Below are 915440 nucleotides of genomic sequence, written 5' to 3'. Positions count from 1 at the left end.
AAGGCAGCGGATGCGATGGTCAGCACGAGCTGCACCCGCGCCACCAGCGCGTAGCCGAAGTACGCGACGGCGAGCGCGATGCCGATGGCGACGACGAGGCCGACGGTGGTCGGAATCAGCGGCTCGGCTGCCCAGCCCTCCGACGTGAACAGCGCGCCCACCGCCGCCCCGGCGAGCCAGAGCAGCACGGCGCCCCAGAAGATCCTGGTCAGCAGAGCGAGAGCGGCGGGCACGACGTTGCCGCGCAGGCCGAAGGTCGCACGCGACACCACCATGGTCGGCTGCCCGCTCCACTTCCCGGCGAGCGTGCCGAGCCCGAGCGGCAGGAACGACAGCGCGACGCCGATCAGCGTCGCGACCAGCATCTGCCGCAGGCTGAGGCCGAGCGTGAACAGAGTCGCGCCGACGCCGACGCTGATCAGCGACGACGTGCCGGCGAACCACAGCCAGAACAACCGGGATGCGCGCCCGACCCTGCGCTCGACCGGCGTCGGCCGCAGGTCGGCGTCCTCCACCTCGAACAGCGGCGCAGGCACGGGCTCGTCCCCGAACAGGATGCGCTCGTCCGACGCGACTCGCTGACTCGCGACGGGAGCGGCGAGCGAGCCCGTCGGCAGCACGACGTCGTCCGCGTCGTCTGCGAGGTCGGCGTCGATCGCATCCGCCACCGGCCCCGCCGCCCCGAGGTCGTGTCCGGCCAGGGCATCGGCCTGCAGCACGGGCAGCGGCACGGAGTCGAGACTCGGCGCATCCGGGTGCTCCACCGGCAACGGGAGGAGCGGGAGCAGCGGCACGATCGGCACAGGCTCCGAGTCGCGAGGGGCCACCTCCTCCGGCACGAAGTCCAACGGCTCAGGCCGCTGCACCCGCGGTCCCGGATGCGCGGCGGCGGCGGGCGCGATCCACGCGCTGAACGTCGGCTGCGGGCCTGAGGTGCGGCGAGGGACGGGGAGGTCGTCGAAGCTGATGAGCTGGGTCGGGGTGCCGTCGGTGTCGGAGTCGGAGTCCGGCTCCGGCTCTGGCTCTGTATTCGGCGAAGTGCCTGCATCCGGCGCAGTTCCGGCATCCCGCGCGCGCTGGATCGGGATCGCCGCCGTCGCGCGGGCCTCCAGCACGCTCTCCAGGTGCTCGATCGCCGCCAGGGTGTCGTGCGCCGCCAGGTCGTGGCCGACGAGCTCCTTCACCTCGTCGTCGGTGAGGGAGGCCGGGTCCGGCTCGACCTCGTCGCCTTCCATGGGGCAAGACTAGCGACGAGTCGCGTCACGAAGCCGGTTCGCGCCCGCCGATTCGACCGATCGGCGTTACGATCGACTCGATGAGCGAGACGATCGAGACCCCGTACGAAGACCTGCTCCGCGACGTGCTCGCGAACGGAGTGCACAAATCCGATCGCACGGGCACGGGGACGCGCAGCGTGTTCGGCCGGCAGTTGCGGTTCGACCTCGCCGACGGCTTCCCGCTCATCACCACCAAGCGCGTGCACTTCAAGTCGATCGCCTACGAACTGCTCTGGTTCCTTCGCGGCGACAGCAACGTCGGCTGGCTGCGTGAGAACGGCGTCACCATCTGGGACGAGTGGGCGGACGAGAACGGCGAGCTCGGCCCGGTCTACGGCGTGCAGTGGCGCTCCTGGCCAGCGCCGGACGGCACGCACATCGACCAGATCAGCCAGGTGATCGACACCCTGCGCAGCGACCCGGACTCGCGCCGCATCATCGTCTCGGCGTGGAATGTCGCCGACATCCCGCAGATGGCCCTCGCTCCCTGCCACGCGTTCTTCCAGTTCTACGTCGCGGACGGCAAGCTCTCCTGCCAGCTCTACCAGCGCAGCGCAGACATGTTCCTCGGCGTCCCGTTCAACATCGCCAGCTACGCGCTGCTCACGATGATGGTCGCCCAGCAGGTCGGCCTCGAACCGGGCGAGTTCGTCTGGACGGGCGGAGACGTGCACATCTACGACAACCACGTCGAGCAGGTCACCGAGCAGCTGTCCCGCGATCCGTATCCCGCGCCGACGCTGCGGTTCGCCCGCACGCCGGAGAGCATCTTCGACTACCGCTTCGACGACTTCGTGATCGAGGGCTACCAGCACCACCCGGCCATCCGGGCGCTGGTCGCCGTATGAGCCTCGCGCTCATCTGGGCGGAGGCGCACGACGGCGTCATCGGCGCGGGCGGCACCATGCCGTGGCATCTGCCGGAGGACCTGAAGCACTTCCGCGAGCTCACCGGAGACGACACGGTGGTCATGGGCCGACGCACCTGGGAGTCGCTGCCTGACCGCTTCCGGCCGCTCCCCGGCCGCAGGAACATCGTGGTCACCAGGCAGGCCGACTGGCAGGCGCCCGGCGCTGTCGTCGCCCACAGCATCCAGGATGCGCTTGCCGCCTCCACCTCGCAGACCACCTGGGTGATCGGCGGAGCAGAGCTGTACCGGCTCGCCCTCCCGTCCGCCGACCGCGTCGAGCTCACCGAGATCGACCTCGCCGTCGACGGCGACACCCACGCCCCCGCCATCGACGCCTCCTGGACCAGCGACCCCGGCCCCTGGCTCACCGCCGCCTCCGGGCTCCGCTACCGCTTCACCCGCCTCACCAGATGATCGAGTCCGAAGTTGATCACCCGTCGCCCCGGCGTGTCGGCTGAACAACTGCAGACTCGATGATCAGGTGAGCCCGGCGACGAGGTTGACGGTGGTGGCGAGGATGACCGAGCCGAACAGATACGACAGCAGCGTGTGCCGCAGGATGGCACGCCGGATGTGCGGGTTGCCGATGTTCGTGTCGCTCACCTGGAACGTCATCCCGAGCGTGAAAGCCACGTAGGCGAAGTCGCTGTAGCGCGGCGGCTCGTCCTGGTTGAAGTCGATGCCGCCCTCTGGCTGGTGATAGTACATCCGGGCGTACCGCAGGGTGTAGATCGTGTGCACGAGCGTCCAGGACAGGGCGACCGACGCGATGGCGAGCAGCGCCAGCCACGCCTGCGGGGCGCCGTGGACCTGGCGCGCGGCGACGAGCACGAACACGATCGCGACCACTCCGGCGAGGCTGGCGATCAGCAGCAGCAGGTCGGAGGCGGTCGTGCCGGGATCCTCCCTCGTCGCGTGCGACCTGGTCTCGTCAGCGTCCATCCGCCAGACGATGGACCACACCCACACGATGTACACGACGCACGCGCCCGCCCACCCGGTGATGAGCGCGAACTGCCACTCTCCGAGCAGGCCGGTGATCATTGCGACGATGAAGCCGAACAGGAACGCAGCGATCATCCGCAGCCGGGAACGGCCGCGAACGGTCTTCAATTGGTCTGACACATCTGTGATGTTCGCACAGCCTGCCCTGAGGCGGCCCGCGCCACTGCGGGCGCGGCTACGATCGGATCGTGACTTCCGCGCCATCGCCCCTCGCCGATCTGTCCCCCGACGCGCTCCGCACTGCGCACGCCGAGTTCTCTGCGGCGTACGAAACGCTGCGCTCCTGCGGTCTGAAGCTCGATCTCACTCGCGGCAAGCCGTCCGCCGAGCAGCTCGATCTGTCGAACGACCTGCTGCACCTGCCGGACGGCGCATACCGGGATGCGGCCGGCACCGACCTCCGCAACTACGGAGGAGCGACCGGCCTGCCAGAGTTGCGCGCCATCTTCTCCGACGCCGTGCAGGTGCCCACGGCCCAGCTCCTCGCGCTCGGCAACGCCAGCCTGACCGTGATGCACGACGTCATCGTGCAGGCGCTGCTGCACGGCGTCCCCGGCGGAGAGCGCCCGTGGGGTGCGCAGCCGATCAGCTTCCTGGCTCCCGTGCCCGGATACGACAGGCACTTCACGATCTGCGAGCGCTACGGCATCCGCCTCATCCCCGTGCCGCTGAACGACGACGGACCGGACGTGGATGCGGTCGCCGCCCTGCTCGCGGCAGACGACAGCATCAAGGGCATGTGGTGCGTCCCCGTCTACTCCAACCCCAGCGGCGCGGTGTACTCGGAGGAGGTCGTCCGCGCGCTCGTCTCGCTGCCCGCCGCGCCCGACTTCCGCCTGTTCTGGGACAACGCGTACGCGGTGCACCACCTCACCGACGAGCGACCTGCACCGTTCGACGTGCTGACGCTGGCCGCCGAGGCAGGCAACCCCGACCGGCCGCTGGTGTTCGCCTCCACCTCCAAGGTCACCTTCCCAGGCGCAGGCGTCGCGTTCGTCGGCGGCTCGCCGGCCAACGTCGAGTGGATGCTGCACAACCTCTCGGCGCAGAGCATCGGCCCCGACAAGCTCAACCAGCTCCGCCACGCGCAGTTCCTCCGCGACGCGGACGGCCTCTCCGCCCACATGGAGAAGCACCGCGCCATCCTGGAGCCGAAGTTCGACGCGGTCTCCCGCATCTTCGAGAAGCGCCTGGCACCATACGGCGCCGGCGCCTGGACGGCTCCGAAGGGCGGGTACTTCGTCAGCCTGGACGTGCTCGACGGCTGCGCGAAGCGTGCGGTGCAGCTCGCGGCGGACGCCGGCATCGCCGTGACCCCGGCCGGTGCCACCTTCCCGTACGGCGACGACCCTCGGGATGCGAACATCCGCATCGCGCCGACCTTCCCGCCGCTCACCGAGCTCGAGACGGCGCTCGACGGCCTGTGCACGGCGATCCTGCTGGCCGAGGCAGAGCTGCTGCTGGCGAACGGCATCGCCGACGAGGCATGACCAGCTGGAGGGTGCGCGAGAGCGTCGAGGACGACTGGCAGGCATACCGCGCCATCCGCCTCGAAATGCTCGAGGACACGCCCATCGCGTTCCTGGACACGCTGGAGCACGCCAGAGCGCTCCCGGACGAGCACTGGCGCAACCGGGCAGCCAATGGGTCGTCGTCGAGCCGCCTGTTCGCGGCGGTCGACGACGACGGACGCTGGCTCGGCACGATGGGCGGCTTCCAGGCCATCGGAGCGCCGAACCCGCACCTCGTCGGTGTCTACATCACGCCGGTCTACCGCGGCAGAGCGCACGGCATGGCCGATGCCCTTCTGGATGCGGTGATCGCCTGGTCACGCCCGCGCGGCACCCGACTGCTCCTGCAGGTGCATGAGCACAACCCTGCGGCGATCCGCTTCTACACCCGCCGCGGCTTCGCCCTCACCGGCGCCACAGAGCCGTACCCCCTGAACCCCGCCGCCCGCGAGCTGGAGATGGCTCTCCCCCTCTCCCTCCCCTGACCGTCGAGTCCGACGTCGTTCAGGCGACACGCGGAGGCGGGACGTGAACGACGTCGGGCTCGATCGCTGTGGACGGGGCGGCGTCACGCCTCCCCGAAGCCGGTCTCGACCAGGGCGGCCAGGGCATCCACGGCGGGCACGCCTCCGTCGTCGGACGACGCGATCTCGGCTGTGGTCCCCGCGGTCAGTCCGAGCGACATGATGCCGAGCAGGCTCTTGGCGTCTTTGCCGTTGACGGTGACGGACGCGCCGAACGTGTTGGCGAGCTTGACGAACTCGGCAGCAGGCCTGGCGTGAAGACCGTCCTTGTTGCGCAGGACGACCTCACGGACGTACCGGCCGGTCGGCGCGGCTGGTGCCGCGGCTGCCGCCGTGGCGGCGGGAGCGGATGCAGCTGCGTCGGCCCACGCAGTCCGCGCACCCTCCGCAGCCGCGACGACCTCGGCGAGACCGGCGCCGCTCTCCGCAGCCACCGCCGCGGCGACACCGCCTTCCACGAACGGCACGTCGATGACGGCCACCGCCGCCCGCTGCTCGTCCGACAGGAATTCGAGCACGGTCTCGGCCGTCAAAAGCGCTGAGCCGAGGTCGCTGATGACGACGACCCCCGCCCCGCCGTCCGCCTCGCCGACAGCGGCGTTGACCTTGGCGAAGCTCGTCCCGATCCCGTCGTCGTCCGTTCCACCGGCGGCGAGCAGCCGCACGGACGGCGCCATCTGCCCAGCAAGGGCGACAGTGCCGTCCGCCAGCTGCACGCTGTGCGACACGAAGACGATACCGACACGCCGCTCAGTCATCGGCCGCCGCCTCTGCCGCTGCACGGAGCAGGAGCGCGGTCGACTGCGCACCGGGGTCCCTGTGACCGGCCGACCGTTCGCCCAAGTAGCTCGCGCGCCCCTTGCGGGCCACGAGCGGCTCCGTTGCGACGGCCCCCGCCTCTGCGGCGTCGGCTGCTTCGCGCAGCACGTCGGCCGGCGTCCCGCCGTCCTCCGCTGCGGTCGATGCCGCCGTCACGGCAGGGGTCCAGGCGTCGATCATGGTCTTGTCCCCGACCTCCGCCTTGCCGCGGGAGACGATCCCGTCGCGGGCGGCGGCGAGGACGGCGACCAGCGTGTCCGCGTCGATCTGCGTGGCGTCGCCGATCGGGTCGCCCGCCTTCAGGAACGCTGTCCCGTAGAGCGGGCCCGACGCGCCGCCGACCGTGGAGATGAGGGTCATGGCGATCGACCGGAACGCGGCGTTCGGCGTCGCGTCCTCCGGTAGCTTTCCGAGCGCATCCACCACGGCGCGCATCCCGCGGTCCATGTTCTCGCCGTGGTCGCCGTCGCCGATCTCGCGGTCGAGCGTGTTCAGCTCGTGCTTGTGCTCGGCGATGACGGCAGCGGCGGCCGTCATCCAGGACTTCACCCAGTTCGTGTCGAGCGCCATGAGCGCCTCCTCTCGTACGGTTCTCAGAGTCCCCAGCGGAGTGCGGCGGTGTGCACCGGCGCATCCCAGAGGGCGGTCAGTTCGTCGTCCAGCTTCAGCACCGAGATGGATGCTCCCTGCATCTCGAGGGAGGTCACCAGGCTGCCGACCAGGGAACGGCCGAGGGTGATGCCGCGCTCGTCCAGGATCTGAGCCGCGCGCCGGAACACGATGTACAGCTCGGACAGCGGAGTGCCTCCCATCCCGTTGACGAACAGCAGCACCGAGTCCCCGGATGCGAACGGGAGGTCGTCGAGGATCGCGGCCATCATGCGGTCCACCAGCGCGTCGGCCGGCTGCACCTTGACCCGCTCCCTGCCGGGCTCGCCGTGGATGCCGACACCGAACTCGATCTCGTCGTCCGCCAGGTCGAAGCCGGGCTCCCCCGCGTGCGGAACCGTTCCGGCCGACAACGCGAGGCCGATCGACCTGACGTTGGCGTTGACCCTCTCCGCGATGGCGGTGACCCCGTCGAGGTCGTCTCCACGATCGGCTGCCGCCCCGGCGATCTTCTCTACGAGCACCGTGCCTGCGACGCCGCGACGCCCAGCGGTGTACAGCGAGTCCTGCACAGCCACGTCGTCGTTGGTGACGACCGCCCTGACCGTGATGCCCTCCGCCGCGACCAGATCGGCGGCCGTCTCGAAGTTCAGCACGTCTCCGGTGTAGTTCTTCACGATGTGCAGTACGCCGGCGCCGCCGTCCGCCGCTTTCGTCGCTTCGACGATCGGCATGGGCGTCGGAGAGGTGAACACCTCGCCTGGGACGGCGGCATCGAGCATCCCTTTGCCGACGAAACCGGCATGCAGGGGTTCGTGACCGCTTCCGCCGCCGCTGATCAGGCCGACCTTGCCCTGCACAGGACCGTCGGTCCTGGACACGAAGCGCGGGTCGTGGGACACCTTCACGATGTCCGAGTGAGCTCGGGCGAATCCGTCGAGGGATTCGTCCACGACGTCGGGTACGCCGTTGATGAGCTTCTTCATCGAAACCCTTTCCACTGCTGTCAGTGCGTCGCCGCTATCCATTCCTCGAGCTTCGCGGCCGCAGCCCCGGAGTCGATCGCTTCGGCGGCGATCGCCATTTGCGAACGGAACCGATCCAGGATGGCTTCCTGAACCCTCGACGGGTCGGACGCGAGCTCGTATGCCACGAGCCCTGCCGCCGCGTTGAGCAACACGATGTCGCGCACGGGGCCTGTTTCGCCCGCGAGCACGGCACGTACGACGCCGGCGTTGTACGCGGCGTCCTTTCCGAGCAGATCGTCCATCTTCGCGCGGGGGATGCCCAGGTCGCGCGGGTCGATGTCGTGCTCGGTGACGAGGCCTCGGGAGACCTCCCAGACGTGGCTGTGGCCGGTGGTCGACAGCTCGTCGAGACCGTCGTCTCCGCGGAAGACCAGCGCGGTCGCGCCGCGGGTCTGGAAGACGCCGACGAACAGGGGCACGCGGTCGAGCGATGCGACGCCGACGGCGGAGGCCTCCGGCCTGGCCGGGTTGCACAGCGGGCCGAGGTAGTTGAACACGGTCGGGACGCCGAGCTGGGCGCGGACGGGGCCCGCGTTCGCGAATCCGGGGTGGAAGGCGCTCGCGAACGCGAAGGTGATCCCGGCCTTCTCCAACACCTCCGCCACCTTCTCGGCGGGAAGCGTGAGGTCGATCCCGAGCGCCGCGAGCACGTCAGATGAGCCGGACGAGGAGCTCGCCGCCCTGTTGCCGTGCTTGATCACGGGCACTCCGGCCGCCGCGGCGACGATGGATGCGGTGGTCGACACGTTCACGGTGCCGAACCTGTCGCCTCCCGTGCCAACGATGTCGAGCGCCATCGGGTTCACAGGGAGCGGAACGGCGTGGTCGAGGATCGCGTCGCGGAAGCCGACGATCTCGTCGACCGTCTCCCCCTTCGCGCGCAGCGCGATGAGGAATCCGGCGACCTGCGCCTCCGTTGCTTCGCCGGTCATCACCTGGTCCATCGCCCACGCCGCGTCTGCCACGCTGAGGTCTTCGCCCCCGAGAAGGGTGGTGAGCACGGACGACCAGGACTGCATTTCCGACATGTACCGATCCTACTGAGCGCGCGCCCTGGTGCGGCAACCCGCGTGGAACAGGCGAATTTAGGGCATCCTAACCAGATTTAACCGCGATTCCGGCCTGTCGGATGAGAAAACCACGGCTTCTTTTCAGCCATAATGGTTACCGTGACGAGCACCTCAATATCTCCTACGGCGAGTGCGCCTACGATCAACCGGCCCAATGTCGTGGCCGTCGGCACCATTGTCTGGCTGGGCAGTGAGGTCATGTTCTTCGCGGGCCTGTTCGCGATCTACTTCACCCTCAAGTCCACGTCCCCCGACCTGTGGGCGGCCGAGACGGCGCACTTGAACATCCCGTACTCGCTGACGAACACGATCATCCTGGTCGCCAGTTCGTTCACCTGCCAGTTCGGTGTGTTCGCCGCGGAGCGCCTGCAGCCGCGCGCAACGGGCTGGAGCCCGATCAAGTGGGGCATGGTCGAGTGGTTCACGGTCTCGTACGCACTCGGCGCCATCTTCGTCTCCGGGCAGATCCTCGAGTACGCAACGCTCGTCTCCGAGGGCATCTCCCTCAGCTCCAACGCATACGGCTCGGCGTTCTACCTGACCACCGGCTTCCACGGCCTCCACGTCACGGGCGGCCTCATCGCGTTCCTCCTCGTCATCGGCCGCGCGTTCGCGGTCAAGACCTTCGGCCACAAGGAGGCGACGAGCGCCATCGTCGTCTCGTACTACTGGCACTTCGTCGACGTCGTGTGGATCGGACTGTTCGCGGTCATCTACATCATCAGATAGAACAACAGGAGCTGACCTACCCACCATGCGTCCGAAAAACCGCACCAAGACGAAGACCGTCCGCAAGGGCGGCCGCCGTCATCCCCTCGCCACCGTCGCGCTGATCGCGATCGGCCTCGGCCTCACCGGAGGCGCGTACGCGGCGTTCAACACGACCACCGCGTCCGCTGAGACCCAGCAGGTCCAGGCCGCGTCGCAAGACACGGTCGACCAGGGCAAGAAGCTGTTCCAGTCGAACTGCGCCACCTGCCACGGCCTCGACGCCCAGGGAACCGTCAACGCACCGAGCCTCATCGGCGTCGGCGCCGCCTCCGTCGACTTCCAGGTCGGCACGGGCCGCATGCCGATGCAGATGCAGGGCCCGCAGGCCCCGGAGAAGCCGGTCCAGTTCACCGACGAGCAGGTCAAGCAGCTCGCAGCGTACGTCGCATCGCTGGCTCCTGGCCCCTCGATCCCCGAGCAGAAGTACCTCGACGGCAAGGGCGACGCCGCCAACGGTGCAGAGCTCTTCCGCATCAACTGCGCGATGTGCCACAACGTCGCCGGCGCCGGTGGCGCACTGACGGAGGGCAAGTACGCTCCCCCGCTCACCGGCGTGAGCGCCCAGCACATCTACGAGGCCATGGTCACGGGCCCGCAGAACATGCCCGTGTTCAACGACCTGAACATCACGCCGCAGGGCAAGGCAGACATCATCACGTACCTCAAGTACATCCAGAACAACCCGTCCCCCGGCGGCTTCGAGCTCGGTTCGCTCGGCCCGGTCGCGGAGGGTCTCTTCCTCTGGATCTTCGGACTCGGCGCCATCGTCGCGCTGACCGTCTGGATCACGGCGAAGTCGAACTAGCCGGTACTCGGGACATGTCACAGCTTAAGAAGGAGAACAATGGCACACGACGATAACAGCGGTCACGAGCTGACCTCTGCCAGTTCGTCAGCCGTCGACGTGCACAGGACGGGCGACCCGGGAACGGCGCTGATCATCCGCGACGAGCTGGAGAACCCCGGCTTCCCGCCGCACCGCCCCCGCGTCACCGACCTCGACCCCAAGAAGGAGCGTCGGGCGGAGCGCACCGTATACACGCTCTTCTACCTGTCGATCGTCGGCAGCGTCTGGGCCGTCGCGGCGTACATGGCGTTCCCGATCAACGACAGCGACCCCGGCTCCGTCCGCCTGAACAACCTGTTCATCGGCATCGGCATCGCCCTCGCACTCCTCGCTATCGGCATCGGCGCTGTGCACTGGGGCAAGGCCCTCATGCACGAGAAGGAGGGCGTCGACCTCCGTCACCCCGTCCGCGGGGCCGAGTCGACCACCGAGCGTGCAGCCGAGATCTTCAAGCAGGCAGACGAGGAGTCCGGTTTCAGCCGTCGCGTGCTCGTGCGCAACAGCTTGATCGGCGCCCTCATCGCCTTCCCGCTGCCCGCTGTCGTCCTCTTCCGCGGGCTCGCTCCGCAGAACGACGACCCGGTGGAGCTGCTCTCGCAGACCATGTGGGCCAAGGGCATCCGCCTCACCCGCGACCCGTCCGGCACGCCGATCAAGGCGTCCGACGTCACACTCGGCAGCGCCTTCCACGTCATCCCGGAAGGGTTGAACGAGAAGGAGAACCGTCTCGAGGAGAAGGCCAAGGCGGCCGTCCTCCTCATGCGCCTCAAGCCCGAAGACCTCCACGTCTCCAAGGGCCGTGAGAACTGGAACTACGACGGAATCGTCGCATACTCCAAAATCTGCACGCACGTCGGATGCCCCGTCGCACTCTACGAGCAGCAGACCCACCACCTTCTGTGCCCGTGCCACCAGTCGCAGTTCGACATCACGCACGAGGCAGAGGTGATCTTCGGCCCGGCCAAGCGTCCGCTTCCGCAGCTGCCGATCACCGTGGACGCCGATGGCTACTTGGTCGCGCGCAGCGACTTCACCGAGCCTGTCGGCCCGAGCTTCTGGGAGCGTCATTGAGCACCACGACCGCCGCACCTGCCGCGGCACAAGCACCGGCCAAGAAGGGTGGGTTCACGGCAGCAGCCGCGAACTACCTGGAAGACCGCACCAGCATCTCGGGCGCCGTCAAGGAGTTCGGCCGGAAGATCTTCCCCGACCACTGGTCCTTCCTCCTCGGTGAGGTCGCCCTCTACTCGTTCATCGTCATCCTGCTGTCCGGAACGTTCCTCACGTTCTTCTTCCAGGCATCGATGGCCGAGGTGGTCTACCACGGCTCGTACGTCCCGCTGAAGGGCGTCGAGATGTCGGCCGCGATGTCGAGCACGCTCAACATCTCGTTCGAGATCCGCGGTGGGCTGCTCATGCGTCAGATCCACCACTGGGCGGCTCTGCTGTTCGTGGCGGCCATCGGCCTGCACATGCTCCGCATCTTCTTCACGGGCGCGTTCCGCAAGCCGCGCGAGCTCAACTGGGTGATCGGCTTCGTGCTCTTCATCCTCGCGATGGCAGAAGGCTTCACCGGCTACTCGCTCCCCGACGACCTGCTGTCCGGCAACGGCCTCCGCATCATCGACGGTCTGATCAAGGGTCTCCCCGTCGTCGGCACCTGGATCTCGTTCCTGCTCTTCGGCGGCGAGTTCCCCGGCACCGCGATCGTCGGACGACTGTATACGCTGCACATCCTGCTGCTCCCGGCACTCGTGCTCGCGTTCATCGCACTGCACCTGATGTTCGTGGTCATCCACAAGCACACCCAGTACGCGGCCCCCGGCCGCACGCAGGGCAACGTGGTCGGCTACCCGGTGCTCCCGGTTTACGCGGCGAAGGCCGGCGGCTTCTTCTTCATCGTGTTCGGTGTCGTCGCGCTCATGGCGTCCTTCTTCACCATCAACCCGATCTGGAACTACGGTCCGTACGACCCGTCGCCGGTGTCCGCCGGTACCCAGCCCGACTGGTACATCGGCTTCGCCGACGGCGCCCTGCGTCTGGTTCCGCCGGGCTGGGAGTTCGTCTGGCTGGACCGCACCTGGTCGTTCAACATCATCGTGCCTGTCGTGATCCTCGGTGTGTTCATCGTCACCGTGCTGATCTACCCCTTCATCGAGGCGTGGATCACCGGAGACAAGCGTGAGCACCACATCCTGGACCGCCCGCGCAACGCGGCTACCCGCACCGCCATCGGCGCGGCCGGTGTCACGTTCTACGCGGTCTTCTGGGCGGCGGCGAGCTCTGACATCATCGCGACGCACTTCAAGCTCACGATGGAGGGCGTCATCCACGCCCTGCAGGCTCTGCTCATCCTCGGCCCGATCATCGCCTACTTCGTCACCAAGCGCGTCTGCATCGCGCTGCAGAAGAAGGACCGCTCGATCGCACTGCACGGCTATGAGTCCGGCCGTATCGTCAAGCTCCCTGGTGGCGAGTTCATCGAGGTGCACGAGCAGCTCGATGAGTACGAGCGCTGGCGCCTTGTCAGCTTCGAGAGCTACGAGCCGCTGATGATCCGTCCGAACAGCAAGGGCAAGATCACGGTCGGCAACAGGATGCGCGCGAGCATGTCCCGCTGGTTCTTCGAGGACCGCATCGTGCCACCCACCAAGGGCGAGCTCGAGTCGGGCCACGGCCACCACTGAGCCACCTGCTCCACCGACGTGAAAGCGCCGGCCGCGATCTTCGCGCCGGCGCTTTCGCGCATCCAGCTGCCGATTCCTTCCCCGTTGAGAGGCGACCCATGAGTCCGTCCGATGCCGACCGGCTGTCAGGTCTGGCGGAGTGGCTGCGCTGCCCCGTCTGCGGAGAGCCCCTGGAGCCCGCTGGACGCCTCAGGCTCGCCTGCGCTCTTGCACATAGCTTCGACGTGAACAAACGCGGCTACGTGACGCTCCTGGCCGCTGGGACGAAGTTCAAGGGGGACAGCGCAGCTATGCTCGACGCCCGAGATGCGGTGCTCGAGAGCGGCGCATACGCGCCCATCGCCGCCGCGGTCGCCCGCGCGGCGACCGGCACGCGCATCCTCGACGCCGGAGCCGGCACCGGGTACTACCTGCGCGCTGCCCTGGCCGAGCATCCGGATGCGCACGGTCTGGCCATGGACCTCTCCCCCGCCGCCGTCGGCCGCGCAGCCCGCAGCTCCGACCGCATCCACGGGCTCGTCGCGGACACCTGGCAGCCTCTGCCGGTGCGCACGGCTGCAGCAGACAGCGTCATCGACGTGTTCGCCCCGCGCAACCTGCCCGAGTTCCACCGGGTGCTCCGTCCGGGCGGAACGCTCGTCGTGGTGGTCCCCCGCGCCGACCACTTGGCCGAGCTGCGCGCCACCGGAGCCATGCTCGACGTTCCCGCAGACAAGGCGGATGAGCTGATCACCACCGCAGAGCCGCTGTTCGCCCTCCAGACGCGCGAACACATCACGAAGGCTCTCGCACTCGACCCCGAACTCCTGGCCGCGCTGGTCGGCATGGGGCCGTCCGCACACCACGCACGGTCCACCCCGCCCGACGATGTCCTCACCGCGACCGTCTCCGTGGACGTCCTCCGGTTCACCCGCTAGCAAGCGAGCCTGCTCAGTTCGAGGTGCGCACCCGGTAGCGCAGGTGCAGCACTGCGCTGCCCTGAACCACGGCCTCTGGACCGTCCAAAAGGTGCTGTACATCGAGCGCGCCGAAGTAGCGCTTGCCCGACCCGAACACGACGGGCACCACGTCCATCCGCACCTCGTCGACCAGCCCGGCCGCGAACACCTGCCCACCCACATCGCCTGCGGCGACCTCGACGATGCGGTCACCGGCGAGCTCCTGCGCCGCGGCCACGGCCGCCTCGACGCCGTCGACGAAGACGAACGGCGCTGCCGGATCCCAGCCCTCCGGCTCCGGCCGGTGCGTCACGACCACCACGTGGTCCACACCACTCGGAGGCTGTCCGTCCCAGCCGTCCGTGAGGTCGAAGACATGACGGCCCACGATCGTCACCGCGATCGCGTCCCAGTACGGCCGCGTGTAGTCGAATGACGTCTGCGACACCGTCAGAGCGCCGCTCTCGTCCAGGGGGACATCGCCACTGACCAACCAGTCGAACAGCGGTCCCGGCTGGTCGTCCTCACCCGCGATGAAGCCGTCGACCGACACCGAGCTGTACATCACTACCGTTCCCACGGGATTCTCCTTTGCGTGTGGCTGCCCATCGTAGCGAGCGGCCGTCGCCGGAGGGGAACGCAGAAGCGCCGCACCCCCGGAGGGATGCGGCGCTTCGAGCGAGTGCGATCAGCGGGCGAAGTAGCCGCGGTAGTACTCGTAGGTCCAGCCGATGATGCAGACGAGCGCGAACGCCACGCCGATGAAGCAGATCCAGAAACCGACCGCGAGGCCGAGCATCACCAGACCGGCGCCGAAGGCGAGAGCCACCGGCCACCAGCTCCACGGGCTGAAGTGGCCCAGCTCCGGGTCGCCGTCGTCGATGTTGGCGTCGAGGCGGTCCTCCGGAAGCTCGCCGCCCTGGGAGGCGTGCGAGCGTCCGACGTAGAACGCGATGAAGGCGGCGAGGATCGCGCTCAGCGTGAGCGCAACCGTTCCGACCCACTCGACCTTCAGGTGCATCGGGTCGAGCAGGCTCCACACCGTGTAGACGATCGCCGAGAGGAAGAAGAAGATCGCGAGGATCCAGAAGAGGATGGCATTGGCTCTCATGGGTTACTTCACCTCGTTGTTCGCGACGTCGAGCACGGGGGCGTCCGGGGCGTCCTTGGCTCCGCCGACACCGATCGGGATGCCCGCCTCCGGGTGGTTCAGGTCGAACGCGGGAGACTCCGAACGGATGCGCGGGATCGACGTGAAGTTGTGGCGCGGCGGCGGGCAGCTGGTCGCCCATTCGAGCGAACGGCCGTAGCCCCACGGGTCGTTCACGGTGACCTTGGGGGCATTGCGCGCCGTGAGGTACACGTTCACGAAGAACGGGATCATCGAGATGGCGAGGATGCCTGCACCGATCGACGAGAGCTGGTTCATCCAGGTGAAGCCGTCGGACGGAAGGTAGGTCGCGTACCGACGCGGCATACCGACGACGCCCAGCCAGTGCTGCACGAGGAAGGTGGTGTGGAAGCCGATGAACAGCAGCCAGAAGTGCCACTTGCCCAGCCGGTCGTTGAGCATCTTGCCCGTCCACTTCGGCCACCAGAAGTAGAAGCCGGCGAACATCGCGAAGACGACGGTTCCGAAGACGACGTAGTGGAAGTGGGCGACGACGAAGTACGTGTCGGACACGTGGAAGTCGAGCGGCGGCGACGCCAGGATGACACCGGTCAGACCACCGAAAGTGAAGGTGATCAGGAAGCCGATCGACCACAGCATCGGCGACTCGAACGTTAGCGAGCCACGCCACATCGTGCCGATCCAGTTGAAGATCTTCACACCGGTCGGCACCGCGATGAGCATCGTCATCAGCGAGAACCACGGCAGCAGCACAGAGCCGGTCACGTACATGTGGTGAGCCCACACGGTGACGGACAGGGCAGCGATCGCGATCGTCGCGTAGATCAGGGTCTTGTAGCCGAAGATCGGCTTGCGGCTGAACACCGGGAAGATCTCCGACACGATGCCGAAGAACGGCAGCGCGATGATGTAGACCTCCGGGTGCCCGAAGAACCAGAACAAGTGCTGCCAGAGCAGGGCTCCGCCGTTGGCGGCGTCGTAGATGTGGGCGTCGAAGACACGGTCGGCCGCGAGGGCGAACATGGCGGCGGCGAGCACCGGGAAGGCCATCAGAACGAGGATCGAGGTGACGAGCGTGTTCCAGGTGAAGATCGGCATGCGGAACATCGTCATGCCAGGAGCGCGCATCGTGATGATCGTGGTGATGAAGTTCACCGCACCGAGGATGGTTCCGAATCCGGACAGACCGAGGCCGACCACCCAGAGATTGCCTCCCACCCCTGGTGAGAACGTCGTACTCGATAGAGGCGCGTACGCGAACCAGCCGAACGACGCTGCACCCTGCGGGGTGAGGAATCCGGCGACCGCGATCAGCGAGCCGAACGAGTAGAACCAGTACGCCAGAGCGTTCAGTCGCGGGAACGCGACGTCAGGCGCACCGATCTGCAGCGGCATGAGCACATTGGCGAAGCCGGCGAACAGCGGCGTCGCGAACATCAGCAGCATGATCGTGCCGTGCATGGTGAAGAGCTGGTTGTACTGCTCCTTGGTCTGCACGACCTCCAGTCCGGGCTCGAACAGCTGAGCACGGATGATGAGCGCCATCACTCCACCGATGAGGAAGTAGATGAACGACGAGATCAGGTACATGTACCCGATCGTCTTGTGGTCGGTCGACGTGATGTAGTTCACGAGGATGTTGCCCTTGCGCTCCACCTGGTTCGCGCCGAGGGCCGGATTGGCTTTCGGTGCGGGCGCCGTGGTCGCCGCTGGGGCCGGTGCTGTCGTCGTCATTCGTGGATGCCCTACTCGTTACCCTTGGGAGCGCCCGTTCCGGGCAGGTTCTGATTACGGTCGTACTCGGAGCCCAGCTGGCCCTCGAAGCCCTTGTCGCGCAGGCTCTGGATGTGGGCGTCGTACACATCCTGCGGAACGATCTTCACGTTGAAGAGCATCGCAGAGTGGTACTCGCCGCAGAGCTCGGCGCACTTTCCGACGAACGTGCCTGTGCGGCCCGTGGTCTCGAAGTACATGTAGTTGGTCTTGCCGGGGATGATGTCCTTCTTGTAAAGCATCGCCGGCACCCAGAAGGAGTGGATCACGTCGCGCGAGTCGAGCTGGATCGTGATCTTCTTACCCTCCGGCAGGTACAGGGTGGGGATCTCGCCCTCCTGCACGGAACCGGGGGTGGCGCTCGCGTCGTCCGGCTGCACCTGGATGCCCGGGTCGTACACGTTGTCCGTCACGTAGTTGAAGTCCCACGCCCACTGCTTCGCGTACACCTGGATCTTGAGGTCCGGCTTCGCGTACGGCTGCTCGATGGCGTTCTGGTCGCGCGCCGTGAAGGCGAAGAAGCCGAGCACGAGGATGAGCGGAACGATCGTGTAGAAGATCTCGATCGGCATGTTGTACCGCATCTGGACCGGCAGGCCGGTCTGTCCCTTGCGGCGGCGGTACATGATGACCGCCCAGACGATGAGACCCCAGACGATCACACCCACGATGAGGAGGACGATCCAGCTCGTCACCCACAGGCCGCTGATGCGCTCCGTGTGGTTGGTGACGGGCTCTTCACCCTCGACGAATCCGGGGAGGAATCCGTTCAGCTGTGCCTGCGTGCATCCCGCGAGAACGACGGCGAGCGTCGCTGCGATCGGGATGGCAGCCCATCGGAGACGGCGATTGTGACGCACCGGTGACCTTTCGAGTGACTCATGGACAGTTCACACGTAACTGTATTTGGCTGTATCCACCCTACTCCGCCGCACGCGCCGATTTGAACAGAAAGGGCCGCCCCGATGGGGCGGCCCTCAACCTTTTCGTGTGCTATAGGAACTCAGTGGAACGAGTCTCCGCAGGCGCAGGAACCGGATGCGTTGGGGTTGTCGATGGTGAAACCCTGCTTCTGAATGGTGTCCTCGAAGTCGATGGACGCGCCATCGAGGTACGGGACGCTCATCTTGTCGACGATGACCTCGACGCCGTCGAAGTCGACCGTGGCGTCTCCGTCGAGCATCCGCTCGTCGAAGTAGAGCTGGTAGATCAGGCCGGAGCATCCACCAGGCTGCACGGCGACGCGCAGGCGCAGGTCGTCGCGGCCTTCCTGCTCGAGCAGGCTCCTGACCTTGCTCGCCGCGGCGTCGGACAGCCCGACGCCGTGCGCCTTCGTCTCTGTCAGCATTGTGTCTGTCATGGGACTCCTTTTACGGGTCTTGTTCGGACTTCTGGAAAATCTGGGACGATTCTACGTCGGAAAACCGGGAAATCACCCCGGGCATTCCGTGACGCCGGTGTCAGCCCTCCGTGCGCGCGTCCAGGCGGGCGAGCAACAGGGCCTCCGCGAGGATCGCCCGCTTGAAGACCCCGAGGTGCAGCGACTCGTTCGGGCTGTGCGCGCGCGAGTCGGGGTCCTCCACACCGGTGACCAGGATCTGCGCCTCCGGGAACTCGCGCACCAGGTCGGCGATGAACGGGATGGAGCCTCCGACGCCGGTCTCGACGGCCTCCTTGCCCCACGCATCCGTCATCGCCCGCTTCGCCTCTGTGGCCGCCCAGCCGTTCGTGTCGACAAGGAACGCCTCGCCTGTGTCGACGTCGTCGATGGCGATGTGCGCCCCGAACGGCGCGTTGGCGCGCAGGTGGCGCTCCAGCGCCGCGTACGCGTCCGCCGCAGGCTGCCCTGGCGCGACGCGCGCGCTGATCCGCACGGCGACGCTCGGCAGCAGCGTGTTGGATGCGTTGGCGACGCTCGGCGCGTCGATGCCGGTGACCGTGACGGTCGGCTGGGACCACATCCTGGACAGGATGGGACCGGTGCCGATGGGCGTCACGCCGTCGAGCAGCGCCGCCTCCTCGCGGAACTGCTCCTCGGTGACGACGGGCGGTTCGGCGGCGTCCGTGCGACCGGTGAAGCCGTCGACGGCGACAGAGCCGTTCTCGTCGTGCAGGGTGGCGAGCAGTGTGACCATGGCGAGCATCGCGTCCGGCGCCGCACCGCCGAACATCCCGGAGTGCGACGCGTGCTCCAGGGTCGACACGGTGAGGCGGAAGGTCACGTTGCCACGCAGCGACACCGTGAGCGCCGGCGTGTCGATGTCCACGTTGTCGGAGTCGGCGACCACGATCACGTCCGCTTCGAGCGCGTCCTTGTTCTGCTGCAGGAAGTTGGCGAAGGAACGGGAGCCGAACTCCTCCTCCCCTTCGATGAACACGGCGAGGCCGAGGTCGAAGTCGTCGCCGAGCGCATCCACGATGGCCCGGACGCTGGCGACGTGCGCCATCACCCCTGCCTTGTCGTCCGCGGCTCCGCGGCCGTACATCCGGTCTCCGCGGACGGTCGGCTCGAACGGCGGGGTGTTCCAGTCCTCGTCCTTGCCCTGGGGCTGCACGTCGTGGTGGGCGTAGAGCAGCACGGTCGGACGGCCGTTCTTCGCGGCGCGCGTGGCGAGCACGGCCGGCTGGCCGTCCTCAGCCCCCTCGCCGATCGGAGCGCGCTTGATCTGGACGCTCTCGAACGCGCCGGTGTCCTCCAGGAGCTTCGCGACGGCGGCGGCGCTTGCGGCGACGTTCGCAGGGTCGAACGCCGACCAGGACACCGACGGGATGCGCACGAGCGACGCGAGATCGGCGACGGTCGACGGCATCGCCGCCTCCACGCTGGCGCGCACGGCCTGCTCTGCTGCTGTGGGTTCGGTGGGCGGGGTCTGCTGTCCGTTCGTCATGACGGTAATCTTAAGCGGACCCCACGAACCGAAGGCTTGACGTTGGCAAAACGAGAGAACCCGCAGGCGACCAAGGCGGAGACGCCGGTCACCGAGACCGCAGAAGAGACGGCTGAGCGTCTGAGGCAGGGCAAGGGCGCCCCGACCCCGACCCGCCGTGAGCAGGAGGCCGCCCGCAAGCGCCCCCTGGTGCCGGAGGACCGCAAGGAGGCGGCACGTCAGGCACGCGCAAAGACGTCGGAGGCCCGCGAGAAGGCGCGCCTCGGCATGGCAGCCGGGGACGACCGCTACCTCACGGCCCGCGACCGCGGTCCACAGCGCCGCTATGTCCGCGACTACGTGGATGCGCGCTTCAGCATCGGCGAGTACCTCATCCCCGTCATGCTGCTGGTGATCGTGCTCTCCTTCCTGCCCGGATACTTCCAGGTGTACGGACTGCTCGCCCTGTGGGCGTTCTTCGCCATCGCCGTCATCGACTGCTTCGTCCTCGGCCTCCTGGTGCGCAAGCGCCTGCGCGAGAAGTTCGGCGAGAGCAAGGTCGAGCGCGGTGTCCGCTGGTACGCGGCCATGCGTGCTCTGCAGCTGCGCGTGATGCGCCTGCCGAAGCCGCAGGTCAAGCGCGGCCAGTTCCCCAGCTGACCGTGACGATCGTCGCAGCAGCGGACGGCTCCGCACTGGGCAATCCTGGTCCTGCCGGGTGGGCGTGGTACGTCGACGACACCACCTGGGCAGCCGGCGGGTGGCCGCACGGCACCAACAACCAGGGCGAGCTGATGGCCGTGATCGACCTGCTCGACTCCACGGCTCACCTCGACGAAGACCTGCGCATCCTGTGCGACAGCCAGTACGTCATCAACGCCGTCACCAAGTGGATGCCGGGCTGGAAGCGCAAGGGCTGGCGCAAGGCAGACGGCTCCCCCGTGCTCAACCGCGAGCTGCTGGAGCGGCTGGACCGCGCCGTTCAGGGCCGCACGTACACCTTCGAGTGGGTCAAGGGCCACGCCGGTCACGAACTCAACGAGGCGGCCGACGTGCGCGCCCGAGCCGTGGCGACGGCGTATCAGAAGGGCGAGCCCATCCCGATCGGACCGGGCTGGCCCGGCCGTGCCCGTGCCGATGAGGCGACGGGCGAGCTGATCGAGGGGACGGCCCCTGCCGCTGCCGGTGTCGGCGCCGCGCAGGAGAGCGTCGAGCTCGACCTGTTCGGCGACCTCGAAGCAGAAGAACTGAGCGCAGCAGAGACCGACGCGGAGGCCGTCGTGCGCCTGGAGCGCGAACTGCTCGACCCAGCGGTGCGCGCAGACGCCTCCAGGGTCGCGGCACTGCTGCACCCCGATTTCGAGGAGATCGGGCGCTCAGGGCGACTCTGGGGACGCGACGCCATCGTGCAGGAGATCGCCGCGGACGACGGTGCTGCCGCCGCCGGTCTGGACGTGCTCGGCACCGAAGCGCTTTCCCCCGAGATCATCCTGCTCACCTCCCGCACTGTGGATGCGCGTGGCAGCTCCCTGCGCAGCTCGCTCTGGCTGCGGGTCGACGGCCGCTGGCGGCTACGCTTCCACCAGGGGACGCCGGAGGCGGAGTAGTCCGCGGTTGATCTGCCTGGCCCACAGCGGGCCGAGGTAGAGGAACGCGGTGTATCCCTGCACCAGGGTGGCGCCCGCATCCAATCGCGCCTGCACATCGGCGGCCGTCTCGACGCCGCCGACCGAGATGACGCAGAGGTCGGCCGGGACGTTCGCGCGGATCAGTTTCAGCACGGCGAGCGACCTGTCGGCCAGCGGAGCGCCGGACAGGCCGCCGGCGCCCGCCGCCTCGACCACGGCGGGGTCTGTGCGCAGGCCGTCGCGGCTGATGGTCGTATTCGTGGCGATGATGCCGGCGAGACCGAGGTCGACCACGAGCTCGGCGATCTTCGCGACCTGCTCGTCGGTGAGGTCGGGCGCGATCTTGACCAGGAGCGGCTTCTCCCCCGCGACCTCTTTCACGGCGCTGAGCAGCGGAGCGAGGAGGTCGAGCTCCTGCAGGCCGCGCAGGCCGGGAGTGTTCGGCGAGCTGACGTTCACGACGAGGTAGTCGGCGACCGGCGCGAGGGCGCGGGCGCTGGTGAGGTAGTCGGCCGTCGCGTCCTCGACGGCGACGACGCGGCTCTTGCCGATGTTGACGCCGAGCACAGGGCGGCTCCGCCTGCGCACGACGCCGAGCAGCCGGTTGGCCGCGGCCCCGGCGCCCTGGTTGTTGAACCCCATCCTGTTGATGACCGCGCGGTCGGGGATGAGACGGAACAGGCGCGGCTTGTCGTTGCCCGGCTGCGCGATGGCGGTGATGGTGCCCACCTCGACGTGACCGAAACCGAGTGCGCCGAGACCGAGCACGGCCTCGCCGTTCTTGTCGAACCCGGCCGCAACGCCGAACGGCGAGTCGAACCGCAGGCCGAGGGCCTCGACGGCGAGGGACGCATCCGGGGCGGTGAACCGGCGTACGAGACGGCCGAGCCCCAGCACGGGGAGGGCGCGGATCACCAGGAACGCCAGGTGGTGTGCGCGCTCAGGATCGAGCTTCGACAGGACGAGGGAGAAGAGTGTGCGATACATGCCTGTACGAGGATACCGGGCGCGCGGCGCGGCGGCGTGTCAGGTGGCGATCCCGCCGGACGTCGAGCGACCGTCAGACGGTGCCGGTCTGCGCATCCACCGGGTCGCCGTGGTGCTCGATGCGGAGCTGCTGGATGGCGTCGTCGAAGTCGTCGAGGGAGTCGAAGCCCTGGTAGACGCTCGCGAATCGCAGATAGGCGACCTCGTCGAGTTCCCGCAGCGGCGGCAGGATGGCGAGGCCGATGTCGTTGGCCTCGATCTGCGATGCGCCGGTGGAGCGGATGGTCTCCTCCACCTTCTGCGCCAGCACGGCGAGGTCCGAGTCCGTCACCGGACGACCCTGGCAGGCCTTGCGGACGCCGAGCACGATCTTCTCGCGGCTGAACGGTTCGGCCACTCCGCTGCGCTTGATGACGCTCAGGCTCGCCGTCTCCGTGGTGGAGAACCGGCGACCGCACTCCGGGCACTGCCGACGGCGACGGATCGACAGCCCGTCGTCGCTCGTGCGGGAGTCGATGACACGGGAATCCGGGTGGCGGCAGAAAGGGCAGAACATGGTGAGACGATTCTACCGTTCGACAGACCCCATCCTGGGGACGTGCGGCGCTCTACGGGAAACGCGCGGTCACGGCCTCGCCGTGCGCCGGCAGATCCTCAGCACTGGAGAGCGCGACGATGCGATCCGCCACCTGCTGCAGCGCAGGACGGTCGTACCGGATGACCTGTTGTGGGCGCAGGAACGAGTACGCGCCGAGTCCGGACGAGAACCGCGCCTGACCGCCGGTGGGCAGCACGTGGTTGGAGCCGGCGAGGTAGTCGCCGAGGCTCACCGGAGAGTGGGCGCCGAGGAAGATGGCGCCGGCGCTGTCGATGGTGGCGAGGACCGCATCCGGGTCGGCGGTCTGGATCTCCAGGTGCTCGGGACCGTATGCGTTGCTGAACGCGGCGGCCGCGGCCACGTCGTCGACGAGCACGATGGCAGACTGCTGACCGGAGAGCGCGGTCCGAACGCGCTCCGCGTGCTTGGTGGCAGAAGCGATGGCCTCCAGCTCCGCCACGACGCGCTCGGCGAAGGCCGGGCTGTCGGTGACGAGCAGGGAGGCAGCAGCCTCGTCGTGTTCCGCCTGGCTGACCAGGTCGGCGGCGACGAACCGCGCATCCGCAGTGTCGTCGGCGATCACCAGGATCTCCGTGGTGCCCGCCTCCGCATCGATGCCGGTCTGCCCGCGCACGACACGCTTCGCTGCGGCGACGTAGATGTTGCCTGGGCCGGTGATGACCTGCACAGGCTCGAGCCCGATCTCTTCGACGCCCCAGGCGAGCGCGCCGATCGCACCGGCGCCGCCCATCGCGTACACCTCGTCGATGCCGAGCAGTCCGGCAGCGCCGAGGATGGCGGGGTGCACCGATCCCCCGAACTCGCGCTGCGGCGGGCTGACGAGAGCGATGGATGCGACGCCTGCGACCTGCGCAGGCACCGCGTTCATGACGACGCTCGACGGGTAGGCGGCCTTGCCGCCAGGAACGTAGAGTCCTGCTCGCTCGACCGGCTGCCAGCGCTGCACGACGGTCGCGCCTGGACCGATGCGGGTCTCCGCCGGCGGAGGCACCTGGGCTGCTGTCGCCTCGCGCACGCGGGCGATGGCCTCCTCGAGTGCCGAGCGGACATCCGCCGGCAGGTTCTCGACCGCGCGGTCGATGTCCTCCTGCGGCACCCGCACCGAGGCGGGGGCGCCACCGTCGAACCTCTCCGCCTGCGCGGCAAGAGCCGCTGCGCCATGCGTCTTCACATCCTCGATCAGCTCGGACGCCACCGTGAGCGCGACCGACACGTCCACGACGGGACGGGGGACGACGCGCTGGAAGGCGGCGCGGGTAGGCTGGATTCCGCGGAGATCAATGGTCTGCATCATGACCAGACAAGACTATCCGCAACCCGGAATACCCAGGAGCCCGACCGCGCTGATGCATACGTATGAATAGTTCGCCCGCACCCCAGAACCCGCAGAGCTCGGACAACGCCCAGGGCCGGCCACAGCTGCCCGCCGACCGCGTCGAGCCGGACGTAACACCGGACCTGACCGCCTTCCGCCAGTCGTTCCGGCGTCATGCGGCAGGGGTCGCCATCATCACGGCGCTCTCCCCCGACGGCACGCCGGTCGGCTTCACCGCGACCTCGCTCGCCTCGCTGGCCGCCGTGCCCCCGCTGGCGACATTCAACATCGCCCGCTCCGCGTCGAGCTGGCCGGCCATCTCCGAGACCGACCGCGTGGTCATCCACATGCTCGGCGTTCGCAATCGCGCCGTCGCAGAGAAGCTGGCGGGCGACAACGCGCTGCGCTTCGACGGAGACCACTGGTATCCAGGGCCGCACGGCCTCCCCGTCATCAAGGACGTGACCAGCTGGATGGTCGGCCGCATCGTGGAGCGGGTCTCCGTGCACAACAACGCGGTCGTGGTCGTCCAGATCGAGGACGGCGAGGTCGGCGACGACGACGCCGCACTCTTGTACCACGAGCGCCGCTACCTCACCCCCGGCGACCCCGCCTGACCCACACCATCGAGCCGGGACTCGTGCACGCCTGACCACGGCGTGTCGCGTGCACAAGTCCCGGCTGGATGATGTGGCTAGACGAGGCAGTTGGGGCCGAGGAGGCCCTTGAGCTCGCCGTAGAGGTCGGCGCTGATCGCGACAGGCTTGGGAACCTCGAAGACGCGGGCGACCTGGCCCTTCACGAGGCGCAGGCGCACCTCGTTGTCTCCTGGATGGCGGGCGAGCACCTCCGCCAGCGTGGTGACCGTGTCCGTGGTCGCGCGCTGGTCCGGCATCGTGATCATCAGCGGGCCGGTGCCGACGCTCTGGCCGAGGTCGGGCGTCATCAGGCTGAACGCGTGCAGGTTCATCCCGTCGTCGCGCAGGCTGACCCTGCCGCGGACGACCACGATCGCATCGCCCTGCAGCATCGGCGAGAACTCCTGGTACGCCTTGCCCATGAACATCACGGTCATCTCGCCGCCGAAGTCCTCGACCTGGATCATCCCGTACTGATTGCCCGACGCCTTCGCCACGCGGTGCTGCACGCTGGTGACGAGGCCGGCGATCGTGACCGTCTCGCCGTCCTGGATGTTGTCGGAGCCGACAAGGTCGGCGATCGACGTGCTCGCGAGCTTGGCCAGCTGCAGCTCCAGCCCGGCCAGAGGGTGGTCGGAGACGTACAGCCCGAGCATGTCGCGCTCGAACGCCAGCTTGTCGCGCTTGCCCCACTCCGGCCGGTCCGGGATGTGGTGCTGCGACGCCGTCTGCTCGTCCTCGCCCCAGAGGCTGTCGAAGTCGAATCCGACGTCGCCGTTGGCCTCGTTGCGCTTGATCTTGACCGCAGACTCGACGGCGTCCTCGTGCACCTCGACCAGGGCGCGCCTGGTGTGTCCGAGCGAGTCGAACGCGCCCGCCTTGATGAGGGACTCCACCGTGCGCTTGTTCGCGGCGTGGATCGGCACTTTGGTGAGGAAGTCGTGGAACGAGTCGAACCGGCCTTTGGCCTCGCGCGCCTCTCGCACCCCCTCGACGACGTTCGCTCCGACGTTGCGCACGGCGCCCATCCCGAAGCGGATGTCGGTGCCGACTGCCGCGAAGTAGAGGTTGGACTCGTTGACGTCCGGTGGAAGCACCTTGATGCCCATGCGGCGGCACTCGTTGAGGTAGAGCGCCATCTTGTCTTTGGAGTCGCCGACGCTCGTCAGCAGCGCCGCCATGTACTCGGCCGGATAGTGCGCCTTGAGGTAGGCGGTCCAGTACGAGATGACGCCGTACGCGGCGGAGTGCGCTTTGTTGAACGCGTAGTCGGAGAACGGGAGCAGGATCTCCCAGAGCTTGTTGACCGCCTCCATCGAGAACCCGTTAGCCTGCATGCCGCCTGCGAAGCCCTCGAACTGCTTGTCCAGCTCCGACTTCTTCTTCTTGCCCATCGCGCGGCGCAGGATGTCCGCCTGGCCGAGTGAGAAGCCCGCGACCTTCTGCGCGATCGCCATCACCTGCTCCTGGTAGATGATGAGGCCGTAGCTGGTGGACAGGATCTCCGCCAGCGGCTCGGCCAGCTCGGGGTGGATCGGGGTGATCTCCTGCAGGCCGTTCTTGCGCAGCGCGTAGTTGGTGTGCGAGTTGGCGCCCATCGGGCCGGGCCGGTACAGCGCGATGAGCGCCGAGATGTCCTCGAAGTTGTCCGGCTTCATCAGGCGCAGCAGGGAGCGCATCGGGCCGCCGTCGAGCTGGAACACGCCGAGCGTGTCTCCGCGGGACAGCAGGTCGTACGCGCCGCGGTCGTCGAGCTCGAGGTCTTCGAGGACGAGCTTCTCGCCGCGGTTGGCCTCGATGTTATCGAGCGCGTCGTTGATGATCGTGAGGTTGCGCAGCCCCAGGAAGTCCATCTTGATCAGGCCGAGCGACTCGCAGGCCGGGTAGTCGAACTGCGTGACGATCTGGCCGTCCTGCTCGCGCTTCATGATCGGGATGATGTCGATCAGCGGGTCGGAGGACATGATGACGCCTGCGGCGTGCACGCCCCACTGGCGCTTCAGGTTCTCCAGGCCGAGCGCGGTGTCGAACACCGTCTTGGCCTCCGGGTCGCTCTCGACGACCGCCCGGATGTCCACCGCCTCTTTGTAGCGCGGGTGGTTCTTGTCGAAGATCCCGGTGAGCGGGATGTCCTTGCCCATCACGGGCGGCGGCATCGCCTTGGTGAGCTTGTCGCCCATCCCGAACGGGAAGCCGAGGACGCGCGAGGAGTCCTTGAGCGCCTGCTTGGCCTTGATCGTGCCGTACGTGACGATCTGCGCCACGCGCTCCTCGCCGTACTTCTCGGTCACGTACTTGATGACCTCGCCACGGCGACGGTCGTCGAAGTCGACGTCGAAGTCGGGCATGGAGACGCGGTCGGGGTTGAGGAAGCGCTCGAAGATGAGGCCGTGGCGAAGGGGGTCGAGGTCGGTGATGCGCATGGCGTACGCGGCCATCGAACCCGCGCCGGAGCCGCGGCCGGGGCCGACGCGGATGCCGTTGCGCTTGGACCAGTTGATGAAGTCGGCGACCACGAGGAAGTAGCCGGGGAAGCCCATCTGGGAGATCACGCCGATCTCGTAGTCCGCCTGCTTGCGCACCTCTTCCGTGATGCCGTCCGGGTAGCGCTCGTTCAGGCCCTTCTCGACCTCTTTCACGAACCAGCTCTGCTCCGTCTCGTCCTCCGGGACGGGGAAGCGCGGCATGTAGTTGGCCGAGGTGTCGAACTTCACGTCGCACCGCTCCGCGATGGCGAGCGTGTTGTCGCAGGCCTCCGGGTGGTCGCGGAAGAGCTGCCGCATCTCCTCGGCCGACTTGAGGTAGAACTCGTCGGCGTCGAACTTGAACCGGTTGGGGTCGTCGAGCGTCGAACCGGACTGCACGCAGAGCAGAGCTGCGTGGCTCTTGGCGTCGGCGGCGTGCGTGTAGTGCAGATCGTTGGTGGCGACGAGCGGGATGTCCAGCTCCTTCGCCAGCCGGATGAGGTCGGCCATGATGCGGCGCTCGATGCCGAGCCCGTGGTCCATGATCTCGGCGAAGAAGTTCTCCTTGCCGAAGATGTCGCGGAACTCGGCCGCTGCCTTCTTGGCCTCGTCGTACTGGCCGAGCCTGAGCCTGGTCTGCACCTCGCCGGACGGGCAGCCCGTGGTGGCGATGATGCCCTTCGAGTACCGGTTGAGCAGCTCCCTGTCCATGCGCGGCTTGAAGTAGTAGCCCTCTGTGGAGGCGAGCGACGACATCCGGAAGAGGTTGTGCATCCCCTCGGTGGTGGCGGCGAACATCGTCATGTGCGTGTACGCGCCGGAGCCGGAGACGTCGTCTCCCCCTCCGTCGCCCCAGCGGATCCTGGTGCGGTCGGTGCGGTGCGTGCCAGGCGTGAGGTAGGCCTCGGTGCCGATGATCGGCTTGATGCCGGCATCCGTCGCCGTTCGCCAGAAGTCGAACGCGCCGAACATGTTGCCGTGGTCGGTGACCGCGACGGCCGGCATGCCCTGCTCGACCGCGGCGTCGACCAGGGGTTTGATGCGCGCGGCACCGTCGAGCATCGAGTACTCGCTGTGGACGTGGAGATGTACGAAGGAGTCTGTCGGCACTATTGCTCCGGGTCGAGGTGAGGGCTTAAGACTACGTCGTGCCTACGACGCACGGAGCACGTCGAGAGCGTGTTGCAGATCCTCCGGGTATGTCGTGGTGAAGGTCACCCACTCGCCCGATCCGGGATGCTCGAACGCGAGCTGCACGGCGTGCAGCCACTGCCTGGTGAGGCCGAGCCTGGCCGACAGCGTGGGGTCCGCTCCGTACATCGCGTCTCCCACGCACGGGTGCCGCTGCGCAGCCATGTGCACGCGGATCTGGTGGGTGCGCCCGGTCTCCAGGTGAACCTCGAGCAGGCTGGCGGCCGGGAACGCCTCGATGGTCTCGTAGTGCGTCACGGAGGGCTTGCCGCCTGCGACGACCGCGAACTTCCAGTCGGACTTCGGGTGGCGGCCGATCGGCGCGTCCACCGTGCCGACGAGGGGGTCTGGGTGACCCTGGACGACCGCGTGGTAGATCTTCTCGACCGTGCGGTCGTGGAACGCCCGCTTGAGGTGGGTGTACGCGCGCTCTGATTTCGCGACCACCATCAGGCCGCTGGTGCCTGCGTCGAGCCGGTGGACGATGCCCGCGCGCTCCGCGGCACCGGAGGTGGAGATGCGGAAGCCGGCCGCGGCGAGGGCGCCGAGGACCGTCGGACCCTCCCAGCCGGCTGCGGGATGCGCGGCAACGCCCACCGGCTTGTCGATCACGACGATGTCGTCGTCGTCGTGCACGATCGTCAGCTCCGGCACGGCGATCGGCACGATCTGCACCTCGGTCTTCGGCTGCCAGCTCACCTCGAGCCAGCTTCCCGCCGAGAGCCTGTCGGACTTGCCGACGTCACGCCCGTCGACGGTCACCCCACCCGCCTCGGCGATCTCGGCGGCGAAGCTGCGCGAGAAGCCGAGGAGTTTGGCGAGGCCCGCATCCACCCTGCTGCCTTCGAGGCCGTCAGGGATGGGGAAGCTCCGGGATTCCATGACTAGGTGCTTGGCTTGTCGTGCTGCTCGGCGCGCGCCTGCGCGTCGTCCTGCTGCTCGCCATGCTCGTGCGGCAGGTTGTGGGGGTCTGGCTCGGCCTCGGCGGCGACCGCCTCGGCCTCCGCCTCGTCCTCGTCGTCCGTGCGCTTGCCGTCGAGGCCGATGCCGCGGATCGTGAGGATGAGGAACAGCACCATGCTCGACACGATGGCCACATCGGCCAGGTTGAAGATGGCGGGAAGGAGCGGTATCTGCAGGAAGTCGACCACGTGGCCGACGCCGAAGCCCGGCTCCCGGAACAGCCTGTCGGTCAGATTGCCGAGCAGGCCGCCGAGCAGCAGCCCGAAGAGGACGGCCCAGGCAGCAGACCGGATGCGCGGGGCGTACCAGATCACGAAGCCGAGGACGCCGACCCCCACGATCGAGAAGATCCAGGTGGAGCCGCTCCCGATCGAGAACGCGGCGCCCGCGTTCTTGACGAAGTTGAACTGCAGGAGCTGGCCGAGGACCTCGACCCGCTGTCCCTCGTACAGGTTCTGCACCACCAGGACCTTGGCGATCTGGTCGATGAGGTACACGACGAGCGCGACCGCACCGAGGATCACCAAGGCCCGGATGCTGACCTTGGCGCGGGAGGTACTAGCCTCCAAAGCCGGGGAAGACCGGGGGCTGCTGGCCCTGGTCCTGGCCGTTGGCGGCGTTGTCGCCTGCGCTGGCGGACACCGGGGTGGGGACCGCCCCGGAGTTGACGTTGCCCGTCGCGTCCTGCGTGGAGCGCTGCGCGGCGTAGCTGCCGGTGCCGGAGCCGGAGACCGACGAGCTCTCGAGGTCGCGGAGCTGGCCCTCGATGTAGCCCTTCAGCTTCTCGCGGTACTCGCGCTCGAACGAGCGGAGGCCGTCGATGCGGCTCTCCAGCGACGTGCGCTCCTGGTCGAGGGCGCTGATCTGAGCGCGCTGCTTCGACTCGGCCTCTGCGACGATGCGTGCCGCGGTGGCGTGTCCCTCGGCGATGAGAGCGTCGCGCTTCTCGATGCCCTCTCGCACGTGCTCCTCGTGCAGGCGGCGGGCCAGCTGCAGGAGGTTGTTTGTGCTGTTGGGGTCGGATGCGCTCGCGTCAGGAGCCGTGTACGCGGCCGTGGCTGCGCCGGCTGCCGCTGCCGCGACAGGAGCCGCTGCCTGGGCAGGGGCGGCCTGCGCTGCCTGCTGAGCGGCGGCGAGGCGCTGCTTGAGCTCCTCGTTCTCCTGCTGCAGGCGGGTGACCTCGCCGTTGTCGGCCGCTGGGGCCGCAGCGACGGGGGCGGGGGCTGCGCCGCCCTGGCCTCCACTGCGCTGCAGTTCGGCGATGCGGGAGTCGCTCGCCACGAGGCGCTGCTTGAGTTCCTCGTTCTCCTGGTTCAGACGACGCAGCTCGACGACGACCTCGTCGAGGAAGTCATCGACCTCGTCCTGGTCATAGCCCTCACGGAACTTCGTCGGTTGGAACCGCTTGTTGACTACATCTTCCGGAGTCAGCGCCATGGCAAGCCACCTTAGATCTTGGGGTACGAACAAAAAATGCGTTCAGCCAACGCTAGCAAAGTGCGCTGGGGGTGCGCACTCCGCCCGCACTCATCCGGCGTCGGCTCGTCAACACTACATCCCGAGCCGCGCCTGGCCGCGGATCGACTCTCAGGTAAGACCGAGTGTCACGTACAGGCCGATGATGACGACCAGCATCGTGAGGCTCCAGCCGAAATCGATGGCGATCGGGCCCATCGACAGCGGAGGGATGATCCTGCGGAAGAACTTGATCGGCGGATCGGTCACCACGTACGCGGATTCCGCGAGCACCAGGCCGAAGCCGCGAGGCCGCCATCCCCTGCTGAAGGTGCGGACCAGGTCGAGCACGAAGCGCGCCCAGAGCACAAAGAAATAGATCAGGAGGAGGTAGTACGCCACAGTGGCGACGATGGAGAGGACGAACACGAGTCTCAGTATGGTCGAAAGCGCGCCGCCCAAGCTGGGAACGGCGCGCTCTCGGAGTGTCGGTGATTTCGCCCGTGGCGAAGTGGGGTCAGCCCTGGGCGAAGAAGGACGCGTCGACCTCTGCGTCCTGGCCGCCGTGCTCGCCGGAGACGACGACGTGCGACGGGGAGAGCAGGAAGACCTTCGGCGTGACGCGCTCGATCTTGCCGTACAGACCCTGCGAGAGGCCGCTGGCGAAGTCGATCAGGCGACGGGCGTCCCCTTCGCTCATCTGCGACAGGTTGATGATCACCGGAATGCCTTCGCGGAAGGACTCGGCGATCGCCTGGGCGTCGCGGTACTGGCGGGGGTGGACCGTGAGGATCTCGTTCATTTCCTGTACCGAAACATTCCGTGCGGTGGACGATTTGCGCAGCGGGGTCACCGGGGCGCGACCGGCCACGGGGGCGACCGGTGCTGGATGGGGGACGGGTGCGACGGGCGCCTGGTGCTGCTGCGGCGCCTGCTGACGCTGCGGCTGCTCCTGAGCCTGCTCGTCGTACTCGAGCTCTTCGTCGGCGAGGCCGAGGTAGACCATCGTCTTCTTCAGCGGGTTGGACATGCGATCCTCCGTGTACCTGTGCGCCGTCGCTTTCCACGCACGACGAACCTTCTCTTCGAGATTAACCGGGCTGCGGTCGATTCCCGGTAATGGCCGTGCCAATGCGAAGGTGTGTCGCTCCCTCGGCGATGGCGTCTGCGTAGTCCTGGGACATGCCTGCGGAGATGCGCGTGGCGTCCGGGGCGATGCGGCGGACGCGCTCGCTCGCGAGCCTGACGCGCTCGAAGGCGCGGCGGGGCTCATCGCCGATCGGCGCGACCGCCATCACGCCGAGCAGTCGAAGGCCTGGCGTGTCGACGATGTGATCGACGAGCGGTTCGAGGTCGCGGTCGGCGACGCCGCCACGGGCAGGGTCGTCTGTGAGGTTGAGCTGCACGAAGCAGTCGATGTCCCACTCATCCGAGCGGAGCGCATCCACCAGTGACACGCGGTCGACGGAGTGGATGACGGACGCGTACGCGCGCGCCTGCCTCGCCTTCTTGCTCTGGAGCTGCCCGACGAAGTGCCAGCGCAGGTCGAGATCGGAGAGTTCCGCCGCCTTGGCCTGCGCCTCCTGGTGGCGGTTCTCCCCCACGTCGGCGACGCCGAGCGACGCCAGCTCGCGCACGAGCGACGCAGGATGGAACTTGGTGACGACGATGGTCGTCAGCTCCTCCGGCGAACGCCCGGCGGCGCGGGCGGCATCGGCGATGCCGGCCCGCACGGCGCCGAGCCGCTCCGCGAGCGGACTACTTGAGGAAGTCGGGGATGTCGAGGTCGTCATTCTCATCGTCGAAGGCAGGGTCCTTGGGCGCGGCTTCTGACACGGGGCTCTCCCCCGCCGACCAGGCGTCCGTGGACGGCGACGGGATGTCTTCGGCGTCGAGCGCTGCGGTGCTCGCCAGCCCGTCGTCGTCACCGGCCTCGACGAAGGTGGTGCGGCGCGCCTCGGCGAGCTGTGCCTTGACGGCGTTGGGCTCTCCGCCGTCGAACCCGGCAGCGATGACCGTCACGCGCACCTCGTCGCCCAGGGTGTCGTCGATGACGGCGCCGAAGATGATGTTGGCCTCCGGGTGCACGGCCTCCTGCACCAGGCGCGCGGCGTCGTTGATCTCGAAGATGCCGAGGTTCGACCCGCCCTGGATGGACAGCAGCACGCCGTGCGCTCCGTCGATGCTCGCCTCGAGCAGCGGGGACGCGACGGCGAGCTCTGCCGCCTTGATGGCACGGTCCGCTCCGCGGGAGGAGCCGATGCCCATCAGGGCGGACCCTGCACCCTGCATGACCGACTTGACGTCGGCGAAGTCGAGGTTGATGAGGCCGGGGGTGGTGATGAGGTCGGTGATGCCCTGGACACCCGCGAGGAGCACCTGGTCGGCGGTGGAGAACGCCTCCAGCATGCTGATGCCGCGGTCGCTGATCTCCAGCAGCCTGTCGTTCGGCACCACGATGAGGGTGTCGACCTCTTCCTTCAGGCGCTGCACACCTGCTTCCGCCTGCTCGGAGCGGCGCTTGCCCTCGAAGCCGAACGGCTTGGTGACGACACCGATGGTGAGCGCGCCGATCGACTTGGCGATGCGCGCGACGACCGGAGCGCCTCCCGTGCCCGTTCCACCGCCCTCGCCGGCGGTGACGAAGACCATGTCTGCGCCCGCGAGCGCTTCCTCGATCTCCTCCGCGTGGTCCTCCGCTGCGCGGCGACCGACCTCGGGGTCTGCTCCCGCTCCGAGGCCGCGAGTGATCTCACGGCCGACGTCGAGCTTGACGTCGGCGTCGCTCATCAGGAGTGCTTGCGCATCCGTGTTGATGGCGATGAACTCGACGCCGCGAAGCCCGAGTTCGATCATCCGGTTGACGGCATTGACGCCGCCACCGCCGATGCCGACGACTTTGATCACGGCGAGGTAGTTCTGGTTTGATGTCACGTCCGGCCTCCACTGGGAACCTTCAACCTCAAGTCGAGGCTTAAAGTTATGCTCAGTATGCAATTCTTGATTCGACGTTAGGTGCGCACGGCCTCTGCCGGCGTAGCGCGCGGGGCGTGTCGGAAAAGTCGGCGCCCAACCCGGCCATTCTGCCTCGTCAACCCGTCGTCACGCTGTGTGGCGACGAGACGTCGAAGACGCTGGCGGTGGATGCGCTCTTCAGCAGAGCGGACAGGTCGGCGACCTTCAGCGACGAGTCGTCCGCGCTCCCCCAGACCACCTTCGCCCCGCTGTCGCGGAGCGTGAAGCTCACGTCGTCCGCTGTCGTCGCCGAGATCGTGTCGACGCGGGCGAGCAGGTCGGCCGGGAGGGCGCCGAGCACCTCCGCCGCAGCGGCGAATCCCGACTTGGCGTCCGTCTCCGCCGCCGCACCGGATGCGGTGATCAGCGGGTAGCCGTCCTGCCGCTTGTCGGCCGTCGCGATCGAGACCTTCGCCGCATCCACCAGGGTGAAGCTCGAGCCGCTCTGCAGCACGCCGATCGGCTGGCGTTCCACGATCCGCACCACGATGGTGTTCGGCGGGTGGCTCTCGACGCTGTAGCTCCTGATCAGCGGGAAGGCGGCGAGGTCGCCCCTGATCGCGCCCTGGTCGACCAGGGGAAGCGGCCGGCCGAGCTGATCGGAGAGCGCCTTCTTCACCGCGGCGACGTCGAGGCGGGAAGTGCCGGTGACGTCGATGGTGCGCAGTGCCATCAGCGGGGAGAACGCCGTCAGCGTCACGCCGAGGACCAGCGCGACCACGACGCCGAGCGCGGAGAACCAGGCGATCTTCCTGCGCCGGGAGCGCTTGGTGAAGCGACGCACCTCGCCGCGCTCGACCTTGGCGCGCTCCTTCTTGGCCCTGCGCAGGTCGCGGCTGATCTCCCGGTTGGACGGAAGGTGGTCGTACGGCTCGGCCGGCTTGCGCTCGGCCGTAGCGGACGTGGACGCCGAGGTCGACGCCGACGCCCCGCCGGAAGCGCTGACGGAACCGTGCGCAGCAGCCGGGGGCGCCGCATCCACCCGGCTCGCCCTGACGATCGGGATGGGCTCCGTCGTCGCCTCCCTGCGGCTCGGCGGTGCGACGGTCTGCTGCTGCTGCTGCGGCGGCTGAGCGCTGCCGGCCGACCGGTCGAAACCCTGGGGACGCTTCACGACGGGACGGCTATCCTCGCGCGCGGCGGAGCGAGTCGAGCAGCTGCGGCACGATGCGGTAGACGTCACCGCAGCCGAGCGTGATCACGAAGTCGCCGTCGCGGGCGATCTCGGCCGTGTGATCGGCGGCGGCCTGCCAGTCGGCGATGAACGCGACGTGCTCCGGATGCGCGAACCGGTCCGCGACCAGTGCTCCGGTCACCCCTGGCTCCGGGTCTTCGCGTGCGCCGTACACGTCGAGCACGACGGTCTCGTCCGCGTATGTCTCCAGCGTCTCGGCGAACTCCTTCGCGAACAGGCGCGTGCGACTGTAGAGGTGGGGCTGGTGAACGGCGATGATCCTGCCGTTGCCGACGACCGTGCGCGCTGCGGAGAGCGCGGCGGCCACCTCGGTCGGGTGGTGCGCGTAGTCGTCGTAGACGCTGACGCCGCCGACCGTGCCGTGCAGTTCGAAGCGGCGCTCCGTTCCACCGAACTCGGCGATGGCGGCCAGGGATGCGGCAGGATCGAAGCCGAGGCCGGTGAGCACGGCGAACGCGCCGGCAGCGTTGATCGCATTGTGGCGGCCAGGCACACGGAGCTGGGCTGAGTACTCTGCGCCGTCGTATGACAGCGTGAAGGCCACAGGACCGTCGGTCACGATGGAGTGCACACGCACCTGCGCGTCCTCCGCCTCTCCGAAGGTCACGATGCGCTTGTCCGGCGCCTCCGCGCGGAGCTTGCCTGTGACGTGCACCGCGCCGGCGTCGTCGGAGGAGACGACGACGAACTCGCTGGCCTCGCGAGCGAAGGTGACGAACGCGTCCTCGAACGCTTCGAGCGAGCCGTAGTGGTCGAGGTGGTCAGGGTCGACGTTGGTGATGAGGGCGACAGCGGTGTCGTAGAGCAGGAACGAGCCGTCCGACTCGTCGGCCTCGACGACGAACAGCTCCCCCGTGCCGGTCTGCGAGCTCTTGCCGAGCGACTCGATGACGCCGCCGTTGACGAAGCTCGGGTCCTCCCCGATTCCGAGGAGGCCGGTGACGACCATCCCTGTCGACGTCGTCTTGCCGTGCGCACCGGCGACGGAGACGAGACGCTTCCTGCTGATCAGCCAGGCGAGCGCCTGCGACCTGTGCAGCACGGGAAGGCCCTTCGCCAGCGCGAGCTGGTACTCCGGGTTGTCCTGCCAGAGCGCACCGGTGACGACGAGCGTGTCCGCATCCCCCACGTTCTCGGCGGCGTGGCCGACGGCGATGGTCGCGCCGAGCTCGCGCAGGGCGAGCACGTTGGCGGACTCGCGCACGTCGGAACCGGTCACCGTGTACCCGGCCTCGAGGAACAGGCGGGCGATGCCGCTCATGCCCGAGCCGCCGATGCCCACGAAGTGGAGGGCGCCGAGCTCCTCGGGGAGCGTCATGGTGAGGTCGGGTTTGATCACGAGCACTGCTTTCGGTCGGGACGGAATCGCACCATCAAGTATGACGGTACGCGCTCTAGAGCGAGCTTCGGATGAGCGACACCATGCGGTCGGAACCGTCGCGGACCCCCGCCGTCGCCGCGCGGGCGCCCATCTCGGCCACGGCGCGGCCGTCGCCGTCCGCGAGCAACGGCAGCAGCGTCGCATCCACCCACGGCGGAAGGAACGCAGCGTCGTCGACGAGGATTCCCCCTCCGGCCTGCACGACGCCGGCCGCGTTGAAGCGCTGCTCGCCGTTGCCGACGGGGAACGGCACGTAGACGGCCGGGATGCCGAGGGCGGCGAACTCGGAGACGGTGGCCGCTCCGGCGCGCGCGACGGCGACGTCGGTGATCGCGAAGGCGAGGTCCATCCTGTCGCAGTAGTCGAGCAGCCGGTAGTGCTCGATGCCTGGGTCGGCCAGTTCGCCGCGGCCACCCTGGATGTGCAGGATCTGGTACCCGGCGGCGATGATGGCCTGCGCGCGGTCTGCGATGGTCTGGTTGATCCGCCGTGCGCCGAGCGAGCCCCCGGTGACGAGCAGCGTCGGTCGCGCAGCGTCGAGGCTGAACTCGGCGGCGGCGAGCGGCCGGGATGCTGCGCGGTCCAGTTCCTCGATCTCGACGCGCAGGGGCATCCCGACGAAGGTCGCGTGCGGGAGCTTCGTGCCGTCGAAGGCGACGCCCACGTACGGTGTGTACCTGGCGCCCAGCCGGTTCGCGAGGCCGGGCCTGGCGTTGGCTTCGTGCAGCACAAGCGGGACACCGGCCTTGCGCGCCGCTGAGTACGCTGGCGCGGAGGCGTAGCCGCCGAAACCGACGACGGCGTCGATGCCACGATCCCGGATGAGGGAGGTCACCGTGCGGATCGTGCGCCGGTACTCTCCGGGGAAGCGCAGGGCCGCGGCGTTCGGCCGGCGAGGGAACGGCAGCTTCGGGATGGTCGCCAGCTCGTAGCCGCGGGCGGGGACGAGTCTGGCTTCCAGCCCCTCCGCCGTGCCAAGCACCAGCACATCGGCCGCAGGATCGTCGCGGCGGAGCCGGTCGGCGACGGCGAGCAACGGGTTCACGTGACCGGCGGTTCCCCCGCCGGCCAGAAGGTAGCGGGTCACTCCGCCGAGCCGTTCGCGACGCGCTCGCGGCGCGCTTCACGGCCGGTCTCCCGGGCGAAGGACAGGACGATGCCGATTGCGATCATGGAACTAATCATCGCAGTGCCTCCCGCAGAGATCAGTGGGAGCGGCACGCCGAGCACGGGTATCACGCCGAGCACCACGGCGATGTTGACGAAGGCCTGGCCGATCAGCCACACCATGATCGCCGCCGTCGTGACGCGCGCGAACGGGTCGGTGGATGCGTGGATGATGCGCAGGAAAACGATCGCCAGCAGCACGAACAGGATGAGCACCACCACGGCGCCGATCAGGCCGAGTTCCTCGCCGATGATCGCGAAGATGAAGTCGGTGTCCGCGGCGGGCAGCCAGGACCATTTGGAGTGCGAGTTGCCGAGTCCGACACCGAACACGCCGCCGGAGGCGAGCGCGTAGAAGCCGTTGTCGATCTGCCAGTTCACATCCGGGTTGGCGGCGGACGAACCGCCGAAGAGCGCGGCGATGCGCCCGAGCCTCGACTCGCTGGAGATGGCGACGAGGAAGGCGAGGATGCCGATGGCCAGCGTGCCGACGGCCAGGTGCCGCAGTCGCACCCCCGCGAAGAACAGCGCGCCGAGCAGGATGGCCGCCATGATCATCGTGGTTCCGAGGTCACCGCCGAGCGTCACGAGCAGGATCGCGCCCCCGCCGATCGGCACGATGGGCACGGCGACGTGCTTCCACTGCCAGAGCATGTCCTTCTTGCGGGCGAGCACGACCCCGAGCCAGACGACGAGCGCGACCTTGATCGCCTCCGACGGCTGCAGCGTCTGCGAGCCGACCTTGAGCCAGTTGCGGTTGCCGCCGATCTCCATCCCGAGCGGGGTGAAGAGCACGAGTAGCTGCAGGAAGCACGCGAACGCGAGGAAGAACCAGATGGTCTTCTTCCAGAACCGGGAGGGCAGACGCGAGACGAGGAACATCAGCGGCAGGCCGATCAGCGCGTATGCACCTTGCGACCAGAAGCGGGCGAAGAAGTTGTCGGTGTCATTGTGCGACTCGACCGACGACGACGACAGCACCATCACGAGTCCGAAGACGACCATGAACAGCGTGATGCCGAGCAGCAGGAAGTAGTTCGCGGACTCCGCCTGCACCGCCTTGCCGAGCGATATCCGCGCGGTCAGACCGGCGAGCTTCGACGAGGTGGCGCCGGATTTCTCCAGGTCAGGCCTGTCCAGGGTGCGAGGCGGACTGGTCATCCGCCTCACCTCCAAAGAACTCGTTGACAGCCGCCTGGAAGAGGCGGCCACGCTCTGCGTAGTCGGAGAACTGGTCCATCGACGCCGCTGCAGGAGCGAGGAGCACGGTGTCTCCCGCCTGCGCGACGCCACCGGCCAGCCTGACCGCCAACGGCATCACATTCTCAGTCTCGTCCGCGTCCACCTCGTAGACCGGAAGCTCGGGGGCGTGTCGCGCGAATGCGGAGCGCAGCGCCTCCCTGTCGACGCCGATCAGCACGACGGCCCGCAGCCTGCCGATGTGCGTGCGCACCAGCTCGTCGATGTCGACGCCCTTGAGCAGACCGCCGGCGATCCACACGACGGACTCGTATGCGCGCAGCGACGCGGATGCGGCGTGCGGGTTGGTGGCCTTGGAGTCGTCCACCCAGTTCACGCCGGCCTCGATCCGCACCAGCTCGATGCGGTGGGCGTCCAGCCGGAACGCGGCAAGCACATCCCTGATCGCGATGGGCTCGACCCCGTACGACCTGGCGAGCGCGCTGGCGGCGAGGATGTTGGCGACGACGTGCGGTGCGGCCAGACCGGCCTCGCGCAGCTCGTCGAGCGTCGTCAGCTCGATCGCCGTGGTGAACCGGTCTTCGAGGAACGCGCGGTCGCAGAGAATGCCGTCGACGATGCCGAAGTCGCTCGGGCCTGGCACGTCGAGGCCGAAGCCGATGGCGCGGGCGCCGTCGACGACCTCCGCCTCCTCGACCATCTCGCGGGTCGCGCTGTCCGCCTTGTTGTAGACGCAGGCGACCTGCGCGTTCTGGTAGACCTTGGCCTTGGCGGCCTTGTACGCGTCGAGCGAGCCGTGCCAGTCGAGGTGGTCGTCCGCGATGTTCAGGCAGGCGGCGGAGTACGGGGAGAGCTCGCCTCCCGCGTTCCTGTTCACCCAGTGCAGCTGGTAGCTCGACAGCTCCACCACGAGCACGTCGAAGCCCTGCGGGTCGCGGATGGCGTCCAGCACGGGGATGCCGATGTTGCCGCACGGCGCTGCACGGTATCCGCCTGCGACGAGCATCGTCGCTGTGAGCTGCACGGTGGTGGTCTTGCCGTTGGTGCCGGTGACGGCGATCCAGTCGGCCGGTGCGCCGACCTTGTCCCTCAGCCGCCAGGCGAGCTCGATGTCTCCCCAGATCTGCGTGCCGCGGTCATCGGCCCAGTTCAGCAGCGGATGGTCGTGGTGGAAGCCGGGGGATGCGATCACCAGCTCAGGGTCGAACTCGACCAGCCGCGCAGGAGGCGCGCTCAGATCGGCCTCCTCCAGCAGCTCGGCGCCGATGACCTCGAGCAGCATCGCGCGCTCGTCGTCGGCCTTGGCCGTGACGACGAGTACCTCGGCGCCCAGCTCGGCGAGAGTGTCCGCCACGGAGAACCCGGTGACGCCGAGGCCGTAGACGGCCACGCGCAGGCCGCGCCAGTCGGCGTGCCAGCTGGTCAGCGCTGCCAGGCGATCGTCGAGCTCTGTCACGTCGCGAGCCATTCGAGGTAGAAGCTGCCGACGCCGGCGGCGACCAGCAGTCCGCCGATGATCCAGAACCGCACGACGACCGTGACCTCCGCCCAGCCCTTCAATTCGAAGTGGTGGTGGATCGGGCTCATCAGGAAGATGCGTTTGCCTCTGGTGAGTTTGAAGTACGCGCGCTGCACGATCACCGAGCCGGCCTCGATCACGAACAGGCCGCCGATGAGGACGAGCAGCAGCTCGGTGCGGCTGAGGATCGCGAGGGCGGCGACCGCGCCGCCGAGGGCGAGCGAGCCGGTGTCGCCGAGGAAGATCTGCGCAGGCGACGTGTTCCACCAGAGGAAGCCGACGACGGCGCCGACGATGGCCGTCGCCACGATCGCCAGGTCGAACGGGTCGCGCACGTCGTAGCACTTGGCCACGTTCGCCGGGTCGAGCTTGATGTTCGAGCAGGACTGGATGGACTGCCAGAAGCCGATGATGATGTATGCGCCGATGGCGAGGATGGATGCGCCGGAAGCCAGGCCGTCGAGGCCGTCCGTGACGTTCACGCCGTTCGACGTGGCGGCCACGATGAAGTTGATCCAGATCAGGTACAGCCCGTAGCCGACGATCACGCCGATGGCGCCGAACTTGGTGATCGACATGAAGTCGATCGGCAGGTCGCGGATGAGCGAGACGCTCATGGTCGCAGGCGTGTCGCCGTTGCCGTTCGGGAACATGATCGCCAGGAACGCCCAGACCGTCGCGACGACGACCTGCCCGGCCACCTTCGCCCAGCCGGTGAGGCCGAGGCTGCGCTCCCTCCTGGTCTTGAGGAAGTCGTCGATGAAGCCCACGACGCCGAGGCCGACCATGAGGAACAAAACCAGCAGCGCGGAGACGCTGGTCTCGTCACCGGTCAGCAGCAGGGCGACGAAGTAGCCGAAGAGCGTGCCGAGGATGACGACGATCCCGCCCATCGTGGCGGTGCCGCGCTTGGCGTGGTGGCTCTGCGGGCCGTCGTCGCGGATGAACTGTCCCCACTGCAGGCGACGGAACAACCGGATGAACACGGGGGTGAGGAACAGGGTGAACGCCATCGACAGCGCACCGGACGTCAGCAGAGCTCTCACGAGAACAATTCTCCCAGTCGATCGCCCAGAAACCGGAGACCGGCGGAGTTGGAGGACTTCACCAGGACGGTGTCCCCCTCGTTCAGGGACTCCTGCAGGTGCGCGAACGCGTCGTCCGGCGTGTCGAAGTACTTCGACTCGCCGTCCCACGACCCCTCGTTGATGGTCGAGATGTGCATCCGTCGTGCCGCAGGGCCGACGACGATGAGCTGGTCGATGTTGAGGCGCACGGCGAGCAGGCCGATGCGGTCGTGCTCCTCGCCGGAGAACTCGCCGAGCTCGCTCATCTCGCCGAGGACGGCGACGGTGCGCCCTCCCGGCTCCGCGATCTGCGCGAGCGTCTTGAGCGCCGCCGCCATCGAGTCTGGGCTGGCGTTGTACGCGTCGTTGATCACGGTGACGCCACGGGCGCCGCCCATGACCTCCATCCGCCAGCGCTCCGCCCTGGTGACGCTCTGCAGGCCGTCGACGATCCGGTCGATGCCGACGTCCAGCGTGTGTGCGGCGGCAGCTGCGGCCAGCGCGTTCATCACGTGGTGCTCGCCGAGCACCCGGAACTGCACGGCGCGGGACTCCCCGTTCGGCAGGTGAAGCACGAACGACGTGCCGCGGGCGCTGGAGACGATGTCCGTCGCCCGCACCTCCGCACGGTCGTCGAGCCCGAACCACAGGATGCGCGCGACGGTCTTGTCCGCCATCGACGCGACCCGCGGGTCGTCCAGGTTGAGGATCGCGACGTCGGAGTCGAGCAGGTCGCTGACCATCTCGGTCTTCGCGGCCAGCGTCGCCTCGATGCCGCCGAACTCGCCGGCGTGGGCGAGGCCGACCTTGAGGACGATGCCGATGTCCGGCCGCGCCATCCGCACGAGGCGCGCGATCTCGCCGATGCCGCTCGCGCCCATCTCGGCCACGAGGAACTCGGTGTCCTCCGTGACTTCGAGCATGGTGACCGGAGCGCCGACCTCGTTGTTGAACGACGCCCGGGGGGCGATGGTCGGCCCGACCTGCTCGAGGATCTCGCGCAGAAGGTTCTTGGTGGTGGTCTTTCCGTTCGAGCCGGTGACGCCGACGATCTTCAGCAGACCGGCAGAGCGCACACGGGCGATGACCTCGGTGGCGAGGTCGCCGAGCGCGACGACGGTGTCCTCGACCACGAGCTGCGGGACGGGACGGGACCAGCCGGACGTGTCGAGGGCGTGGTCGACCACGACGAGGGAGGCACCCGCATCCACTGCCTGCGGCACGAACAGGTGGCCGTCGGTGAACTCGCCGTGCTTGGCGAAGAACAGCGTGCCGTCCACGACCTCACGGGAGTCGGTGGTGGAGAGGCCGTCCACGACGGTCTCCTCTGTCGCTCCCGTGCCGTCGAGCACGAGGGAGCCACGGGTGGCGGATGCGATCTCCGCCAGCGTCAGGCCGATCATCAGAGCCACCCGGCCTCTCGCAGCGCCAGCTTGGCGTCGTCGCGGGCGGAATACGGGATGCGCTCCCCCGCGACTTCCTGGTAGTCCTCGTGCCCTGGGCCGGCGTAGAGCACCACGTCGCCCTCGCCCGCGAGCGAGAGCGCCGTGCGGAACGCCGCCCGCGGGTCGGCCACCTCGTACAGCTCCAGGTCGGGAACGGCGCCGCGCGCTCCGTCGAGGAGCGTGGCACGGATGGCGGCCGGGTCCTCCCAGCGCGGGTGGAAGTCGGTGATGACCACCGCATCCGACCCGCGCGCCGCGATGGCGCCCATGTCGGTGCGCTTGGTGGTGTCGCGGTCGCCGTCGGCGCCGAAGACCATGACGATCTTGCCGTCGCTGACCTTGCGGAGCGCGCTCAGAGTGGAGAGGAACGCGTCTGGGCTGTGGCCGTAGTCGATGAAGACCACAGGGCCGCGGTCGCCGGAGATGCGCTCGGCGCGACCGGGGATGTACGCGTCGATGCCGCCGTCGCGGTCGAGTGCAGCTCCGATGGCGTGCAGGTCGTAACCGGACTCGACGAGCATGATGATCGCGAGCGCGGCGTTGGCGGCCATGTACGAGCCGAGCAGCGGAACGCGCGTCTCGATCCGGCTGCCCTCCGGGCCCTCCAGCACGAACGCGGTGTGCTCCAGCGTCTCGTCGGTGACCGTCATGGTCCACTCCGCTTCCCCGCCGGGAGACGTCGACAGCGTGGTGACCGGGATGCGGGACTGCTCGACCAGGGCGCGGCCCCAGTCGGAGTCGACCGTGATGACGCCGCGGCGGGCGCGGTCGGGCTGGAACAGCTCCAGCTTCGCCGCGAAGTAGTCGTCCATCGCGTCGTAGTCGTCGAGGTGGTCGTGGCTGAGGTTCGTGAAGCCGACGACGTCGAACACGATGCCGTCGACGCGGTGGCGGCTGAGCGCCTGAGCGGAGACCTCGATGGCGACGGCACGGACGGCCTCCTCGCGCATCCTGGCCAGCAGGGCGTGCAGCTCGCTCGCCTCCGGCGTGGTCAGCTTGCTCGTGATCGCGGTGCTGCCGATGCGGCGCTCAGCGGTGGAGCTGAGGCCGGAGACGACGCCGAGCTGCCCGAGGATCGCGTTCAGCAGGTACACGACGCTGGTCTTGCCGTTCGTGCCGGTGACGCCGAAGAGCGTCGCCGCGTTCTCGTCCGTGCGGTAGATCCACGCGGCGACCGCGCCGAGGGCCGCACGCGCATCCTGGGTGACGATGACGGGGAGGCCGCTGTCGGCGGCGAGCTCCGCGCCATCCTCATCGGTCAGGATCGCGACGGCGCCGGCCTCTGCGGCCTTCGCCGCATAGCTCGCACCGTGGGCGTTCCTGCCGGGGACGCCGACGTAGAGGTCGCCGGGCTCGACAGCGGTGGTCGCGAGTGCGACACCGGTGACCTCGACTGCATCGAGATCGCCGCGCCATTCCAGCCCGAACTCCCTGGCCAGCTGTGCGAGCGGTCGGGCGACGGGATGTTCGGGGCGCAGGGACGTAGGCGCCGGTCCTGTCACGGGGCTCACTTTCAGTAGACGATATTCATCAGTAGTAGGGCGGGTAGTCGGCCGGGGTGGACGTAGACGGCTTCACCCGGTAGGTCTTCAGCACCTGGCTCATGATCGTGTGGAACAGCGGAGCGGCGGCTGCCGACGAAGTAATGGTAGTCGGGTATCCGAGGTTGACCGAAACGACGTACTGCGGATCGTCGACAGGGGCGACGCCCATGACCGATACGTAGTACGACGGCAGGTAGCCTCCGTTACCGTCCGGCTGCTGCGCCGTTCCGGTCTTCGCGGCGACCCGGTAGCCGGGGATCTGGAGCTGTTTGGCGAGCTCGCCCTGGGTGACGACGCTCTCCATCATCCCGAGGGTGGTGTTGGCGGCACCGGCGGAGACGACCTGGGTGGCCTTGGGCTTCGGGACGTCGACGACGGTGCCGTCCGACTTCGTGCATCCCTCGACCAGCGACAGCGGGATGCGCGTGCCGCCGTTAGCGAGCGCCTGGTACGCGCTGACCATCTGGATTTGGGTGGCGGAGACGCCCTGGCCGAACATGGTGGCGTACTTGGTCTGGTCGTCCCAGTCGGCGACCGGGTTCAGAATGCCGTCCGACTGGCCGGGGTACGGCAGCCCGGAGGCGTCTCCGATCCCGAACTTCTTGAGGTAGTCGTAGCGCGTCTGGTCGGTGAGCGCCTTGCCGAGGATCGACATCCCGACGTTGGACGAGTTCATGAGCACGCCGGTGAGGGTCAGCCGCTCGGGGTCGTGATAGCCCGAGTCGTGCAGATCCGCGCCCTGACCGGAGACGAAGCGGTACGGTGCGAGCACCTCGCTGGTCGGGCTCGCCTTGCCCTGGTCGATGAGCATCGCGGCGGTGAGCGCCTTGAAGGTCGAGCCGGGCTCGTACGGCGTCGTGAACGGCAGGAGGCCCCAGTACTGCGGGTCCGTGGCGTCGATGTTGTTCGGGTCGAGGGCCGGCCACTGGGCGATCGCCTTGATCTTGCCGGTCTTGGCGTCGGCGACGGTCACGAAGCCGAACTTGGACCCTGTCGCTGCGACCTGCTGTGCGAGGGTCTGCTCACTGAACCACTGCAGATCGCGGTCGATCGTGAGTTTGAGGGTGCCGCCGTCCTTCGCGTCCTTCTGCGTGACCGTGCTGCCGGGGATGGCGACGCCATCCGCTCCGCGCTGGTACGTCTGCGATCCGTTCTCACCGGCGAGGCATGCGTTCTCGCTGTCCTCCAGGCCGCCGAGGCCGCCGGCGGAGACATACCCGAGCAGATTTCCCGCGACGGCACCGTTCGGATACGTGCGCGCCGGCACCTTGGTGAACGTGAGCCACGGGTACGGAAGCTTGTCGAGCTTGGTGAACGCGCCGACGTCGAGCCCCGTCTTCACGAGCGCGTACTGCGACTTCGGGTTGGCTGCGAGGGCGTCCTCGATGATCTTCTGAACCGCCGGGCCGCCCTGACCGGTGATGGCGCCGATCTTGGCTGCCGCCTCGATCATGTTGGCCTTGCCGTCCTTGCCCGCCACCGCATCCTTCGGGGAGACGGCGGCGGTGTACTTGTATACGGTGTCGGCGAGGACGGTGCCGCTGTCGTCGACGATGCTGCCGCGCGCGCCGAGCAGGGTCGTCTCGACCTCCTTGGCGTTGACCGACTTCTTCTGCAGCTCTGCGGCGTTGACGACCTGGATGTCGACCAGCTTCGCGCCCAGAATGCCGACGGTCGCCGCGACAGCGACGACCGTGATGGCGGTCCTGCGCCGCATCATCTTTCTCGTAAGCACGTTCGGAACTCGTCCCCGCGTCAGTGCGTCACCGGGGTCGGCAACGCTCCGTCCAACGGTACGGTCGGCGGTGTCGCCTGCGTGTCCGGCGCGCTCGTGCTACCGGAATTCTCAGCTTGCGCGCCCGTCGCGGTCGACCCGGCAGCAGCGCCTGTCGTCGCGCCCGCCTTCGAGCCTGCGGTCGATCCCGCTGGCGCACCGGTGAGCGGGGTCGCCGTCGCGTTCGCCGCCGGGGTCTTCGCCGCTGCGAGCGGGACGCCGGCGAGCAGGGAGTTCGGAACGAGGTTGCCCTGTCCGCCCGTGACGGTGCCTGCCGCGCCATTCGCAGGGAGGGGAGCGCCGAGCACCGCGCCGTCCGACAGGCGCAGGTAGACAGGGTTGCTGTTGGTGACCATCCCGAGCGCGTTGGCGTTCGCAGCCAGGTTCTGCGGAGAGGAGAGCCGGTTCAGGTCCTCCGACGCCGCCTGGTACGAGCGCTGCAGCTCGGTCTGCTTGTCCTGCAGCGAATTGAGCTGGTATGCGCCCTGGGAGACGGCGATGCTCATCAGCAGCTGGGCGACGACCACGCCGAACAGCACACCGACGGCGATGATCGCGTAGACGGTGCGCGGGCGCGCCCTGCGCTGCGAGCGAGTGGTGACGACCTCGAGGTGACTGGGGCGCTCCTCGACCTCCGGCCGCGGTGCTGTGCGTCCGATCCACCCGATGGATGGGCGCTTCTCGGCCAGATTGGTGCTCACGAGCCCCTCCTCACGCGTTCGGCCGCACGCAGGCGAACAGGCGTCGCTCGCGGGTTGGCCGCCTTCTCTTCGTCATTCGCCAGCTCGGCACCGCGGATCAGCAGCTTCAGTTCCGGTCGGTGTTCCGGCAGCTCCACCGGAAGCCCGGCCGGAGCGCTGGAGGTGGACCTGGTCTGCAGTTCGCGCTTCACGATCCGGTCTTCGAGCGACTGGTACGCCTCGACGACGATGCGTCCGCCGATCGCGAGAGCGTCGATGGCTGCGGGAATGGCCCGCTCGAGCACCGACAGCTCCTGGTTCACCTCGATCCGCAGCGCCTGGAACACGCGCTTGGCGGGGTGCCCCTGGCGCTGGACGGCCACCGGGGTGGCCTTGGTGATCACATCCACGAGTTGCGCCGAGCGCACGAACGGCTCGACCTCGCGGGCGGCGACGATCTTCTGCGCGTAGCGGGCGGCGAGCTTCTCCTCGCCGTACTCGCGGAAGATGCGGCGCAGGTCCGCCTCGCTGTACTCGGCGAGGATCGTGGCGGCGGTCAGCTCGCTGGTGCCGTCCATCCGCATGTCGAGCGGAGCGTCCTTCGAGTACGAGAATCCGCGCTCCACCCTGTCGAGCTGCAGCGACGAGACGCCGAGGTCGAACAGGATGCCGTGCACCTCGTCGATGCCGAGGCCGTCGAGCGCATCCAGGATGCCGTCGTAGACGGTGTGCACCAGGTGCACGCGGTCGCCGAACCTGGCCAGACGCTCCCCCGCGATGGCGAGGGCGTCCGGGTCGCGGTCGAGACCGACCAGCGTGACGTCGGGGAAGCGCTCGACGATGCCGGCCGAGTGCCCTCCCATGCCGAGGGTCGCGTCGACGAAGACGGCTCCCGGGGTGTCGAGGGCGGGGGCCAGCAGCTCGATGCAGCGCTCGAGGAGTACCGGGGTGTGAATCTGATCGTCGGTCATGATGCGAGAGGACCGGCTCCTGAATCCTGATCCCCATCCATTCGGTACCTGGCGCCGGGGAAGTGCGTCAGGGCGATGAATGGCTGGGAGTCAGGCGTCAGGGGCTAGAAGAGTCCCGGAATCACCTCCTCTGTGGTGTTGGCGAATGTTGCTTCCTGCTCGGCCAGGTAGGTCTCCCATGCCTGTGCGTCCCAGATCTCCGCGCGGCTTCCCGCGCCGATCACGACCAGGTCGCGATCGAGTCCCGCGTACGAGCGGAGGGTCTGCGGCACCGTCACGCGGTGCTGCTTGTCCGGAACCTCCGAGCTCGCTCCGGAGAGGAAGACGCGGAGGTAGTCGCGGGCCTGCTTGCTCGTCACCGGCGCCTGGCGGATCTTCTCGTGCAGCGCTTCGAACTCGCGCTGACTGAAGACGTAGACGCAGTGCTCCTGGCCGCGAGTGAGGACGATGCCGGACGCGAGCTCATCCCGGAATTTGGCCGGCAGGATGATGCGTCCTTTTTCGTCGAGCTTGGGGGCGTACGTACCGAGAAACATCGGTGACTCCCCCCACTCTTCCGGCCAAGGTTGCGGTGTTGCTCCACTTTACTCCACATCCATCCACAAATTCAGCAGTTTCGGGAATATTGCCCCGATAAGGGGCCAGCAGGCCGCAGAAAATCAGGGAATTCTGCGGTGGAGGGAAGTGGATGGGTTTGGATCACCCGGGTGCCAAAAGGGCATGAAAAAAGGGCCGATCCGAAGATCGGCCCGAAGAAGGGGTGGGGGTGGAGCCCGGTGGAGGGAGGCGGTCAGCCCTGCCCGTCCTGACGCTTGTCCCAGCGGTCGTTGAGCTTGTTCATGAAGCCGGCCTGGGCTGCCTTGCCCTGCTTGGCGCCACGAGTGGAGGACGACGGCGTCGCATCCGGGTCTGGCGCGATGCGCTTACCGGGGGCGATGGCCACGAGGACACCGGCGAACATCACGACGAAGCCGAGGATGCCGACCAGCGGCTGCTGAACGAACACCCCGGTGACGAGGACGGCGATACCGACCACGGCGATGAGGATGCCGAGCACGATGGAGCGGTACGCGGGTCGAGCGCGCGTGCCTCCGACCTTCGCGACGAAATCTGCGTCGTTCTGATAGAGACTGCGCTCCATCTCTTCGAGGAGGCGCTGCTCATGTTCCGAAAGCGGCATCCGTTTCCCCCTCTTTCCCGGGTTCGTGGCGTTGTGAGCCTGATTCTAGTCCCGCCGTGATGGCTAGGCTAGGCGTGTGTCAGAAAGCATTCGGTTCGTCGACCTCATCCAGTCCAGAATCGATGGATTCCTCGATGCACGCGCATCCATTCTCGTCTCCATAGCGGACGAACTCTCCCCGATAGCGGCGTACTCCCGGGATTTTCTCAGCGGCGGCAAGCGATTCCGCGCACTGTTCTGTTTCTGGGGGTGGCAAGCCGTCCGTTCGGCGGGGAACGAGGACCTCGAGACCATCACCCCTGGCGGTCCGCTCGACGCCGTGGTGTCCGCCGCGAGCGCCCTCGAAGTGTTCCACGCTGCAGCGCTGGTGCACGACGACATCATCGACAACTCGGACACCAGACGTGGTGCTCCCGCGGCGCATCGGCGGTTCGAGTCCCTGCACGCGGAGAACCGCTGGCAGGGCTCTGGCGAGACGTTCGGAACGGGGGCGGCGACCCTGCTCGGCGATCTGCTCCTGATTCTCAGCGACGAGCTGTTCGACGAGGGGCTCACCGAGGTGGTCAGCCCGTCCGCCAGGCGAGCGGCACGCGCGGAGTTCAACCGGATGCGCATCGACGTGATGGCCGGGCAGTACCTCGACATCTTCGAGGAGATCGGCTGGAGCAGCCAGCCGGACGCCGACCAGCTCGAACGCGCGGAGCGGGTGATCGTCTACAAATCGGCCAAGTACAGCATCGAGGCGCCGCTCCTGATCGGCGCGAGCCTGGCAGGGGCCACGCTGGGCCAGCTCGATGCACTGCGCGGCTTCGGACTCCCCCTCGGCATCGCGTACCAGCTGCGCGACGACCTGCTCGGGGTCTTCGGAGACGCCTCCGTCACGGGCAAGCCGAGCGGCGACGACCTCCGAGAGGGCAAGCGCACGGTGCTGATCGCTCTGACGAGGGAGGCGATCCCGAGCGGCGCGCGCTCCACGCTCGACGAACTGCTCGGCGACCCGGCGCTCACCGCGCAGCAGATCGAGACGATGCAGATGACGATCCGCGCCTCAGGAGCCGTCGACAGGGTCGAGAAGCTGATCGCCGCCAACGTGGCGCGAGCGATCGAGGCGCTCGACGCCGCCCCGCTCGGCCCCCAGGCCAAGGCGCAGCTGCGCGAGCTTGCCGTGACGGTCACCCGCAGGAACTACTGAGCCACGGCGCGGAGTCCGCGTCCGAGCCGTGCCGCGGAGGCGGTCAGGCGAGCGCCTGGGCCACCCTGCGAACCTCGGCCTTGCGTCCGGCGCGCAGCGCGTCGATGGGCGCGGTGCCGAGCACCTCGTCCTCCTGGATGAGCCAGTCGACGGCCTCCTCATCGTCGAACCCCGCGTCGCCGAGGACGATCAGCGTGCCGCGGAGTTCGCCGAGCGGCTGGCCGTCTTTGAGGAAGTCGGACGGGACTTTGAGGACGCCGTCGATGCGCTTGGCCGCCAGGTGGCGGTCGTCGATCAGGCGGCGGACCCGGCTGACACCGAGTCCGAGAGAGTCGACGAGGTCGGGGATGGTCAGCCACTCGCGGGCTGGGGCTTGCTCAGTCACCCCTCAAGAGTGCCACGGCCTTGGCCTCGGCGTGAGCGCATCCAATTGTTACGATCATGTAAACTCAAATCACATCAGTCACACTAATTGACTCCTTATTCATTGTGTGTCAGCGTGGAGACTCGCAACACGGCACGAAGGTGGGAGTTCTATGTCGATGATCGACAGTGAGACCAACTCAGCAACGGACACTCCGACGCGCGCGCAGCGCAGGACGACGCGCGGGCTCTTCGGAACCGTGCCGATCGCCATCGCCAGTTCCGTCGCCGTCACCCTCGGACTCGTTACACCCGCCCACGCCGCCGCTCCCAGCGGTGAGACGGAGCGCTCCAAGGAGAAGGCACCGCAGAAGCAGGGCGACACGGGCTCCACCGTGAGCACCATCGGCGGCGCACAGACCGCATCCACCGGCGCCACCGCGGTCGCTGCCGCGCCAGCGAGCTACCGCGTGCAGAACGGCGACACGGTGTCCGGCATCGCCGGACGCTTCGGCCTGTCCACGGCGAGCGTGCTCGCCCTCAACGGACTCAGCTGGAAGAGCCTCATCTTCCCCGGCCAGGTGCTGGCCCTCGGCGGAGGCACCGTCGCCACACCCGTCACCGCCCCGTCCCCCGTTCCGGCGGCGAGCAAGTACAAGGTGGCCTCCGGCGACACGATCAGCGGCATCGCCGCGCGGTTCGGCGTCGCGACCAGCGCCGTCCTGAGCGCCAACGGGCTCAGCAGCTCCAGCCTGATCTTCCCCGGCCAACTCGTGACCATTCCTGGGATGGCGACGGCCGCTGTGAACACCCCGCACGCCGCCGCACCGGCGCCAGCACCGGCTCCCGCCCCCGTTGCGCCGGCCCCCATCCCCGCGCCCGCCACCGGGGCCGTCGTCGCGCTCACAGACGAGATGCGCGCGAACGCCGCCGTCATCGTGCAGGTCGGACGCCAGGAGGGCGTCAGCGACCAGGGCATCGTGATCGCCCTCGCCGCGGCAGCCCAGGAATCCGGGATGCGCAACGTGCGCTACGGCGACCGCGACTCGCTCGGCCTGTTCCAGCAGCGCCAGAGCACCGGATGGGGAACCCCGGCCCAGATCCTCGACCCGCACTTCGCGGCGATGGCGTTCTACGGCGGGAAGAACAATCCGAACCCAGGTCGCACCCGCGGACTGCTCGACATCCCCGGCTGGACCTCGATGAGCGTCACCCAGGCAGCACAGGCCGTGCAGATCTCCGCGTACCCGGACGCGTACGCGAAATGGGAGGCGTCGGCGCGGGCCTGGCTCGCCCAGCTCGGGTGATCGGGCCCCGGATGGTCACAACGCGATCACGGCCCGGCCGTTCACGGTGTTTTGCAGGCTTCGCGCAGACCCCTTTCCCTAAACTCGACTCGTGACCACGAGCCAGACCGATCCCATGATCGGCCGTCTTATCGACGGCCGCTATCAGGTGCGCTCGCGGATCGCCAGAGGCGGCATGGCCACCGTGTACCTCGCCACCGATCTGCGCCTCGAGCGCAGGGTCGCGATCAAGATCATGCACGGCCACCTCGCCGACGACAGCACGTTCAAGAGCCGCTTCGTGCAGGAGGCGCGCTCCGCCGCCAGGCTCGCGCATCCGAACGTCGTCAACGTCTTCGACCAGGGCCAGGACTCCGACATGGCGTACCTGGTGATGGAGTATCTGCCCGGCATCACCCTGCGCGATCTGCTCAAGGACTACGGCAAGCTCACCCCGGAGCAGACCATCGACATCATGGAGGCGGTGCTCTCCGGGCTGGCCGCCGCGCACAAGGCCGGGATCGTGCACCGCGACCTCAAGCCGGAGAACGTGCTGCTGGCCGACGACGGCCGCATCAAGATCGGCGACTTCGGTCTTGCACGTGCTGCAAGCGCCAACACGGCGACCGGCCAGGCGCTCCTCGGCACCATCGCATACCTCTCCCCCGAACTCGTAACCCGAGGGGTGGCGGATGCGCGCAGCGACATCTACGCGCTCGGCATCATGATGTTCGAGATGCTCACCGGCGAGCAGCCGTTCAAGGGCGAGCAGCCGATGCAGATCGCGTACCAGCACGCCAACGATTCCGTGCCGTCGCCGAGCAGCAAGAACCCTTCCGTGCCTGCCGAGCTCGACGACCTCGTGCTCTGGGCGACGGCCAAAGACCCCGACCAGCGCCCGAAGGACGCGCGGGAGATGCTCGACCGCCTGGTCGAGGCCGAGAAGGCGATCAGGGGCGAGACCTCTGCCTTCCAGCCGACGATGGTGATGCCTCCGGCCTTCGGCCCCGGCATCGACGACGGCGACACGCAGATCATCAACCCGGCCATCCGGCAGCAGGTCGCCTCCACCACGCCGAGCACCATCGACACCCTCACCGCCACGGCCAAGCGCCGGCGCGGCAAGGGCTGGTGGCTGTTCGCGCTCGTCATCCTGCTCGCCGGCGTCGCCGGTGGCACCGGCTGGTACTTCGGCTCCGGTCCTGGCTCGCTGGTGCAGATCCCGAACGTGGCGAGCAAGACTCCGGATGCGGCAGCCGCCCAGCTGAAGGCGCTCGGCTTCGAGACCAAGCTCGGCCAGGAGTACAGCACCACGATCGGCACCGGACTCGTCTCCAACACGGATCCAGAGCCCGGCGCGTCCGCGAACCGAGGCAGCGTCGTCACCATCAAGGTGTCGCAGGGGCCGAAGCCGGTCGACATCCCGGCGCTCGCGGGGCAGACGCTCGAGAAGGCCACGTCCCTGATCACCGGGGTCGGCGCACAGCTCGGACCGGTCGCCCAGCAGTTCGACGCCAAGATCCCCAAGGACACCGTCATCTCGGCAGCGACGGCCGATGGCACGGACCTCTCCGGCGGCGGCAAGTACTTCGAGGGCGCGAAGGTGAGCCTGGTGGTGTCGGTCGGCGCCATCCCGAGCGTCGCAGGCAAGTCCGTCGCCGACGCGACCGCAACCCTCAAAGACGTCGGTCTGTTCGCCGAGCAAGGCCCGCAGAGCTACAGCGACACGGTGCCGGAGGGCGACGTGATCCAGGCGCAGGCACAGAGCGACGGGCCGGTGAAGCCCAACGACACCCTGCTGCTGGAGACCTCGAAGGGCCCGGAGCCCGTCCCCGTGCCCGACGTCGCGGGCAAGACCTGGATCGACGCCAAGAAGGCCCTCCAGGATGCGGGTTTCCAGCTCGACTACGACAAGACGGCGGACATCCTGCCCGGCGTCGCCATCGTCGCGAGCACCAACCCAGCCGCCGGCACCGACGCCAAAAAAGGCTCGACCGTCAAGGTCACCTTCAAGCCCATCTTCGGCTGACCCCCTCACTCCCCCCGCAAAACAATCGAGTCCGGACTTGTTCACGCGACACGCCGTGTCGTGGTGTGAACAAGTCCGGACTCGATTGTTTGAGAGCCGGGGGCCGGGGAGGCGGGCTAGCGGGCGGCGAGCTCCTCGGCGACGAGGAACGCGAGCTCCAGCGACTGCATGTGGTTGAGGCGCGGGTCGCACAGTGACTCGTAGCGGGTCGCCAGTGTCTCCTCGTCGATGTGCTCCGAGCCGCCGAGGCACTCGGTGACGTCGTCGCCCGTCAGCTCCACGTGGATGCCGCCCGGGTGCGTTCCCGCGGCGCGGTGCGCCTCGAAGAAGCCCTTGACCTCGTCCACCACGTCGTCGAAGCGGCGTGTCTTGTAGCCGTTCGGCGTCGTGAGGCCGTTCCCGTGCATCGGATCGGTGACCCAGAGCGGCTTCGCGTCCGACGCCTTGATGGCCTCGAGCAGCGGGGGAAGCGCATCCCGGATCTTGCCTGCGCCCATGCGCGTGATGAACGTCAGGCGCCCGGGCTCGCGGTTCGGGTCGAGCTTCTCGATCAGCTCCAGCATCGTCTCCGGCGTGGTCGACGGGCCGAGCTTGACGCCGATCGGGTTGCGCACCCTGGACAGGAAGTCGACGTGCGCCCCATCGAGGTCGCGCGTGCGCTCCCCGATCCAGATGAAGTGCGCCGACGTGTTGTACGGGGTACCCGTGCGCGAGTCGATGCGCGTCATCGGACGCTCGTAGTCCATCAGCAGGCCCTCGTGGCTGGAGTAGAACTCGACGCGCTTGAGCTCGTCGAAGTCTGCTCCCGCCGCCTCCATGAACTTGATCGCGCGGTCGATCTCCTTGGCCAGGCCTTCGTAGCGCTGGTTGGCCGGGTTGGCGGCGAAGCCTCTGTTCCAGCTGTGCACCTGGCGCAGGTCGGCGAATCCACCCTGCGTGAACGCCCGGATCAGGTTCAGCGTGGATGCGGCGGTGTGGTAGCCCTTGACCAGCCTGCGCGGGTCGGCCTGGCGCGACTCCGGCGTGAAATCGTAGCCGTTCACGATGTCGCCGCGGTATGCCGGCAGCGTGACGCCGCCCCGCGTCTCCGTGTCGCTGGAGCGCGGCTTGGCGAACTGCCCGGCCATGCGCCCCATCTTGATGACAGGCATGGATGCGCCGTAGGTGAGCACGACGGCCATCTGCAGCACGGTCTTCACCCTGTTGCGGATCTGGTCGGCGGTCGCCCCGGCGAACGTCTCGGCACAGTCGCCTCCCTGCAGCAGGAACGCCTTGCCGTCAGCGGCGCGGCCCAGACGGTCGCGGAGCTGGTCCACCTCACCGGCGAAGACCAGCGGCGGCAGCGTAGCGATCTCCGCGGAGGCGGCTGCGGCCGCATCCTGATCGGGCCAGGTGGGCTGCTGCTTGATCTCGAGCGTGCGCCAATAGTCCAGGCCCTCGATCACAGACTCGTCAGCCAAAACGACGGGATCGGAGGTGTCTAGCACTGGTCTTCCGCTCAGTTCAGGGCGTGCCACGAAATCGGCACGCCGATGGGTGTTTTCGGCGCACGGGTCGGCGCCGGGTACTTGAGCCTACCGTGAAAGGGACGCGCGCTTTTCCTTCACGCTACTGGCGTAGACGTCCACGTACTCCTGCTCGCTGAGCGCGTGCAGCCGGTACATGATCTCGTCGGTGACGGAGCGGAGGATGAAGCGGTCGCCCTCCATGCCCTCGAAGCGGGAGAAGTCGATCGGCTCGCCGATCACGATCCCGATGCGGCCGATCTTCGGCAGGCGCGTTCCGATCGGCATGATCTTCTCCGTGTCGACCATCGCGACGGGGACGACGGGCACTTCGCCCTCCAGGATCATCCTGGCGACGCCGGTGCGGCCGCGGTACAGCTTGCCGTCCGGGCTGCGTGTCCCCTCCGGGTAGATGCCGAGGATCTCACCGCGAGAGAGAACAGCGAGACCGGTGTTGAGGGAGTCCTCCGACGCCTTGCCGCCCGAGCGGTCGATCGGGATCTGGCCGGTCGCCATCATGAACGACTTGGTCGCCCAGCCTTTGAAGCCTGTGCGGGTGAAGTAGTCGCTCTTGGCGAGGAAGGACACGTGCCTGTCGACGACGAGCGGCAGGAAGATCGAATCGATGAACGACAGGTGGTTGCTGGCGAGGATCACGGCGCCGTTCGCCGGGACGTTCTCGAGCCCCACGACCCACGGACGGAAGATCCCCTTCAGCAGGGGGCCCGCGATCAGGTGCTTCATCAGCCAGTAGAACACCGGCTCAGCCTAACGCGCGGTGGCGTGCAACCGCGCGAGGTCGGCGGCGCCGACGACGCCGGCGTCGTTCACCAGCTCCGCGATGCGGAACTCCGGCTCCGGGTGGAAGCCGCGGGCAGGCAGGTTCTCCAGGTAGGCGAGCCTGATCGGCTCGAGCAGCAGCTCGCCGGCCTGGGCGACGCCGCCGCCGAACACGAACAACTGGGGGTCGAGCACGGCGCCGAGGCTCGCGCAGGCCTGACCGAGCCAGTCGCCGAGCTGCCGTAGCGCCGCGAGTGCGCCAGGGTCGCCGGCCATGATGAGTTCGCTGATGTCCGTACCGCTCAGAGAGCCATTGCGCGAACGGACGTCGGCGAGCGTCTGCCCGATGCCGCCCGCATCCGCCAGCTCGTTCGCCATGCGCTGCAGCGCGCGACCGGAGCCGTACTGCTCGATGCAGCCGTGGGCGCCGCAGCCGCACGGCAGGCCGCCTGGCACGACGCGCATGTGGCCGACCTCGGCGCCTGCGCCGAAGCCGCCGCGGAACAGGCGGTCGCCGCTGACGATCGCGCCTCCGACGCCCGTGCCGATGGTGAGGATGACCATGTCACTGACCAGGCGGCCAGCGCCGTAGCGGAACTCCGCCCAGCCCGCGGCGTTCGCGTCGTTCTCGATCAGGATCGGCAGGTCGAGGCGCTTCTCGAGCTTCTCCCTGAACGGCTCGTTGCGCCAGTTGATGTTGGGGGCGTAGTAGACCGTCGACTGCGCGGCGTCGATGAATCCGGCGGCGGCGACACCGGCGCCGGCGATCTCCTCGTCTCCGTCGGAGAGCCGCTCGATCATCTCGACGACGGCGTTCTCGATCTCGTGCGGCTGGGCTGCGTCGGTGGGCACCCTGTCCTCGCGGACGATGGTGCCGAGCTCGTCGACCACTGCGCCTGCGATCTTCGTTCCGCCGATGTCGATCCCGATCGCGTGCACAGACACAGCCTTTCCTTGAGTTGCGGGTATGGCGCGGGAGTCGGCGAGCGCCAGAAGACTCACATCCGCACCATCTAGAGTGTAGTTACCCAGTGTGGCTGAAGCCATCTGGCCCGTCTGACGCCCGCCCCGGTACCGAGGGAGTTACCGTGAAACAGTTCGATTCACCCGCCATCGTTCCCGCCGACCCTGAGGCGAACGCGACCGACCTGCTGGTCGACCGCGTCGCCGCCACTCCGGATGCGCCCCTGTTCAGCATCCCGGACGGCGACGCCTGGAAGGACGTGACCGCCGCGGAGTTCCTGCGCCAGGTCGTCGCCCTCTCCAAGGGATTCGTGCAGGCCGGCATCCAGCCGGGCGACAAGATCGGCCTGATGTGCAAGACCCGCTACGAGTGGTCGCTGATCGACTTCGCCGCCTGGTTCGCCGGCGCCGTGCTGGTGCCGATCTACGAGACGTCCTCCCCCGCCCAGGTGCAGTGGAACATGAGCGACTCCGGCGCGATCGCCGTCATCCTGGAGAACGCGGAGATGTTCTCGCGGTTCGACGAGGTGCACCCCGACCTCCCGCTCATCCAGAACGTCTGGCAGCTCCACCTCGGCGACCTGGACAAGCTCGCCGCGTCCGGCACGGGCATCCCGGACGGTGAGATCGAGCGCCGAAGGAACCTGGCGCGCGGCGAGGACATCGGCACGCTGATCTACACCTCCGGCTCCACAGGGAAGCCCAAGGGATGCGTTCTCACGCACGCGAACTTCGTCGAGCTCTCGCGCAACTCGGCAGAGGCGCTGAAAGAGGTCGTGATGCAGCCGGGTGGCGCATCCACGCTGCTGTTCATCACCACAGCCCACGTCTTCGCGCGCTTCATCGCCGTGCTCTGCGTGACGGCGGGCGTGAAGGTGGGCCACCAGGCAGACACCAAGCAGCTCCTGCCGGCGCTCGCCAGCTTCAAGCCGACGTTCCTCCTCGCGGTTCCCCGCGTGTTCGAGAAGGTCTACAACTCGGCGGAGCAGAAGGCAGAGTCCGGCGGCCGAGGCAAGATCTTCCGCAAGGCGGCCGCCGTGGCCGTCGAGCACTCGAAGGCCGTCGAGGCGGGGAGCGTGCCGTTCGGCCTGCGCGTCCGCTTCGCGATCTTCGACCGCCTGGTCTACAGCAAGCTGCGCGCAGCGATGGGCGGACGCGTGAAGTACGCGGTCTCCGGCTCCGCGCCGCTCGGCTCGCACCTCGGGCACTTCTTCCACAGCCTCGGCATCAAGATCCTGGAGGGCTACGGCCTCACCGAGACCACCGCTCCCGCGACCGTGAACCGTCCTGACACGTTTCGGATCGGCACGGTCGGCCCCGCGCTCCCCGGTGTCTCGCTGCGTCTCGCCGACGACAACGAGATCGAGGTCAAGGGCATCAACGTCTTCAAGGAGTACTGGAAGAACCCGGAAGCGACGGAGGCCGCGTTCGACGACGGCTGGTTCCGCACGGGCGATCTCGGCTCCTTCGACGACGACGGCTTCCTGACCATCACCGGGCGCAAGAAGGAGATCATCGTGACCGCGGGGGGCAAGAACGTCTCCCCCGCCGCCCTCGAAGACCCTGTGCGGGCGAACCCGCTGGTCAGCCAGGTGATCGTCGTCGGCGACCAGAAGCCGTTCATCGCAGCGCTCGTCACCCTCGACACCGAGATGCTGCCGACCTGGCTCGCCAACAACGGCGAGGACAAGGACATGACCCTCGCGGAGGCGTCGGTCAACCCGGCCGTCTACGCCGAGATCGAGCGCGCCATCGAGACGGCCAACGCCGGGGTGTCGCGGGCGGAGTCCATCCGCAAGTTCGTGATCCTCTCCACCGACCTCACCGAGGCCAGCGGCCACCTGACGCCGAAGCTCAGCATCAAGCGCAACGTGATCCTGACGGACTTCGCCGACGTGATCGAGGGCATCTACAGCGGCGCTCCCGCCACGCAGGGCATCTCACTGGCGCACTAGCGCCCTCGTGACCGTCGCTCAGACCTCGTCCCGCCAGGAGTGCTTCGGCTCGTAGCCGAGCACCTGGCGGGCCTTGGCGATCGACAGCAGGGTGTCGTTGACGCCCAGCTCGCCCTTCAGCGGAACCCCGGGGAACACCTCGGCGACCAGTTCGTCGTTCGGGCGGGACATCACGGTGTCGGCGGCGGCGATGATGAAGCGGTCGAACCCCGTGGTGTCCCACTCGAGGGCTCGCAGGATGGCCTGGGCTCCGTCGCGGCCGTCGATGTAGCCCCAGAGGTTCCACTTGCGTGCCAGCGCGTCCGCGTCGAAGCCTGGGAACGCGGCGTAGTCCTCCGGGTTCATCACGTTCGAGAACCGCAGGGCGACGATCTTGAGCGCCGGGTCCCAGCGCACCAGCTCAATCGCGAGCTGCTCTTCGAGGTGCTTGACGAGGGAGTACGTGCTCTCGGGACGGGCCGGGTAGTCCTCATCCACCGGGATGTACGGCGGCGGCACGTCGAACGGCAGGCCGAGCACGGTCTCGCTCGACGCGTAGACGATGTTCCGGATGCCCGCCCTGCGCGCCGCCTGGAACACGTTGTACGTGACCCGGATGTTGTTGTGGAAGGTGGCGACGTCGCTCAGGATGCCTGGGGCAGGGATCGCGGCCAGGTGCACGATCGCGTCGAAGCCGTCGTGCTGGTCATTGACGCCGAGGATGGCGTCGATCGTCTGCCCGTAGTCGGTGAGGTCGACCCGGACGAACCCTGGACCACGCTCCCCCGTCGCATCCAGATTGACGACGGTGTTGCCCGCCGCCCTCAGCTCGCGGACGACGGTGCGCCCGAGTTTTCCTGATCCACCGGTGACCGCGATACGCATGACGCCAGTCTAGGTGCCCGACGACCGGCGGCGAGAGCCAGGAACCGGTCGAGAGCCCCGCGACCTGTCGAGAGTCCTAGAACCAGTCGGACTCGCGGACCTGCTTCATCGCCTCGCGCCTGCTGTCCTTGTCGAGCCGGTCGAGGTAGAGCTTGCCGTCGAGATGGTCGGTCTCGTGCTGCAGCGCCTGCGCCATCACTCCGGTGCCTGACACCTCGATCTCATTGCCGTCGAGGTCGATGCCGCGCACGGTGGCGAACGGGTAGCGAGCGGTCTTGAACCAGAGCCCCGGCACGGACAGACAGCCCTCATCCACCAACTCCGGCTCGCCGGAGACCTCGACGAGCACCGGGTTGATGACGTAGCCGACCTCGCCGTCGACGTTGTAGCTGAACGCGCGCAGGTTGACGCCGATCTGCGGTGCGGCGACGCCTGCGCGGCCGGGCGGCAGCACGCTGTCCACCAGGTCCTCCACCAGTCCGCGCACGCCGTCGTCGATGTCGCCGATCGGCTCGGACACGGTCTTGAGGACGGGGTCGCCGAACAGGCGGATCTGACGTTCGGTCACAGCTGTCTCCTAGGCACGAGGGAACGGGATGCGCGGCTCAGCCGCGTGAGGTGGGCAGGCCCTCGACCACCAGGGCGGCGAGAGTGCGCGCCGACTGCTTGGTCAGGGGCTTCAGGTCTTTGTACGACACGACGGAGCCTGCGGCGAGCTGCGGGTCGTACGGGATGCGCACGACGTCGCGCACGCGCGAAAGGAAGTGCGATTCGATCTCCTCGAGCTTCACCAGGTTGGTGCCCTGGGTGGCCGTGTTGAGGGCGACGACCGCGTTCCGCACCAGGTCGCCGTAGCCGTTGGCCTCCAGCCAGGTCAGCGTCTCGGACGCCAGGCGCGCCTCATCGACGCTTCCGCCGGAGACGATGACGACCGAGTCTGCACGCTGCAGCGTGGCGCGCATGACCGAGTGGACGATGCCGGTGCCGCAGTCGGTGAGCACGATCGAGTAGAACCGCGCGGACAGGTCGGCGACGACGTTGTAGTCGTTCTCGTCGAACGCCTCGGAGAGCAGAGGGTCGGTGTCGGAGGCGAGGATGTCGAGCCGGGTCTCGTCGCGCGAGACGAGGGCCGAGAAGTCGGTGAAGCCGCCGATGGTCGCGGCCTTGTGGACCACATCCCGCACGGTCGCACGGGTCTGCTTCGGCACGCGCTCCGACAGGGTGCCGCGGTCGGGATTCGCGTCGATCGCGATGATGCGGTCCTCGCGGGCATCGGCCAGCGCCATCCCGAGCAGGGTGGTGACGGTGGTCTTTCCCACGCCGCCCTTGCGGGTGAGCACGGGAACGAAGCGCGTTCCGCCCTCGAACTGCTTCTGGATGCGGTGGTCGAGCTCCTTGCGGGCGCGCGCCTTTGCGGAGTCGCCGAGGTTCACCATGCGGAAAGTGACGTTGTAGACGAAGCGCTGCCAGCCGCCCTCCGGACCAGGCCGGGTGTTGCGATTGACCTCGAGCAGACGATCGGCGGTGAGCATCGCCGCCGGCTCCGGCTGCTGCGAGTGCTCGCCGCGCAGGCGTCCGCGACGAGACTGCGAGAACGGGTCGCCCGCTGGGAGTTCGTGGGCCTCGCGCGCGGCGTCGCCCTGCCCGTCGGCGGCTGGAATCGTACCGGTCGGGCCGGTGGCGAGCCGCGAAGCGACGATGGCGACGGACATGGTCGTCGGCTCGGCGGGAGAAGCGACGAACCCGGGATTGACGGGGACCTCGTCGATCGCGACGGCCGCTTCGTCCTCCGGCACCTCGGGTGCAGGGGCAGGCGGCAGGTCGACGGCGATGCTGAGGTTCTCTGGAACCGCGATGGTCAGATCGTCGTCAGGCGACACGAGCGAACCCGGTTCCGGGCGCTCGGGCTTGAGGTTGTCTGGCACGGATCACATCTCTTTCTGTCGCAGCGAGCGACGGACACAGTTTAGCTGGCCGTCGCACGCAGCAAACGAGTCCGAACTTATTCACGCGCCACGCCGGGCGCGGACGTGAATAAGTTCGGACTCGATTATGTGGGGCGGTGGGTCAGGCGGGGGCGACGACGACGAGGAGGTCGCCGGCGTCGACCTGCTGGGTCTTCGGGATGGCGAGCCGCTCGATCGTGCCGGCGATGGGGGCGGTGATGGCCGCCTCCATCTTCATGGCCTCGATGGACGCGACCGACTGGCCGGCCGCCACCGTGTCGCCGACGGCGACCTGCAGCGTGACGACACCGGAGAACGGAGCCGCGACCTGGCCGGGCTTCGCCGTGTCCGCCTTCTCGGCCGCCTTCGCCTCCACGACGATGCCGCGGTCGCGCACGAACACCGGCCGGAGCTGGCCGTTGAGCGTGGTCATGACCGTGCGCATCCCCTTGTCGTCCGCTTCGCCGATGGCTTCGAGGCCGATGTAGAGGCGAACGCCCTTGTCGATCTCGATGACGTGCTCGTTGCCCTGCTTGAGACCGTAGAGGTAGTCGAGCGAGTCGACGACGGACAGGTCGCCGAACAACTCGCGCATCTGCTCGTAGATGCGCGTCGGAGCAGGGAACAGCAGGCGGTTGAGGGTGGAGCGGCGCTCCTGGCTGGAGCCTTCGAGGGCCTTCGCGTCTGCCGGGGAGAGATCCTCGACCCCGATCTTGACGGTCTTGCCCGCGAGCACCTTGGTGCGGAACGGCTCCGGCCAGCCGCCAGGCAGCTCGCCGAGCTCCCCGGCCATGAAGCCGACCACGGAGTCCGGGATGTCGTAGTTCTGCGGGTTCTCGGCGAAGTCGGCCGGGTCGGCGTGGACGGCCGCGAGGTGCAGCGCGAGGTCGCCGACGACCTTCGACGACGGCGTCACCTTGGGGATGCGCCCGAGGATCTGGTTGGCGGCCGCGTACATGTCCTCGACGAGCTCGAAGTCCTCCGCGAGGCCGAGCGCCTTGGCCTGCTGACGCAGGTTGGAGAGCTGGCCGCCGGGGATCTCGTGCTTGTAGACGCGACCTGTCGGGCCCGGAAGACCGGACTCGAACGGACGGTAGACCTGGCGGACGGCCTCCCAGTACGGCTCGAGCGCGTTCACGGACGCGAGCGAGATGCCCGTGTCGCGTTCGGTGTGCGCGAGCGCGGCGACGAGAGCGGATGCGCTCGGCTGGCTGGTGGTGCCGGACATCGGCGCGCTGGCGACGTCGACCGCGTCCGCTCCCGCGCGGCTGGCCGCGAGCAGGGTGGCGAGCTGGCCGCCTGGCGTGTCGTGCGTGTGCACGTGCACCGGCAGGTCGAAGCGCTCCCGGAAGGCCGAGACGAGCTTCTCAGCCGCGGACGGACGCAGCAGGCCGGCCATGTCCTTGATGGCGAGGATGTGCGCGCCGGACTCCACGATCTGCTCGGCGAGACGCAGGTAGTAGTCGAGCGTGTACAGGTCTTCCGCAGGGTCGAGCAGGTCGCCGGTGTAGCAGACCGCGACCTCGGCCACGGCGGTTCCCGTCGCCAGCACCGACTCGATGGCCGGGCGCATCTGAGACACGTCGTTGAGGGCGTCGAAGATGCGGAAGATGTCGACACCGGTGGCAGCGGCCTCCCGGACGAACGCATCCGTCACCTGGGTGGGATACGGGGTGTACCCGACCGTGTTGCGACCGCGCAGCAGCATCTGGATGTTGACGTTCGGCAGCGCATCGCGGAGTGCGGCCAGGCGCTCCCACGGGTCCTCGCCGAGGAAGCGCAGCGCGACGTCGTATGTCGCTCCACCCCAGGCCTCCACGGAGAGCAGCTCCGGCGTCATTCTGGCGACGTACGGGGCGACCGCGAGCAGGTCGCGGGTGCGGACGCGGGTCGCGAGCAGCGACTGGTGCGCATCCCGGAACGTCGTCTCCGTCACCGCGAGGGCGGTCTGCGCACGCAGCGCCTTCGCGAACCCGGTGGGGCCGAGCTCGAGCAGCTTCTGCCGCGAGCCGGAGGGCGCCGGAGCGGACAGGTCGATCTTCGGCAGCTTGTCGACGGGCGCGTGCGTCTCCGGACGGGCGCCGTTCGGCTGGTTGACCGTGACGTCGGCGAGCCAGTTGAGCACCTTGGTGCCGCGGTCCTTGGACGCGCGGCCCTTGAACAGCTCAGGGCGCTCCTCGATGAACGAGGTGCTGACGTTGCCAGCGATGAAGTCCGGGTCGTCCAGGACGGCCTGCAGGAACGGGATGTTCGTGGAGACGCCGCGGATGCGGAACTCGGCCAGACCGCGGCGTGCGCGGCTCACCGCTGCGGCGAAGTCGCGGCCGCGGCAGGTCATCTTGGCGAGCATCGAGTCGAAGTGCGGGCTGATCTGTGCGCCGGGGTTGATCGTGCCGCCGTCGAGGCGGATGCCGCCGCCGCCCGGCGAGCGGTACGTGGTGATCTTGCCGGTGTCCGGCCGGAAGCCGGCCGTCGGGTCCTCCGTGGTGATGCGGCACTGCAGGGCCGCCCCGCGGATGTGCACGGTCTCCTGGCTGAGGCCGAGGTCGGCGAGCGACTCCCCTGCGGCGATGCGCATCTGCGACTGCACCAGGTCGACGTCGGTGATCTCCTCTGTGACCGTGTGCTCCACCTGGATGCGCGGGTTCATCTCGATGAAGACGTGCTCGCCCGCGCGCTCCCCCGCCGTGTCGAGCAGGAACTCGACGGTTCCCGCGTTCTCGTAGCCGATCGACTTGGCGAACGCGATCGCGTCGGCGTAGAGCGCCTGGCGGGTCTCCTCGTCGAGGTTCGGGGCCGGGGCGATCTCGATGACTTTCTGGTGGCGGCGCTGCACGGAGCAGTCGCGCTCGAACAGGTGCATCGTGGCGCCGTGCGAGTCTGCGAGGATCTGCACCTCGATGTGGCGCGGGCGCAGAACGGCCTGCTCCAAGAACATGGTCGGGTCGCCGAAGGCGCTGTCCGCCTCGCGCATCGCCTCTTCGAGGGCACCGCGGAGTTCGTCCTTGGTGTTGACGCGGCGCATCCCTCGTCCGCCGCCGCCCGCGACGGCCTTGGCGAAGATCGGGAAGCCGATCTCGTCGGCCTGCGAGATGAGGAGGTCGATGTCCTTCGACGGAGGGGTCGACTTGAGCACGGGCACGCCGGCAGCGATGGCGTGCTCCTTGGCGGTGACCTTGTTGCCCGCCATCTCAAGCACGCGCGACGGCGGCCCGATGAACGTGATGCCGGCCTCGCGGGCGGCCTCTGCCAGCTCGGGGTTCTCGGAGAGGAAGCCATAGCCGGGGTAGATCGCGTCGGCGCCGCACTCCTTGGCGACGCGGATGATCTCCGCGACGTCGAGGTACGCGCGCACCGGGTGGCCGGGCTCGCCGATCTGGTACGCCTCATCCGCCTTGAGGCGGTGCATGGAATTGCGGTCCTCATACGGGAACACCGCCACGGTTTGAGCGCCGAGCTCGTAAGCGGCCCGGAAGGCCCGGATGGCGATTTCACCGCGATTGGCAACGAGGATCTTACGGAACATGGGGACCTTTCGAGCAGGGGGCGACGCCACACAGCAAACGGTTAGGTTCTCTAAGACTAGTGAAGGTAACGTGGCTTCTTGTGCACGTACTCAGCGTTAGTTCCCTCAAGGGCGGTGTCGGCAAGACCACAGTGACGCTTGGACTGGCCTCCGCGGCGTTCGCCAAGGGGCTCCGAACGCTCGTGGTCGATCTCGACCCGCAATCGGACGTGTCCACGGGCATGGACATCCAGGTGGCAGGCCACCTCAACGTGGCCGACGTGCTCGCCTCGCCGAAGGAGAAGATCGTCCGCGCGGCCATCGCCCCCTCCGGCTGGACCAAGGGCCGCACGGGCAAGATCGACGTGATGATCGGCAGCCCGTCCGCCATCAACTTCGACGGACCGCACCCGAGCATCCGCGACATCTGGAAGCTCGAAGAGGCGCTGGCGAACGTCGAGCACGACTACGAGCTGGTGCTGATCGACTGCGCCCCATCGCTCAACGCTCTGACCCGCACAGCGTGGGCGGCGAGCGACCGCGTCGCCGTCGTCACGGAGCCCGGACTGTTCTCCGTGGCTGCCGCCGACCGCGCGCTGCGCGCGATCGAGGAGATCCGGCGCGGGCTCTCCCCCCGCCTCCAGCCGCTCGGCATCATCGTGAACCGTGCCCGCGTGCAGTCGCTGGAGCACCAGTTCCGCATCAAGGAGCTGCGCGACATGTTCGGGCCGCTCGTGCTCTCCCCCCAGCTTCCGGAGCGCACATCGCTGCAGCAGGCGCAGGGCGCGGCGAAGCCGCTGCACGTCTGGCCTGGCGAGAGCGCGCAGGAGATGGCGCACAACTTCGACATGCTGCTGGAGCGCGTGCTGCGCACCGCCCGCATCGGCGAGTACGCGGTCGCACCGTAACAGCCGTTCTGCCTCGACCGGTCAGCAGGAACGTTCGGGCGACGCGCCGCCGAGAACTCCGTTCAGACGGAGAACGCGCGTGCTGCGCCCACCTTCTCCGTCCGAGCGGAGAAGTGCGAGCGGCTGCGTTTCTCCGTCTGAACGGAGAAACGGACCGGAGCGCGCGAGAGTTCCGTCCGAACGGAGTTCGCGACGGCGTGGCGCACGAAGACTCCGTTCGGACGGAGAGCGCGGCGGATCTGAGAGCGGCTCAGGAGGCCTTGGTGGCGCGACGAGCGGCGAGCTCGTCCATGGCGTCGGTCTGGGTGTCGAGCTCGACGAGGCTCGACTCGACCTCGCGGAGGACCTTGCCGACGGCGATGCCGAAGACGCCCTGGCCGCGGCTGACGAGGTCGATGACCTCGTCGTTGGAGGTGCAGAGGTAGACACTCGCGCCGTCGCTCATCAGCGTGGTCTGGGCGAGGTCGTTGACCCCGGACTCGCGGAGCTGGTTGACCGCCGTGCGGATCTGCTGCAGCGAGATGCCGGTGTCGAGAAGGCGCTTGACGAGCTTGAGGACGAGGATGTCGCGGAAGCCGTAGAGGCGCTGCGATCCCGATCCTGCGGCACCGCGGACGGTCGGCTCGACCAGTCCCGTGCGAGCCCAGTAGTCGAGCTGACGGTAGGAGATGCCGGCAGCGCGGGCGGCGACAGCACCGCGATAGCCGTTGGCGTCGTCCATCTCTGGGAGGCCGTCGGTGAACAGCAGCCCCAGATCGTACCGGGCCGCGTCGTTGTCACGACTCAGTTCACTCATGGGTTCGCCTCTCGCCCGATCTTGGGATGCGCATGTTCGACAGGCGCATCATCCACGGTACCCATGGTCAGGGTCGCGGGCAACGACATTCGCAGTTTGACTATCGGCGTGTCGAGGCGATCCGTCAGTGCCGTGCGCGCTGTCATGGCTGGATGCGCGCGAGAGCCGACCGGATGATGCTCCCGCGCACCACGTCCAGCTGTCCGGCGATCTCGCGCGCGAGCTCTGCGGTCTGCGCCCTGCTCGACACGTCGTTGCGCCTGGCGATCGGCACCAGGGCCGTCTCGATGAGGCCGAGTTCGCGCTGCGCCGCCGCGCGGAAACCGCGCAGGTGGCGCGGTTCGATGCCGTGCCGCTGGAGTTCGACCAGTGCCCGCAGCACCGCCAGCGTCTCCTCGCCGTAGACCTCGGCCGGCGCGATGACGGATGCGCTGATCGCGTCCTGCAGGAGCTCCTGGCTCGCCTGCGCCTCGCGGAGCAGCTCGCCGCGCTTGAACCGGCGGCCGGTGGGCAGCATGGACGGACCGGCCGTGGGAGCCGCGCCAGGCAGTTGCGGGTCGAGACCCGCATCCAGTTCGGCGAGGTAGGCCTTGATGACCTTGAGCGGCAGGTAGTGGTCGCGCTGCATCCCCAGCACGATGCGCAGTCGCTCCACGTCGTCCGGGGAGAACTTGCGGTAGCCGGACGCGGTGCGCGCCGGGGACACCAGCCCGCGTTCCTCGAGGAAGCGCAGCTTCGACGACGAGAGGTCTGGGAACTCCGGCGTGAGGCGCGCGAGCACCTGGCCGATGCTGAGCAGCGCAGGCGAGCCGGCGCGAGCGCTCGCTGCTTGCCGTGCCACTAGCTGTGCGCCACTAGCTCTGGGCCGACGCTGCGAGGTCGAGACGCGAGGCGTAGAACGTGAGCCGGAACTTGCCGATCTGCACTTCGGCGGAGTCGGAGAGCAGGGCGCTCTCGATGCGGACCCCGTCGTAGTACGTGCCGTTCAGCGATCCGAGGTCGCGGACCTCGAACGCCGTTCCGCGGCGGGTGAACTCCGCGTGACGACGCGACACGGTCACGTCGTCGAGAAAGATGTCGGCGTTGGGGTGGCGTCCGGCGCTCGTCACATCGGCGTCGAGCAGGAAGCGCGCACCGGTGTTCGGACCACGGCGGACGATCAGCAGAGCCGACCCGGACGGCAGAGCGGCGATGGCCTCCTGCTCCTCCGGGGAGATCTCCCCATCCATCGGGTACATCTTCGACACGAACTCCTCGCCGAAGCGTGCGGTCGTGTCTTCGTTCCCCGCGGCTGAATTACGCAGGGGGTTGTTCTCGGCGTCGTCCGCCGGCCCATTCGGGTATGTCTCGTCAGGCACGTCAACCTCCTCTTATTCCAGCGTATCGGATCGGTCGGCCCCGTCGTCGGCCGGAAGGCGGATTACCCGAGCCGTTTCTCCGATATACACGAATCCGGCCCACCAGTAGAGGAAGGCTCCCCAGAGCGCGAACGCCCAGCCGAGCGGCAGAGAGAACGGCGCGAGAGCGTCGAATGCCTCGCCGAGCATGAGCAGCGGGAGCGCCCAGAACAGACAGAACGTGGCGACTTTGCCCAGGTGATGCACGGGAAGCGGGCCGTAGCCGTGGTTCGCGAGGATGACGCCGAGCACCGCGAGCATGACGTCCCTGGCCACGATGATCGCCACCAGCCACCACGGGATGACCTCGCGCCAGGCCAGCCCGATCAGGGCGGCGAAGATGTACAGCCGGTCGGCGGCCGGATCGAGCAGCTGTCCGAGTCGCGACACCTGGTTGAGGCGCCTGGCGAGGAAACCGTCGAGGAAGTCCGTGATGCTCGACACGACGAGCACGAGCAGCGCCAGCGCATCCTGACCGACGATCACGAACGCCAGGAACACCGGCACGAGGGCGAGCCGGAAGAAGCTCAGGATGTTCGGGATCGTCAGAACCCGCGAACTCACCTCGCGCGCACCGACACCATCCACGAGGTACGAGTCTAGTGATCCAGCCGCCCGCGCCGGGAAGCTCCGCGGCGCGGGACGAATGCGTGCATAAGATGTGGGCGTGGAGCCTTTCATCGTCAGTCTGTGGGTCCTGGTCGGCGTCTGCGTCGTCACCTGGGTGCTTTCGCTCGTCACGGGCGAGCACTCCTGGGTCGATCGCATCTGGTCGGTGGTGCCCGTCGCGTACGTCTGGATCTACGCGGGCTTCGCCGGGCTGCAGGATGCGCGGCTGAACCTGATGGCGGTCCTCGTCACCCTCTGGGGCATCAGGCTCACCTTCAACTTCGCGCGCAAGGGCGGATACGCGCCGGGCGGAGAGGACTACCGCTGGGCCGTGCTGCGCGGCAGGATGCCCGCCTGGCAGTTCTGGCTGTTCAACCTGTTCTTCATCGTGATCTACCAGAACGTGCTGCTCTTCCTCATCACGCTTCCCGCCTGGACCGCCTACCTGCACCAGACCCCGCTCGGCGTGCTCGACGTCGTCTGCGCCGTCGTCTTCCTCGCGTTCCTCGTCGGCGAGACCGTGGCCGACCAGCAGCAGTGGAACTTCCACCGGTGGAAGAACGCGGAGAAGGCGGCAGGGCGAGAGCCGCAGCCGCGCTTCCTGCAGTCCGGCCTGTTCCGCGTCTCGCGGCACCCCAACTTCTTCTTCGAGCAGGCGCAGTGGTGGGTCGTCTTCCTGTTCGGCTGCGTCGCCGCCGGGTCGATCCTGCAGTGGACGGTCATCGGCCCCCTGCTGCTGACCGGGCTGTTCATCGGCTCGACGGTGTTCACCGAGAGCATCTCGCTGTCGCGCTACCCGGAGTACGCGCAGTACCAGCGGCGCACGTCGCCGATCGTGCCGTGGCCGCCGCGGAGCCGCGGCGAGGAGCCCGTCACGCCGTAGCCGGCTCCTGCCCGCCTGCCTTGCCAGGCTTGGGGAATGCGGCGCGCATGTGGTCGGAGTCGAGATAGTCCGCCACGCCGATCAGGATGAGGCTGAACAGGATCTGCTCCGTCACCATCCAGAGCGGGTACAGCCCGGGGATCGCGGCGATCACGAGGGTGACGACCGGGAAGATCTTCGAGAACAGCCTCAGCCGCGAGTACGCCCAGTAGTAGCCCTTCTGCGCGCGCCAGGCGAAGTAGAACAGCGTCACCGTCATGCCGAGCACCACGACGCTGCGCATCCACACGGCCCACGGGATGCTCTCGCCGCCGACGGCCAGGACCACCGCGATCACGACGGCGGCGACACCCACCACGAACTCGGCGACCAGCAGCCAGGTGATCACCACGAACGCACGGCGGGTCCTCGGATCGCGCAGGTTCTCATCCGGAATCGTGTAGTCGGCGTGCCGCCCTCCCGCGATGCGGTCGAGCGTCCTCAGCAGAGATTCCATGCTTTTACGGTAACCCTGCGCGACGCGCGCCCGCTTCCACATTTCGATGGATCGAGCGCGTACCGTTGGAGGATGTCGTGCATTCGGTTCAACACCCCGGCCCAGCGTCAGGCGATGCGTGAGCAGCGGCCTGCGATGCTCACCGCGGAGGAGGCGGCGGCCCTGCACCCGGCTCCCCCTGTCACCGAGAGCAAGATCCGTCGCCTGCGTCTGCTGGCCACCGACCCGAATCCCAAGATCAGGGAGAGCGTCGCGAGCAGCTACAACACGCCGGAGGACCTCTTCCTCACTCTCGCGAAAGACAAGGACGCCGGTGTGCGCGGGTGCGTCGCCAAGAACGAGGCGACGCCGTGCGACATCCTCCGGATGCTCGCCGACGACCGCTCGGAGGTCGTGCGCGGCTGGGTGGCCGTCAACTACTTCGTGCCCGCGGACGTGATGGACAAGCTCGCAAACGACAAGAGCAAGACCGTCCGCAGCCTCGTGAAGTGGAAGAGCCAGCTGGCCGAAGCGGTCTGATCGTGGCTGAACCTGCGAGCGTCCGCGTCGACTCCTGGGCGTGGGCGGTGCGGCTGTACAAGACCCGCTCCGCCGCATCCACGGCGTGCAAGGCCGGTCACCTGCGGGTGAACGGAGAGAAGGCCAAGCCGGCGACTCCGGTGAAGATCGGCGACGAGGTGCGGGCGCGGGTCGGCGAGACGGAGCGCATCCTGATCGCTAAGCGGCTGATCGTGAAGCGGGTGGGCGCTGCCGTCGCCGCCGAGTGCGTCGACGAACTGACTCCCCCTCCGCCGCCGAAGGCCGAGGCGCCGTCCGCGATCGTGCGCGAGCGCGGGGCTGGGCGTCCGACGAAACGCGACAGGCGCATCCTGGACCAATTGCGGGGGCGCTGATGGCCGTCGCCCGCATCGGCATCTCCGGATGGACGTATGCTCCGTGGCGCGGAGTCTTCTACCCGAAGGGTCTCCCCCACCGCGCGGAGCTCGCATACGCGGCGGAGCGACTGGACTCGATCGAGATCAACGGAAGCTTCTACGCGCTGCAGAAACCGGCGAGCTACCGCCGCTGGGCAGAGGAGACGGACGACGACTTCGTCTTCTCGGTCAAAGGCGGCAGGTACATCACGCACATCCTGCGCTTGAAGAACGCGCGGGAGGCGGTGGCGAACTTCTGCGCATCCGGAGTGCTCGCGCTCGGCCAGAAGCTCGGGCCGATGCTGTGGCAGCTGCCGCCGAACCTGCCGTTCGATCCGGAGGCGGTCGCCGCGTTCCTGGCCACGCTGCCGCGAACGACCACGGCGGCCGCGGCCCTCGGCGCCGAGTCGACCCTGGACGAGGACCGCACCTTCCTCTCGCCAGGCCTCGAGCTCCCGCTTCGGCACGCGGTGGAGGTGCGCAATGCGACCTTCGACGTGCCGGAGTTCACAGCAATGGCACGGGATGCGGCAGTCGCCATCGTCGTTGCGGACACGGCAGGCCGCTACCCCGTCATCCGGGAAACCACAGCGGACTTCCAGTACCTGCGGCTGCACGGCGACGAGGAGTTGTACGCGAGCGGATACACCCCGGAGGCGCTCGACCGCTGGGCGGAGGACATCCGGCGCTGGCTGGACGCCGGTCAGGATGTGTACGCGTACTTCGACAACGACCTGAAGGTGCGTTCGCCGGTGGATGCGATGGCCCTGCGGGAGCGGCTGGGGCTGCCGGCCGAGGCGACCGACGCATGAGCGCGACCACGCCGGATGCCGTCGCACGCCGGCGGGCCGTCCCGTTCCGCTTCGTGGGCGTGACGGCCCTGATCTCGTCGATCATCGCCGCGGCGTGCGGCCCTGGCGTACTCGGCCTCGCGGCCCTCCTCTACGCGCCGATCGCGCGGGCGACCACGATCTCGGCGTGCGAGGGGCCGTCGCTCACCCCTGCACAGGAGCACGTGTCGCAGCTCGTGCTCGACCTCAAAGGGTGGGCCGTCGTCGGCGCGCTGGCATTCGGCGCCCTCGCCGTTCTCGTCGGCTACGTCGCCGTCGTGCTGAACCTCGGGCGCGCACTCGGCGTCGTCGCGTTGGCGATCGTGCTGCTCTCCGCCGTGACCGTGTGGCTGGTGTGGGCGTTCGGCTTCCCGATGGACCCTGCCGTCTGGCACCTGCCCTGCGGCGGGGGCTAGTCCTCCGACGACACGCAGCCCCGCTAGTTCTCCAGCACGGAGACGACGTTGCCCGCCGGGTCGAGGAACCAGGCGATGTTCGGCCCGCGATCGACGTCCTTGCCGCGCAGGACGCCTTTGGCGTCCGTCGGGAGGTTCGGGTCGTCGTAGATGTCGGTCTTGACGCCCTTGGCGTTGAGCTCGTCGACCGCGTCGTCGATGTTCTCGACGACCAGGTTGAGGATGGTGAAAGTCGCCGGGGTGTGGTCGTCCTTCGGGTAGATGAAGACGTGACTCCCGGACGGCAGCGCGAGATCGAGGTTGCCCATCGGGCCGTCGGTCACCTGCAGTCCGAGCGTGTCGGCGTAGAACGCCTTGGCCGCCGGGATGTCGTTGACGCTGAAGCCGCTGAAGATGTCGAGTGCTTTGACCATGTGCCCACTCTGCTCCTCCGGCAGGCTTCGCGTCTACACGAACCGGATGCTCTCCTGCAGCCTGGTGCGCAGTTCGAACGCCCTGTCAACACTCTCCCTGCCAGCGGCGTTGGCGCCGTTGCGGAGGACGAGCGGGAGCAGCGAGCGGCGCACGAGGAGCGACCCGGCCAGCTTCCCGCGCTCGATGCGGTCGTACGGCACGGCGAGCGCGTCGTCGGGGACCACGATGATCAGGCCGGTGAAGCGCACCCCCACCTGGCGCGAGAACGTCTTGGCGTCGCGCAGCAGATCGTGGAAGGGCTGCTCGTCGCGGTCGACGGTCTGGCCGACGACGTCGCCCTTGGAGAGCTTGACCTCTCCTCCCCAGTCGGCCGACCGGATGGCGAAGAGCCCGGCAGGGCCGAGCACCACGTGATCGAGCTTCGCGTCGGAACGGGGATGCACCGAGACGTCGTTCCAGATGGTGAAGCCGATCCCGAGGCCGGTGACGGCGCGCGCCGTCGCCTCCTCTGCGAGCGCGGCGGCGAGGAGCTGGCGGATCTCGCGCGGGGCGGAGCGGACGAGCCCTGGATCGTACGGGTCGTCGAGTTCCGTTCCCCTGCCCATCCACTCGCGCATCAGGTGGAGGTAGCGTTCGCGCGCCTGTCCGCCTGGATGCCCGTAGCTGCGAGCTCGCACCGTCGCGCCCTGCGACTGGGAACGGGTGGCGTGGAAGGTGGCGCTGAACCCGCCTCCGGTGGAGCCCTCCGCGGTGACGTCGGACGGGTATGCGGCCTCGCCGCGATCGTAACGGGCGCGGTCGTCCGGCTCGCCGATGAGCTCCCAGGCTTCCTGGACCGCTTGGAAGCGCGCCGCCGTGCCGCCCGTGTCCGGGTGGGTCTCCCTGAGCAGCCGCCGATACGCGCGGCGGAGGTCGTCGTGGCTGACCGTGGAGGCGACGCCGAGCACCTCGTATGGGGTGGGCGAAGCCGGGCTGTCGCTCATCGCTCGTTCGTCTTTCTCGGCCGTCCTGGTGCGGAGGGTGTCCGCGTTGCCTTCCGACGATACCGTTCCTGCGCTGTGAGCTTCCTCCCCACTGGCAGGGAGTGAGATGTTTTCCACAGATTTTCATTGCGGCCGGAAGATGACCGCAATCGTCTTTACGCTGGAATCAACGAACGGACAACGAAGAGAAAAGGCTCAGCTCATGGCCATCACCGACTGGCGCATCGAACTCATCATCATCCCCGTCACCGACGTGGATCGCGCGAAGGCGTTCTACGTGGACCAGGTCGGCTTCATCGCCGACCACGACCAGCGCGTCTCGGAGACGCTGCGCTTCGTGCAGCTCACTCCTCCCGGCTCCGCGTGCTCGATCGCGTTCGGCGAAGGCCTGACGGACATGGAGCCCGGCTCGCAGCGCGGCCTGCAGATCGTGGTGCAGAACGCGGACGACGCGCTCGCTCACCTGCAGGAGAACGGTGTGGCGGCCGAGGGCGTGGCCGACCTGGCCTGGGGCCGCTTCGTGACCTTCTCCGACCCGGACGGCAACGCCTGGTCGCTGCAGGAGCTGCCGAAGCGCGACTGAGCGCATCCGAGCGCGACCGCCCGGCCGGGATGCGCGGACCCTCTTGACAGGGGCCGCGCATCCACTATTGTTACCTCATCGGTTATAGAACCGTTTGGTTATGGATGGGGTGACGTCGATGGATGCGCAGGGCACAGACCAGCTCAGTGCGGTGTTCGCCGCCCTGGCCGATCCCACCCGGCGGGAGATCCTGCTGCGTCTCCAGAACGGCGACGCCTCGGTGAGCGAGCTCGCCGAACCGTTCGCCATGAGCCAGCCGGCGATCTCCAAGCACCTCAAAGTGCTCGAGAGCGCCGGGCTGGTCTCCCGCAGCCGTGTCGCCACGACTCGGCTCAGCCATCTCGAGGCCGAGCCGCTCAGGGAGGCAACCGAGTGGATGCAGCGGTACAAGCGGTTCTGGAACGCGAGCTTCGACCGCCTCGATGCGGCCATCGCCGCCTTCCAGGAGAACGAACGCCGGCACGAACCAGGTTCGGAGACCGGACGCGAGCCAGAAGAGGAAGAAGAGACAGCATGAGTGACAGCAGCCGACCGACAGGGATCGCCGACACCGACGTCTACATCACCAGGGCGTTCGACGCTCCGCGCGCGCTGGTGTGGAAGTTCTTCATGCAGCCCGACCTGCTCGCGTCCTGGTTCGCACCGACAGCGCATTCGGCGCCGGAGGACTCGATCGTGGTCGAGCCGCGGGTCGGCGGGAGATGGGAGCTCGCGATGGTGAGCGACGCCACAGGCGACAGCTTCCCGATGCGCGGCACCATCGTCGAACTGGTCGAGCCGGAACTGCTCGTCCTCGACGTCTCCGCCGTGGCCGAGCTGGGCACGTTCGACAACCTCTTCCTGCGCATCCAGTTCCACGATCACGGAGACCGCACCAGGATCACTCTGCACCAAGGCCCGTTCGACCGGGACGCCCAGCACGACACCGAGATCGGCTGGGGCGAGTCGTTCGTCAAGCTCGACGCTCAGCTTGCGACAGCGAAGGGATAGCAGCATGACCGATGAGACCGCATCCACCGTCGCCCCGGCCGTCGGCGCGGTGAGTTCCGCCGACGGCACGAGCATCGCGTACGAGCGATCCGGCACGGGGCCGGCGCTCGTCCTGGTCGACGGCGCGCTCTGCACCAGGGCGTTCGGGCCGGCGAGGCCGCTCGCCGCGCTGCTCGCCGACCGCTTCACCGTGTATGCATACGACAGGCGCGGCCGCGGGGACAGCGGCGACCGCCAGCCGTACGCGGTGCAGCACGAGGTCGACGACCTGCGCGCCGTGATCGCCAAGGCGGCGGTGGACACCGGCAGGGAGGTGAACGTGTACGGCAGCTCGTCCGGCGCCGGCGTCGCCCTCGAGGCCGCCGCTGCTGGCATCCCGATGCGCCGGCTCGTCACCTACGAGGCGCCGTACATCGCGGACGGCTGGAAGGACACGAGCGTCGATCACCTCGCCGCCGTCCAGGCGCTGCTCGCCCAGGGCAAGAACGGTGCAGCCGTCGGCTACTTCCTCACGAAGATGGTCGGCGCTCCCGCGTTCATGCCCGCCATGATGCGGCTGATGCCGAAGGTCTGGAAACAGCTCACGGCCGTCGCCCCGACCCTGCCGAACGACATCCGGGTGATGGACGGGTTCCGCCTGCCCACCGAGCGGCTGGCGACCATCGCCGTGCCGACCCTGGTGCTGGTCGGATCGAAGGCCGCCGCCCCGATGCGCGAGGCCCAGGATGCGCTGGCCGCGACCATCCCCGGGGCGCGATCCGGCGTGCTCGCCGGGCAGACCCACCAGGTCTCGGAGAAGGCCGTCGGGCCGGAGATCGCTGCGTTCAGCGCGTGATCGCCGCGTACAGGATGAGCAGCATGGTCACGAGGAAACCACAGGCGTAGTTGATCCAGAGGAACCGCCTCCAGCCGCGGTTGGCGGAGGCGGAGTCCTCGTCCGTCACCCTCCAGAACGGCGCGGCCGCCACGATGTACGGCACAGCGAGCACCGCGGCGAGCGGCCCTGGCCACGCGGTGAACAGCATCGCGACTCCGGCGAGCGCCCAGGCGGCGATCGCGAACCTGGTCGTCGCCCTCGCGCCGAGCGCTGTCGCGATCGAGGCGATGCCACCCTCCCTGTCCGGCACCACATCCTGCACGGCGCCGAAGGCGTGACTGCCGATCCCCCACAGGAAGAAGGCCACGAGCACTGCGGCGAGCTGCGGCGTGAACACCGCCCCGGCGAGCACCAGCCCGTACAGGGCAGGACTCACGAAGTGGGTGCTGGAGGTCACGGAGTCGAGGAACGGGATCTCCTTGAACCGCAGCCCCTTCACCGAGTACGCGAGCACGGCGAACACGCTCACCGCGAGCACGAGCCAGGACAGCGGAGAGCCGACCGCGACGAGGTAGATCAGGAACGGGATGTTCGTGACGGCCGCCGCGATCAGGGTGCGCCGGTGCATCCCCCGGTCGAGCATCGCGCCCTCCGCCCCGCCCTTGCGCGGATTGCGGAGGTCGGACTCGTAGTCGAACACGTCGTTGATGCCGTACATGGCGAGGTTGTACGGGACGAGGAAGTAGATCGTGCCGACGACGAGGGTGAGGTCGACCTGCCGCGTGGTCAGCAGGTACGCGGCGGCGAAGGGGAACGCGGTGTTGATCCAGCTCAGCGGGCGGGAAGCGAGCACGAGCTGGCGGAACGGGGAGGTGGAGCGCGTCATCGTCATTCCCGGCGTCGCCTCCGCAGCAGCAGCCACAGTGCCGGCAGGAGCAGGAGGCCGGCGAGCGGGTATGCGAAGTCCTCGACGGGGACCAGGCCGATCCGTGCTCCGCTGATGTGCGATTCTCCGTAGGTCATCAGGCCGGAGGCGATCATCGCGTTGTCGAACACGGCGGTGAGCACGGCGAGCATGACCCCGGCGATCAGGACGGGGAGCCACCAGCGGCGGACGATGGCTGCGCGGTCCCGCGCACCGACGAGTGCGACGACGAGCACCACGACCGCGACGGCCAGGAACCCGAGGCTGAGGAGCAGGTAGGTCATGCGTCGTCCCGCATCCGTGCGCCGTCGCGGACCCCATCGTCCCGCGCCCTGCCAGCGGCGCGGCGTCCGAGCAGCAGCCAGGCGCCCGTCACCAGCACCATCGTGAGGTAACAGAGGAAGGTGAGGAAGAAGACCTCCTCCAGCGGGAGTTCCGGCGCGATCACGATGCCGGTCATGAACCGGGACCCGCCGCGGGCGAAGACGTGCAGCCCGATGCCGGCGAGGTCCCAGGCGAGGAAGAACGCCACACCGACGACCAGCACGATCGTGGCGCGGCGCGCATCCCGCCAGAAGAACAGGCGGAAGCGGTGGTCGAGCAGCACCATCGAGCCGATGGCGACCAGCACGGTCAGCAGATAGAGGACGCTCACCCGACCTGCTCCTGCCTGGACTCTGCCGCGGTCTCCGCGGCGCGGGGCTCCGGCAGGGGTCCGGTGCTCGTGTCGCCGCGGAGACGCTTGAGGACCAGTTCGGCGCTGATCAGGCACATCGGCAGCCCGATGCCCGGGATGGTCGAGCCCCCGGCGTAGAGGAGGCCGTCGATCTTCGCCGAGGCGTTGCGGCCGCGGAAGAACGCGCTCTGCCGCAGGGTGTGCGCGGGTCCGAGGGCTCCCCCGCGCCAGGCGTTCAGGTCGGTGGCGAAGTCGTCGGGGCCGACCGTTCGCCGCACGACCACGCGCTCAGCGAGGTCGGGGATGCCCGCCCAGGCAGCGACCTGCGCGATCGCGGCGTCCGCGGTGCGCTCCACCACCCTGTCGCCAGCGCCGTCGACACCGCCGGAGCCGATGGACACGTCGGCGGGCACAGGCACGAGGACGAACAGGTTCTCGCAGCCATCGGGCGCGACGCCGGGGTCGGTGGCGCTCGGCTTGCAGACGTAGAGCGACGCCGGGTCGGGGATAGACGGGTCGGCGCCGTAGATGCGCTCGAAGTTGTCGTCCCAGTCGGTGGTGAAGAACAGATTGTGATGGGTCAGCTCGGGGAGTTCGCCGCGCACGCCGAGCATCACGAGCACCGCGCCGGGGCCTGGGTCGCGGCGGTCCCAGTACGGCTCAGGGTATGTGCGAAGCTGCTCCGGCAGCAGGCGCGTCTCCGTGAAGTGCAGGTCGGCGGCCGACACCACGATGTCGGCGGGGACGAAGTGCAGGCCGCCCACCGCATCCCGATACTCGACGCCGGTGACTCTGGCGCGTGCTGCGCCTGGCTCGGTGCGGATGGCGGTGACCCTGGCGCCGGTGCGGAGGTCGGCGCCGTCCGAGCGGGCGATCGCCGCGATGCTGTCGACGATCGTGCCGAAGCCGCCTTGCGGGTAGCGGACGCCGTCCTCCAGGTCGAGGTGACTCATCAGGTGGTACATGCTCGGCGCCCGGCCGGGAGAGGTGCCGAGGAACACCGCCGGATAGCCGAGGATCTGCCGCAGCCTGGTGTCGTTCACCGTTCGCGCGGCGAGCCTGCCGAGCGATTCGAGCAGGAGGCGGGCCAGACGGCCGATGCTGGTCACCAGGTCGCGCGCGAACAGCGGCCGGAAGGACGCGAACGTTCCGTAGAGGAAGCGGTCGACCGCCATCCGGTAGGTCTCCCGCGCACTGTCCAGATAGCGGTCCAGTTTCGCGCCGGAGCCAGGCTCGACCGCCTCGAAGAGCGCGCGGTTGGCTGCGTAGTCCGCCCTGACGTCGAGCGGCGCCTCCCCCGACTCGGCGAACACCCGGTAGCCGGGGTCGAGCGTGACGAGGTCGAGCTGCTCCGCCGATGTGGTGCCGAGCAGCCGGAAGAAGTGGTCGAAGACCTCCGGCATCAGGTACCAGGACGGTCCGGTGTCGAACCGGAACCCGTCCGCCGACCAGGTGCCGGCCCGGCCGCCCAGGGTCTCGTGCTGTTCGAGCAGCGTCACCCGGTAGCCGTCGTCGGCCAGCAGGGCCGCGGTCGCCACTCCGGCGATCCCGCCGCCGATCACCACCACGGAGGCCGGCCGCGTCATCGGGAGGACCCCGCCCCCCAGCCGGCGGTCGCACGCACCAGGATCGCCAGCTTCGTGCGGGTCGGCACGCTCACGCGCGTGGACAGCAGCCGCGACGCCGGGGTCGACCGGATGCGGTCCGTCAGTTCCGCGAACAGTGCGTGCGCCGCCACGATGGCGCGGCGGCAATTGTCCGGCAGCTCGGGGATGGCGTCCTGCGCCGCCCCCAGGTCGCGCTCGATGTCCACCACGAGTTCCAGCTTCTGCCGTTCGGTCAGCCTGCCGGGGTCGATGCCTGGGAAATAGCTGCGGCCGAGCTCTGTCCAGTCCACGGCCAGGTCGCGGAGGAAGTTGATCTTCTGGAAGGCGGAGCCGAGCCGTCTGGCACCGCGCTCCAATCGCATCCTGCGCTCTGTGGCGACCTGCTCGTGCGAGAGGAATGCCCGCAGACACATCAGGCCGATCACCTCGGCGGAACCGTAGATGTATGCGCCGAGCTCGTCGGAACTGAAATCCACTGGGCTGAGGTCGCGCCGCATCGACGAGAAGAACGGCGCGGTCAGCGTCGCGTCGATGCCGACGGATCGCGCCGTGCAGGCGAACGAGTGCACCACGACGTTGGCGCTGTATCCCGTGCGCATCGCCCGCTCGGTGTCCGCTTCGAGCGCGTCGAGGAGCGCGCGCTGGTCGTCCACGGCGAGACCGGCCTCTGCGGCCGCCCCGTCGACGATCTCGTCGGCGATCCTGACCAGGGCGTAGATGTCTTCTACCTGCGGCCGCACCTCGGGCGACAGGAGCCTGGTCGCCATCCCGAACGACGTCGAGTACTCGTGGATGATCGTGGCCGAGCTGGTGTGCGCCGCCCTGGTGTAGAGCGACAGGTCGGTGGGGTTCGCCGGGTGCGCGCTGCCCGGCGTGGTCAGCTCGGCTTCGCGGGTCATGCGATCCTCCCCACACAGGAGCGCGCCACGGCCTGGAGCTCGTCGCTCAGCGCGGCGGGCAGGCCGGGAGCGGCCAGTGCCGCGACCGCGGCGTCGGCGTACTCGGTCACCAGGCCCTCGACGAACGCGCGTGCGCCGCACGCTTCGAGCTCCGCCGCGAGGCGCCGCCCCGCTTCGTGGTCGAGGTCTGAGCGGCCGAAGTGCTGCTGGATGCGCGGCCAGGCCGACGTCGCGCGCGCGTACGCGATCAGTGAGGTCTCTTTGCCCTCCCGGAGATCGCTCACGATGCTCTTGCCCGTCGCGTCCTCTCGCCCGAAGACGCCGAGGAGGTCGTCGCCGAGCTGGAAGGCGATGCCGAGCAGCCTTCCGTATTCACCGAGCGCTGCCAGCACGTCTCCGCTCGCTCCGGCCAGGATGGCTCCGGCGGCGAGCGGCCCAGCGAAGGAGTATGCCGCCGTCTTGCGCTCTGTCATGGCGAGGACGTCCGGCAGGCGCGCCTCGTCGAGCCGCACGCTGAACGATACGTCGGAGAGCTCGCCGGCCGCGGTGACGAAGATGCTGTGGTCGAGCAGGTCGAGCAGTGCCGTGCGGGCCGCCGACGGGATGTCGAGGCGCGCGACCAGCGATGCAGCCGCGTGCAGCAGGAGGTCGCCGGCCAGGATGGCCGCCGTCTCTCCCCACAGCGCAGCGCGCTCCGGCTGCACGCCGCGGGAGACCGCATCCCTGGCGAACTCGCCGGACACGTTGGGTCTGCCGCGCCGCACCGTGTCGCCGTCGATCACGTCGTCGTGCAGCAGGAAGGCGGTGTGCAGCAGTTCGAAGGCCACAGCGGTGTCGATCGCGTCCGCGGTCGTCGCGATGCCAGGCCCTGGGCCACCGATGGCGTCGAATGCGCTCAGCACGAAGCCGGGGCGGATGCGCTTGCCTCCGTCGCTCGCGCTCTTCGCGCTCGTCCAGAGTCGCTGGTACTCGCTGCCGTAGCGCGTGGCCTGCTCTGTGCGCTCGGCGAAGAACAAGGCGAGCCTGGCATCGACCTCTGGCAGACCGATACGCGGTGGTGTTCCCTGATGGACCTGGGTCATCTCCGCTCCCCTTTGTCTAGCCAAGTAAGTAAATAACCTAGCACGATTCTTACACCCTGGCCTAGGATGTGGGAATGGGTTCCAAGGAGGACGCGCGCCGCGTATCAGGGTCGCTGCTCGACCCCCGCGTCATAGATCCCCGGCAGGAACTCGTCCACCACGACGACCTCAGCGACGATGACCTCGCGCAGGTCGTCCAGGTGCTCACGGCCATCAGAGACTGGCGGGAAGCCGAACAGAGACTGAGCTTCGAGTCGCGCAGCACGATGAAGCTGAACGACACCGATATGAAGGCGCTGCGGTACATCATCGCGTCGGTCAACGCCGGTGTCGCCGTGACGGCGGGAGCCCTCTCCGAGCACCTCCACATCTCCACCGCATCCACCACCAAGCTCTTGGACAGGCTGGAGCGCGCCGGGCACATCGAGCGCAGACCGCATCCGACCGACCGCCGAGCGGTGACCGTCGCCATCACGGAAGAGACGCACCAGCAGGTGCGCCGCCTGATGGGCAAGCAGCACGCGCAGCGCTTCGAGGTCGCCAGGGCGATGTCACCCGCGGAGCGCGAGGTGATCATCCGGTTCCTCACCGAGCTCACCGCGGTGGCGACACCGGTGCAGGTGACGGAGTAGCGGAGCCGTCGTCCGCGGCAGCCGCCGCGACGATCCTGTTGGCCATCCCGTTGAAGATCACGCCGTGGAACGGCAGGATCGCGAACCAGTAGAGCCGGCCGGCCAACCCTTTCGGGAAGAAGATCGCGCGCTGACGATAGTGCGAGCCCTCCCCCTCCTGGTCGACGCGCATCTCGAGCCACGCCCGCCCTGGCACCAGCATCTCCGCCCGCAGTCGCAGCTCCCTGCCCCTGTCGATCCGCTCGACCCTCCACCAGTCGAGGGCATCCCCGGTCTGCAGGCGGTCGGCGTCGCGGCGGCCCCTGTGCAGCCCGACCCCTCCGACGATCTTGTCCATCCACCCGCGCAGCGCCCAGGCCAGCGGAAACGAGTACCAGCCGCGTTCGCCGCCGATCCCCTCGACCACCCGCCAGAGCCGGTCGGGGGATGCGCTGCTCTCCCGCTCCCGCACGTCCGTGTACACGGTGTGCCCTGCCCAGTCGGGGTCGCTCGGCAGTGGGTCGCTCGGGGCGTTCCCGATCGACGAGTTGCGCCAGCTCGTCTCCACGTCGCCGTCGCGCACCCTGGCGAGGGCGAGCCGCACGGCAGTGCGGTACCCGGTGAGGCCGCCCTCCGGCGGAGGGATGACCCCGTCGATGTCGTGCTCGCGCACCACGCAGTCGTACTGCAGCGATTCGATGATCGGCACGGCGAGGCTGCGCGGGATGGGCGTGACGAGGTTCACCCACTGCGAGGCGAGCCACGGCGTGAACACCGGCAGCGATGCGATCGGGCGCTGCCGCAGCCCGGCCTCCAGCGCGAACCCGTTCATCATCTGGCCGTAACGCAGGATGTCGGGACCACCGATGTCGTACGCCCGGTTGATCTCGGGCGGCAGATCGGCGGCGGCGACCAGATAGCGGAGCACATCCCGGATCGCGATCGGCTGGATGCGGTTGCGCACCCAGCGCGGAGCCGGCATGTACGGCAGCACCTCGGTCAGGTGACGGATCATCTCGAACGACGCCGAACCGGAGCCGATGACGACCCCGGCCTGCAGCACGACGGTCGGCACGCCGGAATCGAGCAGGATGCGTCCGACCGCGACCCGCGACCGCAGGTGCCGCGACAGCTCCCCCTCCGGATGCAGCGCGCCGAGGTAGACGATGCGGCCGACCCCGGCAGCAGCCGCCTCCTCCGCCACCGCGCGGGCGGCGTCCGCCTCCTCGTCGTCGAAGTCGCCGGAGGCGCGCATCGAGTGCACGAGGTAATACACGACGTCGGCGTCGCGCATGGCGGAGGCCACCGCATCCCGGTCGTGCAGGTCGCCCTCCGCGATCTCGACCTGCGGCGCCCACGGCACGTCGGTGAGTTTCTGCGGCGAGCGCGCCAGCACCCGCACCGTGAAGCCCTCGGCGAGGAGCCGGGGCACCAGGCGTCCGCCGATGTAGCCGGTCGCCCCGGTGACCAGGGCTCGGCGACCGCCCGTTCCCGCTGGTGTCTCGTGGTCGGGTCGCACTGCTGAATCGGTCATGCCGTGACCATACGCTCGGCGCTTCGCGCGCGAAGCCCCTCCTCGTCCTGTAACTTCAAGCCATGGGCAAGCTTGTATACGCGGGGACCACCGAGATCGGCTTCGAGGACAGAGTCCTCGCACACCTGCAGATCGTGGTGGGTCTGAAACTGCGCCGCAAGGAGGGGTTCTTCATGTCCTGGCGCGATGAGCAGGGCGTCGGCGACGGCAGGAGCGCGATCTGGGTCGACCCGTCCATCCCGCTGCTGTTCCGCTACAGCGGCGGACGGCAGCCGTCGATCAACAAGGCCTGGCTGGAAGCCCTCACACTGTCGTCCAACAGCGCGCAGGGCCTCCAGCTCACGGAGGAGATCGGCGCGATCGGCGCCGACGAGGTGAACGCCGACTCCGCTCCTGGCCGCTGATTCTGCAACCGGCGCCGGCCCGCTGATCAGCGCAGGTACTCGAGCAGTTCCGGGGAGCGGAGGCGCTTCAGGCTGCGGGTCTCCAGCTGGCGCACGCGCTCACGGGTGATGCCGTATACCTCGCCGACCTCGTCCAGCGTCATCGGCTTCTGTCCATCGAGGCCGAAGCGCATCCGGACCACCTTCGCGTCGCGCGGCGGCAGGTCCTTGAGGCGCTCCTCCAGGTCGCGGTGGCGGAAGCCGACCTCCACAGCCTCTGCGGGGGTCGGGAAGTCGTCGTCCTCGATCAGGTCGCCGAGCTCCGCTCCCTCGTTCTCGCCGACGGGGACCGCGAGCGAGACCGTCTCCGAGTCGCTCATCTGCAGCTTGTGCACCTCGGCAGGGGTCAGGTTCGACGCCTCAGCCATCTCTTCGAGCGTCGGGGTTCGTCCGAGTTCGCCGCCGAGGTCGCGGCGGATTCGGTCCAGCTTGTCGATCTTCTCGACGGTGTGCACCGGGATGCGGATGAGCCTGGCCGTGTCCGCGATGCCGCGGAGGATCGACTGGCGGATCCACCAGGTGGCGTAGGTGGAGAACTTGTTGCCTGTTCCGTAGTCGAACTTCTCGACGGCGCGGACGAGGCCGAGGTTGCCCTCCTGGATGAGGTCCATCACCGGCAGGCCGCGGCCGGCGTAGCGCTTGGCGATGCTGACGACGAGGCGCAGGTTCGCCTCGATGAAGCGCTCGAACGCGCGCTTGCCGTCGTCGGCCAGCCACTGGAGTTCACGGCGCTCCATGCCGGTGAGGCCCTGACGTTTGCTGAGGCGTTCGCCGGCCAGCACGCCGATCTCGATGCGCTTGGCCAGAGCGACTTCCTCTTCTGCCGTGAGGAGGCGCGTACGCCCGATTGAGTTCAGGTAGTCGCGCACCGGATCGTTGGTCACTTCGAGGACTGTCATGTCTTCTTTCCCATCACTCGTGTTCAATTGGTGCGCTCTGCATCCCTGCTGTGCGCGATCCCGCGGTCGGGCGGGGAATCTGTCCTCAGGCTCTCAGCGCGGCTTGTCCCCCAACAAGGGGTTGACAGCGGGGGTATGAGGACGCTAGGCGCGTCGAACTTCTCCACCGGCATCCTGTTCTGTCAAGCCCCTGCTGGGATCGGGGTCTGCGACGTACCGTGCGCTCCGTGAGTGCGCACACATCGAATTCCCAGGCACCGTCGCTGAAGACGATCGAAACGACCATTCCCGCCAGGATGGACAGACTCCCTTGGTCGAAATTCCACTGGCTCGTTGTCATCGGCCTCGGCACGGTGTGGATCCTCGACGGGCTCGAAGTCACCATCGTCGGTGCGATCGGCAGCAGGCTCACCGAGCCGTCCAGCGGCCTCGGGCTGTCCACCGCCGACGTCGGTCTCGCCGCCGCGATCTACGTGACCGGCGCGTGCGTAGGCTCCCTCGTCTTCGGATATCTCACCGACCGCTTCGGTCGCAAGAAGCTGTTCATCGTCACGCTCGGCCTCTACCTGGTGGCGACCGTCCTCACCGCGTTCTCGTTCGCCCCCTGGATGTTCTTCCTCTTCCGGTTCTTCACCGGAGCTGGCATCGGCGGGGAGTACGCCGCCATCAACTCGGCCATCGACGAGCTGATCCCCGCCCGCCGCCGCGGTCTGGTCGACCTGGCGATCAACGGCTCGTACTGGCTCGGGACCGCCTTCGGCGCCGTGCTCACGGTCTTCCTGCTCAACACGGACATCTTCGCCGCCGACATCGGCTGGCGCATCGCGTTCGGCCTCGGCGCCGTGCTCGGTCTCGTCATCCTGCTCGTCCGGCGCAACGTGCCTGAGTCCCCGCGCTGGATGTTCATCCACGGCAGGGACGAGGCGGCGGAGAAGCTCGTCGGCGAGATCGAGGAGGACGTCGAGAAGGACACGGGGAAGCAGCTCGACGCTGTCCCGGCCGACAAGGCGATCCGCATCAAGCAGCGGCGCTCGACCGGCTTCGGCGAGATCGCCCGCGTCGCCGTGACCCGCTATCCGAAGCGTTTCGTCCTCGGCCTGTCGCTGTTCACCGGCCAGGCGTTCCTCTACAACGCGGTGTTCTTCACATACTCGCTGGTGCTGACCAAGCTCCTCGGCGTTCCGGACGATCTCGCTCCATGGGCGCTCGTTCCGATCGCGATCGGCAACTTCCTCGGCCCTGCTCTGCTCGGCCACCTGTTCGACTCGGTCGGACGGCGCTTCATGATCACCCTCTCCTACGTCGGCAGCGGTGTGCTGCTGGTCGGCACAGCGGTGATGTTCGACGCCAAGATCCTGGATGCGTTCTGGCTCACCGCGTGCTGGATGATCGTGTTCTTCTTCGCCTCCGCCGGCGCGAGCAGCGCATACCTGACGGTCTCCGAGATCTTCCCGATGGAGACGCGCGCAATGGCGATCGCGTTCTTCTACGCGATCGGCACCGGCCTGGGCGGCATCATCGGGCCGATCCTGTTCGGAAACCTGATCGAGAGCGGCATCCACGCGGTCGCCATCGGCTATTACATCGGCGCCGGGCTGATGATCGCCGCCGGCCTGGTCGAGCTCTTCCTCGGCGTGGATGCGGAGGGCAAGTCGCTCGAGGAGATAGCGGCACCGCTGTCGAGCGAGGGCCTTTCCGCGGAGGACGCGCCGGCGGGGAAGTGAGAACCGGAGTCGCGACTACCCCAGCAGTTCCAGCAGCGCGGGCTCCGGCGCTCGACCGCCGTGCAGGTCGATGACCTCGCCCTGCCGGTAGCGGTCGAAGATGCGCGGGTCGATGTAGCTGTTGCGCGCGATGGCCGGGGTGTTCCCGAGCGCGTCCGCTGCGGCGGCGACCGCGGCGGTGACCCGTTTCGTGCGCTCGCGCTCCGTGCCTCCCGTGCCAAGGTCGGCGAGCGCCGCTGCCGCGGTGATCGTGCCGTGCAGCGTGCGGAAGTCCTTCGCGGTGAACTCACCACGGGTCTGGCGGCGGATGTACTCGTTGAGCGACGCCGGCCGGATCGTGTGCCAGGTGCCGTCCTTCCAGGACAGCAGCCGGGAGCGCTGCCCGCGCGCCGCCACGATCTCGGAGAGCAGGGACGCCACATCCGGATCGGTGACGGTGCTCGTCCACTTCTGCGCGCTCTTCGCAGGGAAGGTCAGGGTGACATCGTCGCCGTCGATGGCCACGTGACGGCAGAGCAGCGTGGTGAGGCCTCTGCTGCCGTTGGCGTGCAGGTATTCCTCGCTGCCGATCCTGAGTGAGCCGAGGTCGATGATCCTGAGTGCTGCTGCCAGGATGCGGTCGCGGCCGAAGCCCTCCTCCCGCAGATCCATCGTGACGCGCCTGCGAGCCGCCGGCAGCGTCTCGGCCAGCTGCGCCGCCCTCTCGAACTTCAGACGGTCCTGATGCAGCCGCCACGACTCGTGGTACAGGTACTGCTTGCGTCCGGCCTGGTCGATGCCGACCGCCTGGATGTGCCCACGGGCGTCCGGCGAGATCCACACGTCCTGCCAGGCCGGAGGGATCACCAGCGACCGGATGCGCTCCAGCTCCCGTTCGTCGACGATCGGGTTGCCTGCCTCATCCTGATAGCTCGGCGCCTTCTTCGTGCTGATCCTGCGGTAGCCGGGTCCGGACGGGTCGCTGCGGCGAAGCCGGGTCACGCCGGCTTCTTCGCCGCGGTCTTCGCCGCGGGCTTCTTGGCGTCCGACTTCGCGGTGCCGGACTTCGCGGTGCCGGACTTCGACGTGCTGGACTTCGCCGACTTCGCGCCCGACTTCCTCGTTGCGGGCTTCTCGTCGTCTGCGTCCTCCTTCGCACTGCTCCTGCCTCCGGAGCCGCGGCTACGCTCGACGCTGCGTTGCAGCGCCTCCATCAGGTCGATCACCTCTCCGCCGCCCTTCGCCTTCTCCTCCTGCTCTCCGAAGGTCTCCGCCGTGTCGATGGTGTCGCCCTGTTCGAGTTTCGCGTCGATCAGCTTGCGCAGCTCGTCCTGGTACTCGTCGCTGAACTTCTCCGGCTGGAAGTCGCCGGCGAAGCTCTCCATCAGCGCGGAGGAGAGGTCGAGCTCTCGCTGGGTGATCCGCGGGGTGTCCGCCAGGGACGGGAAGCTCGCCTCCCGCACCTCGTCGTTCCAGAGCAGTGTCTGCAGCACGAGCACGTCGCCGCGCACCCGGAGGGCGCCGAGCCTGGTCTTCTGGCGAAGCGCGAAGTTGACGATGGCCGTGCGCTCGGAGTCCTCCAGGGTGCGCCGCAGCAGCGCGTACGCCTTCAACGACTTCGAGTCGGGCTCCAGGTAGTAGCTGCGGTCGAACATCAGCGGGTCGAGCTGGTCGTTCGGCACGAACTCGACCACGTCGATCTCCCTGCTGCGCTCGGCAGGCAGGGAGGCCAGGTCCTCCGGGGTGAGCACGACGGTGCGCTCCCCGTCGTCGTACGCCTTGGCGATGTGCTCGTACGGGATGATCTTGCCGTCGATCTCGCACCGCCGCTGGTACCGGATGCGCCCGCCGTCAGCGTCGTGCACCTGGTGCAGCGCCACGTCGTGATCCTCCGTCGCGCTGTATACCTTCACCGGTACGTTGACCAGCCCGAAAGTGATCGCACCCGTCCATATGGCCCTCATGAGCCCATCGTGACCGTGGATGCGCGGATTTTCAACCAGTGATCGAGGTTTACTCGCCGTTTCGGAAGTCGGCGGGGATGCTCGTGCTGTAGCCGATCGCGTCGAATTCGGCCACGCAGGTGTCGCCGAGCGGCGCCTGCGCCATGAAGCCGACGTTCACCTGCCCGGCCCAGTCAAGCCGGAAGACCCGGACGAAGTCCCAGGCGCGGCCGTCCGCGGAAGAATGGAACGCCCATCCCCTGCCGGACCGTGTCACGCGGAGGAACACGTGGTCGTCGGTCACGACGGTGGAGTTGCAGTCGTCGGACCACTGATTCGTCACGACGGAGACGACCATCGCCTGTCCATGCGGGGAGAACTCGAAGCAGAGCTTGGCCCAGTGGTCCCTGTCGCCCCAGATCGCGAGCACGCCGGCGTCGAACGTGCTGCGATCGCCGACCACGCGCACGCGGGCGCTGAGGCTGAAATCCTCGGTGGGCACGAAGCCGAGCGAGGTCGCCGCGTGCTGCTGCTCGCCGCCGAACGCATCGTTGGTCCAGTCGGTTCCCGCCTCTGCGGTCAGGACCAGGCGCCCTGGCGCCGGCTGCTCCGCCGCTCCGGTCCCGTTGCTCCAGGCGAGGGGAGGAAGATTTTCGATCACAATGGTCATCTGTTCAGGCTAGGGGTTCGGCGTACGATCTGGCCATGGCCTCCACGGACACCGAAGTCGTCGAGCTCGACGGCCACCGGCTGAAGCTGACGAACCTGGACAAGGTGCTATACCCGGAAACCGGCACGACCAAGGCCGACGTGATCGGCTACTACAACGCCATCGCAGAGGTCATGCTCCCCCACATCCGGGATCGCATCGCGACGCGCAAACGGTGGGTGCACGGCGTCGGCACGCCGGACGAACCGGGCGAAGTGTTCTTCCAGAAGAACCTCGACGCCTCGTCGACGCCGAGCTGGGTGAAGCGGCGCACGATCACGCACAAGAGCCACAGCAACGACTACCCGCTGGTCAACGACCGGGCCACCCTGATCTGGCTGGCGCAGATCGCCGCACTGGAGATCCACGTTCCGCAGTGGCGGGTGTCGAGGAACGGGACGCAGAAGAACCCGGACAGACTGGTGCTCGACCTCGACCCCGGCGATGGCGTGACGCTCGCCGACTGCGCGGAGGTCGCCGTGCTCGCCCGCAGAATCCTCATCGACATGGGACTCGACCCGATGCCGGTGACCAGCGGGTCGAAGGGCATCCACCTGTATGCGGCGCTCGACGGCAGTCAGACCAGCGATCAGGTGTCCGCCGTGGCCCACGAGCTCGCCCGCGTGCTGGAGGCAGACCACCCCGACCTGGTCGTGAGCGACATGAAGAAGGCGCTGCGCGTCGGCAAGGTGCTCGTGGACTGGAGTCAGAACAACGGCGCCAAGACCACGATCGCTCCGTACTCGCTGCGCGGTCGGTTCCACCCGATGGTCGCGGCCCCCCGCACCTGGCGCGAACTGGCGCGGAAAGACCTGGCGCAGCTCGACTACACCGAGGTGCTCGCGCGGGTGAAGCGCAGGGGCGACCCGCTCTCCGACCTCTCCGCCGGCCACCTCGACGAAGAGGTGCACGGCGCCGCTGAGGACCGGCTCACCGTCTACCGCAGCAAGCGCGACGCCGCCAAGACGCCGGAGCCCGTGCCGGACAAGCTGGAGCACTCGACCAGCGGACGCACGTTCGTGATCCAGGAGCATCACGCCAGGCGGCTGCACTGGGACTTCCGGCTCGAGCACGACGGCGTCCTGGTGAGCTGGGCGCTGCCGAAGGGTCCTCCGACCGACCCCGGCCAGAACCATCTCGCCGTGCACGTCGAGGACCACCCGCTCGAATACGGGGCGTTCGAGGGCGACATCCCGCACGGCGAGTACGGAGCAGGGCACGTGACGATCTGGGATGCGGGCGACTACGACCTGGAGAAGTGGCGGGACGACGAGGTGATCGTCACCCTGCACGGCACGAAGGGCGGCGGGCTCGGCGGGGACAGGAGGTTCGCCCTCATCCACACCGGCGGCGAAGGCAAGGCGGAGCAGAACTGGCTGATCCACCTGATGAAGGACGACGCGGCGAAGGGGAAAGCGAAGGCGCAGCCGGAAACGCAGCATAAGTCGCAGCCGAAGGCGGGGGCCGCCGCGAAGGCGACGACCGCATCCACATCGGCAGAACGCGTCGCACCGTCCACGCTGTCCGCAAAGCCCATCTCCCCCATGCTCGCCACGCTCGGCTCGGAGAAGGACGTGCACGACGAGGACGAGTGGGCGTTCGAGATGAAGTGGGACGGCATCCGCGCCATCGCGGAGGTGCGCGGAGACGCGCTGCGGCTGAGCACGCGCAACGGCAACGACGTCACCGTCGCATACCCGGAGCTGGCGACGCTCACCTCTCTCGCAGACGGCCACGAGCTCGTCCTCGACGGCGAGATCGTCGCCCTCGACCCGACAGGACGCCCCGACTTCGGCCTCCTGCAGACCAGGATGGGCCTCACCAGGCCGGGGGACGTGGAGGCGGCGGTCACGCGCGCGCCCGTGCACTACCTGGTCTTCGACATCCTCGAACTCGACGGCCACGACCAGCGGAAGAACACATACGACGAGCGCCGCGCCACCCTCGAGGACGTGCTCCGGCCGCCGAAGAAGGACCCCGTGCAGGTGCCCCCGGCGTTCGACGGCGACCTGCGCCACGCCGTCGACGCGAGCAGGGACCTGAACCTGGAGGGTGTCATGGCCAAGCAGCGCGACGGCACGTACGCCACAGGGCGGCGCTCGCGCACCTGGATCAAGATCAAGCACCACCGGATGGAGGAGGTCGTGATCGCCGGCTGGACCCCGGGCAACGGCCGCCGCGCCAACGGGGTCGGCGCCCTGCTGCTCGGCATCCCGGACGGCGACGGCCTCCGCTACGTCGGCAAGGTGGGCACCGGGTTCACCGACGCGATGCTCGACGACCTCGCCACGCGGCTGGCCGCGCATCCCAGGAAGACGAGCCCGCTCACCGACATCCCCTCCGCCGACGCCAGGGATGCGCACTGGGTGCGTCCAGAGCTGGTCGGCGAGGTGGAGTTCGCCGAGTGGACGCCGACCAAGCGGTTGCGTCAGCCGTCGTGGCGCGGGCTCCGGCTGGACAAGGCGGTCGCGGACATCAACGTGGAGTGAGCGAGCTCACTTCCCGCGCTGCGCCGGTGAATAGACGCGCAGGCCGCCGGGCACCAGGGTGACGTTCAGGCGTTTGGCGCCGTCGTCGTCCGTGCCGCCAGGGGTCTCCGTCGACGCCTCGCCGTCGTGGGCGTATCCGGGGTCGTCGGCGCGCGAGCGGATCGTGAGCCCTGTCCCCGTGAACGCGTCGAGCACCGGAGGCCCCTGCAGGAACGGCAGGCGGGCGGCCAGCGCATCCATGCGGCCGCCGAGCGCGAGAGCGACCGCACCGCGAGTCTTTGGCTTGCCGCCGGCGAAGAGCACGCGCACGTCCAGCACGCCGTCGTCGAGCCTCCTCCGCTCGATCGGCGCCGCCGTGACGGGGTAGTAGCGGCCGACGCCGACGAAGACCGACCAGATCGTGCGGCGGCCACCCTCGATCTCGACCCGGAGCGGGCTGCTGCCGCGCAGGACGCGGACGGCGGCGATCAGGGCGGCGATCGGCTTGCCCAGCCGCTTCTCGTGCTTCTCCCTCTCCTCCACGAAGGACGGATAGATGCCGACAGACACCGTGTTCAGCACCGTGATGGGGTCACCGGTGGCGAAACGCAGGTCGGCGACGTCGACAGCGCGCCCCTCGCCCTTCTGCGCGGCGTCGATGGCGACGTCCACACTGTCGAGCATCGCGGCTTTGGCGAAGTGGTTGAAGGTGCCGCCAGGGAAGACCAGCAGCGGCAGGTCGTGCTTGCGCGCGATGGTGGCCATCGCGCCGACGGAGCCGTCGCCGCCGTGGATGCCGATGACGCGCGGCGGATGCGGGGACGCGAGGGCATCATCCACCAGCTGCGCGAAGTCGTCGCCACTGGACAGCTCGTGCACCACGGCCTTCGGCAGGCGCTTCGCGATCACGGGCCGCGGGTCCGGTCGTCCCAGCCCGCGGCCGGAGCCGGGGTTGACCACGATGAACGCGCCGTCGCCGTCGACGAGCGCCGGCAGCTCGATAGTCTCCGCCGTCGGCGGCGCCTCGTTCAGCAGGGCGGACGGCTTCGGCACGGGCACAGCGGCCTTGAGGGCGAGCGCGACGCCGGCGCCGATGGCCGCTCCGCCCGCCACATCCGAGAACCAGTGCGCCCCGGTGTGCAGTCGCGAGTACGCGACCCCGGCCGCCAACGGCGCAAGTGCCGCTCCGGATGCCGGAGACTCCAGGGCCGCGCCGGTCGCGAACGCGACGGCGCTTGCCGTGTGGCCGGACGGGAACGACGGAGAGGTGGGCGTGCGCTGCAGCCGTCTGCTGATCGGGATGGAGGTGAGCGCCGGCCGCTCCCCTCCGATGAGCCGCTTGCCGATCAGGTTCGCCACCAGGCTCGCGACGCCGAGCGACGCGAGTCCTCGTGCGGCAGCGCGCGGCTTGCCGAGCAGCATGAGCACAGCGGCGGCGGCGAACCAGAGCTTGCCGTGGTTGGCCGTGCTGGACACCAGACGCCAGAATCGGTCGACTCCCTGCCCCGTCCGCCGCGCGTTCACGCGCCTGGCCACCTTCTCGTCCACCTGTCGCATCCGCACTCGCCACATGCCTTCACCATATCCCCGGCCACTCGCGTCCTCTTTCGAGCAGTCACCACAGCCGCGCCGTTTTTCTGACTGGCGGGGGTGCGGCGCTAGGATCGTGGACGTGAGCACACACGTTGAAGAACCCCGCACCGCCGATGTCGACGACGAGCACGGCAGCCTTGTCCGCAGCCTGAGCGCCGTTCTGCCCGGTCCGCTCGGCAAGCTCCTCGCGACCATCGTCGTGCTGGTCTCCGCGGTCTTCTTCGTGATCAGCCTCGTCTTCACCTGGAGCGGCGACCCAGGGGCCTTCCTCCCGCTCTTCCAGGTCTTCGTGGCCGGCACCGTCGTGTCGCTCAACGCGCTGTACGCGAGCAAGACGTTCAGCTACGTCATCACGCTCATCGGCGCCGTGCTCTGGCTCTGGGTGTCCGTCACCCCGTTCGAGCCGTTCTGGCAGACGCTGCTGCAGGGCGTCACGGTCACGATCATGCTCGCCGGCGTCGTCTTTTCCACCGCAGCTGTCGCACTGAGCAAGAAGCCCCGGTTCTGAACGGCGAGCCGACCGGCTCCCGCACCGAATCGAACGGCGCTGACGCGCGCGACCCACAGGAGCCAGACGATACGACGCTCGCGCGTCGCCGTCACTTCGTCGACCTCACCCCGCTGAGGGAATCTCCCGCGTTCGCCAGGCTCTGGCTGGGCGGCTCGATCGCGGGCATCGGCGGTCAGATGACCGTCGTCGCCGTCGGCCTGCACATCTACGACCTCACGCATTCGACCCTCGCGGTCTCGGCCGTCGCGCTGTTCGCGCTGCTGCCGATGGTGGTGTTCGGTCTGTACGGCGGCGTGCTGGCGGATGCGTTCGACCGCCGCCTGGTCGCCCTCGTCACCGCCATCGTGGCGTGGGTGTCGACCGCCGGCATCGCCACCTTCGCCTGGCTGGACATCCAAGTGGTGTGGCCGCTCTACATCCTCACCACCATCAACGCCGTCGCCACCATCGTCATCGGAGGCACCAGGCAGGCCATCACGCCGCGATTGCTCCCCGCCAGGCTGCTGCCCGCGGCGAGCGCGCTCGGCGGTATCGGCTTCGGCGTGCAGGTGACCATCGGCCCCGCTCTCGCCGGACTCCTGGTCGCGAGCGTCGGCATCAGCTGGACGTACACGGTGGACGTGCTGCTCTTCACTGCGGCGTTCCTCGGCATCTTCACGCTGCCGAAGATCGTCCCGGAGGGCGAGCGGCAGCGGGCGGGCTTCGCCGGAGTGCTCGACGGGCTGCGATTCCTCAAGACGGCGCCGAACCTGTCCATGACGTTCGTGCTCGACCTGATCGCGATGACCTTCGGCCAGCCACGCGCCCTGTTCCCCGCCGTCGGTGCCCTGCTGATCGGCGGCGGGCCGGTGACGGTCGGCATCCTCACGGCCGCCGGCGCGGTCGGAACCCTGCTGTCCAGCGTGTTCTCCGGGCGGCTCGGCCACGTGCGCTGGCAGGGGCGGGCAGTCGGGAGGGCGATCGTCGTCTACGGTGCGTGCATCCTGGGCTTCGGGATCGTGCTGGCGGTGATCGCGTTCTCCGGCCTCGGCAGCAGCGGTCAGAACTTCGCAGACGCGAATCTGCCCGCCCTCATCATCGCCGCGCTGCTCCTGGCGGGCTCCGGCGCCGCGGACAACATCAGTTCGATCTTCCGCATGACCATCCTGCAGGCGTCCGCCCCCGATGCGATGCGCGGCAGGCTGCAGGGCGTCTTCACCGTCGTCGTCACCGGCGGCCCGCGTCTCGGCGACCTGTACATCGGCCTGCTCGCGCTCACCGGTGCCCTGTGGTTCCCTCCCCTGCTCGGCGGCCTCATCATCATGGTGCTGGTCGCCACGGTGGTGCGCGTGCAGGGCGCGTTCCGGAAGTACGACGCACTGGCGCCGACGCCGTAGCAGTCGGGCTCTCGCTCTGGCCGCGTGGCTAGCCCCGCGTGCGGATGCGGCGGGCGAGCTGCGGGTAGTCGATGACCACGCCGTCCTGATCCACTGTGACGTCGCCGGTGAAGTCCCTGCTCCCGCTGCTGTAGCGGACGACAGCGTGCCCGGCCTCTGGATCGTACGGACCGGAGCTGTACAGCTGCTCGCTGCGGACCACCGCGAGCGACGGCAGCGCCACCCACGCCATCACGAACGCGGTCTCCTGCACGGCGCGCTGGTGGGCGCCGAGCCGCAGGATGGGCATGGTGTTCGTGACGGGGCAAAGTGCGAGATCGCAGTCGTCAGCGCCGTCGAGGGCGCCGGACGCCGCATCCGCGTAAGAGATGCCTGGGTCGGGAAGCTCCTCGTCGTGGAAACGGCGCGTGCCGTTCTGGGCGACGTCGCTCGTCCACCGGCCGCGCGCATCCCGTGCCAGAGCCAGGCGGCGGGTGAAACCACGGCCAAACACGGCGACGTCCAGTCTGCTCGTCACCCAGCCCTGTCCCGTCTCGAGCGACCAGCTCGTGACGTAGTCCGCTGTGCGCGACGTGCCGAGCGCATCCAGCCGGTCGCCCGCGATGGTGATCGTGGCCGCCTCCAGCCGCTCCGGGTCGTCGTCGCCGACCCACTCGACCTGTCTGACCGCTCCGCGCATCCCGACCACCTCCCCTCCAGGATGAACCTTCCGCGCGCTACCCTCAAGGCATGACGGACCCCTTCCTCGCGATCGTCGTCGGCATCGCCGCCCTCACAACCGCGGCAGCGGGCGGTGTCTACCTCGGCTTCTCCACGATGGTGATGCCCGCTCTGCGCGGCGCCGATCCCAGGGACGCCACCGGCACGATGAACCGCATCAATGTGTTCGCGGTGCGCTCGGCGTTCATGGTGGTGTTCCTCGGCTCAGCGCTCGCCTCGGTGGTCGCTGTGTTCGCCGCGTTCCCCGGCCTTCCGTCCATGGAGGCGGTGCTCGCGATCGTCGGCGGCGTGCTCGGCGTCGCGGCATTCCTGGTGACGGCGGCGGTCAACGTGCCGCTCAACAACCGGTTGGCGGCCGACAGGGACGGAGCGGGTTACGCGGCCTTCGAACGACGCTGGAGCCGCGCGAACACGGCTCGCGGCACCCTGTCGCTGCTCGGCGCCGTGTCGTTCATCGGCGCTCTGGTGGCGTGACAGCGGCGCGCGCCGGCTGATCTCCCTGGACGCGCGCCGGCAGCGGCTGCGGTGCCGGCGGCCCGACGTAGCGCGACGACGGCCGCACGATCTTGCCGTCCGCCGCCTGCTCCAGGATGTGGGCGGTCCAGCCGACCACGCGCGCTGCGGCGAACGTCGGCGTGAACATCGACCGAGGGATGCCGCACGCCTCCATCACGATCGCGGCGTAGAACTCGACGTTGGTGTGCAGCTCCCTGCCCGGCTTCAGCTCCGCCAGCAGCTCCTGCACGCGGCGCTCCACCTGCACAGCGAACTCCACGCGCGCCCCGCCGAACCCCTCCGCTATGCCGCGGAGCATCCTGGACCGCGGGTCCTCCGTGCGATACACGGCGTGCCCGAAGCCCATGATGCGGCCTCCACGCTGCACGGTGGCCGTCACCCACTCGTCGATCCGGTCAGGGGTCGCGATCTCGTCGAGCGTGTCCAGCGCTCTGCTCGGGGCGCCGCCGTGCAGCGGCCCGGAGAGCGAGCCGAGTGCGCCCGTCACCGCGGCGGCGAGATCGGCGCCGGTGGAGGCGATCACCCGCGCCGTGAACGTCGACGCGTTGAAGCCGTGGTCGATCGCCGCGGTCATGTACGCGCTCACCGCGTGCTCGCTGCGCGCATCCGGAGCCTCGCCTGTCACCAGGTAGAGGTAGTTGGCGACGTGCCCGAGGTCGTCGCGGCTGCGCAGCGGGACGCGGCCGGTGGCGAGCGCGTGCAGGCCGGCGAGCAGCACCGGGGTTACGGCGCTGACCCGGATGGCGTCGGCGACCCTCGCGTACGCGCCCTCGTCGTAGAGCGGGCGGATGCGGTCGGCGGCGGCGACGGCCGCGAGCGCCATGCGCACCCCGGCGAGCGCATCCGGTGCGTCTGCGGTGAGACGGGCGATGGCGGGGAGCAGCTCTGCGACCTCGTCTGGGATGGCGCGAGCCAGCGCGATCCGCTCCCGGAAGGCGACCAGCTCTGCCCCGTCGGGCAGCGTGCCGAACAGCAGCAGATGCCAGGCCTCCTCGAAGCTCCGCTCGCTCGCCAGCTCGACCGCCGAGTACTGACGGTAGTGATAGAAGCCCTCGTGACCGCGCACGTCGCCGAGCGCCGTCTCCGCTGCGACCACGTTGGTGAGGCCGCGGGGCACGTCGATGAGGGTGTCGTTCATCCGGTCGTTCTGCATAGTATGAGCATGAGCATGGATCATCTGTGCGTCAACGTTGATCATGTCAATGTGGAGGTGGCCGTGCAGCGGGTCGTGCCAGAGGATGCCCCACGGGATGCGGAGGCCAGGGCACTCCCCCGGCTCACCGCCGAGCAGACGGCCGAGCGCCTCGGGGTCAAGATCGAGACGCTGTACGCGTATGTGGCCCGCGGGCGGCTGGACCGCATCCGCACCCCGGATGGCTCGACGTTCGACCCCCTGGAGGTGGAGCGCTTCGCCGGCGACCGGCGCAGGCGACCCGCCTCCGGCCCGCACGGGCACTCGGACGGCCGCCCACTGATGGTGGTCGAGACATCGTTCGCGCTGATCGAGGACGGCGAACTGTTCTATCGCGGACGGAACGTCGCCTCGCTGACCGGCGAACCGTTCGAGACCGTGGCCCACTGGGCGCTGACCGGCGACTGGGACGCTGGCGCGGCCTTCGCTGCCGGGCCAGGGCTCGACGCCGCGCGGCGGGTGGGCGACGCGCTGCCTGCGGCGGCGACGACGCGCGATAGACAGCAGGTGGCCGTGACTGCCCTGGCGGCCGCTGACCCGCTCCGCTATTCGCTCGACCGCGCCGCCGTGGTGGGAGCGGCGGAGGGGTTGGTGGCGGGGATGGTGGAGGCCCTGCCGGTGCGGAGCGCCTCGGACACAGCAGCACGGAGTCAGCCAGGTCCGCCCGGTCCGCCATCTTCCCTGGCCGCGCGGCTCTGGGCAGCGCTGACCGACGCGGGGCCCACCGCGCTCCCGGCCCTCAACGCGGCGCTCGTGCTCCTCCTCGACCACGACCTCGCCGTGTCCACGCTCGCGGCCCGCGCTGCCGCATCCGCCCGCGCCAACCCGTACGCGGTGGTGACGGCCGGTCTCGGCGCCCTCGACTCGCCCCTGCACGGCAACGCCAGCAGAGCGGCCCACCGGATGCTCGCCCGCGTCGTCGCCGGGGAACCGGCCGAGCGCGTCGTGGCCGACACGGTCGTCGCCGGACGCGGCCCCGTGCCCGGCTTCGGCCACGCGCTATACCCGGACGGCGATCCGCGGGCGCGGGCGCTGCTCGGGATGCTCGGGATGCTCGGGAGGCTCGGGGTGCTCCGGGAGCCGGCAGCCGCATCCACCGCTGTGCCGTTTCCCACCGCCAGCGCGCCGCATGCCGCCGCCCCGCCGACCGCCGCCGCTCTCGACGCTGCGGCCGACGTCGCCGCCATCGTCCACCGCCGCACCGGCCTGCACCCCAACATCGACCTGGCCCTCGGCGCGCTCTCGCTCGCGGCGGGCATGGCGGAGGACGCGGGCGAGGTCGTCTTCGCCACGGCGCGCAGCATCGGCTGGGTCGTGCACGCCATCGACGAGTACGAGCAGCCGCCGCTGCGCCTGCGTCCCGTCGGCCGTTATGTCGGCTGACGCACGCTCACGACAGCGCCGGCGTCAGCGGCGCAACGCCTTCCGCGCCAGCCAGTTGCCGAGGAATTGGGCGGCCTGCACCAGAATCACGATCGTGATCACCGCGATCCAGGTCACCGCCCAGTTGTAGCGCTGATACCCGTACGAGATCGCGAAGTCGCCCAGGCCTCCGCCGCCGATGCTGCCCGCGATGGCCGACAGGTCCACGATCGCCACGAACACGAACGTGTATCCCAGGATCAGCGGCCCGAGGGCTTCCGGGATGAGCAGGGTGGTGATGATCCGCCACGGGCTCGACCCCATCGCGCGGGCCGCCTCGATCACGCCGGGGTCGATCGTGACCAGGTTCTGCTCCACGATGCGGGAGATGCCGAACGTCGCCGCGATCGTCATCGGGAAGATCGCCGCCGGCGTGCCGAGGAACGTGCCGAGCACGAGCTGCGTCAGCGGGGCGACCGCGGTCATGAAGATGATGAACGGGATCGGGCGGATGAAGTTCACCAACACATTCAGCACGGCCGAGAGCGCACGGTTCTCCAGCAGCCCGCCGCGCCTCGTCGTGTAGAGCAGCACGCCGAGCGCAAGTCCGAGGATGCCGCCGAGGACGAGGGTCGCCACGACCATCCACAGGGTCTGCCCGATGGACTGCACGAACACCGGCCAGAGCGTGTTCCAGTCGTTCATGCCGCCACCTCCTCGACCTCGGTGACCTGGCGGAGGTCTGCGATCAGCGCATCCACCCCTGCATCGTCGCCGATCAGCTCGAGGGTGAGGCTGCCGAAGGAGCGGCCTTGCAGTGCGGAGATGCCGCCGTAGACGATCTCGAAGCGCACGTTGTGCCTGCCGACCGCATCCGACAGCACCGCGCCGAGGCGGCCGTCGTCGTGGATGCGCGCGGAGACGATGCGCCCGGCGTGCTTGCCGCGCAGGCGCTCCACCTCCGTCTCGTCCGGCGTGTTCTTGAGGACCGTGCCGACGAAGCGCTGCGCGGTGCCGGTCTGCGGCGACGAGAACACCTCGAACACGCTGCCGGTCTCGATGACTCTGCCGGCGTCGAGCACGGCCACGCGGTCGGCGATCGACCGGACGACCTCCATCTCGTGCGTGATGACGACGATGGTGACGCCGAGCTCGTCGTTGACGCGCTTGAGGAGCCGCAGCACATCCGCGGTCGTCTCCGGGTCGAGCGCCGACGTCGACTCGTCGGCGAGCAGGATCGCCGGGTTCGTCGCGAGCGCACGGGCGATGCCGACGCGCTGCTTCTGCCCTCCGGAGAGCTGGTCGGGGTAAACCCAGGCCTTGTCGGTGAGACCGACGAACGCCAGCAGCTCTGCGACGCGCTGCGAGCGCTTGTCCTTCGGCCAGCCGGCCACCTTGAGCGGGTATGCGACGTTGCCGAACACCGTGCGCGAGCGGAACAGGTTGAATTGCTGGAAGATCATCCCGATCCCGGCCCGGACAGCACGCAGCTTCGATTCGGGAAGCTGCGTGATGTCCTGGCCGTCGATCAGGATGCTGCCGGAGGTCGCCCGCTCGAGCGCGTTGATGAGGCGGACGAGCGTGCTCTTCCCGGCCCCCGAGTATCCGATGATGCCGAAGATCTCACCGCGCTCGATCGCGAGGCTGACCCCGTCGACCGCCGTGATGGTCGCGTCGCCGGAGCGGAACGCCTTCGAGACGTCGCGGAACTCGATGATGGGACTCATCCGCGCTACTTCGCCGCCTTGATGGTCGTCTTCAGCTTGTCCAGGATGGAGATCAGGTCGGCCTGCGGACGGTCGACGATCACCGCGGTGTTCTTGGACTCGGCAAGCACAGCGTCGGTGACCGGCTTGGTGTGGTAGAGCTCTGCGACCTTGAGGTAGGTCTTGTTGTCCTTGTCGGCGGCGCGGGCGACGAACGCGTTGATGTACGGCTCGGCGGTGTCGCTCTTCGGGTCGTCCTGGAACAGCGCCGACTTCGGGTCGATTCCCGCGGTGAGGGCGAAGTTGTTGTTGATGATCGCGCCGTCCGCCGAGTCGAGCGCAGGGGCGGTCTGGGCCGCATCCACCGGGATGACGGAGACCTTCGAGTCGGACGCCACGATGTCGGCGGGGGTCGCCAGCGTGTTGCCGCCGTTGGCGAGCTTCAGCAGCCCGGCCTTCTGCAGCACGAGGAGCGCGCGGGCCTGGTTGGTGGCGTCGTTCGGGATGGCGATCTTCGCGCCCTGGGGGATCTCGTCCAGCTTCGTGTACTTCTTCGAGTACAGCGGCAGCGGCACCACCTGGGTGGAGGAGATCGGGACCAGGTTCTGGTTGGCGTTCACGTCGTAGTTCGCGAGGAACTGCAGGTGCTGGAACAGGTTCAGGTCGATCTGCTTGTCCGCGAGGGCCGGGTTGGCCTGGGTGTAGTCGCGGAAGCCGACGACCTGGATGTCGATGCCTTCCTTCGCCGCCGCCTTCTTGAGGATGGTCCAGTACGGTGCAGCCTGCTCCGTGGTGCCGATCTTCACAGTGACGCGCTTCTCTGCGCCGTTCGAGGCGGGCGCGGTCACGTTCACGATGATGAGCACGACGGCGACGATGACCGCGATGACCGCGATCCCGATTCCGACGATCCAGCCGGTTTTCGACTTCGGCTTCTCCGGCAGGGACGGGGTGGGCGGGGTGGCCTCGGACATGGCTGTGCCTCTCTTGTGAAGGGGTGGGGGTGTGCCGGCGAACGGTTGGCGGCTATTCGAGCCTGCCTGCTGCGCTCCGGATGCCCAAACCGTGTTCCGAAATGTGACACAGCGGCAACGCGCACGAGTCGTGCGAAAGGTGCGGTGCCCGCCGCGGCGAGCGCACCTTTCGCACGACTCGTGCGTGCGGTTTACGCGTTCTGGGGCTGCAGTGCGGTCTGGATGCGCACCATGTTGCCTGACGGGTCGCGGAACGCGCAGTCGCGGGGTCCCCACGGCTGGTCGATCGGCTCCTGCAGCACCTCGGCTCCCGAGGCGCGGACCCGCTCGAACGCGGCGTCGATGTCGTCGGTGCGGAAGACGATGTTCTGCAGCACGCCCTTGGTGAGGAGTTCGAGGATGGTGTCGCCATCGGCCTGCGAGCGGCCGCCGTACGGGTCGGAGAGCACGATCTCGAGCCCCGGCTGGTCGGCGCTGCCGAGGGTGATCCAGTGGTGCCCGCCGGATTCGACGTCGCGCACAACGTCGAGCCCGAGAGCGTCACGGTAGAAGCTGAGCGACTCCACGGGGTCGCTGACGGTGATCTGGTAGTACTGCAGTGAAACGGTCATGTCACCACTGTATGAATCCGGCCGTGGCAGCACTTCTCCAAAACTGCTCGATCGGCGATGGATGGGCGGACTGCGGCCAGCGGGCAGCGGGCTGCGGTCGGCGGGCGATCGGTCAGGCGGACGTGGACCGCACCGGCCGGGTGCGCTGCTTGGCGACGCACGACGGCATCGCCTCGACCGCCCTGTGTTCGCGCGCCCGGTACTCGGTCGGGCTCATGCCGACGATCTCGCTGAACTTCGAGCTGAACGAGCCGAGCGAGGTACAGCCGACGGTCATGCACGCGTCGGTCACGCTCATCCCGGAGCGGAGCAGCGCCATGGCGCGTTCGATGCGGCGCGTCATCAGGTAGCTGTACGGGGTTTCGCCGTACGCCGCGCGGAACTGGCGGGAGAAGTGCGCAGGCGACATGAGCGCCTTGCTCGCGATCGTCGGCACGTCGAGCGGCCGCGCGTATTCGCGGTCGATCAGGTCGCGCGCCCTGCGCAGGTGCGTGAGTGTTTCCAGTTCCTCCGGTGACACGCCACGAGCGTAGCACCGCGCCCTCACGAGACTCAGGCGTCCTGTTCGACCAGGCGGATGAATGCGCTCAGCTCGGTGAGCCCGGTCGGCGTGTTCGGCAGGTACTCGGTGAGCTCCGGCGAGTGCACCAGGTACGCCGCCCACTTCGCCCGCGACACGGCGACGTTGAGTCGGTTCTTCATCAGCAGGAACGACATGCCGCGCGGAACGTCGGCCGACGACGACGCGGCGAGGCTGACGATGGCGATCGCGGCCTCCTGCCCTTGGAATTTGTCGACCGTCCCGACCCGCACGCGCGGGAGTCCTGACTGGTCGAGGGCAGCACGGACGGCCGCGAGCTGCGCGTTGTACGGCGTGACCACGATCACGTCCTCCTCGCGCAGCGCGTCGCGCGCGCGGCCGTCGCTGGGATCGGTCCACGCACGTCCGAGCACGTCCAGCACGATGGCGACCACCGCGGCCGCCTCCTCCGGCGACTCGGTGGAGTTGCCGACGTGCTCGACGGGGACGGGATGCACCCCGGCCGCCACGCCGTCCAGCGCGCGCTTCTCCGCCTCAGGGTGCGCGTGCAGCTTGCCCTCGTATGACAGCGCGGACACCGCACTCGCCAGCGCGGGATGCATCCGCCTGCTCTCGGCGAGGAAGTACCCGAACTCGGGCGGCAGCACATCGTGCCCGTCGCTCACCCAGCCGAGCGCCGACCCGTCGATGGGCTCCGGATGCCGCCCCTGGCTGACCTGCGGGAGCTGCTGGGGGTCGCCGAGCAGCAGCAGATTGCGAGCCGATACCCCCGCTGCGATAGTGGACGCGAGCGAGAACTGACCCGCCTCGTCCACGACGAGCAGATCCAGGCTGTCGCGCGGGATGCGCGCGGCGTTCGCGAAGTCCCACGCGGTTCCGCCGACCACGTACCCGCTCGCCTCGTTGTCGAGGGCGAACAGGAGCTGGCCGTCGTGTTCGAGCGGGGTGAAGGCGTGCGCGGCCTGGTCGCTGTCGGCGCCGGGGACCTTGCCGACGAGCCGCGCATCCAACCCGGCAGCGACGACCCTGTCGAGCAGGTTCTCCACCACGGCGTGCGACTGGGCCACCACGCCGATCCGCCACCCGTGCCGCTGCACGAGACCGGCGATGACGTGCGCGCCGAGGTAGGACTTACCTGTTCCTGGAGGCCCCTGCACCGCGAGGTATGAGCGATCGAGGTCGAGGAGGCTGGCGACGACGGCGTCGATGCGGCCGCTGCCGTCCACCGGTCCTTCCAGCGCGAGCGAGCCCGACCGCGTGCGCGGAGGCGTGCGGCGCAGGAGGTCGACCATGCCGTCGCGCGGCCAGCCCCCGCCCCGCCGCGCCTCCAGCAGCTCGCTCCCCCACTCGCGGATCGCCTCGGCCAGGCGCCGCGCATCCGGCGGGCCGGCCGGGGTGAGGGCACTCGGCAGGTCGTCGTACGGCGGCACGTCTCTCGGCAGGGTCTCGCGCACGACCACGGCGCCGTCGTCCGTCGCCTCGATCACCGCCACCGATCGCGCCGCTCGCGCCCCCGGCTGTGAGCGCGGGGGCCGGAACGGCCCTGGGTACTCGTAGAGCAGGAACGGCCCCGTCCGCTCGCTCACGCGGATCGCGCTTCCCGGTCCCCACCGTCCGCTGAGCAGCAGCTCGCGGCGCTCGACGCGCTGCCCGTCGTCCTGGTACCAGTCGCGCAGCACGCGCACGTCCTCCACGACCAGCACATCCCTGTTGTCCGCCCACTCCTCGACCGGCTGGATGAGCCGGGCGAAGTGCGACTGCCAGAAGCTCTTCTGCTCCCGGCGGTGGAAGTCGATGGCCGCCGCGGCGAGCGCCATCGCCTCCCTGTCCGGTGTGCGATGCGGGTCGAGAGGGTCGCCGGCGAACGCGAGCAGTCCTGCACGCAGCGGCGACTCCTCCGGGGCGATCTCGACATCGTCGACCGGCGCCTGCCCGATCGGCACGCCGTTCTCCTGCGCCCGCGCGATCAGCCAGTCCCGGAGCCGCAGGGTGGAGACGCAGTCGTAGCGGTTGTAGTCGCCGATCGCGTCCAGAATCGGCTGCGCCTCGTCGTCGCGGCCGACCGCGATGAGGTCGCGCGCGTTGGCGTACTGCGTGATCGAGTCCGCACCGTTCGTCACGTCGCTCTCGCGCAGCTCGTCTCCCATATAGAGCGGTTCGAGCTTCTTGATCGAGTACGACCGCGAGCCGACCCGCACCGCCTTGCGCACCAGCGGATAGAGGTCGACCATCACGCTGTCGCGCAGCAGCGCGTCCACCTCCTCCTCGCCGACCCCGTGGCGGGCGGCGAGCGCGAGCAGGTGCGTCTGCTCGTAGGCGGCGTAGTGGTAGATGTGCATGTTCGGGTAGCGTTCGCGCCTGTCGCGCACATACGAGAGGAACGCTTCGAGCGCCACCCGCTCCGCGGCGAAGTCGTGCGCCCAGAACGCGGTGAACTCGGCGTTCTCGTCGACGAGGCCGAACAGGTAGTCGAGGTTCCAGCGCTCCCCGGAGCCTTCTGTGTAGAGCGGGTCGCCCTCGAAGTCGAAGAAGATGTCGCCGGCGTCCGGATGCGGAAGCACCGCGAGGACGGGGGCGTTGAAGACTCGGATCGGCGGCGGCGCGCCCTCCACCGCATCCCGTTGCAGCCGCGCCTGCTCGCGCAGCCCGTCGAGCGTCCCGTCCGGCACGCCGTCGATCGGCCCTGTGGACGCGGCGAGCTGGTCGATCGTGAACACCCCGGCCTCGAACAGCCTGGCCCGCTGGGTGACCCGCATCCCCGCCACCAGCAGCACGTCCCTGGTCGCCTGGATCTCCGCGTCGCAGGTGTCGCAGCGCCCGCACACGGTGAACCGGGGGTCGCCCCACGCGACGGGCCCTTCCTCTGCGAGGTGCTGCTCGATGATCCAGAGCAGCCTGGCACGGCGCTTGCGGTAGACGGGCTCGATCTCGGAGACCCTGTGCTCGCTCACCGAGCCGTCGCCGAGCAGCAGCTCGACCGTGTCCTCCACCTCGACGCCGATGCGCCGGAGCTGACCGGCGTACGCGGCGAGCTGCAGCAGCGCGGTGACGCGTGCGCTGCGGGCGAGCTTGGAATCCTGCACCCGGTAGCGGCCGTCTGGGCGGCGCACGATGAAGTCGGCGAAGCCCACGAACGATCCGTCGAAGAAGGTCGCCTGGAAGACCACCTCCGACGAGCGCGCGAAGGCGTCCGCCGTCGCCGCGACCGCCGCGGCCAGACTGTCGGCGTCGAGCCGCTCCGGCCGCTCGATCTCGGCCACCCCAGCACCGAATCGCTCGCGGTAGCGCTCCAGGATGTGGTGCTCGTGCTCGTCGCCCAGCCGGGACGACCGCACGTACATCGGGTCTTCGATCTCTTCGGTCTTCTCGAGCCGCCCGAGCTTCACGTCGAGCGCACGCAGAAACGCGAACTCGCACTTCGACGCCTCTGTCAGGTCACTGGCACTCGTGACGATGACGCCATCCAGAAGGAACACGTTCGCTCCCTCCGGCGACTCGGACGACCCCAGCGGCCGCCGCTGCCAGCGAGCCTATCCGGAACCACCGACGCCGCCGCGTCAGGCGGTGATCGTCATCCGCTCGATGCCTCCGTGCCCCACCAGGAAGGTGAACGTCGACGGCCCGTTGAACCCCGAGCCTCCGACCAGCGCCGTCACGGCCACGCCGTCCGGCACGGCACTGAACTGCAGGTCGTCGAGCGAGACGGCCGAGCCGATGAACTCGCCGTCGCTCCACCCTCTGATCGCCTCGCGGCCGGTGAACACGCGGCCCCAGTCGTCGACGCTCCCCGTCGGCGCGAAGGTGTCGAGGAAGCGCTCCGTGTCGTGAGCGTTGGCCGCGTCGATCGCCGTGGCGACGACGGGCGGGATGCCATCGCGGCTCTCGTCGGTCATCGCCCCAGTGTGGACCGCATCCGGTGCCGGGCGCCAGTGCCTGAATCCACACCGTGTGGGGGACGGAGGCCGCGCACCGTCACGCCTTCTTCGCCGCCGCCTTCGCCGCGCGCTTGAACTCGCGCACCTTCGTCAGCGACTCCGGGCTCACGATGTCCGCCACCGAGCGGAACGACCCCTCCGTGCCGTAGTCGCCCGCCGCCTCTCGCCAGCCGGGAGCCGTCAGCCCACGCTGCTTGCCGAGCAGCGCGAGGAAGATCTTCGCCTTCTGCTCTCCGAAGCCTGGCAGCGCCTTGAGCCTGCGCAGGATCTCCGGGCCGTCCGGGTCGCCCTGCGTCCAGATCGCCTCGGTGTCGTCGCCCCAGTCGTTCACGATCGCCGCGGCGAGCGCCTGCACCCGCCCGGCCATGGAACCGGGGAACCGGTGGACGGCCGGCGTCTGCTTCATCACCTCGACCAGCTTCTCGGGATCGGTGGATGCGACGGTCGCCGGATCGAGCGAACCGAGCCTGTCCTTCAGCTTGGCCGGGCCGGAGAACGCGGTCTCCATCGGGATCTGCTGGTCGAGCAGCATCCCGAGGATGAGCGCGAAAGCGGACTGGTCGAGGACGGCGTCAGCCTCTGGGTCGCCGGTGATGTTCACAGCCATGTGTTCATGGTGCCATCCGGTCAGGCGACCAGCAACAGCACCCCCGCCACGAGCGAGGCGAGCGCGAGCAGCAGCGCGACCCCGAGCAGCACGCCGTGCACGATGAGGAACGGGGTCGGCTTGCCCGCCGCATCCCGCGCCCTGGTGTCTTTGGCGACTCTGGCGAAGAACCGCGGCCAGGCGAAGACGTTGAAGACGGCGTTGAGGAACAGGACGATGGCGGCGAAGACGGTCATGGTGCCTCCAGCCTAAAGCCGGGCGGCTCAGTCGAGCCTGTGCCGCGGCCGCACCACCTCCGACAGCGACGGCCGGTCCGTCCAGCGCAGTTCGACGATCTGGTTCGCCTGCGACGTGTAGAACACGTGCTGCGTCGACGTCGCGTGGTCGGCGAAGGCCGACGGCGTCGACTCGGCTCCGGGGTCGTCGGCGTTCGTGAGCGGGTTCTCGTGCCAGCCTGTCGGGTCCTTCCACAGCTCGTGGATGCGGTGGTCGCCTCCGGCGTACACGACGTGCTGGGTGGCGACCGGCACGGCATCCGTCGCCTCGAACGCGTACGCGGACACGCTCGTGCCTGCCAGCACATGCTCCGCCCCGCGCGGCGCCGTCAGGTTCTCGACCGACCACGTCCCGTCGAAGCTGAACTCCCAGACGTCGCCCGAGGTGTCGACCACATCCACGTGGCGCGTGCCGTCCGCGGTGAACCCGTACCCGCGGTATGCGTCGTCGGCGAAGCCGTCCGGCCCGTCGAGCCCGGCGCCGATGTCGACGGGCTCGCCCCAGGTCAGATTCGAGGTGCCTGTGTATTCGTAGATGCGGCCGTCGTCGCCGAGGTAGTCGACGTGCATCGTGCCGCCGGCGGAGAATGCGTACCCGCCGGGCGCCCTCGCGCACAGCGGACCGCCGTGATCCCAGGTGAGGTCTTTGTGCACCCAGGTGGGGTCTCCGTCGTCCTTGGACTTCCGCGTGAGCACGTGCACGTGCCTGTCGATGCCCTGGAACACGACCACCTGCGCCCGACCTGCCGAATATTCGAACCCCTGCGCGGCCTTCTGTGCCGCCTGCGCTCCCGAGTCGGCGGTGAGGTCGTTGGCGTGCCAGCCGTCGTCCTGGTACAGCTCGCGCAGATGCCCGTCCGCCGTCGTGCCGAGGTAGAGGACGTGCTGCGTTCCCTCCAGCACGAACAGGTACGCCTTCGGAGGCGACGACGAGTGCGGGGCGCCGCTCTCGTCCATCAGGTCCTTCTCGTGCCAGACGTCGTCCGTCCCGCAGTACAGCTCGTGCAGGATCCCGGTGTTGTCGGAGACGCCAGACCCGCCCAGGTAGATGACGTGCCTGGTTCTGTCGTCCGGGAAGTCGTATGCGGCGGGCGCGAAGACACCCGTCGGGAAGTGGAACGCGTCTGTCAGGTTCCGTGCTGTCCAGCCCATGATCTGCTCCGATCGGGAGAATGCGGCGTCAGACGGGGACAGAGTACGCCTGAGACACTGTCCGTGGAAAGGGCGAGCCTGCCGCTCACTCCGGCACGGGCTGTGCCAGAGGTCCGAAACGCTCGCCGAGCAGCTCGAGCATGGCCGCCGCCGCCGCGCTCGGCCTCGTGCGCGACACAGCGCTGAGAACCCAGTCGATGCGCTCCACCAGCGGCACGACCACGGCACCGGCGGCGGGAAGCACGGTGAGCTGCGGCATCACCGCCACCCCGAGCCGAGCGGCGACGAACCGCGGGATCTCCCCCAGATCGGACAGCTCGGTCGACACCCGCCTGACGATCCCGAGCGTGTCCAGGGCGCGGTCGAGGGTGACCCGGTTGCCGAAGCCCTCGCGCGCATCCACCCAGCGGTCTGCGGCGAGGTCGGTCACCGACACGGCGTCGGCGCCGGCCAGTGGATGCGCCTCCGGCAGCACAGCGACGAACGGCGAGATCGCGAGATCCCGGTAGAGCAGGTCGGGCACCCTGCCAGGCAGGCCGAGGAAGGCCACGTCGATCCTGCCGAGCCGCACATCCCGCGCCAGCCCCGTCGATCCGCTCGGCGACGGCCCGAGGCGCAGGTCGACCAGCGGGTGGCGGGCGTGGAACTCGCCCATGATCCCCGGCAGGTCGATAGTGGTGAGGTTGGTGAAGATCCCGACGCGCACCTCGCCGCGGAGACCGCCTGAGCTGTCGGCGAGGAGGCGCATCCGCTCGGTGGCTTCGAGAGTGGTGCGTGCCGCATCCAGCATCTGACGGCCGAGCGAGGTCAGCCGCACCCGGTGCCTGTCGCGCTCGAACAGCGCTCCGCCGAGCTCGCGCTCCAGCGACCTCACACCGGCAGACACGGTGGACTGGGCCGCGAAGACCCGGTCGGCCGCGCGGGTGAAGTTGAGCTCGTCGGCGACGGCGACGAAGTATTCGAGCTGACGGGTATCCACGTGGTTATCGTATCCTCCGATCACGATAATCAGTGATATCCGTTGGACACGATCACCGTGCGAGAGCACGATGTGCGTATGGCACTCACGACCTCCCCCACCCGCCCAGCCACATCCTCCCGCTCGTGGCGTCTCCGTCACGGCGCGGGGTTCTGGGTCATCGCCGCGGCATTCCTCGCGGTGATGGCGTTCTCCACACTGCCGACACCGCTGTACGCGCTGTACCAGCAGCGCGACGGCTTCCCCACCTGGGTGGTCACGGTGATCTTCGCCGCGTACGCGATCGGCGTGCTCGCGAGCCTGTTCCTCATCGGCCACATCAGCGACTGGGCAGGACGGCGCCGGATGGTCCTGGTGGCGATCGCGCTGGAGATCGTGGCTGCCGTGCTCTTCCTGTTCTGGAACGACGTTCCCGGCCTGCTGGTCGCCCGCGTCATCTCCGGCGTCGGCGTCGGCGCGCTCACCGCGAGCGCGACGGCCCACCTCAGCGAACTGCGCTCGACGGCGAAGCCGGAGGAGAGCCCGCGCATCGCCGGAACCGTCTCCACGGTCGTCAACACCGGCGGCCTGGCTCTCGGCCCGCTGATCGCAGGGGCGCTCGCGCAGTTCCTGCCGGCGCCGCTGATCCTCCCGTACGCCGTGTTCCTCGTGGTGCTCGCGGTCGCGGTGGTCGCTGTCGCCCTGGTGCCGGAGACGGTCGAGCGCGCGGAAGAGCGGCCGGCATACCGGCCACAGCGCATCTCCCTCCCCCGGGATGCGCGGAGCACGTTCTCCGCGGCGGCCATCGCCGCGTTCGCCGGGTTCGCGGTGTTCGGACTGTTCACGTCGCTCGCGCCGACGGTGCTGTCCGGCGTGCTGCACGAGTCGTCGCGCCTCCTCGCCGGGGCCGTGCCGTTCTCGGTGTTCGCTGCGTCTGCCGTGTCTCAGATCGTGTTCGCCCGACTCTCCGGCCGTGCGCAGCTCGTGCTCGCCATCCCGCTGGTGGTCGTCGGTCTGGTCGGCCTCGCCGTCGGCGTGCTGTCGGCAGGACTCGCGCTGTTCGTCGCGAGCGGCGTGGTCGCCGGGGCGGGGGTCGGGCTGCTGTTCCGCTCGGCGATCGCGGTCGCCGCATCGCTGGCGGCCCCCGACCGCCGCGGCGAGGTGCTCGCGGCGATCTTCCTCATCGCATACGTCGGCCTCGCGGTACCCGTGCTCCTGGTCGGCGTTGCGCTGATCGTGTGGCCGGTGGTGCCGGTGCTGGTGGTGTTCGTGGTGGTGGTCGCGGCGCTGTCGCTGGCCGCAGGGTTCCGGATGCTGCGCCGCTGAGCGGTCGGACTCGGGCCCTGACGCGCGTCAGTCCGCGGCGCGGAGCTGCACGCGCAGCGAGTCGACACGCGTCGCGATCACATCGTCGGCGGCCCAGCGCTGCGCGAGTCGGCCGAGCACCGCATCCAGCTCATCCCTGGTGAGGCCCCCGGCGAGGGTCAGCCGCACCACCAGTTCCTCGCCGGCGAGCCTGGCCCCAGGGTCGCCGGCGACCAGTTCGATGTCGTGCACGCCGAGCTCGGAACCGATGGAGGCGGTGAACGCCGCGAACACCTCAGGGTCCCTGTCGCTCGGCAGCCAGGCGCGGCTCTGCGCGATCGCCCACAGCGCAGGGCGCCGCAGCACGAACTCGGTCTCCGAGGTCGGGTCGAGCACGACCAGCTCGGTGTCTTCCGCCGCTGCCGCCAGCGCAACGCGCATCCCGTCCGCCGGCACGGGGCGGGCATCCCGATTCCAGGTCTGCATCGCGGTCACCGATGAGAACACCGGCAGTACGGTGCGTCCGTCCGGTCCGGCGACGGTCACGATCGCGAGCTCCTGGGTCTTGTCGATCAGCAGCCCGTCGTCGGTGGTGTCGCTCTCGCCGAGCCGCGCCATCAGCGGGATCAGCAACCGGGATGCTCGCACAGCGTCGACCACGGCCTCCGCGCCCACCTCGCCGGCCCGGAACGCCGCCAGCGCGCCGAGCAGCGCGGGCGGCGCGCTCCCGTCGTCGTCGCCGAAGGCGTTCTCGTCGAACTCACGCCCTTCCCAGGGCTGACCGGCCGAGTCGGCCAGCCGCGCAGCGTCGGCCGCGAGCTGCGCGGCGAACCCGCTCAGCCGCGCCGCCCCTTTCGCGCTGGGTCCTGTGGATGCGTCGCTCGCGTCGCCACTCGGCGTCACGCCGCCGTGCCCGCCGTACGTGCCACCCGCGCCATTCGCACCGCCCGTACCACCACCACGCCCACCGCTCTCACCGCCGCCGCTCTCCGCGTCAGCGCCGCGCATCCGGTCGTCGCCTGGCTCAGTGCCCTGCGACATCCAGCGCCTCTGGCAGCGTGAACGCGCCGGCGTAGAGCGCCTTGCCGACGATCGCGCCTTCCAGGCCGTGCGAGACCAGTTCGCGGAGCGCCGCGATGTCGTCGAGGTTGGAGATGCCGCCGGACGCGACCACGGGTCGCGGCGTGCGGTCCATGACCTCGCGGAGGAGGTCCAGGTTCGGTCCGCGGAGGGTGCCGTCCTTGGTGACGTCCGTGACGACGTAGCGTGCGCATCCGGCGTCTTCGAGGCGGTCGAGGACCTGCCACAGGTCGCCGCCCTCCCTGGTCCAGCCGCGCGCTGCGAGGGTCGTTCCCCGCACGTCGAGACCGACCGCGATCGCCTCGCCGTACTGGCCGATCACGTTGGCCGCCCACTCGGGGTTCTCGAGTGCCGCCGTTCCGAGGTTGATGCGCTTCGCGCCGATCTCGAGCGCCGACTCGAGGGAGGCATCGTCGCGGATGCCGCCGGAGAGTTCCACGTTGACGCCGCGGACCTGCTTGATGACCTTCTTGAGGATCGCGTGGTTGTTCCCGCGCCCGAACGCCGCGTCGAGGTCGACGAGGTGGATCCACTCCGCGCCCTGGCTGGCCCACTCGGCCGCAGCGTCGACAGGGTCGCCGTAGCTCGTCTCCGAGCCGGCTTCTCCCTGGGTCAGGCGGACGGCCTTGCCGTCTGCCACGTCGACCGCCGGCAGCAGGACGAGCCGGGGGGTGTTGTTGAATTCGCTCATGATCTTCCTCGGTTGGGCCCGCGCGGTGGCGGCGGGCTCGGGGTGGGCATGGAGGCTACAGGGTGCCGATCCAGTTGCGGAGGAGCTGGATGCCCGCGCGCCCGGACTTCTCCGGGTGGAACTGGGTCGCGCTGAGCGGCCCGTTCTCGACGGCGGCGATGAAGCGGGTGCCGTGCTCCGCCCAGGTGACGCGCGGCTTCGGGAACGGAGGGACGACGTCCAGGGTCCAGTCCTGCGCCGCGTAGGAGTGCACGAAGTAGAACCGCTCGTCGCGGAGACCGTCGAACAGGGCGGAGTCCTCCGGCGCTTCGACCGTGTTCCAGCCCATGTGGGGCACGACGTCCGCCTTCAGCACGTCGACGGTGCCCGGCCATTCGCCGAGGCCTTCGCTTTCGAGGCCGTGTTCGACGCCGCGCTCGAACAGCACCTGCATCCCGACGCAGATGCCGAGCACCGGCCGTCCCCCGGCGAGGCGCCTGTCGATCACCTCGTCGCCGTGGGATGCGCGCAGCGCGTCGATGACAGCGGCGAACGCACCGACGCCGGGAACGAGCAAGCCTTCCGCCTCTTGAGCACGGCGGCGGTTGCCGGTCAGTTCGACGTTCGCGCCCGCTTCTTCGAGTGCTTTGACCGCGGAGTGGACGTTGCCCGTTCCGTAGTCGAAGACGACGACATCGGGTGCGGTCACAGCGCCCCCTTGGTGGATGGGATGCCCGTGATCAGCGGGTCGAGCGCCTTCGCCTGACGGAACGCGCGGGCGAACGCCTTGAACTCGGCCTCGGCGATGTGGTGCGGGTCGCGCCCGCCGACGACGGTGATGTGCGTGGTGATGGCCGCGTTGAACGAGATCGCCTCGAAGACGTGACGCACCATCGACCCGGTGAAGTGCCCGCCGATCAGGTGGAACTCGAACCCGGCCGGCTCGCCGGTGTGCACGAGGTACGGACGCCCGGAGATGTCGACGACGGCCTGGACGAGCGCCTCGTCGAGGGGCACCAGGGCGTCGCCGTAGCGGGAGATGCCGCGCTTGTCGCCGAGCGCGATCTTGATCGCCTGGCCGAGGACGATGCCGATGTCTTCGACGGTGTGGTGCACGTCGATGTCGGTGTCGCCGTCGGCGCGCACGCGCAGGTCGGTGAGCGAGTGCTTCGCGAACGCCGTGAGCAGGTGGTCGTAGAACGGCACGGACGTCTCGATGTCCGTGGCGCCCGTGCCGTCGAGGTCGATGCTCAGCTCGATGCTGGACTCGCTGGTCTCGCGCTGCAGAGTGGCGATGCGATTCGTCATGACTGCGAGTTTACCGGGGCGTCCGGACGCCCGAGCGCCGCCAGAGCGTCGAGGAACGCGCTGGTCTCCGCCTCGGTGCCCGCGGTGACGCGCAGGTGGTGCGGGATGCCGACGTCGCGGATGAGGACGCCGCGGGCGAGCAGTGCCTCGAACGTCGCCTGCGGGTCTGCGACGCCGCCGAACAGCACGAAGTTGCTGCCGCTGCGGTGCGGCTGGTAGCCGAGCCTGGCCAGTTCGGTGACCAGCCGGTCGCGCTGGATGCGGATCTCCCCGACCATCGCGAGCATCTCGCCGGAGTGGGCGAGCGCAGCGGTGGCGGCGGCCTGCGTGAGCGCGGACAGGTGGTACGGCAGGCGGACGAGACGGAGTGCATCCACGACGGCCGGGTCTGCGGCGAGGTAGCCGACGCGCGCTCCGGCGAACGCGAACGCTTTGCTCATGGTGCGCGAGATCAGCAGGCGCGGACGGCCGGGCAGCAGGCCGAGGGCGGTCTGCTCGCCGTCCGGCAGGAACTCGGCGTACGCCTCGTCGACGATCACGATGCCGCGGGCGGCCTCGTATGCTGCTTCGATGGTCGCGAGAGAGAGCGGCGTGCCCGTCGGGTTGTTCGGCGAGCACAGGATGACGATGTCCGGGTCTTCGCGCCGGATCTGCTCTGCTGCAGTCTCGGCGGACAGCTCGAACTCTCCGTCGCGCTGCGCGGCGATCCAGCTGGTGCCGGTCCCTGACGCGAGCAGCGGATACATGGAATAGGTCGGGCTGAACCCGAGCAGGCTGCGCCCCGGTCCTCCGAACGCCTGCAGGATGTGCTGCAGCACCTCGTTGGATCCGTTGGCCGCCCAGATGTTCTCCGCCGTGAGCCCGTGCCCCAGATACCGTGCGAAGGCCTCCCGCAGCTCGGTGAACTCCCGGTCAGGGTAGCGGTTGACTCCCCCGATCGCCGTCGAGATGCGCGCGACGATGTCCGCCGCCACATCCGCGGGTACCGGATGCGTGTTCTCGTTCACGTTCAGCGCCACCGGAACAACCTTCTGCGGCGCTCCATACGGGGTCTTCCCCCGCAAGTCATCACGAATCGGCAAATCGGAAAGAGAAGTCACCCATCAATGCTAGTCACGCTGCGCACCGTGTGACGCCGGGTGGCGTGGACGACGGCTGCGGGCGCCTGGGGGCTGCTGGCGCTGACGGGGCTCCGTACACACGGAGAACGGAGCCCCATCGCCGCGCATCTCCTTCCGAACGAAGCACTCACGCGCTGGCGCACCGGGCATACAGAAAGGGCGCACCCTCCCAGGCACGCCCTTCCCGAATTCTTCCCCGGAACCTTCCGAAGAACCGGTCCCTCAGGAGCCGGCCCGCATCCCTACCGCGCGTACTGCGTCGGGATAGCCAGCTGCTGCCCGGGCGACACCACGGCGGTGTCGAGCTGGTTCAGCGAGACGATGTCGGCGATCACATCGCGCGGGTCGGCGCTCGGCGCGACCTTCTCCGCGATGCTCCAGAGGGACTGGCCGGACTCGACCGTCACGTAGTGGAACTGCACGTGTGCCTGGTCGCCCGAGGCCGCTGCGCCCCCGCCGTTGAGCGCGAAGACGAGGGCTCCGACGATGAGCGGCACAGAGGCCAGCATGGTGAGGACGACGCGTCCGCGTCGCGTGAGACGAAGGCGCGTGCGCGCGCCCACGGGCGTCGGGAACTGCGACGACGACATCGTGATCGTTGCTGTGCTCATGCTGCTGACCTCCTAAGATTCCGCACCCGGTGCTTGGCCGGCAGGCCGGATGCGAAGCTGTGTTCCGAATATATCTTCGAATGTTCGAAACCACAAGCACGATACAACGACGAAAAACACCAGTGATTTCGAGACACGCTCGAACACATGTTTGTTTTACCCCTGCATCGTGGATACAGTTTCGATTGTCTGGACTTCACTCAACCAGGCACCACCGACATTCGGGCCGGCCGGATGCGCAGACGGGTCACGAAAGGGACGACCGTGGCGAACGACAACCAGGGAGCACGCGAGCGCGGGGGCACGCGCAGACGTAAGAACCTGAGCGAGAAGCAGCTGGCCATCCTCGACGTCATCCAGCGATCGGTGAGCCAGCGCGGCTATCCGCCGAGCATGCGCGAGATCGGCGACGCCGTCGGCCTCTCGTCGCTGTCGAGCGTCACGCACCAGCTCAACCAGCTCGAGCTGAGCGGCTACCTGCGCCGCGACCCGAACCGCCCGCGCGCGCTGGAGATCCTGATCGACCTGCCGTCGAACTCCTCGGAGTCCGTCGACTACGAGAACCAGACCCCCGTCGGCGACGCCGCGATGGTCCCGCTCGTCGGCCGCATCGCCGCCGGCGTGCCGATCACTGCCGAGCAGCAGGTGGAGGAAGTCTTCCCCCTCCCCAGGCAGCTCGTCGGGAACGGTGAGCTCTTCATGCTGAAGGTCGTGGGCGAGTCGATGATCGACGCCGCCATCTGCGACGGCGACTGGGTCGTCGTCCGCACGCAGAAGACCGCGGAGAACGGCGACATCGTCGCGGCCATGCTCGACGACGAAGCCACGGTCAAGGTGTTCCGCCAGCGCGACGGCCACACCTGGCTGCTCCCCCGCAACTCCAACTTCGAGCCCATCCTCGGCGACTACGCCGAAGTCCTCGGCAAGGTCGTCGCGGTCCTCCGCGCCGTCTGACCCACACCATCGAGTCCGGAGTTGTTCACGCGACACGCCGTGTCCGGCCGTGAACAACTCCGGACTCGATTGTCTGCGGGGCGGGTCAGGCCCAGCCGAGCTCCTGCAGGCGGGCGTCGGTGAGGCCGAAGTAGTGACCGATCTCGTGCACCAGGGTCACCCTGACGCGCGCGCGCAGCGCATCCAGATCGGCCGCGCCGGCCGCGAGGTTGTTGCGGTACAGGGTGATCCGGTCCGGCAACTCGCCGAATCCGTAGACGCCGCGCCTGGTCAGTGGATGCCCGCTGTACAGCCCGTACAACCGCGGCCTGGCCCCCTGCGGCTGGTCCTCGATCAGGATCGCCACGTTCTCCAGGGGCGCGACCATGTCCGGGGGCAGCGCGTCGAACACCTCGCCGACCATCGCCTCGAACTCGTCCGCACCGATGTCCACCATTCCGCCATCCTCACCCCGATCCCACCCGAACGCGATCGAGCCCAGGGTTTTCGCCGCATCCTGCAGGAATACGGGGAAAGACCCTGGGCTCGCTTGCCGGGGAGTTCGCGTTACGCGGTGACCGGAGCTGCCGCGCGCACGGCCCGCGTCGCCTCGATGATGTTGCGCAGCGACGCCACCGTCTCGTCGTAGCCGCGCGTCTTCAGTCCGCAGTCCGGGTTCACCCAGAGCTGGCGGCCGGGGATCGCCCCGAGCGCCGTCTCGAGCAGCTCGGTCACTTCGGCGACCGACGGCACGCGCGGCGAGTGGATGTCGTACACGCCGGGGCCGATGCCGTGCTCGAACCCGGAGCTCTGGATGTCGTGGACGACCTCCATGCGCGACCTGGCCGCCTCGATGCTGGTGACGTCCGCATCCAGGTTGCGGATCGCGTCGATGACCACGCCGAACTCCGAGTAGCAGAGGTGCGTGTGGATCTGCGTCTCGTCGCGCACTCCGGACGTCGCGAGCCGGAACGACCCGACCGACCAGTCCAGGTACGACGCGTGGTCCGCCTTCTTGAGCGGCAGCAGTTCGCGCAACGCTGGCTCGTCGACCTGCACCACCCGGATGCCTGCCGACTCCAGGTCGGCGATCTCGTCGCGCAGTGCGAGCGCCACCTGACGCGCGGTCTCGCCGAGCGGCTGGTCGTCGCGCACGAACGACCACGCCAGGATCGTCACCGGCCCTGTCAGCATCCCCTTGACCGGCTTCGGCGTGAGGCTCTGCGTGTACGTCGACCACTCGACCGTGATCGGCTTCGGCCGCGACACGTCGCCCCACAGGATGGACGGACGGGTACAGCGGGAGCCGTACGACTGCACCCAGCCGTTCTGGGTCACTGCGAACCCGTCGAGGTTCTCGGCGAAGTACTGCACCATGTCGTTGCGCTCCGGCTCGCCGTGCACGATGACGTCGATGCCGATCTCCTCCTGCAGGTCGACGACGCGCTTGATCTCGTCGCGCATCCTGCTCAGGTACTCGGCCTCGGTGATCAGCCCCTTGGCGAACTGGGCGCGGGAGCGGCGGATGTCGCCGGTCTGCGGGAACGACCCGATCGTGGTGGTCGGCAGGAACGGCAGCCCGAGCGCCGCATCCTGAGCCTTCAGCCGGTCGGCGTACTCTCCGCGCGCGAAGTCGGCCTCGGTCAGCGCCTCCTCGCGTGCCCGCACGGCGGGAACCCGCACGCCGGGCGCAGCCGCACGGTCCGCCAGGGCGGTGGATGCGGCACTCAGCTCATCCTGGATGGCCTCGTGGCCGTCGACCAGCCCGCGCGCCAGCGTCGCGACCTGCCCGACCTTCTGGTCGGCGAACGCCAGCCAGCTCTTCAGCTGGTCGGACAGCTCCGGCTCGTCGTCGACGTCGTGCGGCACGTGCTGCAGCGAGGTGGAGGTCGCCACGGCAACGTCCGGGCTGAGCGAGAGCAGCTCGGTGAGGGTGCCGAAGGCGGCTTCGAGGTCGCCGCGCCAGATGTTGTGGCCGTCCACCACACCGCCGACGACGGTCTTGCCCGCCAGTCCGGATGCGGTCGCGGCGTCGAGCCCCCGCGGAACGGTGCCGCGCACCAGGTCGAGCGAGATCGCCTCCACCGGGGACGCCGCGAGCACCGGGAGGGCGTCGTCGAGGCTGCCGTACGGGGCGGCCACGAACAGGGCCGGTCGCGCGGGGACGGCGCCGAGCGTGTCGTACGCCGTCGCGAGGGCGGCGAGCACCGCATCCCGCGGCTCGTCGATGGATTCGCTGACGAGCGCCGGCTCGTCGAGCTGCACCCAGGTAGCGCCGGCCGCCCCGAGGCGCGACAGCAGTTCGGCGTAGACCGGCAGCAGGTCGTCGAGGCGCGACAGCGGGCTGAAGCCGTCAGGCGCCTCGTCGCTCGGCTTGCTGAGCAGGAGGAAGGTGACAGGACCGACGATCACGGGACGCGTGACGAACCCGGCCGCCTTCGCCTCCTCGAACTCGTGCACGATGCGGTCGGACGCGAGCCGGAACGCGGTCTCCGGCCCGATCTCTGGCACCAGGTAGTGATAGTTGGAGTCGAACCACTTGGTCATCTCCAGCGGAGCGTTCTCCCCTTCGCCTCGGGCGATGGTGAAGTAGCCTGCCAGGTCGACGGCGCCGTCCGCGTCCGCGAGGGAGGCGAACCGCGACGGGATCGCGCCGACCGTGACCGCCGCATCCAGCACCTGGTCGTAGTAGCTGAAGCTCTCCGGAATCGAGGCGTCGTCCCGGCCGAGGCCCAGCGCCGCGAGACGGTCGCGGGTGACGGAGCGCAGCTCGGCGGCGGTCGCCTCGAGCTCGGCGGCGGTGATGTTCCCCGCCCAGAAGCTCTCCACGGCCTTCTTCAGCTCGCGCCTGCGCCCGATGCGCGGGTAGCCGATGATCGTTCCCGTCGGGAACGGGATGCTGGGGGTGGTGTCGGTCATGCTGGTTCCCTTTCGGTGGTGCTGGGGTCGGTCGGTCTGGTGCTGGTCGTGGAGGAGGCGTTCGCGTCGAGGAGCCCGATCCTGCTGAGCACCGCGAGCACCGCCTCGTGCTGGTTGAACGTGTACAGGTGGATGCCGGGGGCGCCGCCGTCGAGCAGCCTGCGCGCGAAGTCGGCCGCCCAGGCGATGCCGATCTCGCGCTGGCCTTCCTCGGTCGGCTCGATCTCGAGCTGGATGGCGAGCTCGCTCGGCAGGTCCTCCCCGCTCAATTCGAGCATCCGCTTGAGCCTCGCAGGACTGGTCACGGGCATGATGCCGGGCAGGATCGGGAAGAGGACGCCGGCGTCCCGTGCCTTCTGGGCGAAGCTGAGGTAGTCCTCCGGGTGGAAGAACAGCTGGGTGATGCCGAGGTTCGCCCCTGCGGCCTGCTTGGCGAGCAGGGTGTCGATGTCCTGGCTGACGCCGTGCGAGGTCGGGTGCCCGTTGGGGAACGCGGCCACCGCGATCTGCACGTGCTCGCGGTGCGACAGCACGGTGCTGGCCGGCAGCCCTGGGACGGCGAGCTCGCCGTATGGGACGCGCTCGGCCTGCACCCGGTGGATGAGCTGCACCAGCTCGGCGGAGCTGTGCAGGTCGCCGAGGCCGGTCTCCCCCGGCGCCAGGCCGGCGGGTGGGTCGCCACGCACGGCCAGGAACCGCCGGATGCCCGCATCCAGGAACTCCCGGATGAGCTGCCCGGCCTCCGCGTGCGACGAGCCGACGCAGGTGAGGTGCGCCATCGGGCTGACATCGGTGTTGTCGAGGATGTAGCGCAGTACCTCGAGCGACGACGACCTGGACGACCCGTTGGCGCCGTAGGTGACAGAGATGAACTCCGGATGCGCGGCCGCGAGCTTCTGGATCGTCGCGGGCAGCGCCTCGGCGGCGCGCGCGTTCCGCGGCGGGTACAGCTCGAAGGAGAACCGCGCGTCGGTACAGCTCATGGCGTCCTCTGGTGTCGGTGGCGTGACGCGTCGCCCCGCCCGGGGCCGCGCCCGCCTCGGTCAAGGTGGGGCCCCGCCGGGCGGCCGTGGCCGTTCGGTGAGGGTTTTCGCGGGCGGGTGCCGGGCTCGGCTGTCGCACCACCGAGCGGGTCGCCCGCTGCGGTTGAATGGCAATCTAGCAACGGTTGCTGTGCGACGGAATCCCTGTGTCACCGTGTGACGCCGGAAGACGGAAAAAGCGGGCGCGGACGATTCGTCCGTGCCCGCTCTTTCGTACTGTGCGGCGTGTCGTGCCTGTCGTGCGGCGTGCGCTACGCGGTCGGTTCCACCGCGAACGCCTCGAACACCGACAGGTACTCCGGCATCACGCGCGCCCTCACCCTCGTGCCGTCCTCGACGTACTCGGTCGAGACGACGCGCCCGCGCTCGTGCAGAGCCGAGATGAGGTCGCCGCGGTCGTATGGGACGACCAGGTCGACCTCCACCGAGTGGTCGGGCAGCAGGCGCGCGATGGCCGCGAGGATCTCGTCGATCCCCTCGCCCGTGCGCGCAGAGGCGAAGATCGCCCCCGGCTCCAGCCCGCGAAGGACCAGCCGGTCGTCCGGCGTGATCAGGTCGGACTTGTTGAAGACCACGATCTCCGGCAGTTCGCGCGCACCGACCTCGCCGATCACATCCCGCACCGTCGCCAGCTGACTGGCGGGGTCTGGATGCGAACCGTCGACCACGTGGACGATCACGTCCGACTCCGCCACCTCTTCGAGCGTGGAGCGGAACGCCTCGACCAGCTGGTGCGGCAGGTTGCGCACGAATCCGACGGTGTCGGCCAGCGTGTACAGGCGGCCGTCCGCGGTCACCGACTTGCGGACGGTCGCATCCAGGGTCGCGAACAGCGCGTTCTCGACGAGCACGCCCGCCTTGGTGATGCGGTTGAGCAGACTCGACTTGCCCGCGTTGGTGTACCCGGCGATGGCGACGGACGGCACGGCGTTGCGGTTGCGGTTCGCCCGCTTCGCCTCGCGTGCCGGTTTGAACCCGGCGATCTGCTTGCGCAGCTTGGCCATCCTGGTGTGGATGCGGCGACGGTCCAGCTCGATCTTCGTCTCACCAGGACCACGCGAACCCATACCGGCGCCCGCGCCGCCGACCTGGCCACCTGCCTGCCTGGACATCGACTCGCCCCAGCCGCGCAGACGCGGCAGCAGGTATTCGAGCTGCGCGAGCTCGACCTGCGCCTTGCCCTCCCGGCTCTTGGCGTGCTGGCTGAAGATGTCGAGGATCACGGCCGTGCGGTCGATCACCTTCACCTTCACCACGTCTTCGAGCGCGCGCCGCTGGCTCGGCGCCAGCTCGGTGTCCGCGATCACGGTGTCCGCTCCGAGAGCGGCGACCACGCCGGCGAGCTCCTGCGCCTTGCCCTTGCCGAGGTAGGTGCTCGGGTCGGGGTGCGGTCGTCGCTGGAGCAGACCGTCGAGCACCACGGCGCCAGCGGTCTCCGCCAGCGCGGCGAGCTCGCGGATGGAGTTCTCCGCATCCTGCAGCGAACCCTGCGAGTAGACGCCGATGAGTACGACGTTCTCGAGGCGCAGCTGCCGGTACTCGACCTCCGTGACGTCTTCGAGCTCGGTGGAGAGCCCGGAGACGCGCCGGAGCGCTGCGCGTTCCTCGCGTTCGAACTGCTCGCCATCGTGACCGGCGTCGTCGGTGTGCTCGGTCTGCAGCGCCTGAGCGCCGCCACCGAACAAGGTCATGCCGGCGCGGCTCTCCGCGGCGGCGAGCACGCGGGCAACGACGTCGGCGTCGCGGCTGGTGTCCGTCGGCTGGTCGGCCGTCGGCGTTTCTTCTGTGCTCACATGTTCATTCATCTGAAAATCCTGCATCTGGGTTAACCCTAGTTTGTTAGCGTCCTGTACGGTCCTCTTATGGCCAGCGGAGATCACTACTTTTCCCCGGCGCCCGAGAGCGAACTGAAGCTCCGTCCGTTCACCGTCCGACTCGCCGGACAGACCTACGAGTTGACGACGGCGAACGGAATCTTCAGCCCCGAGCGCGTTGACACGGGTACGCGAGTGCTCCTCGACCATGTCCCCTCAGCACCGCCGGGAGGTCACCTCTTGGACCTCGGATGCGGCTGGGGGCCTGTGGCTCTCACACTTGCTCTCGAATCCCCTCACGCGACCGTCTGGGCCGTCGACGTCAATACCCGAGCGTTGGACGTGGTGCGCAGGAACGCGCAGAAGCTCGGTCTCACCAATGTAAACACATCCACGCCCGATGATGTTCCCGATGATGTATTTTTTACGACGATCTGGTCGAATCCGCCCATCCGGGTGGGAAAGAACGAGCTGCACAATCTGCTGGAGCGCTGGCTGCCGCGTCTCGAACCCGGCTCGGACGCTTGGCTGGTCGTCCAGCGCAACCTCGGCTCCGACTCGCTGCACCGCTGGATGCAGGCCACTTTCCCCGACCTGACCACCACCCGCGCCGCCACCTCCAAGGGCTACCGCGTCCTCCGCGCCCGCCGCGCCCCCTGACGGGGTCGGGTCGGGGTCAGGCGAGGTCGATGGTGCCGGTGTATACGAGTTCGGCGGGGCCAGAGAGGGCGACGTGCTCGCCGTCCTCCGTCGCGAACATCCGGACTCCGACGGTGCCGCCCGGCACATCCACTCGCCACTGGTTCGGGGCTCCCTGGCCTGCCCAATAGCGGACCGCGAGGGCCGCGGCAGCTGCGCCGGTGCCGCACGACAGCGTCTCGCCGCTTCCGCGCTCGTGCACGCGCATCCTGATGCGTCCGACGCCGTCGACGATCAACGGCTCGTGCGGCACGACGAACTCCACGTTCGCCCCGTCGACGGGCTCCGGCTCGATGTGCGGGATGTAGCTGAGGTCGGCGGCTTCGAGCTCCGACTCGTCGGCGACGGCGACCACGACGTGCGGGTTGCCCATGTCGATGCCGAGCCCAGGCCGTGCCACGGGAAGCTCCTTGGCGCGCACCAGCGGTTCGCCGCCGTCGAGCGCCCACCGTCCGAGGTCCACCTGGAACCCGGTGAGGTTGCGCTGCACATCGCGCACGCCGGAGCGGGTGCCGATGGCGAGGGTATCGCCGTCCGCGAGTTCGGCCAGGCCGGACTCGAGCAGGTAGCGAACGTACACCCGGATGCCGTTGCCGCACATCTCCGCCGGCGACCCGTCCGCGTTGTAGTAGTCCATGAACCACTCGGCGGCATCGTCCTCCGCCAGCGCCTCAGCGCCCTCAGGCAGGTGTTTCGACCGCACGGCGCGGATGATGCCGTCCGCGCCGATCCCGAAGTGCCTGTCGCAGAGCTCCGCGATCTGCGTCGCACTGAGGTTCACCTGGCCGTCCGGGTCGGAGAACAGCACGAAGTCGTTTCCCGTGCCCTGACCTTTGGTGAAGTGGATGGTTGTCGCCATCCTCACAGCCTACCGAGCGCCGAGGCCGTCAGATTCTCGTCGTCGTAGTCCAGCCAGTGGATGCGCGGGTACCGCTTGAACCAGCTCACCTGCCTCCGCGCATACCGCCTGGTGAGCTGCTGGGTCTGCGCGATCGCCTCTGCGCGGCTGAGCCCTCCGCGCAGTTCGGCGAGGGCCTGCGCGTAGCCGATGGCGCGGCTGGCCGTCACGCCGCGCTCAAGGCCGAGCGGGATGAGCCGCTCGACCTCATCGAGGAGCCCCGCGTCCCACATCCGTTCGACGCGTGCATCCAGGCGGGCGGTCAGCTGGTCGCGCGGGGCGGCGAGACCGATGATGGTGGCCGGCCGCCAGGGGACGGGCTCGTCCGGCAGGGATGCGCTGACCGGCTCGCCTGTGATGGCGACCACCTCGAGCGCCCGCACCAGCCGACGCCCGTTGCTCGGCCCGATGTTCGCCGCGGCGGCCGGGTCGACGTCGAGGAGCCGCCGGTACAGCAGCCCTGGACCGTGCGCGGTGAGCTCCGCTTCGAGTTCGGCGCGGAGGGCCTGGTCTGTGCCAGGAAAGCGGAAGTCGTAGATGACGCTCGACACGTACAGCCCCGAGCCGCCGACGAGGATGGGCACGCTGCCGCGATCGAGGATGTCGCTGACCGCGGCACGCGCCTCAGGCTGGTAGCGGGCGACCGTGGCTTCGTCGGTGACGTCGAGCACGTCGAACAAGTGGTGCGGGACGCCACGCCACTCGTGCTGACCGATCTTCGCGGTGCCGATGTCCATCCCGCGGTAGAGCTGCATGGCGTCGGCGTTGACGATCTCCGCGCCTCGCCCGTCCGCGCGCAGCCGCTCGGCGAGGTCGAGCGACAGGTCGGTCTTGCCCGTGCCGGTCGGGCCGACGATGGCCACGACGCGAGTGGTGGATGCGTCGTGTTCGAGGTCGTGGTCGAGGTCGGTGGCGCCGGCGGGCTGGGCGTGGCCGTCGTCGGCCGGGCGCACGGCGTCGCGTTCGGAAGCGGGCACGACCCCGTCGCCACGCGTAGCGGAGTGACGGTCGCCGTCCGGGGTGGCCTGCGCGGTCAGCGCTGGCCGTCCGTCGGGTCGTAGATCGGCATCGTGCCGACGCCGGGCGAGGTGAGCGGCTCTCCGATGCGCAGGGTCGGCAGGCCGAGCGACACGCGGCCCTTTCCGCCGGACGCGACGCCGTCGCCGTGCGTCGGTACGGCGCAGGACTCAGCCTCCGCCCTATCCCACGCGTCGCCGGCGCGGGTGCGGCGGATCGCGAGCGGCGCCCCGTCTGCCGAGTCGGCGATCAGATAGAACGGCGCGGCCTGGGTGACCGTCACCGTGACGACGTCTCCTGGGCGCGGCACAGGCGACCCGGCCGGAACCTCGAAGTGGACCAGTCGGCTGTCATGGGCGCGGCCGCTGAGGCGGTGCGTGTCGGCGTCCTTGCGGCCCTCGCCGTTGGCGACGAGGAGTTCGACCTGGCGTCCGACGACCTTCTCGTTCTCTTCGAGCGAGATGCGCTCCTGCAGGGCGATGAGGCGCTCGTACCTGTCCTGCACGACCGCCTTCGGGACCTGCTCGTCCATCGTCGCGGCCGGGGTGCCAGGCCGGATCGAGTACTGGAACGTGAACGCGGAGGCGAAGCGCGCAGCTTCGACGACGCGCATCGTCTCGAGGAAGTCCTCTTCCGTCTCGCCGGGGAAGCCGACGATGATGTCGGTGCTGATCGCCGCATCCGGCAGCTTCGCGCGCACGCGGTCGAGGATGCCGAGGAACTTCTCGGAGCGGTATGAGCGACGCATCGCCTTCAGGATGCGGTCGGAACCGGACTGCAGAGGCATGTGCAGCTGGGGCATGACCGACTCCGTCTCCGCCATGGCGTCGATCACGTCGTCGGTGAAGGCGGCGGGGTGCGGGCTGGTGAACCGGATGCGCTCGAGCCCGTCGATCTCGCCCGCCGCGCGAAGCAGCTTGGAGAACGCCTGACGGTCGCCGAACTCGACGCCGTACGAGTTGACGTTCTGGCCGAGCAGGGTGACCTCGATGGCGCCGTCGTCGACGAGAGCCTGGATCTCGGCCAGGATGTCGCCTGGTCGGCGGTCCTTCTCCTTACCGCGCAGGGAGGGGACGATGCAGAAGGTGCACGTGTTGTTGCAGCCGACCGAGATGGACACCCACCCGCTGTAGCTGGAGTCGCGCTTGGTGGGCAGCGTCGACGGGAACGTTTCGAGGGCTTCGAGGATCTCGATCTCGGCGACGTCGTTGTGGCGCGCCCGTTCGAGCAGACTCGGCAGGGAGCCCATGTTGTGGGTGCCGAACACGACGTCGACCCAGGGCGCCTTCTCCAGGATGACGTTCTTGTCCTTCTGGGCGAGGCAGCCGCCGACGGCGATCTGCATCCCGTCGTGGCGCTTCTTGACGGCGGCGAGGTGACCGAGGTTGCCGTACAGCTTGTTGTCCGCGTTCTCACGGACCGCACAGGTGTTGATGACGACGATGTCGGCCTCTTCGCCGTCTGCGGCCACATAGCCCGCCGCTTCCAGCGAGCCGCTGAGGCGTTCCGAGTCGTGCACGTTCATCTGGCAGCCGAACGTGCGGACCTCATAGGTGCGCGCGCGCCCGTCCGGACGCACAGCTGCGTCCGACCGCGTGATGGTGCTGCGCTCTTCGGTGATGCTCATAGTGCGACAAGTTTACGTTCGCCCGGCTGAAGATCCGAACTGCGCCTACTCGAAGCGCACTCCGCTGCGACGGCCCCTGGTGGCGAGCGCCGCATCCATCGCCTGCCGCACGACGGACGAGCTGTATCCCTTGCGCGCGAGGAACCCGTGGAGACGGCGCTTCGCCGTTTCGTCGTCGTAGCTGGACAGCTGGCCGACGCGTTTCATCGCCAGCTCCGTGGCGCGTTCGAGTTCGTCGTCGTCGGCGATCTCCGCGAGTGCTTCCTCGATGAGCTCCGGCGCGATGTGGCGCCTGTTCAGCTCCTGGGCGATCGCCGAGCGTCCGAGACCTTTACGGGTGTGCTGCGTGTAGACGAGCGTGACAGCGAGGGCCGCATCGTCGAGCAGGCCGACACTCTCCAGCCGATCGAGCTCCGCCTGGGCGACGGCCGGCTCGATCTCACGCTTGGCGAGCACCTGCTCCAACTCCCAGCGCGACATGCCGCGCCGCGCGAGCTGGTGGATCGACACGGACGACGCGCGCTTCACCTGCTTCTCGCCGCCGCCGTCCGACCGTTCAAACGTGTCGGCCGCCGCTGCAGAGTCTTTCCGGCCGGCCTCGGCTCCCGACTCTTCGAGGAACGCCTTCGACCACCGTCCCGTGGTTCGCTTGCGCTCCGCGAGAGCGTCGCCGGCATCGCCAGCATCGTCGCCGATGCTCGCTCCGCCGCCCGCCGTGCGAGTGAAGGGGAAGGCGACGACCGGCCGCACGGACGCCGTGTCTGCTCCGCTCGATTCCGCCTCACTCCCCCGCCGCGACGGATGGTCCGCTCCACGAGACCGCGGCAAGAACGTCACAGGAGCGAGCCGCTCCGCAGGATCGGCTCGGTCGACGGCGCCTTGACCGAGGATGCCGTCGCCCACCAGACCATCGCCGGCGCCGCCGTCACCGGCCTCACGGCCCGCGCCGGACTCCGACTCAGAGGGAAATCGCACCACCACGGGTCACTCCTCGTTCTTCTCGCCTAGACCGAACTGGATCGGCGGCACCTGCTCAGCACCGCTCAGCACCACCCGTACGTCGCAACCTCTACAGCGGAACCCGCCCAGCGAACGAACGCCGCGCATCGCTGTCACCAGCCGCACCGAGCGAGCAGGACGCTACGCGCCCTTCTTCGCCTGCAGCTTCGCCTCCAGCGATCCGACGTTGTCGGGCGCCTCGGCGACCGCGTTCGGGTCGGCCACGATTCCGAGCTTGATCTTGATCTTGTTCTCGATATCGAGCGCGATGTCGGGGTTGTTGATCAGGAAGTTGCGCGAGTTCTCTTTGCCCTGGCCGAGCTGGTCGCCCTCGTAGGTGTACCAGGCGCCCGACTTCTTGACGATGGCGTGCTCGACGCCGAAGTCGATCAGGCTGCCCTCGCGGGAGATGCCGACGCCGTAGAGGATGTCGAACTCCGCCTGCTTGAACGGCGGTGCCATCTTGTTCTTGACGACCTTGACGCGGGTGCGGTTACCGACGGCTTCCGCTCCGTCCTTCAGCGTCTCGATGCGGCGGATATCGAGTCGAACCGACGCGTAGAACTTGAGCGCCTTGCCACCGGCCGTCGTCTCGGGGCTTCCGAAGAAGACACCGATCTTCTCGCGGAGCTGGTTGATGAAGATCATCGTGGTGTTGGTCTGGTTGAGACCACCGGTGAGCTTGCGAAGCGCCTGCGACATGAGTCGCGCCTGGAGGCCGACGTGGGAGTCGCCCATCTCGCCCTCGATCTCGGCACGGGGCACGAGCGCCGCCACGGAGTCGATGACGATGAGGTCGATCGAACCGCTTCGCACAAGCATGTCAGCGATCTCGAGCGCCTGCTCACCGGTGTCCGGCTGAGACACGAGGAGGGCGTCGATGTCCACGCCGAGCTTGCGGGCGTACTCGGGGTCGAGCGCGTGCTCGGCGTCGATGAAGGCGGCGATGCCGCCGGCGCGCTGCGCATTCGCGATGGCGTGCAGGGTCAGAGTGGTCTTACCCGACGACTCCGGACCGTAGATCTCGACGATGCGGCCGCGCGGGAGTCCTCCGATGCCGAGCGCCACATCCAGTGCGATGGAGCCGGTGGGGACGACCTCGACGGGAGCGCGCTCGTCGCTGCCCAGTCGCATGACCGAGCCTTTTCCGAACTGGCGGTCGATCTGCGCGAGCGCGGTCTCGAGCGCCTTTTCGCGGTCTGCGGGTGATGGCATGTGCGGTTCTCCTTCTCGGCTTCGCTAACGAGATCGACTGTACGGGGGACGTCCGACACTCGGCGTTGACCACGCGAAATTGTGGACAACCCGTCTTCGATTGCCGTTGTGGAGAAGTCTAACGACATCCGAACATATCTTCGAGACTTTCGAACGCGGCGTGTCGCGTCAGCGCTTCGGAGCCGGTTTGCCCGCGCCGTACCAGTGCGACTGCGGAACGCCTGTCTCGCGGCAGAGCGCGATCCACACCTCGCGAGGCGCGATGCCCGCCGCCAGCGCCTGCTGCGCCGTGCGGTTGCCGAGCTCGCCGAGCACGAGGTCCGTGGTGAGCGCCTGTCCGTACGTCGAGCCGAACTCGTCGAGGATCGCGCGCTGGAACTCACTCAACTTCATGAAACCACCCTACGGGTCAGCACCGGCACCGGTCGCCGGGGGAAACGAAGAACGCCCCGGTATCCCGGGGCGTTCTCTGGTGCGTCTGTGTCAGCGTGCGACCAGATCCGCGTCCATCGCCGAGACGAACTCGTCGGGGACAGTGTCGGGGATGATGGGCTCGATCCCCTCCAGCACGGCGAGACGGTCACCGACCTCGCGCATGATCACCGAGATCGGGGTGTCAAGCGCTTCTGCGACCGAGGCGAGAATCTCGGACGAAGCTTCCTTCTGACCTCGCTCCACCTCGCTGAGGTAGCCGAGGGCGACACTCGCCTTGCTGGCCACCTGTCGGAGCGTACGGCCCTTTTGCAGGCGGAAGTCCCTGAGCACGTCGCCGATTTCCTGACGTACAAGAATCATTCGGAGCCTCCTTCTTCTACCCTGCCGACGAATCGGACCTTAAACGGATGCCAACACTAGCGCATCTTATGAGGCTCAACGATATCGGCGACGACTGGGCTTTTCTTGTGAATGCAGCAGGTGTAACGAGACCGTAACAGCAGGTATTCCCGGCCGTCATGCGCGGTCGAGGCCGACCTCGGCCGCCAGCTCGGCGAGCACGCGTTCGACCACCTGCCGGCGGATTTCGGCGCGCGTTCCGGAGAGCGCGAGTTCGACGGCCCGCGTTCCTGCCGGTGTCGATATCCCGACGAACACGGTCCCCACCGGCCGGCCGCCCTGCTGGTCCGGTCCGGCGACCCCGGTGGTGGCGAGACCAATGTCTGCTGCCCGCCCGGAGACGGCAAGCGCATCCCGCACCCCGGAGGCCAGCTGCCTGGCGACCTCGGGATGCACGGGGCCTTCGGCGGCGAGCAGGTCCGCATCCACCCCGACGATGGTGTGCTTCAGCTCCGTGGCGTACACGACGACGCCGCCGAGCACGACGGCGGACGCCCCTCCGACGCGCGTCAGCTCGGCGGTGAGTTCACCGCCGGTCAACGATTCTGCCGCGGCGACGGTCAGCCCGCGCTCTGCCAGGAACGGGATGAGGCGCGCGCTGAGGTCGTCAGGCGACGGCACGCTTGGCCCTCCGCCCCTTCCACGCCTGCCAGAGGTAGTCGACGCCGGTCACGACCGTGAGAATCACCGCGGCCGTCATCACGATGCCGTTGACCCAGTACACCCAGTCGCCGTACAGGGTCCAGAGCGGGAAGAGGGCGAGGCTGATGGCGACCGACTGCACGATGGTCTTGATCTTGCCGCCGCGCGACGCCGCGATCACGCCCTGCCTGATGACGACGAAGCGGTACACGGTGATGCCGATCTCGCGCACGAGGATCACGATGGTGACCCACCATGGCAGTTCACCCAGGATCGACAGGGCGACGAGCGCTCCCCCGGTGAGCACCTTGTCGGCGATCGGGTCGAGCAGTTTGCCCAGCTCGGTGACGAGGTTGTTGCGCCTGGCGATGGCACCGTCGACGCCGTCCGTCGCGATGGCGATCACGAAGAGCACGGCGGCCGCCCAGCGAAGCCAGCCGTCGTCGCCCGCGTCGGCGAGCAGCATCCACACGAACAGCGGCGCCAGCAGGATGCGCACCACCGTGATGATGTTGGGCACGTTCCAGTTGCTCGCGCGTTGGGGCGTGCCCTTCGCCGAGGCCGGCGGAGGGGTGTCATGCACCGACATGTGGTCTACTCCCTGTCGGTCAGCTGCCAGGCGTCCTCGTCCGAGTCGCCGTCCACCTCAGGATAACCCTCGGTCATCCGCGCGACAGGGTCGCCTCCGTACGGGTCGTCGTCCTCGGCTGCGGCAGCTCCGGCGGCGACGGTGGATGCGCCCCCGGCGCCTGCCGCGCTGGAACCGGCACCGCCACCGGCGGAACCGGTGCCTCCGGCAGGCGACTCCTCGCCGCGCAGCGTCGCGAGCACGGCGGGCAGCTGCTCGACCGTGGCGAGCACATCCCTGGCCTTCGACCCTTCGGACGGGCCGACGATCTCGCGCGACTCGAGAAGGTCCATCAGGCGACCTGCCTTGGCGAACCCGACGCGCAGTTTGCGCTGAAGCATCGATGTCGAACCGAACTGCGTCGACACGACCAGTTCGGCCGCGGCGAGCAGGAGTTCGAGATCGTCGCCGATGTCGGAGTCGATCTGCTTCTTCTCCGCCGCTGCCGCGACGTCCTGACGGTACTCCGGCCGCGCCTGGCGCGTGACGTGCTCGACGACCTTCTGGATCTCCGCCTCGTTCACCCAGGCGCCTTGCACCCTGATCGCCTTGGAGGCGCCCATCGGCAGGAACAGGGCGTCGCCCTGGCCGATGAGCTTGTCGGCACCCGGCTGGTCGAGGATGACGCGGGAGTCTGTGACGCTCGTGACAGCGAAGGCGAGTCGCGACGGAACGTTCGCCTTGATGAGGCCGGTGACCACATCCACGGATGGACGCTGCGTCGCGAGCACGAGGTGGATTCCGGATGCGCGGGCGAGCTGCGTGATGCGGACGATCGAGTCCTCGACGTCGCGCGGGGCGACCATCATCAGGTCGGCGAGCTCGTCCACAACCACCAGGAGGTACGGGTACGGCTTGAGCGTGCGCTCACTGCCGGCGGGGAGCACGATCTCATTGTTGACGACGGCCTTGTTGAAGTCGTCGATGTGGCGGAAGCCGAAGCTGGCCAGATCGTCGTAGCGCATGTCCATCTCTTTGACCACCCACTGCAGCGCTTCCGCCGCCTTCTTGGGGTTCGTGATGATGGGCGTGATGAGGTGCGGGACGCCGCCGTAGATGGTGAGCTCGACGCGCTTCGGGTCGATCAGCACCATGCGCACGTCGGACGGCTTGGCCCGCATCAGCAGGCTGGTGATCATCGAGTTGACGAAGCTGGACTTTCCCGACCCTGTGGAGCCGGCGACCAGGAGGTGGGGCATCTTGGCCAGGTTGGCGACGACGTAGCCGCCGCCGACGTCCTTGCCGACGCCGATCGTCATCGGATGCGTGCTCTTGGTCGCCGCCCCGGAGCGCAGCACGTCGCCCAGGGAGACGATCTCGCGGTCCGAGTTGGGGATCTCGATGCCGATCGCACTCTTGCCGGGGATCGGCGAGAGGATGCGCACCTCGTTGCTCGCGACGGCGTACGACAGGTTCTTGCTGAGGGCCGTGACGCGCTCGACCTTCACGCCGGGACCGAGCTCGATCTCGTACTGCGTGACGGTCGGCCCTCGCGAGTATCCGGTGACCTTCGCATCCACGCCGAACTGGGTGAGCACCTCGGTGATCGCGGCGACGATATCGTCGTTGGCGCTCGACCTGGTCTTGGCCGGGGTGCCGGCAGACAGCATTCCGGCGGACGGCAGGTGGTAAGGCGCTGCCGGCTCGGAGACGGACGGGATGGCAGCTGCCTCGTCGAAGTCGTCCGCGCCGGCTCCGTGGGCGTCCGGGACGAATCCGGGGAGGACGGCGGGCACGGCGGGAGCGGCAGGCACTCCGGGAATCCCCGCGGCCGGCGGGATCTCCCCCGTGAACCGCTTGACGGCATCCTCGGCGAGCGCGAGCTCGCTGAGGACCTCAGTGTTGTAGTGGTCGCTCGCCGGATCGGGCTCCAGCGCCGTGGCGAACTCGCCCTTGCCCTTCTTCGACCTGTCGCCGAACACCTCTGTGATGCTGTCGTCGACGACGGGGGTGTCGAACGCCGGGTCCTCCTCGCGGCCGGACTTGTTCCTGCGCCACCAGGGCAGGTTCGCCTCCGGCTCGGCCTCGTCGTCCACGCCGTCGAGTTCGACCTGCTGAGTTTTCGCCTCCTTGGCGGCCTGCCGTTCCTCCTCGGTGGGGAGCTGCGCACCGAACAGATAGGCGTAGAGCTCGCGGACCCGGACGCCCACCTTGTTCGGCGGCGTCTTGGTGATGATGAAGATGCTGAGGATGAGCAGCACGATGATCACGGCGGCGGCGCCGTACGGGGTGATCAGGGCGGCGAGCGGCGCGGCGAGCAACCAGCCGAGCACACCGCCGGCCCCTGCGAGCTTCGCCATGCCGTCGCTCGGCTGCGGGTGCGAACTGAACAGGTGGCATAGCCCAGAGATGGTGAGCAGCAGAATGCTCAGGCCGATGCCGATGCGCGTGTTGTCGTGGACGGAGCTCGGGTGCCGGAACAGCCACGCGGCGAACAGGACCATGATGACCGGGAGCGCGAACGCCACACGGCCGAACAGCCCACCGAAGGTCCACGCATCCAGAGTGCGGGCGACATCGTCGTTGATCAGGAACCACTCGACCACGGCGCCGGCGACAGCGAGCAGCACGAGGAAGAACGGGAACCCGTCGCGCCGCTCCTCCTTGGCGAGCTTCTCCGGCCCGAGAGCACGGAAGGCGGCGCCGGTGAGGTGGGCCAGGCCCATCCAGGCGCGGACCAGCGGGTTCGGCCCCGCGTCGGCGGTCGGGTATGCGACCGTCTTCTGGGCCGCGGTCTTCGCCGCCGGCTTGCGCGCGGTCGAGCCGCCGCGGCCGGAGGAGTTCCGCGCGCGCGATGTCGACTTGGTGCTCGTAGCCATAGGGTCCACGGTACTTCGCACCCGTGTCATCGGCCGGTTACCGCGCGCGGATTGTGGAAAATCCGTTACACGGCCGCGCTGTGAAGAAATCGCGAGAACGGGGTCAATGCACCGCTCGCACCATGGTGTCCGAGTCTGCGCCGGACTCGACGGTGATGTACCCCTCGCTGACGTAGAGGCGCTGGGCGAAGTTCGCGCGCTCCACACTCAGGCTGAGCCGGTTGTGCCCGGCGGCGCCCGCCTGCTTGGCGACCGCCTGCAGCAGAGCCCTCCCGACGCCGCGGGCGCGCCACTGGGTGTTCACGCCGAGAGTGAGCTCCGGCACACCGACCGCGACGAACCCGTACCCCGGCGCGTTCGCGGGGAACAGCCTGCCCCAGCACGCACCGACGGGAACGTCGCGGGTATCGACGGCGACGGAGCCGAAGTCGCCAGGGCGCATCCACCCGCTGACATACCTGGACACCTTCGGGTCTTCCAGCACGGCGACCCGTGGACGCGCACGGACGGGGTTCCAGTTGGACGCCTCGACGAGCATGTCCGCGAGGAAGCGCGCGTCATCGCCGGTCGCCGCCCTGATCCGGAATGCTGTCATGCACGAACGCTACCCGGAGACGTGTAACGGCGAGGTTACGAAACCGAGGTCGCGGCGACCGATGCTCAGTACCGGATGGCGTCGATGACCTTGACCCGCACGGCGACGAGCGCGGGAAGCAGCCCGGCGAGCGCTCCGACAGCGGTCGCGGCGACCATACCGATCACGGCGGCCTCGACCGGGAACGGCGGGAAGTCAGACACCATGCCCTGACCGATCAGCTGCTCCAGCCACGGGCTCTTCACGATCAGGATCGACAGCCCCACCCCCGCCGCGCCGGCGACGACCGTCGCGACAACGCTCTCCATCATCACCGCGAAGAACACGCGGCCGGCTGTCGCACCGAAGCTCCGGCGCACCCCGATCTCCCGGATGCGATGACGCACCGTGACCAGGGCGATGTTGACCAGTCCGAGCGCACCGAGCAGCAGCACCAGCACCGCGATTCCGCCGACGACCAGCTTGAAGAACGCGAGGGGGTCGTCGCCGGCTGCGAGGTAGTCCTGTCGATTGACGCTCGTGGCCCCTGCTCCGAGCGCCTGATCGAGCTCCGCGCGGATCGTTGCGGTGAGCGGGTCGGCCAGCTCGGGCGGTACCCACGCCTCGAGGTTCGCGGGTGCACCTCCCGAATAGTCGATCGACATCAGCTGGGGCGCGGCGGAGCTGAGGACGAACGCGGTCGGCGCCATGTCGTCGTATCCCGACGTGCGCAGCACACCGACCACGACCGCCGTGACCTCACCATCGCCGCTGGTCACCCGTGCCGTGGGATGCGAGGCGAGCGACGGAGAGCCGAGCTTGCGCCAGAAGTCGCCGTTGACCACGATGGCCGGCGCGAGCCGGTCGGCGTCCTCCTTCGTGAACCACGAGCCATGCGCGACGCGGATGCGGTGCATCGCCGCGTATGGCTGATCGACGGCGGTCGTGCTGACCTCGGCGACCCCGCCGCGGAACTGCACGCGCATCCCGCCCTGTCGCACCGACGACGTGTATTCGATCTTGTGGCGCTCGACCACGCCGGCCCACGCTTCCGGGAGTCCGCCCGCCGGCATCGGCGTGCCGTCCGGAGCGTACGACGCCGTCACCGAGAGCAACGCCGGCCTGCCGCCGTAGCGCTCGTTGGACTCGGTCATCCCCTGCTGCGCGATGTTGGCCAGCCCGACCACGGAGCTGAGCGCGCACACCGCGACCGCGACGCCGATGAGCGAGAGGAGAACGCGCACCCGGTGGATGCGCACCTCCTGCCAGGCCTCGACGATCGCACCCCAGACCGACTCGACCGCCCTCATGCCGCGACGTCCTGTGCGGAGCCGAGGGGATGCAGTCTGCCGCCGTCCAGCCGATGGCGTTCGTCCGCGAGGGCGGCGATGGCCGGATCGTGGGTGATGGTGACGAGCGCAGCTCCGTAGTCGGTCGCGACACTGTCGAGCAGGCCCATCACCGATGTGCCTGTCTCCACGTCCAGCGCGCCGGTCGGCTCGTCGGCGAGGATGAGCCGCGGCTCTCGGACGAGCGCCCTGGCGATGGCGACGCGTTGCTGCTCCCCACCGGACAGCTTCTCCGGCATGGTGTCCATACGGTGCCCGAGCCCGACCTTGTCGAGGATCTCGGCGGCGATCGCCCGCCGCCGCCAGAACCGGCGTCCGCTCGCGTAGAGCAGAGGGGTCATCACGTTCTCCAGAGCCGTGCGCCCGGAGAGCAGATTGAACTGCTGGAAGATGAAGCCGACGTCAGCACCACGCTGCCGGTCGCGGGCTCCGGAGCGGAGCCGAGCGACGGGTCGGCCGTCGAACTCGAAGACCCCGGAGGTCGGGGCGTCGAGCAGGCCGAGGATGTTGAGCAGCGTGGACTTGCCTGAGCCGGATCGTCCGACGATGGAGGCGCGCTCGCCGTGCTCGACCACGAGGTCGACGCCGTCCAGGATGGTCAGCGGGTCCGCATCCGGAATGTCGACGGTTTTGGTCACACCCTCGAGCCGCAGCAGGCTCACGAGCCGACCGACGCGCAGGACATCGAGCCGTCCGGCCCGGTGATGCAGCCGTTCTCATCCGGCATCGGTGCGCCGGGGACGAATTCGAGGATGGTGTCCCCCTCCTTCACCCCTCCACGTACCTCGACGGTCTTGCCGTCGGTGAGCCCGAGGGTCACGGCGACCTCCTTGGGATCGCCGCCCTTCGGGTCCGGCAGGTAGACGATGCCCTTCTCCGCCGTGCCCTTGATCGCCGTGGTCGGCACGGTCAGCACCCCTTCGGCACGACCGCCGGACATGGTGAGATCGGCGGCCAGACCCGCGAAGACGGTGACTCCGGCGGGGATGGCGCAACGGACGGTCGTGGTCGACCCGGCGGAAGCTCCCCCGCCCTGCTGATCTCCGCCGGAGGACGGAGCCTGCGGCGCATCCGCCGTGGCCGCCGGCGTTGTGATGCTGAGGCCGGTGCAGGTGAACGGCGCCGGACCGTTCTTGATCGTGACGACGGCCTCTGTCGGCCGGTTGAGGAGGCGGTACTGCTGCGCGGAGGGCAGCGACGCAGACGCAGAGAACGTCGGAGGCGCGATACCGCCCGTCGCCTCGCCCACCGCGACGGACTGGCCGGGGATGACCGGAAGGGCGGAGACGATGCCGCCGATCGGCGCGGTGACCTCGACATAGCTCACGGCGGGTTTCGGCTGCGTGACGACCGGCAGGCCGTCCGGTCCGGTCGTCTCGACCGGGTCGCGCGGCGTCTCCACCTTGATGTCGTAGAGCGTCGCGCCCGCCTCGACCGCGGCGCCGACGGCGACCTGGACCTCGTCGACGACGCCCGCCGCCGTTGCCCGGACGGGCGCAGCGGGGTCGGCGACGATGGAGCCGCTCACGGTCACGTCGTTGACGATCGTTCCGGTCTGCACCGCGACCGTCGGATCGCTGAGCTCAGCGGTCGGCTGGAGCGGATCGGACGTCGACGGACCGTCCCCGAAGAATGCCAGTTTGACGAGCGCCGCCGCCACGACGGCGACCAGAACCAGACGGATGATGGGAAAGACCCATCGTCGCGTTACCCCCACTGTTCCTGCTTTCTGCTGAATCCGGCCCGTCCGCAGCGCGGACGAGGCAAACCGGCCCCCCGGTATGTCCTCGGCTAGTGTGTCATGCCTCGATGACGAGCGGAACGATCATCGGACGACGACGATAGCTCGTGTTCACCCAGCGGCCGACCGTGCGTCGCACGACCTGCGACAGCGCGTGCGAGTCGCGGACGCCGTTGTGGGCGGCCTCGGCGAGCGCGGAGGCGATCTTCGGCTTGACCGCGTCGAACACCGCGTCGTCCTCGGCGAAACCGCGGGCGTGGATTTCCGGCCCGGTGACGATGCGTCCGGTCGCCGCCTCGACGACGACGATGATCGAGATGAAGCCTTCTTCACCGAGGATGCGGCGGTCCTTGAGGTCCGCATCCGTGATCTCGCCGACGCTCGAGCCGTCCACGTAGACGAAGCCGAGGTCGAGCTGACCGACGACGCGCGCGACGCCGTCGCGGAGATCGATGACCGTGCCGTCCTCGGCGAGGATGGTGTTCTGCTCCGGCACACCGGTGTCCATCGCGAGACGCGCGTTGGCGACCAGGTGCCGGTACTCGCCGTGAACGGGCATGACGTTCTTCGGCTTCAGGATGTTGTAGCAGTAGAGCAGTTCGCCCGCCGCTGCGTGGCCGGAGACGTGCACCTTGGCGTTGCCCTTGTGCACCACGTTGGCGCCGAGCTTGGTGAGGCCGTCGATCACGCGGTAGACGGCGTTCTCGTTGCCGGGGATGAGGCTGGACGCCAGGATGACCGTGTCTCCCTGCCCGACCTCGATCTGGTGGTCGAGGTTGGCCATGCGCGCGAGCACCGCCATCGGCTCGCCCTGCGATCCCGTGGACATGTAGACGATCTCGTCGTCCGGGAGGTCTGCCGCCTTCTTGTAGTCGATCAGAACGCCGTCCGGCACCTTGAGGTATCCGAGGTCGGCGGCGATGCCCATGTTGCGCACCATCGAGCGGCCGAGGAGCGCGACGCGGCGCCCGTTGGCCGCGGCGGCGTCGAGCACCTGCTGCACGCGGTGGACGTGACTGGAGAAGCTGGCCACGATCACGCGGCGGGGCGCCCGGGCGATGACATTGTCGAGCACGGGGCCGATGGAGCGCTCGAGCGGCGTGAAGCCGGGGACGTCCGCGTTCGTGGAGTCGGCGAGGAACAGGTCGACGCCCTTCTCGCCGAGCCTGGCGAACGCGCGCAGGTCGGTGAGGCGGTCGTCCAGCGGGAGCTGGTCCATCTTGAAGTCGCCCGTGTGCAGCACGACCCCGGCCGGGGTGGTGATGGCGACGGCAAGCGCATCCGGGATCGAGTGGTTGACGGCGACGAACTCCAGCGAGAACGGGCCGAGCTGCTCGACCTGCCCCTCCTTGACAGTGAGGCTGTACGGCTGGATGCGGTGCTCTTTGAGCTTCGCCTCGACCAGCGCGAGCGTGAGTCCCGAGCCGATCAGCGGGATGTCCCTGCGCAGCTTCAAGAGATACGGCACGGCGCCGATGTGGTCTTCGTGCCCGTGGGTGAGGACGACGCCGACGATGTCGTCGAGACGGTCGCGGACCGGCTGGAAGTCGGGCAGGATCAGGTCGACGCCCGGCTGGTTCTCTTCCGGGAAGAGCACGCCGCAGTCGACGATGAGGAGCTTGCCCTCGTATTCGAAGACGGTCATGTTGCGGCCGATCTCCCCCAGGCCGCCGGTGGGGATGATCCTGAGGGTGCCCGGTTCGAGCGCGGGCGGGTCGGAGACGAGGTTGGGCATATGCCCTCCTAAACAGATACTGGCGCTGGGCGCCTGTGGTGGTTCGAGCCGTACAGTGGCACGGCCTAGCGAGTTGTTCCGGCGATTCGGGGCAGAGCACCGCCTGCTGCGGCGTTGCGATCCGGCCGGAAGTTGGAGAAGTCGACACCGGGGATGTCTTTGACGAGGTCGAGCTCGTCTTCGATCTGGGCAGCCTCCCACTCCTCCGGACCGACGAGCGGCAGGCGCACGCGCGGACTGGAGATGCGGCCGAGGCCGTGCAGGATGTACTTGGCCGCCACCGTGCCTGGCACGTGCGTCATGACGGCACGGACGAGAGGTTCGAGCTTCTGGTGCGCGGCGGTCGCCGTGGCGAGGTCTCCCGCGTTGACCGCATCCACGATCTGGCGGTACGGCCGAGCGGCGATGTTGGCCGTGACGCCGATGAGCCCCGTGGCGCCGATCGCCAGGTGCGGGAGCACGTTGGCGTCGTCGCCGGAGAAGTAGAGCAGATCGGTCTGGTTGAGCACACGGCTCACCTCGCTGAAGTCGCCCTTCGCGTCTTTGATGGCGCGCACGTTGGGATGCTTGGCGATGCGGAGGATGGTCTCGTACTTGATCGGGACGCCGGTGCGACCGGGGATGTCGTAGAGGATCACCGGAAGATCGGTGGAGTCCGCGATCAGCCGGAAGTGGGTGAGGATGCCCGCCTGCGTCGGCTTGTTGTAATAAGGCGTGACGATCATCACACCGTCCGCCCCGGCCTTCTCGCTCTGCTGGTAGAGCTGGATGGCGTGCGCCGTCTCGTTCGAGCCACCGCCAGTGATGATCTTGGCGCGGCCCGCCGCGACGTCTTTGCCGACCTCGACCAGCCGCAGCTTCTCGTGGTCGGTGAGCGTGGAGGTCTCCCCCGTCGTTCCCGTGACGACGATGCCGTCTGCACCCGCCGTGATCACGTCGTCGATGTGCTTCTCCACGCCGGCCCAGTCGACTTCGCCATCGGCGGTGAACGGGGTGACCAGGGCGACCAGCACCTGACCGAACGGATTGGAGGAGTTCGACATGGCTCAAGGTTATCGGGTCGGTCGCTCCGGGCGCTCTCCCCCTCTGCGGATCTGTGGACAGTTCGCGTTCTGCACAGGCCGGCGCGTCATCTGTCGTCACACACCGCATCCCGTGCCGCAGCGGGCGTAACGTCGGCGACCATGAACGCCTTGGCTGCGGCATCCGTCATCGTCGCGCTCGTCGCGGTCGCGACGGCGGCCGGCATCGTCTGGCGCCGGACGACCGGCCGCGTGCGCTCGGCAGGGCGCTCGCGCGACGCAGAGGTCGTCACGCCGGCCGAGGTCGGCGCCCCGGCGTTCGGCAGCACCGTCACGCTCCTCCAGTTCTCCACCGAGTACTGCGCCCCGTGCCGCTCGACCGCGCGCATCCTCGGTGGCATCGCCGACGAACGACCCGGCGTGGCGCACGTGGATGTGGACCTCACCCACCGGCCCGACCTCGCCAAACGCTTCGGCGTGCTGCAGACCCCCACAACGCTCGTGCTCGACCCGTCCGGCACGATCCGCGCACGCATCGGTGGCGTCGCCCGCGCCGACGAGGTGCGCTCGACCATCGACACCATCGCAGGGAGCGACCATGTCTCAGCCTGATGCCACACCCGCCGCCACCACCGGCACTTCCTCCCGCGCGGGGATCGACCCGCGCTCTCCGCGCTTCGGCGCGGGCATCACCGCCGTCCTGCTGCTGATCGGCGTCTTCCTCGGTCTGGTCGGCGCGACGACGGCGGCGTTCTGGCTCCTCCTGGTGATCGCGCTGCTCTTCGCCTGGGGCGCGTTCGCGGGAATCAAGCGCCACCCGTACGGCGCACTGTTCCGCGCGTTGGTGCGTCCGAGGCTCGCCCCTCCGGCCGAACTGGAGGATGCCGCTCCCCCGACCTTCGCCCAGGGCGTCGGGCTCTTCGTGACCGGGCTCGGCCTGCTCCTGCACCTCGTCGGTGTGCCGTATGTGCTCCCGATCGCCGCTGGTCTCGCATTCGTCGCCGCGTTCCTCAACTCGGTGTTCGGCTACTGCCTCGGCTGCCAGATCTACCTGCTCCTAGTGCGCGCCGGGCTGATCAGGAGGACCGCGGCAGCAGCCGCCTGAACGGAGAGCCGCGACCGCCTGAGCGCATACCAGGGAATCCGCCGTACGCTCCTCCGCGGTGTCGGACCGCCCTATTAGGCTGGTCGAACCGCCCGCGGAACGTGCGGGGGGAACGACGAGGAGGACCACCATGGCAGTCACGAGCGAATCGACAACGGTCTGGACAGGCGACCTCAAATCCGGCTCGGGCGAGGTCACCCTCGACTCGTCCCACTCCGCGCAGTTCCCCGTCACCTGGGCCGCCCGCTCGCAGGGCTCCCGTGAGGTCACCACGCCGGAGGAGCTGCTCGGAGCCGCGCACTCCGCGTGCTTCTCCATGGCGTTCTCGAACGCGCTCAGCGGCTTCGGCACCACGCCAGAGCGCATCGAGGTCACCGCGCACGTGAGCTTCGCCCCTGCAGAGGGCATCACCGGCAGCCACCTGGTCGTCCAGGCGACGGTGCCAGGACTCTCGCAGGAGGACTTCGCCCGCCTCGCGGACGAGGCGAAGAGCAGCTGCCCTGTCTCTCGCGCGCTGGTCGGCATCCCGATCACCATCGAAGCCACTCTGGCCTAGCGCATGAAGGTGCTCATCGCGGGCGCCTCCGGCATGATCGGCACCGAGGTCGCCTCGCAGTTGGCGGCGAGCGGCCACGAGGTGCTGAGACTCGTCCGTGGCACGCCGAAAGCCGCGAACGAATACAACTGGGCTCCGTCCGCCCGCATCATCGACTTCACGCTGATGGACCGGGTGGATGCTGTCGTCAACCTGTCCGGCGCTTCCCTCAGCCGTCTGCCGTGGACGCCGGCGTGGAAGCGCACCATCCTGGCCTCGCGCCTGGAGGCGACGCACACGCTGACCGATGCGATGCGGATGGCCGCGTCTCCGCCCGCCGTGTTCCTGAGCGGATCGGCGGTCGGGTTCTACGGCGACAGGCCCGGTCAGAAGCTCACCGAGACGGCGATCAGGGGAACGGGGTTCCTGGCGGACGTCGTCGAGGCGTGGGAGTCCGCGGCCCACCTGGCCCCGGAGAAGACCCGCGTGGTCACGCTGCGGACGGGCGTGGTCATCGGGCGCGGCGGCGCGATGAAGCCGCTGCTTCCCGCGGGGAAGCTCGGACTGCTCGGCCCGATCGCGGGCGGCGGCCAGCACTGGCCGTGGGTGAGCCTACACGACGAGGCCGCGGCGATCGTGCACCTGCTCGGCTCCACGCTGCGTGGACCGGTGAACATCGCAGGACCAACCCCCGCGACGGCCGACACGGTGCTCCGCTCGCTCGCGGCGGCCCTGCGCCGACCGTACGGACTCCCGCTGCCCGAGAAGGCGATCACGCTCGCGCTCGGCGACGCGGGGCGCGAACTGCTGCTGGCCAGCCAGAAGGTGGTTCCGCAGAAGCTGCTCGACGACGGCTTCGTGTTCTCCACGCCGACCGTGCGGGATGCGATGGACCGACTGGTCGCGAAGCGATAGCGGCTACGCCGCCGCGCGCTGCTGCGTGCGGTACAGGCGGATCGACTCGCGCAGGGCAGAGCGCGCCCGCCTGCGGTCTCCGGAGGCGTCGTACGCGAGGCCCAGCCGGAACCAGGCGCGCCAGCTCTCCGGTTCCGCCTCGACCTCGGCCTTGTAGCGCGGGAACTCCTCGTCGGCCGCGTCACGGAGGGGACGGCCGCTGGCGCGCACGGGGAGGTCTTCGACGGGAAGCCCGCCCTCCGCATCCAGGATCTTCACCAGCTTCTCGGTGCGCGCGCCGAACAGCAGCTCGCGGCCGATCGCCCACGCGGCCACTAGCGGCAGGGAGAGCAGGGCGATCCCCATTGCGATGGCGATGCCTTCGCCCGTCGCGATCAGCATGATCGCGCGCTGGAAGACCAGGACCAGGTAGATGACCAGGATCGCGGCCATCACGATCGCGGCGATACGGTTCCGCACGGCGGCTACGCCGTCTCGCGCACGGTCGGCCGCGGCGGCTCTCCGTCGGGTTCTGCGATGCCGAGGTCGACCAGCTTGTCGAGGCCGACCGTCACCCCCGTTGCCGACGCCGCCGCACGGATCGCGAGGAGGATGCCCGCCTCGTACGACTCGGAGCCGATCGTGTCGTGCCGGATCGTGAGGGTCTCCCCCGCGCCTCCGAAGATCACCTGCTGCTGTGCGACGACCCCGCGCATCCGGAGACTGTGGATGGGGACGCTCGCCACCTGCTGGCCGCGGGCGCGCTGGTCGGTGTGCGGCGCATCCACTGGCCCTCTCTCCGCGCGGGCGGCGCCGATCAGCTCCGCGGTGCGCACAGCCGTGCCGGACGGCGAGTCGACCTTGCCTGCACCGTGGGCCTCGATGATCTCGATGGAGTCGAAGAAGCGCGCGGCGACGGTCGCGAACGCCGTGCCGAGCGCGGAGCCCAGCGAGAAGTTGGGGATGACCACGGCGCCGGTTCCCTCGTGCGCTGCGACGCGACGCTCCAGGTCCAGGATGCGGTCGGCCGACCATCCCGACGTCCCGACGAGGACGTGCAGCCCGTTGTCGACCGCGAACGCGACGATGCCGGGGCTCACTGCCGGCAGGGTCATGTCGACGAGCACGTCTGCGACGAGCATGTCCTCCAGCGGAGAACGCGAGTCGAGGCGAGCGACGAGCTCGAGGTCGTCCGCGTGCTCGATCAGCCGCACGGCGACGCTGCCCAGTTTTCCGGTCGCCCCAGCGACGGCTACGCGAATAGTCACCCGACCAATCTACCCGCCGCGCAGCCGGGAGAACTCCGGGATGCGCGGGGGCGAACTACGCTGGGTCGATGGTGTCTTTTGCTGATGTCGCCGTCACGGACGCGACCGCCCACCGGATGCTGAGCGACTACTTCGCGGAGCGGGCGGCCTCGTTCCCCGCGTCGCAGGGCGCATACCGCACCACCTTCCCCGATCCCAGCCAGTTCGTGGCTCCGGCGGGGGTGTTCCTGCTGGCGTACGACGAGGACGGCGAAGCCGGCTGCGGCGGCATCCGGGAGCTGCGCGTCCCCCTCGCCGACGTCGATCCGGAATTGCCGGTGGTGCGCTACGAGATCAAGCACCTGTGGGTGTCGCCCACGCATCGCGGGCGCGGGCTGGGGCGGGCGATCCTGTCCGAGCTGGAGCATCGGGCGCGCGGCTTCGGAGCGACGGAGGTCGTGCTCGACACCAACGCGAGCTTGGAGGCGGCCGGCGGCCTGTACCGCTCGCACGGCTACGACAACATCCAGCCGTACAACGACAACCCGAACGCGACCGACTGGTTCCGCAAGCTGCTCTGACCGGGCGCGCGGCCGCTAGACCGGCTGCAGCTCTGGCAGGCCGGTGCGCAGCTCGACGGGGAGGTGCCCGAGGTCGTTGTGGACGACGAGCACCGGTGGCTTGGCGGAGCGCACCCGGATGATCGTGAGACCGCAGTTGGCCTGGTTGAGTCCCAGCCAGCGCCACGACGGAGCGTCGAAGACGTGCCGCACGAACCAGCCGATCACGAAGTTGTGCGTGACGAGCAGGTCGTGCCTATCGCCGATGGCAGGGGTGAGGAACTCGCCGACCGCGTCGTCCATCTGCGCGCGTCCCGCCTCGATCTCCGCGTCCGTGACGTTGCCGAAGAACGACTCGAACGCCCTCGGCATGTCCGGCGTCGGCCCGGACGGGATGCAGTCGAACAGCAGGCTCGACGGCTCCGGCGTCAGCGCAGGCATCCGCTCGGCCATGATCGCCGCGGTCTCCGCCGCACGGTTCAGCGGCGAGTGGTACATGCCCGTGAACGGCACCCCGCTCAGCCGTTCCGCGACGAGCTGCGCTTGACGTTTGCCGCGCGGGGAGAGGGGTCCGTCTGGCAGACCGTGTTCTGCATCCTGCTGCTCGCCGTGGCGGACGAGGTAAAGATAGTGGGGCACCGTGATGGCCTTTCAGGTGTGACGGGCGAAGCTGGGTCAGGGGGCGAGTCCGGCGAACATGTCGTCGGTCACGCTCCCCACCGCGGAGACGGAGACCGGTCTGCTCGCCAGATCGGTGGCGAGGCTCTGCACATCGTCGGCGGTGACGAGGTGCAAGCGCCGGAGACTCTCGTCGAGGTCGGAGAACTCCCCCAGGCTGATCTCGGCTCGACCGAGCCTGGACATCCTGGTGTCGGAGTCCTCGAGCGCGAGGGCCGCGCCGCCGGAGAGCTGGCCGACAGCGCGGCGCAGCTCGTCCGGGGTGACGCCGCCGTCGGCGAGGCGGTGCAGCTCGCCGAGCATCAGCTCGGCGACCTGCGTGGCCTTGGCGGGAGCGCATCCCGCGTAGAGGCCGAAGATCCCGGCGTCGGAGTACGCGCCGGAGAACGAGTAGACGGCGTATGCCAGGCCGCGCTTCTCGCGCACCTCCTGGAACAGCCGGGACGACATCCCGCCGCCGAGGATCGAGTTGAGCACGCCCATCGTGGTGCGGCGTTCGTCGGTGGCGACGATGCCAGGCACGCCGATCAGCAGGTTGGCCTGCTCCGTCGGCCGCTGGACGGTGACGACCGCGGCCCCGCGCTCGATGGCGACAGCCGTGGATGCGCGCCGCGGCACCGGGGACGCCTCGACGCTCAGATCCCAGCCGGCCGCGACGAGGGCCCGCTCGACGCCGGCCACCAGCAGGTCGTGGTCGACGGCGCCTGCGGCGGTGATGACCAGGTCTTGCGGGCGGTAGTTGGCCCGGTAGTGGGCGAGCACCGCATCCCTGGTCGCCTCGCGAATGGTCTGCGGGCTTCCGCCGATGGGACGACCGAGTGGATGCGCGCCGAGCACGGCCTCGAAGAACCGCTCGTTGGCGACGTCGGCCGGGTCGTCCTCGGCCATCGACAGCTCTTCGAGGATCACGCCGCGCTCGTTCTCGAACTCGACAGCGTCGAGCAGCGACGAGGTGAGCATGTCGGCGATGACCTCGACCGCCATCGGAAGATCGCGGTCCTGCACCTTGGCGTAGTAGCAGGTGTACTCCTTGGCCGTCATCGCGTTGTGCTCTCCGCCGACCGAGTCGAACGAGATGGCGATGTCCAGCGCGGTGCGCGTCGGGGTGCCCTTGAACAGGAGGTGTTCGAGGAAGTGGGTGGAACCGAAGCTGGACGGGACGGCGGGAGTCGCGGGAGCGGCGGGAACGCTTGCGCGCGCCGGGGTGGCAGGCTCGGCGGGGATCGCATCCGCTTCATCGCGGGAGCCGACGGCGACCCAGTAGCCGAGGGTGGCGCTGCGAGCGCCGGGAACCTGTTCGCTCAGGATGCGCACGCCGCTCGGCAGGACGGTCCGCCTGACCAGCGCGTCACCGGATGCGGCGAAAGAGAGGTCGGCCAGACCGAGCGGGAGGTCGACTGCGCTGTTCATCCCTTCCACCCTACGCCAGACCCTATGAAAACCCTGGGTGCGAAATGAGGACAAACAGACTGGTCTGTCTACTGCTATACTGGTCAAACCAACGCATCGGCGGGTCCCTACGCCGACGCGAAACCAAGAGGACGGACCCGACCGTCCCCTGCAGTGAAGGAGTCGTGCCGGATGGTCGTTAGTGCCCGAGCGACCATCCGGCCGCCCGCGCCGTCGAAGGTCAAGATCCTTGCGACGGCTGACGAGCTCTTCTACCAGGAAGGCATCCACACGGTGGGTGTCGACCGGATCATCGCGGGTGCGCGCGTCACGAAGGCGACGTTCTACAAGCACTACCGCTCGAAGGACCTCCTGATCATCGCCTACGTCGAGGGTCGCGACAAGCAGGTGCGCGACTGGTTCGACGACCAGGAACGCCAGGGCAACGACCCCAGGGCGATCGCCAAGGCACTCGTCGACTCGATCAACCTCGAAGCCGTGCGCCCCGGCTTCCACGGCGACCCGTTCATCAACGCAGCCGCCCAGTTCGCCGACGAGACGCACCCTGTGCGCGTCGCGGTGAGCACCCACCGCGACTGGTACGCCCGCCGCATCGAGGAGCTGTTCCGCGACATCGGCCACCCCCGGCCCGGCGACGCGGCCGACGACCTCATCCTGGCGCGCGACGGCGCCCTGGCGGGCGGCTACGTCGGCGACCCGATAGCCGCTGGCGCCGCGCTGCACCGCTCGCTCGACCGCATCCTCGCGGAGGCGTAGGGGCGGAGCGGCGGAGCGTCGGGGTCGCGGCGCCCTTTCCGAACGGAGAACGCGGCCGGCACGCCGACAGAAACTCCTGACGAACAGAGAGTGCTCGCCGATCCGGCGGAGACTCCTGCCGGACGGAGGACGCTCGACGGCGCTACTCGGAGACGCGGTCGAGTTCGAGCATGTTTGCTCGGGTAAGGCGGATGCCCGCCGAGACCATCAGCGCATCCACCTGCTCGGGGCGGCTCGCGGACGCGACGGGAGCGACCACGTTGCGCTTGGCCTGCAGCCAAGCGATGGCGACGCTCGCCGGCGTGACCTCCTGCTCGGCTGCGATGCGGTCGAGGGCGGCGAGGACGCGCTGCCCCTTGCGGTTGACGTAGGCCGCGGCACGGATGCTGCGGGCGTCCGCGTTGAGGTCGCCCTTGCTGCGGTACTTGCCGGTGAGGAAGCCGTTCGCGAGCGCGTAGTACGGGATGACAGCGAGACCCTGCGCCGCCGCCACGATACGAAGGGCGCTCTCGAACTCCGTGCGGTGCATCAGGTTGTACTGGGTCTGCACGGCGATGAACTTGGGCAGACCGGTCGACGACAGGATGCGCGCCTCGATGAGCCTGTCCGCGCTGAAGTTGGAGGCGGCGAGGTAGCGGACCTTGCCGGTCTCGATCAGCCACTCGACGGTCGCCAGGCTGTCCTCCAAGGGGACCTCAGGGTCGTCGTCGTGGAAGTAGAGCAGGTCGATGTGGTCGGTCTGCAGTCGCTCCAGCGACGCCTCGACGGCGCGCACGATGCTGACGGAGCCGAGGCCCGGATTCTCGTGATGACGGCCCACCTTGGTGGCGACGACGACCTGGTCGCGGTTACGGCGCTCGCGCATCCAGTTGCCGATGAGCACCTCACTTCGTCCGCCGACGTAGCTGTCCGCCGTGTCGATGAAGTTGCCGCCGAGGCGGGCGAAACGGTCCAGGATGCGCAGCGAAGTGTCGCCGTCCGCCGTCCAGCCGAAGACGCTCGCGCCCAGCGACAGCGGAAACACCGCGAGGTCGCTCTCGCCGATGCGACGGGGAGCGATGATCGAGAGCGGGCCGGTGCGTTCCAGCTCCGGGTCGAGAGCAGGCATCGCGGCGGTCTCGACACCGATCGACTCGGTGAGGACCTCCTCCGGCGTGCCCGGCTCGATGGCACCGGACTCGATGGCGCCGGACTCGGTCATTCCGGCCGCGACCGCGGCGCGAGCAGCGGAGCGTGCGTCAGCACCGCGCCCGATCGTTGCGGGACGCGCCACGGGCTCCGTGCCGTCCGCGCCACTGGGGTCTACCTGCGCGGCCGCGCGGCGCGCGACCGTATCACGCAGACGGAGAGGTAACAGCTGTGGCATGTGCTCTCCCCCTACTCCCGAGTGATTCGAATCGATTCGAGGACCCCAGTTCCCCGATACTTACTTGCAGCGTAAGGCATACGTCCGACAGGCCACGGCCAATCGCGGTGAACTGTTACACAATGCTTGGTCACAGTTTCATCACGAAGCGCAGAGGCCGATGGTTCACGCCGAAAACGTGCATTCCGACCTCCGACACGCCCGGGTTGCAGCGGCCTGCGCCCTGCTCGCCGGCCGCGCTCAGCTCGCCGCGCGCGCCAGCACCGACCGCGCGTGCGCGATCACCGGGCTGTCCACCATCCTGCCGCGGTAGCGGAACACTCCCCCGGCTGCGGCCGCGGCGTCCAGCAGCTCGCGCGCATCCCGAATCTGGTCGTCAGTCGGCCGATACGCCGCCCTGATCGTCTCCACCTGTCCGGGGTGGATGCACGCGGTCGCCGCGAACCCGACCGCCGCCGCGTCCTCCGCCTCCTCCGCGAGGCCGGCGAGGTCGTCGATGTCGAGGTGCACCGTGTCCACCGCGGCGATCCCCGCCGCTCCGGCCGCGAGCAGCACCGCAGAGCGGGCGTGCGCTGCCACATCCCGATAGCGTCCGTCCGCGTGGCGGCTCGACGTTCCACCCAGCGACGCCACCAGGTCCTCCGCGCCCCACATGAGCGCGATCACCTCGCCGGCCGACGCCAGCCGCGGCGCCGCGAGCACGCCGGCAGCCGTCTCGCAGAGCGCGATCACCGCCAACCCGCCGAGGTCGCGCAGGTCGGCCACGGACTCCGCCTTCGGCAGCATCACCGTGCTGTACGGCGTCACGGCGAGCGCCGACAGGTCGGCGGCGTGGTCGTCGGTCCCCGCCGGGTTGACGCGGACGATCACACGGTCAGGGTCGAGATCCGAGGTGGCGAGCGCTTCTCTTGCGTCGGCCCGACGGGTGGGGTCGACGGCGTCTTCGAGGTCGATGATCACCGCATCCGCCCGATCGAGCGCCTTGGCGTAGCGCTCAGGACGATCGGCGGGGCAGAACAGCAGCGCTGGGCCGAACGAGAAGGGCACGCTCATTCCCCGCCTCCGCCTGCAGAGCCCAAAACGAGGTGAGCATCCATGCACCACATCATCACCTGGCGGGTGGCGGTCGCGACGATCACCCCGTCCTGGTTGCGGCCGGTGTGCGCGAGCGTCACGATGCCCTGTCCAGGCCGCGACGACGACAACCGCTTGGCCACCACCACCGTCTCCGAGTACAGCGTGTCTCCGTGGTGCAGTGGATGCGGGAACGTCACGTCGCTGAACCCCAGGTTCGCCACGATCGTGCCCTGCGTGAGCTGGGCGACCGAGGCGCCGACCAGCGTCGCCAGCGTGAACATGGAGTTGATCAGCCGCTCGCCGAACGGCTGCGTCGCCGACCAGGCTGCGTCGAGGTGCAGGGCCTGTGTGTTCATGGTGAGGGTGGTGAAGAACACGTTGTCAGCCTCTGTCACGGTCCGCCCTGGGCGGTGCAGGTAGCGGGTGTCCTCCTCGAACTCCTCGAAGTAGAGGCCGCGCTGCTCGATCTCCCTCATGCTGCGCCTCCGTTCAGCTCCACGGTGAGCGGGGCGCCGGTGGCGGCCAGCACCTCGTCGAGGGTGACTCCTGGCGCCGTCTCGCGGAGCACGAGCCGCGCCGGGGCGTCGTTCCCGCCGCCCCGCACCACGTCGATCACGGCCAGGTCGGTGATGATCCTGTCGACGCATCCTGTGCCCGTCAGCGGCAGCGAGCACTCGGCGACGATCTTCGGCCGCCCCTCCCTGTCGACGTGCTCCATCATGACGATGAGGCGTTTGGCGCCGAACACGAGGTCCATCGCTCCGCCCATCCCCTTGACCATCTTGCCGGGGATCATCCAGTTGGCGAGGTCGCCGTTCTGCGACACCTCCATCGCGCCGAGCACGGCGACGTCGACGTGGCCGCCGCGCACCATCCCGAACGACAGGGCGGAGTCGAAGAACGCCGCGCCGCTGTTGACGGTGACCGTCTCCTTGCCCGCGTTGATCAGGTCGGGGTCCACCGCCGAATCCTCCGGGTACGGGCCGACGCCGAGCACACCGTTCTCGGAGTGCAGGATGACCTCCACGTCGTCCGGGATGTAGTTCGGGATGAGGGTGGGCATCCCTATCCCGAGGTTCACGTACTGTCCGTTGCGCAGTTCGCGCGCCACCCTGGCGGCCAGTTCGGTGCGGCTGAGACTCATCGGGCGCTCCCATCGTCGAGGCGGACGGTTCGGCGCTCGATGCGCTTCTCGACATCCGGCGCGTGCACGACTCGCTGGACGAAGATGCCGGGGATGTGCACGGTACCTGGGTCGAGGTCGCCCGGCTCGACCAGCTCCTCCACCTCGGCGATGGTGACTCGGCCGGCCATCGCGGCGAGCGGGTTGAAGTTCATCGCCGCTGCGTGGAAGACGAGGTTGCCGTACCGGTCGCCCTTGGCCGCGTGGACGAGCGCGAAGTCGGGGGTCAGCGAGCGCTCCAGCACGTAGTCGGCGCCGTCGAAGGTGCGCACCTCCTTCGGCTCGGAGGCGACCGCGACCGACCCGTCCGCCGCATACCGGCGCGGCAGGCCGCCCTCGGCGATCTGCGTGCCGACCCCGGCCGGCGTGAAGAACGCCGGGATGCCCGCTCCGCCGGCCCGCAGCTTCTCGGCCAGGGTGCCCTGCGGGGTCAGCTCCACCTCCAGCTCTCCGGAGAGGAACTGCCGGGCGAACTCCTTGTTCTCTCCGACATACGAGCTGATCATCTTGCGGATGCGCCCGTCGGCCAGCAGGATACCGAGCCCCCAGTCGTCGACGCCGCAGTTGTTGCTGACGACCTCGAGATCGGTCGTGCCGCGCTCGTGCAGCGCCTGGATGAGCGCGCTCGGGATGCCGCACAGGCCGAACCCGCCGACGGCGAGCGAACTGCCGTCCGCGACGTCCGCGACCGCCTCCGCGGCGCTCGCCACCACCTTGTCGATCACTGTCTTCCCTTCCTGACGATCGAGCCCGGAGTTGTGCACGCATCCACTCGGCGTGTCGTGTGAACAACTCCCGGCTCGATGGCTGCGTTACGCGTTGAAACCGAGGGCGCGCGAGATGACCATGAGCTGGACCTCCGTGGTGCCCTCGCCGATTTCGAGGATCTTGGAGTCGCGGTAGTGACGCGCCACCGGGTTCTCGTTGAGGAACCCGTATCCACCGAAGATCTGGGTGGCGTCGCGGGCGTTGTCCATCGCGGCCTCGCTGCAGGTGAGTTTGGCGATCGACGCCTCCATCTTGAACGGCTTTCCGGCCATCAGCTTGAAGCAGGCGTCGTAGTACGCGAGCCGCGCGGTGTGAACGCGGGCCTGCATCCTGGCGATCTTGAACGCGATGTACTGGTTGGCGCCGATCGGGCGGCCGAACACGTTGCGGCTCTTCGCGTACCGGATCGCCTCGTCGAGGCAGCCCTGCGCCGCTCCCGTGCAGAGCGCGGCGAACGCGACGCGCCCCTCGTCCAGCGTCTGCACGAAGTTCGCGTACCCGCGGCCGCGCTCGCCGAGCAGGTTCGCCTCCGGCACGTGCACATCCGTGAGGGTCAGTGGATGCGTGTCCGACGTGTGCCAGCCGACCTTGTCGTACGACGGCTCCTGCACGAACCCGGGCGTTCCAACGGGCACGAGGATCGCGGACAGCTCCTTCTTGAGCGACCCGTCCGCCCGCTCGTGCTCGCCGGTCACCGCGGTGATCGTGACGAGCTTGGTGATCTCGCTGCCGGAGTTGGTGATGAACTGCTTCGAGCCGTTGATGACCCACTCGCCGTCGCGCAGCTCGGCCGTCGTCTTGGTGCCCGCAGCGTCGGAGCCCGCGTCCGCCTCGGTGAGACCGAACCCGGCGAGCGCCTCGCCGCGGGCGAGCATGGGCAGCCATTCCTGCTTCTGCTCCTCCGTGCCGTTGCGGAAGATCGGCATGGCGCCGAGCCCGATGCCGGCCTCCAGAGTCACGCCGATCGACTGGTCGACCCTGCCGAGCTGCTCGACGGCGAGGCAGAGCGACAGGTAGTCCTTGCCCTGTCCGCCGTACTCGACGGGGAACGGCAGCCCGAACAGGCCCATCCGTCCCATCTCGGCGATGATGTCGTACGGCAGACTGCGGCGGGTGTCATAGTCGTACGCCGCAGGGGCGACGACGGTGTCTGCGAAGTCGCGCACCTGGTCGCGCAGCCGGATGTGCTCCGCCGTGAGCTCGAAGCCGGCGACGTCGGTGTCCGCTGCTTCCGTTCGCGTCATCTGCATGGTCATGAGGTTCCCTGTCTCGTGGTGGACCGTCGTGGTGCGACGGTCATGGGGTTGCGGCCGATGGTGTCGGCCCTGTGGATGCGCGCGCATCGCCGGTGGGCGGTGGCGGCGCGGTGGGTGAGTCCTGCGATTCGGGGACGGCGTCCGACTCCACGCTCGCGACGAGTTGGTCGAGCTTCACGAGGTCGCCTGGCGCAACGCGCACGTGGACGGTCCCGGCGAGCGGCGCCACCAGACGGTGCTCCATCTTCATCGCCTCGACCGTGACCACGGTGTCGCCCGCCTCCACGCGGTCGCCGGTCGCGACAGCCACGGCGACGACCGTCCCCGGCATCGGCGTGCGCAGCTCAGGATCGACCGCCCCTGCCGCCCGCGCCAGCCCGGCGAGGTCGCGTGCGACCCGCTCGGCACGACCGAGCATCCGCAGCTCGCGCGCCGCGCCGCCCCGTGCAAGCCAGGTGGATGCGCCGTCGGTCGCGAAACGGAAGGACGTGACAACACCGTCGAGCGTGAGGAGCACCGTGCCCGGCTCTCCGTGATGGGTCGGGGGCAGCACGCGCAGGCCGGCGTCGCGCGTGGCGGCGTCCGCGGCGTCCGCACCGTCCGCAACGTCCGCACCGTCCACGCTCACGCGCGCCGTGCCCGCGGCGAGCGCTGATGCGTCGCCCGCCACGCGCACGATCGCCGATCCCAGGTCGTACGCCGCCGCCCTGTGCTCGCCGAGCCGCCAGCCGGTCGGTGCCGCCCACAGCGGGCCTGCCGCATCCCGAGCCGCACGGAGACGGTCGTGATGCGCGAGCAGCGCCGCGGCGATCAGTTCGCGCTCGTCCGGTTCTGTGGGCGCCTGCTCGGAGAACCGGCGGTCGATCAGGGTGGTGTCGAGCCGTCCGGCGCGCACGTCTTCGTCGGCGAGCAGGTCGCGCAGCCAGCGCACGTTGGTCACGGCGCCGAGGATGGCCGTGTCGGCGAGGGCGCGGTCGAGGCGGGCGAGCGCATCCACCCGGTCGGGGCCCCAGGCGATGACCTTTGCGAGCATCGGATCGTACTCGGTGACGATGGGCACCCCGGCGGCCAGGCCGCTGTCGACCCGCACGCCATCGCCGGACGCCTCGTGCAACGCCAGCACCCGCCCGTCGCTCGGCAGGAAGCCGCGCTCCGGGTTCTCGGCGTAGACACGCGCCTCGATGGCGTGCCCGCTGAGGCGCACGTCCTCCTGGGCGAAGCCGAGCGGCTCGCCCGCGGCGATGCGGAGCTGCCACTCCACCAGGTCGAGCCCGGTCACCAGCTCTGTCACGGGATGCTCGACCTGCAGTCTGGTGTTCATCTCCATGAAGAAGAACTCGTCAGGCGCCGCGTCGGAGACCAGGAACTCGACCGTCCCCGCCCCGACGTAGTCGACGCTCGCGGCGACGGCGCAGGCCGCTTCGCCGATCCGCGCCCGTGTCGCAGCGTCGAGCAGGGGCGACGGCGCCTCCTCGATGACCTTCTGGTGGCGGCGCTGCAGAGAGCACTCGCGCTCCCCCAGGTGCACGACCGCCCCGTGCCGATCGGCAAGCACCTGCACCTCGATGTGCCTGGGCGTGTCCACCAGACGCTCGAGGAACAGGGTGTCGTCGCCGAACGCGCTCGCCGCGACCCGCCTGGCTGCGGCGAGCGCATCCGGCAGTTCCGCTGCGGAGCGCACCGACTGCATCCCCTTGCCCCCTCCACCGGCGGACGGCTTCACAAGCACAGGGAAGCCGATGTCGGCGGCTGCGGCGATCAGGTCGTCGTCACTGAGGCCAGGACGTGCGATGCCGGGAATGGTCGGAACGCCGTGCTCCTCGACTTCCCGTTTCGCCGCGATCTTGTCGCCCATCACGTGCAGTGCGTGAACGCCTGGCCCGACGAAGACGATGCCGGCGTCCTCGCAGGCGGCCGCGAAGTCGGCGTTCTCGGAGAGGAAGCCGTAGCCGGGATGCACTGCCTGCGCTTCTGTGGCGCGTGCGGCGGCCACGATGGCTGCGATATCGAGGTAGCTGTGGGCGGCCGGGGCGGGGCCGATGCGCACGGCGACGTCCGCGAGGGCGACGTGCGGCGCATCCAGGTCGGCGTCGCTGAACACGGCCACCGAGCGGATGCCGAGGCGGCGCAGCGTGCGGATCACCCGGCAGGCGATCTCGCCGCGGTTGGCGACGAGCACGGTGTCGAACGGAGCAGCGGTCGTCTGCGACGAGAAGGAGTGGGAGGACATCGCGATCACATCCGGAAGAGGCCGAAGGCCGTGTCGGGGAGGGGGGCGCGGGAGCAGACGTCGAGGGCGAGGCCGAGGATCGTGCGGGTGTCGGCAGGGTCGATGACTCCGTCGTCCCACAGCCGTGCGGTGGAGTAGTACGGGCTGCCCTGCTGCTCGTATTGCTCCGCGATCGGGGCCTTGAACTCGGCCTCCGCTTCCGCCGACCACTCCTCGCCCCTGCCTTCGAGCTGCTCGCGCTTGACCGTCGCGAGCACCGAGGACGCCTGAGCGCCTCCCATCACCGAGATGCGCGCGGCCGGCCACATCCAGAGGAATCGCGGCGAGTACGCGCGGCCGCACATCGAGTAGTTGCCCGCGCCGAACGATCCGCCGATCACGACCGTGAGCTTCGGCACCCTGGCGGTGGCGACGGCAGTGACCATCTTGGCGCCGTTCTTCGCGATGCCGCCGGCCTCGTAGTCGCGGCCGACCATGAACCCGGAGATGTTCTGCAGGAACAGCAGCGGGATGCCGCGCTGATCGCACAGCTCGATGAAGTGCGCGCCCTTCAGCGCGGACTCGCTGAACAGCACGCCGTTGTTCGCGACGATGCCCACCGGATGCCCGTGGATGCGCGCGAAGCCGGTGACCAGCGTCGTGCCGTACTCCTTCTTGAACTCGTGCAGCTCGCTGCCGTCCACCAGGCGTGCGATGACCTCGCGAACGTCGTACGGCGCCTGCACGTCGGTGGGGACGACGCCGTAGAGCTCTGCTGGGTCGGCGACGGGCTCGACGGTGGGATGCACCTCCCACACCGGCTGGGCTGCTTCCGGCAGCGTCGCGACGATGTCGCGCACGATCTGCAGGGCGTGCCTGTCGTCCTCCGCGAGGTGGTCGACGACGCCGGAGGTCTTCGCGTGCAGGTCGCCACCGCCGAGTTCCTCCGCCGTGACCACCTCCCCGATCGCCGCCTTCACCAGTGGAGGACCGCCGAGGAAGATCGTGCCCTGGTTGCGCACGATCACGGTCTCGTCGCTCATCGCCGGCACGTACGCGCCCCCGGCGGTGCAGGAGCCGAGCACCGCGGCGATCTGCGGCACCTTCGCCGCCGACAGCCTGGCCTGGTTGTAGAAGATGCGGCCGAAGTGGTCGCGGTCGGGGAAGACCTCGTCCTGCATCGGCAGGTACGCGCCGCCGGAGTCGACCAGGTAGATACACGGGAGCTTGTTCTCCAGCGCGATCTCCTGCGCCCTGAGGTGCTTCTTGACCGTCATCGGGTAGTAGGTGCCGCCCTTGACCGTTGCGTCGTTGGAGATGACGAGCACGTGGCGTCCGTGCACCAGGCCGATGCCGGCGATCACGCCGGCCGCCGGGGACTCGTCGTCGTACATCCCGGTCGCGGCGAGCGGTGCGATCTCCAGGAACGGGCTGCCGTCGTCGAGAAGGGCGTCGATGCGTTCGCGCGGGAGGAGCTTGCCGCGGGCGACGTGCCGCTGACGGGAACGCTCCGGCCCTCCGGCGGCTGCGGTGGCGAGGCGCTGGCGGAGCTCGGACACGAGGGCGCGCTGGGCGGCCTCGTTCTGCTCGTACCCGGTGTCCGTCGCGCTGGTGGCGCTGGTCAGCGTTGGCATGTTCGCGTCTCGCTCTTCGTCGTCGTCGACAGTCGGTCTGGTGGACCATTCGGTTAGTGGTCACTAACTCGAATTTAGGTTAGTGTTCATTAACTCAAAAGTCCAGCACCCGGAAGAACGCCATGACCGAACTCGCAGCAAGCACCCAGGACGCTGGGCGACCCACCCAGCGCAGCCAGGCGAAAGCGGACAGGCGCGCCGCCCTGCTCGGCGCTGCGGCGACCCTGTTCTCCGAGCGCGGCTTCAACGGGGTCTCGATCGAAGACCTCGGCTCGGCAGCAGGAGTGAGCGGCCCGGCGGTGTACCGGCACTTCTCCTCCAAGCAGGCCGTGCTCGCCGCGCTCCTGGTCGGCGTCAGCGAGCGCCTGCTGGAGGGCGGCACGCGCGTCGAGGACGCGGCTGACGACCCGGCGAGCGCCCTGCGCGCCCTGATCGTCTTCCACGTCGACTTCGCCGTCTCCGAACCGGACACGATCCGCGTGCAGGACCGCGATCTCGACGCCCTTCCCGGCGACGAGCGCCGGGCGGTCCGCCGACTGCAACGCCAGTACATCGACCTGTGGATGCGCGTGCTCGGCCGCCTGCACCCCTCCCTCTCCCCCGACGAGCTCCGGATGCGGGTGCAAGCGGCGTTCGGACTCATCAACTCCACCCCGCACACGGCGCGTGTCGGCGGGGCGAGTGTGGACGCCGCGACCGTGCGGCCGGTGCTGGAGCGGATGGCCTGGGCGGGGCTCAACGCGCACTGACGATCGTCGCTCCCAGCATCCACAGCGGGACTTATCCACAGTTCTCGCGCGGGCATTCTGGGCGTCACCGCCATGCGTTACAGTCGCAGGACACCAACCACCGGAAGGACTGGCGTGGGCGACGACACCCCCCGACTACGACGACACCACCGCGTGCTGCGGGTCATCGGCATCGTGGTCGCCGTGCTGCTCGTCCTGGTCGTGATCGCTGGCGGCGTCGGTGTCTGGACCGTGGTGCGGTCGTTCCCGCAGACCTCCGGCACGCTCGACGTGCCAGGGCTGTCGTCCGCCGTGACGGTGTACAGGGACGACGCGGGGATTCCGCAGATCGAGGCGTCGACGGCCGACGACCTGTTCCGCGCGCAGGGCTACGTGCACGCGCAGGACCGCTTCTGGGAGATGGACTTCCGCCGCCACGTCACGGCAGGGCGGCTGTCGGAGATGTTCGGAGCGAGCCAGGTGCCGACGGACACGTTCATCCGCACCCTCGGCTGGCGCACCGTCGCCGAGCAGGAGGTGAGGCTGCTCGACAAGACGCAGCTGCGCTACTACCAGGACTACGCGGACGGCGTGAACGCCTACCTCGCCAGGCACTCCGGAGCCGAGCTCTCGCTCGAATACGCGGTGCTCGGCCTGCAGAACCCCGGCTACAAACCGGAGAAGTGGACGCCGGCCGACTCGGTGGCCTGGCTCAAGGCGATGGCCTGGGACCTCCGTTCCAACCTCGAGGACGAGATCGACAGAGCGCTGCTCTCCACCACGCTCACCCCCCAGCAGATCGCCGAGCTGCATCCCGCGTATCCGTACTCGACGCACCCCACGATCACGGCGGAGGGCGACGGCGATCCTGCGCGCACGACGCCGGACGCCGCCGCGTCGGGGAGCGCGGATGGGCAGGGCGGGTCGAGTTCCAGCACGCCGTCCGCCGACGCCGCTGCGGCACCTGCCGCCGACACTGCTTCCCCGACTGCTGCCGACGATCCGGCGACGCCCGCCTCGTACGCCCCTGCGCTCGCCCAACTGGCGACGAGCCTGGATGCGCTGCCCACCCTCCTCGGCCCAGCGGGAAGCGACATCGGGTCCAACTCCTGGGTGGTGTCCGGGGCGCACACGGCAAGCGGCAAGCCCCTGCTGGCGAACGATCCGCACTTGGGAGCGGCGATGCCGTCCGTCTGGTATCAGATCGGGCTGCACTGCCGCACGGTCGGGCCTGACTGCCCGTTCGACGTCGCCGGGTTCAGCTTCTCCGGTCTCCCCGGCGTGGTGATCGGGCACAACGACCGCGTCGCCTGGGGGTTCACCAATCTGGGGCCGGACGTCGCGGACCTCTACGAGGAGAAGGTCACCGGCGACACCTACGAGTACGACGGCGCCCAGGTGCCGCTGACGATCAGAAAGGAGACGATCAAGGTCGCCGGCGGCAAAGACGTCCCGCTGACCGTGCGGTCGACCCGCCACGGTCCCATCGTCACCGACCTCACCGACGGGTTCGGGATCATCGCGAAAGACCAGGCGGGCAAGCTCGGCGTGCCGGCGCAGACCTTCCAGCTCTCGCTGCAGTGGTCGGCGCTCACCCCTGGGCCGACAGCCGGGGCGATCTTCGCGTTCGACACCGCCACCGACTGGGCGAGCTTCCGCGCGGCGGCCGCGAGCTTCCAGGTGCCGTCGCAGAACCTCATCTACGCGGACGTCGACGGCAACATCGGCTACCAGGCGCCCGGCAGCGTTCCGATCCGCGCCTCAGGAGACGGGACCATGCCGGTCCCCGGCTGGACCAGCAGGTACGGCTGGGTCGGCACCATCCCGTACGACGAGCTGCCGTCGGTGTACAACCCGCCGAGCGGCGTCATCGTCACCGCCAACAACGCCGCGGTCGGACCGGCCTTCCCGCAGCTCATCACCAAGGACTGGGAGTACGGCTTCCGGGCCAACCAGATCCAGGTGAGGCTCACGAAGCTGATCGCCGACGGCAGGAAGCTCACCGCCGCAGACTACGCGTCGATCCAGGCGGACAAGTACGACGCGAACGCCGCCACCCTCGTGCCGATCATCCGCGAGCTCGGGGCGAGCGCCGATCCTTCCTCCGGCGTCTACCGGGCAGCGCAGCTTCTGGCGGGGTGGAACTACCAGGACGACGCCGACAGCCCGGCCGCCGCGTACTTCAACGTGTTCTGGCGCACGCTGCTGCAGGAGGCGTTCGGCCGCAAGCTCCCCGCCTCAGCGCCGCCGGTGGGAGGCGACAGGTGGTTCGCGGTGGTGCAGAAACTCGTGAAAGACCAGAACTCGTCCTGGTGGGTGGACTCAAAGCTCGGTACAAGCGACAGGGACACGATGTTCGAGGTGGTCGCCGACAAGGCCTGGACCGAGGCGGGACGGCTCATGGGCGGCGACCAGACCACCTGGCGCTGGGACCGCATCCACACCATCGAGCTCACCAACGCGAGCTTCGGCGAGTCGGGGGTCGCCCCGATCGAGTGGCTGTTCAACCGCGGACCGTACCCGGTCGGCGGCAGCTCAAGCGTGGTGGATGCGGTGGGCTGGGACGCTTCCGTCGGCTATCAGGTGGACTGGGTGCCGTCCATGCGGCAAGTGATCGACCTGAGCGACTTCGACAAGAGCACCTGGATCAATCTCACCGGTGCCTCCGGTCACGCGTTCAGTCCGCACTACACGGACCAGACACCGCTCTGGCAGCACAATCAGACGCGTCCGTGGCCATTCTCGCGCACCGCCATCGCCGCAGCGGCCGACCAGACCCTCACGCTCCGCCCCGCGCACTAAGCGAGAGCGGCGGGAGCGACGGTCAGCGGCCGGTGGGCCAGCTGCGCTCGGCGGAACCCGTGTACAGCTGCTGCGGGCGGCCGATCTTCGTGGCGGGGTCGCTGTTCATCTCGCGCCAGTGGGCGATCCAGCCGGGAAGCCTGCCCATCGCGAACAGGACGGTGAACATCCTGGTCGGGAAGCCCATCGCCTTGTAGATGACGCCGGTGTAGAAGTCCACGTTCGGGTAGAGCTTGCGGTCGATGAAGTACTGGTCGGCCAGGGCGACCTCTTCCAGCTCCTTCGCGATGTCGAGCAGCGGGTCGTGGACGCCGAGAGCGGTGAGCACCTCGTCCGCCGACTCCTTCACCAGGCGGGCGCGCGGGTCGAAGTTCTTGTAGACGCGGTGCCCGAAGCCCATCAGCTTCACGCCCTCTTCTTTGTTCTTCACGCGCTCGACGAACTTCTGCACGCTCTCGCCGGAGTCGCGGATGCCGGCGAGCATGTCGAGGACGGCCTCGTTGGCACCGCCGTGCAGCGGGCCGTACAGCGCGTTGATGCCCGCAGAGACCGACGCGAACAGGTTGGCCTGCGTCGAGCCGACCAGGCGGACCGTCGAGGTGGATGCGTTCTGCTCGTGGTCCTCGTGCAGGATCAGCAGACGCTCCAGCGCCTTCGACAGCACCGGGTTCACCTCGTACGGCTCCGCCATCGTGCCGAAGTTGAGGCGCAGGAAGTTGTCGACGAAGCTCAGCGAGTTGTCCGGGTAGAGGAACGCCTGGCCGAGGCTCTTCTTGTGCGCGTACGCCGCGATCACCGGCAGCTTGGCCAGCAGGCGGATGGTCGAGAGCTCGATCTGCTCAGGGTCGTGCACGCTGAGCGAGTCCTGGTAGAACGTGGACAGCGCCGAGACGGCGCTCGACAGCACGGACATCGGGTGCGCGTCGTGCGGGAGGGCGGAGAAGAAGCGGCGCAGGTCTTCGTGCAGCAGCGTGTGGCGGCGGATGCGCTCGTCGAACTCGGCCAGCTCGCTGGCGCTCGGAAGCTCGCCGTAGATGAGGAGCCAGGCGACCTCGAGGAACGTGGAGTTCTGCGCGACCTGCTCGATCGGATACCCGCGGTAGCGCAGGATGCCGGCGTCGCCGTCGATGTAGGTGATGGCCGACCGTGTGGCCGACGTGTTCACGAAGCCGTAGTCGAGGCTGGTGAGGCCGGTCTGCTTGGTCAGCGTGGAGAAGTCGATGCTCGACGCACCGGAGACGCTGGACAGGATCGGGAACTCGGCCGTGCCACCCGGGTAGCTCAGCGAAGCGGTCGCCGCTTCGGTGCGGGCGGGAACAGCGCTGCCCGCCTGTGCCTTATCGGTGCCGATTCCGCTCACAACGCCTCCAGGGATAATGGTTGGGTTCGCGCGCTGATCGTGGCAGCGCTGCAAAAGTCGTGCGGATACAGCCTAACGAACGGCAGCGACAACTGTCGCATCGTGCAAAAGCGGGCCGGTCCTGTTAGAGAGTCTCTCCAACGGCGCGCAGGCGTTCCGCTGCGGCGGCGATCCGCTCGTCCGTCGCGGTCAGCGAAAGCCGCACGTGCTGCGGGGACGAGTCGCCGTAGAACACCCCGGGCCCGGCCAGGATGCCCAGGTCGGCCAGCCGCCCGATAGTCTCCCACGCGTCCCTGCCCTGTGTCGCCCACAGGTACAGCCCCGCCTCGCTGCGGTCGATGCGGAAGCCGGCGCCCTCGAGCGCCGGGCGGAGCAGATCGCGCCGCGCCCGGTAGCGCTCGCGCTGCACGGACACGTGCTCGTTGTCGCCGAGTGCCGTCACCATCGCGGCCTGCAGTGGAGCAGGCAGCATGAGACCCGCGTGCTTGCGGACGGTCAGCAGACGCCCGACCACGGTCGCGCATCCCGCGATGAACGCGGCGCGGTAGCCCGCCAGGTTGGACTGCTTGCTCAGCGAGTAGACGGCGATCACGTTGCGCCGGGAGTCGCCGATGACGCGCTTGTCGAGCACGCTCGGGATGGGCGTCTCGTCCCAGGGAGCGTCCCAGCCCAGCTCGGCGTAGCACTCGTCGCTCGCGACGTATGCTCCCAGCTCGCGCGCACGCTCCACCGCCGCGCGCAGCTCCTCCACGGACAGCACGCGGCCGTCGGGGTTGCCAGGACTGTTCAGCCAGACCAGCTTGGTGTTCTGCGGCCACTCGGCGGGGTCGTCGCTCGCGAGCGCCTCTGCCCCTGCCATCGCCGCGCCGATCGCGTATGTCGGGTATGCGGCCCGTGGATGCACGACCACGTCGCCCTCCCCCAGGCCGAGCATGAACGGAAGGAACGCGACGAGCTCCTTGGAGCCGATCGTGGGAAGGACGTTGTCGACCGTCAGGCCGGTGACGCCGCGACGGCGTGCGAACCAGGAGACGATCGCCTCGCGCAGGGCGGGCGTCCCGACCGTCTGCGGGTACGCGTGCGCGTCCGTCGCCTCTGCCAGCGCCCGGCGGATGAGGTCGGGAGTCGCATCCACCGGGGAGCCGATGGACAGGTCGACGATGCCGTCAGCGTGCTCCCTGGCGCGCGCCGCGAACGGCGCCATCGCATCCCAGGGGTATTCGGGGAGTTCGGCGAGAGCCATCGGGCGGGGCCGGAGCTCAGTGGGCCTGCGGAGGCAGGGCTGCGATGACCGGGTGGTCCTTGGCGATGACGCCGACCTTGGCCGCTCCACCAGGGGAGCCGATGTCGTCGAAGAATTCGACGTTTGCCTTGTAGTAGTCGGCCCACTGCTCCGGCAGGTCGTCCTCGTAGTAGATCGCCTCGACGGGGCAGACGGGCTCGCAGGCGCCGCAATCGACGCACTCGTCCGGGTGGATGTAGAGCGACCGTTCGCCCTCGTAGATGCAATCGACAGGGCACTCGTCGATACAGGCCCGGTCTTTCACGTCGACGCAGGGGAGGGCGATGACGTAGGTCACAGTGCAGTATTTCCCTTCGCGAGTTGTACTCGTCTAGCTTATGCCGTTTCCACGCCGAGTCGTTTGCGCCTCAGGGCGTTTGCGGTTCAGCACGGTGCGGCTCAGGCGGTTTGCGGCCGTCGCGACTTCGACAGGTCCGGCCACGCCATCACGATGGCGGCGATCACGATCGGACCGGCGAGCCAGATCTGACCGAGCAGGTCGTTCTGGATCAGCACGGAACCCCCAGCGCTCTTCTGCGAGAACAGCAGCACGGCAAGGATCGCGCCGATGGCGGCCACCAGGGCCGGGATGCGGCTGGTTCCGAGCAGGCGGAGCCCGACGAGCATCGCGGTGTACGCCGTCAGCGACCCGATGAGGCCGAGCGGGATGCTCACTCCCCAGGTCACCGTGGTCGGATGCGCGACCGTGCCGACGGCGCCGACGATCGCGCCCACCAGGAAGAGCAGCACGTAGTTGACGATCCGGCTGAGCATTCTCGAATCCTATCTGGACATGCTGGGCACGGTTGTCTAAGGTCGAAGGCGGTAAGGTTAGCCTTACCAACCTCCCCCGCCACTCCGTCCGAAAGTGCTCTGTGTTCGCGAACTATCTGATCGGCCTCCGCGAAGGTCTCGAAGCATCTCTCGTCGTCGGGATTCTGATCGCGTACGTGGTGAAGGTCGGACGCCGCGACGTGCTCTCCAAGCTCTGGGCCGGCATCGGGATCGCGGTCGTCGTGCCGCTCGGCCTCGGTGCTCTGCTCACCTGGGGGCCGTACGGCCTCAGCTTCCAGGCGCAGGAGATCCTCGGAGGCGGCCTCTCGCTCGTCGCCGTCGGCTTCGTCACCTGGATGACGTTCTGGATGGGCAAGACCGCCCGCAGCATGAAGACGACCCTGCAGTCGAAGCTCGACTCCGCGCTGGTCGGCGCCGGCTGGGGCGTCATCATCCTGGCCATGCTGAGCGTCGGGCGCGAAGGTATCGAGACGGCGCTGTTCGTCTGGGCCACGGTCGCCAGCGTCGGTGGCGGGTGGGAGCCGGTCGTCGGCGCGCTGCTCGGTATCCTCACGGCGGTCGTGATCGGCGCGCTCATCTACCGCGGCATGGTCAAGATCAACCTCGGGACCTTCTTCACCTGGACAGGGGCGTTCCTCATCCTGGTGGCCGGCGGCGTGCTCGCATACGGCATCGGCGACCTGCAGGAGGCCGGCGTGCTTCCCGGCGCGGGGGTCCACGCGTACGACATCAGCGGCATCATCCCCTCCTCCAGCTGGTACGGCACCTTCCTGACCGGCATCGTGAACTTCAACCCGTCGCCCACCTGGCTGCAGGTGTTCGGCTGGCTCGCATACGTCGTGATCGTGTCCGCCTTCTACCTGCGGCAGCACCGCGCGTCCGCGAAACCCGCGAAACCCGCGAAACCCGCGACGACGACACCGGATTCGGTGCAGCAGCACCAGGCGACCGCATCCAGCAGCAGCGCATCCAGCAGCAGCGCGTCGAGCAGCATGGCCGCGAGCAGCACCTCCCCTCTCCCCCGCACCACAGCATCCTGAACCGCGCCGCACTGACGCATCCTCCTGCACGAGAAAGCACCCCCATGCCACGATCCCGCACCTTCAGCGTCCTCGCCGGAACCATCGGCGCCGCCACCATCGCGATCGCCCTCACCGGCTGCGTGCCCAACAAGGCGTCTGCCGACGCCGAGGCGATCAGCGTCACGCTGAACGACGAGAAGTGCACCGTCTCCACCGCCACCGCTCCCAGCGGCGCCGTGACGTTCCAGGTCACCAACACCGGAACGGACGTCAATGAGTTCGAGGTGCTCGCGGACGACAAACTGCGCATCGCGGGCGAGAAGGAGAACGTCGGGCCAGGCACCACGGTCAACTACGTCGTCCAGCTCGCCGAGGGCAGCTACTACACCGCCTGCAAGAAGGGCATGGTCGGCAGCCCGACCTCGCTGACGAAGTTCAGCGTCACCAAGGGCAAGGACACCACCACCTCCGCCAGCGAGAGCAAGCAGGTCTCGCAGGCCGTCACCAACTACATCTCATACGTCAAGGACCAGAGCGGCCAGCTCCTCACCGCGACGCAGGCCTTCGCCAAGGCGTACGAGGCAGGGGACGACGCCGCCGCGCGCACCCAGTACCCTGCTGCGCGGGCGTTCTACGAGCGCATCGAGCCGACCGCCGAGCAGTTCGGAGACATCGACCCCGCCATCGACCTGCGCGAGGCCGACCTGGAGGCAGGGCAGAACTGGACGGGCTGGCACCGCATCGAGAAGGATCTCTGGGCTCCCGCCGGCTTCACGCCCTCCGACTCCGCCGGCCGGAAGGTGCTCGGCGACCAGCTCGTCGCCGACACGCAGAAGCTCTACGACCTGGTGTACGCGAAGAACTTCAGCCTCACCATCGACCAGATCTCCAACGGCGCCATCGGCCTGATGGAGGAGGTCTCCCGCAGCAAGATCACCGGCGAGGAGGAGACCTTCTCGCACACGGACCTGTGGGATTTCCAGGCCAACGTCGAAGGCGCGCAGGTCGCGTACGGCATCGTCCGCGACATCGCGGAGGGCAAGGGAGCGAACGGCAAGAAGGTCGTCGCCCAGCTCGACGCCGAGTTCGCCGCGATCACCACGCTGCTCGACCAGTACAAGTCGGGCGACGGCTACGTCAGCTACACCGAGCTGAGCACCTCCCAGGTGAAGGAGCTGTCCGACGAGGTCAACGCCCTCAGCGAGCCGCTCAGCCAGCTCACCTCGATCATCGTCAAGTAGGTCTGCGGGTGACTTCGGAGACAGGCGACGAGAACGCACCAGCGGCGGGAGAGACCGGCAGCACGTCCGGCCTCTCCCGCCGCGGGCTTCTCGGCCTGGCCGGCGCTGCGGTCGGCGCCGGCGTGGTGGGCGTCGGAGCGGGAATCGCCGTCGATCGAACGGTGCTCGGCGCATCCACCGACTCGTCGGCGACATACCCGTTCTACGGAGAGCACCAGGCCGGGATCACGACGCCGGCGCAGGACAGGCTGCACTTCGCGACCTTCGACGTCGTCGACGGCCTCGACCGCGCCGGCCTCGTCGAACTCCTGCAGGACTGGACCACCGCCGCCGCGCGGATGACTCAGGGGCGACCGGCCGGGAAGTACGGACCGGCGAGCGGCCCCGTGGATGCGCCCCCGGACGACACCGGCGAAGCTCTCGACCTGCCTGCGGGCGGTCTCACCCTCACCTTCGGGTTCGGGCCGACCCTGTTCGAGACGGCGGACGGGCACGACCGGTTCGGGATCGCATCGCGTCGCCCTGCCGCGCTCGTCGACCTGCCGCACTTCCCCGGCGACGCCCTCCAGGGCGCGCTCGTCGGAGGCGACCTCTGCGTACAGGCGTGCAGCGACGACCCTCAGGTGGCGGTGCACGCGATCCGCAACCTGTCCCGGATCGCGTTCGGGCGCGCGACCATCCGCTGGTCGCAGCTCGGTTTCGGACGCACGTCGTCCACCTCGCGCAGCCAGACAACGCCGCGCAACCTGTTCGGGTTCAAGGACGGCACGGCGAACATCAAGTCGGAGGACACCGCGGTGGTCGCCGACCAGGTGTGGGCAGGCTCGGGCGGCGACGACCAGTGGATGCGCGGGGGCTCCTACCTGGTGGCGCGCAAGATCCGCATGGTCATCGAGACCTGGGACAGGCAACAGCTCGGCGAGCAGGAGCGCATCATCGGCCGTGACAAGGGCGAGGGCGCTCCGCTCTCCGGCGGCACCGAGTTCAGCGAACCGAACTTCCTCGCGCTCTCCCCCACCGGCGGCACCAAGATCGACCCGGACTCGCACGTCAGGCTCGCGCATCCGAAGACCAACAACGGCGCCCAGCTTCTGCGCCGCGGCTACAACTTCGTGGACGGGAACGACGAGCTCGGCCGGCTCAACGCAGGGCTGTTCTTCATCGCGTTCCAGAGCGACCCGCGGAAGCAGTTCATCCCGATCCAGATGCAGCTCGCGAAGAACGACGCCATGAACGAGTACGTCAAGCACGTCGGCTCCGGCATCTTCGCCGTGCCGCCCGGTGCCCGTTCCGGCTCCTACGTCGGCGCCACCCTCTTCGCCTGACCATCGAGCCGGGACTTCTGCACGCCTACACTCGGCGTGTCGCGTGCAGAAGTCCCGGCTCGATTGTTCAGGGGGTGGGGGCAGGGGTGGATGCGGGGGTGCGGGAGACGGAGTAGTTGGCGACCCAGCCGTTGATGCCGGCCGAGGTGACCACGACGAGCACGCCGTATGCGTCGCTCGCGAAGGTGCCTGTGCCACCGCCGTCCGGCGAGGTGGCGCCGAACTCGCCGGTGAAACCGGCGTCCGCGAGCTGCTTCTGGATGTCCTGGTACGCCTTCGCGTCCAGGAGCTTCACCGTGACGTTCCAGACTTCGGCGTCGCCGGAGCCGACGGAGGCGCCGAGCACCACGTCGCCGTCGTAGAGCGGGACAGCGGACGGGAAGTCGGCAGGGACCTTCTTTCCGCCGATGTCGACGTTGCCGCCCGTGGCGTCCTTGACGATGCCCTCGATGCCGCAGCCCGTCAGCGCCGGCGTGACGCCGAGGGCGAGCACGATCGCGAGCGGAACGCCCACGAGCATCCTGGATCGCTTCACGATCGCCCCTTCCTGACGGCCCGCCGTGCGAGCCGTCAGGTCAAGGGTACGTTCGATCAGGCGTTCTGGTCCTGCTTCTTCAGACGCGAGGTGGCGCGGGCACGCGCGTTCGAGTCGAGCTCGACCTTGCGGATGCGCACGGCCTCCGGGGTGACCTCGACGCACTCGTCCTCGCGGGCGAACTCGAGGCACTCCTCGAGCGTCAGCTGGCGCGACGGCGTCATCGACTCGAAGTTGTCCGCGGTCGACTGACGCATGTTGGTCAGCTTCTTCTCCTTGGTGATGTTCACGTCCATGTCGTCTGCACGCGAGTTCTCACCGATGACCATGCCCTCGTAGACCTCCTCCGTGGGGTTCACGAAGAACGTCATGCGCTCCTGCAGAGCGATGATGGCGAACGGGGTGACCACACCGGAGCGGTCGGCCACGATGGAACCGTTGCTGCGGGTGACGATCTGGCCGGCCCAGTCGTCGTAGCCGTGACCGATCGCGTTGGCGATGCCGGTTCCACGCGTGGTCGTGAGGAACTCGGTGCGGAAGCCGATCAGGCCGCGCGACGGAACGATGAACTCCATGCGGACCCAGCCGGTGCCGTGGTTCGCCATGTTCTCCATGCGGCCCTTGCGGGCGGCGAGGAGCTGCGTGATGGCGCCGAGGTACTCCTCCGGCGCGTCGATCGTGAGGTGCTCGAACGGCTCCTGCAGCTTGCCGTCGACGCGCTTGGTGACCACCTGCGGCTTGCCGACGGTGAGCTCGTAGCCCTCGCGGCGCATCTGCTCGACGAGGATGGCGAGCGCGAGCTCTCCACGGCCCTGGACCTCCCACGCGTCAGGACGCCCGATGTCGAGCACGCGGAGCGAGACGTTGCCGACCAGCTCGCGGTCGAGACGGTCCTTGACCATGCGCGCGGTGAGCTTGTGGCCCTTCACCTTGCCGACGAGCGGCGAGGTGTTCGTGCCGATCGTCATCGAGATGGCCGGCTCATCCACGTGGATGGCCGGAAGGGCGCGGATGTCCTCCGGGTCGGCGAGGGTGTCGCCGATCATGATGTCGGCGAAACCGGCGACGGCGACGATGTCGCCAGGGCCGGCGCTCTCGGCCGGGTAGCGGTCGAGGGCCTTCGTGATCATCAGCTCGGTCACGCGCACGTTGTGCACGTCGCCGTCGTGGCGCACCCAGGCGACGGTCTGGCCCTTCTTGAGGGTGCCGTTGAAGATGCGCAGCAGCGCGAGGCGGCCGAGGAACGGCGAGGCGTCGAGGTTGGTGACGTGTGCCTGCAGCGGAGCGCTCGGGTCGTAGGTGGGAGCGGGGATGTGCTCGAGGATGGCCTCGAACAGCGGCTCCAGGTCGTCGTTGTCCGGCAGCTCGCCGTTGGCGGGCTGGTTGCGGCTCGCAGCGCCCGCGCGGCCAGAGGCGTAGACGACGGGGACGTCGAGGATCGCATCCAGGTCGAGGTCCGGCACGTCGTCGGCCATGTCGCTGGCGAGGCCGAGCAGGAGGTCCTGGCTCTCGCTCACGACCTCCTCGATGCGGGCGTCTGCGCGGTCGGTCTTGTTGACGGCGAGGATGACGGGCAGCTTGGCCTCGAGCGCCTTGCGCAGCACGAAGCGGGTCTGCGGAAGCGGACCCTCCGACGCGTCGACGAGCAGCACGACGCCGTCGACCATCGACAGGCCGCGCTCGACCTCTCCACCGAAGTCGGCGTGGCCGGGGGTGTCGATCACGTTGATCGTGATGGGGCCGTTGGTGGCGTGCTTGCCCTTGTACGAGATCGCCGTGTTCTTGGCGAGGATCGTGATGCCCTTCTCGCGCTCGAGCTCGTTGGAGTCCATGGCACGCTCTTCGACGTGTTCGTGGTCGCCGAACGAATTCGTCTGCCGGAGCATGGCGTCGACCAGCGTGGTCTTGCCGTGGTCGACGTGGGCGACGATTGCGACATTGCGCAGATCATCGCGGTGGGCGACGGCGTTCTCGGACATGCGTGCAGACTCGACTCTCGTCAGAAGGATAAGTGGGGAACGGTCCATTCTATCAGGGGAACGACCAAGGGCCCGACGCACTCAGCGCCGGGCCCCTCTGGTGGATGCGGTGATCCGCCCTCGCTACAGTCCCTGCGCCACCGGGGGCTCAGGCTCCTGCAGCTCGACGGCGGGCACGACGGCCTCGTCGGAACCCGCGGCCAGCAGCTCCAGCCGCAGCGTGCGGCGTGCGCGCTGCTGGTCGGGGTCCGGCAGCGGCACCGCGGCGAGGAGGCGCTGCGTGTACGCCTCCTTCGGGTAGCGGAGGATCTCGTTGCGCGTTCCGACCTCGACCAGGTTGCCGTGGTGCATCACCGCGATGCGGTCGGCGAGCACGTCGATGACGGCGAGGTCGTGCGTGATGAAGAGGCAGGCGAAGTTCATCTCGCGCTGCAGGTTCTGCATCAGATCGAGGACGCGGGCCTGAACGGAGACGTCGAGCGCGCTGGTCGGCTCGTCGGCGATCAGCACCTGCGGCTTCAGCGACAGCGCGCGGGCGATGCCGACGCGCTGCTTCTGGCCGCCGGAGAGCTCGTGCGGGAAGCGGCTGCGGTACGCGAGCGGCAGCTCGACGCTGTCGAGGAGGCGGTCGACCTCCTTCGCGAGCTCCTGGCCCTTCAGTCCCTTGGCGAGCCGCAGCGGCTCGCCGATCGAGTCGGAGATCTGCAGACGCGGGTTCAGCGACGACGACGGGTCCTGGAACACGATGCCGACGTTGCGGTGCAGCTTGCGGATCTCGTCGCGGTTCGCGTTGCTGATGTCCTGACCGGCGACGACCAGCTTGCCGGAGTGGATGGGCAGCAGCCCGATGGCCGAGCGGCCGAGCGTGGTCTTTCCTGAGCCGGACTCGCCGACCAGGCCGACGACCTCGCCCTCGTGGATCTGCAGGTCGATGTCGCTCGCCGCGCGGAACGCGGGAACGCGGCCGTGCTTCGGGTACTCGATGGCCACGTTCTGGAAGTCGACGACGACCTTGCGCTTGTCCATCTCGGACTTGGTGTGCTCCTCGGCGGCGATGCGCTCGTTCACCCGGATGCGCTCTGCGAACGCGGCGTCCGGGTTCTCCGTGCCTGCGGCGAGGGCCGCCGTGGTGTCGATCTCCTCGTCCTCGCGCTGACCGAGGTGGGGCACCGCCTCCAGCAGGGCGATGGTGTACGGGTGCTGCGGGTTAGCGAAGACCTCGGCGACGGTGCCGGACTCGACGATGTCGCCCTTGCGCATCACGACGATGTTGTCCGCCAGGTCGGCGACGACGCCCATGTCGTGGGTGATCAGCAGGATGGCGCTGTCGAGACGGTCGCGCAGCGAACGCAGCAGCTCCAGGATCTCGGCCTGGACCGTCACGTCGAGCGCGGTGGTCGGCTCGTCGGCGATGAGCAGCTTCGGGTCGCAGGAGATCGACTGCGCGATCATCGCGCGCTGACGCTGGCCGCCGGAGAGCTGGTGGGGGTACGAGTTGAACGCCTTCACCGGGTCGGGCAGCTCGACCATGCCGAGCAGCTCGAGCGCGCGCTCCTTCGCCTCGTGCGGCGACATCCCGAAGTGGATGCGCAGGGTCTCCACGATCTGGAAGCCCACCGTGTATACGGGGTTCAGCGCCGTCATCGGCTCCTGGAAGATCACGGAAACCTGGCGTCCGCGCACGCGGCGCATCTGCTGCGGGTTCAGGCCGGTGAGCTCGCGCCCCTCCAGCTTGATGCTCCCCCGCACGCGCGAGTTCTCCGGCAGGAGGTCGAGGATCGCCATCGAGCTCGCACTCTTGCCAGAGCCGGACTCGCCGACGATCGCCAACACCTCGCCCGCCCTGATCGAGTAGTTGAGCTTCTTGGCAGCCGGGACCCAGACGTTGTCGACGCCGAAGTCCACCGACAGGTCGGTGACCTGGAGAACGGCGGCGTCGCTCACGACGCCCGCCTGACCGTTGGTGTTGTCGGTCATGATGTGCTGTTCCTTTCGCGAGCGCCGGGGATCGCCCGGCGTCTCCGGTCGCCGTCCGAGGGCGCGAGGGGTGAGAGCATGGTCACATGCCTTACGCCTCCGCCGACGAACGCGAGGTGTTCGTCTCCCGGTTCAACCGGGTCGTTGCCGTCCTGATCTGGGCGGCCTGTGCCGCGCTGACCATCGGACTGCTGGTGAGCATCCACGATCTGCGGCTGCTGTACATCGCGCCGTGCGCCTTCTTCGCGCTGCTGGCCTGGGTGACGCTGTGGCGTCCCCTGTTCGTCGTCGCCCGCGACGGCCTGACGGTGGTCAACGTGACGAGCACCGTCCAGATCCCGTGGGAGGCGCTCATCAACGTCGACACGAAGTTCGCGCTGACGCTCTACACGCCCGGCCACAAGTACGCCGTCTGGTCGCTGCCTGCGCCTGGAACGTCCAGGACGCTCAGGGCGACCCGCAGCGAGACCAAGGGACGCGTCGGCAAGCCGAGCGTCGCCGACAGCGTGCGCCGGCCAGGCGATCTGCTGTCCACTCCGTCCGGCGCCGCCGCCGAGGTGGTGCGCCGCCAGTGGACGCAGCTCCGCGACAGCGGAGCGCTCGAGGCGGGGATCGCCGACGAGACGCCCGTGACGGTCCGCTGGCACCTGGTGAGCCTGTCGGCCCTGGTGCTGCTGCTCGCCGGCACGATCGCCGCCCTGCTCCTCGCCTGACCAGTAGGTCACGGCGGCGAGGGGCAGGGCGAGGACGGCGCTGGTCACAGCACGTCCTCCGCGATGGCCGCTCCGGTCTTCGGGGTTCCTGCGTCGCCCTCGCCCGGCTCCGGCTCCTCTTCGCGCATCTTGCGCAGGTTGAACCGGCGGTGGCGCGGGTCGAACGCATCCCGGAGACCGTCGCCGACGAAGTTGACGAGCAGGGCGAGGGTCACGATGAACGCGCCAGGCCACCAGAACAGCCACGGACGGGTCTGGAAGGCCGACTCGTTCGAGCTGATCAGGAGGCCGAGCGACGCGTCCGGCGGGCGGATGCCGTAGCCGAGGAAGGACAGCGCCGTCTCGAGCAGGATGGCAGCGGCCATGATCAGCGTCGACGACACGATCACGACGCCGATGGCGTTCGGCAGGATGTGCTTGAAGATGATCCGCATGTCGGAGGCACCGGCGACGCGCGCCGCCTCGACGAACTCACGCTCTCGGAGTGAGAGGAACTCGCCTCGGACCAGACGTGCGATGCCCATCCAGGAGAAGAAGCCGAGCATCAGGGCGAGGAACGGAGCGCCGAGGCCTCCGGTCCAGTGCCCGACGACCGAGCCGATCACGAGGGCGGGGATGACGATGAACACGTCGGTGATGCGCATCAGGATGGCATCGACGATGCCGCGGAAGTACCCCGCGACCGCGCCGACGAAGACGCCGAGCACACTCGCGATGACGCCGATGATGATCATCACCAGCACGGAGTTCTGGATGCCGCGCATGACGAGGGCGAAGTAGTCCTTGCCGATGCGGTCCTGCCCGAACGGGTGCTCGATCGTCGGTGACCCCTGCTTGACCTGGTCGTTCAGCTCCTTGTAGTCGTACTTCCACCAGCCGTGGATGTTTCCGATGCCGATCGCGGAGATCGAGAACAGGATGATGACGATGAACAGGATCGCGCTGATGACGGCGACCTTGTTGGACAGGAACCGCTTCCAGATGAGCTTGCCCTGGCTGACCGGTGGTGCGGTCGGCGCCTGCAGCTCGTCGGCGATCATGGGTTCGGTGCTGGACATTATCGGACCCTCACTCTCGGGTCGAGTGCGGCATACGCGAGGTCCGCGAGGAAGTTGAACAGAATGGCCATGGCGGCGATCACGACGAAGTAGGCCATCACCGGGTTGAGGTCACCGCGCTGGAGTCCGGCGTTGAACAGCGAACCCATCCCGGGGATCGCGAACACGCGCTCCGTGATGATCGCGCCACCGAGCAGTGCGCCGACATCGAACGCCACCAGGGTGGTGATCGGGATCAGCATGTTGCGGAAGGCGTGACGGACGACGACGGTGCGCTCGGGCAGACCCTTGGCGCGCGCGGTGCGGATGAAGTCCTGGTTGAGGACTTCGAGCATCCCGGCGCGGGAGTACCTGGTGTACGACGCGAACGAGATCAGCAGCAGCGCGACGGTCGGCAGCGCCAGGTGGGTGAACGTGTCGAGCCCCGTCTCCCAGATGTCACCGGACAGCCCGGGCGTCGACGAGCCGACGGTCGCGATCGGGCGGCCGTTGGTGTCCTGGAAGTACTGCGGCCACGCCTGCATGAAGCGGTCGAGCAGCACGAGGGCGCCGGACGCGATGGTGACGATGACGCCGACCCGCATGTTCTGACCGCGGTCGTAGCCTCCGACGAAGTAGCCGATGGCGAGGCTGACCACGATGGCGACGACGATCAGGATGATGATGGTCGCGACCGACGAGATGTCGAACAGCGGCTGCAGCGCGAAGTAGCAGACGATCGTGATCGCGCCGGTGATCGCGGCCGTGAGCAGCGCCCTGCGGTTCTGCAGGCCGGAGATCAGGGCGGTCGTGCCGAGGACGATGGCCGCCACGAGGATGATCATCACCACCGGGCCGAGGCCGGGCTTGAGGAACCAGTCCGTCGCGGACATCAGCAGCAGGATCCCGGCCGTCGCGACGCCGGAGATGAGGAACGTGGTCACACGCCGCCTCATGTCGCCGCCGATCAGCGACTGCCAGATGAGGCCGGCCACCAGTCCTATCAGGCCGGCGACCCACCATTGGATCGTCGGTTTCGCGAGGAAGTTGTTGAAGCCGATCGCGACGAACTCCTTGAGGAGCACGGCCACGAGGAACGCCGGGAGCGAGTACAGGAAGAAGCTGAGGAACGTGACGACGTTGTCGAGTCCGCTGTACTGGCGAAGGGCGGTGACGATACCGATGGTGACACCGAGCAGGATCGCGAGGATGAGCGCGACCGTGACGAGCTGGATGGTCGATGCGAGAGCCTGCGGCAGGATGTCGACGACCTGAGCGTTCGAGATCGTGGAGCCGAGGTCACACGCGTTCGCGAACGGGATGAGGCACTTGGCCGCACCTCCGAGCCACAGAAGCCAACGCAGCGGCGGGGGGACGTCGAGCTGCAGGAGTTGGATCCTGGCGTTGATGAGCTGAGTCTTGTTGGGGGAATTGCTGCTCCGCAGGTCCTGGAGCGGGTCTGCGCTGTACGCGACCAGCATGTACATCAGGAACGATGCGGCGATGATGATGAGCACCGAGACGAGAAGGCGTCTCAGGATGAAACTCGCCATAGGTTGAAAACCTCACTGACAGTGCGCGCCGGCTCGGGGGTGGCGGGCACTCGGCCCGCGTCGACGCGTATCGGAATGGATGAACGGGTCTCGTCCACCGACTACATGATACGGGGCGTCGACGGAACCGCCGACGCCCCGCGGCAGGAGAGTGCCCGGGGTTCACCCGGGCACTCTCACTGTTGGAGCTGGTTACTTCGCGGTGGAGGACTTGACCGACCACTCCCAGAAGTTCCAGAACGGACCGGACTGTCCGCCGTTGTACTTCACGCCTTCCACACGAGCGGTGGCGCCGAAGACACCGGGCAGCTGGAACAGCGGGAGGCCGTATCCGTCTGCGAAGGTCTTCGCGTCGATCTGCTGCTCGATCTTGGTCAGCTCGGACGGGTCAAGCGTCGTCTGCGACTTCACAGCGAGGTCGTTCGCCGCCGAGTAACGGTTGTAGTTACCGCCACCGTTGGTGGTGAACAGCTGCGGGATCTGCGACGTGCCTGCACCAGGGCTGATCCAGCCGAAGAGCGAAGCGTCGTAGTCGCCACCCGGGAGGAGCTTGCTCCAGTCGGGCGATCCAGCGTCGACGACCTTGAAGCCGGCCTTGGAGGCCGAGGCCGAGATGGCCTGGAACTCGTCGACACGGTTCGGGTTGTTCGTGTTGTAGAGGATCCTGACCGTCGGGGTGGCACCGGCGAGCAGCGCCTTGGCGCCGTCGATGTCGACCTTGGCGAACTTGTCAGAACCGTTCATCTTCACGGTGTCCGCGTACTGTTCCTGGTTGGGCAGGAAGATCTGCGAGTCGAGGACCTTGGCCTTCGAGTCGACAGGGGTGACGATCGAGTCGAGGATCTGCTGACGCGGGATCGTCTTCAGGAACGCCTCGCGCACCTTCGGGTCCGCGAACGTCTGCGAGCCGAAGTTGAGGTCGAGGTGGTCGTACGAGGCCTGAGCACCGGTGAGGACCTTGGCGCTGGTGTTCTTCAGCGCGGTGATCGTGTCGGCGGAGGCCTGCGGGTTGATGATGTCGACCTCACCGTTCTGGAGAGCGGTGACCTGTGCGTTCGCGTCAGGGATGATGCGGAAGACGATCTTGTCCACGTTCGGCTTGAGTCCACCGGCGTAGTACTTGTTCTTCACCATCGTGAGCGACTGACCGGGGGTCCAGCCGGAGACCACGAACGGTCCGGAGGAGACCAGGAGGTCCTTGTCGGTCGGGAACGCGGTCACGTCGTAGCCGGTGTTGACGAAGTCAGCAGCCTTCTTGAGCGTGGCGTCCGGAGCGGCAGGGTTGTCCTTGTCGCCCTTCTGCAGGCCCTTGAGCAGCTTCGTCAGGTCGGCGGCCGATGACAGGCCCGCCTTCTTGGCGACGATGTGCGCGGGCTGCGCGATCGGGTTGACGAGCTCCCAGTCGACGTACGGGGTGCCGTACTTCAGGGTGATCGACGTGTTGTTGTCGCCGACCGTCGGGAAGGCGGTCGTGTCGAGACCCGCCGTGGAACCAGCGATCGTGAAGTACTGGGTTCCCTTGGTGACGTTGCCCTGGTCGTCGGTGGTCGACGAGTCGTAGTAACCGGATGCGATCGCCCAGGCGAGCACCATGTCGTCAGCAGTGACGGGCTGGCCATCTGACCACTTGTCGGCCTTGTTCAACGTGTACTTGACCGTCAGCGGGTCGTCCGAGAGCTTCTCGAACTTGCCGAACTTGTCGTCGTGGACGATCTTGTAGTTGTTGTCGATGTACTGGAACCCGGTTCCGTACGAGCCGTCGAGGTAGCCGACCTGGCCGTTGGTGTCCAGGTTGCCCTGCGGCGTCTGCGAGTTGAACGACGTGAAGTCGTTCACGACAGCGACCGACACGGAGCCGCCCTGCGCAGCGGTGGATCCACCGGTGCTGCCGGACGTGGTGCAGGCTGACAGTGCAAGCGCTGCGACGCCGGCGACGGCGACCGCGCTGACCGCGTACCTGACCTTTCTTCCCTTGATGTGCAATGTTCCTCCTGTGCGAAGTGTGCGTCGGCCGCGGACATGCGAGTGCGTCCGGACCGCGCTGGATAAGAATGACCCTAGGTATCGCACGGTTTGAATGCAAAACGGGGCGGCAAAACGTTACACAGTGGTAACTCGGTTAGCGGAAAATTGCACGATGCACACAAGAACGGCGATTTTCGACCGCGTGGTGCAACGAATCGACCGCTTCCGCCCGTTCAGACAGGACAAAGCGCATCCAGGGGCCGTCGTCCAAGACCTGGCAGGATGCCTCTATGAGCCGTGAAACCCCCTGGTCCGCCGAGATTCCGCTCGAACGCGCACAGCGCCCGCGGCTGTGGTGGGAGATCGCGATCGTCCTCGGGCTGTCGCTCGGCGCATCCGCTGTCTACTCGATCGTCGAGATCGTCGCGCGGGCCACGGACACGACGCCGCTGGCTGACCAGACGGCGCAGGTCAACCCGTCGCAGAGCACCAGGGAGTGGCTGGACTTCACCTACCAGTTCCTCGGCAACCTCTTCCCGCTGTTCGCCGTCGCGCTGGTGATCTTCCTGCTCTGGCAGCGGGAGCGCAGCGGATTCCGACGGATCGGGTTCGATCTGACCAGGCCGCTTCCCGACCTCGGTGGCGGGATGCTCCTGTTCCTCGCGATCGGCATCCCCGGCATCCTGTTCTACGCCCTCGGCCGGGTGGTCGGGGTGACCGTGCAGGTACAGGCGTCTCCGCTGGACACGCACTGGTGGACCATTCCCATCCTGGTGTTCGCCGCGCTGCGCGCCGGCCTGCAGGAAGAGGTCATCATCGTCGGCTACCTGTTCACCCGGCTGCGGCAGCTCGGCTGGGGGAAGTGGACCATCATCGTCTCCGCCGCCCTGCTGCGCGGGAGCTACCACCTCTACCAGGGCTTCGGGCCGTTCGTCGGCAACGCGATCATGGGCGTCGTCTTCGGCTGGTGCTATACCCGCTGGGGCCGTGTGATGCCGCTCGTCGTCGCCCACGTCGTCATCGACATCGTCTCGTTCGTCGGCTACCCGCTCGCCGTCGCCCTCTGGCCGCACATCTTCGCTTAACCAGCAATCGAGTCCGAACTTATTCACGCGACACGCCGGGTGAGGGCGTGAATAAGTTCGGACTCGATGGTTTGGGCGACTAGGCGAAGGCCTCGGGAGGCGGGCAGGCGCAGAAGAGGTTGCGGTCGCCGTACGCCTGGTCGATGCGGCGGACGGGTGGCCAGTACTTGGAACGGACCAGGCCAGGAACCGGGTAGACGGCCTGCTCGCGGGAGTACGCGTGCGTCCACTCGCCGGAGATGACGGACTCCGCGGTGTGCGGGGCGCCGCGCAGCGGGTTGTCGTCGGCCGGCCAGTCCCCCGCGGCGACGGCGTCCGCCTCGGCGCGGATGGCGATCATCGCGGCGACGAACCTGTCGAGCTCGCCGAGGTCTTCGCTCTCGGTCGGCTCGACCATCAGCGTGCCCGCGACGGGGAAGCTCATCGTCGGGGCGTGGAAGCCGTAGTCGATGAGGCGCTTGGCCACGTCGTCGACGGTCACGCCGGTCTGCTCGGTCAGCGGCCGCAGGTCCAGGATGCACTCGTGCGCCACGAGGCCGTTGTCGCCCGCGTAGAGCACCGGGAAGGAGTCGCGGAGCTTGACGGCGACGTAGTTGGCCGCGAGCACGGCAGCGCCCGTCGCATCCCGGAGGCCGGAGGCGCCCATCATCCGGACGTACGCCCAGCTGATCGGCAGGATGCTCGGGCTCCCGTACGGCGCGCTCGACACTGGACCGCCTGCGTGCTCGACGCGCTCACCGGCAGCACCGCTCGCCGACGACAGCGGGTGCGTCGCATCCTGAGCGAGCGGGTGGCCTGGCAGGAACGGCGCGAGGTGCGCCTTCGCCGCGACGGGGCCGACGCCCGGTCCGCCGCCGCCGTGCGGGATGCAGAACGTCTTGTGCAGGTTGAGGTGGCTGACGTCTCCGCCGAAGTCGCCGAAGCGGGCGTAGCCGAGGAGGGCGTTCAGGTTGGCGCCGTCGACGTAGACCTGGCCGCCCGCGTCGTGTACCGCCTGGGTGATCGCGACGACCTCGTGCTCGTACACGCCGTGCGTGGACGGGTACGTGATCATGAGCGCGGCGAGGGTGTCCGCGTGCTCGGCGATCTTCGCGCGGAGGTCGTCGAGGTCGACGTTGCCGAGCTCATCGCAGGCGACGACCACCACGGACATCCCGGCGAGGACCGCCGACGCCGCGTTGGTGCCGTGGGCGCTCTGCGGGATGAGGCAGACCGTGCGCGCGAGGTCGCCGCGCGAGCGGTGGTATCCGCGGATCGCGAGCAGTCCGGCGAGCTCGCCCTGGCTTCCTGCGTTCGGCTGCAGCGAGACGGAGTCGTAGCCCGTCACGTCGGCGAGCCAGGTCTCGAGCTGGTCGATGAGCGCGAGGGAGCCGCGAACGTCGTCAGCGGGCGCGTACGGGTGCAGCCCGGCGAACTCCGGCCAGGTGACGGCCTCCATCTCGGTGGCGGCGTTGAGCTTCATCGTGCACGAGCCGAGCGGGATCATGCCGCGGTCGAGCGCGTAGTCCTTGTCGGCGAGGTACTTGAGGTACCGCATCATGGCCGTCTCGGAGTGATGCGTGTTGAAGACGGGGTGGGTCAGGTAGGCGCTGGACCGGAGCAGGGTGTGGTCGAACGACGGGACGCCGTCGATCATCCTGACGTCGGAGCCGTCCGTGCCTGCTTCGTCTGCGGCGGCGTCCGCGCCGAACACGGAGAGCAGGTCCGCGAACAGCGTCGACCCCTCAGCGAGGTCGGCCGCGACCTCCTCGTCGAAGCTCAGGGAGACAGTGGATGCGTCTGCCGCGTGCAGCAGGATGCCGCGCTCGTGGGCGGCGGCGACCGTCGCGGCTGCGTCGGCGACCCGCACCTGGATGGTGTCGAAGAACGACTCGGAGATCACGTCGACGCCGCGCTCGCGGAGCACGGTCGCGGTGGTCGCCGCGGTGAGGTGCACCCGCCGGCCGATCGCCTTGAGCCCGCGCGGGCCGTGGTAGACCGCGTACATCGCGGCCATGACGGCGAGCAGGACCTGGGCGGTGCAGATGTTCGAGGTGGCCTTCTCGCGGCGGATGTGCTGCTCGCGGGTCTGCAGCGTGAGCCGGTACGCCGGCTTGCCTACCGCATCCTGGGACACGCCGACGAGGCGGCCGGGAAGCTGGCGCTCCAGGCCGGAGCGCACGGCCATGAAGCCGGCGTGCGGGCCGCCGAAGCCCATCGGCACACCGAAGCGCTGGCTGGTGCCGACAGCGACGTCTGCGCCGAGCTCGCCTGGCGAGCGGAGCTGGGTGAGCGCGAGCAGGTCGGCCGCGGCCACGACCACTGCTCCCCCTGCCTTGGCCGAGGCGATGACATCAGCCGGGTTCCAGACCCGGCCGGATGCGCCAGGGTACTGCACGAACAGCCCGAACGCGTCGGCCAGCTCGGCGGAGTCGGCCGAGGTGGCTGCCAGGTCGAGCACGACGAGCTCGATGCCGACCGCATCCGCCCGGTTGCGCAGCAGCGCGAGCGTCTGCGGGAAGGTGTCCGCGTCGACGACGAACCTCGCCGACTTCACCTTGGATGCGCGGCGGGCCAGCAGCATCCCCTCGACGACGGCTGTTCCCTCGTCCAGCATCGACGCGTTTGCGGTGTCGAGGCCGGTGAGGTCGGCGACCATCGTCTGGAAGTTGATCAGCGCTTCCAGGCGTCCCTGCGAGATCTCCGGCTGGTACGGCGTGTACGCCGTGTACCAGCTCGGGTTCTCCAGCACGTTGCGCTTGATCACGGCCGGCGTGATGGTGCCGTAGTACCCGAGGCCGATCAGCGACCGGTTGACGGTGTTCTGCGCCGCCAGGGCGCGCAGCTCGCGGAGCGCCGCGCGCTCGCTGGCCGCCGCGGGAAGCACGGACTCGTAGCCCGGGTCGACGCGGATCGTGTCCGGCACGGCGGCGGTGACCAGGTCGGCGACCGTCTCGTAGCCGATGGAGGACAGCATGGAGCGCTGCGCGTCGTCACCGGTGCCGATGTGACGCGTCTGGAAGAGTTCAGTCATGGAAGTGCTGATGCCTCACTCGCCCGTGAGGGCGGCGTATTCGTCGTAGCTGAGAAGAGTGGGGAGGGCGGTGAAGGCGATCTTGACGAGCCAGCCTTCACCGAACGGGTCGCTGTTGACGAGCTCTGGCGCATCCACGACGGCGTCGTTGATCTCGGTGACCGTGCCGTCGACAGGGGCGAACAGCTCGCCGACCGACTTGGTCGACTCGATCTCGCCGACGACCTTGCCCTCGGCCAGCTCGCTGCCGACTTCCGGCAGCTCGACGAACACCACGTCGCCCAGCTTCTCGGCCGCGTACGCGGTGATGCCGACCGTCGCGACGTCGCCGTCCACGAGGATCCACTCGTGCTCTGCGGTGTATTTGAGGTCCTGTTCTGCGGCCATGGCTAGCGCTTCTTTCTGCTGTAGAAGGGGAGGGCGGTGACGGTGTATCCGAGACGGTTGCCGCGGATGTCGACGTGCAGTTCTGTGCCTGGGCGGGCGTAGCGAGGGGCGACATACGCCATCGCGATCGGCACGCCGATGGTCGGGGAGAGTGCGCCGGAGGTGACCACACCGACGGATGCGTCTCCGCCGTCCGTCTCGCTCGTCGCGTACACCGGGTATCCGGCGCGGGCGGCGCGCTTGCCGTGGCCCATCAGGCCGACGAGCACGGGAGCCTCTGCGTCCGGGCCGTCCTCGCTGGCGGCACGCCCGACGAAGTCGGTGTCCTTCGCGAGGTTGACGACGCGGCCGAGTCCGGCCTGCGCCGGGTAGGTGTCGAGGCCGAGCTCGTGGCCGTACAGCGGCATCCCCGCTTCGAGGCGGAGGGTGTCGCGGCTGGCGAGCCCGGCCGGGACGAGGCCCTGCTCTGCTCCCGCCTCCAGCAGCGCATCCCAGAGCTGGGGGGCGTTGTCCGGCGCGAGGTACAGCTCGAAGCCGTCCTCGCCCGTGTACCCGGTGCGCGCGATCAGCACGGGATGCCCTTCGTACAGCGCCGGGATGGACCAGTAGTACTTGAGGCCGTCGAGGCGGGCGGCCACGTCGTCGCCGTCGTACGAGCCGCCTTCGATGGCGAAGCCCGGCGTCGCGCTCAGAATGGACAGCGCGGCGGGACCCTGCACCGCGATCAGCGCGATGTCGTCGCTCTCGTCGAACACCTCGGCGTCGAACGGCGCCGTACGCGCCCGCAGCTCCTCGACCACCTGGTAGCGGTTGGCCGCGTTGGCGACCACCATGTAGCGGTCCTCACCGGTGCGGTACACGACCAGGTCGTCCACGATGCCGCCGGAGCGCGACAGCAGCAGGCTGTACTTGGCCTGGTCGATGCCGATGGCGGACAGCTTGCCGGCGAGCGCGTAGTCGAGCGCTGCTCCTGCCTCCGGGCCGAGGACGACGATCTCCGCCATGTGCGAGAGGTCGAAGAGTCCTGCGGCATCCCGGACAGCGTGGTGCTCCGCCAGGTCGCTGGAGTAGCGGACGGGCATCTGCCAGCCGGCGAAGTCCGTGAAGGATGCCCCGGCCGCCTGGTGGGCGTCGTGCAGCGGGGAGAGGCGGTCCGATTCGTGCGAGGTCATTGAGTTCTCCGATTCGCCGGCCGTCGCCGGGAGTTGGGCACAGACCGCGATGCGGCTGTGTGAGAACTCCCCCTCTGTCATCCGGCCTGAGAGTTTCACCGCGCTGGCGCGCGGCTTTCACCGTGGGCGAGGACGGCGATCGTGTCGTCGTCCTGCTTTTCAGAGTGGCCAGTCCGATGCGGTACGCGTACCTGAGAGATTGTCGGGGAGGATTGCTCCTTCGGTGCCGGCTGTGCGCTCTCGCGCTCCCGGCTCTCCCGCATCGACCTCGATTGGCCCAGTATTCAGTTTCTGTGCTGCGCGCCCAGCATATCCGACGCGCCGCGCCTGCGCTGGATCGCCCCTGGGTCAGGTGTCACGTCCGTATGCACGGGCGCCGAAGACATCGCACGCAGGCTTTTCGCGGGCGATGTCAGGGCTTCTCCAACGCCCTCAAGGACAGCGACAGCGTGGCCTGCTCGTGGTCGGCAGGCGACGGAGACGGCGTTGGAGACGGTGAGCGCGGATTCCGCAGCGACTTCTCACGCGCCCACGTGTCGATGGACGGATCGGTAGAGCACTCCGACTTCACGCCGATGGACACTTGATCGCTGGTAGCCGTTAGCCCGTAATACACCCCGTCCGATCGCACAGCACGGATTGAGATACCCATCCAGCCGGAAGGGGTGATTGAATCGACGGTGCGCGTCACCGTGAACCCTTCGCTCTCCCAATACGCGGTGAGCTTGTCCGCAATCGGATGCGGGTCCTCCTCGAACGCGGCATGCATCACGTCGGCGTCGACCTGGTGAGCGGTCTTCGCCCCAACCGTCCCACACGGCGACAGGGCGACTTCCTCTGCGGCCGGATCCCAGGGCTTGCCGTCCAGGATCGCGCCGCGGAACCAGCCGTCCGTGACACCGGTCGCAGCGATCGCAGCGTCGGTGAGATCCGCCCACTGCGTCAACAACTCCGTGATCGTCTTCTGCCGCGCACCCGGACTCTGCGGGACAGGATCACTCAAAACGGGAACAGACATACACCCTCCCAAAACCGACACCACCGCGGCTGCTGCGGCACACGCCCTCGCCAGTCGACCCTTGACGGTCGCAACGCTCTGTGGCCCATGCCAGGTCGGGCCTGGCATGGGCCGTCGTAGCCGGGTCACATCCACGAGAACCACTCATCGGCGCCCGCTGCGGGGGCATCCGCTCCGGCAGCAGGCGACGGAGACGGGGTTGGAGACGGTGAGCGCGGATTCCGCAGCGACTTCTCACGCGCCCACGTGTCGATGGAGGGATCGGTAGAGCACTCCGACGAAACATCGATGGAGACGATCGTGCTGGTGACGCCAAGTCCGTAGAACACCCCGTCCGACCGCACGGCACGGATCGAGACATCCATTTTGCCGGAGGGCGAGGTCCAATCGACGGTGCGCGTCACCGTGAACCCTTTGCTCTCCCAATACGCCGTGAGCTTGTCCGCAATCGGATGCGGGTCCTCCTCGAACGCAGCATGCGTCACATTGTTGCTCACCTGGTGAGCCGTCTTTGACCCGACCGTCCCACACGGTGGCAGACTCACGTCTTCCGCGGCCGGATCCCACGGCCTCTGATCCTGGATCGGCCCGCGAAACCAGCCGTCCGTGACACCGGTCGCAGCGATCGCAGCGTCGGTGAGATCCGCCCACTGCGTCAACAACTCCGTGATCGTCTTCTGCGGCGCACCCGGAGTCTGCGGAACAGGATCACTCAAAACAGGAACAGACATACACCCTCCCAAAACCGACACCACCACGGCTGCTGCAGCAGCCACGGCACACATCTTCTCGAAGCAAACAACGAACTCTGCCGGCCTCCGACTCATCGGGTGGACCTCAAGCCACCGGCTACATTGTCGGGCAGACCGATCGTTGTATAGCTCGCGTTCCGCAAGGCCTCCGTACCCTTGTCGAAGTAGCCGGAGCCTTCCGGTGCGATCCCGTTGAGGGCGTTCGGCCCGTCCGTGTTCTCACCCAAGACGCTGTGGCCCTTGGTTTGTTTCAACACTTCACCGCTTGGCAGAACCGTCCCCTCGGACGAGAACGACTGCGCACCACTCATTGACTTCGGCATGGTCAACCCCGTCATCGGCATTGCGAACATCGTCCCCGGATTGGCAAGCGCCTCGGGGTTCGGTTCCGCACGCCCGCCCACCGCCGAACCGAACGGCGCGAGGAAGTCCAACCGAGCCGATGTGGTGTAGATCGCGGGCTGTTCGCCCGCCTGCTTCACCCGGAGATCCGACAAGGACGTGACCACCTGCGTGTCGATCCCTGCCGACCCCAGCATCGTGAACGAATCCACCGCGTGCGTGACCCGCGTCAGCGCATCGGCCGCCATCGTCGTTCCGTAGGAATGAGCCACCACCGACACATACGGGAACGACGCGGACGCAGACGCCGAACGGGTGGCGTGCGTCCCGTCCAGCTCGTTCGCGAACCGCCACGACCCGTCCTGCGCCGACGCCGGAGTGCTCACACTCACCAGATCCGGAGTGTCATACCCCAACCACCCCACCACAGCAAGCGACCGACCAGCATCGAGGCGGTTTTGCTCGTCGTACAGGTTTCTCGCGGCGCGCGACCAGCCTTCGGTCGCATCCGCCGCGTCGGAGTTCATCCCGGGAGCCGCCCACGTCACCGTGTCCGCTGTGTCCAGGTCGCCGTACCCGACCGCGACCATCGGCACCGTCGCGTCCAGGTTGAGGGACACCAACGATGCTGACGGGTCGGCAAGGACCTTCTCAAGAGCGGCCAGCATCTTCCGCTGCTCCGGAGTCAGGCTGATCGTGCGCAGCAGCGCCACTTCGTAGACGGCGCGATTGCAGCGGTCGCGAACCCCGTACGGCAGCCCGGCCAGGTTGCCCAAGACACCAGGCGCCGCCGTCTCGAACGCGTCCTTCGCCTCGTCCCCGAGGCTCGACCACCATTTCGCGACCTGGTCCGCGGACGGTGGATGCTCCCAGAACTGCTGGACGAGCTTCGGATCCGACGCCACGAGCGCTGCCAGCTCCTCGGGAGTCAAACGTTGCAACGTGGCCATCAGGGACGCGTTCACGCTCGCCGAGGCGGAAATGTGCGAGAGCTTGCCGACGACCGACGCGAATGCCTGCAGCTCCAGCTGTTGAATAGGCGCCGACGCCCCATGCAACGCAGCGTCCAGAGCGTCAGCGAAGGTCTTCTCTGCCTCGCTGTACTCCCGCCTCGCCCGCTCGGCCCTCCGCTTGGCGTCGTCCAGCCGCTCCTGCGCGTCTTCTACCGTGAAGCGCGCGCTCGCCAGCTTGTCGCTCGCGTCCTGCTCCCGCAGCCGGGCAGACGTCACCTCCCCATGCCCAGGAGCAGAGGACCCCGGCGCAGGCTTCTCGCGCGAGTTGTACGCCTTCTCCAGCGCCCGCAACGCCGCCGACAACGCAGCCTGCTCGGCGCCCAGCGCCGCCACCGACGCCTCGGCCGCTTCCAGATCTGCCAGCGCCTCCTCAGCGTCGCGCAACGCACGATCCGCGTCACCCTGCGCGAACATCATCGACGACGACCATCTGGTCGCCGCCTCGACGCCCTCGGTGTGCCGTGCAGCCGCCTGCGCCGCTGCAGCCTCCAGTGCGCGCAACCGAGCAGAGAACACGTCAGCGGCCAGCCCCGACCACGACGACGCCCCGAGGTTCGTGTCCAGCACCTGTCTCGCCACCACCGACTGACGCTCGAGCCTGCCCGACCAGGTGCGCAAGTGAACGACCAGGGCCTCCACCATGTCCTGATCACCCGGCGCCGGATCCGTGTCGAACCCGACCGGCGACCAGTCCGCCCATCTAGAACCCATGAAAGCCGCCCCGATCGCTCCGGAACGCGTGGGCATCCGCCGCATCCCGACGAAGATACGTATCCGCCGCCAGGTCAAGAGCGCCGCCGAGCCCTGCGACCAGCTCATCGATCGTCGACTGACCGCGGACCCAGTAGCCCTCGAACCTTCTCACAGCGCCCAGAGCGACCGATGCGCCGAACCCGTCGGACTCATCCGCCGAAGGACGAGATCCGGTGACGGCGCCCTTCAGCGCTTTCGCGCCGGCCCTCAACTGATCCGCATCGACATCAATTGATCTGACCATCTGTCGTCTAAACATTTCTACACATTATTATAGAGAAAGCATAGCGACAAATATGTGACATGATTCGCCCACCTTTGAGGGCCAAACGTGGGGTTTGTGGTTCTGGTCGAGATGACACTAAGATGAGTGCACCTTAGGGTCACGGTGACTTTTAGTGAGGGAGGGACCGCATGGCAGCGAACAGTGAACGCGTCAGCGCCGTGCTCGCCGTGTCCACGGTGATCTTCTCGCTCCGCAACGACGACCAGACCGGCGACATCGCGAGCGTGTGGCTTCCGCTCGTCCGCCGCGTTCGCCAGCCGTTCGAGGGATGCTGGGCGCTGCCGGGCGGGCCGCTGCACGGCGAGGAGGATCTCGCCTTCGCCGCCGCCCGCACCCTCAACGACACCACCGGCCTCACCCCGCGCTACCTGGAGCAGCTCTACGCGTTCGGCGACGCCTCCCGCTCGACGGGCGCTGAGCGCGTCGTCTCGATCGTCTACTGGGCGCTGGTCCGCAGCGAGGAGGCCGCGCTCGCGAGCGTCGGCGAGAACGTGCGCTGGTTCCCAGCAGACGACCTGCCGAGCCTCGCCTTCGACCACAAGCTCATCGTCGAGTACGCCCTCTGGCGGCTGCGCACGAAGATGGAGTACTCGCGCATCGCGCACGCCTTCCTCGGCGAGACGTTCACCCTCGCCCAGCTCCGCGAGGTGCACGAGGCCGTGCTCGGCCGGCCGCTCGACCCCGCCAACTTCCGGCGCACCATCGAGGGCTCCGGCGCCGTGGTCGCCACCGACCAGTACCTCACCGGCACCAGGCACCGGCCGCCGCGCCTCTACCGGTACAACGACTCCATCGACCTGGCCGACGCCGGCCCGCTCCCCCGCCAGCAGCATCCGTTCGCATCCCCAGCAGCCACCTCCCCAGCAGCTTCGTCCCCCGCATCGACACCAGCAGCAGCACCCGTTCGAGAGTAGAGAAGAATGAGCACCATCGCCTCGGTCGACACCACCATCCAGCTCATCGCCACCGGCGAGCTGAACGGCGAGACCTGCACCCCCGACCTCGTCGACGCCCCGTGGACGTTCGACTCCCTGGCGCCCTCGTACGGCCCAGGCGCGTCGATGGCCGACCCCATCCCGGTGGATGCTCCCCGCCAGGGCGAGCTGCCCGACGAGTACCGCACCGCCTCCGCGGAGGAACTGCACGACCGCATCATGGCCGCGAAGGCCACACTCGGCGACCGGGTGGTGACCCTCGGCCACTTCTACCAGCGCGACGAGGTGGTGCAGTACGCGGACTTCGTCGGCGACTCGTTCCAGCTCGCCAACGCCGCCAAGGCCAAGCCGGAGGCGGAAACGATCGTCTTCTGCGGTGTGCACTTCATGGCGGAGACCGCCGACATCATCTCCCGGCCGGAGCAGGCGGTCATCCTGCCGAACCTCGCCGCTGGGTGCTCGATGGCCGACATGGCCGACATCGACTCGGTGACCGAGTGCTGGGAGCAGCTCGAGGAGCTCTACGGCACCGAACCGGATGCTGACGGCCGCGTTCCCGTCATCCCCGTCACCTACATGAACTCCTCTGCGGCGCTCAAGGGCTTCTGCGGCGAGCACGGCGGCATCGTCTGCACCTCGTCCAACGCGGAGACCGTGCTGAAGTGGGCGTTCGAGCGCGGCCAGCGCGTGCTGTTCTTCCCCGACCAGCACCTCGGCCGCAACACAGCGAAGGCGATGGGCGTGCCCGTCGAGCAGATGCCGCTGTGGAACCCGCGCAAGCCGCTCGGCGGCAGCGACGAGGACACCCTGCAGGATGCGCGCGTCATCCTCTGGCACGGATTCTGCTCCGTGCACAAGCGCTTCACGGTCGGTCAGATCGAGCACGCCCGCGCCGAGTTCCCCGGCGTGCGCGTGATCGTGCACCCGGAGTGCCCGATGGCCGTCGTCGACGCCGCGGACGAGTACGGTTCGACCGACTACATCGTCAAGGCCATCGCGGCCGCCCCCGCAGGGTCGACGTTCGCGATCGGCACCGAGATCAACCTGGTGCAGCGGCTGGCGGCGCAGTTCCCGCAGCACACCATCTTCTGCCTCGACTCGGTGGTCTGCCCGTGCTCGACCATGTACCGCATCCACCCCGGCTATCTGGCCTGGGTGCTGGAGGGGCTGGTGCGCGGCGAGGTGCTGAACCGCATCCAGGTCGGACCTGAGGTGGCGGAGCCCGCGCGGGTCGCGCTGGAGCGCATGCTCGCCGCGCGGCCGGACACCACGATGGCGGCCTGACCATGTCGCGGATCGTGGTGGTCGGCAGCGGCATCGCCGGGCTCGTCGCCGCCGTGGAGGCGAGCAGGACGCACAGCGTCACGCTCGTGACGAAGGCCGAGCTCGTCGAGAGCAACACGGCGTACGCGCAGGGCGGGATCGCCGCGGCCTACTTCCCTGACGACAGCGTCGCGTCGCACGTGGACGACACGCTGCGCGCCGGGGCGGGCCTCAACGTGCGGGATGCGGTGGTCGCCCTCTGTGCGGAAGGCCCAGACCGCATCCGCGACCTCCTCGCGTTCGGCGTCGCGTTCGACCGCTCCGGCGGCGACCTGGCTCGCGGGCTGGAGGCGGCGCACTCGAACGCGCGCGTGCTGCACGCCGGCGGGGATGCGACCGGCGCCGAGATCGAGCGTGCGCTGGTGCGCGCTGTTCGTGCCTCCGGGGCGCGCATCGTGGAGCAGGCGTTCCTCTGCGACCTCGTCGTGGCGGACGGAGCCGTCACCGGCGTCGAACTGCTCCTGGCCGACGGGACGGCCGACGTGCTCGACGCCGACGCGGTGATCCTCGCCAGCGGCGGCGCAGGCCAGCTCTACGCGCACACCACCAATCCGGCGGTGACCACCGGGGACGGGGTCGCAGCCGCCTGGCGGGCCGGCGCGGCCGTCGCCGACCTGGAGTTCTACCAGTTCCACCCCACCGCGCTCGCGATCCCCGGCTCGTTCCTGGTGTCGGAGGCCGTGCGCGGCGAGGGCGCCGTGCTGCGCAACGCGCGCGGCGAGCGCTTCATGCTCGACGTGGATCCCGATGCGGAACTCGCCCCGCGCGACGTGGTCGCCCGCGGCATCGCCGTGGAGGTGGCAGCGCAGGGCGGCCGTCCCGTGGTGCTCGACGCGACCGCGCTCGGTGCGGAGTTCCTGGCCAGGCGCTTCCCCACCATCGACGCCGCCTGCCGCGCAGCCGGGATGGACTGGTCCCGCGAGCCGGTTCCCGTCACGCCGGCCGCCCACTACTGGATGGGCGGCGTCGCCACCGACACCAGCGGACGCACAACGCTCCCCGGCCTGTACGCGGTCGGAGAGGTGGCATGCACCGGAGCGCACGGGGCGAACAGGCTCGCATCGAACTCGCTGCTGGAGGGACTGGTGTTCGCGCACAGGGCCGTGGCGGCGATCGACGAGAGCGGGGCGTGGCCGAATGCGGTCGCTTGGCCGGAGGCACCGGCGTGGCTGGACGGCGCGCTCGTCGCCGCCACCCCCGGCGAGCACGTGGATGCGGTCCCCGTCGACCGGGCGCAGCTCCAGACGCTGCTCTGGGACACAGCAGGCGTGCACCGCGACCGGGAACGGCTCGAAGCCGCGGCCGGCGTGCTCGCCGGGTGGCGCGCATCCGCGGTGGGCGGACGCACGCGCCGTGAGCGCGAGGACGCCAACCTGCTCGACCTGGCCAGGCTCGTCGTCTCGTCCGCGCTCGGCCGCGAGGAGTCGCGCGGCGCGCACTTCCGCTCCGATTTCCCCTCCACGGCCGCCGAGGCGCGGCACACTGCGCGCACTGCAGACGCGGCCGACGCAGCCCTGTTGATCGACACCGAGGTGACCGTTTCATGCTGACCGACCAGATCATCCAGACCGTCGTGCGCGCGGCGCTCGTCGAGGACGCGCCGTGGGGCGACGTCACGTCGTCGCTGCTCATTCCGGAGACGGCATCCGCAACGGCTCGGCTGGCGGCGAGGGAGCCTGGCACGTTCTCCGGCGGCGCCGTGTTCGCCGCGGCCATGACCATCACCGACCCGAGCATCGTCGTGGAGCTCGCCGTCGCGGACGGCGACGCGTTCCAGGCCGGCGATACCCTCGCAACCGTGTCCGGGCCGGCACGTTCCGTGCTGCAGGCCGAGCGGGTCGCGCTCAACTTCGTGCAGCGGATGAGCGGCATCGCGACGCTCACGGCGTCGTACGTCGCCGAGGTCGCCCACACGAAAGCGCGGATCGTGGACACCAGGAAGACCACGCCGGGGCTGCGCGCCTTCGAGCGTCACGCCGTGCGCTCCGGCGGCGGGCACAACCACCGGTTCTCGCTGTCAGACGCCGTGATGGCGAAGGACAACCACCTCGCCGTGCTCACCGAGCAGTCAGGGCTGTCGGTGACGGATGCGCTGCTCGCCGTGCGCGCGCAGCTCTCGCACACCACCCATCTGGAGGTCGAGGTGGACAGGATCGACCAGATCGAGCCGGTCCTCGCGGCGGGGATCGACACGATCATGCTCGACAACTTCACGGTCGAGCAGCTTCGCGATGGCGTCGCGCTCGTGGCGGGGCGGGCACTGGTGGATGCGAGCGGCAACGTGAACCTGTCGACGGTGCGCGCCGTCGCGGAGACCGGTGTCGACGTCATCTCGGTCGGCGCGCTCACCCACAGCGTCCGCGCGCTCGACCTCGGGCTCGACGTGGTGGTCGCGACGCCATGATCTACCTCGACGCGGCGGCCACCTCGGCGGTGCGCCGCGAGGTGCTCGAGGCGATGTGGCCGTACCTCACCGGCGACTTCGGCAACCCGTCGAGCCACCACGGTGTCGGCGAGTCCGCTGCTCGGGCGCTGGCCGATGCCCGCGCGACGGTGGCGTCGTGGCTCGGCTGCCGCGCATCCGAAGTCGTGTTCACCTCCGGCGGCACGGAGGCGGACAACCTCGCGGTCAAGGGCATCGCCATCGCCTCCCCGCGCGGCCGTCACATCGTCACGACGCCGATCGAGCACGAGGCCGTGCTCGCCTCTGCGGACTACCTGGCGCGGCAGCACGGCTTCACCGTGGATGTCACGCCAGTCGGCAGGGACGGACTGGTGGACGTCGACGCGTTCGCCGCGCTGCTGCGTCCGGACACGACGCTCGCGAGCGTGATGCTCGCCAACAACGAGGTCGGCACCGTCCAGCCGATCGCCGAACTGGCCGCCATGACGCGCGAGCTGCGCATCCCGTTCCACACCGACGCCGTGCAGGCGGCCGGCTGGCTGCCGCTCGACGTTGGAAGCCTCGGCGTGGATGCGCTCAGTATTTCCGGCCACAAGCTCGGCGCTCCGAAGGGCATCGGCGCGCTGTACGTGCGCGGGCGCATCCCCGTCGAGCCCGTGCTGCACGGCGGAGGGCAGGAACGCGGCCGCCGCTCTGGGACGGAGAACGTCGCCGGTGCTGTGGGGCTCGCCGCTGCCGTCCGGCTGGCGACCGAGCATCAGGCGGCCAACGCTCTGGCCGCGACGACAGCGCGGGATGCGTTCGTCGCCGCCGTGCTCGCCGAGGTTCCGGATGCGCGCCTCACCGGGCATCCGTCGTCCCGCCTTCCCGGCACAGCGTCGTTCGTGTTCCCCGGCAGCAACGGGGAGACCATTCTGCTCGAGCTGGAGCGCCGCGGCGTGGTCTCGTCGAGCGGGTCGGCGTGCGCGGCGGGAAGCGAGGACGCGTCGCACGTGCTGCTCGCCCTCGGCTACGACGAGGACGTGGCGCGCACGGCGGTGCGGTTCTCCTGGGGACCAGAGGTGGATGCGGCCACGCTCGCCTCCGTCGCCCCAGCGGTCGGCGACGCAGTGCGGGAAGTGGCCGGGCTGCGGCGCTGAGCCAGGCTGCGGCGCTGAGCCAGGCTGCGGCGCTGGGCCAGGCGTCCGCGGATGCGCACGCATGGATTACGCGCAGAGTGAACGCGGCGAACGTTAACGCTGCGGAAACCCCGCATGTCAGTGCTCTTCACTACGCTCGAATCCGTGACCGAGAACACCCCTCCTGCGCCCGAGGCGCTCGCCGACCCCGCCTTCGACGACCACGCGGCCGCCGAACGCGCCGCCGACAGCCGGGTGGGAGAAGCCGCACCGGTCGGAACCGTCGCTGCCCCCGATCACACCAAGCGCAACAACCGGGTGATCTGGCTGCTGCTGTCGGCCACCTTCGTCGTCATCCTCAACGAGACGATCATGTCGGTCGCCATCCCCAAGCTGATGGACGACCTCAGGGTCGACGCGCTCGCCGCCCAGTGGTTGTCCACGGCGTTCATGCTCACGATGGCGGTGGTCATCCCGATCACCGGGTTCCTGCTGCAGCGGTTCAGCACGCGCAGCATCTTCATCGCCGCGATGAGCCTGTTCTCGCTCGGAACGCTGTCCGCCGCGATCGCCCCCGGATTCGGTCTGCTCGTCGTCGCCCGCGTGATCCAGGCGTCCGGCACCGCGATCATGATCCCCCTGCTGATGACGACGCTGATGACCCTGGTGCCGCCCGCGAAGCGCGGCCGCACGATGGGCAACGTCTCCATCGTCATCTCCGTCGCGCCCGCCATCGGCCCGACCATCTCCGGCTTCATCCTCAACTACCTCGACTGGCGCTGGATCTTCCTGATCGTGCTGCCGATCGCCGTGGTCATGCTGCTCATCGGCATCAGGTTCGTCGAGAACGTGACCGAGCCGCAGAAGGTCAAGATCGACGTGCTCTCGGTGATCCTCTCCGCGTTCGGTTTCGGCGGGCTGCTCTACGGCCTCACCCAGACCGCTGAGTCCGGCCCTGGCTCGTCTCCCGTGGTGATGTGGGTGTCGATCGTGGTCGGCGTCGTGGCTCTCGCCGCGTTCATCCTGCGCCAGCTGCTGCTGCAGCGACAGGACAGGGCGCTGCTCGACCTGCGCACCTTCCGGTCTCCCATCTTCACGGTGTCGATCGTGCTCATGGCGATCAGCACGGCGGCGATGTTCGGCGTGATCATCGTGCTCCCGCTCTACCTGCAGCACGTCCTGCACCTCGACACGCTCGCGACCGGGCTGCTGCTCCTGCCCGGCGGGCTGGTGATGGGGCTGATCGCGCCGTTCGTCGGACGCATCTACGACAGGTTCGGCCCGCGCGTGCTGGTGGTGCCCGGCGCGATCCTGGTCAGCCTGGTGCTGTGGGGGTTCACGCTCATCACCGAGCACACGTCGCAGTATCTGATCCTCGCCGGACACGTCACGTTGAGCATCGGCCTGGCGCTGATGTTCACACCGCTGTTCACCGCCGGCCTCGGCGCCGTTCCGCCGAACCTGTACTCGCACGGCAGCGCGATCGTCGGCACGGTGCAGCAGGTTGCAGGAGCAGCGGGAACGGCGCTGCTCGTCGCGATCATGTCGGTTCACACGGCCACGCTGGTCGGTTCCGGCGTCAGCATCGACGCGGCGACCGCCGGCGGCATCAGGGCGGCGTTCCTGGCGGCGGCGATCATCTCGCTGTTCGGGGTGGTCGGTGCCTTCTTCATCCGCAAACCGGCCGATGTGATCGCGCCGGAAGGAGCCTTCGCGCACTGACATCGCGCGGAGACGTCGCGGCAACCGGTCGGGAGGTCAGCATGGCACGTGGGGTCGAAGCGGACACGGTCGAGGAATACCTCGACAGGATCGGGGAGCCGTTCTCGGCAGCGCTGCGCACGGTCCGCGACCGCATCGTGGAACTCCTGCCGGAGGCCGAGCAGGTCATCAGCTACCGGGTGCCGGTGTTCCGCTACCACGGCAGGGGGCTGATCGGCCTCTCGGCCACGGCGAAGGAGTGCAGTCTGCTGCTGATGAGTCCCCCTGCCGCCGCCGCGCTGGATGGCACGCTCAGCGAGGGCTCGTTCAGCGGCGCGACCCTGCACTTCCCGCCTGATGCGCCGCTCGGCGTCGACACGCTGCGCACGATCATCGCGTACCGCGTCGCAGAGGCGGCGCGCTAGACGGGGCGGGCCTCGGCGACCACGATCAGCTCGGTGGTGCTGTCGGTGACAGGGCCACGCGTCCAGTCGCCGTAGACGGAGCGCACCCCGAATCCGGCGCCGACGAGGGATGCACGCAGCTCCTCCTCCGTGCGGAAGCGCAGCGCGCCTTCGTCCGTGAGGTGTTCGCCGTCCGGCAGTACGTAGTGGCCGATGAGGCCGACCACCCCTGCGGACTCCCCCGCGACCTCGTTCCAGGCGATCACCTGTCCGGCGTCGGTCTCGATGACCTCGCGGCCGTCGTCCCAGCCCAGCCATGCCCGAGCGCGCGGGTCGCGACTCTCGAACACGAGGAGTCCGCCTGGCTTCAGCGCACGGCGGGCCGCGGTGAGCGCATCCAGCCAGGCGTCGTCCGTGACGAACACCTGGGCGACGTGGCCCGTCATGATCGCCAGGTCGGCGTCGGCAGCGGGCAGGGCGCTCGCGTCGGCCGTCAGCCACTCGACCAGATCGCCGCCATCGCGGGCGCGGGCGATCTGGAGCATGGCGTCCGCCGGGTCGACCCCGAGCATCCGGTGGCCTCTGCGCGCCAGCTCGACGGTCAGCAACCCCGTGCCGCATCCGATGTCCACGATGCGGGAGCCAGGATGCTCGTCGCCGAATGCCAGGTAGAACTCGGTGTCGGCCGCGTAGGGATTCATCCGGTCGTAGAGGGCGGCGAGACGGGGGTCACGGTAGCTGGCATCCTCGGTCACGGCTCAACGCTAGCGGGGACGCCGGCGCGGTGCGACCATGGGGAGGGGTCCTGCGACTCAGCGGAAAGCGAAGAAGGAGGACGACATGTCCATCATCTCGACGACAGCACCGGAGGACGCGGAGGGCGACGTCGCCGCGATCTACGCCAAAGACGAGCGCGACCTCGGCTACGTCGCTTCGCACACCCGAGCGATGTCCGTGAACCCTGAGGCGTACCTGGCCTGGGAGCAGCTCGTTCGAGCCATCGTCTCCCAGCTCGGAATGCGCCGCTACGAGCTGGTCACGCTCGCCGCCGCCCAGGGCACCCACTCCGAGCACTGCCGGCTCGCGCACGGCCGCAAGACGCTTCCCCTGATCGAGGAGGACCAGCTGGAACGCGTGGCCCGCGACTACCACGACGCAGACCTGAGCGAGGCGGAGGTGGCGATGATGGAGTACGCGGAGCGCATCGGCCGCGACGCGTACGCGATGACGGATGCGGACAGCCTGCGGCTGCGCGAGCTGGGCTTCACCGACAGGGAGATCGTCGACATCACTCTCGCGGCCGCCGCCCGCAACTACTTCAGCAGGGCGATCCAGGCCCTCGCTGTCGACGTGGATGTGCCGCCAGGACTCAGCGACCGGCTGCGCGGCGCGCTGCTCGCTCCCCTCTGAGGCGCGCTGTTCGCTAGTGTCGGAGGCATGGAGCTGTCTGCTGAGAACCCTGTCGTCCGCGTCGTCGTCCAGGACGTGACGCTGCCGGAGCCGCGGCCGTTCGGTCGCATCCAGAGCCGTCGCATCACGATCGCGCCCGGCGCGGAGTCCGGGCTGCACGTCCACAACGGCCCCGTCATCGGGAGCATCGAGACCGGGACGGCGATCTACCAGACCGAGGGCGGCGAGGAGCGCGTACTCATCGCGGGCGACCTGTTCTACGAGCCGGAGGGCGGCAGGATCGCGCGCTTCGACGCAGGCCCCCAGGGCGTGACCTTCCTCGGGCACTTCCCGGTCGGCGCCGACGAGGAGCCATCGATCGAGTTCCCCTGAGTGCAACGACGGTTTTCGCACCTTTCCCGGCGGTTAGCCGGACGAAATGGATGGAAACTCGTCGGAATCGGTACGGAATCGGTCGTTCTGTGTCGGTGGGGACAGGCAGAATGTTCCAAACACCAGGCAGAGAGGCGCGTGACACCGTGGGCAGCACCGTATTCGAACGAAGCCGCCCGGACGCGTCCGTCGTGCGGCACGCTCTGGCGGACACGCGGCAGGCGGTGTTCTGGACCGAGGACGCGCCCGGAGAGGCGTACCCGACACTGACCGGGGACATCGGCTGCGATCTCGCGGTGGTCGGCGGCGGATACTCCGGCCTCTGGACGGCGCTCATCGCCAAGCAGGAGAACCCGGCAGCGAGGGTGGTCCTGCTCGAAGCGCGTCGCATCGGCTGGGCGGCGTCCGGGCGCAACGGCGGATTCTGCGAGGCCAGCCTCACCCACGGCGAGGACAACGGGCGCAGCCGGTTCCCCCAGGAGTTCGACCAGCTCCAGCGGCTCGGGATGCAGAACCTGGACGAGATCGAGTCCACGATCCTGCAGCTCGGGCTCGACGCCGACTTCGAACGCAACGGCGCCATCGACATCGCCACCGAACCCCACCAGGTGGAGTGGCTGCGCGAGGCTGTCGACGGCGACGACGCGGTCTTCCTCGACGCAGACGCCGTGCGCGCCGAAGTGCACTCCCCGACGTACCTCGGCGGCCTGCTCCGCACGCGCGACTCCTCGCTCGTGCACCCGGCCAAGCTCGCCAGGGCGCTCGCCAGCGCCTGCGCCGACGCCGGCGTCGAGATCTTCGAGAACAGTCCGGTGCAGAGCATCGGAGACGGCACCGTGCTCGAGACGCCCCGCGGCGTCGTCCGCGCGGAGCGCACAGCGCTCGCGACCAACGTGTTCCCGAGCCTGCTCAAGCGCAACAGGCTGGCGACCGTTCCGGTGTATGACTACGTGCTGATGACGGAGCCGCTGACGGACGCGCAGCTCGCATCCATCGGCTGGTCGGGCAGACAGGGCCTCGGCGACTCGGCCAACCAGTTCCACTACTACCGGCTCTCAGCGGACAACCGCATCCTGTTCGGCGGCTACGACGCGATCTACCACTACGGCGGGCGCGTGCGCGAGGAGTACGAGAACCGGCCGGAGACCTTCGAGCGGCTGGCCAGCCACTTCTTCACGACCTTCCCGCAACTGGAGGGCGTGCGGTTCAGCAACAAGTGGGCGGGCGCGATCGACACCTGCAGCCGGTTCTGCGCGTTCTTCGGTTCCGCCAGGGGAGGCCGCGTCGCCTACGCGACGGGATACACCGGGCTCGGCGTCGCGGCCACCCACTTCGGCGCGAAGGTGATGCTCGACCTGCTCGCAGGGCGCAGCACGGAGCGCACAGAGCTGGCGATGGTCAAGAGCAGGCCGCTCCCGTTCCCTCTGGAGCCCGCCGCATCCATCGGCATCAACCTGACCCGCGTATCGCTCGACCGCGCCGACCACAACGACGGCAAGCGCAATCTGTTCCTGAAGACCCTGGATGCGGTCGGTCTGGGCTTCGATAGCTGACCGCGCTTCCGAGCTCGCTCCCCCTTCCCCCCCGCTCCCACCACGGCCCCCGACAGTACCGAGGAGAACATCAATGACGATCAGCCCACCCGAGACCGACGGCTCCGTGCAGTTGCGCGGCGTCACCAAACTGTTCGGCTCGCAGACGGCGGTCGATCACATCGACCTCGACGTGCACAGCGGCGAGTTCATCTCCCTCCTCGGGCCGTCCGGCTGCGGCAAGACGACGCTGCTGCGGATGATCGCCGGGTTCGAGCATCCGGATGCCGGCGACATCCTGGTCGGCGGGGCGAGTGTCCTGAACACGCCGCCGTTCAAGCGCCCCGTCAACACCGTGTTCCAGTCGTACGCGCTGTTCCCGCACATGACCGTGGCAGAGAACGTCGCATACGGCCTGCGGCAGAAGCGGGTGCCGCGCGCCGAGATCGCCGGCCGGGTGCGGGATGCGCTCGACATGGCACGGATGGGCGGGTTCGCAGACCGCAGCCCGCAGAAGCTCTCCGGCGGGCAGCAGCAGCGTGTCGCCCTGGCCCGCGCGCTCGTCAACCGGCCGCGCGTTCTCCTGCTCGACGAGCCGATGTCAGCGCTCGACCGCAAGCTGCGCGAGGAGATGCAGATCGAACTGAAGCTGCTGCAGCGCCAGCTCGGCATCACGTTCGTGTTCGTCACTCACGACCAGCAGGAGGCGCTCTCGATGAGCGACCGCATCGTGGTGATGCAGGGCGGCGCCGTGCAGCAGGTCGGATCGACGGAGTCGGTGTACCTGTCTCCCGCGAACGCCTTCGTGGCCGGGTTCATCGGCAAGCAGAACTTCCTCGACGCGACCGTGCAGCAGGACGGCGTGCTGCTCGCCGCAGACGGGCCGGTCGGCTCTGCGGCCGGACGACAGGATGCGCACGCAGGCGATCGCGTGCGGGTCGCCGTGCGCGCGGAGGCGGTCACCGTCGTCGCCGAACGTCCGGAGACGAACGCCGTGCGCGGCACGCTTGCCGGGATCTCGTTCCTCGGCGATGTGATCCAGTACGTGGTCGTCACGGCGGCGGGCGTCGAGCTCCTCTCGCGGCAGGCCCCCGGCCAGGCAGCCCACCTCAGCACCGGGCAGGACGTGTGGTGCGGCTGGGAGGAGACAGAGGTTCACGTTTTCCCTGCCGACGACGCGGGCACGTCTCCTTCCGCCTCCGGCACCGGCGCAGAGGCCGCCTGATGGCGGGTCTCGGAGACCGGCGAGCGGCCGACGTCGTCGCCCTCATCCCGAAGGCGGGTTCCGCACGGATCACCAGGCGCGCCCTGCTCAGCGGCTTCGCCGTGACGGCGGCCGGACTGGCGCTCAGCGCGTGCAGCAAGCAGACCGCGTTCGGCGCATCCATCGCTCCGGACGGAAAGCTGGAGAGCCAGCTCAACGTCTACAGCTGGGGCGACTACGACGACCCGGCCAACATCTCCGCGTTCCAGAAGAAGACCGGCGTGACCGTGCAGCTCGACAGCTACGGCTCCAACGAGGAGATGATCGCCAAACTCGGCGCCACCCGCGGCACGAGTGGATACGACATCGTCGTCCCGACAGGCAACTACGTGCCGATGATGGCCGCGAACGGTCTGCTGCAGAAGCTCGACCACTCCCGCCTGCGCAACTTCGGCAACCTCGACCCGAACTACACCGACCAGTCCTGGGACCGCGGCAACGTCTATACGGTCTGCAAGGACTGGGGAACCACCGGGTTCGCGTACGACACGAACGTCATCACGCGCCCGATGAGCTCGTGGGCCGACTTCCTCGACGCCGCCCAGAAGGAGGCGAGCAAGAACGTCGCCGTGCTCGAAGACCCGTGGGAGGTGACCAGCATGTACTTCGCCGCCAACGGCATCGACCCGAACACGACGAAGAAGGCCGACCTGGATGCGGCGGAGCAGTACCTGGTGAACACCCTCGCCCCGCACCTCAAGGCGTTCAACTCGACCGCGGTCACCAGCGGCATCCCCGAGGGCACCTTCGCGCTCATCCAGGCGTTCAACGGCGACGCAAGGCAGGGACTGCTCGCGACGGACACGGTCCCGAAGAACTGGAAGTTCGTCTATCCGACGCCCACCGCCAACCTCTGGATGGACACCTGGGCCATCGCGACGGGGGCTCAGCATCCGGATGCGGCGTACGCGTTCATCGACGCGATCCTGGAGCCGGACGCCTCCTACCGCGAGGTCGACTACATCGGGTACTCGACCGGCGTGAAGGGCCTCAAGGAGCGGGCGAAGAAGGAGGGGTTCGACCTTCCCGAGCTGGTGTTCCCCTCCGACGAGGTGATCGCGCGGCTCACCCCGGCCGAGCTCAACGACGCGGCCGAACGGCTGGTGTCGATCGTGAACCGCATGATGGCGAAGGCAGGCTCGTGATGACGACGACAGCGACCGCATCCTCCATCGGCGGCGAGCACCTCGATGGCGAAGACGTCGACGGCCGACGCGCCGCCCCTGGGAGCGCGCCTCGACAGCGCCGCCCCCTCCGCTCCCGGATCTCAGGCACGACCGTGGCCGGCTTCCCGACCTGGGCGTTCGTGCTGTTCTTCTTCATCGTTCCGCTGGCGCTCGTGCTCTGGTACAGCTTCGGCTACAAGCCCGACCTGTTCTCCGCGCACGCCAACGACAAGCTGTCCTTCGACCGCTACGCGGAGGCTCTGGACGCGACCTTCCTCGGCACGTTCCTGAACACCCTGCGGATCGGGCTGCTCGGCACGGCGATCTGCCTGGTGATCGCTGTGCCGTTCGCATACTGGCTGGCGGTGAAGCTGCGGCCGCAGTACCGCGCGCTCGCCCTGGCGCTCGTGCTCGTGCCGTTCTGGACCAACTTCCTGGTGCGCACGCTCGGCTGGCAGATCGTGCTCTCGCCGCAGGGCTTCCTCTCCGACGCGTTGCAGGGGCTCGGGATCATCCACGGCAACCTCGACGTGCTCTACACCCAGGCGGCGGTGCAGCTCGGCGTCGTCTACAACTACCTGCCGCTGATGATCCTGCCGCTCTACGTCGCCATGGACCGCGCCGGCCAGCCGTTGCGCGAGGCGAGCGCGGACCTCGGAGCCAACCGGGTGCGCACGTTCCTGCAGGTGACGCTTCCGCTCGCTGCTCCCGGGATCGCATCCGGATGCCTGCTGGTGTTCATCCCGCTGATGGGCGACTACGTCACGGCGTCCGTGCTCGGCGGCGCGCAGGGCAACATGGTCGGCCAACTCGTGGCCAGCCAGTTCAACACCGCGCAGAACTGGGCGCTCGGCTCGGCGATGGCCGTGCTACTGATGCTGTTCATCGCCGCGGCCGTTGTCGTCGTCGGCGGCGCGACCCTGATCATCCGGTTCCTGGTCCGCCGCTCGCGACGGGTCGACCTCACGAAGGGAGCGGCGGCATGACGACGCAGACGGCGACAGAGGCGATGGCCGCGGTCCGCACCAGGGAGTCCGGCGACCGGCCGCGGAAGCGGCGGCGGCGCGACGGGGTGCACATCGGGCTGACGGTGTGGGGCATCCTGGTGTTCGCGTTCCTGTTCCTGCCCATCCTGGTGATGCTGGTGTACTCGTTCAACACCGGGCGGCTGCTGGCCACCTGGCAGGGCTTCGGGCTCGACGCGTACGTGAACGCGTGGGCGAACCCGGTGATCCGGTCGTCGGTGGTCACGTCGCTGGAGGCCGCGCTCGGCGCTGCGGTCCTCTCGACGATCCTCGGCACGCTCGGCGGGCTGGCGCTCGCGCGGTCCAAGGCGCGCACGTCGTGGGTGCTCTGGGCGACCCTGCTGCTGACGATCACCCTGTTCACGCCGGAGATCGTGGATGCGGTCTCGATGCTCCCCTGGTTCGTCAGTCTTGGCACGGACTTCGGCATCGGCGTGTTCAGCAACGGCCTGGTGCGCCTCGTCGTCGCCCACGCCGTGCTGTCCGTCGCTGTCGTGACGTTCATCGTGCGCGCCAGGATGCAGGGCATGGACGAAGCCCTCGAGGAGGCCGCCGCCGACCTGTACGCGCCACCGCTGAAGCGCTTCTGGCAGATCACGCTGCCCGTGGCGAGCCCGGCGATCTGGGCCGGCGCGCTGATGTCGTTCACCCTCAGCCTGGACAACACGATCGTCTCCAGCTTCGTGCAGGTCCCCGGCTCGACCCCGTGGCCCGTCTATATCTTCAGCTCCCTCCGCGTCGGCCTCCGGCCGGAGATCGCTGCGGTGTCCGCCGTGATGTTCGTGCTCACCCTGATCGCCCTCGCGGTCGTGGCGTTCGTGCTGCGCCGCAGTGGCGCATCCACGGAGGAGATGGCGAAGACCTTGGCGAGCGCGTGATGGGCGACGCGACGGCGGGTCTCACCGCCACGGGACGGGTGGATGCGCTCGCCACGCCGCTCGCGCACGAGCCGGTCCCCGAGGCGCAGCGGATCGCCGGCTCGCCGACGACCGGGCTGGTGTCGCTCGGCACGTTCGGCGACGTGGAGGTGGGCGTCTGGGAGATGACCCCCGGCACGTCGACCGACGTGGAGGACGACGAGCTGTTCGTGGTGATCGCCGGACGCGCGACCATCGCGTTCCCGGCGACCGGCGACGTGCTCGCGGTCGGGCCGGGCGACGTGGTGCGCCTGACCGCCGGGGACGCGACGGTGTGGACGGTGACGGAGACGCTGCGGAAGGTGTGGCTGGCCTAGGCCGGAGCGCCGTCAGCCGTTGTCGACCAGATCGCACCCCAGCGCCAGCTCCGCGTATGAGAGAACGTTCCGCCTGCTCTGCGCCCGGTCGAGGTCGACGCCGATCAGCGGATACAGGTCGTACGCATCCTCCAGCGCGACGAGGTTGCGGGCTATGACCGCTGCATCCGAGGCGAGTCGGAAGGTGCCGAGGCCGGCGCCGATTTCGATGATGGTGCGGTAGAGCATCACCTGACGCTCGACGATCGAGCGGTGCAACGGCTTGAACTGCGGCTGCTCGCGCAGCAGAGGGATGCACTCGTAGACGATGCGCAGGTCGTCGCTGATCACGTCGGGCACACCGGCCTCGACGAGGGCGACGATGCGGTCTCTGGGGTCGTCGTGGCGCTCTGCGATGGTGCGGCGGCGCTCGTAGAACTCCTCGACCACGCCCTCGACCGCCGCGAACATCAGCTCGTCGAACGACGGGAAGTAGTAGAGCACCGCCCCGGCGCTCACCTCGGCCTCCGCCGCCACTGCGCGCACGTTCGTCGCTGCGATGCCCCGCTCGCGGGCCACCTTGCGGGTGGCGGTGACGAGCTCTTCGCGTCGCTTCGCCTGTCGTGTGGTCGTCGTCACCGTTCTCCTGTCACCAGCTGCGCATCCACGCCGGCTGCTGCATCCTCGTCCGCCGTCGCGATGTTCGTCAGCGCAGCGTAGCGCGCCGGGGAACGTCTGCGCATGACCAGCCCCACCACGATCCCCGCCACGAACAGGATCGGGGTCGGCAGCAGCAGGATCCAGTTGACCGCGCCCTCCATCCCTGTCACCACATCGAAGTTGAACACGATGAGGAGGAGGCCGGTGATCAGCCCGAGCGCGCCGAGCGCCGGAGCGATGAGCGCCCGGAAGACGCTGTGACCCCTGCGGTCGCGGGAGAAGAAGCCGACGACGGACACCGCGGCGACCGCCTGAGCGAACACCAGCCCTGCGACACCGGTGGCGTACGTCCAGATCGCGAGCTGCAGGAACGGGTCTGCCCCCGTCAGGATGCACACCACCACGGCGATCAGGCAGATGACGGACAGCAGCAGGCTCGCGCGATACGGCGACCGCGTCACCGGGTGCGTGCGGCCGAGCGACCTCGGCAGCAGTCCCTCGCGCCCCAGCGAGAACAGGTAGCGGGAGCAGGCGTTGTGGAACGCGAGGAGACACGCGAAGAAGCTGGTGACGATGAGGACGCGCATCGCGATGGTCGCCCACTCCCCCAGATAGCTCCCGGATGCGCTGAACACCATGTCCTGGAAGTCGTCTCCTCGCGCCATCGCGAGCACGCCCTGCGCCCCGAACGCGACCGTGAGGATCCAGAAGGTGAACGCGTAGAAGATCCCGAGGAAGGCGACGGCGATGTACGTGGCTGCCGGCACCGTCCGCTTCGGGTCTTTGGCCTCCTCCGCGTAGATGGCTGTGCCCTCGAAGCCCAGATACGCGCCGAAGCCGACGACGAAGAGGCTGCCAGCTCCCGCGGCGAAGAAGACGTTCGCCGGGTCGAACGAGGCGAACGAGATGGGCTCAGGGCCGCCCTGGATGAGCACGGCGACGGCGAGCACCAGCAGGATCACGACCTCGAGGGTCAGCAGCACACCGAGCACCTTCGCGCCGACGTCGATGTGGCGGTAGCCGAGCAGCCCGACGATCACCAGCGCGACGAGCGAGTAGACGCCCCACGGCAGGTCGATGCCGAACAGGTCGTTGAAGGTCGACTGACCGAAGAAGCCGATGAAGCCGTAGAAGCAGACGCAGAGGAAGCCGTAGGCGAACACGGTCACGAACGCGATGCCGATCCCTGCCGGTTTACCGAGGCCGCGGGCGGCGTAGATGTAGAACGCCCCGGTGTTGCGGACGTGCTTGGACATCGCGGTGAAACCCATCGAGAACAGGATCAGGATGAGCCCGCAGGTCAGCATCGCGCCCGGCGCTCCGATGCCGCCCATCCGCAGCGTGGTCGGCCCCGCGCTCACCACCACCGTCAGGGGTGCTGCGGCCGAGATCACGAAGAAGACGATGCCCCACACCCCTAGACGACCGGAAGCGAGGGCGCCGCGGTTCTCGGTCGACGGGGCCGCTCGGCCTCCCTGCGCACCGGACCGGGCTGGCGCGGCCGGGCGGTCGCTCTGCTGATGCTGTGACATGGTGCTCCTCTGGTCGATGCGTCGTTGCACGGCGGGATGCGAGATGCTGTTGAACACGGATTAAACGCACACTGCGAATCCGTTGTCAATGAATCAAAGGTCTGTCGACCATCTTTCTGAACACGTGTTCAATTCTGTGTATGCTGTCCGCCATGACAGCCCCAGCCGGAACGCCCAGAGCCCGCGACCTCGGCGTGCCCTTCGACGGCACCCAGGGACCCGCGAACGCGATCACTGACGTCCCCGGCGTCGAGGTCGGATACGTCACACTCTCCGACGGCCCCGTGCAGACGGGCGTCACCGCGATCCTGCCGCGTGGGCGCGACGGTGTCGGCACAGCCTGCGCCGCCGCGACCTTCTCGCTCAATGGCAACGGCGAGCTCACCGGACGCAGCTGGATCGACGAGTCCGGCTCCCTCGCCCTGCCCGTTCTGATCACCAACTCGCACGCGGTCGGGACGATCCATCGCGGCGTCGTCGACTGGGTCGCTCTGGAGCATCCTGCCGTCGCGGCCCAGTGGATGCTCCCCGTCGTCGGCGAGACCTGGGACGGCTACCTCAACGACATCAACGGCGCACATGTCCGCCAGGAGCACGCGGCGGAGGCGATCATGCTGGCACACGGCGGCCCGATCGCGGAGGGCTCGGTCGGCGGTGGCACCGGCATGAACTGCTACGCGTTCAAGGGCGGCTCCGGCACCGCATCCCGGGTCGTGGCGCACGGCGGGAGCAGCTACACGGTCGGCGTGTTCCTGCAAGCCAACTTCGGCAAGCGTTCCGAATTGCGGCTCGCCGGGGTGCCGCTCGGCCGCCGCTCCGCCGCGCCGAACCCGATGGAGGAGTCGGACTGGTTCTCCCGGGACGGCGTGCAGCAGGCATCGGTGGCCGGCGCTGGTTCCGTCATCGCGGTCGTCGCGACGGACGCTCCGCTGCTCCCCGGCCAGCTCGCAGCCATCGCCAGGCGCGTTCCGCTCGGTCTCGCCCGCACGGGCACGACCGGGAGTCACTTCTCCGGAGACATCTTCCTCGCGTTCTCGACGGCGAACGCCGGGGCGTTCGGCTCCAGGATGCCCGCCGGACCGGCGACGGACGCCGACCGCGACACCATCGCCGCTCTGCCGTGGGGCCACATCGACGCGTTCTTCGAAGCGACGGTGGAGGCCGTCGAGGAGGCGGTCGCCAACGCTCTCGTGGCAGCACGGGATGCGGTCGGCCGCGCCGGCCACGCCAGCTACGCCCTCCCCCACGCCGAACTCCGCGCCGCCTTCTCCCCCACCGCCTGATCGATCGAGTCGGGACTTGTGCACGCGCTCCCCCGGCGTGTCGCATGCATAAGTCCCGGCTCGATTGCTTCGGCGGCGCGGAGGGGCCGGGGCGGGCGGTCAGGCGCGGGCGGAGCGGGCGAGGAGTGCCGCGTGCAGGGCGGAGAGCGTCTCGCCGTCGTCGAGGTCCATCGCGAGCAGGTCCTCGATGAGCGCGATGCGCTGGTAGAAGACCGAGCGGGAGAGGTGGCTCGCCGCAGCCGCCTTCGTGCGGTTGCCAGGGTGCGCCGCGTACGCGCGCAGCACGTCGAGCAGGTCTCCGCCGTTGGCGATGTCGTAATCGATCAGCGGCCGCAGCATCAGCTCGCTGTGCTCCTGCATCCGCGGATCGGCGCCGAGCGTGGTGACCAGGCGCAGGAGCGGGCGGTGCTCGGCGCGCAGGATGGTCGTGCCCCTGGAGCGCTTGCCGTCCGCGCGGGCGATGAGCTGCCCTGCCTCGGCGATCGACGCCAGCAGACCGGGGATGCCGGGAGCCTGCGACCCGAGAGCGACGGTCACCGCCGCGGCGCCGAGCCCCCCGGCACCCGACGCGCCGGAAGCAGCAGCAGCACCGCCTGCTCCCGCCGCACCACCCACGGCGCCGCCTGCGCCACCGGCACCGCCACCGGCCGCGCGCGCGACCGCCTGCGCCACCGCGGTCAGCGCCGCATCCGTCACCGGCCGCTCCGGACGCGACGACACCGCGAGCACGAGCATCCCGGCGGCGCGCCCCGGATGCTGCGCCACGAGCACGTCGAGGCCCTGATCGCGGGCCTCGCGCGTCGCTGCGTCAGCGAGCGCCGCACTGTCGGCACCGGACGGGCGCGCCCCGATCACCGCGCCGCTCAGCACGCGGCCGGCCACGGGCAGGCCGGACGCCTCGAAACGGGCGACCAGTCCGCTCTCGCTCGCGAACCGACGCCCGAGGAGCGCGCCGAGGAGCCTGTCGTGGCTCTGCCTGGTCCACTCGTCCGCATCCCGGTCTGCCAGTCTGCTGAGAGCGAGGGCGACCGCCGCCTGCTCGAGGACGTTCGACCGGCCGGCGGGATGCGGGAGCCCGGAGAGCGCGATGAGGTGCCCCCAGCGCATCCCGCGCGCCTCGACAGGGGTGATCAGCCAGCGCTCCTCCCCCGTGCCGCGGTGCGCCTGCCGGGAGCGCTGCTCCCAGTCCACGATGGCGACCTCCGCTGCGTCGATGCCGGAGGCGGCGATGACCCGGTGGTTGAGGTCTTCGAGCACCACCGGCGCTGCGAGCGCCCGCGCGGCCTGCGCGACGATGAAGTCGGCAGGACTTCCGCGGAGGCTGAGCTCCGTGAACAGGGCGTGGATCTCGTCCCTGGCGCGCAGCGCGACCATCTGGTCCGCAATGATGCGCGAGTGCACCGCCTCGGTGATCGCGATGAAGCGCACCTCCCTGTGCAGGACCACGAACGGCATTCCGGAGGCGCGGAACCCTGCGACCAGGGATGCGGGCGGCTCCGGCATCCTGTCGCTCAGTTCGAGCACGAGACCAGCGATGCCTCCGGCCGCCAGCCCATCGGCCAGAGCGAGCAGGCCGGCGTCGTCCGTCGGCCAGCCGGCGCCGGTGGAGAGCAGCAGCTCGCCTCCGCTGACGAGCCGCGCGCTCTCCGCCGTCTCCGAGACGTGCACCCAGCGCACCGGGCGGTCGAGCTCGTCCTCCCCCGACAGCACCTCCGGGAGGGCGCGGGCGACCTCGTCGAAGCGCAGGACGTCCCTGATGGTCGGCAGCACAGCGGACGAGCCACCCTCCGGACGATCTGTATCGCCCGCCGTCAAGCCCCGACGATCTGGCATCGCTCGCCCGCCTCCTTCTCTGTAACCATTGGGATGCAAGCCTACTGTTTTCATCCGGGCAGTTCGTCCGGCACGCATCGAAGGAGAATGCCCGTGGCCCTCATCCGTCACCTGATCGACGGCACGGAGACCGGCGAGCCCGTCCGCACCGGTCCCGTCTTCAACCCGGCGACCGGGGTGCAGCAGCACGAGGTCGTGCTCGCGAGCGTCTCCGACGTCGAAGCCGCCATCGCCGCCGCGCGCGCAGCCCTGCCAGGCTGGCGCGCGACCAGCCTGACCAAGCGCGCCGACGTGCTGTTCAAGCTGCGTCACCTCCTCACCGAGCGCTCCGCGGAGCTCGCCGCCATCGTCACCAGCGAGCACGGCAAGGTGCTCTCCGACGCCGCAGGCGAGATCGGCCGCGGACTGGAGAACGTCGAGTTCGCCTCCGGCCTCATCAACCAGCTCAAGGGCGAGTACAGCGAACAGGTCTCCACCGGCATCGACGTGCACAGCGTCAAGCAGCCCGTCGGCGTCGTCGGCTGCATCACCCCGTTCAACTTCCCGGTGATGGTGCCGCTCTGGATGGTCGCGAGCGCCATCGCCTGCGGCAACACGGTCGTACTCAAGCCGAGCGAGAAGGACCCGAGCGCGTCCGTCTTCCTGGCGAAGCTGTTCCTCGAGGCCGGTCTCCCCGCCGGCGTCCTCAACGTGGTGCACGGAGACAAGGTCGCCGTCGACACCATCCTCGACAGCCCCCAGGTGGATGCGGTCAGCTTCGTCGGCTCCACCCCGATCGCGCGCTCGATCTACCAGCGCGCGAGCGCCAACGGCAAGCGCGTGCAGGCTCTCGGCGGCGCGAAGAACCACATGGTCGTCCTGGAGGACGCCGACATCGAGGCCGCGGCGGACGCCGCCGTGTCCGCCGCATACGGATCGGCGGGCGAGCGCTGCATGGCGGTGAGCGTGCTCGTGGCCGTCGGCGACGTCGGCGACCGGCTGGTCCCGGCGATCGAGCGCCGCCTCGGCGCGCTCGTGATCGGCGACGGCACGGACGCGGCGAGCGAGATGGGCCCGCTGATCACGCGGGAGCACCGCGACAAGGTCGCCTCCTACGTCACGGGAGCCGCCGCAGAGGGCGCGACCGTGGTGGTCGACGGCACCGCCAAGCAGTTCGACGCGGACGGCTTCTTCATCGGTGTGAGCCTGATCGACGACGTCGGAACGGAGATGGCCGTCTACACCGACGAGATCTTCGGCCCTGTGCTCTCCGTGGTCAGGGTCGACACCTTCGAGGACGCCGTGGACCTCGTCAACAGCAACGTCTACGGCAACGGCGTCGCGCTGTTCACCCGCGACGGCGGCGCCGCCCGCCAGTTCGAGTTCGACATCGAGGTGGGCATGGTGGGCATCAACGTCCCCATCCCCGTGCCGATCGGCGCGTACTCGTTCGGCGGCTGGAAGAACTCGCTGTTCGGCGACTCGCACATCTACGGACCGGAGTCGTTCCACTTCTACACGCGCAGCAAGGTCGTCACCACGCGCTGGCCTGACCCGGTGCACTCGAAGATCGAGCTCGCCTTCCCGGGCAACTCCTGAGCAGGACAGGACGGACACCATGACCGACACCATCGCATCCACCACCGCTGCTCGCACCGGATACCAGGACAGGCGCGGCGTCACGCACGCCTTCGGCGACAGCGACGCGGAAACCCAGGTGCGCGCCGACGACCGCAGCCACGTTTTCCACTCCTGGAGCGCACAGGCGCAGATCGACCCGCTGCCCATCGCGGCAGGCGAAGGCTCGACGTTCTGGGACTACAAGGGCAACGCGTACCTCGACTTCAGCTCGCAGCTGGTGAACCTCAACCTCGGCCACCAGCACCCCGACCTGGTGCGCGCCATCCAGGAGCAGGCTGGACGCCTCGCGACCATCCAGCCGTCGATGGCGAACGATGTGCGCGGCGAGCTCGCCAGGCGGATCGCCCGCGTCGCCCCCGGCACCCTGAACCGGGTGTTCTTCACCAACGGGGGTGCGGATGCGAACGAGTACGCCGTGCGCATGGCCAGGCGCGTCACCGGCCGCCGCAAGGTGCTGTCGATGTACCGCTCGTACCACGGCGGCACCGGCGCGGCCATCTCCCTGACCGGCGACCCCCGGCGCTGGGCCAACGAGCCGAGCGACCCGTCCGTCGCCCACTTCTTCGGCCCGTACCTGTACCGCTCCGCCTTCCACGCGAGCACGCAGGAGGAGGAGACCCAGCGCGCGCTCGAGCACCTGGAGAGCGTGATCGTGCTGGAGGGCGCTGCCACGATCGCCGCGATCGTCCTCGAGACCATCGTCGGGACCAACGGCGTGCTCGTGCCGCCTCCCGGCTACCTGGCCGGGGTGCGTGCGCTCTGCGACCGCTACGGCATCGTCTACATCGCCGACGAGGTCATGGTCGGCTTCGGCCGCGTCGGCGAGTGGTTCGCCGTGGATGCGTTCGGTGTCGTCCCCGACCTGATCACCTTCGCCAAGGGGGTCAACTCCGGCTATGTTCCGCTCGGCGGCGTGGTGATCTCGGACAGGATCGCGGAGTTCTTCGACGATGTGTCGTTCCAGGGCGGACTCACGTATTCCGGGCATCCACTGGCCTGCGCGGCGGGGGTCGCGACGTTCGAGGTGTTCGAGCGCGACGGCATCCTGGAGCGCGTGCGCGACCTCGGAGAGCGGGTGGTCGAGCCGACGATCACCGGGTGGCTGGACACGCATCCATCGCTCGGCGAGGTGCGCGGCCGCGGACTGTTCTGGGCGCTCGAGCTCGTGCGCGACCGCGAGACCCGCGAGCCGCTCGTGCCGTTCAACGCCGCCGGCGCCGACGCCGCCCCGATGGCCGAGGTGGCTGCCGTGTGCAAGGCGGCCGGAGTGTGGCCGTTCACGCACTTCAACCGGATGCACATCGCGCCGCCGCTGGTGATCGAGGAGGACGAGCTGCGCCGCGGTCTCGCCGCGATCGACGCAGCGCTCAGCGTGGCCGACCGCCACACGCGCTGACCGGGAGCCCGCGCCCATCCGCAGCGTGAATCCATCCACAGCGGGGCTCCGGCAGGACGCCGGGGCCCCGTTGTGCGGTTAGGGTTGGGCCATGACCGAACCCGGAGACGGCCGCGTCGCCGTGTACATCGACTTCGACAACATCGTGATCTCGAGGTACGACCAAGTCCACGGCCGCGGCCAGTTCATGCGCGACAGACAGAAGGCGGCAGGCAAGACCGACCCGACCTTCACGGCGAAGCTCGCTGAGGCGACCGTGGACATCGGAGCCGTGATCGACTTCGCATCGTCGTTCGGCACGCTCGTGCTCACGCGTGCATACGCCGACTGGTCGGCCGCGGTCAACGCCGACTACCGCGGGCAGCTCGTCGGCCGCGCCGTCGACCTCGTGCAGCTCTTCCCCGCCGCCGCGTACGCCAAGAACGGCGCAGACATCCGGCTGGCCGTGGATGCGGTCGAAGACCTGTTCCGGCTGCCAGACCTCACCCACGTGGTGATCGTGGCGGGAGACTCCGACTACATCGCGCTCGCCCAGCGCTGCAAGCGGCTCGGACGCTACGTGATCGGGATCGGCGTCGCAGGGTCGACGAGCAAGTCGCTCGCCGCGGCGTGCGACGACTTCGTGACATACGACGACCTGCCCGGCGTCGCGCGCGCGGAGGACGACGACGCCGAAGAGGTCGCTGCGCCGATCGTGGCCCGCTCCCGCGCCGCTGCCAGGGGCACTGCCGCTCGGGACACCGCCGCCGCCGAGCCGACCGCCGATGCTGCCGCCGAGCCGACCGTTGACGCTGCCGCACCAGCGGAGGCCGCTGCCGAGACAGCCGCCGAGCCCGTTGCAGCGCCGAAGCGGCGCCGCTCGACCAAGGCAGCGGCAGCACAGGAACCCGTCGTGGAAGAACCGGCGGAGGAGCCAGGCGAAGACCCGCAAGTCGTCGCCACCCGCCTCCTCGCCCGCGCCATGCAGCTCGGGCACGAGAAAGACGACGCCGAGTGGCTGCACAGCTCAACGGTGAAGGGCCAGATGAAGCGCATGGACCCGTCGTTCAGCGAGAAGTCGCTCGGCTACCGGTCGTTCAGCGACTTCATCAAGTCGCGCAGCACGCTGGTCGAACTCGACGACAGCTCGACTGCGCAGATGCTGCGCCTCGCGCCGACCAGGGCGGCGCGACGCGCTCAGCATTCGGGCCGCGTGTCCTGAGCCGGTACACAGGTCGGGGGAATTGGATAGACGCATGGCACGACGATGGGTTGCGACACGCTGGGGTGGACTGGACGGTTGGGAGTTCCAGGAGGTAGACCTCCCGGAGCCAGGACCGGGCGAGGTGACTATCCGCGTCACGGCGGCCGGGGTCAACCCGGCCGACTACAAGCACGTCTCCGCCCCGCGCGCCGGCGTCGACCTGCCGGCGCCGATCGGCTACGAGGTGGCCGGGGTGCTGTCCGCGATCGGTCCTGATACCGAGATCGCCTCCGGAGGCGGAGCCGTCGGAGACGCGGTCGTCGCCTTCCGCATCTCCGGCGGATACGCGACGGAGGTGGTCGTGCCCGCCAAGGACGTGTTCGCGAAGCCGGCACGACTGGAGGACGCTGCGGCGGCGAACCTGCTGCTGGCCGGATCGACGGCGTCGCAGGCGCTGCACGTCGTCGGCGCGCGCGCAGGCGAGACGATCCTCGTGCACGGCGCATCCGGTGCTGTCGGGGTCAGCGTGCTGCAGCAGGCAGCCGAACTCGACGTGCACGTGATCGGGACGGCGAGCGAGGCGCGGTTCGCCGAGGTGCGCCGCTTCGGCGGGACGCCCATCGCCTACGGGCCAGGACTCCTGGACAGGGCTCGGGAGGCCGGCCACGGTCACATCCGGGCGGCCATCGACACCGTCGGCACGGACGAGGCCGTCGACGTGTCGCTCGAACTTGTCGCCGACCGCAGCCGCATCGTCACGATCGCCGCTGCGGGCCGCGCGACCCAGGACGGCTTCCAGGCGATCGGCGGCGGCCAGCCGGAGAGCGCTGCGTATCGTGACAGCGTCAGAGCCGATCTGCTCGCTCTCGCGGGCAGCGGGCGGCTGCAGGTGCCCGTCGCGCGCACGTACCCGCTCGCGGACGCGATCGAGGCGCTCGCCTTCCTGCAGGAGGGGCATCCGGGCGGGAAGATCGCGTTGCTGCCGTGATCAGGTGACGCCTGGCCCCAAGCGCGCGCGTTCGACCCCGCCGGGGTCGTCGCAGCCCCGCGGCGTGCATCCCGTGGCTGTCAGCTCACCTGCAACTGCTGGGTCGACGGAGCAGGGCAGAGCAGGAACGTGTGACCGTGGTCCTGCTCCCGTCCGTGTTCGTCGATCCTTCTGCCGCACAGCGGGCAGACGCTCGCCTCAGCCGTCCTCGGGCTCTCGGGATCGTACGGGCCGATCGGGGGTGGTCCGAGGATCGGGAGGAGCCGGGCATCCAGCCACTCCGCCGCTCGTCCGGCGCGATCGCCGTGGCGGTTCTCCACTCGTATCATGGGCTGATCGTACGTCCGGAACAGTGGACGCCGGCCGTGAGTTCCCGAGACGCCTGCGGCGACCGAGGCGGCGCGTTCAGGCGGGCTTGCTCGCCTTACCGTCGAGCCACAGCGTCTCAGACTCGTCGCCGTGCGTGCCGTCGTCTCCGACGAACTTCGTGCTGATCTTCGGGCCCTTCGTGATCACGTGGACCAGCGCCATCCCGTGGCCGCGGCCCAGGTCGAAGTCGGTCTTCAGCCAGTCCAGGATGGGGCCGGCCTTCGTGCCTTCGCCGAACCCGCGCTCCTTCGCGAGCTCGATGAACTCGCGCGGCGTCTTGCCGGTCTTCTCCTCGATGTTGTCGAGATATGCCTGGAACGACATGTGCCGTTGTCCCCCCCTCGTCGCGGACGCTTTCCGCAGAGTCTAGCGGGGGTCCCGCAGATGCGCCTCCGCCTGCTCCTCCGGCATGATCACCATGCCGCCTGTGCGCTGACTCGACTGAAGAAGCGCCTCCATCCACTGCTCGTTCAGCGTGGGCGGACGGCTTCCGGCGAACACGAACGCCATCGGCAGTTCGCGACTGATCCACAGGCTGATCCTGCCGCCGCCCTGCTCAGGCGGGATCTCCCAGTTGAGCAGGAAACTCTCGTGCCTGCGGAGCTTGGTGACGATGGCGATCTTGACGTGCGAGAGCACCCTGTCGTCGAAGTCGTACTCTTCTCCGTACCCGTAGATCAGCTTTCCCATCGGGTCACTCCGCCCGCTCAGCGCGCTTCGTCCGCGACGCCCGGTACGTGCCCTCCGGCACCTCCTCGCGGATCTCGGCCCTGAGCTCGTCCTCGAGCAGCAGTCCGGAGTTGCTGTTCGCGCGCTCGGTCAGCATGGTCAGCCATTCCCGGTTCAGCTCGGGGAGTCTCGCGTGCGTGAAGACGAACTGGATGCTGATCGACGGGTCGAGCCAGATCGACCGCAGCGTGCCCTCCGTGGCGCCGGATCTGTCGATCCAGAGCAGCAGGAACCCTTCCCTGCGGCGGAGCTTCGTCGCGATCACGGCCTGCAGGTGAGCGAGCACGCGATCGTCGAAGGTGAAGCCGTCCGTCCCGTCGTAGATCAGCGTTCCCATTCAGTTCCTCTCCGGGGTCCACTTTCGCCTGCACCGGTCGCCGCGTCAAGTCGGATTCCGGTTTCGGCACCGTGCGCGTTTCCTGCGCACGGCGGGGCGTATCCGGTCGTATGCTCCGCGGCATGGACGCTCTCACGCGAACCATCAAAGCGGCCCTCCTGTACGAGGACGGGGTGACGCTCGACAGCGTCGTCATCGTCCCCCTGATCGGCGGATGCCCACCGGGCGAGATCCGCGTCGCGACGACGTTCGGAGGCGCGCTCGCCTACGACGTCTACGAGCTGGACGACGACGAGGAGTTCTCGTCGATGCCCGCCTATCCGTACAAGGCCACCGTGCCGGTCACCACTGCCGACCTCGACGACTAGCGTCCGGCCGCGCGCTGCAGCAGCGCTCGTACATCGTCGTCGAACGGCGCAACGGGTCCATCCACCGGGATGCCGGGGGCGACGGCGCCGATCGGCAGCGCGCTCACCACGGACGGCGCGACGCCCCAGGATGCGCGCCAGCCGCCGATCTGCTCGGCGGACGCCGCGTAGACGATCCGACCGAGCCCCACCCAGGCGTGCGCAGCCGAGCACATCGGGCAGTGCTCCCCCGATGTGTACACGACCGCGCTCGCGCGGGCGTCGAGGTCGAGGTTCCTGGCGGCCCAGCGCGCCAGCTCGAACTCGGGGTGCATCGTGTCGTCCCCGCTGCCGACGCGGTTGCGGTCCTCGGCGAGGACCGTTCCGTCGGCCGCGACCAGCACGGACCCGAACGGCTCGTCGCCCGCATCCAGTGCCTGGGCCGCGAGCTGCACGGCACGGGCGATGTGGCGGGTGTCGTCGTCGCTGATGGTCATGCCGCCACCATAGACCCCGCCTCGGTCGTCGTAGGCTGGACGCCGTGACCGATGCCAAGCGCCCGGGCGCCGCCGTCGCAGCGCTCAGCGTCGGGACGCTGCTCAACCCGCTGAACTCGTCGATGATCGCGGTCGCCCTGGTCTCGTTGCAGCACAGCTTCCGCGTGGACATCGCCACGGTCACCTGGGTCATCACCTCCTTCTACCTCGCCTCGGCGGCCGGGCAGCCGCTGATGGGGCGCTTCGCCGACCGGTTCGGCCCGCGCAGGCTGTTCCTGTTCGGGATGCTCGTGGTCGTGGTCGCCTGCGCCCTCACGCCGTTCGCGTCCTCCTTCTTCGCGGTGTGCGCCGGGCGGGTGGCTCTCGCCGTCGGCACGGCGACGGCCTTCCCGTCCGCCATCGCGATGCTGCGCTCGATCACGGCGGGGTCGGCAGCGGCAGGCTCCCGCACGGCGACGCCCAGGTTGCTTGGGCGCATCCAGATCGCCAACACGTCCGGGGCGGCGATCGGGCCCGTGCTCGGCGGGGTGCTGGTGACCTTCCTCGGCTGGCAGGCCATCTTCTGGGTGAACGTGCCGATCGCCTTCCTCGCCTTCGCCGGGGTGTGGCTGTTCGCGCCGCGCGATCCGGAGCGGGTGCGGGCACCGCTGCGGCAGGTGGTCGCCGAGTCTGACATCCCCGGCATCGTGGCGTTCGTGACGGCGCTGGCGACGATGCTCGTCTTCCTGCTCGACCTGCGGCCGCAGCCGCTGTGGTGGCTGCTCCCGGTGAGCATCGCCGCCGCGGCGCTGTTCGTCTGGCGCGAGCTGCGCACCGCGCACCCGTTCCTCGACCTGCGGCTGCTCGCGGCGAACCGGCGCCTGCTGATGGTGTATCTGTGCTTCGCGATCTTCAACATCGTCTACTACTCGGCGTTCTTCGGGCTGCCGCAGTTCCTGCAGGAGCACGGAGGGTACTCGGCGGGGATCACCGGCCTGCTGATGTTCCCGCTCGCGGCGGTGACCATCGTGGCGACGCCGTTCGCCGCGCGAGCGATCGAGCGCGTCGGGGTGCGCACCACGCTGCTCTGGGGCGCGTCGGCGCTGATCGTCGGCGCTGGGCTGCTGGCTGTCGGCGCCGCGACGACGGCCCCGGTGGTCGTGCTGGTGCTCACGGCCGTGCTCGGCGTTCCGTACTGCGTGGTCAGCATCGCGATGAACCAGGCGCTGTACGCGGCGGCCCGCCCCCAGGACGCCGGTGTCGCGGCGGGGATCTTCCAGACCGCGCGCTACGTCGGCGCGATCGTGGCGACCACGATGCTCGGCCTGCTGTTCACCGGCGGGACCACCGCATCCACCTGGCTGGCGGCGGTGAGCGTTGCGACGGCCCTCGCGGTGGTGCACCTGGCGCTGCTCGTCTTCGTGCGGCCGCGCCGAACGAAGGAGCTTCCGGGCGACACGCCGCCCGCGACTCCGTAGCGACGGATTCCGCGCCTCCCGGCCGCACGATCACCGTCGGGACGGAGTTCTGGGAGCTGACAGAGTCGCAGGCTGCGGGGGTCAGAGCTCGATGTCGGCGGCGAAGATCAGGCGCTGCTCCCAGACCCGGCCGTCCGGGTAGACGCGCTGGTCCTCCGGGGCCGGCGGGTCGCCGGGGAACCGCTCCCACTCCTCCACGTGCACCCGCCAGGCGGGATTGTGACCTGGCCGGGTCAGCGGCACCACCTCGCCGGCGTCGAGCTCGCCGACCCAGGCGCCCTCGAACGCGTTCGCTCCCGTGCCGCGCAGCACCAGCTCCTCCGTCGCCACGGTGCGCCAGCCGAGGTCGCCGCCGATCGCAGGGTCGACGGTCTGGATGCTCGCCACCAGCAGCCGGTTCTCATCCACCGGCCGCGCGAACGCGCCCTCCAGCCCGAACCGGGGCGCCGTGGTGTCGCGGGTGAGGCCGCGCGTGCCGCTGACCACCACCCTCACGTGCGTGTCGTCGGTGCGACTGACGCTCGCGATGCGCTCCGGCGTGAGCTGCACGAAGTCGCAGCGCACCGGAGACGACAGGTGCTCCCCCGCCACGCTGTCCGGCTGATAGCGGGCGACGGCGAGCCGCACGAACGGCCAGAACGCGGTGCCCGGGTCGATCGCGATGTCCACATACCAGAGCTTCCGCTCCGCGCTGTACTGCGGCCGGTAGCCGACCGCGAGAACGTTCCTGTCCGCGACCCCTGCGGGGAGCGGGAGCGAGACGGCCGGGGTCACCGGCCGGCCTGGGCGGGGCTCATCGTCGATGCCGGAGGAGTGCAGCAGGTCGTCGAGCTGCACCGTCTGCAGCGGCCGGGCGGCGACGGGGGCGCTCACCCAGAGCGGGTCGCCTCCCCACTGGCTCACGTACGGGAAACCGGTGCCAGGGTCGTCCGGCGGCTCGCCGAACACGTCGTTGCCGTTCGCCGCGAGCAGCACGGCGAGCAGTTCGCCGTCCCCGCTCGAATACCAGGGACGCTGCAGGTAGATGCGCACCCCGGCCTGCCTGGTGACCCTGCGCGCCATCGGCTGCTCCGGTTCCACACCCTCGTTCCAGCGGAACAGCGGCAGCACAGAGTGGATGACCGGCGCGGCGGGGCGCGCGCTCGACGGCACGGACACCTCCACCGTCTCCCCGATCACGCTCGCTCCGTCGTCGAGCGGGTTCGCGGGGTCGCCGCGCAGGAGCTCGGGGGCGAAGTACTCGCGGAAGCGGGTCGCCGCGCGGAAGAAGTACGACACCGTGCGGTGCTTGGTGTCGGCGAAGCGGTGCGTCGACTCGTGGGTGCGCAGCGGCCCGTAGCCCGGCAGTGTGATCAGCCCGTCGTGCCCGGCGAGCACGGCGATGTCCTCCTCGGGGAGGATCGGCGTGGTGAACGCGATGGCATCCGTGTGGGCCGTGGACGGCGCATCCTGGGTGATGTCGTCGACCGGCTCGTCCCACGACGCCTGCGCCGTGATGCTGTCCGTGCTCTGCCCGTCGATGTCGACGCCGCCGAACAGGAACGACGCGGTGTCCCCCGGCAGCCGCAGCGCGTGCAGCACGGTCGGCCGCGGCGCCTCCAGCGGCCGGGGAACGGCGTGCACGAAGGTCAGGTCCTCGAACGGCGTCAGCCCCCACAGCCACCCGTCGACTGCGGCCTCGCGCACCTCGGGCGTCTGCTGCAGCACCGTGGCGAAGCTGCGCCAGATCCCCAGCCAATCGAGCCGGGCGCGCACCAGGCTGCTCGCCAGGCGCGCGCGCTGCACATCGCCGGGAGGCAGCACGAACCGGATGCTCCTCCCCGCCACCGCGGCGTCCAGCACGTCCCCGCCCTCCAGCGCCAGCAGGAACGGCTTCCTGTCCGGCCACTCGCCCTGGTATGCGGCCGTGAAGCCCTCTGTGCCGAACGGGAACCTGATGGTGCGGCCCGCCCCTGCCTCGGGGAAGACGAAGCTGACGCCGTCCGCGATCGGGTCAGGCAGATACGGCAGCTCCAGCTCGTCGACGTTGTGCACCACATACTGCCCTGGCGCCGGCGCGTCGCCCGGCCGGAGCCGCAGCGCTTCGACGGCGGGGTCGGGGTCCGGCAGCTCGCCCGGCCGGAGCGGGAGCATCCTGAGCCCGTTGGCCGGGGACGGCACCGGCTGGCTGCCGTCCGGTTCGAGGGTCTGGCTGAGCAGCGCCATGCCCGGCTGCGGGATGCGCGCCCCCACGTTCGCGAGGTCGGCCACGTCGATGTCGAAGAAGCTGCCGTTCTCGCGCAGGATCGCTGCGAGCGCCGCGCGTTGCGACGCGGCCTGGTCGGAGCCGATGGCCGTGTCGAACTCGCCGTGCTCCTCTGCCTGGATCTGGCTGGTCTTCGGCGCGGTGAGGTGGCGTCCGGTGTCGGCGGCGTAGCCGAGCGACGCGGGGACGCCTGCGGCGTACGCGGCGGGGTCGGTGACCGTGATCGCGAGCGTGTCCGGGTCTTGCGTCACCCCGGAGCGGACAACGAGCACGCGCAGCGACTCCCCCTCCGTGTAGCGGCGCCGAGGCACGAGCGCCGGCGACGGGATGGGGTCCCAGCGCAGGAAGGGAACCAGCGGCGTGACCTTCTTCATCGCGGCGAGCACCGCCCCGGCGACCACCGCGGGATCGAGCGCCCCACCCGCGCGCTGGAACTCCGGCTGGCCGCGGAGCTGTGCTGCCGCGACGGCCGCAAGGCTCGCCGGATCGCGCGTGGACGTCGGCTGGGCGAACGGGATCGCAGGGTCGACGACGGCGGCGGCGAACGCCGCGTCCACCAGGCTGCGGCGGTCGGCGACCGCCGCGCTCGTGGCGATCGCGACGCGCGCGACCCCCGTCCCCTGCGCCCTGGCCCTCACCCGGCCGAGCAGACCGTCGATCACCGCGGCCGGCGGCGCTGCGGAAAAGACAGAGCGAAGCGTGCCGGCGGCATCCACCGCGTCCGCCCCGCCCGCTGCACCCGCCGCGTCCGCCTGCCCACGGGTCGCCGGCGTCTCTGCGGCGACCCGTGCGGCGTCCTCCACAGCGATCCGCGCTTCGTGGAGCGCCGCCGTCCCGTCGCGCAGGCCGGAGAGCACCGGCCCGATCGTCGCCCCCGGTGCGTCGAACAGCGGCGGCGGCGCGGTCTGCAGGCCGGCCGCGATCGCCTCCGGCGGCGGTCCCGGGGGCAGCGGCTGCGGGTTCAGCTCGTCGGCGCGGGTGTTCCCAGCGAGGTCGACCTGCCAGGCGCGGAACGCGTACGAGCGCCCGAATCGCAGCCGCGGCAGCGTCCCAGGCGCCACCCGGTTGACGAACCGCAGGGGATGCGTCGGGTCCGGAACGTCGTCCGGCACGTCCTCGACCACTTCCACCGTCTGCTCGCGCCCGTCGACCACCTGCTGCTCGTTGCGCACGCGCTTGCCAGGCCGAGGGGCGGACAGGCTCCAGCCCTCCCAGCCGAACACGGCCTCGTGCACATTGACCGGGTTGGCGGGGTCTCCCGGCGTCTGATTGGCAGCGGTCCCCTGGATGAAACCCTGTTCCGGCAGGCCGGTGAAGACCGGCGTGTACGTGCCGTCGTCGTGCCGCGCGGCCACGTCGGCGATCCGCGCGTGCAGCGACGACCAGGTGCGCACGGTGTCGTCCCAGACCTCCACGCGCATCCCCCTGGTCACCTGCTCGGTGAACAGGTCGGGCACAGAGGTGGTCTCGAGCGCCGCCTGGTGGGCGAGCTGGTCCTTCGCGCTCTGCGCCTCCTCTGCGCGGGAGACGGTGAGGCCGCTCGCGCGCATCGCGGGCGTCGCCGCGTTGACGGGGTCGTCGTTGTCCTGCACGTGCAGCAGCCTCGGCAGAGTCCAGACGAATCGCTCCGTCTTCAGCGCCGTGCCGTCCGCATCCAGGTCGAGCACCGAGAACAGGCTGTCGTCGCCGAGGGCGAGCGAACCGTCCACCCAGTCCCCTGTCTGCGCGACCGTCACGAACGTCCCGTCGCCGAGCGCACGCACGAACACGTGCGTCGGGCGGCAGGCTGTCGTCTTCCCGTTCACAGCCACCACGGCGGTGAGCCAGCGCGACGTCAGCAGCCTGGACGGGTCGCTCACCTTCAGGTCGACGACCAGCCCCGTCTTCCGCAGCAGCGCTGCGTGGTCGCCGATCGTGCCGACCCGCTCGTGGAACTCCGGCCCCTGGCGCGGCAGGCCTGTCGGCTGCGTGTCCGGCACCTCCTGGTACGGCTGCTCCGACTCCGGTCGCTCGTAGTACCGCCTGGCGCGATGCAGCTCGCCGAGCGCGCGCAGGAACCAGTCCTCGTTCGCGGCGATCTTCCGCGAGACCTCCTGCGGCTCCGCATCCGTCTCGACGATCTCGTCGAGGAAGGCTGTCAGCCGCGCTTCGTCGAATTCGAGGTTGCGACGGTCGGGGGTGTCGTGCCTCGGCCAGCGCTGCGCCATCCCGAGCGCCTGCTCCGCAAGGGGATGCGCGGACGGCGCAGGCAGGCTCGTCGGGTCGGACAGCACGGTCGCAAGGTGCACCAGCTTGCCGATGTCGTGCACGGAGCGGGCGGAGAAACCACGCCACCTGTTCTGGTCGAGCCGGGGAACGGGGTTGCCGGACACCGGGGTGTCTGGAGGGAAGATCGTGTCCCAGACCGTCGCGTCCGGTGCCAGCTCCGCGGCGGTCGCCACCGTGGATGCGAGCGCTCCGTTGTCGTCGGCGAGCTCGATCGTCGCGCCGTCGAGCACGAGCGCTGCCCAGTGCGGGAACAGCGCGAACGTGTCGAGCCTGGCGGACGCCGCATCCGGTACCAGCTTCGGGCTGATGAAGACCGATACGTGCGCGTCGGCGTCCTGCCTCGTGGACCGCGGCAGCACGGTCGTCATGAACGTCTCGGTGCTCATGCCGGCACCCCTTCCGTTCCGAATGCTTCGCAATAATCGGCCCACGCGGGCGAGGCGCCGTCCGGCTCGCACATCACCTCACGGAAGCTCGGGTCGCCGTTGGACCCGGCGAACTGGCGTTCGGCGCTGATCTGCACGGACGCGGAGAAGAACAGCACCTTCACCTGCACGGTGATGGTCGCCCTGCCGATCATCTTCCCGGTGTCGAACTGGTAGACGAGCTCCATGTAGAGCTCGATCGAGGCGGAGATGAGTCCGAGCACATCCACCTCGCCGCGCAGCCGGAAGTACCCGGTGAGCGAACCCTTGTCGGCTTCGAGCCGGATGTAGATGCCGATCATCGCCGAGATCGAACCGGAGGCGACCCCCAGGTCGACCGCGAGGCACGCGCCGGCTTCGAGTCCGATCTCCAGGATCTCCAGCTTCTTCGGCCCGATGCGCATCCCGAACCAGCCGCCCCCGCCGAGGAAGACGACGGCGAGGGTGAACGGCCGCTCCCTGGTGCAGAAGTTGAATCCGACCGTGACGGACTTGCCGAGGAACGGCACCTGCACGTCCGCGCCGAGCGACATGTTCGACAGGTTGAACACGCCGATGGCGACGTTCGGCAGCGCGAGGGTGAAACCCGCGCTCAGCCCGGACGGGGAGACGTCGAGGAAGGGCGGGTCGGAGAACCCGTCGAACGGGATCAGCTCCTTGATGACCTCCACGAACGAGAGCAGGCCGACGAACTTCAGGTCGCCGAGCACCACATCCACGTCGGTCTTGCCGTTGGAGCCGGCCTTGAACGACATGTGCTCGAACGGCACCCGGATGAGTGTCGCTCCAGGCAGCAGGTTGAGCTGGAAGTCGCGCAGCTCGGCCAGCACGTCGACGGTCATGTCCCCCGTCGCGCTCGCGCGGCCGTCGATGGCGATGACCAGGCTGTCCTTCTGCAGGCTCAGGATGGGGTCTGCTCCGGCGGGCCACGACTTCATCTCCGGCGTCCACTCGAACCGGAACCGCACCTGCGGGGTGTCCGAGGCGAGGCCGCGGAGGAAGTCGATGGCCTTGAGCGCCGCGTCCACATCGGCGACGACCGGGTCGATGGCCTTCTTCAGCGAGGTGAGCTGGTTGCGGGCGAAGGTGGGGAGGCCGTCGATGGCGAGCACGCCGTCGAGCGCGGTGCCGACCTGGCCGATCGTGTCCTGGAGCTGCGCGGTGCTGACGGTGGGCGGCGATGCGACGGCTCCGGCGAGCTGACCGGGGAAATCGGTGACGATGGCGACGATCGCGTCCTTCGCCGCCAGCACCTGGTCGCGGATGGCTGTGGCCTTGGCGACGGCATCGTTCGACCGGTCTGCTGCCTTGTCGACGGCGAGCTGCGCATCCCGCACCGCCTGCTCGGCCGCATCCCGCAGCCGCTGCACGTCGTCGATGAAGCCCTCGATGAGCTGCACGGCCTGCGAGACGACCTTCGGGAGCTTGAGCGGTTCGCCGGTGATGGCTTCGATCACATCCACCAGGTCGACGAGGCCGAACAGTTTCGGCAGAGCGCCCTTGAGGTAGGCGACGGGGTCGAAGTCCTGATGGATGGCGTTGTCGATGTCGCCGACGGGGCCGGAGAGCGCCGAGACGCCACGGATCGGCAGGTTCGGCGCGATGAACCCGCCGCCCTTGTCCGTTCCGCTGGTCGAGCCTGAGCCGCCGAATGACAGCGACGGCAGCGGGATGCCGTGGGCGGTGAGGTCGGGGAAGTCGGCGGCCGCGATGGTGCCGTCATCGGCCAGCACGTTCGCCCACACCTGGCCGGCGTTGCCTGCATCCAGCCCGGTGGAGAGGAACTGCTTGGCGTACGCGACCGGCAGGCTCGGCGTCGCTGACAGGTGCTGCACGGCAGGGAGCACGACGTCGGCCGAGCTCATCGTCGGGGTGGACGAGCCGACCACCGGGGTGCCGAGGAGCCGGATGGTCTGCGTCTCCGCCTGCGCATCCCCGGCGCCGGTGGCAGGGCGAGGCGCGAACGCGACCCGTTGACCGTGCGCCGGGACCTCGCGGTCGGGGTCGTCGTCGTACTTCGCGTGGATGACGGTGGCGAAGTCGGGCGGCTGCACCGACTCGCTCACCCACAGCATCGGGAAGCTCAGCCGGATCGGCTGCGCGTCACGGTCGACGGTGTTGACCACCCAGAGGAATCGCTTGCCCGCGATGGTCGGCCAGAACGACGAGTTCTCCGAGGCGCCGGGATCGTCGATCACCGGTGTCACAGACGGCTGCAGCTCGATGGAGGCGAACGGGAAGTCGCGCTGACCGTCATAGCTGCGCGAGCGCTCCAGCAGCACGATGAACTTCCGCTGGTAGAGCCCGGCGTACGATCCGCCCGTCGCGGCCTTCATCTTGCGCTCTGTCACCTTGATGAGCGCGGCCTTGTGACCGAGCGGGAACAGGTATCCCGGGTATGCGACGCGCACGTACTGGTCGCGGCCGAACGGCGCCTGGTGATCCCAGGCGAGCACGGAGGCGAGCCCGGCCAGCGAGTACGGCAGGGTCGGCCACGCCCCGTGCAGGTCGAGCGTCGCGCCGAGCCCGGACAGCCACAGCGCTTTCGCACCGACCGGGATCGGGTCGATGCGGCTGCGTCTGTTCTTGGCCAGCCACGACTCCGACGTCTGCCGCACCAGCCGATGCCGGTCCGCCGCGTTCAGCGACGCGCGGAACGGGGAGTCTCCGCCGACCGGAGGAACCGTGAATGCGCCGCCTGCCTGGTCGACGGCCGCGGACTGCCAGTCTGCGGCGGTGACGCTGTCGCGGTCGCGGGTCCAGATCGCGCGGATCACCCGGTGGTCGGCGTCGCGCTCGTCCGGCGCGGCCGGATCGTCGGAGGCGACCCCGAGCCTGGAGTGCCACAGCTCCACGAATCCTGGCGCTGTCGCGCTCGGCACGGGCGCGACCGCGTGCGCCCAGCGGCCGTCCGCTGTGGGCGAGATCATCAGCCGGAACGGTGCTTCGATGGCGGTCTGCCCAGAGTCTGGCTTGTCGCTGAGGATCGGGCGCGTGCGAGGGAGGTTGCCGACTCCGCCGATGGGGCCGCGACCGACGGGGCCGATCGGGATGGCGCCTGCCAGGCTCTCGTCGAGTCCGCCGAGCTTCACGCCGTCCGCTACGACGGGCCGCACGGCCGCGATGGATGCGCGCACCTGACCGAGCACCTTCGCCGTCGACACGAGGTTGTCCAGGGTGGCCGGCCCCGCGACCGTGCGCTGCTGGGCTGCGGTCGCGGCGTGCAGGACGACACCGCTGCCGGTGAGCGTGGCGATGATGCCCTTTCCGACGACCACGCGCTGGTGGAACCCGCCTGCTTCTGCGTTCCCCTGGTTCGCCGCTGCCGGGTTGTCGCCGGGGTTCCAGGGTGCGGGCGCTGTGCCGGAGGGCGCGGCCAGGGGATGCAGCACGGGCGTCAGCCTGGTGATCGCCGCCAGGATCCCGGCGGAGGTGAACGGGATGCTCTCCCCCTGCGGCACGGAGAACACGAGCCGCGACCCGCGCGCCGGCCGGTGCCCGACGATCGGATGCACGGTGGCCCCGGCCGGGGATGGCGTCGCCGTGTCCGGAATGGGCTTCCCCGTCACAGGGTCGACGATGAGCGCCGGCGGGCCGGTCGGCGCCTCGTACAGGGCCTCCTCGTGCAGGTGCTGGAACGCGAAGTCGACGGTCATGGTCGGCGCGGCGGCGTCGCCCGCGGCTGGTGCGGCGGCCGGCGCGTCAGGCGTCACGGTGGGGTTCGCGCTGTCGGTGAGCGTGCATCCCGTGAAGGTGACGGTGAGGGCGACCAGGTCGTCCGGCCGGATGATGTCGGCGACGATCGTTGCGCGCGCATCCGGGTCGTGCCGTGGGAGCCCAGAGTGAACGCCGCCGAAGGGTGGAGCGCCCGGGAAGCGCGGGATGCCGGGACCTGGGCTGGGGTCAGGGCCGCCGAAGGCGATGCCGGGGTGGCCGACGCGCCGCCAGGACGCCGCGAAGCGGAGACCAGTGGTGGCCGGGGGCGTCTCGGGTCCGGCTTTCGCCGACGCCCGCCGGCCGCGCGCGGCGCCGGAGTTCGCGGTCTCCTGGTCCTGGGCGGCCGATGCCGCTCTCCTGGACCCGGCCGCGGATTCCGGTGCGGCCCCTGCGCCGCCCGTCGCGCGTTGTCTGTCCTGTCGTTTTCTGTTGTTCTGCCCTGCAGCCATGGGCTTACCGTTCTCATCGAATGACTTCGAGAGCAGGGTGCCTGTTCCAGCGCGGTGGTCTGGATTCATGCCGCTGACGGGGAGATTATGCTCCGACTTCGGCTGGTGCGCCAGACTTTTGTGTGTCCGGCGTCGGACCCTGCTGTTGTGTGTCGCCGGCCAGCTGCGTGCCTGGACCGACCCCTCGACGACCGGCAGAAGGTCGTGACGCGGCCCATTGTGCTCTCTCCCACACACGACACGCCAGTTAAACGTGAGAGAAACTCTAAAAAAGGTGGACGGCATGGTCTGCCGTTGGCCGTCCCTCCCCGCGCGTCCAGCGCGAGCGGTAGCGTCGATCCCATGTCCGCCACGCCTCACCCCCAAACTTCCGAACCCGGCGCACCCGAGCCAGGCGTCGCCGCACCCGCCGCCTCCGTCCTCCTCACCGTGGAGACGACGCTCGGCCCCGGCCGCCTCACCGTGGACGCCGCCACCGACCAGCGCGCGGTGCTCTGGCTCGGTCATGGAGCAGGTGGAGGCATCGGCGCGCCCGACCTGGCCGCTCTCGCAGCCGGTCTCCCTCGCCACGGCATCACCGTCATCCGCTACGAGCAGCCCTGGCGCGTCGCAGGCAAACGCGTCGCGTCGCGGCCCGCCGCCCTCGACACCGCCTGGCTCGAGACGGCCTCCCCCGTCGCCCGAATCGCCGACGGCCTGCCCCTGCTGGTGGGCGGCCGCAGCGCCGGCGCCCGCGTGGCGTGCCGCACGGCCGCATCCACGGGGGCCGCCGGCGTGGTGTGTCTGGCGTTCCCCCTGCATCCACCCGGCCGGCCGGAGAAGAGCAGGCTGGACGAACTGCTGACGCCGGAGGTTCCCGTGCTCGTGCTGCAGGGCGACCGCGACACGTTCGGGACCGCGGCGACGGTGTCCGCCGAGGTCGCGGCGGCGGCGCGCCCGGGTCTTCGGGTGATCGCGGTTCCAGGAGCCGACCACGGGATGAAGGTGCTCGCGTCGTCGCCGTTCGGCGCTGCCGCCGTGCGGGAGCTGCTGGTGTCGTCGGTCGCGGCGTTCGTGACCGAGACCGTGTGACTCAGGAGGCGAACCGCCCGGGTGCCCACCGGCTCACGTCGATCCGGCTGCGTCCGTCAATCGCCAGCTCGGCCAGGATGCGGCCGACCACCGGAGCCATCTTGAAGCCGCGCCCGCAGAACGCCGCAGCGACGAGGATGCGGTCGCTCGCGCCGAGCCGCCCGATCAGGGGCTGACCATCCGGCGTGTACGCATCAAGATGGGTGCCCGTGCGGACCACCGACGGCACCAGGCCGGGAATCAGCTCGCCGACCAGCCGCTCGATCAGGTCGATCTCCGGCTGCGGGACGATCGCACGGTCGAGCTCGTCCGGGTCGGACAGCCGAGAGCGCGGTCCGGCGAAGCCGACGCGGGCCGTGCCAGACCAGAGGCTCGGCAGTCCGTACAGCGTGACGCCGTCCACCTCGCGGGTGAACGTCGGATAGTTTTCTGGAGAGAACGACGCGTCGTCCCTGGTCGGGAACCAGGTGAGCAGCAGCCGGCCGACGTCACCGCCCGGCACAGCATCCTGCGGGAGAAGGCGCCAGATCCACGGTCCGGCGGTCACGATCACCTGCCGGAGCGCCCAGACGCGGTCGGCTGAGCGGACGAGCACGTGATCGTCGTACGGCTCGATCGCCGTGATCGCACAGCCTTCGACCACCTCGGCACCCGCGGCGCGAGCCGTCGAGGCGGCGGCGGCGATCGACAGCTCCGGCCGGACGAAGCCGGTCCTGTCGTTCCAGAGCGCCACATCGTCGTCGCGGAGCACGTGCTGCGGGAAGCGCTCGTGCAGCTCCGCCCGGCCGACCGGCAGCGGGGACTCTCCGGCCGCGACCATCCGGCCGGTCAGCTCCCGGATGAGCGCGGAGTCGCGGCGTCCGATGGTCAGCCCGCCGGTCATGGTCAGCAGCGTCAGCCCGCTCTCGTCCTCAAGCAGACGGTACTCGCGCTCGGCGACCGCCATGATGTCCCGCACGTCTGGCTCGAGCAGGTTGTCCCGGAACTGGCGAGCCTCCCCGACACCTGCGCCCAGCTCGTGACCGACCCGGAACTGCTCGAAGCCGATCGCCGCAACGCCCCGGCGCGCCAGCTGCCAGAGCGCCATGCTTCCCATCGTCCCGACGCCGACGACGCCGACCTCCGCATCCAGGTGCACGGTCGCCTCCTCAGTCGGCCGCGGCCCGGGCGGCGATGACGGAGAAGTCGTCGTCGCCGTTGCCGGCATCCTGTGCCGTGGTCAGCGCCGCGTATGCGGTGACGAGTGCGGGAAGCGGACGGTCGGCCGAGGCGAGCATCAGCCCGATGTCCTTCACGATCAGGTCGGTGGAGAACTGCGTGTCGCCGAACGAGCGCGCCCGAATGGTCTGGCCTTTCATCCCAGCGATCACGCCGAGGCCGGTTCCGGTCAGGGTGGTCAACACCTCCTCCGTGCTGAGGCCGGTGGCGTGCCCGAGGTCGATGGCCTCGACGAGGCCCTGCATCGAAATGGCGAGCGCGAGGTTGGCGACGAGCTTGCCGCCCGCCGCCTTCGACGGTGCGTCGAACTCCCACAGCCGCGCGGGGTCCGCCCAGAGCGACACGATCGGCAGGGCGACGGCGCGATCCGCAGCGTCTCCCCCAACCAGCACCCCGAGTGACCGGTTGGCGGCGGGGGCGAGCGAGCCGATCACCGGAGAGTGCACGTAGCGGACGCCCGCCGAGCGCGCCCAGGATGCGAAGTCGGTCGCGTCCTCCGGCGAGACCGTGGTCACGTCGACCCAGACCGTCGTGTCGGACAACGGGAGCTCGCCGTCGAGGACGGCTTCGCGGACGGCGGAAGGGCCGAAGAAGGCCGTGACGACGAGGTCGGCGCCCGCCACGGCATCCGCGGGGGTCGCCGCTCGTCGTGCGCCCGCCGCGACCAGCGCGTCGGCCCGCGATGGCGTACGGTTCCAGACCGTGACGTCGTGGCCGGCGTCGACGATGTGCTGGGCGAGGACGCGGCCCATCCGGCCGAGGCCGAGGAAGGAGATGTTCATGGGAGTCCGTTCGAAGAGGTGGATGGGTCAGAGCGCGACGGCGACGGGCGGCTGCTCGGCATCATCGGCGAACCGGCCGATTTCGGGGGTCTGGTGGTAGAACCGCTCCGGGCGGGCAGCGGCGAGTTCTGGCACGGTCTCGCCGTGCAGCAGCTCGCGAGCGGCGAGGTCGCCCCACACGGGCCCCCAGCCGATGCCGCCGTGCGACAGCACGTGGTACAGCCCCGGCGTCCACGGCAGCGCGCCGACCACAGGGCCGCCGGGAGGGATCGGGCGGATTCCGACGCTCGTGCGCGCGACTCTGGACGAGGCGAGCGCCGGCAGGCTCCGCGCCACGTCGGCCAGGATGCGCTCGGCCGACCACCCGTTCCCACCGTGCACGCTCGTCATGCCCTCTCCGCGCCAGTGGATCGCCACACCGCCGGAAGGGTCTGGACGGCTGAGCCAGGTCGGCGCGTCGATGACGCAGGAGGGGACGGTGGCCGGGTCGACCCTGTCCGTGTAGATCATCAGTCCGGGAACGAGGTCGAGCGGGATGGCCGCACCGCCGAGGGCCGCCAGATGGCTGCCCCAGCTTCCGGTGGCGTTCACGACCGCGTCCGCCTCGATCGTTCCTGCTCTGTCGGTCACCACGCCGCTGACGGCGTCGCCGGAGCGCAGCAGCGCGACCACCCGCGTGTCGCGCAGCAGGGTGCCGCCGAGGTCCTGGAAACGCGCGATCAGGCGCTCGATCAGCGCGGGAGCGTCGACCCAGCCGCTGTCCTGCTCGAAGATGAACTCGCCGTCCGGCTCGACCAGCAGACCGCGCATCCGGCCCGTCGTCGTCGCTGCGTCGAGGATCGCGACGTCCACACCGCGTTCCCGGCAGACGAGCGCGGCGTCGTGCAGTGCTGCGCGTTCGGCCGGCGCGCCCCAGGTGAGGGTGCCGACCCAGTGCACCCAGCCACCGCCCAGCTCGTCGGCGAGTTCGTGGAAGCGCTGGTGCACGGTGCGCCGCAGCGCCGCGCGTCCGGCCTCCTCCGTCCAGCTCATCTGCGGAAACGACGACAGCCAGGCGAACGACGACGAACTGGTTCCCTGGGCGGGAGCTCCGGACTCGACCAGCACCACGTCAGCGCCGTGCTCGCGGAGCCGGTACGCGACGTGGGCGCCGATCGAGCCGGCCCCGACCACGACCACCCTCATCGCGCATCCCGGAACACGGCGGGAGACAGTTCGGCGACGCTGGAGACGCCGAGGTGTCCGAGCGTCGTCCAGAACTCCTGTTGCAACAGCTCCAGGGTGCGCAGGACGCCGCGCTCTCCGTCCGCGGCGAGGCCGATGGCGACCAGACGTCCGAGCGCGACAGCGTCGGCGCCCAGGGCGATGGCCGTCGCGATGTCGCTGCCCCTGCGGATGCCGGAGTCCAGGACGATCGGGATGTCCGGCCCCGCCGCAGCGCGGATCTCGGGCAGCAGATCGATGGTGGCGGCCGTGCGGTCGATCGTGCGGCCGCCGTAGTTGGAGACGTACAGTCCCACCGCGCCGGCGTCGATGGATGCGCGCGCGTCGTCCGCCGACTGCACGCCCTTCACGATGCACGGCAGCGGTGAGCGCGCGATCGCCCGCTTCGCCTGTTCCCAGTTCCAGCGCGGTTGCGTGAACTCGAGCAGCTCTACGAGAGGCGCGGGGTCGGAGCGTCCTTGGCCGAAGTTCGACTCCGCCAGGTTGGTGCGCGGCGAGAAGCGATCCTCGAGCAGGCGCTCCCTCCACTGCCGGATCGGCGAGTACGTCACGCAGATGTGCCTGTAGCCGGCGTCCGCGGCGCGGTGCATCATCTCGACCACGTGGTCCTCCTCGCCGACGAACGTCAGCTGGAAGACCGAGGCGACCGAGGACGCCGCAGCGACGTCTTCGAGGGAGTACGAAGCGGCGACGGGGACCATCTGCTGGATGCCGGCCCGCTCTGCCGCGCGCCCGACGGCCAGGTGACCGTCAGGATGGAAGGTCGCCTCCCCGCCGAACGGCGCGGTGAAGGCGGGGAAGCCGAGGTCGTAGCCGAGCACCGACGTGCTGGTGTCCGGGTTGCTGATCCCGGCGAAGAGCGGGGTGGTGTACTGACGGCGGTCGAACGCGGCGGTGTTGTCATCCGCGGTGCGCTCGTCGCCTGTCCCCGTCCACAGGTAGTTCCACGCCGACGGCGAGAGCTGGCGCTCGGCCTCCGCACGGAGACCGCGGAGCGTCGTGAAGCGCTCGGCGGAGGCGAATCGGTCGTCGATGGCCGTGCCGACCTGTCCCGTCGGCGTGTCCGCCATCAGGCTGCCGCCTCTGAGCTGTCGGTCGCCGTGAATGCCGCAACGATCTGCTCCACCGTGCGCACACGCCCGATGTACGGGAACACGTTCGCCAGCGAGCCTTCGTGCATGGCGACAGAGCCGGTCCCCATCGCGTCTTCGGCGAACACGACGTCGAAGCCGTGGTTGTACGCGCTGCGCGCGGTGCCCTCGACGCCGAAGTTGGTGGAGATCCCCGCGATCACGATGGTGTCGATGCCGTGCCTGCGCAACTGCAGGTCGAGGTCGGAGCCGTAGAACGCGTCGAAGCTTCGCTTGACGATGACCGGTTCGGTGGGCAGCGGCTGCAGCTCCGGCACCAGCTCGTCCCAGCCGGCAGGACGCACTGGCTTCGCCGGCCTGGCCACGTCCATCTTCGGGTGCAGCGCATCCGACTCGTCCGGCAGGAAGCTGGTGCGCACGTACACGACCAGTCCGCCGCCGGCGCGGGCCGCCTCGACCATGCTGCCCACGCGGGCGATCACGTCAGAGGCGGAGTTCGGCACCGAGTCGTGGCTCGCCACGCCCTTCTGCATGTCGATGGAGATGAAGGCGGTGCGCGCTGGGTCGAAGAGGCGGTCGGTCATGGTTCGGTGAGCTCCTTTGGTTGCGGTGATGATCGCCGGGCGGCGGCGTGCACAGTTCGCCGCCGCCCGGAGCATTGCTACTTCTTGGTGATGTTGTACGTCCACTGCTCCGACGAGTACATGCCGTTGTACCCGCTGTACTCATACGGGGCGCGGATCGCCATCAGCGTGCTCGGCCAGTAGAGGTTGACGTTCGGGACGTCCTTCGCCACCGTCTGCAGGATCGACGTCATCAGGGTCTTGCGCTCCTCCGGGTCGGTGGATGCGAGCTCCTGGTCGATCATGGTGTCGACAGCGGGGTTCTTGTAGTTGGACAGGTTGTACTGGTTCGGTACAGCGTGGCTCGACGGGTACTGGCTGAGGATCAGGTCGCTCGGGTCCGGGTAGTCCGGGTTCCACTGGGCGATCTGGATCGTCAGGTTCTCGTGGCTGCCGCTGATCAGCGACACCCACTGCTGGTACGGGATCTCCTTGACGTTGAGCGTGATGCCGATCTTCTTCAGGTTCTCGGCGAGGACCTGGAGGGCCTGTCCGAGTTCCGGGCGTGCATCCGGGTAGCTGATCGACGTGGTGAAGCCGTCCGGCACGCTCGACTTGGCCAGCTCGGCCTTCGCCGTCTTCATGTCGAAGTCGATGGTCGGGATCGAGTCGTAGATCTTCGAGACCTCGTCCGCGTCGGCGAGGTTCGTCCAGAACCCTGGCGATGCGATCGCGTTGGCCGGCTTCGCGTAGCCGCCGAGCACGTTCTTGGTGAAGCTCTCCGCATCCCAGGCGGAAGCGATGGCCTTCCGCACGTGGATGTCGTCGAACGGCTTCGACTCGACGTCGAACATCAGAGAAGAAGTGGCGAGACCGTCACCCTGCTCGATGGTCACGCCGGAGACGTTCTTGAACTGCGACACCTTCGACAGGGCGATGCCGAAGTAGCCGTCGACATCGCCGGAGCGCAGCGCCAGGGAGAGCGCGCTCGGGTCCGCGATGTAGCTGAACGACACGGACGCCACGTCGGGCTTCGCGCCCCAGTACTTCTCGTTGCGCTCCAGCTTGATACCGCTCGAGGCATCGAACGACGCGACCGTGTACGGTCCGGAGCCGACCACGGTCGTCCCAGGGGCGCCGTACTGCGCTCCGGCCTTCTCCACGACGCTCTTCTCGACGATCGGCGCGAACAGCGGGTCGTAGATCCAGGTGGCGTCCGGCTGGGTGAGCTCGATGGTGACCTCGTGCTCGCCGGTCACCTTCGCCTCTTTCAGCGTCTTCAGGTGCGAGACGCTGGCCGAGGTGGAGCCGTCCGCGATGTGTCGGTTGAACGAGAACGCGACGTCGTCCGCCGTTACCGGCTTGCCGTCGGAGAATGTGGCGTCATCGCGCAGCGTGTAGACGTAGGTCGTCGGCGTCGTCGCCTCCCATTTGGTCGCAAGCGACGGCTCGAGCTTCAGGTTGTCGAGCTTCACGAGCGACTCATAGACGAGGCTGTCGACGATGTTCGCGTTGGAGCTGAAGTCCCCGTACATGTCGAGGGCACGCGGAGCGGAGGCGAGTGCCCACTTGAGCTGGATGTCGTCGGAGCCTGCTGCGGCGCCCTTCGATCCATTGCTCTGCGAACACGAGGTCAGCGCGAGAGCGGCCGTCACCGCGGCTGCTGCCGCGACGAGGATCGTCCTTCTGCGGGATGTGATCATGCGACGTTCACTTTCTCGAGGGTTGATGATGCGGGTTACGGCAGTGCGATCGCGTTCTGCGGCACAGAGGCCACGAGCGAACGGGTGTACTCCTCTCGTGGTTCGTCGAGCACGGAGCCGGTCGGCCCATGCTCGACCAGGCGACCGCGGTGGAGCACGTAGACGCGGTCGGTGATCTGGCGCACGACGGCGAGGTCGTGGGTGATGAACACATAGCCGACGCCGAGCTCGGCGCGCAGCCGGTTCAGCAGATTCAGGATCTGCGCCTGCACGGAGACGTCGAGCGCAGAGACGATCTCGTCGCAGACGATCAGGCGCGGTTTGCGCGCGAGCGCGCGGGCCAGGGCGACGCGTTGGCGCTCCCCGCCCGACAGCGACGCCGGCTTGCGGCGCGCATACGACGCAGGGAGGCCGACGAGGGCGAGCAGCTCGGCGACATCCGCCGTCGAGGCGCGGGGGTCGTCGAGCCGCAAAGCCTCGCGCAGCACGGAGCCGATCGAGCGCGCCGGGCTGAGCGTGGAGAACGGGTCCTGGAATGCCATCTGCACGGCAGAGCGCAGCTGGGCGACCTGTCCGTGCCCGAGGGACTCGTAGTCGGAGGCGTCGACGCCGCCGATCCGGATGCTGCCGTCGCTCGGCGTCTCCAGGCCGACGATGCTCCTGCCGAGCGTGGTCTTTCCCGACCCGGACTCGCCGACGATGCCGACGCTCTCACCGGCAGCGACCTCGATGGAGACACCGTCGAGGGCGACGACGGTCCGGCCGCCACGGGTGAACTCCTTGCGGAGGCCGACGACGGAGAGGAACGCGTCGGAGCCCTCTCCGTCCGTCCCCGCATCCACCGCCGTCGCCGTGCTGACGCTCGCAGGCGCGGACGCCGCAGCGACCTGCGGGCGGATCTCCTCGATCCGGATGCACGCCGAGAGCCTCCCGGTCTCCCCGCCGACCTCGCGCAGCGGCGTCGCGCCGGCACGGCAGTCGTCGGTCACCCACGCGCACCGGTCGGCGAACGGGCAGCGGTGCAGCACGGAAGCGGCCTGCGGGACCGACCCTGGCATCGAGTACAGCGACGCCGCCCGGTGGTCGAGCGGAGGGTCGGACTCGAGCAGGCCCCTGGTGTACGGGTGCAGCGGCTCGGCCAGCATCCGCGCGCTCGGCGCCTGCTCAAGCAGCTGGCCGGCGTACAGCACGTAGACGCGGTCGGCCATCGAGAACGCGACGCTGAGATCGTGCGTAATCAGGATCATGCCGACGTTCCTCGCACGCTGGACGCTCCTGAGCAGCTGCAGGATCTCCGCCTGCGTCGTCACGTCGAGGGCGGTGGTGACCTCGTCGGCGATGAGCAGCGTGGGATTGGAGGCGAGCGTGGCGGCGATCCCGACGCGCTGCCGCATTCCGCCGGACAGCTCGAACGGGTAGCGGGTGGCCACGCTGGGATCGTGGATGCCCACCTCGGCGAGACGCTCGATCTCAACGGCACGCGCCGCGGCTCCGCGGAGCCGCCGACCACGGCCGTCTCGGAGCGTCTCGCTGATGTGTCTGCCGCTCGGCAGCAACGGGTTCAGCATCGTGAACGGGTCCTGGAAGATCATCGCGAAGTCTTCGTGCAGCCGGCGCCCTCTGCTGCCGGGCAGCAGCTCGTCTCCGCGGTAGCGCACGCTGCCGTCGACCGTGACGCCTGCGGGCAGCAGCCCCATCAGGGCGCGCGCCGTCATCGACTTGCCCGAGCCGGACTCGCCGACGATGGCGACCGTCTCGCCGGCGGACACGCTGAGGTCGACGCCGGCCACCAGGGGACGCAGCTCGCCGTCGACGGCGGCGGTGACCCGGAGGCCGGACACCGTCAGAAGCGTTTCGGTGGGGATGCTCATGCGCGTGCCTTCCCTCTGGCGCCCAGTCGCTCCAGCAGCCAGTCGCCGACGATGTTCATGCTCGCCGCGGTCAGGGCGATGGCGAGTCCCGGCCCGACCGCCGCCCACGGGTTCATCGCGACGAGGTCGCGGCCTTCGGCGAGCATCCTGCCCCAGTCGGCGGCACCAGGCGCGACGCCGAGGCCGAGGAAGGACAGCGAGGCGAGCGTGACGATGCTGGTCGCGAAATTGAGGAACGTCTGTGCGACCGTGAGCGGCATCAGGGTCGGCCAGACGTGGCCGACCAGGATGCGCCTCGACGGGACGCCGACGACCCGCAACGCCTCCACGTACGGAAGGTTGCGCTGCGCGACGGTCGCGCCGCGCAGGAGCCGGGTGTCCGCCGGAGCGGTGAGCACGATGAGGACGAGAACGGCCTCCCAGTACGTGCCCTGCAGCACGCCGACGACGACGATCGCGATCAGCAACTGCGGAACGGCGAACATCAGGTCCACCCAGCGCATCACCAGGGTCTGGTACCAGCCGCCCCGGTAGCCGGCGGTGAGACCGAGGAGCGTGCCGATCAGCATCGCGCCGATGGCGATCACCGTCGGGCCCATCAGAGCAGAGCGGGCGCCGACGATGATGCGGGAGAACACATCCCGGCCCAGGTCGTCTGTGCCGAGCAGGTGCGACAGCGACGGCCCGGCCAGCGTGTCCGTGAGGTTTTGAGCACCGGCCGGATACGGCGCGATGAACTGGCCGAACACCGCGCAGACCACGACGAGCCCGACGATGACCCAGGAGAACCCGACGAGCACTGAGCGCTTGCCTGTGCGCGTCCTGACCAGCGGCTCCGGTGTTGCGACGACGGCGCTCACGCGATCGCCCCCTTCATCCTGGTGCGCGGATCTATCACGAAGTAGCTGAGGTCGACGATGAGGTTGACCAGGACGACGAGGACCGCGATCAGCATGGTCGTGCCCTGCACCACGGGAATGTCCTTGTTGTTGATCGACGAGATGAGGAGTGAGCCGATGCCCTGCAGGCTGAAGGTCTGCTCTATGAGGACGGAGCCGGTCAGCGTCGTGGCGATCACGAGGCCGGCGGCGGTGACGATCGGGATGAGCGAGTTCCGCAGCCCGTACACGAACAGGATGCGCACCGCCCCGACTCCTCTGCTGCGGGCGAAGTTGATGTAGTCCTGCTCGAGGCTGTCGATCAGCGCCGCCCTCGTCATCTTCGTCATCAACGCGGTCCCCGTGATCCCGAGGGCGAGGGCGGGGAGGGTGAGGTGCCAGAACCGGTCGCCGAAGTCGGCGTCCCCCGCGCCGATCACGGGGAACCAGCCCAGCTGGATGGCGAACACCCACAGCAGGATGAGGCCGGTGGCGAAGGTCGGGGCGCTCACGCCGAAGATGGCGAGGCCGACGGCGCCGCGGTCGGTCGCGGTGCCGCGCTTGACGGCGGCGGCCGTGCCGAGCACCAGCCCGGCGACCGCGGCGACGAGGAAGCCGTAGACGGCAAGGAAGAGCGTGACGGACATCCGGGAGGCGATGGCGGTGGTCACCGGCTGGTTGAGCATGATCGACCGGCCGAAGTCGAAGTGAGAGGCGTTCCCGAGCCAGATCAGGTACTGGACGATGAACGGCTCGTCCAGGTGGTACTGCTGCCGGATCGCCGCGACGACCTCCGGCGACTTCTCACCGAGGCCGAGGAGGACGTCCACCAGGTTGCCCGGCGCCAGGTAGATCAGCGAGAAGACGAGCAACGAGATGATCAGCAGCAGCACGACCAGGCCGAGGAGTCTCCGCGCGATGAAGACGCCGAGGATGCGCAGGTCCATGCGTTTCGTCCTTCCGGAACCGGGGTGGAATGGCGGATGAGGTTGTATGGACAGTAACGGGATACACGATTGTGCGTCAATACTGGACATGCTTCTTTTACAGGCCCGTAAAATTGGAACCTGACGCCCATGCTGTGCAGTATTGACGACGGGCAGTGTGCAGAATATGCTCATTCCGACAACGCGGCGATCCGATCGAATTCCGGTTGAATAGAGCCGTCCGCGACCCGCCGAAAGAAGGTGCCACCGTGACGACCGACGCCGCCGCAGCGGTCTCCACCGCCGACTCCCACTTCGCGCTGTCCGCTGACGACGCCGCGGGAGACGACCGATTCGCGTCGTCGCTGGTCGCGGTCGGTGCGCGGTTGCGGGAATTCCGCCGGGAAGCCAAGTTCTCCCTGCGCGACCTGGCCGCCGCGTCCGGGCTGTCGCCGAGCTTCCTGTCCCTGGTCGAACGCGGCGAATGCTCGCTCTCCCTGACCTCGCTGTTCTCCATCGCGCACGCGCTGAAGATCGACCCGAGCGACGTGCTCAACGCCGGGGCCGCTCCTGTGCAGCCGAAAGCCGAGTACGGAGTGTGGCGCGGTCCGCAGCACGCGACGACGCGCACCGTCGTGGGCGAGCGCGAGTACTTCCCGTTCGCCGCCGACGTCGCCCACGGCGTCCTCAACCCGATGTTCTTCCGCGTGCAGCCCACGGCGACCATCGCGCCCCTCGCCGTGCACGACGGCGAGGAGGTGGCATACGTCGTCTCCGGGACGCTGTGGCTGCGTCTACGCGACGACGAGGTCGAACTGCAGCCGGGCGAAGCCATCCACTTCTCGTCGCAGACGCCTCACTCGATCGCCAATCGCACGGATCAGCCGGTCGAGGCACTGTGGCTCACCACCAACACGACGGCCACCGCCCAGCACCACGAATCCTGACCCACCGCTCGACACCGACGAGCATCCGACCCGCGCCCGACCATGCCGCCGGGTCGTCAACGCCCACGCGCCGTGACCCGGCGCAGGAACCGAGGGAGCACCATGCCAGCCACCACCGCCATCGTCATCGGAACCGGGATCGCCGGCGCGGCCACCGCGTTCTCCGTCGCCAGGCGTGGCGTGACGGTGACCATGGTCGAGGCGGGCTTCGACGGCCAGGCGACCGCCGCGGGTGCCGGGATCATCCAGCCGTGGAGCTCGGTCGTCACCGGCGAGTTCTACGACCTGTACGCGGCGGGCGCCGACCACTACGACGAGCTCATCGCGCAGCTCGCCGCCGTGGACGTGCACGACATCGGCTACCGCAGGGCGGGCGCGCTGGTGGTCAACCGCGAATCGGGGGTGCTGGACGAGGTGGAGGCGCGGGTCACCGGCCGTCTCGGCGGTGCACGATCGGCCGGCCAGGTGTCGCGCATCCAGAACAGTCGCGCGCGCGAGCTGTTCCCGCCGCTCGGCGAGGGGTTCGACGCGCTGCACATCTCCGGCGGCGCCCGCGTCGACGGGCGCACCCTGCGGACCGCGCTGCTCGCCGGGGCGCGGACCCTGGGGGCGACCATCGTGGAGGGAATCGCCTCCATCGCCGAGGTGAACGGGGGCGGCTGGGCGGTCGAGACCGCCGGGAACACCCTCGAGGCCGACACGGTGGTGGTCGCGACCGGCGCGTGGACCAACCGCATGCTGGAACCGCTCGGCCGCCGCATCCCGGTGGAGCCGCAGCGCGGGCAGATCACGCACCTGCGCGTTGGCACGGCGGAGACGCGCTTCTGGCCGTCGGTGCATCCCGTCTCCAGCCACTATCTGGTGGCGTTCGACGACTCGCGCGTGGTGGTCGGCGCGACCCGCGAGACCGGCTCCGGCTTCGACCCGCGGGTGACGGCGGACGGGCAGCGCCAGATTCTGGACAATGCGCTGTCGGTCGCCCCGGGCCTCGCGGACGCGACCCTCATCGAGACCCGCGTCGGCCTTCGCCCGCTCCCCGACGGCGAGCTGCCGACGGTCGGTGCACTGCACGGCCTGGACGGCGTGTACGTGAACGCGGGGTTCGGCGCAGCCGGCCTGACGATGGGGCCGCTGGTGGGCGATCGTCTCGCCGCGGTGATCACCGGGGAGGCCGCGGCGCCGTCCGCCGGGTTCCTGTCAGACGTGGACGCGCGCGTCTGACGTCGGCGGAGACCGGCTGAACCCGGCAGCGAGGAGCTGGCGCCGGCCAGTGCCGGCGCCGCTCAGCCCAGCTCTCGCCGCATCACCCAGCGCTGCGTCGCGCCAGAGTGCGCATCCGTCGCCTGCACGCGGGAGAACCCGTGCTTCTCGAACAGGGCCACCGTTCCCACGTAGCCGCTGATCACATCCACCCTCTCTCCCCCGGTGTCCACCGGATACCCTTCCACCAGCGCGGCCCCGGATACGCGCGCGTGTTCCACCGCGCCGTCCAGCAGGTCGTGCATCAGCCCGCGCTTGCGGAAGCCGCCACGCACCACGAAACACACGATCGACCACGGGTCGCGTTCCTCGTCGAGGTGCGGAATGGTCCGCGAGTTCATCAGCCGCCGGTACGTCGATTTCGGCGCCACGGAGCACCAGCCCGCCACCTCGCCATCGAGGTAGGCGAGCACACCGGGCCCAGGTTCCGCCGAGCACTCCGAGCGCATGTATTCGATGCGTTCCGGCATCCCGAGCCGCGCATCCCGGTACGACATGCACACGCACCCGCCGCCGCCCGGCTTGCGCGGCACCATGAAGGTGGCGAAATCGTCCCAGTGGCCGGTTGCGGGAAGCACATCGATGGACATGGGAAGACGCTACCGGCCACCACGGACATTCACGGACGATCGGGCGGGTGAGCTGGCGCGCCGCCCTCTAGTACTCGCCCTTGATCACGAAGAACGACCCGCGGATCGTCCCCGCCAGCTTCGACTTCTGCCGCGCGAACTTGAACTTGTCGGCCAGCTCAGTAGGAATCTCCATCCCGTCCGACAGCTTGAGCCCGACCGCCCGCTTGCCGGCATCATCGATCGTGTACATCACGTTGATCGACAGCCCGGACTCGTAGAACACGTACGCCATCCGGATCCCCTCGACCTCGAACGCCGTCGCCTCCAACGCCCGCGATGCGATGACCAGGTCCCGCTCCTCCTTGAGGATGCGCGTGACCCACGCCAGCGCATCCGCCGCCTTCCCCGGCTCGTCCACAGAGCCGACCGTGAAATCGTGGTCGTACTTGTTGTGGAAGTAACGCGCCTCGTTGGCCCGCAACCCGGCGAGCGCCTCGGCCACGGGCGACGACTCCAGCCCGACAGTGGAGACAGTGACGAAGTCGACGGTGTACGGCATGGGTGGCCCTCCTGGGTGTGCGGGTGGTGCGGGTGGTGCGGTCGAATTCTGCCACAGCGCGTCTGGGGGCGCCGGAATGCGACGCGCGTCGACGGCTTGCGCGTGCCGGAAAGCCCGGTCGGTTCAACGAGCTGTGGCCGCCTGGTGAATCGAGCAGGCACCCCGCGTCAGCCGAGCGGGAGGCTGAACCCTCCGGAGAATGCCACCGTCGCCAGGCCGACGACGGCCAGGGTCACCAGCACTGCATACGCGACCGTGACGACCCACGCGTTCCGAGGCCGATGGGCCACTGGGACGAGCACGACCGTCAGCGGCACGAGCAGGAGCGCTCCGGAGACGACGGCGGGCGCCAGGCGGACGTCGGGTGCTGGACACGGGTGCGCCAGAGCACACACTGTCGGGATGCCCTGCGCGAGCACCAGGAGGAGCCAACTGACGAGGACGATGCAGATGGCGGGCCATGCCCTGCGGAGGGTTCTCGATGGGGTGACGTCGGTGTCCATCGGTCCATGGTGGCAGGAAGACACCGCGGGCGCGTTCGGACCGCGATGATCGAGGATCCTTGACGGGCTGCGAACATCGAATTCACGTCCGATCCATCCGAGCCGGCGGGGAGCGATGCGGTCTCGGTGCGAACGTCAAGACCAGGGATGGTGAACGGTGGTCAGCTTCCCCACTCGGCGGACCAGAGTTCTTCGGCCTCGAGGGTCAGATCGATCGTCTGACGCAGGAGACTCCCCATGGATGTCGACTGCAGCAGGGTGTACCTGTCGTACTCGCCCAGTGGGGCGATCGCTGCCAGTTGCCACGCGGCCGCGACGGGATCGTCCGACAGTTCGGCGCCGGCATCCGGCTGCGGCTCCGCGACACGGGCGATCACACGACGGACAACCGCTTCGGCCTCGGCCCGCAGGGGTGCGAGCGCCTCGGACCACTCCAGCTCCGGCAGCATCGAGAGCTCGGCCCGAGGATACGGGTTCTCGTCGACCCAGCGATCGACCGTGAACCGCCTGGTCCCCACACCGACGATGAGCAGGTCGTCGGCGCCAGCGGCCGCGCTCACGAGACGCGCCATCGTCCCGACCGATGCACGCTGGTCGCCACCCCCGGCTTCGGGTCCGCGCTCGATGAGGACCACGCCGAACTCGAACCCCGGCTCGTCCTCGTCGAGCAATCGCCCGACCATGGTGAGATACCGCGGCTCGAACACCCGCAGGGGGATGGGCACGAATGGGAACAGCACTGATCCGAGCGGGAACATCGGTGACGGAGCCATACCCCAGTGAAGCACCGCTGACATAGAGTGAACAGGTGCCCCGGCCGCGCCCCGAGATCCCAGGAACGGGACAGGAGTCTGTGTGGGACTACCCGAGACCGCCACGCATCGAGCGCGTCGCCGCGCCTGTCACGATCCGTCTGGGCGGGCAGCTCATCGTTGAAACGCGAGACGTCGTCCGGGTGCTCGAGACCAGCCATCCGCCGGTCTACTACCTCCCGATAGCGGACTTCGCACCCGGTGCGCTGCTCGACGCCGACGGATCGTCGTTCTGCGAGTTCAAGGGCACCGCACGATATCTCGACGTGCACGGCGGAGGCGAGGTGCGGTCCGCTTGCGCGTGGAACTACCCGCATCCGTCGCCCGGCTTCGAATCGCTCCGAGACCGCGTCGCCGTCTACCCGCAGCAGATGGACGAGTGCACCGTCGACGGTGAGGTCGTCACGCCACAGCCCGGAGGCTTCTACGGCGGCTGGATCACGAGCGCCGTCGTCGGACCCTTCAAGGGATCGCCCGGGTCACAGGGCTGGTGAACGCCGGGGATATTTAGACGTTGAAACGGAACTCCACAACGTCCCCATCCTGCATCACGTAGTCCTTGCCCTCCATGCGCGCCTTCCCCCGCGACCGCGCCTCGGCCACCGAGCCCGCATCCACGAGGTCGTCGAACGAGATCACCTCGGCCTTGATGAAGCCCTTCTCGAAGTCGGTGTGGATCACACCGGCCGCCTGGGGGGCCTTCCAGCCCTTGTGGATGGTCCAGGCGCGCGACTCTTTCGGGCCGGCCGTCAGGTAGGTCTGCAGGCCGAGGGTGTCGAAGCCGATGCGGGCGAGCTGGTCGAGGCCGCTCTCGGTCTGGCCGGTGGATGCGAGGAGTTCGGCCGCGTCGTCGGCGTCGAGGTCGATGAGCTCGGATTCGAGCTTCGCGTCGAGGAAGACCGCCTGGGCGGGAGCGACCAGGGCGGCGAGTTCGGCGCGGCGGGCGTCGTCGGTCAGCACGGACTCGTCCACGTTGAAGACGTAGATGAACGGTTTCGCGGTGAGCAGGCCGAGTTCGGCGATGGGCTCCAGGTCGATGGATGCGGCCGACAGCGGCTTGCCCTCGAACAGCACCGCGTGCGCCGCCTGGGCCGTCTCGAGCACGATCGGCTCCAGCTTGCGGCCCTTGACCTCTTTCTCGTACCGCGCGATCGCTTTGTCCAGCGTCTGCAGGTCGGCGAGGATCAGCTCGGTGTTGATGGTCTCCATGTCGCCTGCCGCATCCACCTTGCCAGCGACGTGGACCACATCCGGGTCGTCGAATCCGCGGACCACCTGGGCGATCGCGTCGGCCTCACGGATGTTGGCGAGGAACTTGTTGCCGAGACCCTCGCCCTCGCTCGCGCCCTTGACGATGCCCGCGATGTCGACGAACGACACCGGTGCAGGGAGGATGCGCTCACTGCCGAAGACCTCGGCGAGCTTGTCGAGCCGCGGGTCAGGCAGGTTCACCACGCCGACGTTCGGCTCGATCGTGGCGAACGGGTAGTTCGCCGCGAGCACGGTGTTCTTGGTCAGCGCGTTGAAGAGGGTGGACTTTCCCACGTTGGGAAGTCCGACGATTGCGATAGTGAGAGCCACGATCGACCATTCTACGGGCCGTGCGCCGCGCACCCCCACGCTGCGCGAAGCACTCATGCGAAACGTGCGGTGCGCGCGCTCCGCAGCGTGTGTTCGGCACGAATCGTGCGCCGCGTCAGCCCGGAAGCACGGTGCGGTAGCAGTGGGTGACGTACGGAAGCTCGAACGTGTCGCGGCCGGCCAGGTCGGGATGCTCGGCCGTGAGTCTGCGCAGCGATGCGATCACGGCGGCCTGGGTGTCGGCGTCCTTGGTGATGAAGTAGCTGCGCGAACGGGCCAGGTCGAGCATCCCGTCGACGGTCAGCTGCTGCACCCAGCGCACCTCGTGCCGTTCCAGCGGGCCGAACGGCTCGCCGACCACGGGCTCGACCTCGTCGCTCGCGTACGCGGAGCCGGTGTCCATCAGCTCGCCGAGCTGCCGCACCCAGTCGACGGACTCGTCGCGGAAGTTCCACACCAGCCCGAGCGCCCCACCTGGTCGCAGCACGCGCGCCACCTCGGGAACCGCGACGGCGGGGTCCACCCAGTGCCACGCCTGCGCTGCCACCACCAAGCCGGCGGAGTGATCGTCGACCGGGATGCTCTCCCCCGTGCCGAGCCGCGCTGCCACCCCGGGGAGTCGCTCGCCCAGCACGCGCAGCATCTCCGGCGACGGGTCGACGGCGGTCACATCCAGCCCGCGCTGCACGAGGGCGGCGGTGAGCTTGCCCGTGCCTGCGCCGAGGTCTACGGCGGGGCCGGTGGCGTCGCCGATCAGCCACGACACGGCCTCGGCCGGATAGCCGGGACGCGCGGCGTCGTACACGTCGGCGGCCTTGTCGAAGGAGCGGGCATGGGCGTCGTGGTCGTTCCGTTCGTACATGCTGCCGATGCTACGCGCGCACCCTGCGGTGGATGCACGCCCCGCCCCCACGCATCCACGGCACACCGCCGCCCTAACCAGGCGGCGTCGGTGGGCCGTGCGAGCATGTTCCCGTGCCACTGGATTTCACCGCTATCGACTTCGAGACCGCGAACGGGAGTGCGGCGTCCGCGTGCTCGGTCGGGCTCATCAAGGTGCGGGACGGCAAGGTGGTCGACCGGGTCGGCTGGCTCATCCAGCCGCCCATCGGACACGACTTCTTCCAGGAGTGGAACACGCGCATCCACGGCATTCGCGCAGAGGACGTGGTGAACGCCGCCGGCTGGATCGACCAGCTTCCCGACCTGGTCCAGTTCGCGGAGGACGACTACCTCGTGGCGCACAACGCCGGGTTCGACATGGGCGTGATCCGCGCCGCGTGCCAGGCCACTGCCATCGCCTGCCCCGACTACAGCTACCTCTGCAGCCTGCAGGTCGCCAGGCGCACATACACGCTCGACTCGTACCGGCTGCCGGTCGCCGCGATGGCCGCGGGGTTCGAGGACTTCCACCACCACGACGCGCTGGCCGACGCCGAAGCCTGCGCCGCCATCATCGTGCACGCCGCCCGCCGCCACGGGGCGGCCAGCATCGACGAGCTCGCCGTGAGCACCGGCTCCCGGCTCGGCCGCATCGGCACCGCGCAGGCCGCGTAGCGCTCCCAGCCGCTCCTACCCACGCCCACTCGTCGCGCCCACCCGCGCACCGGGGCGGACGGGTGCTAATGTCGGGACCACCCATTTGTCCTGACATGAACGAGGTATCGTGCCCCAGAGCGACGGCCCCCTCCCGCAGCACCTGTTCATGGACCTCGACCACTCCGGGCCGGTCCCCCTCTACTTCCAGGTGGCGACGCGGATCGAGAACGCGATCGTGGACGGCGAGCTGCCGCCTGGATCGCGGCTGGAGAACGAGATCGCACTCGGCGAACGCCTCGGCCTGTCCCGGCCGACCGTACGGCGCGCCATCCAGGAGCTGGTCGACAAGGGCCTCGTGGTGCGCCGTCGCGGGATCGGCACCCAGGTCGTCCACGGTCCCGTCACCAGAAAAGTCGAGCTGACCAGCCTCTACGACGACCTTGCGCGCGGCGGCAAGCATCCGGAGACCACCCTGCTGCTGCACGAGGTGATCCCGGCAGGACCCACGATCGGCGGGGTCCTCAACCTGGAGGCGTCGAGCCCCGTCCTGCACCTGCGGCGCCTGCGCAGCGCCGACGGCGTGCCGGTCGGCGTGCTGGAGAACTACCTGCCGTCCGACTTCACCGACATCACGGCGGCCGACCTCGGCGAGCACGGTCTCTACCAGCTGATGCGCGGGCGCGGCACCACGATGCGGGTGGCGCGCCAGACGATCGGCGCGCGTCGCGCATCCGCCGAGGAGAGCACGCTGCTGGAGATCGACGGCGGCGGACCGGTGCTCACCATGGACCGCACCGCGTACGACAACTCCGGCAGAGCCGTCGAGTTCGGCCACCACTGCTACCGGCCCGACCTCTACTCCTTCGAGATCACCCTCGTCGACAAATAGGGCACGCAGAGGTGCCGGCTGTCACGCGTAGAACGCGGGACGCGCCACGTAGCTGACCTCGGTGCGGAGGCCGCTGGCCTGCGCACGGACGCCCGCCTCGCAGACCGCGGCGGCGAGGTAGCCGTCCCAGGCGCTCGGGCCGTCGATCGCACCGCGGCGCACCGCATCCACCCAGCGCTGCACCTCGGTGTCGTACGCCTTCGCGAACCGCGTCGTGTACGACAGGTGCTCGGCCTGCCGGAACGCGCCGTCCACATACCGGGCGATGCCCGACGTGCGCCCGATCTCGGCGACGCTGCGCTCGAACACGGCGTCCGTTGTCACCTGGTAGCCGAACTGGATGTTCACGCTGATCTCCACGTCCGCCAGCACACCGGATGCGGTCTCCAGCAGCACCAGCTGCGGCTCGCGCAGGCCCTCGGGGGCGAGCGAGTTGCGGCGCGGCTTGCGCACCTCGACGGCGGCGATCGGCTCGCCGACGAGCCACGGCACCACGTCGATCTCGTGCACCACGGAGTCGGTGATGAGCATCGACTCTGTGTAGCCGGGCGGGGTCGACGGGTTGCGGTGCGCGCAGTGCAGGGCGAGCAGGGCGCCGGCGTCGCCGGAGTCGATGAGCTCCTTGAGCTGCAGGTACTCGTCGTCGAAGCGTCGCATGAAGCCCACCTGGATGCGCGGACGCCCGGTCTTCTGCTCGGCCTCCAGGATGCGCAGCGACGACTCGGAGTCCGGCGTCAGCGGCTTCTCGCAGAGGATGTCCACCCCGGCGTCGAGCGACGGCAGCAGCACCGACTCGTGGAACGGGCCAGGGGTCGCGATGATGACCGCGTCGATGCTGTCGTGCTCGAGGGCGTCCTCGATGCGGCTGCGCGTCACGGCACCAGGTGCGCCTGCAGCGGCAGCGGCGGCGCGGGCGGCGTCCGGTTCCACGACGGCCGCGACCTCGGCGCCTGCGATGTGCTTGGTGATCCTGGTGATGTGGTCGGAGCCCATGATCCCGGCGCCGACGACGGCGATGCGGAGGGGTTCGGTGGTCATGCTGGTCTTCTTTCGGTGGGGAGGGGTCGCCGGATCGGGAAGGGGGTCAGTCCTGGCGGGCGTGCCGCGTGCATCCGAAGATGTGCTCGCGGGTGCGCTTCGCGATCGGGAACGGACGCTCGATGTCCGTGCCGTACATGTCCTGCTCGACGATCGCGAAGATGTTCTGGTCGATGGCGCTGACCGCCTCGATGATCGGCGCGAAGTCCGGCACTCCGGCCGGCGGCTCTGTCATGACCCCGCGGGCGACGGCCGTCGCGAACGGCACGTCGTTCTTGAGCACGTCGGCGAGGATCTCGCGGTCGACCTGCTTGAGGTGCAGGTAGCCGATGCGCTCCGGGTACGCCTGGATGAGCTTGAGGTTGTCGCCGAGGTAGTAGGAGAAGTGCCCGGTGTCGAGGCACAGGTTCGTGTAGGCGGCGTCCGTCTCTGTGAGGAACCGCTCGACCTCGCCGTACGTGCCCACGTGACTGTCGGCGTGCGAGTGGAACTGCTGGTGCATCCCGAACTCCTCGAGGAGCGCCTTGCCGAGCTTGTCGTGCCCGGCCGCGAGCTTCGCCCACTGCTCGTCGTCGAGGGTGCGGCTCTCCAGCACCTCCGCCGTGGCGTCGCTGCGCCACAGGTCAGGGATGACCACGAGGTGCTCCGCTCCGAGCGCTGTGGCGAGGCCGGCGACCTGCAGCGCCTGGTCCCATGCCCTCTGCCACTGGTCCTCTCCCTTGTGGAAGCCGGTGAACACCGTGCCGGCGGACAGCTTGAGGCCGCGCGAGCCGAGCTCGTCCTCGAGCTGGTGCGGGTCGGTCGGCAGGTAGCCGTACGGCCCCAGCTCGATCCAGGTGTAGCCGGAGGCGACCACCTCGTCGAGGAAGCGCTGCCACGGGATCTGCTTCGGGTCGTCGGCGAACCAGACTCCCCACGAGTCAGGGGCTGTGCCGATCCGCAGGGCGGGGGTGCTGTCTGTCATCGTTCTCCTCTGGATGCTCTGGATGCTCTGGATGCTCGTAATGCGCTGGGTGCCGTCAGCCGACGTACGGCCGCTGGCGCGTCTTCTGCTCGTCGTACGCGGCCCTGGCGTCGCGGGTGCTGTCGAGTTCCGACGTCTCCGCGACCGGCACGTCCCACCAGCCGTCGCCGTCCGGCGAGAACAGCAGCGGGTCGCTGTTGATGTGGATGAGGGTGGGTCCCGTCGCCGCCTTGGCCCGCGCGACGGCGGCCGTGAGGTCGGCGATCGCGTTCGGGGTCTGCTCGACCCTGATCACGTCGACGCCGAGGCTCGCCGCGTTGGCCGCGAGATCCACCGGCAGAGCTGGGCCGTCGTCGAACGCGTTGGTCGCGTCGTCGCGGAACCGGTACTTGGTGCCGTAGCGCTGCGATCCGACTGTGTCGCTCAGGTGCCCGATGGAGGCGTACCCGTGGTTCTGGATGAGCACCACGATGATCTTCACGCCCTCCGCCACCGCGCTCACCAGCTCGGTGTGCATCATCAGGTATGAGCCGTCGCCGACCATCACGATCACGTCGCGGTCGTCGGCGCCGCGCTTGGCGCCCATCCCGCCGGCGATCTCGTAGCCCATGCAGGAGAAGGCGTATTCGACGTGGTAGCCCAGGTCGTCGCGCACCCGCCACAGCTTGTGCAGGTCGCCCGGCAGCGAGCCGGCGGCGCAGACCACCACATCCCGTGGGTCGCTCGCCGCGTTCACGGCGCCGATGATCTCCGACTGCGACGGACGGTCGAGCCCGCGATCGGCGAAGCTCGCGTCCACAGCGGCGTCCCACGTGCGCTTCTCGCTCGCGACCTCGTCGCGGTAGGCGGCCGGCGTTCTGAAGCCCGCGAGCGCCTCCCGCAGGGCGATCAGTGCCTCCCTGGCGTCGGCGATCACCGGCAGCGTCGAGCCGTGCTTGTACGCATCGAAGGATGCGACGTTGACGTTGACGAACCGCACGCCGTCGCGCGCGAACGCCGTGCGGGATGCGGTGGTGAAGTCGCTGTAGCGCGTCCCGATCCCGATCACCAGGTCCGCCTGCGCGGCGAACCGGTTGGCGGCGGTCGTCCCCGTTGAGCCGATGCTGCCGAGCGACAGCGGGTGGTCCCACTCGATAGAGCCGCCGCCCGCCTGGGTGGTGCCGACCGGGATGCCGGTGGCCTCCGCGAACGCGCGCAGCTCTGCCACGGCGTCGGAGTAGATCACACCGCCGCCCGCGACGATGATCGGACGTTCTGCCGCGGCGATCGCCCTGACCGCGCGGGCGAGCGCGTCGCGCTCCGGCACGGGACGGCGCACGTGCCACTCGCGGTCGGCGAGGAACTCCAGCGGCACGTCGACGGCTTCCGCCTGCACGTCCTCCGGCAGCGCGATGGTGACCGCTCCGGTCTCCACGGGGTCGGTCAGCACGCGCATCGCGCCGAGCGCGGCGGAGAAGAGCTGCTCGGGTCGCGTGATCCTGTCGAAGTAGCGCGACAGCGGCTTGAACGCGTCGTTGACGCTCATCGAGGCGTCGTGCGGCAGTTCGAGCTGCTGGAGCACGGGGTCGGCCACCCGCGTCGCGAACGTGTCGGACGGCAGCAACAGCACGGGCAGCCGGTTGGTGGTGGCGAGGGCGGCTCCGGTGAGCATGTTGGTCGCGCCGGGGCCGACGGACGCTGCGCAGGCGAACGTCCCGCGGCGGCGGCGCAGCCGCGCGTACCCGACGGCCTCGTGCACCATCGCCTGCTCGTTGCGGGCCTGGTGGTACGGCATCATGGCGGGGTCCTGCACGGCGAACTGCTTGAGCGCCTGCCCGATGCCTGCCACGTTGCCGTGCCCGAAGATGCCGAACGTTCCGGCGATCGTGCGCTCGCGGTGGTCGCCGTCGACGGTCCACTGGTGGGCCAGGAACTCGACGAGAGCCTGGCTCACGGTCATGCGCTTGGTGCCGCTCACAGGGGTGCTCCTTCGGTGGATGCGGTGGTGTCGGTAGATGCGGGGGCGCCCGTGGATGCGGCACTGCCGGTGGATGCGTACGGGAGCCGCGCATCCATCCCGTCCGCGTCCCAGGTCCGACGCACCCAGCCGTGGGCAGGGTCGTCGGTGATGAGCCAGGAGCGCTCGGCGTCCGGCCCGGCCATCACGTTGAGGTAGTAGAGGTCATAGCCCGGCGCTGCGACGGCCGGGCCGTGGTAGCCGTGCGGCACGAGTGCGATGTCGCCGCTGCCGACCCGCGCGTCGATGGCGATCGGACGCTCGTCAGACGAGTACGTGGCGAACACGGCGAACGGCGCCGCTTCCGCCGGCGCCTCCGCTCCGCGCGTCACCGCCGTCTCGAAGTAGTAGATCTCCTCCAGCCTGGACTCGACGCCCGGCCGGTGCTCGTCGTGCTTGTGCGGCGGGTACGATGACCAGTTGCCGGCGGGCGTGATCACCTCGCAGGCGATCAGCTTCACCGCATCCAGTGCACCAGGCACGCCGAAGTTGTGCACCTGGCGGCTGGACTGGCCGCCGCCGCGCAACTCGACGGGCACCGCGGAGGCCGGCAGGTAGGCGGCGGGGCGACGCTCGGCAGTCACGGCTTCCGTCACAGCGACTCGGCCGTGCCCGCCGATGGTCGCTGACGTCCCTGCGCCGAGGTAGAGCACGTCGGTCGGGCCGTCGAAGACGGACGCGCGCCCGACGAGGACCTGCGAAGCGGTCGCAGCGCCCTGCTCGTCGTACTCGACGGTGAACGACCCGGCGAGCGGCACGATCATCCGCTCGACGTCGCCGGCGGCGAGCGCCACGGTGGCGCCGCTGTCGGCAGAGCCGTCGAGCTCCGCGACCCGCAGGCCGGTGTGCTGCCAGCCCGGGATGCGCGCGTCCACCACAGACTCCCAGCCGCCCTCCGCCAGGTCGCCTGGGCCGTATACCCACTCACTGCCGTTGCGCATGACTGCTCCTACTTGGTCTGCGGGAATCCGAGGTTGATGCCGCCGTGGCTCGGGTCGAGCCACCGGCTGGTGACGGCCTTCTCGCGCGTGAAGAACTCGAAGCCGTGGACACCGTACGCTTTCGCGTCGCCGAACAGGGACTGCTTCCAGCCGCCGAACGAGTAGTACGCCACCGGCACGGGGATGGGGACGTTGATCCCGATCATGCCCACCTGCACCTCGTTCTGGAAGCGGCGCGCCGCTCCCCCGTCGTTGGTGAAGATCGCCGTGCCGTTGCCGAACGCGCCCGAGTTGATGAGCTCGACGCCCTCCTCGTACGTTGCCACGCGCACCACGGAGAGCACGGGTCCGAAGATCTCCTCCGTGTAGACCCTGGATGAGGTGCTCACCCGGTCGATCAGCGTCGGTCCCAGCCAGAAGCCATCCGCAGCGCCGTCGACCTCGATGCCGCGGCCGTCGATGACCACATCCGCGCCGTCCGCGATGGCCACGTCGATGTACGACGCGACCTTGTCGCGGTGCTCGCGCGTGATCAGCGGGCCCATGTCGCAGTTGCGGCGGCCGTCGCCGATGCGCAGGCCGGCGACGCGCTCCGTCACCTTGGCGATGAGCTCGTCGGCGACGGGCTCGACGGCGACGATGACGCTGATCGCCATGCAGCGCTCGCCCGCCGAGCCGAACCCGGCGTTGACCGCGGCGTCCGCGACCAGGTCGAGGTCCGCATCCGGGAGCACCAGCATGTGGTTCTTGGCGCCGCCGAGCGCCTGGACGCGCTTGCCGTTCTTCGCTGCGGTCTCGTAGATGTAGCGGGCGATCGGGGTGGAGCCGACGAAGGAGATGGCCTGCACCTCCGGGTGTTCCAGCAGCCCGTCGACGGCGACCTTGTCGCCCTGGAGCACGGTGAAGACGCCGTCGGGCAGCCCGGCCTCCGTGAACAGCTCGGCGAGCCAGACCGCGGCGGACGGGTCTTTCTCGCTGGGCTTCAGCACCACGGCGTTGCCTGCCGCGATGGCGACGGGGAGGAACCACAGCGGCACCATCGCCGGGAAGTTGAACGGGCTCACGATGCCGACGACACCGAGCGGCTGCTTGAGCGAGTAAACGTCGACGCCGGTCGAGACGTTCTCGGAGTGCTCGCCCTTGATGAGGTGCGGGAATCCGGTGGCCAGCTCCACCACCTCGAGTCCGCGGGTGATCTCGCCGAGCGCGTCGGAGACGACCTTGCCGTGCTCGCTCGTCACGATCTCGGCCAGGTCGCCCTTGCGGGCGTTCAGCAGCTCCCTGAACGCGAACATCACCTGCTGGCGCTTGGCGATCGAGGTGTCGCGCCAGGCGGGGAACGCTGCGGCGGCCGAGTCGATCGCCGCGGCGACCTCCGCCTCGTCCGCCAGGCCGACGTTCGCGCTGGCCGTGCCGATGGCCGGGTCGTAGACCGGAGCGAGCCTGCCGCTGGTGCTGGGCGTGCGACGGCCGCCGATGTAGTGCGGGATGACGGGGAGGTCGGTGTCTGACATGGTACTGATGCTCCTTCGCGGGCGGTGCTGGGCGGGTGACGCCGGTGGGGGTGAAGCGTGGGTGGGAGGCGTGGGTGTGTGGGTCGGTGGCCTGGTCAGTGGACGATGGATGCGGCCTGGTCAACCGCTGCCGCGACGTCGTTGTGCTCCGGGTAGAGCAGGGTGCGGCCGACGACGAGACCCTTCACGCCCGGCAGGCCGATGGCGCTCCCCCAGGCGTCGTACACCGCACCCGGCGCGGCGCCTGGTGCAGGATCGCCGCCGAGCAGCAGGGTCGGCAGGGTGGTCGCCGCCATCACCGCCGCCATGTCGTCGACGACCGGCAGTTTCAGCCAGCTGTACGCCGAGCTCACCCCGAGACCGGAGGCGACGGCCACCGAGGTGATCACCGCCTCCGTCGACAGGTCGTTGACGATCCGCTCGTCCTTCCACACGCTCATGAACGGCTCGATCATGATCGGCAGCCGGGCGGCGGCGGCGGCGGTGACCGCGTCGGCCGACGCTGCGAGGGTGGCCGCGGTGCCGTCGTCCGCGAGGTTGATCCGGACCAGGAGCTTGGCGAAGTCGAGGCGGGCGGCGACCAGCGCATCCACGTCGTATGCGGTGAACCTGTCGTCCATCTCGAAGGTGGCGCCGCGCAGCCCTCCGCGGTTCATCGAGCCGACGGCGATGCGGCCGTCCAGGAGGCCGAGCACGGCCAGGTCCTCGATGATGTCCGGGGTGCCGAGCACTCCATCCACGCCCGGTCGTTCGAGTGCCGCGGCGAGGCGCTGCAGCAGGTCGTAGCGGTCTGCCATCGCGAGCGGGTCGGAGCCGACGCCGAGAGCGCCGCGCGCCGGATGGTCGGCCGCGACGATGAAGAGCCGGTCGTCCCCGGTCAGCAGTTCACGCGTCTGACGAGTGGCGAGGGCGTCGGCGATCCGCTCAGGCTCCGCCGCGCGGATGCGGCGCAGCCTGTCGAAGTCGGCAGCTGAGATGGGGCCGTCAGCGAGCTGCACGGGATGCTCCATCCAGCAGCGCGTCGACCTCTGCGGTCGTCGGCATGGCGGTCGAGCACTCGCGGCGGCTGGCGACGATGGCGCCGGCCACGTTGGCGAAGCGGATCACCTGTTCGAGCGGCCAGCCTGCCAGCAGACCGTGGCAGAGGGCGCCGCCGAAGCCGTCGCCTGCGCCGAGGCCGTTGACCACCTGCACGGGGAACGGCTCGACCTCGACGGTCTCTGTCCTCGTCTTGGCGAGCACGCCGCGCGGGCCCTGCTTCACGACGGCGAGCTCCAGGCCGCGGTCGAGCAGCGCATCCGCCGCGCGGTGAGGGTCGGTCTCCCCGACGGCGATCTCGCACTCCTCGCGGTTGCCGACGGCGACGGTGACGTGTTCGAGCGCACGGGTCACCTCGGCGGTGGCCTCAGCAGGCGAGTTCCAGAACATCGGGCGGTAGTCGAGGTCGAGGACCGTCAGCGGGCGGCGTCCCCGAGCCTCCCAGGCGGCGTGGTGCGCGGTGCGGCTCGGCTCCTGCGAGAGGCCGGTGACGGTCGCCCAGAAGATGCGCGCATCCCGGATCGCGGCGAGGTCGAGCTCGGACGGCTCGATCACGAGGTCGGGCGCGATGGGCTCGCGGTAGAAGTAGAGCGGGAAGTCGTCAGGAGGGAAGATCTCGCACAGCGTGATCGGGGTGTTGAGGCCGGGGACCGTGGAGACGAAGCGGTTGTCGACGCCGAGCCGCGCGATCTCGGCGCTCACGTATCGACCGAGCGGGTCGGCGCCCGTGCGCGTGACGATGGCCGCACGGCGGCCGTGGCGGGCAGCGGCGACGGTGACGTTGGTGGCGCTCCCGCCGAGGTACTTGCCGAACGTGCTGACCTCTTCGAGGCCGACGCCGTCCTGCAGCGGGTAGAGGTCCACGCCTGACCTGCCGATGGCGATGAGGTCGAACGGCGCCTCTGATGCTCCCGCCGCCTGATCTGTGATCTGGGTCATCCCTCGGTGGCCGCCTTTCGCGTATGTCCTGACATAGTGACATGGAAAGCCTATTCGCGGCGTGCCCTGCGCGCAACCTCCCACTGTCGGAGGCCCCTGTCACACTCGAAGCATGGACCCCATCCTCTCCCTTCTCCTCGGACTCCTCGCCGGAATCGTGCTCGGAGCGGCGGCGGGCGGCTTCGCCGTCGCCACGCTCCTGCGTCGTCGCGCCGAGTCGGCGGCATCGGCCTCCCCGGCCGTTCCCGTGGAGGACCCGGCCGTCGTCGCGGCGCGCCACGCGGCAGAGCTGGCGGAGCTCCGCGCGGCGGAGGCGGCTGTGCAGGCCGAGATCCGGCAAGACCTCGCCGCCACGCAGGCCACGGCGGATGCACTCCGCGAGCAGGTCATCTCGCACCAGCTGCAGTACCGCGAGCTGGTCGAGCGCCACCGCGTCGAAGGGGAGGCCAGGGAGCAGAGGGAGCGGGCGGAGAGCAAGGTGCTGCAGGCGCTCGCCCCGGTGCGCGAGAGCCTGAGCGACATGCAGAAGAAGGTCACCGAGCTCGAGACGCAGCGCAACCAGCAGCACGGCGAGCTCGCGCAGCAGCTCAAGTCGGCCACGGAGTCGGAAGAGCGCCTGCGCAGCACGGCGGAGTCGCTGGCGTCTGCGCTGCGCTCCAACAGCACGCGCGGCGTGTGGGGCGAGACGCAGCTGCGCAGCGTGGTCGAGGCGGCCGGGCTGATCGAGCGCGTCGACTTCAGCGTGCAGTCGAGCATCCAGTCGGAATCCGGCGCTGGGCGTCCGGACATGATCGTGCACCTGCCGGGCGGCAAGAGCATCGCGCTCGACGCCAAGGTGCCGTTCAACGCCTATCTCGAGGCGAGCCAGATCCCTGCCACCGCCACCGGAGCGGACGGCGCCCAGCGGGATGCGCTGCTCAAGCAGCACGTCAAGGCGGTGCGCGACCACATCACGGCCCTCGGCAACAAGGCGTATTGGACGGGTCTCGACTCCTCCCCCGAGCTGGTGATCGCGTTCATCCCGAGCGAGTCGCTGGTGTCGTCGGCGATGGAGGCGGACCCGTCGATCATGGAGTTCGCCTTCAGCAAGCGGGTCGCCCTCGCCTCGCCCGTCACGCTGTGGTCGGTGCTGAAGACGGTGGCGTTCAGCTGGCAGCAGGATGTGCTCACCCAGGAGGCGAAGCAGCTCTTCGACCTGAGCCGCACCCTCTACACACGCCTGTCCACCACCGCCGGCCACATCGAGAAGCTCGGCCGCTCGCTGGAGCGCACGGTCAAGGACTACAACGGCTTCGTCGGCTCGTTCGAGCGCCAGGTCTTCCCGGCCGCCCGCAAGCTGAACGCCCTCGACGAGTCCAAGATGATCGGCGTCCTCGAAGGCATCGACGAGGCGCCGCGAGAACTCACCGCGTTCGAGCTCGTCGCCGAGCTCGACGACGAGCCCACCACCGCCCCTGCCGCTGCCCTCCCCGACCGCCGCTCCGCCTGACCCCAGCCGCCTGACCTGACCCCAGCCATCGAGTCCGGAGTTCAGGCGACGCGCCGGACGCGGGCGTGAACAACTCCGGGCTCGATGGTGTGGGAACGGCTCAGAGCTGGTCGGCCTCGAGCCACTTGGCCGCGAGGTGGTCCGCGATCACACGGCGGATGGTGCCGGACTTGCTGCGCAGGACGATGCTCTCTGTGCGGATGATCGGGCCCTTGCGGCGCACACCCTCGACCAGGCCGCCGTCCGTGACGCCGGTCGCGACGAAGAACGTGTTGTCGCCCTGCACCAGGTCGTCAGCACCGTAGATGCGGTCCATGTCGAGACCGGCCGCGATGCCGCCGGCACGCTCCGCGCCATCCTTCGGCGCCAGCTTGCCCTGCATGAACCCGCCGAGCGCCTTGATCGCGCACGCCGTCGTGATGCCCTCCGGGCTCCCGCCGATGCCGACGCACATGTCGATGCGCGATTCGTAGCGGGCGGCGTTGATGCCGCCGGCGACGTCGCCGTCGAGCATCAGCCTGGTCCCCGCTCCCGCGGCGCGGATCTCGTCGATCAGTCCCTCGTGACGCGGCCGGTCCAGGACGGCGACGCGGACCTCGCCCACCGGCTTGCCCTTCGCCTTCGCCAGCTCGCGGATGTTGTCCCCGATCGACTGCGAGAGGTCGACGACCCCGATGCCCTCCGGCCCCGTGACGATCTTGTCCATGTAGAACACGCTCGACGCATCCAGCATCGAACCTCGGTCGGACACCGCGATCACCGACAGCGCGTTCTGGCGGCCGGCGGCGGTCAGCGACGTGCCGTCGATCGGGTCGACGGCGATGTCCACCGCCGGTCCGCGACCGTTGCCGACGTGCTCGCCGTTGAACAGCATCGGGGCGTTGTCCTTCTCGCCCTCGCCGATGATGATCAGCCCGTCGAAGTTGACGGTGCCGAGAAACTTGCGCATCGCATCCACGGCTGCGCCGTCCGCCGCATTCTTGTCGCCCCTGCCGATGAACGGCGTCGCCCGGATCGCCGCGGCCTCTGTCGCTCTGACGAGCTCCATGGCCAGGTTCCTGTCTGGATGCAGGTAGAGGGATGCGGTGTCAGTGCTGATCATGATGGGTCCTCCCGGACGGATTCGATGTCGTCGTCTTCGACGCTGCTGTATCGGCGATGCCAGTGTATCCGCGCGCCGCCGCGCGACGACGGAAAGCGCACGAACGTTCACCTGGCGTACGCGGCCGGCGCATCTATGCCCCCGAGCGGGGCTCCTCCCCCGCCAGCAGGAGCGCTCCCACCGGCTCGGTATGATGAGACCCGTTCGACACTTCGACTTCAAGGAGCTGCAATGCCCATCGCCACGCCGGACCAATATGCAGAAATGCTCGACAAGGCGAAGGCCGGTGGTTTCGCGTACCCCGCGTTCAACGTGTCGTCGTCGCAGACGATCAACTCGGTCCTCCAGGGCCTGACGGAGGCCGGCAGCGACGGCATCATCCAGGTGACCACCGGCGGCGCAGACTACTTCGCCGGTCAGACCGTCAAGAACCGCGCGGCGGGCGCCATCGCCTTCGCGAAGTTCGCCACCGAGGTCGCCAAGAACTACCCGATCACGGTCGCCCTGCACACCGACCACTGCCCCAAGGACGCGCTCGACAGCTTCGTGCTGCCGCTCATCGCCGCCTCCGAAGAGGAAGTCCGCGCTGGGCGCAACCCGATCTTCCAGTCCCACATGTGGGACGGCTCTGCTGTGCCGCTCGCGGAGAACCTCGAGATCGCGCAGGACATGATCAAGCGCACCAAGGCCATCAACGCCATCCTCGAGGTCGAGATCGGCGTCGTCGGCGGCGAAGAGGACGGCGTGCAGCACGAGGGCTCCAACGAGGCGCTCTACACGACCCTCGCGGACGTGGAGAAGGCCGTCGAGGCGCTCGGCCTCGGCGAGAACGGCCGCTACATGGCCGCCCTCACCTTCGGCAACGTGCACGGCGTGTACAAGCCGGGCAACGTCAAGCTGCGCCCCGAGCTGCTGAAGACGATCCAGGACGGCCTCGCCGCCAAGTACGGTCACGGCCCCAAGCCGCTCGACCTGGTGTTCCACGGCGGCTCCGGCTCCACCGACGCCGAGATCGCCGAAGCGGTCGCCAACGGCGTCATCAAGATGAACATCGACACGGACACGCAGTACGCGTTCACCCGCTCGATCGCCGACTACATGTTCAAGAACTACGACGGCGTCCTCAAGGTGGACGGCGAGGTCGGCAACAAGAAGCTGTACGACCCGCGCGCGTGGGGCAAGGTCGCGGAGACGGCGATGGCCGCCCGCGTGATCGAGGCCACCAAGCAGCTCGGCTCTGCCGGACACTCCGGCAAGTAGTACATCGCGGCGGTCGGGGCTCGCGCTCCGGCCGCCGCGTCATATCCAGGGAGGTTGGCCGCCATGGCCGACGAGGAACAGAAACCCGACCAGCGACCCCGCCCGAAGTACGGCGAGCTCGCGCCGGAGGGATGGGTGTGGCATCCACCGGCGGATGCGAACCGACTGGACACCTCGCATCCCACAGCAGAGCCCGACCGCTACGGCGAACACGGGGACGCGGCCCAGCAGGACGCCGCGCACCGCGACGCCGCCCAGCGCGCCGCGATCCCCGTCCACCGGGATGCGCGCGCCCCGTACGCGGACCGTCCGGGCTTCGCCAGCCAGCACCAGCAGAGCCCGTCGACGCAGCTGCGCTCCGACGCACCGCGCTGGAACATGATCGTCACCGTCGTGCTGATCGTCTTCGGCCTGTTCGGCGCCACCAACTCGATCAGCGGTCTGCTCTCGCTGCCCTCCGCGATGCAGCTGATGCACCTCAACCAGAACCTCGGCGACTACACGCCGGCGGCGTCGGTGCAAGGAACGCTGATCGCCGGCGCTGTCGTCATCGGGCTGCTCTGGGTGATCTCGACCGCCCTGTCCGTCTGGCTGCTGGTCAAGCGCAGGATGGCGTTCTACATCCCGCTCATCGCCGGCGTCGTCGCGCTGATCGCGCTACTCGGCTTCATGTCTGCGGTGCTGCTCACCGATCCCGTGCTGATCGACTTCTACAGCGGGATCACTCCTCCGCCGACGAGCACGCCCACCCCGTAGAACGTCCCGGCCGTCCGCACGACGAACGACGAACGGCCCGGCGCATCCCGCACCGGGCCGTTGCTGCGTTTCCTGCTCCTGCTCCGTCTCCGGATGCGGTTACGCAGCGGCCTCGCTGCGCGCCTCGCGCAGGCCGGCCGCGAGCGGCGTGGTCGGCCGTCCGATCAGCTCGCTGAGCGTCGGCGTCGCGTCGGCGAGCGCGCCGTCGCGGATGTTGCCGTCGAGCGCCACGACGAACCCTGCAGTGCCGTCGTCCAGCCCGGCACCGGTCAGGATACTCACGTGCTCCTCCGGGCTCACCGACCGGTATGCGACGGGCTGGCCCAGGATATCCGAGACCGTCTCGGCGAGGTCGGCGAACGTCCAGGCGACATCGCCGGAGAGCTCGTAGACCGCTCCGTCGTGGCCGGGAGTGCTGAGGACCACGGCTGCGGCGTCCGCGTAGTCGGCGCGCGATGCGCTCGCGACCCGGCCATCCGCGGCGCTCGACACGATCTCGCCCGTCGCCGCGGCGGTGTCGACCTGGCCGACGTAGTTCTCGGTGTACCAGTTGTTGCGGAGGATCGTCACCGGCAGACCGGACTCCGCGAGCAGCCTCTCGGTTGCGGTGTGCTCCGGAGCGAGGACGAGCGCGGTGTCGTCGGCGTGCGGCGCGCTGGTGTAGACGATCCGGCCGACCCCGGCGGCGACGGCCGCGTCGATCGCGTTGGCGTGCTGCTGCACGCGCTTGCCGACCTCGCTGCCGGAGACGAGCAGGAGCGCATCCGCCCCGGCGAACGCGGGCACCAGTGTGTCCGGCTTCTCGAAGTCGATGGCCGCGGTCTGCACGCCGAGCGCCGCGAGGGGCGCGAGCTTCTCCGCCGAGCGGCCGAGCGCGCGGATGTCGGTGGCGGGAACTCCGCGGGCGATGAGGGATTCGACGACGAGGCGTCCGAGGTTGCCGGTTGCTCCGGTGACGACGATGGTCATAGTGATGGTTCCTTTCGGTCGGTCATCGAGGCCAACAGAGACCCCCCGCCGATACTTCCCAATCGAAGGTACCCACTTTTTGGTAAGTTACTGACGTGGAGACCAGTAATCAGACGTTGAACGGCTTCGGCTTCACCGATGGCGTGCTCCCCTCGGCCTGCCCGACCCGTGTCGTCCTCAACCACGTCACCAGCACCTGGGGCGTGCTCGTGCTCGTGGCGCTCTCCCAGAGCGACCACCGCTGGGGCGAACTGCGCCGCACCGTGCAGGGCATCAGCGAGAAGATGCTCGCGCAGACCCTCCGCACCTTGGAGCACGACGGCTTCGTCCTCCGCACGGCCCAGCCGACCATCCCGCCCAGAGTCGACTACAGCCTCACGCAGCGCGGCCGCGACCTCACCCAGCATCTCCTGCCCCTGATGTCCTGGATCGCCGCCAACGCCGACGCCATCGTCGCGCCGGACTGAGAGTCAGCGACGGCCGCCGAGGGCGCGGGCGTCCTGGTTGCCCGCGAGGTCTTTGCGGAGCTCCTTGGGGAGCGAGAACATGAGGTCCTCTTCGGCCGTCTTGACTTCCTGCACGTCGCCGTAGCCTGCGCCGCGGAGGTCGTCCAGCACTTCCTGCACCAGCACCTCCGGCACGGATGCGCCGCTCGTCACGCCGACCGTCGCCACGCCGTCGAGCCACTCCTGCTTGACCTCGCTGGCGTAGTCGACCCGGTATGCGGCCTTCGCGCCGTACTCCAGCGCGACCTCGACCAGGCGCACGGAGTTGGACGAGTTGGCCGAGCCGACCACGATCACCAGGTCCGCCTGCTCGGCGACCTTCTTGATCGCGACCTGGCGGTTCTGGGTGGCGTAGCAGATGTCGTCGCTCGGCGGGTCCTGCAGGTTCGGGAAGCGCTCGCGGAGGCGGCGCACCGTCTCCATCGTCTCGTCGACGGACAGCGTGGTCTGCGAGAGCCAGACGACCTTGTCCGGATCCTTCACCGTGATCGTGTCCACGTCGTCCGGGCTGTTGACCAGGGTGACGCGGTCGGGCGCGTGGCCCGCTGTTCCCTCGACCTCTTCGTGCCCCTTGTGGCCGATCAGCAGGATCTCGAAATCGTCGCGGGCGAAGCGCACGGCCTCGCGGTGCACCTTGGTGACGAGCGGGCAGGTGGCGTCGATGGCCCGAAGCCCTCTGTCGGACGCCGCCTGCACGACGGCGGGAGAAACACCGTGGGCACTGAACACGACGTGCGCGCCCTCCGGCACCTCGCCGACCTCATCGACGAAGATCGCTCCCTGCCGCTCCAGCGTGGAGACGACGTGCACGTTGTGCACGATCTGCTTGCGCACGTAAACGGGCGCACCGTAGTGCTCGAGCGCCTTCTCGACGGCGATGACGGCCCTGTCCACACCCGCGCAGTATCCACGCGGTGCGGCCAGCAGGACCCTCTTGTGTCCGACGACCGGGGTATCCTGTAGCCGGCCTCGCGCACCGGGAATCCTCGGCATCGGAAGGCTGATGGTTGCGTCGCTCACCCTTCGATCCTAGGTGAGTGCGCTGAACACTGGTTGGGAGGCTCGGTGACGGACACGACCCGCGCACCGTCGATGGAGGTCGGCCCGCCGACAGCGGACGCTCCGTGGCCGGTCGCCACGCTGGCCGGAAAGATCCGCGGCTGGATCGAACGCCTCGGCACCGCCTGGGTCGAGGGCGAGATCACCCAGTGGGGCGTCTCAGGCGGCAACGTCTACGGCAAGCTCAAAGACCTCAACGAGGATGCGACCGTCAGCTTCACGATCTGGTCCTCCGTCAAGGCGCGCATCCCTGCCGACCTGAAGCAGGGCGACCGCGTGATCGCCGCGATCAAGCCCAACTTCTGGGTCAAAGGCGGCTCGCTCACGATGCAGGTGTTCGACATGCGCCACGTCGGTCTCGGCGACCTGCTGGAGCGCCTCGAACGGCTGCGCCAGCAGCTCACCGCCGAGGGCCTGTTCGCGCCGGAGCGCAAGAAGCGCCTCCCGTTCCTCCCGCACACCATCGGGCTCGTCACCGGCAAGGACTCCGACGCGGAGAAGGACGTGCTCCGCAACGCTCAGCTGCGCTGGCCGCAGGTGCGTTTCCGCACGGTGTACGCCGCCGTCCAGGGCGACAGGACGGTCGCAGAGGTGACCGCCGCCATCCGGAAGCTCGACGCCGACCCGGAGGTCGAGGTCATCATCGTCGCCCGCGGAGGCGGCGATTTCCAGAACCTGCTCGGCTTCAGCGACGAAGTGCTCGTGCGGGCCGCCGCGACCGCCGCGACCCCGATCGTCAGTGCCATCGGGCACGAGGCGGACCGGCCGCTGCTCGACGACGTCGCCGACCTGCGCGCATCCACACCGACGGATGCGGCCAAGCGCGTCGTCCCCGACGTCGCGGAAGAGCTCGCCAGGGTCCAGCAGGCGCGCGCCCGCATCGGGATGCGCGTGACGCACATGATCGCCGCAGAGATCGACCGCATCGGTCACCTCCGCACCCGCCCGTCCCTCGCATCGTCGAGCTGGATCGTCGACTCCCGCGCGGAGGAGCTCACCCGCTTCGTCGCCCGCGGCGCCGAGCTGATCGAGCGCAGCGTCGACAGGGAGGCCAGGAGGGTCGCCGAGCTCCGCGGCCAGCTGCGCGCGCTGTCGCCGCAGGGCACGCTCGACCGCGGCTACGCGATCGTGCAGCTCGCGACCGGTCACGTCGTGACCTCCCCGGACGAGATGCCACCCGGCACCGACCTGCGCCTCACCGTCTCCGGCGGCGCCGTCGCCGCGATCGCGGGAGACCACATCCCGTCGCCGGCCGGGCACACAGAGTCCGCCGCCACGAAGACAGCACTCAGCTAGACAAATAGAATGGATGCCATGCCCCCCACCGAGTCGACTTCCAGCGACGACGCCCTCGGCAGCGATCCGCTCGCCTCCCTCAGCTACGAGGAGGCGCGCGACGAGCTGATCCGCGTCGTCGGTCAGCTGGAGCAGGGCTCGTCGACGCTGGAGGACTCCATCGCACTGTGGGAGCGCGGCGAAGCGCTCGCCCGGCACTGCGAGGAGTGGCTGATCGGGGCGAAGGCCCGGCTGGATGCGGCGCGCGCCGGTGCGGGTGCTTCGGCAGGCGTCGGCGCGGGAACCGGATCGACGGACGCCGAATGAGCAATCGCACCAAGCCGCCGGCGGTGGTCGCCGAACTCGGACGCCCGGAGACGCCGGAGGAGACCGCAGCGCGCAAGGCCGTGAACTCGGCCAATCACCGCAACAGGCAGACCGTCAACAACCTCGTGTACTCGCTGATCGCCTGCGTCGCGCTCGTGGCCGTGATCGTGCTGTTCGTGCCCCGCGGCAACCCGACATCGTCGGCGCCGCCCGTGGACTACGCATCCATCGCCGCGCAGGCGCAGGGGTCGGAGCCGAACCGGCTCCTCGTGCCGGAGCTGCCGTCGGACTGGAAGTCCAACAACGCCGAGCTGCGCACCAAGACGCCGGACGGCGTCGACTCCTGGTACGTCGGGCTGATCACCCCGAAGGCCCAGTACGTCGGCATCACCCAGGGCTTCGACGCGAACGACACCTGGACGGCCCAGCAGGTCAACAAGTCCATGATCAAGGGCACCCGCACCATCGACGGCGTGCGCTGGGACGTCTACGACAACCGCACGTCCAGCGACGACAACGGCAACGTGGAGTACGCGCTCGTCAGCTCGGCGGGCAAGAGCACGATCATCGTCTTCGGCACGGCCAGCGACGCCGAGTTCGGCACCGTCGCAGGTTCCCTCGCCGACCAGATTCGCCAACTCGGAGGTTCGTGATGGGTAAACCGAGGCCGTCCCGCGTCTGGGACGCCATGCTGCGTGGAAACGAGCGGTTCGTCTCCGGGGAGCCTGAGCATCCCCGCCAGGATGTCGAGCGCCGGGAGACCATCGCCACCGGGCAAGCGCCGCTGGCCGCGATCTTCGGATGCGCGGACTCCCGGCTCGCCGCCGAGATCATCTTCGACCTCGGGCTGGGCGACGCCTTCGTGGTCCGCAACGCCGGACAGGTCATCTCCGACTCCGTGCTCGGCTCCCTGGAGTACGCGGTCGGCGTGCTGGAGGTTCCGCTGATCCTGGTGCTCGGGCACGACGAGTGCGGCGCCGTGCGTGCCGCCATCGACTCCCAGGCGCAGGATGCGACCCCGCTGCCTCCGCACATCGCGCACCTCATCGCGCCGATCGTCCCCGCCGTGCACGCCATCGCCGGCGTTCCAGCCGGCCAGCCGGTCGATCCGGCGACGGTGGATGCGCTCGCGGTCGGCCGGGAGCACCTGCGGCACACCGTGGCCGAGCTGCTCGAAGGCTCCGAGATGATCAGCGCCGCCGTCGCGGACGGTTCGTTGGCTATCGTTGGTGCCAACTACCGGCTTCAGGAAGGTCGGGTCGTCCCCGACGTCGTCGTCGGACTGGCCGACCCGGTCACCGACTGAATCGCGGGAAGACCGGCGAATCCGCCGGCCCCGCACCAGAAAGGAAAACACACCGTGGTGGACACCCAGGCGGACGCCGACTACCGCATCGAACACGACACGATGGGCGAGGTCCGCGTTCCAGCGGCCGCGCTCTACGGCGCGCAGACGCAGCGCGCCGTCGAGAACTTCCCGATCTCCGGATCGGTGCTCGAGCCGACGCAGATCGCCGCGCTGGCCCGCATCAAGAAGTCGGCAGCTCTCGCCAACGCCCAGCTCGGCGTGCTCGACCAGTCGATCGCCGACGCCATCGCGGCCGCGGCCGACGAGGTCGTCAGCGGTGCGCACGACGGCGAGTTCCCGATCGACGTGTACCAGACGGGCTCCGGCACGTCGTCGAACATGAACATGAACGAGGTGCTCGCGACACTGGCGTCCCGCACCCTCGGTCAGCCCGTGCACCCGAACGACCACGTGAACGCCTCGCAGTCGTCCAACGACGTGTTCCCGACCTCCGTGCACATCGCTGTGACGGGCGCGCTCATCGACGACCTCATCCCCGCGCTCGACCACCTCGCGGTGTCGCTCGAGGAGAAGGCGGAGCTGTGGGCCACCGTCGTCAAGAGCGGCCGCACCCACCTGATGGATGCGACGCCCGTCACCCTCGGCCAGGAGTTCGGCGGATACGCCGCGCAGATCCGTCTCGGCATCGAGCGCGTGCAGGCGTCCCTGCACCGTGTTGCGGAGGTCCCGCTCGGCGGCACGGCCGTCGGCACCGGCATCAACACGCCGCTCGGCTTCCCGCAGCTCGTCATCGAGTTGCTCACGCAGGAGACCGAGCTGCCGATCACCGAGGCCCGGAATCACTTCGAGGCGCAGGCCAACCGGGATGCGCTGGTCGAGGCGTCCGGCGCCCTCCGCACCATCGCGGTCAGCCTCACCAAAATCTGCAACGACCTGCGCTGGATGGGCTCCGGCCCCAACACGGGCCTGGGCGAGCTGCACATCCCGGATCTGCAGCCCGGCTCGTCGATCATGCCTGGCAAGGTCAACCCGGTCATCCCGGAGGCCGTGCTGATGGTCGCCTCCCGCGTGATCGGCAACGACGCGACGATCGCCTGGAGCGGCGCGTCCGGCCTGTTCGAGCTGAACGTGGCGATCCCCGTCATGGGCACCGCCCTGCTGGAGTCGATCCGCCTGCTCACCCAGGGCTCGCGCGTCCTCGCCGACAAGACCATCGCCGGCCTGGAGGCCAACGTCGAGCGCGCCCGCGCATACGCGGAGTCGAGCCCGTCGATCGTGACGCCACTCAACCGCGCGATCGGCTACGAGGCCGCAGCCAAGGTCGCCAAGCACTCCGTCGCCCAGGGCATGACCGTGCGCGAGGCCGTCATCGACCTCGGCTTCGTCGACCGCGGCGAGGTCACCCTCGAGCAGCTCGACAAGGCGCTCGACGTCCTCAGCATGACCCACCCGGGCTGACCCGGATCGCGTCACACCGACCATCGACACGAAGGGCGCTCTCCTCCGGGAGGGCGCCCTTCGGCGTTGAGTGTTCACAGCATCGCTCCGACCGCCCAGAACGCGCAGAGCAGGTACGGTCCGAGCGGCACCCCCTCCGCGGTGGGAGCGCCGCGCAGGATCCTGCCTGCCGCAGCGATGCCCGCCGCGCCGAACGCGACGGCGAGCCAACCCGGGATGGCGACCACCGCATCCACGTCGGTGTCCGCTGCCAGCTCGGCAAGCACGAGCGCGACGAGACCCGCGAGCTTGACGTCGCCCATCCCGAGCGCTCCCCCGGCCGCCGCGCAGAGCAGGACCGCGAGCACGACAGCTGTCATGGTCAGCGACCCGACGAGCGAGCCGACGCCCCCGCGCGCCAGCGCGCCCGAGACCGCTCCCACCGCCGCGAACGCGTAGCCGGGGAGCACCAGTGCGTTCGGCAGCCGTCGTTCGCGCAGGTCGGCCTCGCACAGCGGCAGCGCCACGGCTGCCAGATACGCCGTGCCCACCCACCGCGAAGCGGCCGCTGCCGAACCTTCCACCGCCGCCAGCGCACACGCCGCAAGCGCAACCACCACGACAGCCACCACCCACCAGGCAGCGCAGAGGCCGACCGGTGCACGCCCGGTCGGCCTCTGTAACGTTCGCCGCTGCTTCCCCACAGCGCGACGCTAACAACCCGTCGAACACCCCAGGACGTTATCCACATTCCGGGGCGTGGATGCGGTTGTTCACATCACTTCGTTCCCTTCCAGCATCTCCGTCACCAGCGCCGCGATCGCCGAGCGCTCGGAGCGGGTGAGGGTGATGTGCCCGAACAGCGGGTGGCCCTTCAGCGTCTCGATCACCGAGGCGACACCGTCGTGGCGGCCGACCCGGAGGTTGTCGCGCTGGGCGACGTCGTGCGTCAGCACCACCCGGGAGTTCTGCCCGACCCTGCTCAGCACCGTCAGCAGCACGTTGCGCTCCAGCGACTGGGCCTCGTCGACGATCACGAACGCGTCGTGCAGCGACCGGCCCCTGATGTGCGTGAGCGGCAGCACTTCGAGGATGCCGCGGTCCTGCACCTCGTCGAGCACGTTCTGCGAGACAAGGGCCCCGAGGGTGTCGAAGATCGCCTGGCCCCACGGGTTCATCTTCTCGCCCTGGTCGCCCGGCAGGTAGCCGAGCTCCTGGCCGCCCACCGCGTACAGCGGCCGGAACACCATGATCTTCTTGTGCTGCTGTCGTTCGAGCACCGCCTCCAGGCCGGCGCAGAGCGCGAGGGCCGACTTGCCGGTGCCGGCGCGACCGCCGAGCGAGAGGATGCCGATCTCGGGGTCGAGCAGCATGTCGATGGCGAGACGCTGCTCGGCCGAGCGACCGTGCAGTCCGAACACATCCCTGTCGCCGCGGACGAGCTTGAACTCGCCGTCCCCGACCACGCGGCCGAGGGCCGAACCGCGGTCGGAGTGGATGATGAGGCCCGTGTTGGCCGGCATCCCGTCGACCAGCTCTGTGCGCATCCACTCGTTCTCGTACAGGTCGCTCATCGCGTCGCTGCCGAGGGAGAGTTCCGCGAGCCCCGTCCAGCCGGAGTCGACGGCGAGTTCGTGCCGGTACTCCTCGGCCGCCAGGCCGATCGACGCCGCCTTGACGCGCAGCGGCAGGTCTTTGGAGACGACCGTGACGGCGAGCCCGTCGTTGGCGAGATTGAGGGCGACCGCCAGGATGCGCGAGTCGTTGTCCCCGAGCTGCAATCCGCTCGGCAGCACGGACATGTTGGAGTGGTTGAGCTCCACCCTCAGCGATCCGCCGTCACCGACCGGGATGGGGAAGTCGAGCCGTTCGTGCTTGATCCTCAGTTCGTCCAGATTGCGCAGTGCTTGCCGCGCGAAGTAGCCGATCTCTGGATCGTTGCGTTTGCCCTCCAGTTCGCTCACGACGACGACGGGGATGACGACAGCGTGTTCGGCGAACCGGAAGATCGCCTGGGGGTCGGACAGCAGGACCGAGGTGTCGAGCACGTATGTGCGCTCCGCCTGGTTGGTTCCGCTGTCGGTCGACTCGAACTGTCGGGTACCTGATTCAGCCACGACCACTCCCACCCCGCTCGCTCTGGAGAGCTCGCGGATCTGTTTGGCGAGTCGGCCGGTGGGTGTCGAAACGAACTTACGTGGCCGTCTCGATCGGGCTCCGTGCCCGATAAGCCGAACCTACGCCGCACCTCCGACACGCTCGGAAGACACACCGCCGTGTCGCGTTTCCATCAGGTGAACTTTCGCCCCACTTCGGGTGCGCCGCCCTCCCTGATGATCGAGTCCGAAGTTGTTCAGGCGTCGCGCGGCGTGTCGGGCGGAACAACTTCGGACTCGATGGCTGCGGGGGCGGGAGCGGGTCAGGAGAGGGAGGCGTAGGAGGTGAAAGCAGCGCGGAGCATGTCGAAGGTCTCGTCTGTGGTGCCCGCGTGCACCGAGATGCGCGCGTTCGTGGCGCGGATGGATGCGGTGATCCCGTGATTGAACAGGGACGCGCTCAGCGCGGTCAGCTGCTCCGGCAGCGGTTCGAGCACGACCATGCCGGCCCGCTCGGCGGCGTTGCGCGACGACGCGACCGGGATCGCGTACTCGTCAGCGAGGTCGAACACGCGCTCGACCCTGTCGCCGATCGCCGCGCTGACGGCGGGGACGCCCACTGCGGCGATGTCCTCGAGCGCCGCCGCGAACCTGGCCTGCGCGATCGGGTCCGGGTTCGAGATGCTGAACGCCCGCGTGCTGGAGCTCGGCTCTCCGACCTCGTCCCACGACCCGTCCAGGTCGGCGCCCGTCCAGCCGCTGAACACCGGCGTCAGGTGCTCGATCGCGCGCGCGCTCGCGACGAGGAACCCGGTCCCCCATCCGGCGCGCGCCCACTTCTGCCCTCCGGCCACCACGACGTCCGCCACCTCGTACGGCGCGTCGACGACGCCGAAGCCCTGGATCGCATCCACGATCAGCAGCCGGTCGCCGATCACCTGGCGGATGCCGTCGATGTCGGCGAGGTAGCCCGTGCGCGAGTCGACGAGACTCACCATCACGGCCGTCGTGTTCGACGTCAGCTGCTCCTTGATGCGCGCCGGCGTGACCCGCTGGTGGTCGGTCTCGAGCCAGGTCGGCGTGACGACGCGCATCGCCTGCGACGCCCGCACCGCCGCGTATGTGATGCTCGGGAACTCGGCAGCAGAGAGCAGCACCTCGCCCCCGGTGAGTCCGAACGCGGCGTGCATGAGCCCGATGGATGCGGTGGGCTGGAACGACACCTGGTCGGACGGGAAGCGAGTGAGCGCCCCCACCGCATCCCGTACCCGCTGATCCTCGGCGCGCATCCGCTCGATGCTGCCGAACCGCGCCTTGGCGAGGATCTCGTACTGTCCGACCGCTTCGGCGAGCGCCGCCGCCGAGATCGGGCCGACCCTGCCGTAGTCGAGGTAGCCGGACTCCTCGGTGAACCCGGCGGCGAACTCGTCGGTCGTCATCGTCGTCATGTGTGTTATGACCTCCCGGAACATTCTGTCAGTCCGGGCGTGAGCGCATCACACCATGACGAGCGTCCACGGCGGCGGATCACACCGGGCGGATCACACTGGGCGGATCACACGGCCGCGCGTGCCCGCTCCTCCGCGTGCGCGTCCGAGCGACCCGCCGCTGCATCCGCGAGATAGCGAGACACCGGGGGCAGCCAGAGCGGCACCGCCGCCGCGAGCGCACAGACCGTCGCGACGAGGAGTCCGAGCTGCAAGCCGCCGCCGTCGCCACCGACGCCCAGCAGCGACGACTCGGTGGCGTCGCCGAGGAGGACCACCGCGACCGCGCTGACCACCAGCCGGGCGAGCGCCGATCCGCGCTGCACGAACAGCGTGGCGACGACCTGCACCGTCACCACGACAACGGTCACCCCGGCCTGCACGAGCGCCACGATCGCCGGTCCCCAGGCGTTCGGCACGATCAGCGCCTGCGCGACGGCGAGCACGCACGCCACGAACGCGACGAACGCGGCGGCGACCGAGAACCACAGGTATGGTCCTGCCGCCTGTGCGCTCCGACCCTGCTCGGAGTCCGGCGCAGCCCGCAGCGCGGTCGGTCGCCGCGCCGTGAGCGCGAGAGCGCAGGCCACGAGCGTCAGCGCCGCGAAGCCCAGCCAGGTGAGTGACGTGGAGGTGAACAGGCTTCGCGGATCGAAGTGCGTCAGATAGGCGAGCTGCACCACCTGGACGACGACGAGCAGTCCGGCCAGCAGGATCGCCGCGATGAGCCAGCCGACCCCGGCGCCACGCGCTGCCCTGCGTGCGACGCCGAGCACCACGCACACCACGGTCAGCGCGAGCAGCACTGCCCTGGTGCCGAACTCCGTGGCGAACAGAACGCCCTCGCTCATCCCGACGGTCCACAGCGCGTAGAGGCCGATCACCCGCAGCGCCGACCATGCGAGGCCGATGCCGAGCAGCGCGGCGGCCGACGCCAGCCAGGCCGCGACGCGCATCCGGCCGTCGTCCGCCCGCCACGCCGTCAGAGCGAGCCGTCTCGCAGCACCCATCGCAACCCCCATCGGTCGAACCCCGTCGTCACGGTCCGCCCGGCACCCCCTGGCGGATTCCCTCGACCATAGCAGCGCCCGCGCGCTCAGCCGCCGAACCGGCGCTGCCGCCGCGAGTAGTCGCGCACGGCGCGCAGGAAGTCGACCTCGCGCAGGTCGGGGCCGAGGGCTTCCACGAAGTAGAACTCGCTGTGGGCGCTCTGCCAGAGCATGAAGTCGCTGAGCCGCTGTTCGCCGGAGGTGCGGATGACGAGGTCGGGGTCCGGCTGCCCTCCGGTGTAGAGGTGCTCGCCGATCAGGTCGGGGGTGAGCAGGTCGGCGAGAGTCTCCAGGCTCCCGCCTTTGGCGTGGTGGGCGGCGACGATGTCGCGCATCGCATCCACGATCTCCTTGCGCCCCCCGTAGCCGACAGCGAGGTTCACGTGCAGGCCGGTGTTGTGCGCTGTGCGGTCCTCAGCGCCTGTCAGGGCCGCGATCAGCGGCTCCGGCAGCCCGGCCGTCGAGCCGACATGCTGGACGCGCCAGTCGCGGTATCTGGACAGGTCGTCGGCGAGCTCGGCGATGATCTCGATGAGGTCGGAGAGCTCGCCGCTCTCCCGGTTGGTGAGGTTGTCGCTGGAGAGCAGGTAGAGCGTGACCACCGAGATCCCGAGGTCGTCGCACCACTCCAGGAACTCGCGCATCTTCGCGGCCCCCGCCCGGTGCCCGTGCGCGACCGTCGTCAGCCCGAGCTGGCGAGCCCAGCGCCGGTTTCCGTCGATGATCATCGCCACGTGGCGGGGCATCGACTCGGCGGGCAGGTTGCGCTTGAGCTTGTTCTGGTAGACCCCGTAGAGCAGCCCACGTCCGAGGGGGAAACTCCATCTGCTCACGGAAGTACGTTACCCCGACCGCAGCGCTGAACTCACAGCATGAGGTCACGCGACTCCCGTACCCTTGGGCCATGACACCGCACGACGCCCAGAAATCGGAAGACGTCGCCGAGTCCCTGAGCGGGCCGGCGGACGGTCTGGACTCCTCCGATGCGGCCGTGAAGGCGGATGAGGACCGCGGTCCCGACCTCCCCAACATCCCGCTGCTGGATGCGTCCCCCGCCAACCCCGCCGAGATCAAGCCCACCTGGCGCGGCTGGATCCACGCCGGCACCTTCCCCGTCACCATCGCGGCAGGGATCGTGCTCATCACGCTCGCGCACGGCGCCCCGGCGAAGTGGTCGTCCGCGGTGTTCGTGCTCACCTCGCTGCTGCTGTTCGGCAACTCGGCGCTCTACCACCGCTTCAACTGGAAGCCGAGGATGAAGGTCCTCCTCAAGCGGATCGACCACGCCAACATCTTCCTGCTGATCGCGGGGACGTACACCCCGCTCGCCGTGCTCGCGCTGCCGCCGTCGAAGGGCATCCTGCTGCTGTCGCTGGTCTGGGCCGGGGCGCTGCTCGGCATCGCCTTCCGGGTGTTCTGGATCCACGCGCCGCGCTGGCTGTACGTCCCGCTCTACCTGGCGCTCGGCTGGGGCGCGCTGATGTACGTCGTCGACCTGCTCGACGCGAACGTCGCCATGATGGTGCTGGTGCTCGTCGGCGGGCTGTTCTACTCGATCGGCGCGGTCATCTACGGCATCAAGAAGCCGAACCCGGTGCCCGGCGTCTTCGGGTTCCACGAGATCTTCCACACGCTGACCGTCCTGGCGTTCCTCTGCCACTGGACGGCGGTGCTGCTGATCGCGCTGCACCCGGTCTACAACGCGGGCTGAGCGCGGGGCGACTCAGCGCCGGGCGACTCAGCGCGCGGTGTCGTCCTGGCTGTCCGGCCCCGCCTCGCCGCTCTGGCCAGCCTGCTCGGCGTCCAGCTTCTCCGCGATCTCGGCGCGGTAACGCACCCGCCGGATGCGCCTGGTCATGTCGAGCGCGAGGAGCACGGCCGCGACGGCCACCAGGAAGGTGACCACGAAGCCGACGACGCCCGGGGTGACCTGGTCGTCGCTCGGGCCGCCCGTCGGAGTGGGCGTCGGGGTCGCAGCGGTGACCCACACGGCCGCGCGCAGCAGCGCATCCTGGATCATCGCACTCCCTCGCGGTCGAGAACGATTCCTGCGCGCAGGGCGGTTACGGGCATCCGGGTCTCCACTTTCGAGCCGTGGACGAAGCGCAGGGTTTCACAGCTTCGTCTCCTAGTCTGGGTTCAAGCCTACCGTCGCCAGGACGGTGCACTTTCCACGGGAGAAAGCTCAGTGCAGGGAGAAGCATGGCGGTGACCGAGACCATCGATCGCCGTTACGGTCGTACGCCCAATCGCAAACGCCGGGATCGCTGGTGGATCATCGGAGCGGCCATCGCGTTCGTCGCGATCTTCACCGCGTGGGTGTTCTGGGCCGGCTGGGACAACGACCAGGCCGACCTGGAGACCACGGACACGGCGTACACGATCACGGATGCGCATCACGTCTCGATCAGCTTCTCCGTGAACACGCCGCCCGGCACCCCGGTGACCTGCGCCATCCAGGCGCTGAACGAATCGTTCGCGGTCGTCGGCTGGCGCATCATCAGCATTCCGGCCTCCGAGAAACGTCTCACCGAATACACGGAGACGATCAGGACGACCGAACAAAGCAATACCGGTTTGATTTCCAGCTGCTGGCTGACCTAGGATTCTTCGATACGCCCCGACCTGATGTCGGGGCGTCGACTTTATCCAGCCGGTCCCCGGACCGGCCGATCTGCCCAGCCGGCCCCCGGACCGGCGGCGCAAAGGAGTTCATCATGTCTCAGGAGTCTCAGGTCAGCTTTCTGACCCAGGATGCGTACGACCGTCTCGCGGCCGAACTCGAGGAGCTCAGCGTCAACGGCCGAAACGAGATCGCGAAGCGCATCGAAGCGGCCCGCGAGGAGGGCGACCTCAAGGAGAACGGCGGATACCACGCCGCGAAGGACGAGCAGGGCAAGATCGAGGCCCGCATCGTGCAGCTCACCAACCTGCTGCGCAACTCGACGGTGAGCGAAGCCCCGCAGAGCCACGGTGTCGTGGAGCCGGGAACGGTCATCACCGCGACGATCGCGGGCGACGAGAGCACGTTCCTCATCGGCAACCGCGAGATCGCCGCAGGGACCGACCTCCAGGTCTACTCCGAGGGCAGCCCGCTGGGCGAGGCCATCCTCGGCCTCAAGGTCGACGAGTCGACCACGTACACGGCCCCGAACGGCAAGCAGATCGCCGTCACCATCCTGAAGGTCGAGACCTACACCGGCTGACCGCCGCTCGACTCGTACGAAAAGCGCGGTGCAGGAATCCTGCACCGCGCTTTTTGCACGACTCGTGCGGCCTACTCGTAGTCGAGGACGGGGTCGTAGCCCGCGGCGCGCAGCGCCTCGATGACGTGGTGGCGGTGATCGGTGCCGCGGGTCTCGACGCTGACGTCGAGCTCCACCTGACTGAGCTGCAGGCCACGGCCATGGCGGGTGTGCAGCACCTCGACCACGTTGGCGTTGACGCCCGCAAGGATCTCGGAGATACGCGCGAGCTGACCGGGACGGTCGGGCAGCATGATCGTGAGCTTGAGGTAGCGGTCGGAGGCGGCGAGACCGTGGCTGATGATGCGCTGCATCAGCAGCGGGTCGATGTTGCCTCCGGAGAGGATCGCGACGGTCGGACCGAGCGCGGGGATCTTGCCGGCGAGGATGGCCGCGACTGCGGCGGCGCCCGCGGGCTCGACGACGAGCTTCGCCCGTTCGAGCAGCACGAGCAGCGCGCGGGCGATGTCGTCCTCCGACACGGTGACGATCTCGTCGACCACGTCGCGGATGATCTGGAAGTTGAGGGCGCCCGGCTTGCTCACGGCGATGCCGTCCGCGATGGTCGCGACGAGCGCGATCTCGGTCGGCTCGCCCGCGTCGAGCGACGGAGGGTACGCGGCGGCGTTCGCGGCCTGCACGCCGATCACGCGGATCTCGCGGCCCTCGGCCGCCGCACGCTGCTTGACGGCGCTGGCGACACCGGAGATGAGCCCGCCGCCGCCGATCGGCACGACGACGGTGGCCGCATCCGGAACGTCGTCGAGGATCTCGAGCCCGAGCGTGCCCTGACCTGCGACCACGTCCGGGTGGTCGAACGGCGGGATGAGGACGGCGCCGGTCTCGGCGGCGAAGTCGGCGGCGGCGCGCAGCGTCTCGTCGACGATGCTGCCGCTGAGGACCACATCCGCCCCGTAGTCGCGGGTGGCCTGGAACTTGGGGATGGCGACGCCCACCGGCATGAAGATGGTGGCGTGGATGCCCAGCTCCCTGGCCGCGAACGCGACCCCCTGAGCATGGTTGCCCGCCGAGGCCGCGACGACGCCGCGCTCGCGTTCCTCCGCGGTCAGCTTGGCCATCCTGTTGTATGCACCGCGGATCTTGTACGACCCGGTGCGCTGCAGGTTCTCGCACTTGAGGAGCACCGGTGCGCCGAGCACATCGGCGAGGAACCGCGACGTCTCGACCGGTGTCGGCTCCGCGACCCTGGACACGATGGCACGCGCGGCCTCGATCTCGTCGAGGCTCGGCCCAGCGAAAGGAGTGCGCGTCGAATCAGTCAGCGTGGCCACGGGGGACAGCCTACTCGCGGACGTATTCCGCCAGCCGAATGTGACCCACGGGGACCGTTGTCGCCCGCATCCGGTGCGGCGCCGTCACCATCACGTGCGCGCCCTGCGCGGCTGCCGAGGCACTGTCTGCCAGAGCACGGTATCCGGCGCGGCGTACGGGCCGGCGGAGCCCTCGCGCCACGCTCCACTCGACACGTAGTGCACCATCACGTTGAGCACGGCCGCCACGGGCACCGCGAACAGCGCGCCGGGAATGCCTGCGAGGAGCGAACCGGCTGCGACGGCGAGCACGACAGCCAGCGGATGCACCTTGACCGCCGTCCCCATGATCAGCGGCTGCAGCACGTGACCCTCGATCTGCTGCACCAGGAGCACGACAGCGAGCATGATGACCGCGAACACCCAGCCCTTGAAGATCAGCGCGATGAAGATCGCCAGCGCGCCGGTGACCACGGCGCCCACCACGGGGATGAACGAGCCGAGGAAGACCAGCACGGCGATCGGGATCACCAGCGGCAGCCCCAGGAAGAACGCCCCGAGGCCGATGCCGAGCGCGTCGATGGACGCGACCAGGATCTGCACCTTCACGAAGTTGCGCAGCGTCACCCAGCCGGCCTGACCCGCGCCGTCGACCGCCCGGCGGGCGCGCTTCGGGAAGATGCGCACGATCCAGTTCCAGATCGAGCGGCCGTCGATGAGGATGAACAGCGTGCTGAACAGGGTGAGCAGCACCCCGGCGAGCACGTGGCCGAGCGTCGAGCCGATCGAGAGGGCGCCGGAGATGAAGATCTGGCTGTCCTGCTGGATGGATTTGGTGAGCGAGTCGAGCGCTCCGCTGATCTGGCTCTCACTGAGACCGAGCGGCCCGGAGGTGAGCCACGCGCGGAACTGATCGTACGCGGCCACCGACTGCGTCTGCAGCTCGTGGCTCTGCCGCGTGACCTGCCAGACCGCCAGGTAGAGCAGCCCGCCGATCACCACGATCACCGAGACCATCGCGGCCACGATCGCCGCCCAGCGCGGCCACCGGTGACGGTGCAGGAAGTCGACGAACGGCACGAGCAGCGCCGAGATGAGCACGGCGATCAGCAACGGGATGATGATGAGCCGCAACTGCACCACGAGGAAGATCGCGACGGCGATGACCGCGCCGATGACCAGCAGCCGCCACGACCAGGCGCCGGCCACGAGCATCCCGTGCGGCAGCGACTCCTCGACCGACGCGCCAGGCTCGCCCGGCTGCCCGGTGCGCGCCGGCTTGCCCTGCGCGGCCCCGCGGGCTTTGAGGAACCAGCCGCGCGCAGGCGCGCGGTTCTCGCCCGGCGTGACGGTGATCTGCTTCGGCGTCGCGTCGTTGTCTGACATGCTCGCCAGTCTAGGCTGGCCGTTCCTGGCGTCCACGGGGTTGACGCGGGCTGTGCGCAACGCACAGGAGGCGCACAGCTGTGGAGGGCAGGGCGGCTCCCGGCGGTGCCGCCACCGTCCTCAGTCCTGGGGAGCGACCCCCACCGTCACCGGCGTCCCTGCCAGCGACAGGTGGATGCGCTCCCCCTGCGCGGGAGCGTTCCGCGTCTCGTGCTGCACGGCCAGTTCCGTGCCGTCGTCGAGGCGCACCCTGGTGCGGCGCAGCGCTCCGAGGAAGCTCGTCGTCAGCACAACACCGGACAGCGCGGAGACGCCTGTCCCCGTGCCCGCCTCGCCCGTGAACAGCACGTCCTCCGGGCGGAGGTACACCGTCACGGGGCCGTCCGCGGACGGGGACACCAGCGGCACGCGCATCCCGAACACGGTCAGCTCTCCCGCCGCGACGACGCCCGGCACGCGGTTGGTGAGACCGACGAACTCGGCGACGAACGCGGACACCGGCCTGCGGTACAGCTCCTCCGGCTCGCCGATCTGCTCGATGTCGCCGGCGCGCATCACGGCGACCCGGTCGGCGACGGCGAGCGCCTCCTCCTGGTCGTGCGTGACGAAAAAGGTGGTGATGCCGAGCTCGGTCTGGATGCGGCGGATCTCGTCGCGCAGCTGCACCCTGACCTTCGCATCCAGGGCGGACAGCGGCTCGTCGAGGAGCAGCACGCGCGGGCGGGTCACGAGCGCCCTGGCGAGGGCGACGCGCTGCTGCTGGCCGCCGGACAGCTGGTGGGCGTAGCGGTCGGCGTGGTGGTCGAGGCCGACCAGTTCGAGGGCCTCTGCTGCTCGGCGGCGGCGGTCGACGGTCGCGACCCTGCGCATCCGGAGACCGAATTCGACGTTCTGCCCTGCCGTGAGGTGCGGGAAGAGCGAGTACGACTGGAAGACCATGCCGAGGTCGCGACGGTTGGTCGGCTGGTCGGTGACGTCCTCTCCGTCGATGAGGATGCTTCCCGCGTCCACCCGCTCCAGCCCGGCGAGCGCGCGGAGGGCCGTGGTCTTGCCGCAGCCGCTCGGGCCGAGCAGGGCGATCAGCTCGCCGGGGCGGGCGCTGAGGCTCAGCCCGGCGAGACCGGCGCCTCCACCGAAATCGCGGACCACGCCGCGGAGTTCGACGGTGCTGCCGAGCCCTGGCGCGGACGCGGATCCGGGGCGGACGGAGGTTTCGAGTGCGGACACAGGTCAGCCTTTCGCTGAGCGTCGACGGCCGGCCGTCACGAGACGGTCGACGACGAAGAGGAGGAGGAACGCGAACACCAGCGCGAGCAGCGCGAAGATGACCGCGACGAACGGGTCGGACTGCGAGACCAGCAGCAGAGCGGTCTGCAGGTTCACCCGGCTGAGGAGGGATGCGATGGTGAACTCGCCGAGCACCACGGCCACCGAGAGCACGCTCGCGGCCAGGATGCCCCGGCGCAGGTTCGGCACCAGGATGCGCAGCAGCACGCTCAGCCAGCCGGCGCCGAGAGAGCGGCCGGCCTCGCTGAGGGTGACGACGTCGATCGCCGCGATGTTGCTCTGGATCGCCCGGTATGCGTACGGCAGCACGAGGATGCCGTACGCGAAGGCGAGCGTCCAGGTGCCAGAGCCGAACAGGTCGGTGACCACCGCGTAGGTCGGGGCGAGCCCGACGACCATCACGATCGCGGGGATCACGATCGGCAGCAGGCACACCAGCTCCAGCACGCGCCGCAGTCTCGGGATGCGCACCTCGACCAGGATCATCGTCGGCAGCAGCACGAGCAGCACGATCGCGACGGTGACCACCGCGAGCACGAGCGAGTTGCCGAGCCCCTGGTAGATGCGGTCGTACCGGGTGGTCTCGCCGCTGAAGACGACCACCCACCTGTCGAAGCTGTAGACGCCGGGCTTCGCGGTGCGCAGCGTGAACTCCAGCATCGAGAACAGCGGGATGAGGAAGAAGAGGCCGAAGATCGTCCAGATGACCGTGCGCGCGACCGGCCCTGGGCCGAAGCGCAGCGCCTGCGCGTTGCGCCGGGCGCGGGTGCGCCGCTTGCTCTCCACCTGCGCGCCGCTCACCGCTGCCACCTGGCGGTGCGGGAGGCGAGCGCGGAGTAGCCGAGCATCACCACGACCATGACCACGAGCATCCCCAGCGACATGGCGCCGGCGAGGTTGGCGCGGCCGAGGACGGTCTCGGAGATGAGCGCCTGGCGGATCTGCAGGGAGACGATGTTGTTGGCCTGCCCGACCAGGGCCGCGGCGGTCGCGTACGACGAGAACGCGTTGGCGAACAGGAGCAGCAGGCTGCCCAGGAACGACGGAAGCAGCACCGGGATGCCCACCCGGAACCAGTAGGTCGCCCTGCTGCCGCCGAGGGTGGCGTTCGCCTCCAGCCACTGCGGTTTCAGCCCCTCGAGCGCCGGCATGAAGGTGATGACCATGAGCGGGATCTGGAAGTAGAGGTACGGCAGGATGAGGCCGGGCACCGTGTAGAGCCAGACGCCGTTCTCGTAGATGTTGATGTGGAACTGGTTGCGCAGCAGCGCGGTGACGAGCCCCTGCGCGCCGATGGTCGCGATGAACGCGAACGCGAGCATCACGCCGCCGAACTGGGCGAGGACGCTGCTGGCCGAGTCGACCAGCGAGCGGGTCACGCCTCCCGGACGCGAGCTCAGCATGGCGAAGCAGAGGGCGGCGCCGCCGACCGCGCCGACTACGGCGGTGACGGCGGAGAGGAAGAACGCGCCGACGAAGGAGCCGAAGATGGCGGGTTCCGCGAGGCCGGTGAGGTTCGCCCAGGTGAACCGGCCGTCCGCATCCACGAACCCGCTGCCGACCGCGATGATCGTGGGGATCGCGAGGAAGACGACGACGTAGAAGGCGAACGGGGTGAGGCCGAGGACGGCCGGGAGGCCGCGACGGCGACGCCGGGCCTGGGCAGGGCGCGAACCGGATCCGGAGCCCTGCTGCGCCCGCTCAGCCGGCGTGGCGCCGAACGGCGACCGGCGCCGGGTCTCCCCGGCGCCGTCGCTGTCCAGCGGCGGCGCAGCAGCGCCGACGGTGGTGTCTGTCATCAACCGACCGCGTTCGCCCATTTGGCGTTGAGCAGGGTTCCGGCGTCGGTGGCCTGCTTGTCCGTCATGACGGCGGTCTTGTCGAGCTTGCCGGGGAAGTCGGCCTTGTTCAGGGTGCCGGCCTTCTCCATCGCATCCACGCGGGCCGGGTATGCCCCGCCCTTGAGCCAGGCGTTCTGCGCTGCGTCGCTGTAGAGGTACTCCTCCCAGAGGCGTGCGGCGGCCGGGTGCGGCGCGTCCTTGTTGATGGCCTGGTTGTAGTAGCCGACGTACGCGGTGCCGGGGAGCACGGTGTACTTCCAGTTCACGCCGCCGCCCTTGATCGTGTCGGAGGTCGTGTAGCCCTTCTGGTTGAACGACCAGTCGAGCAGCACCGGGGTCTCGCCGGAGGCGATCGTGTTCGGCTTGCCGTCCGCCGCGTTCCAGTTGCCCGCCTTCTTGAGCTTGGCGAACCAGTCGATGCCGGGGGTCAGGTCGTCGAGGGTTCCGCCGGCCTGCAGGTCGGCGAACGCGACGGCGCCCGCCGCAGCGGCTGCCTGGGTCGGGTTGCCGTTCAGCGCGACGGCGCCCTTGTACTCGGAGCCGAGCAGGTCGTCGAGGCTCTTCGGAGCCGACTTGATCTTGTTGGCGTCGTAGCCGACCGCCATCACGCCGTAGTACCCGACCTTCCAGAGGCCGGTGCTCTCCTTCTCGTCGGCGGGGATGTCGTCCCAGCCGGTGGGCTTGTACGGCGCGAAGTACTCGGTGTTGGCGAGGGCGACGGACGAGCCGATGTCGAAGGTGTCGGGAGCGGTGTCCTGACCCTTGAGCTTCTTCGCGGCGTCGATCTCCTCCTGGCTGGATGCGCTGTCCTGGCTCGGGTTGATCGTGATCCCGTACTTCTTGGTGAAGCCGTCGAAGATCTCCTGGTAGTTCGCCCAGTCGCCGGGCGTCGCGATGATGTTGAGGGTGCCCTCCTTCTTCGCGGCGGCGATGAGCGCATCCATGCCGCCCGCTGCCTTCACATCGGCTGCCGATGCGATGTCCTTCGACGCGGTCGGGTCTGCTGCGTTCGCCCCGCCGGTGCAGGCGGCGAGCGAGAGTGCGACGACGGTGGCCGCGGCGGCAAGGCCGGCGACGCGTGCGCGCTTGAATGTCACGGTTCCTCCAGTGTGGGGTGCCCGGTTGGTCGCCCCGCGTTCGGTCGCGGGACACATGGATTCCCGTCCGGGCCGATGCAAACGTATGGCGGTCGTTCGACCGGCCGGGGTGGCGTCGATGGACGGCAGGTGAACGAGCGGAGAAGGACTGTCCGAGGTTCCCGCTATGGTCGACACCGTGGTAGAAAAGGTCTCCCCCGCGCTCGCACGCCGTATCGCCCTCGCCGCGCAGGGGTTCGGCCGCCCGCATCCCGAGTCGGTCGGCACCCGGCAGCTCAACGGGGTGATCGACCGCATCAACCTGCTGCAGATCGACTCGGTCAACGTGTTCGAGCGCAGCCACTATCTGCCGGTGTTCGCGCGGGTCGGCGCCTACGACAAAGAACTGCTCGACAGGCTGACCTTCGCCGCGAAGTCGCCGCACACGGAGTACTGGCCGCACGAGGCCGGGTTCATCCGGCGCGAGGACTGGCCGCTGTTCCAGTGGCGGATGGACAATTTCCGGGCGCGCTACGGCACGGACCCCGACGGGTGGTACCAGCGGAACGCATCTACGGTGGAGTGGCTGCGCGCCGAGCTCGCCGACCGCGGGCCGCTCGTCGCCGGCGAGATCGAGCACGACGCGAACAAGCGCAGCGGGCCGTGGTGGGGATGGTCGGATGTGAAGCGGGCGCTGGAGTTCCTGTTCCTGTTCGGCGAGGTCGCGGTGGCGGGGCGCACGCGGTTCCAGCGCCGGTACGCTCTCGCGGAGGACGTGTTGCCCGCGTCGGTTCTCGAGACGACGGTTCCGACCGTGGATGCGGTGCGCGAGCTGATCCGCCGCTCCGCCGTCGCGCACGGGATCGGCACGGCAGCCGACCTGGGCGACTACTACCGCATCAAGCGCGCTCCGGCCGTCGCGGCCATCCAGGAGCTGGAAGACGCCGGCGAGCTCATCCCGGTGACGGTCGGCGGCTGGGAGCGCAGCGGCAGGCCGGAGAAGGCGTGGCTGCACCGGGATGCGCGACTCCCCCGGCGGGTGTCGGCCGCGGCCCTGCTCTCGCCGTTCGACCCGGTGGTCTGGTATCGCGACCGGGCGCTGCGGATGTTCGACTTCCACTACCGCATCGAGATCTACACCCCGGCCGAGAAGCGGATCTTCGGGTACTACACGCTGCCCATCCTGCTGGACGACCGCGTGGTGGGGCGCATCGACCTGAAGAGCGACAGGCAGGCGCGCGTGCTGCGGGTGCAGTCGGCGTGGTCGGAACCCGGCGCGCCCGCCGAAACCGTGGAGCGTCTGGTGCCGCTGCTGCGCAGCACCGCTGCCTGGCAGGGCCTCGACACGGTCTCCGTCACCACCCCGCACCGCGGCGATCTCGCCCCCCGCCTCGCCGCCGCCCTCTGATCCGCCCCGGTCCCCCTCCCCCGGCCCCCTTCCGAAACCATCGAGTCCGAAGTTGTTCAGGCGACACGCCGAGCCGGGACAGAACAACTTCGGACTCGATTGCTTGGGGCGGAGCGGCGGGCGGGCGTAGGGTGCGGGCATGAGTTCACCGCTGGAGTATCTGGACGCTGCCGAGGCCGATGAGGCCGACTTCGAATCGCCGATGCGCGAGCTCTACGCCTACCGCGACGGCGACACCTGGGTCGACGGGTTCGTCACCGGGGTCAAACGCGGGGGCGCGCAGGACGGCTCCACGCTGGTGCAGTTCGACGGACGCACCTGGGTGCCCGCCTCCGAGGTGCGGGCGTCCGACCACTACGTCGCTGTGCTCCTCAACCCGGACGACACCGTCTACGCGGAGGTCGTGCAGAGCTACATCGACGGCCGGCCCGCCGACCCGATCCGCGACGTCTCCACCGTCGACGGCCAGAACGTCGGCACGCTCTGGCACCCGGTGGATGCGCCGCGCACGTCGTCCACGCGCATCCCGTACCGCTACGCGGGAACCGCCGAACTCGACTGACGTCCCCACCCGCAGCAATCGAGCCGGGAGTCATGCACGCTCCGCGCGGCGTGTTGCGTGCAGAACTCCCGGCTCGATTGCTTAGAAGGTGGAGCCCATCTTCTCGAGGCGCTCCACGCGCTCTGGGATGGGCGGATGCGTGCTGAACAGACGGCTCATCAGGCTCGGCTTGAGCGGGTTGGCGATCCAGAGGTGCGCCATCGACGAGTTCTGCTTCTGCATCGGCCGGCCGTATGCCTCCAGCTTGAGCAGGGCGCTCGCGAGCGCATCCGGGTGCCGGGTGGTCATGGCTCCCGTGGCGTCGGCGAGGTATTCGCGCTGGCGGGAGACCGCGAGCTGCACGAGGGTCGCGACGAGCGGGGCGATGATCGCGGCGATGAGGCCGAAGACGATGATGACCGGGTTGCCGCCGCCACCGCCACCGCCGTTGTTGTTGCGGTTGCCGCCCATGCCGCCGAAGAACGCCATGCGCAGGAAGATGTCCGCGATGAAGCCGATCGCCACCGTGAGGCCGAAGACGATCATCGACAGCCGGATGTCGTAATTGCGCACGTGACCGAGCTCGTGCGCCATGACGCCTTCGAGCTCGGCGTCGGTCATGATGTCGAGCAGTCCCGTGGTGGCCGCGACGGAGGCGTGCTGCGGGTCGCGCCCGGTGGCGAACGCGTTCGGCGCTGGGTCGTTGACCACGTAGACCGCCGGCATCGGCGTTCCCGTGGTGATCGACAGGTTCTCGACCACGTTCCACAGCCGCGGGTTGTCCGCCTTGGTGATGGGGACGGCGCCCGACATGCTCAGCGCCTGACTGCTGGCCAGGAAGTACTGCACCACCGCGTAGAGGGTGGCGCCGATGATCACGAACCAGAGGATCGTGTAGCTGTGGTAAATCAGGCTCGCCAGCCAGCCGAGCCCACCGATGATGATCAGGAACAGCAGGATCGTGAAGACCGTATTGCGCTTGTTCCTGGCTATCGCCCTATACATCGCCGCCCGCTAGAACTGGACGCGCGGGGGCTCGGCGATGGCCGCGAGGTCGCTGACCTCGAAGAAGTCGCGCTCGGTGAAGCCCATGCGCTTGGCGAAGATGTTGTTCGGGAAGACCTTGATCTTGGTGTTCAGCTCGCGGACGCCGCCGTTGTAGAACCGGCGCGACGCCTGGATCTTGTCCTCGGTGTCGACCAGATCGGCCTGCAGGCGCAGGAAGTTCTGGCTGGCCTGGAGCTGCGGGTACGCCTCAGCGACCGCGAAGATGCTCTTCAGCGCGCTCTGCATGTGGCCCTCGGCCACGGACGCTTCCGCCGGCCCCTGCGCGGACAGGGTCTCTGCACGCGCCTGCGTCACGGACTCGAAGACGCCCTTCTCGTGCGCCGCGTATCCCTTGACCGTCTCGATGAGGTTCGGGATGAGGTCGGCACGCCGCTTGAGCTGCACCGTGATGTCGCTCCACGCCTCGTCGACGCGGACCTTGAGAGTCACCAGCGAGTTGTAGGTGGCCCACAGGTAGATCCCGATGATCGCGACGATCACGACGACGATGATGACCGGGATGAGCCATTCCATTTTCGGGTACTCCTTGGTGTGCTGGCGCGTGAACGACGTGGCGCAGATCCCATCCTAACGGCGGGTCACGGCGCTCCCACCGCGTTCCCACCACTCTCAAAGCAAGCGTGGTGCCGTTCGGCAGGCGGCGCCCGCGCGGGTACACAATGGGCAGGTGAGTGAGGTCGCCGAACGTCGCAGACGGGGCCGTCCGCGCAAGGAGCGCGACGGCGCATCCACCAAGTCCGCCATCCTCAAGGCGGCGACGGAGGAGTTCGCCGAGCACGGGTACGACGCGGCGTCGTTGCGGGCGATCGCGCGGAGGGCGGGCGTCGACTCTGCCCTCGTGCACCACTACTTCGACGACAAGGCCGAGCTGTTCACCGCGTCCCTGGATGCGCCCCTGCGCCCCGACCGCATCCTGGACGTCATCCTGGCCGGACCGCGGGAGGAGATCGGCGCCTCCGTGGTGCGCCTGCTGCTGCGGCAGCTCGACGACGCGAAGTCGCAGGCCCGCATCGTCGCGATCCTGCGCACGGCTCTCGGCAGCGGTCCCGGCAGCCGGATGCTGAAGGAGTTCCTGACCAGGGAGGTGTTCGTGCGGCTTGCCGCGCTCGCGGGAGGCCAGGACGCCGATCTGCGAGCGAATCTCGCCGCATCCCAGCTTGTCGGGCTGATGCTCGCCCGGTTCGTGCTCAAGCTGGAGCCGATCGCGCACGCGTCCGCCGACGAGCTGGCGCGGCGGGTCGGGCCTGTGGTGCAGTGGCATCTGTTCGGGGACCCGTCCGCGGGGAGCCTGGACCGTCCTTGACGCGTCGCCGTGCCGGGCGAATAATTCATCACATGATGAATTCCTCGATGGGCACGGCGGTCTCCGTGGACGGTCTGACGGTGCGCCGCGGCCGCGCGACGATCCTCGATGGCCTGACCCTGCGCATCCCGCGCGGTGAAGTGGTCGGCCTGCTGGGGCCGAGCGGATGCGGGAAGACGACGCTCATGCGCTCGATCGTCGGGGTGCAGCGCGTCGCTGGCGGGACCGTCGAGGTGCTCGGAGAACCGGCCGGCTCTGCCGGGCTGCGCCACAGGGTGGGCTACGTCACCCAGGCGGCGAGCGTCTACGACGACCTCACGGTGCAGCAGAACCTCGCGTACTTCCGGCGCATCCTCGGGGCGGCGAAGGCCGACGTCGACCGCGCGATCGAGGCGACCGACCTCGGTGCGAACGCCGGGCAGCTCGTCTCCACGCTCTCCGGCGGGCAGCGCAGCCGCGTCTCCCTGGCCGCGGCCCTGCTCGGCTCCCCCGACCTGCTCGTGCTGGACGAGCCGACGGTCGGCCTCGACCCGCTCCTCCGGGTGGAGCTGTGGGGGCTGTTCCACCGCCTGGCCGATGCCGGCACGAGTCTGCTCATCTCGAGTCACGTGATGGACGAGGCCAGCCGCTGCGACCGGCTGCTGCTGATGCGCGACGGGGCGATCCTCGCGGATGAGACGCCCGCATCCCTGCTGGCCACGACGGGGGCCGCGGATGCGGAGGGCGCGTTCCTGGCGCTCATCCGCCGCCGGCATCCCAAGCACGCGCTGCCGGACGCGGACGGCGTCGACGGCGCGGACGGCGCGGGCTCCGCACACTCCGACGAGGACGAGGGCGGGGCAGCGCGATGAACGGCTCTCGCACCATCGCGACCGCCGGCAGGGTGCTCACGCAGATCCGGCACGACCCGCGCACGATCGGGCTGCTCGTCGTCGTGCCCAGCCTGCTGATCGGGCTGGTCGCGTGGATCTTCACGGACACTCCGGTGTTCTCCACGATCGGCCCGGCGATGCTCGCCCTGTTCCCGTTCATCGTGATGTTCCTGGTGACGAGCATCACCACGCTGCGCGAACGGCGCACGGGCACGCTGGAGCGCCTGTTGTCGATGCCCCTCGGCAAGGCGGATTTCATTCTGGGATACACGCTCGCGTTCGGGCTGCTGGCGATCGTCCAGACGCTCGTGGCGGTCGGCTACGCCGTGTGGGTGTGCGGGCTGGAGATCAAGGGCAGCGTGTGGCTGCTGATCGCGGTCGCGCTCGCCGACGCGATCCTGGGGACGACGCTCGGCCTGTTCGTGAGCGCGTTCGCCCGCACCGAGTTCCAGGTGGTGCAGTTCATGCCGGCCCTGGTGTTCCCGCAGATCCTGCTCGGCGGCATCTTCATCCCGCGCGACCAGCTGCCGGATGCGCTGCACATCATCAGCGACTGGCTCCCACTCTCGCACGCCATCGACGCGCTGAACGCGGTGGCGAACGACACGCACGACGCCGCATACGTCGGAGGCGAGCTCCTCATCATCGGAGCGTTCGCCCTCGCCGCGATCATCCTCGGCGCCCTCACCCTGCAGCGCCGCACCCCCTGACCCCATCCGCCCCGCCCCCTCCCGCGACACGCCCCCTGATAATCGAGCCCGGAGTTGTGCACGCTTTCCACGGCGTGTCGCCTGAATAGCTCCGGGCTCGATTATCTGAGGGCGCGGGTAGTGGGGAACGACGACGCGGCGCCGACGCTCCCAGGTGCCCGACACCGGGGGCGGCGACGCCGCGATCGTGTTTCGCTGGCGACATCCGTGGTCGGACGGATGCCGTCAGAGCTCGGCTAGGGACAACCCCAATATCCCGATGGGGTCAGCACGAGCGTTGCGCCGGGGCACGGACCGCACCCCGAATTGTCCGGGGGCACGGACGACACCCCCGGGGCGTAGTACGGCGCTGCCGCGGCGGGCGCGGCGGCCGACGTGTGCGATGGGGCGGCGGAGTCGGCGGTGCGGCTCCTCGCCTCCTGGTATTCGGCGGCGACGACGGCCGCCGCCCGCGCGGCGGCCTCTGCCGCGAGGCGCTGCAGTTCGGCCTGCTCGAAGGCGGCCACAGAGTCCGTCACAGCCTTCTCCGACTCCTTCAGCGTGACGACGGACGCGGTCACGGCGAACGTCGTCGCACCGGATGCGCGGCTTGCGACGGCGTCGATGGCAACGCTCAGTGCATCCCGGCCGGCTTCAGCGGCTTTGCCGGCGCTCGACGCCAGCACGCCGCGGGCGCGCACGAGCTCTGCGGCTGCCGCTGCGACGGCCGCAGAGCGGCGAGCGTCGGCGACCGCGACACGGACCACGGCACCGGATGCGCGGTTCCCGCTGTCCATCCTGGCGACGGCGGCCGTGCGCGCGGCCTCCCGCGCCTCGACGACCGACGTGGAGACGGCGCCGCTGGTCGCGGTGACGACTCCGGCGCCGATGGCGAGCGCGGCGACGACGGCGATGCCGCGGCGGACCACGGCGCCGGCGGCGCTGGCAGAGCGGGTGGTGCGGTCGGACATCGGCTTGCTCCCTGAAGATGAATTATGCTCAATAACTCCCAGGCGATTCACAGCTAGCACGGAGTGTTCCAGGGAAATGAGGACGTGTCAAGATTCTCGTTCGTCACACGAGTCACACCCGTTACATCCATCGACCCCGGCCGGGCCCGAAAACACGGGGATTTCCGCGAGAACACGCGGAATTCCGAGGCTTCCTCAGCCGGGCGTCCCCTGGGTGCGCGGCACCCGCTTTGGGGACACCGCGCATCCCGAGATCGACGAGCAGCGACGCGTCACTCCCCCAGCACGCGCCGCAGGTAGACGTTCTCGAATCGTCGCTCCGGGTCGAGACGGTCGCGCACCGCGAGGAAGTCGTCGAACCGGGGATACGTGCTCCGTAGAGACTCGGCGTGGCGTGTGTGCAGCTTGCCCCAGTGCGGCCGGCCGTCGTGGGCCATCATGATCTCCTCGACCGCCGCGAAGTACTCCGTCGAGTCCTCGCGGTAATAGCGATGCACGGCGATGTAGCCGGTATCGCGTCCGTACGCCGTGGAGAGCCAGTTGTCGTCCGCCGCCGCCGACCGCACCTCCACCGGGAACGAGATGCGCCAGCCGCGCTGCTCGATCAGCGCCTTGACCTCGGCGAGCGCGCCGGGAACCGCCTCCCGGGGGATGGCGTACTCCATCTCGCGGAAGCGCACGGTGCGATTGGTCACGAAGACGCGCGGAGACACGTCGGTGAAGTCGCGGTTGCCCGTCAGCTTCTGCGCCAGGCGGCTGAACGGGGGGATGATCGCGGGGGCGACCGTGCCGAGCGCGCAGACCCCGCGGTAGAGGCCGTTGGCCAGGAGTTCGTCGTCGACCCACCTGCCGAACGTCGGCAGCGGAGCGGACGGCGACGACAGCGGCAGGCGCGTGTTCGTCTTGGTCAGCGCCGTCTCGGTGTGCGGGAACCAGTAGAACTCGAAGTGGTCTTCGGACGCCGAGCGTTCGAGGAAGGTGTCGAGGGTGTGCTGCAGCAGCTCGGGGCGCTCCACCGCCTGCAGCAGGTAGGCCGGCACGCACTGGATGGTCAGGTCGACCAGTACGCCGAGCGCCCCGAGCCCGAGGCGCACGGCGGGCAGCAGCTCGGCGTTGGTGGTCTCGTCGACGGTCAGAACGTCGCCCGTGCCGGTCACCAGGGTCGCGCCGACGATCTGCGTCGCGAGGCCGCCGAACCCTCCACCCGTGCCGTGCGTGCCCGTCGAGGTGGCCCCGGCGATCGTCTGCCGGTCGATGTCCCCCATGTTCTGCAGGGCGAGCCCGTGCTGTCGCAGCAGCTTCGGAAGCTCGTGCAGGTGCGTCCCCGCCCCGAGACGTACCCTGCCGCGCTCGACGTCCACGTCCACGATTCCGCTCAGGTCGCCGAGGTCGAGCTGGACGCCGGGGGCCACCGCGATGCCGGTGAAGCTGTGGCCGGCGCCGACCGCCTTCACGCGCATCCCCTGTCTGGCCGCTGCCGCGACAGCGCGCTGGACCGCCTCGGCGTCCGCGGGTCGTTCGACGCGGGTCGGGCGGACGTGCTCGGTGCGCGCCCAATTGCGCCAGACCGCGCCGGTCGCCGTCACAGGAAGACCTGTCCGTCGCCGCGGTAGCTGGGCACCGTGCCCACCACGGTCGCCCGGCCGTCGACGGTGTCCACCAGGTTGAACTCGTTCACGTGCTCGCTCAGCTCGCCGGATTTCGTGTGCCGCAGCCACACCCTGTCGCCGACCCGCATCACCCCGGCGGCGGCGCCGGTGAGCGGCGTCTGCACCTCGCCGGCCATCTCGCGCGCCACCATCGACAGCCCGGTGGGCCAGACCACCTGCGGCATCCTGTCCGGTCCTGGGGGGCCGGATGCGATCCAGCCGCCGCCGAGCAGCGTCGCGATGTCTGGCCCTGGCCTGCGCACGACCGACAGCGCGAAGGAGGCGGCGGGCGCTGGACGGAACCCGGCGTACCCGTCGAACAGGTAGCCGCCGAACAGGCCGCTCCCCGCCGCGATCTCCGTCACGGACTCGTCCGAGGAGGTGAACTCGAGCGAGCCTGTCCCTCCTCCGTTCACGAATTCGAGGTCGGCGACCTCGCGCACCGCGCTCACCGCCTGCGCCCTCCGGTCGAGCAGTTCCGCGCCGGAGTTCTTCTGCATCCAGCGCACCGTCGCGCCCCACGCCGGCTTGCCTGCCGGTTTGTTCCCCTGCCCGGCGATCTGCGCCTCGTACGCCATCATGCCCACCAGGGTGAAACCCGGCCTGCGCACGATCGCCTCCGCGAGCTCCCGCACCGCCGTCGGCGCGTGCAGCGGCGAGCGGTAGACGCCGATGTGGCCGAGCACGGGACTCAGCCAAGACGCGTCCAGCTCGATGCACAACCGGATGCTCGCACGCTGCGACGGCGGAACCACAGCGTCGATGAAGTCCAGGTGCGCGACGGAGTCGACCATCAGGGTCACCCGGGAGGCGAGCTCCGGCGCGAACGCCAGGCGCGCGATGGCGACCCGGTCGGCGGTCGGATAGCCGACGACGACGTCGTCGATCGGCGGGTGCCCGTCCGTGCCCTCCGCGAGCCACAGCGCCTCCGGCAGCGTGTACGCGAGCACGCCCGCGTATCCGGGGAGCGCGAGCACCGCATCCAGGACCGACCGCACCCGCACCGACTTGGAGGCGACCCTGATCGGCTTGCCCGCCGCCCTCCGCAGCATGTCGTGGGTGTTGTGGCGGAGCGCTGGGACGTGCAGCACGGCGAGCGCAGGGTCGAGCCTGGCGGTCGCCGCCGAGAGCGACGGCCAGAACGCATCCGGAGTGGTCCAGGTGCGCTCGGACGGCGCCGGTTTCGTACTGAGGTCGAGGTCGTAGGTCATCAGCGCACCGCTTTCACTCGTGCGACCGCGAGAGCACCCGCGAACGCGAACAGACCGGAGAGGACGAACAGCCCGACGAACCCGCCGAGCGCTGCGACGATGCCCGCGCCGATCAGCGGGGCCATCGCCTGGGGGACGGCGGTCGCGATGTTCATGATGCCGAGGTCCTTCCCGCGGTTCTCCGGGTCGGGAAGCACCTGGGTGGCAAGCGCCTGGTCCACGGAGAGGAAGCAGCCGTAGCCGAGTCCGAGCAGACCGGCGGCGATCATCGCCACCGACAGTTCAGGGACGAACGCCAGCAGCAGTGCGGCGACCCCCTGGATGGCAGAAGAGAGGAACACGAACGCCTTGCGCCGCCCGATCCTGTCCGACCAGCGGCCCATCACCAGGGAGGCGACGATCACGAACACCATGTAGATGAGGATCAGGACCAACAGGTCGTCGTCGGCGTTCTTGTCGTGCAGCCCGAACTCCAGGAAGTAAAGGAGCAGCGACGTTCCGAACGCATTGCCGAAGTTGACCAGCACGCGGCTGAGGAGGGTCCAGCCGAAATCGGGATGCTCGCGCGGCGAGATCCACAGGCTCTCGATGATCCCCCGGAACGTCATCTTCTGCCGCAGGTGCGCAGGAAGCACGGCGTCCGGAAGGAAGAGGAACGGCAGGACCAGCACGAGCAGCAGCACCGCCATCGCGGTGTACCCGAACAGGGCGCCGACGAACACGTACGTCACCAGCGAGACGCCGAGGATGATCCCGATGGCCTGCGGTGCGCTGATCCAGCCGGAGACGTAGCCGCGCTGGCCGACGGGCACCTGGTCGCTGATCGTCGCGGTGAGGGCGGCGGTGAGGATGCAGAAACCGGTGAGCGCGAGCGACCAGAACACGCCGATGCCGACGATGCTGGTCTGCAGTCCGAGCAGGATGAGGGACACGGCGAACACGACGGCGCCGCCGGCGATCCACGGGCGTCTGCGGCCGAACCGGCTGGTCGTGCGGTCGGACAGGGCGCCGGTGAGCGGGTACGCGATGATCGCGCAGACGCCGGAGATCCCCGAGATGATGCCGAACACCACCACGTTGTCCACCCAGTACGTGGTGTCGAGCTGCTTCTGCACCTGATCGGGCAGCAGCTTCTGGATGGGGGCGAGTTGCGCCATCCAGACGCCGAGCCAGGCGATCGCGAAGAACGCGATCCAGCGGCCGGGCACCCGGCGGGTCGGCTCGGCGAAGACCGCCGGAGCTGAGGTTTCGGTCATCGGAGTCCTGCGTTCGGGTCGAGGGCGGAAGGAACAGGAACGGGTGTTGCCAGCGTCGCCACAGCGTCGGCGGCGAAGTCGATGGTCGCCTGGGCCGCCGCGTCGTCGCGGGTGACCAGCCAGGCGACGGTGAGGCCGTCGGTGAGGACGACGAGCAGGCGCGCGACCTCGTGCGTGGGAAGCGTCCACGTGCATCCCGTGATGGCGGCCGCCTGCACGACGGCGTGCTCCGCGACGGCGAAGTAGCGTTCGTACTGGCGGCGGGCCAGGGGCGCGAAGCCTGGTTCGCGCAGCGCCCACTGGGTGAGCTCGAACATCGCCTTCTCGCGGTCGGGGTCGGCGCGGACGGCGGCGAAGTAGTGCTCGAGGCCCGCGCGCACCGCATCCCGCATGGTCGGCGCATCCGGCAGCGCGTCCGGAGCCTCGAACACGGGGGCGAATGCGGACTGCTCTCCGTCGACGACGGTGTTGACCAGCTCGGCCATCAGCTCGTCGCGCGAGGTGAACGCGTAGTGGAAGCTGGCGAGGGACATCCCGGCCTCCGCGACGATCCTGCGGGTGGTGGCAGCGGCGACCCCGTCGCGCGCGACGACCGAGAGAGCGGCCTGCACCAGAGCGGTGCGGCGTTCCACAGCGGGGATGCGTGTCACGGCGGACTCCTCGACGGCGGCTTCCCACGCATCCTCGCGCGAGAAGTGGGACGGTTGACCCAGTTGTTAGTATGCCGTAAATCCGGCCAGGGAGTTTGACAGGACGGGCCGCGCCACCTGAAATGGGGTGGAATGCGCGTGTTTTCGTCAGATGTTTCGCCACCAGTCCGGTCGAGGGGGTCGTCCGGGCTGCTTCTGTCTGCCCTGATCCTGGTGGGCGTCGCGAGCGCAGCCACCCTCGGCGTGATCGGCACGGCGGCACCGGCGACGGCGGCCACCTCGACACCATCGGCGCCGTCCGATTCCTCGGCCCCCGACTCACAGCAGGCATCGCCCGATTCGCAGCAGCACCCGCAATCCGCCCTCCCTCAGGCCACACCGTCTTCGTCGCCCTCCGACACCACCACGCCGACCTCTCCTCCCCCGACGTCCGGGCCGCCGACGATCGACCAGCTCCCCTCCGGTCTCGTCACCAGGTTCCCGCTCGCCGTCTCCGGCTCCGGGACGGCCGGCGACGTCATCCACGTCTCCGCCGGCGCAGCCAGCACCGCCGGCGCCCGCTGCGACGCCCCCGTCAATGCGCAGGGCGACTGGACCTGCTCCATCTCCACGCCTCCGGACGGTCCTGGCGTCACCGTGCGCGCCGAGTCGCGGGACAGCGGCCTCAGCGCATCCAGCAGGGTGGATGTGCTCTCGCCGCCGGTCATCGCCTCCCAGAGCGGCACCCTCGTCTCCGGGGGCGGCGTGCACGGCACGGCGTATCCGGGGGCGACCGTGACGGTGCGCGCCGAGAACGGCTCCAGCTGCTCGTTCCCCGCCGACTCCGCAGGAACCTGGGGCTGCGTCCTGAGCAAACCGCTGCCGAGCGGCACGCACAGGATCACCGCAACGCAGCGCGCCCCGTTCTCCAGCCAGTCCTCCGGCACGAGCGCCCCCGTGGCGATCACGGTCGACACCACGCCGCCCGCCGCACCGACCATCGGGTCGCCTGCCCCGGGCACCGAGGCGCCGGTCGGGGCGCCGCTCGCCTTCTCCGGCGCAGGCGAGAACGGCGCCAAGGTCACGGTCTACGGCAGCGACGACAACGGAAGCACGGTCGTCTGCTCCGCCGTCGTCCACGGCACGTCCTGGACCTGCAGCGGAAGGCTCGGCGCAGGACGCTTCACGGTCTCCGCCCTGCAACGGGATGCGGCCGGCAACGTCAGCGGCGGGTCGAACGCCGTCGCGATCACCGTCCTCACCGCTGCCCCCTCCCCGTCGACCTCGCCGGAGTCGCCGTCCGCGACGCCGTCGCCGCACAGCACTCCAAGCCCGGCCGCACCCGTCGTTCCGCCAGGGACGACCCCCAGCCCGACACCGTTCGACCCGTACAACGGCAACGGATCGCCTGGCGGCACGCCCGACTGGCTGGACACGCCGTTCACGAGCGCGACCGCGCCGGTCGTCTCGGTCGAGGCGTTCCCCGGCTGGCTGCGCTCCCTACTGCTCGCGGCCGCCGCGCTTCTCCTGCTCGCCCTGCCGGCCCGGCTGCTCGCCGTCACGGTGGCGCGGGAACGCGACGGACGGGAGAAGCGGAGCAGAGCGAGCATCTTCGGACGCAACCGCAGCCGGGCAGAGCTGCGGGATGCGGACGCGCTGTACGCGGGCGCCGGCGGGTCGGGGGCGCGAGGCGGCGGCGCGGCGGGCGGCGCATCCGGAACACGCGGCGCATCCGGAACCGGCGCGACCGGCGCAGGCGCGGCTGGCGCCCTGGTCGCAGGAGAGAACGAGACGGCGGCCCCGCGCAGCCCCTGGTTGATCCCGACCGCGTTCGTCGCAGCGGCGGCACTGGTGACGCTGTCCAGCCCCGTCGACGATGCGGGAGCCTATCTGCGGGTGATCCTCGCCCTCGCTGTCGCGCTGGCCGCGGTGAACGCGGTCTGGGTCGCCGTCGCCCGCTGGGTCTCCCCGCACTTCGGCGGCGGTCGCGTCACGCTGACGTTCCGCCCGTGGATGCTCGTGGTCGTCGGCGTCGCCGCCATCGCATCCCGCCTGCTCGGGCTCCAGCCCGCCCTCCTCTTCGGGCTGATCCTCGGTGTGGCGTTCGCCGGCGCAGCCGGTCGGGTCGCCCGCGGACGCGTCGCCGCCGTACAGGTCGCGGCCGTCGCCCTGCTCGGCGTGGTCGCCTGGCTGACGGTCGGCGCGCTTCCCCAGCCGACCGGCGTCGTCTCAGCGTTCCTCCGCGAGCTCGCCAACGCCGTCTCCCTGCTCGGCCTCGGCTCGGCGGCCATCGCCCTGCTGCCCATCGGCGGCCTCGCAGGGCGCGCCGTCTTCCAGTGGTCCCGCGGAATCTGGCTCGGCCTCGGGCTCGTGATCTACACGCTGCTGTTCGCGCTGCTCCTTCCTGTCGCGTCATTGGTCGAGACCGGGCAGGGAACGCTGGTCGTCGCGATCGCCGTGTTCGCGTTCGCCGCACTCAGCGTGTGCGTGTGGCTGTGGGAGAAGTACGTGGAGCCGGAGCGCTAGACCGCATCCAGGTAGAACCAGTCGGCGCCGTCGCGCACGAACCGGGACGCCTCGTGCTGCACCCCTCGCTCATCCCCTTTGTAATAGGCGGAGAACTCGACCACGCCCTCCAGGTCGAACGGGCCGCCGCGCTCGGTGCGCTCGATGTCGAGCCGGTACCAGCGAAGCCCCGCGTCGAGTTCCAGCGTCTCCGGACGCGTCGACGCGTGCCAGCTGCGCAGCAGGTACGCCGCGTCGCCGAGTGCGAACGCGGAGAAGCGCGACCGCATCAGGCGTTCAGCGGTCGGGGCGTGCTGCTCGGCGCGGTGGAGCGGGCCGCAGCACTCGTCGTACGGCAGGCCGCTCAGGCAGGGGCACCGGGAGGAGGACACCGGACGAGCCTACCGGCGCTCCGGCCCGCACACAGAAGGACCCGGCCGTGACGGTTTCGGGGGAATCGAGGTCACGACCGGGTCGGAGACACCACACCAGTTCGGCGTCTGCATCCAGTGTGCAACCGCCAGGTGAGTGCGTCCTTTCCGCCCGCTGAAAGTCCTCACAGCGACGAGACACCAGTACCTGCGTCGGCGCGCGGCGTGTCGCCGGCAGTTACTGGCTTCTCGCCGCGTCGCCGGCGGCGACCACGCAGAACCGGTTGCCGTCCGGGTCGGAGAGCACGACGTAGTCGGCTCCGTCCTCGTAGTCCCAGTCGACCGTGGATGCGCCGAGCACGAGCAGGCGCTCGACCTCCGCATCCTGGTCGAAGGCGTACAGGTCGAGGTGGTGCCGCTGGTGGTGGGCGGACGGACTGGTCACTTCTTTGATGGCGAGCTGCGGCCCGCGCCCCTCCTTCGGGACGAGGATCGCCCAGTCGACGTCCGGCTCCCGCAGCGGGCGGTAGTCGAGCACCGCCGTCCAGAACTCGATGGCGCGCGGCACGTCCCGCACACCCCACACGATCGAACCGATGCGCATCATGGCCTCAGTATCCGCCAGCCGCGGTGCGACCGCCAGCGTTCGACGGTGTACCGTAATCGCATGGCTGGTTTGCTCATCGGATTCATTTGGCTCGTCGTCATCGTCGGCGGAGGCCTGTCGCTGGCCGCCCTCGTGCAGATGGCGAAGTCGCCGTACCGCAACCGCTGATCCTGCGGTAGCGCCGCGCGGCGGCGCAGCCCCGGCGACGCGTCAGCGCAGCCCGGCGATGAAGAGGTTCAGCACCCGGCGCAGATCGTCGCGGGTGTACCCGCTCTTGTTGGCCGCCCAGGCGAGCGAGCTGGCGAACACGAACAGATCGTCGGCGTTGACGTCGTCGCGCACCTCCCCGGCATCCTGAGCACGCTTCAGCAGCAGCGCCGTCGACCTCTTCATCGAGCTGCACGGCGCCGTCAGTGGCGATTCCGGATCGCAGACTGCCTCTGCCACCGAGTCGGGCAGCCCGTCGAAGCTGGAGAGGTGCCTGGCGAGCTCGATCAGCCACTCGTTCAGCGCCTCACCCGCATCAGGCCTGGCCAGAAGCTCCGCGGCCTTCGCGTCGAGCCCCTGCCTGCTCTCGACGAGCGCGGCGGCGAGCAGGCACTCCCTGCTCGGGAAGTGCCGGTACAGCGTCCCCGCCCCGACGCCGGCCTTCTTGGCGATGTCGTCGAGCGAGGTCTGGACGCCGTGCTCGGCGAACGCTTCGCAGGCGACGCTGACGATCTTGTCGTAGTTGCGCTGCGCGTCGGCGCGCAGCGGCTTGGGCTGGGTGATGGTGTCGCCGCCCACTCGAGCTCCCTTTCTGAACTGTTCACTCTGTCGCCATTGACAAAGCGGAGACTGTCTCCATATTGTTGATCACTCAAGAGGAGAGTCTCTCCGGATAGCAGTCTAAACCCCGCGGAACGGAACGCACCATATGTCGACCACCGAACTCAACGATCCACCCACTTCCCCGCTCCCCGCCGTCACGTCCATCTCTGCCGCCGCATCCCGCGCGACAGGCGCACCCCGCGCATCCCGCGGATCCCGGTCGTCCCTGCGCGGCCCCGCGCTCGGCCTCGTCGTCGTCTTCATCACGCAGCTCATGCTCGTGGTCGACGCGAGCATCGTGAACGTCGCCCTCCCCGACATCCAGAACGAACTGCATTTCTCCCCCACCGACCTGTCCTGGGTGGTCACCGCCTACGCGCTCGCGTTCGGCGGCCTCATCCTGCTGAGCGGCAAGATCGGCTCGATCGTCGGCGCCCGGCTGGCGCTCATGGTCGGCGTCGGCCTGTTCATCGTCGCGTCGGCGCTCGGCGGCTTCGCGCCCACGCCGGAGATCCTGGTCGCCGCCCGCATCCTGCAGGGCGTCGGTGCAGCCATCGCAGCGCCGAGCACGCTCGTGCTGCTCGTCGCCAACACCACGGAGGGTGCCAACCGCGCCAGGGCGATGTCGCTGTTCGTCCTCGCCGCGGGCAGCGGCGGTGCGATCGGACTGATCCTCGGCGGCATCCTCACCACCAGCTTCGGCTGGGAGTGGGTCATGTTCGTGAACGTGCCGATCGGCATCCTGATCATCGTCGGAGCCGCCCTGTTCCTCACCGAGACCGAGCGCGTCCCCGCCAAGCTCGACCTGGGCGGCGCTGCCGTCTCCACGATCGGGATGGTCGCCCTCGTCTACGCGTTCACCCGCGCGGCGAGCCACGGCTGGTCGGACGCGCAGTCCATCGCCTCGTTCGTGATCGCGGCGGCATCCCTCGTCGGCTTGGTGTTCATCGAGCGCAGGCACTCGAGCCCGGTGGTGCAGCTGCACTTCTTCTCCCGGATGCGCACGGCCGCCCCGCTGCTCGGGATGCTCCTGGTCCCCGCAGGCATGTTCGGCTTCTTCTACTTCGTGACGCTGTTCACGCAGAAGGTCCTCGGCTTCGACCCGCTCGGCACCGGCCTCGCCCTGCTCCCGTTCGTGGGCGCGATGCTCATCACCAACGAGCTCGCACCCCGCTACCTGCTCCCGCGCGTCGGCGAGAAAGTGGTCGGCGTCATCGGCCTCAGCGGGATGGTCGTCGGACTGGTCTGGCTCGGCCAGATGAGTGCATCCAGCACGTTCCTCAGCGGCATCCTCGGGCCGGCGATCGTGCTCGGCGTCAGCGGCGGCCTGACGTTTGCGCCGCTGACGTCGATCGCGATGGCGCAGGCTCCCTCGACAGAGGTGAGCGCCGCATCCAGCCTGGTGCAGGGGATGCAGCAGCTCGGAGGCAGCGTCGGCGTCGCGGTGCTGACCACGGTGTTCATCTCGGTCACGGCGACGTCCGGTGAGGCGCACGGGATCTCGACCTCGCTGCTGCTCGGCGCGGCCTTCCCCGCGGCTGCCCTGGTGCTGTTCGCGATCTGGGGGCGGCGCATCCCGGCGACGGACGGGGCGTCCTCCGGTGCGGCGGGGCCGGTCGGGATGCACTGAGTCGCGGGGGCGGCGGTGCTGTGCTCGGACGGTCACTCTGCCCGGTCCCTCTCCGAGAACGCCGCAACCGCGCCGGTACGATGGATGCCGGGCCCCCATAGCCCAATCGGCAGAGGCAGGCGACTTAAAATCGCTTCAGTGTGGGTTCGAGTCCCACTGGGGGTACGCGATCGCGCGGACCGTCTCCCACGCCCGGCCAGGAGGCACGGCCTCCCCGACTCCCGTCACCAACCGGGTGTACCATCGGCGCTGTCGGGCAGCGGTCCCCGCTCGGCGGCCCGGCCGTCGTTTCGGGTACGGCGTCCGGGCCGTCCTCTCTTCCGCAACCTCGTCCCGCGCGGTGTCCGCGCATCCGAAGGGCCCCCATGTCTCGCGCGCTCGTCATCGTCGACATCCAGAACGACTACTTTCCTGGCGGCGCGTATCCGCTGGTCGGGTCGGTCGCCGCAGCGGAGCGTGCCGCGAGCGTGCTGGCCGCGTTCCGTGAGGCCGGCGATCCTGTGGTGCACATCCAGCACGTCTGGGATGCACCGGATGCGTCGTTCATGCGCCCGGGCAGCGCGGGGGTCGAGATCCATCCGCTGGTGGCGCCGGTCGGCGACGAGCCCGTGCTTCGCAAGGCGGAGCCGAACGCGTTCGTGGGGACGTTCCTCGAGGAGACGCTGCGCGGGATCGCGCCCGACCAGCTCGTGGTGCTCGGGATGATGTCGAGCATGTGCGTCGACTCCACCGTGCGCGCGGCGTCGGAGATCGGCTTCGATGTGACCGTCGTGCACGACGCGTGCGCGGCGCCCGACCTCGAGTTCGGCGGGACGACGGTTCCCGGGGATGCGGTGCACGCCGCGTTCATGGCGGCACTGTCGGACAGTTTCGCCACCCTGGTGAGCGCCGACGACCTCGTGGGAGCGCGGACGCAGTACTGACGAGCGCAGTACTGAACGGGCCCGGCGCTCAGACCGCCGCGTCGGCCAGCTGTTCCACCACGGCCAGCGACCTGCGCGTCTCCACCGTCGGCTGGTACTCCATCCCGAAGCGTCCTCGGTAGCCGAGCTCCCGCAGCACGCGGAACTGGTGCGCCCAGTCCGCGACGCCCGTGCCCGGCTCGTGGCGGCCGGGCAGGTCGGCGACCTGCACGTGGCCGACAAGTGCGATGTCTGGACCGACCGCGGCGGCGATGTCCTCGTCCATCATGAGCGCGTGGTACGCATCCAGCAGCAGCCGGAGGTGCGGCGAACCGACCTCGCGGACGATGTCGAGGCCGTCCCTGGTGGACGACAGGAACGCGCCGACGTGGTCGACGCGGGTGTTCAGCGGCTCCAGCAGCAGGGTCACGTCCGTGCCGTCGAGCAGCGCTGCCCCCGCCGCGAGGGTCGACACCAGTGTCGTCCGCTGCTCCTCGCGCGGGACGCCCGGTCGGTCGTCGCCGCTCACCACCACGAGGTTGGGCGCGCGCAGCCGTTCGGCGACCACGAGCGAGTCGGCCACGGCCTGGAGGAAGGGGGCGCGCATCCCCGGGTCGGCGAGCGGGAGCTGCGGGTCGACGATGAGCGACAGCAGTTCGACGCCCGTCTCGGTGAGGGCGGCGTCGATGGCGGCGATGTCTTTGTCGCGCCAGCCCCAGATCTCGACCGCGGTCAGTCCGTGGGCCGCAGCAGCCCGGATGCGGTCGGCGGGATCATCGCCCGCCTCGGTGAACAGCCATTCCAGGTTCGCGGCGATCGACGACATTCGACGACGATAGCGCGAAAGCCGCCCGCGCGCGGCCTACGCGCGCCGACGCGGTCAGCGCGTCCGCTCGCGGTCAGCACGGTCAGCGCGCGGTGACGACGCGCTTCTTCAGGAACAGGATCGGCAGCAGCCAGCCGCCGAGCGCCGTGACGATCCACACGACCAGCGTCGCCAGGATCCAGGCTGTCGCACCGTCGATCGTGATGCCGCCGGGGAACCGGCTCGCGACCAGCAGTGCGAGGAACGTGGACACCAGACCGATGCCACCCAGCAGCGCCGACGCGTACTTGCGCGCGATGTTGAACACGAACGGCGACAGGATGCTCTGCGCGATGGCGAACACGATAGCGGCGACGAGGAACCCGCCCCACTCCAGCCGCACGCCCGGCACCAGCCATCCGGCGACGAGCAGCCCGACGGCCGCGGTCACCAGGAAGATCACGGCGCGGATGAGGAATCGGATCACAGCGGTCTCCCGTCGACGGTGCTCCCGAGGATAGCGGATGCGCGCTGATCCTTCCGAAGGAGAACCTGCGGCATGCGCGCCCGAAACTCCGTCCGGACGGAGGAATCAGCGGCGTGTCGCCCCGAGATCCCGTCCGGAGGGAGCAGGCGGCGCGGCGCTCACGCGGCGCTGCCTTTCGCTGCTGTGGTGGTCAGCGGGATGCGGCGGTCGAGGACCGTGATGACGAGCAACAGGACTCCGATGCCGCCGAGCACCCAGCCGAGGGTGTGCAGGCCGGCGTCGGTGGCCTGGCGACCGAAGGTGATGCCGATGAGGCTGGAGGAGAAGATCGCGCCGAGATAGGCGAACGTCCGGTAGAGCCCGGAGGCCACCGCGATCTCCTCGGCCGGCGCCTGCACGTAGAGCGTCGCCTGGTTGGCGAACCCGGTGAACCCGTTGGCGCAGCCGAGCAGCAGGGACATCCCGATCAGCACCCACAGGCTCGATCCGCCGTTCATGAACTGCATCACCACCGCGCTCAGCACCACCGACACGGCGCCGATGACGAGCGGCCAGCGCACCCAGCCGCGGGTGGAGGCGACCCGGGCTATCACGATGCTGAGGCCGGACAGCGGCAGCAGGATGAGGCCGACCGCCGTTGCGCTGTATCCGGCGGCCTGCTCCATCCACTGGCTCGTGCCGTAGAGCACCGAGTAGACCACGAGGGCGGAGAGGGTCTGGCGCAGGTAGGTGCGCTGCAGCGGCCGGTTGCGGGCGAGCATCCGCATGTCGATGAGCGGCTTGGCGACTCGCCGCTCCCACAGGATGAGGGCGGCGCCGAAGACCGCGACCACCGGGAGCAGCCACCAGAGCGGCGAAGCGAGTTCGGACAGGAACACCAGCAGGCTCACGATCGTGCCGGCGAACAGCGCGATGCCGGGGATGTCGATGGATGCGATGAGCGCCCGGCCGCCCTGCCGCTCGCGCGGCGAGTCCTTCTCCACGCCGAGCAGCGTGAACACGAATGTGACGATCGCCAGCGGGATGTTCACGAAGAACAGGGCGCGCCAGCCGAACGTCCCTGCGAGCACCCCACCGAGCGGCAGTCCGAACACCGTGGTGATCTGGGCGGCGATGGAGAAGTTGCCGAGCACGCGGGCGGGAACGCCGATGCCGTTCTCGTCCGCCCTGCGGCGCACGAGGGCCATCGCGGTCGGGTACGCGGCGGAGGTGCCGATGCCGATCAGCGCTCTGGACACCAGCAGGAAGCCGAAGCCGGGCGCCGCCGCCCCGACCACACCGGCGACCAGCAGGATGATCGCCCCGGCCATGAACACGCGGCGCGGCCCGAACAGGGTGGCGAGCTTGCCCATCGTGGGCTGGCTGACCGCGCTGCAGAGGTAGAGCACCGAGATGAGACTCGCGGTCTGGCCAGGCCCCAGGTGGAAGTCGAGGCCGATGCCGAGCAGGCCGGTCGCGATCATCGAGCTGTTGATCGGGTTGAGCGTCGACCCGAGCAGCAGCGGGGCGGTGAAACGCCACCCGAACGGCTTGTGCGCGCTCACGGTCTCCGTGCTCCTGGTGTCGGTGTCCGTCTCGTCCTCCTGGAATGCTTTACGCGTGTGAACTACTTCTTTAGGTATACTAATCAATCGTGGATGCACACGCAAGCGAGACCCTCCCCGCCGACCCTGGCTTCCCCGCCGACCCTGGCTTCCCCGCCGACGCCGGCTTGCCCGCCGACGACGACCTCGGCGAACGCGTCACGCGCTCGGTGGCCAGGATCTACCGCCGCTTCCGCGCCGAACGCGCCAACGGCGAACTCGGCGACGCGGCGATGAACGTGCTCGGGCACCTGCACCGCTACGGCCCTGCCACGCTCACGGCGCTCAGCGACCACGAACGCGTCACCGCGGCCTCGATGAGCCAGACGGTCAACCGTCTGGTGTCCCTCGGCTACGCGATCAGGGCGGCCGACCCGACGGACGGCCGCCGCGTGCTCTTCACCCCGACCGCCGAAGGCCACCGGGTCGCAGGAGAGGCACGGGCACGGCGCCACGCGTGGCTGGACGCCCAGCTCGCCACGCGCACCCCGGAGGAGCGCGTCGCACTCGCCGAGGCGGCACGCGTGCTCTGGGAGATGGCGGAGGGATGAGCCCCTTCACCGTCCCCTCCCCCGTCACCGCGGAGGTCGAGGTGCGGCGCAGCCGCTTCATCGCGCTCGCGACGCCGGTCGCCGACCGCGATGAGGCACTGGCCGAGGTCGCGCGGCTCCGCACCGAGCATCCGGGCGCGAACCACGTCTGCTGGGCGCTGCTCGCCGGAGGCCACTCCGGGATGTCCGACGACGGCGAGCCGTCCGGCACGGCGGGGCGCCCCATCCTGGAGGTGCTGCGGCACCACGACCTCGATGGCGTACTCGGCGCCGTGGTCCGCTACTTCGGCGGCGTGAAGCTGGGCGCAGGCGGACTGATGCGCGCGTACACCGACGCGATCGCCGCCGCCCTGCTGGATGCGCCCCTGATCGAGCGCGTGCCGGAAACCGTTCTCGCCGTGCTGGCCGACTACGCAGACGCCGAACGCATCCGCCGCTGGGCGGACGGCGAAGGACACGAGACGGGCGACGCGGAGTACGGCGGGGCGGTGCGGTTCACGCTGAGGCTGCCGACGATGCAGGCGGCCGCAGCACGGGATGCGGTCCGCGACCTCACGCAGGGACGCGCCGTCGTCGAGGGCTGACGGCACCGCATCCACGCAGCCCCCGCATCCCCCGCCCAGGCACGCGAAAGGGCCCGGCGCGATTCCTCGCACCGGGCCCTCCCGTTCACACTCTCGCGCTACTTGGCTGCGACCTCGACCGGCTCCTTCGGAGCGGCCTTCTTGGCCGGAGCCTTCTTCGGGGCTTCGACGGCCGGAGTCGCCTCGGCCGCCGGGGGCTTCGGACGGGCAGCGAACTCCTCGAAGACGGCACGCGGGTGCTGGGTGGCTGCGAGCGACACGATGTCGCGGCCGAGCCAGAAGTTGTTCCACCAGCCCCACAGCACGCGCCACTTGCGCTCCCAGCTCGGCATGGCCAGGCCGTGGTATCCGCGGTGCGCGAACCAGGCCGGGAGGCCCTTGATCGCGAGCTTGCCGGACTGGAACACACCGGTTCCGAGGCCGAGGCCCGCGACGGCGCCCATGTTCTTGTGGAAGTACTGGCGCGGGAGCTCCCCGCGGAGGTCCGCGATGATGTTCTTCGCGAGCAGCTTGCCCTGACGGACAGCGTGCTGCGCGTTCGGCACGCAGAATCCGCCGACGCCGCCACCGGTGAGGTCTGGCACGGCCGAGACGTCGCCTGCACCCCAGGCGTCCTTGATGATCTCGTCGTCGGAGCCGACGCGGAGGTCCGCGCGGACACGGAGACGGCCGCGCTCCTCGATCGGGAGGTCGGTGTGACGCACGATCGTCGGGTTGGCCATGACGCCGGCGGTCCAGACAATGAGGTCGGTCTCGAACTTCTCGCCGGTGGACAGCTCGATGACGCCGTCGACGGCGCTCGCGAGCTGCGTGTCCAGGTGGATCTCCGCACCGCGCTGGGCGAGGTTCTTGATGACCCAGTGGCTGGTCGGGAGCGACACCTCCGGCATGATCCTGCCCATGGCCTCGATCAGGTGGAAGTGCGTGTCCTCGAAGGCGATCTGCGGGTAGTTCTTGAGCAGCGCGCTCGCGAACGAACGCAGCTCGGCGAACACCTCGATGCCCGCGAACCCGCCGCCGACGACGACGAACGTCAGCAGACGGTCGCGCTCAGGACCGGCAGGCAGGTTGGCCGCCTTGTCGAAGTTGGTGAGGACGCGGTCACGGATCGCGACGGCCTCCTCGATGGTCTTGAGGCCGATCGCCTGGTCTGCGACGCCCGGGATCGGGAACGTGCGCGACACGGCGCCTGCGGTGACCACGACGATGTCGTACTCGAACTCGTACGCATCGCCGATCGGCGGCTGGATGGTCGCCGTCTTCTTCGCGTGGTCGATGTACGTGACCTTGGCGGTGACGACGTTGGTCTTGGTGAGGTGGCGGCGGTGCGCGACCACGGCGTGACGAGGCTCGATGGAACCCGCGGCGACCTCAGGAAGGAAGGGCTGGTAGGTCATGTACGGCAGCGGGTCGACAATTGTGACCTCTGCCTCCCCCTTGCGCAGCTGCTTCTCGAGCTTCCACGCAGTGTAGAAACCGGCGTATCCGCCGCCGACGATCAGGATTTTGGGCACAGTGGTGGGTCTCCTCAACACGAAAGTATGCAGTTAATCTACTCCCTGCTGACCGTCCCTCTGAAATGCCGGAACGCTCCGACCCCTCCAAGGGCCACCAAAGCGACGAATCCGGTGATCAGACTGAACGGCAACCAGAAGCCGGTGAAGGCCGACCACTGCGGCCAGAGCAGCTGATCCACCCGCGCGGTCGGCTCAGCGGGGAGCGCCCGAGGGGTGGAGGTCGGCACCGGTGCGACGCCGGGAGCCGCGGTGGTGGGAACGTCGGCGCGCCGGTGGATGCGGATCCACTCGGTGAGGTCGCCCATCGGGTTCGCGGAGACGTGCGGCACCTTCGCGGTCACGGCGGCCGCCGCATCCAGGAGCCCGTAGCCGTAGATCGGGCTGGGGACGGTTCCCGGCGCCGCGCGGGCGGTCTTGATCAGCCGCTCGATCACATCCGGTGCCTTCAGCTCTGGATGCGCGGCCCTGATCAGCGCGACGGCTCCGGCCACCAGCGGGGTCGCCCCGCTCGTGCCCGCCCACTGCACGTACCCTCCGCCGGGGCTCACGCCGACCAACTGCTCGCTCGGTGCGGAGACGGCGATGGTGATGCCCTGCGACGACGCGTCGAAGCTCGCCTGCCCCTGCCGGTCGACGCCGGCGACAGCGACGACCCCGGGGATGGTCGCCGGGGCGCCGACCTCCGTGGTGCCGCTCCCCCTGTTGCCCGCCGCCGCGACCACCACCACGTCGTGCTCGAACGCGTACTGGAACGCGTCGTCCCAGCTGGTCGGCCAGTCGAGGGTGTTCCTGGTGAGCGACATGTTGATGACCTTGGCGCCGTTGTCGACGGCCCAGTGCACGGCGCTCGCGATCTGCTCGTCGCTGCCGATGGCTCCTACCGCGGAGCCGAGGGCGACGGAGGCGGTCAGGATGCTCGCCTCCGGGGCCGCGCCGAGCACGCCGCTGTCCGGCCCTGTGCCGCGGCCGGCGAGCAGGGAGGCCACCCAGGTGCCGTGGTCGGCGGAGCCGGCGTCGCCGAGCGGCTTCTGACCGTTCGCCGCGCCGACGCCCGACACGTCCGTCCCTCCGACGACCGCACCGGCGAGGTCGGGGACGCTGCCGTCGACGCCGGTGTCGATGACGGCGACCTTCACGCCGGCGCCCTTGGTGGTCTGCCACGCCTGGGCGAAGCCGTAGTCGTTCAGCCAGTACTCGAGGTCGCGCACCTGGTCGGCGTGCGCGACGGTGGACGGCGCGACAGCGGCGGCCAGCCCCAGCACCCCGGCCAGGGCGACGGCGGTCGCTGCGCGGCCGAGCCGCGTCATTCCGCGGTGTAGTCCTGGCACTCGCACACCTCGGGCGACCAGTCGGCGCGCGCCAGGGCGAGGTCGCCGATCGGGTTGACGCCGGGACCCGCCGCGAGGGCATGGGCGCCGAGGGCGTGCAGGCATTTGACGCGCACGGGCATCCCGCCGGCCGAGATCCCGGCGATCTCCTCGACCACCGCGATGCTCTCCCTGTCGGCGAGGTATGCGCGGTGCGCGGTGGCGTACTGGTCGCGCACCGCCTCGTCCGACTCCAGGAGCTCGTTGTACTCGTTCATCACCTGGACGGCCTCCAGCTGCGACAGGGCGGCGGTGGCTGCGGGATGCGTGAGGTAGTAGAACGTGGGGAACGGCGTGCCGTCGTCCAGGCGCGGGGCGGTCGAGACGACCGTCGGGTTGCCGCAGACGCAGCGTGCCGCGATGCCGACGACGTTGCGCGCCGGTCGCCCGAGCTGGGCGGACACGGTCGCGATGTCCTGTTCGGTCACTGCATCGAAGGGTGGGGTGGTCATCACTTGCCGCCAGGGGTCGAGGTGGGAGTCGGAGTGGGGGCCGGGTTCGTGCCGCCGAGTTGCGCAGGTGTCGCGTCGCTCAGGCCGGCGCCCATGAAGGAGCCGAACAACGATCCGAGCCAGTCGGTCTCCGTCTTCTGCAGCTTCGAGCTGACGGGCGCATCCGTGGTCTGCGCCGCCGGAGGCCTGTCGTCGATCACGAGGTAGCTGACCTCGCCCGGCATCACGTAGTAGAGCCGGTCGCGGGCCTGCGCGCGGATGTAGCTGGGGTCGTTCCAGCGGGCGCGCTGCTCCTTGAGGTCTGCGACCTGGCCGGACAGCGCATCCACGGCCTTCTGCTGGTCGGCGATCTGCTGTCGCTGCGAGATCAGGCTCTGCGCGGTGGGGGCGAGCACGACGACGGCGAGGATGAGCAGCCCCATCATCACCAGAGAGAACCCGGAGAAGTGCAGCCCGCGCAGCCACCGTCCTGTCGCGGTTCCCGACGCCATGGCGACGGGGACACGGCGGGTACGAGGCGCAGCCACAAGCCCTCCTGACCCACGACGACAAACGGAACGGGACCGGCCGGGCCCCGCCAACAATCGTAAGCCACCCTCCTGCGCACCCCCTGCGCTGCCCCGCCGCGTCCCCCGATTATCGAGCCGGGAGTTATGCAGGCGACACGCCGTGTGGTGGTGTGCACAAGTCCGGGCCCGATTTTGAGAGGGGTGCCGACGGGACGGAGAAGGCCCCCGGACCGGAGCCCGGGGGCCTTCGGGAGCGGCGGGGCGCTACGCGGTGAAGCGCGGGAAGGCGCTTCGGCCGGCGTAGACGGCGGCCTCGCCGAGCTCTTCCTCGATGCGGAGGAGCTGGTTGTACTTGGCGACGCGCTCGGAGCGGGCAGGGGCGCCCGTCTTGATCTGACCGGCGTCGGTGGCGACGGCGAGGTCGGCGATCGTCGTGTCCTCCGTCTCGCCGGAGCGGTGCGAGAGCACGGCGGTCATGCCGTTGCGCTGGGCGAGGGAGACTGCATCCAGGGTCTCGGTCAGGGTGCCGATCTGGTTGACCTTGACCAGGATGCTGTTCGCGGCCTTGACCTCGATGCCCTTGGCGAGACGCTTCGGGTTGGTGACGAACAGGTCGTCGCCGACGAGCTGCAGCTTGCTGCCGAGCTCGGCGTTGAGGTGGGCCCAGCCCTCCCAGTCGTCCTCGGCCAGCGGGTCCTCGATGGAGACCAGCGGGTAGTTCGCCGCGAGCTCCGCGTAGTACGCGGACATCTCGGCCGCGCTGCGGTCCTGGCCCTCGAAGCGGTAGACGCCGTTCTCGAAGAACTCGGTGGATGCGACGTCGAGGCCGAGCGCGATGTCGCGGCCAACGGTGAAGCCGGCGTTCTGGATGGCCTCGGAGATGAGGTCGAGCGCCGCACGGTTGTGCTCCAGCTCCGGAGCGAATCCACCCTCGTCGCCGAGGCCGGTGTTCAAGCCCTTCTGCTTGAGCAGGGACTTGAGCGAGTGGTAGGTCTCGACACCCCACCGCAGGGCCTCGGAGAACGTCTCAGCGCCGATCGGCAGGACCATGAACTCCTGGATGTCCACGCCGGTGTCCGCGTGCGCGCCACCGTTGATGATGTTCATCATCGGCACGGGCAGGGTGTGCGCGTTCGGGCCGCCCACGTAGCGGAACAGCGGAAGGTCGGCCGAGTCGGCGGCGGCCTTGGCGACGGCCAGCGAGACGCCGAGGATGGCGTTCGCACCGAGACGCTTCTTGTTGTCGGTGCCGTCGAGCTCGATCATGGCGGAGTCGACGAGGCGCTGGTCTGCGGCCTCGAAGCCCTCGATGGCCGGGCCGATCTCGTCGAGCACGGCGTCGACGGCCTTCTGCACGCCCTTGCCGAGGTAGCGGTCCTTGTCGCCGTCGCGAAGCTCGTACGCCTCGAACGCGCCGGTCGACGCGCCGGACGGGACGGCGGCACGGCTGACCGTGCCGTCTTCGAGAAGCACCTCGACCTCGACGGTCGGGTTTCCGCGCGAGTCGAGAATCTCGCGAGCGCCTACAGCTTCGATCTGAGCCACAACAGTCTCCTTGTTTCACATGTGTGTGGGGGTGGTTAAATCAGCGGTGATCCGCTCGCCAGTCTACTGAGGTCGGGAGAACGCATCCGACCGGGGTGGATGCGCCAAGCCCCGGCCTGTGGATGCGCGGCTCAGTCCCGCACGCCACCGCGCAGCGCGTCGAACAGCGCCTCCAGCCGCGCTCGGTGCTCCCGCAGCACCGTCGCCTCCGCATCTCCCCCGATCAGTCGCCGCGCCGTGTCCACCAGCACCGTGCCGTATCCGGCGATGAAGAACGCCGCGAACAACCCGGCGTCGCCCGTGTACGCCTCGTCCGCGTCGAGTTCGTCGGCGAGAGTGCGCTGCAGTTCGGAGGAGATCTCGCGTGCGCGGGCGATCAGCGCCGGCGACCCAGCGACCGTGCGGAAGAACGGGATCGATCTGCCGTCCACCCCGGAGAGCGGGCTGCGCTCGTCGACCAGCCGGAGCGTCGCGTCCCGCAGCGACCCGAGCACGTCCGTGCCGTCCGCCCTGTCGCGCACGGCCGTCCTGAGCAGGTCCACGGCGTCGGCCGCCCTGTCGAGGAAGAGGTCTTCCTTTCGCGGGAAGTGATTGAACACCGTCACGCTCGACACGCCGGCTGCGCGAGCGACCTCGACGACCGTCACGGCATCGAACCCGCGTTCGAGGAAGAGTCCGGACGCGATCTCCGCGATCCTGGCGCGCGTCTGCGGCCCGCCGCGCTCGCTGTTCCTGGGCATTCACCCTCACTCTCTTGTGTGACTAAGTTTAGTGACATAATCTAGTGGCATGTCCTCCACTCCAGCTCCTGTCATTATCCGCGAGGCGTCCCGCTCGCCCCGCTCGCCCCGTTCGCTCCGCGAGGCGTGGCTCGCCCTCACCGGGCTGTCCGCCGTCTTCCTGTTCGAGATGCTCGACAACTCGATTCTCAACGTCGCGCTGCCGACCATCGGGCGCGAGCTCCACGCATCCACCACCGGGCTGCAGTGGGTGACGGGCGCGTACGCGGTCGTGTTCGGCGGGCTGATGCTGGCGTTCGGCGCCGTCTCCGACCGGTTCGGGAGACGACGCGTGATGCTCGTCGGCCTCGTCCTGCTCGGGCTGGCGAGCCTCGCCACCGCGTTCGTCACCACGCCGGAGCAGCTGATCGCCGTGCGCGTCGCGATGGGCGTCGCCGCCGCGATGACCACCCCGGGCTCGATGGCACTCGCGTTCCGTCTGTTCGCGGACGACGGGCTCCGCGTGCGCGCGATCACCCTGATCTCCACGGTGGGGCTCGTCGGGCTCGCGATCGGGCCGACGGTCGGCGGGCTCGTCCTCGCCATCGCGCCCTGGCAGGTGCTGCTGCTGGTCAATGTGCCGATCGCCGCCCTCGCGTTCCTGAGCATCCGGTTCGGGGTGGCGAAGGATGCGGCCGCCGACCTGCACCGCGACCCTCTGGACATCGCGGGCGCAGTCGTCGGCACGCTCACGATCGTGCTCGCTCTCGTCGCTCCGACGTTGTTCGTCGACCTGGGCACCGGGGCGTGGCAGCCGTGGACGGTGACCGCCGCCGCTGTCGTCGGCGCGATCCTGTTCGTGCTGCGCGAGCGTTCCGCGGCGCACCCGCTGCTCGACCTGAAGCTGGTCGCGCATCCCCTGGTGTCGAGCGGGCTGGCATTCAAGGCGGCGACCGGCATCGCGACCGCCGGCCTCGGCTACCTGGTGACGCTGCAGCTGCAGCTCGCCTGGGGCTGGCCGCCCGCCCTCGCCGCCATCGGGATGCTGCCGCAGGTCGTCGTGCTCATCGCCGGCGGCGCCGTCATCACGCCCCTCGTGCGGAGGATCGGCCTCGAGCGCGCAGGATGGATGGGCGCGGTCACGGTCGTCGCCGGCCTCGCGGTCTACGCCGTGCTGAGCCGGTACGGCTACGTCTGGGTGGCGGTCGCGCTCGTGCTTGTGGCCGCCGGGATGCGCGTGGTCGGCGTCGTCGCCGGAACCAACGTGATGCGCGGCCTGCCCGAGAACCGCACCACCATCGGCGCCGCCCTCACCGACACGTCCACCGAGGTGGCCTCCGGCGTGGGCATCGCGATCACCGGAACCATCCTGGCGTCCCTGTTCACCGGCACCATCGCCTCCGGGCACTGGACGGCGGCCCAGGCAGCGGAGTTCGGCGACGCCGTGACCATCGCGGGCGTGACGCTCACGGTGCTCGCCGGCGCGCTCGTCGGCTGGGGCATCGCCCGCTCCCGCCGCGGCGCCGAGCCGGCGCCTGCCAGGGTGGACGCCTAGGCCGCTCCCCTCACGACGGTGGGCCCGCAGTGCGTCATGGTCTCCGTCCAGACGGAGAACTCGCCCGACACGCCACCTGCGTCTCCGTACCTAAGGAGTTCCCGCGCCCAAACGCCGCCCTTCTCCGTCCGAACGGAGAACCCGCGTTCACGGCCGATGTCCGTCCGGACGGAGAAGGCGTCGCTCCGGCCCCTCGCTCTCCGTCCGAACGGAACGACACGCCGGGGCTCTGAGCGGAACTCCGTCGGAACGGAAGCGCAGCGGTCAGCGCAGCGGTCAGCGCAGCGGTCAGCCCAGCGGCTTGACCTCGAGCGAGGCCGCATCCGTCGTGTCGGCGGTCACGAACGCGAACGACCGGAAGCCGGAGGCCTCCGCGCGGTCGAGCACAGCCTTCAGGTTCTTGGCCCTGCGGTCGAGGCGCACCCTGCGTCCGGAGGCGATCAGCTCCGACTTCACCGCGAGCAGCCTGTCCAGCGCCACCGCGGGGTCGTAGACCAGCACGATCGCATCGGCGGACGCGTCCGTCGGCACCTCGATGAGGTCCACGACCCGCTCGAAGCCGATCGAGAAACCGCAGGCGGGGACGTCGGTGCCGAGGAAGCGGCCGATCATCCCGTCGTAGCGACCGCCGCCGCCCACCGAGCTGCCGGAGCCGGGGTGGGCGATCTCGAAGATCGTGCCGGTGTAGTAGCCCATGCCGCGCACCAGGGTCGGGTCGAAGCGAAGCGTCACACCGGTCGGCAACGTATCGAGCGCGTGCGCCAGCGACTCCAGCGCGGCGATCGCGTCGGTGTCCACACCGTCTGGCAGGATGCCGGTGATCGCCTCGACGGTCAGCGCGACGCCGCCGTCGGCGAGGTGCGGCTCCAGGTTCTCCAGGATGCCGCCGAGCACGGCGGCCGAGTCTGCGCCGTCCGCGCTCAGCTCCTTCACCACGCCCTCCGCGCCGATCTTGTCGAGCTTGTCGATCGAGATCAGCACCTGCGGCCAGCGCGACTCCGCGAAACCGCAGAACTCGAGCAGCCCGTTCAGGATGCGCCTGTCGTTGATGCGGATCGTGCAGTTCTGCAGGCCCAGCGCATCCAGTGCGGCCGCCGTCGCCGTGATCAGCTCCACCTCGGCGAGCTGACCCGCCTCGCCGATGATGTCGATGTCGCACTGCACGAACTGGCGGTACCTGCCCTTCTGCGGGCGCTCCGCGCGCCACACCGGGGCGATCTGGATGGAGCGGAACACCGGAGGCAGCTCAGCGCGGTGGGTGGCGTAGAACCGGGCGAGCGGCACCGTCAGGTCGAAACGCAGACCGAGGTCGGTGAGGCTGAGGACGTCGCCGGAGTCGATGGCCGCGCGCAGGTCGTCGGCGTCGAGGCCGCGTTTGAGCACGCTGAACGCCAGCTTCTCGTTGTCGCCGCCGAGCCCGGAGTGCAGGCGCGCGACGTCCTCGACCACCGGCGTCTCGATCTCGTCGAACCCGTGCGAGGCGAAACTGCGCCTGATCACCCCGAGCGCGTGCTCCCTGCGAGCCTTGTCTGCCGGGAGGAAGTCGCGCATACCGCGGGGCGGGGTGATCGGAGAAGCCATGCGAACGATTCTTCCATGCCGGCGCATCCGCCACAGCGCGCGAGTAGCGTGGCAGCGGTGAGCATCGAACCGTTCCGCATCCACCTGTCAGACGACACCATCGACGAACTGCTGGCACGGCTCTCCGCCACCCGCTACGTGCAGCCGATCGGCCGGGCGCCCTGGGAGGGCGGCGCGGGAGAGCCCGTGCTGCGCGACCTGGTCGACTCCTGGCTGCGGTTCGACTGGCGGGCACAGGAGGAACGGCTGAACTCCTACGACCAGTACCTCGCGGATGTGGGCGGTCACCGCATCCACTTCGTGCGGGTGCCTGCCGCTGGGTCGGCGGAGACGCGCATCCCGTTGCTGCTGCTGCACGGCTGGCCGAGCGCGTACACCGAGTACCTTCCGCTCGCCGAGCGGCTGGCCAACCCGGCAGGCTCAGGGTCGGATGCGCGGATCGCGTTCGACGTGATCGTGCCGTCGCTGCCCGGCTTCGTGTTCTCCGAGCTGCCCGACCGGCCGCTGACCAGGCAGGCCATCGCCGACGACCTGCACGAACTGATGACGACCGTGCTCGGCTACGACCGCTACGCGGCGTTCGGCGGCGACATCGGCGGAGGGGCGGCGACCTGGCTCGGCGTCGACCACGCCGACCGGGTGATCGGAGTGCAGCTCCTGCACGCCCCCTTCCCCGCGGACGACGAACCGCACAGCGAGGAGGAGCGCGAGTACCTCGCCGCGGTCGACGCTTACGACGGTTCGGACGGCGGCTACAGCGAGATCATGTGCACCAGGCCGGACACCATCTCCGCGGCGCTCGGCGACTCTCCCGCCGGGCTGCTCTCCTGGATCGCCGACAAGTGGCACGACTGGGTCGACGGCGAGCTCGACGCTGTGGTGCCTCGGGATGCACTCCTCACCATCGCGACGTTGTACTGGGCCACAGGGAGCATCGGAACGTCGTTCCAGCAGTACTTCGACTACGACGCGAACCCTCCGCGGCCGCCGATCGTGGCGCCGGTGGGCGTGCTGCTCAGCAGGGAGCCGGTGATGGACGGATTCCCGCAGTCGCTCGCCGAACGCGCGGCGGCCGACCTCCGCGTGTTCGAGCGTGCACCCCGTGGCGGGCACTTCCTCGGGCTGGAGCAGCCCGACCTCGCCGCCGACCGCATCCGCGCGTTTTTCGCCTCGCTCGGCTGAGCCGCCGCGGCGTAAGATGAGGGCGTTGCCACCCTCATGGTCGTGCCCTGCGGCTTCGGTGGTGTCCCGATGGACCTGACATGAGTCGCATCCGTCCGACCACGGGTAGATGCTCGCTGTCAGACACAAGGCCGACAACGTGCCCGTCAGCCATCCAGGAGAGTCGCGCAACCGCGCCTCTCACCCGAATGGCGGGCTGACAACGCCTAGCGGGCGCGCTGCCGGTCGTCGGGACGGCCGTGACGCTGCCGCCCCGCTCGGCCCCCGCCGCGCCCGGACTCCGATTCAGCCGCTAGTCGCCCAGCCTGTGGTGGCGGCCGAGCGGAACCACCAGCGGCGTCGCCGTCACAGGGTCGGACGCGATCACCGACTCCACGCCGAACACGTCGCGCACCAGCTCCGCCGTGACCACGTCGCCTGGCGCACCGGCCGCGACGATCGCCCCCGCGCGCATCGCGATGAGGTGGTCGGCGTAGCGCGCGGCCAGGTTGAGGTCGTGCAGCACCATCACCACCGTCGTCCCGCGGGCGGCGTTGAGGTCGAGCAGCAGGTCGAGCACGTCGATCTGGTGGCTGATGTCGAGGAACGTCGTCGGCTCGTCGAGCAGCAGGATGTCCGTCTGCTGGGCGAGCGCCATCGCGATCCACACCCGCTGCCGCTGACCGCCGGACAGCTCGTCGATCGCGCGGTCGGCGAGGTCGGCCACGCCGGTCGACACCATCGCGGATGCGACGGCCTCGTCGTCCTCCGCCGTCCAGCGGCGGAACCAGCCCTGATGCGGGTAGCGGCCGCGCCCGACCAGGTCGGCCACCGTGATGCCGTCCGGCGCCGTGGGAGCCTGCGGCAGCAGCCCGAGCTTGGTCGCCACCTGCTTGGTCGGCAGCGAGTGGATGTCCGCGCCGTCCAGCAGCACCGTGCCGGATGCGGGGGCGAGCAGCCTGGACAACCCGCGCAGCAGCGTGGACTTGCCGCACGCGTTCGGGCCGACGATGGCCGTGACCGTGCCGGGCGGCACCTCCAGGTCGAGGCCGTCGACGACGACCCTGCCCTCGTAGGAGAGGGTCAGGTCGCGCGCGGCGAGTTCGTGGGTGGTGGTCATGGTCAGCCTCCCCGGCCGATTCGATTGGTCCTGGTCAGCAACCAGAGCAGGTAGGGCGCGCCGACGACGCCGGTGACGACTCCGACGGGGAACGCCACGTCAGGCACCGCGAACTGGGCGACGATGTCGGAGACGACGAGCACCAGTGCGCCGACCAGCGCGGACGGGACGAGCGCGAGCGAGCCGCGACCGACCAGCCTCCTGGCGATCGGCGCGGAGAGGAACGCGACGAACGCGATCGGCCCCGCAACGGACACCGCGACCGCAGCGAGAGCGACGGCGACGAGCACCACGAGCAGACGGGTCCGCTCGACCTGCACGCCCACCGCCGCCGCCGTGTCGTCGCCGAGGCCGAGCGCCGAGAGCGGCCTGCCGAGCAGCAGCGCGCACGGCACGAGCACGACGGCGCTCACCGCCAGCACGGTCAGCGCGACGGGGTCGACGCTGTTGATGCTGCCGGTCAGCCAGACGAGCGCCTGCTGCACGTCGGTGAGGGCCGCCGTCGTGAGCACGTACGACACGATCGCCCCGGCGATGGCGGCGAAGCCGATGCCGATCAGCACGAACCGGTAGCCGCTGATGCCGCCGCGCCAGGCCAGCAGGTAGATGACGAGGGCGGCGACCAGCGTCCCCGCCACGACGACGCCGGACAGCGCCAGGCCGGTCAGCCCGAACCAGACCAGCGCGATCGCGCCGGTCGCGCTCGCGCTCGCGGTGATGCCGATGATGTCCGGGCTCGCCAGCGGGTTGCGCGCGATCGACTGGATGAGGGCGCCGGAGAGCCCCAGGCAACCACCGACCAGCACGGCGGCGAGCAGCCGCGGCAGCCGCAGCTCCAGGATCACGAACTGGGTGAGCCGATCCGCCCTGCCGACCAGCGCGGCGAGGATGTCGCCGGGCGCGACCGCCGCGGCGCCGAGACTCAGCGACACGGCGGAGACGAGCACGATGAGCACGGCGAGCACCACGGACACCCGGATCACCCGGGATGCGCGTGAACGTCGATCGGCGATGGATGCGCGCGAAGCGGCGACCGCAGCGGCCCCCGCCGGTTCCTGCGCGGCCCCTGCCCGCGCATCCGTCATCACAGGCTCACCAGCTTGCGACGGCGCACGAGCGCGATGAACACGGGAGCGCCGACCACCGCGGTGACGACGCCGACCTGCAGTTCGCCCGGCCAGGCCACCAGGCGGCCGATCACGTCGCAGGCGATCAGCATGGTCGGCGCGATCACGGCCGAGAACGCGAGGATCCAGCGATAGTCGGCGCCGACCACCCAGCGCGCGACGTGCGGGATGACGAGCCCGACGAACGCGATCGGGCCGACGGCGGCGGTCGCCGACCCGCAGAGCAGCACGATGGCGACGGCCGCGAACACCCTGGACACCCCGACCTTCTGGCCGAGCCCGCGCGCCACATCGTCGCCGAGCGCCAGCCCGTTGAGCGCCCTGCCGAGCGCGAGGGCGACGATCGCGCCGATCACGATGGTGGGGAGCACCTGCCAGAACACGCCGAGGTTGCGTCCGGCGAGTGAGCCGACCTGCCAGAACCGCAGCGAGTCGAGCGACACGCGGCTGGTCAGCAGCACGGCCGTGATGAGCGAGCCGAGCGCGGCAGAGACCGCTGCCCCCGCGAGCGCGAGCTTGATCGGCGTCGCGCCCTCGCGGCCGGCGGACGCCACCGCGTACACGATCACCGATGCGACGGCGGCTCCCGCGAACGCGAACCAGACGTACCCGCCCGCGGTGGTGATGCCGAACACCGCGATGGCGATCACCACGGCGAGAGACGCCCCGAAGTTCACGCCAAGGATGCCGGGGTCGGCGAGCGGGTTGCGGGACAGCCCCTGCATGACCGTGCCGGCGAGGCCGAGCGCGAGCCCGGCGCTCAGCCCGAGCAGGGTGCGCGGCAGGCGGCTGTCGACGACGATCAGCGATGCCTCGCTGCTCCTGTCGTAGTGGAACAGCGCGTGGAACACGGTCGCGGGATCGAGCGGGTTGGAGCCCAGCATCAGGCTCAGGATGCACACCACCAGCAGCGCGACGATCGCAATGCCGAACCCGTACGACAGCCGACGCCGACGGCGGCCAGTGGATGCGCTGCCTGCGCCACTGCGCTGGCCGCCCCCTCCGTGGCCGTCGTTCGCCGCCGCGCTCGTCGGCGGCACCGCACTGGTGGTCATCCGGCCCGCTACTTGACCTTGTCGGCCGCGGCCGCGAGCTCCGGCACGTAGCGGTCGAGCATCCACGGGATGCTCAGCACGCTGGGCGCGCTCGACGCCATGACGAACGCCTCGCCGACGATCGGTGCGAAGCGGCCCTCCTTGATGGTGGGCATCGCGGCGACCAGGGGGTCTGCCGTGAAGGTGTCGACGGCGGACTGCTTGTCGAAGTACATCACCAGGAGGTCGGTGTCGATCTTGGAGAGGTTCTCGTAGCTGACCTGGAAGAAGAAGCTGTCCGCATCCTTCTTGGCGTCGAGCGTGTCGATGCTGGGCGAGTTTTTGAGGCCGAGCTCATTGAGCAGGAGCACGCGGGAGTCCGTGGCCTTGTAGACGTTGATCATGCCCGGCTCGTTGGCGGCGGCGTAGACGAACGTCTTGTCTTTCAGCACGGGGTACTTCGCGGCGAGCGCAGCCACGTTGTCTTCTGTCTTCTTCTTGAGCGCGGTGGCCTCCGCGGAGAGCCCGAGAGCCTTGCCGACGATGTCCGTCTGGTCCTGCCAGCTCGTGCCCCACGGCACCTTCGGGTATGCGACGACCGGCGCGATCTTGCTGAGCTTGTCGTACTCGGCCTGGGTGAGGCCGGAGAGCGGAGCGAGGATGACGTCCGGCTTGGCCTTCACGTACTCCTCGAACGGCACCTCGCCGGTGTCGACGCCGGCGATGAGCTGCGGGGTCTTCGCCTTCAGCTCGGTGAGCTTGTCCGCCACCCAGGGCAGGACGCCGTCTGCGTTGCCGCCGTATGTCATCTTCGGCATGGCGACGGGCACGACGCCGAGCGCGAGGGCGACATCGGCCGCACCCCAGCCCCAGACCGCGACGCGCTCCGGCTTCTTGTCGATCGTCACCGGGCCGAGGGCGCTCTTGATCGTGACGGGGAACGCCCCGGATCCGCTGCTCGAACTGCTCTCGTCGCCAGGCGTACCGGCGCTGCAGCCGGTGAGGATGAGGGCGGCGGTCGCGACGATCGCCGACGCGACCACGGCGACGCGCGACCGGCGGCGCGAAACGGACTCGAACATGCTTCTCCTTCGAGACGGTGAGGGGGTTTAGGCAAGCCTAACCTAACCGTCTCCGCCCTGCCAATCCCGAGTCAGTCGGACGAGGCGGACGGAAGCCCGATGATTCCGGCGTCGGACGCGTCCGCCTCGTACTCGCGGATCTCCGACTGCAGGTCGCGCAGCGTCGAGCGCAGCGCCCGCTCCGCATCCAGTCCCTTGGCCTTCGCCGACGCGACGATCGCCAGCAGCAGCGGACCGAGCTCGTCCTCCGAGTCCACCTGCACTCCCCCGGCCTCGTGCAGGTCGAGCAGCCCCACCTTCTCCGCACGGCCGAGCAGCTTGTCGGCGAGCGCCAGCGACGGCATGGCCTGCGGGATGCCGTCGAGCACGCTCGTCCGCGACGGCTTCTCGCGCTTCTTGAGGTCGTCCCAGAACTCGACGACGTCGTCGGCGGTCTCCGCCGTCCTGTCTCCGCCGAACACGTGCGGGTGGCGGCCGACCATCTTGGCGGTCATCTGCGCTGCCACATCCTGGATGTCGAAGTCCTCGCCGGGAGTGTGCGCCGCGATGTCGGCGTGGAACAGCACCTGATAGAGCACGTCTCCGAGCTCCTCGATCAGGTCGTCCCTGTTGCCGGTCTCGATCGCCTCGACCAGCTCGTAGGTCTCCTCGATGAGGTACTGCACCAGCGACTCGTGCGTCTGGTCGGCATCCCACGGGCACCCACCAGGGCCGCGCAGCCGTTCCATCACGGCCACCAGCTCGTCCAGCTTGGTCGGCTGCTCCGACGCGGGAGCGGATGAGAAGCTCAGCTCGGTCATCGTGGACGCCTTCCTCGATCGTGGGCGGCGCACCGGCCGCCCTTCCTCCATCCTCCCTCATCCTCCGCCGCCTGACGCCTGCCTCCCCGGTAGAGTGGGTGACTGGTGTGCCGGGAAGTCTGGTCGGCGGGTGACGCGAACGCGTCGCTCCCGCATCCGGCCGCGCGTTCGACGAGAAACTCGAAGCGTGAGATAGGCGAGACCGCATGAGCATCATCCGATCCGAGCGCACAGCCGCAGGACTCCTCCTCGGGGCGGCCGCGCTCGGCCTCCTCCTCGCGAACACGGCAGCGGGGCCCGCCCTGCTCGACCTGCAGCACACGTACGTCGGCGTCGGCGGGCTGCGGATGAGCGTCGGACACTGGATCAGCGACGGCCTGCTCGCGATCTTCTTCTTCATCGTCGCCGTCGAGCTCAAGCACGAGCTGGTGGCAGGCGAGCTGAACAGCGTGAAGAAGGCCGTGCATCCCGCCATCGCGGCGGTGGCCGGGGTGGTCGTGCCCGCCCTGATCTACCTCGCGTTCACTGCCGGCAGCGGGATGGAGCAGGGCTGGCCCATCCCGACCGCCACCGACATCGCCTTCGCGCTCGGCGTGCTCGCAGTGTTCGGCCGCGGGCTGCCCAACCGGCTGCGCGTGTTCCTGCTGGCGCTCGCGGTGCTGGACGACCTGATTGCGATCCTCATCATCGCGGTCTTCTTCACCACGGACCCCAACCTCGGTGAACTCGCACTCGCCGCCGTCGCCGTCGCCGCCTTCGGGCTGCTGAGCCGACTGTCGAAGGGCAGGATGCGCGTGCCGATCGGCGTGCTGATGGTCCTGGTCGCCTGCCTGGCCTGGTGGCTGGTCTGGGACTCCGGGGTGCACGCGACGATCGCCGGCGTGGCCCTCGGGCTCGTGATGGCCCGCCGCCCGGCCGGACGGGTCACGCACGCGTTGGAGCCGTGGTCGAACGGCGTCATCCTGCCCCTGTTCGCGTTCTCGGCGGCGCTGGTCGCCATCCCGCAGGTGTCGCCTGCTCAGCTGCAGCCGGCATTCTGGGGCATTCTGGTTGCCCTGCCGGTCGGCAAGGTGATCGGCATCACACTCGGCGGCTGGCTCGGGTCGTTCACCCGCAGCAAGGCGGAACGCGGGAAGATCTCGCTGTTCGGCCTGGTGACCATCGGCATCCTGGGTGGCATCGGCTTCACCGTGTCGCTTCTGATGAACGAGCTGGCGTTCGCGACGAATGAGCTCGTGCGCGCCGAGGGGACGCTCGCCGTCCTCCTCGGCTCCGCCGTCTCGATCGTCGGCGCCGGCGTCTGCGTCACCCTCCTCGCGCGCCGCTATCGCGCGCAGCACCCGCACCCGCGCCCGTGACCGCCTGCTAGGACGCGGCCTCTGCGACGGGCTCCGGCACCGGGAACAGCGCGCCGAGCAGCGTCGAGACCCAGTCGATCAGGTCGGCGTCGTCGAGAGGCTCGCCGTTGATGCGCGGCATCGGCACCGTGACCACCTTGGGAGCAGCGTGGTACTTCGAGCCCGGGTACATGCGCTGCAACCGCACCTGGAGCGAGTCCGGCAGGATGGCAGGCGCCAGACGCAGGTTCGAGCCCATCGCCACCACCTCGCCGAGTCCGGCCCGCTGGGCGGCCCTGCGCAGCCGGGACACCGCGCTGAGGTTGCTGACCGCGAGCGGCGGCTCGCCGTAGCGGTCGGTCAGCTCCTCGATCACGAGGTCGATCTGGTCGTCCTTCGCGGCGGGCGAGCTCGCCGTCGACAGCTTCTGATACGCCTCCAGGCGCAGCCTCTCGCTGTCCACGTACTCCTCGGGGATGTGCGCATCCACCGGGAGCTCCAGGCGCAGCTCCGTCTGCCCCTCGGCGACCTCGCCGCGGAAGGTGCTCACCGCCTCGCCGATCATCCGCAGATAGAGGTCGAAGCCGACGCCAGCGATGTGCCCGGACTGCTCGCCGCCGAGCAGGTTGCCCGCCCCGCGGATCTCCAGGTCCTTCAGCGCCACCTGCATCCCGCTGCCGAGGTCGTTGTTGGCCGCGATGGTCGACAGCCGGTCGTGCGCCGTCTCGCTGAGCGGCTTGTTCTCGTCCCACAGGAAGTACGCGTACGCCCGCTCGCGCCCGCGCCCGACGCGCCCGCGCAGCTGGTGCAACTGACTCAGGCCGTACTTGTCCGCCCTGTCGATGATGATCGTGTTCGCGTTGGCGATGTCGAGCCCGGTCTCGATGATCGTTGTCGACACCAGCACATCGAACTTCCGCTCCCAGAAGTCCACCACCACCTGCTCCAGCGCGCGCTCGTTCATCTTGCCGTGGGCGACGGCGATGCGCGCCTCCGGCACCAGCTCGGCCAGCTTCGCCGCCTGGCTGGTGATGCTGCCGACGCGGTTGTGCACGAAGAACACCTGGCCCTCGCGCAGCAGCTCGCGCCGGATGGCCGCCGCCACCTGCTTGTCGGAGTACGGCCCGACGAACGTCAGGATCGGGTGCCTGTCCTCCGGCGGGGTGGCGAGCGTCGACATCTCCCTGATGCCCGTCACCGCCATCTCCAGCGTGCGCGGGATGGGCGTTGCGCTCATCGCGAGGATGTCGACGTTGGTCTTCAGCTTCTTCAGCGCGTCCTTGTGCTCGACGCCGAACCGCTGCTCCTCGTCGATGATGACGAGGCCGAGGTCTTTGAGCGTGATGTTGTCGGCGAGGAGCCTGTGGGTGCCGATGACCACATCCACGGTGCCGTCGGCCATGCCGTCGATCGTCTCCTTCGCCTCCTTGTCGGTCTGGAACCGGCTGAGCGCCCTCAGGTGGATGGGGAACCCGGCGAAGCGCTCCTGGAACGTCTCGAAGTGCTGCTTCACCAGCAGCGTCGTCGGCACGAGCATGACCACCTGCTTGCCGTCCTGCACTGCCTTGAAGGCCGCGCGGACGGCGATCTCGGTCTTGCCGAAGCCGACGTCGCCGGAGATGAGCCTGTCCATCGGGATCGGCCGCTCCATGTCGGCCTTCACTTCGTCGATGGTCTGCAGCTGGTCGTGCGTCTCCGCGAACGGGAACGCCTCCTCCAGCTCGCGCTGCCACGGCGTGTCCGGCCCGAACGCGTGACCCTTGCTCGCCATGCGCGCCGAGTAGAGCTTGACCAGCTCCACCGCGATGTCGCGCACCGCTTTGCGTGCACGTCCCTTCGCCGCCGACCAGTCGCTGCCGCCCATCTTGCTGAGCGCAGGGGCCTCCCCGCCCACATACCTGGTCAGCAGGTCGAGCTGGTCGGTGGGCACGAAGAGCTTGTCGCCGGGGTAGCCGCGCTTCGACGGCGCGTACTCGAGCACGAGGTACTCGCGCTTGGACTTGACCGCGTTGCGGCCGCCGCTCGACACTTCGCGCTGGGTCAGCTCCACGAACTTGCCGATGCCGTGGGTCTGGTGCACCACGAAGTCTCCCGGCTTCAGCGCCAGCGGGTCGACGACGTTCTTGCGCCTGGTGGCGAGCTTCTTGACCTGGCGGGAGTCGTAGCCGACCGTGCGCCCGTAGAACTCGCTCTCGCTGATCAGCGCCAGCTTGGTCTCACCGAGCTCGAACCCGTGCTCGACCGTCGCACGCAGCAGGTAGGCGATGCCAGGCTCCGGCTCCGCCGGGTACTCCTCGACCAGGCGTGCAGGCAGCTCGGCCTCGGAGAGGACGTCGGCCGCGCGCTCCACGAGTCCTGCGCCCTCCGCGACGATGGCGACGCTCCAGCCGTCCTTCAACCGGGATGCGACGTGCTCGATCGCCCCGGTGACGTTGCCCTGGAAACTGGGCACGGCCTCCGCGGCGATGCGGAGCTGCAGGTGCTCCTCGATCTCGCGCTCCTCCGGCAGCACCTCGTCGGCCTGGAAGCCGCTCATCGTCCACCACGGGTGGTTCGGCGCCTTCTCGCCCGGCTTGCTGAACGTCACGGAGTCGCGCAGCTTCTGCAGGGTGAGGAAGTCGCCGGCCGCGAGGTCGATGGGGGCCGCCGCACCGACCGTCGCTGCGCTCCACGCGGCGGACAGGAACTCGCGGTTCGTCTCGGCCAGGCTCACGGCACGGCTCGCGACGCGCTCCGGAGAGAGCACGGCGACGGCGGCGCCGTCCGGAAGGTAATGGGTGAGCGGCACGAGCCTGTCGACCAGCGCCGGGGCGAGCGACTCCATGCCCTCCACGGGGATGCCCTCGCCGATCTTGGCGAGCATCGCCGACATGCTCGGGAACTCGTGCTCCATCTCCCGCGCCCGCTGCCGTACAGACTCGCTGAGCAGCAGCTCGCGGCTCGGCGGAAGCGACACCGACGGGATGGGGTCGGGCAGCGACCGCTGATCGGCGACGGAGAACGCGCGGATCTGGTCCACCTCGTCGCCGAAGAAGTCGACGCGGTACGGGTGGTCCCCGTTCGGCGGGAACACGTCGAGGATGCCGCCGCGCACCGCGAACTCGCCGCGGCGGGTGACCATGTCGACGCGCGCGTACGCCAGGTCGACCAGCTGCATGGACAGGCCGGAGAGATCGAACCCTCTCCCGCCCGTTGCGAGCTCGACGGCGGCGTAGTCGGTGAGGTTGTCTGCGAGCGGCTGCAGGGCGGCCCGGACGGACGCGACCAGGATGATCGGTGTCGACCGGTCCCCCGCCTCCCAGTCGGCGAGGCGGCGCAGTGCGGTGAGGCGCTTGCCGACGATCTCCGCGCTGGGGCTGAGCCGCTCGTGCGGCAGCGTCTCCCAGGCGGGGAACTCGATGATCTCGGCGTTCGGGATGACGCAGCCGAGGGCGCCGCGGATCGACTCGGACTCGCGTCCCGTGGCGGTGATCACGAGGATGGCCTGGGAGGCGCCTGCCGCGGCTCTGCGCTGCAGCAGTCCGGCGATCAGCGGGGCGCGCAGGCCGTCGGTGAGCGAGAAGTCGGCGTCACGGGCCGCGGAGGCCAGGGCGTCATCGAACGTGGAGGCGCGCGAAAGCGCTGCGATCAAGCCCTGCAGTATCACTCGCGTTAGTCTACGGACTCCCACCGACACTCGCAGGCGGGATGGCCGGATCGCGCCGCCGAGGGCGGTGGGGCGTCAGAGCCAGCCGTCGAGCGCCCGCATGAAGCCCGCGTAGTCGTCGCGGTGCACGGTGTGCCCTGCCCCCGGCACGGTCCGCACCACGAAGCCGGCCTCGCCCAGCCGCTCCGCCGCCCGCGGGCTCACGAGCTGCGAGCGTCCAGCGAGGACCACCAGCGACGGCACCTGCATGGTCACCGGCGCGCGCAGCGAGCCGCGCCCGACGAGCACCGGCACGACGCCGTGGTCGAACGCCCGCATCGTCTCGAGCTCGATGGCGACGTCGAGCGGGTCCCAGCGCGGATTGCGCTTGGCGATGCGCTCCGCGTTCGCACTCGCGATGGCGCGGAAGAAGGCGGGAGCGAGCTTGCGCTGCCACCATGGCACGTTCGGCCCGAACGCCGGGTCGACATAGACGACACGCTGCGGTTGCAGTTCCTCGACGGCCAGACTGACGGCGAGGCCGCCCAGCGAGTGGCCGATCACCAGCTCCGGATGCGCCGGGACGGTCTCGACTACATCCCGTGCCAGCAGCTCTGCGGTGTACTCGATCGCGCGCGGGCTCCTGCCGTGCCCGCGGAGGTCGACCGCGATCACGTGGTAGCCGAGCTCGGCGAGGCCGGGGCCGACCCTGCGCCAGTTGCGCGAGTCCGACATCGCCCCGTGCACGAGGATCGCGTAGCGGTCGCCTGTGCCCCACTCGCGCGTGAAGAGTTTCATGACGGAACCATACGAGCCCAGCCTGCGGATGGCATCGGGATGCGCTGGACGCCCGTCCAGTGGATGCTGGACGCCAGCCGTGCGCGGTCTCAGCGAGCGGTGTGGAAGCGCAGCTGAGCAGCGGTGATGCCGTCCGACGCGATCTGCTCGACCGCATCCGCCGCATCGGAGACGAGGATCGGGAGGGTCTTCCGCTCTGTACTGCTGAAGCCCTTGAGCACGTGATCGGCCGCTGCCTGCGCACCGGGGGGCCGCCCGACGCCGACCCGCACACGGGTGAAGTCGCCCGTGCCGATCGCGGAGATCACGTCGCGGACGCCGTTGTGCCCTCCGTGGCCTCCGCCGAACTTGAGCTTGAGGGTGTCGAACGGGATGTCGAGCTCGTCCTGGACGACGATGAGCTGCGATGGTTCGAGCGAGTAGAAACGCAGCAACTGCGCGACCGGCCCGCCTGAGACGTTCATGAACGTGTTCGGCTTGGCCAGGATGTACCGCGGTCCACCGGGGGCGATGCGCCCCTCGGCGACCGTGGCGTTCGTCTTGTGGGTCTTGAAGGTGAGACGGCCGCGCTCCGCGAGCTCGTCGAGCACCATCTGCCCCACGTTGTGACGCGTGGCGGCGTAGCCGGGCCCGGGGTTACCGAGCCCGACTACGAGCCAGGGTGAATCCATCGAGCTGGTTACTCGGCGTCCGACTCGGCGGCAGCGGCAGCCGACGCGGCGGAAGCAGCCTCGGCGACAGCGGCGTCGGCCTCTTCGTCCGCACGCGAGGAAGCGGGGACGATGACGTTGAGGATGAGCAGCTCCGGGTCTTCCGCGAGTGCGGCGCCGGCCGGGAGGACGAAGTCCTTGGCGTGGAACTGGGTGCCCTCCTCGGCGTCGGTGACGTCGAGCACGATGCGCTCTGGGATGTGGGTCGCTTCGACCTCGAGGCGCAGGGTCGGGACGTCGAGCATCGCGATGGTGCCCGGGTAGGTCTCGCCCTCGACGTGCACGGGGACCTCGACGGAGACCTTCTCGCCGCTGCGGATCACGATGAGGTCGAGGTGCTCGATGATCTGCAGCACCGGGTCCTTCTGGACGTCCTTGACGAGGACGAGCTGGCTCTTGCCTGCGATGTCGAGGTCGAGGACCGCGTTCGCCTTGCGGAGCAGGAGGCCGACCTGGTGGGCGGGAACCGTCACGTGGATGGGGTCGGTGCCGTGACCGTAGACGACGGCGGGGATCTTGCCTGCTGCGCGGATCTTGCGCGCTGCGCCCTTGCCGAAGCTCTCGCGTGCCTCGGTAACGACCTTGTTGGACTCGTCAGCCATGATTGTCTCCTTGCCGGGCGCTCCCGGCTGTCGGGCGAGCGTTGCTCGCAGTGTCTGGTTGTGTTCGACTCGAACGCATCGTTCTGATGAAAGACGTGTGAGGAAAGACTGCGAAGCCCTGCTCCACCGCGTCGATTACGGACTGCGCGCGTGACCGCGTGCATCCCTCGCCGAAGTTCAATCAGCAAGTCTAACCGATCGCGACGGCGCTGGCGGCACACGGGCTTCGCATGCGATATTGATGCTTTATCCGAACGAGGGGGATGTGGATGCGCGCGACAGGACTCAGCATGGCGGCAGCCGCTGCCGCCCTCGTCCTCGCCTCGCTCACCGGATGCACCCACTCCTCCGACACCGCGAAGACCTCCGCCCCTGCCTCACCGACCCGGCCGGCCCCGCAGAAGACCGCGAGCGCCGTTCCCGTCGACCCGGCGAACGTGTCCGCCTGGCTCGTGACCTGGGCCGGGATGGGGCCGCTCACCATCGGAGGAGACGTCACGGCCCAGACGGCTGCGATTCCCGGATTCGCGAAGACCATCGACGAGGACGGCTGCGTCGGCTACGAACTCGAGCCGAAGCAGACCGGCGCCACCCCGGACGGCGCACAGCCGACGGTGACCACCGTCGCACGCGACGGCAGCGCGACGACCGCGGTGCGCATCCGTGTGGCAGACGCCTCAGGTCTCGACCAGGCCGTGTCTCCGACGCCGAAGACCAGTGCGGGGATCGGCCTCGGTTCGACCCTGGATGCGCTGCAGAAGGCGTACCCGGACCTCGAACGCAGCAACAGCGTCTCCGGAGGGCAGCGGGCGTACGCCCTCGGTGACGGGAACGGCCGCTTCGTCGACTTCGTGGTCAACGGCGACGATGTCGTCACGGCCATCGTGGTCGGCGGAGACGATCGGGTCTCCTCCGACCTCTGCGACTGACTCCCCCTCCACCGCGGCTTGGTAGGCTGATGGAGTCTGCTCGACGCACGCCAACAGCGAGGGTCGGAGCGCGAACGATGGTCTCCGGTCCGGATCTGGACGTTTCGGCCCGCACGCGATCTCGCGTCCCCACTTCATCTCTACGCAGGCGGATCGTCCGCCGCATCCGAAGGAGCGTTCTGTGTCCAACGAAGCAACAGCCAACATCGGGGTCGTCGGCCTCGCGGTGATGGGCTCGAATCTGGCCCGCAACCTGGCGTCGCGCGAGGGGAACACGGTCGCCGTGTTCAACCGCACGTACGCCCGCACCGACGAGCTGATCTCCGCGCATCCCGAGGCCGGGTTCGTGGCGTCCGAGGGCATCGACGAGTTCGTCGCGTCGCTGGCGAAGCCGCGCACGGCGATCATCATGGTCCAGGCCGGGAAGGGCACGGACGCCGTGATCGACCAGCTCGTCGAGCGATTCGAGCCCGGCGACATCATCGTCGACGGCGGCAACGCGAACTTCCAGGACACCATCGAGCGGGAGAAGCGGATCTCCCCCACCGGCATCCACTTCGTCGGCACCGGCATCTCCGGCGGCGAGGAGGGCGCGTTGAAGGGCCCGTCGATCATGCCGGGCGGCTCCGAGGAGTCGTACAAGACGCTCGGGCCGATCCTCGCCTCCATCGCCGCCGTCGCCGAGGGCGAGCCGTGCGTGACCCACGTCGGCACCGACGGCGCCGGCCACTTCGTGAAGATGATCCACAACGGCATCGAGTACGCCGACATGCAGCTCATCGCCGAGGCGTACGACCTGCTGCGCACGGTCGGCGGCCTGGAGCCCGCCGCGATCGCCGACGTGTTCTCCGAGTGGAACACGGGCTACCTCGAGTCCTACCTGATCGAGATCACCGCCGAGGTGCTGCGCCAGGTGGATGCGGAGACCGGCAAGCCGTTCGTCGACATCGTCCTCGACCAGGCCGGCAGCAAGGGCACCGGCGTCTGGACCGTGCAGAACGCCCTCGACCTCGGCGTGCCCGTCGGCGGGATCGCCGAGGCCGTGTTCGCCCGCGCTGTGTCGTCCAAGCCCGCCCAGCGCGAGGCCGTGCAGGCGGTCGTGAAGAGCCGCCCGGACGTGCAGCAGGTGGACTCCTCGTTCGCCGATGACGTCTCCAAGGCGCTGTACGCCTCCAAGGTCGTCGCGTACGCGCAGGGCTTCGACGCGATCATCGCCGGTGCGGAGAAGTACGGCTGGAACATCAACAAGGACAAGATCGCGAAGATCTGGCGCGGCGGCTGCATCATCCGCGCCCAGTTCCTCAACCGCATCGCAGACGCATACGACGAGAACCCGGACATCGCCACCCTGCTGGAGGCGCCGTACTTCGCCGACGCCGTCGCGGAGGGCGAAGCCGCCTGGCGCCGTGTCGTGGCGACCGCCGCGCTCTCCGGCGTCCCGATCCCCGGCTTCGGCGCCGCACTGTCGTACTACGACTCGCTCGCCGTGAAGCGCCTCCCCGCCGCGCTCGTCCAGGGCCAGCGCGACTTCTTCGGAGCGCACACCTACAAGCGCGTCGACAAGGACGGCACCTTCCACACCCTCTGGTCCGGCGACCGCACCGAGATCGAGACCGAGGGCTCCAGCCACTGACCCCCAGGCAATCGGGCCGGGACTTGTTTATGGGTGCGTCCGGCGTGTCGCGTGCATAACTCCCGGCTCGATTGTTGGGAGGCGGGAGGGACGAGCGAGGCGAGGTTGCGGATGGGGAGCAATCGGCTGAGACTCAGAGGGTGAGTTTTGACGAGCATCCGGAGCTGGTGGGATACGAGCCGGGCGACGAGCGACCGCTGCGCGGGCGTCGCACGATGATCGCCACGCGCATCGTGGTGATCGTCGGCCTCGTGGCGCTCGTGCTGCCTGGCGTGCTCGTGACGATCAGCATCGCGTCGACCACGGCGACGCAGACCTGCTCGGTCTACGTGACCCGCTACGCACCGGATGCGCAGGGCTCGTCGGCGCGCTTCGAACTGTTCGCGCCCGCAGGGCCGGGCTGGCAGTGCTACGCACTCAACACCGAGGGTGACGCCACGTTCGTGGCGCCCCTCGGCCTGATCCCGTCGACCCCGCACGCGCTCCCCTAGGAAACGCTCGCGGAGGGCGGAGAACTACTGCTACGCCGCCCCGTCGAACATCGAGGTGACGGAGCCGTCTGTGAAGACCTGCTGGATCGCGTTAGCGAGCAGCGGGGCGATCGGCAGGATGGTCAGCTTGTCCCAGCGCTTGTGCTCGGGCAGAGGAAGCGTGTCGGTGACGACGACCGAGTCGATCGCGTCGCTCTGCAGCAGCTCGACGGCCGGGTCGCTGAACACGGCGTGCGTCGCGGCGACGACGACGCCGATCGCGCCGTTCGCCTTCAGCGCCTCCGCCGCCTTGACGATGGTGCGGCCGGTGTCGATCAGGTCGTCGACCAGCAGGCAGACGCGGCCGTTGACCTCGCCGACGATCTCGTGCACCGAGACCTGGTTGGGCACCAGCGGGTCGCGGCGCTTGTGGATGATCGCGAGCGGCACGCCGAGCTTGTCACTCCAGATGTCGGCGACGCGCACGCGGCCCATGTCCGGCGAGACGACGGTCGTGACCGCCGGGTCGAGCTCGCGCTTCATGTGCTCCAGCAGCACCGGCATGGCGAAGAGGTGGTCGACGGGACCGTCGAAGAAGCCCTGGATCTGCGCGGCGTGCAGGTCGACCGACATGATGCGGTCGGCTCCCGCCGCCTTGAACAGGTCGGCGACGAGACGGGCGGAGATCGGCTCGCGGCCGCGGCCCTTCTTGTCCTGGCGGGCGTACGGGTAGAACGGGGCGACGACGGTGATGCGCTTCGCAGAGGCCCGCTTCAGCGCATCCACCATGATGAGCTGCTCCATGAGCCACTCGTTGATCGGCGAGGTGTGCGACTGGATGACGAACGCATCCGATCCGCGGACGCTCTCATCGAAGCGCGCGTAGATCTCGCCGTTGGCGAAGGTGCGCGCATCCGTGGGGATGAGGTCGCTGCCCAGGCACTCTGCGATCTCTTCTGCCAGTCGGGGATGCGCCCGCCCAGAAATCAGAACAAGTCGCTTCTGGCCGGTGGTGGTGATCCCTGACACTTACTCTCCGCTCTCTTCCGCAGCTGTGGCGGCGTCGGTGCCCGGCCGCTTCTGCGCGACCCAACCTTCGATGTTGCGTTGCGGAGCGACCGTGAGGGCGAGCGCTCCCGCAGGGACGTCCTTGCGGACGATGGTTCCCGCTCCCGTGTACGCTCCGTCACCCATCCTAACCGGCGCGACGAACACCGTGTTCGTGCTGGCACGAACGTGCGACCCGATCTCGGTGCGGTGCTTGTTCACTCCGTCGTAGTTGGCGGTGATGACGCCGGCGCCGAGGTTCGACTTCTCGCCGACCTGCGCATCCCCCACGTAGTTGAAGTGCGCGAGCTTGGTGCCGGCGCCGATCACCGCGTTCTTGGTCTCCACGAAGGTGCCGATCTTGCCGTCAGCGCCGAGGATGGTGCCAGGCCGGAGGTAGGCGAACGGGCCGACGGTCGCGCCTGCGCCGATCACGGCGAGCGTGCCGTCCGTGCGCTTGACCGTCGCGTTCTCGCCGACCTCGCAGTCGAGGAGCGTCGTGTCAGGGCCGATCACCGCGCCGGTCTCGACCACGGTCGCGCCGCGCAGCTGCGTGCCGGGGAGGATGGTGACGTCGGGCGCGAGCCTCGTCTTCACGTCGATCCACGTGGTCGCCGGGTCCTGGATGGTCACCCCGGCGAGCTGCCAGGTGCGCACGATCAGGGCGTTCAGCTTGGCGGCGGCCTCGCTGAGCTGGGCGCGGTCGTTGATGCCCTCGACCAGCCACGACTCGGAGACGGGCAGCGCATCCACGTCGAAGCCCGCGGTGCGCAGCAGGCCGATCACATCGGTGAGGTACTTCTCGCCCTGCGCGTTGTCGGTGGTGAGCGCCGCGAGCTGATCGCGGAGCTGCGACAGCCCGAACAGGTAGATGCCCGCGTTGATCTCGCCGATCTCGCGCTCGGCGTCCGTTGCGTCCTTGTGCTCAACGATGCGGTCGAGGTGGCCGCTCTCCGTACGCACGATGCGGCCGTAGCCCGTGGCGTCGGCGGGGAACGATGACAGGATGGTCGCGGCCGCTCCCCCGGCACGGTGCTTCTCGATCAGCTCGCGCAGCGTGCCGGCGTCGAGCAGCGGAACGTCGCCGTTGACCACGAGCACGTCGCCGCTGAAGTCGGCGGGCAGCGCCGCGACGGCCAGCTCGACGGCGCGGCCGGTGCCCGGCACCTCGTCCTGGTCCACGATCACGCTCTCCGGCAGGTCGACAGAGATGACCTCGACCAGCCGGTCGCGCTCGTGCCGGACGACGGAGACGACATGGGCGGCGTCGAGCTGCTTGGCCGTGGCGAGCACGTGCCCGACGATCGGCATTCCGGCAAGCGGATGCAGCAGCTTCGGGGTGGCGGACTTCATCCGCGTTCCCTGTCCAGCCGCGAGCACGACGATGGCGAGGTTCTGGTCGGTCATATCACTCCAGGGATCGGGCGAGCGGTGCTGCTCCGCCTCCAGGATTCGAACCTAGACCTAACAGCTCCAAAGGCTGTCGTGCTGCCATTACACCAAGGCGGACCGCATCCGGTGCCGTGCGATGCGGCGCCGGGCGCACAACACAGTTTGCCAGACCATCGAGTGGACGCCAGACGAAATAGCATGGGGGGATGCCTGACGCACGGACGCCCGACGCACGCGACGAAGTCGACCGCATCGTGGACTCCTGGCTGCGTGAACGTCCAGACCTCGACTTCTCTCCCCTGCAGGTGCTCTCCCGCGTCGCCAGGCTCTCCCGCCACCTGGACAGGGCGCGCCGCACGGCGTTCGACCGCTCCGACCTCGAATCGTGGGAGTTCGACGTCCTCGCCGCCCTCCGCCGCGCAGGCTCGCCGTACCAGCTCAGCCCGAAGTCGCTCCTGCAGCAGACCCTCGTCTCCAGCGGAACGATGACCAACCGCATCGACAGACTGGTCGCCCGCGGCCTGGTGGAGCGCCGCACCGACCCGAACGACGGCCGCGGCATCCTGGTGCAGATGACAGCGCAGGGGCTCACCCGCGTGGATGCGGCGATCACCCGGCTGGTGGATGCGGAATCCGACCTGCTCTCCGGGCTCTCCGCGAGCGAGCAGGAGCGGCTGGCGTCGCTGCTGCGGAAGCTCTCGCTCGGGTTCGACGAGGAGTCCTAGGCAGACGTCCTAGGCAGACGCATCGCCCGCTCTCAGGAGACTGTTATGCCCCTCTCATAAACTCGGGGGCGATGAGACTCTCCCGCCTGAAACGCCTGCCCTCCAGGGTCAAGCGCGCCGCCCGTTTCGAGATCCACGCGCACTGGCGCCGGCAGCCGATCGTGATCGGGTCCGTCTTCTACGAGTCCTTCTCCGGCAACGGGATGCTCGACAACCCCGAGGCCGTCTTCCGCGAGCTGCTCGCCGCCCCCGACCTCGCCCACCTCACGCACATCTGGGCACTGTCCGACCTCACCCAGTACAAGGCCGCCGTCGACGAGTTCGCCGGGAATCCGCGGGTCAGCTTCGTCAAGTACGGCTCCGCCGCTTACTACCGCGCGCTCGCCACCAGCCAGTACCTGGTCAACAACGCCACCTTTCCTCCCGACTTCGGCAAGCGCGAAGGCCAGGTGTATCTGAACACCTGGCACGGCACACCGCTCAAGCGCATGGGATACGACATCGAGGACGGTGCGCTCGCCACCGCGAACATCGTGCGCAACTTCGTGCAGGCCGACTACCTGCTCGCCGCCAACCCGTTCATGGCGGAGCAGATGTACGAGACCGGGTACAAGCTCACCGGGATCTACCGCGGGACGCTGGTGGAGGAGGGCTACCCGCGGATCGACAGGCAGTTCCTGGACGACGCTGGGCGCGCATCCACCCGCCGCCAGCTGGTCGAGGCCGGCGTGCCGCTCGGCGACAGGAAGGTCGTGCTGTTCGCCCCCACCTGGAAGGGCGCGTCGTTCGGGCGGCCCACCGACGACATCGACGAGATCCTCGAGCACATCGCCGCGATCGAGGAGCGCATCGACACGAGCAGGTACGCCGTGCTGCTGAAGACGCACCAGAGCGTGCACAAGCTCGCCAGGCACCGGCCGGAGCTGAAACGCCTGCTCGTCCCGAACGAGCTCCCCACCAACGCCGTGCTCGGCGTGACGGACGCGCTCATCACCGACTACTCGAGCATCTACTTCGACTTCCTGCAGACCGGCAGGCCGATCCTGTTCTTCACCCCGGACATCGCCGACTACGCAGGCACCCGCGGCCTCTACTTCGACCAGGACGTGTGGCCTGGCCCCGCCAGGATGTCGGCGCGCGAGATCGGCGACGACCTCGCCTCGATCGCCGGGAACGGGGATGCGGTACCGGAGGAGTGGCGTGACCGTTACCTCGCCGCGCAGCGCAGGTTCACCCCGTACGAGGACGGCCAGGCATCGAAGCGCGTCGTCGACATCGTGTTCCGCGGCGTCAGGGAGGGCTACCGGCTGCGCACGGACCTCGCCGACGACGGGCGCACCAAGCTGCTGCTGTACCTCGGCGGGATGCGCCCGAACGGCATCACCACGTCGGCCCTGAACCTGCTCAACAACCTCGACCACGACCGCTTCGACGTGTCGGCGTTCTTCGCGCAGAGCAGATCGAAGGCCACCATCGGCAAGCAGAAGCAGATCCACCCCGCCGTGCGCCAGTTCCCGCGGGTCGGCGGCATGAACGGCGCCAAGCTGCGACACCTGGCCAGGCACCTCGACTTCCGCCGCGGGCGGATCGCGGAGCACGCCAACATCCCGTCGCAGAACAGGCTGTGGAACGACGAGTGGTCGCGCTGCTTCGGTGAGAGCACCTTCGACTACGTGGTCGACTTCTCCGGCTACGGGCCGTTCTGGGCGACCCTGCTGCTGCACTCCCCCGAGGCCGAGCGCTCGATCTGGCTGCACAACGACCTGGCCTCCGATGCGCACCGCGAGGTCGGCGGCGAGAAGAAGATGCTGCACAGCCTCACCCAGCTCTTCACGCTCTACGAGCAGTACGACCACCTCGTGTCGGTGTCGCCGACGCTGTCGGACATCAACCGCGACGGGCTCGCCGAGTACGCGCGGCCGGAGAAGTTCACCTCCGCGCTCAACACGGTCGACGCCGAGCACATCCTGGAGAACGCGCAGGCCGACCTGCACGAGCTGACGTTCGACGAGGAGACGGGCACGAACCCGCCGTGGGCGAACGCGCTGCAGTCGCAGGACGACGTGACCACGTTCGTCAACGTCGGCAGGCTGTCGCCGGAGAAGAACCAGGCGCGGCTGATCCGGGCGTTCGCTGAGGTGCACGCCGCGCATCCGGCCACCCGGCTCGTCATCGTCGGCGCAGGGCCGTTGTTCGACGACCTGTCGGCGCTCATCGAGAGCCTGGGGCTCAGCGATGCGGTGTTCCTCACCGGGATGCAGCGCAATCCGCACGCGATCATGGCGGCGGCGGACTGCTTCGTGCTGTCGAGCGACTACGAGGGCCAGCCGATGGTGATCCTGGAGGCGCTCGTGCTCGGGCTGCCGATCGTCACGGTGGAGTTCGCGTCGGCCAAGAACGCGCTGCCGGCCGGCAGCGGACTGGTGGTGCCGCAGACCGACGCCGGTGTCGCGGACGGCCTCCGCGCGTTCATCGCCGGAGACGTTCCGGCGAGCGCGTTCGACTACGCGGCGTACAACCGCAAGGCCGTCTCGCAGTTCTACGCCGCGATCGGCGCCGAATAACGCACAGGCGGCGCGCGAGTCAGGCGCGGGCGACGAGCGCCGGGATCGCGGCGCGGGCCGCGGGCGGCAGCTCGCCGTAGAGCGCGCCGCGGGCGTCGCCGAGGCGCGCGTCCACGAAGGCCACGCCCACCGCATCCGGTGCGTGCCGCAGCAGCAGCGACGCCTGCAGCGCGAGCGCCAGGGACGCGACGAGCGGACGAACGGCGGCCTGCGCATCCAGAGGGTCGCTGCGCGCCAGCCCGGCGACCGTCGCGCGCACGGCGTCGTGGTGCGCGTCGAACCCCGGATGCACGCCGCGGGCGGCTGCGAGCTCCCCGTCGAACGCCTCCAGCCTCTCCGGTTCGCGCTGGAGCGCGCGCAGCACATCCAGCGCGATCACGTTGCCAGACCCCTCCCAGATGGCCATCACCGGCTGCTCCCGGTAGCGGCGCGCGAGCGGGAACGCCTCGGTGTACCCGTTGCCGCCGAGGCACTCCATCGCCTCGTACGCGTGGCCAGGGCCGCGCTTGCAGACCCAGTACTTGGTCACCGCCGTCGCGAGGCGGCGGAATGCGCGCTCGGCATCGGTGGCGTCGTCGTCGTGGGCGCGTGCGAGCCGGAGCGCGACCGCGGTCGCCGCCTCCGACTCCAGTGCGAGGTCGGCGATCACGGCGGTCATGGCGGGCTGGTCGATCAGGCGCGCGCCGAACGCCGAGCGGTGCCTGACGTGCCAGACGGCCTCTGCGACGGACTGCCGCATCCCGGCCGCGCTGCCCAGGATACAGTCCAGGCGGGTGCGGTTCACCATCTCCAGGATGGTGCGGACGCCGCGTCCCTCCTCGCCGAGCAGGTGGCCGACCGTGCCGTCGAACTCGATCTCGCTGGAGGCGTTGGAGCGGTTGCCGAGCTTGTCCTTGAGCCGCTGGATGGCGAAGACGTTGCGGCTGCCGTCGTCCAGCACCCTGGGCACGAGGAAACAGCTCAGGCCGGATGCGGTCTGCGCCAGCACGAGGAACGCATCCGACATCGGCGCTGAGCAGAACCACTTGTGGCCGGTGAGCAGGTGGCGGCCGTCGCCGTCCGGCACGGCCATCGTGGTGTTGGCGCGGACGTCGGAGCCGCCCTGCTTCTCCGTCATCGCCATCCCGAACAGGGCAGATCTCTTGCCTGCGCCGAGCGCAGGGTCGTACTCACGGCTGAGCAGGCGCGGCAGCCAGGTGGCGGCGAGGTCCGGCGACGCCGACGCCACGATGGCGGGCACGGCGGCGTGCGTCATCGACACCGGGCAGGCGTGCCCTGCCTCCCCCTGCGCGAACAGCATGAAGGCGGCGGCGCGAGCGACGTTCGCGCCCGGACACGGCTCGGCGAACGCCGAGGTGTGCGCCCCCGCCGCGACGGCCTCGCCGAGCACGCGGTGATACGACGGGTCGTACTGCACCTCGTCGATGCGGTTGCCCCAGCGGTCGAACGCGCGCAGCTCCGGTTCGTGCACGTTCGCCAGCTCGGCGTCGCGCTGGAACCGGGCGCTGCCGACGAGCCGCCCGACCGCTGCGAGATCGGCTCTCGCCCATCCGGCGTCGTGCCGGTCGACACCTTCGGCGAGCGGGATGTTCGCGGCGAACTCGTCCAGGTCGACCCGCGGAGGCGGCTGGTTGGTGACGGCGTGCGTTGCCATGCGGTGAGCATACCCGCGGGGGTCGGCTACTTCTCGAGCTGCTCCGACAGTTCCAGCCAGCGGGTCTCCAGCGTGGCGATCTCCGCCTCCAGCGCGCGCAGCTCGCCCGAGATGACGCCGATGCCCTCGTAGTCGGACTGGTCGTGCTGGGCGAGGCGCTCGTGCGTCGCCGCCACCTGGTCGGCGAGCTTGCCGAGGCGGCGGTCGATGGAGGAGACCTCCTTCTCCGCTGCGCGCAGAGCCGCTCCGGACAGCGCGGGGACAGCGGATGCGGCTGCACCGGCCGACGGCGCGCCTGCCGCAGCCGTCGCGGCCGGTCCCCCGGTCGCGAGCTGGCCCTTCCGCAGCCGCAGGTACTCGTCCACACCGCCCGGCAGGTGCCGGAGCGACGCATCCATCACCGCGTACTGCTGATCGGTGACGCGCTCGATCAGGTACCGGTCGTGCGAGACGACGATGAGCGTGCCAGGCCAGGAGTCGAGCAGATCCTCCATCGCGGCGAGCATGTCGGTGTCGAGGTCGTTGGTGGGCTCGTCGAGGATGAGCACGTTGGGCTCGTCCAGCAGGATCAGCAGGAGCTGCAGCCGGCGCTTCTGGCCGCCGGACAGGTCTTTGACGGGCGTGGACAGCTGCGCGTTGGTGAAGCCGAGACGTTCGAGCAGCTGACCGGGCGTCATCTCCTTGCCGCCTGCGACATAGGTGGTGCGCTTGCCGGCGATGACCTCGCTGACCCTGTCCTCCATCACGTCGTCCAGCTCGGAGAGCTGCTGCGTGAGCGTGGCGATCTGGACGGTCTTGCCGCGCTTGACCCTGCCGGAGGTCGGCTGCACCGTTCCGGCGATGAGGCCGAGCAGCGTGGACTTGCCTGCACCGTTCACACCGAGGATGCCCGTGCGCTCGCCGGGGGCGATGCGCCACTCGATGTCGCGCAGGACGGTCTTCGGCGGGTAGATCACGGTGGTGTCGAGGAGGTCGACCACGTCTTTGCCGAGGCGGGCGGTGGCCATCTGGCTGAGCTCGACCGCGTTGCGCACGGGTGGTTCGTCCGCGATCAGCTCGGCGGCCGCATCCATCCGGAACTTGGGCTTCGAGGTGCGGGCAGGAGCCCCGCGGCGCAGCCAGGCGAGCTCCTTGCGCATCAGGTTCTGGCGCTTGTTCTCGACCACCGCCGCCATCCGGTCGCGCTCGACGCGCTGCAGGATGTACGCGGCGTATCCGCCCTCGAACGGCTCGATCAGCCGGTCGTGCACCTCCCACGTCGCCGTGGAGACCTCGTCGAGGAACCAGCGGTCGTGGGTCACGACGACGAGGCCGCCCGAGGTGGCGGTCCAGCGGGTCTTCAAGTGCGCAGCAAGCCAGGCGACGCCCTCGATGTCGAGGTGGTTGGTCGGCTCGTCGAGGAACAGGATGTCGTGGTCGTGCACCAGCAGCGCGGCCAGCGCCACCCGACGGCGCTGCCCTCCGGAGAGCTCGGCGACGGTCGCCTCCCAGCGGATGTCGGAGACCAGCCCGGCGAGCACGTCCCTGACGCGGGCGTCCCCGGCCCAGACGTGCTCCTCCTGGTCGCCGACGATGGCCTGTCCGACCGTGAGCGTCTGGTCGAGTTCGTCGCCCTGGTCGAGCATCCCGACCGTCACGTCGCGGCGGCGGGTGACCCGTCCAGCATCCGGCTGGATGCGCCCGGCGAGCAGCGAGAGCAGGGTGGACTTGCCGTCGCCGTTGCGGCCGACGATGCCGATGCGGTCGCCCTCGTTGATGCCGATCGTGACGCTGTCGAAGATCACGCGTGTCGGGTATTCGAGGTGCAGCGACTCAGCGCCGAGGAGGTGTGCCATAAGGACTTCCAGCCTACCGGCCGGGCGTTCGCCCCCAGGACGGGTGATCCCGGTCGCTCCGCCATTGTGCGAAGATCGCTGGGACCGGTCCGCCCGTACTCACTTACCCGCACACGGCGCACGACCGGTCGGGATGGGGAACGACGTGACAGAGGACGCCTCGAGCCCGGATGCGAAGCCGCTGTTCGGTCGCGACAGGGAACGCGAGACGATGCTGCTGGTCGCCCACCGCGCGCTCGGCAAGGGCGGCGCGCTGCTGGTCACCGGCGAGGCCGGTCTCGGCAAGACGGCGCTCCTGGCCGACGTGGCGGAGCGGCTGGACGGCTGGACCGTGCTGCGGGTGCACGCAGACTCGTTCGAGTCCGACCTGAGCTACTCGACGGTGGAGACCCTGGTGCGCGGGCTCAACGCGGTCAGCGGCACGCGCATCCGGCCGCCGGAGCAGTCGGACGACCCGCTGACCGTCGGCCGCCTGCTGCTCGACGCTGTCGACGGGGTCGGGCGGCCCGTCTGCCTGATCGTCGACGACGCGCAGTGGGTGGACGAGGCGTCGGCGCGGGCGCTGCGGTTCGTGGTGCGTCGGCTGTCCGACCAGGGCTTCCTGTTCACCGCTGCATCGCGTCCACTGCCGGGCAGCGTGGTGTCGCTGTTCGAGGACGTCGCCTCCTCCACGGTCAACCACGCGCGCATCGAACTCGCACCTCTGGCCGTCGCCGACACGCAGGAGCTCGCCAGGCACATCTTGGGCCACGCCGTGTCGCGACGCACCGCCACCAGACTCACCGAGGCCACCCAGGGCTCGCCGCTGCTGCTCAGCGTGCTGCTCGGCCAGCTCCGCGAGACGTTCGCCTCTGCGCTGCACCCCGCGGGCTGGGACCTCCCCGCGGCCGCCATCACCCCGCTCTCCACGGCGGTCGCCTCGGCTCTCGAGGGCGCAGACCCGTCCGTGCGCCAGGCGGCGGAGATCATCGCTGTGCTGCGCGACCCTCTGCCGCTCCCGGTCTTCGGCACCATCGCCGCGCGCCTCGACACCCGGGTGGATGCGGCAGGCGCGGTGGCCCGCGGGCTGGTGCTGTCCTCCGAACGCGACGGCGTCGTCTGGGTCGAGCCTGCGCACGCCATCCTCGCCGATGCACTCTCCGGCGAGCTGAGCATGGAGCGCCGCGTCGCCATCCACCGGGTCGCGGCCGAGGTGCTCACCGGGCACCGCGCCCTCCGTCACAGGGTCGAGGCCGCCGACATCGCCGACCCGACCCTGGTCGCCGAACTCCTCGAAGCCAGCCGCACGGCCGCTGACCGCAACCAGGCAGACCAGGCGATGAGCTACGCCCGCTCCGCCGTCCACCTCGCCGCTCCTGGCGCCGAGCACGACCGCGCCCTGCTGGAGATCGGGCTGCTCGCGCTGCGGACCAGGATGCACGAACGCATCTTCGACCTGGCGCCCGCCATCGAGGCCATGCCGCCGTCGGAGGCGCGCGACCTGATCCTGCTCGAACTGCGGACGCTCACCGGCGACATCCCCGGTGCTCTCGCGATCGCGCTCGCGTTCGAGGCCAGCCGGGCCAGCACTCCGGACGAGCGGGCGATCCGCGCGCACGTCGCTGAGGCGATGCCGAAGGTGCTGATGGCGACCCGTGATTTCCCCGGCGTCTTCGACCACCTGGAGACCGGCCGACGCCTCATCGCGGAGGCGCCGGACGACCCGTCCGAGGTCGCGGACCCCGCACTGCGCTGGCTGGCACAGCCGCGCGACTACCTGCTGAGGCTGCTCGGCTGGGCCCTCACCGCGGCCGGGCACGTGCGTCCAGACCTGGTCGGCTCGCTTGTCGCCGAACTCGATGAGCTCCTGGTCGACGCCGCCTCCCCCTCCGCTGTCGACGCCTTCGTCTCCCGTGCCCGCGTCTTCGTGCTCGGCGGAGACGTCGGCCGCGCCCGTGACGACCTCGCCAGCGCCAACGAGCTGCTGAAACGCTTCCCGTCGAGCTGGACGGCCGGTTTCGCCCGCACGATCTACGCGCACGTCCTCTTCCTGGTCGGAGAGTGGGACGAGTCGGTCACCTTGGCCGACGCCGCCGTGGCGCTCGCCCTCGACGAGACCGACCTTTCCGGCTGGCCGATCGCGCTCTGGGCCTCCACCCTGGTGCGCGCCGGCCGCGGCGAAGCGGCGGCCGTGGACGAGCGACTCAGGTCGGCGGCGCAGGCGAAGCTCAGCATCGCGGGCTCGTACGACAGCGACCTGCCGTTCATCGCCCGGGCCGAACTCGCCCGTGCCCTCGGCGACCGGGAGGCGCAGCTCGCCGTCACCGAAGAGGCGGAGGCGGTGGCGAACCGCGCATCCACGCTCGGCTGGCTCACCTACCGGGTGGATGCGCTGGCGGCACTCGGCCGAGCTGAGGAGGCACGCGCCGCGCTCGCGCGCTGCCAGGCGCCGGGGATGTGGCGGCCGTACTACGGGTCGCTCGGCTGGCTGGAAGGCCGTGTGCTGGAGGCAGAGGGCAAGCAGCAGGAGGCCCTGGAGGCTCACCTCGCGTCGCTCGACGATCCGTCGGCCGCGCGCTTCCCGTTCCCGCAGGCGATCGCGGCGGCGGAGGCCGGGCGGCTGCTCGCCGCACTCGGCACGGACCAGCCGCGCGCGACGGCGCTGCTCGAACACGCTGCGGAAACGTTCAGGCGGGTCGGCGCGTCCGGATACCTGGCGCGCTGCGCCAGGCAGCTGGAAGAGCTGACGGCCGGCGGGGGCGCTGCGGACGACACCTCCTCCGACCCGTTCGCGCCATTGACCACCAGGGAGCGGCAGGTCGCGTACGCGCTCGCGGCAGGCATGACGAACAAGGAGATCGCGGAGCGGCTGTACGTGTCGGTGACCACAGTCAACTTCCACGTCCGGAACATCCTCGCGAAACTGGAACTGTCCTCGCGGCGAGACCTCAGAAAGCTCAGTCTCGCGTCCAGGAGCGTGCGCGCGAACCACTCGCGGCACCGCCCCGTCAGCACGTGACCCGTCAATACTTGACGGTTTTCCCTTCACGGTTATGAGCCGGCCTGACGGCCTCGGTATTTTGGGATCACACCCCGGGATGCCCGACCGCATGGGGCGCTTGGATACGATCCAGCAACGAATCGTCTCAACACCCGACTTGCGCCTGTGTCATGGGCATCCTGGGGTAGAAATGCCTTCGGTTCGCGCGATTCTCAGAGACTTCTTGCCGACATACCGACATGCTGGGATCCGCATCCTGAATCGAGAGGCGGTCGGATGAACCTGCTGCAAGCGCTGATCCTCGGCATCGTCGAAGGCATCACCGAGTTCCTTCCCGTGTCGAGCACGGGCCACCTGACCATCGTCGAGAAGCTTCTCGGACTGAAGATCGACGACCAGGGTGTGACAGCTTTCACCGCGATCATCCAGGTCGGCGCCATCCTGGCAGCGATCATCTACTTCTGGAAAGACATCGTGCGCATCGTGGTCGCCTGGGCGCGCGGCCTGTTCAACCGGGATGCGCGGGGCCACGACTACCGGATGGGCTGGTACGTGATCATCGGCTCCATCCCCATCGCGATCGTCGGCCTGGTCGCCAAAGACCTCATCTCCGGCGGCCTGCGCAACCTGTGGGTGGTGGTCGCTGCGCTGATCCTGTGGAGCATCGTGATGTGGGCCGCTGAGCGGGTCGGACGCCAGAACCGCGGCGAAGAGTCCACCAACGTCATGGATGCGGTCGCTATCGGCGTCTTCCAGGTGATCGCCCTCATCCCCGGCGTCTCCCGCTCCGGCGCGACCATCAGCGCCGGCCTGTTCCGCGGCCTCGACCGGGTGGCGGCCACGCGCCTGTCGTTCTTCCTCGCCATCCCTGCGCTGGTCGCGGCCGGCGGCTATGAGGGCATCACTCAGGCGAGCGCGATCAGCTCCAGCGTCGGCTGGCTCCCGACCATCGTCGCCACCATCGTGAGCCTCATCGTCGCCTACGTGAGCATCGCCTGGCTGCTGCGGCTGGTGACGAAGCACCCGATCACCGTGTTCATCTGGTACCGCGTCGGGCTCGCGGTGCTGGTGGCCGTGCTGCTGCTGACCGGCGTGATCACAGCGACATGATCGTCGGCTGACGTAATCGTGGGCTCAGACGTGATCGTTGGCTCAGACGCGCACGTCGGCTAGTCCGGCAGAATCCGTGCCCCGTGCACCGGGCCCGTCGCCCGCACCGCCGTGAGCCGCGCCGCACTGAGCGCGATCTGCAGGTCCAGCGCGCTGTCCAGGTCCGCCGTCAGGAACGCGACGGTCGGCCCGGAGCCGGAGACGATCCCCGCCAGTGCGCCGTTCATCTCGCCGAGCTCCAGCACGGCGCCGATCTCGGGCGCCAGGTGGATGGCCGGGGCCTGCAGGTCGTTGGTCAGCGACTCGGCGAGCATCGCGGGGTCCCCCGCCCGCAGCGCCTGCAGCACGGCGGTGTCGACCGTCGGCGTGAACTGCGCGGGCGCGATGTCGCGGGAGTGGCGCTCGCGGTGCCTGTCGAGCTCGCTGTAGACGGCCGGGGTGCTCAGCTGACTGTCCGGCAGAGCGAGCACCCAGTGGAACTGGCCGGTGGCGAGCGCCGGGCTCAGCCGGTCGCCTCTGCCGGTGCCGATCGCCGTTCCGCCGACCAGGGCGAACGGCACGTCGGCGCCGAGCCTGGCGGCGATGGAGTGCAGATCCTCCTTGCTCGCCTCCGTGCCCCACAGGGCGTCGCAGGCCACGAGCGTCGCCGCTGCGTCTGCCGAACCACCGCCCATCCCGCCCGCGATCGGGACGTGCTTGTCGATCTCGAGCCGCACGCCCCCGGAGTATCCGGTCTTCCTCGCCAGCAGCTTCGCCGCTTTGATGGCCAGATTGGTGCTGTCCGTCGGCAGTCCGGAGGTGTCGATCGAGCCGCCGAAGCTGACAGAGAACTCGTCGTCGGGATACGCGCGCACATCCTCGTAGAGAGAGACGGCCTGGTATGCCGTCGCGACGTCGTGGTACCCGTCGTCCATCACCGCCCCGACGCGCATGAACACGTTGATCTTGCCGGGGGCTCGCACGTGAACTGCGTCAATGGCCGGAGTGGTCATACTCCCAACCTACAGGCGGATGAGCCAGGCGCTAGACCCTCGCCGTGGCGAGCCTGACGAAGTCGGCGATGCCGAGCTGTTCGCCCCGCAGCGTCGGTGCCAGCCCGGCCGTCTCCAGCGCGGCGGATGCGGTGGCCGAGTCGCCGTAGACCGGCGCGAGCGCCTGCCGCAGCATCTTCCTGCGCTGCTGGAACGCCGCATCCACCAGCTCGAAGGTGCGGGCGCGCAGCGTCTCGTCTCCTGGCTCCTCCGCGTGGCGCTCGAAGGCGACGAGCACGGAGTCGACGTTCGGCACCGGCCAGAACACCTGGCGGCTGACGGTGCCCGCCGTGCGCCAGCTGCCGTACCAGGCGGCCTTCACGCTGGGGGCGCCGTAGACCTTCGATCCGGGTTCCGCCGCGACGCGGAAGCCGACCTCGGCCTGCACCATCACCACGCCGCTCCTGATGCCGGGGAAGTGCTCGAGGAAATGCAGCAGCACGGGCACGGAGACGTTGTACGGCAGGTTGGCGACGAGCCTGGTCGGCGACTGCGGCAGCTCGGTGACGTGCAGCGCATCCTTGTGCACGACGGTGAGCCGGTCCGCGACCTGCTCCGCCATCGTGCGGACGGTGGTCGGGAGTTGCTCGGCGAGTCTGCCGTCGATCTCCACGGCCACGACGGATGCGTCCGCCTCCAGCAGCCCGAGGGTCAGCGAGCCGAGCCCGGGCCCGACCTCGACCACCACATCCCCTGGCTGCACCTTCGCGACGCGCACGATGCGGCGGACGGTGTTGCCGTCGATGACGAAGTTCTGGCCGAGCTTCTTCGTCGGCGTGACGTCGAGCAGGTCGGCCAGGTCGCGGATCTCGGCCGGACCGAGGAGGCGAAGGGCGGTCACGCGATGATCCCGATGGGCGTCGTCGGCGGCGACGCGACCGGCTCGGCGTCCCAGCGGCCGTAGACCAGCTCGGTGTTCGAGCAGATCTGCGCTGCCAGGGTGGAGGCGTCCGTGCCGATCGTCTCCGCCATCGCGCGCAGCGTGTACGGGATGAGGTACGGCGCGTTCGGCCTTCCGCGGAACGGGGTCGGGGTGAGGAACGGCGCGTCCGTCTCGACCATGATCAGCGAGCGCGGAGCGACCCGCAGGGCGTCGCGAAGGTTCTCGGCGTTCTTGAACGTGACGTTGCCCGCGAACGACATGTACCAGCCGTTGTCCGCGCAGAGCTGCGCGAACTCGGCGTCGCCGGAGAAGCAGTGGAACACGGTGCGCTCCGGGGCGCCGACGCGTTTGAGGGTCGCGATGACGTCGGCGTGCGCATCCCTGTCGTGGATCTGCATGGCGATGTCGTTCTGCTTGGCGATCTCGATGTGCGCCTCGAAGGAGCGGAACTGCGCGTCACGGCGCGGCCCGGCCTCGGTGCGGTAGAAGTCCAGGCCCGTCTCGCCGACGGCGCGCACCCGGGGTCGGGCGGCGAGCTCGGCGATCACCGCGAGCGCGTCGTCGAGTTCACCGCGCTCCGCGTAGTCCGGCGCGTCGTTCGGGTGCAGGGCGACGGCGGCGAGCATCCGGGGCTCGATGGCGGCCATGTCGGCCGACCAGCGCGAGGTCTCCACGTCGTTGCCGACCTGGACGACGCCGCGGACGCCGACGCTGGATGCGCGGTCGAGCTGCTCCCGGTAGTCCATCGGCTCGTCGCCGTCCGCGATCTCCAGGTGGGTGTGGTTGTCGTAGACGGGGACGACAAGCGCCTCCGGAAGCGGCGGGTACTCCAGGTCACGCCCGTCGGTGACGTGACGCTGCCGGATGAACGCCGGGTCGGTCATGCGCCAGGCACCGCGTCCGCGTCGATCCGGGGGAACAGCGCCTCGAGACCGTTGACGGTGGTGCCGGCGGGAAGCTGGCCCCACTCGCCCGCCGTGCGCAGCGGCTGCTCGTCGAGTCCGCCGAGCTCGTCCTCCGCGCCGAGCGCCACCCACAGCTTGAGGGTGGCCTTCGGGATGACGGGAGACAGCAGCACGGCGAGCGCGCGCAGTCCCTCCGCGGCGGTGTAGAGCACGGTGGCGAGGCGCTCGCGCTGCGTCTCGTCCTTGGCGAGCGACCACGGCTCCTGGGCGGTGATGTACCCGTTGAGCTCGTCGACGATCGTCCAGACGGCGGTGAGCGCGTCGTGGATCGCCAGCTTCTCGATGGCGGCGTCAGCGGCAGAGGCGGCGTCGGCGACCGTCTTCTGCACGGCGAAGTCGGCGTCCTCGTAGCGGCCGGCGGGCGGCACGACGCCCTCGAAGTAGCGCGAGACCATCGCGACGACCCTGGACGCGAGGTTCCCGAACCCGTTGGCGAGCTCGGCCTGATAGCGGGCGGACAGGTCTTCCCAGCTGAACGAGCCGTCCTGGCCGAAGCTGATGGCGCGCATGAAGTAGTAGCGGAACGCATCCGACCCGAACGTGTCGGTGATCTGGGTGGGCGCGATGCCGGTCAGCTTGGACTTGGACATCTTCTCGCCGCCGACCAGCAGCCACCCGTGGCCGTACACCTGGTGCGGAACGTCGAGTCCCGCAGCGAGGAGCATGGCCGGCCAGATCACCGCGTGGAAGCGCAGGATGTCTTTGCCGACGATGTGCGTCGCCGGCCAGCGCCTGGCGAAGTTCTCGTCGTCCTGGCCGTAGCCGACGGCGGTGGCGTAGTTGAGGAGGGCGTCGAACCACACGTAGACCACGTGCGACTCGTCCCACGGCACCTTGATGCCCCAGTCGAAGCTCGACCGTGAGATCGACAGGTCGCTGAGTCCTTGGCGCACGAACGAGACGACCTCGTTGCGGGCGGACTCCGGCTGCACGAACTCCGGGCGCTCCTCGTAGAGCGCGAGGAGCTGGTCGGCGAACTGGCTCATCCGGAAGAAGTAGTTCTTCTCCTGCAGCAGCTCCAGCGGCTTCGAGTGGATGGCGCAGACCTTCTGGCCCTCGTACTCCCCCGTGCCGTCGACGATCTCGCTCTGCGGCTTGAACTCCTCGCAGCCCACGCAGTACAGCGCCTCGTACTCCCCGGCGTAGATGAAGCCGTCGTCGTAGAGCTTCTGCAGGAACTTCTGCACGTTCTTCTCGTGCCGCTCGTCCGTGGTGCGGATGAAGTCGTCGTTCGCGATGTCGATCGTCTTCAGCAGCGGAAGCCACTCGTTCGTCACGAGACGGTCGGCCCACTCCTGCGGGGTGGTGCCGTTGGCGGTCGCGGTGCGCAGGATCTTCTGGCCGTGCTCGTCCGTGCCGGTCAGCAGCCAGGTGTCGTCACCGGCCTGCCTGTGCCAGCGCGCGAGGACGTCAGCGGCGACCTCCGTGTATGCGTGCCCGATGTGCGGGACATCATTCACGTAGAAGATCGGCGTGGTGATGTAGAACGAAGAGCCGTCGGACATGGTGACCATCCTACGGGCGCGCGGGGGCGCATCCTGGCGTATTACCGGCTGGGGTCACTTCCGGTCGAGTGCCCCCTGGTAGAGGTCGCGTTTGCCGAGCCCCGTCGCTTCTGCGACCTCGCCTGCCGCGTCTTTGAGCCGCACACCGCCTGCGACCAGCGCGAGCACCTGTGTTACGCCGGTCTCCAGATCGACCGTCCGCGCCTCCGCTCCGGCGACGACGACCGCGATCTCGCCGCGCACACCCTCCGCAGCCCAGGCCGCGAGCTCTGCCGCTGTGCCGCGCTTGACCTCCTCGAACAGCTTCGTCAGCTCCCGGCACACCACCACGCGCCTGTCGTCGCCGAGCACCGTCGCGAGGTCGGCGATGGACGCTGCGAGCCGGTTGGGCGACTCGAAGAACACCATCGTGCGCGGCTCGGAGGCGAGCGCGCGGAACGTGCTCAGCCGCTCCCCCTGCTTGCGCGGCAGGAAGCCCTCGAAGGTGAACCGGTCGGTGGGAAGCCCAGACACGGCGAGCGCCGTCACCACCGCGCTCGGGCCGGGGATGACCGTGACGCCGACGCCGGCGGCCGCCGCGGCCTCGACGAGGTGGAAGCCGGGGTCGGAGACGGTCGGCATCCCCGCATCCGACAGCACCACGACATCCTGTTCGCGCGCCAGCTCCACCAGTTCGGCAGACCTGTCGCGCTCGTTGTGGTCGTGCAGCGCGATCAGGCGAGGACGGTTCTCGATGCCGAGCCCCGCGAGCAGTCGCTGGGTCACCCTGGTGTCCTCCGCCGCGACCACGGCAGCCGAGCCCAGCACCTCGATCAGGCGCAGAGACGCGTCTTTGAGGTTGCCGATGGGAGTGGCCGCGAGGATGATCATGCTCCGAGTCTGTCACCCATAGACGCACCCTCTAGCATGATCTGGTGACTTCGACACCCGCCATCGGCAGCCCGATCGCGCCCCTCCCGGTGGAGCAGACGGGAACCAGGCTCGACGACTGGTGGGCACGGATGCTCCGCACCCCGCTGCGGATGAAGCTCTGGTATTGGGGCGCTCCCGTCGCCGTCACGCTGCTCGCCGCCGTGCTGCGGCTCTGGAACCTGGGGTTCCCGCACGCGCTGGTCTTCGACGAGACCTTCTATGTGAAGGACGCGTACTCGCTGATGCACCTCGGCTACGAGGGCAGCTGGCCGGACAAGGCAGATCAGCAGTTCAACGCGGGCAACACGGACATCTTCACGTCCGATCCGTCGTTCGTCGCGCATCCACCGCTCGGCAAGTGGATGATCGCGCTCGGCCTCGCGGCGTTCGGCGCAGGCGACTCCTTCGGCTGGCGGATCTCGACCGCCGTCGTCGGCATCCTGGCCGTGCTGGTCGTCTTCCTGATCGCGCGGAAGCTGTTCGGGTCGACCATCCTCGCCACCGTCGCCGGGTTCCTGCTGGCGATCGACGGCCACGCGATCGTGATGAGCAGGGTCGCCCTGCTCGACAACTCGGTGATGTTCCTCGCCCTGCTGGCGTTCTGGTGCATCCTGCTCGACAGACAGTGGCACGCCACCCGGCTGGCGGAGAAGGTGCACGCGGCGTGGGCTGCCGGGCGCGACCCCGCCTGGGGACCCGTGCTGTGGTGGCGACCGTGGCTGCTCGCCGCCGGCGTGCTCGCCGGGCTGTGCGCAGGGGTGAAGTGGAGCGGCTTCTACTTCCTGGCGTTCTTCGCCGTGTACACCGTGGTGGTCGACATCGTCGCCAGGCGCCGCGTCGGGCTGCCATTCTTCATCAGCGGGGCCATCCTCAAGCAGGCACCGGCCACATTCGTCCTCATGGTGCCGATCGCGCTGGTCAGCTACGTCGCCACCTGGACCGGCTGGCTCGTCACCAGCGGCGGCTACTACCGGCACTGGGCGGAGTCGACGCACATGCAGTGGACGGGCGGGCTGTCCTGGGTGCCGCTCTGGCTGCAGAACCTCTGGCACTACCAGACCGAGATGTACGGCTACAGCATCAACCTGCACGTCTCGCACCCGTACCAGGCCAACCCGCTGACCTGGCTGTTCATGATCCGGCCGACCAGCATGTACTACGTCGGCTCGAACCTCGGCGAGAACGGATGCACGGCGAACGCGTGCTCGTCCGCGATCACCTCCCTGGGCAACCCGCTGATCTGGTGGGCGGCGGGAGCGGCGGCGTTCTACCTGGTCTACCGGGTGATCCGCTACCGCGAGTGGCAGGTGGGACTCATCCTCACCGGCCTCGCCGCCGGGTACCTGCCGTGGCTGCTCTACATCAACCGCACGATCTTCGAGTTCTACGCGATCGCGTTCGAGCCGTACCTGATCCTCGGGCTGACCGCGGTCATCGGGATCGTGCTCGGGAGGCGGAGCGATCCGTCGCACCGGCGCAAGCGCGGAATCATCTGGGTCGGTCTGTTCCTCGTGGTCGCGTCGGCGGTGAGCGTGTTCTTCTGGCCGATCTGGACCGCGCAGCAGATCCCGTTCTGGTACTGGCAGATCCACATGTGGCTGCCCAGCTGGGTCTGACCTGACCGCTGACCGGCCTCTCTGAGTTCTCAGGATCGCGGGCCTGTCCGCGGTCGGTGGCCGGTGGTAGACCGTGGGTATGGATGCCAACCAGCCGATCGACCTCGTCCCCCTCCCCGGCAGCGAACGGCCGGAGGCCCCCGGCGTCACCGCCCACGCCGCCATCGACCCTGCAGCAACGGTCGAGGCGACGCTCGTGCTGCGGCGGCAGACCGAGCTGCCGGACGACGCCCTGACCACACCGGTCAGCCGCGCAGACTTCGCGAAGACGTACGGCGCATCCACTGCCGACGTGGACCTGGTCACGTCGACGCTGAAGGGGCTCGGCCTCACCGTGCTCGACGCGAACGCCGCGGAGCGCAGGGTGCGCGTCTCCGGACCATCCGCGCTGGTGGGCAGGGTGTTCGGCACCGACCTCGACCAGGCGACGGCACGGGATGCTGCCGACCGCGAGTTCACGCACCGCAGTCGCACGGGTGGGCTGAGCATCCCCGCGGCGCTCGACGGCGTGGTGACCGCTGTGCTCGGACTCGACGACCGGCCGCAGGCCCGTGCACTGTTCCGGGTGGCGCGCCCGAGGGCGGTGAGCACCAGCTACACGCCGCTGGAGCTCGGCGCGATCTACCGCTTCCCGGCCGGCACGGACGGCAGCGGGCAGACCATCGCGATCATCGAGCTCGGCGGAGGCTACGAGCAGAGCGACCTCGACACCTACTTCAGCGGGCTCGGGATCACCGGTCCGACCGTCACGGCGGTCGGTGTCGACGGTGCGGCCAACCAGCCGGGGGCGGACCCCAACGGGGCTGACGGCGAGGTGATGCTCGACATCGAGGTGGCGGGCGCACTCGCGCCCGCCGCGCACATCGTCGTGTACTTCGCGCCCAACACCGACGCCGGCTTCGTGGATGCGGTCACCACCGCCGCCCACGCCGACCCGACCCCCGCGGCGATCAGCATCAGCTGGGGCCAGTCGGAGGACGCCTGGACGGCGCAGGCGCGCACCGCATTCGACCAGGCGCTCGTCGACGCCGCAGCGCTCGGCGTGACGGTCACGGCCGCCGCGGGTGACGATGGCAGCAGCGACAGGGTGACGGACGGCAAGGCGCACGTCGATTTCCCCGCGTCGTCTCCGCACGCCCTGGCCTGCGGGGGCACACGGCTCAGCGCGGACGCATCCACCGGGGTCGTGCAGTCGGAGACGGTGTGGAACAACGGCACGGGCGGTGGAGCGACCGGCGGCGGCGTGAGTGCGGCCTTCGCGCAGCCGACCTGGCAGAAGAACGTCGGCGTCCCGCTCGGCGCAGGCGGCGTGGATGCGGGTGGCAGCGCCAACGGCCCGAGCGGCCGCGGCGTGCCGGACGTCTCGGCGGTCGCCGACCCGCAGACCGGCTACCGCGTGCTCGTCGACGGAAAGGAGCTGGTGATCGGGGGCACGAGCGCTGTCGCGCCGCTCTGGGCTGCCCTGGTGGCGCGCATCGTGCAGTCGACGGGAAAACCCCTGGGGCTCGCGCAGCCTGCGCTGTACGACTCGGTGACGAAGGGGCAGGTCGCCGCGGGATTCAGGGACATCACGAGTGGTGACAACGGCGCGTTCGCGGCGACGGCGGGATGGGACGCGTGCACGGGTCTCGGCGTGCCGGACGGGACGGCGCTGCTCGCGGCGCTGTGACGTGGCGCGCGTGACGGGCGGCGCTGTGACAGGGTGCGCCTGACGGGGCGCGCGCAAGACACCCCTAATGGGACATAGGCGAACTGACCGACCGGACAGTACGCTCTGCCCGTGACCCGAAACCAGCGCCCCAGGCGCGCACTCAGAACCCTCTTCGTCGGCGGTGTGGCGGCAGCGCTCACCGTCGCCGGACTCGCCCTCGTCCCGACCGCCGCGACGGCGGCCTCCGGCTACACCGTCAGCGGGACGGTGAACTACGACGTCGCGGGCGGGGGAACGACCACGGCGGAATCGTCGTCCGTTCTCCTCCTGCCCTTGACCGGCAGCACTCCGCGTCAGTCACTGCTGGCGAACGCCACGAACGGAACGTGGAGCGTGTCCGGTGTGACGCCCGGCCGCTATCGCGTCCAGTTCCGGGCGACGCAGGACGGAAAGAACGCAGGAACCTGGGTCGGCGGCACGTTCGAGGACGATGCGCAGGTCGTCACCGTGACGAACGCCAACGTCTCCGGACTCACCGCGACACAGCCCGTCGCCGGCTCGATCAGCGGAACGGTCGCGGGCACGACGGGCCTGGCGAACGGGTTCCGCGCCTATCGCCTCAACCCGACGACCGGGCTCTTCGAGCAGTTCAACGAGGTTGCGCCGACGATCACGCCGAGCGGCGCATACACGCTCGGCGGGCTCGCAGCAGGGGAATACGTCGTGCGCTTCGCCGACTCGACCGCCGCCACCCCCGCATACGCGACCAGCTACTACGACGACTCCGACACGCTCTGGGACTCCAAGCCGATCACGGTCGCCGCCGGCCAGCAGATCACCGGCATCGACGGCAGCGTCGGCAGCTGGTCCTGGTACGGCGGACGCATCGCCGGCGCAGACCGCTTCGACACCTCGGTGCAGGTCGCTCTCGGCTCGTACGGCCCCGGCCAGGCGAAGGTCGTGTACGTCGCGAACGGCGTGAACTTCCCCGACGCGCTCGGAGCGAGCGCCGCGGCCGCCCGCGCGGGCGGCCCACTGCTGATGACCAGGCAGGACTTCGTGCCGGCCAGCGTCATCAACGCCATCAAGACCCTGGCACCGCCGAAGATCGTGGTCGTCGGCGGACTCGCCGCGGTCGGAGCCTCCGCGTTCGCGCAGCTCCAGAAGCTCGCGCCCAGCGTCACCAGGGTCTCCGGAGACGATCGCTTCGCCACCTCACGAGCGGTCGCGACCGCGGCCTTCCCCGCTGGTCGCGTGACCAGCGTCTTCATCGCGACAGGCAACGCGTTCCCTGACGCGCTCGTGGCCGGTTCGGCCGCCGGATACCAGAACAGCCCGCTCGTGCTGGTGAACGGCTGGTCGGGATCGCTCGATGCGGCGACCAAGCAGCTCATCACGACGCTCGCACCGGAGCGCATCTACATCGCCGGCGGTGTGAACACGGTGTCGACCGGCATCCAGCGCGACCTCGAGAAGCTCGGCGTCCCGACCGTCCTCCGCCTCGCAGGAGGCGACAGGTTCGGAACGGCCCAGGCCGTGAACAAGGAGATCTTCCCGTTCGCGGACACCGCGTTCGTCGCGAGCGCGCTCGGCTTCCCCGACGCGCTGTCGATCTCCGCCATCGCCGGTGTCAGCGGAGCGCCGCTGCTGCTCGCGGTTCCCGAGTGCATCCCGTACGGCGAGGTCACCGACTCGACCATCCAGGGCGTCTCCACATACTGGGCGGTCGGCGGAAAGAGCGTCCTGAGCCTCGACATCGAGCACCAGATCACCTACTGCGCGCCTGGACTGTACGGTTCCAGCGCCGACCTCGGCTCTGCGGCGGCGCAGACGCCGAAGGACGTGAAGCAGATCACGCTCGACCCGGCGAAGCTGAACGCCGCGATCTCGGCAGGGCGGACGAAGCCGTAGCCCGAGTTCGGCCACAATAGGAGGAATGCAGAGTCCGACGGCCGCCACCCGCACCCCACCTCGGTGGATTCCCGGAGTGGCGGCCGCCGCACTTGCGGCGCTCGTCGCCTGGGGCATCCACTGGCTGGTGCCCGCCGTGCCGCTGCTGACCGCCGCGGTCGTGCTCGGGATCGTCGTCGGTCAACTGCCGTTCGCGCGGCCCGCCGTGACGGGCGCGCTGGCGCCGGGGCTGTCGGTGTCCGCCAAGCGGTTCATGCGCCTCGGCGTCGTGCTGCTCGGCCTCAAACTGAGCCTCGGCGACATCGCCGACCTGGGCTGGCTGACCATCCTGACCACGGTCGGCATCGTGCTCGTCACCTTCGTCGGAACGATGTGGCTGGGGCGGCTGTTCCGGCTGCCTGGTCACCAGCCGCTGCTGATCGCGACGGGGTTCTCGATCTGCGGCGCTTCTGCGATCGGCGCGATGAGCGGCGTCGTCAAGTCGAAGGACGAGGAGACGGCGACGCCGGTCGCGCTGGTGACCCTGTGCGGAACGCTCGCGATCTTCGTGCTGCCCGTGCTGTGGCATCCACTTGGCCTGAGCTCGCTGCAGTTCGGGCACTGGGTCGGCGCCGGCGTGCACGACGTCGGGCAGGTCGTCGCGACCGCCCAGCTCGCCGGTCCGGCCGCCCTGGCGGTCGCCGTCGTGGTGAAGCTGACGCGCGTGCTGATGCTCGCCCCGATGGTCGCCGTGGCCTCTGTCGTCGAGCGGCGCCGTCACGTCGAGGGCGACCCTGCTGCCAAGCGCCCACCGATCGTGCCGCTGTTCGTCGCCGGGTTCATCGCCGCGGTGCTGGTGGCGTCGTTCATCCCGCTGCCGGATGCGGTCCTGTCCGGGGCGGACACCCTCCAGACCGTGCTGCTCGCGATGGCGCTGTTCGGCCTCGGCACCGCCGTTCGCCTCCGCACCCTCCTCGGCACCGGCTGGCGGGCGCTCGCGGTCGGGCTGCTCTCCTGGGTCATCATCGCGGGCCTCGCCCTCGCCGCGGTTCACCTGTCCTGACCGCCCGGCACCCGCCCCGCCCTGCCGCGCCCCGATGGCTTCTAGTGCGAGGAGGTCAGCTTGAGGCCGATGATGCAGGCGACGAGGCCGAGGATGAGGAGCACGCGCACGAGCGAGAAGCCCTCTCCGCCGAACAGCATCGCGTAGAGCACAGTGAGGGCCGCGCCGATCCCGACCCAGACCGCATATGCCGTCCCGGTGGAGATGTCGCGCATGGCGAAGGCCAGTCCCCCCATGGATGCGATCAGCGCCACCCCGAAGATCACCGACGGCCAGAGCTTGGTGAAACCGGCGGAGAGCCCGAGCGCTGTGGCCCAGACGGCTTCGAGGACGCCGGACACGATCAACACGATCCACGACATGATTCACTCCCGTGGCCAGTCTTGTCGCGCTCCGGGTACTGATCCGTCGTCCGGGATCGCGAATCACGCGATCTAATACAAGTGTATCACAAGGGCATTCCGCGGCCCGTTGCGGTCTGTTACGCCGCCGCCCCGCGCACCCCTCTCCCGCTCCGGTAGCTTGGCTGCATGGCAGATCGCGAATACGGCTTCCGCACGCGTGCGATTCACGCGGGCAACATCCCCGATCCGGTGACAGGCGCCCGCGCCCTCCCGATCTACCAGACCAGTGCGTTCGTCTTCGACGACACCGCGGATGCGGCCGCCCGCTTCGCCCTGCAGAAGTACGGCAACATCTACTCGCGCCTCGCCAACCCGACCGTCGCGTCGTTCGAGGAGCGCGTCGCCAGCCTGGAGGGCGGTCTCGGAGCCGTCGCGACGGCCAGCGGGCTGAGCGCGCAGTACATCACCTTCGCATCCCTCGCAGGCGCCGGCGATCACATCGTCGCCTCCGCCAACCTCTACGGAGGGTCGATCACCCAGCTCGACGTCACGCTGCGCCGCTTCGGCGTCGAGACCACGTTCGTCCAGAGCGCAGACCCTGCCGACTACGCCGCGGCGATCACCGACAAGACCAAGCTGCTGTTCGCGGAGACCATCGCGAACCCGTCCGGCGAGATCGCCGACATCGAGGGCCTCGCCGAGGTGGCGCACGCCGCGGGCATCCCACTCGTCATCGACTCGACCATCGCGACGCCGTACCTCAACCGGCCGATCGAGTGGGGCGCAGACATCGTCATCCACTCGGCCACCAAGTTCCTCGGCGGACACGGCACGACGCTCGGCGGCGTGGTCGTGGAGAGCGGCCGGTTCGACTGGCACAGCGACAAGTTCCCGCTGTTCGGGCAGCCGGTACCGTCGTACGGCGGGCTGGAGTGGTCGGGCAACTTCGCCGAGTACGCCTTCCTCACCAGGCTCCGTGCCGAGCAGCTGCGCGACATCGGCCCGTCGCTCGCCCCGCACTCCGCGTTCCTGCTCGCACAGGGCGTCGAAACCCTGCCGTACCGCATCCAGGCGCACGTCGACAACGCGCGCGCCGTGGCCGAATGGCTGGATGCCCACCCGCGCGTCGAGTCCGTGTTCTGGGCCGGCCTCCCCGCCCACCCGCACCACGACCGCGCTCAGAAGTACCTGCCGAAGGGCGCCGGCAGCGTGTTCAGCTTCGTCGTGAAGGGCGGACGCGCTGTCGGCCAGAAGTTCATCGAGTCGGTCAACCTGGCAAGCCACCTCGCCAACATCGGTGACGCGAAGACGCTCGTGATCCACCCGGCGTCGACCACGCACGCGCAGCTCACCGAACAGCAGCTCATCGATGCCGGCGTCCTGCCGGGCGTCGTGCGCATCAGCGTCGGCATCGAAGACGTGGACGACATCATCTACGATCTGGATCAGGCCCTCACCATCGCCGTGAAGGAGACGAACGCATGACGATCGCAGACGCATCCACCGCATCCACTGGTGCCGCCGCCGCTGCCGCGTCCCCCGGGACGGAGCAGGTGCAGCTGGTCAACGGGCTGAGCTGCGCCGTTCCGTCCGGCTCGCCGCTGGCGAAGCTGCTCAAGTCGCAGCGCACCTGGGAGGGCCCTGACGCCAAGGAGCGTCTGCGCATCCTGCGCGCGGCGAAGTCGGTCGCTATCGTCGGTGCCTCCCCCAACCCTGCGCGGTCGAGCTACTTCGTCGGAACCTATCTGCAGCAGTCGACCGACTACCGCGTGTACTTCGTGAACCCGAACGCCGACACCATCCTCGGCGAGAAGGCATACCCCGACCTCGCGTCGCTGCCCGAGGTGCCGGACATCGTGGATGTGTTCCGCAAGCCGAGCGACCTGCCAGCGGTCATCGACGAGGTCGTCGCCGTCGGCTCGCCCACCGTCTGGGTGCAGCTGGGCATCTGGAACCAGGAAGCGGCCGAGTACGGCGAGTCCAAGGGCCTCACCGTGGTGATGGACCGCTGCATCAAGATCGAGCACGCCCGCTTCCACGGCGGCCTCCACCTCCTCGGCTTCGACACCGGCCAGATCACCGCCCGCAAAACCCTCCGCTGACAATCCTCTGACCCCCTCCCGCCCCGACGGGTCAGGCCCGGGCGACGACGTGGAAGACGTGCCAGTGCTTGGGGCCCTCGAAGGACATGCCGCGGCGGTCCTCCTCTGCGAGTTGCAGGACGTCGAGGCCGGTGAGCATCCCCTCGACGCCGGCGCGGTCGTGGAAGTTCATCCGGGGGCGGCCGAACCACTCGTCGTGCGGACCGAAGAACTCGCCCGCGAACACCGCACCGGGGCGCAGCGCATCCCGGATGTCGGCCCACAGGTACGGGAAATGGGCGGCGTCGCAGAACGGCAGGGCGAACCCGGCGTAGACGAAGTCGCTCGCCGGCAACCCGCCGAGCGTCTCGAACCCTGCCTGGCGCACGTCGACCAGGTCGGCGAGGTCCGGCCCGAGCTCGGCGGCGACCCGCTCCTCGACGCCGGGGTCCGCATCCACCGCCAGCACGCGCCAGCCATGCTCCGCCAGGTATCTGGTCTCGATGCCGTCGCCGCAACCGAGGTCGATCGCGTCGCCTGGCGCATCCCCCTGCCAGGCGTCGAGGCCGCTGAGGAAAGTGCCGCGTACTCCCCTGCCGCCCTGTGCCGTGTAGAACTCCGACCAGTCGAACGCCATGATCCTCCTCGCCGAGACGGGTGTTCGCCCTGAGCCTACGCGCGCGTGGGGCTGGACGTCGCCTGCTGTCGCTACTATCGGCAAGTGGAGTTTCGGCCGTCGTCCCCTCGGATCGCGATTCTCGGCCCCGTGCTGGTCGAGGACAGATCCGGCGCACTCGCCGAACCCTCCGGGGTGCTCGGCAAGAGCCTGATCGTGGCGCTCGTGCTCGCACGCGGCTCCCTGTCCGTGCCGTCGCTGGTCTCCGACCTCTGGGATGACACCCCTCCCCGGCAGGAGCGCGCCGCCCTGCAGACGCTCGTTTCGCGCGTGCGCACCGTCACGGCGGACGGACTGCTGGAATCCACCCCGAGCGGATACGCGCTGGGCGTCGACGACGCCGCGACCGATCTCGGGCTCGCCAGACGTCACCTGGAGCTCGCGCGCGCGGCGGACAAGAACCAGGATGCGGCCACCATCGCCGCAGAGACCCGCGCTGCCCTCGCACTCTGGCGCGGCGAGCCGGGCGTCGAACTCGGCGCGACCCCGCTCGCCGACGAGCTCGGCCGCACCGCCGCCGCCCTGCACGACGAATTGCTCCTGCTGCGCGCCCGCGCCTCCCGCCTGCTCGGCGACCCCGAGGCCGCCCTCGAAGACCTGAGACGCCTGGCCGATGCCACCCCGCTCGACGAGGCCGTGCAGCTCGAACGGATGCGCGCCCTCGACGCCGCGGGCAGACGCACCGACGCGCTCCGCGTCTTCGCCGAGGTGAAGGAGGCGATGCTCGACCGGCTCGGCACCAGGCCCGGACCAGAGCTCGTCGCGTTCAACGCATCCATGCTCGTCGACGACGACACACCCCAGCCGCCGGTCGCCGGAGCGCGCGTGCGCATCGGACTCCGCGCAGCGCCCAACGCCCTGATCGGCCGCGAATACGACCTGGATGCGCTCGAAGACCTCATCGCCACCTCGCGGCTGACCACCATCCTCGGCGCGGGCGGGCTCGGCAAGACGCGACTGGCGCAGGAGATCGGTCACCGCGCGGCGCTCACGCCCTCCGTCGTCTTCGTCGAGCTCGCGAGCGTGCGCGACGGCGACGACGTGACGCTCGCCCTGGCCTCCACCCTGGGCATCCGAGAAGCCGCTGCGACCCGGCCGGGCGATCCAGGCGCGCGCGTCGACCTGCGCTCGCGCATCCTGGGGGTGCTCGGCGAACGCGAGACGCTGCTGATCGTCGACAACTGCGAGCACATCGTGGATGCGGCGGCGGCCTGGATCGGCGACATCCTGGAGTCCGTCGCGACCGTGCGGGTGCTCGCGACGAGCAGGGCGCCGCTGGCCATCGGCGCGGAGCACGTGTATCCGCTCGACTCGCTGTCCAGCAGGGCACGGGATGCGGAGAGCCGCTCCGCGCATCCGGTCGGCGGTGGCAGCAGCGCTGGCTCCGGCGCTGGCACCGGCAACGGCACCGGCAACGCAATCGGCTCCGACGCCGACCGCGGCCCCGCGGTCGACCTGTTCGTGGAGCGCGCCCGCGCCGCCCGCCCCGGCGTCGTCCTCCCCCTCGACACCATCGCCGACCTGTGCGAACGGCTCGACGGTCTCCCCCTCGCCATCGAGCTCGCCGCCGCTCGCACCAGGTCGATGTCTGTCGACGAGATCGCGCGCCGTCTCGGCAACCGGTTCGCTCTGCTGACCGGGGGCGAGCGCACGGCGCCGGAGCGCCACCGCACCCTGCTCGCCGTCATCGACTGGAGCTGGAACCTGCTCGGCACCTCGGAGCGCGTGCTGCTCCGGCGGTTGTCGCGGTTCCCCGACGGGTTCAGCGCCGACGCCGCCGACGTCGTCTCCGGCGACGGCGCCGCCACCGTGCTGGACGACCTCGAGGCACTGGTGAACCAATCGCTCGTGACCGTCACGGAGGATGAGACAACGGGCATCCTGCGCTACCGGCTGCTGGAGACCGTCCGCGAGTTCGGCGAGCTCGCCCTGGCCGAGGCCGGGGAGACCGAGCTGGTGCAGACGCGGATGGCGGACTGGGCGCGCACCTTCTCCCGGGATGCGCTCGGCCGGATGAACGGGCGCGAACAGGTCGCCCAGTTCCGCAGGGTGACCGCCGAACAGGACAACCTGGTCGCCATCCTCCGCACCGCGCTCGATGCGCAGGACGGAACCACGGTCGTCGCGGTGTTCGCCACACTCGGCTACTACTGGTCGCTGCGCAGCGCGCACACGGAGGTCATCGCCTTCGCGCCCGGCGTCCTCGCCGCCCTGCGCGACTGGGAACCGGAGGGCGAAGAGGAACGGATCGACGCCGTCGCGGTGTACGCGATGATCGGCGGCACCTTCCTCTTCCTCGACCAGCGCACGTCGCTGCGCGCGATCACGCGCCTGAAGCGCGCCCGCGGACGCGGCCCTCTGCCGGACAGCCGCCTGGACGCCCTCGCCAGCGCCGTCGCGCTCGGCGGGCGGACGGGCCCGAGCATCGCGCTGATGGAACGCTACCGGGAGTCGACCGACCACGGGCTCGCGGCGATGGGGAACCTGCTGCTCGCCCAGCTCGCCGAGAACGCGGGCGAACTGGAGGACGCCATGACGGGCGCCCAGCGCGCCTGGGACAAGGCGCGCATCGCCGAGGACACCTGGAGCACCGCATCCGCTGCCCAGTCGCTCGCGCAGGTGCACAGCGAGCTCGCGCATCCCGCGGAGGCGATCAGGTGGGCCGAGCGCGCCCAGAGCGGTTTCGGCGAGTTGCAGGCCGTCGGCGACGTGCGTCAGATCGACTGGATCATCGCCATCAACTCGGTGGCCCTCGGCGACCTCGACCGGGCACGCGACCTGCTGGAACGCTACCTGCGCGACCAGGACGACACCGGGTTCGACTACGTGGACTATCTGGGCGTGGCATACGCGGGCCTGGCGGAGGTCGCGCTCGCGGAGGGCGACGACGCCGAGGCGGTCCGCCTGTTCCGCGAGGCGGTCGGCATCTTCGGGCGTACGGACGCGCTCACCAACCCGTGGCTCGTCATCCTCGCCGGCGCGGCGGTGCTCTCGCTGCAGCGCATCAGCCTGCGGGCGCCGGAGATCGTGGGAGCGGACGCGGTCGCAGAGCTGGCGCGCGAGCTGCGCCGCCGGATGCTCGTGAACCACATGCTGCAGTCGTCATACGTCGACAAGCCGGTCGTCGGCAGCGGCATGATGGGCCTCGCCGGGTGGATGCTCGCCCCGCACACCGCGGACGGCCGCGACGCCTCCTGGGTCGACTCCGGGCTCCGGCTCTACGCGCTGGCCACCCGGCTGAACGCCCGGCAGGACCTGCCCAGCCTGCACCGCGACCAGCTCCGCGCCGAGATCGTCGGCGCGTGGGGCGTCGACCGGCTGGATGCGGCCCTCGCGTCGGCCGCCGGCCTCCCGCGCGACGCGGCGGGGGCCGAGGCGTTCGCGCTGGTGCGCGCGCTGCGGTTCGGCGGCGTCTGAGCGGTGCGCGCTGGTGCGCGCTGTGCGGTCTTGCCGATGGCTCTTCCGTCCGCACGGAGCGTGCGGCTACGACGGGTCGGCGCGCGCACCCTGCGAGGCGGCCCCGTCCGCATCCACCGGCGCGGCATCGCCCTCCACCACGTGGCGGACGCTGATGGCCTCGACGATCGGCCACACCGCATCGTGCGGCAGGTCGGGGATGACGACGCGGTGCCTGCCCGCCGCGGTCGTCGCGATGAGGGTGGCGAGGCCCGCCCTGCGCTGGAAGAAGCTGCGGCGGATGGTCCAGCCGATGATTCCTTCTGTCGCGAGCACAGCCCGCTTGCGGTTCAGCGAACCGCTCCTGGCGATCAGCCAGCCGGGCAGCAACGCGTGGCCGAGACCGCGCCAGCGGTCGGCGGCGAGCATGGCGGACGCGGGAACGATCACCACGAACGCCCACCAGACCATCGGCGAGACGATGCCGGACAGCTGCAGCACCAGCGCCGCAGCCGCGAGCACCCCGGCGAACGACGCCGCCCTGGTGTAGCGCCTGCGATGGGCGCGCGTGCCGTGCGTGATCAGCTCGACGTCCAGCGGTTCGCTGCCGCCGAGCACCACGGAGGCGATCCGCACGGCCTCCTCGCGCGGTCCTGGCGGGGCGAGCAGGGCGACGCCGCCGCGCTGTCGGCCGAGACCGGTCATGATCGCGTGCGCGGACGCCGCTCCCGCCAGCCGCAGCGACAGCGGCTCGGAGAGCTGCGCGCCGCGGAGGCGGGTCTCGTCGAGCGTGATCTGCCTGGCGCGCAGCAGCCCGTGGCTGATGTGCAGGGTGTGCGGTCCAGCCCGGTGGATGCTGAACCCTCCGTAGGACAGCGCGTACCGCACCATCGCAACGGCCGACGCGAGGACCACGAGGACGATCGAGCCCCACAGCGCGGTCACCAGCAGCGGCAGATGGGTGACCCAGCCGATCCCCTGCTGCACCACCGCCAGCCGGGTGAGAACACCGCCCTCGAAGAAGTTGAGCTGCACCACGAAGAACACGACCGCGACGATCGACGCGACCCCGCTCAGGGTGAGCGGCGCATACCGCACCCAGCGCGGCGACCACCTGCTCAGGTTGGCCGGCGGCTCAGCGCCGGTGGAAGCATCGGGGGGCGCGAGCCGCAGCAGCTCACTGCGCAGGGCGGGCAGATCCCGCAGAGCGACGGCGTTGAGCGCGAGCTCCTCCTGCCCGTGGGATGCGCCGGTGCCGACCTTGACGATCGCCAGCCCGAACACCCGGTGCAGCAGAGTCGCATCCACATCCACGCTCCGGATGCGGTCCCGCGGCGCGGACAGTGTGCGCCGGTTGAGCACCCCGCTGCGCACCTGCACGTGCGTCGGCGTGATGCGGTAGGTGGTGGTGAAGAAGCGCAGGACGCCGAAGACGATGCCGAGCCCGGAGAGGACGTACGCCCACCACGGCTCGCCGCCCGCAGCGCCCGCAACGAGAGCGATCAGCAGCACGGGCAGGTAGCGGATCAGCTCCCGCAGCGGATGCACGAGGAGCATCAGCGGGTTGAGGCGGCGCCACGACTCGGTGGAGGGGTCGTGGACGTCGCCGGTCTCGACGGCGGGTTCGGCCGCGGGCGGCTCCGCGCTCATATCGCGTCGCCCTCCGAGTGCTGGGCGACCTCCGCGAGGATCGCGACGACCTCGCGGGCGACCGCGTCGTCGAGGGCGTGGATGGTGAGGGCGCCGGCCGAGGACGCGGTGGTGATCGTCACCGAGGTGAGCCCCATCATCCGCATCAGGGAGCCGCGGCGGGAGTCCACGGTCTGGAGCCGGGCGATCGGCGCCACCCTGGTCTCCTGCGTGAACCAGCCGGAGCGGACGAAGATGGCGTCCTCCGTGATCTCCCAGCGGTGCACCCGGTAGCGCCAGCGCGGCATCACCGCGACGTGCACGATGGCCGCCACGACGGTGAGACCCAGCCCCGCGAGGTGCAGGGGCTGGGTCCAGGCGTCGGCCAGCAGCATCCAGACCAGTTGCAGCGCGGCGAAGAACGTCCAACCGACCGCCGCATCCCACGCCCAGAACCGGACAGCGCGTGTGCTCGGCCGGCCGGACGGCTCCCTGACCAGCGCGGCGATGCTTCCGGCGACGGTGCTCATGAGGTGTCCTTCTCTGAGGGTTGGATGCGACGGGATGCGGCGGGTGCGGCGGGAAGCGCCTGCCTGATGGCTGCGCCGCCTACAGCTCCGGGATGTTACGCCTTCCGCATGTATGCGCGCACGGTGAGCGGGGCGAACACCGCGACGATCACCGCGGCGCCGAGGAGGGCGAGCCAGCCGTCCGCGCCGAAGGTGCCGTGGTTGGCGAGGTCCCGGACAGCGGTCACCAGGTGGGACACCGGGTTGATGTTGACGAACCAGCGCAGCCAGTCCGGCAGCGAGTCGACAGGCACATAGGCGTTCGACAGGAACGTCAGCGGGAAGAGCACCATGAACGAGATGCCCTGCACCGAGCTGGCGGTGCGTGCGATCACTCCGAAGAACGCGAAGATCCAGCTGATCGCCCACGATGAGACGATCACGAGCAGACCCGCGAGGATGACGAAGCCGATGCCGCCCGCTGGCCGGTACCCCATGATGAAGCCGACTACGAAGGTGATCGTCGTCGCAATGGCGTAGCGGAGGGTGTCGGCGAGCAGCGCTCCCGCCAACGGAGCGATCCGGGCGATCGGCAGGGACTTGAACCTGTCGAACACTCCCTTGTCCATGTCCTCGCGAAGCTGCACCCCGGTCACGACAGAGGTGGTGATGACGGTCTGCACCAGGATGCCCGGGATGAGGTTGGGCAGATATGTCTGCACGCTTCCGGCGACAGCGCCGCCGAACAGGTACGCGAACATGACCGTGAAGATGATCGGCTGCAGCGTCACGTCGAACAACTGCTCCGGCGTGCGCTTGATCTTCAGCAGACCGCGGTATGCCATCGTGAACGAGTTCGCGAGGCTCTGCGTGAGGCTGACGTGGTTCTTCAGTTTCCGCTCTGACGGCGGGGTGATGACGGTGAGGGCGCTCATGCGTCGACCCTTTCTGATTCTGCGGCGTCTGCTGCGTCGGACTTCTCGTCTTCGACGCCGTGGCCTGTGAGGGTGAGGAAGACCTCGTCGAGGGTCGGCTTCTGGACCGACATCTCGGTGAGGTGGATGCCGGCTTCGCGGAACGTCACGAACAGGTCGGTGACCGCATCCGGGTTGCGCATGGGTGCGGTGATTCGCGACCCTTCAGGCGAAACGACCGCGTCGACACCGAGCACAGCGCCGATCGCACGGCGTGCGTCCTCCATGTCGGACGGGTCGGCAAGGCGGAGCTGCAGCGACGATTCGCCGACGGACGCCTTGAGTTCGTCGGCGGTCCCCTCTGCGACGACTCGGCCGGTGTCGATCACGGCGATCCGGTCGGCGAGCTGGTCGGCCTCGTCCAGGTACTGCGTGGTGAGCAGCACGGTGGACCCGGTGGCGACCAGTCGGCGGATGGTGTCCCACATCTGGGCGCGGGTGCGCGGGTCGAGGCCGGTGGTCGGCTCGTCGAGGAAGATCAGCGGCGGCTGCGCGATCAGGCTGGCGGCGAGGTCGAGGCGGCGGCGCATTCCGCCGGAGAACTTGGCGATGGGGCGCTTGGCCGCATCGGTCAGCCCGAACTCTTCGAGCAGTTCTGCGGACTTGCGCTTCGCTTCCGCGCGGCTCAGGCCGAGGAGACGGGAGAAGATGACGAGGTTCTCCGTGGCGGAGAGCCGCTCGTCGACGGACGCGAACTGCGCAGTCACGCCGATGAGCTGGCGGACGACCTGCTGCTCTCGCGCGACGTCGTGGCCGAAGATCGTGGCGGTACCCGCGTCCGGCTTGAGCAGGGTCGCGAGCATGGAGATGGTGGTGGTCTTGCCGGCACCGTTGGGGCCGAGCACACCGTAGACGGTTCCGGCGCGGACACTGAGGTCGACGCCGTCGACCGCGCGGTTGTCGCCGAAGACCTTGACGAGCCCGTGGGCTTCGACCGCCCATTCTGAGCTGGTGGTCATGGTGATCCTTCCTGATGGATGGGATTCGAGTTGATGGTCACGATGTTCCACGGGCGCGCTTACACAGCGCTTACGTGGCGCTTACATGGGTGCGTGGAGCGTGTAAGCGCGGGGATGCGCGGTGGAGCGGGGATGCGCGGGATTGCGCGGAACAGCGGGTCTCAGCCCGCAGCAGCCAGCAGCGCTGCCCTGTCGATCCCCGCGATCGCGATGGCGCGAGGGACCGTGCCGAGTTCGATGGTGAGGATGCCGGCCAGCAAGTCGGACTCGGCGGTGCGCCTGTCGCGTCCGCGGGCTGCGCCGTCGCGCCCGCGGGCGGCGACTTTGTGCGCCCTGACCAGCGCATCCCTGGCTGTGGTGCCCCAGCGGGGGCGAGCGGTGCGCGGCGTCGCGGTCAGGCGTTCCTCCTGAACGGGTTCGACGCCGGCCGCCCGCAGGCTCGCCTCGCGTTCGGCGCGCAGCGCTGCCTCGATGCCCGCGTGACCCAGCCCGGAGGCGGCGAGGGCGCGCTGTGCTCTCGTGCCGTCCGACACGGACAGGGCGAGCAGCAGGTGCTCGGCCTCCACGAGGGATGCCCCGCGGAGGCGGGCCTCCTCGACGGCCAGCATCACGGTGTCGCGAAGCGAACGGGAGAGGCGGTGGTCGTCGCGGGTGGTGTCGCGGTCGGCGCCGTGGTCGGCGGCTCCGCGGTCGTTGGTGTCGTCTGGTGTGCTGTTGTCAGGCATTGCGCCTCCTCAGTTCGATCCCCGCCGCTGCGACGCGACGCAGGTGCTTCTTGTGCACGGCCTGCCTGGTGACGCCGAGCGCGTCGGCGATCTGGGTCCAGGTCCAGCCGTCGCGCAGAGCGCGCTCGACTTCGGCGTCTTCGAGCCGGTCGGCGAGCTCGCGGAGGGCCACGACGGAGGCGAGTCCGTCTGCTGCTCCGCCGATGGGTGCTGGTGTCGGTGTGGGTCCCATGAGAGCAACTTAGGTTGCTTATCCGTCGTTGTCAACTTAAGTTGCTAAAACGGTCTGGAGGGGAGTCGCGCGCGTGGCGGTTCCGTGCGCGAAAGCGCAGGACGACGCAGCAATCGTGCATCCCGCGCGACGTAGACTGAAGAAGTGACAGCGTACGTCTCGGCTTTCGACCTTTTCTCCATCGGCATCGGCCCATCGAGTTCGCACACCGTCGGCCCCCTCCGGGCGGCCCGCACGTTCGCCGAACGCCTCGTCACGGACGGCCTGCTGGATCGCGTCAGGCAGGTCACCTGCACCCTCTACGGATCGCTCGGCTCCACCGGGATCGGCCACGGCACTCCGGATGCGGTGCTCGCCGGCCTCGCCGGGCTCGAGCCGGAGACCTGCCGGCCCGAGGACGTCCACGGCGTCTGGGCGGGACTGACCGAGGGCTCGACGCTGCTGCTCGCCGATCGCCGCGCCATCCCGATCGCGCGCGACGACATCGCCTTCGAGCCGCGCACGCGCCTCCCCGGCCACCCCAACGCGCTCACGATCACCGCCTGGGGTGCCGGTGACGACGGGACGGTGGATGCGTTCCCGCTGCTCGAAGAGACCTACTACTCCATCGGCGGCGGCTTCGTCCGACGCGATGGGGAGGAGGCGGAGCTCTCGGCGCGGGCCGCGCATCCCCTGCCGTACGACACCGCGGAAGAGCTGCTGCGGCTGTGCGAGGCGCTCGACATCCCGATCTGCGAGGTGGCACGGCGCAACGAGGCGGCGATCCACGGCGAGGACGCGACGAGGGAACGCCTCGACCTGATCTGGTCGGCGATGGCGGAGTGCGTCGCGAACGGTCTCGCCGGAGACGGCACCCTTCCCGGCGGCCTCGGCGTCAAGCGGCGGGCGGCCGCGATGCGCGAGCACCTGGAGTGCGTCGGCGACGAACCGGGCCGCGACACGTCGATCGAGTGGCTGCACGCGTTCGCGCTCGCGGTCAACGAGGAGAACGCATCCGGCGGCCGCGTCGTGACGGCGCCCACCAACGGCGCAGCGGGGATCGTCCCGGCTGTCGCCCACTACTACCTCCGCTTCGTTCCTGGTGCGTCGGCCGACGGCATCCGGAAGTACCTGCTGACGGCGACGGCCATCGGCTCGCTGTTCAAGGCGAACGCGTCGATCTCCGGCGCCGAGGGCGGCTGCCAGGCCGAGGTCGGCTCCGCCTGCGCCATGGCGGCCGGGGCGCTCTGCGCTGTGCTCGGCGGCACGCCGCGCCAGGTCGAGAACGCGGCGGAGATCGCGATGGAGCACCACCTCGGCCTCACCTGCGACCCGGTCGGCGGACTGGTTCAGATCCCGTGCATCGAACGCAACGCGATCGCATCGTCCACGGCGGTGTCCGCCGCGCGACTCGCCCTGCACGGAGATGGGTCGCACCTGGTCTCGCTCGACACGGTGATCGAGACGATGCGGCAGACCGGCCTCGACATGTCGACGAAGTACAAGGAGACCAGCGAGGGCGGCCTGGCGGTCAACGTCATCGAGTGCTGACCACGGGCGCGGTGACCGGCGGGATCGGCCGCCGACGCGAGCGCGTTACGTCGCGTTGCGGGAAGGCTGCCTGGATGCGCGGCCCCTGGTTAGCGTTGTGCCGTGACTCGCGCATCCGGACCCATCGCATCCGTCGGCAACGCTGACGCTCACACGGGCGCACGCGCCGGCGGCAACGCTGGTGGTACCGCCGCAGCCGGCACCGCGGCCAGCGCAGGCGCCGCCAGCGCCGCGACCTCCACGACCGGCAGCGTGCTCGGCGCCGCCCTCGCCGGACCGCTCGTCTCGACCCAGTGGCTGGCCGATCACCTCGGCTCCGACGGCCTGGTGATCCTGGACGCGACGGTCGTCGCTTCCACCAGACCGGACGGATCGCCTGTCTCCATCAGCGGGCTGGACCAGTACCTCGTGGACGGCCACATTCCCGGCGCCGTGTTCGCCGACCTTCTCGACGTCTTCAGCGACCCACGCGGCGCATACCCGTTCACCCGTCCGAACGCTGCTGCGTTCGAGGCCGCGGCGGAGTCGGTGGGAGTCGGCAGCGACACCACCGTGGTCGTCTACGACGCGTCGGTCGGCCAGTGGGCCTCGCGCCTGTGGTGGCTGTTCCGCGCGTTCGGACACGCGAACGTTGCTGTGCTCGACGGCGGCGCGGTGAAGTGGAGAGCCGAGGACCGTCCGCTCGAACGGGGGCACGTCGAGCCGCGGGCGACGGACGGCTTCCTCGCCGAGGAGCGGCCGGGCGCGTGGGCGTCGAAAGAGGACGTGGCGGCGGTGCTCGACGGCACCGCGGATGCGACCCTCGTCTGCGGCCTGCCGCCGAAAGAGTTCGCGGGCGAGACCGGCAATCGCCGTCGCCTCGGCCGCATCCCCGGCAGTGTGAGCGCCCCGGCCGCGCGACTCGTCTCCCGCGAGACCAACGCGCTCCTGCCGGTGGCCGAACTGCGCCGGACGTTCGGGGACGTGCTCGCCTCCGACGCGCGAATCGTCACGTACTGCGCGGCGGGGATCGCCGCCGCGGCGGACGCGCTCGCCCTGGCGGTGCTCGGCAGGGACGACGTGTCCCTCTACGACGGATCGCTCAACGAATGGTCGGCCGACCCTGGCGCACCGCTGGAGACCGAGGCCGCGTAGTCCTGGCCCTCCGTTCCGAAGGAGATCGGGCGCGCGAGCGACCGTTTCTCCTTCTCGACGGAGAACGCGACGGCGTGTCGTCTGGGTTCTCCGTCTGGGCGGAGGTCCGGATACGAACCTGAATTCACGCTTCGGATTCACCGAACGCGCTTCGTGCGAACGGTATGCGTGCATAAGCTCGCATCATGAGTCTCACTGACATCCCCCTCACCACCATCGACGGTGAATCCACGTCTCTCGCGGCGTACGACGGTCAGGTCGTCCTGATCGTGAACGTCGCATCCCGTTGCGGCCTCGCGCCGCAGTACGAGAAGCTCGAAGCGCTGCAGAAGACCTACGGCGACCGCGGTTTCACGGTCATCGGCTTCCCGAGCAACCAGTTCCTGCAGGAGCTGTCCACGACGGACGCGATCAAGGAATACTGCTCGACCACCTGGGGCGTCACGTTCCCGATGATGGAGAAGATCAAGGTCAACGGCAAGTCGCAGCACCCGCTGTACACCGAGCTGACGAAGACCCCGGATGCGGCGGGCAAGGCCGGCAAGGTCAAGTGGAACTTCGAGAAGTTCGTCGTCCTCCCGAACGGCGAGGTGCACCGCTTCCGCCCGACCGTCGAGCCGGACGACCCGGCGATCGTCGGCCTCATCGAGGGCGCGCTGGCCGAAGCGGCCTGACACGGCTCGACGCGGCCTGGCGCTGCGTGGCCCAGCTCGGCGGGACCTGGCGCCGCGCCGGTGCCGTCAACCGTCAGGCGCGCCGGAACCAGCGACCGCCGACGCGCTCGGTGAGGCGCCACGGCCCCGTATCGGCGAGGCTGTGGATGCGGTCCACCGCGTGCTCAGCGATCGGGATCGCCTGGTCGACGTCGTCCGCCATGAACCGCACCGTCACTCGAGCCTCGCGGGAGACCACATCGAGGCTGCTCGCTTCGACCAGGGTGAGCTCGGCCACCGCGTCTGCGGCAGCGGGGACGACGGCAGCCGGCTGGACGCCGGGGCGGAGGAGACCGACAGCGACGATGACGCGGAACGATGGCATCTTTCGAGAGTACGCGAGCGCCGCATCCCGATTTTCCGGCAGTCGAGGCGTACCCTGTCCTCGATCGAACCGCGTGATGGGGGCGCAATGATGCGAATGGATGAAACGACGACGAACGTGAACGAACAGCGACTGCGGGGGCAGGACATGGATGCGCCGGACCACGGCCGCCACGGACACCGCCATGGCTCGGCCGGCTCGGGGGGCGCGACCGGCTCGGTTGGCGCAGTGGTCTCGGCGCCCGGCGATCTGAGCCGCGAGCAGATCGACGAGTTGGTCGACCTGCTGCGTGAGCGACGACGCGGCGATCAGGCGGAGGCGGAACGCCTCGCCGAATCACTCGGCATCGTGCTGTCGGCCCGCTCCGACGCGACCGCGGACGACGAGCACGACCCGGAGGGGCCGACGCTCTCGTCCGAGTGGAGCCGGTTGCAGGCGCTGCGCGGAGAGACCAGCGACGACATCACGGCGGTGGATGCGGCCCTCGACCGGGTGAGGCTCGGAACGTTCGGCTCGTGCACCCGGTGCGGCTCACCGATCGGCGTCGACCGGCTGCGGGCTCGCCCGACAGCCGAGCTGTGCATCGGCTGCGCCCTGGTCGTCGACAGCTAGGGCGCGACGACAGCTAGGGCGCCGTCGACAGCTAGGGCGCGACGCTCACCGCGTGGTGCACATCCTTCGGCGCGAGCACCCTCTGCAAACCGGGTGCCCCACGCCCGCAACGCACGTCATCGCCACCGCACCGCAACGCGTCAGCGCCGCCCAGCGCCCGCCCTCGCCGCGCGATAGACGGCTTCCGTGCGTGACGAGGCTCCGACCTTCCGGAGGATGCTGGACACGTGCACACTGGCGGTCTTGGCGCTGATGTAGAGGCGTTCGCCGATCTGCTTGTTGCTGAGGCCCTGCTCGATGAGGGCGAGCACCTGGGTCTCCCTGTCGGTGAGCACCGGTTCGGCTCCCCTCGCGGTGACGTGTCTGGCGGGAACGGCGGAGGCGACGAGGTGATCCGCCGCATCCACCAGCAGGCCGAACCCGAGAGCGTCGGCGAGCTGCCGTGCCCCGGCGGCCGCGTGCTCCGCCGCCGCTCGATTCCCCGCGACGGCGTTCGCCTGCGCCAGCCGGAGCAGGGTGTACGGGCGGAGATGCGCCGGGGCGCCTGCACCGCGTGCGGCATCGACCGCGTGCTCCCACGCCGCGACGACCTGCGCCGGCAGCTGGCCGAGCACTCCGGCGAGCTCCGCCTCGATGAGCGGCGCCCACACAGGGAAGGTGGGCCAGGTACTGAGTTCGGCGAGGACGGCGAGCAGCGCTCGCGCCGCAGACGGAGCGTCGACGACCGCGGGGCCGTCGCTGGCGACACCGCCAGGACCGGTGCCAGGACCGATGCCAGGACCGATGCCGGGGACGCCGCCGGCACCGCTATCCGGCACACCACCGGGAGCTGTGGCCCCTTCGCTCGCGCCGAGCTCCGAGAGGGCACGGGCCGCCGCCGCGAGCAGCGGCAGGTCGTATGCGGGGATGGAGCGGCGTGCGTCCGAGAGCACGACGCTGGCGTCGCGCCACGCGGCCGCCGCGTCTCCGCGTGCGACCTCGATCTCGGCGGCGACGCGGGCGAATCCGAGGCGGGACTGCATCTCGATCTCGGCCTGGACCAGCATCCCTTTCCGCCAGCGGCGCAGCAGGTCTTCCGCGCGCTGAGTGTCGCCGCGCCAGAGCGTGAGCCAGAGCTTCATGCGCTGCAGGTGCACGCGGAACCCGGGCGGCGGGTCGAGTTCGAGAGCGGGGTCGAGCATGTTTTCTGCGAGGTCGAGCTTGCCGAGGGCGAGGAGCGGTTCGACCGTGTTCGAGGCCAGCATCACGCCAGAGGTGCGTTCGACGCCGCGGAGCTTCGCCTGCTCGACGCCGGCCTGGGCGATGCGCACGGCGTCGTCGAAGCGGCCGAGCAGGTTCATCACGTCGGAGGCGTTGACCGCGTTGCGCAGGAGCGGTCCGCTGTCCGTCCCTGCCAGCACGCGGGCGGTGTCGAGGTCGGCCAGCCCTTCCTCGATGGAGCCGTCGTTGACGAGCACGGTTCCCCGGATGGTGTGCGCCACAGAACGCCGGGCGCTCGCCTCGTCGGCGGCCTCCGTGATCGACAGGGTCGAGGTGCGGATCGCCTCGTCATAGCGGGCCTCCAGCATCAGCCGGCCGGCGACCTCGGCGAGGAGCTGCGCGCGCAGGCCGTCGCCGGGGTCGTGCGGAGCGATGGCGAGAGCCCGCTGTAGCAGGTCGACCGACCCCGGCCTGCTGAGGTTGGCGAGGTACTGCGCCTTGTCGCGCAGCAGCCGCGCGTGCCGGTCTGGGCTCAGGCCGTCCGCGTCGTCGAGCGCGACGTTGACGAGCGCGAGGGCGCGCTCGCTGTCTCCGGCGTTGCGCAGCGCCGACGCGGTGCGGGACAGGAGTTCCGTGCGGCTGCGCCCCGCGAGCTCCTCCGCGCCGTCGACCCGATCCCACAGCTCGAGCGCCCTGTCGCCCATCGCGGCCGCAGCGCTGTACGCGTAGGAGAGCCGGGACTCCTCCATCGCTTCGAGCGAAGCGATGAACGCCCTCCGGAGGTCGTGAGCCGCCATCCAGTGATACGAGATCTGGCTGGCCGAGCCGCCGGCCTCCTCGATGGCGACCGCGTACCTGGTGTGGAATCGCGTGCGCTCCCCCGGAAGCAGGTCGGCGTGCACCGCCTCCCTGACCAGCGCGTGCCGGAACGAGTACTCGGTGGTGTCCGCGGCGAGAACGTGCGCGACGACGGCCTCGCGGGCGGCCGCATCCAGGTCGTCGGCCGTTCCGTCGAACACCGCAGCCAGCAGGTCGTGCTCGACGCACACGCCACCGGCGGAAAGCAGCCGGAGGAGTCGCTGCGCCGGCTCGCTGAGCCGTTCGTAGCGGGCGAGGAGGAGGTCGCGGAGCGTCTCTGGCAGGTCCTCCCCCGTGCCGAGGTGTTCGATGCCGATGAGCTCCTCGACGAAGAACGGCACCCCCTCGCTGAGTTGGTAGACCTTGTCGACCGTCGCAGCATCCGGTGCGCAGCCGAGGATCTGCTCCGCCTGGGTTGCCACCTGTGCACGGCTCAGCCGTCCGAGTTCCCAGCGGGTGGCGCGCCGGGTGCGATCGAGCTCGGGGAGGTAGGAACGCAGCGGGTGGCCGCGCAGGACTTCGTCGCTGCGATAGCTGAGCAGCAGCAGGAACCGCCCGCGCTCCATCATGCGGATGACGAACCGAATCAGCTCCAGGGTGGCGATGTCTGCCCAGTGGATGTCCTCGACGGCGACGACCAGTGGATGCGCGGCCGACACGTTCTCGAACAGGACGGTGACGAGCTCGTACAGTCGCTCGGCGCCGGTGCGCGCTGGCACGGCGTCCGTCGAGGCGAGCTCGGGAAGCAGCACGGACAACACCCCTGCACCCTGTCCCGCGGCGGAGAGGACCGCATCCAGCCCGATCGCGTCGACCAGTTGGCGGAGGATCGCGGTGAACGGGGCGTATGGAGCGCCGTCGGTGCCCAGGTCGACGCTGCGACCGGTGAGCACCGTGGCCGTCGAGGCAGCGTCGGCGAGGAACTCTGCGATCAGCCGCGACTTGCCGATCCCGGCTTCGCCGCCCACGACGACCGCCCGCGGCTGCCCGTCGGCGACTGCGGCCAGCTCGTCGTGCAGCGCAGCGAGATCGGACTCCCGTCCGATCAACGAAGCGCTCGACGCCGGTGATCGCATGAACTGATCTTGCCATCGACCACCGACATTCGGAGGGGTCGCCGACGGGCGTTCGCGGGCGGCGGATTGCGGGGTGGGAAGGGCGGCGCTGGTCACCGGGCGAGGTGCTGGAGTTCGCGCTCCGTCTGGCGGGGTACGGCGTCCGGCTGCGTCGTGCTGGGCTGCGTCGTGCTGGACTGCGTCGAGCCGGGCTGCTGCGTGCTGCTCCGGGGCACGGCCGGGATGGCGGACGGCCGTGCCGCTCTGGCCTCAACCCGTTCCGCCTTTCGTGCGCGCGCCGCGTTGCGACGGGCCGACCAGCCCGTCTCCCTGGCCTCGCCGGGGGCGTCGGAACGCCGCGTGGCCTTCGCCCCATCGCCGTCCTGTCCGTCGTCTGCCGCGCGGATCACGCGCAGCAGTTCCAGCTCTCTGATATGCGCCGCCGTCTCGGACGCCCGCACCCTGTCTGCCACATACTCTTCGAGCAGCATCGTCGTCTTCCCCTGTCTGCTGTCGTCTCTTTCTCGGTGGTTCGACTCTCGTCTCTAAGGCAGAGCGCGGACATCGGGAAGATGCCCTATTTCGGTTCGCCGTGGTCCTCGACAGACGGCAGAGGACGGGTGGATGCTGGGCACATGGCAACCATCAACGAGCTCACGCCGCCGTATCGGGTCGGCTATTTCGTGGGCAGTCTCTCGACGCACTCGATCAACAGACTGCTGGCCAAGGCGCTGATCGCCCTCGCTCCGGCGGATCTGACGTTCACCGAGATCCCGATCGGCGAACTGCCCCTCTACAACAGGGATCTCGACGGTCACTTCCCGCAGGTGGTGCTCGACTTCAAGGCGACGATCGCCGCCCAGGACGCCCTGCTGTTCGTGACGCCGGAGTACAACAGGTCCATCCCCGGTGCGTTGAAGAACGCGATCGACTGGGCGAGCCGCCCGCACGGCGAGAACGTGATCGCGCGGAAGGCGACGGCGGTGATCGGCGCATCCCCCGGAGCGATCGGAACCGCCGTGGCGCAGCAGCAGTTGCGCAGCGTGCTGAGCTTCCTGCAGGCGCCGCAGATGAACGCGCCCGAGGCGTACATCACGCTGCGGCCCGGCCTGATCGCCGAGGACGGGACCGTCACCGATCCAGGAACCGAGGCGTTTCTGAAGAGCTACATGGACGCGTTCTTCGAGTACATCGAGCGCGTCCTCACCGTGGTGCCGAAGGCGCGCTGACCCCGCGGCGGGCGGGCCGGATGTTGTCTCCCGCCCCCGGTGACAACCGCACGGCCTCGACGACGGAGCCGAGGGCCAGCAGTGCGATGATCACGAACGCTACCCGGTATGCCCCTGCCGGCTCCTGCAGACCGGTCAGCCGGGCGAGTGGTTCGCCGAATCGCAGCGCGACGGCTCCGACGGCCACGCCGAGCCCCGCGGCGATCTGCTGCACCGTCGACGCGAGCGTGTTGGCCGCGGTCATCTCGGCGGAGGGCACATCGGCGAAGGCGATCGTGTTGTACGCGGTGAAGCCGGTGGAGCGGGTCATGCCGCTGAACACGAGCAGCGTGACGACGAGGGCGATCGGCGTCAGCGGAGCGATGAACGCCGAGAGCAGCATGCTGAGCACGGCGCCCGCCGTCGACACGATGAGCACGCGCTTGAACCCCCACCGTACGAGCATCGGGGTGGTCGCCGGTTTGATGACGAGGTTGCCGACGAACAGGGTCAGGACGATGGCGCCGGCCTGAACGGGCGACCAGCCGAGCGCATCCTGGAAGAACAGCGGCAGCAGGAATGGCACCGCCGAGATGGTCAGCCGGAACAGCGACCCTCCCGCGTGCGTGACCCGGAACGTCTCGATCCGGAACGCCCGCAGATCCAGCAGGGGATGCGCTGTCCGCAACAAGTGCAGGACGGCCCACCCCGTCAGCAGCCCACCCGCGACGCCTGCGGCGATGGTCGCGACAGCGGGCGCGGCCGGGTCCGCCAGCAGGGCGCCGAAGACGACGACGCCGCCGACGCCGGTGAACGTCAGCGCGAAGCCCGCCCAGTCGAGCGGCACCCGCTGTCGTTCGGTCTCGCGCGGGGTGAGCCGGATGGCGGCGATGAAGGCGACGACGCCGAGCGGCACGTTGAGCAGGAAGATCCACTGCCAGCTCGCGAAGGTGACGAGGAGCCCGCCGACCAACGGGGCGACGATCGGAGCGGCGAGGGCCGGCCAGGTCAGCCACGCGATGGCGCGCACCAGGTCCTTCTTCTCGGTGACCCTGAGCACGGCGAGCCGCCCGACGGGCACCATCATCGCCCCGCCTGCGCCCTGCAGCACGCGCATCGCGGTGAGCTGCACAAGATCCGAGCTCGCCGCGCACAGCACGGATGCGACGGTGAACACGGCGATCGCGCCGGTTAACACGACGCGTGCGCCCAGCCGCTGGGTCAGCCAGCCCGAGATCGGGATGAGGACGGCGAGGGTCACGAGGTATGCGGTGATCGCCACGCCGACCGTCGCAGAGTCGATGCCGTACGCCCGCCCGATGGTCGGCGCTGCGGTCGCCAGGATCGTGCCGTCCAGGTTCTCCATGAAGAAGGTGCCGGCGACCAGCAGGGTCAGGGCGAGCTGCCTGCGCTCGTTCATGCTGAGTCGCTCGATTCGGAAGGAGAACCCGCACGACACGCCGCCGGCGGCTCCGTTCGGAAGGAGAAAGCGGCGCGCGGCGGCCGATTCTCCTTCCGGACGGTCGGGGTGGGGTGAAGGTGGGTGCGGTGAGGGTGGGTGGAGCGCGCGGGGTGGGCTGGGGTCACCGGCCGCCCTCGAGCTTGCGGTGGCGCTGGGCGATGGCGGGCGCGCCGTACGGGTAGTCGTCGGTGCGTGGAGCGCTCACGTCGGTGAGGGTGGCGACCTGGGCGTCTGTGAGGGTGAGGTCCGAAGCGGCGAGGTTGTCGGTGAGCTGGTCGACGGTGCGCGCGCCGAGGATCACGGACGTGACCGCAGGGCGGTCGGCCAGCCAGGCGAGCGCGACCTGAGAGGCGGACGCGCCTGTCTCCTTCGCGACGGCGGCGACCGCGTCGATGACCTCCCAGGTGCGAGGGTCTGCGTTGCGCTTGTCCCACGCCTCCATGCCACGCTTCGGGTCTTCGCCGAGGCGGGTGGCTCCGGTGGGGTTCTGATCGCGGGTGTACTTGCCGCTCAGCCAGCCGCCCGCGAGCGGCGACCACGGCAGCAGGCCGATGCGCGCATCCAGTGCTGCGGGAACCACCTCGTGCTCGATGCCGCGCACCAGCAGGTTGTACTGCGGCTGCAGCGTGACCGGCGCTGCCCAGCCGTTGGCGCGAGCGAGCTGGACCGCCTTGGTGAGCTGCCAGCCGAGGTAGTTGGAGAAGCCGTAGTACGAGATCTTGCCGTCGCGGACCGCCTGGTCGAGGAAGCCGAGCGTCTCCTCGAGCGGGGTCAGCGCATCCCACGCGTGCATCTGGTAGAGGTCGATGTGGTCGACGCCGAGCCGGGAGAGGGATGCGTCGAGGGCCGCGCGGAGATGGGTGCGGGACAGGCCGATGTCGTTGGGCCCCTCTCCCATCGGGAAGCGGCCCTTGGTGGCGATGACGACCTCGCCGCGGCGGCCGGGGTTCTGCGCCAGCCAGCGGCCGATGATCGTCTCCGAGGTGCCCGCGCTGTAGACGTCGGCCGTGTCGATGAAGTTGCCGCCGGCATCCAGATAGGTGTCGATGAGGAGGTGGGAGGTCTGTTCGTCGGCTTCTGCGCCGAACGTCATCGTTCCGAGGGCGAATTCCGACACGATCGTGCCGCTGTTTCCGAGAGTGCGAAGTTCCATGGTTCGACGCTATTACCGTGGCACGCGTTTGCGAACCGTTTGCCGTGGACTGGTGGAGAAGTCCTCAGGATGGCGGGCTGTGGAGGGATCGGCACCGCACGTGCCACGCTGGACGTATGCCAGCGCCGCTCCGCCTCGTCCTCGTCTCCGACACCCACCTCCCGGCGCGCGCCCGCACACTGCCACCGCAGCTCCTCGCGGCGATCGACGACGCCGACGTCGTCATCCACGCCGGCGACTGGGTGGATGCGGCCACCCTCGACCTCCTGGAGGCCCGCTCGAAGCGCCTGATCGCCGTCTACGGCAACAACGACCACGGCGTGCTGCGCGAGCGACTCCCCGAGGTCGCGACGGCGGAACTCGGCGGCCTCCGGTTCGCGGTCGTCCACGAGACGGGACAGGCAACGGGCCGCGAGCTGCGCTGCGAGACGGCCTTCCCCGACACCGACGTCCTGGTATTCGGCCACAGCCACATCCCGTGGGACACGACGGCGCCGAACGGACTGCGCCTCCTCAACCCCGGCTCCCCCACCGACCGCAGGCGACAGCCGGAGTGCACGTTCATGACGGCGACCATCGCCGACGGGATGCTCGACCAGGTGCGGCTCGTCGCGATCCAGCGCTGACACCCCGCCGGCGCCACTCCACTGCGACACTCCACCGGCGTCACGCCACCGTCGTCACTCCACCGGCACCAGGAACCCGTCCACCACCAGCGCCCGCACCGCGGGCACCAGCTCCGCCGACAGCGCCCCCTCGTCCACCTCGAGCAACTGCGCGAGCGCAGCGACGATCGCCGCGACGCTCAGCTCGCCGTCGCACGCGCCGACCAGCGCGATCAGTCCCGTGTCGCCCTGCACCGTCCGGCCGAAGCCGCCGCCCTGGCGCAGCAGCATCGCCGTCGGGGCGTCGTCTCCCGGCCAGAAATGCCGCTCCTCCGTCACGTCCCCCGCCACCGCGTACCGGTGGGATGCGAACGCCTCGTCGCCGAGCGCGGCCTGCCAGTCGTGCGCCGCGAGGCTGTCGCCGAGGTGCACGCCGAGTCCTGCCTCGTTCGAGCCGAGCGCGCCGTGCCTGCGCTCCAGCCTGCGCAGCGTGGTCTCGCCGGCGATCGGGCGGCGCAGCAGCACGTAGCCGAAGCCGACAGAGCGCACGTTCCGCTGCTCGAAGTCGTCGAGCCAGGCGGAGGTGAGGCTGTCGAACGCGTCGGTGCCGTGCCTCGTCCCTCCGTCGCGGATCCAGGTCTCGGCGTAGCGGGCGGCGTCCTCGACGTCGCGCTCGATCACCCACGCATCCACCGGAACCTCCGACGCGTCGATCCAGCCCGAGACCCTGTCGAACGCGTCTCCCGCGCCATCCCCTCGGTACTCCCAGTTGGCGAGGAACTGCGCCACCCCGCCCGGCGCGAGATACGACCCCGCCGAGCGCACGACAGCCTCGACGAGCGCGTCGCCCACCATCCCGCCGTCGCGGTACTCGTACTGCGGCACGCCCCCCGCGCGCGGCGTGATGACGAACGGCGGGTTGGACACGATGTGGTCGAACGTCTCACCCCCGACCGGGTCGAACAGGCTCCCGAGGCGGAACTCGACGCCCTCGATCCCGTTCAGCTCGACGTTCAACGCCGCGAGATCCAGCGCCCGTTCGGAGATGTCCGTGGCGACGACGTGGTTGGCGTGGCGGGAGGCGTGCATGGCCTGGATGCCGCATCCCGTGCCGAGGTCGAGGACGCGGTCGACCGGGTTCTGCAGCATCAGTCCGCTGAGGGTGGTGGATGCGCCGCCGACGCCGAGCACGTGGTCGACCGGAAGCGCGTGACCGAGGGCGAGCTCGCCCAGGTCGGAGACGATCCACCAGTCGGCGGGGCCGTGCGCGTCCACGAAACTGTACGGGCGCAGGTCGACTGCTGCGGAATAGCGTCCGCCCCCGGTCCCGCCCACCAGGCCGAGCGCGACCGCGCCGTCGACCCCGAGGGCGGGGAACGCATCCGCGAGGTCGGCCGTGTCGACGGGACGACCGAGCAGGAAGAGGGTGGCGAGCGTGGCCAGCGGGGTCGTCCCTGTGCGGCGTCGCTCGGCGTCGAGTGCGCGAGCGGCAGGGACGCGCTGACCGCGGTGCAGGGCTTCTGCCGCCTCCGCTCCCCACAGTGCGCTGGTGGTGGAGACCGTGTACCCCGCAGCGGCGAGGTCGGAGCGGAGGGAGGCGATGGTGGATGCGGTCACCGGACTATTCAAACGCATCGCGCCGAAACGGATCCCGCCTCGTGGCTCGCACCAGCCTGCGGAGCACAATGGAGGCATGGTCCGCAAGAGAGCGATCGTGTCAGGGTCCGTGCAGGGCGTCGGTTTCCGGTGGAGCGCCAGGGAGGCCGCCCACCGGCTGGGCGTCGCCGGGTTCGCCCGCAATCGGGCGGACGGCAGCGTGGAGGTCGAAGTGGAGGGGGACGACCAGCAGGTGCAGGAGATGCTCGACTGGCTGCGCACCGGCCCGCCGGGCTCCGAGGTGGTCGACGTCGCCGTGTCGGACGCGACGCCGGACGGAGACGACGCGTTCCGCATCCGTGAGAGCGTGTAGCGCCTGCACCTAGGGGCGCGGCGGCTGGAGGTTCACAATAGGAGCATGACCCGTGCCACGCTGCTGACCATCACCGCCCCGACCGGCCCTCGGGAGGCTGGTTCCCTGGATACCAGGGATGCAGGCTTCGTGCTCGCAGACTTCGACGCGCCGCAGGTGCGCATCACCGACCTGAGCGTGACCCGCGGAGACGGCGTCTTCGAGACGGTCGCCGTGATCGCCGGACACCCCCAGGCGCTCGAACCGCGCCTCGCGCGGCTTGCCCATTCGGCGGAGCTGCTCGATCTGCCGTCCCCCGCGCTGGACGTGTGGCGTGCTGCGGTGCTGGCCGGGGTAGCCGACTACCAGCAGCGCAACGGCGGTGACGGCGAGCTGTTCGCGAAGCTGATCTACTCGCGCGGCGTGGAGGGCACGGGAGCCCCGAGCGGCTGGATCTTCGTGGACGAGGGCGAGGACTTCTCCACCGCCCGCCGCGGCATCCGCGTGGTCACGCTCGACCGCGGATACCGGCACGACGTCGCGGAGACCTCACCGTGGCTGCTCCAGGGCGCCAAGACGCTGTCGTACGCCGTCAACCGCGCGGCCCAGCGCGAGGCCGTGCGACGTGGCGCAGACGACGTGATCTTCGTCAGCTCGGACGGCTTCGCCCTGGAAGGGCCGACGTCCAACGTCATCCTGCTCTCCGGCAACACGGTGCGGACCCCGCAGACCGACCAGGGCATCCTGGCCGGCACGACCCAGGCGAGCGTCTTCGAGTTCTTCGCCGCCCGCGGCTTCGACACGGTCTACGAGGAGATCGGCGCGGCGGAGCTGACGAGCGCCGACGCGCTCTGGCTCGTCTCCTCCGTGCGCCAGGCCGCTCCCATCACCGCGCTCGACGGCCAGACGTTCCCCGTCGACGCCGCCCTGACGGACGCTCTCAACGACTTCCTCCTCTCCCGCACCACCTGAACGGACGAGCTGCCACTGCCTGTCGCGAAACCCGCCGGCTCCGCGACAGTCACCGGCATTTCGCGACCATTACGGGCGAATTCCGGGGAGAGCCGCGCTGCGTTTAGGCTGTACGCACTGCTGTGGAGGGGAGGACGTACGTGGCAGGTCAGGTTCCGACGAGCATAGAAGTGCTGCGCCAGCAGGCGCGCGACGAGCTCTCCGCGATCATCGAGCACCGCTGCCGCGCCGGCGAGGACCCGTGGCAGTTCATCCCGGATCTGCCGAGCGTCGACCAGCAGGTCGTGATCGGCCTGCGCGCCAGCGCGATCGACCGGTTCGACCTCGCCGATGAGCAGTCCCGCGCGCACCACCCCTCGGCGGGACGTGCCGTGTTCGCCCGCTTCGAGTACGACGTGCTGCGCAGGATCGCGCTCACGCATCCCGAACTGAGCGAGGCGGTCTGGGAGCTGCTGGACCGGCTGGAACGGGCGTAGCCCCGCCCTGTTCAGCCCGGCCCGGACAGCCCGGCTCTGTCAGCCCAGCGCCTCGGCTGTCGTCACCGGCAGATCGCAGACGAAGTCGTGGCACAGGTACGCCGCAACCCTCCCCCCAGTGGATGCGCGCCCGGCGAACAGCTCGAACCCCTCTGCCGCGAACACCTCGGCCCCCGCATCCCCGACCACGGCCGTGAGCGCGGTGTCCCTGCGCCGCACGGCGCCGAGCAGGTCGGCACCGCCCGCATCCACCGTGTCCGGCAGCACGACCACCAGCTGCTCCGGCTCCTCGGCCAGCCGCACCATCAGCTCAAGCGCCGCGCCGAACGCGCTCGGCGTGGCGACCGCCTGGGCGGCGACCACGCGCATCCCTTCGCGGGCTGCTCGCTCGTAGCGGCGCTCCCCCGACAGCAGGAACAGGGTGTGCGCCGCCGTCGCCGCCGATGACAGACCGGAGGGGTATGCGCCCTCCGAGGGATCGACGCGGATGGCCATGCCGTTGCTCTGCAGCACGGGGTCGCCGCCGCCCGGCGTCTCGAACGCGCAGTCCGCGTCCCCCGCAGCGTCGATGCAGAGGTCGACGAGGTCGCGTGCCGCCGTCGCGTACTCGGCGTCTCCGGAGGCGAGAGCCAGGTCGAGCAGGCCGGAGGCCAGTCCCCCGTAGTCCTCGAGGGTCGCCGCCGCATCGGAGACGCGGGCGCCGAGGGAGGCCCGGACGAGCATCCCGTCTGCGCTGCGGTGCCGCGCGAGCAGGTCGTCCGCCGCCGTGCGCGCGGCGACCATCCAGGCGGGACGGTCGAGCGCGAACGATGCTCTGGCGAGCGCCCCGATCGCGAAGCCGTTCCAGCCGGTGAGCACCTTGGCGTCGATCGGCGGCGGGTCGAGCTTCGCCCGTTCGGCGACCGGCAGCCGGTAGTACGCGCCCTCGACCCTCGCTCCGTCGATCGTGCTCTCCGAATCCTGCGCGGACGCGAACCCGCCCTCCGGCCGCCGCAGCACGCCGAGCAGGAACGCGGCGATCCCGTCCGCCGCGGACTCCGCCCAGGCCGCTCCGGTCTGCTGCCAGGCCGTGGCGTAGCAGCGCAGGAGCAGCGCATTGTCGTAGAGCATCCGCTCGTAGTGCGGCTCGCTCCAGTCGCGGCGGGTGGCGTAGCGGAAGAATCCGCCGTCCACGGTGTCGCGCAGCGGCGACTCCGCCATCAGCCGCAGGGTGCGGGAGGCGAGCTGTCGGCCGCTCTGCCTGGCGAGCAGGAAGCCGAGCACGGGAGCGACGGGGAACTTGGGCGATGTCCCGAACCCGCCGAAGCGTTCGTCCTCGGCCGCGGCGAGCGCATCCACCGCGCCGTCGAGTGCGCGGGAGTCCGGCAGTTCTGAGACGGCTGTCGCTGCGGTGGATGCGGCGGCGAGCGCTGCCACGACCGCCGCCGCGTTGCTCTCCACCTCCGCACGGCGTTCCGTCCACGCATCCCACACCGCGTCGAGCACCTGCCGGAACGACGCCCGCCCCTCCATGGCCAGCGGAGGGAAGTACGTCCCTGCGAAGAACGCACGCCCGTCCGGGGTCGCGAACACGGTCAGCGGCCAGCCGAGGTTGCCGGTGAAGGCGCTCGCCGCCGACAGGTAGCCGGCGTCGACGTCAGGATGCTCCTCCCTGTCCACCTTGATCGCCACGAACCGTTCGTTGAGGAACGCCGCGAGGTCGGGGTCGCTGAAGCTCTCCCTGGCCATCACGTGGCACCAGTGGCAGGTGGCGTACCCGATGGAGACGAGCACGGGGACGTCCCGCCTGCGCGCTTCGGCGAACGCCTCAGCGCCCCACGGGAACCAGTCGACCGGGTTGTCCGCGTGGGCGCGCAGGTATGGGCTGATCGCATCCGTGAGCCGGTTCGCCATGCCGCCACCCTAGCCCCGCGCACGGCAGCGCGGGGCGCGCGATGTCGCACCCTGCTGCACGGCTTCCGGTTGCCTGTCAATGGGGATGCTCGTGCGGCGCGCGAGCGTATTCTGAGGGAAGTACCCCAGACCCTGGCACGCACATCCAGCGAGGAACGGGGTCATCATGGCGGCACGGATCGTGGCAGCGCCGATCGTGGCAGGGCCGGCGGGCGCGACGCACACGGGCGAGGCAGGCGACTACGGCGTTCTCGCCGCCAGCATCAAATCGTCCGGCCTGATGCGCAGGCGCTACGGCTACTACTGGACAAGGCTCATCGCCGTGCCCGTCGCGACGATCGCGGCCATCGCCGCGTTCATCCTGATCGGCGACACCTGGTGGCAGCTGATCGTCGCCGCGGCGTTCGCCTTCATCTTCACTCAGATCGCGTTCCTGGGTCACGATGCTGCGCACAGGCAGATCTTCCGCTCCGGACGCTGGAACGACTGGACGAGCCTGGTCGTCGGCGACCTGTTCGTCGGCATGAGCTACGGCTGGTGGCAGCACAAGCACACGCGCCACCACGCCAATCCGAACCGGGAGGGCGTCGACCCCGACATCGACCTGCCTGTCGTGGTGTTCACCCCCGCGCAGGCGTCGACGCGGCGCCCTCTCATGCTCTTCGGCGGCGCCGGACGGTGGGTGATGGGGCATCAGGGCTGGTTCTTCTTCCCCATCCTGCTGCTCGAGGGGCTGTCGCTGCACGCGTCGAGTGTGCGGCGGGTGCTCTCCAGGGAGCCGGTGAAGCGGCGCCCGGTGGAGCTCGCGTTCCTCTCCGTGCGCATCATCGGGTTCGTCGCTCTTGTGTTCTGGGTGCTGTCCCCCGGGATCGCCGCAGCGTTCCTCGGCGTGCAGCTCGGGCTGTTCGGCGTGTACATGGGCATGTCGTTCGCGCCCAACCACAAGGGGATGCCGATCGTGCCGCACGACGCCCGCCTCGACTTCCTCAGCAGGCAGGTGCTGACCAGCAGGGACATCCGTGGCAGCAGGACGCTCGACTTCCTGATGGGCGGCCTGAACTACCAGATCGAGCACCACCTGTTCCCGTCGATGCCAAGCATCCACCTGCGGAGGGCGGCGCCGGTGATCCGCGCGTTCTGCACGGAGCACGGTGTCGGATACACCGAGACGGGGCTCGGCGAGTCGTACGCGATCGTGCTGCGCTACATCAACAGGGTGGGCCTGGGCGAGAAGGACCCGTTCGCCTGCCCGCTGCTGGAGCAGCGCGCGGCGATCACCGACCCGGCGTGGTCCGCGGCGGCGGCACCGGCGGCGGCGGCCGATACCCCCAGGCCGTAGCGGCGCGCATCCACCAAGGATGCGCGCCCGCCGCGCCCGCTATGCCCGTCGCGCCCGCTACGCCGTGCGCCTGGCCACGTCGGCCACGTGCAGGTTCTCCGGCCTGGCGAGGCCGAGGTGGTCGCGGAGGGTCGTGCCGTCGTACTCGGTGCGGAACAGCCCTCTCCGCTGCAGCTCAGGCACGACCAGGGACGTGAATGCCTCGAACTGACCGGAGAGGAACGGCGGCAGGATGTTGAAGCCGTCGACGGCGCCGGAGCCGAACCAGGCTTCCAGATGGTCGGCGACCTCGATGCCAGAGCCGACGACCGCGGCGGCGGGAACGGTGTGCGCCGCCAGCAGCTGACGGTACGTCACGGGATGCTCGCCCCCGATCCGCCTGCCGGTCCTGGTCTGCACGGCCTCGAGCAGCCGCTGCCCGCCCTCGGCGAACCTGCGGGCGACCCGCAGCGGCACCTCGTCGTCGAGCGGTGGCGTGCCGAGCGGCACCCCGACGATCCCGGACAGCGCCCTGATGGTCCTGTTCGGCGGGAAGTCCGGCGCCTGCGCCGCCTGGTCGTCCGCGAGCGGCACCAGCCGGAGGAGCTCGTCGTAGACCGCCTGCGCCTCGGCCGTCGTCTCCGCGACGACGGGAAGGATCGGCGTGACGACGCGCGGCCCTCCGTCCGTTCTGCCTGCAGCGACGGCGCGGGCGGTGGTCTCTGCGCGCACGGCGGCGGCGTCGTCGATCGAGGAGACGGCGACGATGAAGACGTCGGCGAGCTCCCCCGCGAGCCGCCTGGCCCGCGAGGAGCCTCCGGCGTGCACGATCGGCGGATGTCCCTGCACGGGGCGGGGAGCGGTCAGCGGACCCGACACGCGGATGTGCGCTCCGGCCGCATCCGTCCTGTGCAGCAGCTCCGGGTCGATCAGCCTGCCCGACGCCCTGTCACGCAGGAACGCGTCGTCCTCCCAGCTGTCCCAGAGCAGCCGGAGCGCGCGCAGGTATTCGTCGGCCTCGTCGTAGCGCGGTTCGGCTCCGCCGAGCGGGTCGCGCCCGTGGTTGGCCGCCGCTCGTGGGTCGGCGCCGGTCACGAGGTTGATGCCGGCGCGTCCGGCGCTCAGCCGGTCGATGGATGCGGTCTGCCTCGCCAGCGTGAACAGGTCGTAGTATCCCGTGTTCGCCGTCGCGATGAGGCCGATGCGCTTGGTGACACCCGCGAGGTACGAGACGGCGCTCAGCGGGTCGATGCGCGCCAGCAGATCCGGGTCGCGGAACTCGAGGTCGGCCCCTGTCGCGAGCCACTCCCCGAAGAAGAGGTAGTCGAACTTCGCCGCCTCCGCCGTACGCGCGGTGCGGCGCAGGATCGCGGGGTCGCGCAGCGGATCGTTGTGCGCCCCGGGGTACCGCCAGCCGGACGGGAACGCGCCGAGCGCGCGGAACACGGCGCCGAGGATGAGCTGCCTGGTCATCGGCGCGTGCTCTCGCGGCGCGGTCTGGGTTCCGTGGCGGCCGCCATCAGCGTCCCAGGTACTTGGCGATCGACTCCGCCTCTGCCACATTGCTGCGGATGAGTGGAATGGCGCGGGCGACCGCCAGGTCGATGCGCTCGTGCAGATCGAGGCTCGTGACGGCGCCGTTGGTGAAGTCGGAGTCGTTCGCGTAGATCCCGATCGGGAGCGTGAGGGCCTGGAAGAACCCGAACAGCGGCCGGAACTGGTGCTCGATGATGAGGGCGTGCCGGTCGGAGCCGCCCGTCGCGGCGAGCAGGACGGGAGTGTCGACGAGCGCGTACTGGCCGACGAAGTCGAACAGGTGCTTGAACAACCCGGTGAAGGATGCGCGGTACACCGGGCTGGCGACCACCAGCAGGTCGGCGCTCTCGATGCGCTGCAGCTCGGTCTCGACCGATTCAGGCAGCTCGTCCCTGCGCAGCGCGCCCGCGAAGTCCGGCCCGATCTCATTGACGGCGATGAGGTGCGCGTCGATCGGAAGCTCGCGGCCGAACGAGGCCAGGATCTCGCCGACGAGCGCTGTGGTCTTCGACGGCGTGTGCAGGCTGCCGGACACGGCGACGACGCGCAGCGGGCGGCTGGACGGGAGCGACGGGATCGACGAGAGCTGAGACATGCCTGCGACGCTAAGCCCGCGCATCCTGGAATACCAGGGCGCGCGTCATGCGACGTAAACCTGCGGCGCAACACGGCGTCATCTGCACGATTCAGAACCGGCGGCGCTGAATCCATCACCGACGGCGGTTGGATCGGCAGAACGTCAGGGATTACCGTAGAGGAATGGTTGCAAACGCAAATATCCCCACCCTGGAACTGAACAACGGCACGGAGATCCCGCAGCTCGGCTTCGGCGTCTTCCGCGTCGAGCCCACGGAGACCACCCGGATCGTCACCGACGCGCTCGAGGTCGGCTACCGCCACATCGACACCGCGGCGATCTACGGCAACGAGACCGGCGTCGGCGAGGCCATCGCCTCCTCCGGCATCGCCCGCGACGAGCTGTTCGTCACCACCAAGCTGTGGAACGACCGCCAGACGGACGCGCAGGCCGCGTTCGACGAGTCGCTCGAGAAGCTGGGTCTCGACTATGTGGACCTGTACCTCATCCACTGGCCCACCCCGGAGAAGGACACCTTCGTCGAGGCGTGGAAGTCGCTCGAGAAGATCTACGCCACCGGCCGCGCGAAGGCGATCGGCGTCTCCAACTTCCTCGTCCCGCACCTGGAGAAGCTGCTGGCCGACACGGACATCGTGCCCGCCGTGAACCAGATCGAGCTGCACCCGGCGCACCAGCAGCCCGAGGTCACCGCGTTCGCCCGCGAGCACGGCATCCACATCGAGGCCTGGGGTCCGCTCGGCCAGGGCAAGTACCCGCTCTTCGACGCCCCGGAGGTCGCCGCTCCTGCCGCCGCGCACGGCAAGACGCCCGCCCAGGTCGTCATCCGCTGGCACCTGCAGACCGGCAACATCGTCTTCCCCAAGTCGAACCGCCGCGAGCGCATGGCCGAGAACTTCGACGTCTTCGACTTCGAGCTCACCGCCGACGAGGTCGCCGCCATCACCTCGATGGAGCGCGAGGGCCGCGTCAGCGCCCACCCCAACGAGGTCAACTAGCCCCGCGTGGATGAGCGGCCCCCGGATCGAAGGATGCGGGGGCCGCTTCGCGTGCGGCGCTGGGCTCGACCGTTAGGCTCGCCGTGTGCGCATCGTGACGATCACCGGGAAGATCATCTACATCGTCGGCGGCTACGGGCTGCTGCTGGTGCTGAACGTGTTCATCTTCCAGCAGCTCGTCAACGCGACCATCGACGTGCTGATCGTCGCGATCCTCAACATCGCATACGTCACCATCGGCGTCCGCACGTTTCGCGGGATCGAGGAGAACAGGGAGGACCCGCGCGTCTGGTGGCGCGCGACCGCCCGCCCTGCCGCCGGGTTCTGGATCGGGGCCGGGCTCGCGGTCGCCGCGGGAATCGCCCTGCTCGGCGCACTCGCCTCGAAGCCGGCCGACGCGTTCGTCCCCACCGTCGCGTGCGTGGTCTACGCCGCGCTCGCCGCGTTCTACCTGCACTCGTCGTACCGGTTGCGCACGCTCGACACCGCGCCGTGACGGGTCGGCGCATCCTGTGCGGCCGCCCTGTGCGCTAGCGTCGACAGCATGACGACGCGCGAGCAGGTCGACGCACTGGCCGAGGCCCTTCTGGCCGCGAACGGCGACCGGTTCGCCGCGGTGCGCGACCGGATGTTCACGCTGATCGACGCTGCAACCGCCGACGGGCATCCGCAGTCCACCGAACCCATCGCCGTCGCATCGCCAGAGCGCGCCGACGTGCTGTGCGTGTTCGCCTGCACCTGCATCGGCGCGAGCGAAGGACAGCCGATCACCCTGATCGCCACCAAGCTGAGCGCCGTCGCCCGCGACGAGGAGAGCACGGCGCCGACCGACGCGGAAGCGCTCGCGTTCTCGCTCGCGCTGCTCGGCGACGCCTGGTTCTCCCAGTCGCTCAGGGATGCGGCGGAGATCGCCGACCCCGCGCGCCCGACCAAGGGCGTGCGGCTCTACCTCTCCGGCGATTTCCAGCCCGGCGTCCCCGAAGTGTTCAGCGACTCGGTGGTGCCCACCGTGTCCACGCTGGACTAGGCCGCACTCGACTAGGCCGGTCGACTAGGCTCCGGTCGAATGGGCCCCGGCCGCGGCCGCCCCCTCCGCTTCGAACCGCGCCACCAGCTCGCGTTTCAGCACTTTCCCGCTCGGTCCGAGCGGCAGCGCCTCGAGGATCTCCACGCGCCGCGGATACTTGTATGCGGCGATGTGCTCCTGTGCGAATGCGACCAGGTCGTCGCCGTCCGCGCTCATCCCCGGCATCACCGTGACGACGGCCATCACCTCCTGCCCGTGCGTCTCGTGGCTCACCCCGAACACCGCGACCATCGCGACAGCGGGATGCGTCGACAGCACCTCCTCGACCTCACGCGGGTACACGTTGTAGCCGTTGCGCACGATCATGTCCTTCTTGCGATCCACGATCGTGATGTAGTCGTCCTCGCTCTTCGTCCCGAGGTCGCCGGTGCGAAACCAGCCGTCGACGACCGCCTCCGCATTGGCCTCCGGCAGGTGCAGGTAGCCCTTCATCAGGTTGTGCCCGCGCACCACGATCTCGCCGAGCTCCCCGCGCGGCAGCAGCTCGATCCTGTCGTCGACCTCTGCATCGGCGATCTCCACATCCACGCCCCAGATCGGCGTGCCGACCGTGCCGACCCTGGTCGGGCGGCCCCGGTGGTTGAACGAGGCGACGGGCGAGGTCTCGGTGAGGCCGTATCCCTCGTGCACGTCGATGCCGTACACCTCCTTCATCCGCTCGATGACGGCGACGGGGATGGCGGCTCCTCCGGACATCCCGTAGCGCAGCGGCGGCCGCTCCGGGTTGGACTTCGCCGCTTCGAGCAGCGCGATGTACATGGTCGGCACGCCGGTCATGATCGTGCACGCGTTGGCGTTGAGGAGCGCGAGCGCCGTCGCGCCGTCGAACTTCGGCACGAGCACGATCGCGGCGCCTGCACGGAAGCCCATGTTCATCACGCAGGTCTGGCCGAACGTGTGGAACAGCGGCAGACAGCCGAGGATGCGGTCGTCCTGGCCGATGTCGAGCGTGCCGGCCAGCAGCACGTTCACCTGCTCGACCAGGGAGAAGTGACAGCCCTCCGCGCCTTTCGGCTTGCCGGTGGTGCCAGACGTGTAGAGGATGGTGGCGGTGTCGAGCGGGTCGCGGGGCACGTAGGTGTCGACGGGCTCCGCCTCCCGCGCTTCGTCCTCGAGCCTGGCGAACGGCAGCTCGGCCGTCTTGTCGTCCGGCACGAGCACGGACAGGGTCTCGATGCCGGCGAGCGCTGCGCCCTTCGCGCCCTCCGCGAGCAGCGGCGCCGCGCAGATCAGCAGCTTCGCTCCACTGTCGCGCAGCACGTAGGCGATCTCCTCCGCCTTCAGCAGCGCGTGCACAGGCACGACGACCGCGCCGAGCGCGAGGACGGCGTAGTAGGCGCGAGGGAAGTCAGGCACGTTCGGCAGCAGCAGGGCGACGGCGTCCCCCTCCCCGATGCCGCGGGAGCGCAGTGCTCCTGCGTAGCGGCGGGTCTGCTCCCAGAGTTCGCCGTATGCGATCTGCTGATCGCCGAAGATCAGTGCGACGTTGTCCGGCATCCGGTGTGCCGTCTCTGCGAGGATGCTCGCAACCGACATCGTGGCGAATCCGTGGCTCATGCGTGTGCTCCCTGTCTCCATTGACAAAAGAACCCATTCGGGTTGGTACGAAACCTACTCCCGCAACCCCGCGCATCCCCTGCGAATCCGTGCACGGACTGCGCGTGTCCTGGCTGGCCGGGATGCGGCTCAGGGAGCGAGCAGGGCGCGGAGCGCTGCGGTGTAGTCCTCGAAGGCCCGGCGGCCGGTGCGGGAGAGGCGCAGGTAGGTGACGGGCGTGCGGCCTCGGTGCGTCTTCTCGACCTCCACGTACCCGGCGTCCTCCAGCTTGCGGAGGTGCGTGGAGAGGTTGCCCGCGGTGAGGTCGAGCAGCTCCTGCAGCCGGGGGAAGGCCATGCTGTCGCCCGGCGGCATGGTCGCGAGCGTCGCCGTGATCTTCAGCCGCACGGCCGGGTGGATGACCGGGTCGAGTTCGTCCACCTGCGTCACTTCCGCACGCGCGCGACGGTGACCGCTGCACCGACCAGGAAGGCACCACCGCCGACGACGGCCATCACGAGCAGGTTCCACGGAACTCCGGCGAACGGAGCCGCCCCACCGAGAGCGAGCAGGACCACGCCGATGACGAGCTGGATCCTGTCCTGCCAGATCGCCGCGCCGCCCAGGTAGAGGGCGCCGCACATCAGCGCGTACGCGCTCGGGAAATAGAGCGACGAGAGGTCGTCGGACAGCCCGTTGACCACCAGGCCTATCCCGAGGGCGGCGAAGGCGATGGCGCAGGCGCTCCATGAGACGCCGTAGACGATGCCGGAGAACGTGGACGGGCCGCGCATCCCCCTGCCGATGCGGGAGCCGATGAGGGCGGATGCCACGATCGAGCCGACGATGAGGACGGCGAAGACGATGCCGGCGAGCGGACCGGGGATGGTTCCGCTGAGTGGTCCCGTCGCAAGCCACAGCACGAGGTAGCCGATCAACCAGGCGAACCCCCACACTGCGTACAGCCAGACCACCGGACGTTCGAAGTCGCGGTCGACGCGGCGCTGCTGGTCGTCGATGATGTCGAGCCTGCTGCGCGGGTCTTCGGACTTCTCGTGCTGAGATTGTGTGTCCATATCGACTTTGTAGCACAAAGTAGTTTGCGCGCGCAATAGAAACTGGGAGTTTGCGCCGGGAACATGGGAGGATGGAAGGCTCATGTCTGCCACGATCACCTTTCCTCCCGAGCTGCCGGTCAGCCAGAAGCGGGACGACATCGCCCGCGCCATCCGCGACAACCAAGTGGTCATCGTCGCCGGGGAGACCGGCTCGGGCAAGACGACGCAGCTGCCGAAGATCTGCCTGGAGCTCGGCAGGGAGAACATCGGCCACACCCAGCCCCGCAGGCTCGCCGCTCGCACCATCGCGGAGCGCATCGCGGAGGAGCTCGGCGAGGAGGTCGGAGCCACCGTCGGCTACCAGGTGCGCTTCACCGACCGCGTCTCCTCTGACACCCGAATCAAGCTGATGACGGACGGCATCCTGCTCAACGAGATCCACCGCGACAGGATGATCCGCAAATACGACACGATCATCATCGACGAAGCACACGAGCGCAGCCTCAACATCGATTTCCTCCTCGGCTACCTCAAGCAGCTCCTGCCCAAGCGTCCGGACCTCAAGGTCATCATCACGTCGGCGACCATCGACCCGGAGAGCTTCGCGGCGCACTTCGCCTCCGCGGACGGCACCCCGGCGCCCATCGTCGAAGTCTCCGGCCGCACGTACCCGGTCGAAGTGCGCTACCGGCCGCTCGTCGCCGACGCGCTGACAGACGACGACAGCGACGAGGACGCCGACCCCGTCCCGTCCGCAGACCGCGACTACCTGCAGGGCATCAACGACGCCATCGACGAGCTGTCCCGCGAGGCGCCGGGCGACGTGCTGGTGTTCCTGTCCGGCGAGAACGAGATCCGGGATGCGGCAGACGCGGTCCGTGGACGCAATCTGCCTGGCACAGAGGTCCTCCCCCTCTACGGCCGCCTGTCGTCCGCCGAGCAGCACAGGGTGTTCCAGCCGTCGACCATGCCTGGCATCCGTCGCCGCATCGTCCTCGCCACCAACGTGGCGGAGACCAGCCTCACCGTGCCTGGCATCAAGTACGTGGTGGATGCGGGGACAGCGCGCATCAGCCGCTACAGCGTGCGCGCCAAGGTGCAGCGCCTCCCGATCGAGGCCATCTCGCAGGCGAGCGCCAACCAGCGCTCCGGCCGCTCCGGCCGCACCAGCGACGGCATCGCGATCCGGCTGTACTCGCAGGAGGACTTCGAGAAGCGTCCGGAGTTCACCGAGCCGGAGGTGCTGCGCACCAACCTGGCGGCGGTCATCCTGCAGATGATCTCGCTCGGCCTCGGCGACATCGCGGCCTTCCCGTTCCTCACCCCTCCGGACTCGCGCGGCATCAAGGACGGCCTCGACCTGCTGGCGGAACTCAACGCCGTGACGAAGACCAAGGACGGCGACAACGCTCTCACGAAGGTGGGCCGCCAGCTCGCCCAGCTCCCCATCGACCCCCGCTTCGCCAGGATGGTCGTGGAGTCGAAGCGGCACAGCACCTCCCGCGAGGTCATGGCGATCGTCGCGGGGCTCACCATCCAGGACCCGCGCGAGCGCCCGGTCGAGCGCCGCGGCACCGCGGACGAGCAGCACGCCCGCTTCGCCGATCCGACCAGCGACTTCCTCACCCTGCTGAACCTCTGGAACTACCTGGAGGAGAAGCAGAAGGAGCTCTCGTCGAGCGCGTTCCGCCGGATGTGCAAGGCCGAGTTCCTCAACTTCCTGCGGGTTCGAGAGTGGCAGGACGTCTACCGGCAGCTCCGCCAGCTCGCCAAGCCGCTCGGGCTCACCATCGGATCGCCTGCCGTCAACCCGGATGGGATCCACAAGTCGCTCCTCGCCGGTCTGCTCTCGCACATCGGACTGAAAGACCTCACGGCCTCCGGCAACAAGGGAGGAGCCCGCGGTGCCCGCTCCTCCGAATATCTCGGCGCCCGCCAGACTCGCTTCGTGATCTTCCCTGGATCCACCCTGGCCAAGAAGCAGCCGAACGCCCTGATGAGCGCGGAGCTCGTGGAGACGAGCCGCCTGTTCGCGAGGATGAACGCATCCATCGACCCTGCCTGGGCCGAGCCGATCGCCGGCGACCTCTGCAAGCGCAGCTACAGCGAGCCGCACTGGGAGAAGAAGCAGGGCGCCGTCGTCGCGTACGAGCGGGTCACCCTGTACGGCGTGCCGATCATCCCCCGCCGTCGTGTGCAGTACGCGCGCATCGACCAGGAGCTGTCGCGCGAGCTGTTCATCCGGCACGCCCTGGTCGAGGGCGAGTGGGACTCCCCCCAGGCCTTCGATCGCGCCAACCGGAAGCTGCGCGCCGAGCTGCGCGAGCTGGAGGAGCGCACCCGCCGCCGCGACATCCTCAACGACGACGAGGCCGTCTTCGAGTTCTACGACAAGCGCATCCCCACCGATGTCGTCTCGACGCGCTCGTTCGAGGGCTGGTGGCGCACCGCCCGGAACGAGACCCCCGATCTGCTGACCATGACGCAGGAAGCGCTGCTGGATGCGGACTCCGCGCCTGTGGACGACGATGCGTTCCCTCCGGTCTGGCGCCAGGGCGACCAGCAGCTCACCCTCCGCTACCGCTTCGAGCCGGGAGCGGAGGACGACGGGGTGACCGTGCAGATCCCGCTGCCCCTGCTGGCCGGGCTGCTGCCCGACGGCTTCGACTGGCAGGTCCCCGGTCTCCGCCACGACCTCGTCACCGCCATGATCAAGGCGCTCCCCAAGGCGATCCGCCGCCAGGTGGTGCCCGCCGCCGACTGGGCCTCCCGGCTGCTCGGCGAGCTGAGCGGCACGGCGGGTATGCACGCCCACGATGGAGAGAAGCCCGCTGCGACTCTCGCAGACACCCTCGCGGCGACGATCAGCCGGATGACGGGATCGCGGGTGAGCGGCTCCGACTTCGAGCGGGAGCGCATCCCCGCCCACCTGTCGCCGACGTTCCAGGTGGTCGGAGAGCGCGGCCGCCCGATCGCGTCCGGCAAAGACCTGGCGGCGCTCCAGGACCGCCTGCGCACGCGCGCCCGCGACTCGGTGGCGCGCGTGGCGGAGGCGCGCACGCCGAACGCGATCGAGCGGTCCGGCCTCACGACCTGGGACATGGACGAGCTCCCGCGGTTCCTCGACAGCACCCAGGAGGGCCCTGGCGGATCGAAGAACGTGATCCGCGCGTACCCGGCACTGGTCGACGACGGCGACAGTGTGAGCATCCGGCTGATGGGCACGCCGGCCGACCAGGCGAAGGCGATGCCGGGCGGGGTGCGCCGGCTGCTGCTGGCGAGCATCCCGTCTCCGGTGGCGTACGTGCAGCAGCACCTCACGTCGAACGAGAAGCTGACGCTCGCCGCGAGCCCCTACCCGAACACCAAGGCGCTGTTCGACGACTGCCTGCTCGCGGTGATCGACAGCGTGCTGTATCGGATGAAGCCGGACGGCCAGGTGTTCATGCGGGCCGAGTTCGAGGCGGTCCGCGACCGCGTCTCCGGCATCGTGATGGACTCGATGTTCACCACCGTCGCCCTGGTCACGCGCATCCTGACCGCCGCCCGCGCCGCGGAGAAGGCGATCAGCGGGGCGACCAGCCTGGTGTTCCTCTCGGCGCTCAACGACGCGAAGGCGCAGCTCGCCGGCCTGGTCTACCCCGGCTTCGTCTCGGCCACCGGCCTCGACCAGCTGCAGCACCTCCCCCGCTATCTCAACGGCATCAGCCAGCGCATCGCCGCGCTGCCGGTGAACCCGGGCCGCGACCGGGCCTGGCAGACGCAGGTGGAGACCGCGGTGGCGCTGTACACCGAGGCCGGCGGCCGCATCCCGCTCGCGCCGCACTCACCCGAGAACATCGTGCACGCCAGGTGGATGCTCGAAGAGTTCCGCGTGAGCCTCTTCGCCCAGTCCCTCGGCACCGCCGAGTCCGCCTCCATCCAGCGCCTCCGCAAGATCCTGGGCGCCTGACGACGCCATCGAGCCGGGACTTGTGCACGCGACACGCCGTGTCGGAGTGTGCACAAGTCCCGGCTCGATTGCTTGGGGGACGGGGCGAGGGGGCTAGAGCACCTTGGAGAGGAAGGCCTGGGTGCGCTGGTGCTGGGGGTTGGCGAGGACCTCGCGCGGGTCCCCCGACTCGACGACGACGCCGCCGTCCATGAAGACCAGCTCGTCGGCGACCTCGCGGGCGAAGCCCATCTCGTGCGTGACCACGATCATGGTCATACCGGATGCGGCGAGCCCCTTCATGACGTCGAGCACCTCACCGACGAGCTCGGGGTCGAGCGCCGAGGTCGGCTCGTCGAACAGCATCAGCTTCGGGTCCATCGCCAGCGCCCGCGCGATGGCGACGCGCTGCTGCTGACCTCCGGAGAGGTGCGCAGGGTAGTGATCGCCCTTGGTGCCGAGCCCGACCCTGGTCAGCAGCTCCTGCGCGCGGGCGACGGCCTGCGCCTTCGGAACGCCCTTGACCCTGATCGGCGCCTCGATCACGTTCTCCAGCGCCGTCATGTGCGGGAACAGGTTGAACCGCTGGAACACCATGCCGATCTCGCGGCGCTGCTTCGCGGCCTCCTTGGGCTTCAGCTCGTAGAGCTTGTCGCCGTGCTGCCGGTAGCCGACCAGCTGGCCGTCGACCGACAGGCGTCCGGCATCCACGCGTTCGAGGTGGTTGATGCAGCGCAGGAAGGTCGACTTGCCGGAACCGCTCGGGCCGACGATGCACAGCACCTCGCCAGGGTTGACCGACAGCGAGATGCTCTTCAGCACCTCGTTGGAGCCGAAGCTCTTCGAGACGCCGTCGGCGAGGACCATCGGGGTCCCCGGCGTCGAGGGGGAAACGCGGTCGCTCATCCTTTACCTCCCAGGTCGTTGCCGGGCGCGCCTGCGACGGGAACGGCGCCGGTCAGGGCGGCTCCGTCGCCGCGGTCCGGCCTGCGTGCGTTCACTCCGCGCGAGAACCGGCGCTCGAGGAAGTACTGCCCCACCATCAGGATCGAGGTGAAGAGCAGGTACCAGCAGGAGGCGACGATCAGCAGCGGCACCGGCGTGTATGTGACGGCGGAGATGTCCCGCGCGACGCCGTACAGGTCGGTGGTCAGCGGGATGGCCGCCACCAGCGATGTGGTCTTCAGCATCGAGATCACTTCGTTGCCTGTCGGCGGGATGATGACGCGCATAGCCTGCGGGATGACGATGCGGGTCATCGTGCGGCCCCAGCCCATCCCGAGCGCTGTCGCCGCCTCTTCCTGGCCGGAGTCGACCGAGAGGAGCCCGGCGCGCACGATCTCGGCCATGTACGCCGCTTCGTTGAGCGCGAGGCCGATGATGGCGATGATGAACGCGTTCTGCATGAACGCCAGGTCGAAGGACACGCCCCAGTCCGTCCACGGCACGCCGAGGAAGATCTTGGGGTAGATCAGCGAGAACAGGCCCCAGAACACCAGCTGGACGTACACGGGGGTGCCGCGGAAGATCCAGAGGTAGAGCCAGGCGATGGACTTGACCACCGGGTTCGGCGACAGCCGCATCACGGCGAGGCAGAGGCCGAGGATCACGCCGATGATCATCGAGTAGACGGTCAGCTGCAGGGTGACGAGCGCGGCGGCGCTGATGCGCTTGTCGAAGATGTACTTGCCGACGTACTGCCAGCCGTACGCCTCGCGCTGGGACGCGTCGATGATGAACCAGACGACCAGCAGGATGAGCACGACGGCGAAGACGATCCGCCACGGGTGCTTGAGCTTGATGGCCTTGATCGGCTCTGACGTGGGAGGAGCGCCGGCCGGCGACGGGATGGAGCCCGTCGCCGGCCGGTCCTGGTTGCCCAGGGACATGTCACTCAGCCCTTCGAGGCGGCGTTGAGGTCGGCCGTGGTGACGGCGCCGTCGGAGACGCCCCACTTGTCGAGGATCTTGCCGTACGTGCCGTCGTCGATCAGAGCCTGGACCGTCTTCTGGAGCACCTTCGTGAACTTGGAGTCCTTGGCGACGGGCAGACCGTACGGGGCGACCTCGAAGGCCTTGCCGGCTGCCTGCAGCTTGCCGCTGGACTTCGAGATGGCGTACAGGGTGACGGGCGAGTCGGCGCTGAGGGCGTCGGCCTGACCGAGGACGACGGCGTTGGTCGCCGCATCCTGGGTGTCGAAGCGCAGCGCCTGGATGGCGGGCTTGCCGGCGTCCGTGCACGCCTTCGACTTGGCGGGGACCTCGTCGGTGTCCTCGTAGGTGGTGGCCTGGACGGCGACCTTGAGGCCGCAGGCGTTGTCCGGGTCGATCGTCTTGCCCTTGGCGGACGCCCACATGATGCCGGCGGTGTAGTAGTTCACGAAGTCGACCTGCTTCTCACGCTCGGTCGTGTCGGTGAACGACGACATTCCGAAGTCGTCCTTTCCTCCGACGACGCTCGGGATGATGTTGTCGAACTTGGCGATGGCGTAGTTGATCTTGAGTCCGAGCTTGGCGCCGATGGCGTTGGTCAGCTCGACCTCCCAGCCGGCGGGCTGGCCGCTGTCGTCCTTGTACTCGTTCGGCGGATAGGTGTTGTCCATGCCGACGGTGAGCACGCCGGCCTTCTTGATGTCGGCGGGCAGCTGACCGGCGAGGGCGTCGTCCTTCTTCACGCCGGACGCGCTCGACGGTGAGCTGCTGTCGGCCGGAGTGGAGTTGTCGACACAGCCGCTGAGCGCAAGCGCTGCAACGGCGGCGATGGCGGCCACGGAGGCCACGGATCGGATGCGCATAATGGGGTTCGTCCTTCTTCCTGTGCAGGAGATGCAGGTGCGGGTGATGGGAGCATACCTCAGCCGCAGGGCGGTTCATTCACACTAAATCACGCGTGCAACGCAGTTTTTCACGGAGATTTCCGGCAGGTTTCGGGATTTATTGCACTGATTCCGCAGCCAGACACACTTAACCACGACGAAGTCCGGGCCGGTGATGCACGAGACGCGCCTGCCGGGATATCGTCGTTTGGTGACCGAACACACTGCCGACTTCGCCGCATCCGCCGTCGTGCTCGTGACGACCCCGGACGACGCCCTCGCCGCCCCGCTGGTCGCCGAGCTGTCGCGGGAGTACGACGAGCGCTACGGGCTGAACGACGGCATCCCGTCGTCCGTCGAGTTGTCCCGCTACCCCGCCGAGCGCTTCGCCGCCGACCACGGAGGCACGTTCATCCTGCTGCTGGTGGACGGCGAGCCTGTCGCGGGCGGCGCGTTCATGCGCGAGGACGACGCGACCGTCGAAGTGAAGCGGGTCTGGACGCACTCGGCGTATCGCCGCCGGGGGCTCGCCAGGCGCGTGATGGCGGAGCTGGAGGCGGAGGCCGAACGGCGTGGCATCCGGAACATCGTGCTGACCACGGGCGCCAGGCAGCCGGAGGCGGTCGCGCTGTACCTCTCCCTCGGCTACGAGCCGCTGTTCGACATCGACGGCGACTGGGAGGCCGTCTCCTACCTGGCGTTCCGCAAGACGCTCTGAGCGGTCTCCGCGAGCGTTGCCGCGGGAAGAGCGTCGTCGACCAGCGCGGAGAGCGACGCCTGCAGCGCGCCCGTGCGCGCGCCCGTCGCCGTCGCACCGCCGACACCGAGCAGGTCGGTCGCGTGCAGGGCCTCGATCGCGAGAACCTCGCCGGTGAGCGCGAGCGAGCGCTGCGCGAGCTGGAGAGCGACCGGCGCGAGCGTCGCGTGGTCCTCGACGCCGGAGAGCGTGGTGATTCCGAGGGTCACCGGTGCCGCGAGCTGGCGGAGCTCCGCGACGGCGGCGGCTGCCGCGTAGAGCAGCAGGCCGGGGATGCGCGTCTCCCCCGCCGCGCGCGACGGCGCGAGCGCGAGCGAGTGCGCCGCCGTGCGCCGCTCCGACGCCGACGCGACGTGCGCGAGCACCAGCCGCAGGTTCTCGAACGCGAGAGCGAGCGGCAGCGCCTGGAAGTTGCCGCCGGACACCATGCGACCGCTCGGCACGTCGACCACCGGATTCTCGCTGCGGGCGGCGAGTTCGAGGTCGAGTTCGGCGCGCAGCCGGTCGACGGCCTCGCGCAGCGCACCGTGGAGCTGCGGGGCCGTGCGGAAGGCCAGAGGGTCCTGCACGCTCACCGTGCGTCCTGGCCGTTCCAGGGCTCCGCCTGCGACAGCATCCCGGATGCGCTCCGCTGACGCCCGCTGACCGGTCCCGCCCCGTGCGTCGGCGACGACAGTGCTGTACGGGCTGAGGTTGCCAGCCGGCGATGCCGCGCCGACCGCTTCGAGCGACAGGGCCACCGTGAGGTCGGCCGCCTCGGCGAGTGCGGCGGCGTCAGAAGCGACAAGCGCACCGACGCCGATGCTGTACGCGTTCGCGCTGAGCACGGCGATCCCTTCGTGCGGGGCGAGGGCGAGCGGGGCGAGGCCCGCGGCCGCGAGCGCTTCGGCAGCGGGACGGGGCGGACCGTCGCCGCCATCGCGGAGCACGAGGCCGTCTCCGGTGACAACGGCCGCCACCTCTGCGAGCACGGTCAGGTCTGCCGCCCCCACCGATCCGCGCCGCGGCACCACCGGATGCACGCCGGCGTCGAGCAGCGCGGCGTACGCCTCCGCCAGCTCCGGCCGCACTCCAGCGCCTCCGCGGGTGAACCCGGCGAGCCGCGCGGCGATCACCGCGCGCACCTCGCGCGCCGCCAGCGGCTCGCCCGTTCCGCCGCGGTGGTTGGCGATGGTGCGGCGCTGGAACTCGGCGAACCCGGCCGGGTCGACTGCCGCATCCCGGCCCGCGCCGAGTCTGCGATTGAGACCGTAGACGGGCTCCCCCGCCTCGATCGCCCGCTCGACGACAGCGCGCGAGGCGGCCAGGGCATCCCGCACCTCGGCGGAGAGCTCCACCGTCGCGCCGTCGGCGATGGCGACGATGTCGTCCGTCGTCGGCGCGTCCGTCGTGAGCACGATCACGCGGCGCGACATCAGACCATCCCCGTCAAAACGCGAGCAGGTTCTGCCGGAGCCCGCTGCCACCGAACTCCGTGCGGATCAGCCCGCGGCGGCGCAGGGCAGGCACGAGTGCGTCGAGCGTGCGGTGCACGTTCGCCGGGTGCACCTGGCCGGTGAACAGGAAGCCGTCGCCGCCGACCGCGGCCCCGAGCTCGCCGAGGTGGTCGGCGATCTCGTCCGCCGTACCGACGATCGCCAGCCCGTCCTTGCGCGCTCTGGCCTGCAGGATCTCGCGCAGCGTCGATCCCTCCGGCGCCGACTTCACGAAGTTGTCGAGCGTGCCCTGATTGCTGTTCGTGCTCAGCTCCGGCAGCGGAGCGTCGAGGTCGAACGCTTTGAAGTCCACACCGCTCAGGTAGGAGATGGACTGCAGCGCCTCGTCGATGGCCGCCTGCGTGAGCTCCGCCCTGGCCGCCTTGACGCTCGCGGTCTCCTCCGCGTTCGCCGTGACGATCGGGTTGACGACGAACAGCACCTTGATCGAGTCAGGATCGCGCCCGGTGGATGCGGCGACCTCGCGGATGCTGTCCCGGTACTCCCGCATCCGCTCAGGGGTGGAAGCGAGCGCGAGCACCACGTCCGAGTTCTTGCCTGCGAAGTCGCGGCCACGCCCGGAGGCTCCTGCCTGCACCATCACCGGCTCCTCGGCGGCCGGTGCGGTGTTGAGCGGGCCGCGCACCTGAAAGAACCGGCCGTCGTGGTCGATGGTGTGCACCTTGCGGAAGTCGGCGAACACGCCGCGCTCCGTGTCCTCGAGGATCGCGTCCGGCTCCCAGCTGCGCCAGAGCTTGCGGACCACATCCACCCACTCGTCGGCCCTGTCGTAGCGGAGGTCGTGGTCGACCTGCTTGTCGAGACCGTAGTTCTGCGCCGCAAGGTCTGAGCCGCTGGTGACGACGTTGAAGCCGAGACGTCCTCCCGCGAAGTGCTGCAGGGTCGACAGCAGGCGCGCGGCGGTGAACGGCTCGTAGAAGCTGGCGCTGAGCGTCGGCACGATGCCGAGATTGCTCGTCGCCCCGAGCAGGTACGGCACCAGCGGAAGGGGGTCATGCTTCGGCACGAAGCGGGCAGCGGACAGGTTGACCTCCGCCGTGCCTCCGTAGGTGTCCGGGACGGCGACGCCGTCCTCGATGATGAACAGGTCGAACCCGCTCGCCTCGAACACGCGAGCGGCGTCCTGGTACACCTGCGGCTGCTTCCAGTCGTAGCCGATGCCGTAGCTGGGGTCGCCCCAGCCCTGAACACCGAACCCGGCGCCGAGGAACCAGCCGAAGTGGAGAAGACTCATGAGTGCTTTCTGTCAGTCAGCGCCCAGCCCGGACTCGGCAAGCCAGTCGGGGTCGAACGCTTTGGTGAGGTAGTTGATGCCGCCGTCCGGGGCGATGGCCACGACCACGGAGCCCGGACGCGCATCCCGTGCCGTGCGGAGGGCGACGGCGACGGCGAGACCGGACGACGGCCCGAGCAGCAGCGCCTCCTCTGCGGCGAGCCTGCGGACGGTCGCGTAGACCTCGCGGTCGTCGATCGTGCGCACCTCGTCGAGCACGTCGGAGTCGAAGGTGTGCGGCCACCACTCGCGCGGCCACGCGGAGCCGACGCCGTCGACCAGGATGCGCCCTGGCGCTCCGCCCGCGTACGTCGAGCCGACCGGGTTCGCACCGATCACCCGCACGCCGCCCGAGCTCACGTCTTTGAGGAACCGCCCGGTGCCGCTGACGGTGCCTCCTGTGCCGATGGAGGCGACGAAGTGGGTGACGCTTCCCGCGGTCTGCCGCCAGATCTCCGGGCCGGTGCCCTGGTAGTGGGCGGCGGGATTGGCCGCGTTGGCGAACTGCGCAGGACGCCACGAGCCCGGCGTCTCCGCCGCGATCCTGTCGGCGACGGCCCGCGGGTTGGCCGGATCGTCCGGTCCGGCCTCCCAGTCGGCGACGACCAGCCGCGCTCCGTATGCCGTGAGCACCTTGCGCTTCTCGTCGGAGATGTCGCTGGCGTGCACGATGACGACAGGATGCCCGGTGAGGCGCCCGATCAGGGCGAGGCCGATGCCGGTGTTGCCGCTCGTCGCCTCGACGATCGTCCCGCCTGGCGCGAGAGCTCCATCGGCCTCCGCTGTGCGGATCATGTTCAGCGCGATGCGGTCCTTGGACGAGCCGCCGGGGTTGCGCCCCTCCAGCTTGACGAACACCCGGGATGCGAGACCGCGCGTGAGCGACCGCAGCTCCACCACCGGGGTGTTGCCGATGAGGGAGGCGACCGAGTCGAAGACCTCGCCGGACGCCGCGAGCGCAGCGTCCGCGCCTGCGGTGCCGATCGGCCCGGCTGGGCGCACATCCACGGTGGTCATGCAGAGACACTAGGCGCGCATCCCGTGGCCGTGCACGGCTGTTGCCGACTGTTACGTCACACGCCGTAGCATCCGACGCGGCCGGGGTCAGGCGCCCATCGCCACCGGCCGCTGTGCGTCGTTGGACCACGCGGAGAACGAACCGGGATACAGCGCTGCGCGGAAGCCGGCGACCTCGAGTGCGAGGATCTCGTGGGCGGCGGTCACCCCGGAGCCGCAGTACACGGCGACCGGCGCATCCTGGGTGACCCCGAGCGCCGCGAACCGGTCGGCCAGCACGTCGGCGGGCAGCAGCATTCCATCAGCGGCGAGGTTCTCTGTCGTCGGCGCGCTCACCGCGCCGGGGATGTGACCGGCCCGCGGGTCGACAGGCTCCACCTCGCCACGAAAGCGCTCACCTGCGCGGGCGTCGAGCAGCACACCGGCCGCGGGGAAGCCGGCCGCGCTGTCGGCGTCGATCGTCGGCAGCGCGCCGTACGCGACGGTGGCCGTCCCCCGCTCCGGGATGTTCGCCGCCGTCTCCAGCGCTCCGCCGGCCGCGCGCCAGGCCGCCAGCCCACCGTCCAGCACGCGCACGCTCGCGAATCCGGCGTGCCTGAGCAGCCACCAGGCGCGCGCAGCCGAGGTGCCGGAGACATCGTCGTAGACCACGACCTCGTCGCCGTCGTTGAGCCCCCAGCCGCGCACCGCATCCTGGAAGTCCTCCGGCGTCGGCAGCGGGTGGCGACCATCCGTCGGCAGCCCGTGCCCGGCCAGCTCGGTGTCCAGATCGACGTATACCGCTTCGGGAATGTGGCCGGCTGCGTACTCCTGCGCGCCGGGAGGGCCGCCGAGCTTCCAGCGCACGTCGAGCACCCGCGGTGGCGTGGATGCGGTCAGTGCGGCAGCGAGGGAAGCGGCGTCGATCAGGTGCGTCATGCCCTCCATCCTCGCGCATCGTCCGGCGGCAGAGGAGCAGCGGCCTGGCGCACAGCGAGAACGGCGCCAGAGGATCACTCCCCTGCCGCGCTGGCTGCCGTGCTCTGCGCCTCAGTGGCCGGTCGACGCCTTCGCGTTCGACTCGTACGAGGTGTTGGTGGACTCGAAGAAGTTCACCAGTTCGAGCGTGTCGTTCGCCGTCGCCATCCACTTGGCCGGGTTGGCGACCTTGTACTCGGCCTCGAAGCCGAGCTCTTCGAGTCGGCGGTCGGCCAGGTAGCGGACGTACTGGTTGATGTAGTTCGCGTTCAGGCCAAGGATGCCGCCGGGGAGGAGGTCACGGTTGTACTGCTCCTCCATCTCGACCGCATCCAGGATCATCTGACGGATCTCACCGGCGAACTCCGGGGTCTGCAGGTCCGGGTTCTCCTCGAGCACGGTCAGGATGAGGTTGATGCCGAACTTGAGGTGCAGCGACTCGTCGCGCACCACCCAGTCGATCAGCGAACCGAAGTTGCGCAGCAGGTTCCGCTGACGGAACGACAGCGCCACCATGAAGCCCGAGTAGAACCAGATGCCCTCGAGGATCACGTTGTACGCGACGAGGTTGCGGATGAAGTCCTGCTTGCCCTCTGTCGTCGTGATGTCGAGCGCCTGCTCGGTCATCCGCTTGATGAACCGGACCTCGAACTCCTCCTTGCGGGCCATCGACGGGATGTCCACGTGAGAGTTGTACGCCTGCTCGCGGTCGATCGGGAACGTCTCGAGGACGTACTCGAACGACATGCAGTGGTTCGCCTCCTCCCACATCTGCTTGGCGAGGTACAGGTGCGCCTCCGCCGCGTTGATGTACGGGTATACCCCGAACGCGAGAGCCTTGTTCACCAGGAGCTCGTTCGGGTTGAAGTAGCTCATCAGGAAGGTGACCGCGTGACGTTCCTCGTCGGTCATCTTCTTGAAGTCGGCGATGTCCTCACCGAGCTGGATCTCGTTGGGGAACCACGTGTTCGCCACGGCCTGGTCGTACAGGTCCATCGCCCACTTGTACTTCACCGGCTTGAGCAGCAGGCCCTCTTCGATTCCCGTTCCCAGGATGCCCATCGTGTTTCTTCTCTCTCTTTCGGGTCAGCCGGCTACTGGCAGGATTCGCACTGCAGGTCGTCCATCGGGTCGACCGGAACGTAGTACTCCTCGATCTTGGTGGTGTTCATTTACTTCTCACCACCCGTCGACAGTCCGCCGAAGCCGAATCCGCGGCGAGCAGGTGCCGCCGGCGCTTCCGCCTTCTCCGTGGATGCGGCGGGTGCGCCTGCACCGACCGTTGCGAAGCCCTTGCGGCCACCGGAGATCTCCTCGGCCTTGTTGACCTTGACGGTCGACTGCTCTGCCTGGTGGCGGGGCTTCATGTGCAGGTAATAGGTGGTCTTGACGCCACGCTCCCACGCTGCGTAGTAGATGTCCATCATGTCGCCGATGTCCCTGGTCTCCAGGTACATGTTGCGGCTGATGGCCTGGTCGATCCACTTCTGGGCGCGGGCTGCGACCTCGAGGAACGCGTACGGCGAGAGCTGGAAGCTCGTCTTGAACGCGGCCTTCAGGTCGTCCGGGATCTCTGCGACGTTCTGGATGTCGCCCTGCGAGCGCAGGATCGACTCGCGCGTGGTCTCCCACAGGCCGCGGGCCTGCAGCGCCTCAACCAGGTTGCGGTTGACCTCGAGGAACTTGCCGGACGATGTCGAGCGGCTGAAGATCTGCGAGAACTGCGGGTCGAAGCCGGGCGTGGTGCCGGCGACCAGGCCGATGGATGCGGTCGGTGCGATGGCCATGAGGGTCGCGTTGCGCATCCCGCCCTTGACCTTCTCGCGCAGGCTGTCCCAGTCGAGGCGGGTGGTGCGGTTGACCTTGATCGGAACGCCGCGGTCCTGCTCGGTGAGGGCGATCGAGTCGAACGGGACGAGCCCCTGCGACCAGCGCGAGCCGTCGAAGTTCGGGTATGCGCCGCGCTCCTTCGCCAGGTCGGCGCTCTCGTCGATGGCCGCGTACGAGACGTGCTCCATGATCTCGTCGATCAGGTCGTACGCCTCTTCGCTCTCGTAACTGAAGCCGAGCCGCTCGACGATGTCGGTGAAGCCCATCACGCCGAGGCCGATGGCGCGGTTCTGCTTGTTGGAGAAGTCGGCCTCGTCGACGCTGGAGATCGTGATGTCGATCAGGTTGTCGAGCTGGCGGACGGCGCTGCGGGCGCTCTCCTCGATGCGGGCCCAGTCCATCTTGCCGTCGACCAGGTGGCGCGACAGGTTGATCGACGCCAGGTTGCAGACGGAGACGTTGTCGCGGTCCTGCGGGAGGGTGATCTCCGTGCAGAGGTTGGACAGGTGGATGGTGCCGGTGTTGTTGTTGAGGGCACGGTTGTTGATGGTGTCCTTCCAGGTCAGCCACGGGTGGCTGGTGGTCTGGAGGCTCATCAGGATGTCCTTGAACTGCGAGCGGGCGCTGATCTTCTTGAACATGTGCAGGCGACCGGCCTCTGCCTCGCCCACGTAGAACGCGTAGCGCTCGGAGAACTCCTTGCCGTACAGCTCGTTGAGGTCGGAGACCTCCAGCGGGTCGAAGAGGTACCAGTCGCCGTCGTTCTGCACGCGCTTCATGAACTCGTCGCTGATCCAGACCGCGGTGTTGGCGGTGCGGGTGCGGCGGTACGGGTCGCCGGAGTTCTGACGCAGGTCGAGGAACTCCGGGAAGTCCATGTGCCAGTTCTCCATGTAGAAGCAGAGGGCGCCGAACTTCTTTCCACCCCGGCTGACCGCGCGCAGCACGGAGTCGATCGTGTGCATGAACGGGATGGGGCCGGTGGAGGTGGTGTTGTTGGAGCGGATGGGCGAGCCCTGGGCGCGCAGCTTGGTGACGGAGAGGCCGATGCCGCCCGTTCCCTTGGTGAGCCACATGACGTCGCGGACGCTCTTGGCGATGTGCTCGATGTCGTCCTGCATCTCCATGACGAAGCAGTTGGAGAGCTGCGGGTATGCGGTTCCCGCGTTGACGAGCGTGGAGCCGGCCGCGAGGTATTCGAGCCGCGACATCTTGTCGTAGAACGCGAGAGCGTGGGTGGTGGGGTCCGCCTCGTTGAGCGACAGGCCCATCGCGATGCGCATCCAGAAGTACTGCGGGACCTCGAGGGTCTCCCCGTTGCGCGCCTTGATGCCGTAACGGTTGTTGAGGGTGACGACGCCGATGTACTTGAGCAGCCCGTCGCGCGACGGGTCGAGGTGGCCGGCGAGGCGGTCGAGGTCGAAAAGGTCGGTGAAGCGCGGCTCGAGGAGCTGCTCGGAGACGCCGCGCTCGATGTATGCGCGGAAGTGGCTGGCGTGAAGAGCAACGAGCTCGTCCTGGCCCTCGTAGTCGCCGAGGACGCGCTTGTAGATCGTCTTGAGCAGGAGGCGGGCGGCCACGGTGTCGAACGCGGGGTCGTCCTTCACGTTCTGCAGCGCGACCTGGATGACGGCCTCGTCGAGCTGCTGGGTGGTGATGCCGTCGAACAGCGTCAGCTCGAGCTCGCTGGCGATCTGGGTGACCCAGGTGATGTTCTCATCGAGGCCCTGCGCGGCGCTCTCGATGGCCAGGTTGATCTTGTTCGCGTCGTACGGCTCCCGTTCGCCGTTGCGCTTCACGACAGTGATGGCCACTTTCTCTCCCTCTCAATGTGCCGCTCTGCCTGAGCGGCGAAGTCTGCACTCCCCGCGGGCGCGCACGGCGCGCTCGCAAAAACCCCTTGTCACGGCCGAAATCCGCTGGGCGAGACCCGCAGTGCGTTTCGGCGTGTGACCACTATATAGCGGGGGTCCGACATTTATCGAACCCCATATCTAGTGGGCGTGTCATCCACAGGTGTGCATAACTTATGCACTTTTCCACAGCCTGTCCCGCCCCTTGGCGAAGCGCATCCCACCGATAGACTTGACCTCTTGTGAGCACGTATTCGAGCCTTCTCAAGACGCCGGGCGTCACGCGGATCATCGCTGCCCAGCTCCTGGCCAGGTTCCCGTTCGGGATGCTCTCGCTCGCGTTCCTGCTGCACATCGAGCACGTCCACCACTCCTACGGCGCAGCGGGGCTCGTGCTCGGCGCGATGAGCATCGGGCAGGCCATCGCCGGGCCGATGACGAGCCGCTTGATGGGCATCCTGGGGATGCGCGTTGTGCTGTGGACCACCCTGATCCTGTGCGCGGCGGCCGTCGCCGCGATCGGCGTCTTCGTCATGCCCATCCCGGTGACGATGGGCGTGGCGTTCTTCGCCGGGCTCAGCATGCCGCCCATCCAGCCTGCCGTCCGCACCATCTACCCCAAGATGGTCAACTCGCGTCAGCTCACCCCGCTGTTCTCGCTCGATGCGTCTGCGCAGGAGATCATCTGGATCGCCGGCCCCGTCGCCATCACCTTCGTCGCCACCCAGATCGGCACGGTGCAGGGCATCCTGATGTCGGTGGCGATCATGCTGCTCGGCGGCCTGTGGTTCATCTCGTCGCCGGAGGTCGGGAGGGTGCGCATCCCGCGCAGCAAGCGCCGGTTCGGCGTGGTGCTCGCCCGTCCTCCCGTGCTGCTGGCGACGGTGGTCGGCTTCCTGCTGATCGGGTCGTGTGCGGCGATCGAGGCCGGTGTGGTCGCGAACTTCGGCGAGGGTTCGCCATTCGCAGGCATCGTGTTGGCGATCTGGTCGCTCGGCTCCCTCGTCGGCGGCCTGGCCTTCGGGCACGTCCCGATCGGGCCGTGGGCGACGGCGCGGCGCATGTTCATCGTCTTCGTGGGTGTCGTCATCTCCACGTTCATGCTCGGCTCCTGGTGGGGCCTCTCGCTCACGCTCATCGTCGCCGGCCTCGGCATCGCACCGGCACTGGCCGTGCTGTTCGCGATCGTCTCGGCGAGCGTGAAGTTCTCCGACACGGCGGAGGCGTACGGCTGGGTGGGCACCGGCCAGCTCATCGGCGCCGCCCTGGGTTCCGCGCTCGCGGGCTTCCTCATCGACGGCAGCGGAGCGATCGGTGCGTTCTGGGTGGCCGGCGCCTTCGCGCTCGTCGGCTTCATCGTGCCAGCGCTGGCCCACCGCATCCACCCCGACCTCCGCGGCCGCGACGCCTCTCCCATCCCGGACACCGAGCCGGTCCCCGTCCAGCCCTCCTGACCGCGCACGCCGCGCTTGCGCGCCCGCCGGCTCTCCGTCCAGACGGAGACCCGGCGCGCCACGCCGCCGGAAACTCCGTCGCTACGGAGAACCGGCGCGACGCCGCCCAAAACTCCGTCGTTACGGAGAACCGGCGCGACGCCGCCCAAAACTCCGTCGTTACGGAGAACCAGCGCGCCACGCCGCCGGAAACGCCGTTGGGACGGAGAATGCGCGGCGGGCGGCCGCGTTCTCCGTCCCAACGGAGAGGGGGCGTGGCGTGTCGCCGCGTTCTCCGTCCAGACGGAGAACGCCGCAGACGGCCGCCCTACCAGCGCGGGTGCACGACGGCGCGGAAGCGGCGGTCGTAGATGTCGCGGACCGCGGCCTCGAACGGGGCGCCGAGCGGCGCGGCGGAGCCGGCGGCCGCGTTGGCGCGCGCCTGCTCAGGCGACCGTGCGCCAGGGATGACGGTGGAGACGCCGTCCTGCTGGGCCACCCAGGCGAGCGCTGCCTGCGCCGGCGTCAGGCCGGACGGGACCAGCGCTGCGAACTCGCGCGCGGCGCCCACGCCCTCGTCGAAGTCCACGCCGGAGAACGTCTCTCCGACGTCGAACGCCTCCCCGTGGCGGTTGTACGCGCGGTGGTCGTCGGCGGCGAACACGGTGTCGGGCGTGTAGCGACCGCTCAGCAGCCCGGACGCGAGCGGAACGCGGGCGATGATGCCGACGCCGGCCTCCCGCGCTGCGGGAAGCACCTCGTCGAGCGGCTTGAGGCGGAACGCATTGAGGATGATCTGCACCGTCGCCGTGCCTGGCCGCGCGATCGCGGCGAGTGCCTCGTCGCAGGTCTCCACGCTGACGCCGTAGTTCGCGATCGCCCCGTCTGCGACGAGCGTGTCGAGGGCGTCGTAGACCGCATCCGTCGAGAACACCGGGGTCGGTGGGCAGTGCAGCTGCACCAGATCGAGCGTGTCGACGCCGAGGTTCGCGCGCGAGCGGTCCGTCCACTCGCGGAACTTCGCCAGCGTGAAGTTGTCAGGGTCCTGCGCCTCGCGGCGGCCCATCTTGGTCGCGACAGTCAGCGGCGCCTCGGGATGTGCGGCCCGGTATGCGCCGATCAGGCGCTCGCTGCGCCCGTCGCCGTAGACGTCCGCCGTGTCGAAGAAGGTGACGCCCGCCGCGACCGCCGCGTCGAGGACGGCCAGGGCGTCCTGCTCACTCACGTCGCCCCAGTCCGCTCCGAGCTGCCAGGTGCCGAGTCCGATGACGGAGACCGTGCGGCCCGTCCTGCCGAGTGTGCGCTGTTGCATACCGCCAGGCTACGCGAATCACTCGTGCCGAATCGCCGTGCGCCCCAGGCTGTCACGGCGATCCGGCACGACCGGCTGCGGAGCCGCTCAGGCGAGCTGGAGTACGTGCTCCTCCTCGTGCTCCGGCACCGCGGCCGCGACGACCTCCTGGTTGCGGAAGTGCCCCGCGATCATCGCGACCACCCCGACCAGGCTCCACCCGACGAGCACCAGCCACGGGAACAGGGTGTCCGCATCCGGGAAGTACGACAGGTCGCGCACCAGCGTCGCCGACGCGCCTGGCACGAACCATTGCCCGATCGCACCCCACGGCGCCGCCATGAACTGGATGGGCTGAGCGGCGGACGACAGCGGGTTGCCGATCAGCATTGTGAGCACACCGCCGACGGCGATGCCGGCGCGCCCGATCAACGCGTTCATCCCGACGATGAACGACGCCGTGGCGAACATGGCGAGCCCGACGGCGAGCGCGTTCACCCAGAAGTCACCCTGCAGCACGCCGAACCAGCCCTGCATGATGCCGACGATCCCGAATCCGCCGACCACACCGTATGCGGTCACCGCGGCGAGCCGTCGCCAGCTCCCAGCGACCAGGAAGGAGATGAGGATGCCGCCGACCAGGCCGCCGAGGACGAGGGGGAACGCCGCGGCGGTGAGTCCGAGGCCGCGCGCGTCTGTGGAGGCGAGCGGCACGACGTCCGTCACCGTGACCGTGATGGTCGGCTCGACCGTTCCCTGCGGGGCAGCGCCGGCAGCGACGGCCTTCTGCACGGCCGCGGCGGCCTGCGCGTTGGCCTGCGTCTGCAGCTGACCGGCGAGCTGGCCGAGGAGCTGGCTGACGGCTGCTCCGTTGGCGGATGCGGTGAGCACCTCCGGCTGCGCCCCGAGCACGATGGCGCCGTACGCATCCCTGGTCTGGATGCGGCCGACGGCCGCGGCGCGGGAGTCCACCGTCGTCACGTCGAAGACCCCGTGCGCGCTCGTGTCGAGCGTGGTCCGCACGGCGGCGACCTGCGCGCTGTCGCCCGCGATCGCGATGGGGACGTCTTTCACCGACGAGGTCATCGTGGGCCAGACGAAGGCGAGGAGCACCACGCCGACGATCACGGCGGCCGCGACGGCGATGGCGATGGCACGACCCCACGGGGTGTGCGGGATGCGGATGGGCTGCTGCGTGGACGTGGTCACGACGACCTCCAAATAAAAAGAATGTTCGTTCTTTATTGTGAGCCCGCCATCGGCTACTGTCAAGAATGAACATTCTTTTTTCGAGGAGAGCGAGCAGACGATGCCGAAGGTCAGCGAGGCCCACCGCACGGCCAGACGCCACGAGATCGCCCAGGCCGCGCTGCGCTGCTTCGCCAGGAACGGCTTCCAGGGCACCTCGATGGCCGACATCATCACCGAGTCCGGTCTCTCCGCCGGCGCCATCTACGGCCACTACAGCAGCAAGAACGAGCTCATCCATCTGGCGATCATGGAGGTGCTCGACGCCCGCTTCCTCGAGCTCGCGGAGGCCAGAGCGCACTCTCCGCTCCCCTCGCCGGGCGAGATCATCGGTCTGCTGCTCACCGGCATGAAGGCGCAGGTCGGCGAGCTCGGGATGCTCGTGCAGGTCTGGGGCGAGGTCGCGCACGAACCGGAGCTGCGCGCCATGACAGATGCGATCGGAGCCAGGGTCAGCGGGATGCTCACCGACTACCTCCGCGCCTGGTACGCCCACTCGCTCGGCGCGGACGCCGAGGAGGCCGGGCGCCTCGCGGAGAAGTACACGTCGCTCTACGTCGGGATCGTGCAGGGCTACGTCACGCAGTCGACCCTGTTCAGCCACTTCGACGGCGATGCGTACCTCGCGGCCGCATCGAGCATCCAGCCGGCCTGAGCGCGGCCACGCCGGCCGTCGGCGTCACCCGCAGGCGGCGGCCACCACCCGCGCCATCCTCTTGCGGATGATGTGGTCGTTCGCCTCCACCCTGTGCATCGTGACGTGCCGCATCGCCTCGACGACGGCGAGACTGCCCGGCGCGATGAACGCATCCAGGGTGCCGTAGACCACCTGCACCGGCACGCGCACCCGCGCCAGATCGCTGACGACGGTCTGCGACTCGATGCAGTTCTGCAGCGACAGGACGAACGGCGTCCAGTTCTTCTCCGTGATCTCGAAGACCCCTTTGATCGGCAGCAGCCTCGCCAGCATCCCGGCGTTGCGGATCGTGAACTCCTTGTTGTTCCGCAGGAACTCGTACGCGCGCAGGTAGGCGCTCACCCTGCTGCGCACCCGCCGGTCGCCGATCTCCGCCGGGGTGCCGTAGATCGGCAGGCCGACCAGCACCAGCCTGGTCAGCGCATCCGGATGCTCGGCCGCGTACCGCGCGACGATCAGGCTGCCGAGGGAGTGCCCGACCAGGACGAACGGATGCGCGATCTTCAGTGACCGCAGCGTGGCGTGCAGGGCGTCGACGTGCTCCTCCAGCGTGTACGTCGCGTCCGGAGGGGTGGGCGAACGCCCGAAGCCGAGGATGTCGATCGAGATGACCCTATGCGTCGGTTCGAGCAGCGGCACCAGGTTCTGGAAGGTGACGGACGACGACGCGATGCCGTGCACGAGCACGACGACGGGGCCGGTGCCCTCATCGCCCGCGACGTGCAGGAGCGGAGCGCGGCGGAAGATCCGCCCGACCGCGTCAGCCACTCTCCCCATGCGCCCCACCCTCTCACACGGTTCCGGTGGCGTTCTCGGCAGAGCTGTCCGCCGCGGCGCTCCCCGCCGGCGCTGCGGCCGCGCGGTTCGGCCACCAGGCCGGCCGGACGCGGGCGAGCACGTCGAGCAACGCATCCACATCCCTCGGCCGTTCGCTGTCGAGCCAGACGTCGATTGCGCCGATGGTGCCGTCCGCCAGGTAGCGCGCGATCATCCGGCGCTCTGCGGCGTCTGCGGCGGGGACGGTGAGGCTGTGCTGGTCGAGCAGCAGCTCGATCGAGCCCTGGAAGTGCGCGCTCAGCATCGCGTGCAGACTGGCGGAGCCGCTGTCCGGCCCGAGGCCGCGGCGGTAGATCGTGTCGTGCTCGTCGACGTGCACCAGCACGGCGCGGGTGACGCCGACGACCGCGGCGAAGGCGTCGTCCGGGCCGACGTCGACCAGGTAGCCGGCGCGAAGCACATCGAGTTCGCCGCGGAGCACCTGCTGCAGAAGCTCGGTGGGCGACGGCGCGTACGTATACACGGTCGAGCGGTGCACCCCGGCGGTCCGAGCCAGCTCGGAGACGGTGACCTCGGTCACCGGACGCTCGGTGGCGAGCTCCAGGATGGCGTCGCTCAAGCGGGCGATCGTCTTCTCTTGGCGTGCATCCATGTTTCGATCGTACAATTGAGTTATCCGACAGGTGTCGGATAACTGGAAGGAGATTCACTCATGGCTCAGTACGACGTCGCAGGCCGTTCCGCGATCGTGACGGGAGGAGGCTCCGGCATCGGACGCGCTGTCGCTCTCACGCTGGCGGCGAGCGGCGCATCCGTGCTCGTCACCGACCTCAACGAGGCCAACGCCACCGCTGTCGTCGGCGAGATCCAGGCAGCGGGCGGCACAGCCGCCTCGCTCGTCGGAGACGTGACAGACCCCGAGTTCGCCGTCGCGAGCGTCGCTGCGGCGAACGAGCTGGCGCCGCTGCGCATCGCCGTCAACAACGCGGGCATCGGCGGGGAGGCCAACAAGGTCGGGGACTACTCGCTCGACAGCTGGCGCAAGGTCATCGAGATCAACCTCAACGCGGTGTTCTACTCGCTGCGCCCGCAGCTCGACGCGATCGCGGCCAACGGAGGCGGCTCGATCGTCAACATGGCGTCCATCCTCGGCAGCGTTGGCTTCCCGAACTCGTCCGCATACGTCACCGCGAAGCACGGTCTGCTCGGTCTCACCCAGAACGCCGCGCTCGAGTACGCCGACCAGAAGGTGCGCGTCACCGCGGTCGGCCCCGGCTTCATCCGGACCCCGCTGGTCGAGTCGGCCATGGATGCGGACGCGCTGCACTTCCTCGAGTCGAAGCACGCCCTCGGCCGCCTCGGCGAGCCGGAGGAGGTCGCCGCGCTCGTCGCGTTCCTCGCCTCCGACGCCGCCAGCTTCATCACCGGCAGCTACCACCTGGTCGACGGCGGATACACCGCCCAGTAGGGCTCTCCCCGTCCGGCTTGAGATCGGACGGAGATCGGCCGACCGCGCCCGGTCGCGCTCCCCTAGGCTGGGGAGCGTGACCGAGCACATCCCGTTGCTGAGCGACGAGCTGCTGGCGCGCATCCGCTCCCGCGCCGCCGGCTACGACGCCGAGAACGCCTTTTTTGCGGACGACTTCACCGAACTGGTCGAAGCCGGATATCTGAAAGCCCTGGTGCCGGCCGAGTTCGGTGGCGCGGGGCTCGGCCTCGAACAGGTCGCCCGCGAACAGGTGCGGCTCGCAGGAGCCGCCCCAGCGACCGCCCTCGCCGTGAACATGCACCTGGTCTGGACCGGCGTCGCCAAGGTCCTGCACGACCGTGGCGACTCCTCCCTCGACTTCCTGCTCCGCGAGGCCGGCGCGGGTGAGGTGTTCGCGTTCGGCCTGAGCGAGGCGGGCAACGACCTCGTGCTCTTCGGCTCGACGACGGATGCTCGCCCTCAGCCGAACGGCTCGTACCGCTTCCACGGCACCAAGATCTTCACCTCCCTCTCCCCCGCCTGGACCCGCCTCGGCACGATGGGCCTGGACACCACCAGCGCTGACGCACCCAAGATCGTCTACGGCTTCATCGAGCGCGACGGCGGCGGCTTCACCATCCACGAGGACTGGGACACCATCGGGATGCGCGCCAGCCAGTCGAACACGACCGTGCTCGACGGCGCAGCCTCCCCCGCCGACCGCATCGTCCGCCGCCTCGACCCTGGCCCCAACCCCGACCCGCTTGTTTTCGCGATCTTCGCCAACTTCGAGATCCTGCTCGCCGCCGTCTACACCGGCATCGGCGCCCGCGCGCTCGACCTCGCGGTCGCGGCAGCCCACCGCCGCACCGGCCTCAAGAACGACGGCCGCAGCTACGCCGGCGACCCCGACATCCGATGGCGCATCGCCGACGCCGCCATCGCCCAGGATGCGCTGCTTCCCCAGCTCGACGCCATCGCACGGGATGTGGACATGCTCGCCGACCACGGAGCCCAGTGGTTCCCGAAGCTGGTCGGGATGAAGGTGCGCGCCACCGAGACGGCACGGCAGGTGGTCGACCAGGCCATCCGCGTCTCCGGCGGCTCCACGTACTTCACCGGCAGCGAGCTCGGGCGCCTCTACCGCGACGTGCTGGCCGGGATCTTCCATCCGTCCGACGACGAGTCGGCGCACTCCACCGTCGCGAACGCGTGGCTCGGCCCGGCGGAGGAACCCACGAAAGGCACCGAATGAAGCAGCTCTCCGCCGACGACTTCTCCGAGCGCCTGAAGCGCGGAGCCCGCAGCGCGGCCGCGGCGGGGTTCGACGGTCTGCTGATCGCACCCGGCCCCGACCTCGCATACTTCGCCGACTACCTCCCGATCGCCACCACCGAGCGCATCACCCTGCTGGTCGTCCCCGCGGACGGCGACCCCGTCATGATCGTGCCGATCCTGGAGCACGACAGCGCCACCGCCTCGCGCGCGGCAGACGCGTTCCGCATCGTCGACTGGTCGGACGGAACGGACGAGTACGTCCCGACCGCCGCGCTCCTGAAGCCGGACGGCCGCTACGCCATCTCCGACGCCGCGTGGGCGATGCACCTGCTCGCGCTGCAACAGAAGCTCCCGGATGCCCGGTTCGAGTCCATCTCGCACGCGCTGCCCATGCTCCGCGCCGTGAAGGGCGCTGACGAGGTGGACCGCCTCGCCGCAGCCGGCGCGGCGGCGGACGCGACCTTCGAGCAGATCCTCAGCGTGCGATTCGCGGGCCGCACGGAGAACGAGGTCGCCGCCGACCTCGCCAGGCTGCTGCGCGAACACGGTCACTCCCAGGTCGACTTCACCGTCGTGGGCAGCGGCCCGAACGGGGCCAACCCGCATCACGAGGCTGGCGACCGCACCATCGAGCACGGCGACATGGTCGTGCTCGACTTCGGCGGCATCATGGACGGCTACGGCTCCGACACCACCCGCACTGTGCACGTCGGAGAGCCGACGGACGAGGAGCGCACCGTGTTCGAGACGGTGAAGCGCGCCCAGCAGGCCGCGTTCGAGGCCGTCGCGGTCGGCGTCGCCTGCCAGGAGATCGACAGGGCGGCGCGGGCGGTGATCCAGGATGCGGGCTACGGCGCCTACTTCATCCACCGGGTCGGCCACGGCATCGGGATGACCACACACGAGCCGCCGTACATGGTGGAGGGAGAGGAGCGCCCGATCGAGGACGGGATGTGCTTCTCGATCGAGCCCGGCATCTACCTGCCGGGCCGGTTCGGCGTGCGCATCGAGGACATCGTCGTCGCCACCGCCTCCGGAGCGAAGCGCCTCAACAACACCAGCCGCGAACTGCACATCGTCCAGTGACCTCCGCCTCGCGCATCCTGAGCCCGTCCGATGCGGAGCGTCTGCTGGCGCTGCGCAGAATGAAGCTGATCGCGACCGGCCTGTTCGTGCTGATGGCGGTGTTCTTCGTGGTCGCGTTCACCCTGCAGGGCAGGTTCCCGTGGCTCGGCTACGTGCGCGCGGCCGCCGAGGGCGGCATGGTGGGAGCGCTGGCGGACTGGTTCGCGGTGACGGCGCTGTTCCGGCATCCACTCGGGCTGCGCATCCCGCACACCGCGATCATCCCGAACCGCAAAGACGAGATCGGCGCGAGCCTTGGCGAGTTCGTGGAGACGAACTTCCTGTCGGACGAGGTGGTCGCCGGCAAGCTCGGCTCGATCGACATCGCCGGTGCGCTCGGCGCGTGGGTTGCCAGGCCGGAGAACGCCAGGCGCGTGGTCGCCGAGGCGTCCACGGCGGTCCGCGGGCTGGCGACGATGCTCGACGACGAGACGATGCGCGACGCCATCGAGGCCGTGGTGCGCACCCACCTGGTCGAGCCGGAGTGGGCGCCGCCGATCGGCAGGCTCGGGGCGCGCATCCTGGACTCCGGCGGCCACCACGAGGCCGTCGATCTGCTGGTCGACCGGCTGGACGACTGGGTCGCCGCCAACCCGGAGGCGTTCGGCGCCCTGGTCTCCGCCCGGCTGCCGTCCTGGCTGCCGTCGTTCGTCGACCGGCTGGTGGACGACCGGGTGTACACGGAGGTCCGGCGCTTCCTCGCCGACGTGCGCTCCGACCCGCAGCACAAGCTGCGCGTCGCCATCGACGGCTACCTCGGCGAGCTGGTCGACCGTCTGCAGAACGACCAGCCCACCATCGCGAAGCTCGAAGCAGCCAAGCACCACGCGTTCGACGACCCGCGCGTGCGCGAGCTGGCCGGTTCCGCCTGGCAGGCGGCGAAGACCGCGGCGGTGGATGCGCTGGCCGACTCGGAGAGCGAGCTGCGGAAGCGCGCGGAGGCGGCGCTGGCGGATGCGGGCGCGCGCCTCGCAGCCGACCGCGAGCTGGGCGCGAAGGTGAACGTGTGGATCACCGACGCGGCCGTGCACCTCGTCGCCACCTACCGGCACGACATCGCGAGCGTGATCGGGGACACGGTGACCGCGTGGGACCCGAAGGAGACCACAGAGAAGATCGAACTGCAGGTGGGAAAAGACCTGCAGTTCATCCGCATCAACGGCACCGTCGTCGGTTCGCTCGCCGGGCTGGCGATCTTCACGATCGCCACGGCCCTGCTCCCGCGCTGAGCGCGCGGGTCAGCGGGCGAGCGCGCGGCGGCGACGCCGCACGAGCGGGATGGCGGCCACCCGCCAGCCGACCAGGAACACGCCGAGCACGATCGTCGCGACGACGATGAAGCTCGGCTCGATGCCCTGCCCCACCGACGTGCGGATGAGCATCCCGAGCGCGACGGTCATCAGCCAGACCGGGATGCCCGGCCAGAGGATCGCGAGCGGACGCCGCCACGCGACGGTGACCAGCCACCCGGTGAGCAGCCCCACCAGGAACGGCCAGTACGTGTCGACGATCCCGGTGAAACTCGCCGCCTCGCCGTGGCTGCGGCGGCCGATCAGCACGAAGACCAGCACGAGCGCAGCGTCGACGACGAACGCCAGCAGGGCAGTCCTCCAGGATTTCACGGGTAGATGCTACGCGCGCGCACCCGTGCGTTGGCTGGTAGCGGGCTGGTCGTCAGTAGACTGTCGACACCCTGACGCAGAGCCCTGGAGTCCCCCGTGCCGAACTTCGACTTCCTCGCCCAGCCATCGCTTCCTCGGCCAGACGTGACCGGCGACGACGCCACCGCGATCGCCGCGGAGCACTACGGTCTCACGGGCACGGTGACCGAGCTCGGCAGCCAGCAGGACCGCAACTTCCTGATCGACACGGGGACGGCCCGGTACGTCCTGAAGCTCGCCAATCCGGTGTTCTCCGCCGACGAGCTGCACGCCCAGAACGCGGCGATGGCGACGCTCGCGCGGTCGGGGGTGCGCATCCCCGAGGTGATGACGACGACGGACGGCAGCGACCTGGTCGCGGTCGACGTGCGAGGGGTCAGGCTGCTCGTCCGGCTGCTGGGCTACCTCGACGGCGAACCGCTCACCGGCGTCGCAGAACCGTCCGCCGAGCAGTTGCGCACTCTCGGCACACTCGCAGGCACCGTGGCCGCCGGGCTGGCCGCGCTCCGGCACCAGGGGCTCGCGCGCACCACCCAGTGGGATGCGCGGATCGGCGGCGAGGTCGTCGACCTCCTCATCGACCACGTCGCCGACCCGGCCAAGCGCCGCGTGGTGCGCGAGACAGTGGATGTGGCACTCGCCAGGCTGGCCCCGCTGCGCACGCGACTGCGGGTGCAGGCGGTGCACGGCGACGTGACGGACGACAACATCGTGCTGGCGGCGGGCGGCGGCGAGGCGGGCGGGGAGGCAGGCACTACGGCAGGCACCGGGGCCGGCGTGATCGACTTCGGCGACGTGGCATACGGCTGGCTGGTGGGTGAGCTGGCCGCGACGGTCGCCAGCGCGCTGCACCACGTCCCAGCGGCACCGTTGGCGGTGCTCGACGTCGTGGAGGCGTTCGCGGCCGTGTCGCCGCTCGACGACGCCGACATCGCCGCGCTCTGGCCGCTCGTCGTGCTGCGCGGGGCCGTCCTCGTGGTGAGCGGGGAGCAGCAGGTCGCCCTCGACGGCGACAACCGGTACGCGGACGAGAACCGCGCCCACGAGTGGCTCGCCTTCGACGTGGCACGACGCATCGACGCCGCCGAGTTCGAGGCGGTACTGCGGTGGCGGCTGGAGAACGCGGCAGCCGACGCCGCCTCACCCGTCGGCGACGCTCCCACCACCGGCTCGCCCATCGTCGGGCTCCGCACAGCGGAGCACCACCTCGCCGACCTCTCCGTGACATCGCACGCCCTCGACGCCGGCCGCTGGCTCGATCCGGCCGCCGAGGCCGGCGTGCTCGCCGCCATCTGCCGGGAGCACGGGCACGCCGTCACCCGCTACGCGGAGCACCGTCTCACGCGGGCGTCCATCGACCGGCGCGCAGCCTCGGCCACCCGTGCGCTCTCGGTCACCATGGATGCACCGGGCGGCGTCGACGTGACCGCCCCGTTCTCCGGCGAGCTCACCATCGTCGACGGCTCGTGGCGGCTGCGCGGCGACGACGTCGACCTGTGGATCGACGGGCTCAGCCGTCCGCTCACCACCGCGCACGTCGCGCAGGGCGAGACGATCGGCGCGGCCGTCACCCTCACCGTGCAGCTCAGCCGCGTGCGCGGCCGACGGCCTCCTGCGTTCGTGACCCCGAGCATCCCACGGTCGGTGTGGGAGCAGGTCTCGCCTGACCCGTCCGCCCTGTTCGGCACCGACCTCGCCGCTCCGGAGAGCGACGCAGCGCTCGCGCTCTGCCGGCGCGACGACACGTTCGCCGCCGTGCAAGAGCACTACTTCGCCGAGCCGCCGCTGATCGAGCGCGGCTGGCGGCACCACCTCATCGACACCGCCGGGCAGACGTACATCGACATGGTGAACAACGTCACGGCGGTCGGGCACGCGCATCCGCGCCTCGTCTCCGCCGTGCGCGACCAGTGGGCGCTGCTCAACACGAACTCGCGGTTCCACTACGAGGAGCTCGCGCGCTTCACCGAACGGCTGGCCGAGCTGGCCCCCGCGCCGCTCGACACCGTGTTCCTCGTCAACAGCGGAAGCGAGGCCGTCGACCTGGCGCTGCGGCTGGCGCAGACGCACACCGGCCGTCGCGCGATCCTGGCGGTCACTGAGGCGTACCACGGCTGGACGGTCGGGGCGGATGCGGTGTCGTCGTCGATCGGCGACAACCCGCGTGCACTGGAGACCCGTCCCGACTGGGTGAAGCTGGTGGCGTCGCCGAACACCTACCGTGGGCGCCACCGCGGCGCAGCCTCCGCGCCCCCGTACCTGGCCGACCTGGATGAGGACCTCGCCGCGCTCGACGCCTCCGGCCAGGCCGTCGCGGCGTTCATCGCGGAACCGGTCTTCGGGAACGCGGGTGGGGTCATGCTGCCGGACGGCTATCTGCGCGGCGCTTACCAGCGCATCCGGGATCGCGGCGGCGTCTGCATCGCCGACGAGGTGCAGGTGGGCTACGGCAGGCTCGGGCACTACTTCTGGGGCTCGGAGCAGCAGGGCGTCGTGCCGGACATCATCACCGTCGCCAAGGCGATGGGCAACGGGCACCCGCTCGGCGCCGTGATCACGACGAGGGCCATCGCCGACTCGTTCGCGGCGGAGGGCAGCTTCTTCTCGTCGGCGGGCGGCAGCCCCGTGAGCGCCACGGTCGGGCTGACGGTGCTCGACATCATGCGCGACGAGGAGCTGCAGCGGAACGCCGCAGAGGTCGGCGACCACCTTGCAGCCCGGCTGCGCGACCTCGGCCGGCGCCACGCACTGATCGGCGCGGTCCACGGGCTCGGACTGTACCTGGGCGTCGAGCTCGTGCGCGACAGGGAGACGCTGGCTCCTGCGACGGAGGAGGCCGCAGCGGTCTGCGACAGGATGCTCGCGGAGGGCTGTGTGGTGCAGCCGACGGGAGACCACAAAAACGTCCTCAAGATCAAGCCGCCGCTGTGCATCACATGGGAGAGCGCCGACCGGTTCGTGGAGGCGCTCGACCTGGTGCTGGCGACGCTCTGACGGCGGTCGCTCTACCGGGGTTCTGACGCTGAGACGTGTCGGCGGTGCGGCGTACGCTCGGCTCATGGCCGCCACTCCTTCCGTCTCGTTCACCGAAGCCGAACCGTTCCGCATCGCCGTGCCGGACGACGACATCGCCGATCTGCACGAGCGGCTTGACCGCACGCGCTATCCGGCGCAGACGCCCGCAGCGCCCTGGGGTGCCGGCGTCGACCTCCCGACCCTGCGCGCGCTGATGGACGAGTGGCGCGACCGCTACGACTGGCGAGCGGCAGAGGCGCGCCTGAACGCCGTGCCGCAGTACACCTCGGTGATCGGCGGCGACCTGGTGCACTTCGCCTACCTGCGCGGGCAGCGCAGGGCCGGCGCGGCAGACCCCATCCCGATCGTGCTGAGCCACGGCTGGCCGTACTCCTTCATCGAGATGCTGCCGCTGGCAGAACTGCTCAGCACGGACGACGGCTCCGGGCAGACGTTCGACGTGGTCGTGCCGTCGCTCCCCGGGTTCGGCTTCTCCGCGCCGATGGGAGTGCCGTTCACGTCGGATGCGGTCGCGGAGCGCTGGCACACGCTGATGACCGACGTGCTCGGCTACCAGCGCTACGCCACCTACGGAGAGGATGTCGGCACCTGGACCAGCGACCGCCTCGCTGCCCTGCACCCCGACGCGGTACTCGGCCTGTTCGCGACGCACGCGGCGTTCCCGCCGAAGGAGCGCGCCGCCGACCTGACCGACGACGAGCAGGCGTTCGTCGCGTGGCTCGACAGCAAGTGGGCGAGGGCGAGCGCATACTCTGCCCAGCAGTCGACGCGCCCGGACACCCTCGCTGTGGGCCTCACCGACTCCCCGGCCGGCCTCGCCGCCTGGCTGCTGGAGAAGTTCCGCGAGTGGAGCGGCTCCGACGACGTGCACACCTGGTGGACCACGGACGAGCTCCTCACCACCATCGCGCTCTACTGGTTCACCGGTTCGATCGGCACGTCGTTCCGCGCGTACTACGACGACGCGCAGGAGCCGCCGATGCCGCGCATCCACGTGCCCGTCGGCGTCTCGATCCAGTACGGCGAACGCGGGTTCCCGCGCAGCTACGCCGAGCGCACGTACACCGACATCCGGTTCTGGAACGACCTGCCGACGGGCGGCCACTTCACCGCCAAGCAGACCCCTGACCTCGTCGCCTCGGACATGCGCGCGTTCTTCGAGATCGTGCGCGCCACCGCCTGAGCGGGCCGGCCTGCTGCCTGCTGCCGGCTGCCAGCTGCCGGCTGTGTCTGGTCCCGTCCCGCCTACCGTAGAGCGCGAGCAGCGGCGGCGGCCAGGGTGGATGCGACGGCGGCGAGCGTCGATGACTGCAGCGACCACTGGTGCCAGAACAACGGCACGTCGACTGGATCGGTGTCGTCAAGCACCACGAGGTCGCCTGCGGCGAGCTGCGCGGCGGTCTGCAGGTCGGGCAGCATCCCCCAGCCGAGGCCGAGCTCCGCCGCCCGCACGAACTCGCTCGATGCCGGCACGTAGTGACGCGGTGGATGCGCACCAGGCGCGTGCGCGGCGAGGTAGCGGTCCTGCAGGGCGTCCTTCCTGTCGAACACCAGCATCGGCGCCTCGGCCATCGCCTCCGGCGTCCAGCCGTCCGCCAGCCGGCGGGCCACGAACGCCGGACTCGCGGCCGCTCGGTACCGCATCGCGCCCAGCCGGGTGACGGTGCAGCCCTGCACCGGCTCACGGTCGGAGCTGATCGCCGCCATCGCCGTGCCGTCCCGCAGCCGGTCGAGGGTGTGCTCCTGGTCGTCGAGCACGATGTCGAACGCGATGTCGCCGAGTTCGGCGATGGCGGGCAGCACCCAGGTCGCGAGCGAGTCGGCGTTGACCACCAGCGGGATGCGCGGCACAGGCCCCGTCTCGTCGGCTCCGAGCGCATCCACCGCTTCGCTCTCCAGCAGCGCGACCTGTCTGGCGAGCGTGAGCAGGACGCGGCCGGCCTCGGTCGGCTCGATCGGCTTGCTGCGGCGGACGAGGACGCGCCCGACCTGCGATTCGAGGGAACGCATCCGCTGGCTGACAGCGGACGGCGTGATGTGCAGCGCGGACGCGGCGCGGTCGAACGTGCCGTGGTCGACGACCGCGGCCAGCGTGCGAAGCTGATCGGTGCTGGCATCCATCAACAGCAATGCTAATGGAACATAAGAATCATGAGCTTCCCTACACACGCGCCGATGCCTAGTCTCGAACTGTGACCCCCGCCTCCGCCTTCGCCGTCTACCTGACCGGCCTCGGCGCCGGAGCCTCCCTGATCATCGCCATCGGCGCGCAGAACGCCTACGTGCTGCGGCAGGGGCTGCGGCGCGAGCACGTCCTCCCGATCGTGCTGATCTGCGTGGCGAGCGACGCGGTCCTGATCGCGGCGGGGGTCGCGGGAATCGGCGCGATCATCCGCTCAGCGCCCGTCGCCCTGGAGATCATCCGCTGGGCAGGCTTCGCCTTCCTGCTGCTCTACGCGCTGTTCGCCGCCCGCCGCGCCCTCCGCCCGGAACGCCTCGACGCCGGCACCGGCGCCGCTGCGACCTCGCTGCTGACCGCGGTCGGCACCTGCCTCGCCCTCACCTGGCTCAACCCGCACGTCTACCTGGACACCGTGCTGCTGCTCGGCTCGCTCAGCGCCTCCCACGGCGACCCCGGCCGCTGGGTGTTCGGCGCCGGCGCGGTGACCGCAAGCATCCTCTGGTTCGGGATGCTCGGCTTCGGCGCCCGCTACCTCGCCCCGGTCTTCGCGCGGCCGGTGGCGTGGCGCATCCTGGACGGCTGCATCGCTGTGCTGATGCTGGTGCTTGCGGTGCTGCTGGTCGTGTGAGCGCCGAGGCAACACGGCACGGCACGAACGAAACGGGCCGCACTTCCTAGGAAGTGCGGCCCGTGGTTGTGGAGCTAAGGAGATTCGAACTCCTGACCTCTTCGATGCGAACGAAGCGCGCTACCAACTGCGCCATAGCCCCGTGAACTGCTCCAAAACCATATCACCCCTGCGGGGTCGAAATCGAATCGGGGCTAGCTTGCGGCGCGTCGCCTGCGAAGGACGGCGTCGAGGTCGATCGCGTTGCTGTCGAGGTCGCCGACGAGGCCCATCGCCGCGTACCGGCTGGGCTCCTGCGCCGGCGCAACGGCGACGGGCGCCGACGGCGCGGGAGCGGTGTGCACCGCCGCGGCAGCTGGCACAGCCGGCGCTGTCGCGACCGGCCGCAGCGGCATCGGAGCCGGGATGCGCTCCGCCGCCTTACGCTCGACCTCGGCCAGGGCGGCCGAGCGGCGCAGCGCGGTGGCCGCATCCATCGACGCCATCGCCGTCGCAGCGATGGTGCCGCGGGACAGGTGCAGCGGCTTGGGCAGCGGACGCGGAGTCCAGCTCTCCTGACGGGGGCGGCTGACCTGCTGCACGTCGTGCTGCGCGTCGTCGTAGAGCGCGGGCGCGATGGGCGCGGCGAGCGGCACGACGGTCGACACGGCGGCCGTGCGCTCCGCGCCGGCAAGGCGGACGAGCATCCCGATGGCCAGCACTCCGACGACGGAGGAGACGGCGAGCGTGAGCCACGCCCCAGTGGCGACCAGGGAGACCGTGCCGATCACGCCCCCGACCACCGCGGCGACGAGGACGAGTGTGCTCAGCCCCCGCGAGCGGCGCAACCGGCGGCGGCGCTGGGGCGAGAGCTTCGGGATCGCGGTCGCCGCCGCGAGGACACGGGCGCGCTGGGCGGCTGCTGCGCGGGCGGCGCGTTCGAGCGCGATGGCGTCTGCGGCGGCGGCCTCCGCCTCCTCTGCGACGCGGCGCTCCTCTTCCGCGATGGCCTGCTCGCGGCGAGCGTGCGCCGCGGCGGCAGCGCGAGCCTCCGCCAGCTTCTTCTGCTCCGCGCGCTTCAGGATGCGCTGCTGCTCGGCCACGGTGCGGGCCGTCGCCTCCATGCGCACCTGCTCCGGCACCTCGCTCGTCTCGGCCAGGATGCGCAGCGTCTGCTGCAGCCTCACCGCGTTGCGTTCGGTCGCCAGATACTCGCGCCTGCGCAGCCACACCGGGATGAGATAGGCCAGCCACAGCGCGGCGGCGATGGCAACGACCACCCCACCGCCCATCACGTCCCCTGTCATGCCTCTACGGTAGGGGGCGGCGTGTCCCGTGGCCCGGCAGCGCGCCGGGTGTGTTCGCGATGGAGAGTTCTCTCAGCCCGGATGCGGCCGCGGCTCAGCGGGTCGGCGTCCCGCCGCTCGCCGCTCGCGGCTTGCGGCGGGCGGTCAGCGCTGTCGTGCGATCGGGATGGGGATCGCCGCAGCCGCCCTGTCCTCGGCGGGGATGGTCGCCGCATCCCCTGGAGCGTTGCCGTCGAGCCACCGGCGGAGGACGCCCTGGGTCAGCTCCTCTGTCACCAGCCCGAAGCAGAAGTGGTCGCGCCAGTCGCCGTTGATGTGGATGTACCTGCGACGCAGCCCCTCGTAGCGGAAGCCGAGCTTCTCGACGACGCGCAGACTCGGGCCGTTCTCCGGCCGGATGCAGATCTCCATCCTGTGCAGCCCGAGCTGGTAGAAGCAGTAGTCCGTGGCGAGGGCGACCGCTGTCGGCGTGATGTTGCGCCCGGCGAACTCCTCGGACACCCAGTAGCCGATGGTCGCACTCGACAGCGAGCCGTAGGTGATCGACGACACGTTGAGCTGCCCGGCGAGCTGCCCGTCGTACTCGACGACGAACGGCAGGCCGTGCCCCGCCCGCGCATTCGCCAGCAGCGACCGGATGCTCGACCGGGTGTCGAACGATGTCGGGGCATACGGGCTGGTCGCCTCCCACTGGCGGAGCCAGCTGCGGTTTTCGAGCAGGGAACGCTCCAGACCGCGGGCGTCGCGGAGGCGAATGGGCCTGAGCCCCACCTTGCCCTCGCTGAGTGACGGTACGACGATCGCCACGGACCTCTCCTTCGTGGTGCGGCTAGTTGGCCGGGTCGGCGACGGTTTCGACGGGTTCGGCCGGCTCGGCCGGCATCTCTGGCAGCACCTCGTCCGGCTCGTCCTCGAGCCCGGCGGCGAACTCGCGGAGCCAGGGGCGCAGGTCGGGGCCGAGGTCCTCGCGGTCGGACGCGAGCTGCACGATGGCCTTGATGTAGTCGAGACGGTCGCCGGTGTCGTAGCGCCGGCCGCGGAAGACGACGCCGTAGACGCCGCCTGTCCAGTCGGGAGCCTGCGCCATCGACTGCAGCGCATCCGTGAGCTGGATCTCGCCGCCCTTGCCAGGCTCGGTCTTCTCCAGCACGTCGAAGACCTCCGGACGCAGCACGTAGCGGCCGATGATCGCGTAGTTCGACGGCGCGTGCTCGCGGTCGGGCTTCTCGACGAGTCCGGTGATGCGGACGACGTCGTCGTCCTCCGTCTCCTCGACGGCTGCTGCGCCGTAGAGGTGGATCTGGCTGGGGTCGACCTCGAGAAGGGCGACGACAGTGGTGTTCCGCTCCTGCTGCACCTCGAGCATCCTGGACAGCAGCTCGTCGCGCGAGTCGATGATGTCGTCGCCGAGGAGCACAGCGAACGGTTCGCGGCCGACGTGCATCTTCGCCCGCAGCACGGCGTGGCCGAGACCCTTGGGGTCGCCCTGGCGCACGTAGTGCATGTCCGCGAGAGCGGTGGAGTAGTTGACCTTCTCGAGCCGGTCGGTGTCGCCCTTCCTGGTGAGCGTCTCCTCCAGTTCGGCGTTGCGGTCGAAGTGGTTCTCCAGCGCGTTCTTGTTGCGGCCGGTGATCATGAGGACATCGTGGAGTCCGGCGTCCACGGCCTCCTCCACCACGTATTGGATGGCCGGCTTGTCGACGACGGGGAGCATCTCCTTCGGCATGGCCTTGGTGGCGGGAAGGAAGCGGGTGCCGAGGCCCGCAGCTGGGATGACTGCTTTAGTGACGTGCGTTGCCATCTGCTCAGGGTATCGGCAATTCCGGACACCCCCGGATGCAATCTCCTAGGATTGGCTTATGGATTCGGATACTGCCGCCCATCGCAAGCGCGCTCTGCGCGCCGAACTCCGCGAACGACGACAGAACCTCACCAGCACCGAGCGTGCTGCGGCGACGGCTGGCATCACCCGCAACCTCATCGACCTCGCCACCGATCTGTCCGCGCGCTCCGTCGCCTGCTACCTGTCCACGCCGATCGAGCCGGACACGCGACCGTTCCTCAACTGGATGCACGCCCAGGGCATCCGCGTGCTCCTCCCGATCTCCCGCGAGGACGGCCTGCTCGACTGGACGACCGGCGACGGCGAGACGGAGACCGAGGGCCTGTTCGGCATGCCGGAGGCGGTCGGCGAGCTGCTCGGCCCCATCGCGATCAACGATGTCGACCTCATCGTCATCCCCGCCGCCGCCGTCGACGCCTCCGGGATGCGGATGGGCTGGGGCAGAGGCTATTTCGACAAGACCCTCGGCAGCATGGAAAAATGTCCCCCGGTGTACGCTGTGCTGTTCGATGCCGAACTCGTCGACGACGTCCCGCGCGAACGACACGATCAACCGGTCGACGGTGCGGTCACCCCGACCAGGATCGTGCAATTCTCATGACGGCTGCACCGGGCGAACCCGCCCGACACCCCGACCTTTCCGGAGCCTGACACAATGCCCACCTATTCGTACTCGTGCCGCGACTGCGGGACCGCCTTCGACATCCAGCAGGCGTTCACCGACGACGCGCTCACCGTCTGCCCCACCTGCGGCGGCAGCCTGCGCAAGGTGTTCGGCACGGTCGGCGTGACGTTCAACGGGTCCGGCTTCTACCGCACGGACTCGCGCGGGACGAAGTCGTCCAGCACGGGATCAGGCTCGTCGTCGGGCTCCGGGTCCTCCGGTTCCGGTTCCTCGTCGTCCGGCTCCTCGTCGTCCGGCTCCTCGTCGTCCGGCTCCTCGTCCTCCGGCTCCTCATCGTCCGGCTCAGGATCGTCCAGCGCGCCCGCCGCATCCACGTCGTCGTCCAGCTAGTTCCACCGAACCCTGCCCAACAGACCGAAAGGACCGGCCATGCTCAAAGGATTCAAGGAGTTCATCCTCCGCGGGAACGTGATCGACCTGGCCGTGGCCGTCGTCATCGGCGCTGCGTTCACCGCTGTGGTGAACTCGATCGTCAACAACGTGTTCAACCCGCTCATCGGCGCGATCTTCAGCGCCGACAGCCTGGAGAACTCCATGACGCTGGTGATCGGCGACGCCCACATCAAGTTCGGCGCTGTCGTCGGGGCGATCATCCAGTTCCTGATCGTGGCGGTCGTCGTCTACTTCGTCTTCGTCTACCCGATCAACCTCGCGAAGAACCGCGCGCAGAAGCTCCGCAACCAGGGCGTCGTGGAGCCGGATGCGCCGATCACCGAGCTCGATCTGCTCACCGAGATCCGCGACCTGCTGCAGACGCAGGCCGCTCCGCCGTCAGCGGCCGGCAAGCACGCGGAGTAGCGCCCACTCCGTCTCCGCCGGCGCTCACCAGTGCGGCGGGACGTCCTGCCGCAGCCGTTCGTCGTTGCTGTCCGACCCGCCGTTCCATGCCCGGTCGGTGTCCTCGGCGGCTCGCTGCGGCGCCGGCGCGCCCTGACCGCTCTGCGGTGCGGGGTCGGTCCCCGGCGCCGCGCCCACCTGCACGCGCCGATGCTTCCGCCTGCTCGTCTCGCTCACCCTTCCAGGGTACCGTCGCGGTCAGAGCGACAGGTGAAACCGGATGGCGTCGTCGAGCTGGTAGCCGACCCACGCGGGAGCCCTGCCGATGATGCGCTGGATGCGCTCCGCCGAGATGGCCCTGATCTGGTCCGCCTGCGCCTTCGACGGCACAGCGAGGCCCATGTCCGCGAGCGCATCCTGGTCGTCGATCAGCACCTGCGAATCGGGATGCACGTAGCCGACGCTCGCTGTGACGGGCACGACCACGATCGCACCCTTGTGCGCCCGCGTCACCGCGGCATTCACGCCTGCGTTGCTCACCACGATGCACGGCCGGGTCTTCGCGGCCTCCCCCGCGCGCGCAGGATCGAGCTCGACGAGGAGCACGTCTCCTCGACGCATCAGCGCAGGCCGTCTGGTGTCGTCGCGTCCCAGAGCTTCTTATCGTCCGAGCCGTCCCACTCGTCGAACATGCGCAGATACCCGTCCTCCGCCTGGAGCTCACGGAAGACGCGCACCATGTCGTGGATCACCGCGGAGCGGTTGCCGCCCCTGTCGTGCGCGACCGCGTCGATGATGGCGAGGTCGGCGTCAGAGACACTGATGCTGAGCTTGGCGGTCATACCGCGATGCTACCACGGTGCGACTGCGCTACCCCTGCTGCACCGGCAGCGCGATCGGCGCCGTCTGCGTGTCCGGCTCGTGGATGCCGATGAGGCGGGCGATGCGGCCGGCGACCGCGTCGGGGTCGGCGAACAGCTCGAAGCTGTGGACGCGGAGATAGTGCCAGCCGAGGCGTCGGAGGACGTCGGGACGCAGGCGCAGCGACTCGCGGAGGCTGCCCTTGTTGACGTCGTCGTCCGTCTCGACGGCGACCGCACGGCCGGCGTGGGAGGCGACAAGCGCGAGCTTGCCCCGGTAGCCGAGCTGCACATCCAGACCGCGCCTGGTGAGGCGCTTGGCGAGGTCGAGGACCATCGGGTCGGCGTCGTGGCTGAGGTACTGCGCCGTGGCCGCCTGGATCTGGTCGGCCTCACCGAGGACCTGGGCGAGCGCGGCCATGCCGTGACGCATCCTGGTGTCGTCGATGTCCTCCGGCTTGAAGCAGGAGACGATGTCCATGCCGCGGCGGGCGCGGGTCATGCCGACGGCGAGCAGGCGCTCCCCTCCCGGCTCGGCGAGCGCTCCGAAGTTGGAGAGCAGGCGGCCGTGCGGGGTGCGGCCGTAGCCGATCGAGAAGATGACGCGGTCGCGGCTCTGCGCCACCGACTGCTCCAGCGTGACGACCGTGAACGGCTCGGCGTTGTCCTTCAGGATGAAGTCGGCCAGCTCCGTGCGCTTGGCGAAGGCCGCGAGCACGGCCTGGTTCACCCGCACCGCGTGCCGCTCGCTGGCCGTGATGACCATGAGGGATTCGCGGGGACGCTCCGTCGCATGCTCGAGCACCAGCTCGACCACCTTCGACACCTCGGCGTCCGTGCTCTCCACCGCTCCGGTGTCGCTGTCCGGCATCCCCTGACCGCCGGTGACGTAGTTGAGCGTGAGGCTGCCGTGGCCGAGGTAGGTTCCCGCCCAGGGCAGCGAGTCGATCATCCCGCCGTAGAAGCGGCGGTTGACCAGGTCGGCGAGGTCTTCTCCGCCGGCGCGGTAGCTGCGGGTGAGCGTGTAGACCGGAAGAAGCTCGGAGAGCTCGGCCAGGGCGGAGCCCGCGTGGGCGGCATCCACATCCACCTGGTCGACGGTCGTGCCGTACTCGTGCGCTCCGATGTCGAACGGCGACGGAGTCTGCGTGACGGGATCGCCGAACGCCACGATCTGGCGGGCACGACGGATGACCGGGACGTTCTCCGACAGCATGGATGCTCCAGCGTCCACCAGCAGCACGGCGTCGAACGCCACATCCTGGCTGATCGACGTCACCTCGTACGGCGACACCAGCCACACCGGAGCCAGCGGGCGTGCCAGGTGCGGCGCGACCTCGTTGAGGGTCGCCGCCGTGGTCCTGTCGCTCTTCAGCAGCTTCTTGAGGGCCGCAGCCTCGTCCGGCCAGTCGACGATGCCGATCTTCCAGGTCTCGGCGAGCATCCAGGCGAGCTGCTGGCCGGTGGCGGAGGCGTGCGCCTCGTCCACGAGCCGGAAGTCGGCTTCCAGCCGGTCGAGCACGCCGGTGTTGCCGTTGAGCAGGGCGCGGTCCGAGGCGAGCAGCGACTCCAGTACGGACTGCCACCAGGCGAGCTCCAGCTCGGCGGAGACCTGCGTCTCCGGCACGTGCCGCTGGGACAGGTCGGAGAGCAGCGGGTCCAGCTTGCGCTCGCGCAGCTCGGTGAGCAGCGCCGTGCGCTCCTGCAGGTTGGCCAGCACCTCCGACTCGGCGGCGAGGCCGGCGATCTGCCGGGTGAGCTCGTCGATCGGCAGCACGGACAGCGAGAACGGCGTCCCGGTGCGGCGCAGCGGGATGTCGAGGCGCGCCAGGTCTTCCGCGACGCGCTGGTACGCGACCTGCACGTCCGCGATGCCGACGGGCACCTCCGGCACCACCCCTGCCGCGGCGAACCGCTGCCACAGGATGCGCTGCTGCTGGATGCGCCGCAGGCTCTCGTTGAGATCGGTCACGTGCACCCCTGGGCGCACGTACTCCAGCGCCAGCTTGCGCAGGCGGCGGCGGTTCGCGCCGGACATCGACGGGGATTCGCGTCGCGTCGCCGTCGCGGCGATGAGCTCGGCGATCGACCGGTCGTAGACGGCCGGCTGGAACTTGTCGAGCGTCTCGCGCACGTCGAGCAGGAGGCGCAGGTAGACGCCGAGCTCCGCGATGGACTCGAACGGCCGCATTCTGGTCTGGCCGATCAGGCTCTTCGCCCGCTCGATGAGCCGCGGCAGCTCGGAGCGGTTGAGCTTCTTCGCCAGCTCGTGGGCGGCGTTGCCCTCCGCAGTGGTGCCGAACGATGCGCCGTACCAGGGCGAGTCGTTCGGGCCGTAGCGGAACTCGCCGAGCCTGGCCGCGCGGATGAGCGCGTCGGCGGCGGACGGCCTGTCGTTCGCCAGCAGCTCGATGGATGCGCGGTCCAGCCTGGCGGTCGTCGACGGCGGGGTGGGCAGCAGCGACAGGCGGGACAGCTCGCCGAGCGCATCCAGCACGGACACCTTGAGCACAGGGTCGCGGCGGGTGAGCGCCGCGCGGTAGTCGAGCAGCACCTTGCGCAGGCGCACCAGCGCCTCGTCGACGTCGGTGACCTTCGGCTGGGTGGCCTTCTCGTTGCGGCCGATCGACTGGATCACGTCGCGGCGCAGCGAACGCGGCGTCACGGCGAGGCCGGGCAGGCCGACCTGGGTGAGCCGGTGGGTGATGTCCTCGATGCTCGACCGGCGCGGGGTCACGACCAGCACGCGCTTGTGCTGGGCGACCAGTGCGCCGATGGCGTTGACGATGGTCTGCGTGCCACCGGTGCCCGGCAGCGTCTTGACGACGATGGAGTTGCCTGCCGCGATCTGGGCGACGACGTTCTCCTGCTCCTCGTCCGCATCCAGCAGCAGGGTGTCGGTGGCGGGCGGGCGCTCGTCCTGGCGGACGGGCTGCACGGGGTTGAAGGCGCTCTCCACGGTGCGGCGCGCCGTCGGGTTGCCTGCCAGGGCATCCAGCACGACCGTGTCGAGATCCTCCGCCTCTGCGCGCATCGCGGTCGCGACGTCGGCGAACGACGAGACGACGAGCCGCGGCTGCACGTTGAACCAGGGCAGGTGCGAGGTGAGGCCGCGCAGCCGGTCGATCACCGGCTGCGGCTTGAACACGCCGTTGGTGAGGGCGAGCGCGACGAACGCGTCGGCGTCGAGCGTGATCTGGAACTGCTCGGCGAGCGCGCGGGCCAGCTCAGGATTCAGGTACGGCTGGCCTTTGAGCTTCAGCTCGAAGTCGCGGCCGTAGCGGCGGATCGCGAGCGGGCGGAGCAGGATCGGCGCCGTGTACTCCTCGCCGCCGTGCCGCCACTGGGCGAGCCCGATCGCCAGGTGCACGGACTCGATGCCGCGCACAGAGCGCAGCTCGATGCCCTTCGCGGTGATCGCGTTTGCCGCGGCGCGCGCCGTGCGCAGGGCGAGCTCGTCGCGGATCAGGCTCGACAGCAGCGTCGACTGGCCCGTGATGAACTGCGGGAGCCCTCCCGGATGCGTCGAGCTCAGCTCGATGCGGGTCCGCGGGCTGTCCTCGAAGTGCAGCAGAGGGGATGCGCCGCCGAGAGCTGCGATCTCCTCCCGCCACCTGTGCCACACCGGCTCGGCGATGTTGCCGGCCACGAGCGCAGGGTCACCGAGGCTGATCGCGTGCGGTGACGTGGTGTTCTGCGGATTGAGGGCGTCATCGTCCGGAATGTCCGACATCATGTCGTCATCCTCGTTCTTCCTGTCCAGTCGCCACACACGGCCACCCTACGGGCTGAATCCAGTATTCCCCTTGCAATACGGGCGAGTTTCGCGCTAAAGGGCACTGTCCAGGCTACCCCGCGCTGCGACGGCCCCTCTCCCCGAGCAACAGGAGGCCGAACATCCCGCAGGCGACGTAGACGAGCGCCTGCCCGTTGAGGATGGCGACGACGTCGAACCGTTCCGCGAGGAAACCGGCCACGAGCAGCCCCGCACCCTGTGCGGCACCGCCGAACGTGGTGACGGACGCGAAGACGCGGCCGAGCGCATCCGGCGGGGTGACCCGCTGCACGATCGTGATCATGCCGGTGGTGGTCGCCACCGCTGGGATGCCGACCGCGATGAACAGCCCGACGTACACGCCGACCGCTGTGGTCACCGGATACAGGTTCCAGGTGACGAGCGAGATCGCGCCGAACACGAGATAGCCGACGCCGACGAGCGTGCGCGGTGCGAACCGGCGCAGCAGCACGCCGCTGAGGAGGCCGCCGAGCACTCCGCCGATCGCCTGCACCCCGCGCAGCAGCCCGACCTCCGTGCCGTTCGCGCCGAGCTGGTCGGACACATAGACGATGAAGAGGACGAGGAAGATGCCCTGCGCGAACTGGCCGAGCGTGGTGATCGCGGTCACGGCGCCGAGGGGGCGCACTCTGCGGATGGTGCTGAGCCCGTCGAGCCACTGCCGGAGGAAGTGCACCCGAGGGAGCGGCGCGTCGCGTTCCTCTTCCTGCTCCGTCCGCCCGGCCCGCCCCGCGGATGCACGGGGGCGGCTGAGCGCCACCAGCCCGGCGCTCACCAGGTAGCTCACCGCATCCACCACCACGACGCCAGGCAGCCCGACCAGCACGAACGCGAGCCCGCCGAGCGGCGAGCCGATGAGGCGCGCGAGATTGTCGCTGACCGCCATCAGCGCGTTGCCCTGGCCGAGCTGGTCCTCGTCGACCAGGCGGGGCACGAGCGCCTGCTTGGCCGGGTTGACGATCGCGCCGAGGCAGGCTTCGAGCGCTGCGACGACGTAGACGATCCACATCCGGTCGGCCGACGCCGCCAGCAGAGGCAGCAGCAGCGCACCCTGCAGCAGGTTCGCGACGATCATCGTCCTGCGGTGGTCCCAGCGGTCGACCAGGACGCCGAGGAAGCTGCCGAGAACGAGCATGGGCACCAGCTCGGCGAGGAAGACCGTGGATGCGCCGAGGGCGCTGCCCGTGACGGCGAACGCGAACAGCGGCAGCGCGATCATCAGCAGCCAGTCGCCGGTGTCGGAGATGAAGCTGCTCGCCCAGACCAGGGCGAAGTCGCGGCGGAACAGCGGCGAGCGCTTCCGCTCCCCCGCGGGGGCGGGGGTCGGCCTGGTGTCTGTCACGATGTCCTCGCATCCGGGTGGCGGTAGGCGTTGAGGTGCAGCGCGACGACCTCACTGCCCTCCGGGGCGTCCTCGCGGGTGAGGCCGATATACGGGCGGATGAGTGCATCCAGTCGGTCGCCGAGGACGCGGAGCTCGTCCGGCGTCATGCGCAGGGCGTAGCCGGAGAGCCGCATGGCGTCTTTCCAGTCGGCGGGGAGCGCGTCGCGGCCGGCGACCGCCCGGTGGGTGAGGGCGGCCTCGTCGTCGATCTGCTTCTCGACCAGCACGCGCTCGACGGTGTCCGCGCCGAGCGCGACGGCGGGGTCGTCCGTGCCGCCGAACTGCAGGCCGGTCGCGGTGGAGCGCCACGGCCGCTCGCGCCCGTCCTCCGGGTCGACGGACTCGACCAGTCCGTAGCGTGCGAGCGAGCGCAGGTGGTAGCTGCAGTTGGAGGCGGTGGAACCGACGACCTCCGCGCACTGGCTGGCGGTCTGAGTGCCGAAGGCCATGAGGTGGTTGAGCAGGGCGAGCCGCAGGGGATGTGCGAGGGCGCGGAGTGCGCGGGCGTCGGTGATCTGCCGCCTGTTCTCGGGTCTGCTCGATGTGAAAGACATGTTTCACATTGTCGCCGCACTCGTCTTTCACGTCAAGATGCACCTCACGTTGCTCGTCGGACTGGGAATGGTTGACCGGGCGACGTGTTGTTGTAGAGGGTTAACTACACGCACAGAGCTGGAGAACGATGTCGAGCACCACCACCGCCAGTATCGGTTTCCGATCAGAGCGCGGTCCCATCCTGATCGCCTTGATGCTGACCACCGGTCTGGTCGCCATCGACTCGACCATCCTGGCCACCGCCGTCCCGTCGATCGTGGCCGACCTCGGCGGCTTCGCGCAGTTCCCCTGGCTGTTCTCCGTCTACCTGCTGGCGCAAGCGGTGTCCGTACCGCTCTACGCAAAGCTGTCCGACACCATCGGACGCAAGCCGATCGTCCTCATCGGCATCGCGCTGTTCCTGGTCGGCTCCGTGCTCTGCGGGTTCGCCTGGAGCATGCCGGCCCTCATCGCCTTCCGCGCCGTGCAGGGCCTCGGCGCCGGCGCCATCCAGCCGATGGCCGTCACCATCGCCGGTGACATCTACACGGTCGCCGAGCGCGCCAAGGCGCAGGGCTACCTGGCGAGCGTGTGGGCGATCTCCTCCGTCGTCGGTCCGACCCTCGGCGGCCTGTTCTCCGAGTTCACCTCGTGGAGGTGGATCTTCTTCGTCAACGTGCCCCTGTGCATCCTGGCCGGGTGGATGCTGATGCGCACCTTCCACGAGAAGATCGAGCGCCGCAAGCACCGCATCGACTACGCCGGCTCGATCCTGCTCACCTCCGGCATGACACTGCTCATCCTGGCTGTGCTCGAGGGCGGGACGGGCTGGGCGTGGAACTCGGTGTGGAGCATCGGCTCGTTCGTGCTCGGCGGCCTCATCCTGGTGGCGTTCGTGCTGGTGGAGCGCCGCGCTGCGGAGCCGGTGCTGCCGCTCTGGGTGTTCTCTCGTCGCCTGCTCGTGACGACCACGCTCGTCTCGCTGGGCGTCGGCGCGATCCTGATCGGCCTCACCTCGTACGTGCCGACCTATCTCGAAGGGACCGTGCACGTCACGCCGCTGATCTCCGGGCTCGCGGTGGCGGCGCTCACCATCGGCTGGCCGATCGCGGCCTCCCAGTCCGGCCGGTTCTACCTGCGCATCGGCTTCCGCAACACCGCGCTGCTCGGCTCAGGCATCGCGCTCGTCGGGGCGATCACGCTGGCGGCGACCTCCGTGCATCCGAGTGTCGCGTTCGTCGCGATCAGCTGCTTCATCGTCGGCCTCGGGATGGGACTGATCGCCACGCCGACGCTGATCGCCGCCCAGTCCAGCGTCGACTGGAACGAGCGAGGCGTCGTGACGGGCACCAACATGTTCGCGCGCTCGATCGGCAGCGCTGTCGGCGTCGCCGTGTTCGGGGCCATCGCCAACTCGATCATCAGCGGGTCCAGCGGTGGCGAGCACGACCCCGGCACGGTGCAGGCAGCAGCGACGGCCGTGTTCGTCTCGGTGGCAGTGGTGTCGGCGCTCACCATCGCGGCGGGAGCGTCGATGCCGCGCTCGCGCGTGGAGGACGTGGCGTTCACGCCGGCGACGTGACGATGGTGGTGTGAGGGCGGCAGCCTGAGAGGACCGTCAGAGACGAGGCTCGCAAACCGCCCGCATCCACCGGTGGCGCTCAGGATGCGCTTCCTAGGGTGGAACGCGGGGGCATGAGCACGCACCGATCGCGTGCACACACCGACCGTGCACGGGGGCGCGTCACGACCCGAGGAGCGTATGCCCACCGCAACCCAGCCAGGCAGGCGTGAACGCGGCCGTCACCGCGCGGAAGCCACCCGGACGGATGCGCGTCCCCGCCCCGCGGTGCGCCACCGTCACGCCGCGTCGCCGTCCAGGACCAGCGCGCTGGCGGCGTCCGCCGCATCCATCGCCCTCGTCGGCACGGCTCTCATCGCCATGCCGACGAACTCCGCGATCGCGGCCGAGGCGGCGCCCGTGGTGCTGGTCGCCGCCGCGGAGCAGCACCTGCAGTCGCTGACGGTCGGCGCGACGTCGGCATCCTCCTCGGACAGCCGCCGCGACAGGGACGACCCCGTCGCCGGAGCCATCGCAGGCGTCATCAGCGCGCAAGGAGGCGCGGCGGGCCAGCAGGCGGCGACCGCGATCACCGCAGCACTCTCGGCCTCCGGTCCCCGGCAGCAGATCGTGGCGACCGCTCTCACCTACCTCGGCGACCCGTACGTGCTCGACGGAACCAGTCACGACGGCATCGACTGCTCCGGCCTGGTCCTCGAGGCATATGCGTCAGCTGGCATCCAGCTCGGGCACCTCGTGCACCTCCAGGACGACGCGGGCACGCGCATCAGCGAGGCCGACGCGCAGCCGGGCGACCTGGTCGTCTTCGACGACGAGGAGCACATCGGCCTCTACCTGGGCGGAGGCGTCCTCATCCAGGCGCCGGACGTCGGGCGGCCCGTGGAGATCACCACCGTGTGGCAGGGCGTGCCGCACCACTTCACGCGGCTGCTGCCGTAGCTACGGCTTGCGCGCCAGCATCACGAACTCGTTGTACGGGAACGCCTTGCCCGCCGCGCGCGGGAACGGGAACGAGTACTGGCGGATCGGGGTCAGCCCGAGCTTCACGCTCAGGGCGCGCAAACCGTCGAAGTCGACGAACGTGACGTGCGTCGAGTCGCTGGCGTATCCGCGCTCCTGGGGCGTGATGAACGCCACCTGGCCGCCGGAACGGATGTACGGCAGATAGCTCTGGATGAGGTCGACGGCGAAATCGGGGTCGAGGTGCTCGACCACGTGGGCGACGAGGGCGGCGTCGAACGCTCCGGGCACCGCGTACTCGGTGTGCGGGAACTCCTCGCTCGTGAACGCCGTGAGGCCTCGGGCGCGGGCGGTGGCGATCGACTCCGGGTTGTGGTCGACGCCGACCCCGTTGTTGCCGAGGTGCGCGAGGTTGCGGCCCAGACCGCATCCGATGTCCAGCACCCTGCCGAGGTGCATGTGCCGGATGTTGTACCGGTACGGCGCCTGGACGTTGAGCGTCCTCCTCCACCAGGAGTTGTCGAGCCTGCGCAGGCGCTCGGCGTATTCGAGGCCGGCTGTTCCGCTGCCGGAGCCTCCCGGCTCTTCAGCTTTCGCAGCCGTCACAGTCGCTCACCTTCGTCTCGCACCCCTGCAACGGTACGGCACCGGCACAGCCCCTTCAAAGCATTCAGCCAATAACATCGTCAAGGAACTGTTCACCGTTGATGGGATTGAGCCGAATGGCAACAGGCAGGGGCGCTTCGGGGCCGAATAAACGCGACCGCCGAGAAGAGGCGAGGGAACACGCTCGCCTCATGCGCGAGGAAGCCGCCAAGAAGGCCAAGCGTCGCAAGATCATCGTGCAGGGTTCCGTGATCGTCGGGATCGTCGCGGTGCTCGCCATCGTCGGCGGGTTCATCTTCGCCGGGGTCAGCGCGGCCAACAACGTCGCCAACCCGAAGAACATGCTCAGCGGCGGCATCCTGCTCACGGCATCGGACAAGGCGGTGACCACGCCGGCGATCGCGAAGGGCGCCGACCCGACGCCCACCAAGCAGACGCTCGACGGCAAGACGGCGCACATCCAGATCTGGCTCGACTACCAGTGCCCGTACTGCGACCAGTTCGAGACCACGAACTCCGACCAGATGAAGAAGTGGATGGCGGACGGCCAAGCGACCCTGGAGATCCACCCCGTCGCCATCCTCGACTCCTCGACCAACAAGAAGTACTCGACCAGGGCCGCGGCCGCCGCGTCGTGCGTGGCGAACTACCAGCCGGACAAGTTCTTCGACGTCAACAGCGCCCTGTTCGCCAACCAACCGGATGAACAGACAGGGTCGGGTCTCACGAACGCGGAGATCCTGAAGCTGTTCAAGGGCGCCGGGGTGTCGTCCCAGCAGATCACCGACTGCGTGAACGATCAGCGGTTCGCGAAGTTCGTCACGAACCGCACCACCTCCGCGGTCGCCGACTCGCAGTTGCGCGGTCCGAGCGGCTTCGGAACGCCGACCGTGTTCGTGAACGGACAGCGCTACTCCGGTGGCTTCACGGACGCCACCACGTTCGCATCGTTCGTGCAGACCGCGGTCAACGACGCAGGCAGCAGCGGAAGCGTGACCTTCCCGACGCCGGCACCCAAGAAGTAGGGCTTTCGCCCGACAGAAGCGCCCGGTCTTCCCGACCGGGCGCTTCGTCGTTCCGCGACGGGTTCCTCCGCCTTCTCGGTTCCTACGTGGCGGTGTAGCGTTCGCTGCATCAGCACTCCGACGGCGAAGGGAATCACCATGGACCGCATCCCGGACGATGGCATCGACGGCCTCGACGACGACCTGCTCGGCGACGCAGACGCCGGCGACACGGCCGGCTGGGTCGACCCGGCCGACGGCGACGTCGACTACGCGGCCAACGACCCGATCGCGGCCGCCGACTTCGCCGACGACCTGGTGACTACGGATGCGGTCGCCGGCGAGACGGTCTGGCCAGGCGCGGGCGACGGCAACGACGGCCCCACCGGTGGCTCGCCCAGCGAGGCCTCCCCCGTCTACGACGAGCACGCCTCCGCCGCCGACGTCGACGCCGACCCCGACGCCCCCGACGCCGCGACCGACCCCGACGCCTGACCCGCCCCGCCCCTCGCCGCCCGTTCCCCTCCAGGCCCCTCTCGCAGCAATCGAGCCGGGACTTGTGCACACTGCGCGACGGCGTGTCGCGTGCACAAGTCCCGGCTCGCTTGCTGCGCGGCTGAGGCGAGCTGCGCGGGTGGGGCTAGCGGGTGGCGCGGAAGGCCTCCAAGGCCGCGAGGGTGGGGTAGGAGGACTGGGCGCCGTGGCCGGTGGCCGCGTATGCGCCGACGGCGGCGGCGAAGGCGGCCGCCTGGACCAGCGCGTCGCCTGCGGCCAGACGCAGCGCGAGGGCCCCCATGAACGCGTCGCCGCATCCCGTGGTGTCGACCGCGGTGACAGGGACGGCAGGGACCGTCGCGCTCTCGCCGTCGTCGAAGACGAGTGCGCCCTCGGAGCCGCGCGTGACGACGGCACGCCGGATGCCGCGACCGGCGAGCCGGGAGGCGACCTCCGCCGCATCCACCGACTCCACATCGACGCCGAGCAGCGTCGACGCCTCGTGCTCGTTGACGAGCAGCACGTCCGTCGCCGCGAGCAGTTCCTCCGGCACCTCCGCGTACGGCGAGAGGTTGAGCAGCACGGTCGCGCCGTCCGCACCGGCCCGCTGTGAAGCAGCCAGCACCACCGAGGTGTCGATCTCCAGGCAGAGCCCGAGCACGGCGCACCCGGAGAACTCGTCGCTCCCCCGCACGTCGTCGGCGGTCAGCCGGTCGTTCGCGCCGGGGCTGACGACGATCGTGTTCTCGCCGTCCGCGTTCACCGTGATCATCGCGGTGCCGGTGGCGACACCGTCGATCAGGCGCACGCCGTCGACGTCGGCGCCTGCGCGGCGCAGCGAACCGGTCAGCAGTTCGCCGTGCGCGTCGGCGCCGACCGCTCCGAGCATCCGGACGTCACCTCCGAGCAGCGCGGCAGCCGCCGCCTGGTTCGCACCCTTGCCTCCCGGCAGGGTCGCAAGCTCAGAGCCGCGCACCGTCTCCCCCGGTCCGGGGAAGCGGTCGGTGCGGACGACGAGGTCGGCGTTCAGCGAGCCGACGATCAGGATGCCGGAGTCAGTCATTCCACAACCCTCTCATCTTCCTCTGGTCACGCCTCGGCCGTCGCGGGCTTCGGGATGAGGAACGATACCGCGAGCGCGACGACCGTGATCGCCGCCCCCACGAGCATCCCGGCACTGTAGCCGACCGTGGAGGTGCTTCCGGCCGGGCTGAGGACCACCTGCAGCACGGGCAGCAGCGCGAAGCTGAGGCCGGCACCGAGGTTGAACGCTCCGGCGTTGAGGCCGGGCAGGAACCCGGGGTTGTCTGCGGGAGACAGCACGATGCCGAGGCCGTTCAGCATGATGTTAGCGATGCCCGCGTAGCAGACGCCGATCAGCACGGTGGCGATGATCAGCACCGGAAGCGAGTGCACGCCGACGAACGCCATGATGAGCGTGGCGACGATGCTTCCGACGAGGCCGACGCGCAGCACGGTGCGGTAGCCGAGCGTCGGCGCGAGGCGTCCTGCGAACGGCCCGACGATCCAGCCGACGATCGCGTACGGGGTGAGGAACGCCAGGGAAGCGAGGTCCGCCTGCATCCCGAACCCGGCGTCGCCGTTCTGCGCGAGCGAGGTGACGAGTCCGTTGACGACGGCGAAGACGCCCGTCATCGTCAGCAGGGTGGTGACCAGCAGCGCCCAGGTGCTGCGCTGGCGCAGGTACTTCGGCGGCACCAGCGGCTCCCTGATGCGCTTCTCCACGAACCAGAACACCACGAACGCGACGAGCGACAGCACGATCCCGCCGATGACGAGCGCCCAGTTCGCCGCGGCGAGCTTGCCTGCCTCGTTGAGCGCCATGAGCAGCGCGCCGATCGAGACGACCAACGGGATGACGCCCCACCAGTCCATCCGCGTCCCTGCGGACGGCTTCGACTCGACACCCCACCACAGCACCAGCGCGACGGCGACCACGGAGACGACCGCGATCACCCAGAACACCGAGCGGAAGCCGAGGGTGGTGGCGAGCCAGCCGCCCGCGATGGCGTCGATGCCGGCGATCCCGCCGTTCACCGCGGTGAGCAGGCCCATCGCCGCGCCGTACTTCTTCGGGTCGGAGATCTCGGCGCGCAGCATCAGCAGACACACCGGCACGACGGGACCGGACACCCCCTGGATGGCGCGGCCGACGTACAGCATCGGCAGGTTGACGGCCAGGGCTGCGACGATGCTTCCGAGCATCATCACCATGAGCATCCCGATCAGGATGCGCTTGCGGCCGACGATGTCGCTCAGTCGCGGCAGGAACAGCGAGAACAGCGCAGCGAGTGTGAAGAACATCGTCTGCGAGAGGCCGACGGAGGCGTCGTCGGTCTTCAGTTCGTGCGCGATGGTGACGAGCACGGGGCTCAGCATGCTCGCGTTGAGCTGGAAGGCGACGCAGGCGGCGAGCAGCGCCGCGGTCAGGGCGGCGAGGCTCTTGCCGCCGCTGGTGCGGCCGGTGCGTGCGCTGGTGGATGCGCCGGGTCCGGTGGATGCGGTCACGTTGCTCATGCCTGCACCTCGCCGATGCGCTCGAGGGCGTCCACGACGAGTGCCCAGAAGCGCTCGTGGTCGAGCTCGGTCGCCGCCCAGGTGGTGCAGTCGTCCGGCGCGGGCGCGCGGAAGTCGGCCACGGTCATCCCGAGGGTGAGCGTGCCGGTGAGCTCGATGTCGATCGGCACCTTGACGGTGCGCACGACGCTGGGGTCGATCACGTACGCGACGGCGCACGGGTCGTGCACGGGCGGGGCGTCGAAGCCCTGCGACTCCTTGTAGGTGTGGCCGAAGAACTCGAGCAGCTCGACGACGAACTGCGACGGCTTCGTGCCGACCGCCGCGATCGCCTTGACGACGTCGGGCGTGGCGAGCGCCTGGTGGGTGAGGTCGAGGCCGACCATCACCACCGGCCAGCTCTCGTTGAAGACGATGTGCGCGGCTTCCGGGTCGATCTTGATGTTGAACTCGGCGACGGCGCTCCAGTTGCCGATGTGGTAGCCGCCGCCCATGAGCACGACCTCCTTGACCCGCTCAGCGATGCGCGGCTCTTTTCGCACGGCGAGGGCGATGTTGGTGAGGCCGCCGGTCGGCACCAGGGTGACCGTGCCCGGCTCGTGCGCCATGATCGTGTCGATGATGAGGTCGACCGCGTGACGCGCATCCACCTGCATGGTCGGCTCGGGGAGGACGGGGCCGTCCATGCCGGAGTCGCCGTGGATCTCCGGCGCGTTCTCGATGGTGCGCACCAGCGGGCGGGTGGCGCCCGCGGCGATCGGGACGCCGATCATGCCGGCGATCTCGGCGACGGCGAGGGCGTTGCGGGTGACTTTCGGCAGGGTCTGGTTGCCGACCACCGTCGTGACCGCGAGGAGGTCGATGTCCGGGTTCCCGTGCGCCAGCAGCATCGCGATGGCGTCGTCGTGCCCTGGGTCGCAGTCGAGGATGATTTTCTTGCCCGTATCTGTCACGGGGGCTCCACTTCGTCGGGGGATGAGTTAAGCGCTTAATGCTTATCACGTTAAGCGCTTGACGTTAAATCGGGCGCCGATACGATCGAGGTATGCCCCGACCATCCAGAGTGACCGCCGCGCAGGTGGCCGCGCACGCGGGGCTCTCGATCGCGACGGTGTCGCTCGTGCTCAACGGCAAGACGGACGGCCGGGTCTCCCCCGCGAACATCGAGCGGGTGCGTGCGGCCGTGGCTGAGCTCGGCTACGTGGTGGATCAGGGGGCGAGCGCGCTCGCGCGCGGACGTTCCGACCTCGTGGTGCTGGTCGCACCCGACCTCTCCAATCCTTTCTTCGGCTCGGTGATCCAGGGCATCGAGCAGGAGCTCGGTCCGCGCTTCCAGCTCGTGCTCTCTGTGACGGAGAGCGGGGTGCAGCCGTCCGCATCCGACGTCCGCCGCTTCGCCGGGCTCCGGCCCGCCGGGTACCTTGTGGATGCGCCCTCGGACGAATTCCTCGACGAACTCGGCGACGACGTGCCCCTGGTGGTGCTGGATGCGCCGGAGCTGCGCACCGACGTCGCCGCCGTCAACTACGACATGCGCGACGCGATCGACCAGCTCGCCGCGCACCTCGCATCCCGTGGCCACCGAGCGCTCGGCTACCTGGACAGCATCACAGGCACCCGCACCTTCCAGCTCCGCCGGGAACAGCTCACCGCTGCCGCCGCACGCAACGGGATGTCCGTGAGCGCACCGGATGCTGCCCGCAGCATCATCGAGCTGGGCGCGGCGGCCACGGCGTTCGCCTCCGCGTGGCCGCAGTGGCGTGCGGAGGTCGTGACCGCGGTGGTGTGCGCGACCGACACGCACGCGTACGGCGTGCTGGAGGCGGCGCGCGAGGCCGGGCTGTCCGTGCCGGGCGACGTGGCGGTGACGGGGTTCGACGACCTCCCGTACTCGCGCGTGACGGCGCCGCCGCTGACGACGGTGCGCCTGCCGGGCGAGCCGCTCGGCCGCGCGGCGGCCCGCCGCCTCGCCGCGCAGATCGACGCGCCGTCCGCGACGGATGGCGCCCTCGCCGCGGCCGCCGGCGCAGCGGCGGCGCCTGCCGCTGGCGCCGCCCCCGCGACTCCCGCCGACCTCGTCGCCACCTTCATCCCCCGGGGCTCCACCGCCACCCCCACATAAGCGAGCCGGGAGTTATGCACGCGACACGCCGCGTCGAGACGGCGTGTCGTGTGCACAAGTCCCGGCTCGATGGCTACGCGAGCAGGCGTTCGAGCAGGTGAGCGTCGAGGGGGCGGTCGGTGCCGAGGACGACGCGGATGTGCGCGCCCGGCTGATCGACCGGACCGAGGCGCTGGCCGCGCAGGTCGCAGATGGTCTGGCCGCGCGCCGGGCCTGCCGTCGCATCCACCACGACGTCGACCAGCGGCGCGTTGGTCGGCAGGATCGCGCCGACCGCGATGGCGGCGGCGAGCGGGTCGTGCAGGGCGCTGGCACGGCGGCCGTACAGGTCGACGTAGAAGTCGAAGTAGTAGCCGAGCATCGCGCCGACCGCACGGGCCAGCGGCTTCTCCGCCGCGAGGAGGCCGGCGAGGTGCTCCTCCTCGAAGGTGTTCTCCACGGTCACATCCAGCGGCACCAGGGTGAGCGGCCAGGGCGCGGACAGCATGACGGCCGCCGCCTCCGGGTCGTTCCAGATGTTCGCCTCCGCCACCGGCGTGACGTTCCCGGATGCGAAGGCCGCTCCGCCCATCGCCGTGACGGCGGCGACGCGGCCGGGCAGCGATTGGTCGAGGCGCAGAGCGAGGGCGATGTTGGTCACCGGCCCGATCGTGATGACCTCGAGGCGCCCGGCGTGCTCCTCCGCGAGCCGGATGAGGAACTCGGGAGCCGACTCCGCGATCGGTGTCAGATCGGTGTCCGGGAGCTCGACGCCGCCGATCCCGTTGCCGCCGTGCACGTGCTCCGCTCCCCCGTCGAACGCGCGGGCCAGCGCGTCGTGCGAGCCGACGGCGACCGGGATGTCCCCTCGTCCGGCGAGCGCCAGGATGCGCAGCGTGTTGTCCGCTGCCTGGGCGGCACTGACGTTGCCGCTGACCGTGCCGATCCCGACCAGCTCGATCTCGGGAGACGCCAGCAGGTAGGCGATGGCGAGCGCATCGTCGATGCCCGTGTCGCAGTCGAGGTAGACGGGACGGCGGCTGGTGGGTTCGGTCATGTGCACTCCGGGCTCAGTGGATGGGCGCGTGTCGGCCGAACACGAGGCTACCGCCCCAGCCGCGAACCCCGCGCGGTCAGAGGGCGGCGACGACCGCGCGGACGCTGCGCTCCAGGAACGCGACCACCTCGTCCGACGCCAGGTCCGTCCCGAGGGCGCTGCGCACGAGCGCCTCCTCCGCGAACGCCACCCAGGAGCGCAGCGCGATCCGCAGCAGCTCGGTATCCGGCACGCCCAGCTCGATGAACACCGCGATCACCCGCTCCGCCTGCTCCGCGCGCGCCTCCTCCACCACCTCGCGCACCTCGGTGTCGCCGCTGGCCACGCCGCGCACCAGGGAGTAGAAGGTGCCGCGGTGGTCCCGCACGAACTGGACGATCCTGCTGAGGGTGTCGTGCAGTCGGTCGAGCGGTGGCAGGTCGGACTGCGGCTGGGTGGCGTGCAGCATGCTGTCGCGGGCCGTCCTGACCACTTCGCGGTGCAGCCCCTGCTTCGTCCCGAAGTAGTGGAACAGCAGCGCCCGCGACACGCCGGCCTTGGCCGACAGTCCTTCGATGGTGAGCGCATCCAATGGGTTGTCGACGAGGAAGGCGACACCGAGCGCGACCAGCTGAGCCCTGCGCTCCTCCGGAGTGAGCCTGGTGCGCCGGTCGATCTCCATGCGTCGAGCCTAGCCATCTGAGTCCCCCGCCGATCGCCCCACTATTGACAAGCCGTCAATAGTGAATATGCTCGCTGTGGGGTTCCGACCTGACAAGCACCGCCGCTGTCAAGACCCCCAAACGAGGAGGATCAATGAAGTTCCGCTCACTCACCCGTTCCCACACCGGGCGCATCGTGCTCGCGGCCGTCCCGGTGGCCGTGGTGTCGTCGCTGCTGATGGCCGGGGTCGCCAACGGTGCCGTGCCGGTCTCGTTCGCGGTCTCCGGCAGCCAATTCCAGATCAGTGCGTCGCAGCTCGACGGCACCGGCTTCAGCCAGTACGCGGGAGTCGCACCGGACACGGCAGGCAAAGACCACCAGGTCGCCATCGCCAACATCAAGTCGGCGACGCTCGCCGACCTCTGCCAGTCGGTGGTCACCGACACCCCGATGGGCAAGGTCGGCCTGCTCATCACGGCCGGCGGCGACGGAGCCCCAGCGAGCGCGTCCGACCTGCAGATCGGGATGACGGACCTCAAGGGAGACTCGACGTTCGGCAACATCCGCATCGGGGTCGACGCATCCACCGTCAACACGGCGGCCAAGGGCGGCGTCGGCGACTTCGCCCAGGATGCGGACACGGTGAAGATCGCGAACCTGCAGCAGACCGCATGGAGCACCCAGGCATCGGTGTTCACCCTGACCGGGATGCACGTGCAGCTCACGGACGGGTCCAAGGGATGCTTCTGAACGCGGCGGAGCGCAGTACGCGCCGGCGCAGCGAGCGCAGCGAGCGCTCCCCCTCCGGCTCGGCCTGGTCCCGGTTCTCGCACTGGCGCAGGCAGCGTCCGTTCCTCGGCGGACTGCTGATCGCGCTCGGCGGCATCGAACTGTTCTTCTCCGGCCAGCTCGACATCGGCAAGATCCACGTGCAGCTCGGCATCGAGGGCCTGCAGGCGACGATCATCCCGATCGTGCTCGTGCTGCTCGGCGTGCTCATCGTGCTCATGCCGGCGCACCGGATCTTCTACGGTGTGATCGCACTGGTGGTGGCGGTGTACTCGCTGGTCGGCGTGAACCTCGGCGGCTTCTTCGTGGGAATGCTGCTGAGCACGGTCGGCGGCGTGCTGGCCGTGGCGTGGATGCCGCGGGTGGCAGACAGCGCGGCAATAACGCACGTTCCCACGGCGTCGTCCGCCGCCGATCCGTCCGCCGAGGCGGCAGGCGAGGGGAGCGCATCCTGATCCGCCGCACTCCGACCGGCAGGCGCGGGATGCGCCGAAGCACTCTGGCCGTGTGTGTCACTGTGGCGCTGGTCGGCTTCGGGTTCGCTCGCGCGCCGATGATCGTGCCCGAGGGTTCCTGGTGCATCCCGTTGCTGATGGACTGCAGCACGCCGACGCCCACCCCGACACCGACCTCCAGCGGCGGCTCCGTGCTGCCGAGCGCCCCGGCCGTCCCCGGAATCCCCGGAGTGCCCGCAGCACCCGGCAGCACCCCGACTCCGAAACCCACACCGGGGTCGACCGCGCCTGACGCCCCTGCCACCCCCGCCGCCCCGGCGTCCCCGGACGGCGCCGCCCCGGTCTTCGCCCAGCCGCCTGCGCAGCTCGGCAGTTCGTCGCTCTCCTTCTCCGGCCTGCGCTCGCTCAGCGTCGTGACGGTCCCCGTCGCGGACGGCAGCCGCATCCCGGTGCTGAAGCTGGTCGCCGACGAGATCACCATCGACGGCTTCAGCCTCACCGTGCGCAAAGCCACCGGACCGATGCTCGCGACGACCGCCGACCGGATGCGCCTCCAGGGCAACGTGCAGGTCTACCTCGACTCGGTCACCGCGACAGGCAAGGACGGGAAGTCGCTCACCCTCGGCGCGGCGACGCCCCCGCCGGCCGACGGCCTTCCTCCGCAGCTGCTGAAGGTCACCCTCGGCCTCGTCGGCGTCACCGCGGACCAGATCACCTTCACGAACCCGCACCAGCACCTGACCGAGTAGCCGCAGGCAATGGATGCGCGGGGTGCGGGACCTGAGCCAGCGCACCCCGCGCCGCTCAGCGCTCCGTCACCGCCACCCAGCGCTCACCGCCGGCCGCCGTCATCCTCACGAACGTGTAGCGGCCGCCGTCCACCCGCTCGGTCACCGCGCCCTCCCCGATCTGCTCGTCGACGTACGTCCGCTCGAACAGCTCCGCGAGGCCCGCGCTGCTGATCTCCGCACCCGACGCATCCACCGCGTCCTGCACGATCGCCGCGAACTCCACCTGCACCGCGCGCGGCAGCTCGATGCCGTGGTCGGCGCTCAGGACGTACGCGATCCCGCCCTTGCCGGACTGCGAGTTCACCCGCACCACCGCCTCGTAGTCACGGCCAACATCCACAGGGTCGATGTGCAGATACGGCACGCGCCACGGGTACGTCGACGCATCCTGCACAGTCGCGAGCTCGGCCGCGCGCGCCGCGAAGCCCTTCTTGATCGCATCCTGGTGGGTGCCGGAGAACGCTGTGTACGCGTACTCGCCGACGTACGGGTGACGCGGGTGCACCGGGATGCGCGTGCACGACTCGACTGCCTCGCGGACGTCGTCGATGTCGGAGAAGTCGATGCACGGGTCCACGCCCTGCGAATACAGGTTGAGCGCCAGAGTCGCGATGTCGACGTTGCCTGTGCGCTCCCCGTTCCCGAATACGCAGCCCTCGACGCGCTGGGCTCCGGCGAGCATCGCCAGCTCGGCGGCGGCCACACCGGTGCCGCGGTCGTTGTGCGGGTGGATGGACAGGATGACCCCGTCCCGCCGGGCCAGGTGCCTGCTCGCGTACTCGATCTGGTCGGCGTAGAGGTTGGGGGTCCCGATCTCCATGGTGGCCGGCAGGTTGATCGTCACGGGTCGAACCGGCGACGCTTCCCAGAAGTCGGTGAGGCCGTTGCACAGGTCGATGGCGAAGTCGGACTCGGTGAGGTTGAACACCTCAGGCGAGAACTGGAACCGGGTGAACGTGCCGCGCAGACGGTCAGCGCCGCGCTGCATCTCAGCGGCCGCCGCCATCACCGTCTCCGTCAGTTCGCCTCTGCCCTGGCCGATCACGATCTCTCGCCAGAGCGGTGCCGTTGCGATGTAGACGTGGATGACCACGTTGCGCAGCCCGCGCACCGACTCGACCGTGCGCTGGATGAGGTCGGCCCGCGCCGCGGTGAACACCACCACCGTGACGTCGTCCGGCACGGCGTCTCTCGTGGCGAGCTCGCGCACGAACCCGAAATCGCTGGCGCTGGCCGACGGGTAGCCGACCTCGATCTCTTTGTAGCCCATGCGCACATAGAGGTCGAACAGGCGGCGCTTCCTCGGCGCATCCATCGGGTCGGCGAGCGCCTGGTTGCCGTCGCGCAGGTCGACCGGCACCCAGAGCGGTGCACGGGTGAGCCGCGCCTCCGGCCAGCGGCGGTCGGCGAGGTCGGGCAGATCGACGCGATCGTGCGGTGGGAGGTATTTACGGAACGGCATCCCACTCGGGGTCTGCGGGTTCCATGCGGGGTGTGTTGGCGGGGCTGGGTGCGCAGGCGGGGCTGGGTGCGCGGGCGGGGCGCCCTGTGCGGCCGATGCGGCCTGCGCGTCCACGGGGTGGGAATTGCGGTCGTTGCTCATGTTCTGTCGTCCTTCGAGAAGTGTCCGGCGACCGTCGCGCGACCTCCACGACGGCGCCCGGTCTCGGCTAGCGCTCGTCGTGGCGACGAAGAAGGAGGCTGAGCACGAGTCGGAACATGATGACCTCAGCATAGAATTGATCAGGTCATCAGACAAGTTTGGAGGTGCCTATGGGTGGACACGGGTTGGTTCGGGCATCCCTGCCGTTGCGGATCGCCGACGACCTCGCGTCGCGGATCGCTCTCGGGGAGTGGCCGGTCGGTACGCGTCTCCCCACGGAGAAGACGCTCTCGGAGCTGTACACCGTCGGCCGTTCGACGATCCGCGAGGCGATCCGCACGCTTGCGGCGCGCGGGCAGGTGGCGCCGCGCCAGGGCGCAGGGATCTACGTCATCTCCACGGCGGCCCAGTCGGACGTGCAGCGACTCCTCAGCCGCGCCGAACTCGCGGACGTCTTCGAGGCCAGGGTCGCGCTCGAAGCCGAGGCGGCGCGCCTCGCCGCCCTGCGTGTGACGCCCGCAACAGTGGGCGCGCTCCGAGCCGCCGAACAGGACCGCGCCGAAGCGCACGCGCTCGGCCCGAAAGCGTTCGCGGAGGCCGACGTCGACCTGCATCGCAGCATCGTCGCCGCCTCGGGCAATCCGGTCATCCTGACCCTGTTCGAGCAGTTCGCGCCGGCGCTCGGCGATGCTGCGCGCGAGCTCGCGACGTTCGAGACAGGCGAGGACAGCCCGATCGGCGCCGACATCGACGAGCACGCCGACCTCGTGGATGCGATCTGCCGCGGCGACGCCGAGGCCGCCGCCGCCGCAAGCAGACGGCTCGGCGACCACATCGTGCGCGCGTTGCGCTGACGAGGGAACCCGGCTCGCTGCGTCCGTCCTGGCGCGCCCGCCGCTCCCGCTGCGTCAGTCCCGTTCCGTCTCCCGGCGCGCCCGCCGCTCCCCCGCCGCCGCCCGCCGCTCCCGCGCCGCCGCCCTCCGCTCGCGCCACGTCAGCGTGACCTCCTCCGCCTCCTGCCGCTCCCGCTCCGCCTGCGCCGCCCGCACGCGCGCGTCGCGACGTTCCCGCCACCGCGCGACTTCCGCATCCACGTCTCTGGTCGGCGTGACGACGGGCGGCCCGCCCTGCAACTGCCTGCGCGCCTCGATGACGCGCTTGTTGAAGTCGTGCAGGATCTCGCGCACCCGCGCCTCTGAGCCCGTCGCATCCAGTTTGGCTTCGAGTTGCTCGTTCTCGGTGCGGAGGGTGAGGGCGGGCGGGCCGAGACCGGTGAGGCGTTCGCGTTCGATCTTGCGCCTGATCCACCAGTCGGGGTCGTGCGTCCCTGTCAGGTTCTCCAGCGGCTTGCCTGCGCCGGGAAGGTTGTCGAAGTCGCCGCGGCGGATGGCCTGCTGGATCGCGTTCTCCACGACGTGGGCGCGCTGATCCATCGTCGGCGCCCCCGCGTTGTTCTGCTCTGCCTCCTGCGGTTCCTCCCCCGCCTGCCGACACTCCTCGTCGACCAGCCGGTCGACCAGGTAGCGAGCGGCCTCCACGCGGGAGTCGCTGTGCTCCTGCCCTTTCGCCATACTTCCAGCGTACGACGACGGATGCGCGCTCAGACCTCCAGCGACAGGTCCAGCTCGTTCCCCTGCTGCGCGTCGCCTCCGCGGACGAGCAGGTAGCGGTGGGCGATGTCCGCCAGGTACAGCACCAGCGAGCCCGTCGGTGCGAGGTCGTCGGGATCGAGCTGCCTGTCCGGCGGGAGGCGCCGATTGAGGGCGTGGAGCGCATCCGGGATGGCCGCCTCGGGAGCGGGGTGGGCGCGTGCGTCGAAGTACGCTGCCTCCGCGTGACCGACCGCGACGGTCGAGTCGAACACGGTCAGCGCCACCTCCGGCCGCGCGGCGATGTTGCGCGAGTGTCTGCTGTCCGGCGACGACACCCAGCAGAGCCGGTCCTCCCCGACCGGAGCGAAGAAGACCGGGGTCGCCCACGGCCGCCCGTCGTCGCCGACGCTGGCGATCACCAGGTAGCGGGTCGCGGCGACGACCCGCTCGATGTCCGTCCTGTCCGGCATGGTTCCTCCCTCTTCCCGAGTCCGTCTTCCGTGCCCCGACCGGCATCAGCGCCTACTTCGGCGCCATCGCCCCCAGCACCCTCATCGGCCCACGACGTCATACGTCACATGCGTCGCCCGCGGCGACACCACCACCTCCCGCTGCACCAGCGCAGCGGCCCCCGCCACGGCGAACAGCCGCGTTCCCGACCCCACCAGCACCGGCGACAGGTGGATGCGCAGCTCGTCCACCAGCCCGGCCGCGATGCACTGGTCCACCACGTTCGCCCCGCCCATCACCACCACGTTCTTCTGCCCTGCAGCCTCGCTCGCCTGCCGGACGGCGTCCTCCACTCCCCCGGTCGCGAACCGGAACCGGGAGGCCAGCCGCACGCTCCCCGGCACCTCGTGGGTGACCACGAAGCACGGGGGCGCGACCGTCTGATCCTGGTCGTAGCCGTACCCGATGTCGTCGTTCCAGCCGTCCGGTCCGTCGACGACGTCGAACAGCCGACGCCCGAGCACCACAGCGCCCGTCTCCGCGAAGGCGCGCGCCAGCACCTCGTCGTCGACCGCCGAGCGCGGCTCCTCCAGCACCCAGGCGTGGATGCCCTCTCCGCCGATGCCGAGGCCGTGCTCGGGGTCAGCGCCCGGGCCTGTCACATATCCGTCGAGCGACATCGAGATGTCTGCGATCACTCTGCTCACGATGGTCCTCCGATCACTCGCCGCCGGCCAGATACAGCACAGCCGGCCCGGCAGGGAACGGCGAGGAGAACTCGACCGCCGCCGACGCTTCGACGACCACCCGCTCCCCCGGCGTCGTCTCCCTGTTGCTCACATCGAACCACTCCACGGTGTACACGCCAGTGGGCAGGTCGACCGTGAACGGTCCGTCCTCCGGTTGCAGCACCAGGTATTCGACACCGGGGTTCACCAGCGCGTACCCCGTGGATGCGGTCTCCCCGCCGGGCAGCGCGTCGATCAGCCCCATACGTTCGGCGTATCGCCGGGTGTCCCCCATCGCCCACCGCGCCGGTTCGTACGCCTCGAACGGCGGCACGCCGGTGTCTGCCGGGTCGGCGCCCGTCGGCTCCAGGCCGCCGATCAGGCCGAAGTCCATCAGGATGGGGTGACCTCCCCGGAGGAACGTCTTCCACGCCCACAGCGCATCCCCCTGGCCTGGTGCGTAGTGGTCGGTGTCGCTGACGATCACCTTGGCGCCGTCTGCCGCCGGCGGGTCGGCATACCAGCGCGACGGTGGGGAACCCGGCGCCATCGGGTGGCCTCCGTCCGCGAAGATCTCGTCGTCGTAGCCGGGCGAGATCCACTCAGCACGGCTGGCGAGCAGCGGGTCGTTGACCTCGGTCTGCACCGCGACAGGGAACTGCATGGTCATCCCGATGGGATGCGGCGCATAGCCCTGCGCCAGCTCGTGCTCCTTGACCGTGTCGATCACCCGGTACTGCCACGCCGTCGAGTCTCCCCAGTGCGGTGCGGCGCTGAGGCCGATGAACCCTGCGAACTCGTCGGTGACCGAACCGCCGCCCGACGACTCGTTGGCGACCTCCCACAGCACGGTGGGGAGGTCGTGGAGTGTGTCGACGACGCGGCGGATGTACGCATCCTGAATCGCCTGCACGCGCGGGTCGAGTGGGAGCACCTGCAGGTCGTCGATGGATGCGGCAGCGATGCCGTTCACGTTGTTGGCGGCGTGGAAGGGGTGACCTTCGATGTGGTCGGGGGCGGGGCTCAGGTGCAGCGCCCAGCCGTCGAACAGCATCACGCCCACGTAGATGCCCGCCTCGCCCGCCGCGACCACCCTGTCGCGGAGCCGCTGGAAGTATGCGTCGTCCAGCCGGTCGAGGTCGAAGCGCGGCTTGCCGTCCTTCGCGGTTCCCCCGCCGGTTCGCTGCCACGGTTGCGGGCTCATGTTCAGGTGGTAGTTGCCGCCCGCTGCCTGGGAACGGATCTGCTCCCAGCGCCACAGCCGGATGAAGTTGTGGCCGCGTTCGCTGAGGAAGCTCAGGTAGGCGTCGAAGTCCATCCGCTCCGCCTCGGCCGGGTCGTCTACGCTCTGGGCGTCTGGGCCGGGGCCCATCCCGTCGTGGAAGTTGTTCCAGATGTGCGACCCGGTGAGGTAGACCGCTCGCCCGGCGTCCGGGCCGGATGAGGGGGTGAAGTACCGCGGGTTCTTCGGCGAGACGATCAGCGGTCCCGTCGTCTCAGGGGTGGATGTCATGCGCCTCTCCATTCGTGCCGGTGGTTTCTCTGCTCCGAGTCTCGTGCGCTGCTCCGGCGGGAACATCGGCCACCTGGCCGATCCTCTGTCGTGGCCGATGCTCTGTCCCGGCCGATCTCATCCGGCTGCCCCCGCCCGTGGTCACGCGGCATCGCCCGTGGCAGGGTGGACCCATGACCACGCGCGATGGGCACGCGGAGCAGCCGCCGGCCGGCCGAGCGCACGCTCCCGCCGTCCCATTGACCGCGTTCGTGGGGCGCGCCGCCGAGCTGCGCACGGCCGATCAGCTCGTGAACGGCTCGCGCCTGGTGACCCTCACCGGCCCTGGTGGCGCCGGCAAGACCCGGCTCGCGGCGGAGGTGGCACGCGGGCGCGCCGACCGGCATCCGGATGGCGTGCACTGGGTCGACCTGTCCGCGCTGACCGAGGGCGCACAGGTCGCAGAGGCGGTGGCGACCGCCGTCGGCGCGGCCGTCGGAGCCCCCGTCGTCGGCGACCAGCTCAGGACGGTCTGCGTCCACCTGTCCACGCGGCGCGTGCTGCTCTGCGTCGACAACGCCGAGCATCTCCTCGACGGGGTAGCAGAGACTGTCTCTGCCGTGCTGCAGAGCTGCCAGGGCGTCACCGTGCTGGTCACGAGCAGGGAACCGCTCGGGCTGGCGGGCGAGGCCGTGCTCGACGTCCCACCCTTATCCGACGACGACGCGGTCGCTCTGTTCGTGGACAGGGCACGTCTGGCCCGGCACGGATTCGCGCTCGATGAGGACTCGGAGCCTGCCGTCCGCTCGATCGCCGCGCACCTCGACGGCATCCCGCTCGCCATCGAACTCGCGGCCGCCTGGATGCGCACCCTCACGCCCAGGCAGGTGGAGGAGGGTCTGGACGACCGCTTCACGCTGCTCGTCCGCGGCCCGCGCGGTGCCCAGCGACGTCAGGCGACGCTGGCCGGGTCGATCCAGTGGAGTCACGACCTACTGGACGACGTCGACCGCGTGGTGTTCCGCCGCCTCTCGGTGTTCGCCGGGACGTTCGGGATGCGGGCCGCTCAGACGCTTTGCGCCGGCGGCACGGCGTCGGCGGGCGCCACCGCCTCGACGGCCGACGTGGAGCCCGCCGACGTCCTCTCATCCATCGGGCGCCTCGTCGACAAGTCCCTCGTGGTCGTCGACGAGCGGAACGGCGAGGCTCGTTACCGCCTGCTCGAGACCATCCGCGCCTATGCGACCGCTCGTGCCGTCGACGCGAAGGAGCGCGACGACCTCCGGACCCGTCACCTGGCGTGGTCCCTCGACCTCGCCGAGTCCGCCGAGCGCGCCAGGGAGGGCAACGACGACCGGTGGCGCGACGCCCTGCTGACCGACTACGACAACCTGGCCGCCGCGCTGGAAACCGGACTCGCGGCGGACGATCCGGACGCGGGCCGCCGACTCGCCGCATCCCTTGCCTGGTTCTGGCATTTCGACCGCAGAGGCAGAGACGGCCTGGACATCCTGCGCAGGGCGATCGAGCGCTCCCCCGACGACCGCTCCGTGCTCCAGGCCAGGATGCTGACCGGCTTCGCTCTCGTAGCCGACACCGCAGAACCGTTGGATGTCGAGTACGACGCCGCCGCGCGCGCCGCAGCCCTCGCCGGGGAGGTCGGCAACGACGGGCTGCTCGCCCTCTCGCTCAACCTGCTGGCCGTCGGCGCGTTCTACGTGGACTTCGACGAGGCGTGGCGGCTGTGCGATCAGGCCGCAGCAGCGGCCGAGGCGAGCGGCAGCATCGTCGTCCGGGGCGGTGCGCGCGCACTGCAGGCGATGATCCTGCACCTGCAGGACCGGCACGAGGAGGCGTCGGCGCTCGCCGACGATTCCGTCCTGGATGCGCTGCAGCACCACAGGGGCATCCTCTCCACCCTGCTCGTCTACCAGGCCGACGGCGCGTTCGCCTGCGGAGACCCCGCGCGGGCGCAGGACCTGGCGGAGGAGGCGCTGCGGGTTGCGGAGCCGCTGGGCGACTATCTGCGGCTCGGCTTCGCGCGCTCGATGGTCGCGCAGCTCGTCGCGCTGCGCGGCGACCCAGCCGGTGCTGCGGAGGTACTGGAGCCGATCATCCGGTTCGCCGGCCGGGCGGAGGTCTTCGTCCCCGGGCTCGACCGCGCCGCAGCAGAGGTCTCGATGCTCTCCGGGGATGCGGGTGCGGCCGTCGACCGGCTGCGTCCCTCCGCCGCGTCCACCGAACGCGGTGCACCGACCTGGATGGCCGGCAGAGCGCTCCCTCGTCTCGGCGCCGCCCTCGCCGCCGCCGGACGCACGGACGAAGCAGCCGCCGTGCTCGACCGGGCGGTCGAGGTCTGCCGCCGCCTGCACCTCCCTGGGGCGCTCGCCGACGCGCTCTTCGCGCAGGCGGAGCTCGCCGCGGGTGACCGGGGCAGTGACCCCGGCGCGCTCGCCCGCGCGACCGAGCTCCACCACGCCGCACTGACGATCCGCATCGAGCACGGACTCACGACGGCACAGCTCGACAGCCTCGAAGCCCTGGCCAGGATCGACGCGACGCAGAAGGCGACGCCCGACGCCGTGCGCATCCTGTCCGCCGCGTCGAGCGCGCGGGCGCGCCTCGGCATCCCGCTCTCCGTCGCGCAGCGGGCCGCGCACAACGCCGTCATCGCGGCCCTTCGCCGCGCGCTGGGCGACGCCGCCGTCGACGCTGCCGCGGCGGAGGGCGAGCGGCTCCCCCTCGATCAGGCCGTGAGTTCCGTCCGCCGCGCTCGCGGCCCGCGCGGCAGACCGGCGAACGGCTGGGCCAGCCTCACCCCCACCGAGCGGGAGGTGGCCGGCGTCGTCGCCGAAGGACTCACCAACCCGCAGATCGGCGCCAGGCTCTTCATGAGCCGCGGCACCGTGAAGACCCATCTCTCGCACATCTACGCGAAACTCGGCGTCGCGGGCAGGACGGAACTTGCGGCCGCGGCGGTCGTTGAGGCGGCGGTCGCGGGGGGGGCGGGGACTGCGGCGACGGCCGACGCGCCCGGCACGGCGGGCTCGGCGGGCTCTGCGGGCGCCTCGACCCGCCGCTGACGCACCCTCGGGATGCGCGACTCAGCCCACCCCCGCACCGACCGTGTGACGCGACCCGCCCATCGCGCCCACCTCCGTCACGCGCCGATCGCGTTCAGCCGCTCCACCGCATCCACCGGCAGCTCCAGCCCGGCTCCCGCGACGTTCTCCCGCAGGTGCGCCCGCGTCGAGGTCCCAGGGATCAGTAGCATGTTCGGCGAGCGCTGCAGCAGCCAGGCCAGCGCGACCGCCATCGGGGTCGCGCCGAGCTGCGCTGCCACCTCGCCGAGCTCGTCGGACTGCAGCGGGGTGAAGCCGCCGAGCGGGAAGTACGGCACGTATGCGATGCCCTGCCGCGCTGTCTCCTCGATCATCGGATCGTCGTCTCTGTGGGCGATGTTGTAGAAGTTCTGCACCTCCACGACGGGAGCGATCGTCTGCGCCTCCGCGAGCTGTTCGACACTGACCGTGCTGAGTCCGATGTGCCGGATGTGCCCCTGCTGCTGCAGTTCGGCGAGTGCCTCCATCTGCGGGGCGATGCTGCCGGGCTCCGGAGCACCGAAGCCGCCCATCCGCAGATTGACGACGTCGAGCGCCTCCAGCCCCAGCGTGCGCAGGTTGTCGTGCACGGCCGCGCGCAGCTCGTCGGGGGTGCGGGCGTCCGGCCAGCCGCCCTCCGCATCGCGCCGGGCGCCGACCTTCGTGACGATGTGCAGGTCGTCCGGATACGGGGCGACGGCCTCCCTGATGATCTCGTTGGTCACGTGCGGACCGTAGTACTCGGCCGTGTCGATGTGCGTGATGCCGAGGTCGACGGCCTCGCGGAGCACGGCGACGGCCTCGGCGCGGTCGGCGGGCGGGCCGAAGACGCCGGGTCCCGCGAGCTGCATCGCGCCGTAGCCGACGCGGGTGAAGTCGAGATCGCCGACGGTGTATGTGCCGCCGGGGAGGATCGAGGATGCCATGGTTCCTTCCCGCCGCGCGGCCTCGTGCCGGGCGGCAGTTCCTACGATGCTCCTTCTTCGTGTGCGTGGGCAGTGTCCAGGTGACGCGGTTCGGCACGGCGCGGGTGCACCTCTGGCGCGCATCCCCCGTCGGTGCTATATTCACCCTTATGGGTGAATATCAAGCAACAACACTGGACCGGGTGTTCGGGGCCATCGCCGACCCGACCCGCAGAGAGATCCTGAACAGGCTCGCCGGCGGCGACGAACGCGTGACAGAGGTGGCGAGCAACTTCACCATCTCCCTCAACTCGGTCTCCAAGCACGTCCGCGTGCTCGAACAGGCCGGGCTGGTGACCCGCACCGTCCACGGCCGCAACCACGTGCTGTCGCTCAACGCCGACCCGATGGCGCAGGCCGCCGAGTGGATCGACCACTACCGGGCGTTCTGGACCGACCGCCTGGCCGCGCTCGACCGCTTCGTGACAGGGGCGGGAACCGGTGTGGCGGACGCCGCACCCGCCGACTCGTCTCCGAAGGAGGGCGACCGATGACCTCCGCCGCCCCCACCACCCCGCTCGTGGTCTCCCGCCTCATCGCCGCCGCCCCCGAGCCGCTCTTCGACGCCTGGCTCGACCCGGAGGCCCTCGCCGTGTGGATGCGCCCAGGCGACACCATCCACACCGACGTCTCCGCCGACCCGACTGTCGGCGGCGAGTTCCGCATCGTCATGCACAGCCTGGATGCGCCGATCGTGCACCGAGGGACGTACCTGACGATCGACCGGCCGCACCGCCTCGCCTTCACCTGGCGCTCGCCCGTCACCGAGGACGAGGAGACGCTGGTCACCGTCGACTTCGAGCCCCGCGCATCCGGGACGGAGGTCATCGTCACCCACGAACGTCTGCCGCACCAGGCAGCAGTGGATGCGCACTCCGACGGCTGGACCGACTGCCTCACCGGCCTCGCCGCATACGCGACCTCCACCGAACCAGCAATCAAAACCGAACCGAAAGGACACTGATATGGCCGACATCCTGCACCAGGTGGGCGTCAAGAACGCCTCCCCCGACGAGGCGTACCGCGCCCTCACCACCCTCGACGGCCTCTCCGGCTGGTGGACAGAGAACACGACGGGAGACACCGACATCGACGGCGTCATCCGCTTCCGCTTCGAGCCGGGCGACATCGACATGAAGGTCGTCGAACTGAACGCCGGCTCGCGTGTGCGCTGGGAGGTCGTCGACGGCCCGGCCGAGTGGATCGGCACCCACGTGAACTTCGCGCTGGAACGCGAGGGCGAATACACCCTCATCCGCTTCATCCACGAGGGCTGGGCCGAGCCTGTGCCGTTCATGCACCACTGCTCCACCAAGTGGGGCGTCTTCATGCTGAGCCTGAAGTCGCTGCTGGAGACGGGCGAGGGCGCTCCGGCGCCGCGGGACCAGAAGATCGACGCGTGGAACTGACGCGACCGCGCTGATCGGACGCGCCGACGGGACGGCGCTAACGGGACGGCGCCGACGGGACGGGTGGCGGCGACAGCGGATTGCGCTGCGCCGCCGCCCGCCCATCCCATTGCCGTAGCGCTATGCACGGCGTTACCATCGCTTCGCACCCCGAGAACACCAGACAAGGGGGATGCGATGACCGACGCAACGAACACCCCTGGCGACGACGTGCCGCTCGACCCGCCCGCGCCTCCCGTGCCTACCACGCCTCCCGGGCCCACCGTGCCTCCCGAGCCGCCGCTGCCACCCCTGCCTCCTGACGCCAACCGGCGCTACGACCACGCGGGCGACCTGCTCCCGCCGCTCGACGCCGACCGCACGCCTGCGCCTCCCGCGATCAGTTCGAGTTTCGGGGAGGAGGTCCCTCGCGATGCCTGACCTGCTTCCGCGAAGCATGGAGGACATGCTCGCGGCGATGGGCGCCCCCGGGGTCTGGGGACGCACCTGGCCCAACCCGTGGTGGCCGAACGGCACCAGCGCGTACGACGACTGCGCCGCCTGCGTCAGCTTCTACCTGTTCGGCCTGAGCCCGTCCGGGAGCCCGTACTTCACCTACGTTTCGCAGATCCAGAACTGGGGCCGTCAGGCGGGCGTCTACCACGACGGCTCGGCGGGCGTGCAGCGCGGCGACGTGCTCGGCTTCGACTGGAACGGGGACGGCGACTACGACCACACCGAGATCGTGGTTGCGGTCTCCCCCGGCGGTTCGGTCGTCACCTCCCGCGGCACCAATTCCAACCCCGGCGACGACATGCGCGACCGCACCCGCTCGGCGCGGTACATCCTGAGCTACATCCGGCCCCCGTACCAGGGCTCGCCGGGGCAAGGAGACGAGTTCGACATGGCTTCCCTCGACGACCTCCGACAGATCGTGGATGCCGCGGTCAGCAACGCCATCGGCGCGATCGGCCAGTCCAGGCAGAACGAGAAGACCGCGATCAGGCGGGAGGGACGCGGGCGGCTCTACTACTGCCCTAACCCGCCTGCCGGCCTCCCCCACTTCGTCGTGATCTTCTGGGATCGCACCAGCAACAACATCCTCTACGCCAACGCGGATGCGGACGGCGGCGTGACCCAGGCCCGCAACTGGAACGAGCTCTATTACCAGACCGCCGACACGGTCGAACAGGCCATGAGCGCCGGCATCGAGCCCGACCGCTTCCGCAAACTCATCGACTTCGCCCTCGGCAAGGACTCGGCCTTCACCAACCAGCTGGCGGCGAACCCGTAGGGGCCGGCTCGGCCGGGACAGCCGCGACCGACGCGCGGGCCGGGTGTCCGCGGTCCGTGCGACCATTCTCCCAACGCGCGACAGATCGGAGGACGGGATGCGGGGCGAGGCCACCGTGCTGCACGCGGACCTCGACGCGTTCTACGCCTCCGTCGAGCAGCGCGACGCGCCAGCGCTGCGCGGCCGTCCTGTCATCGTGGGAGGCGGCGTCGTGCTGGCGGCGAGCTACGAGGCGAAGGCGCGCGGCGTGCGCACCGCGATGGGCGGAAGGCAGGCGCGCGACCTGTGCCCGGAGGCCATCGTCGTCCCTCCCCGAATGGATGCGTACTCCGCCGCGAGCAAGGACGTCTTCGCGATCTTCCGCGACACCACCCCGCTCGTGGAGGGCCTGTCCATCGACGAGGCGTTCCTGGAAGTCGGCGGCCTCCGGCGCATCGCCGGCTCGCCGGAGCAGGTCGCGACGCGGTTGCGGGAGCGCGTCCGAGCGGAGGTCGGGCTCGCCATCTCGGTCGGGATCGCACGCACCAAGTTCCTCGCCAAGGTCGCCAGCGCCGTCGGCAAACCAGACGGACTCCTCCTGGTCGAGCCGGACCGCGAGCAGGAGTTCCTCCTCCCCCTCCCGGTGGAGCGCCTGTGGGGCGTCGGCGCTGTGACCGCCGAGAAGCTGCACCGCCTCGGCATCCGCACCGTCGGCCAACTCGCCGAGCTCGAAGAGGCGACCGCCGAGAGACTGCTCGGCAAGGCGACCGGCGCCCACCTGCACGCACTCGCCCGCCTCCGCGATCCGCGCCCCGTCGACACCACCAGACGACGCGGCTCCATCGGCTCGCAGCGCGCCCTCGGAACCCGCCCCCGCACGGCCGACGAACTCGACCTCATCCTCTCGCAGCTCGTCGACAGGCTCGCCCGTCGCCTCCGCGACGGCGACCGCGCCTGCCGCACCGTCGTGCTGCGCCTCCGCTTCGGCGACTTCACCAAGGCGACGCGGTCCCGCACTTTCGGTTTCCCGACCGACCGAACCGCCACGCTGCTCGCCGTCGCCCGCTCTCTCCTCGCCGCCACTCAGCCCGAGATCACCGAGCGTGGAATCACCCTCATCGGCGTCTCGCTGTCCCACCTGGGCCGCTCGGACACCTTCCAGCCCGAACTCCCCATCGACTGGAACGACGGTGCTCGCCTCGACACCGTCCTCGACGCCGTCCGAGACCGCTTCGGCGCATCCTCGGTCTCCCGAGCCACCCACCTCGGCCGCGACCCCGGCTGGTCGACCCCGCTGCTGCCCGAGCACGAGTGACGCGGGCGACGTGCCGGCCGGAGCCGGCCAGCAGTTCGCGCCGGACAGCCCGTCTGAGCTGGTGCCCCGGAGCTATCGCCCGTAGCGCCCGTCTGCACTAGCACGCCACAGCGCCCGTCTGCGCTCGCACGCCGGAGCTAGCACGCCGCAACGCCCGTCCGAACTAATCCGTCGGAGCTAGCGCCCCTGACGCTTCTTGTACGGCTTCGGCTGCCCCTTCACGGCCGGAGCGCGCCCCTTGCCTTTCGAGGCTTTGGCCTTCCCGCCGGCCGGAACGACCGGCTTCGTCGCCGGGGCGGGCGCCGCAGCGATCTCCTCCCGCGCCGTGTCGAGGAAGAGTATTCCGGCCTTCGTCAGCCGGGTTTCGGCGGAGTTCCGGACAAAGAGCGGCGCTCCCACCTCTTCTTCCAGCTTCGCGATCGACGAGTACAGGGACGCAAGAGGAATGCCGAGCTCCCGCGCCACACGCGGAAAATGCAGCCCTTCAGCCACGGCGACGAACCGAACGAGCAGGGTGATATTCACGCGAAACCCTTCATGGCTCCGGGATGCGCGCGATTCGCGGTCCCACGCCCTTCTCAACTGTACGGAGGCATTGCCCTCCGTGCGACCGCCTACTGGGAGACGCGAACGGTTCGTCCCTCGAACGTGACGAGGTCCCCGGCCTGCAGCTGGCGCCCACGCCGTCGATCCACTTCGCCGTTCACCCTCACGTACCCGTCGATGATGGCTTCCTTCACGTCCCCACCCGAGTCGAGCAGCCCGGCGAACTTCAGAAACTGCCCGAGGCGAATGCCCTCCTCGCCGATCGGAACATCCTCGACCGGCCCCTGTTTCGTCATCCCCGAATGCTAGCCGATCCTGCGCCGATCGCTGCGCCAGCGCTGAGCGGCGCGGCCCGTGGATGCCCATAGCGTCCGACCCTTCGCGCACTGTCTGCACTCAGCAGGCGTACTCAGCGACGTTGTCCTGCTGAGCCGCCTGACCGCCGATGAGCACGAGCTGCGTGACGCCGGTCTCGACCATCGCGGTCTCGGTGGCGGCCGGGGTGCATCCGCCCATCGTGAGTAGCAGCGGCGCCTGGCGCGAGTTCTCGAGCACCGCCGTCGTCAGCGCATCCGGAAACCGGAGGCCGTTCGCGAGGTACGCGGTTCGAGTCGACGGCAAGGTGCGAGCCAATGCTGCCGCTGTCGCGAACCGATCGGACCCGGCAACGCGGCTCACCGCGATCCCGGCCCGGGCGACCCCGCGTTCGATCCCGGCGGACACTCCGGCTGTGCCGCCCACGATTGTGACATGGGTGGTCTTCCACGAGCGAAGCGCCGCGGCGGTCGCCGAGTCCGGCGCCCCGACCCACCCGTTCGTGAGCAGCACAGGCCGCCCGGCGGATGCTCCGGCAGCGGCGGCAGCGAGCGCATCCGGGAACGCGTTGCCCGTGACGAGATAGACATCGGGAATCGACGTGCCGAAGGCGTCGGCCACCACCGCTCGCGACACGGCGAACCGGTCGGCTCCCGAGATGCGCGTCACCGCGGCGGTGATCGGCAGCGCCTTCAGGCCGGCCACGACGTTCTCCGACAGGGCGGCGGGTCCACCGACGACCACGATCCGCGCGGGATGCAGTCTGACGAGCTCGGCCGCTACCCGCTTGTCGAGCACCGTCGGCGGTGTCAGCAAGAGTGTGCCGTGGAGCTTGGCCGCGGCCGCTCCGGCTGACAGCGCATCGGGGAAGGCAGCACCCGAAGCGATGTATGCGACAGGTGCTCCTGCCGCGGCGTCCGGGAACGCCTTCTGCGATGCCGCGACCGACGTCGAATACCTGTCGTCGGATGCGATGCGCTCCGGCGTCTTGGTGAACGGCGAGTTGACCAGCGTCGGATTCGGCGTCTCCTCGATCACCACGCTAGGGAGGCGAGTGGTCACCGTCCCGACGATGTGTCGCCCGATCAGTGCGGGGCCAGGCGTGAAGACGGACTTCGTCTGCCCGGCGATCGGTGTCGGCGTCCCGTGCGCGTCCGCGGGGATCGCGCCGGGCATCGCAGCGGACGCCCAGGAGTAGCTGTCCACCCCGCCGCTGCCTCCCGGCACGCTCAGTGTCAGCGGTGAGCCGACGGTGCCCGTGCCGCTCAGCTTCGCGTGGAACAGCTCCTGCTTCGGAATGTTGACCGTCCGGCAGGAAAGGGGGCTGGCGCTCTCCGGGTCGGTGTAGAAGCTGTAGAGCCGCAGGCAGATATTGTGGGCACCCGCGCTCAAGCTGTCTGCATACACGTCGAACCCTTGGTTCGGGCCGACCGCCGGATACACCCGCTGCACATCCGGTCGCGGGAAGTCGAACCGCGCATACTCCCCCCACCCGATCGTGGTGTGCGCGCCGCCAGGTCCGGCCTCGTACAGCTCGACCCCGACCGGCTCAGCACTGTCGCCGTTCGAGCCGCCCCGGTTGAGGTCGCCCGCCCATCCGACGACATGGAGCATCGGCCCGGACGACCCGTACGAGTACGCCACGGCGATGGAGTCGATGGATCCAATGGCGTTGAGCGGACTGTAGTCGAACGCCGAGGCCGGCGACACGACGCCCACCACACCGACTGCGACACCGACGACGGCAAGCGAAACTGCAGAAACGACGCGCGCGCGAAAGACCATGGTCAGCTCTCTGCGACGCAGACCGCGGGCACCCCCTCGCGTGCCCCGTGCACGCGTCTCCCGTCGCTGGGCTCAGCATATTGGGCGGCCGGTTTTGGCCGAGTGCTGCTGTGAGGACTCTCAGAAAGCGAGATGCGGGGCCCAATGACTGGAGCGCGGATCCCTTCGACACCCATGCTGCCCCTGGAGGGACTCGAAAACTGCGACCAGGGTTTAACCATCACCGTGGGGAGTCCAAAACCCGCGAAATTCCGCGCTTTTCGACCCCATTGAGATGACTGCGATCACATAGGAACACACTCGATTGTGGGCAAATTGTGGGCAAATTTGGTTATCACGAACGTTGGCCGAAACTGGGATGTCTCGGAGGATCGGTGCCGCTCCTGCCTCAGAAGATACGCGAAGGCCGTGGACTCGGCGACGGGCACGTCTTCGCGTGAGTCCCTGGGACCGGCCCCCGCATCAGCGCGAGGCAACACTCTCGGCGACCTCTGAACGCGCGTCGGACTGCCACCGATCCGGCGTTCTGTCCTTGAGGCACGGAATCCTTTTTCGCTAGGTTCGGCGCATGGGTCCGCATCCCTTTCTCGTCGACGCTCCTCACGCGCGTTACTTCCTCGACGACCACTGCGCGAACTGCCTTGACGAGCTGCCCGAGCTGGAAGATGCGCTCTTCTGCAGCAGTTGGTGTAACGAGATTGCCGGGCACGTCCGATATATGCGGGGCGCGTTCAAAGACGGTCGGATCAACGACCCAGCGGTCAAGGAAGCGATCAGCACTCGAAACGCCTTTCTGCTCATCGGCGGCTATCGATCGCTTGGACGCCAGGTGAGCCCGAGCGTGCGAGCGCAGGTGGTGAATCGCGCCGGCGGCTTGTGCCAGGCTTGCGGGCGGGCCGGAGCCGAGGTGGATCACGTCTCTGGAAACTCAAACGAAGTGGACAATCTCCAGCTGCTGTGCGGGGACTGCCATCGAGCAAAGACAGCCAAGCAGCTTCATCCGGCCTCGGAGGAGAACCGGGCCCTGCTCATGTCGCTTATGGAGGGCCGCGTAATGCCTGACGAGCCGATTCTCTTGGCGGATGACCAGGAGCAATGGAGCACTCGTTGGCGCGAACTCAAAGCGTCGCGACTTCGACGGTACGTGGAACGCGCAAGAGCGGACGGCTTCGATCCAGTCCGGCTAAGGACTCGTTCGTCGATTGCGACTGCGAGGGATGCGTATCGTGCGGAAGCCGCGCGAAAAGCCCGAGCGGATGCGGACGTAGCTAGAAGTGACTTCTTCGAGCGATTAGTGCGCCAGGCGTGGGAAGAGGACTGAGCGAGACCCCCGCGTGGCCCGCGGTTCCCCACTCAGCCGAGCGGTCCCGCCTAGCACCTCACAAGTACCGCACGAGTTCCCTTCGTACGCCCCGAAGGGGCGATAGCGTGTGTGATGGGGCGTTGCCAAACTAAGAGAGGCAAGGCAACTCACTGGAAGGCTTCCCGAGCTTGAGCAACAACCACGCAACGTTCATCTGGTCAATCGCGGATCTCCTGCGAGGCAGTTTCAAAGCACATCAGTATGGGGACATCATCCTGCCGTTCACGGTGCTGCGCCGACTGGATGCGGTCCTTGCGCCGAATAAGTCCCAGGTGCTTGGTGCGGTTGAAGAAGCACGCGCGAAGGACGTCCCTGTTCGTCCGGCCCTCTTGAAGGCGCGTGCCGGTCACCAGTACACCTTCTTCAACACCTCCCGCTACGACCTTCGTTCCGTGCTGGGTGACCCGGAGAACATCACCGAGAACCTGCTCGATTACGTGGGCGGGTTCTCTGAGAACGTCAAAGACATCTTCGACAAGTACAAGATCAGCGACCGGTTCGCCGAGCTCGCCGACGCTGGGCTGCTGTTCCTTGTGGCCCAGCGCTTCGCCGAGGTGGACCTTTCCCCGCAAGCTGTGCCAAACGAAGAGATGGGGCACATCTTCGAGGAGCTGATCCGCAAGTTCGCGGAAGCCTCCAACGAGACCGCCGGTGAGCACTTCACCCCACGCGACGTCATCGAACTGATGGTGGACATCCTCCTCGCCCCGGACGCCGATGCGTTGTCGAAGCCGAATGTCGTCCGCTCCATTTATGACCCGACAGCCGGCACCGGCGGCATGTTGTCGGTTGCGGAAGATCACATTCGTGCGATGAACCCGACCGCGACGCTCACCTTGGCCGGGCAGGAAATCAACCCGCAGTCCTACGCCATCTGCAAGGCCGACATGACTGTGAAGGGCCAGGCAGTGGACGCGATCGTCTTCGGCGACACCCTCCTCAACGACGGGCACGCTGGGTCGACCTTCAACTACTGCCTCTCCAATCCCCCGTTCGGTGTCGACTGGAAAAAACAGCAGAAGCACGTCACCGAGGAACACAACCTTCGCGGGTTCGCCGGCCGTTTCGGTCCCGGATTGCCGCGGGTGTCCGACGGGTCGATGTTGTTCTTGCTGCACCTGATCTCCAAGATGCGCCCGAAGGGCGCCGACTCTGCAGGCGGGCGTGCAGCGATAGTCCTTAACGGCAGCCCACTCTTCACAGGCGGCGCCGGGTCCGGCGAGTCGAACATCCGCAAATGGATTCTCGAGCGCGACTTCCTTGAGGCGATCATTGCGCTTCCCTCCGACATGTTCTACAACACCGGCATCGCGACTTACGTCTGGGTCCTCACCACCGACAAGCACTCAAGCCGCGCCGGCAAAGTCCAGCTGATCGATGCAAGCAAGAAGTTCCAGAAGATGCGCAAGGGTCTCGGTTCCAAGCGCAACGAGCTTGGAAGCGCTGACATCGCCGACATCGTGCGGCTCTACGGCGATTTCGCTGATGCACCTGAATCCAAGATCTTCGACCGCGAAGCGTTTTTGTACCGGACGGTCACGGTCGAGCGGCCACTGCGCCTGAACTTCGCCGCCACCGCAGACCGCGTTGCCGCCGTGTTCGCGGACAAGGCCGTCGCCAAACTCAGCGACGTCGACAAAGAGCATCTACGTCTCGCACTTGACAGCATCGGAGAGACCCGGCTGTGGAAGGACCGTGGCGAGTTCCAAGCAGAGCTCAAGCGTGTCTTGGCTGCTTCCGAGATAAGCGTCGCCCCCCTGGTACTGAAGGCCGTCCTCGCTGGGCTGAGCGAGCAAGACCACACAGCGGACGCCTGCGTCGACTCCAAAGGCCGGCCAGAGGCAGACGGCGCACTTCGAGACACAGAGAACGTTCCTTGGAACGATGACATCCACGCGTATTTCCGGCGGGAGATCCTCCCCTTCTTGGCGGATGGATGGATCGACGAGTCGAAGACTAAAGAGGGCGCTGAAATCCCGTTTACACGCCACTTCTACGAGTACGTCCCCCCGCGACCTCTAGCCGAAATCGACGCCGACCTCGATGCTGTCCTTGGCCGCATCCGCGTTCGCCTCGAACAGGTCAAGGCATGACGGCGGAGCTTGGCGGCGCGAGCGCCCTCGGCGACAGAATCGTCGATCTATTCCCGCCGGATTGGTCGAGGTCGCCCTTCTGGAGCGTGTATCGACGTGTGAAGCGAGTATCCAGCGGGAATGAAGTCCTCCTGTCGGTGTACAGGGATCACGGCGTCGTGCGGAAGTCAGATCGAGACGACAACTTCAATAAGGCATCCGACGACCTTTCGCTGTACCAACGCGTTTCGAAGAATGACCTGGTCATTAACAAGATGAAGGCCTGGCAAGGATCCGTAGCAATCTCGACGCTTGACGGGATAGTAAGTCCTGCGTATTTCGTCTTCGAGGAGACTTCAGTAACAGACCCGACCTTCATGCACTACTTGTTGCGCTCCGATCCGTATGTTGCGGCTTATCGCGCGGCGTCGAAAGGCATTCGACCAAATCAGTGGGACCTCGACCCGGACGTCCTTCGCGTGCTTCCGCTCTGTCTACCCTCCGTTGACAAGCAAAGTGAAATCGCCCGCTTCTTGGACTGTGAGACGGCAGAGATTGACGCGTTCATCCGGGAACAGGAGGAACTCATCGCGTTGCTCCGTGAGCGTCGCGCCGCATCTATCAGTCACGCTGTTACAAAGGGCCTCGACCCCAAAGCGTTCATGAAGGACAGCGGTGTTGCGTGGATAGGCGAAGTTCCCGTCAAGTGGGACTGCATACCATTGAAATGGATTGCACGCCTGAAAACTGGAGGAACGCCGAAGACCCCCGAGGGCTTTTCAGGCGAACCCGGTTTTCCTTGGATTAGGCCTGAGGACCTCGATACTTCGGGAGCCGAATCGATCGCATCCCGATGGATTTCTGCCGTCGGGGCGGCGGAGCTGCGACAGGCAAACGCGGGCGCAACGTTGCTTTGCGCAATCGGAGCGTCGCTCGGGAAAGCGGGCTATTCGAAGCAGCCGGTCTACACGAACCAGCAGATCACAGCCGTGGAAGCTCGCGGAAATCCTCGTTATGTGTACTACATGCTTGTCGCCGCAAGAGAATCAATTGTCTCCCTCTCGGTTGGAAACACGATGCCGATCATCAACAATGACCGACTAGGTTCGTTGGTCGTGCCGGTGCCGCCGCTGCAAGAACAGGACGAAATCGCTCGAGAGTTGGACTTTGGAATGGACGAGATCAACAGGGCTATCGTCGACGCGGAGAAAGCCGTGGCTCTGTCGCGCGAGCGTCGGTCCGCGCTGATTTCCGCTGCTGTCACGGGCAAGATACGCGCACGCAATAAGGGGGAATAGTCGGTGGGGATCCAGCACGAAGATGTGTTCGAGACTGAGCTTTGCGAGCACCTGGCAGGGCACGGTTGGCTGTACTCGCCGAACGACGATGGCTACGACCGTGAGCGTGCCCTCTTCCCCGCCGACCTTCTCGACTGGCTGAGCGAAACGCAGCCCGAAGAACTTGCAAAGGTTGTGAAGCCCGAAGCGTCGGGCCTACAGCACTCCCAGGCCGTGGAACGTCTGCTCGACCGCGTGGCGAAAGTCACATCGACGGACCCGATGAACGGCGGCGGCACGCTAAACGTTCTCAAGCGGTCGGTTGCCGTAACGCCAGCCAAGCTCAGTCTTTTCCAGGGACGACCCGCAACATCGTTCAACGAAGCGACACGGGCCAGGTACGGCGCGAACCGGCTAAGGGTGATGCGCCAGGTCGAGTACTCGACCCGGAACGGTAACCGTCTGGACCTGGTGCTCTTCGTCAATGGCATCCCCGTGGCGACGGTGGAGCTGAAGACGGATCTGACGCAGAACGCGAAGGCGGCACTCAAACAGTACGCGCAGGATCGGCACCCAACGGGCGAGCCATTGCTGGAGTTCGGTCGCGGCGCACTCGTTCACTTCGTGGTGTCGAACGAGCTGGTTTATATGACGACCAAGCTCGACGGCGCGAACACCTTCTTTCTCCCGTTCAACCGCGGCCGCAACAATGGCGCCGGCAACCCGCCCATCCCCGGCACAAGCCCGACCGCGTACTTCTGGGAGGAGACCCTCCAGCGAGACACCTGGCTTGATCTACTGGGTCGGTTCGTTCACTACCGGTTCGAAGAACGTCAGGACCCGATCACCGGAGCCGTCAGTTACGCGAAGTCGCTGCGGTTCCCGAGGTATCACCAGTGGCGTGCGGTCACAAAGCTCGAGATGGCTGCCCGAGAAGAAGGCCCGGGTCACAATTACCTGATCCAGCACTCCGCTGGGTCTGGCAAGACAGACTCGATCGCGTGGGCTGCACACCGGATGGCGTCGCTGCACCGAGGGGACGGCTCGAAGGTCTTCGATGGGGTGATCGTCGTCTCCGATCGGCAGGTGCTGGACGGGCAGTTGCGGCGCGCGGTTGAGCAGCTCGAAACTACGCCTGGCGTTTTCCAGCCGATCACCAACGGCGGTGACGCGTCCAAGTCGAAGCAGCTCACGGAGGCGCTACTTGCGGGCAAGCAGATCATTGGCGTGACCTTGCAAACCTTCCCACACTCGCTCGACGCGATCGCCAGCAACGAAAGCCTGCGTGGCAAGAAGTACGCGGTGATTGCCGACGAGGCGCACTCCTCCCAGTCTGGTGAGGCGGCCGCATCGCTCAAGCAGTTGCTGACCGCCGGCGCCGTCGATTCCGATGACGGCGAGGTTGATGCAGAGGATGTTCTGACGGACCTGATGGCACGCAAGGTCGGCGTGGGCACCATCTCATTCCTGGCGTTCACCGCTACCCCGAAGGGCAAGACGCTTGAGTTGTTCGGTCGCCCCGATCCTTCGACCGGGCAGCCCGGCCCGTTCGACCTGTATTCGATGAAGCAGGCGATCGAAGAAGGCTTCATTCTCGACGTGCTGAAGAACTACATGCCGTACGACCTCGCCTTCAACGTCGCTCACGCGAAAACCGAGAACGGCGATGTGGAGGTTGACAAGCAGAAGGCGAATAGCGAGCTGATGCGTTGGGTGCGGTTGCACCCGTACAACATCGCTCAGAAGGTCGCTGTGATCGTTGAGCACTTCCGCGCGAACGTGCAATCGGAACTCGGCGGCCGAGCGAAGGCAATGGTGGTCACCGCCTCAAGGAAGGAGGCAGTGCGGTACAAGCTTGCCATCGACGAATACCTGGCCGAAAACGATCTCGCCGAGGACCTCGGCACCCTGGTGGCGTTCTCAGGAGGCGTGTTCGATCCAGACTCGGGACCGGAGGAGTTCACCGAGACCAATCTGAATCCGGGTCTGTTCGGCCGGTCATTGGAAAGGGCGTTCGCAGGCGACACCTACCAGGTCATGATCGTTGCGAATAAGTTCCAGACCGGCTTTGATCAGCCGCTGCTGGTGGGCATGTATGTCGATAAGAAGCTCTCGGGCATCACGGCAGTCCAGACGCTCTCCCGCTTGAACAGGGTGATCCCTGGCAAGGAGAACACGTACATCGTCGACTTCGTCAACGATCCCGCTGACATCCTGGAAGCGTTCCAGGTGTACTACGAGGACGCGCAACTCGAGGCGCCGTCCGACCCGGATGTGATCCACGACATGCTGGGCAAGCTCGAAGCCATGCATATCATCGACGAGCACGACGTCGACCAGGTCGTGGAAGCCTGGCTGACCAAGAACAGCCACAACGCCCTCTACTCGCGGGTGAAGACTTCCCGCGACGTGTTCTGGGACCGGTGGCGCGCCGCCGAAGAGGCAGGCGATGATCTCGAACTCTCCCGACTTCAAGACTTCCGCGGCACAGTGAACGCGTTCGTGCGCGCATACGACTTCCTCTCTCAGATCATCAACTACGGCGACACCCGCGTCGAAAAATGGGCGATCTTCCTCCGCGTCTACCGCAATGTCATCGAGAACGACACCGACGACGCGCGCGTACTCAACCTCGACGACGTCGTGTTGACCCACTATCGACTCCGCCGACAAGACGCCCGCAACTTGCATCTCGTCGCCGGACAAGCCGGTGAACTGACTGGGCTCACCAGCGCCGGCTCCGGTCAGGCAAGGGAAACGAAGTACGGATGGCTGAGTGAGATCATCGCCCAGATCAACGAGCTGTTCAGCGGGTCCGGGCTTGCAGAGGAAGACCAGGTGACCGCCTTCGAGTCCTTCTTCCGCCACACCGTCACCAACCCTCGACTGCAAGCCCAGGCGATGTCGAACACCGAAGCCGACTTCGCCAGCTCACCGACGATCCCGGCTGAGCTCGACGAGATCCGCTACACAGCAGGCGAAGGCCTCGAACGAGCCAGCAACGCGGTCTTGCAACTGGAAGACCTCAACCAGCTCACGAAGATTCTGTTGCGCGCGGGCCTGTACGAGAAGCTCCGGGAAGCCGCAACCGAGGTGGGTCAGCCTTCGTGAGAGGGCTCCTGCAGACCGAGGGAAAGACCGCATGTCTGATCTGAAGCTCTTCAAGCTCGACGCTGGCCGGGCGTCGGAATTGGTCTCCACAACCGTCGCGCTTGAACGTGAACTACAAGCGGTCATCGAGCAGAACATGCCCGCCATGTTCGCCGTACGCTTCTTGGCGACCGAGTATTCCACCGGGAAGATCCATCGTGGGCGCATCGATTCGTTAGGGCTCGATGAGAACGGGTCACCGGTGATCTTCGAGTACAAGCGAACGACCAACGAGAACGTCATCAACCAGGGTCTCTTCTACCTCGACTGGCTGATGGACCACAAAGCCGAATTCCAGCTACTCGTGTCCAAGATCTTGGGCGCGCAGGTCGCCGAAGGAATCGACTGGTCAGCGCCCAGACTCATTTGCGTCGCGAACGACTTCACCCGCTACGACGAGTACGCGGTACGCCAGATCAACCGCAACGTCGAACTCGTACGGTACCGAGACTTCGGATCGAACCTCCTCGCGATCGAACTCGTCACCTCGGTGTCAATAGAGACTTCGAGTGGGCACCCGCGCTCCGCGCGCAAGAGCACCTCTACCGCGGTAGCTCAACCCGAACGCGGAAGGTCTAAAACAGTCGCAGAGCTACTCGCCCGATCCGATGCAACCCTGGCCGCGCTGTATGAACGATTCGAGCAGTTCGCGCTCTCCCTCGGGGACGATGTGGTCAAGAACGAGCGCACGCTGTATTTCGCGTTCCGGCGGCTAAAGAACTTTGCGTGCGTCGAGGTTCACCCGGCTTCACGGAACCTACTGGTCTACCTCAAGCTCGACCCGCAGAGCGTTCAACTGGAGGAAGGCTTCACCCGCGACGTGTCGAAGATCGGCCACTTCGGCACAGGCGATCTCGAATTGCGGGTGGAGGACGACTCGCGATGGGGACAAGTTGAGGACCTCACCAGACGCGCCTACGAGGCAAATTAGCTGGAGACTTCGACCGTCTCGTGCCGCTCGGAGTCTTCAACGCTGCGCACATGAATTAGGCAGTGTTTGCATTTCGACGTTACGAGGACGCCCAGCGGTCGTATACCGGTGTCCTCCCACTACGGGCTTCGCCGCAAGGGGCTGTACCACATGTCGTCGCGCTCGGAACTTAACCTGTCCGGCCAAAAAGCGCGTCCAGCTAGCTTCAGCCTGACCAAGCGCACGATACTGCCAGATGGACTATCCGCTCGCCTGTCGCGCGCGCGACGCCGACCATGCAGTGGCGGACTGATGCGCACTCCTGTTCGAAGAACCGCTGGGCGAGCGGAATCGTGAGGGAGTACTTGTTGCTACCCGACAGGTTCACTGACCGGCAGCCGTCGCGCCATCTTCCTCCCATGCACCAAAGCGGCCGAATATCCCTTCAAGCTCCGCATCGCTGACCTCACGCTCCGGCGAGGGCACGGAGTCGCGTTTGGGGCTCGGTTCGCCGTCCCAGCCATTTGTGCGCGCCGTGACCTGATCAAACGCATCCTGCCAGAGCCAGCCACTCGTGGAAATGGAGAAGCGCTCCGCCGTCTGTTCCAGAGCGTTGAGCGCATCCGTGTCAGAAAACGAGTCAAGGTCGCTAGTGAGCGCATCGTCGATCCACGCTTCGAAGTCTCCGGCCAGTTGGTCCATCTGCACACCAGTGGCCTCCGGGTTGTCCTCCAAGAAGTTCGCTACCGCCTCCCAGTCGCCTGCTGATGACGCCCTTTTCATCGCGTCAATCGCGGCTTCCTTCAGAACATCTGGGAGGGATCCGCCGTCACTCATCCATTCCAGGAGGGCGAGCGCATTCTCCATGTCCTCGACCCTTCCTTCTCGCCAACGGGCCGCCACAATTTCCACCTTCGCCCTCAGCCAAGCCTGAAACGTCGAATCGGGAGCTGACTTGGGAAAGTCGTTGGCGGACCGGAGGGCAAATACCAGCCGGCCCTCTATGCCGCGGCTCTCTCGATACGCCATGTACCAACGGTTCTGGACCCAGTTCATCGAGAATCCGAGCGGAGCTGCATCGGTCGTTCGCAATATCGATGCGTTGAAGGCTTCTCTATACCGAGCGACACCGGCGCCAGCCTTTGGGGCAACAACTTGCCCGCGAATCCAATCGAGTTGTTCAAAATAGACGACAGAGTTAATCAATGCCTCCGCGTCCAAAGGGTTGGCTCGCAGCCAGGCGCCGGCAAAGTCCCCGACAGACGGGTTCGCGATAGCAACCTCCGGACCCCGGAGTCCGCTCCAACTTCTGGTGAGGGAGTCGTCCAGCACCCTGAGTGCCTTGGTTACCGCACCGTGTGCAATCAGCTTCCCGCGCGCGGCGGCCAGGGCCGCGAAAGACCGCTCAAGCTCATCAACCGTGATTGCAGAGGGCATGGTGCTCAACAATAGAACAACGTCCCTGCTGTCATCGTCGAGCTGCTGCTCGAAAGCGGTACGCCAGACCTGCTCCGGCTCATCGAGATTACTGAGTACAAAATCTAGATAGCGATCAGGGTCGAGCAAGTTCGAATATCCGGAAGTTACGAACTCGATTATGCGTGGGTTGTAATTCTTGTGGTCGACGATTTTGAGATACGCGCGGTCTGGAAGAAGGGCCCGCTTCGCCTCTGCGGGCAACTTCGACGCCATGTACAAATGGTTGTAAAGGATGAGCGCGCGTTCTCGCCGTGAGTACGAGGTGAGCTCAATCAGCATCCGCTGCATAGGCAATCCCTCGCGGTCTAGAACCTCCGACCAGGACGAGGCTTGTTTGAGGATGTACTCACGCGTTGTCAAAATCAACAGTGTGTTTGGGGAAGCTCTGCACCGAGCCATGAAAGAGACGATCCTCTTGTCCTCGTTCTTGGACAGCCGCGTCTCAAGAAAGGTTGCGCCTAGAAAGTCGTCGTAGAGCAGAATCTGCTTCTTGTTAGGATCAACGACCCTATTGCCCTCTTCGATATCTGCTGATATCTCGATTGGTTCGTATCCAAGCGCGACGGCCTCCGCAACAAGCATTTGGGCGACCGACGTTTTACCAATTCCTGGTGGCCCAGAGAGAATTAGGACCTTCTCGTCATAGAGCCTCCTGCTTGCGACTCCAAAAACGCCGGTATCGACATATTTGGGGATGGCCTTTTGAATGGCAGCGAGCATTTGACCGCTCCGCGTCCAGATCGCGGCGTGGATTGACTGGCTCAGCTGGGCTGCGCTCGTCAACCACAGTTTTACGTGCCGTCTTTCGACTTCGGGGGCCGCGTTCAACAGCAGCTCGAGGTCCTCTGCGCCGACGATATCGCTATCTCTCTCGACCCAGGGCGATAGGATTTTCCTGAGTTCCGACTTGTTCCCGGCCGTCAGAGTGCGAGTTGTAACGAGGCGATAACGGGCTGGCTTGGGGTTAAGCTCCCCGATCTTTTTAGCCTCCTTCTTAGCTGCTGCTCGGAGCTGCGAAAATGTGCTGCCCTCCATGTGCTTGCACTGCACCACGTCAAGCTGCCCATCAGCACCCAGATGGCGAACGTCGACCCCGCCGTCGGCGCCCCGGGCGAAGACCTCAAATGACTTCCCAGCAGCGGAGCCGAGTAGATCGGCTACAAGTAGCTCGAAGTCGTGATCTGAGAGATTCTTGTAGCTTCGCAAGCGTCGCTACCGTCCCGCCCGCAGGATGGCGCCGGAGGAATGCACCAATTCAGAAGCCGTAAAGGTGTTGACGAGCGTCAAAAGCATCACGGCCACCCTCCAAAATATCCTCTGCTAGCTTTCGAATAACCGCACTGTCGAGCGAACCGATCCCATCCTGGAAGGGCATGCCGTGTCCCTGCTTGCTCTCCAAAGCTACTAGCAGCTCCGAGTCTCCCAGCACAGGAACGTTAGCGTTATGGGTACTAACTATGAGCTGGCGTCGACCCTTCAGGGCGCGAAGGTGCTGAACCACTCCGGTGTAAATAAACCGGTTATCGAGGTCGTCCTCGGGTTGATCAATGACTAGTGGCGCGCTCGATGCACTGAGCAAGAGTAAAAGGAGGGCGGTCGCCTTTTGTCCCCTAGATAGATCTCCCAGGGACCGATACTGACGTGGTTCGTCGTCTACAGAGACATCAAGCTCAACCGAAACCGCGCGCGGAAGCGTGAGTTCCTCGATCATTCTTATGAGCGGCTCGCCGGCGTCGACCAGCTTGGATGCTTGCCCCTCGCTCACGCTCATGCTCTGCTTGATCGCGGCTGCGCCGTCGCGGACCGTGGTCACGAAGGTGGATGGATCGAATCGCTCGCTCATAATGAAGTCGCGGATTTGATGGCGCTGACCAGTGACATGCTCGTCAAGCGCGTCCAGGAACGCCGACCGGTCGGCTGTGAGCGCCGGCTTGACGATCACCCGGCCGCCGGAGGCTCGATTCGCATGACGGATCGCCTCAAGGAAGGCCTCTTGTAGCACCGCGTTACGCGCGCGCAACTGACCCAGCAGTGTCAAGCGTGTAGCCTGAAGCGTCGTGACCTGAGCTAGGAGTTCAGGGCGCTCATCCTGCCTTGCGACGAGTGCAGAATGCGCTTGAGAGGCGTCCAAGTATCTGGCCGGTTCTAAGCCCTCCTCCGTCAATTGACGCAGGATCGCGTTGTTCTCATCACGTTGAGGGCCGACGGCCTGCTCCCATTGCGAGATCGCGGCTTCAACCTCGGAGATGGCCTTCTTCAGCGCTTCGGCAGCGGCCTCGACCGCATTTCGAATCGCAGCCGATGCCGAGGCGACCGAAGCTTCCACGGCTCTATGGATTTCTAGTTGTGGGCGATCTTCCGCCGCGGTTTCAAAGCGGGCAAGTTTCGTGATCGCAGGCTGCTCAGTCCACCCAGTGACGATTGAAGACGAGTTCTTCAAGAGCTCTTTTGCCGCCGCGAGGTGGTCCTCGTCGCCGGCAAGGCCTGAGACAGTGTCAAGCCGAGTCGCCACATCGGATTTGTCGTAGCGATCCTTCTGCTCTTTGAGTCTCGGAAGTTCGGCGAGTGCCGCGTCTAACTCTGCGAGCTTTTCTTCAGCCCGACTAAGCAGACGACGGTTTTCTGCGAGTTCTTCCTGCACTCGACCGATCTCGTCGTCGGCGTCGCTCTGCCCTGCGAATCTCGCGAGCATTCGCGCAACTGCCTCGGGGTCATGCGATAGTTCGGCGAGCTCGTGTTGTCCGAAGATCTCGACTTCCTCGATTACATCCGCCGGAACCATCTTTAGCACCGTGCCCGCGGAGTCCATCACAACGGGCCGTTCTCCGACCGCTCTGCGAATTGTGTACTCCATAGGAAATGGTTCTGAAACTCCCACGACGATTGATACAATCGCCCCCGGTCCCAGCACATGCGAGATCATGCCCTGGTGTTCCTTTGCCGCTTCCTTCCCGAGCGGGTGGAGATCCAACGCAAACCTGATGCTCTCGATCAAAGTGCTCTTGCCCGTTCCTCGACCACCAATAATCGCCGTGAGTTCAGAAGCGAACGGAATCGTCACGTTATCGAGGAATCCTCCGAGACACGTGACCTCACGAATGGTCGGGCGGCTCGAGATCTCCGGGCGCTCGAGCGCCACGCGCGTCCCGGGGGTGCGCACGGCGAGACGTAAACCATCTAGCGTTGGCGCGCTGAGCTTGAACCAAGTGGAAGTGCCTCGCTTGGTTAGAGCGTCTGGATGGCAGATGTCGTCTGCATACACAATTGCAAGTGGGTGGTCCCGTTTGAAGGGCGGCTGACCCGCCGCTATGGCCTCCTGATTGGTCGCCGATGGCAGGTCTGGGGATATACCGAGCACGTGCAGCATCTCGTGATGGATCACATTCTGGAGAGGCTGCCCTGACAACCTCCCCATCAGACCAGTGTCGACATTCGCGTGAGGCGGCAAGACCAAGGCACCGCGGGCCGCCATCGCCTGGAGGATCTGAGCGATCGGAGCGGTGCCGGAACCCGAGCCTCCAGGCGACCCGCCGCATTGTCCAATAGCGGCGTTGATTGCCGATGCCGCAGTCGACTCAGCGAAAATGACAAGCACATGGACGCCCTCACTAGAGGTCGCCTCAAATCCGGGAAGCGCGGTGACTCCGGCGGCACGGAGGGCAACGAGTAGCGACTCGGCCGTGTCAATGCTCCAATGGTCGGTAACAGCAACGATTTCGATGTTCTCCGCCAGCACAGCCGCTACTGATGCATCGTTATATGTGACCTCGTCCGTGAACTTCAGTGCCGGAGAGTGGGCGCCCTTGTACCCGAACGGGTTCATCTGAAGGGCTGCGCGGTACCAACGTGCGGGGGAAGCCATGGTTCCGTTAGGCATTGATCCAGTCTGTCTACGATCGGAACCCTAGCGGGAGTCCCCCTTCTGGGGTTCCCGCTGGACCGCTGAGAGTCCGTCCGTCACGGGCCGCTCGATCTGTTCGACGCTGGCGGGTTCTTCAGTGTCTGCCCCCGCTGAGATGATGCCCATATGACCAGTGCGAACGCGTCTGACCAGCCAGCTGCCGAATTCTCCCTGCCATGGCGCGATGGCCGCCGGTTTCGCCTTCATCTCCCGACTTCCACCGTCAGGATCGATGAGCTAATGCGCGATCTGGCGGGGACCGGGCTGACCGCCGCAGACCGACGCCGGCTTATGTGGTTCCGCAGCAAGTGCGCAGCGCGGTGGGTAGGTTGGGTGTCAGGAATGCTTACCGGCGCAATCGTTCTGATGTCCGCAGTTGTGCTTGCGCTTTCATTCGTGTTTAGGGCCACGGCTGATGCAGGCGTGGTCTCCTCAGTGAGCGCACTCGTTACAGAGGCTTGCGCTGTCGGCTTCTTCGTCTGGGCATACCTGTACCTTGCGCCAGTCGCGTTCGATCCGCCTACGAACTTCGCGCGAACCGCGATGGAGACGGCTCGTCTAATACCTACTAAATCTGACGGATGGCAGATCGGAATCGGATACAGCTTGGCCAACCTATCCGGGAAGACTGCGCGTGCCCTCATGACGGTAGTAACAGGCCGTCGAACCAACGTTGCCGGTCGCCCCGATGTGACTCGACACGCGGCCGAGGTCGCCGAAGGCATCATGTTGGTCGTTCCCGTTGAAGGGCCGGCGTTCTGGCGCAATCACACAAACGCCGCCAATGACTATGCCAAGCTCCTGCACGACATCAACGGCCTCGTTGGCATTGGCCGGACGGAATTGATTCCGGAGGCAATCCGACGGTCTCGAGAAGATGTGGCGATGGAAATGTTCGTCAGTGCAGGCTCCGCCGAGGTGCGTAGATACCTGCATCCCATGGCCGAAACCACTGCAGTCGAAGCAACCGTTCGATACTTGGTTCCGCTCGTAACAATGACTGTAGCTATTGCGACCCTATTCGCAACTCTAGGCAAACAGTAGAGGACCTTGGGGCGGACCTTCTCAGACCCGGGACCCGAAACCCGGGATCCGAACTCATCCGATTTACGGCATTTGCTCGGTCATGAAGGCCGACAAGATAGTCGAGGAACGTCCAGTAGACGACTAAGTAGCCGTCAGCGCAATGACCCCCGGCCCTCCTTTGATCGGGGCTCCCTTCTCTCGTCGGGCGGCCCTCGGTCGGGACGCATCGCCCCGAGTATGAGGCGCGGATGGAAGGGAGAGGAACGTGAAGAGGGAAGGACTGGAGCAGGAGAGGAAGGAAACGAAGCGAAGAGGGAGGAGGAAAGAACAAAGAGCAGAAGGAAGGGACAAGCACAGATAAGCAGAAAGGCTACAGAGCGAATGCACGTAGGCACTTAAGTGGAGCGGCCTGCGCCAGTCCCGGTTTCAAAGGGCTTCCGCGTCAACCTTGTTGCCTCGATCTCACCGACTATCAGGGTGGGCCGATCCCTGTTCCGTGCCCTGATCTATGTGGACGACGGCGTCTACTTGCCCCTGCTCAACGAGCCGATGAAGGTGTGTCAGCACTTGCCGCCGCGTCGTTACCCGGCCGGTGACGGGGCCACATCCATGTCTTCACATGCCGCTAGTCGAGGTCGCCGCACGCGGCGCTGCACTATTGGGTTTTGAGGGCCTTTCCGCCGCCCGATCGTAGCTCACTCCCGGTGCTCCGTGCCGGGCTTTCGCGGCGTAGCCTCCTCCGCTGCGCTCCCCCGATACTCCACGACCCGGCACTGTGCACCTCCCGCTCGCTCTCGATCACTCGCCGGAACGGCACTCAAAAACGATCGACCCTTGGAGTGAGTGGGATGCGGGCATTCATCATCGACACCAGCAACATGGCACCGGAACTGCAAGGCGGACTCATCGGTGTGGAGGGGTCCGCGAACCCGACCGCAGCGGAGAAGCAGGAATGCGTTGAGACCGTCAGCAGATGCGTGATGGATGGATGGGCGATCGCCGCCGACCCGCGCGCTCCGATCGGCTGGCTCGCCGCCCTAACCGCGGAGACGGCATGCGTGCCCTTCGTCAACCTCACCCGTCTTGCTCCGGGTGAACCCGCGCTGCAGCCTGCAGCACAAACCTGACGCACCGACTGGCGACTCAGCCACGCGGCGGGGCTGTCTTGCGTGTTGCGAAGCTCGAATGGCCGGCCACGGGATGCGGTCGGGCAGTGAACGGTTTCTGCGAATTTCGGATTTGCGCGTCAAAACCGCCTGGCAAACACAACGTGTAGGTATGAGGGCATCGCTTTCGGGAACGGCGCCGCGGCGCAGGTCGCCGTTGGCTGCACCGGGAGGCTTGCCGGATTCACAGCAGAAGCGACCTGCACGTCCCCCGCCCACCTCCGCTACCGCACGATCGAACGCGCTGAGCTGGGGTCGTCTCAGGCTCGCGTCGGTGGTTGGGCGGACGATGATCGGGCGGCCCCCTGACACGGTTCGCTGCGGGCAGAAACGGCCCGATTCCGATCGATTTCTAGCGGGTTTCGGACATTTGGGCCATTTGCGCGCCCAATCCGCCTTCGAACCGGAAGTTCTAAGTAGAAGGACCTTTTTCGAAAGGACAAGTTCGCCCGGTTTCGGGAGGCCCAAGACGACGTTAGTGGGAGGTGAGAGCAGGTGCGAGGTGGAGTAGCCAGATGGAAACGGGGACAGTCCTCCCACGGGGTCAAGCAAGCGGTCAACTACGCCTTCAGCGGTGTCTGTGACGCCACCCTGACCGCCAAAACCACCGACGGGGTCATCGCCGCTGCTGGTTACGCCGACGCCGTGATGACCCGGTACATCGTCGAGAACGGGAGCATCCGCGACGACCTCCTCGCCCGCGACCAACTGAAGGCCTGGGTCGACGGGCTCGACCCCCTCACCGGGGAGCGCCGCGGACGGGATCTCGAGTCGCCTGTGGCGGATCTGATTCTGGATGCGACGATCAACGCACCGAAATCGTTCTCGATCGCCGCCATGCTCGACCCCGACCTCGCCGCCGCGTACGAAGACCTCCAAGACCGCCTCCGCGACCGGATCATCAAGCTCTGGCAGAGCGAACTCAACGCCCGCCGCGGCAAAGGCGGCAGTATCCGCGAAGACCTCGCCCGAATCGAGATCGTCGACCTCCGCCACGAACGCTCCCGCTCCTTGGACCCGCACAAGCACCGCCACCTCTGGCTGAACGTCAAAGTCCAAGGTGTGGATGGCAAGTGGTCCAACATCGACACCCGGGTCGCGTTGCGGTTCCAGAACGTGATCAACGCCGAGGGCGACCTCGCCTCCCGCACCGACCCCACCTGGATCTCTGCCCTCCACGAGAAGGGGTTCACCCTCAACGAGGACGGCGAGATCACCCAACTGCAGCACCTGGTTCGGCCGCTGTCGAAACGGTCCGCGCAGATCGAAGCCAACAAGATCACGCGGATCGCGTGGTGGAGACAGCAGCACCCCGGACAGCAGCCGTCCCACGATGTGCTCAGCCAGATCGACCATTGGGCGTGGGCGGTCGGCCGACCCAACAAGCCCGGCGACCTGGACGAAGACGGATGGGCCGAGCTCGTCCGGGAAGAACTCCTCGCCGCCGACCCCGCGCTCGGTACGCATGGTTCGCCAGTTTCGGTACCACCCGTCGCCATCGACCACCTTGACATCAAGTTGCTGGCAGCGAAGGCCGTTGTTGACGCGGACGCTCGCTCGACCGGCAGCGGCGGTCGATTCAGCCGGATGGATGTGCGGGCCGGTGCGCTCCGAGCTATCGCCGGCACAGGCGTTGTCGCCGACCGCGATGCGCTCGTCAAGCTCGCTGAGGAAGTCGTAGCGCGATCGCGCACCGTGGCGCTGATCTCCGAAACGGACGCGCCAAAGCACGTCAAGCACCTCATGGCGGTCTCCACCGCAACGCTAAAGGCCACACTGGCCCAGAAGGTCGACGCGTTCTCCGCGCCCGGACAGATCCTGGATACGGACGAGGTCGTCGCGATTGGTCGCGCAATCGAGCCTGACCGAGTTCTGGACGACGGGCAGCTTGATGGTGCTGCGGCCATAGGTGGCACGTCGAGCAGCGTCGTCGTCTCTGGCCCGGCTGGCACGGGAAAGACCACCATGCTCAAGGTCGCGGGTGCCGCTTTGCGGCGACGCGGCCGCAAGATGATCATCGTCGCACCAACCAAGAAGGCTTCCGCTGTCGCCGGACGCGAGACGATGAGCGCATCGTCGTCCCTCCACCAGCTCCTTCACGATTTTGGATGGCGCTGGGCAGCTGACGCGTCCGGGGCGACCGTGTGGAAGCGTCTCTCGATCGGCGAGAGGGATCTGGTGACGGGGGCAATCTACAACGGCCCACGGATCCGCATCGATCGTGGTGACCGCATCGTCGTAGACGAGGCTGGCATGCTGGACCTCGAGGCCGCGTCAGCCCTCCTCGATATTGCGCATGCCTCTGGCGCGGGAGTCGCTCTCGTCGGCGACGAGCAACAAGCGCTCCCGGTCGGGCACTCGGGTGCCATGGTGCTCTTCTGGCGCCGGTCACCTCAGCGTGTTGAGCTCACGACTACGCATCGATTCAAAGATCCCGAGTGGGCGGAACTCATGCTTCGACTACGGGATCCCGTAGACCAGGCAGCCATGTGGGGCGTGGCCACCGACATCATTCGTACCGAGCACGCTGTGATGGCAGATAGCGACCTCGCCGCGCGTGCGGCGATGGTCGAAGGATGGTTCGACGCCGCACGCGATCGAGAGACGATATCCCTGGTCACGGCGACTCACGCTGAAGCGCAGGAGATTAGCGAAGCGATCCAGGCCCGCCGGATCGCATCTGGCGCAATATCCGTGGGCCGCTCGGTTTCCGGACAGGGTGGACAGACAATCTTTGTCGGCGACGTAGTTCAATCGCGTCGGAATGATTCAGTCGCCGACGTGCAGAACCGCCAGAACTGGATCGTAAAGACCATCAGCAACGACAGCGTCATCCTCGCCGCCAGCACCGATACGACCGACCTTCGGAAGGTCAGCCTCGACTACGCCGAGTCGCACATCCACCTCGCCTACGCCACAACGGTCTACGGGGTTCAAGGCGAGACGACCGACCGCTCCCTCGTTGGTCCGGGAGTTGACGCCGCGGGCCTCTATGTCGGTCTTACTCGCGGCAAGGAGCAGAACTCCGTCGTGCTCGTTGCCCCGACTGAAGACGCTGCGAGAGCAGAACTGGTCGAACTGATGCAACGCCGAACGGTAGAAGAAACGATGGAGAAGTCTCAAGCGGCCGCCAGATCGGAACTGCGGCGCGCTGCCCAGTCATCCGCTGGACCGATCGTCGAGGCTCCTGCGCGGCACGCCGCTTCGGTTGGCATCGAATGATCAAGCTGAGGGCTCTACCGGGCGAGCCCCGTCGCCCACAGTTGGCGGCCAAGGAAATTGACGCCGTCCAATGTCCCGCCCCGCGGATCGAACCCGAATATCGCGATACCCAGCTGATCGGCGCGATCAATCGCTCCGGGACGAACGCCGCGACGAACAAAGATCAGTCCCCGACGTCCGTCGGACGTGACGAGCGACGCCGCACGCTCAACGAGTTCCGAGCCGATGTTCCCCCGCCCGTTCTCAACCCACCCGAGGTAACGAGAACCATACAGATCGCAGACCCGGTGCGATTCACCTCTGGCCACGACAGCGTCTATCTCACCGAGGTATCGCATCCACTCGGCGCAAAGCTCGACCGCTTCGTCGTCCGATGCTCCCCGCGGTCTTGGTTCTGGTGTCGCTCGCACAGGTCCAGAGTGCACCCATCCTCAGATAGCCGTCGAACCTGGAGTTCCTGGATAGCGCCGCGCGGCGTCGTCGGTGACGAGAGTTAGGTTCTGCGAGTGGGAAGCATCGATGCTTACGAGTCGGCCAAAGGCCGGCGCTATCGCGTGCGCTGGCGCGACCCCGAACACCAGCAACGTGAGAAGCGAGGGTTCCGCACCAAGCGTGAAGCGGAGCTATATAACGCGACGGTCGAAGTAGCGATGATGAAGGGTACCTACTTCGAGGCATCTCAATCCAGGATCACAGTCGGTGAGCTCGCCGAAGAATGGCTCGCCAACAAGGAGCAAGCCCTCAAACCGTCCAGCTTCTCCCCCATCCGCATCGCCTGGCGTGTCTACGTCGAGCCGCGCTGGGCGGCGACGCCGATCGGCGCGATTCGCCCCTCCGCGGTCGAGAAGTGGATCCGAGAACTGAGCCAGGGCAAAGCTGTCACCGTGCGGGTCCGCGTGGGCAATGCCGGCAAGCCCAGATCGGCCGGCGTCGTCCTACGCGCGGTGGGGATCCTCGCCGGGATTCTCGATGTAGCGGTACGTGATGGCAGGATTCCAGCGAACCCGGCTCGGGGTGCGAGCAACCTTCCGCGTAAGGGAACCAAGAAGCGTCGCCGGTATCTCACCAACGAGGAGGTCTTCCGCTTCGCACGGGCGGTGCCCGATGACAAGCGCAGCGTGCTCGTGTTGACTCTGGCCTACACCGGCATTCGGTGGGGCGAAGCTGTCGCGCTCACCGTGAACGACATCGACCTTGACCGTTGCCGTCTGGCCATCCACCAGACCGCGACAGAAGTAGACGGGCTCATCCACGTCGGGCCGCCGAAGAGCTGGGAAGCTCGTTCGGTGCCCTTCCCCGCATTCCTCGCCCCACGCCTCGGGCAGCTCATCGCAGGCAAGAAGCGTGACGACCTCGTCTTCCCCGCACGAGCGGGCGGCTATCTCGCGCGACCCGACACTGCCTGGAACCGGCAGTCCTGGTGGCTGACGGCGCTGCGCGATGCCGGACTCGACCACATGACCCCGCACGATCTTAAACACACCGCCGCCAGCTTGGCCGTGAGTGCCGGCGCCAACGTCAAGGCCCTCCAGCGCATGCTGGGGCACAAGTCTGCTGCGATGACACTGGACACTTATGCCGACCTCTTCGAGGACGATCTTGGGTCGGTCGCCGATCGGCTCAACGAGAGGGTCCTGTCGGAGAGCGGAGGAAGCTTATGGAGCAACTGACGCAGCGCCATCTGAGCGCGTTAAGGGTTATACTCAATTGAGTATAAATGCGAGGAGGTGAGTGGGATGGCATTCGCGGATCTGATTCGGGCCGCACGCAAGGCCTCAGGATTCAGCCAGGCAGAAATCGCAGACCGCGCGGACACGTACCAACCGATCGTCTCTAGCGTGGAACGCGGCAAGCGAGACACCGGTGTCGCGTCCGCAGCGCACCTCGCGCGCGCCGCACGGCATCGTCTCTTCCTCATTCCGACTACCCATCCGAGCGCCGTCGAAACGGCAGCGCGCATCGCCGCCGCCGTCCACGAGGGCAGCCGGGACGGCGCGTTCCGCGCGCTCCTCGACCTCTCTGATGGGCTGGCGAAGGAAGACCCACTGGTCGTTGCGGCGCTCGTCGTCGCCCAGCCAGAAGGCACCGGCAGCCGAGATTGGGACGCCGCATTGTCCGGCACCGTCGCGTACCGGCTGCGCCAGGCGGGTCTGCCCGCGGCGCTCTGGACGAATCAAGCGATTACCGAAGACTCTGAGCTGCGGGCCCCGCACCTACACCCGCTCGACGACGCACCGGATGCGTCCAAGGTGCCGCCCGAGTTCCTCGAACGGGGCATCCTGATCGAAGAGGGAACGCTCGCCAGTGTCTGATCAACGACCTGGTCTCGACCGCGACTCACTCATCGATGGACTGAACGGTCTCATCGAACGAGTCCAAGCCGAAGGGATCGGCCCTGTCCGGATCAGCATCGTGGGAGGTGCCGCTCTGGCGCTCTCCCACATCGACCGCCGGCGAACGGTCGATGTCGACGCACGCTTGGACCCGCACGATGCTCTCATTCGCATCGCCGAGCGGATCGCTGTCGAGCGCGATTGGCCGTCCGGCTGGCTGAACTCCAACGCCTCCCAGTTCTTCCCCGACTGGGGCAAGTCCGTCGACTGGAGACCCCTTTACGACCGCGACGGTGTCCGCGTCGAAGTGGCGCCGGCGGATGAGCTTCTCGCCATGAAGCTCCGCGCCGCGATGGGCCGACCCGGACGTGACACCGCCGACATCGTCAGCCTCGTCGCCGAGCTCGACATCGAAAGCGCCGACGACGCCGAATCGATCTTCTCCGCTTACTACCCCGGCGACGGCCTTAACGATCGGGTGTACGCGCTTGTGGAGCGGGCCGTAGCTCACCGCGCAGAGTTCCAAGCTACGGCACTGCCGGACGTCGAAATGAATCCAGAGGCGCACTGACCAGGGAAGGACTCGGCTAGCGGTTCGGGGCATGGAAGGTTGAGGCCCGCGAGGTGCCGACCGGGCCCGCGATGCCGCCACGCTGCAACCATGACCGACGAGATGTTGATGGGTGGCCGTCGACGACGCCCCGACAAGTCCTTTCGGAGGCGTCGAATCTGATCGGTCAGGGATTCATCCTTGTGTACAGACAGGTCGGCCCGATGGACAGCGGACTGTTTCTCGTAGCGCGCGGGGCAGCGCGAGGTACGCATCCTCGCCGACAGGGGCCAGTGGTGGATCGACGACGGGTCCGGCAGCGTTGGACCATTTCCCTCCCGGATCAGCCGTTGATGCCGAGGGCGCGCATCCGGGTGAAGTGGTAGCTCGGGCTCATGTTGCTGAACCGGAGTGCATTATGGCTATGCCGCACTGAGCATCCGCCTTACCGGCGACGGGAGAAGTGGCGCGACCTCGGTCTCATTGACCAGCCGCTTGAAGTTCTGCCAAACCTGAGCGCGCATTCCCTCGGCGGCAACTCCGTGAATCGCCGCGAGCGCTCCCTCGACGCTCTCCACCGCGCCCGGCTGGCGCGGCAGAGGCGAGGTTCGATCACCAACCGGGTGGTCGGTCTCGGTAAGTATGCGCTCGAGCGGGATCTGCGCTATGTCAGTCGGGTGTTTCACGCCTGCCGCGTTCACTGAAAACCAGCACCCGAGAGCAACAGCTCGGGCGGTCTGTGCAGGACTCCCCCGCCACCAGTGCAACACAGCTCCTTGGATTGCGTCTTCGGCGAGAGTGTCGAGGACCAGGTCGGGTGCGCCGCTGCTGTGGATGGATACGATCCTAGGTAGCGCGGCGAGCTCTTGCAGGACCGTTCGGAATGTTGCCTCCTGCATTGCCATTGGCACCTTCGATCGTCGATCCAGCCCCACCTCGCTGACAAACGGGGTCGTCCGGGCTAAAGTTGCGAAGCGGTCGCGACTGAAGTTTCGATGCGCGACAACAACGCCCGGGTGGCAGCCGACCCCCCACACCGTGACTGCATCGCGTCGACCCTGTGTAGCCTCGAACTCGTCAAGGGACCGACTGGCTGCGAACACGACCGCGCCGAGGCGTTCCAGGTCCCGGGCAGGGATCGTCGGCCTGATGTGCGCGTGGAGATCCAGCGGCGGGAGGGGTGGCGTCATCCGACGACGCCTCTCAATTCCTCCACGCCGAGGGCGCATAGCGTGACGGCGTCCACTGCCCTGTAACCGTCTGGAAGCGACATGGCCATGACATCTTTGGGGCGCACGCCGCGGTGGACGAAGTCGCGCATCGGTTCGACGATGTTCTTGCTGCGAACAAACTCGATGAACCTGCCGGTGGTGTCGTTGACGAGGTAGGTCGTGGTGTCCGGGATGTCGGAGGCATTGAACGCAGAGCGTCGCACGAGACAGCCGAAGCACACGCCGCATGCTGCACCGGACGGTGCGCCGCTATATCGGCCGTCGGTGTGGGAACAAGAGTTGGTCGCGCTCAGGTAGCGGGAGGCCGCGTCGAAGCCGATGGCCGCCGCGACGCGACGGAACATCTCCCCCTTGGTGATCGTCTCGAAGGGGTTCTCGAGGGCACCGTGGCCGCCGACCGTGGTGACGAGTGCACTGAGGTCGCTGAGAAAGCGAGGGTGCGTGGTGTGTGTGGAGAGGCTGCCGCGGCGATCAGGTCCGAGAGGCGGATTGAGCGAGGCGAAGCCGTTCTCGGGAATCCAGAGAGTCGAACCGGCCCGCTCGGCGACGGCGAGGCCGAGCGCAAGGAAGAGAAATGAACGCGAACGGGTAGAGGTTTCGCTGCGGAACTGGGTGCCGTCGAGGCGGCGACTACCACGGTTGAGATGGAACTGATGGTGCACCTGCGCCTGCTCCCGGATGAGACCCTCAATCGCAGAGACCAGGTCGCGCTGGACAGGCGAGAGCGCGGTGAAGCTGAAGTGCGACACGAGCGCCTGCGAGCTGTCGCTGCCGAGATCGAGCGCCGACAGCAATGCCCCTACTGCCGAGTCGGCACCGCCGCTCAGCAGGACGGTGCGGCCGTGGTGCTGACCCTCTACCACGAGGGGCGGGAAGGCCGCGGCGGGCGCCTGTGTGAAGCTGAATGTCCAGTGGTCGCCTGTGAGGAAACCAATTAGCGCTGACAGCTCGTCGGCATGCGCGCTCCAAGTGTCGGGGCTGGCGACGTCGACCGTCAAGTCGAGGTCGCGGGCATTCCAGTCGGAGCCGCCGCGGGCACGGAGAATCGAGCGATCCGTCGCGAGCACACCTAGAGCGATTCGGACAAGGTCAACGTTGATCGGATTGACCGCGCCGAGCTCATGAAGGAACGGCCCGGTGGATCCCGTGAAGGTACTACGTCCTGTGCCTGTCCAGAGGAAGACCTCGTCGAAAATCCCGGATGTGAGAGCTGCATTGGCCGATGCCTCGGACAGGGTGAGGATGAGGCGGCTCATGAGGACACTCCGAAGATTGTGCCGATGTCGCGGATGCCCGTTTCGATGGCGCTCGCCATCTCCTGCTCGGTGGCGCCTGTGGCAGTGAAGTTCGCCTGTGCGGCGTACTCGGCGGCGACGTCGCGAACCTGCTGCTCGACACTTTGGCGCTCGGTAAAGGAGGCCCCCTTGTCGTGGAGCGAGGAGGCAATCTCCGTGAGCGCGGTCTCAGCGATCGTGGTCTCGATAGTCTTGCGGACTACGTCCTCCGGAGCGGGCGCGCGGTCTGCGGGGTGCTCCAGAATCCAGGAGACCACCTCGGCGACGATGTCGCGTTCTTCCGCGTCAGCAAGAGTGCTGTCGGCCTTGGCCTCGAACGCGGCCTCGACAATCTTTATGCCGACCGCGACCGGGTCGCCGAGTGCCCGCAGCTCGTCGTAGTTGAGGCCCGCTCGATCGAGGGCAGCGCGGTTGCCGGATGAGTAGGCGAGCGCGAGGCTTCCCGCCCGGCCCGCAGCCCGCGAGATGCGGCCAACGGAGCGCTTCACGCCTCCTGACGACCGACCACCGCCCCCACCAGCTCCTCCTCCGCCGCCGCCACCGCTGGGCCCATCGCTCCGGCCGCCGGGCGAACGAAGGAGAAGTCGCACTGCGGGTCCCAGATCGACCTTGCGAGCCGCGGCTCCCGACCCACCTGAGGGGTTTGACGGCACGCCTTGAGCGGCATTGTCTCCGTCACTGCCGTCTGCACCACCGAAGCCATCGCCGTCGCCATCCAGCCATCCAGCGATGTTGTCACGCAGATCCTTTGCGTCGCTGCCGCCGCTGCCCCCGAAAGAACCACTAGTTCCCATCGCGCGTCGCCCATTCCTTCTCGACGACGATGACCGCGTTGAGGGTCTGCTCGTTCGTCACTCCGGCCTTCCACGCCTCGAGCACAGGCCCGAAGACGAACGCATCGAGCGGGCGAAGCTTCACAACAGTGGCCGTCTCAATATCAACGCCGCGAATGCTCCGCAGAGCGCCGACTACGTCGCCTGTTACTGCGGGCTGGGTGGCGGCGAGTCGGAGGAGACTTTCGACGGAGAACTTCTGGATGGTGGGCTGGTCGCGGGTGCGACGTCCAAGGAATCCGACGAGCGTGCGTGCGTCCGCCTCGGGGAGAGCGCGAAGCACCTCTTCAGTGACACCGGAGCGATCGAGCCTGAGGGACGAGGTCAGTGCGGACGCGAGATCACGGAGCCGCTCGGGAAGACCAGTGTCGATGACCTCGATCTTCGCGAACGACGCGGCAAGGTAGAGGTAGCCGGAGATCGCGGTCGCGTCCAGGGCAGGCGGGAGCTTCGCCCAGCGGCGCAACGTATCGCTGAACCCGTCCTCAAGAGGAGGGGCGGCCTTAGTCTCCTCGACCGCGACGACAGCACGCCTCGTCCTCGCCTGTGCTGGCGTCGACTCATCGCTACTCTCGCCACCTTGTTCCACGAGTGGCGTGGCCGGGCCGTTGGCGGCGAGGTCGAGTGCCTCGAGCTTGTCGCGGAGCTGGTTTGTGGCCAGCCAGTCGAGCACCTGCTCGAAGTCGTCGGTGAGGATCCGCTCCAGAACCATGAGCTTGACGACCGCGTCAGGCTGGAGATTGAAGCCGCGGCGGCGGGCGATGCTCTGACGCACATTCAGGTCGTTAAGGAACCGCTTGATCCGGCGCGGGTTGCCGTGAAACTTTTCGTACAGGATCGGGGTGAGACGTGATGCTGTGACGAGCTGGTCGACCAGTGGGCTCCCCTCAGGGACGGATACCGAGTCGAGGTTTGGAGCCGTCAGGCGCAACGCGTCACACTGGACGATCAGCGCCTCGTACTCAGTATCGTCAAGTCCCGCCTTGGCGAGAAGCAGGAAAAGATAGGCCTCAGTATCGAAGCGGCTGAGGGCGGGCACCGGGATGGTCGTCTGGACAATCTTGTGCAGGTAGAGCTTGGCCGGCGACTCCTCATCTCGGGCACCGTCGGCGGTGTGAAATCGCTGCTGAATCGCTTCGGCGACCCGGTCCTCGTCCGCAGCGATCACGAACGACATGCCTCTAGCCGACAGGAACAGTCGAATCGCCTCGAGCGTTTCCACGACGGTGTCAGGAAGACACCGATCGAGATCATCGACCAGGACCACTACACGAGAGACGTGCTGCAGCGCCGGATCCGCGAGGAGCTCCTGGAACTGCTCCCGGAACTCCGCCATGCCCTTTTCCCCGCCGAGGCTCTCAGGGTCGTCGCTCACCAGCCCGAACACATCGTCGATGTCGGGGATCTGCAGTGTGATGGCTGTACGGGCCGCCATCTTGATCGCCTTGGTCCAATTCACCTTGCGGGCGAGCTTCTTGAGCGTGTCGATTGCCGTCTTCGCGGTCGGATCCGTGTCCTTGAACTCGCCGCTGAGCGCCTCAAGCACCTCCGCGATGAGACTCTCTTTCGGGCCTACGGCCGGGTCGTAGCGCCACGGTTGAGTCGCGACGACCAACACCTTGTCGTCCACGCCCGCAGACCGAGCCGTGATCTCAGAGACGACCAACTCAAGGACGCTCGTCTTGCCGCTCCCCCAAGAGCCCGAGAGTCCGATCGCGATCGGGTCTAGGTCATCGTCGAAGATCGCGTCAGCTACCGTCTCGGCTACCGCGCGAAACGCCAGCAGATCCCTCTCGGCCGGTTCATCCGACCACAGGGGGAATGTATGCGCGTCTGATGATGTGGTTGTTGTCCCCATTTGGGCATGATTATGCCAGCAAGGCCGGGACACGCTTATCTCGACCCGCTGCCGTAGCGAGCCTCCTCCGACCGAACGCATGCCACTGTCCGAAAGACCACTCTGACACGGACGAGAAAGGTTCCGCCAGGTCAAGCGCCACGAGCCGTACTCCGACAGGAATTTCTCAACGGGGACCGCGGTTGTACTTTGAGAGCGACCAAGTTCATCGCCCGTGATGAGCCGAAGGATCCGGCTAAGGTATCCACAATGCTCCGGTCACACAGTTGTGCGACTGTCTGGACCCAGAGCGTCATGAACGCCGTCGTCCGAAACGCTGTACGGGCAGGCGTTTCGTGGAGACGCTTCATGAACGCCATCTTCCGCTTTCTCGGCGATTCGACATCCGCACTGGCCCTGATTGGTCTGCTTGTGCTCGCGGTCTGCATGTCGTCACTCACGGTCGTAGCGGCTTGCTTCGTATCCCAATGGGATCCTCACGCACTCAAGCTGCTTCGAGCCTTGACCGTCCTCCTGCAGAGGAAGGGTTTGTCGGCTGTTTGGCTGACCTTTGTACTCGTCGCGCTGCCATTTCTGATCGTGCTCGGCCTGAACCCGCGAACAGCAGGACGAGCCCGCCAGATTCTCCGTATCCTCGGCCGCCAAGGAGGCCGAAGCACACGCACACGAAAAGAGCCCTCGACGCCCCTACGATCGACGTCTGGATCAGAGGCTGCGTGACGCAAAGCAACCCACTGTGATCTCCGGAGATCTCTTAGAGTTTCTTAGAGTTTTTCGGCGTCCCTGTGGGCAAATTGTGGGCAAAAACGAAAATGGGCGATTTCCACGTCCGCGGAAATCGCCTCTGACCGGCAATTTTACCGTGCCCCAAAGGTGCCCCTGGAGGGACTCGAACCCCCAACCTTCTCCTTAGGACGGAGCAGCTCTTCCATTGAGCTACAGAGGCTGACCGCACGAGTCTACCGGGGGCCGCTGGCCAGCGCGAAACCGGGACACGCCCTGCAGCGTCAGGCCGCCGGCGCCAGGTAGTCGCTCCAGTCAGGCTGCGTCACCTCGGTGCCGCGGACGACCCAGGAGGCGTCGTGCGGGACGCGCGGGGTGAAGGAGAGGGACCAGTTCATCTCGGCGGGCGTGTGGTTGCCCTTGATGTTGTTGCAGCGGAGGCAGCAGGCGACCAGGTTCTCCCAGCTGTCGGCACCGCCGCGGGAGCGTGGGAGGACGTGGTCGATCGTCGTGGCCGACTTGCCGCAGTATGCGCAGCGGTGCAGATCGCGGCGGAGGACGCCCCGGCGGCTCACCGGCACGGCGCGACCACGAGGGATGCGGACGTAGCGCGTGAGGAGGATGACCGACGGGCGCTCGTAGCTGGCTGAGATGCCCCAGACCGGGTGGGCCTGGTCAACAGAGAGCACCGTGGCCTTCTGATTCATGACGAGCACGATGGCGCGTTTGAAGGAGACGACCGCGAGGGGCTCGTAACCGGCGTTGAGGACCAGTGTCTTCATCGTGGACCTTCCTGCGAAACAGCGACGGGATGCGGTGAGCGGAGGCGAAGGGATGCGCCAGGGGAAAGAGAGTCCGAGGTGCGAACGCCAGGGGAAAGAGAGTCCGAGGTGCGAACGCCCGGGGAAAGCACCTCCGGGCAAAGAAAAAGGGCACTGTCCGTGCGGACAGCGCCCAGTGAAGCGGCGGCATGGTGGCGGCAGGCCACGAAGGGGCGGCGGCAGGCGACCACATGGGTGCGACAGGCGAGGAAATCGTGGTGGCGGGCGACCAGCTGGCCGCGCTCTACCCAGGAAGTCACCCTGCGCGGCTCGGCCATCGCACTCCCCGGATCTCTCGCGGTGCGAACATCCAACGCGTGGACATTCACGGTTTCAGGGGATCAGAGTAACGCAGAAACGGCGCACCACATATTCGGGGCGCGCCGTTCCTGCTCCGCGTCACGCGGAGTTCACGTTCTGTTCCGGTCCAGGAAGCCTCAGGACCGTGTTCGAATCAGCCCGGCAGGGGCCGACCCTCAGCCTCAGATGCCGAGACGGACGATGTAGTAGTCGCTGGTCCAGATCGGGCGGATGGAGATGCTGCGCCCGGTGTCCGGCGCATCCATGATGTTGCCGTTGCCGGCGTAGAAGCCGTCGTGGCCGGGCATGATGACCAGGTCGCCCGGCTGGGCGTCCGCGATCGAGATGCGCTTGCCCATCGCCGCCTGGCCGGAGACCGAGTGCGGCAGGGAGATCCCGAACTGGGCGTAGACGTACATCACGTAGCCGGAGCAGTCGAAGCCGGCGGGCGTGGAGCCGCCGAAGACGTACGGGGTGCCGATGTACTGCTGCGCCACCGAGAACACCTGCGGGAGGCTGAAGCTGGGGTACGGCGGGTTGGCCAGGAAGTCGGTGACGGACGGGCCGGAGTAGCTGGCGTAGCTCGCGAACGACACGGCGGCCTGCTGGCGTGCCAGCTCGGCGGCTTTCGCTGCCTTGGCGGCGGAGAGCTCCTGCTCGCTGGTCGCGGTGGCTGCGTCGCGGGCGACGGCGGCGGCTGCGACGGTCTGCGGAACCTCGACGCTCTGCGACTGGGCCTTCTTCATGCTGTCGACGGCGCTGCTCTTGAACTGCGCGGTGTCGGCACCCTGCGGGTTGAAGGCGTACGCGGGAAGAGCCATCGTGGCGATGAGACCGGCGGCGAGGGTCATGACAGCAACGTTGATCACGCCGCCCTTGACCTTCTTGCTCGGCTTCTTCGGCGCAGCCTTCTCGGCGGGCTTGCGGAACGCGGCCCCGGCGGACGAGCCAGCGGCGCCAGCACCGGATGCGGTGACAGGCGCGGCCGCCTTCTGCTCCACTCGTGCACCGCGCAGAGAGCGGCGGGACACGATGTCGGAGGTTGCTGGGGTCGAGCTATTCGGGTTTGTGGGGCTCTCTTCAGAGCCTGGTCTACCTAATAGGGCCAAGGGTTGAACCTCCTGCGCTCCAGCAGCACTAGGTAGCTGCCCCGTCCCGGATGCTTATAGCTTGGCTTCGCGAACCAGGAGACAGGGGTGGGGGGTGGAGCGTCCCGGTTCGGGTCCTGTGGCCGGCTTCTGGCCCGTCGGACTCGTTAGAGACTACGGGACGACCCCCGCTTTGTCACATCCTTTTCCCGATATTTTAACAAGTCGGTAACGGAAATCAGGCTTCGACGAAGATGTGCGCCGCCAGCTCGTTCGGCAGTTCCAGGCCGTTCTCGAAGCCGTCGATCTGCACGGCGACGTACGAACCAGCGGGCGTGAACGTGCCGGTCGAGCCAGGAAAAACGCCCGCCTGCTTGAGCTGCAGGAGCAGCTCGGGGTCCACCTGAGCCGGCTCTCCGAGGCGCTTGATCCTGGCAGAAACCCCGGAATCCTTGCCGACGACCACATCCACGAGGTTGGTGAGACCCTCCGTGGTGGGAGACACGATGTCGCCGAGCTCGTCCAGACCGGGGATGGGGTTGCCGTACGGCGACTCCGTCGGGTGCCCGAGCATGGTCAGCAGCTTGCGCTCGACCTGCTCGCTCATGACGTGCTCCCAGCGGCAGGCCTCTTCGTGCACGTACTCCCACTCGAGCTCGATCACGTCGCTCAGGAGGCGCTCGGCCAGACGGTGCTTGCGCATGACGTGCACGGCCTTGCGGCGGCCGTCGTCCGTCAGTTCGAGGTGACGGTCGCCGGAGACGACCACGAGTCCGTCCCGTTCCATCCGGCCGACGGTCTGGGAGACGGTCGGGCCTGAGTGGCCGAGACGCTCCGAGATGCGCGCACGCAGAGGGACGATGTTGTCCTCTTCCAACTCCAGGATGGTGCGAAGGTACATCTCGGTCGTATCGATCAGGTCGGTCATCAACCCTCCAGCTTTGTCGCGCGCGTGTGTCCAGTAGAGACTACTGGGTGCCGGTGACAGCGCGGAGTCGCCGCGGCGGAGTCGACCGACAGGGGTTCTAACAGCCAATAGACTCTGGATATGCCGGATGTGACGATTCCCACTGATCTGCTGCCCGCCGACGGACGATTTGGATGCGGTCCATCCAAGGTCCGCGAAGAGCAGGTCGCCTACCTCGCAGGAGCCGGCGCGAAGCTGCTCGGCACCTCCCACCGCCAGGCGCCGATCAAGAACCTCGTCGGGAGCGTGCGCGACGGGCTCGGCGAGCTGTTCCGCATCCCGAACGGCTACGAGGTCGTCATCGGCAACGGCGGCTCCACCGCGTTCTGGGACGCAGCGGCCTTCTCGCTGATCGAGAAGCGCAGCCAGAACCTCGTCTTCGGCGAGTTCGGCGGCAAGTTCGCCGCAGCGGCAAAGGCGCCGTGGCTGGAGGCGCCCCACGTCATCGACGCCCCGGCGGGCTCGCGCAGCGAGGCGCAGGCGGCGGAGGGCATCGACGTGTACGCCTGGCCGCACAACGAGACCTCCACCGGCGTCATGGCCCCGGTGAAGCGCGTGCACGGCGACGACGGAGCCCTCACGGTGGTCGACGCGACCAGCGCGGCGGGCGGCGTCGACATCGACGCAGCGGAGTCGGACGTCTACTACTTCGCCCCGCAGAAGAACTTCGCGTCGGACGGCGGCCTCTGGCTCGCGCTGTTCTCCCCCGCCGCCATCGAGCGGGTCGAGCGCATCGCGGCGAGCGACCGGTACATCCCCGAGTTCCTCAGCATCAAGAACGCGATCGACAACTCGCGCCTCAACCAGACGCTGAACACCCCGGCCGTCGCCACCCTGGTCCTGCTGGACAACCAGATCCAGTGGATGAACGGCAACGGCGGTCTCGCCTGGGCCGGTGCGCGCACGGCGGAGTCCTCGAACGCCCTGTACACCTGGGCCGAGAGCGTGGACTACGCGACGCCGTTCGTCTCCGATCCAGCACACCGCTCGCAGGTGGTCGTCACGATCGACTTCGACGACGCGATCGACGCCGCCGCCGTCGCGAAAGCGCTGCGTGCCAACGGCATCGTGGACACGGAGCCGTACCGCAAGCTCGGCCGCAACCAGCTCCGCGTCGCCACGTTCACGGCTATCGAGCCGGACGACGTGCGTGCCCTGATCGGCTGCATCGAGTACGTCGTCGGCCAGCTGGGCTGAGCGGAGCCACCGTGCGACTCTGGCTCCGCGACGACGAGCGACGGCCTGATCCTGTGCCCGTGAAGACGGACGACAGGAAGGCCGTGCTCGTCGGGCTAGGCCTGTGGGTGGTCGCCCTCGTCGTGACGCTCGTCTTCTTCCGCCAGCTCAGCGCCTCCGGCGACGGCTGGTGGCTCTGGACGGTCGTCGTCGGTCTCGCGCTCGGCATCGTCGGACTCGGTTACCTCACCGTCAAGCGACGCTGAGGCGTCTCCGTCGAGGTCGGCGTCAGCGTCCTCGCCGTCGAGCTCGGTGTCGCCGTCCTCGTCGAGGTCGTCCGCGTCGTCGTCGAGCTCAGCGTCGTACGTGTCGTCCGCGCTCTCGATGTCGACGCCGTCGAGGTCTTCCGGGTGGAGGTCGTGCACGTCGTGCTCGCCGTCCTCGTCCTCGAAGTCGTCGTCGGTGTCGTCATCATCGTCGTCGGATTCGTCGTCATCGTCGTCCGTGAGGGCTTCCGCCTCCGCGGCCGCGATGGCCTCCTGCGATGCCTGGTAGTCGGCGAGCCGCTCCGACCACGGCACCCAGTCCGGCGCGAGCAGGGCGCGCTCGCCCGGCATCAGCTCCGCCTCGAGCACGCTCGGAGCGGAGTCGCCGTCGATGCGCGACAGCGTCACGGTCCAGTGCCAGCCCGGGTAGCCGGACATGGTGCACTCGAACAGCAGGGAGAGCACGTGCTCTCCCTCCACGATGTGGCCGGCGGGCGCGCCGATGGTGGCCTCCGGCGTGATCTCCTTCAGCGCATCCCGTGCCTGGGCGATGGATGCGAGGAGCACGTCGTCGGGAACGGTCCAGACGGGCGCGGGCGCCTCGTCGGCGACCGCTGCGTCATCCTGGCCGGCGACCGCGGCGTCGGCCGAGGACGCCTCCGGGGTCTCCGTGGACTCGGGGGTCTCGGGGGTCTCCGCAGGCGTCTCGGCCTCGGCCTCGAATTCGGTGTCAGGCATCCAGGTCGTCCGCAACCCGGCGCAGCACGGCGGCGATCTTCGCTCCGTGCGCCTTGTCCGGGTACTTGCCCCGCTTGAGGTTCGCCCCGATGCCGTCGAGCAGCTTCACGAGGTCTTCGACGATGATCGCCATGTCGTCCGCCGACTTGCGGCTGAGCTTCACGAGGCTGGGCGGGGCGTCGAGGACGCGCACCGACAGTGCCTGGGCGCCGCGCTTGCCGTCGGCGATGCCGAACTCGAGGCGGGTTCCCGCTTTCACGACGGCACCTGCCGGCAGGGCGGAGGCGTGCAGGAAGACTTCCTGGCCGTCATCGGAGCTGATGAAGCCGAAGCCTTTCTCGTCGTCGTAGAACTTGACCTTGCCGGTTGGCATGGGAACCTCATTTCACATGGGGGATCGTATGACCAACCTCAATTATCCTTGATTTCGTGACCCAGCAGACCCCACAGGCGGCAAGCCGCCTCCAACGCATCCTGTCGTACATCATTGCGGCACTCGTGATCATCTCCCTGGTCTGCATCGCAGCCGTCCTGATCGGCTCCGCTCTCGGCGGCATGCCGGAGCAGGGATCGGGTCAGGGCATCTGGCCGGTGGTGTTCGTGCTGCCGATGATCGGCCTGTCCGTGGCGTTCATCCTGGTGATCGCCCTCATCGTGATCACCGGCAGGCAGCGCAGCAAGGCGGCGAAGGCCGCACGGCCCTCCGGCTCCGGCGGAGCCGGGACGGGCAAGCGGTAGGCCGGCGGGAAGCCGGGCTGGAACAGCGCCGATGACGAACACGCTCGCTCTGGCTGCGCGCCTGCGGGCGATGCCGGACGAGTCGATCGTCCACGTCCTGCACGAGCGCGCGATCCGCCGCGCAGGGATCTCCGACTTCTTCGACCTCGCGGACGCCCTGCTCGACCGCGAGGCGGTGCAGCGCGCGCTCTCCGGGCTCGACCGCACCAGGCTGGCCGTGCTCGTGGTGCTCGGTCGCGCATCCACCCCGATGGATGCGCGGGAGGTCGCCGCAGCGCTCGCCGGCTCCCCCGCAACGCCCGGCATCACCCCTATAGCGGCTCAGGAGGCGCTGGACGCCGTCTCCGGCCTCATCCTCGCCCATCCGGACTCCGGCGCGTTCTCGGCGTACGAGGCCGTCACGGCGCAACTGGCCGCGTGGCCGAGCATCCACCTGCCCTCCCCCGATGTCCTACTCGCCGAACCGGCGCCCGCCGCGCTCGCCGCCGTGCCGGACACCGAGCGCCGCTTCACCGACCGCCTCGCCGCCGAGCGCGCGTTCGATGCGGTGACCGCCGTGTCCGAGCTGATCGCCGAGCTTTTCAGGGAGGGCGCGCGCGAGCTGCAGAAGGGCGGGCTGGCACTGCCGGCCAGCAAGCGCATCGCCGGAGCCCTCGCTGTAGACGTGTCCATCGTGCCGACGGTGTTCTCGGTCGCATCCCGTGCCGGGCTCGTCGCCCTGGAGGATGCTCTCTGGTTGCCGACCGATGCCGCCTCCGCCTGGCAGCACACGCCGACTGCCGACCGCTGGCGCGCGCTGGCCGCGTCCTGGCAGGACGCCCTGCCGGACGACCTGCGCGGGATCCTCTCCTCGCGCAGCCGCGCGGCCTGGGGCGACAGCCTGCGCGAGTACGTCGCCTGGCTGTATCCGGCAGGCCGAGCGTTCGCCGAGGAGCGCGTCGATGCGTACACGCGGGATGCGGAATGGCTGGGCATCACCGCGCAGCAGGCGCCGAGCAGCGCGGGCAGCGCCCTGGTCGAGAGCGGCCCGGACGCCGCGGCCGCCGTGGTGCGCGAGCTGTTCCCCGCGGAGGTGGACAAGGTCTACCTGCAGCACGACCTCACCATCGTGGCTCCCGGCCCGCTCGACCCGGCGATCGACGGGCGCCTGCGCGGCATGGCCGACGTGGAGAGCAGGGCGCTCGCGTCCACCTTCCGGATGTCGGCCGCGACCATCGACAGGGCGATCACGGGCGGGGAGACGGCGGAGAGCATCCACGCGTTCCTGGCAGAGATCTCGCTGACCGGCGTCCCGCAGCCCCTCGACTACCTGGTGCGGGATGCGGCGGAGCGCTACGGCCGCGTGCGGGTGCGCGCCATCGACGGCGACGGGCGGATGCGGTCGGCTGTGGTCTCCGCCGACCTCACGCTGCTGACGACGATCGAGGTCGACCAGTCGCTCAGCGCCCTCGGGCTGGTCAGGGCGGCGGAGGACAGGCTGGAGAGCCGGTTCGCACGGGATGTGGTGTTCTGGGCGATCAGCGATGCGCGCTACCCGGTGGCTGCGGAGGACGCGGACGGGAGCGTGGAGGCGCTGCGGAGGCAGCGGGTCGCGCATCCCAGGGTCGCCGAGCGCGCCGATCAGGAGGCGGAACTCGTCGCCCGGCTGCGCGAGGCGGACGCCACCGCTGACGAGAGCACGGGAGAGCAGTGGCTGACCAGGCAGCTCGACCTGGCCATCAGGGCCAGGCAGCTCGTGGTGGTCGAGGTGGCGATGCCGGACGGCCGCGTGGTCGACTATCTGCTGGAGCCGACCGGCGTCGGAGGCGGACGCCTGCGCGGCCGCGACAGGGCGGCCGACATCGAGCGCACCCTCCCCCTCTCCAGCGTCCGGGGCCTCCGCCCCGCCGACTGACCCCCGGCGAAGCCATCGAGGCGGCGGAGGTGGGGGCTGAGCGGGGCGCAGAGAAAGCGGGCGTAGACTCAGCGGTTATGTCAGATGGCCCCCTGATCGTCCAGAGCGACCGCACCGTGCTGCTGGAGGTCGCGCATCCGTCGGCCGAAGACGCACGGCACGACCTCGCCGTGTTCGCGGAGCTCGAACGCGCGCCAGAGCACATCCACACCTACCGGATCACCCGGCTCGGACTGTGGAACGCGCGGGCGGCAGGGCACACCGCACAGGACATGCTCGGCACGCTGGAGCGGTACTCGAAGTTCCCGATTCCGCAGACCGTGTCCGTCGACATGGCGGAGACCGTCGCCCGCTACGGACGGCTCGTGATCGAGCGCGACGACGACGGCGTGCTGCTGCTGCGCTCGACCGACCTGCCGGTGCTCACCGAGGTCGCCGGCGCGAAGCGGATCGCCCCGCTGCTGCTCGAACGACGGGACGAGTCGACCTTCGTCGTGGAGGCGTGGGCGCGCGGCCAGCTCAAGCAGGAGCTGGTGAAGCTCGGCTGGCCGGCAGAAGACCTCGCGGGATACACGCCGGGCACACCGCATCCCATCGACCTGGTGGAGGACGGCTGGAAGCTGCGCGACTACCAGCATAAGGCGGTGGACAACTTCTTCGACGGCGGCTCCGGTGTGGTGGTGCTGCCCTGCGGCGCTGGCAAGACCCTGGTGGGCGCCGGCGCGATGGCGACGGCCAAGACCACGACGCTCATCCTGGTGACCAACACCGTCTCCGCCCGCCAGTGGCGCGACGAGCTGCTGAAGCGCACGACGCTCACGGCCGCGGAGATCGGCGAATACTCCGGCCAGGTCAAAGAGGTCAAGCCGGTGACCATCGCCACGTACCAGATCCTCACCGCCAAGCGGAAGGGCGAGTACGCGCACCTGGCGCTGCTCGACGCGATGGACTGGGGCCTCGTGGTCTACGACGAGGTGCACCTGCTGCCTGCGCCGGTGTTCAAGCTCACCGCCGAGCTGCAGGCCCGCCGCCGCCTCGGCCTCACCGCCACCCTGGTCCGCGAGGACGGCAGGGAGGGCGACGTGTTCAGCCTCATCGGCCCGAAGCGGTTCGATGCCCCGTGGAAGGAGATCGAGGCGCAGGGCTTCATCTCCCCCGCCGCCTGCTATGAGGTGCGCATCGACCTGCCGGCGTCCGACCGGCTCAGCTACGCGGCCGCAGCCGACGACGAGCGCTACCGGCTGGCAGCCACGGCGCCCGCCAAACTGGATGTGGTGCGCCAGCTGGTCGCACGGCACCAGGGCGAGCGCATCCTCGTCATCGGCCAGTACCTCGACCAGATCGACGAGCTCGCCGAGGCCCTGGATGCGCCGTCCCTCACGGGAGCGACCCCGGTGGACGAGCGCGAGCGTCTCTACCAGGAGTTCCGGGAGGGCACGACGGAGGTGCTGGTGGTCAGCAAGGTCGCGAACTTCTCCGTCGACCTGCCGGAGGCGACGGTCGCCATCCAGGTGTCGGGCTCGTACGGCTCCCGCCAGGAGGAGGCCCAGCGCCTCGGTCGCCTGCTCCGCCCGAAGGAGTCCGGGCTGTCCGCGAACTTCTACACGCTCGTCTCGCGCGACACCGTCGACCAGGACTTCGCGCAGAACCGGCAGCGCTTCCTCGCGGAGCAGGGGTACTCGTACACGATCCTGGATGCGCACGCGCTGGCCGCGTAGGACAGCCCAGCCCAACCCGGCCCAGCCCGGCTCAGCCCAGCACCCGCTCCGCCGTCACACGCGCCCGAGCATTCCGCGGGTCGTCGCGCAGCGTGATGAGCGCCTTCCACAGCGCCCAGCCCTTCCCGCGCGCCCACATCGCGTCGTCGGCGCCGAGCACACTGCGGTAGGCCTCCCGCGCCTCGCCGTCGAGCGTCGTCCAGGCGAGTGCCAGGTCGCAGGCGGGGTCGCCGACGCCCGACGTGCCGAAGTCGATCACCGCGGCGAGCCGGCCGTCCAGCATCAGCAGGTTGCCGACCGCGATGTCGCCGTGAAACCAGACCGGCTCGCCCAGCCACGTCGCGTCCTCGGCCTGTGCCCAGACGCGCGCGGCCGCATCCAGGTCGAGTGGGTCACCGGAGGCGCCGAGCGCAGAGATGGCGGCGCGCGTCTCGTCTCCGTAGACGGCGGGCGGGTCGCCGCGGAAGAAGTTGTGTCGCCCGGGGCGTGGGGAACCGTCGGTCGGGCACTCCCGTAGCGCGACCAGGAACGACGCCACCGCCTCCGCGAACGCCACGGGGTCGCCGATGCCATCCAGCGCGGCGGGGCGTCCGTCGAGCCAGCGGTACACCGACCACGCATACGGGTAGCCGAACGCCGGCGCCCCTGCCGCCACCGGCGACGGGATGGGGACGGGCAGCAGCGGGGCGAGCCTCGGCAGCCAGTCCTGCTCCTTGGCGACCTGCTCGGCGTACCACGGCCCGCTCGGCATCCGGATGCTCAGGGCATCCCCCAGCCGGAAGGTCCGATTGTCCCAGCCGTCCAACTCCACCGCCCGGATCGGCAGCCCCGACCAGGCAGGGAACTGGCTGTCGACCAGCCGTCGCGCGAGGTCGGCGTCGATCGCGGGCAGCTCAGCGCCGGACATAGCGCAGCAGCAGCGTGTCGCCGGAGACCAGCGTGTGAGAGAGCCGCAGCCCGACCGGAACGATGGGCGACGCCCCGGACGAGATGCGGGTGGCGACCCCTGCTTCCAGCCGAGGGCTGATCGTCAGGCACAGCTCGTCCAGCTCCCCGGATGCGATCAAATCGCCGAACAGGTGCGGCCCACCCTCGCAGTGGATGCGGCCAAGGCCTCGCTCGTTCAGCACCTGCACCAGCACATCCACCTCCACCCTGTCGCGGCCGCAGACCACCACGTCCGCCACCTCGGAGAGGGCCTCGCGGGTGTCCTCGCGCGAGCGTTCGGTGGTGAGCACGATCGGCCGCACGGGAGCATCGCGGAAGATCGGGCTGGCCGGGTCGAGGTCGAGGCTCGCGGAGACGATGGCGAACACCGGATGCGCGGTGCGGCCGTGCTCGGCGCGCCAGCGCTCGGAGGCCTCGTCGACCCGCATCGCCGCGTAGCCCTCCGCGCGCACCGTGCCCGCTCCGACCACGACCACGTCGCAGAGGCGGCGCAGGATGGCGAACACGCGCTTGTCCGCGTCGTCGGACAGCCCGCCGGAGAGGCCGCCGTGCGTGGCAGCGCCGTCGACGCTGCTGACGAAGTTGACGCGCAGCCACGGCAGGTCGCCTGCACCGTCGCTGTAGAGGGCGGCAAGGTCCTCGTCGCCGAGTCCCTCCTCGGCCGGCAGCGGGTAGACCCTGGCGATGGCCGTTTCAGTCATTCACGTCTCCCATGTTGTGCTTCAGGTATGCGGGCTCGCGCAGGCCCAGGATCGCCTCCGTCATCCTGGTGGCGGCGACGGAGGCGGCCACATCGTGCATCCGGATGATGCGGGCGCCGTTCACGATCGAGACCACGGCGGCGGCGAGCGAGCCCTCGAGGCGTTCGGCGCGGGGCGCATCCAGGGTCTCGCCGATGAAGTCTTTGTTGGAGACGGCGGCGAGCGTCGGAAAGCCGAGGTCGGCGATTTCGTGCAGCCGCCTGGTCAGCTCGAGCGATTGCAGCGTGTTCTTGTTGAGGTCGTGGCCAGGGTCGACGATGATCCGCTCCTCCGGGATGCCTGCGGCGAGCGCCAGCTCCACCCTGCCGAGCAGGAAGGCGGCGATCTCGGCGGCGATGTCGTCGTAGTGCGGCCTCGGATAGAACGTGCGAGGGGCGGCGAGGCTGTGCGTGATGACGAGGGTCGCGTCGCTGTCGGCGACCACGGAGACCAGGTCGGGGTCGCTGAGGCCGGTGGTGTCGTTGACCACCGTGGCGCCGGCGGCGATGGCGCGGCGCGCGACCTCGGCGTGGAAGGTGTCGACGGAGATGACCACGTCCGACCCTGCGCGCAGCTCCGCGACCACCGGCACGACCCTGTCAGCCTCCGCCTCGACCGGGATCGGGTCTCCGGGCGCGAACGGGGCGCCGCCGATGTCCACCCAGTCGGCGCCGAGCTCGACGGCGCGGAAGCTCGCCTGGACGGCCTTGTCGAGGGCGAACGTCCTGCCCTGGTCGAAGAACGAGTCCGGTGTGCGGTTGACGACGGCCATCACGGCGACGCGGCGGGAGAAGTCGAAGGTGCGGGCGCCGATGGTGCGGACGGGGATGCGGAGCGGTGGCAGATACATGTCAGAGCGAGGCAAGGTCCACGCTCTCGTCGGTGAGACGGCGCTCGTCCACGCGCTCGCCGGAACGGATGAGCCGCTGCACCTGGTCGTTCACATCCCAGACGTTGACGTTCATCCCGGCAACCACGCGCTCGTTGCGCAGCCAGAACGCCACGAACTCGCGCGCGTCGACATCGCCGCGGTAGACCACCCTGGCATCCGCCGCCAGCGGCCCGTAACCCGAATACTCCATGCCCAGATCGTATTGGTCGGAGTAGAAGTACGGGATGTCGTCGTAGCTCGCCGACTCGCCCAGGATGCTGCGCGCGGCGACCGTGCCTCCTGCGATGGCGTTCGCCCAGTGCTCGTTGCGCAGGTGCCTGCCGATGACGGGCAGGAAGGGGTTGGCCAGGTCTCCCACGGCGTACACGTCCTCGGCGACCGTGCGCATCCCCTGGTCGGTCGGAACGCCGTTGTCGATGGAGAGCCCGGAGCGTTCTGCGATGGCCGTGTTCGGGATCGCCCCGACGCCGACCACCACCAGATCGGCGGGGATGCGCTCTCCTGTGCCGGTCACGACTCCTGTGCCAGTGACGACCTCGCGCGGCCCGTCGTCGTCCCCGTCAATGGCGACCACAGACGCCGCATTGCGGAATGAGACGCCGTTGTCGGTGTGCAGCCGCTCGAACACGCGGCCGAGCTCCGGCCCGATGGCGGAGCTGAGCGGAACGGCCGAGCTGCCGACGACTGTCACGTCGTTGCCGTAGCCGCGCGCGGCCGCAGCCACTTCCAGACCGATCCAGCCGGAGCCGACCACCACGACGCGCCTTCCGCCCACCTCGAGCGCCGAGCGCAGCCACTCGCTGTCCTCGATCGTCCGCAGCGTGAACACCGCGCCGTGGCCAGCACCCGGCACGCTCAGCCGCCTCGGGCTCGCTCCCGTCGCGAGCACCAGGCTGTCGAACGTGATCCGCGCGCCGCCGTCGAGGAACAGCTCGTGCGCGGCAGGGTCGAACGAGCTCGCCACCGTGTCCGGCAGGAACTCCACCGCGTTCTCCGCGTACCAGGCCTCAGGATGCACGTCCCCCGCCGAGCGCTCGGCCTCGCCCTTCAGGAACTCCTTGGACAGCGGCGGCCGGATGTACGGGTGGTGCTGTTCGGCGCCGAACAGCAGGATGCGCCCGTCGAAACCGCGCTCGCGCAGCTCGGTGGCGACCGTGGCTCCGGCCAGTCCCGCTCCGGCGATGACGACGGTGGGCTTCGACATGGTGTCCTCCTCGCGACGGCTCTTCCCAGCATCCACTGTTCCCACGGCGGCCGCCAGACCCTCACACGAATCCCACACCGTGCGCTCACAGGTTGGATTCAGCCAACGCGCAGATACTAGATGCCATGAACGCCGGACCTCGCATCCTGATCGTCGACGACGAGCCCAACATCCGCGACCTGCTCACCACCAGCCTCCGCTTCGCCGGGTTCGCCGTGCGCGCGGTCGGCAATGGCGCCCAGGCCATCTCCGCGGTCCTCGAAGAGGAGCCAGACCTCATCATCCTCGACGTGATGCTCCCCGACATGAACGGCTTCGGCGTGACCAAGCGCCTCCGCGGCGCCGGGTACACCGCCCCGATCCTGTTCCTCACGGCCAAGGACGACACAGAGGACAAGATCACCGGCCTCACCGTCGGCGGGGACGACTACGTCACCAAGCCGTTCAGCCTCGACGAGATCGTCGCCCGCATCAAGGCTATCCTGCGCCGCACGATGCAGGCGGACGAGGACGCGGTCATCCGCGCCGGCGAGCTGACGATGGACCAGGACACCCACGAGGTCTTCGTCGGCGACACCGCCATCGAGCTGAGCCCCACCGAGTTCAAGCTGCTGCGCTACCTGATGCTCAACCCCAACCGCGTGCTGTCGAAGGCGCAGATCCTCGACCACGTCTGGGAGTACGACTTCAACGGCGACGCCGGCATCGTCGAGTCGTACATCTCCTACCTGCGCCGCAAGGTGGATGCGCACTCCAGCGAGCCGCTCATCCAGACCAAGCGCGGGTTCGGCTACATGCTGAAGGCCGCAAAGGTCTGACCAGCCTCCTGCACATGCCCGGCACAGCTTCGGCTGCGTAAACTGGCGGCCTCATGCACACACGCTTACTCGATCGATGGAACGCGATCTCTCTGCGCACCAAGATCACCGGCGTGACCGTGCTGATGCTGACTCTCGGGCTGCTGGTGACCGGAATCGGCACCATGTCGATGCTGAAACCGGTGCTGCTCGACCAGTTGGATGCGCAGCTCTCGGCCGCGTCCGGCGGAAGCTACCTGAACACCTACCTCTACGGCACGTCCGCAGACAGCGAGAAGATCGCGACGGACGCGAGCCCGTCGGACTACTTCGCGGCGCTGTACGACGCGGACGGCAAGCTGGTGAAGTCGAACTGGGGGAACATCCCGGAGGCGCACCGGCCGGCCGTCCCAGCAACGCTGACCGTGCCCGGCAGCAAGTTGCTGCCGCCCGGCGGCTATCCGCTGCTCAGCAATGACGGGCACACCACCTTCCGCGCTCTGGCGACGACGGTCACGCTGACCAACCCGCCCGGCGCCCTCGGCACGGCGATCGTGGCCACCACGACCTCGCAGATCGACACGGTGATGGCGAGCTTCCTCGCGATCTTCCTCGGCTTCGGCGTGATCGTCATCATCGTGGGCGCCGGCCTCACCCGGATGCTCGTGACCACCACGTTCTCCCCGTTGCGCGAGGTGGAGCAGACGGCTGCCGCCATCGCGGACGGCGACTTCAGCCAGCGCCTCGGCGGCGCCACTCCGAACACCGAGGTCGGCCGCCTCAACCGCTCGCTCAACACGATGCTGAACCGCATCGACAGGGCGTTCAACGACCGCGCCAGAACCATCGATCAGATGCGCCGCTTCGTCGGCGACGCCAGCCATGAGCTGCGCACGCCGCTCGTCTCGGTGCGCGGCTACGCCGAGCTGTACCGGATGGGCGCCCTGCAGACCCCGGAGGACGTCGCGCAGGCGATGGACAGGATCGAGAAGGAGGCCATCCGGATGGGCGGCCTCGTCGAGGACCTGCTGGAGCTGGCACGGCTCGACGAGACCAAGCCGCTGAACCTGCATCCGGTCGACCTGGTGCGGATCGCCCAGGACGCGGCGATGGATGCGATGGCCGGCTCCCCCGGCCGCGTCGTCACCGTGATCACCCCCGAGGCGATCGCCGCCCCCGAGTTCGGTCCAGAGGAGCCCGGCGTCGACACGGTGCCGATGCCCATCCAGGACCAGTCGGCGCGGGTCAGCAACGCAACGGGGCCGATCGCGTTCGCCGGGGCGACGCTTGCGCGACTGCGCCGCGGACGCGCCCGCCGCCCCGGCGGCACGGAGCCGACGCTGGTGACCACGGCGGAGAAGGTGGTGCTGCACCAGCCCGTCGCCGCAGAGCCCGCGATCGTGCTGGCCGAGGAGAACAAGCTGCGCCAGGTGGTCACGAACCTGATGGGCAACGCCCTCCGCTACACGGCGGACGGCACCCCCATCGAGATCATGGTGCAGGTGAACCACCAGACCGGCCGTGCCATCCTCGAGGTGCGCGACCACGGCGACGGCATCCCGCCGCAGATCAGGGAGAAGATCTTCCAGCGCTTCTGGCGCGCAGACACCTCACGCGCACGCGAGACGGGTGGCAGCGGCCTCGGCCTCGCCATCGTGTCATCGATCGTCGCGGCGCACCACGGCACCGTCGAGGTCGTGGAGACGGACGGCGGCGGCGCCACCTTCCGTGTCTCCCTGCCGCTCGCCCCGTCAACGGCCCCCGCCGCCGCATAGGCTGCCGGGAGCTCGGCTGCCTAGCGCCGTGCTGGCGCGCGCTCTACCGCCGTGCTCCACCGCCGTGCGCTACCCCGTGCGCTCAGGATGCTGAGAGCAGCTTCTGCGCGATCTGCGTCGCCGCCGCCTGGTTCGGCTTGCCCCAGGCGAGGACCTGGAGCCAGGAGCCGTCGTGGAGGACGTCGACGACGGTCATCCACGAGTCCTCGGTCTGGAAGCTCCACGTCGCCGCCTCGCCGGTCACGCCGTCGATGGTGAGCGGCGAGCGCGTCGTCACGTCCGGGGACGCGGTGGCTGCGGCGGTGAAGACGTTCGCGGCGTTGCTGAGCCCGGTGATCTCCACCGCCCACCTCGGCGCCTCGGTGTCGGCCGCCCGGTAATCGCAGCGGAATGCGCTGTCGAGTCGGTTGGCAGCCTCCCGCACCGAGAACGGAGGCGGGTTCGCGGCCGACGGATGCACGGTCGTGAGCCCGTACGCCGTGCCGAGCGCGGCGACGATCCCCGCATCGTCGCACGCCGGCCGGCGCGCGAGCTTCGGCGGAGCGGACGGGACCGGCGCCTTACCGAGCGCTGTCACCATGCCCTGAACGGCGGCATGGAAGGTCGGCTCAGCGAGGGCCGTGGCGGACGTCGCCGTGACGGAGAGCCAGGTGTCTCCCACGAGAACGTTCGTGCTGCAGGTCGTCGCCTGGCAGTTCCCGCCTCGCGCCTCGCCACCGGTGTATGCGGCGCCCGGTGTGGGCGTGGCCTCGTCCACGAGCTGCTGCCACGCGTTGCGCGCGTGCGGCAGCGTCTGCACGACCACGGACGGGTCCTGCTGATGATCGAAGCGCAACGGCCCCAGGCCGCCCCAGGCGCAGTACGAGCCGTTGGCGGCCAGAATGGGCCATGGACCGGAGTCTGCGTCTCCCGGCTGCAGGTCGGTGAACGTCTGCGGCTCGCCCGATCCGCCCACCAGGGCGCGGACGGCGTCCGGAGTCATCACGGTGTCACACGCCGTCGCGGCGACCGCCTGCGTCCCTGTCGGCGTCGCCGATGCCGTCGCGGAGCCGCTGGCCCCCGGAGCAGGCGCCGGAGCGCTGACGCAGCCGGACAGCAACGCCACCAGCGCCGTCGCCCCGCCGACCACCAGTACTGCTCGCGACCGTGTGATCCCCCGCATGATTCCCCCCGAAGTATGTCTGAGTGCTCCCACAGTCAAGCGCACGCCGCATCCCGCGGCCAGCAGGGGCGCGTGACGGTTCGGTAACGACGAAAGAGGGCGCCTCCCGTGTGGGAGACGCCCTCTTCGCGATGCGTTCGGACTTAGAAGTCCATGCCACCGGTCGGGTCGCCGACCGGAGCAGCGTTCTTCTCCGGCTTGTCGGCGACGACGGCCTCGGTGGTGAGGAACAGCCCGGCGATCGACGCTGCGTTCTGCAGAGCCGAGCGGGTGACCTTCACCGGGTCGTTGATGCCGGAGGCCAGCATGTCGACGTACTCGCCGGTCGCGGCGTTGAGGCCGTGGCCGACCGGGAGGTTGCGGACCTTCTCGACCACGACGCCGGCCTCGAGGCCCGCGTTGATCGCGATCTGCTTCAGCGGAGCCTCGATGGCGACGCGGACGATGTTGGCGCCAGTGGCCTCGTCACCCGTGAGCTCGAGCTTCTCGAAAGCGGTCTTGCCGGCCTGGATGAGGGCCACGCCACCACCGGCGACGATGCCCTCTTCGACGGCAGCCTTCGCGTTGCGGACGGCGTCCTCGATGCGGTGCTTGCGCTCCTTGAGCTCCACCTCGGTTGCAGCGCCGGCCTTGATGACCGCGACACCGCCGGCGAGCTTCGCCAGGCGCTCCTGCAGCTTCTCACGGTCGTAGTCGCTGTCGGTGTTGTCGATCTCGTTGCGGATCTGAGCGACGCGGCCCGCGATGGCCTCCGGGTCGCCAGCGCCCTCGACGATGGTGGTCTCGTCCTTGGTGATGACGACCTTGCGTGCCTGACCGAGCAGATCGAGGGTGACGTTCTCGAGCTTGAGGCCGACCTCCTCGGAGATGACCTGGCCACCGGTGAGGATGGCGATGTCCTGCAGCTGCGCCTTGCGGCGGTCGCCGAAGCCAGGAGCCTTGACGGCGACCGACTTGAAGATGCCGCGGATCTTGTTGACGATCAGCGTGGCCAGGGCCTCGCCGTCGACGTCCTCGGCGATGATCAGGAGCTGCTTGTTGGCCTGGATCACCTTGTCGACGATCGGCAGCAGATCCTTGATGTTCGAGATCTTCTGGTTGGCGATGAGGATGTACGGGTCCTCGAACACCGCCTCCTGGCGGTCCTGGTCGGTGACGAAGTACTGCGACAGGTAGCCCTTGTCGAAGCGCATGCCCTCGGTCAGCTCGAGCTCGGTGCCGAAGGTGTTCGACTCCTCGACGGTGACGACGCCCTCCTTGCCGACCTTGTCGATCGCCTCGGCGATGATGTCGCCGATGGTGGTGTCTCCGGCGGAGATGGATGCGGTCGCAGCGATCTCCTCCTTGGTCTCGACCTCCTTGGCGCTCGCGATGAGCTCCTCGGTGACGGCTTTGACGGCCTTCTCGATTCCACGCTTCAGGGTGATGGGGTCTGCGCCGGCGGCCACGTTGCGGAGGCCCTCCTTGACGAGCGCCTGAGCGAGAACGGTCGCGGTGGTGGTTCCGTCACCCGCGACGTCGTCGGTCTTCTTGGCGACCTCCTTGACGAGCTCCGCGCCGATCTTCTCGAACGGGTCGTCGAGCTCGATCTCCTTCGCGATGGAGACGCCGTCGTTGGTGATCGTGGGGGCTCCCCACTTCTTCTCGAGAACGACGTTGCGGCCGCGCGGGCCAAGCGTCACCTTGACGGTGTCGGCCAGGATGTTGAGGCCGCGCTCAAGGCCGCGGCGGGCGTCCTCGTCGAAAGCAATGATCTTTGCCATGGTTGTTTCTCGTCCCTCCCGGACGTCTGCGAAAGATGCGAACGGTTAGCACTCGATCAGATGGAGTGCTAAAGCGATTCTGGCACTCGTGCCCGTCGAGTGCAAGACGAGACGTCACGCTGGGGGCGGACGCACGAGAGCGCCGCCCCTTTCGGGGCGGCGCTCCACCAGGTTGGTTGCTGCGTGCTACGCCGGACGCACCGACTCAGCCTGCGGGCCCTTCTGTCCGCTGCCGACTTCGAATACGACCTGCTGACCCTCTTCGAGGACCTTGTAGCCGTTCATGTCGATGGCGGAGTAGTGGACGAACACGTCCTGTCCCCCGTCGTCGACGGTGATGAATCCGTAGCCCTTTTCAGCGTTGAACCACTTCACGGTTCCGTTCGCCATGCATTACTCCTATTGCTGTGTTTCGTAGCGACGGCCCATCACCGGCGCGTTGAATCCAGATACTAATGCTTTCAATGCATGCAATCACCAGCTATTTCGCGAAAAAGACAGGAAATGACCGGAAACCGTTAGAAGTTAAACACGCCCGAAACAATACGGGACGCACCGAAAAGGTCAGCCCGTGAAGTTGCTTCCCAGCACCACTGTGATATCAGCCCCGGTCGCGGCGTAGTCCTGGGTCTCCGCCGTCGTGGCGCCGGGGAGCGCCTGGGCGACGCCGAGGGCGGCCCCGGCGTTCTTCGCATCCGAGTAGTAGACGACGGTCTGAGTGAGGTCGGTCTTGTCCGCATTCGCGAGGGCGCCGACCTTGATGCCGGCAGCTGTCAGCTTGGTGCCTGCGGCCTGTGCGAGGCCCTCGGTCGGAGTGCCGTTGAGCACGTTCACCGTGAGGGCGGGGTCGATGGTCGGCACGATGGTCGGCGTCGGAGACGGCGTCGGCGTCTTCGACGCGGAGCTGGTACCCGGCGTGCCGTGGAAGGAGATGCTGCCGTTGACGAGCGACAGTCCGAAGACGCCGGCTCCGATCAGCACGACGGTGGCGAGTGCCGCCCAGCCGAAGCCGATCCAGCCTCGTCCCTTCGCGCGGGGTGCGCGGTGGGCTCCGACGCGGTTCAGGTCGTCCGGAATCGCGTCGAACCGGTCCTTGGGGTACTTCTCAGCCATCGTGTCGAGGGTCCTCAGTCGTCGGACGCGAGCGTCCGGGAGCTTCTGGCGGCCATTCTCGCCTCGCGCAGTCTGAGCAGGCGCTTGACGAGCATGGGGTCGTGCTGCAGAGCGGCCGGCTGGTCGATCAGTGCACCGAGCAGCTGATAGTACCGTGCCGCGGACAGACCGAACTCCTCGCGGATGGCCTGCTCTTTGGCGCCGGCGTGCCGCCACCACTGCCGCTCGAACGCGATGATGGCGACGTCCCGCTCGCTCAGGCCGTCAGGACGCTGGATGGATGCCCGGTCGTCTGCCGCGTTCGCCACCCTGGTCCCTTCATTCCTGTCGGTCGTGCGTCGCTGGTGCGTTCGCGGTTCATCCTATTTGCGGCTTTCTGTGTGTTGGCCTTCCGCCGCGCGGCGGTTCGCGGGACGAAACAGGGAACAGGCGCGGCCCCGCATCCGTTTAGTGTTGAGAACGACGAAAGGAACACGCATGGAGTACAACGTCGCCAAGAGCGAAGACGAGTGGCGCACAGAGCTCAGCCCGGAGCAGTACGCCGTGCTGCGCGAGGCGGGCACCGAGCGGCCGTGGACGGGCGAGCTGCTCGACGAGAGCCGCGCAGGCCTCTACACCTGCGCCGCCTGTGGAGCGGAGCTCTTCAAGTCGGGCACCAAGTTCGACTCCGGATGCGGCTGGCCGAGTTTCTACGAGTCGGTCCGTCCGGACGCCGTCCAGCTCCTCGAGGACAACAGCCTCGGAATGGTCCGCACCGAGGTCCGCTGCGCGAACTGCGGGTCGCACCTCGGCCACGTCTTCGACGACGGCTTCGGCACCCCGACCGGCGACCGCTACTGCATGAACTCGCTCTCCCTCAACTTCACCGAGGGCGAGTAGGAGTGTCCAAGCTCGTCGACGCTGTCGCCTCCCGTCGCTCGTACTCGCGAGTGACGGAGGCGGCGCCGACCCACGAGCAGCTTCTGCCGCTGATCGCGGCGGCGGGACGCGTGGCCGACCACAGCTCCCTGCACCCGTGGCGCGTGATCGAGCTCCGCGGAAACGCGCGCTCCCGCCTGGGCGCTGCGTTCGCGAAGGATGCGCACGCCTCCGGCTCCGACGCGGAGAAGATCGCGGCCAAGCCGCTGCGCGCGCCGCTCTTGCTGGCGATCGTCTCCGTGCGGACCAAGAGCGAGAAGGTGCCGGGCTGGGAGCAGGACGCCGTCGCCTCCGGGGTGGCGCACATCCTGAGCCTGCTGCTGCACGACGCCGGCTGGGGCGTGATCTGGCGCACCGGCCATCAGACAAGGGCGAAGGCTGTGCACAAGATGCACGGTCTGAAGAAGAACGAGCGCCTGCTCGGCTGGCTCTACGTCGGCGGCATCCCCGACGGCTCGAAGGAGAGCCACCGCAAGACCGTCGACCCCGAGCGCTACCTCACGACGCTCGCGTAGCCTGCCCGCTTCTGGCCGCGTTCCCCCACCGGATGCTCGCCACGGCCACCGCGACCAGCGCCAGCAGCGTGCCGGCGACCGTCGAGAACGCCACGGGATGGGCGGAGCTCGGCGCGAGCAGATCGAGCAGCAGCGCGGTGAGGAGCTGTCCGGCCACGGTCGCAAGTCCGAGCACGAGCACGCCGAGCACCCGCACCAGCAGCGCGGCCCCGGCGATGAAGACACAGCCGATCGCTCCGCCGACGTAGAGCCAGGGCTCGGCGGGCAGCGACGTCGGCCAGCCGGCGATCGACGAGTGGACGACCATCAGGACCACCAGCACGGTCGTGCCCACCACGAAGTTGATGAAGGTGGCCGTCAGCGCGCTCTCCGCGACGACGCGCACCTGACCGTTGACGGCCTGCTGCCAGCCGACGCCGAGGCCGGCGATGAGCGGCAGCACCATCATCCAGAGCGGGACACTGCCGCCGAACTGCGAGGAGACGGCCCAGCTGACGGCCGCGAGCGCCAGGGCGGCGCCGACGACGCGCGCCGGGGTGAGCGGCCGTTTTCCTCCCGCGCCGATGCCGATCATGTCGAGGACGAGACCGCTGACGGTCTGACCGGCGACGATCGACACCGTGAACAGTGCGACGCCGAGCACGGCGGCGGTGAGCCCCTGCGACAGCACGAGGAACGCCCCGGCCGCGCCGCCGCAGACGTACCACCAGCGCAGCTCTCCCCCGCGGAGGGCGCCGACGACCCTGCCGAGCCCGCGACGGCCGACCGGTGCGATGGCGAGCGCGACCAGCAGGATGAGCAGGCCGGACCCGAAGGAGATGACGGCGGCGGTGAAGCCGTCTCCGATGCGAGCGCCGAGCTCCCCGTTGACGCGGGACTGCAGGGCGACGCCCGCCCCGCACAGGACGGCGAAGACGATGGCCAGCCACACGGGGAAGGCCCGTCTCCTGTCAACACTCACCGAACAAGCCTAGATGCACGCGTGCGCAGGAACGGCCGTGCGCCCAGGCGTCGGCACGGCGGGCGGCACGACCCTTCCTGGCCGGCGACGCAGCGGACGCCGCGCTCAGGGAGCCGGCGCGTCGCCGTCCGCCGGCGTGGGATGCGGCAGCCAGGGGATGTTCTCCTCGGGCGCCACGTCCTTCTCGACGGACAGGTCGTAGTCGTCGTCTTCCGGCTTCTTGTCTGTCATGTCCGTCAGAGTACGCCAGCAGGGTCACGCGGTATAGCGGGCGCGGTCCGCTCGCTGCTCATACAGGGGGCGCGTCCGCGAGCAGGGCGAGCGGCGACTCCATCGCGTCGGCGATGTCGCGCAGCAGCCCGGCTGCGACGCCCCCGTCCGTCACCCGGTGGTCGAAGACCAGCGAGAGCTGGGCGATCCGGCGAGGGACGATCGCGCCGTCGACCACCCAGGGGCGCTCGATCATCCGCCCGATGCCGAGGATCGCGACCTCCGGGTGGTTGATGATCGCGGCGCTGCCGTCGACGCCGAGGCTGCCGTAGTTGTTGATCGTGAAGGTCGAGCCGGTGAGCTCGGCCGGGGCGAGGCCACCGGCGCGGGCGTCGCGCGTGAGCCTGTCGAACGCGCCGTCGAGCTCTCGGATGGTCATCCGGTCTGCTCGACGTACGACGGGGACGACGAGTCCGCGCGGGGAGTCGACGGCGAAGCCGAGGTTGACACCGTCGAAGGTGTCGATGCCGGCGCCGTCCGCGGTGACCCGGCCGGCCAGCTCTGGACGGCGGGCGAGCGCTGCCAGCGTGAAGCGGGCGACGAAGGACAGCAGCGACGGCGTCCGGTCGCCGAAGCGAAGGCGGCGACGCGCATCCCACAGCTCGGTGACGTCCACGTCGACCCAGACGGTCGCCTCCGGGATCTCGGAGCGGCTGCGGGTCATGTTCGCGGCGACGGTGCGGCGGAAGAGCGAGAACGGGGTGGATGCGCGGAGCGCGAGCCCCGTGCGCTGGTCGACGGTGGGCTCGGCGGCGGGCGCTGCAGCGGCGAACGCCTCCTCCACGTCGCGACGGGTGATGACGCCGCCCTCCCCGGTCGCGCGAACGGTCGACAGGTCGATGCCGTGGGTGCGCGCCAGCGTCCGGACGACGGGCGAGATCACGGGCACGGATCCGGAACGAGCGGGCACGGACACGGCGGTCGCCGTCACCGTCGAGCGGCGCACGCGGCGACGGCCGGAGCGGTGCAGCTCTGTCGTGCCGTAGCCGACGAGCACGTGGCCGGAGCCGCCCGTGCTCGTCTGGTCCGGCGTGCGCTGGTTCTCGGGCGCGCTCTGCGGCTTGTCCTGTGTGCTCTGCGGCTCGTCCACCTCGATCAGCGGGGCGCCGACGGCCAGCGCCTCGCCCTCCTCGCCGTGCAGCGCGGAGACGGCGCCAGCGAACGGCGACGGCACCTCCACGACCGACTTGGCCGTCTCCACCTCGGCGATGGGCTGGTCGACGGCGATCACGTCGCCGACCGCGACCAGCCAGCGCACCAGCTCCGCCTCGGTGAGTCCCTCGCCGAGGTCCGGCAGCCGGAAGACCTGCGCGCTCACGCGTCCTCCCACTGCAGGTCGTCCACCGCGTCCAGGATGCGGTCGACCCCTGGCAGGTAGAACCGCTCCAGCTTGGGCGGCGCGAACGGGGTGTCGAATCCGGTCACCCGGCGAACGGGCGCCTCCAGCACGTGGAAGCAGCGCTCGGAGACCCGTGCCGCGATCTCGCTGGCCATGCTGGCGAAGCCAGGGGCCTCGGCGATCACCACGGCACGACCCGTCGAGCGCACAGCGGAGCAGACCGTCTCGTCGTCGAACGGCACGAGGCTGCGCAGGTCGACCACCTGCAGGCTGCGCCCCTCCTCCTCTGCGGCCTCCGCCGCGGCAAGCGCGACGGGCACGCTCGGGCCGTATGCGATCAGCGTCGCGTCCGTGCCCTCCCTGGCGATGCGGGCTCGGCCGAGCTGCGGGATGGGAGCGGCGAGGTCGACCTCGCCCGTGGACCAGTAGAGCTTCTTCGGCTCCAGGAACACCACGGGATCCGGCGACGCGATGGATGCGCGGAGCAGCCCGTACGCATCCTGCGGCGTTGCAGGCGACACGACCGTCAGCCCCGGCGTGTGCGCGTAGTACGACTCGGACGAGTCGGAGTGGTGCTCGACGCCTCCGATGCCGCCCGCGTACGGGATGCGGATCACCATCGGGAGCCGCACCGCCCCCTTGGTGCGGTTGCCCATCTTGGCCACATGGTCGACGATCTGCTCGAACGCCGGGTACGCGAACGCGTCGAACTGCATCTCGACCACCGGGCGCATCCCGTTCATGGCCATGCCGACGGCGGTGCCGACGATTCCGGCCTCCGCGAGCGGGGTGTCGAAGCAGCGGGCCTCGCCGAACCGGGCGGCGAGGCCGTCGGTGATGCGGAAGACGCCGCCGAGCACGCCGACATCCTCGCCGAAGACGAGGACGGAAGGGTCGGCGTCGAGAGCGTCCGCCATCGCCCGGTTGATGGCCTGGGCCATCGACATGGTGACGATCGTCGGCTCCACCGCGGCAGCGCCGGTCGCGCCGTCTGTGCCGCCGGTCGAGCCGTGGTCGGCCGGTGCGTCGTGCATGAGCGTCATCTGGCTGCCTCCTGGTCGTGTGCGATGTCTGCCTGCCGCTGTCTGGCCAGCTCGTCGGCGAGCTGCTCCGCCTGCTCGCGCAACTGCGGCGTCTGCGTGGCGTAGACGTGGGCGAACAGGTCCTCCGGATGCGGTTCGGCCTCGGCGTTGACGGCGGCACGCAGGTCGCTAGCGACCCTCTCCGCGTGGGCCTGCAGCTCGACCTCGTCTCCGTCGCTCAGTGCATCCATCGACCTCAGCCAGGCGCGCACCCGCAGCAGAGGGTCGCGGGCGAGCCAGGGCGTGACCTCGTCGTCGCTGCGGTAGCGGGAGGCGTCGTCGGCGTTGGTGTGCGACTGGATGCGGTACGTCAGCGCCTCCACGAGGGTCGGGCCTCCCCCGTCGCGGGCCTCGTCCACCGCCTCGCCGAAGACGGCGAGCAGTGCGGCGAGGTCGTTCCCGTCGACCTGGCGGCCGCGCATCCCGTAGCCGATGCCCTTGTGCGCGATGCTGGACGCGGCCGTCTGTCTGCTGAGCGGCACCGAGATGGCGTAGCCGTTGTTCTGCACGAGGAAGACGACCGGCAGGTGGAAGACGGCGGCGAAGTTCATCGCCTCGTGGAAGTCGCCCTCGCTGGTGGCTCCGTCGCCGCAGATGGCGAGGACGACCGTGTCCTCGCCGCGCATCCTGGCGGCGTGCGCGAAGCCGACGGCGTGCAGGAGCTGCGTGGCGAGCGGCGTGGCCTGCGGGGCGACGTTGTGCTCGCGCGGGTCGTAGCCGGAGTGCCAGTCTCCGCGCAGCAGCTGGAACGCGTCGAACGGCTCGACGCCGCGCGTGATGACGGCCACCGTGTCGCGGTAGGTGGGGAACAGCCAGTCGCCGTCGGCGAGCACCATGGCCGCTGCGACCTCGCAGGCCTCCTGGCCGTGCGACGACGGGTAGACGGCGAGCCTGCCCTGGCGCACGAGCGCGTTGGCCTGGTCGTTGATGCGACGGCCGAGCACGAGCTTGCGGTAGCCGTCGAGCATCCGCTCGACGGACGGGGTGGGGTACTGGTCGTCCTCGTGGGACGAACCGTCCTGTTCGATCAGCCGCAGCGGGGTGGCGCGCGGCAGCAGGTCGTCGGCGTGCATCCGTTCTCCTTTGAAAGACGTCGCTGTCTTTCAGGATGACTTCGCTGGATCGCGCGCGCTAGAGGCGTGACGTTTTCGAGACGAATGGATGCGCATCATCTGTTTCGATGTCAAACTGTCTGACAGACATGGACGACATCGACTCCCGCATCATCGACGCGCTGCGCGCCGACGGCCGCGCCTCCATCACGGCGGTCGCCGAGGCGGCGCACGTCTCCCGCGCGAACGCGTACACGCGGCTCTCCCGGCTGATCGAGGACGGCGTGATCACGGGGTTCACGGCGAAGGTCGACCCCCGGCTGTCCGGGCGCGCGTCGTCGGCCTACGTGACGCTGCGCGTGGACCAGGCGTCCTGGCACGAGCTCAGGGACACGCTCCGCGCCATCCCGGAGGTGGAGCACTTCGCGCTGGTCGGCGGCGACTTCGACGTGATCCTGCTCGTCCGCGCCCGCGACAACGAAGATCTGCGCCGCGTCGTCCTGGAGCAGCTGCCGGCGATCCCCTCCGTCCGCGACACCAAGACGTCGCTCGTCTTCGAGGACCACGACCTCCGGTAGTCGCGGCGCCTCGTGCGAAACGTGCGGTCGCGCCCGATGCGAGCGCACTCTCCGCGCGAGTCGTGCTGGCTAGTCGGCCTTGTCGAGGATGAGGTTGGTGATGCGGGCGGTGCAGAGGCGGTTGCCGTCCTCGTCGGTCACGACGATCTCGTGCGACGCGATGGTGCGCCCGAGGCGGATGGCCGTCGCGACGCCGGTCACCAGGCCGGTGCGGGCCGAGCGGTGGTGCGTTGCGTTGATGTCGACGCCGACGGCTGTTCGGCCCGGACCGGCGTGGATCACGGCCGCCCAGGAGCCGAGCGCCTCCGCGAAGGCGACGGACGCGCCGCCGTGCAGCAGCCCGAACGACTGCCGGTTGCCCTCGACCGGCATGGTGGCGACCACGCGCTCCGCCGACTGTTCCAGGATGCGGACCCCCATCTTCTCGTCCAGTTCCCCGAGGTGGATGTTCCAGTCGCCGTCGCTCATGCGCCACAGCATAGCCGCGGAGTTGTGGTGAGCGGCCGCGTCTGAAAAGATTACTTCCTGAACGTTCGGTCGGTAATTCCGGACGTCGCTCGATGATGAACGAACAGGGGCAGCAATGACCGAGGCCTACCTCGTCGGCGGAGTGCGCACGGCGGTCGGACGCTACGGCGGAGCCCTGAGCGGAGTGCGTCCCGACGATCTCGCGGCGCTCGTGATCGCCGAGGCGGTTCGCCGCGCCGGCATCGAGCAGCACACGATCGATGAAGTGATCTTCGGTGCGGCCAACCAGGCCGGAGAGGACAACCGCAACGTCGCCCGCATGGCCACGCTGCTCGCCGGGCTGCCGGACGCGGTGCCGGGCATCACGGTGAACCGGCTCTGCGCATCGGGGCTCTCCGCCGTCACGATGGCGGCGCAGGCGGTCAGGGCAGGGGACGCGGACATCGTCGTCGCCGGCGGAGTCGAGTCGATGACCAGGGCGCCCTGGGTGCAGGGCAAGCCGGAGCGTGCCTTCGCGAAGCCAGGGCCGCAGTTCGACACGTCGATCGGCTGGCGCTTCACCAACCCCCGCTTCCTGGCGCGGGACAAGGCCACGTATTCGATGCCGGAGACGGCGGAGGAGGTGGCGCGCCTCGACGGCATCAGCCGCGCCGACGCAGACGCGTTCGCCCTGCGCAGCCACCAGCGCGCGGCCGCTGCGACGGACGCCGGACGGTTCGCGGACGAGATCCTGCCGGTCGAGACGCCGCGGGGAACCGTGACGGCCGACGAGAGCATCCGCCGAGACACGACGATGGATGCGCTCGCCGCGCTCAAGCCGGTCGTCGCGGGCGGCAGCGTGGTCACCGCGGGCAACGCGTCTCCGCTCAACGACGGCGCCTCCGCGATCGTCGTGGCGAGCGCCGACGCGGTCGCCAGGTACGGTCTGACGCCGAGAGCCCGCGTCGTCGTCGGCACGAGCGTCGGCGTCGCACCCGAGATCATGGGCCTCGGCCCCGTGCCTGCAGTGAACAAGGCACTGGAGCGCAGCGGACTCGACATCGGACAGCTCGGCAGCATCGAGCTGAACGAGGCGTTCGCCAGTCAGTCGCTCGCGTGCATCAGAAGACTCGGGCTGGACGGCGAGCGCGTCAACGCCGACGGCGGCGCCATCGCGCTCGGGCACGCGCTCGGTTCGAGCGGCGCCCGCCTGCTGGTCACCCTGCTCGGGCGGATGGAGCGCGAGCGCTCGCAGTACGGGCTCGCCACGATGTGCGTCGGCGTCGGCCAGGGCGCCGCGATGATCGTGGAGAGAGCATGAGCGGCGCCGGCAGCGGCGGGAACAGGGCTGAGAGCGGAGCGGGGATGAACGGGATGCGCACGCTCCTGGTCGAGGAGGGCGACGACCGCGTCGTCGTGCGGCTGAACCGCCCGGAGACCAGGAACGCGATCGACCAGCGGATGGTCGACGACCTGCACGAGCTGTGCGCCGCCCTGGAAGCGGAGCCGCGCATCCTGATCGTCACGGGCGGCGACGGGGTGTTCGCGTCCGGAGCCGACATCGCCGAGCTGCGCGAACGGACGGCGGCCGACGCGCGCCTCCTCATCAACGCCACGGTGTTCAGCCGGATCGCGGCCCTTCCGCTGCCGGTGATCGCCGCCGTCGACGGCTACGCGCTCGGCGGAGGGGCGGAGCTGGCGTACGCGGCCGACTTCCGCGTCGGCACCCCCCGGCTGCGCATCGGCAACCCGGAGACGGGGCTCGGCATCATCGCGGCGGCCGGTGCGCTCTGGCGCCTGGCGGAGCTGGTCGGCGAGCCGCTGGCCAAGGAGATCGTGCTCGCCGGACGCGTCCTGAACGGCGAGGAGGCGCTGGCGGCGCGGCTCGTCACCGAGCTGCACGAACCGGAGGCTCTGCTGCCCGCCGCGCACGCGCTGGCCGACCGCATCGCCGCCAACGACCGGCTGGCCACGCGATACACCAAAGCGGTCTTCCACGCGCCGCGCTCCGCGCATCCCGCAGCAGAGGCGGACGCCCAGGCCGTACTGTTCGAATCGCCGGAGAAGCACAGGCGGATGACCGAGTTCCTGGAGCGGAGGCGGAAGCGATGAGCGGTGTCGACGATCGGAGAGAGGCTCCCGTTTCCAGTGGCGTTCCCGAGCGCGTCGGGGTGCTCGGCGGCGGCCGCATGGGCGCGGGCATCGCCCACGCGTTCCTCCTGGCCGGGGCGGCCGTGACCGTGGTGGAGCGCGACGACGAGGCGGCGGACGCCGCCCGCGCGCGCGTCAGGAGCGCGATCGACGCGTCGGTGCAGCGCGGAGCGACCGAGCGCAGCGCCGACGACCTGGCGAAGCAGCTCTCGACCGCGACCTCCACCGACACCTTCGGCTCCTGTGGCCTGGTCGTCGAGGCCGTTCCGGAGGACCGCGACCTCAAAGTGGATGCGCTGCGCCGCGCGGAGAGTGCGCTGGCCGACGACGCCGTTCTCGCGAGCAACACCTCCTCCATCTCCATCGACGAGCTCGCCGGCACCCTCCGCTCCCCCGACCGCTTCCTCGGGATGCACTTCTTCAATCCCGTGCCGGCGTCGTCGCTCGTCGAGGTGGTCACCGGCGCTGCCACCCGGCCGGAGGTGGTGGCGGCGGCGCAGGGCTGGGTCGCCGCGATCGGCAAGACGCCCATCACCGTGTCCGACGCCCCCGGCTTCGCCTCGTCGCGGCTCGGCGTCGCCCTCGGACTCGAGGCGATCCGGATGCTCGAGGAGGGCGTCGCGAGCGCCGAGGACATCGACGCCGCGATGGTGCTCGGCTACAAGCATCCCGTCGGCCCGCTGCGGCTCACCGACCTGGTGGGCCTGGACGTGCGGCTCGGCATCGCCGAGTACCTGCACGAGCACCTCGGCGCACGCTTCGAACCGCCGGCCCTGCTGCGCTCGATGGTCGCCGCAGGGCGCCTCGGGCGGAAGTCGGGGCGTGGCTTCTACGACTGGCCGGACGCGCAGGCCCCGACGCCCCAGACGACCCCGACGACCCCGACGACCTCATCCACCGATTCCCACCCCGCGACCCCGGAGGTTCACCGATGAACCAGCACGACATTCTTCCCAGCTATGTCACGGGCGGGTGGTGGACGCCGGCGGCCGACGACACGGACGCCGCCGAGGTGCGCGACGCCTCCACCGGCGAGCTCGTCGCCAGGGTGAGCACGGCCGGTCTGGACCTGGCGGGCGCCCTCGAATACGCCCGCACGGTCGGGCATGCGTCGCTCGGAGCGCTCACCTTCCACCAGCGTGCCGTGCTGCTCAAGCAGTTCGCGCAGGCGCTCACCGCACGCAAGGACGAGCTGTACGCGCTGTCCAGCCGCGCAGGTGCCACGAAGACTGATTCGTGGATCGACATCGACGGCGGCATCGGCGTGCTGTTCACGTACTCGTCGAAGGGGCGGCGCGAGCTGCCGAACGGTCAGGTCTACCTCGACGGCCCCGTCGAGTCGCTGTCGCCGGACGGCTCGTTCATCGCCCGCCACATCTACACCAGGCTGACCGGAGTCGCCGTGCAGATCAACGCGTTCAACTTCCCGGTGTGGGGCGCGCTGGAGAAGTTCGCCCCAGCGTTCCTCGCCGGGGTGCCGACGCTGGTGAAGCCCGCGACGCCCACCGGATATGTCGCAGAGGCGATGGTGCGCATCCTGGACGAGACCGGGCTGCTGCCAGCGGGATCGCTGCAACTGGTGTCCGGCGCTGTCCCCGACCTGTTCGAGAACCTGCGGCTCGGCGACATCGTCGCGTTCACCGGTTCGGCGTCGACCGCGGAGAAGCTGCGCGCGCACGACGCCGTGCAGACCGGCGGGGTGCGGTTCACCAGCGAAACCGACTCGATCAACGCCTCCGTGCTCGGCGCGGACGCTGTGGCGGGGACTCCGGAGTTCGACGCGTACGTGAAGCAGCTGGTGACAGAGTTGACGGCGAAGTCCGGCCAGAAGTGCACCGCGATCCGCCGCGCCATCGTGCCGGCCGCCGCGGTGGACGACGTGGTGGCCGCCGTGCGCGAGCGCATCCAGCAGCGGGTGGTCGTCGGCGACCCGCGGGCGGACGGCGTGACCATGGGCCCGCTCGCATCGCTCGCACAGCGTGAGGAGGTGCTGCGCCAGGTCGGCCGTCTGGTCGACGCCGGCGGCGAGATCGTCGTCGGCGACCTCGCGGCGCCGGAGGTGCTGCGCGCGGACGGCTCGACCGGCCGGGAGGCGGACGGCGCGTTCGTCTCCCCCATCGTGCTCCGTTTCGCCGACGCCGACGTGGATGCGGTCCACACGATCGAGGCATTCGGCCCCGTCGGGAGCATCCTGAGCTACGACACCACGGCGGACGCGGTGCGCCTGGTCGCACGCGGCGGCGGCTCGCTCGTCACCAGCGTCGCGACCCACGACACTGCTCTCGCGCGGGACCTCGTGACCGGTATCGCCGCATCCAACGGCCGCGTGCTGCTGCTCGACCGCGACGACGCCCGCACCTCCACCGGCCACGGATCGCCGATGCCGCACCTGGTGCACGGCGGGCCCGGCCGGGCAGGCGGCGGCGAGGAGCTGGGCGGCATCCGTGCCGTGCTGCACCACATGCAGCGCACGGCGATCCAGGGCACGCCGGAGCTCCTGACGGCCGTGACCGGGGTGTGGCACCAGGGCGCGACGGCGAGCGCGGACGGGGTGCACCCGTTCCGCAAGGCGCTGTCGACCCTGACGATCGGCGACCAGGTGCTCTCGAAGAGCCGCCGCGTCACCCTCGACGATATCGAGACGTTCGCGACGTTCACCGGCGACACGTTCTACGCGCACATGGACGAGGAGGCGGCGGCGGCCAACCCGTTCTTCCCCGGCCGTGTCGCCCACGGCTACCTCCTCGTGTCTTGGGCGGCCGGGCTATTCGTCGACCCTGCTCCAGGGCCGGTGCTCGCGAACTACGGCCTGGAGAACCTGCGCTTCCTGACGCCGGTGGTGCCGGGCGACAGCATCCGGGTGACCTTGACGGCCAAGCAGATCACGCCCCGTGAGACGGACGAGTACGGCGAGGTGCGCTGGGATGCGGTCATCCACAACCAGCACGACGAGACGGTCGCCACGTACGACGTGCTGACGCTGGTGTCGAAGGAGTAATGCGGCGGGGGCGCGTTTGGGGGGCTTTCGCCGTCAGTCGCGGGGGTACGGCGTGATGCTCGGGCTGTTCGTCGGACGGTACGGGTTGGGGTCAGTTTCGTTGAAGGTGCGATACCCGTTCGGGCCTGCGAACTTCTCCAAGCTGGCATCAGTGGAGCACTCGGAGTAGATGCTGAGATTGAAAGAGATCGTGTTGGCGTAGACAGCGGCATAGAGGCTGCCGTCGTGCCTATCAGCGCGAAAGGACGTGTCGTGCTCAGACGCGCGGTCGATATCTCCGACCGCCGTCACACTGTAGCCCTGGCTTTCCCAGAACTCACCCATCTTCCTGGCGAACGCAACCGGATCCCCGTCCGGCGCGTGACGGAGGGTGACTTCGAAGAGCATGCCGCGGTTGCCTGGCCCGGTCGTACAACTTGCGCCGATGAACTCTTCAGTAGGAGGATCCCATTCCGCCGCATCGGGCAAGAGGCCGAATCTCCACCTGTCAGGAAACCCTGAAGCGGCGATCGCAGCTTCCATCGCCGCGATGGTCTCGATACGCAGCTGCTGCCCCGTCTTGTGGGAATCAGGATACTTCGACGGCATAGCGCAACCTCCAAGAGTAAGAACTGTGACGACAGCGACCAGCAGGGCGCGGACAGCGCGGTTCATCGACTCAAATCCGTCTGCCGGGACAGACGCTCAAGGTCCACCCCCACGTTCACGCAAGCAGCCGTGGAGCTCATCGTCACCAACACGGCCATCGGACCGCGCACCGTCAGTCGGGGGTACGGGGTGATGCTCGGGGTGTTCGTCGGACGATACGGATTCGGGTCGTTCCAATCGAACGAGCGATACCCGTTCGGGCCGGCGAACTTCTCCAGACTGGGATCAGTCGTACACTCGGAGTACACGCCGAGATTGAACGCCGTTGTGTGCGCAGTCACGCCCGCGTAAAGGCTGCCGTCACTGCGGTCTGCGCGAAGTTCCGTGAAGTGCCGCGCCCCGCGATCGATATCGCCCACTGCCGTCACGGTGTAGCCCCGGCTTTTCCAGAACTCACCCATCTTCATGGCGAATGCAACCGGATCCCCGTCCGGCGCATGAAAGAGTTCGACCTGGAAGAGCTGGCCCCGGTTGCCGGGTCGGGTGGCGCAACCCGCACCGATGAACTCCTCCGCAGCGGGGTCCCATTGTGCGGCGTCCGGGCCGAGATCGAAACCCCAGCCATCGGGAAATCCCGAAGCGGCGATCGCAGCTTCCATCGCCGCGATGGTCTCGATACGCAACTCCTGCCCAGTCTTGCGAGAATCAGGATAATTCGACGGCATAGTGCAACCTCCAAGAGTAAGAGTCGTGACGGCAGCTACCATCAGGGCGCGGAAGACGCGGGTCATCGACCCGAACCCACCTGCCGGGACAGACGCTCAAGGTTCGCCGCAGCCTGCCGATTGTGTTCCGCGGCCTTCTTGCCGGTATCCGTCAGCGGACCACTGAGCTTTTCCAACTTGCCCGTCGTGACCGCCGCAATGTTCTGGAGGGACTGGGTGTTCCGGTCGTAGTACCCGTGTCCTTCGGACGGTTCCGTGTTCCCAATCCACCCCAGCGTGGACCTGTCCGACGTACCGATCGGGTTGTGCCCATCCACCGCAAGCAGATCCTTCCCATCACCGTCCGAATTGAACGACTGGGCACCCCCGAACGACTCGCCGAACGGCAGCGTCAGGTCCGGATTCGGGTTGGCACGTCCCGAAAACGCGGCCCCGAACGGGGCGAGCTGGTCCGGAGACGCAGCGGTCGTATACACACGATCCGCCCTGATTGCCGACACCGAGCGCACCACGGAGGTGTCGATGCCCGCAGAACCCACCATCACGAACGAGTCGATCTTCGTCTTCACCAGCGTCAGCCCGATCGAGGCCATCGTCGTGCCGTAGGAATGCGCGGTGACGGAGATCGGCGAGTACGTAGACGAGAAGCCGTTGCGCACCTCGGCGTTGCCATCGAGCTCCGCCGCCAACCGCGCTGCACCGTTCTTCGCCGCGTCGCTGAAATTCACGCCCATAGCGTCGGGGTTGTCGTATTCGAAGGCTGCCACCACTCCCGAGTTCGAGCCACCGAGATCGGACTGAGCTCTCCACAGGTTCTTGCCCGCGGTACTCCAATCCTCCAAGGCATCTTCGGCGCCGAATCCCATCCCGCCCGCGCACCAGGTCGTCGGCCAGCAGGTGTCGAGGTCCCCGTACCCGACAGCGAGCATCGGAGGCTCTGCGAAGAAGTTGAACGCCACCAGTTGAACGGGAACATCCTTATCGGGAGGGGTGAGCGCCTTCTTCATCGCTGCAATCACGGCGCGCTGGGCATCAGTGAGACTAGGGTCCTTCTTCGCCGCCTCGTAGCTGATCAGGTTCGCGGTGTTCCGGTCTTTGTACGGCACCCCGGGGAGATTGCCTATGATCCCGGGGACGGCCTGGATGTAGGCCGCTCGCCTCTTCGCGTCGAGGCTGTGCCACCACCCGGCCACCGCCTCGGGCGCCGGAGGGTTCTCCCAGAACTGCTGCGCCAGCGCAGGATCGCCGGCCAGGAGGGCCTTCAATTGGTCGAGCGGGAGCCGACCGAGCATCGACAGCAGCGTGACGCCGCCGGACCCGGTGACCTTCTCCATCGTGGTCAGCGTCCCGACGGCGGCGGTGAACTCCTGAAGATCCCCGAACAGCGAGTCCGGGGAGGCGGAAGCGACGCGCTCGATCGCCGCGGCGAAGCGGGTCTCCGCGTCGCCGAACGCCCACTGAGCGGTGCGGGCATCCGCACGAGCCTGCTCCAGCCGCTCCTGCGCCTCCTCCAGGGTCCTCGCGGCCCGGTCGCGGTCGGACCGGAGCATTTCCGCGTGCTGTTTCGCCGCGACCACCTCGGCCAGCGACGGAACCTGGGTTTTCGGAGGGGGCGTGGTGTTCGCATACGTGGAGAAGAGGTGCGTCATCTCCTCCACCGCCACGATGGCCTGACCGCAGGAACCGGCCAACGCCAGCATCGACGTCTCGGCCACCGCGATCTCCGCCTGCGCCTCTTCCGCAGCACGCAGTGCCCGATCCGCATCGAACTGCGCGGCGAACATCGCCTCCGCCCACTTCTGGCTGGCATCACCGGCCTCGAAATTCCGTTTCGACGCCTGGTCGATGGCGACCTGGAGGGCGCTCAACCGTGCACGGAACGCCTGTCCGGCAAGACCCGACCAGGCCGGAGCCCCCACCTGCATGCCAACAGCGCTCAGAAGTCCTGAGATGGACCAGAACCACGCGCCACGCGCCCGGAAGTCCATCGTCAAGGAGTCCACCACGTCCACATTCCCCGGAGTGGGGTCGTCGTCGAACTCGACGGGCGACCAGTCCGTCACCCTAGAACGCACGAGCGCCTCCCGCAAAACCTCTCGCCGCCTCGGTGTCGCGTCGCACATACGTGTCCGCCGCCGCGCCGAGCAGTGCGGCCAGTCTCTCGACGCTCCGCACAGCCGCCGAGCACTCCGACGACCACGTCGGGTAGTACCGCTCGAACGCCGCATCCGCTCTGGCGCTCCCCAGGTCCCCCATGCCGACCGTCACGCTCCGCGGCGCAGCCGGCATCGTCCCCAGGACGCGTGCGCCGTCTCGCAGTTCATCGACCCGCACGGAGATTGTCCCAGTCATACTCTCCACCCTCATGTTCTTCGTCAAGAGTAGGTCATACAGTACACCGGATTTTTATTCATAATTTCATTGGCACGAAGAGTGCGCGCCGAAGACTCCTCGATCGACGGAGGAGCGGCGTTCTCCGTCGGGACGGAGTCGGCTCAGGCGGACGGACTCGCGACTACTTCACGCGGAGGCCGTCGAGGGCGACGGTGAGGACGTCGGCGGCGAGCTGGTCGGCGTCCTCCTGGCCGCCTGGACGGTACCACTCTGCGATCGAGTTGATCATGCCGAAGAGGAGCCGCGAGACGATGCCGGGGTCGAGGTCGGCGCGCAGGGAGCCGGCATCGCGCGCCTCCACCACGAGGGAGGCGACCGCGCGGTCGAAGGCGCGGCGTCTGGCCAGGGCGGCGCGCTCCACCTCGGTGTTGCCGCGAACGCGGAGCAGCAGCGTCACGTACGGCAGCTTGTCGACGAGCACGCGCACCGCACCGCGCAGCACGTGGGCGAGGCGGTCGGCGGCGTCGCCCGTCGTCGCGCCGTCCTCGGCGAGGACCCCCTCCAGGCTGTCGAGGGCTTCGCCGAGCGCCAGCTCCAGCAGTTCGTCCTTGGACGAGACGTGGTGGTAGATGGCCGATTTGGAGAGACCGAGCCGTTCGGCGAGCATCCCGATGGAGGTGGCGTCGTAGCCGTGCTCGTTGAAAGCCGCGACGGAGACCTCGAGGATGCCGCGCTGATCGTAGCCGGGGCGGCCCCGTCGGATCTCGGTCTCAGTCATAGCCCTCAAGTCTGGCATGCCGCGGATGCGCCTACCGCAGGTCGAACAGCCTCTGCTGCTTGCCCGCACTCGGCTCCAGTCTGCCCGGCTCCTCGCGCGCCACGTTCACCGTCACTCCGATGCGCTCCTTCACCCGCTGCACCAGCAGCGCGCACGCCCTGTCCGCCGCATCCGCGTCGGCGCCAGGGCGGGACTCGATGCGCACGGTCAGCACATCCAGCGTCGCGGGGCGGGTCAGTTCGAGGACGAAGTGCGGAGAGAGGTCGTCGATGCCGAGCACCAGCTCCTCGATCTGCGTCGGGAACAGGTTCACGCCGCGCAGGATGATCATGTCGTCGTCGCGGCCTGTCACCTTCTCGATGCGGCGCATCCCCAGCCTGGCCGTGCCAGGCAGCAGCCTGGTGAGGTCGCGGGTGCGGTAGCGCAGCACGGGGAAACCCTCCTTGGTGAGGCTGGTGAACACCAGCTCGCCCGGGCTGCCGTCCTGCAGCACGGCGCCGGATTCCGGGTCGACCACCTCTGGCAGGAAGTGGTCCTCCCAGATGTGCGGGCCGTCCTTCGTCTCCAGGCACTCGCTGCCGACGCCCGGCCCCATCACCTCGCTGAGCCCGTAGATGTCGAGCGCGTCGATGCCGAGCCTGTCCTCCAGCTCCAGCCGCATCGCGTTGGTCCACGGCTCAGCGCCGAGCACTGCGGCACGCAGGGAGGTCGAGCGCGGGTCGATGCCCGCCTCCACCATCGCTTCGGCGATCGTCAGCAGGTAGCTCGGCGTGCACAGGATCACCTCCGGCTCGAAGTCCTGGATGAGCTGCACCTGCTTGGCGGTCTGACCGCCCGACATCGGGATGACCGTCGCACCGAGCTTCTCGATGCCGGCGTGGGCGCCGAGGCCGCCCGTGAACAGGCCGTAGCCGTACGCGTTGTGCACGCGCATCCCCGGTCGCACCCCTGCAGCACGGAGAGAGCGGGCGACGAGCGACGCCCAGCGGTCGAGGTCGCCTGCGGTGTACCCGACGACCGTCGGGCGCCCCGTGGTGCCGGAGGAGCAGTGGATGCGCGCGATGCGCTCCATCGGAACGGCGAACATGCCGAACGGGTACGTCTGCCGCAGGTCCTCCTTGGTGGTGAACGGCAGCATGGCCACGTCGTCGAGCGTGCGGATGTCGTCCGGCCGCACGCCGGCCGCATCCAGTTTGGCGGTGTAGAGCGGCACGTTGTCGTATGCGTGGCGCACCGTCCACTGCAGGCGTTTCAGCTGCAGAGCGCGAAGCGCGTCGCGGTCGAGCCGTTCCTCCTGATCGAGCTCGTCCGCCGCCGGCGGGCGGAATGCTGGCTTGGTCGGTGTCGTCGTCGACATCGGGACCTCCGTTGGTGCTGTCGTGCTGGTGAGGATGGGGATGGGAAGGGTGGGCTAGGCGGTGCGAGTGGTGGTGTGGCTGCGCCCGCGGAACTCCGCGACGGGTTCGCCGTCGTCGTCGGTCACGCTCACGTCGTAGAGGCCGGTCCGGCCGCTGCGCGCCCGCACCCGCGCCGTCGCGGTGAGGGTCTGGCCGGCCGTGGTCGGTTTGAGGAAGACGATGTCGGCTCCGGATGCGAGGGTCACCCGCTCGTCCTCGTTGCAGGCGATCGCGAACGCCGTGTCGGCGAGCGAGAAGACGAAACCGCCGTGGGTGACGTCGAAGCCGTTGAGCATGTCGTCGCGGATGAGCATCCGGACGGTGGCGCTGCCGGGTTCCGACTGCTCCACGACCATGCCGAGGGCGCGGGATGCTCTGTCGCGTTCCATCATCGCCTTGGCGGGCGCGTGCGTCATTCCGACCTCCTCGTCGCCGGCCCCGCCGCGTTTGCCGGACCGTGTTCCAGACTATATACTAACCGAACGATCAGTTAGTAATTCGGAAGGGTCGACGATGACCATCACGGCAGAGCCGCTCCCTCAGGAGCGCACACCGGAAGAGCTTCGCTTCGCCGAACTCCTCGACACCGACTCCCGCGTCGAGCCACGCGACTGGATGCCGGACGACTACCGCAAGACCCTCATCCGGCAGATGTCCCAGCACGCGCACTCAGAGATCATCGGGATGCAGCCGGAGGCCAACTGGATCACCCGCGCCCCGAGCCTCAAGCGCAAGGCCATCCTGATGGCGAAGGTGCAGGACGAGGCGGGCCACGGCCTCTACCTCTACTCCGCCACCCAGACCCTCGGCATCACCCGCGACGAGATGACGGAGCAGCTGATCGCCGGCAAAGCGCGCTACTCCTCGATCTTCAACTACCCCACGCTGAGCTGGGCGGACATGGGCGCGATCGGCTGGCTGGTCGACGGCGCTGCGATCTGCAACCAGGTGCCGCTGTGCCGCGCGTCGTACGCGCCGTACGGACGCGCGATGGTGCGCATCTGTAAAGAGGAGTCGTTCCACCAGCGGCAGGGCTTCGAGATCCTGCTCACGCTGATGCGCGGGACGGCCGAGCAGCGCGAGATGGCCCAGGATGCGGTGAACCGCTGGTACTGGCCGTCGCTGATGATGTTCGGCCCGCCGGACGACGACTCCCCCAACTCCGCCCGCTCGATGGCGTGGAAGATCAAGCGCTTCTCCAACGACGACCTGCGCCAGCGGTTCGTCGGGATGCTCGTGCCGCAGGCCGAGGTGCTCGGCGTCACGCTGCCCGACCCCGACCTGCGCTGGAACGAGGAACGCCAGGCGTACGACCTCGGCCCGATCGACTGGACGGAGTTCCAGGAGGTACTCGCCGGCCGCGGGCCGTGCAACGCGCAGCGGATGGCGCGCCGCCGCGAGGCGCACGAGGACGGACGCTGGGTGCGCGAGGCTGCCGCGGCGTACGCCGCCAAACAAGCCGACACAGCGCAGGCCGACGCTGCCTCTCCCGGACAGGCGGTCGCCTGATGGCCGCCCCCGGCACGCCGGACGCCGGCCACGCGGAGATCTGGCCGCTCTGGGAGGTCTTCGTGCGCTCGAGCCGCGGGCTCAGCCACGTGCACGTCGGTTCCCTGCACGCGCCGGACGAGACGATGGCCGTGCGCAACGCCCGCGACCTCTACACCCGCAGAAGCGAGGGCGTCTCGATCTGGGTGGTTCCGTCCGACGCGATCACCGCCAGCGATCCGGATGCGAAGGGAGCGTTCTTCGAGTCGCCTTCCGGGAAGAACTACCGCCACGCCACCTACTACACCGAGAGCGAGGGGGTGAAGCACCTGTGACAGAGCCCACCACCGAGCCGGAGCACGGTCACATCGAACTCTCCGCCGTCTCCCTCGACAGCGAGTTCATCGCGGGCGACGAGCTCGCTGGGCCGGACACGGCCGAGTACGCCACCCGGCTGGGCGACGACGCCCTCGTGCTCTCGCAGCGCCTCGGCTCCTGGATCTCCCGGGCACCGGAGCTGGAGGAGGACGTCGCGCTCGGCAACATCGCGCTCGACCTGCTCGGGCACGCGCGCTCCCTCCTGCGCTACGCGGGGACCGCATCCGGCCGGTCGGAGGACGACCTCGCCTACTGGCGCGACGAGCACGAGTTCCGCTCCGCGCACCTGATGGAGCAGCCGAACGGCGACTTCGCGCACACCATCGTGCGGCAGTTCGCCGTCTCGCACTACCTCTTCGAGCTGTACGAGCGGCTGCGCGCCTCCGCAGACCCGACCCTCGCCGCCATCGCGGCCAAGGCGGTCAAGGAGGTCGACTACCACCGCGACCACGCCGACCAGTGGATGCTCCGCCTCGCGCTCGGCACGGACGAGTCGCGCCGCCGCACCGTCACCGCGCTCTTCGACCTGTGGCCGTACGTCGAGGAGCTGTTCACCGACGACGAGCTGTTCGACCGGCTCGAGGACGTCGCGCCGCGTCCGTCGTCGCTGCGTCCGGCATTCGACGCGAGCATCCGACCGGTGCTCGACGAGACCGGACTGGAACTGCCGGCCGTGTTCACCGCCTCGGGCGGCGGGAGGCACGGACGGCACTCGGAGCACCTGGGGCCGATGCTCGCCGAGATGCAGGTGCTCGCCAGGCAGTTCCCCGGAGCCACCTGGTGAGCGGCCATTTCGCCGAGGCGGACACCGCCTGGAACGTGGCAGCGGCCGTCGTGGATCCTGAGGTGCCCGTGCTCACGATCGACGACCTCGGCGTACTGCGCGAGGTCACCGTCACCGACGACGGCGTGCACGTCGTCGTCACCCCGACGTACAGCGGGTGTCCGGCCATGGAGACGATCCGCGCCGACGTGGTGCAGGCGCTCACCGCCGCCGGCTTCGGTCCCGTCACGGTGCGTCTCGCGCTCTCCCCCGCCTGGACAACGGACTGGATCAGCGACAAGGGCAAAGCAGCGCTCGCGGAATTCGGGATCGCGCCGCCGACCGGTGCCGCCGCCGTGGCCTCCGGGCCGGTACGCATCCGGATGGCCGTGAAGTGCCCGAACTGCCAGTCGCTCGACACCCGCGAGCTCTCGCACTTCGGCTCCACATCGTGCAAGGCGCTGTACGAGTGCCGCGCGTGCGGTGAGCCGTTCGACTACTTCAAGGTGCTGTGATGGCGCGCGCACGATTCCACACGCTCGCAGTCGCGGACGTGCGGCCGCTCACCGCGGCCAGTGTCGAGGTGACGTTCGCCGTGCCGGAGGCGCTGCGCGGCGAGTACGACTACCAGCCGGGGCAGCACGTCGCCCTCCGCGCCACCGTGTCCGGACGCGAGCTGCGCCGCAGCTACTCGATCTGCCGGCCGCCGCAGCGTCCGACCGATGGTCGGGCGGGCAGCATCAGCGTCGCGATCAAGCGCGACCTCGGCGGCGCGTTTTCCACCTGGGCCACCAGCGAGCTCAAGCCGGGCGACCGCATCGACGTGATGAGTCCGCAGGGCACGTTCACCACCGACCTCGGCAGCCTCGACGGCAAGCACATCGTCGGGATCGCCGCCGGCTCCGGCATCACGCCGCTGATGTCGCTCGCGCACAGCATCCTGTCGGCGTCCGACACCTCGCAGTTCACGCTCGTCTACACGAACAGGACGGCGATCGACGTCATGTTCCTGGAAGAGCTGGCCGATCTGAAAGACCGGTACCCGTCGCGGCTCGCGCTGCACCACGTGCTCTCCCGCGAGCAGCGCTCTGCGCCGCTGCTGTCCGGCCGCATCGACGAGGAGCGGTTCCGCCGGATGCTCGACGTGCTCATCCCGCCCGCCACGGTGGACGAGTGGTTCCTCTGCGGCCCGTTCGAGCTGGTGCAGCTCTGCCGGGACGTGCTGGAGTCCGTCGGCGTCGACCGCTCGCACCTCCGGTTCGAACTGTTCACCACCGGCGAGCCGGGGCAGGTCACCGGCGACGCCGGTCACCCCGTCGTCGCTCGCGAGGGCGACAAGACCGTGCAGATCGAGTTCACGCTCGACGGCCAGACCTCGACGGTCGACACTCCGGTGGATGCGAACGAGTCCGTGCTGAACGCCGCCCTGCGGGTGCGGCCGGACGTGCCGTTCGCCTGCGCCGGCGGTGTCTGCGGCACCTGCAGGGCGCGGCTCGTCACCGGCGACGTGCGCATGACGGAGAACTACGCCCTCGAACCGGAGGAGCTGGAGCGCGGCTACGTGCTCACCTGCCAATCGCATCCACTGACCGACCGCGTCGTCGTGAACTACGACGTTTAGGGAGCACCGATGATCGACCTCGCCATCGCAGACGGGATCGCCAGGGTCACCCTGGACGCGCCCGCCAAGCTGAACGCGCTCGACGAGACCGGCCTGCGCGAGCTGTCCTCCGCATACCAGGAGGCCGAGGCGGCCGGGGTGCGCGCGCTCGTGCTGAGCGGCACGGGGCGTGCGTTCTGCGCCGGGCGCGACATCGCTGGTGTCGACCCGGCGACCGACGACGTCAGCGGTTACCTCGACGGCCTGGTGACGCCGCTGCTGCGCAGGATGAGCGCCTTCCCCGCGCCGACCTTCGCGGCGGCGCAGGGCGCATCCCTCGGCGTCGGCCTCGGTCTGCTGCTGGCCACCGACGTGGTCTACGTGGCGGAGGACGCGAAGATCGGCTCGCCGTTCGCGGCGCTCGGGGCGCTCCTCGACTCGGGAGGGCACTCCCTGTTCGTCTCGCGGCTCGGTGCCCACAAGGCGCTCGACCTCATCTACACCGGGCGGCTCATGAGCGGGACGGAGGCGGTCGCCTCCGGGCTGTTCAGCAGGGCGCTTCCTGCCGGCGAGCTGCAGCAGGCGGTGGATGCGGCCGCAGCGACCGCCGCATCCGGCGCCACCGCGGCCCTGCTGGCGAGCAAGCGGATCGTGGCCGCCATCCGCGACGGCGAGCTCGCGCTGTGGGATGCGGTCGCCGCCGAGAACCGCGCACAGGAAGAACTGCGCGCCACGGCTGACTACCGCGAAGGGTTCGCCGCATTCCAGCAGAAGCGGAAGCCGGAGTTCCGCGGCGAGTGACGCGCGAGTGACGCGGAGCGCGACCCGCGAGTGACGCGGCCGTCCACTCTTCTTTACGCCAGGTTTCGGCCGGAGTGCGGTCGGGGACGGTCGTCCCCCATCCTGGCTTCATGACCCGTCAGATCCGATTCAACGCCTTCGACATGAATTGCGTCGCCCACCAGTCCTCCGGCATGTGGCGACACCCGGACGACCAGGCCTGGCGCTACAAGGACCTCACATACTGGACGGAGCTCGCCAAGCTGCTGGAGCGCGGCGCGTTCGACGGCATCTTCATCGCCGACGTACTCGGCACATACGACGTGTACGGCGGATCGAACGAGGCCGCCATCCGGCACGGCGCCCAGGTGCCGGTGAACGACCCCGTGCTGCTGGTGTCCGCGATGGCCCTCGTCACAGAGCACCTCGGGTTCGGGATCACGGCGGGCACGGCGTACGAGCATCCATACCCGTTCGCGCGCCGGATGTCGACGCTCGACCACCTGACCAACGGCAGGATCGGCTGGAACGTGGTCACCGGCTACCTGCCGTCCGCCGCGCGCAACATGGGCCACGAAGACCAGCTGCAGCACGACGACCGCTACGACCAGGCAGACGAATACCTCGAAGTGCTCTACAAGCTCTGGGAGGGGTCGTGGGAGGACGACGCCGTCGTCCGCGACCGCGAGACCGGCGTGTTCACCGACCCGTCGAAGGTGCACGAGATCGGCCACCATGGCAAGCACTACACGGTGCCGGGCATCCACCTGTCGGAGCCGAGCACCCAGCGCACGCCGGTGATCTACCAGGCAGGCGCATCCAGTCGCGGCATCGGGTTCGCGGCGGAGAACGCGGAGGCCATCTTCGTCGCCGCCTCCACCAAGGAGGGCCTGAAGGCGACGGTCGCCAAGCTGCGGGATGCGCTCGAAGCGGCCGGGCGCGACCGCTACGCCGCGCGCATCTACACGCTGCTCACGATCATCACCGACGAGACAAGCGAGAAGGCGCAGGCGAAATACGAGGACTACCTGACGTACGCCTCGCCGGAGGGCGCACTGGTGTTCATGTCCGGCTGGATGGGCGTCGACCTGTCCACCTACGACCTCGACGAGCCGATCGGGAACGTGCAGAGCAACGCCATCCAGTCTGCTGTCGCCAACTACCAGCGTGCCAACGAGGACGGCAGCGAGTGGACGGTGCGCGACATCGGCCGCCTCGGGGCGATCGGCGGCCTCGGCCCGTTCATCATCGGTTCCGGCTCGGAGATCGCCGACCAGCTGCAGGAGTGGGTGGAGGACACCGACGTCGACGGGTTCAACCTGGCGTACGCGATCACGCCTGGGACCTTCGAGGACGTGGTGGAGTTCGTCATCCCCGAGCTGCGCAAGCGCGGTGCATACCCGGAGGAGTACGTGGAGGGAAGCCTGCGACACAAGCTGCACGGGGCAGGCGACCGCCTCCCGGAGAACCACCGCGGCGCCCGCTACCGGGTAGGAGCGACGACCGCAGCCTCAGCGGCTCAGCAGTAGAATTCCCTGTCTGTCTACCGCTCGAGGGACGACAGCAGGACAATCGCGGCAAGGCGGCACAGGGCTTCGAATGCGCCGACCCCACGTGGCGCCGGACGCGCGGGTAACGCTCCGGCGCCGCGGCGTGTCTCCGTAGCGACGGAAGCCAGGCGAAACCCGCCGCCGGTTGCTCCGTCCGGAAGGAGAAACGAGCCGGTTGCGCGCCGAGATCCGCTCGGACGGAGTTGGGTGCGGCCGTCAGGAGCCGATGGCGGGAGTGGGCGCCGTCGGCGCCGAGGCGGTCGGTGGGTGCGGCAGATGCTTGGTGTACGACGCGAGCAGCAGCACGGCTGAGAGGGCTGCGAGCACGACGAGGGCGACGAACAGGCCGATCGTACTGAGCGGAGGAGTGAGCGCGGCCATGATCGTCGGGACCAGGAACCCTGCGTACGCCACCGCGTAGAACATCCCGGTCAGTCCGGCGAGGTCGCGCGGACCCGCGATCCGCTGCACCTCCAGCAGGCCGGAGACCAGGGCGACGCCCATCCCTGCGCCGAGGACGACGCTGGCGGCCCCGCCCAGCCAGAGCGAACCCCAGGCGACAGCACCGGTGAGCACGACCAGCCCCACCGCTATCACCACGAGGGCGGCGACCAGTCCGCGCGCGCTCGACACCGAGTGCAGCCGCTTCGCGAGCGGCTGCACCAGCGACGCGACACCGAGCGCGACCACGGTCAGCAGCGTCGCGTAGCCGAGGCCCCAGTCGCCGGTCTGCTTCGCCAGCAGCACGGGGAGGTAGCCGTATGCGAGCGCAGCCGAGGCGAAGATCCACGGCGCCGCGACGATCACCACGCGCGTGAAGCGCTTGTGCCCGGCCCCGGGGATGCGCAGCTGGGCGCGCAGCGGACCGCGCTCCCCTCCGTTGGTCGCCGTCTCCGGCGCGCGCAGCACCAGCCACGCGAACGGCAGGGTCAGCAGGATGTGCACGGCGAACGGAAGCTCCTCACCGAACGACGTGAACTGGGCGATGCCGCCCGCGACCAGGGCACCGGTGGCAGAGCCGAGGGTGAACGCGAGCGACGAGCGCCGTGCGCCCGCCGCCGCATCCACACCGGGTTCGTAGCGCGGGGAGGAGAGCTCCTTCATCCAGCTCGTCCCGACGGCCATCGCGATACCGACCGTGATGCCGGACAGCAGCCTGCCGAGGTAGATCGGCACCGGCCCGAACGTCCCGAGAGCGAGACTGGCGCTCGCCAGCACCGCCGTGAGCACCCCCGCGAGCATCAGCGGACGCCGCCCGTGCCGGTCGGAGAGCGGGCCGGCGATGAGCAGCGCGGGAGCGAGACCGAGCACGTAGACGCCGAGGAACATGTTGACGGTCAGCTCGGAGTAGTGCTGCACATCCTTGTACATCAGCAGCAGCGGGCTGAACTGGTTGCCGCACCAGGAGCAGAAGAACATCAGCGCGAAGACGATGCGCCACGGTGGGCGCGTTGTGGTGCGACTCACAGGGCGCCCTGGTTCCTGGCGATGTGCGACCGCAGGCGCTCCTCGAACACCATTCCGGCTCCCCGCTCCGGGCGTCCGCCGGCACTGTCGCCGCCGCCGTTGTCGCCGCCGCCGTTGTCCCTGTTGTCCCGCAGCGCTGCGAACAGGGCCTCGTGATCGGCGAGCGAGTCGCCGAGCGTGCCGGGCCGCACCCGGAACAACTGGTGCCGGATGCGCTGCTGCCTGTCCCTGAGCATCCCGAAGAAGTGCACGGCGAGGTCGTTTCCCGACGCCTCCACGATCGCCGCGTGGAACCACTGGTCGGCCTCGACGAAGCGCTCCACGTCGTCCGCCGCAATGGCCGCGCGCTGCTCGGCGAGCGCGTCGTCGAGGGCGGTGACGAGAGCGTCGTCCGGGCCACCCGCATCCAGCACCCGGCGGGCGGCGCTCGCCTCGATGGCCTCGCGCAGGTCGAGGACGTTCTGCGCCTCCCTGGGCGACATCGGCGTCACGACCGCGCCGCGGCGGGTCTCGAGCGTGAGCAGCCCTTCGGCGGCGAGACGCAGGAACGCCTCGTGCACCGGGGTGCGGCTCACGCCGAGCTCCGCGCCGAGCTGCGCCTCGCTGAGGAGGGTGCCACCCGGCGCCGTGCCGCTCAGGATGAGGCGTTTGGTGGTGGCGTACGCAAGCTCTGCCGCGGGGATCATGCCACCAGTCTACGCGCTTGCATGCAAGCTTGCGTGCAAGATGGCCAGCCCCGCGACCTCAGCCCACGCGGGTCGAAAGCAGCCTGCGCACCGCGGCGAGAGGGATCGGCACCCACGACGGCCGGTGCCGCGCCTCGTAGGTGACCTCGTACACCGCCTTGTCGAGCTCGAAGGCGTCGAGCAGCCGCTGGTGGTCGGCCACCGCTGCGCCAGCCACCGACGCGTATCCGTCAAGGTACGCCTGCCTGGCCCGCGCCGCCCACGCGACCGCGTCGATCGGCGGCTCCCTGCGCGCGAGCGAACCGGCGACGTAGTCGAACGAGCGCAGCATCCCCGCCACATCCCGCATCGTCGCATCCGGGATCGCCCGCTCCGACAGCGGGCGCAGCGGCTCCCCCTCGAAGTCGATGAACTGCCAGCCGCGCTCAGCCGAATAGAGCACCTGCCCGAGGTGCAGGTCGCCGTGGATGCGCTGCAACAGCGGATGCGGCTCCTCCGCAGCCACCTCGTACACCGCCGCGATCCCCGCCCGCAGCTCCGCCACCTCCGGCACCTCGCTGGAGGTGATCGTGAGCCGCTGGAACATCCCGTCGAGGGCGAGGGCGACATCGTCGCGCGTCGCCGGCTTGGTCGGCAGGGCCGCAGCCAACGAAAGGTGCAGCTCGGCCGTTCCCGCGCCGAGCTCCCTGGCGCGGTCGGCGAAGTCCTCGCCGCGCTCGGCGGCGCTCACCGCGAGCTCCCAGCCGTCCTCCGCGCCGCTGAGGAAGTCCTGCACCAGAGCCAGCTCACCGGATGCGCGGCCTCCGCCGACCGGGGCCGGCCAGCTTCCGGTCAGCCAGCCGAGCAGCGCAGGAGTGCGCAGCGATCCGCCGGCCGTGAGGGCGGCGAGGGTGGACACGTCCGGGTTCTCGCCGTCCTGTACGACCCGGAAGACTTTGATCAGCGCGAGCCTGCCGCCGACGAGCTCCCCGACGATCGACGTGTTCGACTGCTCGCCGGTGAGTTTGCGCGACGACTGCACGGCGATGGGGGCGCCGAGCGTGTGCCCCTGCGCATCCGCATCCCTTCCGTCGACGCCGAGAGCGCCGTCCATCACGCCGACCAGGGCCGTCACGTACGCCTCGTCGTCCGGGCCGTCGTAGAGGTACCGCCCTCCGGCCTCGCCGATCAGCGCAGCGGGGTCGCCGTCTGCGCGTGGCCGGGCGACGACGGGCACCTGGTACACCCGAGGGGTGCGCGGTGCGTCGTCGGCGAAGAAGTGCGTGACGATACGGACGTCGTCGTCCGCCCGCCCGGTCTCGAAGGAGGCGAGCAGCCGCAGCCGCGGTTCGACGCTCTTGGTCGAGTACCAGCGCTGGCGCCGCATCCATGACCCGACGAGCTCGGTGAGTTCGGTCATGTCTGCACCGTACGCCCGCGCGACGGAAATCGGCCAGACCACCCTGGTAACACGGAGGAACACGTATCGCGGGGCGGATGTCAGCGCGTTCCGAGCGTCACTCCTCTGGCCGCCATGAACGGCAGCGGGTCGATCTGCACCCCGTTGACGCGCACCTCGAAGTGCAGGTGGCAGCCGGTGGATGCGCCCGTGCTGCCGACCAGGGCGATCGGCTGCCCGGCCTGCACCGTCTCCCCCACCGTCACGCCGATCCCGCCGTCCACGATGTGCCCGTACGCCGTGTCGATGCCGCCGCCGTGGTCGATCATGACGAAGTTGCCGTACGAGCCGTTGGGCCCAGCGTCCACGACCGTTCCTGCTGCCGCGGCGACGATGGTGGAGCGGCAGCCGGCGCCGATGTCGTCGCCTGGGTGGAAGAGCGCGGTTCCCGCCGGCCGGGAGGGACGAGGGCCGAACAGGTCGGTGAGCGGGCCGTGCACGGGGAGCACCCAGCCGGACACCCCGGCCGGAACGTCGGCCAACGCCTGCCAGCCGACACCGGCCGCCTGCAGGGTCGGAAGCGACGCGAGCGCCGACTCTGCGGTGTCGACCGCCGTCTGCGCGTCGGCGACGGCCTGCTCGCTGCCGTCGAGGTCGACGCCGTCCGCGGTCTGCTGTGCCTTCTCCGCCCTCGTGTGCAGCGCTGCCGCCTGCTCTGCGTCGTGCTTCGCGGCCGTCATCGCCGCCTCACGGGACGCGGTCACCGAGCGGAACCTGTCGACGGCGCCGAGCTTGTCGAGCAGGTTGCCCGGGCTTGCGAGGGCCGCGGTCAGCGGATCCATCGTCAGCGACCTGGAGCCCTGCGACCGGATGAGGGCGGTCGCGAACGCCGCCGACTGCTGCGCCTGCTTCTTCGCGGCCTTCGCCTGCGCGGCGAGCGCGTCGGCGGCGGCGACCGCCTGGTCCTTCTCGCGCTGCACGCCGACCGACTGCTGCGTGGCGTCCGCGAGAGTCTGCTGAGCGGACGCGAGGTCGCTGGCGAGCTGCGCCGCCTGCTCCAGCTGCGACTGATCGAGGGTGACGCCGTTGTCGAAGACCGGAGAGGGCTCGAGCGGGATCTGGTCGGTCGGCGGCGGGGTGGTGGGTGGGGTGCTGGTGGGTGTCGGTGTGGGCGTTTGGGTCGGGGTGGGCGTGGGGGTCGATGTCGGAGTCGGCGTGGGGGTTTGCGTGGGCGTCGGAGTCGGGGTCGGCGTGTCTGTCGGGCTGGGCGTCGGAGCCGGCGTCGATTCGCCGTCACCGGTGTCCCCCGGATCGGTCGACGGAGCGTGCGTTGGGGTCGGCGTGGGAGTCGACACAGCGCATCCACTGTCACCCTCCGCGCATCCAGCGCCGAAGGCTGCCTGCTGGGTTCCGAAGACCAGGGCGACGGCGACCACGGCTATGGCACAGGCTTTTCCAGCGCGGCGCGGGCGTTCGCGTCGTGACCACTGCTCGGAGCGTTCCAGCGCGTTTCGCATCGTCACGCGGGCGGCCGGTACGACGAGGCGCGCCCGTGCTCTGATGGTCTCACCAGGGCGCGCACCGCACAAGGGTCCCCAAGCGGGGGCACGGGGAGTCGGATGCAGCTCACAGGGTCGGCACGCTACGGTGAAAGATTGTGACCGAAAGCACCACAGCCACCACGCGCCGCGGCGCTAAGAAGTCGACCTGGAAGACGCTCCTCAGGGATGTCGTCGTCATCTTCCTGGTCGCCGTTCTGGTGTCTTTCCTGGTCAAGACGTTCGTGGTCAGGTCGTTCTACATCCCGTCCGGCTCGATGGAGAACACGCTCCAGATCAACGACAGGATCATCGTCAACGAGTTCCAGCCGAAACTGTTCGGCCTGCAGCGCGGCGACGTCGTCGTGTTCAAAGACCCGGGCGGCTGGCTCCCCGCGCCTGCCCCCAGCACCGCGAACCCGCTGCAGAAGGCGGTCGGCGCCGTCCTCGACTTCGTCGGCCTCGGCGCATCCGACAGCGACCAGCACCTGGTGAAGCGCGTCATCGGCCTGCCGGGCGACAAAATCACCTGCTGCAACGCGCTCGGTCAGATGAGCGTCAACGGCGTTCCATTGAAAGAGCCGTACGTGCTGCTGCCCGCCGGTGTGCAGGCGGTCTCCGCCAAGCCGTTCGAGGTGACGGTGCCGGCAGGCAAGATCTGGGTGATGGGCGACAATCGATACTCCTCGGCCGACTCCCGCTACCACATGGACGACCCAGGCAAGGGCTTCGTGCCCCTCGACGACGTGGTCGGCCGCGCGTTCGTGGTGAGCTGGCCGCTCAGCCACTGGTCGTGGCTCAGCAACTACCCGGAGACGTTCGCGGGGACGGACAAACAGAGCAGCGGGGGCTAGGACTCCGCTTTCCCCAGCCGCCAGTAGCCCATGAAGGCCACGCGGCTGCGATCGATGCCGCTGCCGGTGACGAGCATCCTGCGCAGGGTCTTGACCGTCGAGGACTCGCCGGCGATCCAGGCGTAGAAGCCCGTTCCAGCCTGCTCCGGGCTCTCCCACAGGGTCTCTACGTCGATGTCGACGTCGTCCAGCTCCTGCACTCGGGTGGTGGATGCGGCGGCGGCGACGGTCTCCGGGTGGGCGGCCAGCCACTGCTCGACGGCGGGGATCAGGCGGCAGCCGTTGTCGCCGTCTGCGCGATCGAGCCAGGTGACCGTGCATCCGGCCGGGTGGTCGAGCGGGAGGCCGTCGCGCGCATCCGGGACCTCGATGTACGCGTGAGCGCGGCGCCCGGCCGGCAGCGACTCCAGGATCGCGGAGATGGCGGGGGCGGCGGTCTCGTCGCCGACCAGCAGCAGGTCGCTCGCTTCACCAGGGCGCCAGTCGATGCCCGTACCGCAGTGGATGCTCCTGGCGTCAGGACCGACGACGACGACCTCAGCGCCGGGTGCGGCGGCCGCGAGCCACTGCGCGGCAGGGCCTCCGTCGCCGTGGGAAACGAAATCGACGTCGAGGAGGCGCGCATCCTGGTCGATAGCGCGGACCGTGTATGTGCGGAACGGGTTGCGCTGCTCGTCGGGGAGCGCACGCCAGCGGTCGTACCAGTCGCCGGCGAGCATGGCCTCTTCGCTGTCCATCCCGAGATCGGAGATGCTGCCGTCCGGCAGGGGGAAGACGATCTTGATGCGCTGGTCGAGGCAGTCGGTGCCGAAGGTGTCGAAGGCGTCGGACGAGAAGGTGACCCTGACGAAGCTCGGGCTGAGCGGCCGCACGGCGACGACGGTCGCGCGGTACGGACGGTAGCCGGGGCGGTCGGTCTTCTCGCGTTCGAGCAGCGGCACAGGTCGCCTTCCTCATCGGGTGGTCGGGCTGAGCGGACCATCGGGCAGATCGGTCGTCGTGACTAAGGTAAGGCTACACTAACCACCCTTTGGAACGCCTGGGACGAACAGCAGAGGCGAGGGCGGCCGGACGACCGCATACGCTGGTCACCGTGGAGACCAACGGCAGCAACAGGGCACCGGGCGTCCGCGACGTCGCCAGGGTCGCCGGGGTGTCGCGGCAGACCGTGTCGCGCGTGATGAACGAGCATCCCAGCATCCGCGACGAGACCAGGATGCGGGTGCTCGCCGCCATGGAAGAGCTGCGGTTCCGTCCCAACCGGGCAGCGAGGATGCTCAGCACGGCACGATCGACCACGATTGGCATCCTGGCGTCGTCCGCCTCCACCCTGTTCGGCCCGGCGAGCAGCATCGATGCCGTCGAGAACGCCGCCCGCGCCGCGGGATACTTCGTGACGATCGCGCACGTCGCAGACACCTCGGCGGAGGAGGTCGACGCGGCGCTCGACCACCTGGCGGCGCAGGCCGTGGACGGGATCGTGGTCGTCGCACCGGAGCGTCCCGTGGTGGATGCGCTCCGCTCGGCGGCCGTCGGCGTCCCGTTCGTCACGCTGCACGGCTCGCAAGACCCGGGAGGGGACGGAGTGTTCGTCGACCAGGTCGCCGGCGCGCGGCTCGCGGTGCGGCACCTGCTCGACCTCGGCCACCGGCGGATCGCGCACCTCGCCGGCCCGCCGGAGTGGGCCGAGGCCGCGGCGAGACAGCGCGGCTTCACCGCCGAGCTGGCGGCCGCCGGGCTGGAGGGGATCGTGACCGAGCCGGGCGACTGGACCAGCGCATCCGGAGCGAGGATCGGCGCCGCCCTGCTGGCCGGGGCAGCCGAGCGGGACGTGACCGCCGTGTTCTCATCAAACGACCAGATGGCGCTCGGGCTGCTGCACGCGCTGCGCTCGGCCGGCCGCAGGGTTCCGGAGGACGTGAGCGTCGTCGGCTTCGACGACATCCCGGAGGCGGCGTACTTCGCACCGCCGCTGACGACCGTGCGCCAGGACTTCGCCGAGCTCGGCCGCCGCTGCGTCGCCCGCCTCCTCGCCGAGATCGACGGCGCGCCGCCCACCCCGGCCGCCACCGCCCTGGCCCCGATCGCCCCCACCCTCATCCCCCGCTCCTCCACCACCGTCCCCGCATAGTCGAGCCGGGAGTTATGCACGGACGACACCGGCGTGTCGCGTGCACAACTCCCGGCTCGATGGCTTCGCGGGCGGGGCCGGGCTGGACCGGGCGGGGGGCGGATTGACAACGGGGGACGGGGCGGGCGATACTGGGCGCGGCGATGTGACCGGTCACACTGGGGTGAGGGAGACGGATGACGGACGACGAGACGGCAGCGGTTCCCGGGGATGCTGCCATCGCGAGCGGGCGGACCGCGCTCGGGATCGAGCTGGGCTCGACGCGCATCAAGGCCTGCCTGGTGGACGCCGACGACCCGTCCCTGGTGCTCGCCGTCGGCTCGCACGCCTGGGAGAACGAGTTCGTCGACCGCACGTGGACGTACTCGCTCGACGCCGTCCGCACCGGCCTGCAGGCCGCGTACGCCGACCTCGTCTCCGACGCCGAGCGCCGCCACGGCGTGCGGCCCACGACGTACGGCACCATCGGTGTCTCCGCCATGATGCACGGCTACCTCGCGCTCGACGCCGACGGCACGGCCATCGCCCCGTTCCGCACCTGGCGCAACACCTCCACCGGCCGGGCCGCCGCCGAGCTGACCGAGCTGTTCGGTGAGAACATCCCTTTGCGCTGGTCGATCGCGCACCTGCACCAGGCCGTCCTCGACGGCGAGCCGCACCTGCCGCGACTGGATGCGCTGAGCACGCTCGCCGGGTACGTGCACCGCCAGCTCACCGGGCGCCACGTGCTCGGCGTCGGCGACGCATCCGGGATGTTCCCCATCGACCCCGCCACGAAGAGCTACGACTCCGACCTCGTCGCCCGCTACGACACGGTGGCCGCCGCACGCCTCCCTGTCGGGAGCGTCGCCGAGCTGCTGCCGGAGGTGCTCGTCGCCGGCGAGCGCGCCGGCGAGCTCACCGCCGAGGGCGCATCCTTCCTCGATCCGACGGGCGCCCTGCAGCCAGGGGCAGTGTTCGCCCCGCCGGAGGGCGACGCAGGCACCGGAATGGTCGCCACCGGCTCCGTCGCCCCGCGCACAGGCAACGTCAGCGCCGGCACCAGCATCTTCGCGATGGTCGTGCTGGAGAACCCCATCGCCGGACTCCACCGCGAGCTCGACCTGGTCGCCACCCCGGCCGGCGATCAGGTCGCGATGGTGCACTGCAACAACGGCGCGAGCGAGCTGGCGGCGTGGGCGAGCCTCTTCGCCCGGTTCTCCGCCGCAGCAGCAGGGGCCGCAGCCGCAGGCACCGCAGCAGCAGGCACGGCCCTCGACGCCGACGCCGTCTACGACATCCTGTTCCGGGAGGCGCTCGACGGCGACAGCGACGCCGGTGGAGTGCTCGCGTACAACACGCTCGCCGGAGAGCCCATCGCCGGGCTCGCCGAGGGTCGCCCGCTCGTCGTCCGCACACCGGATGGCCGCCTCACCCTCGGCAACTTCATGCGCGCTCAGCTCTACGGCGTGTTCGGCACGCTCGCACTCGGGATGCGGGTGCTCGCGGAGGAGGGTGTCGCACTCGACAGGATGTTCGCCCACGGTGGCATGTTCCGCACCGAGGGGGTCGCCCAGCGGTTCCTGGCGGCGGCCCTGGATGCGCCGGTCTCGGTCTCCGAGACGGCCTCCGAGGGCGGCGCGTGGGGGATCGCCGTGCTGGCGGCATACACCGGCGCCGCAACAGGCACGACGGGCGCGGAACCGACCGCGTCCTCCCCCGGCGACCTCGACACCTACCTGCGCACGCGCGTCTTCCGCACCTTCACCTTCGACACCGTCCGTCCGCACCCGGACGACGTCGCCGGCTTCGCCGCCTACCTCGACCGCTTCCACGCCGGCCTCGCCATCGAGCGGGCCGCCGTCGGCGCCCTCCCCCTGGAAGGACCAGCAGCGTGACCGACTCCCCCGGCCAGCACACCGCAGACACCCCGGCCATCCGCGCCGTCCGCGAGCAGGTCGCCGCGCTGCACGCCGAGCTGACCCGCAACGGCCTGGTCGTCTGGACCGGCGGCAACATCTCCGCCCGCGTCCCCGGCGCCGAGCTGTTCGTCATCAAGCCGAGCGGCGTCGACTACGACGATCTGGCGCCGGAGAACATGATCCTCTGCACGCTCGACGGCGAGGTGGTGCCGGATTCCGTCGGATGTGACCGGTCACCCTCCAGCGACACCGCCGCCCACGCGTACGTCTACCGCCACCTGCCGGAGGTCGGCGGAGTCGTCCACACCCACTCGACATACGCCACCGCGTGGGCGGCGCGGGCGGAGCCGATCCCCTGCGTCATCACTGCGATGGCCGACGAGTTCGGCGGCGACATCCCGGTCGGGCCGTTCGCGATCATCGGCGACGACTCGATCGGCCGCGGGATCGTCTCCACGCTGAGAGGGCACCGCTCGCGCGCCGTCCTGATGCAGAACCACGGCGTGTTCACCATCGGCAGGGATGCGCGCGACGCCGTCAAGGCGGCCGTCATGACCGAGGACGTCGCCCGCACCGTCCACATCGCCCGGCAGGGCGGCGAGCTCGTCCCCATCCCCGCCGCCGGCATCGACGCGCTCTACCACCGCTACCAGAACGTCTACGGACAGAACCCGGAAGGATCTCTCTCCTGATGCCCAGCACCCAGCTCGCCACCACCCTCGACCACTACGAGGTCTGGTTCCTCACTGGCAGCCAGCACCTCTACGGGCCGGAGACGCTCGCTCAGGTCGCCGAGCAGTCGCGCGCCATCGCCGACCAGCTCGCCGCGTCCACCGCTGTGCCCGTCCGCGTGGTGTGGAAGCCCGTGCTCACCGACGCGGACGCCATCCGCCGCATCGCGCTGGAGGCGAACGCCGACGACGCCGTCATCGGCCTCATCGCGTGGATGCACACCTTCAGCCCCGCGAAGATGTGGATCGCCGGGCTCGACGCGCTGCGGACGCCGCTGCTGCACTTCCACACCCAGGCGAACGTCGAACTGCCGTGGGGCGAAATCGACTTCGACTTCATGAACCTCAACCAGGCGGCGCACGGCGACCGCGAGTTCGGGTACATCCAGTCGCGGCTCGGCGTGGCGCGCACGACCGTGGTCGGTCACGTATCGAGCCCGGCCGTCACGAAGCGCATCGGCACCTGGATGCGCGCCGCAGCAGGCTGGGCGGCCACCCGTTCGCTGAAGCTCGCCAGGTTCGGAGACAACATGCGCTACGTCGCCGTCACAGAGGGCGACAAGACGGAGGCGGAGCTGCGGTTCGGCGTGCAGGTGAACACCTGGGGCGTCAACGAGCTCGCCGAGGCGGTCGCCGCCGCGGCCGACGCCGACGTGGATGCGCTGGTCGCCGAGTACGAGGACCTGTACGACGTCGCGCCAGAGCTCCGTCGCGGCGGCGACAGGCACGCATCGCTGCGCGACGGCGCCGCCATCGAGCTCGGGCTGAGGTCGTTCCTCGAGACGGGCGGCTTCGGCGCGTTCACGACGAGCTTCGAAGACCTGGGCGCGTTGAAGCAGCTCCCAGGGCTCGCGGTGCAGCGGCTCATGGCGGAGGGCTATGGCTTCGGCGCGGAGGGCGACTGGAAGACCGCGATCCTAGTGCGCGCCGCGAACGTGATGGGCGCCGGCCTGCCGGGTGGCGCCTCCCTGATGGAGGACTACACCTACGACCTCACGCCGGGCGACGAGCGCATCCTCGGCGCGCACATGCTGGAGGTGAGCCCGGCGCTCAGCTCGTCGCGGCCGACGCTGGAGGTGCATCCCCTGGGCATCGGCGGCAAGGACGACCCCGTGCGGCTGGTCTTCACCGCCGACCCTGGACCCGCGGTCGTGGTGGCGCTCTCGGACATGCGCGACCGGTTCCGGCTGGTGGCGAACGTCGTCGAGGTGGTCGAGCCGACCGCGCCGCTACCGCACCTGCCCGTCGGCCGGGCCGTGTGGAGGCCTGCTCCGGACTTCACCACGTCGGCGACGGCGTGGCTGGAGGCGGGCGCCGCCCACCACACGGTGATGTCGACGGCGGTCGGCCTGCAGGCGTTCGAGGACTTCGCGCAGATGGCGGAGACGGAGCTTCTCGTGATCGACGAGCAGACCACGCTGCGCGCCTTCACCGACGCGCTCCGCTGGAACGCCGCGTACTACCGTCTCGCCCGCGGCCTCTAGGCGCGCCCGCGGCCCTCGACGGGGCCGTCCCAGACCCCTGGCCGCCGTCCTGTCATCGGCGGCGGCGGCCAGGCCTCCGCGTTCGGTTAGAGGTCGAGCGGGCCGAGCGACGGCTGCGCGACGAAGCGCACGGCGGAGTCGGTGGCGACCTCGAGCTCGAGGACCAGGATGCGGTTGCTGCCAGCCGTGAGGATCGGCGCAGGGACATAGAGGGTGTACTGGGGGCCGCGCGACCAGTAGCGGCCGAGGCAGAAGCCGTTGATCCAGACGGCGCCCTTGCCCCAGGTGCTGGTGTCGAGGAACAGGTCGGCGGGTTCGTCGATGTCGAAGGCGCCGGAAGCGAATACCGGGCCGGCGAGCGCCTCGACCCCGTCGCCGCGCACGGCCGCCAGCGCACGCTCGACAGCGTCGATCGCCGAGAGCGACGACACGTCGACCGTCTCGACCGTCCAGCCCGTCACCTCGCGCCCGTCCACCGCGACCGGCCCGATCAGCCCCTTCGCCTCTCCGATGCGCGTGCCGTAGTCGACACGGCCCTGGTTCTCGATCAGGATGCTCAGCTCACCGCCGCCTGGCAGCACGAGCGCGCGCTCCTTGTTCTCACGGGCCAGCTTGCCGACCGCAACGCCATCGATGGTCACCCACGCGCGGTCGCGCACCTCCCCGACCGTCAGCACGGCACCGGCTGCCGCGTCGATGGACGCGCGGTAGACCGCGAACGGCCCGTAGTGACCGAGCACATCCATCGTCGGCGGCTGCTCGGAGCGCACAGGCGCCGCGACGATCGCGTCGACGGCGTGCAGCGGGACAACAGCGTCGAGCTCACCGGACACGACAGGAGCGGCACCGGCAGCGGCGGGCACCTCATCCGGCACCGGCGCGTGCCGGGCGATCGTCTCCCTGAACGCCCAGTACTTGGCCGTCGGGTTGCCTGCCTCGTCGAGCGGGGCGTCGTAGTCGTAGCTCGTCACGATGGGCGTGTAGTGGCCCTTGTGATTGGCGCCGTTCGTGAAGCCGAAGTTGGTTCCGCCGTGGACCATGTAGAGGTTCACCGACGCGCCTGCCGCGAGCACTGCATCCAGTTCCGCCGCGGAATCCGCCGGCGACGTGATGTGGTGGTATTCGCCCCAGTGGTCGAACCAGCCGTTCCAGAACTCGGAGCACATCAGCGGCCCCGTCGGCTGGTGCTCCCGCAGCGTGGCAAGGCGCTCGACGGCGCGCGACCCGAACGACGCCGTGCGGTGCAGCTCCGGCAGGGAACCGTTCTCGAGCATCGAAGGTTGCGGCTGGTCGACCGTGGTCAGCGGCACGACGATCCCGGATGCGCGGGTCACGTCGACGAGCGCCCGCAGGTAGTCCTTATCGTCGCCGTACGCGCCGTACTCGTTCTCGATCTGCACGAGCACGACGGGCCCGCCGTTGTCGAGCTGGCGCGGGGCGACGATGGCGTACACCTCGCGCAGGTAGCGGCTGACGGCTGCGAGGTAGCGCGGTTCACTGCGCCGGATGCCGACGCCTGGCTCTGCGGTGAGCCAGGCAGGCAGGCCGCCGTTGACCCACTCGGCGCAGATGTACGGTCCAGGGCGGACGATCGCGCGCATCCCCTCGGCGGCGACGGCGTCGAGGAAGGCGCCGAGGTCGAGGCCGCCCTCCGCCGTCCACCTGCCATCGACGGGCTCGTGCAGGTTCCACGGCACGTACGTCTCGATGGTGTTGAGCCCCATCAGCCTGGCCTTGTGGATGCGGTCGGCCCACTGCCCCGGATGCACGCGGAAGTAGTGCAGAGCGCCCGAGATCACCTGGAACGGCTGACCGTCGAGCAGGAAGTCGTGCTCGCCGATCTCGAACCGGCCGGGCCGCCCGTGCGACGATTCGGCGCTCTCGACCGCGCTCCCGACCGCGCTCCCGGCCTTCGCATCCAGAATGCCGGTGTCTGCTGTCCCCGTTGTCATCGGTGCTGTCGTCTCCATCGTGTCCGTGTCCCTGCTGTGTCGTGGCTGCGGCCGGTCGCGCGTGGCGACCGGCCGCATCCACTGGTCGTGCGGTGTTGCGTCCTTCTACTTCGCCGTGACGGTGAAGCCCTGCTGGTCGCCGTAGTCGACCAGCGACTTCTGCCAGGCCTGCAGGCCGGCGTTCAGGTCGCTGTTGTTGGAGTACGCCTGGCCGACCGTGTCGCCGTAGATGCTGTTCGCGTACACCTGGAACGGCAGGTACTGGAACCCGGTCGAGACGTTCTTCGCGCCGTCGACGAGCACCTCGTTGATCTTCTGGCCGCCGAAGTAGTCGGGGGCAGAGGAGAGGAAGTCGCTCGCTTCGAGGTCCTTCGTGGTCGACGGGAAGCCGCCAGACTGCAGGAAGACCTTGATCGACGCGTCGCTGTTGTTCAGCCACTTGAGGAAGCCTGCTGCGAGCGCAGGGTTCTTGCTCTGCTTGAGCACGACCTGGCCGCCTCCTCCGTTCTCGGCGTTGGTGGGAGTGCCGTCGTAGGTCGGGATCGGGGCGACGCGCCACTGGCCTGCGCCGTCCTTCACGGACGACTCGAGCACGCCGGGCATCCACGCGCCGGTCACGAGGGTGGCGATGGAGCCGTTGCCGAGCGCCTTGAACCAGTCGTCGCTCCAGCCGGGAACCGCGGAGAGCAGCTTGTTCTCGACCAGCTTGTTCCAGGTGCTGGTCCACTTCTTGGTGCCGTCGTCCTGCAGGTTGATCGACACCTTCGTGCCGTCGACCTGGAACGGGCGTCCGCCCGCCTGCCAGATCATGCTGGTGGTGAAGCCGGAGTCGCCGGAGTCGCTGGTGATGTATGCGTTCGGGTCGGCCGCGTGCAGCTTGGTGGCCGCATCCACGTACTCGTCCCAGGTCTTCGGCACGGCGATGCCGTACTTGTCGAAGACCGTCTTGTTGTAGAACATCGCCATGGGGCCGGAGTCCTGCGGCAGGCCGACGAGCTGGCCGCCGACGTTGACAGAGCCCCACGGGCCCGGCGTGTAGTCGCTCTTGAGCTTGTCGAAGCCGTACTGCTTGAGGTCGACGAGCGCCTTGCCGAGGGCGAACTGCGGGATGGCGTAGTACTCGACCTGGGCGACGTCCGGCGCGCCGGAACCGGCCTTGATGGCGTTCTGCAGCTTGGTGTACTCGGTGGTGTTGGTGCCGGCGTTGACCAGCTTGACCTTCACCTTCGGGTACTGCTTCTCGAACGCGGCGACCTGAGCCTCCGCGGACGGCGTCCACGACCAGTACGTGATCGTGCCACCCGCCTTCAGGGCGGACTCGATGTCGGAGGAGCTGCCTCCGGATGCTGCGGTGCCTCCTGAGCAGGCGGCGAGCGACGCGCCGAGCACGGCACTGACGGCGATGGCCGTCGCGACGCGTCGAAGCACCGACGAACGCGAGATGCGCTTCATGGTGTTCCTTTCACTTCATTCACTTCATCGGGATGAGGGTGTGTGCTGGGCAGGACGCCCGTGGGAGGGGTGGTGCGGGTGCAAGCAGCGGTCTCCCGTCACTGCTTGACGCTTCCGGCGCTCAACCCCGACTGCCAGAACCGCTGCAGGAAGAGGAAGGCGATGACGATGGGCACGATGGTGAGCAGCGAGCCCGTGATGACGAGGTTGTAGATCGGCTGCGCTCCGACGCCGATGGCCTGGGCGCTCCACTGGCCGAGACCGACCGTGAGCGGATACCACTGCGGGTCGCTCAGCATGATCAGCGGCAGGAAGTAGTTGTTCCAGGTGGCGACGATGGCGAACAGCAGCACCGTGACGATGCCGGGGGCGAGCAGCCGCAGCGAGATCGTGAAGAAGGTGCGGAACTCGCCTGCGCCGTCCATCCTGGCGGCTTCGAGCAACTCGGTCGGGATCGCCTCGGACGCGTACGTCCAGACCAGATAGAGGCCGAACGGGCTCACCAGCGACGGCAGGATGACCGCCCAGGGCGTGTTGGTCAGGCCCACCTGGCTGAACATCAGGAAGGTCGGGACAGCGAGCGCTGTGCCAGGCACGGCAATGGCGCCGAGGACGATCGCGAAGACCGCGCGCTTTCCGGGGAACGTGTACTTCGCGAGACCGTAGCCCGCGACCGTCGCGAGCAGCGTCGCGCCTCCCGCCCCGACCACCACGTAGAGCAGCGTGTTGCCGAACCACTGCAGGAAGATCCCGTTGCGATAGCTGAGGGTGTCCGCGATGTTCTGGAACAGCGAGAATCCGTTGCCGAACCAGAGGCCGAACGAGGAGAACAGCTCCGGCTGCGTCTTGGTGGCGTTCACGATCAGCCAGACCAGCGGAACGATCGAGTAGATCGTGAAGATCACCATGACGATCGTGAGCACGATCGACCGGCGCTGGCGAGGGTTGCGGCGGCCGGAGCCGGCTCTGACAGGGCGGCGGGAGGCACCGGATGCGCGACGCGCCGGGGTGCGGACCTTGCGCTCGGGGGCGATGACGGCCATCAGGCGTTCTCCTTCCTCGAGCCGCGCAACTGCACGACGTAGGCGATCACCGCGGTGAGGACGCCCATGACGATCGCGACGGTGGCCGCGTAGTTGAATTGCTGACCGGCGAACGAGAGGTTGTATGCGTACATGTTCGGGGTGAAGTAGCTGGAGATCGCGTTCGGTGCGAGGGGCTTCAGCAGGTTGGGCTCGTTGAACAACTGGAAGCTGCCGATGATCGAGAAGATCGTCGCGATCACGATGGCGCCGCGCACGGCGGGGATCTTGATGCTGAACACGGTGCGGAACGCACCAGCCCCGTCGATCTCGGCCGCCTCGTACAGCTCGCCGGGGATGACCTTGAGCGCCGCGTAGAAGATGAGCATGTTGTAGCCCATGAACTCCCAGGTGACGATGTTGCCGATGGAGCCGAGGATCCAGGAGCCGTTGAGCGGGGCGAAGCTGGTGCCGAGCAGATCGTTGATGCTTGCCGTGAGGCCGAACTGGTCGCCATAGATGAAGCCCCAGATCAGGGCGGCGACGACGCCGGGAACCGCATACGGCAGGAAGATCGCGATGCGGAAGAACCCTGCTCCGTGCAGCCGGGCGCTGTCGAGGGCGAGCGCCGCGGTGAGCGAGAGCACGAGCATGATCGGCACCTGCACCACGAGGAAGGCGGTGACGCGGCCGAGGGACTCCCAGAACTTCGCATCGGTGAAGACGGCGATGTAGTTCTCGAGTCCGGCGAACACGGTGCCGCCGACGAGCTGCTCGCGGAACAGGCTGAGGTAGATCGCGTAGAGGACGGGGGCGATGATCATCGCCGCGAACACGACCATGAACGGCGCCACGAACGCCCAGCCGCGCCAGTCGCGACGGTGGCGTCGGCGTGGCGCGCTCAGGGCGGCGCTACGGGGTGCGGACGTCGTTGTCACAGGGACCTTCCTTGTCGTTGCAGCGATGTTTACGTCAACATCAGCGGGGCTACACTAACATGTTGACGTCAACATGGCGCAAGTCCTTCTTTCGGATCTGCCAGAGTTGACCCAGAGATCCGCACAGACGTTCCGGGAAAGGGCAGCGCGATGACCGAGCAGAACACCGCGCGCAGCCGCGCCAGACGCGGGCCGTCGCTCGCCGATGTCGCCGGGCACGCCGGGGTCTCCACGCAGACCGTCTCCCGCGTCGCCAACGGCCTCACCAACGTCGAGCCGGCCACCAGAGACCGCGTGCTGCACTCGATGCAGGCACTCGGCTACCGGCCCAACCGGGCAGCCCGCGCGCTGCGCTCCGGCCACTTCCGCAGCATCGGCGTCGTCATGTTCACACTGTCGTCGTACGGAAACATGCGCACGCTCGACGCCATCGCCGTCTCCGCCGCACGCGCCGGATACTCGATCAACCTCGTCCCCGTCGAGCACCCCACCCAGCAGGATGTGTCCGTCGCGTTCTCCCGGCTGCTCGAGCAGGCGGTCGACGGCATCATCATCGTCATCGAGGCGCACATCGTCGACAGGGCGGACGTCGAACTGCCTCCCGGCCTGTCCGTCGTCGTCATCGACTCGACGGCGCGCGCCGACTACCCGCAGGTCGACACCGATCAGGCCCAGGGCGCCAGGCTCGCCACCGAGCATCTGCTCGCCCTCGGCCACGAGACCGTGTGGCACATCTCCGGCCCTGCCGACTCGTACTCCGCCACCCGGCGAGCACAGTCCTGGCGCTCTGTGCTGGAGGAGGCGGGCAGACCGGTGCCTGAGCCGATGCTCGGCGACTGGTCGACCGCAGCCGGATACGAGCACGGCAAGACGATCGCCGCGCATCCGGAGATCACGGCCGTGTTCGCCGCGAACGACCAGATGGCGCTCGGCGTGCTGCGCGCCCTGCACGAGAACGGCCGCCGCGTGCCGGAGGACATCAGCGTGGTGGGCTTCGACGACATGGCGGAGTCCGACTCGTTCTGGCCGCCGCTGACCACGGTTCACCAGGAGTTCGAGGCGACGGGCCACCGCGCGGTCGAGCTGCTCATCGCGGAGATCGAGTCCCGCCCGGAGCCCGCCGCGGCCACAGTCCTTCCGACGCGGCTCGTCGTCCGCGCATCCACCGGACAGGCGCCGACGCGCTGAAACCGGGGCCCCTGGCCGATGGATTGTCTGGCCGGAGATTTGTTTCCGCTGCAGAATGTCGATGGCGTGCGTCCTCGTTCGACGTGGGGGTGAAGCGTTCGCAATCGAAAGGATGAACGATGAAGTACATGATGTTCGTTGTCACCGACTCCAACCGCGACACCGAGTCGGATGAATCGGATGTGAACCTCTGGGTCGACGAGCTCGACGCCAGCGGCAAGCGCATCATCGGCGAGGTCCTCGAGCCGCCGGCGAAGTCGACGATCGTGCGCGTGCGCGACGGCAAGCGCCACGTCACGGACGGCCCGTTCGCGGAGACCAAGGAGTGGATCTGCGGCTTCGACATCCTGGAGTGCGAGAACCTGGACGAGGCGATCGAGATCGCGTCCCGTCACCCGATGGCGCGCAACGGCCAGCTGGAGCTCCGCCCCTTCATGACCTGGGAGTGACGCAGCCGCGTCGCGGCGCTCAGGCGCGGCGGTAGCGGTGCTCAGGGCGGCCGGTGGTGCCGTAGCGCAGGGCGACCTCGACGAGGCCCCGGGCGGCGAGCGCCGCGAGGTAGCGCTGCGCCGTCGCCCGCGAGACTCCCGTGACGGCGGCGACGTCCGCCGCCGTCACCTCGCCGCCGTCGAGCTGGGCGAGCACGAGCTGCTCTGTCGCCGACCGCGACGACGAGGCGGCGGTCGTGTCGCCGGAGTGCAGGATGCGCAGTGCGCGCTCGACCGCTTCCTGGTCGGCTCCTCTGTCGTCGCGCAGCACGTTGCGGTAGCGCAGGTACGCGTCCAGCCTGTCGCCGAGCAGCCGGGCGTCGAACGGTTTGATGAGGTAGGTCAGCGCCCCGGATCGCAGCGCGCGGCGGATGGTCGCCCCGTCCGTCGCCGCGCTGATCACGAACGCGTCCGTGTCGAGCTCGGCGAGCAGCGCGAGGCCGTCGCCGTCCGGCAGGTAGACGTCGACCAGCACGAGGTCGGGCCTCTGGTCGCGCACGACGGCGCGCGCCGCGCGGGCGGTGTGCACCGCATCCAGCGCCGTGAAGCCGGGCCGGGCGGCCACCACGTCGCGGTGCAGGCCTGCGACGTGGAAGTCGTCGTCGACGACGAGAACGCGGATGTCGTCGCTCACGGGCGACCCCTTTCGATCGGTGGATGCGCTGACTCCGCCCGCATCGTGCCTGGCAGCCGCGCGCACAGCACCGCGCCACCGCCCGACCCCGCCGCCCCTCCCGCGTCCACCAGCCACACGTCTCCTCCTCGCCGCCTGGCGATGTCACGGCAGAGCGGGAGTCCGAACCCGTGCCCGTGGACGGCGTCGGCCGGCGCCGGCTGCCTGTCGTCTCCGCGTTCGAACAGCACGGCAGGGTTGGCGACGCCCCTGCCGGAGTCTCCGACCGTCAGGAACAGGTCCTCGCCGTCGTCCAGCAGCTCCACCTCCACCCAGCGGGGCTCGTCCCCGTCGACCGCGGCACTGATCGCGTTGTCGACCAGGTTGCCGAGCACGGTCGCCACGTCCTCCGGCTCTGCGACGGCGCCGGTGACCAGCGTCTCCGCCCCCAGCGTCAGCAGCACGCCGCGCTCCGCCGCCTCGATGCCCTTGGCCCCGAGCAGCGCCTGCAGGTACGGCTCCTGGATGCGGTCCGCGTGCTCCACTGGGAACTTGAGCGGACCGCGGGCGACCACGTCCGCGAGATAGCCGCGCGCATCCTGCACCCTGTCGGCGTCGATCAGCCCGGCGACGACGTGCACGCGGTTCGCGAACTCGTGCCGCTGCGCCCGCAGCGCGTTGGTCATGGTCGCGACGGCGTCGAGCCGTCTGGCCAGCGCGTCCAGGTCCGTCCTGTCGCGCAGCACGGCGACCGTGCCGAGGTCGCGTCCGCCGCGCTCGACCCTGCGCACGTCGACGTAGACCACGCGGCCGCCCGTGACGACGACGTCCTGCACGGCGGTGTCTCCCGTCGCCGACTCCAGTGACAGCGCGAGCGGCGCGGGCAGTCCGAGTTCGCGTACCGGTGAACCGATCGGATGCGCCAGCCCCAGCATCCGCGCCGCCCGCTCGTTGCAGACGCTCACCTCGCCGGCCGGGGTGATGGCGAGCACGCCCTCTCCGACCCCGTCGAGCACGGCGGCCTGGTCCTGCACGAGCGCACTCAGCTCCTCCGGCTGCAGTCCGATGGTCAACCGGGTGAGCCTGCGCCGGATGAGCACGGACGCGACCACCCCGATCGCGAGCGCGACCACGGCCGTCACCCCGATCCCGCCGAGCAGCGAGGGAAGCTCGGTGAACACGCTCGCGGCGGCAAAGCCGACGCTCACCTCCCCGACCGGCACGCGGCTGCCGACGCCTGGCGCGTAGACGGGCACCTTCGCGCGTGCCGACTCCCCCAAGGTCCCCGTCTCCCAGGCCACCGTCTCCCGCCCGGCCACGGCGTCCTCGAAGCTCGTGCTCACCCGCTCGCCCAGGCGGCTCTCGTCCGGGTGCGCGAGCCGGATGCCGTGGTCGTCCGTGATCACGACGAACAGCGCGCCTGTGCGGGTCCGCACCGCTTCGGCGAGCGGCTGCAACGGGCCGGCGGCGACGGCGGCGTTGGTCGGCGTGCCGGGGTCCTCGCTGAACTCGGCCACGGAGTCGCGCACCTCCACGTCCTCCGCGACCGTGCGGGCGATGGCCAGCGCGGACGACTCCGCCTCCCGCTGCAACTGCTGCACGCCGAGCACGGCGAACACACCGGCGCTCACCGCCACGACCGCGGAGACGGTCGCCAGCTGGAGGAGCAGCACATGGCTGGCGAACCGCATCCCGAAACTCCTTCGTGTCCCGTCCAGGCTAGGCGTCCGCACCGCAAGACGCCGAATGAGCAGAATGCGCAGAAGCCGGAGAATGCGCAGATCGTGCGGGAACGCGCGATACCCGGCCGCGCGCCGCATCCCCTCGTAGCGTGTCAGCGTCGCATCCGCTCGACAGCTCCATCCACTACGACAAAGGAGTCGGCGTGCTCGTCATCCTCGGATTCGCCATGATCCTCACCTTCATGGCACTCATCATGACCAAACGGCTGACGCCGATGGTCGCCCTCATCCTGGTGCCGACCATCTTCGGCCTGTTCGCCGGGGCAGGGCTCGGGCTCGGCGACATGATCATGAAGGCGATCGGCGGCCTCGCCCCGACCGCCGCTCTGCTGATGTTCGCGATCATGTTCTTCGGCATCATGATCAATGTCGGCCTGTTCGACCCGCTCATCCGGTTCATCGTGCGGTTCCTCGGGGACGACCCCGCGAAGGTCGTACTCGGCACGGCGGTGCTCGCCGGCGCCGTCTCCCTCGACGGCGACGGCTCGACCACGTTCATCATCACCACGTCGGCCATGCTGCCGATCTACCTCCGGCTCGGGATGAGCCCGGTCGTCCTCACCTGCGTCGCCGGGCTGGTCAACGGCACCCTCAACATCGTGCCGTGGGGCGGACCGACCGCACGAGCGGCCTCCGCGCTGAACGTCTCGCCGACCGACATCTTCGTGCCCATGCTGCCGTCGCTCGGGGTCGGCCTGGTCGTGGCGTTCGCCCTGGTGTGGATGCTCGGAGTCGGCGAGCGCCGCCGCCTCGGCACGCTGGCACTCGCCACCCCGATGCTGCGCGAGCCCGTCGCGGCCGGCGCCGGTGCTGGTGCCGGAACGGCCAGCTCCGGCAGCGCATCCACACGATTCTCGCTGTTCCAGGGCGGACGACTGGTGCGCGGCTCGCAGGCGGCGCCAGGCGCCCGCGGCGCGGTGGACACCACGGGAATCGTGACCGTCTCCGGTGCACGGCCGGACAACGGCGACACGGCGATGGCCGACACCATGCTCGACCCGAACCGCCCGTCGCTGCGGCCGAAGCTGGTCTGGGTCAACCTCGCGCTCACCGTCACCGTGATGGTGCTGCTCGTGCTCGACGTGCTGCCCCTCGCGTACATCTTCATGGTCGGAACGGCGCTCGCCCTCGTGATCAACTTCCCGAAGCTGCGCAGCCAGGCGGACGAGATCGTCGCGCACGCGCCCAGCATCGTCGGCGTCGTGTCGATGGTGCTCGCGGCCGGCGTCCTCGTCGGCGTGCTCAACGGCACCGGCATGGTCACCGCGATGGCCAACTGGGTGGTTCAGATCGTCCCGGCGTCGATGGGACCGTTTCTCGCGGTGATCACCGGACTGCTGTCCATCCCGATGACGTTCTTCATGTCGAACGACGCCTTCTACTTCGGCATCCTCCCGATCCTCTCGGAGACGGCCGCCAACTACGGCATCAGCCCCGTGGAGATGGCGCGGGCGTCGATCGTCGGCCAGCCCGTCCACCTGCAGAGCCCGCTCGTCCCCGCCATCCTGCTGCTGGTGTCACTGGCGAACGTGAACCTCGGCGACCACCACAAGAAGGTGCTCTGGCGGGCGCTCCTGGTTTCGCTGGTGATGCTCACCGTCGGGGTGGTGCTCGGCGCCATCCCGTTCGGCTGACGCCTGCGCGGGCCGGTCGATCACTCAGACGGTCGACCGGCGAGCAGCATGGCCCGGGGACACAGCATTCCCATAGGATCGGGGCCATGCTGCTCGTTCCGCTGCTCGCGCTCACGCTGTTCGTCTTCGCCCTGGTGGACATCATCCTGCGTCCGTCCGACCAGGTGCGGCACCTGCCGAAGCTGGTCTGGGTGTTCATCGTGATCCTGCTCCCGCTGATCGGAAGCATCCTGTGGTTCGCGCTCGGCAGGGAGTACGGGCCGCGCGAGCCGAGGCAGCGGCGCACCGTGGTGGTGCGGGAGGCCACGCCGCAGCGCGTCCAGCACGCGCGGACGCTCAGCACAGAGGAGCAGCTCGCCGCCGTCGAGAAGGAGATCGCATACCACGAGCGTCAGGAGCGCATCCGGCAGCTCGAGGAGGAAGTGCGACGCCGCAAGGACGCCACGGGAGACCCCGCCGTCTAGAGCACGAGCTCGCGCCGCACGATCTGCTGCGCCACCATCGTGAGCTGCATCCCGTTGCTGCGGGCATACGACCGGATGCGCGTGAACGCCTCGTCCACGGGGATGCGGTGCGAGTACGACACGACGCCCTTCGCCTGCTCGATGACCACCCTGCTGTCAAGCGCGTGCTGCAGCTGGTTGCGCACCACGTCACTCTCGGCGAGCGCCCTCTGCTGCATGATGCCGATCGTCGCCACGTCGGCCATCGCCTGCGCGGCAACCGTGTCGATCTCCGTCATCGAGCCCGTCTCGTCGCCGAACAGGTTGAGCGAGCCGATCGTCGCGCGCCGCAGCCTCAGCGGGAACGCGTGCACTGCGTGGAAGCCCTGCTCTGTCGCCTCCGCGTGGAACTGCGTCCAGGTGTCTGCGACGAGCGCCAGATCGGGCACCGCGACGGCCGAACCGCTCCGGTAGCACTCGACGCACGGTCCGCCGTCCGGCCCGAGCTGCATCAGCTCGATCAGGCCGCTGCGCTCGTCGGTGGAGGCGACGACGTGCAGCTCCCCTTCCCCGTCAGCGAGCAGGATGCCGGCCTGGCTGATACTCAGCAGCTCCTGGCAGCGCTCGACCAGCGTCTGCAGCAGATCGACGATGTCGTAGTCGGCCACCAGCGAGTCGGCGAGCACGGCGAACGTCTCCAGGATCCGGCCCTCGCGCGTAGTCTCCTGCATCGTCCCTACCTCTCGCCCTCTGCGGCGAAGTCCAGCCGCCACCCGAGGATGTCCTCGGCGACCTCGCGCATCGTCATGTCGTGCGCGAACGCGTGCGCGCGGATCACCAGCTCCGCGTCCTCCGGCGTCACCCCGAGCTGCGCGATGACGGCGCCCGTCGCCTGGTGGATGCGCCTGCGCGAGAACTCTCCGCCGTCTCCGTCCTCGCCCGGCTTCCTGTCGAGCCTGCCGAGCAGGTCGCGCAGCAGGAGCCGTCCGGCGTCTTCTGCGAGCTCCGCCGCCCGCTTGGTGTCCGCATCCCTGAGCCGGACGGGCTGGGAGCTGTAGAGGTCGATCACCCCGAGGTTGAGCGGCCCGATGGCGAGCGGAAAAGCGAACAGTGACGCCACGGGGAGCCCGGCCGCTGCGTGGGCGAACGACGGCCAGCCTGCTCCCGGCGCCCTACGAAGATCGGGGGTGAGCACAGGGCGCCTGGTGGCGAGCGCCTCCCAGCACGGGCCCTCGCGCAGGTCGAACTGCAGTTCGTCCAGGCGCGCGGCGACATCGTCGGTCGCGCACACGGTCTCCGGCGAGACCAGATCGCCGATGGTCGAGACGGCGGCGCCGGTCACCGGCAGCGCGCGGAGGAACGGTGCGCAGTATCCGGCATCGCCCACGGTGGCTCCTCGATCGTCGCTCACGTCGTCGCACCACCTTCCGTGTCCTTCCGCCATTGTCCCGCATCCCGTGGTGCGCGCGTCCAGGCTGGGGCACGGCAGTTTTGTTTCAGTTTTCGACAGCGCGTTGGCGCTCTGGACGATAGCCGAGGACAGTTGTCCCATGAGTGGCATTCACGCGCGACCTCTCGCCGACCTGCGCGAACGCAGGACCAGCATCAAGTGGCACCGGTTCCCCGCCGACGTCCTTCCGATGTCGGTTGCCGAGATGGACTTCGAGATCGCGCCGGCCGTCGCTCAGACCGCGATCGATCACCTGCTGCGCTCCGACACCGGATACCTCGACTCCCCCGGCCCGCTGGCAGAGGCGTTCGCCGAGTTCGCCTCCGGCGCGTGGGGCTGGCAGCTCGACGAGTCCAGGGTGCATCTCGCCACGGATGTGACGGTCGGCGTCCTGGAGACCCTGCGGCTCGCCGTTCCCGGCGTCGGCGGTCGCGTCGTGCTGACCCCGCCCGTGTACGCGCCGTTCTACGAGATGGTCGGCGAGGCCCGCGCAGAGGCCGTCGAGGTTCCGTTGCGCGAGGACGCAGGCTGGTCGCTCGACCTTCCCGCGATCGAGCGCGCCTTCGCCTCCGGGGTGGATGCGTTCCTCCTCTGCAACCCGCACAACCCCACCGGCCGTTCGCACGACAGGGAGAGCCTCGCGGAGCTCGCGCGCCTCGCAGCGCAGTACGACGTCCTTGTGGTGAGCGACGAGGTGCACGCCCCGCTCGCGCATCCAGGCTCTCCGTTCACACCCTTCGCTGTGGCGTGTACCGGGGCGGGGGTCCGCTCCGTCACCGTGACCTCCGCCAGCAAAGGCTGGAACCTCGCAGCCCTCAAGTGCGCCGTCGCCGTCGCGAACGACGCAGACTCCGCCGCGATGCTCACCCGGTTCCCGGAAGAGCTCGCCGCCCGCACCAGCATCATCGGCCTGCACGCCAACATCGCCGCATACGAGGCGCAGACCTGGCTGCACCAGACCATCGACCGCATCACGGACAACTACCGCCTGCTCGTCGGCGAGCTGAGCATCCACCTGCCGGAGGTCCGCGTGGTGGAGCCGGATGCCGGTTACCTGGTCTGGCTGGACTTCCGCGCCATCGGCCTCGGCGACGACCCTGCCGCGACCCTGCTGGCCGATGCACGGGTCGCCCTCAACTCCGGCCCCACCTTCGGCCAGGGCGGCCACGGCTTCGCCCGGATGAACATCGCCTGCGACCCCGCCACCATCACCGAGGCGGTCCGCCGCATCGCCACCCTCGTCCACGCCCGCAGCACCCAGTCAGCGCGCACGTCCGTCCCAGCCTGACGCCGAGCTCCGCTCCGCCGGCTCCGCTCCGCAGGAGATTCGGCCCGCCCGCCCCGTTTTCTCCGTCTGAACGGAGCTACCGACGACGTGTCGGCCGAGTTCTCCTTCGTTAGCCCGCGGCCACCAGGCCGCGCTCCAGGTCTTCGATCACGTCGCGCACGCTCTCCAGCCCGATCGACAACCGGACGAGCCCCGGCGTGATCCCCGCGTCGAGCCGCTCCTGCTCGGTGAGCTTGGCGTGGATCGTGCTGCCCAGGTGGATCGCGAGCGTGCGAACGTCGCCGATGTGCGTCATCGGGCTGACCAGCTCCAGCGCGTCGATGAACCGGCGCGCCGCCGGCCGCCCGCCTGCCAGGTCGATGCTGACGATCGACCCTGGCCCGAGCGGCAGGTACTTCCGCGCGCGCTCGTGGAACGGGCTGGCGGCGAGGCCGGGGTAGTGCACAGCCGCCAGCTCCGGCCGCCCATCCAGCCACTCCGCGATGGCCTGTGCGTTCTGCACGTGCCTGTCCATCCGCAGCGACAGCGTCTCGACGCCGTGCAGCAGCAGGAAGCTGCTCGTCGGCGGAACGGTCGGCCCGTACTCCAGCACCGTCACGGTGCGCAGATAGGCGAGGTACGCCCCGGCGCCGAAGCGCTCCACGAACGACGGGACACCCGGCCTCGGCGCATCCACCAGATGAGGGAAGCGCTCGGCGTTGGCGGCCCAGTCGAACCGGCCGCCGTCGATCACGGCACCGCCGATCACGGCCCCGTGCCCCGCCAGCCATTTGGAGGTGGAGTGCACCACGATGTCCGCTCCCCACTCGATGGGGCGACAGAGGTAGGGCGTCGCCACCGTGCTGTCCACCACGAGCGGCACGCCTGCGCTGTGCGCGATCCCCGCGAGCCGCTCCAGGTCGACGACCTGGTTGAGCGGGTTCGGGATGGTCTCGGTGTAGATCGCGCGCGTGCGGTCGGTGACGCGCGCCGCCCACTCCGCCTCGTCGGCGTCGTCCGGCACGTACTCCACGTCGAGCCCCTGCCGCTGCAGCGCGCCGCGGAACATCTCCCGCGTTCCTTCGTACAGCGACGACGTGGCCAGGATGTGATCGCCGGCCCGCGCGAGCGAGAACAGCGCTGCGGCGATGGCGGCCTGCCCGCTGGAGACGACGATGCCGTCGACTCCGCCCTCCAGGTCGGCGAGCCTGCGCCCTGCGACCGCGTTCGTCGGGTTCTCGTTGCGGGAGTACGCCCGCATCGCGCTGCGCCCGGCGAAGCGCTCCTCTCCGTCGTCGAAGTCCGAGAAGACGTAGCCGGCGGTCTGGTAGATCGGCGTCACCCGCGCACTGGTCTGCGCATCCACGACGGCGCCGGCGTGGATCTGCCTGGTCTCGAAGTCAGCCATGGAGCAACTGTACGAACCGCGGAACGGATGCGCGTACCTTCGCGCAACATTCGGTCGTACGGGAACCGGCTCAGTCCGGGTCGCTCGGGTCCACCGGCGCGTGGTGGTCGAGGGCGACCACGCCGCGCTTCCAGTACCCGCTGGCCACGACCTGCTCCTGCGGTAGCCCCAGCTCGCGCCGCAGGTAGTGCCGCAACGGGATGAGCGTGCCTGCCTCGCCTGCGAGGAACACGAACGTGTCCTCGCCGATCGGCCCCAGCGCGCGCAGGGCGACCTCGACAGGGGATGCGCCACTCGGGTCGCTCGAGCCGCTCGCCCTGCTCAGCCACCGCGCATCCACCCGGCCTGCGACGGCGGCGGGCAGGTAGGCGGACACGCTGTCGTCGGCCACGTCGAACAGCGCCGTCACCGGCACGGAGGGGCCGACGGCGTCCAGCCACTTGCTCGCGGCTGGCAACGCCGTCTCGTCGGCGACCAGGATCAGCCGGCCGATGCCCTCCGGGGCGAGCTGCGATCCGCGCGGTCCGCCGATGGCGACCACGTCGCCCGGCGTCGCTCTGACCGCCCACGCAGAGGCCGGCCCTTCGTCGCCGTGAAGCACGAAGTCGATGTCGAGCTCTGCCGGGTCCCCGTCCGCCGCGGGGCGGAAGGCGAGCGGCGTGTAATCCCGCGCGATCGGCGTGCCGCTCTCCGGCGGACGGATGCCCTCCGGTGTCACGGTCGGCACCACGAGCATCCCGGACTGCTGGTCGGGGAAGAACACCTTGACGTGGTCGGCCGGTCCTGCACTTGCGAAGCCGTCGAGATCCTTCCCGCCGAAGGTCACACGGACGATCGACGGGACGATTCTGCTCACACGGCGGACGGTGACGTGGCGGACGGCGAACTCGTGCCGAAGGCGCTGACGAGCGAAGGTCATCTCCTGAGACTCCAGTCGACGGGGGGCGAACTGTTGATGAGGCCAACCTAACCTAGCCGACCTGCGACACCTTTCAGGCCACGCAGCGCAGCGATCGACCGAGGCCGATTCCACCGAAAACCCCACAGCCACCGCCGCGCGGTCCAGAATGTCTCCATGACCAGCTTGACCGTGATCGAGCGGTCGCCAGACCCCGACCTTCCCGAGTCAGGTGCCCGCCGTCCTTCCATCGCAGAGCGCATCCGCAATCTGGGCCAGAATCGGATCGGCGCTCTTCTCCTGCTCCTGGCGACCGTCGTCGCGATCGTCTGGGCGAACGTGTCGTCCAGCTCGTACGACGCGCTGTGGGAGACGCACTTCACCGTCGGCGTGCAGGACATCCACCTGGACTTCACGCTGCACGCGCTCGTCAACGACGCGCTCATGGCGATCTTCTTCTTCACGGTCGGGCTGGAGGTGCGGCGCGAGTTCGCGATCGGCGAGCTGACGAGCTGGTCGCGCGCCGTGATCCCCGTGGTCGCCGCTGTCGCAGGACTCGTGATGCCAGCGCTCCTGTTCGTGCTGATCAGCGCCGGGTCGGGTCAGGAGCACGCCTGGGGTGTCGTCATCTCCACCGACACGGCGTTCCTGGTCGGTGCGCTCGCGCTCGTCGGGCCGCACGCGCCTGGCAGGCTCCGCGTCTTCCTCCTGGCACTCGCGGTCGTCGACGACATCGGCGCCCTCAGCATCATCGCCCTCGTGTACACCGAGAACTTCAACCCGCTGCCGCTCATCGTGGCGGCGGTGTGCCTGGTCGGCGTCTACTTCACCCGCTACCTGCGCGGCGGGCGCGGGCCGGTGTATGCGACGCTCGCCGTCATCGTCTGGTTCTCGTTCCTGGCGTCCGGCGTGCATCCCACCCTTGCCGGCGTCGCCATCGCCCTGCTGGTGCCGGTGTACCGCCCGAACCGCCGCGATGTGGAGCACGCCCTCGACCTCGCCAGGACGTTCCGGCAGTCGCCGAACACCGAGTACGCCAGGGCGGCGGCGAACAGCCTCCGCGAGTCGATCTCGATCAACGAGCGCCTCCAGTCCGCGTATGCGCCATACGTCGCGTACGTGATCCTGCCGCTGTTCGCCCTCGCGAACGCCGGCGTGCAGCTCAGCGGGGACATCCTCGCCGCCGCCGTCACCTCACCGGTGAGCTGGGGCATCCTGATCGGCCTGGTCGGCGGCAAGTTCATCGGCGTGTTCGGGTCGAGTGCGCTCCTGCGCGCCTTCCGGATCGGCGACTTCGGAGCCGGTCTCTCACTCGACAGGGTGGCGGGCGGGGCCGCGCTGTGCGGCATCGGCTTCACGATCTCGCTGTTCATCATCGACCTCGCCATCGACGACCCCGGCGTCCAGAACGAGGCCCGCGTGGCCGTGCTGACCGCATCCGTCGTCGCGTTCCTGCTCTCCACGCTCATCTTCCGCATCTCGGATGCCCGCCACCCAGGCAAGGAGAGCGGCCGGGTCCTCGCGCGCCCTGTCGACCCGCGCCGCGACCACATCTACGGCAGGGCGGACGCTCCATACACGCTGGTGGAGTACGGCGACTTCCAGTGCGGCTTCTGCCTGAAGGCCACCGGCTCGGTCGAGGAGGTCAGGCGCGAGATCGGCGACCAGCTCCGCTATGTCTGGCGTCACGCCCCGCTCACGCGCTACCACCCGAACGCGCAGGCGGCGGCGGAGGCCTCGGAGGCCGCGTCCCTCCAGGGCCGCTTCTTCGACTTCGAGCGCAGCCTTTTCGCCGACCAGGAGCACCAGCTCCCGTCCGACATCATGAGACGCGCCACCGACCTGGGCCTCGACGTCGAACGCTTCGAGTCCGACCTGAACTCCGCCGAGGTCGCCGCCCGCGTCCGCGACGACATGCTGGATGCGGAGGCGATGGACATCACCGCGGTGCCGACGTTCTTCGTCAACGGCCGCCGCCACATCGGGCCATACGACGCGCAGACCCTGATCCGCGCCTTGGAAGCGACGGCGCCGGGCGCGACGACTCCGCCCGCGACAGCTTCGAACCAGACGGCACCGGATGCGCGCGGCTCGTCCACGCCCCACTGAGAGAGCCGGCCACGGGACTCGAACCCGTAACCCCCGCTTTACAAGAGCGGTGCGCTACCAATTGCGCCAGGCCGGCAGTCGACGGTCGCCCGTCGTCGGCACCATCCTAAGGGATTGCGCCTGTCCGCTCCGTCAGCCTGCGCTGGGGCTCGGCGTCGGGGTCGCGGTCGACGAGTACTGGTCGCCCTGCGCCTGCAGCACGAACGCTTTGAAGTCGGCCGCGCTGGTGAGCGAACCGGTGTACTGCTTGCCGTTGACCAGCACCAGCAGCGCGTTCGTCATCTTCTTGACCGTCGAGTTCGGGATGGGTCCGCTCAGTGCGCGGTCGCTCGCCGTCGTCGCCCAGGTCTTGAAGCGGCCGTCGTCGATGCACGACGAGATCTCGCTCGTCTTGCCGGCGCCTGCAGCACTCACGCGCTTCTTGATCTGTGTGTCGGTGAGACCCGGGCCGCCCTCCTTGGGCTGGCTCATGAACATCGTGGCGTTGAACTTCCAGAACGCGTTCGGCGAGTAGTTCGCCACGCACGCTGCCGCGTTTGCGGCACGCAGCGAGTACTTGGTCCCTGCCGAGTGGCTGGTGTAGATCGCGACGGGGTGCACCTCCATCGTCACAGCGCCGTTCTTGACGAGCGGTTCGAGCTGCTTGAGGTTGGTGCGCTGGAAGTCGCCGCAGAGCTCGCACAGGTAGTCCGCATACACGCGGATGTCGACCACACTGCCGCTGGGGTCTGGGGTGGATGGGATCGGCTTGGCGTCGGCCGCGAGCGCCGGGGTGGGCGTCACCTTGAGGCCGGAGCCGATCAGCACGCCGTCGCTCGCCATGTTCTTCGGGCCGGGGACGGTGGGCCGGATCGCACTCACGATGATGAGCGCAACGACCGTCACGACAGCGAGCACGCCGATCACGATTCCGCCGGTCAGGAGCGTCTTGTTCCTGCGATCCTTCCGCTGCTGCGTCGTGCGCAGCTGGCGGGCCTTCTCCCTGGCTGCCTCGCGCCGCTCGTTCGCAGGGCGGCTGTCGTCGGGACCGTCGGTCATGGATGTCACTTTCAGGGGGATCGCTAGGGGGTACTGCGCTTCGGGTGCAGTGTTCGGCTTCGCGTACGCTGCACGCAACCGGACGATCGTAATTCGGCAGTCTGGGAATCGCCCAGACGCCGGCTGAACGCGCGCGGAGCCCGGGGGTTCGCGCGTGGTCACGACGCCGTCGCCGATGTCATACTATGGGGTCGTGGCACCGTCGCCTCAGGATGACAGTTCCACCTACCCATTCACAACGGATCGTCCGGCACGTACCTGCCGGTGAAGGAGTAAGAAAGAAATGGCGTCAGTCACCTATGACAAGGCAACCCGTCTGTACCCGGGTTCCAACCGCCCTGCAGTGGATGCACTCGACCTCGAGATCGCCGATGGCGAATTCCTCGTTCTGGTCGGCCCCTCCGGCTGCGGCAAGTCCACCTCGCTGCGAATGCTCGCCGGCCTCGAAGAGGTCAACGACGGCAACATCTTCATCGGCGAGCGCAACGTCACCGACGTTCCGCCGAAGGACCGCGACATCGCGATGGTGTTCCAGAACTACGCTCTCTACCCGCACATGACCGTCGCAGAGAACATGGGCTTCGCGCTCAAGATCGCCGGCGTCAACAAGGACGAGCGCGCATCCCGTGTGCTCGAGGCCGCCAAGCTGCTCGACCTGGAGCCATACCTCGGCCGCAAGCCGAAGGCGCTCTCCGGTGGTCAGCGTCAGCGCGTCGCGATGGGCCGCGCGATCGTCCGCAGCCCTCAGGTGTTCCTCATGGACGAGCCGCTGTCCAACCTCGACGCCAAGCTCCGCGTCCAGACCCGCACGCAGATCGCGTCGCTCACCCGTCGCCTCGGCGTCACCACGGTCTACGTCACCCACGACCAGACCGAGGCGCTGACCATGGGCGACCGCATCGCGGTCCTCAAGGACGGCGTCCTGCAGCAGGTCGGCACCCCGCGCGACCTGTACGCGCAGCCGAACAACGTGTTCGTCGCCGGCTTCATCGGAAGCCCGGCCATGAACCTGTTCTCGGCTGACGTCACCGACGGCGGTGTCAAGTTCGGCACCTCGGTCGTCCCGATCGAGCGCGAGGTCCTCGCGAACGCCGGTTCGGCCGTCACCATCGGTGTCCGCCCGGAGGACGTCGTCGTCTCCACCGCAGAGAACACCGGCCTCAAGGTCACGGTGGACCTGGTCGAGGAGCTCGGCGCCGACGGCTACCTCTACGGTCACTCGGAGATCGACGGCAAGCGCACCGACATCGTCGGCCGTGTCGACGGTCGTATGCACCCCAACGCGGGCGACACCGTCTACATCACCCCGAAGCCCGGCCACGTCCACGCGTTCCACGCGGAAAGCGGCGAGCGCCTCGGCGGTGCGGTCGTCGACTGAGGTCGTAACGCAACCTGACAGTGCCGCAGTCCTTCACGGACTGCGGCACTGTCTTTTTCCCCGCTGCTCGTTCCCCGCCTCCAGCGCTCCCACCCGCATCCGATAGGTTTTCATCATGGCAGGCTCCCTCAACATCACCGCGGCGACCGTCGATCCCGCCCTCCTCGACCTCCCGTGGAACCTTCCACTCGACGAGTGGACGAGCGAGCACATCGCGGTCCTCCCGAAGGGCATCTCGCGCCACCTCGTCCGCTTCGCGAACCTGTCCGGCTACGTCATCGCCATCAAGGAGACGACGGCGGAGATGGCCACCCGCGAGTACGAGATGCTGCGCACCCTGCAGCGCGTCGACATCCCGTGCGTCGACCCCGTCGCGGTCATCAAGAACCGCACGGACGACGAGGGCGACCCGTTGAAGGCCGTGCTGGTCACCCGCCACCTCAAGTTCTCGCTCCCCTACCGCGCGCTGTTCTCGCAGACCCTGCGCCCCGACACCGCGACCAGGCTGGTGGATGCGCTGGCCGTGCTGCTCGTGCGCCTGCACATCGTCGGCTTCTTCTGGGGCGACGTGTCGCTGTCCAACACGCTCTTCCGTCGCGACGCCGGTGCGTTCGCCGCCTACCTGGTGGATGCGGAGACCGGCCAGCTCTACGACGGCGGCCTCTCCAACGGTCAGCGCGAGAACGACCTGGAGATCGCACGCGTCAACATCGCCGGCGAGCTGATGGACCTCGAGGCGGGGGGCCGCGTCGACGAGGAGCTCGACCCGATCAAGGTGTCCAACGGCATCGTCGCCGCGTACCGGTCGCTCTGGAAGGAGCTGACAGGCAGCGAGTCGTTCAAGTCGTCCGAGCGCTGGCGCATCAACCAGCGGGTGGACCGCCTCAACGACCTCGGTTTCGACATCGAGGAGCTCGCGATCAAGACCTCCGACGAGGGAACCACCGTGCGCATCCAGCCGAAGGTGGTGGACGCCGGGCACCACCAGCGCAGGCTGCTGCGGCTCACCGGCCTCGACACCGGCGAGAACCAGGCCCGCCGTCTGCTCAACGACCTGGACTCGTACTCGGCGACGCTCGGCAAGCAGGGCCTCGACGAGGAGGCGATGGCGCACGAGTGGCTGATGCGCGTCTTCGAGCCGGTCGTCCGGGCGATCCCCGCCGACCTCAAGGGCAAGCTGGAACCGGCGGAGGTCTTCCACCAGCTCCTGGAGCACCGCTGGTTCATGTCGCAGGCTGAGGGCAGGGATGTGCCGCTCGCCGAGGCGCTGACGTCGTACATCAACGACATCCTCCGCCACCGCCGCGACGAGGCCACCGTGATCGCGCCGCCGACGGAGACCATCAGCATCCCGATCCTCGCCTCGGAGACGGGAACGGGCGACGAGGACGACGACGCCGACGACTGGCGCAGCAAGGTCTGACCCGCCGCACCCCTCACCCGCCTCACAACGACGAGATGCCGGTAACGGCGCTGAGATCAATCGAAATCGGCGCCGTTACCGGCATCTCGCTGTTCACGGGCTACTTCGTGCCGGCCTCGGCGCGCAGCTTCGCGATCTCGTAGAGGGTGACGCTGGTGGCGATACCCGCGTTCAGCGACTCGGTGGTCGCCGTGATCGGGATGGACACGATCGCGTCGCAGGTCTCCGTGACGAGACGCGACAGCCCCTTGCCCTCGCTTCCGACCACGATCACCACGGGCCGGTCGGCGAACGACAGCCCGGGCAGCGACACGTCGCCTCCGCCGTCGAGGCCGAGCACGAAGACACCTGCCTCCTTGAACGCCTTGAGCGTCTGGGTGAGGTTGGCGGCCATCGCGACGGGGGTGCGCGCCGCGGCGCCGGCCGACGTCTTCCACGCGGACGCGGTCATGCCCACGGAGCGACGCTGCGGGACGATGACGCCCTGCCCGCCGAACGCGGCCGTCGAGCGGATGATCGCCCCGAGGTTGCGCGGGTCGGTGATCCCGTCGAGAGCGACGAACAGCGGCGTCTGGCCCTTGCGGATGGTGAGGTCGAGCAGGTCGGCCGGGTGCGCGTACTCGTACGGCGGAACCTTGAGCGCGACACCCTGGTGCACCGAGTCGCGACCGGCGAGCCGGTCGAGCTCCGGACGCATGACCTCGAGGATCGGGAGTCCGCGGCCGGTGGCGATCGACAGGATCTCCTTCACCCGCTCGTCCATCTCGACGCGTGCGGCGATGTAGAGCGTGCTGGCCGGAATGTGCGCCCGCAGCGCTTCGACGACCGAGTTGCGGCCGGTGACGATCTCGCTCTCGTCTCCCGACTTGGCACGGCGAGCAGCGCCGGACGCACCGCGGGGAGTGGTGTCGCCGCGCCCACGGCCCTGGCCGGAGCCCTGTCCTCGGCCCTCGCCCGGCTTGCCGCGCCCGCCGGCTGCGACGTAGCGCTCGCGCGCCGCCTTCGCCTTGCCAGCGGGGTGGTACGGACGGTCCTCCGCCTTCGGCGTCGGCTTCTTGCCTTCGAGAGCCTGCCGTCCCTGGCCGCCGGAGCCCACCTGGGGACCCTTGCGGCTTTTCCTCACGGCCCCGGCGCGGGGCTTTCCACCCGAGTTCTTCATGATTCGATGCTCCAATGCGACCCCGTCTGGGTGTCTTCGATGGTGATTCCCGCGCTCGTCAGTTCGTCGCGGATGCGGTCTGCTGCCGCAAAGTCTTTCGCCTGCCTGGCCGCCTGCCTGTCGGCGAGCAGTCGCTCGACCAGCTGACCGAGTGCGGCATCCGCCGCAGACGACCCTGCCGTGTTCCAGTGCGGGGACAACGGGTTGATGCCCAGCACCTCCGCCATCGCGAGCGCGTGCCCGCGTGCTGCGGCGGCGGCTTCCAAGTCTTCCGCATCCAGTGCCGCGTTTCCTGAACGCACCGTGTCGTGCAGCACGGCGATGGCCTGCGGGACGGCGAGGTCGTCGTCCATCGCCTCCGCGAAGGCGTCGGGGACGGTCTCGACGCCGCTGCCTGCGAAGCGCGTTCCCGCGAGCCGCCGGTCGACGCGCTCGAAGAACCCGGAGATGCGCTCGAGCGCCGCCTCCGCCTCCTCCAGCGATCCGTCGTGGAAGTCGATGGTGGACCGGTAGTGCGCTGCCCCGAGGTAGTACCGCACCACCAGCGGCCGTGCGGCGCCGAGCAGATCGGCCGCGTAGACCGAGTTGCCGAGCGACTTGCTCATCTTCTGGCCGTTCACGTTCACCAGGCCGTTGTGCACCCAGTAGTTGGCGAACGCATCCCCCGCCGCCGTTGACTGGGCGATCTCGTTCTCGTGGTGCGGGAAGCGCAGGTCGAGGCCCCCGCCGTGAATGTCGAACTGCGGCCCGAGGTAGCGGCGCGACATGGCTGAGCACTCGATGTGCCAGCCGGGGCGGCCATCGCCCCACGGCGACGGGAACGCCGCGGACTGCGGCTCGTCGGCCTTGCGGCCCTTCCACAGGGCGAAGTCGCGCGGGTCGCGTTTGTCGCGAAGGTCGGCGTCCGCCGCCGCCTCCATGTTGTCGATGCTCTGCCTGGTGAGCTCCCCGTACGCCGGCCAGCTCTTCACGTCGAAGTAGACGTCGCCGGAGCCGTCCGCCGCCGCGTACGCGTGACCACGCTCGATCAGCCTCGCGATGATCTCCTGCATCTGCGGGATGCTCGCGGTCGCCCGCGGCTCGTAGGTGGGCGCCTGCACGCCCAGCGCCGTATACCCCGCAGTGAATTCGAGCTCGAACCGGTACGCGAGCGCCCACCACTCCTCCGCGCTCCCCGATGCGCGGGCGGCGGCGGCGTTGATGAGGATCTTGTCGTCGATGTCTGTGACGTTGCGCACCAGCGTGACGTCGTATCCCCGGTAGGTCAGCCAGCGTCGCAGCTGGTCGTAGACGAGAGCGGAGCGCAGGTGGCCGATGTGCGGCGACGACTGCACGGTGGGTCCGCAGACGTAGATCCCCACTTCGCCGTCGCGGAGGGGGATGAAGTCGCGAAGGGCACCGGCCTTCGTGTCGTAGAGTCGCACAGTCACGGCATACAGCCTACGGGCCGGGCCGCGCAGGTGCCGCGCGAGCGATCGAACATGTCGACAACTCGTCAGAACTGCGGGCTGTGGAGAACGAGAGCTGTGGCGAACGCCGCAATGCCCTCTCCGCGGCCGGTGAATCCCAGGCCGTCCGTCGTCGTCGCCGACACCGACACCGGGGCGCCGAGGATGCCGCCGAGCAGCGCCTCCGCCTCCTCGCGTCGCGGCGCGAACTTCGGCCGGTTGCCGACGAGCTGAACGGATACGTTCCCGATCCGGAATCCCGCCTGCTCGACGAGCCGCCTGGTCTCGGTCAGGAACACCGCACCGTGCGCGCCGACGAAACGAGGGTCGCTCGTGCCGAACACCCCGCCGATGTCGCCCAGCCCTGCGGCGGCGAGCAGAGCGTCCGTGATCGCGTGCGCGACCGCATCCCCGTCGCTGTGCCCGGCCAGCCCCGCCTCGCCCGGCCAGTGCAGTCCGGCCAGCCAGAGCTCCGCATCCTGGTCGAACGCGTGCGTGTCCGTGCCGAGGCCGACGCGCGGCACGGCCTGCGAGACGCCCGAGACCAGCTCCTCAGCGCGGCGGAGGTCCCACGGTGTCGTGATCTTGAACGCCAGCGCATCCCCGGGGATGACGGAGACGGCCCGACCGGATGCGGCCACCAGCCCCGCGTCGTCCGTCTCGTCCGACTCCGCGGCGGCGTATGCGGCTTCCAGATCGGCGCGGGGGAAGCCCTGCGGGGTCTGCACCGCGGAGAGCACAGAGCGGTCGACGGTCTCGTGGATCTCGCCGTCGGCGCCCACCCGCTTGATGGTGTCGCTGACCGGCAGACCGGGCACGACGCCGTGGCCGCGCGCATCCACCGCTGCTGCGACGGCGTCGAAGAGCGAGGACGGCGTGAGCGCGCGGGCCGCGTCGTGCACGAGCACCACCTCGACGGAGGCATCGAGCGCCGCGATCCCCGCCGCGACCGACTGCTGGCGCGTTGCGCCACCGGGCACGACGGTCACGGGCGCGCCGAACGCACCGGATGCGAGCTCCTCCGCCTCTGCGACGAGCTCGGCGGGCGCGACGACGACGACCTGCGCAGGCTCGCCCATTCCCGCGACGGCATGAACGGACCGCTCGAGAAGAGTAGAGCCCCCGAGAGCCACGAAGGCTTTCGGGAGCTCTGCGCCCAGGCGCGTGCCATTACCGGCGGCAACGATCACCACCGCGAGGCGCGGCGACACTTAGGAGGCCAGGACCTCGTCGAGCAGGCTCGATGCCTTCTCGTCGTCGGTCTTCTCGGCGAGCGCGAGCTCGGAGATCAGGATCTGACGAGCCTTCGCGAGCATCCGCTTCTCACCGGCGGACAGGCCGCGGTCCTGGTCGCGGCGCCACAGGTCGCGGACGACCTCGGAGACCTTGATGACGTCGCCGGAGGCGAGCTTCTCAAGGTTCGCCTTGTAGCGGCGGGACCAGTTGGTGGGCTCCTCGGTGAACGGAGCGCGCAGCACCTCGAACACGCGGTCGAGGCCCTCTTTACCGATGACGTCGCGGACGCCGACCAGGTCGACGTTCTCAGCGGGCACCTCGATCGTGAGGTCGCCCTGAGTCACATTGAGCTTGAGGTACAGCTTCTCTTCACCCTTGATGATTCTCTTCTTGACTTCGGTGATAGTCGCAGCACCGTGGTGGGGGTAAACGACGGTTTCGCCAACCTCGAAAAGCATAGATTGATGTCCCTTCAGCAACTACTAGGATACCACATGAGGCACATGCTAAGGTTCGCCTTCGCGCGCCTGAGCGCCCGTGCGCATACGCTAAACTCGAACAGCATTCCGCTTCCTCACACGGCGCATTCGCAGGCCGAGCGGAACGATCTGGAGGGTCATTCAGTGAAAGCTCGTGTCGCAGCGTCCATCGCCCTTGCTCTGGCGGTCGCGTTCGGAACGGCGGGTTGCGGCTTCATCGCACCGCAGGCCACCACGAAGCACTACGACGCCAGTGACGGGGTGAGCGGCAACGTCGGCCAGATCGACGTGCGCAACGCCATCATCATCACGGATGCGAAGGACGGCACCGTCGGCAACCTGGTCGTCACGCTCGTCAACAACGACTCGAAGAGCATCGACCTCTCCATCCAGGGCGGCGACCAGAGCGCCGCGACCGCGCAGGTCACGGTCAAGCCCGGCCAGGTCAAGCAGCTCGGCAGCCACCCGCAGTCCAGCTCCAGCAGCAACGTCTTCTTCGCCAACTTCGACGGCAAGCCCGGCTCGCTCTACAACGTCTTCTTCCAGTACGGAGACGAGACGGGCGTCAACCTCAAGGTCCCCGTGCTCGATGGCGCGCTGCCCGAATACCGCGACCTGGTTCCGCCGACCATCCTGCCGGCCACCAAGTAGCCCCACACGAACAATCGACTCCGGACTTCTTCATGCGACGCGCCGAGCGAAGCGTGAAGAAGTCCGGAGTCGATTGCGTTTCTACGCGTTGAAGCGGTAGCCGAGCCCGCGCACCGTGACCAGCATCGCCGGCTCGGACGGGCTCTCCTCGATCCGCGACCGGATGCGCTTGATATGCACATCCAGGGTCTTGGTGTCGCCGAAGTAGTCGCTCCCCCACACCCGGTCGATCAGCTGACCACGCGTCAGCACGCGTCCTGCGTTGCGCAGCAGCAGCTCCAGCAGCTCGAATTCCTTCAGCGGCATGGAGATCTCCGAGCCGTTCACCTGCACGGTGTGCCTGTCCACATCCATGCGCACGGAACCGGCCTCGAGGATCGCCTCGTCGATCGCCTCCTCCGCCTCCACCCTGCGCCGCAGCACGGCCCGGATGCGCGCGAGCAGCTCGCGGGACGAGTACGGCTTGGTCACGTAGTCGTCGGCGCCGAGCTCCAGCCCCACCACGATGTCGACTTCGGAGTCCTTCGCCGTCAGCATGATGATCGGCACAGACGAGCGTGTGCGGATCTCCCTGCACACCTCGGTGCCGGGGATGCCGGGGAGCATCAGGTCGAGGAGGACCAGGTCCGCCCCTCCCTTGTCGAACTCGGCGAGCGCTGTCGGCCCGTCCTCTGCGACCGTCACGTCGTAGCCTTCGCGCTTCAGAAGGTAGGCGAGCGGCTCGCTCAGAGCGGCCTCATCCTCGACGAGCAGGATGGATGTCACGTTGGTTCTCCTATCGGGGGACGAACAGTGGATGCTTCCGGCAGCCGGATGGTGAACGTCGAGCCGCGGCCGGGCTGCGACCAGACGCGCACCTCTCCGCCGTGGTTCTGCACGGCGTGCTTGACGATCGCGAGGCCGAGGCCGGTCCCTCCCGTGTTGCGGGAGCGGGCCTGGTCGACGCGGAAGAAGCGTTCGAACACGCGGTCGAGGTCGTCCTCGGGGATGCCCTCGCCCTGGTCGGTGACCGCGATCTCGACGACGCCGTCGATCACGCGCACGCCGACGCCGATGCGCGAGTCGTCCGGGGAGTACTGGATGGCGTTGGAGATGAGGTTGTGCACGGCCGTCACCAGCAGAGGCTCGTTGCCGATCACCTCGGCCCCCTTGTCCCCGCGCACCGCGAGCTCGATTCCGCGGGTCTCCGCCGCGACCCTGTTCTGGTCCACGGCGGCGCCGACCACGGAGCGCGCACTGATCCGCTCCGCGTTGCCGATCGCATCCGTCGCCTGCAGCCTGCTGAGCTCGATGATGTCCTGGGTGATGCGGGCGAGGCGATGCGCCTCCTGAGTGAGCCGGTGGGCGAAGCGACGCACCTGGTCAGGGTCGTCGGACGCCCCGTCCAGCGCCTCCGCCAGCAGGCCGACGGCGCCGATCGGCGTCTTGAGCTCGTGGCTGATGTTGGCCACGAAGTCGCGCCGCACCGTCTCCAGCCTGAACGACTCCGTGCGGTCCTCGGCGAGCAGCAGCACGTACCGCGAGCCGAGCCTGGCGACGCGCACGCTCAAGTGGATGTTCGCGTCGCCGAACGGGCCGCGAGCGAGCTCGCAGTCCTCGGTGATCGGATCGCCGTTGCGGCGCACCCTGTCGACCAGCTCCACCAGGTGGGGATGCACGAGGGCGCCGTTCCAGACCAGCCCGATCGCGTGCGCTCCAGGCGACGCCTTGATCACGTTGTTCGACGGGTCGAGCACGACACCGGCCGACTCCAGCGCATCCAGCACCTGATCGACACCGTCGGGAACGCTGGGGCTCACCACCTGCACGGCGTGATCGCCCCGTCTCGCGGCGATGTGCAGGATCCACACGAATCCGGCGCCGACCACGAGGCCGAGTGCCAGAGACAGCAGCACCAACCAGGCGGAGTCCATGAGGCAAGCGTATGGGATGCGCAAACCGGCCACTGCACTCGATGCGCGTCGACCCGCGTGTTTTCGCGGGTACTTTAGACAGTGTTCAGGCTGACGGCACCAACCGTTAACCTGGCGAAGGGAACATGCTCACGAGGTCAGAAGACCCCGCATCCCGCGTGCGTGCGCACGCCAGGAAGGACCACACCCCATGCGCGAAGTATTCCAGCAGGAGCTGGCGGAAGTTCAAGACCGTCTCGTCGAGATCGCGGAACTCGTCGTCGTCTCCATCCAGAATGCGACGCAGGCGTTCAACAACTCCGATGTCAGCCTCGCCGAGGACGTCATCGCCAACGACAACAAGATCGACGAGCTCACCGTGCTCCTCGACGAGCTGTCCATCCAGATCCTCGCCCGCCAGCAGCCGGTCGCCCGCGACCTGCGCATCGTCGTGAGCGCCCTGCGCATCAGCGCGTCGCTGGAGCGGATGGGCGACATGGCCGAGCACATCGCGCAGCTCGCGCGCTACCGCTTCCCCGACAAGGTCGTTCCGAAGAGCCTGCGCTCGACGTTCGCCGAGATGGGGCGCCTCGACGTGCTGATCGCGCAGAAGCTCACCGAGCTGCTGCGCACCCAGGACCTCGCGCTGGCCGACGAGATCCGCAACGAGGACGACCAGATCGACGAGCTGCACGTCAGCGTCTTCGACAAGGTCCTCGGCGAGACCTGGAAGGGCCAGGCCGTCGACACCGTGGATGCGACGCTCGCCTCGCGCTACCACGAGCGCTTCGCGGACCACGCCGTCTCCATCGCCAAGAAGGTCCAGTACCTCGGCACCGGCGACTGGGCTCCGGAGATCGCCTCCTAGCCTCCACACACATCGAGTCCGAACTTGTTCAGGCGACACGCCGAGCGACGCCTGAACAAGTTCGGACTCGATTGTTTCTACTTCTTGCCCTGGGCGGCGACCGCCGCGGCGCCCGCTGCTGCGGCCTCCGGGTCGAGGTATGCGGCGGGGGCGATCGGGCGGAAGTCCTCGTCGAGCTGGTACACGAGCGGGATGCCGGTCGGGATGTTCAGCTCGGCGATGTCGTCGTCCGAGATGCCGTCGAGGTGCTTGACCAGGGCGCGCAGCGAGTTGCCGTGCGCGGTCACCAGCACCGTCTTGCCTGCGGCGAGGTCCTTCGTGATGTCGGACTGCCAGTACGGGAGCATCCTGTCGATGACGTCCTTCAGGCACTCCGTGCGCGGCAGGTCGGCGCCGAGGCCCGCGTAGCGCGGGTCGTGAGCCTGCGACCACTCGCTGTCGTCGTCGAGCGGCGGCGGCGGCACGTCGAACGACCGACGCCAGAGCTGGAACTGCTCCGGGCCGTACTTCTCCAGCGTCTCCGCCTTGTCGAGGCCCTGCAGCGCACCGTAGTGGCGCTCGTTGAGGCGCCATGACCGCTTGACGTCGATCCAGAGCCGGTCGGCGACCTCGAGGGCGAGGTTCGCGGTCTGGATCGCGCGGGTGAGCACGGAGGTGTAGAGGACATCGGGGTGCAGACCGGATTCGGAGAGCAGCTCTCCAGCACGCTTGGCTTCTGCGACGCCCTGCTCGCTGAGGCGGACGTCCACCCAGCCGGTGAACAGGTTCTTCTGGTTCCACTCGCTGTTGCCGTGGCGGAGGAGTATCAAAGTGTGAGGCGCGGACATGCCTCCTAATCTATCGCTTCGCGTTTGGCAGACTGGACGTATGGCATCCGGCGCGATCGGCACGGTCACCCGTGGCACGACCAACACGAACAGGCTGCGCCGCGTCGACCGCTGGATCGCGACGCTCCCCGTGCTGCGCCGTGCGGCCGACCCTCTGGTGGTCGACCTCGGCTACGGCGCCAGCGGCGTCACAGCGCTGGAGCTGCACCAGCGCCTGGCCAAGGCACGACAGGATGTGGAGGTCATCGGCCTCGAGATCGAGCCCGGCCGGGTCGCCACAGCGCGTGCCCAGCTCGCTGCCGTGCGCGCGGGCGGCACCGGCTTCGCGGCGGATGCGCGGATCGGCTTCGCGCTCGGCGGCTTCGAGGTTCCACTCCCAGGCGGCAGGCTGGCCGCGGTGATCCGCGCATCCAATGTGCTTCGCCAGTACGACGAGGCCGAGGTGGTTCCCGCCTGGCGGCGGCTGGTCACCCGGCTGCAGCCCGGCGGTGTGCTGATCGACGGCACCTGCGATGAGATCGGCCGCATCTCGGCCTGGGTGGACGTCACGGCGGACGGACCCCAGCACCTCAGCATCTCGCTGCGGCTCGCCGAACTCGACGCCCCGTCGATCGTGGCGGAGCGGCTGCCGAAGATCCTGATCCACCGCAACGTTCCTGGCGAGCCTGTGCACCGGCTGATGCTCGACCTCGACCGGCTGTGGCGCATCCACTCGCCGCTGGCGGCGTACGGGCCGACGCAGCGCTGGATCGCCGTGGCACAGGGGATGCGCGACGCCGGCTGGCCGGTGCGCGGCGGCCGCACCCGCTGGCGGCTCGGCGAGCTCACGGTCGACTGGGCGGCCGTCGAGCCGCGCGGCTTCTCCTGGTAGCCGCTACGAACGCGGCTGGCGCGTGACGGCTCCGAGCCGGGGCAGCCGGGGCACGTTGGCTTCCGCGCCCGCCTCGGGCGGGACCACGATCTCCTGAGCCGCCGCGACGGCGGTGCCGTCCGCATCCACCACCAGGGTGGCGCCTGCAGGCGTCGACCGCTTCACGACCGCGAGCGCGATCGGCCCGAGCTCGTAGTGCAGCGCGGACGACGTGACCGTCCCCACGTCCTTGCCGTCGAACGAGACGGCAGCACCCCGCTCTGGATGCACGCCCTCCGATCCGTCGAGGTGCAGCATCACGAGGCGGCGAGGCGGGTGGCCGAGGTTGTGCACCTTCGCCACCGTCTCCTGCCCGCGATAGCAGCCCTTGGTGAGGTGCACGGCGGTGCGCAGCCAGTCGAGCTCGTGCGGGATGGTCTTCTCGTCGACCTCGGTGGAGAACCGCGGACGCCACGCGGCGATGCGGAGCGCGTCAGCGGCGAGCGTGCCTGCGGCAGGGAACTCGCCCGTCGTCACCCTGGAGGCGATGGAGGAGAGCGCATCCCTGGGCACCAGTCGCTCGCTCCACGTCCACGACGCTCCCGGATGCTCGCCCTGCGCATACTGGTGGCCGCCGGGGGTGACTGCGTGCCACGGGTCGTGCCAGATCAGCGGGACGCCGTTGGGTGCGGCGATCGGCAGCGCCGGATCGCCCAGCGTACCGATGGTCGCGAGGTCCGCGGTGCGGTCGGCGAGTTCGACGCGGAGCATGAAGCGCATCCTGTCGAGCCACGCGAGCAGGCCTTCTGCTTCGGCACGGTCGACGAGCAGCCAGAGCGTCTCGCCGTCCTCGATCAGGCGGACGGCGTGCTCCAGCCGGCCGGTGACGTCGAGCAGAAGGGTCTCGGACGATTCGCCTGGCGCGAGCCCGAGCAGGCTCTGGCTGGTCAGCGAGTTGAGCCAGCTCAGCCGGTCGGGGCCGGTGATCGTCAGAACGGCGCGATCGGAGAGGTCGACGATCGCCCTGCCCTCCGCAAGGGCGCGCTGCTCGACGAGCGGGTTGCCGTAGTGCGACGGGACGCCGGACTGCGCCGTGTCGACGGCGCCGGGAAGCGACAGGAAGGGCGAAGACGACATCACTCCGCCTTCGCGAGGCGGGCGGAGGCGTGCGTGCGCAGCTCCTGGCCGAGCGCGGCGATGTCCCACGCCCACAGCAGGTGCGCATCCACCAGGCCGTAGAGACGGGTGGCCGCCGTGTAGTCCTTGGCGCCCGCTGTGCGGACGACCGCATCCGTCGCCAGGTCGATGCGCGGGCCGTTGACCTGACCGAGGTAGAGCTCGCTCACGCCGTCGGGATGGATGATCGACACGTCGATGTCGAAGCCGCCGTGGGAGTTGCGAAGCGTCTCGACCGACTGGGCGGTGGAAAACGGCCGCGCGCCCTGGCCTGGCAGCATCGCAGGACCTGAATCGCCCTCGACCAGTTTGCGGCTGAGCCGCCAGTATCCGGTCTCAGCGGCGAGCGGCGTATTGCCCTCGTCGAGCACCCATGATGTGGAGGAGTAGTTGAGGTACGGCTGGCCGTCGTGGCTGAAACTCACGCGCTGGCCGAATTCGAGCTGGGTGTGGTCGTCTCCGACCGCGTAGTCGAGCACACCGGTGCCCTCCCACACTCCGATCAACCAGGAGAGGGGGACCAGTTCGGCGGGCAGATCGGTCGGGATCTCGATCATGGGAGTCGCAAAGCGCTTAGCGCTGGCCCCTGAACAGGTTGTAGACGACGACGACCGAGACTCCGGCGATGGCGAGCGATGCCAGACCGAGGAGTCCGACGAAGAAGAGTTCGAGGGCAACCAGCATGCGGCCAGTCTAGTCAGTGTGTGCGGGCTGTCGCGACGGGCGGGCCGCCTCGACGGCGTGGCAGCCCCCGTGGTCGCCTACTGCGCGGCGGCGACGATGCCGAGGACGACCCCGAAGATCCCCAGGATGACGAACGACCCCGTCACCGTGGCGGCGAGCCTGTTCACGAAGCCCTCCTTCTGCTGGGTGGCGAGCTGGGCGATCAGTCCGAGCAGCACGCAGGCGGCGAGCGCGAGGGACAGCCAGGATGCGTACCGGTCGACAGGCGAGATCGCGGCGATCAGCACGGCGAAGACGAGGGCGAGCAGCCAGACGGCGCCGATGCTCCCGTAGCGGACGCCTGGGGAGAGCGTCGCGTCGCCGTCGAAGGCTGCGGCCGGACCCATGCTGCTGTCGCTCACCCCTCCATTGTGCCCCGAACGCCGGGAAAGGGTTCACACGCATTTCCGGTAGCATTGCCGCACAGCACGTTCAGGAGGCTTGAGTGGCGCAGTTGTTGATCCTCACCTCTGCGCCAGACGCGGAGGTGCTCCCCTCCCTCGCGCTCCTCAGCCATCGCACCAGGCAGATCCTCGCTGAGCCGGCGTCGCTCGTCAACGCGCCCAGCTGCGACCTGATCTTCGTGGATGCGCGGCGCGATCTCGCCGGAGCCAAGTCGCTCTGCAAGATCCTCACCACGACCGGCATCACGGTGCCGCTGCTGCTGGTCCTCACCGAGGGCGGCCTCACCGCCGTCAGCGCCGACTGGGGCGTCAACGACGTCGTGCTGGAGACCGCTGGTCCCGCCGAGGTGGATGCGCGCATCCGGCTGGCGATCGGGCGGCAGACCCAGGAGCACACGCAGACCAAGATCCAGGCGTCGGGCGTCACCATCGACGAGGCGAGCTATTCCGCCAAGGCGCACGGCCGTCAGCTCGACCTGACCTTCAAGGAGTTCGAGCTGCTGCGGTTCTTCGCCACGCATCCGTCCAGGGTGTTCACGCGCGAGCAGCTGCTCAGCGAGGTCTGGGGATACGACTACTTCGGCGGCACCCGCACCGTGGATGTGCACGTGCGGCGGCTGCGCGCCAAGCTGGGCGACCTGGAGTCGCTGATCGGGACCGTGCGCAACGTCGGCTACCGCTTCAACGTGTACGAAGAGGACAACGACCGGCTCCCTTCGTCGGTCAGATCCTGACCCCACCGGCTCTCTGCACAGGGTCCGTTTATCCACAGTTAACCTGGTGCGGTGCCGCCGCTGTGCACACGGTGCAATGATGTTGGGATGGACGGCGAGCGCACCACACTGGAGAACGGCCTTCTGGACAACGGGCTGAGCGGCAGCTTCGGCAGCGACTTCGACGACGACTTCACGCCGTTCGTCTACGAGCCGGACCCCGATCTGCCGGAGGACAGGTACCTCGATAGGGAGCTGAGCTGGCTGGCGTTCAACCAGCGCGTGCTCGAATTGGCCGAGGACCCGACGCTGCCGGTGCTGGAGCGCGCCAACTTCCTCGCCATCTTCGCCACGAATCTCGACGAGTTCTTCATGGTGCGCGTCGCGGGCCTCAAGCGCCGCATCGCGACCGGCCTCGCCGTTCCGACCAACGTCGGCCGCGCGCCGGTCGACGTCCTCGCCGACATCTCCGAGAAGGCGCACGAACTGCAGTCGCGGCACGCGGCCGTCTATCGCGACCAGGTGCTGCCTGCACTCGAAGAGGCCGGGATCACCGTCGCCAAGTGGGACGAGCTCGACGACGCGGACAAGGCGCAGATGCGCGAGATCTTCTCGCAGCAGATCTTCCCCGTGCTGATGCCGCTCGCCGTCGACCCTGCCCACCCGTTCCCGTACATCTCCGGGCTCTCGCTCAACCTCTCCGTCCGGGTGCGCAACTCCCGCACGGGCAAGGAGCAGTTCGCGCGCCTCAAGGTGCCGCAGATGCTGCCCCGTTTCGTGCGCATCGACCAGCGCGAGACGGTCGACCAGATGCGGTTCATCGCGCTCGAAGACCTCATCGCCAACCACCTGGGCGACCTCTTCCCCGGCATGGAGATCCTCGACCACCACGTGTTCCGCGTCACGCGCAACGAGGACGTCGAGGTCGACGAGGACGAGACGGAGAACCTGATCCAGGCACTCGAGCGCGAGCTGCTCCGCCGCCGGTTCGGTCCGCCCATCCGGCTCGAGGTCACAGAGGACATGGACCAGGTCACGCTCGGCCTGCTCGTGCGCGAACTCGACGTGACGGAGCAGGAGGTCTACCGCCTGCCATCGCCGCTCGACCTCGGCGGACTCTTCGTGCTCGCCAAGATCGACCGGCCGGATCTGCACTACCCCAACCACGTCCCGACCACGGCCGCCCAGCTCATGCCGAGCGAGCCGAACGCGAAACCGGACATCTTCTCCGCCATCGCAAGGCAGGACATCCTGCTGCACCACCCGTACGAGTCCTTCGCCACCAGCGTGCAGGCGTTCCTCGAGCAGGCAGCGGCCGACCCGCACGTGCTCGCGATCAAGCAGACGCTGTACCGCACCTCGGGAGACAGCCCGATCGTCGAAGCGCTGATCGACGCTGCGGAGTCCGGCAAGCAGGTGCTCGCCCTCGTCGAGATCAAGGCGCGCTTCGACGAGCAGAACAACATCTCCTGGGCCCGCAAGCTCGAGAAGGCCGGCGTGCACGTCGTCTACGGCCTCGTCGGGCTGAAGACGCACTGCAAGCTCGCCCTGGTCATCCGCGAGGAGAAGGGCATCCTCAAGCACTACAGCCACATCGGCACGGGCAACTACAACCCCAAGACGTCGCGCATCTACGAAGACCTGGGGCTGCTGACCGCCGACGACCAGGTGGGCAAAGACCTCACCAGGCTGTTCAACGAGCTGTCCGGCTACGCGATCGAGAAGAAGTTCAAGCGCCTGCTGGTCGCTCCGCTGCACCTCAGGAAGGGGCTGCTCAAGCGGATCCAGATCGAGACGGCGAACGCTGCGGCGGGCCGGCCGTCCGGCATCAGGATCAAACTCAACTCCATCGTCGACGAAGCGATCATCGACGCGCTGTACCGCGCGAGCGAGGCCGGCGTTCCCGTCGACCTGTGGGTGCGGGGCATCTGCGGGCTCCGCCCGGGCCAGAAGGGCCTGTCGTCGAACATCCGGGTGCGCTCGATCCTCGGCCGCTACCTGGAGCACTCGCGCATCTTCTCGTTCGTGAACGACGGCGACCCTCAGGTCTACATCGGCAGCGCCGACATGATGCACCGCAACCTCGACCGCCGTGTCGAAGCGCTGGTGCGGCTCACCGACCCTGCGCACCTCACCGAACTGGATGCGCTGTTCAACCGCGCGTTCGATGACCGCACCTCCGCGTGGGAGCTCGACGAGAGCGGCACGTGGACCCGCCACAACCTCGACGACGCAGGCCAGCCCCTCGATGACCTGCAGAATAAACTCATGCAGCAGATCAGCCACCGTCCACGCTCCACCCGCACGGGCTCGAGGCGGTGAGCGCGGCCATCTACGCCGCGGGCGCCCTCTGCTGGCGCGTCGTGGACGAGAAGATCGTGGTGCTCGTCGTCCACCGAGCCAAGTACGGCGACGTCACCATCCCGAAGGGCAAGGTCGACCCCGGCGAGACCCTCCCCCAGACCGCCGTGCGTGAGATCGAGGAGGAGACAGGGCTGCGCGTCGCGCTCGGCGTCCCACTCGGCATCTCCACGTACCCGATCGCCAGTGGTCGGGAGAAGATCGTGCACTTCTGGGCAGCCGAGGTCGGCGACAAGGCCATCGCGCAGTCGACCTTCGTCCCCAACTCGGAGATCGCCGCCATCGAGTGGGTCACGCTGAAGAAGGCGCGAGGCTACCTCACCTACGAGCGCGATGTCGAGATCCTGGACGAGTTCGAGAAGCTCGTGCGGCAGGGAGTGACGTCCACGTTCGCTCTCATCGCCCTCCGGCACGGCAAGGCGGCGCCGCGCGGCGACTGGGACGGCTCCGACGCCTCACGTCCGCTCACCGACCGCGGGGTCAAGCAGGCCTGCTCCGACGTTCCGACCATCGCGGCCTGGCGTCCGAAGCGCATCGTGACGAGCGACGCCGTCCGCTGCGTCGCGACCGTCGCGCCGCTCGCCGCCTCCACCGGCATCAAGCCGCGCCACGAGCCAGGCATCAGCCAGGACGCATACGAGGACGGCAGGGGCGAGGTGCGCGGCGTCATCGGCAAGCGGGTGCGCTCCCGCAAGACCGCCGTGCTCTGCAGCCACGGCCCCGTGCTCCCCGAGATCATGCGCGAGATCGCCCTGGCCACGGGCACGATGCCCGGCGCCTACCTCAACGACGCCGCCGACCTCGACACCGGCGGCTTCTCGATCGTGCACCTGTCGGCCAGCAACCCCGCATCCGGAATCATCTCGATCGAGACGTACGCGCCTGTCGCGTGACGGGTGCGTGCGGGTGAGGTCGCGCGGCTGACCGTCGTGCGGCTGACCGTCGCGCGGCTGAGGCCCCGCAGCCGCCCGTGGCCGCCATCCGCTCGTCCTGAAGGACGTCGCCGCACAGGCCCTTCCCCGCTCCGCGTCCCCAAGAGCACACTCCGCGTTAACCTCCCGTTTACCGCTGCGGGGGACTCTGGACAGACACCGGGAATAGCGTCGCAGGCGGGTCGCACCGGCCCCGTCCTGTTGTTACTGATTCCCCGGAAGGGACAACTGTGAAACTCAAGCGTGTTGGCGCTCCTCTGGCCATCCTGGCCGCTGTCGCCATCTCACTGACCGCCTGCGCGTCGAACGAGGGCAGCACCCCGGCGACGACGACGGCGAAGCCGTCGAACCTCTCCGGCACCCTCAACGGCATCGGCTCCTCCGCCCAGGGCGCAGCCCAGACCGTGTGGGCCGCCGGCTTCCAGACCGCCAACCCCAAGGTCACCGTCAACTACGACCCGCAGGGCTCCGGCGCCGGACGCACCAGCTTCATCTCCGGAGCAGCCGACTTCGCCGGCTCGGACGCCGCTCTCAAGGACGCCGAGCTCGCCAGCACCTTCGCCGGATGCGCAGCGGGTTCCAAGGGCATCGACCTCCCCGTCTACATCTCCCCGATCGCCATCGCGTACAACCTCGACGGCGTCAAGGACCTGAAGCTCGACGCCGCGACCATCGCCGGCATCTTCTCTGGCGCGATCACCACCTGGGACGACGCCAAGATCAAGGCGCTGAACTCGGGCGCATCGCTTCCGTCCGCGCCGATCACCGTCGTGCACCGCTCCGACGACTCCGGCACCACCCAGAACTTCACCGAGTACCTCGCGGCGAACGCTCCCGATGTGTGGACCAAGCCGGCAGCGCAGACCTTCCCGTTCCAGGTCGGCGACGCAGCCAAGGGCACCTCCGGTGTCGCTGACGCCACCAAGAACGCGAAGAACTCGATCACCTACATCGACGAGTCGGGTTCGGCCGGACTCAGCATCGCGCAGCTCAAGGTCGGCGACAGCTTCGAGAAGCTCAGCGCCGACGGCGCGGCGGCAGTCGTCGCAGCGTCCCCGATCGCCTCGGGCCGCGGCACCAACGACCTGGCCATCCAGATCAACCGCAAGGACACCAGCAAGGGCGCATGGCCGCTCGTGCTCGTCTCCTACGTGATCGCCTGCCAGGAGTACAAGGACTCGGCCAAGGCCGACCTCGTCAAGGGCTACGTCGACTACATCATCAGCGACAACGCCCAGAAGGCGGCCGCTGAGCAGGCAGGGTCCGCCCCGCTGTCCTCCGACCTCGCCTCCAAGGTGAGCAAGGCTGTCGCAAGCATCAAGTAATGACAGTGCCACTCGGCCTGGGCTCTCCGCCCAGGCCGAGTGGCGCATCCTCACCACCCGAAAGTGAGAGCCAGATGAGAAGCTGGGCCGTGACGAAAGATTGGCAGGAATGACCGCCGGAACCGCAGGCGCCATCAGACCGAGGGCGAAGACCCGCCTCGGAGATCGCGTGTTCTCCACGAGCACCATCGTCGCCGGCTCGCTCATCCTCGCGGTGCTCGCCGCCGTCGCCCTCTTCCTCGTCGTGCAGAGCATCCCTGCTCTGTTCGCCGGCACGGGAGAGCTGCCGAACAACGCCACCAACTTCTGGGCCTGGGTGTGGCCGCTCGTCTTCGGCACGATCTGGGCCGCGATCATCGCGCTGCTCATCGCCACCCCGCTCTCCATCGGGATCGCGCTCTTCATCTCGCACTACGCCCCGCGTCGCGTCGCGCAGACGCTCGGCTACGTCATCGACCTCCTCGCCGCGGTCCCGTCCGTCGTGTTCGGCCTCTGGGGCATCGCGACACTGGCGCCGTTCGTCCAGCCGTTCTACGCCTGGCTCGGCGACAACCTCGGCTGGTTCCCGCTCTTCGCACCGCCCGTCTCCGGCACGGGCCGCACGATCCTCACCGCCGCGATCGTCCTCGCCGTCATGGTCATCCCGATCATGACCGCGATCTGCCGCGAGATCTTCCTGCAGACGCCCCGACTCCACGAGGAGGCGGCGCTCGCCCTCGGTGCGACCCGCTGGGAGATGGTCAAGATGGCCGTGCTCCCGTTCGCCAGGTCCGGCATCATCTCGGCGATCATGCTCGGCCTCGGCCGTGCCCTGGGTGAGACGCTCGCCATCGCGATGGTCCTCTCCCCCGCACTGATCGTGAAGTTCGCCGTCCTGCAGGCGCAGAGCCCGAACACGATCGCGGCCAACATCGCCCTGCAGTTCCCCGAGGCGACAGGGCTCTCCACCAACGCGCTGATCGCATCCGGTCTCGTGCTGTTCGTGGTGACCCTGCTCATCAACATGCTCGCCCGCTACATCGTCAGCCGCCGCAAGGCCTTCTCTGGAGCGAACTGATGACCGCCACCACCTCCGCTCCCCTGACCAGGCCGATGACCAACTCGCTGACCGCAGGCAAGCTGCCGCGCGGCTCAGCGTGGATGATGCTCGTCGGGTCCTGGATCGTCTTCATCGCGATCTTCGCGATCCTCGCAGCGAGCGGCGCGACCAAGGACTTCAACGCCGTCGGCGCGATCTTCTTCGGAACGGTGCTGTTCGACGTGGTGATCTTCACCACGTCGCTGCTCGTCGAGGGCGGACGCAAGGCGAGGGACAGGCTTGTCACGTCGCTCGTGGCGACCGCGTTCATCATCGCGCTGCTCCCCCTCGTGTCGCTGATGTGGACCGTGATCAGTTCCGGCCTCGCCCGCTTCGACATCCAGTTCTTCTCCGAGTCGATGCGCAACGTGATCGGTGCGGGCGGCGGTGCGCTGCACGCCATCGTCGGCACGCTGCTCGTCACGCTGATGGCGGCGATCATCTCGGTGCCGATCGGCCTGCTCACGTCGATCTACCTCGTCGAGTACGGGCGCGGGATGCTCGCCCGCGGCATCACCTTCTTCGTCGACGTGATGACGGGCATCCCGTCGATCGTCGCCGGTCTGTTCGCATACGCGCTGTTCGCCCTGTTCTTCGGGCCGGGCATCCGGAGCGGTTTCATGGGGTCCGTCGCCCTGTCCGTGCTGATGATCCCCGTGGTCGTGCGGTCGAGCGAGGAGATCCTGCGCCTGGTGCCGAACGAACTGCGCGAGGCGTCGTACGCGCTCGGCGTCCCGAAGTGGCTGACGGTGCTGAAGATCGTCCTGCCGACGTCGCTCGCAGGCCTTTCCACCGGCATCATGCTCGCCATCGCCCGCGTCATCGGCGAGACGGCCCCGCTCCTCATCGTCGCCGGCTTCACCACGAGCATGAACTACGACCTCTTCTCCGACCGGATGATGACCCTCCCCGTGTTCGTGTACACGCAGTACACGCAGGCGGCGGGCCTGCACGCGCAGGACTCGATCGACAGGGCATGGACGGGCGCTCTCGCCCTCATCATCATCGTGATGCTCCTCAACCTGGTCGGCCGCATCATCGCCAAGGCCTTCGCCCCCAAGTACGGCCGCTGAACGCGTCCACCCGAACCCAAGGAATCCACGTGTCCAAGCGCATCGAAGTCAACGACCTCAACGTCTACTACGGCAACTTCCAGGCCGTCGAGGGCGTCTCGCTCACCATCGAACCCCGCACCGTCACCGCGTTCATCGGCCCGTCCGGCTGCGGCAAGTCGACGTTCCTCCGCACCCTCAACCGGATGCACGAGGTCATCCCAGGCGCGTACGTCGAGGGCGAGGTGTCGATCGACGGCAACAACCTCTACGGTCCCGGCGTCGACCCGGTGCTCGTACGCCGCCAGGTCGGCATGGTGTTCCAGCGGCCGAACCCGTTCCCGACGATGTCCATCCGCGAGAACGTGCTCGCCGGGGTGAAGCTCAACAACCGCCGCATGGCGAAGCCGGAAGCCGACGAGCTCGTGGAGAGTTCGCTGCGCGGCGCCAACCTCTGGAACGAGGTCAAGGACCGCCTCAACCTTCCAGGCTCCGGCCTCTCCGGCGGCCAGCAGCAGCGTCTCTGCATCGCGCGCGCGATCGCCGTCTCCCCGGACGTGCTCCTGATGGACGAGCCGTGCTCCGCGCTCGACCCGATCTCCACCCTCGCCATCGAGGACCTGATCGAAGAGCTCAAGAACGACTACACGATCGTGATCGTCACCCACAACATGCAGCAGGCATCTCGCGTCTCCGACCGCACCGCGTTCTTCAACATCGCGGGCACGGGCAAGCCGGGCAAGCTGATCGAATACAACGACACCAACATGATCTTCTCGAACCCGAGTGTGCAGGCGACGGAGGACTACGTCTCCGGTCGCTTCGGCTGATCCGGACCACTTGTCGCGCGTAACGCAATCGGCCCCGGCGTACTGCATCGCGCAGGACGACCGGGGTCGATTCCGTTTCAGCGTGTCGGCGTGTCAGCGCGATGGAGCTTGGTGGGCGCTGTGGGCGGTGTGTGCTGACTGTCCTGATTGCCTCAGTCGTAGACGTTTCGATACGCGGGCAGCTTACGGGTCAGTAGTGGTACCGAGCCTGCAGGATGATCACGTAGGCGTCGTCAACGAGGTACACGAGACGGTTGGCTTCATCGATGCGTCGTGACCACGCGCCTGCCAGCGCGTGCTTCAGAGGTTCCGGCTTGCCGACGCCCTCGAACGGGTCATCTCGCAGGATGTCTTCGATAAGGAAGTTGATGCGCTTGAGTGTTCGACGGTCCTGGCCCTGCCAGTAGACGTAGTCCTCCCAGCCGCCGGCGGTCCAGGCGAGCTTACGGTCACTCACCGGTCGGGTCGTGCTCGGTGATGTCTCCGGAGCGAGCGCCCTCGATGGCGTCGATCAGGCGTCGTGCGTTCTTGGGGGAGCGCAGGAGGTAGGTGGTCTCGAGCAGCGAGTCGTACTCGTCCTTCGACATCAGCACGGCGGAGCCGCGCTTGGACGTGATCTCGACCTCGGTCTGGTCGAGGTTGACGCGTTCGATGAGGCCGAACAGGTCGCTGCGAGCTTCGCTTGCTGTGATGGCCATGTTCCCTCCAAGTGGTACAAGATATCGTACCACTCCGACTGAGGGCGGCGGCGCGTGTTCTTCGATCCCAGCCCGTGGGCACGACTACTCGGGCCGCGGGGGCTTGGATTCCTGTGATTCAGTGAGTGGGCCCGGTGGGGCTCGAACCCACGACCCGCGGATTAAAAGTCCGATGCTCTGCCAACTGAGCTACAGGCCCTACCCATCTAATCTAGCGTGGTTTCACGAGTGCTCGTGTCGGGCGGAGAATGGGTGCATGACCGAGCGTTTCCACAAGCCGACCACGTTTCCGAGCGGGATGTTCGAGGCGTTCATGGGCGGGGAGGACCCTGCCCAGATCAGCAGGGTCGCGCACGAGACGGCGAACGCCCTGCTGGCCAGAGTGCGCTCCGATCCCGATCCTGAGGTGGTGGACCGACTGGTCGCGTTCACCGATGCGCACGGCATCGACGCGGTCGCCGAGCTGTGGTCGCGGTCGAGCGCGAAGAGCCTGCCTGGCGCGCTGTGGCGGATCTACCTGCTGCGGCTGCTGATCCGGCAGGATGCGGCTGGTACCGCCCTGCTGTATCAGCGCGGCACAGAGGTGGTCCCGTCCATCGACCCCGTCGTCGCCGGTGCTCCGTCGCCGGCTGGGCCGGCGGAGGTCACCGAGTTGGCCGACGCGATCCTGCGCGGGGTGTTCGAGGGCGACTTCGCGGTCGCTCTCGATCGGGCGGCGGCGTTCTGCCGGGTCACGGCGGCAGGGTGCGTGTCGGTCGCCGACGACCAGGAGACGACGAACGCCGAACGCGCCAGCGAGCTGACGACGCGCGCCCTCCGCTTCTCGCGCACCGCAGAGGAGCTGACGTCGTGCGCCAAGCTCTGGCGGAGCGAGTCGCTCGAATAGTCCGCGGTACTCTCAGCCCTATGGACGACGGCAACCCCAAGCAAGCCTGGTGGATCATCGGACGGTCGGTGACCGCAGCGGTGCTGATCACCGTGTTCTTCGCCGCATCGTTGGCGCTGGCGATCACCCGGCTGTTGCGCACCGACCTTCACGACGCCAGCCCCGTGCTGACGTGGGGCGGAACTGGGTTGTCGATCGTGGGCGTCGGCCTGGGGATCGCCAGCATCGTGTACCACCTGCGCAGAGACCGCCGCCGCACCACCGAGCGCGACCGCGGCGACCGGGATTAGTCAACCCCGCCCCGCGCATCCGGCGTTCTCGGCCCGCGAACGCCACGCCGCGTCACCCGGCCTCAGCCTCGGGTAAACTTCTTCAGCCGGGCCGCAGTAACCCCGGGCTCCAAAATTAGCCGCTCCGAGCGGCCTCGCGCCGAGAGGCGTTCTGCGGCCCGGTTTTTCGCGCCCTGCGGAGGTGCTGGAAGCGGATGCGGCCTCGACCTGCAATGCTTGCAGTGCACCGAGAGACAGGAGACGACGTGGACGACGAGGTGACCGTCTCCTTCGACGACCTCCTGTCCCGCACGGCCACCGGTGACCAGGCCGCGTTCTCCGTCCTCTACGACCACATCGCATCCCGGGTTCTCGGACTGGTCAGGCGCGTGCTCGTCGACCCCGCCCAGTCGGAGGAGGTCACCCAGGAGGTCTTCCTCGAGGTGTGGCAATCCGCTTCCCGCTTCGATCCGAATAAGGGTCGAGCGTTGACGTGGATCATGACGATGGCCCACCGGCGCGCGATCGACCGTGTCCGTGCCGCGCAGGCGTCGCGGGACCGGGATGTCGCCGTCGGGATCCGTGATCTGCCGACGGCGTTCGACGAGGTGTCGGAGACGGTGGAGGTGCGCGTGGAGCACGAAAGGGTGGAGGTGGCGATGGCGAAGCTGTCCGAAACCCAGCGCGAAGCCGTCACGCTCGCCTACTACGGCGGCCTCAGTCAGAGCGAGGTCGCTGCCACGCTCGGCATCCCGCTCGGCACAGCGAAAACTCGGCTGCGCGATGCGATGATACGGCTACGAAACGAACTGGGGGTGACCTGATGACCGACGAACCACGCCGCTCCTCGGAGCGCCTCGGCTACGAACTGGGTGCAGACACCCCGGACGAGGCCCGCCAGTTCGAGGCCGTCGCCGCGGAGCTCGGCCTCGCCGCAGAACCCGTCGCCCCGCCGCCGTCGTTGAAGGCCGACCTGTTCGCCAAGCTCGCCTCCACGCCGCAATTGCCTGCGCTGGATGCGGCTGCCCCCGGCAGCGCGCCCGCCCCAGTGGATGCGCCTGCTCCGGTCGGCACGCCCACCCCGGCGGACGCGCGCCCCGCGGAAGCGTCTCACGCCCAGGAGATCCCCGCGCAGTCCCCTGCAGAGACTCCAGCGGAGACCAAAGCGCGCACCCGCTGGTTCACCCGCCCCATGACCATCGCGGCGGCGGCAGCGGCAGCCGTCGTGCTCTTCCTCGGCGGCACCTTCCTCGGCAGCTCCCTGGCCGGCAACAACTCGTTCCAGCAGCAGCAGGCGTCCTCTCTCGCACAGATCAACGCGGCACCGGATGCGCAGCGCGCCACCGCAGAGATCTCCGGCGGAGGAACGGCCACCCTCGTCTGGTCGGGCGACCTCGGCAAGTCGGCGCTCGTCGCGACCGACCTCCCCGCCCTCCCGAACGACAAGACGTACGAGCTCTGGTACATCCGCGGCGGCGAGGCGACGCCCGCCGGAACGATGACGGCCGCCGACTCCGGGTCCACCTGGCGCGTGCTCACCGGCACGATGAAGGCGGGCGACACCGTCGGCGTCACCGTGGAACCGCGCGGCGGCTCCGACCAGCCGACCACGCAGCCGATCGTCGCCATCAACTCCTGACACGAGGAGCGGGCGAACCCGCCACTGTTCCTCCGGCCGAGGCGCACACGGCGCCGGCGGGTATGAGGATGACATCGACACGGATCGTGGCGTTATCGCCGTCGGGGACGAACTCGAACTCGAGTGTGCCGTGCTTCTGCGCCGAGCCTTCGAAGATCGCGGACTGGCCGTCCCCGCCCGCCATCGTCCCGCTGAAGGTAAGACCCTCGACCGGATGCCGGGTGAGCCACGCGGACGCCGCGACGACGTTGGAGCTGTCCGTCGACCACCACTTCGTCGCCTGGACCAGCCAATCGCATCCCGCTGACGTGGCCGGCTGCTCCGGTCCCGACGGAGGCGCAGAAGCGAGAATCCGCACGCCTGGCGGGGGTGCGGCGGCCGCGATCCACTCTCGCGCGAGGGCGATGGCGTCAGGATCTGTCGGGGGCGTGGCCGTGGCGACTCCGCCTGGGCCAGGGACCATCGTCGGATCCGGCGACGGCGGCGAGGCCTGAACGCTCGACTGGCCTCCCGATGGGGTGCCGGTGGGCGATTGACGGCAGGCACTGAGCACCAGCGTCACCGAGACGGCAACGACGATCAGTGCCACGATTCGTACTCTCATCGGCCGGGAGCAGTGCGGAACCGCGTCGAGCATGTCGGAGCTACCGGTCATGCGACGCCCGTCACCCGCCCTCGCTCGAAGAGGTAGCCGACCGCAACCGCCCCTGCGACGCACAGCATCACCGGTGCGAACATGTCCGGGCCCTGGTTGGTGAACTCCATCACGAGGAGGAGGGCCGTCAGCGGGGCGCGCATGGAGACCGCGAGGAACGCGGCCGCGCCGATCAGGGCGAAGACCGCGACGGGGGCGCCCGGCCAGACGAGGTTCCAGGCGGCGCCGATGGTGAGGCCGAAGCCTGCGCCGACCGCCAGGGCGGGGGTCAGGGTGCCTCCAGCGGCGCCGGAGCCGATCGTGCCGGCAGTCGCGAAGACCTTGAGGAGGGTCAGCACCAGGATCAGCAGCACAGGCAGGGAAGCTGTCAGCGCCAGCTGGCCGAGGGAGCGGCCGTTGCCGAGGATGGCGGGGAACCACAGCGAGACCACGCCCACGGCGGTGAACACCAGGGGCATCACGATCAGGATGCCCCACGACTTCGGGCGGATGCCCTGCGCGAACTGCATCAGCCGCACGAAACCGATCGCCGCGAAACCGATCACCGGGCCCGCGAGGATCGCCCAGACGACGATGGACGGCGACAGCGCGAACTGCTCGATCGGGTAGAGCGGGTTGGCGGGGACGACCAGGCGGGCGACCAGCGTCGCGATGGCCGAGGAGGCCAGCGCGGGCAGCACGGTGGCGAAGCTGATCTCCGCCAGCAGGATCTCCACGGCGAACACCGCTCCGCCAAACGGCACGTTGTAGACGGCGGCCAGTCCGGCGCCTGCGCCGCAGGCCACCAGGATGCGGCGCTCGCGGGCGTTCACGCCCGCCCTGTCTGTCAGCCAGTCGGCGACCAGCGCGCCCAGCTCACGCGGGGCGACCTCGCGGCCGATGGATGCGCCGAGCCCGACGATCACGACCTGCAAGCCGGCGTTGGCGATGGTGACGAACCACGGCATCCTGCGGCCGTTGACGGCCGACTCGACCGAGACGATCGCGTGCTTCGGGCGGAGCCTGCCCCAGCGGCGCAGCGCCCACCAGCCGACGCCGCCGATCACACCGGCGACGGCGAGCGCCACCACTCTGCTCACGGGAGGCGCATCCAGCAGCCCCTCGATGAAGGTGCCCTCCGAGTAACCGAACGCCAGGTGCTGGATGGAGTGCAGTGCCAGATAGACGAGGCCGCCGCCGATCCCCGACCCGATGCCGACGAGGGCGGTCACGACCACCAGTCGGAGGATCCACTTCGGGGTGCTGGGCAGGGCGATGGGCACGCTCCAACGGTACTGGGTCAGCCGGCCTCGTCGATCAGCGCGCGCAGATATCCCGCGTACCCGCCGTCCACGCGGCCGATCAGTCTGGCCGAGGTGGTCACCGGGTGCTGCTCGGTCTCCGCGATGCGCGCATCCCGAGCCCGAAGGCGTTCGACGAGCGCGACGTCCTCGTCCATCGCCACGGGCGCGAAACCGCCGACGGCCAGGTAGAGATCGGCGCGCAGGCCGAGGTTCGCGCCGTGCACGTGGCCGAGCGTGGCGCCAGGGTGGTGCTTGGAGAGCCAGGCGTGCCTGCGCAGCGGGTCCAGGTCGTCCAGCGGAGGGACGACGGCGCCGACGAACGCGTCGGCGCCTGCATCCGCGTGCGCGAGCTGCTGGGCGAGCCATTCCTCAGGGACGGAGCCGTCCGCGTCTGTGGTGGCGATCCACACCGACGCCGGGTCCGTTCCGGCGAGGCTCAGACCGACGGCGGCACCGAGGGCACGGCTGCGTCCGACGCTCGCCACGTCCGTCTCGACGACGGTCACCTGCGGGAAGGCCGCGGCGACCTGCGCTGAACCGTCGGTGCAGGCGTCCAGGACGAGCACGATCACCGGGGCGCGCATCCCGTGTCGGCGGAGCGCGTCACCGGAGCGGACGATCGACGCCAGGCAGGATGCGAGCGTCTCCTCCTCGTTCCTGGCGGGGACGACGACGACCACGCGCTCGATGCCGCCGGTCACGAGAACACCTCCAGCAGGAACTCCGCGTCGCGGTGCACGACGGAGGCGGTGAGCCCTGATGCGCTCCGGAACGTGTCGTGGGCCTGCTCGCCGCTCTGGGCGAAGTCGTCTGCGGCGCCGAGCCAGTGGCAGAGCAGCACGTCGCCGCCCGGGGTGAGGGAGCCGATGCAGCGCTGGATGAGCGAGCGCCACTCGTCGTCGGCGAGGTAGTAGGCGAGTTCGGAGACGACGATCAGGTCGAAGGCGCCGGACGGCCAGGTGCCTGGCACCCGCATCCTGGTCACCGTGACACCCGCACGGTCGGCGAGGCGCGAGCGAGCCGTGTCGACGGCGGCGGCAGAGCCGTCGATGGCCAGGACCGTGTCCGCCCGCTCGGACAGCTCGGCCGTCAGCTCGCCGACCGATGCGCCCAGCTCCAGGATGCTCCCATAGCGCTCCCTGGGCAGGCTCGCGACCGTCAGCGCACGCTTCCGCCGCTCGTACCAGCGCGAGCGCACGGCCCACGGATCGTCGCTGCCGCGGTGCAGAGCCTCGAAGTGCTCGGCGAGCCGGTCGGAGGCGCGGAGTTCTGGCCGGATGAGCACCTCGCGGCCGTCGCGGGCGCGGTCGAGGAACTCCGGGGTGAGGACGCCGTCCGGATTGTCCTCGGACCAGTGCTGCGATCCGAAGGCGTCGAGCGCTGCGCCCTTGCGCGCGCGGTGCACGCCGGCCATCGGAAGGTCGATGGTGCGCTCCCATGGGACGTCGGCCGGTTCTCCCCACTGCCACAGCCACACCGGGTAGAAGAACACGGTGTCGCCGGTCGCGGTCGCGGCATCCGCTACTTCTCTGCCGAGCGTCCGGTGGTCGCCGTGCCGGTCGCCCGGCCACGGTGCCAGCACCCAGCGAGGGCCGGTGGATGCGCCGAGCACCGCGTCGACCTCGGCGCGCAGCCGCTCGGCGTGGTGCTTGAGTTCGCCGTCCGGCAGGCCGAGGAACTGCGGGCTCGCGGCCACCCCGAGTCGCGTGAGGGCGTCGCGGAGCTCGTCGGCCCTGCCCTGGTCGTCGCCGGTCGCCACGATGAGGCGGACGGGGAGCCCCCTGTCCGCGGCGAGAGCCAGGAGGCCGCCGAGCGCGATGGTCTCGTCGTCCGGATGCGCGGAGAACACGACCAGCTCATCGAGGCCGTCGAGGTCGCGCTGGCCCAGCGATTCGACGGCCTGCCAAGCGCCCCGCGCCTCCCACTCCGCCGCGGTCGTGACCGTGCGGAGGGCGTCGAACGCTACCATCGCACTCCCCCGTCCGGCAGGTGCCCGACGAGTGAGACGTCGTCTGCGCCGCGGTGGTACTGCGACACGTAGAGGTCGAGGTCGGCGTAGCGACGGGCGAGCGACTCGTCGAAGGCGAGCGCGGAGGGCCCGAGTACGTCGCGCACGCCGGCGAGCGTCTCGTCGACGGCGTCGGCGACCGTGCCACGGACGGCGTGTGCGAGGACGGCGGCCTCGTCGGTGCTCGGCGCCTGTTCGTCGATGACGGCGGCAGCAGTGTCCAGGTGTGCGCGGGCGGCAGCGAGCATCCGGTGCACTCGCCCCGCACGGGATGCGGTCAGCTGGTTCGCGCCCTGACGCTTGGCCTTCGCGAGGACGGCGTCCACCAGCGGCAGACAGCCGCCCCACCAGGATGCGGCCACGCCGACCGCTCCCCAGCGGAAGCCTGGGCGATCCAGATACCAGCCTGGACCGCCGACCGGGCGGGCGGGGACGCTCACGAATTCGAGTGGCCCGCTCTCGACCTCGGCGAGGCCGCGCGCCACCCAGGCGGACTCCTTCGCGGTGACGCCCGGCTGCCGCAGGGAGACGCGGAACATGCGCCGCTCTCCGTCCCCGGTCGTCGCGGTCACCAGTGCGTCCGTGAGGCTGGCGCCGAGCGAGCACCACGGTTTCACTCCGTCGAGCACCCAGCCATCACCGTCGTTGGTCGCCCGCAGCACCGCGCCGGGCGCCTCCGCCGCGAAAACGCCCCACGTCGTCCCCACGGCGGCCGGTTCCTCCCCCGCCTCGTGCAGAATGGCCAGCGCGTCGAGGTGCGGTTCGAGGACCCGCGCCGCCGTCACGTCGGCCGCGGCGACGCGCGCCAGGAAGGCGAACCGCTCGGCTGTTCCACCCTCGCCGGGGAACGGCGCTAGGTCGTCACCCCGCACGCCGGCGAGCGCATCCAGCAGCGGACCCACCCGGCCGCCGCAGGCCGCGGCGGCGTCGAGATAGTCCTGGTGCGCCGGTCTCACTTGGTGGCGGGGGTGCGGTTCTCGGCGCTCACCATCCAGGCGTACTGCTCCAGCGATGCGATGATCGCGTGCAGCAGGTCGGCCGAGGTCGGGTCTTCGTCGTCCACCTCATCGTGCACCTCGCGCATGGTCGCGACGGTCGCCTCCAGGCGTTCGGTGATCAGGTCGACCGTCTCCGCCGTGTCGACCTCGCCGTTCGGGAACTCCGGCAGGCTGGTCGACTTCGCGACGACCGAGCTGCGGCCGTCCGGGGTGGCGTGCAGGGCGCGCAGGCGCTCGGCGACCTCGTCGCTGAACTCGCGGACGGCCTCGATGATCTCGTCGAGCTGCAGGTGCAGGTCGCGGAAGTTCTTGCCGACCACGTTCCAGTGCGCCTGCTTGCCCTGCAGGTGCAGCTCGATGAGGTCGACGTGCACGCGCTGCAGGTCGGCGACGAGCTCCGGCGACGCGACGAAGCCGTGCTCCGCGTGCTCCCTGCGCGTGGCGTGGGCTCCAGCGCGGGCGCCTCCGGAGGTCTTCGCCGCAGCGCTCGTCGTGGTCTTCTTCGCAGTGGTCGTGGTCGCGGTCGTTGCCATGAGCATCCCGTTCTCTCGTGTCCGTTGGTGGAACACGAACGGTAGACGCGCCTGGCGCATCCGGTAACCGGGTTGACGGGACGTGGATGCTCTGCTCAGTGTTCGCTCCGGGCGCGGGCGCTCAGGCGGCGTCGCGGTGCTCGGCGCGCACCAGCTCGGCGACGATGGCGCGATACTGCTCAGGGTCCAGGCCGAAGGTGCGGCGGATCGCCTCGTCTTTGGCGGCGCGATCCGCCGCCTCCGGGTGCTCGGCTTCGAACAGCAGCAGGAGTCTCTCGCGCGGCGTCGGCATGTCCCCAGTGTTCAGGGGACCACCGACATCGCGGCCAGGGGTCAGCCCTGGACGAGCGCCCCGACGGTCAGCAGCGAGATCGAGTCGGACGTGCACGCCGTCACATCGGCGTCCTTCACGAACAGCGACTCCTTCGATCCTGGCGGGTAGACCCGGAAACCGTCGGCCGGCTTCGGCTGGCAGTCGGACGTAGAGTAGTTGAGCGCCTGCGCGATCTTCAGCGGCGCCGTCGCCGTTCCGCCCGGCGCCAGGTTCACCGTGGGATGCGGCGTCGACCTGTCGAACTCGGCCGCCTTGCCGAGCTGTGTGCCGTTTCCGTCACCCACGAACGACACCCCTGGCCAGCCCTGGAGCGCGCAGGCCGTCGTGCCGTTGTTCGTCAGCACCAGTGTCACCTCGACGCTTCCGGCCGCTCCCCCGCCGCCCGTGCCGATCGTGCCCGTCAGGTTGGCGGTGTCGCACTGCCCGTCCACGGGGACGGCCGTGGTGGTCCCTGTCGGCCGCGGCGTCGACGACGACGTGGATGACGACGAGACCGGGCTCGAGCTCGGCGACCCGCTCGGCGTGGAGGCCGAGCATGCGGTCAGCGCGAGCGCGAACCCGACGGTGATCAGGGAGGCTGAGACGATCCTCAAAGAAGTCATGCCCCTATCTGACCATCAACCGAAGGTGAACGAGTATGCCGAAACACCTTTCGGGATGGTCACGATCACATTTCCGGTCTTCGCCGACGCCGATTTCAGCAGTTCGTACGAGTCCGGCGTGCCCGTCACATCGATGGTCTTGGTCACGCCGTCCGCGGTGTAGCTCACCGTTCCGCTGCCGGAGAGGACCATGCGCACCTCCGCGGCTTTGTAGTTCAGCCGGATGCGCGCATCCTGCGCTGTCGGCTCGACGAACTGGGTGTTCAGGGTCCAGGCGCCGTCGAGGGCGAACGAGTTGGCCGGCTGCTTCGCCGGGAAGACGAACGTCGGGGTGGAGGCCGAGTACTTCTCCGAGCCGCCGAAGTTCACGACCTTCGTGGTGCCGAGGTAGGTCTCGCGCGTCGTGCTGCCGGCAGTCGGGGTGGTGTCCTTGACCTCTGTGGCGGCTGGGAGGCTCACGCCGGGCTTCGCATCCTGCAGCAACTGGCGGATGAGCTTCTCCGTGGAGGCGTAGTTGCCCTCGCCGAACTGCACGTTGCGCACGACGCCCTTCGCGTCGATCAGGTAGTGCGCCGGCCAGTAGCGGTTGCGGTAGTTGGTCCAGGTGCTCAGCGTGTTGTCGATCGCCACCGGGTATGTGATGCCGAAGCCCTTCGCCCCCGCCTCGACGTTGGCCGGGACCTTCTCGAACGCGTACTCCGGCGAGTGGACGCCGATCACGTCGAGTCCGGCTGCCCTGTACGCCTTGTCCCACGCCACGACGTGCGGGATGCTGCGCTGACAGTTGATGCAGGAGTACGCCCAGAAGTCGACCAGCACCACTTTGCCCTTCAGCTGATCGAGCGCGATCGGCTTGTCGCCTGGAGTGTTGAACCACTGCTGGATGCCCGTGATGTCCGGCACCGTGCCGCAGCTCTGCAGCTGGTCGGCGTTGTTCGTGCACTTGGACAGATTCTTGTTCTGCGCGTTGACGATGCCGCCCAGGTTCAGCGCATCCGACACCTGGCTGGAGTTGGAGAACTGGTCCTGCAGCGCGCTGGTGTAGTCGGGGATGAGCCGCTGCAACGCCTGCGGCAGGTTGAACAGCAGACCGACGGCGAGCGCCAGCATCAGGACGCCGCCGGTGAGGCGGATGCCCTTCTGGTGCTTGCGGAACGACTTCACCCGCTCGGCCACACGCCGGCCTGCCAGGGCGAAGATCAACAGCGGGATGGCAGCGCCGATGGCGAAGGTGACGGTGAGCACGATCGTCTCCGGGCCGATCCTGCCTGTCGAGCCCGCGACGGTGATCGCGGCCAGCACGGGTCCGGCGCACGGCACGTAGACCGCGCCGAGCGCGATGCCGAGCACGAAGCCGCCGCGTTCCGTCCCGACGTTGCGCTGCGGGATCCAGGAGAACGGCTTCTCCAAGTACTCCTCGAACTTCGGCACGATCAGGCCGACGCCGATCAGCACCAGCACGACGATGCCCGCGTAGCGCAGCACGTCCTGCGGCAGGTGCAGCAGCGCCAGGATGAGCGAACCGGCGAGCGTGAACACGCTGAAGCTCACGACGAGGCCGAGGATGACCTGGTACGGGCGCCAGCGGGACACGGTCGGCTCCGGGGGCGCCTGCTTCTCGGTCTCCGTGCGGGTCGCGGTGGCGACGGCGGTGCCGTCTGCGGTGGCGGCTGCGGTCGCGCTAGCCGCTGTGCCCGCAGCGTCCTTTCCCGCCGCATCCCTGGCCGCCGCATCCCGTGCGTCGTCCTTCTTCTGCTGTTTCGCCGTCCGCGCGCTCTGCGCCCCACCGGAGAAGAAGATGACCGGCAGGACCGGCAGGATGCACGGCGATATGCCGGTGATGAGGCCGCCGAGGAAGCCGATGATCGCAAGGGTGAGGTACATGCCAGGCGTTCGGAACGGAACGCCTCACGGATTGATCCGAACATTCTGCAATCCGTTTCCCACCCCGTCCCGAATGCCCTTCTGAAGCCGCTCCTGCGGCCGAGTAAGAAAGCACCGCACACAAAGGAGTAGTTCCCATGCGAGTTCAGAAGCGCCATGTCATCGCCGCCCTCGGACTCGCCGCAGTGGCCGCCCTCGGTCTCTCGGCGTGTTCCTCCGGAAGCTCAGGCTCCGGCTCATCCAGTTCATCGTCGTCGATGGCGTCGAGCTCCCCCAGCGCATCGGCCATGGACCCGGCGGCCGACCTCGTCGGCAGTGGATGCGCGGCATACGCCAAGGCCGTCCCGTCCGGTGCAGGCTCTGTCACCGGCATGGCTCAGGACCCAGTGGCCGTCGCAGCGAGCAACAACCCGCTGCTGACCACCCTCGTCGCCTCGGTCTCCGGCAAGCTCAACCCCGATGTGAACCTGGTCGACACGCTCAACGGCAGCGAGTTCACCGTCTTCGCACCCGTCGACGACGCGTTCAAGAAGATCGACGCCGCCACCATCGACACCCTGAAGACCCCCGCGGGCGCCGACACGCTCAAGAAGATCCTCACCTACCACGTGGTGCCGGGCCAGATCGCCCCTGACGCGATCGACGGCACCCACAAGACCGTCGAAGGCGGCGACGTCACCGTCACCGGCAGCGGCGACAACATCATGGTGAACGGCGCCAAGGTGATCTGCGGTGGCGTGCACACCGCCAATGCCACGGTGTACCTCATCGACACCGTGCTGATGCCGCCGGCCAACTGATCCCCTCCGTCACCGGCTGCATCGGAGAGCGGCCCACCGGTTCGTCCGGTGGGCCGCTTTTTTCGTCGCGCGCGTCGGCCGCGCGGACCGCCTGCTGCCATGATGGGAGGCATGAAGGGCATCACCACGTGGATCACCCGGTTCTGGCCGGTCGTCGTACCGATCCTCGGGGTGTTCCTGCTCATCGCCTGCTGGAACGCCGAACTCGGGCCGTTCCTCGTCGCCCTGGTCGCCATCGTCCTGGCCGGTACGGTGCTGGCCGCCGTGCAGCACGCCGAGGTGGTCGCGCACAAGGTCGGAGAGCCGTTCGGCTCCCTCGTGCTCGCTGTCGCGGTGACGGTGATCGAGGTGGCGCTGATCGTGACGCTGATGACCAGCGGCAAGGACGCATCCACGCTCGCCAGGGACACCGTGTTCTCGGCCGTGATGATCACCATGAACGGCATCGTCGGCCTGTCGCTGCTGCTGAGTTCGTCCCGGAGCACGAGCAGCAAGTTCAACGCACAGGGCAGCGGAGCCGCGCTCGCGACGGTTGCTGCGATGGCGACCCTGACGATGGTGCTGCCGACCTTCACCGAGACGCCCGGCCCGCAGTTCTCGCCGAGCCAGCTCGTATTCGCCGCCGTCGCATCCGTCGCCCTGTACGCGATGTTCGTCTTCACGCAGACGATCGCCCACCGCGACTACTTCCTGCCTGTCACGTCGAAGGGCAAGCCGCTCGATGAGGACAGCCACGCGGACAGGCCGTCGACCAGGACGGCGCTCATCAGCCTCGGGCTGCTGCTCGTCGCGCTGGTCGCGGTGGTCGGCCTGGCCAAGCTGGAGTCGCCGTCGATCGAGCGCGGGGTCGCGGCGATCGGGTTCCCCCAGTCGTTCGTCGGCGTGGTCATCGCCCTGCTGGTGCTGCTGCCGGAGGGCATCGCCGCCGCGAAGGCCGCCGTGCGCAACCGGATGCAGACCAGCCTGAACCTGGCACTCGGCTCCGCCATCGCCAGCATCGGGCTGACCATCCCGTCGATCGCCATCGCATCCATCTGGCTGACCGGGCCGCTGCACCTGGGGCTCGGGGCGAGCCAGATCGTGCTGCTCGCGCTCACGGTGGGGGTGAGCATCCTGACGCTGATGCCAGGGCGGGCCGTGCGGCTGCAGGGCGGCATCCACCTGGTGCTGTTCGCGGCGTTCGTGTTCCTGTCGATCGCGCCCTGACGGGTTCGGGCTTCGAGTGAGATCGCTCGGGAGGCTGGCGCAGCATCGTGCGCGGGAGCAAGCTGGGTCGTGAGGCCGACGCTTGCTGCGCGGCCGCAACCGAGACGAGGTGGATGCGATGACCGCTGAACGCGAACCGATCGAGTACCCGGACGAGGCAGGCTACCCGGACGGCACCGGCTTCCTGGATGAAGGGACGGCGGCCACGGATGCGGCGGACGCCCCGGACGCGGGCGCCGACCAGGACGCCGCTCCCTCCGTGGACGGCATCGCCGCCTTCGCCGACACGGACGAGGAGGACGCGGAGCCCGCGGACGGCCCCGACGTGTGACCGTGCGTCCTCCCCGCACCCGCCCGCGCCCTGACGTCCCGCGCTCCCCACGGGCCATTCCACCTCCCAGCGATCTCCGTTCGGACGGAGAACCGGCAGCGTGCGCTCGGCTTCTCCGTCTGAACGGAGGCCTGCGCGGCGTGGCGAGGACGAAGTCCTGCTGAACGATCCGCCGAAGGCGGCTCCGTTCGGACGGAGTCATGTGCGCCACGCCGCGCGCACTCTCCGTTCGGACGGAGAAGCCTCGGCGGTCACGCCGAAACTCCGTTCGGACGGAGAAGCCGCGCTGGCGGAGTGGCCGTGCGGGGAGCGCGGGACGTCAGGGAGCGGGCGACGGATCGGGAGCCGCGTGGCGGCCCCGTGCGCGCGGCGGCGGCAGGGTGCGGCCGTCGTGGAGTTCGATGACGCGATCGGCGCGCGCCATCAGGAGCGGGTCGTGCGTCGTGACGACGGCGGCCACGCCGCTGCTGTGGACGAGGTCGACCAGGAGGTCCATCATCGCGGCGCCTGTGACGCTGTCGAGCTGGCCGGTCGGCTCGTCCGCGAACAGGATGCGCGGGCGTGCCGCGAGAGCCCTGGCGATGCCGACGCGCTGCTGCTGGCCTCCGGACAGCTCGGTGGGGCGCTGCCTGGCGTGCCCCGCGAGTCCGACCAGGTCCAGGAGCTCGGCGACGCGCGCATCCCTCTCGGCGGGCGGCGTGCCGAGCAGGCGCAGCGGCACCTCGACGTTCTCGGCGGCGGAGAGCACGGGCACCAGCCCGAACGCCTGGAACACGAAGCCGATGCTGGAGCGCCGCAGCTCGACGAGTTCGGCCTCCGTGGCCTCGGTCAGCTCGGTGTCGTCCAGCTGAACGCGGCCCTCCGTCGGCTTGTCGAGGCCGCCGAGGATGTTGAGCAGGGTCGTCTTGCCGGAGCCGGAGCGGCCGCGGATCACCAGCAGCTCGCCAGGATGCACGTCCAGCGACACCGCGTCGAGCGCGGACACAGAGCCTGCCTCCGTCTCGAAGACCCGGCTCACGCCCTCCGCGCGCAGGATCGGCTCCTGCGCGCGCCAGGGGGTCTCGCCCGGGGCAGTCGGCGTCGTCTCTTCGTCAGCGAGCGTCATCCTGCTCTCCTTCCGTGACCTGCTGGGCTCCGGGGTCCTGCGCAGCGCCCGCCTCGCGGTCGTCGTCGTGCGGCCAGACGCCGACGTGGTCGCTCTCCAGCGCGAGCCGCACCCGGTCGCGCATCCGGAGGCTGGTGAGGTATTCGGGCGGGAGCTGCAGCCTGCCCACCCTGTCGAGCACGGCGAACTCCTCAGCGACCATGTGCTCGTCCCCGCTCGCGTTGACCCCGGTGCGGCGCAGCACCTCGGTGGAGGTCCGCCCATCCCGGATCTGCACGGTCCGGGCGACATGCTCCGAAACGGCGGGGTCGTGGGTGACGATGAGGGTGGTGACCCCGAGCTCTCTGTTGACACCGCGCATCGCTTCGAGCACTTCGGCGGAGGTCGCCTCGTCGAGTTCTCCCGTCGGCTCGTCGGCGAGGAGCACGCGCGGGTCGTTGGCGAGACCGACGGCGATGGCCACCCGCTGCTGCTCGCCGCCCGACATCTCGGTCGGCCGTCTGTCCGCGCAGTGGGACACCTCCAGCAGGTCGAGCAGCTCCTGCGAGCGCTCCCTGCGGCCGGGGGTCTTGGCCAGCGACATCGTGAGCGCGATGTTCTCGCGGGCCGTCAGATAGGGCAGGAGGTTGCGCGACGTCTGCTGCCAGACGAAGCCGACTGTGCGTCTGCGATAGTCGACGCGCTGGGCGGACGTGAGCGTGAGCAGGTCCCGCCCGGCGACGGATGCGCTGCCCGCCGTCGGCTTGTCGAGCCCGGAGAGGATGCCGAGCAGGGTCGACTTGCCCGATCCGGATGCCCCGACGATGGCGACGAGCTCTCCGCTGCCGACCCGCAGGTTGAGACCCTGGAGCGCCTGGACCTCGACGCCGTCGGCGGTGAAGATGCGGACCAGGTCGAAGCAGGCGATGCTCGCGTCCGCGCGCGCATCCGCGGTCGCTGTCGTCGGCCGCGCTTCGGTCGGCTGCGCTGCCGTTGTCTGCGCTGTGGTGGTCTGCGCTGTCGTGGTCTGCGCTGTCATGTCTGTCATTCTTCCCCTCCTGCCCTGAGCACGGTCGCCGGGGAGCGGCGCCGGGCACCGGCGAGTGCGATGAGTGTCGCCGCGGCCGTGACGACCGCGAAGCCGACAGCCGCTGCGGCGATGAGCACGGGATCGATCACCACGGCGGGACGCACAGGTCCCCCGGTGAACCCGGTGAGGTCGATCGGCGCGAGAACCACAGCGGGTAACGCGAGCCCCACCAGGATGCCCGCGATCAGCCCGACCGCCAGCACCGGTCCGAGCTCCCAGCCGAGCAGCCCAGCGGTCTGCCTGCCGGTGAACCCGATGGTGCGCAGGGTGGCGACCAGCCTGGTGCGGGATGCGGTGTTCATCACCAGGGTCAGCAGCAGTGCGCCGATGCACATCAGGGCGGAGAGCACGATCGAGACCAGGGCGACCGTCTCCAGCCCGGAGACCAGTGGTGCCTTCCGCAGCACGGTCTGCTGCTGGACAGCATCCCCCACGATCGCCCTGGCTCCCGCGATGGCCGCGAGGTCGGCGTGCACGGCCGCCGCGTTCGCGCCTGGCTGCAGCGCGACGAGCACGGTGGACGGCCGCTGGGTCAGCTCGATGCCGGACGGCAGCCCCGTCTTGTCGATGATCGTCCACTCGGCGTCGCGGATGTACACCCCGGGGGCGAACGAGAACTCGGTGACGCCCAGGTGCACAGTGGTGTCGGCGTAGAGGATGGCGCTCGTGACCGGGATCTTCGAGCTCCAGCCGCCGACCACCGCCGCCGTCCTGCCAGGGACGCTCGACGTCAGCGCTGTGGAGACCCGCGCACCCTCCGGGACGTTGCCTTCGACGGCCGCGAGCTGCTTCGGGTCGACGAGGTAGGCGCTCAGGTCGCCGCCCTGCGTACCCGCTCGCACGGTCTGCCCTCCCGCGGAGTACACGATGGCGGAGTGGGCGACGCCGGGGACAGCGCGGATCCTGGCGAGCTGGTCGTCGCTGAACGCGACGGGGGTGGAGACGCTGAGGTCGGCGCCGACCGCCGCGTGCGCTCCGCCCTCGATCCCCGCGCGCTCCGTGCTGAGCACGGCGGCGGAGAACACCGTGATGCTCACGCCGGTCACCAGGGCGAACACAGGCCACAGTCCACCGGCGCGCGACCGGACGGCCGTCGTCGCACCGATCGCCGCAACAGCGCCGCGCCTCTTTCGCAGCGCGGCCGCCAGCCAACCGAGTGGCAGCGGGTACAGGCGGAGCACGAGCATGCAAGCCGCGAGGGCGATCAGGATCGGCGTGACGGCGAGCAGCGGGTCGATGCCGAGGCCCGCATCCGTCGTCGGCGCCGCCGTTCCGCGCTGGAACAGTGTGACGACGCCGGCGACCGCCAGCCCGACGGCGAGCACTTCGAGCACCCAGCCCCAGCGACGCCGGGCGGACGATTCGCCGCGGAGGTCGTCACGGGGACCGAGCGCCCCCGCCGCCACGGCGAGGATCAGCGGAGGAGCGACGGCGCAGCACGCCGCGAGCGCGAGCGACAACCCGGCAGGGCCCCCGGCCGGGGTCAGCAGCACGGCCGCGACGAACCCCAGCGCGGCAGCGGGGATGGCGACGGCGGCGCCCTCGAGCGCCAGCCCCCAGCGCAGGCGGCCAGGGGATGCGCCCCTCGCCGCCATCAAGGCCAGTGCGTCTCTGCGGCGCCCGAGCACGAGTCGCACGCCGAGCACGAGCACGGCGAGCGCGACGCCGAGCGGACCCGCCGCCAGGATCGCGAAGAGGGTGGCGGCCGGTTGCGCCCGCGTGGTGAAGTCGGTGAGCGACCTGTCGAGCTGGGTGGAGAAGCGCAGAGCGGTCGGCACCCCGCCGACGGCGACCGTCGGCGTCGTGGCGAGGAAGCGGCCGAGGGAGCCGCTGACCGCATCCAGTGTGTCGACGGTGAACGCCGCGGGTGCGACGGGGAACCAGCCCTCGGTGAGCGTGCTGGTGAGGGAGCGCGCGACGACCGGCCAGGATGCCGCGTCCACCCAGACGACACCGGTGAGCTTCTTGCCGGAGTCGCCGAGGTCGGCGAAGCTGCCGGTCGCCCTGAGGGTGTCCAGGTTCCAGAAGTCGGCGGCGGTGTCGCGCGGGCTGACGGTGCCGACGAGGGTGAGGCTGACGCCCACCCCTGCGACGCGCTTCTGTCCGACCTTCCAACCGATCACGTCCGCCGCCTCGGTCGTCATGACGACCTGCGCGCTCACCGGAGGAGGAGGCGGCGGCACGAAGAAGCCGTACTGGTCCGTCACCGGCGGCGCTGGAGCAGAGGATGCCGGCGATGGCGTCACCGTGCCAGGCCACGCACCGGAGTCCAGCTTCGCGACCCCGCGCAGGTCACTGAACGCCTCGACGGTGGCGAAGTAATGCCGATCGGACGTTGCGCCGGGCGGCGAACTGGTCGGGAGCTCTTCCGACGATGCCGAGTACTGCCCCTCCGCCGTCACCCCGCGCAGCGGCGCCGTCATGGTCGCTCGCACCTGCCGGAGCGCGCCGGGCATCGCCGTCCAGGACGCGCCGGGGTCGTCGACGACGACGGCGCCCGGCTGGCCCATCCCGGACCGCAGCACGGTCACCAGATCGCGGTTGACGGGAGCCGCCTGCTCGAGCCCGTAGCGCAGGTCGCTAGTCAGGAGGGTGTTCGCGAACCGGGGCCAGGCCGCGAGCGCCGTCGTCGCCACGAGCACGACGACGCCGAGCATGATGAGGCCGCCCCGGAACGCGGAGGCGGCTCGCGCGGCGAGGCCGAAGCCGCCCACGACGGAGCTGCGGGACCGGGACGCTCTGGTCATCGCGTCTCCTCCCTGTACGACGTGTCGAGCACCTGCCTGCGCACCGCGCGCCCATACGCCCAGAGCACAGCGCCGACGGCGGCGGCGAGCAGCACGAGCGCGACGAGCAGCGATGGCAGGTCGACGGCCCCGCGCACGGACAGGGTCGCCGGGGCGGTGACGACGGAGAGCCTGGCGAGCGTGTTGCCTGCGAGCAGGAACACGGCGACGCCGCCCACCAGCCCGAACACCGCCGCCGCGACGACGATGCCCGCCAGCTCCACCCGACGGCTGCGCGCTTGCTGGCGCGAACTCATCCCGACCGCACGCAGCACGGCGACTTCGGCCCTTCGTCCGCGCAGCAAAGCAGCGATGGTGGCGCCGATGGCCACCAGCGCGAGCAGCGCGCATCCCGCCGTCCCGAGCCACAGGCTCACGACAGCGCTCGCCATGAAGCGGGAGACGAAGTCTCCTGAGGCGTCGGTGACCACGGCGTCCGTTCCCGCTGCGCGCTGAGCGGCAGCAGCAACCGTGTCCGGCTGGTCGGTAGCGAGCCACACCATCCCGAGCCTGGGCGGTGCAGGCTGCGCGCGGAGGGCGGCGTCGCTGAGCGCGCGCTGGTCGACCAGAACAGCGGTCGGGTCGCTGGTCCCCGGCACGGCGGCGACGACGGCCGCGATCGTGCCGCGCGCCGACACCCACGCGGCGTCGAGGTCCACAGCGTCGCCGACGGAGAGCGCATCCTGCTGGGCGGCGCTGGCCGTGATGACCACGGGGAGCTGCCCAGCGGCCGGCGGCATCAGTCGCACGAGGCCGTCCGCCGTCGTCACACCGGTCGCCGCCGTCCAGGACGCGATGTCGAGGGTGGCGCTGCCCGCCGCGACCGAGCGGATGCGCGGTGCGGACGACGTGTCCCCCGCTGGTCGGGCATCCACGGCGGCGAGCGTCCAGCGGCTCCCCGCCGGAACGTCCGCGCTGAACCGGCCGGAAGAGCCGGCGACCGGATGCGCGACGAAGGGGGCGAGCTCGCCCCGCGCATCCACCAGCCAGAAGGTGACGGAGGCCGTCGCTGCCGTGGCTGCGGTCAGCGTCTTCGTGCCGGAGGGGAGCTCCTGACCGCCGAGGCGAGCGGCGTGCGTGAGTTTCTCTGCCACGTATTCCGTGTCGAGCATGTAGCCGCCGACCCGCGTGAGCTGCGGCAGGCGCTGGGCGTCGAGAGCGACCAGGGTGACCGTGCGCTGGCCGAGCCCCGCGTCCGTGATGAGTCCGGGGGATGCGGAGCTCACCGAGGGGATGCCGGCCAGCGCATCCACGTCTGGCAGGTCGTCCGGCCCTCTGACGACTCCCGCGAGCCCGGTGTCGACCCGCACGTCCGCGCCGGTCACGAGCCGCGACGAGTCACGGAGGAATCCCGACCAGGTGCCGACGTAGCCCGCCGAGAATGTCGCGGCCCCCACCGTCAGCACCACGAGCGCGACCGGTGCGGCGAACAGGGTGAGCCCCCGTCCGACCTGGCGCGCCGGCAGCACGCCGGACAGTCCCCTGCCGCGCGATGCGACGCCCTCGACAGCGGCGGCGGACGGGCCGAACAGCAGCAGGCCGAGCACGGCGATCGCGCACAGCACGGCGGCGGGAGCGATGACGCCGATCGGGTCGACCTGACCGTCCGCCGACACGGGAGCGCCGAACGCGACGAACCGCCACAGCGTCAGCCCGGCCGCGGCGAACGCGAGCACGCCGACCCCGACGGATGCGGTGGCCCGTGCCCTTCCAGCCTCGACTGCTCCTGGCGCCCCGCTGGCCGCCCGCGCGGAGAACGCGGTCACCACGGCGCAGCACGCGACGGCGACAGCGAGCACCAGCAGCGGAGGGAGCGCCAGGTCGAGCACCCCGGCGACGCCTCCTGCCGGCGCTCCGACCACCGCGAGCAGCACGGCCTGCGCCGCGAGGAACCCCACGGCGACACCGGCCACGCCGACCACGGCCGCCTCGACAGAACCGGCGGCCACGAGCTCCCCCACCGTCGCACCGCGCGCCCGCAGCACCCGTGACTCGGCCAGCCGCGACCGGGCGAGCAGCTGCGCGAGCAGGATGAGCGCCACCACCGAGCACACGGCCAGCACAGACAGCGGAACGGGGATGACGGCGGCGAGCGCGCCGACGGACTGCTGCATCGCCGTCACTGTGGCGAGCGCGTCGCCCTGCACCGAGAACGGAGACGACGAGGCCGTCGGGCTCTCGGTGAGCGCGTCGGTGACCGTGCGGAATCCGGACTGCAGGCGAGGGAGCTGCGACGCGGTGCTGTTCCGCGCATCCGGGGCCACCACCCACTGGACGGACGCGGACGTGCTGAGCGCCGCGAGCCCGTCCGCTGTGAGGATGGCCCTGCCGTCGGTCCCGCCTGCGCCGGGCGTGAGGCCGAGCCACGCAGGGGCTGCCGGGGTCGTGGCGTGCCAGACGCCGGTGACGGTGAAGGTCAGGCGGTCGGCGGCGGCCTCGTTGCCATTGTCGCTGTCGCTGCTCGTCGTGATCGTAGAGCCGGTGCGGACGCCCAGCGTCTTCGCCAGTTCGGCGTCGACGGCGAGCTGCTTCTCGCCGGCCGGCCAGGCGCCGGCATCCAATCGGGCGCGCTGACGGAGGCTGTCGTCCCCGGCGAGCGCGAGCATCGACCTGTTCCCGGCCAGCGGCACGGACGGCACGAACGCCGAGCGGTCGACCGTGACGGCGGCACCGGTGAAGTGCTTCCGGATGATCGACCGCACCGTCGCATCCTGCTCTGTCGCAGCGCCGGCGAGTGCGCCCTGCTCCGCCTGCGCGATCGAGACGGCAGGTCCCGCCTGGATGCTCTGCCGCACCGCCACGGTCGGCGAGCGGACGGCGAGCCCCACCATCGTGCTCGCCAGCAGCGTGACGACCAGCACCGTCAGAGCGGTCGCGGTCAGCACCCCGGCCTGGGCGCGCGAACGCTGCAGCCAGAACGCACGAATGCGTCCCTCACTCCCCCCGGATGCACGCACCGGACTAAGCTACCGCGCCCGCACGCAAAAAATCAGCGTCTTCACGCCTCAGAAGCCGTCGTGTCGGATGCCCCACCTGACCGACCAGGTCTCCCCCGGTTCCAGCCAGCGCACCCCGCGCCCGGTGTTGAGCGCGTTCGCCGGGGCCGTCATCGGCTCGACCGCGAGCGCGACGTCGCCCTTCTCCTTCGTCGCGAGCGTGCGCGACGTGTAGAGCTGCAGATACGCGAACGCCGCGTCGGCCCAGAGGGCGACGCTGCGGCCGTCCGGCGCCGTGAGCGTGTGGATCACCTCGCCGTCCGCGACGGGCAGGTCGGCGAACCCGTCGTCGAGCTCCAGCTCTCCCACCCGTCGACCGGCGCTCAGGTCGAATCGCGTGCCGTCGACGGCGGACTCCCCGATCACGTTGAGCCTGTCGTCGACGTCGAGGTGCGTGCGCGCCCCGACCGTGAGCGTCGCCTCTGCGGTCGGCACGTCGCCGACGCGGAGGTATGGATGTGCGCCGACAGCGACCGGCGCCGTCCGGCTCCCCGTGTTCTCGATGGTGTGGGTGACGGTGAGGCCGCCGTCCCGGAGCTCGTGCCGCACGGTGGTGGCCAGCTGGAACGGGTAGCCGAGCTCGGGGAAGATCGCCGCGGTCTGGGTCACCGACGACGCCGTGTGCTCGACCAGCTCGTACGGCCGGTAGCGCAGCAGCCCGTGGATGGCGTTGCCGCGCGCCGGCTCCGTCACGGCGAGCCGCTGCGTCACCCCGTCGAGCTCCCACGCCGCATCCTTCACGCGGTTGGGCCACGGCACCAGCACGATGCCGCACCCGGACGGCGGGGTCGCATCCACCGGGAACGGCTCTGTCAGGTCTGCGTCACCGAGGCGCAGGGAACGCAGCCCGGCCGCGACCTGGGTGACGGTCGCGGTGAGGTCGCCTGCGGCGATGTCGTACTGGGCTCCTGTCGGCGGGTGCATACGGCCAGCGTATTGTCAGGCGACGAGCACCGCGAGCCCTGCCGCCCGCAGCGCGGCCACCTCGCCGTCCGGAGCGCTCTCCCCCGTGATCAGCTCGCTCACCTCGCCGAGGTCCGCGATTCGGCCGAGGTGGGTCCGTCCGAGCTTGGAGCCGTCCGCAACCACCACGGCACGACCCGCCGCGCCGACCATCACCCGTTTCAGGTCGGCTTCGGGCAGGTTCACGTTGGTGATGCCGCCCTGGGGATGCACGCCCGTGCACCCGATGAACGCCAGGTCGGCGTGCATCCGGTCGAGCAGCGTGGAGGCCAGCGGCTCGACCAGCGAGTGCTGCAGCGGGCGCAGCGTGCCTCCGGTGACGACCACCTGGAAGCGCGGGATGGCGCGCTCCAGCGAGAGCGCGATGGTGAGGCCGTTCGTGATGACGGTGACATCGTCCAGGTCGTCGCGGTCGGCGAGGGCGCGTGCGATGGCGGCGGTCGTCGTCCCCACGTCGAGGAGCACGCTGCTGCCGGAGACGACCATCGCCGCCGCAGCGGAGGCGATGCGGCGCTTCTCGTCCGCGGAGGTCTCGAGCGCCTCCTCGAAGCTGGCCTCGCGCATCCCAGGGGTGCGGAGGACGGCGCCACCGTGGACGCGGCGGATGCTCTGCTGCTCGTCGAGCTGGTCGAGGTCGCTGCGGACGGTGACGTCGGAGACCTGGAACGCCTCGCTGAGGTCGCCGACGCGCACGAAACCGTTCTGCCCGATGAGTTCGAGCATCCGTTCGCGGCGGAGGGCTGCGGGAAGCGGTTCGGCCATGCTGCCATCGTCCGGCTGTTGCGTTTACTTGTCAATACGAAAGCGAATGGCTAGATTTGCTTTCGAAACCGAAAGGGTCGCTCCGTGCCAGCAATCACCAAACAGGTCCACCGTCTCGCGGACGGTCGGGAGCTCATCTACTTCGACGACGCGGACACCACGCTCTCGCCCGAGCGCGGCCCCGACCTGCGCGAGCCGACAGAACGCCCAGCGACCGCCACCATGCGCCAGGACCCCCTGACCGGCGAGTGGATCTCGATCGCCGCCGCCAGGCAGAACAGGGTGTTCCTGCCGCCGGCAGAGCTCGACCCGCTGGCCCCTGCCACACCGACCAACCTCTCCGAGGTGCCGAGCAACTACGACGTCGCGGTGTTCGAGAACAAGTCGCCGTCCTTCGGTCCCCTGCTCGAAGACGCCAACGCGCCTGAGGGCATCGACGACCTCACCTCGGTCGGACTCGGCCGCACGCGCACCTCGGTCGGGCGCTGCGAGGTCGTCTGCTTCAGCCCGGACTCCACCGGCTCCTTCGGCAGCCTCACCCCGTCGCGCGCTCGCACGGTCATCGAGGCCTGGGCCGACCGCACCGCCGCCCTGTCAGCGCTGCCGGGCGTGCGCCAGGTGTTCCCGTTCGAGAACCGCGGCGAGGCGATCGGCGTCACGCTGCACCACCCGCACGGTCAGATCTACTCGTACCCGTACATCACCCCGCGCACCACGGCCCTCATCCGGTCGCTCGACGCGTACGGTCCCACCCTGTTCGCCGACATCCTGGAGCGCGAGCGGAACTCCGAGCGCGTCATCCTCTCCGGAGAGCACTGGACGGCATTCGTGCCGTTCGCCGCCCGCTGGCCCATCGAGATCCACGTGCTGCCGCACCGCCACGTCGCCGACTTCACCGAGACGTCCGACGCGGAGCGCGACGAGCTCGCCACGCTCTACCTCCGCGTGCTGCGCGGGGTGGATGCGCTCTACGACAGCCCGACGCCGTACATCGCGGCGTGGCACCAGGCGCCCGTCGGCGTCCGCCGCGACGAGATCCGGCTGATGCTGCAGATCACGTCGCCGCGCAGGGCCGCCGATAAACTGAAGTTCCTCGCCGGATCGGAGTCCGCGATGGGCGCCTGGATCGGCGACATTCCGCCGGAGCAGGCCGCCGAACGTCTCCGGGATGCCGTCGCCCGCGCCGACAGGGACAACCCGACCGGCGCGCTGCCGCAGGGAATCACCGGCCTGGCGACGGACGTTGTCCCTTCCGCGGGCGACGCGTCGACCGCATCCACTGTTTCGCCAGCATCACCACGAAAGGCCGACCGATGACCGACCTCCGCCAGGACACCCGCGACAGCTTCACCGAGATCTTCGGACGGGAAGCAGACGGCGTCTGGTCAGCGCCCGGCCGCGTCAACCTGATCGGCGAGCACACCGACTACAACGAGGGCTTCGTGCTCCCGCTCGCGATCAACCGCCGCACCGTCGCCGCCCTCGGCCTGCGCGACGACCGCACCGTGCGCGTCGGCAGCTCGTTCGCCGACGAACTGGTCGAGGTCGACCTCGGCGACCTCCGCCCCGAGGTGCTCTCCGGCTGGTCGGCGTACCCGCTCGGCGTCGCCTGGGCGCTCGGCGAGTTCGGCGCCGACCTGGATGCCGTCCCCGGCTTCGACGTGCTCATCGACTCGAACGTGCCCGTGGGCGCCGGCCTCTCGTCGTCCGCCGCGATCGAGAGCGCCGTGGCCATCGCGCTCAACGACGTCTGGCAGCTCGGACTCGACCGGCAGACGCTGGCGAGGGTCGGCCAGCGATCGGAGAACGTCGTCGTCGGCGCTCCGACCGGCATCATGGACCAGTCGGCCTCGCTGCTCGGCGAGCGCGACTCCGTCGTCTTCCTCGACTGCCGCTCGCTCGACGCGCAGGTCGTGCCGCTCGGGCTCGAGGCGGCAGGGCTCGAACTGCTCATCATCGACACCAACGTGGAGCACGCCCACGCGACGGGCGGGTACGCCGAGCGGCGCGCATCCTGCGAGGCGGGTGCTGCAGCGCTCGGCGTCGAATCGCTGCGCGATGTGAGTGTGGCCGACCTCGACCGCGCCCGCGAGCTCCTCGACGACGTGACCTTCCGTCGCGTCCGCCACGTGGTCACCGAGGACCAGCGTGTCCTCGACACCGTCCGCACGCTGCGCGAGCACGGGCCGGCCGCGATCGGCGAGCTCCTCGACGCCTCCCACCGGTCGATGCGCGACGACTTCGAGATCTCGGTGCCGGAGCTCGACCTCGCCGTGGAGACCGCGCAGGCCAACGGCGCCATCGGCGCACGCATGACAGGAGGCGGCTTCGGCGGCTCGGCCATCGCGCTCGTCCCGTCCGACGCGCTCAGCCGCGTGCTCGTCGCCCTCGACGGCGCGTTCGCCGAGCACGGCTTCGGTCAGCCGGATCTGTTCACGGTCAGCGCGTCGGAGGGTGCGAAGCGCGAGAATTGACGGTATGACCGCAGCCGACGTCCTCTGGCTCGACCCGGACACCGTCCAGCTCCGCCAGCCCAAGTCCTCGCACTGGGAGGCGCCGTTCCTGTTCCTTCTCTTCGGGCGTGACAGGGCCATCCTGTTCGACACCGGCGCGACCCGTGACGAGCGGGTGTTCCCGCTGCGCGGCACGGTCGACCACCTCATCGAGACCTGGCTGCGCAAGCATCCCGCCCGGGTGTCCCGGCCGTACGAGTTGGTGGTGGCGCACACGCACGCCCATGGCGACCACATCGCCGGGGACGCGCTGCTCGCCGCGCGCCAGGGAGCGGTCGTCGTCGGCACCACCCCCGCCGAGGTGATCGCGTTCTTCGGGTTCCCGTCCTGGCCGGATGCTGTCGTGCCGTTCGACCTCGGCGGCCGGGTGATCGACGTGATCGGCGCCCCTGGTCACGAGCCGTCTGCCGTGGTGTTCTACGACGCCGTCACGCGCATCCTGTTCACGGGCGACACGGTGTGCCCCGGCAACCTGTACGTGCGCGACCGCGCGCAGTTCGCCCAGACCATCGACAGGCTCATCCGGTTCCGGGATGCGACCAAGCCGCGGATCAAGCACGTCCTCGGCGCGCACGTGGAGATGTCGAAGAAACCGGGCGTCGACTACCCGCCGGGCACCGTCGACCAGCCGGACGAGGCGCCGCTCGCGCTTCCGCCGAGCATCCTGGACGAGGTGCGCGAAGCCCTCACCGTCGTCGACAAGCACGGCAGGCCGAAGCGCAGGGTCGTGCGCGACCGCTTCATCGTGGTCGACGATCCACGCTGATTCCGCCTGGCTAGGCTGGCGGCATGACACGCATCACCATCGCAGACGGCTCCTCCCCCGAGGTGCACGAGACCGCTTTCGTCGCTCACGGCGCCGTGCTCGCCGGACGCGTCCACCTCGCCGCGGACTCCAGCGTCTGGTACAACGCCGTCCTGCGTGCCGAGGCGGAGGACATCCGGATCGGCGAGCGCAGCAATCTGCAGGACAACGTGTCCTGCCACGTCGACTCCGGCTACCCGCTCACGCTCGGCACGGACGTCTCCGTCGGCCACAACGCCGTGCTTCACGGCTGCACCATCGAGGACGGCGTCCTGGTCGGGATGCACGCCACCGTGCTCAACGGAGCCGTCGTCGGCGCAGGCTCGCTCCTCGCCGCCGGCACGCTGGTCCTGGAGGGCGCGGTCATCCCGCCAGGCTCGCTCGTCGCCGGTCTGCCAGGGAAGGTCCGCCGCGCCCTCACGGACGAAGAGCGCGCCGGGATCCTCCGCAACGCCGAGGCATACCTCCAGCACGTCGTCGAGCACCGCGACGCTCAGCGCACGCCGTAGATCGGCGACAGCGCCTGCTCCGCCTCGTGGTCGGGGCCGAGCGGGATGCCGCTGCGGTCGCGCAGCAGGAGGGTCGCGACGAGCCCGACCAGCGTCATCCCGGCGAGGTAGAGCGTGACGGCGAACGTCGAGCCGGTCGCTTGCACCAGCGCCGTCGCGATGGTGGGCGCGAACGCCCCGCCGAGGATCGCACCGATCGCGTACGAGATCGAGACGCCGGAGAAGCGAATGGATGCGGGGAACAGTTCGGCGTAGTACGCCGCCTGCGGCCCGTAGGTGAAGCCGAGGCCGATCGTCAGGAGGGCGACGCCGAGGAACAGCAGCCAGACGTTGCCGGTGTTGACGAGCGGGAACAGGGCGAAGACGCCACCGAGCTGCAGCACCCAGCCCACGATGTACGTGGTGCGCCTGGTGATGCGGTCGCTCAGCCAGCCCGCATACCAGGTCGACAGCAGCCAGGTGACCGCAGACCCGGTGACCGCCAGCAGCACGGGGCCGCGGTCGAGGCCGATCGGACCATCCGGGTTGGTCGCGTAGTTCTGGATGTAGCCGCCCGTGGTCATATAGCCCACCGCGTTGTTGCCGGCGAAGATCAGCGCCGCGACGACCACCAGCAGTGCATGCCGCTTGAACAGGGCGACGATCGGCGTTCGGGTCTGTTCCTTGCGTGCGGCGATCTCCTGGAACACCGGGCTCTCATCCACCCGCCTGCGGATGTAGTACCCGATCACGATGAGCACCACCGACAGCAGGAACGGCACGCGCCAGCCCCACACCAGGAACGCGTCGCCTGGTGCGATCACGGCCATCAGCGCCATCGTCCCCGACGCCAGCAGCAGACCGAGCGGAACCCCGATCTGCGGCGACGCCCCGAACAGCCCGCGGCGCGCGGTCGGAGCGTGTTCGACCGCCATCAGCACAGCGCCGCCCCACTCGCCGCCCGCGGAGATGCCTTGCAGGATGCGCAGAAGGATGAGCAGGATCGGCGCAGCCGCTCCGATCGCCGCATAGGTGGGCAGCAGCCCCACGAGGGCGGTCGCCGCGCCCATCAGGATCAGCGTGACCATGAGCACGAGACGGCGTCCGTACTTGTCGCCGAGGTGGCCGGCGATGAACGCGCCGAGCGGGCGGAACAGGAAGCTGATGCCCACCGTGAGGAACGAGAGCACGGTGGCGAACTGGGGACCGGCCGGCTCGAAGAAGAGCTGGCCGAAGACGAGCCCGGCCGCCGAGGCGTAGATGAAGAAGTCGTACCACTCGACGGTGGTTCCGACGACGGTGGCGAAGACCACGCGGCGCCGGTCGGTCTGCGCGGCGAAGCTCCCTGTGGGAGTGAAGTGCCGGCCGGAGGCGGTCGTGCCGTCCGGGGCGCTGTTGTGCGGCGTTGTCATGGAAAGGTTCTCCTTGGATCGACGTCGTTGTCTGTACGAGCTGACAGGCTCGCAGCCAAGATACCAGACCGTATACGATCTGTGATACGAGAACATGTGTGCGCCGAAGAGCGCAGGAGGCTACTCCGTGACGGGGCCCGGCGTTCCCCCGGTGAGGCGCACCAGCTCCTCGAACGTGGTCGGGAACACGGTGTGGGCGTGCCCTGCGGCCGCCCAGACCTCCGGATACCCGGCGAGCGCCACATCCACCACGGTGCGCAGCGGCGCTGGATGCCCGACGGGAGCGACACCGCCGATGGTCTGACCGGTGGCCGCCTTCACCGTGTCCGCATCCGCCCTCCGGATGCGTCCGCCGAGCCGTTCGCCGAGGAACGCGGTGTCGACGCGGTGCGCGCCGGAGGTCATCACCAGCAGCGGCTCGCCGTCGATGGTGAACACCAGCGAGTTCGCGATCGCGCCGACCTCCACGCCCAGCTCCTCCGCCGCGGACACGGCCGTCGGGGTCGCCGACTCGAACCAGCGGACGCGCGGCTCGACGCCGGCCGCGATCAGCGCGGCTTCCACTCGTTCGACGGCCGGATGCGTCCTGTCGCTCACCACTGTGCCCTCTCCGCTGCCTCGACCACGTTCTGCAACAGCAGCGCGCGGGTCATCGGGCCGACGCCGCCCGGGTTCGGGGACAGCCACCCTGCGACCTCGGCCACGTCGGGCGCCACGTCGCCCGCCACACGGCTCTTACCGGTCTCCTGGTCCTCGATGCGGCTCACGCCGACGTCGAGGACGACCGCGCCCGGCTTCACGTCGTCGGCGGTGATCAGCCCGGCCACGCCGGCGGCGGCGACGATGACGTCCGCCCGCTTGAGGTGCGCATCCAGGCCGACGGTTCCGGTGTGGGTGAGCGTGACCGTCGCGTTGATCTCGCGGCGGGTCAGGAGCGAGCCGATGGCACGGCCGACCGTCACGCCGCGGCCGACGACCACCACATCCTTGCCGGCGAGCTCGATGTCGTGACGCAGCATCAGGTCGATCACTCCGCGCGGCGTGCACGGCAGCGGCGTGGTGATCGGGCGGTTGACGTTGAGCATGAGCCTGCCGAGGTTGGTCGGGTGCAGGCCGTCCGCATCCTTGGCCGGATCGACGAGTTCGAGGATCGCGTCGGTGTCGATGTGCGGCGGCAGCGGGAGCTGCACGATGAAACCGGTGCAGTCGGCGTCGGCGTTGAGGTCTTCGACCACGGCCTCGAGTTCGGCCTGCGAGACATCCCCCGGCAGGTCCCGTCGAATGGATGCGATGCCCACCTCGGCGCAGTCGCGGTGCTTGCCTGCGACGTACCACTGCGATCCAGGGTCGTCTCCGACCAGGATCGTGCCGAGCCCTGGCACGACCCCGCGCTCGCGCAGCGCGCTGACGCGCTCCTTCAGCTCGGCCTTGATCTCGGCGGCCGTCTGCTTCCCATCCAGAATCCGTGCGCTCATCCCGCGCTCCTCACGTCATGCAGCAATCGAGCCGGGACTTGTGCACGCCCACGACCGGCGCGTCGCGTACATACGTCCCGGCTCGATTGTTTCGGGCGGTTAGATCGAGGACGGGAGCTCGACGGGGAACGCGTCCTGGCCGGACGGAGTCAGGCCGGGGTAGAGCGGGAACGCCGCGGTGAGCGCGTCGACGCGGCTGCGGAGCGCGGCCGTGTCAGCACCCGGCTGCAGCGCGGCGGCGATGATCTCGGCCACCTCGGTGAACTGCACGTCGCCGAAGCCGCGGGTCGCGAGCGCGGGCGTGCCGATGCGCAGACCGGAGGTCACCATCGGCGGCCGGGGGTCGAACGGCACGGCGTTGCGGTTGACGGTGATGCCGACCTCGTGCAGCACGTCCTCCGCCTGCTGCCCGTCGAGCTGCGAGTGGCGCAGGTCGGCGAGCACCAGGTGCACGTCGGTGCCTCCGGTGAGCACGTCGACGCCGCCGGCGCGCGAGTCCTCCGCCGTCAGCCGGTCGGCCAAGATCTGCGCGCCACGGATGGTGCGCGCCTGGCGGTCGCGGAACTCGTCGGTCGCGGCGAGCTTGAACGCGGTCGCCTTGGCGGCGATCACGTGCATCAGCGGGCCGCCCTGCTGACCGGGGAAGACGTTCGAGTTGAGCTTCTTGGCCAGCTCGGTGTCGCGCGCGACGATGAAGCCGGAGCGCGGGCCGCCGATGGTCTTGTGCACGGTCGAGGAGACAACGTCCGCGAACGGAACGGGCGACGGGTGCAGGCCGGCGGCCACGAGACCGGCGAAGTGCGCCATGTCCACCCAGAGCTTGGCACCGACCTCGTCCGCGATGGCGCGGAACGCGGCGAAGTCGAGGTGACGCGGGTACGCGGACCAGCCGGCGATGATGACCTGCGGCTTGTGCTCCAGCGCCTTGTCGCGCACGACGTTCATGTCGACGAGGAAGGTCTCCGGGTCGACGCCGTATGAGACGGCGTTGTAGAGCTTGCCGGAGAAGTTCAGCTTCATACCGTGGGTCAGGTGACCGCCGTGCGCGAGCTCCAGGCCGAGGATGGTGTCGCCCGGCGTGGCGATGGCGGACAGCACGGCCGCGTTCGCGCTCGCACCGGAGTGCGGCTGGACGTTGGCGTACTCCGCCTTGAACAGGCTCTTGGCGCGGTCGATCGCGAGCTGCTCTGCGATGTCGACGTATTCGCATCCACCGTAGTAGCGGCGGCCAGGGTAGCCCTCTGCGTACTTGTTGGTCAGCACCGAGCCGACGGACTCGAGCACGGCGCGAGGAACGAAGTTCTCCGACGCGATCATCTCGAGGTAGTCGCGCTGGCGACCGAGCTCCAGCTGGAGCACCTCGGCGATCTCAGGGTCGACCTCGGCCAGCGGCGCAGTGAAGGTCGAAGGGAGTGTGTCAGTCAAAACCGGCTCCTTTGTAGGTGAACGCTTCCGCGGATGAACACGGACGGGTGGGATTCTTCCCGTATCGACCCAGGCGCGCGGCCGATCCGCCCGTTCCTACCAGGGCATTCGTCGCTCCCCAATGGTGACCATTTGAGCGCCAGTCGCGACGCAAGCAAGCATAGCAAAGGGCGGCCGCGCCACGAACCCTTGCCGTTTGTTAGGACGCCTGCAATACTCGCAGGTGGCCGACCGGCGGGGAGGGCGGTGTCGGCCGTCACACACACCAGCACCCCAGGTCGTCACCCACCTGAAGGAGAACGCGTGGTCATCCCCCGCCCTGCGACGCTCGAGTCCGTCGACTCCGCGCCGTTCACCCTCGCGCCGGATGCACGGATCAGCGTCGCAGGCCCAGGCGCCTCCGCCGTCGCCGAGCTGCTGCGCGCCGAGCTCGCCTCCGACTGCAGCCGCACGCTGACCGTCGTCCACGAGCCCCCGGCGTTCGGCGACATCGCCATCGTCATCGCAGACGACGAGGCGCCGACCGGCCACGAGGCGGAGGGCTACACGCTGGAGGTGGCAGCCGAGGGCGTCAGGATCGGAGCGGCGACCGCTGCCGGCGCGTTCTGGGGCGTGCAGACGCTGCGCCAGCTCGTGCCCGTCGAGTGTTCGTCCGACCCCCTCACCATCGGCGCCGTGCGCGTCGTCGACCACCCCCGCTACGGCTACCGCGGCGCGATGCTGGATGTGGCGAGACACTTCTTCGCCCCGGATGCGGTCAAGCGCTTCATCGACGCCATCGTGCTCCTCAAGGTCAACCACCTGCACCTGCACCTCACGGACGATCAGGGCTGGCGCATCCACATCGAGAGCTGGCCGAACCTGACGGCGCACGGCGGCTCGACGGGCAGCGACGGCAGCGCAGGCGGCTTCTACACGCAGGACGAGTTCCGCGACCTGGTCGCATACGCGGCAGAGCGGCACGTCACGATCGTCCCCGAGCTCGACATGCCGGGCCACACGAACGCCGCGCTCGCCTCGTATCCTGAGCTGAACGCCGACGGCGTCGCTCCCGCGCTCTACACCGGCGCGAAGGTCGGATTCAGCACGCTGTTGACCGGCGACGAGACCACAGCCCGCTTCGTGGACGACGTGGTGCGGGAGGTCGCGGCGATCACCCCCGGCCCCTACCTGCACATCGGCGGCGACGAGTGCCAGAGCACCGACCCCGCCGACTTCCTCCGTTTCATCGCTGACGCGTCGGCGACGGTCGCCCGCCACGGCAAGATCCCGGCCGGCTGGCACGAGATGGGCAAGAGCGACCAGCTTCCGGAGGGGACGGTCGGCCAGTACTGGGACTTCCTGACACCGCGCGGAACGGCGGCGGACGAGACCCTGTCCTTCGTGCGCCAGGGCGGCTCTGTCATCCTGTCCCCCGCCGACGTCGCATACCTCGACATCGTCTACGAGGACGGCGACCGCCTCGGCCAGGATTGGGCGGACGGACCGACCTCGCTGCGTCAGTCGTACGAGTGGGATCCCGCCCGCATCGTTCCAGGGCTCACGGAGGCGCACATCCTGGGCGTCGAAGCGCCGCTCTGGACAGAGACCATCGAGACGGTCGCGGACATCGAGGAGATGGTGTTCCCCCGTCTCGCCGCCGTCGCCGAGATCGCCTGGTCCCCCGCGCCGGCCGACACGGATGCGGTCGAGACGGTCCGAGATTTCGACGATTTCGCCGAGCGCGTCGCCGGCCTGGCCGAGCATTGGGAAGCTGCTGGGACGAACTTCCGACGCGTCCCTGGGGTTCGCTGGCGCGAGCGCGTCAGATCCTGACGTCGATCACGGGTACCCGATGAACCAGAGCAGCACCAGCGCGATCGGCTGCACCGCGATCCCGCTGATCAGCACGATCATCCTGGCCTTCCGGTTCCCGGCGAGCGCCGGCGCCCCGGCGAGCGGCGCCAGTGGCATCAGCAGCCGGAACAGACTCTGCTGCGGCAGGAACACCGCGAACAGGTAGAGCCCGTAGCTCGCCGCGAACGCGACAACCTCGGTGCCGAGCGCACGCACGCTCCGGCGGCTGAGCAGCCAGGCGAATCCGGCGATGGCCGCGACGACGAGCAGAGCGCCGATAACGCTGGCGTACTTCCAGGTGAACAGGAACCACGGCGTCAGCGGCACGAACGCCACCCTGCCGATGAAGCCCGTCCACCAGGAGAGCTCCGTCTCCACGTACGCGTCGGGGAATCCGGTGACGAAGGATGCGATGAGCGGCCACGCCAGTCCGGCCACGGCCGTCACTCCCCCTGCGACGATCACGGCGGCACGCTCCCGCCACGCGAACGGCTCCCGCCCGCGCCGCGCGGCGAGCAGCCGCGCGATGAAGACGATCCCGAGCGCGAGCGGCAATGCCAGCTCTCCCGGTTTCGTGAACGCCGCCGCCACCCCGAACGGGATGATCAGCCAGTATCTTCGCGCCATCATCGCCCACAGCCCGGCGAACATCAGGAAGAAGAACAGGCTCTCCGCGTATGCGATCTGCAGCACGAACGAGAGCGGCCCGAAGCAGAAGAACACCGCTGCCCAGAGCGCGTTCGACGCTCCCACCCTGGAGGCGACCAATCGGTAGAGCACGAGCGTGGCTGCGGCGCCGAACACCGTCGCGACGATGACTGCGGCCGGATAGAACCCCAGCCCGGTGACGAACATGAGGCCGCGTGCGATCACGGGGAACAGCGGAAGGAACGCCCACGAGTTCTGCTGGACGTTGCCATCCCCGTCCGTCGGGATGGTGGTCGGGTATCCGCCCTCGGCGATCTTCCGGTAGTACGACGCATCCCACGAACCTGAGAAGGTCCAGAAGTTCGGCTCCGTGCGCGAGCTGGCGAAGTGCCAGTCGCCGACCGTCGCAGCGACGAACAGGGACACCATCAACGTCGTCGTGAACACCCTCGACGCGAGGTACACGGCCAGAATGACGACCCACCAGCGGTACTCCCGCCCGGCCACGCGGATGCGCGCGGGCGACGCGATTCCCCCCTCGACGAGCACGCCGAGCCGCTCTCTCACGCTCATAGTCCCAGTCTGCCGACCCCGGTCTGTATGTTCGCCGCGATCGTACTCTCCGGGGACGCTGGATGCACGCGGATTCGGTGGGGAGCGCCGGCATCGCGCCACACGCGCCGGCGCTCCCCACCCGCCTTACTTGACGCTGCCCTGCGTGAGGCCGCCGACGAGGCGCTTCTCGATGAGCATGAACAGCACCACGACCGGGATGATCGCCACGATCGACACCGCGAAAACGTACTGCCAGGCGGCGTCGTACTGGCCGACGAACTTGGTGAGGGCGACGGACAGCGGCTGGTTCGCATCCGTCGACAGGATCACCAGGCTCGCAGCGAACTCGTTCCAGGAAGCGACGAAGGTGTAGATGATCGCCGTGACGATACCCGGCCAGACCAGCGGGAGCTGCACCCGGAAGAGCACCGTCCACTTGCCCGCGCCGTCGAGCTGGGCCGCCTCATCCACTTCCTTCGGCACTCCGGCGAAGAAGTTGTGCATGATCCAGATCGCGAACGCCAGGTTGAAGGCCGCGTTGATGAGGATCATCGCGAGCCAGGTGTCGTTGATCCCGAGCGCCACCATCTCTTTGAAGAGGCCGGTGGCGAGCACGGTCGGCTGCAGCATCTGCGTGACGATCACGAGGAACAGGAACACCCCGCGGCCGGGGAACCGGAAGCGCGCCGTGTAGTACGCCGCCGGCACGCAGACCAGCAGCACGAGCGCCGTCGCGAACACCGAGATGACGATGGTCGAGATGAGGTTCTCGGGCAGCGGGGTCTCCGGCGTCGACCACATCGTGATGTAGTTCTCCGGGTGCCAGCTCGTCGGGAAGTACGTCGGAGGCACCGTGAGGATGTTGTTGCGGCTCTTGAACGAGCCGAACAGCATGATCAGGTACGGCAGCACGAAGATCAGCGCGATGACGAGACCCGCGACCATGCGGCCGACGACTCTGCCGGTGATGCGGGACTCGCTCGGGCGGCGCGTGCGCGGCGGCCGTGGCGGCCGCGACGGGGCGTCGATGGTGGCCTGCGCGGTCACGAGACCTCCTTCATCGGTTTGACGATCCACAGGTAGAGCGCGACGACCACGAGCACGATGAGGAAGTTGATGACGCTGAGCGCGCTCGACAGGTCGATCCTCTGCTCGTTCTGCAGCAGCTTGAACACGTAGGTCGTCGTGGTGTCCGCTTTGTATCCGGGTATCGCCCCCGTCATGAGTTTCAGGATCGGCAGCGAATTGAAGACGTTGATGATATTGATGAGGCTGGCCAGCGCGATGGCGCTGCGCAGGTTGGGCAGCGTCACGCCGAAGTACGTGCGGACGGCACCTGCCCCATCCACCTTGGCCGCCTCGAGCATGTCGCCGGGGATTCCGGCCAGGCCGGCGAGCAGCGTGTACGTGGTGAACGGCAGCGAGACGAACACCGCGATGGCGATCGACGACAGGAACGCCGGCACAGGCTCCTTGGTGAAGCCGTACGGCTCCGCCAAGAGGTGGATGTCCACCAGGAACTTGTTGATGATGCCGTAGAACGGGTCGAGGCCGTAGACGAACACGGTGGTGGTCATCACGACGCTGGCCGCCCACGGAACGAGGATGGCCATCCTGACCCACTGCCTGCCAGGGAAGTTCTTGTTGAGGAACTGCGCGAGCGCGAGCGAGATCACGACCGTCAGGACGACGACGGACGCCACCCAGAGCAGCGTGTTGAGCAGGATGCTCGGCAGCTCGGGGCGGGAGAGCACCGTGAGGTAGTTCTGGAAGCCGACCGAGCCGTGGTCGACACCGGCCACCGAGATTTTGCGGGTGGAGTTGAAGATCATGTATCCGGCGGGGAACAGCACCACGCCGAAGATCAGGATGAGGGCGGGCAGCGTCCACGGGACGGCGTGCAACAGATCGGTGCCGCCAGTCCCTGGCCGCTTCTGCGACGCCCCGCGACGGGGACGGCCGGTGGCCGTCCCCGTCTGGGTCGTGTCGATGGTCTGACTCATTACGTGCGGTCTACTGTCCGTCGGCCTTCGCCTGGATCGACTTCAGCAGGTCGCCCGGGTTCGCACCCTGGCCGAGCTGACCGATCTGGCTCTGGATCGCACCCTGCGCTGCTGCCCAGTTCGGGTTGGTGGACGGGTAGAACTTGGCGTTCGGCAGCAGGTCGAGGAACGGCTTGATGGTCTCGTCGGAGGCCATCGCGTCCGCGCCGGACTTCGTGGTGGGCAGGAAGCCCTCCGCGCCGACCCACTTGGTGTAGACGTCCGCGCTGTAGAAGTAGTCGAGGAACTTCTTGATCGACGACGTCTTGTCCGTCTTGCTCTTGAACGCCATCAGGTGGTCAGCAACGCCGAGCGTGAAGGCTGAGCCGTCCTTCGTGGGGATGGGCGCGATGCCGTAGTTGAGGCTCGGGTTGCTCTTCTTGATCTGGCCGACGATCGGCGGGAGGCCGATCTGCATGCCGATCTGGCCCTGGATGAAGACGTTCATCAGCGGGGTGCGGTTGGTCGAACCGGGGTTCGCCTCGGTCAGGCCGTCGTTGATGATCTTCTGCATCTCGGTGGCGCCCGTGACGTTCTCCGCGCTGTCGATGGTCAGCTTCTTCGCGTCGCCGTACCCGCCGCCGGCTCCGTAGAACCAGATCGCGGTCTCCGCCTGTGCTTCCTCGCTGCCGAGGGGCATGCCGTATGCCGTCGCGCCCGATGCCTTGAGCTTCGCGGCGTCCGCCTCGAACTCCGCCCAGGTCTTGGGCGGGTCGGTGATGCCGGCCTTGGAGAATAGGTCCTTGTTGTAGAACAGGGCGCGGGCCGATGCGATGAACGGCAGGCCGTACTGGGTTCCGTCGATGGAGGCGTTCTTGGAGAAGGCCGGCTGGAAGTCGTCGAGCGTCTTCGACGAGACGATGTCCTTCGCCGGGTAGAGCAGGTCGTCGGCGGCGAAACCGGCGAACGCGTCGATGTTCAGGATGTCCGGCTGCTTGCCGGCCTGGATGCGCGTCTTGATGACGTTGTTGATGTCCGTCCACGACTCGACGTCGAGGTTGACCGTGATGCCGCTGTTCTTGGCCTCGAAGTCCTTGATGATCTGCTGCCACTCGGCCTTGGTGTTGTCCGAGTAGCTCGCCACCATCAGGTTGAGGCTCTGCGCGCCGTTGGACGACCCGCCCCCGGAACCGCTGCTGAATCCGCAGGACGCGAGTGTCATGGTCGCGGCCGTCGCCATGGCGACAGCGGCACCCCACCGCAGTGACTTCTTCATTGACTTCCTCACTCTCGAAGGGAACGAACCGTCAGGTGCAATGGTGCAATCTCCTGCGCGACGGTGCGTCAGTATTGATCCTTTGTGACTTGTTTCTGCTCGAAACAATCACATGTATTCAATGGATGCTCGAATCATTGCGCGTAGAGGACCGGTCGTCAAGGAATTTGCCCCAGATCGTTACACGTCGTTTACACACCCGCCCCAGATCCCGCCCACATCGAGCCAGAGCGATTGAAGATGCTCACTAGACAGAGATATCGCTCATAAGCAATCATTGGCATGAAGCAACCCTCGATTGACAGGAGACGAAGCAGTGACGCAAGCATCCACGCTCGGTGCCGACATGGAGGCCGAACTCCGTTCGCAGCCGGAAACCTGGGCTCGCGCGGTCGACCTGCGCGCAGAGCAGGGGCTCCTGCCCGCTGCCGGTCAGCGCATCGCCGTTGTCGGCTGCGGGACCTCCTGGTTCATGGCGCAGTCGTACGCAGCGCTCCGCGAGACCGCCGGCCTGGGCGTCACCGACGCATTCGCCGCCTCCGAGGCGTTCGTCGACCGCGAATACGACGCCGTCGTCGCTCTCACCCGCTCCGGCACGACGACCGAGGTTCTCGAACTGCTCGAGCAGCTCCGCGCATCCGGAAGCAGCGCGAGGACGGTCGGGGTCGTCGGCGACCCGGACTCGCCTCTCGTCGACCTCGTCGACGACGTGATCAAGCTGCCGTTCGCCGACGAGAAGTCGGTCGTGCAGACCCGCTTCGCCACCACCTCCCTCGCTCTCATCCGCGCGTCGCTCGGCGAGAACCTGGATGCGGCGATCCTGGATGCGCATACCGCGGTCGACGAGGAGCTCGACGACGCTCTCGTGGCCGCCGACCAGTACTCCTTCCTCGGCGCCAACTGGACCGTGGGCCTCGCCCACGAGGCCGCCCTCAAGATGCGCGAGGCCTCGCAGTCCTGGACCGAGTCGTACCCGGCCAAGGAGTACCGTCACGGCCCGATCGCCATCGCAGCCCCCGGCCGCGTCACCTGGATGTTCGGGGATGCCCCTGCAGGTCTCGCCGACGATGTCGCCGCCACCGGCGCGCACTTCGAGAACGGCACGCTGGACGGCATGGCCGATCTCATCCGCGCGCAGCGGGTCGCGCTCGCCAGGGCTCGCCGGTTCGAGCTCGACCCCGACCACCCGCGCAACCTGACCCGTTCCGTCATCCTGGCACCGTGACAACGCCGTCCACCTCATCGACCAGGTCGGCGCCTCTCGGCGCCGGCCGGGCCGTGCTCGCCTTCGACGTCGGCGGCACGGACATGAAGGCAGCGCTGATCGACGAGGACGGCAGGATCGTCGCCCTCGAACGCCGCGCGACGCCGCACGACGGAGACAGAACGGCGGAGGCCGTGGTCGCCGCCGTCGCCGAGCTGGCGTCGCGCTTCCGGGCGGAGTACCCGGAGGTGCGTCCGCTCGCGCTCGGCTTGCTCGTGCCAGGGCACGTCGACGACGAGGCCGGCATCGGGGTCTTCTCGGAGAACCTGCGCTGGCACGACTTCCCGTTCCGGGCTCGTGTCGAGGAGACGGTCGGCCTCCCCGTCACGTTCAGCCACGACGTGCGCGGCGCAGGAGAGGCCGAGCACAGGATCGGCGCAGCCGCTCCGTTCCGCGACGTGGTCGTGATGGCCATCGGCACCGGCATCGCAGGGGCGATCTTCGTGGACGGCCGGCTGCACACCGGAGGCGGCATGGCAGGCGAGATGGGCCACTCCCGCGTCGCAGACGGCCCGGAGTGCGCGTGCGGCGGCCGCGGCTGTCTGGAGGCGATCGCCTCCGCCGCCGCCATCGCGCGCCGGTACGGCGCCATCTCCGGCGTCACGGTCCCCGGGGCCAAGGAGGTGCTCGAACTGGCAGCCGCAGGCGACGTCGACGCGCAGTCCGTCTGGGAATCGGCGCTGGACGCGCTCGCCCTCGACCTCTCGCACACCGTCGCCCTGCTCGCTCCGGAGGCCATCGTGATCGGCGGAGGGCTCGCTCAGGCCGGTCCTAGGCTGTTCGAGCCGCTGGCCGCCCGGCTGGATGCGATCCTCACCTTCCAGCGCCGCCCCATGCTGCTCCCCGCGAGCATCGGTGAGAACGCCGGGGTGATCGGAGCCGCGCTGCGTGCCAGGGACCTGCTCGATGCGGCCTCCCCTGCCCAGGAGCAGACCGCATGATCCTGACCGTCACCCCCAACCCCGCCGTCGACCTCACATACACGGTCGACGAGCTGGACGTCGGCGAGAGCCATCGCGTCGCCGCGCCCGCAGCCCGCGCGGGCGGCAAGGGCATCAACGTCGCACGAGTGATCGCCCAGACAGGGGGACGCGCCTTCGCCCTGACGACGGCCGGTGGCCCCGCCGGGCTGCGCATCGCCGACGACCTCACCGCGAGCGGTCTCCCGCACGAGGTCGTCCCTGTCGCCGCCCAGACCCGGAGCAGCGTCGCCATCGTCGACAGCACGAGCGGACTCACCACGATCTTCAACGAGACGGGCGAAGCGCTCAGCTCCGCCGAGTGGACAGCGCTCCGGGATGCGGTCACCAGACTCGCTGTGCCCGCCGCCTGCATCGTCGGCTCTGGCAGTCTCCCTCCCGGCGCTCCTGACGACTTCTACGCAGAGCTTGTCGTCCTCGCGATTGCCAGGGGCATCCCGAGCATCGTGGATGCGGTCGGTCCCGGCCTCCTCCGCGCGGCGGAGTCAGGCGTCTCCGTCCTCAAACCGAACCGGCGCGAACTCGCCGAGAGCACGGGAGAGAACGATCCCGTCACCGGCGCACGCCTCCTGCTCGGCCGGGGCGCCGGCCTCGTCATCGTCTCGCTCGGCGTCGACGGGATGCTCGCCGTCGGCCCGTCAGCCGAGCCGATCCAGGTGCGCCTCCCCGAGCCTCTGCACGGCAACGCCACCGGTGCAGGAGACGCCGCCGTCGCAGCCGTGGCGGGCCTCCTGGCGGCCGGGGTCACCGATCCGGAGACCATCCTGCGTCGCGCAACCGCCTGGTCGGCCGCCGCCGTCCTCGCTCCGCTCGCCGGAGAGCTCGACGCGTCGTATCCGCAGCTCGAAGACCACGTCATCGTCACCCGCTGATCCAGCCGCCCCACCAGTAAGGAAGCCATGCCGCTCGTCCCCACCGCCGATCTGATGCACTCCGCCGCCGCCAGGCAGACAGGGATCGGCGCGTTCAACGTCATCCACCTGGAGACCGCGGAAGCGCTCGTCGCCGCCGCTGAGGAGACGCAGCTGCCCGTGATCCTGCAGATCTCGCAGAACTGCGTCACCTATCACGGCGGCCTCGAACCGATCGCGCGGGCGACCATCGCCGTGGCCGCTGCGTCGCAGGCGCACGTCGCCGTCCACCTCGACCACGCGGAGGACGAGGAGCTGACCAGGCAGGCCATCGACCTCGGCTTCGGCTCCGTGATGTTCGACGGAGCGAAGCTCGACTACGACAGGAACGTGGAGGCGACCATCCGGGTCGTCGACTACGCCCACGCCAACGACGTCTTCGTCGAGGCGGAGCTCGGCGAGATCGGCGGCAAGGACGGCGCGCACGCCCCTGGAGTGCGCACCGACCCGGACGAAGCGCGCCGGTTCGTCTCCGAGACGGGCGTGGACGCCCTCGCTGTTGCGGTCGGGAGCTCCCACGCGATGACCGAGCGGACCGCCTCCCTCGACCTCGACCTGATCGGCCGGCTGCACGCCACTGTGCCCGTTCCCCTCGTGTTGCACGGCTCTTCGGGCGTGTCGGATGAGACGATCGTCTCGGCGATCCGCTCCGGCATCACCAAGGTCAACGTCTCCACCCACCTCAACCGCTTCTTCACCGAAGCGGTGCGCGGCTATCTGTCCGCGCATCCGGAGGTCGTGGACTCGCGGAAGTATCTGCGAGAAGGACGCACTGCGGTCACCGGGGAGGCGGCTCGCCTCCTCGCACTGTTCGCCGTCGAGCAGTCGCCCATCCGAACGGAGACAGAACGCCGATGAACAGAGCTGAGCGACTGAACGCCGTGCTCGACCTGCTCGCGGAGACGGGACAGCTCGAGGTCGACGAGCTCGTGTCGAAGCTCGATGTCTCCGCTGCGACCGCCCGCCGCGACCTCGACGCGCTCGCCTCCCAGCAGCTCCTCACGCGCACCAGGGGCGGAGCGGTCGGTCAGTCCGTCGCGTACGACCTCCCCATCAGGTACAAGCGCGAGCAGCACGCGCCGGAGAAACTGCGGATCGCGCAGGCGGCGAGCGCTCTCGTCCCGCGCGGCGCGGTGGTCGGACTGTGCGGCGGCACGACCAGCACCGCGGTCGCCACCGTGCTCGGCTCCCGCCCCGACCTGATGGAACCGTCGCCGCACCCCAACCTCACCGTGGTGACCAACGCCATCAACATCGCCGCTCAGCTCGTGATGCGCCCTCAGATCAAGACCGTCGTCACCGGGGGCGTCGTGCACGCGCGCTCCTACGAGCTCGTCGGCCCGTACAGCGACGTGGTGCTGGAGAAGATCACCATGGACATCGCGTTCATCGGCGTCAACGGCATCGACCCTCTGATCGGCGCGACCGTGCACGACGAGGGGGAGGCCAGCGTGAACTCGCTGATGGCCAGGCGCGCCACCCGCGCCGTCGTCGTCGCCGACTCCAGCAAGATCGGCCGCAAGGCGTTCGCGACACTCGGCGGCCCGAAGGTGCTGAACACGCTCATCACCGACGCCGGCATCACGGCCGAGCAGCGCGCCGCTTTCGCCGACGCAGGCTTCGAGGTGATCGTCGCCTAGGCGACGGTCCCCTGCACCGCCGCCCGATTCGGTATCGTCGACACAATGCCTGCGCACGTCATCCACTCCGCCCGCCTCGTCAGCGAGGGCCGCATCCTGCACAACGGTTGGGTCCGTTTCGAGGACGACACGATCGCCGAGGTCGGCACAGGCGACGACTGGCGCATCTCCGTCGCGGGCGACCAGCCGGATGCGGTGACCGACGCGGACGGCGCGTGGCTCACGCCCGGTTTCGTCGACATCCACAATCACGGTGGCGGCGGCGCATCGTTCGACGACGGCGACGACAGCATCAGCACCGCGCTCGCGATGCACCAGCGGCACGGCACGACGCGATTCGTGCTCTCCCTCGTCACGGCGCCGGTGGAAGACCTCGCCGTGCGGTTGGCAGGGATCGCCGCGCTGACGGCCGCCGATCCGCGCATCCTGGGCTCGCACCTCGAAGGTCCGTTCCTCGACGTGGCCCACAAGGGCGCCCACGACCCCGCCATGCTCCGGCCGTCCACCGGCGCAGACATCGACGTCCTGCTCGGGTCGGCAGGCGGCACCCTCCGGCAGATCACCATCGCCCCTGAACTCCCCGGCGGGCTGGAGGCCGTCCGCGCCTTCGCGGCGGCCGGGGTCGCCGTCGCCGTCGGCCACACCGCTGCCGACTACGGGCAGACGCTCGCCGCGTTCGATGCGGGGGCGAGCATCCTGACGCACGCGTTCAACGGGATGGACGGCATCCACCACCGCGCGCCCGGTCCCGTCGCCGCGGCCACGCACACGCCTGGCGTGACGCTGGAGATCATCAACGACGGCACCCACGTGCATCCGGAGGTCGTGCGGATGGTGTTCGCCTCCGCACCTGGCCGCGTCGCCATGATCACCGATGCGATGGCCGCGGCCGGTTCGAGCGACGGCGACTACGTCCTCGGATCCCTCGCGGTCGAGGTGCGCGACGGCGTCGCCCGTCTCGCGGATGGCGGGTCCATCGCCGGTTCCACGCTGACGCTCGACGACGCGCTGCGCCGCGCCGTCACCGAGGTGGGCATCTCCGTCGAGGATGCCGTGCTCGCCATCACCGAGATCCCGGCGGCCGCGGTCGGCAGAGGGCACGACCTCGGCAGACTCGCGGCCGGATACGCGGCGGACGCCGTGATCCTGGACGACGACTTCCGCGTACTGCAGGTATTCGCGGCGGGTGCTCCGCTCCCTCACTGACGCTGCGCCGCGACCGGCGCGGCGGTGGGCCGGGCTAAGGGTTCCCGACCCACCAGCGTTCCGCACTGCGGACCCCCTCGTCTGACGGACGTTCGGGTCGTCCATCAAACGCGGCGGAGTGGGCCGAATAAGAGCACTCCGCGCTGTGTCGGCCGTCGATCGTCGACGGCCTCAGTGGGAGAGACGCACCGCGTGGCTGGTTATGACGCCGGTTCGGCAGCTCTTTTCGCGGCTGTTTCCGCCGCAGCAGAACGCTGGAAATAACGGACGTCTCTCAGTCGGCTCCGCCAGAATGTGGGGATGCCCCCGGTCACCGAGCAGTCGGACTCTGCCCTCGTCGAGTTGACGCGCGCGGGCGACACGGAGGCCTTCGCCGAGTTGTGGAGACGACACGCGCGCGCCGCGCTCACCGTCGCACGCTCGCACACCTCGACGTTCGACGCCGACGACCTCATCTCAGAGGCGTACGCCAAGATCTACCAGGCGATCGCTGCTGGAGGTGGCCCGACGACCGCGTTCCGGGCGTATCTCTTCACCACCATCCGCAACATCGCGGCCTCCTGGGGGCGAGCGAAGCGGGAGACGGCCATCGACGAGCTGGACTCCGTCGAGGACCCGGCCTTCAGCGAGAGCGCCACTATGGAGGCACTCGACCGATCGCTGACCGCGAAGGCCTTCCACTCGCTGCCCACCCGCTGGCAGGAGGTGCTCTGGTACTGCGAGGTCGAGCGCATGACGCCGCAGCAGGTCGCGCCGTTGTTCGCGATGACGCCCAACGCCGTCGCGGCGCTGGCCTACCGCGCACGAGAAGGACTCCGCCAGGCCTGGGTGCAAGCGCACATCGCCACCCTGCCGGAGGACTCGGAGTGCCGTTGGACGACGGAACGCCTCGGCTCGTACGCCCGCAACGGACTCGGCAAGCGCGAGAAAGCCAGGGTGGACGCGCACCTCGCCGACTGCGCGAAATGCACGATCGTGGCCTCGGAGGCGCACGATGTCGGTTCCCGTCTGGCGCTGGTGCTCCTCCCGCTCACGCTGGGCATCGGAGGGGCGGCAGCGTACTCCGCCTGGCTGCAGTCGGGCGCAGACGCCGCCGCGTACGCCATCGGCGAGTCCGGAGCCGTCGTGCCCGGCTCGGCCGCGCCTGCGACGTCCAGCAGCGCCGGCAGCTCGTCCGGCGCCGCGACGGGCGTGTCCGGCACAGGCGCCGGCAATGCGCTCGGCATCGGCCTGTCGGTCACCGGCGTTCTGGTCGCCGCGGCCGTCGTCGCCGGATTCGTCTTCGGACCGCAGCTGTTCGCGCCGACGTCCGACACCGTCGCCGCCGCTGGGGCGGGCGCCGGCCGCACAGCCCCGTCTTCGCTCCCGGCCGCGACCACCGCCCCCGACGCCGCCACGGCTCCCTCCCCGACAGCACCGGCTCCTGAGGCGGATGCCCCCTCCCCCGTTCTCGCCCCGGCTCCCGTCGACTCCGCGGACAGGCAGCAGGGCCAGACACCAGGTCAGCAGTCGCCCGTTCAGCAGGTGCCGGTTCAGCAGAAGCCATCCCCCGGCGTGCCGTCGACCCCCGCTCCCGCCGAGCCGCCCGTCACCGCTCCGCCCGCTGCCCCGGCCGTCTCCTCCCCTGCCGGCAGCACGGAGACGGCGAGCACCGCTCTCCCCGCGTCCGGCACAGCAGCTCCGGATGCGCGGATCGCCGTCACCGCGCAGCGGACGCAGGGCGCCACTGGCGCGTCTCTCGCTTCCGCCGCTGCCTCCGCGCCGAGCCCCGTCACCGTCGGCACGACCACGGCCGACGCAGCGGGAGCGTGGGAGCTGACGCTCGACCTCTCCGCCCTGGGCGACGGCGACTGGACGCTCGGCTTCGTCCAGACCACCGCGGCAGGCGCCTCGGCGGCGCAGAACGTGGCCGTGCTGATCGACCGCACGGCGGAGCCTCCGGTGCTGAACGCCCCGGACACGGGCGCCGGCGCATCCACCGGGCTGCTCGCGCCCATCCTGACCGGCACGGCGGAGCCGGGCGCAACGGTCCAGGTCTACGACGGCGACGCACTGCAGGCCACGGTGACCGCGTCGGACGACGGCACCTGGACCTCCGGGCAGCTCACCGGTGTGCGACAGGACTTCGCCCTCACGGCCAGGCAGACCGACCGGCTCGGCAACGTGTCCGACCGCGCGACGCCGCGCACCGGCTCCGTCAGCATCCCAGGGGTCGCGCTGTCTGCGGGTGCCGGCATGACGTTCCTGATGACGGTCGACGGCACCCCCGGCGCCACGGTCCAGCTCTATGCCGACGGAAGCGGGATGCGGAACATCCTGCGGCTCGATCCGTACGGGCGGCTGTCCGCCCGGTTCGTCTGGCTCGTGGACACCAGCGTGGACCATCGGTTCGGGATGGTCTACGTCGACGGCGACCGCCGCGGCCTGCTGGCCGACCAGCCGCTCACGCTGCGCTGACGGGCTCCGGCTCTGCGGGCGCATCCACTGGTCGGGCCGATCGCGTCATCCGGCCGATGACGACGACGAGCACCAGAGACACCACGAGCAGCCCGATGTAGACGACCGGGAGCACCATCAGGCCGCCGAGGTCGAAGATCACCGCGCCGATCAGCGCGCCTCCTCCGATGCCGACGTTGAACGAGGTGGTGTACAGCGCGCTCGCGGTGTCGCGGAATGCGGCGGACGACGTGTGCAGCAGGCGGGTCTGCAGCAGAGGAGGGAGCGCACCGAAGGCGAGCCCCCAGACGATGAACGCGATGAGCGCGATCACCGGCTGGCCCGCGAACGCGGCGAGCGCCGCGACGGCCGCTCCGGTGACGATCAGCGCGACGATCAGCCCGAACTGCGGGCGGCGTCCGAGTACGGTGCCCGCGAGCACCAGACCGGCGGCGCCCGCGATGCCGTAGAAGAACAGCAGCCCTCCGACATCGCCGGCCGCCACCCCCATCGGCCCGGTCAGGAAGGGGACGACGAACGTGTAGAAGGTGTAGTGGCCGACCATCGTGACCGCGGCGACCAGGCACACCATGACGACGGCGAGAATCGTGGCGTCCGCGACCTTCGCCGGCTGCTCGGAGCGTGGGACGCCGCGGACGCGCTTGGGGCGCGCATCCGATTCCCGTTCCACCTTCGGCAGCAGCTTCCAGACCAGGAGCGCGCCGACCAGCATGAGTCCAGCGAGGAATGCGAAGGACAACCGCCAGCCGAACAGGTGCCCGGCGAATGTACCGAGCGGAACGCCGAACACGAAGGCGAGCGTCCCCCCGCCGAGGGTGATCGAAACGGCGCGGCCGATCTGCTCCTTCGGAACGAGGTGACCGGCGTATGCGCCGACGATCGACCAGAACAGTCCGTGCGCGACACCGCCCAGGATGCGCGAGGCGACGACGAACCCGTAGTCGGGAGCCACGGCCGTGAGCGCATTGGAGAGACCGAGCGCGATCAGGATGCCGACGATCATCGCGTGCCGCGGCCAGCGCTTGGTCAGCGCGGTCAGCGCGGTGCTGGTGATGACGACGGTGAAGGCGAAGACGGTGACGAGCAGCCCGATCTGGGCCTCGCGGACGCCGAGCGACGAGCTCATGTCCGGCAGCAGGCCGGTCGGGATCATCTCGCTGGTGACGGACAGGAAGACCGCCCCTGCGAGCGCGAGCAGCCCGGCCCAGGGGAACTTCTGTGAGGTTTTCATTGGCGACGTTGAAGTGGCAGACATGACGAACTGTCCAACGAACGGCGTTCCCCGCCCATTCCGGTCGCCGTTGCGGCAAGACCTCGGATGGCGGGTCGACTACGCGCCGATGTGCGCGCCCAGGGCCGGCGTTCGAACCACCGACCAGGCACGATTCTACCCGATGGATGCTCGCGAAGCCCTGGTCAGCGTCCTTCCTGGCGGCGGATCGCGCCCCGCGAGAACAGCAGGGTGCCGAGGTAGCCGATCACGAGGGCGGCGAGCACCCCGAGGTTCGCGTACGCCCAGTCGCCCGTAGCGCCTCCCAGGCCGAACGGCCCGAGCAGGTATCCCTGCCAGGTGAGCCAGTTCGCCGAGGCGTTGGTGACGAGCCCCCAGCCGATCGCCGTCCCGATGACGATGAGGGCGATGGGCAGCCAGCGGACGCTTCCGTAGCGTCCCCGCCTGTCGTAGAGGTCGGCTTCGGCGTAGTCGCGCCTGCGCAGGCTGATGTCGGCGATGAAGATTCCGCACCACGCCGCGATGGGCACGCCCAGGGTGATGAGGAAGCCCTGGAACGGCCCGAGGAAGTCGTTGGCGAAGAACACGACGTAGACCGCGCCCGCGGTCATGATCACGCCGTCGATCCCTGCCGCGACGTACCGGGGCGCCCGCAGCCCGACGCTCAAGAGCGCGAGCCCGGACGAGTAGATGTCGAGCACGGCGCCGCCGACCAGGCCGAGCACGGCGACGATCACGAACGGAACGAGGAACCAGGTCGGCAGGAGCGACGCCAGCGCGCCGATCGGGTCGGCCGCGATCGCGGTGCTCAGCTTCTCCGATGAGCCGGCCAGCAGGATCCCGAACACCAGCAGGATGACCGGAGCGAGCGACGAGCCGAACGTGGTCCAGCCGATCACGCCCGAGCTGCGCGCCGAGCGGGGCAGATACCGCGAGTAGTCTGCTGCCGCGTTGACCCAGCCCAGACCGAATCCGGTGAGCATGAAGACGAACCCGCCGACGACGTGCGGGACGTCCCCCGCAGGCAGGGCGGAGACGGCGCCGAGGTCGATGTGGCCGAGCACCAGGACGATGTAGACGACGGTGAGCACGCCGGTCACGATCGTGATCACCATCTGCATCCGCATGATGAGGTGGAATCCGATGACGCCGCCCGCGATGATCAGCGCGGCGACGACGATGAGCGCCACCACCTTCGTGGCGACGCCGCCCTCCCAGCCGAGCTGCGTGAACACGGTGGCGGTGGCGAGCACGGCGAGCGCCGTGAGCACCGTCTCCCAGCCCACAGTGAGGAGCCACGACAGCACGGAAGGCACCCTGTTGCCCTCGACCCCGAACATCGCCCTGCTGAGCACCATCGTCGGCGCTGAGCCGCGCTTGCCTGCGAGCGCGATGAAACCGCAGAACAGGAACGAGATGACGATGCCGACGATCCCGACGATGGTCGCCTGCCAGAACGAGATGCCGAACCCGAGCAGGAACGACCCGTAGCTCAGCCCGAAGACGGAGACGTTCGCGCCGAACCACGGCCAGAACAGGTCGCGCGGGCGGCCCTTCCTCTCGCTCTCGTGGATGGTGTTGAGCCCGTTCAGCTCGACGCCGAGGCCGGAGGCCGGTGTCGTCGGAGTGTCCGGGGTGTCCTCGCCGGTTGTGGTCATGCACCGATCCAACGGCACGGTGGCGCGCCGCGTCAATGGCGGAGCACGGTGTCGATGCTGCGCGCGCGGCCCCGATGGTGCGGCCGGGCGCTCCATAATCGCTACCCTGATGGGGTGACTCCCTCCGCATCCCCTGTCCCAGCCCCGCAGCCCAACCACTGGGTCCTCACCTTCAGCTGCGCCGACAAGCCGGGCATCGTGCACGCCGTCAGCGGCGCGATCGTCGCCGCCAGGGGCAACATCACCGAGAGCCAGCAGTTCGCGAGCACGGATACCGGGCGCTTCTTCATGCGCCTGCAGGTCGAGTCAGCGGCCGACCGCGCCGAGTTCGAGCGCGCGCTCGCCCCCGTCGTCCAGCAGTTCGGGATGCAGCACCGCGTCGACAACGTCGGCCGGCCTCTGCGCACGCTCGTCCTCGCATCCACGGCCGCGCACTGCCTCAACGACCTGCTGTTCCGGCAGCGCGCAGGCCAGCTCCCGATCGAGATCCCGCTCGTCCTCTCCAATCACGGCACGCTGCGCGACCTCGCAGGCTTCTACGGCGTCCCGTTCGAGTCACGTCCCGTGACGGATGCGGCGAGCAAGGCCGCGTTCGAGGCGCGCGTGATCGAGGCCGTGGAGGAGCACGATATCGAGCTCGTTGTCCTGGCGCGCTACATGCAGATCATCTCCCCGGAGCTCTGCGAGCGTCTGGCCGGCCGCGCCATCAACATCCACCACTCCTTCCTTCCCGGCTTCAAGGGTGCGAACCCGTACCGTCAGGCGCACGCCCGCGGCGTGAAGCTGATCGGCGCGACGGCGCACTTCGTCACGAGCGACCTGGACGAGGGCCCGATCATCGAGCAGAACGTGGTCCGCGTCGACCACTCGCGCACCGTGCAGGAGCTGGTCGCGATCGGTCAGGACGAGGAGAGCCGCACCCTCACCCAGGCGGTCAAGTGGTTCGCGGAGGACCGCGTCCTGCTCGACGGGGCGCGCACGATCATCTTCCGATAGCATCCGGTGCCATGGCCTCCGACGCCGAGAACCTGTGGGATGCATACGCCGCCGAATTCGACGACGCGGCCGACCACGGCCTCCGCGACCCCGACGTCCGGCTCGCATGGGATGAGCTGATCTCCCCCTTCCTTCCCGCGTCGCCCGCAACCGCCGTCGACCTCGGCTGCGGGACGGGCAGTCTCGCGCTCCTCATCGCCGGGCACGGGCTCCGCGTGACCGGCCTCGACATCTCCACCCGGATGCTCGACAGAGCGCGAGCCAAGGCGGGCGCGGAGGGCATCGAGCTCGATCTGGTGCACGGAGATGCGGCAGCACCGCCGTTCGCGCCTGGCAGCTTCGACGTCGTGATCGCGCGGCACGTGCTGTGGTCGTTCGACGACCGGGATGCGGTGCTCGCGCGCTGGACGGAGCTGCTCGCCCCCGGTGGTCGTCTCCTCCTGATCGAGGGCTCGTGGTCGACGGGGGCGGGGCTGTCCGCCGCGGAGTGCAGGCGGCTCGTGCTCCGGCATCGCGCGCGGGCGGACGTCCACGATCTCGCGGCGGACTCCAGGCTCTGGGGTGGTCCGGTGGACGACGAGCGGTATCTCCTGTTCAGCGCGCAATAGAATGGCTCCCGTGACATCCACGCAGCACCCGCAGAGCGACATCAAGGTCGGGCCGAACGACGTCCTCCGATTCCTGCTGGAGCTGTTCGCGATCTTCTCGCTCGGCTTCTGGGGCTTCGTGGCGTGGCCGCTGCCCTGGAACATCGTGGTCGGCATCCTCGCACCGGCGATCGCCATCGTGCTGTGGGCGCTGTTCCGCTCTCCGCGGGCCGTGCTGCACGTCGACCCGTTCGTGAAGGCGCTCGTAGAGATCGTCGTGTTCGCCTCTGCCGCCCTCGCCTGGTGGAACCTCGGCCAGCCGATCGTCGCCGCCGTGTTCGCCGTGATCGCGACGGCGAGCGGCATCGTCAACGGGCGCAAAGAGTTCTCGTGAGCGGCCTCGTCGTCCACAACGCCCGCAAAGTGGATGCGGACGGGCTGGTCGACGAGTTCTGGCTGGTCATCGACGGCGACACCATCGTCGCAACCGGCTCCGGTACGGGCTGGCACACCGCAGCGCAGGCGGGCGGCCGCGAGGTCGTCGACGCCGGAGGACACTGGCTGACGCCCGGTTTCATCGACCTGCACTGCCACGGTGGGGGCGGTCACCCGTTCGACGACGGCCCGGAGCAGATGCTCGCCGGCCTGGCCACCCACCGAGCCCACGGCACCACGCGGTCGCTCGTCTCGCACGTCGCCAACCCGCTCGCCTCGCTCCGCGAGAGCCTCTCGGTCGTCGCCGATCTCGTTGCGAGCGACCCGCTGGTTCTCGGCTCGCATCTCGAAGGCCCGTTCCTGGCAGCAGAGCGCCGGGGAGCGCACGATGCCGCGTTCCTGCGCGAGCCTGGGCCTGAGATGGTCGAGGAGCTGATCGGCGCCGCCAGAGGAACCATGCGCGTCGCGACCATCGCCCCTGAGCTGCCGAACGCGCTGGAGTCGATCGGCGTGCTCATCGAGGCCGGCGTGGTGGTCGGCGTCGGCCACACGGCGGCCGACTACGCGCAGGCGGCTCGCGCGTTCGAGGTCGGCGCCCGGCTGCTCACCCACGCCTTCAACGCGATGAACGGCATCCACCACCGCGCGCCCGGCCCCGTCGTCGCCGCGTTCGAGAACCCAGAGGTGACGCTGGAGCTCATCCTCGACGGGCTCCACGTGCATCCGCTGGTCGCCAAGCTCGCCTTCGACGAGGCGGCGGGCAGGGTCGCCCTGGTCACGGACGCGATGGCCGCGGCGGGAGCGAGCGACGGCGACTACCGGCTCGGCGGCCTCAACGTCACCGTGCGCGACGGTCTGGCCGTACTGTCCGGCACGGAGACGATCGCCGGCTCGACCCTCACCCAGGACATCGCGCTCAAGAACGCCATCACGCTCGTCGGTCTCCCCCCTGCTCACGCGGTCGAAGCGCTCACGCTCGCGCCGGCCAGAGTGCTCGGCGAGGACCACCGGTTCGGCCGCCTGCGCGCAGGCTACGCCGCGGACGCGGTCATCCTGGACCACGACTGGAGCGTCCGCCGCGTCATCGCGGCCGGCCGCACGATCGCGGGCGACGCGCCGGACGCCTGAGCGCGCGAGCCGAGCCCTACAGCTTCTGCCAGGCCGGCTTGTTCGCGTACGCGTACCGGTAGTAGTCGATGTTCTTCAGCCGGGAGGCGGCGGCCTCGTCGACCAGCACAGTCACGTGCGGGTGCAACTGGATGGCCGAGCCTGGGTTGCTGGCAGAGACCGGTCCCTCGACGGCTCCGGCGACCGCATCCGCCTTGCCTTCGCCGAACGCGAGCAGCAGCAGGTGGCGAGCGCGCAGGATCGTCGACAGCCCCTGGGTGATGCAGTGCATCGGCACGTCGGCCTCCGAGGCGAAGAAGCGCGCGTTGTCCTTGCGCGTCTGCTCGGTCAGGGTCTTCACCCGCGTGACGGACGCGAACGACGACCCTGGCTCGTTGAACCCGATGTGGCCGTCCGTGCCGATGCCGAGGATCTGCACATCCACCCCGCCGGACTCCGCGATCGCCTTCTCGTAGTCCGCGCCGGCGTGCTCGATGGTCTCGATGGCCCCGTTCGGCACGTGGATGAGCGACGGCGTGAGCCCGAGCGGCTCCACGACCTCGCGGCTGATCACAGCACGGTAGCTCTCCGGATGACCGGCAGGCAGCCCGACGTACTCGTCGAGCGCGTAACCGCGAACGTGCGAGACGTCGACGCCCGCCGTCTGCACCTTCGCCGCGAGCGCGCGGTACAGCGCGAGCGGCGTCGAACCTGTCGCCAGGCCGAGCACGGCGTCCGGCTTGCTGGAGATCAGATCGAGGATGCTCTGCGCAGCGAGCTCTCCCGCTGCTGCCTGATCGGGGACGACGACGATTTCAGCCACTTAGTTCTCTCCTACGAGTGCGGCGCCGAGCGCTGCGACGGGTGAATCTTCCGGGACGAGGCGCACGCGGTCCTGCAGCGAGAGCGACGCCAGGAACGACGAGCTCCTCGACCAGGATTCGAGCACTTCGTGGACGTCGCAGAGCAGGCGGTCCCCGAGGTGACTGAGGCCGCCGCCGATCACGACGGAGTCGGCGTCGACGGTCAGCACGAGAACACGCACCGCGGAAGCGATGCCCTCAGCAAGCCTAGCCTTGATCTCCCTCGCCGTCCTGTCGCCTTCGGCTGCGGCGGCGAACACCGCGCGCACCGGCAGCGCGTCGTCCGTCTTCCACTGCCTGGCGACGCCGGATCCGCTCGCGACGGTTTCAAGGCACCCTCGCTGACCGCAGGCGCACAGCGCCCCGTTCGGGTCGACAGGGATGTGACCGATCTCGCCTGCGATGCCGCCGCTCCCCCGCCAGAGCTTGCCGTCGACGACGATTCCCGCCGCCATTCCCGTGCCGAGGTTGAGGTAGGCCATCGTGCCGTCGAGGCCGAGCACGTGATACGCGCCGAGGGCCGCTGCCTTCACGTCGTTCTCGATGCGCACGCCGACGCCGAGCCGTCCGGCGAGTTCCCCGCCGAGCTCGAGCTTCTCCAGTCCGAGGTTGACCGCGTGCGCGACGTGCCCCGATGCGCTGTTCACCAGCCCGGGGATGCCGATGCCGATCGAGTCGAAGCCTGTAGCGGGCAGGCCGGTCAGCTCGCCGATCCTGGCCACCGCGGTGACGGCCGTCTCGACCACCGCCGTCGATCCGAAGCCGGTGGAGAGCCTGACCCGCTGGGCGAGGGAGCCGGACTCGTCGACGGCGACCGCGTCCGTCTTGGTCCCGCCGATGTCGATTCCCAGTCTCACGATTCGAGACCGAGCAGGTCGAGGAGGGCGCGTCCGACCAGCCGGGATGCGCCGAAGGTCGCGATGTCGGCGTACGCGCGATCGTCGCTCGGCCAGCCCATGTCGACCACGAGAACGCTGTCGCGTTCGGCACGCAGCCTGTCGATCGCATCCCTGGCGAAGGCGTGCCTGTGGTTGTCCTTGCCGATGACGAGCACAGGAGACGACGCGGCGAGCACGAGCTCCGGATGGTCGCTCTCCGTGAACACCACCGTCGGGTTCGCGGCGAACGCGGCGGCGAACTCCGACTCCGGGTCGGCGGCCACCTCGGCGAACGGCCCCCACGGCGCGACGCCGACCGCGATGTTCGCGACGGTGTCGATGCGCACGACAGAGCACGGACCTCGGTGGGCGTGCATCCACTGTGCCGCGTGCTCGGAGATGTCGAAGGTACTGATCGCGACGACGACGTCCGACGGGTCGAGCCGCCCTTCCGGTGCGTCGAGAGGCACGGGGACGGCGGCCTGCTCGGCGCGGAGCTCGGCGGTCAGCGCGAGCACGCGTCCAGCGGCCTCCTCCACCCTGGATGCGGGAAGCCGGCCACCCTCGATGGCCGCGACGATCGCGTCCTCGATCTCGGTGAGCTGGTCGTCGGTGTTCTCCGTGCCGATGCAGAGCAGATCGCAGCCGGCGGCGAGCGCCAGCACGGCGGCCTCCGGGATACCGCGCTCTCCGCTCGCACCCTGCATGTCGAGGGCGTCGCTCACGACGACGCCGCGGAAGCCGAGCTCGCCGCGCAGCAGTCCTTCGATGATCGTCGGGCTGAAGGTCGCCGGTCGTTCTGCGTCGAGCTGCGGGAGCAGAATGTGCGATGTCATGATCGTGCGGGCTCCCGCCTCGATCACGGCGCGGAACGGCCTGAGCTCGCGCTCGCGCAGCTGTTCGATGCTGAGGTCGACCTCCGGCAGCACGAGGTGCGAGTCCTGCGCCGTGTCCCCGTGACCGGGGAAGTGCTTGGCGCAGACGGCGACGCCCGCCGACTGCAGCCCGCGCGTCCACGCTGCGCTCTGCTCGGCCACCAGCGTGGGCGACGAGCCGAAGCTGCGCACGCCGATCACCGGATTGTCCGGGTTGGAGTTGATGTCGACATCCGGTGCGAAGTCGAGGTTGCAGCCGGCCCTGCGAAGCTCCCAGCCGACGCGGCGCGCGACCTGCTCGGTGTATCCCGGGTTCCCGAGCCGCCCGAGGACGGCGTTGCCTGGGTACGGCGAACCGGTCTCGTAGTAGAGCCGGGTGACGTCTCCGCCCTCCTCGTCGATCGCGACCACCGCATCCGGGTTGGCGGCGTAGATCGCATCGGTGAGCTCGCGCAGCTGGGCGACGGACAGGACGTTCTGGCCGAAGATGCACACCCCGCCGAGGCCGGCGCGCAGACGGTTCTCGAGCCAGCCGGGCAGCGTCGTCCCCACGAAACCGGGAACGAGGGTCGCCGCGATCCTTCTGCGGAGATCGGCGGTCGCGATTCCCGGTTCTGCGGTGTCCTTCTGGTCGGCGATGCTGGGGCCGCTCACCCCTTCACCGCCCCGCTCACCAGGCCGCTCGTCATCCGGCCCTGCACGAAGAGGAAGAAGATGATGACGGGCACGGCGACGAGGGTGGAAGCGGCCATGACCTGGCCCCAGTCCGTTGCGCGGGACGCTGACTGCTGGATGAAGCCGCGCAGCCACAGAGGCAGCGTCTGGCTGGAGTTCTCCTGCAGGATCACGAGAGCGACTGTGAACTCGTTCCACGCCTGCAGGAACGCGTACACGCCGGACGCGACGAGCCCAGGTGCCAGCAAGGGGAACGTGATGCGCATGAACGCCTGCGTGCGGCTGAGCCCGTCGACCATCGCGGCCTCTTCGAGGTCGGCAGGGATGCCGGCGACGAAGCCGCGGAGCATCCAGATGGTGAACGGCACGACAGCAGCGATGTAGATGATGCTCACGCCGACGACCGTGTTCAGCAGGTTGAGGCTGCCCATCAGCTTGTACTGCGCGATGAAGAGGCCCTCTGCCGGGAGCATCTGGATGAGCAGCACGGCCAGCACGAACGACTTGCGCCCGCGGAACTTGAACCGGCTGATCGCGAGAGCGGCGAGGAACGCGAACAGGATGCAGAACACGACAGTGACGACGGCGATGATGACGCTCATCCCGAGTGCGGGGAAGAAGGTGCCGCCGTTGATGACCTCGGTGAAGTTGTCGAACGATCCGCCGAACGGCAGCCAGGTGGGCTTGGTGTTCTGCAGGACGACGTTCGGCAGCAGCGACGAGTTGACCATCCAGTAGACGGGGAAGACCCAGATCAGCGAGATGACGACACCGACGATGCCGAGGATCACACGGGACGGCTTGATCTTCTGACGGAGCTTGCGCGGCGGCTGCGGCTTCGCGTCTGCGCCGGCGATGGACGTGGCCGGGGGAAGCGTACTGGTCACGATTCGTCCTCCTTGAGCAGGTTGCGCACGTAGAACCAGCTGATCGCGATGGTCAGGATGAGCACGAAGACGCTGACAGCGCTGGCCATCGCGAAGTCGCTCGATCCGACGCCGAGCTGATAGATGTACGTGCCGAGCAGGTTGGTCTCACTGGCGATCGAGCCCTTGTCCTGGAGCAGCCGGATCTGGGTGAAGACCCGGAGATCCCAGATGATCTGCAGCAGCAGCACGATCCCGAGCACGGGCCGGATCATCGGCAGGATGATGAAGCGGAGGCGCTGGAACCCTTTCGCGCCGTCCATCTGGGCCGCCTCCAGCACTTCGCCGGACACCTGGGTGAGACCGGCGAAGACGGAGAAGGCCACGAACGGCACGCTCATCCACACCACGATGATCATCGCGACGAAGAAGAAGGAAAGCGGGTTCTGCAGCCAGTTGTGGTTCTGGAAGTCGAGCCCCCACGACGTGAGCGTGTAGTTCACGATGCCGCGGCGCCAGTCGAACAGCCAGTTCCAGACGGTCATCGCTGCGACGACGGGCATGGCCCAGGCGAGCAGCATGGAGATCTGGATGATGATGCGCACGGCCTTATTGACCGCGTTCATCAGCAGCGCCATCCCGACGCCGACGACGACGGTGACGGCGGCGGTGACCAGGCAGAACGCGATGGAGCGTGCGACGACGACCCACATGTACGGGTCGGAGAAGAGCGTGATGTAGTTCTCGAACCACACGAACGGCGCCGGCTGGCCGAACTGCTGGGCGAGGCCGAAGCTCTGCATCGACGTGATGAGCTGCCACACGATCGGGTAGCCGAGCGCGAGGATGAGGATCGCGACGGACGGGATGAGCAGAGCGTACGGGGTGAACTGGAACTTGCGTTTGCGGGGCGTCGGGGCGCCGGGACGCTCCGGCCGGGATGCGGCCGTCACGGCCTCCTGAGTCGTCGTCACGTCTGTCCTCCTTCCTGAGAGAGAGTCTGGTGGCAGGACCAGGGGGCGCGGAAGGTCTTTCCGCGCCCCCGGCCTGCTCGGTGGTGCTGTTCTTCTGGTGGTGCTACTTGCCGGACTTGACGTTCATCAGAGCGTCGAGCTTGGTGTTGTACTCCTGCGCGAGGCTCTTGAGATCGGTGGAGTCCTTGATCTTGCTGAAGAACTCCTCCATCACGTTGCCCGCCTCGACGGACGCCCAGCCGGGCGCTGCCGGGGTCAGCTTCGAGTTCGACGCCGACTCGATGAGAGCCTTCGCGAACTGGTCGTCGCCGAGCGAGGAGGTGTAGTTGCTGTTGGCAGGGCCGAGGCCGTTCTTGCCGAGCATCTCCTGGTAGTCCTTCGAGAAGATGATCTTCAGGAGGGTCTTCGACAGGCCGGGGTTCTTGGTCTTGGCCGAGATCCCGATGTTGGAGCCACCGGCGAAGACCGGGGCCGGCTTGCCGTCGTTGCCCGGGAGGACGAACGTTCCGAAGGTGTCGTCGTTCCAGGTGCGGACGACCTTGCCATCCTTGGTGGATGCGTCGCCGATCGACCAGTGCGCCCATCCCGGAGCCATGATCGTCGCGGCGGCGAGCGAGGTGTCAGCGGTCTTGTTGCCGTTGGCGTCCACGGTCTGGTCGCTGTCGTTCAGGTAGATGTACTGGTTCGAGTCCTTGGCGTCGTTCGGAGCCTTGGAAGCGTTCTTGTACAGGTCCTGGAGCTGCTGGAGACCCTTGAGCGAGCCCTCGGAGTCCAGCGTGGCGACCCACTTGCCGTCCTTCTTCTTCGCGATGTCCCCGCCGTTGGCGAAGACCCACGAGATGCCGTTGCGCCAGTCCTGGCCGCCGAGGTAGAAGCCGGAGAAGTCCGCGATCCCCTTCGGGTTCTTGGACGTGATGGTCGCGACGTCGGTGTTGAACTGGTCGAGCGTGGTCGGCACGGAGACGCCGGCAGCCGACCAGACGTCCTTGCGGTAGAACGCGTAGCGCGAACCGAAGTAGTACGGGAGGGTGTACTTCTTGCCGTCGACCTCACCTGCTGCAACGAAGGACTGCAGCAGGTCGTCGCCGCCGAGGTCCTTGTACATGTCGGAGATGTCGAGGAACGCGCCGACGTTGGTGAAGGTCGGCGACTGGGTGTTGCCGATCTCGGTGACGTCGGGCGTGTTGTTCGCGTCGGGGAGCGAGGTCGTCAGCTTGGTGACGATGTCTCCCCAGTCCTGCTGCTGGATGTTGAGAGTGGCGCCTGTCTCCTTCTTGAACTCGTCCTTGAGGTAGGTACGGAGTGCGTCAGGAGTGTCGGCGCCGACGAGCCACAGGGTGACCGTCTTGCCCTTGCCATCCGTGCTCGGGGCGGTTCCTCCGCCGGAGGCGCATCCCGCGAGCACGAGAGCGGAAGCCGTAGCCACTGCGGCGAGGCCGACGAGCTTTCTCTTCATTGCTTTGTCCTTTCGTAGTGAATGGGGCTTTTATTGGGTGGTCAGTGTGTGCGATTGCCACACCGTGGTGCTGGGGTCGGATTGGTTCATGATCGGGCGGTGCTGTGTTACGAGACCCCGAGTTGTCCGGAGAGGACGAGTACGGCCGCGCCGCGCAGGACGATGTCCTGCCCGAGCGTGGTCATCCGGAGCGTGAGCGTGGCGTGGTTCTCTGCCATCGTCCTGTTCCGGAGCGTGTTGATGGTCGCCTCGGCGAGGGGGCCATCGAGCAGGTGGGTCGGGCCGCTGAGGACGATCTCCGACAGGTTGAGTGCACCGACGACTGGTGCGAGGGCGATGCCGAGCCGCTGCCCTGCCTCGCGCAGGATGGGCGTGGAGTCCGAGCCGGCGGCCTCCGCCTCGTCGATCCGCTCCTGCAGACGCGGAACACTGAGCCAGTGCTCGAGCACCTGGTCGCGGTTGTACGTCGTCTCGAGCCCCAGGTCGGTGCCGACCATGACCTGGCCGATCTCGCCTGCGGCGAACCGGCTGCCGTAGACAAGCGCACCTGCGACGATGAGTCCAGCGCCGATGCCGTGCCCGACCGTGATGAGCATGAGGTCGCCCGCTGCATCCCCATAGCCGTGTTCGGCGAGGACGGCGACGTTCGCGTCGTTGGCGACGACGACGGGCAGCCCTGTGCGCTCCTGCAGGCGCTGCTGCACGCGCTCGTCGACCCAGCCGAGGTTCGGAGCGGTGAGCACCGTGCCGCTGAGGTCGACGACACCGGGCGATCCGACGCCGATGCCCAGGATGGGGGCGGTCGCCGCGGCGATGAGCGTGTCGGCCAGCTCTGCCACCTTGGCGTACGCGGCCTCGCCTGTGGCGCCGTCGAGCGGGACGTCCGCCCTGCTGAAGATGCCGCCGTCGATGTCGAGCACGGCGCCGCGGAACATGGCGTGGTCGCTGAGGTCGATGCCGACGATCTGGTATGCGGTCCTGTTGATGTCCAGCAGGACCGCAGGCTTGCCAGGCCGGGCGGTCTCCCTCTGGCCGAGCTCGACGACGAGTCCCTCGGCGAGCAGCTCGGCGACGAGGTCGGAGATGGTGACGCGGGTCAGTCCGGTCTCGCGGGCGATGTCGGCCCTGCTGCGCTCCCCCGCGCGGTACAGCGTCTGAAGCACGAGCGAACGGTTGTGGCTGCGGGCGTGCTCCGGGAGCACCTTCGCACTCGGCCGCAGGGCCCTGCCAGGCGCGAATCCGCGACCGGGCTGCGACGGCTGCACGTGCGCATCCACGGCCCCAGCCGCGGTGCTGCGTTGCACGTCCGTCGCATTCATGTTTGTTAGTAAAGCTTACGAACAAAAGACGCGCAAGTCTTCAGGCGTATTTCCTGCGTTGTTTACCGAGTCGTAACACGCGCGAAAAGGCCCGGGCTCGCTGACCGGCACCACGTGCGGCAGCGGTCGGACGTGAGGGCGAGGCCCGCGAAGCAATCGAGTCAGTCGGCGTCGCCGCGCTCCCGCCGCAGGAAGAACGCCGGCGCAACCCCGGTCGTCACGCCCACCGCGAGCGCGGATACGACGGTCACGAACACCGGAAGCTGCATCAGGAACCCGACGAACGCGATCACGACGAGCCCGAGCAGTACCACTGACGCATACTTCTGCGTCCGGTAGGCCAGGTCGCGAGGGCCGGACCGCCAGAGGGCGTCCCCCTCCGCCCCTCGACCTCCCGCGAAACGGGTGATCGTCATGCTGGCGACGACGAAGAGAAGTGCCAGCCACGACCAGCGCAGCCCGAACGGGTCGGCGACGCCGAACGAGACGATGGGCAGGAACACCGCGGCAAGCACCACAGGCACGGCGACGCTGAGGTAGCCGAACGGCCCGAACGTCACCGCCGTCGGACGTCGCCCAGCCCCCATGGTCGCCCCCGCGACCTCGCGATTCTGCAGCATGTGCTCGACCATACCCCTTCGCGCGATCGGGATGCACCCGCTCAGCCCGCGGCCGGAACTGCGACTACGCGCACTCCTTCTGCACGGCCGTGAACTTCGCCGCCAGTTCCTGCGCCTTCGAGGTGATCTCGTTCACGTCCAGGTTCGCCGGGTTCTCCATGACGCCCTTGAGGTACGTCGAGTACGCGTGCACCGAGGTCGCAGCGTCGCTGGTGAGCGCTTTGACCTTCTCGTTCGTCACCTTCTCGTCGATGGCGGCGACCTTGGCGTCGACCTCCGCGAGGATCGCGAGCGACTTGGTCGGGTTGTCGGTCGAGACCTCGCTCTGCAGCGACGCGACGTCCTTCAGACCGGCCGCCACGATCGTGCACGCCGCCTCGTGGGTCTGTGTGGAGGCCTGCGCCGTCTTCGTCGGCGTCGCAGCCGCGGTGGCCCTCGGCGCCGGTGCCGACGTGCATCCGGTCAGTGCCGCTGCGGCGACGATGACGGCGGAGACGACCAGCGTCGATCGGAGTGCGTACTTTCCCACGGTTCCCCCTTGATGGTTGCGCTCCCCCGCGATGGCGGAACGCGTCCACGATACAGAACCACCATGCGAATACCGAAAGGCCCTGTGGATGCGAGCATCCACAGGGCCTTTCGACGTGCGTTCGAGCCTTAGCCCAGGCGCGCCTTCAGGTTCTCGCCGAGGGTCGCGAGGAATTCCTCGGTGGTCTGGTACGGCTGCTCAGGGCCGACGAGGAGCGCGAGGTCCTTCGTCATCTTGCCGGACTCGACCGTCTTGATGACGACGTCCTCGAGGGTGTGCGTGAAGTCGATGAGCTCCTGGTTGCCGTCGAGCTTGCCGCGGTGCGCGAGGCCGCGCGTCCAGGCGTAGATCGAGGCGATCGGGTTGGTCGACGTCGGCTTGCCCTGCTGGTGCTGACGGTAGTGGCGCGTGACCGTGCCGTGCGCAGCCTCAGCCTCGGCGACCTTGCCGTCCGGCGTGGTCAGCACGCTGGTCATCAGGCCGAGCGAGCCGAAGCCTTGCGCGACGGTGTCGGACTGGACGTCGCCGTCGTAGTTCTTGCAGGCCCAGACGTATCCGCCCTCCCACTTGAGGCTGGATGCGACCATGTCGTCGATCAGGCGGTGCTCGTACGTGAGGCCTGCCGCGTCGAACTTCTCCTTGTACTCGGCGTCGAAGACCTCCTGGAAGAGGTCCTTGAAGCGGCCGTCGTACGCCTTGAGGATGGTGTTCTTGGTCGACAGGTACACCGGGTACTGACGGTCGAGGCCGTAGTTGAACGATGCACGGGCGAAGTCGCGGATCGACGCGTCCTGGTTGTACATCGCGAGCGCGACGCCGGCGCCGGGCGCCTGGTACACCTCGAACGACTTGGCCTCTCCGCCGTCACTCGGCTGGAAGCTGAGCGTGAGCGTTCCTGGGCCGTCGAACGTGAAGTCGGTGGCGCGGTACTGGTCGCCGAAGGCGTGACGGCCGATGACGATCGGCTTGTTCCAGCCCGGCACCAGGCGCGGGATGTTCGAGATGATGATCGGCTCGCGGAAGACGACGCCGCCGAGGATGTTGCGGATGGTGCCGTTCGGGCTCCGCCACATCTTCTTCAGGCCGAACTCCTCGACGCGGGCCTCGTCGGGCGTGATCGTCGCGCACTTGACGCCGACACCGTGCTTCAGGATGGCGTTCGCCGCATCCACGGTGATCTGGTCGTCGGTCTCGTCGCGCTTCTCGATGCCGAGGTCGTAGTACTCGAGGTTCACATCGAGGTACGGGTGGATGAGGGAGTCTTTGATCGCCTGCCAGATGATGCGAGTCATCTCGTCGCCGTCGAGTTCGACGACGGTGCCTTCAACCTTGATCTTGTCCAATGGATCTCCTGTGGTCTGTGCCGTTTTTCAGCCGTCGACAGCTTACCGGAGGCACGCAACTATCTTGACATCGAGACAAATTCGCTCAGCGGATCGGCAGGCAGCGCGACTATGCCAGTATCCCCCGCGCACGTTACCCTTTCGTTATGGCTGAGTTGAGACTTGAAGAGTTGAGCGCGTCGAACGTTGTAGCGGCGAACGCTCTCACGCTGAAGCCGGGCCAGGAGCAGTTCGTCGCTCCCGTCTCGTACTCGGCTGCTGCTGCGGTGACCAACCCGCAGACCTCGTGGCAGCGCGTCGTCACCGACGGCGAGGAGGTCGTCGGCTTCATCATGGGCAACTTCGACCCGGACGCCGAGCACGAGGAGTTCCGCGCCATCCTGTGGCGCATCAACGTGGATGCGGACGACCAGGGCAGAGGCATCGGCACCTTCGCGGTCCGCTCGCTGGCCGACGAAGCGCGAAACCGAGGGCTCTCCCGGCTCTACGTGATCTGGGAGTCCGGCGAGCTCGGCCCTGAGCAGTTCTTCCTGCGCAGCGGATTCCAGCCCATCGGCGAGACCCAGTACGGCGAGACGATCGGTGCCCTCGAGCTCTGACAGGCGGCGAGACAGCGGCGACCAGGAGCCGTTCGTCGAGCGCGTCCTGTCCGTCGTCGAGTCCATCCCGCCCGGCCGCGTCATGACGTACGGCGACGTCGCGGCCACGCTCGGATCCCGCGCCGCGCGCATGGTCGGCCAGATCATGGCGTACTACGGCAGCGATTACCCGTGGTGGAGGGTCGTGCGGGCGAGCGGGCATCCACCGGTCGACCACGAGCACATCGCGCTGCAGTATTACCGCGCGGAGGGCACCCCTCTTCTCGGTGGAGGCAACGTCGCGTACCGCATCGACCTGCGGGCGGCCAGATACACTCCGTAGGAGGATCATCCCAACGACCGATGAACGTCACAGCTTGATCGTGTTGACTAAGGGGGTCTGTCTACCGCACCTTCAGGAGTTTCTGTGCCCCGTATGCGTCTCGTCGGTCTCGCCGCGTCTGCTGCCGCCATCGCCGTGACCCTCTCCGGATGCTCCGTCGTCGCCGCGTTCGTCCCGCACGTCGACGCGGCCATCTACGACTCGGCCAAGGAGTTCAAGGCGGCGTCGACCGCCGCGTTCGGCTCGCCGACGTTCGTCCCAGACGACGCCACGATCATCCGGGTGGACTACGACACCAAGGGCGGTGGCGCGATCCTCACGTACACGTCGAAGACGCACTTCGTCGCCGGAACCTGCGAGAAGGCCGCGGCCATCCCGAAGCCCACCGTGCAGGACAGCTGGTGGCCTGTCGACGGCATTCCAGCGCAGGGGGTGAGCTGCCCAGGCGGCTGGTCGGCGTTCCTGATCGGCGACCAGGTGTACGCGGCGACCCCGAAGAACTAGCGCGCTAGCTCTCCGCTGCCCCTGCCGCGGCGTGCTGCACGGGGATGGTCAGCTCGATGATCGTCCCGAGCCCGGCGACCGACTGCACCACGGCGTGACCGTCCACGGCTTCGACCCTGTCGCGGATGCCGCCGAGACCGCCGCCCGGTTCGACCCTGGCTCCGCCCTGGCCGTCGTCCTTGACGATGACCGTCACCGTCCCGTCCGACCGGCTCACGCTCACTGAGCAGTTGCGCGCCTGCGAGTGCTTCGCCGCGTTGGCGAGCCCCTCCGACACGCAGAAGTAGATGGTCTCCTCGATCACGTCGGACAGTCGCTCCGGCATGTCGACGTGCACCTCCACCGGCAGGTGGCTGCGATTGGCGAGCTCTTCGATCGCCGACGTCAGATCGCCGTCGGTGAGCACGGTCGGATGGATGCCTCTCGCCAGCTCCCGCAGTTCGCGCAGCGCGTCAGCCAACTGGGTGGATGCGCGCTCCAGGTCGCCCGCCAGCTCCCCGCTCCCCGCCGCCTCGGCCTTCGCCGTCGCGATCCGCAGGCTGATCGCGAGCGACACGAGCTGCTGCTGCGACCCGTCGTGCAGGTCGCGTTCGAGCCGCCGTCTGGCGAGGTACCCCTCTTCCACGATGCGGAGACGCGACTCGCGCACCTCCTGGAGGGTGCGCTCCAGCTTCTGCCGCAGCCGGTCGTTGTCGACGGAGAGCAGGAGGGCTGAGGAGACCGCGTCCAGGAGTCTGTCGTCCTGACTGAGAGCGACGTCGTGCTCGATGAGCGCGATGGGGCCCTGGTCGGAGTCGATCGTGAGCGTCGAGCGGCCGGGCCGTTGCGGCCCTCCGCCGTCCGCGATGCGCTCCCCGTCGCTCGTCTCGTACCCTTCGAGGTGGTCGTCCCACCAGTAGACGCGCAGCGAGTTGTCGTGCAGCGTGCGCGCGAGACTCGACTCCCAGAGCGCCCTGTCGACCTTGTCGCGGGCGACGATCACGAGGTCGGCGACACGCGAGCGGAGTCCGCGCGCATAGAGCACGCCCCCGACGTAGGACGGCGGAATGAGGGCGATGGCGACGGGTGGGACGAACTGCAGCCACCCGCTGTCCCAGCCGAGCGTGAAGCTGACCGAATCCTGCACCGTGCCGTAGCACCAGAGCAGCAGGGCGAGCGGCATCACGAAGGCCACGCGCCTGGCGGGCAGCGTGGACTGGAACCAGCGCATGGCGAGTCGCACCGCCACCGTCAGCAGCAGCGCGAGGCCGGCCAGCCGCCAGCCGACGCCGAGCCAGAAGTCCGCCCCGTCGCTCGGGACGATCGCGTACGCATTGGCCACGCAGCCGCACGCGCTCTGGGACGGGGACGAGAACAGGAGGATGCCGCCGAACCGGATCAGGAAGGCGACCGACACCGCGAGGACGACCCAGCGGTCGAACCTGGAGACGATCCGCCCTGTCGGATACGACAGCACCAGGATGCCGACCAGGACCGCCCAGAGATCCGTCACCCCTGCCAGCAGAGGCCACAGCCAGCCGATGTCCCTGACCAGGGGGTACCAGGCGCCCGCCGCCCAGAACAGGGACGCGCCGACCATCAGCCACCCGGCGATCGGGCTGCGGACGACCTTCCACGCGACGATCGCGCATCCGGCATAGACCAGCGCGACCAGGACGAACACGATCGCCCAGCCGAGCCCGTGCGGCCGCGGCCCGTAGTCGCCGGTGACGGCGCTCGCCACCTGGGCGACCACGTTCGCCGCCACGGCGGCCACGACGGCCAGTGAACGGAGCCAGATCCGCGCGGCCCTCATCCCCGCTCCGGTCTCCGCCTAGACGTCCCTGCCGAGGAAGCGCAGCACGGCGAGCACACGACGGTGACCCTCCGCCGAGTCCTCGACGTCGAGCTTGGACATGATGTGGCCGATGTGCGACTCCACCGTCCGCAGGCTCAGGTGCAGGTCGGCCGCGATCCCCGCGTTCGACTTGCCCTCCGCCATCAGCCGGATGACGTCGCGCTCCCTGGCGGACAGGGTGTCGAGCGAGACCCGCGCCGAGCGGGCGGACACGAGCAGCTGCACGACCTCCGGGTCGACCACAGAGCCGCCTGCGGCGACGCTGCGCACGGCGTTCACGAGGGTGTCGGCGTCCGCGACGCGATCCTTCAGCAGATAACCGGTGCCGCTGCCGGCGCTCATGGCGCGGATCGCATACGAGGCCGTGGTGTACATCGACAGCAGCAGCACGCCCACAGACGACCCGGATGCGCGCAGCTGCTCCAGAGCGCGCAGCCCCTCGTCCGTGTGCGTCGGCGGCATCTTGATGTCGAGCACGACGGCGTCGATGTCCGCGTCGGCTTCGACGACGGCGAGAATCTCCTCCGCCGTGTCGACGGACGCGACGATGTCCAGTCCGCCCGCGCGCAGAATCTGCCCGATCCCTTCGCGGAGCAGTACCGCGTCATCGGCGACGGCGACGCGCAACGAGCGCGGCTCGGTGCTGTTTCCCGCGACCACGCGCTTACCTTAGCAGGCTGCGAATCGCCTCGCCGGTCAGTTCTGCCTTGCTGATGAATCCCTCTGCCCCGCTGTCGGCGACGCGGTGTCCGTAGTCGCGCACGGAGCGGCTGGAGGTGAGCACGACGGCGGCTCCTGTCGCGTGCATGGCGGACACGAGCTCGAACCCGCTGGTGTCCGGCAGCGCGATGTCGAGCAGCACCAGGTCGGGGGTGAGGCGGCGGCTCAGCTCGACGCCGCGCGCTCCCGTGTCGGCGTCTCCGACCACGGTGAACTTCTCGAGCTTCAGCAGCTCGGCCGCCTGTGCACGGAAACGCGCGTGGTCGTCGACGATCACAACACGGAGGCACATGTCCACCATCATCGCCGAACGATGGCCCACAAGGCATCCGTGCCCCCACGCAAACGAATGGGGTGGACCCCCGGATGTGGGTCACGGCGGCCAGGGCCAGCATGTGAGTACGCCGACCAGAACCCGAGGGATGCCGCACGGCCCGACGAACGGCATCCCCTGGTCGGCAGAACAGAGCGAGGAGAAAGGCCATGTTCACCGCAACCCGACCCGCACGGTCGAACGGCGCGTCACCCGAAGGCGCGCCGCCGGCTGCGGGGGTGGACATGGACAGAACGGCGGGCACGCACAGCGGAGTGGACGAGACGGCCGCGGTCGAATTCGATCTCGACATCGAGGACCTCGTGGCGCGGCACAGCCTGCCGCTCGTCGTGATCGACGTCGCCCGCGCAGCGCGGCAGTACAGGGCGCTGCGGGAGGCGTTCCCCAGCGTCGAGGTGCACTACGACGTGAGCGCGCTCGCGCATCCCGCGCTGATCGCGGCCATCGCGGAGTCGGGCGGCTCGTTCGTCGCCGCGCACGATGGCGCCCTCGCCGCGTTGACGGCGTCGCAGACCGACCTGCGGCGTGTGCTGCACGCGACGGCCGCGACGCATCCCCACGAGGTGCTCGCCGCGTATAACGCCGGCGTCCGCCGGTTCGTCGTCGACGGACCGGCGGACGTCGAGAAGTTCGCCTCGGCACCGCACGACCTCGACCTCGTGGTGCGGTTGCAGCCCCACACTCCTCCGCGGGCGGCGCACGTCGCACCCCGCGGAGTGCCAGCACGGGATGCGCACCGCATCGTCCGCGACGCCGCCGCCCTCGGCGTCCGCGTCGCCGGGTTCTCGCTGAGCACGCGGCCGGGAGCCGCCTGCCAGGACTATGTGGCCGCGATCGCCAGGACGGCCGCTGTGATGGCCGATGTGCGAGCGGCGACAGGAGCGCGCCTCGACGTCATCGACCTGGGCGACGGCTTCCCAGGGCGGGCCGCCAGGCGTCCCGGCGAGCGGGCGGAGCTGGCGCGAGCGATCCGCGCGATCGTCGCACCTGGCAGCTCCCGCGTCGCGATCACGGCGTCGGCAGGACTCGCGGTGACCGCTGGCTGCATCACGATCATCGGCGGCACGGTCGAGCACGACGTCGACCCGTTCACCGCCAGCGAGTGCATCGACGCTGGGGCGGAGGTCGCGATCCTGGTCGAGGGCGACCAGCCGCACCCACTGCTGCGCTTCCCCTTCTTCCGCGCGGTCGCCACCGGTGGGCACCGCATCCTCCGGGGCGCTCAGCGCGGAAACTCGACCGGGTCGACGGCGGGCTGAACTTCAACCCCTCTCCCGCCTCACACGGCGGTGGGGGAAGCGGCAGCTGCCGCTTCCCCCACCGGAACCGCGTCGTTCAGAACGCTGCGATCACACAGAATGCTGCGATCACACCAGCGAATCCCTCCACGCTGCGTGCAACTGCGCGAACCGGCCCGTCCCGGCGATGAGGTCGGCAGGCGTGCCGTCCTCGACGATCGCGCCATGCTCCATCACCAGCACCCTGTCCGCGATCGCGACAGTGGACAGGCGGTGGGCGATGATCACAGCGGTGCGATCCGCGAGCAGCGTCTGCAGCGCATCCTGAACCAGGCGTTCACTCGGGATGTCGAGCGAGCTGGTCGCCTCATCCAGGATGAGCACGGCCGGGTTCGCCAGGAACGCCCGCGCGAACGAGATTAGCTGACGCTGACCGGCCGACACGCGTCCTCCGCGCTTGTTCACATCGGTGTCGTAGCCGTTCGGCAGACCCTGGATGAACTCGTCGGCGCCGACAGCGCGCGCCGCGGAGACGATCTCGTCCCTCGACGCGTCCGGCTTCCCGAGCGCGATGTTGTCGGCGACGGACCCGCTGAACAGGTACGCCTCCTGGGTCACCATCACGATCGCCCTGCGGAGATCCTTCGGGTGGAGGTCGCGCAGGTCGACGCCGTCGAGCGTGACGGAGCCGTCGCTCGGGTCGTAGAACCGGGAGATGAGCTTCGCCAGCGTCGACTTGCCTGCACCTGTCGATCCGACGAGCGCGATCGTCTGCCCGGCCGGGATGTCCAGGCTGAAGTTGGGCAGGATCACCCTGTCGCGCTTGTACGCGAACGTGACCTCGTCGAAACGGACATCGCCTCTCGCATCCCACAGGTCGACAGCCTGCACAGGATCGGGAACCGACGGCTCCTCCTCCAGGACACCGGAGATCTTCTCCAGTGCCGCCGCTGCCGACTGGTAGGAGTTGTAGAACATCGCCATCTCCTCCATCGGGTCGAAGAAGCGACGCGTGTAGAGCAGCGCGGCGAGGAGCACACCGATGGCGAGCTGGCCGTCGGCCACCCTGAATCCGCCGACGAGCAGCACGACGCCGACCGTGACGTTTCCGATCATCACGAGCCCCGGATCGAAGATCCCGAACAACTGGATGACGCGGGCGTTGACGTCCCGGTAGTCCTCGACGAGACCGCCGAACTCCTTCTCGTTGCGCTTCTCCTTGCGGAACGCCTTGACGGCGCGGATGCCCGTCATCGTCTCGACGAACTGCACGATCAGCTTCGCCGACGCCACCCGCGAGATGCGGAACAACGACTGCGAGCGCTTCTGGAACCAGCGGGTCAGGAAGTACAGCGGCACCAGAGAGCACACCAGCACCACGCCGCTCACCCAGTCGAGAGAGAACAGCGCGATGGCGATGAACAGCATGTACAGGAAGCCCTGCACGAGCTGGTTGATGCCCGAGTCGAGCAGTTCGCGGATCGAGTCGAGGTCGCTCGTCTGGCGCGAGATGATCCGGCCGGACGTGTACGACTCGTGGAACTCCAGCGAGAGCTTCTGCGTGTGCAGGAACACCCGCTTGCGCAGGTCGATCAGGATCGCCTGGCTGATCCGCGCGCTGAGCACGGTGTACCAGGCGATCAGCACGGCGCCGATGATGCCGGTGAACAGGTATGCGATGCCGGCGGCCGCCAACGGGAACCAGTCCTGCTTGAGCAGGGCCGGCAGGCCGTTGTCGATACCGAACGCGATGATCGCCGGACCGGCCACCTGGCCCGCGGTGCTGACCACGACGACGGCCGCCGTCAGGATCAGACGCAGACGCAGGGGACGCATCAGCGACCCGAGCAGGCGCAGGGAGCGCTTGCGGATCTGCTTGCTCTCCGCCTTGGTGAAGTCGTTGCGCTCTTCGCCCTCGACTCCCAATACGGTTGCGGTGCTCACAGGTTCACCTCCTGAAGGATCTCTTCGTTCTCATCGTCTTCGAGGCTCGAGATGACGAACTTGTAGTGCTCGTTCGTCTCCAAGAGCTCGTGGTGGGTGCCGACCGCCGTGATGCGGCCGTTCTCCAGCAGGGCGACCCTGTCGGCCAGCATCACCGTCGACGGACGGTGGGCGACGACGAGGGCCGTGGTGGCGGCCAGCACGCGGCGCAGCGCTGCCTCGACAAGCGCTTCCGTGTCGACGTCGAGCGCCGACAGCGGGTCGTCGAGCACCAGGATGGACGGGTTCGCCGCGACGGCGCGTGCCAGCGCGAGGCGCTGACGCTGACCGCCGGAGAGGCTGAGTCCTTCCTCGCCGACCTTCGTCTCCAGGCCCTCTGGGAGCTCGTAGACGAATCCGGCCTGGGCGATCTCGACAGCCTCGGCCAGCACGCGCTCCGCCTCGGCGGAGTTCGGGTCGAGGTCGTCGCGACCGAGCAGCACGTTGTCCCGCACGGATGCGGAGAAAAGCGTCGCATCCTCGAACGCCATCGCGATGCTCTTGCGCAGGTCGTACCTGGTGAGGTCGCGCACATCCACGCCGTCGACGCGCACCGAACCGCCGGTGACGTCGTACAGGCGGGTGGTGAGGGCCGTGAGGGTCGACTTGCCGCATCCGGTCAGACCGACGAGCGCCATCGTCTCCCCCGGCTCGACCGTGAGGTCGATGCCGTCGAGGAGGTCGGGGAAGCGCTCCGGCGAGTCCTGGTAGCGGAAGTGCACGTCGTCGAAGACGAGCTCTCCGCGCGGGTTCGCGATCTTCTTCGGCTCTGCGGGGTCCTGAATCGTGTTGACCTCGTCCATCACCTCGAAGAAGCGGTCGGCCGCCGTGCGGGTGTCGAAGGTCATCGACAGCAGGAACCCGATCGACTCGACGGGGAACCGCAGCACGGTCGCCGTGGCGAAGAACGCCACCAGCTCGCCGACGGAGAGCTGCCCCTGAGAGGACAGCCAGACGCCGACGACCAGGCAGATGCCGAACGCCACATCCGGGACCAGCAGCAGCCAGAGCCAGATGCCGGCGATCGCCTTCGCCTTCTCGATCTCCGTGCCGCGCAGCTCTTCGGCCTGCGACTCGAAGCGCTTGAGCGCGTGCTTGCCTCGGCCGAACGCCTTGAGCACGCGGATGCCGTGCACCGACTCCTCGACGGCCGTCGCCAGGTCACCCGCCTGGTCCTGGCTGCGCCGGGCGATCACCGAGTACTTGCCCTCGAAGATGAACCCGTAGATCCACAGCGGGATCGAGCAGACCAGGAAGATCAGGCCGAGGATCCAGTTCCAGCTGATCAGGATGGCGAAGCCGACGACGATCGTCACGACGTTGACCACGAGCAGCACGATGCCGAACGACAGCCAGCGTCGGATGAGACCGAGGTCGCTGACGGCGCGCGACAGCAACTGGCCGCTCGGCCAGCGGTCGTGGAACGCGACAGGAAGGTCCTGCAGCTTCTCGTACAGGCCGTTGCGCATCTTCGCCTCGACGTGCGTGCCCGGGGTGAGCACGAACCAGCGGCGCAGTGAGATGAACACGGCCTCCGCAGCGCCGAGGCCGACCACGAGCAGCGCGGCAGGCCACACCGAAGCGGAGTCACCCGTCGACAGCGGGCCGTCGACCAGCCAGCGAAGCACCTGCGGGATGCTCAGCGCGACCAGGCTGGCGAGAAGCGCGGCGACCATGCCGAGCAGGATGCGCGGTGCAGCCGACTTGGCGAACGGCAGGATGCGCAGCAGAGTCCGCACGGTGCCGAGCCGTGCCTTGGTTTCTTTTTGTGGGGGGTGCTGATGAGTTTCAGCGACAGACATTATCGATCCGTTTTCTTGTAGTGATTGCTTCGTGGGCCACTCGTTGACCCGATTCTGAGCGTGCTGAGAGGTCGTGCGGGGTCGTCAAAGACGTAAGTTCCACCGAGGGTGGACTCCGCGAACCATGGTTGGTCCGCGCGACGTGCCGACGACAGTCAGCCGGGAAGCATGTCCTGCCTGGGACCTACCAGGCGGGGGCTGGCTCCGGGGACGCATAAGCGACGGCGGCGACGAGTCCGAACCCGGTCATGGTTCGTGTGTTCTCTGTCGTTGTCATGGCGTCCTCCCTAGCCCGAATGCGTTCACGTAATGCCGCCTAGGCAGCCCTACAGCCTATGACGATGCACAGCAAATACACAAGAGGGAAAGAAGAGTCGTTATCTCCGCGCTACCGGATGCGGATGGAGAGGCAGGTCACGCATCCCTCGAGCTTCTCGAACTCGCTGATGTCGACCTGCACGACCGTGTATCCGAGGTCCTCGATGAGCGCGACCGACGCCGGTGCGGACGAGGACATCAGCACGGTGTCGTCGGAGAGGACGACGACGGCGGTGCCGTGCGCCTCCGGAACGGGCAGGAAGCGCTCGAAGACGCTGGTGTTGTCGACCAGGGGCTCGTAGCCGATCACGGTGCCGTCCGGGAGGGCGGTCACCGCGGTCTTGAGGTGGAGCGCCTTGGTCACCGGCACGGCGACGACGGTGTAGCCGAGCGGCGAGACAAGCGCGCGGAGCTGGCGGATGCCCTCGGCGTTGGTGCGGCCGCCGCGACCGACGTAGACGGTCGAGCCGACCTTGAGGACGTCGCCGCCGTCGAGCGTGCCCGGCTCCTCGATGCGTTCGATGCGCAGGCCCTGGGCGCGCAGCGCCGCTTCGGTGCCCGGCGTCTCCGCGCGGCGGGAGTCCGCGCCGGGGAGGCTGATGACGGCGGTGTCGCCGAACACGATGGCGGTGTCCTCGACGAAGACGGAGTCGGCCAGGTTGTCAGCGCTCGTGACCTCGACGGTCTGCCAGCCGGCCTGCGACAGGGCGGCGACGTACGCATCCCACTGCTTGTCGGCGAGCTCCGCGTCGATCGCTTCGCGGTCGATGTGGGTGACCAGGCCGTCTGCCAGGTTGGTGGCGGGGATGCGCACGAGCGCGATCTTCAGCCCGGTGCCGAACGCAGACCCCTCGTCGATGGCCTGGTACACGGCGTAGCCAGCCGTCGGGATGGCGATGGCGACGGCCAGCCAGAACGGCAGGTTGAGTCCGATGAGCGACTGGAAGATCTGCTCCCAGACCGCGCCGGACAGCCCGACCTTCAGCGTGGTGAACAGCACGAGCGTGCCGAGCATGGCGCTCACCAGCGCCACGACGACTCCCGTGATGACGGAGACCCAGCGGCGGATCAGGCCGCCGAGGAGCGCCGCGGCGAAGGTGAGCACCAGCGCGACCAGCGCGTTGTACATCACGTACGGCGTGATGCTTCCGAGCGCCGCTGCGTTCAGCTGGTTTGCGGCCAGCAGAACGAAGGTCGCCGCGATGAACGCGATAGCGCCCACCGCGACGGCAGCGGACACGGATGCGATGAGCCGGCGGCCCCACGAAGTCGTCATGAGACCCAACCCTATCTGAGCGTTTCTATGCGTTAGCTGGCTCGCGGAGGCGCGCGAGCGCGATCTCCTCTGCGGCCTCCAGCGTGGTGATCCCTCGCTCGTCCGCGACGGCGAAGATCTCGGTGACCGTGTCCCCGATCCGCTCGACCCTCTCCTGGGTCGCTTCCGCCGACGCATCCTCCTCGTTCATCATCGACAGGAAGATCACACCGCCGGCGTTGACCACGAAGTCGGGCGCCCACAGGATGCCGCGCGCTGCCAGACGCTCCGCCCCGGAGCGGTGGGCGAGCTGGTTGTTCGCGGGGCCGACGACGGCCTTCACGCGCAGCTCGTCGATCACGCTGTCGGTCAGGACCCCGCCGACGCCCGCTGGGACGAACAGGTCGCCTTCGACGGTGTGCGCCTCGGAGGGCTCCACCCAGCGTGCGCCGAGCGCATCCGCCAGCGCCCGCTTCGCCGGGTTGACGTCAGTGACCGTGAGGAGCGCTCCCTCGCTCGCCAGTCGCATCGCGATGATCGAGCCGACGTGGCCGAGCCCGAGCACGGTCACGCGACGACCCGCGACGGAACGGGTGCCGAACGCACGCTCCAGCGTGGAGAGGAGCCCGGCGTACACCCCGGCGGCGGTCGCGTCGCTCGGCTCCCCGACGCCGCCCTCGGAGGACGGCAGGCCGCACACGTGCGCGGTGCGGGTGGACACGATCGACATGTCCTCTGCGGAGGTGCCGACGTCCTCAGCGGTCATGTATGCGCCACCGAGGCTCTCCACGGCATCGCCGAGGTCGAGCATCAGCTCGTAGCGCTGCTCGTTCGTCAGCACGGTCCCGCGCGGGAGGTAGACGACGGTCTTGCCTCCGCCGCGGTTGAGCCCTGCCGCGGCGTTCTTGAGCGTCATGCCCTCCGCGAGGCGCAGCGAGTCGGCCACCGCCTCTGCCCAGGAGTCGTACGTCCAGACACGGCATCCGCCGAGCGCAGGGCCGAGGATCGTGGAGTGCACCGCGACGCTGATCGTCAGGCCGCTCCGCCTCCCCTTCACCACGTGCAGCGTTTCGTGCGGCAGGTTCACTCCGGTCGTTTCGACCAGGTCAGCGGGCAGGACGGACATCGGTGTCTCCTTGTGGGATCGCGGTGAGGTGTTCAGCGGCCTTATGAGCCGCCGACAATTCTCCCACGAGTCCCGCCCGCGCGCCTCCCTCTAGTGGAAGAAGTGACGCTCCCCGGTGAAGTACATCGTGACGCCGGCCGCCTTCGCAGCCGCGATGACGTCCTCGTCCCGGATCGAGCCGCCCGGTTGCACGATCGCGCGCACGCCGGCGGCGATCAGGATCTCCGGACCGTCCGCGAACGGGAAGAACGCGTCGGACGCCGCGACAGAACCGGCAGCGCGCTCTCCGGCTCGGGTCACGGCCAGGTTGCACGAGTCGACGCGGTTCACCTGTCCCATGCCGACGCCGACGGATGCGCCGTCGTGAGCCAGCAGGATCGCGTTGGACTTCACAGCGCGGCAGGCCCGCCAGGCGAACTCGAGGTCGGCGCGCGTCGCCGCGTCCGCCTCGTCGCCGGAGACGAGGGTCCAGCCTGCCGAACTGCCGAACGACGTCGACTCTGCGTCGAAGCGGTCGGCGTCCTGGACGAGCACGCCGCCCGAGATCTGCCGGAACTCGGTGGTCTTCCTCGCGTAGCCCTCCGGGAGCTGCAGGATGCGCAGGTTCTTCTTGGTCTGCAGCAGCTCCAGCGCCTCCGGCTCGAAGCCGGGGGCGATCAGCACCTCGGTGAAGATGCCCTTCACAGCCTCGGCCATCGCCAGGGTGACGATGCCGTTCGCGGCGATGACGCCGCCGTACGCCGACACGGGGTCGCACTCGTGCGCCTTGCGGTGCGCCTCTGCGATGTCGTCGGCGACGGCGATGCCGCACGGGTTGGCGTGCTTGACGATTGCGACGGCCGGCTGGTCGAAGTCGTACGCGCTGCGGAGCGCTGCGTCCGCATCCACGAAGTTGTTGTACGACATCTCCTTGCCGCCGAGCTGGGTCGCCTGGGCGATACCCCTACCGGTCGGGTCGGCGTACAGCGCCGCCGCCTGATGCGAATTCTCGCCGTAGCGCAGCGTCTGCTTGAGCTCTGCCTGCACCTCGAAGCGCTCGGGGAAGTCGTCGGTGCTGGGCGCATCCCCGGCGAACCAGGCCGCGACGGCTCCGTCGTACGCGGCCGTGTGCGCGAACGCCTGCGCTGCGAACGCGCGGCGCTGCTCGAACGTCGTTCCGCCGGCCGCGATGGCGTCCGCGATCGCGCCGTAGTGCTCCGGCGACACGACGATGGCCACGTTGGCGTGGTTCTTCGCCGACGCCCTGACCATCGCGGGCCCGCCGATGTCGATCTGCTCCACGACGTCGTTGCCGACAGCGCCGGATGCGACCGTCTCCACGAACGGGTACAGGTTCACCACCACGAGCTCGAACGGCTTGATCTCCAGCTCCTTGAGCTGATCCTCGTGCGAGGCGAGCCGCAGGTCGGCCAGAAGGCCGGAGTGGATGGCGGGGTGCAGGGTCTTCACACGGCCGTCGAGCGACTCGGGGAACCCGGTGACGCTCGCCACGTCGGTGACCTCGTGTCCCGCATCCCGGATCGTGGATGCGGTGCTGCCCGTCGACACGATCTCAACGCCCGCGTCCGCGAGCGTCCTGGCGAGCTCGAGGAGCCCTGTCTTGTCGCTGACCGAGATCAGCGCGCGGCGGATCGGGACGATGTCCCTTTCGCGGTAGAGGCTGGCGTCGTGGCGGGGTCCACTCATGCTCTGGCAAGCTCCTTGAGGTCGATGTGTCCGTTGGCGATGTCGAGGACGGCGTCGATGAGCAGCCGTCGCTCCACAGGTTTGATGCGCTCGTGCAGGGCGGCCTCGGTGTCGTCCGGATGCACAGGCACGCGCTCCTGGCTGATGATCGGTCCTGCGTCGACTCCGTTGTCGACCACGATGAGGCTCGCACCGGTCTGGGTCACCCCGGCGGCCAGCGCATCCCGCACCCCGTGCGCCCCTGGGAACTCGGGCAGATACGCGGGGTGGGTGTTGATCAGGTTGGGCGAGAATGCCGCGACCACACGCGGCGGAACCAGTCGCATGAAGCCGGACAGGATCACGAGGTCCGGCTGCCACTGCTCGATCTGCCCGAGCAGTTCGTCGCCCCACTCGTCCCTGTCGTCGAACGACGAGAACGGGACGGTGAACGACGGGATGCCGAACTCCTCCGCGTGAGCGAGGCCGTCTGCGTCGCGATCCGCTCCGACCGCGACGACCCGTGCGGGGAATTCCGCATCCTGCGACGCTTCGAGAAGGGCGCGCAGGTTGGACCCGCCGCCGGAGATCAGCACCACAATCGAGAGCACGCCACCAGCCTAGCGGCGCGTCGCAGCGGGTTCAGACCAGCCGCAGCCCCCAGCGCGCGGGGGCGACACTGAAGATCTGCCGGTACAGCGCCGTGCCGACGAGGACGCCGAGCGCGATCGCGACGATCGAGCCGACGATGGTCGGGAAACTGTTCGCGTCGAAGTTGACCCCGGATGCGCTCTGCGTCAGCCCGATCAGGCCGGTCGCACCAGGAACGAGCAGCCAGAACGCGGGCAGGAAGCACACCACCGCCGGCGGAGCACCCCGGATCGACTGGATGAGGTAGGCGACGACCGTGAGCGCGAACGCTCCGAAGAAACCGCTGAACACACTGCCCATGAGCACCGCGCCGATGAGCTGCGCTCCGTACGCGACGAGCAGCACGAGCGTCAGGAAGTAGACCGACCGCCGCGGGCCGCAGTAGTAGAGGAAGATCCCGAGCGAGAACAGCAGCACCCCCAGCCACGGCTGGAACGCCCCGAGCGCCGGATGCGTGGTGAGCAGAGCAGTGGATGCGGGAACGCCCGTGATCGTCAACGCCGCCAGGATCCCGAACGACAGGAAGAGGAGCTGCGCGATGCCGGAGACCAGCCTGCTCGCACCCGCCACCATGTCACCGGCCGCCAGCTCCTGGATGCCCGTGGTCAGCACCGCGCCGGGCAAGAGGGTGACGAGCGGCGGCACGAGCACCTGCAGCGGCTCGGCGACCACGACGGTGCGGGCCGCGGCGAAGACGATGAGCGCGAGCGCGAACGCGGTGATCACAGGAAGCAGGATCGCCGCGTACGTGCCGGGCCTGACCAGCAGCTTGGCGACGCCGACCAGCACGCCGAGGACGAAGGCGTACACCATGCTGAGCGGCTCGGCCCCGAGCAGGACGAGGCCGACGCCGGCTGCCGCGAGGCCGTGCCCGAGCACCCGCACGAGCGTGTTGAAGCGTGGCTTGGCCGCTGTGATCGCCTCGATGGCTTCGATGCCCTGCGTCGCGGTGATCGTTCCGGCGAGCGCGTGATCGACCACCGTGTAGATGCGCGCCGCCCTGTCGAACCGCACCTCGCCGCCCGGCGACTCCGCGACGTCGAACCGCGTCTCCTTCTCCTCCGGCATCCCGACGAAGATCAGGGTCGGGAAGACGATGAGTGCAGCGTTCGGCGATCCGAGCGCGATGGCGACGCGTTTCAGCGTGCGCTGGATGTCCGTCGCCGCCGTTCCGACGGAGAGGAGCGCGCTGCCCAGTTTGACGAGGAACTCCTGCAACTGCGCCGACGGGCTCTCCACGAGCTGCTTCGCCTCCACCGAACGCCGGTGGAGCTCCAGCTTCGGGAAGCGGAACGACGGCTGCCAGGGACTCATCTCCTCGCCCGACCTCCCGCCAACAGTCCGATGACCGCCGCGACAGCGACCTCCGCCGCCGCGATCGAGCCCACCAGCCACGGATTCGGGCCGACGTCGTGCAACCGTCCTGGGCCGAGGGCTCCGGACGACCACCAGGCCAGAAGGCCCAGTTCGATGCCCGCAACGATACCGATGCCGAGAGCGGCGACCAAGAGTCCGGATGTCCCGTGCAGGTCACGCAGCCTGGCCGCCCGCGAACGGAGCAGCGCCGCGGCGAGGAACCCGGCGACGAGCGGCACCAGGATGCCGACCAGGCCGAAGGAGAATCCGCCTGCGGGGATCACCCCGAACAGCGGCAGCCCCGGCAGTGGCCCGAGCTCCGTGCCGATCGGGCTCACCGACGATCCTGTGCCGATCGCGAAGCCGGGCCCGACCATCCACGAGGCCAGCCAGATCACCAGATTGGGGAGGAACGCGAGCTGCCCGATGGTGAGCGCCGCGCCGCCGAGGGCACCGGCCTGGAGCTGCTCGTAGAGGCTGATGATGCCGCCGTAGTTGCCGAAGATGAGGACCGTGAGCACCAGTGCCGCGCCGGCGACCACGATGGCGGCCGAACCGGAGCCGGCGCGGAATGCGGTGGCTGCCGCATCCCTGACCATCGGCGGGATGCGGGTGACCCAGCCGGTGAGCGCATCCAGCCGGCCGTCGCTTCCTGTCCGCGCTCCGCGGTCCTGGGCGTCCGCCCGCTCTGCGCGCAGCGCTGCGAAGCCGAACCCGATGGCGACCCCGACCGCATAGACGAACGGCGGGAGCAGGATGCCCTGCCAGACCGATGGATGCACGGGCGCGCTTCCGGCGGTGAACGTCACGATCGTCGCGAGCGCAGCGAACGCGACGATCGCGCTGACGGCGCCGGTCGCGCGGTACGGCGTCTCCGACGCGCGGAGCCCCGTGCGCATCCCGAGCCCGGCGGTGAGGACGGCGAACCCCAGGGCGGCGATCGTCACCTGAAAAGGGATGGCGGCACCGGGGAGCCCGAGGGTCGCAGCGGTCTGCGCGTCGAGCGATACCGTGAGGTTGACGCCGTGTCCGACGAGCCAGATGTCGGCCGACGCGCGCCAGAAGCTGAACCAGTCGGCCGCGAGATGGTACTGGGCTGCCCAGAGGATCGTGAGGGGCACGAGAGTGATCGCGAGACCGATCGCGACGATGATGGCCGCCTCCAGCGCGGCGAGCAGGGCGACGGTTGTGCGATTCATGACCGAATGGAGCCTACCGGTCGGGCACGGCGGCGCCCCGCCGACACTTCGGCGCTCAGGAGACGGTCATGATCGGCGTCTCGTCGTCCGCCGTCTCCGGCACTGTGATGACCGGCCGCTGCACCAGTTCGAGGATGGCGACCACCACGGCGGCGATCACCAGAGTCCAGATGATCAGCCCCGGTGTCAGCGGCCGGACGAAGAGGACGATGGCGGCCGCGATCACCGCGACGGCCGCGCGGAGCAGAGCGCGCTGAGCGTAGATCCACTCCCCGGTGCGGCCCGTCGTGATGCCGTGCCGTTCCGCAGCCTCTCGCACCCAGGCGACCCCCGATCCGAAGAAGCCGCGCAGCTTTCTCGGAACGCCGAACGGCCCCGAGTACCACGCGACCACTGCCACCACGATCGCCAGCACGAGCACGGCGACACCGGTGTCCTTCATCGCCGTCGTGAGCGTGTCGAACACTGTTCGTGCCACCCCAGCGGGGATCAGCGACGGCGACACCGAGCCGACGAACACCAGTCGTCCGATGGCGATTCCGGCAACGATGATCACCATGGAGATGGCGAGCGCGACAGCGGCCCAGACAAGGGCAAGGCCGCGACGACGGGCGACGACCACACCGGCCGCGAGGAACAGCAGCGCCACCCACGGCAGCCATGCTCCCGCCGCGACGGCCACCCCGTAGAACAACTGGATGGTGGGGAGCGAGGAGTTCTGCGCGATCGTGATCGTGCGGTCCACGGACGGGATCTGCGACGCGAACGTGAGACCCTGCTTCACCAGGATCTCTTTCACCCTGTCGATGATCGGGCCGAGCTGAACCCCCACTGAACCGTCGGAGCCGACCGCGATCGCCGCCTTCGGGTCGTTCTGCATCGTCGCCACGAGCTGGGCGTGGCTGGTCCGCAGCGCCTCCTGCCAAACCTGCGCGAACGCGTCAGACCGGACGAACCCGTCCACGGTCGACCGCATCAACGAGATGATGCCCTGAGCGGCCGGTCCTTTCAATGCTTCGAGCGCCCTCGTCGCCGCCGGACCGGTGCCGAGCGACGTGATGCCGTCGACCACCTGGGACGTGATGGCAGGCACGTCGACATTCTGCTGGATCACATCCATCGTCTCGCTGGTGATGAACGACTGCACTCCTGGGTCTTTCGCCAGCGGGGCGTATGCGGCGACGAACGCGTCCGTGTCCGTGAGCTGCACCTTCGCCCAGGAGGCGATGACCGAGACGGGGGCGAGCAGCGCGCCGATCAGGATGAGCACGGTGGCGAGCAGCGTCCACGCCCAGCTCCGCGTGTGCTTCCGTGGCGCTGCCGCGGTCGCTGCGGTCGTGCCGTCGACCGGTGGGAGAGGCTGCGTCGGCCCGTTGTCGATCGCTTCCCGCAGCGTGGCGTTCTCGCTCTCGAGCTGCGCGATGCGCTGCAGCAGCTCGCTGTTGGTGATGCGCGCCATGTCGCTCCCCCTTTTCCCGATGCTGCTCACTGTAGCGCTCGGGTGCCAGGCACGACGGAAAAGAAAGGGACCCCGTGGAGAAGTCCACGGGGTCCCTTTCTGTGGAGGGATACGCTCCCTCGGGTGTCTTACAGCGCCGCGTAGACCTCGCGGAGCAGGGCAGCTGTCTCGGACGGCGTCTTGCCGACCTTGACGCCTGCGGCCTCGAGGGCCTCCTTCTTCGCCTGGGCCGTGCCGGCCGAGCCGGAGACGATGGCGCCGGCGTGGCCCATGGTCTTGCCCTCCGGAGCGGTGAAGCCTGCGACGTAGCCGACGACGGGCTTGGTCACGTTCGCCTTGATGAAGTCGGCGGCACGCTCCTCGGCGTCTCCGCCGATCTCGCCGATCATGACGATCGCCTTCGTCTCAGGGTCGGCCTCGAACGCGGCGAGCGCGTCGATGTGCGTGGTGCCGATGATGGGGTCGCCTCCGATGCCGATGGCGGTCGAGAAGCCGAGGTCGCGGAGCTCGTACATCATCTGGTAGGTGAGCGTTCCGGACTTCGAGACGAGTCCGATCGGGCCCTTGCCGGTGATGTTCGCCGGGGTGATGCCGACGAGCGACTCCCCTGGCGTGATGATGCCGGGGCAGTTCGGCCCGATGATGCGGGTCTTGTTGCCCTTCTCCTGCGCGTACGCCCAGAACTCGGCAGAGTCCTGCACGGGCACGCCCTCGGTGATGATGACGAGCAGCGGGATCTCGGCGTCGATGGCCTCGATGACCGCATCCTTGGTGAACGCGGGGGGCACGAACGCGATCGACACGTCGGCGCCGGTCTTCTCGATGGCCTCTGCGACCGTTCCGAAGACGGGGAGCTCGACTTCGCCGTGGGTGACCGTCGTTCCGGCCTTGCGAGCGTTCACGCCGCCGACGACCTGGGTGCCGGCCTTCAGCATGAGGGCGGTGTGCTTGGTGCCCTCACCGCCGGTGATGCCCTGCACGATGACCTTGGAATCCTTGTTGAGGAAGATAGACATTGTTCGTCGCGCCCTTACTTCGCAGCCAGTTCGGCAGCCTTGTCGGCGCCTTCGTCCATGGTGAGAGCCAGCGTCACCAGCGGGTGAGCGGCTTCGGTGAGGATGCGGCGACCCTCGTCGACGTTGTTGCCGTCGAGACGGACGACGAGCGGCTTGTTCGCCTCGTCGCCGAGGATCTCGAGCGCCTTGACGATGCCGTTGGCGACCGCGTCGCAGGCGGTGATGCCGCCGAACACGTTCACGAACACGCTCTTGACCTGCGGGTCGTTCAGGATGACGTCCAGACCGGCGGCCATGACCGCCGCGGATGCTCCGCCTCCGATGTCGAGGAAGTTCGCGGGCTTGACGCCCTTGTGCTTCTCGCCGGCGTACGCCACGACGTCGAGGGTGCTCATGACGAGTCCAGCGCCGTTTCCGATGATGCCGACCTCTCCGTCGAGCTTCACGTAGTTGAGGTCGCTCGCCTTGGCCTTCGCCTCGAGCGGGTCGGCAGCTGCCTTGTCTTCGAGTGCCTCGTGGTTCGGGTGACGGAACCCGGCGTTCTCGTCGAGCGTGACCTTGCCGTCGAGGGCGATGATGTCGCCCTCCTCGGTGAGCACGAGCGGGTTGACCTCGACGAGCGTCGCGTCCTCACCCTTGTAGACCTCGTACAGCTTCACGAAGACGTCCGCGACCTTGCCTGCGAGCTCCTCCGGGAATCCGGCTGCCTTAGCGATCTCCGCCGCCTTGGCTGCGTCGATGCCCGCGATCGGGTCGACCTCGATGCGCGCGAGCGCCTCCGGCTTCTCGACGGCGAGCTGCTCGATCTCCATGCCGCCCTCGACGCTGGTCAGCGACAGGTAGGAGCGGTTGGCCCTGTCGAGCAGGACCGAGAAGTAGAACTCCTTGGCGATGCGGGCGCCACCGGCGACCATCACGCGACGGACGACGTGGCCCTTGATGTCGAGCCCGAGGATGGCCTTGGCCGCTTCCTCCGCCTCGTCGGGGTTCTTGGCGACCTTGACGCCGCCGGCCTTGCCACGACCACCGACCTTGACCTGCGCCTTGACGACGACCACTCCACCGAGCTTCTCCGCCGCTGCGCGCACCTCCTCCGGTGTGTCCGCGACGATGCCCGGAAGGACCGGGACACCGTACTGCTCAAACAGGTCTCTGGCCTGATACTCGTATAGATCCACGGTTATCCAATCCGCTGGTTCCGGCGCGCTCGTGGCGCTGCCGGCCGATTTCTCCTAGGCAGTTCGGCGGGAGAATAGCTCGACGCCGAGATAAATTTCGCCAGAAAGAACTCTAGCGCGTCCTGCTGAACGCCCGCGAAACGTGCTGCGAAATCCACAGGGATCGTGGATGCTCCCTCCACAGCTGAGCGGTCACTGCCCCTTCTCCACAGCTTTCGCCGCCGCCCCCACAGCCGCCTCGCGACCGACGACGGTGGATGCCATGACACACCGAATAACCACTCTCATCACATCGTTCGCCGTGGCCGGCCTGCTGTTCTTCTTCTCGGCCATCCACCTCGCCACGGGAGCGCACGCCCTCTCCGCCGTCGGCCACGGTCCCGGCTACCTCTCCGGCGACGGCTGGTGGCTCGGCACGTACGCGCTCGACGACGGGTCGCACGGCTTCTGCCTCCAGCCAGGCAAGCAGAGTCCGACCGGCCACGAGGTCGACCTCGTCGCCGGCTCGTCTCTCGACTGGTACACCCAGGAACAGGCGGCGAAGCTCGCGTTCATCTCGCGCTCGTGGGCCGGCACCGCCGACAGAGGAACGGCAGCGGCAGGCCAGCTGGCCACGTGGATGGTCGCAGGGCTCGACGGAGCGACGGCCGCGTCGTACGCGGCACGAGCGGGGGCGGATGCGGCGACCGTGCTCGGCTGGGCGCACTCGATGGTCGCCGACGCCGGAACGCTCGGCTCACGATCGGTCACAGCGTCGGCCATCGCCGAGCTCGGCGACGACGGCGATGGCCGGGTCAGGGTCGAGCTGACGGTCGACCGCCTCGGAGGAGCCGAGGTCCTTCCCCCGAGGAAGCACTGGGGAAAAGCGACGCTCGTCGGCGCGACCTTCGAGGACGGGTCGACGACGGCGGACATCCAGAACGGCGTCGACATCCCCATCGTGCCGAGCGGCGTGGACGCGAGCGTGACGGTCGCGGTGGACGCCGGCTTCGTCGGCCTCCCATACGGCGATCGGCTGACCGTCGCGATCCCGCGCGGGGATGCGCAGGCGCTTCTCGTCGCCGTGCCGGCCGACGCTGAGGCGCGGGCGGAGGCCGGGGTGACGGGCGTATCTCCCCTCCCGTTTCAACCGACGGTGTCGACCGTGACGAGCTCCGCCGTCGCAGAGCCTGGCGCGAGGATCTCCGACCACCTCACGGTCGGCGTGCGACAGGAAGACGGGCTGCTGCCCACCTGGGGCGTGTGGCTGTCGCCGGACGGACTCGCCCCTGTCCGCGCGACGATCAGAAGCCGCCTTCTCGGCCCGTTCGCAGATCCGATCGTCGAGGCGGAGGATGCGCCGACCGACGCGCCGACGGCGTGCGAGGTCGAGCTCGTAGTCGCAGGGACGGGGGCGTACGAGACGCCGGAGTGCGAGCTGACCGCCGCAGGTCACTACGTCTGGGTCGAGACGATCGCGCCTGAGGACACTCCGGCCGCGGAGGGCGGCAGCCGCTTGCGGCCGTGGCGGTCGGCCTTCGGAGTGGCGTCGGAGATCACCCGCATCGACGCGCCTGAGGTGCCGGAGATTCCCGAAGAGCCCCACGACCCAGAGGAACCGGAGAAGCCTGAGGAACCGGAGAAGCCAGCGGAACCGGAGAAGCCAGCGGAGCCGGAGAAGCCTGCAGAGCCCGAGAAGCCTGCAGAGCCCGAGAAGCCTGCAGAGCCCGAGAAGCCTGCAGAGCCCGAGACGCCTGCAGAGCCCGAGGTTCCCGCCGTGCCAGACGCGCCGGCACCCGAGCAGCAGAGGATCGAGCCTGCCGCTCTGCGCCAGCCGGAACTGGCCAGCACGGGCTCGGACACGACAGCGCTGATTCCGCTCGTCTCCGCCGGTGGCGCCGCACTCTCTCTCGGTACGGGGTTCTGCGGTCTCGCGCTCCGCAGCCGTGACCGCCGCGCAGCTGTGCAGGAGCGCCGCACAGCCACGGTGCTGCGATGAGCGGCGAACGGCTCCTGCTCAGTGTGGCTGCGCATCCCGGACCTTCGCAGACTGTCGCGGCAGGATGGTGCGATGCGAACCCGTCAGGCTCCGATCGGCATCACCGCGAAGGACATCGCGGCCGAGGCTGTCTATCTGGCAGGCGGTGGCAGAGCGCTGCTCCTTCAGATCGCCCACCCAGCGGTGGGGCGCGGTGTCGCAGAGCACAGCGACTTCGCCACTCGGATGATGGACAGGCTGCACGCCACCATGACCTTCGTCTATGCGTCCGTGTATGCGACGCCGGAGGAGCTCGCCGTGGTCCGCAGGTCGGTGAACCGCGCGCACTCCCCCGTCCGAGCTCAGGCGGCGGGCGACGGACCCGCGTACAACGCGTTCGATCCGCAGCTCCAGCTCTGGGTCGCCGCCACGCTGTACGCGACCATGATCGACCTGTACGAACGCTTTTTCGGCATGATTCGGGATGCGGACGCCGAGAGGATCTACCGGGAGTTCACCGTGCTCGGGTCCAGCCTCCAGGTGCCGCCGGATGCGTGGCCACAGAGCAGGGCGGCGTTCGAGGAGTACTGGAGGGATCGGCTCGCGGAGCTTCGTCCGAACGCGGATACGAAGCGGGTGGCGAGACAGATCCTCTACCCGTCCGCCATCCCCTGGTGGATGCGGGCGCTGTTCCCGCAGGCCAGACTCGTCACGGTCGGACTGCTTCCTCCGGAGGTGCGCACCGGCTTCGGCCTCGCCTGGGACGACCGGCTGCAGACGCGATTCGACAGGTGGATGCGATGGGCCGTGCTCATCTATCCTCGCCTTCCCGCGCGCTTGCGGCACAGCCCACGCGATGCGTACCTGAAGCGGCTGCGCGCCTCCATCGGCTGACCTTCCTCCCGGAACTGTCAGGAGGTGACGAGGCCGCGCGATCTCTCGACCCATCGTGCTGCCAGCACCGACAGGACTCCCACGGCGGCGCCCAGCACCGTCTCGAGCACCCTGTCGACCGCCAGTGTCGAGAGCACGACGGGGGCGGCGAGATACGAGACGGAGAGCGCCATGGGTGTGATGAACACCAGCGCCGTGCCGTAGTGCGCGCCGACGAGCACCTCGGCGAAGACCTGGCACACCACGATCACGCCGATCACGAAGAGCGGAGGAGGCGACCAGAACAGGAGCAGCACCGTCACGCCGACGCCGACGATCGTCCCGACGACGCGATGCACGGAGCGCGAGAGCGAGTGTGCGGCGCGGGCTGGCGGGATGACGGCCACCAGGCTCACCACCGCCCAGTACGCGTGCCCGAACCCGAACGCCAGCGCGATCCCGCCCGCGATGACCACCCCGACGACGTTCTGAGCGACGGACAACCAGACCCGCGCATCCCGGACGGCCGTTCGATCGACCGCGGGCGTGCGCCGCAGCTCCTTCAGAAAGACCGGGTTCGATGCTGTCCCCGCGAGCCGCCTGACCGCCCAGCCCGACATCGTCAGCAGCCAGGAGAACGCCGCGGAGACCGTTGCGAGGCCGATCCGGAGCCAGGCTTCGTCCGCTGGAGTCGGCACCGCGGCGCAGACCAGGAGGGCGAACACGAAGAACAGCGGTTGAGCAGGCAACAGCTGGAAGGTGGTCGCCAGCAGCGTGCCGCCTGCGACGACCACGATGAGCAGCGGCACGAGGAGCGCGAGCGGTTCGCCCAGGACGGCGACCGCGGTTCCCAGGGCGATGGCGGCCACGAGGGCCACCGCTGCCACGGAGACGCTCCTGATGCGCAACCGGTACGGCTCGTTCCTGCCGTAAAGAGCGGTGAACGCACCGAAGGTCGCGTACGCGGCGAGGTCGAGGCGGCCGAGTGCCCAGAGGATCACCAGGGGAACCGCGACGGCGGTCGCGGCCCGCACGCCCACCTCGACGCTCAGCGACGTGAGCTTCGGAGGCCTCACAGCTTTTCGATGGGGGCGATCTTGATGAGCAGCTTCTTCGCCCCCACCTTCTCGAACTGCACGTGCGCGACGCGCTTTGCGCCCTCGCCGGTCACCTGCGTCACCCGGCCGTCGCCGAAATCGGTGTGCCGGATGCGGTCACCTGAGGCGAGCTCCAGGTCTCCGTTGTCGCGCACCTGCCCGGTGACCCGGTTCGGCCACTCCGCCTTCGGACGGTCCGACGGGCGACCGCCGGCTGAGAACCCGCCGGAGGTGAGGCTCTCATTCCAGCGCGATCCGCCGAAGGAACCAGAGCCGGTGCCCAGCCCCGGGCGCCTGGCATTGAGGGCGCGTGACTGGCTGCCCCCTCTGCCGTTCGCCGTGCCTGGCGACTGCTTCCAGTCGATGAGGTCGGCGGGGATCTCTTGCAGATAGCGACTCGGCATGGCGACAGCGGTCTCGCCGAACTGCGCCCTCGTCATGGCCAGCGACAGGAACAGCCGCTTCTTCGCGCGCGTGATGCCCACGTAGAAGAGGCGACGCTCCTCGGCCGGTCCCCCTGGCTCGTTCGCCGACATGCGGTGCGGAAGCAGGTCCTCCTCGATGCCGGTCAGGAAGACGGCGTCGTATTCGAGACCCTTGGCGGTGTGCAGGGTCATCAGCGAGACGGTGCCGCTGGAATCGTCGATCTCGTCGGCGGCCGCCACCAGAGAGACCTCGGTGAGGAAGTCGACCAGGCCGCCGTCCGGGTTATTGCGGGCGAACTCCCGCGTCACCGCGACGAGCTCGTCGACGTTCTCCGCACGCGCCTCGTCCTGCGGGTCCCTGCTGTTGCGGAGCACGTCCAGGTAGCCGCTGCCGTCGAGCAGGAAGGTGAGCACATCGGAGACGGAGGAGACGCCTGCCGGATTCGCCGGGTCGATCTTCGCCGTCGCGTCGTCGAGCAGCGTGGCGAGCTGCAGGATGGCCGCGGTGACCTTCGGCCCGAGTCCGAGCGAGCCTGCGTCGCGCATGGCCTGGCGGAAGTTGATCCCGTTGTCGTCCGCATAGCTCGCCAGCTGCGTCTCGGTCGCGGGGCCGATCCCGCGCTTCGGGGTGTTCAGGATGCGGCGGAGTGCCAGGGTGTCGTCCGGATTCGCCACGGCGATCAGGTACGCCATCGAATCCTTGATCTCTGCCCGCTCGTAGAACTTGGTGCCGCCCATGATGCGGTACGGCAGGGCGGACCGGATGAAGATCTCCTCCAGCGCACGCGTCTGGGCATTCGTGCGGTAGAACACGGCGATGTCTTTGTAGTCCATGCCGGCGCTGTGCAGCTTCTCGATCTCGTCCGCAACGAACTGCGCCTCGTCGTGTCCCGAGTACCCGGTGAAGCCGATGATCTTGTCACCGTCGCCGACCGCCGTCCACAGCTTCTTGTCCTTGCGGTCGAAGTTGTTCGCGATCACCGCGTTCGCCGCGCTCAGGATGTTCTGCGTCGACCGGTAGTTCTGCTCGAGCAGCACCACCTTCGCTCCGGGGAAGTCGCGCTCGAACTCGACGATGTTCCGGATGTCCGCGCCGCGGAACGCGTAGATCGACTGGTCGGAGTCGCCCACCACCGTCAGCGACGCCCCAGGGATCACGCCAAGCGCATCCCGCATCGACTCGACGTGGTGGCCCTGGGCTTCGAGCTCGTCGGCGATGGCGGGGGCGATCGGCATGGTCAACTCGCGGATGAGCGAGTACTGCGCGTGGTTCGTGTCCTGGTACTCGTCCACCAGGATGTGGCGGAACCGCCGCTGATACAGCGCGGCGACCTTCGGGAACGCCCGGAACAGGAAGACCGTCTCCGCGATCAGGTCGTCGAAGTCGAACGCGTTGGCCGTGCGGAGCGCACGGGTGTACTGCCGGAAGATCTCGAGGAACATCACCTCCTGCGGGTCGCTCAGGTTGGCGGACCGGGCGAAGGCCTCGATGTCGGTGAGCTCGTTCTTGAGCTTGGAGATGCGCCCGGATGCCCCGGCCACCGTGAACCCGAGGGTGTCGGCGTCGAGGCCCTTGATGATGCGCTTCAGCAGAGCGCGGGTGTCTCCGGAGTCGTAGATCGTGAAGCTCTGCGTCTTGCCGATCGTCTCGGCCTCGCGACGCAGGATGCGGACGCAGGCGGAGTGGAACGTGGAGATCCACATCCCCTGTGCCTTGCCGCCCAGGAGCACCTCGACGCGCTCGCGCATCTCGGCTGCCGCCTTGTTGGTGAACGTGATGGCGAGGATCTGGCTCGGCCACGCCTCGCGGGTCTCGATCAGTCCGGCGATGCGGCGGGTGAGCACGCTCGTCTTGCCAGACCCTGCGCCCGCAACGATGAGCAGGGCGGCGCCACGATACTCTGCCGCCTCGCGCTGCTGGGGGTTCAGGCCGGCGAACAGGCGGTCGTTCACGGAGTCCCCGCCGTCGCCGGGGCGCCCGTGACCGGATCGGCCGTCGAGGATGATCGGGGTGGCGGAGGGAGAGGCGTCGGGGAGGCTCGTCATGTCTCCAACGATTTTAGCCTTCACCACCGTCATCCCGCCCGAGAGCTGTCAGGAGGTCGCGCTCGGTCAGCGTTCGTCGCGGACGGCTACCGCCAGATCGGGGTGGTCGGCGAAGACCCCGTCGACGCCGGAGTGCAGCAGGATCGAATAGAGCCGCCGCCAGTCCCCCCACTCGTCGTCCCGACCGTGGCCGCGGAAATCCGTGGGCATCAGCGCGTTCTCCGGCCGAAGAGTCCAGCAGTACACGCCGAGCCCTGCCGAGTGCGCCGTGTCGACGAGGTCGGAGGTCACCGCGCCGATGTCGATGCCGGACGGGTCGTCCTCGAACAACGAGACGGAGACCGATCCGGACGCGAGCACCTGCGACACTTCGACGCTGATCCCGTCGACGCGATCGGCGGCGCCCGCGGCGCCGAGCGCGTACAGGCCGCGCGCGGTGAGGTCGTCCGCATACCCTGGCGCGGACGAGCCGAGGGAGGCCGCTCTGTCGGCTGGAACGCCGGTGTCCTCCAGCAGATACACGCAGCGCCCACGGAACCCGTGTCTGCGCACCTGTCCGAGCACGGTCTTCTCGAAGCTCTCCACGATCAGCTCCGGGTTGTCGCCCCAGCCGGTCTCGGCCAGCTCCGCCGTGAAGAGCTCGGCCAGCGGAAGGCCGATGGAGTCGAAGTACGTCGCGTGTTTGATCTCCGCCACGACGCCCAGCAGCCGGGCTGCGTCCTCCGACGCCCTGTCGACGAGCTCCAGCAGGTCGCGCAGACGCAGCACCGGATAGCGACCGTCGAAGGTGGAGCTCGCCTGCCTGATCTCCGGCAGGCGCTCGGTGGCACTCAGGGTCGAGAGCTCCTCCCAGGTGAAGTCCTCCGTGAACCAGCCGGTCAGCTTCGCCCCGTCGATCTCCTTGGTCGTGCGCCTCCCTGCGAATTCCGCCCGCGTCGCGACGTCTGTCGTGCCCGAGATCTCGTTCTCGTGACGGAGCACGAGAACACCGTCCTTCGTCGCCACGATGTCAGGCTCGACCGCGTCCGCCCCCAGGATGAACGCGAGTTCGTACGCGGCCGCGGTGTGCTCGGGACGGTATCCCGAAGCTCCCCGATGACCGATCACCAGGGGTGCTGTCCGCGCTCGCATGGTGAGATCCTAGCCCGCGCCTTGGGGGTTCTCAGACGCGCATCCGGGTGACAGAATCAAGCGGTGTCCGCAGCGGAATCGCCCTCTCCGAGCCGCTGGCGCGAGCCGGCCGGCCTGCTGGACCTGCACTGGGGCGCATACCGCCAACGACTCGTCATCGGGCTCGGGATGCTGGTGGCAGGCACCGGCTTCATCCTGATGACCAGCGCGTACACCCTCCCGTTCCTCCTGGTCGGCTCCCTGCTGCAGCCCGCGGGCTGGGCCGTCCTACCGTCGACGATCGGGCGCAGGGTGGCCGTCGCCGTCCCCGTGCTCGGCTTCACCTGGCTCATGCTCGGCGGCGCAGGCTTCGCCTGGTGTTTCACGGTGCCCCTCGCTGCCTGGCTCCTGATCCGGCTGCGTCCGCTGCTGAGCTACATCGTGCTGCTGCTGCCGATAGCGTCCAGCATCGTGCTCGCCAGGACCATCCACGACTACTCCCAGGGGTGGGTGTCGATCGCGGTGAGCACAGTGGTCATCGTCGCGGCCGCCTGGCTGGCACGCTGGGTCGCAGAAGCGGTTGATTCAAGGCAATCTGTCAGAACTCTCAGACGATAAATCGGTAGGTTTGAGTGCACCGATCCGGCTCGTCCGGACCCAATATGCGATCAGAGGAATCATGGCTACCTCCAACCCGGCATTCTCACAGAGCCCGGCCTTCCAGAACAGGTCGACGGCGGCTGCGACGCTCAGCGCCGAGAACCTCCAGGAGATGTACAACTCACCGTCCGCCGGCGCGGTCGAGACCGACCGCATGACCGTCGAGGACACGATCGTCAAGACCGCGGTCAGCTTCGGCGTCCTGCTGCTCGGCGCAGTCATCGGCTGGGTCGTCCCCGTCCTGTGGATCCCCGCGATGATCGTGGGCCTCGTCCTGGCCTTCGTCAACATCTTCAAGAACCGCAAGAAGCCGTCCCCTGCGCTCACCCTGGCGTACGCCGGGGCACAGGGCATCTTCATCGGCGGCATCTCGCTCTTCTACGAGACCGAGTGGAGCGGCGTGGTCCTCCAGGCCGTCATCGGCACCATCGTCGTGGTCGGCGTCACCCTCGTCCTCTTCGCGAGCGGCAAGATCCGCGCATCCGCGAAGGCCACCAAGGTGTTCCTCATCGCGATGATCGGCTACGTGGTGTTCTCGTTCATCAACGTCATCTTGATGCTGACCGGCGTCAACAAGGACCCCTGGGGCGTCCTCGGCACGCAGATCTTCGGCATCCCGCTCGGCATCGTCATCGGCGTCCTCGTCGTCATCATGTGCGCGTACTCGCTCGTGCTCGACTTCGACGCCATCCAGCAGGGCGTGAAGAACCGCGCACCGCGCGTCTTCGGCTGGGCAGGCGCCTTCGGCATCATGGTCACCGTCATCTGGCTCTACCTCGAGCTGCTCCGCATCTTCGCGCTCTCGCGCAACTAGCGGACCACGCACGCCGAAAGGGCGGGCAGGGAGCCGATGCTCCCTGCCCGCCCTTTCGTCTGTCCGTCGTGCGCGAAGCAACGCCAGCGACCGTAGCGCCTCCAGCCCCGAACGGTCCACGAGGAAGCACGGCGTAGTTCTACGCGTTCCGGGACCAGGGTGCCACTGTCAAGGTCAGAGAGGCCCAGCCGAGCGCCTGCGGCGCGGCATGACGCGAAGCGCACGGCCCGCCGCCGGCGTCTCCCTCGTCCGAGTTGCATGGCATACGCAGGGGCACGCTCGGCTCCTGCCGGAGCGCTATGACATCGGCAGTTCGAGAGCTATTTGCCGATCGCCGCACAGTCGAGCGTGCCGTAACTCGTGACGATCGGATTCACCATCGGAGTCACCGTCGCGTTGAGCTTCTTGGTCTTCGTCTCGCCGGCGTCGAACAGCACGTCGAGCGTCATCGTCTGGCCGGGGCCCATCTGCTGCACGCCCTGGGCGACCGCGTATTCGCCGTCCGAGCCGATCATCGGGGCGGCGGACGGCTGGGCGTCGATCGCAGTTCCGAGCACCTTGTAGCCCTTGGGCGCGTACACACTGGTGCCGATCTGCACATAGCCCTGCGCGACCAGCACGCCGTTGCCCATGACGTATGGCGGCAGGATGTCGGCAGCGTTCGCGGGCGCCGTGCTGTTCAAAGCGACGCGGGTGAACACGTACCGGTGCTTGTCGGAGCACACTGCCTGCGAGACTTCCACCTTGGCCTTGAGGAAGTAGTCCATCTTCGACGGCGTCTGATCCATGAAGTACACGCCGAGCTTGTCGGTGTCCGCAGTGCTTACCGGTGGCTCCGAGTAGAACGGCGTCTGCTTGATCAGGTCCTGCTCCGCTTTGTTTCCCGTCCACATCTTGACTCGGCCCTGCTCTGCCGACTGGAGAAGCGTGGTGATCAGGGTCTTCGGGTTGGCGCCACCGCCGAGGATCTTGGAGAACGCACCGACGGAGATGGTCTGGTTGATCCTGTCGACCGTCGCAGGGTCCGGGTACATCGTGTAGATGTCGATGAGCAGGATGCGGACCGCGTTCTCGGAATTGATCTGGAGCCCGGGAAGGACGTCGATCGGTCCGGTGGCCTTCAGGAGGTTGGCGAGCGTGACCGTGTCCATGGCGATGACGCCGTCGATGTCGTCGCCCTTGGCGGACTTCCACATCGTCTTCGCCACCTCATAGGTGAGCGAGAAACGCGGGGTGATGGTGAGGTCCTGGACCTGACGGCCGAGCCCGTACGGGTACAGCTTCTTCACGTCCTCGGGGATAGGTACGACATAGTCACTGAAGGCGGGGAAATCCCGCCCAGAGGCCGAAGACTGCTTGACGAGACTGATCTTGCCCTTGTCGAGCTGGAGCAGAGCCATCGAGCCGGTCGTTCCGCCGTTCGGGAGCAGCTCTCCGCTGTTCTCGAACACGACCAGGTAGTTGCGCGGCTTGTCTTCGCCCATAGCGCCAGGAAGCACATGGATCGCGTCCTTGAGCTGGGCAACCTGGGAGTTGACCTTCGTCAGCATGTCGGACATCTGCTTCGTGGCCTTGGCGACGGGCCCGATGGTGTTCGAGGTGTCGATGCCTTTGACCTCGTCCGTTGCCTTCGAGAAGGCCTCAGCGGCCGCGTCGACCCTCGGGGTCGCCGCGACGATGGGCTTCAGGTTGATCGCTCCATCCACCGGCTTGATGCTCTCTGGACTCACCGTGTCGAGCAGGCCGACCATCGGGTCGATCGCATCCACAACGACGCTGTCGGTTGCGCCCGCGAGCGTACGCACAGCACTGAGGTTGGGACCGACGAACGGGACGACCTCGCCCGCTCGCCAGATCGGGTCGCTGGTCAGATCGCGGGCAGAGTCGACCTTGGGCCGCAGCTTCGCCAACGTTGCCTTGGCACCCTTCACATCCTGCGCGACGATCTGGGTCTTCAGGGTCGTCACCATCGGAAGCGCTGACTCGAGTTCCGACTTCGCGGTGAGAGCGCGCAGACCGACCCAGGCGACGCACCCGATGAGCACGACTACGAAGGCACCTGCGCCGATCAACCAGTAGCGACGGCGACGACTGGGCTTCCGCGCGTGGGCAACGGCAGCACGTCGTTGAGGGAGCGGCTCGGGCATTGGACCATTGAATCAGACCAGACCTGAATATTCGGCTGAGAACCTCCTGCGCGACACCCGAATGTCACCCGTACAGGTGGCAACTGGAGGTACTTTCAGGCGGAGACAGCGGATGGCGCCGTCAGCCAGGGAATCGTCTGATAATTTAGAGTTTCGGAACGGGCGGTCGGTCCCGTATCTGAATAGCAGGTCGTGCGCGGGACACGCGTGTAGCGTCCGCGAACGGAACCCGGGGAACCCATGAGCCTCCAGAATGAACTCGTCGTCGTCATCGGTCAAGGCTATGTCGGCCTGCCGGTCGCCATGCGCGCCGTCGAGGTCGGCTACACGGTCGTCGGGCTGGATGTCGATGAGCGTCGCACGAACAGCCTGCGCGAAGGCATCTCATACGTCGACGACATCTCGTCCGACGAGCTCGCTGCGGCCATCGCATCCGGTCGATATACGGCGACGACGGACTACGCGGCGGCGGAGGGTTTCGACATCGCCGTCATCACCGTCCCTACCCCGCTGCGCGAGGGCCTCCCTGATCTCAGCTTCATCGAGGACTCTGCAGCCTCTCTGGCCGAGCGACTCACGGCAGGCGCGACCGTCATCCTGGAATCCACGACATATCCAGGCACCACGGAAGAGCTGCTCGTCCCGATCCTGGAACGTGTCTCCGGCCTGACAGCAGGCAAGGACTTCTCGGTCGGATACAGCCCGGAACGGATCGACCCTGGCAACGCGACCTGGGGCTTCCGCGAGACGCCCAAGGTCGTCTCGGGCATCGACGAGGTCTCGCTCTCTCGTGTCCAGGCCTTCTACGACCGACTCGTCGCCACCACGGTCCCCGTCTCGGGAACCAAGGAGGCGGAGCTGACCAAGCTCCTCGAGAACACGTTCCGCCACGTCAACATCGCCCTGGTCAATGAGCTCGCGATCTTCGGCCACCAGCTCGGCGTCAACGTCTGGGAGTCGATCGACGCCGCATCGACCAAGCCGTTCGGATTCATGAAGTTCACGCCCGGCCCCGGCGTTGGAGGACACTGCCTTCCCGTCGACCCGAGCTACCTGTCCTGGCAGGTGCGACGCAAGCTCGGCCAGAGCTTCCGGTTCGTGGAACTCGCCAACGACATCAACGACCACATGCCCGACTACGTTGCGCAGCGACTCATGGTCCTCCTCAACAAGAAGGGCAAGGCCATCAACGGCGCACGCATCGTGCTCATCGGCCTGTCGTACAAGCGCAACACCGGCGACATTCGCGAATCCCCTTCGCTGCGCCTGATCGACGTGCTCGCCGACCTCGGAGCGGAGATCGTGGGAGTGGACGGCCGCGTCGAGGACTACCGCTGGCCCGCCGGCATCGAACGTGCCGACTACACGGAGTCGACGATCGGCGGCGCAGACGCGGTCGTGTTGATCACCGACCACGACGACTTCGACCTCGCGCTCCTGAACAACGCGACGGTCCCGGTGCTCGATACGAAGAACCGCCTCAGCGGCGCCAATGTCGAGCGACTCTAGCGACGAGCCGCGGCGCCCCCTTCCCCGCACTCTCATCGCCGTCGCGACAGCGACGAACGCGGCTTCCGTCCTTTCGACGCAGCTTCTCGGTCTGATCAGTCTCGCGCCGGCGGATTTCGGGCTCTTCTCACTGCAATACCTCCTGTTCGCCCTGGCCTCATCCGTCACCCTCTCCGTGGTGAGCGAACCGTGGATGCGGACGGACCTTCGTCAGAATCACCGCTCAACCTGGGCCGACTACTCGAGCATCCAGCTATACGTGAGCATGGCCGCGGCCGTCGTGACGCTCGTCTTCTCCCTCCTGGTACCTGGGCTCGCGGTCATTGCGCTGACGGGAGCCCTCGCCGTCGGGGTGAACGTCTATCGCGCAGGTGTGCGCTATCACCAGGTGCGCACGAATCAGTGGAACCGCGTTCTCGTCGGAGATGTGGTCGCTTTCACTCTGACAGTTGCCACCTGGGTGGTACTTCTGCTGCTCGGGATGCACGGCCTGATGGCCCTCTCGATCGCGTGGCTCACCGGAGGGGTTCTGTCTGCACTCGTGGCGCACCGCCCGCACCTTCGCGGGCCTCGGTCGATAGGCGCCTGGTTCGGCACGCACCGCGATCACATCGTCCCGCTGCTGAAGGACTCGACCCTGATGGACCTCGGCTCCATCGGGACCCCGTTCGTGGTCGCCCCGCTGCTCGGGATTGCGGACTTCGGTGTCTATCGTGCCGTGTCGAACGTCGCCGCGCCGGTGCGCCTCATCCTCAACCCGTTGCGCCCCGTGCTCGCTGGTCTTCCCGCGCACTCCCACCGCGTGCCGCGGCGGATCGTCATCAGCATCGCTGGCGCATTCTTCTTCGGCGTCGCCGCGTATCTTGCCTTGCTCGGCATCGGACTGCTGCACATCCAGCTCGGCTCGCTGAGCGCCGTCGTCACCTACGCGATCCCGACAGCCTTGTTCGTCTCGGCGAATTTCTTCGGCCATTATTACTACATCATCGCTCGGTCACACGCGGCGCAGCGGGGGCTGCTCATCGGCAGGATCGTACAGACGTCACTCGCGATCATCCTGCCGATCATCGGCGCTCTGGCCTTCGGCCTCGCGGGAGCGATCTGGTGTTACGCCGGCGCTACGGTCGTGTCCAGCACAGTCTGGGTGCTCGTGGTCACGGGGCGTCGGGAGGCGAAGCAGTGAGCAGTTCGACACCACGCGACACGCAGAAGGGCGCCCACACCTCGCGGATCTCGGGCTCGACAGCGCGGGATGCGTTCCGCTGGGTCATCGTGATCTCCCTCGCTTACGTGATGTTCCGGCCCGTCAGTCATAATTCGTTGCTCCTTCCGGCCTTAGGTCTCGTCGCCGCAGGGTCGCTCGGCCTCGTCGTCACAGCGCATCCCTTCCGCTTGCCCGCGCGACCGATCGTCGTGGTGTTCGCACTCGTATTCCTGACGGGGATCTACGGATCGCTCCTGGGCATCGGAAATCCGGGGCTCGCGAACGGCGTGCTGGTCTGGATCGCCGCACCGATTCTGTTCGCGCTCCTCGTGTGGGCGGCCGACGAGACGCTGATCCGCATGATCTTGCTCGCGGCAGCCATCATGACGATCGCGATCTCCGCGATCGCTCTCAGCTATGTCGCGCTGTCCGTTGCAGGTTTTCGCGAGTTCCCCGCCTGGCTGGTCGGTCAACTCGGCTTGAGTTTCGACGGCCATTCCTTCGGCATCACCACCATCACGCTCTACGGACTATCCACTCTCGTGGCGACGTGCCCGCTCTGGCTGACAGCGCTCATCCTTCCCCGCCATCGACTCCTGCCTGGAAAATGGATGTCTGGGCTCGCAGGTGTCGCGGCCTTTCTTACGTCCCTTGTTGCCGGCAGGGCAGCGATCACTATCGTGGCCCTTATCGTCCCGATCGCGGTGTGGATCGTCTGGCGCGTATACTCCTGGCGGCGCCCACGCACCCGCTTCGTCGCCTTCGCACCACTCGTGGTCGCCGCTCTCGCCGCACTTGCAATCCTCGCCCTGTCCGCCCTGGGTAATAGCGCCGTCGCTCGCGCCTGGGACAGGGTCGCTTCCATCATCACGGGCTCCGGTCAGACGATCGAGGACCAGATCCGTGCGGAGGAGAGCCACGAGCTGATCGCGGGCTGGCTGTCGTCCCCTGTCCTCGGACATGGATTCGGAGCCGTCATCCCCGGGTACTCCCGCAACGAGTCTCGACCGTGGAACTTCGAGCTGCAGTACCACCTCATACTCTTCCAGGTCGGCATCGTCGGGGCTCTCGTTATGCTTGTCGCCGCTGTCGTTGGTGTTCTTGCCCTCATCCGCTCGTTCCGTGTCACTCCCGAGCTGGCGCCCGTTCTCTTCGTCGTCACGGCGGGGGCGTCCGCGCTACTGATCGCCAACGCGTCGAATCCTTACCTCCAGGCGCCGGGGAACATGTGGGCGCTGTTTCTGCTGCTTGCATTGATCAACGTCGCCCTATTGGGCGGTCGGCGCACCTCAGCCGCGCAGATCGTAGACGACACGGACTGAGTCGTGATCACGCCAGTCCCAGCGCACCCTTCCACGCTGGCGTCCAAGCATTGAAGCTGTAGTGCTCATCCACTGCCGTCCGCGCGCTGGCACCGCGCACAGCACGTCCAACAGCGCCTTCCGTCAGAAGGGATTCGATCGCCGCGTACCAATCGTCATCCGAACGGGCAGCGTATCCGTTTCCCAGGGCGAGCACACGCGTGTTCGCGCCGACGTCGTCGCCGATCGACGGGAGGGCTGCCGCTCCATACTGAAGCAGCTTGTACGCGCATTTACCTCTGGTCCACGCGTTATCCGGCATGGGCATGATCCCGAAGTCGCCCCGAAGGAGATCCGTGGCGAATGTATCACGCCGCCACTGGACACGCTCGATCATCGCATCCAGGTCCCCGAGGGACCTGTTCCCCGCGCTGATAACGACCAGGCGAAGCCCGAGGTTTCGGTGTGCTGCGAGCAGAGGCCTGGCGATGCGCAGGAGGTAGTCTTCCGTGCTGGGCGATCCGAGCCAGACGGCAGTCGGAGCCTCGGTGTCTCGATGGTGCTTCTGCTTATAATCGTCGGGCTCTACGCAGCTCGGAATGACTGTGACGGCGGGACTGTGCACCGACGCGGCATCGGCGAGATAGTCGTTTCCCGCGACGACGACGTCAGCAGCTCGGACGGCTCGCAACCAGATCCTCGCCTTCGGCCAGAGTCGCTCCGACAGTCCGGCCTGAGAGAGCATGAGCGCATCGTCGAAATCGTAGACGCCACGCCCTGCCCGCGTGAGGATCCGCGCCTCGAGCCGCCCGGTGCTGAACGGGCTCGCTTGTCGAGACACGATGGAAGCGCCTGACGCACCGCGTGCGGCGAGCCGCCGCACGCGCACTTCCGCCTCGGGAATTCGGTACGACTGGCGCGCGAGCGCGCCCAGGCCGTTGGACGAACCACCAAGGTAATCGGACCCTTCGGGAGGAAGGCCGAGATGGTCGAGCCAATCGAACACGCGGACTCGCGCACTCCCAGCACCTCGTCCATAGCTGGTGTACGCCGTGACGTTAGCCATCTGCTCCCCCCGTGGCAGTCGTCGCCGCCAGCCGAACCTGGCCACCACGCCCGGCCAGCACCCGTGAGTAGAGCAGCGAAAGCAGTACCACGTAGACAAGCTCTGACAGGAACAGCGTGTTGTTGATCTTGGTGATGAACGGAGCGAGAAAGATCGTCGAAAGGAAAGCGCTTTGCAGCCAGAACATCATCGCCGACGCTCGACGCCTCAGGTATAGCAGCGCGATCACGCCACCGAGCAGCACTGATCCGACGACGACCCCGTAGATGCGGAAGTCGCGATAGAACGGTTCAAGCCAGGTGTAGACATTGGTAAGCACACCCGTATCGATGAACGGGCTGATCGGATCGACAGACGGGGCACCCGGGATCGCCTTCAGCAGGGCCCCGAAAGTGCTGGCGCCCCAGGTCTGGGGGTTGTAGTCCCCGACGAGGATGGAACCCTGCACGCGCTGCGGAGGCCATGCGTGGTTGTTGGAGTCCACCAGCTGCAGGAAACCCATCGTGCCCGAGGTGTAGTACTGGAACGGCGAGACGAGGCCCGATCTGGCCAGTGGCTCGGAGACCGCTCCGCTATTGAGAGCTTGCTGTCCGGTTTTATCCAGAGCGCCGCCGACGATCTGGAAGGCGAGCAAGCCCACGATGCCGAAGGCAACCAGCGCTGCGCCGATGCGCCACGGCCGCCCCAGTGCCAGCCAGCGCCCGCGAAGCCCACGCGCAGGGGGCAGCTCGGAGGCCCCGCTGTCGGTCTGAGCGCCGAGCGGCTGGGTGATCAACACAGCGCAAAGCCAAAGCACAGCCATGAACAGATTCGTTCGCTGAAGCAGGGCGAGCATAGAAAGCGCCAGCGCCACCATGCCGACGACCCTGACCCAGAGAGCGAGTGGCCTGTCAACCGCCGCTTTGTAGCCCAGCACGACGAACAGGAGGGGCCCCAGATAGAGCAGGATGCGCGCCGCTAGCGGAACCGATTCGAGGTACGACTCTCCGTGAGCTCCGCGGACCATCTTGGGGTCGGTGATCAATGTCAGGATGCCGAAGCGAAACTGGATCGTCAGGAGGTATGACCCGAAGGCTCCAGCGTAGACGATCGCAACGCCTAGGAGCGTCCACCTGTTCATCAGGTGCGTGCGCGACGAAACCTCGTTGGCTGACGATGTGAATGTGCGCCTTCGTTCCCTGAACCAAGTGACCGCCATCGCACCCAGGTTGAACCCTGCCAGCCCCGCCGTCAGTGTCAGCCACGCCCAGACAGAGGCGTCCTTGTACGCGATCAGATTGGTCCCGATCAGCAGCAGCGCTCCCGCCCAGACGATGTTGTGGCACAGGACTATCAGGAAGACGCTCCGGAACCGGTATCGCACTGCGACCGTCAGACCTGCGAGCAGGACGAGGAGGATCAGACACCACACGGGATTCGGCATCATGCGCTCTCACCCACGAGTTCGCGATAGAACCGCTCCTGCGCCGCCCAAACCACCGAGCGGTCGAACCGCTCGCGGGCGCGCAGCTTCGCCGCGGCGCCGAAGCGCTGCCGCAGGGCCTGGTCGGCGATCAAGCGTCGCAGGCCATCCGCCAGCGCGTCCGCGTCGCCCGCGGGCACGACGATGCCTGTCTGACCGTCCACGACGGAGTCGACGGCGCCCGTCGCGGTTGTCGTCACCGTCGGCACGCCTGCCGCAGCGGCTTCGAGGACCACGTTGGGGAAGCCCTCGCGCAGGGTGGGCAGGCAGAGCACATCCATCAGCGCATAGTACCTCTCCGGATCGTTCACGAAACCAGTGGTGACCGTCGTGATACCCGGGGACGGCGGGATGAGGTCGGCGACGGATGCGTCGCCCTCCACTCCCCCGACGATGAGGAGCTGGAAGGCCGTCCCCTGATTTGCAAGACGCTCTACCGCCGCGCTGAGGACCAGCAGGCCCTTGTCCTCCGTCAGACGGCCGACGAAGCCCACCACCGGCGTCTCGGTGGAAAGGACGAGCTCGGCGCGCAGGCGGTCGAGCGTGTCCGGCGACGGCAGGGAGCGCTCGAAGGCGTCGACGTCGATGCCGTTGGAGCTTCCGTCTCCGAGGACGGTGATCGCATCCGGAGACGCCAGTTTCAGTTCCACCGCCCGGGATGCGAGGCTCGCGCTCACTGCGAGCGTCTTGGTCGCCGAGCGGATCGTGAGCCGCTCGAGGAAAGTGAAGATCCGCCTGCTCACGCCCGTCGACGTCTCCAGGCGCAGGCCGCGGAGCATGTAGACGCGCCCTGGGACCTTGGTCAGGCGACCGGCGATACCGCCGAGCAGCCCCGCCTTCGGGGTTCCGACCGAGATCACATCGGGGCGCAGGCGGCGGAGCAGACGCACCCAGGCGATCAGCGAGCGCAGGTCGGACAGCGGGGACGGCTCACGCGCCATCGTCAGCGGGTGGACCGTCACGCCGTCGGCGCCGTTCAGCGCATCCAGCCGCGCGCCGGGCGAGCACACCACGTGGACGTCCCAGCCGCGATCGGCGAGGAACTGCGGGAAGCCCGCCATCAGTCGCAGTGACAGGTCGACCGTAACGCCGAGGACGATGCGCGGCCTACGCGCGGTCATCGGCTCTCGTGCCGCTCGCGATACCAGTCGATGGTCCGGCCGAGAGCCGTCTCGAAGTCCGTAGGCGCGACATCAGGGAACAGCTCCCTGATGCGGATGCCGTCCGCTTGGGAGGCGCGCACGTCGCCGACCCGCGGCTCCACGTGCTCGACAGCGATCTCGATACCCAGGTGATCCTTCATCAGATCGATGACGCGCAGCAGCGGCGTGCTAGTGCCGAAGGCAAGGTTCACCGGGTCGGTGGAGCTGACCTTGCGCTGGACGGCGTCCAGCAGCGCGGCACAGACCGTTTCGACGTAGGTGAAGTCGCGGGACTGTAGGCCGTCGCCGTGGACGGTCAGCGGCTGGCCGTTCAGGGCTGCGTCGAGGAACTTGGGGATCACGGCCGCGTACACGTGGTCGGCGGCCTGGTATGGGCCGAAGACGTTGAAGAACCGGAAGGCGAGGGTGCGCATCCCGTACGAATAGCCGTACGCGATCGTGTAGCCCTCTGTCGCGTGCTTGGTGACCGCGTACGGGCTCATCGGGCGCGTCCAGTCGAACTCCGACTTCGGCAGCTTGGTGTTGCTGCCGTAGACCGAGCTCGACGATGCGACCACCACGTGCTCCACACCGGCGAGCCTCGCGGCTTCGAGCACGTGCAGCGTTCCGGTCGCGTTGGCGTGGTGTGACGGCAGCGGGGCGGCGATCGAGCGAGGCACGCTGCCGAGGGCGGCGAGGTGCACGACGGAGTCGACGCCGGCCACGGCCTCGTTCATGGCGTCCTCATCGAGGATCGACGCCTCGATGAAGCGCACATCGACGCCGTCGAGGTTCTCCAGACGACCGGTGCTCAGGTCGTCGATGACGCGGACCTCCGCGTCGGGGACCTGCGAGGTGACGTAGCGTGCGAGGTTGGAGCCGATGAAGCCGGCGCCTCCGGTGATGAGTAGTTTCATTGGTCTTTCGAGTATTGACGTGCAGGAACACCGACCACGGTGCTGCCTTCGGGGACATCTTTGGTGACGCAGGCCGCAGCGCCGACGACGCTGCCCCCTCCGACACGGAGACCTTGCAGCACCACGCTACCGGCTCCGATGAGAGTGGATGCGCCGATATGGACCTCGCCGGAGACGATCGCGCCGGGGTTGACGGAGACGAAGTCGTCCAGCACAGCATCGTGGCCGACGATGGCGCCGGGATTCAGGTGCGCACCGCGCCCGAGCCGGACGTTGGTCGAGACCTGGACGCCGGAGCAGATCACCGAGCCTGGTCCGATCTGCGGAACAGAACCGACGACGGCGAGCGGGTGGATGAGCGTGGCCGGTTCGAGCCCGGCGGCGCGCAGCTTCCCGTCTATCCGCTCCCTGATGGCAGGACTGCCGATGGCGACGACGTATCGTGCGGACCCGCCTCCGGCCAGCCAGGGGTCTATCGGGCCGAGGAATGCCACGCCCCGCGCTGCCAGACGACGGGCGACGACATCGTCGGCTCCGTCGTCGAGCACACCGAGGATGTCGAAATGTTCCGGGTCGGCCGCGTTGACGGCCTCTGCGACGTCAAGCGTCTCGCGGCCGAACCCCCCACCACCGACGACGACGAGAGGAACCGTCACGCGCCGCCTCCCGACGGCTCCGCCGCACCGAACTCCGGCATGGTGACGTGACCGTCGTGAGAGATGCCCTCGCGAACGAAGACGGAGCGCAATGTGCGCACCAGGATCAGCGCATCCAGGCGGAAGCTTCGAGTGTCGACGTACTCGACGTCGAGCTCCAGCCTGCGCTCCCACGGCACGTCGTTGCGGCCGCTCGACTGGGCGAGGCCCGTGATGCCTGGCCGCACCTCGTGGCGCCTGGCCTGCCGCGGAGTGTACCGCTCCAGGTACGAGACGAGCAGGGGACGGGGACCGACGAAGCTCATGTCGCCGCGCAGCACGTTCACGAGGCTCGGCAGCTCGTCCAGGCTGGAAGCGCGCAGGGCCTTGCCGAACGTGGTGAGGCGGTCTTCGTCTGTCACGAGTCCGGCCTCGACGTCGACCGATTTCATGCTGCGGAATTTGCGCAGGGTGAAGATCGTGCCTCCGCGGCCCGGCCGCGGCTGCGCGAAGATGACGGGACGACCGAGCTTCACGGCGACCAGCACCGCGACGACGCCGATCACGGGCGAGAGCACGACAAGCAGAATGCCGGACGCCACCGCATCCAACAGCCGTTTGCCGCTGTCATACCCTCGCCTGCTCACGAATGCGCTCCGAGGAAACCGTGGATGCGATCCTGCACGCGGTCGAGCTGTTCTCCATCGAGCACGGAACCGCTCGGCAGGGTGATGCCCACCTCGAACAGGTGCTCCGCGCTCCCGTCGACGACGGCGCCCGCGTCGGCGAACGCCGGCTGCAGGTGCATCGGCTTCCACAGCGGACGGCTCTCGATCTGGTCGGCGTTCAGCCACTCGCGCAGCTCTTCGGCCGTCCAGCCGGACTCGGATGGCTCGACCAGGATGGAGGTCAGCCACTTGTTGTCGGCCTCGTCGCCAGCCCCCTGGAAGATCGTCACACCGGGAACCGGCGCGAACAGGTCGCGGTAAAGCTCGCGGACGGCGGCGCGGCGGGCGATCATGCCGTCGAGGCGGGAGAGCTGCGCGCGACCGAGCGCCGCGAGCAGGTTGCTCATCCGGTAGTTGTATCCGATGTCGACGTGCTCGTAGTGCACGACGGGCTGACGCGCCTGCGTCGCCAGGTAGCGAGCGCGAGAGGCGAGCGACTCGTCGTCGGTCAACAGCATCCCGCCACCCGACGTGGTCAGGATCTTGTTGCCGTTGAAGGAGAGCGCGGCGGCGACGCCGAACGAGCCCGCCGGCTTGCCGCGATAGCTCGCACCGAGCGACTCCGCCGCATCGGCCAGCACCGGGATCCCGTAGCCCTCGGCCAGCGGAAGGATCGCGTCGTAGTCGGCCGACCGACCGAGCAGGTCGACGGGGACGATCGCGGCGACGTTGCGTCCCTCGGCGGAGAGCTGCGAGAGCGCCTGCTCGAGCAGGGCAGGGGAGATGTTGCCCGTGACCGGGTCCGCGTCGACGAAGAACGGCGCCGCGCCCGTGTATGCGATGGCGTTGGCCGTCGCGGCGAACGTCATCGTCGCCGTGACCACCGTGTCGCCCCGGCCGACACCCAACCCGAGAAGAGCGAGATGCAGCGCGGCCGTGCCGGATGACAGGGCGACAGCGTGCTCGACGCCGACGCGCTCGGCGATCTCCCGTTCGAAGCCATCGACGTCGGGGCCGAGCGGCGCGATCCAGCCGGACCGCATGGCGTTCAGGACATACTCCTGCTCGAGGTCTCCGACATCCGGCGAAGACATGTAGATCTTGGAACTCACCGCGTCACTCCCCCGAGGCTTCCGCGCTCGATTCCGACGATCGCCGTCTCGGCCTGGTCGTCCTCCCAGCGGCGCTGCCACTCCGAGCGGTCGAGCCTGCTCGGATCGATGGGCAGCACGCGGGCGTGCGAGATGAGCGAGTGGGTGCGGTGCGCGCCCTGCTCTCCGACGCCGGTCAGCTCCTCGTGCAGCTTCTCGCCATCACGGAGGCCGGTGTAGATGATCTCGAGGCTCTTGCCTGACTGAGCGATCATGCGCCTGGCGATGTCCAGGATGCGCACCGGCTTTCCCATGTCCAGGATGAGCACCTCGCCCGGCGAGCCGATCGCGCCCGCCTGCATCACCAGCTGGCACGCCTCCGGGATGGTCATGAAGTAACGGGTCGCATCCGGATGCGTCACCGTCAGGGGCTTGTTGGCCGCGATCAGCGCCTGGAAGGTCGGCAGGAGCGAGCCTCTGCTTCCGAGCACGTTGCCGAACCGCACGGACAGGTACGAGTGACCCGTCTCCTTGCCCGCCCACGCCGTGAGGCGCTCTGCCGCCCGCTTGGAGTGGCCGAGGATGCTCGTGGGGTTGGCCGCCTTATCGGTGGAGATGTTCACGAACGTCTCAACGTCGATGTCCATCGCGGCACGAAGCACATTGAGGGTTCCGAGGACGTTGGTCTTCCACGCCTCGTCCGGATACTGCTCCAGCATCGGCAGGTGCTTGAGCGCTGCCGCGTGGAACACGACCTCCGGCCGACGCGAGACGAAAATGCGCTTGACGGCGTCGGCGTCGCGGATGTCCGCGAGGATGACGTCCGTGGAGTCGAGGAGCCCGTGGCCGGAGATCTGGAGCTGCGTCTGCTGGAGTCCGGTCTCGTCGCGGTCGAGCATCATCAGTTCCGCTGGGCCGAACTTCGCGATCTGCCTGCACAGCTCTGAGCCGATCGAGCCGCCGGCCCCTGTGACGAGGATGCGCTTGTTCGACAGATAGTCGGCGATGGATGCGACGTCGGTGTCGACCGGGTGCCGACCGATGAGGTCCTCGATGGACAGGTCGCGCACGTCCTTGAGGGTGGTGCGTCCGTCGTTCACGTCATCGAGCTCCGGCAGCACCTTGACCTTGAGGCCGACGGTATCGGCGATGGTGGTGACGCGCTGGAGCAGGTTGGAGTCAGCCCTGGCGACGCACACGATCAGCGCCGTCGCGCGCGTGGCGTTCGCGACCTTGACGATGTCCTTGAACCGGCCGAGCACCGGCACACCCATCAGGTGCAGGTTGCGCTTGCTCCTGTCGTCGTCGAGGAAGCCGACGGGGATGTACTCGGACTCGCGGTCGGTGAGCATCCTGCGCACCATCAGGCTGCCCATGAACCCGGCCCCGAGCAGAAGAACGGGTTGCGCATTGTCCGGGCGCATCCGCTGGGCGACGTACATGCGCTTGAGGTAGCGCACCGCACCCATCAGGCCGTACGCGATGAAGCCGGAGATCAGCATGAGGCTGCGCGGCACGCCGATCTGGCTGGAGAAGATCACGACGGGCACGGACGAGAAGAGCGCGATCGTCACCACCGTGTACGCGACGGCGCGGGCCTCCTCGAAGCTGCCATAGGTGAAGCGGCCGCGATAGACGCCGAACGTCCAGCCCAGGAGGAGCTGCAGAATGATGACGACCAGGCAGAGGAAGAGCACGGGGACCCAGTGCACCCTCGAGACCACGAAGTCGTAGCGGAACACGACGGCAGCGACGACAGCGAGCACCCACGCGACCGCGTCCGTCAAATACTGGACGCCGAAACGAATGAAGATCGACTCACCACGCGCTCGCGTCTCATCTTGGACGTGAGTGCTCCAAAGCCAGTTCTTCACGGACATCGGTGGTGCTGACTCGCTTTCGTATCACGGCTGCAGCGGGGTTGGCACAACTGCAGTCGCCATTTTCCCACACATCTTCGAGGTTTTCGTACCCTACGGTATTTAGCACGCGTTAAGGGCCGGGACGCGCGAGCACCCCGGCCCTTGTCAGGCGGCGGCCGGAGCCGGTCCGCCTACTCCCATTCGATCGTTCCCGGCGGCTTCGACGTGACGTCGAGCACGACGCGGTTGACGCCGTCGACCTCGTTGGTGATGCGGTTGGAGATCTTGGCGAGCAGGTCGTACGGCAGGCGGGTCCAGTCCGCCGTCATGGCGTCCTCGCTCGAGACAGGGCGCAGCACGATCGGGTGGCCGTACGTACGTCCGTCGCCCTGGACGCCGACGGAGCGCACGTCGGCGAGGAGCACGACCGGGCACTGCCAGATCTCGGTGTCGAGACCGGCCGCGGTGAGTTCGGCGCGCACGATCGCGTCGGCGTCGCGGAGGAGGTCGAGGCGCTCGCGGGTGACCTCTCCGACGATCCGGATGCCCAGGCCGGGGCCCGGGAACGGCTGGCGGCCGACGATGACCTCCGGCAGGCCGAGCTCGCGGCCGATGGCGCGCACCTCGTCTTTGAAGAGGGTGCGCAGCGGCTCGACGAGCTCGAACTGCAGGTCTTCCGGGAGCCCGCCGACGTTGTGGTGGCTCTTGATGTTCGCCGTGCCGGAGCCGCCGCCGGACTCGACCACGTCCGGGTACAGGGTGCCCTGCACGAGGAAGCGGATCGGGTCGCCCTCGCTGGCCGCTTCGGCGATCAGGTCGGCCTGGGCCTTCTCGAAGGTGCGGATGAACTCGCGGCCGATGATCTTGCGCTTCGTCTCCGGGTCGCTGACACCGGCGAGAGCAGAGAGGAACTGCTCCTCCGCGTCGATGGTGACGAGACGGACGCCGGTGGCCTTGACGTAGTCCTCCTCGACCTGGCGGGCCTCGTCCTTGCGGAGCAGGCCGTGGTCGACGAAGACACAGACGAGCTGGTCGCCGACGGCCTTGTGCACGATGGCCGCCGCCACAGCGGAGTCGACACCGCCGGAGAGACCGCAGATGACACGGCCGGAACCCACCTGGGCCCGGATGGCCGCGACCTGGTCGGCGATCACGTTGCCGCTGTTCCAGTCGGCGGGGATGCCCGCTGCGCGGTGCAGGAAGTTCTCCAGCACGGCCTGGCCGTATGCGGAGTGCTTCACCTCCGGGTGCCACTGCACGCCGTAGAGCTTGCGCTCGTCGTTGGCGAAGGCCGCGACGGGGGTGGAGTCGGTGGATGCGAGGACCTCGAAGCCCTCCGGCGCCTTGGACACAGAGTCGCCGTGGCTCATCCACGCGGTCTGCTCTTCCGGCTGGCCGTCGAGCAGGACGCCCGAATCCAAGATGCGCACCGCGGTCGAGCCGTACTCGCGCAGTCCGGTGTGGGCGACCTCGCCGCCGAGGGCGGTGGCCATCACCTGGAAGCCGTAGCAGATGCCCAGCACGGGGACGCCGAGCTCGAAGATCGCCTCGTCGAGCTGCGGCGCGCCGTCTTCGTAGACGCTGGACGGTCCGCCGGAGAGCACGATGCCGGACGGCTTCTTGGCGGCGACCTCCGCTGCCGTCACGGTGTGCGGCACGATCTCCGAGTAGACGTTGGCCTCACGGACCCTGCGCGCGATCAGCTGCGCGTACTGCGCACCGAAGTCGACGACGAGGACCGGGCCGGACGGGTTGGCCGAATCGGCCCCTCCGAGCAGGTCGGCGAATGCTGGATCGGTGCTAATTTGATGCCTCCACGAGGGTCGCTTCCTCGGCCTCACGGCCGGCCAGATAGGACTTCACCTGCTTGGTGATGCGCGTCTCCACGAAGAACGAGAGGAACGGGACGACGCCACCGAGGGCGATCGCGACGAACTTCGTGAAGTTCCAGCGCATCAGGCTCCAGAGCCGGAAGTCGGAGAAGAGGTACACGACGTACAGCCAGCCGTGTGCGATCAGGATGCCCGTGCTCAGGTCCACGCCGGTCGGCGTCACAGGATCGTTCACCGGCACGAAGGCGAAGACGCCGTGGTTGCCGAACGCGAACATCTGGTAGCCCATGCCGTACTTGATGATCATCTCTACACAGAGGAGCAGCAGCATGATGCCGGTGATGTATGCGAACACCTGGTAGAACCGGAGCGCCCCGCGGATCTTCGGGAAATCGGCGAGCTTGGGAGCGAGGGGCATGGGTCTATTCTACTTTCCCGAGCTGCGTCGCCGTTCCGGCCGCGAGCTCGCGCAGTTCGTCTTCCTTCTCCTTCGCGTCCTTCACCAGGCGATACCAGAGGAAGACCGCGAATCCGGCGAAGATGATCCACTCCGCCGCATAGAAGATGTTGAGCCAGTTGAGCGTGCGCTCCTGGATGGGCGGGGGCGACTCGATCTTGGTCAGACCGGCCGGAGGCGTCTTCTCGACGACGTACGCCGAGTACACGTCCATGCCGTCGACGCCTGTCCAGAGGTTGTAGAGCGCCGCGACCGACATCATCGTCATCACCGTGGGGTGCTTCTTGTCCGTCGGCGCCTCCGGGCCCTCCGTCGGCAGCAGCCGGCCGACGATCGCCTGGTCATCGGCCGGCTCTGCGGCGAGACGCTTCATGGCGGACGTGGCGGTCGCCTCGTCGGCCGCCCAGCCGCGCGCGACCGCGAGCGCGACCGGCTTCGCGCCGTCCGCGCCTGGCACAGTCACGTGCGCGACGACCCACCAGCCGGAGGTTCCGTGGTTGAGCCGGCCCTTCAGCAGTTGGTAGTCCTCTGGCACGAACGACCCGGTCACCGTGACGTACTGGCCAGTCGCCGTGTCGGCGATCGGCCCACCCGGCTTCGCCACCTGCGCGAGCGGCAGGACCGTCTCGCTCGGCACGTCGACGACCGTGCCCGCTGCGACGGCGCGCTCGAGCTGCCACTGGCCCAGCCACGCGAATCCACCTGCCAGCAGGAGAGCGAAGACCAGCGCGCCGATCCAGCGAGGGCGCAGCATCATCTGGAACAGCGTGGTCTCTCCACTGCCGGTGGTCGTGCTAATGGCTCAGTCCCGCTTTCGGTCGCTGCTGTCTTGCTGCATGGCCTGGTCGACGACGCGGTCGATGGCCTGCCGGGTGTCGTCCGAGCGCGCCTCAGGGTCGAGGTCGGCCGTGGCAGCCTCCACCAACGCGATCTCCTCGTCGAGCATCGGATCGCGTTCGGGTTTCGTGGCGCGCTTCTTCTTCTGGCGTTTGCCGGTCCGAAGAATCATCGCACCGATCTTCTCGGAGTTTGCTGCGAGGATCGGGCCGATGACGGCCATGATCAGCACGTAGAGCCCGGCGAACGGCTGGATGCGTTCATCCAGCCCTGCGCTCAGCGACAGCGTCGCGAGGATCAGCGCGAATTCCCCGCGGTTCTGCAGGATGACCGTGGTGTTGATGCCTGCCTGTGCGCCCATCCCGTTGATCCACGCCACGAACTGTCCTGCGAGGATGTTCAGCACGATCGTGAGCAGCACGGCCAGCAGCACGGGAACGACCACCGACGGGAACTGGGCGGCGTTCAGCGCAAGACCGAAGTTGAGGAAGAAGAACGCGGCGAAGACGTCGCGCAACGGGATGGCGATGTGCTCGATCTTGTTGCGGTACTTCGTGGCGCCGAGCACGAGACCGATCAGGAACGCTCCGATCGCGTCCGTGACGCCGAGCACCTCCCCGATCCCGGCGAACAGCACTGCGAAGCCGAAGAACAGGATAGTGAAGAGCTCGTCGTCCTTGGTGTGGAACAGCTTCGAGACGTAGCGGCCGCCCCAGCGCGCGATCGTGAACATCACGACGAGGAACGTGAATGCGATGCCGAGTTTCGCGACGATCGGCCAGAAGTCCGTCTCGCCGCTCAGCACCACGGAGACGATCGCGAGGTAGATCGCGATGAAGATGTCCTCGACCACGGTGACCCCGAGGATCATCGGGGTCTCGGTGTTGGCCAGACGTTTCAGCTCGATCAGCAGCTTGGTGACGATCGCGCTGGACGATGTCGCCGTCATGCCGGCGATGATCAGCGCCTCGCGGGTTCCCCAGCCGACCATGAAGCCGAAGATGAGGCCGACGCCCATGTTGACGACGATGTACGAGCCGCCGGAGATGATGAGCTTGCCGAAGTTGCCGAAGAACTCGTCCTGATCGAACTCCAGGCCCAGATTGAACAGCAGGAGGATCAGACCGAAGATCGCGATCAGCTCGATGTAGTTCGACTCGAGATTGAGCGGGAACCACCCGGTGTGCGGGCTGGCGAGCAGCCCGACGATCATGTAGATGGGGATCGCGGGGAGACCCACCAGCTTGCCGAGGCGCCCGAGCACGTATGCCACGAGCAGGAGGACGCCGAGAATGATGAGGTCTTCGCCGAGATGCATGGCTACCCCCCTGGCGGTGCGTCGACGGTGGCGCGCACGGGCAGCTCACCCGAGCGGAAGAAGGCGAACGCCTTGGCGACCTTCTCCGGCGACCCTGCGACGACGAGCGTGTCGCCGGGGAACACCTTGAAGTCGGGGGCGGGCGCCGGGTTCGCGGAGTCCCCGCGCACGACGGCGACGACCGTCAGTCCCGCGATGCCGCGGTCCGCAGGGCTGCCGAGCTGCTGCCCTGCGATGTGGTCTTCGTAGTCGACGCTGAACCAGTCGATGCTGAGGCCGGGGATCTGGTCGAGCGCGGTCAGCGACTCGGTGATCTGCGTTCCACCGAGCAGTTCGGCGAGCGTGTGGGCCTCGTCGTCGTTGAGGCGCAGCGACACCTTCGTCACGTCCGCGCCGTCTTCGTGGTCTGAGAAGGTGATGAGGTCGCTGTGCCCGGACCGGTGGGCGATCACGCCGACCTTTCCGCCATCGTCTGTGACGAATGTGTGCAGCACCCCGACCCCGGGCAACTTGACCCGTCGAACGTCAACCATGTTCCGTCTCCAATTGTGTTGGGGGCAGGTGCACCAAGAATACCGGAGCCACCTGAAGGTGGCTCCGGGCTTGATGGTGTACGGGCCCTACTTCGCCGTCTTTGGCGCCTTCTCGGCTTTCAGCGCTGCTGCGTCGACATCCACGATGTCCGGCGCCTCCAACCGGATGCGGTCGGCCGACTCGTCATCCGGCTGCAACTGGCTCGCCCGCTCGGCGGCGACGCGCTCCAGGTACGTCCGCACCTCGCGCTCCTCCCGCGCTTTGTCCCAGCCGAGCACTCCGGCCAGGAGGCGCGCGGCGACGGGAGCGGCCGAGACGCCGCGGTCCCACGCCTCGATCGAGATGCGGGTGCGCCTGGCGAGCACGTCCTCCAGGTGCAGGGCGCCCTCGTGCGACGCCGCGTACACGACCTCCGCGCCGATGTAGTCGTCCGCGCCCGGCAGCGGGTTGCCGAGCTCGGGGTCGTCGCGCACGAGGTCGAGGATGTCCTCCGCCATCGTGCCGTACCGGTTGAGCAGGTGCTCGATCCTGGCGACATGCAGGCCGCTGTCCGCTGCGATGCGCTTGCGCCTGTTCCACGCGGCCTGGTAGCCCTCCGCGCCGACCAGCGCGATGTCCATCGTCGCACTGCTCGGGATCTTGCCGTCGAGCGCATCCACTGCCGCGTCGATCGCGTCCTTCGCCATGATCCGGTACGTGGTCCACTTGCCGCCGGCGATCACGACCAGGCCGGGCACGGAGTGTGCGACCAGGTGCTCGCGGGACAGCTTGGAGGTCTCCTCCGACTCGCCGGCGAGCAATGGGCGGAGCCCGGCGTACACGCCCTCCACGTCTTCACGGGTCAGCGGGATGCCGAGCACCGCGTTCACGTGGGCGAGCAGGTAGTCGATGTCCGCCGCGGTCGCTGCCGGGTGCGCCTTGTCGAGGTGCCAGTCGGTGTCCGTGGTGCCGATCAGCCAGTGCCTGCCCCACGGGATGACGAAGAGCACGCTCTTCTCGGTGCGCAGCAGCAGGCCCATCTTCGACTGGAACCTGTCGCGCGGCACGACCAGGTGGATGCCCTTGGATGCGCGCACCTTGAACTGGCCGCGCTCCCCCACCATCGCCTGGGTGTCGTCCGTCCACACGCCGGTCGCGTTGACGACCTGCTTGGCGCGGATCTCGAAGCGCTCGCCTGTCTCCAGGTCGTGCGCCTGCACGCCGACCACGCGCTCGCCCACCTTCACGAAGCCCTCGACGCGCACCCTGGTGGCCACGTGAGCACCGTAGTGCGCGGCCGTGCGTGCCAGGTTCGCGACGTAGCGGGCGTCGTCCACCTGGGCGTCGTAATACGTGATGCCTCCGACGAGCGCGTCGTTGGCCAGGCTCGGGATGGCGCGCTGCACCTGCCGCTTGGACAGGTGGCGGTGGTGCGGAACCCCCGGCGGGCGCAAGCCGGTGTAGGAGAAGATGTCGTAGAGCATCATGCCGGCGCCGACGTACGCGCGCTCGATCACCCGCTTCTTCAACGGGTAGAGGAACCGCACCGGCTTCACGAGGTGCGGTGCGATCCGCTGCAGCAGCAGCCCGCGCTCGATCAGCGCCTCGCGCACCAGCCGGAAGTCGAGCTGCTCCAGATACCGGATGCCGCCGTGCACCAGCTTCGACGACCTGCTCGACGTGCCGGATGCGAAGTCACGCGCCTCGACCAGGCCGACGCTGAGACCACGGGTGACGGCATCCACTGCGCTGCCGGTGCCGACGATGCCGCCTCCGACCACGAGGATGTCGAGCTCGGTGTCTTTCAGCGCAGCGATCGCATCAGCTCGCTCTGCCGGGCCGAGCCGTGACGGATACGTCACGGCGGGGTTGGACGTCGATCCTTGTGTGACCATCGTTCTCTCCCTCACTCGGCCGCCTTCGGCCGACTCTTACTGCGCTTGGTACGGTGCGACGACGACCTCGACGCGCTGGAACTCCTTCAAGTCCGAGTATCCCGTGGTTGCCATCGAGCGTCGCAGGGCTCCCACCAGATTCGCAGAGCCCTCTGCGACCGGCGCCGGTCCGTAGAGGATCTCCTCGAGCGGGGCGACCTGTCCGACCTCGACGCGGTTGCCGCGCGGGAGCTGCGAGTGGTGCGCCTCCGCACCCCAGTGGTATCCGCCGCCCGGTGCGTCCGTCGCCCTGGCGAGCGTCGTGCCGAGCATGACGGCGTCCGCTCCGCAGGCGATGGCCTTGACGATGTCGCCGGAGCTGCCGAGCCCGCCGTCCGCGATGACGTGGACGTAGCGTCCGCCCGACTCGTCCATGTAGTCGCGGCGAGCGCCGGCGACGTCTGCGACGGCGGTCGCCATCGGCGCGTGGATGCCGAGGGTGGAGCGCGTGGTGGACGCTGCGCCGCCGCCGAAGCCGACGAGCACGCCGGCCGCGCCGGTGCGCATCAGGTGCAGGGCGGCGGTGTACGTGGCTGCTCCGCCGACGATGACGGGCACATCCAGCTCGTAGATGAACTTCTTGAGGTTGAGCGGCTCGACGCTCTTGGAGACGTGCTCGGCCGAGACGGTGGTGCCGCGGATCACGAACAGGTCGACGCCTGCTGCGACGACGGTCTCGTAGAGCTCCTGGGTGCGCTGCGGCGAGAGGGCGCCTGCGACCGTGACGCCGCCCTCGCGGATCTCGGCGAGGCGCGCAGTGACGAGCTCCGGCTTGATCGGCTCCGCGTAGATCTCCTGCATCCTGGCCGTGGCGTTCTCGGCGGACAGGGAGCGGATCTCGGCGAGCAGGGGCTCAGGGTCTTCGTAGCGGGTCCAGAGTCCTTCGAGGTCGAGGACGCCGAGGCCGCCGAGCTGGCCCATCATGATCGCGGTGGTCGGGGAGACGACCGAGTCCATGGGAGCTGCGAGGAACGGGATGGAGAACTGGTACGCGTCGATGGACCACGACACCGACACATCCTCGGGGTCGCGGGTGCGCCGGCTCGGAACCACGGCGATGTCATCGAAGGCGTAAACGCGGCGAGCGCGCTTGGCGCGCCCGATCTCAATCTCCATACTCACCCGTTCAGTCTATGGCGGAGGGCTGGCAGAGTGGTCTCATGACCGTCGAAGCCTCCCCGCTCTCCCAGCTCAGGATGCGCACCAGCGAGAAATGGCGCGCATATCCAGACGACGTCCTCCCGCTCTTCGTCGCCGAGATGGACTACCCGCTCGCCGAGCCGATCGCGGATGCGCTTCACGCCGCCGTCGCGCGCTCTGACACCGGATACATCGGGCCGGACGAGAGGGCGAAGCGCGCCTTCGCGGGCTTCGCCGCCTCCTCCTGGGGCTGGACGGTGGAACCGGAACGCACCCTCACGACCGCGGATGTGAGCGTGGTGATCGTCGAGTCGCTGCGACTGGCGATCGAGCCAGGCGACCGCGTCATCATCACTCCCCCGGTCTATCCGCCGTTCTACGAGTTCATTCCAGAGGCCGGCGGCGTGGTCGAGGAGGTGCCGCTGCTGTCGTCGGAGACCGACGGCTGGTCGCTCGATCTGGACGGGATCGAGCGCGCATTCGCCGGCGGCGCCAGGGCGTTCCTGCTCTGCAACCCGCACAATCCCCTGGGGCTGGTCCACTCGGCGGAGCAGCTCGCCGCGGTGGCCACGCTCGCTGCGCGCTACGACGCGACGGTGGTGAGCGACGAGGTGCACGCACCGCTGACCCACACCGACGCGACGTTCACGCCGTTCCTGTCTGTGTCCGCGGACGCGCGCCGCCACGGCATCGCCGCCCACGCCGCCAGCAAGGCCTGGAACCTCGCAGGACTCAAGTGCGCGCTCTTCGTGACGGCGGACGACAGGATGACCGACCGCATCCGATCGCTGCCGGTGGAGGTGGAGGTGCGCACTAGCCACTTCGGGCGCATCGCGACAGAGGCCGCATACCGCGACGGACGCGACTGGCTGGTGGATGCGCTGGCCGCGATCCAGGCCAACCGCACTCTGCTCGGCAGCCTGCTGGCCGACCAGCTCCCGGATGTGCGCTACCGCGAGCCGCACGCGAGCTACCTCTCCTGGCTGGACCTGCGCGGGCTCGGCTGGGGCGACGACCCCAGCGCCCGCATCCTGTCGGAGGCGAAGGTCGCGCTGAACCCCGGCACCGACTTCGGAGCGCAGGGCGCCGGGTTCGTGCGGCTCAACTTCGCGTGCTCGGCAGAGGTGCTGACGGAGGCGATCGCGCGCATCCACCGGATGCGCTGAGCCCGGGAAGCGCTGACAGCCAGCCTGACGGTTCAGCGCGCCCGCGCCACGCGGCCTTCGTCCCACACCGGCTCGTCGGCCTCGTAGACCTCGCCGTCCTCTCCGAACATCAGGAACCGGTCGAAGCCGCGCGCGAACCAGCGGTCGTGCGTCACGGCGACCACCGTGCCCTCGAAACCCGCCAGACCTTCCTCCAGCGCCTCGGCCGAGACGAGGTCGAGGTTGTCGGTCGGCTCGTCCAGGAGCAGAAGGGTCGCCCCTGACAGTTCGAGCAGGAGGATCTGCAGGCGCGCCTGCTGGCCGCCGGACAGCGACTCGAACGTCTGCTCCGCTGCGACGGCGAGTCCGTAGCGGTCGAGAACGCGGCTGGCCGCCTCTCGCGGCATCCCGTCTCTGCGGTCGTCGCCGCGATGCAGGATGTCCAGCAGGGTCCTTCCCACCAGCTCCGGATGCTCGTGGGCCTGCGCGAAGAGCCCGGGCGCCACCCGCGCGCCGAGCTTCGCAACGCCCGTGTGCGGAACGGGTGCTCCGGCGACGTCCGCAGACGCGAGGTGCCCGGCGGCAGGGTCGGGGTCCGTCCCTCCCGCCGCGAGAAGCCGCAGGAAGTGCGACTTGCCTGAGCCGTTGGAGCCGAGCACCGCGACCCGCTCGCCGAACCAGATCTCGGCGTCGAACGGGCGCATCAGCCCGGTCAGTTCCAGGCCGTGGCACTCGACGACGCGACGTCCTGTGCGCGCACCGGTGAGGCGCATCCGCACGTTCTGCTCGCGCGGGCGCGCCTCTGGCGGGCCGGCCTCCAGGAACTTCGCGAGCCTGGTCTGCGCCGCCTGGTACGCCGAAGCGAGATCGCTGTTGTACTTCGCCTTCTCTTTGAACCGCAGCACCAGCGCTTTCAGCTTGGCGTGCTCCTCGTCCCAGCGCCTGCGCAGCTCCTCCAGCCTGGCCATGCGCTCCTCGCGCGCCGCGTGATAGCCGCCGAAGCCGCCGCCGTGCGTCCACGTGGTGTTGCCCGCCGCGCCGAGCTCCAGCGTGACGATGCGGTCGGCGGCGCTGGCCAGCAGCTCGCGATCGTGCGAGACGAGCAGGACCGTCTTCGGCGTCGAGCGCAGCTGGTCTTCCAGCCAGCGTTTGCCAGGCACATCCAGGTAGTTGTCCGGCTCGTCGAGCAGCAGCACCTGGTCAGGCCCGCGCAGCAGCGCCTCCAGCACGACGCGCTTCTGCTCGCCACCGGAGAGGGTCCGCACGGTGCGGAGCCTGGCGCGCTCGAACGGGATGCCGAGGGCGGCGACGGTGCAGTGGTCCCACAGCACCTCGTGCTCGTACCCGCCCGCATCCGCGTACTCGGCGAGCGCCGTCGCATAGCGCAGCTGGGTGTCCGTCTCGTCGCGCACGATGATCGCGTCCTCGGCGGCGATCAGCCGCTCGGCCGCCCCGCGCACCGTAGGCGGAGCCACCTGGATGAGCAGGTCGTGCACGGTCCGGTCGTCGCGGACGTGCCCGACGAACTGATCCATCACCCCGAGCCCTCCGTCGATGGCCACCACGCCGGAATCCGGCCGGAGCTCGCCGCGGATGATGCGCAGCAGGGTCGACTTGCCAGCACCGTTCGCGCCGATCAGCGCGGAGACACGGCCGTCGCCGACCCGGAAGCTGACGTCGTCGAGCAGAGGCCGCCCGTCGGCGAGGGTGTACGAGACACCGGCGACGTCGATGTGACCCATGAGGCGAACTCCTGATCTGGATGCGGACAAAGCCTTCCAGAATAGACGAAACCGCCGCCCACGGGGAGGGGACGACGGTTTCGTTCAGCGGAGTGACCCGGCGTAGCCGAGCTCAGCGTGTGTAGTTCGGCGACTCCACGACCATCTGGATGTCGTGCGGGTGCGACTCCTTGAGCCCTGCGGGGGTGATGCGCACGAACTTGCCGCGCTCCTTGAGCTCGGGGATGGTGCGGGCGCCGACGTAGAACATCGACTGACGCAGGCCGCCGAGCAGCTGGTATGCGACGGCCGAAAGCGGGCCGCGGTACGGCACCTGGCCCTCGATGCCCTCGGCGATGAGCTGCTCGTCGCTCGGAACGTCCGCCTGGAAGTAGCGGTCGCGGGAGTACGAGGTCTTCTTGCCGCGGGTCTGCATCGCACCGAGCGAGCCCATGCCGCGGTAGTTCTTGAACTGCTTGCCGTTGACGAAGACCAGGTCTCCCGGCGACTCCGAGGTTCCGGCGAGCAGCGAGCCGAGCATCACGGTGTCCGCACCGGCCACGAGCGCCTTCGCGATGTCGCCAGAGTACTGCAGACCGCCGTCGGCGATCAGCGGCACCCCGGCCGGGCGCGCGGCGAGCGAGGACTCGTAGACCGCGGTCACCTGCGGAACACCGACACCGGCGACGACGCGGGTGGTGCAGATGGAGCCGGGTCCGACGCCGACCTTGATCGCGTCAGCGCCGGCGTCGATGAGTGCCTGAGCGCCGGAGCGGGTGGCGGCCTGGCCGCCGATCACGTCGACGTGCTTGGCGCGCGGCTCGTGCTTCAGCCTGCTGATGATGTCGAGCACGCCGCGGCTCTCTCCGTTGGCCGTGTCGACCACGATGACGTCGACGCCGGCGTCGATGAGGGTCATCGCACGCTCCCAGCCGTCGCCGAAGAAGCCGATCGCTGCGCCGACGCGCAGCCGGCCCTCGTCGTCCTTTGTGGCGTTCGGGTACTTCTCGCTCTTGTCGAAGTCCTTGACCGTGATGAGCCCGCGCAGGCGACCGTCGGCGTCGACCAGGGGGAGCTTCTCGATCTTGTGCTCGGCGAAGATGGCGACCGCGGAGTCCGGGTCGATGCCGACAGGAGCGGTGATCAGGGGCATCCTGGTCATCACGTCGCGCACATAGGTGGTGGTGCGCTCGAACGGCGACACGAAGCGCATGTCGCGGTTGGTGATGATGCCGACGAGGGTGCCGTCCGCCTCGACCACGGGGAGGCCGCTGACGCGGAACTGGCCGCAGAGCGCATCCACTTCTTCGACGGTGGCGTCCGGGGTGGTGGTGACGGGATTGGTGATCATGCCCGACTCGGACCGCTTGACCTTGTCGACGTGCGCCGCCTGGTCTTCGATCGAGAGGTTGCGGTGCAGAATGCCGATGCCGCCCTGCCGCGCCATGGCGACGGCCATGCGGGACTCTGTGACGGTGTCCATCGCGCTCGAGAGGAGCGGAGCGGAGACCGAGATGCGCTTGGTGAGCCGCGAGGAGGTGTCGACCTCACTCGGGATGACGTCCGTGTACCCGGGAAGGAGCATCACGTCGTCGTAGGTCAAACCGATGAAACCGAACGGATCCGACTGATCCATTTCACCCCTTAGTCGTTGCGGAGTTGGAAGAAGTCCGCCGCCACCAGCGCCTGCGGATAATCAATCGTAACGGCAGAACCCTGGTGGTTTATTCCACGGTCGCGACGTCGAGTTCCGCAGCTTTCCGGCCGGAGCGGCTGGCGACGATCATGTCGACGCACAGGATGAGCAGTGCGAACCACACGATGGCGAAACCGAACCAGCGCTCTGGCGGCATGGCCTCGTGCAGCACCACCACGCCGACCAGGAACTGGATGAACGGGGCGAAGTACTGGATGAACCCCATGTAGACCAGCGGCAGCCTCCGCGAGGCAGCGGCGAAGAAGAGGAGAGGCACGGCGGTGATGACGCCGGTACCGACCAGCGCGATCGTGTGCCAGACGCTGACCGTGCCGAGCGTGACGCCGACCGTCGCCCCGACCACGACGAGCTGCACGATGGCGACGGGGGTCAGCCACATGGTCTCCAGGGTCAGTCCGGAAACCGCATCCACTGCCCCACCGACGCGCTTCTTGATGAGGCCGTACAGTCCGAACGAGAAGGCCAGGATGAGCGCGATCCACGGCATCGAGCCGTAGCCGATCGCCAGGACGACCACCGCGATCACGCTCACGCCGACCGCCACCCACTGCGCGACCCGCAGCTTCTCGCGCTGCACGAGCACGCCGAGGAAGACCGTCACGATCGGGTTGATGAAGTACCCGAGCGCCGCCTCGACGACATGGCCGCTGACCGTCGCGAGCACGTAGGTCTGCCAGTTGACATAGATCAGCGCTCCGGCGACGCCCATGGTGAAGACGACCCGCTTGTTCAGCAGCAGGGAGCCGAACGCGCGCCATTTCCTGGTGACCGTGAGCAGGATGGCGCAGAAGACCAGCGAGAACAGCACCCGCCACGCGACGATCTCCCACGCGCTCGCCGGCACGAGCGACAGGAAGTAGATGGGCAGGATGCCCCAGAGGACGTACGCGGAGATGGCGTAGACGAGACCGGAGCGACGGTGTTCGGACAGGGGCTTGGCGGTGACGGGCTCGCTCTGTGATGTTTCGCTCTGGGACACGGAGCGATCCTACGCGCGACGAGGGACACGGAGAACGACGAAGGCCCGGATGCGCGTGCGCATCCGGGCCTTCGAACAGCCTGTCGTCAGCGGACGACGACGGCCAGAACGTCGCGAGCGGAGAGGACGAGGTAGTCCTCGCCACCGAACTTGACCTCGGTTCCGCCGTACTTGGAGTAGATCACCTTGTCGCCGACGGCGACGTCGAGCGGAACGCGGTTGCCGTTGTCGTCGATGCGGCCGGGGCCGACGGCGACGACTTCGCCCTCCTGCGGCTTCTCCTTGGCAGTGTCGGGGATGACCAGACCAGATGCAGTGGTCTGCTCAGCCTCGACCTGCTTGATGACGATGCGATCCTCGAGCGGCTTGATGGAGACCGACACGGTTGACCCTCTTTCCTACAAACACAGGCGTGAACAAAGACGTGAGTTAGCAGCCTCATAGTGAGAGTGCTAACACGAGTTTAGAGGGTGCGTTAGCAGTCACGCAACGTGAGTGCCAAGAGGGTGACGCGGAGGAGGTAGCGTGAGTCGCATGGACCGGTCGGAACTCGTCGAGCTACTCTCCACCGAGGGGCTGCGGCTGCTCGATTCGCTTCCGCCGTACCACTCGGAGCGCGACGTGCTCCGGATGGTCAGCGACCTGCGCAAGGCAGGCCACTCCCCCGGGCTGGTCGCCGCCGTGCTCACCCAGGCCAAGCTCCGTTCGAAGGCCACGGCAAAGTTCGGCGACTTCGCCGAGCGGATGCTCTTCACAGAGGCCGGGCTCGAACAGGCGACCAGGCTGCCGGTCGCCGCCCGGCACGCCGGACGCTTCCAGTCGGCGGGGCTCGAGCGCGTCGCCGACCTCGGCTGCGGCATCGGGGGCGATGCGCTCGCCATCTCCGCGCTCGACATCGAGGTTCTCGCCGTCGACGCCGACGAGGTCACCGCCGCGATCGCCAGCTACAACCTCGCCCCGTTCCCCCGCACGACGGTGGAGCACAGGAAGGCGGAGGACGTCGACCTGCGCTCGTTCGACGGCGTCTTCCTCGACCCGGCCAGGCGAACGGCAGGGCACGGCCAGACCTCCCGTCTCACCGACCCGGACGAGTACTCCCCGTCCCTCGGCTTCGCCTTCGAGCTGGCGACGGGACGGTCCGTCGGCGTCAAGCTCGGTCCCGGCCTCGACCGCGACCTCATCCCCTCCTCCGCTGAAGCCCAGTGGGTCTCGGTGGACGGCCAGGTGGTCGAGATGGGCCTCTGGTTCGGTGTGCTCGCGCGCCCTGGCGTCGGCCGCGCCGCCCTGGTGATCAGAGGCGACGAGGCCGACGAGCTCACCGCGCGCGCTGACAGCGACGACGAGGCGACCGGCGGGCTCGGCGACTACCTCTACGAACCGGACGGCGCCGTCATCCGCGCCAGGCTGATCGGCGACCTCGCGCGCAGCGTCGACGGCCGGATGCTCGCGGACGGCATCGCGTACATCACCTCGGACACCCTCTCCACCACACCGTTCGCCACGGCTTTCCGCGTGATCGAGACGCTGCCGTTCAACGAACGCGACCTGAAGCGCGCCCTCCGCGAGCGCGGCATCGGCACCCTGGAGATCAAGAAGCGGGGCGTGGATGTCGACCCTGCCACGCTCCGCAAGCGCCTCTCCCTGAGCGGCTCGGCGTCCGCGACCTTGCTGCTCACGCGCGTGGCAGGCAAGCACACGGCGATGCTGGTGGAACGCATCCACTGACCCGATCGACTGGCCGGAGACGACGATGGGCCGGGACACGCTCGCGCGCATCCCGGCCCATCGGACAGCCGGAGGATCAGTATCCGCTGTAGTAGTTGCTGCTCGCGCTCACGGCGATGATGAAGATGATGATGACCACCCAGATGATCACAGAGAACAGCACACTGACGAATCCGGTGATGATGCCGGTGAGCCAGAAGCCCTTCGCGGCCGGTTCCTTCCTCTTGCCGATGAAGCCGAGGATGATCGCGGCGACGCCGAACGGGAAGCCGATGCCGTAGACCCAGCCGAGCACGACGCCGATGATGCCACCGACCATCGACAGGATGCTCAGCGTCGGGGACTTGGCGGGCGCCGCATACGGCTGCGCGTATCCGGGGGCAGGCTGGCCGTATGCGGGCTGGCCGTATGGCTGCTGCTGCCCGTACGGCTGCTGGCCATACGGCTGCTGCTGGCCATAGGGCTGCTGCTGCCCGTACGGCTGCTGGCCATACGGCTGCTGCTGACCGTACGGCTGCTGCTGCTGACCGTACGGCTGGCCAGGTGCCTGCGGCTGCTGGCCGTAGCCCGCGGGCGGAACGGGCGCCGCCGGGGGCACGGGCGCTGCCGGAGCCTCGGGCGGGACGGGAGGAACCGCGCCGGTCTGCGCCTCTCCGGTCGGCACGTCGCCGCTCTGTGCGTTGGGGTCCACCGGCTCCGCCGGCACGTTCGGATCGGTCATGAGACCCATCTCCTTCAATCCTGAGAAATTCCTGTAACGCAGCCAATGCTGGCAGCGCGTGCACAGGGGTGTCAACGACAGTCCCCCATCGGCGCCCCCTCGAACCACCATACCGATCGGGATGCGCCACCGTGAGCGTCCGCACAGGAATGGGGACCGCAGTACCACGGTGTGCGGCGGCCGCGCGATACCTCGGTCGTATCCGCGCCCCCGCAGGTCAGCGCATGACCTGGATCTCGGTGACAGGGAGGGTCGAGTCCGCCGAGAAGCCGAGAGTGCTCGGCTCGTGGCCTGCCATGATCAGCTGGGCGCCGAGAGCGGCGATCATCGCCCCGTTGTCCGTGCACAGCGACAGGGCGGGGATGCGCAGCTCGACCCCCGCGGCCGTCGCCCGCTCCTGCGCGACCTGCCGCACTCGCGCGTTCGCGACCACCCCTCCGCCGAGCAGCAGCCGAGGGACGCCGTGGTCGGCGCAGGCGGCGAGCGCCTTGGTGATCAGCACATCCACGACGGCCTCGCGGAACGAGGCGGCGACGTCGGCGACGGGCACGGGCTCTCCCGCATCCTGCCGCTGCTCGACCCAGCGCGCGACCGCGGTCTTGAGCCCGGAGAAGGAGAAGTCGTACCTGTGGTGCTCCAGGTCTTTCGGCTTGGTCAGGCCGCGGGGGAACCGGATGGCCTTCGGGTCTCCGTCGACGGCGACCCTGTCGATCTGCGGCCCGCCGGGATACGGCAGCCCGAGGACGCGCGCGACCTTGTCGAACGCTTCGCCCGCCGCGTCGTCGATGGTCTCGCCGAGCAGCTCGACGTCGGTCACCAGGTCGCGGACGAGCAGCAGCGAGGTGTGGCCGCCGGAGACGAGGAGCGCGATCGTCGGCAGCTCGACGGGGTGGCCATCTCCGCCGTGGGCGTCGAGGAGGTCGGCTCCGACGTGGCCGACCAGGTGGTTCACCGCGTACAGCGGCTTGCCGAGCGACAGGGCGAGCGCTTTCGCCGCACCGACGCCGACCATCAGCGCGCCGGACAGCCCCGGCCCGCTGGTGACGGCGACCGCGTCGACGTCGGCCAGGTCGATGCCGGCGTCGGCGACCGCTGTGCGCAGCGTCGGCGTCAGCGCCTCCAGGTGGGCACGCGCTGCGACCTCAGGAACGACGCCGCCGTAGCGCGCGTGCTCGTCCATCGACGATGCGATGGTGTTGGCGAGGAGGGTCGTCCCCCTGACGATGCCGATGCCGGTCTCGTCGCAGGAGGTCTCGATGCCGAGGACGAGGGGGTTCTCTCTGTTCATGCCGTCGTCTCTGTGGTCGTGGCGATCGTCGTCTGCGGGGCCGGAACGGCGAGCCGCATCACGATCGCGTCGACGCCGTCCGGCTGGTAGTAGCGGGGACGCACGCCGATCTCCTCGAAGCCGAGCTCGCGGTACAGGGTCTGCGCCCCCGGGTTGTCCGCGCGCACTTCGAGGAACACCTCACGCGCCCCTCGCTTGCGCGCCTCGCCGATCAGCGACAGCATCAGCACGCGGCCGAGCCCCCTGCGGCGGGCGTGCGGGGCGACGGCGATGGTCTGGATGTCGCCCTCGCCTGCACCCTGCGGCGCCAGCAGTCCGGCGTAACCGTCGATCCGCTCCGGATGCTCAGGCTCGAACGCGACGAGGTAGTACCCGTTCGCGCTCGCCACCTCGGAGCGCATCGAGTGTTCCGACCACGCATCGGAGACGAAGGTGGCGCGTTCGAGCTGCATGATCGCATCCACATCGTCGTCGGTGGCGCGCCTGAGCTGCCAGGCGGTCACGCGCTCACCCGCTTGGGGCCGGACGAGAGCGTGACGTCCGGCGACCGCAGGTAGAGCGGCTCGTCGGCGTCGAACGACAGCCCGTTCGCGTAGCGCAGCTCGGCGATCATCCCGAGCGCGCCGGCCGAGACAGTGGATGCGTCGAACCGGGTCATCCCTGCGTGCGGCAGGTCGTCCGGCTTCGTCAGTCCAGGGCCGTCCAGACGCACCGGGATGCCGTGCTCGTCCACCCCGGAGTACGCGGACCAGTACAGCTCCTTGCGGCGGGCATCCGTCACCACGAGCAGATCACCCAGTGTTCCCGCGCCGTAGCGCTCGAACGCGACGGCGTCGTGGCTGACGACGGGCACGAGCGGCTTCCCAGCGCCGAAGGCGAACGCCTTGGCCGCCGCGATGCCGACGCGCAGCCCGGTGAACGGGCCGGGTCCCATGCCTGCGACGACGCCGGACAGCGCGCTCACGGGGACGCCGGACTCGGCCAGCACCGCCTCGATCAGCTCGCCGATGACCTCGGCGTGCCGCATGGTGTCGGCCTCCGTGCGCTCGGCGATGACCCCGCGGTCACGATCGACCACGGCCACACTCGTTCCGGCGGAGGTGTCGATGGCGAGAAGCATGGATCAAGCCTAAACGGGTTCCGGCGACGAGCCGGAGGCCCAGCGGGGGCCGTACCCGTTCACCGTGACGGTGCGCGGCTCGTCGGCGTCCAGCTCGGCGTCGTCGTCCGTGTCGTCCTCGCCGTCGCTCGCGGAGTCTCCCGCCACGTCCGCGGCGCCCGTGGGCCGCGCGATCTGCACCTCGAGCCACGACTCCGTCACGCCGTCGAGCATCCCCGCGCCCCACTCCACCACCACGACGGAGCGGGCGAAGTCGATGTCGAGGTCGTCCAGCTCCAGCGCGCTGCCGAGGCGGTACGCATCCACGTGCACCAGCGGCGGTCCGCCGACGACGCTCGGATGCGTTCTGGCGAGCACGAAGGTGGGGCTCGTCACCGGGCCGCGCACCTGCAGGCCGTCGCCGATGCCGCGGGTCATCGTGGTCTTGCCTGCGCCGAGCGGGCCGCTCAGTACCACCAGGTCGCCCGCGCGCAGGATGGCCGCCAGCTCGACGCCGAAGGTGTGCATGTCCGCAGCGGTCGGCACGACCCTGGTCACCGGCGGCCAGACGTAGCCGGTCACGGCATCCCCACGTAGCGGCGGCGCACTCTGGCGCCGATGCGCGTCACGATCTCGTAGTTGATGGTGCCCGCGGCCTCCGCCCAGTCGTCCGCCGACGGGACGCCCGTGGCAGGGTCTCCGAAGAGGACGACCTCGTCGCCGACGTGCACGGGATGGTCGTCGACGTCCACCACGAACTGGTCCATGGCGATGCGGCCGCAGACGCGGAACGTGCCACCGGCGATCGCCACGGGGGCCGTGTTGGAGGCGTGGCGAGGGATGCCCTCCGCGTAGCCGAGCGGCACGAGTGCCAGGGTCGTGTCGCCAGACGTGCGATAGGTGTAGTCGTAGGAGACGCCGGTGCCAGCCGGCACGCGGCGCACGGCGGCGACGCTGCCGCGCAGGGTCATGACCGGACGCAGCCCCAGGTCGGCGCTCGACCGGCCGGCGAGCGGCGACAGGCCGTAGATGGTGATGCCCAGGCGCACCAGGTTGAATCGCGCATCCGGGATGGTCAGCGCCGCGGCGGACGCGGCCAGGTGACGCAGCTCTGGTCGCAGCCCCGCTGCCGCAGCACGGTCGAGACCCCTGGTGTAGACGGCGACGGCGGCGCGGTCGTCCTCCGGCGACGCGTTCGAGACGTGACTGAAGACGCCGCGCACGACGATGTCACCCGCGTGCTCCAGCTCGCGGGCACGGGCGAACGCCGCATCCCACTGCGGCTCGGAGATGCCGTTGCGGCTGAGGCCCGTCTCCAGCTTCAGCTGCACGAACGCCTGCCCGTGCAGGACTCCGCGCTCCACCAGGGCGCGCCGCGCGGCCGCGACAGCGTCGAGCTGCGCGATCGAGGACACCCCGATGTCGACGCCGGCGGCGATGGCGGGGGCGAAGTCCGCATCCGGGTCGTGCAGCCAGGCCAGCAGCGGCGCCTCGATCCCGGCGTCCCTCAGCTGCATCGCCTCGGTGAGGTCGGCGACGCCGAGCCAGTCCGCTCCCCCGGCGAGCGCCGCCCGCGCGCACTCGACGGCGCCGTGGCCGTACGCGTTCGCCTTGACGACCGCCATCACGTGCTCGGTGCCGACCACCTCGCGGAGATGCGCGACGTTCGCCACAAGCGCCCCCAGGTCGATCACGGCCTCGCGGAAGTCCGCGCGCTCCTCGGTCTCGTGAGCGATGGTCAACTGTCCCTCTCCGTCACCACGAACGCCGTCGCCACCCCTGCGTCGTGCGTCATGGTCACATGGATGTGCGCGATCCCCCGCTCGCGCACGTCCCGTTCGATCACGTTGTGGAGCACGAAGCCAGGGTTGCGCTCGTCGTCCGCGACGATCTCCATGTCGTGCCAGCGCACGCCCTCCGAGCCGCCGAGCGCCTTGATGAGCGCTTCCTTTGCCGCGAAGCGCGCCGCCAGCGAGTGCACAGGCAGGCCGCGCTCCGCGTCGGTGAAGAGCCGTTCCCGCAGGCGCGGCGTCCGCTCGAGCGAGCGGGCGAAGCGTTCCAGGTCGACGACATCGACCCCGATCCCGGCGATCACGGCCCCTCCGTCACTCGACGGTGACGGACTTGGCCAGGTTGCGCGGCTGGTCCACGTCGAGACCCTTGGCCGCGGAGAGCTCCATGGCGAAGATCTGCAGCGGCACCACGGCGAGCAGCGGCTCGAACAGCGGAGCGGCGAGCGGGATGCGGATGACCTCGTCGGCGAACGGCAGCACGGCGGCGTCGCCCTCCTCCGCGATCGCGATGACGCGGGCGCCGCGGGCGCGGATCTCCTGGATGTTCGAGACGACCTTCTTGTGCATCTCGTCCGACCAGCGCGGGCTGGGAACGACGACGAAGACCGGCTGGCCGGGCTCGATCAGTGCGATCGGGCCGTGCTTCAGCTCACCGGCCGCGAAGCCCTCCGCGTGGATGTACGCCAGTTCCTTGAGCTTCAGCGCACCCTCCAGGGCGATCGGGTAACCGACGTGGCGGCCGAGGAAGAGCACGGAGCGGGTGTCGGACATCCACCTGGCGAGCTGCGCGATCGTCTCGTGCGATTCGAGCACGGAGGCGATCTTCTCCGGAACGGCCTGCAGCTCGTCGATGGCGTCGTGCTGCTGCGTTTCGGACAGCGTGCCGCGCACGCGCGCCAGGTGCAGGCCGAACAGGTAGAGAGCGGTGATCTGCGCGACGAAGGCCTTGGTCGACGCGACGGCGACCTCTGGGCCGGCGTGCGTGTACAGCGCCGCGTCCGATTCGCGCGGGATGGTCGCGCCCTGCGTGTTGCAGACGGAGATGGCGGTCGCGCCGGCCTCGCGGGCGTACTTGACGGCCATCAGGGTGTCCATCGTCTCGCCGGACTGGCTGATCGAGATGACGAGGGTGTTGTCGGTGATGACGGGTTCGCGGTAGCGGAACTCGTGGCTCAGCTCGACCGTGACGGGCACGCGGGCCCACTTCTCGATGGCGTAGCTGCCCACCAGGCCCGCGTACGCCGCGGTGCCGCACGCGATGATGGTGATGCGGTCGATGGTCGAGAGCTTGTCGTCGCCCAGCACGTCCAGCTCCGGGATGTGCACGGTGCCGTCGACGATGCGGCCGCGCAGCGTGTTCGCGACCGCGTCCGGCTCCTCAGCGATCTCCTTGGCCATGAACGACGACCAGCCGCCCTTCTCGGCGGCGGACGCGTCCCAGGCGATCTCGAACGGCTCCACCTCGACCGGGGCGCCGGAGAAGTCGGTGACGGTGACCGCATCCGGGGTGATGGTGACGATCTGGTCCTGGCCGATGGCCAGCGCGTTGCGGGTGTGCTCGACGAACGCTGCGACGTCGGAGCCGAGGAAGTTCTCGCCGTCTCCGAGGCCGATCACCAGCGGCGAGTTGCGGCGCGCGCCGACGACGACGTGCGGCTGGTCCTTGTGCAGTGCGAGCAGCGTGAACGCGCCCTCGAGGCGGGAGACGACGCGCTGGAACGCCTCGTTCAGATCGCCCGTCGTGCGGTACTCGCGGCCGAGCAGCACGGCGGCGACCTCGGTATCCGTCTCCGACTCGAAGGTGAAGCCGTCCGCGAGCAGCTCGTCGCGCAGGGTGGCGAAGTTCTCGATGATGCCGTTGTGGATGACGGCGAGCTTGCCGTCGTCTCCGAGGTGCGGGTGGGCGTTGCGGTCGGTCGGTCCGCCGTGGGTCGCCCAGCGGGTGTGGCCGATGCCCGTTCCGCCGTTCGGGATGGGGTGCGCCTCCAGCTCACCGGCGAGCGCGGACAGCTTGCCCGCCTTCTTCGCCGTGCCGAGCTGGCCGTCCGGGCCGATCACGGCGATACCGGCCGAGTCGTACCCGCGGTACTCCAGCCGCTTCAGGCCGCCGAGCAGGACCTCAACACTCTTGTCGGTACCGACGTACCCCACGATTCCACACATGCTGCCGATTTTAGCCTGGCGCGACACCCTAGACTTGTCGCCTATGGCGGTGAACGGCGCAGCACAGGGCGTATCCACAGGCAACGGCGACTCGTCCCCGTTCGTCGAGCTGAGCAGAGCCGACTGGGCCGACCTCGCGCAGAGCACGCGGCTTCCGCTCAAGGAGACCGAGATCGTGCAGCTCCGGGGCCTCGGCGATCCTCTCGACATGCGCGAGGTCGAAGAGGTCTACCTGCCGCTCAGCCGCCTGCTGAACCTCTACGTCGGCGGCGCGAAGCAGCTGCACAGGGTGACCAGCCAGTTCCTCGGCGAGCGCGCCGCGAGCACACCGTTCGTGATCGGCGTCGCCGGTTCCGTCGCCGTCGGCAAGTCGACCATCGCGCGCCTGATGCGGGAGCTGCTGTCCCGGTGGGACGACACACCCCGCGTCGAGCTCGTCACCACCGATGGGTTCCTGCTGCCGAACGCGGAGCTGGAGCGTCGCGGCCTGATGGACAGGAAGGGCTTCCCCGAGTCGTACGACCGCAAGGCCCTCCTGCGCTTCGTCACGGCCGTCAAGAGCGGCGCGGCCGAGGTGCGCGCGCCGTTCTACTCGCACCTCAGCTACGACATCGTGCCGGACGCCGAGATCGTGGTCCGGCGGCCGGACGTCCTCATCGTCGAAGGGCTCAACGTGCTCCAGCCTGCCGGCGGGGGGAACCGTCTCGCCGTCAGCGACCTGTTCGACTTCTCCGTCTACGTGGATGCGCGCACCCGCGACATCGCGCACTGGTACCAGGAACGCTTCCTCAAGCTGCAGCGCGGGGCGTTCACCAATCCCAAGTCGTACTTCCACCGCTTCGCCGAGCTGACGGAGGAGCAGGCCAGAGCGCGCGCATCCAGCATCTGGGAGTCGATCAACGAGCCCAACCTCACGCAGAACATCCGGCCGACGCGCTCCCGCGCCAAGCTGGTGCTGCGGAAGGGCGCCGATCACACGGTGAGCTCCGTGCTCCTGCGGAAGCTCTGACCAGGGCATAGATCCCCCAGGCCTGAGTCACCGGGGTTTTCGCGCTCTGTTATCTAAAGCGCGCGTTATTCCATCATGAGGTATGGCCGCTCCACACTCTCGCGCCGCCGAGCTGTTCGGCGAGCGCGTGCGCGCGGCCAGGATCACCCTCGGCCTCTCCCAAGAGGACGCAGCGCACCTTGCCGACATGCACTCGACCAACTACGGACGGATCGAGCGCGGGGAGGCCAACGCCGAGCTCCACACGATCGTGCGCCTGGCGACAGCGCTGAACGTCGATCCAGGCGACCTGCTCAAGGGCCTCTACGGCGACGAACTGCTGCCGAAGCGCACACGGTCGTACACGGTCGCCGATTTCATCGCATCCAGGAAGGCGGCGGGCGGCCGCTGAGCCGACCGGGAGACATCGTGCCGACACAGCGTTCGAACGCCGCAGCGATCCTCGGCGACCGCATCAGGGATGCCAGGATCACCCTCGGCCTTCCTCAGGCGGACATCGCGCACCTCGCGGGGATGGACGTCGCGAACTACGGCAAGCTCGAGCGCGGCCAGAGCAACCCGACCCTGGAGACGCTCGTGCAGGTGTCCACCGTGCTCGGCACCGACCTGGGCGCCCTCACCGCAGGACTGACCGGCACGGACATGCTTCCGCCGTCGGAGCGCGTGTTCACGGCCGCGGACTTCATCGAAGCCCGCGGCCGCAGAAATCGCTAGAGCGACAGCCGATCGCGCACGACGGTCGCGAGCTCCTCTGCGAGGCGCTCTGCCGTGTGGATGTCCGCCGCCTCGACCATCACGCGCACCAGCGGCTCCGTGCCGGACGGGCGCAGGAGGACGCGTCCGGTGTCGCCGAGCGTCGCCTCCGCCGTCTGCACGGCCGCCTTGAGGCCGTCGTCCGTGTGAACAGCGTGGTGGTCGACGTTCTTGACGTTCACCATCACCTGCGGGTACACGGTCATCACCTGGGCGAGCTCCGCGAGGGACTTGCCCTGGCGCGCCATCTCACTGAGCAGGTGCAGGCCGGTCAGGATGCCGTCGCCGGTCGTGGCGAACTCGCGCATGATGACGTGCCCGGACTGCTCTCCACCGAGGGAGTAGTCGTTCTGGTTCATCTCCTCGAGCACGTAGCGGTCGCCGACCGCCGTCTCGACCACCCGGATGCCGTGGTCGCGCATCGCGAGCTTCAGCCCGAGGTTGCTCATCACCGTGGCGACGAGCGTGTCGTCGCGGAGCTTGCCGCGCTGCTTCATGCCGACCGCCAGGATCGCCATGATCTGGTCGCCGTCGACCACGTTGCCGTTCGCGTCGATCGCGAGGCAGCGGTCGGCGTCGCCGTCGTGCGCGATGCCGACGTCCGCGCCCGCCGCCAGAACGGCGGCGGCGAGGTTGTCGAGGTGCGTCGAGCCCACCCCGTCGTTGATGTTCATCCCGTCCGGCGAGTCGCCGATGACGGTGACGCGGGCGCCCGCATCCGTGAACACCTCAGGCGAGACGCCGGCGGCTGCACCGTGGGCGCAGTCGAGGACGACGTGGATGCCGTCGAGGCGGTGCGGCAGGCTCGCCAGCAGGTGCAGGACGTAGCGGTCCTCCGCGTCGGCGAAGCGACGGATGCGCCCGACGGCCGCGCCGGTCGGAGCCAGCTTCTCGAGGGAGAGGTGCTCCTCGATCCTGTTCTCCACGATGTCGGGCAGCTTGGTGCCGCCACGGGCGAAGATCTTGATGCCGTTGTCCGGCGCCGGGTTGTGCGATGCGGAGACCATCACGCCGAAGTCGGCGTCGAAGTCCGCGATCAGGAACGCGGCCGCCGGCGTCGGGATGACCCCGGCGTCGTACACGTCGATGCCGGAGCTGGCGAGCCCGGCGGACACGGCCGCAGAAATGAACTCGCCCGAGACACGAGGGTCACGGGCGACGATCGCCGACGGGCGCTTGCCCGCGGCACGCCGCGCCTCCGCGCTGCGGCCTTGCGTCAGGACAGCAGCAGCTGCCTGAGCAAGGCCGAGCGCGAGGTCGGCGGTGAGACTACCGTTCGCGAGTCCGCGGACTCCGTCGGTTCCGAAGAGGCGTGGCATGAACCGAAGCCTAAGCGCTGTCGACGCTTAGCGCTTGGAGAACTGCGACGCCTTGCGGGCCTTCTTGAGACCGGCCTTCTTGCGCTCGATGACGCGAGCGTCACGAGTGAGGAAGCCTGCCTTCTTGAGGGTGGCACGGTTGTTCTCGCGGTCGATCTCGTTGAGGGCACGAGCGATCGCCAGGCGCAGCGCGCCGGCCTGGCCGGAGGGGCCACCACCGGTGATGCGTGCGATGACGTCGTAGCCGCCGATGAGGTCGAGGACCTTGAACGGGTCGGTGATCAGCTGCTGGTGCAGCTTGTTCGGGAAGTAGTCGGCGAACTCACGGCCGTTGACCGTGATGCTGCCGGAGCCGGGAACGAGGCGCGCGCGGGCGATGGCCTGCTTGCGACGGCCGACGGCCGCACCGGGAACGGTGAGGACGGGACGCTGCGCCTGGGGGGCCTCGGAGGCCGGGGTCTCGGTCGAGTAGGACTCGACGTTGTCGGCCTGGGCCGACTCGATGCTGTCTGCGATCTTCGCCACGATGGTGATAATCCTTTATCTCTGAGTCTGAAAGGTCTGTCGGTCGCTTACTGAGCGACCTGGCCGAGGGTGTACGGCTTCGGCTGCTGGGCGGCGTGCGGGTGCTCGCTTCCCGTGTAGACCTTCAGCTTGCGGAGCTGGGCGCGGCCGATCGAGTTCTTGGGGAGCATTCCACGGACAGCCTTCTCCACAGCGCGGATCGGGTTCTTCTCGAGGAGCTCGGCGTAGGTGACAGCCGTGAGGCCGCCCGGGTAACCGGAGTGGCGGTACGCCTTCTTCTGCGCAGCCTTGGCGCCGGTGAGGGCGACCTTGTCCGCGTTGACGATGATGACGAAGTCGCCGGAGTCCATGTGGGGGGCGAACGTCGCCTTGTGCTTTCCACGGAGGAGAGCGGCGGTGTGGCTGGCGAGACGGCCGAGCACGACGTCAGTCGCGTCGATGATGACCCAGTCGCGCTGGATCTCGTCTGCCTTCGGGGTGTAAGTGCGCGTCACAGTAGTGGCTGCTTTCTGTATCGAACGGAGGTGTTCGTGAATCCCACTCCCTGGCTGTTCCACTCCTGGAGGAGGGAACCTGCCCTTCGGAGGGCTCACGTTCGTGTGTCGCACCGCAGAGGCGCGGACACCAAAGATCAATAGTACGCGACAGGCGGGATGCCGGTCAAACCGCGGGCGGGAAGCACTCAGCCCCAGGGTTGAAAACCGGGCGAATGCGATGCGCCTGCTCCGTCAGCACCATAGCGTGATGCGCATGGTCAAGCTATTCCCCGTCGCTCAGCGCTCCATCGAGCCCGTGATCGCGATCGCGTTCTTCCTGTTCTGGGCGTTCGCCGAGGTCGGGCGGCACCAGCTCGTCGCAGGAACGCTCCGCTACACCCTGCCATGGTGGGCTGCGCTACTCGGCCTCTCCTTCGCCATCGCGATCTGCCGGATCTGGCCGATGATCGCAATGGGCGTCTCCATCGTCGTGGCAGTCGGTCAATTGCTCGTTCCCGCGGCGGCCTTCGGGGCGGGATACGGATCGACGGACTGGCCGATGGCGGTCGGTTTCCTCCTGGTGGTGATCGGCGTCAGCGCGTTCATCCCGAGCAGGTGGCGGGCTTTGTCATTCGCATTCGCGATCGCACTGGCGGTTTCCACACCCTTCGCCGGTGGACCGATAACTCTCGACAGCCTTTTCGTTCTCGCCACCTCGCTCCTTGCATTCGTCTGCGCCTGGCTGCTCGGCTTCTTCGGCCGCGCCTGGCAGCAGAAGCTGCGCAGCGAAGCGCTCCTCGCCCAGACCACCGACGAGCTGCGCAGCGCAGAGGTCGACCTGCTCGTCTCACAGGAGCGCGACAGGATCGCCCAGGACGTGCACGACATCATGGCGCACTCGCTGTCCGTCATCATCGCCCAGGCGGACGGCGCGCGGTTCGTCGCTCCGGCCCGCCCGGAGGCGGTCTCCGAGTCGCTGGAGAACATCGCCGCGTCCGCCCGCACCTCGCTCACGGAGGTGCGGATGCTCATCCAGACTCTTGTCGCCGACCCCATCGGCCACTCCACCCCGACTGTCGACGACGTCGGCGAGCTGGTCGAACGGATGCGGACGGCAGGGCTCGCCGTCGAGCTCGAGCAGTTCGGAGACGCCGACCCGCTGACCCGAGCGCAGGAGCTCGCCGTCTACCGGATCGTGCAGGAGAGCCTGACGAACGCGCTCAAGCACGCGGGGACGGAGCCGTCCGCCCGCGTCTCGCTCGACTGGCGCGGCCAGGGCCTCGCCATCGCGGTGACCTCCAGCGGCACTCCAGGGGAGCGGGAGACGCAGACCACGAAGTCGCGCGGCCTGTACGGGATGCACGAACGGGCACGGCTCGCGGGCGGTTGGCTCACCGCGGGGATCGACGACGACGTGCCAGGCGGATACGTCGTCACCGCGTTCATCCCCACCGCGGCGGTCGGGCAGGCGTCGTGAGCGCGATCCGGGTGGCCGTCGTCGACGACCAGGTGCTCTTCTGCTCCGGCCTCGCCATGCTGATCGAGTCGCAGCCCGACCTCGCGTTCGTGGGGTCTGCGCACGATGGGGAGGCGGCGGTCGCCCTGGTCGAGCGCGAAAGACCGGACGTGGTGCTGATGGATGTGCGGATGCCCGTGCTCGACGGCATCGCGGCGACCGAGCGCATCCTGTCCGGTGTCCAGCGGGACGGCGCCGGCCAGGACAGTGCCCCGAAGATCATCGTGCTCACGACGTTCCAGCGGGACGAGGCCGTCGCCCGCGCTGTGCGGGCCGGCGCATCCGGGTTCATCATGAAGGACACGACGCCCGAGTTCGTGCTCGCCGCCATCCGCACGGTCGACGCCGGTCACGCGGTGATCGCCCCGAAAGACACCGCAGAGTTGTTCGGCGGGCAACGGCGTGCCCCCGTGCCCGACGCGATCGCCGACCTCTCCGCCAGAGAAAAGGAGGTCTTCCTCCTCGCGGCGCGCGGGCTCAGCAACGCCGAGGTCGGCCAGACGGCATACATCAGCGAGGCGACGGTGAAGAGTCACATGCGGAGCATCCTGGCGAAGCTGGCGCTCACGTCGCGCGTGCAGCTCGTCGCGTTCGCCTACGAGAACGGGCTGGTGCGCTGAGCCCGGCCTAGAGCGTCCGGCGCGCCCTGGTCTGCTCCGCGCGGATCGCGAGCCCGACATCATCTGGGTAACCGACCTGCTGGAGCGTCAGGCCGCGGGCGGGCATCACCGCGAACGCGTTGGTGCGCTGCTGCCCGTCGCGCAGCGCCACCAGCTCTTCCGGTGTCAGCTTGCCGTTGCCGACCCCGACGCACGCTCCGACGAGCGAGCGCACCATGCTGTGGCAGAACGCGTCGGCCTTCACCTCAGCCACGAGCACCCCGTCGTCGTCCCGGCCCCAGCCGAAGTTCTGCAGGGTCCTGATGGTCGTCGCGCCCTCGCGGGGCTTGCAGTAGCTCGCGAAGTCGTGGAGCCCGAGCAGGCCGAGCGCCGCCGCATCCATCGCCTCGACGTCGAGCGCGGAGGAGACCCAGGCGGTGCGGTGCCGCTGCAGCGGGTCGCGGAGGGATGCCGTGTCGGCGATGCGGTATTCATAACGCCGCCAGATCGCGGAGAACCGCGCGTCGAAGCCGTCCGGCGCGATGCTCGCCGCCGTGACGATCACGTCGGGCACGGGGCCGAGGACCCCGTTGACCCTGCGCGCCAGCACCTCGGCAGCGGGGAGGACAGGCAGCGAGCCCCTGCGGCGGCGCAGGACGGCGACCTGCGGTTCCGTGAGGTCCACGTGGGCGACCTGCCCTGTCGCGTGGACGCCGGCATCCGTGCGTCCGGCGACGGTCAGGATGGGCGCGTCGCCGTACCGTCGGAAGATCGTCGCGAGGGCCGACTCCAGCTCGCCCTGCACGGTCCGCTGCCCCGGCTGGCGCGCCCAGCCGTTGAACTCGGTGCCCTGGTACGCAATGTCGAGGCGGAAGCGGGTCGTCACCAGGTCGTTCACATCACGATTCTACGGAAGGGCCGACCACTGTCAGGAGCCGTTGCTATCGTGGTCCCTTCGCGATCCCCCGACCCGCTATGACTCCACAGACTTCTCCCTCCCCCAGCACAGCGCCCACCAGAATCCACCCACCGCATCCCGTTCGACAGCATCCGGCGTCCCCCCAACGGCTCACCGTCCGTCCCGCCATCGCTGTCCGGCCGGCCGGGCACCCGCCGTTCGCAGGCAGGGCGGCCCGCCGCTACGCCGGCCTCGACGGGCTGCGCGCTCTCGCCGTCGCCGCCGTGCTCGTCTACCACCTGTTCCCCGGCATCCTGCCCGGAGGCTTCATCGGCGTCGACATCTTCTTCGTGGTGAGCGGGTTCCTCATCACCAGTCTGCTGATGCGCGAACGCTCCAGCACAGGACAGATCGACCTGCGCAGCTTCTGGATGCGAAGGGCGCGACGCCTCGTGCCAGCGATCGTGGTGCTCGTCGTCGTCTGCTCCGCCGTCGCACTGGCCGTGGGCGGCGACGTGCTCGTCGGGCTGCCGAGGCAGATCCTCGGAGCGGCGACGTTCAGCGCCAACTGGCTGTCGATCGCTGCGGACAGCAGCTACTTCGCCCAGGATGCACCTGAGCTGTACCGTAATCTCTGGTCGCTGGCGGTCGAGGAGCAGTTCTACCTCGTCTGGCCGCTCGTCATCCTGGCCATCGCGCTGCTGCGGCAGTGGTGGGCACGGCTCGCGGTGGTCTCGCTCGTCGCTTTGGCATCCGCCGTCGCGATGTTCGCCGAGTACCCGGCAGGGGGCGACCCCACCCGCGTGTACTTCGGCTCTGACACACACAGCTTCGGGCTGGCGATCGGCGCAGCGCTCGCCATCCTGATCGCCCGCGCCAGGCCGCTCGACCTCGACGCAGGCGAGACGGCGATGCAGGTGTTCGTCCGGCGCTGGCTGCCACCGCTCGGCGCGCTCTCCCTCACCGGGTTGGTCGTGGCGTGTGTGCTGCTGCGCGACGACGCGGCCTTCACCTACCGCGGCGGCCTGGTGCTGGTGAGCGTCCTCAGCGCGTTCGCGATCTGGGCGGCGGTCGCGCCCGGCGCCCGGCTCGGCCGCGTCCTCGACGCGCGTCCGCTCCAGGCCGTCGGCGCGCGCTCGTACGGGCTGTACCTCTGGCACTGGCCGGTCTTCGTGCTCGTCTGCGCCGTCGTTCCGAACGAGCACGACCCCGTGATGGCGCCCATCGTCGGATTCGGCGCCCTGGCCATCGCGTCCGCCGCCGCCTTCCTCTCCTACCGCTGGGTGGAGCAGCCGATCCGCAGGCACGGGATGCGCGGCGTCCTCGCCGCCGCCCGCAGCCGGATGCGCGCATCCCGCGCCGCACGCGCTGGGGGCATCGCGGTCGCGAGCGCGGCAGCGCTGCTCTCGGTCGCGACCGTCGCCGCGATGATCGTCGCGCCGTCCGCCACCGGAGCACAGCGCCTCATCGAGAGCGGCGCAGCGTCGCTCGGCGGTCAAAGCCCCGGCGCGCAGCCGAACGCGGGAGGGGCGGTCCCTCACGACCGTCCGCACCTGCGCGTCCCACCCGACCCGCAGCCTGTCGCCACCGGCGCCGACATCTCGGCGTTCGGCGACTCGGTGATGCTCGCATCTGCACCGGCACTGCAGGAGCGCTACCCCGGCATCCGGATCGACGCGGTGGTGTCCCGCCAGATGAGCGCCGCACCCGCCTTGGTCCGCGCCGCTGCTGCTGCGGGCGAGCTCCGCCCCGTCGTGCTGGTCGGTCTCGGCACGAACGGCTCGATCGGTGAGGACACCCTCGGCGCACTCACCGACGCGATCGGTCCGAACAGGAAGCTCGTCCTCGTCACCGTGCAGGCGCCGCGCTCCTGGACAGATGGGGTCAACACCACCATCGCCGGTTTCGCCGCCGCTCACCCGAAGCAGGTCGCGATCGCACCCTGGCGAGAGGACATCGCCGGCCACCTCGACCTTCTCGCCGACGACCAGATCCACCCCGGCCACCGCGGTGGCCTCGTCTACGCGGACGCACTCAGGGACGCACTGCTGAAGCTGGCAGCCAACTCCCCGTCCGCGTCGCCGACCCGTGGGACAAGGCGGGCCCGCGCCCCCAGTGAGCCACGGGATCGCGGGGACTCAGTACACCCGCACCAGGCTGAGCTCGGCGTTCGTGCGGACGAAGCCCATCCCGGTGTATAGACCGAGCGCGCCGGACGGGTTCTCCGCATCCACCGACAGCGTCACCTTCTCCCAGCCGAGCGCCTTGCACGCCTCCATCGCCCTGCCGAGCAGCGCCGGCGCGATCCGCTTGCCACGCGCGCTGCGGATGGTGCCGACCATGCCGATGTACGCCCCGGTGAACCCTTGCGTCTCCCAGTCGCCCTCGTTCACCTGGTTCAGCACGAAACCGACGACCTCGTCGCCGTCCAGCGCGAGGAACGAGATGTCCGGCCGGAAGGTGCCGCCGATCCATGCGGTCCACTGCTCCTCGCTCATCGGCTGGCTGGACCAGTGGTCGCGGAACGAGTCGTTGTGCGCCACCAGGGTCGCGGCTGTGAGTTCCTCCCGGAAGGGGACGATCCGGATGCCGTCCGCCGGCTCGACCTCGGGGATCGCGTCGGCGAGATCGCGCTCCAGCTCGAAGAAGTACCGCGCGGTCTCGAACCCGTCGCGGTGGAACAGCCGTGCTGCGTCCTCCGCGCGCTCGTCCGCGTACGCCATGATCCACGCGGGGAGCTTCTTCTCCGATGCGGCGAGCTTCTGCTCGGCGCGCGCCCTCGACCAGGCCAGCAACTCCCGCCCGATGCCGCGGCCGCGCAGCTCTGGATGCACGCCGCCCTCCAGGAACACGCGCACCAGCGATTCTTGCAGCGGAGGCATCGTGGTGACCCCGACGGCGACGAGAGCGCCGTCCTTCCCGAAACCGAGAAGCGTGTCCTCTGCCAGCTCGACGAACGAATAGTCGAACAGCTCCTGCACCTCGTCGCGGGTGTGCAGCCACTCCGGGTGGTCCACCGCATCCATCGCCCGCTGCGCATCGGTCACCGCGTCCACGTCCGCCTGCGTTGCGGGGCGCCACTCGGCGATCAGGGGATGCGTCGGGGTGTGCGGCTGGGGAGCGGTCACGCGCTCGTTCACGGGCAGGAGGTCGTCGTGGTGGTCGGCCATGCCCCCAGCCTAACGACAGGGCCGGAGAACGACGAAGGCCCCGCATCCAGTGGATGCGGGGCCTTCGGGAACCGTGAGAGGTTACGCCTTCTCGGCCTCGGCCTCTGCGGTGGTCTCCTCCGGGGCGACCTCTGCGTCGGCGGTGGTCTCCTCGACGACCTCGGCCTCAGCGGCCTCAGTCTCGGCGGAAGCGGACTCGGCCGGAGCCTCGTCGGCGGCCGGAGCAGCCTTCGGAGCAGCAGCCTTCGCCGACTTGGTCGACTTCACCTTCGGGGTGACGGGCTCGAGAACGAGCTCGATCTGCACCATCGAAGCGTTGTCGCCCTTGCGGAAGCCCAGCTTGGTGATGCGGGTGTATCCGCCGTCACGCTCGGCGACCAGCGGAGCGATCTCGGTGAACAGCTCGTGCACCACGCCCTTGTCGTGGATGGTGGCGAGCACGCGACGGCGAGCGTGCAGGTCGCCACGCTTCGCGAACGTGATGAGACGCTCGGCGATCGGACGCAGGCGCTTGGCCTTGGTCTCGGTCGTCTTGATGCTCTTGTGGGTGAACAGCGCAGCGGCCAGGTTGGCGAGCATCAGGCGCTCGTGCGCGGGGCCGCCTCCGAGGCGGGGGCCCTTGGTGGGCTTAGGCATGATCGGTTATCTCCAGGTGTGAAAAGTCAAAAGGCGTCGTCGGAAGACAAGCCTCAGATGGTGGTCTCGTCTTCTTCGTAGCCGCTGTAGAAGTGGGCGCCGTCGAAGCCGGGGACCGAGTCCTTGAGCGAAAGGCCCATCTCGGTCAGCTTGTCCTTGACCTCATCCACCGACTTCTGACCGAAGTTGCGGATGTTCATCAGCTGCGTCTCCGAGAGCGAGACGAGCTCGCTCACGGTGTTGATGCCTTCGCGCTTGAGGCAGTTGTACGAGCGGACCGACAGGTCGAGGTCCTCGATCGGCATCGACAGCTCGGAGCTGAGGACGGCGTCGACCGGCGCCGGGCCGATCTCGATGCCCTCTGCTGCGGTGTTGAGCTCGCGGGCCAGACCGAACAGCTCGGTCAGCGTGCGACCGGCCGAAGCGATGGCGTCGCGCGGGCTGATCGCCGGCTTGGTCTCGACGTCGACCACGAGACGGTCGAAGTCGGTGCGCTCACCGGCACGAGTCGCCTCGACGCGGTAGGTGACCTTGAGGACCGGCGAGTAGATCGAGTCGATCGGGATCTGACCGGCTTCGCTGTACTCGTTGCGGTTCTGGGTCGCCGACACGTAGCCACGGCCACGCTCGATGGTCAGCTCGACCTCGAACTTCGCCTTGTCGTTGAGCGTCGCGATGACCAGCTCGGGGTTGTGGATCTCCACACCGGCCGGAGCCGAGATGTCCGCAGCGGTGACCTGGCCGGAGCCGGTCTTGCGGAGGTAGGCCGTGATCGGCTCGTCGTGCTCGCTGGAGACGACGAGTCCCTTGATGTTCAGGATGATCTCGGTGACGTCTTCCTTGACACCCGGGACCGTGCTGAACTCGTGCAGCACGCCGTCGATGCGGATGCTGGTGACAGCCGCGCCGGGGATCGAGGAAAGGAGGGTGCGGCGAAGCGAGTTGCCGAGCGTGTAACCGAAACCGGGCTCCAGGGGCTCGATCACGAACCGCGAGCGGAACTCGGAAATGTTCTCTTCGGCGAGCGTAGGACGCTGTGCAATGAGCACTGTTGATTCCTTTCGGCTAAGTGTCCGCTATATGACACTTGCGTTAGTGGGTATTGAGTTGTCGCGGACAATCGGCGACGACCGCAGCGCGGCCGCCGCCGATTGCGGCGGAAGAGAACTACTTAGACGCGGCGACGCTTGGGCGGGCGGCAACCGTTGTGCGCCTGCGGGGTGACGTCGTTGATCGAGCCGACCTCGAGGCCGGCGGCCTGGAGCGAACGGATCGCGGTCTCGCGACCGGAGCCCGGTCCCTTGACGAAGACGTCGACCTTCTTCATGCCGTGCTCCTGCGCCTGACGCGCAGCGGACTCGGCGGCGAGCTGAGCGGCGAACGGGGTCGACTTGCGCGAACCCTTGAAGCCGACACCGCCGGACGATGCCCAGCTGATGACCGCACCGGTGGTGTCGGTGATCGAAACGATGGTGTTGTTGAACGTCGACTTGATGTGGGCCTGGCCCACGGCGATGTTCTTCTTCTCTTTCTTGCGCGGCTTGCGAACGGCCGACTTGGGTGCTGCCATGATTTCTCCTGAATCCTATGGGCGAGGCTGCTGGCTAAGGCCTAGCGAGCCTTCTTCTTGCCGGCCACGGTGCGCTTCGGGCCCTTACGGGTGCGAGCGTTGGTCTTGGTGCGCTGACCGCGGACCGGGAGGCCCTTGCGGTGGCGGATTCCCTCGTAGCTGCCGATCTCGACCTTGCGGCGGATGTCGGCCGCGACCTCGCGGCGGAGGTCACCCTCGACCTTGAAGTTGCCTTCGATGTAGTCGCGGAGGGCGACGAGCTGGTCGTCGGACAGATCCTTGACGCGGATGTTTCCGTCGATTGCGGTGTCGGCGAGGGTCTTCAGAGCCCGCGTGCGGCCGACGCCGTAGATGTAAGTGAGTGCGACTTCCACGCGCTTCTCGCGCGGGATGTCAACGCCTGCTAGACGTGCCATTGTGGCTTCTCCTGTGAGTGAGTGGAGGTCTGCAGCAGTTCCGGTGCCCCGGCCTCCAACCGGGGGTGTCCCCCGCGACGCTCACGCGTCACGGGATCTGGAACTGCCATATTTCGATATTGAGTTATGGGTGGCCGGCGGGAGAGCATCCCACCGGCCGGAACCGCGATTAACCCTGGCGCTGCTTGTGGCGCGGGTTCTCGCAGATGACCATGACCCGGCCGTTACGACGGATGACCTTGCACTTGTCGCAGATCTTCTTGACGGAGGGCTTGACCTTCATATTTCTTTACCTTTGTTCGCTGTCCTCGTACCTCGTCAGGGGCTACCCGGTGACGAGGCCGTTACTTACAGCAGACCTTTACTTGTAGCGGTAGACGATCCGGCCACGGGTCAGGTCGTATGGGCTCAGCTCCACGATCACGCGGTCCTCGGGGAGGATGCGGATGTAGTGCTGGCGCATTTTGCCGGAGATGTGGGCGAGGACCTTGTGACCGTTGGTCAACTCAACGCGGAACATCGCGTTGGGAAGAGCCTCGATCACGGATCCTTCGATCTCGATGACGCCGTCTTTTTTGGCCATAGCCTCACTGTCGCTAAAAGTCGTGGTTTGCTGGTCGTGCGTTGATTGTGGTGACGGCACGCAAGAAACGTGCCTAAGACACCAAGGATCAATCTTATGGGATTGTCTGGCGTTTCGCCAATCCTTGTGTATGATCTGCGCACGCTCTCCGCGAACGAGCAGGTCGGACCGGGAATCCCAGGGAGATCACGCGATCGGGGCGGGGGTGATTCCGAACGGCGCGAGGCCCTTCGCTCCCCCGTCCGCCGCGGTCAGCACCCAGATGCCGTCCTTGTGCACGGCGACGCTGTGCTCCCAGTGCGCAGCAGACGATCCGTCCTCGGTGGCGACGGTCCAGCCGTCGTCCTTCACGTACGTCTCCGGGTCGCCGAGAACGACCATCGGCTCGATCGCGACGACGAGTCCCGGCTTCACCTCCGGCCCCTTGGCGCGGACGCGGTAGTTGAACACCGGAGGCTCCTCGTGCATTCTGCGCCCGATGCCGTGTCCGATGTAGTCCGTCAGGATTCCGTATGCGCCCTGCGAGAGGATGTGGTCCTCGACCGCTTCGCCGACTTCGTTGAGATGCGTCGCCGTCGCGAGCCTGGCGATACCGTGCCAGAGCGACTGCTCCGTGACGTCGGAGAGCTTCTGCCGCTCGGCGACGAGTTCCGGCCGTGCTGGGTCGGGGAGCACGAAGCTCCGCGCCGAGTCGCCGTTCCACCCGTCGAGGATCGCGCCGCTGTCGATCGACACGATGTCTCCCGGCTGCAGGATGCGCGCTCCAGGGATGCCGTGCACGACTTCGTCGTTCACCGACGAGCAGATCGTGTGATGGTAGCCGTGCTCGAGCTTGAAGTTGGGCTTGCCGCCCGCGGCCACGATGGCCTGTTCAGCCACCTCGTCGAGCTGGAGTGTCGTGACCCCGGCGACCAGCGCATCCCGGACGGCGTCGAGCGACGCAGCCGTCGCGAGCCCGGGGGGCACCATCAGCCGGAGCTGCGCAGGCGACTTGTAGATCGAACGCTTGAAGACCAACGGAGCCTAGGCCACGGACTGGTCGCGCTCGGCGAGAGGGCGGATGCCCCGCTCGGCCAGCGCAGAAGTGATGCGTGCCGCGACCTCGTCCATGTCGCCGAGGCCGTCGACCTCGACGAGCAGACCGCGCTGACGGTAGACGTCGATCAGCGGAGACGTCTCACGGACGTAGACCTCCTGGCGATGCCGGATGGCCTCCTCCGAGTCGTCCGCCCGGCCCTGCTCCTGCGCCCGCTTGGTGAGGCGGGCGACGATCTCGTCCTGGTCGGCAACGAGCTGGATGACAGCGTCGAGCTTCTGCCCGTTCTTCTCCAGCAGCTCGTCCAGGTACGCCACCTGGTCGAGCGTGCGCGGGTAGCCGTCCAGGAGGAAACCGCCGGCTGCGTCGTCCTCCGCGATGCGGTTCGTGACGAGCTCGTTGGTCAGGCTGTCAGGAACGTAATCGCCTGCGTCGACGATCGCCTTGACCTGCAGGCCGAGCGGCGTCTCGTTCTTGATGTTGGCCCGGAAGATGTCGCCCGTGGAGATGTCGGGGATCCCGTATGCGGTGGTGATGCGCGAGGCCTGAGTGCCTTTGCCCGCTCCGGGAGGTCCGACGATCAGCATACGGGTCAACGCAGAAGCCCTTCGTAGTGCCGCTGCTGGAGCTGGGAGTCGATCTGCTTGACCGTCTCCAATCCGACACCGACGATGATCAGGATGGATGTGCCGCCGAACATGAAGTTCTGGCTGGCTCCGATTATCGCGAAGGCTACCAGAGGAATCAGTGCGACGAGTCCCAGATAGATCGACCCTGGCAGCGTGACGCGGGTGAGCACGTAGTCGAGGTACTCGGCCGTCGGGCGACCGGCGCGGATGCCGGGGATGAAGCCGCCGTACTTCTTCATGTTGTCCGCGACTTCTTCCGGGTTGAACGTGATGGCCACGTAGAAGTACGTGAAGCCGACGATCAGCAGGAAGTAGAGCAGCATGTAGAGCGGGTGGTCGCCCTTGGTGAGGTAGTTCGTGATCCAGGTGACCCAGGGTGCAGGCGCCTTGCCGGCGGCCGGCTGGTTGAACTGGGCGATCAGCGCCGGCAGGTAGAGCAGCGACGACGCGAAGATCACCGGCACGACGCCGGCCATGTTGACCTTGATCGGGATGTACGTGTTGTTGCCGCCGTACGTCCGCCTGCCGACCATCCGTTTGGCGTACTGCACGGGGATGCGCCGCTGCGACTGCTCGACGAATACGACGGCCATCACGATCAGCAATCCGATCGCGATCACGATCAGCAGCGTCTCGATGCTCTGCGACTGGGCGATGGCCCACAGCGAGCTCGGGAACTGGGCGGCGATCGAGGTGAAGATGAGGAGCGACATGCCGTTGCCGATGCCGCGCTCTGTGACGAGCTCGCCCATCCACATGATGAGACCTGTACCGGCTGTCATGGTGATGACCATGAGCATGATCGCGTACCAGGAGTCGTCCGTGATGAGCTGCGTGCACTGCGAGACGGCGGTGGTGCCGAAGAGTGCGCCGCTGCGGGCGACGGTGATCAGCGTGGTCGACTGGAGGACGCCGAGTGCGATCGTGAGGTAACGCGTGTACTGCGTGAGCTTGGCCTGACCGGCCTGACCCTCCTTGTAGAGGGTTTCGAAGCGCGGAATGACCACGCGCAACAGCTGCACGATGATCGACGCGGTGATGTACGGCATGATGCCGAGCGCGAAGATCGAGAGTTTGAGGAGCGCGCCACCCGAGAACAGGTTGACGAGCGAGTAGAGACCAGAAGTGTCCTGGTTGGCGTTGAGACAGGTCTGCACATTGCCGAAGTCGACGAACGGCGCCGGGATGAACGAGCCAAGGCGGAACAGGGCGATGACGCCCAAGGTGAAGGCGATCTTCCGGCGAAGATCTGGTGTGCGGAAGATCCGCGCAACGGCGCTAAACAAAAGTGCGTCCTGCTTTCCTGTAAGGAGTCAGCCGGGTGACCGGAGAAATACCGGTCACCCGACTGTACAGCTTTACGGTGTGGCTACTTGACCGAGCCACCCGCGGCGACGATCTTCTGCTCTGCAGAGCCGGAGACCTTGTCGACCGCAACGTTCAGCTTAACCGCAATGTCCCCGTTGCCGAGAACCTTGACCTTCTCGTTCTTGCGAACGGCGCCCTTGGCGACGAGGTCGGTGACGGTGACGTCACCACCCGACGGGTAGAGCTCGGCGAGCTTCTCCAGGTTCACGACCTGGTACTCGACGCGGAACGGGTTCTTGAAGCCGCGAAGCTTCGGGGCACGCATGTGGAACGGCAGCTGGCCACCCTGGAAACCGGGGCGGACAGAGTAACGAGCCTTCGTACCCTTGGTACCGCGGCCAGCCGTCTTACCCTTGGAACCTTCACCGCGTCCGACGCGGGTCCTGTCCTTCTTGGATCCGGCGGCGGGGCGCAGGTGGTGGACCTTGAGCACGTGCTCGCGGGTCTCAGCGGGCGCAGCCTTCTTGGCAGGGGCCTTCGCGGCCGGCTTGTCAGCCTTGGCGACGGTCTCGTCCTTCGAAGCGGCGGCAGCCTTGGCAGGAGCCTTGTCGGCAGCGGCCTTGGCGGGAGCCTTCTTCTCGGCGGCGGGCTTGTCGGCAGCGGCCTTCGCCGGAGCCTTCTTGGCCGGAGCCTTGTCGGCGGCGGCCTTGGCAGCCGGCGCCTTCTTCTCAGCGGCCTTCTTCTCAGCGGCCGGCTTGGCGGCAGCCTTGGTGGTTGCTTCCTTTTCGTCAGCCATTAGTCAATCTCCTCGACCTTGACAAGGTGAGCGACGGTGTTGACGTACCCGCGGTTCTGCGAGTTGTCCTCGCGAACGACGACGTCACCGATGCGCTTGAGTCCCAGGCTGCGAAGGGTGTCGCGCTGGTTCTGCTTCTCACTTACTTTGGACTTGATCTGCGTGATCTTCAGACGCGCAGCCATCAGGCACCTGCCTTCGCGGTCGCGGCGGCCTCGGCCGCCTGGGCCTCGGCACGCAGCAGGCGAGCCGGAGCCACCTGGTCGTAGTCGAGTCCGCGGCGAGCGGCAACGGCACGAGGCTCCTCGAGCTGCTGCAGCGCCTCGACGGTCGCGTGCACGATGTTGATCGTGTTGGACGAACCGAGCGACTTGCTCAGGACGTCGTGGATACCGGCGCACTCGAGGACGGCGCGGACAGGACCACCGGCGATAACACCGGTACCTGCTGCGGCGGGGCGCAGGAGCACCACACCGGCGGCTGCCTCACCCTGCACAGGGTGCGGGATGGTGTTGCCGACGCGCGGGACGCGGAAGAAGTTCTTCTTCGCTTCCTCGACACCCTTCGAGATCGCCAGCGGGACCTCGCGTGCCTTGCCGTAGCCGACCCCGACCAGACCGTTGCCGTCTCCGACGACGACGAGGGCGGTGAAGCTGAAGCGACGCCCACCCTTGACGACCTTCGAGACGCGGTTGATGGTCACAACGCGCTCGAGGAACTGGCTCTTGTCCTGGTCGCGGCTGCCGCGATCACGGTTGGGGTTGCGCTCGCGACCACCACGGCGGGCCTCGCGGGGCTCGCTCTGGGTGTTGGTGGTCGATGCCGCAGTCTCAACCGGCGCCTGGGCGTCGGTCGTCTGCTCAGAGGCCACGGTCTGCTCCTTGTTGTTCTGTTCGTCGCTCACAGGTTCAATCCACCCTCTCGAGCTCCTTCGGCGACAGCTGCGACGCGACCCGCGTACTTGCTGCCACCACGGTCGAATACGACGGCGTCGACGCCAGCGCTCTTGGCGCGCTCGGCGACGAGCTCGCCGACCTTGCGTGCCTTGGCGGTCTTGTCACCGTCGAAGCTGCGGAGGTCCGCCTCCATCGTCGATGCCGACGCGAGGGTGTGACCCTTGCTGTCGTCGACGACCTGCACGAAGACGTGACGGGCCGAACGGTTGACGACCAGGCGCGGACGGAGAGCGGTGCCCTCGACCTTCTTGCGAAGACGCGCGTGACGGCGGCCGCGTGCAGCGGACTTGCTCTTTCCTCTGGTTCCGAGAGCCATGGTTACTTACCAGCCTTTCCGGCCTTGCGGCGGACAACCTCGCCGGCGTAGCGCACACCCTTGCCCTTGTAAGGCTCGGGCTTGCGGATCTTACGGATGTTGGCGGCGACCTCACCGACGGCCTGCTTGTCGATTCCGCTGACCGTGAGCTTGTTGTTGCCCTCGACCGTGAACGTGATGCCCGCGGGCGGCTCGACGTTGACCGGGTGCGAGAAGCCGAGAGCGAACTCGACGCCCGCGCCCTTCTGCGCAACGCGGTAACCGGTGCCGACGATCTCGAGTCCCTTGGAGTAACCCTCGGTGACGCCGATGATCTGGTTGTTGATCAGGGTGCGGGTCAGGCCGTGGAGCGAACGCGATGCGCGCTCGTCGTCCGGACGGGTGACGAGCACCTGTCCCTCTTCCAGCTTGACCTCGATCGGGCTGGCGACGGTGAGGCTGAGCTCACCCTTCGGGCCCTTGACGGTGACGGCCTGGCCGTCGATCTTCACATCGACCCCTGCAGGGATGTCGATGGGCAGTCTTCCAATACGCGACATGACGAACTACCACACGTAGGCGAGGACTTCCCCACCCACGCCCTTCTTCTCAGCCTGACGGTCGGTGAGCAGACCGGAGGAGGTGGACAGGATGGCGACGCCGAGGCCGCCGAGCACCTTGGGGATCTCGGTGGACTTCGCGTAAACGCGGAGTCCGGGCTTCGAGACGCGCTTGATGCCGGCGATGGAGCGCTCGCGGTTCGGTCCGAACTTCAGACCGAGTGTGAGGGTCTGGCCGACGCGTGCGTCGCTGACCTCCCAGCTCGCGATGTAACCCTCGGACTTGAGGATGTCGGCGATGTGCGCCTTGAGCTTCGAGTGCGGCATGGACACGGTGTCGTGGTGCGCCGAGTTCGCGTTGCGCAGTCTGGTCAGCATGTCTGCGACCGGATCTGTCATTGTCATTGCGGTGTTTCCTTTGTTCACCAGGTTTCGTTCAACCGTTACACGACTGACGACCTGTGGTGGAAGCGGGCCGGCCGGATCGGCCGGCCCGACAGGGTGAGGACTAGTTCGCTGCCTCGTTGGAACGGAAGGGGAAGCCGAGCTGCTTGAGCAGCGCGCGGCCCTCTTCGTCGTTCTTCGCGGTGGTCACCACAGTGATGTCCATTCCGCGAACGCGGTCGATCCTGTCCTGGTCGATCTCGTGGAACATAGCCTGCTCCGTGAGACCGAAGGTGTAGTTGCCCGTTCCGTCGAACTGCTTGTCCGACAGACCGCGGAAGTCGCGGATACGGGGAAGTGCAAGCGAGAGCAGGCGGTCGAGGAACTCCCACATGCGGTCGCCGCGCAGCGTGACGTGCGCGCCGATCGGCTGACCCTCGCGCAGCTTGAACTGCGCGATGGACTTGCGGGCCTTGGTGACCTGCGGCTTCTGACCGGTGATCTTGGTGAGGTCTGCGACCGCACCATCAATGACCTTGCCGTCGCGAGCAGCCTCGCCGACGCCCATGTTGACGACGATCTTCACGAGACCCGGCACCTGGTGCGGGTTGGTGAAGCCGAGGTCCTTGGACAGCTGAGCTGCGATCTCGTTCTTGTACTTCTGCTTGAGACGCGGCTGGATTTTGCCAGCAGCGGTTGCAGTGTCGGTCATTACAGGTCCTTACCTGACTTCTTGGCGTAACGAACGCGGACCGTCTTGCTGACGCCGTCCTTCGTGACAGTCTCGTTGCGGAAGCCGACGCGGGTCGGCTTCTTGGTCTCGGGGTCGACGAGAGCCACGTTGGAGACGTGGATCGGAGCCTCGTGCGTCTCGATGCCGCCGGTCTTCGTGCCACGCTGCGTCTGACCGACGCGCACGTGCTTGGTGACGAAGTTGACGCCCTCGACGATCACGCGGTTCTTCTCGACGAGAACCTCGATCACGCGACCCTGCTTGCCCTTGTCGCCTCCGCGCGCCTGCGACGCACCCGAGATGACCTGGACCAGGTCGCCCTTCTTGATGTTCGCCATCTGTTACAGCACCTCCGGAGCCAGCGAGATGATCTTCATGAACTTCTTGTCGCGGAGTTCGCGACCGACCGGTCCGAAGATGCGGGTACCGCGGGGGTCCCCGTCGTTCTTCAAGATCACTGCGGCGTTCTCATCGAACTTGATGTATGAGCCGTCCGGGCGGCGGGTGTTCTTCACCACGCGCACGATGACAGCCTTGACGACGTCGCCCTTCTTGACGTTGCCGCCGGGGATCGCGTCCTTGACCGTGGCGACGATCGTGTCGCCCAGGCCGGCGTAACGACGACCGGAGCCACCGAGAACACGAATCGTGAGGAGCTCCTTGGCGCCGGTGTTGTCGGCGACCTTGACTCGGGATTCCTGCTGAATCACTTGGCCTTCTCCAGAATCTCAACCAGGCGCCACCGCTTGGAGGCGCTCAGCGGACGGGTCTCGTTGATGAGAACGAGGTCGCCGATGCCGGCGCTGTTGCTCTCATCGTGCGCCTTCACCTTGGAGGTGCGGCGGATGACCTTGCCGTACAGGGGGTGCTTCACGCGGTCTTCGACCTCGACGACGATGGTCTTGTCCATCTTGTCGCTGACGACGTAACCGCGACGGGCCTTGCGGTACCCACGGACGAGGGCCTCGTCGGCCGCCGACTCCGCGGCCGCAGCCTTGGTGGTCTCAGCCATTACTTGGCCTCCTCAGTCTCAGTCTCGGCGGCCTCGGCGGCAGGAGCCGCCTTCTTCGCCTTGGTCTTCTTCTCCGCCTTCGCGTCGGCGACCTCGGCGGGGGCCGGGGTGGGCCTGATGCCGAGCTCACGCTCACGGATGACGGTGTAGATACGAGCGATGTCGCGCTTCACGGCGCGCAGGCGGCCGTGGCTCTCGAGCTGGCCGGTGGCCGACTGGAAGCGCAGGTTGAACAGCTCTTCCTTGGCCTTCTTCAGCTCGTCGACGAGACGCTCGTCTTCGAAAGTGTCGAGCTCTGCGGATGCGAGCTCCTTGGATCCGATCGCCATTACGCGTCGCCCTCCTCGCGCTTGATGATGCGTGCCTTGAGGGGCAGCTTGTGAATTGCACGGGTCATGGCCTCGCGAGCGAGTTCCTCGCTGACACCAGAGACCTCGAAGAGGACTCGACCCGGCTTGACGTTGGCGACCCACCACTCCGGCGAACCCTTACCGGAACCCATGCGGGTTTCGGCCGGCTTCTTCGTGAGCGGACGGTCGGGGTAGATGTTGATCCACACCTTGCCACCACGCTTGATGTGACGGGTCATCGCGATACGAGCGGACTCGATCTGACGGTTCGTCACATACGCGGGGGTCAGGGCCTGGATACCGAACTCGCCGAAGGAGACCTTCGTGCCACCAGTGGCCTGGCCGGAACGGCCAGGGTGGTGCTGCTTGCGGTGCTTGACTCTACGTGGGATCAACATGGTTATGCCTCAACTCCTGCTGCGGCCGGCGCAGTCTCGGCAGGGGCGCTGGTGCGCCCGCCGCGACGCGGACGGTCGTTACGCTCACGCGACGGCTTGGTGTTCGCCTGCTCGCGAGCGAGTTCCTTGTTCGTGATGTCGCCCTTGTAGATCCACACCTTGACACCGATGCGACCGAACGTGGTCTTGGCCTCGTAGAAGCCATAGTCGATGTTGGCGCGGAGCGTGTGCAGCGGCACACGACCCTCGCGGTAGAACTCCGAGCGGCTCATCTCAGCGCCGCCGAGACGGCCGGACACCTGGATGCGGACACCCTTGGCGCCTGCGCGCTGGGCTCCCTGCAGACCCTTGCGCATCGCGCGGCGGAACGCCACGCGTGCGGAGAGCTGCTCTGCGATGCCCTGAGCGACGAGCTGAGCGTCGGCCTCGGGGTTCTTGACCTCGAGGATGTTCAGCTGGATCTGCTTGCCCGTGAGCTTCTCGAGGTCGGCGCGGATGCGCTCGGCCTCTGCACCACGGCGACCGATCACGATGCCCGGGCGGGCGGTGTGAATGTCGACGCGGACGCGGTCACGGGTGCGCTCGATCTCGATGCGCGAAACGCCCGCGCGGTCGAGCGACGTCTGCAGCAGACGACGGATCTTGACGTCCTCGGCGAGGTAGTCGCTGTAACGCTGACCCGGCTTGGTGCTGTCCGAGAACCACCGCGACACGTGGTCGGTGGTGATGCCCAGACGGAAGCCGTATGGATTGACTTTCTGACCCATTACTTGCTCGCCTTCTTCGTAGCCTTGGCAGCTGCGGCCTCATCCGGCGTCGCGAGGACGATCGTGATGTGGCTGGTGCGCTTGTTGATGCGGAAGGCTCGGCCCTGTGCACGCGGCTGGAAGCGCTTGAGGGTCGTGCCCTCGTCAACGAATGCGCTGCTCACGTACAGGTCCTGCTCGTCCAGATAGGTGTTCGACTGGTCGGCCTTGACTCGCGCGTTGGCGATCGCCGAGGCGACGAGCTTGTACACCGGCTCGCTCGCACCCTGCGGGGCGAACTTCAGGATGGCCAGGGCCTCCTGTGCCTGCTTGCCGCGAATCAGGTTGACGACGCGACGAGCCTTCTGGGGGGTCACGCGGATGTGTCGCACGCGTGCGATCGACTCCACCATTTCTCTCCTCCTTACGTCACCGCGTTAGCGGCGACGACCCTTCTTGTCGTCCTTCACGTGTCCACGGAAGGTGCGGGTGGGAGCAAACTCACCGAGCTTGTGCCCAACCATGGTCTCGGTGACGAACACCGGGATGTGCTTGCGACCGTCGTGCACCGCGATGGTGTGACCCAGCATGGCCGGGACGATCATCGAGCGGCGCGACCAGGTCTTGATCACGTTCTTGCTGTTGGCCTCGTTCGCGGCGACAACCTTGCGAAGCAGGTGGTCGTCGACGAAGGGGCCCTTTTTGAGACTGCGTGGCATCTTCTACTCCTACTTACGCTTCTTGCCGACAGTACGACGACGCACGATGAGCTTGTCGCTTTCCTTGTTCGGGTGGCGGGTGCGGCCTTCCTTCTGACCCCACGGGCTGACCGGGTGACGACCACCGGAGGTCTTGCCCTCACCACCACCGTGCGGGTGGTCGATCGGGTTCATCGCGACACCGCGAACGGTCGGGCGGACGCCCTTCCAGCGCATGCGGCCTGCCTTGCCCCAGTTGATGTTCGACTGCTCGGCGTTGCCGACCTCGCCGATCGTCGCGCGGCAGCGTGCATCCACGTTGCGGATCTCACCGGACGGCAGACGGAGCTGCGCGTACGGGCCGTCCTTGGCGACGAGACGCACGGATGCGCCGGCCGAACGGGCGAGCTTTGCGCCACCGCCCGGCTTGAGCTCGATCGCGTGGATCACGGTACCGGTGGGGATGTTGCGCAGCGGCAGGTTGTTGCCGGGCTTGATGTCCGCGCCTGCACCCGACTCGACGATGTCGCCCTGCGACAACTTGTTCGGGGCCAGGATGTAGCGCTTGGTGCCGTCCACGAAGTGGAGCAGTGCGATACGCGCGGTGCGGTTGGGGTCGTACTCGATGTGAGCGACCTTGGCGTTCACGCCGTCCTTGTCGTTACGACGGAAGTCGATGACGCGGTACTGGCGCTTGTGGCCACCACCGATGTGACGGGTGGTGATGCGACCCTGGTTGTTGCGGCCACCGGTCTTCGACAGCGGACGGAGCAGCGACTTCTCAGGCGTCGAGCGAGTGATCTCGGCGAAGTCGGCAACGCTCGAACCGCGACGACCGGGGGTCGTGGGCTTGTACTTACGAATAGCCATTGTCTGTTTTCCTCTAGATCCCGGCCTTAGCCAACTGCCGTGAAGATGTCGATGGAACCGGACTTCAGCGTGACGATGGCACGCTTGGTGTCCTTGCGCTTGCCGGTGCCGAACTTGGTGCGACGGGTCTTGCCCTGACGGTTCAGGGTGTTGATCGACGCGACCTGGACCTTGAAGATGCTCTCGATGGCGAGCTTGATCTCGGTCTTGTTCGAACGCGGGTCGACGAGGAAGGTGTACTTGCCCTCGTCGATCAGGCCGTAGCTCTTCTCAGAGACGACCGGGGCGATGATGATGTCGCGCGGGTCCTTGTTGACGGCCATTACGCGTTCACCTCTTCCTTGTTGGACTTCGAAGCGATGAAGCCTTCGAGCGCACCCTTGGTGAAGACGATGTCGTCACTGACGAGCACGTCGTATGCGTTCAGCTGGTCGAAGGTCAGCGTGTGGACGGTGGGAAGGTTGCGGACGCTCTTGAGGCTCACCGCGTCGTCGCGCTCGAGCACGATGAGGACGTGCTTCGAGGTGGCGACGGTGGAGAGGTACTCGGCGACGGCCTTGGTCGACGGGGTCTCGCCGAGGGCGAGCGACTCGACGGCGTGCAGGCGGCTTCCGCGGGCGCGGTCCGAGAGAGCACCGAGCAGAGCAGCGGCGATCATCTTCTTGGGGGTGCGCTGCGCGTAGCTGCGGGGCACTGGTCCGTGGACGATGCCACCACCGGTCATCTGAGGGGCGCGGATCGAGCCCTGACGAGCGCGACCGGTTCCCTTCTGCTTGAACGGCTTGCGACCGGCACCGGAGACCTCACCACGACGCTTGGTCTTGTGAGTTCCCTGACGTGCGGCAGCGAGCTGCGCGACGACGACCTGGTGGATCAGCGGGATGTTGGTCTGGACGTCGAAGAGCTCGGCGGGAAGCTCGACAGAGCCCGCCTTCTTGCCCTTGACATCGAGAACGTCAATCGAGGTAGCCATACGACTAGGCCCCCTTCACTGCGTTGCGGACGAAAACGATGCGGCCACGAGCACCGGGAACGGCGCCCTTGACCAGCAGGAGGCCCTTCTCTGCGTCGACGGCCTGGACCTTGAGGTTCAGGACGGTAACGCGCTCGCCACCCATGCGACCGGCCATGCGCATGCCCTTGAAGACACGGCTCGGGGTCGAGGAGGCGCCGATGGAACCCGGCTTGCGGTGGTTGCGGTGCGCACCGTGCGAAGCGGAGACACCCTTGAAGTTGTGGCGCTTCATGACACCGGCGAAGCCCTTACCCTTCGACGTTCCGACGACGTCGACCAGCTGGCCGGCCTCGAAGGTCGCGTCGACGGTGAGCTCCTGGCCGGCCGAGTACTCGGCGGCGTCCGCGGTGCGGACCTCGGTGAGGTGACGGCGCGGCGTGACGCCGGCCTTGTCGAAGTGGCCTGCGGACGGCTTGTTGACCTTGCGCGGGTCGATCTGGCCGTACGCGATCTGGACGGCGTTGTAGCCATCGACCTCTGGGGTGCGGACCTGGGTCACGACGTTCGGCGTGATCTCGATGACGGTCACGGGGATGAGCTTGTTGTTCTCATCCCAGACCTGGGTCATTCCGAGCTTCTTGCCGAGGAGGCCACGGGAGGTCTTGGTTTCGATGTTCGACATGGCACTCCCCCTTAGAGCTTGATCTCGATGTTGACGTCGGCGGGCAGGTCGAGACGCATGAGCGAGTCGACGGCCTTCGGCGTCGGGTCGATGATGTCGATCAGCCGCTTGTGCGTGCGCATTTCGAAGTGCTCGCGGCTGTCCTTGTACTTGTGGGGAGAACGGATGACACACACCACGTTCTTCTCGGTGGGAAGGGGCACTGGGCCGACGACGGTAGCGCCTGCACGGGTAACCGTGTCGACGATCTTGCGCGCCGAGGTGTCGATGACCTCGTGGTCATACGACTTAAGCCGAATGCGGATCTTCTGTCCCGCCATGTCTGACTCACTCTCTTGTTATGGCGTCGTACGAGACCGGCTCCCGAGAGAACCTGCCTCGCATTGGACGCGGATGCGACGAACGCTTGTTGGGGAACGCCACTATTCTTCTGTCAACTCACCGACCCCCGCGCTCGGGCGTGTCACCCGTGCCGAGGACATGGGTGACCCCTTGTCCTCGTGGTTGTCGATTAAGCTTTGCTCTTCTACCCGCGGCCTAACCATCTTCCGCACACGGTCTGACGACCTCGCGGTGGGCTATGCACTGCCTGGCAGTGATCCGTTCGGAGCACACGTGAGCGCGCTCGTTCCGAAATGTTGAACTAGACAAGTTTGCCAGACTCTCGCCCAAGCTGCAACCCGGGCGTGTCGCGGGCGCGTCGCCGAGTACGTCGCAGCCTGATTCAGTGCCCTCCAGCGCGCACGAACACGTCGACGGCGAGGACGACGACGGCGATCCCGACCAGCAGATCGGTCCACGTCGCGAGCGATTCCTGGGCGTTCTTGCCCTTCTTCGGCAGGTGCATGATCCCGGCGATCAGCAGGAAGATGCCTCCCGCGATCCCGGCGGGCAGCGCCCATCCAGGCACGAGTGCCAGGAGCCCTGCGGCGCCCATTCCCACGTTGGCCGTGCCGAGCTCGCGCGTGAGCTGCTTCTCCTGCACACTCGGAGCCGTTGCCCCGAGGATCTCGGTGGTCGGCCCCCTGCCGGAGACCTGGGCGATGCCCGCGACGAGCAGCCGCGTTCCGACGCCCCAGAACACCCACCACTTGCCGAAGACGAAGACGGGGTCTCCCCCGGCCACCGCGAGCTCGATCGCGCCGGAGACGATCGGCAACGCGATCGTCTGCGCGATGACGAGGACGAAGTAGCCCATGGACATGACTGTAGCGCCGTGGAGAGCCTCCCCGAACGCAAGGAGCGGGGCCCGGCTGTGCGCCGGAGCCCCGCTCGGGTGACGCCTCGCGCCGTCACCCCGTGCTAGTGCCAATGGGACCGCTTACGCGACTCCCGAACTTTCCGTCCGAATGCCTGTCTGCGGGTTGGCCTGGTTTGCGAGGTCATGGATATCCATACGCTCTCCCTTCATCGACGGAACCGTCCGGTTGAAACGGTGTCCTCATTCTGCGCTTCGGCCAGCGGGAGGTAAACCCCCTGGAGGAAACGCCCAGTGGGCTCCCCGGGGGCCGTCAGGCCGCCTCTCCGCGGCGTCGGCGCATCCAGAGCAGGAACGCCAGCCCGATGGCGACCAGCGCTGCTCCGCCGACGACGAGGGCCGTCACGTCGCTGCCTGTCGCCGCCAGGCCGACCGACGGTCCTCCTGCGACTGTCGTGGTCGCCGTCGCATTCACCGGCGTGCAGTGCGTCGACGGCGGCGGGTACGTGACAGCGGATGCGGTGGTCGGGTTGATGCGCACCTCGACCACGGCGTCGGTCCTCACGTCGTAGAACGGCGCGGCGGGGTCGAGAACCCAGGTGCCGTCACCGAGCTGCCGCCAGCCCGGCCACGCGTTGCCCTTGCCTGACGCGTCCACTCCTGCACCCGGCCAGAGCTGCGTGCCGGAGATGGCCTGCCCGCTCGTCCAGGTCGCCGGGACGGTCACATAGCTCACCTGCGCGGCGCCGTCCGCGAGGATCGCCGCCTCGTCACCGGCCGGGATGGACGGATCGTGGCCCGCGAACTTCGCCGGTGACCACCAGATGAGGGCGATCGTCGGGCTGCTGGTGAGGTTGTACGGCGTGATGGAGTACGACACGACGGGCGCGTCGTTCACGCACAGCGACTGGGCGGCCACGGCGATCGACTTCACCGGTGTGGTGTCCGTGGAGCAGTTGTCCGACGGGTTCGCGTCCGGCTCCGCGCTCGAGACGCACGCTCTGTTGTCGATGTCGGGGATCGGGCCGCCGGACGGCGGACCGCTCAGCACGCCGACGGCAGCGGTGAAGGTCAGCGTCGCGCTCGCACCGACAGCGAAGGTGCCGCTGTAGACGATCGTGACGACGCCGCCGGCGATGGAGGCCGTCCAGCCGGGAGGCGCGACCAGCGAGCCTGGCACGTAGCTGATGCCCGCGGGGAGCGGATCGCTCACGGAGACGCCGGTCGCCGCATCCTGGCCGTGGTTGGCGACGACCAGCTGGTACGCGATCGTCTCACCCTCGTTGGAGTCGACCGGCGCACCCTGACCCCCGGTGGGCGTCGAGTGGGTCTTGACGATGCTCAGGTCGACGGACGGCACCTGGTGATGCGTCTGGCACTCGGCAGGGAGCTCTGGAGACGGGTTGGGGTAGCCCTGCGGGACGCAGCTGCCGCCCGGTGGCGTGGTCACCACATTGTGCAGGAGCACGCCGGCCGCGGTCGGATCGACCTTCACCGAGTACGAGACCGTCTTGGTCTGCCCGACCGCCAGACCGCCGATCGCCCAGACGAGGTGGTCCCCCTGCTGCGTCAGTGCCGGGTCGATCGGCTGGACGAGCGTGGCGTGGTCGAGCACGGCACTCAGGTCGTCGTCCGCCTGCACCAGCATCGGGCTGCCGACCGGCGCATCCGAATGGTTGGCTGCGGTGAGCGTGTACGTGATCGTCTGACCGGGCTGCACGGTGGAACCGCTCGCCGGATCGGACGACTTGACCAGCGACCAGCCTGGCACCGGGTGATCGGTGGTGCAGCTCTCCGCGCACTCGCCTCCCGGTGGGACGAGCAGGACGTTGACGATGTGCGCATCCCGGGCGTCGGCGTTCACTGTCACGGAGTATGTGAGCACGAGTTCGTCGTCGAAGTTCGTGATCGTCCAGACCAGGTTCGTGCCGACAATCGCGGCCGTGCCCTGCGACGGAACGATCGAGCCACGCAGCGTGGCGTTGCCGAGGACGCCGGAGAGATCGTCGGTGATGACGAGCGACGACGGCAGGCGGCCTCCGGTGAACTGCACGTGAAGCGCGTAGTCGATGACATCACCGGGATGCACGACGGTGCCGGAGGCGGGGTCGCTCGTCTTCCACACCGACCAGGTGGCCGACTGCTCGCGGTTCACGACGACACAGCGGGTCGTCTGGTTGCTGGGTACGGAGACGCGGAAGCCGTCCGTCACATTGGCGACGGTCCCGTCGGCGTATGTGCAGACTGCGTTGAGGCCGCTCTGCGGGGAGAGGGTGTAACCGCTCTGCTGGGCCTCGGTGACCGTGACGGCCATGGAGGTCGCGCCGGCCGGGATGGACAGCGAGTAGGTGACGGAGCCCGTGCCGTCCGTTGTCAGCGTCTGGCTGGCGAACTGCAGGCCGGCGCTGAGCGCGGTGAACGACCATCCGGCCGGTGTCGTGTCGACGATCGTGCCGTTCGCGTCCGCGATGTGCTTGACGACGATGAGCTTGCCCGTCGATCCGCCAGGTGGCGGGGAGCTGGGGCTGGGCGACGGAACGGCTGCACGCGGAGCGCTCGCGGGATTCGGGGCGGAGGGAGCCGGCGCAGTGGAAGGAGTCGGCGCGGTGGAGGGAGCCGGCGCAGTGGAAGGACTCGGCGCAGTGGAGGGCGCGGGGTCTGAAGCGGCCTGCGGTGCCGGCGCCTGGTCTGGTGAAGGGCTCTGGGCAGCGTCTGCGGCCGGAGGGTCCGCCGGTGGCGTCGACGCGTCCGGCGCGGGAGACGGATCGGGCGCGGCGGCCGCTGGCGCAGCATCCGCGGCCGGCGCGGGCGCGCTGGTGGCGCTCGGAACGGCGGGCGCAAGCTCGGCGGCATTGGCGGGAGCGGCTGCCCCTGCGACGGCCAGCGCGATCGCGAGAGCCGGCGCTGCGAGGCGGCCGACCCAGGTGCGGGTCAGAGAGAATGGTGAGCGAGAAATACCGTCGTCGGCGGGCGGGCGCGTGTTACGTCGCATGGTCGAGACCCCCTTGTCAGTGCGACCGTCACCCCAGATTCGGGCACTGAGGTTTCCTCAGTTTAGGTCACACTCGGCGTGTTGTCTCGCTTTAGTGATTAATTCTCGCTATTGTCCCGCGCCTTTGTGCCGGGATGCAGAAAGGGGCCGGACCTTTCGGTCCGGCCCCTTTCCGAGCAGTCGGAGAAGACTACTTGATGATCTTCGTGACCGTTCCAGCGCCCACGGTGCGGCCACCCTCACGGATGGCGAAGCCGAGGCCCTCCTCCATGGCGATCGGCTGAATGAGCTCGACCGTCATGTCGGTGGTGTCGCCGGGCATGACCATCTCGGTGCCCTCGGGCAGCGTGATGACGCCGGTGACGTCGGTGGTGCGGAAGTAGAACTGCGGACGGTAGTTCGCGTAGAACGGGTTGTGACGCCCACCCTCATCCTTGGACAGGATGTACGCGGTGCCCTCGAAGTTGGTGTGCGGCGTAACCGAACCCGGCTTCACGACGACCTGACCGCGCTCGACGTCCTCACGCTTGGTTCCACGGAGGAGCAGACCACAGTTCTCGCCGGCCCATGCCTCGTCGAGCTGCTTGTGGAACATCTCGATACCGGTGACCGTGGTCTTCTGCGTCGGGCGGATGCCGACGATCTCGACCTCGGAGTTGATAGCGAGGGTTCCACGCTCGGCGCGGCCCGTGACGACGGTTCCACGACCGGTGATCGTGAAGACGTCCTCGATCGGCATCAGGAACGGCTTGTCCTTGTCGCGCACCGGGTCGGGGATGGAGTTGTCGACGGCGTCCATGAGCTCGACGATCGACTCGACCCACTTCTCGTCGCCCTCGAGAGCCTTGAGGCCCGAGACGCGAACGACAGGAGCGTTGTCGCCATCGAAGTCCTGGCTCGACAGAAGCTCGCGAACCTCGAGCTCGACGAGCTCCAGGATCTCCTCGTCGTCGACCATGTCGGACTTGTTGAGCGCGACCAGCAGGTACGGAACGCCGACCTGCTTCGCGAGCAGCACGTGCTCACGGGTCTGCGCCATCGGGCCGTCGGTAGCGGCGACCACGAGGATCGCGCCGTCCATCTGAGCGGCACCGGTGATCATGTTCTTGATGTAGTCGGCGTGCCCAGGGGCGTCAACGTGCGCGTAGTGGCGCTTCGGGGTCTCGTACTCGACGTGCGAGATGTTGATCGTGATACCGCGCTGACGCTCTTCCGGAGCCGAGTCGATCGACGCGAAGTCGCGCTGAACGTTGGTCGCCGACGGGTACTTGTCAGCAAGCACCTTGGAGATCGCCGCGGTGAGCGTCGTCTTTCCGTGGTCGACGTGACCGATGGTTCCGATGTTGACGTGCGGCTTAGTCCGCTCGAACTTGGCCTTAGCCACTGGGTCCTCCTCAGGACTCTCGTGTAGAAGCCCCGGCCGATGGTTTCCGGCCGGCAACTCTACGGGATTGTTTATCTATGTTACGGGATACTGCTAAAGGAGGGTGACCGGAGTCACTCGCCCTTGTTCTTCTGGACGATCTCGTCGGCAACAGCCTTCGGAACCTCCGCGTAGCTGTCGAAGGTCATCGAGTAGACCGCACGACCAGAGGTCTTCGACCGCAGGTCGCCGATGTACCCGAACATCTCCGACAGCGGAACGTTCGCGCGGATAACCTTGACCCCGCTCGCGTCCTCCATCGACTGGATCTGACCACGTCGTGAGTTGAGGTCACCGATCACATCGCCCATGTACTCTTCCGGCGTGCGAACCTCGACCGCCATCAGCGGCTCGAGGAGCACAGGGTTCGCCTTGCGCGCGGCCTCTTTGTAGGCCATCGAGCCGGCGATCTTGAACGCCATCTCCGAAGAGTCGACGTCGTGCGAAGCGCCATCCACGAGGGTGGCCTTGACACCCACGGTCGGGAAGCCGGCGAGAACACCCACCTGCATCGCGTCCTGGATACCGTGGTCGACCGACGGGATGTACTCGCGCGGAACGCGGCCACCTGTCACGGCGTTGACGAACTCGTAGCTCGTCTCCGGGGTGACGTCCATCGGCTCGATCGTGATCTGGATCTTGGCGAACTGGCCAGAACCACCGGTCTGCTTCTTGTGCGTGTAGTCGTACTTCTCGACGGAACGGCGGATCGTCTCGCGGTAGGCCACCTGGGGCTTGCCGACGTTCGCCTCGACGTTGAACTCGCGCTTCATGCGGTCGACGAGGATGTCGAGGTGAAGCTCGCCCATTCCCTTGATGACCGTCTGACCGGTCTCCTGGTTCTGCTCGGTGCGGAACGTCGGGTCTTCCTCGGCGAGCTTCTGGATCGCGGTGCCCAGCTTCTCCTGGTCGGCCTTGGTCTTCGGCTCGATCGCGACCTCGATGACGGGCTCGGGGAACGTCATCGACTCGAGGACGACCTGGTTGTCCGGGTCGCACAGGGTGTCGCCCGTGGTGGTGTCCTTGAGGCCGATCACGGCGTAGATGTTGCCGGCGGTCAGGAAGTCGACCGGGTTCTCCTTGTTGGCGTGCATCTGGAAGATCTTCCCGATGCGCTCCTTCTTGCCCTTGGTCGAGTTGACGATGCCAGCACCGCTGTCGACGCGGCCGGAGTACACGCGCACGTAGGTCAGACGACCGAAGAACGGGTGGACGGCGACCTTGAAGGCCAGAGCGGAGAACGGCTCGGACGCGTCGGCGTGGCGAAGAATGACCTTCTCCTCGTCGCGCGGGTCGTGGGCCTCGATGGCCGGCACGTCGATCGGCGAAGGAAGGAAGTCGATCACAGCGTCGAGCATCGGCTGAACGCCGCGGTTCTTGAACGCGGAACCGCAGAGCACGGGGTAGAGCTCGCTGTTGATCGTCATCTTGCGGATGGCGCCCTTGATCTCTGCGACCGTGAGCTCCTCACCGCCGAAGAACTTCTCGAGCAGTGCGTCGTCGCTCTCAGCAACGGTCTCGAGCAGCGCCTGGCGGTACTCGTTGGCCTTGTCGACCAGGTCGGCCGGGATCTCCTCGATGGCGTACTTGGCGCCCATCTGAACGTCACCCTTGGCGTCTCCACGCCAGGTCAGCGCACGCATCTCGATGAGGTCGACGACGCCCTCGAACGCGGACTCGGAACCGATCGGGAGCTGCAGCACCAGCGGCTTGGCGCCGAGGCGGCTGACGATGGTGTCGACCGTGTAGTAGAAGTCGGCGCCGAGCTTGTCCATCTTGTTGACGAAGCAGATGCGCGGGACGTTGTACTTGTCTGCCTGACGCCAGACGGTCTCGGACTGGGGCTCGACGCCCTCCTTGCCGTCGAAGACGGCGACAGCGCCGTCGAGGACGCGGAGCGAACGCTCCACCTCGACGGTGAAGTCCACGTGACCGGGGGTGTCGATGATGTTGATCTGGTTCTTGTTCCAGAAACAGGTGACGGCCGCGGACGTGATGGTGATGCCGCGCTCCTTCTCCTGCTCCATCCAGTCGGTCGTCGAGGCGCCGTCGTGGGTCTCGCCGATCTTGTGGTTGACGCCCGTGTAGAACAGGATGCGCTCGGTCGTAGTGGTCTTGCCGGCATCGATGTGGGCCATGATGCCGATGTTGCGGACCTTGTTCAGGTCGGTGAGCACGTCCTGTGCCACAGGGTTCCTCCGAAAAGTAGAAAGTTGAAGGGGTGCCGGCCCGGGTGGGGCACTCCCGTGGAGTGCAACACCCGGACCGGCGTGGTAATGCCCGAAACCGGGATTACCAGCGAGCCTGGACTACCAGCGGTAGTGCGCGAAGGCCTTGTTCGACTCGGCCATCTTGTGCGTGTCCTCGCGACGCTTGACAGCGGCGCCGAGACCGTTCGACGCGTCGAGGATCTCGTTGGTGAGACGCTCGGTCATCGTCTTCTCACGACGACCCTTGGCGTAGCTGGTGAGCCAGCGCAGCGCGAGCGTGTTCGCGCGGTGCGGCTTGACCTCGACGGGGACCTGGTAGGTCGAGCCACCGACGCGGCGGCTGCGGACCTCGAGGGTCGGGCGGACGTTGTCGAGCGCCTTCTTGAGCGTGACGACCGCATCCTGACCGGACTTGGACGCGACGCCTTCGAGCGCGTCGTACACGATGCGCTCAGCGAGGCCCTTCTTGCCGTCGAGCAGGATCTTGTTGACGAGCTGGCTGACGATCGGTGCGCCGTAGACCGGGTCTGCGACGACGGGGCGCTTGGGAGCTGGACCCTTGCGAGGCATTACTTCTTCTCCATCTTCGCGCCGTACCGGCTGCGAGCCTGCTTGCGGTTCTTGACGGCCTGGGTGTCGAGGGCGCCACGGACGATCTTGTAGCGCACACCGGGGAGGTCCTTCACACGACCGCCGCGGACGAGCACCATCGAGTGCTCCTGCAGGTTGTGGCCCTCACCGGGGATGTAGGCCGTGACCTCGGTCCCGTTGGAAAGCTTGACGCGAGCCACCTTGCGGAGAGCCGAGTTCGGCTTCTTCGGGGTGGTGGTGTAGACACGGGTGCACACGCCGCGCTGCTGGGGGTTGGCCTTCAGGGCGGGCGCCTTGGTCTTTGTGACCTTGGGGCTGCGGCCCTTCCGAACCAACTGCTGAATGGTTGGCACTGAACTTCTCCTTATATGGACTGCACGGTGACAGGTGTTGCTTCCCCAGGCCCAGGCACGCCCTGCTGGGCGCGGCTGTTCTTGGGGGGACCGATCGACGTTCAGAAGTGTTCGTCATCGATATGCCGTGGGGGCCGGACTCCCGTGCGGTCGTCCTGCCCATCGGATGAGTACGTGCCTGCCCACTCGCGGTAGCCATTTCTGGGCACCAGACGAGCGCGCGGCAGAGCGCACACCCGATAAATCTTAGCTCGCGGGCAGCGCCCGGTCAAATGGATGCGGGTGCGTGCGGCGCGCCTGCAGCGAACATCCGCAAGGCTGGGAGTATACGCCGAAGCGCGGGCATCCATCGTGGATGCCCGCGCTTCGCGAAGCGGATCGAGACGGGCTCAGCCGCCGATGCCCTTGGCGAGCTCGCTGTCGACGTTCTGCAGCGCGTCGGCGGCCTTGGTGAGGAACTGCGACATCCCGTCGAGTCCGTTCACCGCGTCCGTCGTGCCCTTGGTGAACTGCTCGTACGAGCTGTGGAACGCTCCGGAGGCCTGGTCGGTGACGAAACCGCCGTTGACCAGTCCGTTGACCAGGTTCTGCAGCTCGTGGAGCTTCGCGGTGATGTCGTCCTTGCCCGAGATGAGGCGGTTGGCGGCATCGGTCATCTCGCCGTACGTGACGTTCATGTTTGCCATGATGTCGTTCCCTTCGTGTTGTCCGAGAGGCCAACCCCTCGGCCGACCAGTGATTTCAAACTATCTGTGGATGCGGGTGGAACGGAATGGGGAGCACTCCCCATCCGCTCCCCTACGCGGCGGACTCTCCGGAGCCCAGCTCCTCGCCTGCCCGCCAGAAGTTGGTCGCGCAGACGATGCCTGCGACGATCATGACGACGCCGAGCGAGCAGAACGCGACCGTCCACGGCAGCGCGTCCGCGACCTCGGAGCTGGACGATGTGGAGCCGACCGCCGAGGACAGCGGGGTGAGCGCGAGCACCAGGATCACGCCGCCCAGCCCCGCCAGCCACAGGTCGAAGCGCCAGCGGTAGTCGAAGAAGCGCCAGAATCGGCAACCCGGCGCATCCACTCCCGGCTGCACCTTCCCCGCCGCCTGGGCGCGGTAGTAGGAGAGCTTCTTGATGAGGGAGACGATCGCTGCGACGGTCACGCCGAAGCCGATCGAGCCGTAGATGAGCCAGTAGCGGGAGAAGTCGTTCTCGTCGCCGACACTTGCCGGCCAGCCGCCGGTGAACCAGGAGATCACGGGAAGCCCGACCAGCAGCAGCGAGACGACGAGGCCGACGACGATCCAGAACACGTGCCAGCCGATCGGGAGCACCCGGAAGCGGGAGACCATGCTCGCGGACGGCAGGACCGTGTCCGGTGGAACAGGGTTGCGCTTCATCGCACCGCGGCGAAGCTGCTCGCCCGCGACGAGGCCGCACATGGCGAGCAGCAGGATCACTCCGGGTGTCGCACCCATCGCGACGGCGGCGAGGCCGCGCACGCTGTCGAGCGAGCCGTCGTCCGGGCCGCCCGCGACCGCGGTCATCACCAGTCCGCCTCCGACGAGCAGCACGAACGCGACGGCGGCGAGCACCCCGCCGATGATGCTCAGCACCTTGCCGAACGCACGGTTGGATGCGGCGACCCGCTCCTGGCGCGCTGCGAGAGCCTCGCCGGTCAGTCCGTCGGTCACATGGCCTCCTGTGTCTGCCGTTCCGCCCAGGTGAGCGAGTCGACGATCGCATCGAAGAAGAGCGTGTACAGCTCAGGGTCGTGGGCTGTCGGCGCCGAGACGCTGACGGTGAGCAGTCCGGCGTCCTCTGGGTACGGCACCGAATACTCGAGATAGAGGGACGGCTCGCGCGTCTCGCCGATGGCGTCGTCGCCGATCTCGCGGATGCGCGCCACCGGGCCGGTGCGCTGCTCGAAGACCTGCGCGTCCGGCGTGGCGGCCGCCAGGCGCTCGGCCAGCGGCAGGGCGGGATCGATCCCGTCCGGCCAGGCGCGGTCGCGGACGATGAGCGACGCGGGAAGCGGGATGCCGGGCAGCACTTCGAGGGACATCCAGAACGCGGTAGCGCCGACCGCCCTCGCGCGCTCGGCCGTGCTGATCAGCTCCTCGCGCGCATCCCGTCGCATCCGCGCCAGCCGGTCGTTGCGGCCGACCTGTTGCAGCACGAGGGCACGGATGCGCTCGCGCATGGTCTCCTCGTCCGCCAGCGGGATCTCCGCCCAGGTGCCGGGAAGGATGATCGAGTACGAGCCCTGGGGGGAACGGGCGGTGAAGGTCATGACGGGACGTCCGCGGTGGCTGCGAGGGTGACGGTGAGCGTCGAGACGAGCGTCTGCACGTCCGACGCCATGTCGGTGAAGACGCCGAGGTTCTCCGCGGAGGCCACGAACTGCACGACCTGCGCGGCATCGGGAGGGTAGACGACGGCGACGACGCGCTCCTCCAGCTCGGCGCCGCCGTCCGGGACGGCATGCGCGATGAGGTTGTGCGAGCCGACCAGTTCGCCCGCATCCACGGTGGAACGCCAGGTCTGCACGGCGAAGTAGCTCTGGCCGGAGTCCGGCTCGACCACGGGGGCGGCGAGCGCCTCCTCGTACTGGTCGGGCGTCCCGACGACCTCGAGCGGTGCGAGCGAGAAGACGAGGGCTGCGCCGGCGCGGCCGATCTCCGGATACGGGATCCAGACGGCGGCGGTCATGGCCGGGTTGCGCATCGCCCGGAAGCGGGAGCGCGCGAAGGCGAGTTCGTCGGCGAGCTTGGCGCGCATCCCCTCGTCGTCGACGAGGGAGCCGGCGAGCGTCGTCGCCCAGTCAGGATCGGACGCTTCGGCGAGCGGCATCGGATACCAGCGCTCCGGTGTGCCGATCCTGAAGTCGACGATGTCGCGCCGTGTTCCGTTGGCCGTCACTGAGCCTCCCCTTCGCCCACCGGTACCCTACCTGCTACTTCGTGCCGTCGTGAGCGACGTTCCAGACGTCCTTGACCACGCCGACCGTGCTGCTCGTGGCTCCGCCGATCTTGTCGTAGTCGCCTGGGACGAACGAGGAACCGGTGTCGATGGCCTGCCCGACCGGGTTGTCGCCGAAGCCGGAGACCGCTCCGGTGACCACCTTCACGGTGTTCTGCACCTGGTACAGCGTGGCGGCGCCAGCGGTGAACTTCATCCCGTTGGTGAGCAGGCTCGGGTCGGCCTTCGCCAGGTTGTAGAGGCCGACCAGGTCTTTGTTGATGCCGAAGCCCTTGCTGATGCTCAGGTTGAGGCCGGGGAACGCCTCGCGCGCCGCCTCCTTGATGAGCTCCGGGCCCGACTTGGTGCCCGATTGGAACGCCGTGAGCGCGGCCTTCTGCGCATCCGTGCGGATGAAGGGGGACTTGAAGGCGTCGGAGAGCGGCTTGGAGAGCGCCTCGCTGGCCTTCGTCGCACTCATGAAGTCCTCGCTGTGCGCGCCGACACCCTGCAGCGCGGCGAGCTGACGGCTGTCGGTGATCCCGGTGCGGATGACGGCGGTGGCGCGGAGGTTCTTGGCGACCATCGCGAAGATCTTGCCGCCGAACAGGGTGAGCACGCAGCCCACAGCGGCGAACGCGACATCCCACCAGGAGCCGTCGCCGTTGATGACCTTCACGATCGACTCGACCAGGTCGATGATCGCGCCGATCGCGCCGAGGACGATGAGGATCTGACCGAGGATCGGCACCCAGGCGAAGAAGATGGCGAGCACACCTGCCCACTTGCAGATGGTCTTGAAGATGCTGAAGACCGTCGCACCCCAGTCGTCCCAGAACGAGTCCTTGAGGCCGTGGTTGTTCTTGTCGACCACGTTGACGATGGCGGTGATGGCAGTCTCTGCTGCGGAGTTCTTCGCATCCAGCGCTGTGTGCCACTCTGCGTGCGCTGCGCGGAGGTCTGCGTCTGCGGCGTCCGCGGCATCCTTCGACTTGGTGGCCGCGGTCGTGGCGGTGGTCTTGTCGGCGTCCGTCGCGGTATCCGCGGCGTGCTGCGCCGTGCTGGCCGCGTGCTTGGCCGTGTTCGCGGCCTCCTGCTTGTTCTCGATGTGCGCGATGGCCGTGGTGGCCGCATCCTGTGCTGAACGGAGAGACGACGAGTATGTGATCAGGGCGTCGGCGGTCTTCCGGTAGCGGTCGTGCGCCTTGTCGATGTCGCCTGCGACGTCCTTGGCCGAGTCGCGGAAGGCGTCGATGGCCTTGCTGACCATCTCGTCCACGTCGCCGATCTTCTTCAGCGTGGTCACCGAGCGCTGGATGGCGTCCGCGATCTCCGCGTAGTGGCGCGCCTTCGAGAGCACCAGGTCGGGATCGCCCTTGAGCGGCTGGTATTCGACGTCACTCATTTCGTCCCCCTAGTTCTTCGCCGGAGCTGCCGGGTAGTCCTGCGACTTCGAGGCGTCTTCCAGCGCTTTCGCGAGGCCGTCGTCGACCTTGGTGAAGCCGTCCGTCACGCCGGCCACGGATTTGGACAGGCTCTCCACGGACTCCGTCATCTTCTTCCGCTTGTCGTTCCACTTGTGGGCGAAGTCTCGGACGTGACCGGAGAGTCCGTCGTGGCCGGTCGCTTCCGCGACGGCGTCGCTGAAGTCGTCCGCGCCCTTGAACTCGCTGACGATCGCCTCGAGGTCGGACTTCAGCTGTCCGAGCAGTTCCAGGTCGAGCTTCAGGTCGGTCATGGCGATCCCTTCCGTTTTCAGGCTGTAGCCAACCTACCGAGAGCGGTGCGGGGAAGCGATGGGGAGCGGTCCCCATGCAGTGCCGTGCAGGTATATAGGTATCGTTCTTGCGTGCGCCTCAAACTCACGCTCTCCCGCCCATCCGGAGCCGGGGACGACATCGTGGTCACCGCCGACGCGGCAGCCAGCATCTCCGAAGTCGCCTCGACCATCCGCCGCATCGACCCACGCGGGGCCGCTGGGCCGGTGACGGACGACCGGGCGCTGACTCTCCGCGCCGCGATCCCCGGCCAGGCTGAGACGCTGGTGCTTCCACCGGAAGCGCCCATCGGCGAGGCGTGGATCGGCAGCGGCGCCACGGTCAGCCTGGCGGACGCCGGGGTGTACTACGCGCCGAGCGACCTCGGCGACGCTCCGGTGGTCGCCACGGTGCAGGTGCTCACCGGACCGGATGCCGGGCGGGAGTTCCCGCTCCGCCCCGGCACCGCCATGCTCGGCCGCGACGACGCTTGCGACATCGTGCTGCGCGACCCGCTGGTGTCGAAGCGGCACGTACGCCTCGAGGTCGGCGACGGCGTCGAGGTCATCGACCTCGGCTCGGCGAACGGCGTCGTGGTCGACGGCGGAATCGTGACGCGGCTGACCGTTCGGAGGTCGGAGACGCTGCTGATCGGCGACACCGAGGTGCGCATCGCGGTCTCTGGACTCTCCGGCATCCCTGCGGCGGCACCGAAGGCCGGCCCGGTGTTCTTCAATCGCTCTCCGCGCGTCGAGCAGCGCTACGCCGGTCAGGTCTTCCAGGCGCCCGAGGTGCCGACGGAGAAGGAAGACCCGCCATTCCCGCTCCTCGCGATGATCACGCCGCTGCTGCTCGGCGGCGCGATGTTCGCCATCACCCACCAGCCGACCACACTGCTGTTCGTGCTGCTCTCCCCCCTGATGCTGGTCGGCAACTACACGACCGGCCGCACCAGGGGAAAGCGCAAGCTCAAGAAGGCCATCGCGGTCTTCGACAAGCGACTGGATGCGCTCACCGCCAAGCTCGACGCCGAGCGGCTCAGAGAGGTCGAGCTGCGCCGCGCGGAGTCGCCGACCACGCACGCGGCGCTGGCCGATGCCGTGCAGCGCGGGCCGATGCTCTGGACCAGGCGGCCGGAGCACTGGTCGTTCCTCAACCTGCAGCTCGGCATCGGGTCGATGCGGTCGCGCAACACGATCGCGAGCAACGACAGAGGCGAGATGATCGTGGAGTTCCAGGAGCGCCTGGACGCGGTCATCGACGCCAACGAGCGCGTTTCTGACGTTCCGGTGCTCGACAACCTGTTCGAGTCAGGCGCTCTGGGGATCGCGGGCCCTGCCGAGCACATCGCCGGATCGGTGAACGCCACGCTGGTGCAGCTCACCGCGCTGCACTCCCCCGCGGAGCTCGTCGTCGCCGCCCTGGTCTCCCCGCGCTGGTCGCGGGAGCTGGAATGGCTCAAGTGGATGCCGCACACATCCTCGCCGCACAGCCCGCTCGCCGGCGGGCACCTGGCGGACAGCGCGTCGAGCGCATCCACTGTCCTCAGCGCGCTGGAAGGCCTCGTGGAGGAGCGACTGGCCCGCGCCAAGGGGCCGCAGCGACGCGGGGCGATGGAGCAGGAGCGCGCGGCGATCGAGCGAGGAGCAGAGGTCGGGAAGTCGCAGACCGTGGACGGGACGCCGTCGCCCGTTCCCGCGGTCGTGGTCGTCATCTCCGGCGACGTCGCCATCGACCGGCCGCGGCTCGTGCAGCTCGCGGAAGCGGCGGCCGACGCCGGGGTGTTCCCGATCTGGCTGGACACCGACGTCGCCGCCCTGCCTGCGGTCTGCCGCACCTATGTCGCGCACGAGGACCGCGACGACAGGGCGACCGTCGGGTTCGTGCGCATCGGCGAGACCATAGAGGACGTCGTCACCGAACCGATCGACCGCGACACCGCGCTGGACTACGCCAAGCGCATGGCGCCGGTCATCGACGCAGGCGCCCTGGTCGCGGACGCGAGCGACCTGCCGCGCAGCATCTCCCTGGTCAGCCTGCTCGGGCACGACCTGACGGAGTCGTCCGGTGCGGTGATCGACCGGTGGCGGCAGAACGCCTCCATCCACGACCGATCGGGCGCCCGCCCTGCCAAGCGTCGAGCGGGAAGCCTGCGCGCCATCATCGGCTCGGCCGGCGTGGATGCGATGCACCTCGACCTGCGCAGCCAGGGGCCGCACGCCCTCGTCGGCGGCACGACAGGAGCGGGCAAGAGCGAGTTCCTGCAGGCGTGGGTGCTCGGGATGGCCGCCGAATACAGCTCGGACAGGGTCACATTCCTGTTCGTCGACTACAAGGGCGGCTCGGCGTTCGCGGACTGCGTGAGCCTGCCGCACTGCGTCGGTCTCGTCACCGACCTCAGCCCGCACCTGGTGCGCAGGGCGCTCACCAGCCTGCGCGCCGAACTGCACCACCGCGAGCACCTGCTCAACCGCAAGAAGGCCAAAGACCTGCTCGAGCTGGAGAAGCGCGGAGACCCGGAGTGCCCTCCGGCGCTCGTGCTGGTGATCGACGAGTTCGCCGCCCTCGTCGGCGAGGTGCCGGAATTCGTGGACGGCGTGGTCGACCTCGCCCAGCGCGGACGCTCGCTCGGCATCCACCTGATCATGGCGACGCAGCGCCCCGCCGGTGTCATCAAGGACAATCTGCGAGCGAACACCAACCTGCGCATCGCGCTCCGCATGGCGGACGAGTCGGACAGCCAGGACGTGGTCGGCGTCTCGGACGCCGCCCACTTCGACCCTGCCATCCCCGGCCGCGGCATGGCGAAGACCGGACCGGGCAGGCTCGCGCCTTTCCAGTCCGCATACGCGGGAGGCTGGACCAGCCGCGAACCGGAGCGCGCGGGTGTCGAGGTGGCGGAGTTGCGCTTCGGCGGCGAGATCCGCTGGGAAGAGGAAGGGTCAGGCCGTGAGGAAGAGCGGGACCTCGGCCCGACGGACCAGCAGCGCCTCGTCTCCTCGATCGTGCGCGCGCAGGGCGAGGCGCACATCCCTTCGCCGCGTCGGCCGTGGCTGGACGAGCTGGCGGCGGTCTATGACCTCGGCCTGCTGCGGCAGCGCACGGACGCCGAGCTGCTACTCGGCGTGAGCGACGTTCCGGACAGGCAGCAGCAGGCCCCCGTCTACTTCCAGCCGGATGTCGACGGCAACATCGCGATCTACGGCACGGGCGGCTCCGGCAAGTCGGCGGCGCTGCGCACCCTGGCGTCGTCGGCCGCGATCACGCCGCGAGGCGGGCCGGTGCGGGTGTACGGACTGGACTTCGGCGCAGGCAGCCTCCGGATGCTGGAGAAGATGCCGCACGTCGGCTCGATCATTCCCGGGGACGACGCTGAGCGCATCATCCGGCTGTTCAGGATGCTCAAGGAGGAGCTGGAGGACCGCGGCCCGCGCTTCGCGGAGGCCAACGCGTCCAGCATCACCGAGTACCGCAGGCTCACAGGGCGCCAGAACGAAGCGCGCATCCTGCTGCTCATCGACGGGTTCCCGAACTTCCGCGAGGACTTCGAGATCCCGGCCGGCCGCTCGCAGTGGTACGACGTGTTCAAGGACGTCCTCAGCGACGGCCGCCAGCTCGGGATGCACGTGGCGCTCACCGGCGACCGTGCGGGAGCAGTGCCCACCTCCATCGGCTCGCTCGTGCAGCGCAAGGTCGTGCTGCGGCTGGCAGACGACGGCTACGGGATGCTCGACGTGCCGAGTGACATCCTCGGCCCGTCGTCCCCTCCCGGCCGCGCGATCGTCGACGGCTACGAGACGCAGCTCGCCGTCCTCGGCGGAAGCGCATCCGTCTCGGACCAGTCGGCGGCGACCACCCGTCTCGCCGAGGCGATGGTGCGCGCCGGCGTGCAGGAGACGCCGCCGATCGGCTCGCTGCCGAAGGAGTACGCGCTCGAGACGCTGCCATCGTCGCACGACGGCTCGCCCGTGCTCGGGGTCAGCGACCTCGACCTCGGGCCGTTCGGCTTCGACCCGGCAGGGACGATGCTCGTCGCCGGTCCTCCCGCGAGCGGACGGTCGAGCACGCTGGCTGCGCTCGCTGCGTCTGTGCTGCGTTTCGACCCTCAGGCGCGGTTGTACTACCTGGGCAACGCACGTTCCGCTCTCGGCCGCGCGTCGCACTGGACGGACACGGCCACGACGCCCGAGACCGCCGCCGCACTGGCGAAAGACCTCGTCGCCGCCATCGCGGACCCGGACACGGAAGGCCGCATCGCGGTGATCGTGGAGAGCATCGGCGACTTCCTGCAGACCCCGGCCGACTCTCCCATCGTGGACCTGGTGCGTGCGGTGCGCCGCAGCGACCACCTGCTCGTCGCCGAGGCGGAGTCGAGCGCTTGGGGATCGTCGTGGCCGCTGCTCGGCGAGGTGAAGAACGGTCGTCGCGGCATCCTGCTGCAGCCGGACTCCGTGGAGGGCGACCTGCTGCTGAAGACGCCGCTGCCCAGGCTCAATCGTTCCGAGTTCCCTCCCGGCCGCGGGGTGTACATCGCGAAGGGGAAGTTCGCGCGGGTGCAGGTGCCGCTCGTCGACGCGTGAGCGGGACCCGGCAGGCTACTCGTCGTCCTTCTCCCACGGCCAGCGCGGGCGTCCGCGCTGCTGGAACCGGCCGACCAGCACCAGCTGGTACAGCAGCGTGACGACGAACCCCGCGATGCCGACCGTGATCGCGTAGATGCTCCCGAGCTGGCCGACTGCGAACAGGAAGTAGGCGAACGGCTGCGACGGGTCCCCCGCCGCGCCCGCGACTCCACCGGCGACGATGAACACGAAATAGCAGGCGAATCCCACGGCGAGGGCGACGCCGGGTGAGATTCGCTGCTTGTGCGCCGGAACGCGCGTCCCGATCACCAGCAGGAACACGAACAGCATCAGCGTCGCGCATCCGGTCATGATCGGGCCGACGAGCGAGCCGATCGCCGGGTCGGCGATCACCTCGGTGTTCGTCGCCAGCGAGATCAGCCCGAAGGCGGCGACCACCAGCGCCAGGTAGAGGAACGTGGCGAAGGCGGCGACGACGGCCGCGTAGGCGCGCCAGTTACGCATGTCGGCCGGTCAGTACCCCTGCGGAGAAGCGTACGCGGCGACGGCCTGGTTCTGCGCATCCGCGAGCTGCTGGTCGTATGCGGCCTGCGCCTCGGCGTTGCGAACCTTGAGCTTGCGGCCGCGGGCGGCGAGCCAGGCGCCGGTCCACATCGAGATCTCGCGGGCGATCACACCGGCGAGGACGGCGAACGGGGCGACCCAGAGACGCTGCAGGACGACGGAGGCCTCGTTGGGGGTGAGGGTCCAGACGTGCAGATCGATCAGCGAGGCGCCGACGTAGGCGAAGTAGACGAACAGGGCGACGAAGAGGCCGCCGAGGATGTACGCCCACCAGCGGGCACGGTTGATGATCTGGATGAGCACCACCATGCCCACGAAGAACGCCACGACAGGCACCCAACCCGCAGTTTGCGACAGGAAGAAGCGCGAGAGCGACTCGGCGAACTGATTGCTCGGCGTCAGCGCGTACCCGACGAGGACGACCGCGATCACTCAGAGCAGCGCGAACACGACCGTGCCGACCAGAGCGATCAGGATGCCGAAGCCCCTGTTGCTCTTCTTCTTGGGCGGCTCGGGGCGCTGGACGTAGATCGGGGTCACCGGCTGCCCGTAGCCGGGGGCGGGCGCGACACCCGGCTCGGGAGCCCAGGTCGCCTCGCCCGTGGCGGGCGGTGCTGCGTACGCTGCGGTCGCCCCTGTCGCCTGCGCGGAGGTCGCGGCCTCTGCGGCGACGATCACCGGCGTCGCCGACTGGACAGGGGATGCGGTGTCGACGGTGGCCGTTCCGGCCGCGGCTGCCGCGGGAACGTCTCCGGTGTGCGAGCGTGCGACGGCGGCCGCGATGTCGTCGTCGGTCGTCACGACGGGCTCCGGCTCTGTGACCTTGGCCGGTGCGGCAGGTGCAGGCGTCGCCGGGACCTCTGGGGCGGCTGCGGTCTGCGCCTCGTCCGCCGGCGCATCCGGGCGATTGATGTGACCGCGCGCGGAGACGGGGCTCGAAGGCGGGTTCACGACCTCCGGGTCGGTGTCAGCCGGCTCGGCCGCTGCGGTCTGCGCGGGCGCCGTCGCCGGCGCCTGCTCTGCCGTGCCCGATGCACTGTCCCCCGCGGGCTCCGCGGCTGCGCCGTTGTCCGGCACAGATTCCGGCGTCGTCTCGCTCATGATGCCACTCCTCGATCAGCCCAGTCGGGCATCCGTCAGTGGTGCCCACTGTAGCAACGGGGTGGGCGAAGTCCAGGGAGGGCTGGCGGCGAGGGGCGGAGGCAGTCACTTCTTCGGTTCGGCGGCCTCCGGGAGCGTGAGGACGTAGCTGAAACCGCTCACCTTGCCGTCGACGCCGACGCCACTGGCCGCCGGGCCGCTGCTGAAACTGTTCACGAGGAACAGCCGCTCGCCGGTCTGGGCTGCGTGCAGGAAGGCGACGACGTTGGGATACGGTCCGGTCACCGTGAAGCTGACGGGGACGACGGTGAAGTTGTCCTTGGTGATCAGAGGGCTGACCACGGGCGGCATTCCCGCGACGGGAGCCGCAGGCGCCGTCGACGTCGGTACGGGCGTCGGCGTGGCGGACGGCGACGGGGTGGCGGTCGATGCGGCACCTCCGCCGGTGGTCGCGGCGGGCGCTGCCGGGGCTACCGGAGGCACGTACGGCTGTCCATCGGCGATCGCCCACGCGGAGATGACCACGCCGTTCGCCGCCGCGAAACCGTTGAGCTCGTCCATGAAGGCGGGATTCGCGGACTGCGTCGGCACGGACGCCGCGAGCGACGCCAGCGACTTCTTGAGCGCTGGCAGATTCGTCGAGTCCTTCTCCAGCCGGTCGAGCACGGCACGGTTCGCCGCGTTCGTCTGGTCGACCTGCGCGATCTGGGTCTCGGCGGCCGCCGCCTGGTCGAGCTGCGGCTGGACGCCGACGACCCAGCCGAGCGCGACGACGGCGACCATCACGATCACGGAGCCGATCATCCACAGTCTGGTCTTGTCCATGATCACTTGTCCTTCTGCTCGAAGCGCTTCGCGTAGCGCGACTGGTCGATGTGGAGGGTGATGGTGACCTTGTACAGATTGGTCGTCTGGTCGAGCGCGAGGTTGCTGGGCACGACGTCCGTCACGCCGGGGATCGTCTCGAGCGAACGCATCCACGCGGTGACATCGGGCACGGTCGGGCTGGAACTGACAGTGGTGACCGTTCCGATCCTCGGCGTCTGCAGCGGGTCCTGCGACTGCTGGTAGATCGCGGTCGGGGAGGCGGAATCGGCAGCGACCGTCTCGAGCGCCACCCCGGCAGGCTGGACCGCGCCGATCTGATCGAGCAGCGCCTTCCAGTCGACCTCGGTGGATGCACCCACCCGCTGGGCGGCCTGGGCGAGCGCCACCTCCTTCTGCACATCCCGGACCCCGGTGAACTTCTGCTGCTGCGTGAGCAGGTCGGTTGTGCTCAGTTGCGCGCCGAAGAGTCGCGCCTGGGCAGCCACGTTGTATGCAAAGGCTCCGCCGACGCCGAGGACCACCACAAGGAACACGACGAGGACGCCCCAGCCGAAAGCTCGTCTGGTGGACGTGTTCTTCCGCTCGCGCCTGACCTCGGGAGGAAGCAGGTCGACGCGCGGCTCCGTGCCGATGTCGAGACTCTCCGTCCTGCCTGCCGACTTCGCAGCGGTGAGAGCTTTCGGCGGTTTGGGCGCCTTCTGCTGCCTCGGCGCCTTGCTCCCTTTCGTCGCCGGGGCGACGGTCGGCAACTGCTCTGTCTCCTGGGCGTCAGATCGCCTGGACGTGATGCTCATGCTGCGCTCCCGAGTGCGAGGCCGAGCGCGACGGTGAGCGACGACCGGTTCTGCCGAAGCACGTCCGCGTTGAGACTCCGCGAGAGTGCGACGGCGTGGAAGGGATCACCGACGGCGACGGGCAGTCGGGTCATCTCGCTCAGCGCGTCGGTGAGGCCGGGGAGCTGGGCTCCCCCTCCTGTCACGACGAGTCCGCTGACCGGAGTGTTCGGGCGGGTGTTGACGAAGTAGCTCACCGTGTTGCGCAGGCTGGTGAGGAGCTCGCTGGTCACACGGTAGATGATCTCCACCGCCTGCTGCTCCTCGATCGTCGTCACCTGCTTGGCGAGGCCGATGGTGGCTTTGATCCGCTCCGCTTCGCCGAGCTGCACATCGAGACCCTCGCGGAGCGCCTGGGTGAGTTCCGCTCCCCCGGCGGGGATGATGCGCACGAACTGCGGCACGCTGTCGGTGACCACGACGACGCTCGTCGTGTTCGCGCCGATCTCGATGAGCGCGACGGTTCCCGGGATGCGCGGCCTGCTGATCAGAACGCGGCTGAGCGCGAACGGGATGAGGTCGACGTCCACGGTGGTGAGCCCGGCGAGCTGTGTCGCCTTCACGTTGCCGAGGACCGCTTCCTTGACGGCGGCGACCAGCAGACCGTTGACCACGGGGCCGTTGTCGCTCATCCCCTCGGAGACAGGGTAGAAGTCGAGCAGCGCCTCCGCGACGGGCACGGGCAGCATGTCCTGCACCTGGAACGGGAGCGCCTCCCTGATGCGCGTGCGCGACATCTTGGGCACGGTGAGGTCGCGGGCGAGCACCCGCTGGTTGCCCATCCCGAGCACGACCTCTTTGCTCTTGAAGCCGCCCTGCTGCCACAGCCGCTTGAGGCTGGCGGCGACGGTGTTGGGTTCCAGGATCTCGCCCCGGCTCACCGCTCCGTCCGGCAGCGGGACCTCGAAGTGCCGCAGCAGCGTCGGCCGCGCCTTGGCCGGATCTGCGACCTCCACGGCGCGAACGGTCGAACTTCCGACGTCGATGCCGACGATGCTCGTAGCCATTCGATCTCCTCAGGTTCCTCTATGCGATTCCGAGGAGCGCCAGGTAAGCGCCCCACACTGTGTTTCCGGCGAGCACGCCGATCCAGGCTCCGGCGAGCATCCACGGGCCGAACGGGATACCGGTCCCCCGCCGAGCCCGCCGAGCGACCAGGAGGGCGATGGCGAAGAGCCCGCCGAGCAGGAAGGCGGCGAACGCGCCGACGACGAGCGCGCCCCAGCCGAGATAACCGAGGAAGAGCCCGAGCACCCCGGCGAGCTTGACGTCGCCGAAGCCCATTCCGCCCTGGTAGATCATGGCGAGGATCAGGTAGAGGGCGAACAGCCCGGCAGCGCCGACGACCGCCCTGACCAGCGCTCCTGGATCTCCCGTCAGGAGCGCGGAGGCGCCGAGCAGAACGACGCCGACAGCGTACGAAGGGAGCACGATGGCGTTCGGCAGCCGGTGCGCATCCAGGTCGATGAGGGCGAGCACGATGCTGACTGCCGCGAGGTAGAGGAACGCGACGACGACCAGCACAGCGGCGACCGTGGCAGGCGTGCCGACCGGATGCGCGGCGCCAGGCCCCGCCCAGAACCACCAGGCGACGAACGCGAACGCCACGCCCGTCGCAGCCTCGACGAGCGGGTAGCGTGCGGAGATGCCGCTGCGGCAGGAGCGGCACCTACCGCGGAGGAACAGCCAGGACAGCACGGGGATGTTGTCGTACGGCTTGATCTCGGTGCAGCAGCTCCCGCAGGCGCTCGGCGGAGACACGATCGACCGACCGGCGGGAACACGGTAGACGACCACGTTGAGGAAGGAGCCGATCAGGAGGCCGAACACGGCGACGAACCCGACCGCGACGATGGCGATGGCGGCGGTCATGACGTCGGGCTCCCATCCGGACGGTACGCCACGGCGACCTCGATCTCGGTGGTGACGTCGTACGAGGTGGTGCGCGGGGTCGGGAACTTCGGCGGCGGCGAGTTGAGGAGTCTGGTGTCGTAGCTGTACCGCTTGAGGAAGCCGCTCGACCCGCTCCCCTGACCGACGGGGCCGCGGAACTCCTGAGCGATCGAGCCGGTGACGCAGAGGTAGCCGTACGGATCGCCTGAGTCGTAGTTCTGCACCTCGAAGGAGTGGTAGTTCGAGAGGATCGCCGCGTTGATCGTGCGAGCGCAGTTCGTGCTCGACGACGAGGCCTCCCAGGTCATCCCGGACGAGGACGCCCGGCAGGTTCCGCTCGTCCAGTTGGTCGGATTCGTGCAGACGATCGGGTTGAACACCCACACCGCACCGGCGCCGACGAGCCCCAGGATGTCGTGGGCCGCATCCGAATAGGTGAGCTGGCCGGTGACCCAGGCGAAGTGGTCGGCGTTGATCGTGATGGCGGAGTGCATGGTGCCCTGGACGAAGACGTCACCCGCCGTGCAGGAGTAGCTGGCGGCGGTGGAGACGATTTCGTACTTGACGGGGTAGCCCAGGCCGTTGCCCGAGGACGTGGTGTCCGCGCCCACGCACGTGAAAGAGTTGCCGTTGGGCGTCTTGTTCGTCGCCCACGAGTTGGGATCGCTGGCTGCGGTCGGGATGCTCTGCACGTAGATCAGGTTGTTGTAGAGGGCAGACGATGGCCCGATCGCGATCGTCTGTCCGAGCTTCGTGTCGGACAGCGTGTTCGCGTTCTGCGTCAGCGACTTGGCCGGGTCTCCCGGCTTGCCGCAGAAGGCAGGGTTGGCGGGGACGCCGGGCCCGGTGGCCGGGTTCCCGACGACCTGCGTCTGCTTGGTCCACGGCGAGATGACATTCATGTACGCCGTCCCGCCGGACACGCTGAAGGTGATCTTGGTCGGCCCCGTATACAGGCAGCCGGGGTTCGGCACCTTGCCAGGGATGTCCGTGCGCACCTGGTCGAGCTGCTGCTGCGGCGGCGGCATCGTGATCAGCGCAGAGTTCGCCGGGACGCCGGCGTTGAACACCGGTGCCGAGCTGCCCGAGGGGCAGTTGCTCGCACTGTAGAGCTTGCCGGACGAGTCCCGGTTGGGGTTCGCCGTCGTCACCCGCTGCTTGAACGTGCCGCCGCAGATGTTCAGAGTGTCGTTGGAGTGCACGGCGCCGTCGAGGGTGTCACCGGTGATGAAGTTGATCAGGCAGCCGGAGTCGCGGGCCGTCGTGGACTGCCAGGCGTACGCCTTCGTGCACGACTTCGAGTTGAGCTGGGGGTCGAGGATCTCGTAGTCGGTGAAGTAGACGTAGTTGGTGAAGCCGGTCTGCTTGATGTTGGCGACGACGCTGCGGGTCACGGAGTCGACGAGCCCGGTCGCTCGCACGTGCAGGACGCCGGTGCTCGCGTACTTCGAGTTGTCCACCTCGTAGCGGAACGACGCGTTCGGCGGGAGGCCGTCCGTGAGCGGGACCGCCGCCCAGCGCCCTCCCGATCCCTTCGGCGCCACGTCGAACGCCGGGTTGGTGTTCGCACCGGTGGGCAGCGTGACGGTCGATGCCGAGCCATTGGCGATGGTGAACTTGGATGCGGGGTTGCCGTACTGCTGATAGCTCGGGTCGTTGGTCAGGCGCCCCTGATACTCGGCGATCCCGGCGTACGCGGCCGACATCGCCGCATCCCAGTCTTTGTCGTGGTCGGCGCGGACGATACCGGAGACGGAGAACGTCATGGTGAGCGTGACGAGCAGCAGCAGAACGGAGCCGATGCCGATCACCATCGCAAGGGCGACCCCGCGGTCGGACGACGCCGAGCCGAGCCTGCGGCGGAGGATGGCGCGCATCACGACCCCGATCCGATGTTCGACATCCCGACCGAGTTGGTGAGTGTCACCGCGCTGGCGGCGCCGGTCGGCTGGATGGTGATCGTGATCGTGATCGACGCGATGGCCGAGAGCGTGCTGATCGGCAGGGTGAGAGGCGCGCCGGATGCGTCGAAATACTGGAACACGACGACGCTCGACGGGATCGAGCCGCACAGCGTGCGCTTGAGGTCCGGGGTGGCGCTCGTGTTGAAGTCCCAGTGCCCGTTGGTACCCGCCGTCGTGGTGGTCGCCTTCCACTGACTCTCGACCAGCTGACCGTTGACCACCGCGAACTGGACCTTGACGGGACTCTCAGCCCCGGAGAGGTTCACGAACGCGTAGAACAGCACGGAGGTGGCGGTCGCACTGACGAAGGCCGGATCGTTCTGCGCGCCGCCCGGCGTCGGGTTGGCGAGTGGGTTCGGCGTCGCGGCGCGCACCATGCGCGCCATCTCGTTCATTCCGTTCGAGCCCTGACGGGTGCCGTTGTCGATCGACTGCGCGAGGCTCACGCTGTGCGTGCTCGCGACGAACAGCGAGCCCGCGAGCGTGGCGATCAACGCGGCGATGCCCATCGCGATGAGGAGCTCGACCAGGGTGAGCCCGGTATCCGTGCGCCGATCCGCGCCCAGGCGTCTGCGCATCCGGCCGATCATGGCAGCCTCGGATCGAGGGTGAAGACCGTCGAGCTGGTGACGGCGGGACTGCCGGCGGGACGGGTGATCTTGGAGACGTCGACCAGAGCGGACGAGGTGAGCGAGTCCCCCGAGTTACTGAGCGCGTAGATCATCCAGGTGCCGTATGGGAGGGCGATGGTCGCCGCGTTGCCAGAGGACTGCGGGTACGTCAGCGTCATCACGTTCGTGGTCGTGGCGGTCGCGCATCCCGGATCGCCGACCGTGGATGCGGCAACCGCGCTCTTCGCCACCAGCCACTTGCCGGAGACGGCGACAGTGACGACCGGCATGGCGATGGAGGTGCTGGGAATGCTCGCGCCGGAGGGGGTCGGGATCGCGGCGGCTCGAACCCCGACGTGTCCCGACGCATTCTGCTGCGTCCACTGCTGCGGGTCGACAGAGAGGCAGGTCGGCTGGGAGGCGCCAGAGGCCATGAACGCACCGGCGAACACGGAGTATCCGGAGCCGAACGGGAAGAGAGGCGTCGTCGCCGTCACCCCGGTGATCGTGGGGATCGTCGTGTATGGGTCCGACTGCGGAACGTAGGTCAGCGGCAGGTTGGTCGGGATGAGCGTGCCCGCCGCAGCGAGAGTGAGCTTCGGCGTCGCCGCTTTGTCGTACTGCATCTCGATCACGGCGGATTGACCGGCGACGACGGAGGCCTTCACGGTCGGGACCTGCACCTGGGAGTTGCTGATCGAACCGTCGCCCGCCTTGCCGATCGTGACCGTGTATGCGCCGGGCGTCACCTTGAGCGCATAGCTGCAGCCGTCGACATCGGTCGACGGCGGCCCTGGGGTGATGGTGGCGGCGGTGTTCGGCGTGATGCTCGGATCGGGCTTGGCCGTGATCGGGACGTTGGCGACTCCCGCGCCGCTCGCGTTGGTCACGTGCACGAGGATCGTGCCGGACGCCGGGTCGTTGATCGGCCCTGCCGGGGCGAGCAGCGTGCTGGCCTGGACCGGGTTGGTGCCTGGGCGGATCCCGGACCAGGAGATGCTGACGTTGAGGGTCTTGTTCTGCAGGATGCCCTGGCTGGTGCCGCAGTCGGCGACGGCGCCGGTGCTGGTCACCCACCCGACGGTCTTGGTGATCGTGTAGTCGGTGCCGTCGATGGTCTGCGTGGTCGTGCCGCTCTTGACGGAGAAGACGTCCTTCGCCGAACGGGCGGTGTCGATCTGCTGGGCGGCGAGGTTGGCCGCGACCTCGTTGGCCCTGGACGACCGGGTGAGGGTCATCGACAGGGTGAGCGAATATGCGACGAGGACGGAGATGATGCCGAAGACCATCGTCGCGATCAGGACCTCGATGAGGGTGAAACCCGATTCGCGGGTCTCGGTGGTGCGGAGGGGGCTAAGCACGGGGGTCACCTCCCTGGTCGGGTTTCGGGAGTGGGTAGCCGGGGTGGAGCGGAGTGAGGCGGGGTGTCGCGTTAGGAAGCGCGACACCCCGTCTGGTTCTCGTTACGGGCAGACGCCGGTTGCAGCACCGTTTGTCTGGTCGATGTGGAACTTGTTTCCAGTGCTGCCGACGGCGTCGATGCAGAACGCGGTCGAGGTCGGGGTCGATCCCGACTTGAAGTCGATCGAGGTGGTGTCAGCGCTCTGCGTGAAGCCGTAGGTGGCGAGTCCCGTGGTGTTGTCGCCGTTGAACGTCGGCTTGGAGACGGTCGAGGCCGAGCCCTTGTCGGTGTAGTACGCGACGACCGCGGTCTTCGCGTTGGCCAGGTCGGACTTGACGCCCGCGTCCTTCGCGTTGTTCTGGACCCCGATGTAGATCGGGATGGCGATGGCGGCGAGGATGCCGATGATGATGACCACCACGAGGAGCTCGATCAGGGTGAAGCCCTTCTCGTCCTCTTCGAGCAGGCCCTGGCGGCGAGCGTTCAGCTTGCCCATGAGTCGGAAGTACATTGCAGTTTCCAATCGGTCGGGTAGTGCGGGTCGGGGAGCGTTTGCGAGTGCCGCTCCGGTGATGACCATAATTCCCAGGAGATTTTGAGAAACATCCCACATTTGGGGGGTTTTTGCTGAGATATCACCCCAGTTGAGGGGAGGAAATGTACACTTCGCCCCTGGTCGGGGGTCAGCTACTTCACAGCGGAGGCGATGCTGAAAATCGGCAGGTAGAGAGCGACGACCATGCCGCCGATGATCACCCCGAGGAACGCGATCATGAGCGGCTCGATCATGGCCGTGAGCTGCTCGGTGGCGGCCTCCACCTCCTGCTCGTAGAAGTCGGCGATCTTGTCGAGCATGGACTCGAGGGAGCCTGCGTCCTCGCCGACCGCGATCATCTGCGTGACCATCGCAGGGAACACCGGCTGCGCAGCGAGCGGGGCGGCGATCGACTCCCCCTGCCGCACGGACTCGGCGACCTCCTCCAGCGCGTTCTGGATCACCCAGTTGCCGGAGGTCTCCCCCACTATTCGAAGCGCTTGCAGGATGGGCACGCCCGCGCTGATCATGTTCGCGAAGTTGCGGCTGAACCGCGCGATGGCGATCTTCTTCAGCAGCGAGCCGAAGACGGGCAGCTTGAGCTTGATCGGGTCGACCTTCCGCCGGACCGCCTCGTCGTTCTTGTGCCTGCCCCACCAGATCGCGAAGACGATGCCGCCCACGAGCAGCACCGGCGCGATCCACACCATCGCGTGCGAGAGCTGGACCAGGATCTCCGTCGGCAGAGGAAGCTGGCTGCCCATGCTCGCGAACATCTTCTCGAAGATCGGCACAACGAAGAGCAGCATCACGATGACGGAGACGACCGACATCAACAGCACGATCACCGGGTAGGTCAGCGCCGACTTGATCGAGGATTTGAGCTTGACCTCCTTCTCGAAGTTCGACGCGACCGCCTCCAGCGCGTCGTCGAGGAAGCCGCCGGTCTCGCCCGCCCGCACCATGTTGATCATCAGCGGAGGGAACACGTCGGCGTGCTTGCGCATGGCCTCGGACGTCGAGACGCCGGACTCCACCTGGTCCCGCACATCCGAGAGCACCGCCTGCAGCTTCTTGTTCGGCGTCTGCTCGGCCAGGATGTTCAGCGTCCTCAGCAGCGACAGGCCGGAGGCGATCATGGTCGCCATCTGCCTGCTCATCACGGCGAGTTCTTTGAGCTTCACCCCGGAGCCGAAGCTGAGGTTGATGTCGCGGTTGAGGCCCGTGCCCTCGGGCGACTCGGCGATCGAGACCGGAGACAGCCCCATCGTCCTGAGGCGAGCGGCGACGGCCGCCTCGCTCGCCGCATCCACCCGGCCCTTGACGATCTTGCCGTCGGCGTCCCTGCCCTTGTACGCGTACGCGGTGCTCGTGGGCATGGCTCTACCTCACCGTTCCTGAATAGGTGTCGCCGAAGTCCGGCCCGCTCGACGCGATGGCCATCGCCGACGCGTCGGTGGGCGACTCCGCGCGCTGGATGAGGCGGGTGATGCCCTCGAGGTCGTGGGCCTTGTCCATGGCCGCCTTGCGGGTGATCTGACCGGAGTTGACCAGGTCGGCCAGGTGCTGGTCCATGGTCCGCATCCCGGAGTCGCGGCCGGCCTGCATCATCGAGGCGATCTGGTACGTCTTGCCCTCGCGGATGAGGTTGGCGACCGCGGGGGTCATCATCAGGATCTCTGTCGCCACGACGCGGCCGCGTCCGTTGGCGCGCTTCACCAGGGTCTGGCAGACGACGCCCTGCAGGGTCGCGGCGAGCTGGGCGCGCACCTGGTCCTGCTGGTGCGGAGGGAAGACGTCGATGACGCGGTCGATGGTCTGCGGCGCATCCTGGGTGTGCAGGGTGGCGAAGACGAGGTGGCCGGTCTCCGCGGCGGTGAGGGCGACCGAGATGGTCTCCAGGTCGCGGAGCTCGCCGATCAGGATGACGTCAGGGTCCTGACGCAGCACGTGTTTGAGCGCGGCGCCGAAGCTGTGCGTGTCGTGGCCGACCTCGCGCTGGTTGACGATCGACTTCTTGTGGGTGTGCATGAACTCGATCGGGTCCTCGACCGTCACGATGTGATCGGCGCGGGTCGAGTTCACGAGGTCGATCAGAGCGGCGAGGGTGGTCGATTTGCCGGAGCCGGTGGGGCCGGTGACCAGGACGAGCCCGCGAGGCAACTGCGAGAACGAGCCGACCGCATCCGGGACGCCGAGCTCGTGCAGCTGCTTGATCTCGGTGGGGATGAGGCGGAAGGCGGCGCCGACGGAGCCGCGCTGCTGGTAGATGTTCACGCGGAAGCGGGAGTTGGCGGAGATGGTGAACGCGAAGTCCAGCTCCAGTTCGCGGTCGAAGATCTCCTGCTGACGGTCGGTGAGCAGGCTGGTGATCGCCGCCCTGGTGCGGTCGTGGTTCCACGGCGTCGCCGCGCCGGCGGGGCGGAGACTGCCGTCGACGCGCACCATCGGGGCCGTGCCGACGGTGACGTGCAGGTCGGATGCGCCCTGGTACACGACCTCGTGCAGCGCGGCGACGAGCTCGGCGTCCGCCCGCTCCAGTGCCTCGCGCTCCACGGTGGTGAGGGTCTCGTCGATGGGTTCCGGCTCGTGCGGGTGCTGGATGGGGAGGGTGGCCTCCGGCACGGGCTCTGCCGCCCGGCGTCCGGCGGGGATGATGCGCTGGACGGGGTAGAGGTCCTCGGCGACGGGGACGGGCAACGTCACAGGGTCGGACACCGGCGCGGGCAGCGACACAGGAGCGGACACCGGCGCAGGGAGCGGCACAGGGGCGGACACCGGGGCGGGCGGCGTCACGGAGACGGGCGGGAACGCGGGCGGCGGCAGCACGGGAGGCGCCACCGGCTGCAGCGCGGGCGGCGGCAGCAGTGGCACCCCCGGCCCCGGCGCCCACCCGGCCGCGGTCGAGCCCGGTGGCGTCACCGGGATCTCGTAGACCGGCTTCGCCTCCGGCGGCGGGAAACCGCCCCAGCTCGTGTCGTTGCTCGCATCCGATGCCATGAGCCCTCCTAGGCCACCACTCGCAGGATCTCTTCCACCGAGGTCAGGCCGAGCTTGGCCTTCTCCCAGCCGTCTTCACGCAGCGTGAGCATGCCCTGCTCCCTCGCCGCCCTGCCGATCTCGGCACTGGAGGCGCGGCCGACGGCGAGGCGCTCGATCTCCTCGCTCACCGCCATCACCTCGTGCACCGCGATGCGGCCGCGGTAGCCGGTGTTCGAGCAGGTCGGGCAGCCGACGGGCACGAACACCACGGGAGGAGCGTCGTCTGCTGTCACGGGGAAACGCAGGCGCTGCAGGTCGTCGGCCGAGTATGTGGCCGGCTGCTTGCAGCGGTCGCACAGGCGACGGGCGAGGCGCTGGGCGACCACGCAGTCGAGGGCGGAGCCCACCAGGAACGGCTCGATGTCCATCTCGGTGAGCCTGGTCACAGCGCTCGGCGCGTCGTTGGTGTGCAGCGTCGAGAGCACGAGGTGGCCGGTCAGCGATGCCTCGATGGCGATCTGCGCCGTCTCGTGGTCGCGGATCTCGCCGAGGAGGACCACATCCGGGTCGCTGCGCAGGATGCTGCGGAGCGCGCTGGCGAATGTCAGGCCGGCCTTCGGATTCACCTGCACCTGGTTGATGCCTGCCATCCGGTACTCCACCGGGTCCTCGACCGTGATGACGTTGATCTCCGGCCGCGCGACCGCGTTGAGCGTCGTGTAGAGCGTCGTCGACTTGCCGGAGCCGGTCGGACCGGTGACCAGGATCATCCCGTACGGCTTCGAGTACGACGTGCAGTACGTCTCGAAGTTGCGCTCCAGCAGATTGAGGTCGCGCAGCGTCATCCCGGTGTTCGTGTTGTCCAGGATGCGCATGACAACCTTCTCGCCCCACACCGTCGGCAGGGTGGCGACACGCAGGTCGATCTGGCGGCCGCCGTGCACGACCGACATGCGACCGTCCTGCGGCTTGCGCCGCTCCGCGATGTCGATGTCGCTCATGATCTTCAGGCGGGAAATGACACCGTTCTGGATGCTCTTGGGCGCGCTCTGCATGGCGTGCAGCACCCCGTCGATGCGGTACCGGACGCGGACGTCGTGCTCGGCAGGCTCGATGTGGATGTCCGAGGCGTGGTCCTGGATGGCCTGGCTCACCAGCAGGTTCACGAACCGGACGATCGGGGCGTCGTCGTCGCTCGACTCCGCGATGGTGAGGCTGGACTCGTCCGGGGTGGCCGACTCCTCCTCGAGCGTGGTGGTCAGGTCGCTCAGCTCGTCGTCCGCGCGGATGTACCTGTCGATCGCGGCGAGCAGGTCCCCGAGCTCGGCGACGGCGGGGGCGATGATCATCCTGGCGGCGGCGCGAACGTCGTCGATGGCGAACACGTTGCCAGGGTCGGCCATCGCGAGGATCACGGTGCCGTCGGCCGTGCCGATCGGGAGCACGGAGTGGCGGCGGCAGATCGCGCCGTTCACCAGGGAGACGGCCGTGCGGTCCACGGGGTAGTCTGCGAGCTCCACGAACGGGAGGCCGGTCTGGGCGGCGCGGGCGCGGGCCAACTGCACGGCGTTGATGGCACCGCGAGCGAGGAGGTCGCGCACAGCGGCCTCATCGGCTGTCGGCTCGCTCGTCACCGTGTCGAGGTACTCGATCGGCAGATGGCCGTGCAGGATCAGGATTTCCGTCATCGACGCCACGGGAGCCTCCTCGCAAGGACGATGCCGGGGCGGGTCGGGGGTCTCGGCAAATGCGGCGGTACTGCAATATCACTTCTTCGGGTGAAGCGGTGTCACACTATTCCCGCGCGTCCCGCGCGCACCACTCCCGCGTACAGGTGCCACGCACCTGGGGGTCAGCTAGGACTCAGCGCCCGATCCGGCGGCGGGCTCAGCGACGGCGTCAGCGGCGGCGGATGTCCGCGCGGCGCGATGCGAGGTACACGAGGACGCCTGCGATGACGGCGGAGGCCATGGTCGTGATCCAGAACGGAAGGGTCGCAGCGGCGTGGCCAGTGGTGGCCTGGACGATGCCGAGGATGAAACTGCCGACGGCCACGACGAGCAGCGCCACCGCGACGCCGACCATCGCACGGCCGGTCGAGTCGGTGTATTCGAGGAGGTGACGCCACATGCATCCATTGTCGCGCATCCAGACGGGTCGGAGCCACGACGAAGGCACTGGCGTTGTCTGCGAGTGGATCGTCGCTGGTGGCGTCACGCCATGACGACCCGTCGCTTCGGCGGGTGGGTTTCGGCGCGAGATTCGCTGAGCAATTAGCGCGATCGTCACCAGTTCTTCGGCAATACCGGGTCGTCCGGATCGATCGGAGCGCACCGGCTGTATCCGGAGAAGTCCGCGTAGTTCTCGCCGATCGTGAACACGATCGCGAAGCCGTCTTCACGAACTCCGGTCAGATACGGCGGATACGACACCACCTTCCGCGGCGGGTAGATCTTGTTGTCCTCGACCACTTTCGTCGGGAATCCGTAATCGGTCCACATCTTCGCAACCCGCTCCGCCGTCTCCTCCGGACTGGACTTGGTCGGACCCTTGTACTGGTTGAAGATGTTCCACGACTCTGACGGGGTGCCATCGGCATAGTCACCACACCCGGTCCCCCAATCCATCGTGTCTGGACTCGGCCAGGTGTCGGCGACCAGCGCTGTCGCCTCATCGTAGAGACGCCGGATCTCTTGTTCGACCGCCACACGGTCGGCTCTGTCGCTATCTTCCACCTGCTGAATCTCCTTCGCAGTCCTCGGCTGTGCTGCGCATCCGGTCAAAGCACTGGATGTGAGGAGCGCTGCCAGCACCACAACGCTCAGCGCACGGTGAGAATCCCGTGCAGCCGTCCTGCTCCGGACAGCCGGTAATGAGCGAGCCCACTTGACCACCCCGCCTCTCATCGAAGCACCGTCACCAATTCTTCGGCAGCCGCGGGTCGTCGGGATCCTCCGGAGCACATCGACTATTGCCAACGAAGTCGGCGTAGTTCTCGCCGATCGTGAACTCGATCGCGAAGCCGTCTTCACGAACGCCGGTTAGATACGGCGGATACGACACCACCTTCCGCGGCGGGTAGATCTTGTTGTCCTCGACCGCTTTCGTCGGGAACCCGTAATCGGTCCACATCTTCGCAACCCGCTCCGCCGTCTCCTCCGGACTCGACTTGGTCGGACCGTAGTACTGGTTGAAGATGTTCCACGTCTCTGACGGGGTGCCATCGGCATAGTCACCACACCCGGTCTGCCAACTCTTGTCCGGCGCGGTCGGCCACGAGTCCGCGACCAACGCAGTCGCCTCATCGTAGAGACGCTGGATCTCCTTCTCGACCACCACACGGTCGGCCCTGTCGCTATCTTCCACCTGCTCAATTTCCTTCTCTGTCCTCGGCTGTGGCGCACACCCAGCCAGCGCACCCGTGGCTAGCAGAGCGGCCAACGCCACAACACGCAGCACGCGGCGGGGGTGCCTGACGGTCGCTTTGCTCCCCTCAACCCGGATAGAGCGACGCCCTGTGGCTGACCTGCCTTTCGAGCGGCGCACGGTCACCAGTTCTTCGGTAGCCGCGGGTCGTCCGGGTCCTGCGGGGCACACCGGCTGTATCCCTGGAAGTCGGCGTAGTTCTCGCCGATCGTGAACACGATCGCGAAACCGTCTTCACGCACACCGGTCAGGTATGGCGGGTAGGACACCACCTTCCGGGGTGGGTAGATCTTGTTGTCCTCGACCATTTTCGTCGGGAACCCGTAATCGGTCCACATCTTCGCAACCCGCTCCGCCGTCTCCTCCGTACTGGACTTGGTCGGACCGTAGTACTGGTTGAATATGTTCCACGACTCTGACGGGGTGCCATCGGCATAGTCACCACACCCGGTCCCCCAGCTCCTCTCGGGGGCGGTCGGCCAGGTGTCGGCGACCAGCGCGGTCGCCTCATCGTAGAGACGCTGGATTTCCTGTTCGACCGCGGCCCGCTCGGCTTTGTCCTGATCGTCCACCTGCTGTATCTCCTTCTTAGTCTGAGGCTGGGGCGCGCACCCGGCCAGCGCACCCGACATGAGTAGCGCTCCCAGCGCTACGACGCGCAGCAGGGTGCGAGGGGTGCCCATGATCGTAGTGGTCATCGTCGCGATTCCGACGGGGTCGGGGTCGGGGTCGGGCTCGGGCTCGGGCTCGGGCGAGGTTGCGTGCTCGGCACCGTGGATCGGTCCTGCGGGGTTCCGCCGGTGGGGACTTCCTGCCCCCGCCCCATCGTCGCCATTGCTGTGGCGTATTGCGCGGAGGTGAGGTTGTCGAAGTAGCTGTAAGCGTCAGGGTTCTTTGGCCCGTTTCCGAACGGGCCGTGTTTCGTGATCCCCTCCAGCGCGACACCATCAAGGGAGGTGTCCTCGGCGCTGAACGGGTGCGCGCCGAAGCCCGGGCTGGTGGGATCGGTGCGGCCGGAAATGTTCTGCCCGACCACGGCCCATCCGTCATTGACGCCCTGGGCTGCGTACACCTCTCCGCCCGGCACATGCAACGCGGCCGCTGAGGGGACGCTCGTGGAAACACCCGCTGATCCGAGGAGCACGACGTGCCCCGCTGACACGTCCTTCCTGGACAGGGCGAGGGCGGCGACGTTGGTCCCGTACGAGTGCGCCACGACCGAGAGCCCGGCCGCGTTCGCGGGCCAGTCCTTCACCGCCGTCAACCCGCGCAGTGTGTTCCCCAGGCGCTCCGCTCCCGCTTTGGCGAGGTCATCTTGGATGACGCCCAACCCATCCATCCCACCGGGCGGGTCGTAGTCCAGCCACGACAGCACCGCGATCTTGTCGCGCGGGACACCGGACGCCTTCGACTGCTGCTGTCGCAGGTCTTTCGCGGCGTTGCCGTATTGTCCGATGTCGTTGGCGGTGGTTCCCATGCCGGGCACCACGACGCTGATGTGTTCGGCCGTTTCCAGAAGCCCCGTGCTGATGGCGACTTTGGTGCGCTCGCCCGGTTGGTAGACATACAGCTCGCGCGGTGGTTCACCGGTCGGACCCTTACCGTAGGCGATATCGATCCGGGAGAGCGTGTCGGCCAGCTTCTGCGCCTCGTCGAGACGATTGAGCGCCCGCCGGCGCACCTCGTCGTACGGCGACCCGATCTCAGGGTCCGCCTTCGCATAGGCGAGACGCTTCTTCGCGTCGGCGAGGTCGACCTTCAGACATTCACGGTTCGCGTCGGAACGGACACGCGGTGGGAAGCCGTCGAGGTTGCCGACGAGTCTCGGAACGGCCTTCGCCCACTCCTTCCGCTGTGTGGCGTCGAGCTTCTTCCACCACGCTGCCGCCTTCTCCGGCGCGGGCGGATGGTCCCAGAACCTCTGCAGGAGTCCAGGATGAGCTACCAGCATGGTCCTCATCTGCGACGGGGACAGGTTGTTCAGGAGCGAGGACAACTCACCGGGCGTCGCGGTCGCCCAATCCTTCGAGGCGCCGAGGCGGCCCAGGAAGGCCAGCACCTTCGTCCTCGCCGCGACACCATCGCCGCCAGCACGCGCACCACCCTCGGCCCGGCCGAGTTGCTCCAAAAGCGCAACGGTGTCGCCGATGGCAGCTTCCAGTTGTGTAACACCGTCTCGAAACAGCCCCTGCGTCGCGGAAGCGAAAGCCCGCAGCGCGCCCAACCTGTCTTCCAAGTCTCGAAGGTCCTTCTCGAGCTGGGCCAAGACCAACTCCAACTGCGCGTTCTTGAGCTGCAGGGCGCCGCTCAGACCAGGCGCGGCGGCGAAGATGTCCCCGGTGCTGATGTTGAACTCGATCAGCCGCTCGGTCGCATCCCGCTGGTTCCGAGTCGCAACGATCTGCACCTTCAGCCCCTCCTCTTGGAGGACCCCGAAACGACTCACCTTCTCATCAGCCACAACGTACGTGTCCAGCTCGCCCTGGATGGCATCCAGCTCCGCCTTCGCCCCCGTGATACAGGGTGCGATGATCCACGTGAACAACGCACCGACCGCGGAATACCCCTGCCCGGACAACTCTCCCGTGCCCAAGTCCGCGAGCAGCCGATCAGACGCCCCCTCCAGCTCGACCAGCACAGCCGACGCAGCAGTCAGGTTCGCCGACAACGCCGTCGTCATGCCTTCCGACTCGCCCGAGTCATAGCTCAATCCCACGATGCGCCCACCCTTTCCTGCCGGAGTCAGTCCAACTCCAACTCCGCCCGGGCCACAGTATCAGTTCTACATTTTCGACACCAATACTTTTGGTGCAGATACCAGGTGTCGGGTTTCAAAGGCCACGCCGCACGGCGCGATAGGCATCGGGAACGAAGAAAGCCCCCGGTGCCGAAGCACCGGGGGCCGTCTGTCGTACGGAATCGCTTAGTTGTACGTTCCGGGGGTGTAGTCGTCCGAGCTGAAGCTGTCGAAGTCGACGAAGCTCAGGTCGTTCTCGCTGAAGGCCGAGTCGTCGGCGAAGATGCGGTTGGGGTACCGCTCCGCCTTCGCCTCTTCCGTGGCCTCGACCGTCACGTTGCGGTAGCGAGCCAGGCCGGTACCGGCCGGGATCAGCTTTCCGATGATGACGTTCTCCTTGAGGCCGATCAGCGGGTCGGACTTGCCCTCCATGGCCGCCTGCGTGAGGACGCGGGTGGTCTCCTGGAAGGACGCGGCCGACAGCCACGACTCGGTCGCGAGGGAGGCCTTGGTGATACCCATGACCTCCTGGCGGGCCGACGCGGTCTTCTTGCCCTCGGTGAGAGTGGCGCGGTTGACCTCGTTGTACTTCGAGCGGTCGACCAGCTCGCCGGGCAGCAGGTCGGTGTCGCCGTGCTCGACGACGGTGACCTTGCGCAGCATCTGGCGGACGATGACCTCGATGTGCTTGTCGTGGATCGGAACACCCTGCGACCGGTAGACGCCCTGCACACCACCGACGAGGTGCTTCTGCACCTCACGGACGCCCTTGACGCGAAGAACTTCCTTCGGGTCGACGGCGCCGACGATGATCTGCGTTCCGAGCTCGACGTGCTGACCGTCCTCGACGAGGAGGGTCGAACGCTTGAGCACCGGGTAGACGTGCGGCTCGTCGCCGTTGTCCGGGGTCAGGATGACCTTGCGGCTGCGCTCCGTGTCCTCGATGGTGATGCGTCCGGCTGCCTCGGCGATCGGGGACGCACCCTTGGGGGTACGAGCCTCGAACAGCTCCTGCACGCGGGGCAGACCCTGCGTGATGTCGTCAGCGGATGCGGAACCACCGGTGTGGAAGGTACGCATGGTGAGCTGGGTTCCCGGCTCACCGATCGACTGGGCCGCGATGATGCCGACGGCCTCGCCGATGTCGACGAGCTTGCCCGTGGCGAGCGAGCGGCCGTAGCAGGCAGCACACACGCCGACGGCCGACTCGCAGGTGAGCACGGAGCGCACCTTGATGTCGGTGACACCGGCAGCGACGAGCTTGTCGATGAGGACGTCTCCGACGTCGTCACCGGCCTTCGCCACGACGGTTCCCTCCGGCGAGACAGCGTCGGCGGCGAGGGTACGGGCGAACACCGAGTTCTCCACGTTCGCGTCGCGCACCAGCACGCCGTCGGCGCCGGCCTCGGCGATCGGCAGGTCGAGACCCTTGGTCGTGCCGCAGTCGTCCTCACGGATGATGACATCCTGCGAGACGTCCACGAGACGACGGGTCAGGTAGCCGGAGTCGGCGGTACGGAGGGCCGTGTCGGCCAGACCCTTACGGGCACCGTGCGTCGCGATGAAGTACTCCGCCACCGACAGACCCTCGCGGTACGAGGAAATGATCGGACGGGGGATGATCTCACCCTTCGGGTTGTTCACCAGACCACGCATACCGGCGATGTTGCGCACCTGCAGCCAGTTACCACGGGCACCGGAGGTGACCATGCGGTTGATGGTGTTGTCTGCCGGGAAGTTGGCGCGCATGGCCTCGGCGACCTCGTTGGTCGCTTCGGTCCAGATCTTCACCAGTTCCTGACGACGCTCGAGGTCGGTCGTGAGACCCTTCTCGAACTCGGCAGTGACCTTGGCGGCCTTCTTCTCGTAGCCGGCGACGATCTGCGGCTTGTTCGGCGGCGTCAGGATGTCGCTCAGCGACACCGTCACACCGGACCGGGTGGCCCAGTAGAAACCGGCGTCCTTGATGCGGTCCAGCGCTGCTGCGACCTCCACCTTGGGGTAGCGCTCCGCGAGGGCGTTGACGATCGAGGAGATCACGCCCTTGTCAGCGACCTCGTCCACGAACGGGTAGTCCGCCGGCAGCGCCTCGTTGAAGAGGGCGCGACCGAGGGTCGTCTCGACGATGGCGGTGACGCCCTCGGTGCCGGTCTCGTTCGCGTCGGAGGGAACGTAGTTCTCCAGACGGATCTTGACCTTGGCGTTGAGGTGCAGCGAACCCTGGTCCTTGGCGAGGATCGCCTCGGAGACCGACGAGAACGCGCGGCCTTCGCCCTCCGCGCCCTCGCGAACGGTGGTGAGGTGGTGCAGACCGATGATCATGTCCTGCGATGGCAGGGTCACCGGACGGCCGTCGGACGGCTTCAGGATGTTGTTCGATGCGAGCATCAGGATGCGCGCCTCGGCCTGGGCCTCGACGGACAGCGGCAGGTGGACAGCCATCTGGTCGCCGTCGAAGTCCGCGTTGAACGCGGCGCAGACGAGCGGGTGCAGCTGGATGGCCTTGCCCTCGACGAGCTGAGGCTCGAACGCCTGGATGCCGAGACGGTGCAGGGTTGGTGCACGGTTCAGCAGCACGGGGCGCTCGCGGATGATCTCCTCGAGCACGTCCCAGACCTGCGGACGCGAACGCTCGACCATGCGCTTGGCCGCCTTGATGTTCTGAGCGTGGCTCAGGTCGATCAGGCGCTTGATCACGAACGGCTTGAACAGCTCCAGAGCCATCTGCTTGGGCAGACCGCACTGGTGCAGCTTGAGCTGCGGGCCGACGATGATGACCGAACGGCCGGAGTAGTCGACGCGCTTTCCGAGCAGGTTCTGGCGGAAACGACCCTGCTTGCCCTTCAGCATGTCGCTGAGGGACTTCAGGGCGCGGTTGCCAGTGCCGGTGACGGGACGACCGCGGCGGCCGTTGTCGAACAGTGCGTCGACGGCCTCCTGCAGCATCCGCTTCTCGTTGTTCACGATGATCTCGGGAGCCCCGAGGTCGAGCAGACGACGCAGACGGTTGTTCCGGTTGATCACGCGGCGGTACAGGTCGTTCAGGTCGCTGGTCGCGAAGCGGCCACCGTCGAGCTGCACCATCGGGCGCAGCTCCGGCGGGATGACGGGGACGACATCCAGGACCATCGCGGCGGGCGAGTTGCCGGTGGCGAGGAACGAGGAGACGACGCGCAGACGCTTGATCGCGCGGATCTTCTTCTGTCCCTTGCCGTTCGCGATCTGGTCGCGGAGCAGCTCGGCCTCAGCGGCCAGGTCGAACGCGAGCAGGCGACGCTTGATCGCCTCTGCGCCCATGTACGCCTCGAAGTACAAGCCGAAGCGGTCGACGAGCTCGTTGAAATCCGCGTCCTCCGGCTTGAGGTCGCCGACCTTGAGGGTGCGGAAGGACTCCCACACACGCTCCAGGCGAGCGATGTCCTCGTCGTAGGACTTGCGGATCTGGCCCATTTCCTTCTCGGCCGTGTCCTTGACGCGACGCTTCTGGTCGGCCTTGGCGCCTTCCTCCTCCAGTGCGGCGAGGTCGGTCTCCAGGCGCTGCAGGCGGTCCGCGATGCGGCTGTCGCGCTGGTCGGACAGGGTCTTGATCTCGAGACGGAGCTCGTTCTCAAGGCCGGGCATGTCGGCGTGACGGCCCTCTTCGTCGACCTCGATCACCATGTATGCGGCGAAGTAGATGACCTTCTCGAGGTCCTTCGGCGCCATGTCGAGCAGGTAGCCGAGACGCGAGGGAACACCCTTGAAGTACCAGATGTGAGTCACGGGAGCTGCGAGCTCGATGTGGCCCATGCGCTCGCGGCGGACGGAGGATTTGGTGACCTCCACGCCGCAGCGCTCGCAGACGATGCCCTTGAATCGCACCCGCTTGTACTTGCCGCAGGAGCACTCCCAGTCACGGCTCGGCCCGAAGATCTGCTCTCCGAAGAGACCGTCCTTCTCCGGCTTCAGCGTGCGGTAGTTGATGGTCTCGGGCTTCTTGACCTCGCCGTACGACCAACGACGGATGTCGTCAGCAGTGGCCAGGCCGATACGCAGTTCATCGAACGTTGTTGCGTCGATCAATTTTCCTTCTTTCCTGGAAAAAGTGTGTCAGTGAGGTCTGGCCGCTTAGATCTCGTCGATCGACGACGACTCGAAGCGGGAGGAGATGTTGATGCCGAGCTCTTCCGCAGCGCGGAACGCTTCGTCGTCCGCGTCGCGCAGGCTGACCTGCTGGCCGTCCGCCGAGAGCACCTCGACGTTCAGGCAGAGCGACTGCATCTCCTTGATGAGCACCTTGAAGGACTCCGGGATGCCCGGCTCCTGGATGTTCTCACCCTTGACGATGGCCTCGTAGACCTTGACGCGACCGATGATGTCATCCGACTTGATGGTCAGGAGCTCCTGGAGCGCGTACGCGGCACCGTATGCCTCGAGCGCCCAGACCTCCATCTCACCGAATCGCTGTCCACCGAACTGCGCCTTACCACCGAGCGGCTGCTGGGTGATCATCGAGTACGGACCGGTCGAACGCGCGTGGATCTTGTCGTCGACCAGGTGGTGCAGCTTCAGGATGTACATGTAGCCGACCGAAACCGGGTCAGGGTACGGCTCGCCGGAACGGCCGTCGAACAGCTGGGTCTTGCCCGAGCTTCCGATGAGGCGGTCCCCGTCACGGGTGACGGTGGTCGAGTCGAGCAGACCGGCGATCTCCTCCTCCTTGGCACCGTCGAACACCGGGGTGGCGACCTTGGTGTTCGGGGCGGCGGAGAAGGCGGCCTCCGGGAGCTCTGCAGCCCACTTCGGCTTGCCCTTGACCTCCCAGCCGTTCTTCGCGATCCAGCCGAGGTGGATCTCGAGGACCTGACCGAAGTTCATGCGTCCGGGGACACCCAGCGGGTTGAGGATGACGTCGACCGGGGTTCCGTCCGCGAGGAACGGCATGTCCTCGACCGGCAGGATCTTGGAGATGACACCCTTGTTGCCGTGACGGCCGGCGAGCTTGTCACCAGCGGTGATCTTGCGCTTCTGGGCGATGTAGACCACGACGCGCTGGTTGACGCCGGAGCCGAGCTCGTCGTCGCCGTCCTGCGAGTCGAAGACCTTGACACCGATGATCGTGCCCTCTTCACCGTGGGGAACCTTGAGCGAGGTGTCGCGCACCTCGCGGCTCTTCTCGTTGAAGATCGCGCGGAGCAGACGCTCCTCTGCCGAGAGCTCGGTCTCGCCCTTCGGCGTGACCTTTCCGACCAGGATGTCTCCGGGGCGGACCTCTGCACCGATGCGGATGATGCCGCGCTCGTCGAGGTCGGCCAGGAGGTCCGGGCTGACGTTCGGCAGGTCGCGGGTGATCTCTTCCTTGCCCAGCTTGGTGTCGCGGGCGTCGACCTCGTACTCCTCGATGTGGATCGAGGAGAGGGTGTCGTCCTTCACCAGGTTCTGGCTGAGGATGATCGCGTCCTCGTAGTTGTGACCCTCCCACGGCATGAACGCGACGAGCAGGTTCTTACCGAGCGCGAGCTCGCCGTTCTCGGTGGCGGGACCGTCGGCGATGACCTCGCCTTCCTCGATCCGGTCGCCCTCGGAGACGATCACGCGGTGGTTGTACGACGTGCCCTGGTTGGAGCGGTCGAACTTGCGCAGGTAATAGGTCTTCGTCCCACCCTCGTCGAGCTGGATGGTGACGGCGTCAGCCGACACCTCCGACACGACACCGGCCTTGTCGTTGATCAGCACGTCGCCGGCGTCGATGGCTGCGTAGCCCTCCATACCGGTTCCGACCAGCGGGCTCTCCGAACGGACGAGCGGCACAGCCTGACGCTGCATGTTCGCACCCATGAGGGCGCGGTTCGCGTCGTCGTGCTCGAGGAACGGGATGAGCGAGGTCGCGACCGACACCATCTGGCGCGGCGAGACATCCATGTAGCCGATCTCGTCCGCCGGGATCAGGTCGACCTCTCCACCCTTCTGACGGGCCAGGACGCGGTCCTCCGCGAAGTGGCTGTCAGCGGTCAGCGGAGCGTTGGCCTGGGCGACGATGTAGTCGTCCTCCTCGCTCGCCGTGAGGTAGTCGATCTGGTCGGTGACCTTGCCGCCGACGACCTTGCGGTACGGCGTCTCGATGAAACCGAACGAGTTGATCCGCGCGAACGATGCGAGCGAACCGATCAGGCCGATGTTCGGGCCTTCCGGGGTCTCGATCGGGCACATGCGGCCGTAGTGCGACGGGTGGACGTCACGGACCTCGACGCCTGCGCGCTCACGGCTCAGACCACCGGGGCCGAGGGCCGAGAGACGGCGCTTGTGGGTCAGACCCGCGAGCGGGTTGTTCTGGTCCATGAACTGCGACAGCTGGCTCGTTCCGAAGAACTCCTTGATCGCGGCGACGACGGGGCGCACGTTGATCAGGGTCTGCGGCGTGATGGCCTCGATGTCCTGCGTGGTCATGCGCTCGCGGACGACGCGCTCCATGCGGGACAGACCGGTGCGGACCTGGTTCTGGATGAGCTCGCCGACGGCGCGGATGCGACGGTTGCCGAAGTGGTCGATGTCGTCGACATCGAGACGGATCTCGACAGGCTCTCCGTTGCGGACGCCGTTGAAGGTGGTCTGGCCGTCGTGCAGCGCGACGAGGTACTTGATCGTGGCCAGGATGTCCTGCACGGTCAGCACGGAGTCGCTGAGCGGGGCGTCGAGCCCGAGCTTGCGGTTGATCTTGTAACGGCCGACCTTGGCGAGGTCGTATCGCTTCGAGTTGAAGTAGAAGTTGTCGAGGAGCGCACGCGCGGCCTCTGCAGCCACCTGCTCACCCGGACGCAGCTTGCGGTAGATGTCCTTGAGCGCCTCCTCCTTGGTGAGGATGGCGTCCTTCTCGAGGGTCAGCTCGATCGACTGGTAGCCCTTGAACTCCGAGAGGATCTCCTCGGAGGTCAGACCGAGCGCCTTGAGGAACACGGTGACGGACTGCTTGCGCTTGCGGTCGATGCGAACGCCGACCTGGTCGCGCTTGTCGATCTCGAACTCGAGCCATGCACCACGGCTCGGGATGACGCGAGCGGAGTAGATGTCCTTGTCCGACGTCTTCTCGGGCGTGCGCTCGAAGTAGACGCCCGGGCTGCGGACGAGCTGCGACACAACGACACGCTCGGTGCCGTTGATGACGAAGGTGCCCTTCTCGGTCATCAGGGGGAAGTCGCCCATGAAGACGGTCTGCGTCTTGATCTCACCGGTGAGGTGATTCATGAACTCGGCTTCGACGTAGAGAGGAGCGGAGTAGGTCTTACCCTTCTCCTTGCACTCGTCGATCGAATACTTCTTCTCTTCGAGGAAGGGGTTGGTGAAGGAGAGCTGCATCGTCTCACCGAGGTCTTCGATCGGGGAGATCTCCTCGAAGATCTCCTCGAGACCGGTGTTGCTCGGCAGATCCTGGCGACCCTGCTCCTGGGCTTCGGCGACGCGGGCCTTCCACGCGTCGTTTCCGACCAGCCAGTCGAAGCTCTCGGTCTGCAGTGCGAGCAGATCCGGAACGGTGAGGGTGTCAGTGATCTTTGCGAACGAGAGACGAGATGCGTTTCGTCCGTTCTTGGGTGTCTTGTCAGTGTTGGTTGCGTTGCGCGCAGCAGCCAAGGAAATAACCTCCGTGGGCCCCGTCGGGCCTCAGTTACTGTCTGTCAGTGTGTGTACTGTATGGACGAGAACTCCCAGGGGATCGTGCTGGCGCCCATCTGACCTGTGAACCAGGCCCAGGCGCGCACGGAAGATAAGCAAGGCCGACCGCAATATGAAGGCAGATGTTTGTCTGGGAGCGCAAAAGACAACTATATGTCAAATGGGCGCGCCGTGTCTACTCTTTTCTTGACCCGATGCGCATCCTTGCGGTATAACCCGCGGGGCCTCTCCGTTATTTCCGCGGAAAGACGCGGATTCAGCCCGTCGGAAGCGAGTCGACGGTCGCGAGAATCGCCTCCTCGCGCGACCGCGGAGACCAGCCGAGCAGCCGTTCCGCCTTGGCCGCCGACGCCCTGCGCACGGCCCCGAGGTCCGGAAGCGACCCCCGCACGGCACGGCTGAACGGCGCGAGCGCCTTCAGCACCCCGTCCGGCATCGTCTTGGTGGTGATGCGGGCGCCGGCCTCTCCGAGATGCCCCCGGATGAGGAGTGCCACCTCCTGCGCGCTCATCACGTCGCCGGCGATCGCGAGGAACCGCTGACCAGCCGCCTCCGGCCTGGTCATGGCCAGGAGGTGCAGCGCAGCGACGTCGCGGACGTCCACGATGCCGAAGCTGACGTTCGGCAGGCGAGGGAGGCGTGCATCCCGCACCGCCTTGATGAGCTGCACGGAGCTGGAGTAGTCGTGCCCGAGCACGGGGCCGAGGATGCCGACCGGGTTCACGGTCGCGAGTTCCAGCCCGCCGCCCTGTTCTTCCTGGATGAACGCCCAGGCCGCGCGCTCGGCGAGCGTCTTGGACTTCGCGTACGCGCTCACCGGCACGCCGCTGTCGAGGTCGGTCCAGTCGTCCTCGGTGAACGGGCGGTCGGTCGGCGGGTGGCCGTAGCCGATGGCGGCGAACGAGGAGGTGAGCACGACCCGCTGCACGCCCGCATCCCGAGCCGCGCGCAGGACGCGGAGTGCGCCGTCGCGAGCGGGCACGATGAGGTCGTTCTCGTCCTTCGGCTGCGTCGCTGGGAACGGAGACGCGACGTGCAGCACGAACGCGCAGCCGGCGACCGCCTCCGCCCAGCCGTCGTCGGAGGTGAGGTCCGCGACGGCGAAGGTGAGCCTGTCCCCTCCCGCGTCCTCCAGGCCGCCGGCGACGAGCTGGGAGCGGACGTCGGCTGCGCGGGCGGGGGTCCGGATGGTGGTCCGCACCTCGTAGCCGGCCTGCAGGGCCTGGAGAACGCAGTTCGCCCCGACGAAGCCGGAACCGCCGGTGACGAGCACTCGTTGTGTCATGCCGCTCATCCTCCTCCTCAATCAAGGAGCGGACGAGGCTCCTCGAGCTAGGAACGGACGATGGCGATGGCCTGGGCGCGGTCGCGCACGGCCAGCTTCGCGAAGATCGCGTTGATGTGCGTCTTCACGGTGGCGACGCTGACGAACAGGGCGGACGCGATCTCGCCGTTGCTGAGGCCGTCCGCGACGAGGGCGAGCACCTCCACTTCCCGTTTCGTGAGGGTGGGGAAGCGGGCGGAGAGCGACGAAGCCGGCGCCGGCGCAGAGCCAGTGCCTGTTCCGCCGGTCAGGGTGCTGACCAGCAGCGCCCCGACCTCGGGCGCGAACGTCGACTGTCCGCTGGCGACCGCCCGCACGGCGGCGGCGAGTTCGGCGCGGCCCGCATCTTTGGTGAGGTAGCCGCGCGCTCCCGCGCGCAGTGCGCTCAGTATCGATTCGTCGTCCGCGTACGTGGTGAGCACCAGGATCGCCGTGCCTGGCACCTCCCGGACGATGCGCTCAGTAGCGGCCACCCCGTCGAGCCCTGGCATCCGCAGATCCATCAGCACCACATCCGGATGCTCGGCTGCGGCGAGCGCGACAGCCCGCTCCCCGTCCTCCGCCTCCCCGACCACCTCGATGTCGGGGAGGAGGCCGAGCACGGTGACGAGGCCGTCGCGGATGATCGCCTGGTCGTCGGCGACGACGACGCGGATGCTGCGCTGGTCGGTCATGAGAGCTTCGCCTCCGCTGTCACCGTGAATCGGTCGCCCAGCACACCAGCGGTCGCCGCCCCGCCGAGCGGGAGGGCGTGGAAGCGCTCGCGCATCCCCTCCAGGCCGTGGCCTCCACCGGAGGCGGCGAGCGCGGAGGTTCCAGGAGCGGCGGCTGCTTCGTCGGAGAGCGGATTGGAGACGGTGAGGCGCACACTGCCAGTGTTCCAGGCGAGGTCTGCGCGCACGGGTTCGCCGGGCGCGTGTTTGCGCGCGTTGCTGAGGGATTCCTGCAGTGCTCGTTGCAGCGCGGCGGCCTGGCCGGCGCTGAGCGTGACCGGTTCGCCGTGCAGCGTGACGTCGACCACGCCGCCGAGCGAGCGGTGCGCAGCGAGCAGATCGTCGACGGCCGCCGAGAACGCGGACGGCGAGACAGAGCCGGATGAGCCGCTCCCGTCCGGATCGCGCAGAGCCGCGACCGCGCGCCTGGCCTCACTGAGCCCGCTCGCGGCGAGCGCCCTCGCGTCCGTCACCCTGGCGCCTGCCGCTGCGCTGTCTCCCGCTTCGAGCAGCGCTTCGACGGCGTCGAGCTGGATGACCAGACCGCCCAGGCTGTGCGCGAGCACATCGTGCAGGTCGCGGGCGATGGCGATGCGTGCCGCTTCCTCTCTCATCTCCAGCTCGCGCTGCTGCAGAAGCACGGCCTGCTCCTCCGCCTGGCGGAACTGCCGTCTGCTGAGTCCGGCGAAGACGGCGAGGATGACGCCGCCCATCATCGCGAGAACGGCTGCGACGTCCGTGCCGAACGGGATCGCTCCGACGGCGACCAGCGCCAGCGTGATGGCCGCCAGCCCGAGACCGGCGAGCACGGGGAAGCGCAGCGTTCCGACCGTGGCGAGGACGGCGATGGCAGCAGGGACGACCGAGAGGCCGTCCGACGGGGCGGCGACGATGCCGCCTGTCACCGCCGCGATGACGAGGAGGGTCGGTTCGAGACTGCGAACCCCCGCGAGGGCGAGCGCGCCGCGAGCGAGCCAGGCTGCGACAGACACGAGCGCGACGACGAGCACCCAGACCGGCCGCTCGCTCGAGTGCGAGACGACGAGCGAGAACCCGATGGCGAGCGCGCCGAAGAGATTGAGCGCGAAAGCCAGCGGGCTCTGTCGTCCTGTCTGATTCACGATCCCATCATGGTGCGAATCGTCCGGACGGGGGGTCACACGGTCACGGCCGCGTGGCGGCCGAGCCTGCTGGCGAAGACCGCTGTGCGGGCTGCACGGTTCGCGGCGAGCATGAGCAGGATGACCCCGGTGGATGCGGCGAGGTGCGAACCTGCCATGCCTGCCAGCACGTCGATGCCGACGCGCACGACGATGACGAGCACCCAGAGCACGAGTCCCCACGCCCCCGTGCGGGACTCGTACGTCGCGACCTCCCTGCGGTCCTTGCCGATGTCGATCGGTTCCGGCAGCGGGCGGAAGTGGGCGATGGCGCCCATCCACGCCCCGATGCCGAGGGAGATCACGAGCTCGACGACGAGGACCCCGAGGTCGAGAGCGGTGAGCGCGGTCGGCTTGGTGGTCTGCACGATCATGACGAGGCCGACGATGCCGAAGATCGCCGGCATCCGCCACATCCGGCCGATCGAGACGGGGCGCCAGGTCATCTGCCTGACGCCGATCCAGCCGATCGCGACGAGGATGAGGAGTGCGTTCCCGAGCGTTTCGAGCGTCATGGCCGGCCTTTCGTGTCCGTGCGGCGCCGGGCTGTTCCGGCACTGTTCCAGCGTGCCCGGGCTGGAGTGCATCCGGCACAGCCCCAGGGAGGGGATGCGGGTGGAGATCCGGGTGGAGGTCGCAGCCTCATCCCGCGCGACTAGGGTGGATGCCGTGCCAGAGAACCCGTCCGTCGTGCTCAAGGAGAGCGGCTATCTCGCGACGATCGAGCCGGACAGGTTCGTGCCTGGCTCGTACCAGCTCGTGGTGGACGGCACTCCCCAGTCGCATGTCAACCTCGACGACCCGTCGCAGCTCTTCTTCGAGTACGTGCAGCGGATGGGGAACGTCATCGACCTCATCGGCGACCCGGGCCAGCCGATCACGGCCGTGCACCTCGGCGCAGGCGCGCTGACTCTGCCGCGGTACATCGCGTACACCAGGCCGGGCTCCCGCCAGCAGGTGGTGGAGCTGGAGAGCAACCTCGTCGACCTGGTGCGGGAGAACCTTCCACTCCCCCGCTATGCGCAGGTGCGCATCCGGCACGGCGACGCCCGCGAGGTGGTCGGGAAGCTGCCGGCCGGGCTGCGCGGCTCTGTCGACCTGCTGGTCATCGACATCTTCAGCGGCGCGCGCACCCCGGCGCACGTCACCAGTGTGGAGTTCTACCGCTCAGCGGTGTCGCTGCTCGCCCCGGACGGGATCGTGCTGGTCAATGTGGCGGACGGGCCTCCGCTGACGTTCGCGCGCAGCCAGATCGCGACACTCGGTTCCGTGGTGGAGAACGTCGCCGCGCTGGCAGAGACGCAGGTGCTCAAGGGGCGCAGGTTCGGCAACGTCGTACTGGTCGGGTCGAACGCCTCCCTTCCGCTCGACTGGCTTCCCCGGCTGCTCGCGAGCGGCCCGCACCCTGCCAAAGCGGTCGCGGGCGCCGAGCTGAAGACCTTCGCAGGCAAAGCTCCGATCGTCACGGACGCCACCAGCGTCCCCTCCCCGCCGCCCGCCCGCAGCATCTTCCAGACCGGCACCCGCCGCGATTGACAGCCGTCGAGTCCGAAGCTGTTCACACCGCGGCCCGGCGTGTCGCCTGAACTACTCCGGGCTCGATGGCTGCGCGCGCGGGTCAGGCGTGGCGGAAGGTGACGAGCTGACCGGGGCGGAGCTGGGCGAAGGCGTCGAGGGAAGCGGTGGCGACCACCGCGATCACGGGGTAGCCGCCTGTCACGGGATGGTCGGCGAGCAGCACGGTCGGCCTGCCGTCCGGCGACACCTGCACGGAACCCGCGACCATCGGCTCGCTCGGCAGCTCGGTGGTGATCGCCCGCTCCAGCAACGGCACGGGATGCTGTTCCACCCCCGCGGCGTGCGCCGGCGTGCGCGGAGGGTCGAGTCGCGCGCCGACCCTGTTGCTCGACGCGCTCAACCGCCACTCCACCGCGTAGAACGCCTCCAGGGCGGCCGAGGTGAACCAGTCGGCCCGTGGCCCAGGATGTGCGCGCACCTCCACCACGCCGGCGGAGGGCTCGGCCACCGGCACGAAGTCCAGCAGTGGCACCTCGGCCAGGGGATGCTCGCCCACCGCGAGCACATCGCCCGCCCGCAGCGGCGCAGGTCCGATGCCGGACAGCAGATCGGAAGACCGGGAACCGAGCACCTGCTCAGCGGCGATGCCGCCGCGCACGGCGAGATAGCTGCGCGCTCCGGCAGCGGGAGCAGCGATGGTGAGCACGGCGCCGACCTCCGCGTGCTGCGCGAGGTGCAGGTCCACCGGTCGGCCGTCGAGCGCGATCTGGCCTGCTGCGCCGGTCACGGCGAACCAGGCAGGCGCGGCGAACCGCGCGGTGAAGCCGCCGAAGAGGAGCTCGAGCCCCGCGCATCCGCCGTCGTTGCCGACCAGGCGATTGCCGAGCGCGAGCGCCGCCCTGTCGAGCGCGCCGGACGGGCTGACGCCGAGGTGGGCGAGGCCCGGCCGTCCGCCGTCCTGGACCACGGCAAGCGGGCCGGGCTCCACGACCACGATGCTCACGACGCCTCCACGAACCGCACCGCCGTGCCGGGCGATAGCAGCGCCGGCGTCTCGGCCGAGGCGTCCCAGATGGTGGCGTCCGTCGTGCCGATCAGCTGCCAGCCGCCAGGACTCGACCGCGGGTACACCCCACTGAACTCTCCCGCGAGTCCGACCGCCCCGGCGGGGACCGCCGTTCGCGGGGTCGCGCGGCGTGGCACCACCAGACGCTCGTGGTCGGTGACCAGGTAACCGAACCCCGGCGCGAACCCGCAGAACGCCACCAGCCAGGGAGATGCGGTGTGCAGCGCGACCACGTCGGCCGGCCGCATCCCGAGCAGCGCAGCCACCTCGGCCAGGTCGTCGCCGTCGTAGCGGACGGGAACCTCGACGACGCGTGCGTCCGCGGCGTGCGGCGGCTCAGGGACGGTGTGCGCGAGCCAGTTCGTGGCGACGCTCAGCGGGAGCACGGAAGGGTCGACGGTGACGCCGATGGTGCGGGCGGCTGGCACCAGGTCGATAACGCCGGCCGGACGGGTGCGTTCGAGCGCGCGGTAGAGGGCGAGCACCGCATCCAGGTCGTCGAGTTCGGCCAGGAGGCCGCGGTCTCCGTTCTGGAGGACGCTGACGGTCATCGCCACGCCTCGACGCGCACGCCGGCGTCGGTGAGCGCGGCCCGGACGGCGGCGGCCATGGCGACGGCTCCCGGGGTGTCGCCGTGCACGCACAGCGAGTCGACCCGCACGGCGATGTCCGTGCCGTCCGCCGCGACGACGCGGCCGTCGAGCGCGAGGCGCAGGGCGCGTTCGGCGATGGCGACGTCTCCGGACAGGACGGCGCCTGGCTCGGTGCGCGGCACCAGAGTGCCGTCCGCGCGGTATCCACGATCGACGAACGCCTCGTTGACGAAGCGGAGGCCTGCATCCTCTGCCGCGTCCGCGATGGCGGAGCCGGCGAGGCCGAGCAGCGGAAGCCCACGGTCGAAGGCCGCGACGGCGCTCGCTACTGCCCCCGCTTGCTCGCGGTCGGTGACGATGCGGTTGTAGAGGGCGCCGTGCGGCTTGAGGTACGAGACGCGCGTACCCGCCACCCGCGCGATGCCGCTCAGCGCGGCCAGCTGGTAGACGACCTCGTCGTGCAGGGTCTCAGGAGGCACATCCATGCTGCGGCGGCCGAAACCGGCGAGGTCGCGGTATGAGACGTGCGCGCCGATCGCGACGCCGTTCTCCGCGGCGAGCCTGCAAGTGGCGAGCATCGTGGATGCGTCGCCGGCGTGGAAACCGCACGCCACGTTCGCGCTCGACACCAGGCGGAGCATCGCCGCGTCGTCGCCGAGGGTCCACGCGCCGAACGACTCGCCGAGGTCGCTGTTGAGGTCGATCGAACGTTCCACCCCTCCATTGTGTCGGCTGGTCGCGTCGCGCGTCACGCCTCCTGGTCGTCGTTGTAGCGCGAGAGCATGCCTGCGAAGGCGCGTAGTTCGTCGGCCGTCCAGCCGGACAGGCGCGTGGTGAGGGCCGCCCGAACCGTGCTCGCGGCGTCGCGCAGGGCGGCTGTGCCCGCATCCGTGAGGCGGAGCGCCAGGCCGCGCGACGCATCCGGTTCGGCGGAGGCAACGAGGCCGAACTCGGCGAGCGCGGCGAGCTGACGGGAGACGGTGGAGCGGTTGAGCTGGAAGTGCGCGGCGATGTCGACGGCGCGGCAGCCGGGGTTGGCGCCGATGTAGCTGAGGAGCGATTGGTCGACGAAGGAGAGGGCTTCGTTCTCGCGGCGAACCCTCGCCGTGCCGCGGCGGGCGACGGTGGTCAGCTGGGCCCCGATGCTGGCGATGATGTCGTCCCGGTCGGGCTGCTGCTCTGGATGCGTGGTCACAGCTCCAGGATATCTGTTGCATTATGCAACGCTGATTGTGCAACAATGGATGTTGCATAGTGCAACTATGTATCTCCCGCTCTTCTCCCTCCCCCAGCAGAAACGAGACAGCACCGGTATGTCCACGCACCGCATCGCCCCCATGCCCGTCCAGCAGCGACGGTCGATCTGGCCACCTGCCTCGTTCTGGAAGGCCCTCGGATCGCACCTGCTCATTCCGCTGTTCCTGGCCGCCGGCATGGCGCTGGCGTATCTCGGCGCCTTCCACCAGCCGGAGCCGCACGACCTGCCGGTCGCCATCGTCGGCACGGGGCCTGCGGCGGACGTGTTCGCGCAGACCCTCAACGACAAGGCGGCGAAAGAACTCGATGTGACCACCGTCGCCGACGCCTCGACCGCACGCGCGAAGGTGAAGAGCCAGGAGCTCGCTGCCGCGTACGAGACGGACGCCACCCACGCCACGATCATCGTCTCGACGGCGAGCTCGGCGACCACGGCAGAAGCGGCGACCAAGCTGTTCCTCCCCATCGCCTACCAGCAGCACCTGCCCGTCACCATCGACGACGTGCGACCAGCCGCGGTCAAGGACGGCACGGGCCAGGGCCTGTTCTTCCTGCTCGTGGCCCTCAGCGTCGGCTCGTACGCCAGCGCCATCGCGGTCGCCGCCGTCACCGCCAAGCTCGGGATGGGCTGGCGCATCGGGATCGCGGCGGGCGTCGCCCTCGTGGTCGCCGGGATCGGCGTCGTGGTCGCAGGCCCGGTCTACGGCGTGCTCTCCGGGAACGAGTGGAGCATCTGGCTGCTCGGCGCCCTGTATGTGTTCGGCATCGTGACGATCGGCATCGGACTGCATCCGGTGCTCGGAAAGTGGACGACGCCCGCGCTCACGATGCTGTTCGTAATGCTCAACTTCACCAGCTCCGGCGGGATCTTCGCCGCGTCGCTGTCTCCCGCGCTGTTCGCAGGGCTCAACACCTTCTGGAACGGGGCGGCCTGGCTGGATGCGGCGAGGGCCCTGACCTACTTCCCCGGCCAGGCGTTCGGCTTCGACGGTCTCCGGCTCGCGCTCTGGGCGACGGCGGGGATCGCGCTGATCGGCGTGACCCACCTGCTCAGCGCGCGGAAGCGGCGCCTCGCCGACGAGCAGCGCCTCGTCACCGCCGCCGAAGAGGAGTCGGTCATCGCCGCCTGACCCCTGCCCCGCCCGGCCCCGCAACCATCGAGCCCGGACTTGTTCGGGCGACACGCCGAGGTGTCGACGGAACAAGTCCGGGCTCGATGGTTGCGGGGCCGGGCGGGGGTCAGGGGGCTGGGGCAGCGGCGGCGGCGCGGGCGCGGTGGGCGCGGACCTTGGCGCGGTTGCCGCAGCGCTGCATCGAGCACCAGCGGCGATTGCCGGAGCGGGACGTGTCGAGGTAGACCAGGTCGCAGTCCTCGGCGGAGCACTCGCGGATGCGACCGTCGGCCTCCGCGGAGAACAGGCGGACCGCATCCCTGGCCACTGTGGCGAGCGCCTGGTGCGGGCGGGCGTTGGTGCGCCCGGCCTGACGACCGCCGCCGGCCAGCACGGGCGGGATGTCCGGGGTCGCGACGAACAGGTTGACGACGTCGACATCCTCAGGGCGAAGCGTCTCGCCGATGCTCTGCTGCCTGGCCAGGCGGCCGATCGCGGAGCCGAGGGCCGCCGCATCCCGGAACTCGCGGTCGCCCGCGGTCGGTGCGACCTCGGGGAAGCGGGCGGTCAGCCAGTCGTTCAGTTCTTTGGCATCATGGACTGTCTGCCACTCGCCGCCGTCCTGGTCGAGTCCTCCGGTGTAGGAGAAGTCGAGCGCCAACGCGCCGGAGTCGAACCAGAAGTGCTGGCCATCGGCCGAATCCATCCACTGTCCGGTGCCGTTGGTGAGTATCGCAGCGATCGCCATGTAACCAATATAGTCGGTTACGCGGTGCCGGATGGGATACTGAGCGGATGGCCGCCACTCGCCCGGATCCGACCCACATCATCGACGGCAGCGTCGTGCGCCTGCGGGCGCTCAGCCGCGAAGACCTGCCCGACCTGTTCGACGCCATCGGGCATCCGGAGGTCTTCGCAGGCGGCTGGGGAGGCGGCCCGGCCGCATACCGCGACACCTACGAGGAATGGCACGAGTTCATCGTGAAGTACCTGCAGTGGGGCACGGGCAACGTGACGGCGGTCTGCCTGCGCAACGACGGCGACCGCATCGTCGGCACGACCACGCTCGGCGACTTCGACCTCGTGAACGAGTCCGCCCACATCGGCTGGACGGCGTACGCACCGGAAGTCTGGGGCACCAGCGTCAACGCGGAGACCAAGCGCCTGCTGCTCGGAACCGCGTTCGACAACGGCTTCGAGCGGATCAAGCTGCAGGCCGACGTGCTCAACGCCCGTTCGCGCCGGGCCATCGAACGCCTCGGTGCGAAGCCGGAGGGCGTCCTCCGCCACATGCAGCGGCGCGCAGACGGAACCTGGCGAGACACCGCGGTGTTCTCGATCCTGCACGAGGAGTGGCCGGAGGTGCGGGCCGGCCTGGATGCGCGACTCGCCGCGGCAGACGCCTAGGCCTCCCCCAGCTCCCTCAGTGCCCCTGCTCGCTCGCCGCTGACGCCGCCATGCGGCGCTGCGCCGCCGAGACCTCGCGGTGCTGCCAGGAGATGAGGTTCGCCGCGTCGAAACGGCGAGAGCACGCACCGCAGGCGAGCGCCCGCGCCGGTTTGCGGTAGCGGTAGTGCGTGTGGCCGCGCGGGCAGGTGCCGACCCAGGGCGCGAGGTCGTCCGCGATCGCTCCGCCGTGCAGCCGCTTGCCTTCGTAGCCGAGGTCGATGGCGGTCGCGCGCCAGCGAGGGCCGTGCCCCGCGCGGGAGCCGGCGAGCGCGTGCGCGACCTCGTGCAGCAGGATCTGGTGGATCTCGTCGTCGTCGTAGCGGGCGGCCAGGTAGCGGGAGACCGTGATGCGCTTCGCCGTGTAGTTGCAGAGGCCAGCACGCGTCTTCGCGTTGTCGAAGTCGAACGTCCACACGGACGGGTCGAGGTGGAGGGCGATCAGAGCGTTCGCCCAGCGCCTGACGCGTTCCAGATCAGCCATCAGTGCCCACCACCGGGTGGATGCGCTCGACGGCCGGACAACTCATGCCAGAATCCTACGCGCGTTTCGCGCCGCCCTTCCAGGGCAGGGAGAGCACACGGAGCCGTGCTCAGCGCGCGTCGTCGTGCGAGGTCTCCTGCGGCTCCGGCGCGCGGTTCGCGGCGTCCGGGCCGCGCCGCTCCGAAGCCGCAGCTGCCGCTTCGTCCTTCTCGCCGCGGTGTGCGTCGGCGAACGACTTGACCACCGCGACGGCGATCAGCGAGCTCTCGATGTCGCTCGGCGACGCCCCCAGCTTCTCCCGGAGGAAGACCGCTGCCGTCACATCGGCGAGCGCGTTGTCGTAGTCCTCAGCGTCGAAGTACGCCTTGCCGCGGTTCTGGGTGGCGAACGCCTCGAGCGCCGTCCACTCGTGCGCGTGCGCCTCGTCGACGCATCCGGTGAGCTCGGTGATCGCCTCGTCGAGCTTGCCCTGGAACTGCAGGACCTGCGCCCTGCGGACGCGCGCTCCGAGCAGCTGCTCCCTGTCGCCGGTGAACCGCGCCTGGCGCACCGCCTCGTTGCCGACCTGCATCGCCTCGTCCAGCCGGCCGAGCAGACGCAGCAGCACGGTCTTCTCGTTGAGCGCGCTGAGACTGCGCAGGCCGCCGAGTTCGTCGAGCCTCAGGCCGGCCGCACGCAGGTCGACGCGCTCGCGCAGGGTGGTCGGGTCGTAGCCGAGGATGATGCTCAGGGTTCTGCTCCAGGTCGTGTAACCATCCCAGACTAACGCGACACGTCGATCAGCCGGGGTGCTTGACGGATTGGGCAGGCGTCAGAGCGACCTGGATCAGCTTGTCGTCGCCGGAGCGGGGGTCGCCTCTGCCGTCGGTGTTGTTCGTGAGCAGCCACAGCGTGTCGCCGTGCGCGACAGCATCCCGCAGCCGTCCGAAGTCGCCGTCGAAGAACGGTTCGACGGTCACAGGCGCGCGACCGGCGGTCGACCAGATCGTCCAGAGCCGCTGGCCGCCGAGCCCCGCCATGAAGATCGTGTCGCCGACGATGGCCAGCCCGCTCGGGCTCGCCTGGTCGGTCGGCCACTGGTAGACGGGGTCGGTGTATTTCGGTTCTCCGCCGATGCCCTCGACGTTCGGCCAGCCGTAGTTCGCGCCCGGCGTGATGATGTTGAGCTCATCCCAGGTGTTCTGACCGAACTCGCTCGCCCACATCGTGCCGTGCGAATCCCAGCCGATGCCCTGCGGGTTGCGGTGCCCGTACGACCAGACGGGCGAGCCGGGGAACGGGTTGTCGCCTGGGACGCCGCCGTCCGGCGTGACGCGCAGGATCTTGCCACCCAGCGACGCGACGTTCTGCGCGTTCGCCGGGTCGGAGGCGTCGCCTGCGGTGATGTAGAGCATCCCGTCCGGCCCGAAGGCGAGGCGTCCACCGTCGTGGTTGGACGCCTTCGGGATGCCCGTGACGACGTTCTCCGGCGCGCCGATCGCGTAGCTGCCTGGCACGCCGGTCAACGGCATCCGCACGACGCGGTTGTCATCGGAGGTCGTCTCATATGCGTAGAGATACCGCGGCGCAGACTCCTTCTGCACGGCCAGGCCGAGCAGGCCGCCCTCACCGGAGTGGACGACGCCCGGCACGGTGCCGACGGTGCGCATCCCGCCCTGCGGCAGCCGTTCGAGCACGGTGCCGCTGTCGCGCTCGCTGATGAGCGCGGAGCCGCTGGCGAGCGGCACGACCGACCACGGCGCGTTCAGGCCGGTCTCGAGCACGGTCGTCTGCCCGGACGGCTGCCACGGGATGGCGGGGATGGCCGGGATGCTCGTGGTGGGCGACGGCCGAGGAGTGGGGGTCCTGGTCGCGGTCGGCTGCGGCACGGGCGCCGGCGCCGTGCACGCGACGAGCGCGCCTGCGACGGCGACGACAGCGGCGACGAGCATCGCCTTCCGCCGGAGCGGCCGGACACCTGCGGCTCGGTTCATGGCGCTGCCTCCCTCTCGACTGCGCGGACCGTGGGGTCATGGTAACCCCACGGTCCGAGCGGCCGTTCAGGCTGCGCGCTACGCCCTGCCGCGCCTGCGGCGGGCGACGAAGGCCGCGCCGATCAGCATCAGCAGCGCTCCCCAGGCGGCGACGAGGAGGTAGTCGCCTGCCGAGCCTGTCGCGGCCAGGCCGCCTGCCGCCGAGGTCGCGCCAGGGCCGGGCGCAGGGGCGGTGGTGAACGTCGGGTCGGGAGTCGGCTTCGGCGTCGGCGTCGTGCCTGGGCCGCCCGGCTCGCCGGGTCCCGACGGGTCGACCGGCTTGTTCACGACGACCTGCGAGCAGGCGGCGTCCGGCTTGCCCGTGCACGTTCCGTCCGTCGTCGGCGGCTTCCACGGTCCGACAGGCGGCGTGCTGACGGTCGCGATGTTGGCGTACGTTCCCGCCTTCGCGAAGGTGAGCGTGACGTGCAGGTCGACGGATGCGCCCTGCTTCAGCAGCGCGATCGGCCAGCTCACCACACCGTTGCTCTCCGTGCCGCCCTGGTCGGCCGAGACGAAGGTCGATCCGGTCGGCAGCGTGTCCGTGACGGTGAACGCCGTCGCGTCGAGCGCGCCCTGGTTGGCGACGGTGATCGTGTACTCGACCGCGTCCTTCTCCATGACGCTCAGGGCCTTGGCCGTCTTGCCGATCGACAGCGCCCCGAATTCGTAGGTGTTCGTGATCGTTGTCGTCTGATCGGCGGGGACAGCGCCTGCCTGCTCGGTGGACAGGATGTGGATCGTGCCCGCCGAGATCGAGCGATCGGCCTCTCCGTAGCTACCCGGTGCTCCGTGCTCGGCTACCGTGCAGTCTGCGCCGAGCGGGATGCCGTCGATGCGGGCGGTGAGCCCGGTCGCGGTCGCGAGCGAGAGCTGAGCGGCGGTTCCGAGATCGACGGGCGCCCCGGCGACCGTGCAGACCACGTCGGCCAGGAACTCGGCCGGTGCTGCGGCTGCCGCCGACCCTGTGACGACCTTGTCGACCTGCAGCGGACCGGTGACGATCGTCACGCCGGCCTTCACGGGAGCACGGCGCACCGTCCCTCCGCCGGTCAGCGCTGCCGTCGCACCGAACTGGTTCCACGCGTACGAAGCGCCGGACGCGATCGAGACGGGAGCCCCATCCGGAGCCGCGGCCGTCGCCGGGCGGTTGATCGTGCGGTACGTCGCGCCGACGGTGGCACCGGGCGCCAGCGTGCCTGCCGCCGTCGTGGTGAAGTCGAGCGTCACGCGGATGCCGGTCACGGCCGACCAGTCGCCGGTGAACGCGGTGGACGGCGTCCACTCGGACGCGACGGGGTTCGCAGAACAGGTCGGGTCGCTCGGCCAGGCCGTCGCCCCAGCGCCGACGCAGACGTCCGGCGCGGTCGTGACCTCCCAGGTGGTGGTCGTGCCGACCGGCGCGTCGGCGACGAGTCCGAATGCGGGGTCGAAGACCGGGCGGTAGGTGGAGCCGCGGCTGGAGCCGGTGGCGAGCATCCGGTCGCCGGGCGTCGGGAGCGGTTCGACGAACACGAGCGCGTCGTACGTCACCGTGCCGCTGTTGATCGCGCGCAGCCGCCACTGGTCCGTTCCGCCGACCACGGTGTTCGCCGCACACGGGGACACGTAGTATCCGTCCGCATCCGGGGCGCAGGTGGCGCCGGAGTTGGTCACGTTGACCGCGCCCGTGACGATGCCGTCGACCACGTCACCCTTCACGCCCTTGCTCGTGTAGAGCGACGGGCCGGAGATCGGCTGTACGTAGTTGCTCGTGCCGCAGGCGTCGGCCGCGAGGCCGGAGAGCACTCCCTGGCCGTTGCCCGAGGTGTTCGTGCACGCATCCAGGGTCTGCGCCGTGCTGACGGAGAACTGGTTGACCGCCTGCTGCGAGCCGGTGAGTCCCGGCTGCAGCACGAGGTTCAGCTGCACGGTGAACCGCTCGCCAGGAGACATCCGCGCACCACCGGCAGGCCAGGTGAGGATGAGCTCTCCCGTCGCGGGGTCGAGGGCGGCCGCCGGGGTGACGGAGAGCGTTCCGCCCGGCGTCGTCGCGTACGTCGGAGCCTCGCCGTCCCAGACGAGCGAGCTCGGCAGGGTGTCGACGAGCTTCGTGACGTCGACGAAGCCTGTGCCGGTGTTGGCGAAGGTCAGCGTCCAGACGTTCGGGTCGCCGACGCTCACCGTGTGCACGCCGTTCTCCGGCGTCTTCGAGACGTCGAGGTTGTGCGTTCCGGTCAGCAGGGCGATGCTCGCGGAGGCGTCGTCCGTCCTGTCCGCGTACACGGCGGGGTTGTCCGTGCGGTGCGTCAGAGCCGTCACGGTGTCCGCCACCGTGCTCGGGAAGACGATCGCGGAACCGTCGCGTGCCGCATCCCGCAGTTGCACGTGCAGGACGGCGCTTGCGGTGAAGTTCGCCGGGATCGTGCTGCGGCTGAACAGTCCGCCGTCCGCCCGGCTGAACACGAACCGGATGCCTGTGATCTGGTCGACGGCGGTCGTCGGCAGCGAGGCCGTCGCGGCGGTCGTGCCGGTGATCCAGGTGGCTGTCCCTCCCGTCTGCACATCCACCCGTACCTGATCGGCCCCTGCCGGCAGCGCGACGTCGCCCGCGGCAAGGCCGGTGAGCGCGAACTCGTTCCAGAACGCCTGGTCGACATCCGCGATGGTGAGCTGGTGCGTCGCGGCGGTCGCCTGACCCTGGTTCGCGGTGAGCGTGACGGCGACGGGTGCGTGCCTGTCCTTCTCCAGCACGGACGGCGTCGAGAAGCTCTTCGACGCCTGCACGTCGAGCGTGGCGGTCGTGAGCGTCAGGCCGGCGTTGTCGCTGTCGCTCGGCTGCGAGCCCTGGCCGGTCGGGTAGAGCACGGGGTCGTAGCCCTGCGCGAAGGCGTAGTTGTCGACACGGAACGCCTTCACCTCCGCTGAGGGGACGCTGCGCTGAGTCACCCGCACCTGCGTGCTCAGGATCATCGAGAGCTTCTGACCGCCGGCGATCGACCCGCCGTCCGCCGCGGGGTCCGTGCCCTGGTAGACGACGCTGACGCCGACCACATCCACGAGGTCGGCTGCCTGCAGCACCACGGCCTGGATCATCGGGATCGACGTGGTGCTGAGCGTGCCGTCTGCCGCTCGGTGCCACAGCGTCACCCGCGACTCGGAAGGGTCGACCTGACCTGCCGGGATGGCGAACGCGATCTTCGTCAGATTCAGCCGCTCGAACGGGCTGGCCGCGCTGTAGCTCGCACCCGCGAACGGGTCGGTCGCCCAGGCGTTCGCAGCGGAGAGGCAGTCACCCATGGATGCGCTGTCGCACGGCGACGGGTCCGTCACTCTGATGTACGAGGCGCGGGCTGCTGCGGCGTTCGTGGCCGTGATGGTGAAGTCGTTGCGCGGGTAGTCCCCCGCATCCACGTCGCCTGCCTTCGGAACGACCATCGTCGTGTGCTCGCTCGTCTTCGCGACGTCCACCAGCGGCGGCTGGTCGATCAGGGCGATGTTGTCCGCGGCGTTCACCGGGCCGACCGGCGTCCCGTTGTGCACGCCGGAGGCCGAGCTGCGGTTCCAGACGGTGCCTGCGGTCGGGTCGTTGAACACCGTGTTCGCGGTCGCGAACGGGTGAGCGAGGTCGGCGGGGTCGCGCTGCAGGTTGCGGAGCTGCCAGACCAGGCCGAAGCTGCGCGACTGACCGAAAGCGACGGTCGCGATGCCGGAGCCGACCGGAGGAGCACTCGGGTCGGTGGACGTTGCGCGGGCTGCGTCGTTCGGGGCGACGGTGATGCGGACGCCGGTGGTGTCGCGCAACTCGGTCTGGCTCAGGTCGTATCCCTTGAAGCCGGTGCCGTTCATCCAGGTGCCGCCGGGAGCAGCCACCAGGTTCCATGCGTTGTCGTGGTACAGCCAGACCTCGGTGACCGCATCCCACTTCAGCAGGGGCTGGGAGGCGAAGCTGACCGGCGCGATCCGCACCAGGTCGAACGCCTGGAACACGGTCTGCGACGGGTCGGTCTCGTTCGACGCGGGGTCGGAGATCGTCACAGAGCTGTACCCGGTGTCCGTGACACCCCAGGAGAGCACGGTGCCTGCCCGCTGACCGGACTGCGACGGCAGCTCTGTCAGGTCGCCGGTGAGATCCTGCTTCGTCCACTTCTTGGCGGTGGCGAGCGAGCCGGTTCCGCTCGTGCTCCTGATGGCGGCGTTGGCGTTCGCGGTCAACACGTCGCTCACGACGGGAGGCGCACCGGTGATGACGCCGGACGCGTGCGACTTCGCCTGGTTCTGGTAGGTGCTTGCTGCGGCGTCGGCGACCGACGTCGTGCCTGTGCCGTCGCGCAGGTCGGCTCGCGCCTGGGCGGTGACGTTCGGGCTCACCGTCGTCCCCTGCGCGAAGCCGGCCGGGTTGGCGAAGGTGAAGCGCAGGCCGGTTATGCTGCCGACGAGTCCGGCGGGAAGGGCGGCGCTGTAGTTCTGGGCGGCGGCCGTCGCATCCACCACGGTCAGGACCGTGTATGTCGTGCCGCCGTCCGTCGAGTACTCGACGGTCATCGTCGAGCCGAGCGGCACCTGCGTCGGAGCGATCGCGATCGGATTGAACGCGTTGTAGAAGTCGTTGGCCGTTCCCTGACGCCAGGCGTCCTCGACCACGATGGTGTTCGGCCGCACGTACGCGGAGTCCGTGGACGTGGTCGCCGGGAGCTTGGCCACGACGGTCGAGCCAGGGGACACGGCGCCGGACGGCGAGATCGACTTCGCCAGCTTCAGCGAGATCTCCGGGTAGAAGATCTTGAGGGGCGCCGTCGCTGTCTTGCTCGCTGTTCCCGCCGGGTTCGTGCCGGTGACCTTCACAGTGTTCGTCACGTCCGCGGGGCTGTCGCTCTCGGCGACGTAGTCGGCGGCGGGGGCGATCAGGAACTGCGCGCTTGCGATGGCGCCGACCGCGACGGAACCGGTGTACGTCAGATCGAGGCCGGTGAGGTGGGCTCCGCTGGGAGCGGCGGGAGGAACGGGTGTCGCGCCGTCGAGGAACGGAACCGCGGCACTGCTGCCGTCGGAGTAGAACCAGACGACGGATGCGCCCGTCGCACCGGACGGGTACGACAGCGGCGCCGCGAAGCCGCCGAAGCCGAGCGAGGCGGTGAAGAAGTCGCGGTCGCCGAGGGTCAGCGAGGTGAGCGGGCCGTTCGAGTCGTTCTTGCCCGTGATCGAGGCGGTCGCTGTGGTGCCGGCGGGGATGCGGCTGGGCGCGATGGTCTTCCCAGCGCTGACGACGACGTTCAGGCCGCCGATGGTGAACGGTGCCTGCGCAGTCTTTGAGACTTCCGGCTTGCCGGGAACGGTGACGGTGCCTGTGACCCTGTTGGTGACGGTCGCACCACCCACCAGGGATGCGGAGGTGATGCGGTTGTCTGCGCGCTGCGCGACGGCGATGCCGACGCTGCCTGGTGCGCCGTTCGCGGCGATCGTGGCGCCGGTGCTGCTGGTGTAGCTGAACCGGAGGCCGGCCACGTCTGCCTGGGCGATGCCGGCGGGAAGCTGGATGTCGGCGGCGGAGGTCGGAGGGCCGGTCTGCCACTTCCAGGCGTTGGAGCCGCTGTCGTACACATATGCGTCGACCTGGACCAGGTCGGCGCCCGCCGGAAGACTCACAGCGCCGAAGCCGGCGAAGTCGACGATCGCGAACGGGTTGGACGTGTCGAGGCCCGTTGCACCGTCCTGGGCGGTGGTCGGGTCCTGCACGGCGAGCTTCTCAGCCGGAACGTTCGAGGTGTTCTGGCTGGTCAGGGTGATGGTCGAGGTCGCGCCAGGCGCGAACTGCTGGTTCGCAGGGGCCCAGGTCTTCCCGACCTTCTCGTCCACGGAGACCGGGATGTTCACGGTCACGTCGGCGGAGCCACGCGCATCCGGTGCTGTCGACGACGTGCCGAGTGCAGTGTTCGTGACCGCGACGCCGTTGTACGCCCAGTCGGGCGCGAGGTTCTGCGGCGCTTTCATGGTCACCGTCACGCGGTACGTGCCGCCTGCCGGGATCCCGACGCCGCCGGCGACCGTGTCGGTGAAGAGCACGGTGAGGACGCACGACGAGGTGACAGTGTTCGTGCACCCGGTGAGCGTCTTGGTGAACGGCTTCGAGCTCGGGGAGACGCTGGTCTCCAGGATGCTGAACCCGGCGAACTGGGCGGGGAGCGCATCCACCAGCTTGGCGTCGACGCAGTCGTTGTCGTCGCAGCCGACCATCACCGTGTAAGTGAACTCCGACCCGTTCGTCACGGCGACCGCAGCCTTGCCGTCGACGGACTTGTCGACGGTGAGGGATGCGGTCGCCGCGAACGCCGGCCCCGCGACCACGCTGCCGCCGACGAGGGCGACGACGAGTGCCACGGAGACCGCACCGAGGCGCTTCAGTCGCCCGAAGGCGAGAGCGCTGCTGTCTCGATGCTTTGCTGTGGAGCTGCTGAACGGATTTCGAGCATGACGGAAGGCGCGACGAATCACAGAATCGGGTCTCTGTTCCGCGGAAGCCGGGTAAGCACGCGCGATCGAGCCGATTCGGGTCAGCTCGGGCGGCGCGACCCCCGGTTCGGGTTCCGGGAGTTTCTTCCGCCCTTCATGTATATCTACTCAGGCCGTGGAGTGGAAGGACCGTTGTACCCCACTTTCTGGGTACAGTCCCCCTAAATGCGGACACCGCCGGGGAGTGTGTCCCGGCGGTGTCGCGGTGTCGTGCTGCGCTGGATGCGCCGTGTCGTCAGTCGACGACCTGCACGTCCTTCCAGAACGCGACGTAGTTGCTGAAGTCCGAACCGACCCGCTCGAACGAGCTCGGGTACGGCGTCGGGTAGCTCCACGCGCGGTCCTGCAGCAGGGAGTCGCCGTCCTTCACGGAGAAGTACTGGCACTCGCCCTTCCACGGACAGGTGTACGGAGTGTCGCTCGGAACCAGCAGGTCGGCGTTGACGCTCGCCGGCGGGAAATACCAATTGCCCTCGATGCGGATCAGCTCGGATTCCGGAGCCTCGGCGATCACGGTGTCGTTCAGAACAGCTTTCATGGGATCAAACCTCCTGATGAGCCGAACACGGTGTCCTGCTGGATCATTCCGCGGCCGGCCGCCCTCGGAGCACCGTCACAGCCGTCTCGCTGTCGAGGCGCCCGAGTGGGGCGATGTCGGCCGGGGTGCGTCCGGCGGCGACGTGCTCCTGACCGGAGGCGGACGCCGTCAGCAGGTGCGCGACCGCGCCGCGCAGGCCGGTGAACGCTGCACACGCTGCAGCGGCCTCCGGCGAGCTGTAGTCGATGCCGACGCCGGCGAGTGCATCCACGATCGCCCCGGCGGCGAGCTGATCCTCGACGGCGAATCGCACGGCGCCCGAGGTGGTGGTCCCTCCCGCGGCGACGATCGAGACCATCGCGCGTCGTCCGAGCCTGACCTGCTCGGCCAGCACCCAGGCGGCGACGGCGGATGCGGTGGTGAGGCCGCCGAGGATCACGGAGGCGGCGTCGGGGAGTGGTGGGAGTGCATCCAGGGTGGGTGCGGCGGCGGGCGGCGCGCCTGGCGCGGTCGCCGGCGGGAGGACGTCGACCCAGATCACGATGTCGGCGTCGGAGGCGACGGCGGTCGCGCCGTCCGCTGCCCAGTCGAATCGGATCTGATACTTGGCCTGCGCGTGGGCGGGGCTGATGGCCGGTTCGGTGGATGCGGTGGATGGGGTCGCGAGCTCGGTCACCGGGACATCGTAGCCCGGCGGCCGAGCGGTTTCGCGTGTGGGTCGTCCGGTGACGGGCGGCGCATCTGGCGGCGGATCAGCTCGAAGTCGTGGCGGGTGATCTCGATGAGCCCGCGACGGAGCTGATAGCCCCAGTCCGGCTTGTCCCTGGTGAAGTCGAGCACGGGAAGCAGCGGGCGGATGGGTGTGGCCTCTGCGTCGTGCTCCCACTCGACGCGGCGGCGCCACGGCTTGAAGTCGGCGGCCGGTCCCCGCATCGACGGGCCCTGGGTGGTCTGGTAGATCTCGTCGTCGGCGATGCGGCCGATGGCCGTGAACTGCTTGAGCGGCTCGCCGTCCGGGAAGGCGGTCTTGGGCGAGTAGTAGACGAAACCGTCCGCCTGGTGCATGCGCTCGAGCGGCGCCTTGGCTCCGTGGTTGACCTGGGCGATGCCCGCGGCGACACCCCGCAGCACGTGGTCCTGCTGCACCACACCCAGCCAGTAGCGGATCGCCATGTTCCAGTTGTAGCGCACGCCCCCGTCAACGCTCCTCCCCCGCCGCGCCAGCCGTCGAGTTGTCCCCAGTTTCCCGGGTGCGCTCGACGCACAGGGGACGGTCCCGCGAGACTGGCACGGAAGAAAACCCCCGCCGATGTCGATTCCTGGCCAGGTCGTTCGACGTGGAGGTAGAGGGCGGAACAGCCCGCCGGAACCGACGCGGATGCGCCGGAGAAACGAAAGGGACACCATGAAGTACATGCTCATCCTCAGCGCGGACGAGAACACCGAGGCGGGCGGCACCCCGAGCGAGGACGACCTCAACGCCATGGGCGCGTACAACGACGAACTCGTCAAAGCGGGCGTGATCCTCGCCGGCGAGGGTCTCCACCCCAGCTCGGAGGGCGCACGGATCGAGTACGCGGGCGACGAACGCACGGTCGTCGACGGCCCGTTCACCGAGAGCAAGGAGCTCATCGCCGGGTTCTGGATCATCCAGGTCTCCAGCAGGGAGGAAGCGCTGGAGTGGGCACGGCGTATCCCGCTGACCACCGGCAGCGTGCAGGTGCGCAAGGTGGTCGACATCGCCGAGTTCGATCAGGACAACGTGTACGTGCAGAAGGAGAAGGCCTGGCGCGAGGCCGGCGGCGAGCCGCGGACGGCGTAGCGGATGACGGACGGGGGCAGAACGCTGGACGGAGACGGAGCGCCGGACGGAGACGGAGCGCCGGCCGCGGCAGGCGGGACGGCGCGTGACGACGCGCTCCGCACGGTCGAGGCGGTGTGGAGGATCGAGTCCGGCAAGCTGGTGGCCGTGCTCACCCGGCTGGTGGGCGACGTCGGGCTGGCGGAGGAACTGGCTCAGGATGCGCTGGTCGCCGCGCTCGAGCAGTGGCCGGAATCCGGCGTGCCACGCAACGCCGGTGCGTGGCTCACGGCGGTCGCCAAGCGCAGGGCGATCGACGGCTGGCGACGCCAGGAGCGCCTGGGCGACCGGTACGCCCAGCTCGCCCACGACCTAGAGACCGAGCGTGGGGCTGACGATCCTGCCACGCTCGCGGAGGAGACCATCGACGACGACCTGCTCCGGCTCGTCTTCATCTCCTGCCACCCCGTGCTCACCAAGCCGTCGAGGGTCGCGCTCACGCTCAAGCTCCTCGGCGGGCTCTCGACGGAGGAGATCGCCCGCGCCTTCCTCGTGCCGCCGCCCACGATCGCGCAGCGGATCGTGCGCGCCAAACGCACGCTGAGCGCGGCTCGGGTGCCGTTCGAGGTGCCGGACAGGTCCGAGTTCCCCGCCAGGCTCGGCTCGGTCCTCGAAGTGATCTACCTGATCTTCAACGAGGGATACTCGGCGACGGCAGGGGACGACTGGATGCGGCCGAGCCTCTGCCAGGAGGCGCTTCGCCTCGGCCGGGTGCTCGCCGAGCTGACCCCGCGAGAGCCGGAGGTTCACGGGCTGGTCGCGCTCATGGAGTTCCAGGCGTCCAGGCTCGGCGCACGCACCACCCCGACGGGAGAGCCCGTGCTGCTGCAGGACCAGGACAGGTCGCGCTGGGACCGCATCCTGATCAGCCGCGGCGTCGACGCGCTGCGCCGGTCGGAACGGCTGGACAGGGGGCGCGGTCCGTACGCCCTGCAGGCGGCCATCGCGGCCTGCCACGCGACGGCTCCGACCGCGGACGCCACGGACTGGGAGGAGATCGTCGCGATCTACAGCGCGCTCTCGGAGCTGCAGCCGAACGCGGTCGTCGAATTGAACAGGGCGGTGGCGCTGTCGATGGCGTACGGGCCGGAGGCAGGACTCGACGTTGTCGACCAGCTGGTGATCGACGGGGCGCTTGGCAGCTACCACCTGCTCCCCACCGTGCGGGCGGACCTGCTCTTCCGGCTCGGGCGGAGGGCGGAGGCCAAGCAGGAGTTCGAGCGGGCCGCGGCTCTCACGAGGAACGAGCGGGAGCGCGCGCTGCTGCTCGCCAGGGCCGAGGAATGCTGACGGGAACTGCGGCGTGCTGACGGGCTCTGGATGCGCGACACTGGGGGGATGAGGGTCCTCCTGAAGTTTCTCCTCGACTGCGATCCCGATGCTGCGTGGCGCGCACTGCAGAGCCCGACGGCGTTCCGCGAGGTCTCTCTGCCCTGGGTGGACTTCCGGTCTGACGAGCCGACGGGGTTCCCCACCGTGTGGGGAACGGGTGAGCACCGCGTGGCCGTGCGGGCGTTCGGGGCGTTCACGGTCGGCACGCAGGCGATCAGGCTGAGCGCCAGCGAGGTGCGCGAGCCGCTGCGCGTGGCGAGCGGCGGGCGCGTCCGCATCCTGCGGGACAGCGGGGGCGGAACGGGCGGGCTGCTCTCGGCCATCCCCCACCTCGACCACCGGATGGCGATCGCACCGGACCCAGCCGGTCCGGACGCCGACGGCAGGCTGCGCACCCTCTACCGGGATCAGCTCATCGTGAAGGCCGGCGTCCTCACGCCGGTCGCGTGGTACACCATGTGGGCGTTCTGGCAGTGGCGCGGGGTGCGGCTGCGTCAGCTCGCGCCGACGTGGGCGTACGACCCGCCGATGCACGATGCCGGGGCCGCAGACGTCGACGCGCGAGATGATGATGGTCCGGAGCATCCGGGGAGCGAGCAGGAGGAACAGCCATGACGATCGAGACACCGCAGGCGGCCAGGGCCGTGACCGCTGTGCAGACGGCGGACTGGCGGCGGCGGGTGTTCGGGATGTACGCATCCGTGCGGCGGATGGCGGCGACGGACCCTGCGACGGCGCACGCACACTGGATCTCCTGCCGCAACGACCTGTTCTCCTCCCACCCGGCCACACCGCTGCTCCCCGAGGACAGGGACACGTTCACCGGGCTGCCCGTGGTCGCGTACGACCCGGACTGGCGGTACGAACTGCCGATCATCCCCGCGACGGACGCTCGACGGATGGACGTCGAGACCGGCACGGACGGCGTCGTCCCGTTCGACCTTCTCGGTGCCGTGCACGTGCCGTTCGTCGGATCCCTCGACGTGTGGCGGCTCGCGTCGTACGGCGGTGGGATCTTCGTGCCGGTGAAAGACGCCCTCGCCGGAAAGCCCGGCGGCACGTACGGCGGAGGGCGCTACCTGATCGACACCGTGAAGGGCGCCGATCTCGGCATCGACGCGGACGACGAGGCGACGCTCGTCCTCGACTTCAACTTCGCGTACAACCCGTCCTGCGCATACGACCCGGCCTGGGCGTGCCCGCTCGCCCAGGCGGGCAACACACTCCCCGTCGAGGTCCCCGTCGGCGAGCGCTACAACGCCGAGCACTGACCGCGAAGGGCGCCGCCCGCGGGCGGCACTGACCGGAGAAGGCGCCGCCCAGCGACGCCCGCCTGCTACGCCCTGGTCACCATCGTGAGCCGCTGGGTCGGGCGGGTCATCGCCACGTACAGCGACGCCGCGCCGCGCGGAGACTCCCCCGCCAGCGCGTCAGGATCGGCAAGCACCACCGCGTCGAACTCGAGACCCTTCGCCTCGTAGCCGGTCAGCACCGCGATCGGCTTCGACAGGCCGGCCGCTCCCCGTGCCGCCTGGTCGCCGAAGCGGTTCGTGACCGCCGCTGCCACCGCATCCACTGTCGCCGATGTCGCGATCACCGCCACCGTGCCTGCCGCGTCGATGCCGCGGTCGTGGCCGACAGCGTCCGCCACCGCATCCGGGAGCAGGTGGGCCGCCGCGGAGACCCTGCGGATGGGCCAGTCGCCCTCGCGCACGGCCCGCGTCGGAGTGATCGGCAGACCGGCCTTCGTCGCCAGGTGCTCCGCCTCCCTGGTGATCTGGGCAGGCGTGCGGTAGTTGACCGTCAACTCCTCCAGACGCCAGGCGTCCCTGAAGGACGGCTGCAGCGCGTCCGCCCAGCTCGTCGCGCCGGATGCCGACGCCACCTGGGCGATGTCGCCGACGATCGTGAACGACTTCATCGGGCAGCGGCGCACCAGCATCCTCCACTGCATCGGCGAGAGCTCCTGCGCCTCGTCCACCACCACGTGCCCGTACGTCCACAACCGGTCGGCCGCCGCACGCTCCGCCGTGGTGCCCGTGTCCTCGCGTTCGGCGAAACCGTCAGCCAGCTGCTCGGCGTTGACGAGCCCCTTCACGCCCATGTTGCGGATCGCGGCCTTCGCGTTCTCGATGTCGCGCTTGCGCTGCCGTTCCCGCTCCCTCGCGCTGTTGTCCGGTCGTCCAGGAAAGTCGCCGAGCAGGTCCGCCGCCTCGTCCAGCAGCGGGATGTCCGACACCGTGAACGGCGCGCTGCGCTCGCGGAACAGCGCGGCGCGCTGCGCATCCGACCAGCGCGTGGTCAGCTCAGCGAGCCAGGCAGGACGCGCGTACAGATCCTGGAGGAACTTCTCGGGGGTGAGTGGCAGCCAGGCCGTATTGAGCAGCACGCGCACGTCGTACGACGTGCGCAGGTCTTCGTGCAGCACCTTCAGATCGGCCTCGTCGATGGTCGACCCTCCTGCACGGAGCTGCGCCGCGAGCTGGTCGACCAGCTCGCCGAGCGCGTGGCGCACGAACGTGACCCTCGCCACGTTGTGCGGCTTGCCCGTGCGCTGGGCGCGGGCGATCGCCCGCTGGATCAGCTCCGGCTGCACCGTCAGCCGCTCGTTGTCGACCACGACCACCTGCTCGGCGTCCGGCGCCTTCTGCCGCGAGCGCACAGCGCGCGACAGCAGCCGCACCATCTGCGATGAGCCCTTCAGCTTCGCCGCCTCCGGTTCGTCGTCGCCGACCGCATCCACACCGGGATAGATGTCGCCGAGCGTGCGCAGCACGACGCCCGTCTCGCCGAGCGAAGGGAGCACCGCCTCGATGTAGCGCAGGAACGCCGTCGACGGGCCGACGACCAGCACACCGGATGCGCTCAGCCGCTGCCGGTTCGCGTACAGCAGGAACGCGGCGCGGTGCAGCGCCACGGCGGTCTTGCCCGTGCCTGGGCCGCCCTGCACCACGAGCGCGCCGCGGAGGTCGGAGCGGATGATGCGGTCCTGCTCGGCCTGGATCGTGGCGACGATGTCGTGCATCCGGCCGGTGCGCTGCGCGGTGAGGGCCGCGAGCAGAGCACCCTCGCCCTGCACCTGCTCGCGGTCTGCCCCATCGCCGTCGAGCAGGGTCTCGTCGAACACCTCGTCGTCGACGCGCACGACCTCGCGGCCGGTCATCGTCAAATGCCGCCTGGCGCGGACGCCCATGCGCTCGCTCGCCGTCGCCTGATAGAACGCGCTCGCCTGCTGGGCGCGCCAGTCGACCAGCAGCGAACGCTGGTCGTCGTCGCGCAGTCCGATGCGGCCGATGTAGCGGTGGGCGGAGCCGTCGACCGGCTGGTCGAGCAGCAGCCTGCCGAAGACCAGGCGGGAGTCGACCTCCCGGAGCTGGGTCAGCTGGTCCTCGTAGAGGCGGGCGAACGCATCCCGTTCGCTGCGCGCCTGATGGTTGCTCCCCACGCTCTCACGCCGCACCCGAGTGAGTCGATCCTCGGTTTCTGCACGAAGCGCATCCAATCGCTCATACAGTCCGGAGACCACGGCGCGCTCACGTTCGAGTTCCGATTCCTGCACGCAGACCACCCTCTCGATTCGGGCCGAAAGTCTACTTCCTCCAGCCGAGAAGTCGCCTGTGCGTGATTCCCAGGCTGGTCAGGTAGGCTTTCAGTACTTGCGAGTCCGTGTCGGACTCCCTGCGTCGCAGAACGCACCACGCACAGCGCCGGGCAGCAGCCCCGCCTGCGTCACTTTCTACGGCGAACGATCGTGCCGCTCGGCACCTTCGCCACTACTGCCCCGAACCCGCATCGCATGGATGCCCGGGGTCCTGATGCCCGAAAGGCACCACCTTTGTCTCAGAACACTTTCGCCGGTCTCGGCGTGCCAGCTCCTCTCGTCGCCGTGCTCACGGCAGACGGCAAGACGGAGCCGTTCCCCATCCAGGCCGACACCCTGCCTGACACCCTGGCCGGACGCGACGTCCTCGGCCGCGGCAAGACCGGCTCCGGCAAGACCATCGCGTTCGCGCTGCCCATGGCCGCGCGACTCGGCACCAAGCTCGCCGGCGGCAAGCGCCGCTCCGGCCGCCCGCTCGGCCTGGTGCTCGCACCGACCCGCGAGCTCGCCACCCAGATCTCCGCCACGATGCAGCCGCTCGCCGACGCGTACGGCCTGAAGACCACCACGATCTTCGGCGGTGTCTCCCAGCAGCGCCAGGTGGCGGCGCTCAAGGACGGCGTCGACATCGTCGTCGCCTGCCCCGGACGCCTCGAAGACCTGATGAAGCAGGGCTTCGTCTCGCTCGACGCCGTGGAGATCACCGTGCTCGACGAGGCCGACCACATGGCCGACCTCGGCTTCCTGCCGGTCGTCACGCGCATCCTGGACAAGACGCCGACCGGTGGCCAGCGCCTGCTGTTCTCGGCGACCCTGGACAACGGCGTCGACAAGATCGTCAAGAAGTTCCTCAGCAACGAGGTGCTGCACTCGGTCGACGACGCCACCAGCCACGTGGATGCGATGACCCACCACGTCTTCGAGGTCGACTCCCTCGAAGCCAAGAAGGACCTGGTCGAGAAGCTCGCCTCCGGCGCGAGCCGCCGCATCCTGTTCACCAGGACCAAGCACCACGCGAAGAAGCTCGCCAAGCAGCTCACCGCCTCCGGCATCCCGGCCGTCGACCTGCACGGCAACCTGTCGCAGGTCGCCCGCGACCGCAACCTCGCCGCGTTCGGCGCAGGGGATGTGCGCGTGCTTGTGGCCACCGATGTCGCCGCCCGCGGTGTGCACGTCGACAACGTCGAGCTGGTCGTGCACGTCGACCCGCCGATGGAGCACAAGGCATACCTGCACCGCTCCGGCCGCACCGCCCGGGCAGGAAGCTCCGGCGACGTGGTGACGGTGATGCTGTCGTCGCAGAAGTCCGACGTGAAGACGCTGCTCCGCAAGGCGGCCATCGACGTCTCCCCGCAGACGGTCACCGCAGATTCTGCCGCGGTCGTCACCCTCGTCGGTGAGACGGCCGCGTACGTGAAGCCCTCTCCGAAGGAGGCCGTGCAGCAGCAGCAGCGCGGCGGCGGTCAGTCCCAGGGCGCGAACGCGCAGCGCAAGCGTGCGCAGCGCGACGGCGGAGCCGACGGCGAGCGCGCTGGACGCGGCGGCGGTCGTGGTCGCGGAGGACGCGGCGGCGACGCAGCGCGCGGCAGCGACGCTGGACGCGGCGACGGCGGACGCGGTCGCGACGGCCAGGTCCGTGACGGCCAGCGCAGCGCATCCGGCGAGGCCGGGCGTCCGCGCCGCGACCGTTCAGGGCGCGCCGCCGGCGCGCGCGGCGCAGCGGCCACGACCTCGCACGGGTCGGGCGCCGGCGCCTCTGGCGGACAGCGTTCCGGCAGCGCATCCGGCGGCCAGCGCTCCGGCAACGGCGGCGGCCAGCGTAGCGGCAACGGCGGCGGCCTGCGCGTCGGCAGTCTCGTCGGCGGCAGCACGCAGCGCGGCAACGGCACGCGCCGCGCCCGCGGCTGATCACCCGCAACAGGCTTAGATCGAGCCCAGCCTTCTCGCGGTCCTGAGGACCACTGAGAAGGCTGGGCTTTGTTCGTTCACCGGGGTCATCCCCACGACGGACAGGGTTGCATCCCTGGGCCGACTCGGGGCGGACCGGACGCGGGAGAGGCTGGAAGCCGACCCGAAAGGACCCCGTGAACCGGAGAACCATCATCACCACCCTCGCCGCCGTCGCGCTGGCCGCCACGATCGCCGGATGCACGTCCGCCGGTCCTGGCACGGCAGCCGGCCCGGGATCCGTGCCGCCGGTCACGAACCCCTCCGACCTCGGGCCGGACGACGGCTACATCCCGGTCGGCGAGACCGTTGCGCTGACCGACGACGTGCCGGCCGTCACGAAGCTCGACCCTCAGCTCCGGGATGCGCTCGACCGCGCCGCAGAGGACGCCGCCGACCGCGACGTCGCCTTCACCCTCACGGACGGCTGGCGCAGCGAGCGCTACCAGCAGTACCTCTTCGACCAGGCCGTCACGAAGTACGGCAGCGAGGAGGAGGCGAGCAAGTGGGTGAAAAGCGGCGACCAGTCGAAGCACCTCCGTGGCGATGCCGTCGACATCGCCACGGCGGACGCGATGGACTGGCTCAGCCGTTTCGGCGCGGAGTACGGACTCTGCCAGGTGTACGCGAACGAGGCATGGCACTTCGAGCTGCTCGGTGACGGGTCTGGGGAGTGCCCCGCGCAGCTCACGGACGGGACCGCCGGCTGACGCAGCGCCCACATCCCGAGCGATAATCGTGCGATGCGCACCTTCGAGACCGACCGCCTCGCCCTCCGCGGATGGGAGGCCGCTGACGCCGACTTCGCGTTCGATCTCTACTCCCGGTGGGAGGTGCAGCGCTACATCGGCCGTGAGCCGAAGGTGATGACGGACCCGGCGCAGGCCGTCGCCCTGATCGAACGCCTGCGCGGCCACGAGCATCCGGTGCACGGCTACTGGGTGGTCGTCGAGCGGGAGACGGGTGCGCAGGTCGGCACCGTCCTGCTCAAAGCGATCCCCGCATCCGTCGGCGTCGAACGGGACGACACCGAGATCGGCTGGCACTTCCACCCCGACGCCTGGGGGCACGGCTACGCGACAGAGGCGGCGGCGATCGTGCTGCGTCACGCGCTCGACTCCGGCATCGACGAGGTGGTCGCCGTCACCGCGCCGGACAACGTCGCCTCGCAGGGCGTGTGCCTGCGACTCGGGATGCACGCCCACGGTCTCAGTGACCGCTACTACGACGTGACCTGCGCCCTGTACTCCACGCGCGCCTGAGGCGCCAGAGAACCGTCAGGCGAACGACGGCCGAATTCTCGCGAATCGCCCTATCCCTCTGCGCGCATCCGGTCGTATCGTCGGAGCTGGCAGCACCGTCGCCGTCGTCCTGCAGCGAGTTCGCACAGCACCGAACCCAAGGAGAGCGCACATGCCGTACATCACCACCTCAGACGGAACCCAGATCTACTACACCGACCAGGGCGAGGGGCAGCCGGTCGTCCTCAGCCACGGCTGGCCGCTCAGCTCCGACGCCTGGCAGGTCGAGCTCAAGCTCCTCGCCGACAACGGCTACCGCGCCATCGCCCACGACCGCCGCGGACACGGGCGCTCGTCCCAGCCGTACACGGGCAACGACATGGACACGTACGCCCGTGACCTCGCCGAGCTGGTCGAGCAGCTCGATCTGCACGACCTCGTCGTGATCGGGCACTCGACCGGTGGGGGCGAAGTCGTCCGCTACGCTGCGCAGCACGGAGTCGGCAGGGTGGTGAAGGTCATCACCGCGGGGGCCGTGCCGCCGATCATGGTCAAGTCGGACAGCAACCCGGACGGCACCCCGATCGAGGCGTTCGACGAGATCCGTGCCGGTGTGCTGAAGGACCGGTCGCAGTTCTACCTCGACCTGGCGATCCCGTTCTACGGAGGGAACCGCGACGGAGCGCAGGTGTCGAACGGAGCGACATACGACTTCTGGCGCCAGGGGATGCTCGTCGGCCTGACCGCCGCGTACGACTGCGTCAAGGCGTTCTCGGAGACCGATTTCACCGACGACCTGAAGGCGCTCGACGTCCCCATCCTGATCGCGCAGGGCGACGACGACCAGATCGTGCCGATCGCCGACGCTGCGCACAAGGCGATCGACCTGGTGGCGCACGGCACGCTGAAGGTGTACCCCGGTGCCCCGCACGGTATCTACGGCGCGTATCAGGAGGCCCTCGACAAGGACATCCTGGCGTTCATCGCCGGGTGAGTCCCGCCGCGCTGACCTGTGCCGGTCGGCGCGGCACAGGTCAGGTGTGCGGCCCGTCCTGCGACTGAACGATCTCCAGCCAGTTCTCCGGCACCCGGCCCGCAGGGCCGGGGACCGGCTGGGACTCCGGCCTGCTGTCCGGCGGCGCGAGCCGCGGGCCGGAGACGAACCGCTGCTCTGTGTAGTCCCAGAACCAGTCCTCGCCAGGCTCGAAGCTCTGGATGATCCTGTGTCCGGTCTGCTCAGCGTGCGCGGTGGCGTGGCGGTTGATCGAATCGTCGCAGCAGCCGATGTGCCCGCAGGCTGCGCAGCGGCGGAGGTGCACCCACCAGCTACCGTCGCGGTCGCACTCCACGCATCCCGTGCCGGACGGCGGAACGCTCTGGTCGATGGCGTGAAAGCCGCCGCTGCCGTCGTTGTCATCCTTCGTGCCGTGGCTGTCGCTCATGCTGCATCCCTTCGCTCTGTTCCGCTCTCGACGCTGCCCGCTCTCGACGCCGTCCCGCTCTCGACGCTGCCCGCTCTCGACGCCGTCCCGCTCTAGACGATGCGCCCCACCGAGGCAAGCGCGGCCTTGAGCAGCACTCCCCTGCCGCCCTCCATCTCCTCGGACACCGTGGGAGACATCGCCTCCTCCGGGGTCATCCAGGTGAGTTCGAGCGCATCCTGCCGCGGCTCGCAGGTGCCCGTGACGGGTACGACGTACGCCAGAGACACCGCGTGCTGCCGGTCGTCGGTGAACGGCGTGACGCCCGGCATCGGGAAGTACTCCGCCACCTGGAACGGGATGGGGCTGGCCGGGAGCTGCGGGAACGCCATCGGCCCGAGGTCCTTCTCCAGGTGCCGGAACAGCGCCTCGCGCAGCGTCTCCCCGTACATGACGCGGCCGGACACCAGCGTGCGGGTCATCTCCCCCACCGCGTTGGCGCGCAGCAGCACGCCGAGCTCTGTGACCTGCCCGAGCCCGTCGACGCGCACGGGCACGGCCTCCACGTAGAGCAGAGGGAGGCGGCGACGCACCTGCTCCAGCTCGATGTCGCTCAGCCAGGCCGGCCCATGTTGCCGGCCATCGTCCGGCAGCGGATCAGGTGTCGGGTCTGGGGTGCGCACGCTCATGCACCGATCCTACGGAGTCGCAGGATGCACAGACACCCACGCAGCCGGATGCTGTGGAAAAGGCACGAGATCGCCGCGCTGTGGAGGAATCGCGCGTGCGATCACGCCAGAATGAAGGATGCCATTCCCGACCCCGGAACTCCGCATCGACAGGGACGCGGTGCTGTGGTCCGCGTCGGAGCGCGACAGAGCCGGCCGCCCGCTGCTCGTCCTCCTGCACGGCTACGCCTCGGACGAGGCCGACCTGTTCGGCATCTCCGCCTACCTGCCGCTCGAGCCGGTGATCGCCTCTGTGCGCGCACCGATCCCCGAGGGCCAGGGGTTCGCGTGGTTCTCGCGCTACACGAACGTGCCTGGCGACCCGCTCGCCGCGAACGCGGACGCCGCCGCCCTCGCCGTTCTCGACTGGCTCGACGAGCAGCCGCAGACCCCGACGGGGCTGCTCGGCTTCTCCCAGGGCGGGGCGCTCGCGCTGCAGCTCCTCCGGCTCGCGCCGGAGCGCTTCGAGTACGCCGTGCAGCTCTCCGGCTTCGTCGTCCACGGCGAGCAGGCGGGGGATGCGGAGCTCACCGATACCCGCGTCCCTGTGTTCTGGGGGCGCGGCACCCTCGACGAGGTGATCTCGTCCGACGCCGTCGACCGCACCTCCGACTGGCTGCCGGAGCACTCGACCCTGGATGCGCGCATCTACGAGGGAATGGGGCACAACATCTCGTCGGCGGAGCTGGCGGACGTGTCCGCGTTCATCCGGAGCGTCCTGCGGGGCTGACCGCGCGCATCCATTGGTTCGGACAGTCCACGTCGACGGTCCACGATGTCGGCGGTCGGGTGTTGGATGGAGGGATGAGCGACGTGCTCGAACGGTTCTCCCCCGCCACCCGTGAGTGGTTCAGCGGGGCCTTCGACGCGCCGACGCCCGCCCAGATCGGGGCGTGGGATGCGATCTCCCGCGGCAGGCACGCGCTCGTCATCGCGCCGACCGGTTCGGGCAAGACGCTCGCGGCGTTTCTCTGGGCGATCGACAGGCTGGCCGCCGCCGACCGCGCGGCCGATGGCACAGCATCGAAGGGCACGCCCGGCCCAGCCAAACGCGGCACCCGCGTCCTCTACATCTCACCGCTGAAGGCGCTCGGCGTCGACGTGGAGCGCAACCTACGCGCTCCGCTCGTCGGCGTCACGCAGACCGCCAAGCGGCTCGGGGCCGAGCCGCCGCACGTCACGGTCGGCGTGCGCTCGGGAGACACCACCTCCGCCGACCGTCGCGCACTCGTCTCCACTCCGCCGGACATCCTGATCACCACGCCGGAGTCGCTGTTCCTCATGCTCACCTCGGCGGCGCGCGAGACGCTGGCCGGCGTCGAGACGATCATCATCGACGAGGTGCACGCCGTCGCGGCCACCAAGCGCGGCGCCCACCTCGCCCTGTCGCTCGAACGACTGGATGCGATGCTCACCACCCCGGCGCAGCGGATCGGGCTCTCCGCCACGGTCCGGCCGCCGGAGGAGGTCGCCCGCTTCCTCGGCGGGCGCTCGCCTGTGGAGGTGGTCGCGCCGCCGTCCGGCAAACGGTTCGATCTGCGCGTCGTGGTCCCCGTCGAGGACATGAGCGAACTCGGCACGTCGACGTTCGCGAGCGACAACGACGACGGTTCCGCCCCGCAGGCCGGTTCGATCTGGCCGCACGTCGAGGAGGCCATCGTCGACAGGGTGCTGGAACACCGGTCGTCGATCGTGTTCGCCAACTCCCGTCGCCTCGCCGAACGACTGACCGCACGTCTCAACGAGATCTACGAGGAGCGCATCCTGGGCGGTCGAGACGCCGGGATGCCGGACGACTTCGTGCCGCAGACCCGGCCGCCTGCCGAGCTGGCGGGCGCGTCCGGCCAGACCAGCGGATCGCGTGGCCAGCAGGAAGCTCTCGCCGACGAGCCAGGCTCGCTCGTGCTCGCCCGCGCGCACCACGGGTCTGTCAGCAAGGAACAGCGCGCCATCATCGAGGACGACCTCAAGGCGGGGCGGCTGCGCTGCGTCGTCGCGACGTCGAGCCTGGAACTCGGCATCGACATGGGCGCCGTCGACCTCGTGGTGCAGGTGGAATCTCCACCATCGGTCGCGAGCGGGCTGCAGCGGGTCGGTCGCGCCGGTCACCAGGTGGGCGAGGTGTCGCGCGGCGTGGTGTTCCCCAAGCACAGGGCCGACCTCATCCACTCGGCCGTCGCCAGCGAGCGGATGACCTCCGGCCTGATCGAGACGCTGCGGGTCCCGGCGAACCCGCTCGACATCCTGGCGCAGCAGACCGTCGCGGCGACAGCGCTCGAACCGATCGACGCCGACGAGTGGTTCGACACCGTCCGCCGCAGCGCGCCGTTCGCCACCCTGCCGCGCAGCGCATACGACGCCACGCTCGACCTGCTCGCCGGACGCTACCCGTCCGACGAGTTCGCCGAGCTGCGGCCGCGCATCGTCTGGGACAGGGATGCCGGAACCCTCACCGGCCGTCCAGGAGCGCAACGGCTGGCGGTGACGAGCGGTGGAACCATCCCGGACCGCGGCCTGTTCGGCGTTTACATGGTGGGCGAGAAGGCCAGCAGGGTCGGCGAGCTCGACGAGGAGATGGTCTACGAGTCGCGCGTCGGAGATGTGTTCGCGCTCGGATCGACGAGCTGGCGCATCCAGGAGATCACGCACGACAGGGTGCTCGTGACGCCAGCGTTCGGGGAGCCTGGGCGGCTGCCGTTCTGGAAGGGCGACGGGCTCGGGCGGCCGGCGGAGCTCGGTCGCGCCATCGGCGAGTTCGTGCGCGAGGTGAGCAGCGCGTCCGACGCGGACGCCGAGCTGCGCTGCGTGGAGGCGGGGCTGGACAACTGGGCCACCGGCAACCTGCTCGCCTTCCTGAAGGAGCAGAAGACCGCCACAGGGCACGTGCCGACCGATCGCACGCTGGTGGTCGAGCGCTTCCGCGACGAGCTCGGCGACTGGCGCGTCGTCCTGCATTCCCCGTACGGAATGCAGGTGCACTCCCCGTGGGCGCTGGCGGTGCAGTCGCGGGTGCGCGACCGGTACGGCATCGACGGTGGGGCGATGGCGGCGGACGACGGCATCATCGTTCGTATTCCCGACGCGGAATCCCAGCCGCCGGGCGCCGAGCTGTTCGTGTTCGAGCCGCAGGAGCTGGATGCGCTGGTCACCGAGGAGGTCGGCGGCTCCGCCCTGTTCGCCGCCCGCTTCCGCGAATGCGCGGCCAGGGCGCTCCTGCTGCCGAAGTACAACCCCGGCAAGCGGTCTCCGCTCTGGCAGCAACGGCAGAAGGCTTCGCAGCTGCTGGATGTGGCGCGCAAGTATCCGAGCTTCCCGATCATCCTCGAGACGGTGCGCGAGTGCCTGCAGGACGTCTACGACCTGCCCGCGCTCGACGACGTGACCCAGCAGATCGCTCAGCGCCGCATCCGGCTGGTGGAGGCGAGTACGGAGTCCGCGTCGCCGTTCGCCCGCTCGCTGCTGTTCGGGTACGTCGCGGCGTTCATGTACGAGGGAGACAGCCCGCTCGCCGAGCGCCGCGCGGCCGCGCTGTCGCTCGACGCCGGACTGCTCGCCGAGCTGCTCGGACGCGCCGAGCTGCGCGAGCTGCTCGACCCTGCCGTGATCGAGCGCGTGGAGCGCGAACTGCAGCGGATCGCGCCGGAGCGCAGGGTGCGCGGGATCGAGGGCGTCGCCGACCTGCTCAGGATGCTCGGACCGCTGTCTGCGGAGGAGGTCGCGGAGCGGCTGCAGGGGGCTGCGGCGGCAGAGGTAGCCGGTGCAGAGGTCGCCGCTGCCAGGGTCGCGGCTGCAGAGACAGCCGGTGCCGGTGACGCCGCCGACGAGCCGCCGGCCCCTCCCGCGGCCGACGTCGCGACAGCGGCCGCCCACCTCGCCGCACTGGTCGACGCCAAGCGCGCGCTCTCCGTGCACATCGCCGGCGTGCAGCGCTTCGCCACGATCGAGGACGCCAGCCGACTGCGCGACGCGCTCGGCGTCCCGCTGCCGATCGGCGTGCCCGTCGCGTTCATCGAGCCGGTGGACGACCCGCTCGGCGACCTGGTCAGCCGGTTCGCGCGCACGCACGGCCCGTTCGTCACGGCGGACGTCGCGGAGCGGTTCGGGCTCGGCACCGCCATCGTGCACGACGCGCTCCGCCGGCTCGCCCACGACAGGCGCGTGGTCGACGGCGAGTTCCGTCCGCACGCACACGGCTCAGAGTGGTGCGACGCCGAGGTTCTCCGCCGGCTGCGGCGCATGTCCCTCGCAGCGCTCCGCCACGAGGTGGAGCCCGTCGACACCGTCACATTCGCCCGGTTCCTGCCCGACTGGCAGCACATCGGCGGAACCCTGCGGGGCGTGGATGCTGTGGCGTCGGTGGTCGAGCAGCTCGCCGGGGCGCGCATCCCGGCCTCGGCGTGGGAGTCGCTGATCCTGCCCAGCAGGGTGAGCGACTACAGTCCGGCCATGCTGGACGAGCTGACGGCGACCGGCGAGGTGATCTGGGCCGGAGACGGCGCTCTGCCCGGCAGCGACGGCTGGATCAGCCTGCACCTCGCCGACTCGGCGCCGCTCACGCTCGCCCCGGAGGGCGACCACGAGACGGACGAACTGCAGCGGGCCGTCCTGGACGCGCTCGGGTTGGGCGGCGGCTACTTCTTCCGGCAGCTCTCCGACGCGCTCGGCTCCGCCGCTGGATCGCCGGTCGACGACACGGCGCTCGTCACCGCGCTCTGGGATCTGGTGTGGGACGGGCGGATCACCAACGACACGCTCGCTCCGCTGCGCACGATGACCGGCGCATCCGGAGCCCACAAACGGCCGAAGCAGGCGCCGAGGTCGCGCCTCTACCGAGGGCGCACCGCCGCCCGCTCCGCGATGGTGACCAGGATGGGCCCGCCGACCGTCGCCGGTCGCTGGTCGCTGCTTCCGGAGCGCGACCTGACCTCGACGGTGCGCGCGCACGGGCAGGCGGAGACGCTGCTCGACCGCTACGGCGTCGTCACGCGCGGCTCGGTGATGAACGAGGGCTCTCCCGGCGGCTTCGCCCTGGCGTACAAGGTGCTGAGCGGGTTCGAGGAGACGGGGAGGGCGCGACGCGGCTACTTCGTCGAGACCCTGGGCGGCGCACAGTTCGCGACGGGAGCGACCGTGGACAGGCTGCGCTCGTTCGCCAGGGACCACACGCAGGATGCCCCACTCGAGGCCGTCGCGCTGGCCGCGACGGACCCGGCCAACGCCTACGGGGCCGCGCTGCCCTGGCCCGGCGTGCCGGGAGACGCGGGCACCGGCCATCGGCCAGGGCGCAAGGCGGGCGCGCTGGTCGCGCTGGTCGACGGCGCGCTGACCATCTACGTCGAGCGCGGAGGCAAGAGCCTGCTGTGCTTCGCCGACCAGGAACAGCCGGATGCGCGTCCCGTGCTGCTCGCTGCCTCCCGAGCTCTGGCGGGGCTGATCACGCGCGGCCGCGTCGACAAGCTCGCGATCGAGACGGTGAACGGGGCGTTCGTGCTCGGCACCCCGCTCGGCGACGCCCTCGGCGAGGCGGGTTTCCTGCCGACGCCGCGCGGGCTGCGGCTGCGGTCGTGACGGGGAGCGCTCATGCCTGAGGGCGACACCGTCTGGCGTGCGGCCAAGCGGCTCGACGCGGCGCTGGCGGGAAAGCTGCTCACCGAGACGGACTTCCGGGTGCCTGCGTACGCGACCGTGGATCTGTCCGGCCGAACCGTCGACACGGTGGTCAGCAGGGGAAAGCACCTGCTGATGCGGGTGGGGGACGCGACCATCCACAGCCACCTCAAGATGGAGGGGTCGTGGGAGCTCTACGCACCTGGCGCGCGCTGGCGGCACCCGGCGTTCGAGGCGAGGGCGGTGCTGCGGACGGAGGACGTGGCCGCCGTCGGCTTCCTGCTCGGCATCCTCGAGGTGATCCCGCGCGACAGGGAGGACGACGTGGTCGGCTACCTCGGCCCCGATCTCCTCGGGCCGGACTGGGACGCCGACGAAGCCGTTCGGAGGCTCGCCGCGCATCCTGAGCAGCCTGTCGCCGTCGCCCTGCTGGACCAGCGCAACCTCGCCGGGCTCGGCAACGAATACGTGAACGAGCTGTGCTTCCTGCGCGGGATGCTGCCGACGCGGCCGGTGGCCGAGGCCGACATTCCCGCCGCGGTCTCTCTGGCGCGACGGCTCATCCTCGCCAACCGCGACCGCTCCACGCGGGTGACGACGGGCGACACCCGCCGCGGCCGCACGAGCTGGGTATACGGCAGGCGCGGCGAGCCGTGCCGTCGCTGCGGCACGCGCATCCACCGGTCGGCGCTCGGTCGCACCGACCTGGAGGAGCGCGTCACCTACTTCTGCCCGTCCTGCCAGACCTGAGCCGGCCACCCACACCGCCGAGTCCGAAGTTGTTCAGGCTGGGCGCGGCGTGTCGCGCGAACAACTTCGGACTCGATGGTTGCGGGGCTAGGGGGGGCTAGGCCGCGAGGGACTCGGCGGTGCGGAGGGTGGAGAGGGCCTCCGACCAGGACTCGACCTGGTCGAAGAGCGGGGTGAGCGCAGCCTCCTGCTGAGCCGTGGGGTTGAGCGACCAGTTCTCGAAGTCGTGCGCGAGGCTGAGGCCGACGTGCGCGCTGACGGTCGCGACCTGGAGCTGCGACAGCACCAGGCGCAGGTGCTCGACGGCACGGGCGCCGCCGAAGACGCCATAGCTGACGAAACCGGCCGCCTTGTTGTTCCACTCCGCGCCGACGAAGTCGATCGCGTTCTTGAGCGCGCCCGAGGTGCTGTGGTTGTACTCGGGGGTGACGAAGATGTAGCCGTCGAACTCGTCGATCTTCGCCGCCCACGCCTTGGTGTGGTCGTTGGCGTACTGTCCCATCGCGGCGGGCATCGCCTCGTCGAGGTGCGGAAGGTTCCAGTCCTTGAGGTCAACCAGCTCGTACTCGACGCCGTCGCGCTTGGCGGCGTGGTCGTAGACCCAGCGGGCGACGGCCTCGCCGTTGCGTCCTGGGCGGGTGCTGCCGATGATGATCCCGATCTTCGTCATGTCAGGCCTTTCGTGTTGATGACGTGTCACCTAACGCGAACCCGGGATGCGCGCAGAACATTCCCGGACCTGACACGAATTGCCGGACGCGGCCGTCACTGAGACGGTATCGGCGTCTTCGCCTAGAAGAAGTCGCCGCCACCGCCGAAGTCGCCACCGCCGCCGAAGTCGCCGAAACCGCCCCCGTTGTCCCAGCCGCCGCCGTCCGCGGAGACCGTTCCAGCGTCGCCGCCCCAGCCACCGGCGTCGGAGGAGCCCGCGTCGCCGGAGTCGGTATCGCCTGAGCCGGTATCGCCAGAGCCTGCATCGCCGGAACCGTCACCGCTGTCGCCCGAACCCGCATCCGCCTGCTGGTCGGCAGGCGACGGCAGGAACGCGCTCATGATCGTGGAGCCGATGACGTAGCCCGCGACGCTTCCGAGCAGCGAACTGGCGAACATCCCGCCGAAGCCGACGCCGCCGCGTCCTCCGCCCATGCCGCCGCCGAGCGAGCGTTCGAGTGTTCCCGGCTGGCGCAGCTCCGCACGGGTGGCCGACTGGGCGAGGGACCGCGGGTCGTCCGCCCGCGGCTGCTCGCCGGCCGGCGCATTCTGCGAAAGCTGCTGGAACAGGAGCTGTCGCTGCTCGGGCGTCAGCTTGGTGAACGCCTCCTCGTGCACCTGCTCGATGGTCTCCGGCGGAGCGGTGCGCAGCAGGTAGCGGTAGCGCTCCACGGCGATCTCGTCGTCGGAACGCTGGGCGGTCGCCGCGGGCGCGGCGGTCGCAGCCTGCGCAGGGGATGCGGGTGCCGGGTATCCGCCGGCGGTCGGACGCTGCGCGGGAGCCTGCTGCTCCTCGCGGCCGAAGAGACGGTCGAGGAATCCCATGGTGATCTCCGTTCGAGGCGACGCGGGTACGTCGACGGGTGTGTGTGAATCCGTACAGAGAGTGTCCTGGCATCGGCTGTGCGGCGGCTGTGTCCCCTCCGTCCCTGCCACGCCGGCCCGCACCGGGGCCCGGATATGCTCGACACGCAGGACCGCACGCGAACGGTGCAAGCGGGAAAGACGAGGGACGGCATGGCCAGGCGAGACGAACCGAGCGACACCCGACTCCCCGACGACGCCACCCCCGACGAGCGCAGGGAGGCCGGCGACCGGCTGCGCGAGCGCATCTACGCCACCTTCACCGCCCTCGCGATCCTGATGGCACTGAACGGGCACGGCGACGGTCTCGATCCGCTCAACGTGCTGCTGACGCTGCTGATCTCGGTCGGCGGCGTGCTCCTCGCCGGTCTCGCCTCCGATCTGATCTCGCACATGATCGTGCACAACACGGTGCCGAGTGCGCGGGAGTTCCGGCACATGGTGGCTGTCGCATCCAGAGCCCTGACCGTGATCGCCGTTCCCGCCATCATGCTGCTCATCGCGGCGGGCGGCGCGGTCACCGTGCACACCGCGATGACGGTCGGGGTGGTCGCGCTCATCGTCTCGCTGGCGGTGATCGCGCAGCTCGCGGTGAAGCGCACGAACCTCAGCTCGGGGAAACGCATCCTGGTGCTCGCCGCGATCGTGGCGCTCGGCGTCGCGGTGGTCGCGTTGGAGCAGTTGGCGCACTGAGCCGAGCCGAGCCGCGCCGACCGCGCGACGACACGACGTGGCGCACTGAGCCGCACTCCCCGCGGCAGCGCGGGCGTGGGAGGATGACGGGTATGTCCTCCGTCCGCCAGAGTCCCGACCCGCGGAAGCTGAGCGACGACGAGATCGAGCTCTTCAACGCGTTCTACGTGATGCGCAGAGGCTTCGATCGCACCCTCGACGCCCAGCTCCAGCGCGATCACGGCATCTCCATCTCGGAGCTCGAGGTGCTCATGGCGCTCGTGCGCGCTCCCGGCAGGCGGCTCCGCGTGCGCGAACTGGTCGACGTCACGGGCTGGGAGAAGAGCAGGGTCTCGCACCAGGTGACCAGGATGGCCGCCCGCGGCTTCGTCGAGCGGCAGGAGTGCGCGGAGGACAGGCGGGCGAGCTACATCCACCTCACCGGGGACGGCCGACGCGTGGTGGTCAGGGCACTCCCCGAGCACACCGCGACCATCCGGCGTGTGCTGTTCGACGCGCTCACCGATGCGCAGCAGGCCGAGTTCCTGCAGATCTCGCGGAGGATGATCGCCGCGAACGAGGCGGAGAACCTTGGCGCAGACGACTGCGCAGGAACGGACGCGGAGGAGTCGCATCCCGAGCCAGCTGCTGAAGAGGTTCGCAGCGCCGCGGCGTCCTGATCGGCGCCGGACTGGGAGGCCGTCGCAGAAACCCTGACGATTCGTCGAGAAATGCATGGATAGCCAGGGCTCTTGCAGGGTTCGCCCCATAGCGTTTCCGTGTGCGACGCCCAACCTTCCCCAGCCCCGAGGAGCCCCGCGGCCCTCGCGAGCCCCACGATGACCGCGAACCGGCCACCGAGGTCTTCGGACGCGTGCCCCAGCAGGACCCGCGGCGACCGGTCCGCGCGACGCGTCCGGCCGACAGCAGGTACGGCGGCGGCGCTGCGGGAGGCGCAGCCGGCGGCGGGATGGATGAGCTGTTCGGCGGCGCGAACGGCGGGTCGGGTCGCGGTCGTGGCGGCTCTGGCAATGGCGGTTCAGGCGGCAACGGCGTCTCTGGCGGCGACGGCGGCTCTGGCGGCGACGGCGGCTCTGGCGGCGACGGCGCCGGCGCCGGCGCCCAGGGCGGTAGCACCCCCGGCGGCCGCAAGCCGCGCAAGCGCCGCAGCCGCACCAAGCGCATCATCGGCTGGACCGCTTTCGGCCTCGCGGTGATCCTCGTCGTGGTCGGCGGATACGCCGCATACAGCTACTTCCGCTTCGTCAACAACGTGAAGCACGTCGACGTGATCTCCGAGTCGAACAAGCCGAAGAACGACGTCGACGGCTCTGCCCAGAACATCCTGCTCGTCGGCGACGACCACCGCCCGGACGGCGCATCCCAGGCCGAACTCGACCAGCTCGGCACCACCGACGACGGCGGGGGCACGAACACCGACACGATGATGGTCCTGCACATCCCGGCGGACGGTAAGTCCGCGACCCTCATCTCGCTGCCGCGCGACTCCTGGGTGGATGTGCCCGGCCATGGCATGAACAAGCTGAACGCCGCCTTCTCGCTCGGCGGAGGGGCGACCGATGCGACGAGCGGCGCGAAGCTCCTCATCCAGACGGTGCAGAACCTCACCGGTCTGACGATCGACCACTACGTGCGCATCTCCCTGCTCGGCTTCTACGACATCGCGCAGGCGCTCGGCCCCATCCAGGTGTGCCTGAACGCGGCGGTCGACGACCCGTTCTCGCAGGCCAACTTCCCGGCAGGGGTGTCCACTCTGGATGCGCACCAGGCGCTCGCGTTCGTCCGCCAGCGTCACGGTCTGCCGCAGGGCGACCTCGACCGGGTGGTGCGCCAGCAGTACTTCCTGTCGGTGGAGGCGCACAAGTTCCTCTCGGCAGGAACCCTGCTGAACCCTGGCAAGCTGTCGAAGGTGCTGGATGCGGTCAGCGGCTCCCTGGAGACAGACCCCGGCCTCAACTTCCTCTCCCTCGCGGCCCAGATGCAGGGGCTCACCGGCGGGAAGATCCAGTCGGCGACCATCCCGATCTCCGGCACCCCGACGATCACGGTCGACGGAGAGGATCTGTCGATCGTCGAGGTAGACACGGCGGCGATGCCCGCGTTCATCCAGAGTCTGATGGGCACGCCGGACGCCTACGAGAAGGCGACGGCGGCGAAGCCGGCAGACACCACCGTGACGGTGCTGAACGGCGGAAGCACCAACGGCGCGGCCGGGACCGCGACGGCCACCTTCGCCGCGGCGGGCTTCAAGACGGGGACGGCAGGGGATGCGAACACCCAGCAGACCACGGTGATCCAGTACCCGAGCGGCCAGGAGTCGCAGGCGAAGGCCGTCGCGGCCTACCTGCCGGGCGCCTCGGTGCAGCAGACCTCGTCGGTGTCCGGTGTCACGGTGGTGCTCGGCGACGACGGGATCATGCCCGCCGCTCCCGCCGCGGGCGGCGCACCGGCGTCGGGCGGAGCGCCTGCGCCCACCCCGTCGTCGCCCGCGAAGAACTACAGCGACGCGGTCTGCATCAACTGACCCCTAGTCGAACAGCCGCCGGAAGACGTTCGTGTCGGCCAGGTCGACGAGCTCGTCGCCGCGGCCGGACATGATCGTGCGGAGCGCGTAGAGGGTGAAGCCCTTGACCTGCTCCGCGGTGATCGCGGGCGGGATGGACAGCTCCTGGCGGGCGGTGACCACATCCACCAGGGCTGGGCCGTCGTGGTCGAAGGCGGCGCGGAGGGCGCCGGGCAGGTCGTCCGGCTTCTCGACCCGCTGGCCGTGGATGCCCATCGCGTTTGCGACGTCGGCGAAGTTCGGGTTGTCGAGCCCTGTGCCGAAGTTGACGAAGCCAGCCGCCTTCATCTCCACCTCGACGAAGTTCAGCGACGAGTTGTTGAACACCACGATCTTCACCGGCAGCTTGTTCTGCCGCAGCGTGAGCAGTTCGCCGAGCAGCATCGCCAGGCCGCCGTCTCCGGCGAGCGCGACCACCTGTCTGCCGGGGAACGCAGCCTGTGCGCCGATGCCGTGCGGCAGGGCGTTGGCCATCGTGCCGTGCGAGAAGGAGCCGATCAGCCGGCGCTTGCCGTTCATCGTCAGGTAGCGGGACGCCCACACCACCGGGGAGCCGACGTCGGGGATGAAGACTGCGTCGTCCGTCGCGAGCTCACTGATCAGCTTGGCGACGTACTGCGGGTGGATGGGCGTGCGGTTGCGGTCGTTCGTCGCGAGGTCGTCGAGGCTCTTGCGGGTCTTGACGTAGTGCGCGGTGGACGAGTCGAGGTGCTTGGTGTCCGTGCGGTCCTTCAGCAGCGGGAGCAGCGCATCCACGGTGTCGCGGACGCTGCCCACCAGCCCGAGGTCGACCGGCGTCCGCCTGCCGAGGTTCTCTCCGCGGATGTCGACCTGGATGATCTTCGCTTTCGACGGATAGAACTGCTGGTACGGGAAGTCGGTGCCGAGCATCAACAGCACGTCGCAGCTCTCCATCGCCCGGTAGCCGGAGGAGAACCCGAGCAGGCCGGTCATGCCGACGTCGTACGGGTTGTCGTACTCGATGAACTCCTTGCCGCGCAGCGCGTGCACGACGGGTGCCTTCAGCTTCTCGGCGATGGCGACGAGCTGTGGATGCGCGCCCTCCACCCCCGCTCCGCCCAGGATCGTGACCTTCTTGGCCGAGTTCAGCAGATCGGCCGCCGCGCTGAGCTCCTGGTCGGTTGGCCGGGTGACGCGCGGCGAGAAGGTGATCGGTGCGGACTTGCGCCGCCCCGTGCTGTCCTTGAGGAAGATCTCGCCGGGGATGACGACCACCGCGACGCCTCTGCGCTCGATAGCGGTGCGCATGGCGATCTCGAGCACGCGGGGCAGCTGCTCTGGGACGCTCACCAGCTCCGTGTACACCGCGGCCTCGCGGAACAGGTCTTGCGGGTGGGTCTCCTGGAAGTATGTGCTGCCGATCTCCGGACCGGGGATCTGCGCCGCGATGGCGAGCACGGGCACTCTGCTGCGGTTGGCGTCGAACAGCCCGTTGATGAGGTGCAGGTTGCCGGGCCCGCAGCTGCCGGCGCACACGGCCAGCTCACCGGTCAGCGCAGCCTCGGCCGCGGCGGCGAACGCTGCCGCCTCCTCGTGGCGCACGTGCTCCCACGCCACGGACCCGTCCCTGCGCAACGCATCCGTGAACCCGTTGAGCGAATCGCCCGGCAGCCCGTAGACCCGTTTCACCCCCGCATCCTTGATGATCTCCACGATGGTGTCGGCGACGGTCGGCATAGTGCGCTCCCTCGGAATCGGTCGGATGACTCCAACGTACGCCGGGCAGGGGTGGAAGCGGGAGAGGGGGTGGGACGATGTGCAGCGACGGTGGCAGCGACCGCCCGAGCGACCGCTCCAGCTCGGCTCAGCTCAGTTCGCCGGTCGGCGCCACCCGCACCAGACCGGCCGCGGCCTCGGCGAGCGCTGGGTCGAGGGCGATGAGCGCATCCGCCTGGAGTTGCGTCACGGCGATGTACTCGGCGTTGAGGGTGTCCGGCAGGCCGAGGGCATCCGCGATCTTCCAGGCCGTCGCCTGCGAGACGCGGTCGCTCAGGTAGCGGATGCGCAGACTGCGCAGGTGGTCGAGGCGTCGGGAGGCGTCCGCCCTGGTGAGGTCGCCGCGCGCGACCGCCTGGTACAGCGCCGTCAGCACCTGAGACTTGAGCAGGGCGGGAGCGACGAGGCTGTGCGCCGCACCGACCGCTGCAGCGCGCTCCGCGAGGTCGAGCGCGGCCGGAGCGTCGATCACGTACCTGGTCACGGCCGCAACGCTAGGGCAGTGGATGCGCGGGAGCAAGATCCCGCATCCATAACCGCCGCATCGGTTCCCCCGCATCCACCCCCATCCATTGCCCGCGGGCCCGGTTGCGCGCACAATCACTCCATGAGCAACGACGTGGATTACTTCGAGATCGGGTCGCCGGACCCGGAGGCGAGCTCCGCCTTCTACTCCGGCCTGTTCGGGTGGCAGATCGGGCCGCCGTCTCCCGCCGGATACCGCATGGTCGGCGGAGACGCCGGCGGACTGTGGGACACCAGCGCGGTCGGCGGCGGATCGTGGGCGGTGTTCTACGTGCACGTGGACGATGTCGCCTCGGCCGTCGAACGCGCGGAAGGCCTGGGGGCGACCGTCGTCCTGCCGCTCGTCGACAACGGGTCGATCCAGTTCGCACACCTGCTCGATCCGTCGGGTAATCGGTTCGCCGTGTGGAGGCCGAACAACACCGAGTGAGGAGCGGCGCGTCCGACAGACAGGTCGTTTCGCTAGACGAGCCGGTCCGCGCGGACATCCGGTCGATGCACGTAAAACTCGATTACGGTGTGCATACCCCCGTCACTCCCCTCGCGAATCCTCGTCGAGGTCCTCATCAGGAGACCCTCATGGTCAAACAGGCGCGCGCCCAGGCAACCAGAGACGCCATCATCCTCGGAGCATCGGAGACCTTCGAACGCTCCGGATACGGCCTGGCCTCGATCGCGGACATCGCAGCGGCGTCGTCGGTCACCAAAGGCGCTCTGTACTTCCACTTCCAGTCGAAAGACGACATCGCGCGCGCGGTCATCGAGGAACAGCACGCCAGGGCGTTCTCGTCAGGGGCCGAGATCCTGGGCAGGAACCTCCCCGCCCTGCAGACGATGATCCTGCTCTGCGCAGGGCTCGCGCATCAACTGCTCACCGACACCGTGGTGAAGGCCGGCATCCGGCTGACCACGGACAGGTCCGGCTTCGAGCGGCCCGTCGACGGACCGTACGACGACTGGCTGCGAACCTTCGAAGAGCTCGCCGTGCGTGCGATCGCCGAAGGGGACATCTCCGACACCGTCGACCCCGAGATGCTCGCGCACTTCCTCATCCCGACCTTCACGGGCGTGCAGCTCGTCTCCGAGACGCTCACCGACCGCGCCGACCTCCTGCAGCGCGTCACCGAGATGTGGATCGTGATCCTTCCGGGAATCGTGCCGGCAGAACGGTATGCGGCACTGTCCACGCTCCCCCAGCTCGTCGCTGGAGCCTGAACCCCGTCCCGCCGTTACACTGACTGCGGGGGATCGCCGCTGAATCATCGGGCGACCAGCAACATCAGGGGAGGCCGAGAATGAGCGCACGGAAGACCAAGGGCAAACGCGCGGTGATGCGCATGGTCTACATCGACTTCTGGTCGGCGCTCAAGATGTCGTTCCTCGTCGCCCTCGTCCTCGCCGTCATCACGGTCGTCATCGCCCTGCTCGTGTGGAGCGTCCTCGACAGGCTCGGAGCGATCGGCTCCCTCCGCGACTTCCTGGAGAGCATCGCCGGGTCGCAGGGCTCCGCCCTGGTCGCCGACCTGACGTTCGCGAATGTGATCACCTTCACGCTGGTGGTGGCGCTGCTCGAACTCATCGTGGTGTCGGCGCTCGGTGCGATCTTCGCCGCCCTGTTCAACCTCGCCACCCGCGTCGTCGGCGGGTGGAAGCTCACCTTCGGGAGCGACTGAACTCCAGTCCGCCGACCAGCAGGTCGACGCCGAACCCGAAGGCGGCGGCCGGGTCGTCCTCGTCCAGCGGGGAGACGGCCGCGCCGGCGGCGAGGACGCCGATGCTGTCGTACTGGATCCGCTGCTGCTCGTGCGAGACGTGTCCAAGGATGAAATGCAGCAGCGCGGTGGCCGCCCTGCGGCTCGTGTCGTCGTCGAAACCGCCGAGCGCGACGGCGGACGCGAGCCTGTCGACGGCTTGCGTCGAGCCGAGGCCGAGCGCGAAGGTGCTGGAGACCACTTCGGCGCCGTCGCGGTATGCGAGGAGCGCATCCCGGAGTGAGGCGGCTTCTGTGCGGGTGGCGTGCATCCAGCCGGGGGCGGTGGTGTCTGCGGGGGCGGTGGATGTGGTGGGGGCTGCACCGCCCTCGACGCGTGCGGTGCTGCCGGCACGGGATGCGAGAGCCGGGCGGCCGTTGGCGACGATGCGGTCGGCGAGCTCGGCGAGGAGGGTCTGCTTGTTCGGGAAGTGCCAGTAGAGGGCGCTCGGCTGCACGTCGAGGGCGGAGGCGAGGCGGCGCATGGTGAGGTCGGGCAATCCGTGGTCGTCGAGGATGCGCAGGGCAGTGCGCGCCACGTCGTCGCGGGTGTGCCGCCTGCCGGTGCTTTCCGTTTCCGTCACGACGCCAGTATAGTGAACACTGTTCAGGTGAACGGTGTTCAGGTGACACCGTTGATTCTCGTCCAGACCGTGAGGAAACCGCCCGTGTCACGATCATCGTCCCTCCGCATCGACGCGACCGACATCGCCAGGATCGCCGTCTTCGCCGCCATCGTCGCCGTGCTCGGCCTGCCGGGAGGCTTCTCGGTGTTCGGGGCCGTGCCGATCACAGCGCAGACGCTCGGTGTCATGCTCGCGGGCGCCATTCTCGGCCCGTGGCGCGGCGCCCTGTCGATGCTCGTGCTGCTCGCGCTCGTCGCGGTCGGCCTCCCGTTGCTCTCCGGTGGACGCGGCGGCATCGGCGTCTTCGTCGGCCCGTCGGCCGGATACCTGCTCGGCTGGGTGATCGGCGCGTTCGTGATCGGCGCCATCGTGCACGCGGGCGGTCGCACCCCGACCTGGACGCGGACGTCCATCGGGGTGGTCGTCGGCGGCATCGTGACGATCTACGCGTTCGGGATTCCGGTGCAGGCGCTCGTCACGCGGCTCCCCCTCGCGGAGACGGCACTGCAGAGCACGGTGTTCCTGCCCGGCGACCTCGTGAAGGCGGCACTCGCGGTGATCATCACGATGACGCTCGTGCGGGCGTATCCGCGAGCGTTCCGCTCGGCTGGGCTGCGCGCGCCGCGGGCGGCGGCGGACGCGGATGCGACCGGCGGTGCCAGCGCCGCGAACGCGACCAGCGCCACGAGCGCGACCAGCGCCACCAACGCCACCAACGCCACCAACGCCGAGGCGACGCGCGACGACGCAGAGGTGTCGTGACGGCCGGGAGGATCGTGCCCCTGCGCTCGCGGTCGGCGGGGGCGGCGACAGGGCCGGCGGCGTCCCGCGAGCTGGTGGAGCGCATCCACGCGGTGCGTTCGGAGGGCGACATCCCGCTCGTCGGCGACGACCGGTGGCCGGCGGAGCAGTGGCAGCGAGTGCGCGCGCTGGCGGAGGCGGCAGGGCCGCTCCCAGGGATCGCGTGGGCGACGCTGACGTCCGGAAGCACGGGCGCGCCGCGGATCGTGCTGCGGAGCGCGGACTCGTGGGCGGCGTCGTTCGGCTCGGTCGACGACCTGCTCGGCGTGCGCACGGGCGACGTGCTCGCGTTGACCTCGCCTCCCGCATCCTCGCTGTCGCTGTTCTCGATCGCCCGGGCGATGGACGGCGGACCGGAGCTCGCCCTGCCGAGCGGGAACGCGCTGGTGGCCGCCGACGTCGCGGACGCCACGCTGTTCCACGGGACGCCGCGCGCCCTCCGCACCATCCTCGACACCGACGCGGCGCCCCTGCTGCGCGCAGCGCTCGTCGGTGGCGCCGACCTGGATGCCTCCACCCGATCGCGTGCGGAGGCTCGCGGCATCCGCGTGGCGGCGTACTACGGCGCCGCTGAGCTGTCGTTCGTCGCCGTCGATCGCGGCGACGGACTGCGGCCGTTCCCCGGCGTCGACGTGGAGGTGCGGGACGGGGAGCTGTGGGCACGGTCGCCGTACCTGGCCGCTGGATACCTCGGCGGGGACGGCCCGCTGCGGAGCGACGGCCCGTGGCGCTCGGTGGGCGACCGGGCGGAGATCGTCGACGGGCGCATCCGGCTGCTCGGGCGGGCGGACGACGCGATCATCACGGCAGCGGCCACCGTCATCCCGTCCGAGGTGGAAGCAGCGTTGCGCACCCTTCCGGGGGTGACGGACGCCGTGGTGTTCGGGATGCCCAACGCGGGCGTCGGCTCGCTGGTAGCCGCGGTGCTGGAGACCGCCGCTGGTGGCGAGAGCATCGCCGCGCTGCGCGAGCGGGCCCGCGCCGTTCTGGCCCCGACGCATCTGCCGCGCCGGTGGTTCGTCTCCCCCGCGTTCCCGCGCACCGCCACCGGCAAACCCGCGAGGGCCGAGCTGGTGCGGAGCGTCGTCGCCGGAGAGGTGGTCGTTCCGTGAGCGCCGACCCTGTGAGCGCCGACCCTGTGAGCGCCGCCCCTGTAATCGTCGCCCCTGTGATCGTCGCTGCCAGGCGCACCCCGATCGCCACGCGAGGGCGCGGTCTCGCGGGCGTCACGGTCGACCGGCTGGCTGCGCCTGTGCTCCGCGCCCTCCTCCGCGACGGAATGGATGCGATGCCCGCGGCCCACGCATCCACTCCCATCGCGGACGTCGTGCTCGGCAACTGCATGGGCCCGGGCGGCAACCCCGCCAGGGTCGCGGCGCTGCTCGCCGGGCTGGGGCAGGAGGTTCCCGGAGCCACCGTGGACCGGCAGTGCGGCAGCGGACTGGCCGCCATCGTCGACGCCGCCACCGCGATCCGCGCCGGCGACGAACGGGCACGCATCGCGGGCGGGGTGGAGAGCGCGTCGACGGCGCCGGTCCGGTCCATCGACGGCGTCCCGTACGACAGGGCGCCGTTCGCGCCCACCGGATTTCCCGACCCCGGCATGACGGAGGCGGCAGAGCACCTGGCCGCCGCCGACGGCATCTCGCGCGAACGCCAGGACGCGTACGCGATGCGGAGTCGTCGTCTCGCCGCCGCGGCCGCGGCGCGTGGCCGGTTCGACGCCGAGCTGGTGGATCTGGAGGGGGTCGCACTGGACGAGCTGGTCGGCGCATCCGCCGCGGACGAGAGGGCGATGGCCAGGTTCCGTCCACTGTTCGACGGCGGAACCCTCACCGGAGGCAACTCGTGCAGGGTGAGCGACGGCGCGGCGGGCGTCCTCGTCGTGCCCGGAGGCGCATCCATTGCCGCTGGGGTGCCTGGGCTCGCGCTGCGCGCGCACGCAATCGTCGGCTGCGATCCCGCGCTGCCTGGCGTCGGCGCCGCCCCGGCGATCCTGGAGGCGCTCGCTCGCGCCGGGCGTGGGATCGCCGACGTGACGGCGTTCGAGATCGTCGAGGCGTTCGCGGCGCAGACTATCGCCGTGCTCGAACGGATCGGCATCGCCGACGACGACGAGCGCGTCTGCGGCGACGGCGGGGCGCTCGCCATCGGGCACCCGTGGGGTGCGAGCGGGGCGGTGGCGGTGGTGCGGCTGTTCAGCAGGCTGGTGCGCTCCGGAGCGCCGACCGGCACGATCGGCGTCGCTGCGGCATCCGTGGGAGGCGGGATGGGCGTCGCCGCCGTCTTCGAGGTGGTGCGATGACCGCCGGCAGCCCCGAGGGCGCTGCCCTCGAGCGCACCATCCGCCTCGACAGCGCCACCGTGCGCCTCGGCGACACGCTCGCGCTCGACGACGTGACCGTGGCCATCGACGCCTCCAGGGTCGCGGTGGTCGGGGCGAACGGGTCGGGCAAGTCCACCTTCGCGCGCCTGCTCGCCGGGCTGGTCTCCCCCACCGCGGGCAGCGTGAGCGTGCACGGGCTCGACCCGACCAGGCAGGCGGCACAGCTCAGGAAACTCGTCAGCATGGTGTTCAGCAACCCGGACGCGCAGATCATCATGCCGACCGTCGCCGAGGACGCCGCCTTCTCCCTCCGAAGCGAGCGACTGCCCCGCGCGGAGTCGGCGGAGCGCGTCGCGGAAGCACTCGACCGGTTCGGGCTCACCGAGCTCGCCGACCGGGCGGCGCACGACCTGTCCGGAGGGCAGAAGCAGCTGCTCGCCCTGTGCGGGGCGTTCATCCGGCGGCCCCAGCTGGTGATCGCGGACGAACCGACCGCCTACCTCGATGCGCGCAACGCCAGACGGGTGGCGGAGCACCTGTTCGAGGATGCAGGACACCGGCTGGTCCTCCTCACCCACGACCTCCGGCTGGCGGAGCGGTGCGACCTCGCCGTGCTCTTCGACGCCGGACGGATCGCGGCGGTCGGCGCTCCGTCCGACGTGATCGCCGAGTACGAGGCGAGCCTGAGGTGGTGAGCCCCCGATGGTGACCCTCTACCGGCCGGGCGACGGCTGGATGCACCGCGCCCCGGCCGGCCCGAAGGCCACCGTGCTGCTCGCGGTGGTACTCGCCGTGTCGTTCCTGCCCTCTACCTGGTGGGCCGCCGGCGTCGCCGCGGCGGTCGCCGTGCTCGGCTACCTGATCTGCGGGCTCGGGCTGCGCGAGCTCGCCCGGCAGGTGCTCGCGGTGCGCTGGGTGATCGTCATCACCCTCGGCGGTCAGCTGATCTTCCTGGACGCCGAACCCGCCGTCGCCAACACGGCTCGCGTGCTCGCGGCGATCCTGCTCGCCGGGATGCTCGTGCTCACCACGCGCGTCGCCGCCCTCCTCGACGCGTTCGAACGCGGCCTGCGCCCGTTCGAGCGACTGGGGGTGGATGCGCAGCGGATCGCCCTGCTGCTCGCTGTCACGATCAACACGGTCCCCGTGCTGGCCAGGCTGGCGACCGGGGTGCGGGAAGCGCAGCGCGCCCGCGGCGCGAGGGCGGGTATCGTCGGTTTCGTGGTTCCGTTCCTCGTGGTCTCGCTGAAGCACGCCGACGACCTCGGCGACGCGCTCACCGCGAGGGGCGTGCGATGACGGGGATGCGCGTGCTCGGGCCGACCGTGGACGACCAGACCAGGTGCATCCACTATCGGACGGACCTCGACGTGATCGCGATCCGGTTTGCCTGCTGCGGCGAGTACTACCCGTGCCACCTCTGCCACGCGGAGACGGCGGACCATCCGGCCGGGCAGTGGCCGCTCGACCAGCGCGACGAACGCGCGGTGCTGTGCGGGGTGTGCGAGCACGAGCTGACGATCGCGGCGTACCTGCGGGTGGAGGCGTGCCCGGCGTGCGGCGCCGCGTTCAACCCGGGGTGCAGGCTACACGTGGAGCTGTACTTCCAGGTGGCGTGAGCAGGGGCCGCCCTCGAAAGGACGGCCCCTGCTCCGGTTGTGCCGCTAGGCCTGCGACCCCCGTCGGCGCGCGACGATCAGCAGCACGACGAACCCGCCGAGGATGCCGAGCAGCGCCGCACCGAACGCCGGCGCCAGGTCGGCGCCCGTGTTGGCGAGCCCGGACTGGACGACGCCGTTGCCGCCGCCAGCCGTTCCGGTTCCGCCCGTGCCGGGGTCACCGGGCGTGCCAGGCGTGCCGGGCGTGCCCGGCGTCCCAGGGTCGCCTGGGCCGGTCGCCGCCGCCACCGTGATCGCGGTCCAGCCGAGCACGTTGCCGTCCGCGTCGAGCACCGCGATCCGGTGCGCGCCAGCCGGCAGGTCGGCCGGCAGGGTCACCTGCACCTGACCGCTCGCCGGCACCTGCATCCATCCGCCACCGAGGTTCTGCGGGGTGGAGTGCACCCACACGGAGACCCACTTACCGGAGAACACAGCACCGATGTTGATGGTGATCTTGTCGCCGGGGTGGAACACGCCATCCGTGCCGCCGATGGCCTGGATGAGGTCCTTGAGCGCGTCGATGAACGCCGTGATCGCAGCAGGTACAGGCGGAGTGGTCGGCTTCGGGTTCGTGCCGGGGTCGACCACATCGGCCACCAGCAGCGGGATGCGCACCGTCGTGCCCGAGTCAGGCGCGCGCAGCACGAGCACGCTCGCACCTTCCGCGTCCGCCGGGACCGCGAAGCTCACGGTCGCCGCACCGTCCGCGTCCACAGGGACGGAGGCGAGCGTCGCCGCGCTGCCCTGCCACGTGAGGTCCAGCGAGGTGTTCGCCGGGCTGCCCAGGGAGGTCAGGTTGAGCTTCGACACCTGGAACGTGACCTGCTGGCCGCGGTCGAGGGTGCCGGTCGGGACGCCGGAGACGGCGACCCCTCGGCGCTCGAAGCTCGGCGAGAGCGGGCTGTTCGCGGTGATGTAGGAGATCCAGGCGTCGCGGTCGATCAGACCGGAGTCCTTCGTGTTCGTCCCTGCTGCGAAGGCGCGGAAGTTGTCCCCGCCCTGCAGGAGGAAGCTGAACGAACCGATGCGGTAGGACTTCGCCGGATCGATCGGCGCACCGTTCACCAGGATGCTCGTGATGCGGTCACCAGCAGCCCGCGCAGCATCGTAGGTGTAGCTGACGTTCTTCGACAGGCCGAGGTTGAGGAACGCGCGGCTCGGGATGCTCCCGTCGGCATTCGTCTGCCACTGCTGCTCCAGCGCCTGCTTGAACTGCGCGCCGGTGAGGCTCGTGGTCCACAGGTTGTTCACGAACGGCAGCACCGCGTTGGCCTGCGCGTACGTGACCGACCCGTCGGCGCCCTTCAGCAGCTCGGCGCGCAGCCCACCGGGGTTGACGACGCCGATCTCCGCACCACCGAGCTCGGGCGAGGAGAGCGTCGACACCAGCGAGTCGGCGACCAGGTTGCCGAGCGCGGACTCGGACATCCTGTCGTCGCGTGCTCCGCCGATGTACGCGGTGGTTATGTCCGCCGTGACGGAACCGATCTTCTGGTTTCCGATCACCGCGGCGTCGGCGAGCGCCTTGTCGACGATCGCCTTCACAGCGGCCACCCGCGGGTATGCGGCGACGAGGGCCTCATCGGCGTCGGTCGTGCGTGCCACGTTGGCCGCCGTGTGACCGGTGACCTTCTTGGTGTCTCCGTCGACCGACAGGGTGATCTGACCGATGTTCTCGCCGTAGCTTCCGGTCTGGACGATCGGACGGGTCGCGCCCGCGACACCGGGGACCGGTGCATCCCACGCGTACTGCTTGTGGGTGTGGCCGGTGAAGATCGCGGAGACCTTCGCCGACGTCTTGGTCACGATGTCCGCGAAGGCGCCGCCTGCGGCGACCTCCTTGTCGAGCGTCGCGCCGTCCGGTGTTCCGAAGCCCGCGCCCTCGTGGTATTCGGCCACGATGACGTCGGCCTCACCGTTGGCGGTGTCGCCGTCCGTCAGCTTGGCCGCGACGCGGTTGACAGCAGCGACAGGGTCGCCGAAGTCGAGCGTCGACACCCCGCCCGGCGACACCAGCGTCGGCGTCTCCTGCGTGACTGCGCCGACCACAGCCACCTTCAGCCCGTCGACCGTGAAGGTCGCGTACTCCGGCAGTGCCGGGGTAGTCGTGCCCTTCGTGTAGACGTTCGCACCGAGGTAACGGAAGTCGGCCGCGTCCTTCACCCGGCCGGTCAGGTCGGAGAAGCCCTTGTCGAACTCGTGGTTGCCCACGGCGCTCGTCTTCAGACCGAGCGCGTTGAGCACGTCGATCGTCGGGAGGTCGCCTGCGGAAGCAGATGCGAACAGGGAGGCGCCGATGTTGTCACCGGCGGACAGGAACAGGGTGTTCTGCTCCCCGGCCGCCGCGCGCAGCTTCTCGATGGTTCCGGCGAACTTGACCGTGTTGCCGTCGATACGACCGTGGAAGTCGTTGATGTTCAGCAGGTTGATGGTCTTGGCGCCCGCTCCGAGTCCCATGCCGACCACGATCGGGTCGTGGTCGCTCGACCGGTACTGGTCGGCGGCGTAGAAGTTCGTCGCGTTGTAGTTGTATCGGCTGTACTCCAGTGCGATGGACTCGCCGGAGTTGATGTTCCAGACGTCCGCTCCTGTGATGACCGCGTTCGCCGCCGGCGACGCGAGCACGTGGTCGAGAGAGCCGACCGTTCCTCCGAACGAGTACGTCTGCTTCGTGGTGCGGGTGTGCACCTGGTCGATGTAGCCCGCGTCGGTGATGACCTTGATCGGGTCCTCGTTGAGGTACGCGTTGAAGTCGCCGATCAGGAGCACCTTGGTGGAGCCGAGTGTGGACTTCAGCGTGTCGGCGAAGCCGACGAGCGCGTGCGCCTGGGCCACGCGGGAGGCGTTGGACGCGCCCTGCCCGTCGCCCTGGTCGGCGTCCGCCCCCGTGCCGGAGCCCTTCGACTTGAAGTGGTTCACGACAGCGATGAACGCGGCGGAGTCCGGCGTGCCGACCTTCTTGAACGCCTGGGCGAGCGGCTGACGCGCATTGGCGAACGCCGCATCCATCAGGATGCGCGAATCGCCGACCGGCACAGCGTGCGCCTTCTTGTAGATGAACGCGGTGCGGATGACGTCCTCGCTGGACGGGACGGCCGCGGGAGACGGCACGAACGCCCAGACCTGGCTGCCCGCGGCGGCGTTGAGCGCTGCGACGAGCTTCGAGAGCGCATCGTCGCGGTTCAGACCGAACCTGGCCGAGTTCTCGATCTCCTCGAGCGACACCACGTCGGCGGTGAGGCCGTTGATGGCGGCGACGATCTTGTCCTGCTGGCGCTTCAGGTTGGCGGCGTCCGCTGCTCCGCGGGCGTCGCATCCACTGTTGACCGTGATCTTGTTGCCGTCGCGGTCCGTATAGAACGTGCAGCCGCTGAGCTGGTCGCCGGTGGTGGTGAAGTAGTTCAGCACGTTGAAGGTGGCGAGCTTGAGGTCGCCTCCGACGTTCTCCGGCGCGGCGGTGCGGGTGTTCCCGAACGTGACGGGCTGCACCGTGGCGGCGGTGGCCGGGGTGAGCTCGGAGGTCGGCTGGAACTTCCACACGTTGTTGCGGAAGTCGAGGACCACGGGCTTCGTGAACGTCACCGGCGCTCCGACGCGCACGGGTGCGGTCTGCGACAGGTATGGCAGCGGCTTGGCCTTGTTGGCCGCGCTGAGGAAGTTGGTCGATGCTCCGTCGTCGAGCGTGACGGCGCGCGCCGCGTTGCCAGCGACGGCGGCCGCGTACTCCGGAGTGCCGGGGCGTGCGGTCTCCGTGGCCTGAATCAGCGGCTTGTCGCCCGCCGCGAGGCCTATCTCGCCGTACTGGTTGGTGGAGTAGACGTCGGTGACGGTGAACGCGCCCTGCGGTGCGAGCAGCATGCCCTCCAGGCTTTCGCGCTGCGCATCCGTTTCCGGCAGACCGATCGTGGCGGGGCTCGGTGCCGTCTTGCCGGTCGCGTCGAGCGCGACGACGCCGGCCGCGGAGGCCGGGGTGATCTCGGTCAGGCCGGCGAACTCGCTGACCGTGCCCGTGACCTGCACATAGTCGCCGATGGCGACGGCCGCTGTGGCTGCGGTGCCGTAGACGTAGACAGCGTCGGAGGCCGTGTGGGTCGCGAGGTCGATCGCGCCGCCGGTGCCAGGGGTCTGGAGGAAGAAGCCGTTGAAGCCGCCCGTGGCGTACGCCGCCGTGACGAAGCCGCTGGTGGTGACGGTGGTTCCGGCCTTCGGGCTGGTGTCGCCCGTTCCCTGAACCTCGGCGATCGGGATGCTGTCCTCTGCCGGAGGTCCTGGGTCGGTTCCCGTTCCAGGGTCGGTGCCGCCCGGCGCCGGCTCCGTTGCCGGGCCACCGGCAGGGTCGGCAGAGCTCTGCGGCGTGATGGTCGCGGTGAGGCTCAGGTCGGCGCCGTTGTCGTCGCTGTCCCAGAAGCCGGTGCGCACGAGCGACTTGACGTCCGTGTTGCCGGTCGGCGCCGTCGCCGCCTTCGTCTCGAACGTGTTCGATGTGCCGTAGCCGACGAGGTCGACGATCTGCGAAGCGTTCTTCACGTCGCCGACAGGGGGCGTGACCGGCGTCGCCGTCGACGCCAGGAGAAGCGTGCCGCCCGCACCGCCTGGATTGAGGGTGCCCGTCGCGTCCGCGGCGGGAAGGGCCGCACCGTTCGCGCCGTTGCTGCTGCCCTTGACGAGGTAGTAGCCGTATGGTGCGATGCTCCCGCTCAGCGCCGTGAGGCCTGAGGCCGCGCCGGTGCCGGTCGCCGGTCGGTACTGCACCGACCATCCGTCGACGGACACGGGCTGGGTGGTGGGGTTGTACAGCTCGACGAACTTGTTGGCGTACGCGGCGCCCGCGCTGCCGCCGGACAGGTACACCTCGTTGATGACGACGCTGGTGGCATCGGTGCTGGCCGTGGCCGGCAACGCCGTGAGAGGGGCGGCAGCGAGACCGACCCCCACAGCGGCTGCGGTGGCGATCTGCCACGCTCTGCCGAATCTTCTAGACATGCTTCTCCTTGGTCGGAAACGGGTCGGACTGCTGAGCCCTCGCACACCGTATGGAGCGCAGTGGGCCGGACTCTGACTCCTGAGTGAACGTACAGAAAACGTCACCCGTTCGAGGGTGCTCATCCGAGCACGGAGCGGAAGCAGCGGACGTCATATCTGACATTGCACCAGGCGCCACCGACACCCTGCCCTGCGGTCCGGCATGATGGCACCATGCGGATCGAAGAGATCGCCCAGTTCAGGGCACTAGCGACGGACGGGCATCTCGCCGACGCCGCGGACACCCTCGGCGTGTCCCAGTCGACCCTGTCGCGCTCGATCGCCAAGCTCGAAGCGGAGATGGGCGTCGAGCTGTTCGACCGCAAGAAGAATCACTACGAGCTGAACCAGTACGGCGAGATCCTCCTCGCCCACGGTATCCGCGCCCAGGCGGAGCTTGAAGACGCCCGCGCCCGCATCGACGCCCTCCGCGACCCGTCGGCGGGAACGGTGTCCGTCGCGTACGTGTCGTCGTTCGGGAGCTGGCTGATCCCGCGGGTCGTCAGCGAGTACCGCACCCTGTTCCCCGACATCCGGTTCGTGCTGCGCGGCGGCACGGCGGACACCGTGCTGGATGCGCTGCGCGAGGGCGCGGCGGACCTCGCGTTCCTGAGCCCTGACCCGCGCGACCGCGAGATCGAGTGGCAACCGCTGACCGCGGAGCGGCTGGCGGTCGGCGTGCCGGACGCGCATCCCCTGGCGGGGCGCGACGTGATCGACGCCGGCGCCCTCGAGCCGTTCGAGTTCGTCGCGCTGCGCACGGGCTCCGGCCTGCGGCACATCGCCGACGCGTACTTCGCCCGCCGCGGGATCGTTCCGAACATCGTGCTGGAGGTCACCGAGCTGGTCACGCTGCAGGCGCTGGTGCGCGACGGGGTCGGCATCGCGCTGCTGCCGGACTCGTCGACGGAGCCGGGCGTGACGCTCGTCCCGCTCGCGGAGGAGGCCGTCCGGGTGATCGGGCTGGCCAGGAATCTGGCGCGCAGCGAGTCGGCAGCGGCGTCGCAGTTCGCGCGGTTCGTGCGGGAGGAGCTGGGGCGGGACGAGCCGGCCCCTGTCACACCGTCAGCGTGACCTTCCGCAGTCCGGCCGGGTTGTCAGGGTCGAGGCCTCTGCTCAGCGCGAGCTCCAGGGCGATGCGCTGCATGGGCACGATCTCGCGGAGCGGAAGCAGTTCGGCGTCCCGTTCGTCCAACCGGATGCGCGCGGTCGCGTCGCCGATCAGTCCCGGCCCCAGTTCGATCACCGTTCCGCCGAGCGCGGCAGCGGCGGCGGCGAACGACAGCACGGAATCGCGTCCGGCCGGGCTGCCGGTGAGCGCGATCACCACCGTGCCGGGGACGACCTGACCGAGCGGGCCGTGCGTCGCGTCGGCAGCGCTCCATCCCGAAGCGGCGATGGCGTTGGTCTCCATCAGCTTCAGCGCGCCCTCGCGCGCCGATGCCATCGAGTATCCGCGGCCGACGACGAGGACGCGGTCGACGCCTTCGACAGCGGCGATGGCGCTCGCCACGGCATCCGGTTGTGCCAGGTCCGCTGCCACAGACGCTGCGATCCTGCGCACGCGTTCGTCCAGTTCCGCCCAGCCCGTTCCCGTCGCTCGGTGCAGCGTCAGCGCGAGCGCGAGGAGCTCGGCGGTGTACGTCTTCGTCGCGGCGACAGAGGTCTCCGGCCCCGCCACGAGCGGAACGTGGATGTCCGACGCATCGGCGAGCGCGCTGCTCTCGTCGTTCGAGAACCCGGCGACGGGCACTCCCGCCGAAGCGAAGGAGGCGACGGTCGCCAGGAGGTCGGGCGAGCTGCCGGACTGCGAGACCGCGAGCGCCACGGAGCGCGGGTACGCGAGCTGGGTGCCGAATCCGGTGACACTCGCCGGCGTCGCCAGCATGGCAGGGATGTGCAGCAGGTTCTGAGCGAGGTATTGGGCGTACATCGCCGCGTGGTCGCTCGACCCTCTGGCAGCGAAGACCAGCAGCTCCGGCCGCGTGCCGGCGATCAGTTCTGCTGCAGCGTCGATCGCGTCGCGGGCGCCGAGGAGGTCGAGCCAGCGGTCCGGCTGCTCTGCGATCTCCGCGCGCATCCGGTGGCCGGGAACGGCGACCCCGCTCACGAGCTGAGGCCGGTGATCATCGCGACCAGCTCGTTGTGCGTGGTCTCGTCGATGCGCTTGGTGCCCACCTGGGTGCCTCGCCGCAGCACCGTCACCCTGTCGGCCACGCGGAACACCTGCTCCATGTTGTGGCTGACGATGAGCACAGCGGCGCCGCGCGCCTTCAGCTTGAGGATCAGCTCCTCCACCTTGGCGGTCTCCGCAACGCCGAGGGCGGCGGTCGGCTCGTCCATCAGCACCAGGCTGCTCGCCCAGTGCGTCGCGCGGGCGATGGCGATGCCCTGCCGCTGGCCGCCGGAGAGGTCGCTCAGCGTCGCGCGCGCCGACGGGATGCGCACATCCAGTTCGTCGACGAGCGCCTGTGTGCGCGCGGCCATCGTCTTCCTGTCGAGGGTGCCGAACGGCTTACGGCGGAGCTCCCTGCCGAGGAACAGGTTCATGTACACGGGCTGCAGGTCGACCAGAGCGAGGTCCTGGTAGACGACCTCCACTCCCCTGGCTCTCGCATCCGACGGGTCGCGGAAGCTCGCACGCTCGCCGTTGACCCAGATCTCGCCATCGGTCGGCTGGTACATGCCGGAGATGATCTTGACGAGGGTCGACTTGCCTGCGCCGTTGTCGCCGACGAGGGCGACGATCTCGCCCGGCTCGATCTCGAGGTCGAAGCGTTTGATCGCGACGATGCCGCCGAAGTGCTTGGTGATCCCGTCGAGGCGCAGCGGCTTCACCGTCGTGCCGTGTGGGGCTGTCGTGGGGGTCATGCTGTCCTCCCTGTCGCGGCGAGCGCGGATGCGGTGGTGATGGGTGCCGAACCGTCGGCCGACCAGATGCCGGCGACCGTCGGTCTGCCTGTGCTGAGTCCGGCGATCCCCGCGGTGAGGCCGCGGGTGACGAAGACCTGCGGCCGGAAGCCGAACAGGACGGTATCGCCCGGCTGGACGGCGCGGCCGCCGAGCGGGATGGTGGCGTAGTAGTCGATGGCGTCCGCTGCCGGCATGTCGACCAGCAGCTTCCTGGCGGATGCGGTGTCCTCTCCCTGCCCGACGATCAGCGCGCTCGTCGTCGTCCCGCCGAGGACGGGGTCGACGTAGAGCCCGCCGCCGAACACGTACGCGTCGTCGTTCCAGAGGTGCGACACCTCGGAGACGTATGCTATGGCCGGCTCCTCGACCAGGTCGTGAACGGCGTGCAGCGGCGTCGTCCCCGTCAGGCCGTGACCTGGTTCCACCTGCGTCGCGCCGGCGGCGGCAAGGGTTTCGAGCACGGACACCGATGTCGTGCCAGGTGCGTTCACCTGGACGCCCGTCCGGCCTGCCGCTTCGAGCGCGCGCAGCGCCGTGGTCAGGGTTCCGAGGTTGGGGGTGGAGCGTGCCGTGCCCGTCGCGGCGTCGAACAGGGTGGCGGGGAACGTCGTGATGCCGGCGAAGCGCACTCCGTCGATGGCGTCGATGCGGTCGGCGGCGGCGACGACGTCCGCCGCATCGAACCCGCCCTCGTGGCCGCGGTAGAACCGATCGCCAGGCGCCACGATGCGCAGCAGCACATCCTGCACCCTGCCCCGGGCGGCGGCTGCCGCACCCGCTTCACGCGCCTTCTGCTCGGAGAACACGGTCCAGTAGAGCGGTTCGAGCGCCGCGGCGTCCGCCGCGCGGTGCCGGGGGATCTGCACGAGATGGCCGAGATGGCCGGTCGGCAGGCCGCCGCTCGCGGCCGCGATGGCGCATTCCAGGTCGACGCCGACGGCGTGAGCGATCCCGCCGGCCACGATGGCGCGGGATGCATCGGGGTTGCGGCCGATCTGCTTGGTCATGGCGAACGGCGTCAGCCCGAGGCGCGCGGACTCCGCGGCGAGCGCGGAGGCGTTGCGCTGCACCGCATCCAGGTCGATGACGAAGGTGTTCGGCGGGATGGCGCCGCTCTGGTGGAGGTGCGTCGCCGCGTCGAGGAGCGCCTGGTTGCGGCGCCGGAGGAGGTCGAGGAACATCGTGTGTCTTCCTTACTGTCTTCCCGGTCTAGTTGCTCTTCTTGGCGCGGAGGGAGAGCGAGACGGCCACCAGGATGATCGCGCCGCGCACGATCATCTGCTGCGCCACGGTGAGTCCGCCGAGCAGCAGGCCGTAGTTGATCATGCTCATGAAGAGGCTGCCGACCAGGGCGCCGATGATGGAGCCCTTTCCACCCGTGAGCGCCGTACCGCCGACGATCACGGCGGCGAGCACGCTCATCAGGTCGGAGCTGCCGAGCGTGTACGTCGCTCCGGCCAGGCGGCCGGCGTAGAGCAGGCCGGCGAGCGCCGCTGTCACGCCGCTGAGGATGAAGACCGCCATGCGGACGCGGTTGACTTTGATGCCGCTGACCGCCGCGGCTGCTGCTTTGTTGCCGACGGCGAGCACGTGGGCCCCGAACGCGCGCTGGCGGAGCACGTGCCAGCCGATCGCGGTGACGACCGCCGTCCACCAGATCAGGATCGGGATGCCGAGCAGCGTCCCTCCGCCGAACAGCCAGCCGAACACGGCGTCCGTCACGGGCACGGACTGCAGGTTGGTCGCCTGCTGGGCCAGACCGGTGATGAGTCCCATGGTCGCCAGCGTGACCAGGAAGGAGGGCAGCCGGACCAGGGTCACGAAGATGCCGTTGACCGCTCCCACCACCGCCCCGACGGCGAGCCCGGCGAGAGCCGCGATCCACCACTGGTGCGTGGACTGGAGGGTGACGGCCGCGACCAGGGAGGCGAGGGCGACGGTCGATCCGATCGAGAGGTCGATCTCGCCGAGGCTGAGGACGAAGACCGTGCCGATCGCCATGACCGTGATCGGGGTCGCCTGCGTGATGATGTTGACCAGCGTCGTCCCGTTGAGGAAGTTGGCGCCCTGGGTGATCGCGAAGTAGAGGAAGACGACCACGAAGCCGATGTAGACGACGTACTGACGCCAGTCCGCGTGGCGCAGCCGGTCGACGACGGTCGGCCTGCCGTCGGTGGTGGATACAGTCATGATGCTTCTCTTTCCGTGCTGAGCGGTGCGGCGTCGATGGCGAGACGGACGGCGCCGAGGATGGGGGCGGAGGAACCGAGGCGGCTGATGCGCACCTCGATCGTCGGCCGGCCGAGACGGCCGAGCCAGTGGAGAACGGGAGCGAGCAGTTCTTCGCGGCTGCCGATGCCGCCGCCGAGGACGAACAGCCCGGGGTCGATGACCGCGTCGACGGCGAGGATCGCGTGGGCGAGCCAGCGCGCCTCCTCGTCGAGCGATGCCGCCGCATCCTGGTCGCCCGCGGCGGCCAGCTCGAACACCTCGACGGCGCTCGAACGGGCACGGCCGGAGGTGAGCTGGAATCGCTGCGCGATCGCTTCGCCGCTGACGGCCTCCTCGAGGGCGCCGCGGCGCTGGTTGAGCGGATCGAGCGGGTCGGAGCCGATCGGCAGGTAGCCGATCTCGCCTGCTCCCCCGCGGACGCCCTGCCAGACGCGGCGATCGAGCACCAGCCCGACGCCGATCCCTGTGCCGACGGAGACGAACGCGAAGGTGTCGACCTCCACGCCCACTCCGCTGTGCAGTTCGCCGAGTGCCGCGATGTTCACATCGTTGTCGATCACGACGGGGTGACCGAGGACGCTCTCCAGCTCGGCGACGACGTCGAAGCCTTCGAGGTCGCCCAGGTTGGGGGCGAGATCGAACTGCCCTGCGGCGGCGTCCGGCACCCCGGCACCGCCGATCGCGGTCGCGACGATCGACCCGGTGGATGCGCCGATCGCGGCGGCCAGCGCCGTCACCAGCTGTGCGAGCTGCGCCACGATCGCCCGGCCGTCGCTGGTGGGCTCCGTCGTCTCGTGGAGGACGTCGCCCGCGATGGTGGCGATCCCGGCGCGCACCTTGGTGCCGCCGAGGTCGATCCCGACCACGTACTCGTGCTGTCCGGTGCTCACGCGACCTCCAGCACGGCCGCGGGGTTGGCGGAGAGCAACTGCTCGATCGCCGCGTCCGAGACGCCGCGCTCGCGGAGCGCAGGCACGAAGACGCCACCGAGGTACGAGTATCCGCTCACGCCGTGCGTGCCGGGGTTCATCCACACCTCGGCGCCCGTCAGGTCCTGGGCGAGCAGGATGCGGTCGGTGAGACCGTCCGCGACGAGCGTTGCGACCAGGTCTGCCCGGCCGGCGTCGGAGCGGTGGAAGGCGCGCTTGCTGAACTCGCCGTCCTCGCGCTCGTCGGGCACGGGACCGAGGAAGAAGTCCCAGTTCTCCTTGCCGATCGTGTCAACGGCGACGCGAGCCCCCGCGTCGACCACGCGGCGCACCAGGTCGATGCCGAGCTGGGTGTCGAGGTGCCCGACGACGACCCTGTCCAGGTCGACCCCCTCGGATCGCAGGATGTCGAGCTGCTCAAGAGCCTCAGTGCCGTGTGTGGTGTGCGTCATGATCCCGAGCCCGGTCGCCCGCTGGGCGCGCGCCACGGCCCTGAGGCACTTCTCCTCGTGCGGGGTGATCTCGCCGAGGCTGGTCGCCTGCTCGCCGAACACGCCGGCGCGGACGCCGGAGTCTCCGATGCCCACCTCAGCGTCGCGGACGAGCCTGGCCGTGAGGGCGTCGAGATCGGCGGCCAGCGCCCACGCAGGAGAGTACGACTCCAGGTAGATCGCCGTGCCGGACACGATGTGCAGTCCGCTCCGCTCGGAGATCTCGATGAGCGTGGCGGCGTTGTCGCCGTTCTCGTCGCGGCCGACGACGCCGTACGGGCTCAGGTCGACGACCGTTCCGAAGCCGAGGTCGCGGAGCCCGGCCAGAGCATCCACTGCCCTGTCGATGCTGTCGTCGCGGGTTGCCCCGGTGAGCCAGGGGCCTGGTGTGAGCGACAGCAGATGCTCGTGCGGCATGACCCGTCCGAGGTCTGCTGAGTCGACCGGGCCGAGCACGGTCATGACCTGCCGTGTCATCGGTTCTCCTTCATGGTGCGTGCGGCTCGCGGCGATGCGCGACGATCCGCGTGGTTCGTGGTTCGTGGTTCGCGGGGTGGAGGCTGGGCGGTCGAAGGGGGAGTCCGGCCGCCCAGCCGGTCTGATGGCGTCAGCCGCCCGTCACGCTCGACGGCGGCTTGGTGCCGTAGTCGGACTCCCAGCCCTTGTCGAGGTTGGCCTTGGTGACTTTGGTCGGCACGGACGCGACGAGCTCAGGAGCCTTCTTGCCGATGACCCCGTATGCGCCGGCCAGCGCGAGGCCCTTGCCGATGCCGATCGAGCCGTTTCCCACCATGCCGGCGACGTTCGTGCCGGACATCATCGCTGCTCCGAGGGTGGTGTCGAGGTCGTTGGTGACGACCTTGATGTCAGTGCGGCCCGATGCCTTGATGGCGGCGACGACACCCTGGGCAGCTGTGGCCCACGAGACGTAGATGCCCTTGAGGTTCGGGTTCTTGGCGATCATGGCCGCCGCGATGGTCTGCGTGGCCGTCTCGTCGGCGAAGCCTTCCGAGTCGACGATCTTCACGTCGGGGTATTCGTAGGCGAGCCAGTCCTTGAACGCCTTGTCCCTCTGGTTGGTGAACCAGAAGTTCGCGTTGTACGAGAGGTAGCCGACCTCGCCCTTCTTGCCGAGAGCGTCGCCGAGGATTTCGGCGTTGTCACGACCGGCCGCCGTGAGGTCCTCCGTGACGATGGAGACGAAGTCGGTGCCCGCCTTGTACCCCTCCGGCGGGGTGGTCATGATGACGAGCTTCGTCCCCGCCTCGACAGCGGGCTTGAACGCCTTTGCCGCAGAGGTGGGGTCGACCGCGATGGTGACGATGATGCTCGGGTGCAGTGCGAGCACGGTCTGGACGTTGTTGGCCTGGGTCGCTGCGTTGAAGTTGGCCTGCGTGCTGGCGACCACGTCGATGCCGAGCTTCTTGAACTCGTCGCGAGCGCCCTTCTCGACGGCGGTCACGAAGTCGGACGACGTGTGCCAGACGAACGCCGCCGTGTACTTTCCGTCTTTGACCTTGCTCTGCTCGTCGCTGGTGAGCGAGAGCTCGGAGAGCGCGCCAGGCTTCTCGCCGTTCGGGCCGGTGAACTCGAGGCTGGGCTTCGCCGCCGGCGTCGACGACGCGGAGGACGAAGCCGTGCCGGCCGAACATCCGGCCAGCGCGAGGGAGAGTGCGAGTGCGCCGACGAGGGCGGCGCGAGCGGCGAGACGCCGGGTGGGACGTGCTGTGTGCATTGTGGGTTGCCTTCCGGGACCGGGTTGAACTCCTGTGCGGTGGCGTCCCCCGGGCATCTCATGACCCCGTCACCGTTGACTTGCTGAAGCCATTTTGATTTCAACAAGCAATCAAAGTCAAGCCGAGAAATGTATCCGTTAGGTTTCGATCCCGTAAAACCTGCCGAAATCGGGCGTGGAGTGGCGCCGAGCGGGCATCCTGAGCTAGTTTTGGGTTCACGCTGAAGACAAAGGGGGTGAGCCGGTGCAAGACACGCGAGCCATCAATCGCAACGCCGTCCTGACCGCCCTCATCGGAGCGAGACCGGCCAGCCGCAAGCAGATCGCGGAGCTGACCGGCATATCCGCCGCCACCGTGACGCGCTCGATCGACCAGCTCCTCGCCGAGGGGATTGTGACGGAGACGACGGAGATCGTTTCGGAGGCCAGGGGCCGCCGCGCTGTCGAGCTCGACATCGTCGCCGACCGCGCCTACGTCGTCGGGGTCGACCTCGGCGCATCCAACACCCGCATCATCGTCGCCGACCTGCTCGCGCACCCGGTGTTCGCCAGCGAGACGCCGACGCCGACCACGCTGCACGAGGCGGAGCTCGCCGAGTGGATCGCAGCGACGGTCGAAGATGCGGCCGCCGACGTCTGGGACAGGGTGGAGCACGTGTGCCTCGGCCTTCCCGGCGCGGTGAACCAGCGCGACCTCAGCGTCTCCAACGCCCCCAACCTGCCAGAAGTCGAGTCTCCGACCTTCCTCGCCTCCGTGGAGCGCGCGATGGGGCGGCCGATGCACTTCGACAACGACGCGAACTACGCACTCCTCGGCGAGATGCACTTCGGCGCGGCTCGCGGAGCGCCCAACGCGGCGATGCTGACGATCGGCTTCGGCCTCGGCGCCGGCCTCGCCATCGAAGGGCGGATCCTGCAGGGCGAGCGGGGACTGATCGGCGAGTTCGGCCAGCTGCCGATCGGACCGCTCGGAACCAGACTCGAACACCTCGTGACCGGTGGCGGCATCCTGCGCAGGGCGGCGGAGGCCGGGCTGCACCTCGATGCGCCTGCCCAGCTCTTCGCGGACGACGCGGGCCACGGCCTGCAATCGCTGAGGGCCCACTTCGACCAGGCGCTGCTCGTGGTTCTGACCGCGACCACCGTCTCCTGCGACCCCCAGACCATCGTGCTCGGCGGCGGCATCGCCAACTCGCTGACCTCGTCGCTCGACCGCTACCAGATCGCCCTCGAGCAGAACCTCCGGGTCTCCCCGGGCCTGGCCACCGCCCAGCTCGGGGACTTCTCCGGCGCGGTCGGCTCCGTCGTCGCCGCGCTGCACACCGTCTATGCCGGACTCGGCGTGGAGGAGACGGCGATCGTGCACCTGCCGAACGGGGACGCACTGACGGCGGACGAAGTCGCACGGGTCAGAGCGCTCGGGTAGTCGACGACGGGAGCGGAGGGCTCAGGCGACGGAGTCACCATGTCGGACCCCGCCGCTACGCTTCCGGCATGACAGGCACCACCCCCTGCGTCGCCTCGGACGGAGACGTCCCGTGCGCCGGCCACGCGCATCCGGGGGCTCCTGTGCCGCTGTGCCTGCGGCACCTGCTCCTCGCGGCCGAGTGGGTCGCCGACGATTACGGCCGGCTGGATGCACTCCCGGCCCCGTGCGCGCTCTGCGGCTCCCGCCTCGGCGTGCGCTACCCGTCCGGCTGGCTGTGCGCCGTGTGCGAGTGGCGCGTCGGCGAAACAGTGTCAGGCGAGCTGCCGCCGCCCCGCGTCGACGTCGTCTACTACCTGCGGTTCCGCGACAGGATCAAGATCGGCACCACGGCGAACCCGCGCGGCCGGTTCTCCAGCCTGCCGCACGACGAGGTGCTCGCGTTCGAGCGCGGAGACAGGGCGCTCGAGCAGCGCAGGCACGCGCAGTTCGCGCGTCAGCGCATCCCGCGCACGGAGTGGTTCGAACGCAGCGACGCCCTGGATGCGCACATCGCGTCCGTGAGCGAAGGCGTCGCCGACCCGTGGGCGCTGCTTGCGCGGTGGCGGAGCGAGGCGATCGCGCTCCGCGGGTAGCTCACCCGCCGGCGGCCACCGTCGCCGACACCGTGCCGATCAGCCAGTCGCGGTAGCGCTCGAACGTCCAGCCGCTCTGCTGGACGAGCTGCTGATGACTCTCCGGCGACATCAGGAAGGAGAGGATGTCGGCGAGGTTCTGCAGGGCGTCGTCGGACGGGGTTCCTGCATCCACCTGGCCGGCGTCAGCATCCACCTGTCCGGTGCCCACGGCACCGCGGGCCGCCAGCAGGCCGACCATGCGGCGATAGTCGGCGTGGCGGCGTTCGAGCAGCGAGGCGAGCACATCGCCGACGTGCGCGTCTTCGGCGGCCGCCGCGAGGAACGCCGCCCACAGGCCGCTCGTGCGCGCGTTGGCCTCGGCGATCAGGCCGACCATCGCCGTGAGGAACGCGCCGGTGTCCTCGAGCTCCATAATCGCGGCGACCTCCGGGCGTTCGCTGAGCGACTCGTCTCCGGCGCTTCCGGCGAACGCGAGCTCGAACGCGCCGAGCAGCAGCGCCCGCTTGGGTCCGTGCACCTTGACGCTCTCCACCGAGACCCCCGCCCCCGCGGCGATGTCGGCCAGGGACGCGCCGGTGTACCCCTTGGCCGAGAACACCTCGAACGCGGAGGCCAGGATGCGCTGCCTGGTCTGGCGCGCCTGCTCCTCGCGAAGGGTCGACCGGTACTGCCGAGGCGCACCGTTCTCCGAATCAGCCATTGACTACCCTTCGTGTGTAGTGAATACTATCAACGTTCATCCAACTCTAACCCGAATGCGAGTCACCATGACCACCATCCTTCTCTGCAGCACCCCGGTGCACGGGCACGTGACGCCGCTGCTCGCCGTCTCCCGCCACCTCGCCGACCGAGGACACCGCGTGCTCTTCCTCACCGGCGCGCGCTATGCGGAGCGCGTCATCGCCACCGGCGCCACCTTCCTCCCGCTGCCAGCCGAGGCCGACTACGACGACACCGACATGGATGCGGCCTTCCCCGGCCGGGTCGGGCTCACCGGGCCGGCGGGAATCCGGTACGACATGACCACCATCTTCCTGCGCCCCGCCAGAGCACAGCTCGCGGCGGTCGACGCGATCGTCGCAGAGCACGACGTGGATGCGGTCCTCGCCGAGAGCCTGTTCCTCGGCGCCGCCCTGCTGTCCACCCGGCCACGCGCATCCCGGCCGCCGGTGGTTAATCTCGGCATCGTGCCGCTCGGGCTGAAGAGCAAGGACGTCGCACCGTTCGGACTCGGCGTGCAGCCGAAGCCGGGCGTCGCAGGGCGCCTGCGCAATGCGGCCCTCACGGCGGTGGCGGAGAAGGTGATCTTCGCGCCCGTGCAGAAAGCGGCCAGCCGGATCGCCCACGAGGCGACGGGGTCGTCGCTGAACGGCTTCATCCTCAACTGGCCGTCGCACGCGGACGCCATCGTGCAGTTCACGGTGCCCGAGTTCGAGTATCCGCGCTCCGATCTGCCCGCGACCGTCCACTTCGTCGGCCCCGTCTCGCGCACCCGCCCATCGGATGCGCCCCTGCCCGCCTGGTGGGACGACCTCTCCGACGGGCGCCCGATCGTCCACGTGACGCAGGGCACGGTCGCCAACCGCGACTTCGGCGACCTGCTCCTCCCGACGATCCGCGGCCTCGCCGGCGACGACGTCTGGGTGGTCGCCAGCACGGGAGGTCGCCCGGTCACCGAACTGGATGCCGACCTCCCACCGAACGCGCGCGTCGCCTCCTACCTTCCGTACGACGCGCTGCTCCCCCACACCTCCGTCTATGTGACGAACGGCGGATACGGCGGGGTGCACTACGCGATGGAGCACGGCGTACCCGTGGTGATCGCCGGAACGACGGAGGACAAGGTCGAGGTGTCCGCGCGCGTTGCGTGGTCTGGTGTCGGCGTGAACCTCGCGACCAACCGGCCGACGGCCGCGGCGGTCGGCGACGCGGTGCGCACGGTGCTGGCCGACCGGCGGTATGCGGACCGCAGTGCCGCTGTCGGGGAGGCGATCCGTGCATCCACCGGGCTGGCCGGGTTGGAGGAAGCGGTACTCGGGCTGGTGGATGCGCAAGGAGGGAAGCGCACTCATTCGCCACTTGGATGAATGGTAGAAGCGTTCGCTGTTGGATTCGATGAATGGCGCTGCGTACGATCGAAGAGGCAGACCACCGTCGCTCGGCCCCCACCCGCAGCCGAACGACACCAGAGGAGTCGCCATCACCGAGTTCCGCATCGAGCTGGTCGCTCGCGACGAGCTCGGCTCCATCGTCACCCTGTTCACCTCGCACGGCGCCGTCGACGCCCGGCGGGCCGCGGCCGAGATCGCCGACGGCACAGCCACATACGTCACCGGCCCGGACTCGTATGTCCGCGCGGTCGTCAGCGCCATCTCGTCGCCCGTCGGGCCGTACCTCTACGTGAACTGGGACGGCACCCGCCGCAACAACCTGCACGAGCTGTCGGCGGGCAAGCTGGTGCGGCTCTCCGCCCCTGCGCGCGCACCGCGTGCGAGCCGGTGGATGCGCGTGCGTGCCGCACTGACGGGCCTCGCGTCCCCCTCCGCCTGGCGGGAGCGCCTCAGTCCGGGTCACGAGACCGGCGCGGAGCGCGGGCAGCGCGCAGGGCTGGACCCCGAGCCGAGGCGACCGGAGGCAGCCATGCGCGACCGCATCAACCCGTTCGCGCCCAGCTTCCTCGACCTGATCCGCCCGCACGGCGTCACGCCGCGTCGCCGGGCGGAATGGCACAGCTAGCCATGCAGAAGCCCCGAGCCGGCGAGACGCCGGCAACTACGGCGCATCCCGGGTGTTTCGCGACAGTTACTGGTGTCTCGACGGCGCAGGTGGGTTGAGCCAAGCCGCGGAGAGGGCGGGAGGCGCGCACTCTGTGAGGCGGTACAGGCGGGCGCGGGCGGCGTCCGCGGCCGCGCGGGCCACGTCGACGGCGACCGCGGCCGGCGGCGCGACCGCCCTCGCAGCATCCCGTGCCTCACTCCCCCGCGAACCGAACCAGCGCATGGGCAGAGTCTCCCGAACCGGCCTGGACATCACGCCGGGATTCCGGCCTCGCGGCGTGAGAATGCCCACACGTCGCCGACCCCCGCACCGCTAGGCTCCACGCATGGAAGCGACCTGGCTCCGAGCAGCAGAACCTCCCACCTGGCCGATGGACACCCCCGCATACCGGGTGCGCATCTGGGTGCCCCAATCGGACCCCTACACGGGCTGGTCCGTCGACGACTGGGACGTCACAGGGGCGACGGAGGTGACCGAGGTCATCGCGTGGGCGGAGGAGGAGGCCGCACGCCTCCCCGGCGGCTCGTGCGAAGTGTTCGTGCCCGCCATCAACCACGGCACGCTGGCCGACGGCACCGTCGCGGAGCAGGTGCACCATCTGCGCGTCTACGGCACTCCGGCGGACCCTGGTGTGACGGAGACGGTCGTGTCGTTCAGGAAGGACTGACCATCACACCAGGTAGGTCGCCCCGCGCGCCCGCTCGATCGCGAGCGCGCTGATGCCGGTGATCGCCGCGTCGAAGCCGAGGCTGCTGGCGACGAGGCGCGGTGGCGATGGGATGCGGCCGATCAGGCGGCGGCTGAGCTGGTCGACGGAGAGGGCGCTGTACTGGCCGAACGCTCCCGCGAGGACGATGACGCTGGGGGCGATGACCACGGAGATGGCCGCGCAGACCAGGCCGATCAGGTCGAAGAATTCGTCACGGGCCTGTCCTGCCACGACGTCGCCCTCTTCGACCGCCGTCATCATGCGGCGGAAGGCGGGGCCGATGCGGCGGTCGACGTGGGGACCTCCGCGGTCGACCCAGGCAGCAAGCTCGGCGGCGATCGCGTTCTCGGTGTCGCCGTGATCGGTGAAGTAGCGCGAGAACGACGCCGTGGACGTGAGCAGGTAGCCGACCTCGCCCGCCGCCGAGCGGAAACCGCGGTGGATGCGCCCCTCGCTGGCGATACCGGCGCCGATGCCCGTGCCCAGCACCAGGGCGATGGCGCTCTCTTCGCCGCGCGCCGCCCCGTGGAGGTATTCGCCGTAGACCGTCGCGTTGGCGTCGTTCTCGGCGAGGACGGGCAGGCCGGTGCGTTCGTGCAGGATGTCGGCGACGGGCACGTCCCTCCACTCCAGCTCGCTCGCCTTCGTGACGTGGCCGTCGTCGGTGATGCCGGGCAGCGCGATCCCGATGCCGATCACCGGGGTGCCGCCACCGGAGCCGCCATGCCCGCCCGACCCGCCCTGCCCACCGGAGACGAGCGTGTCCACCAGCTCCAGCAGGCCGTCCAGCCTGGCGGCGCCCGGGTCGGAGCCGTCGAACCGGAACGGGAGGTACTGCTCGTGCAAGACGGTGCCCGCGAGGTCGACGATGCGGCCGCGGGCGTTGGCCTCCGTGACGTCGATGGCGAGGATGGCCCTGCCGGTGGAGACGTAGCGCAGCAGACTCGACGGGCGGCCGGGTGACGAGCGGTCGAGGCCGGCGATCTCGATCTGGCCCTCCTCGATGAGGGCCTGGGTGAGGCGCTCGACGGTGGCGGAGCCGAGGCCGGTTCGCTCGCGGATCTCACGCCGCGAGATGGGTCCCGCCGCGCGCAGCAGGTCGAGGATCGCGGTGCGGTTGATCTCCGTCACGTCGCGGGTGGTCGCGGTTCGCGGGATGTCCGACACGCTCATCGGCCCCCCTTTCACATCGCCGTGAGTAAATCTTCGCCTACCGGAAGCCCCGGTGACAAGGGGCGCCTGTACCCCGTCAGCATAGCGGGATCGGACTTCTTGTTGTTATTTATGCATCGTAGTGATAGAAAAGCCTGCAACGGTTCGCGTGCCGCGCTGACCGTCGGCCACTTCTCGAACGATTTGGACTCAACGATGAATCTCAGTTCCCGCTTCAGAGGCATTTCCCGCCGTCGGCGCCTGTTGGCCGCCACGGGCGTCATCGCCGCAGCAGCCGTCGCCCTCACCGGCTGCTCGGCCGGTGGCGACAGCTCGGGTGGCGACGTCAAGAAGCTCACCCTCTGGCTCTCCTCCAGCGCCGCCCAGCAGAAGGGCTTCGATCAGCTCTCCGCCGACTACAAGAAGAAGACCGGCATCACGGTCGACGTCGTCAACATCCCGTACTCGGGATACGCGACCAAGCTGCACAACGCCGCCCAGGCCAATGCCCTCCCGGACATCGCGAACGTCCCGGCGCTCGACCCGATCTGGAAGAACAAGCTCGTCGACCTCAGCTCGATCACCGACACGAAGTCGAACAACATCAACGAGAGCTACGTCGCCAAGGGCACGGACGGCAAGACCCTCGCGATTCCCTCCGACGTCACCTCCACCGGCCTGTTCATCAACAAGTCGCTGTGGGAGAAGGCCGGCGTCAGCTTCCCGTCGTCGCCGGACAGCACCTGGACCTGGCCGGAGTTCGTCGCCGCGGCCGACAAGGTGCGCGAGTCGACGGGCGCCAAGTACTCGCTCGTCTACGACGCCTCCCCCTCCCGGCTGCGCGCCCAGGTCTATGAGATGGGCGGAAAGTACATGCAGCAGGGCTCCGACGGGAAGTTCTCCGCTGACGCCGCCACGAAGAAGGCCGTCGACTACTTCGTCGGCCTGAACGACGACAAGACGATGCCGAAGTCCGTCTGGACCAGCGGCGCCGACCCGTCTGCACTGTTCCAGAGCGGCCAGGTCGCGGCGTACTGGTCGGGCGTCTGGCAGGTCTCCGCCTTCGCCACGAGCATCACCTCGTTCGACTGGGCGAGCGTCCCCACCCCCGCGCAGCCCGTGCAGGCAGCGGACGTGAACGCCGGCGGCCTCGTGGTCGGCTTCCAGAACAGCGACGCAGAGGGGAAGGCCGCGAAGTCCTTCCTCGAGTGGATGTACGAGCCTGCCCAGTACAAGAAGCTCGCTGAGACCAACGGCTACCTGCCCGTGGAGAAGGGCCTCGACATCACCTACGACTTCACCTCGCAGGCTGCCCTGGATGCGTTCGACCTCTACAACAAGGAGCTCGAGGTCTACAAGCCCATCTCCGGCTACTTCCTGCAGGCGCAGGTGAAGTGGGCTCTCGACGGCAAGTCGATCACGACCGATCCGACTGTGACAGAGATCGGCAAGGCGATCAACGGCCAGCAGACGTCCGCCGAGGCCGTGAAGAACATCGTCGACGGCTACGACAAGCAGGTCGGCAAGTAGGACGAGCGGGAAAGGAGGGAAGGAACCCATGTCGGCTACAGGCACAGCCACCCCGCGGGTGGTCGGGACACGCGCATCCGGAGCCCAGCGCACCCACAAGCGGCTGAACCACTACCGTTTCGCGCCGCTCGTGCTCATCCTGGTGAACGTCGTGCTCTTCGCGGCCTTCTTCGCCTGGCCGGCCATCATCGGCCTGGTGTACTCGTTCACCGACTACACCGGCGTGGGTTCCTTCCACTTCATCGGGCTGTCCAACTACCAGCAGCTGTTCGGGGACTCGGCGTTCTACGCCGCCCTCGGCAGGACCGTGCTGTTCACCCTCATCGTCGTGCCGACCAGCTTCGTCTTCTCGCTGCTGGTGGCGAACCTGATGGTGAGCCAGTACGCCAAGGGCAAGCTCGTGGCGCGCATCATCTTCTTCGTGCCGTGGCTGATCTCGCCGATCGTCTCCGGCGTGATCTGGCGCTGGCTGTTCGGCGAGAACTTCGGGCTCGTCAACTTCGTGATCGAGTCCCTCGGCGGCTCGGCCGTTCCGTGGCAGTCCAACGCGGATCTGTCCCTGATGGTCGTGGTGATCGCCGCGACCTGGGGAGGCACGGCGTTCTCGATGCTGCTCTTCATCGCGGCGATCAAGAACGTGCCGGTCTCCTACTACGAGGCCGCCGCACTCGACGGCGCAGGCCCGTGGCAGCTGTTCCGCAACATCACGCTGCCGAGTATCGCGCCGACGTCGTTCATCGTGATCCTGCTGACCACGTTGAACGCGATGAAGGAGTACGCGCTGTTCCAGTCGCTCAACAACGGCGGCCCTGGCACTTCGAACAACCTGCTCGTGCAGTACATCTACCAGACCGGTTTCCAGCAGGGTCAGATCGGCTACGCCAGCGCGGCCAGCTTCGTGCTGATGATCATCCTGATGGCCATCGCGATCATCCAATTGACTGTCAACCGCAGAACGGAGCGCCGCCGATGACCGCCAGCGTTGCAGACCCCCGCATCGACAGGGCGGCGGATGCGCGACCCACGCAGCCGCGCGCCGACCGTTCGCGTCGTCGCGGCGGGAAGAACGGCGCCAGGCAGCTCGGCCGCGCCATCGCCCCGACCACCCTGCTCTGGGTGCTCGCCTTCGCATACGGCTTCCCGCTGCTGTGGTTCGTCCTCAGCTCGTTCAAGCCGGCCGGCGACCTGTTCTCGTTCCCGCTCTCGCTGCTGCCGAAGTCGTGGACCGTCCAGGGCTACGTCGACGCGTGGAACAGCTTCAACTTCTACGAGTTCTTCGGCAACACGTTCCTGGTCGCCATCGTGACCACGATCCTGACCGTGGTGGCGAGCTGTTGCACCGGGTACGCCCTCGCCAAGTACGACAACCTCTGGCTCAAGATCTTCTTCGTCTGCATCCTGGCCACCACGATGCTCCCCACCGAGGTCATGCTCGCCCCCACATTCCTGGTGGTCCGCGACCTCGGGATGTACAACTCGCTTGCGGGCATCATCGTCCCGTCGATCCTCACCGCGACAGGCGTGCTCATGTTCCGGGCGTTCTTCCTCACGGTGCCGGACGAGCTGGTCGAGGCCGCCCGCATCGACGGCGCGAGGGAGCTTTCGATCTTCTTCCGCATCATGGTCCCGATCTCTCGTCCGATCATGCTGACGCTCGCGATCTTCTCCTTCCAGTGGCGCTGGAACGACTACATCTGGCCGCTGCTGGTGCTCAACGACCCGAGCAAGTTCACCCTGCAGATCGGCATCCAGAGCATCGTCGGCGCGCAGAACATCAACTGGTCGGTGCTGCTCGGCGCGTCCGTGATCTCGATCGTGCCGCTCGTGCTGCTCTACCTGGTGTTCCAGAAGTACGTGATGAACGCCAACATCAACGCCGGATTGAAGGACTGATGCGCGACGCCGTTCCCGCCTCCTCCCTGCTGGCCGCGGCACGGGAGGCAGCGCTTCTGGCAGCCGGGGATGCGGCGTCCTCGCCGGTCGCCGGGCTCGCGCACCGCGAGCTGATGCGACGGGTGAAGACGCTGGTCTCGGTCGCTGTCTCCTCTTCTTCGGAGACCGCCCCGCCCGGCACCGTCGTCACCCTCCGCGCGCTGCTCGGCGAACTCCGCCGCCTGCAGACGCCGACCGGCCTGTTCGAGGGCGGCGACAACGTGCAGTCGCCTCCGGACAGCGCGTTCACCATCAACGACGCCTGCGACGTGCACCACCTGCTGCGGGATGCGGTCGACCCGTCCCTCGTGGACGTGCGGGACGCGCTCGCCGAGCTCATCCGGAACGCCACGCCTCCGCTGCTCGCCGGCGGGGTGCACACGCCGAACCACCGGTGGGAGATCAGCGCGGCCCTCGCGCGCATCCACCGGTCGTTCCCCGACGCGCGCCTGGTCGCCAGAGTGGACGAATGGCTGGCGGAGGGCGTCGACATCGACGCGGACGGCTACTACTCCGAGCGGAGCCCGAACTATGCCTCAGCGGTGAGCAACCCGTCGCTGCTGGCGATCGCCGAGATCCTGGACCGACCAGAGCTGCGGCGCGTGGTCGAGCGCAACCTGGAGCTGACGCTCGCACTCATCCATCCCGACCGCACGGTCGAGACCCTTCCGTCGCGGCGGCAGGACCAGGGGACCAGGTTCCCGCTCGCGCCGTACGCCGTGCCGTTCCGCTCGCTGGCGCTCTCGACGGGCCGCGGCGACTTCGCGTGGGCGGCAGAGCTGGCCGTGGCGGATGGGATCGACGACCCCGGCATGCTGACCGAGCTGCTGCTGCATCCCGCGCTGAACGAAGCGCTTCCTGGCGTGCAGGCCCCTCGGCGAGAGGGGACGACGGTGCATCCCGGTGTCGCACTGGCGGTTCATCGGGGCGCCGCCGCCGATACGGTGGCGTACGGCGGCTCGGACTACGCCCGGCACGGTCGAATCCGCTCGGGCCTCGCCAACGATCCGACCATCCTGCGGCTGTTCGCGGGCGGCGCGGTGCTCGACTCCGTGCGCCTGTCTCGCACCTTCTTCGGCCTCGGTCCGTTCCGGGCAGACGCGTTCCGCACGCTCCCCGACGGACGTATCGAGCTGCGCGAGCGCGTGTCGGCCGGGTACTACCAGCCGCTCGCGCCCGACGCCCGCCGCGCGGGCGGCGACTACGCCGTGACCGACGACGGCCGGTTCTCCGCCGCGATGTCGTTCCCGGAGCGCACGGCAGACGATGTCGCCCTGGAGACGACGATCCTGGTGGCACTGCACGACGACGGAGCACACCTCGAGGTGACCATCGACGGGCCGCCGAGCCCGTGGACGCTGGAGCTGGCGTTCCGCGACGGCGGCGCGGTGGATGCGCCCCGGCGCGACCGCGACGGAGCCCACGTCCTCCCCGGCCACCGCGCGCGCTACACCCGCGGCGGCGATGCGATCACCGTCGAGCTCGACGGTATCGACCCCGCCGCCGATCCAGCGCCGTACTGGCCGGGCGAAGACTACGCGTTCCTCTCCGGAACGGACGCGGTCGGCGGTGTCCGCCTGCTCGTCGGCGGCACGACGCCCGCGCGGTTCGTGGTGCGGCTGCGCGCCGGGGCGGCGGACGCGTGAGCGCGACGGACTCGCGAGACGGGGCGACCGCATCCCGCGCTGGAGCACGCGCTGCACCCGCGGCACGCACAGCAACCGGGGCAACCGCAGCCGCCCCTCCCGCCCGCGTCGCCGTGGTGGGCGTGCAGGGCTACGGCACCGCGCACATCCTGAACGCGCTGGCGCTCGAGGACCGCGGCCTGGTCGAGCTCGTCGCCCTGGTCGACCCGGCGCGCGGACCGCTCGTGCGCGACGGCGTGCGGGTGCCGGAGGACAGGCTGCCCGTTCGGCTGGACCACATCGACGAGCTGCTCGGGAGCATCCCGGTGGACATCGTCATCGTGGCGACCCCGCTGCACACGCACGCCACGCTCGCCGCCGCCGCGCTGCGCGCGGGCGCGGACGTGCTGCTGGAGAAGCCTCCCGTCACGGAGCTCGCCACCTTCGCACGGCTGGAGGCGGTGATCGGAGAGACCGGCGGCCTGGTGCAGGTCGGCTTCCAGAGTCTCGGGTCCGGCGCGCTCGCGGAGCTGCTCCGGCTGATCGACGCCGGTGCGCTCGGCGACATCCGCTCGATCGGCGCTGCGGGGTCGTGGACGCGGCCCCGCGGGTACTGGACGCGGGCCCGCTGGGCGGGCCGCCGGATCCTGGACGGTGCCAGGGTGGCTGACGGCGCGGTGGCCAACCCGTTCGCCCACGCAGTGATGACCTGCCTGCGCATCGCCGGCTGGAACTCGCCGGAGGCCATCGGCACCATCGAGACCGACCTGCGCAGGGTGAACCCGATCGAGGTCGACGACACCTCCACCATCCGGGTGCGGCCCTCAGTGCAGGGGGCGACGTCGTTCGGCGGCGCCATCACCTGCGCGTTCACGCTCGCCGGCCCCGTCGAAGCCGAGCCGACCATCCTGGTGCGAGGCACAGCCGGCGAGGCGACCCTGTCGTACACCACCGACCGCCTGACAGTGGCGACGAGCGACGGCCGCACCGAGGAACGGCAGTACGGCCGCCGTGACCTGCTGGAGAACCTGATCGATGCCAGGCGCGACGGCGTCGCCCTGCTCTCGCCGCTGTCCGCGACGGGCGGTTTCGTGCGCGTCATCGAGACTGTCGGAGATGCCCCCGTCGCGCCGATCGATGCCGGTCATGTCACCTGGGACGGGCTCGGACCGTCGAGGCGCCCGGTGCTCGCCGACGCGGAGGCCGCGGTGCGCCGCGCTGTCGAGACACAACGCCTCTTCGGAGAACTGGACGGGCTGCCGTGGCGCTGATGGCCACCCGCGACGCGTCCGGTGTCGACATCGCGCTGGGGGCGCAGCGCGTCGCCCGCTACGTGTTCGCGCCGGCCACGCCGGCGTCCGAGTCGCCGCGACCGTACCTGTACCCGATCACGACGGCGGCGGGCATGCCGGTGGCCGACTTCCGCCCGAGCGACCACTCCTGGCACCACGGGTTCTCGCTGGCGCTGCCGAACGCCGGACGGGCGAACCTGTGGGGAGGGCGCAGCTGGGACCGCGCGACCGGCGCATACCTCGACAGGGGCGACAACGGCTCGATGCGCACCGAGAGCATCCAGGTGGATGCGGCTGGGGCCATCGTCTCGACCGTCGCGTGGCTCGACGCAGACGGAGAACGGCTCGCGACCGAGGACCGCGCGCTCGCGTTCGCGGAGGAGGAGCGGGGCTGGACGCTGGACTGGGAGTCGCGCATCCACGTGCCATCGCCGCTGACGCTGGGAAGCCCTGCCACCAACGGACGCGCCGGCGCGGGATACGGCGGTCTGTTCTTCCGGGCGGCGCCGGAGTTCCGCGGCGCGACGGCCACGGCGGACGACGGGAGGTCGGGACCGGCCGACGACTTCCTCGGCGAGCGCGCGAGGTCGCTCGCACTGACCAGGCCGGACGGGGCGGCGACCGTGCGCCTGGCGACCGCCGACACGTCCTCCTGGTTCGTGCGCTCGATGGAGTACCCGGGGTTCGGGCCTGCGCCGTTCGACACGATCGAGGTGCAGGTGAAGCCGGGCGATGGCTGGTGCCTCCGCGCGCGGCTCGTGGTGCTCGACGGAGACGACACCCGCCGCTCCGGCTGAACGGTCAGTCGGAGCCGCGCAGCGCGTCGGCGAGCAGCCAGGTCATGTCGATGGGCTGGGTCGGCGGAAGGTCAGGCGCCCCGGGGTCGATCGGGGTGCTGCGGCCGTGCTCACGCGATGTGTTCATGATGTTCCTCTCGGTGGTCGTTCGTTACGGGGCGTCGTTCATTCCTGGGCGTCGTTCATTCCTCGGCGTCGTTCATTCCTGGCTCGGGAGGCACGCCTGCAGCAGCCCCAGGCGCCGAAGCTCGGCGAGCTGCTGCTCGATGCTCAGCCGCGCGCCGTCCACGCCGTGCTCGGCCAGGCAGGTGACGTCGAGGTCGGAGAGCGTGGACTGCCACGCCCTGTCGACCTGAGCGAACTCCCGGGCGTAACAGGTGCCATCCGCCCCAGCGTCGACCGCGGCGTCGGGGACGGCGTAGAAGACGAACGGAGGCGCCCCGGTGACGGGAGCCATCGGGTAGCCGGCCTCCGCCATGCATCCGGCGTAGCGGCTGTACGCGGCCAGATACTCCGCATGGGTGACGCGTCCGTCGGAAAGGTCGGCGTTCTGCTGCGCAGACGCCGCGGGCACCGGCCGGTCGCGCATCCACGACGCCCACGCCAGGATGCGGCCGCCCGCAGCCGCCGCGACGGTCACGGTCTGCTGCGGCCCGACAGGGGCGGACAGCTCGGTCACGGCCGGCGTATCGACGGAGCAGTCGACCGTCTCGGAGACACCGGCGACGGAGGCCACCACCTGGCCGTCGTCGAAGCACTCGAGCGAGACCGCCAGCCGTGTCGCCCCCGGCGGCGCGCTGCGGAGCGCCAGGCGAGCCGTGCCGGAGGCGTCCGCGACGACAGGAGCGCCGAGCAGGATGCCGTGGGTCTTCACCTGCTGCTCGGCGGCGGCCCCGAGCCGGAACACCCTGTTCGCCTGGTCTGCGCTCGCGATGGCCGTGGTCGTGATAGCGGCGCCGGTCAACGCCCCGGCGAGCGCGAACGCGCCGACGCCGAGCATCCATCGACGACGGCGACGAGGTGCTCGGCGCCCCTCCTCCGCGGACGTCTCGACCAGGACGGCCCGCAGTGCGGTGTCCCGGTCGGCGGCCAGCTCAGTACTCATGGGAGGTCTCCCCTCTGATGGTGCGTGTGGAGGCGCCGTCGTTCTCGCCGAGACGACGGGCCAAGCGGGACTTCGCTCGCGACAGACGCGATTTCACGGTTCCAGGGGCGACACCGAGCGCTGCTGCCGCGTCCGCCTCCGAGTACCCGTGCAGCACGCAGAGCGCGATCACCTGCTGATCGGCAGCCGACAACCGGAGCAGCGCTGCGGTGGCCGGGCCGTCGTCGAAGGTTTCGGCGTGGTCGGGGTGAGGGACGGGCGGGGGGAGCCGGTCGAGGAGGATGCGGTGCCTGCGGTGCGCGCGCGACAGGTTGCGAGCTGCGTTGGTCGCCGTCACCAGCAGCCACGGCAGCATCGACCCGTTGACGAAGCGGACGGCGTCCCGCTTGCGCCAGGCTTCGAGGAAGGTGACGGCGACGACATCCTCCGCGTCGCCGACGTCGGGGACGAGGCGCAGGCTGTGCCGGCGCACGCGGTCGCGATGACGGTCGAAGACGCGACCGAACGCTTCGCCGTCGCCGTGCACGGCCAGAGCCCAATCGGCCTCGTCGTCGGAGAGTTCGCTCACACTGTGGAATGTCCGCGACGGCGCGATCGGTTCCCCCTTCTTCCCTTTTCCTCGCTTTTCCTCGCCGCCGTCAGTCGGGCGCGACGGTGCGCGAGGCGAGCACCGACCAGTCGTGCTCGAAGAGGCCGGTGAAGTATGCGGCGATCTCGGCGTTCTCCAGGATGACGCCGGCATCCCGGTTGGTCAGCGTGCCGGCAGGCGACCAGTTCTGACTGCTGACGAGCGCCGCCCTTCCGTCCACCACGATCCCCTTGTTGTGCACGTTGTTCTGCAGCTTCACCCTGTTCACGACCTCGAGGCCCTCCGCCTGCAGCTTCTCCAGGTACCCGGCCGTCTCGAACTGGCTCATGATGATGCGCACGTCGACCCCCGCATCCTGCCGCTCCACCACCGCGCGGACGAGCGCGACGAAATCGGCGGCGGCCGCTGTGACCGTCTTCGGCAGTTCGATGTACTGGAACTGCATCAGCAGCGACGTCGTGGCGCTCCGGATGAGGTCCAGGATGTGCGGGGCATAGCTGCCGGCGTCCGGGGTGAGCAGCGGGGTCACCGTGAGCCGACGGCGGTGGGTGTCTGCGGCGAAGAACCGCTGGTACGGCGGGGTGGTCGCGAGGGGCGCGAGCAGAGCTGGCGCCGGAACCGGAGCCGGTGCGGCGGCCTGGTGCGCCGCTGCGACGGCGAGGTCGTTGAGCAGGAACGCCTCGAAGGTGCGCGCGAGGTGCTCGTTCTCGATGACGACGTGCCAGTCGCGGTCGCCGTCGCGCGCCGCGTCCGCGTCGCCCGGCGTATTCACTGGGTCGATGTCGGGCTGGTTCGAGTTGTTCCAGTTGCCGCTGGACAGCCAGACGGCCGACGAATCCCGCACAGCGACGTTGATGTGGTAGGCGGACGGGAAGATCCAGGCGGCGGAGAGCGGGTCCATCCTGTCCAGCGCCCAGGCGTTGGCGAGGTGTTCGCCGAAGGCAGCCGTGAGGGCGGCGACGGTCTGCTCGTCGGTCTGGTCGGCCGTCGGATTCTTGGCCGGGTGGTCCAGGACGAGGCGCACGGTCTTACCGGCGAGCTCCGTCTCGACGGTCTGCAGGATGTGCCGCGAGGTGAAGTCGTAGAGGCCGATCGTGAGGGTCTCGCGCACGCCGGAGAGGAACGCGCCGAGGGTCGGCCAGCCGGAGTCCGGGCTCGCGCTCAGGGTCACGGTCATGGTGCCGGAGACCGGGGAGAGCGTGGCGCCCGCCGGGGGCGTGTACGCGAGCTGAGGTTTCGCGGCGGCAGCGAACGCGACGTGAGGTACGACCGCGCCGACCCCACCGGATGCGCCGGTCAGGTCGAGTTCGTCGTCGAACTCCGGCACGGAGCCGCGGTCGGGCGCCGGACCGGCCGTGCGCGCGTACGCGGCAGGCTCGCTCAGCGACTGCTGCTTGGCAGCGGAGGCCACCCGCACGTCGACGGGGAACCCGTCGACCTCCCCGGGCAGCGCCGCCCGCAGGTCGGCGAGCTGCGCACCCCGCGCCGCCGTCACCACGATGGCAGGCTGATCGGTGATCCACCCGTCCGTCAGCAGATACCCCGGCCGCACGCTGAGCGCACCAGGAACCCGGAACGCGTCCAGGTGACTGCGGATGACGGATGCGATCCTGTCGGCGGGAAGCTTACGCATACCCCCGGCTTACTCCGCCGCGCGGCGAGATACCAGTAACTTCCGCGCATCCCGGGCGGTTCGCGACCGGTACTGGTATCTCGTCGAACCGATGAATGCGAGTATTCCTGCGGCCCCTAGGATGATGCGCACAGCCAGAAAGATGGAGATCGCACCATGAGCACCGACGCGCCGACCACCACCCACCAGGCGGACAGCCATGACGTGATCCTCGTGCAGGGCGCACGCGTGAACAACCTCAAAGACGTGAGCGTCGAGATCCCGAAGCGGCGGCTGACGGTGTTCACCGGTGTCTCGGGCTCCGGCAAGAGCTCGCTCGTGTTCGGGACCATCGCGGCCGAGTCGCAGCGGATGATCAACGAGACGTACAGCGCGTTCGTGCAGGGCTTCATGCCGACGCTCGCCCGGCCGGATGTGGATGTGCTGGACGGCCTGACCACGGCGATCATCGTCGACCAGGAGCGGATGGGCGCCAATGCCAGGTCGACGGTCGGGACGGCGACCGACGTCAACGCGATGCTGCGCATCCTGTTCAGCAGGCTGGGGCAGCCGTACATCGGGTCGCCGCAGGCGTTCTCGTTCAATGTCGCGTCCGTGTCCGGCGCGGGAGCCATCACGCTCGAGCGCGGAGGGAACACGACCAAGGAGCGCAGGAGCTTCTCCATCACCGGCGGGATGTGCCCGCGCTGCGAGGGGATGGGGAGCGTCAACGACATCGACCTCAGCCAGCTCTACGACGACTCCAAGTCGCTCGCGGACGGCGCCCTGACCATCCCCGGATACACGGCGGACGGCTGGAACGTGCGGATCTACGCCAGCTCCGGCTTCCTCGACGCTGACAAGCCCATCCGCGAATACACGAAGAAGGAACTGCAGGACTTCCTCTACCACGAGCCGACCAAGGTCAAGATCGGCGACATGAACCTCACATACGAAGGGCTCGTGCCCCGCGTGCAGAAGTCGATGCTGTCGAAGGACAGGGAGGCGATGCAGCCGCACATCCGCGCGTTCGTGGATCGCGCCGTCACCTTCACCACCTGCCCGGACTGCGGAGGGACCCGGCTCAGCGAGGCCGCCAGGTCGTCGACGATCGGCGGGGTCAGCATCGCGGACGCGTGCGCGATGCAGATCAGCGACCTCGCCGACTGGGTGAACGGGCTCGACGAGCCGTCGGTCGCTCCCCTGCTGGCCGCGCTGCGCGAGACGCTCCAGTCGTTCGTGGAGATCGGCCTCGGCTACCTGTCGCTCGACCGCCCCGCCGGTACGCTGTCCGGCGGCGAGGCGCAGCGCACCAAGATCATCCGCCACCTCGGCTCGTCGCTCACCGACGTGACATACGTGTTCGACGAGCCGACCATCGGGCTGCACCCGCACGACATCCAGCGGATGAACGAGCTGCTGCTGCGCCTGCGCGACAAAGGCAATACGGTGCTGGTGGTCGAGCACAAGCCGGAGATGATCGCCATCGCCGACCACGTGGTCGACCTCGGGCCGCGGGCGGGAACGGACGGCGGCGCCATCACCTTCGAGGGCACCCTCGACGGGCTGCGCGCGAGCGACACGCTCACCGGGCACCACCTGGACGACCGCGCCACCCTCAAGGAGACGGTGCGCAGTTCGACGGGCATGCTCTCGATCCGCGGAGCGAACGCGCACAACCTGCGCGACGTGGACGTCGACATCCCCCTGGGGATGCTCGTGGTCGTCACCGGGGTCGCGGGCTCCGGCAAGAGCTCGCTGGTGCACGGCTCGATCCCGGCCAGTGAGGGCGTCGTGTCCATCGACCAGGCGGCCATCCGGGGCTCCCGCCGCAGCAACCCCGCCACGTACACCGGCCTGCTCGACCCGATCCGCAAGGCGTTCGCCAAGGCCAACGGGGTCAAGCCCGCCCTGTTCAGCTCGAACTCCGAGGGCGCGTGCCCGAACTGCAACGGCGCAGGCGTCATCTACACCGACCTCGGCATCATGGCGGGCGTCTCCACCGTCTGCGAGGTGTGCGAGGGCAAGCGGTTCCAGGCGTCCGTGCTCGACTACCACCTGGGCGGCCGCGACATCAGCGAAGTGCTGGCCATGTCGGTGATCGAGGCGGAGAAGTTCTTCGGCAGCGGCGACGCCAAGACGCCGGCCGCCCACAGCATCCTGAGCAGGCTCGCGGATGTGGGACTCGGCTACCTGAGCCTCGGTCAGCCGCTCACCACCCTCTCCGGCGGGGAGCGGCAGCGCCTGAAGCTGGCGACCCACCTCTCCGAGCAGGGTGGCGTCTATGTGCTCGACGAGCCGACCACCGGCCTGCACCTGGCCGACGTCGAGCAGCTCCTCGGCCTGCTCGACCGGCTGGTCGACGCCGGCAAGTCGGTGATCGTGGTCGAGCACCACCAGGCCGTGATGGCCCACGCTGACTGGATCATCGACCTCGGCCCCGGCGCGGGGCACGACGGCGGGCGCGTGGTGTTCGAGGGGACGCCTGCGGAGCTGGTGGCTGCGCGGTCGACGCTGACGGGCGAGCATCTGGCGGCGTACGTGGGGGCCTGAGCGCCCAGCGAGGTCAGAGCCACATCCTGCGCCGCTCTGCCTCGGCGCGGACGGCCTCTGCGCGGTCCAGGCGCTCCGCCAGCCTGGCGGCTCGCCCGGAACGTCCGGCGCCGTCTCGTCCGGCGCCGTCATGTCCGGCGCCACGACGTCCGCTGCTGCCGCGGTGCCGCATCCGGTGCAGGATCGCAGTGCACCAGGCAGGAAGCGCGGTCGGGGTGCGAGCGGGGAATCCGGCTGGTCTGATCGTCATACCGCCACGATGACGCAGGTCCCTCTGCGCCTGCGCGCCGATTGACGGAAATCGTCAATCGACAGTGCGCCGCCCGCCCTGCCGCGCAAGGATGATGCCATGAGCGTGTCCATCGATGTGAGCAGAGTGCAGACCGAGCAATTCCGGATCGCGCCGTCGCCGCTCGCCGAACTGGGGTCCGCCATCCACCTGCTCGTCGAGCCGACGCACCACCCTGCCCACAGTGGATGGGTCGCTTCGGTGACCGGGGCGATCGAACCGGACCTCCTGGACAGACTCATCGACGCCGACTACCTGTGGCGGACATCCCGCGCAGACATGCTCCTGCCGTCGGAGCCGGGCGCGACGCTGGCCGAGGAACTGGACGCGGTCGACGCGCTCGACGACGAGACCTGGGTGTCCGCAGCCCTCCTCACCAGCAGCTGCGGCACGGTGCCCCTGTTCCGCGAGCTCGGATCGCCGCTGGTGGACCCGGCAGCGCGAGACCTCGCCAGGGAGCGCGCCATCGCGCGCGGCCAGCGGCAGATCGGCTTCGTCGATGTCGTGCTCGACGATCCGCCCTTTGCACGCGCCCGCGTGCGCCGCCTGCTCGAGGACTGCAACGCCGCGTTCTTCGCAGAGGCCTGGACCCAGCTCCTCCCCCGGCTCGCCTCAGACGCACGCCTCAAGAAGGACGTGCTCGCCACCTCAGGACTGCGACGGATGCTCGGCTCCGTGTCGCCTGCGGTGTCGGTCGACGACGACGAGACGCGCATCGTGGTCGACAAGCTGCAGGACAATGCGACGACGGCGGACGAGCGCGGCATCACCTTCCTGCCCAGCGCGCTCGGCCACCCGCACCTGCTCGTGGTGCACGCCCCCGGCTAGAAGCCGGTGATCCAGTACCCGTTCGCCGCCGGCCAGACGCCGGGGGCGGCTGCCACGGTCGACGCCATCGCGCAGCGGCTGCGCGCGCTCGACAACCCGGTCAGGCTCCGGCTCGCGCGCAGCCTGATCCGCGGGCCGCATACGACGGCCGACCTGGCAGAGGCGTGGGGCCTCAGCGCCCCGGAGGTGTCTCGCCACCTCGCGATCCTGAAAGACGCCGGCTTCCTGACGACGACGAGAAACGGTCGATACGTCGTCTACGCGTTCGACATCGTCACGGCCGCACGGCTCGGCAGGGACATGATCGACGCACTGCTGCGGTGACCGATTCGGCCGGTGCGCCCCCGGTCAGACACCGGGTGTATTCACCCAGTGTCTGACCGCTCCCCCCATAAGGCGCGACGCGCGTGCGCCACCCGAGACGTACGCCATCGGTGCCTGAGTGACGAAGCCGAATAAGTCACTCCCTTAGACCGTAGGAGCCTCCTTCTACGGCGGATATGGCACTTTGGTCGCATCTCTGGCCCCGTTGGCGGCAAAAGATGTGACTTTGGTCGTAGTCCTGGGCATCGTGCTTCGGACGCGAGGCTACGCATGATGAGCGGGTGACCCGAACTCTCGGGGCTCGCGCATCGCCGGGCGGGCCTCTTGGCTTTCTGCGTACCCTCCGGTGGTCGTACACCGAAGCACGGCCCGTCGTGCTCTGGGTCTTCAACCTGCGGTTTCTGGTGGGCGGAATGCTCGCGTTCAGCGGAGAGATCGCCGTCGTCAAAGCGATCGCAGGGGCCACATCCTGGTTCCTGGCCGTGTGGGCCGTGTACCTGGTGAACGGCATCAGCGACATCGCAGGAGACCGGGCGAACGGGTCGCACCGTCCGCTCGCCTCCGGAGTGCTGACCGAGCACGCCGCGGTGTCGTGGTGCGTGGTACTCACCGCTGCGTCCGTCAGCATCGCCGTTCGCATCAGCGTGGTCTTCGTGCTGCTCGTGGTGATGATGCTGTCGCTCGGATTCGCGTACTCGCTCGGTGCGCACGCAGCGAAACGATGGGCTGTGCCCGCCCTCACCGTCGCCGCGGCGGGCGGTCTGCTCACCTACCTGGCAGGGGCGGAGGCGTTCCACGGGACGATCGCGCCCGCCGTGCCGGTGTTCGCCATCGTCATGGCGCTCTGGATCGCCGTGGTCGGGCACGCGAAAGACTTCGGCGACGCCATCGGGGACAGGATCGCCGGACGACGCACCCTGCCGATCGTCATCGGGGATCGCTCTGCGCGACGCGTCGTCGCGGTGGGCTCGGCGACGATCGGCGTTGCGGCCGTCCTCGCTGCCGTCCTGTATCCCGTGCTGCTCTCGCTCGTCGCCCTCGGCCCGTGCGCCGTCGTCGTCTGCGCCCTCTCGCTCAGGCGAACGGGCACGGACAGGCGCTCCAGACGACGACCGTACCGGGCGTTCATGGTGTCCCAGTACACGGTCAACCTGCTCGCCATCGGGTTCGCGGCCACCCCGTGAACGAGACGACCCCGTGATAGAAAAGCCACCAATGACTACCAGCACCTCCGACCACGACCACCAGCTCGCAGACGCCAGCGCCGCGATCATCGAACAGACGGTCGCCGCCCTCCGCTCCGTGGACAGCGCACTGGTCTCCGACCCGTACATCGAGGCGGAGTTCGTGGCGCAGATCGAGCACATCCTCGGCCAGACGCTCGCCACCCTCGGGCTCAGCGCCGCTGCGGAGCCGAAGCAGGCGTCGCGCGGCGCTGAGGTGGGCGAGCACCGGGCGAGGCAGAACGTGCATCCGGTCGACAGCCTGAAAGCGGCGACGCTGCTGTTCGATGTCGGCCTCGGCGTCCTCGTGAAGGCCACGGGCGACCGGCTCGGACACGACGACATCGCGCGAGCGCTCAACGCGTCGATCATGGGCAACGTCATCCCCGCCTCCGTCGCCTACGTGAACGTTCTGCTGGAACGGCTCGCCGTCGCGCACAGCGAGGAACGACTCGGCATCTCCCGCGAGCTGCACGACCGCGTCGCCCACAGCATCGCGGCGGGGATGCAGCGCGTCGACCTCAGCGGACTCGCGGACCCGGCAGGCACGGATGCGCAGGTGCGGCTCGCCGACGGGATGGCGCTGTTCGACGCAGCGCTGGACGAGACCCGCGCGATCGCCAGGGACCTGCGGCACTTCGTCGGGGACAAACGCCTCGACGAAGCACTCAACGACTACGTGGCCGACCTCGACGACGCAGGTCCCCGGGTGATCGTGGAGCTGGACGGGATGCCGTTCAGGCTCACCACGGGAACGCAGGAGGAGGCGTTCATCATCGTCAGGGAGGCCATCCACAACGCGCGACGACACTCAGGGGCCGGCACGATCACCGTGAGCTCCAGCTGGCAGCCAGGCAGCGTGCGCCTCTCCGTCCGCGACGACGGGCACGGCTTCGAGCACGACAGGATCCGCTCCGGCGCGCTCGGGCTGATCGCGGCCCAGGAGCGCGCCGAGCTCATCGGGGCAGACCTCACCATCGACCCAGGCCCCGGCGTCGGCACCCACGTCGAACTGAGCATCCCCATCCAGGAGGCCGGCGTATGACGGCAGAGCGTCGCAGCATCGTCATCATCGACGACCACAGCCTGTTCCGACAGGGCATCCGCGCCCTGTTGGAGAGCGCCTTCGACATCGTCGGCGAGGGCGGCACCAGCTACGACGCCCTCCGGCTCGTCGCGGAGACCTCCCCCGACGTCCTCCTCCTCGACGTCGAGCTGCCAGGCATCCCCGCGGAGCAGACGATCACGCGCGTCCGCCGCGACCATCCGGAGATCGCGATCGTCGTCCTCACCATGCACAACGACGTCGCCCTCGAACGCCAGCTGCTGCGCGCGGGGGCGAGCCACTACGTCACCAAGAAGGTCAACGGAGACGACCTGTCGATGATCGTGGCCGGCGCCACCCCGGCGCCGGCCACGACGCGCCCGGCCGCCCCGGACACGGAGGCGGCCGCCCCCACCATCCTCACCAGCCGAGAGCTCGACGTGCTCCGGATGATCGCCCAGGCGTACACGAACCGCGACATCAGCGTCCAGCTCCACATCGCGGAGGGCACGGTCAAACGGCACACCACCAACATGTACGTGAAGCTCGGCGCCACCTCCCGCATCGACGCCGTCAGGAAAGCCGCGCGGCTCGGGCTGCTCGACGCCTCCGGGCCGTACGCGCAGGAGACCAGCGCCCAGGAGACCCGCGCACCCGAGGCCCGCGCATCCGAGACCCGCGCACCTGAGCCGGGCACGCCGCGAAGCTGAGCCTCCTGTCGCGCCGGCACCCGCGCCCGCGGCCGACCCGTGACAGGGGCGCGCGCATCCCGTAGCCTCGTCTGCATGGCGGAGCCGTCGACTGCCGCGCAAGCCACGTCCGCCCCACCCGCGGGCGGTACCCGCACGTTCCTGCAGGTGCTGGTCAACACGATGATCGCCAACGTGACCACCAGCTTCCTCTGGTTCGCTCTGACGTTCTGGGTCTACCTCGAGACGCACTCGGTGCTCGCGACGGGCATCGTCGGCGGAGCGTACATGCTGCTCGTCGCCGTGTTCTCGATCCTGTTCGGGTCGATCGTCGACCGCTACCGCAAGCACGCGGTGATGCTCGTCGCGAGCGCCGTCACGCTGGTGTCGTTCTGCATCGCCGGAGTCTTCTACCTGCTGTTCCCCGAGTCGGCGCTCCTCGACATCGCCGGGCCGATGTTCTGGGTGTTCGCCGGCATCGTGCTGTTCGGTTCGGTGATCGAGAACATGCGGAACATCGCTCTGTCCACCACCGTCACCCTGCTCATCCCTGTGGAGCGGCACGCCAACGCGAACGGCCTGGTCGGCACGGTGCTGGGCCTCGCGTTCATCGTGACCAGTGTGTTCAGCGGGCTGGCGATCGGGATGCTCGGAATGGGCTGGACGCTCGTCATCGCCATCACCTTCACCGGGCTGGCCCTCTTCCACCTGCTGTTCCTGCGCATCCCGGAGGATGCGCCGCACGGCGACGGCGAGAAGGCACCCGGCATGGACCTGCGCGGGAGCATCAGCGCGATCCGCAGCGCGCCCGGCCTGTTCGCCCTCATCATCTTCTCCACCTTCAACAACCTGATCGGCGGCGTGTACCTGGCGTTGATGGACCCGTACGGGCTCGAGCTGTTCCAGGTGGAGCTGTGGGGGATCGTGCTGGCCATCTCGTCGACGGGGTTCATCATCGGCGGTCTCGTCATCGCGAAGTTCGGGCTGGGCAGGAACCCGATCCGCACGATGCTGATGCTCGTGATCGGGATGGGCGTGCTCGGCGCCCTGTTCACCATCCGCGAGTGGTGGTGGCTGTACGTGCTCGGCATCTGGCTGTACATGACGATGATCCCGGCGGTGGAGGCCGCGGAGCAGACGGTCATCCAGAAGGTCGTGACCTTCCGGCGCCAGGGTCGCGTCTTCGGATTCGCCCAGGCGCTGGAGTCCGCAGCAGCGCCGATCACGGCGTTCCTCATCGCGCCCATCGCGCAGTTCGTCATCATCCCGTACCTGGCGAGTGACGCCGGTCAGGCCACCTGGGGCTGGCTACTCGGGGAGGGCGACGCACGCGGCATCGCATTCGTGTTCCTGGTGTCCGGGCTGCTGATGGTACTGCTCGGGGTGGGGGCGTTCCTCACCAGGTCGTACCGGATGCTGTCGAAGGAGTACCGAGGCGCCGATCCGGCGCTCCCCGGTGCGGCGACGTGAGCCGGGCGGGCGACACGAGCGGCGACCGGGCAGGGCGCCTCGCCTTCGACGCGGCGGCCGAGGTGTACGACGAGGTGCGCCCGTCCTACCCCGCCGCGCTGTTCGACGCGCTGTTCGCGCTGCTGCCCCCGGCGCCGGACATCCTGGAGGTCGGCCCGGGCACAGGACAGGCGACGACCGACCTGCTGGCGCGGGGAGCGACCGTGCACGCCGTCGAGCTCGGTCCGGCGCTGGCCGCCGTCCTGCGATCGAAGCTGCCATCGGAGCTGCTGAGCGTGAGCGTCGGCGATTTCGAGCGCCTGCCCCTGCCCGCCCGGTCGGTCGACGCCGTGTTCTCGGCCACGGCGTACCACTGGATCTCGCTCGGCGCGCAGCTCGACCGGCCGGCGCTGCTGCTGCGGAACGGAGGCGTGCTGGCCGTCGTCGACCTCATCCAGGTGGCGTCGCAAGACGACCGGGGGTTCTTCGCCGCCGCCCAGCCGCTGTACGACAGATACGGGCAGGGGCACACCGGCCCGCCGGCGCCGACCAGAGAGGACGCCGATCCGCCCATCCGGAGCGCCATCGCCTCCGACCGCCGCTTCGATCGCGTGGAGGTGCGCCGCTACGACTGGAACCAGACCTACAGCGCTGCCGACTACCGCAAGCTCATGCTCAGCTACTCCGGCACGCGCCTGATGCCGTCCGAGCAGCGGGAGGGACTGCTCGACGACGTCGAGACACTGATCGTGGACGCGTTCGACGGCAGAGTGACCCGCCCTCTCGTCGCCACGCTGACGACGGCGATCCTCGCCTGACCGGCTCCGCCCGCACCCGACACCGATATCCTGTGCCGATATCCTGTGCCGATGGCTCTCGAACTCTGCGTCCTGCTCTGGGCGACCGACGGCAACGACGACGCCCTCACCCGCTACGAAGACACCGTTCTCGCGCTCGTGCCGAAGCACGGAGGGCGGGTGGTCAGCCGGGTCCGTCGCGCCGCGTCGGATCGTGGAGGCGAGAGCGGAGGGGATGATGGGGCCCCGCTGGAGGTGCAGGTCATCCACCTGCCGGACGACGCCGCGCTGCAGTCTTACCTGACCGATCCGGAGCGGGTGGCGCTGGCAGACGTGCACCGCACCGTGATCGCGCGCACCGACCTCATCCGGGTCGAGACGCTGGTCTGATTCGACGGCCTGGACGCCCCGCCCTTCCGCGCGGGCATATACTGTCTTCAGGACAGTATCTCCGAAAGGCGGCGACATGACTGTGGATGAGGTCCCAGACGACACCCCCGGCCTCCCCTATCGCTCCGGCCAGCTCGCCGCACTGCTCGAGGTCTTCTCGCTCTGGTCGTCCGGTGCGTTCATCCGCGGCCTGGCCACCGGGGTCGGCGTCGACCTCGACACGACCGCCATCGTCGCCGTCACGATGCTCGCGCGCGACGGCGAGCAGCGCGCGTCGACCCTCGCCTCCCGGCTGCACGTCGGAGCATCCGCCATCTCCAAGCTGACCGCGCGGCTCGGCACGCACGGGCTGATCGAGAAGCGGCAGGACCCGGAGGACTCCCGGGCGACGCTCCTGCGGCTCTCGACCACCGGGACGGAGACGGCGGCAGCGCTCGTCGCGGCAGGGGATGCGATGATGGCCGACCTGCTCCGAGCGTGGCCGGAGCGGGACCGCGCCGACTTCGATCGCTTCCTGCACCGCTTCCGAGACGACGCCGTCGCGCACGCGTCGCGCGTCTCCGCTGCTCCGCAGCACACCCCCGACCGACCAGAGAAAGCAGAATCATGACCCGCACCTACCTCGTCACCGGAGCCGCGAGCGGCATCGGCAAAGCGACAGCAGAACTCCTCCGCTCCCGCGGCGAACGCGTCATCGGCGCCGACCTGCGCGGCACGGACATCTCCGCCGACCTGTCCACCGCCGAGGGCCGCGCAACCCTGGTCGAGCAGGCGACCGAGCTGTCCGGCGGCGTCCTCGACGGCGTGCTCGCCGTCGCCGGCCTCAGCGCCGGCATCCCGGTCACGGCGGCCGTGAACTACTACGGAGCCATCGCGACGCTGGAGGGGCTGCGCCCACTGCTGACCGCATCCACTGCCCCGCGGGCCGTCGCGGTTGCGTCGATGGCATCGCTGCAGGACCACGACGAGAAGCTGGTCGAACTCCTGCTGGATGGCGCAGAGCAGGACGCGCTCGCGCGTGCGGCCGAGCTCGCCGAGTCCCCTTCGACCGCCCACCAGATCTACTCCTCCAGCAAGCGGGCGCTCGCGCGGTGGCTGCGCAGAAACGCGGCGACGCCGGAGTGGGCAGGCGCGAGCATCCCACTCAACGCGATCGCCCCCGGCGTCGTCCTGACGCCGATGACCGCGGAGCTCGTCGCCACCGCAGAAGGGCGGGCGCGCCTCAACGAGCAGGTGCCGATGCCACTGAACGGCCCGTTCGACGCCGAGGTCGCCGCCAAGCTCCTGGCCTGGCTGGCCGGCGAGGAGAACTCGCACCTGTGCGGACAGGTGGTGTTCGTCGACGGCGGCTACGACGTGACCGTGCGCGGAGACAGCACCTGGTGACCTGATCCCGGACGGCCGCGAGGGGACTCTGTCCTCTCGCGGCCGTTTTTGTTGCTATTGTCAGATCACTATTTCCACGTTGCAACTCTCGATGATGAGGATGTGATGGGTCCACGAACCGAACCCGCAGCCCCGGCCACCACCCGCTCGACCCGCACCGCCATCGGCGGCCGCACCTGGCTGGCGCTCGTCGTCGTCGGGCTGGTCGGACAGCTCGCGTGGACGGTCGAGAACATGTACCTCAATGTGTACGTGTACGACACCATCTCGCCTGACCCGAACGTCATCGCGATCCTGGTGAGCGCCAGCGCGATCGCCGCGACGATCGCGACCCTCCTCGTCGGCGCCTGGTCGGACAGGATGGGCCGCCGCCGCGCGATCATCGCGTTCGGCTACGTCGCGTGGGGCGTCTGCACGGCCGGCTTCGGCTTCGTCGGCGCACCGGCGGGGGCAGCTGCTCCGACCGGCGCCGCGCTGATCGGGGCGATCGTCGCGATCGTGCTGCTCGACTGCGTGATGAGCGCGTTCGGCTCCGGCGCCAACGACGCCGCCTTCACCGCGTGGGTGACCGACTCCACCGATCCAGGCAATCGCGGACGCGTCGACGGCGTGCTCGCGGTGCTTCCGCTGATCGCGATGCTGCTGGTGTTCGGCCTGCTCGACGGCCTCACCCGCGCCGGCGACTGGAAGCTGTTCTTCGGCGTCGTCGGCATCGTCACGATCCTGACCGGAGCTGCGTCGTGGTTCCTGATCAGAGACCGCGGCGTCCCCGCACGCACCGACGGCATCCTCACCGCCGTGCTGCACGGCCTCCGCCCGAGCACGATCAGGCGGCAGCCGGCGCTCTATCTCACGCTCGCCATCTGGACGGTCATCGGCACGAGCACGCAGGTGTTCCTGCCGTACGTGATCATCTACCTGCAGCGCTACCTCCGCATCGAGTCGTACGCGCTCGCCCTCGGGATCGTGCTGATCCTGGCGTCGGTGCTGAGCATCCTGGGCGGCCGGGTGATGGACAGGATCGGCAAGACTCGCTTCCTGCTGCCGGCGGTCGCCGTGTTCGCGGCCGGGCTCGTCGCGATGACCTTCGCGCGCGAGCTGCCCGCGGTGATCGCGTCCGCGACCGTCATGATGGCGGGCATGATGGCGTCGCTCGCGACGGTGTCCGCGATGACCCGCGACCACACCCCGGCCGATCGCGCGGGGGCGGTGCAGGGCGTCCGGATGATCCTCGCGGTCATGATCCCGATGATCGTCGGGCCGTTCCTCGGGGCCGCCGTGATCTCGGGGGCGGCGAACACCTACACATCCCTCGGCGTCGTCCAGCCCGTGCCCGGACCGGAGATCTTCATCGCCGCAGCAGCCGTGCTCGTCCTCGTGCCCGTGCTCGTCGTCCTGCGCGCCAGGGCGGTCCGCTCGTGAGCATGAGGACGCCGTGGGCGGACACCATCGACCAGGACGCCGTGCTGCAGGAGTACCCAAGGCCGCAGCTCGTCCGCAACAGCTACCTCAACCTCAACGGCCTGTGGGAGTACGCGATCACCGGCAGCTCCGCGCATCCCCGGGACTGGGACGGCGAGATCCTGGTTCCGTTCTCGCCGGAGGCCGCACTCTCCGGCGTTGGCAGGCAGCTTCTTCCAGGGCAGCACCTCTGGTACCGGCGCACCCTGCGCCTGCCGGACGGATTCGTCGACGACGCCAACGACGGTCGCGTGCTGCTGCACTTCGGCGCCGTCGACCAGGACTGCGTGGTCTATCTGGACGGCGAGCAGGTCGGCAGCCACTCCGGGGGCTTCCTGCCGTTCAGCCTCGAGCTCCCGGCCGCACTGGCGGACGGAGCGGAGCACGTGCTCACCGTCGACGTGGTCGACGTCAGCGACACCGGCCACCGCTCCCGCGGCAAGCAGGCCATCCGCCGTGGAGGGATCTGGTACACCGCCCAGTCCGGAATCTGGCAGACGGTGTGGCTCGAGGCCGTGCCGCGGCTGCACATCCAGCGCCTCGACCTCCGGCCGTTGCTCGCCGAGCGCACGGTCGAGATCGTCGTGGCAGGGAGCGAGGACGCCGAGGCGACGGTCGTGCTGAGCGCCGACGGGGAGCCGGTGGCGAGCGGCAGGGGCCGCACCGGCTCGCCGATCGCCCTGCGCATCGACGATGTGCGCCCGTGGAGCCCGGAAGACCCGTACCTCTACGACATCGATGTGCGGCTCGGCGCCGACCGCGTGACCAGCTACGTCGGGATGCGGTCGGTGAGCGTCGAGCGCGACAGCGCGGGGCAGCCGCGCCTCCACCTCAACGGCCGCCCGTACTTCCACGCCGGTGTGCTCGACCAGGGATACTGGCCGGACGGTCTGCTGACCGCGCCATCCGACGAGGCGCTGATCCACGACATCCGCAGCATGAAGGAGCTCGGCTTCACGATGCTGCGCAAGCACATCAAGGTGGAGTCGCTGCGCTGGTACCACCACTGCGACAGGCTCGGGATGCTCGTCTGGCAGGACATGGTCAACGGCGGCCGCGCATACAACCCGGCTGTCATCACCGCCCCGGTGCTGCTTCCCGTGCGGCTGGACGACAGGCGGCACCGCGCGTTCGGCCGCCAGGACGCCGAGGGACGCGACGAGTTCCGTGCAGAGCTCGATCAGACCGTGCTGCTGCTGAAGAACGTCCCGAGCGTCGTGGTCTGGGTCCCGTTCAACGAGGGCTGGGGACAGTTCGACGCGCTGGACGCCGTGCGGCGCATCCGATCGCTCGATCAGGACAGGGTGATCGACCACGCGAGCGGCTGGCACGATCAGGGCGGAGGCGACCTGCGCAGTCTGCACGTCTACTTCCGGCGGATCCGTCCCCGTCGCGGCTGGGGCAGGGACGGCAGGGCCGTCGTCGTGTCCGAGTACGGCGGCTACAGCCTCCGGCTCTCCGGTCACGCGTTCAGCTCCCGAGAGTTCGGCTATCGCAAGCTCGCCTCCCGCGAGGCGTTCAGCGCGGCGTTCGCCGCACTGCACAGGGACGAGGTGCTTCCGGCCATCGGTGCCGGCCTGTCCGGGATCGTATACACCCAGCTCGCCGACGTGGAGGACGAGTTGAACGGCCTCCTCACCGCCGACCGCACGGTCGTCAAGGCCGACGCCGCCACCGTGCGCGCGGTCAACCGCGAGCTCGCCGAGCGGTTCGCGCTGGTCGCGCAGCCGCGCACACCGCATCAGGAAGGAGTCCGCGATGGGTCGCAGGATCGTCGAGCGTGAGCTCACGGAGGAGGTCGCCCTCTGCCTGCCGAGCGGACGACTGAATCCGGATGCGGTCGGCTGGAGCAGGACCCCGCTGCACGATACGTCCGGCATCGGCGGCCCCACGAGCTGGGGCAGGAACAAGCGATGGGAGTACTGGGCGGTCACCACGCCGACCCACATCGTCTCGCTGACCGTCTCGTCGCTCGACTACGCCTCGGTGCACGGCATCATGATCCACGACATCCGGTCGGGCAGGACGGTCGAGCGCGGAGCCGTCGCACCGCTGAGCGGGAGCGCGACACTGGCAGCCCGTCTCGGCGCCGGGCCGGCGCGAGCCCGCACCCGATCGCTCTCGATCGACATCGACGAAAGCGCGGGCGGCACCCGGCTGCGCGGGCGGTCCGCGGATGTCGCCTTCGACATCACCGCCGAGCGGCCCGACGGTCACGAGGTGCTCGCCGTGGTGGTCCCGTGGTCGCAGAAGCGGTTCCAGTACACGGTCAAGGACGTCGCCCGCCCCTCCGTCGGCTGGCTGGAGCTGGCCGGCGACCGCGTCGAGCTGCCGGTCGGCGAGAGCTGGGCCGTCCTCGACCACGGACGCGGGCGCTGGCCGTACCGGATGCAGTGGAACTGGGGAGCTGCGTCGGGAACCGTCGACGGTCGCACGATCGGCTTGCAGCTCGGCGGGAGGTGGACGGACGGCACGGGCTCGACCGAGAACGGCGTGCTGGTCGACGGAACGCTCCACAAGATCAGCGAAGAACTCGGCTGGGACTACGACGAGCGCGACTGGCTCGCCCCGTGGCACATCCACGGCACGGGCGTCGACCTGACCTTCGTCCCGTTCTGGGATCACACCAGCTCGACGGAGCTGGTCGTCTTCGGCAGCCGCGGTCACCAGTGCTTCGGGCACTACTCCGGCTGGGTCGACACCACGGAGGGGCGCATCCGGGTGGATGCGCTGCTCGGCTGGGCGGAGGACGTCCGCAACCGCTGGTGAGCTCGGCCGACACCGACCGCCGTCATCCGGCGAGCGCGTGCGACCTGGAGGGGAACGAGGTCGGCGCTTCCGCGAGCAGCGTGAAGACGGCGAGCTCGCCGACGACGCTGTGCAGCACCCAGGACCTGCTGTATGCGCCGGGGTAGTCGACCACGATCAGGTCGGGATGCGGGGCGTCGCCCTCCAGGTGCAGGATGCGCGCGGTGCCGGAGCCGGCAGGGCCGCTCAACCAGGCCGAGCATCCACCCCTGTCGTCGCCGGAGCGGGGAGGGGCGACGGCGAGCGCGCTCTCGCTCACGCGGAGCACAGCGGGAGTCTGGCGCGTGGTCTTCACTGACATGGTGCTGTCTCCGATCAAGGGATGTGCGGTTCGAAATGTGCGATTCGAGGGGGTGAGCGGGGCGCCGCATATCGGTACGGCGTCCCGCTCTGCTCCGGCTGCGTCAGTGGACCTCCGCAGTGGCGTCCGGAGCGGTCTGTGCCGGCCGGGTGGCCGGTGGTCTGGTCACCAGCGGCGTTCGACCTCTTCGACGTGGCCGAAGACGTTCGCGAACTCCACGACCTCGCCGGATTCCAGCGTGATCCTGCCCGCGTAGTGGCCGAAGCAGGTGTCGCCTCTGCTCTTCACGATCCACCGGTCGAACAGGTGCCTGGTGTGGTGCTCCGGGGTGAAGGTGACCTCGACGCCTGGGCCGGTGAGCGTCCACGGCCGTAGCCACTGGGTGGGGTCGTACCGCCAGTCGAGGTGCGAGCTGATCTTGTGCAGGCGGCCGTCGACGCGCAGCCAGTTCTCCGTGGAGGGGGTGCCGTCCGTCCACTTGCCGCCGAACTGCAGGCCGATCTCCCTGCCGTCTGCGCTCAGGCCGTTCCCAGCGCCCCAGTTCCAGAACGTGAAGTACGGCCAGCGGCCGCGCCCGCGGTCGTGCACCGCGTACGACTCGTCCGGTTCGATGCGGTGGGTGACGCCGTCGACGATCACCACCCCCTGCGCGCGCAGGCAGTTGTCCTTCTTCGTGTACTGGAACGCGCGTTCGCTCCACGGCACCACGACGCCCATCGACTCGTGATCCGGCTCGCCGATGATGCGCAGGTCCACCGAGATGCGCGGCGACTCCGCGTGCAGCACGGTGTTGACTCCGCGCGGCGTCATCCGGACGAGCACGTCTTTGCGGCTCGACTCCATCGGCTCGCGGTTGGTCTCGTCTCGCATCCCGCCGTGGCCGGGCAGCCAGGTGTTGCCGCCCTGCACGATCTCGCCGTAGGTCGCTCTGTCGAGGTAGGTGACGGACACGTTCGCCCGGTAGTCGTGGTGCGAGATGTTCATCGTCACGATCGACGTCGGCGTGACGATCGACCAGTATTCGAAGCGCTTGTTGCGGCCCCACCCGGCGAGGCCGGTCCTGTGCAGCGCCGTGCGGGTCCAGCCGACCGCGGCAGGGTTGAGCTTTCCCGATGGGAGACACAGCTCCGTCGTCTCGGTGATCTCGCGCTCGGCGATGCGCTCGCCGCCCTGGGCGACCGGTTTGAGAGGAAGCCTCACTCGTTCTGGCCTTTCTGTGTGTGGATGGTCGGTGTGGGTCGCACGGGGCTCACCCCTTGGTCGCGCCGTCCGCGAGGCCGCGGATCAGCCACTTCTGCACGAGCAGGGCGAGGATCACGACGGGCACGACGGTGAGCATCCCCGCTGCGGAGAGGGCGCCCCAGTTCGCGCCGTGCTCTGTGTCGCCCGCCATCCCGGCGATGGCGACGGGCAGGGTGGTCGCCTTGCGGTTGGTCAGCACCAGCGCGAAGAGCAGCTCCTCCCAGGCGAGGATGATGCTGAAGATGAAGGTGGAGATGAGTCCTGGCGCCGAGATCGGCACGATGATCCGGAAGAACGCGCCCATCCGGGAGCAGCCGTCGATCATCGCCGACTCCTCCAGGTCCTTCGGCAGTGCGAGGAAGAAGCCCCGCATCAGCCACATCACGTACGGGATGACGAACGAGCAGTACGCGAGGATCAGGGTGATGTGCGTGTCGGTGATCCCGAGCGTGCGGGCGACGAGGAACATCGGGACGGCGAGGGCGATCGGCGGCACGCCGCGGGAGGCGAGGATCAGCACGCCGATGGTGGCCGCGCCCTTGATCTTCAGCCGCGACAGCGCATAGCCGGCCATCGCTCCCGCGACCAGCGAGAGGATGCCCGCGCCACCTGCGACGATGATCGTGTTGATCATCTTCGGGCCGAGTCCGCCCTGGATGAACGCCTGCACGTATTGGTTGAGCGTGGGGTCGAAGAAGAACGTCGGCGGTGTGGTGAAGATGTCGCGCTGCTGTTTGAACGAGGTGAGGAGCATCCAGACCAGCGGGAGCAGGAACAGGATGCAGATGATCACGCCCGACCAGATGCGCGCGCGTTCGCCGCGGCGGCGCTTGCCGGTCAGGGATGCGCGGGGTTCCTGCGCAGTGTCGGAGTCGCGGGTGCGCTCCCTGGCGGTGACGGTCACAGCCTGTCCTCCAATTTCTTACTGCCCAGAAGGAACACGAAGGTGAGGATCATCGTGATGACGAGCACGATCACCGCCATCGCCGACGACTCGCTGAACTTGAGCAATCGGAACGCCTGCTGGTAGATGAAGAGGTTGACGACGTTCGTCGCCTCCCCCGGTCCCCCGTTGGTGGTCGCGAGGATGATGTCGAACATCTTCACTGCGCCCAGCCAGCGCACCACGAACGTCGCGGCGATGATCGGCCCGAGCATGGGGAGGCTCACCGACCAGAGCGTCTGCCACCAGTTCGCCCCGTCCACTTTTGCCGCCTCGAACACGTCCTTCGGCAGGGCGAGCAGCGCGGCAGCCGCGATCAGCGCGACGAACGGCACGGACCGCCAGGTGTCGATGATGACGACGCTGATCATCGACATGCTCGCGCTGCCGAACCAGTCGATCGCCGGGATGCCGAACAGGCCGAGGAACCAGCCGACGACGCCCCAGAGCGGGTCGAGGATCATCTTCCAGATCCCGCCGGAGACCACAGGGGCCACGACCATCGGGATGAGGAAGAGGGCGCGGACGACGCCGCGCCCTCTCCACTCGGCGTTCATCAGGTAGGCGATCCCGAAACCGAGCACGATCTGCAGGGGAAGAGCGAGCACCAGGTAGATGCCGGTGACGACCAGGGAGTTCTGGAACGTCTCGTTCTTCAGCGCGGCCGTGTAGTTCTCGAGACCGACCCATTCCGTCGGTGAGAACGTCGCCAGGTCGAACTTCGAGAAGCTGATCTGCAGCGTGTAGAGCAATGGGTATGCGAGGACAGCGGCGAGGAGCACCGTTGCCGGGAGCATGAACGTCCATCTGCTGAAGATGTCCCGCGTCCGCGAGACGCGACGGGCGCGGTCCACACGCCGTCTCGTGAGTTCGACTGTCATGTTCCTTACTTCTTCAGCAGTTCATTGATCTGATCGGTGGCCTTCGCGAGCGCGTCCTTCGCGGACGTCTGTCCTTGGACGGCCGCACTCGTCTGGTCGGCGAGGATCTCCTGGATCGCGTTCGACTCCGGGCTGCGGGGCCGCCACATCTGACCCTTGTCCGCCACGTCGTACGCGCTCTGGATCGTCGTGAAGACCGGCGCAAGCCACGCCTGGCTCGGGGTGCTGGCCAGGGTCGACTTGCGGGCGGGGAACGAGCCGAGGGTGTTGGTCGTCCAGACCTCGCCCTTCTTCGACGTCATCCACTGCAGGAAGGTCCAGGCGGCCTCCGGATGCGCGGAGTTCTTGAAGACCGAACCGCTCCAGATGCCGCGGTGCGTGCTCGCGCCGTCCGATCCTGCCGGCATCGTCTGGATGCCGACCTGGTCGGGCGTCAGCGTGGTGACGGCCGGGTCGACCGCTGCGCTCTTGTATGCGCTGCCCCAGGTGAAGATGGAGGCGACCTTGCCCTGGCGGAACGCATCCAGTGGCTCTGTGTAGTTGTAGTTCGTCGCTCCGGGAGGCGCGTACTTGAGCAGGTCGACCTGCGTCTGCAGTGCCGCGATGCCCGCCTTGGTGTCGAACGTCGGCTTCATGTCCTTGTCGAACAGCGCGCCGCCGTTGGAGTTGAGGACGGCCTGCCAGACCGGCGGAGAGAGTACCCCGCGCATCCAGGTGAGGCCGACGGCCCAGGAGTCGACCTTGCCGTCGCCGTCGGTGTCCTGCACCAGCGACGGGGCCTCCTTCAGGTACTGGTCCCAGGTGAGCTCAGGGGTTGGCTCTGCAAGGCCTGCCTTGGCGTACAGGGCCTTGTTGTAGAACATCAGCAGCATGTTGGAGCGCAGCGGGACGCCGTACTGCTTGCCGTCCCACTCGCTGGATGCGAGCGGCGCCGCGTTGAAGTCGGCCCAGTCGTATCCCTTGTCCGTCCACTGCTTGGCGTCGTTCTTGAGGTCCATCAGCACACCGGCGTTGGCGAGCTGCGGCGTCCACGGGTCGTCCAGCGTGATCAGGTCGTACTGCGGGTCGGGGTCGGTGCCGTTCAGCAGCCCCTTGGCGAGCAGTTCCGTGTACGGGACGGCGTCGATGGTGACGTCGATGTACGGGAACTCCTTGTTGAACTCCGGGACCAGCTGGTCCTGCCACTGCTGGGCGAACGCGTCGTTCGACATCATCGTGATCTTCACGTGCTTCTTCGCCGTGCCGATGCCGCCGCCGTCGACCGCCGCGGGCTTGTCGCTCGATCCGGTGCCGGTGCACGCGGTGAGCGCGATCAGGCTGAGCGCTGCCGCGCCTGCGACCGCCAGCAACCGTTTCGGTCGCCGCTTGGTGCCTGCTGTCATACAGATCATCTCCTCGTCGTTGATTGGATGTTCGGGGTCGGGCTTCCGCGGTGCGCGTCGAGGAGGGGGTGCCTCTATGGCGCGTGCGATACGGGTTTCCGGCCGGAATGGTGATTGCCGGACAGCCTCCGCCTGGGGTCGTGCGGAGCTGCTCGCAGGGACACTCAAGCAGAGTTCGCAGAATATTGCAACGTGGAAATAAGCCGATAGGTCAACGTTGCAAGATTTGCCTTCACTACGATGTCACCGTGACCAGCATGGACGAGCAACCACCGGGGCGACGCACGGGAGCGCCGACGATCAAAGACGTCGCGGCTCTCGCGGGCGTCTCGTACCGCACGGTCTCGAACGTGGTCAACGGGCACAAATACATCAGCGAAGCGACGCGCACCAAGGTCGAGGCGGCCATCGCCGAGATCGGCTACCGGCCCCAGCTGGCGGCGCGGCAGCTCCGCAGCGGCAGGAGCAAGCTGCTCACGCTCTCTGTGCCGTTCGTCTCGCATCCGTACTTCGCCCAGCTCGCCCACGCCGTCGTGACGGAGGCTGAGCAGTTCGGCTACGACGTGGTGATCGACGAGACCAGGGGACTCCTGGAGCGGGAGCTTCGCGTGGCCGCGGGGTTCCGCACGATCCTCACCGACGGCATCCTGTTCAGCCCGCTGACGATCGACCTGGAGCGCTTCGAGGCCGAACGGGGAGCGACGCCGCTGGTGCTGCTCGGCGAGCGGTTCCGCAGCACTCGGATCGACAGCGTGGTGGTCGACAACGTCCGGTCGAGCTACGACGCCACCCGGTGCCTGATCGAGAGCGGGCGGCGCACGCTCGGCTTCCTGGGAGACGTGAAGGTGGGAACGATCGGCGCCGCTCCCGCCGACCTGCGCATCCGGGGCTTCCAGAACGCACTGGACGAGGAGGGGCTGACGGCCGACCCCGCGCACATCGTCACGGTCTCGCGCTGGGATCAGTCGAGTCCGGACGGCGACTACTCGCGCGAAGAGGGCTACGAGCGCACCACGGAGCTGATCGAACGGATGGACGGGCTCGACGGCCTGGTCTGCGCGAACGACCTCCTCGCCATCGGTGCGCTCCGCGCGTTCCGCGAGGCGGGCATCCGGGTGCCGGACGACGTCGCGGTGGTCGGCTGGGACAACACGGCGGAGGCCGCGTTCTCCGCTCCGTCGCTCACGACCATCTCCCCCGACCTGCACGAGATCGCGCGGCTGGCGATCGTCGCGATGCTGCGACGCCTTGACGAGCCGGATGCCGAACCGCGCACCGATCACGCCCCGTACAGCCTGGTGAGACGCGAGTCGACGGGGTCGCCGCGCACGGACTGACAAATATTTCCACGTTGCAACACGACAAGGACGTCTGGTTGGATGCAGATATGACGCAGCACGATCGAGCCGCGCCCCTCGCGGGCATCCGGGTCGCCGACTTCACGCGCATCCTGGCCGGTCCGTACGCCTCGATGATGCTCGCCGACTTCGGCGCGGACGTCATCAAGATCGAGAGCCCGCACGGCGACGACACCCGGCAGTGGCTGCCGCCGGTGGATGCGCAGGGCAGGTCGACCTACTTCGCCGGCTTGAACCGCAGCAAGCGGTCGATCGTCTGCGACCTCCGGACACCGGACGGCATCGCCACCGCGCGCCGCCTCGCGCACTCCGCCGACGTCGTCATTGAGAACTTCCTCCCCGGCACGATGGAGCGGTTCGGCCTGGACGACGCCGCCGTGCGCGCCGTCAACCCCGGCGTCGTCTACTGCTCGATCACCGGATTCGGCCAGGGCGTGAGCCTGCCGGGCTACGACCTGCTGGTGCAGGCGGTGGGCGGCCTGATGAGCGTGACGGGTGCACCGGACGGTCCGCCGACGAAGGCGGGCGTCGCGCTGGTGGACGTGCTCACCGGCCTGAACGCGTTCTCCGGCATCCTGCTGGCGCTGCGCACCAGGGAGGCGACCGGCCTCGGCGACCACCTCGACGTCGATCTGCTCGGCACCCTGCTCGCCGCTCTCACCAACCAGGCGTCCAGCGCCATCGCCACCGGCGTCGACCCCGTGCGCCGGGGGAACGCGCACCCCAGCATCGCGCCGTACGAGGTCTTCGCCTGCCAAGACCGCGATCTCGTGATCGCCGTCGGCAACGACCGGCAGTTCGCCGCCCTCGCCGAGGCGCTCGGGCGTCCTGAGCTTGCCGCCGACGCGCGCTTCGTCAGCAACGCCACGCGGGTCGGCCAACGGGATGCGCTGCGGCGCGAACTCGAAGCGGTGCTCACCACCGCGCCGGCCGAGCACTGGAAGCGGATCCTCGACGCCAGGGACGTCCCCGCCGGGCTGGTGAACACGATCACAGAGGCGATCGCGCTCGCGGAGAGCTTCGGCGCGCATCCCGTGCAGGAGCTCACAGACGAGCTCGGGGCGGTGGACGCGCGCCAGCCGGCCAACCCCATCCATCTGGCCGGTTCTCCACCTCGGCGCGGCGTCACCGCTCCTACTCTGGGCCAGCACGACGGCGCCGACTGGCTGCCCGTCCCCGCCGATTGGCGTCCCGCCCCCGCCGACCTCACCCGCACCGAACCCTCCCCCACCGACCACGCCCGCCCCGCCCCCACCCGCACCGACCACGAGGATCACCGATGACCCCACTAGCCGACACCTTCGATCTCGCCCCGCTCCTCACCGCAGAGGAGCTCGGCTGGGCTGAGCGGGCGCGCAGCTTCGCCAGCGACCACCTCGCCCCCGTCGTCGACGAGGACTTCGAGAACAGGCACTTCCGGCGCGAGCTCCTTCCCGCGTTCGGCGCGGCCGGCTTCCTCGGGATGCACCTGCAGGACGACGGCTGCGCCGGCGCCGGCGCCGTCAGCTACGGCCTGGTCTGCCACGAGCTCGAAGCCGTCGACAGCGGCTGGCGCACCTTTGTCTCCGTGCAGGGATCGCTCGCGATGACGGCCATCTCCCGGTTCGGCTCCGCTGAGCAGAAGGCGCTGCTGCCCGCGATGGCTCGGGGAGAGCTGATCGGCTGCTTCGCACTCACGGAGCCGCAGGGCGGGAGCGACCCCGCCGCGATGACGACGTTCGCGACCAGGGACGGCGACGACTGGCTGATCACCGGGCACAAACGCTGGATCGGGCTGGCGGGCGTCGCCGATGTCGCCGTGGTCTGGGCGCGCACCGACGACGGGGTGCGCGGATTCCTGGTCGACACCGCATCCCCCGGCTTCACCGCCACCCTCATCGACAACAAGCTGTCGATGCGCACCTCCGTGCAGTACGCGGTCGACCTCGACGCCTGCCGCGTCCCCTCCTCCGCCCAGCTCCCGGACGCCATCGGCCTCTCCGCCCCGTTCACCTGCCTCAACGAGGCGCGCTTCGGCATCGTCTGGGGTGCGATGGGTGCCGCGCGGAGCTGTCTGGAAGCGGCCATCGAGCGCTCCACCACGCGTCAGGTCTTCGGCGCCCCGATCGGTTCCAAGCAGCTCGTGCAGCAGCGGCTCGCCGACATGCTCGTCGAGTACGAGAAGGGGATGCTCCTCGCCCTCCACCTCGGACGACTCGAGGAACGCGGAGCGATCACGCCGGCGCAGCTCAGCGTCGGAAAGCTGAACAACGTCCGCGAAGCTCTCACGATCGCGCACTCCGCCCGCACGATCCTCGGCGGCGACGGCGTGACGGACGAGTTCCCCGTGATGCGGCACATGAACAACCTGGAGTCGGTCAGGACCTACGAGGGCACGGACGACATCCACACCCTCGTCATCGGCCGCTCGCTCACCGGGCTCTCGGCGTTCTGATGAGCGACACCGTCGTGCAATCATCGGCCGTGGATGCGGTGGTCGGCCGCGCAGCCGGCTCGGGGTTCTCCTCGTCGTCGCTCTCCGACCGGATGCGCGCGCTCACGGCTCTGGCCGCCGCGCTGGAGGCTGCACGCGACGAGCTCGTCGCCATCGCGGCCGCCGAGACGCACCTCACGCCTGCACGGCTGTCCGGCGAGGTGACGCGCACCGCGAACCAGCTCCGCTTCTTCGCAGAGGTCGTCGGCGACGGCGGCTTTCTCGAGGCCGCGATCGACCACGCCGATCCGTCGACCACCCCGCCTCGCCCCGACCTCCGGCGGATGCTCCGCCCGCTCGGCGTCGTGGCCGTGTTCACTGCGTCCAACTTCCCGTTCGCCTTCTCCGTGCTCGGCAACGACACCGCCTCCGCTCTGGCCGCAGGGTGCCCTGTGGTGGTCAAGGCGCATCCGGGGCATCCACGGTTGTCCGAGCGGACCGCCGAGCTCGCCGCAGACGCCCTCGCGGCTGCCGGTGTGAGCGCCGACGCCATCGGACTGGTCGACGGCGTGGACGCGGGCGTCGAGCTGGTCAGGCACCCGCTGGTCGCCGCCGTCGCGTTCACCGGTTCGGAGCACGGAGGTCGCGCCCTGTTCGAGGTCGCGTCATCGCGACCCGACCCCATCCCGTTCTACGGTGAGCTGGGCAGCATCAACCCCGTGGTCGTGACGGAGGCTGCGGCGAGCGAGGACGCCGCCGGACTCGCCGCAGGGCTGCTGGAGGTGGTGGCCAGGGATGCCGGCCAGTTCTGCACCAAGCCGGGGCTGGTCTTCGCGCCCGCGGACAGCGGTTTCGGACGGGCGGTGCACGACGCGCTCGCGGGAGCGGCCGCGCATCCCCTGCTGACCACCGGCATGACGCGCGCGTTCGAGCACCGCGTCGGCGACCTCTCCGCCCGCGGCGACGTCGCCGTGGCGCGCGCCGGCGGAGACGCGGACGGGCGACCGACCGTCGTCTCGGCGACCGTGGCCGCGTTCCTCGCAGACCCTGACGCGCTCATCGCCGAGTGCTTCGGCCCGCTCACCGCGATCGTGTCGTACGCGTCGGACGACGAGCTGCGGTCGGCGCTCGCACTCCTGCCGAACTCGCTCACCGCGACGATCCGGTCGGCGCAGGGCGAGGACGTCTCCGACCTCGCCGCGATCCTCGCTCCGCGGTGCGGCCGGCTGGTCTTCGGCGGCTGGCCGACAGGAGTCGCGACCGCGTGGGCGCAGCACCACGGCGGCGCGTGGCCGGCGACGACCGGCTCGCAGCACACCTCGGTCGGCGCCAGCTCGCTGCGCCGCTTCCTGACTCCCGTCGCGTACCAGAACGCCCCGGAGGCCGTGTTGCCGACCGCACTCCTCGACGCGAATCCGCTGCGCATCCCGCGTCGGGAGGAAGGTCGGCTCGTGCTCGCTACGGATTCGTAGCGAGCACGACCTCCGCGACGTCGACCTTGCGCCCCTCTGTCAGGGAGAGGCTGAGGGCGTCGGCGGTGGCGATGGCCGCCCGTGCGGCGGTGCCGTCTGTGAGGGCGGCGAACTCGGGCTCCGGCTCGTTGCCGAGCAGCAGGCCGTGGAAATACGTCGTCTCCTCCTCGACGATGCCGGTGAGCCAGAGCGGAGGCACGGTGGACGGGTCGCCGTAACGGATCGCTCCGTCCGCGGCGCTCCCCGCGTATGTCTCCGCGCGCTGCGCATCCTCCTCCGCGGTGCGGTGCAGGAGGTGTGTGGTCTCCGTGCCGCCGATGCGCACGGTGACGCCCGGGTTCTTCAGGTCGATCATCACCGCGCCGAGAGTGCCCTGGATGAGCAGGTGGTGCTCCGGCCAGCGGAACGCCGAGCCGTATTCGAGCGTCGCGAACGTGTCGTTCCCGAATTCGAGCGTGATGAGCAGCATGTCGTCCTCGTCGCCGAACTCCTCGCCGCGGTGCGCGACGTTGCCACCCACCATCGTGACGGTCTGCGCCGCACCCATGATGAACTGCACCACGTCCAGCTCGTGGATGTGGTGGTACAGGTGTCCGCCGGACAGCTCGCGCTTCTTCTTCCACGAGACGGAGGGCTTCGGCTCCTCCCAGCCGGTGCGCACCGCGCGGCAGAACAGCACCCTGCCGAGGGAGCCGTCTGCGATGAGTCGCTTGGCCAGGCGCACGCCCGCCATGAAGTTCATCACGTGACCCGCCATGAACAGCACGCCGGCCTCGGCTGCCGCATCCACCATCTCCGTGCAGTCGCGGTACGACAGCGCGATGGGCTTCTCGCAGAAGATCGGCTTGCCCGCCCTCGCGGCGGCGACGACGGACGCGTGGTGCGCCCAGTTGGGAGAGGCGACGATGACCGCATCCACGTCGTCGCTCTGGCATAGCTCCTCCGCCGACGCCGCGATCGTTGCGCCGAACTCGGTGGCGGCGGCGTCGGCGTGCTCGGGGTCGTGCACGACGGCGATGCGCGCGCCGGGGAGCTGGACGAACGCGCGCGCGAGGGCGAGCCCGAAGTAGCCTGCGCCGACGAGCCCGTAGCGGATCTCGCGCGTCTGAGGATCGGTGGATGCGGTGCTCGGGGCGGTGGCGGCGTTCGTCATATTAACAAGACGTTAGACATCAGACGTCCGACACGTCAAGCCGGCTTGCGCTTCCCGTACCATTGTGTCTTTAATCTGCGTATGGATGCAGATAAGCCGATATGCGGACGACTCCCGGACAGCCAGTACGTCGAACTGGCTGTCGAGGTGTTCTCCATGCTCGCCGATGCGACGCGGGTGCGCATCGTCCTCGCCCTGAAGGATGCGGGCGAGCTGTCGGTCAACCACCTCGCCGACATCCTCGACAAGTCGCCGGCGGCCGTCTCCCAGCACCTGGCCAAGCTGCGACTGGCGCGCATCGTCGCCACCAGGCAGGACGGGCAGCGCGTGTTCTACCGACTGGGCAACGAGCACGCCGGCAGGCTGGTGACGGATGCGATCTTCCAGGCGGAGCACTCGCTCGGCGGCACACCGCGCCACCACCACGGCGAAGCCGAGCAGGAGGAAGCGTCGGCGTGAGCGCGGTGCACACCCACCACCACGACCACGGCCACGACCACGACCACGACCACGACCACCCGACCGGCTTCCGCGGCTTCCTCTACGGCCTGTTCGTCCCCCACTCGCACGACGCCGCCGACTCCATCGACGATGCGCTCGAAGCGAGCACCGAAGGCGTCCGCGCCCTCAAGATCAGCCTCTTCGTGCTGCTCGGCACCACGATTCTGCAGGCGATCGTCGTCGCGTTCAGCGGTTCCGTCGCCCTCCTCGCCGACACCGTCCACAACTTCTCCGACGCCCTGACCGCCGTTCCGCTCTGGGTCGCGTTCGTGCTCGGCCGACGCGTCGCCTCCCGCCGGTACACCTACGGCTACGGCAGAGCGGAGGACCTCGCCGGGCTGTTCATCATCGCCGTCGTCGCGCTCTCCGCCGTCGTGGCAGCCTGGCAGTCGGTGGACAGGCTCATCCACCCGCATCCCCTGGCGAACCTCGGCTGGGTGATCGTCGCCGGCGTCATCGGCTTCGCCGGCAATGAGGCGGTGGCGATCTACCGCATCCGAGTGGGACGTCGCATCGGCTCCGCCGCCCTGGTCGCGGACGGCGTGCACGCCCGCATCGACGGCTTCACCTCGCTTGCGGTCGTGCTCGGCGCGGTCGGCGTGCTGCTCGGCTTCCCGCTTGCCGACCCGATCGTCGGCCTGGTCATCTCCGCGGCGATCGTCCTGCTGCTCATCGGCACCGTCCGCAGCATCGGCCGGCGCCTGCTCGACGGCATCGAGCCGGAGCTCGTCGACAGGCTCGAGCACGCGATCGAGGAGACGCCGGGGGTGGCCGCCGTCCCCCGCATCCAGTTGCGCTGGATCGGCCATCGCCTGCACGGGAGCGCCCAGCTCATCGTGGACGCGACCAGCCTGAGCGACGCCCAGCGGATCGCCGCCGCGGCGAGAGCTAACGCGCGCGCGCACCTGCCCAATCTCGACGGGCTGCAGCTGGAATTGGCGCCGGCGCCGAATCACTAGCGCAGGCCGCCTCGCGGAGTACTCTTGCCTCCTCGGGGAAGGGAGTGACGTCGGATGCGCCTGGCCTCAGCGAGACGATGGAGCGTCGCGCGCCGCGCCGGGATCGTCGCCGTCTGCGCGGTGATCGCCGCGGTGGCCCTGATCGTCGCTCCGTCGCGTGGACCGGCATCCACTGTCCGGGTGCTCGACACGCTCGCCCGCCTCGAGGGCGCAGCGCTGGACGCCTTCCTCACCGCGCACCCCGACAAACTGCTCGAACTCACCAACGCGGACGCGAAGCGCTTCCGCAGCGGCTGGTACGCGCTGCCCGCCTCCGAGAGACGGGGGCTGGAGCGCGTGATCCCCGCGTTCGTGGGGAACGCCGACGGACTGCCGTACACGCTGCGCGACCGGGCCAACCGCCGGCAGCTCGCCACCGAGCTCGCGTCAGCAGAGCACGACGTGCGCAGCCACCCCGGAGACCGGGGGGCCGCTGTGCGCGCCAGCTCGTACGTGGCCATCCGCAACGCGCTGAGGTCGAGCGGGGGCGTCCGCCGCTACCTGGTCGAGTTCATCCCGAACGCGCAGCCGACCGCGGCGATCTCGGTCGGCGACCCCGACACCGCCGACGTCGTCACCTGGGCCGTGCCGGGGATGGGGACGTACACGACGGACATGCAGCTCTGGACGCTGGCCGCGCAGAACATCTGGAACGCGCAGGGCGAAGCCGGCGCATCGAAGGACCGTTCGGTGATCGCGTGGATGGGATACGCGGCGCCTCCCGTGGGAATCGACGCCGCGCTCGGGGACTACGCCGCGAACGGAGCTCCCCTGCTGATCGAGGCGATCAGGGGGCTGAGCGCCGCACGGTTCGGGCGCGTTCCGACGCTCAACGTCGTCGCGCACTCCTATGGAACGACGATGGCCGCCGACGCCCTCGCCGACGCGGACCTGGGGGTCACCGCCTTCGTGATGCTCGGGTCCGCCGGGATCGAGGAGCGCATCCCGACCGCCGGCGACCTGCACGCCCGTGCCGTCTACGCGGCGGAGGCTGCCTCGGACACCGAGGCCCGGCTCGGGCGGGCGAGCAGGTTCGACCCGCGAGCGCCCGGTTTCGGAGCCCGCGTGCTGCCCGCCGACGGCGACGCCAAGACGGGCCTGCTGCCGGTGACCGGCCACGCCCCCATCCTGCACTCCTCGTGGAACGACGACATCACCTCCACCGCGTGGACCAGGATCGCGCCTGAGCGGGTGCGGGCTGCGCTCTACCGTGACCACATGGCCCAGCACGGCTACCTGGATGCGGGAACGCAGTCGCTCGCCGAGGTGGCCGTCGCGACGACGGTGCCTCCCCTGTCCGTGCTGTACACGGTCGCAGCCAAGTGACGGCCGGCGTCAGGGATCGCCTCGGGTCCGGCGCCGCTCCTCGAAGTCCAGCAGCCGCTGCTGCGAGTCGGCATACGACGTCGCAGCCGGGACGGCGCGGCCGTCCCGCACCGCCGCGGCGACCTCCACCGCCGCGTCGATCGCGACGCGATACGGGAGCGATCCCGTGCTGACCCTCCGCACCCCGAGGCCGCCGAGCTCGTGCAGCGTGAGACCGGGCACGACGAGCACGTTGAGCGGAAGCGGGATGGCGGAAGCGAGCTGCTCCAGCGTCGCCGGGTCCGTCGCGCCCGGCACGAAGATGCCGTCGGCGCCCGCATCCACGTAGGCCTTCGCCCTGTCGAGCACCGCGGGCACGGTGGCGTCCTGCCCGAACCAGTACGAGTCGATCCTGGCGTTCACGAACACCCCGGGCGCCGCGCCGCGGATCGCCGCGATCTTCGCCGCCGCGAGGCGCGGGTCGACGAGCCGCCCGTCGGCCGAGTCCTCGATGTTCACCCCGGCGACGCCGAGGCCCGCCACGAACGCGCCGACCTCGGCGGGGTCCTGGCTGTAGCCGTCCTCGATGTCGGCCGAGATCGGCACGGGCAGCGCGATCAGCGTCGTGACGAGCGCGACCGTCGCATCCCGGCTGGCCCCTCCCGCATCCGGTCGGCCCGTGGATGCGTTGACCCCGAAACTCGTCGTGCCGACGGCCGGAAAGCCCGCCGCGACGAACGCGAGCGCAGAGCCGACATCCCACGCATTCGGAAGCAACAGAGGCACATCGCCGTGGTGCAGTTCGGAAAACGTCATGGCACCCCTTCCACGAGTGAGGCTACGCCTCCCGGGGCTCTGGCGGGGCTCTGCCTGCAGCGAGGTGCGGGGGTATTGACGTGCCACTTGTTTTTTGCAAGTGTTAGCACTGTTCAGACACCACACCAACGCAAGGAGACCACCATGACCGGGATGTTCGTCAACCTGCCCGTGACCGACCTGGAGCGCGCGAAGGCGTTCTACGAGGCGATCGGGTTCCGCATCAACCCGCTGTTCACCGACCACAACGCCGCCTGCGTCGTCGTGGAGGAGGACCACAGCTACTTCATGATCCTGGTGCGCGAATACTTCCAGACCTTCACCGACCTGCCGATCGGCAACCCGGCTGAGGCCCCGTCCGTCTCCACGGCGATCTTCGTCGACAGCCGCGCAGACGTCGACAAGGCGGTCGAAGACGGGCTCGCCGCAGGAGGCTCAGAGGGTCGCCCCGCCGCGGACTACGGCTTCATGTACCAGCGCCAGCTCTCCGACCCGGACGGCAACCTCCTCGAGTTCGGCTGGATGGACCCTGTCGCCGCCAGCCAGGGCCCAGAGGCGTTCGCGAACCAGCAGCAGGCCTGAGGTCCGATGGCCGCACGCGACTACGGACAGTACTGCAGCGTCACCCGCGCTCTGGAGTTGATCGGCGAGCGTTGGGCACTGCTGATCGTCCGCGATCTGCTGGTCGGGCCGCGGCGCTACGGCGAACTGGCCGCCGGTCTTCCGCGCATCCCGAGCAACGTGCTCGCCGCACGGCTCAAGGAGCTGCAGGAGGCCGGGATCATCCGCCGTGCGCCGCGGTCGCGCATCATCGTCTACGAGCTGACGCCGTACGGCCGCGAGCTCGAACCGGTGGTGCTCGCCCTCGGCGCCTGGGGGTTCAAGGCGATGGGCGACCCGCGCGATGAGCAGATCGTGACGCCGGACTCGATGACCATCACGCTTCGCACCGCGTTCCGCCCTGCGGTGGCGGAGAGCCTGCCCGCCACGGGATACGCGGCCAGATTCGGCCAGGCCGAACTGCTCATCCGCGTCGACGGCTCCGCCCTGGATGTGCGTCGCGGGGACGGACCGGCCGACCTCGCCTTCGCGGCGGGGCCGGACATCCATCGCCTGATCTCGGGAGAGCTTCGCCCCGAGCTGGCCATCGCGACGGGCGTCGTCGAGGTGCTGCGCGGGCCGGGCGACCTCCTCGACCGCTTCGCGGACACGTTCCACCTGGCGGCCTGACCGGCCCTTGCCGCGAGCCCCTCCCGTCAGCGACGATGGACGGGTCAGAAGAGCGGACAGGGGGATGCGTGATCTCGAGCGAGCCGCGGCCGGACGATCCTTGGCCGCCCGACATGCGGATCACCATCGAGGACCGGCCGAGCGCGCTCCTGGAGCTGCTCTGGATCCGGGAGGCGCACGGATTGCAGCCGCACGGCGACGACCTGCCTCCGCTGCTCTCCGACCCGCCGGCCCTCGTCGTGGATGCGCAGGTCGACGCCGCGACACGCGTGGAGTGGGAGCGCGGGTGGCCGCAGCTCTGGCAGGACGCGCTCACCCACGCCGGCGCCGACCAGGATCCTGCGCTCTTCGACCGGCTGCTCCACACGGCGGACGGGTCGAGCGAGCGCGCTGAGCTTCTCCGCCAGGTGACAGGGCCGTACTGGAGCGACCTGTTCGGCACGACGGCGTCCGAGGGCGACGCCTCCAGCGGGTCGTACGGCGACTGGCTGGACCGAGGGACGGCCGCCTATCTCGCCGCCATGCCCACCAGCTACGAGGAGCAACCGGAGCGCCGCGACCTGCCGGCGCTCATCCCCGCCTGGCGGAGAGGGCTGACGAAGATCGTGGTCATTCCGTGCACGGGCGACGTCACCCGCACCGTGGGCGGGAACGCACTGCTGGTCACAGCGGGGACGCGCGCCGACAGCGGCCGGTACCGGAGGGCGCTCGGCGCGTTCGGCTGACGGGGGCCGACGCTCGCGCGAAGACGCCGCTCACGTCAACCCCGGTAGGCTTTCGGGAAGCTTGCAACTGGGGAGGCCGGATGGTGGATCGCACGGGAACGAACCTGCCCGCCGTCGGCGAATACAACCAGACCGTCGTGCTCGACGCCATCCGCCGGAGGCCTGAGGGCATCACCCGATCCGAGCTGGCGTCGCTCACCGGCCTCAGCGGAATGACCGTCACCAAGGTGTGCCGACGACTGCTGGATGCGGGACTCGTCGATGAGCACGGCACCCGGATGAGCGGGCCCGGCAAACCTGCCGCCGTCGTCAAGCTGAATCCCGGCGGAGGGTTCGCCGTCGGCGTGCACATCGACCCGGCAGCCGTCACCTACGTGCTCGTCGACCTGTCCGGCACCGTTCGCGACCACTCGCGCACCGGCACCCCGACCGCCGGCGATCCGAGTGCCGTGATCACCGAGATGGCGGACGCGATCGAGGCGCTCATCGCGGGGTCGGCCGTCGACCGGTCGCGCATCCTCGGCATCGGGATCGCGTCGCCGGGGCCGATCAACGTCGAGGACGGCGTCGTCCTCAACCCGCCGATGATGCCCAACTGGCATCGCGTCGCCCTCCGGCGATCGCTCTCGGAGGCTACTGGACTGCCGGTGCTGCTCGAGAAGGACGCCACCGCCGCCGTCGTCGCCGAGCTGTGGTTCGCCGAGCCAGGCAGCAGCAGGGACTTCGCGTTCATGTACTACGGCACCGGCCTCGGCACCGGCCTGTCCGTGTCCGGCGAGGTCGTGCGCGGCATCAGCTCGAACGCGGGCGACGCCGGGCACATCACCGTCGACCCCGACGGCCCGATGTGCACCTGCGGGCGCCGAGGCTGCGTCGGTTACATCACCGTGCCGCGCGCCCTCGTGGAGCGGGCGGTTCTGGACGGCGTCCTCTCCGCCGGCGAGGCGGGCAACCCGGACGACATGGACGACGTGGATGCGGCGTTCACCCGGCTGGCCACCCTCGCCTCAACGGGAAACAGGGACGCAGAGACGATCCTGACCGACGCCGCTCGTTCGCTGGCACGCGCCGTCGTGGTGATCGTCAACCTTCTCGACATCGATGAGGTCATCTTCGGCGGCCCGTTCTGGGCTCGCATCTCGCCGACCATCCTGGCCGCGCTTCCGGATGCGGTGCGCTCCGATCCCGCGCTTATCCCCCCGCATCCCCTGCGGTTCGCGCAGTCGGCGATCCCCGTGGACGTGGCGGCGGTGGGAGCGGCGACCCTGGTGCTCGACAACACGTTCTCTCCTCGTCCTTCCGCGCTGCTGCTGGCAGCCGACTAAGTCCAGGATGTTTGTCCTCACATAGTGTTGCGGGCAATTAGAAAATATGATTTGCTAATTCCTGCCGCGGCGATCGGCTCTCGATCCACCCGCCGGTGATACCCGTCCATTCCAACCCGAAGGCACTCTCCGAACCCCCGTGCCCGAGGGGTCAATGTCGACCCGTCCAGCGGTGCCGCTGGACGTTTTCTGGAAGGAAAACATGAGCAACACAGTCAGGCGCATCCGCTTCGCGGGTGCCGTCGTCGCGGCGGCGGCCAGCATCGCCGTCCTCGCCGCGTGCTCGTCCCCCGCACCGTCCGGTGACGCATCGGCCGCCTCCTGCGAGCCGGCGAAGGGCAAGGTCACCATCCAGTACTGGAACACGGTTCCCGGCATGGACCAGGTGGTCGCACTCTGGAACAAGAAGAACCCGGACATCCAGGTCCAGACCAAGAACATCTCCAACGACCAGTACGGCACGCTCGGCAACGCGCTCAAGGCCGGCAAGGCGCCAGAGCTCGCGCAGGTCGGCTACGACGAACTGCCCGACCTGCGCACGCAGGACGCCTTCGTCGACGTCTCGGCGTGCAAGGCGGCCGTGGACGCGAAGGACAAGTTCGTGCCGTGGACCTGGTCGCAGGCGAGCTTCGGCGGCACCGGCGTCTTCGCCTTCCCGCAGGACACCGGCCCGATGGCGCTCTACGTCCGCAGCGACATCTTCAGCCAGCACGGCCTCGCGGTCCCCACGACATGGGACGAGTACGCGGCCGACGCGCAGAAGCTGCACGCGGCGGACCCGAACCTCAGCATCACGTTCTTCGACCCGAACAACGCCGAGTGGTTCAACGGCCTGCTCTGGCAGAACAGCGCCGACATGTACAAGTACTCCGGCGACAAGTGGCACGTGACGGTCGAGTCGGACAAGAGCAAGCAGGTCGCCGACTACTGGCAGAAGCTCATCGACGCCAAGCTCGTCCGCACCGACCTCGCCAACGGGTCCACCCCGATGTACGCCGCGTACCAGCAGAACCAGGTCGCCAGCTACGTCGGCGCGGCCTGGGGCTACAGCATGTTCCGCGACAACCTGCCCGACCAGGCAGGCAAGTGGTCGATCGTGCCCATGCCGACCTGGGGGTCGAGCCCCGCATCCGGTGACTGGGGCGGCTCGACCGTCGCGTTCATGAAGGGCAACACGCACCTCTACGAGTCGGTGAAGTTCAACGAGTGGCTGAACTCCGACCCCGAGGCGCTCGCCCTCGAGAACAAGCTCGGCGGCCTCTACCCGGCAGCCGTCGCCGGTTCGAAGCTCCCTGCACTGTCCGAAGGCGTCCCGTACTACAACAACGAGAAGATCTTCGACGTGTTCGCCGACTCCTCGAAGAACATCGACACCAGCTTCACCTGGGGGCCGACCCAGAAGACCGTGAACCTGGCACTGCAGGACGCGATGGCCAAGGCCGCCGCGGGCAGCGGCACGCTGAACGACGCGCTCGCCGCCGCCCAGGCCGCAGCCCTCAAGTCCATGAAGGACCAGGCGATCCCGGCTGTGGCGGGCAACTGAACATCGCATGACTGACATCGCAACCCGCGCGACCCGCGTGGTGGCAGCATCAGGGAGCCGTCGCCGTCCCAACGGCGGCGGCCCCCGGGTGGGCACCATCGTCGCGTTCCTCGTCCCGTTCTTCCTGCCGTTCGTGCTGTTCTACCTCGTACCGATCTGTTACGCGATCTGGCAGAGCTTCCTCGTCGTCCGCCGCACCGGCGGCCAGTACGGAACGTCGTACACGACCTTCGGCGGCTTCGAGCAGTACGTCCAGGTCTTCCAGAACACCGAATTCTGGGCGAGCATCGGCCGCATCGCGCTGTTCGGCATCGTTCAGGTGCCCGTGATGCTGTTCGTGGCGCTCATCATGGCGCTGCTGCTCGACACCCCGCTGCTCAAACTGAAGTCGTTCTTCCGCATCTCGGCGTTCATGCCGTACGCGGTGCCCGGCGTCATCGCGGCGATCATGTGGTCGTTCCTCTACTCGCCGCAGCTCAGCCCCGTCGTCGACATGCTCAAGGCGATCGGCCTCCAGCCCGACTTCCTCGGCCCAGGCGCCGTGCTCTGGTCTGCGGCGAACGTCTCCACCTGGCTGTGGACCGGATACAACATGCTGATCATGTTCTCCGCCCTGCAGTCCATCCCGCAGGAGCTCTACGAGGCCGCGAAGCTCGACGGCGCATCCAACTGGGCCATCGCCTGGCAGATCAAGGTGCCGATCATCGCGCCGTCGATCATCCTGACCACCGTGTTCTCGATCATCGGAACGCTCCAGTTGTATGCCGAGCCCGCCGTGCTGCGGCAGATCTCCTCGAACATCTCCAGCACCTTCACCCCGAACATGCTCGCCTACGCGGTCGCCTCAGGGAACAACTATCAGCAGGCCGCGGCGATCTCCGTCGTCATCGCCCTCATCACCTTCGTGTTGAGCTTCGGCTTCATGCGACTGACCTCGAAGAAGGCGGGACTGTGAGCACACCGACCTCGATCCGCGAAAGCCGCGTCAGCCGCACGGCGGCGATGGCGCTGATGTTCCTCCTCGCCATCTACTTCCTTCTGCCGATCTACTTCCTGATCGTGGCGGCGACCAAACCCCAGGGCGACCTCGCCTCCACGTTCGGCCTGTGGTTCTCCCATTTCGATCTCTTCACGAACCTCGGAACACTGTTCGGGCGCAGCAACGGCATCTTCGGGCAGTGGGCGATCAACAGCGTCATCTACGCCGTGCTCGGCGCAGCGGTCGGCACGCTGATCTCGGCACTCTGCGGGTATGCGCTCGCCAAGTTCCGGTTCCGCGGTCGCGAGTTCCTGTTCTCGGTGATCCTCGGCGGCGTGCTCGTGCCGACGACCGCGCTGGCGCTCCCGCTGTTCCTGTTGTTCTCCGCCACCGGAATCGTGAACACCTACCTCGCGGTCTTCCTGCCGAGCATCGTCAGCCCGTTCGGCGTCTACCTGGCCAGGATCTTCACGGCCGCCGCCGTGCCGGAGGAGATCATCGAGTCCGCGCGTCTCGACGGCGCCGGCGAGTTCCGCACCTTCTTCTCCGTGGCGTTCAAGCTGATGACGCCGTCGCTGGTGACCATCTTCCTGTTCCAGTTCGTCGGGATCTGGAACAACTTCTTCCTGCCCATGGTCATGCTGCAGAAGGAGTCGCTCTTCCCGATCACCCTCGGCCTCTACGAGTGGAACGGGCAGACCGCCCGCGTCTCGCTCCTCCAGGAGTCCGTCATCACCGGATCGCTCGTGTCGATCGTCCCCGTGATCATCGTGTTCATCCTGCTCCAGCGGTTCTGGCGCACCGGTCTCGCCTCCGGCTCGCTCAAGTAGCGCAGAACCTCCCGCTCGTCCTCCGTCTCCTCTCGCACCAGAAGGTCCCTCATCGCTATGCAGAACTCCGCCGTCTTCGTTCCCCATTTCCACTGGGACCGGGAATGGTACGAGCCGTTCCAGGTGTTCAGGCACCGGCTCGTCGCCGCACTCGACACGGTGCTGGAGACAGCAGAGGCGGATGCGGGCTTCCGCTTCACGGTCGACGGCCAGATGGCGGCCATCGAGGACTACCTGGAGATGCGCCCGGAGAACCGCGGACGCGTCACCGCCCTCGTCGCGAACGGTCAGCTCGCGATCGGGCCCTGGCTGATCCTGCTCGACGAGTTCCTCTGCTCGGGTGAGACCATCGTGCGCAACCTGCAGATGGGGTGGGCGGCCGCGAGCGACCTCGGCGGCTCGATGCCCATCGGCTATCTCCCCGACATGTTCGGCCATGTGGCCCAGATGCCGCAGATCCTCGCACGGGCGGGCATCGAGCACGCCGCCCTGTGGCGCGGCGTCCCCGGTTCCGTCGACGGGCACGCCTTCCGCTGGCGGGCGCCGGACGGGTCGGAGGTGCGCACCGAGTTCCTCTTCGACGGCTACGACAACGGGCTCGACGTGCTGCTCGTCCCCGACCAGATCGGACGGGCGCTCGGCGACTACGCCGAGATGACCGTCGAGCGCTGGGGCAACGACCCCGTCCTCGCGATGGCGGGCACGGACCACAACGCGCCGGACCCGCAGCTCGCCGCCTGGCTGCGCCGTGCATCCAGCGCGGAGCGGGCGATCACCGTCGCGACGCTGGACGAGTACATCCGCAGCCACGTGCGCGACGAGGTCTCGGCCGTCGTCGATGGCGAACTGCGCAGCCACGTGCGCGGCAACATCCTGCCCGGCGTGCTCTCGGTGCGGCTCGCGCTCAAGCAGCGGATGGCCGTGGCCGAGCGCACGATCGACCACGCGGAGCGCATCAACGCGCTGTGGTCGGAGCGCGACGACACCCCGTTCCTGTCGCTCGCCTGGCACAAGATCATCGAGTCGACCGCACACGACTCCGTCGTCGGCTCCGGCACCGACGAGACGTCCGACCAGGTCGAGGCCAGACTCTCCGAGGCGACGCACGCGGCACGCGCCGTCCGGGATGCGGCGATCGCCCAGCCCGCCGCGGCCGTTCCGAGCGACGGCTACCTCGTCGCGAACACTCTGCCGACCCCGCGCACGGTCCTGGTGGAGGTCGACGTGATCGCCCCGGCGGACGGGGCGGTGCTCACGGCGACCGCGGCCGACGGGTCCACTCATCCCGTGCAGGTGACGTCGGAGGCGCCGACGGTGCTCAGCGACGAGCTGATGGATGCGAGCCGGCTCGAACGCGTGCTCCGCCGCATCCACCGCCGTGAGCTGTTCGGCAGGCTGATCGACCACTACGACCTCAGCGCAGGCTCGCTCGTCTTCCACCTCGCCGAGGTGCCGACCACCGCAGAGTTCGATCTGCTGGTGCTCCGCAAGGAGGTCGCTGCGGCGGCAGCAGCGCACCAGGGCGAGTGGCGCGTGCTGACTCTGGAGGAGGCGCGGGCCACCGCGCTCGTGCCGGTGAGCGTACCGGCGTCCGGGCTGGCCTCCTTCCGCATCGTCCAGGGAGAAGCCGAGAACGCTCCCGTCCCCGAAACACCCGCCACCGCCACGGGCGCGACCCTCTCGAACGGCATCGTCTCGGCGACCGTCGCCATCGACGGCACCCTGGAGGTCGTCGGAACCGACGGAACGGTGCTGCGCGGTGTCGGTCGCCTGGTCGACGGCGGCGACCGCGGAGACAGCTACAACTACGCCCCGCCCGCTCACGACTTCCTGGTCGACACCCCGACGGAGATCTCCGTCGAACGGCTCGAAGACGGCCCTCTGCGCTCCAGGATGCTCGTGAGCAGGGTGTACCACTGGCCCACCGCGCTCTCCTCCGACCGCGACCGACGCGACGATTCCACGGAGCCGACCACGGTCGAGACCCTGGTCGAGGTGCGCGCAGGCGAGCCATTCGTGCGCGTCTCCACGTCGTTCCTGAACCGGTCGGCCGACCACCGGCTGCGCTTCCACGTCCCGCTGCCGGAGCCCGTGGAATCGTCGTCGTCCGCCGGGCAGTTCTCCGTCACCGAGCGCGGTCTCACGGCGGAGGGCGGCTGGGGCGAGTTCCCGCTCCCCACCTTCCCGGCGAGCGAGTTCGTGTCGGCCGGCGCAGCCACGGTGCTCCTCGACCACACCTCGGAGTACGAGGTGGTCGGCGACGGCGCGGAGCTCGCGATCACGCTGCTGCGCGCCGTCGGCTCGATCAGCGTCAACATCCATCCGCTCCGCGACGAACCGGCGGCCACCGAGATCGCGGCGCCCGGAGCGCAGGACCTGGGCGTTCGCATCCAGAACCGTTTCGCCATCGCGCCGTCGGCGTCCGGCTGGAGCGGAGTGGATGCTGTCGCTCTCGCCGACGAGTTCCGCAACGACGCTCTGGTGACGCGCGGCACCGCCCCAGCAGGGTCGGAGCTTCCCGTGGCCGCGACCGGCATCTCGGTCGACGGCGCAGGCGTGCAGGTGTCGAGCATCCGCCGGGTGGATGCCGGCACGGAGCTTCGTCTCGTCGCCATGACGGACGCGGGCTCGACGGTCATGGTGTCCGGGCCGTTCACCGACGTCGCCACGGTCGACCTGCTCGGCGGCGTCCTCTCCTCCGAAGCGGTCTCCGGTGCGGTCGAGCTCACGCTCGGGCCGTGGGAGCTGCGCACCATCGTCGTCCGCTGACCAGCGAGAGCAGCCGCACCGTGAACACTTCCCTGCACCCCTCCGACCCGTATCTGTCCGACACCGCGCCCGGCCGCGGTGCGCGCAGCGCGCCGCGGTCCTGGCTGCGCACCGACGCCCCCGCGCTCTGCCTCGACGGCGACTGGGCGTTCCGGCTCTCCCCCACCGCCGCCGTCTCCGAGGA

At 69.0% G+C, this 915440-nt stretch carries 854 protein-coding genes, 6 tRNA genes, 1 pseudogene and 3 riboswitches (1 of these 864 running past the window's edge); of the genes and pseudogenes, 326 read left to right on the top strand and 535 right to left on the bottom strand.

Annotation, left to right across the window (positions count from 1 at the left end; translation table 11 throughout):
• On the bottom strand, positions 1-1235 hold the 5' portion of the coding sequence (locus ASE16_RS14365; RefSeq protein WP_055896150.1) for a purine-cytosine permease family protein. It extends 928 nt beyond the left edge of the window; the window shows 1235 of its 2163 coding nt (coding positions 1-1235); the start codon lies at positions 1233-1235; its stop codon lies beyond the left edge, outside the window.
• 80 nt (positions 1236-1315) lie between these two features.
• Between ASE16_RS14365 and ASE16_RS14360 the strand changes: the two genes are divergently transcribed.
• The gene (locus tag ASE16_RS14360; RefSeq protein ID WP_055896142.1) at positions 1316-2125 is read left to right on the top strand and encodes a thymidylate synthase; all 810 of its coding nucleotides are present in this window, start codon (positions 1316-1318) and stop codon (positions 2123-2125) included.
• On the top strand, positions 2122-2601 hold the full coding sequence (locus ASE16_RS14355; protein ID WP_055896138.1) for a dihydrofolate reductase: 480 nt from the start codon (positions 2122-2124) through the stop codon (positions 2599-2601). The genes ASE16_RS14360 and ASE16_RS14355 overlap by 4 nt, the downstream gene beginning before the upstream one ends.
• A gap of 63 nt (positions 2602-2664) precedes the next feature.
• Here the strand turns inward: ASE16_RS14355 and ASE16_RS14350 are convergent, their stop codons facing one another.
• Positions 2665-3312 carry a DUF1345 domain-containing protein gene (locus ASE16_RS14350; RefSeq protein WP_235500500.1) on the bottom strand — a complete coding sequence of 216 codons (648 nt, stop codon included), beginning with the start codon at positions 3310-3312 and terminating at the stop codon, positions 2665-2667.
• 68 nt (positions 3313-3380) lie between these two features.
• Between ASE16_RS14350 and ASE16_RS14345 the strand changes: the two genes are divergently transcribed.
• Positions 3381-4682: an aminotransferase class I/II-fold pyridoxal phosphate-dependent enzyme gene (locus tag ASE16_RS14345; protein WP_055896132.1), complete on the top strand. Its 1302-nt coding sequence runs from the start codon at positions 3381-3383 to the stop codon at positions 4680-4682.
• A complete protein-coding gene (locus tag ASE16_RS14340) occupies positions 4679-5188 on the top strand; it encodes a GNAT family N-acetyltransferase (protein WP_055896128.1) in 510 nt (169 codons plus the stop codon). Before ASE16_RS14345 ends, ASE16_RS14340 begins: the two co-directional genes overlap by 4 nt.
• Positions 5189-5271: 83 nt before the next feature.
• On the opposite strand, the gene dhaM is transcribed toward ASE16_RS14340, so the two are convergent.
• The 4 genes from dhaM to trpD are packed head-to-tail and all read right to left on the bottom strand — an operon-like array spanning position 5272 to position 8711.
• The gene (gene dhaM, locus ASE16_RS14335; RefSeq protein WP_055896125.1) at positions 5272-5985 is read right to left on the bottom strand and encodes a dihydroxyacetone kinase phosphoryl donor subunit DhaM; all 714 of its coding nucleotides are present in this window, start codon (positions 5983-5985) and stop codon (positions 5272-5274) included.
• Positions 5978-6616 carry a dihydroxyacetone kinase subunit DhaL gene (gene dhaL / locus ASE16_RS14330; protein WP_055896122.1) on the bottom strand — a complete coding sequence of 213 codons (639 nt, stop codon included), beginning with the start codon at positions 6614-6616 and terminating at the stop codon, positions 5978-5980. Before dhaL ends, dhaM begins: the two co-directional genes overlap by 8 nt.
• Before the next feature lie 23 nt (positions 6617-6639).
• Positions 6640-7641 carry a dihydroxyacetone kinase subunit DhaK gene (gene dhaK, locus ASE16_RS14325; RefSeq protein WP_055896119.1) on the bottom strand — a complete coding sequence of 334 codons (1002 nt, stop codon included), beginning with the start codon at positions 7639-7641 and terminating at the stop codon, positions 6640-6642.
• A gap of 20 nt (positions 7642-7661) precedes the next feature.
• Positions 7662-8711 (bottom strand): anthranilate phosphoribosyltransferase, encoded by a 1050-nt coding sequence (gene trpD / locus ASE16_RS14320; protein ID WP_055896116.1) that lies wholly within the window; start codon positions 8709-8711, stop codon positions 7662-7664.
• Between the two features lie 132 nt (positions 8712-8843).
• Here trpD and ASE16_RS14315 point away from each other — a divergent pair, with 132 nt between their 5' ends.
• From ASE16_RS14315 to ASE16_RS14295, 5 genes are all read left to right on the top strand, one after another.
• On the top strand, positions 8844-9482 hold the full coding sequence (locus tag ASE16_RS14315) for a heme-copper oxidase subunit III (RefSeq protein ID WP_200949650.1): 639 nt from the start codon (positions 8844-8846) through the stop codon (positions 9480-9482).
• A 25-nt stretch (positions 9483-9507) separates the two neighbouring features.
• On the top strand, positions 9508-10329 hold the full coding sequence (locus tag ASE16_RS14310) for a cytochrome c (RefSeq protein WP_055896110.1): 822 nt from the start codon (positions 9508-9510) through the stop codon (positions 10327-10329).
• A 39-nt stretch (positions 10330-10368) separates the two neighbouring features.
• Positions 10369-11442 (top strand): ubiquinol-cytochrome c reductase iron-sulfur subunit, encoded by a 1074-nt coding sequence (locus ASE16_RS14305; protein WP_055896104.1) that lies wholly within the window; start codon positions 10369-10371, stop codon positions 11440-11442.
• The gene (locus tag ASE16_RS14300; RefSeq protein ID WP_055896098.1) at positions 11439-13058 is read left to right on the top strand and encodes a cytochrome b; all 1620 of its coding nucleotides are present in this window, start codon (positions 11439-11441) and stop codon (positions 13056-13058) included. The genes ASE16_RS14305 and ASE16_RS14300 overlap by 4 nt, the downstream gene beginning before the upstream one ends.
• A 98-nt stretch (positions 13059-13156) precedes the next feature.
• The gene (locus tag ASE16_RS14295; protein WP_055896095.1) at positions 13157-13975 is read left to right on the top strand and encodes a putative RNA methyltransferase; all 819 of its coding nucleotides are present in this window, start codon (positions 13157-13159) and stop codon (positions 13973-13975) included.
• A 13-nt stretch (positions 13976-13988) separates the two neighbouring features.
• On the opposite strand, the gene ASE16_RS14290 is transcribed toward ASE16_RS14295, so the two are convergent.
• The 6 genes from ASE16_RS14290 to ASE16_RS14265 all read right to left on the bottom strand — a co-directional run bounded on the left by ASE16_RS14290 (position 13989) and on the right by ASE16_RS14265 (position 19789).
• Positions 13989-14576 carry a dihydrofolate reductase family protein gene (locus tag ASE16_RS14290; RefSeq protein WP_055896092.1) on the bottom strand — a complete coding sequence of 196 codons (588 nt, stop codon included), beginning with the start codon at positions 14574-14576 and terminating at the stop codon, positions 13989-13991.
• Between the two features lie 108 nt (positions 14577-14684).
• Positions 14685-15107: a cytochrome c oxidase subunit 4 gene (locus tag ASE16_RS14285; protein ID WP_055896090.1), complete on the bottom strand. Its 423-nt coding sequence runs from the start codon at positions 15105-15107 to the stop codon at positions 14685-14687.
• 3 nt (positions 15108-15110) lie between these two features.
• On the bottom strand, positions 15111-16862 hold the full coding sequence (gene ctaD / locus ASE16_RS14280) for a cytochrome c oxidase subunit I (RefSeq protein ID WP_055896086.1): 1752 nt from the start codon (positions 16860-16862) through the stop codon (positions 15111-15113).
• Positions 16863-16873: 11 nt separating this feature from the next.
• Positions 16874-17761, bottom strand: coding sequence for a cytochrome c oxidase subunit II (gene coxB, locus ASE16_RS14275; RefSeq protein ID WP_055896083.1), 888 nt, complete (start codon positions 17759-17761; stop codon positions 16874-16876).
• 143 nt (positions 17762-17904) lie between these two features.
• Positions 17905-18261 (bottom strand): iron-sulfur cluster insertion protein ErpA, encoded by a 357-nt coding sequence (erpA, locus tag ASE16_RS14270; RefSeq protein WP_055896079.1) that lies wholly within the window; start codon positions 18259-18261, stop codon positions 17905-17907.
• 100 nt (positions 18262-18361) lie between these two features.
• On the bottom strand, positions 18362-19789 hold the full coding sequence (locus ASE16_RS14265) for a dipeptidase (protein WP_055896074.1): 1428 nt from the start codon (positions 19787-19789) through the stop codon (positions 18362-18364).
• A gap of 42 nt (positions 19790-19831) precedes the next feature.
• On the opposite strand from ASE16_RS14265, the gene ASE16_RS14260 reads away from it, so the two are divergent.
• Together ASE16_RS14260 and ASE16_RS14255 are read left to right on the top strand one after the other, a co-directional pair.
• On the top strand, positions 19832-20428 hold the full coding sequence (locus tag ASE16_RS14260; protein ID WP_055896069.1) for a DUF3043 domain-containing protein: 597 nt from the start codon (positions 19832-19834) through the stop codon (positions 20426-20428).
• A gap of 2 nt (positions 20429-20430) precedes the next feature.
• Positions 20431-21375, top strand: coding sequence for a ribonuclease HI family protein (locus ASE16_RS14255; protein ID WP_055896064.1), 945 nt, complete (start codon positions 20431-20433; stop codon positions 21373-21375).
• Here ASE16_RS14255 and ASE16_RS14250 read toward each other — a convergent pair.
• From ASE16_RS14250 to hisD, 3 genes are all read right to left on the bottom strand, one after another.
• Entirely contained in the window at positions 21340-22383 is a 1044-nt protein-coding gene (locus ASE16_RS14250) for a quinone-dependent dihydroorotate dehydrogenase (RefSeq protein WP_055896059.1), read from the bottom strand. The genes ASE16_RS14255 and ASE16_RS14250 overlap by 36 nt on opposite strands.
• Positions 22384-22456: 73 nt before the next feature.
• The gene (gene nrdR, locus ASE16_RS14245; protein WP_055896056.1) at positions 22457-22939 is read right to left on the bottom strand and encodes a transcriptional regulator NrdR; all 483 of its coding nucleotides are present in this window, start codon (positions 22937-22939) and stop codon (positions 22457-22459) included.
• A gap of 52 nt (positions 22940-22991) precedes the next feature.
• Positions 22992-24296, bottom strand: coding sequence for a histidinol dehydrogenase (gene hisD / locus ASE16_RS14240; protein ID WP_055896052.1), 1305 nt, complete (start codon positions 24294-24296; stop codon positions 22992-22994).
• 62 nt (positions 24297-24358) lie between these two features.
• Here hisD and ASE16_RS14235 point away from each other — a divergent pair, with 62 nt between their 5' ends.
• On the top strand, positions 24359-24934 hold the full coding sequence (locus ASE16_RS14235; protein ID WP_082581460.1) for a flavin reductase family protein: 576 nt from the start codon (positions 24359-24361) through the stop codon (positions 24932-24934).
• Between the two features lie 77 nt (positions 24935-25011).
• On the opposite strand, the gene dnaE is transcribed toward ASE16_RS14235, so the two are convergent.
• The 21 genes from dnaE to ASE16_RS14130 form a co-directional block, all read right to left on the bottom strand.
• Entirely contained in the window at positions 25012-28482 is a 3471-nt protein-coding gene (gene dnaE / locus ASE16_RS14230) for a DNA polymerase III subunit alpha (RefSeq protein ID WP_055896618.1), read from the bottom strand.
• Positions 28483-28572: 90 nt separating this feature from the next.
• Positions 28573-29493: an RluA family pseudouridine synthase gene (locus ASE16_RS14225; protein ID WP_055896047.1), complete on the bottom strand. Its 921-nt coding sequence runs from the start codon at positions 29491-29493 to the stop codon at positions 28573-28575.
• A 2-nt stretch (positions 29494-29495) separates the two neighbouring features.
• Positions 29496-30098, bottom strand: a complete 603-nt coding sequence (gene lspA / locus ASE16_RS14220) for a signal peptidase II (RefSeq protein WP_235500518.1) — start codon at positions 30096-30098, stop codon at positions 29496-29498.
• A gap of 34 nt (positions 30099-30132) precedes the next feature.
• Positions 30133-31011 carry a DivIVA domain-containing protein gene (locus ASE16_RS14215; RefSeq protein ID WP_055896042.1) on the bottom strand — a complete coding sequence of 293 codons (879 nt, stop codon included), beginning with the start codon at positions 31009-31011 and terminating at the stop codon, positions 30133-30135.
• 150 nt (positions 31012-31161) lie between these two features.
• Positions 31162-31458, bottom strand: a complete 297-nt coding sequence (locus ASE16_RS14210) for a YggT family protein (RefSeq protein WP_055896039.1) — start codon at positions 31456-31458, stop codon at positions 31162-31164.
• Between the two features lie 88 nt (positions 31459-31546).
• Positions 31547-32059 carry a cell division protein SepF gene (locus ASE16_RS14205; RefSeq protein ID WP_055896036.1) on the bottom strand — a complete coding sequence of 171 codons (513 nt, stop codon included), beginning with the start codon at positions 32057-32059 and terminating at the stop codon, positions 31547-31549.
• Positions 32060-32120: 61 nt separating this feature from the next.
• Positions 32121-32822 carry a YggS family pyridoxal phosphate-dependent enzyme gene (locus ASE16_RS14200; protein ID WP_055896033.1) on the bottom strand — a complete coding sequence of 234 codons (702 nt, stop codon included), beginning with the start codon at positions 32820-32822 and terminating at the stop codon, positions 32121-32123.
• The gene (gene ftsZ, locus ASE16_RS14195) at positions 32788-33963 is read right to left on the bottom strand and encodes a cell division protein FtsZ (protein WP_055896029.1); all 1176 of its coding nucleotides are present in this window, start codon (positions 33961-33963) and stop codon (positions 32788-32790) included. The genes ASE16_RS14200 and ftsZ overlap by 35 nt, the downstream gene beginning before the upstream one ends.
• A 157-nt stretch (positions 33964-34120) precedes the next feature.
• Positions 34121-35158 (bottom strand): FtsQ-type POTRA domain-containing protein, encoded by a 1038-nt coding sequence (locus ASE16_RS14190; protein WP_055896026.1) that lies wholly within the window; start codon positions 35156-35158, stop codon positions 34121-34123.
• Between the two features lie 10 nt (positions 35159-35168).
• Positions 35169-36578 (bottom strand): UDP-N-acetylmuramate--L-alanine ligase, encoded by a 1410-nt coding sequence (gene murC, locus ASE16_RS14185; protein ID WP_055896615.1) that lies wholly within the window; start codon positions 36576-36578, stop codon positions 35169-35171.
• 55 nt (positions 36579-36633) lie between these two features.
• Positions 36634-37707 carry a UDP-N-acetylglucosamine--N-acetylmuramyl-(pentapeptide) pyrophosphoryl-undecaprenol N-acetylglucosamine transferase gene (locus tag ASE16_RS14180; protein ID WP_055896023.1) on the bottom strand — a complete coding sequence of 358 codons (1074 nt, stop codon included), beginning with the start codon at positions 37705-37707 and terminating at the stop codon, positions 36634-36636.
• Complete coding sequence (ftsW, locus tag ASE16_RS14175; RefSeq protein WP_055896019.1) at positions 37704-38948, bottom strand: putative lipid II flippase FtsW; 1245 nt, start codon at positions 38946-38948, stop codon at positions 37704-37706. The genes ASE16_RS14180 and ftsW overlap by 4 nt, the downstream gene beginning before the upstream one ends.
• A complete protein-coding gene (gene murD / locus ASE16_RS14170; RefSeq protein WP_235500499.1) occupies positions 38914-40443 on the bottom strand; it encodes a UDP-N-acetylmuramoyl-L-alanine--D-glutamate ligase in 1530 nt (509 codons plus the stop codon). The genes ftsW and murD overlap by 35 nt, the downstream gene beginning before the upstream one ends.
• Positions 40440-41552: a phospho-N-acetylmuramoyl-pentapeptide-transferase gene (gene mraY / locus ASE16_RS14165; RefSeq protein ID WP_055896011.1), complete on the bottom strand. Its 1113-nt coding sequence runs from the start codon at positions 41550-41552 to the stop codon at positions 40440-40442. The genes murD and mraY overlap by 4 nt, the downstream gene beginning before the upstream one ends.
• Positions 41549-42976, bottom strand: coding sequence for a UDP-N-acetylmuramoyl-tripeptide--D-alanyl-D-alanine ligase (locus ASE16_RS14160; protein WP_055896612.1), 1428 nt, complete (start codon positions 42974-42976; stop codon positions 41549-41551). The genes mraY and ASE16_RS14160 overlap by 4 nt, the downstream gene beginning before the upstream one ends.
• Entirely contained in the window at positions 42976-44520 is a 1545-nt protein-coding gene (locus tag ASE16_RS14155; protein WP_055896007.1) for a Mur ligase family protein, read from the bottom strand. The genes ASE16_RS14160 and ASE16_RS14155 overlap by 1 nt, the downstream gene beginning before the upstream one ends.
• Positions 44521-44548: 28 nt before the next feature.
• The gene (locus tag ASE16_RS14150; protein WP_055896004.1) at positions 44549-46297 is read right to left on the bottom strand and encodes a peptidoglycan D,D-transpeptidase FtsI family protein; all 1749 of its coding nucleotides are present in this window, start codon (positions 46295-46297) and stop codon (positions 44549-44551) included.
• Positions 46298-46317: 20 nt separating this feature from the next.
• The gene (locus tag ASE16_RS14145; RefSeq protein ID WP_055896000.1) at positions 46318-47037 is read right to left on the bottom strand and encodes a hypothetical protein; all 720 of its coding nucleotides are present in this window, start codon (positions 47035-47037) and stop codon (positions 46318-46320) included.
• A complete protein-coding gene (gene rsmH, locus ASE16_RS14140) occupies positions 47034-47987 on the bottom strand; it encodes a 16S rRNA (cytosine(1402)-N(4))-methyltransferase RsmH (RefSeq protein WP_055895997.1) in 954 nt (317 codons plus the stop codon). The genes ASE16_RS14145 and rsmH overlap by 4 nt, the downstream gene beginning before the upstream one ends.
• A 104-nt stretch (positions 47988-48091) precedes the next feature.
• Positions 48092-48523 (bottom strand): division/cell wall cluster transcriptional repressor MraZ, encoded by a 432-nt coding sequence (mraZ, locus tag ASE16_RS14135; protein WP_055895993.1) that lies wholly within the window; start codon positions 48521-48523, stop codon positions 48092-48094.
• A 254-nt stretch (positions 48524-48777) separates the two neighbouring features.
• Positions 48778-49167 (bottom strand): DUF3040 domain-containing protein, encoded by a 390-nt coding sequence (locus ASE16_RS14130; RefSeq protein ID WP_055895988.1) that lies wholly within the window; start codon positions 49165-49167, stop codon positions 48778-48780.
• Positions 49168-49243: 76 nt separating this feature from the next.
• Between ASE16_RS14130 and ASE16_RS14125 the strand changes: the two genes are divergently transcribed.
• Positions 49244-50359 (top strand): polyprenyl synthetase family protein, encoded by a 1116-nt coding sequence (locus ASE16_RS14125; protein ID WP_055895983.1) that lies wholly within the window; start codon positions 49244-49246, stop codon positions 50357-50359.
• A 43-nt stretch (positions 50360-50402) separates the two neighbouring features.
• Here ASE16_RS14125 and ASE16_RS14120 read toward each other — a convergent pair whose 3' ends face one another.
• Positions 50403-50744, bottom strand: a complete 342-nt coding sequence (locus ASE16_RS14120; RefSeq protein WP_055895981.1) for an Rv2175c family DNA-binding protein — start codon at positions 50742-50744, stop codon at positions 50403-50405.
• Between the two features lie 157 nt (positions 50745-50901).
• On the opposite strand from ASE16_RS14120, the gene ASE16_RS14115 reads away from it, so the two are divergent.
• Together ASE16_RS14115 and pknB are read left to right on the top strand one after the other, a co-directional pair.
• Positions 50902-52029, top strand: coding sequence for a LysM peptidoglycan-binding domain-containing protein (locus ASE16_RS14115; RefSeq protein ID WP_055896609.1), 1128 nt, complete (start codon positions 50902-50904; stop codon positions 52027-52029).
• A gap of 91 nt (positions 52030-52120) precedes the next feature.
• Positions 52121-54037: a Stk1 family PASTA domain-containing Ser/Thr kinase gene (gene pknB, locus ASE16_RS14110; RefSeq protein WP_055895978.1), complete on the top strand. Its 1917-nt coding sequence runs from the start codon at positions 52121-52123 to the stop codon at positions 54035-54037.
• A gap of 116 nt (positions 54038-54153) precedes the next feature.
• Here pknB and ASE16_RS14105 read toward each other — a convergent pair whose 3' ends face one another.
• The 3 genes from ASE16_RS14105 to ASE16_RS14095 form a co-directional block, all read right to left on the bottom strand.
• Entirely contained in the window at positions 54154-55482 is a 1329-nt protein-coding gene (locus ASE16_RS14105; protein WP_157480411.1) for a class II 3-deoxy-7-phosphoheptulonate synthase, read from the bottom strand.
• Positions 55483-55611: 129 nt separating this feature from the next.
• A complete protein-coding gene (locus ASE16_RS14100; RefSeq protein WP_055895970.1) occupies positions 55612-56301 on the bottom strand; it encodes a lysophospholipid acyltransferase family protein in 690 nt (229 codons plus the stop codon).
• Positions 56302-56310: 9 nt separating this feature from the next.
• Positions 56311-57261, bottom strand: a complete 951-nt coding sequence (locus ASE16_RS14095; RefSeq protein ID WP_055896607.1) for an ROK family glucokinase — start codon at positions 57259-57261, stop codon at positions 56311-56313.
• A 149-nt stretch (positions 57262-57410) separates the two neighbouring features.
• Between ASE16_RS14095 and ASE16_RS14090 the strand changes: the two genes are divergently transcribed.
• Positions 57411-59240: an AMP-dependent synthetase/ligase gene (locus ASE16_RS14090; protein WP_055895966.1), complete on the top strand. Its 1830-nt coding sequence runs from the start codon at positions 57411-57413 to the stop codon at positions 59238-59240.
• 18 nt (positions 59241-59258) lie between these two features.
• Here the strand turns inward: ASE16_RS14090 and ASE16_RS14085 are convergent, their stop codons facing one another.
• The 4 genes from ASE16_RS14085 to ASE16_RS14070 form a co-directional block, all read right to left on the bottom strand.
• Positions 59259-60104 (bottom strand): NAD-dependent epimerase/dehydratase family protein, encoded by an 846-nt coding sequence (locus ASE16_RS14085; RefSeq protein WP_055895962.1) that lies wholly within the window; start codon positions 60102-60104, stop codon positions 59259-59261.
• Between the two features lie 76 nt (positions 60105-60180).
• Positions 60181-60672: a peptide deformylase gene (def, locus tag ASE16_RS14080; protein ID WP_055895959.1), complete on the bottom strand. Its 492-nt coding sequence runs from the start codon at positions 60670-60672 to the stop codon at positions 60181-60183.
• 37 nt (positions 60673-60709) lie between these two features.
• Positions 60710-62029 carry a MinD/ParA family protein gene (locus ASE16_RS14075; RefSeq protein ID WP_055895956.1) on the bottom strand — a complete coding sequence of 440 codons (1320 nt, stop codon included), beginning with the start codon at positions 62027-62029 and terminating at the stop codon, positions 60710-60712.
• Between the two features lie 142 nt (positions 62030-62171).
• Positions 62172-65576 (bottom strand): pyruvate carboxylase, encoded by a 3405-nt coding sequence (locus tag ASE16_RS14070; protein WP_055895953.1) that lies wholly within the window; start codon positions 65574-65576, stop codon positions 62172-62174.
• 80 nt (positions 65577-65656) lie between these two features.
• Here ASE16_RS14070 and ASE16_RS14065 point away from each other — a divergent pair, with 80 nt between their 5' ends.
• Complete coding sequence (locus ASE16_RS14065) at positions 65657-66463, top strand: ParA family protein (RefSeq protein ID WP_055895949.1); 807 nt, start codon at positions 65657-65659, stop codon at positions 66461-66463.
• A 250-nt stretch (positions 66464-66713) separates the two neighbouring features.
• Here ASE16_RS14065 and ASE16_RS14060 read toward each other — a convergent pair whose 3' ends face one another.
• The 4 genes from ASE16_RS14060 to ASE16_RS14045 all read right to left on the bottom strand — a co-directional run bounded on the left by ASE16_RS14060 (position 66714) and on the right by ASE16_RS14045 (position 69244).
• Positions 66714-67259 carry a MerR family transcriptional regulator gene (locus ASE16_RS14060; RefSeq protein WP_055895947.1) on the bottom strand — a complete coding sequence of 182 codons (546 nt, stop codon included), beginning with the start codon at positions 67257-67259 and terminating at the stop codon, positions 66714-66716.
• A gap of 142 nt (positions 67260-67401) precedes the next feature.
• Positions 67402-68100 (bottom strand): MerR family transcriptional regulator, encoded by a 699-nt coding sequence (locus ASE16_RS14055; RefSeq protein WP_055895943.1) that lies wholly within the window; start codon positions 68098-68100, stop codon positions 67402-67404.
• A gap of 13 nt (positions 68101-68113) precedes the next feature.
• Complete coding sequence (locus tag ASE16_RS14050; RefSeq protein ID WP_321164258.1) at positions 68114-68617, bottom strand: FHA domain-containing protein; 504 nt, start codon at positions 68615-68617, stop codon at positions 68114-68116.
• Between the two features lie 12 nt (positions 68618-68629).
• Positions 68630-69244 carry a CDP-alcohol phosphatidyltransferase family protein gene (locus ASE16_RS14045; RefSeq protein ID WP_055895938.1) on the bottom strand — a complete coding sequence of 205 codons (615 nt, stop codon included), beginning with the start codon at positions 69242-69244 and terminating at the stop codon, positions 68630-68632.
• Between the two features lie 73 nt (positions 69245-69317).
• Here ASE16_RS14045 and ASE16_RS14040 point away from each other — a divergent pair, with 73 nt between their 5' ends.
• Entirely contained in the window at positions 69318-70148 is an 831-nt protein-coding gene (locus ASE16_RS14040; protein WP_082581455.1) for a DUF1295 domain-containing protein, read from the top strand.
• Here the strand turns inward: ASE16_RS14040 and ASE16_RS14035 are convergent.
• On the bottom strand, positions 70138-70644 hold the full coding sequence (locus tag ASE16_RS14035) for a hypothetical protein (RefSeq protein ID WP_055895934.1): 507 nt from the start codon (positions 70642-70644) through the stop codon (positions 70138-70140). The genes ASE16_RS14040 and ASE16_RS14035 overlap by 11 nt on opposite strands.
• A gap of 72 nt (positions 70645-70716) precedes the next feature.
• Between ASE16_RS14035 and ASE16_RS14030 the strand changes: the two genes are divergently transcribed.
• The 4 genes from ASE16_RS14030 to ASE16_RS14015 are packed head-to-tail and all read left to right on the top strand — an operon-like array spanning position 70717 to position 72804.
• Entirely contained in the window at positions 70717-71163 is a 447-nt protein-coding gene (locus ASE16_RS14030; RefSeq protein ID WP_055895929.1) for a hypothetical protein, read from the top strand.
• A 2-nt stretch (positions 71164-71165) separates the two neighbouring features.
• Positions 71166-71537 carry an RNA-binding S4 domain-containing protein gene (locus tag ASE16_RS14025; protein ID WP_200949648.1) on the top strand — a complete coding sequence of 124 codons (372 nt, stop codon included), beginning with the start codon at positions 71166-71168 and terminating at the stop codon, positions 71535-71537.
• Positions 71537-72370 (top strand): DUF72 domain-containing protein, encoded by an 834-nt coding sequence (locus ASE16_RS14020; RefSeq protein WP_055895922.1) that lies wholly within the window; start codon positions 71537-71539, stop codon positions 72368-72370. The genes ASE16_RS14025 and ASE16_RS14020 overlap by 1 nt, the downstream gene beginning before the upstream one ends.
• Positions 72367-72804, top strand: a complete 438-nt coding sequence (locus ASE16_RS14015; protein WP_055895918.1) for a hypothetical protein — start codon at positions 72367-72369, stop codon at positions 72802-72804. Before ASE16_RS14020 ends, ASE16_RS14015 begins: the two co-directional genes overlap by 4 nt.
• Positions 72805-72827: 23 nt before the next feature.
• On the opposite strand, the gene ASE16_RS14010 is transcribed toward ASE16_RS14015, so the two are convergent.
• A complete protein-coding gene (locus ASE16_RS14010; RefSeq protein WP_055895915.1) occupies positions 72828-73217 on the bottom strand; it encodes a VOC family protein in 390 nt (129 codons plus the stop codon).
• Between the two features lie 33 nt (positions 73218-73250).
• Complete coding sequence (locus tag ASE16_RS14005) at positions 73251-74201, bottom strand: J domain-containing protein (RefSeq protein WP_055895911.1); 951 nt, start codon at positions 74199-74201, stop codon at positions 73251-73253.
• 202 nt (positions 74202-74403) lie between these two features.
• Here ASE16_RS14005 and ASE16_RS14000 point away from each other — a divergent pair, with 202 nt between their 5' ends.
• The 4 genes from ASE16_RS14000 (at position 74404) to ASE16_RS13985 (ending at position 76609) form a co-directional block, all read left to right on the top strand.
• Positions 74404-74784, top strand: coding sequence for a glyoxalase superfamily protein (locus tag ASE16_RS14000; RefSeq protein ID WP_055895908.1), 381 nt, complete (start codon positions 74404-74406; stop codon positions 74782-74784).
• A gap of 100 nt (positions 74785-74884) precedes the next feature.
• Entirely contained in the window at positions 74885-75301 is a 417-nt protein-coding gene (locus ASE16_RS13995; RefSeq protein ID WP_235500498.1) for an ArsR/SmtB family transcription factor, read from the top strand.
• Positions 75298-75774: an SRPBCC family protein gene (locus ASE16_RS13990; protein WP_055895902.1), complete on the top strand. Its 477-nt coding sequence runs from the start codon at positions 75298-75300 to the stop codon at positions 75772-75774. Before ASE16_RS13995 ends, ASE16_RS13990 begins: the two co-directional genes overlap by 4 nt.
• Before the next feature lie 4 nt (positions 75775-75778).
• Positions 75779-76609 (top strand): alpha/beta fold hydrolase, encoded by an 831-nt coding sequence (locus ASE16_RS13985; protein WP_055895899.1) that lies wholly within the window; start codon positions 75779-75781, stop codon positions 76607-76609.
• On the opposite strand, the gene ASE16_RS13980 is transcribed toward ASE16_RS13985, so the two are convergent.
• Genes ASE16_RS13980 through ASE16_RS13955 form a run of 6 tightly spaced genes read right to left on the bottom strand, consistent with a single transcriptional unit; the run spans position 76599 to position 81780 of the window.
• On the bottom strand, positions 76599-77483 hold the full coding sequence (locus ASE16_RS13980; RefSeq protein ID WP_157480384.1) for a prenyltransferase: 885 nt from the start codon (positions 77481-77483) through the stop codon (positions 76599-76601). The genes ASE16_RS13985 and ASE16_RS13980 overlap by 11 nt on opposite strands.
• Positions 77480-77800, bottom strand: coding sequence for a lycopene cyclase domain-containing protein (locus ASE16_RS13975; protein WP_055895893.1), 321 nt, complete (start codon positions 77798-77800; stop codon positions 77480-77482). The genes ASE16_RS13980 and ASE16_RS13975 overlap by 4 nt, the downstream gene beginning before the upstream one ends.
• Positions 77797-78171: a lycopene cyclase domain-containing protein gene (locus ASE16_RS13970; RefSeq protein WP_055895890.1), complete on the bottom strand. Its 375-nt coding sequence runs from the start codon at positions 78169-78171 to the stop codon at positions 77797-77799. Before ASE16_RS13970 ends, ASE16_RS13975 begins: the two co-directional genes overlap by 4 nt.
• Positions 78168-79778 (bottom strand): phytoene desaturase family protein, encoded by a 1611-nt coding sequence (crtI, locus tag ASE16_RS13965; RefSeq protein ID WP_055895886.1) that lies wholly within the window; start codon positions 79776-79778, stop codon positions 78168-78170. The genes ASE16_RS13970 and crtI overlap by 4 nt, the downstream gene beginning before the upstream one ends.
• Entirely contained in the window at positions 79775-80698 is a 924-nt protein-coding gene (locus ASE16_RS13960) for a phytoene/squalene synthase family protein (RefSeq protein WP_055895884.1), read from the bottom strand. The genes crtI and ASE16_RS13960 overlap by 4 nt, the downstream gene beginning before the upstream one ends.
• The gene (locus ASE16_RS13955) at positions 80695-81780 is read right to left on the bottom strand and encodes a polyprenyl synthetase family protein (protein ID WP_055895881.1); all 1086 of its coding nucleotides are present in this window, start codon (positions 81778-81780) and stop codon (positions 80695-80697) included. The genes ASE16_RS13960 and ASE16_RS13955 overlap by 4 nt, the downstream gene beginning before the upstream one ends.
• A gap of 74 nt (positions 81781-81854) precedes the next feature.
• Between ASE16_RS13955 and ASE16_RS13950 the strand changes: the two genes are divergently transcribed.
• Entirely contained in the window at positions 81855-82412 is a 558-nt protein-coding gene (locus ASE16_RS13950) for a MarR family winged helix-turn-helix transcriptional regulator (RefSeq protein WP_082581454.1), read from the top strand.
• Here ASE16_RS13950 and ASE16_RS13945 read toward each other — a convergent pair.
• Positions 82375-83925, bottom strand: coding sequence for an SDR family oxidoreductase (locus ASE16_RS13945; protein WP_055895876.1), 1551 nt, complete (start codon positions 83923-83925; stop codon positions 82375-82377). The genes ASE16_RS13950 and ASE16_RS13945 overlap by 38 nt on opposite strands.
• Before the next feature lie 62 nt (positions 83926-83987).
• On the opposite strand from ASE16_RS13945, the gene ASE16_RS13940 reads away from it, so the two are divergent.
• Positions 83988-84329, top strand: a complete 342-nt coding sequence (locus tag ASE16_RS13940; RefSeq protein ID WP_055895873.1) for a hypothetical protein — start codon at positions 83988-83990, stop codon at positions 84327-84329.
• 26 nt (positions 84330-84355) lie between these two features.
• Here ASE16_RS13940 and ASE16_RS13935 read toward each other — a convergent pair whose 3' ends face one another.
• Positions 84356-85267 carry a sigma-70 family RNA polymerase sigma factor gene (locus tag ASE16_RS13935; protein WP_055895871.1) on the bottom strand — a complete coding sequence of 304 codons (912 nt, stop codon included), beginning with the start codon at positions 85265-85267 and terminating at the stop codon, positions 84356-84358.
• A 296-nt stretch (positions 85268-85563) separates the two neighbouring features.
• Here ASE16_RS13935 and ASE16_RS13930 point away from each other — a divergent pair, with 296 nt between their 5' ends.
• Positions 85564-86991 (top strand): MFS transporter, encoded by a 1428-nt coding sequence (locus tag ASE16_RS13930; RefSeq protein ID WP_055895868.1) that lies wholly within the window; start codon positions 85564-85566, stop codon positions 86989-86991.
• Between the two features lie 15 nt (positions 86992-87006).
• Here ASE16_RS13930 and ASE16_RS13925 read toward each other — a convergent pair whose 3' ends face one another.
• The 3 genes from ASE16_RS13925 to ASE16_RS13915 are packed head-to-tail and all read right to left on the bottom strand — an operon-like array spanning position 87007 to position 89583.
• Complete coding sequence (locus tag ASE16_RS13925) at positions 87007-87972, bottom strand: DNA topoisomerase IB (protein ID WP_055895865.1); 966 nt, start codon at positions 87970-87972, stop codon at positions 87007-87009.
• Complete coding sequence (locus ASE16_RS13920; protein ID WP_055895862.1) at positions 87969-88934, bottom strand: Ku protein; 966 nt, start codon at positions 88932-88934, stop codon at positions 87969-87971. The genes ASE16_RS13925 and ASE16_RS13920 overlap by 4 nt, the downstream gene beginning before the upstream one ends.
• Positions 88935-88983: 49 nt before the next feature.
• Positions 88984-89583, bottom strand: a complete 600-nt coding sequence (locus tag ASE16_RS13915) for a DUF1349 domain-containing protein (protein ID WP_055895859.1) — start codon at positions 89581-89583, stop codon at positions 88984-88986.
• Positions 89584-89618: 35 nt separating this feature from the next.
• On the opposite strand from ASE16_RS13915, the gene ASE16_RS13910 reads away from it, so the two are divergent.
• Positions 89619-92111 carry an ATP-dependent DNA ligase gene (locus ASE16_RS13910; protein WP_055895856.1) on the top strand — a complete coding sequence of 831 codons (2493 nt, stop codon included), beginning with the start codon at positions 89619-89621 and terminating at the stop codon, positions 92109-92111.
• 6 nt (positions 92112-92117) lie between these two features.
• On the opposite strand, the gene ASE16_RS13905 is transcribed toward ASE16_RS13910, so the two are convergent.
• Entirely contained in the window at positions 92118-93662 is a 1545-nt protein-coding gene (locus ASE16_RS13905) for a bifunctional phosphatase PAP2/diacylglycerol kinase family protein (RefSeq protein WP_235500497.1), read from the bottom strand.
• 100 nt (positions 93663-93762) lie between these two features.
• Between ASE16_RS13905 and ASE16_RS13900 the strand changes: the two genes are divergently transcribed.
• Positions 93763-94191: a hypothetical protein gene (locus ASE16_RS13900; RefSeq protein ID WP_055896593.1), complete on the top strand. Its 429-nt coding sequence runs from the start codon at positions 93763-93765 to the stop codon at positions 94189-94191.
• Positions 94192-94304: 113 nt separating this feature from the next.
• Complete coding sequence (locus ASE16_RS13895; protein WP_082581452.1) at positions 94305-95570, top strand: MFS transporter; 1266 nt, start codon at positions 94305-94307, stop codon at positions 95568-95570.
• A gap of 28 nt (positions 95571-95598) precedes the next feature.
• Here the strand turns inward: ASE16_RS13895 and ASE16_RS13890 are convergent, their stop codons facing one another.
• Complete coding sequence (locus ASE16_RS13890) at positions 95599-96249, bottom strand: putative glycolipid-binding domain-containing protein (protein WP_055896590.1); 651 nt, start codon at positions 96247-96249, stop codon at positions 95599-95601.
• 50 nt (positions 96250-96299) lie between these two features.
• Between ASE16_RS13890 and ASE16_RS13885 the strand changes: the two genes are divergently transcribed.
• The gene (locus ASE16_RS13885; protein ID WP_055895850.1) at positions 96300-96764 is read left to right on the top strand and encodes a DUF1772 domain-containing protein; all 465 of its coding nucleotides are present in this window, start codon (positions 96300-96302) and stop codon (positions 96762-96764) included.
• Here ASE16_RS13885 and ASE16_RS13880 read toward each other — a convergent pair.
• Positions 96742-97944 (bottom strand): citrate/2-methylcitrate synthase, encoded by a 1203-nt coding sequence (locus ASE16_RS13880; protein WP_082581492.1) that lies wholly within the window; start codon positions 97942-97944, stop codon positions 96742-96744. The two genes, ASE16_RS13885 and ASE16_RS13880, sit on opposite strands and share 23 nt — an antisense overlap.
• 24 nt (positions 97945-97968) lie before the next feature.
• Between ASE16_RS13880 and ASE16_RS13875 the strand changes: the two genes are divergently transcribed.
• Entirely contained in the window at positions 97969-99381 is a 1413-nt protein-coding gene (locus ASE16_RS13875) for a citrate synthase (RefSeq protein ID WP_235500496.1), read from the top strand.
• Positions 99382-99405: 24 nt separating this feature from the next.
• Here the strand turns inward: ASE16_RS13875 and ASE16_RS13870 are convergent, their stop codons facing one another.
• From ASE16_RS13870 to ASE16_RS13820, 11 genes are all read right to left on the bottom strand, one after another.
• A complete protein-coding gene (locus ASE16_RS13870; protein ID WP_055895842.1) occupies positions 99406-100065 on the bottom strand; it encodes a methionine ABC transporter permease in 660 nt (219 codons plus the stop codon).
• Positions 100062-101087 carry a methionine ABC transporter ATP-binding protein gene (locus ASE16_RS13865; protein ID WP_055895841.1) on the bottom strand — a complete coding sequence of 342 codons (1026 nt, stop codon included), beginning with the start codon at positions 101085-101087 and terminating at the stop codon, positions 100062-100064. The genes ASE16_RS13870 and ASE16_RS13865 overlap by 4 nt, the downstream gene beginning before the upstream one ends.
• A 5-nt stretch (positions 101088-101092) precedes the next feature.
• Entirely contained in the window at positions 101093-102040 is a 948-nt protein-coding gene (locus ASE16_RS13860; protein WP_055895839.1) for a MetQ/NlpA family ABC transporter substrate-binding protein, read from the bottom strand.
• A 191-nt stretch (positions 102041-102231) separates the two neighbouring features.
• On the bottom strand, positions 102232-102651 hold the full coding sequence (locus ASE16_RS13855) for a VOC family protein (protein ID WP_055895836.1): 420 nt from the start codon (positions 102649-102651) through the stop codon (positions 102232-102234).
• Positions 102652-102763: 112 nt separating this feature from the next.
• Positions 102764-103171, bottom strand: a complete 408-nt coding sequence (locus tag ASE16_RS13850) for a helix-turn-helix transcriptional regulator (RefSeq protein WP_055895834.1) — start codon at positions 103169-103171, stop codon at positions 102764-102766.
• Positions 103172-103203: 32 nt separating this feature from the next.
• A complete protein-coding gene (locus tag ASE16_RS13845; RefSeq protein WP_055895831.1) occupies positions 103204-106668 on the bottom strand; it encodes a TM0106 family RecB-like putative nuclease in 3465 nt (1154 codons plus the stop codon).
• An 81-nt stretch (positions 106669-106749) separates the two neighbouring features.
• Positions 106750-107085 carry a hypothetical protein gene (locus ASE16_RS13840; RefSeq protein ID WP_055895830.1) on the bottom strand — a complete coding sequence of 112 codons (336 nt, stop codon included), beginning with the start codon at positions 107083-107085 and terminating at the stop codon, positions 106750-106752.
• 79 nt (positions 107086-107164) lie between these two features.
• Positions 107165-107734: an HhH-GPD-type base excision DNA repair protein gene (locus tag ASE16_RS13835; RefSeq protein WP_055895828.1), complete on the bottom strand. Its 570-nt coding sequence runs from the start codon at positions 107732-107734 to the stop codon at positions 107165-107167.
• A 20-nt stretch (positions 107735-107754) separates the two neighbouring features.
• Positions 107755-107970, bottom strand: a complete 216-nt coding sequence (locus tag ASE16_RS13830; protein WP_055895826.1) for an SCO4848 family membrane protein — start codon at positions 107968-107970, stop codon at positions 107755-107757.
• 27 nt (positions 107971-107997) lie between these two features.
• Positions 107998-109161, bottom strand: a complete 1164-nt coding sequence (locus ASE16_RS13825) for a hypothetical protein (protein ID WP_055895824.1) — start codon at positions 109159-109161, stop codon at positions 107998-108000.
• 85 nt (positions 109162-109246) lie between these two features.
• Positions 109247-110140: a LysR family transcriptional regulator gene (locus ASE16_RS13820; RefSeq protein ID WP_055895821.1), complete on the bottom strand. Its 894-nt coding sequence runs from the start codon at positions 110138-110140 to the stop codon at positions 109247-109249.
• Between the two features lie 78 nt (positions 110141-110218).
• On the opposite strand from ASE16_RS13820, the gene ASE16_RS13815 reads away from it, so the two are divergent.
• A complete protein-coding gene (locus ASE16_RS13815; protein ID WP_055895819.1) occupies positions 110219-111445 on the top strand; it encodes an MFS transporter in 1227 nt (408 codons plus the stop codon).
• A 27-nt stretch (positions 111446-111472) separates the two neighbouring features.
• On the opposite strand, the gene ASE16_RS13810 is transcribed toward ASE16_RS13815, so the two are convergent.
• The 6 genes from ASE16_RS13810 to ASE16_RS13785 form a co-directional block, all read right to left on the bottom strand.
• A complete protein-coding gene (locus tag ASE16_RS13810; RefSeq protein ID WP_055896584.1) occupies positions 111473-112264 on the bottom strand; it encodes an SseB family protein in 792 nt (263 codons plus the stop codon).
• Between the two features lie 184 nt (positions 112265-112448).
• Positions 112449-113195: a bifunctional 1-(5-phosphoribosyl)-5-((5-phosphoribosylamino)methylideneamino)imidazole-4-carboxamide isomerase/phosphoribosylanthranilate isomerase PriA gene (gene priA / locus ASE16_RS13805; protein ID WP_055895816.1), complete on the bottom strand. Its 747-nt coding sequence runs from the start codon at positions 113193-113195 to the stop codon at positions 112449-112451.
• Between the two features lie 55 nt (positions 113196-113250).
• Positions 113251-113883 carry an imidazole glycerol phosphate synthase subunit HisH gene (gene hisH, locus ASE16_RS13800; RefSeq protein WP_055895815.1) on the bottom strand — a complete coding sequence of 211 codons (633 nt, stop codon included), beginning with the start codon at positions 113881-113883 and terminating at the stop codon, positions 113251-113253.
• Positions 113880-114482 (bottom strand): imidazoleglycerol-phosphate dehydratase HisB, encoded by a 603-nt coding sequence (gene hisB, locus ASE16_RS13795; RefSeq protein ID WP_055895814.1) that lies wholly within the window; start codon positions 114480-114482, stop codon positions 113880-113882. Before hisB ends, hisH begins: the two co-directional genes overlap by 4 nt.
• Positions 114479-115582: a histidinol-phosphate transaminase gene (locus tag ASE16_RS13790; RefSeq protein WP_055895812.1), complete on the bottom strand. Its 1104-nt coding sequence runs from the start codon at positions 115580-115582 to the stop codon at positions 114479-114481. The genes hisB and ASE16_RS13790 overlap by 4 nt, the downstream gene beginning before the upstream one ends.
• Positions 115583-115845: 263 nt before the next feature.
• A complete protein-coding gene (locus ASE16_RS13785) occupies positions 115846-116214 on the bottom strand; it encodes a LysM peptidoglycan-binding domain-containing protein (RefSeq protein ID WP_055895810.1) in 369 nt (122 codons plus the stop codon).
• 234 nt (positions 116215-116448) lie between these two features.
• Between ASE16_RS13785 and lexA the strand changes: the two genes are divergently transcribed.
• The gene (gene lexA / locus ASE16_RS13780; protein WP_082581450.1) at positions 116449-117168 is read left to right on the top strand and encodes a transcriptional repressor LexA; all 720 of its coding nucleotides are present in this window, start codon (positions 116449-116451) and stop codon (positions 117166-117168) included.
• Between the two features lie 85 nt (positions 117169-117253).
• Here lexA and ASE16_RS13775 read toward each other — a convergent pair whose 3' ends face one another.
• The 4 genes from ASE16_RS13775 to hflX all read right to left on the bottom strand — a co-directional run bounded on the left by ASE16_RS13775 (position 117254) and on the right by hflX (position 122914).
• On the bottom strand, positions 117254-117604 hold the full coding sequence (locus ASE16_RS13775; protein WP_055895805.1) for a metallopeptidase family protein: 351 nt from the start codon (positions 117602-117604) through the stop codon (positions 117254-117256).
• A gap of 110 nt (positions 117605-117714) precedes the next feature.
• Entirely contained in the window at positions 117715-120066 is a 2352-nt protein-coding gene (gene metE / locus ASE16_RS13770; protein ID WP_055895803.1) for a 5-methyltetrahydropteroyltriglutamate--homocysteine S-methyltransferase, read from the bottom strand.
• Positions 120063-121049, bottom strand: a complete 987-nt coding sequence (locus ASE16_RS13765) for a methylenetetrahydrofolate reductase (RefSeq protein WP_055895801.1) — start codon at positions 121047-121049, stop codon at positions 120063-120065. The genes metE and ASE16_RS13765 overlap by 4 nt, the downstream gene beginning before the upstream one ends.
• Positions 121050-121360: 311 nt before the next feature.
• Entirely contained in the window at positions 121361-122914 is a 1554-nt protein-coding gene (gene hflX, locus ASE16_RS13760; RefSeq protein ID WP_157480382.1) for a GTPase HflX, read from the bottom strand.
• Between the two features lie 57 nt (positions 122915-122971).
• On the opposite strand from hflX, the gene ASE16_RS13755 reads away from it, so the two are divergent.
• Positions 122972-123583, top strand: coding sequence for a class I SAM-dependent methyltransferase (locus tag ASE16_RS13755; RefSeq protein ID WP_200949646.1), 612 nt, complete (start codon positions 122972-122974; stop codon positions 123581-123583).
• A gap of 16 nt (positions 123584-123599) precedes the next feature.
• Here ASE16_RS13755 and dapF read toward each other — a convergent pair whose 3' ends face one another.
• The 16 genes from dapF to dapA all read right to left on the bottom strand — a co-directional run bounded on the left by dapF (position 123600) and on the right by dapA (position 140743).
• A complete protein-coding gene (dapF, locus tag ASE16_RS13750; protein WP_055895799.1) occupies positions 123600-124481 on the bottom strand; it encodes a diaminopimelate epimerase in 882 nt (293 codons plus the stop codon).
• 2 nt (positions 124482-124483) lie between these two features.
• On the bottom strand, positions 124484-125383 hold the full coding sequence (gene miaA / locus ASE16_RS13745) for a tRNA (adenosine(37)-N6)-dimethylallyltransferase MiaA (protein ID WP_055896574.1): 900 nt from the start codon (positions 125381-125383) through the stop codon (positions 124484-124486).
• A 170-nt stretch (positions 125384-125553) separates the two neighbouring features.
• On the bottom strand, positions 125554-127164 hold the full coding sequence (gene miaB / locus ASE16_RS13740; RefSeq protein ID WP_055895797.1) for a tRNA (N6-isopentenyl adenosine(37)-C2)-methylthiotransferase MiaB: 1611 nt from the start codon (positions 127162-127164) through the stop codon (positions 125554-125556).
• A 45-nt stretch (positions 127165-127209) separates the two neighbouring features.
• Positions 127210-128139 (bottom strand): regulatory protein RecX, encoded by a 930-nt coding sequence (locus ASE16_RS20155; protein WP_235500495.1) that lies wholly within the window; start codon positions 128137-128139, stop codon positions 127210-127212.
• Between the two features lie 165 nt (positions 128140-128304).
• Positions 128305-129378, bottom strand: coding sequence for a recombinase RecA (gene recA, locus ASE16_RS13725; protein WP_055895789.1), 1074 nt, complete (start codon positions 129376-129378; stop codon positions 128305-128307).
• A gap of 168 nt (positions 129379-129546) precedes the next feature.
• Positions 129547-129771, bottom strand: coding sequence for a DUF3046 domain-containing protein (locus ASE16_RS13720; RefSeq protein ID WP_055895787.1), 225 nt, complete (start codon positions 129769-129771; stop codon positions 129547-129549).
• A 90-nt stretch (positions 129772-129861) separates the two neighbouring features.
• Positions 129862-130173, bottom strand: coding sequence for a helix-turn-helix domain-containing protein (locus ASE16_RS13715; protein WP_055895785.1), 312 nt, complete (start codon positions 130171-130173; stop codon positions 129862-129864).
• Positions 130174-130329: 156 nt separating this feature from the next.
• A complete protein-coding gene (locus tag ASE16_RS13710) occupies positions 130330-130833 on the bottom strand; it encodes a CinA family protein (RefSeq protein WP_055895784.1) in 504 nt (167 codons plus the stop codon).
• Positions 130820-131443, bottom strand: a complete 624-nt coding sequence (pgsA, locus tag ASE16_RS13705; protein WP_055895782.1) for a CDP-diacylglycerol--glycerol-3-phosphate 3-phosphatidyltransferase — start codon at positions 131441-131443, stop codon at positions 130820-130822. The genes ASE16_RS13710 and pgsA overlap by 14 nt, the downstream gene beginning before the upstream one ends.
• A gap of 5 nt (positions 131444-131448) precedes the next feature.
• Positions 131449-134301, bottom strand: coding sequence for an FtsK/SpoIIIE family DNA translocase (locus ASE16_RS13700; protein WP_055895780.1), 2853 nt, complete (start codon positions 134299-134301; stop codon positions 131449-131451).
• A 103-nt stretch (positions 134302-134404) separates the two neighbouring features.
• Positions 134405-134896, bottom strand: a complete 492-nt coding sequence (locus ASE16_RS13695; protein ID WP_055895779.1) for a GNAT family N-acetyltransferase — start codon at positions 134894-134896, stop codon at positions 134405-134407.
• Between the two features lie 65 nt (positions 134897-134961).
• The gene (locus tag ASE16_RS13690) at positions 134962-136185 is read right to left on the bottom strand and encodes an ABC transporter permease (protein ID WP_055895776.1); all 1224 of its coding nucleotides are present in this window, start codon (positions 136183-136185) and stop codon (positions 134962-134964) included.
• A complete protein-coding gene (locus ASE16_RS13685; protein ID WP_055895774.1) occupies positions 136182-136886 on the bottom strand; it encodes an ABC transporter ATP-binding protein in 705 nt (234 codons plus the stop codon). Before ASE16_RS13685 ends, ASE16_RS13690 begins: the two co-directional genes overlap by 4 nt.
• Positions 136883-137941, bottom strand: a complete 1059-nt coding sequence (locus ASE16_RS13680; protein ID WP_162255979.1) for a hypothetical protein — start codon at positions 137939-137941, stop codon at positions 136883-136885. Before ASE16_RS13680 ends, ASE16_RS13685 begins: the two co-directional genes overlap by 4 nt.
• Positions 137942-138023: 82 nt before the next feature.
• Positions 138024-139700 (bottom strand): ribonuclease J, encoded by a 1677-nt coding sequence (locus tag ASE16_RS13675; protein WP_055895769.1) that lies wholly within the window; start codon positions 139698-139700, stop codon positions 138024-138026.
• 65 nt (positions 139701-139765) lie between these two features.
• Positions 139766-140743 (bottom strand): 4-hydroxy-tetrahydrodipicolinate synthase, encoded by a 978-nt coding sequence (gene dapA, locus ASE16_RS13670; protein ID WP_055895766.1) that lies wholly within the window; start codon positions 140741-140743, stop codon positions 139766-139768.
• A gap of 141 nt (positions 140744-140884) precedes the next feature.
• Here dapA and ASE16_RS13665 point away from each other — a divergent pair, with 141 nt between their 5' ends.
• From ASE16_RS13665 to ASE16_RS13650, 4 genes are all read left to right on the top strand, one after another.
• A complete protein-coding gene (locus ASE16_RS13665) occupies positions 140885-141334 on the top strand; it encodes a TlpA family protein disulfide reductase (RefSeq protein ID WP_055895764.1) in 450 nt (149 codons plus the stop codon).
• Positions 141321-141827, top strand: a complete 507-nt coding sequence (locus tag ASE16_RS13660; RefSeq protein ID WP_055895762.1) for a DUF4395 domain-containing protein — start codon at positions 141321-141323, stop codon at positions 141825-141827. Before ASE16_RS13665 ends, ASE16_RS13660 begins: the two co-directional genes overlap by 14 nt.
• A 130-nt stretch (positions 141828-141957) precedes the next feature.
• Positions 141958-142383 carry an OsmC family peroxiredoxin gene (locus ASE16_RS13655; protein ID WP_055895759.1) on the top strand — a complete coding sequence of 142 codons (426 nt, stop codon included), beginning with the start codon at positions 141958-141960 and terminating at the stop codon, positions 142381-142383.
• A gap of 3 nt (positions 142384-142386) precedes the next feature.
• A complete protein-coding gene (locus ASE16_RS13650) occupies positions 142387-143277 on the top strand; it encodes a TIGR01777 family oxidoreductase (protein WP_055895757.1) in 891 nt (296 codons plus the stop codon).
• A gap of 3 nt (positions 143278-143280) precedes the next feature.
• Here the strand turns inward: ASE16_RS13650 and ASE16_RS13645 are convergent, their stop codons facing one another.
• Complete coding sequence (locus tag ASE16_RS13645; RefSeq protein WP_414843034.1) at positions 143281-143736, bottom strand: hypothetical protein; 456 nt, start codon at positions 143734-143736, stop codon at positions 143281-143283.
• Positions 143737-143741: 5 nt separating this feature from the next.
• Positions 143742-144524, bottom strand: a complete 783-nt coding sequence (dapB, locus tag ASE16_RS13640) for a 4-hydroxy-tetrahydrodipicolinate reductase (protein WP_055895755.1) — start codon at positions 144522-144524, stop codon at positions 143742-143744.
• Between the two features lie 68 nt (positions 144525-144592).
• On the opposite strand from dapB, the gene ASE16_RS13635 reads away from it, so the two are divergent.
• Complete coding sequence (locus ASE16_RS13635) at positions 144593-145084, top strand: GNAT family N-acetyltransferase (RefSeq protein ID WP_055895753.1); 492 nt, start codon at positions 144593-144595, stop codon at positions 145082-145084.
• A gap of 15 nt (positions 145085-145099) precedes the next feature.
• Here the strand turns inward: ASE16_RS13635 and ASE16_RS13630 are convergent, their stop codons facing one another.
• Together ASE16_RS13630 and ASE16_RS13625 are read right to left on the bottom strand one after the other, a co-directional pair.
• Positions 145100-145702, bottom strand: a complete 603-nt coding sequence (locus ASE16_RS13630) for a histidine phosphatase family protein (protein ID WP_055895751.1) — start codon at positions 145700-145702, stop codon at positions 145100-145102.
• Between the two features lie 36 nt (positions 145703-145738).
• Complete coding sequence (locus tag ASE16_RS13625) at positions 145739-147151, bottom strand: M16 family metallopeptidase (protein WP_055895748.1); 1413 nt, start codon at positions 147149-147151, stop codon at positions 145739-145741.
• Positions 147152-147322: 171 nt separating this feature from the next.
• On the opposite strand from ASE16_RS13625, the gene ASE16_RS13620 reads away from it, so the two are divergent.
• A complete protein-coding gene (locus tag ASE16_RS13620; RefSeq protein ID WP_055895745.1) occupies positions 147323-147907 on the top strand; it encodes a TetR/AcrR family transcriptional regulator in 585 nt (194 codons plus the stop codon).
• A gap of 142 nt (positions 147908-148049) precedes the next feature.
• Here the strand turns inward: ASE16_RS13620 and ASE16_RS13615 are convergent, their stop codons facing one another.
• The 8 genes from ASE16_RS13615 to ASE16_RS13580 all read right to left on the bottom strand — a co-directional run bounded on the left by ASE16_RS13615 (position 148050) and on the right by ASE16_RS13580 (position 157400).
• On the bottom strand, positions 148050-149180 hold the full coding sequence (locus tag ASE16_RS13615; protein WP_235500494.1) for an aldo/keto reductase: 1131 nt from the start codon (positions 149178-149180) through the stop codon (positions 148050-148052).
• A 333-nt stretch (positions 149181-149513) separates the two neighbouring features.
• A complete protein-coding gene (locus ASE16_RS13610; RefSeq protein ID WP_055895743.1) occupies positions 149514-150326 on the bottom strand; it encodes an HpcH/HpaI aldolase/citrate lyase family protein in 813 nt (270 codons plus the stop codon).
• A complete protein-coding gene (locus tag ASE16_RS13605; RefSeq protein ID WP_055895741.1) occupies positions 150323-150826 on the bottom strand; it encodes a MaoC family dehydratase in 504 nt (167 codons plus the stop codon). Before ASE16_RS13605 ends, ASE16_RS13610 begins: the two co-directional genes overlap by 4 nt.
• The gene (locus ASE16_RS13600) at positions 150823-151494 is read right to left on the bottom strand and encodes a CoA transferase subunit B (RefSeq protein WP_055895739.1); all 672 of its coding nucleotides are present in this window, start codon (positions 151492-151494) and stop codon (positions 150823-150825) included. Before ASE16_RS13600 ends, ASE16_RS13605 begins: the two co-directional genes overlap by 4 nt.
• Positions 151491-152258, bottom strand: coding sequence for a CoA transferase subunit A (locus ASE16_RS13595; protein WP_055895737.1), 768 nt, complete (start codon positions 152256-152258; stop codon positions 151491-151493). The genes ASE16_RS13600 and ASE16_RS13595 overlap by 4 nt, the downstream gene beginning before the upstream one ends.
• Positions 152259-152345: 87 nt before the next feature.
• Positions 152346-153557 carry an acyl-CoA dehydrogenase family protein gene (locus tag ASE16_RS13590; RefSeq protein WP_055895735.1) on the bottom strand — a complete coding sequence of 404 codons (1212 nt, stop codon included), beginning with the start codon at positions 153555-153557 and terminating at the stop codon, positions 152346-152348.
• Positions 153558-153597: 40 nt separating this feature from the next.
• Positions 153598-155787, bottom strand: a complete 2190-nt coding sequence (locus tag ASE16_RS13585; protein ID WP_055896563.1) for a biotin carboxylase N-terminal domain-containing protein — start codon at positions 155785-155787, stop codon at positions 153598-153600.
• A gap of 5 nt (positions 155788-155792) precedes the next feature.
• A complete protein-coding gene (locus tag ASE16_RS13580) occupies positions 155793-157400 on the bottom strand; it encodes a carboxyl transferase domain-containing protein (RefSeq protein WP_055895732.1) in 1608 nt (535 codons plus the stop codon).
• Positions 157401-157522: 122 nt separating this feature from the next.
• Here ASE16_RS13580 and ASE16_RS13575 point away from each other — a divergent pair, with 122 nt between their 5' ends.
• A complete protein-coding gene (locus ASE16_RS13575; protein WP_055895730.1) occupies positions 157523-158149 on the top strand; it encodes a TetR/AcrR family transcriptional regulator in 627 nt (208 codons plus the stop codon).
• Between the two features lie 114 nt (positions 158150-158263).
• The gene (locus ASE16_RS13570; protein WP_235500493.1) at positions 158264-160930 is read left to right on the top strand and encodes a penicillin acylase family protein; all 2667 of its coding nucleotides are present in this window, start codon (positions 158264-158266) and stop codon (positions 160928-160930) included.
• A gap of 22 nt (positions 160931-160952) precedes the next feature.
• On the opposite strand, the gene ASE16_RS13565 is transcribed toward ASE16_RS13570, so the two are convergent.
• From ASE16_RS13565 to ASE16_RS13550, 4 genes are all read right to left on the bottom strand, one after another.
• Entirely contained in the window at positions 160953-162215 is a 1263-nt protein-coding gene (locus tag ASE16_RS13565; protein ID WP_055896560.1) for a citrate synthase, read from the bottom strand.
• 199 nt (positions 162216-162414) lie between these two features.
• Positions 162415-163533: a succinyldiaminopimelate transaminase gene (gene dapC / locus ASE16_RS13560; protein WP_055895725.1), complete on the bottom strand. Its 1119-nt coding sequence runs from the start codon at positions 163531-163533 to the stop codon at positions 162415-162417.
• 16 nt (positions 163534-163549) lie between these two features.
• Complete coding sequence (fdxA, locus tag ASE16_RS13555) at positions 163550-163870, bottom strand: ferredoxin (RefSeq protein WP_055895722.1); 321 nt, start codon at positions 163868-163870, stop codon at positions 163550-163552.
• A 101-nt stretch (positions 163871-163971) separates the two neighbouring features.
• Positions 163972-164346, bottom strand: coding sequence for a DUF6113 family protein (locus tag ASE16_RS13550; RefSeq protein WP_055895719.1), 375 nt, complete (start codon positions 164344-164346; stop codon positions 163972-163974).
• A gap of 101 nt (positions 164347-164447) precedes the next feature.
• Here ASE16_RS13550 and efeU point away from each other — a divergent pair, with 101 nt between their 5' ends.
• From efeU to efeB, 3 genes are read left to right on the top strand one after another with little or no spacing between them, the layout of a single operon-like run.
• Positions 164448-165407 carry an iron uptake transporter permease EfeU gene (efeU, locus tag ASE16_RS13545; RefSeq protein ID WP_082581447.1) on the top strand — a complete coding sequence of 320 codons (960 nt, stop codon included), beginning with the start codon at positions 164448-164450 and terminating at the stop codon, positions 165405-165407.
• Between the two features lie 44 nt (positions 165408-165451).
• A complete protein-coding gene (gene efeO, locus ASE16_RS13540) occupies positions 165452-166630 on the top strand; it encodes an iron uptake system protein EfeO (RefSeq protein WP_055895717.1) in 1179 nt (392 codons plus the stop codon).
• Between the two features lie 8 nt (positions 166631-166638).
• Positions 166639-167955 (top strand): iron uptake transporter deferrochelatase/peroxidase subunit, encoded by a 1317-nt coding sequence (efeB, locus tag ASE16_RS13535; protein WP_055895715.1) that lies wholly within the window; start codon positions 166639-166641, stop codon positions 167953-167955.
• A gap of 67 nt (positions 167956-168022) precedes the next feature.
• On the opposite strand, the gene ASE16_RS13530 is transcribed toward efeB, so the two are convergent.
• The 3 genes from ASE16_RS13530 to ASE16_RS13520 form a co-directional block, all read right to left on the bottom strand.
• On the bottom strand, positions 168023-168490 hold the full coding sequence (locus tag ASE16_RS13530) for a hypothetical protein (protein WP_235500492.1): 468 nt from the start codon (positions 168488-168490) through the stop codon (positions 168023-168025).
• 56 nt (positions 168491-168546) lie between these two features.
• A complete protein-coding gene (gene typA / locus ASE16_RS13525; protein WP_055895712.1) occupies positions 168547-170469 on the bottom strand; it encodes a translational GTPase TypA in 1923 nt (640 codons plus the stop codon).
• Between the two features lie 123 nt (positions 170470-170592).
• The gene (locus tag ASE16_RS13520) at positions 170593-172446 is read right to left on the bottom strand and encodes a dipeptide ABC transporter ATP-binding protein (protein WP_055895710.1); all 1854 of its coding nucleotides are present in this window, start codon (positions 172444-172446) and stop codon (positions 170593-170595) included.
• Positions 172447-172532: 86 nt separating this feature from the next.
• Between ASE16_RS13520 and ASE16_RS13515 the strand changes: the two genes are divergently transcribed.
• Positions 172533-173159, top strand: a complete 627-nt coding sequence (locus tag ASE16_RS13515) for a PH domain-containing protein (RefSeq protein ID WP_055895708.1) — start codon at positions 172533-172535, stop codon at positions 173157-173159.
• 44 nt (positions 173160-173203) lie between these two features.
• Here ASE16_RS13515 and ASE16_RS13510 read toward each other — a convergent pair whose 3' ends face one another.
• The 3 genes from ASE16_RS13510 to ASE16_RS13500 form a co-directional block, all read right to left on the bottom strand.
• Positions 173204-174217, bottom strand: a complete 1014-nt coding sequence (locus ASE16_RS13510) for an ABC transporter permease (protein WP_055895706.1) — start codon at positions 174215-174217, stop codon at positions 173204-173206.
• Complete coding sequence (locus ASE16_RS13505) at positions 174217-175749, bottom strand: ABC transporter permease (protein ID WP_055895704.1); 1533 nt, start codon at positions 175747-175749, stop codon at positions 174217-174219. Before ASE16_RS13505 ends, ASE16_RS13510 begins: the two co-directional genes overlap by 1 nt.
• A gap of 192 nt (positions 175750-175941) precedes the next feature.
• Positions 175942-177732, bottom strand: coding sequence for an ABC transporter family substrate-binding protein (locus ASE16_RS13500; protein WP_055895701.1), 1791 nt, complete (start codon positions 177730-177732; stop codon positions 175942-175944).
• A gap of 272 nt (positions 177733-178004) precedes the next feature.
• Here ASE16_RS13500 and ASE16_RS13495 point away from each other — a divergent pair, with 272 nt between their 5' ends.
• Entirely contained in the window at positions 178005-178799 is a 795-nt protein-coding gene (locus tag ASE16_RS13495) for a CPBP family intramembrane glutamic endopeptidase (RefSeq protein WP_055895699.1), read from the top strand.
• 79 nt (positions 178800-178878) lie between these two features.
• Here the strand turns inward: ASE16_RS13495 and gcvP are convergent, their stop codons facing one another.
• The 6 genes from gcvP to ASE16_RS13465 form a co-directional block, all read right to left on the bottom strand.
• Positions 178879-181812, bottom strand: coding sequence for an aminomethyl-transferring glycine dehydrogenase (gene gcvP, locus ASE16_RS13490; RefSeq protein WP_055895696.1), 2934 nt, complete (start codon positions 181810-181812; stop codon positions 178879-178881).
• A gap of 15 nt (positions 181813-181827) precedes the next feature.
• Positions 181828-182199, bottom strand: a complete 372-nt coding sequence (gcvH, locus tag ASE16_RS13485; protein ID WP_055895694.1) for a glycine cleavage system protein GcvH — start codon at positions 182197-182199, stop codon at positions 181828-181830.
• A 2-nt stretch (positions 182200-182201) separates the two neighbouring features.
• Positions 182202-183371, bottom strand: coding sequence for a glycine cleavage system aminomethyltransferase GcvT (gene gcvT, locus ASE16_RS13480; protein WP_055895692.1), 1170 nt, complete (start codon positions 183369-183371; stop codon positions 182202-182204).
• Positions 183372-183540: 169 nt separating this feature from the next.
• A riboswitch (glycine riboswitch) is annotated at positions 183541-183641 on the bottom strand.
• 142 nt (positions 183642-183783) lie between these two features.
• Positions 183784-184389 (bottom strand): hypothetical protein, encoded by a 606-nt coding sequence (locus ASE16_RS13475; protein WP_157480379.1) that lies wholly within the window; start codon positions 184387-184389, stop codon positions 183784-183786.
• A gap of 125 nt (positions 184390-184514) precedes the next feature.
• Positions 184515-185174 (bottom strand): hypothetical protein, encoded by a 660-nt coding sequence (locus tag ASE16_RS13470; RefSeq protein WP_414843037.1) that lies wholly within the window; start codon positions 185172-185174, stop codon positions 184515-184517.
• Positions 185175-185212: 38 nt separating this feature from the next.
• Positions 185213-187315, bottom strand: coding sequence for an alpha/beta hydrolase (locus tag ASE16_RS13465; RefSeq protein WP_235500490.1), 2103 nt, complete (start codon positions 187313-187315; stop codon positions 185213-185215).
• A gap of 348 nt (positions 187316-187663) precedes the next feature.
• On the opposite strand from ASE16_RS13465, the gene ASE16_RS13460 reads away from it, so the two are divergent.
• The 7 genes from ASE16_RS13460 (at position 187664) to ASE16_RS13430 (ending at position 195441) form a co-directional block, all read left to right on the top strand.
• Positions 187664-188449 (top strand): NUDIX hydrolase, encoded by a 786-nt coding sequence (locus ASE16_RS13460; RefSeq protein WP_082581445.1) that lies wholly within the window; start codon positions 187664-187666, stop codon positions 188447-188449.
• Positions 188450-188455: 6 nt separating this feature from the next.
• Positions 188456-189754, top strand: a complete 1299-nt coding sequence (gene nadA, locus ASE16_RS13455) for a quinolinate synthase NadA (RefSeq protein ID WP_055895687.1) — start codon at positions 188456-188458, stop codon at positions 189752-189754.
• A 2-nt stretch (positions 189755-189756) separates the two neighbouring features.
• A complete protein-coding gene (nadB, locus tag ASE16_RS13450) occupies positions 189757-191343 on the top strand; it encodes an L-aspartate oxidase (RefSeq protein WP_082581444.1) in 1587 nt (528 codons plus the stop codon).
• The gene (gene nadC, locus ASE16_RS13445) at positions 191337-192197 is read left to right on the top strand and encodes a carboxylating nicotinate-nucleotide diphosphorylase (RefSeq protein ID WP_055895685.1); all 861 of its coding nucleotides are present in this window, start codon (positions 191337-191339) and stop codon (positions 192195-192197) included. The genes nadB and nadC overlap by 7 nt, the downstream gene beginning before the upstream one ends.
• The gene (locus ASE16_RS13440; RefSeq protein WP_055895683.1) at positions 192194-193336 is read left to right on the top strand and encodes a cysteine desulfurase family protein; all 1143 of its coding nucleotides are present in this window, start codon (positions 192194-192196) and stop codon (positions 193334-193336) included. The genes nadC and ASE16_RS13440 overlap by 4 nt, the downstream gene beginning before the upstream one ends.
• 234 nt (positions 193337-193570) lie before the next feature.
• Entirely contained in the window at positions 193571-195037 is a 1467-nt protein-coding gene (locus ASE16_RS13435) for an MDR family MFS transporter (RefSeq protein WP_055896549.1), read from the top strand.
• 41 nt (positions 195038-195078) lie between these two features.
• Positions 195079-195441, top strand: a complete 363-nt coding sequence (locus ASE16_RS13430) for an iron chaperone (protein WP_055895681.1) — start codon at positions 195079-195081, stop codon at positions 195439-195441.
• Here ASE16_RS13430 and ASE16_RS13425 read toward each other — a convergent pair.
• A complete protein-coding gene (locus ASE16_RS13425; RefSeq protein WP_055895679.1) occupies positions 195438-196175 on the bottom strand; it encodes a class I SAM-dependent methyltransferase in 738 nt (245 codons plus the stop codon). The genes ASE16_RS13430 and ASE16_RS13425 overlap by 4 nt on opposite strands.
• An 85-nt stretch (positions 196176-196260) precedes the next feature.
• Between ASE16_RS13425 and ASE16_RS13420 the strand changes: the two genes are divergently transcribed.
• The 8 genes from ASE16_RS13420 to ASE16_RS13385 all read left to right on the top strand — a co-directional run bounded on the left by ASE16_RS13420 (position 196261) and on the right by ASE16_RS13385 (position 203423).
• Positions 196261-196830, top strand: a complete 570-nt coding sequence (locus tag ASE16_RS13420; RefSeq protein WP_055895677.1) for a carboxymuconolactone decarboxylase family protein — start codon at positions 196261-196263, stop codon at positions 196828-196830.
• Between the two features lie 27 nt (positions 196831-196857).
• Positions 196858-197202, top strand: coding sequence for a cupin domain-containing protein (locus ASE16_RS13415; RefSeq protein ID WP_055895674.1), 345 nt, complete (start codon positions 196858-196860; stop codon positions 197200-197202).
• Between the two features lie 146 nt (positions 197203-197348).
• A complete protein-coding gene (locus ASE16_RS13410; RefSeq protein ID WP_055895673.1) occupies positions 197349-198755 on the top strand; it encodes an NAD(P)/FAD-dependent oxidoreductase in 1407 nt (468 codons plus the stop codon).
• Positions 198756-198828: 73 nt separating this feature from the next.
• Positions 198829-199959, top strand: a complete 1131-nt coding sequence (locus ASE16_RS13405; protein ID WP_055895671.1) for an ABC transporter ATP-binding protein — start codon at positions 198829-198831, stop codon at positions 199957-199959.
• Entirely contained in the window at positions 199959-201143 is a 1185-nt protein-coding gene (locus tag ASE16_RS13400) for a spermidine/putrescine ABC transporter substrate-binding protein (protein ID WP_055895669.1), read from the top strand. Before ASE16_RS13405 ends, ASE16_RS13400 begins: the two co-directional genes overlap by 1 nt.
• Positions 201143-202150, top strand: a complete 1008-nt coding sequence (locus tag ASE16_RS13395; protein ID WP_082581442.1) for an ABC transporter permease — start codon at positions 201143-201145, stop codon at positions 202148-202150. Before ASE16_RS13400 ends, ASE16_RS13395 begins: the two co-directional genes overlap by 1 nt.
• Entirely contained in the window at positions 202147-203067 is a 921-nt protein-coding gene (locus ASE16_RS13390; RefSeq protein WP_235500489.1) for an ABC transporter permease, read from the top strand. The genes ASE16_RS13395 and ASE16_RS13390 overlap by 4 nt, the downstream gene beginning before the upstream one ends.
• Positions 203067-203423, top strand: coding sequence for a cupin domain-containing protein (locus ASE16_RS13385; RefSeq protein ID WP_055895667.1), 357 nt, complete (start codon positions 203067-203069; stop codon positions 203421-203423). Before ASE16_RS13390 ends, ASE16_RS13385 begins: the two co-directional genes overlap by 1 nt.
• Before the next feature lie 12 nt (positions 203424-203435).
• Here ASE16_RS13385 and ASE16_RS13380 read toward each other — a convergent pair whose 3' ends face one another.
• Entirely contained in the window at positions 203436-204041 is a 606-nt protein-coding gene (locus ASE16_RS13380; protein ID WP_055895665.1) for a TetR/AcrR family transcriptional regulator, read from the bottom strand.
• Positions 204038-205594: an APC family permease gene (locus ASE16_RS13375; RefSeq protein WP_082581484.1), complete on the bottom strand. Its 1557-nt coding sequence runs from the start codon at positions 205592-205594 to the stop codon at positions 204038-204040. The genes ASE16_RS13380 and ASE16_RS13375 overlap by 4 nt, the downstream gene beginning before the upstream one ends.
• A gap of 152 nt (positions 205595-205746) precedes the next feature.
• On the opposite strand from ASE16_RS13375, the gene ASE16_RS13370 reads away from it, so the two are divergent.
• Positions 205747-206877, top strand: a complete 1131-nt coding sequence (locus tag ASE16_RS13370) for a P1 family peptidase (protein WP_082581483.1) — start codon at positions 205747-205749, stop codon at positions 206875-206877.
• A gap of 99 nt (positions 206878-206976) precedes the next feature.
• On the opposite strand, the gene ASE16_RS13365 is transcribed toward ASE16_RS13370, so the two are convergent.
• A complete protein-coding gene (locus ASE16_RS13365) occupies positions 206977-208710 on the bottom strand; it encodes a PucR family transcriptional regulator (RefSeq protein ID WP_055895662.1) in 1734 nt (577 codons plus the stop codon).
• 93 nt (positions 208711-208803) lie between these two features.
• Here ASE16_RS13365 and ASE16_RS13360 point away from each other — a divergent pair, with 93 nt between their 5' ends.
• The 4 genes from ASE16_RS13360 to ASE16_RS13345 all read left to right on the top strand — a co-directional run bounded on the left by ASE16_RS13360 (position 208804) and on the right by ASE16_RS13345 (position 213897).
• Positions 208804-210288, top strand: coding sequence for a CoA-acylating methylmalonate-semialdehyde dehydrogenase (locus ASE16_RS13360; protein WP_055896537.1), 1485 nt, complete (start codon positions 208804-208806; stop codon positions 210286-210288).
• 19 nt (positions 210289-210307) lie between these two features.
• Positions 210308-211726 (top strand): aspartate aminotransferase family protein, encoded by a 1419-nt coding sequence (locus ASE16_RS13355; protein ID WP_055895661.1) that lies wholly within the window; start codon positions 210308-210310, stop codon positions 211724-211726.
• A 91-nt stretch (positions 211727-211817) separates the two neighbouring features.
• Positions 211818-212927 (top strand): NYN domain-containing protein, encoded by a 1110-nt coding sequence (locus ASE16_RS13350; protein WP_082581441.1) that lies wholly within the window; start codon positions 211818-211820, stop codon positions 212925-212927.
• 34 nt (positions 212928-212961) lie between these two features.
• Positions 212962-213897: an NADP-dependent oxidoreductase gene (locus ASE16_RS13345; protein ID WP_055895660.1), complete on the top strand. Its 936-nt coding sequence runs from the start codon at positions 212962-212964 to the stop codon at positions 213895-213897.
• 80 nt (positions 213898-213977) lie between these two features.
• On the opposite strand, the gene ASE16_RS13340 is transcribed toward ASE16_RS13345, so the two are convergent.
• The 4 genes from ASE16_RS13340 to ASE16_RS13325 form a co-directional block, all read right to left on the bottom strand.
• Positions 213978-214226, bottom strand: a complete 249-nt coding sequence (locus ASE16_RS13340; RefSeq protein WP_157480377.1) for a hypothetical protein — start codon at positions 214224-214226, stop codon at positions 213978-213980.
• A gap of 76 nt (positions 214227-214302) precedes the next feature.
• Positions 214303-214590, bottom strand: a complete 288-nt coding sequence (locus ASE16_RS13335) for a DUF4287 domain-containing protein (RefSeq protein WP_055895658.1) — start codon at positions 214588-214590, stop codon at positions 214303-214305.
• Positions 214591-214632: 42 nt separating this feature from the next.
• Complete coding sequence (locus ASE16_RS13330) at positions 214633-214956, bottom strand: hypothetical protein (protein WP_055895657.1); 324 nt, start codon at positions 214954-214956, stop codon at positions 214633-214635.
• Between the two features lie 4 nt (positions 214957-214960).
• Positions 214961-215332 (bottom strand): hypothetical protein, encoded by a 372-nt coding sequence (locus ASE16_RS13325; RefSeq protein ID WP_055895655.1) that lies wholly within the window; start codon positions 215330-215332, stop codon positions 214961-214963.
• Between the two features lie 122 nt (positions 215333-215454).
• On the opposite strand from ASE16_RS13325, the gene ASE16_RS13320 reads away from it, so the two are divergent.
• Positions 215455-215700 carry a hypothetical protein gene (locus ASE16_RS13320; protein ID WP_055896531.1) on the top strand — a complete coding sequence of 82 codons (246 nt, stop codon included), beginning with the start codon at positions 215455-215457 and terminating at the stop codon, positions 215698-215700.
• Here ASE16_RS13320 and ASE16_RS13315 read toward each other — a convergent pair.
• Entirely contained in the window at positions 215697-216176 is a 480-nt protein-coding gene (locus tag ASE16_RS13315; protein ID WP_055895653.1) for a nucleoside deaminase, read from the bottom strand. The genes ASE16_RS13320 and ASE16_RS13315 overlap by 4 nt on opposite strands.
• Before the next feature lie 44 nt (positions 216177-216220).
• Between ASE16_RS13315 and ASE16_RS13310 the strand changes: the two genes are divergently transcribed.
• Complete coding sequence (locus ASE16_RS13310; protein ID WP_055895651.1) at positions 216221-217633, top strand: MFS transporter; 1413 nt, start codon at positions 216221-216223, stop codon at positions 217631-217633.
• An 81-nt stretch (positions 217634-217714) separates the two neighbouring features.
• Here ASE16_RS13310 and ASE16_RS13305 read toward each other — a convergent pair whose 3' ends face one another.
• Together ASE16_RS13305 and ASE16_RS13300 are read right to left on the bottom strand one after the other, a co-directional pair.
• Positions 217715-222532, bottom strand: a complete 4818-nt coding sequence (locus tag ASE16_RS13305; RefSeq protein ID WP_055895649.1) for a hypothetical protein — start codon at positions 222530-222532, stop codon at positions 217715-217717.
• Entirely contained in the window at positions 222529-226737 is a 4209-nt protein-coding gene (locus ASE16_RS13300) for a hypothetical protein (protein WP_055895647.1), read from the bottom strand. Before ASE16_RS13300 ends, ASE16_RS13305 begins: the two co-directional genes overlap by 4 nt.
• A gap of 342 nt (positions 226738-227079) precedes the next feature.
• Between ASE16_RS13300 and ASE16_RS13295 the strand changes: the two genes are divergently transcribed.
• Positions 227080-227808: an alpha/beta family hydrolase gene (locus tag ASE16_RS13295; RefSeq protein ID WP_235500488.1), complete on the top strand. Its 729-nt coding sequence runs from the start codon at positions 227080-227082 to the stop codon at positions 227806-227808.
• Position 227809: 1 nt separating this feature from the next.
• Here ASE16_RS13295 and ASE16_RS13290 read toward each other — a convergent pair whose 3' ends face one another.
• From ASE16_RS13290 to ASE16_RS13250, 9 genes are all read right to left on the bottom strand, one after another.
• Positions 227810-228946 (bottom strand): FAD-dependent oxidoreductase, encoded by a 1137-nt coding sequence (locus ASE16_RS13290; RefSeq protein ID WP_055895645.1) that lies wholly within the window; start codon positions 228944-228946, stop codon positions 227810-227812.
• Between the two features lie 10 nt (positions 228947-228956).
• Complete coding sequence (locus ASE16_RS13285; protein ID WP_055895642.1) at positions 228957-229808, bottom strand: NAD(P)-dependent oxidoreductase; 852 nt, start codon at positions 229806-229808, stop codon at positions 228957-228959.
• Positions 229809-229835: 27 nt separating this feature from the next.
• Positions 229836-230993: an NAD(P)/FAD-dependent oxidoreductase gene (locus ASE16_RS13280; RefSeq protein WP_082581438.1), complete on the bottom strand. Its 1158-nt coding sequence runs from the start codon at positions 230991-230993 to the stop codon at positions 229836-229838.
• The gene (locus tag ASE16_RS13275; RefSeq protein ID WP_055895637.1) at positions 230990-232102 is read right to left on the bottom strand and encodes an alpha-hydroxy acid oxidase; all 1113 of its coding nucleotides are present in this window, start codon (positions 232100-232102) and stop codon (positions 230990-230992) included. Before ASE16_RS13275 ends, ASE16_RS13280 begins: the two co-directional genes overlap by 4 nt.
• On the bottom strand, positions 232102-232707 hold the full coding sequence (locus ASE16_RS13270; RefSeq protein WP_055895633.1) for an isochorismatase family protein: 606 nt from the start codon (positions 232705-232707) through the stop codon (positions 232102-232104). The genes ASE16_RS13275 and ASE16_RS13270 overlap by 1 nt, the downstream gene beginning before the upstream one ends.
• A gap of 77 nt (positions 232708-232784) precedes the next feature.
• Entirely contained in the window at positions 232785-234389 is a 1605-nt protein-coding gene (locus ASE16_RS13265) for an ABC transporter substrate-binding protein (protein WP_055895631.1), read from the bottom strand.
• 35 nt (positions 234390-234424) lie between these two features.
• The gene (locus ASE16_RS13260; RefSeq protein WP_055895630.1) at positions 234425-236260 is read right to left on the bottom strand and encodes a dipeptide ABC transporter ATP-binding protein; all 1836 of its coding nucleotides are present in this window, start codon (positions 236258-236260) and stop codon (positions 234425-234427) included.
• Positions 236257-237120 (bottom strand): ABC transporter permease, encoded by an 864-nt coding sequence (locus ASE16_RS13255; RefSeq protein WP_200949642.1) that lies wholly within the window; start codon positions 237118-237120, stop codon positions 236257-236259. Before ASE16_RS13255 ends, ASE16_RS13260 begins: the two co-directional genes overlap by 4 nt.
• Positions 237117-238085, bottom strand: coding sequence for an ABC transporter permease (locus ASE16_RS13250; protein WP_055895629.1), 969 nt, complete (start codon positions 238083-238085; stop codon positions 237117-237119). Before ASE16_RS13250 ends, ASE16_RS13255 begins: the two co-directional genes overlap by 4 nt.
• 248 nt (positions 238086-238333) lie before the next feature.
• Here ASE16_RS13250 and ASE16_RS13245 point away from each other — a divergent pair, with 248 nt between their 5' ends.
• A complete protein-coding gene (locus ASE16_RS13245; protein ID WP_055895628.1) occupies positions 238334-239011 on the top strand; it encodes a helix-turn-helix domain-containing protein in 678 nt (225 codons plus the stop codon).
• Positions 239012-239113: 102 nt separating this feature from the next.
• The gene (locus ASE16_RS13240) at positions 239114-240232 is read left to right on the top strand and encodes an NAD(P)/FAD-dependent oxidoreductase (RefSeq protein ID WP_055895626.1); all 1119 of its coding nucleotides are present in this window, start codon (positions 239114-239116) and stop codon (positions 240230-240232) included.
• 62 nt (positions 240233-240294) lie between these two features.
• Here the strand turns inward: ASE16_RS13240 and ASE16_RS13235 are convergent, their stop codons facing one another.
• From ASE16_RS13235 to ASE16_RS13220, 4 genes are all read right to left on the bottom strand, one after another.
• Positions 240295-240861, bottom strand: coding sequence for a GNAT family N-acetyltransferase (locus ASE16_RS13235; RefSeq protein WP_055895624.1), 567 nt, complete (start codon positions 240859-240861; stop codon positions 240295-240297).
• A 67-nt stretch (positions 240862-240928) separates the two neighbouring features.
• A complete protein-coding gene (locus tag ASE16_RS13230; protein WP_055895622.1) occupies positions 240929-241402 on the bottom strand; it encodes a hypothetical protein in 474 nt (157 codons plus the stop codon).
• Between the two features lie 167 nt (positions 241403-241569).
• Positions 241570-241905, bottom strand: coding sequence for a hypothetical protein (locus ASE16_RS13225; RefSeq protein WP_055895619.1), 336 nt, complete (start codon positions 241903-241905; stop codon positions 241570-241572).
• A 161-nt stretch (positions 241906-242066) separates the two neighbouring features.
• Positions 242067-242663, bottom strand: coding sequence for an LON peptidase substrate-binding domain-containing protein (locus ASE16_RS13220; RefSeq protein WP_414843036.1), 597 nt, complete (start codon positions 242661-242663; stop codon positions 242067-242069).
• 50 nt (positions 242664-242713) lie between these two features.
• Between ASE16_RS13220 and ASE16_RS13215 the strand changes: the two genes are divergently transcribed.
• Positions 242714-243211, top strand: a complete 498-nt coding sequence (locus ASE16_RS13215; protein WP_055895615.1) for a DUF427 domain-containing protein — start codon at positions 242714-242716, stop codon at positions 243209-243211.
• Between the two features lie 13 nt (positions 243212-243224).
• Here ASE16_RS13215 and ychF read toward each other — a convergent pair whose 3' ends face one another.
• Together ychF and ASE16_RS13205 are read right to left on the bottom strand one after the other, a co-directional pair.
• Positions 243225-244298 (bottom strand): redox-regulated ATPase YchF, encoded by a 1074-nt coding sequence (gene ychF, locus ASE16_RS13210; RefSeq protein ID WP_055895613.1) that lies wholly within the window; start codon positions 244296-244298, stop codon positions 243225-243227.
• Positions 244299-244413: 115 nt separating this feature from the next.
• Positions 244414-245160 carry a class I SAM-dependent methyltransferase gene (locus tag ASE16_RS13205; protein WP_055895611.1) on the bottom strand — a complete coding sequence of 249 codons (747 nt, stop codon included), beginning with the start codon at positions 245158-245160 and terminating at the stop codon, positions 244414-244416.
• A 113-nt stretch (positions 245161-245273) separates the two neighbouring features.
• On the opposite strand from ASE16_RS13205, the gene ASE16_RS13200 reads away from it, so the two are divergent.
• Together ASE16_RS13200 and ASE16_RS13195 are read left to right on the top strand one after the other, a co-directional pair.
• Complete coding sequence (locus ASE16_RS13200; RefSeq protein WP_055895609.1) at positions 245274-245855, top strand: 3'-5' exonuclease; 582 nt, start codon at positions 245274-245276, stop codon at positions 245853-245855.
• A gap of 148 nt (positions 245856-246003) precedes the next feature.
• Positions 246004-246726, top strand: coding sequence for a GntR family transcriptional regulator (locus ASE16_RS13195; protein WP_055896522.1), 723 nt, complete (start codon positions 246004-246006; stop codon positions 246724-246726).
• 21 nt (positions 246727-246747) lie between these two features.
• On the opposite strand, the gene ASE16_RS13190 is transcribed toward ASE16_RS13195, so the two are convergent.
• The 7 genes from ASE16_RS13190 to iolC all read right to left on the bottom strand — a co-directional run bounded on the left by ASE16_RS13190 (position 246748) and on the right by iolC (position 255156).
• Complete coding sequence (locus ASE16_RS13190; RefSeq protein ID WP_055895607.1) at positions 246748-247764, bottom strand: Gfo/Idh/MocA family protein; 1017 nt, start codon at positions 247762-247764, stop codon at positions 246748-246750.
• Between the two features lie 46 nt (positions 247765-247810).
• Positions 247811-248728 (bottom strand): sugar phosphate isomerase/epimerase family protein, encoded by a 918-nt coding sequence (locus tag ASE16_RS13185; RefSeq protein WP_055895605.1) that lies wholly within the window; start codon positions 248726-248728, stop codon positions 247811-247813.
• Between the two features lie 55 nt (positions 248729-248783).
• Positions 248784-250667 (bottom strand): 3D-(3,5/4)-trihydroxycyclohexane-1,2-dione acylhydrolase (decyclizing), encoded by a 1884-nt coding sequence (gene iolD / locus ASE16_RS13180; protein WP_082581481.1) that lies wholly within the window; start codon positions 250665-250667, stop codon positions 248784-248786.
• A 14-nt stretch (positions 250668-250681) separates the two neighbouring features.
• On the bottom strand, positions 250682-251665 hold the full coding sequence (gene iolB, locus ASE16_RS13175) for a 5-deoxy-glucuronate isomerase (protein WP_055895601.1): 984 nt from the start codon (positions 251663-251665) through the stop codon (positions 250682-250684).
• Positions 251666-251673: 8 nt separating this feature from the next.
• A complete protein-coding gene (locus tag ASE16_RS13170) occupies positions 251674-253179 on the bottom strand; it encodes a CoA-acylating methylmalonate-semialdehyde dehydrogenase (protein WP_055895599.1) in 1506 nt (501 codons plus the stop codon).
• 95 nt (positions 253180-253274) lie between these two features.
• Complete coding sequence (locus ASE16_RS13165; protein WP_235500487.1) at positions 253275-254177, bottom strand: deoxyribose-phosphate aldolase; 903 nt, start codon at positions 254175-254177, stop codon at positions 253275-253277.
• Positions 254164-255156: a 5-dehydro-2-deoxygluconokinase gene (iolC, locus tag ASE16_RS13160; protein WP_055895596.1), complete on the bottom strand. Its 993-nt coding sequence runs from the start codon at positions 255154-255156 to the stop codon at positions 254164-254166. Before iolC ends, ASE16_RS13165 begins: the two co-directional genes overlap by 14 nt.
• 112 nt (positions 255157-255268) lie before the next feature.
• Here iolC and rmuC point away from each other — a divergent pair, with 112 nt between their 5' ends.
• Positions 255269-256645: a DNA recombination protein RmuC gene (gene rmuC / locus ASE16_RS13155; RefSeq protein WP_055895593.1), complete on the top strand. Its 1377-nt coding sequence runs from the start codon at positions 255269-255271 to the stop codon at positions 256643-256645.
• 100 nt (positions 256646-256745) lie between these two features.
• Here the strand turns inward: rmuC and glpX are convergent, their stop codons facing one another.
• Positions 256746-257747, bottom strand: a complete 1002-nt coding sequence (gene glpX, locus ASE16_RS13150; protein WP_055895591.1) for a class II fructose-bisphosphatase — start codon at positions 257745-257747, stop codon at positions 256746-256748.
• 231 nt (positions 257748-257978) lie between these two features.
• Here glpX and fbaA point away from each other — a divergent pair, with 231 nt between their 5' ends.
• Complete coding sequence (gene fbaA, locus ASE16_RS13145) at positions 257979-259007, top strand: class II fructose-bisphosphate aldolase (protein WP_055895589.1); 1029 nt, start codon at positions 257979-257981, stop codon at positions 259005-259007.
• A gap of 63 nt (positions 259008-259070) precedes the next feature.
• On the top strand, positions 259071-259763 hold the full coding sequence (locus ASE16_RS13140; RefSeq protein ID WP_055895587.1) for a DUF6264 family protein: 693 nt from the start codon (positions 259071-259073) through the stop codon (positions 259761-259763).
• A 99-nt stretch (positions 259764-259862) separates the two neighbouring features.
• Here the strand turns inward: ASE16_RS13140 and ASE16_RS13135 are convergent, their stop codons facing one another.
• The gene (locus ASE16_RS13135; protein WP_055895585.1) at positions 259863-260732 is read right to left on the bottom strand and encodes an SDR family oxidoreductase; all 870 of its coding nucleotides are present in this window, start codon (positions 260730-260732) and stop codon (positions 259863-259865) included.
• Positions 260733-260827: 95 nt separating this feature from the next.
• Between ASE16_RS13135 and ASE16_RS13130 the strand changes: the two genes are divergently transcribed.
• A complete protein-coding gene (locus tag ASE16_RS13130) occupies positions 260828-261199 on the top strand; it encodes a winged helix-turn-helix transcriptional regulator (RefSeq protein ID WP_055895584.1) in 372 nt (123 codons plus the stop codon).
• 3 nt (positions 261200-261202) lie between these two features.
• Here the strand turns inward: ASE16_RS13130 and ASE16_RS13125 are convergent, their stop codons facing one another.
• Positions 261203-262231, bottom strand: a complete 1029-nt coding sequence (locus ASE16_RS13125; protein ID WP_055896518.1) for a 4-hydroxy-3-methylbut-2-enyl diphosphate reductase — start codon at positions 262229-262231, stop codon at positions 261203-261205.
• A 99-nt stretch (positions 262232-262330) separates the two neighbouring features.
• Between ASE16_RS13125 and xseA the strand changes: the two genes are divergently transcribed.
• From xseA to ASE16_RS13100, 5 genes are read left to right on the top strand one after another with little or no spacing between them, the layout of a single operon-like run.
• Positions 262331-263593 carry an exodeoxyribonuclease VII large subunit gene (gene xseA / locus ASE16_RS13120; RefSeq protein WP_055896513.1) on the top strand — a complete coding sequence of 421 codons (1263 nt, stop codon included), beginning with the start codon at positions 262331-262333 and terminating at the stop codon, positions 263591-263593.
• Between the two features lie 18 nt (positions 263594-263611).
• A complete protein-coding gene (locus tag ASE16_RS13115) occupies positions 263612-263899 on the top strand; it encodes an exodeoxyribonuclease VII small subunit (RefSeq protein ID WP_321164256.1) in 288 nt (95 codons plus the stop codon).
• A complete protein-coding gene (locus ASE16_RS13110; protein ID WP_055895580.1) occupies positions 263896-264552 on the top strand; it encodes a DUF4245 domain-containing protein in 657 nt (218 codons plus the stop codon). Before ASE16_RS13115 ends, ASE16_RS13110 begins: the two co-directional genes overlap by 4 nt.
• Positions 264552-265205 carry a carbonic anhydrase gene (locus ASE16_RS13105; protein ID WP_055895577.1) on the top strand — a complete coding sequence of 218 codons (654 nt, stop codon included), beginning with the start codon at positions 264552-264554 and terminating at the stop codon, positions 265203-265205. Before ASE16_RS13110 ends, ASE16_RS13105 begins: the two co-directional genes overlap by 1 nt.
• A gap of 54 nt (positions 265206-265259) precedes the next feature.
• Complete coding sequence (locus tag ASE16_RS13100; RefSeq protein ID WP_082581435.1) at positions 265260-266666, top strand: class II fumarate hydratase; 1407 nt, start codon at positions 265260-265262, stop codon at positions 266664-266666.
• 74 nt (positions 266667-266740) lie between these two features.
• Here the strand turns inward: ASE16_RS13100 and ASE16_RS13095 are convergent, their stop codons facing one another.
• The 5 genes from ASE16_RS13095 to ASE16_RS13075 all read right to left on the bottom strand — a co-directional run bounded on the left by ASE16_RS13095 (position 266741) and on the right by ASE16_RS13075 (position 272110).
• Complete coding sequence (locus ASE16_RS13095; RefSeq protein ID WP_162255978.1) at positions 266741-267265, bottom strand: prepilin peptidase; 525 nt, start codon at positions 267263-267265, stop codon at positions 266741-266743.
• Between the two features lie 153 nt (positions 267266-267418).
• Positions 267419-268768, bottom strand: coding sequence for a PhoH family protein (locus tag ASE16_RS13090; RefSeq protein WP_055895573.1), 1350 nt, complete (start codon positions 268766-268768; stop codon positions 267419-267421).
• A 296-nt stretch (positions 268769-269064) separates the two neighbouring features.
• Positions 269065-270189, bottom strand: coding sequence for an aminotransferase class V-fold PLP-dependent enzyme (locus ASE16_RS13085; RefSeq protein ID WP_235500485.1), 1125 nt, complete (start codon positions 270187-270189; stop codon positions 269065-269067).
• 107 nt (positions 270190-270296) lie between these two features.
• The gene (locus ASE16_RS13080) at positions 270297-271238 is read right to left on the bottom strand and encodes a hypothetical protein (RefSeq protein ID WP_055895572.1); all 942 of its coding nucleotides are present in this window, start codon (positions 271236-271238) and stop codon (positions 270297-270299) included.
• An 86-nt stretch (positions 271239-271324) separates the two neighbouring features.
• The gene (locus ASE16_RS13075; protein ID WP_055895569.1) at positions 271325-272110 is read right to left on the bottom strand and encodes an isoprenyl transferase; all 786 of its coding nucleotides are present in this window, start codon (positions 272108-272110) and stop codon (positions 271325-271327) included.
• A 71-nt stretch (positions 272111-272181) separates the two neighbouring features.
• Between ASE16_RS13075 and trhA the strand changes: the two genes are divergently transcribed.
• Positions 272182-272988 (top strand): PAQR family membrane homeostasis protein TrhA, encoded by an 807-nt coding sequence (gene trhA / locus ASE16_RS13070; RefSeq protein ID WP_082581433.1) that lies wholly within the window; start codon positions 272182-272184, stop codon positions 272986-272988.
• A 27-nt stretch (positions 272989-273015) separates the two neighbouring features.
• On the opposite strand, the gene ASE16_RS13065 is transcribed toward trhA, so the two are convergent.
• On the bottom strand, positions 273016-273297 hold the full coding sequence (locus tag ASE16_RS13065; protein ID WP_055895567.1) for a hypothetical protein: 282 nt from the start codon (positions 273295-273297) through the stop codon (positions 273016-273018).
• Between the two features lie 188 nt (positions 273298-273485).
• Here ASE16_RS13065 and ASE16_RS13060 point away from each other — a divergent pair, with 188 nt between their 5' ends.
• Together ASE16_RS13060 and greA are read left to right on the top strand one after the other, a co-directional pair.
• A complete protein-coding gene (locus ASE16_RS13060) occupies positions 273486-273881 on the top strand; it encodes a DUF4307 domain-containing protein (protein ID WP_235500484.1) in 396 nt (131 codons plus the stop codon).
• Positions 273882-273994: 113 nt separating this feature from the next.
• Complete coding sequence (gene greA, locus ASE16_RS13055) at positions 273995-274483, top strand: transcription elongation factor GreA (protein ID WP_055895562.1); 489 nt, start codon at positions 273995-273997, stop codon at positions 274481-274483.
• Positions 274484-274554: 71 nt separating this feature from the next.
• Here greA and ilvA read toward each other — a convergent pair whose 3' ends face one another.
• The 6 genes from ilvA to ASE16_RS13025 all read right to left on the bottom strand — a co-directional run bounded on the left by ilvA (position 274555) and on the right by ASE16_RS13025 (position 281404).
• Complete coding sequence (gene ilvA / locus ASE16_RS13050) at positions 274555-275814, bottom strand: threonine ammonia-lyase (RefSeq protein ID WP_055895560.1); 1260 nt, start codon at positions 275812-275814, stop codon at positions 274555-274557.
• A gap of 90 nt (positions 275815-275904) precedes the next feature.
• Positions 275905-277179: an AI-2E family transporter gene (locus ASE16_RS13045; protein ID WP_055895558.1), complete on the bottom strand. Its 1275-nt coding sequence runs from the start codon at positions 277177-277179 to the stop codon at positions 275905-275907.
• A gap of 120 nt (positions 277180-277299) precedes the next feature.
• Complete coding sequence (locus tag ASE16_RS13040; RefSeq protein WP_055895555.1) at positions 277300-278406, bottom strand: ABC transporter ATP-binding protein; 1107 nt, start codon at positions 278404-278406, stop codon at positions 277300-277302.
• A 3-nt stretch (positions 278407-278409) separates the two neighbouring features.
• Positions 278410-279276, bottom strand: coding sequence for an ABC transporter permease (locus ASE16_RS13035; RefSeq protein WP_055895552.1), 867 nt, complete (start codon positions 279274-279276; stop codon positions 278410-278412).
• Positions 279264-280265 carry an ABC transporter permease gene (locus tag ASE16_RS13030; protein ID WP_414843033.1) on the bottom strand — a complete coding sequence of 334 codons (1002 nt, stop codon included), beginning with the start codon at positions 280263-280265 and terminating at the stop codon, positions 279264-279266. Before ASE16_RS13030 ends, ASE16_RS13035 begins: the two co-directional genes overlap by 13 nt.
• Positions 280265-281404 (bottom strand): ABC transporter substrate-binding protein, encoded by a 1140-nt coding sequence (locus ASE16_RS13025; RefSeq protein WP_055895547.1) that lies wholly within the window; start codon positions 281402-281404, stop codon positions 280265-280267. The genes ASE16_RS13030 and ASE16_RS13025 overlap by 1 nt, the downstream gene beginning before the upstream one ends.
• Positions 281405-281582: 178 nt before the next feature.
• Here ASE16_RS13025 and ASE16_RS13020 point away from each other — a divergent pair, with 178 nt between their 5' ends.
• Together ASE16_RS13020 and ASE16_RS13015 are read left to right on the top strand one after the other, a co-directional pair.
• Positions 281583-282791, top strand: coding sequence for a winged helix-turn-helix domain-containing protein (locus ASE16_RS13020; RefSeq protein ID WP_055896497.1), 1209 nt, complete (start codon positions 281583-281585; stop codon positions 282789-282791).
• Between the two features lie 139 nt (positions 282792-282930).
• The gene (locus tag ASE16_RS13015) at positions 282931-283353 is read left to right on the top strand and encodes a hypothetical protein (protein WP_055895546.1); all 423 of its coding nucleotides are present in this window, start codon (positions 282931-282933) and stop codon (positions 283351-283353) included.
• A gap of 81 nt (positions 283354-283434) precedes the next feature.
• Here the strand turns inward: ASE16_RS13015 and ASE16_RS13010 are convergent, their stop codons facing one another.
• Together ASE16_RS13010 and ASE16_RS13005 are read right to left on the bottom strand one after the other, a co-directional pair.
• Positions 283435-284337 carry a M48 family metalloprotease gene (locus ASE16_RS13010; RefSeq protein ID WP_055895544.1) on the bottom strand — a complete coding sequence of 301 codons (903 nt, stop codon included), beginning with the start codon at positions 284335-284337 and terminating at the stop codon, positions 283435-283437.
• Positions 284338-284346: 9 nt separating this feature from the next.
• Positions 284347-284913: a LemA family protein gene (locus ASE16_RS13005; protein ID WP_055895541.1), complete on the bottom strand. Its 567-nt coding sequence runs from the start codon at positions 284911-284913 to the stop codon at positions 284347-284349.
• Positions 284914-285067: 154 nt separating this feature from the next.
• Here ASE16_RS13005 and ASE16_RS13000 point away from each other — a divergent pair, with 154 nt between their 5' ends.
• From ASE16_RS13000 to ASE16_RS12990, 3 genes are read left to right on the top strand one after another with little or no spacing between them, the layout of a single operon-like run.
• Complete coding sequence (locus ASE16_RS13000; RefSeq protein WP_082581431.1) at positions 285068-285703, top strand: TetR family transcriptional regulator; 636 nt, start codon at positions 285068-285070, stop codon at positions 285701-285703.
• 32 nt (positions 285704-285735) lie between these two features.
• Positions 285736-286554, top strand: coding sequence for an ABC transporter ATP-binding protein (locus ASE16_RS12995; protein WP_055895538.1), 819 nt, complete (start codon positions 285736-285738; stop codon positions 286552-286554).
• Positions 286551-287285: an ABC transporter permease gene (locus tag ASE16_RS12990; protein WP_055895536.1), complete on the top strand. Its 735-nt coding sequence runs from the start codon at positions 286551-286553 to the stop codon at positions 287283-287285. Before ASE16_RS12995 ends, ASE16_RS12990 begins: the two co-directional genes overlap by 4 nt.
• A gap of 236 nt (positions 287286-287521) precedes the next feature.
• On the opposite strand, the gene ASE16_RS12985 is transcribed toward ASE16_RS12990, so the two are convergent.
• The 5 genes from ASE16_RS12985 to ASE16_RS12965 form a co-directional block, all read right to left on the bottom strand.
• Positions 287522-288235 carry a hypothetical protein gene (locus ASE16_RS12985; RefSeq protein ID WP_055895534.1) on the bottom strand — a complete coding sequence of 238 codons (714 nt, stop codon included), beginning with the start codon at positions 288233-288235 and terminating at the stop codon, positions 287522-287524.
• A gap of 272 nt (positions 288236-288507) precedes the next feature.
• Entirely contained in the window at positions 288508-289821 is a 1314-nt protein-coding gene (locus tag ASE16_RS12980; protein ID WP_055895533.1) for a D-arabinono-1,4-lactone oxidase, read from the bottom strand.
• On the bottom strand, positions 289818-291095 hold the full coding sequence (locus ASE16_RS12975) for an amino acid deaminase/aldolase (RefSeq protein WP_055895530.1): 1278 nt from the start codon (positions 291093-291095) through the stop codon (positions 289818-289820). Before ASE16_RS12975 ends, ASE16_RS12980 begins: the two co-directional genes overlap by 4 nt.
• Positions 291095-292351 carry an MFS transporter gene (locus ASE16_RS12970; protein ID WP_055895528.1) on the bottom strand — a complete coding sequence of 419 codons (1257 nt, stop codon included), beginning with the start codon at positions 292349-292351 and terminating at the stop codon, positions 291095-291097. Before ASE16_RS12970 ends, ASE16_RS12975 begins: the two co-directional genes overlap by 1 nt.
• A complete protein-coding gene (locus tag ASE16_RS12965) occupies positions 292348-293001 on the bottom strand; it encodes a TetR/AcrR family transcriptional regulator (RefSeq protein ID WP_055895526.1) in 654 nt (217 codons plus the stop codon). The genes ASE16_RS12970 and ASE16_RS12965 overlap by 4 nt, the downstream gene beginning before the upstream one ends.
• A 213-nt stretch (positions 293002-293214) precedes the next feature.
• Between ASE16_RS12965 and ASE16_RS12960 the strand changes: the two genes are divergently transcribed.
• The gene (locus tag ASE16_RS12960) at positions 293215-295506 is read left to right on the top strand and encodes a hypothetical protein (protein WP_157480375.1); all 2292 of its coding nucleotides are present in this window, start codon (positions 293215-293217) and stop codon (positions 295504-295506) included.
• Here the strand turns inward: ASE16_RS12960 and ASE16_RS12955 are convergent.
• The 3 genes from ASE16_RS12955 to ASE16_RS12945 form a co-directional block, all read right to left on the bottom strand.
• Entirely contained in the window at positions 295503-295877 is a 375-nt protein-coding gene (locus tag ASE16_RS12955; RefSeq protein WP_055895524.1) for a YchJ family protein, read from the bottom strand. The genes ASE16_RS12960 and ASE16_RS12955 overlap by 4 nt on opposite strands.
• Before the next feature lie 217 nt (positions 295878-296094).
• A complete protein-coding gene (locus tag ASE16_RS12950; protein ID WP_055895523.1) occupies positions 296095-296463 on the bottom strand; it encodes a VOC family protein in 369 nt (122 codons plus the stop codon).
• A 210-nt stretch (positions 296464-296673) separates the two neighbouring features.
• Positions 296674-297249 (bottom strand): TetR/AcrR family transcriptional regulator, encoded by a 576-nt coding sequence (locus ASE16_RS12945; RefSeq protein WP_162255977.1) that lies wholly within the window; start codon positions 297247-297249, stop codon positions 296674-296676.
• Between the two features lie 130 nt (positions 297250-297379).
• Here ASE16_RS12945 and ASE16_RS12940 point away from each other — a divergent pair, with 130 nt between their 5' ends.
• From ASE16_RS12940 to ASE16_RS12930, 3 genes are all read left to right on the top strand, one after another.
• A complete protein-coding gene (locus ASE16_RS12940; protein WP_055895522.1) occupies positions 297380-298903 on the top strand; it encodes an MFS transporter in 1524 nt (507 codons plus the stop codon).
• Between the two features lie 91 nt (positions 298904-298994).
• Positions 298995-299068: transfer RNA gene (locus tag ASE16_RS12935), tRNA-Leu, on the top strand.
• A gap of 200 nt (positions 299069-299268) precedes the next feature.
• A complete protein-coding gene (locus ASE16_RS12930; protein ID WP_055895521.1) occupies positions 299269-299826 on the top strand; it encodes a cysteine hydrolase family protein in 558 nt (185 codons plus the stop codon).
• A gap of 28 nt (positions 299827-299854) precedes the next feature.
• Here ASE16_RS12930 and ASE16_RS12925 read toward each other — a convergent pair whose 3' ends face one another.
• From ASE16_RS12925 to ASE16_RS12915, 3 genes are all read right to left on the bottom strand, one after another.
• A complete protein-coding gene (locus tag ASE16_RS12925; RefSeq protein WP_055895519.1) occupies positions 299855-300631 on the bottom strand; it encodes a hydroxypyruvate isomerase family protein in 777 nt (258 codons plus the stop codon).
• A gap of 82 nt (positions 300632-300713) precedes the next feature.
• Complete coding sequence (locus ASE16_RS12920; RefSeq protein WP_055895517.1) at positions 300714-301097, bottom strand: phage holin family protein; 384 nt, start codon at positions 301095-301097, stop codon at positions 300714-300716.
• Between the two features lie 158 nt (positions 301098-301255).
• On the bottom strand, positions 301256-302641 hold the full coding sequence (locus ASE16_RS12915) for an MFS transporter (protein WP_055895515.1): 1386 nt from the start codon (positions 302639-302641) through the stop codon (positions 301256-301258).
• 89 nt (positions 302642-302730) lie between these two features.
• On the opposite strand from ASE16_RS12915, the gene ASE16_RS20150 reads away from it, so the two are divergent.
• Positions 302731-303231: a MarR family winged helix-turn-helix transcriptional regulator gene (locus ASE16_RS20150; protein ID WP_055895513.1), complete on the top strand. Its 501-nt coding sequence runs from the start codon at positions 302731-302733 to the stop codon at positions 303229-303231.
• Positions 303228-303815: an IMPACT family protein gene (locus ASE16_RS12905; RefSeq protein ID WP_055895511.1), complete on the top strand. Its 588-nt coding sequence runs from the start codon at positions 303228-303230 to the stop codon at positions 303813-303815. Before ASE16_RS20150 ends, ASE16_RS12905 begins: the two co-directional genes overlap by 4 nt.
• A 98-nt stretch (positions 303816-303913) precedes the next feature.
• Here the strand turns inward: ASE16_RS12905 and ASE16_RS12900 are convergent, their stop codons facing one another.
• The 6 genes from ASE16_RS12900 to ASE16_RS12875 form a co-directional block, all read right to left on the bottom strand.
• Positions 303914-305329, bottom strand: a complete 1416-nt coding sequence (locus ASE16_RS12900; RefSeq protein ID WP_055895509.1) for an NAD(P)/FAD-dependent oxidoreductase — start codon at positions 305327-305329, stop codon at positions 303914-303916.
• Positions 305330-305367: 38 nt separating this feature from the next.
• Positions 305368-306639: a S8 family serine peptidase gene (locus tag ASE16_RS12895; RefSeq protein WP_055895507.1), complete on the bottom strand. Its 1272-nt coding sequence runs from the start codon at positions 306637-306639 to the stop codon at positions 305368-305370.
• Positions 306636-307151 carry a DUF501 domain-containing protein gene (locus ASE16_RS12890; RefSeq protein WP_055895506.1) on the bottom strand — a complete coding sequence of 172 codons (516 nt, stop codon included), beginning with the start codon at positions 307149-307151 and terminating at the stop codon, positions 306636-306638. Before ASE16_RS12890 ends, ASE16_RS12895 begins: the two co-directional genes overlap by 4 nt.
• Complete coding sequence (locus tag ASE16_RS12885) at positions 307151-307678, bottom strand: FtsB family cell division protein (protein ID WP_157480373.1); 528 nt, start codon at positions 307676-307678, stop codon at positions 307151-307153. The genes ASE16_RS12890 and ASE16_RS12885 overlap by 1 nt, the downstream gene beginning before the upstream one ends.
• A 246-nt stretch (positions 307679-307924) precedes the next feature.
• Positions 307925-309205: a phosphopyruvate hydratase gene (gene eno / locus ASE16_RS12880; protein WP_055895501.1), complete on the bottom strand. Its 1281-nt coding sequence runs from the start codon at positions 309203-309205 to the stop codon at positions 307925-307927.
• A 131-nt stretch (positions 309206-309336) separates the two neighbouring features.
• Positions 309337-309945, bottom strand: coding sequence for a TetR/AcrR family transcriptional regulator (locus ASE16_RS12875; protein ID WP_055895500.1), 609 nt, complete (start codon positions 309943-309945; stop codon positions 309337-309339).
• 49 nt (positions 309946-309994) lie between these two features.
• Between ASE16_RS12875 and ASE16_RS12870 the strand changes: the two genes are divergently transcribed.
• Positions 309995-311479, top strand: a complete 1485-nt coding sequence (locus tag ASE16_RS12870) for an MFS transporter (protein WP_055895498.1) — start codon at positions 309995-309997, stop codon at positions 311477-311479.
• A 288-nt stretch (positions 311480-311767) separates the two neighbouring features.
• Here ASE16_RS12870 and hisS read toward each other — a convergent pair whose 3' ends face one another.
• Complete coding sequence (gene hisS, locus ASE16_RS12865; RefSeq protein WP_055895496.1) at positions 311768-313060, bottom strand: histidine--tRNA ligase; 1293 nt, start codon at positions 313058-313060, stop codon at positions 311768-311770.
• Positions 313061-313117: 57 nt separating this feature from the next.
• Between hisS and ASE16_RS12860 the strand changes: the two genes are divergently transcribed.
• Positions 313118-314242, top strand: coding sequence for an epoxide hydrolase family protein (locus ASE16_RS12860; protein WP_055896485.1), 1125 nt, complete (start codon positions 313118-313120; stop codon positions 314240-314242).
• 292 nt (positions 314243-314534) lie between these two features.
• Here the strand turns inward: ASE16_RS12860 and ASE16_RS12855 are convergent, their stop codons facing one another.
• From ASE16_RS12855 to ASE16_RS12835, 5 genes are all read right to left on the bottom strand, one after another.
• Positions 314535-315341, bottom strand: a complete 807-nt coding sequence (locus ASE16_RS12855) for an ABC transporter ATP-binding protein (RefSeq protein ID WP_055895494.1) — start codon at positions 315339-315341, stop codon at positions 314535-314537.
• 2 nt (positions 315342-315343) lie between these two features.
• Positions 315344-316426, bottom strand: a complete 1083-nt coding sequence (locus ASE16_RS12850; protein ID WP_082581429.1) for a FecCD family ABC transporter permease — start codon at positions 316424-316426, stop codon at positions 315344-315346.
• Complete coding sequence (locus ASE16_RS12845) at positions 316426-317523, bottom strand: FecCD family ABC transporter permease (RefSeq protein WP_055895492.1); 1098 nt, start codon at positions 317521-317523, stop codon at positions 316426-316428. Before ASE16_RS12845 ends, ASE16_RS12850 begins: the two co-directional genes overlap by 1 nt.
• 8 nt (positions 317524-317531) lie before the next feature.
• The gene (locus tag ASE16_RS12840; RefSeq protein WP_055895490.1) at positions 317532-318584 is read right to left on the bottom strand and encodes an iron-siderophore ABC transporter substrate-binding protein; all 1053 of its coding nucleotides are present in this window, start codon (positions 318582-318584) and stop codon (positions 317532-317534) included.
• 71 nt (positions 318585-318655) lie between these two features.
• On the bottom strand, positions 318656-319384 hold the full coding sequence (locus tag ASE16_RS12835) for a MazG family protein (protein WP_055895487.1): 729 nt from the start codon (positions 319382-319384) through the stop codon (positions 318656-318658).
• Positions 319385-319590: 206 nt separating this feature from the next.
• Here ASE16_RS12835 and nhaA (ASE16_RS12830) point away from each other — a divergent pair, with 206 nt between their 5' ends.
• Positions 319591-320742, top strand: a complete 1152-nt coding sequence (gene nhaA / locus ASE16_RS12830; protein ID WP_055895485.1) for a Na+/H+ antiporter NhaA — start codon at positions 319591-319593, stop codon at positions 320740-320742.
• Between the two features lie 7 nt (positions 320743-320749).
• On the opposite strand, the gene mfd is transcribed toward nhaA (ASE16_RS12830), so the two are convergent.
• The 4 genes from mfd to ASE16_RS12810 form a co-directional block, all read right to left on the bottom strand.
• A complete protein-coding gene (gene mfd, locus ASE16_RS12825) occupies positions 320750-324367 on the bottom strand; it encodes a transcription-repair coupling factor (RefSeq protein WP_055895483.1) in 3618 nt (1205 codons plus the stop codon).
• A gap of 75 nt (positions 324368-324442) precedes the next feature.
• Positions 324443-325144 (bottom strand): alpha/beta fold hydrolase, encoded by a 702-nt coding sequence (locus tag ASE16_RS12820; protein ID WP_055895481.1) that lies wholly within the window; start codon positions 325142-325144, stop codon positions 324443-324445.
• Between the two features lie 89 nt (positions 325145-325233).
• Positions 325234-325815 (bottom strand): aminoacyl-tRNA hydrolase, encoded by a 582-nt coding sequence (pth, locus tag ASE16_RS12815; protein WP_055895480.1) that lies wholly within the window; start codon positions 325813-325815, stop codon positions 325234-325236.
• Positions 325816-325823: 8 nt separating this feature from the next.
• On the bottom strand, positions 325824-326456 hold the full coding sequence (locus ASE16_RS12810) for a 50S ribosomal protein L25/general stress protein Ctc (protein WP_055895479.1): 633 nt from the start codon (positions 326454-326456) through the stop codon (positions 325824-325826).
• 269 nt (positions 326457-326725) lie between these two features.
• Here ASE16_RS12810 and ASE16_RS12805 point away from each other — a divergent pair, with 269 nt between their 5' ends.
• The 3 genes from ASE16_RS12805 to ASE16_RS12795 all read left to right on the top strand — a co-directional run bounded on the left by ASE16_RS12805 (position 326726) and on the right by ASE16_RS12795 (position 329509).
• Positions 326726-327385 (top strand): hypothetical protein, encoded by a 660-nt coding sequence (locus tag ASE16_RS12805; protein WP_157480371.1) that lies wholly within the window; start codon positions 326726-326728, stop codon positions 327383-327385.
• 181 nt (positions 327386-327566) lie between these two features.
• On the top strand, positions 327567-329018 hold the full coding sequence (gene gndA / locus ASE16_RS12800; protein WP_082581428.1) for an NADP-dependent phosphogluconate dehydrogenase: 1452 nt from the start codon (positions 327567-327569) through the stop codon (positions 329016-329018).
• Positions 329019-329158: 140 nt separating this feature from the next.
• Positions 329159-329509: a hypothetical protein gene (locus ASE16_RS12795; RefSeq protein ID WP_055895475.1), complete on the top strand. Its 351-nt coding sequence runs from the start codon at positions 329159-329161 to the stop codon at positions 329507-329509.
• A gap of 30 nt (positions 329510-329539) precedes the next feature.
• On the opposite strand, the gene ASE16_RS12790 is transcribed toward ASE16_RS12795, so the two are convergent.
• From ASE16_RS12790 to ASE16_RS12780, 3 genes are all read right to left on the bottom strand, one after another.
• Entirely contained in the window at positions 329540-330517 is a 978-nt protein-coding gene (locus ASE16_RS12790; protein ID WP_055895473.1) for a ribose-phosphate diphosphokinase, read from the bottom strand.
• Positions 330518-331942: a bifunctional UDP-N-acetylglucosamine diphosphorylase/glucosamine-1-phosphate N-acetyltransferase GlmU gene (glmU, locus tag ASE16_RS12785; RefSeq protein WP_055895471.1), complete on the bottom strand. Its 1425-nt coding sequence runs from the start codon at positions 331940-331942 to the stop codon at positions 330518-330520.
• Between the two features lie 30 nt (positions 331943-331972).
• Positions 331973-332044, bottom strand: a tRNA-Gln gene (locus ASE16_RS12780).
• An 89-nt stretch (positions 332045-332133) separates the two neighbouring features.
• Here ASE16_RS12780 and ASE16_RS12775 point away from each other — a divergent pair.
• Together ASE16_RS12775 and ASE16_RS12770 are read left to right on the top strand one after the other, a co-directional pair.
• Positions 332134-332652, top strand: coding sequence for a MarR family winged helix-turn-helix transcriptional regulator (locus ASE16_RS12775; protein ID WP_055895468.1), 519 nt, complete (start codon positions 332134-332136; stop codon positions 332650-332652).
• A gap of 71 nt (positions 332653-332723) precedes the next feature.
• Positions 332724-335216 carry a glycosyltransferase gene (locus ASE16_RS12770; protein WP_055895466.1) on the top strand — a complete coding sequence of 831 codons (2493 nt, stop codon included), beginning with the start codon at positions 332724-332726 and terminating at the stop codon, positions 335214-335216.
• A 19-nt stretch (positions 335217-335235) separates the two neighbouring features.
• On the opposite strand, the gene ASE16_RS12765 is transcribed toward ASE16_RS12770, so the two are convergent.
• Positions 335236-336870, bottom strand: coding sequence for an acyl-CoA dehydrogenase family protein (locus tag ASE16_RS12765; RefSeq protein ID WP_055895465.1), 1635 nt, complete (start codon positions 336868-336870; stop codon positions 335236-335238).
• 26 nt (positions 336871-336896) lie between these two features.
• Positions 336897-338705: an ABC-F family ATP-binding cassette domain-containing protein gene (locus ASE16_RS12760; RefSeq protein WP_055895463.1), complete on the bottom strand. Its 1809-nt coding sequence runs from the start codon at positions 338703-338705 to the stop codon at positions 336897-336899.
• A gap of 145 nt (positions 338706-338850) precedes the next feature.
• Here ASE16_RS12760 and ASE16_RS12755 point away from each other — a divergent pair, with 145 nt between their 5' ends.
• Together ASE16_RS12755 and ASE16_RS12750 are read left to right on the top strand one after the other, a co-directional pair.
• Entirely contained in the window at positions 338851-341703 is a 2853-nt protein-coding gene (locus ASE16_RS12755; RefSeq protein ID WP_235500483.1) for a helix-turn-helix transcriptional regulator, read from the top strand.
• Between the two features lie 258 nt (positions 341704-341961).
• The gene (locus tag ASE16_RS12750; RefSeq protein WP_055895460.1) at positions 341962-342795 is read left to right on the top strand and encodes an undecaprenyl-diphosphate phosphatase; all 834 of its coding nucleotides are present in this window, start codon (positions 341962-341964) and stop codon (positions 342793-342795) included.
• Between the two features lie 59 nt (positions 342796-342854).
• Here the strand turns inward: ASE16_RS12750 and ASE16_RS12745 are convergent, their stop codons facing one another.
• The 5 genes from ASE16_RS12745 to rsmI are packed head-to-tail and all read right to left on the bottom strand — an operon-like array spanning position 342855 to position 348049.
• Entirely contained in the window at positions 342855-343787 is a 933-nt protein-coding gene (locus ASE16_RS12745; protein WP_055895458.1) for a 4-(cytidine 5'-diphospho)-2-C-methyl-D-erythritol kinase, read from the bottom strand.
• 31 nt (positions 343788-343818) lie between these two features.
• Entirely contained in the window at positions 343819-344667 is an 849-nt protein-coding gene (gene rsmA, locus ASE16_RS12740) for a 16S rRNA (adenine(1518)-N(6)/adenine(1519)-N(6))-dimethyltransferase RsmA (protein ID WP_055895456.1), read from the bottom strand.
• The gene (locus tag ASE16_RS12735; RefSeq protein WP_055895453.1) at positions 344664-345593 is read right to left on the bottom strand and encodes a TatD family hydrolase; all 930 of its coding nucleotides are present in this window, start codon (positions 345591-345593) and stop codon (positions 344664-344666) included. The genes rsmA and ASE16_RS12735 overlap by 4 nt, the downstream gene beginning before the upstream one ends.
• Positions 345590-347179 (bottom strand): methionine--tRNA ligase, encoded by a 1590-nt coding sequence (gene metG, locus ASE16_RS12730; protein WP_055896476.1) that lies wholly within the window; start codon positions 347177-347179, stop codon positions 345590-345592. Before metG ends, ASE16_RS12735 begins: the two co-directional genes overlap by 4 nt.
• A 54-nt stretch (positions 347180-347233) precedes the next feature.
• The gene (gene rsmI, locus ASE16_RS12725) at positions 347234-348049 is read right to left on the bottom strand and encodes a 16S rRNA (cytidine(1402)-2'-O)-methyltransferase (RefSeq protein WP_055895452.1); all 816 of its coding nucleotides are present in this window, start codon (positions 348047-348049) and stop codon (positions 347234-347236) included.
• A 44-nt stretch (positions 348050-348093) separates the two neighbouring features.
• Between rsmI and ASE16_RS12720 the strand changes: the two genes are divergently transcribed.
• The 4 genes from ASE16_RS12720 (at position 348094) to ASE16_RS12705 (ending at position 354311) form a co-directional block, all read left to right on the top strand.
• Positions 348094-349707, top strand: coding sequence for a dolichyl-phosphate-mannose--protein mannosyltransferase (locus ASE16_RS12720; protein ID WP_055895450.1), 1614 nt, complete (start codon positions 348094-348096; stop codon positions 349705-349707).
• Positions 349708-349786: 79 nt separating this feature from the next.
• The gene (locus ASE16_RS12715; RefSeq protein WP_055895449.1) at positions 349787-351376 is read left to right on the top strand and encodes a protease pro-enzyme activation domain-containing protein; all 1590 of its coding nucleotides are present in this window, start codon (positions 349787-349789) and stop codon (positions 351374-351376) included.
• Positions 351377-351487: 111 nt separating this feature from the next.
• Positions 351488-353269: a cell wall-binding repeat-containing protein gene (locus tag ASE16_RS12710; protein WP_055895447.1), complete on the top strand. Its 1782-nt coding sequence runs from the start codon at positions 351488-351490 to the stop codon at positions 353267-353269.
• Positions 353270-353294: 25 nt separating this feature from the next.
• Entirely contained in the window at positions 353295-354311 is a 1017-nt protein-coding gene (locus ASE16_RS12705; RefSeq protein ID WP_055895445.1) for a YeiH family protein, read from the top strand.
• A gap of 41 nt (positions 354312-354352) precedes the next feature.
• Here ASE16_RS12705 and ASE16_RS12700 read toward each other — a convergent pair whose 3' ends face one another.
• On the bottom strand, positions 354353-354673 hold the full coding sequence (locus ASE16_RS12700; protein ID WP_055895444.1) for a DMT family transporter: 321 nt from the start codon (positions 354671-354673) through the stop codon (positions 354353-354355).
• Positions 354674-354683: 10 nt separating this feature from the next.
• Positions 354684-354749, bottom strand: a riboswitch (guanidine-III (ykkC-III) riboswitch).
• Positions 354750-354841: 92 nt separating this feature from the next.
• On the opposite strand from ASE16_RS12700, the gene ASE16_RS12695 reads away from it, so the two are divergent.
• Positions 354842-356140: an O-acetylhomoserine aminocarboxypropyltransferase/cysteine synthase family protein gene (locus ASE16_RS12695; protein WP_055895443.1), complete on the top strand. Its 1299-nt coding sequence runs from the start codon at positions 354842-354844 to the stop codon at positions 356138-356140.
• An 86-nt stretch (positions 356141-356226) separates the two neighbouring features.
• The gene (locus ASE16_RS12690; RefSeq protein ID WP_055896473.1) at positions 356227-356757 is read left to right on the top strand and encodes a CoA-binding protein; all 531 of its coding nucleotides are present in this window, start codon (positions 356227-356229) and stop codon (positions 356755-356757) included.
• Between the two features lie 31 nt (positions 356758-356788).
• On the opposite strand, the gene ASE16_RS12685 is transcribed toward ASE16_RS12690, so the two are convergent.
• Complete coding sequence (locus tag ASE16_RS12685; protein ID WP_055895442.1) at positions 356789-357373, bottom strand: class I SAM-dependent methyltransferase; 585 nt, start codon at positions 357371-357373, stop codon at positions 356789-356791.
• Positions 357374-357457: 84 nt separating this feature from the next.
• Here ASE16_RS12685 and ASE16_RS12680 point away from each other — a divergent pair, with 84 nt between their 5' ends.
• On the top strand, positions 357458-360829 hold the full coding sequence (locus ASE16_RS12680) for an ATP-binding protein (protein WP_082581426.1): 3372 nt from the start codon (positions 357458-357460) through the stop codon (positions 360827-360829).
• A gap of 66 nt (positions 360830-360895) precedes the next feature.
• Here the strand turns inward: ASE16_RS12680 and ASE16_RS12675 are convergent, their stop codons facing one another.
• The 6 genes from ASE16_RS12675 to ASE16_RS12650 all read right to left on the bottom strand — a co-directional run bounded on the left by ASE16_RS12675 (position 360896) and on the right by ASE16_RS12650 (position 365836).
• Positions 360896-362458, bottom strand: a complete 1563-nt coding sequence (locus ASE16_RS12675; protein WP_055895440.1) for a PH domain-containing protein — start codon at positions 362456-362458, stop codon at positions 360896-360898.
• Positions 362455-362967 carry a PH domain-containing protein gene (locus ASE16_RS12670; RefSeq protein WP_055895438.1) on the bottom strand — a complete coding sequence of 171 codons (513 nt, stop codon included), beginning with the start codon at positions 362965-362967 and terminating at the stop codon, positions 362455-362457. Before ASE16_RS12670 ends, ASE16_RS12675 begins: the two co-directional genes overlap by 4 nt.
• Positions 362968-363062: 95 nt before the next feature.
• Positions 363063-363881 (bottom strand): ABC transporter permease, encoded by an 819-nt coding sequence (locus ASE16_RS12665; protein ID WP_055895436.1) that lies wholly within the window; start codon positions 363879-363881, stop codon positions 363063-363065.
• Positions 363878-364879 carry an ATP-binding cassette domain-containing protein gene (locus ASE16_RS12660; RefSeq protein ID WP_055895433.1) on the bottom strand — a complete coding sequence of 334 codons (1002 nt, stop codon included), beginning with the start codon at positions 364877-364879 and terminating at the stop codon, positions 363878-363880. The genes ASE16_RS12665 and ASE16_RS12660 overlap by 4 nt, the downstream gene beginning before the upstream one ends.
• Positions 364880-365040: 161 nt before the next feature.
• Complete coding sequence (locus ASE16_RS12655; RefSeq protein ID WP_082581425.1) at positions 365041-365604, bottom strand: Clp protease N-terminal domain-containing protein; 564 nt, start codon at positions 365602-365604, stop codon at positions 365041-365043.
• Entirely contained in the window at positions 365597-365836 is a 240-nt protein-coding gene (locus tag ASE16_RS12650; protein ID WP_055895431.1) for a helix-turn-helix domain-containing protein, read from the bottom strand. Before ASE16_RS12650 ends, ASE16_RS12655 begins: the two co-directional genes overlap by 8 nt.
• Before the next feature lie 144 nt (positions 365837-365980).
• Here ASE16_RS12650 and ASE16_RS12645 point away from each other — a divergent pair, with 144 nt between their 5' ends.
• The 3 genes from ASE16_RS12645 (at position 365981) to ASE16_RS12635 (ending at position 369174) form a co-directional block, all read left to right on the top strand.
• Positions 365981-367366: an L-serine ammonia-lyase gene (locus tag ASE16_RS12645; RefSeq protein WP_055895429.1), complete on the top strand. Its 1386-nt coding sequence runs from the start codon at positions 365981-365983 to the stop codon at positions 367364-367366.
• A gap of 102 nt (positions 367367-367468) precedes the next feature.
• Positions 367469-368500: a sulfurtransferase gene (locus tag ASE16_RS12640; RefSeq protein WP_200949640.1), complete on the top strand. Its 1032-nt coding sequence runs from the start codon at positions 367469-367471 to the stop codon at positions 368498-368500.
• Positions 368501-368685: 185 nt separating this feature from the next.
• Complete coding sequence (locus tag ASE16_RS12635) at positions 368686-369174, top strand: glutathione peroxidase (RefSeq protein WP_055895426.1); 489 nt, start codon at positions 368686-368688, stop codon at positions 369172-369174.
• Positions 369175-369247: 73 nt separating this feature from the next.
• Here the strand turns inward: ASE16_RS12635 and ASE16_RS12630 are convergent, their stop codons facing one another.
• Positions 369248-369538: a hypothetical protein gene (locus tag ASE16_RS12630; protein WP_055895423.1), complete on the bottom strand. Its 291-nt coding sequence runs from the start codon at positions 369536-369538 to the stop codon at positions 369248-369250.
• Between the two features lie 96 nt (positions 369539-369634).
• Here ASE16_RS12630 and ASE16_RS12625 point away from each other — a divergent pair, with 96 nt between their 5' ends.
• Complete coding sequence (locus tag ASE16_RS12625) at positions 369635-370150, top strand: TraR/DksA family transcriptional regulator (protein ID WP_235500482.1); 516 nt, start codon at positions 369635-369637, stop codon at positions 370148-370150.
• A gap of 140 nt (positions 370151-370290) precedes the next feature.
• On the opposite strand, the gene ASE16_RS12620 is transcribed toward ASE16_RS12625, so the two are convergent.
• Positions 370291-373284 carry a helix-turn-helix transcriptional regulator gene (locus tag ASE16_RS12620; protein ID WP_055895420.1) on the bottom strand — a complete coding sequence of 998 codons (2994 nt, stop codon included), beginning with the start codon at positions 373282-373284 and terminating at the stop codon, positions 370291-370293.
• 92 nt (positions 373285-373376) lie between these two features.
• Complete coding sequence (locus tag ASE16_RS12615) at positions 373377-373754, bottom strand: hypothetical protein (RefSeq protein ID WP_055895417.1); 378 nt, start codon at positions 373752-373754, stop codon at positions 373377-373379.
• Between the two features lie 144 nt (positions 373755-373898).
• Here ASE16_RS12615 and ASE16_RS12610 point away from each other — a divergent pair, with 144 nt between their 5' ends.
• Positions 373899-374492, top strand: a complete 594-nt coding sequence (locus ASE16_RS12610; RefSeq protein WP_055895414.1) for an NADPH-dependent FMN reductase — start codon at positions 373899-373901, stop codon at positions 374490-374492.
• Here the strand turns inward: ASE16_RS12610 and ASE16_RS12605 are convergent.
• Positions 374467-375891, bottom strand: a complete 1425-nt coding sequence (locus ASE16_RS12605; RefSeq protein WP_055895412.1) for an MFS transporter — start codon at positions 375889-375891, stop codon at positions 374467-374469. The genes ASE16_RS12610 and ASE16_RS12605 overlap by 26 nt on opposite strands.
• 163 nt (positions 375892-376054) lie before the next feature.
• The gene (locus ASE16_RS12600) at positions 376055-377086 is read right to left on the bottom strand and encodes an aldo/keto reductase (RefSeq protein WP_055895410.1); all 1032 of its coding nucleotides are present in this window, start codon (positions 377084-377086) and stop codon (positions 376055-376057) included.
• 116 nt (positions 377087-377202) lie between these two features.
• Between ASE16_RS12600 and ASE16_RS12595 the strand changes: the two genes are divergently transcribed.
• Positions 377203-377712, top strand: a complete 510-nt coding sequence (locus ASE16_RS12595) for a metallophosphoesterase family protein (protein WP_055895408.1) — start codon at positions 377203-377205, stop codon at positions 377710-377712.
• Positions 377713-377766: 54 nt separating this feature from the next.
• Here ASE16_RS12595 and ASE16_RS12590 read toward each other — a convergent pair whose 3' ends face one another.
• Complete coding sequence (locus tag ASE16_RS12590; RefSeq protein WP_055895405.1) at positions 377767-379326, bottom strand: methyltransferase; 1560 nt, start codon at positions 379324-379326, stop codon at positions 377767-377769.
• 58 nt (positions 379327-379384) lie between these two features.
• Here ASE16_RS12590 and ASE16_RS12585 point away from each other — a divergent pair, with 58 nt between their 5' ends.
• The 3 genes from ASE16_RS12585 (at position 379385) to ASE16_RS12575 (ending at position 381087) form a co-directional block, all read left to right on the top strand.
• Positions 379385-379660 (top strand): acylphosphatase, encoded by a 276-nt coding sequence (locus tag ASE16_RS12585; protein WP_055895403.1) that lies wholly within the window; start codon positions 379385-379387, stop codon positions 379658-379660.
• Positions 379661-379705: 45 nt separating this feature from the next.
• Positions 379706-380611, top strand: a complete 906-nt coding sequence (locus ASE16_RS12580; protein ID WP_055895401.1) for an aminodeoxychorismate lyase — start codon at positions 379706-379708, stop codon at positions 380609-380611.
• Between the two features lie 140 nt (positions 380612-380751).
• Positions 380752-381087: a hypothetical protein gene (locus ASE16_RS12575; protein ID WP_055895399.1), complete on the top strand. Its 336-nt coding sequence runs from the start codon at positions 380752-380754 to the stop codon at positions 381085-381087.
• Between the two features lie 39 nt (positions 381088-381126).
• Here the strand turns inward: ASE16_RS12575 and ASE16_RS12570 are convergent, their stop codons facing one another.
• Positions 381127-382980, bottom strand: coding sequence for a thioredoxin domain-containing protein (locus ASE16_RS12570; protein ID WP_055895396.1), 1854 nt, complete (start codon positions 382978-382980; stop codon positions 381127-381129).
• Between the two features lie 166 nt (positions 382981-383146).
• Here ASE16_RS12570 and ASE16_RS12565 point away from each other — a divergent pair, with 166 nt between their 5' ends.
• Positions 383147-384319 (top strand): fatty acid desaturase family protein, encoded by a 1173-nt coding sequence (locus ASE16_RS12565; RefSeq protein WP_055895394.1) that lies wholly within the window; start codon positions 383147-383149, stop codon positions 384317-384319.
• 57 nt (positions 384320-384376) lie between these two features.
• Here ASE16_RS12565 and ASE16_RS12560 read toward each other — a convergent pair whose 3' ends face one another.
• Positions 384377-385771, bottom strand: coding sequence for an NtaA/DmoA family FMN-dependent monooxygenase (locus tag ASE16_RS12560; RefSeq protein ID WP_055895392.1), 1395 nt, complete (start codon positions 385769-385771; stop codon positions 384377-384379).
• A 46-nt stretch (positions 385772-385817) separates the two neighbouring features.
• Entirely contained in the window at positions 385818-386429 is a 612-nt protein-coding gene (gene msuE, locus ASE16_RS12555; RefSeq protein ID WP_055895390.1) for an FMN reductase, read from the bottom strand.
• 164 nt (positions 386430-386593) lie between these two features.
• On the opposite strand from msuE, the gene ASE16_RS12550 reads away from it, so the two are divergent.
• The 3 genes from ASE16_RS12550 to ASE16_RS12540 all read left to right on the top strand — a co-directional run bounded on the left by ASE16_RS12550 (position 386594) and on the right by ASE16_RS12540 (position 388454).
• Positions 386594-387427, top strand: coding sequence for an aldo/keto reductase (locus ASE16_RS12550; protein WP_055895387.1), 834 nt, complete (start codon positions 386594-386596; stop codon positions 387425-387427).
• 85 nt (positions 387428-387512) lie between these two features.
• Positions 387513-387923 carry a hypothetical protein gene (locus tag ASE16_RS12545; RefSeq protein WP_055895385.1) on the top strand — a complete coding sequence of 137 codons (411 nt, stop codon included), beginning with the start codon at positions 387513-387515 and terminating at the stop codon, positions 387921-387923.
• Between the two features lie 48 nt (positions 387924-387971).
• Positions 387972-388454, top strand: coding sequence for a hypothetical protein (locus tag ASE16_RS12540; RefSeq protein WP_055895382.1), 483 nt, complete (start codon positions 387972-387974; stop codon positions 388452-388454).
• 24 nt (positions 388455-388478) lie between these two features.
• Here the strand turns inward: ASE16_RS12540 and ASE16_RS12535 are convergent, their stop codons facing one another.
• The 3 genes from ASE16_RS12535 to ASE16_RS20140 all read right to left on the bottom strand — a co-directional run bounded on the left by ASE16_RS12535 (position 388479) and on the right by ASE16_RS20140 (position 391126).
• A complete protein-coding gene (locus ASE16_RS12535) occupies positions 388479-390071 on the bottom strand; it encodes a long-chain-fatty-acid--CoA ligase (protein ID WP_055895380.1) in 1593 nt (530 codons plus the stop codon).
• A gap of 129 nt (positions 390072-390200) precedes the next feature.
• Positions 390201-390491, bottom strand: a complete 291-nt coding sequence (locus ASE16_RS20145; RefSeq protein WP_055896466.1) for a winged helix-turn-helix domain-containing protein — start codon at positions 390489-390491, stop codon at positions 390201-390203.
• 5 nt (positions 390492-390496) lie between these two features.
• The gene (locus ASE16_RS20140) at positions 390497-391126 is read right to left on the bottom strand and encodes a hypothetical protein (RefSeq protein WP_055895378.1); all 630 of its coding nucleotides are present in this window, start codon (positions 391124-391126) and stop codon (positions 390497-390499) included.
• A gap of 82 nt (positions 391127-391208) precedes the next feature.
• Here ASE16_RS20140 and hrpA point away from each other — a divergent pair, with 82 nt between their 5' ends.
• Positions 391209-395060 carry an ATP-dependent RNA helicase HrpA gene (gene hrpA / locus ASE16_RS12520; protein ID WP_055895375.1) on the top strand — a complete coding sequence of 1284 codons (3852 nt, stop codon included), beginning with the start codon at positions 391209-391211 and terminating at the stop codon, positions 395058-395060.
• Between the two features lie 93 nt (positions 395061-395153).
• On the opposite strand, the gene ASE16_RS12515 is transcribed toward hrpA, so the two are convergent.
• From ASE16_RS12515 to ASE16_RS12505, 3 genes are read right to left on the bottom strand one after another with little or no spacing between them, the layout of a single operon-like run.
• Positions 395154-395906: an amino acid ABC transporter ATP-binding protein gene (locus tag ASE16_RS12515; protein WP_055895373.1), complete on the bottom strand. Its 753-nt coding sequence runs from the start codon at positions 395904-395906 to the stop codon at positions 395154-395156.
• Positions 395907-395941: 35 nt separating this feature from the next.
• A complete protein-coding gene (locus tag ASE16_RS12510; RefSeq protein WP_055895371.1) occupies positions 395942-396928 on the bottom strand; it encodes an amino acid ABC transporter permease in 987 nt (328 codons plus the stop codon).
• A 5-nt stretch (positions 396929-396933) separates the two neighbouring features.
• Positions 396934-397833 carry an ABC transporter substrate-binding protein gene (locus tag ASE16_RS12505; RefSeq protein ID WP_055895369.1) on the bottom strand — a complete coding sequence of 300 codons (900 nt, stop codon included), beginning with the start codon at positions 397831-397833 and terminating at the stop codon, positions 396934-396936.
• Between the two features lie 232 nt (positions 397834-398065).
• Here ASE16_RS12505 and ASE16_RS12500 point away from each other — a divergent pair, with 232 nt between their 5' ends.
• Positions 398066-398572 (top strand): GNAT family N-acetyltransferase, encoded by a 507-nt coding sequence (locus tag ASE16_RS12500; RefSeq protein WP_235500481.1) that lies wholly within the window; start codon positions 398066-398068, stop codon positions 398570-398572.
• Here the strand turns inward: ASE16_RS12500 and ASE16_RS12495 are convergent.
• The 6 genes from ASE16_RS12495 to ASE16_RS12470 form a co-directional block, all read right to left on the bottom strand.
• Positions 398545-400026 (bottom strand): aromatic amino acid lyase, encoded by a 1482-nt coding sequence (locus ASE16_RS12495; protein WP_055895367.1) that lies wholly within the window; start codon positions 400024-400026, stop codon positions 398545-398547. The two genes, ASE16_RS12500 and ASE16_RS12495, sit on opposite strands and share 28 nt — an antisense overlap.
• A gap of 13 nt (positions 400027-400039) precedes the next feature.
• A complete protein-coding gene (locus ASE16_RS12490) occupies positions 400040-401341 on the bottom strand; it encodes an NtaA/DmoA family FMN-dependent monooxygenase (protein ID WP_055895364.1) in 1302 nt (433 codons plus the stop codon).
• A 12-nt stretch (positions 401342-401353) separates the two neighbouring features.
• Positions 401354-402397, bottom strand: a complete 1044-nt coding sequence (locus ASE16_RS12485) for a PLP-dependent cysteine synthase family protein (protein ID WP_082581423.1) — start codon at positions 402395-402397, stop codon at positions 401354-401356.
• Between the two features lie 87 nt (positions 402398-402484).
• Positions 402485-403315, bottom strand: coding sequence for a sulfurtransferase (locus ASE16_RS12480; protein ID WP_055895362.1), 831 nt, complete (start codon positions 403313-403315; stop codon positions 402485-402487).
• A gap of 111 nt (positions 403316-403426) precedes the next feature.
• A complete protein-coding gene (locus ASE16_RS12475) occupies positions 403427-404416 on the bottom strand; it encodes a ribonucleotide-diphosphate reductase subunit beta (RefSeq protein ID WP_055895360.1) in 990 nt (329 codons plus the stop codon).
• Between the two features lie 110 nt (positions 404417-404526).
• A complete protein-coding gene (locus tag ASE16_RS12470) occupies positions 404527-406998 on the bottom strand; it encodes a ribonucleoside-diphosphate reductase subunit alpha (RefSeq protein WP_200949636.1) in 2472 nt (823 codons plus the stop codon).
• 281 nt (positions 406999-407279) lie between these two features.
• Here ASE16_RS12470 and ASE16_RS12465 point away from each other — a divergent pair, with 281 nt between their 5' ends.
• The gene (locus ASE16_RS12465; RefSeq protein WP_055895358.1) at positions 407280-408491 is read left to right on the top strand and encodes an MFS transporter; all 1212 of its coding nucleotides are present in this window, start codon (positions 407280-407282) and stop codon (positions 408489-408491) included.
• Positions 408492-408798: 307 nt separating this feature from the next.
• On the opposite strand, the gene ASE16_RS12460 is transcribed toward ASE16_RS12465, so the two are convergent.
• Complete coding sequence (locus ASE16_RS12460) at positions 408799-409782, bottom strand: aldo/keto reductase (protein WP_055895356.1); 984 nt, start codon at positions 409780-409782, stop codon at positions 408799-408801.
• 87 nt (positions 409783-409869) lie between these two features.
• Entirely contained in the window at positions 409870-410970 is a 1101-nt protein-coding gene (locus tag ASE16_RS12455; protein ID WP_157480369.1) for an ABC transporter permease, read from the bottom strand.
• A gap of 100 nt (positions 410971-411070) precedes the next feature.
• Between ASE16_RS12455 and ASE16_RS12450 the strand changes: the two genes are divergently transcribed.
• Positions 411071-411664, top strand: coding sequence for a TetR/AcrR family transcriptional regulator (locus ASE16_RS12450; protein ID WP_055895351.1), 594 nt, complete (start codon positions 411071-411073; stop codon positions 411662-411664).
• Between the two features lie 24 nt (positions 411665-411688).
• Here the strand turns inward: ASE16_RS12450 and ASE16_RS12445 are convergent, their stop codons facing one another.
• Positions 411689-412483, bottom strand: coding sequence for an alpha/beta fold hydrolase (locus tag ASE16_RS12445; protein WP_055895349.1), 795 nt, complete (start codon positions 412481-412483; stop codon positions 411689-411691).
• A gap of 13 nt (positions 412484-412496) precedes the next feature.
• The gene (locus ASE16_RS12440) at positions 412497-413135 is read right to left on the bottom strand and encodes a TetR/AcrR family transcriptional regulator (RefSeq protein WP_055895347.1); all 639 of its coding nucleotides are present in this window, start codon (positions 413133-413135) and stop codon (positions 412497-412499) included.
• 60 nt (positions 413136-413195) lie between these two features.
• On the opposite strand from ASE16_RS12440, the gene ASE16_RS12435 reads away from it, so the two are divergent.
• The 4 genes from ASE16_RS12435 to ASE16_RS12420 all read left to right on the top strand — a co-directional run bounded on the left by ASE16_RS12435 (position 413196) and on the right by ASE16_RS12420 (position 417583).
• Positions 413196-413951, top strand: coding sequence for an SDR family NAD(P)-dependent oxidoreductase (locus ASE16_RS12435; protein ID WP_055895345.1), 756 nt, complete (start codon positions 413196-413198; stop codon positions 413949-413951).
• A gap of 76 nt (positions 413952-414027) precedes the next feature.
• Positions 414028-415206, top strand: coding sequence for an acyl-CoA dehydrogenase family protein (locus ASE16_RS12430; RefSeq protein ID WP_200949635.1), 1179 nt, complete (start codon positions 414028-414030; stop codon positions 415204-415206).
• Positions 415203-416315, top strand: a complete 1113-nt coding sequence (locus tag ASE16_RS12425) for an aminopeptidase P family protein (RefSeq protein ID WP_055895343.1) — start codon at positions 415203-415205, stop codon at positions 416313-416315. The genes ASE16_RS12430 and ASE16_RS12425 overlap by 4 nt, the downstream gene beginning before the upstream one ends.
• Positions 416312-417583 (top strand): DUF445 domain-containing protein, encoded by a 1272-nt coding sequence (locus ASE16_RS12420; RefSeq protein ID WP_055895341.1) that lies wholly within the window; start codon positions 416312-416314, stop codon positions 417581-417583. The genes ASE16_RS12425 and ASE16_RS12420 overlap by 4 nt, the downstream gene beginning before the upstream one ends.
• A gap of 9 nt (positions 417584-417592) precedes the next feature.
• Here ASE16_RS12420 and ASE16_RS12415 read toward each other — a convergent pair whose 3' ends face one another.
• Positions 417593-417976 carry a DUF3054 domain-containing protein gene (locus tag ASE16_RS12415; protein ID WP_055895339.1) on the bottom strand — a complete coding sequence of 128 codons (384 nt, stop codon included), beginning with the start codon at positions 417974-417976 and terminating at the stop codon, positions 417593-417595.
• Positions 417977-418072: 96 nt separating this feature from the next.
• Here ASE16_RS12415 and ASE16_RS12410 point away from each other — a divergent pair, with 96 nt between their 5' ends.
• Positions 418073-421009 (top strand): aminotransferase, encoded by a 2937-nt coding sequence (locus ASE16_RS12410; protein WP_055895337.1) that lies wholly within the window; start codon positions 418073-418075, stop codon positions 421007-421009.
• 64 nt (positions 421010-421073) lie between these two features.
• Positions 421074-422234, top strand: coding sequence for an epoxide hydrolase family protein (locus ASE16_RS12405; RefSeq protein WP_055895335.1), 1161 nt, complete (start codon positions 421074-421076; stop codon positions 422232-422234).
• 62 nt (positions 422235-422296) lie between these two features.
• Here the strand turns inward: ASE16_RS12405 and ASE16_RS12400 are convergent, their stop codons facing one another.
• On the bottom strand, positions 422297-423172 hold the full coding sequence (locus tag ASE16_RS12400; RefSeq protein ID WP_055895333.1) for a LysR family transcriptional regulator ArgP: 876 nt from the start codon (positions 423170-423172) through the stop codon (positions 422297-422299).
• 71 nt (positions 423173-423243) lie between these two features.
• Between ASE16_RS12400 and ASE16_RS12395 the strand changes: the two genes are divergently transcribed.
• Positions 423244-423861: a LysE/ArgO family amino acid transporter gene (locus tag ASE16_RS12395; RefSeq protein WP_055895331.1), complete on the top strand. Its 618-nt coding sequence runs from the start codon at positions 423244-423246 to the stop codon at positions 423859-423861.
• A gap of 69 nt (positions 423862-423930) precedes the next feature.
• On the opposite strand, the gene ASE16_RS12390 is transcribed toward ASE16_RS12395, so the two are convergent.
• From ASE16_RS12390 to galU, 4 genes are all read right to left on the bottom strand, one after another.
• A tRNA-Ala gene (locus tag ASE16_RS12390) sits at positions 423931-424003 on the bottom strand.
• A 52-nt stretch (positions 424004-424055) separates the two neighbouring features.
• Positions 424056-425147 (bottom strand): hypothetical protein, encoded by a 1092-nt coding sequence (locus tag ASE16_RS12385; protein WP_055895328.1) that lies wholly within the window; start codon positions 425145-425147, stop codon positions 424056-424058.
• Positions 425148-425291: 144 nt separating this feature from the next.
• A complete protein-coding gene (locus ASE16_RS12380) occupies positions 425292-425954 on the bottom strand; it encodes a GNAT family N-acetyltransferase (RefSeq protein ID WP_055895326.1) in 663 nt (220 codons plus the stop codon).
• Between the two features lie 22 nt (positions 425955-425976).
• Positions 425977-426948, bottom strand: a complete 972-nt coding sequence (galU, locus tag ASE16_RS12375) for a UTP--glucose-1-phosphate uridylyltransferase GalU (protein ID WP_055895325.1) — start codon at positions 426946-426948, stop codon at positions 425977-425979.
• A 58-nt stretch (positions 426949-427006) separates the two neighbouring features.
• On the opposite strand from galU, the gene ASE16_RS12370 reads away from it, so the two are divergent.
• The 3 genes from ASE16_RS12370 to mscL are packed head-to-tail and all read left to right on the top strand — an operon-like array spanning position 427007 to position 428473.
• Positions 427007-427591: a 5-formyltetrahydrofolate cyclo-ligase gene (locus ASE16_RS12370; RefSeq protein ID WP_055895323.1), complete on the top strand. Its 585-nt coding sequence runs from the start codon at positions 427007-427009 to the stop codon at positions 427589-427591.
• Positions 427592-427645: 54 nt separating this feature from the next.
• Positions 427646-428005, top strand: a complete 360-nt coding sequence (locus ASE16_RS19465; RefSeq protein ID WP_082581422.1) for an FmdB family zinc ribbon protein — start codon at positions 427646-427648, stop codon at positions 428003-428005.
• A 39-nt stretch (positions 428006-428044) separates the two neighbouring features.
• The gene (gene mscL, locus ASE16_RS12360; RefSeq protein WP_055895319.1) at positions 428045-428473 is read left to right on the top strand and encodes a large conductance mechanosensitive channel protein MscL; all 429 of its coding nucleotides are present in this window, start codon (positions 428045-428047) and stop codon (positions 428471-428473) included.
• Positions 428474-428497: 24 nt separating this feature from the next.
• Here the strand turns inward: mscL and ASE16_RS19785 are convergent, their stop codons facing one another.
• The 6 genes from ASE16_RS19785 to ASE16_RS12335 all read right to left on the bottom strand — a co-directional run bounded on the left by ASE16_RS19785 (position 428498) and on the right by ASE16_RS12335 (position 435046).
• Positions 428498-428689, bottom strand: a complete 192-nt coding sequence (locus ASE16_RS19785) for a hypothetical protein (protein WP_157480367.1) — start codon at positions 428687-428689, stop codon at positions 428498-428500.
• A gap of 21 nt (positions 428690-428710) precedes the next feature.
• Entirely contained in the window at positions 428711-429058 is a 348-nt protein-coding gene (locus ASE16_RS12355) for a type II toxin-antitoxin system PemK/MazF family toxin (protein WP_235500480.1), read from the bottom strand.
• Between the two features lie 14 nt (positions 429059-429072).
• On the bottom strand, positions 429073-429294 hold the full coding sequence (locus tag ASE16_RS12350; protein ID WP_055895315.1) for a hypothetical protein: 222 nt from the start codon (positions 429292-429294) through the stop codon (positions 429073-429075).
• Positions 429295-429322: 28 nt separating this feature from the next.
• Positions 429323-433048 (bottom strand): AAA family ATPase, encoded by a 3726-nt coding sequence (locus ASE16_RS12345; RefSeq protein WP_402851248.1) that lies wholly within the window; start codon positions 433046-433048, stop codon positions 429323-429325.
• A 112-nt stretch (positions 433049-433160) separates the two neighbouring features.
• A complete protein-coding gene (locus ASE16_RS12340) occupies positions 433161-434450 on the bottom strand; it encodes an MFS transporter (RefSeq protein WP_055895312.1) in 1290 nt (429 codons plus the stop codon).
• Positions 434447-435046, bottom strand: a complete 600-nt coding sequence (locus ASE16_RS12335; RefSeq protein ID WP_055895310.1) for an ArsR/SmtB family transcription factor — start codon at positions 435044-435046, stop codon at positions 434447-434449. The genes ASE16_RS12340 and ASE16_RS12335 overlap by 4 nt, the downstream gene beginning before the upstream one ends.
• A gap of 128 nt (positions 435047-435174) precedes the next feature.
• Here ASE16_RS12335 and ASE16_RS12330 point away from each other — a divergent pair, with 128 nt between their 5' ends.
• Together ASE16_RS12330 and ASE16_RS12325 are read left to right on the top strand one after the other, a co-directional pair.
• Positions 435175-436608: an MDR family MFS transporter gene (locus tag ASE16_RS12330; RefSeq protein WP_055895308.1), complete on the top strand. Its 1434-nt coding sequence runs from the start codon at positions 435175-435177 to the stop codon at positions 436606-436608.
• Between the two features lie 180 nt (positions 436609-436788).
• A complete protein-coding gene (locus ASE16_RS12325; RefSeq protein WP_235500479.1) occupies positions 436789-437547 on the top strand; it encodes a C40 family peptidase in 759 nt (252 codons plus the stop codon).
• Here the strand turns inward: ASE16_RS12325 and ASE16_RS12320 are convergent, their stop codons facing one another.
• A complete protein-coding gene (locus ASE16_RS12320) occupies positions 437548-438174 on the bottom strand; it encodes a class I SAM-dependent methyltransferase (RefSeq protein ID WP_055895306.1) in 627 nt (208 codons plus the stop codon).
• Positions 438175-438365: 191 nt separating this feature from the next.
• Between ASE16_RS12320 and ASE16_RS12315 the strand changes: the two genes are divergently transcribed.
• Both ASE16_RS12315 and ASE16_RS12310 read left to right on the top strand, forming a co-directional pair.
• A complete protein-coding gene (locus ASE16_RS12315) occupies positions 438366-439199 on the top strand; it encodes a DsbA family protein (RefSeq protein ID WP_055895304.1) in 834 nt (277 codons plus the stop codon).
• A gap of 138 nt (positions 439200-439337) precedes the next feature.
• Positions 439338-439673: a hypothetical protein gene (locus tag ASE16_RS12310; RefSeq protein ID WP_235500478.1), complete on the top strand. Its 336-nt coding sequence runs from the start codon at positions 439338-439340 to the stop codon at positions 439671-439673.
• Positions 439674-439818: 145 nt separating this feature from the next.
• Here the strand turns inward: ASE16_RS12310 and ASE16_RS12305 are convergent, their stop codons facing one another.
• The 3 genes from ASE16_RS12305 to ASE16_RS12295 are packed head-to-tail and all read right to left on the bottom strand — an operon-like array spanning position 439819 to position 443164.
• Positions 439819-440736: a ribokinase gene (locus tag ASE16_RS12305; RefSeq protein WP_055895302.1), complete on the bottom strand. Its 918-nt coding sequence runs from the start codon at positions 440734-440736 to the stop codon at positions 439819-439821.
• Positions 440737-440762: 26 nt separating this feature from the next.
• Positions 440763-442211 (bottom strand): MFS transporter, encoded by a 1449-nt coding sequence (locus tag ASE16_RS12300; RefSeq protein ID WP_055895300.1) that lies wholly within the window; start codon positions 442209-442211, stop codon positions 440763-440765.
• The gene (locus tag ASE16_RS12295; RefSeq protein WP_082581420.1) at positions 442208-443164 is read right to left on the bottom strand and encodes a nucleoside hydrolase; all 957 of its coding nucleotides are present in this window, start codon (positions 443162-443164) and stop codon (positions 442208-442210) included. The genes ASE16_RS12300 and ASE16_RS12295 overlap by 4 nt, the downstream gene beginning before the upstream one ends.
• A 92-nt stretch (positions 443165-443256) precedes the next feature.
• Here ASE16_RS12295 and ASE16_RS12290 point away from each other — a divergent pair, with 92 nt between their 5' ends.
• Complete coding sequence (locus ASE16_RS12290) at positions 443257-444333, top strand: LacI family DNA-binding transcriptional regulator (protein WP_082581419.1); 1077 nt, start codon at positions 443257-443259, stop codon at positions 444331-444333.
• Between the two features lie 73 nt (positions 444334-444406).
• Here the strand turns inward: ASE16_RS12290 and ASE16_RS12285 are convergent, their stop codons facing one another.
• Together ASE16_RS12285 and ASE16_RS12280 are read right to left on the bottom strand one after the other, a co-directional pair.
• Positions 444407-445369: a nucleoside hydrolase gene (locus ASE16_RS12285; protein WP_055895295.1), complete on the bottom strand. Its 963-nt coding sequence runs from the start codon at positions 445367-445369 to the stop codon at positions 444407-444409.
• 76 nt (positions 445370-445445) lie between these two features.
• Positions 445446-446030 (bottom strand): TetR/AcrR family transcriptional regulator, encoded by a 585-nt coding sequence (locus ASE16_RS12280; protein ID WP_055895293.1) that lies wholly within the window; start codon positions 446028-446030, stop codon positions 445446-445448.
• Positions 446031-446164: 134 nt separating this feature from the next.
• On the opposite strand from ASE16_RS12280, the gene ASE16_RS12275 reads away from it, so the two are divergent.
• From ASE16_RS12275 to ASE16_RS12265, 3 genes are read left to right on the top strand one after another with little or no spacing between them, the layout of a single operon-like run.
• Positions 446165-446761 carry a DUF6230 family protein gene (locus tag ASE16_RS12275; protein ID WP_055895291.1) on the top strand — a complete coding sequence of 199 codons (597 nt, stop codon included), beginning with the start codon at positions 446165-446167 and terminating at the stop codon, positions 446759-446761.
• Positions 446752-447255 carry a DUF6114 domain-containing protein gene (locus ASE16_RS12270; protein WP_055895290.1) on the top strand — a complete coding sequence of 168 codons (504 nt, stop codon included), beginning with the start codon at positions 446752-446754 and terminating at the stop codon, positions 447253-447255. Before ASE16_RS12275 ends, ASE16_RS12270 begins: the two co-directional genes overlap by 10 nt.
• 50 nt (positions 447256-447305) lie before the next feature.
• Positions 447306-448004: a hypothetical protein gene (locus tag ASE16_RS12265; protein ID WP_235500477.1), complete on the top strand. Its 699-nt coding sequence runs from the start codon at positions 447306-447308 to the stop codon at positions 448002-448004.
• A gap of 55 nt (positions 448005-448059) precedes the next feature.
• On the opposite strand, the gene ASE16_RS12260 is transcribed toward ASE16_RS12265, so the two are convergent.
• The gene (locus ASE16_RS12260) at positions 448060-449508 is read right to left on the bottom strand and encodes a 2-isopropylmalate synthase (protein ID WP_200949633.1); all 1449 of its coding nucleotides are present in this window, start codon (positions 449506-449508) and stop codon (positions 448060-448062) included.
• Positions 449509-449819: 311 nt separating this feature from the next.
• On the opposite strand from ASE16_RS12260, the gene ASE16_RS12255 reads away from it, so the two are divergent.
• The gene (locus tag ASE16_RS12255; protein WP_082581417.1) at positions 449820-450503 is read left to right on the top strand and encodes a FadR/GntR family transcriptional regulator; all 684 of its coding nucleotides are present in this window, start codon (positions 449820-449822) and stop codon (positions 450501-450503) included.
• Between the two features lie 54 nt (positions 450504-450557).
• On the opposite strand, the gene ASE16_RS12250 is transcribed toward ASE16_RS12255, so the two are convergent.
• The 4 genes from ASE16_RS12250 to ASE16_RS12235 form a co-directional block, all read right to left on the bottom strand.
• Complete coding sequence (locus tag ASE16_RS12250; RefSeq protein WP_082581416.1) at positions 450558-451220, bottom strand: DUF1992 domain-containing protein; 663 nt, start codon at positions 451218-451220, stop codon at positions 450558-450560.
• A 29-nt stretch (positions 451221-451249) separates the two neighbouring features.
• Positions 451250-451711 (bottom strand): pyridoxamine 5'-phosphate oxidase family protein, encoded by a 462-nt coding sequence (locus ASE16_RS12245; RefSeq protein WP_055895286.1) that lies wholly within the window; start codon positions 451709-451711, stop codon positions 451250-451252.
• Between the two features lie 81 nt (positions 451712-451792).
• Positions 451793-452398: a dihydrofolate reductase family protein gene (locus ASE16_RS12240; RefSeq protein ID WP_055895284.1), complete on the bottom strand. Its 606-nt coding sequence runs from the start codon at positions 452396-452398 to the stop codon at positions 451793-451795.
• A 13-nt stretch (positions 452399-452411) separates the two neighbouring features.
• Complete coding sequence (locus ASE16_RS12235; protein ID WP_055895282.1) at positions 452412-453932, bottom strand: hypothetical protein; 1521 nt, start codon at positions 453930-453932, stop codon at positions 452412-452414.
• Between the two features lie 173 nt (positions 453933-454105).
• Here ASE16_RS12235 and ASE16_RS20330 point away from each other — a divergent pair, with 173 nt between their 5' ends.
• The gene (locus tag ASE16_RS20330; protein ID WP_055895280.1) at positions 454106-456994 is read left to right on the top strand and encodes a helix-turn-helix transcriptional regulator; all 2889 of its coding nucleotides are present in this window, start codon (positions 454106-454108) and stop codon (positions 456992-456994) included.
• Positions 456995-457071: 77 nt separating this feature from the next.
• Here the strand turns inward: ASE16_RS20330 and ASE16_RS12225 are convergent, their stop codons facing one another.
• Entirely contained in the window at positions 457072-457938 is an 867-nt protein-coding gene (locus ASE16_RS12225) for an oxidoreductase (protein ID WP_055895278.1), read from the bottom strand.
• Positions 457939-458087: 149 nt separating this feature from the next.
• On the opposite strand from ASE16_RS12225, the gene ASE16_RS12220 reads away from it, so the two are divergent.
• The 6 genes from ASE16_RS12220 to dinB all read left to right on the top strand — a co-directional run bounded on the left by ASE16_RS12220 (position 458088) and on the right by dinB (position 461953).
• Positions 458088-458471, top strand: coding sequence for an ArsR/SmtB family transcription factor (locus ASE16_RS12220; protein ID WP_055895276.1), 384 nt, complete (start codon positions 458088-458090; stop codon positions 458469-458471).
• Positions 458468-458941: an SRPBCC family protein gene (locus ASE16_RS12215; protein ID WP_055895274.1), complete on the top strand. Its 474-nt coding sequence runs from the start codon at positions 458468-458470 to the stop codon at positions 458939-458941. Before ASE16_RS12220 ends, ASE16_RS12215 begins: the two co-directional genes overlap by 4 nt.
• 1 nt (position 458942) lies before the next feature.
• Complete coding sequence (locus ASE16_RS12210) at positions 458943-459386, top strand: SRPBCC family protein (RefSeq protein ID WP_055895272.1); 444 nt, start codon at positions 458943-458945, stop codon at positions 459384-459386.
• Between the two features lie 177 nt (positions 459387-459563).
• Complete coding sequence (locus ASE16_RS12205) at positions 459564-459806, top strand: hypothetical protein (RefSeq protein WP_055895271.1); 243 nt, start codon at positions 459564-459566, stop codon at positions 459804-459806.
• Positions 459799-460659, top strand: a complete 861-nt coding sequence (locus ASE16_RS12200; protein WP_055895270.1) for a CHAP domain-containing protein — start codon at positions 459799-459801, stop codon at positions 460657-460659. Before ASE16_RS12205 ends, ASE16_RS12200 begins: the two co-directional genes overlap by 8 nt.
• A gap of 97 nt (positions 460660-460756) precedes the next feature.
• Positions 460757-461953, top strand: a complete 1197-nt coding sequence (dinB, locus tag ASE16_RS12195; RefSeq protein ID WP_055895269.1) for a DNA polymerase IV — start codon at positions 460757-460759, stop codon at positions 461951-461953.
• Positions 461954-462130: 177 nt separating this feature from the next.
• Here dinB and ASE16_RS12190 read toward each other — a convergent pair whose 3' ends face one another.
• From ASE16_RS12190 to ASE16_RS12180, 3 genes are all read right to left on the bottom strand, one after another.
• A complete protein-coding gene (locus ASE16_RS12190) occupies positions 462131-462478 on the bottom strand; it encodes a LysR family transcriptional regulator (protein WP_055895267.1) in 348 nt (115 codons plus the stop codon).
• Between the two features lie 89 nt (positions 462479-462567).
• A complete protein-coding gene (locus ASE16_RS12185; RefSeq protein WP_055895266.1) occupies positions 462568-462795 on the bottom strand; it encodes an RNA-binding S4 domain-containing protein in 228 nt (75 codons plus the stop codon).
• Positions 462796-462895: 100 nt separating this feature from the next.
• Complete coding sequence (locus ASE16_RS12180; protein WP_162255975.1) at positions 462896-464524, bottom strand: cell wall-binding repeat-containing protein; 1629 nt, start codon at positions 464522-464524, stop codon at positions 462896-462898.
• A gap of 643 nt (positions 464525-465167) precedes the next feature.
• Between ASE16_RS12180 and ASE16_RS19460 the strand changes: the two genes are divergently transcribed.
• From ASE16_RS19460 to ASE16_RS12160, 5 genes are all read left to right on the top strand, one after another.
• Entirely contained in the window at positions 465168-465920 is a 753-nt protein-coding gene (locus ASE16_RS19460) for an HNH endonuclease (RefSeq protein ID WP_082581412.1), read from the top strand.
• 170 nt (positions 465921-466090) lie between these two features.
• Positions 466091-468055, top strand: a complete 1965-nt coding sequence (locus ASE16_RS12175; protein ID WP_082581411.1) for a type I restriction-modification system subunit M — start codon at positions 466091-466093, stop codon at positions 468053-468055.
• On the top strand, positions 468052-469332 hold the full coding sequence (locus ASE16_RS19455) for a restriction endonuclease subunit S (protein ID WP_082581410.1): 1281 nt from the start codon (positions 468052-468054) through the stop codon (positions 469330-469332). The genes ASE16_RS12175 and ASE16_RS19455 overlap by 4 nt, the downstream gene beginning before the upstream one ends.
• A gap of 3 nt (positions 469333-469335) precedes the next feature.
• Positions 469336-472422, top strand: coding sequence for a type I restriction endonuclease subunit R (locus ASE16_RS12165; RefSeq protein ID WP_055895258.1), 3087 nt, complete (start codon positions 469336-469338; stop codon positions 472420-472422).
• A gap of 31 nt (positions 472423-472453) precedes the next feature.
• Positions 472454-473392 (top strand): DUF5655 domain-containing protein, encoded by a 939-nt coding sequence (locus tag ASE16_RS12160; protein ID WP_055895256.1) that lies wholly within the window; start codon positions 472454-472456, stop codon positions 473390-473392.
• Positions 473393-473755: 363 nt separating this feature from the next.
• Here ASE16_RS12160 and ASE16_RS12155 read toward each other — a convergent pair whose 3' ends face one another.
• Together ASE16_RS12155 and ASE16_RS12150 are read right to left on the bottom strand one after the other, a co-directional pair.
• Positions 473756-476056, bottom strand: a complete 2301-nt coding sequence (locus ASE16_RS12155) for a restriction endonuclease (protein ID WP_157480363.1) — start codon at positions 476054-476056, stop codon at positions 473756-473758.
• 49 nt (positions 476057-476105) lie between these two features.
• The gene (locus tag ASE16_RS12150) at positions 476106-478727 is read right to left on the bottom strand and encodes a TrlF family AAA-like ATPase (RefSeq protein WP_157480360.1); all 2622 of its coding nucleotides are present in this window, start codon (positions 478725-478727) and stop codon (positions 476106-476108) included.
• Positions 478728-479093: 366 nt separating this feature from the next.
• On the opposite strand from ASE16_RS12150, the gene ASE16_RS19780 reads away from it, so the two are divergent.
• The 6 genes from ASE16_RS19780 (at position 479094) to ASE16_RS12125 (ending at position 487069) form a co-directional block, all read left to right on the top strand.
• Positions 479094-479795, top strand: coding sequence for a hypothetical protein (locus ASE16_RS19780; RefSeq protein WP_157480358.1), 702 nt, complete (start codon positions 479094-479096; stop codon positions 479793-479795).
• Between the two features lie 830 nt (positions 479796-480625).
• Positions 480626-480904 (top strand): hypothetical protein, encoded by a 279-nt coding sequence (locus tag ASE16_RS12145; RefSeq protein WP_055895250.1) that lies wholly within the window; start codon positions 480626-480628, stop codon positions 480902-480904.
• A 534-nt stretch (positions 480905-481438) separates the two neighbouring features.
• Positions 481439-484165 (top strand): AAA family ATPase, encoded by a 2727-nt coding sequence (locus ASE16_RS12140; protein ID WP_055895248.1) that lies wholly within the window; start codon positions 481439-481441, stop codon positions 484163-484165.
• A gap of 506 nt (positions 484166-484671) precedes the next feature.
• Positions 484672-485835 carry a tyrosine-type recombinase/integrase gene (locus tag ASE16_RS12135; RefSeq protein ID WP_055895246.1) on the top strand — a complete coding sequence of 388 codons (1164 nt, stop codon included), beginning with the start codon at positions 484672-484674 and terminating at the stop codon, positions 485833-485835.
• 66 nt (positions 485836-485901) lie between these two features.
• Positions 485902-486477 (top strand): helix-turn-helix domain-containing protein, encoded by a 576-nt coding sequence (locus ASE16_RS12130; RefSeq protein WP_055895244.1) that lies wholly within the window; start codon positions 485902-485904, stop codon positions 486475-486477.
• Positions 486470-487069, top strand: coding sequence for a hypothetical protein (locus tag ASE16_RS12125; RefSeq protein WP_157480356.1), 600 nt, complete (start codon positions 486470-486472; stop codon positions 487067-487069). Before ASE16_RS12130 ends, ASE16_RS12125 begins: the two co-directional genes overlap by 8 nt.
• Positions 487070-487470: 401 nt before the next feature.
• On the opposite strand, the gene ASE16_RS19450 is transcribed toward ASE16_RS12125, so the two are convergent.
• From ASE16_RS19450 to ASE16_RS12085, 9 genes are all read right to left on the bottom strand, one after another.
• Positions 487471-488238 carry a TatD family hydrolase gene (locus ASE16_RS19450; protein ID WP_082581409.1) on the bottom strand — a complete coding sequence of 256 codons (768 nt, stop codon included), beginning with the start codon at positions 488236-488238 and terminating at the stop codon, positions 487471-487473.
• Positions 488235-489536 carry a hypothetical protein gene (locus ASE16_RS12115; RefSeq protein WP_055895240.1) on the bottom strand — a complete coding sequence of 434 codons (1302 nt, stop codon included), beginning with the start codon at positions 489534-489536 and terminating at the stop codon, positions 488235-488237. The genes ASE16_RS19450 and ASE16_RS12115 overlap by 4 nt, the downstream gene beginning before the upstream one ends.
• Entirely contained in the window at positions 489533-490063 is a 531-nt protein-coding gene (locus tag ASE16_RS19990) for a hypothetical protein (RefSeq protein WP_082581408.1), read from the bottom strand. The genes ASE16_RS12115 and ASE16_RS19990 overlap by 4 nt, the downstream gene beginning before the upstream one ends.
• The gene (locus ASE16_RS19985; RefSeq protein ID WP_200949631.1) at positions 490060-490314 is read right to left on the bottom strand and encodes a hypothetical protein; all 255 of its coding nucleotides are present in this window, start codon (positions 490312-490314) and stop codon (positions 490060-490062) included. Before ASE16_RS19985 ends, ASE16_RS19990 begins: the two co-directional genes overlap by 4 nt.
• 44 nt (positions 490315-490358) lie before the next feature.
• Positions 490359-492266 carry a P-loop NTPase fold protein gene (locus ASE16_RS12105; protein WP_055895237.1) on the bottom strand — a complete coding sequence of 636 codons (1908 nt, stop codon included), beginning with the start codon at positions 492264-492266 and terminating at the stop codon, positions 490359-490361.
• Between the two features lie 874 nt (positions 492267-493140).
• Positions 493141-493212, bottom strand: a tRNA-Arg gene (locus tag ASE16_RS12100).
• A gap of 61 nt (positions 493213-493273) precedes the next feature.
• Positions 493274-493771: an HNH endonuclease gene (locus ASE16_RS12095; protein ID WP_055895236.1), complete on the bottom strand. Its 498-nt coding sequence runs from the start codon at positions 493769-493771 to the stop codon at positions 493274-493276.
• A 521-nt stretch (positions 493772-494292) separates the two neighbouring features.
• Positions 494293-495141: a C40 family peptidase gene (locus ASE16_RS12090; RefSeq protein ID WP_235500476.1), complete on the bottom strand. Its 849-nt coding sequence runs from the start codon at positions 495139-495141 to the stop codon at positions 494293-494295.
• A 295-nt stretch (positions 495142-495436) separates the two neighbouring features.
• Positions 495437-496126: a metal-dependent transcriptional regulator gene (locus ASE16_RS12085; protein ID WP_055895233.1), complete on the bottom strand. Its 690-nt coding sequence runs from the start codon at positions 496124-496126 to the stop codon at positions 495437-495439.
• Between the two features lie 120 nt (positions 496127-496246).
• On the opposite strand from ASE16_RS12085, the gene serC reads away from it, so the two are divergent.
• Together serC and ASE16_RS20125 are read left to right on the top strand one after the other, a co-directional pair.
• On the top strand, positions 496247-497362 hold the full coding sequence (serC, locus tag ASE16_RS12080; protein WP_055895231.1) for a phosphoserine transaminase: 1116 nt from the start codon (positions 496247-496249) through the stop codon (positions 497360-497362).
• Positions 497329-497544 (top strand): annotated as a pseudogene (locus tag ASE16_RS20125) (hypothetical protein); the annotation flags it as partial. The gene serC and the pseudogene ASE16_RS20125, both read left to right, overlap by 34 nt.
• Here the strand turns inward: ASE16_RS20125 and ASE16_RS19435 are convergent.
• Together ASE16_RS19435 and ASE16_RS12070 are read right to left on the bottom strand one after the other, a co-directional pair.
• The gene (locus ASE16_RS19435) at positions 497458-498345 is read right to left on the bottom strand and encodes a DUF3027 domain-containing protein (protein WP_082581406.1); all 888 of its coding nucleotides are present in this window, start codon (positions 498343-498345) and stop codon (positions 497458-497460) included. The pseudogene ASE16_RS20125 and the gene ASE16_RS19435 overlap by 87 nt on opposite strands.
• Positions 498338-498718 (bottom strand): cold-shock protein, encoded by a 381-nt coding sequence (locus ASE16_RS12070; protein ID WP_055895229.1) that lies wholly within the window; start codon positions 498716-498718, stop codon positions 498338-498340. Before ASE16_RS12070 ends, ASE16_RS19435 begins: the two co-directional genes overlap by 8 nt.
• A 56-nt stretch (positions 498719-498774) precedes the next feature.
• Between ASE16_RS12070 and ASE16_RS12065 the strand changes: the two genes are divergently transcribed.
• From ASE16_RS12065 to ASE16_RS12055, 3 genes are all read left to right on the top strand, one after another.
• Positions 498775-499083, top strand: coding sequence for a hypothetical protein (locus tag ASE16_RS12065; protein WP_055895228.1), 309 nt, complete (start codon positions 498775-498777; stop codon positions 499081-499083).
• A 31-nt stretch (positions 499084-499114) separates the two neighbouring features.
• Positions 499115-500977, top strand: coding sequence for a helicase-associated domain-containing protein (locus tag ASE16_RS12060; RefSeq protein ID WP_055895225.1), 1863 nt, complete (start codon positions 499115-499117; stop codon positions 500975-500977).
• A gap of 77 nt (positions 500978-501054) precedes the next feature.
• A complete protein-coding gene (locus ASE16_RS12055; protein WP_055895224.1) occupies positions 501055-502695 on the top strand; it encodes a DNA repair helicase XPB in 1641 nt (546 codons plus the stop codon).
• Between the two features lie 31 nt (positions 502696-502726).
• Here ASE16_RS12055 and ASE16_RS12050 read toward each other — a convergent pair whose 3' ends face one another.
• The 4 genes from ASE16_RS12050 to ASE16_RS12035 are packed head-to-tail and all read right to left on the bottom strand — an operon-like array spanning position 502727 to position 506479.
• Entirely contained in the window at positions 502727-503602 is an 876-nt protein-coding gene (locus ASE16_RS12050; RefSeq protein WP_055895221.1) for an aminoglycoside phosphotransferase family protein, read from the bottom strand.
• Entirely contained in the window at positions 503589-504344 is a 756-nt protein-coding gene (locus tag ASE16_RS12045) for a pyrimidine reductase family protein (RefSeq protein WP_055895220.1), read from the bottom strand. Before ASE16_RS12045 ends, ASE16_RS12050 begins: the two co-directional genes overlap by 14 nt.
• Complete coding sequence (gene folP / locus ASE16_RS12040) at positions 504337-505233, bottom strand: dihydropteroate synthase (protein WP_055895218.1); 897 nt, start codon at positions 505231-505233, stop codon at positions 504337-504339. The genes ASE16_RS12045 and folP overlap by 8 nt, the downstream gene beginning before the upstream one ends.
• 1 nt (position 505234) lies before the next feature.
• On the bottom strand, positions 505235-506479 hold the full coding sequence (locus ASE16_RS12035) for an NAD(P)/FAD-dependent oxidoreductase (RefSeq protein WP_055895216.1): 1245 nt from the start codon (positions 506477-506479) through the stop codon (positions 505235-505237).
• A gap of 125 nt (positions 506480-506604) precedes the next feature.
• Here ASE16_RS12035 and ASE16_RS12030 point away from each other — a divergent pair, with 125 nt between their 5' ends.
• Together ASE16_RS12030 and ASE16_RS12025 are read left to right on the top strand one after the other, a co-directional pair.
• Positions 506605-507297, top strand: a complete 693-nt coding sequence (locus ASE16_RS12030) for a response regulator transcription factor (RefSeq protein ID WP_055895214.1) — start codon at positions 506605-506607, stop codon at positions 507295-507297.
• Positions 507298-507350: 53 nt separating this feature from the next.
• Positions 507351-509051 (top strand): sensor histidine kinase, encoded by a 1701-nt coding sequence (locus ASE16_RS12025; RefSeq protein ID WP_055895212.1) that lies wholly within the window; start codon positions 507351-507353, stop codon positions 509049-509051.
• 82 nt (positions 509052-509133) lie between these two features.
• Here the strand turns inward: ASE16_RS12025 and ASE16_RS12020 are convergent, their stop codons facing one another.
• From ASE16_RS12020 to ASE16_RS12000, 5 genes are all read right to left on the bottom strand, one after another.
• Complete coding sequence (locus ASE16_RS12020) at positions 509134-510213, bottom strand: hypothetical protein (RefSeq protein ID WP_157480354.1); 1080 nt, start codon at positions 510211-510213, stop codon at positions 509134-509136.
• Positions 510214-510356: 143 nt separating this feature from the next.
• Entirely contained in the window at positions 510357-511976 is a 1620-nt protein-coding gene (gene groL, locus ASE16_RS12015; RefSeq protein ID WP_055895208.1) for a chaperonin GroEL, read from the bottom strand.
• Positions 511977-512162: 186 nt separating this feature from the next.
• Complete coding sequence (locus tag ASE16_RS12010; protein ID WP_055895205.1) at positions 512163-512366, bottom strand: cold-shock protein; 204 nt, start codon at positions 512364-512366, stop codon at positions 512163-512165.
• Between the two features lie 174 nt (positions 512367-512540).
• Entirely contained in the window at positions 512541-513089 is a 549-nt protein-coding gene (locus ASE16_RS12005; protein WP_055895202.1) for a LytR C-terminal domain-containing protein, read from the bottom strand.
• 14 nt (positions 513090-513103) lie between these two features.
• On the bottom strand, positions 513104-513397 hold the full coding sequence (locus ASE16_RS12000; RefSeq protein WP_055895200.1) for a DUF3263 domain-containing protein: 294 nt from the start codon (positions 513395-513397) through the stop codon (positions 513104-513106).
• Between the two features lie 169 nt (positions 513398-513566).
• Here ASE16_RS12000 and msrB point away from each other — a divergent pair, with 169 nt between their 5' ends.
• Together msrB and ASE16_RS11990 are read left to right on the top strand one after the other, a co-directional pair.
• A complete protein-coding gene (gene msrB, locus ASE16_RS11995) occupies positions 513567-513968 on the top strand; it encodes a peptide-methionine (R)-S-oxide reductase MsrB (protein WP_055895199.1) in 402 nt (133 codons plus the stop codon).
• Between the two features lie 2 nt (positions 513969-513970).
• Positions 513971-514522, top strand: coding sequence for a nitroreductase family protein (locus tag ASE16_RS11990; protein WP_055895197.1), 552 nt, complete (start codon positions 513971-513973; stop codon positions 514520-514522).
• Here ASE16_RS11990 and ASE16_RS11985 read toward each other — a convergent pair.
• The 5 genes from ASE16_RS11985 to pdhA form a co-directional block, all read right to left on the bottom strand.
• The gene (locus tag ASE16_RS11985; protein WP_055895195.1) at positions 514506-515483 is read right to left on the bottom strand and encodes a DMT family transporter; all 978 of its coding nucleotides are present in this window, start codon (positions 515481-515483) and stop codon (positions 514506-514508) included. The two genes, ASE16_RS11990 and ASE16_RS11985, sit on opposite strands and share 17 nt — an antisense overlap.
• Positions 515484-515588: 105 nt before the next feature.
• A complete protein-coding gene (locus ASE16_RS20265) occupies positions 515589-515714 on the bottom strand; it encodes a hypothetical protein (protein WP_268765811.1) in 126 nt (41 codons plus the stop codon).
• A gap of 58 nt (positions 515715-515772) precedes the next feature.
• On the bottom strand, positions 515773-517071 hold the full coding sequence (locus ASE16_RS11980) for a dihydrolipoamide acetyltransferase family protein (RefSeq protein ID WP_055896432.1): 1299 nt from the start codon (positions 517069-517071) through the stop codon (positions 515773-515775).
• Positions 517068-518135, bottom strand: coding sequence for an alpha-ketoacid dehydrogenase subunit beta (locus tag ASE16_RS11975; protein ID WP_082581405.1), 1068 nt, complete (start codon positions 518133-518135; stop codon positions 517068-517070). Before ASE16_RS11975 ends, ASE16_RS11980 begins: the two co-directional genes overlap by 4 nt.
• Positions 518132-519247 (bottom strand): pyruvate dehydrogenase (acetyl-transferring) E1 component subunit alpha, encoded by a 1116-nt coding sequence (pdhA, locus tag ASE16_RS11970; protein WP_055895193.1) that lies wholly within the window; start codon positions 519245-519247, stop codon positions 518132-518134. The genes ASE16_RS11975 and pdhA overlap by 4 nt, the downstream gene beginning before the upstream one ends.
• Positions 519248-519375: 128 nt before the next feature.
• Between pdhA and ASE16_RS11965 the strand changes: the two genes are divergently transcribed.
• Positions 519376-519804, top strand: coding sequence for an Lrp/AsnC family transcriptional regulator (locus ASE16_RS11965; protein ID WP_055895191.1), 429 nt, complete (start codon positions 519376-519378; stop codon positions 519802-519804).
• A gap of 69 nt (positions 519805-519873) precedes the next feature.
• On the opposite strand, the gene ASE16_RS11960 is transcribed toward ASE16_RS11965, so the two are convergent.
• Complete coding sequence (locus ASE16_RS11960) at positions 519874-520272, bottom strand: PaaI family thioesterase (RefSeq protein ID WP_055896427.1); 399 nt, start codon at positions 520270-520272, stop codon at positions 519874-519876.
• 115 nt (positions 520273-520387) lie between these two features.
• On the opposite strand from ASE16_RS11960, the gene ASE16_RS11955 reads away from it, so the two are divergent.
• Genes ASE16_RS11955 through paaZ form a run of 4 tightly spaced genes read left to right on the top strand, consistent with a single transcriptional unit; the run spans position 520388 to position 525400 of the window.
• Positions 520388-521572 carry a thiolase family protein gene (locus tag ASE16_RS11955; RefSeq protein WP_055895189.1) on the top strand — a complete coding sequence of 395 codons (1185 nt, stop codon included), beginning with the start codon at positions 520388-520390 and terminating at the stop codon, positions 521570-521572.
• Between the two features lie 44 nt (positions 521573-521616).
• On the top strand, positions 521617-522363 hold the full coding sequence (locus ASE16_RS11950; RefSeq protein ID WP_055896421.1) for an enoyl-CoA hydratase/isomerase family protein: 747 nt from the start codon (positions 521617-521619) through the stop codon (positions 522361-522363).
• A complete protein-coding gene (locus ASE16_RS11945; protein WP_082581404.1) occupies positions 522360-523337 on the top strand; it encodes a 3-hydroxyacyl-CoA dehydrogenase family protein in 978 nt (325 codons plus the stop codon). Before ASE16_RS11950 ends, ASE16_RS11945 begins: the two co-directional genes overlap by 4 nt.
• A complete protein-coding gene (gene paaZ, locus ASE16_RS11940) occupies positions 523334-525400 on the top strand; it encodes a phenylacetic acid degradation bifunctional protein PaaZ (protein ID WP_055895186.1) in 2067 nt (688 codons plus the stop codon). Before ASE16_RS11945 ends, paaZ begins: the two co-directional genes overlap by 4 nt.
• Positions 525401-525433: 33 nt before the next feature.
• On the opposite strand, the gene ASE16_RS11935 is transcribed toward paaZ, so the two are convergent.
• From ASE16_RS11935 to paaI, 7 genes are all read right to left on the bottom strand, one after another.
• A complete protein-coding gene (locus ASE16_RS11935) occupies positions 525434-525988 on the bottom strand; it encodes a hypothetical protein (protein WP_055895184.1) in 555 nt (184 codons plus the stop codon).
• 62 nt (positions 525989-526050) lie between these two features.
• Positions 526051-526713: a hypothetical protein gene (locus ASE16_RS11930; RefSeq protein ID WP_055895182.1), complete on the bottom strand. Its 663-nt coding sequence runs from the start codon at positions 526711-526713 to the stop codon at positions 526051-526053.
• Between the two features lie 62 nt (positions 526714-526775).
• A complete protein-coding gene (locus ASE16_RS11925) occupies positions 526776-528776 on the bottom strand; it encodes an alpha/beta hydrolase (protein ID WP_055895181.1) in 2001 nt (666 codons plus the stop codon).
• A gap of 1 nt (position 528777) precedes the next feature.
• Complete coding sequence (locus ASE16_RS11920) at positions 528778-529065, bottom strand: hypothetical protein (RefSeq protein WP_157480350.1); 288 nt, start codon at positions 529063-529065, stop codon at positions 528778-528780.
• Between the two features lie 163 nt (positions 529066-529228).
• The gene (locus ASE16_RS11915; RefSeq protein ID WP_055895177.1) at positions 529229-529825 is read right to left on the bottom strand and encodes a TetR/AcrR family transcriptional regulator; all 597 of its coding nucleotides are present in this window, start codon (positions 529823-529825) and stop codon (positions 529229-529231) included.
• A gap of 31 nt (positions 529826-529856) precedes the next feature.
• Positions 529857-531182, bottom strand: a complete 1326-nt coding sequence (gene paaK / locus ASE16_RS11910; RefSeq protein WP_055895176.1) for a phenylacetate--CoA ligase PaaK — start codon at positions 531180-531182, stop codon at positions 529857-529859.
• 54 nt (positions 531183-531236) lie between these two features.
• Entirely contained in the window at positions 531237-531638 is a 402-nt protein-coding gene (paaI, locus tag ASE16_RS11905) for a hydroxyphenylacetyl-CoA thioesterase PaaI (RefSeq protein WP_055895173.1), read from the bottom strand.
• 97 nt (positions 531639-531735) lie between these two features.
• Here paaI and paaA point away from each other — a divergent pair, with 97 nt between their 5' ends.
• The 7 genes from paaA (at position 531736) to ASE16_RS11870 (ending at position 537760) form a co-directional block, all read left to right on the top strand.
• A complete protein-coding gene (paaA, locus tag ASE16_RS11900; RefSeq protein ID WP_055895171.1) occupies positions 531736-532731 on the top strand; it encodes a 1,2-phenylacetyl-CoA epoxidase subunit PaaA in 996 nt (331 codons plus the stop codon).
• Positions 532731-533045, top strand: coding sequence for a 1,2-phenylacetyl-CoA epoxidase subunit PaaB (gene paaB / locus ASE16_RS11895; RefSeq protein WP_055895169.1), 315 nt, complete (start codon positions 532731-532733; stop codon positions 533043-533045). Before paaA ends, paaB begins: the two co-directional genes overlap by 1 nt.
• Positions 533042-533872, top strand: a complete 831-nt coding sequence (gene paaC / locus ASE16_RS11890) for a 1,2-phenylacetyl-CoA epoxidase subunit PaaC (RefSeq protein WP_055895167.1) — start codon at positions 533042-533044, stop codon at positions 533870-533872. The genes paaB and paaC overlap by 4 nt, the downstream gene beginning before the upstream one ends.
• Positions 533869-534366, top strand: coding sequence for a 1,2-phenylacetyl-CoA epoxidase subunit PaaD (paaD, locus tag ASE16_RS11885; protein ID WP_055895165.1), 498 nt, complete (start codon positions 533869-533871; stop codon positions 534364-534366). The genes paaC and paaD overlap by 4 nt, the downstream gene beginning before the upstream one ends.
• Complete coding sequence (paaE, locus tag ASE16_RS11880; protein WP_055895164.1) at positions 534366-535472, top strand: 1,2-phenylacetyl-CoA epoxidase subunit PaaE; 1107 nt, start codon at positions 534366-534368, stop codon at positions 535470-535472. Before paaD ends, paaE begins: the two co-directional genes overlap by 1 nt.
• 9 nt (positions 535473-535481) lie before the next feature.
• Positions 535482-536252, top strand: a complete 771-nt coding sequence (locus ASE16_RS11875) for an enoyl-CoA hydratase/isomerase family protein (protein WP_055895163.1) — start codon at positions 535482-535484, stop codon at positions 536250-536252.
• 110 nt (positions 536253-536362) lie between these two features.
• Positions 536363-537760, top strand: a complete 1398-nt coding sequence (locus ASE16_RS11870; protein ID WP_157480348.1) for an LLM class flavin-dependent oxidoreductase — start codon at positions 536363-536365, stop codon at positions 537758-537760.
• Between the two features lie 237 nt (positions 537761-537997).
• Here the strand turns inward: ASE16_RS11870 and ASE16_RS11865 are convergent, their stop codons facing one another.
• The 4 genes from ASE16_RS11865 to ASE16_RS20260 all read right to left on the bottom strand — a co-directional run bounded on the left by ASE16_RS11865 (position 537998) and on the right by ASE16_RS20260 (position 542667).
• A complete protein-coding gene (locus tag ASE16_RS11865) occupies positions 537998-539248 on the bottom strand; it encodes an MFS transporter (protein ID WP_055895159.1) in 1251 nt (416 codons plus the stop codon).
• On the bottom strand, positions 539245-539934 hold the full coding sequence (locus tag ASE16_RS11860; protein ID WP_055895157.1) for a GntR family transcriptional regulator: 690 nt from the start codon (positions 539932-539934) through the stop codon (positions 539245-539247). Before ASE16_RS11860 ends, ASE16_RS11865 begins: the two co-directional genes overlap by 4 nt.
• 58 nt (positions 539935-539992) lie before the next feature.
• Positions 539993-541333 carry a maltokinase N-terminal cap-like domain-containing protein gene (locus tag ASE16_RS11855; RefSeq protein WP_055895155.1) on the bottom strand — a complete coding sequence of 447 codons (1341 nt, stop codon included), beginning with the start codon at positions 541331-541333 and terminating at the stop codon, positions 539993-539995.
• An 80-nt stretch (positions 541334-541413) separates the two neighbouring features.
• On the bottom strand, positions 541414-542667 hold the full coding sequence (locus ASE16_RS20260) for a M23 family metallopeptidase (protein ID WP_268765810.1): 1254 nt from the start codon (positions 542665-542667) through the stop codon (positions 541414-541416).
• A 302-nt stretch (positions 542668-542969) separates the two neighbouring features.
• Between ASE16_RS20260 and lepB the strand changes: the two genes are divergently transcribed.
• Positions 542970-543704 (top strand): signal peptidase I, encoded by a 735-nt coding sequence (lepB, locus tag ASE16_RS11845; RefSeq protein WP_055895153.1) that lies wholly within the window; start codon positions 542970-542972, stop codon positions 543702-543704.
• Here the strand turns inward: lepB and ASE16_RS11840 are convergent.
• Complete coding sequence (locus ASE16_RS11840) at positions 543701-544645, bottom strand: siderophore-interacting protein (RefSeq protein ID WP_055895151.1); 945 nt, start codon at positions 544643-544645, stop codon at positions 543701-543703. The two genes, lepB and ASE16_RS11840, sit on opposite strands and share 4 nt — an antisense overlap.
• Before the next feature lie 152 nt (positions 544646-544797).
• On the opposite strand from ASE16_RS11840, the gene ASE16_RS11835 reads away from it, so the two are divergent.
• From ASE16_RS11835 to araA, 4 genes are all read left to right on the top strand, one after another.
• A complete protein-coding gene (locus ASE16_RS11835) occupies positions 544798-545835 on the top strand; it encodes a LacI family DNA-binding transcriptional regulator (RefSeq protein ID WP_414843032.1) in 1038 nt (345 codons plus the stop codon).
• Positions 545836-546011: 176 nt separating this feature from the next.
• The gene (locus tag ASE16_RS11830; protein WP_055895148.1) at positions 546012-547712 is read left to right on the top strand and encodes a xylulokinase; all 1701 of its coding nucleotides are present in this window, start codon (positions 546012-546014) and stop codon (positions 547710-547712) included.
• Positions 547709-548428, top strand: coding sequence for an L-ribulose-5-phosphate 4-epimerase (locus ASE16_RS11825; RefSeq protein ID WP_055895146.1), 720 nt, complete (start codon positions 547709-547711; stop codon positions 548426-548428). Before ASE16_RS11830 ends, ASE16_RS11825 begins: the two co-directional genes overlap by 4 nt.
• Positions 548428-549951, top strand: a complete 1524-nt coding sequence (gene araA / locus ASE16_RS11820; protein WP_055895144.1) for an L-arabinose isomerase — start codon at positions 548428-548430, stop codon at positions 549949-549951. The genes ASE16_RS11825 and araA overlap by 1 nt, the downstream gene beginning before the upstream one ends.
• Positions 549952-550037: 86 nt before the next feature.
• Here araA and ASE16_RS11815 read toward each other — a convergent pair whose 3' ends face one another.
• The 4 genes from ASE16_RS11815 to ASE16_RS11800 form a co-directional block, all read right to left on the bottom strand.
• On the bottom strand, positions 550038-551903 hold the full coding sequence (locus tag ASE16_RS11815; RefSeq protein ID WP_082581403.1) for a glycoside hydrolase family 35 protein: 1866 nt from the start codon (positions 551901-551903) through the stop codon (positions 550038-550040).
• Between the two features lie 105 nt (positions 551904-552008).
• Positions 552009-553355, bottom strand: coding sequence for an ABC transporter substrate-binding protein (locus ASE16_RS11810; RefSeq protein WP_055895141.1), 1347 nt, complete (start codon positions 553353-553355; stop codon positions 552009-552011).
• 98 nt (positions 553356-553453) lie between these two features.
• A complete protein-coding gene (locus ASE16_RS11805) occupies positions 553454-554398 on the bottom strand; it encodes a carbohydrate ABC transporter permease (RefSeq protein ID WP_055895140.1) in 945 nt (314 codons plus the stop codon).
• The gene (locus ASE16_RS11800; protein ID WP_055895138.1) at positions 554398-555315 is read right to left on the bottom strand and encodes a carbohydrate ABC transporter permease; all 918 of its coding nucleotides are present in this window, start codon (positions 555313-555315) and stop codon (positions 554398-554400) included. The genes ASE16_RS11805 and ASE16_RS11800 overlap by 1 nt, the downstream gene beginning before the upstream one ends.
• Positions 555316-555465: 150 nt before the next feature.
• On the opposite strand from ASE16_RS11800, the gene ASE16_RS11795 reads away from it, so the two are divergent.
• Positions 555466-556503: a LacI family DNA-binding transcriptional regulator gene (locus tag ASE16_RS11795; RefSeq protein WP_055895136.1), complete on the top strand. Its 1038-nt coding sequence runs from the start codon at positions 555466-555468 to the stop codon at positions 556501-556503.
• A gap of 119 nt (positions 556504-556622) precedes the next feature.
• The gene (locus tag ASE16_RS11790; RefSeq protein WP_055895133.1) at positions 556623-556952 is read left to right on the top strand and encodes a YciI family protein; all 330 of its coding nucleotides are present in this window, start codon (positions 556623-556625) and stop codon (positions 556950-556952) included.
• Positions 556953-556971: 19 nt separating this feature from the next.
• Here ASE16_RS11790 and ASE16_RS11785 read toward each other — a convergent pair whose 3' ends face one another.
• Positions 556972-557625, bottom strand: a complete 654-nt coding sequence (locus ASE16_RS11785; protein WP_055895131.1) for a response regulator — start codon at positions 557623-557625, stop codon at positions 556972-556974.
• A complete protein-coding gene (locus ASE16_RS11780) occupies positions 557622-559295 on the bottom strand; it encodes a sensor histidine kinase (RefSeq protein WP_200949629.1) in 1674 nt (557 codons plus the stop codon). The genes ASE16_RS11785 and ASE16_RS11780 overlap by 4 nt, the downstream gene beginning before the upstream one ends.
• A 218-nt stretch (positions 559296-559513) precedes the next feature.
• On the opposite strand from ASE16_RS11780, the gene ASE16_RS11775 reads away from it, so the two are divergent.
• Positions 559514-560980: an SLC13 family permease gene (locus ASE16_RS11775; protein ID WP_082581470.1), complete on the top strand. Its 1467-nt coding sequence runs from the start codon at positions 559514-559516 to the stop codon at positions 560978-560980.
• Between the two features lie 86 nt (positions 560981-561066).
• Entirely contained in the window at positions 561067-561444 is a 378-nt protein-coding gene (locus tag ASE16_RS11770) for a PLD nuclease N-terminal domain-containing protein (protein ID WP_055895126.1), read from the top strand.
• On the opposite strand, the gene ASE16_RS11765 is transcribed toward ASE16_RS11770, so the two are convergent.
• Together ASE16_RS11765 and ASE16_RS11760 are read right to left on the bottom strand one after the other, a co-directional pair.
• Positions 561441-562154 (bottom strand): GAF and ANTAR domain-containing protein, encoded by a 714-nt coding sequence (locus ASE16_RS11765; RefSeq protein ID WP_055895123.1) that lies wholly within the window; start codon positions 562152-562154, stop codon positions 561441-561443. The genes ASE16_RS11770 and ASE16_RS11765 overlap by 4 nt on opposite strands.
• Positions 562155-562159: 5 nt before the next feature.
• A complete protein-coding gene (locus ASE16_RS11760; protein ID WP_055895121.1) occupies positions 562160-562834 on the bottom strand; it encodes a GAF and ANTAR domain-containing protein in 675 nt (224 codons plus the stop codon).
• A gap of 139 nt (positions 562835-562973) precedes the next feature.
• Between ASE16_RS11760 and ASE16_RS11755 the strand changes: the two genes are divergently transcribed.
• Positions 562974-564161 carry a MalY/PatB family protein gene (locus tag ASE16_RS11755; protein ID WP_055895119.1) on the top strand — a complete coding sequence of 396 codons (1188 nt, stop codon included), beginning with the start codon at positions 562974-562976 and terminating at the stop codon, positions 564159-564161.
• 109 nt (positions 564162-564270) lie between these two features.
• Here the strand turns inward: ASE16_RS11755 and ASE16_RS11750 are convergent, their stop codons facing one another.
• Positions 564271-565548, bottom strand: a complete 1278-nt coding sequence (locus ASE16_RS11750) for an O-acetylhomoserine aminocarboxypropyltransferase/cysteine synthase family protein (RefSeq protein WP_055895116.1) — start codon at positions 565546-565548, stop codon at positions 564271-564273.
• A 70-nt stretch (positions 565549-565618) separates the two neighbouring features.
• Complete coding sequence (locus ASE16_RS11745; RefSeq protein ID WP_235500475.1) at positions 565619-566404, bottom strand: siderophore-interacting protein; 786 nt, start codon at positions 566402-566404, stop codon at positions 565619-565621.
• Positions 566405-566623: 219 nt separating this feature from the next.
• On the opposite strand from ASE16_RS11745, the gene nhaA (ASE16_RS11740) reads away from it, so the two are divergent.
• A complete protein-coding gene (gene nhaA / locus ASE16_RS11740; protein ID WP_055895112.1) occupies positions 566624-568555 on the top strand; it encodes a Na+/H+ antiporter NhaA in 1932 nt (643 codons plus the stop codon).
• 3 nt (positions 568556-568558) lie between these two features.
• On the opposite strand, the gene ASE16_RS11735 is transcribed toward nhaA (ASE16_RS11740), so the two are convergent.
• Together ASE16_RS11735 and ASE16_RS11730 are read right to left on the bottom strand one after the other, a co-directional pair.
• Positions 568559-568631 (bottom strand) — tRNA-Thr (locus ASE16_RS11735).
• A 56-nt stretch (positions 568632-568687) separates the two neighbouring features.
• A complete protein-coding gene (locus ASE16_RS11730; protein WP_055895108.1) occupies positions 568688-569593 on the bottom strand; it encodes a DsbA family protein in 906 nt (301 codons plus the stop codon).
• Positions 569594-569876: 283 nt separating this feature from the next.
• Here ASE16_RS11730 and ASE16_RS11725 point away from each other — a divergent pair, with 283 nt between their 5' ends.
• Positions 569877-570971, top strand: coding sequence for an ABC transporter ATP-binding protein (locus tag ASE16_RS11725; protein WP_055895106.1), 1095 nt, complete (start codon positions 569877-569879; stop codon positions 570969-570971).
• A 115-nt stretch (positions 570972-571086) separates the two neighbouring features.
• A complete protein-coding gene (locus ASE16_RS11720) occupies positions 571087-572394 on the top strand; it encodes a DUF4032 domain-containing protein (RefSeq protein WP_055895105.1) in 1308 nt (435 codons plus the stop codon).
• Positions 572395-572494: 100 nt separating this feature from the next.
• Here ASE16_RS11720 and rlmB read toward each other — a convergent pair whose 3' ends face one another.
• The 4 genes from rlmB to ASE16_RS11700 all read right to left on the bottom strand — a co-directional run bounded on the left by rlmB (position 572495) and on the right by ASE16_RS11700 (position 576695).
• On the bottom strand, positions 572495-573553 hold the full coding sequence (rlmB, locus tag ASE16_RS11715; RefSeq protein WP_055895102.1) for a 23S rRNA (guanosine(2251)-2'-O)-methyltransferase RlmB: 1059 nt from the start codon (positions 573551-573553) through the stop codon (positions 572495-572497).
• Complete coding sequence (gene cysS / locus ASE16_RS11710) at positions 573550-574983, bottom strand: cysteine--tRNA ligase (protein ID WP_055895100.1); 1434 nt, start codon at positions 574981-574983, stop codon at positions 573550-573552. The genes rlmB and cysS overlap by 4 nt, the downstream gene beginning before the upstream one ends.
• 65 nt (positions 574984-575048) lie before the next feature.
• A complete protein-coding gene (gene ispD / locus ASE16_RS11705) occupies positions 575049-576212 on the bottom strand; it encodes a 2-C-methyl-D-erythritol 4-phosphate cytidylyltransferase (protein ID WP_055895097.1) in 1164 nt (387 codons plus the stop codon).
• Positions 576213-576695, bottom strand: a complete 483-nt coding sequence (locus tag ASE16_RS11700) for a CarD family transcriptional regulator (protein ID WP_021763858.1) — start codon at positions 576693-576695, stop codon at positions 576213-576215.
• A 165-nt stretch (positions 576696-576860) separates the two neighbouring features.
• Here ASE16_RS11700 and ASE16_RS11695 point away from each other — a divergent pair, with 165 nt between their 5' ends.
• Positions 576861-577367, top strand: coding sequence for a hypothetical protein (locus tag ASE16_RS11695; RefSeq protein ID WP_055895095.1), 507 nt, complete (start codon positions 576861-576863; stop codon positions 577365-577367).
• An 81-nt stretch (positions 577368-577448) separates the two neighbouring features.
• Here ASE16_RS11695 and ASE16_RS11690 read toward each other — a convergent pair whose 3' ends face one another.
• A complete protein-coding gene (locus ASE16_RS11690) occupies positions 577449-578132 on the bottom strand; it encodes a response regulator transcription factor (RefSeq protein WP_055895093.1) in 684 nt (227 codons plus the stop codon).
• On the bottom strand, positions 578129-579280 hold the full coding sequence (locus ASE16_RS11685; RefSeq protein WP_055895091.1) for a sensor histidine kinase: 1152 nt from the start codon (positions 579278-579280) through the stop codon (positions 578129-578131). The genes ASE16_RS11690 and ASE16_RS11685 overlap by 4 nt, the downstream gene beginning before the upstream one ends.
• 190 nt (positions 579281-579470) lie before the next feature.
• On the opposite strand from ASE16_RS11685, the gene phoU reads away from it, so the two are divergent.
• Positions 579471-580127 (top strand): phosphate signaling complex protein PhoU, encoded by a 657-nt coding sequence (gene phoU, locus ASE16_RS11680; RefSeq protein WP_055895089.1) that lies wholly within the window; start codon positions 579471-579473, stop codon positions 580125-580127.
• 77 nt (positions 580128-580204) lie between these two features.
• Here phoU and ASE16_RS11675 read toward each other — a convergent pair whose 3' ends face one another.
• Positions 580205-580954 carry a phosphoglyceromutase gene (locus tag ASE16_RS11675; RefSeq protein ID WP_055895087.1) on the bottom strand — a complete coding sequence of 250 codons (750 nt, stop codon included), beginning with the start codon at positions 580952-580954 and terminating at the stop codon, positions 580205-580207.
• Between the two features lie 40 nt (positions 580955-580994).
• On the opposite strand from ASE16_RS11675, the gene ASE16_RS11670 reads away from it, so the two are divergent.
• Positions 580995-581825, top strand: a complete 831-nt coding sequence (locus ASE16_RS11670) for a class I SAM-dependent methyltransferase (protein ID WP_055895084.1) — start codon at positions 580995-580997, stop codon at positions 581823-581825.
• A 3-nt stretch (positions 581826-581828) separates the two neighbouring features.
• Here ASE16_RS11670 and ASE16_RS11665 read toward each other — a convergent pair whose 3' ends face one another.
• From ASE16_RS11665 to ASE16_RS11655, 3 genes are all read right to left on the bottom strand, one after another.
• Positions 581829-582941 carry a YgfZ/GcvT domain-containing protein gene (locus ASE16_RS11665; RefSeq protein WP_055895083.1) on the bottom strand — a complete coding sequence of 371 codons (1113 nt, stop codon included), beginning with the start codon at positions 582939-582941 and terminating at the stop codon, positions 581829-581831.
• Positions 582941-583537 (bottom strand): FABP family protein, encoded by a 597-nt coding sequence (locus tag ASE16_RS11660; protein ID WP_055895082.1) that lies wholly within the window; start codon positions 583535-583537, stop codon positions 582941-582943. The genes ASE16_RS11665 and ASE16_RS11660 overlap by 1 nt, the downstream gene beginning before the upstream one ends.
• Before the next feature lie 204 nt (positions 583538-583741).
• Positions 583742-584065 (bottom strand): hypothetical protein, encoded by a 324-nt coding sequence (locus ASE16_RS11655; protein WP_055895080.1) that lies wholly within the window; start codon positions 584063-584065, stop codon positions 583742-583744.
• A gap of 83 nt (positions 584066-584148) precedes the next feature.
• On the opposite strand from ASE16_RS11655, the gene ASE16_RS11650 reads away from it, so the two are divergent.
• The 7 genes from ASE16_RS11650 (at position 584149) to pstB (ending at position 592398) form a co-directional block, all read left to right on the top strand.
• Positions 584149-584841 carry a DNA-binding response regulator gene (locus tag ASE16_RS11650; protein ID WP_055895077.1) on the top strand — a complete coding sequence of 231 codons (693 nt, stop codon included), beginning with the start codon at positions 584149-584151 and terminating at the stop codon, positions 584839-584841.
• A gap of 87 nt (positions 584842-584928) precedes the next feature.
• Positions 584929-587142 carry an RNA degradosome polyphosphate kinase gene (locus ASE16_RS11645; RefSeq protein WP_055895075.1) on the top strand — a complete coding sequence of 738 codons (2214 nt, stop codon included), beginning with the start codon at positions 584929-584931 and terminating at the stop codon, positions 587140-587142.
• Positions 587139-588074 carry an NUDIX hydrolase gene (locus ASE16_RS11640; protein ID WP_055895069.1) on the top strand — a complete coding sequence of 312 codons (936 nt, stop codon included), beginning with the start codon at positions 587139-587141 and terminating at the stop codon, positions 588072-588074. The genes ASE16_RS11645 and ASE16_RS11640 overlap by 4 nt, the downstream gene beginning before the upstream one ends.
• Before the next feature lie 269 nt (positions 588075-588343).
• Positions 588344-589438 carry a phosphate ABC transporter substrate-binding protein PstS gene (gene pstS / locus ASE16_RS11635; protein WP_055895067.1) on the top strand — a complete coding sequence of 365 codons (1095 nt, stop codon included), beginning with the start codon at positions 588344-588346 and terminating at the stop codon, positions 589436-589438.
• Between the two features lie 109 nt (positions 589439-589547).
• On the top strand, positions 589548-590495 hold the full coding sequence (gene pstC / locus ASE16_RS11630) for a phosphate ABC transporter permease subunit PstC (RefSeq protein WP_055895065.1): 948 nt from the start codon (positions 589548-589550) through the stop codon (positions 590493-590495).
• Complete coding sequence (pstA, locus tag ASE16_RS11625) at positions 590495-591589, top strand: phosphate ABC transporter permease PstA (RefSeq protein ID WP_055895063.1); 1095 nt, start codon at positions 590495-590497, stop codon at positions 591587-591589. Before pstC ends, pstA begins: the two co-directional genes overlap by 1 nt.
• A 29-nt stretch (positions 591590-591618) precedes the next feature.
• Entirely contained in the window at positions 591619-592398 is a 780-nt protein-coding gene (gene pstB, locus ASE16_RS11620; protein WP_055895061.1) for a phosphate ABC transporter ATP-binding protein PstB, read from the top strand.
• Positions 592399-592588: 190 nt separating this feature from the next.
• Here pstB and ASE16_RS11615 read toward each other — a convergent pair whose 3' ends face one another.
• From ASE16_RS11615 to ASE16_RS11605, 3 genes are all read right to left on the bottom strand, one after another.
• Positions 592589-592855, bottom strand: coding sequence for a Txe/YoeB family addiction module toxin (locus ASE16_RS11615; RefSeq protein ID WP_055895059.1), 267 nt, complete (start codon positions 592853-592855; stop codon positions 592589-592591).
• The gene (locus tag ASE16_RS11610) at positions 592848-593096 is read right to left on the bottom strand and encodes a type II toxin-antitoxin system Phd/YefM family antitoxin (RefSeq protein WP_055895055.1); all 249 of its coding nucleotides are present in this window, start codon (positions 593094-593096) and stop codon (positions 592848-592850) included. The genes ASE16_RS11615 and ASE16_RS11610 overlap by 8 nt, the downstream gene beginning before the upstream one ends.
• A 126-nt stretch (positions 593097-593222) precedes the next feature.
• A tRNA-Lys gene (locus tag ASE16_RS11605) sits at positions 593223-593295 on the bottom strand.
• A 57-nt stretch (positions 593296-593352) separates the two neighbouring features.
• Between ASE16_RS11605 and ASE16_RS11600 the strand changes: the two genes are divergently transcribed.
• From ASE16_RS11600 to ASE16_RS11585, 4 genes are all read left to right on the top strand, one after another.
• A complete protein-coding gene (locus tag ASE16_RS11600; RefSeq protein WP_055895053.1) occupies positions 593353-593982 on the top strand; it encodes a hypothetical protein in 630 nt (209 codons plus the stop codon).
• 20 nt (positions 593983-594002) lie between these two features.
• On the top strand, positions 594003-594272 hold the full coding sequence (locus tag ASE16_RS11595) for a hypothetical protein (protein WP_055895052.1): 270 nt from the start codon (positions 594003-594005) through the stop codon (positions 594270-594272).
• A 212-nt stretch (positions 594273-594484) separates the two neighbouring features.
• A complete protein-coding gene (sigK, locus tag ASE16_RS11590; protein WP_157480346.1) occupies positions 594485-595075 on the top strand; it encodes an ECF RNA polymerase sigma factor SigK in 591 nt (196 codons plus the stop codon).
• Positions 595075-595890, top strand: a complete 816-nt coding sequence (locus tag ASE16_RS11585; protein WP_055895048.1) for an anti-sigma factor — start codon at positions 595075-595077, stop codon at positions 595888-595890. The genes sigK and ASE16_RS11585 overlap by 1 nt, the downstream gene beginning before the upstream one ends.
• Here ASE16_RS11585 and ASE16_RS11580 read toward each other — a convergent pair.
• From ASE16_RS11580 to ASE16_RS11545, 9 genes are all read right to left on the bottom strand, one after another.
• Positions 595880-596479, bottom strand: coding sequence for a hypothetical protein (locus ASE16_RS11580; protein WP_055895044.1), 600 nt, complete (start codon positions 596477-596479; stop codon positions 595880-595882). The two genes, ASE16_RS11585 and ASE16_RS11580, sit on opposite strands and share 11 nt — an antisense overlap.
• A gap of 62 nt (positions 596480-596541) precedes the next feature.
• Entirely contained in the window at positions 596542-597807 is a 1266-nt protein-coding gene (locus tag ASE16_RS11575) for a chloride channel protein (protein ID WP_055895041.1), read from the bottom strand.
• Positions 597808-597824: 17 nt separating this feature from the next.
• Complete coding sequence (locus ASE16_RS11570) at positions 597825-598529, bottom strand: glycosyltransferase (RefSeq protein WP_055895039.1); 705 nt, start codon at positions 598527-598529, stop codon at positions 597825-597827.
• Entirely contained in the window at positions 598526-599797 is a 1272-nt protein-coding gene (locus ASE16_RS11565; RefSeq protein WP_055895037.1) for a bifunctional PIG-L family deacetylase/class I SAM-dependent methyltransferase, read from the bottom strand. The genes ASE16_RS11570 and ASE16_RS11565 overlap by 4 nt, the downstream gene beginning before the upstream one ends.
• A complete protein-coding gene (locus ASE16_RS11560) occupies positions 599791-600792 on the bottom strand; it encodes an acyl-CoA dehydrogenase family protein (RefSeq protein WP_055895035.1) in 1002 nt (333 codons plus the stop codon). The genes ASE16_RS11565 and ASE16_RS11560 overlap by 7 nt, the downstream gene beginning before the upstream one ends.
• On the bottom strand, positions 600789-601367 hold the full coding sequence (locus ASE16_RS11555; RefSeq protein WP_055896403.1) for a Dps family protein: 579 nt from the start codon (positions 601365-601367) through the stop codon (positions 600789-600791). The genes ASE16_RS11560 and ASE16_RS11555 overlap by 4 nt, the downstream gene beginning before the upstream one ends.
• Positions 601368-601488: 121 nt before the next feature.
• Positions 601489-601659, bottom strand: a complete 171-nt coding sequence (locus ASE16_RS19770; RefSeq protein ID WP_157480342.1) for a DUF3263 domain-containing protein — start codon at positions 601657-601659, stop codon at positions 601489-601491.
• A gap of 41 nt (positions 601660-601700) precedes the next feature.
• The gene (locus ASE16_RS11550) at positions 601701-602303 is read right to left on the bottom strand and encodes a DUF4232 domain-containing protein (RefSeq protein WP_055895033.1); all 603 of its coding nucleotides are present in this window, start codon (positions 602301-602303) and stop codon (positions 601701-601703) included.
• A 15-nt stretch (positions 602304-602318) separates the two neighbouring features.
• Positions 602319-604187: a cytochrome c biogenesis protein DipZ gene (locus tag ASE16_RS11545; RefSeq protein ID WP_055895032.1), complete on the bottom strand. Its 1869-nt coding sequence runs from the start codon at positions 604185-604187 to the stop codon at positions 602319-602321.
• 137 nt (positions 604188-604324) lie between these two features.
• Here ASE16_RS11545 and ASE16_RS11540 point away from each other — a divergent pair, with 137 nt between their 5' ends.
• The 3 genes from ASE16_RS11540 to ASE16_RS11530 all read left to right on the top strand — a co-directional run bounded on the left by ASE16_RS11540 (position 604325) and on the right by ASE16_RS11530 (position 606524).
• Positions 604325-604987: a fasciclin domain-containing protein gene (locus ASE16_RS11540; protein ID WP_055895030.1), complete on the top strand. Its 663-nt coding sequence runs from the start codon at positions 604325-604327 to the stop codon at positions 604985-604987.
• A gap of 111 nt (positions 604988-605098) precedes the next feature.
• Positions 605099-606193, top strand: coding sequence for a calcium:proton antiporter (locus tag ASE16_RS11535; RefSeq protein WP_055895028.1), 1095 nt, complete (start codon positions 605099-605101; stop codon positions 606191-606193).
• A 118-nt stretch (positions 606194-606311) separates the two neighbouring features.
• Entirely contained in the window at positions 606312-606524 is a 213-nt protein-coding gene (locus tag ASE16_RS11530; RefSeq protein WP_157480340.1) for a hypothetical protein, read from the top strand.
• A 319-nt stretch (positions 606525-606843) separates the two neighbouring features.
• On the opposite strand, the gene ASE16_RS11525 is transcribed toward ASE16_RS11530, so the two are convergent.
• The 6 genes from ASE16_RS11525 to ASE16_RS11500 are packed head-to-tail and all read right to left on the bottom strand — an operon-like array spanning position 606844 to position 616205.
• Entirely contained in the window at positions 606844-607629 is a 786-nt protein-coding gene (locus ASE16_RS11525) for an ABC transporter ATP-binding protein (RefSeq protein WP_082581401.1), read from the bottom strand.
• Positions 607616-608647 carry an ABC transporter ATP-binding protein gene (locus tag ASE16_RS11520; RefSeq protein WP_082581469.1) on the bottom strand — a complete coding sequence of 344 codons (1032 nt, stop codon included), beginning with the start codon at positions 608645-608647 and terminating at the stop codon, positions 607616-607618. The genes ASE16_RS11525 and ASE16_RS11520 overlap by 14 nt, the downstream gene beginning before the upstream one ends.
• Before the next feature lie 5 nt (positions 608648-608652).
• A complete protein-coding gene (locus ASE16_RS11515; protein ID WP_055895025.1) occupies positions 608653-611445 on the bottom strand; it encodes an FtsX-like permease family protein in 2793 nt (930 codons plus the stop codon).
• Positions 611442-614441 carry an FtsX-like permease family protein gene (locus ASE16_RS11510; protein WP_157480338.1) on the bottom strand — a complete coding sequence of 1000 codons (3000 nt, stop codon included), beginning with the start codon at positions 614439-614441 and terminating at the stop codon, positions 611442-611444. Before ASE16_RS11510 ends, ASE16_RS11515 begins: the two co-directional genes overlap by 4 nt.
• Before the next feature lie 48 nt (positions 614442-614489).
• Positions 614490-615404 (bottom strand): aldose 1-epimerase family protein, encoded by a 915-nt coding sequence (locus tag ASE16_RS11505; protein ID WP_055895020.1) that lies wholly within the window; start codon positions 615402-615404, stop codon positions 614490-614492.
• Between the two features lie 15 nt (positions 615405-615419).
• Positions 615420-616205, bottom strand: coding sequence for a DeoR/GlpR family DNA-binding transcription regulator (locus ASE16_RS11500; protein WP_055895018.1), 786 nt, complete (start codon positions 616203-616205; stop codon positions 615420-615422).
• Positions 616206-616289: 84 nt separating this feature from the next.
• On the opposite strand from ASE16_RS11500, the gene galT reads away from it, so the two are divergent.
• The 4 genes from galT to ASE16_RS11480 are packed head-to-tail and all read left to right on the top strand — an operon-like array spanning position 616290 to position 620032.
• Positions 616290-617522 (top strand): galactose-1-phosphate uridylyltransferase, encoded by a 1233-nt coding sequence (gene galT / locus ASE16_RS11495; protein ID WP_055895016.1) that lies wholly within the window; start codon positions 616290-616292, stop codon positions 617520-617522.
• Positions 617519-618679, top strand: coding sequence for a galactokinase (galK, locus tag ASE16_RS11490; RefSeq protein ID WP_055895015.1), 1161 nt, complete (start codon positions 617519-617521; stop codon positions 618677-618679). The genes galT and galK overlap by 4 nt, the downstream gene beginning before the upstream one ends.
• A gap of 4 nt (positions 618680-618683) precedes the next feature.
• Positions 618684-619484, top strand: a complete 801-nt coding sequence (locus ASE16_RS11485) for an MBL fold metallo-hydrolase (RefSeq protein ID WP_055895013.1) — start codon at positions 618684-618686, stop codon at positions 619482-619484.
• Between the two features lie 23 nt (positions 619485-619507).
• Complete coding sequence (locus ASE16_RS11480; protein ID WP_055895011.1) at positions 619508-620032, top strand: gamma carbonic anhydrase family protein; 525 nt, start codon at positions 619508-619510, stop codon at positions 620030-620032.
• Here the strand turns inward: ASE16_RS11480 and ASE16_RS11475 are convergent.
• From ASE16_RS11475 to glyA, 4 genes are all read right to left on the bottom strand, one after another.
• On the bottom strand, positions 620017-621423 hold the full coding sequence (locus ASE16_RS11475) for an MFS transporter (RefSeq protein WP_055895009.1): 1407 nt from the start codon (positions 621421-621423) through the stop codon (positions 620017-620019). The genes ASE16_RS11480 and ASE16_RS11475 overlap by 16 nt on opposite strands.
• Positions 621424-621543: 120 nt before the next feature.
• Positions 621544-622020: a YbaK/EbsC family protein gene (locus ASE16_RS11470; RefSeq protein WP_157480336.1), complete on the bottom strand. Its 477-nt coding sequence runs from the start codon at positions 622018-622020 to the stop codon at positions 621544-621546.
• On the bottom strand, positions 622017-622898 hold the full coding sequence (locus tag ASE16_RS11465) for a bifunctional methylenetetrahydrofolate dehydrogenase/methenyltetrahydrofolate cyclohydrolase (RefSeq protein ID WP_055895005.1): 882 nt from the start codon (positions 622896-622898) through the stop codon (positions 622017-622019). Before ASE16_RS11465 ends, ASE16_RS11470 begins: the two co-directional genes overlap by 4 nt.
• A 99-nt stretch (positions 622899-622997) precedes the next feature.
• On the bottom strand, positions 622998-624323 hold the full coding sequence (glyA, locus tag ASE16_RS11460) for a serine hydroxymethyltransferase (protein WP_055895003.1): 1326 nt from the start codon (positions 624321-624323) through the stop codon (positions 622998-623000).
• A gap of 60 nt (positions 624324-624383) precedes the next feature.
• A riboswitch (ZMP/ZTP riboswitch) is annotated at positions 624384-624480 on the bottom strand.
• 146 nt (positions 624481-624626) lie between these two features.
• Here glyA and ASE16_RS11455 point away from each other — a divergent pair.
• A complete protein-coding gene (locus tag ASE16_RS11455; RefSeq protein ID WP_055895001.1) occupies positions 624627-626138 on the top strand; it encodes a beta-N-acetylhexosaminidase in 1512 nt (503 codons plus the stop codon).
• Between the two features lie 6 nt (positions 626139-626144).
• Here ASE16_RS11455 and ASE16_RS11450 read toward each other — a convergent pair whose 3' ends face one another.
• The 4 genes from ASE16_RS11450 to ASE16_RS11435 form a co-directional block, all read right to left on the bottom strand.
• The gene (locus tag ASE16_RS11450; RefSeq protein WP_235500472.1) at positions 626145-627380 is read right to left on the bottom strand and encodes a hypothetical protein; all 1236 of its coding nucleotides are present in this window, start codon (positions 627378-627380) and stop codon (positions 626145-626147) included.
• Positions 627381-627506: 126 nt separating this feature from the next.
• Positions 627507-628409: a carbohydrate ABC transporter permease gene (locus ASE16_RS11445; RefSeq protein WP_200949627.1), complete on the bottom strand. Its 903-nt coding sequence runs from the start codon at positions 628407-628409 to the stop codon at positions 627507-627509.
• Positions 628406-629365 (bottom strand): carbohydrate ABC transporter permease, encoded by a 960-nt coding sequence (locus ASE16_RS11440; protein WP_055895000.1) that lies wholly within the window; start codon positions 629363-629365, stop codon positions 628406-628408. Before ASE16_RS11440 ends, ASE16_RS11445 begins: the two co-directional genes overlap by 4 nt.
• A 10-nt stretch (positions 629366-629375) precedes the next feature.
• Complete coding sequence (locus ASE16_RS11435; protein ID WP_055894998.1) at positions 629376-630620, bottom strand: extracellular solute-binding protein; 1245 nt, start codon at positions 630618-630620, stop codon at positions 629376-629378.
• A 346-nt stretch (positions 630621-630966) separates the two neighbouring features.
• On the opposite strand from ASE16_RS11435, the gene ASE16_RS11430 reads away from it, so the two are divergent.
• The 7 genes from ASE16_RS11430 to ASE16_RS11400 all read left to right on the top strand — a co-directional run bounded on the left by ASE16_RS11430 (position 630967) and on the right by ASE16_RS11400 (position 639078).
• A complete protein-coding gene (locus tag ASE16_RS11430; RefSeq protein WP_055896384.1) occupies positions 630967-631845 on the top strand; it encodes an SIS domain-containing protein in 879 nt (292 codons plus the stop codon).
• Positions 631842-632825 (top strand): ROK family protein, encoded by a 984-nt coding sequence (locus tag ASE16_RS11425; RefSeq protein ID WP_268765808.1) that lies wholly within the window; start codon positions 631842-631844, stop codon positions 632823-632825. Before ASE16_RS11430 ends, ASE16_RS11425 begins: the two co-directional genes overlap by 4 nt.
• The gene (locus tag ASE16_RS11420; RefSeq protein ID WP_055894995.1) at positions 632822-633736 is read left to right on the top strand and encodes a 1-phosphofructokinase family hexose kinase; all 915 of its coding nucleotides are present in this window, start codon (positions 632822-632824) and stop codon (positions 633734-633736) included. Before ASE16_RS11425 ends, ASE16_RS11420 begins: the two co-directional genes overlap by 4 nt.
• Positions 633737-633763: 27 nt before the next feature.
• Positions 633764-634633: a class II fructose-bisphosphate aldolase gene (locus tag ASE16_RS11415; RefSeq protein WP_055894993.1), complete on the top strand. Its 870-nt coding sequence runs from the start codon at positions 633764-633766 to the stop codon at positions 634631-634633.
• On the top strand, positions 634630-635415 hold the full coding sequence (locus tag ASE16_RS11410) for a DeoR/GlpR family DNA-binding transcription regulator (RefSeq protein ID WP_055894991.1): 786 nt from the start codon (positions 634630-634632) through the stop codon (positions 635413-635415). Before ASE16_RS11415 ends, ASE16_RS11410 begins: the two co-directional genes overlap by 4 nt.
• A gap of 45 nt (positions 635416-635460) precedes the next feature.
• Positions 635461-636621 (top strand): N-acetylglucosamine-6-phosphate deacetylase, encoded by a 1161-nt coding sequence (gene nagA / locus ASE16_RS11405; RefSeq protein ID WP_055894989.1) that lies wholly within the window; start codon positions 635461-635463, stop codon positions 636619-636621.
• A gap of 300 nt (positions 636622-636921) precedes the next feature.
• On the top strand, positions 636922-639078 hold the full coding sequence (locus ASE16_RS11400) for a sigma-70 family RNA polymerase sigma factor (RefSeq protein WP_055894987.1): 2157 nt from the start codon (positions 636922-636924) through the stop codon (positions 639076-639078).
• Here ASE16_RS11400 and ASE16_RS11395 read toward each other — a convergent pair.
• Positions 639065-640309, bottom strand: a complete 1245-nt coding sequence (locus ASE16_RS11395; RefSeq protein WP_235500471.1) for an MFS transporter — start codon at positions 640307-640309, stop codon at positions 639065-639067. The genes ASE16_RS11400 and ASE16_RS11395 overlap by 14 nt on opposite strands.
• A 185-nt stretch (positions 640310-640494) precedes the next feature.
• Positions 640495-641967: a purine-cytosine permease family protein gene (locus ASE16_RS11390; RefSeq protein WP_055894983.1), complete on the bottom strand. Its 1473-nt coding sequence runs from the start codon at positions 641965-641967 to the stop codon at positions 640495-640497.
• A 114-nt stretch (positions 641968-642081) separates the two neighbouring features.
• On the opposite strand from ASE16_RS11390, the gene purU reads away from it, so the two are divergent.
• From purU to nagA (ASE16_RS11370), 4 genes are read left to right on the top strand one after another with little or no spacing between them, the layout of a single operon-like run.
• Positions 642082-642963: a formyltetrahydrofolate deformylase gene (gene purU / locus ASE16_RS11385; RefSeq protein ID WP_055894981.1), complete on the top strand. Its 882-nt coding sequence runs from the start codon at positions 642082-642084 to the stop codon at positions 642961-642963.
• Between the two features lie 11 nt (positions 642964-642974).
• Entirely contained in the window at positions 642975-643571 is a 597-nt protein-coding gene (locus tag ASE16_RS11380) for a class I SAM-dependent methyltransferase (protein ID WP_055894980.1), read from the top strand.
• Position 643572: 1 nt separating this feature from the next.
• On the top strand, positions 643573-643944 hold the full coding sequence (locus ASE16_RS11375; protein ID WP_055894978.1) for a YrdB family protein: 372 nt from the start codon (positions 643573-643575) through the stop codon (positions 643942-643944).
• Positions 643941-645113 (top strand): N-acetylglucosamine-6-phosphate deacetylase, encoded by a 1173-nt coding sequence (gene nagA / locus ASE16_RS11370; RefSeq protein WP_055894975.1) that lies wholly within the window; start codon positions 643941-643943, stop codon positions 645111-645113. Before ASE16_RS11375 ends, nagA (ASE16_RS11370) begins: the two co-directional genes overlap by 4 nt.
• Before the next feature lie 16 nt (positions 645114-645129).
• Here the strand turns inward: nagA (ASE16_RS11370) and nagB are convergent, their stop codons facing one another.
• From nagB to ASE16_RS11320, 10 genes are all read right to left on the bottom strand, one after another.
• Positions 645130-645915 (bottom strand): glucosamine-6-phosphate deaminase, encoded by a 786-nt coding sequence (gene nagB / locus ASE16_RS11365; RefSeq protein WP_055894973.1) that lies wholly within the window; start codon positions 645913-645915, stop codon positions 645130-645132.
• Positions 645916-646812, bottom strand: a complete 897-nt coding sequence (locus tag ASE16_RS11360) for an ROK family protein (protein ID WP_055894970.1) — start codon at positions 646810-646812, stop codon at positions 645916-645918.
• Entirely contained in the window at positions 646809-648362 is a 1554-nt protein-coding gene (locus ASE16_RS11355; protein ID WP_235500469.1) for a glycoside hydrolase family 3 protein, read from the bottom strand. The genes ASE16_RS11360 and ASE16_RS11355 overlap by 4 nt, the downstream gene beginning before the upstream one ends.
• A complete protein-coding gene (locus ASE16_RS11350) occupies positions 648359-649273 on the bottom strand; it encodes a carbohydrate ABC transporter permease (protein WP_414843035.1) in 915 nt (304 codons plus the stop codon). Before ASE16_RS11350 ends, ASE16_RS11355 begins: the two co-directional genes overlap by 4 nt.
• The gene (locus ASE16_RS11345) at positions 649267-650223 is read right to left on the bottom strand and encodes a carbohydrate ABC transporter permease (protein ID WP_055894967.1); all 957 of its coding nucleotides are present in this window, start codon (positions 650221-650223) and stop codon (positions 649267-649269) included. Before ASE16_RS11345 ends, ASE16_RS11350 begins: the two co-directional genes overlap by 7 nt.
• A 103-nt stretch (positions 650224-650326) precedes the next feature.
• The gene (locus tag ASE16_RS11340; protein WP_055894965.1) at positions 650327-651679 is read right to left on the bottom strand and encodes an extracellular solute-binding protein; all 1353 of its coding nucleotides are present in this window, start codon (positions 651677-651679) and stop codon (positions 650327-650329) included.
• Between the two features lie 107 nt (positions 651680-651786).
• Complete coding sequence (locus ASE16_RS11335) at positions 651787-652998, bottom strand: ROK family transcriptional regulator (RefSeq protein ID WP_055894964.1); 1212 nt, start codon at positions 652996-652998, stop codon at positions 651787-651789.
• 161 nt (positions 652999-653159) lie between these two features.
• The gene (locus ASE16_RS11330; RefSeq protein WP_157480334.1) at positions 653160-653618 is read right to left on the bottom strand and encodes a hypothetical protein; all 459 of its coding nucleotides are present in this window, start codon (positions 653616-653618) and stop codon (positions 653160-653162) included.
• 64 nt (positions 653619-653682) lie between these two features.
• Positions 653683-654147, bottom strand: a complete 465-nt coding sequence (locus tag ASE16_RS11325) for a hypothetical protein (RefSeq protein ID WP_055894959.1) — start codon at positions 654145-654147, stop codon at positions 653683-653685.
• A gap of 128 nt (positions 654148-654275) precedes the next feature.
• The gene (locus ASE16_RS11320) at positions 654276-655490 is read right to left on the bottom strand and encodes an NADP-dependent isocitrate dehydrogenase (protein WP_055894957.1); all 1215 of its coding nucleotides are present in this window, start codon (positions 655488-655490) and stop codon (positions 654276-654278) included.
• Between the two features lie 146 nt (positions 655491-655636).
• Between ASE16_RS11320 and ASE16_RS11315 the strand changes: the two genes are divergently transcribed.
• From ASE16_RS11315 to ASE16_RS11305, 3 genes are all read left to right on the top strand, one after another.
• Positions 655637-656089: a GNAT family N-acetyltransferase gene (locus ASE16_RS11315; protein ID WP_055894955.1), complete on the top strand. Its 453-nt coding sequence runs from the start codon at positions 655637-655639 to the stop codon at positions 656087-656089.
• Positions 656073-656411, top strand: coding sequence for an MGMT family protein (locus ASE16_RS11310; RefSeq protein ID WP_055894953.1), 339 nt, complete (start codon positions 656073-656075; stop codon positions 656409-656411). Before ASE16_RS11315 ends, ASE16_RS11310 begins: the two co-directional genes overlap by 17 nt.
• A 93-nt stretch (positions 656412-656504) precedes the next feature.
• Complete coding sequence (locus ASE16_RS11305; protein ID WP_235500509.1) at positions 656505-656915, top strand: hypothetical protein; 411 nt, start codon at positions 656505-656507, stop codon at positions 656913-656915.
• 4 nt (positions 656916-656919) lie between these two features.
• On the opposite strand, the gene ASE16_RS11300 is transcribed toward ASE16_RS11305, so the two are convergent.
• The 3 genes from ASE16_RS11300 to ASE16_RS11290 are packed head-to-tail and all read right to left on the bottom strand — an operon-like array spanning position 656920 to position 659764.
• Positions 656920-658710, bottom strand: a complete 1791-nt coding sequence (locus ASE16_RS11300; RefSeq protein WP_082581399.1) for a sensor histidine kinase — start codon at positions 658708-658710, stop codon at positions 656920-656922.
• An 18-nt stretch (positions 658711-658728) separates the two neighbouring features.
• Entirely contained in the window at positions 658729-659412 is a 684-nt protein-coding gene (locus ASE16_RS11295; RefSeq protein ID WP_235500468.1) for a LuxR C-terminal-related transcriptional regulator, read from the bottom strand.
• 4 nt (positions 659413-659416) lie between these two features.
• On the bottom strand, positions 659417-659764 hold the full coding sequence (locus tag ASE16_RS11290; protein ID WP_055896366.1) for a response regulator transcription factor: 348 nt from the start codon (positions 659762-659764) through the stop codon (positions 659417-659419).
• A 266-nt stretch (positions 659765-660030) separates the two neighbouring features.
• Between ASE16_RS11290 and ASE16_RS11285 the strand changes: the two genes are divergently transcribed.
• Positions 660031-661065 (top strand): hypothetical protein, encoded by a 1035-nt coding sequence (locus ASE16_RS11285; RefSeq protein WP_055894949.1) that lies wholly within the window; start codon positions 660031-660033, stop codon positions 661063-661065.
• Between the two features lie 108 nt (positions 661066-661173).
• On the opposite strand, the gene ASE16_RS11280 is transcribed toward ASE16_RS11285, so the two are convergent.
• From ASE16_RS11280 to sucC, 11 genes are all read right to left on the bottom strand, one after another.
• A complete protein-coding gene (locus ASE16_RS11280; protein WP_055894947.1) occupies positions 661174-662988 on the bottom strand; it encodes an ABC transporter ATP-binding protein in 1815 nt (604 codons plus the stop codon).
• Complete coding sequence (locus ASE16_RS11275) at positions 662985-664829, bottom strand: ABC transporter ATP-binding protein (RefSeq protein WP_055894945.1); 1845 nt, start codon at positions 664827-664829, stop codon at positions 662985-662987. The genes ASE16_RS11280 and ASE16_RS11275 overlap by 4 nt, the downstream gene beginning before the upstream one ends.
• 388 nt (positions 664830-665217) lie before the next feature.
• Entirely contained in the window at positions 665218-666423 is a 1206-nt protein-coding gene (ddaH, locus tag ASE16_RS20325) for a dimethylargininase (RefSeq protein ID WP_055894943.1), read from the bottom strand.
• Positions 666424-666448: 25 nt separating this feature from the next.
• Positions 666449-667528, bottom strand: coding sequence for a Glu/Leu/Phe/Val dehydrogenase family protein (locus ASE16_RS11265; protein ID WP_055894941.1), 1080 nt, complete (start codon positions 667526-667528; stop codon positions 666449-666451).
• 90 nt (positions 667529-667618) lie between these two features.
• The gene (gene purH, locus ASE16_RS11260) at positions 667619-669214 is read right to left on the bottom strand and encodes a bifunctional phosphoribosylaminoimidazolecarboxamide formyltransferase/IMP cyclohydrolase (RefSeq protein WP_055894939.1); all 1596 of its coding nucleotides are present in this window, start codon (positions 669212-669214) and stop codon (positions 667619-667621) included.
• Entirely contained in the window at positions 669211-669804 is a 594-nt protein-coding gene (gene purN, locus ASE16_RS11255) for a phosphoribosylglycinamide formyltransferase (protein ID WP_055894937.1), read from the bottom strand. The genes purH and purN overlap by 4 nt, the downstream gene beginning before the upstream one ends.
• Positions 669805-669835: 31 nt before the next feature.
• Positions 669836-671158 carry a threonine/serine ThrE exporter family protein gene (locus ASE16_RS11250; RefSeq protein ID WP_055894935.1) on the bottom strand — a complete coding sequence of 441 codons (1323 nt, stop codon included), beginning with the start codon at positions 671156-671158 and terminating at the stop codon, positions 669836-669838.
• Entirely contained in the window at positions 671155-672399 is a 1245-nt protein-coding gene (locus tag ASE16_RS11245; RefSeq protein ID WP_055894933.1) for a DUF6350 family protein, read from the bottom strand. The genes ASE16_RS11250 and ASE16_RS11245 overlap by 4 nt, the downstream gene beginning before the upstream one ends.
• A 55-nt stretch (positions 672400-672454) precedes the next feature.
• Positions 672455-673858, bottom strand: a complete 1404-nt coding sequence (locus tag ASE16_RS11240; protein WP_055894931.1) for a hypothetical protein — start codon at positions 673856-673858, stop codon at positions 672455-672457.
• 128 nt (positions 673859-673986) lie between these two features.
• Positions 673987-674874, bottom strand: a complete 888-nt coding sequence (gene sucD, locus ASE16_RS11235) for a succinate--CoA ligase subunit alpha (RefSeq protein WP_055894930.1) — start codon at positions 674872-674874, stop codon at positions 673987-673989.
• Positions 674875-674888: 14 nt separating this feature from the next.
• The gene (sucC, locus tag ASE16_RS11230; RefSeq protein ID WP_055894928.1) at positions 674889-676052 is read right to left on the bottom strand and encodes an ADP-forming succinate--CoA ligase subunit beta; all 1164 of its coding nucleotides are present in this window, start codon (positions 676050-676052) and stop codon (positions 674889-674891) included.
• 262 nt (positions 676053-676314) lie between these two features.
• On the opposite strand from sucC, the gene ASE16_RS20115 reads away from it, so the two are divergent.
• A complete protein-coding gene (locus tag ASE16_RS20115; RefSeq protein WP_235500467.1) occupies positions 676315-678030 on the top strand; it encodes a hypothetical protein in 1716 nt (571 codons plus the stop codon).
• A 72-nt stretch (positions 678031-678102) separates the two neighbouring features.
• Positions 678103-678903 carry an oxygenase MpaB family protein gene (locus ASE16_RS11220; protein ID WP_055894925.1) on the top strand — a complete coding sequence of 267 codons (801 nt, stop codon included), beginning with the start codon at positions 678103-678105 and terminating at the stop codon, positions 678901-678903.
• Between the two features lie 17 nt (positions 678904-678920).
• Here ASE16_RS11220 and ASE16_RS11215 read toward each other — a convergent pair whose 3' ends face one another.
• From ASE16_RS11215 to ASE16_RS11205, 3 genes are all read right to left on the bottom strand, one after another.
• Entirely contained in the window at positions 678921-679958 is a 1038-nt protein-coding gene (locus tag ASE16_RS11215; RefSeq protein ID WP_055894923.1) for an FUSC family protein, read from the bottom strand.
• Complete coding sequence (locus ASE16_RS11210) at positions 679955-682450, bottom strand: ATP-dependent helicase (protein WP_055894921.1); 2496 nt, start codon at positions 682448-682450, stop codon at positions 679955-679957. Before ASE16_RS11210 ends, ASE16_RS11215 begins: the two co-directional genes overlap by 4 nt.
• A gap of 66 nt (positions 682451-682516) precedes the next feature.
• On the bottom strand, positions 682517-683581 hold the full coding sequence (locus ASE16_RS11205) for a glycerophosphodiester phosphodiesterase family protein (protein ID WP_055894918.1): 1065 nt from the start codon (positions 683579-683581) through the stop codon (positions 682517-682519).
• A 63-nt stretch (positions 683582-683644) separates the two neighbouring features.
• Here ASE16_RS11205 and ASE16_RS11200 point away from each other — a divergent pair, with 63 nt between their 5' ends.
• Positions 683645-684178: a hypothetical protein gene (locus ASE16_RS11200; protein ID WP_055894915.1), complete on the top strand. Its 534-nt coding sequence runs from the start codon at positions 683645-683647 to the stop codon at positions 684176-684178.
• Positions 684179-684239: 61 nt separating this feature from the next.
• Positions 684240-685034 (top strand): Bax inhibitor-1/YccA family membrane protein, encoded by a 795-nt coding sequence (locus ASE16_RS11195; RefSeq protein WP_055894913.1) that lies wholly within the window; start codon positions 684240-684242, stop codon positions 685032-685034.
• Between the two features lie 320 nt (positions 685035-685354).
• Here ASE16_RS11195 and ASE16_RS11190 read toward each other — a convergent pair whose 3' ends face one another.
• A complete protein-coding gene (locus ASE16_RS11190; protein WP_082581394.1) occupies positions 685355-687181 on the bottom strand; it encodes a DUF4012 domain-containing protein in 1827 nt (608 codons plus the stop codon).
• 240 nt (positions 687182-687421) lie between these two features.
• Between ASE16_RS11190 and ASE16_RS11185 the strand changes: the two genes are divergently transcribed.
• The 3 genes from ASE16_RS11185 to ASE16_RS11175 all read left to right on the top strand — a co-directional run bounded on the left by ASE16_RS11185 (position 687422) and on the right by ASE16_RS11175 (position 691216).
• Positions 687422-688690 (top strand): nucleotide sugar dehydrogenase, encoded by a 1269-nt coding sequence (locus ASE16_RS11185; protein WP_055894909.1) that lies wholly within the window; start codon positions 687422-687424, stop codon positions 688688-688690.
• Positions 688674-689873 carry a hypothetical protein gene (locus ASE16_RS11180; RefSeq protein ID WP_055894907.1) on the top strand — a complete coding sequence of 400 codons (1200 nt, stop codon included), beginning with the start codon at positions 688674-688676 and terminating at the stop codon, positions 689871-689873. Before ASE16_RS11185 ends, ASE16_RS11180 begins: the two co-directional genes overlap by 17 nt.
• A 110-nt stretch (positions 689874-689983) precedes the next feature.
• Complete coding sequence (locus tag ASE16_RS11175; protein ID WP_162255974.1) at positions 689984-691216, top strand: hypothetical protein; 1233 nt, start codon at positions 689984-689986, stop codon at positions 691214-691216.
• A gap of 7 nt (positions 691217-691223) precedes the next feature.
• Here ASE16_RS11175 and ASE16_RS11170 read toward each other — a convergent pair whose 3' ends face one another.
• The 15 genes from ASE16_RS11170 to ASE16_RS11100 form a co-directional block, all read right to left on the bottom strand.
• The gene (locus ASE16_RS11170) at positions 691224-692261 is read right to left on the bottom strand and encodes a hypothetical protein (RefSeq protein ID WP_157480330.1); all 1038 of its coding nucleotides are present in this window, start codon (positions 692259-692261) and stop codon (positions 691224-691226) included.
• Positions 692254-693687: an O-antigen polymerase gene (locus tag ASE16_RS11165; RefSeq protein ID WP_055894900.1), complete on the bottom strand. Its 1434-nt coding sequence runs from the start codon at positions 693685-693687 to the stop codon at positions 692254-692256. The genes ASE16_RS11170 and ASE16_RS11165 overlap by 8 nt, the downstream gene beginning before the upstream one ends.
• On the bottom strand, positions 693684-694844 hold the full coding sequence (locus ASE16_RS11160; protein ID WP_055894897.1) for a glycosyltransferase family 4 protein: 1161 nt from the start codon (positions 694842-694844) through the stop codon (positions 693684-693686). The genes ASE16_RS11165 and ASE16_RS11160 overlap by 4 nt, the downstream gene beginning before the upstream one ends.
• Positions 694841-695782 carry an NAD-dependent epimerase/dehydratase family protein gene (locus ASE16_RS11155; RefSeq protein WP_055894894.1) on the bottom strand — a complete coding sequence of 314 codons (942 nt, stop codon included), beginning with the start codon at positions 695780-695782 and terminating at the stop codon, positions 694841-694843. Before ASE16_RS11155 ends, ASE16_RS11160 begins: the two co-directional genes overlap by 4 nt.
• The gene (locus ASE16_RS11150) at positions 695779-696438 is read right to left on the bottom strand and encodes a NeuD/PglB/VioB family sugar acetyltransferase (protein WP_055894892.1); all 660 of its coding nucleotides are present in this window, start codon (positions 696436-696438) and stop codon (positions 695779-695781) included. Before ASE16_RS11150 ends, ASE16_RS11155 begins: the two co-directional genes overlap by 4 nt.
• Entirely contained in the window at positions 696435-697064 is a 630-nt protein-coding gene (locus ASE16_RS11145; RefSeq protein ID WP_055894891.1) for a sugar transferase, read from the bottom strand. Before ASE16_RS11145 ends, ASE16_RS11150 begins: the two co-directional genes overlap by 4 nt.
• Positions 697061-698197, bottom strand: coding sequence for a DegT/DnrJ/EryC1/StrS family aminotransferase (locus ASE16_RS11140; RefSeq protein WP_200949625.1), 1137 nt, complete (start codon positions 698195-698197; stop codon positions 697061-697063). Before ASE16_RS11140 ends, ASE16_RS11145 begins: the two co-directional genes overlap by 4 nt.
• On the bottom strand, positions 698194-699963 hold the full coding sequence (locus ASE16_RS11135) for a polysaccharide biosynthesis protein (protein ID WP_235500466.1): 1770 nt from the start codon (positions 699961-699963) through the stop codon (positions 698194-698196). The genes ASE16_RS11140 and ASE16_RS11135 overlap by 4 nt, the downstream gene beginning before the upstream one ends.
• Before the next feature lie 266 nt (positions 699964-700229).
• Entirely contained in the window at positions 700230-701816 is a 1587-nt protein-coding gene (gene guaA / locus ASE16_RS11130; protein ID WP_055896360.1) for a glutamine-hydrolyzing GMP synthase, read from the bottom strand.
• A 22-nt stretch (positions 701817-701838) separates the two neighbouring features.
• Positions 701839-702288 (bottom strand): DUF3817 domain-containing protein, encoded by a 450-nt coding sequence (locus ASE16_RS11125; protein ID WP_055894888.1) that lies wholly within the window; start codon positions 702286-702288, stop codon positions 701839-701841.
• Positions 702289-702292: 4 nt separating this feature from the next.
• Entirely contained in the window at positions 702293-703084 is a 792-nt protein-coding gene (locus ASE16_RS11120) for an SURF1 family protein (protein WP_055894885.1), read from the bottom strand.
• A gap of 45 nt (positions 703085-703129) precedes the next feature.
• On the bottom strand, positions 703130-704482 hold the full coding sequence (locus tag ASE16_RS11115; protein ID WP_055894883.1) for a cation:proton antiporter: 1353 nt from the start codon (positions 704480-704482) through the stop codon (positions 703130-703132).
• A 2-nt stretch (positions 704483-704484) separates the two neighbouring features.
• A complete protein-coding gene (locus ASE16_RS11110) occupies positions 704485-705015 on the bottom strand; it encodes a cation:proton antiporter regulatory subunit (RefSeq protein ID WP_055894880.1) in 531 nt (176 codons plus the stop codon).
• 87 nt (positions 705016-705102) lie between these two features.
• Positions 705103-706890 (bottom strand): glycerol-3-phosphate dehydrogenase/oxidase, encoded by a 1788-nt coding sequence (locus tag ASE16_RS11105; RefSeq protein ID WP_082581393.1) that lies wholly within the window; start codon positions 706888-706890, stop codon positions 705103-705105.
• 36 nt (positions 706891-706926) lie between these two features.
• A complete protein-coding gene (locus ASE16_RS11100; RefSeq protein WP_055894875.1) occupies positions 706927-708045 on the bottom strand; it encodes a GuaB3 family IMP dehydrogenase-related protein in 1119 nt (372 codons plus the stop codon).
• Between the two features lie 44 nt (positions 708046-708089).
• Between ASE16_RS11100 and ASE16_RS11095 the strand changes: the two genes are divergently transcribed.
• Entirely contained in the window at positions 708090-709235 is a 1146-nt protein-coding gene (locus tag ASE16_RS11095) for a MalY/PatB family protein (RefSeq protein WP_055896357.1), read from the top strand.
• A gap of 32 nt (positions 709236-709267) precedes the next feature.
• On the opposite strand, the gene ASE16_RS11090 is transcribed toward ASE16_RS11095, so the two are convergent.
• The 4 genes from ASE16_RS11090 to groES all read right to left on the bottom strand — a co-directional run bounded on the left by ASE16_RS11090 (position 709268) and on the right by groES (position 714014).
• Positions 709268-710956 (bottom strand): ABC-F family ATP-binding cassette domain-containing protein, encoded by a 1689-nt coding sequence (locus tag ASE16_RS11090; protein WP_055894873.1) that lies wholly within the window; start codon positions 710954-710956, stop codon positions 709268-709270.
• A 112-nt stretch (positions 710957-711068) separates the two neighbouring features.
• Positions 711069-712571 (bottom strand): IMP dehydrogenase, encoded by a 1503-nt coding sequence (gene guaB / locus ASE16_RS11085; protein ID WP_055894870.1) that lies wholly within the window; start codon positions 712569-712571, stop codon positions 711069-711071.
• Between the two features lie 88 nt (positions 712572-712659).
• Complete coding sequence (gene rarD, locus ASE16_RS11080) at positions 712660-713631, bottom strand: EamA family transporter RarD (protein WP_414843031.1); 972 nt, start codon at positions 713629-713631, stop codon at positions 712660-712662.
• 86 nt (positions 713632-713717) lie between these two features.
• Positions 713718-714014, bottom strand: a complete 297-nt coding sequence (gene groES, locus ASE16_RS11075) for a co-chaperone GroES (protein WP_055894868.1) — start codon at positions 714012-714014, stop codon at positions 713718-713720.
• Positions 714015-714165: 151 nt separating this feature from the next.
• On the opposite strand from groES, the gene ASE16_RS11070 reads away from it, so the two are divergent.
• Complete coding sequence (locus tag ASE16_RS11070) at positions 714166-715356, top strand: THUMP-like domain-containing protein (RefSeq protein WP_055894866.1); 1191 nt, start codon at positions 714166-714168, stop codon at positions 715354-715356.
• A 76-nt stretch (positions 715357-715432) separates the two neighbouring features.
• Here ASE16_RS11070 and ASE16_RS11065 read toward each other — a convergent pair whose 3' ends face one another.
• The 8 genes from ASE16_RS11065 to glmS form a co-directional block, all read right to left on the bottom strand.
• On the bottom strand, positions 715433-716077 hold the full coding sequence (locus ASE16_RS11065; RefSeq protein WP_055896350.1) for a DUF4190 domain-containing protein: 645 nt from the start codon (positions 716075-716077) through the stop codon (positions 715433-715435).
• Positions 716078-716294: 217 nt separating this feature from the next.
• Positions 716295-717365: a tRNA (adenosine(37)-N6)-threonylcarbamoyltransferase complex transferase subunit TsaD gene (gene tsaD / locus ASE16_RS11060; protein ID WP_055894864.1), complete on the bottom strand. Its 1071-nt coding sequence runs from the start codon at positions 717363-717365 to the stop codon at positions 716295-716297.
• Positions 717362-717868: a ribosomal protein S18-alanine N-acetyltransferase gene (rimI, locus tag ASE16_RS11055; protein ID WP_235500465.1), complete on the bottom strand. Its 507-nt coding sequence runs from the start codon at positions 717866-717868 to the stop codon at positions 717362-717364. The genes tsaD and rimI overlap by 4 nt, the downstream gene beginning before the upstream one ends.
• A complete protein-coding gene (gene tsaB, locus ASE16_RS11050; RefSeq protein ID WP_055894861.1) occupies positions 717865-718485 on the bottom strand; it encodes a tRNA (adenosine(37)-N6)-threonylcarbamoyltransferase complex dimerization subunit type 1 TsaB in 621 nt (206 codons plus the stop codon). Before tsaB ends, rimI begins: the two co-directional genes overlap by 4 nt.
• A 9-nt stretch (positions 718486-718494) precedes the next feature.
• The gene (gene tsaE / locus ASE16_RS11045; RefSeq protein ID WP_055894859.1) at positions 718495-719046 is read right to left on the bottom strand and encodes a tRNA (adenosine(37)-N6)-threonylcarbamoyltransferase complex ATPase subunit type 1 TsaE; all 552 of its coding nucleotides are present in this window, start codon (positions 719044-719046) and stop codon (positions 718495-718497) included.
• Positions 719043-720206 (bottom strand): alanine racemase, encoded by a 1164-nt coding sequence (gene alr / locus ASE16_RS11040; RefSeq protein WP_235500464.1) that lies wholly within the window; start codon positions 720204-720206, stop codon positions 719043-719045. Before alr ends, tsaE begins: the two co-directional genes overlap by 4 nt.
• Positions 720203-720559 (bottom strand): holo-ACP synthase, encoded by a 357-nt coding sequence (locus ASE16_RS11035; protein WP_055894856.1) that lies wholly within the window; start codon positions 720557-720559, stop codon positions 720203-720205. The genes alr and ASE16_RS11035 overlap by 4 nt, the downstream gene beginning before the upstream one ends.
• A 10-nt stretch (positions 720560-720569) precedes the next feature.
• Complete coding sequence (gene glmS, locus ASE16_RS11030) at positions 720570-722420, bottom strand: glutamine--fructose-6-phosphate transaminase (isomerizing) (protein ID WP_055894854.1); 1851 nt, start codon at positions 722418-722420, stop codon at positions 720570-720572.
• A gap of 43 nt (positions 722421-722463) precedes the next feature.
• Between glmS and coaA the strand changes: the two genes are divergently transcribed.
• From coaA to ASE16_RS11015, 3 genes are all read left to right on the top strand, one after another.
• The gene (coaA, locus tag ASE16_RS11025; protein WP_055894851.1) at positions 722464-723429 is read left to right on the top strand and encodes a type I pantothenate kinase; all 966 of its coding nucleotides are present in this window, start codon (positions 722464-722466) and stop codon (positions 723427-723429) included.
• An 82-nt stretch (positions 723430-723511) separates the two neighbouring features.
• Positions 723512-723820 (top strand): helix-turn-helix domain-containing protein, encoded by a 309-nt coding sequence (locus ASE16_RS11020; protein ID WP_055894849.1) that lies wholly within the window; start codon positions 723512-723514, stop codon positions 723818-723820.
• 17 nt (positions 723821-723837) lie between these two features.
• Positions 723838-724143: a helix-turn-helix domain-containing protein gene (locus ASE16_RS11015; protein ID WP_055894847.1), complete on the top strand. Its 306-nt coding sequence runs from the start codon at positions 723838-723840 to the stop codon at positions 724141-724143.
• Here ASE16_RS11015 and glmM read toward each other — a convergent pair.
• From glmM to rplM, 3 genes are read right to left on the bottom strand one after another with little or no spacing between them, the layout of a single operon-like run.
• Positions 724140-725501, bottom strand: coding sequence for a phosphoglucosamine mutase (gene glmM, locus ASE16_RS11010; protein ID WP_055894845.1), 1362 nt, complete (start codon positions 725499-725501; stop codon positions 724140-724142). The genes ASE16_RS11015 and glmM overlap by 4 nt on opposite strands.
• A 27-nt stretch (positions 725502-725528) precedes the next feature.
• Entirely contained in the window at positions 725529-726026 is a 498-nt protein-coding gene (rpsI, locus tag ASE16_RS11005; protein WP_055894843.1) for a 30S ribosomal protein S9, read from the bottom strand.
• Between the two features lie 47 nt (positions 726027-726073).
• Positions 726074-726520 (bottom strand): 50S ribosomal protein L13, encoded by a 447-nt coding sequence (rplM, locus tag ASE16_RS11000; RefSeq protein WP_055894840.1) that lies wholly within the window; start codon positions 726518-726520, stop codon positions 726074-726076.
• Between the two features lie 256 nt (positions 726521-726776).
• On the opposite strand from rplM, the gene ASE16_RS10995 reads away from it, so the two are divergent.
• Together ASE16_RS10995 and ASE16_RS10990 are read left to right on the top strand one after the other, a co-directional pair.
• Positions 726777-727979: a sensor histidine kinase gene (locus ASE16_RS10995; protein ID WP_082581468.1), complete on the top strand. Its 1203-nt coding sequence runs from the start codon at positions 726777-726779 to the stop codon at positions 727977-727979.
• On the top strand, positions 727976-728638 hold the full coding sequence (locus ASE16_RS10990) for a response regulator transcription factor (RefSeq protein WP_055894836.1): 663 nt from the start codon (positions 727976-727978) through the stop codon (positions 728636-728638). The genes ASE16_RS10995 and ASE16_RS10990 overlap by 4 nt, the downstream gene beginning before the upstream one ends.
• Before the next feature lie 7 nt (positions 728639-728645).
• On the opposite strand, the gene truA is transcribed toward ASE16_RS10990, so the two are convergent.
• Positions 728646-729515: a tRNA pseudouridine(38-40) synthase TruA gene (gene truA / locus ASE16_RS10985; RefSeq protein WP_055894834.1), complete on the bottom strand. Its 870-nt coding sequence runs from the start codon at positions 729513-729515 to the stop codon at positions 728646-728648.
• 77 nt (positions 729516-729592) lie between these two features.
• On the opposite strand from truA, the gene ASE16_RS10980 reads away from it, so the two are divergent.
• Positions 729593-731716, top strand: coding sequence for an acyltransferase family protein (locus ASE16_RS10980; RefSeq protein ID WP_082581392.1), 2124 nt, complete (start codon positions 729593-729595; stop codon positions 731714-731716).
• On the opposite strand, the gene ASE16_RS10975 is transcribed toward ASE16_RS10980, so the two are convergent.
• The 42 genes from ASE16_RS10975 to ASE16_RS10770 all read right to left on the bottom strand — a co-directional run bounded on the left by ASE16_RS10975 (position 731654) and on the right by ASE16_RS10770 (position 761759).
• Positions 731654-732685, bottom strand: a complete 1032-nt coding sequence (locus ASE16_RS10975; protein WP_055894829.1) for a GNAT family N-acetyltransferase — start codon at positions 732683-732685, stop codon at positions 731654-731656. The genes ASE16_RS10980 and ASE16_RS10975 overlap by 63 nt on opposite strands.
• Before the next feature lie 81 nt (positions 732686-732766).
• Complete coding sequence (gene rplQ, locus ASE16_RS10970) at positions 732767-733321, bottom strand: 50S ribosomal protein L17 (protein ID WP_055894827.1); 555 nt, start codon at positions 733319-733321, stop codon at positions 732767-732769.
• A 53-nt stretch (positions 733322-733374) separates the two neighbouring features.
• A complete protein-coding gene (locus ASE16_RS10965; protein ID WP_055894825.1) occupies positions 733375-734370 on the bottom strand; it encodes a DNA-directed RNA polymerase subunit alpha in 996 nt (331 codons plus the stop codon).
• A gap of 122 nt (positions 734371-734492) precedes the next feature.
• Positions 734493-734891: a 30S ribosomal protein S11 gene (rpsK, locus tag ASE16_RS10960; protein WP_055821293.1), complete on the bottom strand. Its 399-nt coding sequence runs from the start codon at positions 734889-734891 to the stop codon at positions 734493-734495.
• Between the two features lie 41 nt (positions 734892-734932).
• Positions 734933-735307, bottom strand: coding sequence for a 30S ribosomal protein S13 (gene rpsM, locus ASE16_RS10955; protein ID WP_055894822.1), 375 nt, complete (start codon positions 735305-735307; stop codon positions 734933-734935).
• A 169-nt stretch (positions 735308-735476) separates the two neighbouring features.
• On the bottom strand, positions 735477-735590 hold the full coding sequence (gene rpmJ / locus ASE16_RS10950; protein ID WP_021759549.1) for a 50S ribosomal protein L36: 114 nt from the start codon (positions 735588-735590) through the stop codon (positions 735477-735479).
• Positions 735591-735668: 78 nt separating this feature from the next.
• Complete coding sequence (gene infA, locus ASE16_RS10945; RefSeq protein ID WP_011186713.1) at positions 735669-735890, bottom strand: translation initiation factor IF-1; 222 nt, start codon at positions 735888-735890, stop codon at positions 735669-735671.
• 186 nt (positions 735891-736076) lie between these two features.
• Positions 736077-736907 carry a type I methionyl aminopeptidase gene (map, locus tag ASE16_RS10940; protein WP_235500463.1) on the bottom strand — a complete coding sequence of 277 codons (831 nt, stop codon included), beginning with the start codon at positions 736905-736907 and terminating at the stop codon, positions 736077-736079.
• 6 nt (positions 736908-736913) lie between these two features.
• Positions 736914-737522, bottom strand: coding sequence for an adenylate kinase (locus ASE16_RS10935; RefSeq protein ID WP_200949623.1), 609 nt, complete (start codon positions 737520-737522; stop codon positions 736914-736916).
• The gene (gene secY / locus ASE16_RS10930) at positions 737519-738841 is read right to left on the bottom strand and encodes a preprotein translocase subunit SecY (RefSeq protein ID WP_055894817.1); all 1323 of its coding nucleotides are present in this window, start codon (positions 738839-738841) and stop codon (positions 737519-737521) included. Before secY ends, ASE16_RS10935 begins: the two co-directional genes overlap by 4 nt.
• Before the next feature lie 83 nt (positions 738842-738924).
• On the bottom strand, positions 738925-739659 hold the full coding sequence (gene rplO / locus ASE16_RS19410) for a 50S ribosomal protein L15 (protein ID WP_082581391.1): 735 nt from the start codon (positions 739657-739659) through the stop codon (positions 738925-738927).
• Complete coding sequence (gene rpmD / locus ASE16_RS10920) at positions 739659-739844, bottom strand: 50S ribosomal protein L30 (protein WP_055894815.1); 186 nt, start codon at positions 739842-739844, stop codon at positions 739659-739661. Before rpmD ends, rplO begins: the two co-directional genes overlap by 1 nt.
• Complete coding sequence (gene rpsE, locus ASE16_RS10915) at positions 739844-740563, bottom strand: 30S ribosomal protein S5 (RefSeq protein WP_082581390.1); 720 nt, start codon at positions 740561-740563, stop codon at positions 739844-739846. Before rpsE ends, rpmD begins: the two co-directional genes overlap by 1 nt.
• Complete coding sequence (gene rplR, locus ASE16_RS10910) at positions 740560-740931, bottom strand: 50S ribosomal protein L18 (protein ID WP_055894813.1); 372 nt, start codon at positions 740929-740931, stop codon at positions 740560-740562. Before rplR ends, rpsE begins: the two co-directional genes overlap by 4 nt.
• Before the next feature lie 2 nt (positions 740932-740933).
• Positions 740934-741470, bottom strand: a complete 537-nt coding sequence (rplF, locus tag ASE16_RS10905) for a 50S ribosomal protein L6 (RefSeq protein ID WP_055894811.1) — start codon at positions 741468-741470, stop codon at positions 740934-740936.
• Between the two features lie 6 nt (positions 741471-741476).
• Positions 741477-741875, bottom strand: a complete 399-nt coding sequence (rpsH, locus tag ASE16_RS10900) for a 30S ribosomal protein S8 (RefSeq protein WP_055894808.1) — start codon at positions 741873-741875, stop codon at positions 741477-741479.
• Positions 741876-741978: 103 nt separating this feature from the next.
• Complete coding sequence (gene rplE / locus ASE16_RS10895; RefSeq protein WP_055894806.1) at positions 741979-742566, bottom strand: 50S ribosomal protein L5; 588 nt, start codon at positions 742564-742566, stop codon at positions 741979-741981.
• Positions 742566-742925, bottom strand: a complete 360-nt coding sequence (gene rplX / locus ASE16_RS10890; protein WP_055894802.1) for a 50S ribosomal protein L24 — start codon at positions 742923-742925, stop codon at positions 742566-742568. Before rplX ends, rplE begins: the two co-directional genes overlap by 1 nt.
• A gap of 3 nt (positions 742926-742928) precedes the next feature.
• Positions 742929-743297, bottom strand: coding sequence for a 50S ribosomal protein L14 (rplN, locus tag ASE16_RS10885; RefSeq protein WP_055894798.1), 369 nt, complete (start codon positions 743295-743297; stop codon positions 742929-742931).
• Complete coding sequence (gene rpsQ / locus ASE16_RS10880; protein WP_055894793.1) at positions 743294-743599, bottom strand: 30S ribosomal protein S17; 306 nt, start codon at positions 743597-743599, stop codon at positions 743294-743296. The genes rplN and rpsQ overlap by 4 nt, the downstream gene beginning before the upstream one ends.
• Positions 743599-743928: a 50S ribosomal protein L29 gene (gene rpmC, locus ASE16_RS10875; RefSeq protein WP_055894789.1), complete on the bottom strand. Its 330-nt coding sequence runs from the start codon at positions 743926-743928 to the stop codon at positions 743599-743601. The genes rpsQ and rpmC overlap by 1 nt, the downstream gene beginning before the upstream one ends.
• A complete protein-coding gene (gene rplP, locus ASE16_RS10870) occupies positions 743928-744347 on the bottom strand; it encodes a 50S ribosomal protein L16 (protein ID WP_055894786.1) in 420 nt (139 codons plus the stop codon). The genes rpmC and rplP overlap by 1 nt, the downstream gene beginning before the upstream one ends.
• Positions 744348-744349: 2 nt before the next feature.
• On the bottom strand, positions 744350-745114 hold the full coding sequence (gene rpsC, locus ASE16_RS10865) for a 30S ribosomal protein S3 (protein WP_055894781.1): 765 nt from the start codon (positions 745112-745114) through the stop codon (positions 744350-744352).
• Entirely contained in the window at positions 745114-745506 is a 393-nt protein-coding gene (rplV, locus tag ASE16_RS10860; RefSeq protein ID WP_055894778.1) for a 50S ribosomal protein L22, read from the bottom strand. Before rplV ends, rpsC begins: the two co-directional genes overlap by 1 nt.
• A 24-nt stretch (positions 745507-745530) precedes the next feature.
• On the bottom strand, positions 745531-745812 hold the full coding sequence (gene rpsS, locus ASE16_RS10855) for a 30S ribosomal protein S19 (RefSeq protein ID WP_055894775.1): 282 nt from the start codon (positions 745810-745812) through the stop codon (positions 745531-745533).
• 9 nt (positions 745813-745821) lie between these two features.
• A complete protein-coding gene (gene rplB / locus ASE16_RS10850; RefSeq protein WP_055894771.1) occupies positions 745822-746661 on the bottom strand; it encodes a 50S ribosomal protein L2 in 840 nt (279 codons plus the stop codon).
• A 26-nt stretch (positions 746662-746687) separates the two neighbouring features.
• Positions 746688-746984: a 50S ribosomal protein L23 gene (gene rplW, locus ASE16_RS10845; RefSeq protein ID WP_055894767.1), complete on the bottom strand. Its 297-nt coding sequence runs from the start codon at positions 746982-746984 to the stop codon at positions 746688-746690.
• Positions 746984-747634 carry a 50S ribosomal protein L4 gene (gene rplD, locus ASE16_RS10840; protein WP_055894764.1) on the bottom strand — a complete coding sequence of 217 codons (651 nt, stop codon included), beginning with the start codon at positions 747632-747634 and terminating at the stop codon, positions 746984-746986. The genes rplW and rplD overlap by 1 nt, the downstream gene beginning before the upstream one ends.
• Before the next feature lie 4 nt (positions 747635-747638).
• Entirely contained in the window at positions 747639-748298 is a 660-nt protein-coding gene (rplC, locus tag ASE16_RS10835; protein WP_055894761.1) for a 50S ribosomal protein L3, read from the bottom strand.
• Positions 748299-748309: 11 nt separating this feature from the next.
• Entirely contained in the window at positions 748310-748618 is a 309-nt protein-coding gene (rpsJ, locus tag ASE16_RS10830; RefSeq protein WP_005050520.1) for a 30S ribosomal protein S10, read from the bottom strand.
• Positions 748619-749022: 404 nt separating this feature from the next.
• Complete coding sequence (locus ASE16_RS10825) at positions 749023-749496, bottom strand: hypothetical protein (protein WP_157480328.1); 474 nt, start codon at positions 749494-749496, stop codon at positions 749023-749025.
• Between the two features lie 313 nt (positions 749497-749809).
• A complete protein-coding gene (locus ASE16_RS10820; protein ID WP_055894754.1) occupies positions 749810-752488 on the bottom strand; it encodes a DUF11 domain-containing protein in 2679 nt (892 codons plus the stop codon).
• Between the two features lie 190 nt (positions 752489-752678).
• Positions 752679-753872, bottom strand: coding sequence for an elongation factor Tu (tuf, locus tag ASE16_RS10815; RefSeq protein ID WP_055894752.1), 1194 nt, complete (start codon positions 753870-753872; stop codon positions 752679-752681).
• Positions 753873-753985: 113 nt separating this feature from the next.
• A complete protein-coding gene (gene fusA / locus ASE16_RS10810; RefSeq protein ID WP_055894749.1) occupies positions 753986-756100 on the bottom strand; it encodes an elongation factor G in 2115 nt (704 codons plus the stop codon).
• Positions 756101-756220: 120 nt separating this feature from the next.
• Positions 756221-756691 (bottom strand): 30S ribosomal protein S7, encoded by a 471-nt coding sequence (gene rpsG / locus ASE16_RS10805; RefSeq protein WP_055894744.1) that lies wholly within the window; start codon positions 756689-756691, stop codon positions 756221-756223.
• On the bottom strand, positions 756691-757065 hold the full coding sequence (gene rpsL, locus ASE16_RS10800) for a 30S ribosomal protein S12 (protein ID WP_055787040.1): 375 nt from the start codon (positions 757063-757065) through the stop codon (positions 756691-756693). Before rpsL ends, rpsG begins: the two co-directional genes overlap by 1 nt.
• Positions 757066-757454: 389 nt before the next feature.
• A complete protein-coding gene (locus tag ASE16_RS10795; protein ID WP_055894741.1) occupies positions 757455-757751 on the bottom strand; it encodes a WXG100 family type VII secretion target in 297 nt (98 codons plus the stop codon).
• A gap of 112 nt (positions 757752-757863) precedes the next feature.
• Positions 757864-758754: a hypothetical protein gene (locus ASE16_RS10790; protein WP_055894738.1), complete on the bottom strand. Its 891-nt coding sequence runs from the start codon at positions 758752-758754 to the stop codon at positions 757864-757866.
• Positions 758751-759353, bottom strand: coding sequence for an alpha/beta fold hydrolase (locus ASE16_RS10785; RefSeq protein WP_055894735.1), 603 nt, complete (start codon positions 759351-759353; stop codon positions 758751-758753). Before ASE16_RS10785 ends, ASE16_RS10790 begins: the two co-directional genes overlap by 4 nt.
• Entirely contained in the window at positions 759350-759982 is a 633-nt protein-coding gene (locus ASE16_RS10780) for a hypothetical protein (protein ID WP_055894730.1), read from the bottom strand. Before ASE16_RS10780 ends, ASE16_RS10785 begins: the two co-directional genes overlap by 4 nt.
• Positions 759983-760016: 34 nt before the next feature.
• On the bottom strand, positions 760017-761426 hold the full coding sequence (locus ASE16_RS10775; protein ID WP_055894727.1) for a putative T7SS-secreted protein: 1410 nt from the start codon (positions 761424-761426) through the stop codon (positions 760017-760019).
• Between the two features lie 9 nt (positions 761427-761435).
• The gene (locus tag ASE16_RS10770) at positions 761436-761759 is read right to left on the bottom strand and encodes a hypothetical protein (protein WP_055894724.1); all 324 of its coding nucleotides are present in this window, start codon (positions 761757-761759) and stop codon (positions 761436-761438) included.
• A 111-nt stretch (positions 761760-761870) separates the two neighbouring features.
• Here ASE16_RS10770 and ASE16_RS10765 point away from each other — a divergent pair, with 111 nt between their 5' ends.
• Positions 761871-766358 (top strand): FtsK/SpoIIIE domain-containing protein, encoded by a 4488-nt coding sequence (locus ASE16_RS10765; protein ID WP_055894721.1) that lies wholly within the window; start codon positions 761871-761873, stop codon positions 766356-766358.
• Between the two features lie 15 nt (positions 766359-766373).
• Here ASE16_RS10765 and ASE16_RS10760 read toward each other — a convergent pair whose 3' ends face one another.
• The 25 genes from ASE16_RS10760 to ASE16_RS10640 all read right to left on the bottom strand — a co-directional run bounded on the left by ASE16_RS10760 (position 766374) and on the right by ASE16_RS10640 (position 796596).
• Positions 766374-766865, bottom strand: coding sequence for a DUF6121 family protein (locus ASE16_RS10760; protein WP_055894718.1), 492 nt, complete (start codon positions 766863-766865; stop codon positions 766374-766376).
• 9 nt (positions 766866-766874) lie between these two features.
• The gene (locus tag ASE16_RS10755) at positions 766875-767357 is read right to left on the bottom strand and encodes a hypothetical protein (protein ID WP_055894716.1); all 483 of its coding nucleotides are present in this window, start codon (positions 767355-767357) and stop codon (positions 766875-766877) included.
• Positions 767358-768026, bottom strand: coding sequence for a hypothetical protein (locus tag ASE16_RS10750; RefSeq protein ID WP_055894712.1), 669 nt, complete (start codon positions 768024-768026; stop codon positions 767358-767360).
• Between the two features lie 105 nt (positions 768027-768131).
• Entirely contained in the window at positions 768132-768851 is a 720-nt protein-coding gene (locus ASE16_RS10745; protein WP_055894709.1) for a type 4a pilus biogenesis protein PilO, read from the bottom strand.
• A 2-nt stretch (positions 768852-768853) separates the two neighbouring features.
• Positions 768854-769648 (bottom strand): hypothetical protein, encoded by a 795-nt coding sequence (locus ASE16_RS10740; RefSeq protein WP_055894705.1) that lies wholly within the window; start codon positions 769646-769648, stop codon positions 768854-768856.
• Positions 769645-770694, bottom strand: coding sequence for a type IV pilus assembly protein PilM (pilM, locus tag ASE16_RS10735; protein WP_055894703.1), 1050 nt, complete (start codon positions 770692-770694; stop codon positions 769645-769647). Before pilM ends, ASE16_RS10740 begins: the two co-directional genes overlap by 4 nt.
• 19 nt (positions 770695-770713) lie before the next feature.
• A complete protein-coding gene (locus tag ASE16_RS10730) occupies positions 770714-771559 on the bottom strand; it encodes a prepilin peptidase (RefSeq protein WP_055894701.1) in 846 nt (281 codons plus the stop codon).
• Positions 771556-773460 carry a hypothetical protein gene (locus tag ASE16_RS10725; protein WP_157480326.1) on the bottom strand — a complete coding sequence of 635 codons (1905 nt, stop codon included), beginning with the start codon at positions 773458-773460 and terminating at the stop codon, positions 771556-771558. Before ASE16_RS10725 ends, ASE16_RS10730 begins: the two co-directional genes overlap by 4 nt.
• Entirely contained in the window at positions 773457-774122 is a 666-nt protein-coding gene (locus ASE16_RS10720) for a type II secretion system protein J (RefSeq protein ID WP_162255973.1), read from the bottom strand. Before ASE16_RS10720 ends, ASE16_RS10725 begins: the two co-directional genes overlap by 4 nt.
• 8 nt (positions 774123-774130) lie before the next feature.
• Entirely contained in the window at positions 774131-775516 is a 1386-nt protein-coding gene (locus ASE16_RS10715; RefSeq protein WP_055894695.1) for a prepilin-type N-terminal cleavage/methylation domain-containing protein, read from the bottom strand.
• Between the two features lie 102 nt (positions 775517-775618).
• Positions 775619-776068, bottom strand: a complete 450-nt coding sequence (locus ASE16_RS20320; protein WP_055894692.1) for a type II secretion system protein — start codon at positions 776066-776068, stop codon at positions 775619-775621.
• 176 nt (positions 776069-776244) lie between these two features.
• Positions 776245-777471, bottom strand: a complete 1227-nt coding sequence (locus tag ASE16_RS10705; RefSeq protein WP_157480324.1) for a type II secretion system F family protein — start codon at positions 777469-777471, stop codon at positions 776245-776247.
• 4 nt (positions 777472-777475) lie between these two features.
• A complete protein-coding gene (locus ASE16_RS10700; protein WP_321164250.1) occupies positions 777476-779092 on the bottom strand; it encodes a PilT/PilU family type 4a pilus ATPase in 1617 nt (538 codons plus the stop codon).
• Between the two features lie 8 nt (positions 779093-779100).
• A complete protein-coding gene (locus ASE16_RS10695; RefSeq protein WP_055894691.1) occupies positions 779101-780771 on the bottom strand; it encodes a GspE/PulE family protein in 1671 nt (556 codons plus the stop codon).
• Between the two features lie 202 nt (positions 780772-780973).
• A complete protein-coding gene (locus ASE16_RS10690; protein ID WP_055894689.1) occupies positions 780974-781204 on the bottom strand; it encodes a hypothetical protein in 231 nt (76 codons plus the stop codon).
• 155 nt (positions 781205-781359) lie between these two features.
• Positions 781360-781890, bottom strand: coding sequence for a hypothetical protein (locus tag ASE16_RS10685; RefSeq protein WP_235500462.1), 531 nt, complete (start codon positions 781888-781890; stop codon positions 781360-781362).
• A gap of 100 nt (positions 781891-781990) precedes the next feature.
• Positions 781991-782440 (bottom strand): hypothetical protein, encoded by a 450-nt coding sequence (locus ASE16_RS10680; protein WP_055894686.1) that lies wholly within the window; start codon positions 782438-782440, stop codon positions 781991-781993.
• Between the two features lie 182 nt (positions 782441-782622).
• The gene (locus ASE16_RS10675; RefSeq protein WP_055894683.1) at positions 782623-783198 is read right to left on the bottom strand and encodes a hypothetical protein; all 576 of its coding nucleotides are present in this window, start codon (positions 783196-783198) and stop codon (positions 782623-782625) included.
• Positions 783195-785216: an alpha/beta hydrolase gene (locus ASE16_RS10670; RefSeq protein ID WP_055894681.1), complete on the bottom strand. Its 2022-nt coding sequence runs from the start codon at positions 785214-785216 to the stop codon at positions 783195-783197. The genes ASE16_RS10675 and ASE16_RS10670 overlap by 4 nt, the downstream gene beginning before the upstream one ends.
• Before the next feature lie 207 nt (positions 785217-785423).
• A complete protein-coding gene (locus tag ASE16_RS10665; RefSeq protein WP_055894679.1) occupies positions 785424-789299 on the bottom strand; it encodes a DNA-directed RNA polymerase subunit beta' in 3876 nt (1291 codons plus the stop codon).
• A gap of 45 nt (positions 789300-789344) precedes the next feature.
• Positions 789345-792842, bottom strand: a complete 3498-nt coding sequence (gene rpoB / locus ASE16_RS10660) for a DNA-directed RNA polymerase subunit beta (protein WP_055894677.1) — start codon at positions 792840-792842, stop codon at positions 789345-789347.
• A gap of 298 nt (positions 792843-793140) precedes the next feature.
• Positions 793141-794169 (bottom strand): SDR family oxidoreductase, encoded by a 1029-nt coding sequence (locus ASE16_RS10655; RefSeq protein ID WP_235500461.1) that lies wholly within the window; start codon positions 794167-794169, stop codon positions 793141-793143.
• 47 nt (positions 794170-794216) lie between these two features.
• A complete protein-coding gene (locus ASE16_RS10650) occupies positions 794217-794882 on the bottom strand; it encodes a response regulator transcription factor (protein ID WP_055894673.1) in 666 nt (221 codons plus the stop codon).
• Positions 794879-796042, bottom strand: a complete 1164-nt coding sequence (locus tag ASE16_RS10645; RefSeq protein ID WP_055894671.1) for a sensor histidine kinase — start codon at positions 796040-796042, stop codon at positions 794879-794881. Before ASE16_RS10645 ends, ASE16_RS10650 begins: the two co-directional genes overlap by 4 nt.
• A 35-nt stretch (positions 796043-796077) precedes the next feature.
• A complete protein-coding gene (locus ASE16_RS10640; RefSeq protein ID WP_055894669.1) occupies positions 796078-796596 on the bottom strand; it encodes a hypothetical protein in 519 nt (172 codons plus the stop codon).
• A gap of 154 nt (positions 796597-796750) precedes the next feature.
• Here ASE16_RS10640 and ASE16_RS10635 point away from each other — a divergent pair, with 154 nt between their 5' ends.
• Positions 796751-797617 (top strand): spermidine synthase, encoded by an 867-nt coding sequence (locus tag ASE16_RS10635; protein ID WP_055896324.1) that lies wholly within the window; start codon positions 796751-796753, stop codon positions 797615-797617.
• Positions 797618-797699: 82 nt separating this feature from the next.
• On the opposite strand, the gene ASE16_RS10630 is transcribed toward ASE16_RS10635, so the two are convergent.
• Genes ASE16_RS10630 through ASE16_RS10615 form a run of 4 tightly spaced genes read right to left on the bottom strand, consistent with a single transcriptional unit; the run spans position 797700 to position 800453 of the window.
• The gene (locus ASE16_RS10630) at positions 797700-798602 is read right to left on the bottom strand and encodes a biotin-dependent carboxyltransferase family protein (RefSeq protein WP_082581388.1); all 903 of its coding nucleotides are present in this window, start codon (positions 798600-798602) and stop codon (positions 797700-797702) included.
• Positions 798599-799216, bottom strand: a complete 618-nt coding sequence (gene pxpB / locus ASE16_RS10625; protein WP_055896318.1) for a 5-oxoprolinase subunit PxpB — start codon at positions 799214-799216, stop codon at positions 798599-798601. Before pxpB ends, ASE16_RS10630 begins: the two co-directional genes overlap by 4 nt.
• Entirely contained in the window at positions 799213-799974 is a 762-nt protein-coding gene (locus ASE16_RS10620) for a LamB/YcsF family protein (protein ID WP_055894667.1), read from the bottom strand. The genes pxpB and ASE16_RS10620 overlap by 4 nt, the downstream gene beginning before the upstream one ends.
• A 32-nt stretch (positions 799975-800006) precedes the next feature.
• Positions 800007-800453, bottom strand: coding sequence for a MarR family winged helix-turn-helix transcriptional regulator (locus ASE16_RS10615; RefSeq protein ID WP_055894665.1), 447 nt, complete (start codon positions 800451-800453; stop codon positions 800007-800009).
• 67 nt (positions 800454-800520) lie between these two features.
• Here ASE16_RS10615 and ASE16_RS10610 point away from each other — a divergent pair, with 67 nt between their 5' ends.
• The gene (locus tag ASE16_RS10610) at positions 800521-801645 is read left to right on the top strand and encodes a hypothetical protein (protein WP_082581387.1); all 1125 of its coding nucleotides are present in this window, start codon (positions 800521-800523) and stop codon (positions 801643-801645) included.
• 109 nt (positions 801646-801754) lie between these two features.
• Here ASE16_RS10610 and ASE16_RS10605 read toward each other — a convergent pair whose 3' ends face one another.
• Complete coding sequence (locus ASE16_RS10605) at positions 801755-802375, bottom strand: CGNR zinc finger domain-containing protein (RefSeq protein WP_235500460.1); 621 nt, start codon at positions 802373-802375, stop codon at positions 801755-801757.
• Between the two features lie 47 nt (positions 802376-802422).
• On the opposite strand from ASE16_RS10605, the gene ASE16_RS10600 reads away from it, so the two are divergent.
• Positions 802423-803034, top strand: coding sequence for a GNAT family N-acetyltransferase (locus tag ASE16_RS10600; RefSeq protein ID WP_055894664.1), 612 nt, complete (start codon positions 802423-802425; stop codon positions 803032-803034).
• Positions 803035-803050: 16 nt separating this feature from the next.
• Here the strand turns inward: ASE16_RS10600 and ASE16_RS10595 are convergent, their stop codons facing one another.
• The 7 genes from ASE16_RS10595 to ASE16_RS10565 all read right to left on the bottom strand — a co-directional run bounded on the left by ASE16_RS10595 (position 803051) and on the right by ASE16_RS10565 (position 813769).
• Positions 803051-803557, bottom strand: coding sequence for a SprT-like domain-containing protein (locus ASE16_RS10595; protein WP_055894662.1), 507 nt, complete (start codon positions 803555-803557; stop codon positions 803051-803053).
• 109 nt (positions 803558-803666) lie between these two features.
• Positions 803667-804164, bottom strand: coding sequence for a hypothetical protein (locus tag ASE16_RS10590; RefSeq protein ID WP_235500459.1), 498 nt, complete (start codon positions 804162-804164; stop codon positions 803667-803669).
• A 172-nt stretch (positions 804165-804336) separates the two neighbouring features.
• Positions 804337-805530, bottom strand: coding sequence for a PQQ-dependent sugar dehydrogenase (locus ASE16_RS10585; RefSeq protein ID WP_200949622.1), 1194 nt, complete (start codon positions 805528-805530; stop codon positions 804337-804339).
• Positions 805531-805608: 78 nt separating this feature from the next.
• Positions 805609-811926, bottom strand: a complete 6318-nt coding sequence (locus tag ASE16_RS10580; RefSeq protein ID WP_055894657.1) for a DUF5979 domain-containing protein — start codon at positions 811924-811926, stop codon at positions 805609-805611.
• Positions 811927-812293: 367 nt separating this feature from the next.
• Entirely contained in the window at positions 812294-812596 is a 303-nt protein-coding gene (locus tag ASE16_RS10575; protein WP_055894656.1) for a DUF427 domain-containing protein, read from the bottom strand.
• 43 nt (positions 812597-812639) lie between these two features.
• Positions 812640-813272, bottom strand: a complete 633-nt coding sequence (locus ASE16_RS10570; RefSeq protein WP_055894655.1) for a 2-phosphosulfolactate phosphatase — start codon at positions 813270-813272, stop codon at positions 812640-812642.
• The gene (locus tag ASE16_RS10565) at positions 813269-813769 is read right to left on the bottom strand and encodes an EVE domain-containing protein (protein WP_235500458.1); all 501 of its coding nucleotides are present in this window, start codon (positions 813767-813769) and stop codon (positions 813269-813271) included. The genes ASE16_RS10570 and ASE16_RS10565 overlap by 4 nt, the downstream gene beginning before the upstream one ends.
• A gap of 232 nt (positions 813770-814001) precedes the next feature.
• On the opposite strand from ASE16_RS10565, the gene ASE16_RS10560 reads away from it, so the two are divergent.
• The 4 genes from ASE16_RS10560 to ASE16_RS10545 are packed head-to-tail and all read left to right on the top strand — an operon-like array spanning position 814002 to position 817060.
• Positions 814002-814418, top strand: coding sequence for a YciI family protein (locus tag ASE16_RS10560; protein ID WP_055894651.1), 417 nt, complete (start codon positions 814002-814004; stop codon positions 814416-814418).
• Between the two features lie 3 nt (positions 814419-814421).
• Entirely contained in the window at positions 814422-815747 is a 1326-nt protein-coding gene (locus tag ASE16_RS10555) for an RNA polymerase sigma factor (RefSeq protein ID WP_082581386.1), read from the top strand.
• A 48-nt stretch (positions 815748-815795) separates the two neighbouring features.
• A complete protein-coding gene (locus ASE16_RS10550; RefSeq protein ID WP_235500457.1) occupies positions 815796-816404 on the top strand; it encodes a hypothetical protein in 609 nt (202 codons plus the stop codon).
• Positions 816401-817060 carry a DUF1684 domain-containing protein gene (locus tag ASE16_RS10545; RefSeq protein ID WP_055894650.1) on the top strand — a complete coding sequence of 220 codons (660 nt, stop codon included), beginning with the start codon at positions 816401-816403 and terminating at the stop codon, positions 817058-817060. Before ASE16_RS10550 ends, ASE16_RS10545 begins: the two co-directional genes overlap by 4 nt.
• 65 nt (positions 817061-817125) lie before the next feature.
• Here the strand turns inward: ASE16_RS10545 and ASE16_RS10540 are convergent, their stop codons facing one another.
• Positions 817126-819348, bottom strand: coding sequence for a HelD family protein (locus tag ASE16_RS10540; RefSeq protein ID WP_200949620.1), 2223 nt, complete (start codon positions 819346-819348; stop codon positions 817126-817128).
• Between the two features lie 276 nt (positions 819349-819624).
• Here ASE16_RS10540 and ASE16_RS10535 point away from each other — a divergent pair, with 276 nt between their 5' ends.
• From ASE16_RS10535 to ASE16_RS10520, 4 genes are all read left to right on the top strand, one after another.
• On the top strand, positions 819625-821298 hold the full coding sequence (locus ASE16_RS10535) for a DEAD/DEAH box helicase (protein WP_055894646.1): 1674 nt from the start codon (positions 819625-819627) through the stop codon (positions 821296-821298).
• A gap of 176 nt (positions 821299-821474) precedes the next feature.
• The gene (locus tag ASE16_RS10530; protein ID WP_055894645.1) at positions 821475-822047 is read left to right on the top strand and encodes a M15 family metallopeptidase; all 573 of its coding nucleotides are present in this window, start codon (positions 821475-821477) and stop codon (positions 822045-822047) included.
• Between the two features lie 33 nt (positions 822048-822080).
• On the top strand, positions 822081-822599 hold the full coding sequence (locus tag ASE16_RS10525) for a GNAT family N-acetyltransferase (protein ID WP_055894643.1): 519 nt from the start codon (positions 822081-822083) through the stop codon (positions 822597-822599).
• A gap of 151 nt (positions 822600-822750) precedes the next feature.
• On the top strand, positions 822751-823572 hold the full coding sequence (locus tag ASE16_RS10520) for an alpha/beta fold hydrolase (protein WP_055894640.1): 822 nt from the start codon (positions 822751-822753) through the stop codon (positions 823570-823572).
• A 40-nt stretch (positions 823573-823612) separates the two neighbouring features.
• On the opposite strand, the gene ASE16_RS10515 is transcribed toward ASE16_RS10520, so the two are convergent.
• A complete protein-coding gene (locus ASE16_RS10515) occupies positions 823613-824020 on the bottom strand; it encodes a UBP-type zinc finger domain-containing protein (RefSeq protein ID WP_055894638.1) in 408 nt (135 codons plus the stop codon).
• Positions 824021-824112: 92 nt separating this feature from the next.
• A complete protein-coding gene (locus ASE16_RS10510) occupies positions 824113-824688 on the bottom strand; it encodes an NUDIX hydrolase family protein (RefSeq protein WP_055894637.1) in 576 nt (191 codons plus the stop codon).
• Between the two features lie 118 nt (positions 824689-824806).
• Between ASE16_RS10510 and ASE16_RS10505 the strand changes: the two genes are divergently transcribed.
• From ASE16_RS10505 to ASE16_RS10495, 3 genes are all read left to right on the top strand, one after another.
• On the top strand, positions 824807-825457 hold the full coding sequence (locus tag ASE16_RS10505) for an alpha/beta hydrolase (protein ID WP_055894636.1): 651 nt from the start codon (positions 824807-824809) through the stop codon (positions 825455-825457).
• A 74-nt stretch (positions 825458-825531) separates the two neighbouring features.
• Entirely contained in the window at positions 825532-830295 is a 4764-nt protein-coding gene (locus ASE16_RS10500; protein WP_055894635.1) for a DEAD/DEAH box helicase, read from the top strand.
• 12 nt (positions 830296-830307) lie between these two features.
• Positions 830308-831084, top strand: a complete 777-nt coding sequence (locus ASE16_RS10495; RefSeq protein WP_055894633.1) for a DNA-formamidopyrimidine glycosylase family protein — start codon at positions 830308-830310, stop codon at positions 831082-831084.
• A 97-nt stretch (positions 831085-831181) separates the two neighbouring features.
• Here the strand turns inward: ASE16_RS10495 and ASE16_RS10490 are convergent, their stop codons facing one another.
• Both ASE16_RS10490 and ASE16_RS10485 read right to left on the bottom strand, forming a co-directional pair.
• Positions 831182-831754 carry an NADPH-dependent FMN reductase gene (locus tag ASE16_RS10490; RefSeq protein ID WP_055894631.1) on the bottom strand — a complete coding sequence of 191 codons (573 nt, stop codon included), beginning with the start codon at positions 831752-831754 and terminating at the stop codon, positions 831182-831184.
• Positions 831755-831876: 122 nt separating this feature from the next.
• Complete coding sequence (locus ASE16_RS10485) at positions 831877-832620, bottom strand: hypothetical protein (protein ID WP_055894628.1); 744 nt, start codon at positions 832618-832620, stop codon at positions 831877-831879.
• A gap of 135 nt (positions 832621-832755) precedes the next feature.
• Here ASE16_RS10485 and ASE16_RS10480 point away from each other — a divergent pair, with 135 nt between their 5' ends.
• The 3 genes from ASE16_RS10480 to ASE16_RS20255 all read left to right on the top strand — a co-directional run bounded on the left by ASE16_RS10480 (position 832756) and on the right by ASE16_RS20255 (position 835876).
• Complete coding sequence (locus ASE16_RS10480; RefSeq protein WP_235500456.1) at positions 832756-833352, top strand: hypothetical protein; 597 nt, start codon at positions 832756-832758, stop codon at positions 833350-833352.
• Between the two features lie 92 nt (positions 833353-833444).
• Positions 833445-834011 (top strand): MarR family winged helix-turn-helix transcriptional regulator, encoded by a 567-nt coding sequence (locus ASE16_RS10475; protein WP_082581384.1) that lies wholly within the window; start codon positions 833445-833447, stop codon positions 834009-834011.
• A 101-nt stretch (positions 834012-834112) separates the two neighbouring features.
• Positions 834113-835876, top strand: a complete 1764-nt coding sequence (locus ASE16_RS20255; RefSeq protein ID WP_055894626.1) for an LCP family protein — start codon at positions 834113-834115, stop codon at positions 835874-835876.
• A gap of 3 nt (positions 835877-835879) precedes the next feature.
• On the opposite strand, the gene poxB is transcribed toward ASE16_RS20255, so the two are convergent.
• Positions 835880-837613: a ubiquinone-dependent pyruvate dehydrogenase gene (gene poxB / locus ASE16_RS10465; RefSeq protein WP_055894624.1), complete on the bottom strand. Its 1734-nt coding sequence runs from the start codon at positions 837611-837613 to the stop codon at positions 835880-835882.
• Between the two features lie 127 nt (positions 837614-837740).
• Entirely contained in the window at positions 837741-838136 is a 396-nt protein-coding gene (locus tag ASE16_RS10460; protein WP_055894622.1) for a hypothetical protein, read from the bottom strand.
• A gap of 123 nt (positions 838137-838259) precedes the next feature.
• Here ASE16_RS10460 and ASE16_RS10455 point away from each other — a divergent pair, with 123 nt between their 5' ends.
• From ASE16_RS10455 to ASE16_RS10445, 3 genes are all read left to right on the top strand, one after another.
• Positions 838260-838607 (top strand): VOC family protein, encoded by a 348-nt coding sequence (locus ASE16_RS10455; RefSeq protein WP_055894620.1) that lies wholly within the window; start codon positions 838260-838262, stop codon positions 838605-838607.
• Positions 838608-838756: 149 nt separating this feature from the next.
• Positions 838757-839392: a ScbR family autoregulator-binding transcription factor gene (locus ASE16_RS10450; RefSeq protein WP_055894619.1), complete on the top strand. Its 636-nt coding sequence runs from the start codon at positions 838757-838759 to the stop codon at positions 839390-839392.
• An 80-nt stretch (positions 839393-839472) separates the two neighbouring features.
• Positions 839473-839850 carry a DUF3566 domain-containing protein gene (locus ASE16_RS10445; protein ID WP_055894617.1) on the top strand — a complete coding sequence of 126 codons (378 nt, stop codon included), beginning with the start codon at positions 839473-839475 and terminating at the stop codon, positions 839848-839850.
• Here the strand turns inward: ASE16_RS10445 and ASE16_RS10440 are convergent.
• Positions 839831-840511: a TetR/AcrR family transcriptional regulator C-terminal domain-containing protein gene (locus ASE16_RS10440; RefSeq protein ID WP_082581383.1), complete on the bottom strand. Its 681-nt coding sequence runs from the start codon at positions 840509-840511 to the stop codon at positions 839831-839833. The genes ASE16_RS10445 and ASE16_RS10440 overlap by 20 nt on opposite strands.
• Positions 840512-840595: 84 nt before the next feature.
• On the opposite strand from ASE16_RS10440, the gene ASE16_RS10435 reads away from it, so the two are divergent.
• From ASE16_RS10435 to ASE16_RS10410, 6 genes are read left to right on the top strand one after another with little or no spacing between them, the layout of a single operon-like run.
• Positions 840596-841315, top strand: a complete 720-nt coding sequence (locus ASE16_RS10435; RefSeq protein WP_082581382.1) for a biotin transporter BioY — start codon at positions 840596-840598, stop codon at positions 841313-841315.
• A complete protein-coding gene (locus ASE16_RS10430) occupies positions 841312-842466 on the top strand; it encodes an AMP-binding protein (RefSeq protein WP_235500455.1) in 1155 nt (384 codons plus the stop codon). The genes ASE16_RS10435 and ASE16_RS10430 overlap by 4 nt, the downstream gene beginning before the upstream one ends.
• Positions 842463-843659 carry a thiolase family protein gene (locus ASE16_RS10425; protein WP_235500454.1) on the top strand — a complete coding sequence of 399 codons (1197 nt, stop codon included), beginning with the start codon at positions 842463-842465 and terminating at the stop codon, positions 843657-843659. Before ASE16_RS10430 ends, ASE16_RS10425 begins: the two co-directional genes overlap by 4 nt.
• A complete protein-coding gene (locus tag ASE16_RS10420) occupies positions 843656-844375 on the top strand; it encodes an energy-coupling factor ABC transporter ATP-binding protein (protein ID WP_055894615.1) in 720 nt (239 codons plus the stop codon). Before ASE16_RS10425 ends, ASE16_RS10420 begins: the two co-directional genes overlap by 4 nt.
• Positions 844376-844382: 7 nt before the next feature.
• On the top strand, positions 844383-844979 hold the full coding sequence (locus ASE16_RS10415; protein ID WP_055894613.1) for an energy-coupling factor transporter transmembrane component T family protein: 597 nt from the start codon (positions 844383-844385) through the stop codon (positions 844977-844979).
• A complete protein-coding gene (locus ASE16_RS10410; protein WP_200949618.1) occupies positions 844976-845299 on the top strand; it encodes a CHY zinc finger protein in 324 nt (107 codons plus the stop codon). The genes ASE16_RS10415 and ASE16_RS10410 overlap by 4 nt, the downstream gene beginning before the upstream one ends.
• Before the next feature lie 45 nt (positions 845300-845344).
• On the opposite strand, the gene ASE16_RS10405 is transcribed toward ASE16_RS10410, so the two are convergent.
• The gene (locus ASE16_RS10405; protein ID WP_082581381.1) at positions 845345-850324 is read right to left on the bottom strand and encodes an ExeM/NucH family extracellular endonuclease; all 4980 of its coding nucleotides are present in this window, start codon (positions 850322-850324) and stop codon (positions 845345-845347) included.
• A 213-nt stretch (positions 850325-850537) separates the two neighbouring features.
• Here ASE16_RS10405 and ASE16_RS10400 point away from each other — a divergent pair, with 213 nt between their 5' ends.
• Positions 850538-851437, top strand: coding sequence for a LysR family transcriptional regulator (locus ASE16_RS10400; RefSeq protein WP_055894611.1), 900 nt, complete (start codon positions 850538-850540; stop codon positions 851435-851437).
• On the opposite strand, the gene ASE16_RS10395 is transcribed toward ASE16_RS10400, so the two are convergent.
• The 7 genes from ASE16_RS10395 to ASE16_RS10365 form a co-directional block, all read right to left on the bottom strand.
• Positions 851421-852473: an SIS domain-containing protein gene (locus ASE16_RS10395; RefSeq protein WP_055894609.1), complete on the bottom strand. Its 1053-nt coding sequence runs from the start codon at positions 852471-852473 to the stop codon at positions 851421-851423. The genes ASE16_RS10400 and ASE16_RS10395 overlap by 17 nt on opposite strands.
• Positions 852470-853234: an ATP-binding cassette domain-containing protein gene (locus ASE16_RS10390; protein WP_055894607.1), complete on the bottom strand. Its 765-nt coding sequence runs from the start codon at positions 853232-853234 to the stop codon at positions 852470-852472. Before ASE16_RS10390 ends, ASE16_RS10395 begins: the two co-directional genes overlap by 4 nt.
• On the bottom strand, positions 853231-854457 hold the full coding sequence (locus tag ASE16_RS10385) for an alanine racemase (RefSeq protein WP_055894605.1): 1227 nt from the start codon (positions 854455-854457) through the stop codon (positions 853231-853233). The genes ASE16_RS10390 and ASE16_RS10385 overlap by 4 nt, the downstream gene beginning before the upstream one ends.
• A gap of 28 nt (positions 854458-854485) precedes the next feature.
• Positions 854486-855466 (bottom strand): ABC transporter permease, encoded by a 981-nt coding sequence (locus ASE16_RS10380; protein WP_055894603.1) that lies wholly within the window; start codon positions 855464-855466, stop codon positions 854486-854488.
• Positions 855463-856398, bottom strand: a complete 936-nt coding sequence (locus ASE16_RS10375) for an ROK family protein (RefSeq protein WP_055894601.1) — start codon at positions 856396-856398, stop codon at positions 855463-855465. The genes ASE16_RS10380 and ASE16_RS10375 overlap by 4 nt, the downstream gene beginning before the upstream one ends.
• Positions 856395-857405: a phosphotriesterase gene (locus tag ASE16_RS10370; protein ID WP_055894600.1), complete on the bottom strand. Its 1011-nt coding sequence runs from the start codon at positions 857403-857405 to the stop codon at positions 856395-856397. Before ASE16_RS10370 ends, ASE16_RS10375 begins: the two co-directional genes overlap by 4 nt.
• Before the next feature lie 130 nt (positions 857406-857535).
• Positions 857536-858663: a substrate-binding domain-containing protein gene (locus ASE16_RS10365; RefSeq protein WP_055894598.1), complete on the bottom strand. Its 1128-nt coding sequence runs from the start codon at positions 858661-858663 to the stop codon at positions 857536-857538.
• Between the two features lie 244 nt (positions 858664-858907).
• On the opposite strand from ASE16_RS10365, the gene ASE16_RS10360 reads away from it, so the two are divergent.
• The gene (locus ASE16_RS10360; RefSeq protein ID WP_055894596.1) at positions 858908-860089 is read left to right on the top strand and encodes an ROK family transcriptional regulator; all 1182 of its coding nucleotides are present in this window, start codon (positions 858908-858910) and stop codon (positions 860087-860089) included.
• A 68-nt stretch (positions 860090-860157) separates the two neighbouring features.
• Positions 860158-860724, top strand: coding sequence for a GIY-YIG nuclease family protein (locus ASE16_RS10355; protein ID WP_055894594.1), 567 nt, complete (start codon positions 860158-860160; stop codon positions 860722-860724).
• Position 860725: 1 nt separating this feature from the next.
• Here the strand turns inward: ASE16_RS10355 and ASE16_RS10350 are convergent, their stop codons facing one another.
• Positions 860726-861427, bottom strand: a complete 702-nt coding sequence (locus tag ASE16_RS10350; RefSeq protein ID WP_055894592.1) for a TetR/AcrR family transcriptional regulator — start codon at positions 861425-861427, stop codon at positions 860726-860728.
• A gap of 67 nt (positions 861428-861494) precedes the next feature.
• On the opposite strand from ASE16_RS10350, the gene ASE16_RS10345 reads away from it, so the two are divergent.
• From ASE16_RS10345 to ASE16_RS10335, 3 genes are all read left to right on the top strand, one after another.
• Complete coding sequence (locus ASE16_RS10345) at positions 861495-862814, top strand: glycosyltransferase (protein ID WP_055894590.1); 1320 nt, start codon at positions 861495-861497, stop codon at positions 862812-862814.
• Between the two features lie 19 nt (positions 862815-862833).
• The gene (locus ASE16_RS10340) at positions 862834-863463 is read left to right on the top strand and encodes a hypothetical protein (RefSeq protein WP_157480320.1); all 630 of its coding nucleotides are present in this window, start codon (positions 862834-862836) and stop codon (positions 863461-863463) included.
• A gap of 367 nt (positions 863464-863830) precedes the next feature.
• Positions 863831-864172 carry a hypothetical protein gene (locus ASE16_RS10335; RefSeq protein ID WP_157480318.1) on the top strand — a complete coding sequence of 114 codons (342 nt, stop codon included), beginning with the start codon at positions 863831-863833 and terminating at the stop codon, positions 864170-864172.
• A gap of 3 nt (positions 864173-864175) precedes the next feature.
• On the opposite strand, the gene ASE16_RS10330 is transcribed toward ASE16_RS10335, so the two are convergent.
• On the bottom strand, positions 864176-865387 hold the full coding sequence (locus tag ASE16_RS10330; protein ID WP_055894583.1) for an ROK family transcriptional regulator: 1212 nt from the start codon (positions 865385-865387) through the stop codon (positions 864176-864178).
• Between the two features lie 243 nt (positions 865388-865630).
• On the opposite strand from ASE16_RS10330, the gene ASE16_RS10325 reads away from it, so the two are divergent.
• The 6 genes from ASE16_RS10325 to ASE16_RS10300 are packed head-to-tail and all read left to right on the top strand — an operon-like array spanning position 865631 to position 872542.
• Complete coding sequence (locus ASE16_RS10325; protein ID WP_235500453.1) at positions 865631-866896, top strand: ABC transporter substrate-binding protein; 1266 nt, start codon at positions 865631-865633, stop codon at positions 866894-866896.
• Positions 866897-866924: 28 nt separating this feature from the next.
• Positions 866925-867869, top strand: coding sequence for a carbohydrate ABC transporter permease (locus ASE16_RS10320; protein ID WP_055894577.1), 945 nt, complete (start codon positions 866925-866927; stop codon positions 867867-867869).
• The gene (locus tag ASE16_RS10315; RefSeq protein ID WP_082581379.1) at positions 867866-868789 is read left to right on the top strand and encodes a carbohydrate ABC transporter permease; all 924 of its coding nucleotides are present in this window, start codon (positions 867866-867868) and stop codon (positions 868787-868789) included. The genes ASE16_RS10320 and ASE16_RS10315 overlap by 4 nt, the downstream gene beginning before the upstream one ends.
• Positions 868789-870474, top strand: a complete 1686-nt coding sequence (locus ASE16_RS10310; protein WP_055894575.1) for a hypothetical protein — start codon at positions 868789-868791, stop codon at positions 870472-870474. Before ASE16_RS10315 ends, ASE16_RS10310 begins: the two co-directional genes overlap by 1 nt.
• Positions 870471-871724 (top strand): Gfo/Idh/MocA family protein, encoded by a 1254-nt coding sequence (locus tag ASE16_RS10305; protein ID WP_082581378.1) that lies wholly within the window; start codon positions 870471-870473, stop codon positions 871722-871724. The genes ASE16_RS10310 and ASE16_RS10305 overlap by 4 nt, the downstream gene beginning before the upstream one ends.
• On the top strand, positions 871724-872542 hold the full coding sequence (locus tag ASE16_RS10300; protein WP_157480316.1) for a DUF6807 family protein: 819 nt from the start codon (positions 871724-871726) through the stop codon (positions 872540-872542). Before ASE16_RS10305 ends, ASE16_RS10300 begins: the two co-directional genes overlap by 1 nt.
• Positions 872543-872546: 4 nt before the next feature.
• Here the strand turns inward: ASE16_RS10300 and ASE16_RS20250 are convergent, their stop codons facing one another.
• The 4 genes from ASE16_RS20250 to ASE16_RS10285 form a co-directional block, all read right to left on the bottom strand.
• Complete coding sequence (locus tag ASE16_RS20250; RefSeq protein WP_268765806.1) at positions 872547-872669, bottom strand: hypothetical protein; 123 nt, start codon at positions 872667-872669, stop codon at positions 872547-872549.
• A gap of 72 nt (positions 872670-872741) precedes the next feature.
• Positions 872742-873647 carry a hypothetical protein gene (locus ASE16_RS10295; RefSeq protein ID WP_157480300.1) on the bottom strand — a complete coding sequence of 302 codons (906 nt, stop codon included), beginning with the start codon at positions 873645-873647 and terminating at the stop codon, positions 872742-872744.
• Entirely contained in the window at positions 873637-874215 is a 579-nt protein-coding gene (locus ASE16_RS10290) for an RNA polymerase sigma factor (RefSeq protein WP_055894568.1), read from the bottom strand. The genes ASE16_RS10295 and ASE16_RS10290 overlap by 11 nt, the downstream gene beginning before the upstream one ends.
• 70 nt (positions 874216-874285) lie before the next feature.
• Entirely contained in the window at positions 874286-875869 is a 1584-nt protein-coding gene (locus ASE16_RS10285) for a phospholipase D-like domain-containing protein (protein WP_055894565.1), read from the bottom strand.
• Positions 875870-876025: 156 nt separating this feature from the next.
• Between ASE16_RS10285 and ASE16_RS10280 the strand changes: the two genes are divergently transcribed.
• Positions 876026-878401, top strand: coding sequence for an ATP-binding cassette domain-containing protein (locus tag ASE16_RS10280; protein WP_055894563.1), 2376 nt, complete (start codon positions 876026-876028; stop codon positions 878399-878401).
• A 13-nt stretch (positions 878402-878414) separates the two neighbouring features.
• Here ASE16_RS10280 and ASE16_RS19765 read toward each other — a convergent pair whose 3' ends face one another.
• Positions 878415-878651, bottom strand: a complete 237-nt coding sequence (locus tag ASE16_RS19765) for a hypothetical protein (RefSeq protein WP_157480298.1) — start codon at positions 878649-878651, stop codon at positions 878415-878417.
• 99 nt (positions 878652-878750) lie between these two features.
• Between ASE16_RS19765 and ASE16_RS10275 the strand changes: the two genes are divergently transcribed.
• The 13 genes from ASE16_RS10275 to ASE16_RS10220 all read left to right on the top strand — a co-directional run bounded on the left by ASE16_RS10275 (position 878751) and on the right by ASE16_RS10220 (position 891051).
• Entirely contained in the window at positions 878751-879518 is a 768-nt protein-coding gene (locus ASE16_RS10275) for a DUF5937 family protein (protein WP_200949616.1), read from the top strand.
• A 6-nt stretch (positions 879519-879524) separates the two neighbouring features.
• Positions 879525-879842 carry an ArsR/SmtB family transcription factor gene (locus ASE16_RS19980; protein ID WP_200949614.1) on the top strand — a complete coding sequence of 106 codons (318 nt, stop codon included), beginning with the start codon at positions 879525-879527 and terminating at the stop codon, positions 879840-879842.
• Positions 879843-880123: 281 nt separating this feature from the next.
• On the top strand, positions 880124-881026 hold the full coding sequence (locus tag ASE16_RS10270) for a UbiA prenyltransferase family protein (RefSeq protein ID WP_157480296.1): 903 nt from the start codon (positions 880124-880126) through the stop codon (positions 881024-881026).
• 31 nt (positions 881027-881057) lie between these two features.
• Positions 881058-882110, top strand: a complete 1053-nt coding sequence (locus tag ASE16_RS10265) for a sensor histidine kinase (protein ID WP_055894558.1) — start codon at positions 881058-881060, stop codon at positions 882108-882110.
• The gene (locus tag ASE16_RS10260; protein WP_082581376.1) at positions 882107-882820 is read left to right on the top strand and encodes a response regulator transcription factor; all 714 of its coding nucleotides are present in this window, start codon (positions 882107-882109) and stop codon (positions 882818-882820) included. Before ASE16_RS10265 ends, ASE16_RS10260 begins: the two co-directional genes overlap by 4 nt.
• Before the next feature lie 75 nt (positions 882821-882895).
• A complete protein-coding gene (locus ASE16_RS10255) occupies positions 882896-884269 on the top strand; it encodes an MFS transporter (RefSeq protein ID WP_055894556.1) in 1374 nt (457 codons plus the stop codon).
• Positions 884266-885066, top strand: coding sequence for a class I SAM-dependent methyltransferase (locus tag ASE16_RS10250; protein ID WP_055894554.1), 801 nt, complete (start codon positions 884266-884268; stop codon positions 885064-885066). Before ASE16_RS10255 ends, ASE16_RS10250 begins: the two co-directional genes overlap by 4 nt.
• A 51-nt stretch (positions 885067-885117) precedes the next feature.
• Positions 885118-885435, top strand: coding sequence for a hypothetical protein (locus ASE16_RS10245; protein ID WP_055894551.1), 318 nt, complete (start codon positions 885118-885120; stop codon positions 885433-885435).
• A gap of 76 nt (positions 885436-885511) precedes the next feature.
• The gene (locus ASE16_RS10240; protein ID WP_055894549.1) at positions 885512-886045 is read left to right on the top strand and encodes a MarR family winged helix-turn-helix transcriptional regulator; all 534 of its coding nucleotides are present in this window, start codon (positions 885512-885514) and stop codon (positions 886043-886045) included.
• Entirely contained in the window at positions 886042-886821 is a 780-nt protein-coding gene (locus tag ASE16_RS10235) for an SDR family oxidoreductase (protein ID WP_055894546.1), read from the top strand. The genes ASE16_RS10240 and ASE16_RS10235 overlap by 4 nt, the downstream gene beginning before the upstream one ends.
• A 105-nt stretch (positions 886822-886926) precedes the next feature.
• The gene (locus ASE16_RS10230) at positions 886927-888243 is read left to right on the top strand and encodes an MFS transporter (protein ID WP_055894544.1); all 1317 of its coding nucleotides are present in this window, start codon (positions 886927-886929) and stop codon (positions 888241-888243) included.
• Between the two features lie 2 nt (positions 888244-888245).
• Entirely contained in the window at positions 888246-890066 is a 1821-nt protein-coding gene (locus ASE16_RS10225; RefSeq protein WP_235500503.1) for a glycoside hydrolase family 2 protein, read from the top strand.
• Complete coding sequence (locus tag ASE16_RS10220) at positions 890041-891051, top strand: DUF2804 domain-containing protein (protein WP_055894541.1); 1011 nt, start codon at positions 890041-890043, stop codon at positions 891049-891051. The genes ASE16_RS10225 and ASE16_RS10220 overlap by 26 nt, the downstream gene beginning before the upstream one ends.
• A gap of 22 nt (positions 891052-891073) precedes the next feature.
• Here ASE16_RS10220 and ASE16_RS10215 read toward each other — a convergent pair whose 3' ends face one another.
• The 5 genes from ASE16_RS10215 to ASE16_RS10195 all read right to left on the bottom strand — a co-directional run bounded on the left by ASE16_RS10215 (position 891074) and on the right by ASE16_RS10195 (position 895839).
• On the bottom strand, positions 891074-891391 hold the full coding sequence (locus ASE16_RS10215; protein ID WP_157480292.1) for a hypothetical protein: 318 nt from the start codon (positions 891389-891391) through the stop codon (positions 891074-891076).
• Positions 891392-891556: 165 nt separating this feature from the next.
• Positions 891557-892591, bottom strand: a complete 1035-nt coding sequence (locus ASE16_RS10210) for a DUF2804 domain-containing protein (protein ID WP_055894536.1) — start codon at positions 892589-892591, stop codon at positions 891557-891559.
• Positions 892592-892640: 49 nt separating this feature from the next.
• Positions 892641-893537, bottom strand: a complete 897-nt coding sequence (locus tag ASE16_RS10205; RefSeq protein ID WP_200949612.1) for a carbohydrate ABC transporter permease — start codon at positions 893535-893537, stop codon at positions 892641-892643.
• Positions 893534-894457, bottom strand: a complete 924-nt coding sequence (locus ASE16_RS10200; RefSeq protein ID WP_200949610.1) for a carbohydrate ABC transporter permease — start codon at positions 894455-894457, stop codon at positions 893534-893536. The genes ASE16_RS10205 and ASE16_RS10200 overlap by 4 nt, the downstream gene beginning before the upstream one ends.
• A 5-nt stretch (positions 894458-894462) precedes the next feature.
• Positions 894463-895839: an ABC transporter substrate-binding protein gene (locus ASE16_RS10195; RefSeq protein WP_055894534.1), complete on the bottom strand. Its 1377-nt coding sequence runs from the start codon at positions 895837-895839 to the stop codon at positions 894463-894465.
• A 257-nt stretch (positions 895840-896096) separates the two neighbouring features.
• On the opposite strand from ASE16_RS10195, the gene ASE16_RS10190 reads away from it, so the two are divergent.
• The 4 genes from ASE16_RS10190 to ASE16_RS10175 are packed head-to-tail and all read left to right on the top strand — an operon-like array spanning position 896097 to position 901082.
• Positions 896097-897176 (top strand): LacI family DNA-binding transcriptional regulator, encoded by a 1080-nt coding sequence (locus ASE16_RS10190; RefSeq protein ID WP_235500502.1) that lies wholly within the window; start codon positions 896097-896099, stop codon positions 897174-897176.
• A gap of 50 nt (positions 897177-897226) precedes the next feature.
• Positions 897227-898480 carry a CaiB/BaiF CoA transferase family protein gene (locus ASE16_RS10185; protein WP_082581373.1) on the top strand — a complete coding sequence of 418 codons (1254 nt, stop codon included), beginning with the start codon at positions 897227-897229 and terminating at the stop codon, positions 898478-898480.
• Positions 898477-899631, top strand: coding sequence for an acyl-CoA dehydrogenase family protein (locus ASE16_RS10180; RefSeq protein ID WP_055894528.1), 1155 nt, complete (start codon positions 898477-898479; stop codon positions 899629-899631). Before ASE16_RS10185 ends, ASE16_RS10180 begins: the two co-directional genes overlap by 4 nt.
• Complete coding sequence (locus ASE16_RS10175; RefSeq protein WP_055894526.1) at positions 899631-901082, top strand: aldehyde dehydrogenase family protein; 1452 nt, start codon at positions 899631-899633, stop codon at positions 901080-901082. Before ASE16_RS10180 ends, ASE16_RS10175 begins: the two co-directional genes overlap by 1 nt.
• Here the strand turns inward: ASE16_RS10175 and ASE16_RS10170 are convergent.
• Complete coding sequence (locus tag ASE16_RS10170; protein WP_055894523.1) at positions 901069-902235, bottom strand: Gfo/Idh/MocA family protein; 1167 nt, start codon at positions 902233-902235, stop codon at positions 901069-901071. The genes ASE16_RS10175 and ASE16_RS10170 overlap by 14 nt on opposite strands.
• An 81-nt stretch (positions 902236-902316) precedes the next feature.
• On the opposite strand from ASE16_RS10170, the gene ASE16_RS10165 reads away from it, so the two are divergent.
• From ASE16_RS10165 to ASE16_RS10155, 3 genes are read left to right on the top strand one after another with little or no spacing between them, the layout of a single operon-like run.
• The gene (locus ASE16_RS10165; protein WP_055894521.1) at positions 902317-902694 is read left to right on the top strand and encodes an ArsR/SmtB family transcription factor; all 378 of its coding nucleotides are present in this window, start codon (positions 902317-902319) and stop codon (positions 902692-902694) included.
• Complete coding sequence (locus ASE16_RS10160) at positions 902691-903695, top strand: cation diffusion facilitator family transporter (protein ID WP_055894518.1); 1005 nt, start codon at positions 902691-902693, stop codon at positions 903693-903695. Before ASE16_RS10165 ends, ASE16_RS10160 begins: the two co-directional genes overlap by 4 nt.
• A 54-nt stretch (positions 903696-903749) precedes the next feature.
• The gene (locus tag ASE16_RS10155; RefSeq protein WP_055894516.1) at positions 903750-905060 is read left to right on the top strand and encodes an alpha/beta hydrolase; all 1311 of its coding nucleotides are present in this window, start codon (positions 903750-903752) and stop codon (positions 905058-905060) included.
• 9 nt (positions 905061-905069) lie between these two features.
• On the opposite strand, the gene ASE16_RS10150 is transcribed toward ASE16_RS10155, so the two are convergent.
• A complete protein-coding gene (locus ASE16_RS10150; protein ID WP_055894513.1) occupies positions 905070-905855 on the bottom strand; it encodes an isocitrate lyase/PEP mutase family protein in 786 nt (261 codons plus the stop codon).
• A 144-nt stretch (positions 905856-905999) separates the two neighbouring features.
• Between ASE16_RS10150 and ASE16_RS10145 the strand changes: the two genes are divergently transcribed.
• The 8 genes from ASE16_RS10145 to ASE16_RS10110 all read left to right on the top strand — a co-directional run bounded on the left by ASE16_RS10145 (position 906000) and on the right by ASE16_RS10110 (position 915256).
• Positions 906000-906437: a VOC family protein gene (locus ASE16_RS10145; protein WP_055894511.1), complete on the top strand. Its 438-nt coding sequence runs from the start codon at positions 906000-906002 to the stop codon at positions 906435-906437.
• 6 nt (positions 906438-906443) lie between these two features.
• Positions 906444-907085 carry a winged helix-turn-helix transcriptional regulator gene (locus ASE16_RS10140; protein ID WP_055894508.1) on the top strand — a complete coding sequence of 214 codons (642 nt, stop codon included), beginning with the start codon at positions 906444-906446 and terminating at the stop codon, positions 907083-907085.
• A gap of 68 nt (positions 907086-907153) precedes the next feature.
• Positions 907154-907810 (top strand): hypothetical protein, encoded by a 657-nt coding sequence (locus tag ASE16_RS10135; RefSeq protein ID WP_157480290.1) that lies wholly within the window; start codon positions 907154-907156, stop codon positions 907808-907810.
• Between the two features lie 80 nt (positions 907811-907890).
• Positions 907891-909135 carry an ROK family transcriptional regulator gene (locus tag ASE16_RS10130; protein ID WP_055894503.1) on the top strand — a complete coding sequence of 415 codons (1245 nt, stop codon included), beginning with the start codon at positions 907891-907893 and terminating at the stop codon, positions 909133-909135.
• A 202-nt stretch (positions 909136-909337) separates the two neighbouring features.
• Entirely contained in the window at positions 909338-910678 is a 1341-nt protein-coding gene (locus ASE16_RS10125; RefSeq protein WP_157480288.1) for an ABC transporter substrate-binding protein, read from the top strand.
• A gap of 7 nt (positions 910679-910685) precedes the next feature.
• Positions 910686-911633 (top strand): carbohydrate ABC transporter permease, encoded by a 948-nt coding sequence (locus ASE16_RS10120; RefSeq protein ID WP_055894501.1) that lies wholly within the window; start codon positions 910686-910688, stop codon positions 911631-911633.
• Positions 911630-912487, top strand: coding sequence for a carbohydrate ABC transporter permease (locus tag ASE16_RS10115; protein WP_055894499.1), 858 nt, complete (start codon positions 911630-911632; stop codon positions 912485-912487). The genes ASE16_RS10120 and ASE16_RS10115 overlap by 4 nt, the downstream gene beginning before the upstream one ends.
• 57 nt (positions 912488-912544) lie before the next feature.
• Positions 912545-915256 (top strand): alpha-mannosidase, encoded by a 2712-nt coding sequence (locus ASE16_RS10110; RefSeq protein ID WP_055894496.1) that lies wholly within the window; start codon positions 912545-912547, stop codon positions 915254-915256.
• Positions 915257-915440: the final 184 nt, after the last annotated feature.

This window comes from Leifsonia sp. Root227, assembly GCF_001428745.1.
In the GTDB taxonomy this organism is placed as follows: Bacteria; Actinomycetota; Actinomycetes; order Actinomycetales; family Microbacteriaceae; genus Leifsonia.
The sequence above is the reverse complement of the archived record's forward strand: the minus strand, read 5'-3'. Positions and strand labels throughout refer to the sequence as shown.

Excerpts from the sequence above, each read along its gene's own strand:
- ASE16_RS12160 (WP_055895256.1), top strand. The coding sequence starts at position 472,454 with ATGTCTGATCTGAAGCTCTTCAAGCTCGACGCTGGCCGGGCGTCGGAA.
- ASE16_RS12590 (WP_055895405.1), bottom strand. The coding sequence starts at position 379,326 with ATGCGTTTGAATAGTCCGGTGACCGCATCCACCATCGCCTCCCTCCGC.
- pgsA (WP_055895782.1), bottom strand. The coding sequence starts at position 131,443 with ATGTCGGTGCATGACACCCCTCCGCCGGCCTCGGCGAAGGGCACGCCC.
- ASE16_RS12610 (WP_055895414.1), top strand. The coding sequence starts at position 373,899 with ATGGCAACCATCAACGAGCTCACGCCGCCGTATCGGGTCGGCTATTTC.
- ASE16_RS11730 (WP_055895108.1), bottom strand. The coding sequence starts at position 569,593 with ATGACCGACGGTCCCGACGACAGCCGCCCTGCGAACGAGCGGCGCGAG.
- ASE16_RS11665 (WP_055895083.1), bottom strand. The coding sequence starts at position 582,941 with ATGTCGTCTTCGCCCTTCCTGTCGCTTCCCGGCGCCGTCGACACGGCG.
- ASE16_RS12750 (WP_055895460.1), top strand. The coding sequence starts at position 341,962 with ATGAACCTGCTGCAAGCGCTGATCCTCGGCATCGTCGAAGGCATCACC.
- ASE16_RS12310 (WP_235500478.1), top strand. The coding sequence starts at position 439,338 with ATGGACCGCATCCCGGACGATGGCATCGACGGCCTCGACGACGACCTG.
- ASE16_RS11390 (WP_055894983.1), bottom strand. The coding sequence starts at position 641,967 with ATGACCACAACCGGCGAGGACACCCCGGACACTCCGACGACACCGGCC.
- ASE16_RS10975 (WP_055894829.1), bottom strand. The coding sequence starts at position 732,685 with ATGGCCGACCACCACGACGACCTCCTGCCCGTGAACGAGCGCGTGACC.
- ASE16_RS12820 (WP_055895481.1), bottom strand. The coding sequence starts at position 325,144 with ATGAAACTCTTCACGCGCGAGTGGGGCACAGGCGACCGCTACGCGATC.
- ASE16_RS10130 (WP_055894503.1), top strand. The coding sequence starts at position 907,891 with ATGGTGGATCGCACGGGAACGAACCTGCCCGCCGTCGGCGAATACAAC.
- ASE16_RS14310 (WP_055896110.1), top strand. The coding sequence starts at position 9,508 with ATGCGTCCGAAAAACCGCACCAAGACGAAGACCGTCCGCAAGGGCGGC.
- ASE16_RS13945 (WP_055895876.1), bottom strand. The coding sequence starts at position 83,925 with ATGACCGATTCAGCAGTGCGACCCGACCACGAGACACCAGCGGGAACG.
- ASE16_RS10555 (WP_082581386.1), top strand. The coding sequence starts at position 814,422 with ATGACGGACGGGGGCAGAACGCTGGACGGAGACGGAGCGCCGGACGGA.
- ASE16_RS11830 (WP_055895148.1), top strand. The coding sequence starts at position 546,012 with ATGACGGACGACGAGACGGCAGCGGTTCCCGGGGATGCTGCCATCGCG.
- ASE16_RS13890 (WP_055896590.1), bottom strand. The coding sequence starts at position 96,249 with ATGCGCGGAGCGGTCAGACAGGTCGAGTGGGTCGGCGACGACGACCCG.
- ASE16_RS11815 (WP_082581403.1), bottom strand. The coding sequence starts at position 551,903 with ATGACAACGGGGACAGCAGACACCGGCATTCTGGATGCGAAGGCCGGG.
- ASE16_RS10110 (WP_055894496.1), top strand. The coding sequence starts at position 912,545 with ATGCAGAACTCCGCCGTCTTCGTTCCCCATTTCCACTGGGACCGGGAA.
- ASE16_RS14015 (WP_055895918.1), top strand. The coding sequence starts at position 72,367 with ATGAGCGCGACCACGCCGGATGCCGTCGCACGCCGGCGGGCCGTCCCG.
- ASE16_RS12835 (WP_055895487.1), bottom strand. The coding sequence starts at position 319,384 with ATGACCGAGCTGAGCTTCTCATCCGCTCCCGCGTCGGAGCAGCCGACC.
- rmuC (WP_055895593.1), top strand. The coding sequence starts at position 255,269 with ATGGACCCCATCCTCTCCCTTCTCCTCGGACTCCTCGCCGGAATCGTG.
- ASE16_RS12385 (WP_055895328.1), bottom strand. The coding sequence starts at position 425,147 with ATGACAGGGGACGTGATGGGCGGTGGGGTGGTCGTTGCCATCGCCGCC.
- ASE16_RS13375 (WP_082581484.1), bottom strand. The coding sequence starts at position 205,594 with ATGTCACAGCATCAGCAGAGCGACCGCCCGGCCGCGCCAGCCCGGTCC.
- ASE16_RS12930 (WP_055895521.1), top strand. The coding sequence starts at position 299,269 with ATGTCTCGCGCGCTCGTCATCGTCGACATCCAGAACGACTACTTTCCT.
- phoU (WP_055895089.1), top strand. The coding sequence starts at position 579,471 with ATGCGCGAAGTATTCCAGCAGGAGCTGGCGGAAGTTCAAGACCGTCTC.
- ASE16_RS11335 (WP_055894964.1), bottom strand. The coding sequence starts at position 652,998 with ATGAATGCGACGGACGTGCAACGCAGCACCGCGGCTGGGGCCGTGGAT.
- ASE16_RS11975 (WP_082581405.1), bottom strand. The coding sequence starts at position 518,135 with ATGACGCTCATGCACGACGCACCGGCCGACCACGGCTCGACCGGCGGC.
- ASE16_RS11315 (WP_055894955.1), top strand. The coding sequence starts at position 655,637 with ATGGCTGAGTTGAGACTTGAAGAGTTGAGCGCGTCGAACGTTGTAGCG.
- ASE16_RS13355 (WP_055895661.1), top strand. The coding sequence starts at position 210,308 with ATGACCGACACCATCGCATCCACCACCGCTGCTCGCACCGGATACCAG.
- ASE16_RS12855 (WP_055895494.1), bottom strand. The coding sequence starts at position 315,341 with ATGACCACCACCCACGAACTCGCCGCGCGCGACCTGACCCTCTCCTAC.
- ASE16_RS14225 (WP_055896047.1), bottom strand. The coding sequence starts at position 29,493 with ATGGAATCCCGGAGCTTCCCCATCCCTGACGGCCTCGAAGGCAGCAGG.
- ASE16_RS11725 (WP_055895106.1), top strand. The coding sequence starts at position 569,877 with ATGGCGTCAGTCACCTATGACAAGGCAACCCGTCTGTACCCGGGTTCC.
- ASE16_RS11300 (WP_082581399.1), bottom strand. The coding sequence starts at position 658,710 with ATGAGGGCCGCGCGGATCTGGCTCCGTTCACTGGCCGTCGTGGCCGCC.
- ASE16_RS11485 (WP_055895013.1), top strand. The coding sequence starts at position 618,684 with ATGACCGCAGCCGACGTCCTCTGGCTCGACCCGGACACCGTCCAGCTC.
- rpsG (WP_055894744.1), bottom strand. The coding sequence starts at position 756,691 with ATGCCTCGCAAGGGTCCAGCTCCCAAGCGCCCCGTCGTCGCAGACCCG.
- ASE16_RS12735 (WP_055895453.1), bottom strand. The coding sequence starts at position 345,593 with ATGACCGACCCGGCGTTCATCCGGCAGCGTCACGTCACCGACGGGCGT.
- ASE16_RS11755 (WP_055895119.1), top strand. The coding sequence starts at position 562,974 with ATGAGTGGCATTCACGCGCGACCTCTCGCCGACCTGCGCGAACGCAGG.
- ASE16_RS11965 (WP_055895191.1), top strand. The coding sequence starts at position 519,376 with ATGGACGACATCGACTCCCGCATCATCGACGCGCTGCGCGCCGACGGC.
- glmU (WP_055895471.1), bottom strand. The coding sequence starts at position 331,942 with ATGACCGACCAGAACCTCGCCATCGTCGTGCTCGCGGCTGGACAGGGA.
- rlmB (WP_055895102.1), bottom strand. The coding sequence starts at position 573,553 with ATGAAGAACTCGGGTGGAAAGCCCCGCGCCGGGGCCGTGAGGAAAAGC.
- ASE16_RS12770 (WP_055895466.1), top strand. The coding sequence starts at position 332,724 with ATGAGACTCTCCCGCCTGAAACGCCTGCCCTCCAGGGTCAAGCGCGCC.
- ASE16_RS10125 (WP_157480288.1), top strand. The coding sequence starts at position 909,338 with ATGAGCAACACAGTCAGGCGCATCCGCTTCGCGGGTGCCGTCGTCGCG.
- ASE16_RS10255 (WP_055894556.1), top strand. The coding sequence starts at position 882,896 with ATGGCGGAGCCGTCGACTGCCGCGCAAGCCACGTCCGCCCCACCCGCG.
- ASE16_RS19780 (WP_157480358.1), top strand. The coding sequence starts at position 479,094 with ATGCTTACCGGCGCAATCGTTCTGATGTCCGCAGTTGTGCTTGCGCTT.
- ASE16_RS12655 (WP_082581425.1), bottom strand. The coding sequence starts at position 365,604 with ATGCCTGACAACAGCACACCAGACGACACCAACGACCGCGGAGCCGCC.
- ASE16_RS11795 (WP_055895136.1), top strand. The coding sequence starts at position 555,466 with ATGACCGAGCAGAACACCGCGCGCAGCCGCGCCAGACGCGGGCCGTCG.
- pxpB (WP_055896318.1), bottom strand. The coding sequence starts at position 799,216 with ATGACCGTCAGCGTCCTCCAGAACGGAGACCGCGGCCTCCTGGCCGAA.
- ASE16_RS11550 (WP_055895033.1), bottom strand. The coding sequence starts at position 602,303 with ATGACTTCTTTGAGGATCGTCTCAGCCTCCCTGATCACCGTCGGGTTC.
- ASE16_RS13505 (WP_055895704.1), bottom strand. The coding sequence starts at position 175,749 with ATGGCGAGTTTCATCCTGAGACGCCTTCTCGTCTCGGTGCTCATCATC.
- ASE16_RS10825 (WP_157480328.1), bottom strand. The coding sequence starts at position 749,496 with ATGGGCTACTTCGTCCTCGTCATCGCGCAGACGATCGCGTTGCCGATC.
- sigK (WP_157480346.1), top strand. The coding sequence starts at position 594,485 with ATGCTTGCAGTGCACCGAGAGACAGGAGACGACGTGGACGACGAGGTG.
- ASE16_RS12275 (WP_055895291.1), top strand. The coding sequence starts at position 446,165 with ATGAAGTTCCGCTCACTCACCCGTTCCCACACCGGGCGCATCGTGCTC.
- trhA (WP_082581433.1), top strand. The coding sequence starts at position 272,182 with ATGACACCGCACGACGCCCAGAAATCGGAAGACGTCGCCGAGTCCCTG.
- ASE16_RS11930 (WP_055895182.1), bottom strand. The coding sequence starts at position 526,713 with ATGCCGTCGAATTATCCTGATTCTCGCAAGACTGGGCAGGAGTTGCGT.
- ASE16_RS12335 (WP_055895310.1), bottom strand. The coding sequence starts at position 435,046 with ATGTCTTTCACATCGAGCAGACCCGAGAACAGGCGGCAGATCACCGAC.
- ASE16_RS11915 (WP_055895177.1), bottom strand. The coding sequence starts at position 529,825 with ATGACTGAGACCGAGATCCGACGGGGCCGCCCCGGCTACGATCAGCGC.
- ASE16_RS12550 (WP_055895387.1), top strand. The coding sequence starts at position 386,594 with ATGGTTGCAAACGCAAATATCCCCACCCTGGAACTGAACAACGGCACG.
- ASE16_RS14160 (WP_055896612.1), bottom strand. The coding sequence starts at position 42,976 with ATGATCGGCCTGACGCTGGCGGAGATCGCATCCGCCACCCGTGGCTCC.
- ASE16_RS13715 (WP_055895785.1), bottom strand. The coding sequence starts at position 130,173 with ATGATTCTTGTACGTCAGGAAATCGGCGACGTGCTCAGGGACTTCCGC.
- ASE16_RS14305 (WP_055896104.1), top strand. The coding sequence starts at position 10,369 with ATGGCACACGACGATAACAGCGGTCACGAGCTGACCTCTGCCAGTTCG.
- ASE16_RS13460 (WP_082581445.1), top strand. The coding sequence starts at position 187,664 with ATGGCAGCGAACAGTGAACGCGTCAGCGCCGTGCTCGCCGTGTCCACG.
- ASE16_RS10265 (WP_055894558.1), top strand. The coding sequence starts at position 881,058 with ATGACTACCAGCACCTCCGACCACGACCACCAGCTCGCAGACGCCAGC.
- ASE16_RS12975 (WP_055895530.1), bottom strand. The coding sequence starts at position 291,095 with ATGACCTACGACCTCGACCTCAGTACGAAACCGGCGCCGTCCGAGCGC.
- fbaA (WP_055895589.1), top strand. The coding sequence starts at position 257,979 with ATGCCCATCGCCACGCCGGACCAATATGCAGAAATGCTCGACAAGGCG.
- hrpA (WP_055895375.1), top strand. The coding sequence starts at position 391,209 with ATGTCTGCCACGATCACCTTTCCTCCCGAGCTGCCGGTCAGCCAGAAG.
- ASE16_RS11475 (WP_055895009.1), bottom strand. The coding sequence starts at position 621,423 with ATGACAACGCCGCACAACAGCGCCCCGGACGGCACGACCGCCTCCGGC.
- ASE16_RS13240 (WP_055895626.1), top strand. The coding sequence starts at position 239,114 with ATGCCAGCCACCACCGCCATCGTCATCGGAACCGGGATCGCCGGCGCG.
- ASE16_RS14285 (WP_055896090.1), bottom strand. The coding sequence starts at position 15,107 with ATGAGAGCCAATGCCATCCTCTTCTGGATCCTCGCGATCTTCTTCTTC.
- ASE16_RS10705 (WP_157480324.1), bottom strand. The coding sequence starts at position 777,471 with ATGCCCACGAGCACCGCGTACGCGTACAAGGGCAGGGACGCCGACGGC.
- ASE16_RS13870 (WP_055895842.1), bottom strand. The coding sequence starts at position 100,065 with ATGAACGACTGGAACACGCTCTGGCCGGTGTTCGTGCAGTCCATCGGG.
- ASE16_RS12085 (WP_055895233.1), bottom strand. The coding sequence starts at position 496,126 with ATGACCGACCTGATCGATACGACCGAGATGTACCTTCGCACCATCCTG.
- ASE16_RS12875 (WP_055895500.1), bottom strand. The coding sequence starts at position 309,945 with ATGCCCAGGAACAGCGAGCGCGGCGGGCCGCAGACGCGCGCCAGGATC.
- rplC (WP_055894761.1), bottom strand. The coding sequence starts at position 748,298 with ATGTCGAACATCGAAACCAAGACCTCCCGTGGCCTCCTCGGCAAGAAG.
- pdhA (WP_055895193.1), bottom strand. The coding sequence starts at position 519,247 with ATGCACGCCGACGACCTGCTGCCGCGCGCCACCCCGCTGCGGCTGATC.
- ASE16_RS12805 (WP_157480371.1), top strand. The coding sequence starts at position 326,726 with ATGCGCGCGACAGGACTCAGCATGGCGGCAGCCGCTGCCGCCCTCGTC.
- ASE16_RS12660 (WP_055895433.1), bottom strand. The coding sequence starts at position 364,879 with ATGACCACCAGCTCAGAATGGGCGGTCGAAGCCCACGGGCTCGTCAAG.
- ASE16_RS11220 (WP_055894925.1), top strand. The coding sequence starts at position 678,103 with ATGCGAACCCGTCAGGCTCCGATCGGCATCACCGCGAAGGACATCGCG.
- ASE16_RS11790 (WP_055895133.1), top strand. The coding sequence starts at position 556,623 with ATGAAGTACATGATGTTCGTTGTCACCGACTCCAACCGCGACACCGAG.
- ASE16_RS13440 (WP_055895683.1), top strand. The coding sequence starts at position 192,194 with ATGATCTACCTCGACGCGGCGGCCACCTCGGCGGTGCGCCGCGAGGTG.
- ASE16_RS13955 (WP_055895881.1), bottom strand. The coding sequence starts at position 81,780 with ATGACCCAGGTCCATCAGGGAACACCACCGCGTATCGGTCTGCCAGAG.
- ASE16_RS10675 (WP_055894683.1), bottom strand. The coding sequence starts at position 783,198 with ATGACCACTACGATCATGGGCACCCCTCGCACCCTGCTGCGCGTCGTA.
- ASE16_RS10170 (WP_055894523.1), bottom strand. The coding sequence starts at position 902,235 with ATGACGAACGCCGCCACCGCCCCGAGCACCGCATCCACCGATCCTCAG.
- ASE16_RS12270 (WP_055895290.1), top strand. The coding sequence starts at position 446,752 with ATGCTTCTGAACGCGGCGGAGCGCAGTACGCGCCGGCGCAGCGAGCGC.
- ASE16_RS13280 (WP_082581438.1), bottom strand. The coding sequence starts at position 230,993 with ATGAGGGTGGTCGTGGTCGGGGCCGGCTCGATCGGCGCCCACGTCGCG.
- ASE16_RS11415 (WP_055894993.1), top strand. The coding sequence starts at position 633,764 with ATGCCGCTCGTCCCCACCGCCGATCTGATGCACTCCGCCGCCGCCAGG.
- dapF (WP_055895799.1), bottom strand. The coding sequence starts at position 124,481 with ATGGCGACAACCATCCACTTCACCAAAGGTCAGGGCACGGGAAACGAC.
- ASE16_RS11420 (WP_055894995.1), top strand. The coding sequence starts at position 632,822 with ATGATCCTGACCGTCACCCCCAACCCCGCCGTCGACCTCACATACACG.
- ASE16_RS13590 (WP_055895735.1), bottom strand. The coding sequence starts at position 153,557 with ATGACCATGCAGATGACGCGAACGGAAGCAGCGGACACCGACGTCGCC.
- ASE16_RS13475 (WP_157480379.1), bottom strand. The coding sequence starts at position 184,389 with ATGTCTGTTCCCGTTTTGAGTGATCCTGTCCCGCAGAGTCCGGGTGCG.
- ASE16_RS11675 (WP_055895087.1), bottom strand. The coding sequence starts at position 580,954 with ATGTCCGCGCCTCACACTTTGATACTCCTCCGCCACGGCAACAGCGAG.
- ASE16_RS10240 (WP_055894549.1), top strand. The coding sequence starts at position 885,512 with ATGACTGTGGATGAGGTCCCAGACGACACCCCCGGCCTCCCCTATCGC.
- ASE16_RS11945 (WP_082581404.1), top strand. The coding sequence starts at position 522,360 with ATGAGCGGTGTCGACGATCGGAGAGAGGCTCCCGTTTCCAGTGGCGTT.
- ASE16_RS13400 (WP_055895669.1), top strand. The coding sequence starts at position 199,959 with ATGGCGGGTCTCGGAGACCGGCGAGCGGCCGACGTCGTCGCCCTCATC.
- ASE16_RS11770 (WP_055895126.1), top strand. The coding sequence starts at position 561,067 with ATGCTGCTCGTTCCGCTGCTCGCGCTCACGCTGTTCGTCTTCGCCCTG.
- ASE16_RS12305 (WP_055895302.1), bottom strand. The coding sequence starts at position 440,736 with ATGACTGACTCCGGCATCCTGATCGTCGGCTCGCTGAACGCCGACCTC.
- ASE16_RS13840 (WP_055895830.1), bottom strand. The coding sequence starts at position 107,085 with ATGACCGACGAGAGCCGCGATGGCATCCCGCCCGTCGTCGCCACGGCG.
- ASE16_RS10820 (WP_055894754.1), bottom strand. The coding sequence starts at position 752,488 with ATGCGACGTAACACGCGCCCGCCCGCCGACGACGGTATTTCTCGCTCA.
- pstA (WP_055895063.1), top strand. The coding sequence starts at position 590,495 with ATGACCGCCACCACCTCCGCTCCCCTGACCAGGCCGATGACCAACTCG.
- ASE16_RS12485 (WP_082581423.1), bottom strand. The coding sequence starts at position 402,397 with ATGACCACCGTGGATGTGCGCCCAGCCGGGCCGATCGGCACCGCAGGC.
- ASE16_RS12665 (WP_055895436.1), bottom strand. The coding sequence starts at position 363,881 with ATGAGCGCCCTCACCGTCATCACCCCGCCGTCAGAGCGGAAACTGAAG.
- ASE16_RS10315 (WP_082581379.1), top strand. The coding sequence starts at position 867,866 with ATGACCGCCAGCGTTGCAGACCCCCGCATCGACAGGGCGGCGGATGCG.
- rpsQ (WP_055894793.1), bottom strand. The coding sequence starts at position 743,599 with ATGGCTGAGACCACCAAGGCTGCGGCCGCGGAGTCGGCGGCCGACGAG.
- ASE16_RS10720 (WP_162255973.1), bottom strand. The coding sequence starts at position 774,122 with ATGCGCAGACGCCTGGGCGCGGATCGGCGCACGGATACCGGGCTCACC.
- ASE16_RS11100 (WP_055894875.1), bottom strand. The coding sequence starts at position 708,045 with ATGGAGATTGAGATCGGGCGCGCCAAGCGCGCTCGCCGCGTTTACGCC.
- purH (WP_055894939.1), bottom strand. The coding sequence starts at position 669,214 with ATGAGTGGACCCCGCCACGACGCCAGCCTCTACCGCGAAAGGGACATC.
- ASE16_RS11565 (WP_055895037.1), bottom strand. The coding sequence starts at position 599,797 with ATGGTAGCGTTCGACGCCCTCCGCACGGTCACGACCGCGGCGGAGTGG.
- nagA (WP_055894989.1), top strand. The coding sequence starts at position 635,461 with ATGCCTGCGCACGTCATCCACTCCGCCCGCCTCGTCAGCGAGGGCCGC.
- ASE16_RS10400 (WP_055894611.1), top strand. The coding sequence starts at position 850,538 with ATGCGGATCGAAGAGATCGCCCAGTTCAGGGCACTAGCGACGGACGGG.
- ASE16_RS13650 (WP_055895757.1), top strand. The coding sequence starts at position 142,387 with ATGAAGGTGCTCATCGCGGGCGCCTCCGGCATGATCGGCACCGAGGTC.
- glpX (WP_055895591.1), bottom strand. The coding sequence starts at position 257,747 with ATGATCAGCACTGACACCGCATCCCTCTACCTGCATCCAGACAGGAAC.
- ASE16_RS13030 (WP_414843033.1), bottom strand. The coding sequence starts at position 280,265 with ATGACAGACACCACCGTCGGCGCTGCTGCGCCGCCGCTGGACAGCGAC.
- iolC (WP_055895596.1), bottom strand. The coding sequence starts at position 255,156 with ATGACCCAGATCACAGATCAGGCGGCGGGAGCATCAGAGGCGCCGTTC.
- ASE16_RS10235 (WP_055894546.1), top strand. The coding sequence starts at position 886,042 with ATGACCCGCACCTACCTCGTCACCGGAGCCGCGAGCGGCATCGGCAAA.
- metE (WP_055895803.1), bottom strand. The coding sequence starts at position 120,066 with ATGACCGACACCACCCCCAGCATCCCGTTCCCGACGGGAACGATCATC.
- ASE16_RS13045 (WP_055895558.1), bottom strand. The coding sequence starts at position 277,179 with ATGTCAGACAACGACGCGACGCCGAAGCAGATCACCGTCACGCCGGGC.
- ASE16_RS14295 (WP_055896095.1), top strand. The coding sequence starts at position 13,157 with ATGAGTCCGTCCGATGCCGACCGGCTGTCAGGTCTGGCGGAGTGGCTG.
- ASE16_RS11775 (WP_082581470.1), top strand. The coding sequence starts at position 559,514 with ATGATCCTCACCTTCATGGCACTCATCATGACCAAACGGCTGACGCCG.
- ASE16_RS11875 (WP_055895163.1), top strand. The coding sequence starts at position 535,482 with ATGATCGACCTCGCCATCGCAGACGGGATCGCCAGGGTCACCCTGGAC.
- ASE16_RS12585 (WP_055895403.1), top strand. The coding sequence starts at position 379,385 with ATGGTCCGCAAGAGAGCGATCGTGTCAGGGTCCGTGCAGGGCGTCGGT.
- ASE16_RS11920 (WP_157480350.1), bottom strand. The coding sequence starts at position 529,065 with ATGACTGGGACAATCTCCGTGCGGGTCGATGAACTGCGAGACGGCGCA.
- dhaK (WP_055896119.1), bottom strand. The coding sequence starts at position 7,641 with ATGAAGAAGCTCATCAACGGCGTACCCGACGTCGTGGACGAATCCCTC.
- ASE16_RS12650 (WP_055895431.1), bottom strand. The coding sequence starts at position 365,836 with ATGGGACCCACACCGACACCAGCACCCATCGGCGGAGCAGCAGACGGA.
- ASE16_RS13065 (WP_055895567.1), bottom strand. The coding sequence starts at position 273,297 with ATGATCCAGGATGCGCTGCTGCGCGCGGCCGTGTGGGTCACCGCTGCG.
- nadB (WP_082581444.1), top strand. The coding sequence starts at position 189,757 with ATGTCGCGGATCGTGGTGGTCGGCAGCGGCATCGCCGGGCTCGTCGCC.
- ASE16_RS11810 (WP_055895141.1), bottom strand. The coding sequence starts at position 553,355 with ATGAAGCGCATCTCGCGTTCGTCGGTGCTTCGACGCGTCGCGACGGCC.
- rplD (WP_055894764.1), bottom strand. The coding sequence starts at position 747,634 with ATGGCTACCTCGATTGACGTTCTCGATGTCAAGGGCAAGAAGGCGGGC.
- ASE16_RS10190 (WP_235500502.1), top strand. The coding sequence starts at position 896,097 with ATGGACGAGCAACCACCGGGGCGACGCACGGGAGCGCCGACGATCAAA.
- ASE16_RS10365 (WP_055894598.1), bottom strand. The coding sequence starts at position 858,663 with ATGCACACAGCACGTCCCACCCGGCGTCTCGCCGCTCGCGCCGCCCTC.
- ASE16_RS10175 (WP_055894526.1), top strand. The coding sequence starts at position 899,631 with ATGAGCGACACCGTCGTGCAATCATCGGCCGTGGATGCGGTGGTCGGC.
- ASE16_RS12220 (WP_055895276.1), top strand. The coding sequence starts at position 458,088 with ATGGGTGAATATCAAGCAACAACACTGGACCGGGTGTTCGGGGCCATC.
- ASE16_RS10575 (WP_055894656.1), bottom strand. The coding sequence starts at position 812,596 with ATGAAAGCTGTTCTGAACGACACCGTGATCGCCGAGGCTCCGGAATCC.
- ASE16_RS11750 (WP_055895116.1), bottom strand. The coding sequence starts at position 565,548 with ATGGCTGACTTCGAGACCAGGCAGATCCACGCCGGCGCCGTCGTGGAT.
- ASE16_RS12045 (WP_055895220.1), bottom strand. The coding sequence starts at position 504,344 with ATGACTGAAACGGCCATCGCCAGGGTCTACCCGCTGCCGGCCGAGGAG.
- ASE16_RS12850 (WP_082581429.1), bottom strand. The coding sequence starts at position 316,426 with ATGACGGATGCGCGGGCAGGGGCCGCGCAGGAACCGGCGGGGGCCGCT.
- dinB (WP_055895269.1), top strand. The coding sequence starts at position 460,757 with ATGCGGGGCGAGGCCACCGTGCTGCACGCGGACCTCGACGCGTTCTAC.
- ASE16_RS11095 (WP_055896357.1), top strand. The coding sequence starts at position 708,090 with ATGACCGTCGAAGCCTCCCCGCTCTCCCAGCTCAGGATGCGCACCAGC.
- ASE16_RS12760 (WP_055895463.1), bottom strand. The coding sequence starts at position 338,705 with ATGGCACACCTCCTCGGCGCTGAGTCGCTGCACCTCGAATACCCGACA.
- ASE16_RS12990 (WP_055895536.1), top strand. The coding sequence starts at position 286,551 with ATGAACGGCTCTCGCACCATCGCGACCGCCGGCAGGGTGCTCACGCAG.
- ASE16_RS11530 (WP_157480340.1), top strand. The coding sequence starts at position 606,312 with ATGACCGCTGAACGCGAACCGATCGAGTACCCGGACGAGGCAGGCTAC.
- ASE16_RS11465 (WP_055895005.1), bottom strand. The coding sequence starts at position 622,898 with ATGAGCGCACGGATTCTGGATGGGAAGCAGACGGCCGCCGAGATCAAG.
- ASE16_RS13265 (WP_055895631.1), bottom strand. The coding sequence starts at position 234,389 with ATGATCACATCCCGCAGAAGGACGATCCTCGTCGCGGCAGCAGCCGCG.
- rplQ (WP_055894827.1), bottom strand. The coding sequence starts at position 733,321 with ATGCCTAAGCCCACCAAGGGCCCCCGCCTCGGAGGCGGCCCCGCGCAC.
- ASE16_RS10545 (WP_055894650.1), top strand. The coding sequence starts at position 816,401 with ATGACGATCGAGACACCGCAGGCGGCCAGGGCCGTGACCGCTGTGCAG.
- ASE16_RS11065 (WP_055896350.1), bottom strand. The coding sequence starts at position 716,077 with ATGACCGATCCGAACGTGCCGGCGGAGCCGGTGGACCCCAACGCACAG.
- ASE16_RS13920 (WP_055895862.1), bottom strand. The coding sequence starts at position 88,934 with ATGAGGGCCATATGGACGGGTGCGATCACTTTCGGGCTGGTCAACGTA.
- ASE16_RS12205 (WP_055895271.1), top strand. The coding sequence starts at position 459,564 with ATGACCGACGCAACGAACACCCCTGGCGACGACGTGCCGCTCGACCCG.
- dhaL (WP_055896122.1), bottom strand. The coding sequence starts at position 6,616 with ATGGCGCTCGACACGAACTGGGTGAAGTCCTGGATGACGGCCGCCGCT.
- ASE16_RS11860 (WP_055895157.1), bottom strand. The coding sequence starts at position 539,934 with ATGATCCCCGCGGCAGAGCTTGCGTACGCCACCACCAAACGCCTCATC.
- hisS (WP_055895496.1), bottom strand. The coding sequence starts at position 313,060 with ATGGCTTCTCCGATCACCCCGCCCCGCGGTATGCGCGACTTCCTCCCG.
- ASE16_RS10275 (WP_200949616.1), top strand. The coding sequence starts at position 878,751 with ATGAGCGTGTCCATCGATGTGAGCAGAGTGCAGACCGAGCAATTCCGG.
- ASE16_RS11195 (WP_055894913.1), top strand. The coding sequence starts at position 684,240 with ATGGCTACCTCCAACCCGGCATTCTCACAGAGCCCGGCCTTCCAGAAC.
- paaB (WP_055895169.1), top strand. The coding sequence starts at position 532,731 with ATGGCCGCCCCCGGCACGCCGGACGCCGGCCACGCGGAGATCTGGCCG.
- ASE16_RS12145 (WP_055895250.1), top strand. The coding sequence starts at position 480,626 with ATGCGGGCATTCATCATCGACACCAGCAACATGGCACCGGAACTGCAA.
- ASE16_RS10310 (WP_055894575.1), top strand. The coding sequence starts at position 868,789 with ATGCGCGACGCCGTTCCCGCCTCCTCCCTGCTGGCCGCGGCACGGGAG.
- ASE16_RS13345 (WP_055895660.1), top strand. The coding sequence starts at position 212,962 with ATGGCACGACGATGGGTTGCGACACGCTGGGGTGGACTGGACGGTTGG.
- ASE16_RS10180 (WP_055894528.1), top strand. The coding sequence starts at position 898,477 with ATGACCCCACTAGCCGACACCTTCGATCTCGCCCCGCTCCTCACCGCA.
- ASE16_RS12095 (WP_055895236.1), bottom strand. The coding sequence starts at position 493,771 with ATGAAGACACTGGTCCTCAACGCCGGTTACGAGCCCCTCGCGGTCGTC.
- ASE16_RS11955 (WP_055895189.1), top strand. The coding sequence starts at position 520,388 with ATGACCGAGGCCTACCTCGTCGGCGGAGTGCGCACGGCGGTCGGACGC.
- ASE16_RS13690 (WP_055895776.1), bottom strand. The coding sequence starts at position 136,185 with ATGAGGGCGGTCGAGTCGGTCTGGGGTGCGATCGTCGAGGCCTGGCAG.
- ASE16_RS10795 (WP_055894741.1), bottom strand. The coding sequence starts at position 757,751 with ATGGCAAACATGAACGTCACGTACGGCGAGATGACCGATGCCGCCAAC.
- ASE16_RS12435 (WP_055895345.1), top strand. The coding sequence starts at position 413,196 with ATGGCTCAGTACGACGTCGCAGGCCGTTCCGCGATCGTGACGGGAGGA.
- ASE16_RS13405 (WP_055895671.1), top strand. The coding sequence starts at position 198,829 with ATGACGATCAGCCCACCCGAGACCGACGGCTCCGTGCAGTTGCGCGGC.
- ASE16_RS13910 (WP_055895856.1), top strand. The coding sequence starts at position 89,619 with ATGGCCTCCACGGACACCGAAGTCGTCGAGCTCGACGGCCACCGGCTG.
- ASE16_RS12560 (WP_055895392.1), bottom strand. The coding sequence starts at position 385,771 with ATGACCAGGCAGCTCATCCTCGGCGCCGTGTTCCGCGCGCTCGGCGCG.
- ASE16_RS13905 (WP_235500497.1), bottom strand. The coding sequence starts at position 93,662 with ATGTGGCGAGTGCGGATGCGACAGGTGGACGAGAAGGTGGCCAGGCGC.
- ASE16_RS13930 (WP_055895868.1), top strand. The coding sequence starts at position 85,564 with ATGGACAGACTCCCTTGGTCGAAATTCCACTGGCTCGTTGTCATCGGC.
- lexA (WP_082581450.1), top strand. The coding sequence starts at position 116,449 with ATGCGCAGACGGGTCACGAAAGGGACGACCGTGGCGAACGACAACCAG.
- ASE16_RS14355 (WP_055896138.1), top strand. The coding sequence starts at position 2,122 with ATGAGCCTCGCGCTCATCTGGGCGGAGGCGCACGACGGCGTCATCGGC.
- ASE16_RS11595 (WP_055895052.1), top strand. The coding sequence starts at position 594,003 with ATGGACGACGGCAACCCCAAGCAAGCCTGGTGGATCATCGGACGGTCG.
- ASE16_RS13125 (WP_055896518.1), bottom strand. The coding sequence starts at position 262,231 with ATGCCGAGGATTCCCGGTGCGCGAGGCCGGCTACAGGATACCCCGGTC.
- ASE16_RS10550 (WP_235500457.1), top strand. The coding sequence starts at position 815,796 with ATGAGGGTCCTCCTGAAGTTTCTCCTCGACTGCGATCCCGATGCTGCG.
- ASE16_RS11505 (WP_055895020.1), bottom strand. The coding sequence starts at position 615,404 with ATGCACCCGCCGACAGGAGCCCAGTACGACATCGCCGCAGGCGACCTC.
- ASE16_RS10145 (WP_055894511.1), top strand. The coding sequence starts at position 906,000 with ATGACCGGGATGTTCGTCAACCTGCCCGTGACCGACCTGGAGCGCGCG.
- ASE16_RS11160 (WP_055894897.1), bottom strand. The coding sequence starts at position 694,844 with ATGACCGCGCGTAGGCCGCGCATCGTCCTCGGCGTTACGGTCGACCTG.
- ASE16_RS12890 (WP_055895506.1), bottom strand. The coding sequence starts at position 307,151 with ATGACCACCCCACCCTTCGATGCAGTGACCGAACAGGACATCGCGACC.
- ASE16_RS13830 (WP_055895826.1), bottom strand. The coding sequence starts at position 107,970 with ATGACCGTCTTCGCCGCCATCGTCCTGTTCCTCAACGCCGTCTTCAAC.
- ASE16_RS10600 (WP_055894664.1), top strand. The coding sequence starts at position 802,423 with ATGGCCGCCACTCGCCCGGATCCGACCCACATCATCGACGGCAGCGTC.
- ASE16_RS10195 (WP_055894534.1), bottom strand. The coding sequence starts at position 895,839 with ATGACAGCAGGCACCAAGCGGCGACCGAAACGGTTGCTGGCGGTCGCA.
- rsmI (WP_055895452.1), bottom strand. The coding sequence starts at position 348,049 with ATGATCATCCTCGCGGCCACTCCCATCGGCAACCTCAAAGACGCGTCT.
- ASE16_RS14085 (WP_055895962.1), bottom strand. The coding sequence starts at position 60,104 with ATGCGTATCGCGGTCACCGGTGGATCAGGAAAACTCGGGCGCACCGTC.
- ASE16_RS20320 (WP_055894692.1), bottom strand. The coding sequence starts at position 776,068 with ATGTACTTCCGACTCATGGGCAAGCTGAACGCTCGCCGCCAGGGCCTG.
- ASE16_RS13230 (WP_055895622.1), bottom strand. The coding sequence starts at position 241,402 with ATGCCGTACACCGTCGACTTCGTCACTGTCTCCACTGTCGGGCTGGAG.
- ASE16_RS12005 (WP_055895202.1), bottom strand. The coding sequence starts at position 513,089 with ATGGCTGAGAAGTACCCCAAGGACCGGTTCGACGCGATTCCGGACGAC.
- gcvT (WP_055895692.1), bottom strand. The coding sequence starts at position 183,371 with ATGACCTCGCACGAATCGGACCGCCTCTCCCCGCTGCACGACGCCCAC.
- ASE16_RS11610 (WP_055895055.1), bottom strand. The coding sequence starts at position 593,096 with ATGGCCATCACAGCAAGCGAAGCTCGCAGCGACCTGTTCGGCCTCATC.
- ASE16_RS20115 (WP_235500467.1), top strand. The coding sequence starts at position 676,315 with ATGACACACCGAATAACCACTCTCATCACATCGTTCGCCGTGGCCGGC.
- ASE16_RS13825 (WP_055895824.1), bottom strand. The coding sequence starts at position 109,161 with ATGGGCTGGACAGCACGGAACCTGACAGACGCGTTCCACTTCCCGACG.
- miaB (WP_055895797.1), bottom strand. The coding sequence starts at position 127,164 with ATGAGCATCACCGAAGAGCGCAGCACCATCACGCGGTCGGACGCAGCT.
- ASE16_RS13775 (WP_055895805.1), bottom strand. The coding sequence starts at position 117,604 with ATGGTGGACATCGGTGCGGACGAGTTCGAGGCGATGGTCGGCGAGGTG.
- ASE16_RS13755 (WP_200949646.1), top strand. The coding sequence starts at position 122,972 with ATGGCCAGCGGAGATCACTACTTTTCCCCGGCGCCCGAGAGCGAACTG.
- ASE16_RS11480 (WP_055895011.1), top strand. The coding sequence starts at position 619,508 with ATGACACGCATCACCATCGCAGACGGCTCCTCCCCCGAGGTGCACGAG.
- ctaD (WP_055896086.1), bottom strand. The coding sequence starts at position 16,862 with ATGACGACGACAGCACCGGCCCCAGCGGCGACCACGGCGCCCGCACCG.
- ASE16_RS12745 (WP_055895458.1), bottom strand. The coding sequence starts at position 343,787 with ATGACCACTCCGGCCATTGACGCAGTTCACGTGCGAGCCCCCGGCAAG.
- ASE16_RS12895 (WP_055895507.1), bottom strand. The coding sequence starts at position 306,639 with ATGACGCGGCTCGGCCGCGCAGCGACCGCCGTCGCCCTGGCCGGGGTG.
- ASE16_RS12280 (WP_055895293.1), bottom strand. The coding sequence starts at position 446,030 with ATGGAGATCGACCGGCGCACCAGGCTCACTCCGGAGGAGCGCAGGGCT.
- ASE16_RS10155 (WP_055894516.1), top strand. The coding sequence starts at position 903,750 with ATGCGCCTGGCCTCAGCGAGACGATGGAGCGTCGCGCGCCGCGCCGGG.
- ASE16_RS12025 (WP_055895212.1), top strand. The coding sequence starts at position 507,351 with ATGCACACACGCTTACTCGATCGATGGAACGCGATCTCTCTGCGCACC.
- ASE16_RS13675 (WP_055895769.1), bottom strand. The coding sequence starts at position 139,700 with ATGCCCAACCTCGTCTCCGACCCGCCCGCGCTCGAACCGGGCACCCTC.
- ASE16_RS13195 (WP_055896522.1), top strand. The coding sequence starts at position 246,004 with ATGGACCTCGACCACTCCGGGCCGGTCCCCCTCTACTTCCAGGTGGCG.
- ASE16_RS10355 (WP_055894594.1), top strand. The coding sequence starts at position 860,158 with ATGACAGGCACCACCCCCTGCGTCGCCTCGGACGGAGACGTCCCGTGC.
- ASE16_RS13295 (WP_235500488.1), top strand. The coding sequence starts at position 227,080 with ATGTCCGCCACGCCTCACCCCCAAACTTCCGAACCCGGCGCACCCGAG.
- ASE16_RS12970 (WP_055895528.1), bottom strand. The coding sequence starts at position 292,351 with ATGACCGAAACCTCAGCTCCGGCGGTCTTCGCCGAGCCGACCCGCCGG.
- rpmJ (WP_021759549.1), bottom strand. The coding sequence starts at position 735,590 with ATGAAGGTCAAGCCCTCCGTCAAGAAGATCTGCGACAAGTGCAAGGTC.
- ASE16_RS10345 (WP_055894590.1), top strand. The coding sequence starts at position 861,495 with ATGACCACCATCCTTCTCTGCAGCACCCCGGTGCACGGGCACGTGACG.
- ASE16_RS10320 (WP_055894577.1), top strand. The coding sequence starts at position 866,925 with ATGTCGGCTACAGGCACAGCCACCCCGCGGGTGGTCGGGACACGCGCA.
- ASE16_RS10285 (WP_055894565.1), bottom strand. The coding sequence starts at position 875,869 with ATGCGTAAGCTTCCCGCCGACAGGATCGCATCCGTCATCCGCAGTCAC.
- serC (WP_055895231.1), top strand. The coding sequence starts at position 496,247 with ATGCCGGATGTGACGATTCCCACTGATCTGCTGCCCGCCGACGGACGA.
- ASE16_RS12245 (WP_055895286.1), bottom strand. The coding sequence starts at position 451,711 with ATGCCGGACAGGACGGACATCGAGCGGGTCGTCGCCGCGACCCGCTAC.
- ASE16_RS10690 (WP_055894689.1), bottom strand. The coding sequence starts at position 781,204 with ATGTGGCGTCACCTCCTCGAATACACCGACTCGACCGGCCGTGCGATG.
- ASE16_RS19770 (WP_157480342.1), bottom strand. The coding sequence starts at position 601,659 with ATGCCGACGCCGCGCGAGAGACTCCTGCTGCTGTTCGAAGCCGAGCAC.
- ASE16_RS13305 (WP_055895649.1), bottom strand. The coding sequence starts at position 222,532 with ATGAGCACCGAGACGTTCATGACGACCGTGCTGCCGCGGTCCACGAGG.
- ASE16_RS12905 (WP_055895511.1), top strand. The coding sequence starts at position 303,228 with ATGAGCCCCTTCACCGTCCCCTCCCCCGTCACCGCGGAGGTCGAGGTG.
- ASE16_RS14035 (WP_055895934.1), bottom strand. The coding sequence starts at position 70,644 with ATGGAATCTCTGCTGAGGACGCTCGACCGCATCGCGGGAGGGCGGCAC.
- ASE16_RS12105 (WP_055895237.1), bottom strand. The coding sequence starts at position 492,266 with ATGGGGACAACAACCACATCATCAGACGCGCATACATTCCCCCTGTGG.
- ASE16_RS11290 (WP_055896366.1), bottom strand. The coding sequence starts at position 659,764 with ATGTGCCTCCGTGTTGTGATCGTCGACGACCACGCGCGTTTCCGTGCA.
- ASE16_RS10370 (WP_055894600.1), bottom strand. The coding sequence starts at position 857,405 with ATGACACGGCAGGTCATGACCGTGCTCGGCCCGGTCGACTCAGCAGAC.
- ASE16_RS13935 (WP_055895871.1), bottom strand. The coding sequence starts at position 85,267 with ATGACAGTCCTCGAAGTGACCAACGATCCGGTGCGCGACTACCTGAAC.
- ASE16_RS11340 (WP_055894965.1), bottom strand. The coding sequence starts at position 651,679 with ATGAAGAGAAAGCTCGTCGGCCTCGCCGCAGTGGCTACGGCTTCCGCT.
- ASE16_RS13315 (WP_055895653.1), bottom strand. The coding sequence starts at position 216,176 with ATGACCATCAGCGACGACGACACCCGCCACATCGCCCGTGCCGTGCAG.
- ASE16_RS11375 (WP_055894978.1), top strand. The coding sequence starts at position 643,573 with ATGGCTCCCGTGACATCCACGCAGCACCCGCAGAGCGACATCAAGGTC.
- ASE16_RS12490 (WP_055895364.1), bottom strand. The coding sequence starts at position 401,341 with ATGAGTCTTCTCCACTTCGGCTGGTTCCTCGGCGCCGGGTTCGGTGTT.
- ASE16_RS12350 (WP_055895315.1), bottom strand. The coding sequence starts at position 429,294 with ATGACCGCCAAGCTCAGCATCAGTGTCTCTGACGCCGACCTCGCCATC.
- ASE16_RS12685 (WP_055895442.1), bottom strand. The coding sequence starts at position 357,373 with ATGGCGTTCGACTGGTCGGAGTTCTACACGGCACAGGGCGGCAGGGGA.
- ASE16_RS13860 (WP_055895839.1), bottom strand. The coding sequence starts at position 102,040 with ATGTCCGAGGCCACCCCGCCCACCCCGTCCCTGCCGGAGAAGCCGAAG.
- ASE16_RS10475 (WP_082581384.1), top strand. The coding sequence starts at position 833,445 with ATGTCCTCCGTCCGCCAGAGTCCCGACCCGCGGAAGCTGAGCGACGAC.
- ASE16_RS12605 (WP_055895412.1), bottom strand. The coding sequence starts at position 375,891 with ATGAACGAGCGCAGGCAGCTCGCCCTGACCCTGCTGGTCGCCGGCACC.
- ASE16_RS10650 (WP_055894673.1), bottom strand. The coding sequence starts at position 794,882 with ATGACCGACCAGCGCAGCATCCGCGTCGTCGTCGCCGACGACCAGGCG.
- ASE16_RS12200 (WP_055895270.1), top strand. The coding sequence starts at position 459,799 with ATGCCTGACCTGCTTCCGCGAAGCATGGAGGACATGCTCGCGGCGATG.
- ASE16_RS13625 (WP_055895748.1), bottom strand. The coding sequence starts at position 147,151 with ATGAACAGCGCAGTCGACCTCCCGCTCGGTCTGGCCGACCTCTCTTTC.
- ASE16_RS10455 (WP_055894620.1), top strand. The coding sequence starts at position 838,260 with ATGAGCAACGACGTGGATTACTTCGAGATCGGGTCGCCGGACCCGGAG.
- ASE16_RS11585 (WP_055895048.1), top strand. The coding sequence starts at position 595,075 with ATGACCGACGAACCACGCCGCTCCTCGGAGCGCCTCGGCTACGAACTG.
- ASE16_RS13495 (WP_055895699.1), top strand. The coding sequence starts at position 178,005 with ATGAGCCGTGAAACCCCCTGGTCCGCCGAGATTCCGCTCGAACGCGCA.
- ASE16_RS11240 (WP_055894931.1), bottom strand. The coding sequence starts at position 673,858 with ATGGCGCGCATCACCAACAGCGAGCTGCTGCAGCGCATCGCGCAGCTC.
- xseA (WP_055896513.1), top strand. The coding sequence starts at position 262,331 with ATGGAGGTCGGCCCGCCGACAGCGGACGCTCCGTGGCCGGTCGCCACG.
- ASE16_RS13880 (WP_082581492.1), bottom strand. The coding sequence starts at position 97,944 with ATGAACGACACCCTCATCGACGTGCCCCGCGGCCTCACCAACGTGGTC.
- ASE16_RS10165 (WP_055894521.1), top strand. The coding sequence starts at position 902,317 with ATGGATGCAGATAAGCCGATATGCGGACGACTCCCGGACAGCCAGTAC.
- ASE16_RS14115 (WP_055896609.1), top strand. The coding sequence starts at position 50,902 with ATGATCGACAGTGAGACCAACTCAGCAACGGACACTCCGACGCGCGCG.
- ASE16_RS11090 (WP_055894873.1), bottom strand. The coding sequence starts at position 710,956 with ATGGGTCACATCGACGTCGCCGGTGTCTCGTACACCCTCGCCGACGGG.
- ASE16_RS10485 (WP_055894628.1), bottom strand. The coding sequence starts at position 832,620 with ATGGGATTCCTCGACCGTCTCTTCGGCCGCGAGGAGCAGCAGGCTCCC.
- ASE16_RS12495 (WP_055895367.1), bottom strand. The coding sequence starts at position 400,026 with ATGTCGCGCCGCGTGATCGTGCTCACGACGGACGCGCCGACGACGGAC.
- ASE16_RS11020 (WP_055894849.1), top strand. The coding sequence starts at position 723,512 with ATGGCCGCTCCACACTCTCGCGCCGCCGAGCTGTTCGGCGAGCGCGTG.
- ASE16_RS13140 (WP_055895587.1), top strand. The coding sequence starts at position 259,071 with ATGGCCGACGAGGAACAGAAACCCGACCAGCGACCCCGCCCGAAGTAC.
- ASE16_RS13695 (WP_055895779.1), bottom strand. The coding sequence starts at position 134,896 with ATGACAGCATTCCGGATCAGGGCGGCGACCGGCGATGACGCGCGCTTC.
- ASE16_RS12050 (WP_055895221.1), bottom strand. The coding sequence starts at position 503,602 with ATGTCCGGCGCTGAGCTGCCCGCGATCGACGCCGACCTCGCGCGACGG.
- ASE16_RS10770 (WP_055894724.1), bottom strand. The coding sequence starts at position 761,759 with ATGACCGACCTGAAGCTCGACCTGGAACTGCTCGGACAGCTGAAGTCC.
- crtI (WP_055895886.1), bottom strand. The coding sequence starts at position 79,778 with ATGACGCGGCCGGCCTCCGTGGTGGTGATCGGCGGCGGGATCGCCGGA.
- ASE16_RS12810 (WP_055895479.1), bottom strand. The coding sequence starts at position 326,456 with ATGGCTGACGAGTCCAACAAGGTCGTTACCGAGGCACGCGAGAGCTTC.
- nrdR (WP_055896056.1), bottom strand. The coding sequence starts at position 22,939 with ATGTTCTGCCCTTTCTGCCGCCACCCGGATTCCCGTGTCATCGACTCC.
- ASE16_RS13395 (WP_082581442.1), top strand. The coding sequence starts at position 201,143 with ATGACGACGACAGCGACCGCATCCTCCATCGGCGGCGAGCACCTCGAT.
- ASE16_RS13605 (WP_055895741.1), bottom strand. The coding sequence starts at position 150,826 with ATGAGGGAGATCGAGCAGCGCGGCCTCTACTTCGAGGAGTTCGAGGAG.
- ASE16_RS11855 (WP_055895155.1), bottom strand. The coding sequence starts at position 541,333 with ATGACCGAACTCACCGAGCTCGTCGGGTCATGGATGCGGCGCCAGCGC.
- msrB (WP_055895199.1), top strand. The coding sequence starts at position 513,567 with ATGGAGTACAACGTCGCCAAGAGCGAAGACGAGTGGCGCACAGAGCTC.
- ASE16_RS10300 (WP_157480316.1), top strand. The coding sequence starts at position 871,724 with ATGGCCACCCGCGACGCGTCCGGTGTCGACATCGCGCTGGGGGCGCAG.
- ASE16_RS12515 (WP_055895373.1), bottom strand. The coding sequence starts at position 395,906 with ATGGTCCTCGCCGACGGCGTCTCGAAGAGCTTCGGCTCCAACGAGGTG.
- paaZ (WP_055895186.1), top strand. The coding sequence starts at position 523,334 with ATGAACCAGCACGACATTCTTCCCAGCTATGTCACGGGCGGGTGGTGG.
- ASE16_RS13940 (WP_055895873.1), top strand. The coding sequence starts at position 83,988 with ATGGGCAAGCTTGTATACGCGGGGACCACCGAGATCGGCTTCGAGGAC.
- ASE16_RS19765 (WP_157480298.1), bottom strand. The coding sequence starts at position 878,651 with ATGACGATCAGACCAGCCGGATTCCCCGCTCGCACCCCGACCGCGCTT.
- nhaA (WP_055895112.1), top strand. The coding sequence starts at position 566,624 with ATGACCAGCTTGACCGTGATCGAGCGGTCGCCAGACCCCGACCTTCCC.
- ASE16_RS19435 (WP_082581406.1), bottom strand. The coding sequence starts at position 498,345 with ATGCCTGACACCGAATTCGAGGCCGAGGCCGAGACGCCTGCGGAGACC.
- ASE16_RS10995 (WP_082581468.1), top strand. The coding sequence starts at position 726,777 with ATGGTCAAGCTATTCCCCGTCGCTCAGCGCTCCATCGAGCCCGTGATC.
- ASE16_RS11175 (WP_162255974.1), top strand. The coding sequence starts at position 689,984 with ATGTTCCGGCCCGTCAGTCATAATTCGTTGCTCCTTCCGGCCTTAGGT.
- ASE16_RS12505 (WP_055895369.1), bottom strand. The coding sequence starts at position 397,833 with ATGCGCATCCGATCCGTGGCCTCCGTGGCCGCCATCGCCGCCGTTGCA.
- ASE16_RS10980 (WP_082581392.1), top strand. The coding sequence starts at position 729,593 with ATGACTCCACAGACTTCTCCCTCCCCCAGCACAGCGCCCACCAGAATC.
- iolD (WP_082581481.1), bottom strand. The coding sequence starts at position 250,667 with ATGACCGTGAGCCAGGCTCTCGTCGAGTTCCTGGCCCACCAGTGGACC.
- ASE16_RS13235 (WP_055895624.1), bottom strand. The coding sequence starts at position 240,861 with ATGTCCATCGATGTGCTTCCCGCAACCGGCCACTGGGACGATTTCGCC.
- glmS (WP_055894854.1), bottom strand. The coding sequence starts at position 722,420 with ATGTGTGGAATCGTGGGGTACGTCGGTACCGACAAGAGTGTTGAGGTC.
- ASE16_RS14000 (WP_055895908.1), top strand. The coding sequence starts at position 74,404 with ATGGCCATCACCGACTGGCGCATCGAACTCATCATCATCCCCGTCACC.
- ASE16_RS11660 (WP_055895082.1), bottom strand. The coding sequence starts at position 583,537 with ATGATCGAGATCCCGACCGATCTGCCCGCCGAACTGGTCCCCCTCTCC.
- ASE16_RS12840 (WP_055895490.1), bottom strand. The coding sequence starts at position 318,584 with ATGTTCGAGTCCGTTTCGCGCCGCCGGTCGCGCGTCGCCGTGGTCGCG.
- ASE16_RS12870 (WP_055895498.1), top strand. The coding sequence starts at position 309,995 with ATGTCCTCCACTCCAGCTCCTGTCATTATCCGCGAGGCGTCCCGCTCG.
- ASE16_RS11120 (WP_055894885.1), bottom strand. The coding sequence starts at position 703,084 with ATGATGCTGCGCCCTCGCTGGATCGGCGCGCTGGTCTTCGCTCTCCTG.
- ASE16_RS11720 (WP_055895105.1), top strand. The coding sequence starts at position 571,087 with ATGGCAGGCTCCCTCAACATCACCGCGGCGACCGTCGATCCCGCCCTC.
- ASE16_RS12440 (WP_055895347.1), bottom strand. The coding sequence starts at position 413,135 with ATGGATGCACGCCAAGAGAAGACGATCGCCCGCTTGAGCGACGCCATC.
- ASE16_RS11520 (WP_082581469.1), bottom strand. The coding sequence starts at position 608,647 with ATGACAGCGCAGACCACGACAGCGCAGACCACCACAGCGCAGACAACG.
- ASE16_RS13855 (WP_055895836.1), bottom strand. The coding sequence starts at position 102,651 with ATGACCGTTTCACTGCAGTACTACCAGATCACCGTCAGCGACCCCGTG.
- ASE16_RS11440 (WP_055895000.1), bottom strand. The coding sequence starts at position 629,365 with ATGAGTCAGACCATCGACACGACCCAGACGGGGACGGCCACCGGCCGT.
- ASE16_RS11540 (WP_055895030.1), top strand. The coding sequence starts at position 604,325 with ATGCGAGTTCAGAAGCGCCATGTCATCGCCGCCCTCGGACTCGCCGCA.
- poxB (WP_055894624.1), bottom strand. The coding sequence starts at position 837,613 with ATGCCGACCGTCGCCGACACCATCGTGGAGATCATCAAGGATGCGGGG.
- coaA (WP_055894851.1), top strand. The coding sequence starts at position 722,464 with ATGGCGGTGAACGGCGCAGCACAGGGCGTATCCACAGGCAACGGCGAC.
- ASE16_RS10605 (WP_235500460.1), bottom strand. The coding sequence starts at position 802,375 with ATGGCGATCGCTGCGATACTCACCAACGGCACCGGACAGTGGATGGAT.
- typA (WP_055895712.1), bottom strand. The coding sequence starts at position 170,469 with ATGTCCGAGAACGCCGTCGCCCACCGCGATGATCTGCGCAATGTCGCA.
- greA (WP_055895562.1), top strand. The coding sequence starts at position 273,995 with ATGTCTCAGGAGTCTCAGGTCAGCTTTCTGACCCAGGATGCGTACGAC.
- ASE16_RS14265 (WP_055896074.1), bottom strand. The coding sequence starts at position 19,789 with ATGACGAACGGACAGCAGACCCCGCCCACCGAACCCACAGCAGCAGAG.
- ASE16_RS10415 (WP_055894613.1), top strand. The coding sequence starts at position 844,383 with ATGGTGACCCTCTACCGGCCGGGCGACGGCTGGATGCACCGCGCCCCG.
- ASE16_RS11285 (WP_055894949.1), top strand. The coding sequence starts at position 660,031 with ATGGACAGAACGGCGGGCACGCACAGCGGAGTGGACGAGACGGCCGCG.
- ASE16_RS11115 (WP_055894883.1), bottom strand. The coding sequence starts at position 704,482 with ATGCATCTCGGCGAAGACCTCATCATTCTCGGCGTCCTCCTGCTCGTG.
- ASE16_RS12450 (WP_055895351.1), top strand. The coding sequence starts at position 411,071 with ATGCCGAAGGTCAGCGAGGCCCACCGCACGGCCAGACGCCACGAGATC.
- ASE16_RS12940 (WP_055895522.1), top strand. The coding sequence starts at position 297,380 with ATGTCGACCACCGAACTCAACGATCCACCCACTTCCCCGCTCCCCGCC.
- ASE16_RS11185 (WP_055894909.1), top strand. The coding sequence starts at position 687,422 with ATGAGCCTCCAGAATGAACTCGTCGTCGTCATCGGTCAAGGCTATGTC.
- ASE16_RS12315 (WP_055895304.1), top strand. The coding sequence starts at position 438,366 with ATGCGCGAGGAAGCCGCCAAGAAGGCCAAGCGTCGCAAGATCATCGTG.
- ASE16_RS12370 (WP_055895323.1), top strand. The coding sequence starts at position 427,007 with ATGGATTCGGATACTGCCGCCCATCGCAAGCGCGCTCTGCGCGCCGAA.
- ASE16_RS11380 (WP_055894980.1), top strand. The coding sequence starts at position 642,975 with ATGGCCTCCGACGCCGAGAACCTGTGGGATGCATACGCCGCCGAATTC.
- ASE16_RS12250 (WP_082581416.1), bottom strand. The coding sequence starts at position 451,220 with ATGGCGAAAGGGCAGGAGCACAGCGACTCCCGCGTGGAGGCCGCTCGC.
- ASE16_RS12775 (WP_055895468.1), top strand. The coding sequence starts at position 332,134 with ATGCCTGACGCACGGACGCCCGACGCACGCGACGAAGTCGACCGCATC.
- rplB (WP_055894771.1), bottom strand. The coding sequence starts at position 746,661 with ATGGCTATTCGTAAGTACAAGCCCACGACCCCCGGTCGTCGCGGTTCG.
- paaA (WP_055895171.1), top strand. The coding sequence starts at position 531,736 with ATGACCATCACGGCAGAGCCGCTCCCTCAGGAGCGCACACCGGAAGAG.
- paaI (WP_055895173.1), bottom strand. The coding sequence starts at position 531,638 with ATGACGCACGCGCCCGCCAAGGCGATGATGGAACGCGACAGAGCATCC.
- ASE16_RS13990 (WP_055895902.1), top strand. The coding sequence starts at position 75,298 with ATGAGTGACAGCAGCCGACCGACAGGGATCGCCGACACCGACGTCTAC.
- ASE16_RS11170 (WP_157480330.1), bottom strand. The coding sequence starts at position 692,261 with ATGGCTAACGTCACGGCGTACACCAGCTATGGACGAGGTGCTGGGAGT.
- ASE16_RS14020 (WP_055895922.1), top strand. The coding sequence starts at position 71,537 with ATGGCCGTCGCCCGCATCGGCATCTCCGGATGGACGTATGCTCCGTGG.
- rpsM (WP_055894822.1), bottom strand. The coding sequence starts at position 735,307 with ATGGCACGTCTAGCAGGCGTTGACATCCCGCGCGAGAAGCGCGTGGAA.
- ASE16_RS13185 (WP_055895605.1), bottom strand. The coding sequence starts at position 248,728 with ATGACAGACAGCACCCCCGCCCTGCGGATCGGCACAGCCCCTGACTCG.
- ASE16_RS12675 (WP_055895440.1), bottom strand. The coding sequence starts at position 362,458 with ATGAGCGCGGAGCCGCCCGCGGCCGAACCCGCCGTCGAGACCGGCGAC.
- ASE16_RS10220 (WP_055894541.1), top strand. The coding sequence starts at position 890,041 with ATGGGTCGCAGGATCGTCGAGCGTGAGCTCACGGAGGAGGTCGCCCTC.
- hflX (WP_157480382.1), bottom strand. The coding sequence starts at position 122,914 with ATGAATGAACATGTGAGCACAGAAGAAACGCCGACGGCCGACCAGCCG.
- ASE16_RS13465 (WP_235500490.1), bottom strand. The coding sequence starts at position 187,315 with ATGAGCTGGTCGCAGGGCTCGGCGGCGCTCTTGACCTGGCGGCGGATA.
- rpmC (WP_055894789.1), bottom strand. The coding sequence starts at position 743,928 with ATGGCGATCGGATCCAAGGAGCTCGCATCCGCAGAGCTCGACACTTTC.
- ASE16_RS13115 (WP_321164256.1), top strand. The coding sequence starts at position 263,612 with ATGCCCCCCACCGAGTCGACTTCCAGCGACGACGCCCTCGGCAGCGAT.
- ASE16_RS11250 (WP_055894935.1), bottom strand. The coding sequence starts at position 671,158 with ATGAGTCCCTGGCAGCCGTCGTTCCGCTTCCCGAAGCTGGAGCTCCAC.
- ASE16_RS10410 (WP_200949618.1), top strand. The coding sequence starts at position 844,976 with ATGACGGGGATGCGCGTGCTCGGGCCGACCGTGGACGACCAGACCAGG.
- ASE16_RS12570 (WP_055895396.1), bottom strand. The coding sequence starts at position 382,980 with ATGGCGAACCGGCTCACGGATGCGATCAGCCCATACCTGCGCGCCCAC.
- ASE16_RS13005 (WP_055895541.1), bottom strand. The coding sequence starts at position 284,913 with ATGGAATGGCTCATCCCGGTCATCATCGTCGTCGTGATCGTCGCGATC.
- ASE16_RS11070 (WP_055894866.1), top strand. The coding sequence starts at position 714,166 with ATGGACCGGTCGGAACTCGTCGAGCTACTCTCCACCGAGGGGCTGCGG.
- ASE16_RS13950 (WP_082581454.1), top strand. The coding sequence starts at position 81,855 with ATGGGTTCCAAGGAGGACGCGCGCCGCGTATCAGGGTCGCTGCTCGAC.
- ASE16_RS13835 (WP_055895828.1), bottom strand. The coding sequence starts at position 107,734 with ATGGCTGTGAACATCACCGGCGACCCAGAGGCTGACGCCGTCCTCGAC.
- ASE16_RS12615 (WP_055895417.1), bottom strand. The coding sequence starts at position 373,754 with ATGCTGCTCGAAGAGTATGTGGCAGACAGGGTGCGGGCGTCCGAGACG.
- ASE16_RS13875 (WP_235500496.1), top strand. The coding sequence starts at position 97,969 with ATGAGCATGGATCATCTGTGCGTCAACGTTGATCATGTCAATGTGGAG.
- ASE16_RS13330 (WP_055895657.1), bottom strand. The coding sequence starts at position 214,956 with ATGGGAAAGCTGATCTACGGGTACGGAGAAGAGTACGACTTCGACGAC.
- ASE16_RS14250 (WP_055896059.1), bottom strand. The coding sequence starts at position 22,383 with ATGTATCGCACACTCTTCTCCCTCGTCCTGTCGAAGCTCGATCCTGAG.
- ASE16_RS14215 (WP_055896042.1), bottom strand. The coding sequence starts at position 31,011 with ATGGCGCTGACTCCGGAAGATGTAGTCAACAAGCGGTTCCAACCGACG.
- ASE16_RS10480 (WP_235500456.1), top strand. The coding sequence starts at position 832,756 with ATGCTCGACACGCAGGACCGCACGCGAACGGTGCAAGCGGGAAAGACG.
- nadC (WP_055895685.1), top strand. The coding sequence starts at position 191,337 with ATGCTGACCGACCAGATCATCCAGACCGTCGTGCGCGCGGCGCTCGTC.
- ASE16_RS13610 (WP_055895743.1), bottom strand. The coding sequence starts at position 150,326 with ATGAGCGTGCCCTTCTCGTTCGGCCCAGCGCTGCTGTTCTGCCCCGCC.
- ASE16_RS13470 (WP_414843037.1), bottom strand. The coding sequence starts at position 185,174 with ATGTGTGCCGTGGCTGCTGCAGCAGCCGTGGTGGTGTCGGTTTTGGGA.
- ASE16_RS11105 (WP_082581393.1), bottom strand. The coding sequence starts at position 706,890 with ATGGTCACACAAGGATCGACGTCCAACCCCGCCGTGACGTATCCGTCA.
- ASE16_RS12425 (WP_055895343.1), top strand. The coding sequence starts at position 415,203 with ATGAAGCAGCTCTCCGCCGACGACTTCTCCGAGCGCCTGAAGCGCGGA.
- rplW (WP_055894767.1), bottom strand. The coding sequence starts at position 746,984 with ATGGCCGTCAACAAGGACCCGCGCGACATCATCATCGCCCCGGTCGTC.
- rpsJ (WP_005050520.1), bottom strand. The coding sequence starts at position 748,618 with ATGGCGGGACAGAAGATCCGCATTCGGCTTAAGTCGTATGACCACGAG.
- ASE16_RS12035 (WP_055895216.1), bottom strand. The coding sequence starts at position 506,479 with ATGTCGAAGCCCACCGTCGTCATCGCCGGAGCGGGACTGGCCGGAGCC.
- ASE16_RS20330 (WP_055895280.1), top strand. The coding sequence starts at position 454,106 with ATGACCACGCGCGATGGGCACGCGGAGCAGCCGCCGGCCGGCCGAGCG.
- ASE16_RS12565 (WP_055895394.1), top strand. The coding sequence starts at position 383,147 with ATGGCGGCACGGATCGTGGCAGCGCCGATCGTGGCAGGGCCGGCGGGC.
- ASE16_RS12845 (WP_055895492.1), bottom strand. The coding sequence starts at position 317,523 with ATGACCACCAGTGCGGTGCCGCCGACGAGCGCGGCGGCGAACGACGGC.
- ASE16_RS13260 (WP_055895630.1), bottom strand. The coding sequence starts at position 236,260 with ATGAGCATCCCCACCGAAACGCTTCTGACGGTGTCCGGCCTCCGGGTC.
- ASE16_RS12070 (WP_055895229.1), bottom strand. The coding sequence starts at position 498,718 with ATGCCAACCGGCAAGGTCAAGTTCTACGACGACGAGAAAGGCTTCGGC.
- ASE16_RS10640 (WP_055894669.1), bottom strand. The coding sequence starts at position 796,596 with ATGACGCTCGAAACGCTCGGGAACGCACTCCTCATCCTCGTCGCGATC.
- ASE16_RS14360 (WP_055896142.1), top strand. The coding sequence starts at position 1,316 with ATGAGCGAGACGATCGAGACCCCGTACGAAGACCTGCTCCGCGACGTG.
- ASE16_RS13815 (WP_055895819.1), top strand. The coding sequence starts at position 110,219 with ATGGCACTCACGACCTCCCCCACCCGCCCAGCCACATCCTCCCGCTCG.
- pstC (WP_055895065.1), top strand. The coding sequence starts at position 589,548 with ATGACCGCCGGAACCGCAGGCGCCATCAGACCGAGGGCGAAGACCCGC.
- gcvP (WP_055895696.1), bottom strand. The coding sequence starts at position 181,812 with ATGACTGAACTCTTCCAGACGCGTCACATCGGCACCGGTGACGACGCG.
- rplV (WP_055894778.1), bottom strand. The coding sequence starts at position 745,506 with ATGGTGGAGTCGATCGCACGCGTGCGACACATCCGCGTGACCCCCCAG.
- ASE16_RS13365 (WP_055895662.1), bottom strand. The coding sequence starts at position 208,710 with ATGCCAGATCGTCGGGGCTTGACGGCGGGCGATACAGATCGTCCGGAG.
- ASE16_RS12285 (WP_055895295.1), bottom strand. The coding sequence starts at position 445,369 with ATGACCGAACCCACCAGCCGCCGTCCCGTCTACCTCGACTGCGACACG.
- msuE (WP_055895390.1), bottom strand. The coding sequence starts at position 386,429 with ATGTCTCAGCTCTCGTCGATCCCGTCGCTCCCGTCCAGCCGCCCGCTG.
- rpmD (WP_055894815.1), bottom strand. The coding sequence starts at position 739,844 with ATGGCTGCGCGTCTGAAGATCACGCAGATCAAGTCCAAAGTAAGTGAG.
- rplR (WP_055894813.1), bottom strand. The coding sequence starts at position 740,931 with ATGGCTCTCGGAACCAGAGGAAAGAGCAAGTCCGCTGCACGCGGCCGC.
- ASE16_RS13335 (WP_055895658.1), bottom strand. The coding sequence starts at position 214,590 with ATGTCGTTCCAGGCATATCTCGACAACATCGAGGAGAAGACCGGCAAG.
- ASE16_RS11110 (WP_055894880.1), bottom strand. The coding sequence starts at position 705,015 with ATGGTTGACGTTCGACGGGTCAAGTTGCCCGGGGTCGGGGTGCTGCAC.
- ASE16_RS11555 (WP_055896403.1), bottom strand. The coding sequence starts at position 601,367 with ATGGCAACGACCGCGACCACGACCACTGCGAAGAAGACCACGACGAGC.
- ASE16_RS10445 (WP_055894617.1), top strand. The coding sequence starts at position 839,473 with ATGAGCGCACGGAAGACCAAGGGCAAACGCGCGGTGATGCGCATGGTC.
- ASE16_RS13550 (WP_055895719.1), bottom strand. The coding sequence starts at position 164,346 with ATGCTCAGCCGGATCGTCAACTACGTGCTGCTCTTCCTGGTGGGCGCG.
- ASE16_RS12480 (WP_055895362.1), bottom strand. The coding sequence starts at position 403,315 with ATGACGCACCTGATCGACGCCGCTTCCCTCGCTGCCGCACTGACCGCA.
- ASE16_RS13700 (WP_055895780.1), bottom strand. The coding sequence starts at position 134,301 with ATGGCTACGAGCACCAAGTCGACATCGCGCGCGCGGAACTCCTCCGGC.
- ASE16_RS11950 (WP_055896421.1), top strand. The coding sequence starts at position 521,617 with ATGAACGGGATGCGCACGCTCCTGGTCGAGGAGGGCGACGACCGCGTC.
- ASE16_RS14200 (WP_055896033.1), bottom strand. The coding sequence starts at position 32,822 with ATGACGACCTCGACATCCCCGACTTCCTCAAGTAGTCCGCTCGCGGAG.
- rplO (WP_082581391.1), bottom strand. The coding sequence starts at position 739,659 with ATGGCTGACGAAAAGGAAGCAACCACCAAGGCTGCCGCCAAGCCGGCC.
- ASE16_RS12020 (WP_157480354.1), bottom strand. The coding sequence starts at position 510,213 with ATGCGGGGGATCACACGGTCGCGAGCAGTACTGGTGGTCGGCGGGGCG.
- ASE16_RS11515 (WP_055895025.1), bottom strand. The coding sequence starts at position 611,445 with ATGACCAGAGCGTCCCGGTCCCGCAGCTCCGTCGTGGGCGGCTTCGGC.
- ASE16_RS10200 (WP_200949610.1), bottom strand. The coding sequence starts at position 894,457 with ATGACAGTCGAACTCACGAGACGGCGTGTGGACCGCGCCCGTCGCGTC.
- efeO (WP_055895717.1), top strand. The coding sequence starts at position 165,452 with ATGCCACGATCCCGCACCTTCAGCGTCCTCGCCGGAACCATCGGCGCC.
- ASE16_RS13635 (WP_055895753.1), top strand. The coding sequence starts at position 144,593 with ATGGTGTCTTTTGCTGATGTCGCCGTCACGGACGCGACCGCCCACCGG.
- ASE16_RS12010 (WP_055895205.1), bottom strand. The coding sequence starts at position 512,366 with ATGGCGAACGGAACCGTGAAGTGGTTCAACGCTGAAAAGGGCTACGGA.
- ASE16_RS10330 (WP_055894583.1), bottom strand. The coding sequence starts at position 865,387 with ATGAGCGTGTCGGACATCCCGCGAACCGCGACCACCCGCGACGTGACG.
- ASE16_RS11765 (WP_055895123.1), bottom strand. The coding sequence starts at position 562,154 with ATGCAGGAGACTACGCGCGAGGGCCGGATCCTGGAGACGTTCGCCGTG.
- nhaA (WP_055895485.1), top strand. The coding sequence starts at position 319,591 with ATGAGCATCATCCGATCCGAGCGCACAGCCGCAGGACTCCTCCTCGGG.
- ASE16_RS12185 (WP_055895266.1), bottom strand. The coding sequence starts at position 462,795 with ATGACGAAACAGGGGCCGGTCGAGGATGTTCCGATCGGCGAGGAGGGC.
- ASE16_RS14205 (WP_055896036.1), bottom strand. The coding sequence starts at position 32,059 with ATGTCCAACCCGCTGAAGAAGACGATGGTCTACCTCGGCCTCGCCGAC.
- ASE16_RS10120 (WP_055894501.1), top strand. The coding sequence starts at position 910,686 with ATGACTGACATCGCAACCCGCGCGACCCGCGTGGTGGCAGCATCAGGG.
- ASE16_RS11935 (WP_055895184.1), bottom strand. The coding sequence starts at position 525,988 with ATGCCGTCGAAGTATCCTGATTCCCACAAGACGGGGCAGCAGCTGCGT.
- ASE16_RS11600 (WP_055895053.1), top strand. The coding sequence starts at position 593,353 with ATGACCGAGCGTTTCCACAAGCCGACCACGTTTCCGAGCGGGATGTTC.
- ASE16_RS13720 (WP_055895787.1), bottom strand. The coding sequence starts at position 129,771 with ATGAAGTTGAGTGAGTTCCAGCGCGCGATCCTCGACGAGTTCGGCTCG.
- ASE16_RS12625 (WP_235500482.1), top strand. The coding sequence starts at position 369,635 with ATGGATGAAACGACGACGAACGTGAACGAACAGCGACTGCGGGGGCAG.
- ASE16_RS13575 (WP_055895730.1), top strand. The coding sequence starts at position 157,523 with ATGACCGAACTCGCAGCAAGCACCCAGGACGCTGGGCGACCCACCCAG.
- ASE16_RS11500 (WP_055895018.1), bottom strand. The coding sequence starts at position 616,205 with ATGGCCGAACCGCTTCCCGCAGCCCTCCGCCGCGAACGGATGCTCGAA.
- ASE16_RS11535 (WP_055895028.1), top strand. The coding sequence starts at position 605,099 with ATGAAGGGCATCACCACGTGGATCACCCGGTTCTGGCCGGTCGTCGTA.
- ASE16_RS19450 (WP_082581409.1), bottom strand. The coding sequence starts at position 488,238 with ATGACGCCACCCCTCCCGCCGCTGGATCTCCACGCGCACATCAGGCCG.
- rplP (WP_055894786.1), bottom strand. The coding sequence starts at position 744,347 with ATGTTGATCCCACGTAGAGTCAAGCACCGCAAGCAGCACCACCCTGGC.
- ASE16_RS10150 (WP_055894513.1), bottom strand. The coding sequence starts at position 905,855 with ATGACGTTTTCCGAACTGCACCACGGCGATGTGCCTCTGTTGCTTCCG.
- ASE16_RS19460 (WP_082581412.1), top strand. The coding sequence starts at position 465,168 with ATGGGTCCGCATCCCTTTCTCGTCGACGCTCCTCACGCGCGTTACTTC.
- ASE16_RS11450 (WP_235500472.1), bottom strand. The coding sequence starts at position 627,380 with ATGAGCGTGAGAGAGCGGCTCGGCGTGCTCGTCGAGGGGGGAATCGCG.
- ASE16_RS11395 (WP_235500471.1), bottom strand. The coding sequence starts at position 640,309 with ATGAAAACCTCACAGAAGTTCCCCTGGGCCGGGCTGCTCGCGCTCGCA.
- ASE16_RS12475 (WP_055895360.1), bottom strand. The coding sequence starts at position 404,416 with ATGGGCATCCTGGGAACGGGAATCGAAGAGGGCCTGCTGCTCAAGCCG.
- ASE16_RS12535 (WP_055895380.1), bottom strand. The coding sequence starts at position 390,071 with ATGAGCCACGGATTCGCCACGATGTCGGTTGCGAGCATCCTCGCAGAG.
- ASE16_RS11205 (WP_055894918.1), bottom strand. The coding sequence starts at position 683,581 with ATGCGAGCGCGGACAGCACCCCTGGTGATCGGTCATCGGGGAGCTTCG.
- ASE16_RS12215 (WP_055895274.1), top strand. The coding sequence starts at position 458,468 with ATGACCTCCGCCGCCCCCACCACCCCGCTCGTGGTCTCCCGCCTCATC.
- ASE16_RS13975 (WP_055895893.1), bottom strand. The coding sequence starts at position 77,800 with ATGACCTACCTGCTCCTCAGCCTCGGGTTCCTGGCCGTCGCGGTCGTG.
- ASE16_RS12150 (WP_157480360.1), bottom strand. The coding sequence starts at position 478,727 with ATGCCTAACGGAACCATGGCTTCCCCCGCACGTTGGTACCGCGCAGCC.
- ASE16_RS12325 (WP_235500479.1), top strand. The coding sequence starts at position 436,789 with ATGCCCACCGCAACCCAGCCAGGCAGGCGTGAACGCGGCCGTCACCGC.
- ASE16_RS10260 (WP_082581376.1), top strand. The coding sequence starts at position 882,107 with ATGACGGCAGAGCGTCGCAGCATCGTCATCATCGACGACCACAGCCTG.
- ASE16_RS10745 (WP_055894709.1), bottom strand. The coding sequence starts at position 768,851 with ATGGACAAGACCAGACTGTGGATGATCGGCTCCGTGATCGTGATGGTC.
- sucD (WP_055894930.1), bottom strand. The coding sequence starts at position 674,874 with ATGTCTATCTTCCTCAACAAGGATTCCAAGGTCATCGTGCAGGGCATC.
- ASE16_RS14030 (WP_055895929.1), top strand. The coding sequence starts at position 70,717 with ATGTCGTGCATTCGGTTCAACACCCCGGCCCAGCGTCAGGCGATGCGT.
- ASE16_RS11245 (WP_055894933.1), bottom strand. The coding sequence starts at position 672,399 with ATGAATCGCACAACCGTCGCCCTGCTCGCCGCGCTGGAGGCGGCCATC.
- pilM (WP_055894703.1), bottom strand. The coding sequence starts at position 770,694 with ATGGCTACGAGCATCGTCGGCATCGACGTCGGAAGTTCGACCGTTCGC.
- ASE16_RS13325 (WP_055895655.1), bottom strand. The coding sequence starts at position 215,332 with ATGGGAACGCTGATCTACGACGGGACGGACGGCTTCACCTTCGACGAT.
- ASE16_RS10140 (WP_055894508.1), top strand. The coding sequence starts at position 906,444 with ATGGCCGCACGCGACTACGGACAGTACTGCAGCGTCACCCGCGCTCTG.
- ASE16_RS10390 (WP_055894607.1), bottom strand. The coding sequence starts at position 853,234 with ATGACCCCCACGACAGCCCCACACGGCACGACGGTGAAGCCGCTGCGC.
- ASE16_RS10750 (WP_055894712.1), bottom strand. The coding sequence starts at position 768,026 with ATGAGCGAGACGACGCCGGAATCTGTGCCGGACAACGGCGCAGCCGCG.
- ASE16_RS12540 (WP_055895382.1), top strand. The coding sequence starts at position 387,972 with ATGACGACGCGCGAGCAGGTCGACGCACTGGCCGAGGCCCTTCTGGCC.
- ASE16_RS10380 (WP_055894603.1), bottom strand. The coding sequence starts at position 855,466 with ATGACTGTATCCACCACCGACGGCAGGCCGACCGTCGTCGACCGGCTG.
- ASE16_RS12460 (WP_055895356.1), bottom strand. The coding sequence starts at position 409,782 with ATGCAACAGCGCACACTCGGCAGGACGGGCCGCACGGTCTCCGTCATC.
- ASE16_RS12630 (WP_055895423.1), bottom strand. The coding sequence starts at position 369,538 with ATGCCATCGTTCCGCGTCATCGTCGCTGTCGGTCTCCTCCGCCCCGGC.
- ASE16_RS10560 (WP_055894651.1), top strand. The coding sequence starts at position 814,002 with ATGAAGTACATGCTCATCCTCAGCGCGGACGAGAACACCGAGGCGGGC.
- ASE16_RS10245 (WP_055894551.1), top strand. The coding sequence starts at position 885,118 with ATGGCTCTCGAACTCTGCGTCCTGCTCTGGGCGACCGACGGCAACGAC.
- rpsK (WP_055821293.1), bottom strand. The coding sequence starts at position 734,891 with ATGGCAGCACCCAAGTCGGCCGTTCGCAAGCCGCGCAAGAAAGAGAAG.
- ASE16_RS11525 (WP_082581401.1), bottom strand. The coding sequence starts at position 607,629 with ATGACGCTCGCTGACGAAGAGACGACGCCGACTGCCCCGGGCGAGACC.
- rplE (WP_055894806.1), bottom strand. The coding sequence starts at position 742,566 with ATGACCGACACTGCAACCGCTGCTGGCAAAATCCAGCCGCGTCTCAAG.
- ASE16_RS11155 (WP_055894894.1), bottom strand. The coding sequence starts at position 695,782 with ATGAAACTACTCATCACCGGAGGCGCCGGCTTCATCGGCTCCAACCTC.
- dapC (WP_055895725.1), bottom strand. The coding sequence starts at position 163,533 with ATGGCTCTCGCCGAACTCCCCGAATACCCCTGGGATGCGATGGCGCCG.
- ASE16_RS13275 (WP_055895637.1), bottom strand. The coding sequence starts at position 232,102 with ATGGCGGACACGCCGACGGGACAGGTCGGCACGGCCATCGACGACCGA.
- ASE16_RS12705 (WP_055895445.1), top strand. The coding sequence starts at position 353,295 with ATGCAGAGTCCGACGGCCGCCACCCGCACCCCACCTCGGTGGATTCCC.
- ASE16_RS10495 (WP_055894633.1), top strand. The coding sequence starts at position 830,308 with ATGCCTGAGGGCGACACCGTCTGGCGTGCGGCCAAGCGGCTCGACGCG.
- ASE16_RS11210 (WP_055894921.1), bottom strand. The coding sequence starts at position 682,450 with ATGACGAGCCTCCCCGACGCCTCTCCCTCCGCCACCCCGATCATCCTC.
- ASE16_RS12670 (WP_055895438.1), bottom strand. The coding sequence starts at position 362,967 with ATGAGCACCGTCGCCGGAAGCATCGCCGCGCTGGTCAGGGAGCCGTCC.
- ASE16_RS11410 (WP_055894991.1), top strand. The coding sequence starts at position 634,630 with ATGAACAGAGCTGAGCGACTGAACGCCGTGCTCGACCTGCTCGCGGAG.
- hisD (WP_055896052.1), bottom strand. The coding sequence starts at position 24,296 with ATGATGCAGACCATTGATCTCCGCGGAATCCAGCCTACCCGCGCCGCC.
- recA (WP_055895789.1), bottom strand. The coding sequence starts at position 129,378 with ATGCCATCACCCGCAGACCGCGAAAAGGCGCTCGAGACCGCGCTCGCG.
- ASE16_RS10520 (WP_055894640.1), top strand. The coding sequence starts at position 822,751 with ATGCCGTACATCACCACCTCAGACGGAACCCAGATCTACTACACCGAC.
- ASE16_RS20265 (WP_268765811.1), bottom strand. The coding sequence starts at position 515,714 with ATGACAGACAAGAAGCCGGAAGACGACGACTACGACCTGTCCGTCGAG.
- ASE16_RS12400 (WP_055895333.1), bottom strand. The coding sequence starts at position 423,172 with ATGGATGCCAGCACCGATCAGCTTCGCACGCTGGCCGCGGTCGTCGAC.
- ASE16_RS14060 (WP_055895947.1), bottom strand. The coding sequence starts at position 67,259 with ATGAGTGAACTGAGTCGTGACAACGACGCGGCCCGGTACGATCTGGGG.
- gcvH (WP_055895694.1), bottom strand. The coding sequence starts at position 182,199 with ATGGCCGCAGAACAGGACCTCAAATACACCGCAGAGCACGAGTGGATC.
- ASE16_RS13980 (WP_157480384.1), bottom strand. The coding sequence starts at position 77,483 with ATGACGATGACGCGCTCCACCTCCCCGTTCCGCCAGCTCGTGCTCGCT.
- ASE16_RS12715 (WP_055895449.1), top strand. The coding sequence starts at position 349,787 with ATGGATGCCAACCAGCCGATCGACCTCGTCCCCCTCCCCGGCAGCGAA.
- ASE16_RS11330 (WP_157480334.1), bottom strand. The coding sequence starts at position 653,618 with ATGCTGCAGAATCGCGAGGTCGCGGGGGCGACCATGGGGGCTGGGCGA.
- ASE16_RS13135 (WP_055895585.1), bottom strand. The coding sequence starts at position 260,732 with ATGACCATCGTCGTCACCGGAGCAACCGGCAACCTCGGACGCCTCGTC.
- ASE16_RS12130 (WP_055895244.1), top strand. The coding sequence starts at position 485,902 with ATGGCATTCGCGGATCTGATTCGGGCCGCACGCAAGGCCTCAGGATTC.
- ASE16_RS12210 (WP_055895272.1), top strand. The coding sequence starts at position 458,943 with ATGGCCGACATCCTGCACCAGGTGGGCGTCAAGAACGCCTCCCCCGAC.
- ASE16_RS12700 (WP_055895444.1), bottom strand. The coding sequence starts at position 354,673 with ATGTCGTGGATCGTGTTGATCGTGTCCGGCGTCCTCGAAGCCGTCTGG.
- ASE16_RS12330 (WP_055895308.1), top strand. The coding sequence starts at position 435,175 with ATGTCGAGCACCACCACCGCCAGTATCGGTTTCCGATCAGAGCGCGGT.
- ASE16_RS13585 (WP_055896563.1), bottom strand. The coding sequence starts at position 155,787 with ATGTCCTCCCACTCCTTCTCGTCGCAGACGACCGCTGCTCCGTTCGAC.
- ASE16_RS10515 (WP_055894638.1), bottom strand. The coding sequence starts at position 824,020 with ATGAGCGACAGCCACGGCACGAAGGATGACAACGACGGCAGCGGCGGC.
- ASE16_RS13620 (WP_055895745.1), top strand. The coding sequence starts at position 147,323 with ATGGTCGTTAGTGCCCGAGCGACCATCCGGCCGCCCGCGCCGTCGAAG.
- ASE16_RS13370 (WP_082581483.1), top strand. The coding sequence starts at position 205,747 with ATGACAGCCCCAGCCGGAACGCCCAGAGCCCGCGACCTCGGCGTGCCC.
- ASE16_RS11700 (WP_021763858.1), bottom strand. The coding sequence starts at position 576,695 with ATGCTTTTCGAGGTTGGCGAAACCGTCGTTTACCCCCACCACGGTGCT.
- ASE16_RS12405 (WP_055895335.1), top strand. The coding sequence starts at position 421,074 with ATGGCCGCCACTCCTTCCGTCTCGTTCACCGAAGCCGAACCGTTCCGC.
- ASE16_RS13430 (WP_055895681.1), top strand. The coding sequence starts at position 195,079 with ATGGCACGTGGGGTCGAAGCGGACACGGTCGAGGAATACCTCGACAGG.
- ASE16_RS12580 (WP_055895401.1), top strand. The coding sequence starts at position 379,706 with ATGACCCGTGCCACGCTGCTGACCATCACCGCCCCGACCGGCCCTCGG.
- ASE16_RS13170 (WP_055895599.1), bottom strand. The coding sequence starts at position 253,179 with ATGTCAGACACCGACCTCCCCGTCATCCCGCACTACATCGGCGGCCGT.
- ASE16_RS13580 (WP_055895732.1), bottom strand. The coding sequence starts at position 157,400 with ATGCCAACGCTGACCAGCGCCACCAGCGCGACGGACACCGGGTACGAG.
- ASE16_RS10420 (WP_055894615.1), top strand. The coding sequence starts at position 843,656 with ATGACCGCCGGCAGCCCCGAGGGCGCTGCCCTCGAGCGCACCATCCGC.
- ASE16_RS10565 (WP_235500458.1), bottom strand. The coding sequence starts at position 813,769 with ATGGCGATCCGCTACTGGCTGGGTGTGGTGCAGCAGGACCACGTGCTG.
- metG (WP_055896476.1), bottom strand. The coding sequence starts at position 347,179 with ATGTCCGACGGCTCTTCGTTCTACATCACCACGCCGATCTTCTACGTG.
- ASE16_RS11400 (WP_055894987.1), top strand. The coding sequence starts at position 636,922 with ATGCCCCCGGTCACCGAGCAGTCGGACTCTGCCCTCGTCGAGTTGACG.
- infA (WP_011186713.1), bottom strand. The coding sequence starts at position 735,890 with ATGGCCAAAAAAGACGGCGTCATCGAGATCGAAGGATCCGTGATCGAG.
- ASE16_RS13520 (WP_055895710.1), bottom strand. The coding sequence starts at position 172,446 with ATGACCGACAACACCAACGGTCAGGCGGGCGTCGTGAGCGACGCCGCC.
- ASE16_RS10510 (WP_055894637.1), bottom strand. The coding sequence starts at position 824,688 with ATGAGCGTGCGCACCCCAGACCCGACACCTGATCCGCTGCCGGACGAT.
- ASE16_RS10740 (WP_055894705.1), bottom strand. The coding sequence starts at position 769,648 with ATGAGCATCACGTCCAGGCGATCTGACGCCCAGGAGACAGAGCAGTTG.
- ASE16_RS10655 (WP_235500461.1), bottom strand. The coding sequence starts at position 794,169 with ATGACACAACGAGTGCTCGTCACCGGCGGTTCCGGCTTCGTCGGGGCG.
- ASE16_RS13190 (WP_055895607.1), bottom strand. The coding sequence starts at position 247,764 with ATGACCACCGAACCCCTCCGCATCGCCGTCGTCGGCGCCGGGATCATG.
- ASE16_RS10500 (WP_055894635.1), top strand. The coding sequence starts at position 825,532 with ATGAGCGACGTGCTCGAACGGTTCTCCCCCGCCACCCGTGAGTGGTTC.
- ASE16_RS13885 (WP_055895850.1), top strand. The coding sequence starts at position 96,300 with ATGACGGACCCCTTCCTCGCGATCGTCGTCGGCATCGCCGCCCTCACA.
- ASE16_RS14070 (WP_055895953.1), bottom strand. The coding sequence starts at position 65,576 with ATGTTCCGTAAGATCCTCGTTGCCAATCGCGGTGAAATCGCCATCCGG.
- ASE16_RS10610 (WP_082581387.1), top strand. The coding sequence starts at position 800,521 with ATGTATCTCCCGCTCTTCTCCCTCCCCCAGCAGAAACGAGACAGCACC.
- ASE16_RS12695 (WP_055895443.1), top strand. The coding sequence starts at position 354,842 with ATGGCAGATCGCGAATACGGCTTCCGCACGCGTGCGATTCACGCGGGC.
- ASE16_RS13220 (WP_414843036.1), bottom strand. The coding sequence starts at position 242,663 with ATGTTCCCGCTCGGATCAGTGCTGTTCCCATTCGTGCCCATCCCCCTG.
- ASE16_RS10585 (WP_200949622.1), bottom strand. The coding sequence starts at position 805,530 with ATGAACCGAGCCGCAGGTGTCCGGCCGCTCCGGCGGAAGGCGATGCTC.
- ASE16_RS12055 (WP_055895224.1), top strand. The coding sequence starts at position 501,055 with ATGTCAGATGGCCCCCTGATCGTCCAGAGCGACCGCACCGTGCTGCTG.
- ASE16_RS12765 (WP_055895465.1), bottom strand. The coding sequence starts at position 336,870 with ATGGCAACGCACGCCGTCACCAACCAGCCGCCTCCGCGGGTCGACCTG.
- ASE16_RS12255 (WP_082581417.1), top strand. The coding sequence starts at position 449,820 with ATGGGTGGACACGGGTTGGTTCGGGCATCCCTGCCGTTGCGGATCGCC.
- ASE16_RS10385 (WP_055894605.1), bottom strand. The coding sequence starts at position 854,457 with ATGTTCCTCGACCTCCTCCGGCGCCGCAACCAGGCGCTCCTCGACGCG.
- ASE16_RS12510 (WP_055895371.1), bottom strand. The coding sequence starts at position 396,928 with ATGTCCCTGGGCAACCAGGACCGGCCGGCGACGGGCTCCATCCCGTCG.
- ASE16_RS10595 (WP_055894662.1), bottom strand. The coding sequence starts at position 803,557 with ATGGCTGATCTGGAACGCGTCAGGCGCTGGGCGAACGCTCTGATCGCC.
- ASE16_RS10450 (WP_055894619.1), top strand. The coding sequence starts at position 838,757 with ATGGTCAAACAGGCGCGCGCCCAGGCAACCAGAGACGCCATCATCCTC.
- ASE16_RS10225 (WP_235500503.1), top strand. The coding sequence starts at position 888,246 with ATGAGGACGCCGTGGGCGGACACCATCGACCAGGACGCCGTGCTGCAG.
- ASE16_RS11780 (WP_200949629.1), bottom strand. The coding sequence starts at position 559,295 with ATGCGGTTCGCCAGCCATGTGCTGCTCCTCCAGCTGGCGACCGTCTCC.
- ASE16_RS10785 (WP_055894735.1), bottom strand. The coding sequence starts at position 759,353 with ATGACCTTCACCGCCCGTTCCCCCCAGGGCTCGTACTCGATCATCCTT.
- ASE16_RS13765 (WP_055895801.1), bottom strand. The coding sequence starts at position 121,049 with ATGAGCTGTACCGACGCGCGGTTCTCCTTCGAGCTGTACCCGCCGCGG.
- ASE16_RS13600 (WP_055895739.1), bottom strand. The coding sequence starts at position 151,494 with ATGAGTCTCAGCCGCACCGAACTGGCCGCCAGGGTGGCGCGCGAACTG.
- rpsH (WP_055894808.1), bottom strand. The coding sequence starts at position 741,875 with ATGACAATGACAGATCCGGTCGCAGACATGCTGACCAGACTGCGCAAC.
- ASE16_RS20250 (WP_268765806.1), bottom strand. The coding sequence starts at position 872,669 with ATGAACACATCGCGTGAGCACGGCCGCAGCACCCCGATCGACCCCGGG.
- ASE16_RS13010 (WP_055895544.1), bottom strand. The coding sequence starts at position 284,337 with ATGTATAGGGCGATAGCCAGGAACAAGCGCAATACGGTCTTCACGATC.
- ASE16_RS12115 (WP_055895240.1), bottom strand. The coding sequence starts at position 489,536 with ATGAGCCGCCTCATCCTCACCCTGTCCGAGGCATCGGCCAATGCAGCT.
- ASE16_RS12600 (WP_055895410.1), bottom strand. The coding sequence starts at position 377,086 with ATGGAACTTCGCACTCTCGGAAACAGCGGCACGATCGTGTCGGAATTC.
- rpsS (WP_055894775.1), bottom strand. The coding sequence starts at position 745,812 with ATGCCACGCAGTCTCAAAAAGGGCCCCTTCGTCGACGACCACCTGCTT.
- ASE16_RS11805 (WP_055895140.1), bottom strand. The coding sequence starts at position 554,398 with ATGGCCGTCATCGCCCCCGAGCGCAAGGTCCGCACCCCGGCGCGTCGC.
- ASE16_RS12595 (WP_055895408.1), top strand. The coding sequence starts at position 377,203 with ATGCCAGCGCCGCTCCGCCTCGTCCTCGTCTCCGACACCCACCTCCCG.
- ASE16_RS14005 (WP_055895911.1), bottom strand. The coding sequence starts at position 74,201 with ATGAGCGACAGCCCGGCTTCGCCCACCCCATACGAGGTGCTCGGCGTC.
- ASE16_RS13320 (WP_055896531.1), top strand. The coding sequence starts at position 215,455 with ATGGACGCTCTCACGCGAACCATCAAAGCGGCCCTCCTGTACGAGGAC.
- rsmH (WP_055895997.1), bottom strand. The coding sequence starts at position 47,987 with ATGACCGACGATCAGATTCACACCCCGGTACTCCTCGAGCGCTGCATC.
- ASE16_RS10525 (WP_055894643.1), top strand. The coding sequence starts at position 822,081 with ATGCGCACCTTCGAGACCGACCGCCTCGCCCTCCGCGGATGGGAGGCC.
- ASE16_RS11165 (WP_055894900.1), bottom strand. The coding sequence starts at position 693,687 with ATGATGCCGAATCCCGTGTGGTGTCTGATCCTCCTCGTCCTGCTCGCA.
- ASE16_RS14010 (WP_055895915.1), bottom strand. The coding sequence starts at position 73,217 with ATGGTCAAAGCACTCGACATCTTCAGCGGCTTCAGCGTCAACGACATC.
- ASE16_RS13510 (WP_055895706.1), bottom strand. The coding sequence starts at position 174,217 with ATGTCCAGCACCGAACCCATGATCGCCGACGAGCTGCAGGCGCCGACC.
- galK (WP_055895015.1), top strand. The coding sequence starts at position 617,519 with ATGACCGACCTCCGCCAGGACACCCGCGACAGCTTCACCGAGATCTTC.
- ASE16_RS14235 (WP_082581460.1), top strand. The coding sequence starts at position 24,359 with ATGAATAGTTCGCCCGCACCCCAGAACCCGCAGAGCTCGGACAACGCC.
- ASE16_RS13105 (WP_055895577.1), top strand. The coding sequence starts at position 264,552 with ATGGGTAAACCGAGGCCGTCCCGCGTCTGGGACGCCATGCTGCGTGGA.
- araA (WP_055895144.1), top strand. The coding sequence starts at position 548,428 with ATGCCCAGCACCCAGCTCGCCACCACCCTCGACCACTACGAGGTCTGG.
- ASE16_RS13415 (WP_055895674.1), top strand. The coding sequence starts at position 196,858 with ATGGAGCTGTCTGCTGAGAACCCTGTCGTCCGCGTCGTCGTCCAGGAC.
- ASE16_RS11870 (WP_157480348.1), top strand. The coding sequence starts at position 536,363 with ATGACCCGTCAGATCCGATTCAACGCCTTCGACATGAATTGCGTCGCC.
- ASE16_RS13110 (WP_055895580.1), top strand. The coding sequence starts at position 263,896 with ATGAGCAATCGCACCAAGCCGCCGGCGGTGGTCGCCGAACTCGGACGC.
- ASE16_RS12225 (WP_055895278.1), bottom strand. The coding sequence starts at position 457,938 with ATGGCATCCTCGATCCTCCCCGGCGGCACATACACCGTCGGCGATCTC.
- ASE16_RS10280 (WP_055894563.1), top strand. The coding sequence starts at position 876,026 with ATGAGCACCGACGCGCCGACCACCACCCACCAGGCGGACAGCCATGAC.
- folP (WP_055895218.1), bottom strand. The coding sequence starts at position 505,233 with ATGTATCTGCCACCGCTCCGCATCCCCGTCCGCACCATCGGCGCCCGC.
- hisB (WP_055895814.1), bottom strand. The coding sequence starts at position 114,482 with ATGACGAATCGCATCGCCACTCTGCAGCGCGAGACCAGCGAGTCCAGC.
- ASE16_RS13080 (WP_055895572.1), bottom strand. The coding sequence starts at position 271,238 with ATGGGTGCTGCGAGACGGCTCGCTCTGACGGCGTGGCGGGCGGACGAC.
- glmM (WP_055894845.1), bottom strand. The coding sequence starts at position 725,501 with ATGCCACGCCTCTTCGGAACCGACGGAGTCCGCGGACTCGCGAACGGT.
- nadA (WP_055895687.1), top strand. The coding sequence starts at position 188,456 with ATGAGCACCATCGCCTCGGTCGACACCACCATCCAGCTCATCGCCACC.
- paaE (WP_055895164.1), top strand. The coding sequence starts at position 534,366 with ATGGCGCGCGCACGATTCCACACGCTCGCAGTCGCGGACGTGCGGCCG.
- ASE16_RS11190 (WP_082581394.1), bottom strand. The coding sequence starts at position 687,181 with ATGCCCGAGCCGCTCCCTCAACGACGTGCTGCCGTTGCCCACGCGCGG.
- ASE16_RS10700 (WP_321164250.1), bottom strand. The coding sequence starts at position 779,092 with ATGGCATCGGATGCGAGCAACGACACGAGCTGGGGCGGTTTCCCGCCG.
- ASE16_RS13285 (WP_055895642.1), bottom strand. The coding sequence starts at position 229,808 with ATGAACATCTCCTTCCTCGGCCTCGGCCGGATGGGCCGCGTCCTCGCC.
- ASE16_RS13420 (WP_055895677.1), top strand. The coding sequence starts at position 196,261 with ATGTCCATCATCTCGACGACAGCACCGGAGGACGCGGAGGGCGACGTC.
- ASE16_RS11125 (WP_055894888.1), bottom strand. The coding sequence starts at position 702,288 with ATGCCCCTCGCTCCCAAGCTCGCCGATTTCCCGAAGATCCGCGGGGCG.
- ASE16_RS13660 (WP_055895762.1), top strand. The coding sequence starts at position 141,321 with ATGTCTCAGCCTGATGCCACACCCGCCGCCACCACCGGCACTTCCTCC.
- ASE16_RS12995 (WP_055895538.1), top strand. The coding sequence starts at position 285,736 with ATGATGAATTCCTCGATGGGCACGGCGGTCTCCGTGGACGGTCTGACG.
- ASE16_RS12030 (WP_055895214.1), top strand. The coding sequence starts at position 506,605 with ATGAACGCCGGACCTCGCATCCTGATCGTCGACGACGAGCCCAACATC.
- ASE16_RS12345 (WP_402851248.1), bottom strand. The coding sequence starts at position 433,048 with ATGATGTCGGACATTCCGGACGATGACGCCCTCAATCCGCAGAACACC.
- ddaH (WP_055894943.1), bottom strand. The coding sequence starts at position 666,423 with ATGACGACTTCGTGGGGCCGCCGGCTCATCGCATCCGTGTCCGCTGCC.
- rpsC (WP_055894781.1), bottom strand. The coding sequence starts at position 745,114 with ATGGGTCAGAAAGTCAATCCATACGGCTTCCGTCTGGGCATCACCACC.
- ASE16_RS10490 (WP_055894631.1), bottom strand. The coding sequence starts at position 831,754 with ATGACGAAGATCGGGATCATCATCGGCAGCACCCGCCCAGGACGCAAC.
- rplX (WP_055894802.1), bottom strand. The coding sequence starts at position 742,925 with ATGGCGAACATCAAGAAGGGCGACCTGGTCCAGGTCATCTCGGGTGCG.
- ASE16_RS11435 (WP_055894998.1), bottom strand. The coding sequence starts at position 630,620 with ATGAAGAAGTCACTGCGGTGGGGTGCCGCTGTCGCCATGGCGACGGCC.
- ASE16_RS10230 (WP_055894544.1), top strand. The coding sequence starts at position 886,927 with ATGGGTCCACGAACCGAACCCGCAGCCCCGGCCACCACCCGCTCGACC.
- ASE16_RS12260 (WP_200949633.1), bottom strand. The coding sequence starts at position 449,508 with ATGCCGTTCCGTAAATACCTCCCACCGCACGATCGCGTCGATCTGCCC.
- dapA (WP_055895766.1), bottom strand. The coding sequence starts at position 140,743 with ATGTCGAACTCCTCCAATCCGTTCGGTCAGGTGCTGGTCGCCCTGGTC.
- ASE16_RS14340 (WP_055896128.1), top strand. The coding sequence starts at position 4,679 with ATGACCAGCTGGAGGGTGCGCGAGAGCGTCGAGGACGACTGGCAGGCA.
- tsaD (WP_055894864.1), bottom strand. The coding sequence starts at position 717,365 with ATGAACAGAGAGAACCCCCTCGTCCTCGGCATCGAGACCTCCTGCGAC.
- ASE16_RS11545 (WP_055895032.1), bottom strand. The coding sequence starts at position 604,187 with ATGTACCTCACCCTTGCGATCATCGGCTTCCTCGGCGGCCTCATCACC.
- ASE16_RS12985 (WP_055895534.1), bottom strand. The coding sequence starts at position 288,235 with ATGTCCGACCGCACCACCCGCTCTGCCAGCGCCGCCGGCGCCGTGGTC.
- ASE16_RS14315 (WP_200949650.1), top strand. The coding sequence starts at position 8,844 with ATGGTTACCGTGACGAGCACCTCAATATCTCCTACGGCGAGTGCGCCT.
- ASE16_RS12635 (WP_055895426.1), top strand. The coding sequence starts at position 368,686 with ATGAGTCTCACTGACATCCCCCTCACCACCATCGACGGTGAATCCACG.
- tsaB (WP_055894861.1), bottom strand. The coding sequence starts at position 718,485 with ATGCTTCTCGCCATCGACACCTCCGCCGGAACGAGTGTGGCCGTGGTC.
- ASE16_RS12445 (WP_055895349.1), bottom strand. The coding sequence starts at position 412,483 with ATGGGGAGAGTGGCTGACGCGGTCGGGCGGATCTTCCGCCGCGCTCCG.
- ASE16_RS12060 (WP_055895225.1), top strand. The coding sequence starts at position 499,115 with ATGACGAACACGCTCGCTCTGGCTGCGCGCCTGCGGGCGATGCCGGAC.
- ASE16_RS11275 (WP_055894945.1), bottom strand. The coding sequence starts at position 664,829 with ATGTCTGTCGCTGAAACTCATCAGCACCCCCCACAAAAAGAAACCAAG.
- dnaE (WP_055896618.1), bottom strand. The coding sequence starts at position 28,482 with ATGCTCGACGGTGCCGCGCGCATCAAACCCCTGGTCGACGCCGCGGTC.
- ftsW (WP_055896019.1), bottom strand. The coding sequence starts at position 38,948 with ATGACCAGTCCGCCTCGCACCCTGGACAGGCCTGACCTGGAGAAATCC.
- ASE16_RS13785 (WP_055895810.1), bottom strand. The coding sequence starts at position 116,214 with ATGAGCACAGCAACGATCACGATGTCGTCGTCGCAGTTCCCGACGCCC.
- groL (WP_055895208.1), bottom strand. The coding sequence starts at position 511,976 with ATGGCAAAGATCATTGCTTTCGACGAGGACGCCCGCCGCGGCCTTGAG.
- ASE16_RS10775 (WP_055894727.1), bottom strand. The coding sequence starts at position 761,426 with ATGAGTGACGTCGAATACCAGCCGCTCAAGGGCGATCCCGACCTGGTG.
- ASE16_RS12620 (WP_055895420.1), bottom strand. The coding sequence starts at position 373,284 with ATGCGATCACCGGCGTCGAGCGCTTCGTTGATCGGACGGGAGTCCGAT.
- ASE16_RS11685 (WP_055895091.1), bottom strand. The coding sequence starts at position 579,280 with ATGGACTCCGCCTGGTTGGTGCTGCTGTCTCTGGCACTCGGCCTCGTG.
- ASE16_RS13655 (WP_055895759.1), top strand. The coding sequence starts at position 141,958 with ATGGCAGTCACGAGCGAATCGACAACGGTCTGGACAGGCGACCTCAAA.
- ASE16_RS13300 (WP_055895647.1), bottom strand. The coding sequence starts at position 226,737 with ATGGCTGCAGGGCAGAACAACAGAAAACGACAGGACAGACAACGCGCG.
- ASE16_RS11430 (WP_055896384.1), top strand. The coding sequence starts at position 630,967 with ATGGAGGCCGAACTCCGTTCGCAGCCGGAAACCTGGGCTCGCGCGGTC.
- dhaM (WP_055896125.1), bottom strand. The coding sequence starts at position 5,985 with ATGACTGAGCGGCGTGTCGGTATCGTCTTCGTGTCGCACAGCGTGCAG.
- ASE16_RS11670 (WP_055895084.1), top strand. The coding sequence starts at position 580,995 with ATGGCATCCGGCGCGATCGGCACGGTCACCCGTGGCACGACCAACACG.
- ASE16_RS13340 (WP_157480377.1), bottom strand. The coding sequence starts at position 214,226 with ATGATACGAGTGGAGAACCGCCACGGCGATCGCGCCGGACGAGCGGCG.
- ASE16_RS12925 (WP_055895519.1), bottom strand. The coding sequence starts at position 300,631 with ATGTCGTCGATCGCCGCGAACCTGGAATGGCTGTTCACCGAGGCGGGC.
- ASE16_RS10215 (WP_157480292.1), bottom strand. The coding sequence starts at position 891,391 with ATGTCAGTGAAGACCACGCGCCAGACTCCCGCTGTGCTCCGCGTGAGC.
- ASE16_RS12300 (WP_055895300.1), bottom strand. The coding sequence starts at position 442,211 with ATGAGCAACGTGACCGCATCCACCGGACCCGGCGCATCCACCAGCGCA.
- ASE16_RS12290 (WP_082581419.1), top strand. The coding sequence starts at position 443,257 with ATGCCCCGACCATCCAGAGTGACCGCCGCGCAGGTGGCCGCGCACGCG.
- ASE16_RS11645 (WP_055895075.1), top strand. The coding sequence starts at position 584,929 with ATGGACGGCGAGCGCACCACACTGGAGAACGGCCTTCTGGACAACGGG.
- rplF (WP_055894811.1), bottom strand. The coding sequence starts at position 741,470 with ATGTCGCGTATTGGAAGACTGCCCATCGACATCCCTGCAGGGGTCGAT.
- ASE16_RS11305 (WP_235500509.1), top strand. The coding sequence starts at position 656,505 with ATGCGTCTCGTCGGTCTCGCCGCGTCTGCTGCCGCCATCGCCGTGACC.
- priA (WP_055895816.1), bottom strand. The coding sequence starts at position 113,195 with ATGAGCGAATTCAACAACACCCCCCGGCTCGTCCTGCTGCCGGCGGTC.
- ASE16_RS13270 (WP_055895633.1), bottom strand. The coding sequence starts at position 232,707 with ATGACCGACCGCCTCTTCGACCCAGCGCGCACCGCCTTCATCTCCATC.
- ASE16_RS12950 (WP_055895523.1), bottom strand. The coding sequence starts at position 296,463 with ATGATGCGCATCGGTTCGATCGTGTGGGGTGTGCGGGACGTGCCGCGC.
- pth (WP_055895480.1), bottom strand. The coding sequence starts at position 325,815 with ATGGATTCACCCTGGCTCGTAGTCGGGCTCGGTAACCCCGGGCCCGGC.
- iolB (WP_055895601.1), bottom strand. The coding sequence starts at position 251,665 with ATGCGCAACGGCAGTGAGTGGGTATACGGCCCAGGCGACCTGGCGGAG.
- ASE16_RS19465 (WP_082581422.1), top strand. The coding sequence starts at position 427,646 with ATGCCCACCTATTCGTACTCGTGCCGCGACTGCGGGACCGCCTTCGAC.
- ASE16_RS13015 (WP_055895546.1), top strand. The coding sequence starts at position 282,931 with ATGAGTTCACCGCTGGAGTATCTGGACGCTGCCGAGGCCGATGAGGCC.
- galU (WP_055895325.1), bottom strand. The coding sequence starts at position 426,948 with ATGGCAACGCACGTCACTAAAGCAGTCATCCCAGCTGCGGGCCTCGGC.
- ASE16_RS10295 (WP_157480300.1), bottom strand. The coding sequence starts at position 873,647 with ATGAGTACTGAGCTGGCCGCCGACCGGGACACCGCACTGCGGGCCGTC.
- ASE16_RS13995 (WP_235500498.1), top strand. The coding sequence starts at position 74,885 with ATGGATGGGGTGACGTCGATGGATGCGCAGGGCACAGACCAGCTCAGT.
- ASE16_RS13985 (WP_055895899.1), top strand. The coding sequence starts at position 75,779 with ATGACCGATGAGACCGCATCCACCGTCGCCCCGGCCGTCGGCGCGGTG.
- paaK (WP_055895176.1), bottom strand. The coding sequence starts at position 531,182 with ATGTCGACGACGACACCGACCAAGCCAGCATTCCGCCCGCCGGCGGCG.
- ASE16_RS11960 (WP_055896427.1), bottom strand. The coding sequence starts at position 520,272 with ATGAGCGACGGCGACTGGAACATCCACCTCGGGGAACTGGACGAGAAG.
- mscL (WP_055895319.1), top strand. The coding sequence starts at position 428,045 with ATGCTCAAAGGATTCAAGGAGTTCATCCTCCGCGGGAACGTGATCGAC.
- guaB (WP_055894870.1), bottom strand. The coding sequence starts at position 712,571 with ATGGATCAGTCGGATCCGTTCGGTTTCATCGGTTTGACCTACGACGAC.
- ASE16_RS11265 (WP_055894941.1), bottom strand. The coding sequence starts at position 667,528 with ATGTCCGTCCTGCCCGCTGACCTGGTCGAAACGACCGGAGTGAACCTG.
- ASE16_RS11180 (WP_055894907.1), top strand. The coding sequence starts at position 688,674 with ATGTCGAGCGACTCTAGCGACGAGCCGCGGCGCCCCCTTCCCCGCACT.
- ASE16_RS20140 (WP_055895378.1), bottom strand. The coding sequence starts at position 391,126 with ATGGACACACAATCTCAGCACGAGAAGTCCGAAGACCCGCGCAGCAGG.
- trpD (WP_055896116.1), bottom strand. The coding sequence starts at position 8,711 with ATGTCGGAAATGCAGTCCTGGTCGTCCGTGCTCACCACCCTTCTCGGG.
- ASE16_RS10405 (WP_082581381.1), bottom strand. The coding sequence starts at position 850,324 with ATGTCTAGAAGATTCGGCAGAGCGTGGCAGATCGCCACCGCAGCCGCT.
- ASE16_RS13960 (WP_055895884.1), bottom strand. The coding sequence starts at position 80,698 with ATGACCCGCGAAGCCGAGCTGACCACGCCGGGCAGCGCGCACCCGGCG.
- ASE16_RS13225 (WP_055895619.1), bottom strand. The coding sequence starts at position 241,905 with ATGGACACCGACGTCACCCCATCGAGAACCCTCCGCAGGGCATGGCCC.
- ASE16_RS13390 (WP_235500489.1), top strand. The coding sequence starts at position 202,147 with ATGACGACGCAGACGGCGACAGAGGCGATGGCCGCGGTCCGCACCAGG.
- ASE16_RS10185 (WP_082581373.1), top strand. The coding sequence starts at position 897,227 with ATGACGCAGCACGATCGAGCCGCGCCCCTCGCGGGCATCCGGGTCGCC.
- ASE16_RS13205 (WP_055895611.1), bottom strand. The coding sequence starts at position 245,160 with ATGTACGAACGGAACGACCACGACGCCCATGCCCGCTCCTTCGACAAG.
- ASE16_RS12235 (WP_055895282.1), bottom strand. The coding sequence starts at position 453,932 with ATGACATCCACCCCTGAGACGACGGGACCGCTGATCGTCTCGCCGAAG.
- ASE16_RS13385 (WP_055895667.1), top strand. The coding sequence starts at position 203,067 with ATGGGCGACGCGACGGCGGGTCTCACCGCCACGGGACGGGTGGATGCG.
- ASE16_RS10730 (WP_055894701.1), bottom strand. The coding sequence starts at position 771,559 with ATGACCGCCGCCATCGCCATCGTCGCGGTCGGGTTCGTCGCCGTGTTC.
- ASE16_RS19455 (WP_082581410.1), top strand. The coding sequence starts at position 468,052 with ATGACGGCGGAGCTTGGCGGCGCGAGCGCCCTCGGCGACAGAATCGTC.
- ASE16_RS10760 (WP_055894718.1), bottom strand. The coding sequence starts at position 766,865 with ATGCGTAACTGGCGCGCCTACGCGGCCGTCGTCGCCGCCTTCGCCACG.
- ASE16_RS14130 (WP_055895988.1), bottom strand. The coding sequence starts at position 49,167 with ATGCCGCTTTCGGAACATGAGCAGCGCCTCCTCGAAGAGATGGAGCGC.
- ASE16_RS10335 (WP_157480318.1), top strand. The coding sequence starts at position 863,831 with ATGGAAGCGACCTGGCTCCGAGCAGCAGAACCTCCCACCTGGCCGATG.
- ASE16_RS13085 (WP_235500485.1), bottom strand. The coding sequence starts at position 270,189 with ATGACGACGATGACGACCGACGAGTTCGCCGCCGGGTTCACCGAGGAG.
- ASE16_RS10350 (WP_055894592.1), bottom strand. The coding sequence starts at position 861,427 with ATGGCTGATTCGGAGAACGGTGCGCCTCGGCAGTACCGGTCGACCCTT.
- ASE16_RS13350 (WP_082581441.1), top strand. The coding sequence starts at position 211,818 with ATGACCGAACCCGGAGACGGCCGCGTCGCCGTGTACATCGACTTCGAC.
- mraZ (WP_055895993.1), bottom strand. The coding sequence starts at position 48,523 with ATGTTTCTCGGTACGTACGCCCCCAAGCTCGACGAAAAAGGACGCATC.
- ASE16_RS13250 (WP_055895629.1), bottom strand. The coding sequence starts at position 238,085 with ATGGACCTGCGCATCCTCGGCGTCTTCATCGCGCGGAGACTCCTCGGC.
- ASE16_RS13865 (WP_055895841.1), bottom strand. The coding sequence starts at position 101,087 with ATGAGTCCCATCATCGAGTTCCGCGACGTCTCGAAGGCGTTCCGCTCC.
- ASE16_RS10505 (WP_055894636.1), top strand. The coding sequence starts at position 824,807 with ATGCCATTCCCGACCCCGGAACTCCGCATCGACAGGGACGCGGTGCTG.
- ASE16_RS13515 (WP_055895708.1), top strand. The coding sequence starts at position 172,533 with ATGCCTTACGCCTCCGCCGACGAACGCGAGGTGTTCGTCTCCCGGTTC.
- ASE16_RS13915 (WP_055895859.1), bottom strand. The coding sequence starts at position 89,583 with ATGACCATTGTGATCGAAAATCTTCCTCCCCTCGCCTGGAGCAACGGG.
- ASE16_RS13665 (WP_055895764.1), top strand. The coding sequence starts at position 140,885 with ATGAACGCCTTGGCTGCGGCATCCGTCATCGTCGCGCTCGTCGCGGTC.
- erpA (WP_055896079.1), bottom strand. The coding sequence starts at position 18,261 with ATGACAGACACAATGCTGACAGAGACGAAGGCGCACGGCGTCGGGCTG.